The 915,906-nt window shown below is 67.1% G+C and carries 882 protein-coding genes, 17 tRNA genes, 1 other RNA gene, 12 pseudogenes and 3 riboswitches (2 of these 915 running past the window's edge); of the genes and pseudogenes, 600 read left to right on the top strand and 312 right to left on the bottom strand.

Annotation, left to right across the window (positions count from 1 at the left end):
* A protein-coding gene (gene hrpA, locus HCT51_RS12895) for an ATP-dependent RNA helicase HrpA (protein WP_191413621.1) crosses the window boundary here: on the bottom strand, window positions 1–2,154 show its 5' portion. Its footprint begins 1,635 nt before the window's first position; only the first 2,154 of its 3,789 coding nucleotides appear in the window; the start codon lies at window positions 2,152–2,154; its stop codon lies beyond the left edge, outside the window.
* Window positions 2,155–2,393: 239 nt separating this feature from the next.
* Here hrpA and HCT51_RS12890 point away from each other — a divergent pair, with 239 nt between their 5' ends.
* The 4 genes from HCT51_RS12890 to HCT51_RS12875 are packed head-to-tail and all read left to right on the top strand — an operon-like array spanning window position 2,394 to window position 4,982.
* Window positions 2,394–3,026, top strand: a complete 633-nt coding sequence (locus HCT51_RS12890; protein ID WP_166878613.1) for a hypothetical protein — start codon at window positions 2,394–2,396, stop codon at window positions 3,024–3,026.
* Window positions 3,023–3,319 (top strand): transcriptional regulator, encoded by a 297-nt coding sequence (locus tag HCT51_RS12885; RefSeq protein ID WP_166878609.1) that lies wholly within the window; start codon window positions 3,023–3,025, stop codon window positions 3,317–3,319. The genes HCT51_RS12890 and HCT51_RS12885 overlap by 4 nt, the downstream gene beginning before the upstream one ends.
* Window positions 3,316–4,230, top strand: a complete 915-nt coding sequence (locus tag HCT51_RS12880; protein WP_166878605.1) for an ABC transporter ATP-binding protein — start codon at window positions 3,316–3,318, stop codon at window positions 4,228–4,230. Before HCT51_RS12885 ends, HCT51_RS12880 begins: the two co-directional genes overlap by 4 nt.
* Entirely contained in the window at window positions 4,230–4,982 is a 753-nt protein-coding gene (locus tag HCT51_RS12875) for an ABC transporter permease (protein ID WP_224760484.1), read from the top strand. Before HCT51_RS12880 ends, HCT51_RS12875 begins: the two co-directional genes overlap by 1 nt.
* Here HCT51_RS12875 and HCT51_RS12870 read toward each other — a convergent pair.
* Both HCT51_RS12870 and HCT51_RS12865 read right to left on the bottom strand, forming a co-directional pair.
* Window positions 4,979–5,695 (bottom strand): winged helix-turn-helix transcriptional regulator, encoded by a 717-nt coding sequence (locus HCT51_RS12870; RefSeq protein ID WP_166878602.1) that lies wholly within the window; start codon window positions 5,693–5,695, stop codon window positions 4,979–4,981. The genes HCT51_RS12875 and HCT51_RS12870 overlap by 4 nt on opposite strands.
* Window positions 5,696–5,711: 16 nt before the next feature.
* A complete protein-coding gene (locus tag HCT51_RS12865) occupies window positions 5,712–6,161 on the bottom strand; it encodes a VOC family protein (RefSeq protein WP_166878599.1) in 450 nt (149 codons plus the stop codon).
* A 943-nt stretch (window positions 6,162–7,104) separates the two neighbouring features.
* Here HCT51_RS12865 and HCT51_RS12860 point away from each other — a divergent pair.
* The 11 genes from HCT51_RS12860 to HCT51_RS12810 all read left to right on the top strand — a co-directional run bounded on the left by HCT51_RS12860 (window position 7,105) and on the right by HCT51_RS12810 (window position 18,758).
* Window positions 7,105–7,500: an ArsR/SmtB family transcription factor gene (locus HCT51_RS12860; RefSeq protein WP_166878595.1), complete on the top strand. Its 396-nt coding sequence runs from the start codon at window positions 7,105–7,107 to the stop codon at window positions 7,498–7,500.
* Between the two features lie 83 nt (window positions 7,501–7,583).
* Entirely contained in the window at window positions 7,584–8,234 is a 651-nt protein-coding gene (locus HCT51_RS12855) for a GntR family transcriptional regulator (RefSeq protein ID WP_166878592.1), read from the top strand.
* Window positions 8,235–8,256: 22 nt separating this feature from the next.
* Entirely contained in the window at window positions 8,257–9,765 is a 1,509-nt protein-coding gene (locus HCT51_RS12850) for an MmgE/PrpD family protein (protein ID WP_166878587.1), read from the top strand.
* The gene (prpB, locus tag HCT51_RS12845) at window positions 9,765–10,670 is read left to right on the top strand and encodes a methylisocitrate lyase (protein ID WP_166878583.1); all 906 of its coding nucleotides are present in this window, start codon (window positions 9,765–9,767) and stop codon (window positions 10,668–10,670) included. Before HCT51_RS12850 ends, prpB begins: the two co-directional genes overlap by 1 nt.
* A gap of 26 nt (window positions 10,671–10,696) precedes the next feature.
* On the top strand, window positions 10,697–11,815 hold the full coding sequence (locus HCT51_RS12840) for a bifunctional 2-methylcitrate synthase/citrate synthase (protein WP_243844230.1): 1,119 nt from the start codon (window positions 10,697–10,699) through the stop codon (window positions 11,813–11,815).
* Between the two features lie 3 nt (window positions 11,816–11,818).
* The gene (locus HCT51_RS12835) at window positions 11,819–12,643 is read left to right on the top strand and encodes an aldo/keto reductase (protein ID WP_166878576.1); all 825 of its coding nucleotides are present in this window, start codon (window positions 11,819–11,821) and stop codon (window positions 12,641–12,643) included.
* A gap of 75 nt (window positions 12,644–12,718) precedes the next feature.
* Entirely contained in the window at window positions 12,719–13,825 is a 1,107-nt protein-coding gene (locus HCT51_RS12830) for an ABC transporter ATP-binding protein (RefSeq protein ID WP_191413618.1), read from the top strand.
* 40 nt (window positions 13,826–13,865) lie between these two features.
* Window positions 13,866–15,047 (top strand): ABC transporter substrate-binding protein, encoded by a 1,182-nt coding sequence (locus tag HCT51_RS12825; protein ID WP_166878568.1) that lies wholly within the window; start codon window positions 13,866–13,868, stop codon window positions 15,045–15,047.
* Between the two features lie 24 nt (window positions 15,048–15,071).
* Entirely contained in the window at window positions 15,072–15,986 is a 915-nt protein-coding gene (locus tag HCT51_RS12820; protein WP_166878565.1) for an ABC transporter permease, read from the top strand.
* A gap of 10 nt (window positions 15,987–15,996) precedes the next feature.
* Window positions 15,997–16,797, top strand: a complete 801-nt coding sequence (locus HCT51_RS12815; RefSeq protein WP_166878560.1) for an ABC transporter permease — start codon at window positions 15,997–15,999, stop codon at window positions 16,795–16,797.
* Window positions 16,798–16,841: 44 nt separating this feature from the next.
* Window positions 16,842–18,758 (top strand): thioredoxin domain-containing protein, encoded by a 1,917-nt coding sequence (locus HCT51_RS12810; protein ID WP_166878557.1) that lies wholly within the window; start codon window positions 16,842–16,844, stop codon window positions 18,756–18,758.
* A 163-nt stretch (window positions 18,759–18,921) separates the two neighbouring features.
* Here HCT51_RS12810 and HCT51_RS12805 read toward each other — a convergent pair whose 3' ends face one another.
* From HCT51_RS12805 to HCT51_RS12790, 4 genes are all read right to left on the bottom strand, one after another.
* A complete protein-coding gene (locus HCT51_RS12805; RefSeq protein ID WP_224760781.1) occupies window positions 18,922–19,440 on the bottom strand; it encodes a CoA-binding protein in 519 nt (172 codons plus the stop codon).
* Window positions 19,441–19,507: 67 nt separating this feature from the next.
* The gene (locus HCT51_RS12800) at window positions 19,508–20,812 is read right to left on the bottom strand and encodes an O-acetylhomoserine aminocarboxypropyltransferase/cysteine synthase family protein (RefSeq protein ID WP_166878549.1); all 1,305 of its coding nucleotides are present in this window, start codon (window positions 20,810–20,812) and stop codon (window positions 19,508–19,510) included.
* A 179-nt stretch (window positions 20,813–20,991) separates the two neighbouring features.
* The gene (locus tag HCT51_RS12795; protein WP_166878920.1) at window positions 20,992–21,582 is read right to left on the bottom strand and encodes a GNAT family N-acetyltransferase; all 591 of its coding nucleotides are present in this window, start codon (window positions 21,580–21,582) and stop codon (window positions 20,992–20,994) included.
* 67 nt (window positions 21,583–21,649) lie between these two features.
* The gene (locus HCT51_RS12790) at window positions 21,650–23,227 is read right to left on the bottom strand and encodes a dolichyl-phosphate-mannose--protein mannosyltransferase (protein ID WP_166878545.1); all 1,578 of its coding nucleotides are present in this window, start codon (window positions 23,225–23,227) and stop codon (window positions 21,650–21,652) included.
* A gap of 180 nt (window positions 23,228–23,407) precedes the next feature.
* Between HCT51_RS12790 and HCT51_RS12785 the strand changes: the two genes are divergently transcribed.
* Window positions 23,408–24,934: an MFS transporter gene (locus tag HCT51_RS12785; protein WP_224760780.1), complete on the top strand. Its 1,527-nt coding sequence runs from the start codon at window positions 23,408–23,410 to the stop codon at window positions 24,932–24,934.
* A 33-nt stretch (window positions 24,935–24,967) separates the two neighbouring features.
* Window positions 24,968–25,777 (top strand): 16S rRNA (cytidine(1402)-2'-O)-methyltransferase, encoded by an 810-nt coding sequence (gene rsmI / locus HCT51_RS12780; protein WP_166878917.1) that lies wholly within the window; start codon window positions 24,968–24,970, stop codon window positions 25,775–25,777.
* A 118-nt stretch (window positions 25,778–25,895) separates the two neighbouring features.
* On the opposite strand, the gene HCT51_RS12775 is transcribed toward rsmI, so the two are convergent.
* Window positions 25,896–27,449 (bottom strand): alpha/beta hydrolase domain-containing protein, encoded by a 1,554-nt coding sequence (locus tag HCT51_RS12775; protein WP_166878524.1) that lies wholly within the window; start codon window positions 27,447–27,449, stop codon window positions 25,896–25,898.
* Window positions 27,450–27,653: 204 nt separating this feature from the next.
* On the opposite strand from HCT51_RS12775, the gene HCT51_RS12770 reads away from it, so the two are divergent.
* The 6 genes from HCT51_RS12770 (at window position 27,654) to HCT51_RS12745 (ending at window position 33,177) form a co-directional block, all read left to right on the top strand.
* A complete protein-coding gene (locus HCT51_RS12770) occupies window positions 27,654–28,043 on the top strand; it encodes a VOC family protein (protein WP_166878520.1) in 390 nt (129 codons plus the stop codon).
* Window positions 28,044–28,100: 57 nt separating this feature from the next.
* Window positions 28,101–29,675 carry a methionine--tRNA ligase gene (gene metG / locus HCT51_RS12765; RefSeq protein WP_166878516.1) on the top strand — a complete coding sequence of 525 codons (1,575 nt, stop codon included), beginning with the start codon at window positions 28,101–28,103 and terminating at the stop codon, window positions 29,673–29,675.
* Window positions 29,672–30,568: a TatD family hydrolase gene (locus HCT51_RS12760; protein WP_166878511.1), complete on the top strand. Its 897-nt coding sequence runs from the start codon at window positions 29,672–29,674 to the stop codon at window positions 30,566–30,568. Before metG ends, HCT51_RS12760 begins: the two co-directional genes overlap by 4 nt.
* Window positions 30,565–31,401 (top strand): 16S rRNA (adenine(1518)-N(6)/adenine(1519)-N(6))-dimethyltransferase RsmA, encoded by an 837-nt coding sequence (gene rsmA, locus HCT51_RS12755; RefSeq protein WP_166878506.1) that lies wholly within the window; start codon window positions 30,565–30,567, stop codon window positions 31,399–31,401. The genes HCT51_RS12760 and rsmA overlap by 4 nt, the downstream gene beginning before the upstream one ends.
* A gap of 249 nt (window positions 31,402–31,650) precedes the next feature.
* A complete protein-coding gene (locus HCT51_RS12750) occupies window positions 31,651–32,196 on the top strand; it encodes a hypothetical protein (RefSeq protein WP_166878502.1) in 546 nt (181 codons plus the stop codon).
* A 45-nt stretch (window positions 32,197–32,241) separates the two neighbouring features.
* On the top strand, window positions 32,242–33,177 hold the full coding sequence (locus HCT51_RS12745; protein ID WP_166878499.1) for a 4-(cytidine 5'-diphospho)-2-C-methyl-D-erythritol kinase: 936 nt from the start codon (window positions 32,242–32,244) through the stop codon (window positions 33,175–33,177).
* 115 nt (window positions 33,178–33,292) lie between these two features.
* Here HCT51_RS12745 and HCT51_RS12740 read toward each other — a convergent pair whose 3' ends face one another.
* The 3 genes from HCT51_RS12740 to HCT51_RS12730 all read right to left on the bottom strand — a co-directional run bounded on the left by HCT51_RS12740 (window position 33,293) and on the right by HCT51_RS12730 (window position 36,090).
* The gene (locus HCT51_RS12740) at window positions 33,293–33,970 is read right to left on the bottom strand and encodes a methionine ABC transporter permease (RefSeq protein WP_166878496.1); all 678 of its coding nucleotides are present in this window, start codon (window positions 33,968–33,970) and stop codon (window positions 33,293–33,295) included.
* Window positions 33,967–35,034, bottom strand: a complete 1,068-nt coding sequence (locus tag HCT51_RS12735) for a methionine ABC transporter ATP-binding protein (RefSeq protein ID WP_166878492.1) — start codon at window positions 35,032–35,034, stop codon at window positions 33,967–33,969. The genes HCT51_RS12740 and HCT51_RS12735 overlap by 4 nt, the downstream gene beginning before the upstream one ends.
* Window positions 35,035–35,121: 87 nt before the next feature.
* A complete protein-coding gene (locus HCT51_RS12730; RefSeq protein ID WP_166878490.1) occupies window positions 35,122–36,090 on the bottom strand; it encodes a MetQ/NlpA family ABC transporter substrate-binding protein in 969 nt (322 codons plus the stop codon).
* 155 nt (window positions 36,091–36,245) lie between these two features.
* Here HCT51_RS12730 and HCT51_RS12725 point away from each other — a divergent pair, with 155 nt between their 5' ends.
* From HCT51_RS12725 to HCT51_RS12710, 4 genes are read left to right on the top strand one after another with little or no spacing between them, the layout of a single operon-like run.
* On the top strand, window positions 36,246–37,688 hold the full coding sequence (locus HCT51_RS12725; protein ID WP_166878487.1) for an LLM class flavin-dependent oxidoreductase: 1,443 nt from the start codon (window positions 36,246–36,248) through the stop codon (window positions 37,686–37,688).
* Window positions 37,685–38,929 carry an acyl-CoA dehydrogenase family protein gene (locus HCT51_RS12720; RefSeq protein ID WP_166878484.1) on the top strand — a complete coding sequence of 415 codons (1,245 nt, stop codon included), beginning with the start codon at window positions 37,685–37,687 and terminating at the stop codon, window positions 38,927–38,929. The genes HCT51_RS12725 and HCT51_RS12720 overlap by 4 nt, the downstream gene beginning before the upstream one ends.
* The gene (locus HCT51_RS12715; RefSeq protein WP_166878481.1) at window positions 38,929–39,936 is read left to right on the top strand and encodes an aldo/keto reductase; all 1,008 of its coding nucleotides are present in this window, start codon (window positions 38,929–38,931) and stop codon (window positions 39,934–39,936) included. Before HCT51_RS12720 ends, HCT51_RS12715 begins: the two co-directional genes overlap by 1 nt.
* A gap of 35 nt (window positions 39,937–39,971) precedes the next feature.
* Entirely contained in the window at window positions 39,972–40,211 is a 240-nt protein-coding gene (locus HCT51_RS12710) for a hypothetical protein (RefSeq protein WP_166878479.1), read from the top strand.
* A 141-nt stretch (window positions 40,212–40,352) separates the two neighbouring features.
* On the opposite strand, the gene HCT51_RS12705 is transcribed toward HCT51_RS12710, so the two are convergent.
* Together HCT51_RS12705 and HCT51_RS12700 are read right to left on the bottom strand one after the other, a co-directional pair.
* Window positions 40,353–41,012, bottom strand: a complete 660-nt coding sequence (locus HCT51_RS12705) for a response regulator (protein WP_166878476.1) — start codon at window positions 41,010–41,012, stop codon at window positions 40,353–40,355.
* Window positions 41,009–42,226, bottom strand: a complete 1,218-nt coding sequence (locus HCT51_RS12700) for a sensor histidine kinase (RefSeq protein WP_166878472.1) — start codon at window positions 42,224–42,226, stop codon at window positions 41,009–41,011. The genes HCT51_RS12705 and HCT51_RS12700 overlap by 4 nt, the downstream gene beginning before the upstream one ends.
* A gap of 156 nt (window positions 42,227–42,382) precedes the next feature.
* Between HCT51_RS12700 and HCT51_RS12695 the strand changes: the two genes are divergently transcribed.
* The 17 genes from HCT51_RS12695 to pstS (HCT51_RS12615) all read left to right on the top strand — a co-directional run bounded on the left by HCT51_RS12695 (window position 42,383) and on the right by pstS (HCT51_RS12615) (window position 66,564).
* Window positions 42,383–43,036: a hypothetical protein gene (locus HCT51_RS12695; protein WP_166878469.1), complete on the top strand. Its 654-nt coding sequence runs from the start codon at window positions 42,383–42,385 to the stop codon at window positions 43,034–43,036.
* A 263-nt stretch (window positions 43,037–43,299) separates the two neighbouring features.
* Entirely contained in the window at window positions 43,300–43,818 is a 519-nt protein-coding gene (locus tag HCT51_RS12690; protein WP_166878465.1) for a hypothetical protein, read from the top strand.
* Window positions 43,811–46,300 (top strand): ATP-binding protein, encoded by a 2,490-nt coding sequence (locus tag HCT51_RS12685; RefSeq protein ID WP_166878461.1) that lies wholly within the window; start codon window positions 43,811–43,813, stop codon window positions 46,298–46,300. The genes HCT51_RS12690 and HCT51_RS12685 overlap by 8 nt, the downstream gene beginning before the upstream one ends.
* A gap of 187 nt (window positions 46,301–46,487) precedes the next feature.
* Window positions 46,488–48,272 (top strand): ABC-F family ATP-binding cassette domain-containing protein, encoded by a 1,785-nt coding sequence (locus HCT51_RS12680; protein ID WP_166878458.1) that lies wholly within the window; start codon window positions 46,488–46,490, stop codon window positions 48,270–48,272.
* Window positions 48,273–48,495: 223 nt separating this feature from the next.
* On the top strand, window positions 48,496–48,978 hold the full coding sequence (locus HCT51_RS12675) for a hypothetical protein (protein WP_166878455.1): 483 nt from the start codon (window positions 48,496–48,498) through the stop codon (window positions 48,976–48,978).
* Between the two features lie 37 nt (window positions 48,979–49,015).
* Window positions 49,016–50,791 (top strand): protein kinase domain-containing protein, encoded by a 1,776-nt coding sequence (locus HCT51_RS12670; protein WP_166878453.1) that lies wholly within the window; start codon window positions 49,016–49,018, stop codon window positions 50,789–50,791.
* A 180-nt stretch (window positions 50,792–50,971) separates the two neighbouring features.
* On the top strand, window positions 50,972–52,009 hold the full coding sequence (gene pstC / locus HCT51_RS12665) for a phosphate ABC transporter permease subunit PstC (protein WP_166878451.1): 1,038 nt from the start codon (window positions 50,972–50,974) through the stop codon (window positions 52,007–52,009).
* A complete protein-coding gene (pstA, locus tag HCT51_RS12660) occupies window positions 52,009–53,265 on the top strand; it encodes a phosphate ABC transporter permease PstA (protein ID WP_166878448.1) in 1,257 nt (418 codons plus the stop codon). Before pstC ends, pstA begins: the two co-directional genes overlap by 1 nt.
* On the top strand, window positions 53,262–54,932 hold the full coding sequence (gene pstS / locus HCT51_RS12655) for a phosphate ABC transporter substrate-binding protein PstS (RefSeq protein ID WP_166878445.1): 1,671 nt from the start codon (window positions 53,262–53,264) through the stop codon (window positions 54,930–54,932). Before pstA ends, pstS (HCT51_RS12655) begins: the two co-directional genes overlap by 4 nt.
* A complete protein-coding gene (locus HCT51_RS12650) occupies window positions 54,929–57,595 on the top strand; it encodes a hypothetical protein (protein ID WP_166878442.1) in 2,667 nt (888 codons plus the stop codon). Before pstS (HCT51_RS12655) ends, HCT51_RS12650 begins: the two co-directional genes overlap by 4 nt.
* Window positions 57,596–57,821: 226 nt before the next feature.
* The gene (locus HCT51_RS12645) at window positions 57,822–58,904 is read left to right on the top strand and encodes a hypothetical protein (RefSeq protein ID WP_191413615.1); all 1,083 of its coding nucleotides are present in this window, start codon (window positions 57,822–57,824) and stop codon (window positions 58,902–58,904) included.
* A gap of 95 nt (window positions 58,905–58,999) precedes the next feature.
* On the top strand, window positions 59,000–60,694 hold the full coding sequence (locus HCT51_RS12640; protein WP_166878436.1) for a hypothetical protein: 1,695 nt from the start codon (window positions 59,000–59,002) through the stop codon (window positions 60,692–60,694).
* Window positions 60,695–60,892: 198 nt separating this feature from the next.
* Window positions 60,893–62,017: a WxL protein peptidoglycan domain-containing protein gene (locus HCT51_RS12635; protein ID WP_166878433.1), complete on the top strand. Its 1,125-nt coding sequence runs from the start codon at window positions 60,893–60,895 to the stop codon at window positions 62,015–62,017.
* Window positions 62,014–62,838, top strand: a complete 825-nt coding sequence (locus HCT51_RS12630) for a hypothetical protein (protein ID WP_166878430.1) — start codon at window positions 62,014–62,016, stop codon at window positions 62,836–62,838. Before HCT51_RS12635 ends, HCT51_RS12630 begins: the two co-directional genes overlap by 4 nt.
* 200 nt (window positions 62,839–63,038) lie before the next feature.
* On the top strand, window positions 63,039–63,890 hold the full coding sequence (locus HCT51_RS12625) for a sortase (RefSeq protein WP_224760483.1): 852 nt from the start codon (window positions 63,039–63,041) through the stop codon (window positions 63,888–63,890).
* A 159-nt stretch (window positions 63,891–64,049) separates the two neighbouring features.
* Window positions 64,050–64,850: a phosphate ABC transporter ATP-binding protein gene (locus HCT51_RS12620; RefSeq protein WP_166878907.1), complete on the top strand. Its 801-nt coding sequence runs from the start codon at window positions 64,050–64,052 to the stop codon at window positions 64,848–64,850.
* Window positions 64,851–64,902: 52 nt separating this feature from the next.
* On the top strand, window positions 64,903–66,564 hold the full coding sequence (pstS, locus tag HCT51_RS12615) for a phosphate ABC transporter substrate-binding protein PstS (RefSeq protein WP_224760482.1): 1,662 nt from the start codon (window positions 64,903–64,905) through the stop codon (window positions 66,562–66,564).
* Window positions 66,565–66,591: 27 nt separating this feature from the next.
* Here pstS (HCT51_RS12615) and HCT51_RS12610 read toward each other — a convergent pair whose 3' ends face one another.
* Entirely contained in the window at window positions 66,592–67,098 is a 507-nt protein-coding gene (locus HCT51_RS12610) for a MarR family winged helix-turn-helix transcriptional regulator (RefSeq protein ID WP_166878427.1), read from the bottom strand.
* Window positions 67,099–67,238: 140 nt separating this feature from the next.
* On the opposite strand from HCT51_RS12610, the gene HCT51_RS12605 reads away from it, so the two are divergent.
* The 3 genes from HCT51_RS12605 to HCT51_RS12595 all read left to right on the top strand — a co-directional run bounded on the left by HCT51_RS12605 (window position 67,239) and on the right by HCT51_RS12595 (window position 69,808).
* Window positions 67,239–67,310, top strand: a tRNA-Gln gene (locus HCT51_RS12605).
* Window positions 67,311–67,357: 47 nt separating this feature from the next.
* Window positions 67,358–68,794 carry a bifunctional UDP-N-acetylglucosamine diphosphorylase/glucosamine-1-phosphate N-acetyltransferase GlmU gene (gene glmU / locus HCT51_RS12600; protein ID WP_166878424.1) on the top strand — a complete coding sequence of 479 codons (1,437 nt, stop codon included), beginning with the start codon at window positions 67,358–67,360 and terminating at the stop codon, window positions 68,792–68,794.
* 36 nt (window positions 68,795–68,830) lie between these two features.
* The gene (locus HCT51_RS12595; RefSeq protein ID WP_166878421.1) at window positions 68,831–69,808 is read left to right on the top strand and encodes a ribose-phosphate diphosphokinase; all 978 of its coding nucleotides are present in this window, start codon (window positions 68,831–68,833) and stop codon (window positions 69,806–69,808) included.
* Window positions 69,809–69,875: 67 nt separating this feature from the next.
* Here HCT51_RS12595 and HCT51_RS12590 read toward each other — a convergent pair whose 3' ends face one another.
* Window positions 69,876–70,217 carry a hypothetical protein gene (locus HCT51_RS12590; protein ID WP_166878417.1) on the bottom strand — a complete coding sequence of 114 codons (342 nt, stop codon included), beginning with the start codon at window positions 70,215–70,217 and terminating at the stop codon, window positions 69,876–69,878.
* A gap of 142 nt (window positions 70,218–70,359) precedes the next feature.
* Between HCT51_RS12590 and HCT51_RS12585 the strand changes: the two genes are divergently transcribed.
* Window positions 70,360–71,586, top strand: a complete 1,227-nt coding sequence (locus HCT51_RS12585) for an APC family permease (protein WP_224760481.1) — start codon at window positions 70,360–70,362, stop codon at window positions 71,584–71,586.
* A 22-nt stretch (window positions 71,587–71,608) separates the two neighbouring features.
* Here HCT51_RS12585 and HCT51_RS12580 read toward each other — a convergent pair whose 3' ends face one another.
* The 4 genes from HCT51_RS12580 to HCT51_RS12565 form a co-directional block, all read right to left on the bottom strand.
* The gene (locus HCT51_RS12580) at window positions 71,609–72,469 is read right to left on the bottom strand and encodes a sugar phosphate isomerase/epimerase family protein (protein WP_224760480.1); all 861 of its coding nucleotides are present in this window, start codon (window positions 72,467–72,469) and stop codon (window positions 71,609–71,611) included.
* Window positions 72,470–72,720: 251 nt separating this feature from the next.
* A complete protein-coding gene (gene gndA / locus HCT51_RS12575) occupies window positions 72,721–74,181 on the bottom strand; it encodes an NADP-dependent phosphogluconate dehydrogenase (RefSeq protein WP_166878414.1) in 1,461 nt (486 codons plus the stop codon).
* A 129-nt stretch (window positions 74,182–74,310) separates the two neighbouring features.
* Window positions 74,311–75,030 (bottom strand): FadR/GntR family transcriptional regulator, encoded by a 720-nt coding sequence (locus HCT51_RS12570; protein ID WP_166878411.1) that lies wholly within the window; start codon window positions 75,028–75,030, stop codon window positions 74,311–74,313.
* A 41-nt stretch (window positions 75,031–75,071) separates the two neighbouring features.
* Entirely contained in the window at window positions 75,072–76,808 is a 1,737-nt protein-coding gene (locus tag HCT51_RS12565; RefSeq protein ID WP_166878408.1) for a glycoside hydrolase family 3 protein, read from the bottom strand.
* A 183-nt stretch (window positions 76,809–76,991) separates the two neighbouring features.
* Here HCT51_RS12565 and HCT51_RS12560 point away from each other — a divergent pair, with 183 nt between their 5' ends.
* The 11 genes from HCT51_RS12560 (at window position 76,992) to HCT51_RS12510 (ending at window position 90,726) form a co-directional block, all read left to right on the top strand.
* Window positions 76,992–77,840 (top strand): sugar phosphate isomerase/epimerase family protein, encoded by an 849-nt coding sequence (locus tag HCT51_RS12560; RefSeq protein ID WP_166878405.1) that lies wholly within the window; start codon window positions 76,992–76,994, stop codon window positions 77,838–77,840.
* 32 nt (window positions 77,841–77,872) lie between these two features.
* Window positions 77,873–79,057 (top strand): Gfo/Idh/MocA family protein, encoded by a 1,185-nt coding sequence (locus HCT51_RS12555; RefSeq protein ID WP_166878401.1) that lies wholly within the window; start codon window positions 77,873–77,875, stop codon window positions 79,055–79,057.
* 151 nt (window positions 79,058–79,208) lie between these two features.
* Window positions 79,209–80,414, top strand: a complete 1,206-nt coding sequence (locus tag HCT51_RS12550) for a Gfo/Idh/MocA family protein (protein ID WP_166878398.1) — start codon at window positions 79,209–79,211, stop codon at window positions 80,412–80,414.
* A gap of 132 nt (window positions 80,415–80,546) precedes the next feature.
* Window positions 80,547–81,587 (top strand): LacI family DNA-binding transcriptional regulator, encoded by a 1,041-nt coding sequence (locus tag HCT51_RS12545; RefSeq protein WP_166878395.1) that lies wholly within the window; start codon window positions 80,547–80,549, stop codon window positions 81,585–81,587.
* Window positions 81,588–81,684: 97 nt separating this feature from the next.
* Window positions 81,685–83,085: a glucuronate isomerase gene (gene uxaC, locus HCT51_RS12540; protein WP_166878392.1), complete on the top strand. Its 1,401-nt coding sequence runs from the start codon at window positions 81,685–81,687 to the stop codon at window positions 83,083–83,085.
* Window positions 83,082–84,497, top strand: a complete 1,416-nt coding sequence (locus HCT51_RS12535) for a mannitol dehydrogenase family protein (protein ID WP_224760479.1) — start codon at window positions 83,082–83,084, stop codon at window positions 84,495–84,497. Before uxaC ends, HCT51_RS12535 begins: the two co-directional genes overlap by 4 nt.
* A 38-nt stretch (window positions 84,498–84,535) precedes the next feature.
* Window positions 84,536–85,297: a VOC family protein gene (locus HCT51_RS12530; RefSeq protein ID WP_166878374.1), complete on the top strand. Its 762-nt coding sequence runs from the start codon at window positions 84,536–84,538 to the stop codon at window positions 85,295–85,297.
* A gap of 375 nt (window positions 85,298–85,672) precedes the next feature.
* A complete protein-coding gene (gene uidA / locus HCT51_RS12525) occupies window positions 85,673–87,454 on the top strand; it encodes a beta-glucuronidase (protein WP_166878372.1) in 1,782 nt (593 codons plus the stop codon).
* Between the two features lie 36 nt (window positions 87,455–87,490).
* Complete coding sequence (gene uidB / locus HCT51_RS12520) at window positions 87,491–88,945, top strand: glucuronide transporter (RefSeq protein WP_166878368.1); 1,455 nt, start codon at window positions 87,491–87,493, stop codon at window positions 88,943–88,945.
* Entirely contained in the window at window positions 88,942–90,180 is a 1,239-nt protein-coding gene (gene manD, locus HCT51_RS12515; protein ID WP_166878363.1) for a D-mannonate dehydratase ManD, read from the top strand. Before uidB ends, manD begins: the two co-directional genes overlap by 4 nt.
* A 51-nt stretch (window positions 90,181–90,231) precedes the next feature.
* A complete protein-coding gene (locus HCT51_RS12510; RefSeq protein ID WP_166878360.1) occupies window positions 90,232–90,726 on the top strand; it encodes a gluconokinase in 495 nt (164 codons plus the stop codon).
* Window positions 90,727–91,004: 278 nt separating this feature from the next.
* Here the strand turns inward: HCT51_RS12510 and HCT51_RS12505 are convergent, their stop codons facing one another.
* Complete coding sequence (locus HCT51_RS12505; RefSeq protein WP_224760478.1) at window positions 91,005–91,997, bottom strand: NAD(P)-dependent oxidoreductase; 993 nt, start codon at window positions 91,995–91,997, stop codon at window positions 91,005–91,007.
* 197 nt (window positions 91,998–92,194) lie between these two features.
* Here HCT51_RS12505 and HCT51_RS12500 point away from each other — a divergent pair, with 197 nt between their 5' ends.
* From HCT51_RS12500 to HCT51_RS12425, 16 genes are all read left to right on the top strand, one after another.
* Window positions 92,195–92,788, top strand: coding sequence for a 50S ribosomal protein L25/general stress protein Ctc (locus HCT51_RS12500; protein WP_166878357.1), 594 nt, complete (start codon window positions 92,195–92,197; stop codon window positions 92,786–92,788).
* A gap of 26 nt (window positions 92,789–92,814) precedes the next feature.
* Complete coding sequence (pth, locus tag HCT51_RS12495; RefSeq protein ID WP_224760477.1) at window positions 92,815–93,402, top strand: aminoacyl-tRNA hydrolase; 588 nt, start codon at window positions 92,815–92,817, stop codon at window positions 93,400–93,402.
* Between the two features lie 69 nt (window positions 93,403–93,471).
* A complete protein-coding gene (gene mfd, locus HCT51_RS12490; RefSeq protein WP_370626824.1) occupies window positions 93,472–97,041 on the top strand; it encodes a transcription-repair coupling factor in 3,570 nt (1,189 codons plus the stop codon).
* Between the two features lie 44 nt (window positions 97,042–97,085).
* Complete coding sequence (locus HCT51_RS12485; RefSeq protein ID WP_166878351.1) at window positions 97,086–97,775, top strand: nucleoside triphosphate pyrophosphohydrolase; 690 nt, start codon at window positions 97,086–97,088, stop codon at window positions 97,773–97,775.
* A 372-nt stretch (window positions 97,776–98,147) separates the two neighbouring features.
* Complete coding sequence (locus tag HCT51_RS12480) at window positions 98,148–98,759, top strand: hypothetical protein (protein WP_166878347.1); 612 nt, start codon at window positions 98,148–98,150, stop codon at window positions 98,757–98,759.
* 13 nt (window positions 98,760–98,772) lie between these two features.
* Window positions 98,773–100,803, top strand: a complete 2,031-nt coding sequence (locus HCT51_RS12475) for a sensor histidine kinase (protein ID WP_166878344.1) — start codon at window positions 98,773–98,775, stop codon at window positions 100,801–100,803.
* Entirely contained in the window at window positions 100,800–101,432 is a 633-nt protein-coding gene (locus HCT51_RS12470; RefSeq protein ID WP_166878341.1) for a response regulator transcription factor, read from the top strand. The genes HCT51_RS12475 and HCT51_RS12470 overlap by 4 nt, the downstream gene beginning before the upstream one ends.
* A 282-nt stretch (window positions 101,433–101,714) precedes the next feature.
* Complete coding sequence (gene hisS / locus HCT51_RS12465; RefSeq protein ID WP_166878336.1) at window positions 101,715–102,944, top strand: histidine--tRNA ligase; 1,230 nt, start codon at window positions 101,715–101,717, stop codon at window positions 102,942–102,944.
* Between the two features lie 62 nt (window positions 102,945–103,006).
* Window positions 103,007–103,498, top strand: coding sequence for a GNAT family N-acetyltransferase (locus tag HCT51_RS12460; RefSeq protein WP_166878332.1), 492 nt, complete (start codon window positions 103,007–103,009; stop codon window positions 103,496–103,498).
* Window positions 103,495–104,028 (top strand): ferritin, encoded by a 534-nt coding sequence (locus tag HCT51_RS12455; RefSeq protein ID WP_166878329.1) that lies wholly within the window; start codon window positions 103,495–103,497, stop codon window positions 104,026–104,028. Before HCT51_RS12460 ends, HCT51_RS12455 begins: the two co-directional genes overlap by 4 nt.
* A 78-nt stretch (window positions 104,029–104,106) precedes the next feature.
* Complete coding sequence (gene eno / locus HCT51_RS12450) at window positions 104,107–105,387, top strand: phosphopyruvate hydratase (protein ID WP_166878327.1); 1,281 nt, start codon at window positions 104,107–104,109, stop codon at window positions 105,385–105,387.
* Window positions 105,388–105,396: 9 nt separating this feature from the next.
* The gene (locus tag HCT51_RS12445; RefSeq protein ID WP_166878324.1) at window positions 105,397–105,906 is read left to right on the top strand and encodes an FtsB family cell division protein; all 510 of its coding nucleotides are present in this window, start codon (window positions 105,397–105,399) and stop codon (window positions 105,904–105,906) included.
* Window positions 105,903–106,415 carry a DUF501 domain-containing protein gene (locus HCT51_RS12440; protein ID WP_166878321.1) on the top strand — a complete coding sequence of 171 codons (513 nt, stop codon included), beginning with the start codon at window positions 105,903–105,905 and terminating at the stop codon, window positions 106,413–106,415. Before HCT51_RS12445 ends, HCT51_RS12440 begins: the two co-directional genes overlap by 4 nt.
* Entirely contained in the window at window positions 106,412–107,680 is a 1,269-nt protein-coding gene (locus HCT51_RS12435; protein WP_166878318.1) for a S8 family peptidase, read from the top strand. The genes HCT51_RS12440 and HCT51_RS12435 overlap by 4 nt, the downstream gene beginning before the upstream one ends.
* Window positions 107,681–107,722: 42 nt before the next feature.
* Entirely contained in the window at window positions 107,723–109,045 is a 1,323-nt protein-coding gene (locus HCT51_RS12430) for an NAD(P)/FAD-dependent oxidoreductase (RefSeq protein ID WP_166878315.1), read from the top strand.
* 231 nt (window positions 109,046–109,276) lie between these two features.
* Window positions 109,277–109,351 (top strand) — tRNA-Leu (locus HCT51_RS12425).
* A 99-nt stretch (window positions 109,352–109,450) separates the two neighbouring features.
* On the opposite strand, the gene HCT51_RS12420 is transcribed toward HCT51_RS12425, so the two are convergent.
* The 3 genes from HCT51_RS12420 to HCT51_RS12410 form a co-directional block, all read right to left on the bottom strand.
* A complete protein-coding gene (locus HCT51_RS12420; RefSeq protein ID WP_166878312.1) occupies window positions 109,451–111,592 on the bottom strand; it encodes a hypothetical protein in 2,142 nt (713 codons plus the stop codon).
* Window positions 111,593–111,699: 107 nt separating this feature from the next.
* The gene (locus HCT51_RS12415) at window positions 111,700–112,434 is read right to left on the bottom strand and encodes an ABC transporter permease (RefSeq protein ID WP_166878308.1); all 735 of its coding nucleotides are present in this window, start codon (window positions 112,432–112,434) and stop codon (window positions 111,700–111,702) included.
* Complete coding sequence (locus HCT51_RS12410; RefSeq protein WP_166878305.1) at window positions 112,431–113,180, bottom strand: ABC transporter ATP-binding protein; 750 nt, start codon at window positions 113,178–113,180, stop codon at window positions 112,431–112,433. The genes HCT51_RS12415 and HCT51_RS12410 overlap by 4 nt, the downstream gene beginning before the upstream one ends.
* Window positions 113,181–113,332: 152 nt before the next feature.
* Between HCT51_RS12410 and HCT51_RS12405 the strand changes: the two genes are divergently transcribed.
* The gene (locus HCT51_RS12405; RefSeq protein WP_166878302.1) at window positions 113,333–113,899 is read left to right on the top strand and encodes a LemA family protein; all 567 of its coding nucleotides are present in this window, start codon (window positions 113,333–113,335) and stop codon (window positions 113,897–113,899) included.
* 77 nt (window positions 113,900–113,976) lie between these two features.
* Window positions 113,977–114,861, top strand: coding sequence for a M48 family metalloprotease (locus tag HCT51_RS12400; RefSeq protein WP_166878299.1), 885 nt, complete (start codon window positions 113,977–113,979; stop codon window positions 114,859–114,861).
* A gap of 15 nt (window positions 114,862–114,876) precedes the next feature.
* On the opposite strand, the gene HCT51_RS12395 is transcribed toward HCT51_RS12400, so the two are convergent.
* Entirely contained in the window at window positions 114,877–115,680 is an 804-nt protein-coding gene (locus tag HCT51_RS12395) for an alpha/beta fold hydrolase (RefSeq protein WP_166878295.1), read from the bottom strand.
* A gap of 121 nt (window positions 115,681–115,801) precedes the next feature.
* Here HCT51_RS12395 and HCT51_RS12390 point away from each other — a divergent pair, with 121 nt between their 5' ends.
* Window positions 115,802–115,942 carry a hypothetical protein gene (locus tag HCT51_RS12390; protein ID WP_166878292.1) on the top strand — a complete coding sequence of 47 codons (141 nt, stop codon included), beginning with the start codon at window positions 115,802–115,804 and terminating at the stop codon, window positions 115,940–115,942.
* Between the two features lie 31 nt (window positions 115,943–115,973).
* Here the strand turns inward: HCT51_RS12390 and HCT51_RS12385 are convergent, their stop codons facing one another.
* The 13 genes from HCT51_RS12385 to flgN are packed head-to-tail and all read right to left on the bottom strand — an operon-like array spanning window position 115,974 to window position 127,319.
* Window positions 115,974–116,921, bottom strand: a complete 948-nt coding sequence (locus HCT51_RS12385) for a hypothetical protein (RefSeq protein ID WP_166878289.1) — start codon at window positions 116,919–116,921, stop codon at window positions 115,974–115,976.
* Window positions 116,899–118,947 carry a flagellar biosynthesis protein FlhA gene (locus HCT51_RS12380; protein ID WP_166878286.1) on the bottom strand — a complete coding sequence of 683 codons (2,049 nt, stop codon included), beginning with the start codon at window positions 118,945–118,947 and terminating at the stop codon, window positions 116,899–116,901. The genes HCT51_RS12385 and HCT51_RS12380 overlap by 23 nt, the downstream gene beginning before the upstream one ends.
* An 18-nt stretch (window positions 118,948–118,965) precedes the next feature.
* Complete coding sequence (locus tag HCT51_RS12375; RefSeq protein WP_166878283.1) at window positions 118,966–120,051, bottom strand: EscU/YscU/HrcU family type III secretion system export apparatus switch protein; 1,086 nt, start codon at window positions 120,049–120,051, stop codon at window positions 118,966–118,968.
* On the bottom strand, window positions 120,051–120,809 hold the full coding sequence (locus HCT51_RS12370; RefSeq protein ID WP_166878280.1) for a flagellar biosynthetic protein FliR: 759 nt from the start codon (window positions 120,807–120,809) through the stop codon (window positions 120,051–120,053). The genes HCT51_RS12375 and HCT51_RS12370 overlap by 1 nt, the downstream gene beginning before the upstream one ends.
* 1 nt (window position 120,810) lies before the next feature.
* Window positions 120,811–121,086 (bottom strand): flagellar biosynthesis protein FliQ, encoded by a 276-nt coding sequence (fliQ, locus tag HCT51_RS12365; protein WP_166878277.1) that lies wholly within the window; start codon window positions 121,084–121,086, stop codon window positions 120,811–120,813.
* The gene (gene fliP, locus HCT51_RS12360; protein WP_166878274.1) at window positions 121,086–121,952 is read right to left on the bottom strand and encodes a flagellar type III secretion system pore protein FliP; all 867 of its coding nucleotides are present in this window, start codon (window positions 121,950–121,952) and stop codon (window positions 121,086–121,088) included. Before fliP ends, fliQ begins: the two co-directional genes overlap by 1 nt.
* On the bottom strand, window positions 121,913–122,422 hold the full coding sequence (locus tag HCT51_RS12355; RefSeq protein ID WP_166878270.1) for a FliO/MopB family protein: 510 nt from the start codon (window positions 122,420–122,422) through the stop codon (window positions 121,913–121,915). The genes fliP and HCT51_RS12355 overlap by 40 nt, the downstream gene beginning before the upstream one ends.
* Before the next feature lies 1 nt (window position 122,423).
* Window positions 122,424–123,134: a flagellar motor switch protein FliN gene (fliN, locus tag HCT51_RS12350; protein ID WP_166878267.1), complete on the bottom strand. Its 711-nt coding sequence runs from the start codon at window positions 123,132–123,134 to the stop codon at window positions 122,424–122,426.
* Window positions 123,134–124,087, bottom strand: coding sequence for a flagellar motor switch protein FliM (locus HCT51_RS12345; protein WP_224760475.1), 954 nt, complete (start codon window positions 124,085–124,087; stop codon window positions 123,134–123,136). The genes fliN and HCT51_RS12345 overlap by 1 nt, the downstream gene beginning before the upstream one ends.
* Window positions 124,088–124,142: 55 nt before the next feature.
* Window positions 124,143–124,517 carry a flagellar assembly protein FliW gene (gene fliW / locus HCT51_RS12340; RefSeq protein ID WP_166878264.1) on the bottom strand — a complete coding sequence of 125 codons (375 nt, stop codon included), beginning with the start codon at window positions 124,515–124,517 and terminating at the stop codon, window positions 124,143–124,145.
* Window positions 124,514–125,398, bottom strand: a complete 885-nt coding sequence (flgL, locus tag HCT51_RS12335) for a flagellar hook-associated protein FlgL (RefSeq protein ID WP_166878261.1) — start codon at window positions 125,396–125,398, stop codon at window positions 124,514–124,516. Before flgL ends, fliW begins: the two co-directional genes overlap by 4 nt.
* A gap of 3 nt (window positions 125,399–125,401) precedes the next feature.
* Window positions 125,402–126,823 carry a flagellar hook-associated protein FlgK gene (flgK, locus tag HCT51_RS12330; protein ID WP_166878258.1) on the bottom strand — a complete coding sequence of 474 codons (1,422 nt, stop codon included), beginning with the start codon at window positions 126,821–126,823 and terminating at the stop codon, window positions 125,402–125,404.
* A gap of 10 nt (window positions 126,824–126,833) precedes the next feature.
* The gene (gene flgN / locus HCT51_RS12325; protein ID WP_166878255.1) at window positions 126,834–127,319 is read right to left on the bottom strand and encodes a flagellar export chaperone FlgN; all 486 of its coding nucleotides are present in this window, start codon (window positions 127,317–127,319) and stop codon (window positions 126,834–126,836) included.
* Window positions 127,320–127,725: 406 nt separating this feature from the next.
* Here flgN and HCT51_RS12320 point away from each other — a divergent pair, with 406 nt between their 5' ends.
* From HCT51_RS12320 to HCT51_RS12240, 17 genes are all read left to right on the top strand, one after another.
* A complete protein-coding gene (locus HCT51_RS12320) occupies window positions 127,726–128,553 on the top strand; it encodes a sigma-70 family RNA polymerase sigma factor (protein WP_166878252.1) in 828 nt (275 codons plus the stop codon).
* Window positions 128,554–128,681: 128 nt separating this feature from the next.
* Window positions 128,682–129,515 carry a flagellin N-terminal helical domain-containing protein gene (locus tag HCT51_RS12315; protein ID WP_191413612.1) on the top strand — a complete coding sequence of 278 codons (834 nt, stop codon included), beginning with the start codon at window positions 128,682–128,684 and terminating at the stop codon, window positions 129,513–129,515.
* Window positions 129,516–129,661: 146 nt separating this feature from the next.
* Complete coding sequence (gene fliD / locus HCT51_RS12310; RefSeq protein ID WP_166878248.1) at window positions 129,662–130,963, top strand: flagellar filament capping protein FliD; 1,302 nt, start codon at window positions 129,662–129,664, stop codon at window positions 130,961–130,963.
* Window positions 130,960–131,388 carry a flagellar export chaperone FliS gene (fliS, locus tag HCT51_RS12305; RefSeq protein WP_166878230.1) on the top strand — a complete coding sequence of 143 codons (429 nt, stop codon included), beginning with the start codon at window positions 130,960–130,962 and terminating at the stop codon, window positions 131,386–131,388. Before fliD ends, fliS begins: the two co-directional genes overlap by 4 nt.
* A complete protein-coding gene (locus tag HCT51_RS12300; protein WP_166878227.1) occupies window positions 131,381–131,686 on the top strand; it encodes a hypothetical protein in 306 nt (101 codons plus the stop codon). Before fliS ends, HCT51_RS12300 begins: the two co-directional genes overlap by 8 nt.
* A gap of 122 nt (window positions 131,687–131,808) precedes the next feature.
* Window positions 131,809–132,150 carry a flagellar basal body rod protein FlgB gene (locus HCT51_RS12295; RefSeq protein WP_166878224.1) on the top strand — a complete coding sequence of 114 codons (342 nt, stop codon included), beginning with the start codon at window positions 131,809–131,811 and terminating at the stop codon, window positions 132,148–132,150.
* Entirely contained in the window at window positions 132,147–132,539 is a 393-nt protein-coding gene (locus tag HCT51_RS12290; protein ID WP_166878876.1) for a flagellar basal body rod protein FlgC, read from the top strand. Before HCT51_RS12295 ends, HCT51_RS12290 begins: the two co-directional genes overlap by 4 nt.
* Window positions 132,539–132,841: a flagellar hook-basal body complex protein FliE gene (gene fliE, locus HCT51_RS12285; protein ID WP_166878220.1), complete on the top strand. Its 303-nt coding sequence runs from the start codon at window positions 132,539–132,541 to the stop codon at window positions 132,839–132,841. Before HCT51_RS12290 ends, fliE begins: the two co-directional genes overlap by 1 nt.
* On the top strand, window positions 132,841–134,436 hold the full coding sequence (gene fliF / locus HCT51_RS12280) for a flagellar basal-body MS-ring/collar protein FliF (protein ID WP_166878206.1): 1,596 nt from the start codon (window positions 132,841–132,843) through the stop codon (window positions 134,434–134,436). The genes fliE and fliF overlap by 1 nt, the downstream gene beginning before the upstream one ends.
* Window positions 134,433–135,452 (top strand): flagellar motor switch protein FliG, encoded by a 1,020-nt coding sequence (fliG, locus tag HCT51_RS12275; RefSeq protein WP_166878202.1) that lies wholly within the window; start codon window positions 134,433–134,435, stop codon window positions 135,450–135,452. The genes fliF and fliG overlap by 4 nt, the downstream gene beginning before the upstream one ends.
* Window positions 135,442–136,053 (top strand): FliH/SctL family protein, encoded by a 612-nt coding sequence (locus tag HCT51_RS12270; protein WP_166878199.1) that lies wholly within the window; start codon window positions 135,442–135,444, stop codon window positions 136,051–136,053. Before fliG ends, HCT51_RS12270 begins: the two co-directional genes overlap by 11 nt.
* The gene (locus tag HCT51_RS12265) at window positions 136,050–137,369 is read left to right on the top strand and encodes a FliI/YscN family ATPase (protein WP_166878196.1); all 1,320 of its coding nucleotides are present in this window, start codon (window positions 136,050–136,052) and stop codon (window positions 137,367–137,369) included. Before HCT51_RS12270 ends, HCT51_RS12265 begins: the two co-directional genes overlap by 4 nt.
* On the top strand, window positions 137,369–137,797 hold the full coding sequence (locus HCT51_RS12260; protein ID WP_166878193.1) for a hypothetical protein: 429 nt from the start codon (window positions 137,369–137,371) through the stop codon (window positions 137,795–137,797). Before HCT51_RS12265 ends, HCT51_RS12260 begins: the two co-directional genes overlap by 1 nt.
* Window positions 137,798–137,799: 2 nt before the next feature.
* Window positions 137,800–138,525: a C40 family peptidase gene (locus HCT51_RS12255; protein WP_224760474.1), complete on the top strand. Its 726-nt coding sequence runs from the start codon at window positions 137,800–137,802 to the stop codon at window positions 138,523–138,525.
* The gene (locus HCT51_RS12250; RefSeq protein ID WP_166878187.1) at window positions 138,522–140,102 is read left to right on the top strand and encodes a flagellar hook-length control protein FliK; all 1,581 of its coding nucleotides are present in this window, start codon (window positions 138,522–138,524) and stop codon (window positions 140,100–140,102) included. Before HCT51_RS12255 ends, HCT51_RS12250 begins: the two co-directional genes overlap by 4 nt.
* 15 nt (window positions 140,103–140,117) lie before the next feature.
* Window positions 140,118–140,543 carry a flagellar hook assembly protein FlgD gene (locus tag HCT51_RS12245; RefSeq protein WP_166878183.1) on the top strand — a complete coding sequence of 142 codons (426 nt, stop codon included), beginning with the start codon at window positions 140,118–140,120 and terminating at the stop codon, window positions 140,541–140,543.
* 34 nt (window positions 140,544–140,577) lie between these two features.
* Complete coding sequence (locus HCT51_RS12240) at window positions 140,578–141,780, top strand: flagellar hook protein FlgE (protein ID WP_166878178.1); 1,203 nt, start codon at window positions 140,578–140,580, stop codon at window positions 141,778–141,780.
* A gap of 1,339 nt (window positions 141,781–143,119) precedes the next feature.
* On the opposite strand, the gene HCT51_RS12235 is transcribed toward HCT51_RS12240, so the two are convergent.
* Window positions 143,120–143,395, bottom strand: coding sequence for a hypothetical protein (locus HCT51_RS12235; protein WP_191413609.1), 276 nt, complete (start codon window positions 143,393–143,395; stop codon window positions 143,120–143,122).
* Window positions 143,396–143,621: 226 nt separating this feature from the next.
* Between HCT51_RS12235 and HCT51_RS12230 the strand changes: the two genes are divergently transcribed.
* Genes HCT51_RS12230 through csrA form a run of 4 tightly spaced genes read left to right on the top strand, consistent with a single transcriptional unit; the run spans window position 143,622 to window position 145,741 of the window.
* Window positions 143,622–143,909 (top strand): flagellar FlbD family protein, encoded by a 288-nt coding sequence (locus HCT51_RS12230; RefSeq protein WP_166878172.1) that lies wholly within the window; start codon window positions 143,622–143,624, stop codon window positions 143,907–143,909.
* A complete protein-coding gene (locus HCT51_RS12225; RefSeq protein ID WP_166878169.1) occupies window positions 143,909–144,694 on the top strand; it encodes a motility protein A in 786 nt (261 codons plus the stop codon). The genes HCT51_RS12230 and HCT51_RS12225 overlap by 1 nt, the downstream gene beginning before the upstream one ends.
* A complete protein-coding gene (locus HCT51_RS12220) occupies window positions 144,691–145,497 on the top strand; it encodes an OmpA/MotB family protein (RefSeq protein WP_166878166.1) in 807 nt (268 codons plus the stop codon). The genes HCT51_RS12225 and HCT51_RS12220 overlap by 4 nt, the downstream gene beginning before the upstream one ends.
* A gap of 4 nt (window positions 145,498–145,501) precedes the next feature.
* Window positions 145,502–145,741 (top strand): carbon storage regulator CsrA, encoded by a 240-nt coding sequence (csrA, locus tag HCT51_RS12215; RefSeq protein ID WP_166878163.1) that lies wholly within the window; start codon window positions 145,502–145,504, stop codon window positions 145,739–145,741.
* Window positions 145,742–145,927: 186 nt separating this feature from the next.
* Here csrA and HCT51_RS12210 read toward each other — a convergent pair whose 3' ends face one another.
* Window positions 145,928–147,115, bottom strand: coding sequence for a winged helix-turn-helix domain-containing protein (locus tag HCT51_RS12210; RefSeq protein ID WP_166878158.1), 1,188 nt, complete (start codon window positions 147,113–147,115; stop codon window positions 145,928–145,930).
* Between the two features lie 208 nt (window positions 147,116–147,323).
* On the opposite strand from HCT51_RS12210, the gene HCT51_RS12205 reads away from it, so the two are divergent.
* The 6 genes from HCT51_RS12205 to ilvA are packed head-to-tail and all read left to right on the top strand — an operon-like array spanning window position 147,324 to window position 153,535.
* A complete protein-coding gene (locus HCT51_RS12205) occupies window positions 147,324–148,451 on the top strand; it encodes an ABC transporter substrate-binding protein (RefSeq protein ID WP_166878155.1) in 1,128 nt (375 codons plus the stop codon).
* The gene (locus HCT51_RS12200) at window positions 148,451–149,317 is read left to right on the top strand and encodes an ABC transporter permease (RefSeq protein WP_166878151.1); all 867 of its coding nucleotides are present in this window, start codon (window positions 148,451–148,453) and stop codon (window positions 149,315–149,317) included. Before HCT51_RS12205 ends, HCT51_RS12200 begins: the two co-directional genes overlap by 1 nt.
* The gene (locus HCT51_RS12195; RefSeq protein ID WP_166878148.1) at window positions 149,314–150,120 is read left to right on the top strand and encodes an ABC transporter permease; all 807 of its coding nucleotides are present in this window, start codon (window positions 149,314–149,316) and stop codon (window positions 150,118–150,120) included. Before HCT51_RS12200 ends, HCT51_RS12195 begins: the two co-directional genes overlap by 4 nt.
* The gene (locus tag HCT51_RS12190) at window positions 150,117–151,148 is read left to right on the top strand and encodes an ABC transporter ATP-binding protein (RefSeq protein ID WP_166878145.1); all 1,032 of its coding nucleotides are present in this window, start codon (window positions 150,117–150,119) and stop codon (window positions 151,146–151,148) included. Before HCT51_RS12195 ends, HCT51_RS12190 begins: the two co-directional genes overlap by 4 nt.
* A 19-nt stretch (window positions 151,149–151,167) precedes the next feature.
* A complete protein-coding gene (locus HCT51_RS12185; protein ID WP_224760473.1) occupies window positions 151,168–152,304 on the top strand; it encodes an AI-2E family transporter in 1,137 nt (378 codons plus the stop codon).
* Window positions 152,297–153,535 carry a threonine ammonia-lyase gene (gene ilvA, locus HCT51_RS12180; protein WP_166878140.1) on the top strand — a complete coding sequence of 413 codons (1,239 nt, stop codon included), beginning with the start codon at window positions 152,297–152,299 and terminating at the stop codon, window positions 153,533–153,535. The genes HCT51_RS12185 and ilvA overlap by 8 nt, the downstream gene beginning before the upstream one ends.
* Window positions 153,536–153,567: 32 nt before the next feature.
* Here the strand turns inward: ilvA and greA are convergent, their stop codons facing one another.
* Window positions 153,568–154,053 (bottom strand): transcription elongation factor GreA, encoded by a 486-nt coding sequence (gene greA / locus HCT51_RS12175; RefSeq protein WP_166878136.1) that lies wholly within the window; start codon window positions 154,051–154,053, stop codon window positions 153,568–153,570.
* A 65-nt stretch (window positions 154,054–154,118) separates the two neighbouring features.
* Window positions 154,119–154,526 carry a DUF4307 domain-containing protein gene (locus tag HCT51_RS12170; protein ID WP_166878133.1) on the bottom strand — a complete coding sequence of 136 codons (408 nt, stop codon included), beginning with the start codon at window positions 154,524–154,526 and terminating at the stop codon, window positions 154,119–154,121.
* 70 nt (window positions 154,527–154,596) lie between these two features.
* Here HCT51_RS12170 and mca point away from each other — a divergent pair, with 70 nt between their 5' ends.
* A complete protein-coding gene (mca, locus tag HCT51_RS12165) occupies window positions 154,597–155,472 on the top strand; it encodes a mycothiol conjugate amidase Mca (protein WP_166878130.1) in 876 nt (291 codons plus the stop codon).
* Window positions 155,469–155,777, top strand: a complete 309-nt coding sequence (locus HCT51_RS12160) for a hypothetical protein (protein ID WP_166878127.1) — start codon at window positions 155,469–155,471, stop codon at window positions 155,775–155,777. Before mca ends, HCT51_RS12160 begins: the two co-directional genes overlap by 4 nt.
* A 12-nt stretch (window positions 155,778–155,789) precedes the next feature.
* On the opposite strand, the gene trhA is transcribed toward HCT51_RS12160, so the two are convergent.
* Complete coding sequence (trhA, locus tag HCT51_RS12155) at window positions 155,790–156,527, bottom strand: PAQR family membrane homeostasis protein TrhA (RefSeq protein ID WP_166878125.1); 738 nt, start codon at window positions 156,525–156,527, stop codon at window positions 155,790–155,792.
* 61 nt (window positions 156,528–156,588) lie between these two features.
* Between trhA and HCT51_RS12150 the strand changes: the two genes are divergently transcribed.
* From HCT51_RS12150 to HCT51_RS12140, 3 genes are all read left to right on the top strand, one after another.
* Window positions 156,589–157,374: an isoprenyl transferase gene (locus HCT51_RS12150; RefSeq protein WP_166878121.1), complete on the top strand. Its 786-nt coding sequence runs from the start codon at window positions 156,589–156,591 to the stop codon at window positions 157,372–157,374.
* Window positions 157,371–158,495, top strand: a complete 1,125-nt coding sequence (locus tag HCT51_RS12145) for an aminotransferase class V-fold PLP-dependent enzyme (RefSeq protein WP_166878119.1) — start codon at window positions 157,371–157,373, stop codon at window positions 158,493–158,495. The genes HCT51_RS12150 and HCT51_RS12145 overlap by 4 nt, the downstream gene beginning before the upstream one ends.
* A 123-nt stretch (window positions 158,496–158,618) precedes the next feature.
* Window positions 158,619–160,025, top strand: a complete 1,407-nt coding sequence (locus HCT51_RS12140; RefSeq protein ID WP_166878117.1) for a PhoH family protein — start codon at window positions 158,619–158,621, stop codon at window positions 160,023–160,025.
* 191 nt (window positions 160,026–160,216) lie between these two features.
* Here HCT51_RS12140 and HCT51_RS12135 read toward each other — a convergent pair whose 3' ends face one another.
* From HCT51_RS12135 to xseA, 6 genes are all read right to left on the bottom strand, one after another.
* Window positions 160,217–160,588: an RNA-binding S4 domain-containing protein gene (locus HCT51_RS12135; protein ID WP_224760472.1), complete on the bottom strand. Its 372-nt coding sequence runs from the start codon at window positions 160,586–160,588 to the stop codon at window positions 160,217–160,219.
* Between the two features lie 376 nt (window positions 160,589–160,964).
* Window positions 160,965–162,368, bottom strand: a complete 1,404-nt coding sequence (locus HCT51_RS12130; protein WP_166878113.1) for a class II fumarate hydratase — start codon at window positions 162,366–162,368, stop codon at window positions 160,965–160,967.
* Window positions 162,365–162,997: a carbonic anhydrase gene (locus HCT51_RS12125; protein ID WP_166878868.1), complete on the bottom strand. Its 633-nt coding sequence runs from the start codon at window positions 162,995–162,997 to the stop codon at window positions 162,365–162,367. The genes HCT51_RS12130 and HCT51_RS12125 overlap by 4 nt, the downstream gene beginning before the upstream one ends.
* 35 nt (window positions 162,998–163,032) lie before the next feature.
* Window positions 163,033–163,689 (bottom strand): DUF4245 domain-containing protein, encoded by a 657-nt coding sequence (locus HCT51_RS12120; protein WP_166878111.1) that lies wholly within the window; start codon window positions 163,687–163,689, stop codon window positions 163,033–163,035.
* Between the two features lie 2 nt (window positions 163,690–163,691).
* Window positions 163,692–163,907, bottom strand: a complete 216-nt coding sequence (locus HCT51_RS12115) for an exodeoxyribonuclease VII small subunit (RefSeq protein WP_166878109.1) — start codon at window positions 163,905–163,907, stop codon at window positions 163,692–163,694.
* Window positions 163,897–165,156, bottom strand: coding sequence for an exodeoxyribonuclease VII large subunit (xseA, locus tag HCT51_RS12110; RefSeq protein WP_166878104.1), 1,260 nt, complete (start codon window positions 165,154–165,156; stop codon window positions 163,897–163,899). Before xseA ends, HCT51_RS12115 begins: the two co-directional genes overlap by 11 nt.
* A 154-nt stretch (window positions 165,157–165,310) precedes the next feature.
* Between xseA and HCT51_RS12105 the strand changes: the two genes are divergently transcribed.
* From HCT51_RS12105 to HCT51_RS12090, 4 genes are all read left to right on the top strand, one after another.
* A complete protein-coding gene (locus HCT51_RS12105) occupies window positions 165,311–166,363 on the top strand; it encodes a 4-hydroxy-3-methylbut-2-enyl diphosphate reductase (protein WP_166878865.1) in 1,053 nt (350 codons plus the stop codon).
* Window positions 166,360–166,857 carry a DUF6264 family protein gene (locus tag HCT51_RS12100; protein ID WP_166878101.1) on the top strand — a complete coding sequence of 166 codons (498 nt, stop codon included), beginning with the start codon at window positions 166,360–166,362 and terminating at the stop codon, window positions 166,855–166,857. The genes HCT51_RS12105 and HCT51_RS12100 overlap by 4 nt, the downstream gene beginning before the upstream one ends.
* Before the next feature lie 62 nt (window positions 166,858–166,919).
* On the top strand, window positions 166,920–168,116 hold the full coding sequence (locus HCT51_RS12095) for a sensor histidine kinase (RefSeq protein WP_166878098.1): 1,197 nt from the start codon (window positions 166,920–166,922) through the stop codon (window positions 168,114–168,116).
* Entirely contained in the window at window positions 168,106–169,275 is a 1,170-nt protein-coding gene (locus HCT51_RS12090; RefSeq protein ID WP_166878095.1) for a hypothetical protein, read from the top strand. The genes HCT51_RS12095 and HCT51_RS12090 overlap by 11 nt, the downstream gene beginning before the upstream one ends.
* Here HCT51_RS12090 and fbaA read toward each other — a convergent pair.
* Window positions 169,260–170,285, bottom strand: coding sequence for a class II fructose-bisphosphate aldolase (gene fbaA / locus HCT51_RS12085; protein ID WP_166878092.1), 1,026 nt, complete (start codon window positions 170,283–170,285; stop codon window positions 169,260–169,262). The genes HCT51_RS12090 and fbaA overlap by 16 nt on opposite strands.
* 116 nt (window positions 170,286–170,401) lie before the next feature.
* On the opposite strand from fbaA, the gene HCT51_RS12080 reads away from it, so the two are divergent.
* The 4 genes from HCT51_RS12080 (at window position 170,402) to HCT51_RS12065 (ending at window position 173,655) form a co-directional block, all read left to right on the top strand.
* On the top strand, window positions 170,402–170,719 hold the full coding sequence (locus tag HCT51_RS12080) for a putative quinol monooxygenase (RefSeq protein ID WP_166878089.1): 318 nt from the start codon (window positions 170,402–170,404) through the stop codon (window positions 170,717–170,719).
* A 104-nt stretch (window positions 170,720–170,823) separates the two neighbouring features.
* Entirely contained in the window at window positions 170,824–171,813 is a 990-nt protein-coding gene (glpX, locus tag HCT51_RS12075) for a class II fructose-bisphosphatase (protein ID WP_166878086.1), read from the top strand.
* Between the two features lie 245 nt (window positions 171,814–172,058).
* Window positions 172,059–172,274, top strand: a complete 216-nt coding sequence (locus tag HCT51_RS12070; protein WP_191413606.1) for a hypothetical protein — start codon at window positions 172,059–172,061, stop codon at window positions 172,272–172,274.
* Window positions 172,275–172,287: 13 nt separating this feature from the next.
* On the top strand, window positions 172,288–173,655 hold the full coding sequence (locus HCT51_RS12065) for a phosphoribosyltransferase family protein (protein WP_166878083.1): 1,368 nt from the start codon (window positions 172,288–172,290) through the stop codon (window positions 173,653–173,655).
* Here the strand turns inward: HCT51_RS12065 and HCT51_RS12060 are convergent.
* The 3 genes from HCT51_RS12060 to HCT51_RS12050 form a co-directional block, all read right to left on the bottom strand.
* Window positions 173,652–175,070, bottom strand: coding sequence for a DNA recombination protein RmuC (locus tag HCT51_RS12060; RefSeq protein WP_166878079.1), 1,419 nt, complete (start codon window positions 175,068–175,070; stop codon window positions 173,652–173,654). The two genes, HCT51_RS12065 and HCT51_RS12060, sit on opposite strands and share 4 nt — an antisense overlap.
* A 125-nt stretch (window positions 175,071–175,195) precedes the next feature.
* Window positions 175,196–176,206: a hypothetical protein gene (locus tag HCT51_RS12055; RefSeq protein ID WP_166878076.1), complete on the bottom strand. Its 1,011-nt coding sequence runs from the start codon at window positions 176,204–176,206 to the stop codon at window positions 175,196–175,198.
* Between the two features lie 131 nt (window positions 176,207–176,337).
* A complete protein-coding gene (locus tag HCT51_RS12050) occupies window positions 176,338–176,913 on the bottom strand; it encodes a YdeI/OmpD-associated family protein (RefSeq protein ID WP_166878073.1) in 576 nt (191 codons plus the stop codon).
* A 65-nt stretch (window positions 176,914–176,978) separates the two neighbouring features.
* Between HCT51_RS12050 and HCT51_RS12045 the strand changes: the two genes are divergently transcribed.
* Window positions 176,979–178,511 carry a CoA-acylating methylmalonate-semialdehyde dehydrogenase gene (locus HCT51_RS12045; protein ID WP_166878070.1) on the top strand — a complete coding sequence of 511 codons (1,533 nt, stop codon included), beginning with the start codon at window positions 176,979–176,981 and terminating at the stop codon, window positions 178,509–178,511.
* Between the two features lie 137 nt (window positions 178,512–178,648).
* On the opposite strand, the gene HCT51_RS12040 is transcribed toward HCT51_RS12045, so the two are convergent.
* Window positions 178,649–179,245: an exonuclease domain-containing protein gene (locus HCT51_RS12040; protein ID WP_166878065.1), complete on the bottom strand. Its 597-nt coding sequence runs from the start codon at window positions 179,243–179,245 to the stop codon at window positions 178,649–178,651.
* A 112-nt stretch (window positions 179,246–179,357) separates the two neighbouring features.
* Between HCT51_RS12040 and HCT51_RS12035 the strand changes: the two genes are divergently transcribed.
* The 3 genes from HCT51_RS12035 to HCT51_RS12025 all read left to right on the top strand — a co-directional run bounded on the left by HCT51_RS12035 (window position 179,358) and on the right by HCT51_RS12025 (window position 182,503).
* On the top strand, window positions 179,358–179,774 hold the full coding sequence (locus HCT51_RS12035) for a hypothetical protein (protein WP_166878062.1): 417 nt from the start codon (window positions 179,358–179,360) through the stop codon (window positions 179,772–179,774).
* 25 nt (window positions 179,775–179,799) lie between these two features.
* Window positions 179,800–180,870, top strand: a complete 1,071-nt coding sequence (gene ychF, locus HCT51_RS12030) for a redox-regulated ATPase YchF (protein WP_166878059.1) — start codon at window positions 179,800–179,802, stop codon at window positions 180,868–180,870.
* 772 nt (window positions 180,871–181,642) lie between these two features.
* On the top strand, window positions 181,643–182,503 hold the full coding sequence (locus HCT51_RS12025) for a hypothetical protein (RefSeq protein ID WP_166878056.1): 861 nt from the start codon (window positions 181,643–181,645) through the stop codon (window positions 182,501–182,503).
* A gap of 223 nt (window positions 182,504–182,726) precedes the next feature.
* On the opposite strand, the gene HCT51_RS12020 is transcribed toward HCT51_RS12025, so the two are convergent.
* The 3 genes from HCT51_RS12020 to HCT51_RS12010 form a co-directional block, all read right to left on the bottom strand.
* On the bottom strand, window positions 182,727–185,531 hold the full coding sequence (locus tag HCT51_RS12020; RefSeq protein WP_166878053.1) for a phage/plasmid primase, P4 family: 2,805 nt from the start codon (window positions 185,529–185,531) through the stop codon (window positions 182,727–182,729).
* 3,010 nt (window positions 185,532–188,541) lie between these two features.
* Window positions 188,542–189,606 (bottom strand): hypothetical protein, encoded by a 1,065-nt coding sequence (locus tag HCT51_RS12015; protein WP_166878050.1) that lies wholly within the window; start codon window positions 189,604–189,606, stop codon window positions 188,542–188,544.
* A gap of 441 nt (window positions 189,607–190,047) precedes the next feature.
* Complete coding sequence (locus HCT51_RS12010) at window positions 190,048–190,656, bottom strand: hypothetical protein (protein WP_166878047.1); 609 nt, start codon at window positions 190,654–190,656, stop codon at window positions 190,048–190,050.
* A 251-nt stretch (window positions 190,657–190,907) separates the two neighbouring features.
* Here HCT51_RS12010 and HCT51_RS12005 point away from each other — a divergent pair, with 251 nt between their 5' ends.
* The 11 genes from HCT51_RS12005 to HCT51_RS11955 all read left to right on the top strand — a co-directional run bounded on the left by HCT51_RS12005 (window position 190,908) and on the right by HCT51_RS11955 (window position 201,484).
* On the top strand, window positions 190,908–191,438 hold the full coding sequence (locus HCT51_RS12005; RefSeq protein ID WP_166878044.1) for a DM13 domain-containing protein: 531 nt from the start codon (window positions 190,908–190,910) through the stop codon (window positions 191,436–191,438).
* A 121-nt stretch (window positions 191,439–191,559) separates the two neighbouring features.
* A complete protein-coding gene (locus HCT51_RS12000) occupies window positions 191,560–191,988 on the top strand; it encodes a hypothetical protein (RefSeq protein WP_166878041.1) in 429 nt (142 codons plus the stop codon).
* Window positions 191,989–192,254: 266 nt separating this feature from the next.
* Window positions 192,255–193,169, top strand: a complete 915-nt coding sequence (locus tag HCT51_RS11995; RefSeq protein ID WP_166878038.1) for a hypothetical protein — start codon at window positions 192,255–192,257, stop codon at window positions 193,167–193,169.
* On the top strand, window positions 193,166–194,338 hold the full coding sequence (locus tag HCT51_RS11990; protein ID WP_166878035.1) for a peptidoglycan-binding protein: 1,173 nt from the start codon (window positions 193,166–193,168) through the stop codon (window positions 194,336–194,338). Before HCT51_RS11995 ends, HCT51_RS11990 begins: the two co-directional genes overlap by 4 nt.
* Window positions 194,338–196,236, top strand: coding sequence for an ABC transporter ATP-binding protein/permease (locus HCT51_RS11985; RefSeq protein WP_166878032.1), 1,899 nt, complete (start codon window positions 194,338–194,340; stop codon window positions 196,234–196,236). Before HCT51_RS11990 ends, HCT51_RS11985 begins: the two co-directional genes overlap by 1 nt.
* Window positions 196,237–196,339: 103 nt before the next feature.
* On the top strand, window positions 196,340–196,861 hold the full coding sequence (locus HCT51_RS11980) for an RNA polymerase sigma factor (protein ID WP_166878028.1): 522 nt from the start codon (window positions 196,340–196,342) through the stop codon (window positions 196,859–196,861).
* Window positions 196,839–197,834 carry a hypothetical protein gene (locus tag HCT51_RS11975; RefSeq protein ID WP_166878024.1) on the top strand — a complete coding sequence of 332 codons (996 nt, stop codon included), beginning with the start codon at window positions 196,839–196,841 and terminating at the stop codon, window positions 197,832–197,834. Before HCT51_RS11980 ends, HCT51_RS11975 begins: the two co-directional genes overlap by 23 nt.
* Before the next feature lie 238 nt (window positions 197,835–198,072).
* Window positions 198,073–198,387, top strand: a complete 315-nt coding sequence (locus HCT51_RS19020; protein WP_166878021.1) for a PadR family transcriptional regulator — start codon at window positions 198,073–198,075, stop codon at window positions 198,385–198,387.
* A gap of 80 nt (window positions 198,388–198,467) precedes the next feature.
* Window positions 198,468–199,376: a hypothetical protein gene (locus HCT51_RS11965; RefSeq protein WP_166878018.1), complete on the top strand. Its 909-nt coding sequence runs from the start codon at window positions 198,468–198,470 to the stop codon at window positions 199,374–199,376.
* A gap of 183 nt (window positions 199,377–199,559) precedes the next feature.
* Window positions 199,560–200,825 carry a hypothetical protein gene (locus HCT51_RS11960; protein WP_191413604.1) on the top strand — a complete coding sequence of 422 codons (1,266 nt, stop codon included), beginning with the start codon at window positions 199,560–199,562 and terminating at the stop codon, window positions 200,823–200,825.
* Window positions 200,804–201,484 (top strand): ABC transporter ATP-binding protein, encoded by a 681-nt coding sequence (locus tag HCT51_RS11955; protein ID WP_224760471.1) that lies wholly within the window; start codon window positions 200,804–200,806, stop codon window positions 201,482–201,484. Before HCT51_RS11960 ends, HCT51_RS11955 begins: the two co-directional genes overlap by 22 nt.
* A 359-nt stretch (window positions 201,485–201,843) precedes the next feature.
* Here HCT51_RS11955 and HCT51_RS11950 read toward each other — a convergent pair whose 3' ends face one another.
* Window positions 201,844–202,542: a hypothetical protein gene (locus tag HCT51_RS11950; RefSeq protein WP_166878012.1), complete on the bottom strand. Its 699-nt coding sequence runs from the start codon at window positions 202,540–202,542 to the stop codon at window positions 201,844–201,846.
* Window positions 202,543–202,772: 230 nt separating this feature from the next.
* Here HCT51_RS11950 and HCT51_RS11945 point away from each other — a divergent pair, with 230 nt between their 5' ends.
* Entirely contained in the window at window positions 202,773–203,381 is a 609-nt protein-coding gene (locus HCT51_RS11945) for an SRPBCC family protein (RefSeq protein ID WP_191413601.1), read from the top strand.
* Window positions 203,306–204,045: pseudogene (locus HCT51_RS19015) on the top strand (DUF4166 domain-containing protein). The gene HCT51_RS11945 and the pseudogene HCT51_RS19015 overlap by 76 nt, the downstream one beginning before the upstream one ends.
* Window positions 204,046–204,279: 234 nt before the next feature.
* On the opposite strand, the gene HCT51_RS11935 reads toward HCT51_RS19015, so the two are convergent.
* The 4 genes from HCT51_RS11935 to HCT51_RS19010 all read right to left on the bottom strand — a co-directional run bounded on the left by HCT51_RS11935 (window position 204,280) and on the right by HCT51_RS19010 (window position 207,066).
* Entirely contained in the window at window positions 204,280–204,840 is a 561-nt protein-coding gene (locus HCT51_RS11935; RefSeq protein WP_166874528.1) for an RNA polymerase sigma factor, read from the bottom strand.
* Window positions 204,837–205,289 carry a hypothetical protein gene (locus HCT51_RS11930; protein ID WP_166874526.1) on the bottom strand — a complete coding sequence of 151 codons (453 nt, stop codon included), beginning with the start codon at window positions 205,287–205,289 and terminating at the stop codon, window positions 204,837–204,839. The genes HCT51_RS11935 and HCT51_RS11930 overlap by 4 nt, the downstream gene beginning before the upstream one ends.
* 371 nt (window positions 205,290–205,660) lie before the next feature.
* Window positions 205,661–206,029, bottom strand: coding sequence for a hypothetical protein (locus tag HCT51_RS11925; RefSeq protein ID WP_166874524.1), 369 nt, complete (start codon window positions 206,027–206,029; stop codon window positions 205,661–205,663).
* Window positions 206,030–206,508: 479 nt separating this feature from the next.
* On the bottom strand, window positions 206,509–207,066 hold the full coding sequence (locus tag HCT51_RS19010; RefSeq protein WP_224760470.1) for an RNA polymerase sigma factor: 558 nt from the start codon (window positions 207,064–207,066) through the stop codon (window positions 206,509–206,511).
* Between HCT51_RS19010 and HCT51_RS11915 the strand changes: the two genes are divergently transcribed.
* Together HCT51_RS11915 and HCT51_RS11910 are read left to right on the top strand one after the other, a co-directional pair.
* Entirely contained in the window at window positions 207,057–207,599 is a 543-nt protein-coding gene (locus tag HCT51_RS11915) for a zinc-binding dehydrogenase (RefSeq protein WP_166874520.1), read from the top strand. The genes HCT51_RS19010 and HCT51_RS11915 overlap by 10 nt on opposite strands.
* 551 nt (window positions 207,600–208,150) lie before the next feature.
* On the top strand, window positions 208,151–208,486 hold the full coding sequence (locus HCT51_RS11910) for a hypothetical protein (RefSeq protein WP_166874517.1): 336 nt from the start codon (window positions 208,151–208,153) through the stop codon (window positions 208,484–208,486).
* A gap of 366 nt (window positions 208,487–208,852) precedes the next feature.
* Here HCT51_RS11910 and HCT51_RS11905 read toward each other — a convergent pair whose 3' ends face one another.
* From HCT51_RS11905 to HCT51_RS11885, 5 genes are all read right to left on the bottom strand, one after another.
* Entirely contained in the window at window positions 208,853–209,473 is a 621-nt protein-coding gene (locus HCT51_RS11905) for a hypothetical protein (protein ID WP_166874514.1), read from the bottom strand.
* Window positions 209,474–209,559: 86 nt separating this feature from the next.
* The gene (locus tag HCT51_RS11900) at window positions 209,560–210,003 is read right to left on the bottom strand and encodes a hypothetical protein (RefSeq protein WP_166874511.1); all 444 of its coding nucleotides are present in this window, start codon (window positions 210,001–210,003) and stop codon (window positions 209,560–209,562) included.
* A 755-nt stretch (window positions 210,004–210,758) separates the two neighbouring features.
* A complete protein-coding gene (locus HCT51_RS11895; RefSeq protein ID WP_166874508.1) occupies window positions 210,759–211,202 on the bottom strand; it encodes a hypothetical protein in 444 nt (147 codons plus the stop codon).
* A 146-nt stretch (window positions 211,203–211,348) separates the two neighbouring features.
* Entirely contained in the window at window positions 211,349–211,912 is a 564-nt protein-coding gene (locus HCT51_RS11890) for a GrpB family protein (protein ID WP_166874505.1), read from the bottom strand.
* A gap of 253 nt (window positions 211,913–212,165) precedes the next feature.
* Complete coding sequence (locus HCT51_RS11885) at window positions 212,166–212,966, bottom strand: DNA-methyltransferase (RefSeq protein WP_224760469.1); 801 nt, start codon at window positions 212,964–212,966, stop codon at window positions 212,166–212,168.
* 584 nt (window positions 212,967–213,550) lie between these two features.
* On the opposite strand from HCT51_RS11885, the gene HCT51_RS11880 reads away from it, so the two are divergent.
* The gene (locus tag HCT51_RS11880; protein ID WP_166874499.1) at window positions 213,551–214,318 is read left to right on the top strand and encodes a hypothetical protein; all 768 of its coding nucleotides are present in this window, start codon (window positions 213,551–213,553) and stop codon (window positions 214,316–214,318) included.
* 163 nt (window positions 214,319–214,481) lie between these two features.
* Here the strand turns inward: HCT51_RS11880 and HCT51_RS11875 are convergent, their stop codons facing one another.
* The gene (locus tag HCT51_RS11875; protein WP_191413598.1) at window positions 214,482–215,447 is read right to left on the bottom strand and encodes a hypothetical protein; all 966 of its coding nucleotides are present in this window, start codon (window positions 215,445–215,447) and stop codon (window positions 214,482–214,484) included.
* A 1,596-nt stretch (window positions 215,448–217,043) separates the two neighbouring features.
* Here HCT51_RS11875 and HCT51_RS11865 point away from each other — a divergent pair.
* The 3 genes from HCT51_RS11865 (at window position 217,044) to HCT51_RS11855 (ending at window position 218,191) form a co-directional block, all read left to right on the top strand.
* Complete coding sequence (locus HCT51_RS11865) at window positions 217,044–217,412, top strand: hypothetical protein (protein ID WP_166874488.1); 369 nt, start codon at window positions 217,044–217,046, stop codon at window positions 217,410–217,412.
* Window positions 217,409–217,816 carry a hypothetical protein gene (locus tag HCT51_RS11860; RefSeq protein ID WP_166874485.1) on the top strand — a complete coding sequence of 136 codons (408 nt, stop codon included), beginning with the start codon at window positions 217,409–217,411 and terminating at the stop codon, window positions 217,814–217,816. Before HCT51_RS11865 ends, HCT51_RS11860 begins: the two co-directional genes overlap by 4 nt.
* A 105-nt stretch (window positions 217,817–217,921) precedes the next feature.
* The gene (locus HCT51_RS11855; protein ID WP_166874482.1) at window positions 217,922–218,191 is read left to right on the top strand and encodes a hypothetical protein; all 270 of its coding nucleotides are present in this window, start codon (window positions 217,922–217,924) and stop codon (window positions 218,189–218,191) included.
* On the opposite strand, the gene HCT51_RS11850 is transcribed toward HCT51_RS11855, so the two are convergent.
* A complete protein-coding gene (locus HCT51_RS11850; RefSeq protein WP_166874479.1) occupies window positions 218,188–218,580 on the bottom strand; it encodes a hypothetical protein in 393 nt (130 codons plus the stop codon). The genes HCT51_RS11855 and HCT51_RS11850 overlap by 4 nt on opposite strands.
* A 287-nt stretch (window positions 218,581–218,867) precedes the next feature.
* On the opposite strand from HCT51_RS11850, the gene HCT51_RS11845 reads away from it, so the two are divergent.
* A complete protein-coding gene (locus HCT51_RS11845) occupies window positions 218,868–219,014 on the top strand; it encodes a hypothetical protein (RefSeq protein ID WP_166874476.1) in 147 nt (48 codons plus the stop codon).
* Window positions 219,015–219,022: 8 nt separating this feature from the next.
* On the opposite strand, the gene HCT51_RS11840 is transcribed toward HCT51_RS11845, so the two are convergent.
* Window positions 219,023–219,217 carry an antitoxin VbhA family protein gene (locus tag HCT51_RS11840; protein WP_166874473.1) on the bottom strand — a complete coding sequence of 65 codons (195 nt, stop codon included), beginning with the start codon at window positions 219,215–219,217 and terminating at the stop codon, window positions 219,023–219,025.
* A gap of 155 nt (window positions 219,218–219,372) precedes the next feature.
* On the opposite strand from HCT51_RS11840, the gene HCT51_RS11835 reads away from it, so the two are divergent.
* A complete protein-coding gene (locus HCT51_RS11835; protein WP_166874470.1) occupies window positions 219,373–219,948 on the top strand; it encodes a recombinase family protein in 576 nt (191 codons plus the stop codon).
* Here HCT51_RS11835 and HCT51_RS11830 read toward each other — a convergent pair.
* From HCT51_RS11830 to HCT51_RS11820, 4 genes are all read right to left on the bottom strand, one after another.
* Window positions 219,920–221,347: a recombinase family protein gene (locus tag HCT51_RS11830; RefSeq protein WP_166874467.1), complete on the bottom strand. Its 1,428-nt coding sequence runs from the start codon at window positions 221,345–221,347 to the stop codon at window positions 219,920–219,922. The two genes, HCT51_RS11835 and HCT51_RS11830, sit on opposite strands and share 29 nt — an antisense overlap.
* Before the next feature lie 152 nt (window positions 221,348–221,499).
* Window positions 221,500–221,778: an NAD(P)-dependent oxidoreductase gene (locus tag HCT51_RS18755; protein WP_224760468.1), complete on the bottom strand. Its 279-nt coding sequence runs from the start codon at window positions 221,776–221,778 to the stop codon at window positions 221,500–221,502.
* Between the two features lie 17 nt (window positions 221,779–221,795).
* Window positions 221,796–222,146 (bottom strand): NAD(P)-dependent oxidoreductase, encoded by a 351-nt coding sequence (locus HCT51_RS18750; protein ID WP_224760467.1) that lies wholly within the window; start codon window positions 222,144–222,146, stop codon window positions 221,796–221,798.
* On the bottom strand, window positions 222,143–223,063 hold the full coding sequence (locus HCT51_RS11820) for an EamA family transporter (protein ID WP_166874464.1): 921 nt from the start codon (window positions 223,061–223,063) through the stop codon (window positions 222,143–222,145). Before HCT51_RS11820 ends, HCT51_RS18750 begins: the two co-directional genes overlap by 4 nt.
* Window positions 223,064–223,141: 78 nt before the next feature.
* On the opposite strand from HCT51_RS11820, the gene HCT51_RS11815 reads away from it, so the two are divergent.
* On the top strand, window positions 223,142–224,020 hold the full coding sequence (locus HCT51_RS11815) for a LysR family transcriptional regulator (protein WP_166874460.1): 879 nt from the start codon (window positions 223,142–223,144) through the stop codon (window positions 224,018–224,020).
* 318 nt (window positions 224,021–224,338) lie between these two features.
* Here the strand turns inward: HCT51_RS11815 and HCT51_RS11810 are convergent, their stop codons facing one another.
* Window positions 224,339–225,220 carry a LysR family transcriptional regulator gene (locus tag HCT51_RS11810; protein ID WP_166874457.1) on the bottom strand — a complete coding sequence of 294 codons (882 nt, stop codon included), beginning with the start codon at window positions 225,218–225,220 and terminating at the stop codon, window positions 224,339–224,341.
* Window positions 225,221–225,415: 195 nt separating this feature from the next.
* Here HCT51_RS11810 and dctP point away from each other — a divergent pair, with 195 nt between their 5' ends.
* The 7 genes from dctP to HCT51_RS11775 all read left to right on the top strand — a co-directional run bounded on the left by dctP (window position 225,416) and on the right by HCT51_RS11775 (window position 232,191).
* Window positions 225,416–226,660 (top strand): TRAP transporter substrate-binding protein DctP, encoded by a 1,245-nt coding sequence (gene dctP / locus HCT51_RS11805; RefSeq protein WP_166874454.1) that lies wholly within the window; start codon window positions 225,416–225,418, stop codon window positions 226,658–226,660.
* A gap of 120 nt (window positions 226,661–226,780) precedes the next feature.
* Window positions 226,781–227,743, top strand: coding sequence for an SDR family NAD(P)-dependent oxidoreductase (locus HCT51_RS11800; protein WP_166874450.1), 963 nt, complete (start codon window positions 226,781–226,783; stop codon window positions 227,741–227,743).
* 58 nt (window positions 227,744–227,801) lie between these two features.
* Entirely contained in the window at window positions 227,802–228,152 is a 351-nt protein-coding gene (locus HCT51_RS11795) for an EthD domain-containing protein (protein ID WP_166874447.1), read from the top strand.
* Complete coding sequence (locus HCT51_RS11790; protein WP_166874444.1) at window positions 228,152–228,625, top strand: nuclear transport factor 2 family protein; 474 nt, start codon at window positions 228,152–228,154, stop codon at window positions 228,623–228,625. The genes HCT51_RS11795 and HCT51_RS11790 overlap by 1 nt, the downstream gene beginning before the upstream one ends.
* A 172-nt stretch (window positions 228,626–228,797) precedes the next feature.
* A complete protein-coding gene (locus HCT51_RS11785; RefSeq protein WP_191413595.1) occupies window positions 228,798–230,489 on the top strand; it encodes a cytochrome P450 in 1,692 nt (563 codons plus the stop codon).
* 145 nt (window positions 230,490–230,634) lie between these two features.
* The gene (locus HCT51_RS11780; protein ID WP_191413582.1) at window positions 230,635–231,600 is read left to right on the top strand and encodes an SDR family NAD(P)-dependent oxidoreductase; all 966 of its coding nucleotides are present in this window, start codon (window positions 230,635–230,637) and stop codon (window positions 231,598–231,600) included.
* A gap of 66 nt (window positions 231,601–231,666) precedes the next feature.
* Window positions 231,667–232,191, top strand: a complete 525-nt coding sequence (locus tag HCT51_RS11775; protein WP_166874432.1) for a nuclear transport factor 2 family protein — start codon at window positions 231,667–231,669, stop codon at window positions 232,189–232,191.
* A gap of 402 nt (window positions 232,192–232,593) precedes the next feature.
* Here the strand turns inward: HCT51_RS11775 and HCT51_RS11770 are convergent, their stop codons facing one another.
* From HCT51_RS11770 to HCT51_RS18865, 3 genes are all read right to left on the bottom strand, one after another.
* Complete coding sequence (locus tag HCT51_RS11770; protein WP_166874429.1) at window positions 232,594–233,643, bottom strand: zinc-binding dehydrogenase; 1,050 nt, start codon at window positions 233,641–233,643, stop codon at window positions 232,594–232,596.
* 1,414 nt (window positions 233,644–235,057) lie between these two features.
* The gene (locus tag HCT51_RS11765) at window positions 235,058–235,504 is read right to left on the bottom strand and encodes a hypothetical protein (RefSeq protein WP_166874426.1); all 447 of its coding nucleotides are present in this window, start codon (window positions 235,502–235,504) and stop codon (window positions 235,058–235,060) included.
* Window positions 235,505–235,710: 206 nt separating this feature from the next.
* Complete coding sequence (locus HCT51_RS18865; protein WP_255523518.1) at window positions 235,711–235,836, bottom strand: hypothetical protein; 126 nt, start codon at window positions 235,834–235,836, stop codon at window positions 235,711–235,713.
* A gap of 365 nt (window positions 235,837–236,201) precedes the next feature.
* Between HCT51_RS18865 and HCT51_RS11760 the strand changes: the two genes are divergently transcribed.
* Both HCT51_RS11760 and HCT51_RS11755 read left to right on the top strand, forming a co-directional pair.
* On the top strand, window positions 236,202–237,497 hold the full coding sequence (locus tag HCT51_RS11760) for a serine/threonine-protein kinase (RefSeq protein WP_166874423.1): 1,296 nt from the start codon (window positions 236,202–236,204) through the stop codon (window positions 237,495–237,497).
* Between the two features lie 500 nt (window positions 237,498–237,997).
* Window positions 237,998–239,239, top strand: a complete 1,242-nt coding sequence (locus tag HCT51_RS11755) for an LOG family protein (protein ID WP_166874420.1) — start codon at window positions 237,998–238,000, stop codon at window positions 239,237–239,239.
* Between the two features lie 129 nt (window positions 239,240–239,368).
* On the opposite strand, the gene HCT51_RS11750 is transcribed toward HCT51_RS11755, so the two are convergent.
* Window positions 239,369–240,433 (bottom strand): protein kinase domain-containing protein, encoded by a 1,065-nt coding sequence (locus tag HCT51_RS11750; RefSeq protein WP_166874417.1) that lies wholly within the window; start codon window positions 240,431–240,433, stop codon window positions 239,369–239,371.
* Window positions 240,433–240,924: a hypothetical protein gene (locus tag HCT51_RS11745; RefSeq protein WP_166874414.1), complete on the bottom strand. Its 492-nt coding sequence runs from the start codon at window positions 240,922–240,924 to the stop codon at window positions 240,433–240,435. The genes HCT51_RS11750 and HCT51_RS11745 overlap by 1 nt, the downstream gene beginning before the upstream one ends.
* Window positions 240,925–241,015: 91 nt before the next feature.
* On the opposite strand from HCT51_RS11745, the gene HCT51_RS11740 reads away from it, so the two are divergent.
* A complete protein-coding gene (locus HCT51_RS11740; RefSeq protein WP_166874411.1) occupies window positions 241,016–241,399 on the top strand; it encodes a hypothetical protein in 384 nt (127 codons plus the stop codon).
* A 62-nt stretch (window positions 241,400–241,461) separates the two neighbouring features.
* Here HCT51_RS11740 and HCT51_RS11735 read toward each other — a convergent pair whose 3' ends face one another.
* Together HCT51_RS11735 and gad are read right to left on the bottom strand one after the other, a co-directional pair.
* Window positions 241,462–241,977 carry a nucleoside/nucleotide kinase family protein gene (locus tag HCT51_RS11735; protein ID WP_166874408.1) on the bottom strand — a complete coding sequence of 172 codons (516 nt, stop codon included), beginning with the start codon at window positions 241,975–241,977 and terminating at the stop codon, window positions 241,462–241,464.
* A gap of 35 nt (window positions 241,978–242,012) precedes the next feature.
* Window positions 242,013–243,353, bottom strand: coding sequence for a glutamate decarboxylase (gene gad / locus HCT51_RS11730; protein ID WP_224760776.1), 1,341 nt, complete (start codon window positions 243,351–243,353; stop codon window positions 242,013–242,015).
* Between the two features lie 162 nt (window positions 243,354–243,515).
* On the opposite strand from gad, the gene HCT51_RS11725 reads away from it, so the two are divergent.
* Window positions 243,516–244,166 carry a YrhK family protein gene (locus tag HCT51_RS11725; RefSeq protein ID WP_166874402.1) on the top strand — a complete coding sequence of 217 codons (651 nt, stop codon included), beginning with the start codon at window positions 243,516–243,518 and terminating at the stop codon, window positions 244,164–244,166.
* 33 nt (window positions 244,167–244,199) lie between these two features.
* On the opposite strand, the gene HCT51_RS11720 is transcribed toward HCT51_RS11725, so the two are convergent.
* The 7 genes from HCT51_RS11720 to HCT51_RS11690 form a co-directional block, all read right to left on the bottom strand.
* The gene (locus tag HCT51_RS11720) at window positions 244,200–244,361 is read right to left on the bottom strand and encodes a hypothetical protein (RefSeq protein WP_166874397.1); all 162 of its coding nucleotides are present in this window, start codon (window positions 244,359–244,361) and stop codon (window positions 244,200–244,202) included.
* 1 nt (window position 244,362) lies between these two features.
* A complete protein-coding gene (locus HCT51_RS11715) occupies window positions 244,363–244,821 on the bottom strand; it encodes a DUF6325 family protein (protein WP_166874394.1) in 459 nt (152 codons plus the stop codon).
* A gap of 127 nt (window positions 244,822–244,948) precedes the next feature.
* A complete protein-coding gene (locus HCT51_RS11710) occupies window positions 244,949–245,839 on the bottom strand; it encodes a formylglycine-generating enzyme family protein (RefSeq protein ID WP_166874391.1) in 891 nt (296 codons plus the stop codon).
* A 21-nt stretch (window positions 245,840–245,860) separates the two neighbouring features.
* A complete protein-coding gene (locus HCT51_RS11705) occupies window positions 245,861–248,212 on the bottom strand; it encodes an arylsulfatase (protein ID WP_166874388.1) in 2,352 nt (783 codons plus the stop codon).
* Window positions 248,213–248,315: 103 nt separating this feature from the next.
* Window positions 248,316–249,197 (bottom strand): alpha/beta fold hydrolase, encoded by an 882-nt coding sequence (locus HCT51_RS11700; protein WP_166874385.1) that lies wholly within the window; start codon window positions 249,195–249,197, stop codon window positions 248,316–248,318.
* A 2-nt stretch (window positions 249,198–249,199) separates the two neighbouring features.
* Window positions 249,200–250,678: a cardiolipin synthase gene (gene cls, locus HCT51_RS11695; RefSeq protein WP_166874382.1), complete on the bottom strand. Its 1,479-nt coding sequence runs from the start codon at window positions 250,676–250,678 to the stop codon at window positions 249,200–249,202.
* A gap of 64 nt (window positions 250,679–250,742) precedes the next feature.
* Window positions 250,743–251,123 carry an SHOCT domain-containing protein gene (locus HCT51_RS11690; protein ID WP_166874378.1) on the bottom strand — a complete coding sequence of 127 codons (381 nt, stop codon included), beginning with the start codon at window positions 251,121–251,123 and terminating at the stop codon, window positions 250,743–250,745.
* A 237-nt stretch (window positions 251,124–251,360) separates the two neighbouring features.
* Here HCT51_RS11690 and HCT51_RS11685 point away from each other — a divergent pair, with 237 nt between their 5' ends.
* Window positions 251,361–251,999 carry a dihydrofolate reductase family protein gene (locus HCT51_RS11685; protein ID WP_166874375.1) on the top strand — a complete coding sequence of 213 codons (639 nt, stop codon included), beginning with the start codon at window positions 251,361–251,363 and terminating at the stop codon, window positions 251,997–251,999.
* 20 nt (window positions 252,000–252,019) lie between these two features.
* On the opposite strand, the gene HCT51_RS11680 is transcribed toward HCT51_RS11685, so the two are convergent.
* Window positions 252,020–252,967: an NHL repeat-containing protein gene (locus tag HCT51_RS11680; protein ID WP_224760466.1), complete on the bottom strand. Its 948-nt coding sequence runs from the start codon at window positions 252,965–252,967 to the stop codon at window positions 252,020–252,022.
* 172 nt (window positions 252,968–253,139) lie between these two features.
* Between HCT51_RS11680 and HCT51_RS11675 the strand changes: the two genes are divergently transcribed.
* From HCT51_RS11675 to HCT51_RS11635, 9 genes are all read left to right on the top strand, one after another.
* Complete coding sequence (locus HCT51_RS11675; protein WP_166874373.1) at window positions 253,140–253,649, top strand: DUF1269 domain-containing protein; 510 nt, start codon at window positions 253,140–253,142, stop codon at window positions 253,647–253,649.
* 80 nt (window positions 253,650–253,729) lie between these two features.
* The gene (locus HCT51_RS11670) at window positions 253,730–254,128 is read left to right on the top strand and encodes a hypothetical protein (protein ID WP_166874370.1); all 399 of its coding nucleotides are present in this window, start codon (window positions 253,730–253,732) and stop codon (window positions 254,126–254,128) included.
* Between the two features lie 127 nt (window positions 254,129–254,255).
* Complete coding sequence (locus HCT51_RS11665; RefSeq protein ID WP_166874367.1) at window positions 254,256–255,077, top strand: MIP/aquaporin family protein; 822 nt, start codon at window positions 254,256–254,258, stop codon at window positions 255,075–255,077.
* Window positions 255,078–255,152: 75 nt separating this feature from the next.
* Window positions 255,153–256,148, top strand: coding sequence for a hypothetical protein (locus HCT51_RS11660; RefSeq protein WP_166874364.1), 996 nt, complete (start codon window positions 255,153–255,155; stop codon window positions 256,146–256,148).
* A 40-nt stretch (window positions 256,149–256,188) separates the two neighbouring features.
* The gene (locus tag HCT51_RS11655; RefSeq protein ID WP_166874361.1) at window positions 256,189–257,103 is read left to right on the top strand and encodes an arginase family protein; all 915 of its coding nucleotides are present in this window, start codon (window positions 256,189–256,191) and stop codon (window positions 257,101–257,103) included.
* Window positions 257,104–257,128: 25 nt separating this feature from the next.
* On the top strand, window positions 257,129–258,121 hold the full coding sequence (locus HCT51_RS11650; RefSeq protein WP_166874357.1) for a hypothetical protein: 993 nt from the start codon (window positions 257,129–257,131) through the stop codon (window positions 258,119–258,121).
* 182 nt (window positions 258,122–258,303) lie between these two features.
* Complete coding sequence (locus tag HCT51_RS11645) at window positions 258,304–259,311, top strand: Bug family tripartite tricarboxylate transporter substrate binding protein (RefSeq protein WP_166874354.1); 1,008 nt, start codon at window positions 258,304–258,306, stop codon at window positions 259,309–259,311.
* Between the two features lies 1 nt (window position 259,312).
* Window positions 259,313–259,852, top strand: a complete 540-nt coding sequence (locus HCT51_RS11640; RefSeq protein ID WP_166874351.1) for a tripartite tricarboxylate transporter TctB family protein — start codon at window positions 259,313–259,315, stop codon at window positions 259,850–259,852.
* A 21-nt stretch (window positions 259,853–259,873) separates the two neighbouring features.
* Window positions 259,874–261,445, top strand: a complete 1,572-nt coding sequence (locus HCT51_RS11635) for a tripartite tricarboxylate transporter permease (RefSeq protein ID WP_166874348.1) — start codon at window positions 259,874–259,876, stop codon at window positions 261,443–261,445.
* On the opposite strand, the gene HCT51_RS11630 is transcribed toward HCT51_RS11635, so the two are convergent.
* Window positions 261,446–262,651, bottom strand: a complete 1,206-nt coding sequence (locus tag HCT51_RS11630; RefSeq protein WP_166874660.1) for an MFS transporter — start codon at window positions 262,649–262,651, stop codon at window positions 261,446–261,448.
* Between the two features lie 148 nt (window positions 262,652–262,799).
* The gene (ligD, locus tag HCT51_RS11625; protein ID WP_166874345.1) at window positions 262,800–264,050 is read right to left on the bottom strand and encodes a non-homologous end-joining DNA ligase; all 1,251 of its coding nucleotides are present in this window, start codon (window positions 264,048–264,050) and stop codon (window positions 262,800–262,802) included.
* A gap of 70 nt (window positions 264,051–264,120) precedes the next feature.
* Here ligD and HCT51_RS11620 point away from each other — a divergent pair, with 70 nt between their 5' ends.
* The 4 genes from HCT51_RS11620 (at window position 264,121) to HCT51_RS11605 (ending at window position 266,188) form a co-directional block, all read left to right on the top strand.
* Window positions 264,121–264,480: an antibiotic biosynthesis monooxygenase family protein gene (locus tag HCT51_RS11620; protein ID WP_166874342.1), complete on the top strand. Its 360-nt coding sequence runs from the start codon at window positions 264,121–264,123 to the stop codon at window positions 264,478–264,480.
* On the top strand, window positions 264,455–264,937 hold the full coding sequence (locus HCT51_RS11615; RefSeq protein WP_191413579.1) for a DUF5655 domain-containing protein: 483 nt from the start codon (window positions 264,455–264,457) through the stop codon (window positions 264,935–264,937). The genes HCT51_RS11620 and HCT51_RS11615 overlap by 26 nt, the downstream gene beginning before the upstream one ends.
* A gap of 73 nt (window positions 264,938–265,010) precedes the next feature.
* A complete protein-coding gene (locus HCT51_RS11610) occupies window positions 265,011–265,859 on the top strand; it encodes a hypothetical protein (RefSeq protein ID WP_166874336.1) in 849 nt (282 codons plus the stop codon).
* Window positions 265,856–266,188, top strand: coding sequence for a hypothetical protein (locus HCT51_RS11605; protein ID WP_166874332.1), 333 nt, complete (start codon window positions 265,856–265,858; stop codon window positions 266,186–266,188). The genes HCT51_RS11610 and HCT51_RS11605 overlap by 4 nt, the downstream gene beginning before the upstream one ends.
* 10 nt (window positions 266,189–266,198) lie before the next feature.
* On the opposite strand, the gene HCT51_RS11600 is transcribed toward HCT51_RS11605, so the two are convergent.
* Window positions 266,199–266,660 carry an SRPBCC family protein gene (locus HCT51_RS11600; protein ID WP_166874329.1) on the bottom strand — a complete coding sequence of 154 codons (462 nt, stop codon included), beginning with the start codon at window positions 266,658–266,660 and terminating at the stop codon, window positions 266,199–266,201.
* A gap of 95 nt (window positions 266,661–266,755) precedes the next feature.
* On the opposite strand from HCT51_RS11600, the gene HCT51_RS11595 reads away from it, so the two are divergent.
* From HCT51_RS11595 to abc-f, 8 genes are all read left to right on the top strand, one after another.
* Complete coding sequence (locus HCT51_RS11595) at window positions 266,756–268,078, top strand: MFS transporter (RefSeq protein WP_224760465.1); 1,323 nt, start codon at window positions 266,756–266,758, stop codon at window positions 268,076–268,078.
* Between the two features lie 43 nt (window positions 268,079–268,121).
* Window positions 268,122–268,583, top strand: a complete 462-nt coding sequence (locus tag HCT51_RS11590) for a DoxX family protein (protein ID WP_166874326.1) — start codon at window positions 268,122–268,124, stop codon at window positions 268,581–268,583.
* A 47-nt stretch (window positions 268,584–268,630) separates the two neighbouring features.
* Complete coding sequence (locus tag HCT51_RS11585) at window positions 268,631–271,360, top strand: PEP/pyruvate-binding domain-containing protein (RefSeq protein WP_166874323.1); 2,730 nt, start codon at window positions 268,631–268,633, stop codon at window positions 271,358–271,360.
* 231 nt (window positions 271,361–271,591) lie between these two features.
* Complete coding sequence (locus HCT51_RS11580; protein WP_166874319.1) at window positions 271,592–272,434, top strand: CAP domain-containing protein; 843 nt, start codon at window positions 271,592–271,594, stop codon at window positions 272,432–272,434.
* An 81-nt stretch (window positions 272,435–272,515) separates the two neighbouring features.
* Window positions 272,516–273,535 carry a PHP domain-containing protein gene (locus tag HCT51_RS11575; protein ID WP_166874315.1) on the top strand — a complete coding sequence of 340 codons (1,020 nt, stop codon included), beginning with the start codon at window positions 272,516–272,518 and terminating at the stop codon, window positions 273,533–273,535.
* 23 nt (window positions 273,536–273,558) lie between these two features.
* The gene (locus HCT51_RS11570; protein WP_166874312.1) at window positions 273,559–273,984 is read left to right on the top strand and encodes a ribosomal maturation YjgA family protein; all 426 of its coding nucleotides are present in this window, start codon (window positions 273,559–273,561) and stop codon (window positions 273,982–273,984) included.
* A 245-nt stretch (window positions 273,985–274,229) separates the two neighbouring features.
* Window positions 274,230–274,760, top strand: coding sequence for a hypothetical protein (locus HCT51_RS11565; protein WP_166874310.1), 531 nt, complete (start codon window positions 274,230–274,232; stop codon window positions 274,758–274,760).
* A gap of 28 nt (window positions 274,761–274,788) precedes the next feature.
* Window positions 274,789–276,444 carry a ribosomal protection-like ABC-F family protein gene (gene abc-f, locus HCT51_RS11560; protein ID WP_166874306.1) on the top strand — a complete coding sequence of 552 codons (1,656 nt, stop codon included), beginning with the start codon at window positions 274,789–274,791 and terminating at the stop codon, window positions 276,442–276,444.
* 17 nt (window positions 276,445–276,461) lie between these two features.
* Here the strand turns inward: abc-f and HCT51_RS11555 are convergent, their stop codons facing one another.
* Together HCT51_RS11555 and HCT51_RS11550 are read right to left on the bottom strand one after the other, a co-directional pair.
* Window positions 276,462–276,809, bottom strand: coding sequence for a LysR family transcriptional regulator (locus HCT51_RS11555; RefSeq protein WP_166874303.1), 348 nt, complete (start codon window positions 276,807–276,809; stop codon window positions 276,462–276,464).
* Window positions 276,810–276,875: 66 nt separating this feature from the next.
* Window positions 276,876–277,313, bottom strand: coding sequence for an Lrp/AsnC family transcriptional regulator (locus HCT51_RS11550; RefSeq protein ID WP_166874300.1), 438 nt, complete (start codon window positions 277,311–277,313; stop codon window positions 276,876–276,878).
* Window positions 277,314–277,362: 49 nt separating this feature from the next.
* Between HCT51_RS11550 and HCT51_RS11545 the strand changes: the two genes are divergently transcribed.
* Window positions 277,363–277,509, top strand: a complete 147-nt coding sequence (locus HCT51_RS11545) for a hypothetical protein (RefSeq protein ID WP_166874298.1) — start codon at window positions 277,363–277,365, stop codon at window positions 277,507–277,509.
* Between the two features lie 6 nt (window positions 277,510–277,515).
* Here HCT51_RS11545 and HCT51_RS11540 read toward each other — a convergent pair whose 3' ends face one another.
* Window positions 277,516–278,280, bottom strand: coding sequence for a DUF1294 domain-containing protein (locus HCT51_RS11540; RefSeq protein WP_224760464.1), 765 nt, complete (start codon window positions 278,278–278,280; stop codon window positions 277,516–277,518).
* A gap of 129 nt (window positions 278,281–278,409) precedes the next feature.
* Window positions 278,410–278,503: riboswitch (glycine riboswitch) on the top strand.
* A riboswitch (glycine riboswitch) is annotated at window positions 278,504–278,593 on the top strand. It begins immediately after the preceding riboswitch.
* A gap of 35 nt (window positions 278,594–278,628) precedes the next feature.
* Here HCT51_RS11540 and gcvT point away from each other — a divergent pair.
* The 3 genes from gcvT to gcvP are packed head-to-tail and all read left to right on the top strand — an operon-like array spanning window position 278,629 to window position 283,067.
* The gene (gene gcvT / locus HCT51_RS11535) at window positions 278,629–279,747 is read left to right on the top strand and encodes a glycine cleavage system aminomethyltransferase GcvT (RefSeq protein WP_224760463.1); all 1,119 of its coding nucleotides are present in this window, start codon (window positions 278,629–278,631) and stop codon (window positions 279,745–279,747) included.
* Entirely contained in the window at window positions 279,747–280,127 is a 381-nt protein-coding gene (gene gcvH, locus HCT51_RS11530; RefSeq protein WP_166874293.1) for a glycine cleavage system protein GcvH, read from the top strand. The genes gcvT and gcvH overlap by 1 nt, the downstream gene beginning before the upstream one ends.
* 3 nt (window positions 280,128–280,130) lie before the next feature.
* Complete coding sequence (gene gcvP, locus HCT51_RS11525) at window positions 280,131–283,067, top strand: aminomethyl-transferring glycine dehydrogenase (protein WP_166874289.1); 2,937 nt, start codon at window positions 280,131–280,133, stop codon at window positions 283,065–283,067.
* Window positions 283,068–283,297: 230 nt separating this feature from the next.
* On the opposite strand, the gene HCT51_RS11520 is transcribed toward gcvP, so the two are convergent.
* Window positions 283,298–284,110, bottom strand: a complete 813-nt coding sequence (locus tag HCT51_RS11520; RefSeq protein WP_166874286.1) for a CPBP family intramembrane glutamic endopeptidase — start codon at window positions 284,108–284,110, stop codon at window positions 283,298–283,300.
* 10 nt (window positions 284,111–284,120) lie between these two features.
* Complete coding sequence (locus tag HCT51_RS11515; RefSeq protein WP_243844248.1) at window positions 284,121–284,441, bottom strand: thiol-disulfide oxidoreductase DCC family protein; 321 nt, start codon at window positions 284,439–284,441, stop codon at window positions 284,121–284,123.
* 340 nt (window positions 284,442–284,781) lie between these two features.
* On the opposite strand from HCT51_RS11515, the gene HCT51_RS11510 reads away from it, so the two are divergent.
* The 11 genes from HCT51_RS11510 to HCT51_RS11460 all read left to right on the top strand — a co-directional run bounded on the left by HCT51_RS11510 (window position 284,782) and on the right by HCT51_RS11460 (window position 298,774).
* A complete protein-coding gene (locus HCT51_RS11510) occupies window positions 284,782–286,398 on the top strand; it encodes a peptide ABC transporter substrate-binding protein (protein ID WP_166874280.1) in 1,617 nt (538 codons plus the stop codon).
* A 130-nt stretch (window positions 286,399–286,528) separates the two neighbouring features.
* Window positions 286,529–287,458, top strand: coding sequence for an ABC transporter permease (locus HCT51_RS11505; RefSeq protein ID WP_166874277.1), 930 nt, complete (start codon window positions 286,529–286,531; stop codon window positions 287,456–287,458).
* A complete protein-coding gene (locus HCT51_RS11500; RefSeq protein ID WP_166874274.1) occupies window positions 287,448–288,410 on the top strand; it encodes an ABC transporter permease in 963 nt (320 codons plus the stop codon). The genes HCT51_RS11505 and HCT51_RS11500 overlap by 11 nt, the downstream gene beginning before the upstream one ends.
* Entirely contained in the window at window positions 288,407–290,158 is a 1,752-nt protein-coding gene (locus tag HCT51_RS11495; RefSeq protein WP_166874271.1) for a dipeptide ABC transporter ATP-binding protein, read from the top strand. Before HCT51_RS11500 ends, HCT51_RS11495 begins: the two co-directional genes overlap by 4 nt.
* A 110-nt stretch (window positions 290,159–290,268) precedes the next feature.
* Complete coding sequence (locus HCT51_RS11490; protein WP_166874269.1) at window positions 290,269–292,080, top strand: ABC transporter family substrate-binding protein; 1,812 nt, start codon at window positions 290,269–290,271, stop codon at window positions 292,078–292,080.
* 107 nt (window positions 292,081–292,187) lie between these two features.
* A complete protein-coding gene (gene typA, locus HCT51_RS11485) occupies window positions 292,188–294,095 on the top strand; it encodes a translational GTPase TypA (protein WP_166874266.1) in 1,908 nt (635 codons plus the stop codon).
* Complete coding sequence (locus HCT51_RS11480; RefSeq protein ID WP_166874264.1) at window positions 294,096–294,581, top strand: hypothetical protein; 486 nt, start codon at window positions 294,096–294,098, stop codon at window positions 294,579–294,581.
* 144 nt (window positions 294,582–294,725) lie between these two features.
* Window positions 294,726–295,997 (top strand): DUF6113 family protein, encoded by a 1,272-nt coding sequence (locus HCT51_RS11475; protein ID WP_166874261.1) that lies wholly within the window; start codon window positions 294,726–294,728, stop codon window positions 295,995–295,997.
* Window positions 295,994–296,314 (top strand): ferredoxin, encoded by a 321-nt coding sequence (gene fdxA, locus HCT51_RS11470; RefSeq protein WP_166874258.1) that lies wholly within the window; start codon window positions 295,994–295,996, stop codon window positions 296,312–296,314. Before HCT51_RS11475 ends, fdxA begins: the two co-directional genes overlap by 4 nt.
* Window positions 296,314–297,414, top strand: coding sequence for a succinyldiaminopimelate transaminase (dapC, locus tag HCT51_RS11465; protein ID WP_166874255.1), 1,101 nt, complete (start codon window positions 296,314–296,316; stop codon window positions 297,412–297,414). Before fdxA ends, dapC begins: the two co-directional genes overlap by 1 nt.
* 61 nt (window positions 297,415–297,475) lie before the next feature.
* Window positions 297,476–298,774: a citrate synthase gene (locus tag HCT51_RS11460; RefSeq protein ID WP_166874251.1), complete on the top strand. Its 1,299-nt coding sequence runs from the start codon at window positions 297,476–297,478 to the stop codon at window positions 298,772–298,774.
* A gap of 627 nt (window positions 298,775–299,401) precedes the next feature.
* Here HCT51_RS11460 and dapD read toward each other — a convergent pair.
* Window positions 299,402–300,346: a 2,3,4,5-tetrahydropyridine-2,6-dicarboxylate N-succinyltransferase gene (dapD, locus tag HCT51_RS11455; RefSeq protein WP_166874248.1), complete on the bottom strand. Its 945-nt coding sequence runs from the start codon at window positions 300,344–300,346 to the stop codon at window positions 299,402–299,404.
* A 52-nt stretch (window positions 300,347–300,398) separates the two neighbouring features.
* On the opposite strand from dapD, the gene dapE reads away from it, so the two are divergent.
* Genes dapE through HCT51_RS11440 form a run of 3 tightly spaced genes read left to right on the top strand, consistent with a single transcriptional unit; the run spans window position 300,399 to window position 302,889 of the window.
* Window positions 300,399–301,487 carry a succinyl-diaminopimelate desuccinylase gene (gene dapE / locus HCT51_RS11450; RefSeq protein WP_166874651.1) on the top strand — a complete coding sequence of 363 codons (1,089 nt, stop codon included), beginning with the start codon at window positions 300,399–300,401 and terminating at the stop codon, window positions 301,485–301,487.
* On the top strand, window positions 301,469–302,659 hold the full coding sequence (locus tag HCT51_RS11445) for a mannosyltransferase family protein (RefSeq protein ID WP_224760462.1): 1,191 nt from the start codon (window positions 301,469–301,471) through the stop codon (window positions 302,657–302,659). The genes dapE and HCT51_RS11445 overlap by 19 nt, the downstream gene beginning before the upstream one ends.
* Window positions 302,660–302,718: 59 nt before the next feature.
* The gene (locus HCT51_RS11440; RefSeq protein ID WP_166874244.1) at window positions 302,719–302,889 is read left to right on the top strand and encodes a DUF3117 domain-containing protein; all 171 of its coding nucleotides are present in this window, start codon (window positions 302,719–302,721) and stop codon (window positions 302,887–302,889) included.
* Window positions 302,890–302,989: 100 nt separating this feature from the next.
* On the opposite strand, the gene HCT51_RS11435 is transcribed toward HCT51_RS11440, so the two are convergent.
* Window positions 302,990–303,622, bottom strand: coding sequence for an O-methyltransferase (locus HCT51_RS11435; protein ID WP_166874241.1), 633 nt, complete (start codon window positions 303,620–303,622; stop codon window positions 302,990–302,992).
* Window positions 303,623–303,687: 65 nt separating this feature from the next.
* Between HCT51_RS11435 and HCT51_RS11430 the strand changes: the two genes are divergently transcribed.
* Window positions 303,688–304,077 (top strand): sec-independent translocase, encoded by a 390-nt coding sequence (locus tag HCT51_RS11430; RefSeq protein ID WP_166874238.1) that lies wholly within the window; start codon window positions 303,688–303,690, stop codon window positions 304,075–304,077.
* A gap of 263 nt (window positions 304,078–304,340) precedes the next feature.
* Here the strand turns inward: HCT51_RS11430 and HCT51_RS11425 are convergent, their stop codons facing one another.
* The 3 genes from HCT51_RS11425 to HCT51_RS11415 are packed head-to-tail and all read right to left on the bottom strand — an operon-like array spanning window position 304,341 to window position 307,246.
* On the bottom strand, window positions 304,341–305,447 hold the full coding sequence (locus tag HCT51_RS11425) for an Mrp/NBP35 family ATP-binding protein (RefSeq protein ID WP_166874235.1): 1,107 nt from the start codon (window positions 305,445–305,447) through the stop codon (window positions 304,341–304,343).
* The gene (locus tag HCT51_RS11420; RefSeq protein ID WP_370626819.1) at window positions 305,440–305,952 is read right to left on the bottom strand and encodes a DUF1003 domain-containing protein; all 513 of its coding nucleotides are present in this window, start codon (window positions 305,950–305,952) and stop codon (window positions 305,440–305,442) included. The genes HCT51_RS11425 and HCT51_RS11420 overlap by 8 nt, the downstream gene beginning before the upstream one ends.
* Complete coding sequence (locus HCT51_RS11415) at window positions 305,936–307,246, bottom strand: magnesium transporter MgtE N-terminal domain-containing protein (RefSeq protein WP_166874232.1); 1,311 nt, start codon at window positions 307,244–307,246, stop codon at window positions 305,936–305,938. The genes HCT51_RS11420 and HCT51_RS11415 overlap by 17 nt, the downstream gene beginning before the upstream one ends.
* Before the next feature lie 97 nt (window positions 307,247–307,343).
* Between HCT51_RS11415 and HCT51_RS11410 the strand changes: the two genes are divergently transcribed.
* Entirely contained in the window at window positions 307,344–307,841 is a 498-nt protein-coding gene (locus HCT51_RS11410) for a YflT domain-containing protein (protein ID WP_166874229.1), read from the top strand.
* Between the two features lie 6 nt (window positions 307,842–307,847).
* Here HCT51_RS11410 and HCT51_RS11405 read toward each other — a convergent pair whose 3' ends face one another.
* Together HCT51_RS11405 and HCT51_RS11400 are read right to left on the bottom strand one after the other, a co-directional pair.
* Window positions 307,848–309,341: an aminopeptidase P family protein gene (locus HCT51_RS11405; RefSeq protein WP_166874226.1), complete on the bottom strand. Its 1,494-nt coding sequence runs from the start codon at window positions 309,339–309,341 to the stop codon at window positions 307,848–307,850.
* An 11-nt stretch (window positions 309,342–309,352) separates the two neighbouring features.
* Window positions 309,353–310,366: an endonuclease/exonuclease/phosphatase family protein gene (locus HCT51_RS11400; protein ID WP_166874223.1), complete on the bottom strand. Its 1,014-nt coding sequence runs from the start codon at window positions 310,364–310,366 to the stop codon at window positions 309,353–309,355.
* Window positions 310,367–310,432: 66 nt separating this feature from the next.
* Between HCT51_RS11400 and HCT51_RS11395 the strand changes: the two genes are divergently transcribed.
* Entirely contained in the window at window positions 310,433–311,299 is an 867-nt protein-coding gene (locus tag HCT51_RS11395) for a PHP domain-containing protein (protein ID WP_166874220.1), read from the top strand.
* A 127-nt stretch (window positions 311,300–311,426) separates the two neighbouring features.
* On the opposite strand, the gene HCT51_RS11390 is transcribed toward HCT51_RS11395, so the two are convergent.
* A complete protein-coding gene (locus HCT51_RS11390) occupies window positions 311,427–312,863 on the bottom strand; it encodes a DEAD/DEAH box helicase (RefSeq protein WP_166874217.1) in 1,437 nt (478 codons plus the stop codon).
* Window positions 312,864–312,949: 86 nt separating this feature from the next.
* Here HCT51_RS11390 and HCT51_RS11385 point away from each other — a divergent pair, with 86 nt between their 5' ends.
* Window positions 312,950–313,666, top strand: coding sequence for a ferritin-like fold-containing protein (locus HCT51_RS11385; protein ID WP_224760461.1), 717 nt, complete (start codon window positions 312,950–312,952; stop codon window positions 313,664–313,666).
* Window positions 313,667–313,731: 65 nt separating this feature from the next.
* Here the strand turns inward: HCT51_RS11385 and HCT51_RS11380 are convergent, their stop codons facing one another.
* Window positions 313,732–314,004 carry a hypothetical protein gene (locus HCT51_RS11380; RefSeq protein WP_166874214.1) on the bottom strand — a complete coding sequence of 91 codons (273 nt, stop codon included), beginning with the start codon at window positions 314,002–314,004 and terminating at the stop codon, window positions 313,732–313,734.
* Window positions 314,005–314,021: 17 nt separating this feature from the next.
* A complete protein-coding gene (locus HCT51_RS11375; RefSeq protein ID WP_166874210.1) occupies window positions 314,022–314,246 on the bottom strand; it encodes a DUF3107 domain-containing protein in 225 nt (74 codons plus the stop codon).
* Window positions 314,247–314,353: 107 nt separating this feature from the next.
* Here HCT51_RS11375 and HCT51_RS11370 point away from each other — a divergent pair, with 107 nt between their 5' ends.
* Window positions 314,354–317,482: an ATP-dependent helicase gene (locus HCT51_RS11370; protein ID WP_166874207.1), complete on the top strand. Its 3,129-nt coding sequence runs from the start codon at window positions 314,354–314,356 to the stop codon at window positions 317,480–317,482.
* Window positions 317,475–320,717: an ATP-dependent helicase gene (locus HCT51_RS11365; RefSeq protein ID WP_166874204.1), complete on the top strand. Its 3,243-nt coding sequence runs from the start codon at window positions 317,475–317,477 to the stop codon at window positions 320,715–320,717. Before HCT51_RS11370 ends, HCT51_RS11365 begins: the two co-directional genes overlap by 8 nt.
* 317 nt (window positions 320,718–321,034) lie before the next feature.
* Here HCT51_RS11365 and HCT51_RS11360 read toward each other — a convergent pair whose 3' ends face one another.
* A complete protein-coding gene (locus tag HCT51_RS11360) occupies window positions 321,035–322,036 on the bottom strand; it encodes a phosphotransferase (RefSeq protein ID WP_166874201.1) in 1,002 nt (333 codons plus the stop codon).
* Window positions 322,037–322,113: 77 nt separating this feature from the next.
* Between HCT51_RS11360 and nudC the strand changes: the two genes are divergently transcribed.
* From nudC to HCT51_RS11345, 3 genes are all read left to right on the top strand, one after another.
* Window positions 322,114–323,049 carry an NAD(+) diphosphatase gene (nudC, locus tag HCT51_RS11355; RefSeq protein WP_166874198.1) on the top strand — a complete coding sequence of 312 codons (936 nt, stop codon included), beginning with the start codon at window positions 322,114–322,116 and terminating at the stop codon, window positions 323,047–323,049.
* Entirely contained in the window at window positions 323,046–324,791 is a 1,746-nt protein-coding gene (locus tag HCT51_RS11350) for an ATP-dependent helicase (RefSeq protein WP_166874195.1), read from the top strand. The genes nudC and HCT51_RS11350 overlap by 4 nt, the downstream gene beginning before the upstream one ends.
* A gap of 64 nt (window positions 324,792–324,855) precedes the next feature.
* A complete protein-coding gene (locus HCT51_RS11345; protein WP_166874192.1) occupies window positions 324,856–325,368 on the top strand; it encodes a flavodoxin family protein in 513 nt (170 codons plus the stop codon).
* 3 nt (window positions 325,369–325,371) lie between these two features.
* Here the strand turns inward: HCT51_RS11345 and HCT51_RS11340 are convergent, their stop codons facing one another.
* The 3 genes from HCT51_RS11340 to HCT51_RS11330 form a co-directional block, all read right to left on the bottom strand.
* Window positions 325,372–326,163 (bottom strand): TOMM precursor leader peptide-binding protein, encoded by a 792-nt coding sequence (locus tag HCT51_RS11340; RefSeq protein WP_166874189.1) that lies wholly within the window; start codon window positions 326,161–326,163, stop codon window positions 325,372–325,374.
* 63 nt (window positions 326,164–326,226) lie between these two features.
* Entirely contained in the window at window positions 326,227–327,852 is a 1,626-nt protein-coding gene (locus HCT51_RS11335) for a bifunctional phosphatase PAP2/diacylglycerol kinase family protein (RefSeq protein WP_166874187.1), read from the bottom strand.
* Between the two features lie 37 nt (window positions 327,853–327,889).
* Window positions 327,890–329,224, bottom strand: a complete 1,335-nt coding sequence (locus HCT51_RS11330; protein WP_166874185.1) for a zinc-dependent metalloprotease — start codon at window positions 329,222–329,224, stop codon at window positions 327,890–327,892.
* A 240-nt stretch (window positions 329,225–329,464) separates the two neighbouring features.
* On the opposite strand from HCT51_RS11330, the gene HCT51_RS11325 reads away from it, so the two are divergent.
* The 6 genes from HCT51_RS11325 to HCT51_RS11300 all read left to right on the top strand — a co-directional run bounded on the left by HCT51_RS11325 (window position 329,465) and on the right by HCT51_RS11300 (window position 336,051).
* A complete protein-coding gene (locus tag HCT51_RS11325; RefSeq protein ID WP_224760460.1) occupies window positions 329,465–330,493 on the top strand; it encodes a YlbL family protein in 1,029 nt (342 codons plus the stop codon).
* Between the two features lie 165 nt (window positions 330,494–330,658).
* Complete coding sequence (locus HCT51_RS11320) at window positions 330,659–333,580, top strand: UPF0182 family membrane protein (protein WP_224760459.1); 2,922 nt, start codon at window positions 330,659–330,661, stop codon at window positions 333,578–333,580.
* A 4-nt stretch (window positions 333,581–333,584) separates the two neighbouring features.
* On the top strand, window positions 333,585–334,460 hold the full coding sequence (locus tag HCT51_RS11315; protein ID WP_166874178.1) for a class I SAM-dependent methyltransferase: 876 nt from the start codon (window positions 333,585–333,587) through the stop codon (window positions 334,458–334,460).
* A gap of 172 nt (window positions 334,461–334,632) precedes the next feature.
* Window positions 334,633–334,706, top strand: a tRNA-Met gene (locus tag HCT51_RS11310).
* A gap of 161 nt (window positions 334,707–334,867) precedes the next feature.
* Complete coding sequence (locus tag HCT51_RS11305; protein ID WP_166874174.1) at window positions 334,868–335,503, top strand: CG0192-related protein; 636 nt, start codon at window positions 334,868–334,870, stop codon at window positions 335,501–335,503.
* On the top strand, window positions 335,503–336,051 hold the full coding sequence (locus tag HCT51_RS11300; protein ID WP_166874635.1) for an ASCH domain-containing protein: 549 nt from the start codon (window positions 335,503–335,505) through the stop codon (window positions 336,049–336,051). Before HCT51_RS11305 ends, HCT51_RS11300 begins: the two co-directional genes overlap by 1 nt.
* Here the strand turns inward: HCT51_RS11300 and HCT51_RS11295 are convergent.
* Together HCT51_RS11295 and HCT51_RS11290 are read right to left on the bottom strand one after the other, a co-directional pair.
* Window positions 336,036–336,308, bottom strand: a complete 273-nt coding sequence (locus HCT51_RS11295; RefSeq protein ID WP_166874170.1) for a DUF2277 domain-containing protein — start codon at window positions 336,306–336,308, stop codon at window positions 336,036–336,038. The two genes, HCT51_RS11300 and HCT51_RS11295, sit on opposite strands and share 16 nt — an antisense overlap.
* Window positions 336,309–336,367: 59 nt before the next feature.
* The gene (locus HCT51_RS11290; protein WP_166874166.1) at window positions 336,368–336,865 is read right to left on the bottom strand and encodes a bifunctional nuclease family protein; all 498 of its coding nucleotides are present in this window, start codon (window positions 336,863–336,865) and stop codon (window positions 336,368–336,370) included.
* Between the two features lie 255 nt (window positions 336,866–337,120).
* On the opposite strand from HCT51_RS11290, the gene HCT51_RS11285 reads away from it, so the two are divergent.
* Genes HCT51_RS11285 through HCT51_RS11265 form a run of 5 tightly spaced genes read left to right on the top strand, consistent with a single transcriptional unit; the run spans window position 337,121 to window position 342,611 of the window.
* Window positions 337,121–338,662: a glycoside hydrolase family 6 protein gene (locus HCT51_RS11285; RefSeq protein WP_166874162.1), complete on the top strand. Its 1,542-nt coding sequence runs from the start codon at window positions 337,121–337,123 to the stop codon at window positions 338,660–338,662.
* A gap of 50 nt (window positions 338,663–338,712) precedes the next feature.
* Window positions 338,713–340,269: an SDR family oxidoreductase gene (locus tag HCT51_RS11280; RefSeq protein WP_166874157.1), complete on the top strand. Its 1,557-nt coding sequence runs from the start codon at window positions 338,713–338,715 to the stop codon at window positions 340,267–340,269.
* A gap of 44 nt (window positions 340,270–340,313) precedes the next feature.
* Window positions 340,314–340,736, top strand: coding sequence for a MarR family winged helix-turn-helix transcriptional regulator (locus HCT51_RS11275; protein WP_166874152.1), 423 nt, complete (start codon window positions 340,314–340,316; stop codon window positions 340,734–340,736).
* Between the two features lie 22 nt (window positions 340,737–340,758).
* Complete coding sequence (locus HCT51_RS11270; protein ID WP_224760458.1) at window positions 340,759–342,126, top strand: MFS transporter; 1,368 nt, start codon at window positions 340,759–340,761, stop codon at window positions 342,124–342,126.
* A 47-nt stretch (window positions 342,127–342,173) separates the two neighbouring features.
* A complete protein-coding gene (locus HCT51_RS11265; RefSeq protein ID WP_166874144.1) occupies window positions 342,174–342,611 on the top strand; it encodes a pyrimidine dimer DNA glycosylase/endonuclease V in 438 nt (145 codons plus the stop codon).
* On the opposite strand, the gene HCT51_RS11260 is transcribed toward HCT51_RS11265, so the two are convergent.
* Complete coding sequence (locus HCT51_RS11260) at window positions 342,608–343,135, bottom strand: MarR family winged helix-turn-helix transcriptional regulator (protein ID WP_166874141.1); 528 nt, start codon at window positions 343,133–343,135, stop codon at window positions 342,608–342,610. The two genes, HCT51_RS11265 and HCT51_RS11260, sit on opposite strands and share 4 nt — an antisense overlap.
* Before the next feature lie 114 nt (window positions 343,136–343,249).
* Here HCT51_RS11260 and idi point away from each other — a divergent pair, with 114 nt between their 5' ends.
* The 9 genes from idi to HCT51_RS11215 all read left to right on the top strand — a co-directional run bounded on the left by idi (window position 343,250) and on the right by HCT51_RS11215 (window position 352,162).
* Window positions 343,250–343,861: an isopentenyl-diphosphate Delta-isomerase gene (gene idi, locus HCT51_RS11255; RefSeq protein ID WP_166874135.1), complete on the top strand. Its 612-nt coding sequence runs from the start codon at window positions 343,250–343,252 to the stop codon at window positions 343,859–343,861.
* On the top strand, window positions 343,858–344,925 hold the full coding sequence (locus HCT51_RS11250) for a polyprenyl synthetase family protein (RefSeq protein WP_166874129.1): 1,068 nt from the start codon (window positions 343,858–343,860) through the stop codon (window positions 344,923–344,925). The genes idi and HCT51_RS11250 overlap by 4 nt, the downstream gene beginning before the upstream one ends.
* Window positions 344,919–345,812 (top strand): phytoene/squalene synthase family protein, encoded by an 894-nt coding sequence (locus tag HCT51_RS11245; RefSeq protein WP_166874125.1) that lies wholly within the window; start codon window positions 344,919–344,921, stop codon window positions 345,810–345,812. The genes HCT51_RS11250 and HCT51_RS11245 overlap by 7 nt, the downstream gene beginning before the upstream one ends.
* Window positions 345,809–347,413, top strand: a complete 1,605-nt coding sequence (gene crtI / locus HCT51_RS11240; RefSeq protein WP_166874120.1) for a phytoene desaturase family protein — start codon at window positions 345,809–345,811, stop codon at window positions 347,411–347,413. Before HCT51_RS11245 ends, crtI begins: the two co-directional genes overlap by 4 nt.
* Entirely contained in the window at window positions 347,410–347,757 is a 348-nt protein-coding gene (locus HCT51_RS11235; RefSeq protein WP_166874117.1) for a lycopene cyclase domain-containing protein, read from the top strand. The genes crtI and HCT51_RS11235 overlap by 4 nt, the downstream gene beginning before the upstream one ends.
* Window positions 347,754–348,086: a lycopene cyclase domain-containing protein gene (locus tag HCT51_RS11230; RefSeq protein WP_166874113.1), complete on the top strand. Its 333-nt coding sequence runs from the start codon at window positions 347,754–347,756 to the stop codon at window positions 348,084–348,086. The genes HCT51_RS11235 and HCT51_RS11230 overlap by 4 nt, the downstream gene beginning before the upstream one ends.
* Window positions 348,076–348,960, top strand: a complete 885-nt coding sequence (locus HCT51_RS11225) for a prenyltransferase (RefSeq protein ID WP_166874109.1) — start codon at window positions 348,076–348,078, stop codon at window positions 348,958–348,960. Before HCT51_RS11230 ends, HCT51_RS11225 begins: the two co-directional genes overlap by 11 nt.
* 63 nt (window positions 348,961–349,023) lie before the next feature.
* Window positions 349,024–351,354, top strand: a complete 2,331-nt coding sequence (locus HCT51_RS11220) for an MMPL family transporter (protein ID WP_166874106.1) — start codon at window positions 349,024–349,026, stop codon at window positions 351,352–351,354.
* Window positions 351,320–352,162: an ACT domain-containing protein gene (locus HCT51_RS11215; protein ID WP_166874103.1), complete on the top strand. Its 843-nt coding sequence runs from the start codon at window positions 351,320–351,322 to the stop codon at window positions 352,160–352,162. The genes HCT51_RS11220 and HCT51_RS11215 overlap by 35 nt, the downstream gene beginning before the upstream one ends.
* A 6-nt stretch (window positions 352,163–352,168) precedes the next feature.
* On the opposite strand, the gene HCT51_RS11210 is transcribed toward HCT51_RS11215, so the two are convergent.
* Window positions 352,169–353,050 (bottom strand): ribokinase, encoded by an 882-nt coding sequence (locus tag HCT51_RS11210; RefSeq protein ID WP_166874100.1) that lies wholly within the window; start codon window positions 353,048–353,050, stop codon window positions 352,169–352,171.
* A gap of 32 nt (window positions 353,051–353,082) precedes the next feature.
* Here HCT51_RS11210 and HCT51_RS11205 point away from each other — a divergent pair, with 32 nt between their 5' ends.
* A complete protein-coding gene (locus HCT51_RS11205) occupies window positions 353,083–353,901 on the top strand; it encodes a carbon-nitrogen hydrolase family protein (RefSeq protein ID WP_166874097.1) in 819 nt (272 codons plus the stop codon).
* A 5-nt stretch (window positions 353,902–353,906) separates the two neighbouring features.
* Here HCT51_RS11205 and HCT51_RS11200 read toward each other — a convergent pair whose 3' ends face one another.
* Together HCT51_RS11200 and HCT51_RS11195 are read right to left on the bottom strand one after the other, a co-directional pair.
* Entirely contained in the window at window positions 353,907–354,710 is an 804-nt protein-coding gene (locus HCT51_RS11200) for an IclR family transcriptional regulator (RefSeq protein WP_166874092.1), read from the bottom strand.
* Between the two features lie 110 nt (window positions 354,711–354,820).
* The gene (locus HCT51_RS11195; protein ID WP_166874089.1) at window positions 354,821–356,152 is read right to left on the bottom strand and encodes an MFS transporter; all 1,332 of its coding nucleotides are present in this window, start codon (window positions 356,150–356,152) and stop codon (window positions 354,821–354,823) included.
* 196 nt (window positions 356,153–356,348) lie between these two features.
* On the opposite strand from HCT51_RS11195, the gene HCT51_RS11190 reads away from it, so the two are divergent.
* Both HCT51_RS11190 and HCT51_RS11185 read left to right on the top strand, forming a co-directional pair.
* Complete coding sequence (locus HCT51_RS11190) at window positions 356,349–357,698, top strand: FAD-dependent oxidoreductase (protein WP_166874086.1); 1,350 nt, start codon at window positions 356,349–356,351, stop codon at window positions 357,696–357,698.
* Window positions 357,692–358,288 carry an EthD domain-containing protein gene (locus tag HCT51_RS11185; RefSeq protein ID WP_166874083.1) on the top strand — a complete coding sequence of 199 codons (597 nt, stop codon included), beginning with the start codon at window positions 357,692–357,694 and terminating at the stop codon, window positions 358,286–358,288. Before HCT51_RS11190 ends, HCT51_RS11185 begins: the two co-directional genes overlap by 7 nt.
* 15 nt (window positions 358,289–358,303) lie before the next feature.
* Here the strand turns inward: HCT51_RS11185 and HCT51_RS11180 are convergent, their stop codons facing one another.
* Entirely contained in the window at window positions 358,304–359,500 is a 1,197-nt protein-coding gene (locus HCT51_RS11180) for an aminotransferase class I/II-fold pyridoxal phosphate-dependent enzyme (RefSeq protein WP_166874080.1), read from the bottom strand.
* 145 nt (window positions 359,501–359,645) lie between these two features.
* Between HCT51_RS11180 and HCT51_RS11175 the strand changes: the two genes are divergently transcribed.
* Together HCT51_RS11175 and HCT51_RS11170 are read left to right on the top strand one after the other, a co-directional pair.
* Window positions 359,646–361,292 (top strand): S1C family serine protease, encoded by a 1,647-nt coding sequence (locus HCT51_RS11175; protein WP_166874077.1) that lies wholly within the window; start codon window positions 359,646–359,648, stop codon window positions 361,290–361,292.
* Window positions 361,293–361,402: 110 nt separating this feature from the next.
* Window positions 361,403–362,446: a glycosyltransferase family 2 protein gene (locus HCT51_RS11170; RefSeq protein WP_166874074.1), complete on the top strand. Its 1,044-nt coding sequence runs from the start codon at window positions 361,403–361,405 to the stop codon at window positions 362,444–362,446.
* Window positions 362,447–362,468: 22 nt separating this feature from the next.
* Here the strand turns inward: HCT51_RS11170 and HCT51_RS11165 are convergent, their stop codons facing one another.
* Both HCT51_RS11165 and HCT51_RS11160 read right to left on the bottom strand, forming a co-directional pair.
* Window positions 362,469–363,962 (bottom strand): CDP-glycerol glycerophosphotransferase family protein, encoded by a 1,494-nt coding sequence (locus HCT51_RS11165; RefSeq protein WP_166874071.1) that lies wholly within the window; start codon window positions 363,960–363,962, stop codon window positions 362,469–362,471.
* Window positions 363,959–365,206 carry a CDP-glycerol glycerophosphotransferase family protein gene (locus tag HCT51_RS11160; RefSeq protein ID WP_166874068.1) on the bottom strand — a complete coding sequence of 416 codons (1,248 nt, stop codon included), beginning with the start codon at window positions 365,204–365,206 and terminating at the stop codon, window positions 363,959–363,961. Before HCT51_RS11160 ends, HCT51_RS11165 begins: the two co-directional genes overlap by 4 nt.
* A 100-nt stretch (window positions 365,207–365,306) precedes the next feature.
* Between HCT51_RS11160 and HCT51_RS11155 the strand changes: the two genes are divergently transcribed.
* Window positions 365,307–366,605 carry a CDP-glycerol glycerophosphotransferase family protein gene (locus tag HCT51_RS11155; protein WP_166874065.1) on the top strand — a complete coding sequence of 433 codons (1,299 nt, stop codon included), beginning with the start codon at window positions 365,307–365,309 and terminating at the stop codon, window positions 366,603–366,605.
* Window positions 366,606–366,759: 154 nt separating this feature from the next.
* Window positions 366,760–367,305 carry a hypothetical protein gene (locus tag HCT51_RS11150; protein ID WP_166874062.1) on the top strand — a complete coding sequence of 182 codons (546 nt, stop codon included), beginning with the start codon at window positions 366,760–366,762 and terminating at the stop codon, window positions 367,303–367,305.
* An 18-nt stretch (window positions 367,306–367,323) separates the two neighbouring features.
* On the opposite strand, the gene HCT51_RS11145 is transcribed toward HCT51_RS11150, so the two are convergent.
* Entirely contained in the window at window positions 367,324–368,202 is an 879-nt protein-coding gene (locus tag HCT51_RS11145) for a hypothetical protein (protein ID WP_224760457.1), read from the bottom strand.
* Window positions 368,203–368,283: 81 nt separating this feature from the next.
* Here HCT51_RS11145 and HCT51_RS11140 point away from each other — a divergent pair, with 81 nt between their 5' ends.
* Window positions 368,284–368,916, top strand: coding sequence for a hypothetical protein (locus HCT51_RS11140; protein ID WP_166874059.1), 633 nt, complete (start codon window positions 368,284–368,286; stop codon window positions 368,914–368,916).
* Between the two features lie 48 nt (window positions 368,917–368,964).
* On the opposite strand, the gene HCT51_RS11135 is transcribed toward HCT51_RS11140, so the two are convergent.
* The 4 genes from HCT51_RS11135 to HCT51_RS11120 all read right to left on the bottom strand — a co-directional run bounded on the left by HCT51_RS11135 (window position 368,965) and on the right by HCT51_RS11120 (window position 371,697).
* Entirely contained in the window at window positions 368,965–369,264 is a 300-nt protein-coding gene (locus HCT51_RS11135; RefSeq protein WP_166874056.1) for a hypothetical protein, read from the bottom strand.
* Window positions 369,265–369,360: 96 nt separating this feature from the next.
* Window positions 369,361–370,083, bottom strand: a complete 723-nt coding sequence (locus tag HCT51_RS11130; RefSeq protein WP_224760775.1) for an ABC transporter ATP-binding protein — start codon at window positions 370,081–370,083, stop codon at window positions 369,361–369,363.
* 56 nt (window positions 370,084–370,139) lie between these two features.
* Window positions 370,140–370,937: an ABC transporter permease gene (locus tag HCT51_RS11125; RefSeq protein ID WP_166874049.1), complete on the bottom strand. Its 798-nt coding sequence runs from the start codon at window positions 370,935–370,937 to the stop codon at window positions 370,140–370,142.
* A 67-nt stretch (window positions 370,938–371,004) separates the two neighbouring features.
* Complete coding sequence (locus HCT51_RS11120; protein WP_166874045.1) at window positions 371,005–371,697, bottom strand: phosphocholine cytidylyltransferase family protein; 693 nt, start codon at window positions 371,695–371,697, stop codon at window positions 371,005–371,007.
* Between the two features lie 245 nt (window positions 371,698–371,942).
* On the opposite strand from HCT51_RS11120, the gene HCT51_RS18745 reads away from it, so the two are divergent.
* From HCT51_RS18745 to serA, 7 genes are read left to right on the top strand one after another with little or no spacing between them, the layout of a single operon-like run.
* On the top strand, window positions 371,943–373,169 hold the full coding sequence (locus tag HCT51_RS18745) for an ABC transporter ATP-binding protein (RefSeq protein ID WP_224760456.1): 1,227 nt from the start codon (window positions 371,943–371,945) through the stop codon (window positions 373,167–373,169).
* The gene (locus HCT51_RS11110) at window positions 373,145–374,716 is read left to right on the top strand and encodes an ABC transporter permease (protein WP_166874043.1); all 1,572 of its coding nucleotides are present in this window, start codon (window positions 373,145–373,147) and stop codon (window positions 374,714–374,716) included. Before HCT51_RS18745 ends, HCT51_RS11110 begins: the two co-directional genes overlap by 25 nt.
* Window positions 374,717–374,741: 25 nt before the next feature.
* Window positions 374,742–375,008: a DUF3039 domain-containing protein gene (locus HCT51_RS11105; protein WP_166874040.1), complete on the top strand. Its 267-nt coding sequence runs from the start codon at window positions 374,742–374,744 to the stop codon at window positions 375,006–375,008.
* Between the two features lie 9 nt (window positions 375,009–375,017).
* Window positions 375,018–376,190 (top strand): mannitol-1-phosphate 5-dehydrogenase, encoded by a 1,173-nt coding sequence (locus HCT51_RS11100; protein ID WP_166874037.1) that lies wholly within the window; start codon window positions 375,018–375,020, stop codon window positions 376,188–376,190.
* 9 nt (window positions 376,191–376,199) lie between these two features.
* Window positions 376,200–376,628, top strand: coding sequence for a hypothetical protein (locus HCT51_RS11095; protein WP_166874034.1), 429 nt, complete (start codon window positions 376,200–376,202; stop codon window positions 376,626–376,628).
* Window positions 376,629–376,630: 2 nt separating this feature from the next.
* Window positions 376,631–376,972 (top strand): hypothetical protein, encoded by a 342-nt coding sequence (locus HCT51_RS11090; RefSeq protein ID WP_166874031.1) that lies wholly within the window; start codon window positions 376,631–376,633, stop codon window positions 376,970–376,972.
* Between the two features lie 50 nt (window positions 376,973–377,022).
* Window positions 377,023–378,612, top strand: a complete 1,590-nt coding sequence (gene serA, locus HCT51_RS11085; protein ID WP_166874028.1) for a phosphoglycerate dehydrogenase — start codon at window positions 377,023–377,025, stop codon at window positions 378,610–378,612.
* Window positions 378,613–378,683: 71 nt separating this feature from the next.
* Here the strand turns inward: serA and HCT51_RS11080 are convergent, their stop codons facing one another.
* Together HCT51_RS11080 and HCT51_RS11075 are read right to left on the bottom strand one after the other, a co-directional pair.
* Window positions 378,684–379,040, bottom strand: a complete 357-nt coding sequence (locus HCT51_RS11080; protein ID WP_166874025.1) for a hypothetical protein — start codon at window positions 379,038–379,040, stop codon at window positions 378,684–378,686.
* Window positions 379,041–379,351: 311 nt separating this feature from the next.
* Window positions 379,352–379,603: a DUF6458 family protein gene (locus HCT51_RS11075; protein WP_166874022.1), complete on the bottom strand. Its 252-nt coding sequence runs from the start codon at window positions 379,601–379,603 to the stop codon at window positions 379,352–379,354.
* Window positions 379,604–379,745: 142 nt separating this feature from the next.
* Here HCT51_RS11075 and HCT51_RS11070 point away from each other — a divergent pair, with 142 nt between their 5' ends.
* The 4 genes from HCT51_RS11070 to HCT51_RS11055 all read left to right on the top strand — a co-directional run bounded on the left by HCT51_RS11070 (window position 379,746) and on the right by HCT51_RS11055 (window position 383,790).
* Window positions 379,746–380,825 carry a 3-isopropylmalate dehydrogenase gene (locus HCT51_RS11070; RefSeq protein WP_166874019.1) on the top strand — a complete coding sequence of 360 codons (1,080 nt, stop codon included), beginning with the start codon at window positions 379,746–379,748 and terminating at the stop codon, window positions 380,823–380,825.
* A gap of 20 nt (window positions 380,826–380,845) precedes the next feature.
* Window positions 380,846–381,955 carry a branched-chain amino acid aminotransferase gene (locus tag HCT51_RS11065; RefSeq protein ID WP_166874016.1) on the top strand — a complete coding sequence of 370 codons (1,110 nt, stop codon included), beginning with the start codon at window positions 380,846–380,848 and terminating at the stop codon, window positions 381,953–381,955.
* A 75-nt stretch (window positions 381,956–382,030) separates the two neighbouring features.
* Complete coding sequence (locus tag HCT51_RS11060; RefSeq protein ID WP_166874013.1) at window positions 382,031–382,795, top strand: fumarylacetoacetate hydrolase family protein; 765 nt, start codon at window positions 382,031–382,033, stop codon at window positions 382,793–382,795.
* A gap of 14 nt (window positions 382,796–382,809) precedes the next feature.
* On the top strand, window positions 382,810–383,790 hold the full coding sequence (locus tag HCT51_RS11055) for a YeiH family protein (RefSeq protein WP_166874010.1): 981 nt from the start codon (window positions 382,810–382,812) through the stop codon (window positions 383,788–383,790).
* Between the two features lie 30 nt (window positions 383,791–383,820).
* On the opposite strand, the gene HCT51_RS11050 is transcribed toward HCT51_RS11055, so the two are convergent.
* Window positions 383,821–384,576, bottom strand: a complete 756-nt coding sequence (locus tag HCT51_RS11050; protein ID WP_166874007.1) for a TetR/AcrR family transcriptional regulator — start codon at window positions 384,574–384,576, stop codon at window positions 383,821–383,823.
* Between the two features lie 112 nt (window positions 384,577–384,688).
* Here HCT51_RS11050 and HCT51_RS11045 point away from each other — a divergent pair, with 112 nt between their 5' ends.
* The 6 genes from HCT51_RS11045 (at window position 384,689) to HCT51_RS11020 (ending at window position 390,033) form a co-directional block, all read left to right on the top strand.
* Window positions 384,689–385,588: an ATP-binding cassette domain-containing protein gene (locus HCT51_RS11045; protein ID WP_166874004.1), complete on the top strand. Its 900-nt coding sequence runs from the start codon at window positions 384,689–384,691 to the stop codon at window positions 385,586–385,588.
* A complete protein-coding gene (locus tag HCT51_RS11040; RefSeq protein WP_166874001.1) occupies window positions 385,585–386,349 on the top strand; it encodes an ABC transporter permease in 765 nt (254 codons plus the stop codon). The genes HCT51_RS11045 and HCT51_RS11040 overlap by 4 nt, the downstream gene beginning before the upstream one ends.
* A 133-nt stretch (window positions 386,350–386,482) precedes the next feature.
* Window positions 386,483–386,815: a PadR family transcriptional regulator gene (locus HCT51_RS11035; RefSeq protein ID WP_166873998.1), complete on the top strand. Its 333-nt coding sequence runs from the start codon at window positions 386,483–386,485 to the stop codon at window positions 386,813–386,815.
* Window positions 386,808–387,446 carry an HAAS signaling domain-containing protein gene (locus HCT51_RS11030; protein WP_166873995.1) on the top strand — a complete coding sequence of 213 codons (639 nt, stop codon included), beginning with the start codon at window positions 386,808–386,810 and terminating at the stop codon, window positions 387,444–387,446. Before HCT51_RS11035 ends, HCT51_RS11030 begins: the two co-directional genes overlap by 8 nt.
* 125 nt (window positions 387,447–387,571) lie before the next feature.
* On the top strand, window positions 387,572–389,053 hold the full coding sequence (gene gltX, locus HCT51_RS11025; protein WP_166873993.1) for a glutamate--tRNA ligase: 1,482 nt from the start codon (window positions 387,572–387,574) through the stop codon (window positions 389,051–389,053).
* Window positions 389,050–390,033, top strand: coding sequence for an NAD(P)/FAD-dependent oxidoreductase (locus tag HCT51_RS11020; RefSeq protein WP_166873990.1), 984 nt, complete (start codon window positions 389,050–389,052; stop codon window positions 390,031–390,033). The genes gltX and HCT51_RS11020 overlap by 4 nt, the downstream gene beginning before the upstream one ends.
* Before the next feature lie 24 nt (window positions 390,034–390,057).
* On the opposite strand, the gene HCT51_RS11015 is transcribed toward HCT51_RS11020, so the two are convergent.
* Complete coding sequence (locus HCT51_RS11015; RefSeq protein WP_166873987.1) at window positions 390,058–390,498, bottom strand: SRPBCC family protein; 441 nt, start codon at window positions 390,496–390,498, stop codon at window positions 390,058–390,060.
* Window positions 390,499–390,733: 235 nt separating this feature from the next.
* Between HCT51_RS11015 and HCT51_RS11010 the strand changes: the two genes are divergently transcribed.
* The 7 genes and pseudogenes from HCT51_RS11010 (at window position 390,734) to HCT51_RS10980 (ending at window position 396,944) form a co-directional block, all read left to right on the top strand.
* Window positions 390,734–390,805: transfer RNA gene (locus HCT51_RS11010), tRNA-Gln, on the top strand.
* A 191-nt stretch (window positions 390,806–390,996) separates the two neighbouring features.
* Window positions 390,997–391,155, top strand: a pseudogene (locus tag HCT51_RS11005) (helix-turn-helix transcriptional regulator); the annotation flags it as partial.
* Window positions 391,156–391,325: 170 nt separating this feature from the next.
* A complete protein-coding gene (locus tag HCT51_RS11000; RefSeq protein ID WP_166873984.1) occupies window positions 391,326–392,636 on the top strand; it encodes an MFS transporter in 1,311 nt (436 codons plus the stop codon).
* Entirely contained in the window at window positions 392,633–393,406 is a 774-nt protein-coding gene (locus HCT51_RS10995; RefSeq protein ID WP_224760455.1) for a GntR family transcriptional regulator, read from the top strand. The genes HCT51_RS11000 and HCT51_RS10995 overlap by 4 nt, the downstream gene beginning before the upstream one ends.
* 3 nt (window positions 393,407–393,409) lie before the next feature.
* On the top strand, window positions 393,410–394,837 hold the full coding sequence (locus HCT51_RS10990; RefSeq protein WP_166873977.1) for a dihydroorotase: 1,428 nt from the start codon (window positions 393,410–393,412) through the stop codon (window positions 394,835–394,837).
* Window positions 394,834–395,532, top strand: coding sequence for an isochorismatase family protein (locus HCT51_RS10985; RefSeq protein WP_166873973.1), 699 nt, complete (start codon window positions 394,834–394,836; stop codon window positions 395,530–395,532). The genes HCT51_RS10990 and HCT51_RS10985 overlap by 4 nt, the downstream gene beginning before the upstream one ends.
* Window positions 395,533–395,552: 20 nt before the next feature.
* The gene (locus HCT51_RS10980) at window positions 395,553–396,944 is read left to right on the top strand and encodes an FAD-dependent oxidoreductase (RefSeq protein WP_224760454.1); all 1,392 of its coding nucleotides are present in this window, start codon (window positions 395,553–395,555) and stop codon (window positions 396,942–396,944) included.
* Here the strand turns inward: HCT51_RS10980 and HCT51_RS19000 are convergent.
* The 4 genes and pseudogenes from HCT51_RS19000 to HCT51_RS10960 form a co-directional block, all read right to left on the bottom strand.
* A pseudogene (locus HCT51_RS19000) lies at window positions 396,905–397,132 on the bottom strand (FCD domain-containing protein); the annotation flags it as partial. The gene HCT51_RS10980 and the pseudogene HCT51_RS19000 overlap by 40 nt on opposite strands.
* Before the next feature lie 672 nt (window positions 397,133–397,804).
* Complete coding sequence (locus tag HCT51_RS10970; protein ID WP_166873967.1) at window positions 397,805–399,073, bottom strand: MFS transporter; 1,269 nt, start codon at window positions 399,071–399,073, stop codon at window positions 397,805–397,807.
* A complete protein-coding gene (locus HCT51_RS10965; protein WP_166873964.1) occupies window positions 399,070–399,591 on the bottom strand; it encodes a PaaI family thioesterase in 522 nt (173 codons plus the stop codon). Before HCT51_RS10965 ends, HCT51_RS10970 begins: the two co-directional genes overlap by 4 nt.
* Before the next feature lie 38 nt (window positions 399,592–399,629).
* A complete protein-coding gene (locus HCT51_RS10960) occupies window positions 399,630–400,685 on the bottom strand; it encodes an aldo/keto reductase (protein WP_166873961.1) in 1,056 nt (351 codons plus the stop codon).
* A gap of 133 nt (window positions 400,686–400,818) precedes the next feature.
* Between HCT51_RS10960 and HCT51_RS10955 the strand changes: the two genes are divergently transcribed.
* Window positions 400,819–401,208 carry a tautomerase family protein gene (locus tag HCT51_RS10955; RefSeq protein WP_166873958.1) on the top strand — a complete coding sequence of 130 codons (390 nt, stop codon included), beginning with the start codon at window positions 400,819–400,821 and terminating at the stop codon, window positions 401,206–401,208.
* 78 nt (window positions 401,209–401,286) lie between these two features.
* The gene (locus HCT51_RS10950) at window positions 401,287–401,835 is read left to right on the top strand and encodes a winged helix-turn-helix transcriptional regulator (protein WP_166873955.1); all 549 of its coding nucleotides are present in this window, start codon (window positions 401,287–401,289) and stop codon (window positions 401,833–401,835) included.
* A gap of 2 nt (window positions 401,836–401,837) precedes the next feature.
* On the opposite strand, the gene HCT51_RS10945 is transcribed toward HCT51_RS10950, so the two are convergent.
* Complete coding sequence (locus tag HCT51_RS10945; RefSeq protein WP_166873952.1) at window positions 401,838–402,440, bottom strand: TetR/AcrR family transcriptional regulator; 603 nt, start codon at window positions 402,438–402,440, stop codon at window positions 401,838–401,840.
* A gap of 170 nt (window positions 402,441–402,610) precedes the next feature.
* Here HCT51_RS10945 and HCT51_RS10940 point away from each other — a divergent pair, with 170 nt between their 5' ends.
* The 4 genes and pseudogenes from HCT51_RS10940 (at window position 402,611) to HCT51_RS10925 (ending at window position 405,711) form a co-directional block, all read left to right on the top strand.
* On the top strand, window positions 402,611–403,687 hold the full coding sequence (locus HCT51_RS10940) for an alkene reductase (RefSeq protein ID WP_166873949.1): 1,077 nt from the start codon (window positions 402,611–402,613) through the stop codon (window positions 403,685–403,687).
* Between the two features lie 99 nt (window positions 403,688–403,786).
* Window positions 403,787–404,503: an SDR family oxidoreductase gene (locus tag HCT51_RS10935; RefSeq protein ID WP_166873945.1), complete on the top strand. Its 717-nt coding sequence runs from the start codon at window positions 403,787–403,789 to the stop codon at window positions 404,501–404,503.
* A gap of 171 nt (window positions 404,504–404,674) precedes the next feature.
* Window positions 404,675–404,987, top strand: a pseudogene (locus HCT51_RS10930) (IMP dehydrogenase); the annotation flags it as partial.
* Window positions 404,988–405,138: 151 nt separating this feature from the next.
* Entirely contained in the window at window positions 405,139–405,711 is a 573-nt protein-coding gene (locus tag HCT51_RS10925) for a DapH/DapD/GlmU-related protein (RefSeq protein ID WP_166873942.1), read from the top strand.
* An 803-nt stretch (window positions 405,712–406,514) separates the two neighbouring features.
* On the opposite strand, the gene HCT51_RS10920 is transcribed toward HCT51_RS10925, so the two are convergent.
* Entirely contained in the window at window positions 406,515–407,693 is a 1,179-nt protein-coding gene (locus tag HCT51_RS10920) for an alpha/beta hydrolase (protein ID WP_224760453.1), read from the bottom strand.
* A 303-nt stretch (window positions 407,694–407,996) separates the two neighbouring features.
* On the opposite strand from HCT51_RS10920, the gene HCT51_RS10915 reads away from it, so the two are divergent.
* Complete coding sequence (locus HCT51_RS10915; RefSeq protein WP_224760452.1) at window positions 407,997–408,950, top strand: GlxA family transcriptional regulator; 954 nt, start codon at window positions 407,997–407,999, stop codon at window positions 408,948–408,950.
* A 252-nt stretch (window positions 408,951–409,202) separates the two neighbouring features.
* On the opposite strand, the gene HCT51_RS10910 is transcribed toward HCT51_RS10915, so the two are convergent.
* The 3 genes from HCT51_RS10910 to HCT51_RS10900 form a co-directional block, all read right to left on the bottom strand.
* A complete protein-coding gene (locus HCT51_RS10910; RefSeq protein ID WP_224760774.1) occupies window positions 409,203–409,808 on the bottom strand; it encodes a DUF1345 domain-containing protein in 606 nt (201 codons plus the stop codon).
* Window positions 409,809–410,027: 219 nt separating this feature from the next.
* Window positions 410,028–410,870: a CHAD domain-containing protein gene (locus HCT51_RS10905; RefSeq protein ID WP_166873930.1), complete on the bottom strand. Its 843-nt coding sequence runs from the start codon at window positions 410,868–410,870 to the stop codon at window positions 410,028–410,030.
* Window positions 410,871–410,946: 76 nt separating this feature from the next.
* A complete protein-coding gene (locus HCT51_RS10900) occupies window positions 410,947–411,201 on the bottom strand; it encodes a hypothetical protein (RefSeq protein WP_166873928.1) in 255 nt (84 codons plus the stop codon).
* 319 nt (window positions 411,202–411,520) lie between these two features.
* On the opposite strand from HCT51_RS10900, the gene HCT51_RS10895 reads away from it, so the two are divergent.
* Window positions 411,521–412,603 carry a hypothetical protein gene (locus HCT51_RS10895; protein ID WP_166873923.1) on the top strand — a complete coding sequence of 361 codons (1,083 nt, stop codon included), beginning with the start codon at window positions 411,521–411,523 and terminating at the stop codon, window positions 412,601–412,603.
* A 22-nt stretch (window positions 412,604–412,625) separates the two neighbouring features.
* Here the strand turns inward: HCT51_RS10895 and HCT51_RS10890 are convergent, their stop codons facing one another.
* Entirely contained in the window at window positions 412,626–413,264 is a 639-nt protein-coding gene (locus HCT51_RS10890) for an MBL fold metallo-hydrolase (RefSeq protein WP_166873918.1), read from the bottom strand.
* Between the two features lie 69 nt (window positions 413,265–413,333).
* Window positions 413,334–413,618: an iron-sulfur cluster assembly accessory protein gene (locus HCT51_RS10885; protein WP_166873915.1), complete on the bottom strand. Its 285-nt coding sequence runs from the start codon at window positions 413,616–413,618 to the stop codon at window positions 413,334–413,336.
* A 203-nt stretch (window positions 413,619–413,821) separates the two neighbouring features.
* Here HCT51_RS10885 and HCT51_RS10880 point away from each other — a divergent pair.
* Window positions 413,822–413,894 (top strand) — tRNA-Glu (locus HCT51_RS10880).
* Between the two features lie 42 nt (window positions 413,895–413,936).
* Here HCT51_RS10880 and HCT51_RS10875 read toward each other — a convergent pair.
* Together HCT51_RS10875 and HCT51_RS10870 are read right to left on the bottom strand one after the other, a co-directional pair.
* Entirely contained in the window at window positions 413,937–415,082 is a 1,146-nt protein-coding gene (locus HCT51_RS10875; RefSeq protein ID WP_166873912.1) for a tyrosine-type recombinase/integrase, read from the bottom strand.
* A gap of 6 nt (window positions 415,083–415,088) precedes the next feature.
* Window positions 415,089–415,751, bottom strand: coding sequence for a helix-turn-helix domain-containing protein (locus HCT51_RS10870; RefSeq protein ID WP_166873909.1), 663 nt, complete (start codon window positions 415,749–415,751; stop codon window positions 415,089–415,091).
* 121 nt (window positions 415,752–415,872) lie between these two features.
* Here HCT51_RS10870 and HCT51_RS10865 point away from each other — a divergent pair, with 121 nt between their 5' ends.
* The 8 genes from HCT51_RS10865 (at window position 415,873) to HCT51_RS10830 (ending at window position 420,679) form a co-directional block, all read left to right on the top strand.
* Window positions 415,873–416,082, top strand: a complete 210-nt coding sequence (locus tag HCT51_RS10865; RefSeq protein ID WP_224760451.1) for a hypothetical protein — start codon at window positions 415,873–415,875, stop codon at window positions 416,080–416,082.
* A gap of 11 nt (window positions 416,083–416,093) precedes the next feature.
* Window positions 416,094–416,510 (top strand): ImmA/IrrE family metallo-endopeptidase, encoded by a 417-nt coding sequence (locus HCT51_RS10860; protein WP_166873903.1) that lies wholly within the window; start codon window positions 416,094–416,096, stop codon window positions 416,508–416,510.
* Between the two features lie 385 nt (window positions 416,511–416,895).
* Entirely contained in the window at window positions 416,896–417,312 is a 417-nt protein-coding gene (locus tag HCT51_RS10855; RefSeq protein ID WP_166873900.1) for a hypothetical protein, read from the top strand.
* Window positions 417,312–418,049, top strand: a complete 738-nt coding sequence (locus tag HCT51_RS10850) for a hypothetical protein (RefSeq protein ID WP_166873898.1) — start codon at window positions 417,312–417,314, stop codon at window positions 418,047–418,049. Before HCT51_RS10855 ends, HCT51_RS10850 begins: the two co-directional genes overlap by 1 nt.
* Window positions 418,046–418,318, top strand: a complete 273-nt coding sequence (locus HCT51_RS10845; protein WP_166873895.1) for a hypothetical protein — start codon at window positions 418,046–418,048, stop codon at window positions 418,316–418,318. The genes HCT51_RS10850 and HCT51_RS10845 overlap by 4 nt, the downstream gene beginning before the upstream one ends.
* Before the next feature lie 373 nt (window positions 418,319–418,691).
* Window positions 418,692–419,879: a phage major capsid protein gene (locus HCT51_RS10840; protein ID WP_166873893.1), complete on the top strand. Its 1,188-nt coding sequence runs from the start codon at window positions 418,692–418,694 to the stop codon at window positions 419,877–419,879.
* Window positions 419,880–420,096: 217 nt separating this feature from the next.
* On the top strand, window positions 420,097–420,243 hold the full coding sequence (locus HCT51_RS10835; protein WP_166873890.1) for a hypothetical protein: 147 nt from the start codon (window positions 420,097–420,099) through the stop codon (window positions 420,241–420,243).
* Window positions 420,244–420,337: 94 nt separating this feature from the next.
* Entirely contained in the window at window positions 420,338–420,679 is a 342-nt protein-coding gene (locus tag HCT51_RS10830; RefSeq protein WP_166873887.1) for a phage terminase small subunit P27 family, read from the top strand.
* A 166-nt stretch (window positions 420,680–420,845) separates the two neighbouring features.
* Here the strand turns inward: HCT51_RS10830 and HCT51_RS10825 are convergent, their stop codons facing one another.
* Both HCT51_RS10825 and HCT51_RS10820 read right to left on the bottom strand, forming a co-directional pair.
* Window positions 420,846–421,724, bottom strand: a complete 879-nt coding sequence (locus HCT51_RS10825; RefSeq protein WP_166873884.1) for an Abi family protein — start codon at window positions 421,722–421,724, stop codon at window positions 420,846–420,848.
* A 185-nt stretch (window positions 421,725–421,909) separates the two neighbouring features.
* Window positions 421,910–422,326: a hypothetical protein gene (locus tag HCT51_RS10820; protein WP_166873881.1), complete on the bottom strand. Its 417-nt coding sequence runs from the start codon at window positions 422,324–422,326 to the stop codon at window positions 421,910–421,912.
* Window positions 422,327–423,137: 811 nt separating this feature from the next.
* Between HCT51_RS10820 and HCT51_RS10815 the strand changes: the two genes are divergently transcribed.
* Both HCT51_RS10815 and zapE (HCT51_RS10810) read left to right on the top strand, forming a co-directional pair.
* On the top strand, window positions 423,138–423,347 hold the full coding sequence (locus tag HCT51_RS10815) for a hypothetical protein (protein ID WP_166873878.1): 210 nt from the start codon (window positions 423,138–423,140) through the stop codon (window positions 423,345–423,347).
* Window positions 423,348–423,675: 328 nt separating this feature from the next.
* The gene (gene zapE, locus HCT51_RS10810; protein ID WP_166873874.1) at window positions 423,676–424,662 is read left to right on the top strand and encodes a cell division protein ZapE; all 987 of its coding nucleotides are present in this window, start codon (window positions 423,676–423,678) and stop codon (window positions 424,660–424,662) included.
* A gap of 71 nt (window positions 424,663–424,733) precedes the next feature.
* On the opposite strand, the gene HCT51_RS10805 is transcribed toward zapE (HCT51_RS10810), so the two are convergent.
* The 4 genes from HCT51_RS10805 to HCT51_RS10790 all read right to left on the bottom strand — a co-directional run bounded on the left by HCT51_RS10805 (window position 424,734) and on the right by HCT51_RS10790 (window position 427,319).
* Complete coding sequence (locus HCT51_RS10805; protein ID WP_166873870.1) at window positions 424,734–425,513, bottom strand: hypothetical protein; 780 nt, start codon at window positions 425,511–425,513, stop codon at window positions 424,734–424,736.
* The gene (locus HCT51_RS10800; protein WP_166873867.1) at window positions 425,510–426,424 is read right to left on the bottom strand and encodes an ABC transporter ATP-binding protein; all 915 of its coding nucleotides are present in this window, start codon (window positions 426,422–426,424) and stop codon (window positions 425,510–425,512) included. The genes HCT51_RS10805 and HCT51_RS10800 overlap by 4 nt, the downstream gene beginning before the upstream one ends.
* On the bottom strand, window positions 426,421–426,780 hold the full coding sequence (locus tag HCT51_RS10795) for a GntR family transcriptional regulator (protein WP_166873864.1): 360 nt from the start codon (window positions 426,778–426,780) through the stop codon (window positions 426,421–426,423). Before HCT51_RS10795 ends, HCT51_RS10800 begins: the two co-directional genes overlap by 4 nt.
* Window positions 426,781–426,860: 80 nt before the next feature.
* Window positions 426,861–427,319 (bottom strand): YqhA family protein, encoded by a 459-nt coding sequence (locus HCT51_RS10790; protein ID WP_224760450.1) that lies wholly within the window; start codon window positions 427,317–427,319, stop codon window positions 426,861–426,863.
* Between the two features lie 220 nt (window positions 427,320–427,539).
* Here HCT51_RS10790 and HCT51_RS10785 point away from each other — a divergent pair, with 220 nt between their 5' ends.
* The 16 genes from HCT51_RS10785 (at window position 427,540) to HCT51_RS10710 (ending at window position 450,244) form a co-directional block, all read left to right on the top strand.
* Window positions 427,540–428,586: a TerC family protein gene (locus HCT51_RS10785; RefSeq protein ID WP_166873857.1), complete on the top strand. Its 1,047-nt coding sequence runs from the start codon at window positions 427,540–427,542 to the stop codon at window positions 428,584–428,586.
* A gap of 72 nt (window positions 428,587–428,658) precedes the next feature.
* The gene (locus tag HCT51_RS10780; RefSeq protein WP_224760449.1) at window positions 428,659–429,507 is read left to right on the top strand and encodes a PP2C family protein-serine/threonine phosphatase; all 849 of its coding nucleotides are present in this window, start codon (window positions 428,659–428,661) and stop codon (window positions 429,505–429,507) included.
* Between the two features lie 4 nt (window positions 429,508–429,511).
* Window positions 429,512–430,648: an FHA domain-containing protein gene (locus HCT51_RS10775; protein ID WP_166873854.1), complete on the top strand. Its 1,137-nt coding sequence runs from the start codon at window positions 429,512–429,514 to the stop codon at window positions 430,646–430,648.
* Window positions 430,648–432,354 (top strand): serine/threonine-protein kinase, encoded by a 1,707-nt coding sequence (locus HCT51_RS10770; protein ID WP_166873851.1) that lies wholly within the window; start codon window positions 430,648–430,650, stop codon window positions 432,352–432,354. Before HCT51_RS10775 ends, HCT51_RS10770 begins: the two co-directional genes overlap by 1 nt.
* Window positions 432,351–433,079 carry a hypothetical protein gene (locus tag HCT51_RS10765; RefSeq protein WP_166873848.1) on the top strand — a complete coding sequence of 243 codons (729 nt, stop codon included), beginning with the start codon at window positions 432,351–432,353 and terminating at the stop codon, window positions 433,077–433,079. Before HCT51_RS10770 ends, HCT51_RS10765 begins: the two co-directional genes overlap by 4 nt.
* Window positions 433,080–433,222: 143 nt before the next feature.
* On the top strand, window positions 433,223–438,565 hold the full coding sequence (locus HCT51_RS10760) for an Ig-like domain-containing protein (protein WP_166873845.1): 5,343 nt from the start codon (window positions 433,223–433,225) through the stop codon (window positions 438,563–438,565).
* 22 nt (window positions 438,566–438,587) lie between these two features.
* Window positions 438,588–439,556 carry an AAA family ATPase gene (locus HCT51_RS10755; RefSeq protein WP_166873840.1) on the top strand — a complete coding sequence of 323 codons (969 nt, stop codon included), beginning with the start codon at window positions 438,588–438,590 and terminating at the stop codon, window positions 439,554–439,556.
* Window positions 439,557–439,608: 52 nt separating this feature from the next.
* Window positions 439,609–440,823 (top strand): DUF58 domain-containing protein, encoded by a 1,215-nt coding sequence (locus HCT51_RS10750; protein WP_166873837.1) that lies wholly within the window; start codon window positions 439,609–439,611, stop codon window positions 440,821–440,823.
* 11 nt (window positions 440,824–440,834) lie between these two features.
* Window positions 440,835–443,180 carry a transglutaminase TgpA family protein gene (locus tag HCT51_RS10745; protein WP_166873834.1) on the top strand — a complete coding sequence of 782 codons (2,346 nt, stop codon included), beginning with the start codon at window positions 440,835–440,837 and terminating at the stop codon, window positions 443,178–443,180.
* A gap of 4 nt (window positions 443,181–443,184) precedes the next feature.
* Entirely contained in the window at window positions 443,185–443,718 is a 534-nt protein-coding gene (locus HCT51_RS10740; protein WP_166873831.1) for an FHA domain-containing protein, read from the top strand.
* A 205-nt stretch (window positions 443,719–443,923) separates the two neighbouring features.
* Entirely contained in the window at window positions 443,924–445,351 is a 1,428-nt protein-coding gene (leuC, locus tag HCT51_RS10735) for a 3-isopropylmalate dehydratase large subunit (protein ID WP_166873828.1), read from the top strand.
* Window positions 445,351–445,947, top strand: a complete 597-nt coding sequence (gene leuD / locus HCT51_RS10730) for a 3-isopropylmalate dehydratase small subunit (protein WP_166873825.1) — start codon at window positions 445,351–445,353, stop codon at window positions 445,945–445,947. The genes leuC and leuD overlap by 1 nt, the downstream gene beginning before the upstream one ends.
* Window positions 445,948–447,315: a UDP-N-acetylglucosamine 1-carboxyvinyltransferase gene (gene murA / locus HCT51_RS10725; RefSeq protein ID WP_166873822.1), complete on the top strand. Its 1,368-nt coding sequence runs from the start codon at window positions 445,948–445,950 to the stop codon at window positions 447,313–447,315.
* Window positions 447,315–448,073: a lysophospholipid acyltransferase family protein gene (locus tag HCT51_RS10720; protein WP_370626966.1), complete on the top strand. Its 759-nt coding sequence runs from the start codon at window positions 447,315–447,317 to the stop codon at window positions 448,071–448,073. The genes murA and HCT51_RS10720 overlap by 1 nt, the downstream gene beginning before the upstream one ends.
* A complete protein-coding gene (locus HCT51_RS10715) occupies window positions 448,070–449,155 on the top strand; it encodes an NAD(P)H-dependent glycerol-3-phosphate dehydrogenase (RefSeq protein WP_347877913.1) in 1,086 nt (361 codons plus the stop codon). The genes HCT51_RS10720 and HCT51_RS10715 overlap by 4 nt, the downstream gene beginning before the upstream one ends.
* Window positions 449,156–450,244, top strand: coding sequence for a D-alanine--D-alanine ligase family protein (locus HCT51_RS10710; protein WP_166873819.1), 1,089 nt, complete (start codon window positions 449,156–449,158; stop codon window positions 450,242–450,244).
* A gap of 10 nt (window positions 450,245–450,254) precedes the next feature.
* On the opposite strand, the gene HCT51_RS10705 is transcribed toward HCT51_RS10710, so the two are convergent.
* Window positions 450,255–451,466 (bottom strand): ice-binding family protein, encoded by a 1,212-nt coding sequence (locus HCT51_RS10705; RefSeq protein WP_166873816.1) that lies wholly within the window; start codon window positions 451,464–451,466, stop codon window positions 450,255–450,257.
* A 121-nt stretch (window positions 451,467–451,587) separates the two neighbouring features.
* The gene (locus HCT51_RS10700; protein ID WP_166873814.1) at window positions 451,588–452,073 is read right to left on the bottom strand and encodes a DUF3515 family protein; all 486 of its coding nucleotides are present in this window, start codon (window positions 452,071–452,073) and stop codon (window positions 451,588–451,590) included.
* Between the two features lie 23 nt (window positions 452,074–452,096).
* On the opposite strand from HCT51_RS10700, the gene thiL reads away from it, so the two are divergent.
* Together thiL and HCT51_RS10690 are read left to right on the top strand one after the other, a co-directional pair.
* Window positions 452,097–453,095, top strand: coding sequence for a thiamine-phosphate kinase (gene thiL, locus HCT51_RS10695; protein WP_166873810.1), 999 nt, complete (start codon window positions 452,097–452,099; stop codon window positions 453,093–453,095).
* Entirely contained in the window at window positions 453,092–453,364 is a 273-nt protein-coding gene (locus HCT51_RS10690; RefSeq protein ID WP_166873808.1) for an ArsR/SmtB family transcription factor, read from the top strand. Before thiL ends, HCT51_RS10690 begins: the two co-directional genes overlap by 4 nt.
* Before the next feature lie 36 nt (window positions 453,365–453,400).
* Here the strand turns inward: HCT51_RS10690 and rsmD are convergent, their stop codons facing one another.
* Together rsmD and HCT51_RS10680 are read right to left on the bottom strand one after the other, a co-directional pair.
* On the bottom strand, window positions 453,401–453,973 hold the full coding sequence (rsmD, locus tag HCT51_RS10685; RefSeq protein ID WP_166873803.1) for a 16S rRNA (guanine(966)-N(2))-methyltransferase RsmD: 573 nt from the start codon (window positions 453,971–453,973) through the stop codon (window positions 453,401–453,403).
* Between the two features lie 10 nt (window positions 453,974–453,983).
* Window positions 453,984–454,883 (bottom strand): DMT family transporter, encoded by a 900-nt coding sequence (locus tag HCT51_RS10680; protein WP_166873800.1) that lies wholly within the window; start codon window positions 454,881–454,883, stop codon window positions 453,984–453,986.
* A gap of 67 nt (window positions 454,884–454,950) precedes the next feature.
* On the opposite strand from HCT51_RS10680, the gene HCT51_RS10675 reads away from it, so the two are divergent.
* Window positions 454,951–457,146: an ATP-dependent DNA helicase RecG gene (locus HCT51_RS10675; protein WP_224760448.1), complete on the top strand. Its 2,196-nt coding sequence runs from the start codon at window positions 454,951–454,953 to the stop codon at window positions 457,144–457,146.
* A 96-nt stretch (window positions 457,147–457,242) separates the two neighbouring features.
* On the top strand, window positions 457,243–457,731 hold the full coding sequence (coaD, locus tag HCT51_RS10670) for a pantetheine-phosphate adenylyltransferase (protein ID WP_166873797.1): 489 nt from the start codon (window positions 457,243–457,245) through the stop codon (window positions 457,729–457,731).
* A 32-nt stretch (window positions 457,732–457,763) separates the two neighbouring features.
* Here coaD and HCT51_RS10665 read toward each other — a convergent pair whose 3' ends face one another.
* On the bottom strand, window positions 457,764–458,339 hold the full coding sequence (locus tag HCT51_RS10665; RefSeq protein ID WP_191413576.1) for a TetR/AcrR family transcriptional regulator: 576 nt from the start codon (window positions 458,337–458,339) through the stop codon (window positions 457,764–457,766).
* A complete protein-coding gene (locus HCT51_RS10660) occupies window positions 458,332–459,174 on the bottom strand; it encodes an alpha/beta fold hydrolase (protein ID WP_166873791.1) in 843 nt (280 codons plus the stop codon). Before HCT51_RS10660 ends, HCT51_RS10665 begins: the two co-directional genes overlap by 8 nt.
* A 76-nt stretch (window positions 459,175–459,250) precedes the next feature.
* On the opposite strand from HCT51_RS10660, the gene HCT51_RS10655 reads away from it, so the two are divergent.
* The 9 genes from HCT51_RS10655 to HCT51_RS10615 all read left to right on the top strand — a co-directional run bounded on the left by HCT51_RS10655 (window position 459,251) and on the right by HCT51_RS10615 (window position 469,511).
* Window positions 459,251–460,255, top strand: coding sequence for a TIGR03557 family F420-dependent LLM class oxidoreductase (locus HCT51_RS10655; protein ID WP_166873788.1), 1,005 nt, complete (start codon window positions 459,251–459,253; stop codon window positions 460,253–460,255).
* Entirely contained in the window at window positions 460,255–461,037 is a 783-nt protein-coding gene (gene cofE / locus HCT51_RS10650) for a coenzyme F420-0:L-glutamate ligase (RefSeq protein WP_166873785.1), read from the top strand. Before HCT51_RS10655 ends, cofE begins: the two co-directional genes overlap by 1 nt.
* Window positions 461,038–461,145: 108 nt before the next feature.
* Window positions 461,146–462,114 carry an AAA family ATPase gene (locus tag HCT51_RS10645; protein WP_166874614.1) on the top strand — a complete coding sequence of 323 codons (969 nt, stop codon included), beginning with the start codon at window positions 461,146–461,148 and terminating at the stop codon, window positions 462,112–462,114.
* 2 nt (window positions 462,115–462,116) lie between these two features.
* Window positions 462,117–463,385: a DUF58 domain-containing protein gene (locus HCT51_RS10640; RefSeq protein ID WP_166873782.1), complete on the top strand. Its 1,269-nt coding sequence runs from the start codon at window positions 462,117–462,119 to the stop codon at window positions 463,383–463,385.
* Between the two features lie 28 nt (window positions 463,386–463,413).
* Window positions 463,414–465,585 (top strand): transglutaminase TgpA family protein, encoded by a 2,172-nt coding sequence (locus HCT51_RS10635; RefSeq protein WP_166873779.1) that lies wholly within the window; start codon window positions 463,414–463,416, stop codon window positions 465,583–465,585.
* 23 nt (window positions 465,586–465,608) lie between these two features.
* Window positions 465,609–466,574, top strand: a complete 966-nt coding sequence (locus HCT51_RS10630) for a siderophore-interacting protein (protein WP_166873776.1) — start codon at window positions 465,609–465,611, stop codon at window positions 466,572–466,574.
* Window positions 466,574–467,623, top strand: coding sequence for a FecCD family ABC transporter permease (locus HCT51_RS10625; RefSeq protein ID WP_166873774.1), 1,050 nt, complete (start codon window positions 466,574–466,576; stop codon window positions 467,621–467,623). The genes HCT51_RS10630 and HCT51_RS10625 overlap by 1 nt, the downstream gene beginning before the upstream one ends.
* Window positions 467,623–468,669, top strand: coding sequence for a FecCD family ABC transporter permease (locus tag HCT51_RS10620; RefSeq protein ID WP_166873771.1), 1,047 nt, complete (start codon window positions 467,623–467,625; stop codon window positions 468,667–468,669). Before HCT51_RS10625 ends, HCT51_RS10620 begins: the two co-directional genes overlap by 1 nt.
* Window positions 468,666–469,511 carry an ABC transporter ATP-binding protein gene (locus HCT51_RS10615; RefSeq protein ID WP_166873768.1) on the top strand — a complete coding sequence of 282 codons (846 nt, stop codon included), beginning with the start codon at window positions 468,666–468,668 and terminating at the stop codon, window positions 469,509–469,511. The genes HCT51_RS10620 and HCT51_RS10615 overlap by 4 nt, the downstream gene beginning before the upstream one ends.
* Window positions 469,512–469,524: 13 nt before the next feature.
* On the opposite strand, the gene msuE is transcribed toward HCT51_RS10615, so the two are convergent.
* The gene (gene msuE / locus HCT51_RS10610) at window positions 469,525–470,118 is read right to left on the bottom strand and encodes an FMN reductase (RefSeq protein WP_166873765.1); all 594 of its coding nucleotides are present in this window, start codon (window positions 470,116–470,118) and stop codon (window positions 469,525–469,527) included.
* Window positions 470,119–470,237: 119 nt separating this feature from the next.
* Between msuE and HCT51_RS10605 the strand changes: the two genes are divergently transcribed.
* The 3 genes from HCT51_RS10605 to cofC all read left to right on the top strand — a co-directional run bounded on the left by HCT51_RS10605 (window position 470,238) and on the right by cofC (window position 473,486).
* The gene (locus HCT51_RS10605; RefSeq protein ID WP_166873762.1) at window positions 470,238–471,629 is read left to right on the top strand and encodes an LLM class flavin-dependent oxidoreductase; all 1,392 of its coding nucleotides are present in this window, start codon (window positions 470,238–470,240) and stop codon (window positions 471,627–471,629) included.
* A gap of 132 nt (window positions 471,630–471,761) precedes the next feature.
* Entirely contained in the window at window positions 471,762–472,796 is a 1,035-nt protein-coding gene (locus tag HCT51_RS10600) for an iron-siderophore ABC transporter substrate-binding protein (protein WP_224760447.1), read from the top strand.
* A 60-nt stretch (window positions 472,797–472,856) separates the two neighbouring features.
* A complete protein-coding gene (gene cofC / locus HCT51_RS10595) occupies window positions 472,857–473,486 on the top strand; it encodes a 2-phospho-L-lactate guanylyltransferase (RefSeq protein ID WP_166873759.1) in 630 nt (209 codons plus the stop codon).
* Window positions 473,487–473,674: 188 nt separating this feature from the next.
* On the opposite strand, the gene cofD is transcribed toward cofC, so the two are convergent.
* From cofD to HCT51_RS10575, 4 genes are read right to left on the bottom strand one after another with little or no spacing between them, the layout of a single operon-like run.
* Window positions 473,675–474,628, bottom strand: coding sequence for a 2-phospho-L-lactate transferase (cofD, locus tag HCT51_RS10590; RefSeq protein ID WP_166874611.1), 954 nt, complete (start codon window positions 474,626–474,628; stop codon window positions 473,675–473,677).
* Window positions 474,629–474,639: 11 nt separating this feature from the next.
* Entirely contained in the window at window positions 474,640–475,452 is an 813-nt protein-coding gene (locus tag HCT51_RS10585) for an ABC transporter ATP-binding protein (protein WP_224760446.1), read from the bottom strand.
* A complete protein-coding gene (locus tag HCT51_RS10580; protein WP_370626965.1) occupies window positions 475,449–476,489 on the bottom strand; it encodes a putative F420-0 ABC transporter permease subunit in 1,041 nt (346 codons plus the stop codon). Before HCT51_RS10580 ends, HCT51_RS10585 begins: the two co-directional genes overlap by 4 nt.
* A gap of 52 nt (window positions 476,490–476,541) precedes the next feature.
* The gene (locus HCT51_RS10575) at window positions 476,542–477,531 is read right to left on the bottom strand and encodes a putative F420-0 ABC transporter substrate-binding protein (RefSeq protein ID WP_166873756.1); all 990 of its coding nucleotides are present in this window, start codon (window positions 477,529–477,531) and stop codon (window positions 476,542–476,544) included.
* 339 nt (window positions 477,532–477,870) lie between these two features.
* On the opposite strand from HCT51_RS10575, the gene HCT51_RS10570 reads away from it, so the two are divergent.
* The 14 genes from HCT51_RS10570 to HCT51_RS10500 all read left to right on the top strand — a co-directional run bounded on the left by HCT51_RS10570 (window position 477,871) and on the right by HCT51_RS10500 (window position 491,397).
* Window positions 477,871–478,719: a nitrilase-related carbon-nitrogen hydrolase gene (locus tag HCT51_RS10570; protein ID WP_166873753.1), complete on the top strand. Its 849-nt coding sequence runs from the start codon at window positions 477,871–477,873 to the stop codon at window positions 478,717–478,719.
* Window positions 478,720–478,729: 10 nt separating this feature from the next.
* Complete coding sequence (gene hydA, locus HCT51_RS10565) at window positions 478,730–480,163, top strand: dihydropyrimidinase (protein ID WP_166873749.1); 1,434 nt, start codon at window positions 478,730–478,732, stop codon at window positions 480,161–480,163.
* A gap of 9 nt (window positions 480,164–480,172) precedes the next feature.
* On the top strand, window positions 480,173–481,189 hold the full coding sequence (locus HCT51_RS10560; RefSeq protein WP_166873745.1) for a TIGR03842 family LLM class F420-dependent oxidoreductase: 1,017 nt from the start codon (window positions 480,173–480,175) through the stop codon (window positions 481,187–481,189).
* The gene (locus tag HCT51_RS10555) at window positions 481,186–482,118 is read left to right on the top strand and encodes an ABC transporter permease (protein WP_166873742.1); all 933 of its coding nucleotides are present in this window, start codon (window positions 481,186–481,188) and stop codon (window positions 482,116–482,118) included. The genes HCT51_RS10560 and HCT51_RS10555 overlap by 4 nt, the downstream gene beginning before the upstream one ends.
* Window positions 482,115–482,921, top strand: coding sequence for an ABC transporter ATP-binding protein (locus HCT51_RS10550; RefSeq protein WP_224760445.1), 807 nt, complete (start codon window positions 482,115–482,117; stop codon window positions 482,919–482,921). Before HCT51_RS10555 ends, HCT51_RS10550 begins: the two co-directional genes overlap by 4 nt.
* Entirely contained in the window at window positions 482,921–483,694 is a 774-nt protein-coding gene (locus HCT51_RS10545; protein ID WP_166873736.1) for an ABC transporter permease, read from the top strand. The genes HCT51_RS10550 and HCT51_RS10545 overlap by 1 nt, the downstream gene beginning before the upstream one ends.
* 55 nt (window positions 483,695–483,749) lie before the next feature.
* Window positions 483,750–484,898: an ABC transporter substrate-binding protein gene (locus HCT51_RS10540; protein ID WP_166873733.1), complete on the top strand. Its 1,149-nt coding sequence runs from the start codon at window positions 483,750–483,752 to the stop codon at window positions 484,896–484,898.
* Between the two features lie 112 nt (window positions 484,899–485,010).
* Window positions 485,011–486,354: an aspartate aminotransferase family protein gene (locus HCT51_RS10535; protein ID WP_166873730.1), complete on the top strand. Its 1,344-nt coding sequence runs from the start codon at window positions 485,011–485,013 to the stop codon at window positions 486,352–486,354.
* A gap of 11 nt (window positions 486,355–486,365) precedes the next feature.
* Complete coding sequence (locus tag HCT51_RS10530; protein ID WP_166873727.1) at window positions 486,366–486,932, top strand: YceD family protein; 567 nt, start codon at window positions 486,366–486,368, stop codon at window positions 486,930–486,932.
* A 3-nt stretch (window positions 486,933–486,935) separates the two neighbouring features.
* Complete coding sequence (gene rpmF / locus HCT51_RS10525; RefSeq protein ID WP_166873726.1) at window positions 486,936–487,139, top strand: 50S ribosomal protein L32; 204 nt, start codon at window positions 486,936–486,938, stop codon at window positions 487,137–487,139.
* A gap of 80 nt (window positions 487,140–487,219) precedes the next feature.
* Window positions 487,220–487,891, top strand: a complete 672-nt coding sequence (rnc, locus tag HCT51_RS10520; RefSeq protein WP_224760772.1) for a ribonuclease III — start codon at window positions 487,220–487,222, stop codon at window positions 487,889–487,891.
* 3 nt (window positions 487,892–487,894) lie between these two features.
* Complete coding sequence (mutM, locus tag HCT51_RS10515; protein ID WP_166873724.1) at window positions 487,895–488,833, top strand: bifunctional DNA-formamidopyrimidine glycosylase/DNA-(apurinic or apyrimidinic site) lyase; 939 nt, start codon at window positions 487,895–487,897, stop codon at window positions 488,831–488,833.
* 213 nt (window positions 488,834–489,046) lie between these two features.
* Window positions 489,047–490,045 carry an HNH endonuclease gene (locus tag HCT51_RS10510; RefSeq protein ID WP_166873722.1) on the top strand — a complete coding sequence of 333 codons (999 nt, stop codon included), beginning with the start codon at window positions 489,047–489,049 and terminating at the stop codon, window positions 490,043–490,045.
* Between the two features lie 401 nt (window positions 490,046–490,446).
* Window positions 490,447–491,397, top strand: a complete 951-nt coding sequence (locus tag HCT51_RS10500) for a DMT family transporter (RefSeq protein WP_166873720.1) — start codon at window positions 490,447–490,449, stop codon at window positions 491,395–491,397.
* Window positions 491,398–491,445: 48 nt separating this feature from the next.
* Here the strand turns inward: HCT51_RS10500 and HCT51_RS10495 are convergent, their stop codons facing one another.
* From HCT51_RS10495 to HCT51_RS10485, 3 genes are all read right to left on the bottom strand, one after another.
* Window positions 491,446–492,354 carry an SDR family oxidoreductase gene (locus tag HCT51_RS10495; protein WP_166873718.1) on the bottom strand — a complete coding sequence of 303 codons (909 nt, stop codon included), beginning with the start codon at window positions 492,352–492,354 and terminating at the stop codon, window positions 491,446–491,448.
* Between the two features lie 223 nt (window positions 492,355–492,577).
* Window positions 492,578–493,471, bottom strand: coding sequence for a M56 family metallopeptidase (locus tag HCT51_RS10490; protein ID WP_166873715.1), 894 nt, complete (start codon window positions 493,469–493,471; stop codon window positions 492,578–492,580).
* Window positions 493,468–493,839, bottom strand: a complete 372-nt coding sequence (locus HCT51_RS10485) for a BlaI/MecI/CopY family transcriptional regulator (RefSeq protein WP_224760444.1) — start codon at window positions 493,837–493,839, stop codon at window positions 493,468–493,470. The genes HCT51_RS10490 and HCT51_RS10485 overlap by 4 nt, the downstream gene beginning before the upstream one ends.
* A gap of 93 nt (window positions 493,840–493,932) precedes the next feature.
* Between HCT51_RS10485 and HCT51_RS10480 the strand changes: the two genes are divergently transcribed.
* The 5 genes and pseudogenes from HCT51_RS10480 (at window position 493,933) to cydC (ending at window position 499,987) form a co-directional block, all read left to right on the top strand.
* Complete coding sequence (locus HCT51_RS10480) at window positions 493,933–495,435, top strand: cytochrome ubiquinol oxidase subunit I (protein WP_224760443.1); 1,503 nt, start codon at window positions 493,933–493,935, stop codon at window positions 495,433–495,435.
* Between the two features lie 14 nt (window positions 495,436–495,449).
* Window positions 495,450–496,463, top strand: a complete 1,014-nt coding sequence (gene cydB, locus HCT51_RS10475; RefSeq protein ID WP_166873711.1) for a cytochrome d ubiquinol oxidase subunit II — start codon at window positions 495,450–495,452, stop codon at window positions 496,461–496,463.
* Window positions 496,460–497,296: pseudogene (locus HCT51_RS19080) on the top strand (ABC transporter transmembrane domain-containing protein); the annotation flags it as partial. The gene cydB and the pseudogene HCT51_RS19080, both read left to right, overlap by 4 nt.
* Window positions 497,297–497,575: 279 nt before the next feature.
* A pseudogene (locus HCT51_RS19075) lies at window positions 497,576–498,160 on the top strand (ATP-binding cassette domain-containing protein); the annotation flags it as partial.
* Window positions 498,137–499,987 (top strand): thiol reductant ABC exporter subunit CydC, encoded by a 1,851-nt coding sequence (gene cydC, locus HCT51_RS19070; protein ID WP_473964521.1) that lies wholly within the window; start codon window positions 498,137–498,139, stop codon window positions 499,985–499,987. The pseudogene HCT51_RS19075 and the gene cydC, both read left to right, overlap by 24 nt.
* A 57-nt stretch (window positions 499,988–500,044) precedes the next feature.
* On the opposite strand, the gene HCT51_RS10465 is transcribed toward cydC, so the two are convergent.
* Window positions 500,045–501,040, bottom strand: a complete 996-nt coding sequence (locus tag HCT51_RS10465; RefSeq protein ID WP_166873707.1) for a glycoside hydrolase family 6 protein — start codon at window positions 501,038–501,040, stop codon at window positions 500,045–500,047.
* A gap of 156 nt (window positions 501,041–501,196) precedes the next feature.
* Window positions 501,197–502,276 (bottom strand): GNAT family N-acetyltransferase, encoded by a 1,080-nt coding sequence (locus HCT51_RS10460; RefSeq protein WP_166873705.1) that lies wholly within the window; start codon window positions 502,274–502,276, stop codon window positions 501,197–501,199.
* A gap of 167 nt (window positions 502,277–502,443) precedes the next feature.
* Here HCT51_RS10460 and smc point away from each other — a divergent pair, with 167 nt between their 5' ends.
* Window positions 502,444–506,016 carry a chromosome segregation protein SMC gene (smc, locus tag HCT51_RS10455; protein ID WP_166873702.1) on the top strand — a complete coding sequence of 1,191 codons (3,573 nt, stop codon included), beginning with the start codon at window positions 502,444–502,446 and terminating at the stop codon, window positions 506,014–506,016.
* A gap of 138 nt (window positions 506,017–506,154) precedes the next feature.
* Here smc and HCT51_RS10450 read toward each other — a convergent pair whose 3' ends face one another.
* The 3 genes from HCT51_RS10450 to HCT51_RS10440 form a co-directional block, all read right to left on the bottom strand.
* Window positions 506,155–506,718 (bottom strand): histidine phosphatase family protein, encoded by a 564-nt coding sequence (locus HCT51_RS10450; protein WP_166873699.1) that lies wholly within the window; start codon window positions 506,716–506,718, stop codon window positions 506,155–506,157.
* Between the two features lie 153 nt (window positions 506,719–506,871).
* Window positions 506,872–508,542, bottom strand: a complete 1,671-nt coding sequence (locus HCT51_RS10445; protein WP_166873696.1) for an alpha-amylase family protein — start codon at window positions 508,540–508,542, stop codon at window positions 506,872–506,874.
* On the bottom strand, window positions 508,539–509,516 hold the full coding sequence (locus HCT51_RS10440; RefSeq protein WP_166873693.1) for a TIGR03885 family FMN-dependent LLM class oxidoreductase: 978 nt from the start codon (window positions 509,514–509,516) through the stop codon (window positions 508,539–508,541). The genes HCT51_RS10445 and HCT51_RS10440 overlap by 4 nt, the downstream gene beginning before the upstream one ends.
* Before the next feature lie 88 nt (window positions 509,517–509,604).
* Here HCT51_RS10440 and ftsY point away from each other — a divergent pair, with 88 nt between their 5' ends.
* Window positions 509,605–510,480 carry a signal recognition particle-docking protein FtsY gene (gene ftsY / locus HCT51_RS10435; protein WP_166873690.1) on the top strand — a complete coding sequence of 292 codons (876 nt, stop codon included), beginning with the start codon at window positions 509,605–509,607 and terminating at the stop codon, window positions 510,478–510,480.
* Between the two features lie 50 nt (window positions 510,481–510,530).
* Here ftsY and HCT51_RS10430 read toward each other — a convergent pair whose 3' ends face one another.
* Complete coding sequence (locus HCT51_RS10430; RefSeq protein ID WP_166874593.1) at window positions 510,531–511,895, bottom strand: MFS transporter; 1,365 nt, start codon at window positions 511,893–511,895, stop codon at window positions 510,531–510,533.
* Between the two features lie 79 nt (window positions 511,896–511,974).
* Between HCT51_RS10430 and ffh the strand changes: the two genes are divergently transcribed.
* The 3 genes from ffh (at window position 511,975) to HCT51_RS10415 (ending at window position 515,167) form a co-directional block, all read left to right on the top strand.
* Window positions 511,975–513,558, top strand: coding sequence for a signal recognition particle protein (ffh, locus tag HCT51_RS10425; RefSeq protein ID WP_166873688.1), 1,584 nt, complete (start codon window positions 511,975–511,977; stop codon window positions 513,556–513,558).
* 74 nt (window positions 513,559–513,632) lie between these two features.
* On the top strand, window positions 513,633–514,427 hold the full coding sequence (locus HCT51_RS10420; protein WP_166873685.1) for an LLM class F420-dependent oxidoreductase: 795 nt from the start codon (window positions 513,633–513,635) through the stop codon (window positions 514,425–514,427).
* 89 nt (window positions 514,428–514,516) lie between these two features.
* The gene (locus HCT51_RS10415; protein WP_166873682.1) at window positions 514,517–515,167 is read left to right on the top strand and encodes a UdgX family uracil-DNA binding protein; all 651 of its coding nucleotides are present in this window, start codon (window positions 514,517–514,519) and stop codon (window positions 515,165–515,167) included.
* Here the strand turns inward: HCT51_RS10415 and HCT51_RS10410 are convergent.
* Window positions 515,164–516,645: an MDR family MFS transporter gene (locus tag HCT51_RS10410; RefSeq protein WP_224760442.1), complete on the bottom strand. Its 1,482-nt coding sequence runs from the start codon at window positions 516,643–516,645 to the stop codon at window positions 515,164–515,166. The two genes, HCT51_RS10415 and HCT51_RS10410, sit on opposite strands and share 4 nt — an antisense overlap.
* Before the next feature lie 109 nt (window positions 516,646–516,754).
* Complete coding sequence (locus HCT51_RS10405; RefSeq protein WP_166873679.1) at window positions 516,755–517,897, bottom strand: glutamate--cysteine ligase; 1,143 nt, start codon at window positions 517,895–517,897, stop codon at window positions 516,755–516,757.
* A 214-nt stretch (window positions 517,898–518,111) separates the two neighbouring features.
* Between HCT51_RS10405 and rpsP the strand changes: the two genes are divergently transcribed.
* The 5 genes from rpsP to HCT51_RS10380 all read left to right on the top strand — a co-directional run bounded on the left by rpsP (window position 518,112) and on the right by HCT51_RS10380 (window position 520,905).
* Window positions 518,112–518,567: a 30S ribosomal protein S16 gene (gene rpsP / locus HCT51_RS10400; protein ID WP_166873676.1), complete on the top strand. Its 456-nt coding sequence runs from the start codon at window positions 518,112–518,114 to the stop codon at window positions 518,565–518,567.
* A 3-nt stretch (window positions 518,568–518,570) separates the two neighbouring features.
* Window positions 518,571–518,807: an RNA-binding protein gene (locus tag HCT51_RS10395; RefSeq protein ID WP_166873673.1), complete on the top strand. Its 237-nt coding sequence runs from the start codon at window positions 518,571–518,573 to the stop codon at window positions 518,805–518,807.
* The gene (gene rimM / locus HCT51_RS10390) at window positions 518,764–519,513 is read left to right on the top strand and encodes a ribosome maturation factor RimM (RefSeq protein WP_166873670.1); all 750 of its coding nucleotides are present in this window, start codon (window positions 518,764–518,766) and stop codon (window positions 519,511–519,513) included. Before HCT51_RS10395 ends, rimM begins: the two co-directional genes overlap by 44 nt.
* A 62-nt stretch (window positions 519,514–519,575) precedes the next feature.
* Window positions 519,576–520,286 (top strand): tRNA (guanosine(37)-N1)-methyltransferase TrmD, encoded by a 711-nt coding sequence (gene trmD / locus HCT51_RS10385; protein WP_166873667.1) that lies wholly within the window; start codon window positions 519,576–519,578, stop codon window positions 520,284–520,286.
* Between the two features lie 112 nt (window positions 520,287–520,398).
* Window positions 520,399–520,905 (top strand): MFS transporter, encoded by a 507-nt coding sequence (locus tag HCT51_RS10380; RefSeq protein WP_166873664.1) that lies wholly within the window; start codon window positions 520,399–520,401, stop codon window positions 520,903–520,905.
* 109 nt (window positions 520,906–521,014) lie between these two features.
* On the opposite strand, the gene map (HCT51_RS10375) is transcribed toward HCT51_RS10380, so the two are convergent.
* Entirely contained in the window at window positions 521,015–521,782 is a 768-nt protein-coding gene (gene map, locus HCT51_RS10375) for a type I methionyl aminopeptidase (protein WP_166873660.1), read from the bottom strand.
* Window positions 521,779–522,405: a TetR/AcrR family transcriptional regulator gene (locus HCT51_RS10370; RefSeq protein ID WP_166873656.1), complete on the bottom strand. Its 627-nt coding sequence runs from the start codon at window positions 522,403–522,405 to the stop codon at window positions 521,779–521,781. The genes map (HCT51_RS10375) and HCT51_RS10370 overlap by 4 nt, the downstream gene beginning before the upstream one ends.
* A 262-nt stretch (window positions 522,406–522,667) precedes the next feature.
* Between HCT51_RS10370 and rplS the strand changes: the two genes are divergently transcribed.
* The 9 genes from rplS (at window position 522,668) to HCT51_RS10325 (ending at window position 530,062) form a co-directional block, all read left to right on the top strand.
* A complete protein-coding gene (rplS, locus tag HCT51_RS10365) occupies window positions 522,668–523,015 on the top strand; it encodes a 50S ribosomal protein L19 (RefSeq protein WP_166873652.1) in 348 nt (115 codons plus the stop codon).
* A gap of 67 nt (window positions 523,016–523,082) precedes the next feature.
* Window positions 523,083–523,826, top strand: coding sequence for a signal peptidase I (gene lepB / locus HCT51_RS10360; RefSeq protein ID WP_166873649.1), 744 nt, complete (start codon window positions 523,083–523,085; stop codon window positions 523,824–523,826).
* A 9-nt stretch (window positions 523,827–523,835) separates the two neighbouring features.
* Window positions 523,836–524,501 (top strand): ribonuclease HII, encoded by a 666-nt coding sequence (locus tag HCT51_RS10355; protein ID WP_166873647.1) that lies wholly within the window; start codon window positions 523,836–523,838, stop codon window positions 524,499–524,501.
* Window positions 524,502–524,542: 41 nt separating this feature from the next.
* Window positions 524,543–524,866, top strand: coding sequence for a DUF2469 family protein (locus HCT51_RS10350; RefSeq protein ID WP_166873643.1), 324 nt, complete (start codon window positions 524,543–524,545; stop codon window positions 524,864–524,866).
* A gap of 95 nt (window positions 524,867–524,961) precedes the next feature.
* Window positions 524,962–525,315, top strand: a complete 354-nt coding sequence (locus tag HCT51_RS10345) for a YraN family protein (protein WP_166873640.1) — start codon at window positions 524,962–524,964, stop codon at window positions 525,313–525,315.
* Window positions 525,315–526,850 (top strand): YifB family Mg chelatase-like AAA ATPase, encoded by a 1,536-nt coding sequence (locus HCT51_RS10340; protein WP_166873637.1) that lies wholly within the window; start codon window positions 525,315–525,317, stop codon window positions 526,848–526,850. The genes HCT51_RS10345 and HCT51_RS10340 overlap by 1 nt, the downstream gene beginning before the upstream one ends.
* Window positions 526,847–528,061 carry a DNA-processing protein DprA gene (dprA, locus tag HCT51_RS10335; RefSeq protein ID WP_166873632.1) on the top strand — a complete coding sequence of 405 codons (1,215 nt, stop codon included), beginning with the start codon at window positions 526,847–526,849 and terminating at the stop codon, window positions 528,059–528,061. The genes HCT51_RS10340 and dprA overlap by 4 nt, the downstream gene beginning before the upstream one ends.
* Before the next feature lie 67 nt (window positions 528,062–528,128).
* On the top strand, window positions 528,129–529,082 hold the full coding sequence (locus tag HCT51_RS10330) for a phosphodiesterase (protein WP_166873627.1): 954 nt from the start codon (window positions 528,129–528,131) through the stop codon (window positions 529,080–529,082).
* A 17-nt stretch (window positions 529,083–529,099) separates the two neighbouring features.
* On the top strand, window positions 529,100–530,062 hold the full coding sequence (locus HCT51_RS10325) for a tyrosine recombinase XerC (RefSeq protein ID WP_224760441.1): 963 nt from the start codon (window positions 529,100–529,102) through the stop codon (window positions 530,060–530,062).
* 23 nt (window positions 530,063–530,085) lie between these two features.
* On the opposite strand, the gene HCT51_RS10320 is transcribed toward HCT51_RS10325, so the two are convergent.
* On the bottom strand, window positions 530,086–530,631 hold the full coding sequence (locus HCT51_RS10320; protein ID WP_166873622.1) for a M23 family metallopeptidase: 546 nt from the start codon (window positions 530,629–530,631) through the stop codon (window positions 530,086–530,088).
* 306 nt (window positions 530,632–530,937) lie between these two features.
* On the opposite strand from HCT51_RS10320, the pseudogene rpsB reads away from it, so the two are divergent.
* The 10 genes and pseudogenes from rpsB to HCT51_RS10275 form a co-directional block, all read left to right on the top strand.
* Window positions 530,938–531,694 (top strand): annotated as a pseudogene (rpsB, locus tag HCT51_RS10315) (30S ribosomal protein S2); the annotation flags it as partial.
* Between the two features lie 62 nt (window positions 531,695–531,756).
* Window positions 531,757–531,936, top strand: a pseudogene (locus tag HCT51_RS18995) (30S ribosomal protein S2); the annotation flags it as partial.
* A gap of 11 nt (window positions 531,937–531,947) precedes the next feature.
* On the top strand, window positions 531,948–532,775 hold the full coding sequence (tsf, locus tag HCT51_RS10310; protein ID WP_166873611.1) for a translation elongation factor Ts: 828 nt from the start codon (window positions 531,948–531,950) through the stop codon (window positions 532,773–532,775).
* Window positions 532,776–532,870: 95 nt separating this feature from the next.
* The gene (pyrH, locus tag HCT51_RS10305; protein WP_166873606.1) at window positions 532,871–533,584 is read left to right on the top strand and encodes a UMP kinase; all 714 of its coding nucleotides are present in this window, start codon (window positions 532,871–532,873) and stop codon (window positions 533,582–533,584) included.
* Between the two features lie 82 nt (window positions 533,585–533,666).
* Window positions 533,667–534,221 (top strand): ribosome recycling factor, encoded by a 555-nt coding sequence (gene frr / locus HCT51_RS10300; protein ID WP_166873599.1) that lies wholly within the window; start codon window positions 533,667–533,669, stop codon window positions 534,219–534,221.
* A complete protein-coding gene (locus HCT51_RS10295) occupies window positions 534,222–535,202 on the top strand; it encodes a phosphatidate cytidylyltransferase (protein WP_166873593.1) in 981 nt (326 codons plus the stop codon).
* Window positions 535,203–535,226: 24 nt separating this feature from the next.
* Window positions 535,227–535,781 carry a DivIVA domain-containing protein gene (locus HCT51_RS10290; RefSeq protein ID WP_166873587.1) on the top strand — a complete coding sequence of 185 codons (555 nt, stop codon included), beginning with the start codon at window positions 535,227–535,229 and terminating at the stop codon, window positions 535,779–535,781.
* Between the two features lie 64 nt (window positions 535,782–535,845).
* Window positions 535,846–536,511, top strand: a complete 666-nt coding sequence (locus HCT51_RS10285) for an aggregation-promoting factor C-terminal-like domain-containing protein (RefSeq protein ID WP_191413573.1) — start codon at window positions 535,846–535,848, stop codon at window positions 536,509–536,511.
* Between the two features lie 59 nt (window positions 536,512–536,570).
* Window positions 536,571–536,873 carry a hypothetical protein gene (locus HCT51_RS10280; RefSeq protein WP_166873584.1) on the top strand — a complete coding sequence of 101 codons (303 nt, stop codon included), beginning with the start codon at window positions 536,571–536,573 and terminating at the stop codon, window positions 536,871–536,873.
* Window positions 536,870–537,622, top strand: a complete 753-nt coding sequence (locus HCT51_RS10275; protein ID WP_191413570.1) for an alpha/beta hydrolase — start codon at window positions 536,870–536,872, stop codon at window positions 537,620–537,622. Before HCT51_RS10280 ends, HCT51_RS10275 begins: the two co-directional genes overlap by 4 nt.
* Here the strand turns inward: HCT51_RS10275 and HCT51_RS10270 are convergent.
* Together HCT51_RS10270 and HCT51_RS10265 are read right to left on the bottom strand one after the other, a co-directional pair.
* Window positions 537,597–538,649, bottom strand: a complete 1,053-nt coding sequence (locus HCT51_RS10270; RefSeq protein WP_166873581.1) for an AI-2E family transporter — start codon at window positions 538,647–538,649, stop codon at window positions 537,597–537,599. The genes HCT51_RS10275 and HCT51_RS10270 overlap by 26 nt on opposite strands.
* Before the next feature lie 33 nt (window positions 538,650–538,682).
* Entirely contained in the window at window positions 538,683–540,887 is a 2,205-nt protein-coding gene (locus HCT51_RS10265; protein WP_166873577.1) for a coiled-coil domain-containing protein, read from the bottom strand.
* A gap of 253 nt (window positions 540,888–541,140) precedes the next feature.
* Here HCT51_RS10265 and HCT51_RS10260 point away from each other — a divergent pair, with 253 nt between their 5' ends.
* Both HCT51_RS10260 and HCT51_RS10255 read left to right on the top strand, forming a co-directional pair.
* Window positions 541,141–542,922 carry a DUF8094 domain-containing protein gene (locus HCT51_RS10260; RefSeq protein ID WP_166873574.1) on the top strand — a complete coding sequence of 594 codons (1,782 nt, stop codon included), beginning with the start codon at window positions 541,141–541,143 and terminating at the stop codon, window positions 542,920–542,922.
* Complete coding sequence (locus HCT51_RS10255) at window positions 542,919–543,830, top strand: tetratricopeptide repeat protein (RefSeq protein WP_166873571.1); 912 nt, start codon at window positions 542,919–542,921, stop codon at window positions 543,828–543,830. The genes HCT51_RS10260 and HCT51_RS10255 overlap by 4 nt, the downstream gene beginning before the upstream one ends.
* On the opposite strand, the gene glgB is transcribed toward HCT51_RS10255, so the two are convergent.
* On the bottom strand, window positions 543,827–545,974 hold the full coding sequence (glgB, locus tag HCT51_RS10250; protein WP_166873568.1) for a 1,4-alpha-glucan branching protein GlgB: 2,148 nt from the start codon (window positions 545,972–545,974) through the stop codon (window positions 543,827–543,829). The two genes, HCT51_RS10255 and glgB, sit on opposite strands and share 4 nt — an antisense overlap.
* A complete protein-coding gene (locus HCT51_RS10245) occupies window positions 545,974–548,064 on the bottom strand; it encodes an alpha-1,4-glucan--maltose-1-phosphate maltosyltransferase (RefSeq protein WP_166874581.1) in 2,091 nt (696 codons plus the stop codon). Before HCT51_RS10245 ends, glgB begins: the two co-directional genes overlap by 1 nt.
* A 623-nt stretch (window positions 548,065–548,687) precedes the next feature.
* On the opposite strand from HCT51_RS10245, the gene HCT51_RS10240 reads away from it, so the two are divergent.
* The 5 genes from HCT51_RS10240 to HCT51_RS10220 all read left to right on the top strand — a co-directional run bounded on the left by HCT51_RS10240 (window position 548,688) and on the right by HCT51_RS10220 (window position 552,373).
* Complete coding sequence (locus HCT51_RS10240) at window positions 548,688–549,212, top strand: alternate-type signal peptide domain-containing protein (RefSeq protein WP_166873565.1); 525 nt, start codon at window positions 548,688–548,690, stop codon at window positions 549,210–549,212.
* An 87-nt stretch (window positions 549,213–549,299) separates the two neighbouring features.
* Window positions 549,300–549,854 carry a TasA family protein gene (locus HCT51_RS10235; protein ID WP_166873562.1) on the top strand — a complete coding sequence of 185 codons (555 nt, stop codon included), beginning with the start codon at window positions 549,300–549,302 and terminating at the stop codon, window positions 549,852–549,854.
* 7 nt (window positions 549,855–549,861) lie between these two features.
* A complete protein-coding gene (locus tag HCT51_RS10230) occupies window positions 549,862–550,797 on the top strand; it encodes a hypothetical protein (protein ID WP_166873559.1) in 936 nt (311 codons plus the stop codon).
* A complete protein-coding gene (locus tag HCT51_RS10225; RefSeq protein WP_166873555.1) occupies window positions 550,785–551,735 on the top strand; it encodes a hypothetical protein in 951 nt (316 codons plus the stop codon). The genes HCT51_RS10230 and HCT51_RS10225 overlap by 13 nt, the downstream gene beginning before the upstream one ends.
* Window positions 551,732–552,373, top strand: coding sequence for a signal peptidase I (locus HCT51_RS10220; RefSeq protein WP_166873552.1), 642 nt, complete (start codon window positions 551,732–551,734; stop codon window positions 552,371–552,373). Before HCT51_RS10225 ends, HCT51_RS10220 begins: the two co-directional genes overlap by 4 nt.
* 9 nt (window positions 552,374–552,382) lie before the next feature.
* On the opposite strand, the gene HCT51_RS10215 is transcribed toward HCT51_RS10220, so the two are convergent.
* Window positions 552,383–553,729 carry an HNH endonuclease signature motif containing protein gene (locus HCT51_RS10215; protein WP_166873549.1) on the bottom strand — a complete coding sequence of 449 codons (1,347 nt, stop codon included), beginning with the start codon at window positions 553,727–553,729 and terminating at the stop codon, window positions 552,383–552,385.
* A 173-nt stretch (window positions 553,730–553,902) separates the two neighbouring features.
* On the opposite strand from HCT51_RS10215, the gene glgP reads away from it, so the two are divergent.
* Window positions 553,903–556,458, top strand: a complete 2,556-nt coding sequence (gene glgP, locus HCT51_RS10210; RefSeq protein WP_166873547.1) for an alpha-glucan family phosphorylase — start codon at window positions 553,903–553,905, stop codon at window positions 556,456–556,458.
* 20 nt (window positions 556,459–556,478) lie between these two features.
* Here the strand turns inward: glgP and ybaK are convergent, their stop codons facing one another.
* On the bottom strand, window positions 556,479–556,946 hold the full coding sequence (ybaK, locus tag HCT51_RS10205) for a Cys-tRNA(Pro) deacylase (protein WP_166873544.1): 468 nt from the start codon (window positions 556,944–556,946) through the stop codon (window positions 556,479–556,481).
* Window positions 556,946–558,991, bottom strand: coding sequence for a glycogen debranching protein GlgX (glgX, locus tag HCT51_RS10200; RefSeq protein ID WP_166873541.1), 2,046 nt, complete (start codon window positions 558,989–558,991; stop codon window positions 556,946–556,948). The genes ybaK and glgX overlap by 1 nt, the downstream gene beginning before the upstream one ends.
* 47 nt (window positions 558,992–559,038) lie before the next feature.
* On the opposite strand from glgX, the gene HCT51_RS10195 reads away from it, so the two are divergent.
* From HCT51_RS10195 to HCT51_RS10135, 13 genes are all read left to right on the top strand, one after another.
* Window positions 559,039–560,211, top strand: a complete 1,173-nt coding sequence (locus tag HCT51_RS10195; protein ID WP_166873537.1) for a cysteine desulfurase family protein — start codon at window positions 559,039–559,041, stop codon at window positions 560,209–560,211.
* A gap of 35 nt (window positions 560,212–560,246) precedes the next feature.
* Window positions 560,247–561,449: a tRNA 2-thiouridine(34) synthase MnmA gene (gene mnmA / locus HCT51_RS10190; RefSeq protein WP_224760439.1), complete on the top strand. Its 1,203-nt coding sequence runs from the start codon at window positions 560,247–560,249 to the stop codon at window positions 561,447–561,449.
* A 73-nt stretch (window positions 561,450–561,522) separates the two neighbouring features.
* Window positions 561,523–563,829, top strand: coding sequence for an NAD-dependent DNA ligase LigA (ligA, locus tag HCT51_RS10185; RefSeq protein WP_370626814.1), 2,307 nt, complete (start codon window positions 561,523–561,525; stop codon window positions 563,827–563,829).
* A 166-nt stretch (window positions 563,830–563,995) separates the two neighbouring features.
* Window positions 563,996–565,294 (top strand): alpha/beta hydrolase, encoded by a 1,299-nt coding sequence (locus HCT51_RS10180; protein ID WP_166873535.1) that lies wholly within the window; start codon window positions 563,996–563,998, stop codon window positions 565,292–565,294.
* A gap of 46 nt (window positions 565,295–565,340) precedes the next feature.
* A complete protein-coding gene (locus tag HCT51_RS10175; RefSeq protein ID WP_166873532.1) occupies window positions 565,341–565,781 on the top strand; it encodes a hypothetical protein in 441 nt (146 codons plus the stop codon).
* An 87-nt stretch (window positions 565,782–565,868) separates the two neighbouring features.
* The gene (gene gatC / locus HCT51_RS10170) at window positions 565,869–566,168 is read left to right on the top strand and encodes an Asp-tRNA(Asn)/Glu-tRNA(Gln) amidotransferase subunit GatC (protein ID WP_166873529.1); all 300 of its coding nucleotides are present in this window, start codon (window positions 565,869–565,871) and stop codon (window positions 566,166–566,168) included.
* Window positions 566,168–567,712 carry an Asp-tRNA(Asn)/Glu-tRNA(Gln) amidotransferase subunit GatA gene (gene gatA / locus HCT51_RS10165; protein ID WP_166873526.1) on the top strand — a complete coding sequence of 515 codons (1,545 nt, stop codon included), beginning with the start codon at window positions 566,168–566,170 and terminating at the stop codon, window positions 567,710–567,712. Before gatC ends, gatA begins: the two co-directional genes overlap by 1 nt.
* Window positions 567,712–569,226 carry an Asp-tRNA(Asn)/Glu-tRNA(Gln) amidotransferase subunit GatB gene (gene gatB, locus HCT51_RS10160; RefSeq protein ID WP_166873522.1) on the top strand — a complete coding sequence of 505 codons (1,515 nt, stop codon included), beginning with the start codon at window positions 567,712–567,714 and terminating at the stop codon, window positions 569,224–569,226. The genes gatA and gatB overlap by 1 nt, the downstream gene beginning before the upstream one ends.
* Window positions 569,227–569,281: 55 nt before the next feature.
* The gene (locus HCT51_RS10155; protein WP_166873519.1) at window positions 569,282–569,455 is read left to right on the top strand and encodes a hypothetical protein; all 174 of its coding nucleotides are present in this window, start codon (window positions 569,282–569,284) and stop codon (window positions 569,453–569,455) included.
* Between the two features lie 41 nt (window positions 569,456–569,496).
* Window positions 569,497–569,838 (top strand): hypothetical protein, encoded by a 342-nt coding sequence (locus tag HCT51_RS10150; protein ID WP_224760438.1) that lies wholly within the window; start codon window positions 569,497–569,499, stop codon window positions 569,836–569,838.
* Window positions 569,839–569,927: 89 nt separating this feature from the next.
* The gene (locus HCT51_RS10145; RefSeq protein WP_191413567.1) at window positions 569,928–570,377 is read left to right on the top strand and encodes a VOC family protein; all 450 of its coding nucleotides are present in this window, start codon (window positions 569,928–569,930) and stop codon (window positions 570,375–570,377) included.
* Window positions 570,378–570,444: 67 nt separating this feature from the next.
* On the top strand, window positions 570,445–571,758 hold the full coding sequence (locus tag HCT51_RS10140; RefSeq protein ID WP_166874569.1) for an MFS transporter: 1,314 nt from the start codon (window positions 570,445–570,447) through the stop codon (window positions 571,756–571,758).
* 286 nt (window positions 571,759–572,044) lie between these two features.
* Window positions 572,045–572,230, top strand: coding sequence for a PspC domain-containing protein (locus HCT51_RS10135; RefSeq protein ID WP_166873516.1), 186 nt, complete (start codon window positions 572,045–572,047; stop codon window positions 572,228–572,230).
* Between the two features lie 24 nt (window positions 572,231–572,254).
* On the opposite strand, the gene HCT51_RS10130 is transcribed toward HCT51_RS10135, so the two are convergent.
* Window positions 572,255–572,491, bottom strand: a complete 237-nt coding sequence (locus HCT51_RS10130; protein ID WP_166873513.1) for a hypothetical protein — start codon at window positions 572,489–572,491, stop codon at window positions 572,255–572,257.
* A gap of 83 nt (window positions 572,492–572,574) precedes the next feature.
* Between HCT51_RS10130 and HCT51_RS10125 the strand changes: the two genes are divergently transcribed.
* Genes HCT51_RS10125 through HCT51_RS10115 form a run of 3 tightly spaced genes read left to right on the top strand, consistent with a single transcriptional unit; the run spans window position 572,575 to window position 575,599 of the window.
* Entirely contained in the window at window positions 572,575–573,690 is a 1,116-nt protein-coding gene (locus HCT51_RS10125; RefSeq protein ID WP_166873508.1) for an AI-2E family transporter, read from the top strand.
* Entirely contained in the window at window positions 573,687–575,225 is a 1,539-nt protein-coding gene (locus HCT51_RS10120; RefSeq protein ID WP_166873505.1) for a DUF7059 domain-containing protein, read from the top strand. Before HCT51_RS10125 ends, HCT51_RS10120 begins: the two co-directional genes overlap by 4 nt.
* Window positions 575,222–575,599, top strand: a complete 378-nt coding sequence (locus HCT51_RS10115; protein WP_166873504.1) for a DUF3054 domain-containing protein — start codon at window positions 575,222–575,224, stop codon at window positions 575,597–575,599. The genes HCT51_RS10120 and HCT51_RS10115 overlap by 4 nt, the downstream gene beginning before the upstream one ends.
* Here HCT51_RS10115 and HCT51_RS10110 read toward each other — a convergent pair.
* The gene (locus tag HCT51_RS10110; RefSeq protein WP_166873502.1) at window positions 575,589–576,029 is read right to left on the bottom strand and encodes a VOC family protein; all 441 of its coding nucleotides are present in this window, start codon (window positions 576,027–576,029) and stop codon (window positions 575,589–575,591) included. The genes HCT51_RS10115 and HCT51_RS10110 overlap by 11 nt on opposite strands.
* A 51-nt stretch (window positions 576,030–576,080) precedes the next feature.
* Between HCT51_RS10110 and HCT51_RS10105 the strand changes: the two genes are divergently transcribed.
* Complete coding sequence (locus HCT51_RS10105) at window positions 576,081–576,728, top strand: protein-L-isoaspartate(D-aspartate) O-methyltransferase (protein WP_166873498.1); 648 nt, start codon at window positions 576,081–576,083, stop codon at window positions 576,726–576,728.
* A gap of 16 nt (window positions 576,729–576,744) precedes the next feature.
* On the opposite strand, the gene HCT51_RS10100 is transcribed toward HCT51_RS10105, so the two are convergent.
* Complete coding sequence (locus HCT51_RS10100) at window positions 576,745–577,791, bottom strand: zinc-dependent alcohol dehydrogenase family protein (RefSeq protein WP_166873493.1); 1,047 nt, start codon at window positions 577,789–577,791, stop codon at window positions 576,745–576,747.
* Window positions 577,792–577,858: 67 nt separating this feature from the next.
* Between HCT51_RS10100 and HCT51_RS10095 the strand changes: the two genes are divergently transcribed.
* The 4 genes from HCT51_RS10095 (at window position 577,859) to HCT51_RS10080 (ending at window position 581,420) form a co-directional block, all read left to right on the top strand.
* Window positions 577,859–578,716 carry a DUF3097 domain-containing protein gene (locus HCT51_RS10095; RefSeq protein WP_166873490.1) on the top strand — a complete coding sequence of 286 codons (858 nt, stop codon included), beginning with the start codon at window positions 577,859–577,861 and terminating at the stop codon, window positions 578,714–578,716.
* A 28-nt stretch (window positions 578,717–578,744) separates the two neighbouring features.
* The gene (locus HCT51_RS10090) at window positions 578,745–579,800 is read left to right on the top strand and encodes an FUSC family protein (RefSeq protein WP_166873487.1); all 1,056 of its coding nucleotides are present in this window, start codon (window positions 578,745–578,747) and stop codon (window positions 579,798–579,800) included.
* Window positions 579,801–579,833: 33 nt separating this feature from the next.
* Window positions 579,834–580,487 carry a spermidine/putrescine ABC transporter substrate-binding protein gene (locus HCT51_RS10085; RefSeq protein WP_166873484.1) on the top strand — a complete coding sequence of 218 codons (654 nt, stop codon included), beginning with the start codon at window positions 579,834–579,836 and terminating at the stop codon, window positions 580,485–580,487.
* Between the two features lie 270 nt (window positions 580,488–580,757).
* Window positions 580,758–581,420 (top strand): M23 family metallopeptidase, encoded by a 663-nt coding sequence (locus HCT51_RS10080; RefSeq protein WP_166873480.1) that lies wholly within the window; start codon window positions 580,758–580,760, stop codon window positions 581,418–581,420.
* Window positions 581,421–581,462: 42 nt separating this feature from the next.
* Here the strand turns inward: HCT51_RS10080 and HCT51_RS10075 are convergent, their stop codons facing one another.
* Complete coding sequence (locus HCT51_RS10075; protein ID WP_166873477.1) at window positions 581,463–582,074, bottom strand: hypothetical protein; 612 nt, start codon at window positions 582,072–582,074, stop codon at window positions 581,463–581,465.
* 298 nt (window positions 582,075–582,372) lie between these two features.
* Between HCT51_RS10075 and HCT51_RS10070 the strand changes: the two genes are divergently transcribed.
* Entirely contained in the window at window positions 582,373–583,458 is a 1,086-nt protein-coding gene (locus HCT51_RS10070; protein WP_166873474.1) for a VIT1/CCC1 transporter family protein, read from the top strand.
* Between the two features lie 147 nt (window positions 583,459–583,605).
* Window positions 583,606–584,043 carry a group I truncated hemoglobin gene (locus HCT51_RS10065; protein ID WP_224760437.1) on the top strand — a complete coding sequence of 146 codons (438 nt, stop codon included), beginning with the start codon at window positions 583,606–583,608 and terminating at the stop codon, window positions 584,041–584,043.
* Between the two features lie 24 nt (window positions 584,044–584,067).
* Here HCT51_RS10065 and HCT51_RS10060 read toward each other — a convergent pair whose 3' ends face one another.
* On the bottom strand, window positions 584,068–585,768 hold the full coding sequence (locus HCT51_RS10060) for a long-chain-fatty-acid--CoA ligase (protein WP_166873468.1): 1,701 nt from the start codon (window positions 585,766–585,768) through the stop codon (window positions 584,068–584,070).
* 78 nt (window positions 585,769–585,846) lie between these two features.
* Window positions 585,847–586,068: a hypothetical protein gene (locus HCT51_RS10055; protein WP_166873465.1), complete on the bottom strand. Its 222-nt coding sequence runs from the start codon at window positions 586,066–586,068 to the stop codon at window positions 585,847–585,849.
* Between the two features lie 68 nt (window positions 586,069–586,136).
* Here HCT51_RS10055 and HCT51_RS10050 point away from each other — a divergent pair, with 68 nt between their 5' ends.
* On the top strand, window positions 586,137–586,652 hold the full coding sequence (locus HCT51_RS10050; RefSeq protein ID WP_224760436.1) for a GNAT family N-acetyltransferase: 516 nt from the start codon (window positions 586,137–586,139) through the stop codon (window positions 586,650–586,652).
* 38 nt (window positions 586,653–586,690) lie between these two features.
* Here HCT51_RS10050 and HCT51_RS10045 read toward each other — a convergent pair whose 3' ends face one another.
* Window positions 586,691–586,912: a hypothetical protein gene (locus HCT51_RS10045; protein ID WP_166873457.1), complete on the bottom strand. Its 222-nt coding sequence runs from the start codon at window positions 586,910–586,912 to the stop codon at window positions 586,691–586,693.
* 218 nt (window positions 586,913–587,130) lie between these two features.
* Window positions 587,131–587,241, top strand: a riboswitch (TPP riboswitch).
* Between the two features lie 34 nt (window positions 587,242–587,275).
* Between HCT51_RS10045 and HCT51_RS10040 the strand changes: the two genes are divergently transcribed.
* From HCT51_RS10040 to HCT51_RS10025, 4 genes are read left to right on the top strand one after another with little or no spacing between them, the layout of a single operon-like run.
* Window positions 587,276–587,869 carry an ECF transporter S component gene (locus HCT51_RS10040; protein WP_166873454.1) on the top strand — a complete coding sequence of 198 codons (594 nt, stop codon included), beginning with the start codon at window positions 587,276–587,278 and terminating at the stop codon, window positions 587,867–587,869.
* Window positions 587,870–587,871: 2 nt separating this feature from the next.
* A complete protein-coding gene (locus HCT51_RS10035) occupies window positions 587,872–589,305 on the top strand; it encodes an ABC transporter ATP-binding protein (protein ID WP_166873451.1) in 1,434 nt (477 codons plus the stop codon).
* Entirely contained in the window at window positions 589,302–590,093 is a 792-nt protein-coding gene (locus HCT51_RS10030; RefSeq protein WP_224760435.1) for an energy-coupling factor transporter transmembrane component T family protein, read from the top strand. Before HCT51_RS10035 ends, HCT51_RS10030 begins: the two co-directional genes overlap by 4 nt.
* Complete coding sequence (locus tag HCT51_RS10025; protein WP_224760434.1) at window positions 590,083–590,553, top strand: nucleoside/nucleotide kinase family protein; 471 nt, start codon at window positions 590,083–590,085, stop codon at window positions 590,551–590,553. Before HCT51_RS10030 ends, HCT51_RS10025 begins: the two co-directional genes overlap by 11 nt.
* Before the next feature lie 11 nt (window positions 590,554–590,564).
* Here HCT51_RS10025 and HCT51_RS10020 read toward each other — a convergent pair whose 3' ends face one another.
* The 6 genes from HCT51_RS10020 to HCT51_RS09995 all read right to left on the bottom strand — a co-directional run bounded on the left by HCT51_RS10020 (window position 590,565) and on the right by HCT51_RS09995 (window position 593,260).
* On the bottom strand, window positions 590,565–590,918 hold the full coding sequence (locus HCT51_RS10020) for a metallopeptidase family protein (protein WP_224760433.1): 354 nt from the start codon (window positions 590,916–590,918) through the stop codon (window positions 590,565–590,567).
* Window positions 590,915–591,397, bottom strand: a complete 483-nt coding sequence (locus tag HCT51_RS10015) for a DUF2017 family protein (RefSeq protein ID WP_166873447.1) — start codon at window positions 591,395–591,397, stop codon at window positions 590,915–590,917. The genes HCT51_RS10020 and HCT51_RS10015 overlap by 4 nt, the downstream gene beginning before the upstream one ends.
* Window positions 591,394–591,678, bottom strand: coding sequence for an ATP-dependent Clp protease adapter ClpS (gene clpS, locus HCT51_RS10010; RefSeq protein ID WP_166873443.1), 285 nt, complete (start codon window positions 591,676–591,678; stop codon window positions 591,394–591,396). The genes HCT51_RS10015 and clpS overlap by 4 nt, the downstream gene beginning before the upstream one ends.
* Before the next feature lie 59 nt (window positions 591,679–591,737).
* A tRNA-His gene (locus HCT51_RS10005) sits at window positions 591,738–591,813 on the bottom strand.
* A 31-nt stretch (window positions 591,814–591,844) separates the two neighbouring features.
* The gene (gene orn / locus HCT51_RS10000; protein ID WP_166873437.1) at window positions 591,845–592,465 is read right to left on the bottom strand and encodes an oligoribonuclease; all 621 of its coding nucleotides are present in this window, start codon (window positions 592,463–592,465) and stop codon (window positions 591,845–591,847) included.
* Window positions 592,466–592,474: 9 nt separating this feature from the next.
* On the bottom strand, window positions 592,475–593,260 hold the full coding sequence (locus tag HCT51_RS09995; protein ID WP_224760432.1) for an SGNH/GDSL hydrolase family protein: 786 nt from the start codon (window positions 593,258–593,260) through the stop codon (window positions 592,475–592,477).
* Window positions 593,261–593,421: 161 nt separating this feature from the next.
* On the opposite strand from HCT51_RS09995, the gene HCT51_RS09990 reads away from it, so the two are divergent.
* The 4 genes from HCT51_RS09990 to HCT51_RS09975 all read left to right on the top strand — a co-directional run bounded on the left by HCT51_RS09990 (window position 593,422) and on the right by HCT51_RS09975 (window position 594,583).
* Window positions 593,422–593,700, top strand: coding sequence for an oligoribonuclease (locus HCT51_RS09990; protein ID WP_166873430.1), 279 nt, complete (start codon window positions 593,422–593,424; stop codon window positions 593,698–593,700).
* 3 nt (window positions 593,701–593,703) lie between these two features.
* A complete protein-coding gene (locus HCT51_RS09985) occupies window positions 593,704–593,967 on the top strand; it encodes a thioredoxin domain-containing protein (RefSeq protein WP_166873427.1) in 264 nt (87 codons plus the stop codon).
* Between the two features lie 8 nt (window positions 593,968–593,975).
* Window positions 593,976–594,048, top strand: a tRNA-Arg gene (locus tag HCT51_RS09980).
* A 1-nt stretch (window position 594,049) separates the two neighbouring features.
* On the top strand, window positions 594,050–594,583 hold the full coding sequence (locus HCT51_RS09975; RefSeq protein ID WP_166873421.1) for a gamma carbonic anhydrase family protein: 534 nt from the start codon (window positions 594,050–594,052) through the stop codon (window positions 594,581–594,583).
* A 145-nt stretch (window positions 594,584–594,728) separates the two neighbouring features.
* On the opposite strand, the gene HCT51_RS09970 is transcribed toward HCT51_RS09975, so the two are convergent.
* Both HCT51_RS09970 and HCT51_RS09965 read right to left on the bottom strand, forming a co-directional pair.
* Complete coding sequence (locus HCT51_RS09970; protein WP_191413564.1) at window positions 594,729–595,577, bottom strand: hypothetical protein; 849 nt, start codon at window positions 595,575–595,577, stop codon at window positions 594,729–594,731.
* Window positions 595,578–595,646: 69 nt separating this feature from the next.
* Complete coding sequence (locus tag HCT51_RS09965) at window positions 595,647–596,591, bottom strand: EamA family transporter (RefSeq protein ID WP_166873418.1); 945 nt, start codon at window positions 596,589–596,591, stop codon at window positions 595,647–595,649.
* A gap of 111 nt (window positions 596,592–596,702) precedes the next feature.
* Between HCT51_RS09965 and msrA the strand changes: the two genes are divergently transcribed.
* The 5 genes from msrA to HCT51_RS09940 all read left to right on the top strand — a co-directional run bounded on the left by msrA (window position 596,703) and on the right by HCT51_RS09940 (window position 600,590).
* Entirely contained in the window at window positions 596,703–597,230 is a 528-nt protein-coding gene (gene msrA, locus HCT51_RS09960; protein ID WP_166873415.1) for a peptide-methionine (S)-S-oxide reductase MsrA, read from the top strand.
* Between the two features lie 66 nt (window positions 597,231–597,296).
* Complete coding sequence (locus tag HCT51_RS09955; RefSeq protein ID WP_166873412.1) at window positions 597,297–597,512, top strand: methyltransferase; 216 nt, start codon at window positions 597,297–597,299, stop codon at window positions 597,510–597,512.
* A gap of 220 nt (window positions 597,513–597,732) precedes the next feature.
* On the top strand, window positions 597,733–598,293 hold the full coding sequence (locus tag HCT51_RS09950; protein ID WP_166873409.1) for a single-stranded DNA-binding protein: 561 nt from the start codon (window positions 597,733–597,735) through the stop codon (window positions 598,291–598,293).
* A gap of 123 nt (window positions 598,294–598,416) precedes the next feature.
* Window positions 598,417–600,099, top strand: a complete 1,683-nt coding sequence (ettA, locus tag HCT51_RS09945; protein ID WP_166873406.1) for an energy-dependent translational throttle protein EttA — start codon at window positions 598,417–598,419, stop codon at window positions 600,097–600,099.
* Window positions 600,100–600,101: 2 nt separating this feature from the next.
* A complete protein-coding gene (locus HCT51_RS09940; RefSeq protein ID WP_166873403.1) occupies window positions 600,102–600,590 on the top strand; it encodes an acyl-CoA thioesterase in 489 nt (162 codons plus the stop codon).
* A 9-nt stretch (window positions 600,591–600,599) separates the two neighbouring features.
* Here HCT51_RS09940 and HCT51_RS09935 read toward each other — a convergent pair whose 3' ends face one another.
* Window positions 600,600–601,466, bottom strand: a complete 867-nt coding sequence (locus tag HCT51_RS09935) for an acyl-CoA thioesterase (RefSeq protein WP_166874556.1) — start codon at window positions 601,464–601,466, stop codon at window positions 600,600–600,602.
* A gap of 71 nt (window positions 601,467–601,537) precedes the next feature.
* On the opposite strand from HCT51_RS09935, the gene HCT51_RS09930 reads away from it, so the two are divergent.
* The gene (locus tag HCT51_RS09930; protein WP_166873400.1) at window positions 601,538–602,212 is read left to right on the top strand and encodes a DUF8185 domain-containing protein; all 675 of its coding nucleotides are present in this window, start codon (window positions 601,538–601,540) and stop codon (window positions 602,210–602,212) included.
* Here the strand turns inward: HCT51_RS09930 and HCT51_RS09925 are convergent.
* Complete coding sequence (locus HCT51_RS09925; protein ID WP_370626813.1) at window positions 602,181–603,887, bottom strand: FAD-binding dehydrogenase; 1,707 nt, start codon at window positions 603,885–603,887, stop codon at window positions 602,181–602,183. The genes HCT51_RS09930 and HCT51_RS09925 overlap by 32 nt on opposite strands.
* 105 nt (window positions 603,888–603,992) lie before the next feature.
* On the opposite strand from HCT51_RS09925, the gene HCT51_RS09920 reads away from it, so the two are divergent.
* Window positions 603,993–604,871 carry an SDR family oxidoreductase gene (locus HCT51_RS09920; RefSeq protein ID WP_166873397.1) on the top strand — a complete coding sequence of 293 codons (879 nt, stop codon included), beginning with the start codon at window positions 603,993–603,995 and terminating at the stop codon, window positions 604,869–604,871.
* 63 nt (window positions 604,872–604,934) lie between these two features.
* On the opposite strand, the gene HCT51_RS09915 is transcribed toward HCT51_RS09920, so the two are convergent.
* From HCT51_RS09915 to HCT51_RS09900, 4 genes are all read right to left on the bottom strand, one after another.
* The gene (locus HCT51_RS09915; RefSeq protein WP_166874549.1) at window positions 604,935–605,336 is read right to left on the bottom strand and encodes a globin; all 402 of its coding nucleotides are present in this window, start codon (window positions 605,334–605,336) and stop codon (window positions 604,935–604,937) included.
* A gap of 44 nt (window positions 605,337–605,380) precedes the next feature.
* Window positions 605,381–606,388, bottom strand: coding sequence for a mechanosensitive ion channel family protein (locus HCT51_RS09910; RefSeq protein WP_166873394.1), 1,008 nt, complete (start codon window positions 606,386–606,388; stop codon window positions 605,381–605,383).
* Window positions 606,389–606,469: 81 nt separating this feature from the next.
* The gene (gene pepN / locus HCT51_RS09905; RefSeq protein WP_166873391.1) at window positions 606,470–609,016 is read right to left on the bottom strand and encodes an aminopeptidase N; all 2,547 of its coding nucleotides are present in this window, start codon (window positions 609,014–609,016) and stop codon (window positions 606,470–606,472) included.
* Between the two features lie 194 nt (window positions 609,017–609,210).
* Window positions 609,211–609,906, bottom strand: a complete 696-nt coding sequence (locus HCT51_RS09900) for a hypothetical protein (protein ID WP_166873388.1) — start codon at window positions 609,904–609,906, stop codon at window positions 609,211–609,213.
* A gap of 114 nt (window positions 609,907–610,020) precedes the next feature.
* On the opposite strand from HCT51_RS09900, the gene HCT51_RS09895 reads away from it, so the two are divergent.
* The 4 genes from HCT51_RS09895 to HCT51_RS09880 are packed head-to-tail and all read left to right on the top strand — an operon-like array spanning window position 610,021 to window position 613,579.
* The gene (locus HCT51_RS09895; RefSeq protein ID WP_166873385.1) at window positions 610,021–610,506 is read left to right on the top strand and encodes a ribose-5-phosphate isomerase; all 486 of its coding nucleotides are present in this window, start codon (window positions 610,021–610,023) and stop codon (window positions 610,504–610,506) included.
* A 15-nt stretch (window positions 610,507–610,521) separates the two neighbouring features.
* The gene (locus HCT51_RS09890; RefSeq protein WP_166873383.1) at window positions 610,522–611,496 is read left to right on the top strand and encodes an Fpg/Nei family DNA glycosylase; all 975 of its coding nucleotides are present in this window, start codon (window positions 610,522–610,524) and stop codon (window positions 611,494–611,496) included.
* A 3-nt stretch (window positions 611,497–611,499) separates the two neighbouring features.
* Entirely contained in the window at window positions 611,500–612,123 is a 624-nt protein-coding gene (locus HCT51_RS09885; RefSeq protein ID WP_166873379.1) for an FMN-binding negative transcriptional regulator, read from the top strand.
* A complete protein-coding gene (locus tag HCT51_RS09880; RefSeq protein WP_166873376.1) occupies window positions 612,110–613,579 on the top strand; it encodes an amidohydrolase in 1,470 nt (489 codons plus the stop codon). The genes HCT51_RS09885 and HCT51_RS09880 overlap by 14 nt, the downstream gene beginning before the upstream one ends.
* Before the next feature lie 14 nt (window positions 613,580–613,593).
* Here the strand turns inward: HCT51_RS09880 and HCT51_RS09875 are convergent, their stop codons facing one another.
* From HCT51_RS09875 to HCT51_RS09865, 3 genes are all read right to left on the bottom strand, one after another.
* On the bottom strand, window positions 613,594–613,779 hold the full coding sequence (locus tag HCT51_RS09875) for a DUF2510 domain-containing protein (RefSeq protein ID WP_166873373.1): 186 nt from the start codon (window positions 613,777–613,779) through the stop codon (window positions 613,594–613,596).
* A 199-nt stretch (window positions 613,780–613,978) separates the two neighbouring features.
* Window positions 613,979–614,968, bottom strand: coding sequence for a zinc-binding dehydrogenase (locus HCT51_RS09870; RefSeq protein ID WP_166873370.1), 990 nt, complete (start codon window positions 614,966–614,968; stop codon window positions 613,979–613,981).
* 24 nt (window positions 614,969–614,992) lie between these two features.
* Window positions 614,993–615,066, bottom strand: a tRNA-Gly gene (locus tag HCT51_RS09865).
* A 159-nt stretch (window positions 615,067–615,225) separates the two neighbouring features.
* Here HCT51_RS09865 and HCT51_RS09860 point away from each other — a divergent pair.
* From HCT51_RS09860 to HCT51_RS09850, 3 genes are all read left to right on the top strand, one after another.
* Window positions 615,226–615,303, top strand: a tRNA-Pro gene (locus HCT51_RS09860).
* 35 nt (window positions 615,304–615,338) lie between these two features.
* Window positions 615,339–616,694, top strand: a complete 1,356-nt coding sequence (tig, locus tag HCT51_RS09855; protein ID WP_166873367.1) for a trigger factor — start codon at window positions 615,339–615,341, stop codon at window positions 616,692–616,694.
* Between the two features lie 94 nt (window positions 616,695–616,788).
* On the top strand, window positions 616,789–618,000 hold the full coding sequence (locus HCT51_RS09850; protein WP_166873364.1) for a trans-sulfuration enzyme family protein: 1,212 nt from the start codon (window positions 616,789–616,791) through the stop codon (window positions 617,998–618,000).
* Between the two features lie 105 nt (window positions 618,001–618,105).
* Here HCT51_RS09850 and HCT51_RS18990 read toward each other — a convergent pair whose 3' ends face one another.
* Complete coding sequence (locus HCT51_RS18990; protein WP_166873361.1) at window positions 618,106–618,909, bottom strand: tetratricopeptide repeat protein; 804 nt, start codon at window positions 618,907–618,909, stop codon at window positions 618,106–618,108.
* A gap of 131 nt (window positions 618,910–619,040) precedes the next feature.
* Here HCT51_RS18990 and HCT51_RS09840 point away from each other — a divergent pair, with 131 nt between their 5' ends.
* Window positions 619,041–619,625, top strand: coding sequence for an ATP-dependent Clp protease proteolytic subunit (locus HCT51_RS09840; protein ID WP_166873358.1), 585 nt, complete (start codon window positions 619,041–619,043; stop codon window positions 619,623–619,625).
* A gap of 26 nt (window positions 619,626–619,651) precedes the next feature.
* Window positions 619,652–620,326 (top strand): ATP-dependent Clp protease proteolytic subunit, encoded by a 675-nt coding sequence (locus HCT51_RS09835; protein ID WP_224760430.1) that lies wholly within the window; start codon window positions 619,652–619,654, stop codon window positions 620,324–620,326.
* A gap of 90 nt (window positions 620,327–620,416) precedes the next feature.
* Here the strand turns inward: HCT51_RS09835 and HCT51_RS09830 are convergent, their stop codons facing one another.
* The 3 genes from HCT51_RS09830 to HCT51_RS09820 all read right to left on the bottom strand — a co-directional run bounded on the left by HCT51_RS09830 (window position 620,417) and on the right by HCT51_RS09820 (window position 622,849).
* Complete coding sequence (locus tag HCT51_RS09830; protein ID WP_224760429.1) at window positions 620,417–621,400, bottom strand: nucleoside hydrolase; 984 nt, start codon at window positions 621,398–621,400, stop codon at window positions 620,417–620,419.
* A 60-nt stretch (window positions 621,401–621,460) separates the two neighbouring features.
* Window positions 621,461–622,141, bottom strand: coding sequence for a copper resistance CopC family protein (locus HCT51_RS09825; RefSeq protein WP_166873355.1), 681 nt, complete (start codon window positions 622,139–622,141; stop codon window positions 621,461–621,463).
* A gap of 72 nt (window positions 622,142–622,213) precedes the next feature.
* On the bottom strand, window positions 622,214–622,849 hold the full coding sequence (locus HCT51_RS09820; RefSeq protein WP_166873352.1) for a hypothetical protein: 636 nt from the start codon (window positions 622,847–622,849) through the stop codon (window positions 622,214–622,216).
* A 119-nt stretch (window positions 622,850–622,968) separates the two neighbouring features.
* Between HCT51_RS09820 and clpX the strand changes: the two genes are divergently transcribed.
* A complete protein-coding gene (clpX, locus tag HCT51_RS09815) occupies window positions 622,969–624,246 on the top strand; it encodes an ATP-dependent Clp protease ATP-binding subunit ClpX (protein WP_166873349.1) in 1,278 nt (425 codons plus the stop codon).
* 35 nt (window positions 624,247–624,281) lie between these two features.
* A complete protein-coding gene (locus HCT51_RS09810; RefSeq protein WP_166873346.1) occupies window positions 624,282–625,442 on the top strand; it encodes a benzoate/H(+) symporter BenE family transporter in 1,161 nt (386 codons plus the stop codon).
* Window positions 625,443–625,452: 10 nt separating this feature from the next.
* Here HCT51_RS09810 and HCT51_RS09805 read toward each other — a convergent pair whose 3' ends face one another.
* Complete coding sequence (locus HCT51_RS09805; RefSeq protein ID WP_166873343.1) at window positions 625,453–626,631, bottom strand: TerC family protein; 1,179 nt, start codon at window positions 626,629–626,631, stop codon at window positions 625,453–625,455.
* Window positions 626,631–628,658, bottom strand: coding sequence for a M3 family metallopeptidase (locus HCT51_RS09800; protein ID WP_166873340.1), 2,028 nt, complete (start codon window positions 628,656–628,658; stop codon window positions 626,631–626,633). The genes HCT51_RS09805 and HCT51_RS09800 overlap by 1 nt, the downstream gene beginning before the upstream one ends.
* Before the next feature lie 22 nt (window positions 628,659–628,680).
* On the opposite strand from HCT51_RS09800, the gene HCT51_RS09795 reads away from it, so the two are divergent.
* Window positions 628,681–629,490 (top strand): class I SAM-dependent methyltransferase, encoded by an 810-nt coding sequence (locus HCT51_RS09795; protein WP_166873337.1) that lies wholly within the window; start codon window positions 628,681–628,683, stop codon window positions 629,488–629,490.
* Here the strand turns inward: HCT51_RS09795 and HCT51_RS09790 are convergent.
* The 9 genes from HCT51_RS09790 to HCT51_RS09750 all read right to left on the bottom strand — a co-directional run bounded on the left by HCT51_RS09790 (window position 629,463) and on the right by HCT51_RS09750 (window position 637,888).
* On the bottom strand, window positions 629,463–630,329 hold the full coding sequence (locus HCT51_RS09790) for an ABC transporter ATP-binding protein (protein WP_166873334.1): 867 nt from the start codon (window positions 630,327–630,329) through the stop codon (window positions 629,463–629,465). The two genes, HCT51_RS09795 and HCT51_RS09790, sit on opposite strands and share 28 nt — an antisense overlap.
* Window positions 630,326–631,096 (bottom strand): ABC transporter permease, encoded by a 771-nt coding sequence (locus tag HCT51_RS09785; RefSeq protein ID WP_166873331.1) that lies wholly within the window; start codon window positions 631,094–631,096, stop codon window positions 630,326–630,328. Before HCT51_RS09785 ends, HCT51_RS09790 begins: the two co-directional genes overlap by 4 nt.
* On the bottom strand, window positions 631,093–631,920 hold the full coding sequence (locus tag HCT51_RS09780) for an ABC transporter permease (protein ID WP_166873328.1): 828 nt from the start codon (window positions 631,918–631,920) through the stop codon (window positions 631,093–631,095). Before HCT51_RS09780 ends, HCT51_RS09785 begins: the two co-directional genes overlap by 4 nt.
* 36 nt (window positions 631,921–631,956) lie before the next feature.
* Complete coding sequence (locus HCT51_RS09775) at window positions 631,957–632,928, bottom strand: ABC transporter substrate-binding protein (protein WP_166873325.1); 972 nt, start codon at window positions 632,926–632,928, stop codon at window positions 631,957–631,959.
* Between the two features lie 109 nt (window positions 632,929–633,037).
* The gene (locus HCT51_RS09770; protein WP_166873322.1) at window positions 633,038–633,265 is read right to left on the bottom strand and encodes a hypothetical protein; all 228 of its coding nucleotides are present in this window, start codon (window positions 633,263–633,265) and stop codon (window positions 633,038–633,040) included.
* Window positions 633,265–635,886 carry a valine--tRNA ligase gene (gene valS / locus HCT51_RS09765; RefSeq protein ID WP_166873319.1) on the bottom strand — a complete coding sequence of 874 codons (2,622 nt, stop codon included), beginning with the start codon at window positions 635,884–635,886 and terminating at the stop codon, window positions 633,265–633,267. Before valS ends, HCT51_RS09770 begins: the two co-directional genes overlap by 1 nt.
* Window positions 635,887–636,001: 115 nt before the next feature.
* Window positions 636,002–636,499: a nitroreductase family deazaflavin-dependent oxidoreductase gene (locus HCT51_RS09760; RefSeq protein ID WP_166873315.1), complete on the bottom strand. Its 498-nt coding sequence runs from the start codon at window positions 636,497–636,499 to the stop codon at window positions 636,002–636,004.
* 7 nt (window positions 636,500–636,506) lie between these two features.
* Window positions 636,507–637,259 carry a ZIP family metal transporter gene (locus tag HCT51_RS09755; RefSeq protein WP_166873312.1) on the bottom strand — a complete coding sequence of 251 codons (753 nt, stop codon included), beginning with the start codon at window positions 637,257–637,259 and terminating at the stop codon, window positions 636,507–636,509.
* Window positions 637,260–637,261: 2 nt separating this feature from the next.
* Window positions 637,262–637,888, bottom strand: a complete 627-nt coding sequence (locus tag HCT51_RS09750) for a TetR/AcrR family transcriptional regulator (protein ID WP_166873308.1) — start codon at window positions 637,886–637,888, stop codon at window positions 637,262–637,264.
* A gap of 118 nt (window positions 637,889–638,006) precedes the next feature.
* Between HCT51_RS09750 and HCT51_RS09745 the strand changes: the two genes are divergently transcribed.
* From HCT51_RS09745 to HCT51_RS09730, 4 genes are read left to right on the top strand one after another with little or no spacing between them, the layout of a single operon-like run.
* Window positions 638,007–639,656, top strand: a complete 1,650-nt coding sequence (locus HCT51_RS09745) for an ABC transporter substrate-binding protein (protein WP_166873306.1) — start codon at window positions 638,007–638,009, stop codon at window positions 639,654–639,656.
* Window positions 639,653–640,603 (top strand): ABC transporter permease, encoded by a 951-nt coding sequence (locus HCT51_RS09740; RefSeq protein WP_166873303.1) that lies wholly within the window; start codon window positions 639,653–639,655, stop codon window positions 640,601–640,603. The genes HCT51_RS09745 and HCT51_RS09740 overlap by 4 nt, the downstream gene beginning before the upstream one ends.
* Window positions 640,600–641,436 (top strand): ABC transporter permease, encoded by an 837-nt coding sequence (locus HCT51_RS09735; protein WP_166873300.1) that lies wholly within the window; start codon window positions 640,600–640,602, stop codon window positions 641,434–641,436. The genes HCT51_RS09740 and HCT51_RS09735 overlap by 4 nt, the downstream gene beginning before the upstream one ends.
* Window positions 641,433–642,986, top strand: coding sequence for a dipeptide ABC transporter ATP-binding protein (locus HCT51_RS09730; protein WP_166873297.1), 1,554 nt, complete (start codon window positions 641,433–641,435; stop codon window positions 642,984–642,986). Before HCT51_RS09735 ends, HCT51_RS09730 begins: the two co-directional genes overlap by 4 nt.
* Before the next feature lie 6 nt (window positions 642,987–642,992).
* Here the strand turns inward: HCT51_RS09730 and HCT51_RS09725 are convergent, their stop codons facing one another.
* Entirely contained in the window at window positions 642,993–643,394 is a 402-nt protein-coding gene (locus tag HCT51_RS09725; RefSeq protein WP_224760428.1) for a glyoxalase superfamily protein, read from the bottom strand.
* Between the two features lie 344 nt (window positions 643,395–643,738).
* Between HCT51_RS09725 and ileS the strand changes: the two genes are divergently transcribed.
* From ileS to ndk, 4 genes are read left to right on the top strand one after another with little or no spacing between them, the layout of a single operon-like run.
* Complete coding sequence (gene ileS / locus HCT51_RS09720) at window positions 643,739–647,029, top strand: isoleucine--tRNA ligase (protein ID WP_166873293.1); 3,291 nt, start codon at window positions 643,739–643,741, stop codon at window positions 647,027–647,029.
* The gene (locus HCT51_RS09715) at window positions 647,026–648,435 is read left to right on the top strand and encodes a bifunctional folylpolyglutamate synthase/dihydrofolate synthase (protein ID WP_166873291.1); all 1,410 of its coding nucleotides are present in this window, start codon (window positions 647,026–647,028) and stop codon (window positions 648,433–648,435) included. The genes ileS and HCT51_RS09715 overlap by 4 nt, the downstream gene beginning before the upstream one ends.
* The gene (locus HCT51_RS09710; RefSeq protein ID WP_224760427.1) at window positions 648,432–648,824 is read left to right on the top strand and encodes a DUF4233 domain-containing protein; all 393 of its coding nucleotides are present in this window, start codon (window positions 648,432–648,434) and stop codon (window positions 648,822–648,824) included. The genes HCT51_RS09715 and HCT51_RS09710 overlap by 4 nt, the downstream gene beginning before the upstream one ends.
* A complete protein-coding gene (gene ndk, locus HCT51_RS09705) occupies window positions 648,824–649,246 on the top strand; it encodes a nucleoside-diphosphate kinase (protein ID WP_166873288.1) in 423 nt (140 codons plus the stop codon). Before HCT51_RS09710 ends, ndk begins: the two co-directional genes overlap by 1 nt.
* A 62-nt stretch (window positions 649,247–649,308) precedes the next feature.
* Here the strand turns inward: ndk and HCT51_RS09700 are convergent, their stop codons facing one another.
* Window positions 649,309–649,857 (bottom strand): hypothetical protein, encoded by a 549-nt coding sequence (locus HCT51_RS09700; RefSeq protein WP_166873285.1) that lies wholly within the window; start codon window positions 649,855–649,857, stop codon window positions 649,309–649,311.
* A gap of 125 nt (window positions 649,858–649,982) precedes the next feature.
* Window positions 649,983–650,582, bottom strand: a complete 600-nt coding sequence (locus HCT51_RS09695) for a vitamin K epoxide reductase family protein (protein WP_166873282.1) — start codon at window positions 650,580–650,582, stop codon at window positions 649,983–649,985.
* Window positions 650,583–650,909: 327 nt separating this feature from the next.
* Between HCT51_RS09695 and HCT51_RS09690 the strand changes: the two genes are divergently transcribed.
* A complete protein-coding gene (locus HCT51_RS09690) occupies window positions 650,910–653,414 on the top strand; it encodes an Rne/Rng family ribonuclease (RefSeq protein WP_166873279.1) in 2,505 nt (834 codons plus the stop codon).
* Window positions 653,415–653,454: 40 nt separating this feature from the next.
* Here the strand turns inward: HCT51_RS09690 and HCT51_RS09685 are convergent, their stop codons facing one another.
* On the bottom strand, window positions 653,455–653,733 hold the full coding sequence (locus HCT51_RS09685; protein WP_166873276.1) for a DUF4031 domain-containing protein: 279 nt from the start codon (window positions 653,731–653,733) through the stop codon (window positions 653,455–653,457).
* Between the two features lie 283 nt (window positions 653,734–654,016).
* Between HCT51_RS09685 and rplU the strand changes: the two genes are divergently transcribed.
* The 13 genes from rplU to HCT51_RS09620 all read left to right on the top strand — a co-directional run bounded on the left by rplU (window position 654,017) and on the right by HCT51_RS09620 (window position 663,793).
* Entirely contained in the window at window positions 654,017–654,325 is a 309-nt protein-coding gene (gene rplU, locus HCT51_RS09680) for a 50S ribosomal protein L21 (protein WP_166873273.1), read from the top strand.
* 14 nt (window positions 654,326–654,339) lie between these two features.
* On the top strand, window positions 654,340–654,603 hold the full coding sequence (rpmA, locus tag HCT51_RS09675; protein WP_166873270.1) for a 50S ribosomal protein L27: 264 nt from the start codon (window positions 654,340–654,342) through the stop codon (window positions 654,601–654,603).
* A 79-nt stretch (window positions 654,604–654,682) separates the two neighbouring features.
* Complete coding sequence (gene obgE / locus HCT51_RS09670) at window positions 654,683–656,215, top strand: GTPase ObgE (protein ID WP_166873268.1); 1,533 nt, start codon at window positions 654,683–654,685, stop codon at window positions 656,213–656,215.
* A complete protein-coding gene (gene proB / locus HCT51_RS09665) occupies window positions 656,208–657,071 on the top strand; it encodes a glutamate 5-kinase (RefSeq protein ID WP_166873265.1) in 864 nt (287 codons plus the stop codon). Before obgE ends, proB begins: the two co-directional genes overlap by 8 nt.
* A 9-nt stretch (window positions 657,072–657,080) precedes the next feature.
* A complete protein-coding gene (locus tag HCT51_RS09660; protein WP_166873262.1) occupies window positions 657,081–658,349 on the top strand; it encodes a glutamate-5-semialdehyde dehydrogenase in 1,269 nt (422 codons plus the stop codon).
* A gap of 31 nt (window positions 658,350–658,380) precedes the next feature.
* Window positions 658,381–658,578 carry a hypothetical protein gene (locus HCT51_RS09655; RefSeq protein ID WP_166873259.1) on the top strand — a complete coding sequence of 66 codons (198 nt, stop codon included), beginning with the start codon at window positions 658,381–658,383 and terminating at the stop codon, window positions 658,576–658,578.
* Window positions 658,579–658,589: 11 nt separating this feature from the next.
* Complete coding sequence (gene nadD / locus HCT51_RS09650) at window positions 658,590–659,192, top strand: nicotinate-nucleotide adenylyltransferase (RefSeq protein WP_166873256.1); 603 nt, start codon at window positions 658,590–658,592, stop codon at window positions 659,190–659,192.
* A gap of 56 nt (window positions 659,193–659,248) precedes the next feature.
* Window positions 659,249–660,460: a hypothetical protein gene (locus HCT51_RS09645; RefSeq protein WP_166873253.1), complete on the top strand. Its 1,212-nt coding sequence runs from the start codon at window positions 659,249–659,251 to the stop codon at window positions 660,458–660,460.
* A 48-nt stretch (window positions 660,461–660,508) separates the two neighbouring features.
* Window positions 660,509–660,889, top strand: coding sequence for a ribosome silencing factor (gene rsfS, locus HCT51_RS09640; RefSeq protein ID WP_166873250.1), 381 nt, complete (start codon window positions 660,509–660,511; stop codon window positions 660,887–660,889).
* Between the two features lie 51 nt (window positions 660,890–660,940).
* The gene (locus HCT51_RS09635; protein WP_166873247.1) at window positions 660,941–661,933 is read left to right on the top strand and encodes a methionine ABC transporter ATP-binding protein; all 993 of its coding nucleotides are present in this window, start codon (window positions 660,941–660,943) and stop codon (window positions 661,931–661,933) included.
* Window positions 661,930–662,685 carry a methionine ABC transporter permease gene (locus tag HCT51_RS09630; RefSeq protein WP_166873244.1) on the top strand — a complete coding sequence of 252 codons (756 nt, stop codon included), beginning with the start codon at window positions 661,930–661,932 and terminating at the stop codon, window positions 662,683–662,685. Before HCT51_RS09635 ends, HCT51_RS09630 begins: the two co-directional genes overlap by 4 nt.
* An 85-nt stretch (window positions 662,686–662,770) precedes the next feature.
* On the top strand, window positions 662,771–663,607 hold the full coding sequence (locus tag HCT51_RS09625) for a MetQ/NlpA family ABC transporter substrate-binding protein (RefSeq protein ID WP_166873240.1): 837 nt from the start codon (window positions 662,771–662,773) through the stop codon (window positions 663,605–663,607).
* 113 nt (window positions 663,608–663,720) lie between these two features.
* A tRNA-Ala gene (locus tag HCT51_RS09620) sits at window positions 663,721–663,793 on the top strand.
* 60 nt (window positions 663,794–663,853) lie between these two features.
* Here the strand turns inward: HCT51_RS09620 and HCT51_RS09615 are convergent.
* Window positions 663,854–664,009, bottom strand: coding sequence for a hypothetical protein (locus HCT51_RS09615; protein ID WP_166872996.1), 156 nt, complete (start codon window positions 664,007–664,009; stop codon window positions 663,854–663,856).
* A gap of 57 nt (window positions 664,010–664,066) precedes the next feature.
* Window positions 664,067–665,257, bottom strand: a complete 1,191-nt coding sequence (locus tag HCT51_RS09610; protein ID WP_166873236.1) for a RimK family alpha-L-glutamate ligase — start codon at window positions 665,255–665,257, stop codon at window positions 664,067–664,069.
* Between the two features lie 24 nt (window positions 665,258–665,281).
* On the opposite strand from HCT51_RS09610, the gene HCT51_RS09605 reads away from it, so the two are divergent.
* From HCT51_RS09605 to HCT51_RS09590, 4 genes are read left to right on the top strand one after another with little or no spacing between them, the layout of a single operon-like run.
* Entirely contained in the window at window positions 665,282–665,764 is a 483-nt protein-coding gene (locus tag HCT51_RS09605; RefSeq protein ID WP_166873233.1) for an ATP-dependent zinc protease family protein, read from the top strand.
* Window positions 665,765–665,798: 34 nt separating this feature from the next.
* The gene (locus HCT51_RS09600; RefSeq protein WP_166873230.1) at window positions 665,799–666,104 is read left to right on the top strand and encodes an antibiotic biosynthesis monooxygenase family protein; all 306 of its coding nucleotides are present in this window, start codon (window positions 665,799–665,801) and stop codon (window positions 666,102–666,104) included.
* A gap of 21 nt (window positions 666,105–666,125) precedes the next feature.
* Window positions 666,126–666,956 carry a DUF72 domain-containing protein gene (locus tag HCT51_RS09595; protein ID WP_166873228.1) on the top strand — a complete coding sequence of 277 codons (831 nt, stop codon included), beginning with the start codon at window positions 666,126–666,128 and terminating at the stop codon, window positions 666,954–666,956.
* 7 nt (window positions 666,957–666,963) lie between these two features.
* Window positions 666,964–667,347 carry a YchJ family protein gene (locus HCT51_RS09590; protein WP_166873224.1) on the top strand — a complete coding sequence of 128 codons (384 nt, stop codon included), beginning with the start codon at window positions 666,964–666,966 and terminating at the stop codon, window positions 667,345–667,347.
* 15 nt (window positions 667,348–667,362) lie between these two features.
* Here the strand turns inward: HCT51_RS09590 and HCT51_RS09585 are convergent, their stop codons facing one another.
* On the bottom strand, window positions 667,363–668,028 hold the full coding sequence (locus HCT51_RS09585; RefSeq protein WP_166873221.1) for a GAP family protein: 666 nt from the start codon (window positions 668,026–668,028) through the stop codon (window positions 667,363–667,365).
* A gap of 71 nt (window positions 668,029–668,099) precedes the next feature.
* Entirely contained in the window at window positions 668,100–668,489 is a 390-nt protein-coding gene (locus HCT51_RS09580; RefSeq protein WP_166873218.1) for an SHOCT domain-containing protein, read from the bottom strand.
* A gap of 182 nt (window positions 668,490–668,671) precedes the next feature.
* On the opposite strand from HCT51_RS09580, the gene HCT51_RS09575 reads away from it, so the two are divergent.
* Together HCT51_RS09575 and HCT51_RS09570 are read left to right on the top strand one after the other, a co-directional pair.
* A complete protein-coding gene (locus HCT51_RS09575) occupies window positions 668,672–669,859 on the top strand; it encodes an AI-2E family transporter (RefSeq protein WP_224760426.1) in 1,188 nt (395 codons plus the stop codon).
* 128 nt (window positions 669,860–669,987) lie between these two features.
* Window positions 669,988–671,361 (top strand): hypothetical protein, encoded by a 1,374-nt coding sequence (locus tag HCT51_RS09570; protein ID WP_166873212.1) that lies wholly within the window; start codon window positions 669,988–669,990, stop codon window positions 671,359–671,361.
* Between the two features lies 1 nt (window position 671,362).
* Here HCT51_RS09570 and surE read toward each other — a convergent pair whose 3' ends face one another.
* Window positions 671,363–672,118, bottom strand: a complete 756-nt coding sequence (surE, locus tag HCT51_RS09565) for a 5'/3'-nucleotidase SurE (protein ID WP_166873209.1) — start codon at window positions 672,116–672,118, stop codon at window positions 671,363–671,365.
* Window positions 672,115–673,095 (bottom strand): 1-phosphofructokinase family hexose kinase, encoded by a 981-nt coding sequence (locus HCT51_RS09560; RefSeq protein ID WP_166873206.1) that lies wholly within the window; start codon window positions 673,093–673,095, stop codon window positions 672,115–672,117. Before HCT51_RS09560 ends, surE begins: the two co-directional genes overlap by 4 nt.
* Before the next feature lie 116 nt (window positions 673,096–673,211).
* Here HCT51_RS09560 and HCT51_RS09555 point away from each other — a divergent pair, with 116 nt between their 5' ends.
* From HCT51_RS09555 to HCT51_RS09535, 6 genes and pseudogenes are all read left to right on the top strand, one after another.
* Window positions 673,212–673,565, top strand: coding sequence for a PGPGW domain-containing protein (locus HCT51_RS09555; RefSeq protein ID WP_166873203.1), 354 nt, complete (start codon window positions 673,212–673,214; stop codon window positions 673,563–673,565).
* Window positions 673,566–673,642: 77 nt separating this feature from the next.
* Window positions 673,643–674,680 (top strand): LLM class flavin-dependent oxidoreductase, encoded by a 1,038-nt coding sequence (locus HCT51_RS09550; protein ID WP_166873200.1) that lies wholly within the window; start codon window positions 673,643–673,645, stop codon window positions 674,678–674,680.
* Between the two features lie 48 nt (window positions 674,681–674,728).
* Window positions 674,729–675,205, top strand: a pseudogene (locus HCT51_RS09545) (metallophosphoesterase); the annotation flags it as partial.
* Complete coding sequence (locus HCT51_RS18985) at window positions 675,100–675,357, top strand: helix-turn-helix domain-containing protein (protein WP_370626964.1); 258 nt, start codon at window positions 675,100–675,102, stop codon at window positions 675,355–675,357. The pseudogene HCT51_RS09545 and the gene HCT51_RS18985, both read left to right, overlap by 106 nt.
* The gene (locus tag HCT51_RS09540) at window positions 675,338–676,153 is read left to right on the top strand and encodes an alpha/beta fold hydrolase (RefSeq protein WP_166873194.1); all 816 of its coding nucleotides are present in this window, start codon (window positions 675,338–675,340) and stop codon (window positions 676,151–676,153) included. The genes HCT51_RS18985 and HCT51_RS09540 overlap by 20 nt, the downstream gene beginning before the upstream one ends.
* Window positions 676,154–676,192: 39 nt before the next feature.
* Window positions 676,193–676,861, top strand: a complete 669-nt coding sequence (locus HCT51_RS09535; protein ID WP_166873192.1) for an esterase/lipase family protein — start codon at window positions 676,193–676,195, stop codon at window positions 676,859–676,861.
* Here HCT51_RS09535 and HCT51_RS09530 read toward each other — a convergent pair.
* Complete coding sequence (locus HCT51_RS09530; protein WP_166873190.1) at window positions 676,812–677,063, bottom strand: hypothetical protein; 252 nt, start codon at window positions 677,061–677,063, stop codon at window positions 676,812–676,814. The two genes, HCT51_RS09535 and HCT51_RS09530, sit on opposite strands and share 50 nt — an antisense overlap.
* Window positions 677,060–678,580: an SDR family oxidoreductase gene (locus tag HCT51_RS09525; protein ID WP_166873188.1), complete on the bottom strand. Its 1,521-nt coding sequence runs from the start codon at window positions 678,578–678,580 to the stop codon at window positions 677,060–677,062. The genes HCT51_RS09530 and HCT51_RS09525 overlap by 4 nt, the downstream gene beginning before the upstream one ends.
* Window positions 678,581–678,592: 12 nt before the next feature.
* On the opposite strand from HCT51_RS09525, the gene HCT51_RS09520 reads away from it, so the two are divergent.
* Entirely contained in the window at window positions 678,593–681,106 is a 2,514-nt protein-coding gene (locus HCT51_RS09520) for a DEAD/DEAH box helicase (RefSeq protein WP_166873186.1), read from the top strand.
* Window positions 681,107–681,146: 40 nt separating this feature from the next.
* Here HCT51_RS09520 and HCT51_RS09515 read toward each other — a convergent pair whose 3' ends face one another.
* Entirely contained in the window at window positions 681,147–681,602 is a 456-nt protein-coding gene (locus tag HCT51_RS09515; protein WP_166873184.1) for a MarR family winged helix-turn-helix transcriptional regulator, read from the bottom strand.
* A 61-nt stretch (window positions 681,603–681,663) separates the two neighbouring features.
* Here HCT51_RS09515 and HCT51_RS09510 point away from each other — a divergent pair, with 61 nt between their 5' ends.
* Window positions 681,664–681,897, top strand: a complete 234-nt coding sequence (locus tag HCT51_RS09510) for a hypothetical protein (protein WP_166873182.1) — start codon at window positions 681,664–681,666, stop codon at window positions 681,895–681,897.
* A 56-nt stretch (window positions 681,898–681,953) separates the two neighbouring features.
* Window positions 681,954–682,421: a hypothetical protein gene (locus HCT51_RS09505; RefSeq protein WP_166873180.1), complete on the top strand. Its 468-nt coding sequence runs from the start codon at window positions 681,954–681,956 to the stop codon at window positions 682,419–682,421.
* A 34-nt stretch (window positions 682,422–682,455) separates the two neighbouring features.
* On the opposite strand, the gene HCT51_RS09500 is transcribed toward HCT51_RS09505, so the two are convergent.
* The 4 genes from HCT51_RS09500 to HCT51_RS09485 form a co-directional block, all read right to left on the bottom strand.
* Entirely contained in the window at window positions 682,456–683,490 is a 1,035-nt protein-coding gene (locus HCT51_RS09500) for an FUSC family protein (RefSeq protein WP_166873178.1), read from the bottom strand.
* Window positions 683,491–683,550: 60 nt separating this feature from the next.
* On the bottom strand, window positions 683,551–684,414 hold the full coding sequence (locus HCT51_RS09495) for an HNH endonuclease signature motif containing protein (protein WP_166873175.1): 864 nt from the start codon (window positions 684,412–684,414) through the stop codon (window positions 683,551–683,553).
* Window positions 684,351–684,989 (bottom strand): DUF222 domain-containing protein, encoded by a 639-nt coding sequence (locus HCT51_RS09490; RefSeq protein WP_166873172.1) that lies wholly within the window; start codon window positions 684,987–684,989, stop codon window positions 684,351–684,353. Before HCT51_RS09490 ends, HCT51_RS09495 begins: the two co-directional genes overlap by 64 nt.
* Before the next feature lie 110 nt (window positions 684,990–685,099).
* Complete coding sequence (locus tag HCT51_RS09485; RefSeq protein WP_166873169.1) at window positions 685,100–686,200, bottom strand: winged helix DNA-binding domain-containing protein; 1,101 nt, start codon at window positions 686,198–686,200, stop codon at window positions 685,100–685,102.
* A 141-nt stretch (window positions 686,201–686,341) separates the two neighbouring features.
* Between HCT51_RS09485 and HCT51_RS09480 the strand changes: the two genes are divergently transcribed.
* From HCT51_RS09480 to HCT51_RS09470, 3 genes are all read left to right on the top strand, one after another.
* Window positions 686,342–686,704 carry a hypothetical protein gene (locus HCT51_RS09480; protein ID WP_166873166.1) on the top strand — a complete coding sequence of 121 codons (363 nt, stop codon included), beginning with the start codon at window positions 686,342–686,344 and terminating at the stop codon, window positions 686,702–686,704.
* On the top strand, window positions 686,679–688,025 hold the full coding sequence (locus HCT51_RS09475) for a phosphotransferase family protein (protein ID WP_166873163.1): 1,347 nt from the start codon (window positions 686,679–686,681) through the stop codon (window positions 688,023–688,025). Before HCT51_RS09480 ends, HCT51_RS09475 begins: the two co-directional genes overlap by 26 nt.
* A gap of 113 nt (window positions 688,026–688,138) precedes the next feature.
* Entirely contained in the window at window positions 688,139–688,540 is a 402-nt protein-coding gene (locus HCT51_RS09470) for a hypothetical protein (RefSeq protein ID WP_166873160.1), read from the top strand.
* A gap of 89 nt (window positions 688,541–688,629) precedes the next feature.
* On the opposite strand, the gene HCT51_RS09465 is transcribed toward HCT51_RS09470, so the two are convergent.
* The 5 genes from HCT51_RS09465 to HCT51_RS09445 form a co-directional block, all read right to left on the bottom strand.
* Entirely contained in the window at window positions 688,630–689,295 is a 666-nt protein-coding gene (locus tag HCT51_RS09465; RefSeq protein WP_166873157.1) for a response regulator transcription factor, read from the bottom strand.
* On the bottom strand, window positions 689,292–690,671 hold the full coding sequence (locus HCT51_RS09460) for a sensor histidine kinase (RefSeq protein ID WP_166873154.1): 1,380 nt from the start codon (window positions 690,669–690,671) through the stop codon (window positions 689,292–689,294). The genes HCT51_RS09465 and HCT51_RS09460 overlap by 4 nt, the downstream gene beginning before the upstream one ends.
* 129 nt (window positions 690,672–690,800) lie before the next feature.
* Window positions 690,801–691,583, bottom strand: coding sequence for a class I SAM-dependent methyltransferase (locus HCT51_RS09455; RefSeq protein ID WP_166873151.1), 783 nt, complete (start codon window positions 691,581–691,583; stop codon window positions 690,801–690,803).
* Window positions 691,584–691,596: 13 nt separating this feature from the next.
* Entirely contained in the window at window positions 691,597–692,643 is a 1,047-nt protein-coding gene (locus HCT51_RS09450; protein WP_166873148.1) for an App1 family protein, read from the bottom strand.
* 47 nt (window positions 692,644–692,690) lie between these two features.
* Window positions 692,691–693,422: an SOS response-associated peptidase gene (locus HCT51_RS09445; protein WP_166873145.1), complete on the bottom strand. Its 732-nt coding sequence runs from the start codon at window positions 693,420–693,422 to the stop codon at window positions 692,691–692,693.
* Between the two features lie 105 nt (window positions 693,423–693,527).
* On the opposite strand from HCT51_RS09445, the gene HCT51_RS09440 reads away from it, so the two are divergent.
* The 6 genes from HCT51_RS09440 to HCT51_RS09415 all read left to right on the top strand — a co-directional run bounded on the left by HCT51_RS09440 (window position 693,528) and on the right by HCT51_RS09415 (window position 698,734).
* Window positions 693,528–694,172, top strand: coding sequence for a TetR/AcrR family transcriptional regulator (locus HCT51_RS09440; protein ID WP_166873142.1), 645 nt, complete (start codon window positions 693,528–693,530; stop codon window positions 694,170–694,172).
* Window positions 694,172–694,999: an ABC transporter ATP-binding protein gene (locus HCT51_RS09435; RefSeq protein ID WP_166873139.1), complete on the top strand. Its 828-nt coding sequence runs from the start codon at window positions 694,172–694,174 to the stop codon at window positions 694,997–694,999. The genes HCT51_RS09440 and HCT51_RS09435 overlap by 1 nt, the downstream gene beginning before the upstream one ends.
* Window positions 694,996–695,664 (top strand): ABC transporter permease, encoded by a 669-nt coding sequence (locus tag HCT51_RS09430; RefSeq protein WP_166873136.1) that lies wholly within the window; start codon window positions 694,996–694,998, stop codon window positions 695,662–695,664. Before HCT51_RS09435 ends, HCT51_RS09430 begins: the two co-directional genes overlap by 4 nt.
* Window positions 695,661–696,317, top strand: a complete 657-nt coding sequence (locus HCT51_RS09425) for an ABC transporter permease (protein ID WP_166873133.1) — start codon at window positions 695,661–695,663, stop codon at window positions 696,315–696,317. Before HCT51_RS09430 ends, HCT51_RS09425 begins: the two co-directional genes overlap by 4 nt.
* Before the next feature lie 11 nt (window positions 696,318–696,328).
* A complete protein-coding gene (locus HCT51_RS09420) occupies window positions 696,329–697,255 on the top strand; it encodes an ABC transporter substrate-binding protein (RefSeq protein WP_166873130.1) in 927 nt (308 codons plus the stop codon).
* A gap of 408 nt (window positions 697,256–697,663) precedes the next feature.
* Complete coding sequence (locus HCT51_RS09415) at window positions 697,664–698,734, top strand: Glu/Leu/Phe/Val dehydrogenase family protein (protein ID WP_166873128.1); 1,071 nt, start codon at window positions 697,664–697,666, stop codon at window positions 698,732–698,734.
* Here the strand turns inward: HCT51_RS09415 and HCT51_RS09410 are convergent.
* Together HCT51_RS09410 and HCT51_RS09405 are read right to left on the bottom strand one after the other, a co-directional pair.
* Window positions 698,731–699,417, bottom strand: coding sequence for a DedA family protein (locus HCT51_RS09410; protein ID WP_166873125.1), 687 nt, complete (start codon window positions 699,415–699,417; stop codon window positions 698,731–698,733). The genes HCT51_RS09415 and HCT51_RS09410 overlap by 4 nt on opposite strands.
* Window positions 699,418–699,440: 23 nt before the next feature.
* The gene (locus HCT51_RS09405) at window positions 699,441–700,244 is read right to left on the bottom strand and encodes an aminotransferase class IV (protein ID WP_166873120.1); all 804 of its coding nucleotides are present in this window, start codon (window positions 700,242–700,244) and stop codon (window positions 699,441–699,443) included.
* Window positions 700,245–700,269: 25 nt separating this feature from the next.
* On the opposite strand from HCT51_RS09405, the gene HCT51_RS09400 reads away from it, so the two are divergent.
* The 5 genes from HCT51_RS09400 (at window position 700,270) to holA (ending at window position 708,428) form a co-directional block, all read left to right on the top strand.
* On the top strand, window positions 700,270–701,622 hold the full coding sequence (locus HCT51_RS09400) for an anthranilate synthase component I family protein (protein ID WP_166873117.1): 1,353 nt from the start codon (window positions 700,270–700,272) through the stop codon (window positions 701,620–701,622).
* Window positions 701,623–701,716: 94 nt separating this feature from the next.
* Complete coding sequence (leuS, locus tag HCT51_RS09395) at window positions 701,717–704,308, top strand: leucine--tRNA ligase (protein ID WP_166873113.1); 2,592 nt, start codon at window positions 701,717–701,719, stop codon at window positions 704,306–704,308.
* 60 nt (window positions 704,309–704,368) lie between these two features.
* A complete protein-coding gene (locus HCT51_RS09390; RefSeq protein ID WP_166873110.1) occupies window positions 704,369–705,040 on the top strand; it encodes a ComEA family DNA-binding protein in 672 nt (223 codons plus the stop codon).
* Window positions 705,041–705,094: 54 nt separating this feature from the next.
* Window positions 705,095–707,389: a ComEC/Rec2 family competence protein gene (locus HCT51_RS09385; protein ID WP_166873107.1), complete on the top strand. Its 2,295-nt coding sequence runs from the start codon at window positions 705,095–705,097 to the stop codon at window positions 707,387–707,389.
* Window positions 707,390–707,414: 25 nt separating this feature from the next.
* The gene (holA, locus tag HCT51_RS09380; RefSeq protein ID WP_224760425.1) at window positions 707,415–708,428 is read left to right on the top strand and encodes a DNA polymerase III subunit delta; all 1,014 of its coding nucleotides are present in this window, start codon (window positions 707,415–707,417) and stop codon (window positions 708,426–708,428) included.
* A 150-nt stretch (window positions 708,429–708,578) separates the two neighbouring features.
* Here the strand turns inward: holA and HCT51_RS09375 are convergent, their stop codons facing one another.
* Both HCT51_RS09375 and rpsT read right to left on the bottom strand, forming a co-directional pair.
* Window positions 708,579–709,517 carry a YhjD/YihY/BrkB family envelope integrity protein gene (locus tag HCT51_RS09375; RefSeq protein WP_166873101.1) on the bottom strand — a complete coding sequence of 313 codons (939 nt, stop codon included), beginning with the start codon at window positions 709,515–709,517 and terminating at the stop codon, window positions 708,579–708,581.
* Between the two features lie 294 nt (window positions 709,518–709,811).
* Window positions 709,812–710,072 (bottom strand): 30S ribosomal protein S20, encoded by a 261-nt coding sequence (gene rpsT, locus HCT51_RS09370; protein ID WP_166873098.1) that lies wholly within the window; start codon window positions 710,070–710,072, stop codon window positions 709,812–709,814.
* A 182-nt stretch (window positions 710,073–710,254) separates the two neighbouring features.
* Here rpsT and HCT51_RS09365 point away from each other — a divergent pair, with 182 nt between their 5' ends.
* From HCT51_RS09365 to hemW, 6 genes are all read left to right on the top strand, one after another.
* Window positions 710,255–711,391 (top strand): pyridoxal phosphate-dependent aminotransferase, encoded by a 1,137-nt coding sequence (locus tag HCT51_RS09365; RefSeq protein WP_166873094.1) that lies wholly within the window; start codon window positions 710,255–710,257, stop codon window positions 711,389–711,391.
* The gene (locus HCT51_RS09360; protein WP_166873091.1) at window positions 711,388–712,338 is read left to right on the top strand and encodes a TIGR01777 family oxidoreductase; all 951 of its coding nucleotides are present in this window, start codon (window positions 711,388–711,390) and stop codon (window positions 712,336–712,338) included. Before HCT51_RS09365 ends, HCT51_RS09360 begins: the two co-directional genes overlap by 4 nt.
* Window positions 712,339–712,402: 64 nt before the next feature.
* Window positions 712,403–712,717, top strand: a complete 315-nt coding sequence (locus tag HCT51_RS09355) for a DUF4190 domain-containing protein (RefSeq protein WP_166873087.1) — start codon at window positions 712,403–712,405, stop codon at window positions 712,715–712,717.
* Window positions 712,718–712,871: 154 nt separating this feature from the next.
* Window positions 712,872–714,722, top strand: a complete 1,851-nt coding sequence (gene lepA / locus HCT51_RS09350; RefSeq protein WP_166873084.1) for a translation elongation factor 4 — start codon at window positions 712,872–712,874, stop codon at window positions 714,720–714,722.
* Window positions 714,723–714,724: 2 nt separating this feature from the next.
* On the top strand, window positions 714,725–715,429 hold the full coding sequence (locus HCT51_RS09345) for a DUF1990 family protein (RefSeq protein WP_224760424.1): 705 nt from the start codon (window positions 714,725–714,727) through the stop codon (window positions 715,427–715,429).
* Window positions 715,429–716,655 (top strand): radical SAM family heme chaperone HemW, encoded by a 1,227-nt coding sequence (hemW, locus tag HCT51_RS09340; RefSeq protein WP_166873081.1) that lies wholly within the window; start codon window positions 715,429–715,431, stop codon window positions 716,653–716,655. The genes HCT51_RS09345 and hemW overlap by 1 nt, the downstream gene beginning before the upstream one ends.
* A 15-nt stretch (window positions 716,656–716,670) precedes the next feature.
* On the opposite strand, the gene HCT51_RS09335 is transcribed toward hemW, so the two are convergent.
* Window positions 716,671–717,024, bottom strand: a complete 354-nt coding sequence (locus HCT51_RS09335; protein WP_166873077.1) for a DUF4870 domain-containing protein — start codon at window positions 717,022–717,024, stop codon at window positions 716,671–716,673.
* A gap of 23 nt (window positions 717,025–717,047) precedes the next feature.
* Window positions 717,048–717,431 (bottom strand): DUF4870 domain-containing protein, encoded by a 384-nt coding sequence (locus tag HCT51_RS09330; protein WP_166873075.1) that lies wholly within the window; start codon window positions 717,429–717,431, stop codon window positions 717,048–717,050.
* Window positions 717,432–717,635: 204 nt separating this feature from the next.
* Between HCT51_RS09330 and hrcA the strand changes: the two genes are divergently transcribed.
* From hrcA to HCT51_RS09315, 3 genes are read left to right on the top strand one after another with little or no spacing between them, the layout of a single operon-like run.
* Window positions 717,636–718,664, top strand: a complete 1,029-nt coding sequence (gene hrcA, locus HCT51_RS09325; RefSeq protein WP_166873072.1) for a heat-inducible transcriptional repressor HrcA — start codon at window positions 717,636–717,638, stop codon at window positions 718,662–718,664.
* Entirely contained in the window at window positions 718,664–719,767 is a 1,104-nt protein-coding gene (gene dnaJ / locus HCT51_RS09320; RefSeq protein WP_166873069.1) for a molecular chaperone DnaJ, read from the top strand. Before hrcA ends, dnaJ begins: the two co-directional genes overlap by 1 nt.
* Before the next feature lie 4 nt (window positions 719,768–719,771).
* On the top strand, window positions 719,772–720,509 hold the full coding sequence (locus HCT51_RS09315; RefSeq protein ID WP_166873066.1) for a 16S rRNA (uracil(1498)-N(3))-methyltransferase: 738 nt from the start codon (window positions 719,772–719,774) through the stop codon (window positions 720,507–720,509).
* 2 nt (window positions 720,510–720,511) lie between these two features.
* Here HCT51_RS09315 and HCT51_RS09310 read toward each other — a convergent pair whose 3' ends face one another.
* The 3 genes from HCT51_RS09310 to HCT51_RS18735 are packed head-to-tail and all read right to left on the bottom strand — an operon-like array spanning window position 720,512 to window position 723,289.
* Window positions 720,512–721,354, bottom strand: coding sequence for a DUF4097 family beta strand repeat-containing protein (locus tag HCT51_RS09310; protein WP_166873063.1), 843 nt, complete (start codon window positions 721,352–721,354; stop codon window positions 720,512–720,514).
* Window positions 721,355–721,400: 46 nt separating this feature from the next.
* Window positions 721,401–722,051: a response regulator gene (locus HCT51_RS09305; protein ID WP_166873060.1), complete on the bottom strand. Its 651-nt coding sequence runs from the start codon at window positions 722,049–722,051 to the stop codon at window positions 721,401–721,403.
* Complete coding sequence (locus HCT51_RS18735; protein WP_224760423.1) at window positions 722,039–723,289, bottom strand: sensor histidine kinase; 1,251 nt, start codon at window positions 723,287–723,289, stop codon at window positions 722,039–722,041. Before HCT51_RS18735 ends, HCT51_RS09305 begins: the two co-directional genes overlap by 13 nt.
* 90 nt (window positions 723,290–723,379) lie before the next feature.
* Here HCT51_RS18735 and HCT51_RS09295 point away from each other — a divergent pair, with 90 nt between their 5' ends.
* From HCT51_RS09295 to HCT51_RS09255, 9 genes are all read left to right on the top strand, one after another.
* A complete protein-coding gene (locus tag HCT51_RS09295) occupies window positions 723,380–723,724 on the top strand; it encodes a histidine triad nucleotide-binding protein (RefSeq protein ID WP_166873057.1) in 345 nt (114 codons plus the stop codon).
* Window positions 723,725–723,767: 43 nt separating this feature from the next.
* Entirely contained in the window at window positions 723,768–724,832 is a 1,065-nt protein-coding gene (locus tag HCT51_RS09290; RefSeq protein WP_166874534.1) for a PhoH family protein, read from the top strand.
* Between the two features lie 2 nt (window positions 724,833–724,834).
* Entirely contained in the window at window positions 724,835–725,296 is a 462-nt protein-coding gene (gene ybeY / locus HCT51_RS09285; RefSeq protein ID WP_166873054.1) for an rRNA maturation RNase YbeY, read from the top strand.
* 7 nt (window positions 725,297–725,303) lie between these two features.
* On the top strand, window positions 725,304–726,611 hold the full coding sequence (locus tag HCT51_RS09280) for a hemolysin family protein (RefSeq protein ID WP_166873051.1): 1,308 nt from the start codon (window positions 725,304–725,306) through the stop codon (window positions 726,609–726,611).
* Window positions 726,608–727,507: a GTPase Era gene (gene era / locus HCT51_RS09275; RefSeq protein WP_166873048.1), complete on the top strand. Its 900-nt coding sequence runs from the start codon at window positions 726,608–726,610 to the stop codon at window positions 727,505–727,507. Before HCT51_RS09280 ends, era begins: the two co-directional genes overlap by 4 nt.
* Window positions 727,508–727,594: 87 nt before the next feature.
* Window positions 727,595–728,824, top strand: a complete 1,230-nt coding sequence (locus HCT51_RS09270) for a sensor histidine kinase (RefSeq protein WP_166873045.1) — start codon at window positions 727,595–727,597, stop codon at window positions 728,822–728,824.
* Window positions 728,821–729,486 carry a response regulator gene (locus HCT51_RS09265; RefSeq protein WP_166873042.1) on the top strand — a complete coding sequence of 222 codons (666 nt, stop codon included), beginning with the start codon at window positions 728,821–728,823 and terminating at the stop codon, window positions 729,484–729,486. Before HCT51_RS09270 ends, HCT51_RS09265 begins: the two co-directional genes overlap by 4 nt.
* A gap of 91 nt (window positions 729,487–729,577) precedes the next feature.
* Window positions 729,578–730,339 carry an ABC transporter ATP-binding protein gene (locus HCT51_RS09260; protein WP_166873039.1) on the top strand — a complete coding sequence of 254 codons (762 nt, stop codon included), beginning with the start codon at window positions 729,578–729,580 and terminating at the stop codon, window positions 730,337–730,339.
* Window positions 730,336–731,727 carry an ABC transporter permease gene (locus HCT51_RS09255; protein ID WP_166873036.1) on the top strand — a complete coding sequence of 464 codons (1,392 nt, stop codon included), beginning with the start codon at window positions 730,336–730,338 and terminating at the stop codon, window positions 731,725–731,727. Before HCT51_RS09260 ends, HCT51_RS09255 begins: the two co-directional genes overlap by 4 nt.
* Window positions 731,728–731,756: 29 nt before the next feature.
* On the opposite strand, the gene HCT51_RS09250 is transcribed toward HCT51_RS09255, so the two are convergent.
* Together HCT51_RS09250 and HCT51_RS09245 are read right to left on the bottom strand one after the other, a co-directional pair.
* The gene (locus HCT51_RS09250; protein ID WP_166873032.1) at window positions 731,757–732,401 is read right to left on the bottom strand and encodes a hypothetical protein; all 645 of its coding nucleotides are present in this window, start codon (window positions 732,399–732,401) and stop codon (window positions 731,757–731,759) included.
* Window positions 732,402–732,481: 80 nt separating this feature from the next.
* Window positions 732,482–734,023 carry a S1C family serine protease gene (locus HCT51_RS09245; protein ID WP_166873029.1) on the bottom strand — a complete coding sequence of 514 codons (1,542 nt, stop codon included), beginning with the start codon at window positions 734,021–734,023 and terminating at the stop codon, window positions 732,482–732,484.
* Window positions 734,024–734,237: 214 nt separating this feature from the next.
* Here HCT51_RS09245 and leuA point away from each other — a divergent pair, with 214 nt between their 5' ends.
* Window positions 734,238–736,004, top strand: a complete 1,767-nt coding sequence (gene leuA, locus HCT51_RS09240; RefSeq protein ID WP_166873026.1) for a 2-isopropylmalate synthase — start codon at window positions 734,238–734,240, stop codon at window positions 736,002–736,004.
* Between the two features lie 72 nt (window positions 736,005–736,076).
* On the opposite strand, the gene HCT51_RS09235 is transcribed toward leuA, so the two are convergent.
* Window positions 736,077–736,775: a trimeric intracellular cation channel family protein gene (locus HCT51_RS09235; protein WP_166873023.1), complete on the bottom strand. Its 699-nt coding sequence runs from the start codon at window positions 736,773–736,775 to the stop codon at window positions 736,077–736,079.
* Between the two features lie 72 nt (window positions 736,776–736,847).
* On the opposite strand from HCT51_RS09235, the gene recO reads away from it, so the two are divergent.
* The 10 genes from recO (at window position 736,848) to HCT51_RS09185 (ending at window position 747,417) form a co-directional block, all read left to right on the top strand.
* The gene (recO, locus tag HCT51_RS09230) at window positions 736,848–737,594 is read left to right on the top strand and encodes a DNA repair protein RecO (protein WP_166873020.1); all 747 of its coding nucleotides are present in this window, start codon (window positions 736,848–736,850) and stop codon (window positions 737,592–737,594) included.
* Window positions 737,591–738,385 carry an isoprenyl transferase gene (locus tag HCT51_RS09225; RefSeq protein WP_166873016.1) on the top strand — a complete coding sequence of 265 codons (795 nt, stop codon included), beginning with the start codon at window positions 737,591–737,593 and terminating at the stop codon, window positions 738,383–738,385. Before recO ends, HCT51_RS09225 begins: the two co-directional genes overlap by 4 nt.
* 116 nt (window positions 738,386–738,501) lie before the next feature.
* On the top strand, window positions 738,502–738,867 hold the full coding sequence (locus tag HCT51_RS09220) for a cupin domain-containing protein (RefSeq protein ID WP_166873013.1): 366 nt from the start codon (window positions 738,502–738,504) through the stop codon (window positions 738,865–738,867).
* A gap of 193 nt (window positions 738,868–739,060) precedes the next feature.
* The gene (locus tag HCT51_RS09215; RefSeq protein ID WP_166874532.1) at window positions 739,061–739,756 is read left to right on the top strand and encodes an NUDIX hydrolase; all 696 of its coding nucleotides are present in this window, start codon (window positions 739,061–739,063) and stop codon (window positions 739,754–739,756) included.
* Between the two features lie 113 nt (window positions 739,757–739,869).
* Window positions 739,870–741,150, top strand: a complete 1,281-nt coding sequence (nadA, locus tag HCT51_RS09210; protein WP_166873010.1) for a quinolinate synthase NadA — start codon at window positions 739,870–739,872, stop codon at window positions 741,148–741,150.
* A 2-nt stretch (window positions 741,151–741,152) separates the two neighbouring features.
* Window positions 741,153–742,766: an L-aspartate oxidase gene (gene nadB / locus HCT51_RS09205; RefSeq protein ID WP_166873007.1), complete on the top strand. Its 1,614-nt coding sequence runs from the start codon at window positions 741,153–741,155 to the stop codon at window positions 742,764–742,766.
* A 13-nt stretch (window positions 742,767–742,779) separates the two neighbouring features.
* Window positions 742,780–743,637: a carboxylating nicotinate-nucleotide diphosphorylase gene (nadC, locus tag HCT51_RS09200; protein ID WP_166873004.1), complete on the top strand. Its 858-nt coding sequence runs from the start codon at window positions 742,780–742,782 to the stop codon at window positions 743,635–743,637.
* A gap of 11 nt (window positions 743,638–743,648) precedes the next feature.
* Window positions 743,649–744,788: a cysteine desulfurase family protein gene (locus tag HCT51_RS09195; protein WP_166874530.1), complete on the top strand. Its 1,140-nt coding sequence runs from the start codon at window positions 743,649–743,651 to the stop codon at window positions 744,786–744,788.
* A 95-nt stretch (window positions 744,789–744,883) separates the two neighbouring features.
* Window positions 744,884–745,969: an aminotransferase class V-fold PLP-dependent enzyme gene (locus HCT51_RS09190; RefSeq protein ID WP_166873001.1), complete on the top strand. Its 1,086-nt coding sequence runs from the start codon at window positions 744,884–744,886 to the stop codon at window positions 745,967–745,969.
* A 62-nt stretch (window positions 745,970–746,031) separates the two neighbouring features.
* A complete protein-coding gene (locus HCT51_RS09185) occupies window positions 746,032–747,417 on the top strand; it encodes a glycine--tRNA ligase (protein WP_166872999.1) in 1,386 nt (461 codons plus the stop codon).
* A gap of 80 nt (window positions 747,418–747,497) precedes the next feature.
* Here HCT51_RS09185 and HCT51_RS09180 read toward each other — a convergent pair whose 3' ends face one another.
* Entirely contained in the window at window positions 747,498–748,688 is a 1,191-nt protein-coding gene (locus HCT51_RS09180; RefSeq protein WP_224760422.1) for an IS30 family transposase, read from the bottom strand.
* A 115-nt stretch (window positions 748,689–748,803) separates the two neighbouring features.
* Between HCT51_RS09180 and HCT51_RS09175 the strand changes: the two genes are divergently transcribed.
* From HCT51_RS09175 to HCT51_RS09155, 6 genes are all read left to right on the top strand, one after another.
* Window positions 748,804–749,457 (top strand): DsbA family oxidoreductase, encoded by a 654-nt coding sequence (locus HCT51_RS09175; protein ID WP_166871421.1) that lies wholly within the window; start codon window positions 748,804–748,806, stop codon window positions 749,455–749,457.
* A complete protein-coding gene (locus HCT51_RS18860; RefSeq protein ID WP_255523517.1) occupies window positions 749,454–749,588 on the top strand; it encodes a hypothetical protein in 135 nt (44 codons plus the stop codon). The genes HCT51_RS09175 and HCT51_RS18860 overlap by 4 nt, the downstream gene beginning before the upstream one ends.
* 581 nt (window positions 749,589–750,169) lie before the next feature.
* Window positions 750,170–751,474 carry a glycosyltransferase gene (locus HCT51_RS09170; protein WP_224760421.1) on the top strand — a complete coding sequence of 435 codons (1,305 nt, stop codon included), beginning with the start codon at window positions 750,170–750,172 and terminating at the stop codon, window positions 751,472–751,474.
* Window positions 751,471–753,357 (top strand): right-handed parallel beta-helix repeat-containing protein, encoded by a 1,887-nt coding sequence (locus HCT51_RS09165; RefSeq protein ID WP_166871423.1) that lies wholly within the window; start codon window positions 751,471–751,473, stop codon window positions 753,355–753,357. Before HCT51_RS09170 ends, HCT51_RS09165 begins: the two co-directional genes overlap by 4 nt.
* On the top strand, window positions 753,354–754,445 hold the full coding sequence (locus HCT51_RS09160; RefSeq protein ID WP_166871425.1) for a right-handed parallel beta-helix repeat-containing protein: 1,092 nt from the start codon (window positions 753,354–753,356) through the stop codon (window positions 754,443–754,445). The genes HCT51_RS09165 and HCT51_RS09160 overlap by 4 nt, the downstream gene beginning before the upstream one ends.
* A gap of 46 nt (window positions 754,446–754,491) precedes the next feature.
* Window positions 754,492–755,889, top strand: coding sequence for a UDP-glucose dehydrogenase family protein (locus tag HCT51_RS09155; protein WP_166871427.1), 1,398 nt, complete (start codon window positions 754,492–754,494; stop codon window positions 755,887–755,889).
* Here the strand turns inward: HCT51_RS09155 and HCT51_RS09150 are convergent.
* Window positions 755,886–756,347: an aminoacyl-tRNA deacylase gene (locus HCT51_RS09150; protein ID WP_224760420.1), complete on the bottom strand. Its 462-nt coding sequence runs from the start codon at window positions 756,345–756,347 to the stop codon at window positions 755,886–755,888. The two genes, HCT51_RS09155 and HCT51_RS09150, sit on opposite strands and share 4 nt — an antisense overlap.
* 231 nt (window positions 756,348–756,578) lie before the next feature.
* Here HCT51_RS09150 and dusB point away from each other — a divergent pair, with 231 nt between their 5' ends.
* The 13 genes from dusB to HCT51_RS09085 all read left to right on the top strand — a co-directional run bounded on the left by dusB (window position 756,579) and on the right by HCT51_RS09085 (window position 770,620).
* Window positions 756,579–757,754 carry a tRNA dihydrouridine synthase DusB gene (gene dusB / locus HCT51_RS09145; RefSeq protein ID WP_166871430.1) on the top strand — a complete coding sequence of 392 codons (1,176 nt, stop codon included), beginning with the start codon at window positions 756,579–756,581 and terminating at the stop codon, window positions 757,752–757,754.
* Window positions 757,747–759,000: a deoxyguanosinetriphosphate triphosphohydrolase gene (locus HCT51_RS09140; RefSeq protein WP_166871432.1), complete on the top strand. Its 1,254-nt coding sequence runs from the start codon at window positions 757,747–757,749 to the stop codon at window positions 758,998–759,000. The genes dusB and HCT51_RS09140 overlap by 8 nt, the downstream gene beginning before the upstream one ends.
* A gap of 28 nt (window positions 759,001–759,028) precedes the next feature.
* Window positions 759,029–761,104, top strand: coding sequence for a DNA primase (gene dnaG, locus HCT51_RS09135; protein WP_166871434.1), 2,076 nt, complete (start codon window positions 759,029–759,031; stop codon window positions 761,102–761,104).
* Between the two features lie 119 nt (window positions 761,105–761,223).
* Entirely contained in the window at window positions 761,224–762,873 is a 1,650-nt protein-coding gene (locus tag HCT51_RS09130; protein ID WP_166871436.1) for an ABC transporter substrate-binding protein, read from the top strand.
* A gap of 78 nt (window positions 762,874–762,951) precedes the next feature.
* Entirely contained in the window at window positions 762,952–764,034 is a 1,083-nt protein-coding gene (locus tag HCT51_RS09125; protein WP_370626808.1) for an ABC transporter permease, read from the top strand.
* 1 nt (window position 764,035) lies between these two features.
* A complete protein-coding gene (locus tag HCT51_RS09120; protein WP_166871437.1) occupies window positions 764,036–765,010 on the top strand; it encodes an ABC transporter permease in 975 nt (324 codons plus the stop codon).
* Complete coding sequence (locus HCT51_RS09115) at window positions 765,007–766,674, top strand: ABC transporter ATP-binding protein (protein ID WP_166871439.1); 1,668 nt, start codon at window positions 765,007–765,009, stop codon at window positions 766,672–766,674. The genes HCT51_RS09120 and HCT51_RS09115 overlap by 4 nt, the downstream gene beginning before the upstream one ends.
* Before the next feature lie 47 nt (window positions 766,675–766,721).
* Window positions 766,722–767,501, top strand: coding sequence for an ATP-binding cassette domain-containing protein (locus HCT51_RS09110; RefSeq protein ID WP_166871441.1), 780 nt, complete (start codon window positions 766,722–766,724; stop codon window positions 767,499–767,501).
* The gene (locus HCT51_RS09105; protein WP_166871443.1) at window positions 767,498–768,505 is read left to right on the top strand and encodes a D-isomer specific 2-hydroxyacid dehydrogenase family protein; all 1,008 of its coding nucleotides are present in this window, start codon (window positions 767,498–767,500) and stop codon (window positions 768,503–768,505) included. Before HCT51_RS09110 ends, HCT51_RS09105 begins: the two co-directional genes overlap by 4 nt.
* Before the next feature lie 72 nt (window positions 768,506–768,577).
* Window positions 768,578–768,653: transfer RNA gene (locus tag HCT51_RS09100), tRNA-Asn, on the top strand.
* Window positions 768,654–768,708: 55 nt separating this feature from the next.
* Window positions 768,709–769,620 (top strand): sensor histidine kinase, encoded by a 912-nt coding sequence (locus HCT51_RS09095; RefSeq protein ID WP_224760745.1) that lies wholly within the window; start codon window positions 768,709–768,711, stop codon window positions 769,618–769,620.
* 8 nt (window positions 769,621–769,628) lie between these two features.
* Window positions 769,629–770,318 carry an AzlC family ABC transporter permease gene (locus HCT51_RS09090; protein ID WP_166872827.1) on the top strand — a complete coding sequence of 230 codons (690 nt, stop codon included), beginning with the start codon at window positions 769,629–769,631 and terminating at the stop codon, window positions 770,316–770,318.
* Window positions 770,315–770,620 carry an AzlD domain-containing protein gene (locus HCT51_RS09085; protein ID WP_166871445.1) on the top strand — a complete coding sequence of 102 codons (306 nt, stop codon included), beginning with the start codon at window positions 770,315–770,317 and terminating at the stop codon, window positions 770,618–770,620. The genes HCT51_RS09090 and HCT51_RS09085 overlap by 4 nt, the downstream gene beginning before the upstream one ends.
* A 27-nt stretch (window positions 770,621–770,647) precedes the next feature.
* Here the strand turns inward: HCT51_RS09085 and def are convergent, their stop codons facing one another.
* Complete coding sequence (gene def, locus HCT51_RS09080) at window positions 770,648–771,214, bottom strand: peptide deformylase (RefSeq protein WP_166871447.1); 567 nt, start codon at window positions 771,212–771,214, stop codon at window positions 770,648–770,650.
* A 146-nt stretch (window positions 771,215–771,360) separates the two neighbouring features.
* Here def and HCT51_RS09075 point away from each other — a divergent pair, with 146 nt between their 5' ends.
* The 5 genes from HCT51_RS09075 to HCT51_RS09055 all read left to right on the top strand — a co-directional run bounded on the left by HCT51_RS09075 (window position 771,361) and on the right by HCT51_RS09055 (window position 774,965).
* Window positions 771,361–772,221 (top strand): DMT family transporter, encoded by an 861-nt coding sequence (locus HCT51_RS09075; protein WP_224760743.1) that lies wholly within the window; start codon window positions 771,361–771,363, stop codon window positions 772,219–772,221.
* A gap of 155 nt (window positions 772,222–772,376) precedes the next feature.
* The gene (locus tag HCT51_RS09070; protein ID WP_166872835.1) at window positions 772,377–773,588 is read left to right on the top strand and encodes a glycosyltransferase; all 1,212 of its coding nucleotides are present in this window, start codon (window positions 772,377–772,379) and stop codon (window positions 773,586–773,588) included.
* Window positions 773,579–773,652, top strand: a tRNA-Ile gene (locus HCT51_RS09065). Before HCT51_RS09070 ends, HCT51_RS09065 begins: the two co-directional genes overlap by 10 nt.
* A gap of 315 nt (window positions 773,653–773,967) precedes the next feature.
* Window positions 773,968–774,477 (top strand): hypothetical protein, encoded by a 510-nt coding sequence (locus HCT51_RS09060; RefSeq protein WP_166871449.1) that lies wholly within the window; start codon window positions 773,968–773,970, stop codon window positions 774,475–774,477.
* A gap of 95 nt (window positions 774,478–774,572) precedes the next feature.
* A complete protein-coding gene (locus HCT51_RS09055; protein WP_166871451.1) occupies window positions 774,573–774,965 on the top strand; it encodes a hypothetical protein in 393 nt (130 codons plus the stop codon).
* Between the two features lie 15 nt (window positions 774,966–774,980).
* Here the strand turns inward: HCT51_RS09055 and HCT51_RS09050 are convergent, their stop codons facing one another.
* Window positions 774,981–775,847, bottom strand: a complete 867-nt coding sequence (locus HCT51_RS09050) for a hypothetical protein (RefSeq protein WP_166871453.1) — start codon at window positions 775,845–775,847, stop codon at window positions 774,981–774,983.
* Between the two features lie 138 nt (window positions 775,848–775,985).
* Here HCT51_RS09050 and HCT51_RS09045 point away from each other — a divergent pair, with 138 nt between their 5' ends.
* Window positions 775,986–776,894, top strand: coding sequence for a hypothetical protein (locus HCT51_RS09045; RefSeq protein WP_166871455.1), 909 nt, complete (start codon window positions 775,986–775,988; stop codon window positions 776,892–776,894).
* Window positions 776,895–777,398: 504 nt separating this feature from the next.
* Window positions 777,399–777,896: a hypothetical protein gene (locus HCT51_RS09040; protein WP_166871457.1), complete on the top strand. Its 498-nt coding sequence runs from the start codon at window positions 777,399–777,401 to the stop codon at window positions 777,894–777,896.
* 32 nt (window positions 777,897–777,928) lie between these two features.
* On the opposite strand, the gene HCT51_RS09035 is transcribed toward HCT51_RS09040, so the two are convergent.
* The gene (locus HCT51_RS09035) at window positions 777,929–778,396 is read right to left on the bottom strand and encodes a hypothetical protein (protein WP_166871459.1); all 468 of its coding nucleotides are present in this window, start codon (window positions 778,394–778,396) and stop codon (window positions 777,929–777,931) included.
* 56 nt (window positions 778,397–778,452) lie between these two features.
* Here HCT51_RS09035 and HCT51_RS09030 point away from each other — a divergent pair, with 56 nt between their 5' ends.
* The 4 genes from HCT51_RS09030 (at window position 778,453) to HCT51_RS09015 (ending at window position 781,195) form a co-directional block, all read left to right on the top strand.
* The gene (locus HCT51_RS09030) at window positions 778,453–778,632 is read left to right on the top strand and encodes a hypothetical protein (protein ID WP_166871461.1); all 180 of its coding nucleotides are present in this window, start codon (window positions 778,453–778,455) and stop codon (window positions 778,630–778,632) included.
* 57 nt (window positions 778,633–778,689) lie between these two features.
* Window positions 778,690–779,007 (top strand): hypothetical protein, encoded by a 318-nt coding sequence (locus HCT51_RS09025; protein ID WP_166871463.1) that lies wholly within the window; start codon window positions 778,690–778,692, stop codon window positions 779,005–779,007.
* Window positions 779,008–779,152: 145 nt separating this feature from the next.
* Window positions 779,153–779,701, top strand: coding sequence for a hypothetical protein (locus HCT51_RS09020; RefSeq protein ID WP_166871465.1), 549 nt, complete (start codon window positions 779,153–779,155; stop codon window positions 779,699–779,701).
* Between the two features lie 585 nt (window positions 779,702–780,286).
* The gene (locus HCT51_RS09015) at window positions 780,287–781,195 is read left to right on the top strand and encodes an HNH endonuclease signature motif containing protein (protein WP_166871466.1); all 909 of its coding nucleotides are present in this window, start codon (window positions 780,287–780,289) and stop codon (window positions 781,193–781,195) included.
* Window positions 781,196–781,208: 13 nt separating this feature from the next.
* Here HCT51_RS09015 and HCT51_RS18980 read toward each other — a convergent pair whose 3' ends face one another.
* Together HCT51_RS18980 and HCT51_RS18975 are read right to left on the bottom strand one after the other, a co-directional pair.
* The gene (locus HCT51_RS18980) at window positions 781,209–781,505 is read right to left on the bottom strand and encodes a recombinase family protein (RefSeq protein ID WP_370626960.1); all 297 of its coding nucleotides are present in this window, start codon (window positions 781,503–781,505) and stop codon (window positions 781,209–781,211) included.
* Window positions 781,399–781,779, bottom strand: a complete 381-nt coding sequence (locus HCT51_RS18975) for a recombinase family protein (RefSeq protein WP_166871471.1) — start codon at window positions 781,777–781,779, stop codon at window positions 781,399–781,401. The genes HCT51_RS18980 and HCT51_RS18975 overlap by 107 nt, the downstream gene beginning before the upstream one ends.
* A 176-nt stretch (window positions 781,780–781,955) precedes the next feature.
* On the opposite strand from HCT51_RS18975, the gene HCT51_RS09000 reads away from it, so the two are divergent.
* On the top strand, window positions 781,956–782,261 hold the full coding sequence (locus HCT51_RS09000) for a hypothetical protein (RefSeq protein ID WP_166871473.1): 306 nt from the start codon (window positions 781,956–781,958) through the stop codon (window positions 782,259–782,261).
* Between the two features lie 45 nt (window positions 782,262–782,306).
* Here the strand turns inward: HCT51_RS09000 and HCT51_RS08995 are convergent, their stop codons facing one another.
* Window positions 782,307–782,699, bottom strand: coding sequence for a hypothetical protein (locus HCT51_RS08995; protein WP_166871476.1), 393 nt, complete (start codon window positions 782,697–782,699; stop codon window positions 782,307–782,309).
* Between the two features lie 392 nt (window positions 782,700–783,091).
* Here HCT51_RS08995 and HCT51_RS08990 point away from each other — a divergent pair, with 392 nt between their 5' ends.
* Window positions 783,092–783,406, top strand: coding sequence for a hypothetical protein (locus HCT51_RS08990; protein ID WP_166871478.1), 315 nt, complete (start codon window positions 783,092–783,094; stop codon window positions 783,404–783,406).
* Window positions 783,407–783,450: 44 nt separating this feature from the next.
* Here the strand turns inward: HCT51_RS08990 and HCT51_RS08985 are convergent, their stop codons facing one another.
* From HCT51_RS08985 to HCT51_RS08975, 3 genes are all read right to left on the bottom strand, one after another.
* On the bottom strand, window positions 783,451–783,738 hold the full coding sequence (locus HCT51_RS08985) for a hypothetical protein (protein ID WP_166871480.1): 288 nt from the start codon (window positions 783,736–783,738) through the stop codon (window positions 783,451–783,453).
* A 138-nt stretch (window positions 783,739–783,876) separates the two neighbouring features.
* Window positions 783,877–784,374 (bottom strand): sortase family protein, encoded by a 498-nt coding sequence (locus HCT51_RS08980; RefSeq protein WP_166871482.1) that lies wholly within the window; start codon window positions 784,372–784,374, stop codon window positions 783,877–783,879.
* Window positions 784,375–784,760: 386 nt separating this feature from the next.
* Window positions 784,761–785,432, bottom strand: coding sequence for a hypothetical protein (locus tag HCT51_RS08975; protein ID WP_166871484.1), 672 nt, complete (start codon window positions 785,430–785,432; stop codon window positions 784,761–784,763).
* A gap of 1,183 nt (window positions 785,433–786,615) precedes the next feature.
* On the opposite strand from HCT51_RS08975, the gene HCT51_RS08970 reads away from it, so the two are divergent.
* The 3 genes from HCT51_RS08970 (at window position 786,616) to HCT51_RS08960 (ending at window position 789,035) form a co-directional block, all read left to right on the top strand.
* Window positions 786,616–787,302, top strand: a complete 687-nt coding sequence (locus HCT51_RS08970) for a hypothetical protein (RefSeq protein WP_191413835.1) — start codon at window positions 786,616–786,618, stop codon at window positions 787,300–787,302.
* A gap of 509 nt (window positions 787,303–787,811) precedes the next feature.
* The gene (locus HCT51_RS08965; RefSeq protein WP_166871494.1) at window positions 787,812–788,306 is read left to right on the top strand and encodes a hypothetical protein; all 495 of its coding nucleotides are present in this window, start codon (window positions 787,812–787,814) and stop codon (window positions 788,304–788,306) included.
* Between the two features lie 432 nt (window positions 788,307–788,738).
* On the top strand, window positions 788,739–789,035 hold the full coding sequence (locus tag HCT51_RS08960; RefSeq protein ID WP_166871496.1) for a hypothetical protein: 297 nt from the start codon (window positions 788,739–788,741) through the stop codon (window positions 789,033–789,035).
* 166 nt (window positions 789,036–789,201) lie between these two features.
* Here HCT51_RS08960 and HCT51_RS08955 read toward each other — a convergent pair.
* Window positions 789,202–789,420, bottom strand: a pseudogene (locus HCT51_RS08955) (sigma-70 family RNA polymerase sigma factor); the annotation flags it as partial.
* A 107-nt stretch (window positions 789,421–789,527) separates the two neighbouring features.
* Window positions 789,528–790,865 carry a tetratricopeptide repeat protein gene (locus tag HCT51_RS08950; RefSeq protein WP_166871498.1) on the bottom strand — a complete coding sequence of 446 codons (1,338 nt, stop codon included), beginning with the start codon at window positions 790,863–790,865 and terminating at the stop codon, window positions 789,528–789,530.
* Window positions 790,866–791,462: 597 nt separating this feature from the next.
* Between HCT51_RS08950 and HCT51_RS08945 the strand changes: the two genes are divergently transcribed.
* Window positions 791,463–791,648, top strand: a complete 186-nt coding sequence (locus HCT51_RS08945; RefSeq protein ID WP_166871500.1) for a hypothetical protein — start codon at window positions 791,463–791,465, stop codon at window positions 791,646–791,648.
* A gap of 218 nt (window positions 791,649–791,866) precedes the next feature.
* Here the strand turns inward: HCT51_RS08945 and HCT51_RS08940 are convergent, their stop codons facing one another.
* Complete coding sequence (locus HCT51_RS08940; protein WP_166871503.1) at window positions 791,867–792,679, bottom strand: hypothetical protein; 813 nt, start codon at window positions 792,677–792,679, stop codon at window positions 791,867–791,869.
* 292 nt (window positions 792,680–792,971) lie between these two features.
* On the opposite strand from HCT51_RS08940, the gene HCT51_RS08935 reads away from it, so the two are divergent.
* From HCT51_RS08935 to HCT51_RS08925, 3 genes are all read left to right on the top strand, one after another.
* Complete coding sequence (locus HCT51_RS08935) at window positions 792,972–793,325, top strand: hypothetical protein (protein WP_166871505.1); 354 nt, start codon at window positions 792,972–792,974, stop codon at window positions 793,323–793,325.
* Window positions 793,326–793,373: 48 nt separating this feature from the next.
* Complete coding sequence (locus HCT51_RS08930; protein ID WP_166871507.1) at window positions 793,374–793,886, top strand: hypothetical protein; 513 nt, start codon at window positions 793,374–793,376, stop codon at window positions 793,884–793,886.
* A gap of 336 nt (window positions 793,887–794,222) precedes the next feature.
* A complete protein-coding gene (locus HCT51_RS08925) occupies window positions 794,223–795,572 on the top strand; it encodes an AlbA family DNA-binding domain-containing protein (protein ID WP_166871509.1) in 1,350 nt (449 codons plus the stop codon).
* An 11-nt stretch (window positions 795,573–795,583) separates the two neighbouring features.
* Here HCT51_RS08925 and HCT51_RS08920 read toward each other — a convergent pair whose 3' ends face one another.
* Window positions 795,584–797,116 carry a hypothetical protein gene (locus HCT51_RS08920; protein WP_166871512.1) on the bottom strand — a complete coding sequence of 511 codons (1,533 nt, stop codon included), beginning with the start codon at window positions 797,114–797,116 and terminating at the stop codon, window positions 795,584–795,586.
* 585 nt (window positions 797,117–797,701) lie between these two features.
* Complete coding sequence (locus HCT51_RS08915) at window positions 797,702–798,883, bottom strand: competence protein CoiA (RefSeq protein ID WP_166871515.1); 1,182 nt, start codon at window positions 798,881–798,883, stop codon at window positions 797,702–797,704.
* Between the two features lie 118 nt (window positions 798,884–799,001).
* On the opposite strand from HCT51_RS08915, the gene HCT51_RS08910 reads away from it, so the two are divergent.
* Entirely contained in the window at window positions 799,002–799,703 is a 702-nt protein-coding gene (locus HCT51_RS08910; protein WP_166871518.1) for a DUF2637 domain-containing protein, read from the top strand.
* Between the two features lie 375 nt (window positions 799,704–800,078).
* Here HCT51_RS08910 and HCT51_RS08905 read toward each other — a convergent pair whose 3' ends face one another.
* Window positions 800,079–800,513 carry a DUF4145 domain-containing protein gene (locus tag HCT51_RS08905; protein ID WP_166871520.1) on the bottom strand — a complete coding sequence of 145 codons (435 nt, stop codon included), beginning with the start codon at window positions 800,511–800,513 and terminating at the stop codon, window positions 800,079–800,081.
* A gap of 279 nt (window positions 800,514–800,792) precedes the next feature.
* Between HCT51_RS08905 and HCT51_RS08900 the strand changes: the two genes are divergently transcribed.
* Both HCT51_RS08900 and HCT51_RS08895 read left to right on the top strand, forming a co-directional pair.
* The gene (locus tag HCT51_RS08900) at window positions 800,793–801,263 is read left to right on the top strand and encodes a hypothetical protein (protein WP_166871522.1); all 471 of its coding nucleotides are present in this window, start codon (window positions 800,793–800,795) and stop codon (window positions 801,261–801,263) included.
* Between the two features lie 418 nt (window positions 801,264–801,681).
* On the top strand, window positions 801,682–802,608 hold the full coding sequence (locus tag HCT51_RS08895) for a hypothetical protein (protein WP_166871525.1): 927 nt from the start codon (window positions 801,682–801,684) through the stop codon (window positions 802,606–802,608).
* Window positions 802,609–802,736: 128 nt separating this feature from the next.
* Here HCT51_RS08895 and HCT51_RS08890 read toward each other — a convergent pair whose 3' ends face one another.
* Window positions 802,737–803,351 carry a hypothetical protein gene (locus HCT51_RS08890; protein ID WP_166871528.1) on the bottom strand — a complete coding sequence of 205 codons (615 nt, stop codon included), beginning with the start codon at window positions 803,349–803,351 and terminating at the stop codon, window positions 802,737–802,739.
* Window positions 803,352–803,709: 358 nt separating this feature from the next.
* Here HCT51_RS08890 and HCT51_RS08885 point away from each other — a divergent pair, with 358 nt between their 5' ends.
* Window positions 803,710–803,949, top strand: a complete 240-nt coding sequence (locus HCT51_RS08885; protein WP_191413832.1) for a hypothetical protein — start codon at window positions 803,710–803,712, stop codon at window positions 803,947–803,949.
* Here HCT51_RS08885 and HCT51_RS08880 read toward each other — a convergent pair.
* The gene (locus HCT51_RS08880; protein ID WP_166871534.1) at window positions 803,946–805,307 is read right to left on the bottom strand and encodes a tyrosine-type recombinase/integrase; all 1,362 of its coding nucleotides are present in this window, start codon (window positions 805,305–805,307) and stop codon (window positions 803,946–803,948) included. The two genes, HCT51_RS08885 and HCT51_RS08880, sit on opposite strands and share 4 nt — an antisense overlap.
* A gap of 237 nt (window positions 805,308–805,544) precedes the next feature.
* On the opposite strand from HCT51_RS08880, the gene HCT51_RS08875 reads away from it, so the two are divergent.
* Window positions 805,545–806,105: a hypothetical protein gene (locus tag HCT51_RS08875; RefSeq protein WP_166871537.1), complete on the top strand. Its 561-nt coding sequence runs from the start codon at window positions 805,545–805,547 to the stop codon at window positions 806,103–806,105.
* A gap of 82 nt (window positions 806,106–806,187) precedes the next feature.
* On the opposite strand, the gene HCT51_RS08870 is transcribed toward HCT51_RS08875, so the two are convergent.
* Together HCT51_RS08870 and HCT51_RS08865 are read right to left on the bottom strand one after the other, a co-directional pair.
* Window positions 806,188–806,457 carry a hypothetical protein gene (locus tag HCT51_RS08870; RefSeq protein ID WP_166871540.1) on the bottom strand — a complete coding sequence of 90 codons (270 nt, stop codon included), beginning with the start codon at window positions 806,455–806,457 and terminating at the stop codon, window positions 806,188–806,190.
* A gap of 198 nt (window positions 806,458–806,655) precedes the next feature.
* A pseudogene (locus HCT51_RS08865) lies at window positions 806,656–807,664 on the bottom strand (DUF445 domain-containing protein); the annotation flags it as partial.
* Window positions 807,665–807,979: 315 nt separating this feature from the next.
* On the opposite strand from HCT51_RS08865, the gene HCT51_RS08860 reads away from it, so the two are divergent.
* Window positions 807,980–808,987, top strand: a complete 1,008-nt coding sequence (locus HCT51_RS08860) for a right-handed parallel beta-helix repeat-containing protein (RefSeq protein WP_166871544.1) — start codon at window positions 807,980–807,982, stop codon at window positions 808,985–808,987.
* Here the strand turns inward: HCT51_RS08860 and HCT51_RS08855 are convergent.
* Together HCT51_RS08855 and HCT51_RS18970 are read right to left on the bottom strand one after the other, a co-directional pair.
* Complete coding sequence (locus HCT51_RS08855; protein WP_255523557.1) at window positions 808,965–809,624, bottom strand: WS/DGAT domain-containing protein; 660 nt, start codon at window positions 809,622–809,624, stop codon at window positions 808,965–808,967. The genes HCT51_RS08860 and HCT51_RS08855 overlap by 23 nt on opposite strands.
* A gap of 106 nt (window positions 809,625–809,730) precedes the next feature.
* Window positions 809,731–810,229 (bottom strand): annotated as a pseudogene (locus HCT51_RS18970) (wax ester/triacylglycerol synthase domain-containing protein); the annotation flags it as partial.
* Between the two features lie 416 nt (window positions 810,230–810,645).
* On the opposite strand from HCT51_RS18970, the gene HCT51_RS08845 reads away from it, so the two are divergent.
* The 7 genes from HCT51_RS08845 to HCT51_RS08815 all read left to right on the top strand — a co-directional run bounded on the left by HCT51_RS08845 (window position 810,646) and on the right by HCT51_RS08815 (window position 816,645).
* Window positions 810,646–811,554 carry a type II CAAX endopeptidase family protein gene (locus HCT51_RS08845; RefSeq protein WP_166871554.1) on the top strand — a complete coding sequence of 303 codons (909 nt, stop codon included), beginning with the start codon at window positions 810,646–810,648 and terminating at the stop codon, window positions 811,552–811,554.
* A 10-nt stretch (window positions 811,555–811,564) separates the two neighbouring features.
* Window positions 811,565–813,064, top strand: coding sequence for a flotillin family protein (locus HCT51_RS08840; protein WP_166871558.1), 1,500 nt, complete (start codon window positions 811,565–811,567; stop codon window positions 813,062–813,064).
* A gap of 60 nt (window positions 813,065–813,124) precedes the next feature.
* Window positions 813,125–813,403, top strand: a complete 279-nt coding sequence (locus HCT51_RS08835) for a hypothetical protein (RefSeq protein WP_166871562.1) — start codon at window positions 813,125–813,127, stop codon at window positions 813,401–813,403.
* Between the two features lie 88 nt (window positions 813,404–813,491).
* Window positions 813,492–814,016, top strand: coding sequence for a COG4315 family predicted lipoprotein (locus HCT51_RS08830; RefSeq protein WP_166871565.1), 525 nt, complete (start codon window positions 813,492–813,494; stop codon window positions 814,014–814,016).
* Window positions 814,017–814,106: 90 nt separating this feature from the next.
* Window positions 814,107–814,280, top strand: a complete 174-nt coding sequence (locus HCT51_RS08825) for a CsbD family protein (protein ID WP_166871568.1) — start codon at window positions 814,107–814,109, stop codon at window positions 814,278–814,280.
* 154 nt (window positions 814,281–814,434) lie between these two features.
* Entirely contained in the window at window positions 814,435–814,938 is a 504-nt protein-coding gene (locus HCT51_RS08820) for a hypothetical protein (RefSeq protein WP_166871571.1), read from the top strand.
* Between the two features lie 48 nt (window positions 814,939–814,986).
* Complete coding sequence (locus HCT51_RS08815; protein ID WP_166871574.1) at window positions 814,987–816,645, top strand: bifunctional 3'-5' exonuclease/DNA polymerase; 1,659 nt, start codon at window positions 814,987–814,989, stop codon at window positions 816,643–816,645.
* On the opposite strand, the gene HCT51_RS08810 is transcribed toward HCT51_RS08815, so the two are convergent.
* Entirely contained in the window at window positions 816,646–817,158 is a 513-nt protein-coding gene (locus tag HCT51_RS08810) for a PadR family transcriptional regulator (RefSeq protein WP_166871578.1), read from the bottom strand.
* 150 nt (window positions 817,159–817,308) lie between these two features.
* On the opposite strand from HCT51_RS08810, the gene HCT51_RS08805 reads away from it, so the two are divergent.
* Window positions 817,309–817,812 (top strand): DUF3145 domain-containing protein, encoded by a 504-nt coding sequence (locus HCT51_RS08805; RefSeq protein ID WP_166871580.1) that lies wholly within the window; start codon window positions 817,309–817,311, stop codon window positions 817,810–817,812.
* Window positions 817,813–817,915: 103 nt separating this feature from the next.
* Here the strand turns inward: HCT51_RS08805 and fabF are convergent, their stop codons facing one another.
* From fabF to aceE, 6 genes are all read right to left on the bottom strand, one after another.
* Window positions 817,916–819,154 (bottom strand): beta-ketoacyl-ACP synthase II, encoded by a 1,239-nt coding sequence (gene fabF / locus HCT51_RS08800; RefSeq protein WP_166871583.1) that lies wholly within the window; start codon window positions 819,152–819,154, stop codon window positions 817,916–817,918.
* An 81-nt stretch (window positions 819,155–819,235) separates the two neighbouring features.
* On the bottom strand, window positions 819,236–819,484 hold the full coding sequence (locus HCT51_RS08795; protein WP_166871586.1) for an acyl carrier protein: 249 nt from the start codon (window positions 819,482–819,484) through the stop codon (window positions 819,236–819,238).
* Between the two features lie 39 nt (window positions 819,485–819,523).
* On the bottom strand, window positions 819,524–820,528 hold the full coding sequence (locus tag HCT51_RS08790; RefSeq protein WP_166871588.1) for a beta-ketoacyl-ACP synthase III: 1,005 nt from the start codon (window positions 820,526–820,528) through the stop codon (window positions 819,524–819,526).
* Window positions 820,525–821,445: an ACP S-malonyltransferase gene (locus HCT51_RS08785; RefSeq protein ID WP_166871591.1), complete on the bottom strand. Its 921-nt coding sequence runs from the start codon at window positions 821,443–821,445 to the stop codon at window positions 820,525–820,527. Before HCT51_RS08785 ends, HCT51_RS08790 begins: the two co-directional genes overlap by 4 nt.
* 84 nt (window positions 821,446–821,529) lie before the next feature.
* Window positions 821,530–822,723, bottom strand: coding sequence for a PucR family transcriptional regulator (locus tag HCT51_RS08780; protein WP_166871594.1), 1,194 nt, complete (start codon window positions 822,721–822,723; stop codon window positions 821,530–821,532).
* Window positions 822,724–822,730: 7 nt separating this feature from the next.
* Complete coding sequence (gene aceE / locus HCT51_RS08775; protein WP_166871597.1) at window positions 822,731–825,460, bottom strand: pyruvate dehydrogenase (acetyl-transferring), homodimeric type; 2,730 nt, start codon at window positions 825,458–825,460, stop codon at window positions 822,731–822,733.
* A gap of 182 nt (window positions 825,461–825,642) precedes the next feature.
* Here aceE and HCT51_RS08770 point away from each other — a divergent pair, with 182 nt between their 5' ends.
* The 4 genes from HCT51_RS08770 to HCT51_RS08755 all read left to right on the top strand — a co-directional run bounded on the left by HCT51_RS08770 (window position 825,643) and on the right by HCT51_RS08755 (window position 827,994).
* On the top strand, window positions 825,643–826,119 hold the full coding sequence (locus tag HCT51_RS08770; RefSeq protein ID WP_166872847.1) for a peroxiredoxin: 477 nt from the start codon (window positions 825,643–825,645) through the stop codon (window positions 826,117–826,119).
* Window positions 826,120–826,162: 43 nt separating this feature from the next.
* Window positions 826,163–826,235: transfer RNA gene (locus tag HCT51_RS08765), tRNA-Val, on the top strand.
* Between the two features lie 43 nt (window positions 826,236–826,278).
* The gene (locus tag HCT51_RS08760) at window positions 826,279–826,968 is read left to right on the top strand and encodes a DUF4386 domain-containing protein (protein WP_166871599.1); all 690 of its coding nucleotides are present in this window, start codon (window positions 826,279–826,281) and stop codon (window positions 826,966–826,968) included.
* A gap of 60 nt (window positions 826,969–827,028) precedes the next feature.
* The gene (locus tag HCT51_RS08755) at window positions 827,029–827,994 is read left to right on the top strand and encodes a magnesium transporter CorA family protein (RefSeq protein WP_224760742.1); all 966 of its coding nucleotides are present in this window, start codon (window positions 827,029–827,031) and stop codon (window positions 827,992–827,994) included.
* An 18-nt stretch (window positions 827,995–828,012) separates the two neighbouring features.
* Here the strand turns inward: HCT51_RS08755 and HCT51_RS08750 are convergent, their stop codons facing one another.
* Complete coding sequence (locus HCT51_RS08750; protein ID WP_166871602.1) at window positions 828,013–829,671, bottom strand: catalase; 1,659 nt, start codon at window positions 829,669–829,671, stop codon at window positions 828,013–828,015.
* A 287-nt stretch (window positions 829,672–829,958) separates the two neighbouring features.
* Here HCT51_RS08750 and HCT51_RS08745 point away from each other — a divergent pair, with 287 nt between their 5' ends.
* The 4 genes from HCT51_RS08745 (at window position 829,959) to HCT51_RS08730 (ending at window position 834,776) form a co-directional block, all read left to right on the top strand.
* Complete coding sequence (locus HCT51_RS08745) at window positions 829,959–830,492, top strand: YbhB/YbcL family Raf kinase inhibitor-like protein (protein WP_166871605.1); 534 nt, start codon at window positions 829,959–829,961, stop codon at window positions 830,490–830,492.
* Between the two features lie 106 nt (window positions 830,493–830,598).
* Window positions 830,599–833,133 carry a cytosine permease gene (locus HCT51_RS08740; protein WP_166871607.1) on the top strand — a complete coding sequence of 845 codons (2,535 nt, stop codon included), beginning with the start codon at window positions 830,599–830,601 and terminating at the stop codon, window positions 833,131–833,133.
* A gap of 16 nt (window positions 833,134–833,149) precedes the next feature.
* Window positions 833,150–833,968, top strand: a complete 819-nt coding sequence (locus HCT51_RS08735) for a Nif3-like dinuclear metal center hexameric protein (protein WP_166871624.1) — start codon at window positions 833,150–833,152, stop codon at window positions 833,966–833,968.
* A gap of 67 nt (window positions 833,969–834,035) precedes the next feature.
* Window positions 834,036–834,776 carry a zinc ribbon domain-containing protein gene (locus HCT51_RS08730; RefSeq protein ID WP_224760741.1) on the top strand — a complete coding sequence of 247 codons (741 nt, stop codon included), beginning with the start codon at window positions 834,036–834,038 and terminating at the stop codon, window positions 834,774–834,776.
* Between the two features lie 36 nt (window positions 834,777–834,812).
* Here HCT51_RS08730 and HCT51_RS08725 read toward each other — a convergent pair whose 3' ends face one another.
* The 4 genes from HCT51_RS08725 to map (HCT51_RS08710) form a co-directional block, all read right to left on the bottom strand.
* Window positions 834,813–835,244, bottom strand: a complete 432-nt coding sequence (locus HCT51_RS08725) for an ester cyclase (RefSeq protein WP_166871627.1) — start codon at window positions 835,242–835,244, stop codon at window positions 834,813–834,815.
* A gap of 121 nt (window positions 835,245–835,365) precedes the next feature.
* Window positions 835,366–835,733: RNase P RNA component class A (gene rnpB, locus HCT51_RS08720), an RNA gene on the bottom strand.
* Window positions 835,734–835,748: 15 nt separating this feature from the next.
* Window positions 835,749–836,522 (bottom strand): polyphosphate--glucose phosphotransferase, encoded by a 774-nt coding sequence (gene ppgK / locus HCT51_RS08715; protein ID WP_166871630.1) that lies wholly within the window; start codon window positions 836,520–836,522, stop codon window positions 835,749–835,751.
* Between the two features lie 32 nt (window positions 836,523–836,554).
* Window positions 836,555–837,421, bottom strand: coding sequence for a type I methionyl aminopeptidase (gene map / locus HCT51_RS08710; protein ID WP_166871633.1), 867 nt, complete (start codon window positions 837,419–837,421; stop codon window positions 836,555–836,557).
* A 32-nt stretch (window positions 837,422–837,453) separates the two neighbouring features.
* Here map (HCT51_RS08710) and HCT51_RS08705 point away from each other — a divergent pair, with 32 nt between their 5' ends.
* Window positions 837,454–837,630, top strand: coding sequence for an SPOR domain-containing protein (locus HCT51_RS08705; RefSeq protein WP_166871636.1), 177 nt, complete (start codon window positions 837,454–837,456; stop codon window positions 837,628–837,630).
* 49 nt (window positions 837,631–837,679) lie between these two features.
* On the opposite strand, the gene gdhA is transcribed toward HCT51_RS08705, so the two are convergent.
* From gdhA to HCT51_RS08690, 3 genes are read right to left on the bottom strand one after another with little or no spacing between them, the layout of a single operon-like run.
* A complete protein-coding gene (gene gdhA / locus HCT51_RS08700; RefSeq protein ID WP_166871639.1) occupies window positions 837,680–839,029 on the bottom strand; it encodes an NADP-specific glutamate dehydrogenase in 1,350 nt (449 codons plus the stop codon).
* A 36-nt stretch (window positions 839,030–839,065) separates the two neighbouring features.
* Complete coding sequence (panB, locus tag HCT51_RS08695) at window positions 839,066–839,881, bottom strand: 3-methyl-2-oxobutanoate hydroxymethyltransferase (RefSeq protein WP_166871642.1); 816 nt, start codon at window positions 839,879–839,881, stop codon at window positions 839,066–839,068.
* Window positions 839,882–839,918: 37 nt separating this feature from the next.
* On the bottom strand, window positions 839,919–841,652 hold the full coding sequence (locus tag HCT51_RS08690) for an NAD+ synthase (protein WP_166871644.1): 1,734 nt from the start codon (window positions 841,650–841,652) through the stop codon (window positions 839,919–839,921).
* Between the two features lie 57 nt (window positions 841,653–841,709).
* On the opposite strand from HCT51_RS08690, the gene HCT51_RS08685 reads away from it, so the two are divergent.
* From HCT51_RS08685 to HCT51_RS08665, 5 genes are all read left to right on the top strand, one after another.
* Window positions 841,710–843,047 (top strand): glutamine synthetase family protein, encoded by a 1,338-nt coding sequence (locus HCT51_RS08685; protein ID WP_166871648.1) that lies wholly within the window; start codon window positions 841,710–841,712, stop codon window positions 843,045–843,047.
* Window positions 843,048–843,059: 12 nt separating this feature from the next.
* Window positions 843,060–845,993 (top strand): bifunctional [glutamine synthetase] adenylyltransferase/[glutamine synthetase]-adenylyl-L-tyrosine phosphorylase, encoded by a 2,934-nt coding sequence (locus HCT51_RS08680; protein ID WP_166871651.1) that lies wholly within the window; start codon window positions 843,060–843,062, stop codon window positions 845,991–845,993.
* A gap of 409 nt (window positions 845,994–846,402) precedes the next feature.
* Window positions 846,403–847,887, top strand: coding sequence for a glycosyltransferase (locus tag HCT51_RS08675; protein ID WP_166871654.1), 1,485 nt, complete (start codon window positions 846,403–846,405; stop codon window positions 847,885–847,887).
* On the top strand, window positions 847,880–849,331 hold the full coding sequence (locus HCT51_RS08670) for a glycoside hydrolase family 26 protein (RefSeq protein ID WP_166871658.1): 1,452 nt from the start codon (window positions 847,880–847,882) through the stop codon (window positions 849,329–849,331). Before HCT51_RS08675 ends, HCT51_RS08670 begins: the two co-directional genes overlap by 8 nt.
* Before the next feature lie 37 nt (window positions 849,332–849,368).
* Window positions 849,369–850,769 (top strand): UDP-glucose dehydrogenase family protein, encoded by a 1,401-nt coding sequence (locus tag HCT51_RS08665; RefSeq protein ID WP_166872859.1) that lies wholly within the window; start codon window positions 849,369–849,371, stop codon window positions 850,767–850,769.
* Between the two features lie 330 nt (window positions 850,770–851,099).
* Here HCT51_RS08665 and glnA read toward each other — a convergent pair whose 3' ends face one another.
* Window positions 851,100–852,524 (bottom strand): type I glutamate--ammonia ligase, encoded by a 1,425-nt coding sequence (gene glnA, locus HCT51_RS08660; protein WP_166871661.1) that lies wholly within the window; start codon window positions 852,522–852,524, stop codon window positions 851,100–851,102.
* A 165-nt stretch (window positions 852,525–852,689) separates the two neighbouring features.
* Between glnA and HCT51_RS08655 the strand changes: the two genes are divergently transcribed.
* Complete coding sequence (locus HCT51_RS08655; RefSeq protein WP_166871664.1) at window positions 852,690–853,094, top strand: RDD family protein; 405 nt, start codon at window positions 852,690–852,692, stop codon at window positions 853,092–853,094.
* Window positions 853,095–853,514: 420 nt separating this feature from the next.
* Here the strand turns inward: HCT51_RS08655 and HCT51_RS08650 are convergent, their stop codons facing one another.
* Window positions 853,515–854,219, bottom strand: coding sequence for a DUF4191 domain-containing protein (locus HCT51_RS08650; protein ID WP_166871668.1), 705 nt, complete (start codon window positions 854,217–854,219; stop codon window positions 853,515–853,517).
* A gap of 160 nt (window positions 854,220–854,379) precedes the next feature.
* Here HCT51_RS08650 and HCT51_RS08645 point away from each other — a divergent pair, with 160 nt between their 5' ends.
* A complete protein-coding gene (locus HCT51_RS08645; protein WP_166871671.1) occupies window positions 854,380–855,831 on the top strand; it encodes a protein kinase domain-containing protein in 1,452 nt (483 codons plus the stop codon).
* Here HCT51_RS08645 and sucB read toward each other — a convergent pair.
* The 3 genes from sucB to HCT51_RS08630 form a co-directional block, all read right to left on the bottom strand.
* On the bottom strand, window positions 855,825–857,378 hold the full coding sequence (gene sucB, locus HCT51_RS08640; protein ID WP_166871673.1) for a 2-oxoglutarate dehydrogenase, E2 component, dihydrolipoamide succinyltransferase: 1,554 nt from the start codon (window positions 857,376–857,378) through the stop codon (window positions 855,825–855,827). The two genes, HCT51_RS08645 and sucB, sit on opposite strands and share 7 nt — an antisense overlap.
* A gap of 76 nt (window positions 857,379–857,454) precedes the next feature.
* The gene (lpdA, locus tag HCT51_RS08635) at window positions 857,455–858,828 is read right to left on the bottom strand and encodes a dihydrolipoyl dehydrogenase (protein ID WP_166871676.1); all 1,374 of its coding nucleotides are present in this window, start codon (window positions 858,826–858,828) and stop codon (window positions 857,455–857,457) included.
* A 93-nt stretch (window positions 858,829–858,921) separates the two neighbouring features.
* Window positions 858,922–860,418, bottom strand: a complete 1,497-nt coding sequence (locus tag HCT51_RS08630) for a leucyl aminopeptidase (protein WP_166871679.1) — start codon at window positions 860,416–860,418, stop codon at window positions 858,922–858,924.
* 90 nt (window positions 860,419–860,508) lie between these two features.
* On the opposite strand from HCT51_RS08630, the gene HCT51_RS08625 reads away from it, so the two are divergent.
* The 4 genes from HCT51_RS08625 (at window position 860,509) to HCT51_RS08610 (ending at window position 865,001) form a co-directional block, all read left to right on the top strand.
* Complete coding sequence (locus HCT51_RS08625) at window positions 860,509–861,426, top strand: proteasome assembly chaperone family protein (protein WP_166871682.1); 918 nt, start codon at window positions 860,509–860,511, stop codon at window positions 861,424–861,426.
* A gap of 49 nt (window positions 861,427–861,475) precedes the next feature.
* A complete protein-coding gene (locus HCT51_RS08620) occupies window positions 861,476–862,795 on the top strand; it encodes an MFS transporter (RefSeq protein ID WP_166871685.1) in 1,320 nt (439 codons plus the stop codon).
* Between the two features lie 163 nt (window positions 862,796–862,958).
* Window positions 862,959–864,272 (top strand): RNA polymerase sigma factor, encoded by a 1,314-nt coding sequence (locus HCT51_RS08615; protein ID WP_166871688.1) that lies wholly within the window; start codon window positions 862,959–862,961, stop codon window positions 864,270–864,272.
* 30 nt (window positions 864,273–864,302) lie between these two features.
* Window positions 864,303–865,001, top strand: a complete 699-nt coding sequence (locus HCT51_RS08610) for a coenzyme F420-0:L-glutamate ligase (protein WP_166871690.1) — start codon at window positions 864,303–864,305, stop codon at window positions 864,999–865,001.
* Window positions 865,002–865,076: 75 nt separating this feature from the next.
* Here the strand turns inward: HCT51_RS08610 and HCT51_RS08605 are convergent, their stop codons facing one another.
* Window positions 865,077–866,099: a sugar-transfer associated ATP-grasp domain-containing protein gene (locus HCT51_RS08605; protein WP_166871693.1), complete on the bottom strand. Its 1,023-nt coding sequence runs from the start codon at window positions 866,097–866,099 to the stop codon at window positions 865,077–865,079.
* Between the two features lie 241 nt (window positions 866,100–866,340).
* Here HCT51_RS08605 and HCT51_RS18725 point away from each other — a divergent pair, with 241 nt between their 5' ends.
* Window positions 866,341–866,871, top strand: a complete 531-nt coding sequence (locus HCT51_RS18725) for an alanine racemase C-terminal domain-containing protein (protein WP_224760740.1) — start codon at window positions 866,341–866,343, stop codon at window positions 866,869–866,871.
* Window positions 866,868–867,950, top strand: coding sequence for an alanine racemase (locus HCT51_RS08595; protein WP_166871699.1), 1,083 nt, complete (start codon window positions 866,868–866,870; stop codon window positions 867,948–867,950). The genes HCT51_RS18725 and HCT51_RS08595 overlap by 4 nt, the downstream gene beginning before the upstream one ends.
* A gap of 144 nt (window positions 867,951–868,094) precedes the next feature.
* Here HCT51_RS08595 and HCT51_RS08590 read toward each other — a convergent pair whose 3' ends face one another.
* A complete protein-coding gene (locus tag HCT51_RS08590) occupies window positions 868,095–868,328 on the bottom strand; it encodes a DUF7455 domain-containing protein (RefSeq protein WP_166871702.1) in 234 nt (77 codons plus the stop codon).
* A 245-nt stretch (window positions 868,329–868,573) separates the two neighbouring features.
* Between HCT51_RS08590 and HCT51_RS08585 the strand changes: the two genes are divergently transcribed.
* The gene (locus HCT51_RS08585) at window positions 868,574–870,652 is read left to right on the top strand and encodes a DNA gyrase/topoisomerase IV subunit B (protein WP_166871704.1); all 2,079 of its coding nucleotides are present in this window, start codon (window positions 868,574–868,576) and stop codon (window positions 870,650–870,652) included.
* A gap of 61 nt (window positions 870,653–870,713) precedes the next feature.
* Here HCT51_RS08585 and HCT51_RS08580 read toward each other — a convergent pair whose 3' ends face one another.
* Window positions 870,714–871,118, bottom strand: a complete 405-nt coding sequence (locus HCT51_RS08580; RefSeq protein ID WP_166871707.1) for a PLD nuclease N-terminal domain-containing protein — start codon at window positions 871,116–871,118, stop codon at window positions 870,714–870,716.
* Between the two features lie 107 nt (window positions 871,119–871,225).
* Window positions 871,226–873,691 (bottom strand): DNA gyrase/topoisomerase IV subunit A, encoded by a 2,466-nt coding sequence (locus tag HCT51_RS08575; RefSeq protein ID WP_166871710.1) that lies wholly within the window; start codon window positions 873,689–873,691, stop codon window positions 871,226–871,228.
* Window positions 873,692–873,748: 57 nt separating this feature from the next.
* Here HCT51_RS08575 and HCT51_RS08570 point away from each other — a divergent pair, with 57 nt between their 5' ends.
* Window positions 873,749–874,837: an alkaline phosphatase family protein gene (locus HCT51_RS08570; protein WP_224760739.1), complete on the top strand. Its 1,089-nt coding sequence runs from the start codon at window positions 873,749–873,751 to the stop codon at window positions 874,835–874,837.
* 410 nt (window positions 874,838–875,247) lie between these two features.
* Here the strand turns inward: HCT51_RS08570 and sepH are convergent, their stop codons facing one another.
* A complete protein-coding gene (gene sepH, locus HCT51_RS08565; protein WP_166871715.1) occupies window positions 875,248–876,453 on the bottom strand; it encodes a septation protein SepH in 1,206 nt (401 codons plus the stop codon).
* Between the two features lie 195 nt (window positions 876,454–876,648).
* Between sepH and HCT51_RS08560 the strand changes: the two genes are divergently transcribed.
* Window positions 876,649–876,942 carry a DUF4193 domain-containing protein gene (locus tag HCT51_RS08560; RefSeq protein WP_166871718.1) on the top strand — a complete coding sequence of 98 codons (294 nt, stop codon included), beginning with the start codon at window positions 876,649–876,651 and terminating at the stop codon, window positions 876,940–876,942.
* Here HCT51_RS08560 and HCT51_RS08555 read toward each other — a convergent pair.
* Complete coding sequence (locus HCT51_RS08555) at window positions 876,939–877,388, bottom strand: DUF3093 domain-containing protein (protein ID WP_166871721.1); 450 nt, start codon at window positions 877,386–877,388, stop codon at window positions 876,939–876,941. The genes HCT51_RS08560 and HCT51_RS08555 overlap by 4 nt on opposite strands.
* Before the next feature lie 70 nt (window positions 877,389–877,458).
* Between HCT51_RS08555 and dut the strand changes: the two genes are divergently transcribed.
* The 5 genes from dut to dxs all read left to right on the top strand — a co-directional run bounded on the left by dut (window position 877,459) and on the right by dxs (window position 884,232).
* Window positions 877,459–877,917 carry a dUTP diphosphatase gene (gene dut / locus HCT51_RS08550; RefSeq protein WP_166871725.1) on the top strand — a complete coding sequence of 153 codons (459 nt, stop codon included), beginning with the start codon at window positions 877,459–877,461 and terminating at the stop codon, window positions 877,915–877,917.
* Window positions 877,914–878,564 (top strand): DUF3710 domain-containing protein, encoded by a 651-nt coding sequence (locus HCT51_RS08545; protein WP_208322703.1) that lies wholly within the window; start codon window positions 877,914–877,916, stop codon window positions 878,562–878,564. Before dut ends, HCT51_RS08545 begins: the two co-directional genes overlap by 4 nt.
* 10 nt (window positions 878,565–878,574) lie before the next feature.
* Window positions 878,575–879,288: a DUF3159 domain-containing protein gene (locus tag HCT51_RS08540; RefSeq protein ID WP_224760738.1), complete on the top strand. Its 714-nt coding sequence runs from the start codon at window positions 878,575–878,577 to the stop codon at window positions 879,286–879,288.
* A 166-nt stretch (window positions 879,289–879,454) separates the two neighbouring features.
* Complete coding sequence (gene acnA, locus HCT51_RS08535; RefSeq protein WP_166871727.1) at window positions 879,455–882,265, top strand: aconitate hydratase AcnA; 2,811 nt, start codon at window positions 879,455–879,457, stop codon at window positions 882,263–882,265.
* 11 nt (window positions 882,266–882,276) lie between these two features.
* Complete coding sequence (gene dxs / locus HCT51_RS08530) at window positions 882,277–884,232, top strand: 1-deoxy-D-xylulose-5-phosphate synthase (RefSeq protein ID WP_166871730.1); 1,956 nt, start codon at window positions 882,277–882,279, stop codon at window positions 884,230–884,232.
* Window positions 884,233–884,309: 77 nt separating this feature from the next.
* Here the strand turns inward: dxs and HCT51_RS08525 are convergent, their stop codons facing one another.
* The 4 genes from HCT51_RS08525 to HCT51_RS08510 form a co-directional block, all read right to left on the bottom strand.
* Window positions 884,310–886,448: a 3-hydroxyacyl-CoA dehydrogenase NAD-binding domain-containing protein gene (locus HCT51_RS08525; RefSeq protein ID WP_166871733.1), complete on the bottom strand. Its 2,139-nt coding sequence runs from the start codon at window positions 886,446–886,448 to the stop codon at window positions 884,310–884,312.
* Window positions 886,448–887,671, bottom strand: a complete 1,224-nt coding sequence (locus HCT51_RS08520) for a thiolase family protein (RefSeq protein ID WP_166871736.1) — start codon at window positions 887,669–887,671, stop codon at window positions 886,448–886,450. The genes HCT51_RS08525 and HCT51_RS08520 overlap by 1 nt, the downstream gene beginning before the upstream one ends.
* Before the next feature lie 75 nt (window positions 887,672–887,746).
* Window positions 887,747–888,964, bottom strand: a complete 1,218-nt coding sequence (locus HCT51_RS08515; protein ID WP_166871739.1) for an HRDC domain-containing protein — start codon at window positions 888,962–888,964, stop codon at window positions 887,747–887,749.
* A complete protein-coding gene (locus HCT51_RS08510; RefSeq protein WP_166871742.1) occupies window positions 888,951–889,550 on the bottom strand; it encodes a DUF3000 domain-containing protein in 600 nt (199 codons plus the stop codon). Before HCT51_RS08510 ends, HCT51_RS08515 begins: the two co-directional genes overlap by 14 nt.
* A 76-nt stretch (window positions 889,551–889,626) precedes the next feature.
* On the opposite strand from HCT51_RS08510, the gene HCT51_RS08505 reads away from it, so the two are divergent.
* Window positions 889,627–890,889: an alpha/beta hydrolase family protein gene (locus HCT51_RS08505; protein ID WP_166871744.1), complete on the top strand. Its 1,263-nt coding sequence runs from the start codon at window positions 889,627–889,629 to the stop codon at window positions 890,887–890,889.
* 7 nt (window positions 890,890–890,896) lie between these two features.
* Here the strand turns inward: HCT51_RS08505 and HCT51_RS08500 are convergent, their stop codons facing one another.
* On the bottom strand, window positions 890,897–891,346 hold the full coding sequence (locus HCT51_RS08500) for a SufE family protein (RefSeq protein WP_166871747.1): 450 nt from the start codon (window positions 891,344–891,346) through the stop codon (window positions 890,897–890,899).
* A 12-nt stretch (window positions 891,347–891,358) separates the two neighbouring features.
* Entirely contained in the window at window positions 891,359–892,258 is a 900-nt protein-coding gene (locus HCT51_RS08495; protein ID WP_166871749.1) for a sulfurtransferase, read from the bottom strand.
* 167 nt (window positions 892,259–892,425) lie between these two features.
* On the opposite strand from HCT51_RS08495, the gene zapE (HCT51_RS08490) reads away from it, so the two are divergent.
* The 4 genes from zapE (HCT51_RS08490) (at window position 892,426) to HCT51_RS08475 (ending at window position 897,637) form a co-directional block, all read left to right on the top strand.
* On the top strand, window positions 892,426–893,448 hold the full coding sequence (gene zapE / locus HCT51_RS08490; RefSeq protein WP_166871752.1) for a cell division protein ZapE: 1,023 nt from the start codon (window positions 892,426–892,428) through the stop codon (window positions 893,446–893,448).
* A gap of 120 nt (window positions 893,449–893,568) precedes the next feature.
* Window positions 893,569–894,954 carry a Na+/H+ antiporter NhaA gene (gene nhaA, locus HCT51_RS08485; RefSeq protein ID WP_224760737.1) on the top strand — a complete coding sequence of 462 codons (1,386 nt, stop codon included), beginning with the start codon at window positions 893,569–893,571 and terminating at the stop codon, window positions 894,952–894,954.
* Between the two features lie 165 nt (window positions 894,955–895,119).
* Window positions 895,120–896,325 (top strand): ammonium transporter, encoded by a 1,206-nt coding sequence (locus tag HCT51_RS08480; protein WP_166871758.1) that lies wholly within the window; start codon window positions 895,120–895,122, stop codon window positions 896,323–896,325.
* 226 nt (window positions 896,326–896,551) lie between these two features.
* Entirely contained in the window at window positions 896,552–897,637 is a 1,086-nt protein-coding gene (locus tag HCT51_RS08475; protein ID WP_166871761.1) for an ammonium transporter, read from the top strand.
* A 234-nt stretch (window positions 897,638–897,871) separates the two neighbouring features.
* On the opposite strand, the gene HCT51_RS08470 is transcribed toward HCT51_RS08475, so the two are convergent.
* Window positions 897,872–897,944: transfer RNA gene (locus tag HCT51_RS08470), tRNA-Val, on the bottom strand.
* Here HCT51_RS08470 and HCT51_RS08465 point away from each other — a divergent pair.
* From HCT51_RS08465 to HCT51_RS08385, 17 genes are all read left to right on the top strand, one after another.
* On the top strand, window positions 897,909–898,103 hold the full coding sequence (locus tag HCT51_RS08465) for a hypothetical protein (protein ID WP_166871764.1): 195 nt from the start codon (window positions 897,909–897,911) through the stop codon (window positions 898,101–898,103). The two genes, HCT51_RS08470 and HCT51_RS08465, sit on opposite strands and share 36 nt — an antisense overlap.
* A tRNA-Gly gene (locus tag HCT51_RS08460) sits at window positions 898,083–898,154 on the top strand. Before HCT51_RS08465 ends, HCT51_RS08460 begins: the two co-directional genes overlap by 21 nt.
* 56 nt (window positions 898,155–898,210) lie before the next feature.
* Window positions 898,211–898,284, top strand: a tRNA-Cys gene (locus HCT51_RS08455).
* Window positions 898,285–898,308: 24 nt separating this feature from the next.
* A tRNA-Val gene (locus tag HCT51_RS08450) sits at window positions 898,309–898,383 on the top strand.
* 53 nt (window positions 898,384–898,436) lie between these two features.
* Window positions 898,437–898,778: a DUF2384 domain-containing protein gene (locus HCT51_RS08445; protein ID WP_166871766.1), complete on the top strand. Its 342-nt coding sequence runs from the start codon at window positions 898,437–898,439 to the stop codon at window positions 898,776–898,778.
* A 127-nt stretch (window positions 898,779–898,905) separates the two neighbouring features.
* Entirely contained in the window at window positions 898,906–900,876 is a 1,971-nt protein-coding gene (gene thrS / locus HCT51_RS08440) for a threonine--tRNA ligase (protein ID WP_166871769.1), read from the top strand.
* 20 nt (window positions 900,877–900,896) lie between these two features.
* Entirely contained in the window at window positions 900,897–901,448 is a 552-nt protein-coding gene (locus HCT51_RS08435; RefSeq protein ID WP_166872868.1) for an HIT family protein, read from the top strand.
* 11 nt (window positions 901,449–901,459) lie between these two features.
* The gene (pdxS, locus tag HCT51_RS08430; RefSeq protein WP_166871771.1) at window positions 901,460–902,362 is read left to right on the top strand and encodes a pyridoxal 5'-phosphate synthase lyase subunit PdxS; all 903 of its coding nucleotides are present in this window, start codon (window positions 901,460–901,462) and stop codon (window positions 902,360–902,362) included.
* Window positions 902,352–902,972, top strand: coding sequence for a pyridoxal 5'-phosphate synthase glutaminase subunit PdxT (gene pdxT / locus HCT51_RS08425; RefSeq protein ID WP_166871775.1), 621 nt, complete (start codon window positions 902,352–902,354; stop codon window positions 902,970–902,972). The genes pdxS and pdxT overlap by 11 nt, the downstream gene beginning before the upstream one ends.
* A 14-nt stretch (window positions 902,973–902,986) precedes the next feature.
* Entirely contained in the window at window positions 902,987–903,751 is a 765-nt protein-coding gene (locus HCT51_RS08420) for a YebC/PmpR family DNA-binding transcriptional regulator (protein WP_166871778.1), read from the top strand.
* Window positions 903,752–903,762: 11 nt separating this feature from the next.
* Window positions 903,763–904,335: a crossover junction endodeoxyribonuclease RuvC gene (gene ruvC, locus HCT51_RS08415; RefSeq protein ID WP_191413875.1), complete on the top strand. Its 573-nt coding sequence runs from the start codon at window positions 903,763–903,765 to the stop codon at window positions 904,333–904,335.
* 2 nt (window positions 904,336–904,337) lie between these two features.
* On the top strand, window positions 904,338–904,967 hold the full coding sequence (ruvA, locus tag HCT51_RS08410; RefSeq protein ID WP_166871784.1) for a Holliday junction branch migration protein RuvA: 630 nt from the start codon (window positions 904,338–904,340) through the stop codon (window positions 904,965–904,967).
* The gene (ruvB, locus tag HCT51_RS08405) at window positions 904,964–905,986 is read left to right on the top strand and encodes a Holliday junction branch migration DNA helicase RuvB (protein WP_166871787.1); all 1,023 of its coding nucleotides are present in this window, start codon (window positions 904,964–904,966) and stop codon (window positions 905,984–905,986) included. The genes ruvA and ruvB overlap by 4 nt, the downstream gene beginning before the upstream one ends.
* 77 nt (window positions 905,987–906,063) lie before the next feature.
* Complete coding sequence (locus tag HCT51_RS08400; protein WP_166871790.1) at window positions 906,064–906,447, top strand: preprotein translocase subunit YajC; 384 nt, start codon at window positions 906,064–906,066, stop codon at window positions 906,445–906,447.
* Window positions 906,448–906,538: 91 nt separating this feature from the next.
* Window positions 906,539–908,266, top strand: a complete 1,728-nt coding sequence (gene secD / locus HCT51_RS08395) for a protein translocase subunit SecD (RefSeq protein WP_166871793.1) — start codon at window positions 906,539–906,541, stop codon at window positions 908,264–908,266.
* Window positions 908,266–909,273, top strand: coding sequence for a protein translocase subunit SecF (secF, locus tag HCT51_RS08390; protein WP_166871796.1), 1,008 nt, complete (start codon window positions 908,266–908,268; stop codon window positions 909,271–909,273). The genes secD and secF overlap by 1 nt, the downstream gene beginning before the upstream one ends.
* Window positions 909,274–909,308: 35 nt before the next feature.
* The gene (locus tag HCT51_RS08385) at window positions 909,309–911,552 is read left to right on the top strand and encodes a RelA/SpoT family protein (protein ID WP_166871799.1); all 2,244 of its coding nucleotides are present in this window, start codon (window positions 909,309–909,311) and stop codon (window positions 911,550–911,552) included.
* 218 nt (window positions 911,553–911,770) lie between these two features.
* Here HCT51_RS08385 and HCT51_RS08380 read toward each other — a convergent pair whose 3' ends face one another.
* The 3 genes from HCT51_RS08380 to HCT51_RS08370 all read right to left on the bottom strand — a co-directional run bounded on the left by HCT51_RS08380 (window position 911,771) and on the right by HCT51_RS08370 (window position 914,489).
* Window positions 911,771–912,334, bottom strand: a complete 564-nt coding sequence (locus HCT51_RS08380) for a hypothetical protein (protein ID WP_166871803.1) — start codon at window positions 912,332–912,334, stop codon at window positions 911,771–911,773.
* Between the two features lie 80 nt (window positions 912,335–912,414).
* Window positions 912,415–913,644: a DUF349 domain-containing protein gene (locus HCT51_RS08375; protein ID WP_191413821.1), complete on the bottom strand. Its 1,230-nt coding sequence runs from the start codon at window positions 913,642–913,644 to the stop codon at window positions 912,415–912,417.
* A 62-nt stretch (window positions 913,645–913,706) separates the two neighbouring features.
* A complete protein-coding gene (locus HCT51_RS08370; RefSeq protein ID WP_224760736.1) occupies window positions 913,707–914,489 on the bottom strand; it encodes a peptidylprolyl isomerase in 783 nt (260 codons plus the stop codon).
* A gap of 118 nt (window positions 914,490–914,607) precedes the next feature.
* Here HCT51_RS08370 and HCT51_RS08365 point away from each other — a divergent pair, with 118 nt between their 5' ends.
* On the top strand, window positions 914,608–915,906 hold the 5' portion of the coding sequence (locus HCT51_RS08365; protein WP_166871809.1) for a replication-associated recombination protein A. The gene runs 96 nt beyond the window's last position; 1,299 of the gene's 1,395 nt are visible here — the first part of the coding sequence; the start codon lies at window positions 914,608–914,610; its stop codon lies off the right edge, out of view.

Below are 915,906 nucleotides of genomic sequence, written 5' to 3'. Positions count from 1 at the left end.
GCGGTCGAGCTGGCTGATGTCCCACTCGCCCTCGACCAGCGCGTGCCGGATGAACAGTTCGCGGGCGTATGCCGGGTCGATGCGGGAGAACTGGGTGCGCCGGCGCTGCACGATCGGGACGCCGTACAGGGTGGCCCGCTCGTAGGCGACGACCGCGCCCTGCTTCTTCTCCCAGTGCGGTTCGGAGTATGTGCGCTTCACCAGGTCGCCGGCCAGTGGCTCGGCCCAGGCCGGGTCGATCGCCGCGACGGTGCGGGCGAACAGCCGGCTGGTCTCCACCAGTTCGGCGGCCATCACCGCGGGCGGCTGCTTCTTGGCGAGCCCCGAGCCGGGGAACACCATGAAGCGCTGGTTGCGGGCGCCGATGTAGTCCTTCTTCTGCGCGTCCCGCAGCCCGATGTGGCTGAGCAGGCCGCTGAGCAGGGCCTTGTGGATGCCGTCGGGGTTCGCGCTCGGCTCGCCGATGTGCAGGCCGAGCTGCTTGGCGGCCCGGCTGAGCTGCCGGTAGACGTCTTCCCACTCCCGGAAGCGCAGGAAGTTGATGTACTCGGCGCGGCAGAGCCGGCGCAGCGCGCTGCCGGAGAGTTCTTGCTCCTGCTCCTTGAGGTAGTTCCACAGGTTCAGCAGGCTGAGGAAATCGCTGGTCGGGTCGGCGAAGCGGGCGTGCAGCTGGTCGGCGTGCGCGCGCTTCTCCAGCGGACGCTCGCGCGGATCCTGGATCGAGAGCCCGGCGGCGATCGCCAGCACCTCGCGGGTGCTGCCCTGCATCTTGGTCTCGATGATCATGCGGGCATAGCGCGGATCGACGGCGAGCTGCGTCATCTGCCGGCCGATCCGGGTGATGCGGATGCCGGTGTCGTCACCCTTCCCGCCTGCCTCCACCGCGCCCAGTTCCCGCAGCAGGTCGACGCCGTCCTTGATGCCGCGCGAGTCGGGCGGCTGCAGGAACGGGAACTGCTGGATGTCGCCGAGCCCGAGCGCGAGCATCTGCAGGATCACCGCCGCCAGGTTGGTGCGCAGGATCTCCGGCTCGGTGAACTCCGGCCGGCGGGTGTAGTCCTCTTCCGAGTAGAGCCGGATGGCGATGCCGTCGCTGGTGCGCCCGGAGCGTCCCGACCGCTGGTTCGCCGACGCCTGCGAGATGGCCTCGATCGGCAGCCGCTGCACCTTGGAGCGCACGCTGTACCGGCTGATGCGCGCTGTACCGGCGTCGACCACGTACTTGATACCCGGCACGGTCAGGCTGGTCTCCGCCACGTTGGTGGCCAGCACCACACGGCGCCGGATGCCGGGGGACCGCTTGGTCTCGAACACCCGGTGCTGCTCGGCCGAGCTCAAGCGCCCGTAGAGCGGGAGGATCTCGGTGTCCGATCCGGCGCGGCCCTTGAGGGCGTCCTCGGCATCCCGAATCTCGTTCTCACCGCTCAGGAACACCAGCACGTCGCCCGGCTTCTCGCGTGCCAGCTCGTCGATGGCGGCGGTGATGCCCTCGATGTAGTCCTTGTCTTCGCTGATCTCGCCGTCGAGTTCGTCTTCCTCGGTGACCTCCGCCACCAGCGGCCGGTACCGCACCTCGACCGGGTAGGTGCGTCCGGAGACCTCGATGATCGGCGCCGGCGTGCCATCCGCGGCGGCGAAGTGCCGGGCGAAACTCTCCGGGTCAATGGTGGCCGAGGTGATGATCACCTTGAGGTCGGGGCGCTTCGGCAGCAGGGTCTTCAGGTAACCGAGCAGGAAGTCGATGGTGAGGCTGCGCTCGTGGGCCTCGTCGATGATGATCGTGTCGTACTTGCTGAGCAGCCGGTCGCGGTGCATCTCGTTCAACAGGATGCCGTCGGTCATCAGCTTGACCTTGGTGTCCTTGCTGACCCGATCGGTGAAGCGCACCTGGTAGCCGACCAGGTCGCCGAGCTCGGAGCCGAGTTCCTCGGCGACGCGTTCGGCGATGGTGCGGGCGGCGATGCGGCGCGGCTGGGTGTGGCCGATCGACTCCCGGCCGAGCTCGAGGCAGATCTTCGGCAGCTGCGTGGTCTTGCCGGAGCCGGTGGCGCCGGCCACGATCACCACCTGGTTCTCGCTGATGGCGCGCGCGATATCCTCCCGCCGCTGGCTGACCGGAAGCTCGGGCGGGTAGAAGATCTGGGCGGGAATCATGAGCGCTCCATCCTATTCCGGCGCGGTCAGCGCTCCGGCCCGGTCAACTTCCGGCCCGGTCCGGGCCTGCCCTGCCCGCCCGCGAATGCCCTCGCAGCCCCGGCCGACGCCGGAGCGAAGGAGATCGCGCGCTCGGACGGACGAAATCCGGGATTCCGTCCTCCCGAGCCCCCGAACTCCGTCCCTCGACTCCTGCAAACCCATTGCGACCGCAAACAGGTTTGTGATACAAAGTGGTCATGCATGATCACGACGACGAACCGCTCGACCCGGCCGCCATGCTCGCCCTGCTCGAACGGCAGCAGCGCGCGGTGGGGCTCGCCTACCTGAAGCCGGTCACCGTGCTGTACGCGGTGTGGGGCGTCGCCTGGCTGGTCGGCTTCCTGCTGCTGTGGCTGGCCGACGCGCTCGGCTGGTTACCGCTGCCGGTCGCCGGCGCGATCTTCGGCGCGCTCATCGTCTGCTCGATCGTCGCGTCGGCGCTGGTCGGCATCCGGATGGGGCGCGGCATCCGCGGCACCTCGAACTTCCAGGGCGCCGTGTACGGCATCTCGTGGTCACTGCTCGGCGGCGCGTTCGCGGTGCTCGGCATGGGACTGCTGCAGAACGGGATGTCGCAGGAGCTCGCCGCGCTGTACTTTCCGTCCGCGTACGCGCTGATGGCCGGCGCGATGTACCTCACCGGGGCCGCCCTCTGGAACGAGCGCAGCCAACTCGTGCTCGGCATCGTGCTGCTCATCATCGGCGCGCTCTCCCCGTTCTTCGGCAACCCGAACAACAACCTGGTGATGGCCATCGGCGGCGGGGGAGCGTTCCTCGTCGCGTCCGCAGTGACGTTCGGCCGGATCCGGGCGGAACGGCGGCGGTCATGATCGAGCTCGACCCGGTGATCCACGCGTCGGCCCGCCTGCGGATCACCGCCACACTCGCCGCCATCCCGGTCGGCGACCAGATGTCGTTTCCCCGGCTGCAGGAACTGCTCGAGATGACCGCCGGCAACCTGTCCACCCACCTGCGCAAGCTGGAGGATGCCGGCTACGTCGCCGTCACGAAAACCCACCAGGGCCGCACCCCGATCACCTACCTGGCCCTCACCACGCGCGGCCGCCGCGCCTTCGAGGACTACACCGAAGCACTTCGAGCCGTACTGGGAGTCCAACCATGACCGAACTTGCCCGCCTCGACCATGTGACCAGGCGCTTCGGCGCCGTCACCGCCCTGGATGACGTGTCGCTCGAGATCGAGTCAGGCCGCATCGTCGGGCTGCTCGGGCCGAACGGTGCAGGCAAGACCACGCTGCTGTCGCTGCTGCAGGGGCGTCGGCGCCCGACATCCGGCACCGTGCAATTGTTCGGCGGCAGCCCCTCCGACCACCGCACCCGCGCCGCGCTCGGCAGCACCCCGCAGGAGACCGCGCTGCCGCCCACCCTGCGCGTCGGCGAGGTGATCGACTTCATCGGCGCGCACTTCGCCGACTCGGTGCCGACCATCGCGCTCGCCGACGAGTTCGGCCTGACCGACCTGCTCAAGCGGCAGACCGGTGCCCTGTCCGGCGGGCAGAAGCGCCGGCTGAGTGTCGCGCTCGCCTTCGTCGGGCGCCCGAAACTGGTGCTGCTCGACGAGCCGACCACCGGCCTCGACGTCGATGCCCGGCGCACGCTCTGGGACGCCGTCCGCCGCCAGCACGACGCCGGTTCCACCGTGGTCGTCACCAGCCACTACCTCGACGAGATCGAGGCGCTCGCCGAGCGCGTGATCGTGATGGGCCACGGGCGGGTGCTCGCCGACGACAGCCTCGGCGCCGTGCTCGGCCAGGTGGGCGTCCGCATGATCCGATTGAGAACGGATGTCGCCGACCTCACTGCCCCGGACGCCCTGGCCAGCCTGCCCGGGGTGGTGACCGCGCAGCCCGAGCCGGACGGCTCGCACACCCTGGTCAGCCGCGATGCCGACGAAACCGTGGTCGCGCTGGTGCGGTCGGGCATCGCCTTCCGCGATCTCACCGTCCGCGGCGCCACCCTCGAGGAAGCCTTCCTCACCCTGACCGCCGCAGACGCCCTCCAGGAGCAGAACTGATGTCGACCATCCGCCTTGCCGCCGTGCACGCCAAGTACTCGCTGCTCGAGACGATGCGCGTGCCGATCGCGGTGATCGGAGCGCTGGTCTTTCCCGCGCTCTCCCTGCTGTTCTTCGTGGTGCCGCAAAAGGCGGTCGCCGGCGACCCGGTGTTTGCCACGCAGGCGGTGATCTCCATGAGCGTGTTCGCGGTGATGGCGAACTCGCTGTTCAACTTCGGCATCTCCATCTCGGAAGATCGCGAGAAGCCGTGGGACCCCTACCTACGTACCCTGCCGGTGCCGGGCATGTCGCGGGTGCTCGGCTACGTGTTCTCGATCGGACTGATGGGCATCGTGGCGATCCTGCCCGTGATCGCCATCGGTGCCCTGTTCACCGAGGCTGAGGCATCCGTCGGGCGCATCGCGCTCGGCCTGCTCGCGCTCGCGACATCCGCGCTGCCGTTCATGCTGATCGGCATCTGCATCGGCTACTCGATGCCTGCAAAGGCGGCGATCGCGGTGGTGCAGATTGTGATGTTCGGCTTCGCGTTCGCGGGCGGGCTGTTCTACCCGCCGCAGCTGTTCGCGCCGTGGCTGAACTCGCTGTCGATGTTCTTTCCGTCGCGGCAGGCCCGTGAGCTCGTGATCTGGGCGGTGCAGGGCGGCGAGCTCGAGCCTTGGGTGTGGCTCGGCTTGATCGTCTGGACTGCCGTGCTGCTCGCGGTGGCACTCGTGCTCTTCAAACGGGACGAGGGACGGCGCTATCGTTAGGCGCCGCTGAGGCCACGCACACCGTCGTTCTCCGCGCCCGGAGCGATGGTGTGCGCAGTCTCGACGCGGAACGTCTGCGTGAAGCGCTCGAGCAGCACCGGGTCGCCGCTGAGCACGCGAACGGCAGCTCGCTGCACGGACTGCGCGGCGTCGATTCGGCCGGATATCACATCGTGAATGCGCGCGTCGGTGGCGAATACCAGGTGGGCGGATGTCGCGGGAGGGGATGTCGCCGGCGCTCTGGTCACCGCGAGGGTGCCGCCGTCGACCACGAGGGTGAGCCCGAAGTCAGGGAAGAGCAGGTCGTAAACGGTCCGGAAAGCTGCCGCCGCGGCATCCGGCCTGAAAGCCGCCCGAAAGGCGACGCTGATCGAGTCGGCGGTGACCGGATCGCTCTCGTCCGCCTCATCGAGTGCGGTGAACCCCCAGCGTTCGAGCGCCAGGATGGCGTCCTCCAGCCCGCGGCCGTAGTCGGTGAGGGTGTAGACCAAGCCGTGGGCGAGAGGCATCCGCCGCACGATTCCAGCCTGGTTGAGGTCCTTGAGGCGGGTGCTCAGGATGTTCGTCGGGATGCGCGGCAGGCCCTGCTTGAGGTCGCTGTAACGGCGGGGCCCGACGAGCAGGTCGCGAACGATGAGCATGGCCCATCGCTCGCCGACCTGTTCGAGGGCACTGACCAGCCCGCTGTACTGCCCATAGTTGCGTGCCGCCATCGAGTGTTCAGGCGCCTTAGCCCTGTTGGCCCTGACCCTGTTGGGCCATGAATGCCTCGGGCCCCTTCTCGGCGGCGACGGGGTCCATCCAGAGCGCGCTGAACAGGTTGCCGTCGGGGTCTTCGAAGTCGCGGGCGTACATGAAGTCGTAGTCCTGGGGCTGGCGGTGCTCGGTGCCGCCGGCCGCGATGGCCTTCTCGAGGATGGCGTCGACCGCTTCCCGGGAGTCCCGGCTGAATGCCGTCTCCACCTGTAGAGAGGTGCTCGGATCGGCGATCGGCTTGTCGGTGAAGGTGCTGAAGAAGTCACGCGTCAGCACCATGAGGTAGACGTGCTCGTCGATGACAACGCAGGCGGCGTTCTCATCGGTGAACAGCGGGTTGATCTTCCAGCCGAGACCCTCAAAGAACGCTTTGGAGCGATCCAGATCAGAGGTCGGAAGGTTGACGAAGATGTCGGTGGCCATTGTGTCTCCCTTGACTAGCCGCCCTGCGGGCCTTCCGCAAGGCACATCTCCAGCTTGCAAAAAGCAAGCACGCTTGTCAATAGCAAGTTGGAGGAGCCACGCGGGTGGCCGCAATCGGGTATGTCACTTTCGGGTGACGCGCCTGCACGGCGGGTGCGGGCTCCGGGCTCCGGGGTGCCGGGTGGCGGTTGTATTGGCGCTGGCGGGTGCGGCTTTTGCGTGTGTCACCCGAGAGTGACAGCACATGCGGGACCCCGCGGGGTCCGGCTGGACCCCGGCAGACCCCTATGGATAGCAAGTTGGTGCGCCACGCGGATGGCCGCAATCGGGTATGTCACTTTGGGGTGACTCGCGCGGACGGCGAGTGTGGCTGTACTCGCAGGCGCAGGCGCAGGCGCAGGCGCGGGCGCAGGCGCGGGGCGCGGGTTGCCGGGTGGCGCTGGCGGGTGCGGCTCTTGCGTCTGTCGCTCCAGAGTGACAGGCGCGCAAATGTAGACCCGGCGAATCATGGCCGGACTCCGGCGATGGTCGGCTGGTGCGTCTTCGCGGTGTCTCTCTCGGGTGACATTCCCGAAATCGGAACCTTTTGGCCGGGAATTTTGTGGATGTGACCCTGCCGCAGGCCTGAGGCTGCCGCGCTAATTGCGTGTCGCTTGCAATCGGTGACCGGGGGCCGCGAGGGCGCCGGTCACGCGCGGGTGACATTCCGCAAATCGGAACCTTTTTTGCTGGGGTCTGCCGCAGGGCCTGACCCCTGCGGCTTCGGTGCGAACACCAGGGCCTGGGACGCCAAGGCCAGGACACCACGGCTACCGGCGGCTCCACGCCGGCGCGTCTCTGCTAGACCGAAGCACTGGTCCTCCCGCGGGTGGGCCGACCGGCGTTGTGCACACATCGGGTGATGCCGCCCCCGGCCGATCCGCAGCCGCGGTAAAGCTAGTCCATGCATCCCTTTGCCGTTCTCGCCGATCCGGCGCGGCGGAGAGTCGTCGAAATTCTCTGCAGCGGCTCGCACACATCTGGCGAACTGACCTTGGCCGTCAGCGTCGAATTCGGTGTCGGGCGCACGGCCGTGCAACGACACCTGGCGACGCTGGTGCGGATCAAGTGGGTGCAGGTTCGTGGTGACCGGAATGAGCGGCGGTATTCACTGGAACCCGATGCCCTCGCGGCACTGTCCGCTCAGTGCGGATGGCTGCTGCACCTGTGGGAGCGACGCATCGGCTGGCATGAAGCCAACGCGCCTCAGCGTTGGCACATGGACAACTTCGACCCTAATTTGTATACAGAGTGGCATCGGAGCGTGGAAAAAGGGGAACAACTTGACTCCGAAGGGTGAGCTCTGTATACAGAGAGGGTAGCAGGCTGTGTATACAGAGCGTGATGGAGTGGCCATCACCGGGGTCAGCGAGGGCGGGTCAGATGCGAGCGAGCGACCGTGCCTACCTCACCCTGCGTGACGAGATCATCGACTGGGAACTGCCGCCGGGCAGCGTGCTCGCCGAGGTTGAGCAGTCCACCCGTCTGGGCGTCAGCCGCACCCCGCTGCGGGAGGCGCTCGCTCGGCTGAGCGCCGACGGGCTGGTCACCCAGCAGACCGGCCGCGGCCTCGTGGTGACGGATGTCTCGGTCGACAACATCCGCCAACTGTTCGAGGTTCGCCGGGCGCTCGAAGAGCAAGCAGCGCGGCTCGCCGCCGAGCGCGGCGACCCCGATGTCTTCGCGGCGCTCGAGCGCGAGCTGCGGGCAGTGCCCGAGATGCTCGAAGCCGACGACCCGGCGCGGCACGCCTATTACGACCTCGTCCGCCGTTTCGACGAGGCACTGGATGACGCGGTCGCCAACCCATACCTCGTGACGGCGCTGCGCAACCTGCGCACCCATCTGGTTCGCATCCGGCGGCTGGCGAAAGACGACACCCCGAGACTTCGTGCCGCCGCAGCGGAGCACCTCACCATTGCCCAGGCGATCGTGGCGCGCGACGCCGACCTGGCCGCGCACGCCACCCACCTGCACCTCCACCGCGCCCTCCAAAACGCCCTCGCGACCACCGTGTCGCGAGGTCCGGCATAACCCCTCGAAAGGACCGCCGTTCGTGAAACTCCATCCTGTCCGCGTTCACCCCAGCTCAGACAACCTGCAGCGTGAAGACCAGCTCGCCTGGAAGATCGCCGGGGTCGCCGCCGACCACGTCGATGTGACGCCCGAGGTCACCGACATGGTGATCAACCGCATCATCGACAACGCGTCCGTCGCGACCGCGTCGCTCGGCCGGGCACCGGTGCTCGCCGCCCGCGACCAGGCCGAGCAGGCCGGGCAACCGCGGGGCACCGGCACCGGCGCCACCGTCTTCGGCAGCACCGTCAAGGCCAGCCCCGAGTGGGCCGCGTGGGCCAACGGCGTGGCCGTGCGCGAACTCGACTACCACGACACCTTCCTTGCCGCCGAGTATTCGCACCCCGGCGACAACATCCCGCCGATCCTCGCGGTGGCCCAGCACACCGGCCGTAGCGGCGAGGAACTGCTGCGCGGCATCGTCACCGGCTACGAGATCCAGATCGACCTGGTGAAGGCGATCAGCCTGCACAAGCACAAGATCGACCACGTCGCCCACCTCGGCCCGTCGGCCGCGGCCGGCATCGGCACCCTGCTCGGGCTGTCCCAGGAGACCATCTTCCAGGCCATCGGCCAGGCGCTGCACACCACCACCGCCACCCGGCAGTCGCGCAAGGGCGAGATCTCCACTTGGAAGGCGCACGCCCCCGCGTTCGCCGGCAAGATGGCCGTCGAGGCTGTGGATCGTGCCATGCGCGGCCAGACCAGCCCGACCCCGATCTACGAGGGTGAAGACGGCGTGATCGCCTGGCTGCTCGACGGTAAGGACGCGCACTACGAGGTGCCACTGCCCGAACAGGGTGAGGCCCGCCGGGCGATCCTGGACAGCTACACCAAGGAGCACTCGGCCGAGTACCAGGCGCAGGCCTGGATCGACCTGGCCCGCAAGCTCGGCACCGAGCGGCCCGAACTGCGCGACCCGAACAACATCACCAGGGTCGTGCTGCACACCAGCCACCACACCCATTACGTGATCGGCACCGGAGCGAACGACCCGCAGAAGTTCGACCCGACCGCCAGCCGGGAGACCCTCGACCACTCGATCCCGTACATCTTCACGGTCGCCCTGCAGGATGGCAGCTGGCATCACGTCGATTCCTACGCGCCCGAGCGCGCCGGCCGGCCGGACACCGTTCAGCTGTGGCACAAGGTCAACACGGTCGAGGACGCCGAGTGGACCCGCCGCTACCACTCCACCGACATCGCCGAGAAGGCGTTCGGTGGCCGGGTCGAGATCGACCTCGCCGACGGCACCCGCCTGGTCGACGAAATCGCCGTTGCCGACGCGCATCCGCTCGGCGCCCGCCCGTTCGCCCGCGAGCAATACGTGCAGAAGTTCCGCACCCTCGCCGACGGAGTGCTCGCCGCGGACGAGATCGACCGCTTCCTCGACACCGCCCAGCGGCTGCCGGAGCTGACCGCCGCCGAGCTCGCCGGACTCACCGTCACCGGCTCCGTGCCGTCGGCCGGAACGAAGGGAATCTTCTAATGCTCTACGCCACCACCACAGCCGCCGAGAAGCGCGCGGCCTTCCGCGAACGCTTGGCGAGCGGCGAGCTGCTGCAGCTGCCCGGCGCGTTCAACCCGCTGAGCGCCCGGCTGATCCAGGACAAGGGCTTCGACGGGGTCTACATCTCCGGCGCCGTGCTCGCCGCCGACCTGGGCCTGCCCGACATCGGCCTGACCACGCTCACCGAGGTCGCCGGACGCGCCAAGCAGATCGCCCGGATGACCGACCTGCCAGCCATCGTCGACGCCGACACCGGCTTCGGCGAACCGATGAACGTGGCCCGCACCGTGCAGGAACTCGAGGATGCCGGGCTCGCCGGCCTGCACATCGAGGACCAGATCAATCCCAAGCGCTGCGGGCACCTCGACGGCAAGGCGGTGGTCGACACCGACACCGCCGTGAAGCGCATCCGCGCCGCCGCCGATGCCCGCCGGGACCCCAACCTGCTGATCATGGCGCGCACCGACATCCGTGCCGTCGATGGTCTGCAGGCTGCGATCGACCGGGCCAAGCAGCTGGTCGACGCCGGCGCCGACGCGATCTTCCCCGAGGCGATGAAGGACCTCGGCGAGTTCGAGGCGGTGTCGAACGCGATCGAGGTTCCGGTGCTGGCGAACATGACCGAGTTCGGCAAGAGCGAGTTGTTCACCACGTCGCAGCTGGCCAGCGCCGGCATCAACATGGTGATCTACCCCGTCACCCTGCTGCGTAGCGCCATGGGGGCCGCCGAGCGAACCCTCGACGCGATCAAGGCGGATGGCACGCAGTCCGCCGCCGTGCCCGACATGCAGACTAGGGCGCGACTCTACGAGCTGCTGGATTACGAGGCGTATAGCGCGTTCGACTCCGGCGTGTTCAACTTTCAGGTACCGGGCATCCGATGACCACCCTCACCACACCAAGGAGCAACATGACCGACGAGATCCGCAAAGGCCTTGCTGGGGTCGTGGTCGACACGACCGCGATTTCTAAGGTGAACCCCGAGACGAATTCGCTGCTGTACCGGGGCTACCCCGTGCAGGAACTCGCCGCGGCGTGCACGTTCGAAGAGGTCGCCTACCTGCTCTGGCATGGCGAGTTGCCGACGCCGGCGCAGCTGGAGGAGTTCCAGGCCCTGGAGCGCTCGCTGCGTCACCTGGATGCCCGCACGAAGCGCATCATCGACGAGTTGCCGCTGACGGCGCACCCCATGGATGTCGTGCGCACCGCGGTGAGCTCGATCGGCGCCCTCGACACCACGCTTGCCGAGCCGAACGGCATGACCGACCGCACGCTCAACCAAGGACGCGCTGTCTATTTGTTCGCTCAGCTGCCGGCCATCGTCGCGTACGACCAGCGCCGCCGCCGTGGCGAGAATCTGGTCGAGCCGCGCGACGACCTTGCATATTCGGCGAACTTCCTGCACATGACCTTCGGTGAAGTGCCCGATCTGGCCGTGGTGAGCGCGTTCGACGTGTCGATGATCCTGTACGCCGAGCACTCCTTCAACGCGTCGACCTTCACGGCTCGCGTGGTCACCTCGACCCTGAGCGATCTGTACAGCGCCGTGACGGCGGCGATCGGCGCGCTCAAGGGGCCGCTGCACGGCGGCGCTAACGAAGCGGTGATGCACATCTTCGACGAGATCGGCACCGCAGACAAGGCCGAGGCGTGGCTTGAGCAGGCACTCGCGGAGAAACGCAAGATCATGGGCTTCGGCCACCGTGTCTACAAGAACGGCGACTCGCGCGTGCCCACGATGAAAGCCGCCCTCGACACGCTCGTCGCTGAGTTCGACCGGCCTGACCTGGCTGAGCTCTACGACAAGCTCGAGGCAGCCATGGACGACCGCAAGGCGATCAAGCCCAACCTCGACTACCCGTCGGGTCCCGCGTACCACCTGATGGGGTTCGATACGCTAACCTTCACCCCGTTGTTCGTGGCCAGCCGGATCACCGGCTGGACCGCGCACATCATGGAACAGCTCGAGGCGAACGCGCTCATCCGTCCGCTGAGCCTGTACAACGGCGTCGAAGAAAGGCACGTGTAGCGAATGTCCTCCGTCCCCACCCTGACCCTCAACTCCGGCCACCGGATTCCGCAGCTCGGCTTCGGCGTCTTCAAGGTTGATCCGGGCCGCACCGAGCGCATCGTCAGCGACGCGCTGGAGATCGGCTACCGGCACATCGACACGGCGGCGATCTACGGAAATGAGGAAGGGGTGGGGCGGGCCATCGCGGCATCCGGAATCCCGCGAGACGAACTGTTCATCACCACCAAGCTGTGGAACGACGACCAGGGCACCGATTCGGCGTTCCGCGCCATGGACACCAGCCTCGAGAAGCTTGGGCTCGACTACGTCGACCTGTACCTGATCCACTGGCCGACCCCGGCGCGCGATCTCTACATCGACAGCTGGCTTGCGCTGGAAGAGCTGCAGGCAGAGGGCCGCACCCGCTCGATCGGGGTGTCGAACTTCCTTGTCACCCACCTGCAGCGGGTGCTCGACGAGGGCAGCATCATGCCGGCGGTCGACCAGATCGAGCTGCACCCGGCCTTCCAGCAGCACAACGTGGCCGAGTTCGCCCGGTCGCAGGGCATCCAGATCGAGGCGTGGGCGCCGCTCGGCCAGGGCAAGTACGACCTGTTCGGCGAGCAAGCGGTGACGGATGCCGCGGACGCCCACGGCAAGACCCCGGCGCAGGCTGTGATCCGCTGGCACCTGCAGACCGGCAATATCGTGTTCCCGAAGTCGGACCACAAGGCACGGATGGCCGAGAACTTCGACGTGTTCGACTTCGAGCTGAGCGACGACGAGGTGGCCGCGATCAGCGCACTGGAGCGTTCCGCGCGAGTGGGATCCGACCCCGCGGCGTAATCAAGCTGTGACCTCACCCCCTGACTAACGCGATCAAGTTCCATATGATCTGAGTCAGGGGTGCAAGGAGGCACTGTGGCCGGCGACAACCCTGCGATCCGTCTGGCAGGCGTCACGAAGAGCTTCGGCGCGGTCAACGCTGTCGACCACCTCGACCTCGACATCGTGGAGGGGGAGTTCTTCTCCATGCTCGGGCCATCCGGCTCCGGCAAGACCACGGTGCTGCGGCTGATCGCCGGATTCGAGCAACCCAGTTCTGGCCGCATCTCGCTGTTCGGCCAGGACGTCACCGAGCGGGCGCCGTTCGACCGTGACGTGAACACGGTGTTCCAGGACTACGCGCTGTTCCCGCACATGAGCGTGCTCGAGAACGTCGCCTATGGCTTGCGGGTGCGCGGGGTCGGTCGCGCCGAGCGCCGGGCCCAGGCGGAGCGGATGCTGGAGACGGTGCAGCTGAGCGGATTCGGGGGCCGACGCCCCGCGCAGTTGTCCGGCGGTCAACGGCAGCGGGTGGCGCTGGCCCGGGCGATGGCGGTGCAGCCCAAGGCGTTGCTGCTCGACGAACCGCTCGGTGCGCTCGACCTCAAGCTGCGCGAGCAGATGCAGGTGGAGCTCAAGCAATTGCAGCGCGAGATCGGCATCACCTTCATCTTCGTCACCCACGACCAGGAAGAGGCGCTCACCCTGAGCGACCGGGTTGCGGTGTTCAACAACGGCAAGGTCGAGCAACTCGGTACCCCCGCCGACCTGTACGAGCGGCCCGCATCGCGGTTCGTCGCCGGGTTCGTCGGGACGTCCAATATCTTCAGCCCCGAGGCATCCGCGGCACTGTTCAACCGGTCGGGGGTGCACTCGTTGCGTCCCGAGAAGATCGAGATCGCCGCGCTCGGCAGCCCGCTGGCCGCCGACCGCACCGTGGAGGGCACCCTGGTCGAGGCCATCTACCTGGGCAGCGGCGCCCGGTTGATCGTCGACTTGGACAACGGCACCCGGCTCACCGTGTTGGAGCAGAACGACGCGCACCGCCTCGACGACGAGCGCGGCTCGCGGGTGCTGGTGGGCTGGCGGGACGTGGATGTCACGTCCCTGCGCGACCGCGCCTCCGAGCAACCCGCTGATGCTGCCGACAACGGCGTGCAGGGTTCACCCGCGGAAAAAACGGTGCCGACGACACAGCCGTAAGCGACGACCCGGTCCACGTGAGAACCGAATGGAGACAGTAATGAAGCTGATCACCCCCACCCGTTCCGTGGTGGCGTTGGCAGGCGTTGCACTGACCTCGGTCGTGCTCGCCGGTTGTGGCACCACGCAGGGCGGCGGCGGCGAAACCGCCGCTCCCGCCGAGGAGCTCGGCGACTTCGAAGGCTCCGTCTCGCTGCTCAACTGGCCCGGCTACGCGGAGGACGGCAGCAACGACCCCAACGTCGACTGGGTGACCCCGTTCGAGGAGGAAACCGGCTGTGAGGTGACCAGCAAGAGCTACGGCACCTCAGACGAAGCGTTCAACCTGATGCGCACCGGCGGGTACGACGTGGTCGTTGCATCCGGTGACGCGTCGCTGCGGTTGGTCGCTGCCGACCTGGTGGCCCCGGTGAACACCGACCTGCTGGAGAACTACGACGGCATCTACGACTTCCTCAAGATGCAGTCCTGGAACTCCGTCGACGGTGTCGCCTACGGCATTCCGCACGGCTACGGCGCGAACCTGCTGATGTACAACACCGAACAGGTGACCCCGGCGCCCACCTCCTGGGATGTGGTGTTCGACGCGGCAGCCCCGTACAGCGGCAAGGTGACCGCGTACGATTCGCCCATCTACATCGCGGATGCCGCCGTCTACCTGATGACGCATCAGCCCGAGCTCGGCATCGAGAACCCGTACGCGCTGGACGAGGAGCAACTGGCCGCGGCCGTGGAGCTGCTCAAGGCGCAACGGCAGCACATCGGCGAGTACTGGTCGGACTACCTCAAGGAGATCCAGGCCTTCGAGACCGGTGACACCGTCGTCGGCACCACCTGGCAGGTGATGGCCAATTCGCTCGAGGGAACCGCTCCGGTCGAGGTGGTGCTGCCCGACGAGGGAGCCACCGGCTGGTCCGACACCTGGATGATCGCTTCCGCCGCCGAGCACCCGAACTGCGCTTACGCGTGGCTCGATTACATCGCCAGCCCCGAGGCGAATGCCGCAGCCACCGAGTACTTCGGTGAGGCTCCGTCGAACCAGGCGGCATGCGAGTTCCGCAGCGAGGGCTCGTGCGAGGCGTACCACGCCGGCGACGAGGAGTACGCGTCGCAGATCTGGTACTGGTCCACCCCGATCGCGGAGTGCCTGGACGGCCGCACTGATGTCGAGTGCACCGACTACGGCGCCTGGACCACCGCCTGGCAGGAGATCAAGGGATAGCGCCGAGACAGCAGGAGCACGACGATGGCCACCCGAACGACGGATGCCGCCGACACGCCGCGGTCGCGCAACAGCGCGGCCCGGCGCGGGTCGGTGCTGCTCAGCCGACATCCGCGGCTACGCCTGTCGCTTCTGCTGTCCGCGCCGCTGGTCTGGCTCGGACTGGTCTACATCGTCGCCCTGATCGCGCTGCTGATCACCGCGTTCTGGACTGTGGACAGCTTCACCGGCGAGATCTCGCAGGACTGGACACTCGACAACATCATCACCGTGGTCACCGGAGCGCTGTACCAGACGGTGACCGTGCGCACCGTCGGGGTGGCGGTGCTCGTCACGATCATCGACATCGCCATCGCCCTGCCGATCGCGTTCTACATGGCGAAGGTCGCGTCGCCGCGGATGCAGCGGCTGTTGGTGGTGGCGGTGCTGCTGCCGCTCTGGGCCAGCTACCTGGTGAAGGCATACGCCTGGCGGTCAGTGTTGTCGCAGGAGGGCATCCTGCAATGGCTGCTCGAGCCGTTCGGGCTGAGCACGCCCGGCTACGGGCTGTCCGCGGTGGTGATCACGCTGGCGTACCTGTGGCTGCCGTACGTGATCCTGCCCATCTACGCGGGGCTCGAGCGGGTGCCGGACTCGCTGCTCGAGGCATCCGCTGATCTCGGCGGCAAGACCTGGCCGACCCTGCGGCTGGTGGTGCTGCCGATCATCTGGCCGGCGATCATTGCCGGGTCGATCTTCGCCTTCGCGCTCAGCCTCGGCGACTACATCACCGTGAACATCGTCGGCGGCGCCAGTCAGATGCTCGGCAACCTCGTCTACACCAACGTGGGCACCGCCAACAACCTGCCGCTCGCGGCGGCGATCGCGCTCATCCCGATCGTGATCATCTTCGGCTACCTCGCCGTGGTGCGCCGAACCGGCGCCCTGAACAACCTGTAGGAGGAGACGGATGCGTCTGGGGAAAGCCGCCCGCGGGGTACTCGCCGCGATCAGCATCCTGATCCTGCTGGTGATGTACCTGCCGTTGGCGGTGGTGTTCATCAACTCGTTCAGCACCAGCACCAGCCTCAGCTGGCCACCGCCCGGGTTCACACTGGAGTGGTGGGTGCGCGCCGCGAACAGCGCCGGCGCGCTGAACGCGATCAGCACCAGCGTGCAGGTGGCGCTGATCGCCACGCTGGTCTCGCTGCTGCTTGGCACGCTGATCTCGATCGGGCTGCAGCGCTACGACTTCTTCGGTCGGGATGCGATCAGCCTGCTGGTGATCCTGCCGATCGCATTGCCCGGCATCATCACCGGTGTGGCATTGAACAACGCGTTCCGCACCATGATGGGCATCCCGCTGTCGATCTGGACCGTGGTGATCGCCCACGCCACCTTCTGCATCGTGACCGTGTTCAACAACACGATCGCGCGGCTGCGCCGGATGGGCACGAGCCTGGAGGAGGCCTCCGCGGATCTCGGCGCCGGCCTGTGGACCACCTTCCGGCTGGTCACCTTCCCGCAGTTGCGCTCGGCGCTGGTGGCCGGTGGCCTGTTGGCGTTCGCGCTCAGTTTCGACGAGATCATCGTGACCACGTTCACGGCGGGCTCCGGCGTGACCACCCTGCCGATCTGGATTCTGAACAACATGTTCCGGCCGAACCAGGCGCCGGTCGTGGCGGTGATCGCGGTCGTGATGGTGCTGGTGTCGATCGCGCCGATCTACTTCGCGCAGCGGCTGTCGGGCGCGGAGCAGAAGGTGCCGTAGGCCCGCCCTTCCTCATCCTCCGACGCCCGTCGTAGGCTGGCGGCATGGCCGAACGATTGCGGGACGCCGTCAGCCCCTACCTCAGATCACACGCCGACAACCCGGTCGACTGGTGGCAGTGGGGGCCCGAGCCCTTCGCCGAAGCCGCCCGCCGCGACATCCCGGTGCTGGTGTCGATCGGATACTCCACCTGCCACTGGTGCCACGTGATGGCCAGGGAGAGCTTCAGCGACCCGGCGCTCGCCGGCGTGCTGAACGAGAAGTTCGTGGCGATCAAGGTGGACCGCGAGGAACATCCGGATGTCGACAGCAGCTTCATGGCCGCCGCCAGCGCGTTCACCCAGCAGCTGGGCTGGCCGCTCACCGTGTTCGCCACACCCGAGGGACATCCGTTCTACGCGGGCACGTACTTTCCCCCGGTGCCGATGCAGGGCCGGCCGTCGTTCCGGGAGGTGCTGAACGCCGTGTTCGAGGCCTGGTCAGAGCGTCGATCCGACGTGGAGGCCACCAGCGACGCCGTGGCGCAGGCCATCGCCGCGTCTGACCAGGAGACGCCGGGCGTGCTGCCGACCCTGGAGCAACTGGCCGACATCACCGCCGAACTGGCCGCACACGAAGACCGCGAGTACGGCGGCTTCGGGCGCGCGCCGAAGTTCCCGGTGGCGACGGTGCTGCTGTACCTGCTGGACCGGGGCGCGGCGGGCGCATCCGACAGCGGCGCCTCCGACAGTACGCTCGCGCAAGCGCTCGCCGAGCGGATGCTCGACGCCATGGCCGCGTCGCCGCTGCGTGACCGCGAGGAGGGCGGGTTCTTCCGCTACGCCACCGAACGCGACTGGTCGGATCCGCACTACGAACGGATGCTCTACGACAACGCCCTGCTGCTGTCTGCCTACGCCCGCGCCGGACGCACCGAGGTGGCGGAGGGCATCGCCGACTTCCTACTTAGCGTGCTGCGGCTGCCGTCCGGCGGGTTCGCGTCCGGGCAGGACAGCGAGAGCCTCATCGACGGCCGCAAGGTGGAGGGCGAGTACTACCGGTACACCGACCGCTCCGGGTTGCAACCGCCGGCCCTCGATGACAAGGTGCTCACCGGCTGGAACGGCCTGGCGATCGAGGCGCTCGCGCTCGCCGGAACGCTGCTGCAGCGACCGAACTGGGTGGAGGCAGCGGCTTCGGCCGCCGACCAACTGCTTGCCACACACCGTCGAGCGGACGGCACGCTGGTGCGCGCCTCGACCCGATTTTCAACAGGGGAGCGGATGTCGGACGCCTCAGCCACCCTCGAGGACTACGGCATGCTCGCCTCCGCCCTGCTGCAACTCGCGCTCGCGACGGGGGAGGTGCGCTACGCGGTCACCGCCCGGGAGCTCATCGACGCGTGTATCGACCGGCCGCAGGCGCTCGGGGCTGAGTTGCGTGGCTCTGAAGTGCGTGGCGCACTCGCCGCGCAGCCGCCGTTCGCGGTGCCCGGCGGACCCGACCCCGTGCTGGCGGCGCACGGCACGGCGCTGGCGAACGACCCGAGCGAAGGGGCGTATCCGAGTGGCATCAGCGCCGCGGCATCCGCTGCTCATCGGCTGTTCCTGCTGACCGGCGATCTGACCTACCGCGACGCCAGCCGCCGCGCCATGGAGCTGTTCGCGCCGCTCGCCCTGCAGCAGCCGATCTCGTTCGGGGCGTCACTCAGCGTGATGACCGCGCTCGCCGCCGATGTCACCCAGCTGGTCGTGGTGAGCGACGACCCGGGCTCGGAGTTGGCGTCGGTCGCCCGCCGCTGGCTGCCGGTCGGGGGAGTGTCGAGCGTGGTGACGGCGGCGCAGGCAGCGGCTTTCGCGGCGGCGGGGTTCGAGCTGTACGAGGGACGCACACTGCAGGGCGGTGCGGCGGCCGCGTACTTGTGCCGCGATTTCGTCTGCAACCTGCCGGTGACGGATGCCGCGGAGCTGCGATTGCCCTAGCAAGGCCGCGCGTGCGCGCGCAGTACGGCAGCGATTCACCGCGACACGCCGTGCGGCATGCGCTTCGAGCGGCGTGTCAAAGCAAAACGCTGCCGTTCTGCGCGGTGGGGCCTCGACAAGCCCGACCAACTCGACTCGACCGGCGGGGCGGGGCGAGAACTACTTAGCGCAGGGTCTTGCGGGCGCTGATCACTCCCGTGTCGAAGCCCATCAGGTGCAGGCCGCCGCCAAAGCGGGCGTGCTCCACCTTGATGCAGCGGTCCATGACCACGGTCAGGCCCTTCGATTCACCGTAGATCGCGGCATCCTGATTCCAGATGCCGAGCTGCACCCACACCGTCTTGGCGCCGATCGCGATCGCATCGTCGATCACCTGCGGGATGTCGCTGGCCTTGCGGAACACGTCGACGATGTCGGGCACCTCGGGCAGCGACGCGAGGTCGGGGTATGCCTTCTGGCCGAGGATCTCGGTGGCGTTCGGGTTGACGAAGTACAGCTTGTAGTCGCTGGACTGCTGCAGGTAAGTGCCGACGAAGTAGCTGGAGCGGGCGGCGTTCGGCGACGCGCCGACGATCGCCACGGTCTTCGCCTTGCGCAGGATGGCGAGGCGTTCCTTCGCGGTGGGACCCACCCAGGTGCGCTGCGAGCGCAGCAGCTTGGCCAGCGGTGAGTTCGCGGGCATCTCGCAGGTCAGGCCGTTGCTGAGCTGGACGGTCTGCGTATCGACGGTCTGCGTGTCGGTCATGCGCCTAGTCTCCTATCGCCTGGCTGAGCGCCTGGTCAAGATCATCAACAATGTCGTCGACGTCTTCAATACCCACGGACAGCCGCACCAGTCCGGCGCCGACGCCGGCCTCGGCGAGCTGCTGCTCGGTGAGTTGCGCGTGCGTGGTGGATCCGGGGTGGATGATCAGCGTCTTCGCGTCGCCGATGTTGGCCAGGTGGCTGGCGAGGTTCACCGATTCGATCAGCTTCTGGCCGGCAGGGCGGCCGCCCTTGACGCCGAAGCTGAATACCGAGCCGGGGCCGGCCGGCAGGTACTTCTTCGCCCGGTCGAAGTGCGGGTGCGAAGGCAGGCCCGCCCAGTTCACGTATTCGATGCGGGGGTCGTTCTCGAGCCATTCGGCGACGACGCGGGCGTTGTCGACGTGCGCCTGGATGCGGTACGGCAGGGTCTCCACGCCCTGCGCGAGCAGGAACGCGGAGTGCGGCGCCAGGGTCGGGCCGATGTCACGCAGCTGCTCGGCGCGCAGCCGGGTGAGGAAGGCGTACTCGCCGAAGTTGCCGTGCCAGTTGAGTCCGCCGTAGTGCGGAACCTCGGTGTCGAACAGCGGGAAGTGCTCGTTCGCCCAGTGGAACCGGCCGGACTCCACGACGACGCCGCCGAGGGTGGTGCCGTGGCCGCCGAGGAATTTCGTAGCGCTGTGGATGACGACATCCGCTCCCCATTCGATCGGACGGTTCAGGTACGGCGTCGCGATCGTGGAGTCGATGATCAGGGGGATGTTGTGCGCGTGCGCGACATCCGCAAGGCCCTCGAGGTCGGCGACCTCACCGGAGGGGTTGGCGACGATCTCGGCGAAGATCAGCTTGGTCTTGTCGGTGATCGCGGCGGCGTAGTCGGCCGGCTCGGAGGAGTGCACGAAGGTGGTCTCGACCCCGAAGCGGCGCAGGGTGACGTCGAGCTGAGTGACCGATCCGCCGTACAGGCTGGCCGAAGCGACGATGTGGTCGCCGGCGCCGGCGAGCGACGCGAACGTGACGAACTGGGCGGAGAGTCCGCTGGCGGTGGCGACGGCGCCAAGGCCGCCCTCGAGGCTGGCGATGCGCTCTTCGAACGCGGCCACGGTGGGGTTCGCGACGCGGCTGTAGATGTTGCCGTACTTCTGCAGGGCGAAGCGCGCCGCGGCATCCTTGGTGTCGTCGAACACGAACGCGCTGGTCTGGTAGATCGGCAGCGCGCGGGCCCCAGTCACCGGGTCGGGGATGTTGCCCGCGTGAATTGCACGGGTCTTGAACCCGTAGTTTCTGTCGGTACCGTCGCGATCAGCCATGACCTCAACGGTACTGGGGCCCAGTGACTGTTACGTGCCACCGGCGCAACGGTGCGTAACAGTCGGGCCGTGGCCTCAGCCGGGTGCTAGAAGAGGACGGGAGACGCCACGCCGAGCTGCGGTGCCAATCACGGCGGCGTGTTGCAGGAGCTCCTCGGTTGCGGGCAGGCCGCGGGCGGTCAGCGGCGGGTGAGCCGCTCGGTCAGCGACATCCGTACCGTCGGCCATTCGCTGGCGATGATCGAGAACACCACGGTGTCGCGCAGGGTGCCGTCGCGGCCGAGCTGGTGGTTGCGCAGCACGCCGTCCTGCTTGGCGCCGAGTCCGGCGATCGCCCCACGCGACTGCTGGTTGTGCCAGTGCGTGCGGAACTCCACCGCGATGCACTCCAGCGTCTCGAAGGCGCGGCCGAGCAACAGCAGTTTCGCTTCGGCGTTGATCCCGGTGCGCTGCGCGCTCGCCGCAAGCCAGGTAGAGCCGATTTCGAGTCGCCGGTGCTGCTCCGAGATGTTCAGGTAGGTGGTCATCCCGACGGCACGGTTGTCGCTGGCGCGCCGGATCGTCCACGGCACCACCTGTGAGGCGGCGTGCTGCTCGAGCCGGCGCTCGATGTCCGCGCGCATCTCGGACGGCGCCGGGATGTTCGTGTACCAGCGCTGCCAGAGGTCGTCCTCGTCCACCGCCTGCGCGAGCTCGTCGGCGTGCTCGAGCGCGAGAGGTTCGAGGATCACGCGGCTGCCGCGCAGGGTCGGGATGTCGAGGAAGCTCATGTTTCTCGACGCTAGCAGCGGCACCAGCACGACGTCGGCTGCGGCCCAGCGCGACATCCGCTCCGCGTCACCGCCAGGTTGGCACCCAGTAGTGCAGCTGGATGAACTGCCACGGCACCTGCATCCCGGTCCAGAGCGGCCAGAAGAACACGCTCACCCCGATCGCGAAGAGCAGGAACACGACCACCAGACGGATGCCGCCATCCCGCCGCCAGCGCGGATCACTCGGCCTGCCCAGAATGATGCCGATCACGGCGGTGAGAGCCAGCAGTAGATAGGGCTCGAACGCGATTGTGTAGAACTGGAACACGGTGCGGTCCAGGTAGAGCAGCCAGGGCAGGTACCCGGCGGCGACGCCAACCAGGATCGCGCCCACCCGCCACTCGCGGTACCGGGCCAGCCGGTAGATCAGGTACAGCACGGCGGCGGTCGCGGCCCACCAGATGATCGGGTTGGCGATGCCGGCGATCGCCTCTCCGCACTGCGAATCGGTGCAGCCGTTCTCGCCCAGGCTCGAGCCGCGGTAGAACATGCTCGTCGGACGCAGCATCAGCAGCCAGCCCAGCGGGTTCGCCTCGTAGCTGTGCGGGCGGCTCTCCCCGACGTGGTAGTTGTACACCGACACCTGGTAGTGCCAGAAGTTCTGCCAGTCCACCGGAACCCACGCCAGAGCGCCGGTCCAGGCCGGGTTGCCGTCCTCGACCCAGTGCCGGTAGTAGCCGCCGTCGCTCCCGAACCAGCTGCCCCAAGTGGCCAGGTACGCGACGACGGCGATCGGCACGGTGAGCAGGAAGCTCACCGGACCCTGCTTCAGCACGGTCCCGCTCAGCCAGAACGGGATGCCGAGGCGGCGGCGGTCGAGCGCATCGACGACGAGCGTGTACACCGCGAAGAACGCCAGGAAGTAGAGTCCGTTCCATTTGACGGATGCCGCCAGCCCCAGCATCAGCCCGGCGACGAGCAGCCAGGGCCGCCAGAACAGCGCCGGTCCCCAGTCGGTGGGGCCGCCGGCATCCGCTCGCATGGCAAGCCACAGTCTGAGTCGGCGTTCCGTCCAGCCCCGGTCGAGCAGGATGGCGCCGAAGCCGAGCAGCGCGAGGAACATCAGCGAGTTATCGAGCAGCGCCACCCGGCTCATCACGATGGCGTTGCCGTCGATCGCCATCAGGCCGCCGGCGATACTGGCGAGCAGGGTGGAGCGGAACAGGAAGAAGGCGATCAGCATCAGCAGCGCCACGGCCAGGATGCCGACCACCGCGGTGGCGATGCGCCAGCCGACCGGGTTCTCGGCGCCGACTACGGCCAGCCCGCTGGCGAGGATCCACTTGCCGAGCGGCGGATGCACCACGAAGCTCGGGTCGGTGGTGTACACGTCGGGCGTGCCGGCGTTGAAGCTGTCGTTGGCGCCCTCGGGCCAGCGTGCCTCGTAGCCGAGGTTCATCAGCGTGTAGGCGTCTTTGACGTAGTAGGTCTCGTCGAAGACCAGCTCGTCGGGGTGGCCGAGGCCCCAGAGTCGGGTGACGGCGGCGATGAGCAGTACGGCGGCGGGGCCGGCCCAGTGCCACGCCGTCTGCACGGTGGGGTTCGCGGCGTACCAGGCGTCGAGACGGCTGCCCCGCGGCTCGGCGATCACCCGTGTGGACACTCGGCAATGCTAGCGGCGACAGGTGGCGAGGGGTGTGCGCGCGGTGGTGCCCCGCGCCGGATCACCCACCCGGAGGGGATTGCCCCCGCCGCTGCCGGATGGGATGGTTGCCTCGTGACTCGGCCGAGCAACGCCCCTCAGGTTGTACCGTTCAACGGAAGACTGGCGCTTCTGCTGGCGATGGCGATGTTCGTGCTGGTCGTCGACACGTCAATCATGAACGTCTCGATCTCCGCCGTGGTGCGGGACATTGGTGTACCGGTCAGCGACGTCCAGTCGGCGATCGCGCTTGAGGCGCTGGTCTCCGCCGCCTTCATCCTCATCGGCAGCAAGGTCGGCGACCTCATCGGCCGTAAACGCGCCTACGTGCTCGGGCTGCTCGGGTACGCCGTCGGCGCCGTGGCGATGACCCTGGCGCAGAGCATCGTCCCGATCATCATCTTCTGGGCAGTGATCGGCGGGATCGGTGCCTCGCTCCTGCTTCCCGCCATGCAGTCACTGATCCACGGCAACTTCGAGGGAGCAGCCCAGAAGCGGGTCTACGCCCTGGTCGGGGCCTCGGCCGCCATCGCTGCCGCGGTCGGGCCACTCCTCGGTGGCTTCATCACCACGTTCCTCTCCTGGCGTGTCGCCTTCCTGCTTGAGGTCGTCATCATCGCGGTCGTCCTGTCTGGCATCAAGCTCGTTCACGACGTCCCGTACACGGGGTCCCGACAGGTTGACTGGGTCGGAGCGCTCCTGTCCGTTCTGGGCATGGGCGGCATCGTGCTGAGCATTCTGGTCTGGCAGGAGGGCGGTGAATGGGTCGGCCTGCTCATGCTCATCGGTGTACTCGGGCTCGGCGGGCTGGCCTTCTGGCTCGTTCGGCGCAAGCGCCGCCGCAAGGCGACACTGTTGGACCCTGCCCTGTTCCAGGTGCATACCTTCCGGTTCGGCATCTCGGCGCAGACGCTCCAACAGATTGCACTGGGCGGCACGATGATCGTGTTGCCGCTCTACCTGCAAATGGTGCTCGAATACAACGCAATGCAGGCAGGGCTGTCGATCGCCCCGCTCTCGCTGAGTATGTTCGGCATTGCCATGCTCGCCGGAAGGAGGTCGGGCAGGCGTCGGCCGGCCAGGCTGGTCATGTGGGGGTTCTTGCTCCTGACCGCGGGACTGGTGATCCTCATCCCGATTGTGCCGCGCGCGGACTCGGGCTGGTGGCTGCTGGTTCCCCTGATCATTTCGGGATGCGGCCTCGGCCTGCTGGTGTCCCAGCTCAACAACTACACGCTGTCGCCGATCTCGGACGAGCGGGTCAGCGAGGCGGCCGGAGTGAACTCCGCAGGGGGATCCTTCGGACTGTCCTTTGGGCTCGCCTTCGCCGGGGCGATCATGCTGGCAGCCCTGGCGCCGATCTTCACGAACATGGCAGCATCGAGCACGGTGCTCTCTGCCAGCGAGCAGCAGCAGGTTGCGCAGGCGCTCGACGAAGATGCCCAGCTGTTGAGCAACACGCAACTCGAAGAGCTGCTCGAGGGCCAGCCGGAGGCGGTCCAGGACGAGATAATCCGCATCAACACGGACGCGCGACCGATCGCCCTGCAGATCGCGTTGCTGATCCCCATCGGCGCGGGGCTGATCGGGCTGCTTCTCTCGTTCCGCATGTTGCGCATTCCCGATCCGAAGCCCGCGGGGAAGGGTGCCGGGGCGGTCCTGGGCTGAGGCTCGCCGGCAACGGCTGCGACAATGGGCAGCGTGATCATCCTCGCGGCAACTCCCATCGGCAACCTGGGCGACGCGAGCCGCCGCCTGATCGAGGCGCTCGAGAACGCCGAGACCATCGCCGCCGAAGACACCCGCACCGCCGTGCACCTGATGCGTGCGCTCGGTGTCGAGAACCGGCCGCGGCTGATCGCGCTGCACGAGCACAACGAGACGCAGAAGGCCGCCGAGATCGTGGAACTGGCCCGCGACGCGGATGTGCTGGTGCTCACCGACGCCGGAATGCCGGCGATCAGCGACCCCGGTTTCCCACTGGTGGCCGAGGCCGCCCGCGCCGGCGTCACCGTGACCGCGCTTCCCGGGCCGAGCGCGGTGCTCACCGCGCTCGCCGTGAGCGGGCTGCCCACCGACCGGTTCACCTTCGAGGGCTTCGTGCCGCGCAAGAGCCGCGTCTCCTACTTCAAGCAGCTCGCCCGCGAGGAGCGCACCATGGTGTTCTTCGAATCCCCGAACCGGATCGCGGACAGCCTCACCGACCTCGCCACCGCGCTTGGCGCCAACCGCCGGGTGGTGGTTGCCCGGGAACTGACCAAGAAGTTCGAAGAGGTGCGCCGTGGCACCGCGGCCGAGCTGGTGGAGTGGGCCGCCGCCGGGGTGAAGGGCGAGATCGTCATCGTCGTCGAGGGAGCGGCGCCCGCGATCGCCGACCTCGAGCAGGGCATCGCCCAGGTGCGAGAACTGCAGGCTGGCGGCATCCGCTTGAAAGATGCCGCGGCCGAAGTCGCGGAGGCGACCGGGCTTTCTCGTCGGGACCTCTACGAAGGCGCGCTGCGGCTGAAGTGAACCGGCGCACTGCCGGCGGCACTTCGGTGACGCAACGGATGACCCGAGCTCAAGCCCGGGTCATCCGATCGCATCGCAGTCTGACGGATCAGGGCCTCGTCGACCGCGGCACCGACCGTCAGCCGGCTGCCGGCACGCCGATGCGGTCCATGAGCAAGTTGGCGACGTTCTGGAAGTACGCAGCGCCGTACTCGGTGAGGTAGCCGGCCTTGATCTGCGTGGCATCGACCTCGGCAACCTGCGCGAGGTACGCCTCGCGGGTGCCGTAAGCCGCCGCGAACTCCTCGGCCGAGATCAGGTCGACCGAGCCGTAGACCGCACCCGGGGCGACGCCGCCGAGATACTGGCCCAGCGGGTGCTCGATGAGGCCGTACCGGATGCCGCCGGTGACGTTGCCGGTGTCGTCGCGGGCGAGCGCACCGTTCGTCTGGTCGAACCACTGCGACGCCGCGGCATCCTTGTTCGTCTTGCTCCATTTCACCAGCGCCTCGGCGGCCGCGATGACGGTGGGCTCGATCGGGTAGGGGTTGAGGGAGTCGCGGAAGGCCTGGTTATGAACGGCGGTGTTCGGCAGGCGACCGGCCTGGTAGATCTGGTCGTCGGCCGGGATTACCGGCGAGAGCAGGTCGGTGTGCGGAGTCGCCGGCACTTGCCAGTGCCGCCGGTTCTCGGGAAGGTTCTTCTCGGCGAGCGTCGCGGCGCCGAAGAGCCCGGCGTCACCCTCCGACGTGACGGTGATGAACGGGACGTCGAGGGCCGGCTCAGAACCCGGCACGGTGACGAAGCCACCCTGCGCGGACTGCTGCAGCGGCCGCTCCACGACGGCGCCCACGGTGTTGAGGTACCCGTCGAAAATTGGCCCCCTGTTGGCCTCGGTCACTGCCTCGTGAAAGTTCGTGGCGTAGGTGTTGACATACACGCCGGACTGCGACTGACCCATCAGCAGCACGGTCTTAGCCTTCTGGCCGCCGAGAACCGCGCGGCCGTCCTTGGCGTCGAGCAGCGTGCCGACCTGGGTCAGGATGTCCCAGGCCAGGCCCTCTTCGGCGCCGGGCACAACCATGAACGGGTTGAACGAGCCGGGGTTCTGCGGGTCGGCGATGATCGGTTGACGCTCGACGTCCTCGACGTTCCAGCTCAAATCTGCGTATCGCTCGGCGTCGAAGTTCTTCAGCGCGTCGACCTGGATCGGCTTCGACGTCACGCCGATGACGGTGTGCCCCTCTTGCATGGCCCAGTCCGACATGCGACGCCAGTGGTCTTCGCCGGGGAAGCCGTTGGATGCGTTGAGGATGTCAACGAGCACCACTCCGGAGGAGTCGGACTTCTGCGCCGGGCGCCTGACCAGGATGTTGTTGACGTAGGGCACGTCGGCGGTGACGACCTCGAGCTCGCCCCCGGCGTTGTCGTAGACGTTCGCGGTACCCGAGAGGAAGAACTCCTCTTCGACGTAGCCGCGATCGGCGACGTCGAAGGGAACGCGCGCGTGCTGCATGGTCGACCAAAGGTGGCTGTCGACGGTCTGCGTGATCGGCCCCTCGACCGTTGGCACGGCACTGAGCGTTGCTGAGATCGGGTCGTTCGCGGGTCGAGGCGCGGCGACGGCGGCGGTGCCGGCAGCAACGGTGAAGCCGAGCACCCCCACACAGGCCACGGAGAGTGCGGCGATCATGGGACGGCGGCGACGAAGGTGGTGTTGCAAAGGGCTCTCCTCAAAACGACGGTGTTTTCTGCTTGCGGTCATAGCTTGGTGTGGCCATGGTCGAAATGATGCCGGTTGCCAGGAGTTGCACCTCGAACGGGGGTGGCTCGCCATGGGCGATCCTGAAGTGCCGGCGCCCTAGATCCCCGCACGCAGCCGACCTAGGCTCGCCGCATGGCCAGGCGTGAAGTGTTTCCGATCATCAACTGCCGCGATCTGTCGGCGATGAAGGCGTTCTACGAGGCCGCGTTCGGTGGCGTGCAGACCTACCAATTTCCCGAGCAGGGTGAGCCTGCGTACCTGACCCTGCGAGTGGGCGCCAGCACGATCGCGCTCGGCGGTGGCACCGAACCGGCGATGTACGGCGAGACGCCACTGCCGGCGACGGGTCACGCCATCGACCTGTGCGTGTACGTGCCGCATCTGGACGCACTGCTCAGCGACGTCGCCCAGCACGGGGGAGCCGTGGTCGTGCCCGCGGCCGAGATGCCGTGGGGTGAACGCGTGGCCTACGTGCGCGACCCTGAGGGAACCATGCTGCTGGTGATCCAGGACGTCCCTTGAGCCACGCGGCGGCGGCCCCGCCGTAACGGGCAACCGGGGAACCGTAGGATATTAGCCATGTCTTCCGGCGAGTCCTTCTATATCGCGACGCCCATCTTCTATGTGAACGATGTGCCGCACATCGGTCACGCCTACACCGAGGTCGCGGCCGATGTGCTCGCGCGCTGGCACCGCCAGCGCGGCGATGACACCTGGCTGCTGACCGGAACCGACGAGCACGGCCAGAAGATTCTGCGCACCGCGGTGGCGAACAACACCACGCCGCAGGCCTGGGCCGACGAGCTGGTCGAGTCGGCGTGGAAGCCGCTGCTCGAGACGATCAACATCAAGAACGACGACTTCATCCGCACCACCGATGAGCGGCACGAGAACGGCGTCAGGATCTTCCTGCAGAAGCTCTACGACGACGGCTTCATCTACCAGGGCGAGTTCGAGGGCCACTACTGCGTCGGCTGCGAAGAGTACAAGCAGCCGAGCGACCTGGTCGCCGGCACCGGGGAGTACGAGGGGCAGCAGGTCTGCGCCATTCACTCCAAGCCGGTCGAGGTGCTGAAGGAGACCAACTACTTCTTCCGGATGAGCGACTTCGAGCAGCGCCTGCTCGACCTGTACGAGCAGAACCCGCAGTTCGTGCAGCCGGAGAGCGTGCGCAACGAGGTCATCCAGTTCGTCAAGCAGGGGCTGCGCGACCTGTCGATCTCCCGGTCGAGCTTCGACTGGGGCATCCAGATCCCGTGGGACGACAAGCACGTCGTCTACGTCTGGTTCGAGGCGCTGCTGAACTACGTCACCGCGATCGGCTACGGCGTGGACGACGAGCAGTTCCAGCGCCGCTGGCCCGCCGTGCAGCTGGTCGGCAAGGACATCGCCCGCTTCCACGCCGTGATCTGGCCGGCGATGCTGATGGCCGCCGGGCTGCCGGTGTCCGACCGGGTCTTCGGCCACGGCTGGCTGCTGGTCGGCGGCGAGAAGATGTCCAAGTCGAAGCTCACCGGCATCGCCCCGCAGCAGATCACCGACACCTTCGGGGCCGACGCTTTCCGCTACTACTTCATGAGCGCGATCAACTTCGGCCAGGACGGCTCGTTCAGCTGGGAAGACCTGGCCGCCCGCTACCAGGCCGAGCTCGCCAACGGCTTCGGCAACCTCGCCTCGCGCGTGATCGCCATGGTGAACCGCTACTACGACGGGGAGATCCCGACCGCCGGTGAGCTCAGTCAGGCCGATCTGGCGATCAAGACGGTGGAACGGGCAGCGACGGATGCCGCCGACCAGGCCATCGCGGATCTTGCGATCCACGACGCCCTCGCCGAGATCTGGCAGCTCGTCGACGCCCTGAACGGCTACATCACCGAGCAGGAGCCGTGGGTGCTCGCCAAGAGCGACGAGACCCGGGAACGCCTCGGCACCGTGCTGCACACTGCGCTGCGCGGGCTCGGCACGCTCGCCGTGCTGCTTTCCCCGGTGATCCCCGACGCCACCCAGAAGCTGTGGACCGCGCTCGGCGGCGACGGCGATGTGCAGGATGTCGTGATCACCGAGGCCCCCGACTGGACCGGCGGCGACCGCGTCAGCGCTCTCGAGGGCACCCTGTTCCCCCGCATCGAGCACGAGCCCGTAGCAGCACCGTGACCGACCCCCACCTGCGCGCCCGGCATGCCGCCGAGGGCCGCGACCTGCAGTACCCGCCGCTGCCCGAGGCGCTGGTGGTTCCGGTCTACGACAACCACACCCACCTGGAAATCGCCGACGGCGACACCCCGATCGACTACCGGGAGCAGCTCGACCGGGCCTCCAGCGTGGGCGTGCGCGGCGTCGTGCAGGTGGGGACGGATGTCGCGACCTCCCGCTGGTCCGCGGAGATCGCGAGCCGTGAGCCGCGAGTGCTCGCCGCCGTGGCGCTGCACCCGAACGACACACCCGAGCTTGCGACATCCGGAACCCTCGACGACGCGCTCTCCGCCATCGACGAACTGGCCGGCCGCCCCCGCGTGCGCGCCGTCGGTGAGACCGGACTCGACTTCTACCGCACCGGCGAAGACGGCCGCGACGCCCAGTTCCGCGCCTTCGAGGCGCACATCGAGATCGCCAAGCAGCGCGACCTTGCGCTGCAGATCCACGACCGCGACGCGCACGCCGACGTGATCGCCACCCTGAAGCGGGTCGGCGCGCCGGAGCGCACCGTGTTCCACTGCTTCAGCGGCGACGCCGAACTGGCCGAGATCTGCACCGAGAACGGCTGGTACATGTCCTTCGCCGGCACAGTGTCCTTCAAGAACGCCGGCACCCTGCGCGGCGCGCTCGACGCCGCACCGCGCGCACTGCTGCTGGTGGAGACGGATGCCCCGTACCTGACCCCGGAGCCGTACCGCGGCCGCCCGAATGCGCCGTACCTGCTCCCGCATACGCTGCGGGCGATGGCCGCGCACCTCGGCACCGACGTGTCGATGCTGGCCGCTCAGATCTCGTCGAACACCGAAGCGGTGTACGGCAGCTGGGAGTCCGAACCGGTGCTGGCGCAATGAGTCTGCTCGGACCGGCGGAGATCCGCGACCTCGCCGAACTGCTCGGCATCCAGCCGACGAAGAAGCTCGGCCAGAACTTCGTGCACGACGGCAACACGGTGCGGCGCATCGTCGCCGCCGCGCACGTCGCAGCTGGGTCAACCGTGGTGGAGATCGGGCCGGGACTCGGCTCCTTGACGCTCGGGCTGCTGGAGGCCGGGGCATCCGTCATCGCCGTCGAAATCGACAAGCGCCTGGCCGAGCAGTTGCCGAAGACAGTGGAGCTGCTGCAGCCGGGCGCGCCGCTCACGGTGGTCACGAACGACGCGATGCGGGTCACATCGTTGCCGGCGGAACCGTCGGCGCTGGTCGCCAACCTGCCGTACAACATCTCGGTGCCGGTGCTGCTGCATTTCCTCGAGCACTTCCCGTCGCTCGAGCACGGGCTGGTGATGGTGCAGGCCGAGGTCGGGCAACGACTGGCCGCCGGTCCCGGCTCCAAGGTGTACGGCGCGCCGAGCCTGAAGGCTGCCTGGTACGGAAAGTGGAAGACGTCGGGGCTGGTCAGCCGGCAGGTGTTCTGGCCGGTGCCGAACGTCGACTCGATCCTGGTCGGCTTCACCCGCGGGCAGGCTCCGGGAACCGAGGCGGAGCGGCTGGCCACCTTCGCCCTGGTGGATGCCGCGTTCCAACAGCGCCGCAAAATGCTGCGGCAATCGCTGTCGGTGGTATTCGGGGACTCGGCCACGGCATCCGCCCGACTGGAAGCGGCCGGGCTGAAGCCGACGGCGCGTGGTGAGGAGCTCACCATCGACGACTTCCTGCGGGTGGCGCGGGTGAGCGCCGCAGCCTGAGCCCGAGCTCCTTCGCCGGTTGAGGAGGCCGCCCGCGGCCCCTGTCGTTGGTTGAGGAGGCCGCTCGCGGCCGTCTCGAAACCCGGTGCCGCGCAGAACGGCAGCATTCCGCAGCGACACGCCGTCCAAAAACCGTGCAGCACGGCGTGTCGCCGCGAATCGCTGCCGTTCTGCGCACACGCCCTGCCGGCGCACCGATCGTCCCGCGCCCGAGCCATATCGGCGTCCGCCAGTGCCAGACTGGGGGGCATGAGCAACGGCGTATCCGACCACAAGAGCAATCTCAGCGACGAGGCCATGCTGAAGGCCACCGGCAAGGCTCCGGATGACTGGTTCGCGCTGCTCGACGTCGAGAAGGCGACCCTCTGGACGCACACCGAGATCGCCCGTTGGCTGGTCGACGTGCAGGGTGTCGACGGCTGGTGGGCGCAGAGCGTCACGGTGCGCTACGAGCAGGAGCGCGGGATGCGGCTACCCGGCCAGCAGGGCGACGGCACCTTCTCGGTGAGCGCCACCAAGACCGTGCCGCATCCGGTGCCGGCAGTGCTCGACGCCACGATCCGCCTGGTCTCCGCCGAGTTCGGCCACGCGCCATCCTCGTCGAAGACTGAGGTGAAGCGCCCGTATGCGCGCTGGAAGGTCGACGGCGAGGCAGTGCTCGCGTCACTCGAAGATAAGAACGGCAAGACCGCGCTGAACCTCACGCACTCCGGCATCATCGACGGTTCCCGGGTGGAACACGCGAAGCCGACCCTCGCTCGCCTGCTCACCGATATCGCCGCAGACCTCGGCTGACGGGGCGTGCACCGTGCTGGCTCGGCGCACCAGTAAGTTAGTTGCATGACGCCCGGTTCTACCCCTCGAATGGTGCACACGAGGGCGCCGGGCAAGATCAATGTTTTTCTCAAGGTTGGCTCGTTGCAGGATGACGGCTACCACGACCTGGCGACGGCGTTCCAGTCCGTCTCGCTGTACGAGGACGTGCGCGCCTACCCGGCCGACGACTTCTCGGTCTCCGTCACCGGAACCGTGTCGCTTGACCGGGTGCCCACCGACGACTCGAACATCGCCATCAAGGCCGCGAAACTGCTGGCCGCGACGACCGGATACACCGGCGGGGTGCGACTCGAGATCGACAAGCACGTGCCCGTCGCCGGCGGAATGGGAGGCGGATCAGCGGATGCCGCGGCCACACTGCTGGCCTGCGACACGCTCTGGGGCACAGACCTGCCGCGGGAGAAACTGCTCGAACTCGCCGCGCAGCTCGGCGCCGATGTTCCCTTCGCACTGACCGGCGGCACCGCAATCGGCACCGGCCGCGGCGATCAGCTCAGCCCGGCGCTCGCGCGGGGGCAGTTCCAGTGGGTGCTGGTGCTGGCCGACTTCGGGCTCTCCACCCCGGTGGTGTACCACGCGCTCGACGAGCACCGCGAGCGCAACGGCCGCGACATCCTGCCGGTCTCGTCCGCGCCCAACGTGGACATGAGCGTGCTGCACGCGCTCCGCGCCGGCGACCCGCAGATGCTCGCCGACACCCTGCACAACGACCTGCAGGCGCCCGCGCTGCAGCTGGAGCACGGCCTGACCACGGTGCTCGAACTCGGCGAGGAGAACGGGGCGCTGGCCGGGATCGTGTCGGGCTCCGGCCCCACCGTGGCGTTCCTCGCCGCCGACCTCGACAGCGCCCTGGAGCTGCAGATCGCACTGAGCGCCGCGCAGCTGAACGTGGTGCGCGTGACCGGCCCGGTACACGGCGCCCGGGTCATCGCGGAGTAGCCCCGCGCCTCGCCCCGCCCCGCAGACATTCCGTCGGTGAGCGCCGCGAAAACGGCCGAGCGCGGCCGCCGCGGCGCCGGCGTTCGGCCGTTTTCGCAGCGCTCGCGCACGGCGGCTAGTGCCGCAGCGCCTTCCGCGCCAGCTTGTTGCCGAGCAGCTGCACCAGTTGCACGATCACGACGATCACGGCCACCGAGATCCACACCACTTCCTGATTCCAGCGCTGGTGCCCATACGCCAGCGCGAAGTCGCCGATGCCGCCTCCGCCGACGATGCCGGCCACCGCGGTCATGTCGACCACCGCCACGAACACGAAGGTGAAGCCGAGGATCAGCGGGCCGAGCGCTTCGGGCACCAGCAGGGTCAGGATGATCCGCCACGGCCCCGCCCCCACCGCCCGGGCCGCCTCGATCACGCCGGGCTCGATGGTTACCAGGTTCTGCTCCACGATGCGGGAGAACCCGAACGCCGTCGCGATCGCCAGCGGCACCACCGCGGCGGTCGTGCCGAGGAACGTGCCGACGATCAGCTTGGTCAGCGGCGCCACCGCCACCAGCAGAATCACGAACGGGATCGGTCGCACGATATTGACCAGGAAGTTCAGGATGCCGAAAACCCACCGGTTCTCGAGGATCGCCCCCGCCCGGCTGGTGTACAGCGCCAGCCCGAGCACCAGACCGAGCCCGCCGCCGATCAGCAGGGTGAGGCACACCATGTAGAGCGTGTCGGTGACGGCGTCCAGGGCGAGCGGCGTGTGCCAGTCCCACTCCCAGCCCTCGGTGCGGACGGTCATGCGGAAACCTCCTCGAGCAGGGCGAGCTCTTCGAGCTCGTCGACGGTGGTGACGCGGCGCAGCTCATCGATGACCGCGTCGACTCCGACATCCGGCCCGATCAGTTCGATCGTGAGCGAGCCGAACGAGCGGCCCTGCAGGGTGCTGATGCCGCCGAAGATGATCTCGAACCGCACACCGTGGGCACCGGCATCCGACAGCACCGATCCCACCTTGTTGCCGTCGGCGACGGCGGCGCTGATGATGCGGCCGGTGTGTTCCCGGCGCAGGCGGTTCAGGTCGCCGTCGGCGGGGGTGTCGTGCAGCACGGTGCTGACGAAGCGGTGCGCGGTGCGGGTCTGCGGGTTGGAGAACACCTCGTAGACGCTGCCCTGCTCGACCACGCGGCCCTCATTGAGCACAGCGACGCGGTCGGCGATCTGCCGCACCACGTCCATCTCGTGGGTGATCACCACGATGGTGATGCCGAGCTCGCGGTTCACCTTCTTCAGCAGCGCCAGCACGTCTTGGGTGGTCTCCGGGTCGAGCGCGCTGGTGGACTCGTCGGCGAGCAGGATCCGCGGCGAGGTGGCGAGGGCGCGGGCGATGCCCACGCGCTGCTTCTGCCCGCCGGAGAGCTGGTCGGGGTAGGAGTGCGCCCGCTCCAGCAGGCCGACGAACTGCAGCAGCTCGGCCACCCGGGCGTTGCGCTTGTCCTTGGGCCAGCCGGCCACCCGCAGCGGGTAGGCGACATTGCCGGCCACGGTGCGCGACCGGAACAGGTTGAACTGCTGGAAGATCATGCCGATCCGGGCGCGCACCGGGCGCAGTTTTGACTCCGGGATGCTGCTGATGTCGACCCCGTCGACGCTGACCCGGCCGCTGCTGATGCGTTCGAGGCCGTTGATCAGCCGCACCAGGGTGCTCTTGCCGGCGCCGGAGTATCCGATGATGCCGAAGATCTCGCCCTGGGTGATGCTCAGGTCGACGCTGTCGACTGCGGTCACGGGGCCGTTCGGGGTGTCGAAGGTCTTCGTGACGCCGTGGAATTGGATGATGCTCTGGGGTTCGATGATGTCGGGCATAAGCTCCGGTCCTCAGGTGACGTGCATGGGTGGGACTGCGGATGTCGCGGACCCAGCACCGGGTCCGCGACGTCCGTTCGCACTCCGCTACTGGGCGGCGCGCTTCTCTTCCTCGATGGAGGCGAGACGCTCGCGCAGCTCCTCGGCGTCGAGCTCGATCACCACGGCACTGCCGCCGGACTGCTCGATGACCAGGTCGGTGACGGCCTTCGTGTGGTACAGCTCGGCAACCTTGAGGTAGGTCTCGTTGTCGATGTCATCGGCGCGGGCGGCGATGATGTTGAGGTACGGCCAGCTCTTCGCGTCGTTGGGGTCCACGAAGTACAGCGCGCTCGCCGGGTCGATGCCGGCATCCTTCGAGAAGTTGTTGTTGATGATCGCGCCGTCGGCGGACTGCAGCGCGGCGGGCGTCTGGGACGCCTCGACCGGGATCACCGTGACGCGGGACTTCGCGGCGTCGATGTTCGCCGGGGTGGGAACCTTCTCCTTGCCGTCGAGGGTGATCAGGCCGGCGGCCTCGAGCACACCGAGGGCACGGGCCTGGTTGCTCGGGTCGTTCGGGATGGCGATCTGGCCGCCATCCGGAATCTCCTCAACGGAGCCCCACTTCTCGGAGTACAGCGGCAGCGGCACGATGATGGTCGAACCGATCGGCTGCAGGTCGTCGCCGGTGGCCACGTTGTGGTTCGACAGGTAGTCGAGGTGCTGGAACGCGTTCAGGTCGGTCTCGCCGGCCGCGAGCGCCGGGTTCGGCAGCGGGTAGTCGGTGAAGTTGATCAGCTCGAGCTTGATGCCCTCCTCGAGCAGCAGCTCTCCGAGCACCTTCCAGTGCGGCTGGCTGGCGTCGGTGGTGCCGATGGTCACGGTGACCGGCTCGTCCGCGCCGGCAGCACCCGCGGGTGCCGCGTTCGAACTGAACCAGCTCGGCACGATCAGCACGGCCGCGATGATCACCGCGACAGCCGCGATCGCGATGCCCGCGATCAGGCCGGTCTTGTTCTTCTTGCGTTCCGGGAGGACGGGAGCCGCCGCAGGTGGTGTGTTCTCGTGTGCCATGTGAATGCCTTCGTGAGTCGGGGAATGCGAGTGCCGGATTGGCGTGGTTGCGAAGGTAGCGACGCCGGAGCGCGATTGGCGAGCTTGTTTCGTCATGTGACTTCGCGTGACGTAACAATTGCCCGCCGCGGGGCGGCCGGGGGAGGCTCGGCTGCATGACCAGGCACATCGGCTTCAACCTGTTCGAAATGAACACCGTCGGGCACATCTCGCACGGCCTCTGGGTGCACCCGGCGAACACCCGGCACCGCTTCAACGACCTCGAGTTCTGGGTGGAGCAGGCCAAGCTGCTGGAGGCGGGGCTGTTCGACTCGGTGTTCCTCGCCGACGTGATCGGCACTTACGACGGCTACCGCAACGGGCCGGAGACGGCGCTGCGCGAGGCGGTGCAGATCCCGTCGAACGACCCGCTGCTGGTGATCCCGGCGATGGCGGCGGTCACCAAGCACCTCGCCTTCGCGGCCACCTTCTCCACCACCTACGAGCCGCCGTTCGCGTTCGCCCGCCGGGCGAGCACCCTCGACCACCTCACCAAGGGCCGCTTCGGCTGGAACGTGGTCACCTCCTACCTGCCGAACGCCGCCCGCAACTTCGGCCTCGCCGACGAGGTCGCCCACGACGACCGCTACGGCATCGCCGACGAGTACCTCGACGTGCTGTACAAGCTGTGGGAGGGCTCCTGGGATGACGACGCGGTGATCCAGGACCGCGACGCTCGCGTCTACACCGACCCGGCGAAGGTGCGCTACATCAACCACGTCGGCCCGAACTTCCAGGTGGCCGGCCCGCACCTGTCGCAGCCGTCGGCACAGCGCACCCCGGTGATCTTCCAGGCCGGCTCCTCCGACCGAGGCCGCGCCTTCGCCGCGAAGCACGCGGAGGGCGTGTTCGTGGGCGGCCGCGACCTCGACGTGTACCGGGAGAACATCGCCGACATCCGCCGGCAGGCCGAACTGCTCGGCCGCAAGCCTGAGCACATCAAGACCTACGCCAGCGCGGTGATCATTGTCGGTCGGGATCAGGATGACGCGGAACGCAAGGCCGCTCGATTCAGGCAACTCTCTAGCGCCGAGGGGTACCTGGCGCACGCTGGCGGGTCGGGCATCGACCTGGCCGCGTATCCGAAGAACGCGCTGATCCGCGACATCCTCGCCGCCGAGGCGAAGGCCGGGCGGGACAACGCGCAGTCCGGTCGGCGGTTCTACACCGACACCACCACGGTCGGGCAGGCACTCGACGCCGTCACCCGGTTCGACCGCGGCCCGTTCTACGCGGCCGGGTCGCCGGTGCAGGTGGCCGACGCGATCGAGGGCTGGGTAGATGCCACGGGGCTTGACGGTTTCAACCTGCGGCAGTTCCTCACCCCGGGCACCGCGGAGGACTTCATCGAGTACGTGGTGCCCGAGCTGCAACGGCGCGGGCTGTACCGCACGGCGTATGAGGAGTCGACGTTCCGGGAGCGGCTGTTCGGCGCCGGCAACACCCGGCTGTTCGAGGAGCACCACGGGGCGCGATATCGCGGTGGGGCGAACTTGGATGGGGCGGATTCCGGCGCTGGCTCTGCGACCATTCGCAATCTTGAGGAGAAGGCATCATGACCAGCTACGACGACATCGCCGTCACCTTCCGGCCGACCATCAACCGCATCGCCGCGGGTGCGGTGGAGCGGGAGGATGTCGGGGCACTTCCGTACGAGGAGGTGCGCTGGCTGCGGGAAGCCGGGTTCGGGGCGCTGCGGGTTCCCGTCGAGTTCGGCGGTCGCGGCATCCGGTTGGAAGATTTGTTCCGGCTGCTGATCGAACTGGGGGAGGCCGACTCGAACCTGCCGCAGTTGCTGCGCGGGCACGTGGCGTTCGTGGAGACGCAGCGGGCGATGCCGGAGTCGGCGCAGCGCACCGAGTGGCTGACCCGGATCGCGCGGCGCGAGATCCTGTTCGGCAACGCGCAGGCGGAGCGCTCGGACTCCAGCACGCAGTCGACGACGTTGACCGAGGTCGATGGCCGGCTGCTGCTGAACGGACGCAAATACTACAGCACCGGCACCCTGTTCGCCGACTGGATCTGGTCGGGCGGCAAGCTGGGTGACGAGTTCGTGGCGTTCGCGGTGCCCGCCGAGGCGCCCGGGGTCACCCGCATCGATGACTGGGACGGCTTCGGCCAACGCCTCACCGGCAGCGGCACCACCGTCTTCGAGGACGTCGAGATCGACCCGGCGCACGTGCTGCCGTGGGACGAGAGCGACCGGATCCGCCCGCTCGCCTACACGACCGGGCTGTACCAGGGCATCCTGCTCGCGTCGCTGGCCGGGATCGCGCGGGCGGTGTTGCGCGACGCGATTTCGTTCGTGCAGCCGCGCACGCGGACGTTCGGGATTCCCGGCAACTCGGTGCCGCGCGAGGAACCGCTGGTGCAGCGCGTCGTCGGGCGCCTGGCCAGCCTGCGCTTCGCGGTGGAAGCGACCGTGCTCGAGGCGATCCGCCGGCTGGAGGACGCCGACACCGGGCGCCGCTTCGACTCGACGGATGACGCGCGGTACTCGGCAGCGCTGATCGCCGTGTTCGAGGCGCAACAGGTGGTCATCGACCTGGTGCTGCAGGCATCGACGCTGTTGTTCGAGGTCGGTGGGGCGTCGGCGGTCTCGATCGATCGCCGGCTCGACCGGTTCTGGCGCAATGCCCGCACCATCGCCTCGCACAACCCGGCGATCTACCGGGAGCAGGCGATCGGCGACTACTACCTGAACGGCACGCTGCCGCGGACGGCGGCGCAGGTGCTGCGCTCGGAGTCCGCGGGCGTCGAGTCCGCGGCATCCGCCTTCAAACCGGCGCCGGTCGGCTGATGGGCGTGCTACTCGGAGACGGCCTGCACACCTCGCGGCAGGGTTTCGGCGCGATGGCGGTGTCGGGCGTCTATGGCGAGACGGATGCCGCGGACGCCCTCGCCACCCTGAACCACGCCGTCGACATCGGGGTGCGGCTGATCGACACCGCCAATGTGTACGGCGACGGCCAGAACGAGACGCTGATCTCGTCGCTGCTGCGCACTCGCCGCGATGAGGTGGTGCTCGCGACCAAGTTCGGCATCCCGTCGGAGCCCGATGAGTATCGGGCGCGCGGCGATGCGGCGTACGTGCGCTCGTCGCTGCACGAGAGCCTCAGCCGGCTCGGCACCGACGTGATCGACCTGTACTACTACCACCGAGTCGACCCGCGGGTGCCGATCGAGGAGACGGTCGGCGCGCTCGCCGAACTGGTTGAGGCCGGCGACATCCGGCACATCGGCCTGTCGGAGGTGACCGCCTCCGAGCTGCGGCGCGCCCACGCGGTGCACCCGATCGCGGCGGTGCAGAGCGAGTGGTCGCTGTGGAGCCGGGATGTCGAGGCCTCTATCGTGCCGACGGCGGCGTCGCTCGGCGTGGGCTTCGTGCCGTACTCGCCGCTCGGGCGCGGGTTCTTCGCGGGAGGTGCCTCGGGTGCCGCCCTGCCTGCGGATGACCTGCGGCGGAAGTTCCCGCGGTTCGCGCCGGAGCGGTTGGCGCGCAATCAGGCGCTGCTGGCGGCGGTGCAGTCCGCGGCATCCGCACTGTCGGTGCAGTCGGAGCGCCCGGTGACGCCCGCGCAGCTGGCGCTGGCCTGGCTGTACGCCAAGGGACGCGCGTTCAGGCTGCCGGTGGTGCCGATCCCGGGCACGCGGCGGGCGTCGCGGGTGGACGAGAACGCGGCGGCGGTGTGCATCGAGCTGGATGCCGCGACGGTGGAGTCGCTCGATGCGTTGGCGGCTCGGGTGGAAGGCGACCGCTCGTCCGACCTCAACTGGATCTCGCAGGGCCGGGAGGCGGCGGAGTAGGCTCCACCCGCGGGAGTCGCATGGAGGATGGGCTTGTGACAGTCGACCAGGAAGCTCCAGAGCGCGCGATCGCTCGCGTGGTGGTCGTGGTGTTCTTGATCGCACCCCTGACCATCTGGTTCGCCGGTCCGCCGCTTCTGCAGGCGGATGCCGCTGAGGCAGTTTGCCGGGAGAGGGCCACCAGCGCGCGGGCGGAGTGGGTACGGGACCCTCTACCGCACTGGGTTTGCAAGACCAGGACCTCGATCGTCGACGACCTCGGCTGGTGGGCTTGATGTCGCCGCGGTCCAGGACAGATCCAGCAGCGCGTTACATGTAGCCTCGGTCCTGCGACAGGGTCGGCATCCGTGTCGGCGGGGATTTCCGCACACCGCTCGTGCGCGAGCAACGCGTGACGCGGCGAAGGCCTCGGGGCGTCATACCGGGTCGCCCGGGCGCACCAGCCCGGACTCATAGCCAAGGACCACGGCCTGGGCACGATCGCGCAGCTCCAGCTTGGCGAAGATGCGGGTCACGTGGGTCTTGACCGTTGCGGCGCTGATCGACAGGCGCACCGCGCACTGGGCGTTCGAAAGGCCCCGGGCGACGAGGGTGAACACCTCGAGTTCCCGCTCGGTCAGCGCGTTGAGCGCGGGCGGGAGCACGCCCGGTGCCGGCCCGCGGGTGAACCGTTCGATGAACCGGCGGGTCACGCCGGGGGAGAGGAGCGCGCCGCCTCGTGCCACGGTGCGCACCGCGTGCACGAGGTCGGCCGGGTCGACGTCCTTGAGCAGGAATCCGCTGGCGCCGGCCCGCAGCGCTTCGTGCACGTACTCGTCGGCGTCGAACGTGGTCAGCACGAGAACCTTGGCGGCGAGGCCTTGCGCCGAGAGGCTGCGGATCGCTTCGAGGCCGTCGACCTGCGGCATCCGGATGTCCATCAGCACAACATCGACCTGATGACGTCGCAGGTAGTCGACCACTTCGCCACCGTGGGCGGCCTCGGCGACGACTTCCAGATCGGGCTCTGATTCGAGGATCATCCGGAACCCGCTGCGCACCATCGGATGGTCGTCAGCCACCAATACCCGGATCACGTGGTCACCTCGACCGGCAGAAGCGCGCGCACCGTGAACCCTCCGCCGGCGGGGTCCGTCGCGGCGGTCAGCTCGCCACCGCACAGGCGTGCCCGCTCGCGCATCCCGGTGATTCCGTGACCGCCGACCTCCGTGGCGAGCTCCCTGCCGAGCGCCAGCGGCCTGCGCGGTTGCCCGCCGGAGTCGGCGATGAGCACGTCGAGTCGACTTCCCTCCATGCCGATGCGCACCAGAGCGCTGGCGCCAGGGGAGTGCCGAAGCGTGTTCGTCAGCGACTCCTGCACGATGCGGTAGGCGGCGAGGTCAATCGGCTGCGGCAGGCGCTCCAGGCCGTCGTCCGGGAGCTCGAGCCTGAGCTCGACGGGCAACCCCGATCGGCGCATCGCCTCAGCGAGTTCGCCGATCCGGGCGAGGCCAGGGTTCGGCACGCCGCCGTCGGGGTGCGCGGCCCGAGCGCCGAGGCCGAGCAGAAACCTCAGCTCGGCGAGCGCCTCCTTACCGGTGTTCCGGACGGACTCGATGGTGGCCCGCGCGGTCGCAGGGTCGCGCTCCAGGATGCGCGTCACCGCGCCGAGCTGCACGACCATCACGCTCACGGTGTGCGTGAGCACGTCGTGCATCTCGCGACCCATCCGCTCGCGTTCGGCGATCGCCGCCTCGCGCACCCGCTCCTCGCGCTCGTGCTCGAGCGCCGCGGACAGCGCATGCAGCTCGTCAATCCGCTGGTGTCGGTCACGGATGACGCGGCCTGCGCCCCACGGAGCGACCACGATCAGCGAGGTGAAGGCGAAGTCGGCGACCGTCGGCTCGGCCGACAGGGCGACGCTCAGCCAGTCCGAAACCAGTGAGATCGCCAGGGCGGCGTACGCGCGGTTCCGCTCCAGCCGGGTCGCCGCCGTGTAGAGCGTGAGGATCAGGGCGATCACGGCGCCGTAGCCCTGGCTCGTGACATCCCCGCCGAAACCCTGCTCCAGGAACAGGGCGGCCCACCCCACCGTGACCGCAATGAGTGGCGCCACGCGCCGCCAGGCCACCGGCGTCGTCATCGCCAGCATCCCGAGCACGCCGATCAGCGTCATCCCGTCAACCGTGAGCTGCACCAGCCCCGCTATGACGAGCACGCCGGCGAGCGCAGTGTCGACGATCCAGGGGCGTGCCCGCAGCGTCGACCGGGCGCGCCTCAACGTGGTCGATCCCGGGCGCCGCCTCAGCATGAGAACACGGTAGCAGCGGGTACCGGCCGGGGCATCGGCCGTGAGGGTAAGCCGTGTACGACCACGGTCGTAGACGGTTCGGCTCGCGAGACGACGACGCGGCGTCCGCTGATTCGTACGGTGATCGAAACCGACCGCTCAACCGAAGGAGAACCCATGTCGTACCGCCCCGGCGCAATCGCCCTGATCGCCGCACCGATCATCGGCCTGGCCGCCGTCCTGACGCTGCCGCAGATGCCCGCAGACGGCGTCGGCCGACTCGCTGCCATCGAGGCTGAGCCGGACCGCTTCCTCAGCGCCAACATGTTGTTGATTGCCTCGTTCACCGTGTTCGTCCCCGCCATGCTGTCCCTCAGCGCGCAGCTCGCTTCCCGTGCGTCCCGGTGGGGCGCGTGGGCGGCGTTCGCGGCCGCCGCCGGCTGGACCCTGCACAACGCCATCGTGGGAACGGTATTGACGCAGCTGTCGATGGTTTCGGCCGCCGACCGCGCGGTCGCCGGGGCGCTCGCCGACGGGCTGTTCGACGGCGCAGCCTTCACTGCAGTGTTGGTGCCGATGCTGATCCTGACCGAACTCGGCACCGTCGTGCTCGCAATCGCACTGTGGCGCGCCCGTATCGCCCCGCTCTGGGCGAGCATCGTGGTGATCCTGGGGTTGGTGGCGGAGTTCGTCGTGCCGGCACCGTTTGAGGGTGTTGGGCTCTACGCGCTGCTGGCTATCGGATTCGGTGCGATCGGGCTGCGTCTGCTGCGGATGCCGCGATCAGTGCACAGCGCCGACATGACAACTCCGGCGCGGACAAACGCCTGAGCTAATCGCGCTCGCTCCCAGCCGCTGGTGGAGGAGGCCGCTTGCGGTTGTCTCAAAACCCGCGGTGGGCTGGCCGGGGGTGCTGGGAAATTCAGGATGCCGACGATCCACCAGTTCTCGACCATCGTCGACCGCGGTGGTGGTGAACGGGCAGGCGAAAGAGTTCGAAAATTGCGTCCGGCGTGAGTTCAATGCGAGCCGACTGGTAGAAATGGACTGAGAATCCGGAGTTACTCTCAATCCGGCCGTCCTATGAGGAGCTGATGTTAGAAGAGCTCGAAGATGAGATCCGATACGGGCGCGATCACAATCGCGCCCGTATCTTCGTCAGTTCACGCATGGACGGGTCGTTAGACTCCGAACGGAAGCTCGCCGCCACAACGATAGACCGACTGGAGTCGCACAGAGCTTGGTGGTGGGAACAGGATGCCCCCGCAGGGGTACTCCATTCGGTCAACGAGTGCGTGAACTTCGCACGTACCAGCGATGGTCTCGTCCTGTTGATTGCCGGACCACTCAGTGCCGTGATCTACGCGGAGTACTCCGCTGCAAAGGATTCCTCGGCAGAGACATACATCTTCATTCGTGAAGGTGAGACTCTTCCGGACGACGTGCGAGACTTCATCGCGCGTGAGCGCGGCGACGTTGTGACCAGAAACTTTCAGAACGAGGGGGAGCTGGAAACTCATCTCTATCAGTCCCTCAACCGGACCGCGGTGCGCGCAATCCGCGAGATGCAATTGATGCGTAGGCGCGAGAGGGCGGTGGCCAGCGGTGGTTGACGATCCTTCACAGCTACCACCTGACTGGACGGCGCGATCCGACGCTGTCGATGTCCTGGCAGACTCCGTCGGGCGCGCCCTAGTTGCGAACGACGATTCCGTGTTTCTACCCCTGCTCGACGAAGTTCAACCTCTGCTGGACATGGGCCACGAGGAAATTGCGTTGATTGTAGTCCAGGCCGCCCTATTCCGTATCAGTCGCGGACGGGTGGAATCAGCGCACGATGTTGTGAGTCAAGTCACTGAGAAAGGCTGGTTCCGGACACTCGCGATAGAAGCTACGGAACGAGCTAGCTTCTCCGTAGTCAGCGCGACTACCCTCGCATCCGCTGCACTGATCGCCGGCGAGAGAGGCGACTATTCTCTCGCGCGGCGTGCACACGGATTGTCCGCGTTGATGTGGCGTGACATTGGGGATCGTGACCGGCAAGCCATCGAGATGCTTCGCACAGCTGCGTCCGCGCACAATCTCGGTGACTACAGCGCAGCAAGGGCGACGGCATCCGATGCGCGCCAGATATTTCGCGCGCTCGGCGATACGCGTGGTGAGACCCTTGTGCTCCTTAATACCGTTCAGAGTTTGCGGGCGGAAGGAGATTGGGACGGCGCATTGGCGAGCCTCAACGAAGCTCGCGCGCTCGCGAATTCAATTCGAGACGGTCACATAACAGCGAGCATTGCGCTCGAACACGCCATCCAGAGAGCCGAATCCGGCGACAGTATTGGCGCCCACCGCTGGTTCTATCGTGCCTATCGCAGCGCTGCTCGGCGCGGTGACAGTCGCCAGGCTTTGGTAGCAGCGAAGAATCTTGCAGTCGTAGCCGACGAAAGAGGTAGCCGCTCCGGATCAGTCGCGTGGTGGGGGAAAGCTGGGGCATGGGCATCAGAAGCGCATGACTGGCGCGAGATCCAGGGAATCGAGCGGACCCGCGGAATAGAAATTGCCGAGCTAGGTCGCTTTGACGAAGCTTTGACAGCATTCGATCATGCGATCGAGATCAACACGGAGCACGAAGATGATCTCAATGCGGCGAGGAGCCGCGCCGACAAAGGCGTTGTCTTGCTCAAATGGGCGCTGTCCGATGGCGTAGACGACCAGAAGTTTGAGGAGTTGACGACAGCCGCGGAAGAGACCATTGACGGTGCCCGCCGCGAGCTTGAGAGACTGGAGGACTATGAATGGGCAGAGATCGCGGTTCAAAACCTCTGCAAAGTCTGGATGCTCCAGCGGCGCGAGTCGCTCGGCGTCGTGTCGCTGACTACGAATGCCAAGGAGCTTGCGACATCGGCGCCCGAGTACTCCGCCGAGGTGCTCAGGAACGCCGCATGGCTTTCATTGAGTGGCGGAATCGCCTCCGACACGATGACGGCCGTGACGTGGCTCATCCACTCCGCTGCCGCTCGCACCGACAACGTGGTCGAAAAGGCCTGGTCCCTCGCCCATGACGCAGCCACGCTTGCAACACACGATCCGGAGCACTCGCTCCTCGTGTACGACGCGGCTCTTGCCGGACTCTCGACCGAACATGACGCCGCGGCCTACGGAAACATACTGAACGACGCAGCTCTCGCCGCAGCGGACGCTGGAGCTTTGGACGACGCAGGTCGACGACTCCGACAAGTGCAGAACATCGCCCGCTCGTCTAACGACAGGGTCTTGCTCGCACTCGCCACAGGCAACTTAGGCGAGATTGCATTTCGACAGGACGACAACGCTCTTGCCCGAGAGTGCTTCTCGCTAACGGCGGTGCTTGCCGAGCAGATCGGAGACCTTGAGAACGCGGCACTAGCACTTGCTTCCGCCGCCAATGCCTTCGTAGATGATGGATTCATCGATGACGCAGAGAAGGCTGCCGAACAGGCGTTCGAGATCGCCGAACGTTCAGGCTCGGGTAATGCCCTCTCTCGCGCAATAAGCGCAATCGCTAGCGCGAATTTCGCCCGCGGAAATTACGAAAAAGCGTTTGAGCTGTGGTCTGAATGCGCCGAACGAGCGTCAAACGGAAACACAGGGGAATATCAGGCGTTCGCTCTCGACAGTTTGGCTCAAATAGGCGAGTGGCCGCGATTCCGACGTGCGCTTGAGGGCTATGCGAGCGCGGCACAAGCTACGGGTACCCAATTCGCTTTTATAGAGCGGCTGCATCTGTCTGCCTTAACTTGGCTCAGGAAGGGCAGGCCTCGAGCGGCCGGCACAGTCCTCGCGTACGGCATTCTGTTGGCGTTCGACGCTGCAACAAAGTCGGTCGGCAGCCGCGGACGAATTCGCTCGACGTCTGAGCGTGAGCTGGAATTCGTGCGAGTTGGCGGCGCCATGGGAATTGCCCGAGCTCTCTTTGTGCTAATCGACATCCCTAAAGCCCAAGCAAAGACTCTTCGGAGAGCGTACGAGCGCACGATCGCTCGAGTTGCGGGAGAAGACGCAGACGCCCTCATCGAACTTGTCGACCGGTATGCGCTTGCCGATGGGGAGGAAGACTAGCCGTCAGCTGCTGGCTGCCGGGCGGAAGCGATTCCTTGGTGTCCCTGCTCAGTGTTAGCGATCGTGATCGCAGCGTCCGTCGGCAGGAAGTGGCTGCAGATCAAAGTGGGCAGCCGCGACGAGCACAAGTCGCACGCGCCCCTCAGCGGGGCAACCGCCCAGCCGCACTCCGGTAGCCTCGTTACCCGTGGCCCACCTCTTAGGAGCCGAAGCGCTCCACCTCGAATTCCCTACCCGCGTCGTGTTTGACAATGTGACGATCGGGCTCAACGAGGGCGACCGTGTCGGCGTCGTCGGCCGGAACGGCGATGGCAAGTCCACGCTGATCAAGCTGCTCGCCGGCCGCATCGAGCCCGACGGTGGCCGGGTCACTCGGCGCGGCGACGTGACGCTCGGCATGCTCGACCAGGCCGACGAGCTTCCGGACGACCTGATCCTCAGCCACGCCATCGTCGGCGACCGTGAGGAGTACGAGTGGGCCGGCGACGCCCGGGTGCGCGATGTCATCGCGGGCCTGGTCGGCGACATCCCGTGGGATTCCCGCATCGGCGACCTGAGTGGTGGCCAGCGCCGCCGCGTCGCGCTCGCCGCGCTGCTGGTCGGCGACTGGGACGTGCTGTTCCTCGACGAGCCCACCAACCACCTCGACGTCGAGGGCATCTCCTGGCTCGCCGAGCACCTGAAGCGGCGCTGGCCGGCCAACCAGGGCGGGCTCATCGTCGTGACCCACGACCGGTGGTTCCTCGACGAGGTCTCCACCGACACCTGGGAAGTGCACGACCGCATCATCGAGCCCTTTGAGGGCGGCTATGCGGCCTATATCCTGCAACGCGTCGAGCGCGACCGGATGGCCGCGGCATCCGAATCCAAACGGCAGAACATCATGCGCAAGGAACTCGCCTGGCTGCGCCGCGGGGCGCCGGCCCGGTCGACGAAGCCGAAGTTCCGAATGGATGCCGCGTACGAGATCATCGCGAACGAACCGCCGCCGCGCGACACGGTGTCGCTGCAGTCGATGGCCATGCAGCGCCTCGGCAAGGACGTCGTCGACTTGCTTGACGTGGGTGTCAGCTACGGCGAGAAGACCGTATTGAAGGATGTCGAGTGGCGGATCGCACCGGGGGAGCGCACCGGCATCCTGGGCATCAACGGGGCCGGCAAGTCCACCCTGCTCGGGCTCGTCGCGGGAGCGGTGCAGCCCACCAGTGGCCGGGTGAAGCGCGGCAAGACGGTGAAGGTCGCCATCCTCGACCAGCAGCTCGCTGAACTTGCCGAGGTGCAGCACGAGCCGGTACGAACCATCATCGGACGGCAGAAGTCGTCGTACGTTGCCGGCGGCAAGGAAGTCACGCCGGGCCAGCTGCTGGAGCGGCTCGGTTTCGACAGCGCGCAGCTGAGCACCCCGGTGAAGGACCTCAGTGGTGGCCAGAAGCGTCGCCTGCAGCTGCTCCTGATCCTGCTCGACGAGCCGAACGTGCTGATCCTCGACGAGCCCACGAACGACCTCGACACCGACATGCTCGCCGCGATGGAGGACCTGCTCGACTCGTTCCCCGGCACGCTGCTCGTGGTCAGCCACGACCGGTACCTGATCGAGCGCGTCACCGACCAGCAGTATGCGGTGCTGCACGGGCACTTCCGGCACCTGCCCGGTGGTGTGGAGGAGTACCTCAAGCTCGGGAAGGTTCCGGCGGGCAACCCGCTGGTTGAGGAGCGAGCGTCAGCGAGCGTCTCGAAGCCCGGCCTCGGCGGGGCCGAGCGCCGCAACGCGGAGAAGGAACTCGCCGCCGCCGACCGCAAGCTGAAGAAGCTGGCGGCCGAGATCGAGAAGCAGCACGTGGCGTTCGCGGCGCACGACCAGGCCGACTACGCCGGGCTCGGCGAGTTGCAGAGCAGTCAGCGGGCGCTGGAGGAGCAGGTCGCCGTGCTCGAGTCTCGCTGGCTGGAGCTGACCGACCTGCTCGAGGCGTAGCCGCGAGCGTTAGTCGTGACGCGCAAACGGGGGATTGCCGACACGCCGGGTAGACAGATCGTTCTTCAGATGACACTCGTTCCTCGTTACCTATTCATGTCTCGTTAACCATTTCGACTGCGGCTGTACAAGCGTCAGAGCGCCCAAATTCACAGGGAATCCTTAGCTTTCTCGATGAAGAGCCTGACCCGATTGGCTCGCACGAGAAAGTGGCACAGAGGCTATGGGCGTTCCGCGCATCATATTCACCCGCTTCGCGAACGCTGACAGCCCCAAGCTGGCACCGTGGCGTGCCCACCGCCGCAGGGTGGTCGGCGCGACCGCCGAAACCGGCCGCACCACCCCCAACCCGGAGCGGCTCGCCGTGGTCTGGCAACTCGTCTCGGCGAACAACCGTGAGCTGGCTCGAAGCGCCGACGTCTTCGATGACTTTCAGGATGCCGTCATCTCGGCCACCGAGGCGGTCGACTTCGTGGCCAGCGACGGAGCGGTCATCCTCACCAGCGACGAGCGTCAGGGTTCGTACGGCTGGTACCTCAGCATCTTCGGCCACCCTGCCGTGGTGTGCGCCCGCTGGTACGTCGCCGAGCGGGAACGCCGTCACGCCGTCGCACTGACCCTGAAGTCGCTGCCGCTCGCCGAGATCGCGCGCGGAGCCCGGCAGTATGTCGACAGCCAGTCGGTGAGCCAGCGCTCCCTCGTCTGATGCGCGACAATGCGCGACTGATGACTGCCCACGGATGATGGCCGACTCACCCACCGGCCTGATCGCGGGCCGCTACCGGCTCGGCGAACTGCTCGGAACAGGTGGCTCCGCGTCGGTCTTCGCCGCCATCGATGAGCGCGACCAGTCCGCGGTTGCCGTCAAGATCCTGCACCCGCACCTGGCGAGCTCTCTCGCAGCGCGAGAAGCGATCTTCGCCGAGGCACGCGCGGCGACGGCCCTGCAGCATCCCAATGTCGCGGCAGCATTCGACGTCGGCGTGCACGATGTGGGGGAGGGGGCGCTCGCCTGGATCGCCATGCAGCGCGCGCCCGGCCTTACCCTCAGCGAAATGGTGCACCAGCGCGGCCCGCTCCGGATTGACGACGCGCTCACCCTCGCCGAGGGAGTGCTGCTCGCGCTCGAGGCCTCCCATGCGATCGGGCTCATCCACCGTGACATTTCGCCCGCGAACGTCATGATCGACCTGGCCGACGGCCATCCACTCACCGTCTCCGGTGTGCGCCTGCTCGACTTCGGCCTGGCCGACGCCGCCGGCCGCGCCGCGATCAGCGTCGACGCCGACATCCCGGAACGGCACGGCATCCTCGGCAGCGCCCACTACACGTCGCCCGAGCAGGCCAACGGTGCCGCCGTCGACGAGCGGGGCGACCTCTACCAACTCGGCGGCGTGCTGCACTTCGCGCTGACCGGCCAGCCGCCCTACCCGCGAGACACCGTGCAGGCCACATTGGCCGCGCACGTGAACGCGCCGCCCGCGGTGCCCTCCGTCACGCGTCGCGGTATCCCTCGGGTTATCGACCGCATCGTGGTCAAGGCGATGATCAAAGACCCCGCGGCCCGATTCCAGACAGCCGCCGGAATGGCCGTCGCGGTGCGTGAGGTGCGCGGCATGCTTGCCGCTTCGACCGCGGACGAGCTGACACCGGATGCCGCGGACCAGGGCGACTCGCGCACCCGAGTACTGAGCCCGGCCGCAGAGACCGTGGTGCTGCGCCAGACCGTGCCGCCCAGCGGCAGCGCAGGAACGGCCAAACCGACCAAACCGAAACGAGCACCGCGCCGCGCCACCACCGGTGCGGGCCGAGGCGTCGGGGCGGGGCTCGCCGGCCTGGTCGTGGCAGGGCTCATCGTCACGTCGTGGCTGCTCGCGTCGGCGTCGCCCGGTACCGTCGTGGCCGAACCGCCGAGCACTTCGTCGGCCAGCCCCGAGCCGACCGCGAGCACAGCGCCGCAACCGTCTCGAGCACCACGCCCCGCCGTGACCGGGGCCACAGTTCCGGCCGTGGAGTTTGCGACCCTCCACGCTGCGCGGGCGGCCCTAGTTGCCGTCGGCCTGACGATTGGCGAAATAACCGTTCAGAACTCCACCGAGGCCGGCGACACCGTGCTCGGAGCCTCGCCGGCACCGGGCTCGCCGTTGCCGCTGGGTGGCAGGGTCGATCTCGTGGTGGCGTCCGGCTCGAACACGGTGCCAGAGGTGCGGGGGATGTCGCAGGCCGACGCCGAGGCGACGATCCGATCCGCCGGGTTCACCACTTCGGTGCGCACGAGTACGGCCCCCGCCGCCGGCCCAATCGGCAGCGCGCTGAGCGTGGGCACCGTGCTGTCTAGCGTACCTAGCGCTCAATCCCAGCTGCGTCTCGGCGATGAGGTCGCCCTGGTGGTGGCAGCCGCCCCGCGCGAGCCGGCGACGCCAACACCGACTCCCACGCCAACCCCCACACCTACTCCCACTCCGGCGCCGAGCCAGTCGCCCGCGCCGCCCGCAGACGCGGCATCCGACCCGCGTTAGACGCGGCCGGATCTCCTCAGAGCTCGTATACGCGGTAGTCGGCAACTAGGTGCCTGTTGTTCACCTTGCGCGGCGAATCTCGGCCGTGACGGTAAAACCGGCAGCGTCGCCAGCCGTCCAAACCCCCACCTCATCCCACCCAGTTTCATGCGCCAACCCCCGCTACGCCCCGAGGAATTAATGCTGACCACGCTGCCCGCGACATCCAGGACTGACGTCCTGGACGAACTCGGCAACCCGGTGACCCAGCCGAAGCGGTCACTCCAGGCAAAGCCATCCGGCTCCGACCGTGCATTCCGCACCATCGCCACCTCGGCGGGCGCCATCACCGTGTGCGTGATGCTCGCGGTCGGCCTGTTCCTGTCGCTCCGTGCCGGTGACGCGATCTCCGTCGCCGGCTTCGGCTTCCTCACCGAGCAGCAGTGGTCGCCCGAGACTGGCACATTCGGCATCGCCGCGGTGCTGTTCGGCACCGTGATGATCGCCATCATCGCGATGTGCGTGTCGGTGCCGCTGGCGCTCGGAACCTCGCTGCTTATCTCCGAAGTACTGATGGGCCGTCTCAAACAGTGGGCCATCACGCTGGTCGACCTGATGGCCGCCGTGCCGAGCGTGGTCTTCGGACTGTGGGGCGTGTTCTTCCTACAGGAGAGCATCATCCCGGTCTCGCGCTGGATCTCTACCTACTTCGGCTGGATCCCTTTCTTCGCGGTGACCGATCAAGATGGCGCCGCGATGACCGACGCGTCGGCCTTCACCTCATCAGCGTTCATCGCCGGCATCGTGGTCGGCCTGATGGTGGTGCCGACGCAGACCTCGATCATGCGCGAAGCGTTCATGCAGGCGCCCGCGGGGGAGCGGGAGGCCGCGTTCGCGCTCGGCTCCACGCGCTGGGGCATGATCGGCGCCGTCGTGCTGCCGTTCGGCCGCGGCGGCATCATCGGTGGAACGATGCTCGGCCTCGGTCGCGCGTTGGGCGAGACGATCGCGGTCTACATGATCATCTCGCCGATCTTCACGATCAACTGGCAGGCGCTGAAGACCGGCAGCAACTCGGTATCCGCGCTCGTCGCCCTGCGCTACGGCGAGGCGAGTGAGTTCGCGCTCTCGGCGCTGATGGCGGCGGGCCTCGTTCTCTTCCTCATCACCCTGGTGATCAACTTCACCGCGTCGTCGATTGTCGCGCGGTCCCGGTCCGGCGCAGATAGCGAGGGATGATGACGATCACACTCGACGCCACCGCAACCGCCACCACCACCGTCACCGACGAGCTGCCCGAGGCCGAAGCACGCACCAACATCCCGATCCGCGACGGAATCGAGCTCGGCCCGCGCCGCCGAGTACGCTCGGCCCGCCTCGACGACCAGTACGCCGTGCTCGGCGCGGCCGCTGGCGCCTTGGCCATCGCCGTGTTGTTGTTCGGCTGGATTGCACCGCTGAGCGGAATCGTCGGCTTCGTGGCCGTCGCGTTCCTCGGCTTCATCGCGCTGTACGCACTACTGGTAAGCACCACCTCCGACGGACGCGAAGTAACCGATCGCATCATGACGGTAGTGCTCTCGAGTGCCGGCCTCATCCTGTTCGGTGCTCTGCTGTTCGTCGTGATCTTCACGCTGCTGCGCGGGCAAGAGGCGCTCGTCCACGTGAATTTCTTCTTCAACGACATGGAGTTCGCCGGCCCGCTCGACGGACTCGACGTCGGCGGTGTCGCGCACGCCCTCGTAGGCACGCTCATCCAGATCGGCATCGCCCTGGCCATCTCGATCCCACTCGGCATCGTCACCGCCCTGTTCCTGAACGAGATCGGCGGCCGCTTCGCGCGGTTCGTGCGCACTATCGTCGACGCGATGACCGCGCTGCCCTCGATCGTCGCCGGCCTGTTCGTCTACTCCGCAATCATCCTGGTCTTCACCCATCAGCGCTCGGGTTTCGCGGCCGCGCTCGCGATCACGGTGATGATGCTGCCGATCATCGTGCGGGCATCGGATGTCGTGCTTCGACTGGTCGCCGGAAACCTGCGTGAGGCGTCCTATGCTCTCGGGGCATCACGGTGGCGCACGGTGTGGCACGTGGTGCTGCCGACCGCTCGCTCGGGTCTGGTCACCGCGGTGATCCTCGGAACGGCGCGCGGCATCGGCGAGACCTCGCCCGTGCTGCTCACCTCGGGCATCACGAACGTGATGAACACCAACCCGTTCCAGGGCCCGATGATCTCGCTGCCGTTGCAGGTGTTCGACTTCGTGCGCTCGCCCGAGCCGAACATCGTCGCCCGCGGTTTCGGCACCGCCGCGGTGCTGCTGCTGCTGGTGCTCGCCCTCTTTGCAATCGCCCGCCTGATCGGCGGTCGCGGAGCAGGCAACCTGTCGCCGCGGCAGCAGCGCGCCGCCCGGGCAGCCTCGGCACGCGACGCCGCCCGAATCAATACCGCCGCCCGCCGCGCGGCATCCGCACCACCTCTGGAGGAACCACGATGACCCCGCCGAAGCGTCGCCTCAAGCGACTTGTCGCCGCCCTCGGTGTGGCGCTGCTCTCCATCGGAATCGCCATGCCCTCGCACGCCGCGTCGTGGGAGGTCATTACCGGAACCGGATCCACGTGGTCGCAGAACGCGCTCGACCAGTGGCGTACCAACGTGGCATCCAACTACGGCATGACGGTGAACTACTCGGGCGTCGGTTCATCGGCCGGTCGTCGTGATTTCATCATGGGCAGCATCGACTACGCGGTCAGCGAGATCCCCTTCCAGTCGCGTCCCGAAGACAACTCCGCTCCGGAGGTGCCGAAGCGCGGCTACGCTTACATGCCCATCGTCGCCGGTGGTACGGCGTTCATGTACCACCTGAACATTGGCGGCAAGCGGGTCACGAACCTCCGCCTGTCCGGCGAGACGATCACTAAGATCTTCACCGGTGGAATCAAGAAGTGGAACGACCCGGCGATCGTCGCGGACAACCCGGGCCTGGCGATGCCCGACAAGAACATCGTGCCCGTCGTGCGATCGGACGGCTCGGGATCGACGGCCCAATTCACGCTGTGGATGTCGAAGCAGCATCCGTCGCTCTGGAACGCCTTCTGCGCCACGGTCAACCGACCGAACCCCTGTGGGCTGACATCGCAGTACCCGCTGTTCGGCAGCGCCAAGGGGCAGAGCGGCTCGTCCGGTGTGGCCGGCTATGTCAGCCAGGGCTACGGCGAGGGCGCCATCACGTACGTTGAGTACTCCTACGCGCTTGAGGCGGGCTTCCCGGTCGCCAAGGTGCTGAACGCGTCCGACCACTACGTTGAGCCCACTGCAGACTCGGTGGCGGTCGCCCTACTGGAGGCGCAGATCAACACCACCGCGGGATCGGCCGATTACCTGACGCAGATCCTCGACGGCGTCTACAACAGCACGGACCCGCGCACCTATCCGCTCTCCAGCTACTCGTACATGATCGTGCCCACCGAGGTAGGCGGCGTGTTCACCACCGCCAAGGGCAATACGCTGGGCGCTTTCGCCAGCTATATGCTGTGCGAGGGGCAGCAACAGGCCGAAGACCTTGGCTATTCGCCACTACCGATGAACCTGGTGCTTGCCGGCTTCGACCAGATCAAGCGCATTCCCGGGGCGGGTTCGGCCAGCGTCGACGTGAATGCCTGCAACAACCCGACCTTCAAGCCGGGTGACTCGCCGAACAGCAACCAGCTCGCGCTCACGGCGGCGCAGCCGGCTGACTGCGACAAGCGTGGACCGAACCAGTGTGTGACCGGTACCGCCGGCGCCAAGCAGGAGACCGCAGTGACCGGGTCTGGCACGGGCGGAGCTGCCGCGGGTGCTGCTGGTGCCGGTGCCGGCGGTGCCGGCGGCGCTGCTGGAGCTTCGGGCGCTGGCGCGGCTGCCGGCGCCGCGGGCGGCACTGGTGCAGCCGGGGCAGTTGTCGCTGCGCCGCCGGTCTACGACGAGAGCGGCAACCTGATCTCGGGGGGAACCGGCGCCATCACGGGTGTCGCGCTCGCTTCACCGTTCACAGTTGACGATGAGCGCTGGGGCTGGCAGCAGTCGGCGATGCTCGGTGCAGTGCTGCTGCTGCTCGCGGCGATCGTGCTTCCGCCCGTCGTCTCTCCGTGGCTGCTGCGCCGCAAGTCGGGAGCAGACAAATGAGCGCCGCCGCCAGAGTGACCCGGGCTTCGGTCTGGGGTCGGGCCGGCATCACCGGTCTCCTGGTCGGAACAGTGGTGGCCGCGGTGGTCGGTGCGGGTGGAGCGGTAATTCCCGCTGACCCCGCGATGGCAGCAGATGACACGCTCACCTCGAGCGCAGTGACACTGACCAACAAAGCCAACGCGCTCAACGCTGAGGATGCACCGTTCCCCGACCTCGAGGTCACGGTCTCGCAGACGAGTGATCTGGTGTCGCAGGGCATTCGCGTGAGCTGGAAGAACAGCAAGAAGTCGGAGAGTCCCGATACGAACCACGGCGGCGAGAACTTCCTGCAGATCGCGCAGTGCTGGGGCGAGGACCCCGATAATCCTGGTCACCCCGATCGTCGCACGTGCCAGTACGGCGGCGGCCGCGCGGCCGGGTCGGAGCGTGACGGCTTCGCGGGGTTGGACACGACCGCGCCGGAGGATGCGAAGTACACCGCCGACCTCGGGTTCTACGCCTACACCGGTATCCCGTTCGTGGCGACGAATTCCGCAGGCATTGTCGACGAGAAGCAGGCACCCGCTGACCGTGTGCTCGACAATTTCACCACGACCCCCGGCGGGCAGATCCAGCGCAAGCCGGAAGCGCAGATGGTCGATCTGAGTAACAACCAGTTCTTTACCCGATTCACGACCAACGAAGTCAGGTGGGCACCGGCAGGGTCCGACGGCTCCGGATCGGTCCCGTTCGAGGTGCAGACGGCCATGCAGTCCACTGCGCTCGGCTGCGGGACGCCGATTGTCCAGCCGGACAACACCGCAGTGGGCCAGTCATGCTGGCTCGTCGTCATCCCGCGTGGCACGGGCGACTCGGGCGAGGTATCGAACAGCAAATCTGGCCTGTGGTGGGATGCCTGGGAACACCACCTCGCCGTGAAGCTGGAGTTCAAGCCGCTTGGCGTTCGCTGTGAGATTGGCGCTGCCGAACGCCATCTGGCAGGAAGTGAACTCGTCGCAGGCGCGGTGGCATCGTGGCAGCCCGAACTCTGTATCGGTGAGAACGGGTCTCCGTTCGTTTTGAGCACCGGCAACGAGGCCGATGCTGCGACCAAGGCGGCCGGCACGAAACCGAGTCCACTGGCCTTCGTCTCCCGACCACTCGACCTCAGCCGAGTCAGCGACACTAAGGACCCGCTGGTATACGCCCCGGTCGCGCTGTCGGGGGTGGTGTTTTCGTTCGCGATCGACCGGCAGCCGCACCCGGTCGACGCCACTCAAGAGCAGAAGTCGCGAGCGGGGTTACCGCTGACCGAGATGAAGCTCACGCCACGCCTCGTCGCGAAGCTGCTCACCGCGTCGTACGTCGATTCGCTTCCGGGCGGAGCCGACAAGTCGCACATCGGCTACAAGAGCTTCCGGGAGCCCGGCAAAAATCCGCGCACCATCATCCAGGACCCGGAGTTTCGCAAGTACAACGACGCGGAGTGGGCCGCGCAGATCATCGTGTCGGCTTCGGTCGCCGACATGCTCGTCCCGTCAGGGCGATCCGATCTTGCGGTTCGCGTCTGGGAGTACGTGCTGGCAGATCCCGAAGCTCGGGCCTGGCTCGACGGCAAGGCCGACGAGTGGGGCATGGTCGTCAACCCCTGGTACTCGACGAACACGGAGGTCCTGGCGACGGTGAACCCAGAGGGCGTACCCCTTGTGCTGCCGACGGATTCCTTCCCGAAGGCCGACCCGATCGAAAAGCCCGACACGACGGTGAGCGATCCTGCTAACGGCACGGGTACGGTCAACCTAGTCACGTGGCGTCCCTTCACGCCCAGCTTCACAGACGGCGCCTACAATGTGTTGCGCGCCGATGGGCTGATTCTCGGCGGATGGAATAAGTTCTCTATCCCTCCGAAATACGACAAGTCGGCGCGCGAGCTGTTCGGCAGCCAGAAGGTCATCGGCGCGACCACGGCCCCCGCGGCTGCGCTGTACCAGACGGTTGCCGCGTCACTGCGAAACCCTGCCGGTGAGTTCGTCCAACCGACCGAGGCAGGCATGCTCGCGGCCACGGCAGCGATGTCGCCGACCGCGGCGCATCCCAACGTGTTGCAGTTTGACCCAGTCGGTGCGAATGCGAAGGCTGCCCCCACTGCGTACCCGCTGACCATGCCCGTGTACGCGGCGATTAACCCGTTGCAGACCGATGCCGAACTCCGCGGGGTTTACGCGAACCTCATCCGTTACGCTGCGAGCGAGGGCCAGACGCCGGGGACGGACATTGGGGAGCTGCCGCCGGGCTATGCCCCACTGCCGAAGGGCTGGGTCAACCAGGCCATCAATGCGGCGCAGATGATCGAGCAAGGAATCGATCCATACGCTATCGTGCAGCCTCCCGCGGATACGCCTGCATCGCAGACATCGCAGACATCGCAGGCATCGCAGGCATCGTCTGGGACGCCGTCACGAACCAGCGGCGGATCGGTTCCGTCGCCGGTGAGCGCAGCTGAGCCCATGCCCACGAGTCCGAACGCTTCGGGCCAAGCGGCAGGGGCGCTGGCCGGGGTGACGACCCCGGACGATCCCGAGATCGGGGCTGCGGCGGCGGCCGTGCCCGCCGGACTGGCCTCCGGGCTCGCGGCGGCACTGGCGGTTCCACTCCTGTCGCGGATCAGGCGCCGAACATGACGGCTTTGCAGAAGGTCCCAGAAAGCCATAATTCGCCGAGTGTTTACCCGAGGCACCCAGCCTCGTCACGGGTAGACATTCGGCCCAAACAGACTTGGCGGCCCCCGTGCAGGGGAGCCGCCAATACGCCCGCTTGACCAAGCAGGCGTTTGTCGCACAAAACCCCCTCGAGAAAAAGGAAATTGTGAACAAGAAGAAAATTGTAGCAGCGGTTGCTGTTGCCGGCGTGGCTGCCTCGCTCGTAGTCAGCAGCGCGGCATACGCCGAGCCGGTGTCGAGCAGCGTCGTGGTCGTGGGCTCGGACACGTTGCAGGACGTCATGAACGCACTTGCCAACGGCACCAGCATCTCGGGCGGCTCCGTCCGTTCGCTCGCCGGCGACTCCACCATCGGCTCGTTTGACGCCACGGGTTCGACGTGGATCCAGACCAAGCCCAACGGCGCCCGTTTTGGCCGTCCCAACGGCTCGGGCGACGGCGTTAAGGCGCTCAGCCGCTCGATCGACGGCGGAGCATACACCTCGGCCACGCCCGGCTCGCCCGTCGGTGTCACGATCACCGGCCAGGTTGACGTCGCGCGCTCGTCGTCGGGCGCCGGTGCCGCAGCCAACCCCACGGGTCCGCTGCTGTACATCCCGTTCGGTCGCGACGCCCTGTCGTACGCGCACTCGGGTGGTGCCAACGCGGCATTCGACAGCATCGACCAGGCGACGCTCGAGGGCCTCTTCGAGTGCACCATCACCACGGTCGGTGGTGTCACCGTCACGCCCGTGATCCCTCAGGCGGGTTCCGGCACACGTAAGGACTTCATCGCCAAGATCAACGTCACCGAGGGATCCATGCTCGAGGTCTCCGAGGGCGGCTGCGTCGTTGTCGGCCAGGAGCACGACACCAAGAACCTCGCCGACGGCTCGGCCTTCCCGGCCAATGCGGTCACCGCGATGTCGGCCGCCCAGTGGGTGGCGCAGAACACCGGTGCGGGCGTCGACCGCCGCGGAGCCGGTGTCAAGATCGGCTCGCCGATCGCCGGCACCCCGGCCGTCACCGGCACGGGCGCCTCGATGGTCCCGAACAAGCCGTTCTACGACAACACCACGTGGGGCCGCGACACCTACGTCGTTGTCCAGAACGCCCGCGTCACCGTCGGCGACCCGGTGTATGACGCCAAGCTCGCCAACCTCGTGAGCAACGCCACCAGCAAGCTCGGCAACACCCAGAGCACCCTGCCCGGCCAGGCCGGTTCGGTGAAGAAGAAGTTCGGCTTCCTCGCGCCTTCAACCACCACCCCCACCCGCGCCAACCTCTCCTGATCTGACTAGCCGGGTGGGCGGGTGAACTCGCCCGCCCGGCACCCCACCCGTATCACCTTCGAAGCATCATCTCGACACTTACAAGAAGGAATCTCATGAACATCAGCAAGAAGTGGGGCGCGGCCGCGGCCGGTGCCCTCAGCCTCGCCCTCCTGGGCGGCGGCGTGACCGCAGCGAACGCCGCCCCCGGCGACCCCGTGGACCCGCAGCCGGTCGGCTCCGCCGCGGCGGGCTCGAAGGGCGGATTCTTCCTCTTCGACTCCGAAGCAGTGCGCGCCGACGTCGACCCGAACCGAGTCTTCACGCGCGACGAGTACCTGTTCGCCGCCGCCGACGACGTCGACTTCCTCGCCGAGACGAACCCGGCCGCCACGCGCCCGGTCAGCGGTGCCACGCCGTTCACCGAGGTGTACCGCTTCCTCGCGGAAAAGAACGACGTGGATCTCATGGGCGGTCTGAACACCTGGAACGCCTACGCCAATGACAGCGCAGCTGGCCCCAACGGTGGAACGCTGACCCCGGAGATGACACTTGACTCCTTCGGAGTCGGGGGCCCCGGCGGCATCGCCGATGACATCGCCGCTGGTGGTTCCTTCTGGTACGGCATCGGATACACCTACTCCAACGGTGTACAGGTTGCCGGCGTGGTCTACCGCGAGATCAACATCGAGGCCGGCACGGGTAACTACACCGTCAGCCCGATGGTGCTTGAGCAGGCAGTCGCGTTCGCTCCTGACTTCGCGAACTTCGCCGCCACGGCTGGCGCCACCGCGGAGATCCGCGACGGCAACCTGAACATCGACGCGACTGTGGCGAACGCCAACAAGACCGTCGACGTGTGGGCTGAGGGCACCGGCAAGGTGGCCACGGTCACGCTGGGCGCCGACGGCACCGCCACCAACACCGTGCCGGCTGGCATCGTTGACGGCACCCGCTTCGCCCTTGTGGAAGATCAGAACGGCGCTGCCGATGGTGGCGAGGTCGAGGTTGCCTGGATTGCTACCAGCACCTTCGATTGGGACGACCTGAAGCCGACCACTGGTGCCGCGAACGAGATCAACATCCCGAACCCGGCCGCGGGCAACTCGGTTGTGACGATCGACGCTGGTACCGCGAACGCCAACCAGACGTTCAAGGCAATCGGCTGGTCGACCGAGACCGACCTCGGCAACGTCACCACCGACGGCTCCGGTATCGTCACGATCGACGCCGCGGCTCTCGGCAACGGCGACCACACGATCGCGCTCTTCGACGGCAGCGACCAGGTCGTCGCGTGGGGTACCTTCACCCTCGTCCTCGACGACACCGACAGCGAGACCGACCTGACCGTCAAGGCGCTCACCAGCAACAAGTTCGCGCTCGAAAGCGTCAACACCGCTGCTAACCTCGGTGCAACCAAGCGTGGCACCACCACCACCGAGGTTGACCTCGGCGCCTTCACCGTGGTCGACGACCGCGACCTGCTGCCGGGTTGGACCCTGAGCGCCGCCGCCGCTGACTTCGTGAACTCGGGCGACGAGATCCCCGCTGCTGCGGGCGACGTGATCAACAAGGCTGCCCTGGGCATCGCGCCCAAGGCCGTCAGCACCCTGCCCGTCGGCGTCTCGCTGGCCCCGGCTCAGGTTGCCGGTTCGGGCGCAGGCTCGGCGCTGTTCGCCGAGGGTAACGCCAACTCCTCGACCTTCGAGGCCGGCACGCAGTTCGACGCCGGTCTGACCTTCGCGGTTCCCGCGTCGGCAAAGAAGGGCACGTACACCTCGAAGCTGACCCTCACCCTCGTCACCAAGTAACTCTTGTGACGGGCAGTCAGCCCGACAGGCATAACTGAATAAGCAGTGCGGGAGGTCGTTCGCGGCCTCCCGCACTGTCGTTTCGGCGGCTCGCAAGATGCTGACCGTTTCCGTGGCATCCATCCTCGTCCAGTCGTCGTTCATGTTTTGGTAAAGGCCTCGCACCCGGTCGGTTACCGCCGAATGCGGAAATAGGGCGTGCTCACTTCACCCGAACTCATGCGCGCCCGTAAGCGCATTCGCTCCACTCTGTTCGCCTTCGCTGCCCTACTCATTGCCGTCCCAGTCGGGTTTGCCGCGCCGGCGCACGCCGAGGACAAGATCGGTGTCTCTGCCCGACCGGCGAGCGCCGACGGAAACCCGGACGGCCGCACACGATTCAGCTACAAGGTGGATCCCGGGCAGCGCACCGACGACCATCTTCTGGTGGCCAACACCGGTACCACCGAGCAGAACTTCACGATCGTGGGCACCGACGCCTTCAACGGGGAAGAGGGCGAGTTCGCGCTGCTGCCGACCGACGAGGAGCCAAAGGCCATCGGCCAGTGGGTACGTTTCGAAAACGGGGCGAACCGCATCGAGTTCACGCTTAGTCCGGGCCAGAGCCGCCTGCTGCCGTTCTCTCTCGAGTTGCCCGCCGAGGCTACCCCCGGTGACCATGTCGGCGGACTCATCGCCTCGGTGGTCACCCCGGGTGATCAGGTCACCGTTGACCGGCGCGTCGGAACCCGCATCTACGCACGCGTCTCGGGCCAGATGCAGCCGGGCCTGACGATCAGTGGGATCGAAAGCTCGTATGTCGGCGACTGGTGGAACCCGTTCGCGGGCGCCGTACGGGTCAACTACACGGTGAAGAACAGTGGCAACATCGCCCTCGCCTCGAATGTCTCGCTCGGCGTGCGCACCTGGTTCGGCGCTGCTGCCTCGGCGGACAAGGGCGAAGGAATTCCCGAGCTTCTGCCTGGCTTCACTCGCACCGTAGAAACCGAGATTCCCGCCGTCGCGGCCTGGGGTTACCTCAACCCGTGGGTCACCCTCAAGCCGTTCGTCGACGATAGTGACAGCAGCAAGCGCCTGCCGGTAGCCGAGACCTCGCGCGATTCGGTGCTCATCGCCCTCCCGTGGGTCCTCGGCATCCTCATCGCCCTCGTCGCACTGGTCTTCGTCTTCCGCCGCTGGCGTCGTACCGTGGACGCGAAGCGCGCCGCCGCCTGGATTGAGCACACCGAGAACGAGGCTCGTCGCAAGATCGAGGCCGAGCGAGCTGCTGACGAGGTCAAGGAGCCTGTGGGCGCCAGCGCGTCCGGCGCGAGCGACACGTGAGCCGCAGGCACTGGGGCACCGCGCGGACGGCGTTAGGTGTCAGCATTCTCGTCGTCGCGGCGATCGCTAGCCTCGCCGCGACGACAGTGGGCCGCGCGGTTGCCGCCGAGCCTGAAGCGGACAGCAACCTGTCTGTCACGGTGACGGAAGAGCCCGTTCCCACACCCATCGCCACACCGACCGCTTCGCCAACGCCCTCGCCGACCACCACGCCCAGACCGAGCGGGCCGCCGGCGACCCCGCCAGGGCGAGACCCGGACCGCAACCCCGGACGGCCACCGGGTGGCGACGTCGAGCAAGAAACCATTACCGACCCCGCTGAGGCCGAGGAAGCACTCGGTGACAAACCGTCGGACCTGGGCGGCATCCTCGCGCTCAGTGGACTGACCGCTACGGTCTCCCCAACATTCACACCCGAGAACGGATCCATCACGCTCAGCTTCACCGTCCGCAACACGTCGTCGACCACGTTCAACTCGACCGCGCGCTTCTGGATCACCAACGCCGTCGGTGCGCGAATCGCCGAGGAACAGCACGTGCGCGTGAACAAGCTCGAGCCGAAAGAGACCCGCCGCATCAGCGTGACCTTCAGCAGCCTCGGCCAGTTCGGCGTGCTCAACGGCTTCCTGCAGTTCACCCCGCCCAAGCAGGTTGAGAACACCCAGTTGTCGACCATCACCCGCGACACGCTCATCGTGCTGCCGCCGCTGTTCGGGCTGTCCGTTGTCGCCGGTCTCGGCGGTCTCGGCGGACTGCTGTGGTGGGGGTCCGGAGCTCGTGGCACCCGCTCACGGCTCGGGCTGGAGGGCACGCCGGCATGAGTCTCCCCAGCATTGCCCCGGCCAGCGACCCGCCTGCCCCCGTTGGCGACCCACAAAACGACACGCGGCGTCTGCGCAGGCACGCCCAGCCGCCGAGACCGCCTAAGCCGCCAAAGCCGCCCAAGGGCCCGAGGCTTCCTAAAGGCGCACGGCCACCGCAACCCCCGAAGCGGCTGCCGAAGCCGGCGCCCCCGCCCGTCGTGCTGTCGCCGCGGGACCGGTTGATCCGCGGCATCCTGATCGCGACAGCGGTACTGCTGCTGGCGCTCGTGCTGAACGTCACGGTCGTGGGCCAGGTGCGGCACCTCGTGTCGCAGCAGCAGCTGAGTGACACGTTCCGCGACCAGCTGGAAGAGGGCGTCGCGCCGGTGAGCGAGGGCGACGTGCATAACGTGTTGCTTCCCGACGGCGCGCCGGTTGCCCTGCTTGAGATTCCGAAGCTTGGCGTGAGAGAGGTCGTTGTCGAGGGCACCGACTCCGCCACAACGCAGGCCGGGCCTGGGCACCGCCGTGACACTATGCTGCCCGGGCAGGCCGGTGTCAGCGTCATCATGGGCCGTGCGGCTGCCTACGGCGGCCCGTTCGCCCGTCTGCAGGAACTCGCGCCCGGTGACGTGCTCACAATCGTCACGGGCCAGGGCGAGCACACGTTTGAGGTGATGGGGCTGCGGTATGCGGGCGACCCCGCTCCGCCGCCCTTGAAAGCGGGCGAGAGCCGTGTCGTTCTCACCACCGCGCGGGGCATTCCCTATTCGCCGTCGGGAATCGCCCGCGTCGACGCGCGCCTCACCAGCGAAGCTCAACCCTCGGGTGCCAGGCTGACGAACTTCTTCACCCTGCCCGAGGCCGACCGCGAGCTGAGCGGCGACACCTCGATGGTGTGGGCGCTGGTGTTCGCGCTGCAGTTCCTCGTGGCCGTCGAGATTGCCGCGGTGTGGGCCTTCCGCAACGTCGGCACGCGGCGCACCTGGATCGTCTTTGTACCGCTCACTCTCGTCGCTGGCCTGTGGGTCACGGGCGAGATCGTGAGACTCCTCCCGAATCTGCTGTAGATGTCAATGAATCGAGTGACCATGACCGACCCGAACCCCACCGATGACCGCACGCAGGTGTTGCCCGCCCCTCAACGCCCCGGGTTCGCCTCCGCCGTGTGGGACCGCATCGAGCCGAGCACCCGCAGCAGACGGAGACGTGCATCTGCGACCACCATGATGGACAGCCCGCAGCAGCCGGAGCCGCTGGCCGCTCTGGAGGGACGCAACATCTCCGCGTGGTTCGGCGACCACCAGGTGCTCGACCGGGTGTCGCTCACCATGGAGGCCGGCGTGATCACCTCGCTGATCGGTCCGTCTGGATGCGGCAAATCGACGTTCTTGCGCATCCTGAACCGCATGCATGAGCTGGTGCCGTCGGCGTCGCTGGCCGGTGAGGTGCTGCTGGATGGTGTGGACATCTACGACCCGAGCCGCAAGCTCGTCGATGCGCGCAAGGACATCGGGATGGTGTTCCAGAAGCCGAACCCGTTCCCGGCGCAGTCGATCTACGACAACGTCATCGCCGGGCTGAAGCTGACCGGCACCCGCGCGTCGCGCGACGAGAAGGACGCGCTGGTGGAGTCCTGCCTCACCAAGGCGGGCCTGTGGAAAGAGGTCAAGGACCGGCTGCGCGCCCCGGGTGCCGGCCTGTCCGGTGGGCAGCAGCAGCGGCTGTGCATCGCGCGCTCGCTCGCGGTCAAGCCCCGAGTGCTGCTCATGGACGAGCCCTGCTCCGCACTTGACCCAACCTCCACCCGGGTGATCGAGGAGACGATGCTCGAGCTGGCGCAGGAGGTGACGATCGTGATCGTCACGCACAACATGCAGCAGGCGCAGCGCGTCTCACAGCAGTGCGCGTTCTTCCTCGCCTCGCAGGGCACGCCCGGCGGCATCGTCGAGCACGGCGACACGGAAGCCATGTTCGGCGACCCGATCGACCCACGCACCTACGACTACGTGAACGGCCGGTTCGGATAACGCGATGCTTCGGGTGACGGATGCCGCGGGTCGGCGGCGTACGGCGGGGCGGGTGGCACTGCTCCTCGTGGGATTGATCGCGTTCTCAGCCGTGTCGCCAGTGGAAACGGCGCGGGCGGTGGACTCGTGGGAGCCGATCACCGGCACGGGCTCGACATGGTCGCAGAACGCGATCGCCCATTGGAGAACCGATGTGGCGCAAGACGACGGGATCGTGGTGAACTACTCCGGCGTCGGGTCGACGGCCGGTCGTCGCGACTTCATCCAGGGCGCCGTCGATTTCGCGGTGAGCGAGCTTCCGTTCCAGCCCAACCCCGAAGACGGCTCGGCGCCCGAGGTACCGCCGCGCGGGTACACGTATGTGCCGCTTGTCGCAGGCGGCACGGCGTTCATGTATCACCTGAAGATCGACGGCCAAAGGGTCACCGATCTGCGGCTGTCTGGCGAGACGATTACGAAGATCTTCGCCGGTGCGATCACGAACTGGAACGACCCGGCGATCCAAGCCGATAACCCGGGGCTGGTGATGCCCGACAAGGAGATCGTGCCGGTGGTGCGCTCCGACTGGTCGGGATCGACCGCGCAGTTCACGGGCTGGATGTCGACCCAGTATCCGTCGATCTGGCCGCACGGTGCGACCCAGCGGTTCCCGACGCCGGCAAACGGGAAGGCGCAGGCCGGTTCGTCAGGTGTCGCGGGGTACGTGAGCCAGGGTTACGGCGACGGTGCGATCACTTACGTCGAGAACTCTTACGCACTTGAGGCGGGTTTCCCCGCGGCCAAGGTGCTCAACGAAGCGGGATACTACGTGGCACCCACCGCACCTGCGGTGTCCATCGCATTGCTGGGAGCCCAAACCGACGCGCAGGGCGTGCAGCAACTTGCGGGGGTCTACAACAGCCTGGATGCCAGGGCCTACCCGCTCTCAACCTACTCCTACATGATCGTGCCGACCGAGGTCGGCGGCGTGTTCACCGAGAACAAGGGCCGAACGCTCGGCGCCGTCGCGTCGTATGCGGTTTGCGAGGGACAGCAGCGTGCCGACGCGCTCGGTTACGCACCGCTGCCGATCAATCTCGTACAGGAGGCGAGCTCACGCATCGCGAGCATCCCGGGGGCGTCCGGTTTCGAACTGCAGGGCTGCGCGAACCCGACGTTTGCACCCGGCGACACGATCACATCGAACATGTTGCTCGCGACAGCCCCGAGTCCGTCGGAGAGTGACCGCGATGCCCGACCGACCGTGCCCGAGAACGGGTCGGCGCTCAGTGTCAGCGTCGTTACGACGAACGTCTTCGCGCTGGTGGCTTCGCTCACCGACATCGATCTCGGAGAGGTGCGACGGAATCGGGTGACCACGGGGCACGAGCTGGGCGACATCCGGGTCATCGACGACCGCGACCACCTGACGGGCTGGGACCTCCGAATCGACGTGCACGACTTCGTCCACACCGCGGATGCCGCGAAGACGATCCGTTCGAGCGCGCTCGGGTATGCGCCCACGGCGACGAGCCTCCTTCCCGGCATCGCGTTGGGTTCACCTCAGGAGGCGGGTTCGGCGAACTACTCGGCGCCCCTGGCCAGCGGCGAACCCGACTCGTGGACCACCGAAGATGGATTCGCCCTCGGCGCCGAGCTGAACCTCCGGGCACCCATCAGTGCACAGGCAGGGACCTACCGCTCGACGCTCACCCTCACGCTGCTGCCTCGCTGATCGCCTCGATCTCGGGAGAGCTACAGCTCAGTCGACATCCGGCGCGTCGAAGTCGAGGCTGAGCTTGCGCAGCAGCCCCGCCAGCCGATCCTGGTCGGCGGGGGAGAGGGCGTCGAGCAGCTCCCGCTCGGCCACGAGCAGCGTGGCGATCGCGGCATCCACTCGTTCACGTCCTAGCGCGGTCATCGAGACCAGGATGCCGCGGCCGTCGTGCGGGTCGGTGCGGCGTTCCACCAGCTGACGCTCCACCAGCCGGTCGATGCGGTTGGTCATGGTGCCGCTCGAGACCAAGGTCTGCTGCAGCAGCGCCTTCGGGCTCAGCTGGTACGGGGACCCGGCGCGGCGCAGGGCGGAGAGCACGTCGAACTCCCACGGCTCCAACCCGGACTCGCCGAATGCCGCACGGCGCGCCCGGTCGAGGTGCTTCGAGAGCCGCGCGACACGACTGAGCACCTGCAGCGGTGCGAAGTCGAGGTCGGGGCGCTCGCGCAACCAGGCGTCGACAATACGGTCGACCTCGTCGTGGGCGGGCATCCCCCCATTATCTAGGGTTTCGAGACGCTCGCTGGCGCTCGCTCCTCAACCAACGGAGGGTGGACCAAACGGGAGACCTCAGCGCCCGACATCCGGCACACCACTCAATCTGGCAGACTTGTTCCGCGCAAACCGCGCGGTCCGCTTTGGTGTAATGGCAGCACGACAGCCTTTGGAGCTGTTAGGTCCAGGTTCGAGTCCTGGAGGCGGAGCTCGAAACCGGCGCAGCACCAGGCCTGAGCAACAGGGGGATACCCACGTGACCGACACCCACCTCGCCATCATCGTGCTTGCTGCCGGTGAAGGCACCCGCATGAAGTCCGCGACGCCGAAGGTGCTGCATCCGATCGCGGGAGTTCCGCTGGTGGGGCACGTGCTCGCCACCGCCCGCGAGCTGCACGCCGCGCACGTGGTCGCCGTGGTGCGGCACGAGCGTGACGCGGTGGCGAGCGCGATCAGCGAGCTGCTGCCCGAGACTCTGATCGTCGACCAGGACGACCTGCCCGGCACCGGTCGCGCAGTCGAGCTCGGCGTCGACGCGCTGCCGGCCGACTTCGAGGGTGACGTGGTCGTGGTCAGCGGGGACGTTCCACTGCTCGACGCGGGAACGGTGACCGCCCTGATCGAGGCGCATCGTGCCGCCGCGGCATCCGCCACTGTGCTCTCGGCCATTCTCGACGACGCCACCGGCTACGGCCGGGTCGTGCGCTCGGTCGACGGCGGCCTCGACCGCATCGTCGAGCAGAAGGACGCCACCGCCGACGAACTGGCGATCACCGAGATCAACTCCGGCACCTACGTGTTCAGCGTGCGCGCCCTGCGCACGGTGCTGCCGCGAATCGGCACCGATAACGCGCAGAACGAGAAGTACCTGACGGATGCCGTCAGCCTGCTGCGCGGCGCCGGTGACACCGTCGCCGCCGTGCCGGTCAGCGAGCCGTGGATCGTCGCCGGCATCAACGACCGGGTGCAGCTGGCCGACGCCGCGCTGCGCCTGAACCAGCTGATCGTGCGCGGCTGGCAGCGCGCCGGGGTTACCGTGCAGGATCCGGCATCCACCTGGATCGATTTGAAGGCGAAATTGGCACCGGATGTCGAGATCCTGCCTGGCACGCAGATCAAGGGTGCCACCGTGGTGGAGCGCGGCGCCAAGATCGGCCCGGACACCACCCTGCTCGACTGCGAGATCGGCGAGAACGCCGTGGTCAAGCGCACCGACGGCACGCTCGCGGTGATCGGCGCCGGGGCATCCGTTGGCCCGTTCGCGTACCTGCGTCCCGGCACCTACCTCGACGCCGACGGCAAGATCGGCACCTTCGTCGAGACCAAAAACAGCCACATCGGCGTCGGCAGCAAGGTGCCGCACCTCAGCTACATCGGCGACACCACGGTGGGCGAGGGATCGAACATCGGTGCCGGCACCATCACCGCCAACTACGACGGGGTGAACAAGCACAAGACCGTGGTCGGATCGCACGTGCGCACGGGGTCGCATAACGTCTTCGTCGCGCCGGTTAGAATTGGCGACGGAGCTTACACGGGCGCCGGCACCGTGGTACGTAAAGACGTACCGGCGGGCGCTCTGGCAATCAATGTGGCTCCGCAGCGAAACATGACTGGCTGGGTCGAGGCCAACCGTCCGGGTACCGCTGCCGCGCAAGCGGCTGCTGCGGCATCCGACGCGACCGCCTCCTAGTCATAATCGCCGGATCACCGGCAGAGAGCGGGATAAGTGTCCGGCATCAAGGTCAGCGGCGAAAAACGACTCGTATTAGTCAGCGGCAGGGCTCATCCACAGCTCGCCAAGGACATCGCCTCAGCACTTGGTTCAGAGCTGGTTCCCACCGAAGCCCGCACCTTTGCGAACGGTGAGATCTATGCCCGCTTCGATGAGAGCGTGCGCGGCAGCGACGCGTTCGTGATCCAGTCGCACGGCGCGCCGATCAACGAGGCGCTCATGGAGCAGCTGATCATGGTCGACGCCCTGAAGCGCGCCTCGGCGAAGCGCATCACCGTGGTCGCCCCGTTCTACCCGTACGCCCGGCAGGACAAGAAGGGCCGCGGCCGCGAGCCGATCTCGGCCCGCCTCGTCGCCGACCTGTTCAAGGTGGCCGGCGCCGACCGCATCATGAGCGTCGACCTGCACGCAGCGCAGATCCAGGGCTTCTTCGACGGCCCGGTCGACCACCTGTTCGCGATGCCGGTGCTGCTGAAGCACTTCCAGGCCAAGCTCGACCCGTCGACCCTGACCGTGGTGTCGCCTGACATGGGCCGCGTGCGCGTCGCCGACATGTGGAGCGACAAGCTCGGCGCCCCGCTCGCCATCATCCACAAGCGCCGCGACCCGCTGGTGCCGAACCAGATCTCGGTGCACGAGATCGTCGGTGAGGTGGAGGGCCGCATCTGCCTGCTCGTCGACGACATGATCGACACTGGCCGCACCATCGTGAAGGCCGCCGAGGCGCTGAAGACCGCCGGAGCCACCGGCGTCGTGGTCGCCGCTACGCACGCCGTGTTCAGCCCGCCGGCCACCGAGCTGCTGCAGAGCGAGTTCATCGACGAGGTCGTCGTCACCGACACGCTTCCGGTCGCCGATGAGAAGCGCTGGGACCGCCTGACGGTGTTGCCGATCGCGCCACTGATCGCCCGCGCCGTGCGCGCGGTGTTCGAGGACGACTCGGTCACCTCGATGTTCGACGGGGCGGCGTAAGGGGCTACGCCTTCGGGTGACCGCCGGTGCCGGCGCCGGCACCCGCCCGCGCCTGTTCGCCCGTCGCTCAGCTCTGCTGCAGCGGTGAGCGCGGCTCGGCGGGCGGACCGCCGGGGATCAGCCCCATCAGCCACACCAGGGTCTCGCGGTCACCCTGCACCGCGAAGCAGTGCCATCCGGTGCCCGCTGGCGTGAACCACTCGAACCGCACGTCATAGTCGGGCACGCCGAGCGACGCCACGTACGCCGCGCATGAGCGGTGAGCGGTTGCCGACGCGGTGCTCGCGGTCACCAGGATGCCCGGCAGCACAAGCGCGAGCACGGCAAGCCACACCACGGCCCGCATCATCCACTGTCGGCGCGGCTTGCGTTGCGGGTGGGGCTCGTACTCGTCTAGCTCGGGGTGCACGCGTTCCATCCTGTCACGGCACGCCCCGCACCGTTTGTGCGCGCAACTCGGCGCTTTGCCGGCGCTCTATACGCCCACTTGCGCGCACAAACGGCGCGGATCCGGCCACACCCCGTTCACCTCTCGCAGGTAGCGTGGCTGGGTGAACCAACTGCAGCGGCGACTCGGCACCGGCCACGCCATCGTCATCGGACTCGCCTCGATGATGGGCGCCGGCGTCTTCTTCGTCTGGGCACCGGCAGCGGATGTCGCGGGCTCGGCTCTGCTCGTCGGCTTGCTGATCGCGGCCGCGGTGGCCTCGCTGAACGCGCTCAGTTCCGCGCAGCTGGCCATGGTGTACCCGGTATCCGGCGGCACATACGCTTACGGCCGAGCGACCATCGGCCCGTGGTGGGGGTTCGCCGCAGGCTGGCTGTTCCTCTGCGGCAAGACCGCGTCGGCCGGCGCCATCGCGCTGATCGCCGGCAGCTACCTCTGGCCGGAGCACGCGCGCACGGTCGCGGTCGGGGCCGTCGTGGTGTTCGCGGTGCTGAATGCCAGCGGCATCCGGAGCACCGCCCGCGTCAGCACCGTGATCGTGACAATCACCCTCACCGGACTCGCCGTGCTGATCGGCACCGCGCTCGGGCAGGGTGCCGCCGCGCAGCCGTTCACGCTGGACTTCGAGGCGGGCTGGTACGGCATCCTGCAGTCGGCCGGGCTGATGTTCTTCGCGTTCGCCGGATACGCCCGCATGGCCACCCTCGGCGAGGAGGTGCGCGACCCCCGGCACACCCTGCCGCGGGCCATCATCATCGCGCTCGCCATCGCGCTGGTGGTCTACGCCTGCGTCGGCTGGGTGAGCCTGGTCGGGTTGGGGGAGCAGCGGCTGGCGGCATCCGCCTCACCACTGACCGAGCTGGTCAGCGGCGGCTGGGATCCGGTGGTGCGCGTGCTCGCCGCCCTGGCCTGCCTGGGTTCGCTGATGGGCATCCTTGCCGGACTCAGCCGCACCAGCCTCGCCATGGCCCGCAACCGCGACCTGCCCGGAGCCCTCGCCCACGTGTCGCCGCGCACCAACGCCCCGATCGTGGCGGAGGTCACCGTCGCGCTGCTCGCGGTCGCCGGCATCCTGTTCCTCGATCCCACTCGCCTGGTCTCGTTCTCCAGTTGCGCGGTGCTGATCTATTACGCGATTGCGCACCTGTCGGCGTTCAGACAGACGGATGTCGAGCGCTGGCTTCCCCGGATCGTGCAGGTTGTCGGCGTGCTCGGCTGCGTGCTGCTGGCCTTCACCCTGCCGTGGCAGGCGATTCTCGGCGCCGCCGCGATGCTCGCGCTCGGGTTCGCGGCGCGGGCGGTCACGCTGCGGAGAGCCCGCACGCGCTGACCGCTGCGGCGCTCGCGACCGCCTAGAACAGGTGCTTGTAGCCCAGCGCCACCAGGTTGTCGTACGAGGTTTGCAGCGCCTGCCAGACGGTGCGGCCGTACAGGTCGTCCTGCTCGACCAGCAGGTACTTCGCGTCGCTGGCGAGGCTCTGCTCGATGATCGCGGTGAAGTCGAGGTTGCCCTCGCCGACCTCCGCGAACTGCACCACGCCGGTGAACGCGGTCATGAACGCGGCGAAGTCGCCCTTGGCCAGTGAGTCCAGCGCCTCGGTGGGCATCTGCCCGATCCGGTAGTCCTTCAGGTGCACCATGGCGACCCGGTCGCTGTACTTTTGCAGCGTTCTCACCGGGTCGAGGCCGCCGCGCTGCACCCAGTGCACGTCGAGTTCGATGCCCATCAGCGGAGCGCGCTCGGCAATAATGTCGAGCAGGTAGCGTCCGTCGTACTTCACGAACTCGATGTGGTGGTTGTGGTAGAACAGGCTGATGCCGTGCTCCTGCAGCCGCCCGGCGATCTCGTTGCTCTGCTCGGCGAACTGGATCACCTTGTCGAGCGACGCCATCGCGTCGAACGGCAGCATCCCGATCCGCAGCATCGACGAGTGCAGCGTCGTGGCGTCGTCGACGATCTTGTCGAAGTCGTCGGTGAGCGAATCGTTCGGGGCACCGGGACGCTTGTTCAACGCGGCCGACAGGGCGCCGATCTCCATGCCCAGTTCGGTGCGGGCACGGTCCAGTTGCGCGACGTTCTCTGGCGTCATCGGAATCTGTGACACTTCGACGGCGTGGTACCCGATCTCGCTGACCCGGCGCAGCGTCTCGAACGCCCCGACCTCCGCGAAACTGTCCTTGAGCATCATTGCCTGTACGCCGATTTTTGCCACGCTTGGTTCCTCCGTTGGATCAGGTTCCCCACTTTGGAAACCGGTTGCCGAGATCGTTGTCAGTCTTTCACGGATGTCGCGGAAGGCCAACCTGCCCGTGGCTGCCGCCGCACGACCAGGGTTCCCATCCGGGCGAGCAGGGCCCCCAACCCGGGCGAGCGCCGCGGAAACGAACGAGCGCCGCTGCAATAGCAGCGGCGCTCGTAGGTTTTCACGGCGCTCGACTCACGCGGCCAATCGGCCGCAGCGAACTAGTGCGACGACCCCGCCGACTCGATCTCGGTGCGGTCGCCCGACCACAGGGTGTGGAAGGTGCCTTCCTTGTCGACGCGCTTGTAGGTGTGCGCGCCGAAGAAGTCGCGCTGGCCCTGGATCACCGATGCCGGCAGCCGGTCGGCGCGCAGGCCGTCGTAGTAGGCGAGCGACGACGAGAACGCCGGCGAGGGGATGCCCGCCTCAGCGGCCGCGATGACCACCCGACGCCAGGCAGCCTGCGCCGTGGTCACCGCGTCGCGGAAGTACGGCGCGGTCACGAGGGCCACCAGTCCCGGCTCCGCGGCGTAGGCCTCGGTGATCCGGTTCAGGAACTGCGCGCGGATGATGCAGCCACCGCGCCAGATCGAGGCGATGTCGCCCTTCTTGATGTCCCAGCCGTACTGCTCGGCGCCGGCGACGATCTCGTCGAAGCCCTGCGAGTACGCGATGATCTTCGACGCGTACAGCGCCTGGCGCACGTCTTCGATGAACGCCTCAGTGTCCTCGACGGTGAACTCGGTGTCCGGGCCGGGCAGCTCGGCTGCCGCGGCGCGCTGAGCGGGCTTCGACGACAGCGAGCGGGCGAACACGGCCTCGGCGATGCCCGAGACGGGCACGCCCAGGTCGAGTGCGGTCTGCACGGTCCAGGCGCCGGTGCCCTTGGCGCCGGCCTGGTCGAGGATGACGTCGACGAGCGGCTTGCCGGTCTCGGCGTCGACCTGGCGCAGCACCTCGGCGGTGATCTCGATCAGGTAGCTCTCGAGCTCGCCCTTGTTCCACTCGGCGAAGACGTCCGCGATCTCGGCCGGGGACTTGCCGGTGCCGCGGCGGATGAGGTCATAGGCCTCGGCAATGAGCTGCATGTCGGCGTACTCGATGCCGTTGTGCACCATCTTCACGAAGTGTCCTGCGCCGTCGGTGCCGACGTGGGTCACGCATGGCTCGCCCTCGGCGATCGCGGCGATCGACTTGAGGATCGGACCGAGCGTTTGCCAGGCCTCCTTAGAGCCGCCAGGCATGATCGACGGGCCGTTCAGCGCGCCCTCTTCGCCACCGGAGATGCCGGCGCCGACGAAGTTGATGCCGGTCTCGCGAACCGCCTTCTCCCGACGGATGGTGTCGGTGAACAGCGCGTTGCCGCCGTCGACGATGATGTCGCCGGGCTCGAACGCCTCGACCAGCTGGTCGATCACGGCATCCGTTCCGCGGCCCGCCTGCACCATGATGATCGCGGTGCGGGGCTTCGCCAGCGACGCGGCGAACTCCCCGATCGTCTTCGAGGGCACGAACCCCGCCTCGGGGTGCTCGGTGATGAGGGTGTCGGTGCGCTCCCAGGTGCGGTTGTAGACCGCAACCGTGTTGCCCTCGCGGCTGGCGAGGTTGCGGGCCAGGTTGCTGCCCATCACCGCCAGTCCTACTACGCCGATGTTCGCCTGTGCTGCGCCGGATTCGGACACATTTGCTCCTTGTGGTTCGTGGTCGTCAGACCGTTTCAGGGTAGTCGTTCCGCATGGATGACCGAGGCGGCACCGTGGGGCGCCGCCTCAGGCCTCAGGCCTCAGCCTGAGCCGGGACCACCCAGGGGTTCAGGGGAAGAACTGGCGGGGGGCGTCGCCCCACACCTCTTCGAGTTCGGCGAAGGCCCGCCGTATGATGTGTTCCATCGACCGGCGGGCCGTGACCGGGTTGCGGCCGCGGATGGCCCTCGCGGCCTGGAGATGCCAGTTGACCACCTCGTCAGTGCCCTGGAGTTTCGGCACGAGGGAGAGCGCGGCGGGATCGAGCAGCACGATGGCGATGGCCTCGTCGAGCATCGCGAACATCTCGTTGCCCGAGGCGTGCAGCACCAGCCGGTGGTAGCGCGTGTCCAGCTCGAGATACTCGGCGGGGTCGGCCGTTTCATTCAGCGACCTCATCTGCTCGGCGATTCGCACGAGCTCGTCTGCCATCTCTGGCGACCCGTATCGTGCCGCCAATTCTGCCGCCATCGGCTCCAACGCGCTGCCCACCTCGACGATGGCGCGCAACTGCCCGCCGCGCCCCACACCCTCGAGTCGCCAGCGAATGACCTGAGGGTGGTAGAAGTTCCAGCGGTTCGACGGCTGCACCCTGATACCGATGTGCTTGATGGATGCCACGAGGCCCATCGACTGCAGCACACGCACCGCTTCGCGAACCACGGAACGGCTGACACCGAGGTGTCGCTCGATCTCGTCGGCCAGCATCACCGTGCCCGGCACAGTCGTGCCGTCGACGATCGGGCGACCCACTTCGTCGACAACACGCTGATGCAGGCTTGCCGCCATGAGCTGACGTTACTACCACCTCTTGTCCTACGAAAGGGGGACTAGAGGCGGGTACCGAACGTGTCGCACCACACGTTGTCGTTGAACGTGCCCTGGAACTCCGACTTGCCGGTGATCTTCTGCACCGCGGCGTGGATCGCCTCGCGGCTGGGCGCGTGCGCGTGGATCATCGTTTTCACCATCGGAACGTCGATCAGGTGGTTCGGCTGGAACAACGACACGAACACGGTCGGCACCTCGGTGACGTACCAGGGGATCTCCGCGGCCATCGGCGTCGACCACTTGATCCGGATGCTCGCCTCCTGGGCGAATCCCGCGACGTTCGCGAAAACGATCGCCGCGTCGTACTGCTCGTGGTACTGCTCGTTCGCCTCCTCGCCCATCACGGTGTGGAAGTAGACGTGCTCCTCGCCCTCGGCGGCGCGCTGCAGGGCGTTCTTGAACACGTGCACCTCGAAGCCGACCGCCTCGAGTTCTTCCTTGGCGATGTCGAGGTAGCCGCTGGGGTCGACGCCGGTGAAGTCGGCCTGGCCAGACACGCCATACAGGCGGATGCGGCGGTGCTTGGCCGGGTCGAGCGGCAGGTTGCCCTCGGTGTCCTTCACCAGGGTGACCGTCTTGTCGGCGATGTCGGCGGCGATGGCGTGGTGCTCGGCGCTGCCGATCACCGACAGCGCCTCCGGGCCCGGAACCAGCTGCTCGCGCGGGGTCTTGTGCAGGCCGAGCGTCGCCTTGAGGCCGAGGATGCGCTCAAGCGCCTCCTGCAGGCGCTGCTCGGTGATCACGCCGGCGCGGTAGCCGTCGAGCATGTACCGCACGTCCTCTTCCGGGTCGCGGAAGAACAGGAACATGTCGCAGCCGGCGGCGATCGAGGCCGGCACCGCGTCGCGGCGCCGCATCGCCTGGGTCATGCCCACCATCATCGACGCGTCGGTGAGGATCAGGCCGTTGAAGCCGAGCTCGTCGCGCAGCAGGTCCTGCAGCAGCTCGGGAGCGAGCGTGGCGGGCATCACCTCGGCGTCGGTCATTCCCGGCCGGAAGTGCCGGGACAGCTCGGGGGCGCCGATGTGGCCGATCATGATCGACTGCACACCGTGCTCGATCAGCTCTCGGTAGACCCGGCCGAAGGTGTCGGTCCACTCGTCGTAGCCGAGCGTGTTGTAGGTGGTGACCACGTGCTGGTCGCGCTCGTCGATGCCGTCGCCGGGGAAGTGCTTCATCGCGGCGACCGAGTTGGACTCGCTCAGCCCGTCGAAGTACTCCTTGGCCCGCTCGATCACGATCTCGGGGGTGTTGCCGAACGAGCGGGTGCTGATCACCGTGTTGCGCCAGTTGTAGTGGATGTCGACGATCGGGGCGAACGCCCAGTTGCAGCCGAGCGCTGCGGTCTCGCGGCCGGCGACGCGGCCCATGTCGCGCGCGATCGACTTGTCGGGGTTCGAGCCCGCGCTCAGGTGGGTAGCGACCAGGGTGCCGTCATCGATCGAGCCGAAGCCGCCCATCTCGGGGTTCGAGGCGACCAGCAGCGGAATCTTCGCTTTCGACTGCGCGTAGCGAATGTGCTCCTGGACGGCGGTGGAGGAGGCGCCCATGTACCGGATGCCGCCGACCTTGTACTCGCCGACGATGCGGTCGAGGTACTCCGGGCTGAACGAGGTGTTCAGGTTGATGAACAGCTGCCCGATCTTCTCCTCGAGCGTGAGGGAATCGATGGTGTCCCTGACCCAGGCCACCCCCTCGTCGTCGAGGTTGAACGGGCTCGCGGTGAGATCGATCATGGTGACGTCCTTGTGTTTGGGGTGGCAGCGAGGGCGCGCGATGACGCGTGGTTTCCACTATCGCACCGGTAACTGGGATTCTTGTCAACCGATTGCCAAACGCCTAGAGTTGCCGGCAAGCCCTCCCGTCAGCGCACGGTCTGGGTCCCCATCGCAGCGAACACTTTGGAAGGCGGAATCCCCGTGGTATCGACAAGTCAGGTTGCCTGGACACTCTCAGGATTCGGTGACGAGATCGATCCAGACCCGCGGATCCAGATCGCCGTGCTCAAGGCGCTCGGCGCCAGCCACATCGAGGTGCGCAGCGCCTGGGGCATCAACGTCGTGGACCTCGACGACGACCAGCTGGGGCAGCTGAAGAGCCTGCTGCAGGACGAGGGGATGACGGCATCCGCTGTCGCCTCGCCGATCGGCAAGGTCGACGTCGCGCTTGATCCCGACCTCGAGGTGCAGCGGCTGCGCCGCATCATCCGCGTCGCGCACGCGCTCGAGACCCCGAACATCCGGGTGTTCTCGTTCTTCCGCGGCGAGGGGGTCGCGGTCCACGACATCCGTGATGACGTCATGCTGCGGATGCGCCTGCTCGCCGACGAGGCCGAGAAAGAGCGCGTCGTGCTGCTGCACGAGAACGAGAAGGACATCTACGGCGACATCCCGGAGCGCCTGCTCGACCTGGTCGAGAGCGTCGGCTCGCCCGCGCTGCGGCTGGCCTGGGACAACGCCAACTTCGTGCAGGTGGGCGTTCGCCCGTTCAGCGACGGCTACGCGATGCTACGCCCGTACGTCGACTACCTGCAGGTGAAGGATGCCGTGGCGGCAACCGGCGAGGTGGTGCCGGCCGGGCAGGGCGACGGCGAACTCGTCGAGACGCTCACCGCGCTGCGCGACGACGGCTACACCGGGTTCGCCTCGCTCGAGCCGCACCTGGCCAGCGCGTTCGAACTCGGCGGGTTCTCCGGCCCCACCGCGTTCGGTGAAGCCGCGCGCGCCTTCGCGGGCCTGCTGGCGCGCCTCGACGTTACGACGAAGTAATCGATACACAACAGAACGGGAACTCCAGCTTCATGACAGACGCAGCACCCACAGCCCAGGTCCGCCTCGGAATCATCGGCCTCGGCGCCCAGGGTTCGATGTACGCCAAGTTCATCGCCGACGGACTCGTGCCGAACATGGTCATCGGCGCGATTGCCGACATTGATCCGGCGAAGGCGGATGTCGCGGCATCCGTGTATCCCGACGTGCCGTTCTTCGACGACTACGTCGCCCTGCTCGACAGCGGCACGGTTGACGCGGTCATCACCACCGTGCCGCATTTCCTGCACCCGGAGATGGGTATCGCGGCCCTGAGCCGCGACATCCACGCGCTGGTGGAAAAGCCGGCCGGGGTGTACACCAAGCAGGTCGCCGAGCTGAACGCGTTCGCTGCCACCAAGCCCGAGCTGAGCTTCGGCATCATGTTCAACCAGCGCAACAACCCGCTGTACATCCGGTTGAAGGAGATCGTCGAGAACGGCGAGATCGGCAACATCCTGCGCTCGAACTGGATCATCACAAACTGGTGGCGGCCGCAGGGCTACTACGACCAGAGCGAGTGGCGCGCGACGTGGGGCGGCGAGGGCGGCGGCGTGCTCGTCAACCAGGCGCCGCACCAGCTCGACCTCTGGCAGTGGATCTGCGGAGCGCCGAAGTCGGTCTACGCGAAGGTCGCCTACGGGTTCCGCCGCGACATCGCCGTGGAAGACGAGGTGACCGTGCTGGCCGACTACGGCAACGGCGTCACCGGGGTGTTCGTCACGGCGACGCACGACCTGATCGGCACCGACCGGTTCGAGATCCTCGGCGACCAGGGCAAGATCGTGGTCGAGAACAGCAAGGTCGCCACCGTCAGCCGGCTGACGAAGCCCGAGCGCGAACTGAGCGCCGAGATGGACATGGACGACGTGATGAAGCTGTTCACCGGCCAACTGGACAAGGACGAGCTGTACTCGCAGGAGACCATCGAGTTCGACTCGGTGTGGGGTGCGCAGCACTCCGGCGTGCTGGCGAACTTCGCCGCCAACATCCTCGACGGCACCCCGCTGCTCGCCGCCGGCACCGACGGCATCAAGGGCGTGCGGCTGGCCAACGCGATCCACCTGTCCAGCTGGACGGGCGCCGAGGTGTCGCTCGACTTCGACGAGGACGAGTTCCTCGCCGAGCTGAACGACCGCATCCGCGACGAGGGCAAGTTCCCCGAGCGCGCCGTCTAGCCACGCTTGGGTAACAAATCGCAACCGATTGCCAAACAGTTTGGCAATCGGTTGCGCCGCGCCACAGATCTGTTTAGAGTAGCGGCCAAGGCCTTCCCGGAGTTGTTCACGGCAGGGTTCCCAATGACGCGAACACTAGGAAGGCGACGCAATGCCGCAGCCGCAACCGCTTGCCAGCACCCCGACCACACCGCTCACCGTGGCGATCGTCGGCGCAGGCGTCATCGGCCGGGCGCACGCCAGGGTGGCAGTTGCCCACCCGGCGCTGAACCTGGTGGCCGTGATCGACTCCGTCACCACGCAGGCGGAGGCCGTCGCCGAGTACGTCGCCACTGACCTCGAGGGCCCGCGGCCGCAGACCTTCCCGTCGCTCGCCGCCGCGCTGGCGTCGACCCACATCGACCTGGTCGCGATCACCACCCCGAGCGGCTCCCACGCGGTCATCGCCGAAGAGGCCATCGCCGCCGGCCTGCACGTGGTGATCGAGAAGCCGATCGACGTGCACCTGGCGCGCGCCCGCCGGATCAGCGAACTGGCCGAGGCCGCCCGGGAGCGCGGCATCACCGTCTCGGTGATCAGCCAGAACCGCTTCTCGCCCACAACCGTGGCCGTGAAGCGGGCGATCGACGACGGCCGATTCGGCCGGGTCACCTCGGCGACCGTCACCGTCGCCTGGTGGCGCAGCCAGGAGTACTACGACTCCGGCGACTGGCGCGGAACCTGGCAATTTGACGGCGGAGGCGCGCTGATGAACCAGGGCGTGCACGCGGTCGACCAGCTGCTGCACTTCCTCGGCCGACCGGTCGAGGTATTCGGATACACGGCACTGCTCGCCCACGAACGGGTCGAGGTCGAGGATGTCGCGGCATCCGTCATCCGCTTCGAAAGCGGCGCGTTCGCCACCCTGCTCGCCACCACCAACGCCTTCCCCGAGAACGCCACCCGAATCCAGGTGCACGGCTCCACCGGCTCGGCGTTCATCCTGAACAACCAACTGGAGTACTTCCACGCCGACGACGCGCACGCCCCGGGCGAACTGCGCGGCTACGGCCTGCTCGCGAACCAGGCGGTGAACGAGGTCGGCGAGAAGAACGTGACCGGTGCGCCGCTCGAGTTCGAACTGTTCGAGGGCCACCTGCTGCAGTACGAAGACATCCTCGAGGCCATCCAGACCGGCCGTGAACCCGGCGTCACCGTCGCGCAGGCCACCGAGGCGCTGGCCCTGGTGCACACGGTCTACGTCTCGCAAATGCTCGGCACCCCGGTGAAGTTCGCCGACGTGCTGAACGGTGACTACGACGAGCTGGTGCTCGCCGCCGGTGCCGACACCGCGACCGTCGACGAGACGGCCGGCTGACCCAAACTGCTCGAACAGCAGCGAGTTCAGGAGGAACCAGCCAGTGCGGTGGCGTGAATGCAGCTCTAATCACTGCCGGAGCGTTAGCGTTGAAGGATGCTTGGTTCCCGAGCCAGCATTGAAGGAGCGACAATGACGAGCAGCAACGGTGAAGCGGTCGCCGACCCGCCACCGGCACGTCGTGGGCGCAACGGCAAGACGGCGCCGACGATCTATGACATCGCCCGCCTCGCCGACGTGAATCCGTCAACCGTCTCCCGCGCGCTCAGCCAACCGGGCCGCATCAATGTGAAGACAGAAGAGCGGATCCGGGCCGCCGCGAAGCAGCTCAACTACCGCGTCAACCCCATCGCGCGGGCGCTGCCGACCGGCAGGACGCTGACACTCGGGCTGCTCGTCGCCGACATCACCAACCCGATGCTGTTCGGGATCGTGCGCGGCGCCGAACACGCCGCCGCCCAGAACGGCTACACCCTGATCATTGCCGAGTCGCAGGAGTCGGGGGAGCGGGAAGCCGCCGCGGCCGAACGCGTGCTTCCGTCGGTTGACGGCCTCGTGCTCGCCACCACCCGACTGGGTGACACCCAGATTCAGAGCCTGGCCTCCCGCAAGCCGCTCGTGGTGATCAACCGCGACGTCGAGGGTGTCGACTCCGTGCTGCCAGACGTGTCCACCGGGGTGAACCCTGCGGTCAACCACCTGTACGACCTCGGCCACCGCTCGATCGCGTTCTTGGCCGGCCCGGCCACGTCGTGGATTAGCCGCAAGCGCAGCGAGGCGATCGCCGAGGCCGCGGCCGGGCGCGGGATGGACTTCGTCGAGATCGGCCCAGGCACGCCGACGCTCGACGGCGGCCGGGCGGCATTCAGCCAGTGTCTCGACGTCGACGCGACCGCGATCATCGCATACAACGACCTGATGGCGATCGGCCTGCTTCGCGAGGCGGGGGAGCGCGGCGTGATCGTGCCCGACCAGCTCAGCATCGTGGGCTTCGACGACATCTTCGGAGCCGACTTCACCAATCCGCCGCTCACCACCATCCGCACGCCGCTCGCCGACGCCGGCGCACGTGCGGTGCGCATTCTGCTCGAGCGCAGCACCGAGGCCGACGCCGGGTTGCTGCCCACAGAATTAATCGTGCGCGAATCCACCGGGCGCGCGCCCCGCTCCTAATAACTCGTGTTGCAACCGTTGGCAACATAACTCGAGTTGCAACCGTTGGCAACCGGTTGACAGACTCTAGTGCGCCCATTTCAATTGAGGAGTGCCAATGACGCTGCAGCTTGACCCCGACCGCCTGTTTCCCGCAGACCCCGCCACCCGCGAGGTGGCCCGCGGGCTGTACGAGCGAGTGGAGGCGCTGCCGATCATCTCGCCCCACGGACACGTGGCGCCGAGCCTGCTGCTCGACGACGAACCGTTCTCCGACCCGGCGAACCTGTTCATCACCTACGACCACTACGTCACCCGGCTGCTGCACTCCGCGGGGATCGATCTCGCCACGCTCGGCGTCGGAACCAGCGCCCCGGTCGACCCGCGCAGCGCCTGGCGAATCCTCGCCAGCAACTGGCACCTCTTCGCCGGCACGGCATCCGGATACTGGCTCACCCACGAGCTCTCCACCCTGTTCGGCGTCGACCTCGAGCCGTCTGCCGAGACCGCCGACCAGCTGTTCGACACCATCTCACGCCACCTCGACACCCCGGAGTACCGGCCGCGCGCGCTGTTCGAGCGCTTCCGCATCGAGGTAATGGCCACCACCGATGACCCGATGGACGACCTCAGCGTGCACAAGGCCCTCGCCGCCGACTCCTCCTTCCACGGCCGGGTGCTGCCCACCTTCCGCCCCGACGCCTACCTCGACCCGGCGAACCCCGCGTTCGCCGACAAGGTCGGCCGGCTCACCGAATGGGCGGGAACCGCCACTGACGACTTCGCCGGCTACCTGCGCGCCCTCGAGGGCCGTCGCGCCCACTTCGTGGAGCACGGCGCCGTCAGCGCCGACCACGGTGTGCTGCATCCGCTCACCGTCGACCTTGACGAGACGGATGCCGCGGCCCTCTACCGCCGCGCCGTGCGCGGCGAACTCTCCGCTGAGGAGAGCCGCACCTTCGCCGGGCACATGCTGCTGCAGTCCGCGCGGATGAGCGTCAACGATGGCCTGGTGATGACCATCCACCCCGGCGTCTACCGCAACCACAGCTCGCAGACCTTCGCGAAGCTCGGAGCCGACACCGGCCACGACATCCCCTTGGCCACCAGCTACACCGAGAACCTGCGCCCGCTGCTCGAGAAGTACGGCCTCGAGAAGAACCTGCACGTGGTGCTGTTCACCATCGACGAGACCATCTACTCCCGCGAAATCGCGCCGCTCGCCGGCTTCTACCCGAGCGTGTTCATCGGCGCACCGTGGTGGTTCATCGACGCGCCCGACGCAGTGCTGCGCTTCCGCGCCGCCGTCACCGAGACCGCCGGCTTCTACCGCAGCTCCGGATTCATCGACGACACCCGGGCGTTCCTGTCCATCCCCGCCCGGCACGACATGGCGCGCCGACTGGATGCCGCGTTCCTCGCGCGCCTCGTGCGGGAGGGCCGCATCTCCCAGAGCGCCGCCGACCGCATCATCGTCGACCTCACCGACAGTCAGCCCCGAAAGGTCTTCAAACTGTGACCCCCGCAACACCCCTGAACCGTGCAGAACTCGCCCGCCGAACCGGCGCCGACGAGACCGCAGCCCCGGTGCGCATCGTGCACCTCGGGCTCGGTGCCTTCCACCGCGCCCACCAGGCCTGGTACACCGACGCCGTGGACGAGAACCGCGAGTGGGGGATCGCCGCATACACCGGGCGCAGCCCGCAGGCGGCCGAGGAGATCGCCGCGCAGGACGGCCTGTACAACCTGGTGGTGCGCGCCGTGGACGGCGACAGCGCCAGCGTGATCCGCAGCATCTCCCGCGCCGTCGACGGCGGCGACCTCGACGACCTGGTCAGCACCATCGCCGCGGCACCCACCGCCATCATCACCCTGACCATCACCGAGGCCGGCTACCGGCTCACCGCAGAGGGCCAGCCGGACGAATCCGACGAGCAGGTGCGCTCCGACCTGGCCTGGCTCGACGCGAACCTGGGCGGCGACAAGCTCGACCTGACCGACGGCCCCGGATCCACCCTCGTCCGACTGCTGGTCGGGCTTGAGGCGCGCCGCCGCGCGAACGCCGGCCCGATCGCCGTCGTCTCCTGCGACAACATGCCCTCGAACGGTGACTTCATCCGCTCGGGACTGCTCGCCCTCGCCGAGCACGCCACGCCAGAACTGCGCGCCTACCTGGCCGAGCAGGTGTCGTTCGTGTCGACCTCGATCGACCGGATCACCCCGAAGACCGTGCAGGACGACATCGACACGGTCGCCGAGCTCACCGGCTGGGCCGACCGGTCACCGGTGGTCACCGAACCGTTCAGCGACTGGGTACTGAGCGGCGAGTTCCCCGCCGGCCGACCCCGCTGGGAGGACGCCGGAGCCCGCTTCGTCGACGACATCGAACCGTTCGAGAACCGCAAGCTCTGGTTGCTGAACGGCGCGCACACCCTGCTCGCCTACGCCGGAGCCGCCCGCGGACATGCCACCGTCGCCGAGGCGATCGCTGACCCGGTCTGCCGTGGCTGGGTGCAGGAGTTCTGGGACGAGGCGGTCGCCCACCTGCCCACCGAAGGCCTCGACCTCGACACCTACCGCGCCGCGCTGCTCGACCGCTTCGACAACGGCCGCATCCAGCACAAGCTCGCGCAGATCGGCATGGACGGCGTCACCAAGCTGCGCGTGCGCATCGCGCCGATCCTGCTTGCCGAGCGGGCAGCCGGCCGCGAGGGGGAGGGCGCCGCCCGCGCCCTCGCCGCGTGGGTTCAGGCCGTGCGAGCGGGTAATGTGCCGGCGGACCGTGCCGACGAGAAGGTCAAGGCCGCGGCATCCGACGCCGGCGCATCCGACGCCAGCATCGTGCCGCTGCTTGCGGTCGTTGACCCGACCCTGGCAGCGGACGCCGGAGCGGTGGCCGCCGTCGAGGCGCGCCTGGCCGACTTCGCCTGAGTTCGGTCGCCGCACCGCAACCGAAGGAGCGCACCCGCGTGATCACCGAGCTGAACCACGTCGCCATCCTCGTGCGCGACCGCGACGAGTCGGTCGAGTTCTACACCACGGTGCTCGGCGGCACGGTCGCCTGGACCGCCCGGGTCGAGAGCATCGGTCTCGATATCGTCTATGTGCAGGTGGCCGGTGGGTTCATCGAGCTGTTGCACATGCCGCAGGTGACCGCGGAGCGGCCGGTCGGCATCGACCACATCGCATTCCTGTCGGATGACCTGGACGGCGACTATGCGGCACTCATTGCCGCGGGCTACGTGTCGCAGTCTGCGCCGGCGACGGCCGGCAGCGGGGTCGGCCGCACCGCGTTCGTGGCGGACCCCAGCGGTGCGCGCGTCGAATTGCTGCAACGCGATGCTCCGGTGCGCGACCGCACGCTCACGCATCCGATCATCAGGGCGATCGATCACGTCGCCGTGCACGCGGAGGACCTGCACGCGTCGCTTGGCTTCTACGCCGGCACGCTGGGGCTGGACCGGCTGCGGACCATTGAGATCCCCGGCTCCGACTTCGCGATCAGCTACGTCGGGGTGGGCGGCGACATGGTCGAGCTGCACGCCGATGACGAACCGGTGGGGCCGTCGGGATTTCAGCACATCGCGTTGCGGGTCGACGACGTGGATGCGGCCCTGCAGCAGCTCGGGGTGAGCGCTGTGGGCGCCGGTACGCGCAACCGGCAGGGCGGGCCGGGCCGGATCGCAGAGTTCAGCGATCCGAACGGTGTGATCTTCGAACTGCTCTCGTAGGGGAGGCGCGGCTCTCACGCGTGAGGTCCGCGGTTTGGTTGTTCCCGCGCGAACGGAAGAACCGAATGGCCGACTTGAGGAGAGCTCGAGGCGCGCGACATCCGCTCAGCTATTTCGGGTCTGCACTTTCGTTCTTCCCGGCCATCCGGAAGGACCAAACGACCGACTTGAGCCGAGCTCGACGCGTGAGGCAACCCGCCCCGGCGAGTCTCAGCGGCTCGCGGCGGCTCGCAGCGCTGAGCGTGCGCTGGGAGTAATGGCAACCGCTTGCCATTCCGGGAAGCGGTGTGTTTCACTGGAATATCCCCCCACCGCCATCGGCTTCCGAGCCGGCGCCGTGATGCAGTCGCAACGACGCGGAGAGAAAGGCGATCAATGCTGAAGCCCCAGTCCACTGCCACCCGCGAGCTCGTCAATCTTGACGGACTCTGGAACTTCGCCGTCGACCGCGGAGACGTCGAGGAGCGCTGGAAGGCGCCGCTGGCGAACCCGCTCGAGATCGCCGTTCCCGCCAGCTACAACGACCTGTTCACCGACAGTGCCATCCGCGACCACGTCGGCTGGGTCTGGTACCAGCGCACCGTGCGGGTACCGCGCGGCTGGGCCGGTGAGCGCGTCTTCGTGCGCGTCGACGCCGCCACCCACGAAGGCAAAGTTTTCGTGAACGACACGCTCGTTGCCGAGCACGTCGGGGGTTACACTCCATTCGAAGCCGACGTGACCGACCTCGTCGAAGCCGGCGCCGAATTCCGGCTCACCATTGCCGTGAACAACGAACTCACGAACACGACCATCCCGCCGGGCACGATCACGGTCACCGAAGACGGACGCCGCCAGCAGAAGTACATGCACGACTTCTACAACTACGCCGGCCTGGCCCGCTCCGTCTGGCTGTATAGCGCGCCGGCCGTGCGCGTCGACGACATCACGGTGACCACGGATGTCGACGGCGAGACCGGCATCGTCGGCTACGAGATCGTCACGACCGACGGGAGCGCCGCCGCTGAGGTGCGCGTGCGCATCCTCGACGCCTCCGGCACCCAGGTGGCCGAGGCATCCGGGGCATCCGGGTCGGTCCGCATCGACGACGTCACGCTGTGGCAGCCGGGCGCCGCCTACCTGTACGACCTTGTCGTCGAGGTGCTCAGCGACGGAACCGTGGTCGACAGCTACTCGCTGCCGATCGGGGTGCGCACCGTCGAGGTGCGCGGCGCTGAATTCCTGATCAACGGCATTCCGTTCTACTTCACCGGCTTCGGCAAGCACGAGGACAGCCCGGTGCGCGGCAAGGGCCACGACAACGCCTACCTCGTGCATGACTTCCAGTTGATGGACTGGATCGGCGCAAACTCGTTCCGCACCTCGCATTACCCGTACGCCGAAGAGGTCATGGAGTTCGCCGACCGGCACGGCATCGTGGTCATCGACGAGACCGCCGCGGTGGGACTCAACCTCGCCATGGGCGGCGGCATCTTCGGCGGCATCAAGCAGGCCACCTTCTCGCCCGAGACGATGAACGACCAGACCCGCGACAGCCACGCGCAGGCGATCCGCGAGCTCATCGCCCGCGACAAGAACCACGCGAGCGTGGTGATGTGGTCCATCGCCAACGAGCCCTCCTCTGGCGAGCCGGGCGCCCGCGAGTACTTCGAGCCGCTGGTGCAGCTCACCCGTGAGCTCGACCCGACCCGCCCGGTGACCTTCGTCAACGTGATGTTCGCCAACCACGAGCAAGACCTGATCGCCGACCTGTTCGACGTGATGTGCCTCAACCGGTACTACGGCTGGTACGCAGACACCGGAGACCTGCAGAGCGCGGAAATCCACCTCGAGGCGGAACTCCGCGGGTGGGAAGAGAAGTATGGCAAGCCGATCATCATGACCGAGTACGGGGCGGACACCGTGCCAGGTCTGCACTCCGTCTTCGACTCTCCGTGGACCGAGGAGTACCAGAGCGCGTACCTCGACATGAATCACCGCGTGTTCGACCGCGTCGACGCGTTCATCGGCGAGCAGGTGTGGAACTTCGCGGATTTCCAGACGTCGAACGGAGTATTCCGGGTCGACGGCAACAAGAAGGGTGTTTTCACCCGTGACCGGCGCCCGAAAGCCGCAGCCCACACGCTGCGCGCCCGCTGGACGAACCTCGAGAAGTAAGTCGCGTCAGCGGCAGGGTGAAGGAGCCCGTTAGCAATGAATTCAACGACGAAAACCCCCGGAAAGCTGAGCAAACTCAGCATTGTCGGATACGGCGCGGGTGACGCGGCCAACAACCTCGCGTTCACCACCGCCACCATGTTCCTGCTTGTGTATTACACGGATGTCGCGGGAATCTCCGCCGCTGCCGCGGGAACGCTGCTGCTCGTGGTGCGTGTCTTCGACGCGTTCGCCGACGTGTTCGCCGGCCGCATGGTCGACCGCACCTACAGCAAGCGGTTCGGTAAGTTCCGGCCGTTCATCATGTTCGGCTCCGTGCCGCTGTTGCTGCTGAGCGTCGCGGTGTTCTCGGTTCCGCAGATCGGCGAGTCCGGCATGCTGCTCTACGCCTACCTCACCTACGCGGCGCTGGGCCTGGCCTACAGCCTGGTCAACATCCCGTACGGCTCACTCGCCGGCGCGATGACCCAGAACGCGGGGGAGCGCTCGAAGCTCGCCGCCGCACGTACCATCGGCGCGGTGACGGTTGGTGCCTTTTTGGGTATCTTCATCGCACCGCTGATCGTGCCTGGCGCCGACCTGCAGGCCACCTTCACCACCATGACGCTGTCGTTCGTGGTCGTCGGCACGATCTTCTACTTCTTCACGGTGTTCACCGCGAAGGAAGCGGTGAAGCGCGACGTCCCCAAGGTCACGATGAAGCAGAGCTTCGAGACCCTGCGCCACAACAAGCCGCTGCTGCTGCTCTGCATCAGCTCGTTCCTGTTCCTCACCGGCATGCTGGCGATGCAGACGGTTCAGCTGTACTACCTGCGCGATGTGCTCGGCTCCATTCAGCTGTACCCGGTGCTGTCCATCATCCAGCTGATCGGTACCTTCGGCCTCGCCGCGCTGGTCCCGACGCTCGTGCGGAAGTTCGGCAAGAAGCCGTCGTACATCGCCGGCGCCAGCCTCATGGTGGCCGGAGGGCTGGTCGTCCTGTTCACCCCGCCGTCCAACATCCCGCTCGCGTTCTCCGGAATGATCCTGGCCCTGCTCGGCATCATGCTCGTCAACATGCTGGTCTGGGCCCTCGAGGCTGACACCGTCGAGTACGGCGAGTGGCAGACCGGCGTGCGCACCGAGGGCATCACCTACGCTCTGTTCTCCTTCACCCGCAAAACCGGCCAGGCCGTTGGTGGTGCGCTTGCTGCTTACGCGATCGCTATCGGCGGCTACCAGGCGGGCGCGGCTCAGCAGTCCGAGTCGGCAGAGTGGGGCATCCGCGCGGCAACTGGTGCCATCCCGGCCGTGTTTGCGCTCCTCGCCATCCTGATCATGCTTATCTATCCTTTGACGGATAAGCGCCACGCCGAGATCGTCGCCGAGATCGCCGAACGGCGAGCAGCCGGCGAACCGGTAGGCCGCCGCACCCCCACCGAACTGTCCACCGCAGCAATGCAGGTGCCACGCTCCGGTATCTTCCCCCGTAACAAAGGAGACAACAAGTGATCATCGAAAAGGCTGAGGTCATCGTCACCAGCCCTGACCGCAACTTCGTCACGCTGAAGCTGACGACGGACGAGGGCATCACGGGCCTCGGTGACGGCACGCTGAACGGCCGCGAGCTGTCCGTCGTCGCCTACCTCAAGGAGCACGTCGTTCCGCTGCTGATCGGTCGCGACGCCTCGATGATCGAAGACGCGTGGCAGTTCCTGTACCGCAGCTCGTACTGGCGCCGCGGACCGGTCACCATGGCCTCCATCGCGGCCGTCGACATGGCGCTGTGGGACATCAAGGGCAAGGCCGCCGGGATGCCGGTGTACCAGCTGCTCGGCGGCGCGAGCCGTCAGCGCATGATGGCCTACGGCCACGCCTCCGGCAAGGAGCTGCCCGAGCTGTTCGACAGCATCCGTGAGCACCAGGAGCTCGGCTACCGCTCGATCCGTGTGCAGACCGGCGTGCCCGGCCTGGAGTCGATCTACGGCATCGCGTCGAACAAGGGCCTGCCCGGCAACGAGGGCGTGCGCTACGACCACGAGCCCGCGCAGCGCGGTGCCCTGCCGGCCCAGGAGGACTGGGACACCCGTTCCTACCTGCGCCACCTGCCCACCGTGTTCGAGGCGGTGCGCAACGAGTTCGGCCCCGAGATGCCGCTGCTGCACGACGGCCACCACCGGATGACGCCGCTGCAGGCCGCGAAGCTCGGCAAGTCGCTCGAACCGTACGACCTGTTCTGGCTCGAGGACTGCACGCCCGCCGAGAACCAGGAGGCGCTGCGCCTGGTGCGTCAGCACACCACCACGCCGCTGGCGATCGGTGAGATCTTCAACACCGTGTGGGACTTCCAGTCGCTCATCAAGGAGCAGCTGATCGACTACGTGCGCGCGGCATCCACTCACTTCGGTGGCATCAGCCCGCTGAAGAAGGTCATGGACTACGCGGCGCTGTACCAGATCAAGTCGGGCTTCCACGGCCCGACCGACATCTCGCCGGTCGGTTTCGCTGCGCAGCTGCACGTGGGTCTCGCGATCCACAACTACGGCATCCAGGAGTACATGCAGCACGGCGACAAGACCAACGCGGTGTTCTCCCAGTCGATGACCTTCGAGGACGGCTACCTGCACCCGGGCAACAACCCGGGCCTCGGCGTCGAGCTCGACGTCGACGAGGCGGGCAAGTACCCGTACGAGACCGCCTACCTGCCGTACAACCGTCTCGCCGACGGCACTGTTCACGACTGGTGATCTGAGCTGTCTACGTCATCCGCCCCCGCTGGAGCGCCCCTGATCATCGTCATGGGCGTCTCCGGCGCGGGAAAATCTACCATTGGCGCCCTGCTCGCCCACGAGCTCGACGTGCCATTCCTTGACGCCGACTCGCTGCATCCGATCGGGAATGTCGAAAAGATGGCGGCCGGTACGCCGCTGACCGACGAAGATCGCTGGCCTTGGCTGGCGAAGGTCGGTAACGAACTCGCCCGGGCCGACAAAGCCGGCACCGGACTGGTGATGGCCTGCTCGGCGTTGAAGCGCAGCTACCGCGACGCGATTCTCGCGGAGGCACCGGAGACGGTGTTTGTGCACCTGAGCGGCACCCGCGAGGTGTTGGCCGCACGTACTCAGGGACGCAGCGGCCACTTCATGCCGACAAGCCTGCTCGATTCGCAACTCGCGACGCTCGAAGAGCTGCAGCCCGACGAGCCCGGCATCGTGGTCGACATCACGCCGCCGGTCGCCGAGATCATCGCGGCCGCCGGTGCGGCGATCCGGAGCCGCGGTACCAGCAAGTAGCGCGGCGGGAGTCCGCCAGACTGCCTGATCACGCAGAGAATGCCCATGTTGCTTCACGCACATGGGCATTTTCTGCGGAATGACGGATGTCGCCAGCCTCAGCCGTCGCTCGATCCATGCTGCGGGACGGGTGCGTGCGCAGAACGGCAGCGATTGCGCGGGACACGCCGTGCGGCCTCGTTGCTACACGGCGTGTCGGCGCGGATTGCTGCCGTTCTGCGCGGGACCCGGGGTTCGGGACGGCCGCGAGCGGCCTCCTCGACCGACGGGGGAGGAACTCAGGCCCGCTCGACCGCGTTCCGCAGCGGATCCCCGGCCAGGAGCGCCACCACGTTGTCGCGGATCAGCTCTGCCGCCCCGAGCGGTCGCCCGCCCGCGGCGTGCGGGGTGAGGATGATGTTGGGCTCGTCCCAGAGCGGCGAGGCGGCCGGCAGCGGCTCCTTCGCGGTCACGTCGAGGGCGGCTCCGGCCAGCGCTCCCGAGCGGATCGCCGCGAGCAGCGCCCCCTCGTCGACCGTGGCGCCCCGGCCGACGTTGACCAGCCAGGCATGCTTCGGCAGCCGAGCCAGCACCGCGGCGTTCACCGCCTGATAAGTGGCATCCGTGGCGGGAAGGATGTCGATCAACACATCCGTCTCGGGCAGTTCATCAGCCAGCTGCTCCTCGGTGATCACCCGGTAGCCGTCGCGGGTGCCCGCGGACCGGGCGACACCGGTCACCGTCGCGCCGAGCATGGTCAGGTGCGGGGCCAGGGTGGTGCCGATGCTGCCGAACCCCCAGATCACCACGCGCGCGCCGCGCAGGGTGCTGAACAGGCCGGGACTTGGCTCCTGCTGCACGCCGCCGATCTCGCCCGCCCAGCGGTGACCGATCTGCGCGCGCGTGGTGGTGTGCAGCCGACGGGCGGCGGCCAGCACCAACGCGAGGGTGTGCTCGGCCACGGGACGGTCATGCAGCGACCGACCGGACGCGATCGTGACATCCGCCGCGAAGCCGGCTTCCTCTGCCGTGTCCGTTCCGGCGGAAAGCATCTGCACCAGGCGAAGACCGGTCAGCCGGGCGGCGGCATCACGCAGGTGCCGCCTCGGGTTTCCCCAACCGACCAGCACCGCGGCATCCGTATGTTCAATCGGAATCGCCTCGATCGGGTCATACGACACGAACTCTGCGCCATCCACCGCCTCGACGACCAGCTCGATGTTGTTCGGCAGCAAAACCTTTGTGGTGCTCACGGTGCCCTTCCCCAGCGGATGTCGCGTGCCGATCGGCACGGCTCCGACGCTAGCGCACCCGGGAAACCGCGCGCGGCGGCGGTGCGCTAGACTGACCAACTGAACTTCGGCGAGGGATGCGGCATCCGTATCCGTAATCGACGCGGCGAGCGGGCTTCGGTCTTTCCTCACGCTGACATGCGTTCGAGTTGAAAACAAATGAACCGGGCCCAGCGGCCCGTAAGGGAGAAGTAACAATGGCTGACGACATGAAGCTGAAGGCCGAACTGCGCACCGCGTTCGGCAAGGGAGCGGCCCGCAAGATCCGCGCCCAGAACAAGATCCCCGCCGTGATCTACGGCCACGGCACCGAGCCGCAGCACGTGACCCTGCCCGGTCACGAGACCATGCTGCTCATCCGCAAGGCCAACGCCGTGTTCGAGCTCGACATCGAGGGCAAGCCGGAGCTCGCGCTCGTCAAGGACGTGCAGCGTGACCCGGTGCGCCAGATCATCGAGCACCTCGACCTCATCGTCGTGGTGAAGGGCGAGAAGGTTTCCGTCGAGGTTCCCGTGCACATCGAGGGCGAGTCGTACCCCGGCACGATCCACGTGTCCAGCCTGAACACCGTGCGGCTCGAGGTCGAGGCGACCAACATCCCCGAGAACGTTGTGGTCTCGATCCAGGGCCTCGAAGAGGGCACCCAGGTTCACGCCAGCGACATCACGCTGCCGGCCGGTGCGACCCTCGCCGAGGACTCCGACCTGCTCATCGTCTCGATCATGGTTCCGTCCGCCGCCGCGACCGAAGAAGCAGCGCCCGTTGTGGCCACCGAAGAGTCGGCTGGCTAATTCCTCTCTTCAGGAAAGCTGCCCCCGTGGACAGCAATAACTGGCTGATAGTCGGGCTCGGTAACCCCGGGCCCGACTACGCCGGTAATCGGCACAACGTCGGCAACATGGTCGTCGACGAATTGGCGAGACGGATGTCGGCGACGTTCAAGTCGCAGAAGACCAACGCCAGGGTCGCCGAGGGTCGCATCCTCGCGGGCGGCCCGAAATTCACCCTGGCCAAGCCCAACACGTACATGAACGTGTCTGGCGGCCCGGTCGCGGCACTGCTGCGCTTCTACAAGCTCGACCCGTCGCGCCTAATCGTCGTGCACGATGACCTCGACATCCCGTTCGACCAGCTGCGCCTGAAGGCCGGCGGCGGACACGGCGGCCAGAACGGCCTGCGCGACATCATCAAGGCCGTCGGCACCCCGGACTTCACCCGGGTGCGGGTCGGGATCGGCCGGCCGCCCGGCCGTCAGTCGCCCGCGGACTACGTGCTGCACGATTTCGCGACAACCGAACGCGCCGTACTGCCAAATCTGCTGTCGGATGCCGCGGACGCCGTCGAGCACATCGCGGCCGACGGCCTGCAGGCCGCGCAGCAGAAGTTCCACGCGCCCTCCCCGTAGCCGGGTCTCGACGGGCTCGACCAGCGGGCGGGGTGGGCCGCGTACAATCGTCGGGTGATACTCGAACGGATGATTCCGGCCCTTTCGCGCGCCCGCACCTTCGAGAACGCCCTCCGGTTCGCGTCCGGCAGCGCCGACTTCTCCCTCGGCGACGGCCTGCGCGCCCCGCTGCTCGCCGGGCTGCTCAGCCACCGCCCCGACCGCAAGGTGCTGCTCGCGATCACCGCGACCGGCCGCGAATCCGAGGCGCTGCGCGACGCCATCCGCAGCTACCTGCCCGACGCCGAGATCGTCGACTTCCCGGCCTGGGAGACCCTGCCGCACGAACGGCTCAGCCCGAGCGCCGAGACCGTCGGCACCCGCATCGACGCGCTCCGCCGGTTGAAGAACTGGTCCGGCGAACGCCCGATGATCGTCGTGGCGTCGGTGCGCGCCGCCCTGCAGCCGCTCGCCGACAACCTCACCGACCTCGAACCGGTCATCCTCACCGCGGGCGGCCGCGGCTACGACCTGGCGAAGCTCAGCCACCAGCTGGTCGACCTCGCCTACGCCCGGGTGGACATGGTCACCCGCCGCGGCGAGTTCGCGGTGCGCGGCGGCATCCTCGACGTGTTCTCGCCGATCGCCGACCACCCGGTGCGCGTCGAGTTCTTCGGCGACGAGGCCGAGCAGATCCGCCAGTTCTCGGTCGCCGACCAACGCTCCCTGCCCGAACCGGTCACCGAGGTGCAGCTGCCCGCCAGCCGGGAACTGCTGCTCAGCGAGAACGTGCGCCAGCGCGCCCGGGAGATGACCCACGAATTCCCGAGCCTCGCGCCGATGCTCGCGAAAATCGCCGAGGGCATCCCGGTCGACGGCATGGAATCACTCGCCCCGGCGCTGGTCGACAAACTCGTGCCGATCACCCATTACCTGCCAGCGGATGCCGCGATCGCCGTGATCAGCCCGGAACGGGTCGCCACCCGGGCCGCGAACCTCGCCGAGACCAACCGCGAGTTCCTCAGCGCCGCCTGGCACGCCGCCACGGTGGGCGCCGAGGCGCCGATCGACCTCGACACCGGCGACTTCCTCACCCTCAACGCGCTACGGGTCGAGGCATCCGGTCGCCCCTGGTGGACCTTCAGCGCATTCAACACCGGCGAAAGCCTGACCGACGCCGAGGCGGTCGAGGAGGCCAACGAGTACGTGCGGGTCGACGGCGACGCGGTGCCGAGTTTCGCCGGCCAGGCCGAGGGCGCCATCGATCACGTCGCCAGCCGGCTGTTGGAGGGCTGGAGCGTCGGCATCGTGGCGCAGGGGATGGGCCTGGTGGAACGCGCCGCCGACGTGCTGGCCGAGCGGGAGCTCGCCGCCCGCGTGGTGGACGAGTTCCCGGCCGACCCGGAGCCCGGGGTCGCCTACCTGCTGAAGGCCACCGTCGAGCACGGCTTCGAACTGCCCGACCTGAAGCTGGCGCTGCTCAGCGAGGCCGAGTTCTACGGCCGGGCCGCCGGCTACGACGGCCGGCAGGTGAAGAAGCTCGCCACCCGGCGCAAGAATGTAGTCGACCCGCTGGCGCTGAAGAAGGGCGACTACGTCGTGCACCAGACGCACGGCATCGGCAAGTTCCTCGAGCTGGTGCAGCGTGAGGTGTCGAGCGGCGGCCGCAACGCGGTGAAGACCACCCGTGAGTACCTGGTGATCGAGTACGCGGCGTCCAAGCGCGGGCACCCCGGCGACAAGCTGTCGGTGCCCACCGACCAGCTCGACCTGCTCACCCGCTACGTCGGCGGTGAGGCGCCGAGCCTGTCGAAGATGGGCGGCAGCGACTGGTCCACCGCCAAGAGCAAGGCCCGCAAGGCCGTGCGCGACATTGCGGTGGAGCTGGTGAAGCTGTACTCGGCGCGGATGGCGTCGAGGGGGCACGCCTTCGGCCCGGACACCCCGTGGCAGCGCGAGCTGGAGGAGGCCTTCCCGTACACCGAGACCCCCGACCAGCTGCAGACCATCGACGAGGTGAAGGCCGACATGGAACGGCCGATCCCGATGGACCGGCTGCTCTCCGGCGACGTCGGCTACGGCAAGACCGAGGTGGCGGTGCGGGCCGCGTTCAAGGCGGTGCAGGACGGCAAGCAGGTGGCCCTTATCGTGCCGACCACGCTGCTGGTGAAGCAGCACATGGAGACCTTCCAGGAGCGCTTCGCCGGGTTCCCGATCCACCTGCGCGCGCTCAGCCGGTTCCAGACCGACAAGGAATCCAAGGAGACCCTCGACGGGCTCACCAACGGCAACGTGGATGTCGTGATCGGCACGCACCGCCTGCTCAGCCAGTCGGTGGCGTTCAAGGACCTCGGCCTGGTGATCATCGACGAGGAGCAGCGCTTCGGTGTCGAGCACAAGGACGCGCTGAAGAAGCTGAAGACCAACGTCGACATTCTCGCGATGAGCGCCACGCCGATCCCGCGCACGCTGGAGATGGCGGTCACCGGCATCCGGGAGATGTCAACGCTCGCGACACCGCCAGAGGACCGGCATCCGATTCTCACCTTCGTCGGTCCCAACTCCGACCGGCAGATCGCCGCCGCCATTCGGCGCGAGCTGCTGCGCGAGGGGCAGATCTTCTTTGTGCACAACCGGGTGTCATCGATCAACCGGATCGCGGCCAAGATCTCCGAGCTGGTGCCCGAGGCGCGGGTGGCGGTGGCGCACGGCAAGCTCAGCGAGCACGCCCTGGAGCAGGTGATCGTGGACTTCTGGGAGCGCAAGTTCGACGTGCTGGTGTCGACCACCATCGTGGAGACCGGCCTCGACATCCCGAACGCGAACACCCTGATCATCGACCAGGCCGACAAGTACGGGCTGAGCCAGCTGCACCAGCTGCGCGGCCGGGTGGGCCGCGGCCGGGAGCGCGCCTACGCGTACTTCTTCTACGATGCAGACAAGCCGCTCACCGAGACCGCGCACGACCGACTGTCGACCATCGCCGCGAACAACGACCTCGGCTCGGGCATGCAGATCGCGTTGAAGGACCTGGAGATCCGTGGCGCCGGCAACCTGCTCGGCGGCGAGCAGTCCGGGCACATCGCCGGGGTTGGCTTCGACCTGTACCTGCGGATGATCGGCGAGGCGGTGTCCACCTTCCGCGGCGACGTGGCCGAGGGGCAGACCGAGCTGCGGCTGGAGTTGCCGGTCGACGCACACATCCCCGAGGAGTACGTGGAGAGCGAGCGGCTGCGCCTGGAGGCGTACCAGAAGCTGTCGACGGCGGCGTCGCCGACCGCGGCGGATGACGCGATCGACGCCGTGCTCGACGAGCTCACCGACCGGTACGGCGAGCCGCCGCAGCCGGTGCAGAACCTGATCACCGTGTCCCGGCTGCGACGCCGCGCGCAGAAGGCCGGCCTCAGCGAGCTGGTGGCGATGGGGCAGAACCTGCGGGTGGCGCCGGCCGAGCTGCCCGACTCGCTGCAGGTGCGCCTGCAGCGGATGTACCCGGGCTCCCGGCACTTCGCGCAGACCGCGTCGATATCCGTGCCGCTGCCGAAGGCGGGCGGCGAACCAGTGGATGACGCGGCGCTGCTGTCCTGGGCGGCGAACCTGCTCGACTCGATCTTCCCGGCCTCGGTGATCGCCCCGGTGGCCACCGACGCCGCCTCCTGACCCCCGAGTGACATCTCAGGAAGGGCCGTGACACCATGGGACACATGACGGATGTCGCCGCCCCCAGCCCCGCCGAACCCACCGCGCTCGATACCTTGGTGACCGAGTTCTCGCGCCTGCGCGACCCCGAAACTGGCTGCGTCTGGAACCGGCAGCAGACCCACGAGTCGCTCGTGCAATACCTGGTCGAGGAGACCTACGAGCTGGTCGAGGCGATCGAAAGCGGCGACCGCGACGGCATGCTCGAGGAACTCGGCGACGTGCTGTACCAGCTGGTGTTCCACGCCGACATCGCGTCCACGACGCCGGGGGAGGGCTTCGACATTCAGGATGTCGCGGCGCACGTCACCGAGAAGATGATCCGCCGGCATCCGCATGTCTACGGCGACGCCTCCGCCCCCACCGTCGACGAGGTCATCGACGTGTGGACCGCCGCCAAGGACGAGGAGAAGACGCACCGCACCAGCGTGCTCGACGGCGTCCCGCTCGGCATGCCGAGCCTGGCGCTGGCCGACAAGCTGCTCAGCCGGGCGGAGCGGGCCGGCCTGATCGACGCGAACGCTCCGGCCGCGGTGAACGTGCAAACCGAGGATGAGCTGGGCCCGTTGCTGCTCGCGATCGTGGCCTCCGCCCGGGCGAACGGGCTCGACGCCGAGCGAGCACTGCGCACGACGCTGCGCGAGCTGCAGCGGGAGATCCGCGATGCCGAGCCGGCCGGGACCCCCGAAAGTTAACCGAACGGCTGGACGGGCCGCCAGCTGAAGTCCGTAGTTCGGTCCTTGCTGCGGCGAGCGAAGGGCCGAATTCCAGACCTCACCGGCTGCCGGCGGCACCAGCCCGTGTGAGCGTGCCCGGACGGCGGAACCGGCAGATCCGCCGCGCAGAACGGCAGCATTTCGCTGTGACACGCCGTGCGGCGGCAGCGCTGCGCGGCGTGGCGCCGCGAATCGCTGCCGTACTGCGCGCACGCACAGGCACCGACAGGGTGCCTGACCTGTGGTCGGGTTTCCCGGACGGGTCGGGAGCGACGCCCCTGCCGCTCGGGAACGGCCACTGCCTAGCGTTGGGCCAGGCGGCCGGCCCCGGCCCGAATGAGGAGGACCCAGATGAAAACTCGAACCGGTGCGATGACTGCCGTCGGCGTGCTGATGCTGGCCAACGGGCTGGCCATCGGTGCGCCCTGGATCATCTCGGAATTCGCCTCCGCCACCGAGGTCACCTTCCTGGACACGGTGAGCGACTGGCGGTATGCCGCGTTCAACACCCTGTACCTGATCGCCGCGATCGGTTTCGTGGCGGCCGCGCCGACCCTGACCAGCTGGGTCGGTCGCGACGGCCGCTCGCTGCCCGGATGGCTCGTGCCGGTGATGTCGGTCGCGGCAGCCCTGCAGGCCTGCACGCTGTATACCCAAGCCGTCGTCAGCCCATTCCTGCTCGAGGTTGCGCCGATCGCGTTGACCACCGAGGACGGCGGGGCGTTCGCCATCAGCATGTCGGCCATCTGGATCGTCTGGATCGCGGCACTCACGACGCTTGCGGTTATCGGCTGGCAGCGGAAGGTCATGCCGGCGCCGGCTGCGGTGGTGATGATCGTCGGCGCCCTCGTCATCCCGATCTTCGGACCGATCGGCAGCATCCTGGTCGGCGGTGCGCTGGCGTGGACAGCGTGGTCGCGTCGGGTGAGTGTCGCGCTCCAGCCCGCCGCCGCCCTGGCGTAGATAGGATTCCGGCATGAGCGGCGCTGCAGCCCACCCGATCAAGGCCCCGCGCCTCGGTGGGCTCGCGGCGCGGCTGCCGCTGTGGAGCCTGGTTGCCGGGCTCGTCATCTCCGTGCTCGCGGTCGGGCTGGCGATCGGCATTCCACTCGGTGGCACCGACACTGTGCTCAGCCGCATCGCTGTCGTCTCGTTCGTCGTGGGAATGACTGCGCTCGCCATGAGCGGGGCTGCACTGCTGCAACAGGATGCCGCGCACCCGATGGGCTGGTGGCTGATCACAGCCGGGCTCGCCGGCCTGGTCTCCACTCTGGTTGCCGGCGGCGCCGTCGTCGGGGTGCGGAACGGTGCCGACGTGCCGATCGCGTTCGCCTGGAGCAGCAACTGGGTGTGGATCCCGGCGCAGTTCGCCGTACTGGAGCTGCTGCTGCGCTTCCCGACCGGTCGGCTGCCGAGCCGGGCCTGGCACGCCGTCGAGGTGCTGCTGGTCGGGTGGAGCGTCTGGGCGATCACCGTCACCGCCCTGCTGCCCGGACCATTGGGATCCGACCCCCTCGCCCACCTGAATAACCCGTTCGGCTGGGTCGCGGCATCCGAATTCCTGAACCTTGCGCTGGCCCCGACGTTTCTGGCCATCCCGGTGCTGACCGTGCTGTGCGCCAGCGCGATGCTGTGGCGGTGGTTCCGCAGCCCCGCCGCGGAGCGCCAGCAGCTCAAATGGATCCTGGCTGCGGCGCTCTTCCTCGCCATTGTCACCCCGTTCGCGAGTCTCGGCGACGTGATGCAGCTCGCAGAGGCCGCCGGGTATCTGCTGCTCCCAGCGGCGCTGATTGTCGCCGTGCTGCAGGCTGACCTCTGGGAGCTGGGCCGGGTAGTGCGGCGTTCCCTGGTCTACGCCGGCGCCACCGCGGTGCTTGCCGGCTGTTACCTCATCATCGTGCTCGCGCTGGACGGCGCGACCACACCCGTCATCGCCGCCGTCGTCGTCGCCGCGCTGGCCCTTCCGGTGAAGAACTTCTTCCACCGGCTGCTGGAGCGCATCCTGTTCGGCGAACGCGGCGACCCGGCCAGGGCGGTGGCGAAACTGTCGGAGTCACTGCACCGGGAATCCCCGTCGCTGGCTCAGACGGTCGTCACCCAGCTCGCCGATTCACTGAGGCTGCCCTTCGTCGCGCTCGAGGATGCAGACGGCGTGCAGCTGGCGGCCTCGGGCACACCGGGCACCGAGGCGGCCAGGCTCCCTCTGCTGGTGAACGGCGTCGAAACCGGATGGCTGGTCGCGCACGAGCGGGCGTCGGGGGAGGGGCTGGATGCCAAGGACCGGCGACTGCTGGCGATGGTCGCCACCCAGGCAGGGCTCGCCGTTCGCACCGAGAGCCTGACCGCTGACCTCCGCAGCAGCTTCGCCCGGCTGGCCACCGTTCGCGAAGAAGAACGCGCCCGCCTGCAACGCGACCTGCACGATGAACTGGGCCCGAGCCTCGCCGGCATCGTGCTGCAATCCGAGGCGGCCCGGAACCTCGCCCGGAACCCGGCGAACGGAGCCGCAGCGAACTCGACCGGCCAGCTCGACGCGGTGCTGGCGAGCATCGGAGCCAACGCCGAAACGCTGGTTCAGGATGTCCGGCGCATCATCGACGGACTCCGGCCGGCTTCGCTGGACTCGACGGGCCTCGGGTCTGCCATCAAGGAGGCCGCCGGGCGCGTGGCATCCGATGTCCCGTGCGAACTGGACGTGCCGGACCACCTGCCGGGATTACCGTCGGAGGTCGAAGTCGCCGTGTTTCGGGTCACCCTGGAAGCGGTATTGAACGCAACCCGGCACGCGGCAGCAGGGCGAATCCGCGCCCGCATTGTGCAGTCCGGTGCAACCGTCGTGGTGACGGTCGAGGATGATGGCATCGGGATGCGCGGCGCCGAACCCGGCATCGGCATGCGATCGATGCGGGAACGGGTGGAATCAGTGGGCGGTGAATTGCTGGTCGGCCCCGGCGAGCACGGCCGAGGGAGTAGCGTGGTGGCCCGAATCCCGGTGGGAACCGCATGAGCATCAGGGTGATTCTGGCGGATGACCACCAGGTGTTCCTTGACGGTCTGACCCTGCTGCTCGAGACGACGGATGGCGTGGATGTTGTCGGCACGGCGCGGGACGGCGTGCAACTTCTTGAGTTGGCCGGCCGGACGGAGTTCGACGTCGCGGTCGTCGACCTCGACATGCCGGAACTCGACGGCGCGGCGGCCACCGCCGGGCTGCTCCAGCGGTGGCCGGATGCCGCCGTCCTCATCCTGACGATGCACGACGACGATGCGTCCCTGCTCCGCGCACTGCGCAGCGGTGCCAGCGGGTACATCCTGAAGGGCGCCGGCCACGGGTCAATCGTGCGGGCGATCCTCGGGGCAGCCGAGGGCGATACCGTTTTCACCGGTCGCGCCGGACGTGCCGTGCGCGACGTCATGCAGAATGCGCCGGCGACGGTGCCGCACGGCCTGACCGCGCGCGAGTTCGAGTTGCTCGCGCACGTGGCATCCGGGGCGGACAACAGCAGCATCGCGTCGTCGCTGTTCCTGTCGATCAAGACCGTGCAGAACACTGTGAGCATGCTGATGAGTAAGCTCGGCGCCGGCTCGCGGGCGCACCTGGTCGCGCTCGCGCGGGACATGGGGGTCGGCGGGTGAGCCCCATCAGAGAGCCCGAACAGAGACAGCCACCCGCCTGACCCGAAGACCAGGCGGATGGCTGAGCGTTCTCGCTACAACCCGAATGTATGAGAAACGCAACCGGTACACCGAACTGCGGGCACAACGCCTGGACTACCCGATCCAGACGTGCCACTACTGCAGCCGGTACGTAACCGGAACTCACGATTCTACTGGAATCGATGCCGATAAGCCAAACACCCGCTGGGCCGCGGAGACAGGCCGCCGAGACGGCCCCGCGGCCCGTGACAGAATCGACGGGTGGCTAGCCAGGTAAACCCCCCGCGCGGGATGCGCGACTTTCTCCCCGCAGACAAGGCCAGACGAGAGCGGGTGCTCGGCGTCATCCGCGACACCTACCGTGCCCACGGCTTCGACGAGATCGAGACGCCGGTCATGGAGGACAGCTCCCGCCTGCACGCCGGCCTCGGCGGCGACAACGAGAAACTCGCCTTCGGCATCCTGAAGCGCGGCCTCACCCACGACGACCTGCAGGCGGCCACCGAACCGCTGGATCTGACCGACCTCGGCCTGCGCTTCGACCTGACCGTTCCGCTCGCCCGGTTCTACGCCACCCACCGCGCCGACCTGCCGCCGGTGTTCCGCGCCATCCAGATCGGCGCCGTCTGGCGGGCCGAACGGCCGCAGAAGGGCCGCTTCCGCCAGTTCATGCAGTGCGACATCGACATCATCGGCGACGCCGGGCCGCTCGCCGAGATCGAGCTGATCACGGCGACATCCGCAGCACTCGATGCGCTCGGTCTGGACCGGTACACGATCCGGATCAACGACCGCCGCATCCTGACCGGGCTGCTCAGCCACTGGAACGTGCCGGCCGACCAGCACGAACGCGCGCTGATCGCCATCGACAAGCTCGACAAGATCGGCGCCGAGGGTGTGGCCGCCGAACTCGCCGAGCTCGGCATCGCCACCGACGGCCTCGCCGCAGCCCTGGCGACCGAGGGCTGGAACCTGCTGGACGCCGCCCCGGAATGGCTCGACCTCGACGCATACCGGGCGCTGCTCGACTTGCGCGCCGCGGTACCGGGCAGCGAGCTCATCTTCGACGCGACCCTGGTGCGCGGCATGGGCTACTACACCGGCACCATCTTCGAGATCGCCCACCCCGACCTCGGCTACTCGCTCGGCGGCGGCGGTCGCTACGACGGCATGATCGGCCGGTTCCTCGGCAGCGACGTGCCCGCCACAGGATTCTCGCTCGGCTTCGAGCGGCTGGTCGACCTGGTGCACCTGGATGACAGCAGCCAGCCGGATGCCGTGGCGCTGCTGCACGACGCGGCCGCCGCGCCGGCGGCACTTGGCCGGCTGAAGGCGGAACTGGTCGGGCAGGGCCACCGGGTGCGGCTCGAGCGCAAGCCGAAGAACGTGAAGACCACGCTCGACCGGCTCGCGGCCGAGGGCTTCACCCACTTCGCCTTCGTGACCGACGGCGCCACCGCGGCCGACCTTGAGCTGCGCGCGCTCGGTTGAGCGCTCTAACACTTGATTCCGGATGTCGCATGCCCACGACATCCGGACGCTAACATCAACTCGTGGCGCACATCAGCATTACCCGGCCGCGCGAAGACGACCTGCCCGCGGTCGCCGCGCTGGCCTGGCCGGAGACCGCCGTGCGCCGAACGAAGCACGACACGGTGCGCGGCTGGTTCGACCTCGGCCAGCTGGTGATCGCCAAGCACGACGGTCAGGTCGTGGGCCTCATCGTGGCCGACGAGTCGTTCTTCGACCAGACGTTCGTGCGGCACCTGGCGGTCGCCGAGAACCACCGCCGGCTCGGCCTCGGAACGGCGCTGCTTCGTGCCACCACCGAGCGAATCAGAACCGAGCGGCTGTTCACCGCCACCCGCGAATCGAACTTCCCGATGCGGATGCTGCTCGCCTCGCTGCACTGGGAGAACGTCGGAACCGTGCGCGGCATCGACGATGGCGCATCCGAGATGTTCTACCGGGCGCCGCTCGCCGCCGAGGACGCCAGCCCCCCGTCTAGCGCCCGCCCCGGCGGCGCGGGTAGCGTCGAGGCATGACCAGAATCCCGTTCGACCAGCTCCTGACCAGCCAGATCGGCAACGAGTTCGCCGCGTCGCAGCAGTACATCGCGATCGCGGTCTGGTTCGATGACCACGACCTGCCGCAGCTCGCCCGGCACTTCTACCGGCAGTCAGTCGAGGAACGCAACCACGCGATGATGCTGGTGCAGTACCGGGTCGACCGTGATCTCGGGGTGACGATTCCCGGCGTGGAGGCACCCCGCACCGACTTCGCCAGCGTGGTCGAGCCGATCGCGTTGGCACTGGCGCAGGAAAAGCAGGTCACCGGTCAGATCGAGGCGCTGTTCCGTGCCGCGCGCGAGGAAGGCGACGCGCTCGGCGAGCAGGCGATGCTCTGGTTCCTCAAGGAGCAGGTCGAGGAGGTCGCGTCGATGACCACGCTGCTCACCATCGCCGAGCGCGCCGGAGACAACTACTTCGACATCGAGAACTTCATCGCCCGCGAAACCGTCGGCGATCACGGCAAGTCGACGGATGGCCCGCAGGCGGCAGGCGGCGCCCTGTAGCCATCGCGCGTTCCAAGCCGCCGACTAGGATTGCCAGCGGGCATCCCGCCCCATCCGCAAGCTCTGAAGGAGACTTTTGTGTCGTTGATCGAGGCCGTTGGCGCCCGTGAAATCCTTGACTCCCGTGGCAACCCGACCATCGAGGTCGAGGTTCTGCTCGAAGACGGCACCGTGTCGCGTGCCGCAGTCCCGTCCGGGGCATCCACCGGCGCGTTCGAAGCCTACGAGCTGCGCGATGGCGACCAAGACCGCTACCTGGGCAAGGGCGTCCTGAAGGCCGTCGACGCCGTGCTCGACGAGCTCGGCCCGGCCATCGAAGGCTTCGAAGCATCCGACCAGCGCCTGATCGACTCGGCCCTGATCGAGGCTGACGGCACCGAGAACAAGTCGAACCTCGGCGCCAACGCCATCCTCGGCGTCTCGCTCGCCGTCGCCAAGGCCGCCGCGGACTCCGCCGACCTGCCGCTGTTCCGCTACATCGGCGGCCCGAACGCTCACGTGCTGCCGGTGCCGATGCTCAACGTGATCAACGGTGGCGCGCACGCCGACACCAACGTCGACATCCAGGAGTTCATGATCCTGCCGATCGGCGCCGAGTCGTTCAGCGAGGCGCTGCGCTGGGGCGTCGAGACCTACCACGCCCTCAAGTCGCAGCTGAAGGGCAAGGGCTTCTCCACCGGACTCGGCGACGAGGGCGGTTTCGCCCCCAACCTGGACAGCAACCGGGCCGCGCTCGACCTGCTGATGGACGCCATCAGCCAGGCCGGCTTCACCCCGGGCACCGACATCGCGCTCGGCCTCGACGTCGCTTCCACGGAGTTCTTCGAGAACGGCAAGTACACCTTCGAGGGCAAGCAGGTTACCGCAAGCGACCTGACCGCGTACTACACGGAACTCGTTGCCGCGTACCCGCTGGTCTCGATCGAAGACCCGCTGGCCGAAGACGACTGGGAAGGCTACGACCAGCTCACCCGCGAGCTCGGCTCGAAGGTGCAGATCGTGGGCGACGACCTGTTCGTCACCAACCCGGCCCGTCTGGCCGACGGCATCCGCAAGGGAGCCGCCAACTCGATCCTGGTGAAGGTCAACCAGATCGGAACCCTCACCGAGACGCTCGATGCAGTGGCCCTGGCACAGCGCAGCGGCTACACCGCCGTGCTGTCGCACCGCTCCGGCGAGACCGAAGACACCACGATCGCCGACCTCGCCGTGGCCACCAACGCCGGCCAGATCAAGACGGGCGCCCCGGCGCGTTCCGAGCGGGTTGCCAAGTACAACCAGCTGCTGCGCATCGAAGAGGAACTGGCGGATGCCGCGGTCTACGCGGGTCGCAGCGCCTTCCCGCGGTTCACCGCCTAGATTCGAGGTATGAACAAGCGGCAGAAGACGACTCGGGTACCGGTCGCTCTGCCGCAGACCGAAGGGGGGCCAGGGAGTTGGCTGCGCGGCATCCGACTCTCTGGCTTCACCTTTTCGGTGCTGTTCCTGCTGATCGCCGCGATCGTGGTGTTGGCGCCCGGACTGCGGGTGCTGATCGAGCAGCAGCAGCAGATCGCGGCGCTCCGCGATGCGGTTGACGTGCAGGAGGACACCGTCGAGGAGCTGGAGGGTGAGGTCGCCAGGTGGAGCGACCCGGCCTATCTGGAGGCTCAGGCACGCGCCCGGCTTTATTATGTTTACCCGGGCGAACTGAGCTACCTCGTGATCGACGATGGCCAGACTCAGACCACCAGCAACGGTCTTCCCATCAGTGACGAGATCCAAACCACCCGAGTGGACTGGATGTCGTCAATGCTGTCTTCCGTGTTCATCGCGGGCCTGACGGATGTGCCGGCCGACCAGCTGGGCGCCCCCGAACCGCAAGGAACCACCCCGTGACCACCCCACCGTTTGACCCGCCCACCGAGGCCGACATCCGCACGGTGTCGCACCAGCTGGGCCGGCCGGCGCGCAACGTGATCGGCATCGCCGCGCGCTGCGTCTGCGGCAATCCGACCGTGGTGTCGACCAAGCCGCGGCTGGATGACGGCACGCCGTTCCCCACCCTGTACTACCTGTGCCACCCGGCCGCGACCGCGGCGATCTCCACACTGGAGGCCGAGGGCGTGATGCCCGAGCTGGCGGCGCTGCTCGTCGGCGATGTCGCGGCCGCGTACCAGGCCGCGCACGAGGCGTACCTGGCCGACCGGGAGAGCATCGAGGTCGTGCCAGAGATCGCCGGCATCTCGGCCGGCGGCATGCCCAGCAGGGTCAAGTGCCTGCACGCGCTGGCCGGGCACGCGCTGGCTGCCGGTCCCGGCGTCAACCCGATCGGCGACCTCGCCCTGGAGCGCGCCACCTGGAGCCCCGCCGTCTGCGAGTGCGTGTCGTACGAGGACCAGGCATGAGGCGACGGGCCGCGGCAATAGCGGCGGCCCTCGTGGCGACCGCGACGGTCGCCGCCCTCGGCGTGACCAGCGCGGAGCCCGCCGCCGCCGACCAGGTGCGTGAGCTGCAGTACTGGCTCGACGACTACGGCATCCGCGACGCCTGGGCCACCACCCAGGGTGAGGGTGTCACCATCGCCGTGATCGACTCCGGGATCGACAGCGGCCACCCCGACCTCGACGGGGCCGTCATCGGGGGAGCGGACTTCTCCGGACTCGGCACCGCAGACGGGCAGAAACCGGTCGGGTCGTCAGAGTCGAACGGGCACGCCACCATGGTGGCCTCCCTCGCCGCCGGACGCGGCACCGGGGCAAGCGACGGCGTGATCGGGGTCGCCCCCCGCGCCTCGCTGCTGTCGCTGTCCATCGGCTTCGGCGAGGGATCCCGCGGCTCCGACGAGCAGATCGCCGACGCGGTGCGCTGGGCGGTCGACAACGGCGCAGACGTCATCAACATGTCGCTCACCCGCAACACCCTCGACTGGCCGACCAGCTGGGACGACGCCTTCCTCTACGCCATGCAAAACGACGTGATCGTGGTGGCTGCCGCCGGCAACCGCGGCAGCGGCACCGTGTCGGTGGGAGCGCCGGCAACGATGCCCGGCGTGCTTACCGTGGCCGGGGTCAGCCGGGAGGGAATCGCCAGCTTCGACGCGTCATCCCAGGGCATCACCATCGGCGTGGCGGCGCCCAGCGAAGACCTCGTCGGCGCCACCCCCGGCGGCGGCCACGTGCTCTGGCAGGGCACCAGCGGCGCCACCCCGATCGTGGCCGGGCTCGCCGCGCTGGTGCGGGCGGCGCATCCGGAACTGGATGCCGCGAATGTGATCAACCGCATCATCGCCTCCGCGGATGATGCCGGTTCGCCCGGCGCCGACCCGATCTACGGCAATGGCCTCATCGACGCCGCCGAGGCGGTATCTGGCGGCGTCCCGGCTGTCACGGCCAATCCGATGGGCGACCTCGCCGACTGGATTCGGCTGCACCGACGCGCCGAAACCCAGCCGGAGTCCACCCCTGACGCGATTGCGCCGCTGCCCGAGCCCTCTCCGATTCCGGAGGAAACGGGCGAGCCCGATGCTGCAAGTTCGCAGACAATTCTCCCGGGGGTAAACTTGATGCGTCTTGTGGGCGTTCCGATGGCGGTCCTTACCGGTTTCGGTGCGCTCTTCATCATTCTCGTCGCTGCTGCCGTCCTCCATGTGAGGTCTATCCGCAAGCGATAGGGACCGTTGTGAACTTGAAGCTTTTCTAGGAGATATCTACTCGTGCCCAAAATCCTGATCGTCGGCGGCGGCTATGCCGGTTTCTACACGGCATTGAAGCTCGAGAAATGGCTCAAGTCCGGCGAGGCCGAGGTGACGGTGGTTGATCCCCTTCCCTACATGACCTACCAGCCCTTCCTGCCTGAGGTCGCGGCCGGCTCCATCGAGGCCCGCCACGCCGTGGTCGCGCACCGTCGCCACCTCGAGAAGACTCGGGTCATCACCGCGAAGGTCACCCACATTGACCACGCCACCAAGACCGCCACGATCGAGCCGGAAGACGGCGACGCCTACCCGTTCGAGTACGACATCGTCGTGGTCACCGGTGGTTCGGTGTCGCGCACCTTCCCGATCCCGGGCGTCGCTGACAACGCGATCGGCCTGAAGACGATCGAAGAGGCCGTTGCCATCCGCGACCGCGTGATCAGCAACTTCACCAAAGCCGCGGCGCTGCCCGCCGGTCCCGAGCGCGATCGCCTGCTCACCTTCGTGGTCGTCGGCGGCGGCTTTGCCGGCATCGAGGTATTCGCCGAGCTGCGGTCGCTCGCAAGCGGCCTGCTGAAGCGCTTCCCCGAAATCGAGTTCGACGAGACCAGCTTCCACCTGATCGAGGCAATGGGCCGCATCATGCCCGAGGTGTCGCTCGAGACCAGCCACTGGGTGCTCAAGAACCTTGCCCAGCGCGGCGCCGAGGTGCACCTCGACACGCAGCTCACCTCCGCGGTCGACGGCGTGATCGAGACCTCCAGCGGCGACCGGTTCGAGTCCGACGTGATCGTCTGGACCGCCGGCGTGATGGCAAACCCCCAGATCGTGCGCAACACCGACCTGCCGGTCGAAGAGCGTGGACGCATCGTCACCCGCCCCGACCTGCGCGTCGGCACCGCCGACGAGATCGTCGAGGGCGCCTGGGCTGCCGGTGACATCTCCGCCGTGCCCGACCTCACCGGCGGTGGCGTCGGCGGCTTCTGCGTGCCGAACGCCCAGCACGCGGTGCGTCAGGGCAAGCTGCTCGCGAAGAACCTCGTGGCCGTGCTGCGCGACGAAACCCCGAAGGACTACGTCCACAAGAACATCGGTGCGGTCGCCGGCCTCGGCCTCGGCATCGGCGTCTTCCAGTCCGGCAAGTTCGCGGTCAAGGGTGTGCTCGCCTGGTTCATGCACCGCGGCTACCACGGCCTCGCCATCCCGATGTGGGAGCGCAAGATCCGGGTCTTCATCGGCTGGTTCGACAACTTCTTCCTCGGCCGCGACATCGTCGCGCTGCCTGCCGTGCAGGAGCCGCGCGCGAAGTTCGAAGAGTTCGCTTCCCGGCCGCGCGTCTAGCGCGACCTGAGCTGGGGCCCGTCACCACTGGTGGCGGGCCCCCGCTGTTTCCCGCCGGTAGCTGATCTCGCGAGACAGTGCTCTCGCGCGACCCCGAGCCGCGCGCGCGGGCCGCAGTGGCAGTCGGCGCTTCCCCGCCGCCCGAACCGACTCATTCAGGAGCCCCCGAGCGCGCCGGGGACAGGCCCGGCGGGGCGCCTTCGCTGGTTCCCGCCGGTAGGCTGACGGCAGGCCCCGGTGGCCCAATTTGGCAGAGGCATGCGACTTAAAATCGCAGAGTTAAGGGTTCGAGTCCCTTCCGGGGCACTTCTTCGGCGTTGACGCAGCTGAGGTCTGCCGTTTGGTTGTTGGCGGGGCGCGCGAAGGACCGAATGCCAGACCTCACCGCTGAGTGGTGAACTTGAGCTAGTTCGCGGGCTCGACGAAGCGCACCCACGCCCACGTCGCCAGCATGACCGCTCCGGATGCCGCGGCGAGCAGGAAGGCGCCGACGATAAGCGGCACCTGGCCCGGCATCAGCACCAGCGCGGCAAGGGTCACGATCGCGAACGTGGAGGCCGCCCAGACCGGCTTCGACCAGGCGTAGACCAGGCGACCGGGCAGGGCACGGATCGGCAGGGTCAGCAGCACCACCGAGCCGAAGCCCGCCAGGCAGATCGCCGCAAGAGTCTCGCTCGCCACCGACGCCCAGAACCCCTCAACATCCCCGAGCCCGGATCCCAGTGCCCACGCGCCGGACGCCAGCAGGGTCAGCACCGCCAGCTGCGCCAGCCCGATCATCGCGCGCGACAGCCGGGGAGCGGCCAGCGGCACGGTGGCCGCGATGATGATGCCGAGGATCACCGGCGGTTCAATCCCGATGACGCGGGAGGCGAGGGCGGCCAGCGCCGCTAGTGCCAAGTATCCGGGCACGAACCGCAACCAGGTCTGCGCACCCAGCCAGCGGCCGCTGAGCCAGGAGCTCAGGGCGATGCCGACTCCGTTCAGGATGACAAGGCCCAACCCGATCGAGGCGACCAGGCGCAGGTATCGGGGCTCCGGCTGGATACCTCCGGACAGCGCGGCGAGCACCGCCATGCCCACGATCGAGCCGGCCACCACGACCCAGGGCTTCACCAGTGGGCTGTCGTCGTCGTCGTCGGCGGACACCGCCTGATTACGTCCGGTCAGCCGCACCCGCCAGCGCAACCGGTCGGCCACGAGCGGGTACAGCGCCCGCAACGGCAACGCGAAGAGCAGGATGAACGCCAGCGCCAGCAGCGGCGCGATCAGCCAGTTGCCGCGCTCCAGCATCTGCTCGAACGTGGGGATCTCGGCGCCGAACCAGGTGGGCGTGCCCCAGTTCGATCCGGGCAGCGGCCCGTCCGATGCCGACGGGTCAGACGGCAGCGCTGGTGGCTCGGTGGCATCCGGGGTCTCGGAGGGAACCGGGACCGGAACAGGTGCGGGTGCCGGCGCAGGAGTGGGCTCCACGGTCGGGCTCGGCGTCTTGGTGGCACCCGGTCGCGGTGTGGCCGCGGCCGGACCGAACGCCACCGTCACCGGCGCGCTCACGGAGCTGTAGTTGCCAGCCGCGTCGCGTTGCAGTGCCTGTATCGCGTGGCTTCCGACGGGGATGCCGGCCACCTCGCAGCTCCAGTGGCCGGCGACGACGGTCACCGAGCAGAAGCGCTCCTGGTCGACGAAGACATCGACCGTGCCGCCCGACTCACCCGTGCCGGCGAAGGTGACCGCCGGGGCATCGATGCGCGTGCCGGCTGCGGGGGAGGTGACCACCGGCGGTTCCGGAGCGGTGCGGTCGATGATCACGGTCATGGGTCCCGACGCGCCCGAGAAGTTGTCCGTGCCGGGTTCGCCCTGCCGCGCCGTCGCCGTGTAGGTTCCGTCGGGCAACGACCCAGAGCTGCCCAGCGCGCACGACCAGTAGCCGTTCGGCAGCACTGCGGGGCAGTCCTGCGAATACGCCGACGGCCCAGACAGCGTCACCCGGATCGCGGCGTGCGGGTAGCCGATTCCGCTCACCAGTCCGGTACTGCGCACCGGCTCCGGGCCGTCGATCACGGGCGGGCCGAGCACCTTCACCGTGGCGGTCGCCGAGTCGACGACGGCTCCGCCCGGGTTGGTCTCGTCGAACTGCAAGGTGATCGCGCCGTTCGGAACGCTTGCCGGGCGGCACTCCCAGGCCCCGCCCGCCACCACGGTCTGACAGATCGGGTCTGCGGTGGCGGGGCTGGTCATGCGCACCGTCACGGTGTGACCGGTCGTGGCGGTGCCGGCCGGGGCGATGGAGTTCGCGCCCACGAACGAGGCGGGAGCGGTGACGGTGAGCGAGTCGGGGTTCACCGACGGGCTTGGTGACGGCGTGGTGAGCGGCTGCACTGTCTCGGTGCGCCCAGTCTCGTCCGGCGACTCGGTGGTGGCGTACGCGGGGCCGGTAGCACCCACAAAAAGCCCGACGAGGGCCAGAAAAGCCACCAGCCGGGCGAGCGCGTTCACACCCGACGGGCGGGTCGAACGGATCGGGTCGTTCGCGACGTAAGGGTGCACCGTAGCGTCTACCCTAGGTGCCACGACCCCGGCGGTCGAAACGCCGAGTCGTAATGAGACGGACTTTGCCGTAACAATTCGGCAACGCGCACGCTGCACACCCCAGCTCAGACCGTCCGACGTCGCAGCGTGATGGAGCCGAGGGCGATCGCAGCCACCGCGAACGCCACCACCGCCGCCAGATGCCACAGCACCGTCTCGGTTCCGTTCGGGTCGGTCGACACCGAGTTCAGTGCCGAGATGGCGTGGGAGAGCGGTAGCCAGTTCGAGATTGCCTCGAGCGGCTCTGGCATCTGGTCGCGGGGGACCAGGATGCCGCCGAGCAGGATCTGCGGGATGACGAACGCCGGCATGAACTGCACGACCTGGAACTCGGTGTTCGCGAACGCGCTGGCCAGCAACCCCAGGGTCGTGCCGAGCACGGCGTCGGTGACGGCGACGAGGATGAGCAGCCAGGGCTCACCCTGCACCTCCAGCCCGCACACCCAGACCGCATAGGCGACCGCGATGGAGGCCTGCGCCACGGCGAGTAACCCGAAGGCGAGCGTGTAACCGGCGATGAACTCGAACTTGCCGAGCGGCATCGCCAACAAGCGCTCCAGCGTGCCGCCGCGGCGCTCGCGAAGCGTGGTGATGCTCGTGATCAGGAACATGACGGTGAACGGGAACAGCCCGAGCATGGCGGGCCCCACCTGTTCGAACACCGGGGTGTTCACGAAGATCCAGGCCATTAGCCCGAGCAGCAGGCTCGGCACGAGCAGCAGCAGCACGATGGTGCGCGGATCGTGCCGGATCTGGGTAAGCACCCGGCCGGTGGTGGCGAGGATGCGGCGAAGGTTCATGCCGCCCCCTCGGCCGGCTGCTGGTCCCGGCGGGCGATGAGCGTGAGGAACGCGCTCTCTGCGTCGGTGCTGCCGGTGCTCTCGAGCAGACCCGCCGGGGTCTCATCGGCCAGGATCTCGCCTGCCCGCATCAGCAGCAGTCGGTCGCAGCGGATGGCCTCGTCCATCACATGGCTGGAGACCAGCAGGGTGTTGCCCTGCTCGGCCAACCGGCGGAACAGGGTCCAGAGCTGCACGCGTAGTACGGGGTCGAGGCCGACGGTCGGCTCATCGAGCACCAGCAGCTCCGGCGCACCGAGCAGCGCGGCCGCGAGTGAGGCCCGGCTGCGCTGGCCGCCCGAGAGTGAGCTGACCAGCTGCTCGGTCTGGCCGGCGAGGTCTGTCTCGAGGATCACCCGCTCGATATCCGACTTCGGCGCACCGAGCACCGCCCGAAAGTACGACAGGTTCTCGCGCACCGTCAGGTCGTCGTAGACGCTGACGTCCTGGGTGACGTAGCCGATGCGGTTCCGGAGCGCCGGGCTGCCGGCGGGCAGCCCGAGCACGCTGACCTGCCCGCTGACCCGGCGCTGCACGCCCATGATGGCGCGCATCAGGCTGGTTTTGCCGCTGCCGCTCGGCCCGAGGAGTCCGACCAGGCTGCCGCGGGGCACCGTCACGGTGACGCCTCGCACGGCGCCGACGGAGGATCCGCGGTCGACGGTGAGATCAACCGTGGCGATCGCGGCATCCGAAATATGCTCCATGTCGTGAACATTGGCCCGACCGTCACGGGGTGTCAAGGGATGCCGGCACGCCCCTGCTGGGCAGCCGATCAACACCCCGTGCAGCCCGCGAGTCTGCTTTGAGTGTGATGTTAACCGGCGGGAGGTGAGTGCCACTCCTTTATAGTTTTGGTATGGAAATCCTCATCGTCATCGGCATCATCGTGCTGCTCGTCGTCATCATCGGTATCTACCTGTGGGCGACCTACAACTCGCTGGTGACGCTGAATGTTCGGGTGGACGAGGCATGGAGCGACATCACCGTGCAGCTGAAACGGCGCGCCGACCTCATCCCGAACCTGATCGAATCGGTCAAGGGCTATGCCGCCCACGAGAAGTCCGTGTTCGAGAATGTGACCAGGGCACGCGCGGAAACGCTGTCCGCGCAGACGCCGGGCGAGGCATCCGCTGCTGAGAACCACATGCACCAGGCGCTGAAGTCGATCTTCGCCGTCGCCGAGGCGTACCCGCAGCTTCAGGCCAGCCAGAACTACCTGCAGTTGCAGGGCGAGCTGGTCGACACCGAGGACAAGATCCAGGCGTCGCGTCGGTTCTACAACGGCGGGGTGCGAGAGCTGAACACCAAGATCAAGATCTTCCCGAACACCCTGTTCGTGCGCGGCCTCGGCTTCGGCGAGCGGGAGTTCTTCGAGGTCGACGATGCCTCCGCGATCGCCGAACCGCCCCGCGTGCAGTTCTAGTTCAGCATCCGGTGTGACCCCGCGATCGGCTCTGATGAGCCGAACGGCGACCACACCTCTCTCGTAGAAAAGCGACCATGTATAGCGCCATAGCCCGGAACAAGCGGAACACCGTTCTGATCATGCTGCTGTTCCTGGTGATCATCGCGGCGCTCGGCTTCCTCGCCAACTACCTGTGGGGCGGCGGCGACTGGACGATCTTCATCGGCACGATCGTCGGCGCGCTGATCTACGTGCTGATCCAGTACTTCGCGGCGGGCCGGGAAGCGGTCGCGCTGAGCGGCGCCCAGCAGATCACCAAGGCGGACGACCCGCGGCTGTACCGCACCGTGGAGAACCTGGCCATCACGCTCGGGATGCCGATGCCGAAGGTGTACATCATCCACGACGCCGCCCCGAACGCGTTCGCCACCGGCCGTGACCCCGAGCACGCGATCGTCGCCGCCACCTCCGGGCTGCTCGAACTGATGACCGACTCCGAGCTCGAGGGCGTGATGGCGCATGAGATGGGTCACGTCAAGAATTACGACATCCGGGTGACCACCATTGTGTTCGGCATGGTGGTGGCGATCGGATTCCTCGCCGACATCCTGCTGCGCATGTCGTTCTTCGGCGGCAACCGCAATAACAACAACAGCAACCCGATCGTGCTGGTTGCCGGAATCGTCGCCATGCTGGTGGCGCCGCTCGTGGCCACCATGGTGCAGGCCGCCGTGTCCCGCGAGCGGGAGTACCTGGCGGATGCCACCGGCGCACTCACCACCCGCCACCCCGAGGCGCTGGCCAGCGCCCTGCACAAGCTCGGCGAGTACGGCCGGCCGATGCGCCGGCAGAACACGTCGATGGCGCACATGTGGATCAGCGACCCGACCAAGCCCGGCATCGTCGACCGGCTGTTCTCCACCCACCCGCCGATCGGCGACCGGGTGCGGCGGCTGCTCGGCAGCATGGACAAGTTCTAGCAAGCGAGCTAAGTTCTAGCTGGCCAGCACGCGGCCGATGAACTCCAGCACGGCCGGATGAGCAGGGTTGATCAGATGGCCGCCCGACACGAGCACCTTTCGCGCGTCGGGAAGCGCTTCGGCCAGCCGGTCGTTCGCCAGCCGCAGCGGCACGGCCGAGTCTTCGGCGGAAACCAGCAGGGTCGGCTGCATCATCGCCGCCAGTTCCCGCTCGGTGATGACGAGTGGATTCTCACTGAGGTCAAGACCCTGGCCGGTCAGCTCCGCCAGCACCGCCGGGCTGGTCTCGGAGAACATGTGGTGCAGCTCCCACGGGAATGACTCCCAGGCCTCATCTCCGAGCGCCAGCCGAAGCACAATCTCCGCAGCGGACTCGGGATGCTCAGCGGCCACCTTCAGGATGCTGTTTCGCAGCTGGCCTGCCCACTCGGCTGCCGCGGGGTCCAGAGAGAACACGGCCGGCTCAAGCAAGACCAGCGCCTGAACCCGATCCGGATGCCGGTGCGCGAGTTCGAGCGCAATGAGGCCGCCGGTGCTGCGCCCCACGACGATCGCGCTGCGCGCCGAGAGAGCGTCGAGCAAGCCAACCGCGTCGGCGACGTGCTCGGCCAGATCGAGCGTCGCGGGTGGAGGAGACGGTGCGCTCCGAAGAAAACCCCTCCGGTCGTAGGTGATGCACCTGCCGTAGGCGCTCAACTCCTCCGCAGCGTCTTCCCAGAGCATCGCGGAACTCGGCGTTCCGTGGATGCCGAGCAGGGCGGTGCCGTGACCGCGCTCTTCGTAGTAGAGCTCATTGCCGTTCACCGTGATGCGGGGCACGGCGCCAGCATACGGCCGGTTCAGGGCAACGAGAAGGGGCGTTGGTCGGCGGTCGCCCGCCGGTAGCGTACGGTTGACTGGCACCGGCGCCATTCAGGCGCCCGAGCGAAAGGGCAGAACTATGGCTGACAAGTCGCCCAAGAAATCGTCCGGCAAGACCGTAGCGGCGAAGACGCTGAAAGAGAAGCGCGCCGACAAGAAGACCAAGGGCATCACCCGTGCCGGCAACGACATCACCGACTCGGTGAACAAGAAGCGCTAGCCACTCGGCTAACCCCCGGCAGGCGGCCCGCTCAGGCCGCCGGCCGGCCGTCACGCCAGCCGATCGGCAGGCCGAGGCTGGCCACGGTGTCCGGTGAGGATGTCGCATCCGACCCTTGCACGGCCACCGCATCGACCGCGGCGGCGGCGGTGACCGCCTGCACCCAGCGAGCCGTGTCGTCGGGCTTTCGGCCGGCGTCGACCGCCAGCCAGATCTGGTCTGCGGCGATCCCAGCAACGGATGCCGCCCGCTCGGCCGCATCGCGGGCGCCCGGTCCGAGCCCGAACGCCACGAACACGCTGTGACCCGCCGCCACTCCGGCCGCTCGTGCCGCCAGCGCCGTGCGTCGGTCCTCGACCCGGTTGGTGCCCACCAGGCTGCCGCCCACATGCACCGCGGGGGCGTTCGCGGCCGCCGCCAGTGACCGCGCCACCACGAACGCGTCCTGCTCCGCGCCGACGACGAGCACCAGGTCGCCCGCCCGGCGCAGCGGACTCGGCGGCGCCACCGAGGCTGCCGCGGCTGCGGCTGAACCGAGCGCCGCGGCATCCTGCACCGCCCGACCGGGAAGACCCGCCAGGCCAGCCGCCGACCCAGCCGCCTCCACCGCCACGTCCACCGCCGACGCGGTGGTGAAGGTCAGGTCGTCCATCAACCGGGCGAAGTCGTCGGTGCCGGTCGACACGGCGGGGGAGGGTGCGTCACCGCGCAGTTGTGCCTCCGCGGCATCCGCTTCATCAAGCAACGCGGCGATGCCCACTCTGGTCGACACGTCCAGCAGGCCGGCGTGGACTGCCCGGCGCGGGCGGTCGCCGATCTCCACGGTCACCTCGTAGTACTGGCGGGCGAGGAAGCCCCGGATGCCGCCGACGGTGACCTTCTCGGCGGCGACGATGCGCGCCGCGGACCCGTGCTCGGCGAACACCCGCGAGGTGACGTCATCGAGGCTCTGACCCTCAAGCTGCAATCGTCTCTGCACCGCGCACCACCCCCACCGTTTCGATGTCGACCGCCGCGGAGGTGACCTCCTGGTAGGACAGCACCGGCAGGCCGCCGACCTGCGCCGAGACCAGGCGGCGGATCGCCGGACGCAGCGCCGGGGCACAGACCAGCACGGCGCTGACGCCGCGTGCCTGGACCTTGCCGACGGACTCCTTGAGCGAGTGCAGGATCTGCTCGGTGCGGGACGGGTCGAGCAGGATCTGCGTGCCGAGCTCGGATGGCCGCATGTTCTCGAGCATGCTCTGCTCCAGCGTCGGGTCGATCATGATCACCCGCAGCACGGTGCCGTCGAGGTGCGGGGTGAGCAGCGCCGGGCCAAGCGCCAGCCGGGCCGCCTCGATCAGGGCCTCCGGATCGGTGGTTACCTTGGCGCGCAGCGTCAGCGCCTCGTAGATGCGGGACAGGTCGTTGATCGGCACCTGCTCGAGCAGCAGCCCCTGCAACACCCGCTGCACCTCGGCGAGGGTGAGTAGCCCGGGCACGAGTTCGTCCACCGCGGACGGGTTGACCGTCTTCACACCCTCGGTGAGCACGCGCACGTCTTCCCGGCTGAGCAGGCGGGCCGCGTTGCCGGTGATCACCGACGACAGGTGGGTGACCAGCACCGACACCCGGTCGATCACGGTGGCGCCGGTCATCTCGGCGCTGTGCCGCATCTCGGCGGGCACCCACTTGCCGGCGAGCCCGAATACCGGCTCCACCGTGGAGGTGCCGGGGAGGGCGTCGAGCGAGTCGCCGAGCGCCAGCACCTTGCCGGAGGGTGCGACCCCACGGCCGGCCTCGACGCCGGCGATGCGGATCACATAGGTGGCGGGCGGCAGGTCGACGCTGTCCCTGGTGCGCACCGGCGGCACCACCACGCCCAGCTCCATCGCCACCTTGCGGCGCAGCGCCTTCACCCTGGCGAGCAGGTCGTCGGATGCCCCGGACACGACATCCACCAGGTCGGGCGCCAGCAGGATCTCGAGGGCGTGCACCCGCATCTGCTCGATCAGGTCTTCGGTGGTGTCGGTGCGCGGCGCCGCGATCTGCGCCACCGCCTCCTCTTTGGCCTTCGCCTGCTCGGTGGCCTTGATCCGTTGCGACGCGAACAGCAGCAGCGCTCCGATGATCACGAACGGCACGATCGGCATGCCGGGGATCAGCCCCATCACGATCGCGGCGGCGCCGGCGATCATCAACGCGTTGCGGGACTGACTGAGCTGCGCCGAGGCGGTGGTGCCCATGTCGGATTCCGCGTTCGAGCGGGTGACGATCATGCCGGTGGACACCGCCATCAGCAGCGCCGGGATCTGGGTGACCAGGCCGTCGCCGATGGTGAGCAGCGCGTAGGTTTCGAGGGCCTCGCCGATCTCCATGCCGCGCTGGATCATGCCGATCGCGACGCCGCCGACCAGGTTGATGATGATGATGATGATGCCGGCGATGGCGTCGCCCTTGACGAACTTCGAGGCGCCGTCCATGGCGCCGTAGAAGTCGGCTTCGGCCGAGACTTCGGCGCGGCGTTCCTTTGCCTGCACGTCGGTGATCAGGCCGGCGTTCAGGTCGGCGTCGATGGCCATCTGCTTGCCGGGCATGGCGTCGAGGGTGAAGCGGGCGCCGACCTCGGCCACCCGTTCGGCGCCCTTGGTGACCACCACGAACTGGATCACGACGAGGATCAGGAAGATCACGGCGCCGATGATGATCGAGCCGCCGACGGCGATGTGCCCGAATGCCTCGATCACCTGGCCGGCGTAGGCGTCGCCGAGCACCAGCCGGGTGGATGCCACGTTCAGACCGAGTCGGAACAGGGTGGCCACCAGCAGCAGCGACGGGAACACCGAGAAGTCGAGCGGCTTTCTGACGAACATGGTGGTGAGCAGGATCACCAGCGCCAGCAGGATGTTGAGGATGATGAGCACGTCGAGCAGCGGTGCGGGCACCGGCACGACCAGCAGCATGACAATGCCGACCACGCAGATCGGTACGGCGAGCTTGGCGAGATTTCGGTTGCGATTCATGTCACTGGACTCCTGACATCATGCGGCGGTTTTGGTCATGGTGTGCACGCCTTGCGCGGCGCCTCGGGACTTGAGGGCCAGCACGAAGACCAGCACGCGCGCGACGGCGCTGTACAGCTCGACGGGAATCTCCTGGCCGATGTCGCAGGCGCCGTGCAGGGCGCGGGCGAGCGGGATGTCGCGCACCATCGGCACGCGGTCGGTCTCGGCTTGCTCGCGGATGCGGGCGGCGATCGCGTCGGAGCCCTTGGCGACCACGCGCGGGGCGGCCTTGCCCGGCTCGTACTTCAGGGCGACGGCCACGTGGGTGGGGTTCAGCAGCACCACGTCGGCCCCGGATACCGCGGCGATCATCCGGTTGCGGCTCATCGCCAGCTGACGGGCGCGACGCTGCGACTTGATCAGGGGGTCACCGTCGGCGTTCTTGTTCTCGTCCCTGACCTCTTTCTTGGTCATGCGGGTGCGTTTGCGGTTGCGCCGCATCACCACGAACAGGTCGGCGGCGGCCAATGCCAGGCCGGCGATCACGCCGACCTGCAGCAGCGCCGCTGCGCCGCTGCCGGCGGTGTCGAGCAGGGAGGACACCGGCAGCCCGCCCGCGGTCATCAGCACCGGCAGCATGCCCTGCACCACTACGACGAGCACCAGGCCGATCAGGGCCGTCTTGATCAGCGCCTTCGTGCCCTCCCAGAGCGCCTGCATGCCGAACACGCGTTTCACGCCGTTCACCAGGTTGAACTGTTCGACCTTCGGGGTGAAATTGCGGAAGTGGATGCCGCCCTGCGCGGCCGCGCCGATCAGCACGGTCAGCGCCACCACCACGAACATCGGGGTGAGCGTGCCGGCGAGTGAGCCGAATGCGTCGCTGAGTGCCTTCAGCGCGACCGCGGGTTCGGGGGCGCCGATGATGGCGCCGATGTCGAAGACCTGGTCGACCGCGGCATCCGTTCCCAGTCCGATCGTCAGCGGCAGCATCACGGCGGCGGCGCCCACGCCCAGCCACGCGGTGAGATCTTGTGACTTCGACAGTTGACCCTTGGAGCGCACCTCCTTCATGCGCTTCTGGGTGGCGAGCTCTGTGCGTTCTTCCGAGGTGTCGCTCATTACCTCACCCCCATCAGCAGGCCGGTGGCGTCATCGGTGAGGCTTGCGACGATGCCCGGCAGCGCCACGTACACGACCACGGCGAAGATCAGGGTGACCAGGATTTTCAGCGGGAAGCCGAGGGCGAACGCGTTGAGGGCGGGCGCGACCCTGGTGAGCAGGCCGAGGCCGACATCGGCCAGGAACAGCACGACCAGCAGGGGACCGGCGATTTGCACGGCCGCGAGGAACATCTGGGTGACGCCGCTGGTCATCGCCTCGACCGGGGCGCTGAGGTCCATGCCGCCGCCGAGCGGCAGCGCCGTGAACGTGCGGGTGAGGCCGGCGATGATCAGCTGGTAACCGTCGGACGCGAACAGCAGCACCAACGCGGTCATGTGGAACAGGCGGGTGAACTGGGCGCCGTTGACCATGGACTGCGGGTCGAAACCCTGCGCCATCTGGAACCCGCCGAACATGTCGATCAAATGTCCGGCGCCCTGCACCGCCGAGAAGACGAGCATCACCAGGAAGCCGAGGGCGGCGCCGACCACCACCTCGAGCACCAGGGCGCCGAAGAATTCAACCGTGCCCAGCGACTGGTAGCCGGCGGTGACCTGCGGCGACACCGCCAACGCGAGCCCGATGCCGAGCATCGCCTTCACCCTGACCGGGATGGCGTTGTAGGAGAACGGCGGCGCGATCACGAGGAACGCCACCATCCGCACCCCGGCGAGCATGACCGCTTCCAGCCAGGCGAGATCCAGCGAGAACTGCACGTCACCCGCCCCCGAGCAGCCCGGGGATCTTCTCGAACAGCTGGTGGGTGAATGCCACCATCTCGGAGATCATCCAGTGTCCGGACACCACCAGCGCGATGCTGACCGCGACCGCCTTCGGCACGAACGAGAGGGTGACCTCCTGGATCTGCGTCATCGACTGGAACAGCGAGATGGCGAAGCCGACCACGAGGGCGGTGATCAGGATGGGCGCCGCGAGCTTGGCCGCGATCAGCAGGCCCTGCAGGCCGATGTCGAGAACCGCGTTGGTATCCATCAGCCCACCTCGTATCCGGTGATCAGCGAGGTGATGATCAGGCCCCAGCCGTCCACCAGCACGAACAGCAGGATCTTGAACGGCAGTGAGATCATCACCGGCGGCAGCATCATCATGCCCATCGACATCAGCGCGGCCGAGACGACAATGTCGATCACCAGGAACGGCACGAAGATGACGAAGCCGATGATGAACGCGGCGCGCAGCTCGGAGATCATGAACGCCGGGATGAGCGTGAGCAGCGGCACATCGGCGGCGCTCGCCGGGTTGTCCTTATCCGCCGCCCTGGTCATCAGCGCGAGGTCTTCCTCGCGGGTGTGCGCCAGCATGAAATCACGCAGCGGACCGGATGCCGCCTCCAACGCGTCGGTGAAGGTCATTGCGCCGTCCAGATACGGCTGCACGCCCAGCTCGAACACCTCGGTGAGCACCGGGCTCATGATGAACAGCGACAGGAACAGGGCAAGCCCGGCCAGCACCTGGTTCGGCGGGATCGACGGCAGCGCCAACGCGTTGCGGGTCATCGCCAGCACCACGAAGATCTTGGTGAACGAGGTCATCATCAGCAGCAGCGCCGGGGCGACCGACAGCAGGGTGATGCCCACCAGGGTGACGATCGCCGCCGAGGGAGCCCCGTTCGGTCCGTTGATTTCCACCGTGAAGTCGCCGCTTTCCGGCGCGGTCGGGTCGGTGGGCGGAACAGGGTCGATCGGTGCAGCATGCCCGGCCAGCGCGGGCAACAGCGCGAACGCCAGCGCGACGAGAACGGTCAGGGCGGCAAGGAGGGCGAGCCTCCCGGCCTGGGAAGTCCGCGACCGGGCGGCGGTCACCGCCGCTGCCGCAGCACGTCGGCCGTCTGCTTCCACGTGTGTGGGGAGAGGATCGAGCCGCCGAGGGCGTTCGAGGGTCGGTCACGGCGCGGGCGCAGCAGGGCAGGGGGAGAGTCGGATGTCGCGGACGCGGGAATCGCGGCATCCGCAGTGGTATCTGCACTGGCATCTGTACTCGGCGACGCGGACACCTGACGCATCGAGCGGGCGAACTCCTCGGCCGGGGTCGGCTCGCTCGAGAGCGGAACCGGGGTGGCGGTGCCGGTTTCGGCGTGCAGCACGTTCACCGACTGCTCGGTGACGCCCAGCATGAACTTCTTGCCCTGCAGCTCGACCACCACCACCGAGGCCTTGGCACCGAGCCGCTGCCGGCCGATGACCCGGATCGGCGTGGCGACATCCTTGCCGCGGCTACCGCGGGTCATGCGGCGCTGCATCACCCAGAGCAGGCCGAAGACCACCCCGAGCGAGAGCAGCACCCGCAGCGCGAGAAGCAGGGTGTCCATGTCAGGCCAGGCCCTCGGTGACGTCGAGGATCTGGGTGATGCGCACGGCGTAGTCCTGGTCGACCACGACGACCTCGCCGTGGGCGATCAGCCGGCCGTTGAGCAGGATGTCGGCGGGGGCGCCGGCCGAGCGGTCCAGCTCGATCACCGCGCCCGGTTCCAGGTCGAGCACGTCGCGCACCGACATCCGGGTGCGTCCGATCTCGACGGTGAGCGCCATCTCCACGTTGTTGATGCGGCCGAGCTTGTCGGCAACGCTGCGCGCGTCGGCGGTGGTGGGGGTGGCGGTGCCGCGGGTGCCGGTGGAGCGCACGCGGATGGCGAACCAGCCGCCGGTGACGCCGTCGGCGGTGAGCTCGAACACCCGGCTGTCGGCGTCGGCGAACAGTGCCGACGCGTCGTCGATGCGCGCCTCGCCGAGCACGCCGGTGCCGAACACGCTGGCGGCGTTCTCCAGCGCGGGCCGCAGCACATCGGCGGCCGAGACGAGGGGTGAGTCGGTGCCCGCTGCGGCGGCGAGGGCTTCCGCGTCGTTCAACACCACGGCGAGGTCGGCCGATTCGGCGCCCACGAAGGTGGCGACGGTGGCGGCGTGCACGGCGCCGGCGGCACGGCTGCGGTCGGCCTGCAGCGCGGTGAGCGGAGTCTGGCTCGGCAGCAGCGCGATCAGCGCGTCAGCGGCTGCGGCGTGAGGGGTGGTCGTCGTGCTCATCAGGAGTTCTCCTCTGTCAAAGATTCGGTGGGGGCGCCGTCGCCGGAGGGCGAGCTGACCACGACGCAGGCGAGCCTGGAGCCGTTGGCGCCGACCGCGGCGCGGGCGAGCGGCTGCCCGTCGACCGCTAAATCCAGCGGGCGGTGGCGCGGGTGGGGGATCGGAATGAGGTCGCCGACCGACAGGTCGAGGATCATGCCCGGCTTGACCTTCGCCGGCGCCAGCTGCAGCGACACGTCGACCGGCACGCTCACCAGCTGCGCCTGCATGAGCAGTCGGGCGTTCGCGGTGGTGCTCATCGGGTTGGTCTCGCCGAGTTGCGGCAGCAGCGCGTCGGCGGGGATCGCCAGGGTGGCGCTGGTGGTGTTGTCTCCAACGCGGATCTCGAACGAGGCGACGATCATCAGGTCGGTGGTGGCGGCGGCCTGGGCGAACTGAGAGTTGTAGTGGATCGTGTCGACCGAGATCGGGGTCACCAGCAGTGAACCCAGCGAGTAGCGCAGGTCTTCCAGCGCGTCATCCATCAGCTTGCGCACCAGCGCTTGCTCGATCTGCGTGAACTTGCGGTTGGGTGCGGGCTGACCGCCGTTGCCGCCGAGCATGTATCCGACCCAGGTGAGCGCCGCCGAGGTGGCGAACTGGATGACCGCCTTCGCGGTGTGATTCTGCAGCTCGCAGAGCACCATCGCGGTGGTCGGGGGCAGGGAGGCCGCGTACTCGTCGTAGGTCAGCATCACCACCTGCTCGGAGGTGACGTGCGACACCACTCGCACCTTGGCGGTGAGTTGCGTTCCCCACTGGCGGGCGAAGGTCTCGATCGCCAGCTCGAGCACACGGGAGTGCTCGCGGGCGAGCGTCGTCGGGCGTCGGAAGTCGTACACTTCGACCGACTTCGCAGACTCCGCGTTCAACCGTGTGGGCGCGCTCGTACGCGTGTGTTCCTGGACCGTCACGACAGGAACTATCGGCAGTCGCCGCCGCGCCGTTAGGCAGGGCTCAAACCGAGTACTAGCGCGCGGCGAGCTCCGCGCGCAGCGGCCAGTTCTGGCCCTCGAGGATCACTTGGGCGCTCACGCCGGTGGCGCGGTTCACCACGATCGGAGCCATCAGGTTCATCGTGGTGGCCTCGTCCGACGGGTTCGCAACCACGAGCACCGCCGCGTCTTCCGCGGTCGCCAGGCCAAGCGCAGCGCTCTGCTCGTCCGAGATGACCGGCGTGTAGTCGGGCAGGTACACGGCGGCATCCAGCACGAACAGGCGGATGCCGGCATCCTGCGTCGCCTCGAGGGCGTACAAACCCTCGGCGCCGTCGATGTCGGACAGCGTGAAGTCCACGAACGGTGCGAAACCGGGCGGGGGAGCGAGGAAGGCGAGCGCGGTCATCGGAGGAAGTCCATCAGGGTGGGCTGCAGCACCCGCGCGGTGACGGCCAGGGCGGTCTGGTACGAGACCTCCTGCAGCTGCAGGTCGAGGATCACCTCGGCGATGTCGATATCCTCGACGCCAGCGCGCTGGCCCTCGAGTGAAACGGTCCGTTCCATGTGCGTCTCCTCGGCTCGCAGAATTTGGGCGTGCCGGGTTCCGACAATGGCCTGCTGTTCGCGGATGTTGGTCATGTGGGCGTCGATGGCGCCAAGCTGCGGGCCGATATTGGTGCCGCCTGTAAGCTCGGCGGCGATCTGATCGACCAGGGCGAATACCGATCCGGGCCCGGCACCGAATGTCGCGGCTCCGTCGGCGTCAACGCGGATCGTAGAGTGCGCGGAAATGCGCCGCTCGACAGTCGCGCCGGTCGCTGCATACGCGTAGGACGCGGCATCGAACGCGGTGGCCGCATCAGAGTTCCCGGCGAATACTGACCGGCCCTGGTACTTGGTGTTGGCCACGTTGAGCAGCTCAGCCTTAAGGCCCTCGAGCTCGGTGACAATCGCCTGTTTCGCGGTGGGCGACATTGCTCCGTCGTTCGCGCCCTGCACCGCGAGGTCGCGAACGCGGTTCATCAGGGTTGTCGTGGTTCCGAGCGCGGAGTCGATCGTGGTCAGCCAGCCAGTGCCGTCGTCGATGTTGCGGCCGTACTGCTCGGTGGCACGCTGCTCGGCGCGGATGCGCAGCGAGTCAGCCGTTGCAGTCGGGTCATCCGACGGCCGCGTGATGGCCTTCTGGCTGGATGCCTGCTCCTGCAACCTCGCCAGAGCCGCCATGTTCGTCTGCAGGTTGCGCTGTGCGTTCTGCATCATCATGTTCGTTGTTGTGCGCGTGATCATCGACTACCTCCCCACGATTCCGGTGCGGTTGATCAGCGTGTCAAGCATTTCGTCGACCGCCGTGAGTACCCGCGCGGCGCCCTGATAGGCCACCTGGAAGGTGAGCAAGTTCACGTTCTCCTCGTCCATATCGACAGAGGCGTGGGCCAACTGGATGTTGACGGCGGATGCCGCGGACAGCTCCGCGAGCGTCGCCTGCTGCAGGTTGCTGCGGGTGGTGATTCCGAGAGACGTGACGAAGCCGGACCAGACGACGTTCGGCGAGCCGGCGGCGGTGCTGGTGCTCAAATTGCCGATCTTGTCGGCCACGGAACCATCGAGGACGCCGCCGCCCGACACACCGGTCGCAATCGTGGAGGCGTCGGTGGGCAGTACAGCCAAGGTTGTGGCCGCGGAGCCGACAGTAAAGGAGAAGAAATCGCCGGTGGCGCCGCCGGTGCCCGACTGGGCACCGTTGTGGAGTGTGTTGACCGCAAAGGCCAGCTTCTCAGCGAAAGCGTCGTACGAGGCTGCGGCCTCGGCCAACACGCCACCGGTGCCGGCGCTGGCCGGGGCGAGCGTCGACAGCGCGCCGGCGATCTCCCCACCGTCCAAGGAGACGGCAAGGCCGGAGTGAGCCCACTGAAGTTTCGGGGGGTCCGCCGAGAGGGTGCCGAACACGTGCGTGCCGGTTGCTTGAACTGCCCGGAAGCTGTCGCCCGAGACGATCGCGTTGCCACCGATCAGCACCTCAACGGTGCCGTCGGCGAGCTCACGCGCGGTGCCACCGGCGAGGGCGGCAATCGTAGTCGTGAGGCTGCTCCGCTTGTCGAGCAGCTCGTTCACCGAACCGCCGGCCTGCAGGGTGGACCGGATGCGTCCATTCAGGTCGGCGACCTGGGAGGCCGCATCGTTCAGCTCGGACACCATGCCGTCGGTCTCCCGGCGCACCTGCGACCACTGATTCTCAACTTCGCGGTAGCCGCTTGCGATTTGCGAGACGAGCACGCCCGCCTGCTCGAGTAAAACGCCCGCCGGGGCGGGTTCGCCCGCGGCATTCGCGACATCCCCCCACGCGGCGAAGAAGTCCTGCAGTTGCGTGGAGAGTCCATTCTCGCCAGGCTCCTGAAGCGTCGACTCGAGCGACGTCATCACGTTGGCCCGCACCGCCCAGTAGCCCGCTGTGCCGGCGGTCGACCGCACCCTGGCATCGAGGAACACATTCCCCAGCCGGGCCACGCCGTCAACGCTGACCCCCTGGCCAACGGTGACCGGGCCAGCCAGCGGGCCCACTGTCGCGAGCGAGCCGATCGACGACGTCGTCACGCGCTGCCGGGTGTAGCCCTCGGTGTTGGCGTTGGCGATGTTCTGCCCGACTACGTCGAGCCCCTTCCGGGCGGCGACGAGGCCGGTGTATGCGGTGTTCAGTCCACTGAACGTGCTCACTGTCGTGTCCTTAAAGGGTCTTGTCGACCAGCCTGGCGCTGGAGAGATCGGAATCGGAAAGACCGCTGGCGCTGTAGGTGCCGGCCTCGGTAGTGAGGTGGGCGAGCGTCTCCTGCGTCGACCGTGACGCCGCCCGCAGGAACTGCTCGTTGACATCGCGAAGATGCCTGATCTGGCCGGTGAGTTCTGTCATCGCTTGCAGATGCGCGGTGAAAATGTCGGCCCACGGCCCGGCGGGAGCGTGCACGACCAGGTCGCGGAGCGTGGCGTTGTCGTCGATCGCCCATTCGCGAGCGAGAGATGACACCGCGACGGTTCGCCCGAGGCCGGCTTCGCGCAGCCGCTCGAGTACCTGCTCGACCTCGCGGGTGGCGTGGGGGAGCCAGCGGGACTTGCCCGCGGTCAACAGCAGCTGTTCTTCTTCGAGTTTGAACAGCAAGAGCTCAAGCAGCTCGCGTTCGCGCCAGAGCAGTGCGGATAAGTCTTGCGCGCTCACGTTTCTCTTCGCTCCTTCGGGTGGATAACTCGCTGGCATGAACTATCGGCAACGCCAACCGCAACGTTAGTGGCGGATCCTGAGTGCTGAATACGACTCGCATCCAGTTCCCCCCATTGGGGGGCGCCCCGTACTGGGGGCGGCTCGTTCGTAGAATCAATCTCCGCGGTTTGGCAACATGTCATGTGGGGGAAAGACGCGAGAAATGCTCTCGCACGCTGATGAGGGGGGAACGTGTCGGCTTACACCGAACTATCGGCACGCAACCGCCGCTCGTTACCCAACAGTGCTTTCCTGCCGACCCCACATCCCGCCCGCAGCTGCCCACAGCACACACACCCGACCCACCGAGCCGCGGACCCGAACGCGTCGATTTCCATACACAACGCGCACAGGGGTCCAGCTAGTGAATCGTGTAGAACGCAACATAATCGTCGTCGACAATCTCCCGCTGGTCGGGTACCTGGTCGCCGAAGTGAGCGCCAGGGCAACGCACCTCTCGCGTGACGACCTGGCATCGGCCGGCGCAGTCGCGCTGATCACCGCCGCCGAGGCATACAAGCCGGAACTGGGCATTCCATTCGGCGCGTTCGCGCGCAAGCGAATTATCGGCGCGTTCGCCGATGAGATGCGAGCCGGTGACTGGGCAACACGTGGTGCCCGTCGCCGGATCAAAGAAACCGCGGCGGTGCAGGAAACGCTGACCGCTGCTCTCGGCCGTCGCCCGTCGGTCGACGAGATCGCGGCCGCGCTCGGCGTCGATCGCGCCGAGGCCACAGCTGGCCTGTCGGATGCCGCACGCACCGTCTCCACGATCGATGACACGGTCGCCGAGTTCCTGGTCGCCGACACCGCACTGCCCGAAGATGACGTGCTCACCGCAGAGAGGCTCCGCTTCCTGCGCGCCGCGGTCGAGGCGCTGCCCGAGAAGATGCGATTCATCGTGACCGAGGTCTACTTCAAGGATCGCCCGGTGAAGGACATCGCTGATGAGCTCGGCATCACGCACTCCGCCGTCTCGCAGCAGCGTTCCGAAGCCATCCGCCTGCTGCGCGACGGACTTGAAACCCACTACGCGGATGACGCGGAGGCCGTGCACACCCCGACCTCGCGGGTGTCGGCGGCCAGCCGCAGCGCCTACCTGTCGCGGGTCGCCGACAGCACCGTGCGCGGCTCGGTGAGCGGTACCACCCGCTTCGGTACACAGGGTGTGCGGAGCGCCGTCGGCTTCTGACCGGTGCCCGGCGGAGAATCGAAAAATTCTTCCGCATCCGGCTAACGCCGGCGTCGCGGCTGCCGATAGCTCATGGTGTCAGCCCATGGATGGGCCGGCGTTCAGACCCAATCACGGAGGAATTCATCATGGGTATGCAGATCAACACCAACATTGCGGCGCTCAACGCTCACCGCAACCTGTCCAACACGCAGAACGACCTGTCGAAGTCGCTCGAGAAGCTGTCGAGCGGTCTGCGTATCAACCGTGCAGCGGATGACGCGGCCGGCATGGCGATCTCCGAGGGTCTGCGCTCGCAGGTCAACGGCCTCACCGTCGCCGCCCGCAACGCGCAGGACGGCATCTCGGTCATCCAGACCGCGGAAGGCGCCCTGACCGAGGTTCACTCGATCCTGCAGCGCATGCGTGACCTCGCTGTTCAGGCCGGTAACGACTCGAACAACGCTGACTCGCGCCTCGCGATCAAGACCGAGTCTGACGCCCTGTCGGCCGAGCTCACCCGTATCGGTGCCTCGACCAACTTCAACGGCATCAAGCTGCTCGACGGAACCGCGACTGCGCTCACGTTCCACGTCGGTGCTGGCGGAGTTGCCGCTGAAGACCAGATCGCCGTTGACCTCTCGGGCGCCAACACCACCGCGGTGGGCACTGCCACCGCTGCGCTGACGTTCGACACGGCGGCAAACGCCGCGGCCAGCATCACCGCCATCGACGCGCAGATCAAGACGATCTCGACTGCTCGCGCCGACCTCGGTGCCGTGCAGAACCGCTTCGAGTCGACCATCAACAGCCTCAACGTCTCGCGCGAGAACCTGCAGGCTGCAGAGTCCCGCATCCGCGACACCGACATGGCTGCCGAGATGGTCAACTTCACCCGCGCGAACATCCTGTCGCAGGCAGGCACCGCGATGCTCGCTCAGGCGAACCAGTCGAACCAGGGTGTGCTGCAGCTCCTCGGCTAGAACCTAGCCATGCTGTAGCGAACGGCGCCTGGTGGCGGCCGAGCGGTGAACTGGACCTCGCCGCGCGGCTGCCGCCAGGCGTTCGCAACATCCACGGAACACAGAACCAACACGACACAGAACCAACGAGACACAGGGGAGCACACATGGCAATCTCACTGCCAGGCCTTGCCAGCGGACTCGACTCCGCGGCGCTCATCAGCTCCCTCATGCAGATTGAGGCGATCCCGCAGACGCTGATCAAGAACCGGCTCAGCGAGACTCAGACCATGGTGTCGGCGCTGCAGGCGCTCAACACCCGGGTCGCGAGCCTTGGCGAACTTGCCGAGAAGGCGGCGAAGCCCGCCTCCCTAGACCTCTTCACCGCGACCAGCAGCTCTGACAAGGTCACCGCGACGGCCAAGACCGGCGCCGCCGCCGGTTCGATCGACATCGTTGTCGACCAGCTCGCGCAGCGCCAAGTCACCGTCTCCGACGCTGTCAGCGCTTGGAGCGAACCAAGCTTCACGATCGACGTGAACGGGACCGTCACCACGATCAACGCCGCCTCGACGTCGCTCGATGATGTAGTCGCCGCGGTTAACAGCGCCGACACGGGTGTCACCGCAACGAAGGTCTCGGCTGGGGGAGGCCTCTATCGCCTTCAGTTCAGCTCCGAGGAAACAGGCGCCGCGAACAGCTTCACCATCAGCACCGCTGGGCTCATCGAAGTAAGCGCGGCTCAAGACGCGTCAGTGAAACTGTGGGCGGGAACTCCTGCCGAGCAAGTCATCACGTCGGCCAGCAATACATTCACCGACCTGCTGCCAGGCGTCGACGTAACTGTGTCCGCGGCATCCGCCACTCCGGTCACCGTCTCTGTCGCCCGCGATACCGCACAGACCGCCAAGGTCGCCGAAGACCTCGTCGCCTCGCTGAACGCAGTGCTCTCATTTATCTCAGCGAATTCCGCGGTCTCGAGCGGAGCGACCGGCGCCACCAAGGGTGGCATCTTCACCGGTGACAGCACCGTTCGCGACGTGAGCCGGCGCATCCTTGAGGCCGCGACCAGTCCCGTCGCCGGCCGCTCGCCGTCTGAGATCGGCATCGTTATCACCAAGGACGGCAAGGTCGAGTTCGACGCCGAGAAGTTCCAGCAGGCGCTGACGGATGACCCCGCCTTCCTCGAGTCGGCGCTGCAGGAGATCGCGTCCCGGCTTGAGGTCGCCGCCACCGACCTGTCCGATAAGTACGACGGGCAGATCACCTCGCGAATCACCGGCCAGGAGTCGGTGATCGACCGGATGAGCGACCAGGTCATCGAGTGGGACCGTCGCATCGACACCCGCCGCGCAACACTCGAGCGCACCTACGCTGCCCTCGAAGTGCAGATGAGCGCCCTGAACTCGCAGTCCGCCTATCTGGCCTCGCAGCTCGCCTCACTGCCGAAGCCGGGCAACAACTCATGACGATGATCGCGAACGCCACCCAGAAGCGCGCCCAGCTGAACCGCGAGGCGATCCTCTCGGCGACCCCTGCGCGCCTGCTCACCATGCTGTACGACCGCCTGCTGCTCGATCTCGGCCGCGCCGAAGCTGCGCAGCTCGCCGAACAGTGGCCGGTGGCATCCGAACAGCTGCTGCATGCCCAGGCGATCATTGCCGAACTGACCTCGTCGCTGAACGTCGAGGCGTGGAACGGCGGGGAGGGTCTGCGCGGGTTGTACGCCTATGTCTCGACCTCGCTGGTGAACGCCAACGTGAACCGCGACGTCGAACGCACCCGCGAGAGCATCGCACTGCTGGAACCGCTGCGTCAGGCCTGGCATGAGGCGTCAGCAGCCCAGCCGGCTCATGCCGCCCCGCGCACCACAGGAACACTCGGCTTTGCCTAGAGCGCACTACGACCAGCAAGCCTGGGAAGACCTACTGCAGCACCTCGAGGCGGTCGCTGCCGCGGCATCCCGCGGCGAGCCCGAACCTATGCCCGAATCCTGGTCGCCCCCGGCCGACCTCGGGCCGCTGCCTGCGGAGCTCGAAGCGCGGGCGTGGCGCCTGCTCGACAGCCAGCATGCCGCGATCTCGCGACTTGGTGACGAGCAGCGCGCCGTCGCCCGTCACCTCTCAGCGGTTCGGGCGGTTCCGGCAGCACAGGATGCCGGGCGCTCGGTGTACCTCGACGTCACCGGCTGAACCGGAATCCGAGAATTCCCTAACGATCGGCGCGACGCTGCCGATAGCTAATGGGGACGAGCAGGGATCGCTCACCGAGAGGCCAGGGATCGGCCGCCCCGTTACGACGAAGAGGGTAGTCGTTGCTTGAATCCGTCACGTCCTCCGCGCTGATCAGCGCGCTGGATGGGCTGGCCCTGCGCCAGCGGACCATCGCGAACAACATCGCCAACGTGAACACTCCGAACTATCATGCCAAGCGCGTGCTGTTCGAAGACGCCCTCGCCCAGTCGGTGCAGGACGGCAACGGTGTCACGGCGGCACGCACCGAGAGCTCGCTCGAGCCCACCAAGCTGAACGGCAACAACGTCAACCTCGACACGGAAACCCTGTCGAACATCGACACGGTGCTGCGCTACCAGTTCGCCACGCAGGCGGTTGAGGGCCCGTTCAAGTCGATGCGCACCGCGCTGCGGACCAACTGATGTTCGACGCAATCGGGATCGCCGGCACGTCGCTGACCGTGCACCGCAAATGGCTCGACGCCGTCTCGGACAACCTCGCCAACGTGAACACCGTCACCGGCACCGACGGTGAAGCCTTCCGCGCTCGGTACGTGCTGGCCCAGGAGGGCGAGGGCACCAGTGGCGTCTACGTGGCCGGTGCCGCCTACGGGGATGCCGAGGGTCGCATGGTGCATGAGCCGGAGCATCCGCTCGCCGACGAGAACGGCTACGTGCGCTACCCCGACATCGACCTGGCCTCGCAGATGGGCCAGCTGATCATGGCGCAGCGCGGATACCAGGCCAACGCCGCGGTAGTCGACCGTGCCAAAGAGACCTACCAGGCAGCCCTGCAGATCGGACGCAACTGATGCCCTTCTCCATCACCCCCGTATCCGGGGTCACCGGCACCGGCTACCTGCCCACCACTCAGAGCGTCCAGGCGACGGATGGCACCGGGTTCGCGACCGCGCTCACCGGCGCCGTCGACAACCTGCAGCAGCTGCAGGCCACCTCGAACGAGCTCTCGATCAAGGCCGTCACCGGCGACCTCACCGACATCCACACGGCCACGCTCGCCTCCACTCAGGCCGCGGTCACCCTGGAGCTGGTCGCCGCGGTTCGCAACAAGGGCGTTGACGCGTTCAACGAGATCATGAGGATGCAGGCCTGATGCCCCGCCAGGTCACCTCCTTCTTCGGCCGGCTCGGCGCGACGATCCGGGATTTCACGGTCGCGCAGCGCACCATCGCGCTCATCGGTGTGGCGGTGCTCGTGCTCGGCATCGTGGCGCTCGGCACCTGGATGGCCCGGCCGTCGTACACGCCCCTGTTCTCGGGGCTCGAGGGCTCCGACGCCAACACCATCGTCGAGCAGCTGCGCACCGACGGCGTCCCGTACGAGCTGACCGACGGCGGCGCCACAATCCTGGTGCCGGAACAGAGCGTGTACGACCAGCGGCTGAAGGCCGCCGCGGCCGGCCTCCCGTCGGCATCCAGCGGCGGATACTCGCTGCTGGATGACATGGGGGTCACCAGCTCCGAGTTCCAGCAGTCGGTCACATACAAGCGGGCGCTGGAGGGCGAACTGGCCTCCACCATCGCCGCCTTGGATGGGGTGCGCACCTCGTCGGTGCGTCTGGCCATCCCCGAGGAGACCGTATTCGTCTCCGAGCGCACCGAGCCAACGGCATCCGTCTTCATTGAAACCGAGAACGGCGTGATGCTCAGCACCGACCAGGTGCAGGCGATCGTGCACCTGACCTCGGCGTCGATCGACGGCATGGAGCCCGCGAACGTGGCAGTCATCGACTCCGGCGGAACGGTGCTGTCCGCGGTGGGCGTCGGCGCCACCGGCGGCACCGGCCAGCAGGCCTCCGACTATGAAGAACGCGTGCGCGGATCAGTGCAGGCCATGCTCGACCAGGTGGTCGGCCCGGGCAACGCCACCGTCGTGGTCGCCGCCGACATGAGCTACGAATCGGCAGAGCGGGTGGAAGAGACCTTCACCAACCCCGAGAACGCCCCGGCCCTGAACGAGACCACCAACACGGAAAGCTACGAGGGCACCGGCGGCACCACCGCGGGCGTGCTCGGACCGGACAACATCGCCGTACCCGGCGGTGCCGGCGGAGCAGGCAGCTTCAACTCCGAGCAGAGCACGCGCAACAACGCGGTGAACAAGGTGACAGAGTCCCGGGTCATCCCCGCCGGCGACATCACCCGGCAGACCGTGTCGGTTGCCCTCGACGAAGAAGTGGCCGGCGACATCCGCGTCGGTGACGTGTCTGCCCTGGTCGCCGCGGCCGCCGGGATCGACGCCGCCCGCGGCGACGAGGTGACCGTGGAAGTCATGCCGTTCAACACGGCCGGCGCCGAAGAGGCAGCCGCCGCGCTGAAGGCCGCGGAAGACGCCGCGGCCATGGACCAGCTCATGTCGGTGGTGCGCACCGCGATAATCGCGGCGGCCATCGTGCTGCCGATCGTGCTCGCGCTCGTGCTGTACGCCCGCAACTCCCGCCGCCAGGAGCGGGAGAGTGTCGACCTTGGCGAACTGCAGGAGGCGCGCTCGGCACTGGACGCCCTGACCGCGCAGATGGAGCTGGAGGCGGCGCACGACCAGTTCGAGCCGACCATGCCGCTGCCGATCGATTCGTCACCCACCGACCTCGACCGCCGTCGCGCCGAGATCGGCAGCCTCGCCGAACGTGACCCCGAGAAGACCGCCGAGTTCCTGCGTGGGCTCATGGATGACAAGCAGCGGGTATGAACCAGACGATCACCGAACTGACCGGCACCCAGAAGGTCGCCGTGGTGCTCATGAACATGACCCACGAGCGCGCCGCCGCGGTGATGAAGCAGTTCAGCGAATCTGAGGCAGAGGACATCGCCGCCGAGATCGTGCGGCTGCGCCGGGTGGACGCCACCCTCGCCGAGCAGGCCCTGACCGAGTTCTACGAGCTCACCCGACACGGTCGACACGGCGCGCGCGGCGGTCGCGATGTCGCGGTGGGGCTGCTCGAGGCATCCTTCGGCGCCGAGCGTGCCGCCGGCGTGATGGACCGCGTGGCGTCGTCGATGGCGGGCAAGGCGTTCGAGTTTCTCGACACTGTGGAACCGGGCCAGGTGCAGACCCTGGTCGACGGCGAACTGCCGCAGACCGTTGCCCTGGTGCTCGCCCACCTGCGCCCCGACCACGCCTCCGCCGTGCTCAGCGGGCTGATCGACCCGGTGCGCACCGACGTTGCCCAGTGCATCGCCACCATGGGCAGCGCCACCCCGGAAGCGGTGGCCGTGGTCGCCGACACCCTCAAACTCCGCGCCGGCGCCGTGGTCGGTAGCCACGAACCCGCCGAGGTGGTCGGCGGCGTGCAGCCGCTGGTCGAGATCATCAACCGAGCGGATGTCGCCACCGAACGCGCCCTGCTGGAGGCGCTCGAGGAGCGTGACCCCGACCTGGCCGAGGAGGTGCGCTCACGCATGCTCACCTTCGCCGACATCGTCAAGCTCGAGGCGCGCGATGTGCAGCAGGTGCTCCGCGGTATCGACACCGGCGTGCTGGCGACCGCCATGAAGGGGTCGTCCGACACCGTGATCGAGAAGATCCGCACCAACCTGTCGGAGCGGAACCGCCTCATCCTCGACGAGGAGATCGCGTCGGCCGGACCGATGCGGATGTCGCACGTCGAAGATGCCCGCTCGGAGATCGTGCGTGCAATCCGCGATCTCGAGGCGCAGGGAGCGATCACGGTGCAGCGGGCCGACGAGGATGAGTATGTCTACTGACACCGCCTTCTCACCGGTGGTCTACCCCGTGCTGCGTGGTTCGAACGAGCAGAAGCTGCAGGCGCAGGCCCACACCGCCGGGCACGCCGCCGGCTACACCGAAGGCTTGCGCGCCGCAGCGGCCGACACCGCCGTCGTGCGCGCCCGGCTGGAGCAGGAGTCCGTAGCGTCGATCCGGCGAGCCGAAGAACAGAACGCCCGCGCGCTCGCGGTGCTGGCGATGGCGGCACGGGCTCTCGACGACCGCACCGTGCCGGTGGTCATCGACGCGCAGAATACGCTGGCGGCCGCGGCGATCGAGCTCGCCGAGGCGATCCTCGGCTATGAACTCGCCCACGGCGAGAACACCGCGAGGGCAGCCCTCGACCGTGCGCTCGGCACAGTGGATCCCGACACGGTTCGCTCGGTGCGGATGAACCCCGACGACCTGGCCGAACTGGATGCAGCGACGCGCGCGAAGGGCGCGGTCAGCTTGGTCGCCGACCCCACACTCGGCCGGGGCGACGCCATCACCGAATTCCCCGACGGCTACCTCGACGCCCGCATCGGGACCGCCCTCGATCGCGCCCGCGACGCCCTGCTCGGGGAGATGGACGCATGAGCTGGCGTCCCCGCCCCCAGGCGTTCGGCGGCGCGCTGCTCGCGGCCCGCCCGGAACGGGTCGGTACGGTCACCTCGATCGTCGGCCTCGGGCTCGAGGTCACGGGCCTCGACTGCGCCATCGGCGACGTCGTCACCATTGGTGAACGCCCCGGAGTCGACGCCGAAGTGGTCGCCACCACCCGTGACAGCATCCGCTGCATGCCGCTCGGCCGTCTCTCCGGGGTGAACGCCGGAGCGCCCGCCCGGGCCAAGAGCACCCCGATGCTGGTGCCGACCGGGCCGAGCCTGTTCGGACGCGTGCTCGACGGCCTCGGCCGGCCGATCGACGGCAAGGGCCCGCTCGGCGCGAGCACCATGGTGTCGCTCGATAACGACACCCCGCCGGCGATGCAGCGCACCCGCATCGACACCCCCCTGCAGACCGGCGTGCGCGTGCTCGACACGCTGACCACCGTCGGGCGCGGGCAGCGGATGGGCCTGTTTGCCGGATCCGGTGTGGGCAAGTCCTCCTTGCTCTCGATGATCGCCCGCGGCACCGACGCCGAGGTGTCGGTGATCGCCCTAGTGGGGGAGCGCGGCCGCGAGGTGCGCGAGTTCCTCGAGGATGACCTCGGCGCGGAGGGCCTCGCCCGGTCGATCGTGGTGGTCTCGACATCCGATGAACCGGCCTTGATGCGACTGCGTGCGGCATTTGTCGCCACCCGCATCGCCGAATCGTTCCGTGACGAGGGCGCGCACGTGATGCTGATGATGGACTCGCTCACCCGCGTCGCGATGGCGCAGCGCGAGATCGGGCTGTCGGTGGGGGAGCCTCCGGCCACCCGCGGCTACCCGCCGTCGACGTTCTCGCTACTCGCCCGGCTGCTGGAACGCGCCGGCACCGCCGAGACCGGATCCGTCACCGGCATGTACACCGTGCTGGTCGACGGTGACGACCACAACGAACCCATCGCCGACTCCGCACGGTCCATCCTCGACGGACACGTGGTGCTCGACCGCAAGCTCGCGGTCTCCGGACACTTCCCCTCGGTCGACCCGCTCGCCTCCATCTCACGGGTCGCCTCCCGGGTGACCACGCCCGAACACCGGGCGCTCGCGGTGACGCTGCGCAAGGCGCTCGCCGCCCGCCGGGCCGCGCAGGATCTGCTCGACGTCGGCGCATACCAGCGCGGATCCAACCCGCTGGTCGACGCCGCCGTCGACCACGAAACCGCGATCAACGCCTTTCTGCAACAACGGATGGACGACCAGACTCCGACCCACAAGGCCTGGGACTCGCTCGCCCGACTCGCTCTCACTCTCGGAGGTGCCTGATGGCGCGACCCTTTACCCTCGCCGGACTGCTGCGCTTGCGCACCCTGCAACAGGATGCCGCGGCCGGCGACCTCGCCGCGGCGAACGCCAGACTGCACGAGAGCGGGGCGCGACAGGCGCGCGCGCGAACCGCCCTCGGCGGCACCCCCACCGACCCGACCGACACCACAACGCTGTACGCGGTCGCCGCGGCCCGGGCGGCCTCGCGCAGCATGCTCGCCGACCTGGAGGCGCTCCGCCAGCAGCAGGCCGAGGACGCCGCGGCCGCCGAGTCGGCGTTCACCGCGGCACGCGCGGCGACCGTCGGCCTAGAGAAGCTCGAGGCCAGACACGCCCTCGCCATCGCCGCCGACGACCTGCACGCCGAGCAGACCGTGATCGACGAGATCGCGTCAGGCTCCTGGCACCGGGCGGCGGCAGCCCGATGACCATGACCGACGCGATCGGACGCGTGCAGCAGATCCAGCAGACCCTCACCCAGTTGTCGGCGCCCACCGTCACCGCGCCAGCCGTGAAGACCGCCAGTACCAGCGCGAGCGCCACCGCGTTCGCCGACGCCCTTGCCGCCACGGCTTCGGGCGGCACGATCAACAACCCCGGGGTCACCGGCGCCGATGTCACCGCCGCCGCGCAGAAGTACCTCGGCGTGCCCTACGTGTTCGGCGGTGAAGACAGCACCGGCATGGACTGCTCAGGTCTGGTGCAGCGGGTCTTCGCCGATCTCGGCATCGACGTGCCCAGGGTTGTGCAGGACCAGATGAAGATCGGCACCGAGGTGCCGTCGCTCGCCGAGGCCAAGCCGGGTGACTTGCTCGTCAGCCGCGGTGGCGACCACATCGCCATCTACCTCGGCGACAACAAGCTTCTGCACGCGCCGCGCCCCGGCAAAGACGTGCAGATCGTCGACGTCTACATGTCGGAGTCCGAGATCGACACCATCCGACGCATTGTGCCGGCTGATGTCGCACCGCAGAGCACCGCCCTCGCCGGGGTCTCCGGGCTGACCGGGGCCTCGGGACTGACTGGGCTGTCGGGACTGACCGGGCTCGCGGGCGGCCTCGGCGGGCTCACTGGGATGACTGACCCGTCAAGCGCCTCGCTGAGCGACCTGATTGCCGCGGCACAGTCCGCCCTCGTGAAGGGACGCAACGCATGAACGCCGGCTTGAACGTGCTCGCGGCCGCGCCGACGGTCGCGCCGCGAAACGCCGCCGCGAAAGCTGACCCCGCCAGCGGCAGCGCCTTCGAGGATGCCCTCACCGGCGCGCGTGGCGAGCGGACCGCCCGCCCGACCGGTCGCACCGAGCAGTCCGCCCGCACCGAGCAGTCCGCCCGCACCGAGCAGTCCGGTCGCACCGAGCGGGACGCGCCCGAGCCGAACACAGGCGAGACTATGGATGACGCGGCCGGCGCACCAGCAGGAACCCCGCAGCCCGCCCCGTTCTCCCACGCGCCGACCCATGTCCGGCCCGGCAGCGCGGCCACCGCCACTGACGGCTCCGCGGATCTGCGAGGCGTGCAGGCCGCCGCCCCCTCGGCCGCAGCTCTGCTCGCCGAGCAAACACTCCCCGCGGGGACCACCAACCCTGAGGATCGGCTCGCCTCGGCTGGTACCGCTGCGACGGGCTTTGCTACGAGTGACGCTGCGGCGACCGGCATCGTTGCGACCAGCACCGCGTCAACGGTCGCTGCCCCGGTCCCTTCCGCGGGTGCCGCTGCCGCGACTTCCGCTGCTGCAGCCACTGCTGCCGCCGGTGCCGCTGCCGCGACTTCCGCTGCTGCAGCCACTGCTGCCGCCGGTGCCGTTCAGGCCGCAACCGCTGCAACCACCGAAGCCACTGCAACCGCTGCAACTACCGAAGCTGCGGCCGCGGATACCGCGGCCCCCATGCCGCCCCCGTCGGTCTCTGAGGCGCTCGCCGTGCCCCCTCGCGAGCAGCCATCGGGTCCGGCGGGCGGCGTCCCTCAGCCCACCGCACAGTCGGGTGTCGCCACCGCCACCGCCACCGCCACCTCCGCCGACCAAGCGGCGGACCTTGCCCCGCTGCCGGTCGCAGCATCGACTGTCGGCGTCTCGACATCCGCCGTCGCCACAGCCCAGCCTCTCCCGCAGGGGACGCACTCGGCGACATCCGGTATCGCCATCGAGCAATTCGCCACCTCTGGCGCGCCGGCAGCGGAGGCCGCAGCCCCCGCGCCGAGCAGCGCCCCCGTGCCGCCACCGGCGCCCGCCCTGCAACCGACGGCATCCGCTGCGCCATCCGCCAGCAGCCCGACCGCCACCCCCGCGCCGACCGCGCCACTCAACACCCAGCTCGCCACGCCGCTGTTCAGCCTGGCGAACGCCGGCCGCGGTGACCATGTGCTCACCATCACCGTGACGCCCGACAACCTGGGCCCGGTCACCGTGCGCGCCCACGTCACCGGCGAGGGCGTGCGGATGGAGCTGTTCGCCCCGAACGACCTCGGCCGTGACTCGCTGCGGGCGATCATGCCCGACCTGCGCCGCGACCTCGCCGGAACCGGCATGAACGCCAGCCTCGACCTGTCGTCCGAGAATCAGCCGCCGGAGCAGAACGACGCGCAGGATGACGCTCAACGCGACGCATCGGCGCGACGCGGAGCACCAACCGCAGAGTCCGCAGCCCGGCACGAGTCGAGCGAGCTCGCTCCACACAGCTCAACCCCCGCCGCCCTGTACGGCGCGGCATCCACCATCGACGTGATGGCCTGAGAGAAAGAGACCACAGTGCCAGTAGATGCGGTAGCCGCCACCACCAGCGGCGGAATTTACACCAGCGCCCCCGAGCGGGCGCCCAAGCAGGTGATGGACAACGAGGTGTTCCTGTCGTTGCTGGTCACCCAGCTGCGCAATCAGGACCCGTCCTCGCCGATGGACACCAACCAGATGATCGGGCAGACCACCCAGCTGGCCATGATGGAGCAGCTCACCGCCATGACCGGCATCAACGAAGAGAACTTCTCGCTGCAGATGCGCACCGCCGCGGCCGCGCTGCTCGGCCAGGAAGTGACCTACACCGACGCCGATGGCGTCTCGACCACCGGCATCGCCACGGCCGTCTCCTACGCCGGGCCGGTTCCGCAGGTCACCGTCGGAGGAGTGGATGTCGCGCTCGACACGATCTCCGGCGTGACCACTAAACCAGCTTCCTGAATTTTTCGACTCCTCAACTGAAAGGCGACACCTCATGCTCCGTTCCCTGTACTCCGGAATCTCCGGACTTCGCTCGCACCAGACCATGCTCGACGTCACCGGCAACAACATCGCCAACGTGAACACCACGGGCTTCAAGGGCTCCGCCACCCAGTTTCAGGACACCCTGTCGCAGATGACCCAGGGCGCGGGAGCCCCGCAGGCCCAGGTTGGCGGAACCAACCCGGCCCAGATCGGCCTCGGCGTGCAGGTCGCGGGCATCACCACGAACTTCGCGCAGGGCTCCGCCCAGGCCACCGGCCGCTCCACCGACATGATGATCTCGGGCGACGGCTTCTTCGTCACCAGCCTCGGCGGCGAGACCCTGTACACCCGCGCCGGCTCGTTCGACTTCGACGCGCAGGGCCGCCTGGTCTCACCCGACGGCGCCATCGTGCAGGGCTGGACCGCGGTCGGCGGCGCGGTGAACACCGGGGGAGCGGTCGGCGACATCGCCCTCCCGCTCGAGGCGATCGCACCCGCGGCACCGACGACGACGGCGGCCATGGGTGGCAACCTGCCGGGTGACGCGCTCGTGGGCGACGTACTGGTGCGAGACGTGGAAATCTTCGACGCGACGGGCGCTGCTCGAACCATGACGCTGACATTCACCAACACTGGCCCTGGTGCGTGGGACGTCAGCGGTTCTGACGGGGCGACACCGCCGGCCACCAGCACGGGCACACTTGCCTACACCGACGGTGTTCTCACCGGTGGTAGCCTCCTCGGCGCCCCACTGAATTTGGGTGGCGCAGGCGGAATCGACATCGATCTCTCCACCCTCACCGGCTTCGCCGGCATCACCACAGCGTCCTTCACCGACCAGAACGGCCGCACCGCGGGCACGCTCGAGTCGTTCACGCTGTCTAAGGACGGCACCATCATCGGATCGTTCAGCAACGGCTCGTCCGAGCCCATCGGCCGGATCGCGCTCGCCACTTTCGCCAACCCGGTCGGTCTCGAGAAGGCGGGTTCCTCCGCATACCGGGCAACGTTCAACTCGGGCGCCGCGCAGGTCGGCACGCCGGGCGGTGCCGGCATGGGCACGCTGCTCACCGGCGCGCTCGAGATGTCGAACGTCGACCTGTCGCAGGAGTTCACCAACCTGATCGTCGCGCAGCGCGGCTTCCAGGCGAACGCCCGCATCATCACCACCTCAGACGAGGTGCTGCAGGAGCTCACCAACCTCAAGCGCTAACAAGGCTGAGATGAAGGCGCTGGGTCGTCCTGCATCACGATTTGCGGCTCACCCCTGTAGGGGGCGCCGCCGCGAGTTCACCTTGATCACTCGATCACCGGACTGTCCTTGCTCTGCGCAAGCGCCTCCACATACCGCGGCCGCTTGTGAGGACGGTCGCAGGAGTGTCTGGCTTCCCTTCGTCGGCGGCCGCGGGGGTCCGCTTGCGGGCCACAGACTCTCGTGCCAGACGTGTCCAGTCGCATTTCCAGCACTGGACCACGTATTTGTTGACCGAAAGCCCTGTTCCGTAATACGGGTTCGGGACGGTCCTGGTGCGGGAGCCGCACGCAGGGCACGGAAAGGTCGGGTCGACCATCTTCACTCGCCGGTTCCGGTGCTCACTCATTTTCAGGCCGCCGCCTGCGAGCGAATGATTGCTGTGGTGAACGGTGAGTCCGCCCGATCGGGCGATGGGCGAGGCGTTGGACCGAGTGCTGCCGCGAGGGCCGCTGAGATGGACTCTGACCACAGCTGGTAAGTATTGGATTCGAGATCCGGGGCAGAGGTTAACTCGATCATTGGGTATCCGCGTGCCTCACTCACTTTATTGGTTTCTCGGTTCAACCGTGTCGAGTGCCGCCCAGCGATGGAGCGTCGCGCGGGACACATACTCTCGATCGCGCCCAGGTCCGCGGTGGTCGTGACGAGAGTTGGAGCGTTTGTCACGCTCTGGAGCAAAAAGAGTGCGCGCAACAATTGCTTTCGCCAGGCGCGTGGACTGGTGAGGGTGAGTGCGTCGGTCGTGCTCAGCATGAGGACGATGGCGTCGTAGCGGGCGAAGTCACGGTGAGTGTGCTGGAGGCGTCGAGCCAGGTTCCGCATGGAGAGCTTGGGATGCGCGAACACGTCTACCTCCACGCCGCGCCCGGTGAGCGTCGAAAGCCGCCGCGCGGTGTGGCCAGCAATACCCAACTCGTGAGTGGCCACACCGAACCCCGCAGCTGGGGCATCACCGATCAACAAGATACGTGTCTGCTGTGCCCCTCGTCTTCGTGCCACTGCGACCGGCCTGTCGGCAGGATACCTCCACCCCCGCTCGTCCCACGCGATGAGGCTCCTCCAGCAGCGGAAGACCGGCGCCAGCCCTCGTCGCGGGTCGAACGTCGTCGCGGTCCAAGCAATGGACGGGAAGGCGCCCGTATCGCAAGTCGGCGCGGCTAAATCGGGCGTTGGAACGGAACGGAAATGCACTGGATCAACTTTTTCGGAAACGGGGGACTGAGGTACACGATGAAAGCGGCGCAAGTGGTTCGAGTCGCGTGAAAGTTGTCGAGGGCTGGGGCGTTGCAGCACGTCGTCAGCTCATCCGGATGAGCCCAGCGGACTCCGGCTCTCGCGCCATGAACGCATCCCACGTAAAGCGAAACTCGGTCGCGCCCGTCGGATGTTCGAGGAACACTACGGGAAGCGCCGCCGGCGAACTGAGGACGAATTGTTCGGCGGCGTCGTCAGCATCGACGAAGATGTCGATCGGGCCAAGGGCAGTGAGCAACTCAACACTTCGGCCGCCAGTTAGGCGGCCCCTGGCATCCGTACAACCTGAGACAGCGGTGATGATGCCGACGAGCAGCATCGAGTGGGTGAAGGTAGGCATGAGTAATCCGGGGGAGGTGAGGGGGAGAGTTGCGCGGCTCATCAACTGTATAGGTGCTTGTCCCCCAGTGTGTCGACATTCCTGTACCCCGTTTTGGGTACCTGGCTTACTATCGGCCGCTCCGGCATCTAACGACGGTGCCGGAGCGGCCGATAGTGCTTGATGAGTAGCCCAGGACGGGCGCGAATACACCAGGGATGGGCTCATGATCGTTGTCACGCGACTGAACGACAGTCAGTTCGCTATCAACCCTGACCTCATCGAGCGCATCCACGCCCACCCCGATACGACCCTGGTCATGGTGGATGGCGCGAACTACATCGTCACCGAGCCACTGGACACGGTGATCGACCGCATCGTCGCCTACCGGGCGCGCGTCCTCGCCGCCGCACGCGACATGCCGGCGACTGAACCTCACCCCGTGCACCTCGGGCTCGTCTCGACGCTGGATCCACAGCATCCGGTGTCCCACCACGGGAGAAAGCAGCCCTGATGGATCCCGCAACCATAATCGGCATTCTCATCGCGTTTGGCGCCGTCCTCGCGATGATGGTCCTCGAGGGCGCCAACATCACCTCTGTGCTGTTGCCCGCGCCGATGATCCTCGTCTTCGGCGCCACCATCGCAGTCGGAATCGCCAGCGCCACGCTCAAGGACGTCCTCGTCGCAGTCAAGGCCCTACCGCGCGCGTTCATCGGCAAGGTGTCGCCGATCCAGAAGAGCATTGACGAGATCGTCGAACTTGCCGAAGTCGCCCGCCGCGACGGCCTGCTCGCCCTGGAGCAGAAGGCCGACGAAACCGACGACCCGTTCGTGAAGCGGGCGCTGCAGAGCATCGCCGACGGCACGGACGGCGACGAGCTGCGCATCCTGCTCGAAGACGAGATCAGCACCACCGCGAAGACCGACCGGATCGCCTCCCGTTTCTTCCTGACAATGGGCGGATACGCGCCAACCATCGGCATTATCGGCACCGTGGTCTCGCTCACCCACGTGCTCGAAAACCTGTCCCAGCCCGACGAACTGGGGCACATGATCGCCGCCGCGTTCGTGGCAACCCTGTGGGGCCTGATCTCCGCCAACTTCATCTGGTTGCCGATCGGCACCCGAATGAAGCGCATCAGCGAGCTGGAGCTCGAGCGGATGAACGTGGTGATGGAGGGCATGCTGGCCGTGCAGTCCGGCAGCCAGCCGCGCCTGCTCGGTGAGCGACTGCGGGCCATGGTTCCTGCGCACGCGCTTCCGAAAGCAGAGAAAACGGAACCCGAGGCCGCATGAGCAGCCGGCGGCGCGCGCAGCCAGTCGAGGTGCCTGACGAGCATCCGGACGAGCGCTGGATGGCCTCGTACATGGACATGGTCACCGTGCTGATGTGTCTGTTCATCGTGCTGTTCGCCATGTCCACCGTCGACCAGAAGAAGTTCGAGGAGCTGGCGAACTCGCTGGCCACCGGCTTCGGCGCGGAGGCCAGCGAGACCGTCGACACCGCCGAGGGTGTCGTGGTGCCAGCCCAACTGATGGAGGAGGACGCGGTCGGGTTCAGCCCCGTGGAACTCGCCCGGCTGGAGGTGGCCAGGCTGGACTCGCTGGAGGAGCAGATCCGGCTCGCCCTGGAAGCCAAGAACCTGCTGCACGCCGTCACATTCGAGCTCACCGAGCGGGGGCTCGTGGTGCGCCTGGTTGGTTCGGAAACCTACTTCGAGACCAACCGCACCGATCTGATCGGTGTCGCCCCCCAAGTGCTCGACGCCATCGGTCCGGTTCTGGCGCCGACGCCATACGAGATCTCGGTCGAGGGTCACGCCGACCTGCGCGCCTCCGTCTTCCCGTTCGACACGAACTGGGAGCTCTCCTCTGGCCGCGCCACCGCCGTACTGCGGCACCTGGTGGAGAACAACGGCGTTGCCGCCGCCCGCATCGGCGCGGTCGGATACGGCTCATCGCGCCCGGCGGCCGCGGGCGGCACCGACGAGGAACTCGCGCTCAACCGCCGCGTCGACATCGTGGTGCTCTCCGACCAGCCCGACGAGGTGCGCGCGCTGCTGGCGGGCGTGGCGGCCGAAACCGGTGGGGTAGGTTAGGCGGATGCTCGTCCTCACACGCAAAGCCGGCGAACAGATCCTGATTGGCGACGACATCGTGATCACGGTGTTCGAATCCCGGGGCGACGGCGTTCGGGTCGGCATCGAAGCGCCACGCGGCGTCAAGATCCAGCGCAGCGAGATCGTGCAGGCGGTCAGCGACGCGAACCTGGCGGCGACGCAGTCTGCTCCGGATGCCGAGGCCCGACTCAAGGCGCTGCTGGGCACCCCAAAGCCCGAGTAGCACGGCCGCGCGACGAGTCGCACGCGACCGGCCGCGCAGAACGGCAGCGTTTGCTCGCGACACGCCGCTCAACTGGGAAGACACGCCGACGAGCCAGCTCGATCACTGCCGTTCTGCGCACCGCGCCCACAGGATCGCGCAGTCGGTGTCGCACGCTGCGGCGGTAAAAGCGCGGAGCGGAGGTGCCTACAGCTCCGCCGCCAGCGCCGCGGCCAGGTTGCCCCGCCCTGCCACCTCGATCGCGTCGAGACCCTGCCAGGCGCGGGTGCGATCCAGCAGCGCGGCGATGCGGGGAACCACCCCGTCCGCGGCATCCGGCTCCTGCCACGCGGCCTGCACCCGCAGCAACCGGGCCTGACGGTCGTTCTTCAGATCGATGCGGCCGACGATGCGGTCGTCGACCAGCACCGGCAGCGTGTAGTAGCCGTACACCCGCTTCGGAGCCGGCGTGTAGATCTCGATCCGGTAGTGGAAGTCGAACAGCCGGTGCGCCCGATCGCGGTACCAGACCATCGGATCAAACGGGGAGAGCAGCGCGGTCGTCTCGACCCTGCGCGGGATGCGGGCATCGCGGTGCAGGAAGGCCGGCTTGTTCCAGCCGTCGACGGTCACCGGCAGCAGCTCGCCGGAGTCCACCAGTTCGGCCAGCGCCGGCTTCACATCGGCGGTCTTCAGCCGGTAGTAGTCGGCGAGGTCGGATGCCGTGCCGATGCCGTAGGCCCGGGCGGCGCGAGCCAGCAGCTCCCGATGCGCCTCGTGCCGGCCGATCTCCCGGCCGGCCACCTCATCGGGCAGCACCTGCTCCGGCAGGGCGTAGACCCGCTCGAACCGGGTGCGTCCGGCGGTGACCACGTCGCCCCAGCGGAACAACGTCTCCAGACCACGCTTCACATCCGACCAGCCCCACCACGGCCCGCTGCGCTTGTTCGCGTCGTGCTCGATCGCCCGGGCAGGCAGTGGGCCCTTCTCGGCAAGCTCCGCGCGCAGCCAGTCGATCATCGGCCGGTTCGCGTGCGACCACGCGGTGGGATCGCCGGCGGACAGGTCGCGGTAGTGCTGCATCCGCCAGCGCATCAGCGGCCAGCTGTCCACCGGAATCAGGGCGGCCTCGTGCGCCCAATACTCCACGTAGCGGCCCTTCTGCGCGAAGGTCAACCGGTCGAGCAGTGTCTTGTCGTACTCGCCCAGCCGAGAGAACGCCGGCAGGTAATGGCTGCGCTCGAACACGTTGACCGAGTCGAGCTGCAGCAGCCCGAGCCGGTCGACGAGCCCGTTGAGCTGACGGGTGCCCACGGCGGTAGCGGGGGAGCGCCCGAACCCCTGCGCAGCGAGCGCGATTCGGCGGGCCTGGGCCCCGGAGACTGTGTCGACCATCAAATCCGAGGCTAGCGGCATCCACCGACCTCGCCAGCCAGCGACCACCCAGCGGCCACTGCCGCGCAGAAAACCCGCCGTTCACCTGCGGTTCAGGTGTAGTCTGCCGACCAGACGGGCGCGATGCTTATGGTTACCGCGGCTGTCACCGGTGACCCTCTGCCCGGATCACAGCCCGGGCGGCCGGAGCAGCCACTTGGAGGAACCTGTGTTCACAAAGCGTGCCATCCTCGGCATCGCGGCCGCTACGGCGGTTGCCATCACACTCGCCGGCTGCGCAGCAGACAACGGCGGAGACGCCGCAACGGATGTCGATGCGTCCGCCGCCACGAGCGCCGAAGACTTCGGCGGATTCGACGCACTGGTCGCGGCAGCCGAGGCCGAAGGCGAACTGAACGTGATCGCCCTGCCCGACACCTGGGCGAACTACGGCGAGATCATCGCCCTGTTCGAAGAGACCTACGACATCACCGTCAACTCGGCCGACCCCGACGTCTCCAGCGCCGAGGAGATCCAGGCCGCCGAGAACCTCAAGGGCCAGGACACCGCACCGGATGTCTTCGACCTCGGTTCCGCGGTCGCGCTCGACAGCCTCGACCAGTTCGCGCCGTACCAGGTCGAGACCTGGGACGACATCCCCGCGGACTACAAGGAAGAAACCGGCCTCTGGGTGTACGACTACACCGGCCTGATGTCGATCGGGTTCGACTCCGACGCCGTGCCCGCCCCGGAAACCCTCGACGACCTGCTCGGCGCGGACTACAAGGGCAAGGTCGCCATCAACGGCGACCCGACCCAGGCGGGCGCTGCCGCCGCGGCAGTGCAGCTGGTCGCGCTGCAGAACGGCGGCACCCCCGACAACATCCAGCCCGGAATCGACTGGTTCAGCCAGCTGAACGACGCCGGCAACTTCCTGCCGCTCGACCCGACCCCGGCGACCATCGCCTCGGGCGAGACCCCCGTCGTGTTCGACTGGAGCTACAACAACCTCGCCGAGGCCAAGGCCAACGAGGGACAGCGCAACTGGGAAGTCACCGTGCTCCCCGGCGTCGCAGTCGGCAGCTACTACAACCAGGCCATCAACGTAGACGCTCCGAACCCGGCGGCCGCTCGCCTCTGGCAGGAGTTCATCTTCAGCGACGACGTGCAGAACCTCTACCTCGAGGCCGGCGCGTACCCGGTGCGTCTCGCCGCCATGGTTGAGGCCGGCACCGTCGACCAGGCCGCCCTCGACTCGGTCGGTGAAGCACCCGAGGACCTCGTGCAGTTCACCGCGGAGCAGACCGAAGCCGCATCCGCACTGCTCGCCGAACAGTGGGCAGCGGCCATCCAGTAATGAGTGCAACCGGCACCAAGCGATCGGGGTGGGCCCTTCTCGGGCTCACCCCGTTCGCTCTCTACGTTCTGCTCTTCCTCGCGGTGCCGACCGTGCTGGCGGTCGCGACCGGCTTCTTCGACGCCGACGGCGCGTTCACGCTGGATAACATCGCGGCCCTGTTCGACCCCGTCATCCTCCGCACCTTCGCCAGCTCGTTCTGGGTGTCGGCGCTCACCGCCATCGTGGGCGCGGTCATCGGCGCCCTCGTCTGCTACGCCCTGCTCGGAACCCGCCCCGACGGCGTGCTGCGCACGATCGTCGATTCGGTCAGCGGGGTGCTCGCCCAGTTCGGTGGCGTGATGCTCGCCTTCGCGTTCATCGCGACCATCGGCATCCAGGGCCTCGTCACCCAGTGGCTGCTGACCACGTTCGGCATCAACATCTTCGAGGGCGGCGTCTGGCTGTACCAGGTGCCGGGACTCCTGCTGCCCTACCTGTACTTTCAGGTGCCCCTGATGGTGCTCACCTTCATGCCCGCCATGGACGGCCTCAAGTCGCAGTGGGTCGAGGCGAACGCCATCCTCGGCGGCACCCGGCTGAGCTACTGGACCCGGGTGGCCGGCCCGATCCTCGCCCCCGCGTTCGTCGGCAGCCTGCTGCTGCTGTTCGCGAACGCCTTCTCGTCCTACGCGACCGCCGCCGCCCTGATCAGCCAGGGCTCGCAGATCGTGCCCCTGCAGATCCGCGCGGCCCTGGTCAGTGAGACCGTGCTCGGCCGCGAGAACATGGCCGGCGCCCTCGCGCTCGGCATGATTCTGGTGATGGTCATCATGATGACCGGATACTCGCTGCTGCAGCGCCGCACCGAACGGTGGCAGCGATGAGCGCGCCCCAGGCGGCGCCGAGCCGCACCGTCCGCCTTCTCATCCTGTGGATCGTCGGGGTGGTCTTCGCCATCCCCATCATCGCCATGGCCGAGTTCACCATGCGCGCGGGCCTGGCCGGCGGCTACAACCTCGACCGCTGGCTGGCCATCATCGACCCCGAGAACGAACGCGCATACCGCGGGCTGTTCGAGGGCATCGCCAACTCGTTGCTGCTCGCCGTGATCACCGTCGCGATCATCCTGCTGCTGCTGGTGCCGACGATGGTGCTCGTCACCCTGCGCTTTCCGCGGCTGCAACGGCCGCTCGAGTTCGTCTGCATCATTCCCATCACCGTGCCGGCCATCGCGCTGGTGGTGGGCCTCGCCCCGGTGTACTCGGTGGTCTCGCGCATGTTCGGAAGCGGCACCTGGACCCTCGCGTTCGCATACGGGATCGTGGCGTTGCCGTTTGCCTACCGCGCGGTGCAAGCCAACCTCAGCTCGATCGACGTGGTCACCCTCAGTGAGGCGGCCCGCTCGCTCGGTGCCAGTTGGAACACCGTGCTCTGGCGCGTGGTGCTGCCCAACCTGAAGCGCGGCATGCTCGCGGCATCCGTCATCTCGGTCGCCGTCGTGCTCGGCGAATTCACCATCGCCTCGCTACTGAACCGCGACAACCTGCAGACGGCGCTGGTGCAAGTGTCGCGAAGCGACCCGTGGGCGGCGGTCATCTTCGCGCTGCTCGCACTCGGTTTCGCCTTCATCCTGCTGCTGATCATCGGGCGCGTGGGAACCGCGCGCCCCGGACGGAGAACCACATGACCCAGGGAACCCGCGTTGAACTGCGCGACGTCGTTAAGGAGTATTCCGGGCAGCGTGCGCTCGACGCTGTGAACCTGACCCTGCGACCGGGTGAGCTGGTGGTGCTGCTCGGGCCGTCCGGCTGTGGCAAGACCACGGCGCTGCGCAGCCTCGCCGGGCTGGAGACGATCACCGCCGGCAGCATCCTGATCGGTGATCAGGATGTCGCGGCGGTCCCGACCAACAAGCGTGACATCGGCATGGTGTTCCAGTCATACTCGCTGTTCCCGCACCTGACCGTGCTGGAGAACGTGGAATTCGGTCTGCGGATGCGCGGCATCGCGAAGCGGGACCGGCAGCAGCGCGCAGCCGAGAGCCTGGCACTGGTGGGACTGGAAGCGCTCGGCGAACGGTACGCCCACCAGCTGAGCGGTGGGCAGCAGCAGCGGGTGGCGCTGGCCCGCGCGCTGGTCACCCGGCCGCGGGTGCTGCTGCTTGACGAGCCGCTGAGCGCCCTGGACGCGAAGGTGCGGGCGCAGCTGCGCGACGAGATCCGCCGCATCCAGACGGAACTCGGCATCACCACCCTGTTCGTCACCCACGACCAGGAGGAGGCGCTCGCCGTCGCCGACCGGGTCGCGGTGATGCGAGCGGGGCAGATCGAGCAGATCGGCACGCCGGAGGAGCTGTACGGGGCGCCCAAGAGCGCGTTCGTCGCCGACTTCGTCGGGCTGAGCAACCGCGTCCCGGCGGAGCTCGCCGGCGGCTGGGTGAGCCTGCTCGGCAGCCGAGTGGAGCCGATCGGCGACACCCTCGCCGACGGCCCGGTCACCGCGTTCGTGCGTCCGGAAGACGTCGAGTTCGCGGCGGAGGGGGTTCCCGCCACGGTGGTGTCGTCGAGCTTCCTCGGTTCGCTGCGCCGCACCTCGGTGCGGCTGGCCGACGACTCGCTGATGGCGGTGCAGCACGGCGTGAGCGTGCACCCGCAGCCCGGCGATGCCGTGAATCTGCGGGTTGCGGCCCGCGCGGTCACCGTGACCGCGCGCTGAGCGCCCCTAGACTGTTCGGGTGGCATTCGCTAGACGCACACCGGAGCCGAGGTCTCGCGCGCAGATCGTGAGCGACTCCATGCCGGTCGGCATGCACATCGCCGGGGCATGGTCGTGGCGCATCCTCGCGATCGTCGGGGTGATCGGGGTGCTGATCTTCCTGGTCATGCAGCTGCGCTACCTCGTCATCCCGCTGATGATCGCGGTGCTCGTCGCCGCGCTGCTGGTGCCGTTCAGCAACTGGCTGCAACGACACGGCTGGCCGAAGTGGCTGGCGGTGACGCTGTCAGAGGTGGGCATCATCGCGATCGTCGCCGGGCTGCTCTACATCGTCGTCGACCAGATCGCGCGCGGGGTTCCCGCCCTGCAAGCCAAAGCCGTGCAGCAATTCGAGGCGCTGAAGGCCTGGCTGGTCGACTCGCCGCTCCAGGTGAGCGAGGCCGACCTCAACGGCTACATCGCGGATGCCTGGGAGAACCTGCAGCGCGACAGCTCGTTCATCCTTTCCGGTGCCGCATCGCTCGGCTCCGTCTCCGGGCACCTGGTCACCGGGTTGCTGCTGACCCTGTTCTCGACCCTGTTCATCCTGATCGATGGCCGCGGCATCTGGAACTGGATCGTGCGCCTGTTCCCGCGCAAGGCGCGCCCGGCGGTGGCCGGCAGCGGTGAGGCCGGCTGGGTCACCCTGACCAACTTCGTCAAGGTACAGATCATGGTCGCCGCGATCGACGCCTTCGGCATCGGGCTCGGCGCGGTCATCCTGCAGTTGCCGCTCGCCATTCCGATCGCCGTCGCCGTGTTCCTCGGCTCGTTCATCCCGATCGTCGGTGCCGTGATCACGGGCGCCCTCGCGGTACTCGTCGCACTGATCTACTACGACATCTGGATTGCCCTGATCATGCTCGGCATCGTGCTGCTGGTGCAGCAGATCGAGGGGCATGTGCTGCAGCCGTTGATCATGGGCACCGTGGTGAAGGTGCACCCGCTTGCCGTGGTGCTCGCCGTCGCCGGCGGCGCCATGCTGGCCGGCATCCCCGGCGCGTTGTTCGCCGTGCCGGTCGTCGCCTCGCTGAACGCCATGATCAAGTACATTGCCGCAGGGCGATGGCGTACTACTCCGCACCCAACCATCAAGGACGTAACCAGGGATGCCTGACTCCCCACTTTCCGCACCAACCCTGAACGACATCGAAGAGGCGCGGACCACCGTTTCCCGAGTCGCCGAAGTGACGCCAATGGAGACCTCGCGGTACCTGTCCGAGCTGCTCGGGGTGTCGGTGCACCTGAAGTGTGAGAATCTGCAGCGCACCGGGTCGTACAAGATCCGCGGCGCATACAACCGGCTGGCGCGGCTGACCGACGAGGAGCGGGCCCGCGGCGTCGTGGCGGCCTCGGCCGGCAACCACGCCCAAGGTGTCGCGTTCGCCGCCCGGGAGCTCGGGGTAAAGGCCACCATCTTCATGCCGATCGGGGTCGCCCTGCCCAAGCTGCAGGCCACCCGCGGATACGGCGCGGAGGTCGTGTTGCGCGGTCACACCGTCGAGGAACCGCTGCGCGCGGCGGCGGAATTCGCGAAGTCGACCGGCGCCATCCTGATCCCGCCGTTCGATCACATTGACGTGATCACCGGCCAGGGCACGCTGGGTCTCGAAATCCTGGAGCAGGTTCCGGATGTCGAGACCGTGATCGTTCCGGTGGGCGGCGGCGGCCTCATCGCCGGTGTCGCCAGCGCGCTCAAGCAACGCGCCAAGGCGGAGGGTCGCAACATCCGGGTGATCGGTGTGCAGGCGGCCAACGCGGCCGCCTACCCGCCCTCGCTCGAGGCCGGCCACCCGGTCGAGATCACCGTCGGCCCCACGATCGCCGACGGCATCGCGGTGGGGAAGCCCGGCACACTGAATTTCGAGCTGATCCGCGACCTGGTCGATGAGATCGTCACCGTGGACGAGGACGACACAGCCAAGGCGCTGCTCGTTCTGATCGAGCGGGCGAAGCTCGTGGTGGAGCCGGCCGGCGCCGTTTCCGTTGCCGCGATCCTGAGCGGCAAGGTCACTGCGACCGGCCCGACCGTGGCGATCCTGAGCGGCGGAAACATCGACCCGCTGGTGATGGAACGCGTGGTCGCACACGGGCTGGCGGCATCCGAGCGGTACCTGAAGCTGCGGATTCCGCTGCCAGACCGTCCGGGCCAGCTCGCCCGCACCGCCGGGATCGTGGCGGAGCAGAACGCGAACGTGGTGGAGGTGCTGCACACCCGGCACGGCAGCGGCCTGCAGATCAGCCAGGTGGAGCTGGAGCTGCACATCGAGACACGCGGGCCGGAGCACGCGGAACACGTGCTGGCCGCGCTGCGCGCCGCCGGATACGACCCGCGCGTCTCGGGCTAAGGGGCACGGCCCCTCGGGGTAAGCCGGACGCCCTACGGCTTGTAGGTGGCGACCTTCTCGATCTCGACCGAGATCTCGTTGCCGTTCGGGGCGGTGTATGTAGTCTTGTCTCCGACCTTGAGGCCGAGGATGGAGATGCCGAGCGGGCTCGCCTCGCTGTACACGTCGAGGTCGCTGTCGCCGGCGATCTCGCGGTTGCCGATCAGGAAGGTGCTGTTATCGCCTTGGATCTTCGCGGTGATGACGGTGCCGGGCTCGACAATTCCGGTGCTCTCTGGCGCCTCGCCGACGCTGGCGGTGCGCAACAGGCTGGACAGCTGGCGGATGCGAGCCTCCATCTTGCCCTGTTCTTCCTTCGCGGCGTGGTAGCCGCCGTTCTCCTTGAGGTCGCCCTCTTCGCGGGCAGATTCGATGCGCTTGGCGATATCGGTACGACCTTCACCGCTCAGCTGCGTCAGCTCGGCGCTCAGACGGTCGTACGCCTCCTGCGTCAGCCAGGTAACTGAAGTGTCAGACATACTGCTCCTCATAACAAATGAGACCGGCCTGGTCTGGCCGGTCCCGATTAAGTGAATACACCAGTTTACGGCGTCCAGCAGCGATATATCAAGCCAGTGGTCGCCAGTTCGCTGGTGCGCACCGTGTCGCTGAGCAGTCGAACATGCTGGTCAGACGGCGGAACGTCGACGATCTTCCAACCAACGATCGCGAAGCTATCGCTGAGGGCGTGCACCGCGCAGCGGGCCTCGACACCGGGGTCGACGGTGAGCCGCCACTGCACTGACACCTCATGGTCGTCGACCACCGAGTACCCGGTGTCCCGCGCCTCCAGACTTGCGCCGGGTGCCAGTAATCCCGCCCACAGCAGCCAGCCGATCAGCACCAGGCCAACCGCCGTGCCTCCCGCCAGCAGCCATGCACGGTCGCGTCGCGCCCGTTTCGGCGTGCGACCATATCGCTCGTCAAGCCGGGCGGATGCCGGGTCGGTCACCTGATCTCCTCGCGATTACTCTTGTTCAAGGCTATTCGCTTTGCGAGTGCACAAAATACCGAGGAGAGCCGTGACCCTGCGCCTGCTTGCGGTCCATGCCCATCCCGACGATGAGTCGAGCAAGGGCGCCGCGACTGACGCCTACTACCTGAGCCGCGGCGCGCGCGTGATGGTGGTGAGCTGCACCGGGGGTGAGGCCGGCAGCATCCTGAACGACGGTCTCGACGCCCGTCATCACGCCGACCGCGACATCGCGGGCCTGCGCCGGCACGAGATGAACCGGGCGCGGCAGGCGCTCGGCGTCGAACACCGCTGGCTCGGCTTCAGCGACAGCGGACTGCCCGATGAGGGCGAGTCGATCGCGGCGAACTCGTTTGCGGCCTTGCCGGTTCAGGTCGCGGCCGAGCCGCTGGTGCGGCTGGTGCGCGATTTCCGCCCGCACGTGATCGTCAGCTACGACGAGAACGGCGGCTACCCGCATCCCGACCACATCCGCGCCCACGAGGTCACCATGCGCGCGTGGGAGGCGTCGGCCGATCCGAGCCAGTATCCGGATGCCGGTGAGCCCTGGTCGATCAGCAAGTTCTACTACGACCGGACCTTCAACGGCGAGCGCGCCCGCGCCATGCGCGACGCCCTGCGTGCGGCTCTGCCGGATGCCCCGATCACCGGCGCGCTCGACGAGATGATCGCACGCTGGGACCTGCGTGGATCCGATGCGACCACGCACATCGAGTGCGCCGAGTTCTTCGACGTGCGTGATGCAGCGCTGCGCTCGCACGCCAGCCAGGTGGCCCCGGATTCGGCGTTCTTCTTCTGGCCCAACGACATCCAGCGCGACGCCTGGCCCTACGAGGACTTCCTGCTTGCGCACTCCCGTGTTGAGAGCACCCTGCCCGAGAACGATTTGTTCGCGGGAATCATCGATGAGGAGACCGTGGCATGACCCTGCCCGCACTAATGCCCCTGGCGATCATGGCTTCGGCCGCGGTTGACGACGACGATGTGACACCCGGTCCCGAGGGGTTCCTGCTGACGGCGCTCGTCGTGGCGCTTGTGGTGCTGCTGATGCTCGACATGGTGCGACGGATTCGGCGCACCACCTACCGGGCGCAGATCCGCGAACGGCTCGCAGCCGAGGAGCAGGACCGGCAGTCAGGCGTGGATGACGCGGATGACGGGACAGACACGACTGACCCGGCAGACGCAGACGCGACGCCGACGGACGAGCCGCCGACCCCGACCCGTTAGAGCCGCGACCCGCTAGAACGTCGGCGGGTCGGTTGCCACGATGAGAATCGCGGCGAAGTGGCAGAGGAACGCCAGCACTGTCAGGGTGTGGAAGATCTCGTGGAAGCCGAACTTTCCGGGGAACGGATTCGGCCGCTTGACGCCGTAGATGACCGCGCCGACCGTGTAGAGCAGCCCGCCCACGATCACCAGCAGCATCATCGTGGCGCTGGTCTGGAACAAGTCGCCCATGTACATCACGGCGGCCCAGCCGAGCGCCAGGTACAAAGGCACATAGAGCCACCGCGGCGCAGAGATCCAGAACATGCGGAACCCGATGCCCAGCACCGTGCCCGCCCAGACCAGGGCCAGCAGCAGCTGCCCCTTCGACGGCGGCAGCGCCAGCACCGCGAGCGGCGTGTAGGTGCCGGCGATCAGCAGGAAGATGTTGGCGTGATCGAGCCGCTTCAGCATCCGCTTGGTCTTCGGCTGCCAGTCGAAGCGGTGGTAGGTCGCCGAAATCCCAAACATCAACAGCGAGGTGACGACGAACACCGCGGATGACCATTTCGCGGCCGCCCCCTCGGCGACGACGAGCAGCACGATGCCGGCGACAAGCGCCACCGGGAAGGTGCCGGCGTGGATCCAGCCGCGCCAAGTCGGCCGCGCCTCGACCGTGTCGAACGCGATCGCATCCTCAACCAGCGGCACGCTCGGCAGCTCCGCGCCAGGGTCCACCATCGAATCAGCAGGCTTCTCCCGATCGCTCATGGCGCCATGTTACGGCAGCCGTGCATCACCAAGTCGCTGGCAGGTCGGCTAACGTTGCCCTGTGAAGTTGAGGAGTAGCGCGCCGGGCAGAGGCTTCCTGTACGGGCTCTACCAAAAACGGGTACGCCGCCAACTGGCCGGACAGCCCCTGCCGCAGCACGTTGCCATGATCATTGACGGCAACCGTCGCTGGGCCAGGCAGCGCGCGCTCGAGACCACGGCGCACGGCCACCGGGCCGGCGCTGCGAAGATGGGCGAGTTCCTCACCTGGTGTGACGATCTCGGCATCCGGGTCGCGACCCTGTACCTGCTCTCGAACGACAACCTCACCAACCGCAACACCACAGAACTGCACGAACTCTTCGACATCATCGCCGACCTCGCCGATGAGCTGTCCCGCTTCCGAGACTGGCGGGTGAAGCACGTCGGCACCACAGACGGCCTGCCGCCGACCCTGGTCGCCATGCTCGAGGCGGCGGAGAACCGCACCGTAGGCAACAAGGGACTGCACATCAACCTCGCCGTCGGGTACGGCGGTCGCCGGGAGATCTCCGACGCCGTGCGCAGCATCGTGAGGCAACACGCTGAGGAGGGCGGAACGCTTGAAGACCTCGGCGAGCGGCTGACCCCGGCCCTGATCGGTGAGCACCTGTACACGAAGGGCCAGCCGGATCCCGACCTGGTGATCCGCACCTCCGGCGAGCAACGGCTGAGCGATTTCATGCTGTGGCAGAGCGCGCACAGCGAGTTCTACTTCGTTGAGGCGCTCGGCCCCGACCTGCGCGAGGTCGACTTCCTCCGCGCCCTGCGCGACTACGGCCGGCGCCAGCGAAGGTACGGCTCGTGACCGCTGTCGACGAGTATGCGGCGAGCTTCAGCGAAGAACCCGGATACCTCGACTTCGCCCGCGTTGGCCCGATCGGCGGCATCGTCCAAGCGGAACAGCAGGGCCAACAGGCGCTGCTCAGCCGTGCCCGGTTCGGCTCACTGGACTCCTTGGACAGCCAGGACGAACGGATGCGCGACGCCGTCAGCGCGCTGACCGGCTTCCCCTCCGACCAGGTCGTCTTCCAGACCAGCACCGGTCAGGGCCTGATGCACGCCATGTTCGGTCTCACCGGCGGGGTCGCGCTCTCCCCGGCGGAGTACCCCAGCGTCACCTATGCCGCACAGCGGGCATCCGAATCGCTCGGAGTCGTCACCCCGCTGTGGCTGGAAACCGACCACGGTCGCGTCACCCCCGGCAACCTGCGGGAGCAGCTCACCTCCACCACCGTCGCGGTCGCGGTGAGCCTGGTCGACTCCCGCACCGGCTACCTCGCCGACCTCGAGGGCATCCGCCAGGTGATCGGTGATCGGCTGCTGATCGTGGATGCGGTGCAGGGATTCGGCGTCGTGGATGCCCCGTACGAGGTTGCCGACGTGGTGGTGTCTGGCGGACAGAAGTGGGTGCGCGCCGGCTGGGGATGCGGCTTCATGGCGCTCAGCGACCGCGCCAGCGACCAGCTCGTTCCGGTCTGGTCTGGGGCGGATGGCGCGCAAGGTGACGGTGAATCGCTGGATGTGGTGCGCCCGCCGGCGCGCGGTGCCGCAGCCTTCACCGTGTCGAACCCCGACCCGATCGCCGAGGCCCGGTTCGCCGCGGCGCTTGAGCAGATCGCGGTAGTCGGGGTCAGCGACATCCGTCAGCGCATTTCAGGCACGGTGTCTCAAATCATCGACATCGCCGATGAATTTGTGATCCCGGTCAGCTCGTCCAGGGATGAGACCGAGCGGGCCGGCATCGTGGTGCTGCAGCCGGCGCCGGACCAGCTGACCGTTCTGGTGGCATCCCTGCACAACCATGGCGTCACCGTCACCACCCGGGAGGGCACGGTGCGGGTGAGCGCGCACGCCTCCACCAACGGCGAGACGCTGGACATGCTGCGGGCGGCCTTCCTGTCGTTCGCCACTCTCAGCCAGGGTTAACCTGCCCGTAACCCGCGTTCTGGCGTGTCGATTCGCGGTGGAGCACCCGGGCGACGTAGCGTCGTTCGCATCAGGCATGGCGCCTGATCGAGACGGCCACGCAAGTTCGTTTCGTAACCGCCCATGGCCGTCGAGAAGACTGGATCCGGGTGCTTGCCACCCGGGGATGGAGTGGTAGTGACGCTCGAAACCCCCAAGCGACAGACCAGCCAGGCGACATCGGCCGCGATCCAGACGGGGGAGCGCACGTACGTGCTCGACACGTCGGTGCTGCTGAGCGATCCGAAGGCCATCTTCCGCTTCGCAGAACATTCCGTCGTGCTGCCCGTGGTGGTGATCGCCGAGCTAGAAGCCAAACGCAAGGACCCCGAGATCGGGTATTTCGCGCGGCAGGCGCTCCGCAACCTCGACGAGTTGCGCGTGAAGCATGAGCGACTCGATTTTCCGATCTCCGTTGGGGAAGACGGCGGATCACTTCGGGTCGAACTCAACCACTCCAACCAGGCGGTGCTGCCGAGCGGCCTGCAACTGCACGATAACGACTCGCGCATCCTCGCCGTGGCGCAGAACCTGGCGAACGACGGCCTGGCCGTCACCGTGGTGTCGAAGGACCTGCCGCTGCGGGTGAAGGCGGCGTCGATCGGCCTCGCCGCGGAGGAGTACCGGGCCGAGCAGGCCGTCGACTCCGGCTGGACCGGTCAGGCTGACATCGACCTGTCCGCGGAGCAGATGGCGCAGCTCTACGACAACGAGCAGCTGCACTCCCGGCTCGTGGTCGATATGCCGGTGAACACTGGGCTGGTAATCCACTCCGAGCGGGGATCGGCACTCGGCCGCGTGGCCGGCAAGGGCGAGATCAAACTGGTGCGCGGCGACCGGGACGTGTTCGGGTTGCACGGTCGGTCGGCGGAGCAGCGGCTCGCCATCGACCTGCTGCTCGACCCGGAGATCGGCATCCTGTCGCTCGGTGGTCGCGCCGGAACCGGCAAGTCGGCGCTGGCGCTGTGCGCCGGTCTTGAGGCCGTGCTGGAACGCCAGCAGCACCGCAAGATCATGGTGTTCCGTCCGCTCTACGCGGTCGGCGGTCAGGAACTCGGATTCCTCCCCGGCGATGCGGCTGAGAAGATGAACCCGTGGGGTCAGGCGGTGTTCGACACGCTCGGGGCGCTGGTCAGCGAGAACGTGCTCGACGAGGTGATGGAGCGCGGCATCCTCGAGGTGCTTCCGCTCACGCACATTCGTGGGCGTTCGCTGCACGACGCGTTCGTGATCGTGGATGAGGCGCAGTCGCTGGAGCGCAACGTGCTGCTCACCGTGCTCAGCCGGATCGGGCAGAACTCGCGGGTGGTGCTCACCCACGACGTGGCGCAGCGCGACAACCTGCGCGTGGGCCGCCACGACGGCGTCGCCTCGGTGATCGAGACGCTGAAGGGGCACCCGCTGTTCGCCCACATCACCCTCACCCGCTCGGAGCGGTCGGCGATCGCGGCGCTGGTCACCGAGATGCTGGAGAGCAACGAGCTGTCCTAGCGCGCTCGGGTAACAGACCCGAACCCCCGCCGCGGAAGGATCCGGTGGGGGTTCGATCTGTGCGCTTGGGTGGCCGTGGCCCCGGCCCCGGTTCGGGCGCGGCCCGGGCCGAGCGCCGCGCTTTCTCACGAGCGCCGCGGCAAAACCGCGGCGCTCACGCGAAACCGCGGCGCTCACCTCGCTGGCAGGTGCTAGTGGCCGCGCAGGCGTTCGATGTCGCGCCGCTCACGCTTGGTCGGGCGGCCCGCGCCGCGGTCACGCACGATCTGCAACGGCACCTCGGTGGGTGGCGGCGATGGAGGAGTCTTGTCGATCGCGGCTTGCGCGGCGACCGGTGCGCCGACGCGTTTCACGAGGATGCCGGAAACCTCGAGGATGCGGTCGAATCCCTCGATGCGCACGCGCACCTCATCACCGATGCGAACAGGCTGCGCCGGCTTCACCCGCTCGCCATTCAGCCGCACGTGGCCGGCACGGCACGCGGCAGTCGCCAGCGAGCGGGTCTTGTACACCCGCACCGCCCACAACCAGGCGTCGATGCGCGCCGACGATTGCTGATCCACGGCGTCGAGTCTACGAGCGCCAGGGCACTCTTCCAGCCCGAGTGGCGCGTGTTCGACGTGTCGAGTGCCGCTCAAGTCGGGCATTCGGTCGTTCCGGGTGCGCGGGAAGGACGAAAGGGCAGACCTCACGTGTGGGGTGCCGCGCCCGGGCGATGCGGGGCGGATGTCGGACGTGTCGAGTTGCCCTCAAGTCGGGCAATCGGCCCTTCCTGGCGCTTGGGAACGACGAAAGGGCAGACCTCACAGCCCGGGAACGCGAGACAGCCCGGGAACGCGAGTCGGCCCGGGAACGCGAGTCACGCCCACGAACGCGAGTCGGCCCGGGAACGCGAAACGGGCCCCGCACACGTGCGAGGCCCGTCCGAACAGGTGCGGCTTAGCCCGGGTGGGTCATGCTGAGCACATCGAGGGCGGCATCGAGCTGCTCCTCGGTGATCTCACCGCGCTCGACGAAGCCGAGCTCGATGACGGCCTCGCGCACGGTGATGCTCTGCTTCACCGAGTGCTTCGCGATCTTCGCCGCGGCCTCGTAGCCGATGATCTTGTTCAGCGGCGTCACGATCGACGGCGACGACTCGGCCAGCGCACGGGCGCGGTCGACGTTCGCCTCAAGGCCGCGCACGGTCTTGTCGGCCAGCGCGCGGGTGGAGTTCGAGAGCAGCCGGATCGACTCGAGCAGCGCGGTGCCCATCACAGGGATGGCCACGTTCAGCTCGAAGCTGCCGGATGCGCCGGCCCAGGCGATGGTCGCGTCGTTGCCGATCACTCGCGCGCACACCATCAGCACCGCCTCGGGGATGACCGGGTTGACCTTGCCGGGCATGATCGAGGAGCCGGGCTGCAGGTCGGGGATGTTCAGTTCGCCGAGGCCGGTGTTCGGACCGGAGCCCATCCAGCGCAGGTCGTTGTTGATCTTGGTCAGCGACACGGCGATCACGCGCAGCGCACCGGATGCCTCGACCAGGCCGTCGCGGGCGCCCTGCGCCTCGAAGTGGTCCACCGCCTCGGTGATCGGCAGACCGGAGTCTTCCGCGAGCACCGCGATGACCTTCTGCGGGAAGCCGACCGGGGTGTTGATGCCGGTGCCGACCGCGGTGCCGCCGAGCGGAACCTCGGCGACGTGGGGGATGGTCGCCTGTACGCGCTCCACGCCGAGGCGGATCTGGCGGGCGTAGCCGGCGAACTCCTGACCGAGGGTGACCGGGGTGGCGTCCATCAGGTGGGTGCGGCCCGCCTTGACGACGGTCTTCCACAGTTCAGCCTTCTCCTCGAAGGCGTCGGCGAGGTAGTTCAGCGCGGGAATCAGGTCGTTCAGCAGCGCCCCGGTCACGGCGACGTGCACCGAGGTCGGGAAGACGTCGTTCGAGGACTGCGACGCGTTGACGTGGTCGTTCGGGTGCACCCGGCTGCCGGCGATCTCGGTGGCGAGGGTCGACAGCACCTCGTTCATGTTCATGTTCGAGGAGGTGCCGCTGCCGGTCTGGTAGGTGTCCACCGGGAACTGGTCGTGGTGCTTGCCGCCGATGAGCTGGTCGGCCGCCGCGACGATGGCCTGGCTGAGCTTCTGATCCACGATGCCGAGCGAGCCGTTCACGATGGCCGCGGCGCGCTTCACCCGGGCGAGCGCGACGATCTGCGCCGCCTCGAGCCCGCTGCCGGAGATCGGGAAGTTCTCGACCGCACGTTGCGTCTGCGCGCTGTACAGAGCGGATGCCGGAACCCTCACCTCGCCCATGGTGTCGTGCTCGATGCGGTACTCGGTCTCAGGGGAGCTGCTCACGGCATTGTGTCTTTCTTTGTTGGGGACAGTTCTTCTCCGACGTCGCCGACGACGAAGTACGGAACCGCGCGGCCCTCCACGAGCCGGTAGTTCACGGCGACTACCGCCAGCGTACCGGCGGCGATCGCATCGCTGATCAGCTCAGAGGACTCGAGCAGGTCTCGGACGGTGTCTTTCAGGTGCTCGCGCAGCACCTCCTGCGAGTCGACCGCGCGCGGGTCGGTGATCACGGCGCCACCCACCCGGTGCACGGCCGGCACGATGGGTCCGATCAGGTGCGCGATGTGCGGCGGCAGGGGAGCGGCATCCGGGCCGGTCGAGTCGATCGCCGCCCTCACGGCACCGCACCGGTCGTGTCCGAGCACCACGATCAGCGGCACGCCCAGCACGCTCACCGCGTACTCGAGTGAGCCGACCACGGATTCGGAGATCACCTGCCCGGCGTTACGCACCACGAACAGGTCGCCGAGGCCCTTGTCGAAGATGATCTCGGCGGCGAGCCTGGAGTCGCTGCATCCGAACAACGCGGCATGCGGTTCCTGTTCGAACGCGACCGATTCACGACGTTCCACATCCTGACGCGGATGCCGCGGGGTGCCGGCGACGAAGCGCTCGTTGCCGCGCAGCATCTGCCGCCACACCTCGGCGGGAGTCCGCGTCGTGTTCACCGTCCGCCCTCCGCGGCGAGGATGTCGCCGGCGAGCGATTCGGCGACGGCGTCGAAGTCGGCGTCGGTGGCGGTGCCGTTCAACACGACACTGCTCGCGCCCGCCTGCGTGGTCATCGAGTATGCGAAGTTGCCGGGATCGCGGGTGTCGCGCTGGTCGAACACCTGCCAGGTCACCCCGTCGATCGTTCTCTCGCCGGTGGGCTGTTCATTCTTGAGCAGTTCAGCCACCCACGCCTCGCCCTCGTTGATGCCCTGGTTCACGGCGATGTAGCCGTCGGCTGGAGTGATCAGCCCGATGTACCAGGTGAAGCTGCCGTCGCTGGTTCCGGGACGAGCCTCGGCCCGGTTCGCCTCCCAGTCGGTCGGCACATCCGGCACCAGCAGCGGTTCGTCAATGCCGGGCTGCGTTCTCTCGGCCACGGAGCGGAAGTCGACCGTGTCGTGCATGGCGGTGTTCGGGCGGGCGACGACCAGCACCAGGAACAGCACGATGCCGAGCGAGGCGAGTAGCGCGATGACCAGGTTGACCGGGTTCTGCGCCGCGCGGTGCACCCGCGAGGTCTCCGCCTTGCGCGCCGCGGTCTCGTCCGGGGTTTCCGGTCGGCCGAGTTCCGCGACGATGCGCGGTCCTGACGACTTGCGGGCAGCCATGCCTACTCGGATGCCGCGGCCCGTGCCGCGTCGAGACGAGCCTTGGCGCCGATCAGCCACTCTTCGCAGCGCTTGGCGAGAGCCTCACCGCGCTCCCACAGCTGCAGCGACTGCTCCAACGTGGCGGCGCCCTGTTCGAGCTCGGTCACGACACGAACCAGTTCGTCGCGTGCCTCTTCATAGCTGAGCTGAGAAACGTCGGGGGAGTCAGTTGCCACGGGTAAATCCTACCGACGCTTCGGGCTCTCGATTCTCAGCGGAGTCCACGACGGTGGACACGCGACCGTCGGCGACGGTGAGGAGGAGATGTGTGCCGACCTCGACGTCGGCGGCGCGGCGCAGCGCGGTGCCGTCGGGCAGTTGGGCGATCGCGTAACCGCGGTCGAGGGTGCGCTGCGGCGACAGGGCGCGCAGGTGCCGGGTCAGCTCGCCCACCCGGTTGTGCGCCTTCTCGATCTGGTAGGTCAGCAGTTCCGAGCCGCGTGCCACGTACCGGGTGAGCTCCTGCGAGCGGGAGTCGACGATGGTCGCGGGCGTGGCGAGAACCGGGCGGGACCGCAATTGGGTGAGGAGCGCGATCTCGTGCGACAGCAGCGAGGTGATGCGCATCCCGATCCGGGCGCGGGTCTGATGCACCCGGGCAAGCTCTTCGGCGACATCCGGAACCACTCGCTTCGCGGCATCCGTCGGCGTGGAGGCACGCAGGTCGGCCACGTCGTCGAGCAGCGGGCGGTCGGCCTCGTGACCGATCGCCGACACGATCGGGGTGGTGCATGCCGCGGCGGCCCGCACCAGCTTCTCGTCGCTGAAGCCCAGCAGGTTCTGGAAGTCACCACCGCCGCGCGCCACGATGATCACCTCGACCTCAGGGTCTGCGTCGAGCGTGCGCAGCGCGCCGATCACCTCTGGCACGGTGCGGTCACCCTGCACGGCGGCATGGATGACGCGGAACTGGACGGACGGCCAGCGCAGCTGCGCGTTGCGCAGTACGTCTTTCTCGGCGTCCGAGTCCTTGCCGGTGATCAGGCCGATGCAGCCGGGGAGGAACGGCAACGGCTTCTTGCGGGATGCCGCGAACAGCCCCTCAGCGGCGAGGGTTTGCCGCAGCCGTTCCAGCCGCTCCAGCAGGTCGCCGATGCCCACGTGTCGCAGCTCGAACACCTGCATGGTGAGCGAGCCGCCCTTGACCCAGTAGTTGGGTTTGATCAGGGCGATCACGTGGTCGCCCTGCTTGAAGTCCTTGGCGAGCCGCGCCTTCACCGACGACCAGATGGTGAAGGACAGCGTGGCATCGACCTCGAGGTCCTTGAGCTTGCCGTAGACGTTGCCACCGGAGACCCCCCATTGGGTGATCTCGCCCTCGACCCAGGCGGTGCCGAGTCTGTCGATCCAACCCTTGATCTTGCCGGAGAGCAGGCTCACCGACCAGGGCGCGTCGACGGTGGGCGGCGCATCAACAATCGTCACCGGGGGACTCCTCCTATCAGCTGGATATGTCAGCTGGTTGCATCAGCTCGGCCGCGAGATCCTCGGTAAAGAGGCGCTCGCAGCTTCGGCCAGCGGCTCAGCCTAGACTGGATGAGTGAGTACCATCACGAACGGCCGAGCCCTCAGCCTTGAGATCCCGCGGATTCCCGCGGTTCGTAACAGGCTAAAGGACACCCCTGTCAGCGCGCCCAAGCGGGTGCTGCTTGCTGCGCCCCGCGGATACTGTGCAGGAGTGGATCGCGCGGTGATCGCGGTCGAGAAGGCTCTGGAGCATTACGGCTCGCCGGTGTACGTGCGCAAGCAGATCGTGCACAACATCCACGTGGTGTCCACGCTGGAGCAGAAGGGCGCCATCTTCGTCGACGAGGTGGATGAGGTGCCGGTCGGCGCCCACGTCGTCTTCAGCGCTCACGGCGTTTCGCCCGCTGTGGTGCAGGGCGCCGCCGACCGCAACCTGCAGGCCATCGACGCCACCTGCCCGCTGGTCACCAAGGTGCACCGCGAGGCCACCCGCTTCGCCAAGCAAGATCGCGACATCCTGCTGATCGGCCACGCCGGGCACGAAGAGGTGGAAGGCACGATGGGGCACGCCCCGGAACGCACCACGCTGGTGAACAGCCCCGACGAGGTGGACACCCTTCAGGTGAGAGATCCCGACAACCTGGTGTGGCTCTCGCAGACCACGCTCAGCGTCGACGAGACCATGGAGACGGTGCGGCGGCTGCGGGAACGGTTCCCGAATCTGCAGGATCCACCGAGCGACGACATCTGTTACGCCACCCAGAACCGTCAGGTTGCAATCAAGAAGGTGGCCCAAGACGCTGACCTGGTGATCGTGGTGGGTTCGGCGAACAGCTCGAACAGCGTGCGCCTGGTCGAGGTGGCGCTGGAATACGGCGCGAAGGCCGCGTACCGCATCGACTACGCCGACGAGATCCAACAGGAATGGCTGACCGGGGTGGCGTCCATCGGCGTCACCAGCGGGGCATCCGTTCCCGAGGTGCTGGTGCAGGAAGTGCTGAACGACCTCGCCGACGCCGGCTACGTCGACGTGCAGCCCGTGGTCACCGCCGAGGAGGACCTGATGTTCTCGTTGCCGAAGGAACTGCGACGGGACCTGACCGGGCAACAGGATGCGCGCGCCCTGGGCGGACGCACCCGCAAGCTGGACTGGCAGGCGAAGTGACCGAGCCGGCGGCCCAGCCGCAGTACGGCGCATACGCCACGCCAGAGCAGCAGGCGAAGGCCCGCGGAATTGTGCCGCCTCCCGAGGTCGTGCAGCCGAAGCTGGCGGCGCCGGTCGAGGCGCGTCCGAAGCGGCAGGTCGACCGGATCGTCTCGATGGTGTTGCTGGCGATCGGTTTCGTGAACGTCACCACCAGCATCCCGAGCTGGCTCAACCTGCCCAGCACGCTGCAACTGGCGTACGACCAGCTCGGCATCGGCACGTACACCGCGACGGCGCTCGCCGACAGCCTCGGCGTTGTGGCGATCGTGGTGCAAGCGGCGATCTGGATTGCCGCACTGGCCATCACCGTGCCGCTGATCCGCAGCAACCGGCTGTCCTGGTGGGTGCCCCTGGTGGCCGGGGCGGTGGCCTTCCTCGCGGTCATGGTGATCGTCTACATCGCAATGGCCGGCGATCCCGCGTTCGTCGCGAACCTCACCACGGCCGGCTGATCGCCGTCTCCGGGGCGCGGGCACTGTCCCGAATGTCGCACCCACGCCGTAGCATCGCGGTTGTGGATTTGGCCGCAGCGTCCAGGAACATCGTGTCGCGATACACGGTGCGCGCAGTCACGCTCGCCGCTGGTTCCACCGGCATCGTCTGGCTGGTGGTGGACGCCCTGCTGCTGATCGACGTGTTGGCCGCGCGTGAGCGCCTCGCCGTGGCGGGCATCCCGTTGGCCTGTCTGGCGGTGCAGATCGGGCTCCTGGTGCTCGCGCTGGCGCGCCCGGGTCGGGCGACCGCGATCCTGTACCTGGCCGTCGGCGCCCTGTGCGTCTTCGCCTTTCAGGCAATCGTGCTGTCAGAACTGCCGGATGTGCAGGCCAACGGGGAAATGCTGCTCAACCGGGGCGCTTTCACGCTGGCGCTGCTCGGCGCGGTCACGGGCAGCGCCCTCAGCGGGCTGGTCTGGTGCCTCTCCGGCTTTGCGCTCGGCACCCTGGCGACGCTCGCGGCATCCGGTGTGCTCGGGTTGCCTCCCCGGGTCGCCGAGGGGCCGGTGATCGCGGCGCTCACGTTCAGTGCGGTGCTGGTGTCGCTCTGGTTCAGCCTGAGGCTCCACGACCGGCGCACCGAGGACCTCGCCGCCGCCGAAGCCGCCAGCGAGCGGATGTCCGCCGGCCGAGATGCAGAACACCGCGCCGCCGCGCTGATTCACGACACCGTTCTCGGCGACCTCACGGCGATCGTGCACAGCGCCGGCCCGCTTACCGCCACTGAACGCGATCGAATCGAAGCGGATGCCGCGGCACTGGCCTCGGTGATCGAGCGGGGCGGGTTCCCCCCTCCGACGCGGCGCTCGCTGCAGCACGACATCCGCGAGATCGTGACGGACTACGAGTCGATCGGGCTGAGGGTCGACGTGAGCGGTCACAGTGCGGCGCTCGGCGATCTTGAGGCGGCAAGCCGCGACGCCATGCTGAGCGCGATCCGCGCCTGCCTCGACAACGTCGTGAACCATGCCGACACCGACTCGGCCGATGTGTTCATCGACCGCGACGCGCAGCAAATGACCGTCATGGTCGTCGATCACGGCACCGGATTTCTGATCGACGATGTCTCGTTGGACCGGCTGGGCATCCGCAACTCCATCGTCGGGCGGCTGCGCCGGGCGGGCGGCAGCGCCACAATCTGGACTCAACCCCAAATCGGCACCTCGGTGATCCTCTCGGTGCCGCGCGACCCCGCGGAGGTGCTGGATGAGAGGTGACGCGCTGCTGATCTCGCCGCACGACGCGGATCCGCTCAGCTGGTTCAGCAGCCGCTACCTGCCGATCGCGTTCGGCGGTGTCGCGCTGTCGCTGGGCGCCGTCACGATCATCGCGTCCTGGCCCCATAGCAAGCCGGTTCCCCAACTAATCGCCTTCCTCTGTTTCGCGGTGGCGTTTCCGCTGATCGGCCGTTTGACCGCGCCACATCGCACCGGGTTCCGGCTCCGCCACGCCATCGTGCCGTTGCTGCTCTCCTGGGTCGGGGTGGGGCTGTCTGCGATCGGATACGCCCGCGGAACCATGCCGGTGGAGCACTGGTGGGCGCCGATCGCCGCGGCCTGCGTGCTGATGGCGCTGATCACTCGCAGCTCCGCCCTGAAGCTGAGCTGCTATGCCCTGGCGTCGACCGTGGTCTGCGCGCTGGCAACCGGGCTGGTCTGGCACGGCGAACTCGATCCCTGGCCCCCGCTCAGCATTGCCCTGATCGCCGGGATCACCCCGCTGATGGGTGGCATCGCGGCGGCCGTCTATTCCGGCTACATGGTGAGCCACACCCTGGTCGCCCGCGATGCGGCAGCGCCCGGCCACGGCACCCGGAGCGGTGTGCAGGAGCACGCCACGGCGGTGTTGCGGAATGGCCGGATCTCCGCCGTCGCCGAGACGGTGAGCGCGTTCCTGTTGCGCATCGCGCGGCGCGCCGAGGTGGGCGATGACGACCGCGCTGAGGCGGCGGCCCTCGCCGACCGGGTGCGCTCGGTGCTGGTCGCCCGGGTGCAGAGCACCTGGCTCGACGACCTCGCGGCCGAGCACGAACTCACCGTTCTCGACCCGAACGGTCGTGCCGAGCGGATGACGGCGCCGCAGCGTGCGGTGGTCCGCGGCATCCTGTCCACGGTTCTCGGCAGTCCGATGCTCGAGCCCGGAACCCTGCGGATCAGCCTGCGCGGGCAACCGGATGACGCGACTGCGGTCGATGTGCGGATGAAGCTGACCATGCCGGAGGCCCGGCGGGTGAGGCTGCTGGCCCCCTACTACCTGACCTTGCAGACCGTGGCCCGCGACCTGCACTGGGAGGCGGGCGAGCAGCTGCGCGTACGCTTTCAGCTGCCCGCCACGCCTCGGCAGAGCTTGTTACAACAGACCTACTTGCCGGAGTAGCCGGCCGAGCCGAGCTGCTTGGTGGCCTCCACCACACGGGCGGCCATGTTGCGCTCGGCGACCTTGCCCCAGGCGCGCGGGTCGTACAGCTTCTTGTTGCCGACCTCGCCGTCGACCTTCAGCACACCCTCGTAGTTCGCGAGCATGTACCCGGCGATCGACCGGGTGAACGCGTACTGCGTGTCGGTGTCGATGTTCATCTTGATCACACCGTTGGCCACGGCCTCAGCGATCTCGGCATCCGATGATCCGGATCCACCGTGGAAGACCAGGTCGAGCGGGTTCGGGCCGGTGCCGTACTTGGCCTGCAGGCCGTCCTGGATCTCCTTGAGCAGCGACGGCCGCAGTTGCACGTTGCCCGGCTTGTACACGCCGTGCACGTTGCCGAAGGTGAGGGCTGCCATGTACCGGCCCTGCTCGCCGAGGCCCAGCGCGTCGACGACCGCAATGGCGTCATCCAGCGTGGTGTACAGGTGCTCGTTGATGTCGTGGCTGACGCCGTCTTCTTCGCCGCCGACGACGCCGATCTCGACCTCGAGGATGGCGTTGATCGCCTTCATCCGGGGGAGGAGTTCCTTGGCGATCTCGACGTTCTCGCCGAGCGGCACGGCCGAGCCGTCCCACATGTGCGACTGGAAGATCGGGTTGCGTCCGGCCCTGACCTCAGATTCGGATGCCTCGATCAACGGCAGCACGAAGCCGTCGAGGGCGTCCTTGGGACAGTGGTCGGTGTGCAGCGCGACCGTGACCGGGTAGTTCTTCGCCGCCTCGGTGGCGAATGCGGCGAAGGCGAGCGCGCCGGACGCGCGGGCCTTGACGCTCTGGCCGGCGAAGTAGTCGGCGCCGCCGGTGGTCACCTGGATGATGCCGTCGGATTCCGCGTCGCTCAGCCCCTGCAGCACCGCGTTGATCGTCTGTGATGACGAGACGTTGATGGCGGGGTAGGCGAACCCCTTGGTCTTCGCCTTGTCAAGCATTTCGGCGTACTGGTCGGGGGTGGCGATAGGCATACTCTCTCCTTCGAGGCATCACGCTGCGGCGATCAGCCCTGGTCCGCGGTGTGGTCTTGTTCCGAGTCTATTGATCGAGCGAGCCGCGCGCCTGCTCTGATCGGCATACTTGAGGAATGAGCAACCCAATCGTCGTCACCGCCATCTTCGAACCCGCCGAGGGACAGCACGACGCCGTGCTCGACGTGCTGAAGCCGTCGATCGCGGCGGTGCACGAAGAAGACGGATGCCTGCTGTATGCGATCCACGAGAACCCGACCGGCACGATCGTGATGATCGAGAAGTGGGCCACCGAGCAACTCCTCGACATTCACGGCAGCAGCCCCGCGGTCGTGGCGCAGCGCGCGGCGCTGGACGGCCTGCTCGCCCGGCCGGTCGAGGTCACCCGTTTGGTGCCGATTCCCGCCGGTACGCCCGAGCAGGGCTCGCTCTGAACTGTCCTCAACTGGGGGCCTGCGCGATAGGCTGAGAGCGCGACGCTGTCACCACCCGGCGTGTTTTCCTGCACAAAGAATCACAATTTAAGGACGCCATTCAGATGACACCGGACGACTCAATCCTCATCGAACAGCCCGATCGCAACCTCGCCATGGAACTGGTGCGCGCCACCGAGGCCGCCGCCATCCGCGCCTACCCGTTCATCGGACGCGGCGACAAGAACGCCGCTGACAAGGCCGCCGTCGACGCCATGCGCAAGTTCCTCGGCACCGTGAACTTCGACGGCGTCGTCGTGATCGGCGAGGGGGAAAAAGACCAGGCGCCGATGCTCTACAACGGCGAGCACGTCGGCAACGGCCGCGGACCCGCCTGCGACATCGCGGTCGACCCGATCGACGGCACCTCGCTCACCGCCGCCGGCCGCCAGAACGCGATCTCGATGATCGCGGTGTCCGACCGGGGCACCATGCTCGACGCGTCATCCGTGTTCTACATGGACAAGATCGTCACCGGCCCCGAAGGCGTCGGTGTCATCGACATCCGCAAACCGATCGGCGAGAACCTGCGGGCGCTGGCTGCGGCGAAGGGAACGGATGTCTCGGAGCTTCGGGTTGCGGTGCTGGACCGTCCGCGCCACGCGCAGTTGATCGACGACATCCGCGCCGCGGGTGCCGGCACCCGGCTGATGCTCGACGGCGACGTCGCGGGCGGCATCAACGCGGCACGCTACGAAAGCCGCATCGACATGTGCGTCGGCATCGGTGGCAGCCCGGAGGGTGTGGCCACCGCCGCCGCGATCAAGGCGCTCGGCGGATTCCTGCAGGGCCGGCTGGCTCCCGGCTCCGACGAGGAGAAGCAGCGTGGCCTCGACGCCGGGCTCAAGTTCGACTACGTCTACGAGGCCGATGAGCTCGTCTCGGGCCACAACACCTTCTTCGTGGCGACCGGTGTGACCAACGGTGAGCTGGTCGCGGGCGTGCGCCGCAAGGGGCCGATCATCAAGACCGAGAGCGTGGTGCTGCGCTCACACTCCGGCACCATCCGCCGCGTGCTGGCCGATCACCTCGTCTCGAAGTGGCTCGAGGACTAAGCCGCTCCACCACCTGAACCCTCGGGTGCGCGGTGACTCATCGAGCGCCGCCCTTTCGCACGAGCGCCGCAGTTCTGACGGCGGCGCTCGCACGAAAGTGCGGCGCTCGTGGCGTCGGTGGCGCTTCGCGAACCTGACGCCCAGCGCCCCCTTGTCGCCGCCTCTCGGGCGGCCTAACGTGGCGCCCACGAGGTGCTACTCGTGCCCACGAGGTGCTACTCGTGCCGGAGGCAAGGGAATGGGCAATGAAGTGGGTCAGGCCTGACGACGTCGACTACGACGCGACCTGCGCGCTGTTCAACGCGATGATCGCCCGGCGCCCGGCGGTGATCGCCGCCTGCGCCAGCGCGGATGACGTCAGAGAGGCGTTGGCATACGCGCGTCAACATTCGCTGGCCGTCGCGGTCTTCGACCCCGATAACGTCTTCCGCGGCAATCAGAACATCGAGCCCGCCGCGTGACGGGAGGCTCGCGATGTTCCGTGACCGTCGGGATGCCGGCCGCCGGCTCGCGCAGCGGCTGCTGCAGTACCGCGGACCCGACACGGTGGTGCTCGGCCTGCCGCGCGGCGGCGTGCCGGTCGCGGCCGAGGTCGCCGATACCCTCGCCGCTCCGCTCGACGTGATCGTGGTGCGGAAACTCGGTGTGCCGCAGCAGCCGGAATTGGCGATGGGCGCGGTCGGCGAGGGCAACGTGATCGTGGTCAACGACCGGATCGTGCGGGATATGGGGGTGAGCAAGGCGGTGCTGGCCGCGGCGGCTGATCGGGAGCGGCAGGTCGTCGAGGAGCGTGCCCGCCGGTTCCGCCCGGGCCAGCCACGCCTGTCGCTGGTGGGTAAGACCGCGCTCGTCGTCGACGATGGGCTGGCCACCGGCTCAACGGCGCGCGCGGCCTGTTCCGTGGCCCGCGCCGCCGGGGCATCGGTGGTGGTCCTCGCGGTGCCCGTGGCCCCGGCCGACGCCGCGCCGGCGGACTGGCCGCAGGTCGACGAGTTCGTCTGCCTGCAGCAGCCCTACCGGTTCAACGCCGTCGGGGAGTTCTACGACCACTTCGGCCAGACCAGCGATGACGAGGTGGTCGCGCTGTTGGAGCGCGCGGCGGTCAACACCGCCGCCAGGACCACCGCCGGCCGCGCGCCGCCCGGAAGGGCAGCGGAGGGGGATGTCGGGAGCGGGGGCGCCGCGCATTCCGGCGCAGATCAGGACGTCGTCATCCCGGTGGGCGACGACACCGTGTTACCCGGCCACGTCACGCTTCCGCCGGACTCGCTCGGAGTGGTGCTGTTCGCCCACGGCAGCGGCAGCAGCCGCACCAGTCCCCGTAACCGATACGTCGCCTCGGTGCTGCACAACGCAGGGCTCGGAACCGTGCTCTTTGACCTGCTGACCACGGCCGAGGAGTCCCGCCGGTCCAACGTCTTCGACATCGATCTGCTGTCAGCGCGGCTGGGTGCCGCGAGCGATTGGGCCGCGCGGCAGCCCTGGGCTGCCGGCCTGCCGATCGCGTACTTCGGCGCCAGCACGGGTGCTGCTGCCGCACTCGCGGCTGCAGCGGCCCGGGGCGAGGGCGTTTCGGCCGTCGTCTCACGGGGTGGTCGACCCGACCTCACCATTCCGGTGCTTCACCGGGTCACGTCGCCCACCCTGCTGATCGTCGGCGGTCACGACGAGGCGGTGCTCGAGCTCAACCGCGAGGCGCAGCGCCACCTGCAGTGCGAGAACAAACTTGCCGTGGTGCCTGGCGCCACCCACCTGTTCGAGGAGCCGGGAACCCTAAACGAAGCAGCCCGTTTGGCACGCGACTGGTTTTTGACGCACCTGGGCGGCACGGGCGTCTCTTAGGCCGCGTTCACATCCTGTGGGCGCGCGGCGTCAATTCGCTCGGTCGAGGGCGCGGTGTGCTCGACGGACCCGGCAGTCACCTCGGCAGCCACCTCGGCGGGTGCCGCGGTCGTCAACTCGTACGCCGTCAGCTCACGCGGCGACTCCTCGATGCCGGCCAGCGGGCCGAGCACCTTGGTCTCGTCGAGCGCGTTCAGCTTGCGGGCGCTCGGCAGCACCTGGCGTTCCATCGAGCCGACGAAGGCGTTGTAGTTCTTGACCGTGCTCTCGATCGAGCGCCCCAGCTTCTCGATGTGCTCAGACAGCTTCGCCAACCGGGTGTACAGCTCGCGGCTGAGGTCGAACAGCTGTTTGGCGTCTTCGGTGAGCACGTCCTGCTGCCAGCTGAACGCCACCGTCTTCAGCACCGACCACAGGGTCACCGGCGACGACAGTGCCACCCGCTTGCCGAAGGCGTAGTCCATGATCGACGGGTCGGCTTCCATCGCGCTTGACACCAGCGACTCGCTCGGGATGAACGCGATCACGAGTTCGGGGGAGGCCTCGAGTCCCGCCCAGTAGGTCTTGCTGGCGAGCGCGTCGATATGCGCGCGCAACGCCTTCACGTGCTGCTTGATCAACTGCTCGCGGCGCACGGCCTCCTCGCCGGTGGCGGTGACCGGGATCTGGCTGGCCTCGAGGTACGAGTTGAACGGAACCTTCGCGTCGACCGCGATGTTCTTGCCCCCGGGCAGGTGCACCACCATGTCGGGGCGACCCGATCCGGCATCCGAACTGATGCTGGACTGCACGTCGAAGTCGACCCGCTCGATCAGCCCGGCGGCCTGCACCACGTTGCGCAGCTGGGTCTCGCCCCACACTCCGCGGGTGCTGTTGCTCTTGAGCGCGGACGCCAGCGACTCGGCCGTGGCGCGCAGCCGCTCCTCGGATTCGTTCGCCGCCTTCAACTGCTGGCTCAGCTCGCCGTGCTGCAGGCTGCGCTGGGTCTCGAGCTCGGTGACCTTCAGCTGCATCGCCCGCAGGTTCTCCTGCACCGGGGTCAGCGCCTGCAGCACCTTGCTCTCGGCGCGGTCGCGTTCGGTCTGGGCCTGGTGCTCGGCGCGCTGACGATCCACCAGCTCGCGCTGCTGCTCCTGCAGGCCGACGATCTGCGCCCGGAACGCCGACGCGGTGGCGTGCACCGAGGCGAGCTCCGCCGAGAGGCGGGCCTGGACGGCCTGCTCCTCGGCGCGCATCTCGGCCAACCGAGCCTGCTCGACGGACCGCAGCTGCGCCAGCTCGGCGGCGTGGCGGGCCTCGACCAGCGCCGGGTCTTCGCCGGCGGCCGAGGGCCGCGACCGCACGTACAGCAACGCAGCCACGCCGCCCAGCAGCACCCCGATGACCAGGCCGATGAGCAGTGCGAGAAGATCCATGACTTCAGTGTGTCAGCGGCATCCGACATCCGATTTCAACCGCGCCGCGCACCGCATAGCTCCGCCTTAACCGGCACCGGGGCCGCGCCAATCGGCACGACCCCAGCTGCTCGAACGAGTGCGGGTTAGTTGATCACCGTGTTGTCGTTGGAGTGCACGTTCAGCCAGGGGCCGGCCGGCACGTCTTCGTAGTTGATGAACTGCCAGTCGACGAGGTCGCTCATGCCGTTCAGGTCGGAGAAGCCGAGGCAGCCGTTCAGGGCGGGGGAGACGTCCATGCCCGCGCCGCCGTAGCGGGCGTTGGCCGGGCGGGCGTCGCCGGCGCCGAAGACGTACTCGGAGTCGTGGTACTCGCCGGGGCCGGCATCCGCGATCTGGCCGTAGCAGGTCTGGCCATCCTTCATCAGCTTCACCCAGCGGTTCTTCATCAGGCTCTTGCCCTGCTCGCCAACCTGGCCGGCGTATGCCGGGTCGTTCGCCCACGGGATGACGGCGCCGCGGTTGGCGAAGCCGGTCGGGTCGTTCACGTCGTCGTATGGCAGGTCGAGGTAGAACGGGTTCTGCTTCGGAGTCATGGATGACGGGAAGAACCCGTTGGCGGCGACGCGCGGCTCGGTGTCACAGGCTCCGCCGGTGCTGACGCCGTCGCAGCCGCCGTAGTTCGCGAACCAGTTGGCGTCGTAGGTGGACAGCATCTGGCTGCCGTCCGCGGCGTTGGCGTCGAAGATCTCGCCCACCCAGAACGTGGTGGCGGCGATCTTGGTGTGCATCGGGTAGCTGCTGGTTCCGCTGCCCGCGGCTGCTGCTGCTGCGGGGGTCGCCGGAGCGGGAGCGGGAGCGGGCTGGGTCACCGGCTGCGCGGGTTCGGCGACCGGCTCCGCGGCCGGCGGGGCGACCGGGGCAGCCTGCTGCGCCTTGCGCTCAGCGTTCTTCTGGTGCGCGGCCGCCGACTTGCCTGGGGCCTCCTGGATCGCCGAGCTGGCGGACGCGGACACCGGTTCCGCAGCCTCGTAGGCGAAGCCAGCCCCGAACATCAGGGTGAGGGCCAGAAGCGAGCCGGTCAGGGCTCCGATCTGCCTGCGACCTTTGGGGAGGAGGTGGCGCGGATGGATGTGTCTTGGCGTGCTTCTACTCACAATTTCCTTTCAAGAGGGCTGAATTCAACCCCCCTGAATCCACCTGAAAGGTTATGAAATCGTAACTGTGAGTTTCATCTATAAGTGCGTTTTATGCCCATTCTGAGTAGAAATCGAGTATGAGATGCGCGTCACGACGGCCGCTCTCCGCGCGACGCCTTGTCGACGATGTCGGCGATGCGGCGTGCGCGCGTCTCGGGCTTCTTGGCGAACGCGATCCAGCTGAGTGCGAACTTGCGCACCGAGGCCGGGAACGCATCCCAATTCGCGCGCGCCATCGGTACCGCGTCGAGCGCGGCGGATAGTTCCGGCGATTCGGTCAGGTTCTCCGCGTCGTCAAGCAACGTCCAGGAACCGTTCTCGCGGGCCTTCTCAACGGCGAGCTCGCCGGCTGGCGACATCCGTCCCTCTCGTTCGAGTTGAGCGATGCGGTCCTTGTTGGTGCGCGCCCAGCCGCTGCCCGGCTTGCGTCGGGTGAACCAGAGCATCGAGCGCTCGTCGTCGAGCGGCCGCGCCTGGCCATCGACCCAGCCGACGGCGAGGGCCTCGAGCACCAGATCCTCGTATGGCAGCGTTCGACGACCAGTGGCGCCCCGCCAGGAAACCACCCACACGCCGGGCGACTGCTCGTGGTTCTGTTCGAGCCACTGTCGCCATTCGGCGACGCTCTCGGGATGGAATTGCTCGGCCTGGTCACGGCTGTCCATGGCGCGAGCCTACTCCGCAGAACCCCGGGATTGCGTCTGCGGGGGCGCGGAGTAGTGTGGCGCGCATGAGCATCCTCGAGAGGGAGACGCCCAGAGGCGCTCTCGCCGAAAAGACTGTTGAGCATTGGGTTCGCGGTGCGTCGTTCACGGGGGAATCCACCCGCACCGGGCCGGTCTACAACCCCGCCGCGGGGGTCGTCAGCCGCGAGGTGAGGTTCGCGACATCCGCCGATGTCGACGCCGCCGTCCAGGCCGCGAAGGCGGCGTTCCCCGACTGGTCTGGCACCTCCTGGTCCAAGCGGCAGCAGGTGATGTTCGCCTTCCGTGAGCTGTTGAACGCCCGCAAGGACGAGGTCGCCGCCATCCTCACCGCCGAGCACGGCAAGGTCACCGCCGACGCGCTCGGCGAGGTGGCCCGCGGCCTCGAGGTGGTCGAGTTCGCCTGCGGTCTGCCGCACCTGGCCAAGGGTGAGTTCAGTGAGAACGTGTCGACCGGCGTCGACGTGTACTCGCTGCGGCAGCCGCTCGGCGTGGTCGGCATCATCAGCCCGTTCAATTTTCCGGCGATGGTGCCGCTGTGGTTCTTCCCGATCGCGATCGCGGCCGGCAACACGGTGGTGCTGAAGCCCAGCGAGAAGGACCCGTCGGCGTCGGTGTTCCTGGCCAGACTGATGAAGGAGGCGGGACTGCCCGACGGCGTGCTGAACGTGGTGCACGGCGACAAGGAGGCGGTCGACGCGTTGCTGTCGCATCCGGATGTCGCCAGCATTTCATTCGTCGGATCCACACCGATCGCGAAGTACATCTACGAAACCGGAACCCGCAACGGCAAGCGCGTGCAGGCGCTCGGCGGTGCCAAGAACCACATGCTGGTGCTGCCAGACGCCGACCTCGACCTGTCCGCCGACGCGGCCGTGAACGCGGGCTTCGGCTCGTCGGGTGAGCGGTGCATGGCGGTCAGCGTGGTGGTCGCCGTCGAGCCGGTGGCCGACGACCTGGTGCAGAAAGTCAGCGAACGGATGTCGGCGCTCACCGTCGGCGACGGCACCCGGGGTTGCGACATGGGCCCGCTGATCACCAAGGAGCACCGTGACAAGGTCGCCGGCTACCTCGACGTCGCGATCGCCGACGGCGCCACTGTGGCCGTGGACGGCCGGGGCGTGCAGGCGGATGGCGCAGCCGAGGGCTTCTGGATGGGACCGACCCTGATCGACAAGGTGCCCACCTCGTCGAAGGTGTACACCGACGAGATCTTCGGACCGGTGCTGTCGGTGGTGCGAGTGGCCTCGTATGAAGAAGGGGTGGCGCTGATCAACGCCAGCCCATACGGCAACGGCACGGCGATCTTCACCAACGATGGGGGAGCGGCCCGCCGCTTCCAGCACGAGGTGTCGGTGGGCATGATCGGCATCAACGTGCCGATCCCGGTGCCGGTCGGGTACTTCTCCTTCGGCGGCTGGAAGAATTCACTGTTCGGCGACACCAAGGCCTACGGCCCCGACGCCGTGCACTTCTTCACCCGGCAGAAGGCGGTCACCTCGCGCTGGCTCGACCCGTCGCACGGCGGCATCAACCTGGGCTTCCCGCAGCACGAGTAGGGGGCCGCTGCGCACAACGGCAGCGATCCGCGTCCAGAGGCGGCGTGTCGCACGAGTTGAGCGGCGTGGCGCGACGAAACACTGCCGTTCTGCGCGACCCACGGTGCGCGCGCGCTCGCGCTGGGCGGCGGGAGCGGCTACGCGCTCGCCGCCACTGCTTCGGCGACGCTCCCGATCGAATTGATGCGGATGCCACTGACCTCGGCCAGCTGGTCGAGGTCGGATGCCTCGTGCCGCTTCGACGCGTGGATCATGATCGCCGCGCACGCCTCGGCGTCGGCGATCGCGTCGTGGTGGTTGAAGTCCTCGAAGCCCGCGGCCATCGCCGCCACCGGCAGCCGGTAGGAGTCCAGGGTGTACGTCTTCCGGGCCAGCTGCAGTGTGCACGCGTACCGGAACGAAGGGATATCGAGCAGGCTCGCGGTGCACGCCGCCTTGATCACGCCCATGTCAAAGCCGGCATTGTGGGCGACGAGGTCGTCGCCGTCCGCGAATGCCAACAGGTCGGGCAGCTGGTCGCTCCAGAGCGCTGCGTCCGCGACATCCGACGCCACAATCCCGTGAATCCGGGTGTTCCACTCCGAGAAGTCGTCGTAGCCGAACGGCGGCCGGATCAGCCAGCCTGCGGTGTCGACCACCTTGCCGTCGCGCACCTTCACCAGACCGACCGAGCAAGCGGATGCCGCGTGATTGTTAGCTGTCTCGAAGTCGATTGCGGTGAAGTCCAGTGGCACGGGGCTGATCGTCTCACGAGCCGGCGACGCTGGCCGGGAGCGCACGCCGCTCTAGTCAGGACTCGCCGCACTCAATAGTCTGATGTGAAGATCCATCACGAGGGAGGGGCGGATGCGCGGAGCAGCAGCAGTGGCGTTGATCGCGGCGGCGAGCGTCCTGGGGTTGGCGGGATGCAGCTCACCGTCCGCAGTCTCGGCTCTGGACCGTGCGCAGTCTGAGACCGATGTGCTGGCGCAGTTCAGCCAGCTCGAATCCCTCGACGTGGACTCGGTACGCCACCTCGCCGACACAGCGACCGACGCCGGCCAACGGAAGTACTTCGTCGGCCGCGACGAGGACGGCGGCTACATGCTGATCGCGGTGAGCGCCGCGCCGGCCGAACTGTCCACCGGCGGCTCGCGCAGCCTCCCCTTCCAACTCGGTCTGGCTGACGGCACCATCGTTCAGCTTGTGCCGAATGGCCTGTCCGACATCCCCGCCGACGGCTGGACGGCCGTCGCCCCGAACCTCCTGATCAAGGAGGAGTAGGCAAGCCCCGGTACGATAGACCCCCGTGGCTCTCACTATCGCAATCGTCGGACTCCCGAATGTCGGCAAGTCCACCCTCTTCAACGCACTGACCAAGAACACGGTGCTCGCCGCGAACTACCCGTTCGCGACGATCGAACCGAATATCGGTGTGGTGAACCTCCCCGACGAGCGCCTCGGCAAGCTCGCCGAGATCTTCGGCAGTGAGCGCATCCTGCCCGCCCCGGTGTCGTTCGTCGACATCGCCGGCATCGTCAAGGGCGCCAGCGAGGGCGAGGGCCTCGGCAACAAGTTCCTCGCCAACATCCGCGAGGCCGACGCGATCGCGCAGGTCATCCGGGGCTTCAACGACGACGACGTGGTGCACGTCGAGGGCGCGGTTAATCCCGCCAGCGACATGGAAACCATCAATACCGAGCTGATCCTCGCCGACCTGCAGACCCTCGAGAAGGCGCTGCCGCGCTACGAGAAAGAGGTCAAGGGCAAGAAGCTCGACCCGTCCGTTCTGGATGCCGCGCAGCAGGCCATGGCTGCGCTGAACGAGGGCACGCTGCTCTCTGCCTCCAAGGTCGACATTGAGCCGATCCGCGAGCTTGGCCTGCTCACCGCGAAGCCGTTCATCTTCGTCTTCAACGTCGACGAGGCCGTGCTGACGGATGCCGCGAAGAAGCAGGAACTCGCCGACCTTGTCGCGCCGGTGCAGGCGGTCTTCCTCGACGCGAAGCTGGAGAGCGAACTGATCGACCTAGATGAAGCGGATGCCGCGGAACTTCTGGCCTCCACCGGACAGGAGGAGAGCGGCCTCGACCAGCTCGCCCGCATCGGCTTCAGCACGCTCGGCCTGCAGACCTACCTCACCGCGGGCCCCAAGGAGACTCGCGCCTGGACGATCCCCAAGGGTTCGAAGGCCCCGCAGGCCGCCGGCGTCATCCACACCGACTTCGAGCGGGGCTTTATCAAGGCCGAGGTCATCTCCTTTGCCGACCTGGTCGAGACCGGCTCGGTTGCCGAGGCTCGCGCGCACGGCAAGGCCCGCATGGAGGGCAAGGATTACGTCATGCAGGACGGCGACGTGGTGGAGTTTAGGCACTCGTAAAGGTCAGGCTTGCAAAGTAAAACATGCTCTTGATCGGGATTTTCCGTTAAAAGCAGAAGAACCCCGCACTGTTACGGTGCGGGGTTCTATTTTGTGCGGTCTGGTTAGCGGAGAATGGGCGGCTTGAGCGCTGCTCGGATGGTCACGGCCTGCTCCGCACTGAGCGGTGGCCAAGTGGCGACGAGCGCCTGGACGTATTGGGCGTATTCGGAATCTGTCATGCCCTTTCTTTGCGCCGGGTTTTGGGCCGGCTGGGATCTACTCCGAGATCAGTCCCGCGCCCTTTGCCCGGGCGTCCCGCCGAGCCATGAGGATCGAGGTGCCACAGCCGTACAGCGTCCAGTCGTCCCGTCACTCAGCCAGACCGGGACTGAGGCGGCCCACAAGCCATCGACCTGACGCCGCGGCTGGAAGAGGCGACCGAGGCCGGCGCCGCCCACGCTTGGGTGTCGGCGGAGCGATGCGATCTCGGCGGGAGTGCGGAGGACGGAGAGGCGGGCGGGAGCGGCGATCGTGGTCATGGTGCGGATTGTTCCTTGGTTCAGGTGCGATGCGATCCGTGATCGCCGCACGATCAGTGAACGCCCGGCCTGTCTACCCAGCGAATCGGTTCGCCGCTCAAATCCAAGGTTCACCCTTTTGGGGGAGGATGCCGCCCGAACGGGGGCCACACCGCGACCCGCAAGGTGCCGCGCATAGGTACATTGGGGCCGCCTCCGCTACTTCACCCGAGGCTGGAGCGTCGGCGGTCCCACCTAGATTGGCATCGACCATGGACACCAAGACCCCACCCACTCGCGCGGTTCGTCGCGCCCGGCGAGCATTGGCCGCTGACCCCTCGATCGGGCCGCGGCTGGTCGAGTGCGGTGATGGCTGGCTTCCCCTCGCTCTCGCGGCTGAGCAGGAGCTACGCGCGAAGGTCGCGTCCTACGATCAGGGTTGGTACGTGAAGGAGAAGTACGCTCAGGCCCGATTCGGGATGAACCCTGCCGCTGTGCACCCGGAGGACCGCCGAGCTGTTGCCGCGATTCAGAAACCCTACGAAAAATTGGCCACCCACACTTGCGAAGCCTGCGGACGTGGTCGGCTGTGGGGAGCGAAGCTGCGCAACGGCAGCTGGATGCAGGTGCTCTGCATGCCGTGCTCATGGCAGCAGCGTGATGGCCGGAAGCTCGAAGCGGCATCGAAGCTCATAGCAAATATCCCGAGCTGGGCCGCGGGCACGTACCAAATCACCACCGCATCCGGCCTGCAGATTACTGTCGAGAGCTACTCCAACCAGAACATGGCCCGCGCCGCGGGCTCTCGTGAGTGGCGACGGTTCCGCAGCTGGCGCGGTGCCACCGTGGGCGAACCTCTGCGGTTCCTCTACGCATACGGCAACCCCACTGAGACCACCCCGGTCACAGAAATCAAGCTGGTGCGCTGCGCATGCGCCCGATGCAAGGGTTACAAGTACTGGCCGTTCAGCTCCCAATGCCTCCCATGCCGGATCGACCCGCACCGCACCTCACGGAGCCGGTACGAAGGCCGGCCCTCCGACGGGCGGCACCAAGAGGTCGGGAACGAGATCGCGTACTGCGCGGAGCGCGTTACGAATTGGCGCCTGGCCCGGCGCCGAATCACCGAGTAACGACGGCCCCCCGGCTGCGCCCCTATGCGGGAACGCGCCGGGTCGCATCGTTGGATGAGCGGGCTGTCACCACCACGGTTGATCGCAGACTTGACAGGTGCCTCAACGGCTTTTTGGTGACCTCTCGGAGGGCGAAGCGTTCCGTTCTGGTCAGAGGGGAAGCCAAGGAGAGCGGAGCAGGGGCGTCAGTGGTGGTGACGGCCCCTGCTGCATCGTTCGTGGCTTAGGAGAACAGGAGCTCGTCCATGTCGATGTCTGTGTCGACACGTACCTCAGACGGGTCCCCTGCGTCCTCGTCGGCGGCGAACACCACCGGGGTGTGAGCGATTGTGTCCTCAGACTCGTCCCAGTCGTCGTCGAACGGTCCAGGGATAGCGGGACCGTTACTCATGCCTGCGCGAATCGGGTATTGTGCGCCGGTGATCAGGTTCGTGATGTAGCCAGGCTTGGGTTCCGGGATCACGACCGGGGTGGCGGGCGCGACCTTACGGACAGTCGGTGCCGCCTGCGGGGCGATCCCGCCGGTGTTCTGCACCAGGGCCGCCAGAGCCTCGTCGACAAGTGCCTTCGCGCCCTCAGCGGTCGCAGGGTCGTGCTCTCCGAAGTTGTCACGCAACGCCGACGCCACTTCCGTGGCGGTCGCGAGGCGGAGCCCCGGCCAGTAGCGGACACCTGATGATGCGATCATCGGCTTGTCCTTCGGAATCACACCCTTCTCGATGAGCGCCTTGTGCAGCGTTGACTGTGACCACGCCGTCTTCCCCTGCTGTTGCATGTACTCACGGAACGCCTGAGTGATTTCAGTGCGGTCGTACCGGGTGTCCGGGTCAACGACGCAGGTGGTGGCAAGAAAGTCCGCGAGGATGTCGGATGCGACGCGGTGACGGGCCGTCTCCGTTTCGATGCGGCCGGAGCGTTCCAGCTGTTCCCCCGCCTCGATGTACTTACGGGCACCTTCCACCATCCACGCGAGGATGCCGGGGTACTCGCGACGCAGCTTGTCTTCAAGGAGAGCGTCAGGGCCACCCTTCTTCTTCTTCACTTCGAAGTCGAACGGGATGGCGTGGATACGGCGCCACATGCCCTCAGAGGTGTCGCTGATATTCGGGAAGTGGTTCGAGGACAACATGATGGTCCACGACGGGACAAACACGATGCCATTCTCGAAAACGGCGCGGGCGTTGACCTCGTCGGTGCTCGTGATGGTCTTCAAAGCGCCATCCTTTAGATGGGTGCCCATGCTGAGTTCAGCGACCATGACGAGGCGCTTGCCCCTGAGACCGGCCATGTCAACATCCGTCGCACCGTCAAGCAGGGTGGAGGCCTTCATGGACGACACGTAGTCGCCGCCGAGGACGTTCCGGAGCAGCGCTTGGAACAGTGACTTACCGTTGCCGCCGCTGCCGAGGAACACGTGAAGCTTTGTGGTCGCCTTACCGATGAGCGCCGAACCCGCCATGAGCTGGAGATACAAGATCATGTCGGCGTCACCGCAGGAGATGTCGTGCAGGAACGACAGGAACACCGGGGTCGGCATACTGAAGTCGCACGGCACGGGGGTGATGGTGGTGATCATGTCCATCGGGGAGTGTGGCTCGATGGTGGCGGTCTTCAAGTCGATGGTGCCGTTCTGGGCATTCAGCAAATAGGGGTCTTGGTCGAACTCCTCACTGGTGACGACGAGGCCCTGCGTCGACTGCGACAGTGCGATGGCGGAGTCGATTGCACGTCTCGAACGACCGGCCTTGTCCTCCAGGTCCCGCTCGGTCAGTTTGATCGCCAGATTCTGGATGGTGAGCTTCTTGTCTTCATCCCAACGCTTCCCGTCGAAGTGCATAGGTCGGTACTTCTTCGTGTAGTTGAACTTGTAGGTGCCGAGGGCGCGGAGTTCATCCGCCAGACGCGCAGCCCTGCCGATGTCGTCTTGCGGGTAGCGGCGAGCGTGACGGTCGGCCGTGTTGGGGCTAATCGCGTTCTCGAACAGCTCCCACAGTGCGGTGTCATCGGACGCGGCGAGGTAGTCATCGAGGCCGTTGACGCCGGAGGACGTTGGGACGTCGATGATGAACACCTGAGCGCCGGCAGCTTCCAACAGGCGGGCGGTGGTGAGCATGGCACCCGCCACAGCGGGCTTGCTCCGCCAGTCCGGGTCAAAGGCGATATAGACATCGCGGCCTTCCCATGCGATCGCCCGCATCCCCTTGGTGAGGATCGGCTCACCCGAGTCGTTCTCCTCGGTGGCGGGGGCGTGGAAGCCCATCTGCACGCCGGTGACAGCGGCGGTGATCAGCTTCCGGCCGCTGCGGAGGGCCGCGGACAAGGCCGAGTCGGCCTTGTGGATGCCCTCGGTGTAGAGCATAGGAATCCGGTCGCCCGGGTCCTCCTGGGCCAAGAGCTCCTGAACGAGGGGGTGGACGTCCGGGGCAGGCAGGGTGCCAATGGATCCGTCGCCACGTTTCACGCCCATCGGTGCAAGGAACTTCAAGTTCTTCGGTTTGGTCTTCCGGCGCTGGTTCTCAACTTCGACCTCGGTGACTACGCCGGTGGCCTCGTCGGTCTTTTTCTCCTTGCCCTTGACCTTCACCATCACCGGGGCACCGTTCGCGTCCAGGACATTCTCCTGAACGGTGATGGGAGCCTGCGGGCGGATCTGGATACTGACAGGGACGTTAGGGCCGTTCTCGATCGAGTAAAGCGGGATGCCCAATGGGCGGACCTTGGGGTTCCGGTTCCACTCGCGCTCGTAGTCCTCGTTCGCGGTGAAGTGGGACTTGTTCTTGATCGCGTTTTTGAACGCGTCGACGCCGAGGAACCGAGCGACGGTCCAATCAGATGGAGTCTCAGGGACGTAGTAGCCACGGGCGTCGGCGACCTCAGGGGAGATCGCCCGGTCGTACATGTAACGCTGCGCCCACGTGGCGACCCTTTCGTCGTTACCGTACGAGTACGAGAGGTCCTCGAAGTCGGACGGTGCGGTCGCCCGGGTTGCCTCGGGGATGCTGTTGGTGGTGTTCTGCTGCTTGCTCACTGGGTTTCTCCTGTTGGTTGTTGGCGTGAGCCGGGGGCGGGGAGGCACGCTCTTGCGGGCCTCAGGTGTACTGCTGGGCGGTGACCTGTCGGGTTTCCGCTCTGTTCTTCTTTGCGTGAGGTTCTGGTCCGGCTGGGTTGTGTTGACCTGTCGGGGTTCTGCTCTGTTCTTCTTTGCGTGAGGTTCTGGTCCGGCTGGGTTGTGTTGACCTGTCGGGGTTCTGCTCTGTTCTTCTTTGCGTGAGGTTCTGGTCCGGCTGGGTTGTGTCGACCTGTCGGGGTTCTGCTCTGTTCTTCTTTGCGTGAGGTTCTGGTCCGGCTGGGTTGTGTTGACCTGTCGGGGTTCTGCTCTGTTCCTCTATGCGTGAGGTTCAGGTCCAGGTGGGCTGGGTTCCTGTGCCGGCGTCGGGGATACGCCTCCACGGGAGATAGGTGCGGGGGAGGTTCGGTATCCGATAGTCGCCAGGTGCGGATTAAAAGAAGTAAGAAGTGCACTTCGGCGCACTGACGTAGGTGCACCAAGTGCACTTCCGTGCAGCCGAAATGATGCCCCGAAGGAGCCTGCATCCCACACAAATAAAGGGAAGTAGACCCAGAGTGCAGTTAGTGCAGTACTCGGAGGAGGCCTATGCGAAAGAGCCGGTTGAAGGTCGTTCCTGAACGTCGAACCCCAAGAATGACCCTCGATCGCCGTTCTCGGAGATGCGGTCGACGACAGTGCACTCCATGCACTCACCCCTCAGCCGGCCGCGCCTGTATCTCGATCACGGAACCGAGGCGTCGACTTCATCGTGCCCATCGGGCGCCAGCGCCGTCGCGAAGCTCGCGCAGAAAAACCGCGCGGTGGTCTAGGTCGAAGCCTCCTCGGATGCGGCAGGCAAGCCCGCCACGAACAGCCAAGACTCGGGGTCGCAACTCGGCACCCGCGGCCCGCGCTCAATCGCCGCTGGGAAACCCGTTTGATCCGCCCGGACAATCTCCTCGGCGGCACCGCACGAGGCCGCCGTTGTCATGCCCGGTAGAGCCGGCGATTCCCATGGCGATCCCGCGACAAAGCCGGGACCTGATCGTGACGAGAATCGCCCAAGCTCGACCGGTTCACGGCGCGACCCCCTTGCAGTCTCTTGCGCGCCACATTCGATCCGAGTCAATGTCACGCAGGTGCCCCTGACCGAGGAACCTTTACGGTTGCGGGCCGGAACCCGCCGGCCCCTTCACTCTGGCCCACGCGTGCGCGTGTGCCGACTGCAGGTGCCGGCGCTGGGCTGTACGCCGCGCCGGTCCTGCCGCGTCACCTTCGGTGCCGCAGCGTGTGCTTGCCGACGCGTGAACCGCGTCGTCGGGCGCCACGCTGGTCCCGGCTTCGCCAAGGGACCTGAGACCACTTCGTGGTCTGCACCTTCGGTGTTGCGGCTTCGCCGCTAATGTCCGTCCAGACTTCCGGTCGCTGGCGCTCCCTCCAACGCAACGTCACCGCACCGTTCTGCGACCCGTTACCGTATCGCTGCGTGTGGCTGATCTGTTCCCCGGGTTCCGGTCTGATGCTCGGGTCGTGTTGCTGGTTCGGCGAATCGTCATCGATCAGCCGGCGAGCAGAAGACGTATCGATGCTGGTGCAGGCAGGCGTCACCACAGGTCCCTGCGCCGGGAACAAACCGAACCCGACAAGAACACCGCACCGACAGCGCCGAGCGCCAGCGAGGGTGAGGGAGCGCCAGCGACGGGTAGACATCACAACGACACCGGGTAGAGAACACACCGTGACCACGACGAAGTCACCGGCGGCAAGGACGGCCCGTGAGAGAAGAGAGCGCAGCGAACGGAGCGAGAGGGAAGGCGCAGCCTGACCGGAGACATCGCGTCGAAGAGCGATCCGACAAGCGCAGCGCAGTCACCGGCCGAAGGTCGGTAGTGAACGAAGAGAGCGAAGCGAACGCAGTGAGAGGGAAGGAGCCTGCGACTGACCGGCACTCAACCGATACGAAACCGGGTAGACAGCGAGTAGTTCCACGAGGCGCCGAGCGTAGCGAGGGCCGCGGCCGACCGGTGAAGTGCAATCGAGACGCCGTGCGCTCCGCTCCGCGTGACGGTGACGGCCAACGCTACGCCGTCGTCCTGCCGCCACGCTCCGCTACGCGCACGGCCGAAGGCCGGGTGGAGTGGACGAGCAGACGACACATAGAAACCGCAACGTCGGAGGGAGGACGAAGTCCGACCGGGAGCGAGGCCGCCAGGCCGAGCTCCTCTCTAAACCCCTATGCCGCAGCGCCCGCCATCACCTCATCGACCACCAGCCACTGACCGACCGACGACCGGATCCCCGACCCGCGGCTATCGCCGGACCGAACCCCTCGCCGACGCTCGGGGACGGGCAGGCCGCTATCGCGGGTCACTGGCGGGGCCGGGCCGACAACGGGTGCGGCTATCGCCGGGGTCTCACCGGGACGGCGAAGCACGTCGCGGTCAGTTTCGGCCGACTGGTCAGAATCAAGTTGCGGCTGGCCGTCACTTCGGTCGGGTCGCTACCGGTCTGAGTCCGGTGCGGACACGGTCAGGAGAACGCGAGCTCGTCGATCGAGATGACAGGTGAGACCTCGACTGTGGGACGGCGGGTGCTGCCGGGAACTCGTCCCCGGTCGCCAGCGATGCCGGGGCCGCGGGCAGGGACGTGGGTCGGTGACGACGAGCACCCAATGCGTGTACGGGACAGCGAAAACCTGGTCGTTGACGGTGAGCATCACGGTCTCAAGCGTGGGGTTGTCTCGGGCCCTGGACAGGATGCCGGAGACATGGCTGTCCCCGGACGCTGAACTCGATCTCTCCTTGTGGTCTGTCCCGATCGCGAACGCCGGACTGTGACCGGCGGGGCCGGGGCCCGGTGCCACCGGTTTGTCCTGAGTGATTACCTGCGCTTCGACGAGGTCTCGTGATCGGTCGGGCCGTGGCGGCAGGGACACGGGTCAGCGCCGGGCGCACGGGTGTCGCGCAAGGCTTCCGCCACTCCTCGTGGTTCAGGGTCGGTTGTAACGATCGTCAACGATCTCAATCTGGACGATGTCGAAGAACCACCGTCCCTGCACCGCGGCCACCGCTTCGGCGGAGACGCGAGCGTAAGCTTTGACGTCGTATTCTTCGTCAACGTCCGCCTCGATTGAATCGTTCCGATGATCCCAGCGCACATAGTCAATGGATACGTCGATCTCAATTTCGACTACCGCCGTGGCAGTCTTGTCACCTAGCGAGACTTCAATCTCATCTACGTCCAGTACTCGAGAAATACGAGTTATTGAAATCACAGCTTGGTCTCGTTGTGGAGTCAACAGCAAGTGCTCGCCGAGCACTTCCGTCACGTCGAGGTGATCCTCAGAAATTGCGGGGAGTTCATCCCGGAGAGTTTCGGTGACAGCCAATACTGCTTCGTCGGTTCCACTTCGCAGCTTAAGGAGCTCCCTCTTGACCGACCACAGGTCTTTGACGATGGTCGGCGCGTCCGTGCCGGAGAAGTGTCGATATGCATCACTGTCAGATGAAACGAGGACAACGTTGACGAGGTCGCCCGATGTTGCTGCCACAAGTCGCCAGGAGGCACTGTCCGCGCCACCCGTCTTAACCGCTGAGGTTCCGTCCCGCTTCGTTCTCCCTGCGCCCGTTCGCAGGATTTGATCGCGAAGACCGAGAATTGCGGCATCGGGTTGGTCCTTCAGTCGAAGAATACGCACTGCCCCACTACCGTCATCCCGCCAAAGGTCGTCGAGCTGTTCCTCTATATGCTCGATCACGTCTGCAACGTCCATCACAAACGCTGGACCTCCCTCGAAACCAGGTATGACACTTACAGCGAGATGCTTCACCTGGGTGAGGTAATCAGTTTGGGCCTGTGTGGCGACGCGGTGAGCGTGCTCTGCCCACTCCCAAATGACGGGCTCGGGGATCCAGATTTCAATGTCGAGTTCCTGAGCATCGATGGTGCGGATGAGTTGTTCAATCGCCTCGACGCTCATCATGCCCTTCGGGCTGGCATTTGTGTCGAGGGCGATCGCGTGCACCGTTTGGGGAATGCGAGTCTGTGCCGTCACCCTTCATACCGTAGTGAATGAGATGCCCCCCGGCGGATGCGCGCAACGCGCCTCAACACGCACGGATGGCAGGCCATGCACGCCTGGGCTGGCCAGCATCGCCGTCGAGCGGCTAGGGCAACTGCTCCGGAGCACACCTGCCGATGCGCGAACCCGCTCAATCTAGGAACCGACTCTGGCAGCACACAACACGGGGTGCATCTGCACGCTAGCGGGTGTCGTCAGCTCAGCAGCACGACAAGAGGGCGACACGTGCTCACTTTCATCTGGTCTGTGTCACGGCCAGCGCAGCGCGGTCCCAGCCAGCCTTGGCAACCGAGGCCGTGCCGTTCACGATGATCCCCTCCCTGGGCCGAGTCTAAGCGTTCCTCAAACGATGCATTCGGAAGCAAGAAAGGAAACAGTTCGGGTGCCCGATAAGCGTCCGGCTTCCGGAGCCGATCACTCGATCACGGCTCCGTGCATCCGCACAGCCCGAGGCTCGCGGGTTACGGGGCGCGGTTCGGCGGGGCTCGCGGCGGTGGGCGGTCCCTGCCACATCTCGATGAAACGCGGCAGGCTCTTGCCTCGCTGTGAGTTCGAGGACAAGACAGACACCGGTGATGGCGGTTCCTTCCAGAACTGGACCAAGTGCCGCTCGACGGGTGAATCCACGACCTCGTCATAGGCTGCGTCCCGGCCGCTGGCGTGGAGCCGCGCCCGGTGGCTGCCCTGCTCATCACCCATGATGCTCCCGACATCCTTCCTCTCGAAGCTTGCCGACCGGTTGAAGTAGGCGCGTCCTTCCGGGAGCATCAGGGACAGCTCGTGGATGTCTTCCCACTCTGGCGCAGTTGCCTCCGGTCTCGCGTCGAGGACCTCGACAGTCAAATCAATGGGACCCGAATATACGCCCGTGGAAACCAACGGCACTATCAGCGCAGACTCCCGCATCTCGCCGCGCATCGCCGCCTGCAGGGCAGCTATAGGGTCTGCCGGAGGAAAGGGCTCTATGACGAAGTCCACGACATGATGCCATGCACTAATCACGAAAGTGCCGGATTCGATCACGGGCGCTGCCTCCCTAGCGTCGAGGTGGAACGTGCGTGGTTCGATTACCGCATTGGAACATAAAAGACGGCGGTCAGTACAGAGCAAGCTCCGGACGTGTTCAGATTCCAGGAAGGGAGCGGCCAGAAACCGTCCCGCAAAAGGTCCGACTTGTGGAACGCTATCCGCCCTTTTGCGCATCGATGAGCGCGCGTCGACCCTCTAGAAGCCGGGGCTTGACAGCATTGCGCGTCAAGCACGAAGGTTCGGGCATGAGAATTTATCTGCGTTTGGCTACCGCCTTAGTGCTCGCCGGGATAATCGCGGTGTGCTCAAGCGGGTGCAGCGGCGCGGACCCGAGTGATGCAGGCCAAGCACCAACGTCGATGGCGACGCCATCCGAGGCCGCGACCCAAGAAGCTGCAGCCGGACTGAGCGAGTTTGAGCAGCAACTCCCAATCACCGGACAGTTCGTCAACCAATGGACGGAGACAGTCGGGTCCGTCGAAATAGCGCGTCGTGACAATGGAACTGTCTGGGTGACCCTCACCGACTTTCGGACGGGATCTGCTCCCGATCTCCGGCTCTACCTCAACGAAGGTGCGCTAATCAAGAACTCCGACGACGCATGGACGACCGATGTGGGAGCCAGGTATGAACTCGCGGGCAGCGTCAGCGAGAACGCCAGCGTTCAGGAGTTCGAGGTTCCCGGAGCTCACACGATGGACGAGATTCACAGTGTCACGGTGAGGCACTACGCGGCTCCCGACTTTCCAGCTTTCGGCTCGGCTCCACTCAGCTAACCATTCACGCCCACAAGGTCAGCGATGTGCAACCCTACGTCGACAGCGGACTGGCTGAACTGATGAAACGACGCAAGTGCCCACCTTCGCTGAGCCGCGTTCCACCTGTTATCGTCCGCCTATGACGAGCGAGCTGTTCGGGCAAACGCCCACCGAGGTGCCGGCCAAGCCGCCGGTCCAGAAGTCGCAGCTGGTGATGATCGCCGGCCTCGCCGCCGTCGCGATCACCGGAGTCCTCATCGTCGGAGACCTAGCAGTCGACACCGTCTTCCCCTCACGGCCGATGATCGAATCAATGAAGGACCTGGCGAACGACACGGAGGGTATAGCCGACTTGCACATCAAAGGGACCACATTCCTAGACGGCGGTCCCGCCAAGCTCTTCGGAACCTTTACCCTCGAACCTGACCTCTCCGCCGAGGAGGAGAAGCAGATATTCGTCACTGTCGATGCGTGGGCCGATTGGACCAGCTTCCGCTACTCACTCAAAGACTTCACCGTCACCGTTGAGCGGCCTGGAGGCATGGGCGTGTTCACCCGCAGCAGCTGACGCTGCGCCGCACGAGCCGCGCCAGCAGCGTCGTGCGGCCCAGATGCCCTTCTCGTATGAGGCGCGTCACTGGCCACTGAACCTGATGCGAATTCTCTGCCCGCTCAGGGTCCCGCTTACGGCCGGCAACCACCCAGATCGGCTCCCGGATGCCTTACGTTCCTAGCTCTGAGTCCGTGAGTTTGAGAATTAATCGTCGGAGTCGGTCAGGTTTGAGACGCTGCGACAACCTTGTAGGTATCGACCTTAAACAGGATGGAGCAAGGATGACCCGCAGCGGACGAACAACGGTGGTGCGTGGCGCGGCGGTTGCCGCACTCTGCACCGCACTCCTCTCAGGATGTGCCAGCGGCCCGGCCATCGCGGACCTGAACCTCCCAGCGAAAGACCGGGCGAACTGGGTCATGCCACTCGACGAATATCTCTTTCCGTCCACAGACACGATCTATTCCTACGCGTTGAATCTGCTCGTGTCCGAGTGCATGCAGGAGGCGGGCTTCCAGTGGCCGATCATGCCGGAGTCGCTCGATGATACGGACTACAAGAGCCCGATGTCCATGCGAACCCTCGAGGCGGCGCAGACGTGGGGCTATCACACGGTCCCTTCGGCTGAGCGCACGGCGCGCATCGAGAACTTCACGAGAATGAACACGCTGGCGCAATCTCAGCCCGGATTCGACACTGTGTTCACCCCCTGCCTAGAAGACGTGCAGGCTGAGCACCCGGTCTTTGGCGGTGCCACCAGGTCGAGCCAACCCGCTTCGTCGAGCTATTGGCAAACCGTAGAGGATGCCGCAACCACCGGCCCAGTGAAGGCGGCCGCGGACGCCTGGCGCGACTGCCTCGACGAGGCCGGCTACGGTGGCGCTCCGGACAGTCCGCTGGATGGCATGCCGACCGACGAGATGCGGGCCCAGCTCGGCATCCCCGGGTACGCGCCGGGGGTGGATGGTCCGCCCGAGCCGCCGTTGACCCAGGTGGAGATCGCGCTCGCGACCGCCGATGTCCGGTGCCGGGAGTCAAGCGGTTGGGCGCAGGCGCAGTACGACGCCCAGTGGGATCGTCAGGTCGAGTTCATCCAGGCTAACGCCGACCGGCTGAGCAGCGATCGGGAGAAGTGGCTGAAGGACCGGCAGGTGCTGCTCGAACTGATCGCAACGTACGCCCCGGCGCAAGGATGAGCAGGCGCGTGTGGCTGACCGCGATCGGGGTTGCCACCACGGCTGTTCTGGTCGCCGGCGGGTGGTTTGCGGCGCAGGCGTTCACCTCTCCCGCGCAGTGGGAGGCGCAGGCGACTCCGCCGGCCGCCGAACCCGTTCTCGCTCAGATCGAGCGCGGGGATCTCATCGCGACCCGGACCCTGCCGGGAGTGATCGCGGCGCAGACGGAGGAATCGGTGACGCTCGCTGCGGTGACGGATGCCGCACGCAGCGTGGTCACCGACAGCCCGCTGTCGCCGGGTGCCAACTTGGCAGCGGGCGCAAGGGCGGCGTGGGTGAACGGTTCACCGGTGTTTGCGATCGCGTCACCGTTCCCCTTCTACCGTGACGTTGGCGTCGGCGATGCCGGGCCCGACGTTCGGGTGCTGCAAGACAACCTCACCCAGCTTGGGTTACTGGGCAGCGCGGATGGCAAGTTCGGGCAGGCGACAGCGCAGGCCGTCGCAAAGCTGTACGTGGGAGTAGGCGGCACCGCCCCCCACCGCACCCTTGACATCGCGACACCTGTACAAACAACCAACACCGGCACCGATGCAGCCACCGCACCGGCTCCCGCACCGCCAGCCGAACACCCGTACCTGCCGCTCTCCGCCGTCGCGGCGTTCTCCTCCCTGCCTGCCCAGATTGTCGCCATACCGCCGGTCGGCGCCGATGTGACCGCAGGGGCGAGCATCGGGGTTGTCTCCACCCGGAATGTCGTGCGGGTGGGCGTTACGCCGGATGCGGCATCCGCCCTCCTTCCCGGTGCGATGGTCACCTTCACCGCGGCCGGGCAGCCGGCCGCGACCGGGGCCGTCGATCGGGTCTTCGAGGCGACGGCCGATGAGGTCGGGGTCAGCGTCGGCGGTGAGCCGATGAGGTGGGCGGACATCATCCCCGCCGGCGAGGACGCGCTGGCGGCAGTAGGCACGGCGGTGAGCGTCGTGGTCGAAACACGGCAGATCGCGACCGGCGCGCTGCTGGTGCCAACGGTCGCGGTCGCGCAACAGGAGGGTACCGCCGGAATCGTGCTGCGCCGCGAAGACGACGGTACGTTCCTAGAGGTGCCGGTCACCGTCCTCGGCTCGGACGGTGGGCGATCCGCGATCGAGGGTGCGCTGCAGCCGGGAGATCGGGTGCGGGTGGACTGATGCCACTCATCGATCTGCGCGGGGTGTCCCGCGTGTACGGCGCCACTGAGGCTCCCGTGCATGCTCTCGTCGACGTGTACCTGCGAGTGGATCCCGGCGAGTTCCTCGCCATCATCGGGCCGTCCGGTGGCGGCAAAACCACCCTGCTGTCTATCATCGGTGCGCTGGATACGCCGACCTCGGGCGAGTATCTGCTCGATGGGGTCGCGGTTCCACGCGAGGAAGGCCGCGAACTTGCGGCGCTGCGCGCCGGTACGTTCGGCTACATCTTCCAAAGCTTTCACCTGCTCGATCAGCGCCCCGCCTCCGACAGTGTTGAACTGGGGATGCTCTACCAGGGTGTCGGTGCGAAGGAGCGCGCCGCCCGCGCGGCCGAGGCGACAGAGCACATCGGCATGCGCGACCGCCTTGGTACCCGAGCCGCCCTGCTGTCCGGCGGGCAACGCCAGCGGCTCGCCATCGCCCGCGCGATCGCCTCCCGCGCGCCGGTACTGCTCGCTGACGAGCCCACCGGCAACCTGGATTCCGCCACCGGCGCGCGCGTCATGGCGGAGCTCACCCGGCTGCACCGACAAGGCGTCACCGTGATCGTCGTCACCCACGACGCCGAGGTTGCGGCCGCCGCATCGCGCGTGGTGCGCATCACCGACGGGAGACTCACCGAGGAACGGCGGCAGGCCATCGAGCCCTCGACCCGCACCGGGCCGACCGCGCAAGCCGCCTCCGCACCCGCCCGCCGCCGCCGGGTTCGCTTTGGCGACCTGCTTGCCGACGCCCTCGCCTCACTGCGTTCCAGAACCCGGCAGTCGCTCGCCCTCGCGGGCACGGTAGCGCTGGCCGTCGCGCTGCTGGTCACGACGCTGGGGCTGGATGCTTCAACCCGCGCCCAGGTGACCTCAACCTTCGACGCCCACGCCAGTCGGGAAGTGAGCGTCCAATGGGAACCAGAAGATGCGGCATCAGGCGCACCCGCACCGGTGGAGGCGGTGACCGCCGCCAGTACCCTCGCCGGCGTCGAGTCTGCGGCCGTGGTCTCGGGCTACCTCGAAAGTGCGATCAGCAATGGATCGACCGCGCGCACAGGGCAGGTCCACGAAGCGGCCGGCGACCTTGCTTCGGCGCTGCGCGCTGAGCTCAGGTGGGCGCGCGACGACGGCGCGGGGTTGCCCAGAGCCGGCGAGGCGTTGGTCGGAGCATCCCTCGCCGACCAGCTGGAGCTCGGCCCGCTGATTGCACGTCCGCAGATTGCCATAGCCGGCACCCCGTTCACGGTGGTGGGCATCATCGACACCTCCAACCGTGCGCCTCTGCTGGCCGGCGGCGTCGTGCTCGGCGATGGGCAGGCGCCCGCTGAGTTGACCGCGCAGAATCGCACCCTGTTCATCCGCACGGGCGCGGGTGCCGCGTTGCAGGTTGGACGCCAGCTCCCGGTCGCGCTAGACCCGTACTCACCAGACGCGTACGTCGTGCAGGCCCCCACCGATCCGACCACGTTGCGGGCCGAGGTGCAGTCCGGGGTGCGAGTCGCGCTGCTGGCGTTCACCGGTTTAGCGGCGATGATCGCAGTGCTGACGCTGATCAACGCGATCGGCTCGGCGATCACCGCGCGCCGTGCCGAGCTGGGGCTGCGGCGCGCGCTCGGTGCACGCAGAGCCGATCTGATCGGGCTGGTCGTCGCCGAATCGGCCATACTCGGCGCGGCCGGCGGTGTGCTCGGACTCGCGGCGGGCTTCGCCGGGATCCTCGGATTCACCGTCGCGAACCGGTGGCTGCCGGTCTTCGACGTGGCCCTTGCCCCGCTCGCGATCGTTGCGGGTGTCGCGATCGGCGCGCTGGCCTCGATCGTCGGTGCGGTACGGGCCAGCAGAGTTCATCCGGCGGAGGCGCTGCGGCAATGATGCACAACCCGACCGACTGGCCCACCGATGTCAGGATCCGGCGCCGCCAACAACCTAGTCTGATGAGATCGGTGCGCATCCGCGCCGGCGGGGAGGGGACCGCGTGGACGACAGGCGTGCCGCGTTCGAAGCACTCTTCGCCGAGCACCATCCCGCCGTGCTCCGGTACATCGGACGTCGCGTCGACCAACGCGAGCAAGCGCGCGAACTCGCCATGGACTGCTTCGAAGTGGCGTGGAAGCGCTTCGACCCGCAGCATCCGTTCGGCCTACCCTGGCTGCTGCGCACCGCGCACAACATCGTCGGCGACTCCTACCGGCGCCGCGACCGGGAACGCGTCGGCCTGGCGCACCTCGCCGACATCGAGCGCCTCGGCCCGGAAACCGGGTCCCACGACCACGTTGAACTCTCAGTCGCAATGGACCTGCTGCCGGAGCCGGACCGGGAGGTGCTCATGCTCGTGTACTGGGACGGGCTGTCGGCCGCTGATGCGGCACAGGTCATTGGATGTCGCGTGCCCGCGGTTTGGAAACGCCTCAGCCGGGCACGGGATGCCTTGCGTGCACTACTGGACGATGACGCAACACTCCCACAGGAGGTGAATGAACTTGCGCTGGACCGATGACCGCCTCGCCGAGGGACTGACCTCCCTCGACCCGGCACACACTGCACCCGACTCGGCGACGACCTCGACCGACTGGGCGCAGCTGCGAACCATGATGGCCACCGACCGCCGCCGGGCTCGCCCGCCGCTGCGGCTCCGGCTGCGCGCACTGTGGGCAGTCCCGATTGCTGCCGCCCTCGTCACCGTCGCCGTGGTGACCGGTTCAATCACCAACCCGCCTGCCTACGCGCAGACCCCACCACCGCTGGCTCCGACATCGGTCGCAGAGCCTCTCGACGAAGTCGTCGACGAGTCGGTGCAAGTTTTGCTCGCGGCACCGCAGCAGCCAGCCAGGCGAGAGGGACAGCTCGTTCGGTGGCGGCATAGTCAGGATGCCGAGGGCGAGCCGGTGTTCATTCCCCAGCGGTACGCCTGGGAGCGGGATGAGAACGGCGTCGCGTCGGTGCTGGTCACCGCGGAGCAGCCGTATTCGGTGCTGGCCGACGGGCAGATTACCGAGCCCGCTGGTCCCGCGCCGACCGCCGGCACGCGAGTGAGCACGGCAGCTGAAGACGAGTATTTCGGCGGATTCCCTGCTGCACCGCCCGCCGACACTGCGGGACTTGTCGCCGCGCTTCGCGAGAAGATCCCGCTGCGCGACGACGCGGACGGCATGGAGTATTGGGGCGCCTTCCGAATGCTTCTGAGCGAATGGACGCTCACACCCGCCCATCACGCCGCAATGCTGCAGATCCTTGAGCAATCCGGCGGGCTGGAGCTGCTCGGCACTGTCACCGATCGACTCGGTCGCGACGGCATCGCCCTCCGGCTCACATCGTCGACCCGCACAGCGTTTGAAGTCACAGTGATCATCGACGCCGCCACCCGACAGATCATCGCCTCCGACGTCATCTACGCCGGTGGACTAAACGTCCTCGATGAGCCCGCCGGCAGTGTCGTCGAGTACTCTGCGTGGCCCGATCTCAGGAACTGATCTCCGCGTTGAGAACGCGATCGAAGTCTCAGCGAGTAGTTACGTGGGCAAGACGTAGACCATGAGTGGCTGCCTCGAAGAATAGCGCCCGTTGAGGGTCCATCTGCGGACCCGGCCCATGGGCAGCGCACGGTTTTCGTTGCTGTAGGACCGCTCACATGCATGGGTGGATGCGCCCTGCACTCGGATCTGCAGGGGGCAGTAGACGAACCTATCTCGATATAGCTAGAGTTCAGGAATGGATGAACTCGCGCGGGTCACTCCCGCGACTGTGGACGTGCTCCGTGTACTTAATGCAGGGGATGATGCCTGCTGGGGTCTTCGCGTGATCAAGGAGAGCGGGCGGCCTCCGGGCAGTGTATACCCAATCTTGGAGCGTCTCGAACGTGCGGGGTGGGTGTCTTCGGCGTGGGAGACAGAGAATGATCGATCGGGCCCTCGTCGTCGTTTCTACAAACTCACTGACGGTGGTGCGGTTGCTGCCCGGGCGGTGATCGCGCGGTTTGACGCGAAATCCAGGGCAGCTTTTCGACCGACCGGCGCCCAGGCATGATGCGCCTAGCCGAGCAACTGGTCCTTCTGGCCTCTGCCACCCTTCCTGCGACGGCCCGTGCCCGCTATCGGGAACAGTGGATGGCCGACTTGCGCGATGCCGACGAGTTGGACATCCGCCGCTCCGGCATCGTTCTCGGCGCATTCAGCTTCGCCGCAGCCGCGGTCTCGCGTGAACTGCTCAACACGGAGATGAGTACGTCGCGCAGCTGGAGGCAGCTCGGCATTGCAGTATTGGTGGTGGCGGTTCCCCTGTTGCTCGGCGTTGTCTCCAACGACTTGGCCGGCGGATTCAAGGTTGTCCTCAGAGACAATTTTGACGTGTATCAGGTGCTGATAAACACACCGCTGACCCTCGTGTTTCCAGTGCTGGTAGTTCTTCTGAGTTGCCTGCGGTTTTACCGGGAAATCGGTCACCGATATGTGTCCAACACCCGAGTGCGAGTTCGCGTGGGAAGCTACGTATTCGCCAAGTTCCTCCTTGCCGGCGGCACCAGTTTCGTTGTGTTTTTCTTGTTTGCGTTTGTGCCGTTTGTGATTGCTTTCTACTTGTGGCCGACGTTGGGGAATCCGTCCGTTGACGCGAGCGCTTACAGTCTGACGACGAGCACGGCTCTGGCGGACAGCTTTGAGCGCACCACCTACAGTTCGCTGCTTGAGCACGGGACGATGACGTACGGCGTCGCATACTCGGCGTGGGTCGGTTTCAGCGCGAGCATCTACGCGAGTCTGGGGATCGCCGCATTGCTTGTGGTGAAGAATCGCGTGTGCGCGCTCGCCATCCCGTTCCTGGTTTACTTCGGCGAAACAGTCATCGCCGCGGTGATCGGGTACCCGCAGGCGGGGCTTGTGTACTCAACGTTCCCGTTCGGGCTTAGCCAAACCTCGTTCCTGGCGGGAGCGGCCCCGACCCTGGTGTTGGCCGTCCTCACCGGGATCCTCTGTCTCGTCGTCCTCAGGCGGGTACACCGCATCGAGAATCTCGCCTAAGTGGGCCGGCGCTGGCGTCACACGGTGCGACCGGCGTCCGTCGCACTTCTCATCACGATGGCTGGGCTGGGATATGGCACCCGCCTACTGCCTGAGCCGGGCGACCTTGTTGCGCCCCCAGGGGCCTGGGATCTGGCGCTGGATCTTGCGACTGAACCGCACTTCATTACCTACGTGATACTGATGGCCTGGCTGGTGCGGCTGGTGATCGCACAACCCGTGGCCGTGCCGGGCTTGATACGGTTGGGCAGCTTTCGCCGGCTGGCCGCCGTATCCTGCGCCGCCGCGGTTCCGCCGATCGGCGTAACCCTGGCGACTCTGACAGCCGCGTGGCTGATCGCCAGTGCCGCACTGGGGTTGCGGTGGTCGGGCGACCCCACACCAGGAACCGCGGCCGCTCGTCTTTCACTCGTCGGAATCTCGGCGCCTCTCGGGCTCCTCCTGCAGATCGCGCTCATCGTCCTGTCTCTCATCACCATCCAGTTCCTATTCACCACGTTGTGGGTTGTCTTCCGGCGCCGCGCGGTAGAGATTCTGTCCGCGCTCGCCCTGTGGCTCTGGGCCGCTGCCGCAACGATGGGCGCATTCCCGGAAGGGTCACCGCTGAATTTTGGCTACTTTCTCAACGCCTCCTTGAGCGCGACATCGGCGGCGGGAGCATTGTCCGCGGCGGCGAGCATCGCGGCCACCTGGGTGTTCTGTGCTCTGGCGATCGGCGAGCAGGATAGGCGTGCGCGCGGGGGCGGCACGCGCTTCACTGCGCCGGCGCTCGTCTTCATGGCCGGGGTGGTGGGCTTGCTGGTGGTTACGATCAACGGGATCGACCTGCACGATACATCGCTGTACGACACGGTGTCGGTCGCGTTCACTGGCAGCGCGGGAACGCTGGCGCAGTTCTTCGTCTCCTCGTTTATCTTCATCGGCTACGCCTACATGTTCGGTGTCCGCTTGTCGGAGGTGCGGGACGGCTGGGCACAACTTCAGCTCCTCCGTCACGGTTCCATCACTCGATGGTGCGCTCGCCTCGCACTTGTCGAGTTCCTGAAAGCCATTGCATTCCTCGCCGTGCTGCTTGGCCTGGCAACCCTCATCTACTTGCTGTTGGGAGGACGTGAGTTCTCTCCGCCTGATGGAGGCTTCGCAGTTTGGGCTTATCAGTTCATGGTCAACGGGGTGCTGCAGCTTGCCGTGTACCTCGGCGCCGTTTTCGCAGCCACCTGGGTCACGCCGAGTCGGGCAGGTGCGCTGGTGATCTGCGCTCTCCTGATCATGCTCGCCTACCTGCAGAACACGCCCTCGCCGTGGCTGCCCGTCCAACTGTCCGGCATGGCTCTCACGGTGGACGGGTGGTCTCCCGTGCTCGCTGCCACCGGAACCCTGGCAGCGGCGTTATGCGTACTCGTCGTTTCAATCCCTCCACTGCTTCATTGGCAAAAACTACGTTCGTGAAAGGTACAGAGATGACAATCGTGTCGGTTCGTGGCGTCACCAAACGGTACAGAGGGACGGTCATCCTCGATGACGTTTCCTTTGACCTTGACCGCGGCAAGACCTATGGGTTAGTTGGAGCAAATGGTTCGGGGAAATCGGTTCTGCTCAAGCTGCTCTGCGGATTCACCGTGCCAGATGCTGGCGAGATCTGGATCGATCCGCGCTATCTGTCAAAGAACCGCAGCTTCCCCGACAGATTCGGGGTGACGATCAACGGCCCGGCATACCTGCCGGGGTCAACGGCGCGGCAGAACCTTCTCGACCTCGCCGCCATCCAGAAGCGGATCAACCCGGACGAAGTCGACGCGGCACTACGACGAATCGGCCTGCGACCCGAACTGAAACAGAAGGTACGCAACTACTCCCTCGGGATGAAGCAGAAGCTCTCCTTGGCGCAAGCACTCATGGAAAGCCCGGAAGTGCTGCTACTCGACGAACCATTCAACGCCCTGGACGCAGACAGCGTGGGCACGCTTCGCGCGATTCTTCGCGAGGAACAGGCCAAGGGCACAACGATCATTTTTACCAGTCACAACCGGGAAGACATCGACGAGCTCAGCACCGAAATCCTCGAAATCAACGCCGGCCGAATCAGTCAGGGTCGAGGCGCACTATGAGCCATCGTCTTGATCCCGTCCGCCCGGAAGCCATCGACCTACCACCGACCGAGTCCTACGACCTCACGCACCTTGTGGACGCGTCAGTACAAGGAGACAAGCTCCTGCGGGATTACCGGAATGTTTCTGCTACCCCCGGGGCGTGAGCAGCGCAGTGCCCGTTCAGGGTCCTTCCTGCGGGCGTGAAGACGTTTTGCCTTCATACCGGTGAACTACATTGTTGTGATTTGCTCACAGGTATCTTTCGGGCTGCTGCGGTTTCCGACGCGCTTCGCGCGCCGAAGCCTTGCCCTCAGGTCGCCCTACCGGGCTCCCGAGTTACGTTGCTTATTCGAGTGAAGCGGCGCTTCGCGCGCCGCTCAGGAGATCATGAGCGACTCGACCAGCACCTTTGCTGCGGAGCCAGACGCCGAATTTGCGGCGGTGGTGAGGATACCTCTCAACGCGGCCAGGGCACCCTTGATTCGCTTGCGGTCCGGTTCCGGTTTCGTGATTTCTGATAGCGCAGCTTTCGCCGCCTCCTCACCGAGTTCTCGCTCGTCTGAGTCAATATCGTTCGCGCCCGACAGCAGCCCAATAGCTTCAGTGAGGGTTTTCGCTAGATCCTCATATCCCTCGGATATCGGAGAGAGGTTTTGAGTGTTCGTTGATCCGCCATCCCAAGCGACGTTCGCTTGCCCTCCTGACACCATCACGACAGGAGCATTGAAGACTTGGCTTCCGCGTGCACTCATCGAAGGACGTGGGGCAGAATCCGAAAAGCTTGCGACCAGGTGACTCATTCCGTTGAAGCTGCGCGCGCCTCGTACGTCATTGATTTTTACGTTGGTGACGTAGATGGTCCGAGTGCCTCCGCGAGGGTCCGGGAGGTGAATTTCGTCACCTTCCCAGACAGGCGCGTCAACTTCGAAGAACGCTTTTGTGCTCTGGACATGCGATCGTAGGTTTTGCCGCGTCTCCTCCGATGTGCGGGGCTTGTTGACTACAACAACATCGGTTAAGCCGAACGTCCCACCCATTCTGGACAGGAATCCACCGTTCTGATACCCAAGAGCCATCGCGACCTCCAACTTGACTTCTCGCAACCTACCGCGAACTTCTCTCAAAATAGCGTTGGTTCCGGAGCTTTTCACTGATCGGACGTATCAACCCAAGAGCGGACGTAGTAACGATTTGTTCCGTTCGGAGCGCGAGTCTGTTCACTCGTTGCCCGCTGAGCGTCGGACGACCGGGCTCAACACGCGATTCATTACCTCCTCAATGCTGGGCCGTGCTGCAAGCTGATCGAATGGGCGACAAGGCGATCTATGTTGAGATCGAGATCAAAGCCGCCGTCGATCGCGTGTGGGAACTCACCCAAGGCGTCGCTCAGCATCCGCGATGGGATCTTCGGTTCAGCGCCATCACTCCGGCCGCGGAGCTTCCAACCGGCGGCTACCGATTCACCTACGAACGCCGGATGCCGCTTCACACCATCACGGGGACGGGCGCCTCGCTAGGAGAGCGACAGCGACCGGACGGAACACGCACCTCGGCACTGAGGTTCGCGACGAACGATAAATTCTCGCCACTCGGGGCAGGTCGTGGCTACTGGCGGTACCTTCCGACGGCTGAGCGAACCACCTTCATTACCGGCTTCGATTACGACCCTGGGTGGGGGCGACTCGTGGACCGGTTGGTTATGCGTCGACTCATCGGATGGATGACGGCGTGGAGCTTCGACCGCCTGCGAATCTGGGCTGAAACGGGCACGCCGCCGGAGCGGTGGCCGCTGGTGTCCGTTCTCGCGTTTTGGCGACCGGACCGGCCCAAAGCGGCGCGATGCCGGCGAGCCCCGCGCCTCGGAAACGCGATGGCCCAAGCCCCGAGAACCCTGCACACCCTGGAAGCGCCATGACGTCGATTTTCCAGCACGCACTCGGCGATGACTTCGATCGATTGCATCCAATGCTGCAGCTCCGATTCGGGGTGGGGCTTGACGCCGGCTACGCAGCTATCGGTCGTGGCACGATGGCGCAGATCAGGCGCGGGCCATGGTGGACGATCCCCTTCCTGCGCATCGGGAAGATTCGCAACATCCTCATCCCGATCTCGGCGAGAACGTGCCGTTCACGATCGAGAACTATCCCTACCTCGACCCATTCGGTCGTGAGACCGTCACGTTCGTGCGTGAATACCGGGTTCGCGACAGACCGAGCCGGTTCGACGCAACCATGGTCCTGAGCGACGGCAAGGTGCTCGACTACTTGGGCACCCACCAGCACCTGGCCGTCGACCTTGACCTATCAATCGAACCGGACGGGTCATTGCGCCTGTGTTCCGGTGCCCAACGCTTTTACGAAGGTCCCCTCGCGTTCCGGTTTCCGATGCTCTTCAGTGGCCGAGCCGACCTGCACGAGTCATTCGATGACTCAGCGAACGTCTACCGGATCCGACTGGAAGTGCGAAATCGTCTCTTCGGATTCCTGTTCGGCTACGAAGGCGAATTCACGTGCGACTTCGTTCCGGCGTCCGACGCGCCAGCCCGGCTCAAGCCACGACGACACGAACGGCGCACCTAGGCAGCGGTGGCCTTGCCGGTTCTGACGCTCGCCGCCAGCACCCCGATAGATGGGACCTGTGCCATGTCTGGTCTTGCGCCGCTCGTCGGGGTGCACGCCTTGATGCTTGCTGTTCTGACTGCCCGTTGAGCGTCCGTTTCTGCACGCCCATCAAGGTGGGGCACATGGTGTGTCCTGAGCGTGCGCGCTGACTAGGACCGAGAACCAGGAAAGGAGGACACCGCCCGCACTTGATTACGAGTACGCGGGGCTGGGGTCGGTGGTCGGCACCACTTCGCCTGTACTGCGCTCGCTCAGGCGAGAGTGCAAGATCTGGCGGGCTTTGGCGTAACGGCTGCGGACTGTAGATGCCGACGTGTCGAGAATCAGCGATACTTCCACGAGCGTGAATCCCTCCCAGTGCACCAAACTCACGACTTCACCCAGCACGGGTGGAAGGTCACTGACAGCCTGACGTACTTCTTCAGCAATGCCATCGGCCACCGACGATGTTGGTCCGTTCACGACGAGTTCGTCACGTAACCGGTCGGCGAGGGCGGACTTGCGCTTCGATCCTCGCCGATGATTGGCAAGCACTCGGCGGGCTGTCCCAAACATCCACATGCGTGCGCGCTCGTCGTCGGCAGGAAGCGAACGGATGTGTCTCCAAGTGACCAGCATGGTCTCGCTCAGAAGGTCCGCAGCATCCTCGACCGGGGTGACTCTGCGGGTGAAGTACGCCAACAGGTCGGGGGCGTTGCTCAGAATCAACTCCGTGAGGCGTGTGGCGACGGCCGGTTGAGAGGGCCGCGTCACGGTTTAGCGTCCTCAACGCAGTCCGCAGACGTCTCAAGCAGGTAGGCGTCCGGATCCAGGCCGTGTCGTCCTACTTCGGTGCGTACCATGTCCGCGACTGTCGCCATGAGCGCGACGTTCACAACATCGGTCCCGGTCGCACCGGGATGGCCGTCTGGCAACTGTGCATTGGCAACTCCAGCGGTGTAGCGCGGGTCCGGGGTGACCGATGAGATGTCGAGCGACAGCAGGTAAGCACGTGCCGTCGTGACAGACGGATCGTCAGCTGACACGCCAGCCTGAGGCGCGATGCCCCAGTCAATCGAGCACAATTCCGTTCCGGCGGCTCCGAATTCGTGGGTAGAGGTACGGTCCACGACCGGGGTGAACATTGCGATGAGAGTCGGTGCCGCAACCGCCGCGGTCCCACCAGTGAGCAACACGGCCGCCGCAGTGGTGAAGACGGCCACTCTGTGCATCGGAAACCACTCACGTCGACGCCGTCGGCCGGAGTCAGCGTGCGCCGCAGTCAGCGCTTCCACTTCGTCGGCGATTCTGCGCGTGTATGGTGCCCCCGACGGTGCGCTTCGACTCAGCCATGAATCAAGGTCATCGCCCACGTCATCCTCCAGCCCTGTTGACGGTACCGTGCGTAGCGTCCTTACTTGCGTACGTGTCCGGATGTCTGCAAAACGTCCATACGGTTGCCGCTGGAAGGAACCCAGTTGATAGACGTAAGGTTCCAGCGACAGGTCGAAGCTCCAAGCGCTCTGCGCGCTCATGCGTGACTGGCGCACGCCCGCTGGAGGTCCGGTTTACGAATCAGTCAAGGCCCTCGGCGTTAACGCTGAAGGATGATCTCCCCGACCACTGTGATTCCATCGGATTCGTACATGGGGATGCTGATCCGCTGACCCTTCGTTGACTCTTGCCACTCAAGGGCGTCCTCAGGCGAATCGAACGACTCGCTCATGCCGTTCGCTTCCCCGAGCTCACTGGCGTTCACATAGCCGGGGTTGCCCTCAGCGGACTCAACTGCGAGTAGATCAGGTTCGCCAAACCCCGGCTTCGATGCCCCGAATGTTTGTCCGCGGGCGTTCACCCCCCACGCCGTCTCGATCTGGTGGACGAACTGGGTAGAAACGATCGCCTCCACTGTGGGCGCGGCGGCGATGTACAACGTGCTGTCTACCGTCAGCGGGAAGTCCATCCAGCTAGTCGTTCGCTTCTGGGCGTCGGCCGAGGAGCACGAGCTGCTCGGATTGTTTCCATTGCGATCAAAGCCCCACCGGATAGCCCCCGGCGCCACACACGTGATGGTCACGCGGACGTGAGTCGCTTGTGGAGGGACGCTCAAGGGGATTTCTGAGGTTGCAGTGACGTTCTGGCTGCTGGTTTGGCCGAGTAGGGCAATGATTGGAGAGCCCGGCTGTGCGCCAGCCGGAGCTGGCACGCCAGGATTCCCTTCGGCCACAGACCCATCCGGATTCGCGATGCGGGGTGGCGGGTTGAGGGTTACCGTCACGGCCGCGGAGACGGCACCGCCGGTAAGAGCGCTCGCTAGCGCGATCGCCCCCACTCCGATCCACGGTCGCCGCTTCCGAAGAAGGGGACGTGCGGAGGTCTCAGCGATCTGTATCAAGCCCGTACGGATTGCTTTAGATCGGTGTTCGTCAAACTTCGGGACATTCATCGGACTTCTCCTCCCCATAAAGCACTGGGTTCGCCAATCGCGTCCGTAATGTGTACGCCGGCCTCACGAGCCCGCCGTCGAGCTCGTGACAGGCGCTGCCGGGCCGCCTCCGCGGAGATTCCTAGGGCTTGAGCCGCCTCCGATGGGCTGAGCTCGTCGAGTCCGACTAACGTCAGAATCGCCGCGTCGGCCGCCGGCAGCCGAGCGAGCACGGCCGCGAGCTGCTGCTGATGCATGAGCACGTCGGCCGCCTCAACTGTGATCTCCTCGGCCGAGCGCGCCGCACTGTCGGCGGGAAGCCTACGAAGAAATGCCCGGTACCGACGCTGATGCCGCACCAGATTCCTCGTGATGTTGTGTGTAGTCGTCAGCAGCCACGGCAGCACCGAACCGTCGACCAGGTGAACCTGACTCCGTCGTCGCCAGAGCTCAAGAAATGCGGCAGCAACCGCATCCTCGGCATCGACTGCTGAAGGGGCGGCGCGCAACGCTGCCCGGAACAGGCGATCACTCTTAACAGGCCGCGCCCGCAACCGACGCCGGCATGACGTCATACCACGCGCTGAAGGTCGGCGGCGTGAAGGTGGGAACCAAACTGGGCATCATCGGCGCCGGCGGGCTCGGCAGCCTAGCAATCCAGTTCGTAAAGGCGCTCGGTGCTGAGGTCTACGTGGCCGAAGTGAACCGAGGCGCTTGGGAGCGGGTCACTGGACTGGGAGCCGCTGCGGTTGCCGAGAACATCCGCGAGTTCGCCGACAAAGAACTTGACGTGATCGTGGACTACGCGGGATTCGACACCACGACCGACGACGCGATCGAGACCGTCGGATTCCGCGGCACCGTCGTGCAGGTCGGAATGGGAACCGAGCGCACGAACATCTCCACGACAACGATGATCCTCAAGCAGCTGAGCTACATCGGCTCGAACGGCGGCACCAATGAGGACTGCGCGGAGGTGCTGGACCTAATCGCCGCAGGAACCGTGTCATCCCACGTCGAGATCGTTGGTTTCGACGACATCTATGACTCGATCCAGCGTTTCGAGCGCGGCGAGGCTAACGGACGTCTGGTCGCCGTCCGTCCGTAGCCGTCCAGGCAGACAAAATGTGGTGCGCCGGGCCGGCCAATCGCTGACCCGGCGCACGCATAGTCTCGGGAAAGCACGCCACATCGCGCCACAGTGGGCTGGAACGCCCGGAGAATTTGCACATCGGGGGCGACGCCGCGAAGCAAGTTCGAAGAGTGGCGAACATTAGCCGTACCTGCATCCGGCGTGAGCCCCGCACGGAGAAGTTAGCTGCGGGATCATCCTCTTCCCCTGATTCAAATTGAATCCTGCCAAGGGTCACCGATGTCGGCGTAGGTACTGGAGATCCACAAGCGCTGAGATCAGCCTGCCTCCACCGTTGAATAGTGCCCGTTCAGGGTCCCAAAATCGGAACGCCGGATCCATTGGCCTTCGATGCGCGGATTCGGGGCACAATGGTGTCAGTGCGATTCTTTGATTGGGGGCTGGTGGTGTCCTCTGAAAGGCCGGACGTTCTCCGGAGACCGCGCTACGACCACCGTTTCTGGATTGGGTTGGCCCCGTTTCTGCTGGTCCTTGGGGGCTTGGCCTGGTCGTTGTTTGCTCACGCAGTGACCATCTTCGAGTGGGTGATGTTGTCTCTTCTCGTATTTGTGGCGTTCTGGCCGGCCATGATCATGTTGGCTTACGCACTAGACGATGCGAGGCGAGGCTATAAGTACACGCGCGAACTCGAGGGCCTCGTGTTCATGGTCGTTCCTTGGGTGTTGTCGATCTCGCTTCTGGTTCTCGCCCGGCTGCTCATGTTCGTGGACGGATCGCAGTTCGTCATTGTTTTGGGTCTGGTTGGCTTCGCATCGCTGCCCGCGCTGCTGTATGGCGCGGCAATGAATCATCGAAATCGGCAGCTTCCGTACCGAGACCCGCGCGACGCTCCTTCGGCTTGACCAACCCCTTCGCCAGTTCTCTGGGTCCGGGATGCCGCAGCTGGATGACAACCAGCTGGACTGGGCGGCCTTGACCGCGGATGCCGTCGCGCACGGACCTGCACAATCGTGACCGTGGTCAGTGGCCGATCCGTGGGCACGACAGTGGAAATGGTTTTCGGCGGTGATCCCGCGTTCCGGCCGGGACGTTTCGGCGTATCGCATCGCTAGTTCCGGATGGGACCCGAATGTTGTGGGACCGTCCCGACAAGGTGGCACCCAGCGGTGTTCGAACGGGTGAGCAAACTTGGCTTCGTCGTTCTGCGCCCGTTCATGGTCGGGTTTGCGAGAAGCCTGCCACGCGTCGGACTGTGGACAGCGCTGAGGCTAGTTCGACACCGGTGACAGGAGAATCATCTTTCCAGCAACGACGATGAACGGGGCAGCTCCTAACGTGATCCCTATCCACGACCAGAATCGCGCTCGCGATTGCATCACGCGCTGGGCGAACGCGCTCACAACGATTGCAAGCGTCACAGGAATGTAAATGTGTGGCGCATGCCCGCGGAGCCAGTCGGTTACCGAAGCGGCTGCCTCCGCGCCTATCGGGGTGTCTTCGAGCGACGTTGTGGCGAGCAAGACCTGGAGTGTGAGCATTCCGAGCGCCAGGAGTCCGAGCAACGCCAGACTCCATCCGGGAAGGGCTGGCTTATGAGTGGGCGACAGGGCGGTGGTGGCCAAACCTAGGAGGGCGAAGCCAATGGCTGCGATCACACCCCATGCCACAATCCCCCCGATATCGGCATCCCTGTGCACGGCGATCGTAGTCAGGGGCGCTAACCAGTGGATGGCGTATGCCCAAGCCGGGACGAGGGCCAGACCGAGTAGGGTCCGGATCCAGACGGGTTCCCACCAAGTTCGTTCGATGTTTTGTGCGCCGTCCTCGCCGTCAGCAAGCAGTCCGGCAGGGGATGGTGTACCAGTGCCGGGCTCAGGTTCTTCGGTCATCGTGGGCCCTTCGGCGAGCTGGCGGTGGTGCTCATTGTGACTATGCGCGGCACTGGCTCAATCCGTCGTTGACCTCGCTTCGGGCGTTACCGTCTTGGCCAGCAGCCGAGGGCTGGGTGTCCATCCATGCCGAAGTCGAGTTCAGCAGCATACGGCGCTGTTGACCATCCTCTGACGGGTGACACCAGGTCGGCGTCGAAGCCGGGATCGGTGACGTCGCCATCCGTTGCCCAGATACCAAGTGGTGCGCCTTCGGTGCCCGTATCCGCAGGTCCCGCGTACGGGCCCACGATGAACCATTTCCCTGACTCCTCGTCGATGCGGGCGACCGCGTCGGGGACGGAGTTCCCTTCGCCCTTGGCGGTAACGGAGGCATCCACCGCGGCGAGAGTGGCGGCCGAGATTTCAGTGCATTCCGGCTTGGGCGTTTCTGCCGCCGGTGTTTCGACTGGGGCCGCAACCCGCGGCTCCGGTGTGGCTGCACATCCGGTGAGCAGAACCAGGACCATGAATCCGAGCACAATTCGCATACGGGAAGGCTAACGCACCGGGGCCTCTGGCGGTCGGGTACACGGGGTTTCCGCCTACTGTCCCAACTAGCGGCGGGCACCACTCCTATAACCATCGTGCGGCGGCCAGCTGCGAGCACTGCACGCCGATTGCGCCCGTTCAGGGTCCGGATTAGGGCACCCACTCCGATGACCAGTAGTCGGCCCTGACGAGAAGTACGCTCCCTTGTGGCTCAGCCCAGAGCCATACGGTTCGCGGATTGAAGAATGTGCCTGGGACGCTTGCCTGGGGAGTCGCACCGAGTTCTGTGGCGAGTTCTTGCGGTGTCATGCCCTCTGGTGGCTTAATTTCGAAGGTCGTCCAGCATCCGCCCGAAGCACATTCCGTGTCTTCATCGACGATCTCGCTTCCAGCGGACAGGGGTATCGAGGAGGCTGACGGCACATCTCCCTCGGTCGCACCCACGGAGAGCCACCCGAATCCTGCGAGATACATCAGAGCGAGTGCTCCGGCAACGATCGCAGCCATCCCGATGAAGAAGCGGCGACGCGCTCTTGAGAGTCCCATATTCGGTGACGCTAGCAGGGTCCAGTTGCTTGGGCGGCGTCCGCAGACGAAACCGCATTAGCGCCTTGCAGAAGTCGACCAGTCTGGGCGAGAGCTCCGCCCGTTAATGGTCCGAGTCGGGCACGCATAGACCCCCCACAGGGCCGGACCGCGGTGGGCCTGCTACTTTCAGGCCTTCGCGGTGCACACGCATAGTTGCGGCGCTCGATCAGTTCGTGCTCACCACCCAAACGCGAGAAGTATCACCGCCTGTGGGCTCGAACCAGCAGAAACAGCCCATGAGGGCGTAGGCGATGCTGAGCGCAGGCATTGCCGACCAGTACACGTCATAGGCCAGAGGGAGGACTGGGTCGTGAACTTCGATGAAAGGCTGCGGTGTGGCGTTTCTGGTCAGAACCACCACTATTCCCGCGCCCACGGCCACCGCGGGCGCCAGCGCGGTGGCGACTACCTTCTCCCACCGCGTCCATGACCTCGAGATCCAAAGCATGACCAGCCCGACGATCGTTCCGGGGAAGGCGAACAGTATCGTCCCAATCACGAGGACGAGAACCGCGGCGAGGTCGAATGCTTTGCTCCTCTTCGGGGGTCCAGGCGTCGGCAGCTCCGCCCGTGCGTGGGCCGCGACGTACGTGGGATTGTCCGGTGTCATGTGCAACAAGGTACTGCGGATTGTTCCAAGAAGTGTCGGCAACCGGTTACATATCAGAAGTGACGCGAGGCCCGGTCGAAACCATATTGCGTGCCCGTTGAGCGTCTGGCTTCCGGACGGCATCGGCATGCTCAGTTGACAGCGGGTCAGGGGCTCTTGCATTCGCGCCAGACGCGGGCGTGAGCGAGTATCTGCTGCACTACTTCGGTCTTGGCTTCCGCGTAGTAATTCGCGTCGCTCCATTGTCTGTCGGCCAGTTGCCGCTTCGTGGATGCGTACAAGGTCCGGTCTTCTGTGCTGACCCGTAACCAGTCGCGTAGATCGAGGTAGTCGTCAATTTCGCCTGCACCGGGGGCGAGGACGTGAATATGCGTATCGCGTCCTGGTGTCCTCAACATGCGGTGTCCCGACTCTCGGACCCTGAGCTGGAACCCAGCCGCCTCCAGCGCAGGCACGTACGTGCCGTCGTTCTCCACGTCATTCACAATCAACAGAATGTCGATGATCGGTTTTGCGGGCAGTCCGGGTACCGCTGTGGATCCGATGTGTTCTATGTACAAGGCCGCCGGGCCTAACGCTGCTGCGATTCGGTCGGCAAGAATCCCGTAGTGCTCTGCCCAGTCGCTGTCATGGTCGACGATGACGATAGGCCGTTGTTCGCGGCCGCCGATCAGTACCGCATCGAGCTGCGCGTCTTCATCCTTGCCCATGATGCAATGCTCCCAGAAGGGCCGGCGCATAGCTCATAGTGGCGCCTCGTCCACCAATTAACCGGTTCCGCGCCGGGCATGACCACACCGACGAGGACGGCGCGCATGCCCTTGCGGTCGTTGACCCCGCACTCAATCGTGCCTTTGAACTTTGGTGGAATGCAAAGGGTATGCCGAGTGCACCACTGACGTTGCCGAGATGCGTGTGAAGGCCGCTTTGGAGTCCTAAACTCCGCGGAAGGCTCGGGCGGACCTACCCCAGATGATCGCTCAGCGGAGGGATCGGCAAGCGCCACCCGCCCGGTGGGTTCAGTCGGTCCAACGCGGCGAGTGCGTCCAGACGCGCCACGGCGACGGCGTGGTATTCCTGCTGCTTTTCCATGCCGATGAAGTGCCGGCCGTTGTTGCGTGCAGCTACCGCGGTGGTGCCGGAGCCGATGGCGTTGTCGAGCACGAGGTCGCCCTCGTTAGAGTACGTGCGAACGAGGTACTCGAACAGGGCGAGAGGCTTCTGGGTCGGGTGCAGCTTCGAGGTTTGCTTGTCGGAGGCGAAGGTCTGAACGCTCCGCGGGTACCGCTCGGTGCTGGCGTACTCCGTGTGCTTCTGCTCGCCGTAATTGGTGGAGAGGTTCGCACGGCGGGAGGCGGCCTCTCCGTTGCTCTTCATCGGGTGACCGATCGTCTTCTGCGGGTTATACGTCTGTTGTTTCCGGGAGAACACCAGCACGTCCTCGTGTGCTTTCATCGGGGCGTGCTTCGCATTCAAATGTCCGGTGGCCGCCGTCTTCTCCCACACCCAGTGGTGACGGAACATGAGGGGCTGCGACATCACCAGCGCGGCGGTGAACGGCATTTGGCCGGTCAGTACTATCGCTGCATGTGGCTTGGCGATGCGCTTGTACTGGATCCACAGCTGTTCCAGGTCGATCACCGAGTCCCATGGGTTCTTGGTGGTGCCGTAAGGCAGGTCGCACAGGATCATGTCGACGGACTCGTCGGGGATCGCCGGGAGGAGGTGCAGGCAATCGCCGAGGTGGATCGTGTTGGCCGGCAACGGCTGAACTGTCTGGGCTGGGTTAGGTGGAGGGGTGTCATTCATACCCGCTCTATGCGGGTCATTTGCCCTCGGCTGGGCTCAGGCGGCAGGCAGCCGTCGTGCCGAAAATGACGGCCGCTCACCGCGAGTTCTATCTCACTTAGACCCCATGACGATTGGCGACTACGTTCTCAGGAATTGTCAGCAGATCGACGTCGACAGAGAGCATGGTCGCGAACATTTCATCGATTTCTAGGGCAACCTCTGAAGCACGACCGAGGGCCTTTATCCGCTCGTTCGCGGAATCCACAACCTCTTGTTGCCATCGCGCGCACAGAAGGACCGCACGCTCAGAGCTCCTAGCGCACCCGGCTGTCTCAGAGCCCAAGCCTTGACACGGAGCGACATCGCGATGATCCGCGATCTGCTCCTCGAAGGTGCGTCCCGCAAGCGCGGTCCGCTCCCGACCCCAACTACCCGTCGACGCGACGGGTACTCAACCGAGGCTGATACCTGAAGCGTCGAGGCCAGGGGATCGGCCGCGCCTCGGCCCGAACCGCATGAACTCCGGAGATTGGCGCGTGGCTCCTTAGGATCGGTACATGGGCGACGAGAAATCACCACGAGAAAACTTGGCCCAGCCAGTCCCGCTCGCGGATAACGAAGTGATTCAGCTCGCCGTCAGCGCGCGCGATCACGTCACCAGGGACAAACCCAATCCGAACGAGCAACGCTTCCGCATCGAGAATGGGTCCGTGCCCCCGATCCAGATTGGCTCGGGCGGCACGGCGGAGGTCAAGATCGTGTTGGAAGACATGGTCGTGCCCGTTCATTTTTTCATCGATATTCCATTGGAGTACCCGCCGGACGCCAACGTCGGCTGGGGAACTGCTCGAATCGAACGCGAAGGCGGAACCTCGGCGGACGACCTTCGATTCCGACAGTCTCTCTACTTCCAAATCGGCCGAATCACTGTCGCCGGCGGAAAAATCGAGTCGTCAATGAAGCGGTTAACCCGAATGCTAGCCGGTGGTGATAACAACTTCGAAGGCATGAAAACCGCCTGGACCGACCTCGAAGCACACCTGCGGAGGCTGGCACACGACCGTCCCGACGTGCTCTCGCTCCTCGATTGGGGGGCCACGAATCGAGTAAAGGCAACCCGCGACGACGTCGTTCACTCCGAATGGTGGGACTATGACGGCGCCCAGTCAACCCGGAATCGAATGCTGAAAGCAGACGCCGCACCGATGATGGGACGCTTCGAAACCCTCATTGAGCACGCCGATACCATCACTGACTACGCAGCCAAGCTCGACGCGCTCGTCGCCGGACATTGGCACGCATTCCGTTTCCCGCGCCACGAATGACGCTCGCCCACCGCACCTAAAGTGACGATCGATGTGCGGTGATGGGGCCCTAACGCTCGCAGGTTGAGGTCTGTCGCTGTTCTGGCACTTAGATTAGCCGGAGAGTTCTCGCGGGAGTCCTACGACCCAGGCATCCTTTCGAAGGACGTCGGTATGGCCGCTGTCATCTCACTCGCTTTCCCGCCCCGTTCGCCGTGTCCAAGGCCGACCGCCACATGGGCTCGGCGATGAGTGGCCGCGTCGTGAGGAACACAGCGATGTCACGCGCTGTCTCTTCTGAAACCCTGATCCAAGGGGCGAACAGTTTTCCCGCGACTTCCCTGCCGTCTAGCCACTTGGCTGCCGCGGCGGCGACGCCGCCTCTCTCATCGATCTCGGCTCGGGCATTCCGCGCCTCAGCATCTCTGATGCTCCGGGGTTTGACGGGCAGCACCCCGAACCCAGCCGCCACCTCGTTCCATACTTGGCGCTTGGCCGCGGGCCGGCCAATCGCGCCGCTTTCGAGGAGGTCGAGCAAGCCCATGGGCTCCCTGATCAGTTTCCGCGCTCCGGGCAGCTCCGAGATCCCTGCGGCCTCGTCGTCGATGCTGATGTGACTGCGGTCGCGGTGGAAGTTCTCGGAGGGCCGGTGCCTCGGGTCGTGCCAGCTGTCCCGGATGCGCTGAGCGATCTCGTCGACTTCGCGGCTGATGAGCGCGCGGCCCAAGAGGCCCTCTTCGCCGACAACGACGTCGGCGAGGTCGCGGCGGGCTCGTGCTTCTTCGGGTCGGATGTTGTTTCGCTCGTTCAGGGCCATGGCGAGCTTGTTCTTGACCGAGGTGATGATGAGGCCCGGGGTGAACGCGTGGCTGCCGCTCTTGGGCGGGTGCTTCAGGAGGTCGAAGATCGCTTCCTGCGCGATGTCGTCGGCGTCGCGGGAGTTGAGGCCGGACCAGGCGACTTGGTTAAGGGCGCTCTGGTAAGCGAGCGCTCGCGCATCTTGCGGCGAGAGCGAGTCGTCGTGATCAGGTGACGCTGTTCTGTCACGTGCGAGCAGGTCTTCGCTCGCCTCACTGTGCGGCTTGTTGGCCCAGCGCCCGCCGTTCCCAGTGGGAACCCCTATCCGATCCTTCTCCCGTAAATGCTTCACAGTGACGTTGTGCGCGGCGAATTTCAAGACCGGTTGGGATAACGACCAAGGGGTGGCGCGCTGGCGCTGGCCGCCACCAGCGATTTTGCATCGAGCAGGCATTGAATTGATCTGCGCTATGACTTAACACTTGCTAGGTACTCAGCTAGACGCGGCTGCCAGTCGTAAAAGGCGCTCCGACTCATTCCCACCTGCGCCCGTGCTTCACTGCGACTCATCCCAGCTGCAACAAGACTTCTCACATCGAGGACCTGACGAAAGCGGAGCTCCCTATTGTGCTGCCTCTTCGAAGCAGTCCTCTCCTTGGTTGTCATTCGTCGAACGAGGAATCGAGTTGATTCAGACCGTGCGCCCCCGCGTGTCGCGAAGAGCGCTCCGTGGCTTGTGATCCAGCCGTCCCTGAGTAATGAATGCGCTCCGTCGAGTTTGCCGATCGCGTCCGTGAGTAATCGGATGCGGGTAAGCAGGACGTTTCGCACTGAGCTTTCGACGACGTTTATGAGCGCAGTTGTCGGTGCGAGGTGCTCCGGATTGAGGCATCGCCGCACTCCGCAGAGGTGATGGACGTGGGGAAAGTCCACAAGTTCGCCGGGGAATCCCGCGACGGCCCATGCCACAACGCGGTGCGCGAGTCGATTGGTGCGGGCTCTGCCCACGTAGGGGTAGCCGTTCTCTCGTTTTGCGCCGAGCCACACCCAACACGCGTTTTTGGCCGAGCCGATGTCGCACTTTGACTGGATATGGGCGAGGAGAGCGGCACGGTCGTGAGTTTGAATCGATCGTTCCACTGGCCCGAGCCGGCGCCGCCTATCGTCGTCCGTGTTCTGATTCTGTTCGTGCTGATGTTTGGTCATACACCGCCTATGCGCGGCACTCCTGAGTGCGAGGGGCAGCGCGATGACGACCCGGAATCGCGTCAAGTTACATCGCGATGCCGGCGAACGTGGGAGATGCCGCGCATAGGGCGTATATGTATGAATCAAATCGAACGCATCTCCCACTGTGCGTCAGTCCTGTTGCGTTGAGAACCGATCCCTCTGGAGGACCGAGGGCGGCCATCCCTGTACGCTGGCGCCTCAGCGGCGACGTCGCTTCCGAGACAGCCAAAGGCATCTTGTCTGCCCAACCTCCTGAAAGCCGGCCGGTCGGTGGCGTGGTGCACGCTACTGCTATGAAGACCAGCCCGGAAGCATTTGGCCGCGCGAGCGCGTGCGTTTGCCGTTACGCACTGTCCGCCGCCGCTAACTCGCTCCTTGCTCTGCTATCACGCATCCGTATTGAGGTTGATGCGGCGTCATCGGAACAAGGTGATTATGTGCATGGACGGCGAACCGCTACGTCGTCACGCAGCCGCGGCGTCATCGCAGAGCCCACGCGCACGGATGCGTCACGAGGGCGTGGGGTTGGGCGCGACGGAGGCGTTGCGGGAGGGGAGGGAGGGAGCGCCAGCGACCGACCGACTATGGCTTCACGGGTGCGCCAGCACTACGAGGAGACGGGGGAGTGGCTGACGGGCGCAGTCGTCGGCGAGCTGTTGGGCTGTTCAGCTAAAACCGGCTCTAGGCTTGCAGCCGCAGTACGAGAGGAAGTCGGAGCATGAGCACAGCATCAGGGCCATCACCCATCGCCTACTCGACCTACGTAGTGAACGGCGAGATCGCGCACGGCGAGGTCACTTCATTCATTGTGGAGGGTCGGCGGATCGAGAAGGCACTGGAGCTCTACGGTCTCGGAACCACCGTGCTTTTCACCCACCTACATGACACGCACCGGACAGTGAAGATCACTAACGCCGCCGGACTGCCGGAGATCACGTGCACCGACGAGGACGGTGATTACCGGGTTAGGCTCTGGAAGTCCGGCCCGCGGTCATCAGCCGCGTTTTGTGGAGCTTGGCTGAGCGACGACCAAGGTGGGCTCCCATGCATCAGTGTCGTGCCTGTCACTGAGGCCGAGGTCGAGTGAGCCTCGGCGTCGTCGTTGTCTACGGGGTGATTGACGGGGACCGCGGCGAGCTCCTCCACCCACACGTTTTCACCCCGGAGTATTGGGGCGAGGTCTACGACTTCTTCACTGAAGCGTGCGAGGCTGAGCGCCCCACCATGCACCGCTTCATCGCATGCCTCATCAATACGGAGCTGCACCGCCAAGTCGAGGTGATGATTCGCCAAGGGCATTTCCGCATAAAAGTCGATGACCGGCGGGGACGCTTCCGCGCCGCGCCACTGGATAACCGAGTGCGCTGGACAGCTGAAACGACTATGTACCTTGCCCGGTCGTGGCTCGACCCAGCCCCGCAGGCCGTTCAGGCGACGCTCCTGCCGTTCGGACCGCCGAAGGGCGTGCCGGGGAGGAAGCACCTTGACTGACGACGAGATGACCGTCGAGTTCATCGGCGCGCTTGTGAATAGCCAGCCGTGGCCCAGCACTCCCGTGGTGGGGCTTTGGAGTGTCGGTGATTGGGAGCCTGGGCAGTGAGCACGTCGCGAGCGTTCGCCACGGTGCATGACACGTGCGTTGCTTTTCGTGACGGCGAGATCACGGAAGATGATCTGGTCGCCGCCCTCGCAGCACTCCCTGCCATCAAGCAGGCAGCGCTTCCGTCGCAGGCTTGGTTCGACGCCATCGTCGTGGAGCACGGCCCGGTCTACCAGCTGAGGCGAGAGGTGTACAGCGGGATCATCTCCGCGAACACCTACTCACGAGCGGTGCAGGCCATGCTGGACGCCGGGCACGCAGCCTAGGGTCCGGTCACGCTCGCGTAGGTCCGCTCGGTCTCCAGAAGCAGATGCGCGACATCGTCAGTGTCGCCGGCGCGGAGGATCTGCACGGGCGACCGGCCATCCCAGAACGCGTTCGTGGTGAGTGCGCGCAGCGCTGTCTCCCACGGCCACCCGTTCTCGGGGTCAGCAGCGGCGAGGTACTCGGCGAGCCGCGGCGGCAACTGGGCGCCCTCGAATTGCAAGCTGGGGTAGACCAGCTCACCCTCGATCGGGAGCGCGAGGATTTCGCGTCTGGCCACCATGCCGGCGAGTGTCCCGGCGTCGATGCCTAAATGCTCGATGAGAGTCGCGTCCACGTAAAACGGCCCGATCGCATGCGACCACCATTCGCCGTTTTTCGATTCTTCCAAGTCTTCATCGTGCACGGATCTACATTACGCGGCAGTGCCAGACAGGTAGTCCGATCACAGGAGAGAGAGTCATTGCCTAGGCACGACACGCGAGTGGAAACCCGGCTCATGCGGGCCGGCGAGACAGCGAGCTTTCACAAGGAGCTGCTGGATGACTGGGGCGGGAAGCTGAGCGACTCAAAGAGCTATGGCCGAACGACCAAGCGGAGGTGCTGCTAGTCCGCTACGCCTACACGTCCAGTTCCAACAGCGCCACCGTGGAGCTACGGGGCGATCGAACACTCGCTGTGACCTACGTGAATTCGGCCGAGGAATGTGAGGTCGAGCTGTTCGAGGACACGCCCGAGCATGCGGTCGTTTTCGCGTACGCGGCCATGCTCAGCATCGACTGGCGCATGATCAAGACTTGGAAAAGCATGCGACGGATCGGATGAGGGCACCGCTACGGCGCTAGACCATACCTCTCACGGGCCCGCCGGATGACTTCCTCCGATGAGAGCCCACCCATGGCGTACGCGAGCACGTCGAGCTTCGTGGTGTCATCGGGCTCAGCTCCCTCGTCACGCCAAGCTGCCAAGGCGTTGCCGATGAACCGAGCGCGAGCATCCGCGTCGTCGCCCACCGCGCGGTCCGTCATGGGTCGAGGCTATCGGCTGCTGGCGGCTCTCAATAACGAACAGATGCGGGACATGCGGCGAAAGGTCGGTGGTGCCGCGCATAGTCGTCTCAGAAGCCGTTTCCGAAACACACGCGGTCTCAGAACTTGGCATCACCGTTTATGAGAGGGCCACCATGGCATTGCTGGGATATGCGCGAGTAAGCACGGACGGGCAGGAGCTCGCACTACAAGAAGACGCATTGAACCGCGCCGGAGTCGACAGAATCTTCACTGACAAGGCATCGGGTACTCTCGCGTCCCGTCCGGGTCTCGACAGCTTGCTCGCCTATGCCAGGGAGAATGACACGATCGTCGTCTGGCGTCTCGATCGCCTCGGCCGCTCGACCCGGCACGTTCTCGACCTGCTGCACCAACTGAGCGAGCGCGGCGTTCTGTTCCGATCCATCACCGAGGGGCTCGACACCACGGGCCCGATGGGGAAGGTGATGATCACGATGATCGCGGCCTTTGCAGAACTTGAACGGGACATAATTTCTGAGAGAACCCGCGCCGGTCTGAAGGCTGCCCGGGAACGCGGCGCCGGGCAGGGTGGCCGGCCGCGCGCACTCAGCCCGGCCAAGCTAGAGTTCGCCCGTACGCTTCGAGCGCAGGGGAAGTCAGCAGTCGCTATTGCCACCGAGCTCGGCGTCGGGCGGGCGACGATTTACCGGGCGCTCGCGCCTACGCCGGCACGCGCCCCTTTGGGGTGACCTCGATGGTCTCCGGCCGGAGCACTTTCGACCCCCGCTGCCCCCGGTGGAGTCGCACCTCTACGAGAGCGGAGCAGATGGCCCTTTGATCTTCCAGTGAGGCGTCGTCGAAGGCTGCCCCCGGATCGTCCGTGCCGAGGACGGCGGAGAGCGCGGATCCACTGACAGCCCGAGCCCGCTCTCGCTCCAGCTGCTTCAGCTCCGCTGACACCTTTTCTGTAGCGACTTGGTACCGGCGGCCGTCGATCACCCCGTCGTCATAGTCGCTCTCGATCTGGGCGAGCCGCGCCCGCAACACGTTGACTTGCGCTGCTCGGTCGTCGGCCCGGTCGTCCTCCGCGGGGCGGAGAGTGTCGAGGATATCGGGGCGCCGGAGCCTTGCTCTAACAAGGGTGGTGACATGGCCGTCGACTTGTGAGATGGATCGGGTGATGTGTGCCTTCGTCCGGCACCAGTACTGGGTCCCAGTGACGGTGACAGGTGCGTCGCACACCGCGCAGAGCCACAACCCGGAGCCGAGCCACTTCCGCGCTGTGCCGGTCCGGTTCGTCTTCCGTCGCGGGTCACCGAGGATCGCTTGTGCCTGCTCGAACTGGTCCTCGGTGATGATCGCGGGCCAGTGGCCGAGCTGCCCAGTCTCCTTCCCCTGATAGACGATGCGGCCGCAGTACCTCGGGTTCTGCAAGTAGGAGGAGAGCGATGAAGGGTTCCACACGGTCGGATCCCGCCACGGCTTGACCGCAGTCTTCCCGGTCTTCGCCGATGCCCTGTTTTTCGGCTTGGTGCGCGGGTAGATCCCGGCGGCGGTGAGTTCACGGCCGATCTGGGTGAGCGCCGCGCCGGCAATGAACCGGTCGAACACGTGCTTGATCCACACCGACTCCATTGGGTCGAGCTCGTGGTCGGCCGTGTACCCGGTGAGCCGCGGGCCTCCAGGTGGCAGACCCCTCTCCGCGCGCTGGGCGGCTGCTCTGGTCTGTCGAGCCGACTTCCGCTCCACCTCCGCACCCGCGACTGACGCTTTGATTCGGGCGAAAAGACGGCCGCCGTCCGTCGTGAGGTCGGCCTCTCCGTTGGCAGTGACAAGGGCGAGGCCCTTCCGCTTCGCCGCGTCGATCCAGTCCTCAAGCTGTCGCATCTGGCGCGTCAAGCGGTCCAGGTCCCAGCAAATCAGGGCGTCAAACCGGCCGGCCGCGTAATCTTGTAGGAGGCGGTTGTATTCGGGGCGCTGCACGTTCTGCTTCGATGCGGAAATGCTGTCGTCCACGTACTCGCCAATGACCTCCCACCCGCGCTCCTTGGCGATCGCGTAACAGTCTTCCCGTTGTCTATCGATTGCGAGGCCCTCGCCAGTCTGATCGAGTGAGATGCGGAGGTAGACGGCGGCGCGGTAGGGCATGCAAGGAGTTTACCCGCAGACATTTCTGAGTATCTAGTCTGGGTGGAGTTTCGCTTCAACGTGTAGCCGCGTTTCGCTTCAACGTCTGGGCTGCGGGCTTGACTGTACCGCCGGATGGTCCGAACTGTCCTGCGGATATGGACTCGCGCGATTCAGGATGCGGCGTCCTCAGCGACGGTGAAGTGCTGGCCCTTGCTGGGGCTTTCGAGTTCGTCGATCACAGCGATGGCGAGGTCGGGGGCGGCGATCCGTGAGACGCCGTTCTCGTCGGTGAGCAGTGTGGTCGTACCGCGCCGGTAACGTCCCGTGCGCTCGCCGGCTTCGAGGATGGCGGGCGGGCTCAGGTAGACCCATCCGTTGTAGGGATGCTCCTGGCAGCCGATGAACTGGTCGAGGCTGGCCTGAGCGATTGTCTTCCAGGCATCGGGCACGTGGTCGGGGTCTTCGATCAGGAGTCGGTCGGGATCGTTCGGGAGCGCAGCGGTGCCGCACCACCGACGACGAGTACACGAGTGCCGTGCTGTTCAGCGGCATCCAAAACTCCTCGTGTGAGGGGAACCAGTCGGGATTCTTCGCCGGAGGCGAGCCGGATCGTGAGCACCACCGCGTCGGCCTTGGCGAGCACCGGGTTCAATGATGCGGTGTCGGCAACATCAACGGCACGTGTGGTCAGCCGGTCTATGTCGAAGACGGCTCTTAGACGTCGGGAGAGAGCGGTGACGTGGTGTCCGCGGTCGAGGGCTTCTGCGACGATGGCGCTGCCGGCCATACCGGTCGCGCCGAGAACGGCGATTCTCATGATGTGATCCGTGCTTTCTTCTTCGGTGAGTTGAGTTGACCGCTGACCATCGCAATGAGCGCGACGGTGAAGCCGACCAGTTGGGTCGGGGTGAGGGTCTCAGCGGCGATGACTGCGCCGAGGATTGCGGCCACCAGCGGAGACAGCAGCCCGAGCAGAGCGGTCGCGGTCACGGGCAGCCGGCGTATGCCAGAGAACCACAGGCTGTAGGTCAGCAGCGCTCCGATCAGGCCGAGCCACAGGTACCCGGCGACCGCCGGGCCGTCGATGCCTGCAGGGATGCCGTCGATGAGCATGGTCGGGATGAGCAGCACCAGTCCGGCGGCGGTGAGCTGCCATCCGGCGAGTCCGATCGCCGAAACGCCCTCGGGTCGGCCCCACTTCTTAGTGAGCACGACACCGGTGCCCATCGATGCAGCCCCTGCCAGGCCCGCGAGGATGCCGATGGGATCAAGCTTCGCTTCGGGGCCGAGCACCACGAGGGCGACGCCGATCATGCCGATCACGCCCCAGGTGACCCGCCAGGCGGAGGGCTTCTCATGCAGGATCGCGACGGCGAGGAACGCCACCACGATCGGCTGCGACGCACCCAGCGTCGCGGCGACCCCGCCGGGCAAGTGCTGGGCGGCGAGGAACAGCAGCGGAAAGAACGCGCCCATGTTCAACGTGCCGAGCACCAGGCTCTTCCACCACCACGACCCGCGCGGCAGACGACGTGCGATCAGCAGGGCGATCAACCCCGCAGGCAGCGACCGCATCAGCGCCGCGAACAAGGGGTGCCCCTCGGGCAGCAGGTGCGTGGTGACGATGTAGGTCGTGCCCCATATGGCCGGGGCGATCGCCGTCAGCGCCGTCCAGCCGATGCGCGAGGGCGTCAAGGTCACAGGTGCAGACATCGGGGTCATCGTCGTGCTCATGTACCCATCGTCAGCCGCCTGAGAGCATGAGTCCAACACATTGTTGTCATGCAAACAATGAACTGTCATCATGGGTTGATGGAGCTTCAGCAGATGCGATACGTGGTCGCGGTCGCGGAGGAGCGCAGCTTCACCCGCGCCGCCGAGCGATGTCACGTGGTGCAGTCCGCGCTAAGCCACCAGATCAAGGCACTGGAACGCGAACTGGGCGTCACCCTGTTCGCCCGCACCAGTCGCCGCGTCGAAGTCACCGCTGCTGGTGAGGCGTTCCTCGCCGCCGCACGCGTGAGTCTCGATGCTGCTGAGCGTGCTGTCTCAGATGCCGCCGCCGCGACTGGCGAGATTCGCGGCACCCTGACCATCGGTGTGATCCCGACGGTGACCGCGATTGACATTCCTGCCGTGCTCGGATCGTTCCACCGTGCGCATCCAGCGGTGGGGATCAGGCTGCGCGGCGGGGGCAGTGACGAGTTCATCGCCGCCATCGCAGACGGAAGCATGGATGTGGCTGTGCTTGGGCTCCCCGACGCGATGTCGCACAGAGGGGTCGATGCGAGTGTGCTGGCGCGTGAACGCCTTGTCGCCGTCGTGTCCGCCGATCATGCGCTCGCCGACCGACGCAGACTGCGACTGGAGGAGCTGGCCGATGAGACGTTCGTGGACTTCCCCGTGGGAACACCCGGCCGGGCACCGTCTGACCTTGCCTTCACGGCAGCCGGGATTCGTCGTGAGGTCGCGTTCGAAGCGATGAGCGCCGACCTCATGCTGGGCCTCGTCAGGAACAACCTCGTGATCGCACTCCTTTCACCGGCAGTCATTCCCGACAGCGACGACTTCCGCGCCATCCCCATCACCGGCGGACCGACCCGCGTCGAGTACCTTGCGTGGAGCGGCTTCAACCCCTCTCCGGCGGCCAAGGCTTTCCTCGACGGCCTGAAAGGTTCTCTAACCGCCTGAACTAGGTGGAGTTCCGTCATGGAAAAGTGTCTAAGCAAAGAGTCGTGAACGGACTGTTACCAGGCCTTTCTTGAGCAGAACAACGAAATGACACCCTCGCCATCCGGACTGGGAGGTTGCGCTTCGTGATCGGCCTGGGGCAGGCCCGTCCGCCTCGAAGTTCCGACCCACGTCAAATTGGGCTTCGCCGTGTTCGACCGGGTCGGGCGAGCGGTTTCCGCAGACCGACCAGATGGTCGATGCGGGCGGCCAGCGCTGAGTTCTCGCTCACTCGGTGATACCCCGTGCAAGCGCGAAACTGCCGCTGCCGACAAACCGTCACGTGTACATGGCGCGCGCCAAGCGCACCAGTTCCGAGCGCATCTGTTCGGCCGCGGGTGATGGGGTTCGATTGCGGACAGAGATAATGCCGAGTGTGGATCGGGAAGGGCTCTCGGTCTCGATGATCGAAACCTCTACAAGCTCTGGCGGTATCGCCCCATATCCGGCGACGAGTACCGAATCGGTTGACAAGCAGACTTCGCCCAGAACATGGATGTTGTCGACCATGAACGTGGGGGGCTGGCTCGCTGCTCCCCGGTCGGGGATATTCAGCACCCCGCCAAGGTCGGTCCCTGAGGCTATCGGATACGCCTCGATTTCAGCGATGCTCGGTGTCTTGCCCGCCAACGGATGGCCTGGCCGCACGAAGAACCTCGTACTGACTTCGGCGAGTGAAACGCACGAAAACGTATCATCGCTGACGAGGCCGTCCTGGACGCCGATGAAGAACTCGATCTCGTCGTCCAGGAGCTGCTGCGTCATGGCATTGCTCGAACCGATCGTCACCTTGACGTTGAGGTTCAGTCCGGATGAGGCGTAGCGCGCGAGAACCTGCGGGAGCAACGCAGTAGCCGAGAACGGACCTACTCCGAATCGGATCGTCCCGGCCACCCCGTGAGACGCGGCGGACAGAGTTTTCTCGATTGTGAGTGCGTTGGAGAGCAGGTCGATCGCCTGCTCAAGTACTTGGCTGCCGACCGGTGTCAAGCGCACGCCGGTGCGGTCACGATCCAGTAGCCGCACCCCGAACTGCCGCTCGAGCGCTTGAATGCTCCGAGAAACCGCCGGCTGGCTAAGGTTCAACTCTTCTGCAGCCCGCATGAAGCTGCCCGTCCTGACCACCGTCACGAAGTTCCGGAGCTTTTCAAGATCCAGCACGTTGGCATGTCTCCTAAATGTTTCAGCGTTGAAGCGAGGGCGAGAACCCCCGTCGCCACGCCAACATACATGAACAAAACGCATGCGGTCTGCCCCAAAGATGCATTGGACGCACCAAGTTATCCTGCCTACGATTGCAAGCATTCAACGGTTATGACCGTCGTCAGGGTCATCGCTCAAACAAGGGAGTTATGAGTGAAATACAGCAAAAAGGGCTTCCTCGCCCTCGGCGCGATGAGCGCCCTCGCCCTCCTCGCCGGCTGCGCCGGAGCGCAAGGAGCCGGTCCGGCACAAACGGCAGAACCAGGCGACGGCTTCGACTGGAGCGCCGTCGAACCGGTCGAGCTCACGGCCAGCAGCGTCTTCCCCCTGGGGAACACGTCGCAGGTCATGGAGACCGAGTGGATGGCCGCGATCACGGAGGCGACCGAGGGCAAAGTGACCTTCGACTACTATGGCGGCGGGGTCCTTCACCCGGTGACGGAAGCAATCTCCGCGCTGAACTCTGGCCTGACGGACGTGACCTTCGTCAACAACGGCTATTTCGCCGATCAGCTTCCGGTCTCGAACTGGGACGACGCCGTCATGCAGACCGCGGTGAGCGACTTCGGGTACCCAAACATGAACATCGCGGGTATCGGGCAACAGGTAGTCCATCACTCCAGTCCGGACAGCGCCGCCCGCGCGGAGATGACCGCGGCAGGATTCATCCCTATCCTCCCGATGCTCAGCGGCCCGCAGGGTCTCCACTGCTCGGAGCCGTTCCAGAGTCCCGCTGATCTTAAGGGCCGCACGGTCCGCATCCCATACCCGATCGCGCAGGAGGAACTCGAGTCGCTCGGGATGACCGGCATGTTCCTCCCGCCGAACGAGGTGTATGAGGCGCTGCAGCGTGGTGTGATTGACTGCGCCCTGAACGCCACCACCAACATCCTCGCAGGCGGGTTGCTCGAGGTCTCCCCGTGGGTAGCGTTTCCTAACACAGCTCCGAGCCCCGGCGCGAACATTGCAATTTCGACCTCCGCATGGGATGAACTGATCCCCGAGATCCAGCAGGTGATGCTCGACACCCGGCACGAGCCGTTCGAGCGGTTCGCCCGTGACACGCTTGACGGCTATGCGGAGATCGTGGTGGCCGCCGAGGACGCGGGCGGCGGCATCATCGATGCCGCCGAGCTCAACCCCGCGATCGCGCAGTACTGGGCCGGCCGGCCTAGCCTCGGCAAGACCGCGCCGGACGGGGTGACCGACCCCGAGGCTGAGATCGCGCGGACGAACGCCATCGCGGAAGCGTGGTGGGATTTCACCGTCGATGAGCTCGGCGTGCCGGCCGACAGCGACGACACCGTCGAGGTCCTCAGCCTCGGCGCGGATGTCATCGATGGCGCGACATGGAAGGCCTGGACGGAGGCGATCGTCAACAGCCTCGGTGCCGAGTGATTCCGCGATCGCGATCGCTCGAAATCATCGCCGTCGAACGCTCTCGTAGCTGCGGGAGATTTATAGCCGGCGCACAATCTTCAATCGTCTATTAGGCAACTACTCGTAAAGGAGAGTTCAATGAGGGATCCCGAGATTCGTTTCGATGGCAAGGCAATCGTGGTAACCGGCGCTGGCCGTGGAATGGGGCGCGATCACGCACTCCTGTTGGCCGCGCGCGGCGCCTCCGTCATAGTCGCGGACAATGGCTCCGCGATGGACGGATCCGACGCCAGCGCGGGTCCAGCCGAAACCGTTGTTGCCGAGATCACATCATCCGGCGGCGTGGCAGTGTCCTGTACTGCCGACCTGTCCACTGAGGAGGGCTCCGCCGCGGCCGTGCAGGCCAGTCTCGACTCGTTCGGCCGTATCGACGGACTCCTTCACAATGCGAGTACCTCGCCTAACCTGTATAGCCCGGATCAAGTCCCAACCGACCAACTCGACCTGGTCCAAAGAGTTAACGTCCATGCCGGGTTCTGGATGACCCGCGCCGCCTGGCCTCATATGAAAGAGCAGGGCTTCGGGCGGATTGTGTACATCGCGTCGCATTCGATCTACGGGGTCCGGGGGGCTGCGCCATATGCATCCGCGAAGTCGGCGTACATCGGCCTGGCTCGTGGCTACGCATTGGAAGGCGCAGAACATGACATTCTCTGCAACGTCGTCTTGCCGAGCGCCTATACACGCATGACCGAGCGAATGCCGACATCCGACTATCGCACCTGGGTGTCAAACACACTCGCACCCGCGAGGGTCTCGCCCGGTGTCGCGTATCTCCTGAGTGCCGAAAGCCATCAGAACGGGGAAATGTTCTCGATCGGCGGCGGCAGGGTCGCGCGAGTTCAGCTCGCAGAAACCGAGGGCGTCACGGGCCTCGGCGATTCCATCGAAGAATGGCGCGACGCCTTCGACGTCGTGATGGCGCAAGACAAGCGCATCTTCCCCAAAGACCAGCAGGAACGCTTCGGGATAGTCGCGAAAGCGCTCGGCTTCACAGGTGAAATTCCGGCCGATGCCTATGCCGTGAAGGACGTCAGTTGAGCTGCAACGTGGGCACCTACCTGGGTCTGCGCATATTCGAAAGAGGAGGGGCATCGCTATGATCAAGATCGTTTCGCTGCACTCACGAAACCCGAACCTGTCCGTGGCCGAGTTCATTGAGTATTGGCACACGGTGCACGCGCCGCTCTGCAGCAGGCTGATGCAAGGACTCGGACTGCGCCGGTACGTCGCCAGTTTCCCACTCACTGATTCGCCTGAATTCGGCGGTGTCGGCGCCGATTTCGACGCCGTCGTTGAGCTTCATTTCGACGATCAAGCGGCGCTTGAGGGCGCGCTCGCCTCGCCCCAGTTCAACACGCCCGAGCGCCAGGCCAGTAGCGCCCACCTGTTCGATCTGGAGCGCAGCCGCAACGTTATCTGCGACGAAGCTTCTTTTCCCCTCGGATAATGGTCACCGCAGAGGATGAGTTGGCTATCCGCAACCTCGCCGCGCGCTTCACTGATGCCGCGAGTAAGCGAGACATTGAGACCTGGCGCGCAACCTGGACGGATGACTGCCACTGGTACATCGGCAATCGAGCGGTGGACGGTGCAGAGACGGCCGCAGCCTTCCTGACTACGGCGCTCCAACGGTACGACTGGTTCCTCATGATGTCGCTATCAGGACAAGTGTTCGAAAGCGACGGCGTGGTCAAGGGCGTTTGGTACGTGCTGGAGTATCAGGGCAAGCCCCAAGGCATTACACAGATTCTCGGAACCTACGAGGACGTGTACGCCAAGGTGGATGGCGCATGGAAATTCAGCAGTCGCGTGTTCCAGTCTTCCTACCGCGGTCCGCTGAGCCCCGGACAGACCGCTCAGGTGGTCGCGGGGGGTAACCTCACGCTCCTCGATCACGGGGTCGGAGGTCCGACAACCTGACCGTTACACGGTTGGAATCGTGGCGGACAGCACCGGCACCTCGGCTGTCGTCGCCGACGACTTGGATATTCAATGAAGAAGGAAAAGTCATGACCTACTGCAAGCAGGCCAAGCACAATCCGTTCCGCCTTGACCGACACGAGGCTGCCATCATCACCGATGGGACCGAAGCATGGTAAGCGGCGCCGTGGAGAACATGTCGCAGGAAGCGGAGATTGCACTCGGATACCACCGCACGCTCGAGGCTAAGGACTTCGATGCATTCCACGACATCTGGACTCCCGATGCGCGGCACGAACTGCCGTACCACTCGACCATGGGGCCGCCAGTGCACATTGGAGCGGATGCGATCGCAGAGGATTACCGACAGATGCTCGGGAACCGACGTGATCTGCAGTTCACTGTGCACGAGGTGATCGTAGGCGACAGCAACCGCGTCGTCCTGGAGTACTCGGGACGGAGCATCGTCGGCGAAACCGGCGGCGTGTACGAGCAGGACTACATCGCAGTGTTCGAAATCGAGGATCACCGGATCAAACTCATGCGCCTCTACGCTGATCCTGAACGCGCGTCTGCCGCGCTGCAATCGCTGCGTGACGCGACGGGTCAAGCGTCCTTCAGTTCGACATCATTCAACGGTCAAGGTGCCGCGCCGACGATCGCGAGTGACCCGACGACTGAAGCCCCTCCTGCGTTCCCGCAGCTGCGCGATGATCCTCTGACGCCGCCCCCGGTGTATGTGCAATGGCGCGAGGAGAGCCCCGCGAAGCAAGTCACGCTCCAGAACGGGAAAACGGCATGGGTTGTGCTCCGCCAGGAAGAGGCCCGCCAGGTATTCGAGGACCTCACGATGTCACGCGATCCCGGCGCAGCGGAGTTCCCGCAGGTCCGCCGTAGCTTGAGCCTCCGTCGCAACGACTTGGTTATGAATCACATGGACCCGCCGATGCACGGCAAGTTCCGCAGGATGCTCGCGCCGTGGTTCACGATGAAGAAAATCAACGAGCAGCGCGATGACATTCAGAGGATCGTCGATGACGCCATCGACCGACTGATGACGCTGGACAAACCCGTCAACTTTCATAAGGAGTTCAGCCTGGTCATCCCTTCGACGGTGATCTGCCGCGTCCTAGGGATCGACTACGACTATCACGCTGACTTCGAGCAGCACGCGACAGTAATCACGCGGGCGAGCTCCTCCGCTGGAGACTTCGATGCCGCGTACAAGGCACTGTCCGAAATTTGCGGGCGCCTGGTCGACGAATCAATCGAGAATCCCGCTGGCGGCGTGCTCCAGGTGATCACCGACAGACTCCAGGCTGGCGAGATTAACCGAGAACAGGCAGTCGCCAATGCTTATGTTCTGGTCGTAGGCGGGCACGAGACCACCGCGCACACGATCTCGCTGGGTTTCCTGCAACTGTTCCGGGATCCAGCGCTTGCGGACTTCCTGCGCGAGAACACGGACCGGATTCCCGACGCGATCACCGAAATGATGCGCATCCAATCGATCAACGAAGGTACGACGGCACGCGTCACGACGACCGAGCTCGACCTCGGCGGCGTCAAAATTCCTGCGGGTGCCGGTGTCATCCCTCTGATGTCGCCCGCACACCGTGACCCGCGTAGTTGGGAGAATGCCGACGTCTTCGACATCGACCGGGACAACACCAAGCAGCTGGCGCTCGGTGCCGGCATCCACTCCTGCCTCGGTCAAAATCTTGCGAGGGCGGAGTTGGAGATTGTGTTTGAGACTGTCCTACGACGCATTCCGACATTGCGCCTGGCCGTGTCCGAGAACGACATCGAGTTCCAGCGTGACGGCTTCGTGTTCGGTGTTTACGCCATGCCCGTTACATGGTGATCGACGTGTCGGCGGGCCAAGCGCACAGATCGACTAGCACTCGGGTTCCCACCGCACACCCGAGGAGGCGACTTCGAGTTCGCAGAACCGTCACTCGTGACCGACGCAACCTCAAACACCAGACAGAGAAAAGAACGAAGGAAGAATGATGACATCGGACGAGATCCGCTTCGACGGGAAGGCAATCGTCGTGACCGGTGCCGGCCGCGGCATGGGCCGCGACCACGCGCTCCTGCTCGCATCGCGTGGCGCCCGCGTCGTAGTGGCAGACAACGGATCGGCGATGGACGGGTCTGCCTCAGGCGCGGGGCCCGCTGAATCCGTCGTCGCAGAGATCACAGATGCGGGCGGCACCGCGGTTCCATGCACGGCTGACTTGTCCACCGAGGAAGGGTCGGCAGCAGCTGTGCAGGCCGCCATCGATGCGTTCGGCCGAGTCGATTGCATCCTGCACAACGCGAGCACGTCACCGAATTTGCACAGCCCGGACCAAGTCCCCACCGATCAACTCGACCTCGTGATGCGCATCAACGCCTATGCGGGGTTCTGGTTGACGCGAGCGGCCTGGCCGCACATGAAAGAGCAAGGTGGCGGACGCATCGTATATGTGGCGTCTCACTCCATCTACGGGGTTGCCGGCTCCGCCCCGTATGCCTCCGCTAAGTCGGCATACATCGGGATGGCGCGTTCGTTCGCGCCTGAGGGTGCAAGCCTGAACATCCTGTGCAACGTCATCATGCCCACCGCGCGCACACGAATGACAGAGCGGATGCCCGCCTCGGACTATGCGGACTGGCTATGGGAGACCATGGATCCGACCAAAGTCGCGTTTGGCGCCGCCTACCTGCTGAGCGATGAGTGCCAGATCTACGGGGAGATGTTTTCCGTGGGAGGAGGCCGGATCGCTCGCATCCGCCTTGCGGAATCATCCGGCGTGATGGGCCCCGGGGACTCGATTGAAAAAATGCGGGACGCGTTCGCGACCGTTATGACCCAGAGCGATCACATCTTCCCCAGGGATCAGCAGGAGCGCGTCTCCATCGTGCATCCCAAAATGGGATTCTCCGGCACCCTCCGGGAAGACGCTTACGCGGTCAAGGACGTTACCTGAGACCCGAGTAACCACATATTGATTGTTCTGATAGCCCAGTGTCACCCGAATCAACGAGGAGCGAGTATGACCTACACACATGAGGAACTTTCCACCATCGCGGAGATCCGCGACCTGCAGGAGCGCTACTGCCGCGGCATTGACCGTGCGGACGCCGACATCCTGCGCTCAGTGTATTGGGAGGACGCTCAGGACGAGCACGGAGTGTTCCGCGGCGACCGAGAAGAGTACGTCGCATGGGTCATACCGGTCGTCCGTGAGCGGTTCGCGGTGCTTCAGCACGTGCTCGGTCAGACCCATGCGGAAATCGACGGCGACTTCGCCTACGCGGAGACCTACTTCGTGCAACACTCCCTTCGTCCCGATGGTGTGACGTACGCAAGCCCGGGGAGGTACATCGACCGACTTGAGCGCCGCAACGGCGAATGGCGGATTCTCGAGCGTCAGACGTTGATGTCATTCTTCTACGCCACGGCGACCGCCGATACGGAGAAGCAAGCGGCGGCCGGCTTCCCCGTGGGCTGTATGGACCGCGAAGACGCCTCGTACGTGCGCGGCCCGCTGCTCCAAGAACGCGCGCCGGTCCTCTGAGCGGCGCACGCGTCGTCAGCTGGCGGGAGTCATCCGGACCGACCGCCTGCATGAGCAGGCGGTCGGCGCCGGCGTGTAGTTGAGCCTTGAGGCTGGCTTTCAGAGCGACTGGCGTTTCCGATCTGGGAATGGGTCGCACACGCGATGGTCGATTTCGAACCGCTCGGATTGAAGCCAGAGGGATCTCGTTGTGCGCTCCGCCTATCCCGCCGATTCCTTTGAGGACGCGAGGCAGGACCACGTTTGGACCGCAACTCAGGAGCAGCAGCTCGACCGCATGACGAAGCGCGGGATCGAGTTCGTTGCCACCACCGCAAACCCGCTGGGCGCGGACTGGTCTACCTCATCGACCGGACCGCCGAGCCAGACGTCGTCCGCCTCGACGTCGGAGACGATTGACCCTTACAGCCGGATGAGGGCCTTGATCGTGCGGCGCTCGTCCATGTCGCGGTACGCCTGGGCGATGTCGGTGAGCGCGTACTCGGCATCGAAGACTTTGCCTGGTTGGAGGGAGCCTGAGAGCACCTCCGGGAGCAGTTCCTCGATATAGTCCCGCGCGGCCGCGGCACCGGCGCCGACAGTGAGGTTCTTCCAGAACAGGGTCTCGTAGGGCAGTTCGGGGATGCCGTACGGCATCCCGACGAACCCAATCCGCCCGCCGACCCGTACGGAGGCGATCGCCTGGTCCAGCGACTCCTTGGTGCCGACGGCCTCGAGCACGCAGTCCGCCAGCTTGCCGCCAAGGAGTTCGCGCACTCGTTTTGCGCCGGCCGTCCCGCGCTCGGCTACGACATCCGTCGCTCCGAACTCGATCGCCAGTCGCTGCCGGTCCGCGTGCCGGGACATCGCGATAATGCGATCCGCGCCGGCTCGTTTCGCGGAGAGGACGGCGCATAGCCCGACGGCTCCATCCCCGACAACGACAACGGTCGACCCCGGTGTCACGCCGCCGCGTACGGCCGCATGATGACCCGTGGACATGACATCACTGAGGGCCAGAAGGTGGGGGATGAGTGCGTCGTCGACAGGGCCGGGCACGACGACGAGCGTGCCGTCCGCCAACGGCACCCGCACATACTGACCCTGACAGCCGGAGACGAGGTGACCATGCTCGTCGGCGCGGCCGAAGAACGCTCCGTGTTCGCAGGCGGTGGGCACGCCGTCGCAACACGCCTCGCACGTGCCGTCCGAGATGTTGAAGGGGGAGACGACGAAGTCGCCGACCGCGAGATTCTGCACAGCCCTTCCCACCTGCTCCACGATCCCAACGAATTCGTGACCGACCAGGCGCGGCTCGTCGACCTTCGTGATGCCGCGGTATGCCCACAGATCGGAGCCGCACACGCAGGCCGCTACCACCCTCACAACCGCATCTGTCGGCGTCAGCAGCGCCGCATTCGGACGTTCTTCGACTCGCACGTCACCCTTGCCATGCAAAACTGTCGCCAGCATCCCGCTCCTCTCCCTGAAACCTCTCCTCATACCGTTCCATCCTGCGGGACTTCCTGTCAATGATTATAGAAATCGCACGCGCTATTGAGTCATGCGGTCGTTGCGGCGCAAACCGCCACAACGATGCCATCACGCTCGACAGCGTCGCGAACCCAACCATTGCGCCTGGAAGGAGCAGGAAAGCCTTCCGAATCTTCATATCGATCAATGTGATTACCCTGGATGCTAATCAATCAGGAGCGGGTATTGGGAGGACGCTCAGGACGAGCACGGAGTTCTCCGCGGCGCGCTGGCGGCAGTCATCCGGACCGACCGCCTGCATGAGCAGGCGGTCGGTCCGGCGTTTAGTTGAGCCTTGAGGCTGGCTTTCAGAGCGACTGGCGTTCCCGATGCGAGGAATGCGTCGCTCACGCGCCATGACGAGAGGTCAGTTTCGTCACCGCTCGGATTGAATCCAGAGAGATGTCGTACGCGACCCGCCACGTCTCGATCACCGATGGCTGGGTCGTTTGGGCGGCCGGTGGCGAGGGGCGTAGGATCCGATTCCCGGGGCCAGGCACGTTTGTGCACGGAACAGCGAGGAAACCCTCTGCTTATGAGCAGCCGAACGACTCCCACCGGCAGGACGGCCGATGGTGGGGCTGAATCGGCAACTGATCAAAGTCTGATCGCTTCCGAGGTGCTTTCGTCGTATTAGGATCTCGCGGCCGAGCGTTAGACGACAGCCGCAGCCGCTGAAAACGATCATCCGGAGATCTCGAATCGCGGATCAGTGACGCGTACTCCAGGCGCGACGAGAAGGGTAGCGAAGATCGAGCAGATGGAAAGCGATCACCAGGACTGGCTGCGCGCTAACGCCCAGGACATGAATATCCCTAACAGGTCGGCCGCTCACGCAGCGTGAACTTCTTGATGCTTGGCGTTGATCTTGACCGAGCAGCAGCGCCGGGCAGTACCGACGCGACGTCAACGAATTTCTTAGTCGTGGCGGCGCCGCTTGCAGCATGGCGAAGAACCTGACCATCGAGCGCGTCGTCCCACAGGAACTCAACGCGGTGGAGTTCCGTTTCTCACGTCCATGACGAAGCTGCGGCGGGCTATCACGAGCTCGCGCTCGATCGTGTCGCTTACCGAACGAGCTGAACCAAAGCCCGCCTGTACCGCGTCATCGAATCCAGCTTCCTAGCTTAGAGAGCGACGAGCTGCGGAAGCTTTCTCACGCTGAACGCGCGGCGTGCGCAAGCCAGCCCGCTGGCGCGAGTCCTACCGCGTGCGGCACCGATCACGTCCCCTCCGCTGCCTATCCGTTCGGAGTTTTCGGCAACGCCAGGAGCTCTTCGCGTCATGCCTCTCGGCGAGGAAACGGCGGACGCCGCTTCTCGATGCGATCGGTGAGGCGGCCCGACTTGAGCACCTACCGGAGTGCGGCGCGAGCTCCGTTGATGTACCTGCTCCGCCGACGGAGGCGAACACCTTCTAGCTCATCTACCGCGCCGTCATGGGCGAGGGAGGTACTCATTGCTTCTTGGAATGCAACTGCAGCGTCGTACACGTCGTCAGGCCCGAGCAGGTGCAAAGTGGCTATGGCGCGCCGAGCCTCGGCGACGAGGGCTATTTCGGGTTCCTCGTCGAGGTTTGCTATCAGGCCGGTCGCGAAGAGTTCATCGGTCACGGTGAGGTGATCGGCATAGGCCTCGAGGCGGCGCTCCCGGATCCATTTGGTGCGGTCGCGCTTAGCCTGCAACCAGGCACCGATGAAGCCGGCGAGAACTGTGATGATGACACCGCCGAAGATCGACAGCAGGGCAAGCATTGTCGGGTCGATAGCTGCCGCGCTCGTCGCACTGGTCGCAAGGATCATAATTGCGAGCCTATCCACGACATCGCACGCGCTTACGCAAGGTGGCGGCGACATACGCTGTCGGCATCCGCGCTCCCAGCGCGAAACGCTGGAGTTGTCCGAGGCGTCGCTTCGGAAGCCAACTACGGCCGGGTCGAGTAGGTGAAGGCTCCACAACGAGCTGACTGCATCGAACGCGAGTGGCAGCAAAAGACCGCCAGCACCGCCTAGGCGGCGACCTCGACGATCGCGGGCGGAGCTGTAGTAGGAGCGGGCTCGGCCACAGGGAAGATCGCCAGTCCGATCGCGGTCGCCAGGACGAGCGCGACCAGTCCGACAGCGATGTCACTCACAAACTTTGCGAGCCACCTGCCGAGTGTGCGCAACCACTTGCGCCGGATAACAAGCAATTCTTCCTGTCGCTCCCGGCGGCGCGTCTCCCGACGGGGTCTGCGGCGGAGCTCGCGGCGAGCGGGGTAATGCGTCATGGGAAGTGCCTCTCGGTGAATGGTTCACCAGGCACCATGCGTAGGACAGGCGCTTGTGGCGCTGCGCCTTGATGGAGGACCGTTCTGGGCCTCTCGACCGCCAGAGATTGGGGCTCACAGAGAGCATCATGCGGAGGAGTCGCACCGTTGTCGCGCTCGGCTTGGTGTCCCGCTCCTCGCCTCGGAACCAAAGGCGTGTTGGACGCAAGAGGACCGGCACAATAGGAGTCATGACTACACCCGCAGAGCGTTTCGAGATGATTGAGTGGCTGGGAGAGCCGACAGATCACTCGATTGTGATCCGAGCACGCGACCTCACCTCCGGAGAGGAAGTCGCGCTGAAGATGGCGCGTCCTGGTGCGACGATCCAGAAGCGCTTCCACCGGGAAGTTACCAGCATGCGGTCTGCAGCGGGCCGCCATGTCATGCCTGTACTCGAAGCTGATACTGACGGTGAGTGGTATGCAATGCCAATAGCAGACGGCGAGTTGACGAAACGGGCCGACGGCCTTGCCCATCCTGCGCGTGAACAACTCGCGGTGTCCGTCGTGCAAGCTGTTGCCGATGCTTTACGAACATTTCATGGACGAGGCGAGGTACATCGCGACCTGAAACCGCAAAACATCCTGTGGCTGGACACCGACGGAGACGCGCGCTGGGTAGTATCCGACTTCGGCATCGCACGAAATCAGCCGGGTACGACTACCTCGCAGCTGACGCGGGCCGGCAGTCTGCTCGGCACGGACGGCTGGGCTGCACCTGAACTCCACTTCGACGCGCATGCTGCGAGCACGCAGGCCGACGTCTATAGTGTGGGGGCGATGGTGGCGTGGATCCTCACCGGCAAATATCCGACGTCGACTTCTGTCACCCTTCCGGAGGGAAGACTCCGGTCCGCAACATCCAGAGCCGTTCGCATGCATCCTGAGAAGCGATACGCAACGGTGGATGCGATGTTGACGGCGATGGAGCGCTCCCTGGCGAGCGATGGCGGTCCACTCAATCACCAGCTCAACCAGCACCTCACCTCCCCGATCGACTACGGGGAGCTCGGTTACTTCTTGGTCGCCCACTCCGACAACCCCGAACTCCTCCTTCCTGCCCTACCCAAGCTTGAACGCTCTAATATTTCGAAGTGGCTCAACTCAGACGCGGATGGTCTGTTGGAAGTCGCCCAAAAGGTCAGCATCATGCTGCAGGGAGAGCAGGGTCGGGCAGGACTCAATCAGGCGGGGCTGCGCCCGCCGCTGGCATGGACGTTTGACGTAGTGCGCTTGTTTGTCGATCGGAACTTGCTCGACATGGCGGAACAGCTCGCAATGCCGTTCTTCGAGGCGCTCGAGAGTTGCGACCAGTATCCCGTGAGCCGCCATGTCGCGGCATGGTTTAAGGGACTCTCAGATCGCCAAGCCGTCGCCATGATCGCTGCAGCGGAGGCATCGATGGCCGACGCGTACTTGCGCCACTGGATCAACGACAGCTGGGACAAGATTCAGAGTGAAAGCCTGCGACGATGGATGATCTAAGCCGCCAGTTGTTCGATGCTGACGACGCGTGTAACGGATCGCTGGAGTGCATTGGTGTCCCTCGGCCATGTTGGGCCCGTTACTGAATCTGATCCTCGGCAACTCCGAGAGAGCCAAGGTCATTCTCAGGGGCGTCGTAGTCGTCACCGTACAGACGGACGAGTTCTGCGCTGACGCCCCGTGGCCATTCGGACACTCGTAGTAATCGTCAACACCATCGGGACTCAGAGTGGTGTTCCATGATTGCTCCGCAGCGCTTGCCGATCTAATGCACGGATGACGCGGTGCTGGTTCGCGCCGAAGCCACATCTCCAGGACTGTTCTTATCAAACCCAGCCTGCCCGACACCGCGGCTCTTCACTCGCGAGAGATTTACCCCCCAGGACGAACCTTGGTTCCCCCCAAGCATTCGCTTAAGCTCACACCACTTGGCTAGCCCATTCCGCGGCGTCCTGTCCTCGGTTTGAACAGATCGTTGCATTAGTAGCACGGAGTGAATCATGACTGACGAGTTGATTACCAGTGTTCAAGGGTTTCGGGAGTGGCTTGGTGCAACGACGGCAACACGAGCCACAGTTGTCAGGGTTGACCTTCGCGGAATTGACGATGAGATCACGCCCGACCCAGACCTCCAAGGCAGCATCTTCTTGGCCTGCCATGTTGGGCCTCGGCTGGCCCAGTTCGTCTCGAGAGCAAAGTGCGTTCAAATTCCCGAGTTCGGCCGTTTGCCGACAGATGTCTTCCGAACCGATTTGTACCGGGTGGCCGAATTGTACGACGGCTTCGATCTAGCTGAGCCTGGCTCATGGAAGTCCTCGCTTGACCACAGGATTTATGAATGGTTCGTTGACCAATCGCCGCGACGGCCTCGCGCGCTCGCTGTTGACGAGCTCCTCGCTGCACGTGCGCACGATTCCATGGTGGAGCTTGCGCTTTCTCGTTTCATTGGTTCCGTCGGAAAGAGCGTCGTTGGGGTAATGGGAGGCCACGACAAGAAACGGAGCAGTGTGGCGTACAGGCAGATCGCGACCATATCCCGGACTCTTTCCAGGGACGGCCTGCTCATCTTGACTGGGGGCGGTCCGGGGCTGATGGAGGCCGCGAACCTGGGCGCATTCCTCGGGCCATTCCCTGATGAGGCTCTCGATCACGCAATTAACGTCCTGAGGAAAGCGGAGGACTTTGGCTCCCATGAGTGGCTATCTACCGCGTGCGCCGTGCGAGCGGACCTTCTCGGGGATTGGGAAGCCGCTGAGCCGGATGAGAGCTTCAACCTCGGTGTCCCTACATGGTTGTACGGTCATGAGCCGCCCAACCTGTTCGCCACTCACTCGGGAAAGATGTTCTTCAACAGTCTCCGGGAGGATGGTCTCGTCTCACTTGCGGATGGCGGCATTCTGTTCGGTGAGGGCAATGCGGGGACCGTACAGGAGCTATTTCAGGATGTAACGCAGAACTACTATCGCGAGAAGGAGGTGGTGATGCCCACACCGATCGTCCTCTTGGACCGCACGTACTGGACACGGGCCAGCAATGAACTGCCGGTTGTCGACCCTGCGACGGGCAAGGTTCTGGACAAGCGCAAGCCCGTCTGGCCGTTATTGAACCAACTGGCGGCGGAGAAGAACTTCACTTCGGCAATTCTTGTATCCGATGACTCGACGGAGATCATCAAGCACCTGCGTGGCCGGCCGAAGGAGGCGACATCGCGGCGCGTGCTCGCGTGGCGCGGTCTGGTCTGATGGCCGGGTCATACGCGGCCCGAGCGTGCAGTACCAGAGGGTGTTGGAGCTCATTGCAGAGGTGGAGACCTTGCCCCCGAGGATGAGGGGGCACCCGCCCCCGTAGCGAAGACACGGCCAACTTGCGCCTCAGCTAACAGCCATGGCGTTGGCAGCGTCGAAAATCCGCTGTGTTTCGCGAGCGTGCAGCGAGTCAACGAGGACATCGTTCTGATGCTGGGGTCTTCTCCATCGCGCCCCCGTCGCCTTCCGTAGGGAGATTACGTACCCTTGATCCGCAACTGTTGCCTCCACGCGGTACCTAGGAGGATTCCGTCCTATGCCGGCTGCCTCCCAGGTATTCGTCTCAGCAGTCGTCCAGTTTGCCAACGACAGTCGCGAGATGGCATGACCCATGTCCTTGGCGTTTTGGAATCGTCGCGCCGGGCTCCCAGCGGTCGCCTTTCGATACAACTTCCGGAGGTTTGTGGGTGCCCAGACTGGCAGTTCGAGATCGACTGGACGTATCGCAGATCGGCCTGCCGCCAGTTCCTCAACAACCTGCTGACGACTGTAGGCGCCGTACGGGAATGCTCCGCCCAAGAGTTCCCGCATGACGAGCCCCATCGAATACAGGTCACTCGACATCGTGAGGACACCTGCCGTCATCAATTCCGGAGGGCTGTAAAGAGTCGGGTTGTTGACGGCTGGAGCTGAGCCATTCGAATCAAGGGTGCCAGCCACACCTATGTCCGCTACCAGAGCATAGATTGGGGGGCTGGTGAGCAAGATGTTCCCGCTTTTGATATCGCGATGGAGGATGTTGTGTCGCATGTGTAGTTCGCGCAGCCCTCGCAGTGCAGATGTCATGATGACAATTGCCTCGCGAGTGGTGAATTCTTCACCCCGAAGCAAGGCATCCGTGATGCTGCCGCGAGGGTAGTGGGGCGTGATTATCTCGATGACGTCCATGAGCGGGTCATAGCCATCTACCCTGGCAGCACCCTTCACCTCGACCACGTTGTCGTGCTTAATGGAACGCAGGGTGCTTGCTTCGGGCAGCACTGATGCATCGACCATTGTCAGGTCGAAACGCTTGCCCACTACTTCGCAGTCCAGCAAATCATCGTGGTAGAGCCGCACTTCGTTGACACCGCCAGGGATACTGTTCAACGACTCGAATGGAAGCCGAAGTACCTTTCCTGCGATGGGCACTAGCTGATGGGATTCAATTGGCGTCCCCAGAAGCTGGCTGCGGCGTAGGCCTCCATGGCCCCCGTGGTCCAGTACTTCGGAGTGCTCGCGAAGCCGAGTACCGTCGGATCAACTTGCTTCAGCTGCGGCCGTAGAATGTGCGCGCCAACTGGTCCGGGGCGGATAAGCCCGTAGTCGGCGTTTTGCTCCGCGGCGGCGATCATTACGGCGCTGATGGACAGAAGCCGAGTTGAGGCATCGGCATATTTCCACTGATTGTGTTTCATCGTGTCCAACACCGCTACCCCGTGGACATCCCAGTCGCTGAGTGTCTGTCGAACTTGGTTCTTGAGATCTAGCAGACGAATGGCATCGTTTTCAGAACTCACGGATGGAATGAGTCGGTCGAACCGGCCCACCGCGGGACGCCCCAGCCCCGCCTCTCCATCGTCCAGTGCCATGCAGGCAAGATTGATGACTCCCGCCTTAACGAATACGCCCACGTAATACATACGCGTATTGTGACAGGAGCTCAAGGCAATGCGGTCGATGCCGCGCTGACACGGTATCTATGACCTCTGCGGGGCAGAGTTGAAGGCTAACGTGGTGGAGCAGTCCGGTGGCGTCTTAGACGACGCCGCGAACGCGAGCAATACCGAGGCTCCCAGGTTGAGCACGAAGAGCAAAACGCCGATGCCGATGCGGTGTTCATCAGCCGGGGGACACGAAGAGGGCATCGCTTACGGACTGGAGGGCCTGTTCGCCGTCGAGGTCGAGGCAGGCGCCTTTGAACGGGCTGGAAGGTTTCTCGGTGCCGCTGATGATACCCGCGAACGTAAAGGTCTTCTCGGTCCTGGCATTTTCTCGTACCACCAGCGGGTACTCGGGCAGGTTGAGGCATCACCGGCTGCCGAAGAGTTCACCATCGCCCGGGAGCAAGGTCGCCACGCGGACATCGCGGAGGTGCTCGAAGAAGCGCTCACGTGACGTCGCGGCTCCGACCTGGGTGTTCCGGCGGGCCACATCCTGTTCCCACTGCCCAGTCTCGTTCACGAGTTGCGGCGTCTGCCGGTCCCTGAACCGGTCGCCTCCGCCCGCCGCTCGCCGACACTCGGCGGCAGCCTGCACAGATCGTAGAAGTACCGCTTCGGGGCGGCCTCGTCGGTCGCGTCGACCACCACATTCACGCCCGCGTGCGGAAGCTCGTCGCCCGCGAGTACCCACACCGAGAAGTGCCAGATGCCGCGAACCGACTGGTTCAGCAGTCTCCGCCCGTCGACAACGAGCACTGTATCGGGGTCGGTTGCCGCTGTTAGCGACCCCGCGCGGAACGGCTCGACCGTCTCCGAGCGCAGGTCGTCCTCGTCGACGTCGCCGACCGAGAGCCGCAGCACCGGTTGGTCCTTCTCGACGAGCACGGAGGCGAGATCGTCGGCCAACCGCGTCGCGAACTGGCCCGGCTCTCCTTCGATGGCGAGAAGCCGCCGCCCCGCCCACGAGTTGTGCAAGAACTCCTCGGCCATCGAGTCGAGCAGCTCACGTCTGCTCTCGCTGAGCTCAACCATGACTTCACGCTACGCCTCAACTTGGCCGGTGAACGCTAGTGCGTGAAGGTCGACACCTGTCCTTCCGTCGGCATCGGCGACTCGAGCGCATCGAGGTAGGCGACTGCGTCACGGATGTCGAGTACGAGGCTCTCGGCAAGGTTGCGGCTGAGCCCGTTGCGGACGACGATGCGCTGCACGACCACGTCGGTGAGGTTATCGGGCATCGGGTAGGCGGGGAGCAGCCAGCCCTTCAGGCGCAGGCGTTCGGACAGGTGATACAAATTCCACTTGTCGGTGTAGCCGTGGGTGAGCTGCCACGCGAAGACGGGGATGTCGGTCCCGTCGTTCCACAGGTCGAAGGCGGGCATCTTGGCGATCTCGCCAGCGAGGTAGACCGCGACGTCCTGCGAGGCCTTTTGCACCTTGTAGTAGCCGTCCCACCCGAGTCGGAGGAAGAGGTAGTACTGCAGCAGAACCTGGGCCCCCGGGCGCGAGAAGTTCAGCGCGAAGCTCGGCATGTGTCCACCGAGATAGGTCACGTCGAACACCAGGTCCGCAGGAAGGTCCGCGACCGTGCGCCAGACAACCCACCCGAGACCGGGATAGACCAGGCCGTACTTGTGGGCGGAGGTGCTTATCGAGGCGACGCGCTCTACTCGAAAGTCCCACTCCAACTCAGGCTGCAGGAACGGCGCGATCATGCCCCCGGAAGCGCCATCGACGTGGATCGGGACGTCGAGGCCTGTGTCGGCCTGGATGCGGTCCAGCTTCTTCGCGATCTCGGCCACCGGCTCGTAGACCCCGGTGTAGGTCACCCCCATGATCGCCACGACGCCGATCGTGTTCTCATCGACGTACTTGTCGAGCTCGAACCCGTCGAGACACTTGTGGTCATCGGTAATGGGTACGTACCGAGCCTCCACATCCCAGTAGTTGCAGAACTTCTCCCAGCACACCTGGACAGCACTGGACAGGATGAGGTTGGGCTTCTCGGTGGAGAGCCCAGCCGCGCGCCGTGCGCTCTGCCATCGGCGTTTGAGGGCGAGCCCGCCCAGCATGCACGCCTCTGATGAGCCGATCGTTGACGTCCCGATCGCGTTCTCCGCGTCAGGCGCGTTCCAGAGATTTGCGATCATCTTCCAGCACCGCGTCTCGATCGCGGCGGTCTGGGGGTACTCGTCCTTGTCGACCATGTTCTTGTCCGCCGTCTCCGAGTACAGGCGGTCGGCGTGAGGATCCATCCAGGTGCCCACGAACGTCGCAAGGTTGAGTCGTGAATTGCCGTCCAGCATCGCTTCGTCGTGAACGATCTGGTAGGCGGTCTCGGGCAGCGACTCGCCTGGTGGCAGCGTGTTCAGCGGAAAGTCGGTTGCCTCACCCTCCCGCGCGAACATCGGGTTGAGCTGGTTCTGTGGACCGATACCAGTGTGGGCGTGAGGGGGCTCGCCACGGCGAGAGGGAGTCGTCATGTCGGGCAGGGTACGGCCGGCCGCACCAGCCGGACATCATCCGCCCGGGGTGATGTGACGCGCGCGTCCGTCGCTAGCAATCGGGTCATGGCGCCCGATCGCAGCATCCGTCTCCGACGTGAAGCGTGGGGATTCGCCATCGGATCCCTCTGTTTTGCCGTGGGCGCTGTTCCGTTCTACGCCCAGGCGGTCGGGCCCGTGACCACCAACGTGACCTTTTTCGTCGGGGCCATCTTCTTCACGCTGGCGGCGTTGATCCAACTCGCGCTGAGCGGGCGACTCCCTCCGCGGGGAGGAACTGATCGAGCGGACGGTTGGGACTGGTGGGCAGCCGCCGTCCAGTTCGCAGGGACGCTCTTCTTCAACCTCAGCACCAGCGAAGCGCTCATCACGGCCGTGATCAGTCAGACGCGGGTGGCCAGCGGCTGGCGTCCCGACGTGTTCGGCTCGATCTGCTTCTTAGTCGCAAGCGCCTTCGCCGTGATCGCCACCACCGATCGCGATGGCCCCTGGGCTCCCCGGAAACAAACCTGGTGGAGCACCTGGCTGAACATGCTCGGATCGGTCTTCTTCGGCATCTCCGCGGTCGGCGCCTTCGTCATCCCCTCGACAGGCGATCTCGCCAGCCTCTTCTGGGCAAATGCCGGCACCTTTCTCGGCGCCCTGTGCTTCCTCGCCGCGGCCCTACTCAGCCGATCCGCCATGCCCGCCCGTCCAGCACCACAGCCCCACCTCTGAATAGTCCGTCACCAACGTCTCAGCCGAGTACACCTAGATGCGGCGTCGTCTTCCCGGCGTTACAGCGGCTCCGACGACCGCCGCCTTCGCGACCGGGGATGGCCCCGGGCTGACCGCCGAGGCGACGACGGCGGTTTTGGCGACGGGCGCGCCGACCACGCCGACCCGTCCGATTCGTGCTGCTCTCAGTGGCATCTCATGCTCCTGATGATTCGAGTGCGTCGTCTGCCTCGAGCGAGGCGATGATCGCTTGGATGGGGATGCGACCGTTGGCGATGAGCTGACCGCCGGCTTGCCGTGCGGCGGACGCGAACGGCGCCGCCCAGACGTTCTCGTAGACGAGCACGCCCGCGACGCTGCCCGGGTCCATCGCATTCGCGAGCTTCTCGACGTCTTCGGCAGCCAACAGTTCCGCGAGTTCGGCTTCGAGCTCGACAAGATCACCGAGGTCTCCGGCATCCGCAAGCTCTGAGGCGTCGACGACGCCGTCCTCATCCTTGGTCAGGATGATCGCGTCGATCACCCTGATCGTTCCCGCCTTCACCAGGCGGAGCAGCTCTTCCGCCATCTCGCCCGTGAAGTTCTGATGCCCCGCCGGGAACTCGATGACGAGAAAGTCAACTGGTCCCAACTTAGATAGATCGTGTTCAGTCATTGGTCCGCCCTCCTAATCGTGTGCAGAAGGGCTCCTGCGCACATTCCCATGGTCCGCGCCGCGCGTCCGTCGTGCGTCACCCTTTCTGCGTGATTGAGGCCCTCAGCCAGCAGGCGACAATGAGCCTCTAGCGCACGCAGCGGAAGCCAATGTGGGTGGTCGCCGAGTCCTCGGTCTGCGAGGTCCGCGCGGCTGGTCGGTATCTGAGACAGTACTCAGGTGCGCAGAGATGCGAGCCGCCTTTGAGCACGCGGCGAGGCTCGGCGCTGAAACCGCTGCCGGCGCCAAGCAGCAAGTTCTCCCGACCGCCGGAGTCAACTCCGTGCGCTCCGGGAATGACGTGCCGGGGCGTCCACTCGTTGGACGTCCACTCCCAGACGTTCCCGATCATGTCGAATAGGCCATACCCATTCGCTGGGAAGCTCCCGACGCGCGCCGTGCCGACCCAGCCAGCTGCACCCTCGTTCCGATACGGGAACGCGCCCTGCCAGGTATCCGCCATCAGTCGCCCGTCGACGCGCGGCTCGTCGCCCCACGCATAGCGGCGACCGACGAGACCGCCCCGCGCGGCCCACTCCCACTCGCTTTCCGTGGGGAGGCGTTTGCCTGCCCACTGCGCGTATGCAGCGGCGTCGTCATATGCGACTTGGACAACGGGATGCCGCATCCGGTCCTCGATCGTCGACCCAGCGCCTGCCGGCGCTCGCCAATGCGCGCCCGGCTGCCATCGCCACCATTCTCGCCAGTCGTTGAGATCCACCGGCCCTGCCGTCGGAGTGAAGACAAGCCCGCCTGGGACGAGGGATTCCAGATCGGCGCCAGGGAATTCCGCCGGATCGAGGGGGCGCTCAGCGACCGTGACGTAGCCGGTCTGGGAAACGAAGCCCGCAAAGTCCGCGTTCGTGACCGGGTGCTCATCCATCGCGAACGCCGCAATCTCGCGTTCGTGTACGGGACCCTCTTCGGGATAGAACTCGTCGGATCCCATGAGGAGCGTGCCGGAAGGTATCTCAATCACGGTGGCATCCTCTCCTCATCTTCATTGGCGAGCCATCGCAGCTTTCATCTGAGCCTCGCTGTCTTCGATGGTTTCGCCGCTGACGTCGACGGTCACGTGGTGGATGGTACCGGTGAACGGGAATAGTCCTTCGTAGTCGGGGGTGATCGGTGATCCGGGATTGGCGCCGCAGGTGAGGGCGCCGGGGTTGAACATCGCCGGTGTGGTGTAGGGGGCATCGGCCTCGCCGACGAGTGCGCCGTCGACGTAGAGCTGCATGCGGCCGGGAGATCCCTTCCCATTCGCAAGGGAGAGTTCGCCGGTGGGTTCGAATTCGTACCGCAGGGAGTGGTTCCCCGAGGGGACCGCATCGTTCGACTCCACTCGGAAGTACTCCCGTGCGACATAGTTGTGGACGTAGTGGAGCTTGCCGTCCTGCAGGAACAGCGTGTAACCACCAGCGGCCGATCCCTGGCACACGAGCACGCCCTCGGCGCCGTGTTCGGGGATCTCGACATCGGCGGTGATGCTGTGTGGACGGTTCAGCACCTTGGGGGCGGCGAAGTACGGAAGCGACTGGGTGCCCGGGTAATAGACGTAGGAGTCGCGGGGCGCGGCCAGCAAAGGCTTCTCGCTGATCATGCGGGTGAGCGCGCTGCCGTCGACGGGCATCACGTCGTACTTGCCTGCCTCGACGTACCATCTGCCGATCATCGCGATCAACAGGTCGCGGTGATCGGCGGCCACGTCGTGGTTCTCCGCGAAGTCCTCGGCGACGTGGTACAGCTCCCATCCGGTCGCGTCGAGCTTGCTGAGCGTCTCGGCCGAGATCGGCGCGCCGAACGGAACGCCCGCTTCCGAGAAGGAGGCGCCCGGCCACGGGCAGACCGCTCGCCACCCGTCGTGGTAGATGGAGCGGTGACCGAACATCTCGAAGTACTGGGTGTGATGGTTCGTCTCGGCTGCCGCGTCGTCAAGGGTGTGTGCGAAGCTCACGCCCTGGATCGGTGACTGCGGGACGCCGCGGATTGTCGACGGCGCGTCGAGTTGCAGCAGGTCGAGCACCGTCGGCACCATGTCGATGATGTGCGCGTACTGCGTGCGGACCTCGCCCTTCGCCCTGATCCGGTCCGGCCAGTGCACGATGAACGGATCGGATGAGCCGCCACGGTACGTCTCCCGCTTCCACCGACGGAACGGCGTGTTGCCCGCCCACGTCCAACCCCACGGGTAGTGGTTGAAGTGCTTCGGCCCACCGATCTCGTCGATGACGGCGAGGCTCTCCTCGACCGGCTCAGGCGCGTTGTTGAAGAACTGCGCCTCGTTCGTCGTGCCGGTGAGGCCGCCCTCGGCGCTGGCTCCGTTGTCTGACACCACCATGATCAGCGTGTTGTCGAACTCGCCGATCTCCCGGAGGAAGTCGAGCAGCTTGCCGATGTGGTGATCGGTGTGGCTCAAGAACCCGGCGAACACTTCCATCTCGCGTGCGTACAGCCTCCGCTCGTCGTCGCTGAGGGTGTCCCAGCCCGGCACGTCGGGGTCATGGCGCGACAACTCCGTGTCGACCGGAACGATGCCCAGCTCCTGCTGCCTGGCGTGGGTCCCGGTGCGGTACGCGTCCCAACCGTCGTCGAACTTCCCGGTGTACTTGTCGGCCCACTCCTTCGGCACATGGTGCGGCGCATGCGTGGCGCCCGTGGCGAAGTACAGAAAGAAGGGCTTGTCCGGGTCGATCTGCTTGGCATCGGCCACGAACCGGCTCGCCTTGTCGACCAGGTCGGGGGTGAGATGGTACCCCTCCGCGGGCGTCGCCGGCGGCTCGACCTGGTGGTTGTCGTAGATCAGGTCCGGATTCCACTGGCTGGTGTCCCCGCCGAGGAACCCGTAAAACCGTTCGAAGCCGCGGCCGAGCGGCCATCGGTCGTATGGCCCGGCCGCCGTCTCCTGACTGCTCGGGATGAGGTGCCACTTGCCTACCGCGTACGTGTTGTACCCGTGCCCGAGCAGGATCTCCGAGAGGTACCCGTTCTCAAACGGCACGATGCCGTTGTACCCGGGGTAGCCGGTGGCGAGCTCGGTGATGCACGCCATCGCGTTGCTGTGATGGTTGCGACCCGTGATCACGCACGACCGACTCGGCGAACACAACGCTGTGGTGTGCATGTTGTTGTACCGCAGCCCGTTTGCCGCCAGGGCGTCGAGGTTCGGCGTTTCGATGGGGCTGCCGAAGCAACCCAACTGCCCGAACCCGGTGTCATCCAACACGATGAACAGCACGTTCGGCGATCCCTTCGGGGCACGTGTCCGCGCGGGCCACGCCGGACTCGACTCCTCTGCGGTGCGACCGACCACCCCTGTGAACGCGGTACCTTCTGGGTATTCGACAACCGACATGACGTGCGCTCCTCTTGTGCAGTGACCTCGTTACACACGATGTGTACTCCGCACCCGTTCGTCATCACCCGGATCGTGTGATTGTTTGGCAGCGGGCCTCAGGTCAGTTCCCAGGGTCCCTACTGGGTGGATGGTGCGCACCACGGTGGATTTCCTGCAAGCGGGCATGGCCCGGCGAGTCGGGGTCGTCGACGATCGGCTGGTCCGCCATGAACAGGCGAATGAGGTGGGACAGTTCGCCCGGGTGACTGAAATTGATGGCGTGCGCCGCACCCTCGACCATGACCACCAGCACGTGGTTGTCGGTGCGGCCGGCAACCTCCTGAACGCGGGCGGGGCTCGGCATCAGCGGATCCCGGTCGCCGATGACAACCAGGGTCGGAATGTGCAGCTCGAGCAGCCGGTCGAGCGACGGGTATTGAGTAAGCGCCCGGAAGAGCTTGAACGTGCTGGGAACACCGAATCGCAGGTAATCCGGAACCGCCACACGCGCCATCCGAGTCGGCTCGCGCACACCGTCGCGAGCGAGCTGCCCAACGGCGCGGCGTAGAGGCTGGTTGTACACACCACCGGCCGGCGACACGAGGACCGCACGCTTGAGGCGCTCAGGATGTCGATACGCGAACTCCAGGATGACGGGGCATCCCATCGAGTTGCCGACCAGCGTGGCCGATTCGACCCCACGATCGTCGAGGAATCTGGCTGCGGCGTGCGCGAGATCGGGGACGTCGAGGGCATCGGCCGCCTTCCCGCTTCGTCCGAACCCGGGGAGGTCGGGAACGAAGGTGTGAAAGTCGTCGCTGAGCCGTTCGGCCGTCGGGAGCAGGTACCGGCCCGAGAGGCCGAAGCCGTGCAGGTGCATCATCACCGGAGCGTCCGGTGGCTCGGGCGACTCGCGGTAGAAGACGTCGATTCCGTCGATCGTGGTCCATCGCTCAGCCAGGCTGGACGCCGGGCGCTTGGGGGTTCGCCTATTGACTCCCATGGCTAGTTCAGCGCGGACGTAAGTCGGGCCATGCCGTCGAGGAACGAGGCCTTCGCCGGCTCGCGACGCCATTGTTCGAGGGTGAGTTCGCGGCTGGCGTCCCGGTAGCCCTGCTCCACCTGGCGCATGCCTGCGACGAATGACTTCCCGAGGACCATCAGCGAGACCTCCATGTTGAGGCTGAACGACCGGATGTCCATGTTGCTGGAGCCGATCACCGCGATGTCGTCGTCGATGGAGAAGTGCTTGGAGTGCAGGATGAAGGGCGCCGGGTACAGGTAGATCTTCACCCCGGCTTCGAGCAGGGCATCGTAATAGGACCGCTGCGCGTGGTAGACGAGTCCCTGATCGCTGATCTCGGAGACGAACAGCTGCACTTCCAGCCCTCGCTGGCAGGCGGTGGTGATCGCGTAGACCATTGCCTCGTCGGGGACGAAGTAGGGGCTGGTGAGGATCACCTTCTCGTTAGCGCCGTAGATCAGCGATAAAAAGAGCCGCAGATTGTTTTCGGTCTGGTATCCCGGGCCGGACGGTACCACCTGGCACACCACCGCATCGGGTGACGTGTCGCGGGCGAGCTCCGACACGAGAACGTGCTCGGTGTCGATGAGGTTCTCGTCGGTCTCGATGAGCCAGTCCGAGAGGAAGACCGCGTTGACGGATGCCACGACCGGCCCGGTAAGCCGGGTGACGAGCTCCTGCCATTTCAGGCCGCGTTTGATGTTCTTCTCGGAGTTGTACGTGCGGTCGACCAGGTTCTGTGAGCCGAGGAACGCGACGATCCCGTCGACCACGACGATCTTGCGGTGGTTGCGCAGATCGGGCCGCTGGTATTTGCCCTTGAACGGCATCACCGGAAGCATCCACTCCCACTTCACCCCGATCCGATCCAGCTCGGCAAACGTCTCCTTGCAGTGGGGCATCCTCGTGGAGGAGACGTGGTCGGCGAGCAGTCGCACGCTCACACCGCGGGCGACCGCGCGTTCCATCGCGGAGAAGAACCCTCGAGTGGTCTTATCCCAGGAGACGATGAAGAACTCCACGTGCACGAACTTCTGTGCCTTTTCGACATCCGCTGTCATCGCATCGATCGACGACTGATAGTCCCCGAACAACGTTGAATCGTTGCCGCCGAGCGCCGGCAGCGCCGTGAGCTTTTCGTTCTGCTGCGCGACGCGCTGGAACCACCTGGGCCAGGAGGACTCGTCAGCGATGACGCTGCTCTCCGCGACAACGCGGTCCTCGATCAGCGCATCGATTCGTGCCTGCTCCTGCATGCGCTTCTTCGGCAACCGGAAATTGCCGATCACCAGGAACAGCAGTATCCCGATGAACGGGATCAGGAAGATCGCGAGCAGCCACGCCATCGCCGCCGTTGGCTTTCGACCTCTCGGGATGATGAAGAGAGCGGTGATCTTGATGGCCAGGTCGATGAGGAACCCCGCCGCCCAGATTCCGCCCGTTCCAAGCACTGGGTCCATGTTTGAGCCTCTCGGTGCCACATGCGGAGGATGGAGGTGCTGGCCGATCCACATCCACCCGCTGTCAGCGCGCGAGTGCCTTCGACTTGAGGGCATCGAACTCGGCCTGAGTGATCGCACCGGAGTCGAGCAGCGACTTTGCCGTCGCGATGTCCTGTGACGGCGACGATGCCCCAGCCGTCGAGCGGATGTACGCATCCTGCTGCTCCCGCATATCCCGAGCCTGCGCCATCCCACGCTTCTGCATTCCTGAACCGCGTGCGATCACGTAGATCAGCGCGGTGAGGAACGGGACGAAGATGAGGAAGATGATCCAGATCGCCTTCACCCACCCGTTCAGGGTGCTATCGCGGAAGATGTCGCCGAGGATCGAGAACAGCACCATCAGGTAGGCCGTGAAGACGAAGACCCAGAAGAACCACGAGACCCAACTCCAGAAATCCATGGCGTCACCAATCGTCCGTGAACGAATCCGGCGCGCGCGCTCTGTGCGCCCGCGCCCTCCATCAGGCTAGGAGCGCAATGTCGTGGCAATCGTCACCCCGGCGGGGTGAGATTGGTGTCGATCAGGCCGTTGGGGGCGGCGGATTGTGTGCGTGAGATCGCCCGGTCGCACCCTTGGCCTCCAGGCGCGTCAACCGTAGGCTCGTCCATCAGGTAACTGAGAACGGAGGAACCGAGAATGCATGAGAATGCTGGCGATTCATCCACACAGGAACTGCTCGTGGATTTCATCATCTCGCTCGACGGGTATGCATCCGCAGAGGGTTGGCCAGGCTGGTGGGGGCTGGAAGGCCCCGAGTATCTGCGCTGGCTCGAGGAGCAGCCCGAGAACGACTACACGATCTTGATGGGGGCGAAAACCTACCGCCAGATGGCGGGGTTCGCCGCGCAGAGCGCAGAGTCAGAATCGAGTTTCACGACCGACGAGGAATCCAGTATCGGCGGGATTGCCCAAGCGCCCAAAGTGGTCTTCTCCTCGACCCTGAAACCACCGTTCGCCTTGCCCAACACCGAGGTCGTCAACGCAGACGCGGTCGAGGCGGTAGCGGAGATGAAGCGAAGTGGGACGAAGCCTATGCGCACGATCGGTAGCCTGAGCCTGAGCCGAGCGCTGCTCGCGGCGGGGCTGGTGGACAGATTCCGGGTGGTCGTCTTTCCGGTGATTACCGGCAAGACCGGCAGCGAGCGCATCTACGACGGCTACCCGGATGTCGCTCTCGAGCTCGTCGAGAGTCGGACCTTTGACGGGCGTCTGCAGTTGCTCGACTACATCCCCACGCTGCTCACCGGTCCGCCGGGAGCACCCGCCGAGCGGTGACTGCACGCAGGAACCACTAATCACCGATCGATGCGCACCACCGAGTACTCGGTGTCGGGCGTCGGGGGAGTGTCGAAGCGCGCGTTCGGGAGGTAAAGCCCGTCGCGGAACTTCGCGATTGTCGTCGGCACTTGGAAGTCGGAATCCGTGCGCTGGTCGACGAGTTCGCCGCTGGTGCCTGCTGCATCGAGGCGGATGACGGCGACCGTGTTCAAGAAGTTCTGTACGACGTACAGGGTGCGTCCGACGACGAGCAGCCCGTCGCCGTCAGTGAGCACGACACCGCCCAGGTCAACGACCGTGGCGTCGCCGGTCTCGGGATCGACGCGGAACAGGATGCCGGTGTTCGTTTGGATCACGAGGAGTGCTTCGTGGTCAGGGGTCTCCGCGATGCCGTTGGCATTGAAGCCCTCCTGCTGTACCCAGTCGCCCGACAGCGGGACGACCTCGATCGCATCCGACTCCGGGAGCGCGCCGTCCTTTCCGAGGGGGAGCTTGTAGAGCTGCGCCTGCTGACTGTCCGTGAACCATGCGGCGTCGCAAGTCACGACGACATCGTTCACGATCGACGGCGCGCTGGTGAGGGTGTAGCTCTCCAGGAGGTCGCCGGTGTCGGCATCCACGACCCGCGCCTCACCGGTGGGCCCGCCCGCGATGAACAGCCGACCCTGGTCATCGATCTTCAGGCCGACCGACGGCGTGCCAGGACCCTCGAGGGTCGTGATCTCCTCGCCGCTGCGCACATCGAAGACGTAGACGTCGCCGTCGACGAGTGAGCCGACGTATCCAGTGCCGTGATGGTCGATCGCGATTCCCTCTGGCTGGAACCCGTTGGGCAGTGCGATCACATCCTCGGAGTGACCGGGCGGTGCATGCGGTGCGGCGAGGACCGCGGGCGTTCCTGATACGAACAGGAGAGCGCCCAATGCGGCGGCGGACAATGTACGCGCGACCATGCGACCGGACATGGGGCCATGCTACGTCCGGATTGGGCCCCTGTTAAGGGGTTTAACCGGCCTCTCAGGCGTTATTCACCGGCGAACGAGACGAGTCGCCCATTTCACCCCAACCGAGTGATGGCCCCAAATGCCAGCGGTGGTTCTATCAGGAGAGATTCCCCACTTTGGATAGGAGCCGAGAATGGCTGAAGCAGATGGTGTTTTCCTCTTCATCGGCACGTACCCGAGCGAAGCGGCGGCGCGAGTTGACTACGACGTAGTCAAAGAGTTGCACTCGGCGGGCGCGGTTGGTACGTACGACGCAGGGGTTGTCACGAAGGACGACAAGGGCAAGGTGCACGTCAACAAGGACGAGATGGCGACTCGCCACGGAGGTTGGGGCGGTGCCGCGGCCGGTGCGGTTGTGGGACTTCTATTCCCTCCGGCTGTAATCGGCACTGCGCTCGTCGGCGGCGCTATCGGCGCAGCGAGCGGCCACCTCTCGCGTGGAATCTCACGCTCCGACGTCAAGGAACTCGGGGACCTCATTGATGAAGGTCAGGCCGCGTTGCTTGTCATCGGTGAGACTACGATTCAGAAGGCGATTGACAAAGCCGAGTTGAAGGCAGAGAAGCGCGTGGCGAAAGAACTCGACGTGAAGGCGTCCGACGTGGATGCCGCGATAAAGGGCGCCGCAGGCGAGGTCAGCTGACGGGACGCCGGGTGAGGGTCGCCGCGCCGGTTCCTATGCGCTAGCTTTTCGAGCAGCTGACAAATTCTGGGGGACATCGATTGCGAAACCATGCCGTTGCGCCGGTCGTCGTGATCTCCGTCGCCGTGCTCCTCTCCGGGTGCGCCGTCACGCCATGGAACGCGCTCAACGACGATGAGCGTCGCGACCTGCGGGACAACTCAAGCGAGTACCAGCAGGACGTGCTCGCCGACCTGCACGTGACCGAGTCCGAGTACCGCCAGTCAGTGAACGACTACCGCGACTGTGTGCAGGAGGCTGGTGCCGACGCGAGCGAGGTGCGGGCCACCCAGGGAACCGAGCTTGGCTTCGAGTACTCCTTTCATGCGGCGACCGAAGCGGATGGCGACGTCACCCAGCGGGCAGCCGACGCTTGCCTCATTGAGTACCACGACGCAATCGGCAGGGTCTGGGTTTCCCAGGGCACCGCGCTGACCTGAGCTCGGCGACCGCACCGTGCGGGTCGAATGTCACCCCCGCAAGGTGATGAGAAACAGTCTCAGGCCTCGTTAGCGTCGCCTACATCCGGGCAGGGTGCAGCGACCGTTCTGAAGGACGAGGTTGGCGATGGCACAGGATTCGCACGCAGCGGCGCGAGGCCGGTTCGAGCGGTGGTTCGAGGCCGAGGTCGTTCAGCCAATCGCCGATTTCCAGAACCCGCGGCAGGAGTGGCGACGACTCGCGTCGGAGCTGTTTGGGACGTTCCTCCTGGTGCTCGTCGCCGCCGGCGGCGGAATGATGAGTCAGGCCTTTCCCGACACGATCAACAGGACCGCGGCCGTCATCGCACCCGGGCTGATGGTGATGGGGATCATCCTGTTCATGGGCAAGGTGTCCGGCGCCCATTTGAATCCGGCGGTGACGCTCGCGTTCTCGCTGCGCGGGGACTTCCCGTGGCGGCGCGTGCCCGCCTACATCGTGGCGCAACTGATCGGCGCGACGCTGGCCGCCTGGTTCCTGTACGCGGTGATCGGAGTGTCGGCGTCGTACGGGTCCAACTATCCGGCCGACGGGTACTCGTCGTTCCAAGCGTTCGTGATGGAGGCCGTCCTCACGCTCGGACTCGTCAGCGTGATCCTCGGCACGGCGTCCGGCGCGCAGAACATCGGCGTCGCCGGCGCGGTCGGAGTCGGCGGTTACATCGCACTCGCCGGGCTGTGGGGCAGCCCGATCTCGGGGACGTCGATGAACCCGGCGCGCACATTCGGCCCAGACCTTGTCGCGCTGGACTTCACCGACTACTGGGTATATATCGCGGGACCCATTGTGGGTGCAGCCCTTGCCGTCGGTTTCGCCTTCGTGCTGCGCGGGTACGGCGGTGGCCGCAGCGGTTCGGCTGCGGCTCAGGGCGCACTCGAGACCGAGGTCGAACGTCCCGACAAGGCGTGACGGCGCCGTCATCGCAAACCAGTCACTGACGCCCAACTATTGGCGTCTTTCTCGTGTTCCGATAGCCTCACCACCATGACAACCCTCAATGGTGATGGTTCTTCGTCTTACCAAGCGGACCCGGCTGACACATTGTCGACGGATGTCGCGGAAGCGGGCGTGCCCCGCCGACAGTTGGCCGTGCTGTGGTGCTTCGCCATCGGGGTGGTTGCTGCGCTGATCGGAATGCTCCCGTGGCTCGTCACGGGTATGCGCTTTCCGTTGGAAAAGCTATTGGGCACTTCCCCCAACGCCGAGGCAACGCCCGCAGTGGTTCAGATGTTCAGCCAGTACATGCTCACCCTGATCGGCGGACTGATCGTGACCGGCTCAGCGATCGCAGGGGTCGCGGCTCGGGCAACTCGGGCCCGCCACCCACGGCATGGCCTCCGGGCAGTACTACTGGGTGTGCTCCTCGTCCAGGTCATCGCCGCAGCTCAGATCACCGTCGTCATCATGACGGGTCTGCAGGGGAGCGCCGGGGCAGGTTCCACTCTCGCTGCCCTGGTCACAGTCGTACTCGTCTCTCTCCTGATCGGCATCCTGGTCGTGCTGCTCATCACCAAATCGCCGGTACCGGGCGCAACCATCGGCTTGGGCATCGCGGCAATTGCCGCGGGGATCTGGGCGGACGCACTGGTAGCTCCTTTCGGCATTATCTCCGATGAGCTCACCGCGTCGAGGCTCCACAACGTTCAATGGATTCCCGCGGTGATCGTTGGTCTGGCCATCGCCTGGGCGGGCTACCGTACGGTGGGTCGGGTCAGCGCTGCTGTCGCTGCGTTGCTGATCTTGTGGATCGCGCGTGCCGTTTTCGTCGGGGTCCGCGTTGCCACTGACATGCTCGCGGGTGCGTCGGGTGAGATACTCAACTATGGCCTGGAATCGATCGTGATGGTGCTGTGGCCTCCGGGCGTGGCGCTTCTGCAGTTGATGGTCGCGGTCACTGTCGCGGCGCTCGGCTGGTTCATCCGATTCCTGCTTCGTTCGCGGGCGAATGCCGCGGCGCAGGCCGGCGCCGAGTCCCGATAAACGTCTTCCGTGACCCGATCAGGCGTGGTGTCATGAGGGCATGATGCGGATCGCGATCATCGGAGCGCCGTTCGACGGGTACGGTCGAGCGGGACACCAGGCCATGGCCGCTCAGGCCATAAGAGACGCCGGCATCTCGGCGGCGTGGGCGCCCCTCGAAACGGCCACGGACGAAGACCTACTCCTTCCCGCGCAGACCCCCGAGCGCGGAACGGCCACCAAGCTCATGAATGAGTCAGCGCTAGTGGCCATGACGCAGAACCTCTCGATGGCGGTAGCTCGGGCTGCGACATCCGACACATTTCCCTGCGTCATCGGCGGCGACTGCTCGGCCCTGCTCGGCATCATGGCCGCAGTCCACGGGCGGCCGGGTGGCGTCGGACTACTGGTGCTCGATGGCCACGAGGACACGATGCCGCTCGACGTGTCCGAAGACGGCGAAGCGGCAAATGTCGAGATCGGCCTTCTGTTGGGATTGACGGGCAGGACGATGTCCGGTCCGCTTGCCGGGCTGGTGCCGACCATGGCTCCGCAGCGGCTGGCAATGCTTGGCGCGCGCGATGACTCCTGGCGGCGGAGGTTCAATGTCGCCTCGGTCGCAGGCCTTGGCGCCTATGCGCGGGACGCCACGGCCGTCGCCCTGGAGCCCGAGCATATCGCTCGCGAGGCCGCAGCGTTTGTCACCCGCACGAGCCAGAGTTGGTGGTTGCATGTCGACCTCGATGTCCTTGACCCCGAGCACTTTCCGGCACAACGCGTGCCGGGCGCTCCGGACGAACCGGGAGGGCTCACCCCCGACCAACTCGCCGCCGTCATGGTCTCGGCGGCACAGCATCCGGGCCTCGTCGGCCTCAGCATTGCCATCTACGACCCTGACCAGGACGTCGACGGGGCCGGTGCGCGAACCATCACCCTTCTAGTTCGGAAACTCGCCGCGGTGCTCGCCGAGCAATAGGGGCTTACTCGATAGCCTCGGCCGCATGGCACCCCTCGACGATGGCGGATCTCCGGCGCACGACACGGCAGCTGGCACGCTGGCATCGGATGTCGCGGAGCAGGAGGCCACCCCTCAGCGGTGGGCCGTGGTCTGGTGCTTCGGCATCGGAGTGGCCTGCGCGCTGGTCGGACTGCTTCCCTGGTTCCTGACCGGCATGCGTCTTCCGCTGCAGAACCTGTGGGCGACGTCGGCCAGTCCCGAGTCGATGCCGATCGTGCTTCTGCCGTTCAGTCAGTACATGCTTGCCCTGATTGTGGGACTCATCGTCACCGGCTCAGCGGTCGCGGGCGTGGTCGCTCGCGCGACGCGGGAGCGTCACCCGAAAAATGGCCTGCGGGCGATCCTTGCCGGTGTGCTGCTCGTGCAAATCGCCGCCGCAGCCCAGACGGCTGTCGTCGTCATGAGCGGCCTGCAGCGCAGTACGTGGGCGGATGTCTACCTCGCCGCGCTGATCGCCGTCACCGTCGTCTCTGTGGTGACCGGCATCCTGATCCTGTTGCTGGTTGCGAAAGCGCCCGTGGCGGGCGCGACCGTCGGGCTCGGCCTCGCCGCCGTTGCCGTCGGGCCGTGGGTGAGCCTGCTCGTGTTTCCGGTCGGCTCCGTGCCGAGTGACCTGACCTCGTGGATGCTCAGCATCGTTCGCTGGGTTCCCGCGCTGATCGTCGGTGTGGTGCTCGCGTGGGCGGGGTTCCAGACGGTTGGCCGGATCATCGCCGGTGTGGGTCTCTTGCTGGTTCTGTGGGTCGGTCCTGCCGTCTTCACGGCCGTGAGCGCGGCGGCCGGAACCCGGGTGCTCGCGGGCGATCCAAGGGGGATGCTCGAGTTTGGCTTGCAGGTGTTCGGGGGTGAGCTGTGGACGCCGGAACAATCGCTTCCGCCGCTGATCCTCGCGGTTATGGTCGCGGTAGTGGGCTGGTTCGTGCGACGCCTGCTTCGTGTGCGGCGAGAGGCCGGCGCGCAGACGTTGCACCCATAGTTCCGAGGGGATCGCCTAGTCCCGAGGGGTTCGCCATCGGGAACGTGCCGACTCGCGTAGAGGCCGCTGTTCAGTCACAATTTCCGCGAAACCCCGCGAAATGCGCGTCGCTGGACTACCGTGTGCCTCAAGACCCTGCGGGGACTCGACGCTCCCGCGGGACCACTCAAGGAGGAGTGACCGTGCGACTTTTTGCATTCGCAACCGTCGCAGCGCTGGGCGTCCTTGCCCTGACAGGCTGCACGGCCGGAGACACCGGCGGAGACACAGGCGATGGCTCAGACGCCGCCGCCGTGACCGACGTTCCCATCATTGTTCCCGCCGATCCGGGTGGTGGCTGGGACCAAACGGGACGCGCCATGTCCTCCGTGCTCACGTCTGAGGACATCGTCAATTCAGCACCCGTCACCAACATCGGAGGCGCCGGTGGGGCCAATGGTCTCGCCGCGCTCGCCAACGAGACCAACCCGGACACGCTGATGGTCATGGGGCTCGTGATGGTGGGGGCGGTCGAGACAAACGCCTCAGAAGTACGCCTCGAGGACACGACTCCGATCGCGCGCCTCACTGACGAAGCGCTCGTGATCGTCGTGCCGGCCGCCTCGGAGTACGAGACTCTGCAAGACCTCGTCGACGACATCCTGGAGAACGGCCAGGACGTCACCATCACCGGTGGGTCGGCTGGAGGGGCCGACCACATCCTGGCTGGCCTGCTGCTAGAGGCGGCGGGGCTCAGCAGCGACGAGATCGCGTCGAGCCTTAACTACATCCCCAACTCGGGCGGTGGCGAGGCGGTGTCGCTGATCTTGGGTAACAACGTCTCTGCCGGCATTTCCGGCGTCGGCGAGTTCGTGGAGCACATCGAGTCTGGCGACATGCGCGCGCTCGCGGTGTCGTCGGCCGAGCGGGTCGAGGCCCTGCCCGACACTCCGACCATCGTCGAAGAGGGCTATGACGTGACCCTGACTAACTGGCGCGGTGTGGTTGCGTCGGGCTCGATCGATGACGCCCAACGGAACGCGCTGGAGCTCGTGGTGACCGAGATGCACGACTCAGAGGCGTGGGCTAGCGAACTCGAGACGCGCGGCTGGGCGGACGCATTCCTGGTGGGCGAAGACTTCGACGAATTCCTCACCGACAACATCGCCGAAGTGCAGACGACCCTGAAGAACATCGGGCTAGTGGCCTGACATGACCGCCGATCCGAGCCCCGCACAGCGATCGGCGGGCGCATCGCGCCTGTCACGGCACGTTGGCGAGCTCATCTTCGCGGTGCTCCTGTTCGCGCTGGGGCTGTATGCGCTGATCGGGAGTTTCGCCATCCGCGTGCCAGGTAACGCGCAGGTCGGACCCACGGTGTTCCCGATTTTGGTGTCTGTGATCCTGCTTGGTTCGTCCGCCGTGATCATCGTGGGAACACTGCGCGGTCATTTCGGTCCCGCGGAAGAGGGAGAGGACATCGACCCCAATGCGAAGACCGACTGGCTGACCCTCGCCAAGCTGACGGGTCTGGTGATTGCGCACATCCTGCTCATCCCGCTGATTGGCTGGGCTCTTGCTGCCGCTGTGCTGTTTGGCGGCGCCGCGTGGAGCCTGGGCGCCAAACGCTGGTGGGTGGCACTGCTCGTGGGCCTGGCCGTCGGGCTGATCATTCAGATCGTCTTCGGCGAGTTGCTCGGCCTCTCACTGCCCCTCGGCCCCGTGCTCAGCTGGCTCGGACCCCTCATCTGAACGACGGAACGGACAAGTTCGATGGAGAATTTCGACCTCCTGCTCGAGGGATTTGCGGCCGCGCTGCAACCGCAGTACTTGGTGTTCGCCTTCCTGGGTGTCCTTGTCGGCACCGCAGTCGGGGTGTTGCCCGGCATCGGGCCAGCCATGACGGTTGCGTTGCTGCTGCCGCTCACCTACACGTTGGACCCTACTGCCGCGCTCATCACATTCGCCGGCATCTACTACGGGGGCATGTACGGCGGCTCGACCACCAGCATCCTGCTGAACACACCGGGGGAGTCCGCGTCGATCGTCACCGCGATCGAGGGCAACAAGATGGCGAAGCTCGGCCGCGGTGCCGCGGCGCTCGCGACCGCGGCGCTCGGTTCGTTCGTTGCCGGCACGATCGGCACCGTCGCGCTGACGCTGGTCGCACCCGGGCTTGCTCGGCTCGCAGTGCAGCTGGGTCCGGCCGACTATGTCGCGATTATGGTGATCGCCTTCATCACGGTGGGGGCGTTGTTCGGCAGCTCTCCCTCCCGCGGCCTGGCATCGCTCGGCGTGGGGCTGTTTATCGGCCTCATTGGAACAGAGATCACCTCTGGCCAACAGCGCTACACCCTCGGACTGCTGCCGCTGGCTGACGGCATCGATGTCGTGCTCGTCGCGGTGGGCCTATTCGCGGTCGGCGAGACGTTTTATGTCGCCTCGAGGCTGCGTCACGGCAAGGTGCAGCTCATCCCAGTCACCCGAGGATGGCGCAGCTGGATGTCACGGGATGACTGGAAACGCTCATGGCGACCGTGGCTGCGCGGAACAGCGATCGGATTCCCCGTCGGTGTGGTGCCCGCCGGTGGCGCAGACGTGGCCACCTTCCTCTCTTACGCCACCGAGAAGAAGCTGTCGAGGCACAAGAATCAGTTCGGCCGCGGAGCCATCGAGGGTGTCGCTGGACCGGAGTCGGCCAACAACGCCGCGGCCGCCGGCGTACTCGTCCCGTTGCTGACGCTTGGTCTGCCCACCACAGCCACGGCGGCGATCATCATCACCGCCTTCCAGACCTATGGCATCCAACCGGGACCCCAGCTGTTCACCAACCAGCCGGAGTTGGTCTGGGCGCTCATCGCGAGCCTGTACATCGGCAACGTGATCCTGATCGTGCTCAACCTGCCGCTCGTGGGCATCTGGGTGAAGCTGCTGCAGATCCCGAGGCCGTACCTGTACGCCGGCATCCTGACCTTCGCGGTTTTCGGAGCGTACGCGGTCAACTTCGGTGTGGTGGACATCCTGATCCTGCTGATCATCGGCGTACTCGGCTTCTTCATGCGGCGCTACGGCTATCCGATCGCACCACTCGTGGTGGGCCTGATCCTCGGGCCGATGGCCGAACAGAAACTCCGGCAGGCGCTGCAACTGAGCCAGGGGGATCTGTCAACACTGGTGACACAGCCATTCGCCATCGCCTGTTACGTCGTGCTGATCATCTTTGTCGGCGGCGGCCTCTGGCTGAAACGACGCCAGGCACGATTCGAGAAGACGCTCACCGAAGAGCTCGCGATCGCACCCGCTCCCGACGCAGACAGCGATCTCGCGAAGCGGGATACGCCCTGACTACGTCAGCTGCAGCCGCGGCATCCTCAGCGCGTACAGCGCCGCGATCAGCATAAAAACGGTCGCGGAGGCGAACGCGGCCGGGTAGGAGAACGCGTCGAGCAGGGCGCCGGCGACCAGCGGTCCGGCGATGGCGCCCGCATCCGAGAACGCCGAGTAGATCGCCACCGGGCGGGCGTTGCGCGGCCCGGCCGCATCTCCGACCGAGGCCGCAGTGGCGGGTCCCATGAACGCCGCCGCCGCGCCATACAGAGCAAGCAGCACGATCAATGCCGCGCTCGAGTCGACGAACGGAATCACCAGCAGGATGCCGCCCGCCATCGTGAACGCACCGACCAGCGCAGGTCGACGCCCGACCCGGTCGACGAAGCGGCCCGCCGGCGCAAGCGCGAGCGTCTGCGCCACCGCGGCGACGGCGAAGGCGACGCCGGTGAAAGCCGCCGTCTCGTGCAGCAATTCAACCACCAGCACCGGGATCAGCGCGGTACGAACACCCATGGTGCCCCACCCCTGCGCGAAGTTCGCCAGGCAGGCGGCACGGAACCGCACGTCGCGCAGCACCTCCCGCAACGGGACCGGGGGCGGCGCGGCAGCGCGATCGGTCCGCGGCCGCGCCGGCTGCAACAGGAGCAGCCCGATCAGGCCCGCGATCAGCAGGGTGCCGGCGTAGAAGAAAAACGGGGCGCGTAGCGAGATCGTCGCGAGCAGCCCGCCGACCGCGGGGCCGGCCATGCCGCCGATCAGGAACCCGCCCTGGTAGAAGCTCATGGCGCGGCCCCGCTGCGTCGCCGACGCCGACCCGAGCAGCAGCGTCATCGCCGACACCGTGAACAACGCCGAGCCGATCCCGCCCGCGCCGCGCAGCACGAGCACCTGCGTGTAGTCGGCGGCGAGGCCGACCAACCCGGTGGAGACGGCGACGATGCCGATGCCGGTGGCGAGGATGGTGCGCTCGCCGATGCGGTCGATCAGCCGTCCGCAGAACGGCGTGACCACCAGCCGCATCAGCGCGAACGCCGACACCACCGCGCCGACCTCGAGGTATCCGACCCCAAACTCGCGCACGTAGACGGGCAGCACCGGGATGACCACGCCGAAGCCGACCATTACGAAAAACGCGATCAGTCCCAGCACGTAAACGTCGCGGGGCAGGCGTTCCCGGGGAAGGCGCGCCCGTAAAAACCAGGGCGCGAGCAGGCGGCGCATCACCCGATCAGCGTACGTGCTGCGGCACCCCGCCGGCCCTCGCGGCTCGAACGATGCGCCCGTTTGTGGTCAATGCCGTCGCCATAGCGGCCGCATTGACCACAACCGGGCGCATTGATGCGATGCGGCGACCGCGCCGGCGGCTCGGTCAGTCGGTCGACCGCCCGGGCCAGGTCTTGCCCGCCCACGGATCATAGTCGACCTCGAGCTCCGCCTGCCGCGGCCGCTCATCCTCCGGCACGTGCTGCAGGTTCACCCGAATCCGGTACCAGAGCGAACTCGAGCCGCGCATCCCGTCCACCAGCACATCGGCCGGTTCGAGCAGCGGCACCACCGTCGGATGCTTCGCCTTCCAGCGCTCGAGCCCGTCGAGTGCCTCCGGCTTGGTCTTGGCGCGCGCGATCTCGATCAGCGGCATCGTTGAGGTTCGCCGTCCGGTCCCGTCCGACGACTTGGGCGGCTTCTCGGCAGGGCCGAGTTCCTCGGCGAGGGCGAGGGCGAGGAGGCGGTCGAGGCTGCCGACGGCGTCGTCGATTCCGGATGCCGCGTCCCCGCGTTCCGCGAATCGTTCGAGCACCGTGCGTACGGTGAACTCCTCGGGCCGGCAGTTGGCCAGCTCGTCCCAGCCGAGCGGGGTGGACACCCGCGCATCGGGCAGCGGACGCACCGAATAGGCGGATGCCACGGTGCGGTCCTTGGCGTTCTGGTTGAAGTCCACGAACACGCTCTCGCCGCGTTCCTCTTTCCACCACCTGGCGGTGGCGAGGCCGGGCGCGCGCCGTTCTACCTCGCGGGCGAGCGTTTCGGCGGCGAGCCGCACCTGTCGGAAATCCCAGCGCGGTTCGATCCGGGCATAGATATGGATGCCCCGGGAGCCAGAGGTCTTCGGCCAGCCGACGAGGCCATGGTCGGTGAGCACCTCCCGGGCGATCATGGCGACATCGACGATCTGCCGCCAGTCGACGCCGGGCATCGGGTCGAGGTCGACGCGGAGCTCGTCGGGGTGGTCGAGGTCCTCGGCTCGCACCGGGTGCGGGTTGAGGTCGAGGCAACCGAGGTTCACGACCCACGCCAGCGCGGCGGCATCCCGCACCACGACCTCCTCGGCCGAGTTGCCCGACGCGTAGTGCAGTGTGGCGGTTTCGATCCACTCCGGTCGCTTGTCGGGGGCGCGTTTCTGGAAGAAGGCCTCCTGCTCGATGCCTTTCACGAAGCGCTTCAACACCATGGGCCGGCCAGCGACCCCGCGCAGCGCCCCGTCGGCCACGGCGAGGTAGTACCTGACCAGGTCGAGCTTGGTGAGACCGGGCTCGGGAAAGACAACCTTGCCGGGATTCGAGATCTGCACCTCGCGGCCGTCGATGTGCAACACCTCGGCCGGGCTCGTCGTCGGGCTCACGAGTTCACCATAACCCCGCCCGCTCCTCGGCGGCCGGGCTGTTCGGTTCCGGTACTCCTAATATCGAGGCATGCCCGCAGACCTGATTGCGCACACGCCAGAGCCCCCGTATGTGGCGGTGATCTTCACCTCCACGCGCACACCGGGAGACAACGGATACGCCGCGATGGCCGACGCGATGGATGCGCTCGCGCGACAGCAGCCCGGCTATCTGGGCGTCGAGTCCGCGCGGGAGGATGTCGGCATCACGGTGTCCTATTGGGCCGACCGGGCCAGCGCCACGGCGTGGAAACATGTTGCCGCGCACCTCGTGGCGCAGCGCCGGGGGCGCGACCAGTGGTACTCGGATTACCGAGTGCGGATCGCGACCGTTGACCGTGAGTACAGCTTGGCGTCGTCGCGCGGTGAGGGCCACGGCTGGGTTGGGTGACCGGTCTGGCGGGCCAGCCACACCCGCGGCCGATCTGTGGACCTGCCCTCGCTGCGGCCGCACCTTCGCGAACCGCAACCAGAGCCACACCTGCGCCGCGCTCGGCGACCTGGACTCACACTTCGCCGGGGCCGACCCCGCGGTGCGCGCGACATTCGACCGCATCCTCGCCGAGCTCGGGCCGGTCGATGTGCTGGCCGAGAAGTCGCGTATCGCCCTGCACGTGCGGATGAGTTTCGCGGCGTTCATGCCCAGAAAGCACTGGCTCGACGGCCATCTGGTGCTCGCACGTGAGGCGCGGCATCCGTTGTTCCGTCGTATTCAGACGTTTTCGCAACGCAACGTGCTGCACGAGTTCCGCATCAGCAGCCCCGAGCAGATCGACGACGCGTTCATCGCGCTGCTTCACGAGGCGTACGAGGTGGGGCAACAGCATCATCTGGGGCGAGCGCCTTAGAAGGCCGGCATGACTCTAGCTGCGAGACATCCGTCGCTGCTACATTGTGCGTCATCGTCATGTTGGGGGAAGCGTGAATACTGGGGGAATCCTGCGATCCGCAGGCATCGGACTGGCCATGGTCATCGCTGCGGTGTCGGTCGGCGCTGCGCCGGCGAACGCCGCAACCGAGCACGAGGTGGCCACGTGGATCACCGAAGCCGCGCTGGACAGGCTCGAGGTGACGGTGCAGGATGCCGCGCTCGCCGCGTCCCTCGAAGCCGCCATCGCTGACGCTCTCGCCGCCGGCCTCATTGCGCTGCCCGTGCAAGAGATCGCCGAAGACGCGATCGACGACGCCGAGCTGGTGAGCGAGGACGAGGTCGACGATGCCCTCGACGACGAGCTCGAGGAGCAGGATGCCGCGTGGAGTGATGTGTCCGCCGAGTGGCACGCCGTGTTCAATCTGATCAAGGCGGACTTCGCCGACTGCCGTGAGGCGGCCGAGGGCGGCGCGGATCTGTGCGCGCACCGGTTCCGCTACGACATGCAGGTGAATCACGTCACCGCCTGGCTGGCGAGGCACGAGGCCAAGGTCGAGGACATCTCCGCCCTGACCGCCGAGGAACAGGCCGCTGCGCTCGCCAAGCTCGATCGCAAGAGTCAGCTCGCGGAAGACCGACTCGAGCGTGCCAGGGTTCAGCTGGAGAAGAAGACCGGCGTGCCGGTCGAGACCGAAGCGCCGGCCGACGACGAAGCAGCGGTTGAGCCAGCTCCGCCGGTCGAGGACGGTTCCGTTGCCGACGACGCAGCCCCGGTCACCGGCCAGAGTGACAACGGAAACAAGGGCAAGAAGCCCGCTCACGCCGGCAATGGCAATGGCAAGGACAAGGGCGCAGGCAAGGGAAACAACGGCAACGGAAACGGCAAGTCCGACCGATGATGCGCCCGCGGCATCCGGCTGCATTGCTTGCTGCAGCAGTACTGGCGACGCTCACGCTCACCGGGTGCGCCCAGACCGCAACGACGGAGTCCAACGCCGCCGCGGAAGACACGGCAGCAGTGACCGAGTCGGTAACCGACGCAGTCAGCGACTCAGTGACTGCCGAAGGAGTGCTGCTGGCGGCCGTGCTGCTCTCCACCGCTGACATCGAGGCGGCCGTCGCCGAAGGACTGGTCACACCCGGGGAGGTAGACGAGGCGCAGCGCGCCATCGATGCCGGCACCCTCGACGAGTGGCGTGAGCTCGCCGAGACCGCCGAGCAGGATTAGAACGACCGGACTAGTCAGAGAAGCGGATGCCGGCCAGATAAGTGTTGCGGCGTTCGATCAGCCGGCGCAGGTAGCGGCCGAGCACCACTTTCTCGACAAGTCGGCCGAGTGGGCCGAAGGGTGCGTCGAAGGTGACCAGGTCGACCATCGTTGTGCGCTCGCCGTCGCCGCTCTCGGTAAACCGGTGCTCGTGCCGGAACCGGCGGAACGGCCCGCGCACCTGCTCATCAACGAACGAGTTCGGGGCATCCAGGGACGTGATCATGGTCGTCAACCGGAACGGAATGCCGAAGTGTGCCGCCCGCCAGGTGACCGGCTGCCCGTGCCCGATCAGGCCGCTGGTGACCCCGGCGATCGCCCGTTCCCGGGACCGCGCCATCGACCCGACATGAGCGTCGATGCTGCGGGAAAGGTCGAACGCCTCGTGGCGCGGCAGCGACAGTTCGGTGCGCAACTCGAACTGCACGGTCATGTGTCACAGTCTGGCAGCGCTGCAAGAACCCGATAATCTCTCTCTGTCATGGGAACCTCACCTCTGCCGCTCTCGGCTCGCCAGCAGGTCACCGCGTGACCACCGAAAAGCAGCTTCCCCGCGTCGTGTCCGCGCCGAGAAAGCGCCTCCACCGGGCCTGGCTGGTCGCCGCCGTCACCATGGCCGCGCTCATCGCCGCCGCCGCGTTCCGCTCCACCACCGGCGCCCTGTTCGAGCCGATCGAGCGGGAGTTCGGCTGGACGCGGGCCGAGACATCCGGAGCCGTCACCGCCAACCTGATCATCTACGGGCTGGTCGCCCCGTTCGCCGCCGTACTCATGGAGCGGCTGTCGGTGCGCAGGATGGTCGCCGCCTCACTGGTGCTGGTCGCCGCCGGCAGCGGACTCACCGTGCTGATGACCGAGGCCTGGCAGCTCTGGGTGCTGTGGGGCGGATTCGTCGGCGTCGGCACCGGCGCCATGGCGCTCGTCTTCGGCGCCGCCGTCGCCAACCGCTGGTTCCACAAGCACCGCGGCCTGGTGATGGGGATCTTCTCCGCCGGCAACGCCTGCGGGCAACTGCTGTTCCTGCCGGTGGTCGTGCAGTTGGCGGAGCATCCCGGCTGGCGATTCGCGGCCCTGCTCGTCGCCGGACTCGCGCTCTTGATCGTGCCGTTCCTGTTCTGGCCGTTCGCCGACCGGCCAGAGCAGGTCGGGCTCCGTCCGTATGGAGCTCCTGTCGCGGACGACACTGTTCCGGATGCCGCGGCCTTGCAGGCCGCCCCCACCCGCAACATCTTCGCCACGAGCCTCGGCATCCTGCGCGACGCGTCGAAGACCGGCCCGTTCTGGATCCTGATCTTCACCTTCTGGGTCTGCGGCTGGACCACCAACGGGCTGGTGCAGACCCACTTCATCCCCGCCGCGCACGACCACGGCATGCCGGCGACGACCGCGTCCGGCATGCTCGCCCTCATCGGAATCTTCGACGTGCTCGGCACGATCGCCTCCGGCTGGCTGACCGACAAGGTGCGCCCGGCCATCCTGCTCGGCATCTACTACGCCGGACGTGGCGTATCGCTCATGGCGGTGCACTCACTCCTCGGGCCCACAGTCGAAGGCGGGCTGTGGATCTTCATCGTCTTCTACGGGCTGGACTGGGTGGCGACCGTACCGCCGACCGTCGCCCTGTGTCGCGAGTTCTTCGGCGTGGAGCGCTCCACCGTGGTGTTCGGCTGGGTGTTCGCCTCGCATATGGTCGGTGCCGGCATCGGCGCGTTTGTCGCCGGGCTCGGCCGCGACACGACGGGCAGCTACCTGATCGCCTGGATCGTCGCCGGGGCGCTGTGTTTCCTCGCGGCTGCGGCGAGTTTCGCCCTGTTGCGGATGCGCCCCCGGGTGCCCGCGCCGACGCAGTAATGCCGCCCGGTAGCGTGTCGGTCGGCCGTGCTAGCTTTCGCCCATGTCTCGCACCCGTCGCCCCCTGCTCGATGCCCTCACGCTGCCCGCCCCTAAGACCTCGGTGCCGCGTCTGATCGGACGCATCGCGCTGGGTGCCGCGCTGGTGTTCGCCGGCACCACGCACCTGACGGTCGCCCGCCGCGAGTTCAGGGCGCAGGTTCCCGACTGGGTGCCGCTCGATGACGACCTGGTGGTGCTCGGATCCGGAGTGGCCGAGATCGCGCTCGGCGGCGCGCTGGTCGCACTGCCGAAGCGCCGCGTGCCCGCCGGGCTGGCCACCGCTGCGTTCTTTGTCGCGATCTTCCCCGGGAACATCTCGCAATACCTGACACACACCGACGCGTTCCGACTGAATTCCGACCGCGCCCGGTTCATCCGGCTGTTCTTCCAGCCGGTTCTCGTGCTCTGGGCGCTGTGGTCGACCGGTGCCTGGGCCGCGCTCCGCCACTCCACCCGACGCTAGGCGAAGCCCTCGAGCGAGGCATATTCTGAGCGCCAGGAGGCGTCCTCATGACGGAACCGCTCACCGACCCGCAGGCCGCGACACCGACCGAGCCGGATCTCATCCTCGACCTCGACCAGATCGACGCCGACCTGCTGCCCCTCGTCGGCGGCAAGGCGGCCAACCTCGGGGTGCTCACCCGCGCCGGCTTCCCGGTGCCCGGCGGCTTCTGCCTGACCACCTCGGCATACCGTCGGGCGGTGGCCGAGCTCGGCCTCGATGAGATCGTCACCGCGCTCACGACGGCAACGCCCGCCGACCTGCCCGACCTCGCCGCCCGGGCACGGCAGCTGGTCGCCGCAGCCCCGGTGCCGCCCGAGGTCACGGCGGGCATCCGCGCCGCATACACCCGGCTCGGATCCGACATCCCCGTCGCCGTGCGCTCGTCCGCCACCGCAGAAGACCTGCCGTTTGCCAGCTTCGCCGGCCAGCAGGACACCTTCCTCAACGTGGTCGGCCCGGGCGAGGTCGAGCAGGCGATCCGGCGCTGCTGGGCGTCGCTGTGGACCGACCGGGCGGTCTCATACCGGCAGGCCAACGGCATCGACCATGCTGCTGTCGCGATCGCCGTTGTGGTGCAGCGGATGGTGGAGCCGGATGTCGCGGGCGTGATGTTCACCGCGAATCCGCTCACCGGCACCCGCGACGAGGCGATGATCGATGCCAGCCCGGGCCTCGGCGAGGCGGTGGTATCCGGAGCCGCCAACCCCGATCACTTCGTGGTGGCGGGCACCGGCCGAATCAGGGAACGCCGGATCGGCGACAAGCGGGTCAGCATCCGCTCCACTCCGGGCGGCGGCACGCAGCGCGTGGATGAGCAACAGGCGACCGAGGCGAGCCTCGATGACGACCAGGTGCGCGCCCTGGCCGCCCTCGGCCGGCGGGTGGAGCGCCACTACGGCGCTCCGCAAGACACCGAGTGGGCGATCGACGCCGACGGCACGCTCTGGCTCACCCAGGCCCGGCCGATCACCACCCTCTACCCGGTGCCGCGACGCAGTGAGCCGGCGCCCGGCGCCCGCATCTTCCTCTGCTTCACTCTCGCGCAGGGCCTCACCCGGCCGATCACCCCGATGGGGTTGGCGGCGTTCCGGCTGATCGGCGCATCCGTGGCGGCGGCTGCTGGATTCCCGGTCGCCAACCCGCTGAACGGCCCGCCGCCCTATGCCGAGGCGGGCCAGCGGTTCTTCGTCGATGTCACCCCTGCCGTGCGCAGTGCGGTGGGCCGCGGCATCCTGCCTCGTGTGTTCGACGTGATGGAGGCGCGGTCGGCGACCGTGCTGCGCGGACTGTTCGACGACCCCCGGTTCTCCGTCGTCGAGCGGCGCAAGCGCAAGCTGATCGAGCACGTCGCCCGGGTGGCGATCCCCGTCGGCGCGCCGCTCGTGGCGCTGCGGGCGCTGATCGCCCCGGCCGCCGCGTTGCGCGGGGCGGGACGCGCGACCGCGAGCGTGCGCCGCATTGTCGCGATACCGGATGACGCCACCGCGCTGCAGCGGCTCGAGGAGGTCAAGCGCATCCTCGGCCGGGAGCTGTTCCCGATTGTGCCGAGCATCATTCCGCTGCCGCTCATCGGCTTCGCGCTGCTCGCGCTGGCCCACAAGCTGGCAGCCGTCGATGAGGCGCCGGGCCAGCAAGCGTCGCCCCAGCAGGCGGCCTGGCAGTCGGTGCTGCGCGGGCTGCCGAACAACGTGACCACCGAGATGGACCTCGACCTGTGGGCGCTCGCCACCCGGATCAGGGCGGATGCCGCATCCGTCGCCGCGTTCACGGGAGCCAGCGCCGCCGGCCTGGTCGAGCGGTACCGGGCCGGATCGCTGCCCGCGGCGCTGCAAACCGGGCTCGCCGGGTTCTTGGCGCGGCACGGCATCCGCACGGTGGCGGAGATCGACGTGGGCATCCCGCGCTGGTCGGAAGACCCGACGCACATCGTCGGCGTGCTCGCCAATTACCTGCGCCTGACCGAGTCCGACGCGGCACCCGACCGGCAGTTCGCCGCTGCGCAGCGTGAGGCGCGGCGGGCCACCGCGACCCTCGTGCGCGCGGCGCGACGGCGCAGTCGGCTGCGTGGCGTGGTGGTGAGCGCCGCCCTGCGCCGCACCCGGGCGTTCGCCGGGCTACGGGAGCTGCCAAAACACTTGCTGGTGACCGCGCTCAGCACGGTGCGGAGTGAGTTGCTGACCGTGGGCACCGAACTCGCCGCCGCCGGCCGCATCGACCAGCCCGACGACGTGTTCTTCCTCGACCTCACCGAGGCAGAACAAGGGCTGCACGGTTCCGATGTGCACGGTGCGGCCCTGCGCGACCGGGTCGCCGAGCGGCGGCTGGCCTACGAGCAGGAGCTGCGCCGACGGCACATTCCGCGCGTGCTGCTCTCGGACGGCACGGAACCAGAGGCCGCGACATCCGCCCCCGCCGCCGAAGGCGCGCTGACCGGAAGTCCGGCCTCGGCGGGATCGGTCACCGGACCGGCCCGCGTCATCCTCGACCCGGTCGGCGCACACCTGGAGCCGGGTGACATCCTCGTGGCCCCGTCCACCGACCCGGGCTGGACCCCGCTGTTCCTCACCGCCGGGGGACTGGTGATGGAGATGGGCGGCGCCAACTCCCACGGCGCGGTGGTGGCGCGCGAGTACGGCATTCCTGCGGTCGTCGGGGTTCCGGATGCCACGACCCGACTGTCCACTGGGCAGAGCATCACGGTGGACGGGTCCGCCGGCACGGTCACCCCCGCCTGACCACCGGTGGCCGGCGCGGGTCACCCCGGCCTGACCACCCGCCGCCAGCACGGTCACCCTGACCCTGGCCGAGCGCCGCAGTTTCGTGCGAACGCCGCCGCCGAAACCGCGGCGTTCGTGCGTTTGCACGGCGCTCGCCGCAGCATCGCGCTGCATCAGCCGCCCAGGCCCACGAAGCTGCGACGACACTGAGTGCGGGCACAGGCCGGCCCGACTACTCTCGTTCATCAAATGAGACTTATTGCGCGCCGAACACTGACCGCAGTCCTCGCCCTGGCCGTCGTCGCCGGGGCATTCTTCGTCGCCCCGCGCCCGGCGCACGCGGCGGAGGACGGCACCGTCCACAGCCTGGTCAACCAGGCCAGAGCCTCGGCGGGTCTCGGAGCGGTGAACCGCAACTCGGCGATGGACCAGGTGGCACTGTCCTGGGCGAACCAGATGGCCGCGTCGGGGTCGATGAGCCACAACCCGAACTATTCCGGGCAGATCCCCGGCGGCTGGACCAGGGCCGCCGAGAACGTGGCCCAGGGACAGCCCAGTGGTGCGGCCATGCACGACGCGTGGATGAACTCGTCTGGGCACCGGGCTAACATCCTCGGGGACTTCACCGACATCGGTGTGGCCTTCGTCTCGGCCGGCGGCACCACCTGGGGCGTTCAGGTGTTCGGCAAGTACGGGTCGTCGCCCGCCCCGGCCCCCGCGCCAGCGCCCAAGGCGCCGGCTCCCGCGCCCGCCCCTGCTCCGGTGCCCGAGGCCCCGGCAGCCGAAGCTCCGGCTCCGGCGCCGGTCCCGGTGCCGGTCGCGGATCGGGCCCCGGCGCCTGCTCCCACCGAGATGCCAGTGGACGAAGCCCCGGTCATCGAGCAGCCCAAGGACCCGGCGGCCACCGCCGCGCCGACGCTCGGAACGGATGCCCCACGGCTCGACTCGAAGCGCGTGGCCTCCGTCACCGAGGCGGATGCCGCGTCCGCGACATCCGCCACACCGGTGATTGCCTCAGCGGCCGGCGTTCTGCTGCTCGCCGCCGCAGCAGCCTTCACCATCTGGCGCCGCCGTAAGCCGTTGACCGACTAGGTCGCGTCAGTTCCACCCGGATCGCCGAACGCGCGAGCCCGGACGCGTGACGCAGCCGCCCGGCCCCTGCAGGATGGGTGCATGGACCCCGTCGACGCGCTCAACGAGATCGCCTTCTGGCTGGAACGCGAACTCGCGCCCACCTTCAAAGTGCAGGCCTTCCGCAAGGCCGCCGACGCGATCGGCTCGCTCGACGCGGACGACCTCGCCGCGCGGGCCCGCGACGGCCGGCTGAAGCGGATGAAGGGGATCGGCGCGCGCACCTTCGAGGTGATCAGCCAGGCCGTCGACGGTCAGGTGCCCGACTACCTCGAGAACCTGCGCGAACGCGGCGCCGCGCCACTGGCCGCGGGCGGGGCCGAGCTGCGGGCGGCCCTCCGCGGCGACCTGCACAGCCACAGCGAGTGGTCAGACGGCGGCTCACCCATCCCGCTGATGGTCGCCGCCGCGCGCAACCTCGGGCGCGAGTACCTCGCCCTCACCGACCACTCGCCGAACCTCACCATCGCCAACGGGCTCAGCGTCGAGCGGCTCACCGAGCAACTCGAGGTCGTCGCCGAGATCAACGCCCAGCACGACGACTTCACCCTGTTGCGAGGCATCGAGGTCGACATCCTTGAGACCGGCGAGCTCGACCAGACGCCCGAGATGCTCGGCCGCCTCGACATCGTGGTGGCCAGCGTGCACTCGAAGCTGCGGTCCGACCGCGCCACCATGACCGAGCGGATGCTGCGGGGCATCCGTAATCCGCACACCACCGTGCTCGGCCACTGCACCGGGCGGCTGGTCACCGGGTCACGCGGCACCCGCCCGCCCTCGGAGTTCGACTCGGCGGCGGTGTTCGCCGCCTGCGCCGAGCACCAGGTCGCGGTCGAGATCAACTCCCGGCCGGAGCGGCAGGATCCGCCAGACGAACTGATCCGGGAAGCGCTCGACGCCGGCTGCCTGTTCAGCATCGACACCGACGCGCACGCGCCGGGCCAACTCGACTTCCTCGCCTACGGCGCCGAGCGCGCCGCCCGCAACCAGGTTCCACCCGAGCGCATCATCACCACCTGGCCGCTGGAACGGCTGCTCGAATGGTCGCGCTCCGGCCGCTGACCACTGCTGGCTATCCTCAAACGATGAACACCAGTGCTCCGGATGTCGCGGTCCTGCGCTCGCGGCCGCGTACGCTGCTCGCCGGGGTGCTCGTGACCGCGGCCGGGTTGCTCGTGCACTTCACCCTGGCCGGGGCCGCCGCGGACTTCACCGCCGACGCGCTCTACGCCGTGCTGGCCTATCTCGTGGTCGCGCTGCTGGCCCCGCGGATGCCGCCGGCCGCCCTGGCCGGCATCGCATACGGACTGTGTGCGCTGATCGAGCTGGGCCAGCTGACCGGGCTGCCCGCCGCGCTGGCCGTGCTGTTCCCTCCGGCCCGGCTGCTACTCGGAACCACGTTCGCGCCGCTGGACCTGTTGGCGTATGCCGTGGGCGTCGCCGGGGCGCTGCTTGCCGAGCGGCTGCTGGCGCGCCGGGCCGACCGCGAGGCGGTCACCCACCAGAGCTAACCACCGGCCTGCGCGGCGCTGTGGCCCACCCCGCGCGTGAGGTCTGGCATTCGGTTCTTCCCGACTCGAATGAGCCACCAATTGCCAGACCTCACGAAAAGGTAGTTGCCGAGCGGACACGCCCTTCCGCGTGAGGTCTGGCATTCGGTTCTTCCCGATTCGAATGAGCCACCAATTGCCAGACCTCACGAGAAGGCAGCTGCGGCCGCGACGGCCCGACACGCGCCCGCCCTAGACTTCCGGATGTGGCTGACGTACCTGACGACCGGATCGTCCGCGACATCCGTGCCCTGATCGCCGGCGCCGTCGACCGGCTCGCCGCGGCCAACGCGCACGACGAGGCGCTCGCCGAGTTTGTGCCGCCGAAGCGGGTGTTGCTGTTCACCAAAGACGCCGTCATGAAGCCGCTCGGACGGGTCTGGCGGCTCGGCGTGTTCCTGCTCGGCCACGACGGAACGCTCTACCGGGTCGGCTCGACCACTCGCGCGGTTGCGCCGGGGCATCCCGGGTACCAGTCCGTGTCGGCCGAGAACCGGCGCAGCTACCGCGCCGCCGCGTACAAGGGCAAATTCGCTCGCGGCGAGACGGTGAACTTCGATGCGGAACCCATCGAGCTGGATGCCGCGATCCTGCGCGCCTCGGACGGCCCGCTGTTCCTCCGCGGAGACACGCCGGTGGTGCGCTGGAACCCCACCACCGCCGACGCGGCGGTGCCCCTCGCCGGCTACCTCGACGAGCGGATCGAGCTGCTGCTGAACCCGCCGGCGGGCACCTGACCCCACGCGAACTGCCTAAAGTTGTGGGATGACTGCAACACTCGTGGCCCAGGGGCTCGCCGGCGGCTACGACCACCGCACACTGTTCGATTCGCTGGATCTGACCGTCGCGCCCGGCGACGTCGTCGGTGTCGTCGGCGTGAACGGTGCGGGCAAGTCCACCCTGCTGCGGATCCTCGCCGGCATCCTCGAACCGCAGGCGGGAACCGTCAGTCTGGCGCCGCGCGACGCGTTCGTCGGCTGGCTGCCCCAGGAACACGAACGCATCGCGGGGGAAAGCATCGCCGAATACATTGCGCGGCGAACCGGTTGCGCTCAGGCGACCAGGGAGATGGATGCCGCGGCCTCGGCGCTCGGTGAAGCGTATGACGGCACGACCGGCGCCGACCCGGCCGACGTGTACTCGGCCGCGCTCGAGCGGTGGCTCGCGAGCGGTGCCGCCGACCTCGACGAACGCATCCCGGTGGTGCTCGCCGACCTGGGCCTCGACGGGCTGCCGAACAGCACGCTGATGACATCACTGTCGGGCGGGCAGGCCGCCAGAGTGGGGCTCGCCGCGCTCCTGCTCTCCCGCTTCGACATCGTGCTGCTCGACGAGCCCACCAACGACCTCGACCTCGACGGGCTGGACCGGCTCGAGTCGTTCGTCACCGGACTCCGCGGGGGAGCGGTGCTCGTCAGCCACGACCGCGAGTTCCTGGCGCGCAGCGTCACCCGCGTGCTGGAACTCGACCTCGCCCAGAACGCCAACCGCGTGTTCGGTGGCGGGTACGACTCCTACCTGGAAGAGCGCGAGACCGAGCGCAGGCACAAGCGGGACGCGTACGACGCATTCGCCGAGAAGAAGGCCGACCTGGTGGGCCGGGCCAGAACGCAGCGCGAGTGGTCGAGCCAGGGCGTGCGCAACGCGATGAAGAAGGCCCCGGACAACGACAAGATCCGCCGCAAGGCATCCGCGGAGTCGAGCGAGAAGCAGGCGCAGAAGGTGCGGCAGATGGAAAGCCGGATCGCCCGCCTGGATGAGGTGGACGAGCCGCGCAAGGAGTGGCAGCTGGAGTTCACCATCGGCTCGGCCCCGCGCTCCAGTTCCGTGGTGTCCACGCTCAGTGAGGCCGTGTTCCGGCAGGGCGACTTCACCCTCGGACCCGTCTCGCTGCAGGTGAACGCGGGCGAGCGCATCGGCATCACCGGCCCAAACGGCGCCGGCAAGTCCACGCTGCTGCGGGCACTGCTTGGCCGCCAGACACCGGATGCCGGTGCTGCGAGCCTCGGCGCGAGCGTGCAGATCGGCGAGATCGATCAGGCGCGGGCGCAACTGGCTGGCGCTCGTCCGCTCGCCGACTCGGTCGAGGAGCAGCTGCCCGAGCTGTCCGCTGGCGAGGTGCGCACGCTGCTCGCCAAGTTCGGGCTGAAGGCCGACCACGTCACCCGCGCCGTCGACGCGCTCTCGCCGGGTGAACGCACCCGCGCCGGACTCGCCCTGCTGCAGGCGCGCGGCGTCAACGTGCTGGTGCTCGACGAACCCACCAACCACCTCGACCTCGCCGCGATCGAACAGCTCGAGCAGGCGCTCGAGTCATACGAGGGTGCGCTGCTGTTGGTGACCCACGATCGCCGGATGCTCGCCAACGTGCACGTCGACCGGCACTGGCGCGTGGACGCCGGCCAGGTCACCGAGCTGTAGCGCTAGCGGCTGCAGCCCTACCGTGACTGGCGGCGCTTGCCCGGTTTGGGTTGTCCCTTGACCTCGGGCGCACGCCCCTTGCCCTTGGACGCCTTCGCCTTGCCGCCGGTGTTCACCGGGTCGGCCTTGCCGCGCCCCGACGCCGCAGCCAGACGGCGTTTCGCCGTCGCGAGCAGCGCGGTCCCGTCATCCGTCAGTCGCAGTGTTCCGCCCTCGCGGTCGAACAGCGGCGCGCCGACTTCGCGCTCCAGCTTCGCGATGGATGCGCCGAGCGTCGAGGGTGGCAGCTGCAGCGCCTGCGCCGCTTGGGCGAAGCTGGACTGCTCGGCGACCACCGTGAAACGCCGCAGGTCGGTGAGTTCCACAGTCAGCCTTTCTGCAACCGCGTCCCTCGCGGTCGAGTTCTCAGGGTAGCCGCCAGACTGTACCGGTCAGTCCCGGTTGCGCTCGATCAGCTTCGACAGCACGATCGAACTCCGGGTGTGGTCGACGTGCGGCAGGTCGCGCACCCGTTCCAGGGCCGTCTCCAGCCCGGCGATGTCACGGCTGCGCAGCCGCATCATCGCATCCGCGCTGCCGCTCACGGTGCTGGCCTCCACTACCTCCGGCACGTTCAACAGGATGCGCTTGAGCTCGCCGGGCGCCACCGTGCCACGGCAGAACACCTCGACGTACGCCTCGGTGCCGAGCCCGTCCACCTCGGGGTCGACCTGCACCGTGAACCCGCGGATCACCCGGTCGGCGACGAGCCGGTCAACGCGCCGTTTCACCGCGGATGCCGACAGCCCGATGTCATCACCGATGTCGCCGTAATTGGCCCGCGCGTTTCGGCGGAGGTGGTCGATGATCCGGTGATCAAGGTTGTCCATGCGGGGAGTTTACGGCCGAGTATGCGCCCGCGGATGGCAGGGTGGAACCATGTTGCCCCTGTACCCGATTCCCGTACCCCCCGGTACGCCGCCCTGGATCAACATCCTGTTCGGCCTGGCGGCCATCACTGGCTTCGTCGTCCTGATCTGGCAGGCGGTGCGCTACTTCCGCAATCACCGCGACGACGACCAGTAGCGCCACCTACCCGAACAAGGCGGGCACCGCCGAGAGCGGCGGCGTCAGCGGCGACGCCAGCAACACGAACGCCACCACGTTCAGCATCACCGTCCCCCAGAACGCCAACCGGAACGAGGCCTTCTTGGTCTTGTGGCGCAGCAACTGCTGGGCGATGATCGCACCGGGCCAGCCGCCGAGCAGGCCGATCGAGAGCAGGGTGCTCTCGGAGATCCGCCAGTTGCCGGCGGTCGCCGCCGACTTGTCCGCCGCATAGACGACGACGCTGAGCACACTCGCGATCAGATAGACCGCCGCGAACCACCACGGCACCGACCAGAGCACATCGGTCACGAAGTACAGCACCGCGAACGCCGCGATCGCCGACAGCGCGATGACATTCACCGGACCGCGGCCGCGACGCCCGGCCGGAGTCGAGGCGCTGGGATGGCCGGGCCGGCTCGGCCGGCCGGAGGTGGAGTGTGCCCTGCCGGTTGCCGCACGCGGACCGGCTGCCGCGGGCGCCGATGCTGTGTGGCCAGCCCCACTGCCAGCCCCACTGCCGGCCCCGCCGGCGCGCACCACCCGCGACGCGCGCCGCTTGCCATCGGCGCCGGACTCCACCACGAAGCGCAGCGATTCACCGGTGCGGGGTCGCTCCGCACGAGACGCGAACGCGGTGGCGTGCACGAAGATCGCGGCGCTTCCGTCCTCCGGCGTGATGAAACCGAACCCACGCTCGTCGTTCCAGGAGGCGAGGGTGCCTCGGGTCTGCGTGGTGCCGGATGCCATGAGGTGATGTTAGTGCCGCACCCCGAGTGCGCGGCGAGGACACCGCGAACCGCGCCGCGAGCGACCGTGAACCGGCCGCGAGCGACCGTGCCGGTTGCTATGCTGGGGGCACAATCACATACTGGGCCGCAACGCGATGCGGGAGAGCTCTCCGATCACAGGAGAGCACCGAAGGAGCAAGCCTCCCCGCCAATCTCTCAGGTAGTTGTACCGCATCGACTGGCCACTCTGAAAAGCGAATTGCGACGCAATTTGCGCCCACGGTGAAAGTCGCCACGCGCGATGAAACTCTCAGGCCAATGACAGAGGGGGAGTTCCCGCGCTTTTCAGCGACCATTGGAGAACTCCGTGACGATTCGAAATTCCCCGCTCCACGACATCCATGTCGCGGCTGGCGCAACTTTCACCGACTTCGGCGGCTGGCAGATGCCGGTCCGCTACAGTTCCGACCTCACCGAGCACCACGCTGTGCGTGACGCCGCCGGACTGTTCGACATCTCGCACATGGGCGAAATCGTCGTGCTCGGCCCCGAGGCCGGCGCCGCGCTGGACTACGCCCTCGCCGGGCGACTGTCGACTATCGCCATGAACCAGGCCAAGTACAGCCTGCTGCTCGCCCCCGAGGGCGGCATCATCGACGACCTCATCGTCTACCGCACCGGCTACGACCGATTCCTGGTGGTCGCGAACGCCGGAAATCGAGCGGATGTCGCGGCCGAACTCGTCCAGCGCGCCGCCGAATTCGACTGCGAGGTGTACGACGAGAGCGACGACGTCGCTCTGATCGCGGTGCAGGGTCCGAAGGCGCAGGAGATCCTGGAGCAGCTCACCCCGCAGCTCGACGGCCTCACCACCCCGCTCGCCGACCTCAAGTACTACTGGAGCACCCCCGCCCGCTGGGCCGACCACGAGCTGCTCATCGCCCGCACCGGATACACCGGCGAAGACGGCTTCGAACTGTATGTGTCGCCCGAGGCGGCTCCCGCCCTATGGACCGCGATCGCCGAAGTCGGCGCCGGATCGGGTCTCGTTCCCGCCGGCCTCGCGGCCCGCGACACGCTGCGGCTCGAGGCGGGCATGCCACTGTACGGGCACGAGCTCGGCCGCGACATCCTGCCGGTGCAGGCCGGCCTCGGCCGTGTCGTGCACCAGAACAAGCCCGGCGGATTCGTCGGCCAGGACGCCATCGCAGCGGGAGCGCCGGACGGCGCCCGGGTGCTCGTCGGCCTCACCGCCGAGGGCCGCCGGGCCGGCCGCGAGGGCTACGCGCTCTACGGCACCGACGAGGAGCCCGTGGGTCGCATCACCTCCGGCGCTCTCTCCCCGACGCTGGGACATCCGATCGCGTTGGCCTATGTCGACCCGGTGGTGGCCGCCCCCGGAACCGAACTGTTCATTGACGTGCGCGGCAGCCGCATCCCCGCCACCGTCACCCCTCTGCCGTTTTACAACCGAAAGGCCTCCTGATGACCGACCTCACCGCCCTCAAATACACCGATCAGCACGAGTGGTTGCTCGTCGAGGGAGATGTCGTCACCGTCGGCATCACTGATTACGCCGCCGGTCAGCTCGGCGACGTCGTGTTCGTCGAACTGCCAGAGGTGGGCGCCACAGTGCAGGCCGGCACCGTGGTCTGTGAAGTCGAGTCGACGAAGTCGGTCGGCGAGGTGTACGCGCCCGCCAACGGCGAGGTCGTGGAGCGCAACGACGCCGTCATCGACACCCCCGAGCTGCTCAACGGCGATGCGTTCAGCGCCTGGCTGTTCAAGCTGCGCGTCGACGACCCCAGCGTGTTCGAGAACGGCGGGTTCCTCACCCGCGACCAGTACACCGCGCTGGAGGCGTAATCGATGCACTCCGGTTTCGCTGACCGTCACGTCGGAATCGACGGTGACGCCGAGCAGCACATGCTCGCCACACTGGGTTACAAGAGCGTCGAAGCCCTGGTCGAAGCTGCGGTACCGCCGTCGATTCACGTGGCTCCGATCGACAGCTCCAGCATCCCGGCGCCCGCCACCGAGAGGGAGGCCCTCGCCGAGCTCCGCACCATCGCGGGCTTCAACAAGGTGCGCCGTTCGATGATCGGGCTCGGCTACTACGACACCATCACGCCGGCCGTGATCAAGCGCAATGTGCTGGAGAACCCCAGCTGGTACACCGCGTACACGCCATACCAGCCGGAGATCTCGCAGGGTCGCCTGGAAGCGCTGATCAACTTCCAGACGATGGTGAGCGACCTCACCGGGATGGCGACCGCGAACGCGTCCATGCTCGATGAGGGAACCGCCGTGGTCGAGGGGATGCTGCTGGCCCGCCGCGCCTCGAAGTCCACGTCGCACGTGTTTGTGGTCGACGAGGACGCGCTGCCGCAGACCAAGGCGCTGCTGCACAGCCGCGCCGCCGCGGTGGGCATCGAACTGGTCGAGCTGCCGCTCGCGCAGCTTGCCGCCGCCTCCTCCTCTTCGTTGAACCTCCCCGACGCCTTCGGCATCTTCATCCAGTACCCCGGAGCCTCGGGCAACGCCTGGAATCCGGCATCCGTCATTGAAGAAATGCAGCAGCAGGGCGGCCTCGCTGTCGTCGCCGCCGACCTGCTCGCCCTCACCCTGCTCAAGGCGCCAGGTGACCTCGGCGCAGACGTCGCCGTCGGCACCAGCCAGCGCTTCGGCGTGCCGATGGGCTTCGGCGGCCCGCACGCCGGCTACATGGCCGTGCGCTCCGGCCTCGAACGGCAGCTGCCCGGCCGACTCGTCGGCGTCAGCAAGGACGCCGACGGCCACTCGGCGTACCGGCTCAGCCTGCAGGCGCGCGAGCAGCACATCCGCCGCGAGAAGGCAACGTCGAACATCTGCACCGCCCAGGTGCTGCTCGCCGTGATGGCGTCGATGTACGCCGTCTACCACGGGCCCGACGGGTTGAAGCGGATCGCCGAGCGCGTGCACAGCAAGGCGCAGGCATTCGCGCAGCGGCTCACCGCCGCAGGGTTCGAACTCGAGAGCGACAGCTTCTTCGACACCCTGCGCGTGCGGGTACCCGGCCGGGCAAGCGAGATCATCGACGCTGCGCTCGAGAAGGACATCACGCTGCACCGCGTGGACGCCGACACGGTGGGGATCAGCTTCGACGAGGCGAGCCTCGACACCATGCCGGGCGTCAGCCTCGACGGCGACCTGGCGCTGGTGTTCGGGCTGGACGCCGGGTTCTCCTACGCACCGGAGCGGGCGTTCTCCGCCGAGTTGTTGCGCGACACCGAGTACCTGACGCATCCGGTGTTCAACACGCACCGCTCGGAGACGAGCATGATGCGCTACCTCAAGTACCTCGCCGACAAGGATTACGCGCTGGATCGCGGCATGATCCCGCTCGGCTCGTGCACCATGAAGTTGAACGCGGCCAGCGAGATGGAAGCGATCACCTGGCCAGAGTTCGCCAGCATTCACCCGTTCGCGCCCGCGGCTGACGTTGAGGGTTACCTCGTGATGATCAGCCACCTCGAGACCTGGCTCGCCGAGGTCACCGGCTACGACACGGTGTCGCTGCAGCCGAACGCCGGCAGCCAGGGCGAACTCGCGGGTCTGCTCGCCATCCGCGGCTACCACCGCGCCAACGGCGACCTCGACCGCACCGCCTGCCTGATCCCGACCAGCGCGCACGGCACCAACGCCGCCAGCGCGGTGCTGGCCGGCATGCGGGTGGTGCCGGTCGCCACCGACGAGCTCGGCAACGTCGACCTCGCCGACCTACACGCCAAGATCGACACGCACCGCGACACGCTTGCCGCGCTGATGATCACCTACCCGTCCACGCATGGCGTGTACGAGCACGAGATCCGGGCGATCACGGATGCCGTGCACGAGGCCGGCGGTCAGGTCTACGTTGACGGCGCGAACCTGAACGCGCTGCTCGGCTACGCCCGGTTCGGCGACTTCGGCGGGGATGTCTCGCACCTGAACCTGCACAAGACCTTCTGTATCCCGCACGGCGGCGGCGGCCCCGGTGTCGGACCGGTGGCGGCCAAGCGGCACCTGGCCCCGTACCTGCCCGGCCATCCGATGGCGCAGAGCACGCAGCATCCGGCATTCGACCTGCGCACCGGACGCGCCGGCACCCTGGTGCACGGCGGTGGACCGGTGTCCGCTGCCCCGTACGGCAGCCCGTCGATCCTGCCGATCACCTGGGCCTACGTGCGGATGATGGGCTCGGAGGGGCTGAAGCGCGCCACCGGCGCCGCCGTGCTGTCGGCCAACTACGTGGCCGCGCGGCTCGGCGAGCACTTCCCGGTGCTCTACTCCGGCGACAACGGGCTGGTGGCGCACGAGTGCATCCTCGACCTGCGTCCGCTGAAGGAAGCCACCGGAATCTCCAACGACGACGTCGCCAAGCGGCTGGTCGACTACGGATTCCACGCCCCGACGATGTCGTTCCCGGTGGCCGGCACCCTGATGGTCGAGCCCACCGAGAGCGAAGACCTGGCCGAGATCGACCGGTTCATCGACGCCATGATCGCGATCAAGGCCGAAGCGGATGCCGTGGCAGCCGGGCGTTGGCCCGCCGCCGATAACCCGCTGGTGAACGCACCGCACACCGCGCTGTCCGTCATCGAAGGGGAGTGGGAGCACCCGTACTCCCGCGAGGAAGCCGTCTACCCGGCGGCGGCGTCACACACCGGAGCGGAGCGGATGCGCGCTGTATCGGGCAAATACTGGCCGCCGGTGCGCCGCATCGATCAGGCGTTCGGTGACCGCAACCTGGTTTGCGCCTGCCCGCCGATCGAGGCCTTCGCCTAAGCCGCCCCGCGTGGCGGCCTCCCCGTTGGTTGAGGAGGCCGCCCATGGCCGTGCCGCAGAATCAGTGGTCCGTGAACGCTCGGGCGGCAAGAGCGAGCTCGGGAGGATGATTTCGCCAGAAAACGTCCTCCCGAGCGGCCGATCTCCGTCCGAGCAGAAACCACCTAATAGCCCGCGGGGCTCGCACGCTCGCGCCGCGCCTCAACCAGCGGAGTGGCGCGCCCAGCGGATCAGCCCGGCAGGCCGAACAGGTCGGGGAAGGTGGCCGCCGCCCACGGGTAGCCGATGAAGATCGCGGCATCCAGCAGCACGTGCGCGATCACCAGCGGAAGCAGCCGCCCCGTGCGGTGGTAGAGCCAGCCGAACAGCAGACCCATCGCGAAGTTGCCGATGAACGGGCCGAAGCCCTGATACAGGTGGTAGGTGCCGCGCAGGGCCGCGCTCGCCAGGATGATCTGCCATGTGCCCCAGCCGAGGTCACGCAACCGCGCGAACAGGTAGCCGACCGCGATCACCTCTTCGGTGATGCCGGCCCGCAGCGCCGCGAGGAACAGCACCGGCACCGTCCACCAGTAGGTGTCGAGCGCGGTGGGAATCACCGTCGTCGTCCAGCCGAGCGCCTTCCCGCCGAGATACACGCCGAGCCCGGGAATCCCGATGATCAGCGCCAGCCCGACCCCACCGAGCGCGTCCCGTCCCGGGCGGGTGAGATCGATCCCCAACCGGCCCAGCCGCGGCCGGCTCGGCTGCCAGAGCAGGAACACCACGAGGGCCACCGGAACCAGGTCGAAGAACACGCCGAGCACCTGGTAGATGAAGTCGAACACCTCAAGGTCGCTCAGCGGACGGTTGATGGTGGCCGTCTGCTCCGAGAGCGGCTCGGTGCGGGTCAGCCGGTACGCGATCGACACGACCGAGTAGACGGCGGATGCCCCGATCGACAGCAGCAGCACGATGGCGATCTCGACGCCGAGCCGGCGACGGGATCCGCCGAAGCCCGCCCGATCGGGAAAGCCGTCAGCCGTGCGTGTGCGCCGTGTCATGCCCACTAACTTAACGCGCGACCGGCATTTGACAGGCCGGCGTACCGCCCGGAAGTCTGTGCCGGTTCTTCGCGATGAATGCGTATCCGGATGCCGCGACCCAGGAGTACGGGGGAGTGGCGATCAGCCAGCCCAACAGTCGCAGCCACCACCGCGGCTGCATCCGAAGCAGGGCAGAGAACGCAAGATGCCCCGCGTACTGGTGTGCGGGTGTCACCACCCAGGCAAAGCGTTCCACGTCGTCGGCAGTGAGGGCCAGAGCCTCGAGATCCGTCCACTGCCAGGGCACTGCATCCGGAAAAATAGGCAGAATTTCCTGAAGCCGATTCACCCAAAGAGTGCAGAAGGCACAATCGCCATCGAAGACCAGCCGAGTTTCTTTGGTGGTTATCGACAATTGTGCTCCCGTGCTGCTCATTGCGAACATTACCCCGTTGGCGATGCCAACTGCGCGTTTTGAGGGAGCAGCTGCAACGACTGTGCACCGAAAGCGGTTACCGCGCGTAAAACTCTAAAAGACGCAATTTTCTCGCGATTGCGTTTCTAATGGGTAACATCTCCCTCAACTGATTTGGTGACCGTACCACTGGGTGCTTAAATCGGTCCATCTAGTGTGGTTTGTTCACGCTGAATTCAGCGGAACCACATTCACACCTTGCACAGGAGGAAAATTGAGAGCATCACGCTTGGGCCTGCGGGTCGCAGCGGTGGTTGGAGCCAGCGCGCTGGTTCTGACTGGCTGCGCATCCGGCGGCGGCGACACCGGCGACTCAGCCGGCACAGCAATCGTCACCACGAACGGTTCCGAACCGCAGAACCCGCTGATCCCCACCAACACCACCGAGACCGGTGGCGGCAAGATCACCGACTCCATCTTCGCCGGCCTGGTCAGCTACGACGCTGAAGGCGCATACGAGCTCGAAGTTGCCAAGTCGATCGAGCCGAACGAAACCAGCGACGTCTGGACCATCACCCTCGAAGACGGCTGGGAGTTCACCAACGGTGAGCCCGTGACTGCTGACTCCTTCGTCGAGGCATGGAAGTTCGGTGCGAAGTTCAGCAACGCGCAGAGCGCCTCGTACTTCTTCGACATGATCGAGGGCTTCAGCTACGACGAGGACACCGAGCTCACCGGCCTCGAGGTCGTCAGCGACACCGAGTTCACCGTCACGCTTGCCACCCCTGAGGCTGACTTCCCGCTGCGTCTCGGCTACACGGCATACATGCCGCTGCCCGAGGTCGCGTTCGAAGACATGGAAGCCTTCGGCGAGAACCCGGTCGGAAACGGCCCGTACATGCTGGCCGACGAGGAAGCGTGGGTGCACGAAGAGCGCATCGACCTGGTGACGAACCCGGACTACGACGGCGTGCGCAAGCCTGCCAACGACGGTCTGTCGATCATCTTCTACGCGACGCAGGATGCCGCGTACGCCGACCTGCTCGCGGGCAACCTCGACGTGCTTGACGCCATTCCGGACAGCGCATACGAGAGCTACGAAGAAGACCTCGGCGACCGTGCTGTGAACCAGCCCGCCGCCATCTTCCAGGGCTTCAACATGCCGTACTACCTCGAGCACTGGAGCGGCGAGGAAGGCGAACTGCGTCGTGCCGCCATCTCGATGGCCATCGACCGTGCGCAGATCACCGACGTGATCTTCCAGGGCACCCGCACCCCCGCCACCGACTTCACCTCCCCGGTGGTCGACGGCTGGACCAACGAGCTCGAAGGGGCCGAGGTCCTCGACTTCAACCCCGAAGAGGCCAAGAAGCTGTGGGCCGAGGCTGACGCCATCGCCCCGTACGGTGACACCGAGTTCAACATCGCCTACAACTCCGACGGTGGCCACCAGGCCTGGGTCGACGCTGTGGTGAACAGCATCGGCAACACGCTCGGCATCAAGGCGATCGGCAAGCCGTACCCGACGTTCGCCGCGGCGCTTGACGACCGTAAGAACGACGCGCTCACCGGTGGAACCCGCGCCGGATGGCAGGCGGACTACCCGTCGCTGTACAACTTCCTCGCCCCGCTGTACCTCGCCGGTGCAGGCTCCAACTACGAGGACTACGCCAGCGAAGAGTTCGACGGACTGATCAAGGAGGGCACCCTGGCGCCCGACGTCGAGACCGCCACGAGCCTCTACCAGGATGCTCAGGAAGTCCTGCTCAAGGACCTGCCGGCGATCCCGCTGTGGTACTCCAACGTGACCGGCGGCTCCGCCGAGACCGTGGACAACGTGGTGTTCGGGTGGAACTCGGTTCCGCTTTACCACCAGATCACCAAGGGCTAGACAGGCGTAACCTGTACCAGCACATCTGACGAAGTGTCCGGGGCGGGCTTCCGCCCCGGACACTTTGCTGATTTACACCCAAACCACGATTGAGACCCGCCATGTCACAACAGACCTACGAGGCCGCCTGATGCTCTGGTACACAGGCCGCCGCATCCTTCAGATGATTCCGGTCTTCTTCGGCGCCACCTTCCTGATCTATGCGATGGTGTTTGCGCTGCCCGGAGACCCCATCGCCGCACTGTTCGGCGACCGCCCTCCGGCCCCGGGAGTCATCGAGCAGATCCGCGCAGAGTACAACCTCGACGAACCCTTCCTCGTGCAGTACTTCCTCTGGGTGGGCGGCCTGCTCACCGGTGACTTCGGAACCACCTTCTCCGGCCAGCCCGTGGCCGATGAACTGGCTCGGGCGTTCCCGATCACGTTCCGCCTGGCGATGCTCGCGCTGCTGTTCGAGGCAGTGATCGGCGTGACGGTCGGCTTGATCTCTGGTCTCCGCAAGGGCAAGTTGTTCGACACCAGCGCGCTGGTTCTGAGCCTGCTGCTCATCTCCGTGCCCACCTTCGTGATGGGCTTCCTGCTGCAGTTCATCTTTGGCGTTGAACTGGGCTGGTTCTCACCCACGGTTGGCCCCGGTGCCCCGTTGGAGGACCTCATCCTCCCGGCAATCGTGCTCGCCTCGGTGTCGTTCGCGTACATCGTGCGGCTCACCCGGTCGAGCGTGTCCGAGAACAAGGGCGCAGACTTCGTGCGCACCGCCACGGCCAAGGGCTTGTCACGGCAGCGCGTCATCGGCGTGCACGTACTGCGCAACTCCCTGGTGCCGGTCGTCACCTACCTCGGCGTGGACGTCGGCGCACTGCTGGTCGGCGCCATCGTCACCGAGGGCATCTTCAACATCCCCGGCGTGGGTGGAACCATCTACAACGCGATCACGCTCGGCGAGGGACCCACGGTCGTCTCGTTCGTGGCAGTCATGGTGATCATCATCATGCTGGCCAACCTGCTCGTGGACCTTCTGTACGCCGTGCTCGACCCGAGGATTCGCTATGCCAAGTAACATCACCCGCAACTCAGGCGAGCCCGGTCACTTCGTCGCCGAGCTCGAAGACACCCCGATCGCGCCGATCGACAGCGCCATCAACGAGGCGCAGAAGCCGCGCAGCACCTGGTCGGACGCGTGGGACTCGATGCGCCATCGGCCGCTGTTCTGGATCTCGTCCGCACTGATCGCGCTCATCGTGGTCGTCGCGCTCGCGCCGAACCTGTTCACCCAGGTGTCGCCGATTGCCTGCGACCTCGCATTCAGCAACCAGGGCCCGTCGGCCGGGCACCCGTTCGGGTACACCCGTCAGGGCTGTGACACCTTCTCCCGCGTGATCCACGGCACCCAGGCGTCCCTGCTCGTCGGCGTGCTCGCCACCGTGCTCGCCGCGCTGCTCGGCATCGTCTTCGGCGCGGTCGCCGGCTACTACGGCGGACTCTTCGATTCGGCGCTGTCCCGCGTCGCCGACATCTTCTTCGCCATCCCGACCGTGCTCGGCGGCATCGTCGTCATGTCGGTGTTCTCCGAGTACCGCACGCCGCTGCTGGTGGCGTTCGTCCTGGCCGTGTTCGCCTGGCCGCAGATCGCCCGCATCATGCGTGGCGCGGTGCTCACGGCGAAGCAGTCTGACTACGTAATGGCGTCGCGCGCGCTGGGCGTCTCGAAGTTCCGGGTGCTGCTGCGGCACGTCATGCCGAACGCGATCGCTCCGGTGATCGTCGTCGCGACCATCATGCTCGGTACGTTCATCGTCGCCGAGGCCACCCTGTCCTTCCTCGGAATCGGACTGCCGCCGGACGTGATGTCCTGGGGCAACGACATCGGCCAGGCGCGCACCACCATCCGCACCAGCCCGATGACGCTGTTCTGGCCCGCCGCGGCACTGTCCATCACCGTGCTGTCCTTCCTCATGCTGGGCGACGTCGTGAGCGACGCCCTCGACCCGAAAGCGCGGGCCCGCCGATGACCCTCAACGAGACACTCCTCGAGCCGGTAGACCGGGCAGCCCCCGGCACGCCGCTGCTGCAGATCCGCAACCTCGAAGTCGGCTTCAAAACCCAGAGCGGATTCGTCAAGGCCGTCCGCGGCGTCGACCTCACCCTGAACGCCGGAGAGTCGCTCGCGATCGTCGGCGAATCGGGATCCGGCAAGTCGACCACCGCGCAGGCCATCATCGACTTGTTGCCCGGCGCCGGCCAGGTGACCGGCGGTCAGATCCTGTTCGAGGGACAGGACCTGACCGGTTTCTCGGCCAAGCAGATGGAAGACGTGCGCGGTAGCCAGATCGGCTACGTGCCGCAGGACCCGATGTCGAACCTGAATCCGGTGTGGAGCATCGGATTCCAGGTCGAGGAGGCGATCCGCGCGAACGGCGGCGCACAAGGCCGCAAGGCAATCCGCGCCCGCGCCATCGAGGTGCTGAAAGAGGCGGGCCTCTCCGACGCCGACCAGCGGCTCAAGCAGTTCCCGCACCAGTTCTCCGGCGGCATGCGACAGCGTGTGCTGATCGGGATCGGGCTGTCCGCTCGGCCGAAGCTGCTCATCGCCGACGAGCCGACATCCGCCCTGGATGTCACGGTGCAGCGCGTCATCCTCGACCACCTGGAGACGCTCACTCGCGACTTCGGAACCTCCGTGCTGTTCATCACCCACGACCTCGGTCTCGCCGTCGAGCGGGCGCAGCAGGTGGTGGTGATGTACCAGGGCAAGATCGTCGAGGCGGGTCCGTCCGCCGAGATCCTCGCCAATCCGCTGCATCCGTACACCAAGCGTCTGGTCGCCGCGGCACCGAGCCTCGCGTCGCGCCGTATCCAGTCGGTGAAGACGGCGACGCGTGATGAGATCACCATCTCCGCTGAGGGGGCCGCCGAGGACCGCCTGCTCGCCCGTGCCGAGGAGCGCGAGAGCGCCGCTCCCGGCGCCGACCTGATCCAGGTGAAGAACCTCTCGAAGCTCTACAAGATCCGCCAGGGCGGGTTCAAGACCAGCGACCTGCTCGCCGTGAACGATGTGTCGTTCGGCATCAAGAAGGGCACCACCACGGCCCTCGTGGGGGAGTCCGGCTCGGGCAAATCGACCGTGGCCAAGCTCGTGCTGCAGCTGGAGTCGATCACCTCCGGGAACATCACGTTCGACGGGCGTGAGGTCGGCAACCTCACCGGCAAGGAGCTGTTCACGTTCCGCCGCCGGGTGCAGCCGGTGTTCCAGGACCCGTACGGTTCGCTCGACCCGGTCTACAGCGTGGCTCACACCATTGCCGAACCGCTCAAGGTGCACAAGATCGGCGACGGCAAGAGCCGGCTGGCCCGCGTGCGGGAGCTGCTCGATCAGGTGTCGTTGCCGGCATCCATGATGGACCGCTACCCGAACGAGCTGTCCGGTGGCCAGCGTCAGCGCATCGCGATCGCCAGGGCGCTCGCACTGAAGCCCGAGGTGATCGTGCTCGACGAGGCGGTGTCGGCGCTGGACGTTCTGGTTCAGGGGCAGATCCTCGAGCTGCTCGCCGACCTGCAGGCCGAACTCGACCTCACCTACCTGTTCATCACCCACGACCTCGCCGTCGTGCGGCTGATCGCCGACGAGGTCTGCGTCATGCAGAAGGGTCAGGTCGTCGAGGCCGCGACCACCGACGAGGTGTTCAGCAATCCGCAGCAGGAGTACACGCAGCGCCTGCTCGAGGCCATCCCCGGCGCGAACTTCACGTTCGGCCGCTGACCGTTACCGCGCCGGCCTGATCATCGGGCCGGCGCGGTCTTCATGCTGGCGCGGTCTTCATGCCGGCGCCGAGCGATTAGTCTCGATGGGTGGTTCGGACGGGTGTGCGCATGACGGGAAGAAGACGAGCTGCACTGCTGGCCACCGTCACCGTCGGCGCACTTGCCCTGCTGAGCGGATGCAGCCCAGACTCGGTCGTTGAGGGATCATCGATCAGCGTGGAACTCGCCGCGCCGTTCACCTCGCTGAACGACGCCACCGGCTACGGCAACACCGCCACGAACACCGCCGTCGCCTACGCGACCGGTGCCGACTTCACCTTCTACGACAACACCGCCAGCCTGGTGCGCGACGAGTCGTTCGGCCGGATCGAGGTCGTCGCCGACGAGCCGTTCGCCGTGCGCTACACGGTGGCCGAGGGCGTCACCTGGTCGGACGGCGTACCGGTGGATGCCGCGGACCTGCTGCTTTCCTGGGCGGCCAACTCCGGCGCGCTCAACACTCCGGGGCTCAGCGATGACGACGTCGTCGACGACGCGACGGGCGCGTACCGCGACGACGCGGCATCCGACGTCGTGTTCTTCGACGGAGCGCTCAACTCGGGTCTTCAGCACGTCAGCCAGACCCCGCAGATCGGCAACGACGGCCGGTCAATCACCCTGGTCTACGACCAGTACTTCGCCGACTGGGAACTGGCCTTCTCGATGGGGCTGCCTGCCCACGTGGTGGCGGAATCGGCTCTGACGCTCGAGAGCGGTGCCGAGGACAGCGCTGCCGATTCGAAGCAGCGGATGATCGACGCGATCGTCGACCGCACGGCAGACCTCGCCCCGATCTCTCGCATGTGGAGCAGCGGATTCACCGCCGAGGAGTTGCGCGCTCACCCCGACAGACTCGTGACATCCGGGCCGTACACGCTGAACGAACCGCAGGACGGCGAACCGGTCCGCCTCACCGTCAACGAGCGGTACAGCGGCGAGCACCGTCCGCGGTACGAGCGCATCGACATCCACAGCGGTGGTAACCCGCTGGAATCGGTGCAGCGCCTCGCGAACGGCGACGTGGACGTGATCACGCCGCAACCGAGCGGAGAGCTGCAGGGCGTGCTGAACGACACGGACGGGGTGCGGATCGCGGGCGGCCACGACGCGGTGTACGAGCACCTCGACCTGCGGTTCGCGAACAGCCGCAACCAGGCGATCGAGAACCCGCTGGTGCGCCAGGCGCTGCTCACCGTGCTGCCGCGACAGCAGATCGTCGACGAACTGGTCGCCACGGGAGCCGACGCGGACGCTGGTGCGCCGCGGGACTCGTTCGTGCTGATGCCCGGCTCCGCCGGCTACCAGGACGCCGTCGACTCGAACGGGTCAGCCGGGTTCACCGATCCCGACGTGAAGGCGGCAACTCGACTGCTCGCCGAGGCCGGCGTCACCGCGCCCGAGGTGTGCGTGCTGTTCGATCCGGCGAACCCCAGACGGGTGCAGGAATTCCAGTTGATCCGGGATGCCGCGGCCCCCGCCGGTTTTGTCGTCAGCGACTGCTCGGACCCCAACTGGCTGGAGATGCTTGGCGACCCCGGCGCGTACGACGCGGCACTGTTTGCCTGGCGCTCCACCAACTCGGGCGTGACCGGTCTGTCGTCGCGCCTGCACTCGACCGAGGGCGCCACCAACTTCTCGTTCTATGCCAGCGCACCCGTCGACGGGCTGCTTGGGGAGCTGGCAATCTCCCGAGACTCTGCTGAGCAGGAGGATCTGCTCGCGGCCATCGACGAGCAGTTGTGGGCCGACGGCTACGGCGCGCCGCTGTACCAGTACCCGCAACTGGTGGCGCATGATGAGTCGGTTGACGGAATCGTGCCGTCGCCGATGCCTCCCGGGGTGTTCTGGAACGTCTGGGAGTGGCAGCCTGCGGGCAACTGAGCGCACTGTTCACCGGGTATAAACGAGCAGTTCCGCTGGAGACGGTAGAATTGAGGGTCGCGGGGATCCCCGCGCCTTCCCTCCAGATAAATTGAGGACCACCTCGTATGGCATTGGCCACCCGCTCAGACCTTCGAAACGTCGCCATCGTCGCTCACGTCGACCACGGCAAGACCACTCTCGTCGACGCCATGCTGCGGCAGACCAACTCGTTCAGCGCCCACGAGCACCTCGAAGAACGCTCCATGGACTCCAACGAGCTTGAGCGCGAAAAGGGCATCACGATCCTCGCCAAGAACACGGCGGTCTCGTACAACGGACTGCACGCCGGCGACAAGCCGATCACCATCAACGTGATCGACACCCCCGGTCACGCCGACTTCGGCGGTGAGGTCGAGCGCGGCCTGAGCATGGTCGACGGCGTCGTGCTGCTGGTTGACTCCAGCGAGGGGCCGCTGCCGCAGACCCGCTTCGTGCTGCGCAAGGCGCTTGCCGCCAAGCTTCCCGTCATCCTGCTGGTGAACAAGACCGACCGTCCCGACGCCCGCATCGACGAGGTCGTCGCCGAGAGCCAGGACCTGCTGCTCGGACTCGCCAGCGACATGGCCGACGAGGTGCCCGACCTCGACCTCGATGCCATCCTCGACGTTCCCGTGGTGTACGCCTCCGGACGTAACGGCGCTGCCAGCGCCAACAAGCCTGCCAACGGCGAGCTGCCTGACAACGCCGACCTGGAGCCGCTGTTCGAGGCGATCCTCAAGCACATCCCGGCTCCCGTCTACGACGACGAGCACCCGCTGCAGGCCTGGGTCACCAACCTCGACTCCTCGCCGTTCCTCGGCCGGCTCGCGCTGCTTCGCGTGTTCCAGGGCAACATCAAGAAGGGCCAGACGGTCGCCTGGGTGAAGCACGACGGCAGCGTGCACAACGTGCGCGTCACCGAGCTGTTCATCACCAGGGCCCTCGACCGCTACCCGACCGAGACCGCTGGCCCTGGCGACATCGTGGCCGTGGCCGGGTTCGCCGACATCACCATCGGTGAGACCCTCGCCGACCCGGAAGACGTTCGCCCGCTGCCGACCATCACGGTCGACGACCCGGCGATCTCGATGACGATCGGCACCAACACCTCGCCGCTGGTCGGCAAGGTCAAGGGCCACAAGCTCACCGCGCGCATGGTCAAGGACCGCCTCGACAAGGAGCTGGTCGGCAACGTCTCGCTCAAGGTCGTCGACATCGGACGCCCGGATGCCTGGGAGGTGCAGGGCCGCGGTGAGCTGGCGCTCGCCATCCTCGTCGAGCAGATGCGCCGTGAAGGCTTCGAGCTCACGGTCGGCAAGCCGCAGGTGGTCACCAAGCGGGTCGACGGCAAGCTCCACGAGCCGTTCGAGCAGCTCACCATCGACGCGCCGGAAGAGTACCTCGGCGCGATCACCCAGCTGCTGGCCGCCCGCAAGGGCCGCATGGAGAGCATGTCGAACCACGGCACCGGCTGGGTTCGGATGGAGTTCATCGTTCCCTCCCGCGGCCTGATCGGCTTCCGCACCGAGTTCCTCACCACCACGCGCGGCACCGGAATCGCCAACACGATCTTCCACGGCTACGACGAGTGGTCGGGCACCATCAACACCCGCAACAACGGCTCGATCGTCGCTGACCGTTCCGGCGTGGTCACCCCGTTCGCGATCATCGCCCTGCAGGAGCGGATGACGTTCTTCGTCAACCCCACCGAGGAGGTCTACGAGGGCATGGTCATCGGCGAGAACTCGCGCGCCGACGACATGGACGTGAACATCACCAAGGAGAAGAAGCTGACCAACATGCGTCAGTCCACCTCCGACACGTTCGAAGCGATGACCCCGTCTCGCCAGTTGTCGCTCGAGGAGTGCCTCGAGTTCGCCCGTGAAGACGAGTGCGTCGAGGTGACGCCCGCGATCATCCGCATCCGCAAGGTGGAGCTCGACCAGAACGCGCGTGCCCGCCAGACGTCACGACTGAAGAAGCAGGACGCCTAGGTGCGGGTCACCCGTCCGATCGTTGCGGCGGTGCTCGCTCTGGGCATCGCCGGGTCGCTGGTCGGCTGCAGCACCGAGGGGCCGCTCGACAACATCGTCGGCGGAATCGTCGGTGACAGTGTCGAGCAGCTGAAGGGCGAGGTCGAAGGCCGCGTCTCCGAAGCGCTCGGTGGCGCGCAACTGACCACGGACGGCACCCTCCCCGCCAGCTTCCCCGCCGAGGTGCCGCTGGTCGAGGGCACGGTGCTCGGCGGCGGCGCAGCCCCGGATAACACCGGCTGGGTCGCCCGCGTCGAGGTACCGTCCGCCGGCGACTTCGCCGAAGCACAGCGGTTGCTGGAAGAGGCCGGCTTCACCGGTTCCAGCATCGACACCGACGCGACCAGCGGCTTCGGCAACTTCGCGTCGGCGGACCATAACGTGGTGCTCACCGTCGCGACGGATGCCGGGGCGGTTGTCGCCACTTACGTGGTCACGCCCCGCTAGCAGCAAGTGGTGCTTGAGCCACCTTGTCGTGCTTGAGCCAGCGCGCGGCGGCTCAAGCACGACAAACTGGATCAATCGGCGAACGGATGCCGCGACAGACGTTGCGCAACACGGCATCGCCGCAGCAGAGGAGGATGATCGCGCGTGGCCCAGCGCATTCTCTTCGTGTTCGCGCACCCCGATGACGAGTCCATCTCTGCCGGCGGCACCATCGCCACCCTCGTGGACGCCGGCAACGAGGTCACCGTGCTAACCCTCACCAGGGGTGAGCGCGGCGAGGTGATCCCCGCCGAGCTGCGGCATCTCGAGGGCAGCCCCGACCTGGCCGCGACGCGGGAAGCCGAGCTGGCCGAGGCCATGCGCGCGCTCGGCGTCACCGACCACCGTTTCCTCGGTGATGCCCAAGCCCGTTGGCGGGGCCTCCCGCCGCGCCGCTACGAGGATTCCGGCATGCGCTGGGGTGAGCACGGGGCGGAGCCGGCAGCCGAGATCTCGCCGACGTCGCTGTCCGCGGCACCGTTCACCGAGGTCACGGCGGATGTCGCGGCAGTGCTGTCCGACATCCGCGCCGACCTCGTGATCAGCGAGAACGAGAACGGTGGCTACGGGCATCCCGACCACATCATCGCGCACCGCGCGGCGCGGCTCGCCGCGGAGGTCGCCGGAGTCCGCTTCCTCGTCGCTGAACCGGTCGGCAACGGAATGCCGGACGACGTCCCCGCCGACGTCGTCCCCGCCGACGGTGATCCGGCCGACGGCGTCCTCGCCGCCGAACCCGTGCGTGACGCGATCCCCGCACACGCGATCCCCGCACACACGATCGCGATCGACGTGACCGCGGTGCTCGACCGCAAACGCGCGGCACTCGCCGCACACCGCACCCAGCTCATCGTCGACGACGACGGCTTTACTCTCTCCAACGGCGAACGCTTCCCGATCTCCCGCACCGAGCACTTCCGGCAGATCCTTGCCGGCGGCTCGACCGGCAACACCACTGCTGCGGCGCCCACCCGGACGCGGCGCTGGCCGGGGCTGCTGGCGGCATCCGTCGCCGCCCTGATCGGGGGAGCGGTCATCGGAGCACTCGGCACCGCCGTGCACCAGGCGATGCCGCCGCTCGGCATCAGCCTGTCGCTGGTGATGGTCGCCGCGGTGCTCGCCGGGCTGCGGGCCGTCGCCGACAGTCGCGTGGTCGCCACCGCCGGCGCGCTCGGGGTGCTCGGCGCGGTCGCGCTGCTGGCAACCTCTGGCGCCGGCGGATCGGTGCTGATCCCGGCCACCATCGAGGGTTACCTGTGGACGTTCGGACCCGCCGTGATCGCGTTCTTCGTGCTGGCCTGGCCGCGACTCCGGGCAACACCGGGCGTGAGTAGGATGGAAGACGTTCCCCGAGTAAAGGATCGTGCAACACCGTGACCTACGTCATCGCCCTGCCCTGTGTTGATGTGTTGGACCGCGCCTGCATCGACGAATGCCCCGTCGACTGCATCTACGAGGGCGACCGGATGCTGTACATCCACCCCGACGAGTGCGTCGACTGCGGTGCCTGCGAGCCGGTCTGCCCGGTCGAAGCGATCTACTACGAGGACGACCTGCCCGAGCAGTGGGCCGACTACTACAAGGCCAATGTCGAGTTCTTCGACGAGGTCGGCTCGCCCGGTGGCGCCGCCAAGGTCGGCAAGATCCACAAGGACCACCCCATCGTTGCCGCACTGCCCCCGCAGGCTGGCTAGTGCGGGCGCTCGACCTACCCGATTTTCCGTGGGATTCGCTGACGCCGTTTGCTGAGCGCGCCAGGGCGCACGCCGACGGTATCGTCGACCTGTCGGTCGGCTCTCCGGTTGACCCGACGCCCGACGTCATCCGCTCGGCTCTTGCCGACGCCACCGACGCGCACTCCTACCCGGCGACCGCCGGCAGCCCCGCCCTCCGCCAGGCCATCGTCGACTGGTACGCCCGCCGGCGGGGAGTGACCGGGCTGGAGCAGCGGCACGTGCTGCCCACCATCGGCTCGAAGGAGCTCATCGCGTCGCTGGCGCTGATGCTCGGCATCGAAGAGGGCGACGCGATCGTCTACCCCGCCACCGCGTACCCCACCTACGCGATCGGGGCCTCCCTGGCGCGGGCCACCCCGGTGCCGGCCGATGACCCGGCGACGTGGCCCGCGAACACCAAGCTGGTCTGGCTGAACAGCCCGGGCAACCCCGACGGCAGTGTGCTCGGCATCGAGCAGCTGCGCGCCGCCGTCGCCCGCGCCCGGCAGCTCGGCGCCATCATCGTCAACGACGAGTGCTACGCCGAACTCAACTGGGATGGCAACGAACCGACCCCGTCGATCCTCGACGACCGGGTGCTCGACGGCGACCGGCGCGACGTGCTCTCGGTCTACTCGCTCAGCAAGCAGTCGAACCTCGCCGGGTACCGTGCCGGTTTCGTCGCCGGCTGTTCCACGCGGATCCAGCAACTGCTGGGCGTGCGCAAGCATGCCGGACTGATGCCGCCCGCACCGGTGCAGCAGGCCATGGTCGCCGCGCTGGGCGATGACGAGCACGTGCGAGTGCAGCGCGAGCGCTACCGTGCCCGCCGCGACATCCTGAAGCCCGCCCTGGAGTCCGCCGGTTTCCGCGTCGATGCGAGCACGGCCGGCCTCTATCTGTGGGTGACCGAGGGTCGTGCGGCCTGGGAGACGGTGGGACGGCTGGCGGATGTCGGCATCCTGTGTGCTCCCGGCGTCTACTATGGCGACGACGAGTCGCAGCATGTGCGGCTGTCGCTGACCAGCAGCGACGAGCGGATCGGCGCAGCCGCCACCCGTCTTGGCGGTTTGCTCTAACCGAAACGCCGGACTTTTAGCGGATGCGACAGTTGTCTCTGACCTCACATAGGCTATTCGCGTGACTGAACTCGCTGACGACTCGCAGAAGGCCACTCTTCACTTTCCCGGGGGCACTGCGGAGTTCCCGATCGTTAAGGGCGTGGACGGCTCCTCGAGCATCGATATTTCGACCTTCAAGAAGCAGACCGGCTTCACCACCCTTGACCAGGGTTTTGTGAACACGGCCGCCACGAAGAGCGCCATCACCTATATCGACGGCGACGCGGGCATCCTGCGCTACCGCGGGTATGCGATCGAGGATGTCGCGAAGAACTCGACATTCCTCGAGGTGGCCTGGCTGCTGATCTACGGTGAGCTGCCCACCGCCGACGAACTCGCCGGGTTCGACGAGAAGATCCGTCGGCACACGCTGCTGCACGAAGACCTCAAGCGGTTCTTCGACGCCCTGCCTCACACCGCGCACCCGATGTCGGTGCTCTCCAGTGCCGTGTCGGCGTTGTCGACGTTCTACGAGAACTCACTGAGCGTGCACGACCCGGAGCAGATCGAGATCTCGACCATCCGACTGCTGGCCAAGCTGCCGGTGATCGCCGCGTACGCGCACAAGAAGAGCCTCGGCCAGGCCTTGCTGTATCCCGATAACTCTCTGAGCTTTGTCGACAACTTCCTGCGGCTGAACTTCGGCACCATGGCCGAGCCGTACGAGATCAACCCGGTCGTCAGCAAGGCGCTCGATCGCCTGCTGATCCTGCACGAAGACCACGAGCAGAACGCGTCGACCTCGACCGTGCGCCTGGTCGGATCCACCGAGGCGAACCTGTTCTCGTCGGTGTCCGCGGGCATCAACGCGCTATACGGGCCGCTGCACGGTGGCGCGAACGAGGCCGTGCTGAATATGCTCGGCGAGATCCGCGACTCCGGTGAGGGCGTCAAGCGCTTCATCGATCGCGTCAAGAACAAGGAAGACGGCGTGCGCCTGATGGGCTTCGGCCACCGGGTGTACAAGAACTTCGACCCGCGCGCCACCCTGGTGAAGGAGAGCGCCGAAGAGGTGCTCGCCGACCTCGGCGTGAAGGACCCGCTGCTCGATATCGCGATGCAGCTCGAAGAGGCGGCGCTGGCCGACGACTACTTCGCCGAGCGCAAGCTCTACCCCAACGTGGACTTCTACACCGGGGTCATCTACAAGGCGATGGGCTTCCCGACTCGCATGTTCACGGTGCTGTTCGCGATCGGCCGCCTGCCCGGCTGGATCGCGCACTGGCGTGAGGCCAACGCCGACACGGCAACCCGCATCGGCCGCCCGCAGCAGCTCTACACGGGCTCCCCGGCCCGCGACTGGCCCACGCAGCGCTAGGGCGCCGTGCGACAGGCGCGGCGCGAGCCCAACTTTAGCGCCGCGCTAGCCGCCGCGCGACAGCCTTCACCGAACGCTGTCAAAACGGCCGAGCGACCCCGCCGCGGCGGGAGCGCTCGGCCGTATTCGGCGCGCTCGCGCGAGGTGCCGCGACCACGCCTGCTGAGCGCCGCAGTTTCGGCCGAGCGCCGCGGTTTCGGCGGCGGCGCTCGTACGTTTCCGCGGCGCTCGCACCACCCGGTGCGGCGTCTCGCGCTCCGCATGCTCGCGTGACCAGAAGTTCGCGTGCGCTCGCGCTCGCGTGACCCAGCGCTCGCGTGACCTGGCGTTCGCGTAACCCGCCGCTCGCGACATCCGCGGCCGCGACATCCTTCAGCGAACGCTGCCAAAACGGCCGAGCGACCCCGCCGCGGCGGGAGCGTTCGGCCGTTTTCGGCGCGCTCACGCGAAGTGCCGCCTCCACGCCTGCTGAGCGCCGTAGTTTCGGCTGAGCGCCGCGGTTTCGGCAGCGGCGCTCGTACATTTCCGCGGCGCTCGCACCGCCCGGCGCTCGCACCGCCCGGCGCTCGCACCACCCGGTGCCGCACCTCGCGCTCCGCACGCTCGCGTCAGAAGCGCGCACCCCGACTACGCGTGCAGCGCCTCGTTCAGCACCACGCCGTGGCCCGAGCGCGACAGCACCTCGACGGCGCCGGTCAGCGAGTTGCGGCGGAACAGCAGCCCGGGAACACCGCTCAGCTCCACCGCTTTCACCGTGCGGTGTGGGGTGACCCCGTCCTCGATCAGCGACACCTTGGTGCCCGCGGTCACGTACAGGCCCGCCTCCACCACGGTGTCGTCGCCGATGGAGATGCCGATGCCAGAGTTCGCGCCGAGCAGCGCCCGCTGACCGATGACGACCTTCTCGGTGCCGCCGCCGGAGAGCGTGCCCATGATGGATGCGCCGCCGCCGATGTCCGAGCCGTTGCCGACCACGACGCCCTGCGAGATGCGGCCCTCGACCATGGAGGCGCCCAGGGTGCCGGCGTTGAAGTTGACGAAGCCCTCGTGCATCACCGTGGTGCCCGGCGCCAGGTGCGCGCCCAGCCGCACCCGGTTGGCGTCGCCGACGCGCACGCCGGCCGGGGTGACGTAATCCAGCAGGCGCGGGAACTTGTCGATCGACACGGTGGAGATCCCGGCGCGCTGCAGCTGCATGCGCCGTGCCGCGAAGTCATCCGGATGCACCGGTCCGGCGTTCGTCCAAACCACGATCGGCAGGTGCCCAAAGATGCCGTCGAGGTTGATGCTATTCGGCGTCACCAGCAGGTGGCTGAGCAGGTGCAGGCGCAGATAGGCGTCGGGAGTGTTCGCCGGGGGCGCGGACAGGTCGATCTCAACGGTGACGAAGTCCACGCGCACGTTGCGCCGCTCATCGGCGATCAGCTGGTCTTCGAACTCGGCGGGAGCGATATACGGGTCGACATCCGCCGGCCGGGAACCGAGTTGGGGGGAGGGGAACCAGGTGTCGAGAACGGTGCCGTTGGCGGCGATGGTCGCGAGGCCGTAGCCCCAGGCCGAAAGTGCAGTCATGCCTTCAAGGGTATCGACTGTGCCGGGTCGATAAACTTGCCCAGTGCCGATCATGGACCCCACCCTCCCCGTACTCGACGTGTACGCGTCATCCGTCGATATCACCCGTCAGCTGTGCGACATCGAGTCAGTCTCCGGCAACGAGCGCCACGTCGCCGACGCCATCGAGACCGCGCTGCAGGGCCTGCACCATCTCGAGGTCACACGCGACGGCGACGCGATCGTCGCCCGCACCACTCTCGGCCGCGCCCAGCGTGTGCTGATCGCCGGGCACATCGACACCGTGCCGCTGAACAACAACCTGCCGACCCGGTTCGAGACGATCGATGGCGTCGATTACCTGTGGGGTCGCGGTACGGCCGATATGAAGGCCGGATGCGGCGTGCAGCTCAAGCTCGCGGCGGAACTGGTGAACCCCACCGTCGACATCACCTGGATCTGGTACGACCACGAAGAGGTGGCCGAGGAGCTGAACGGTCTCGGCCGGCTGGCGCGGGTGCATCCGGAGCTACTCTCCGGCGACTTCGCGATCCTCGGCGAACCGAGCAACGCCGCCGTCGAGGGCGGCTGCAACGGCAACCTGCGCATCGAGGTGCGCACCTCCGGGGTTCGCGCGCACAGCGCCCGCTCCTGGGTGGGTCACAACGCCATCCACGACGTTGCGCCCATCCTCGCCACGCTCGCCGCCTACCAGCCGCGCTCGGTGGAGGTGGAGGGGTTGGTTTACCGTGAGGGCCTGAACGCGGTCGCCATCACCGGCGGCGTGGCCGGCAACGTGATCCCCGACGAGGCCGTGGTCACCGTCAACTACCGGTTCGCGCCCAGCCGCACCGCCGCCGAGGCGATCGAGCACGTGCGCGAGCTGTTCGCCGAGTACGAGCTGACCGTGATCGACGAGGCCGAGGGCGCCCGTCCGGGCCTCGACGCGGAGCTTGCCCAGCAGTTCCTGCGCGCCGTGGGCGGCGAGGCGAAGCCGAAATACGGCTGGACGGATGTCGCGCGCTTCTCTGCGCTCGGAATCCCCGCCGTCAACTACGGGCCCGGCGACCCGGTGAAGGCTCACGCCGACGACGAGCGAGTGCCGCTCGACCAGATCGTTGCGTGCGAGCAAGGCCTGCGTGCGTGGCTGACCGGCGCTTAGGACTGCTGCGTAGAATCCCGTGGTGGCTGCAGGTCGGCATCGTCTTCGCGCTGTCGCGCGTGGTCACCACCTCGATTCTCCTGTTCTACGCGGCCCAGCAGCCGCGGAACGCCTGGACGGCGGCGAGCCCCGACTACCTCGACTTCGCGATGCTCTGGGACAGCCACTGGTACTACATCGTGGCGATGTCGGGCTACCCCGACCAGTTGCCGATCACCGACGACGGACACGTCGGCGAGAGCGCGTGGGCGTTCATGCCGGTCTATCCAGCGCTGGTGCGGCTGCTGATGGCGGTGACCGCAGCCCCATACGACGTGGTGGCGGTGGCCGTCTCGGTGCTGAGCGCACTGGGCGCCGCGCTGATCTTCTACAAGCTGATGCTGCGGGTGTCGCACAACCACTCCACCGCGCTGTTCTCGGTGGTGCTGTTCTGCGTCGCCCCGTTGTCGCCGATTTTGCAGGTGGCGTACGCCGAGTCGCTGCAGCTGCTGCTGCTCGTGCTGTCGCTGCACTTGGTGCTGCAGCGGCGGTACCTGTGGCTGTTCCCGGTGGTCGCCGTGATGTCTCTCACCCGTCCCACCGGGCTGGCCTTCGCGCTGTTCCTGGCGCTGCACTGGGGATACCGCTGGTGGCGGCGAGAGAGCGAGCCGTTCCCGAGACGTGAGCTGGCGACATCCGGAATTCTGGCGATCTTCAGCGGTGTGATGGGCCTCGTCTGGCTGGTGGCGGCGTGGATGGTCACCGGCTCACTCACCGCGTACACCGATACGGAGCTGGCCTGGCGGGCGCCGTACATCGGCTACCAGCACCTGATCCCGTTCGCGGCGTGGATTCAGGGGGCGAATTGGTGGCTGGGGTTCCCGTTGGGGGTGGTGCTGCTGGTGATCGTGCTGATCGCCTTCACCCTGGTGATGCTGAGCCCCTGGGTGCGCCGGCTCGGGGTGGATCTGCGGCTGTGGGTTCTCAGTTACGCGCTGTATCTGCTGGCGGTGTTCTTCCCGCAGTCGAGCACGTTCCGGTTGCTGATGCCGATGTTCCCGCTGCTCGGCGCGCTCGCGCAGCCACGCTCGGTTCTCTACCGGACGGGCATGGTGCTGCTGTTTATCGCCGGCCAGATCGGCTGGGTGCACATCGCCTGGTGGGTGGACGGCGCGGATTGGACACCGCCGTGATTTACCTGATCAGCACTCATAGCCGATAGAATTAGGTATCCAACGAAAGGGGACTACACATGGCAGCCATGAAACCGCGGACCGGTGACGGACCAATGGAGGCTGTCAAGGAGGGTCGCCTGATTATCGTGCGCGTGCCGCTCGAAGGTGGCGGCCGCCTCGTTGTCTCGGTGAACGATGCCGAGGCCAAGGAACTCCATGACGCACTCGCCGGAGTCATCGCCGGCTAGGTTTCACGTCGGCGTGTGAGTCAACAGCGATTCACGCAAGACTGACAAGCCGGTGGCCCGAGCAACGCTCGCGGTCACCGGCTTTTGTCGTTGGGTCGGGTTAGTCGGCGACCTTGGTGAGCTGCAGCAGTCCGTCGCCGACCGGGGAGAGCGCGCTGATCACGGCGGGGGAGCCGGCGATCTCACTGAGCAGGGTGCGGAAGTCTGCCACGGTGTCATCGCGCTGGGCAGGGTCGGCAACCCGGTCGCGCCAGAGCGCGTGGGCGACCAGCACGGTGCCGCCGACGCGGGCCAGCCGCAGGCCGTGCTCGACGTACTCGATCACCGACTGCGGGTCGGCGTCGATGAAGACGATGTCGTACGAGCCCTCGTTCATGCGCGGCAGCACGTCGCGGGCGCGGCCGGTGATCAGCCGGGTGCGGGCGGCGGGGATGCCGGCCTCCGCGAAGGCCCGACGTGCGGTCTGCTGGTAGTCCAGCTCGGAGTCGATCGAGGTGAGCACCGCTTCCGGGGCACCCTTCAGTAGCCACAGGCCGCTGACGCCGAGTCCGGTGCCGATTTCCACGATGTTGGTGGCTGCCGTCGCCGCCGCGACCACGGCGATCTGCGCGCCGGTCGCCGGTGAGATCGCCTCGATGCCCTGCTCAAGCGAATGCTGACGCGCAGACACGATCTCGGGGGATTCGACGACGAGATCCTCGACGAACTTCCAGTTCAACTCTTTGTCAGACACGGGCGACTCCTCATTCCTTCCAAGGGTAGAGGGTGGCGTCCACCGAACCCGGCTATTCTGGGCGGGTGTTTGGGTTGACCTTCGAGAAGCTGCTGATCCTGGGCATCCTCGCTGTGTTCCTGCTCGGGCCGGAACGACTGCCGTATTACGCAGGCAAGCTGGGCGAACTGATTCGCCAGCTGCGACGGATGGCCGACGGCGCCAAGGACCGCATGCGTGAGGAGATGGGGCCGGAGTTCGACGACGTCGACTGGAAGAAGCTCGACCCGAGGCAGTACGACCCGCGCCGCATCGTGCGCGAGGCGCTGATGGATGACGACGGCCCTGCGACCTCGACGGCCGCGCCCGCGGTGGTCGCTCCCGCCGCCGCCACCATCCGAGAGTCGGCGTACGCGCAGCGGCAGCGGTTCCTGCGGGAGGGCAAGCCCGCCCCATACGACGACGAGGCCACCTAGGCCGGAGGCCGCAGCCGGTCGAGCTCGCGCCCGTTGGTCGGGTTCACGCCCGCTGGTCGAGCGCACGCCCGTTGGTCGAGCTTGTCGAGACCCTGGCCCGCGCAGAACGGCAGCGTTTCGCGACGCCACGCCGTGCGACGGCGGTGAAACGCGGCGTGTCACCGCGAATCGCTGCCGTTCTGTGCACGCCTGCCGCGACAGTCTGGCCACCATCTGTCGCGCGGTCGCGCAGCCGCGGCGGTCGCGCGGTCGCGCCGCCGCCGTCAGCTGACGCTGAAGCCCAGCTTGCGCCCGGCGAGGTTGCGGCCGCGGGTGGCCAGCACGTCGGCGACCGCGCTGATCGCCGCTGCGGCGGGATCTGACGGGTCGGCGAGCACGATGGGCGCCCCCGCGTCGCCACCGGCGCGCAGCGCCACGCTGAGCGGCACAGAGGCTAGCAGCGGCACGTCCAGACGGCGGGCGGTCTCGGCGCCGCCGCCCGAGCCGAACAGGTCGAGGACGCTGCCGTCGGGCTGCGTCAGCCCTGCCATGTTCTCCACCACGCCGAGCACGCTCTGCCCGGTCTGCCGCGCGACGAGGCCGCTACGCTCCGCGACATCCGCCGCCGCCGGTTGAGGAGTCGTGACGACCAGCACCTCGGCCTGCGGCAGCAGCTGCCCGATCGAGATCGCGATGTCTCCGGTGCCAGGCGGCAGGTCGAGCAGCAGCACGTCGAGGTCACCGAAGTACACGTCGGTGAGGAACTGCTGGATGGTGCGGTGCAGCATCGGCCCGCGCCAGGCGACCGCGGTGGAGGAGCCGTCGACGAACATGCCGATCGAGATCACCTTCACCCCGTGCACCACCGGCGGCAGGATCATGTCGTTCACCTGGGTGGGCTTGGCGCCCTCGATGCCGAGGATGCCGGGGATCGAGAAGCCGAACACGTCGGCGTCCACCAGCCCAACCGCCAGCCCGCGGGCTGCGAGGGCCACCGCGAGGTTGGCGGTGAGGGTAGATTTGCCGACCCCGCCCTTGCCGCTGGTGACCGCATAGATGCGGGTGAGCGAGTCCGGGCCGAACTGCAGCGTCTTCGGCCGGCCGCCGCGCAGCTTCGCGGTCAGCGCCTCGCGCTGCCCCTTGGTCATCACGGTCACGTCGACGTCGACGCTGCTGACGCCGGCCACCGCGGCGGTGGCCTGTCGCACGTCACGTTCGATGGTGTCGGCGGCGGGGCATCCGACGATCGTCAACATCACTCCAACGGATGCCGCGCCATCCTGCACCCGGATGTCGCCGACCATGTCGAGCTCGGTGATCGGTTTGCGGATCTCGGGGTCAAGCACGCGGGTGAGGGCTTGGCGGATGCGCGCCTCAACGTCGTTAGTCAACCGGCGTTTCCTTCTTGTCCCGTTCGTCGAGCTCCTCGAGCAGTGCCTTCAGCTCGGCACGGATGAAATCCTTCGACGCGAGATCGCGCACGGCAAGCCGCAGCGACACTACCTCGCGGGCCAGGTACTCGGTGTCGGCCAGGTTGCGCTCGGCGCGCTGGCGGTCCTGCTCGATCTGCACGCGGTCACGGTCATCCTGGCGGTTCTGCGCGAGCAGCAGCAGCGGGGCCGCGTACGACGCCTGCAGCGACAGGATGAGCGTCAGCAGGGTGAAGTTGAGCAACCGCGGGTCGAATTGGGCTTCCGTCGGCGCGAGCGTGTTCCAGGTCACCCAGACCACGCAGAACACCGTCATGCCGATCAGGAACCACGGGGTCCCCATGCCACGAGCGAATGACTCGGTGAATCGGCCGAACCGGTCCCGGCGTCCGCCGAAGCGCGCCATGAACGGCGTGCGGAGACCCTTGGGGGACTCCATGCGCGAGTTGTTATCGTGACGGGCCACTGCCGGTCCTCCTTCCCTGTGCCGAGGGGTGTGGTCGTTTACTGGGGCGCGGACCGGGCTCGTCGTCAGCGCTGCGCCAGTCGTCTGGCAGCAGGTAGTCGAGCACGTCGTCGATGGTCACCACCCCGACCAGCCGGTGCGAATCGTCCACCACGGGCAGGGAGACCAGGTCGTAGGTCGCCAGTCGACGGGAAACCTCGGCGGCGCTCGTGCTGGTGTGCACCGCTTCCAGGCTCTGGTCGAGCAGCGTGCCCACCCGCTCGCCCGGCGGGTAGCGCAGCAGGCGCTGGAAGTGCACCATGCCGAGGAACCGGCCGGTGGGCGCCTCGTACGGCGGCAGGGTGACACAGACCGCCGCGCCGAGCGCCGGCGCCAGCTCGTGCCGCTGGATCAAAGCCAGCGCCTCCGCGACCGTGGCGTCGGCCGACACGATGATCGGCTCGGTGGTCATCAGACCGCCGGCGGTGTCAGCGTCGTAGGAGAGCAGCATCCGCACGTCCTCCGCCTCTTCCGGCTCCATCAGACCGAGCAGCACCTCCCCGCGCTCGTCGGAGAACTGGGCGAGCAGGTCGGCGGCGTCATCCGGTTGCATGTGGTCGAGCACGTCGGCGGCTCGCTTGTCGTCGAGCATGTTCAGGATGGCGACCTGGGCGGTCTCCGGCATCTCCTCGAGGGCGTCGGCGAGCCGGTCGTCTGATAGCTCCTCGGCGACTTCGTGGCGCCGTTCCTCCGGCAGGTCGAGCAGCGCGTTCGCAAGGTCGGCCGGTACCAGGTCGGAGTAGGTGGCGATCAGCTGTTCTGCGCTCTGCGACTCACCGGTCGCAGTCTCCTCGCGCACCTCGGTCCAGTCGGCGAACATCGTCGGTCCCTTGCCGAATGGCCCGCCGCTGGTGCGCGGACGGCGCACGAACAGCTGCGCGATATCCCATTCGCCCGAGGGGAGTTGTTCGATGGCGACATCCTCGATGGTTGCCTCGCCCGAGCCGTCGCGAAGCGCCACCCTCCGGCCGAGCAGTTCGGCGATCACTCGCACCTCGCCGCCGCGCTGCTCGAAGCGGCGCAGGTTGATCAGCCCGGTGGTGATGATCTGGCCGGAGCCAATGCTGGTGACCCTGCCGATCGACATGAACACGCGACGCTTGCCCGGCACCTCGACGATGAGACCCACCACACGGGGAGAGGCGTTCTTGCGGTAGACCACGAGCACATCGCGCACCTTGCCGACCCGGTCGCCCGCGGGGTCGAAAACGGAACACCCGGCCAATCGGGCGACGAAAACTCTGGTGCCGCTCACAGTGACAGGGTAGTCCGTTTGCCCGACACACTCGGTGAGGCCGGGCGGCCGCGACGCCGTTCAGCGGATCCCGGGCGGGTGGTGCGAGAATAGGTCAATGACCAATCAGAGCCCGTTTTCCCGCCGCGGAGCGACCACGCCGTCCCTGCCGCGAGGGGATGTGCTCGGCACCTACGAGACCTACGTCGAAGCTCAGAAAATCGTCGACCGGCTCGCCAAGGCCGACTTCGAGGTGAAGAAGCTGTCAATCATCGGCAACGACCTGAAGACCGTGGAACGGGTGACCGGCAAACTCAGCTACGGACGCGCCGCTTTGGCCGGTGCCGCCAGCGGCGCTTGGTTCGGTTTGTTCCTCGGACTGTTGCTGTTCATCTTCACGCCAACGCCGAACCTGGCGGTCGTGGCATCCGCCGCCCTGATCGGCGCCGGATTCGGGATGCTGTTCAACCTCGCCACCTACACGGTGAGCCGGCGTCGGCGTGACTTCACGTCGATGACCCAGGTGTTGGCCACGAACTACCAGATCCTGGTGGACCCGAACCTCACCGCGAAGGCTCAGGCCGCCCTGGAGCGGCCCGAGCCCACGAAGCACTAGCCCGACCTACCGGGCGGATGCCGCCAGCCAGGCTTCGATCTCGTCCGCGGTGCGCGGGATGCCGGCCGACAGGTTCTCGGCGCCGGTCTCGGTGACGAGGATGTTGTCTTCGATCCGCACGCCGATGCCGCGCATTTCGACCGGCACGGTGAGATCGTCAGGCTGGAAGTACAGGCCAGGCTCGATGGTGAACACCATGCCGGCTTCCACGATGCCGTCGTGGTACATCTCGCGACGCGCCTGGGCGCAGTCGTGCACGTCGAGGCCGAGGTGGTGGCTGGTGCCGTGCACCATGTAGCGGCGGTGGTACTGGTGATCCGGCTCGAGGGACTCCTCGGCGCTCACCGGCAGCAGGCCCCACTCGGCGGTCTTCGCGGCGATCACCTTCATCGCCTCGGCGTGGATGTCACGGAACCGGATGCCGGGCCGAACGATCGCGAGTGCGGCATCCGCTGCCTCCCTGACCGCCTCGTAGACCTTGCGCTGCACCTCGCTGAAGGTGCCGTTCACCGGGAAGGTGCGGGTGATGTCTGCGGTGTACAGGCTGTCGAGTTCGATACCGGCGTCAAGCAGCACCAGGTCGCCGTGCACGACGGGGCCGTCGTTGCGGGTCCAGTGCAGGATGCAGGCGTGCGGCCCGGACGCGGCGATGGTGTCGTAGCCGACCGTGTTGCCCTCGGCGCGGGCGCGGCGGTTGAACGTGCCCTCCACCAGGCGTTCGCCGCGCGGGTGCGCGATGATCTGCGGCAGGTCGGCCAGCACGTCGTCGAAGCCGAGCTGGGTCGCGGCGACGGCGTCGCGCATCTGGGCGATCTCGTAGTCGTCCTTGACCAGGCGCAGCTCGCTCGTGGCGCGGGCGAGCTCGTCGTCGCCGTCGGTCTCGGGGGAGGAGATGTCACTGGGATCGGCGGCGAGCAGCCGGCGGCCGTCGATGTGCTCGGTGATGGCGGTGTCGGCTTCCCGGATCACCAGGGTGTGCGCGTCGAGGTGCTCGAGCACGGCGGTGAAGTCGGCGAGGTTGGTGGTCGCGAGGCCCAGCTCGGTGGCCACGTGGGCGAGCGAGGGGCGGGGGCCGGTCCAGAACTCGCCGATGTCGGAGTTGGCGTAGAACTCGTCGGAGTCGCGGCCGGCGCTTTCCCGGAAGTACAGGGTGGCCTCGTGGCCGTTCGCGGTCGGCTGCAGCACCAGTACCGCGCCGGGCACGGTGTCGGAGGCCCAGCCGGTGAGGTGGCTGAACGCGGAGTGCGCGCGGTAGGCGTAGTCGGTGTCGTTCGAGCGCTGCTTCGCTGCGCCTGCCGGGATGATCAGGGTCTTGCCGGGGAACTGTGCCGAGAGGCTCGCGCGACGGGTGGCCGCGTACGCGGCCTGCTGGCGCGGCGACACCCGCGCCGGGGCCTGTTCCGCCCATCCGTCAGAGATGTAGTGCTTGAAGGTGTCGGACGCGGGAGTGGTCGAACGGTTTGACGTTGCGGGGGGAGCCTCGGTAGTGGAATCAGCCATACCTCTATCTTCTACCCTGCCTGCTGAAGCTTGACGACCAGCGGACGGTGGTCGCTGCCGAAGTCGTCGTGGGTGTCGATCACCCGCACCCCGGTCGCCACCCAGTCTGCGGTGGCCATGACGTGGTCGATCGGGGCGCCGACCAGCGCCGGGAACATGGTGGGCCAGGTGCCGACCGCGCCGTTGCCGGTGGCGGCGGCCGCGTCGGTGCAGGCGCCGAGGGTGGCGCCATCTACCCCGAGCCCGGTGAGGTGGTCGATGGTCGCGTTGAAGTCGCCGGCGAGGATCACGCTGCCGTCGCCGGTTGCGCACAGCCCGGCGAGCCACTGCAGGTCGGCGCGCCAGTTGCGCATCTGCTGCGGGATGGGCGACACCGGGTGCACCGACGCGATGGTCGGGCCGCTGCCATCGTCGGGGGTCGCCACTACCGTGGGCAGCACGCGAGTGTCGCCGATGTCCTTCCGCACCGTGTAGGTGCCGAGGTCAGGGCTGATCAGCAGCGTGGTGGACTGCGCCTTCAGCTCGTCGTCGAACGCGGTCGTGTGCACCCACATCGGCCGGCCGGCGGCACGCATCAGGTTGGCAACCTCGACGCCCATGTCCTTGGTGGTTTCCGGCAGCGCGATCACATCGGCCTGGTTCGCGACCGCGAGGTCGGCGATCGCCGCGGCGCCGGGGGCGTCGCCGAGGGTGTTCCAGGCGAGCACCGTCACGTCGGTGGGCGCGTCATCCGGCGCCGGGTTGCCGAACCCGCGGGAGGCCAGCACCACGGCGCTGATCAGTGAGAACACCACGAACAGTGTGGCGAGCGTGCCGAAGAAGCGGCGGGTGCGTCGGAAGGCCAGCGAAAGCACCAGCAGCAGCAGCGCGCCGATGGCTCCGGCGGCGACCGAGACGCTGCGCAACGACACCACCTGCGCGATGATCGGCGCCTGTTCCAGGTCGAACAGTTGCGGCCAGGCCAGGATCAGCAACAGCACCCCGACCGCCACGGTGATCACGGCGGAGAGGATGCGGGCGAACATGGCCCCCAGAGCATAACCGGATCGCCTGCACAACCGGTCACAGCGCACCGCCAATACGATGGGTGCATGCCGTCCTCCGCACATTCCCGGTCAATTGACCTGCACACGCACAGCAGCGTGTCGGATGGCACCGAGACTCCCACCCAGTTGATCCGCTCGGCGCTGGCCGCGGGGCTGGACACGGTGGCGTTGACCGACCACGACTCCACGGCCGGGTGGGAGGAGGCCAGGAGCGCGGCATCCGGAACCGGTCTGATGGTGATTCCCGGCATGGAGCTCAGCACCCGCGTGCAGTTCGCGAGCGTGCACGTGCTCGGCTACCTATTCGATCCCGCCAATGCGGCGTTGATCGCCGAGACGGCCCGGATTCGCAGTGGCCGGCTGCACCGCGCGGAACGCATCGTGCAGCGCCTCTCGGCCGACTTCGAGCTCACCTGGGACGATGTGCTCGCGCAGTCAACCGAGGGGGCGACGATCGGGCGCCCGCACATCGCCGACGCGCTGGTGGCGCGCGGACACGCCCCGAACCGTAGTGCCGCCTTCGCCAGCATGCTGCACTGGAAGAGCGGATACTACGAGCCGCACTATGCTCCCAGCCCGCTCGCCGGCATCCGGATGATCACCGAGGCCGGGGGAGTGGCCGTGCTGGCGCATCCCGGCACCGGCGGCCAGCGGGCCGTCGTGCCGGAAGCCGAGCTGCGGGAGCTGATCGCCGCGGGACTCGCCGGCCTCGAGATCGGACACCGGGAGAACACGGAGGCCGGCAAGGCCGTGTTGCGCCGCTACGCCGAGACCTACGACCTGATCGTCACCGGATCAAGCGACTACCACGCCGACGGCAAACCGAACCGGCTGGGCGAGAACACCACCGCGCCGGACCAGCTGGAGCGCATCCTGGCCCTGGCGAGCGGGTCGGAGCCCTTCGCCGGGTAATTCGCGCCGGCTGCGGCATCGCACGCGCCGAGGGGAAAGCGCGGAGGGGAGGCCAAAACCTCGCGGTTGTGGCCTCCCCTCCGTGCTTTTTCCGCCTGTGCGGGCGGCTAGCTACGCGGTCTGCTGCCTACGCGGCGGGTGGCGGCGTGGTCGACCCTGCGCTCGGACGGCGACGGGTGCGACGGCGACGGGCGGGCCCGGTGCCGTCGTGCGCTCCGGCGCCTGCCGGCTTCTGCTCGGGAGCCGTCGTGCCATCCGCGGCCGGAGCGGTGCGGGTGCGGCTTCGGCTGCGGTTGCGCTGCGCGGTGTCCTTCGACTCGCGAGGCTCCCGCGACTCGCGCGACTCCCGCGGTTCGCGCTCGGCGTGCGGCGCGGCGGGCGTCGACTTCAGCCGGCCCTTGGCGCTGGTCGGAATGTTGAGGTCGCTGAACAGGTGCGGGCTCGACGAGTAGGTCTCGGTGGGCTCCGGCTGGCCGAACTCGAGGGCGCGGTTGATGAGCGCCCACTTGTGCAGGTCGTCCCAGTCCACGAAGGTCACGGCGATGCCGGTCTTGCCGGCGCGGCCGGTGCGGCCCACGCGGTGCAGGTAGGCCTTCTCGTCTTCGGGGATGGTGTGGTTGATCACGTGGGTGACGTCATCCACGTCGATGCCGCGGGCCGCGACATCCGTAGCGATCAGGATGTCCTTCTTACCGGCCTTGAACGCCGCCATGGCGCGTTCGCGCTGTTCCTGGTTGAGGTCGCCGTGCACGGAGGTGGCGTTGAAGCCACGGTCGCCGAGCTCCTCGACGAGCTTCGCCGCCGCACGCTTGGTGCGGGTGAAGATGACGGTCTTGCCGCGGCCGTCGGCCTGCAGGATGCGGGAGATGACCTCATCCTTGTCCATGTTGTGCGCGCGGTAGACGAGGTGCTCGATGTTCGCCTGGGTGAGTCCCTCATCGGGGTCAGTGGCGCGGATGTGGATCGGCCGGCTCATGAACCGACGCGCCAGGGCCACAACCGGGCCGGGCATCGTCGCCGAGAACAGCATGGTGTGCCGGGTCGGCGAGGTCTGCGCGAACAGCTTCTCGACGTCGGAGAGGAAGCCGAGGTCGAGCATCTTGTCTGCCTCGTCGAGCACCATCACCTTGACGTTGGCGAGGCTGAGCAGCCGCTGCCCGGCGAGGTCGAGCAGACGGCCGGGAGTGCCGACCACGATCTGCGCGCCGGCCTTGAGCTGGGCAACCTGGCCCTCATAGGCCTTGCCGCCGTAGATGGCGACCACGCTGGTGTTGCGATTGGATGTCGCGATCTCGAGGTCTTCGGAGACCTGGACGGCGAGCTCGCGGGTGGGGACCACGACGAGCGCCTGCACGCCAGGTTCCGGGTCCGGGCCGAGCCGCTGGATCAGCGGCAGGCCGAACCCGAAGGTCTTACCCGTGCCGGTCTTGGCCTGTCCGATGATGTCTTGGCCGCTCAGTGCGAGCGGGATGGTCTGGCTCTGGATCGGGAAGGGTTCGATGATCCCCTTCGCTGCGAGAGCGTCGACCATGTCCTGGTCGATGTTGAGATCGCTGAAAGTCAAAGATTGCGCCTGTCGTATATAGAGGAAAGCTAATTCAGTTTAGCCGCCAACACGGCTGCCCCGTGGCAGGGCCGTATGCTGGCGTCGTGGTGAATTGGTTCCGTCGTGCGCGCGACCTGGTTGACGCGCCCACGGTGAAGCCACGATCGGCGGTGTCCAAGGCGTCACGAGTGGAACTCGCTGAACTGGCACCAGCCATCCTGCCATTCCTTGCTGAAGTCGCCTATTTACAGCTGTCGAACTTCGAGCTGGTCGCCCAGACCGTGCTGGCCGCACCGACCACCGCGTCCAAGGCCCGGCTGTCGAATGCCGCGCAGGGCTCGCTCACCAAGCATCGCGAACTGGTGAAGGCGATCGAGCGCCGGGGCAAGTCCGCCGCCGAGCTGATGAACGAGAGCGCGGGGCGGATCGACGACTTCCGCCTTCGGGTGCAGGGTGACGACTGGCACGAGAAACTGATGACCGCCTACGTGGCGATCGGGTTCCTCGACGACTTCTTCATCGGCCTCGCCGGTGGGCTCAGCGGAAACGACGCCGAACGGGCGATCGAGTCGCTGTCGGGCAAGTCGGCCCAGGACGCCCTGTTCGAGGAACTGAGGGAAGCCATCGAGGCCGACGCCGCGTTGGCGTCACGGCTGGCCATGTGGGGTCGGCGTCTGATCGGTGACGCCATGCTGCTGGCGCGCGCCTCGCTCGTGCACTCCGACAACCGAGACAACGACGAGGCGCGGATCGAGCCGGTGCTCACCGAGCTGATCGCCGCACACACGCGCCGGATGGACGCGCTGGGCCTCACCGCGTAGCTTCGAGGCGACCGCACGGGTTCGGACCGCACGGGTTCAGACCGCGCGGGCTCGGGTACCGACGGTCAGATACCGAGGGATGCGCGCAGCTGGGCGTCGTCCGCCTTGCGCCGGCGCGGCAACACCAGGGCGACCGCGACCGAGGCGAGCACCGAGGCGAGGATGCTCCACACCCAGATCCAGCCGCCGTCGAAGGTGAAGCCCGTCCAGAGCAGCACCACCCAGACGATCATGCCGACCGCCGTGGCGATCGCGGGCAGCAGCAACACGCCGTAGGTCTCATGACCGGGCACCAGGTAGCGGATGCCGAGACCGAGCGCCGCGACAATCACTGCCACGAAGAGCAGCTCCATGGCTAGGCGACGAACCCGACGCGTCGGGCTTCTTCGGATCCAACCTCGATGTAGGCGAACGAGGCGGCGGGCACGATATACACGGTTCCCTTGTCATCCTTCAGCTTGATGAAGGGGCTGTTGCTCTCAAGAGCGCCCGACACGCTGGCCTCGATCTCCGCCGCAGACTGCGACGACTCGAAACTCAGTTCACGGGGGCTGTTGGCGATACCGATGCGAATGTCCACGTGCTCACATTACGACAGAACGGATGTCGCTTCCGGCGCCGTTCACTCGTGGCGGAACGCGGCGGTGCACTCCGGCAATGTCGGAGGCCGCCATTAGCGTGAGCAGCATGGCATTCCGGGGCTTCGCACGAGACGTCGACCACCGGCAGACCCAGATCCCCACCCTCGACGCGTCGCAACGGGCCGTGCTCGAACTGCCAGACTCGGCCTCCGCGGCGGTGATCGGCGCCCCCGGCACAGGCAAGACCACCACCATCATCGAACTCGTCGCCGACCGGGTGCTCGACCGCGGCTGGTCGCCAGACGAACTCGTGGTGCTGACCCCGCAACGCACCTCGGCCACCCGACTGCGCGACGCGCTGGCCGTGCGGCTCGGCGTGCCCACCAACGGGCCGCTCGCCCGCACCGTCAACTCGCTCGCCTTCGACCTGGTGCGGCACGCCGCCCGCGCCGAAGGCAGCACCCCACCCAGCCTGCTCACCGGCGGCGACCAGGATCAGCTGATCAAAGACCTGCTCGCCGGTCACATCGAAGACGGTGCCGGTCCGCGCTGGCCCGACCTGCTCGGCGACGACGTGCGGTCGCTTCGCGCCTTCCGCACCGAACTGCGCGAACTACTGATGCGCGCAACGGAATATGGGGTCAGCACCGACCAGATGCGCCAGCTGGCCGCCGCCCACGACCGCCAGGAGTGGGCGGCCGCCGCCGACTTCGCCGACGAATACTTCACCGTGCTGGGCGCCGCCCGCGACAACTTCGTCGACGCCGCCGAGCTCCTCGCCTTCGCCACCGCCGCGCTCCGCCGCGCCGACGTGGCACCCTCCGCGGCCGAGCTCCGCCTGGTCATCATCGACGACCTGCAGGAGGCCACCGAGTCCACCATCGCGCTGCTGCGCGGGTTGGTCGCCCGCGGGGTGGCGGTCATCGCGTTCGGTGATCCGGATGTCGCCACCAACGCGTTCCGCGGCGGCGAACCAGACACCCTCGGCCGGTTCGCGGCCGTGCTCGGCGTTCCCGACGCGCCGACCCTGTACCTCGGTGCCGCGCACCGGCAACCGACCGCGCTGCGCGCGCTCACCCGGTCAGTCACCGAACGCATCGGCACCGCCGCCGCCGGGCGACAGCGGGCCGCCGTCGCGGCATCCGTCGTCGCCGCCACCACCCCGATCCTGCTGATCGAGGAGCCGACCCCGTCCCGGGAGGCCGCGGCCATCGCCCGCGTGCTGCGCGAGCAGCACCTGCTAAACCAGGTGCCGTTCTCGCAGATGGCGGTGATCGTGCGCTCCGGCGCGCTGATCCCGTCGCTCGCGCGGTCGTTGGCCCTCGCCGAGGTGCCCACCCGCACCCTGGCCGGCGGCCAGGCGTTGCGCGACGACCACGCCGCGCGCAGCCTGCTGGCGGTGGTCGATGTCGGCATCGGCCGCACCGAACTCGACCCGGCGGTCGCGGTCGGCCTGCTGCAGGGACCGTTCTGCGGCCTCGACCGGCTGGCACTGCGCCGGCTGCGGCTCGCGCTGCGCGCCGAGGAACTCGCCGGCGACGGCAACCGGTCAAGCGACGAGCTGCTGGTCGAGGCGCTCGGCGCCCCCGGCCGGTTCGCCACCATCGACCACCGCATCGGCCGCACCGCCGAAAAACTGGCCACCACCCTGGCGAAGGTGAGCAACCTCGCCGCATCCGGCGGCTCGATCGAGGAACTGCTCTGGCTGGTCTGGGAGCGCAGCGGCCTGGCCGACAGCTGGCAGAGCATCGCGCTCAGCGCCGGCATCGGCGCCGCCGAGGCCAACCGCAACCTGGACGGCATCATGGCGGTGTTCGCCGCCGCCCGCCGGTTCGTCGAACGTCGACCGGATGCCGCACCCCGATCGTTCCTCGAGGCGCTGCTGGACGCCGAGGTGCCCGAAGACACCTTGGCCCCGCAGCAGGGCACCGACGCGGTGCTGGTGACCACCCCCACCGGCGCGGTCGGCACCGAGTTCGAGACCGTGCTCATCGCCGGGCTGCAAGACGGGGTCTGGCCGAACCTGCGCATCCGCGGCTCCCTGCTCTACCCGCAGCAGCTGGTCGACGCCGTCACCGGGCTGGATTCCGGCACCGTCGACGCGCGCAAACAGGTGGTCAGCGACGAGCTGCGGATGTTCGCGCTCGCCGTCAGCCGCGCCCGCCGGCAGGTGGTGCTGTCCGCGGTGGTGAACGAGGATGCCGCGCAGAGCATGTTCTGGAGCCTGATCCCCGGCCACGCCACCCTGCCCCGGCTGACCACCCGTCCGCCGTTGTCGCTGCGCGGGCTGACCGGCAGGCTGCGCCGCGACCTGGTCACGGCGCACAGCACCGACCGCAGCCGGCGGGCCGCGGCATCCGCCCTCGCCAGACTCGCCGACGAAAGCGTGCCCGGCGCCGACCCGGCCGAGTGGCACGGTCTGCTCGAGCCGTCGACCCTGGAGCCCCTGTACGCGGAGGATGAGCAGGTTCCGGTGTCGCCGTCGAAGTTGGAGGCGTTCGAGGACTCCCCGCTCGACTGGTTCCTCGACTCCGTGGCAGGTGGCGGCTCAAACGTGGCGATGGGCATCGGCACCGTCCTGCACTGGGCGATGGAGACCGCCACAGACCCCCGAGTGGACGAACTGTGGAAGGCCGTGGAGTCGCGCTGGAACGAGCTGCTGTTCGAGTCGCCGTGGCTCGCCGACTCGCAGAAGAACGCCGCCCGACTGCTGGTGGCCGGCATCGCCGAGTACCTCGCCGACTTCACCCGCGACGGCAAGAACCTGGTGACCGCCGAGGGACGCTTCACCGTTGACCTCGGCCGCGCCCAGCTGAACGGGTCGATCGACCGGGTGGAGCGGGCCGCCGACGGGTCGGTGGTGATCGTCGACCTGAAGACCGGCACCCCGATCACCAGCCAGCCGAAGATCGACGAGCATCCGCAGCTGCTGGCCTATCAGCTGGCATACGCCGACGGGCACTTCGACGACCTGCTCGAGCAGCACGGTGAGCACCGCAGCGGCGGGGCCAAGCTGCTCTACGTCAAGAAGGGCGTGCGCGGAAAGCTCTACCGCGAGGGCGCCCAGGCGCCGATCACCGACGAGCAGCTCGCGGCATTTCGAGAACGCGTGCGGCAGGCGGCCATCGGCATGGCGGCCGCGCAGTACACCGGGGAATTGGAGATCGACCAGTGGGGCAAGGGCAACACGGCCAGCATGAGACTGCACAGGGTGAAGGCGGTCTCCAGTGACTAGCGGACTAGCTAGCGCAGACCTCGCCGCCGGCGCAGAATCGACCGCCGCGCTCAGCCGCACCGGCCCGGTCAACGCCAACGACATCGCCGACGCGCTCGGCCGGCCGCGACCCACCGACCAGCAGCGGGCGGTGATCGAGGCGCCGCTGGCACCGGCGCTCGTGATCGCCGGGGCCGGCAGCGGCAAGACCGAGACCATGGCCAACCGGGTGCTCTGGCTGCTCGCCAACGGCCACGTCGGCGCCGGCGAGGTCCTCGGCCTCACCTTCACCCGCAAGGCCGCCGGTGAGCTGTCCGGCCGCATCCGGGAGCGGATCAGCGCGCTGGCCGCCGCCGACCTGGTCACCGAGGACTACGACGAATTCGACCCGCCCGTCGTCGCCACCTACAACTCGTTCGCGAACTCCATCTACCGCGACAACGCGGTGCTGCTCGGCAGGGAGAGCGACGGCGCCGTGCTAGGCGAGGCCTCGGCCTGGCAGCTGGCCCGCAACGTGGTGGTCGGCAGCAGCGACCCGCGGCTCGCGGGGCTCGGCAAGAACGTCGACGCCATCACCCGCGCCGTGCTCTCGCTCAGCCAGTCGCTCAGCGAGAACATCGTCGACCCGGCAGAGGTCGCCGGTTTCGCCGAGCGGTTCACTGGCATCGTCGAGCTGCCCGCCGGCGGTCGCGGCGCCTACGCCGACGTCGACGCGATGGCGCACACCGTGGGCAGCCTGCCGCTGCTGGTGGACCTGGCCGCCCAGTACGCCGAGATCAAGAAGCGCCGCGGCTTCGTCGAGTACTCCGACCAGGTGGCGCTCGCCCTCGAGATCGCCCGCAGCGTGCCGCAGAGCGCCGAGGACCTCCGAACCCGGTTTCCGGTGGTGCTGCTCGACGAGTACCAGGACACCAGCGTGGTGCAGACCTGGCTGCTCGCCGAGCTGTTCGCCGGGCAGTCGGTGATGGCAGTGGGCGACCCGAACCAGTCGATCTACGGATGGCGCGGGGCGAGCGCCGCGAACCTCGAGGGGTTCGCCCGACAGTTCGGCGACGGCGCCGTCAATACCTACTCGCTGTCCACCAGCTGGCGCAACGGCCGCGACATCCTGCGCACCGCCAACACGCTGGTCGCGCCGTTGGTGCCGGAGACCCGGGTGCGCGTCGACCGGCTGGAACCGAGCTTCAGCGCCAGCCACCTGCCGGTGTCGGTGGCCTTCCACGAAACCATCGAGGCCGAGGCGGATGCCGCCGCGCTCTGGTTGAAGGAACGGCTCGTCGCCGGCGACGACACAGTCACCGCGGCGCTGCTGTTCCGCGCGCGCAAGAGCCAGGGGTACTTCATCCAGGCGCTGCGCCGACACGAGGTGCCGTATCACGTGCTCGGCATCGGCGGGCTGATGCAGGAACCCGAGATCGCCGACCTGGTCAGCGCGCTCACCGTGCTGCAGGACCCCACCGCCGGCTCCGAGCTGGTGCGGCTGCTCGCCGGATCCCGCTGGCGGATCGGGGTGAAGGACCTGCACGCGCTGAACAGGGTCGCCTCCTGGCTGCGCGACCGCGACCTCGCCCAGCAGCCGCTCGATGACACGGTGAAGGAGCGGATGCGGGCATCCGTCGCCGACGGCGAGGGCGGCTCCATCGTGGAGGCCCTCGACTTCCTGGCCCACGCCAAGCCCGGCCACAGCAGGCTCGAGGCGTTCAGCGAGGCCGGACTGGAGCGGCTGCGGCACGCCGGGCTCACCCTGGAACGGCTGCGCGCCCGCTCCGGCGGCGACCTGCTCGATTTGGTGACCATCGTCGAGCAGGAACTGCTGCTCGACATCGAGAGCGCCGCGAACGACGCGCACACCACCGGCCGGGCCGGCATGGAAGCGTTCTTCGACGCGCTCGCCGGCTACCTCGCCGGCGACGACACCGCGTCGCTCGGCGGCTTCCTCGGCTGGCTGCGCGAGGCGGAATGGCGCGAGGGGCTGGCGCCGCGACCGGAAGACCCGGAACCCCGCACCGTACAGCTGCTCACCATCCACGGCTCAAAGGGACTCGAGTGGGACCACGTGGTGGTTCCGCGGATGGTCCAGGACGAGCTGCCCGGCACCTCCCGGGAGGGCTCGAACGGCTGGCTCAGCTTCGGCTCCCTGCCGTGGGACTTCCGCGGTGACGCCGCCGACATGCCCGAGTTCGACTGGCGGCATGCGACCAGCCGCAAGGAGCTGCTCGAGGAGAAGAAACGGTTCTCCGAGGCGGTGAAGCACCGGCACGGCCTGGAGGAGCGCCGGCTCGCGTATGTGGCGGTCACCCGCGCCCGGCACAGCCTGCTGATGTGCGGCTCGTTCTGGTCGACCCAGAGCAAGCCGCGCATCCCGAGCCCGTACCTGCTCGAGCTGCAGCAGGCGGGCGTCATCGAGGCGCTGCCCGAGGCGAGCGAGTTCGAGGAGAACCCGCTCGGCGACCGGGTGAACGAGTTCTCCTGGCCGGCCGACCCGCTGGGCGGACGCAGGCCCGCGCTCGAGGCCGCCGCCGAGCGGGTGCGCGAGGCCAGGGCGCAGGAGGTGGAACCCGGGCGGAACGGCGAGTGGAGCCTGGAGCTCGACCTGCTGCTCGAGGAACGCCGGCGCCGGCTGACCGCCGAAGAGCGGATGCCGTTACCCGGCAGGGCGCCCGCCTCCCGGTTCAAGGACTACGTCACCGACCCGGCATCCGTTGCCGCATCGCTGCGCCGCCCGATGCCGGAGCGTCCGTACCGGGCGACCCGGCTCGGCACGCTGTTCCACTCCTGGGTGGAGGACCGCTACGGGCAGGGCGGCACGTCCGAGACCATCGACGCCCTCGCCAGCGAGATCGATTCCGCCGACCTGGACAATCAGGCCATCGACGAGGTGGAACTGGCCAGGCTGAAGGACACCTTCGAGCGTTCGCCGTGGGCCAGCAGCACGCCGGTCGACGTCGAACGCGAGATCCACCTGGTGCTCGACGGGCAGGTCATCGTCTGCAAGATCGACGCGGTGTACGCCGACGGCGACGGCTTTCAGGTGGTCGACTGGAAGACCGGCAAGGCGCCCAGAGATGCCGAGGACCTCGCCACCAAGCAGCTGCAGCTGGCGCTGTACCGGCTGGCGTACGCGAAGTGGAAGGGTGTTGACCCTGCGCTGATCTCTGCGGTGTTCTACTACGTAAGCGATGACCGCATCATCACGCCGGAACGCATCTTCGACGAGGACGAGCTCGTCGACCTGTGGCGGGCGTCGCTGGAGTAACCGGGCGCCGCTGGGCTGACCGGGCGCTGCTGCTCGAGGGGCCACTCGCGTGAGCGCCGCACTTTCTGTCGAGCGCCGCATTTTCTGTCGAGCGCCGCTGCGGTATCCGCGGCGTTCGACAGTTTCTACGGCGCTCGCGCCGGAACCGCGGCCGCGCCGCGCCCGTTCGGCGTGAGCGCGGCGTTTCCGGCCGAGGGCGCCCGCCGCGGCGCCGGCGGTCGGCCGGAAACAGCGCGCTCGGCCCGAGGGGCCTAACCAGCGAGGCCTACGCGGTACCCGCAGGAACCGTCACTTCGCCGTATCGGCAGGAACCGGGCCTACGCGGTGCCCGCGCGCCGCTCGGTGCTGTCCAGCAGCGCCTCCACCTCGGACACGGTGGGCACCGGCATGGTGGGCGGCCCGATCGGGTTCATCACGTCGCTCTGCACCCGGTCGACGAGTCCGTGCAGCATCGCCACCGCGTCATCCACCACCTCGGTGTCGCGCGTCTCCGTGCCGTGCAGCAGCCAGCGGGCGATCTCCAGCTCGGCGTACAGCATTGCGCGATGCAGCAGCTGGCGGTCGCTGCCGCCGCGCGCCGTCGTGTACGCCTCGAAGGCGGCCTCGGGCACGTTCTCCGCCTGCGAGCCGAGCAGCCAGAACAGGTCACGCGCCGGGTCACCCACCCGCAGTTCGTGCCAGCCGAGCACGCCGCACACCGAGCCGTTGCTGCTGAGCAGCGAGTCAGCGGTCAGCGCGCCGTTGATCACGGTGGGCTGGAACTGCCAGAGCAGGTGGTCGTCGGTGGCCTTCTCCCAGCGTTCGAGCAGCATCGCCGGCACCAGACCGGTGGCCGCGGCACGATCAGTGATGCTCAGCGTCGCGCGCAGGCACTCCACCGAACTCGCCACCGGCAGGCCGGCATCCGAGACAAAACTGGTCGGCAGCGCGTGGATCGCCGCCACCGCGCGACCGACGGATGCCGCCAGGCTCGCGTCCATCTGATCGAGCGCAACCTTCTCGCCGTAAACGAATTCGTACACGATCGCCCGGGTGCCCTCGACCGGGGCCTGCCCGGCGAAGGAGGTGACCGCGAACGGCAGCCGGGCGCGCACGCCGGCGCTGAGCGCCCGCAGCGCGACGAGATCGGCTGACTGTTCGGACTCGGCCCGGGACTGGCGCGGGACCCGGATGATCCAGTGCTTCCCATCGCGCCCGGTGAGCAGCGCAGACGAGAACTCGCCGCCGGAGATGGAACCGAACGGGGCGGTCTTGACGACGTCGAGGTCGGCTACTGCCGCGGTAGCCAGCGCGGCTAGAGTGAAGTGGGATCTGGCCATACCGACAGGGTAGGTTGCTCTGACCCCACCTCGGCCCTACGCCACGCACATACTCACACCTCGATAGGCCACTCATTTTGACTTTGTCGTTCTCCGCGCGACTCCCGCTTTCGCACTTCGAGATCGACCGCGACTACCTGGCGCGCACCCGCGACACCCTATTCGAGGAGCTCTGGCAGGACCCCGCCACCCGCGTGCTCGCCCTGTGGAACGGCACCGCGCCACTGGACACCCCCACGTCGCTGCGGCTGCTGCCCGCGACATCCGTCGACCGCACTGGCGAGCTCGTCTACCTCGGCCGGGTGACCAGCGCCACCGCCACCGAACCGGTCGGCACCCCGGTGGTCGCCACGGTGATCACCGACGAGCAGGCCGCGAACCTTGGCACCGAGTGGGGCAACCTGCGGGCGCTGGCCACCCGGCTGAGCGATCGCGACGCCGCCCTGTTCACCGAGGCGCTCGGCATCCTGAACTGGCATGCCGTGCACCAGTTCTCACCACGCAGCGGCGAGCGAACCGTGTCGACTATGGGCGGCTGGGTGCGGGTCGACCCTGTGCACAACATCGAACTGTATCCGCGCACCGACCCCGCGATCATTGTGGGAGTGACGGATGTCGCGGACCGGCTGCTGCTCGGCAGCAACGCGCTCTGGGAGAACAACCGCTACTCGCTGCTGGCCGGCTTCGTGGAGCCGGGGGAGTCGCTGGAATCCGCGGTGATGCGGGAGGTGCTGGAGGAATCCGGCGTGCCCGTGGTCAACCCGACATACCTCGGCAGTCAGCCTTGGCCGTTCCCGGCGTCGCTGATGCTCGGCTTCACCGCCGAGGTCGACGCCGCGTGGAGCGGCGACCTGGCACCGGATGGCGACGAAATCCTCGACCTGCGCTGGTTCAGCCGGGACGAGCTGCGCGACGCGATCGGCGACATCCTGCTGCCCGGTCCGAGCTCCATCGCCCGCGGCATCCTCGAGCACTGGTACGGCGAGCCCCTCGACGACGGGTCGCGGGCATGACCGACGCAGCGTCCCTGGGCGCAGCCTCTTCGGGTGCGGAGTCCCTGCTCGCCGGACTCGACGACCAGCAGCGAGTGGCAGCCGAAGCCCTGCTCGGACCGGTGTGCATGCTCGCCGGGGCGGGCACCGGCAAGACCCGCGCGATCACGCACCGGATCGCGTACGGGGTGGCCACCGGCGTGTACTCGCCGAAACGCGTGATGGCGCTCACGTTCACCAGCCGCGCCGCCGGTGAACTCCGCGGCAGGCTGCGCGGGCTTGGCGCGGCCGGGGTCTCGGCCCGCACCTTCCACTCGGCTGCGCTGTCCCAGCTGAGCTATTTCTGGCCCCAGGTGATCGGCGGCACCCTGCCGCGCATCCTCGACAACAAGGCGCGGCTGCTCGCGCACGCCGCCGACGGCCTGAAGCTGAAACTCGACACCGCCACCCTGCGCGACGCGGCGGCGGAGATCGAGTGGCGCAAGGTGTCGCGCATCACCATGGCCGGCTACGAGAAGGCGCTGGCGACCCGCACCCTGCCGCAGGCGCTCACCCCGGAGACGGCCATCGACCTGCAACTCGCCTATGAGAAGCTGAAGGACGAACGCCGCCAGATCGACTTCGAAGACGTGCTGCTGGCCACCGCGGGCATGATCGAGTCCGAGCCGCGGGTGGCCGAGGAAGTGCGTGAGCAGTACCGGTTCTTCGTGGTGGACGAGTTCCAGGACGTGTCGCCGCTGCAGTACGAGCTGCTGCAGCTGTGGCTCGGCGACCGCACCGACCTGTGCGTGGTGGGCGACGCCAGCCAGACCATCTACTCGTTCGCGGGCGCGTCGAGCGACTACCTGCTCGGGTTCCCCGGCCGGTACCAGGACGCCACCGTGGTGCGGCTGGAACAGAACTACCGCTCGGCGCCGCCGATCGTGGACACCGCCAACCGGCTGATGCGCGGGCGGCCGGGCTCGCTGGAGCTGGTGCCGAGCCAGGCGCGGACGAAGACGGCGGATGTCGCGGTGCGCGATCATCCGAACGACATGGCCGAGGCGCGCGCCGTTGCCCAGAGCATCGCCGCGCAGATCGCCGGGGGTATCCCGCCGGAGTCGATCGCGGTGCTCTACCGCATCAACGTGCAGGCGGCGGCGATGGAGACCGCGCTGAGTGACGTCGGTGTCAGCTACCGGTTGCACGGCGGCACCCGTTTCTTCGACCTGCCAGAGGTGAAACGCGCGCTGATGGAACTGCGCGGCTACGCCGTCTCGGGCGCGGTCGGGCCGCTGTTCAAGTCGGTGAGCGATGTGCTGCGCTCGCAGGGATGGACGCAGAGCGCGCCGGAGAACCGCGGCGCCACCCGCGACAAGTGGGAATCGCTGAACGCGATCATGACCCTCGCCGACGCGGCCGCACCGGGAACCAGCCTCAGCGCGTTCGTCGACGACCTGTTCGAACGGCAGTCCTCGCAGCACGAACCGACCATGTCGGCGGTGACCCTGGCCACGATGCACAGCGCCAAGGGCCTGGAATGGGACTCGGTGTATGTGATCGGGGTGGCCGAGGGGCTACTGCCGATCAGCTTCGCCAAGAACTTCGACTCCATCGACGAGGAGCGTCGTCTGCTGTACGTGGGCATCACCCGCGCCCGGCGCACCCTGGAGCTGTCGTGGGCGGCGCAGGGCCAGCACCGCGCCGGGCTGCGTCAACCCAGCCGATTCCTCGCCGAACTGCGCAGCCCCCGCCCCGCTGCGGCGACGGCGCAAGGCAGGTAACCTCACGAGCAGAGGCGCGGTCTCGCGCGCTCGAGCGTGCTCGCTGCGACTGGAGGTACGGCCCGTGAAAGCGTTCGTGGTCTACGAATCGATGTTCGGCAATACCGAAGCGGTGGCGAGGGCGGTCGCCGAGGGCCTCGGTGACTTCGTGCAGGTGCAACTGGCCGACATCGCCTCGTCGCCCGCCATCCCCGAGGGAGTCGACCTCATCGTCGCCGGCGGCCCGACCCACGCGTTCTCGATGACCCGTGAGTCGACCAGGGAAGACGCGGTGCGTCAGGGCGCAACCCACGGGTCGACCGGCACCGGGCTGCGGGAATGGCTCGACGCCCTGCCCGCGGGCGAACACACGCAGCTGATGGCCACGTTCGACACCCGCGTCGACAAGGTGCGGCACCTGCCAGGGTCGGCCGCGAAGGGCGCGGCCAAGCTGGCGCATCGGCACGGGTATCCCGCGGCGGCGCACGCGGAGAGCTTCTGGGTCAGCGGCGTCGACGGTCCGCTGCTTGACGGCGAGCTCGAGCGTGCCACGCGCTGGGGCGAGCAACTCGGCGCGCTGCTGGCCGATCGTACCTAGCCGTCACAGCCCGAGCGTTCCACACTCGCAGGCGGGATGCGGCGACACAGGCACCCGCGACACCTCGCCGGTGCGCGCATCCAGACACAGCTCCTCCGCCTCCCCGGTGAGGCCGGTCACGCCGGCGAGCCGCCGCAGGGTGAGGCGGCAGGCCAGACCGATAGCCTCGCCCAGCACCAGCGGGGTCTCCAGCGGCGCGCGCCGACCCCAGAGCTGACTGGCGATAGCGGGCCACGCCGGATCGGCGTCCGCCCGCCATCTGGCAACGCAGTGCAAACACGCGGACACCCCGGGATCGACAAACGGGCCGATGCGGATCTGCGCGCCACCCAGCACGAGCGGCAGATGCGGGATGTCGCGACGAAGCCACACCCCGTGGAACCCTGGATCGATCACGAAGCTGGCCACGATGATCGCCACGTCCGCGTCGACTGTGGCCGCGGCATCCGGTGTCGGCACTGTCACAGTGCGCACGCCCTGCCAGCCGAGCATGTCGGCGAGCCGGTCGACGGCCGGGTCGATCCCGGCCACGGCCACCGTGCCGGGCGGCGGTGTGACCACGAGCGCCGGCCGCACCGTGGCCAGCAGCTCGTCGACGACGGAATCGGGGTCGTTGCCGGTGCGCGCGATCACCGCCAGTTGTGCCCGAGAGGCGCCCACCGCCAAGGCCGCGATCAGCCGTTCCTGCACCGGGGTGACGTCGGCCAGCACGGCCACGGCGTCCGGGGCACCGAGCTGCAGCACCGTCGGACTGCGCCACACGGCGGGGTAGCGAGCATCGAGCGCGAGGGTCATGCAGGAATGATGCGCCTAACCGAAATCCGCCGCGCAAACCATCCACAGGCGAGCAGGCCAGGCTCAGTCGCGGTGGCGCACCGGGCTGTAGATGTCGAGCGCGTTCGGCACGATCCGCAGCAGCGAGTGACGCTCCGCGCCGCCTGGCCCCTCCGGTTCGAGCAGCGCCACCTCGCCGTCACGGGCGAACCCGGTCGGCTGGCCGGGCCAGGGCCGCACCGTCGCCCGCACCGCGTCGGTCGTGTATGCCTCCACGGTAATATCGCCGCTGGTCTCGCCCGCCCAGAACGGCAGTCGCTCCAGCGCCGCCGACACCCGCTGACCGAACGCCAACGCGACCATCCCGCGGAACCGCGACGCGCGGCCCCGCACGTGCAGGATGCGCACGTCCAGCGTCGCGTCATACAGGCGCGTGCGCTGCAGCGGCAGCAGCGTCGATGACGCGTTGCGTCCCACTCCGACGAACAGCGACCAGATGCGCACGTCGCGCCCGTCAACCGTCACCTGCTGCGGCCGCGCCTTCGCCAGCACCGTCACCGCGGCGATGCTGCCGGCGATGAACTTGCCGAGTCGTTGCTCGCGCTTCTCCCGCTCGGCCACGAACGCGGGATACACCCCGGCGGATGCCTCGTTCAGCACGGTGATCGGCGGGGCGTCGTCGAGGCTGAGTTCCGCGACGTGCACCCGCCGGCCGGTGCCGGCGCGCAACGCCGCCAACCCGGTGTCGACGGTGGCGATGCCCGCGGTACGGGCGAAGTGGTTGAAGCTGCCTCCGGGCAGCACCAGCAGCGGCATCCCCGCGGAACGCGCCACATGCGCTGCCGCCGCCACCGAGCCATCGCCGCCGTAGATGCCGAGCGATAGCGGGGGAGACGCCGACCCCGCCGCCGCATGCACGATCCCGGCGATGTCGTCGCCCTCCTCCAACCGTCGGATGTCGGCCTTCGGCAGCTGGGCCGCCAGGTCCTCGCTCGGGTCGTACACCGACATCCGCCGACCGGACGAGGGATTGACCAGCATCAGCAGGCCGGCGCCATCCGGCAGGGCGGGCAGCTCGACGACCGGGGCCTGCGGATGCAGCGCCGACTGCTCCAGCGGCAGCAGCCGCTTGCCGAGAAGCGCCACCCCGACGCCGAGCAGCGAGCCGCCGATCACATCCGACAGCCAGTGCGCGCCGGTGTGCAGCCGCGAGTACGCCACGGCCGCGGCGAGCGGCGCGATCATTGCTCCCGCGGCCGGCGACTCCAGCGCCACCCCGGTGGCGAAAGCCGCGGCGCTCGCCGAATGCCCGGACGGGAACGACGGCGAGGTGGGCGACTTCTTCAGCTGCCGGCCGATCGGCACGTCCTTCAGCAGCGGCCGGTCGCCGCCGAACACCTTCTTGCCGATCAGATTCGCGATGATGCTGGCCACCAGCAGCGACAGCACGCCGCGCACCGCGCCGTGCCGGTTGGCTCGGCCGGTGACGACCAGCACCGACGCGATCACCAGCCACAGCCGGCTGCGGTTGGCGCTATGCGACAAATGCGCAAAGCCGCGGTCGACGCCCGGCAGGTCAGTGTGCCGGTGGAATGCCCGGGCGAAACGGATGTCGGTGTGCCTCACCCAAGCGGGCAGGATCGCGGCACGTCGTAGTGCGAGGATCGGATGCCGCGATCTGATCGGATGCCGCGATCTGCTCGGGTGCATGATGCCAGCGTAGGCGCGCCCGCCGCCGAGGGCGACCCTACTCTTCGCGCGGGCGGTCCTCGCCGGAGTCGTTGAGCAGGTCTTCGATCGCCTTGTCGATGTCGTCGCGCGCCGGCTCGGTCGAGGTGAGGCGGGCCACCAGCGCGGCGGGGTCGTCGATGTCCTCCGCGGTGGGCAGGATGTCGGGGTGCGCCCACAGGTCATCGCGGATGTCGGAGTCCGTGGCATCCGTCACCGTCTGCCACATCGCGGCCGCCTCACGCAGCCGGCGCGGCCGCAGTTCCAGGCCGACCAGAGTGGCGAACGCCGACTCGGCCGGGCCTCCGGTGGCGCGGCGCCGGCGCACGGTCTCGGCGATCGCGGCGGCGTGCGGCAACCGGGTGGTGGCCTGCGCGGTGACCACGTCGACCCAGCCCTCGATCAGCGCCAGCATCGTCTCGAGGCGTCCGAGCGCGGCGAGCTGCTCCGGTGACTTCGGCGGGATGAGCGCACCGTTGGTGAGGGCATCCCGAAGTTCCTGCGGGTTCGACGGGTCGAAGCTCGCAGCCAGCTCCTCCAGCGGCTCCGTGTCGATGCGGATGCCGCGGGCGAACTCGGTGATCGAGGAGAGCACGTGCATCCTCAGCCACTTCGCGTGGCGGAACAGGCGGGCGTGTGCCAGTTCCCGCACCGCGAGGTAGAGCCGCACCTCGTCTTCCGGGATGTCGAGTCCTGCGCCGAAGGCGGCCACGTTCTGCGGGATCAGCGCCGCCTGCGCCTCGTCGAGCAGCGGCACGCCGATGTCACCGCCGGACACCACCTCGGTCGACAGCTGTCCGACGACCTGGCCGAGCTGCATCGCGAATAGGGTGCCGCCCAGGTTGCGCATCAGCTGGCTGGCGCCGGCGATCATGTTGCTGAACTCTTCCGGCGCCTGCTCCTGCAGTACCTCGGTCAGTGCGTTCGCGATCGAGGTGGCCACCGGCTCGGTGAACTGGGTCCAGACCGGCATGGTCTCGGTGACCCACTCGGTGCGGCTGAGCAGGCGTGGCGTCGAGGTCAGCTCCGAGATCGAGGTCGCCTCATCAAGCCAGAGGGATGCCACGTGCAGGGCCTGCTCGAGCTGGGAGCGTTCGGCGGGCAGCGAGACGACGCTGGACCGGGTGGCATGCTGTTTGGCCTGCTCGAGCGCCAGGTTCCAGTTCACCCCTTCGCCCGAGGACTGCAGCGCGTTCTGCAGTTGGCTCATCAGTTGCGCGACGAGGGCGGGGTCGTTCGGTAATCCCGCCGCCCCGGCCAACTGGGCAGGGTCGAACCCAGCGTTCCCAGAGAGGAACTCGCGGAGCATGTCACGGAACTCGTCCTCGGGGTTTTCCCGGGAATCTTCAGCCATGCGAACTACGCTAGTCGTTGCGCCGCGGGTGTAGCTGTGATTTGGCCTAGGCTGAAAACGCGGCTGTGCGCCTGTGGCGAACAGCAGCTCAGAACGGCGTACCCGACGCGTTTCGACCCGCTTTACCCGGCAGGTCGCCCAGTGCAACACAAGGATTTCGTGGCTCTTTTCGACGATAGTACGCCGACCACCCCCAGTCGGCGTCGCGCTGGTGGATGGGTCGGTTGGTCGCTGCTCGGTGTGGGCGCGCTCGCTGCCGCCAGCCTCGCGCTGATCCCCGCGCCGTATGTGATCGAGAAGCCCGGGCCGGTCTTCGACACCCTCGGTGAGGTCACGGTCGAGAAGCAGCAGGTGCCGCTCATCTCGATCCCGACCGAGGAGACCTATCCCACCGAGGGCTCGCTGAACCTGCTCACCGTCAGTGTGACCGGCAACCCCGAGCACCTGCCCGGCTGGCTCAGCGTGATCGGTGCCTGGTTCACCCAGAGCCAGGCGGTCGTGCCAGTGGAGAGCGTCTTCCCCGAGGGCGTCACCGAGAAGCAGTCGAGCGAACAGAGCCGCGTCGACATGGAGAACTCGCAGCGCGAGGCGGTCGCCTCGGCGCTCACCGAGCTCGGCTACCAGTTCACCAGCCAACTCACCGTGGTCGAAACCCAGAGGGACGGGGCATCCGATGGTCTGCTCGCCGTCGGCGACACCATCATCAGCCTGAACGGCCAGACGTTCACGGATGTCACCGGCCTCCGCGCCGCGATCGCCGAGAACGGCACATCAAAGCCGGCGACCCTCGTGATCGAACGCGACGGTGAGACCCGCGAAGTGCAGGTGACGCCCGAGCTCAGCGACAGCCCCGAGCCCACCCCGGTGGTCGGCATCCTGATCGGCGGCAGCTACGACTTCCCGTTCGAGGTCGACATCCAGATCGAGAACGTCGGCGGTCCGAGCGCCGGCATGATGTTCGCCTTGGGCATCGTCGACAAACTCACTCCCGGCGCATTGACCGGGGGAGAGGATGTCGCGGGCACGGGCACCATCAACGCCTCCGGCGAGGTCGGCGGGATCGGCGGCATCCGGCAGAAGATGCACGGCGCCGTCGAGGCGGGCGCGGACTGGTTCCTCGCCCCGCAGGCCAACTGCGCCGAGGTGGCCGGCAACGTTCCGGACGGCCTCGAGGTGTTCGCCGTGTCGACTCTGGATGACGCCATCGCGGCGCTGGACGGCATCGCCGCCGGCGACACCGCCGCACTGCCCGGCTGCTCCGCCGAGTAGCGCGCCACTGCATCCGGCCGCGAGCGGGCTGATTGCCGTCGGTGGCCGATTCGTTACCGGATTCGAGGCATTCTCGCAGCCGGTGCAGTGGGTTTGCCCCGGCAAAGCTCAGGTGCCCCCTTAAGATGAGACGAGACCGCCCAATCGCAGCCAGGAGCACCCTCTTTGTCTAACGCAACGCCGCCCGCCAATCGCTCACGCGCCACGCTCGCCATCACGGCAGCCGTGCTCGCGGTGCTGGTCATTCTGTTCTTTGTGTTCTCCGGGCTCTACGCCGACGTGCTGTGGTTCGACCAGCTGGGCTTCCTCAACGTGCTCACCACGCAGTGGATCGCCACCGCGGTGATGTTCCTGATCGGGTTCCTGGCCATGGCCGTCCCGGTCTGGGCGAGCATCGAGATCGCGTTCCGCCGGCGTCCGGTCTACGCCAAGCTGAACGCGCAGCTCGACCGCTACCAGCAGGTGATCGAGCCGCTGCGTCGCCTCGCCATGTACGGCATCCCGGCGGTGCTCGGCCTGTTCGCCGGTATCGCCGCCTCAAGCCGCTGGCCGGTGGTGCTGCAGTGGCTGAACCGCACGCCGTTCGGTGAGACCGACCCGCAGTTCGGGCTCGACATCGGCTTCTACGTCTTCGAACTGCCGTTCTACCACGCCGTTCTGGCCTTCGCCTCCGCGGTCGTGCTGATCTCCGGCCTCGCCGCGGTCGCCACCAGCTACCTCTACGGCGCCTTCCGGGTGAATGGTCGCGAGGTTCGCATCTCGAAGACCGCACGGGTGCAGCTGGCCATTACCGGCGCGCTCTACCTGGCCCTGCAGGCAATCAGCATCTGGCTTGACCAGTACTCCACCCTCACCGAGGCGAGCGCCGGCTACCTGCAGACCGGTGCCGGCTACACCGAGGTGCATGCGGTGATCCCGGGCCGCGCCATCCTGGGTGGCATTGCAGCCGTCATCGCCATCCTGTTCGTGGTCACCGCGATCATCGGCCGCTGGCGTCTGCCGCTGATCGGTACCGCGCTGCTGATCGTGTCGAGCCTCGTCATCGGTGGGGTGTACCCGTTCATCGTGCAGCGCTTCCAGGTCGACCCGAGTGAGGCGACCGTCGAAGCGGAGTTCATCTCCCGCAACATCGAGGCCACCCGCGCGGCCTACGGCGTCGACGTCGCCGAGTCGGTGCCGTACAACGCCACCACCGACGCGGCCCCCGGTGCGCTGCGCGCCGACGCCGAGACCACCGCGAACATCCGCATCATCGACCCCGCGCTCGTCACCGACGCGTTCGGGCAGTTGCAGCAGTTCCGCAACTACTACGACTTCCCGCCGCACCTCGACGTCGACCGCTACGAAATCGACGGCAAGATGACCGACACCGTGATCGCCGTGCGTGAGCTGAACCAGAACGGACTCGGCGACGACGTCAGCTGGTACAACAGCACGGTCGTCTACACACACGGATATGGTGTGGTCGCGGCATACGGCAACCAGCGCTCGGCCGATGGCCAGCCGGTGTTCCTGCAGTCCGACATCCCCACGGCCGGCGCGCTCGGCGATTTCGAGCCCCGGGTGTACTTCGGTGAGTCCTCGCCGCTGTATTCCATCGTGGGCGCACCCGAAGGTGCCACGGACGTCGAGCTCGACTACCCGTCCAGCGACCAGGAAGGTGCCCAGAACACCACCACCACCTTCGAGGACAACGGCGGCCCGTTGCTCGACAACTTCTTCAAGAAGCTGGTCTACGCGATCAAATTCCAGTCAGAGCAGATCGTGCTGTCGGATGCCGTGAACAACGAGTCGCAGATCCTCTACGACCGCGACCCGCGCGAGCGCGTGCAGAAGGTCGCCCCGTACCTCACCCTCGACAGCGACGCCTACCCGGCGGTCGTTGACGAGAAGCTGGTCTGGATCGTCGACGGCTACACCACCACCTCCGAGTACCCGTACTCGCGGGTGGAACAGCTCGAAGACGTGATCGCCGACACCTACACGCCGCAGCCGGTGGTGGCGTTCAACGACATCAACTACATCCGCAACTCGGTGAAGGCCACCGTCGACGCCTACGACGGCAGCGTGACGCTGTACGCCTGGGACGAGGAAGACCCGCTGCTGCAGACCTGGCAGAAGATCTTCCCGACCACGGTAGAACCGATCAGCAAGATCAGCGGCGAGCTGATGAGCCACGTGCGTTACCCGGCTGACCTGTTCAAGGTGCAGCGCGCCATCCTCGGCACCTACCACGTGACCGGCCCGGGTTCGTTCTACTCGCGGGATGACGCGTGGGTGACGCCGAACGAGCCCACCGCGACCACGACGAACCCGCCGCTGCAGCCGCCGTACTACCTGACGATGCAGATGCCGGGGCAGACGGCTCCTGCGTTCTCGATCTACTCGACGTACATTCCGAGCGGTAGCGCTGAATCCAGCCGAAATGTGCTGTTCGGTTACCTGTCGGCGAACGCCGACGCGGGGAATACTGCGGGAGAAGTCTCGGAGGATTACGGCAAGCTAACGCTGTTGACCCTGCCCAGGGAGACGGTGGTGCCGGGTCCGGGCCAGGTGCAGGCGAACTTCAACGCCGACCCCACCGTCTCGCGCGAGCTGAACCTGTTGCGACAGGGTGAGACCAGCGTGCTGAGCGGTAACCTGCTCACCCTTCCGGTGGGTGGAGGTCTGCTTTACGTGCAGCCGGTCTATGTGAAGTCCACGACGGAGACCTCGTATCCCGTTCTGCAGAAGATCCTGGTGTCGTTCGGCGACCAGATCGCGTTCGAGGACACCCTCGACGCGGCACTGGACTCGCTGTTCGGCGGAGACTCGGGCGCGGATGCCGGCGATACCGGTCTGCCCCCGGTCGAGGAGGTCCCGGGTGGGACGCCCACCACGCCGGAGACTCCCACCACGCCCGAGACACCGGCCCCGGGTGCCGAAGCGGACCTGCAGTCCGCGCTGGAGGACGCCAACAACGCGCTGCGGGAGCGCGAGGCCGCGTACGCCGCGAACGACCTGGTCGCCGCAGCCGAGGCCGACGAGCGCCTGCAGGCCGCGCTGGAGCGCGCGATCGCGGCGAGCAACGTGATTGAGGGCCAGTAGCCAGATGGCTGACGAGTCGGATCCCCGCCGTGCTGATCGTGTCGATCTGCACGGCGGGGACTGGCTCGAGCTGAACCGGGCGCTCTGGGACGAGCTCGTCCCGATCCATGTGGCGAGCGCCATGTACGACCAGTCCGACCTGCGCGCCGGCACGGCGCGCCTGCTTCCGATGGAGCAGCAGGAACTCGACCAGCTGCTGCCCGACGGGCTGACCGGCATCCGGGTGCTGCACCTGCAATGCCACTTCGGCGGAGACAGCTTGGCGATCGCCCAGCAGGGCGCCAGCGTCGTCGGCATCGACTTCTCCAAGCCCGCCATCCTGCAGGCGAGAGCCCTGGCCCGCGAGGTCGGCCTGGACGGTCGGGCCCGGTTCGTGCACGCGAACGTCTACGACGCCCGGCACATCCTGCCCGAGCCGGAGTCCTTCGACCTCGTCTACACCACCTGGGGCACCGTGGGCTGGCTGCCCGACCTCGACGAGTGGGCGCGCATCATCGCCTGGTATCTGAAGCCGGGCGGTGCGCTGTACTTCGCCGACGGACATCCGACCGCCCACGTCTTCGACAGTTCCGGCTCAGAGCTGCCGAAGTTCGTCTACGCCTACGACACCGACGGTGTCGCCGACATCGTGAATGAGAGCGACGACTACGCCGACGAGACGGCGACCACCACGAACACGGTCACCCACGAGTGGATGCACCCGCTGTCCGAGATCGTGACGGCGCTGCAGGCGGCCGGCCTCGCCATCGAGTTTCTGCACGAGCACTATGAGGTGCCGTGGAAGATGTACGACTCGCTCGTCGATCACGGCAACGGACTCTATGGCTGGCCGGGCAAAAAGTGGCTGCCGCTGGGGCTGTCGATCGGTGCGCGCGCGTAAAACAGCAGCGATTCGGTGCAACACGCCGTGCAGCACCGTCTTTTGGCGGCGTGTCGTCACGTTTTGCTGCCGTTCTGCGCGGTCCCGGCGGTGTCTGCGCGGCGCGAGACTGGCCCGAACGGGCCGCTCGATTCGCGTTGCCGCAAACCCCGTGATAAGTTAGTTCTTGTGCCGCGGGGTGGAGCAGTTCGGTAGCTCGCTGGGCTCATAACCCAGAGGTCGTAGGTTCAAATCCTGCCCCCGCAACAAAGAAGGCCCGGAATCGTTGAGATTCCGGGCCTTTTCACTTGCCGGATGTGCGAGCAGTGAGGCCCTCGGCTTGGTCGAGCTCACCCATGACGCCCGCAACAACCGCGTGCGCGCCATACCGTCGGCCGACTGACGTGAACTCCCAGTAACCTGTCCGGATGGCGATCCTTCATCGAGCAGAACTGCATCCCTCGAAGCTTGACCTGATCTCACCCTGGCTGAACGACCAGCCGTGGGCCTACGACTCCGCCGAGCCGTGGGAACGGGTCGCCGCCTACCGGTTCGACGACCCGGCCGGTGAGGTCGGGGTCGAGACGATGATCCTGCGCGCCGGCGACGGCCCAGAACTGCAGGTGCCGCTCACCTATCGGGGTGCTCCGCTTGCCGGAGCGGAGGCGTGGCTGATCGGCACCTCCGAACACTCGGTGCTGGGCACGCGGTGGTTCTACGACGCCGTCGGTGACCCGGTGTACGCCCAGGTGCTTGCGCAGGCAATCCTTGCCGGTGGACGCGAAGCCGACCTGTTCTTTGAGACGCAAGGCGTTCTGGAGCCGACCCCGGGCAGCGCCGAGGTGCGGGGGAGCGGCAGCGAGGCAATCGACGACCTCGCGGTACACCCGGTCGAGACCACCACACAGGGCGCTGTGACCACCATCACCACCCCGGCGTTCGAACTGCTGCTGGTTCGCGAACTCGGTACCGGGCTCCCGACGCGCGTGCTTCAGACCTTGACCGGCACCTGGGAGACTCAGCCCGAGTCGGTGCTCCTCGCCGCGGTCGCCGACCGCGCGTGATGGAACGCACGCCCGCCGCCCCACTCGACCTGGCGGCCGCCGAACGATTCTGGGCGGAGTACGGGACCGCGCATCCCGCCGCTGCCGATGCTGACCCAGATCACGCGGTCGACCGCTTCGGGGATTCGGCCGAACTCTCGGACGAACTCCTCGGGCTGGTTGTGAATGGCACGAAGCGGGCGACCGCCGACCTCGTCGACGAGTTCCGCGCCCGCGACGAACCGTTGCCGCGGGTCGGATCGCACTGGGTGGCATGCGACGGACCGGGAAAGCCGACGGTCATCCTGCGCAGCACGGAGCTGCGGATCGGCACCATTGCGAGCGCGGATGCCGCGTTTGCCCGCGACGAGGGGGAGGATTACGGCTCGCTCGAAAGCTGGCTGACTGGCCACCGCCGCTACTGGGAGCGCACCTGCGCCGCCCGCGGGCACAGCTTCACCGACGACCACGAGATTGTGTTCGAGCGGTTCCAGATCGTCTGGCCACCGGAGCTTGCCGACACGGAGCTCGGATCGGCCGGCCACCTGTCGCGTCAGGCTGCCGAATAGCGGGTGGCGGCCCGGGCGCGCGCCTTGGCAGCCTCCACCTCGCGGTTCTTCGGGGGAGCGGCCGTCACCAGATCGTCGAGCAGGTGCCGCGAGATGTGGGCGATCTCCTCGACCGCCTGCTCGAATGCCGCGATGTTCGCCTTCGACGGTTTGGTCGTGCCGCTGATCTTGCGGACGAACTGCAGTGCGGCGGCATGGACCTCATCGTCGGTGGCAGCCGGCTCGAAATTGTGAAGAGTATGGATGTTCCTGCACATGCATCGAGCGTAAAACGATGTCTGGCATTAATCACGGGTAACGGCATGACGGGCGCCGCTCAGCCCTGGAAATCGTCGGGGTCGACCTCGTCGAGGAACTTGCGGAACTCGGCCAGCCGTTGCTCCTCGTCGTCGTGCGGCTGCTCGCTCTCGTCCGCGATGCCCGCTTCCTCCAGCACCTCGTCGGCGACTGAGATGGGGGCGTCGACTCTGGCTGCCAAGGCGATCGCGTCGGACGGGCGCGAGTCGATCACCAGCGTGCCGTGCGCGGTGCGCAGCGTGATCTCCGCGTAGTAGGTGCCCTCGTCGATGCGGGTGACGTCGACGCGCTCGACGGTGGCGCCCACCGCCGCGAGCAGCGTCGTCATGAGGTCGTGCGACAGCGGCCGCGGCGGCTCGATACCCTCGAGCGCAATCAGGATCGACGTGGCCTCCTGCGGGCCAATCCAGATCGGCAGCATCCGGCCGGTGCCCGCGTCGTCGGTGAGCGGTTTCAACAGAATGAGGTGTTGCCCGCGGGAATCGATGGCGACGCCGGCGATGCGCACGTTGACCATGCTGGCACCCTTCCGGAAAGGAAATGGGTTGACCCTGTCATGGTAGGTCAGCCGGGTGAAGGTCTCACCTAAATCTGCCAACCGGAATCTGCCTACCGGTCACCGTCGCCTCGTCGCGGGTGGCGTGGCACGTCCCCCGAAATGAGGCTTCCGCTGCCCCCGGCCGCGATGTGATGCTTGAGGCTCTCCTGGCTCAGAGTCCCGTCTCGTATGCGTAGACCGGCCAGAAATCCACCTCTGGGAAGCGAAATCACCATGAAAATGTTCGCTCTATTCGTCGTGCCCAAAATCGGCCAGATCCGCACAACCACTGGCACAAGAACCAGCACCACCACCATCGCCGTGGCCGTCGCTGCCGCGTTCCTGATCGGCACCACACCGGTGCCTGCTACCGCGGCCGGCACCTACACGGCGTACGTCACATATGCATCGACACCCAGCGAGACTCTCGGCAAGACCGCCACGGGCTGGAAGGCCCTGACGCCCGCCGAGGTCGCTCTCGTGCCGGCCGATGCCATCACCCACCGGTCCACCCAGTTCCTGCGAGTGGAGGCCGATGGCCAGCTGTTCAAGGTAACCGGAGAAACCGTGACAGCGCTCACCGAGCTGCACTGGAGCTACGAAGGGTCACCGACACCGCGGAACGTTGACCGGCAACCGGCGCTGGAGTACTACACCTACGCCTCGGCGCCGCAGGAACTGCTGGTGCGCGCCCCACTCGGAACATGGCGCCACGCCACGGACGCCGAGTACGCCGCAGTGGACACCCTGACGATCACCCGGAGGGTAAACACGTACTTCTTGAGGGATGTCGGGAGTAGTCAGGTGGTGAAGCAAGTGAACGGGATGGCAACGCCGATCAGCGACGCGCAGTGGCGCGGCGAAGGGTCACCGACGCCGATGGTCCCTGAATCGGCCGACTTAGGATCCAACCCATTCACGACCAGCACGCCGTATGTTGATCCGGCGCATCCGTCAGTGGCAGCGGCCACCCGCCTCCGCCTCGGCGGCGACCTCGTCGGGGCCGCCGAAATCGACAAGATCAGCAGATACGCCGGAACCAAGTGGGTGGGCGACTGGACACCGCTCACGAAGACGGAGACCACCGTGTCGCAATACGCGCAGCGCGCTCTCGACGCCGGGCAGACAGGCGTGCTCGTCATCTACGGCATTCCCGGCCGGGACTGCACTGGGCATTCCGCCGGCGGGCTGTCGGCAGAGGCCTACTACGAGTGGATCCGGGCCATTGCGGCAGGCATCGCGGGAAAACGCCTCGCCGTGGTGCTGGAGCCGGATGCACTCCTGCAGCTGGGTCGCTGTCCCGACTTGCAGGGCGACCGCCTCGGCCTGCTGAACTATGCCGCGAAGAACATGGCAGCCAGCGGGGCCACCGTGTACATCGATGCCGGCACGAGCAACTCCGTGCCGCCCTCGGAGATGGCGAGCCGGCTCGTCGGAGCGGGGGTCGAGGAGGTGCGCGGGTTCGCGGTCAACGTGTCCAACTACAAGCACACCGCCGAGGAGCGCGCCTACGCCGATGAGCTGTCCCGGCTGCTCGGCGGCAAGAACTACGTGATCGACACCAGCCGGAACGGCAACGGTGCCAACGGAGAATGGTGCAACCCGCGCGGGCGAGCGCTAGGCGAGGTCCCGGGCGTGGCCAACCACGGCAACCAGGACGCCAGCCTCTGGATCAAGACCGTCGGAACCTCGGACGGCCTCTGCAACGGCGGGCCCGCGGCAGGCACCTGGTGGGATGAGATCGCCATCGAACTCGCCTCGAACTCCATCCTGTGAGGGCACACCGAATCCGCTCTGGGCGAGGCCACAGCCCGTAGTGTCACCCCATGACAGGTGCGCTGGCTCTGGTGACCGGATCGACGGGGTACGTCGGCGGACGACTGGTGCCGAGGCTGCTGGAGGCCGGCTACCGCGTGCGCGTGATCGTGCGGGCCCCGCAGAAGCTCACCGACGTACCGTGGGCCGGCGACGTGGAGATCGTGCAGGGCGACCTGCAGGACGCGGATGGCGTGGCCGCGGCATCCGTTGATGTCAACGTCATCTACTACCTGGTGCACTCGCTGGCGGCGCAGGGCGATTTCGAACAACTCGAGATCACGGCCGCCACCAACATCGCCACCGCGGCATCCGCTGCCGGGGTGTCCCGCATCGTCTACCTCGGCGGGCTGCATCCCGACAGCAGGAAGCTGTCACGGCACCTCCGCTCCCGCGCGGCGGTGGGGCGGATCTTGCTCGCCTCCGGCGTGCCCACCGCGGCACTGCAGGCGGGGGTGATCATCGGATCCGGGTCGGCGTCGTTCGAGATGATCCGGCACCTGACCGACGTGCTGCCGTACATGCCGGCGCCGCGCTGGGTGCGCAACAAGGTGCAGCCGATCGCCATCCGCGACGTGCTGTACTACCTGATCGCTGCAGCCGGCCTGCCCGCCTCGGTGAATCGCACCTTCGACATCGGCGGGCCGGACGTGCTGCGCTACGGCCAGATGATGAACGGATACGCCGTCGAGGCCGGCCTCGCGCAACGCCCGATCGCGGCGCTGCCGGTGCTCACGCCGTGGCTCGCCTCGCAGTGGGTGAACCTGGTGACGCCCATCCCGCGCAGGCTGGCGGTGCCGATCATCGAGTCGCTGCAGTACGACTGCGTGGTGCGCGAGCGCGACATCGACGACTACATTCCCCGGCCGGCCGAAGGACTGATCGGCTACCGCCGGGCGGTGCGACTGGCCTTGGCCAAGGTGCGGGACGCCGACGTGGAGACCACCTGGCAGAACGCCTCGGTGCACGGCGCGCCGAGCGACCCGCTGCCGAGCGACCCCGACTGGTCGGGGCACACCGTGTACACCGACCTGAAGGAGCGCGAGACGACGGCCTCGGTCGGCCAGCTGTGGAGCGTGATCGAGGGGATCGGTGGCCGCAACGGCTGGTATTCGTTCCCGCTGGCCTGGGCGCTGCGCGGCTGGTTAGACAAGCTGTTCGGGGGAGTGGGACTGCGGCGCGGACGCCGCCACGCCGACCGGTTGCACACCGGCGACGCCCTCGACTTCTGGCGCGTGGAGCAGCTGGAACGCGGCAGATCACTGCGACTGCGTGCCGAGATGCGGATGCCGGGACGCGCCTGGCTCGAGCTGGAAACCGCCCCAACCTCGACCGGCGCCCGCTACCGGCAGCGCGCGGTGTTCTTTCCGCAGGGCCTCGCCGGGCGGCTGTACTGGTACGGCATCCTGCCCTTCCACGGCGTCATTTTCACCGGCATGGCGAACCGCATCATCGCCGAGGCCGAGCGCCGCGGCGGCGAACATGTCGCCACACCGGACGCCGGCGCGGCAGTCACCGATCAACCCTCCACCGAGCAGGAGCGCGCCACCGTTACCGCTACCGGGTGACAGATGCGCAAGTAGCTTTATCAAGCTACTTGTATAATGGGGGGATGCCTGACCAGATAACCCGCGCACTATTCGAGACGTTGCACCCGCTGCTGAGACGATTGACTCTCGAACGAACGCTTTCCCCCGGCAAGGTGGGCGTGCTTCGGCATCTAGCGGAACATGGGCGCGCGACTACATCGGAATTGGCCACCGTAGTTCACATCAGCCCCCAGGCCATCTCGCTCGCGGCGCGGGAACTTGAACGACTGCGATTGGTCGTGCGGGTACCCGACGCCGAGGACCGTCGCCGGACCTGGATCGAGCTCACCGACGTGGGCCGGCAGAAGCTTGCCCAGGAGTTGGCGGCCGCTCAGGGGTGGCTTGACCAGGCAATCGCGGAGCGGTTGACGCCGGACGAACGGACGGCACTCAAGGCCGTCATCCCCATCCTCCGGAAGTTGGGATCTGAGGCATCCGTTGACTGATCGGGCTCCACGCTCGAGGTTGGTGCCGGCGCTGATCTACGCGGCGCTCTCCACCGCGATCGTGAGTTCGCTAGGCATGTTGTTGGTGCCCACTCTCTCCCGCGAGATGGATGTTTCGGTCAGCACGGCGCAGTGGATGCTCACTATCAACCTGTTGGTCGGCGCGGTCGCGACTCCCGTCATGGGCCGGCTCAGCGACGGACCCCACAAGAAGCGGCTCCTGCTGTGGGCGCTGTCGATCATCCTCGTCGGCTCCATACTGGCGGCAGTGGCACCGAACTTCACGGTATTCCTAGTGGGGCGGGCGCTTCAGGGACTCACCTACGGGATCGTTCCGGTGACGATCGCCCTCGCCCGGCGATACGTCGCGGCCGACAAAGTGCAATTCTCCATATCAAGCCTGTCAGTGACCGTGGCGACCGGGCTCGGGGTCGGCTACCCGTTGACTGGGATTATCGCGGGACTCTTCGACTTCCGCTTCGCGTTCTGGTTCGCCGCGTTGTTTGTGGTCACGGCGATTCTTGTGGTCCTTCGCATCGTGCCAGCGGGACCCGACGAGCAGGCGGCACGAGTGCCGTTCGACTACACGGGCGCGGGTCTGCTCGGTCTCGGCTTAGGCGCCCTGCTCCTCGGTGTCAGTGAGGGCCCGAACTGGGGATGGAGCTCACCGTGGACCATCGGCACCTTCGTATTCGCGGCGGTCGTCCTGACGGCCTGGGTTCGGGCGGGACTGCGGAAGCGGAATCCGTTGATCAACCTTCGTGTTCTCCGGAACGGGGAAGTGCTACTGGCCAATTGCGCGGCTATCGGGCTGGGCGCGGCCTTGTACATCGGGCTTTCGATTTCCAGCCTCATCGCGCAGGCCCCGGCTTCCACCGGCTACGGCATTGCGCTGCCCGTGTTTTGGGCCGGTTTTGTGATGTTCCCGCTGTCGGTGGGCAGCTTCAGTGCGAACCGACTCGTGCGCCGTCTGTCCCGCCGAATCAGCCTCACGACGCTGCTGCCGATCGGCGCCGGCATGATGGCGGCATCCGGAACCTTGCTCTGGTTCGCCCACACTGAGCTCTGGGAAATCCTGATCGGGATGCTGGTGTTCGGTTTGGGAGTGGGAACGAGCTATGCCGCCATGCCAGCGCTCATCGCCCGCAGCGTGGCGATCGAAGAGCTGGGCAGTTCGGTGAGCTTCAACCAGGTTCTGCGCACCGTGGGCAGCTCGTTCGGTACAGCGGTCTCGGGTGCCGTGCTCGCGGCGAACATGGCGCCGGATCTTCACCCGACCGGGGCCGGAATCAGTGCGACGCTGGCAATCGGAGCGCTGGTTTGCACGGCGGTGTTCGTCGCACTGCTCATCCGTACCCTGATCACGGAGCGACGCCGCTATATCCGGTGACTCGGTCGGCGGTCAGGTGTCGCCGAGCGGCGCGTTACCGTTACGGGGTGAGATTGTGGTCGGTGCACCCCCGTTACTTCGACCGGCAGGCGCTGACCGCCTGCTGGCGGGAGGGCTTGCTCGCGCAGGCGGTGCTGCACGCCCCAGGCCGTGGGTATTCGCGGCATCCGCAGCTCGAACGCTTCCGCGCCACGCCTGACCCGATGGCAGCGATCGGCTGCTACCTTGCCGCGATCGTCGACGAGGCCGACGCCCGCGGCTACCGGTTCGCTCGGGAGAAGATCCTGTGCCCGCCGACGAGCGCGATCGCCGTGCCGGTGCCGACCGGGCAACTGCAGTACGAGTGGGCACACCTGCTCCGCAAGCTGGAGCAGCGGAGTCCGGATGTCGCGCGCCTCTGGTCCGCGGTGGATCAGCCCGACCCGCACCCGCTGTTCACCCCGGTCGAGGGCGGCATCGCCTCCTGGGAGCGGTTGCCCGGTTAGTCGCTGCCGCGAGCGTCGTTCTCGCCGAACTCGGTGGCGCTCAGATCATTCAGGAAACGGATGACCACCTCGCGCTCATCCGGGCTGAGGCGGGCGGCGGCGTCGAAGCGCCGCGCGTGCTGGCGTCCCACCGTTTCCCTGGCGATGACGTGGGTGTGCTCGGTCACGGAGATGGCCAGCGCTCGACGGTCGGTCGCGTGCGGTGCCCGCGTGATGTGGCCGCCGCGCTCCAGCCGGTCAAGCAGCTTGGTCGTTGAGGCGCTGGAAATTCCGAGGTGCTCGGTGAGGGCGCCTGGTGTCGCGACCATGCCCTGATTCTTCGCGGCGATCAGGAACCGGATCGCCCGCATGTCGGTCTCGTTCAGCTTCATGAACTTGCGGGATGCCTCGCTCATCCGCTGCTCGGCCTGACGCCAGTCACGCACGGCATCCATCACCCGAACGATCTGGTCCATCGCGGCGTCGTCGATCCCTGCTCGATGCACCAACTGCTGACCCGGATCGGTGACGCGCGGGTCGTGCATAGAGCCGGCTATGCCCCGAGCTCGCCCGTCTTTGTCCATACCCGCAGCCTATCCGCTTGAGATAATTCATGCTAATCTACTTTCTAGTTTGGCTAGTAATAAGCGGAGATAGCTATGACACTCGACACCAGCGACAAGGTAATAGGCAACGCAATCGGCGACGCCGTAGTGCTGCTCGATGGAACCGGTGCCGCCGTCGGCACGGCTCCGAAGTCCAGTGTTCACGGGGTGGATACCGCGCTTCACCTTGCGTTTTCCTGCCACGTGCTGGATTCCTCCGGCCGCATGCTCGTCACCCGCCGCGCGCTCGGCAAGGCCACCTGGCCGGGCGTCTGGACCAACTCGTTCTGCGGACATCCGCAGCCTGCCGAACCCGTGATGTCGGCCGTGCACCGCCGTGCCGCCTACGAGCTCGGGATCCGAATCAGCGATGTGCAGCTCGAACTACCGCTCTTCCGCTACCGCGCCACCGACGCATCCGGCATCGTCGAGAACGAGATCTGCCCGGTCTATGTCGCCCACACCGACGATGTTCCTGTCCCGCACCCGCACGAGGTGATGGACTTCGCCTGGGTGATTCCGTCGGCGCTCGGCGCGTCGATCCGGTTGACGCCCTGGGCGTTCAGCCCGTGGCTGGTCATGCAGGCGCAGCTGCTGTCGCTGCTCGGCGGCAGCCCGCAGGCCAGCGACGGCGACTACCTGAACACGGGACTGTCTCAGCCATGAGCACGACGACTCCCACCCGCGAACTCGACGGTGCCAGCGCCGTCGGGGTTCGCCTGCAGAAATTCTTCGACGACCAGATTCGCAAGGCCGCCGCACACGGGCCCGAGTACCAGCGCCTGTGGCAGGCGGCCCGCGACGCGAGCGTGGGCGGCAAGAAACTGCGTCCGGCGCTCGTGATCACCGTGTACCGTGCTCTGGGCGGCACCGACATTGATGCGGCGCTCGCCGCGGCCAGCGCCTTCGAACTGCTGCACACCGCGCTGCTCATGCACGACGACGTGATCGACCGTGACCTGGTGCGCCGCGGCAGCCCGAACGTCGCCGGGGTGTTCACCGCCGACGCGCTCGAGCACGGAGTGGATGGCGCCGCCGCATCGGTCTGGGGTGAGGCATCCGCGATCCTCGCCGGCGACCTGCTGATCCACGCCGCGCAGAGGCTGATCGCGGCCCTTGACACCGACAACGATCGACGGATGGCTGTGCTCGACGTGTTCGACGAGGCGGTCTTCACTGTGACCGCCGGCCAGCACGCCGACGTGTCTTTCGCCAGCCGGATCGTGCGCCCGGGCACCGCCGACATCCTCGCCATGATCGAGAACAAGACCGCCAGCTACTCGTTCATCGCACCGCTGGTCGGGGGAGCGGTGCTCGCTGGGGCGACCGACGCCGACGTGCGGTCGTTGCGCGAGTTCGGCCGGCACGTGGGCGTGGCCTTCCAGTTGCGCGACGACGTGCTCGGCGTGTTCGGCGTCGAAGAACTGACTGGCAAGAGCACGCTCAGCGACCTGCGCGAGGGCAAACAGACTCTGCTGGTCGGTTACGCCAGCACCACCGAGGCGTGGCAGCGCGTGGCGCCGCTGTTCGGACGCCCCGATATGTCCGAGGCGGATGCCGCGGATCTGCGAGCTGCGCTGGAGGCGAGCGGTGCCCGGCGGTTCGTTGAGTCGGTGATTGCCGATCAGGCGGACCGCGCCACCCAGGTGCTCGCCGAGTCGGCGCTGCCCGATCACCTGCGCGCCGATCTCGCCGACGTGGTGCGACGCTGCGTGGAGCGCGAATGGTGAGCCGGCCGCAGGCCACCGGGCTCGCGCTCTATTCGCGTGCCGCGCACGACAGTGCCGCACGGGTGATCGGCGCGTACTCCACGTCGTTCGGCCTGGCGACGAGGCTGCTCGCCCCGTCGGTGCGCCCGCACGTCGAGAACATTTACGCTCTGGTGCGGGTCGCCGACGAGATCGTGGATGGCTCCGCCGAGCAGGCCGGGCTCGATGTCGCCGCCCAGCGTGAGTTGCTCGATGCGCTCGAGGTCGAGACCGAGCGGGCCATCCGGCTCGGCTACAGCGCCAACCTGGTGGTGCACTCGTTCGCCCAGACCGCCCGCGAGACGGGGATCGGTAGCGATCTCACCGCCCCGTTCTTCTCCTCGATGCGCCGCGACCTCAGCCCCGTCGCGTTCACCGAGCAGGAACTGCGCGACTACATCTACGGGTCAGCCGAAGTGGTCGGGCTGATGTGCCTGCGCGTGTTCCTCGCCGGTGAGACCGTCCCCGCCGCCGAGCGGCACCAGTTGGAGCATGGCGCCCGCCGGCTCGGGGCGGCCTTCCAGAAGATCAACTTCCTGCGCGACCTCGCCGACGATTTCGGCACCCTCGGCCGCCGCTACTTTCCCGACATCGACCCCGGCCATTTCACCGAGGAACAGAAGCTTGCGCTCGTGGCCGACATCGAGCAGGATCTCGCGGCCGCCCGGGCCGTGATCCCGCAACTGCCGCCCGGATGCCGCCGGGCCATTGTCGCCGCGCACGCACTGTTCTCCGTGCTCACCGGGCGGGTGCGTGCTACCCCGGCATCCGATCTGTTGCGTACCAGGGTCAGCGTTCCGACCGCGGTGAAGCTCGGCATCCTGCTGCGGTCGATGTCTGCCCGTCAGGTTCGGGGGCTCGAATCATGACCGGTGCCACAACCGCGGTCGTGATCGGCGGCGGCATTGCCGGGCTTGCCACCGCGGCGCTACTCGGCCGCGAGGGCTACCAGGTGACGCTGCTCGAGGCGCAGCCTGAGGTGGGTGGCCGCGCGGGCAGCTGGGAGCACGCCGGGTTCCGATTCGACACCGGACCGTCCTGGTACCTGATGCCGGAGGTGTTCGACCACTTCTTCAAGCTGCTCGGCACCTCCGCCGCCGAGCAGCTTGAGCTGCGCAGGCTGGACCCGGGTTACCGCGTGTTCTTCGAGAAGCATGACGACAGCCTCGACATCCACGCCGATCGCGAACGCACGCTCGCCGCGTTCGAACTGATCGAACCCGGCTCGCGGGCCGCGATCGCGCGCTACCTGGCCTCTGCCAAGGACACCTACCGGATGGCGACCAGTCGCTTCCTCTATGGCACCTTCGCTTCATACCGGCCGTTGCTGACCCGCGACGTGCTGCGCCGCAGCGGCCGCCTCGCCCGCCTGTTGCTGCAGCCCCTTGACCGTTTCATCGGCCGCTATGTTTCGGATCACCGCATCCGCCAGGTGCTCGGCTACCCGGCGGTGTTCCTCGGCTCCTCGCCATATGCCACTCCGAGCATGTACCACCTGATGAGCCATCTCGACTTCGAAGACGGCGTCTACTACCCGCTCGGCGGCTTCACCGAGGTGATCGCCAGCATTGCCCGGCTGGCCGAGGGCGAAGGCGTTCAGATCGTCACCGACGCCACGGTCACCGCCATCACGGTCGAGAGCACGGATGAGAAGCCCAGCGGCGTGCGGGCCAGCGGCGTGCGGTACGTGGATGCGGTAGGGATCGAGCAGCACATCGCCGCCGACATCGTGGTGTCGGCGGCGGACCTGCACCACACCGAGACGCAGTTGCTGCAGCCCGAGCACCAGAGCTACCCGGAGTCGTGGTGGAACACCCGGGTCGCCGGTCCCGGTGCGGTGCTGGTGATGCTCGGGGTGCGCGGCCACATCCCGGAGCTCGCGCACCACAGCCTGTTCTTCACCGACGACTGGCGCGACAACTTCGGCCGCATCTTCAGCGACACCCCGTCGATCCCGACACCCGCGTCGATCTATGTCTGCAGGCCGGGAGCCACCGACGACTCGGTCGCGCCCGACGGCGACGAGAACCTGTTCGTGCTGGTGCCGCTGCCCGCCGACCCATCCATCGGCGGCGGCGGGGTGGCCGGTACCGGTGACGACGCGGTCGAGAAGGTTGCGGATGACGCCATCCGACAGATCAGCGAGTGGGCCGGCATCCCGGACCTCGCCGACCGCATCGTGGTCAGGAAGACGGTAGGTCCCGCCGACTTCGCCGATACCCTCAACTCGTGGAAGGGCAGCGCCCTCGGGCCGGCACACGTGCTGAAGCAGAGCGCGTTCCTGCGGGGCAAGAACGTGTCCTCCAAGGTGCAGGGTTTGCTCTACGCCGGCTCCAGCACGGTGCCCGGAATCGGACTGCCGATGTGCCTGATCAGCGCCGAACTCGTGGTGAAGCGGTTGCGCGGTGACGTCAGCACCACGCCGCTGCCGGAGCCGCTGCGAGAGCCTGTGTCGGAGCCGCTGCGATGAGCGCTATCTACCTGCTCACGTTGCTCGCCGCGCTTGGCTGCATGGTGCTGCTCGACCGCCGGTTCACGCTGTTCTTCTGGCGCGACCCGGTGCGGGCCGCACTGGTGACCGGAGCCGGGCTGGCCTTCTTCCTGCTCTGGGACGTGCTCGGCATCAGCCTCGGAATCTTCTTCCGGGCCGAGTCCGCGATCGTGACCGGAATCCTCCTCGCACCGGAGCTGCCGGTGGAAGAGGTGCTGTTCCTGATCTTTCTCTGCTACCTCACGATGGTGCTGCTGCTCGGGTCCGAGCGGATGTTTGCGGCCAGCCGGAGAGTTGCCGCCGGCCGGAAGGTGCGCCGATGACGTACCTGTTGCTGTGCGCCGGGTTCCTGGCCGCCGCGGCCGCCATGATGGCGATTGCGGTCACCCGCACCAAGGACCGCGGCGCGGTGGTCACTCGCTGGGCGGGCGCCGTCGCCCTGGCCGCGGTGGTCGTGCTGCTGCTGACCGCGGTGTTCGACAACCTGATGATCGCCGTCGGCCTGTTCGCGTACGAGCCCGAACACATCAGCGGCATCCTGATCGGCCGGGCGCCGATTGAGGACTTCGCGTATCCGCTGGCCGCGGTGTTGCTGCTGCCGGCACTCTGGCTGCTGATCGGCCCCCGCGACAGGCGACACCATGGGTCGTGAGCGCCGCGTGGGCCTGCTGGGCCAGCTGATCGTGTCATCCCGACCGATCAGCTGGATCAACACCGCGTTCCCGTTTGCCGCCGCCTACTACCTGACCGCCCGCGAGATCGACCTCACGTTGGTGATCGGCACCCTGTTCTTCTTGGTTCCCTACAACCTGGCGATGTACGGCATCAACGACGTGTTCGATTACGCGTCGGATGTCGCCAACCCACGCAAGGGCGGGGTGGAGGGTGCCCTGCTGGCGCCGACGGTGCACCGCACCACCCTGATCGCCGCGGTGGCCCTCGCCGTGCCATTCGTGGTGCTGCTGGTGTTGCTCGGATCGCCGGCGTCCTCGCTGGTGCTCGCCGTCAGCCTGTTCGCGGTGGCCGCGTACTCGGTGCCGGGGTTGCGCTTCAAAGAGATCCCGTTCCTGGACTCCGTGACCTCCAGCACCCACTTCGTCAGCCCCGCCGTGTTCGGTCTGGTACTCGCCGGAGCCGAGTTCACCCCCGCACTGTTCGCCGTCGTCGTCGCATTCTTCCTCTGGGGGATCGCCAGCCACGGGTTCGGCGCGGTGCAGGACATCATCCCCGACCGGGAAGGCCAGATCTCGTCGATCGCGACGGTGCTCGGCGCTAGCCGCACCGTGCGCTTCGCGTGCGGCGCGTGGCTGCTCGCCGGGCTGTTGATGCTCGTCACCGCCTGGCCCGGCCCGCTGGCCGCGCTGCTGGTGATCCCGTACCTGGCCGTCGTGGTGCCGTTCTGGCGTCTAAGCGACACGCAGTCCGCGAACGCCAACCGCGGCTGGAAACAGTTCCTGTGGATCAACTACGCGGTCGGATTCTTCGTCACCATGCTGCTGATCGGCTATGCCGCCATGACCCCATAACCCCGCGACAGCATGACCAGGTAGGCAGAAACCACCCTGAGGAAAGAAACGGACACACCCCTGATGACCCGTGGGAGCACCCTCACCACCACCCCGCCGAAATCGCGCGTGCCACGATGGCTGCGCGCCCTGATCCCGGCCGTGCTGATCCTGGTCTGGCTCACCGCGGCGGCCATCGGCGGACCGTACTTCGGCCGGGTCGACGAGGTGTCCTCGAACGACCAGACCACCTACCTTCCGGCCAGTGCCGACGCCACCGAGGTGCAGGCGCTGCTGCCAGAGTTCAGCGACAGCGACGCCATCCCCGCGATCGTGCTGTACAGCGCGGAGCGCGACCTGACCGAGGCCGACCTCGCCGACATCGGCGCCGCGTCGGAACGGTTCGCCGACCTCGCCGGGGTGAGCGGTGACGTGTCCCCGGCGATCGCCTCGGACGACGCCCGGGCCGCGCAGGTGTTCGTGCCGATCAGCCGCCACGGCACCGTGTCAGATTCGGTCGCCGAGCTGCGGGATGCCGCCAACCAGACTCTGCCCGATGGTGTCACCGTGTACGTGACGGGACCGGCCGGGTTCACCAGTGACCTCGTCGCGGCGTTCGGCGGAATCGACGGGCTGCTGCTGCTGGTGGCGCTCGTCGCCGTGTTCGTCATCCTCCTGCTGGTGTACCGGTCGCCATTGCTGCCGCTGATCGTCCTCGGCACCAGCATGTTCGCCCTCTGCGTGGCGCTGCTCTCGGTCTGGTGGCTGGCCAAAGCGGGCATCGTGCTGCTCAGCGGCCAGACCCAAGGCATCCTGTTCATCCTCGTGATCGGGGCCGCCACCGACTACTCGCTGCTATACGTCTCCCGCTACCGGGAGGCGCTGCGCACGCACCAGACGAGGTGGCACGCCACCTGGGCGGCGCTGAAGGGCGCGTTCGAGCCGATCCTCGCCTCCGGTGGCACCGTGATAGCCGGTCTGCTCTGCCTGCTACTGAGCGACCTGAACTCCAACAAGGCACTTGGGCCGGTGGCATCCATCGGCATCGTGTTCTCGATGATCGCCGCGCTCACCCTGCTTCCGTCGCTGCTGCTCTGGGCCGGGCGTGCGGCGTTCTGGCCGCGCCGCCCCAAGTTCGAGCCGGAGCACGCGTCCGATCCGGAACAGCAGATGCCGACCACGGGTGTCTGGGCGTGGCTGTCCCGCCTCATCGCACGGCGGCCGCGCGTTATCTGGATCAGCACCACGCTGGTGCTGCTGGTGGCGTGCCTCGGTGTGCTGCAGCTGAAGGCCGATGGAGTGCCGTCGAGCGACCTGATCCTGGCCGAATCGGAGGCCCGCGACGGGCAGACCGCTCTGGGGGAGCACTTCCCGGGCGGTTCGGGCAGCCCGGCCTACGTCGTGGTCGCGGAGGACGCGCTCGACGACGTCGTCACCGCCCTGCTGGGCAGCGACGGCATCGACTCGGTGTCGGTGCTCAGTGCCGACTCGCCGAGCGGCAGTGCGCCGGTGACGGATGCCGGCATCCAGGCGTTCGCCCCTCCCGGAACGCCGGCACCGCAACCCACCGTGGTCGATGGTGAGGTGATGCTGCAGGCGACGCTGACGGATGCCGCGGACTCGTCGGCTGCGGAACAGACGGTGCGCGACCTGCGTGCCGAGTTTGGCGATCAGGCGCTGATCGGTGGGGTGACCGCCACCGCGATCGACTCGAACGACGCGTCAATCCACGACCGCAACACCATCATCCCGATCATCCTCGGTGTGATTCTCGTCATTCTGATGCTGTTGCTCCGGTCGGTCCTCGCCCCGGTGCTGCTGGTGCTCACCGTGGTGCTGTCGTTCGGTGCCGCCATGGGTGTGTCGGCGGTGGTGTTCAATCAGGTGCTCGGCTTCCCGGGCGCAGACCCGGCTGTGCCGCTGTACGGTTTCGTGTTCCTGGTGGCGCTCGGCATTGACTACAACATCTTCCTGATGACCCGGGTGCGTGAGGAATCGCTGAAACACGGCACCCGCACCGGCATCCTGCGCGGACTGGCGATCACCGGCGGGGTGATCACCTCGGCCGGTCTGGTGCTCGCTGCCACGTTCGCGGCGCTCGGCGTGATCCCGATCTTGTTCCTGGCGCAGCTGGCGTTCATCGTGGCGTTCGGGGTGCTGCTCGACACGATCGTGGTGCGCTCGCTGCTGGTGCCGGCGCTGTCGTACGACATCGGGCGGTACATCTGGTGGCCGTCGAAGCTCGGTCGCGCAGCCGACGGTACAGCGAGCGGCTCAGCCCGCGGCCCCGCGAGCGGCTCAACGGGCGACTTCCAGCCCGTTCGCGAGGTTGTGACGTCGCCGCAATCCGCCCGTAACAGCGAAACCCTCATGGTTAACCATGAGACGAAACGCGAGAGTCCCAGCGACAGCTGACCTGCTGTGCGAGGTGTGTGGGCGGCTTCCCGAACCGGCGAAGACCCGCCTCACCCTGGCGCAGGTGGCCACCATCCTGCCGATCGAACTGCTGGTGCACGCCCTGGTGGTGGGAACCCACCTACCGTTCCTGATCAAGGTCGCCGTGCTGACGGTGACCGCGACCTTGCTGGTGATCTGGGTGGCGGAGCCGTCGGTGAAGCGGCTGCTGCGCGGGTGGCTGCACGCGCCGGCGCTGCGTGGTCGGCGCCGGTTGGATGATTCGCCGGCGCTGTGGAGGGTGCGCACCACTCTTCCGGACAGGCCGGGTGCCCTGCAACGGATGACACGGGTGCTCGCCCGGGCGGACATCAACATCCTCAGCATCCACTCCCACCTGGTCGACGGCGGAGTTCTCGACGAGTTCGTGCTCGAGGCGCCGGAGGCGATCACCGAGCAGCACATTCTCGACGCGCTCGAGGATGGTGGAGGCCGCGACACTGGCGTCTGGTCGACCACGGCCCTCGCGCTCGCTGACGGGCAAACCCGGGTGCTCAGCATCGCCGCGCGGATCGCCGGCGACTCCACTGAGCTGCCGCTGGCGATCGCCGAGATGCTGGGCGCGCGGGTCACAGACGGCGCGACGGTCGTAGTACCGGATGCCGCGGACCGTACGACGCTCAAGGTGCCGACGACCGACCGCGGGCCGATGATCTTCTCCCGGCCGGGCGAACCCTTCACCCTGGCCGAGTCGGCGCGTGCCCACCGGCTGGCCGAGCTGGCCGAAATCGTGGAGCTCACCGCCGCAACCCGCAACCGCCGAGGCTAACTGCGGTTAGCGCGGCGGCTGCGCGCCCACGTGCTGCACCGCGTCGGCGCCGGCTGCCACCCCGGCGAGCACCGCGGCGTCCAGATCCTGGCCGTCCGCCAGCCGGGCCACCAGCGCACCGACGAACGCGTCGCCGGCCCCGGTGGTGTCGAGAACGGTCACCCGCTGGGCATCGACGTGGCGCACGCCGTCGGCGTCGGCGACCACCACTCCGGCGGCGCCGAGCGTGATCACCACCGACCGGCTCATCTCGAGTAGTGCACGGGCGACGGATGCCGCGGACTCCGGCGAGCTGACCGGCTGGCCCGCCAGCAGGCTCGCCTCGCTCTCGTTCACCACGAGCGGATCGGCGAGGCCGAGCAGCTCGGCGGGGACCGCCCGCGCGGGGGAGAGGTTCAGCACGAACCGGCCGCCCGCTTCCGCGACGGCCACCGCGCCCGCCTGCACCACCTCGAGGGGGATCTCGAGTTGCGCCAGTAGCACGGTGCCCGGCGCGCTCGCCGCGGACACCGCCATCGCTGCGGCCGTCACGTCCAAGTCGCCATTGGCCCCTGGCACCACCACGATGGTGTTCTCGCCCGCCTCGGACACCGTGATCAGCGCTATCCCGGTGGGCTGTTCCGCCACCCGAACCACGCCAGAGACATCCACCCCGCCGCCGGCGAGGTCGGCGAGCAGCTCGTCGCCCGCGACATCCGTCCCCAACGCCGCGACGAACAGCGGCCGGATTCCGGCGCGCGCGGCCGCCAGTGCCTGATTCGCCCCCTTCCCACCGGTGCCGGTCACCAGCCGGGAACCGAGCAGGGTTTCGTCAGGGAGCGGATGCCGCGGCACCAGCACGGTGAGGTCACGATTGGCGGAGCCGAGCACTATTAGGCGAGAGGTCATGGATTCACTGTGGCAGATCGTAGGCTGGCGGCATGAGCTCCGAATCGCCCGGCTCCCTTACGGTCGCCGTCGTCCAGTTCGCGCCGACCACGAATGGGGGAGCGAACATCGAACAGATCGCTGAGTTCGTGGCCCGAGCGGTCGACCGCGGAGCCGACCTCGTGGTGTTCCCCGAGTACTCGTCGTACTTCTCCGCCGAGATGGGTCCGGACTGGCTGGCGGCCGCCGAGCCGCTCGACGGTCTCTTCGTCAGCGAGCTGGCCGCGATCGCCGCCGCGCAGCAGGCGCACATCGCCGCGGGAGTGGTCGAGGCGACCGACGGCACCCGCTTCTCGAACACCGTCGTGGTGGTCGATGCTGCAGGCTCGCTCGTCGCCACCTCCCGCAAGCTGCACCTGTACGACGCGTTCGGGCATCGGGAAAGCGACTACGCGGTCGCCGGTCCGATCGTCGACCCCGAGTTGTTCGAGATCCGAGGCATACAAATTGGTGTGCAGACCTGCTACGACCTGCGCTTTCCCGAAGTCACCAGGCGGCTCGTCGACGCCGGTGCCGACCTGGTGCTGGTGCCGAGCGAGTGGGTGCGCGGCCCGCTGAAGGAACACCAGTGGCGCACCCTGGTCACGGCGCGGGCGCTGGAGAACACCATCTACATCGCCGCGGCCGACCACGCGCCGCCTATCGGGGTGGGCAACAGCATGATCGTCGACCCGATGGGAGTCGCGCTAGCCAGCATCGGCGACGATCCAGGGATCGCCCTCGCCGAGGTGTCGCTCGAGCGCATCGAGTCAGTGCGCGAGGTGAACCCTGCGCTCAGCCTTCGCCGCTTCCGGGTTGTGCCCGTCGGGTAACGCGCTCAGGGTTCGAAGCGAAACGCGGATGCGCGGATCTCGGCGTTCATCTCATCCCTCGCCGCGCGCATGAGAGCCAGCGTGGTCTCAGTCTCGAGCGAGGCGCCGCGCGAGGCGGGCACGCAGAGCGCGAACGCCGCGAGAACGGAGCCGGAGGCGCTCTGCAGGGACATGCCGAGGGCATGCAGGCCTGCCTCGGTCTCGTCCCTGTTCAGCGCGTAGCCGCGCTGACGGACCTCCTCGAGGGCCGACAGGAATCGGACGAAGTCGAGCTCCGACATGTGCGTCCCCGCCAGTTGGGAGGACTGGCTCCGGTAGAGCCTCTCCAGCAGGGAGCGGTCGTGCTCGGCGAGGATCGCCTTGCCGCCCGAGGTGCGACGCGCGTCTTGGACAAGCCCCATCCGGTCGCCGACGCGGAGCGGTTGCGTTCCCTCGATCGACAGGATGACGCGGGTGCGGGTGCCTGTGCGGAACATGAGGCTCACGGTCTCGTCGAGCCGCTCGGCGAGCAGCTCCAGGTGGGGCGCGACGAGCGACTTGAGGGTTCGGGTCCAGGGGGAACTTGTCGGTCCGATTCCCAGCGAAGGGCCGGGGATGTAGGTGCGGGTCGCGTCCTGTGCGGCGAAGTCTCGGTAGACGAGCATCGACAGCAGGCGGTGCGCGGCCGACGGGGAGATCTGCAGCTCCCGTGCCACGTCCGAGAGTCGAGCGCCCCCGGTGTCGCGTAGCAGCTGGATGATTCTCAGAACGTGGTCGACCGAGCTCAACGCGTAGCGGGGGCGTTGGTACGGGGCCTGGTGATCGGTCATGCGGGGGTCGTCCGGTCTTTCGTGGGGTGCGTTGCCACTGTAAGCCACCGAGGAAACGCCGATGCCCCGGCTCGCACACGCGGGCCGGGGCATCGGATGTTTCAGAGTGCTCAGCTGATGTCGTTGAGCTCAGCGCGGTGGTTGTCCTTGAGCCAGCGCACGAACAGCAGTGACATCAGGAGGACCGCCACGTTGACCACGGCGATCACCCAGAAGTCACCGTTCGCCGCGAGGGCCGCCGCGACCATGGGGGCCGGGGCAGAGAACAGCACCTGCGAGAACGAGAGCGACAGCGCGGATCCCGAGAATCGCATGTTGGTCGGGAACTGCTCGGCGTACAGGGCAGGCTGCGAGCCGAACTCGAACTGTACGCCGCTGATCGCCCCGGCGACCGTGAGGATGATGAGGAACATGCTGCCGGTCGAGGCCGCCGGGAAGAAGGCTGCGACGGCGATGATCTGCACGATGATCGCTATTGCGAGCACCGGCTTGCGGCCGATCCGGTCGCTCACCCAGCCGCCGAACAGGCCGGCGCAGACCGAGATCCCGTTCGCGACCAGAATGATCACGAAGGCGTCGGCCTTGCTGAAGCCGGCGTTGGCCGTGAGGTAGTTCAGGCCATAGACGGCCATCGTGTAGAAGGTCACGTTCGAGCCGGCACGCACGAACATCAGCTTCACGATCGTCCAGGGGTGGGCCTTGAGCACCTGCAGGCCGTTCACCGACTTCGTCGTCGCAGCCTTGTACTCGACGAACACTGGGGTCTCCTCGAGCCGGAAGCGGATGTACAGGCCGACGAGCACGAGGAGGGCGCTGAGGAGGAATGGGATGCGCCATCCCCAGTCCTGGAATGCCGCCTCGCTCAGTGTCGCCGTGAGCACGACGAGGGTCACATTGGCGAGCACCTGGCTGAGCGGTGAGCCGATGTTGATGAAGGCGCCGAAGCGGCCGCGCTGGTTCGCTTTGGCGTGCTCGAGCGTCATCAGCTGTGCGCCGGTTGCCTCACCGCCCAGCGAGAAGCCCTGCAGGAAGCGAAGGCTCACGAGGATGACCGCGATGCCGAGTCCCTGGTTGGCCGGGAGGAGCCCGATCGCAACCGAACTGACCCCCATGAGGATGAAGGTTCCGAGCAGGACGGGACGCCTGCCGTACTTGTCGCCGAAGTACCCGCAGACGATGGCGCCGAGCGGGCGAGCGAGGAAGCCCACCCCGAATGTCGCAAACGACGCGATGAGCGAGCCGGCCTCTCCAAGGTCGGAGAAGAAGAGCGCGGGAAAGATCGTCGCCGACAGCGCGCCGTACAGCGCGAAGTCGAACCATTCGAGCGCTGATCCCAGCGTGCCGCTGGCGAGTGCCCTCCGGCGCTGGGTCTTGTTCGCGGCGCTGCGAACTGTGGGACTGCCCGTCGCCGGTGGCGTGGAGTCCAGGACGTCGCTGGTCATGGTGCAACCTCTCGTTCATGGGCAACTCTGCCCGGCCCTCAAAGTAGCGGCGCGCGCGGATCGCTCAAAGTTGCTTTCTGCCATGAAGAAAGGTGCGCAACTTCTGCTATCTGGAAAGCAATTGAGGTGCTCGACGCGTGCTCGCTTATGTTCGACGCGAGTCCCGATTCCAAGATGACGAACACGCGAGGTAGCGATGACTGGGCAATGGTCGACCGAAATAGTCGTTCTGGGCGGGGGCCTCGCGGGGCTCCGCGCAGCATCGGTGGCGGCCGAGGCCGGACGTCGTGTCGTACTCATCGAGAAGCGTGATCGCCTCGGTGGCTCCGCCGCGCTCTCGGCAGGAATGTTCTGGACCGCGCCCGACCTTGAGTCGTATCGCGCGAGGGTGCCGGCGGGCAACGTCGCACTCGGCGAGCGCGTGATCTCGGACTACGACGCGAACCTGGACGCCATCCGCCGAAGCGGCGTGTTCGTCTCTGACCAGTCCACCGACGACGTCATGGGCTTCGGCCGAGGTTTCACATTTGACGTGAAGGCCTACCTCGGGCATCTAGAGGAGCGGCTTCTGAAGGCCGGGGGAGAGATCCGAACGGGCCTGCGGGTGCGCGCCATCGAGCCCTCGGCGATCCAGCGCTACCGTCTCGTCATCGAATCGGATGAGGGCGAGGCCAATCTGGAGACGAATGCGATCGTGTTCGCAACCGGCGGATTCCAGGGGTCGCCCGGTGCACGCGCGACATGGATGCCGGATGTCGGGGAGGACATCCTTCTGCGGTCGAATCCGGGGAGCACCGGGGACGGCCTGAGGCTCGCATCCGAGCTCGGTGCCGCGACCGCGGGCGACCTCGGTACCTTCTACGGCCACCTGATCTCGCATCCCGTGTCGGGCTTCATCCCCGACCGTTTCATGCTCTTCTCCCAGTACTACTCGAACCACGGGATCCTCGTGGCCGCCGACGGCCGGAGGTTCGCTGACGAGTCGCGCGGCGACGAACTGCTCAACCAGGACCTTGCGGAGCTCGACGGGATGCGGGCGTTCCTGATCGTCGACCACGAGACGCGCTCGACGTACGGCGCATCCGAGCCCTTCGCGAACTTCGGACGCCTCGATCGCTTCGAGTTCGCAGTCGAGCACGGTGCGCGGCACGCCGTCGCCGACACGCTGGACGCTCTCGCCGTCGCCCTCGGGACGCTCGGCGTCGACGAGGGACAGCTGCGCCGCACCCTTGCCGGTGACGTCGGCGTCTCGACGCTCGCCAGTCGGGTCTCCGGCTCCGAACCTCCCACAGCAGCCCAGCTCGGGCTCCTGCGGAGCGGGCCCTTCTACGCCTTGGAGGTGCAGCCGGCGGTCACCTTCACACTCGGCGGCATCGCGATCGATGCCGCGACCCGGGTGATCGCCGCCTCGGGTTCGCCCCTCGACGGCGTCTTCGCCGCGGGGGCAGACATCGGCGGGCTCTCCAACTACGGCTACGTGGGCGGGCTTGCTCCCGCGCACATCACGGGCTCGATCGCGGGCGTCGAGGCGGTGGCGTCATGCTGAGGAAGCGGATCGCTCTTCTCGAGAGGCGCGACGACCTGTCCTTCGAAGAGTTCGACGAGCACTGGGCGACGCCCCACGCCGAGATCATCTCCCGGCTACCCGGCCTTCAGGAATACGTGCAGAACTCCGTACTCGATTGGTGGAGGTCGGGCGACGCATCGGGCGTCGACGGCATCGTGGAGGTCTGGTTCGATGACGGTGTCGTCACCTCCCCTGAGCAGCACACGTCGATGACCCAGCAGGATGACGAGGTCAGGTTCATCCGCACCCTGACGGCGGTCACGGTGACGGATCGTCGCTCCTACAGTTCAGATGACAAGGTGTGGATCCTCGCGCCCGCGTCCCTCACCGGGATACCGGGCCTGCCGTTGCCGGATGACGCCATCGTCTGCAGCCCGGAACCGGATGCCGTGCTCATGGAGCGTCCGCGCCTGCGGCGAGATGCAGCTGCGCCGAGCACCGTGATCATCCTCCCGGTCGCGCGGGCGCAGGCGGTTGCGCTGTTCGACGCAGTCGTGGCGGCGTTCACCGAGAGCGGGGCCCCGGACGGGTTGCGGGTCCTGCGTACCACGACGAGACGCATCCGCTGACGTGAATCCGGCGCGCTACGCGGCGAGCCGTGCCAGCTGTGAGGCGGCCTGCTCGAGCACCGGCACCTTCTTGCAGAAGGCGAAGCGCACCAGCGACGCGAAGTCGGCCTTGTTCTCGTGGGAAACGAACGCGCTGATCGGCACGCCGACAACCCCGGCGAGTTCCGGCAACCGGCGGCAGAGGTCCGCGGCATCCGCGAAACCCAGCGGCGCGGCATCCGCCACCACGAAGTACGAGCCCTGCGGCTGCGACACGGTGAAGCCGGCCTTGACGAGCCCGGCCGACAGGATGTCGCGCTTGGCGCGGAGCGTCCAGGCGAGGTCGGTGAAGTAGGAGTCGGGCAGGCCGAGGCCCACCGCGATGGCCGGCTGGAACGGGGCGCCATTGGTGTAGGTGAGGAACTGCTTGACGGCGTTGATCGCCTCGACCAGCTCCGGTGTGGCGGTGAGCCAGCCGATCTTCCAGCCGGTGGTGCTGAACGTCTTGCCGGCGCTGGAGATGGTGATCGTGCGCGACGCCGCGCCCGGCAGGGTCGCGACCGGGATGTGCTGCTGCCCGAAGGTGAGGTGCTCGTACACCTCGTCGGTCACGATCAGCGCGTCGTGCCGTTCGGCGAGCTCGACGATGAGCTGCAGGGTCTCGCGGGACAGCATCGACCCTGTGGGGTTGTGCGGGTTGTTGACCAGGATGATGCGGGTGGCGTCAGTGACGGTGCGGCGCAGGTCATCGTGATCGGGTTGGAACTCGGGCGCCCGCAGCGGCACGGTGCGGTGCACGGCACCGGCAAGGGCGATCGTTGCCCCATACGAGTCGTAGAACGGCTCGAAGGTGGCCACCTCGTCGCCGGTCTCCAGCAGTGCCAGCAGGGTGGCGGCCAGGGCCTCGGTGGCGCCCGCGGTGACCAGCACCTCGCGGTCGGCATCGACGTCGAGCCCGTAGAACCGCTTCTGGTGCGCCGCGATCGCCTCGCGCAGCACCGGCATGCCGGCGCCTGGCGCGTACTGGTTCACTCCGTCGCTGATCGCCTGCCGGGCCGCTTCCAGCACTTCGGCCGGGCCGTCCTCGTCGGGGAAGCCCTGGCCGAGGTTGATCGCCCCGGTGCGGCTCGCGAGCGCGGACATTTCCGCGAAGATAGTAGGGCGGGTTTTCCCATCGGTGCCGATCAACATGGCACCGTGGGCGGCACGCTGCCAGGCTCCGGAAACAGTCACCAGGCAAATTTACCGCCTCGGCTTGCGCCCGCATGTCGAACCATTGGCCAGACGCATAGAAAACGACCAGCTGGCTCACAGGAACGGCTTGCAGAAAGCACAGCTTGGCCGGACAAGCTGATGTCGCTTTGAAAGGAGCACCACGATGACGAACCTCCCTGCGACCCCCGATGACCGTCCGGTGACGCCAGAGGGCGGCGACCAGCCGATCGCTCCTGAGCAGCCCGAGACCCCCCAGCAGCCGCCGGCCGCTCCCGAGCCGCCCGCAGCACCCGAACCGCCGCGGCCGCTTGAGTACAACACCGCGCCGGTCGCCGAGCCTGCGGCATCCGTGGAGCCCGCTGCGCCCGCGACGTCCGCGCCCATCGTGCCGCCCACGCAGACCGCGCCGTTTGTGGCCCCTGCCGCGGCGCCCGCCCAGCCCCGTTACGGCCAGTACGCCCCGCCGTCGGCTGCGCCCGCCGCCGCGCACACTCAGACGTCCCAGCAGGCCGGGCCGAGCACACCGCACGCGACGCAGCCCACCCAGCCGTACCCCGGCCAGGGGCAGTGGTCGGGTGCCACCCCTCCCGGCGGCGGCGATGTTCCCCCGAACAAGTCCGCGAAGCGCGGCTCGACGATCCCGTTCGTGGCCGCACTCGCGGTCGGTGCGCTCGTCGGTGGGGTGTCCGGTGCCGGTGTCACTCTCTGGGCCACGAATCAGAACGACGAGAGCACGGTCGTCGGCAGCGCCAACCCCGGCACCGTCACCATCAACAACGCGGATGAGGCCACCCTGGTCAGCGCGGTGGCAGCCAAAGCGTCACCGAGTGTTGTCACCCTCAGCGTCACGTCCGACGCCGGGCAGGGAACCGGCTCCGGCGTGGTCATCGACAACGAGGGACACATCCTCACGAACACGCACGTGGTCACCCTCGACGGGGCCGCCGGAGCTCCCACCGTGCAGGTGCAGACCTACGACGGCCAGTTGCTCACCGCGACCGTGGTCGGAACCGACCCGATCTCCGACCTCGCCGTGATCAAAGTCGACCCGAGCGCCAAGCTCCCGGCGATTGAGTTCGCCGACTCCAGCGACCTCAACGTAGGAGACACTGCGATTGCGATCGGCGCTCCGCTCGGCCTCGCGAACACCGTGACCGACGGCATCGTCAGCGCGCTGAACCGCAGCATCACGGTGGCGTCATCCGCCGCACCCGACGACTCGCAGCAGGAGGACCAGGCGCCGGAGCAGGGCGACAGCCCGTTCGACTTCTGGAACTTCGACATCCCGGGCGACCAGCAGCAGAGTGCGCCGTCGAGCACGATTTCGCTCAGCGTGATCCAGACGGATGCCTCGATCAACCCCGGTAACTCCGGCGGTGCGTTGCTCAACGCCAACGGTGACCTGATCGGCATCAACGTGGCCATCGCCAGTGCCGGGGGAGGCCAGGGGGCAGCCGGAAGCATCGGCGTCGGCTTCTCGATTCCGGCCAACCTGGCCAAGCGGGTCGCCTCCGAGATCATCGAAACGGGCAGCGCCTCGCACGGCCTGCTCGGTGCCATGGTGCAGCCCGTGACCGATGGCAGCACCCTCGGTGCGCAGATCGCCGAGGTCAGTGCCGGTGGTGCTGCCGAGGCGGCGGGTCTGCGAGCCGGTGACGTCGTCACCAACTTCAACGATGTGCCGATCACGAGCCCGACCGACCTCACCGCGCAGGTTCGGGTGCTCGGCGCCGGCGACAACACCACGATGACGTACGTGCGTGGCGGCGAGGCCACCACCACCGACGTCACCGTCGGCGAGCTGCAGTAACACCCGCGAAGGGAGCGGAGGCCTCCGGGCCCCGCTCCCTTCTTGGTGCCGCTGACTGACACCGCACGGCTGATAGGCTCGCCGCAGATTTCTCCTGAGCATTGGACCCCATGACACAAGACTCGCTACCTGGCGTCTCTTACGTGATTCCCGTGCTGAACGAAGCTCGTTATGTCGAGGGCGCTATCCGCACCGTGCTCGCCCAGAATTACGCCGGCGAGCGCGAACTCATCCTCGCCCTGGGCCCATCAACGGATGACACCGACGCCATCGTGCAGCGGATGGCAGAGGACGACCCGCGCGTCACCTGGGTGCGGAACCCCGCCACCGACATCCCCGCCGGGCTCAATCGGGCGATCGAGGCCAGCCGCTACCCGATCATCGTGCGGGTCGACGCCCATTCCGAGCTGGAGCCGGGTTACACCCGCCGTGCCGTCGAGACGCTCGATCGCACCGGTGCCGTGAACGTCGGCGGCCTGATGAACGCGCAGGGCCGCACGCCGTTCCAGGCGGCGGTCGCTCGCGCCTACAACAGCAAGATCGGTCTGGGCGGCGGCCAATACCATGGCGGCTCGGTGGAAGGCCCGGCCGAATCGGCGTACCTCGGCGTGTTCCGCCGAGACGTGCTGTTCGAGGTCGGACTCTACGACGAGTCGGTGCGCCGCGGTGAAGACTGGGAACTCAACCTGCGCATCCGCGCGGCAGGCCACACCGTCTGGTTCGACCCTGCGCTCACGGTCACGTACTGGCCGCGCGAAAGCTGGAGCAAGCTGGTGCGCCAGTTCGTGGCCACCGGTGCCTGGCGCGGCGAACTGGTACGCCGCTATCGGGGCCGCAACCCGTGGCGCTTCTTCGTTCCGCCGCTGCTCGTCGTCTCCGTCATCGCCAGCGTCGTGCTCGGCGTGTTGCAGCTCACCGGCGTGGTCAGCGGATGGCCGAGCCTGCTCGCCAGCGTGGTGTACCTTGGCCCGCTGGCCTACCTGTTGCTGCTCTGCTGGGTCAGCTTCGTCAGCGAGCGCGGTGAATCCGCCCGCGACCACTGGCTGTACTTCCTGGTGCTACCCACCATGCACCTGGCCTGGGGCATCGGTTTCATCGGGGGACTGCTGCGCGGCGCCCGGGATGTGCGCGACACCTCACGCACCGACGTCTAGTAAGCACACTCACGGTGTACCTCTAGCTGATCGCCCCGCGCTCGAGCAGCTTGGCCAGCACCCGTGCCGCGGCCTGCCCGTCATCGTTCGGGTTGAACTGCTGCTGCCACGCGCGGTATCGCGGCGCGAACCGGTCGCCGAGCGAGTCAAGCTCCCGCACCAGGGTCAGCAGTTCGTCCGAGGTATTAGCCACCGGACCCGGCGCCACCTCGAGCAGGTCGAAGTAGAACCCGCGCAGCCGGTCGCGGTAGTCCGCCAGGTCGGGCGTGAAGAACAGCACGGGCTTGCCGGTGACGGTGTAGTCGAACATCACAGACGAGTAGTCGGTGATGAGTGCGTCGGCCACCAGGAACAGCTCGGAGATGTCCGGGTAGCTGGTGACGTCGATCACGTTGGGGGCGCGGACATCCGTTCCCGGACGCAACGTCCTGGCGTGTCCGCGGATGAGCGTGACGTAACCGTCGCCAAGCGTCTGGGCGAAGCGCGCCGTCTGCAGGTGATCAATCTCGTCCGGTCGGTCGTCGCGCCAGGTGGGCGCGTACAGCAGCACGGTGACGTCATCCGCGATCCCCAGGCGCCTTCGGATGGCGGCGGCGTCGCCGGTGACCAGGATGTCGTTGCGCGGATAGCCGTCCTGCCAGATCGGGCCGAAGTAGGCGTAGGCCCGGCGGAAGGTCCGGGTGCTGTGCGGATTCTGCGACAGCATGATGTTCCAGCGGGATCGCTCGCGCAGGGACGCCAGCGCGGGCCGTGGTCGGATGCCGCGCCGGGATAGCGCGATCCGCTTCAGCGGTGTGCCGTGCCAGGTCTGCAGCACCGTCTGGTGTTCGCGTTTGCGGTAGCGGTTGCGCAACCAGTCGTTCACCACGAGCAGGCGGGCGGACGCGCGCACCCGCCACCACTGTTCGCTGCCCTCGATCAGCCGCACGGCGCCCTCCGGCACGGCGACCGACGCGTCGGCCACGCTCCAGTAGCGCATCACATCCGGCCGCTGACGCCTGAGTTCCCGGTCGATCGCCAGCGGATTGCACGAGGCGTTCTGCCCGTAGAAGCTCTCGAAGAACACCGCGTTGATCGGCTCTGGCTGGGCGGCCCGGTATGCCGCCTCGAGTTGCGACTGCTGGGCGGGGCCGCGTTCGGTCTCGTAGAGGGGCGGGGTGAGCTTCAGCTCGAGGGTGTCGGTCACCGCGAACTCGAGCGCTGCGACATCCGGAATCAACAGTGGATCTGGCAGAACCGCGCGAACCGTGATGGCGCCGGTGAAGGATGCCGCGTCCAACCGGTACCGGCCGGACGGCGGCGGCAGCGGCGGGCCTCCCCACCGCGACCCCAGCAGCGGCAGCGACGCCGACCACCGCTCACCGATGACCTCCAGGGGTGCGGCCAAGCGCTGCCGCGCGCCGATCAGTTCGATCTCTTGCGGGGCCGCCCCGGTGAGGGTTCCGGCCAGGCGGAGGGTGGGCTGGTCGCCATCGCTCACGGCGATGGAGTCGACGACGAACGCGGTGCTGCTCATGCTCTCCTCTCGGACCCGTCGCCGGCGAGCCGGTCGAGGATCTCGGCGTAGACCCGCTGGGTGTTGCGGCCGTCCGTGTAGGCGTGATGGCTGTTGCGCAGACGTTCGGTCTGTGCCAGCAGCTCGGCGCGGAACTGCGGATCGGTCTCGGCGCGGCCGAGCGTCGAGACCAGCTCGGCCCACGACCGGGTCTCGCGGCCGCCGCTGAACGCCTCGTATGGCTCGTACAGCCCGCGGTTTGCGGAGTACTCGATGACGTCGGGGGCGAGGAAGAAGATCGGCCGACCGGTCAGGGCGAAATCGTAGGCGATCGAGGAGTAGTCGGTGATCAGTACGTCGACCGCGGGCAGCACAGGGGTGATGTCGTTCTGACGGGCCGCGTCGAGCAGCAGGATGCGGCGGGACACCGCGCCGGCGGCGTAGTCGCCGACGCTGTGCGGGTGCGGCCGCACCACCAGCACCGAATCGGTGCGCTGCAGCCACTCGTCGATCAGCTGCCAGTCGGCAGCGGACGGCACGCTGGGGTCGACCGCGCCGTCACGCCAGGTGGGCGCAAACAGCACCACCCGGGGCGAGCCGTCGAGGCCGAGCTTCGCGTGCAGCAGGGTGTCTGCTCGAGCCCGGCGTTCCTCGTCGGTTCCCCTGGTCAACACGTCGTCGCGCGGGTCGCCGGTGACGACCACCCGGTCGGCAGGTAGACCGAACGCGGTGCGCAGCCGTTCGGCTGCCAGCTCGCTCGCGGCCGGCAGCAGGTCGATGCCCTGCGCGGCGCGGTGGTACAGCGCGCGCAGCGGACGTCGCAGCGGCCGCGGAGCCGAGAAGGTGATTGGCGCGTCGAGGTGGATGCGCTTCAACGGGATGCCGTGCCACAGCTGGACGATGAACCCGCCGCGGGCGGCGAACCGATTGACGTCGCCGAAGCCGTGGGTCACCACCAGCACCCGGGCACGCAGGGTGAGCCGGAATCCGCGCCAGCTGTCCTTCAGCACGGCGGGGATGCGCAGCTGCCGGGCGCGGTCGAGATCCGTGGTGTTGCGCGCCAGCCAGACCGCGCGCACCTGCGGATTCTCGGTGGTGACCGTGTGCAACAGCTCGAGGGAGCCCTCGCCGACCCCGGAGCCGCTGCCGAACACCCACAGGGTGTCGCGCCGTTGTACCACGAGGGTGGCCAATGCACCGAGGGCATACAGGGGAACGGACAGAAGTTTGGCGGCATTGCCTGCTGAGAATGTGAACCCGGACACGATTGAACAACTATCCCGCAGATCCCCCAGGTTCGCTCAATCCGCGCTGTTGTAATGGGAAGGCCGCACTGCAAGACGCGCATCGCTGGAGGATTTTTTCGTGCCGTTGTTCAAAGACATCAAGACCGCCAGACGACTCGTGGGAAACATCCTCCGTTCCCGTCGCACCCGCAAGCAACTGCAGCGAAGACTGCCATCGACTACCCGGCCGGAGCCCGGCAGCATCGAGATCGCGGTGTACTTCGCCGACAGCCGGGTGAACCTGTACCAGATCCGCCAGTGGTACGCGCCGCTCGTGGAGCTGGCGAAGCAGCACAAGGTGGCGATCATCTCCCGGTCACCGGGAACCGCCCTCACCCTCTGGGACGAGGCCCCGGTGCCGACGGTGTACCTGCGCAAGGTCGTCGAACTGGAACGGTTCGTGGCCGAGCAGGATCTGAAGATCGTTTTCTACGTGAACCAGAACACCAAGAACTTCCAGATGTTCCGGTACGGACGCATGTGGCACGTGTTCATCAATCACGGTGAGAGCGACAAGATGTACATGACCACGAACCAGTTCAAGGCCTACGACTACAGCTTGGTCGCCGGTCAGGCGGCGCTTGACCGGCTGAGCCACAAGCTGTGGGACTTCGACCTCGACAAGCGAGCCATCCCGATCGGCCGCCCGCAGGCCGATCACTTCGCCGCCGAACTGCCCTACACGCCCGACGATCGGGCGGTCGTACTGTACGCCCCGACCTGGGAGGGCGACCGCGCCGCCGCCGCATACGGCTCGGTGGCCTCGCACGGTGTTGCGTTGGTGAAGGAACTGCTGGCGAGCGGCAGGCACCGGGTGATCTACCGGCCGCATCCGCGCAGCGGCGTCGTGGATCGCGAGTACAAGGCGGCAAACCAGAAGATCATTGCGATGATCGAGACCGCGAACGCGGCCGATACTGCGGCGCACCACATCTACGATGACGGTCCGCAGTTGGGTTGGCAGCTGGCGGCTGCGGATGTCGCGATCACCGATGTCTCGGCCATGGTCTACGACCGGCTGGCCACCGGCAAACCCATCATCGTGACCCGTCCGGCGTCGCCGCTCGCCGACGTCGATGAGGGCGGGTTCCTCGGGGACAGCGAGTGGCTGGCAGTCAATCAGGCCAGCAGCATCGTCGGCATCGTCGACCGGGTGCAGAGCGACCCTGCGGCCCTCGACACGCTGCACCACTGGGTGGAGCGTCACTTCGGTGACACCACGCCGGGAGCGGCGACGGCGCGTTTCCACGCCGCGGTCGAGCACCTGATCGAGCAGTGGAACGCGCAGGCTGCGCTGCATGCCGCTGACCGGGTGGAGAGCGAGTCTGCCCCGTTCGAGGACGACGAAGACGAAGACGAGGCGCCCGCAGCCGACTGACGCGGGGGAGCCGCTCGAGCGGCTGGAACCGCCGGTAGCCTTGGCGGGACGGAACGGCGGGGGCATGGGGCGATCGGGTCAGAAGAAACGAGTGCAGCCGCGGAGTCGCAGGCCGGAGCGCGGAGCGTCGGCGACTGCGCCGAAACATCCGCTCATGACGATTGCCACCCGGCTGCCGATGGTGCTGCTCGGTGTTGTTATTGTGCTGTTGATTCCGGCGCCGTTCACGTCCATGTCGTCTGAACTCAACGATCTGTACGAGGACTTCCTCGGTCCGGTGATTGTCGTGGTGACACTCGCCTGCATTCTCATAGGCAGCGTGATGGGTGCCGCGGTGATGATGGGGTGGAGGGCCGGGATCATCGGCGTGGTCTTCTCCGGATCGATCACCGCGGCCGGCGTCGGCGCTCTCACGGACGAACCCATCTGGACGAATATCGGCATTGCCGGCTTCGCGGTCAGCTGCGCCGGGTACTACTTCATCGGAGAGCTGAGCGGATACCTGCCGGTTAAGACGCGGGAAGCATACGGGGGAGTGGCGATGATCCCCGGCGGGATCATCATGGGCGTTGTCGGCATTGCCATGGGAAATCAGACCTTGGTGTTGTTCGGGTTCGGGGCTGCGGGCGCTGCGCTCGGGGTCACGCTGGCGCGGTTGTGGCGCCGACGGCGTGCGAGGGCTGCGGTAGCCGACGCATGAAAATCGGCTGCCGGTTCGCTATGCGGTCGGAGGCTGACCCGGGGTGTCACCGGTGTTCGGGTTGGCGTCGATGATGAGCGTGTCATCCCTGCGCAACCACGCCGGCTTCAGACCGCGAGTGCGGGGCTGCTTGGGCTGACGCACACGCGGCTCGCGCGGCTCGCGCGGCTCGCGCGCGCCACGCGGCTCGCGCGGTTCCAGCTCGAGCGGGAAGCTAACCGGCGCCGGGCCGAACGCCTCCTGCGAGCTCTGCACGATCCTGCGGCCCAGAATGTGGCTGGCGGTGCCGCCGATCACGGCGCCGATGCCGAACGGCACGAGCCGACCCATCGCGCCCGCGGTCGTATTCACGGCGAAGCGCTTCACGAACATCCGCTTCACGCGGTCGGCGATCTGACCCATGAACGCCTGCGGCACGTTGCGGCCGATCACATCACCCCAGAAGCGCGAGATCGGGGCGCCTCGGCCGGTCGCCTGCGCGGCCAGATGACGCACCAGATCGGCGCCGGACGAGCCGAGCATCATCGCCATCACGATCGTGCGGGCACGGTCGGGATCGGTCACCGCGATTCCGTGGATCTCGGTGATCGACTGCGCGAACAGGGCGCTGGTCTCCAGGAACGTGGTGGTCTCAATGCCGGTGAGCGCGAGGCTGAGGCCGGTGCCGACTCCCGGCACCACCGCCACCATGCCTACCCCGGCGCCGCCACCGGTCACCGCCAGCAGATAGCGGCGTTCCAGGATGCGGATCACATGCTCAGGGCTCGCGTCGGGATATTTCCGACGGATGCTGCGGATGTGCGCGAGCACGACCGGACGCTGCACGGTGAGCAGCCTGTCGAAACCGCGCACCGCCATCGGGTGCTGGGCGACCTTGGAAGGATCGATTGTCGGCACGTCACACTCTCCCTTGTGGTGGGAAGCCCATCCTAAGCAGACCTGCTGGAAGTCCCACCGGGTTGAAGTTACTCTGCTGGGGTGAGCACCCTCATCACCTACGACATGGTTGACGACCTCCTTCTCGAGGACATGGAAGCGATTCTGAGCGGGGAGATGGACGATGAACCCAGCCAGGCCGATTATCGCAACCGGTCGGAGACCGCCGAACACTGGGCGACGGACGACGAGTTCGAGCTGGAAGGCGAGGAACTGCGGCCGATCCTGCTCCGAGCTGCGAGCCTGCAGGCGTCCTATGCGGGCGATGACGAGCGGGCGTTGCACCTGGCGCTGCGTGCCGTCGAGGCCGCGGAAGCGATCGGTGACTGGCTGATTCCCGACGTTCGGATCCGCCTCTATGAGGCGTTGCGAGTCGTCGGAGACGAGGCTAAGGCGACCGAGGTCGAAGCCGGCCTGCGCAAACGACTGCCGCTGGACCTCGACAGCTTCGCGGAGATGGCCGACATCGTCGCCGGCCTCGGCGACACCGAACTCGCCGGGCGCTGGTTCACGATGGGCATCCGGTTCGCCGAAAAGCACGACCTGACCGAGGAGTTCGAGTACGAGCTACTCCTCATTTCGCGCGCCGAGCTGCGTGAGTCCCTTGGACTGCAGAAAGACGAGTTCGACCTCCTGGCTGACGCATACATCGCCGAGATGGACGACGAGATGTAGCGGTGCGGATGTCGGGAACCGGTTCTCCGCCACGATCGCGGTGTCCCGCTAGAAACTCACACGCCAGAGGTACTCATCGTCCGATGGCCGGAACCACCGCACGACCACCACGGAGCTGCGCGCGAGGTCATCTCCGTGCGCATGCACGAGCATGCTGTGCCCTGGTTCGAGCACGGTCGGGATTCCCCACAGCAGTCGGCCATCGCCGAGCAGCGCCAAGCTGATCCCGCGCAACCGTTCGTCGCCGATATTCAGCAGTCCGTAGGCCGGCGCGCGCTCGCGCTGCACTTGGAACGGCACACGGTACGCGGGGTCGTGCGGAGTTCCATCGCCAACGATTCGAAGCATGGTTGCACGCTACGAACCGCCCCCGACAACCCCGGAATGGCTGGGGATCGCGGCATCCGTTCACGCACTGTGGGGGAGTGGAGCCGAGTGAGCCGCCTACGACCCGTAGTCGGCGTTGTACCGATCGAGCACGTCGGCGATCGGCCCATCGAGCACGAGCGCGCCCTTGTCGAGGTAAAGGCCCCGGCTGCAGAACCGCTTCAGGTCGCGCTCGTTGTGCGACACGAAAAACAGGGTACGACCGCCGGCCAGCATCTCCTCAATGCGCCGGTAGCACTTCTCGCGGAACGCCTTGTCGCCGACCGCGAGCACCTCGTCGACCAGCAGGATGGGTTCTTCGAGGCGGGAGATCACCGCGAACGCGATGCGCACCTTCATGCCACTGGAGAGGTGCTTGTACGGCGTGTCGATGAAGTCGCCGATCTCGGCGAAGTCGATGATCTCGTCGAACCGCTCGTCGATCTCGCGCCGGAGCATGCCGTGCAGGCCGGCGGTCAGGTACACGTTGTCGCGCACCGACAGCTCGTCGACGAATCCTCCGGTGATCTCGATCAGCGGAGCCACCCCCGCGTGCACGCCGACGGAGCCCTCATCCGGGATCATCACCTCGGCGACCAGCTTCAACAGGGTGGACTTGCCCTGACCGTTCCGCCCGACGACGCCGATGGCCTCGCCCGGTGAAACGTCGAATGAGACATGGCGGAGCGCCCAGAACTCACCCGGACGGCTGCGCCGGTTCTTCGGGGCAAACAGGTCCTTGAAGGTGCGGCGGCCGCGGCGGCTGCGGCGGAACCGGATGCCCAGGCCCTGCACCGACATGACGGGCCCGCTCGCCGGCTGGGTGGCGAGCGGCTCAGCGATCGGTGTGGACGGCATCAGATCTCCTTCAGCACGCTGCGTTCGGCCCGCTTGAACACGAGCATGCCGATCAGCAGGATGACGAGGCTCATGGCCGCGCCGATGATCACCGGGATCCAGTGCAACTCGGAGGGGAAGAATGCGGCACGGTACAGCGAGAAGATTCCGGCCAGCGGGTTGAACGACATCCAGAACTCGAACCCTGCGGGTAGGTCGCTGATGCCGTAGATCACCGGCGATGCGTAAAAGAGGAACCGCAGCGCGAGCTTGGTAGCGCGCTCGAGGTCGCGGAAGAACACCACGAGGGGAGCCACGATCAGCCCGACACCCACCGTCAGCACGGTCTGCATGACGATCGCCAGCACGGAGTAAACGACCTCCCAGTGCAGCTGCGCGCCGAACACGATCGCGAACAGGGCGAGCACGGGCAGGCTCAGCAAGAACTCGATGCCCTTCGACAGCACCACCCGCAACACCCAGATGGTGCGCGGGATCTTCGTCGACCGGATGAGCTTCGCCTGGCGCAGAAACGCTCGCGTGCTGTCGGACACGGCGCCGTTGAACCACATCCACGGCAGCAGCGCCGACAGCAGGAACACGATGTACGGCGTCTGGCCGACCGAGCGGTCGAACACCTGCGTGAAGACGAACCAGTAGATGCCCGCCATCACCAGCGGGTCGAGGATCGACCAGAAATAGCCGAGGAAGGATGTCGAATACCTGACGCGCAGGTCGCGAACGGTCAGCAGCCACAGCGAATGGCGATACCGAGCGAAGGGCGACCAAGCATGGCGCGTGGGTGCGGTAACGGACACGTCGACTATCGTATGGTGCGCTGACCGGCGTTCCGTGCGCCGGGCGCGGCCTTCGGCAACTGCGGGATCAGACGAACAGGTTGGCGCGGGCGAGGTCTTCGGCGAAGTCGACCTCGACGGCGTACAGGTCGGAGATGTCGATCGGCTCTACCCGCATCCCGTTCTGCTCGATCGCGAGCTCGATGCCACGCTCGAAGTAGTCCTGGTCACCGACACGCTGCAGGTGGCGCACCAGCGCCGCCTTGTCGCGGCTGGAGATGTAGTTGATGCCAATCGCCTCACCCAGACCGTTCTTCACGGTCTTCGCGAGCTCCTTGATGTAGCCCTCGGCGTCGGTGGTGTACTTGACCTCTTCGTCCGAGACCTTCTCCGTGTTCACGGTCACAAAGGACTGGTCCTGGTCGATCATCTTGGCGGCACGAACCAGCACGGCCGGATCGAACACGATGTCGCCGTTCATCCACAGCACGCCGCCGTCCTTGGACGACTGCAGGGCGCGCAGCAGGCTCTTCGAAGTGTTGGTCTGGTCGTACTGCTCGTTGTACACATACGAAGCGTTCGGGAACGCCTCGATGATGTGCTCGAGCTTGTAGCCGACGACGATGGTGACCTTCGCGTCGCGGCCGAACGCGTGGTGGATGTTCTCGAACTGTTGCTGCATGATGGTGCGGCCGTCGTTCAGCTCGGTGAGGGGCTTCGGCAGGGAACGACCCAGGCGGCTACCCATACCGGCTGCCAGAATGACTACCTGAGTGCTCACGATTTGTCTCCTAATGAGTGGGGCTCTGGCGCTCGGGCGACACGGCGTAGTGCTGCGTGTCACTGCAGGAATGGCGGATTTCACCAAGTGTTCACGCCAGAGATTCTGTCTGGACACTACGTTGTGCTCGTAAGAGTGTACCCGAAGCCCCTGTGAGAGCCAGTTCGTCACGTCTGGGGAGCCAGTTCGTAACGAAATCGCAGCCGAGACAAACGCGTCTGTGCACCCTTGCTACGGTGGGTCACGTGGAAACAGAACCCGACGCTTCCGAGCTTGCGACGCCCCATCAGGCGACGCCAGCCGAAGCGCCGGATGCGCGGCAGACCGCGCCGCGAAAGTCCACAGCGTCCGCCCAGTCCGCGGCCAAGAGGCCGGTGCGCCGCACGACGGCGTCGCGTGCGTCCGCCGCCGTGCCGACGACCGTGACCGCCGACACGAGCGCAGGCAAGCAGGAGACGCCGACGGATGCCGCGACCGACGCGGCACCGGAAGTGACTCCGGTGGCGCCTCCCACACCGGACCAGTCAGACCCCACCGCGGGCCCCACCACCGCCGAGGCTCCGGCCCCGACGGCCCCGCAGGCGCGAGCGCCCGGAAAGGCGACATCCGCAGCTCCGGCTCCGAAGAAGGTGCCCGCCAAGCGTGCCCCGGCCAAGCGCGCGCCGGTGAAGCCCGCCCCGAAACGCACCCCCAAGCCGCCGACGCCGGTGGCCGAGGTGGTGCTGCGGATCGAGGGACTCAGCAAGCGGTTCGGTAACACGGTCGCCGTGAACGGCATCAACCTCGAGGTGCGCGCCGGATCGTTCTTCGGCCTGGTCGGCCCGAACGGTGCAGGCAAGACCACAACCCTGTCGATGGTCACCGGCCTGCTGCGCCCGGATGCCGGGCTGATCACCATCCACGGAGCCGACGTCTGGAGCAACCCGGTCGTCGCCAAACGCAACATGGGCGTGCTGCCCGACCAGCTGCGCCTGTTCGACCGGCTCACCGGCGCCCAACTGCTGCACTACGCCGGCACGCTGCGCGGTCTTGACCCGGAGAGCGTGCGGGTACGCAGCGCCGACCTGGCGCACGCGTTCGGCCTCACCGACGCGCTCGACCGCCTGGTCACCGACTACTCGGCCGGCATGACCAAGAAGATCGCCCTGGCCTCCGCGATGATCCACTCGCCGCGGGTGCTGGTGCTGGACGAACCGTTCGAGTCGGTCGACCCGGTGTCGGCCGCGAACGTGATCGAGATCCTGCAGCGCTATGTGAAGGCCGGCGGCACCGTCGTGTTGTCCAGCCACAGCATGGACCTGATCCAACGCATCTGCGACTCGGTCGCCATCGTGGTGCACGGCGACGTGCTGGCCACCGGCACGATGCGTCAGGTGCGCGGCCGCAAGACGCTCGAGGACCGGTTCGTCGAGCTGGCCGGCGGCCGCAAGGCAGCGGAGGGCATGGAATGGTTGCACAGTTTCTCCGACTGAAGCTGCGACTGCTCGCCAACACCCTCAAGCGCAGTCCGTGGCAGGTGGTCGGCACGCTGGTCGGTCTGCTGTACGGGTTGGGATTCGCCGTGTTCGGCTTTCTCGCGCTTGTTGGGCTGCGCCTGGTCGAGATCGACACCGCCAGGGCCATCGTGGTCACCGCGGGCACCCTGATCGTCGCCGGCACCTTCATCGTTCCGCTGTTCTTCGGCATTGATGACCCGCTGGATCCGCGCAAGTTCTCACTGTTCGGCATCGACACCACCACACTGGCCACCGCGCTCGCCGTGAGCACCCTGCTCGGCGTGCCCGCCCTGGCGGCCACGGTGGTCGGCGTCGGCCAGGTTGTCACCTTCAGCCGCGGCGTACTGGCCACGCTGCTCTCGATTCTCGCCATCCCGATGATCGTGGCCACCTGTCTGCTTGCCGCCAGGGTCTCCACGTCGATCGGAGCCTTCGCGCTGGCCAGCCGACGGGCGAGGGACGCCACCGCCCTGGTCGCCGTGGTCGGCTTGATGCTGCTGGCACCGGTGGTCGTGCTGCTGAGCGAGGTCGACTGGATGGTCGACGGTCTCGGTGTGCTGACTTCGTTTGCGGATGTCGCGGGCTGGACGCCGCTCGGCGCGGCCTGGGCCGCGCCGGCCGATGCCGCGGCGGGCGACGTGGGCCCGGCGCTGATCAAGTCACTGCTTTCACTCGGATTCGTCGCACTGCTCTGGCTCGCGTGGCGGGCGCTGGTCGCCCACATGCTGGTCACCCCGCAGCGTGAGGCGGCGGCCACCCACTACAGCGGAATCGGCTGGTTCGGCCGAGTCGGGTCCAGCCCGGCCGGTGCGATCGCCGCCCGCAGCATCACGTACTGGATGCGCGACGCCCGATACAAGGTGTCCCTGGTGATCATCCCCATCGTGCCGCTGATCATGGTGGTGCCGCTCGGCATCGCCGGGGTGCCCAGCGACCTGATCGCGCTGCTGCCCGTTCCCGTGGTGGCGTTGTTTCTCGGCTGGTCGATCCACAACGACGTCGCCTACGACAACACCGCACTGTGGCTGCATATCGCTTCGAACACGCGCGGCCGTGACGACCGGATCGGCCGCGTGCTGCCGGCGCTGGCGCTCGGCGTCCCGCTGACCCTCGTCACCTCGGTGCTGTGCGCCTGGGTGTACGGCGACTGGTCGGTGCTGCCGGCGATGAGCGGGGTCGGCCTCGGCATCCTGCTGGTCGGCCTCGGCCTCTCCAGCGTCATGTCCGCCCAGTTCCCGTATCCCGCGGTGCGACCGGGCGATAGCCCCTTCACACAGCCGCAGTCGGGCAACACGGCATCCGCTCTGATTCAGACCCTGTCGTTCTTCGCCACGATCGTGCTGGCGGGGCCTGCGATAGTGCTGGGCATCGCCAGCCTGTTCCTCGACGGCTGGTACAACTGGGCGACGCTGCTGACCGGTGTGGTGTTCGGCTCGTTCGTGCTCTGGGCCGGCGTGCACCTCGGCGGGCGACTGTTCGAACGTCGCGCACCAGAGCTGCTCGCCTTCAGTCAGCGAAACTGACGACGCCCGAACTACCATGGGGTGCATGAGCAGCACCGACAATGACCACAGCGGCGGGGGAACCGACGTTCTCGACCGCGAACTCGAAAAGCTTCTGAATGACGAGCAGATCGAGGATGGCGACCACGATCGGTTCTCGCACTACGTGCCGAAGAACAAGATCGTCGAATCGGCGATGACCGGCAAGCCGGTCCGCGCCCTCTGCGGAAAGAAGTGGCTGCCCGGCCGCGACCCCGAGAAGTTTCCGGTGTGCCCAGCGTGCAAGGCGATCTACGAAAAACTCAAGGTGTAGGAGTAGCGCATGGCGAAGACGGCGGTCCATTTCGGTGCGGGAAACATCGGGAGGGGGTTCGTCGCACAGTTCCTCCACGCCTCCGGCTACGAGGTCGTCTTCGCCGATGTGAGCGATGAGCTCATCATGGCGCTGCAGTCGCAGCCCAGCTACCAGGTGCACGAGGTGGGCGAGGGTGCCCAGGTCCGCACCGTCGACGGCTATCGTGCGATCAACAGCCGCAGCCACGAGGCCGACGTCATCGCCGAGATCGCGTCGGCGGACATCGTCACCACCGCGGTCGGCGCCCGCGTGCTGCCGTTCGTGGCGCCGCTGATCGCGGCGGGCATCGCCGCCCGCACCGGCGGTGCACCGCTGGCCGTGATCGCCTGCGAGAACGCGATCAACGCCACCGATACCCTCGCCGGCGACGTGCACCGGCTGAACCCCGCCCAGAACGCGGTCTTCGCGAACTGCGCCATCGACCGCATCGTGCCGGAGCAGCGCGGCGGCGGCCTCGACGTCACGCTCGAGTCGTTCTTCGAGTGGGTGATCGACCGCACACCGTTCCACGGCTCCGAGCCCGACCTGTTCGGGGTGACCTGGGTCGATGACCTCACCCCGTTCATCGAGCGCAAGCTGTTCACGGTCAACACCGGGCACGCCACCGCGGCCTACCACGGCCATCTGCAGGGCATTGCGACCATCCGCGAGGTGCTCGGCACGCCGGCGCTGCAGGCGGAGGTGCGGGCGGTGCTGGCCGAGACCAAGACGCTGCTCGTGGCCAAGCACGGTTTCACCGACGACGAGCAGCAGGCGTACATCGAGAAGACCCTGGCGCGCATCTCGAACGAGCACCTGCCAGACACCTGCGAGCGGGTGGGCCGCAACCCGCTGCGCAAGCTGAGCCGCCACGAGCGCTTCATCGGCCCCGCCGCGCAACTCGCCGAGCGCGGCGAGCAGACGCCCGCGCTGTTGCGGGCGATCGACGCGGCGCTGCAGTTCGATGTGCCAGACGACGCGGAGAGCGTCGAACTGCGCGCGCTGCTGGCAAGCGACCGGAGCCCCGCCGAGCTCGTCGTCGAGATCACCGGCCTCGAGCAGGAGCATCCGCTGTTCGCGCCGGTCGTCGGCCTGATGCAGGACAGCGTCACCCGCACCGTCTCGAAGGGCACGGTCTCGAAGGGCATGACCGACGGTTAGGCTCGAAGCATGAGCACCGAACCCGACGAGGAAGCCCTCAGTTGGGCAGGCGACTCGCAGCTTGACCTCCCGCCGCGTGCGGGAGCGGCGTCCGGCGACGAGTCGGACGAGGTGGCAGAGGACGCCACCCAGGGCTCCGACGCCCGCCCGGTGACCGGTTCCGTGCTGCTCGTGGTCTACGGCATCATCGGCGGCATCTACCTGCTGTACACCGTGGGCTGGGTGATCGCGATCACCCGCGACCCGTTCAGCATGGCGACCCTGTTCGCCGAGATCATGTCGCAGTTCGGCGAGTTCCTCGCCATCGCCGCGCCCGCCGTCTGGATGGCGACCACCTTCCTGCTCACTCGCGGCCGCTCGACGGTGACGCGGCTGGGCTGGCTGCTCGCCGGCGTGGTGCTGCTGGTGCCCGTTCCACTGGTACTGGGGGGATTCTAAGAATGTCGGATGTCGCTAACCCTGCCGTCACGGAGCGCGCCCGCCCGTCGTGGCCGGGGCTGTCGCTGCTGATCCTCTTCGGGCTGCTCTACGCCTACGACCTGTGGGAAGCAATCGAGACCCTGGTGGTCGCGCCGGGCACGTTCACGAGCGTCGGCGCGCCGGTGCCGTGGACCGCGTTCATCGCCAACACCGTGGCGCCGGTCGCCGCGTTCGCGCTCGCCGCGGTGCTCGGTCGCCGCAGGCCGCTGCTGCAGAAGGCTGCCTTGCTGGTCGGCGGACTCTGCCTGGTGGCGGTGCTCAGCCTCAGCCTCACCGCGTACGTGCGAGCCGGCGGTCTCTAGCCCGGTAAACTGCGTCAGGTTCCCACCCCTCTCGCAAAAAGGACACCGTCGTGGCAAAGCCGATCGTGCTGATCGCAGAAGAACTCTCGCCCGCTACCGTTGAGGCCCTCGGCCCCGACTTCGAAGTCCGTTCCGTTGACGGAACCGATCGACCGGCCCTGCTCTCGGCGCTCGCCGACGCCAGCGCCATCCTGGTGCGCTCCGCCACCCAGGTGGACGCCGAAGCCATCGCCGCGGCCCCGCAGCTCAAGGTGATCGCCCGTGCCGGGGTTGGCCTGGACAACGTGGACATCAAGGCCGCGACATCCGCCGGTGTCATGGTTGTCAACGCACCCACCTCCAACGTGGTGAGCGCCGCCGAACTGGCGATCGGCCACCTGCTGTCGCTGGCCCGGTTCATCCCCGACGCCAACCACTCGGCGAAGAAGGGGGAGTGGAAGCGCTCCAAGTTCACCGGTGTCGAGATGTACGAGAAGACCATCGGCGTCGTCGGCCTCGGCCGCATCGGCACCCTGGTGGCGCAGCGTCTCGCCGGATTCGGCGCGAACCTGGTCGCCTACGACCCCTACGTGACGCCAGCGCGCGCCCAGCAGCTCGGTGTCACCCTGCTGAGCCTCGACGAGCTGATGGAGCAGGCCGACTTCATCACCATCCACATCCCGAAGACGCCCGAGACCACCGGCCTGATCGGCGCGGACGAGTTCGCCAAGGCGAAGCCCACCCTGCGCATCGTGAACGCCAGCCGTGGCGGCATCATCGACGAAGACGCGCTGTATGCGGCGCTCAAGTCGAACCGCATCGCCGGTGCCGGCCTCGACGTGTTCGTGAACGAGCCGCCGAAGAACTCGCCGCTGCTCGAGCTCGACAACATCATCCTTACCCCGCACCTCGGTGCCTCCACCGACGAGGCGCAGGAGAAGGCCGGTGTGTCGGTTGCGAAGTCGGTGCGGCTGGCGCTCGGCGGCGAACTCGTTCCGGATGCCGTGAACGTTGCCGGTGGCGTCATTGACCAGTCGGTGCGCCCCGGCATCCCGCTGATGGAGCGGCTCGGCCAGGTGTTCAGCGGACTGGTCGACAGCCCGCTGACCAGCGTTGACGTCGAGGTGCGCGGCGAGATCGCCGAGTTCGACGTGAGCGTGCTGAAGCTCGCCGCGCTGAAGGGCATCTTCCTGAACATCGTCAGCGAGCAGGTCAGCTACGTGAACGCGCCGCTGCTCGCCGAGCAGCGCGGCATCGAGGTGCGCCTGATCACCGAGTCGGCCAGCGAGGAGTACCGCAACCTGCTCACCATTCGCGGTGCGCTGAGCGACGGCTCGCAGATCTCGGTGTCTGGCACGCTGACCGGCACGAAGCAGATCGAGAAGATCGTCGAGATCAACGGCTACGACGTCGAGGTGCCGATGTCCAAGCACCTGATCGTGATGCTCTACACCGACCGTCCCGGCATCGTCGCAATCTACGGCAAGGAGTTCGGCGAGGCGCAGGTCAACATCGCCGGCATGCAGATCGCCCGCCACGAGGCCGGCGGCAAGGCGCTCAGCGTGCTCGTCGTGGACTCTAAGGTTCCCGAGAGCCTGCTGACCAAGGTTGCGGTGGCCATCGATGCCGACCTGCTGAAGGAAATCGACGTCGTCGACTAGTCATTGATTCCGCAGAAGAGGCCCATGTCCGGTTTGGACATGGGCCTCATCTGCGGAATGGGGGAGCCGCGCTACTTCCAGAACACCGCGATCACGATGTTCGCGATGGTCAGCAGGCCGATCGTGCCGAGGATCGGCACCGCCACGGGGTCCTTCTTGCGGTTGATCCAGGCCAGCACGTAGATCACGAGCACAATCACCAGCTTCACGGCGATCTTGATGTTGTCGACCTCACCGAGGTCACCCATCTGGATGACGCCCACCAGCAGCACCCCGGTGACCAGCTGGGTGAGCGCGCCATGCAGGATCGCCGGGTTGATGCGCACCGCGCCGGTCTTGAAGCCCGACATCTGGGTGAGGAACCCGCCGAGCAGCGAGGCGAGACCGATGAAGTGCAGCACGAGCAGGATGTTGCTAAGTATTTCCATGAGTCCAGCTTATTGACGTTGGCTCAGCCTGTGAGCCCGGGGCTCGAGGCCCGGGCTACATCCCGGCCCGCGCGCGCGTCCCTGAGTTGCAGTCGGCTGGCAGCCCGCGAATCCCGCGCTTCTCAGTTGCTTTCGCGCCTGAACAATCGCGAGCGCACGCGACTGCGGGCAGCGAGCGTTTCCCGTGCGTGCGCGACTGCACCTGCGGCCCGCGCGCGCGGGCCGCAATGCCGTTCGGAACGCCGACCGCCCCGGGAACAGCAAAGCCGGGCCGCGTGAGCGGCCCGGCCTCGGGTGAAGTGCGCGATCGGTTACAGCGGATCGCTGAGGTTCTCGCGACGCGTCACCTGCTCGCCGCTCGCGGGGTCAACCGCGGAGCGGGTGGTGCTGATGGACTGGCGACGGCGCGCCAGAAGGACGATCCCGATGATCACCGTGATCACGCCCGCGGCCATCAAGATCCAGCCGACGGTCGACAGTGCGATCCAGTCGAATTCGACGTTGACGGCGAATGCCAAGATCGCGCCGACAACAAACAGGAAGACTCCAAATCCAATACTCATGGTGCAGCGTCCCTCCAATTTCCGGTGGTCGTGCCACCAGCGAGGATCTCTCGCCGGGGCTGCCACGGCACAAGCATAGTGACAACGACCCCCGTACGGGGGGTTAATTCGTACCCCCTCCGGTGGGGACTACCCTTTAGCCATGTCTCGAACCATTGATCTCGCAGTGATTCCCGGCGACGGAATCGGCCCGGAAGTCATCTCAGAAGCCCTCAAGGTGCTGCACGCCGCCGTGCCAGAGGACGTCACGGTGGACGTCACCGAGTACCCCTTCGGGGCTGCCCACTACCTGGCAACTGGCGAAATCCTCACCGACGACAGCCTGGCCGCGCTGAAGAAGCACGAAGCGATTCTGCTCGGCGCCGTCGGCGGTGACCCGCGCGACCCACGCCTTGCTGGCGGCATCATCGAGCGCGGACTGCTGCTGAAGCTCCGCTTCGCCCTGGACCACTACGTGAACCTGCGCCCCACCACCCTGTTCCCGGGCGTGTCGTCGCCGCTCGCCACACCGGGCGCGGTCGACTTTGTCGTGGTGCGTGAGGGCACAGAGGGCCCGTACGTGGGCAACGGCGGCGCCATCCGTGTCGGAACGCCGCACGAGGTGGCCAACGAGGTGAGCGTCAACACGGCATTCGGGGTGGAGCGCGTGGTGCGCTTCGCGTTCGAGACGGCGAACCGGCGCCCTGCCAAGAAGTTGACCCTGGTGCACAAGACCAACGTGCTCGTGCACGCGGGCGGACTCTGGCAGCGCACCGTCGACGCCGTGGCCGCCGAATACCCGGACGTCGCGGTCGACTACCTGCACATCGACGCGGTGACGATTTTTCTGGTCACGAATCCGGGTAGATTTGACACCATCGTCACGGACAACCTCTTCGGCGACATCATCACAGACCTGGCAGGCGCAATCAGCGGCGGCATCGGTCTGGCAGCCTCAGGCAACATCAACCCGGATGGCGCCTTCCCCAGCATGTTTGAGCCGGTTCACGGTTCCGCGCCCGACATTGCCGGCCAGCAGAAGGCTGACCCGACCGCAGCGATCCTCTCGGTCGCGCTGCTGCTCGAGAACCTCGGACTCGCGGATGCCGCAGCCCGAGTGAGCGCGTCGGTGACCGACGACCTGGCCGCGCGCGGCAGCGAGGCTCGGTCGACCGCACAGGTCGGCGACGCCATCGCGGCAGCGGTCGCCCGCACCTCGGCTCACGCCGTGACACAGAAGTAAGCACTACACAAAGGACACCCATGGACGCCCCCATCGCCTCAGCCACAGATCTCGAGTTCGCCGTGACGAAGAACCTCGCCGCGAAGGGTGCCGCCGAACGGGCCGCGATCCTTGCCGACCCCGGGTTCGGCACGCACTTCACCGACCACATGGTCGATATCTGCTGGTCGGCGAAGGGCGGATGGCACCGTCCCCGCGTGCAGCCGTACGGGCCGATCTCGCTCGACCCTGCCGCCGCGGTACTGCACTACGGCCAGGAGATCTTCGAGGGGATGAAGGCCTACCGCCACGCGGACGGGTCGATCTGGACCTTCCGCCCGGAGGCGAACGCCGCCCGCTTCAACCGGTCGGCTCGCCGGCTCGCGCTGCCGGAGCTGCCCGAGGAGTACTTCATCGACGCGATCAAGCAGCTGATCGCCGTGGACGGCGACTGGGTGCCCGACGCCCCGGACACCAGCCTGTACCTGCGCCCGTTCATGTTCGCCAAGGAGGCGTTCCTCGGGGTTCGCCCGGCGAACAAGGTAGCGTTCTACGTGATCGCCAGCCCGGCCGGCGCCTACTTCCACGGCGGCGTTGCCCCGGTGTCGATCTGGCTGTCCACCACGTTCTCCCGCGCTGGCCGCGGCGGCACCGGAGCCGCGAAGACCGGCGGCAACTACGCCGCGTCGTTGCTGCCCCAGGCCGAGGCGTACGAGCAGGGCTGCGACCAGGTGCTGTTCCTCGATGACGTCGAGCACAAGTACATCGAAGAGCTCGGTGGCATGAACATCGTGTTCGTCTACAAGGACGGCACCCTGGTCACGCCGGAGTCGGAGAGCATCCTCGACGGTGTCACCCGCAACTCGATCCTGCAGCTGGCCACCGACCGCGGCTACACGGTTGAGCGCCGCAAGATCGCGATCGACGAGTGGAAGTCGGGAGTGGAGTCCGGCGACATCGTCGAGGTCTTTGCCTGCGGTACCGCAGCGGTCGTGTCGCCGATCGCGATGCTGAAGACCGCCGACTACGAGATCGGCTCCGCCGACGCTGCCCCCGGTGAACTGACGATGTCGCTGCGCCAGGAGCTCACCGACATCCAGTACGGGCGGGTCGAAGACCGCCACGGCTGGCTGACGCGCCTCGACGCCTAAGCGGTCGTCCAGCCGATAAACTGAAAGCTGACGTAAAAACAACTTGTCGCGCGTGTCGCGACCGATGGGGCAATTGTGAAGATCGCGCGATTCAGTAAGGACGGCGACCCGCGTTTCGGGATCCTCGACGGCGACGAGCTGGTGGTACTGACCGGCGACCCGATGTTCTCGGGGTACGAGACCACGGGGGAGCGGGTTCCCCTCGCTGACGCGAAACTGCTGGCACCGGTCATCCCGCGCTCGAAGGTGGTCTGCGTTGGCCTGAACTACGCCGAGCACCGCTCGGAGATGGCGATCGACGCCCCCACCAGCCCGCTGATCTTCCTCAAGCCGAACACATCGATCATCGGGCCGGGCGAGGCCATCCAGATTCCCCCAGTGGAGGGACGGATCGTGCACGAGGGTGAGCTGGCCGTGGTGATCGGCAAGATCGCCAAGCAGGTCAAGGCCGAGAACGCCCTGGACTACGTCTTCGGCTACACCATCGCGAACGACGTCTCGGCTCGCGACCAGATGTTCGCCGACGGACAGTGGGCGCGGGCGAAGGGGTACGACACGTTCTGCCCGATCGGTCCGGTGATCGAGACCGAGCTCGACACCAGCGACCTCGAGATCACCACCCACGTGGACGGCGAACTACGCCGGCACGGACGCACGTCCGACCTGCTGCACAAGGTGCCAGAGCTGATCGAATACATTTCGGATGTCTGGACCTTGCTGCCGGGCGACCTGATCCTGACCGGCACGCCCGCCGGCCTCGGCGGTTTCGTCGACGGCCAGACCGTGTCGATCACGATCGACGGCATCGGCACGCTGGAGAACCCGGCGAGAAACCGGTAGCGATCCCGCTCCACATGCGCGCCACACTCCCCGGTCTCGCCGCCGCCGCAGTAGCGGCCGCGGCGGCCTGGGCCGTGCACGCCGCGGTCCCCGCGATCCCGCTGCTGACGGCATCCGTCGTGCTCGGCATCCTCGCCGGCCAGCTGCCTGCGCTGCGCCCCGCGCTCGACGGCCCGCTCAGCACGGGCCTCTCGCTCGCCTCGAAGCGGCTGATGCGGATCGGCATCGTGCTGCTCGGCCTGAAGCTGAGCCTCGGCGACATCGCCGAGCTCGGCTGGCTGGCGATTGCCTTGGTGGTGCTGATCGTGCTGATCACGTTCGGCCTCACCTGGCTGCTCGGTCGGCTCTTGCGGCTGCCCGGGCACGAGCCGCTGCTGGTCGCGGCGGGGTTCTCGATCTGCGGTGCCTCCGCGATCGGAGCCGTGGCGTCGGTCACCCGCAGCAAGCCGGCGGAACAGGCCACCCCGGTTGCCCTGGTCACCCTGTTCGGCACGCTCGCCATCGCCGTGCTGCCGGTGTTGCAGCATCCGCTCGGCCTCGGAAGTGAGCAGTTCGGCGCCTGGGTCGGCGCCAGCGTGCACGATGTCGGCCAGGTGGTCGCCACGGCGCAGACCGCAGGGTCGGCCGCCCTCGCGGTGGCGATCGTCGTCAAGCTGACCCGAGTGCTGATGCTCGCACCGCTCACCGCGGCGGTGTCGCTGGCTGTGCGTCGCCGCGGTGGCGGGGGAGCGTTGCCTCCGATCGTGCCGTTGTTCGTGGCCGGCTTCATCGCGGCGGTGCTGGTGCGCAGCTGGCTGCCGGTTCCCGAGCTCGTGCTGCTGGGCGCCGATCTGCTGCAGACGGTACTGCTGGCGATGGCCCTGTTCGCGCTCGGCGCGGCGATCCGGTTCGAGAAGCTCGCGCGCTCCGGCTGGCGGGCCGCGGTCGTGGGCCTCGCCTCGTGGGTGGCGATCGCCGGCATGGCCCTGGTCGCGGTGCAGACCGCGGGCGGGTAGCGGGCCCGCGACGCTGCCCGCTAGCCGCGCCTAGGAAGTCCGCAGGCGGGCGATGTGCGCGTCGATGCCGTCGAGGATGCGGTCGAGGCCGAACTGCGTCATCTCGGGTGGGAAGTCGACGTCACTCGGCTGGGTGAACACTCCGGATGCCGCCAGCTTCGCGAGCGCCGGAAAGCGCTCGGCGGTGACCAGCAGCCCGAGCGCGGCCGCGTACTGCTGCCCTGCCTCGTCGGGGGTGAGCCCGCTCTGCGCGCGCCCCTGCGTGAGCTGCGCCGCGAGCATCGCCTCGTTCCGCGCGTAGCCACTGAGCAGCAGGATCGTCGCGAGCTTCTCCTGGGGCACCAGCGGCGTCTGCTCCAGCGCGGAGAGGCCGAGCTCCATCACCGCAAGGTTGTTCGGCAGCACCGGGGCGCCGGTGATCGGCAGTTCCAACACCCAGGGGTGGTCGCGGTAGTGCGCGATGATGGCCCGCGTCCAGACGGCGAGCCCCGCCCGCCACCCTGAGCCGGCGGCCAGCGCGGGGGGCAGCTCGATTGCGGCGTCGGCCATCAGCCGCAGCAGCTCGTCCTTCGACTCGACGTAACGGTAGAGCGACATCGAAGTGAACCCGAGCCGCTTCGCGACGCTCGCCATCGAGATCGCCGCCAGCCCCTGCTCGTCGGCCAGTTCGATCCCCGCTTGCAGGATCCGGTGGATGCTGAGGCCCGGCTTCGGGCCGCGAGTCGCCGCGGCGTCCAGCCCCCACGCGACGCGGAGTTCGTGCGGGAGCTGCTGCGTATCGGTCACGTCCCCAGTTTTCCACAGGTCGTTCGGGTGACGGCGGTTGACGACATCCGGATAACTGTGTATAACATAAACCGTTGTGTGTACGTCATAAACAGTTAGGGAGAGACCAGAGATGGCGATCATCGAATTGAGCGGGGTGACCAAGGCGTTCGGACGGAACGAGGTGCTCGCCGGCGTCGACCTCGAGGTGGAGCGCGGCACCGTGTTCGCGCTGCTCGGGCCGAACGGAGCGGGCAAGACCACCACCGTGAACATCATGTCGACGCTCGTGCGACCGGATGCCGGAACCGTGCAGGTGAACGGTCACGATGTGCTGACGGATGCCGCGGGCGTGCGCCGCTCGATCAGCCTCACCGGGCAGTTCGCCGCGGTCGACGGGCTGCTCACCGCCCGGGAGAACCTGGTGATGATGGGCCGGCTGAACCGGTTGTCCGGGCGCGCGGCCCGCGACCGCGCCGCGGAGTTACTCGCCCAGTTCGACCTCGTCGGCGCCCAGGACCGGCGGGTGTCCACGTACTCCGGCGGCATGCGCCGGCGGCTCGACATTGCGATCAGCCTGATCGCGGCGCCACCGGTGGTGTTCCTCGACGAGCCGACCACCGGGCTGGACCCGCGCAGCCGGCAGGACGTCTGGGAGACCGTGGAAGAACTCGTCGGCGACGGCACCACCGTGCTGCTCACCACGCAGTACCTCGAGGAGGCCGATCGCCTCGCCGACCGGATCGCGGTCATCGACCAGGGCCGGATCATCGCCGAGGGCACCGCGGGCGAGCTGAAGTCCCGGGTCGGTGCCGACCAGGTCGAGGTGACCTGGCTGGACGGTTCGACCGAGCGGATCCCGACCGACGGCAGCATCGGCGAACTCCGCGGCATCCTGGACCAACTCGAGACGCGCGGTCTGGGCATCGCCGACATTGGTATCCGCAAGCCCACCCTGGACGACGTCTTCCTCGCCCTCACCGACAGCCGCGCACCCGCGCCCGCCACCGAACTCGAAGGAGCCCTGGCATGAGCATCGCCAGCATCGCCGCCGACAGCGGCACCATGATCACCCGCAGCGTGCGGCATACGTTGCGCAACTTCGACGCACTGCTGATCAGCGTGATCCTGCCGGTCATGCTGTTGCTGATCTTCACCTACGTCTTCGGCGGGGCGATCAGCCCGGACACTGAGTACATCAACTACGTCGTGCCCGGCATCATCCTGCTCTGCGGCGGCTACAGCGCGTCGATGACCGCGATCTCGGTGACCAAGGACATGACCGAGGGCATCGTCGACCGGTTCCGCACGATGAGCATGGCGGCATCGGCGGTGCTCACTGGACATGTCACCGCGAGCGTGCTGCGCAACTTCGCCTCGACGGGGATCGTGATGGGCCTGGCGGTAGTGCTCGGCTTCCGGCCGACCGGCGGCCCGCTCGAGTGGCTGGGCGCGCTCGGCGTGCTCGCGCTGTTCATCCTCGCCATGTCCTGGCTCGCCGCGATGTTCGGCCTGATCGCGAAGAGCGTCGAGGCGGCGTCGGGCTTCAGCTTCGGCATCCTGTTCCTGCCCTATGTCTCGAGCGCGTTCGTGCCGGTCGAGACGCTGCCCGAGTGGCTGCGGCCGATCGCCGAGCACCAGCCGATCACGCCGGTGAACGAGACGGTGCGCGGGCTGCTGTTCGGGCTGCCGATCGGGGACTACCTGCTGCCGGCGGTGCTCTGGTGCCTCGGCATCATGCTGGTCGCGGTCGTCGCCTCGGTGCTGCTCTGGCGCAAGTCGGCGCGGCGGTAGCTCACCAGCACCGAGCACCGTTTGTGCGCGCAGAACGGCGCTATGCGTCCCCGCATAATGCCTCATTGCGCGCACAAACGGCGTCGCTCGCGCCCGGTTGCGGTAGCGTGCATTGCACAGTAGCTTGTGATGCATGACAGCGGATGTCGGCACCCAACTGCGCAAGGGAGTGGTGGAGTACTGCGTACTCGGCCTGCTCGCGCGGGAGCCGATGTACGGCTGGCAACTGGCCGAGCCGCTCACCGCCCACGGCATGATCGCCAGCATCGGCACGCTGTACCCGGTGCTGGGCCGACTGCGTGAGAAGGGGCTGGTGAGCTCGTTCGATCGGGATTCCGATTCCGGGCCGGTGCGCAAGTACTACCGCTTGACGAGTGCCGGCAGCCAGCAGCTCGAGCTGTTCCGGCAGCAGTGGGCGCCGTTCACCGACACCGTTACCAACCTGGTCGGAGGGACCGATGGCTGACACACACTCCACCCCGCAGGTGGTCCGCAGTTACGTCGCGCAACTCGAAGCGGCGCTCGTTGGCGTTCCCGAATCAGTGGCCCGCGACATCCGCGCCGGCGTCGAAGAAGAACTGACCGGGCTGGATGCCGCCGCCGCAGCCGCGCGGATCGAGGAACTCGGTGATCCCGCGTTCATCGCCGCAGAAGCGCGGGCTGAGGCTGGCGTGGCCGACAGCCCCGTGCCTGGCACCGCCACCGCCACGCAGACGGCCGCAGCAGACTCCGCGGCTGGCAGCGACTCGCGCGGCTACGCCCTGGTCGCCGCGCTGCTGGTCGCGCTCGGAGGCGTCGTCGTGCCCGTGGTCGGGTGGATCGTCGGCATCGCGATGGTGTGGATGTCGCGCACCTGGACGCTCGGCGAAAAGTGGGTTGCGACCCTCACCGGCCCGCTCTCGGTTGTTGTGGCGGCGGGTGTTGCCGCAACTGTGTCGCTGACCCGCGACCAAGTTGGGTTCACTGACTCCGTCGAGCCCGGCGACCCGATCATGCCGACTCTCTTCGACGTGTGGCTGTCCTCTGCCCTCCTCCTCGTCGCCGTCAACGTCGTCGTCGGCATCTGGCTGCTCTGGCGGGCACACCGCCGTCGCTGAGCAGCGGCGCTTCTTCTCCTCGACCCGTCTTCGGTCTCCCACGAACCAGCTCCCACGCGTATGGCACGTCGAGCTGCTGCTCTGAGCCCCGCGACATCCGTTCGCCCGCCGGTAGGATTGCACCGATGTCTGCTTCCTTCTCCACCGCCACTGGTTCCGATGTTCGCGTGCGTTTCTGCCCGTCTCCGACCGGCACTCCGCACGTCGGACTCATCCGCACCGCCCTGTTCAACTGGGCGTACGCCCGGCACACCGGCGGCAAGATGATCTTCCGTATCGAAGACACCGACGCCGCCCGCGACAGTGAGGAGAGCTACCTACAGCTGCTCGACGCGCTGCGCTGGCTCGGTATGGACTGGGACGAGGGCATCGACGTCGGCGGTCCGCACGGCCCGTACCGGCAGTCGCAGCGGCAGGATGTCTACGCCGAGGTGATCGAGAAGCTGAAGGCCACCGGCCTGCTCTACGAATCCTTCGCCACCGCGGAGGAGATCGAGGCCCGCAACCTCGCGAACGGCCGCGACCCCAAGCAGGGCTACGACAACTTCGAGCGCGAGCTCAGCGACGAGCGGAAGGCCGCACACCGCGCGGAAGGCCGCCACCCGGCGCTGCGGCTGCGGGTGCCGGACACCGACCTCTCCTTCACCGACCTGGTGCGCGGCGAGATCACCTTCCCGGCGGGCAGCTTCACCGACTTCGTGGTGGTGCGGCCGAACGGCATCCCGCTGTACACCTTCGTGAACCCGGTCGATGACGCGCTGATGGGCATCACCCACGTGCTCCGCGGCGAAGACCTGCTGTCGTCGACCCCGCGTCAGATCGCGCTGTACAGCGCCCTGATCGAGGTGGGCGTCGCCGAGTCCATCCCGCAGTTCGGCCACCTGCCCTACGTGATGGGGGAGGGCAACAAGAAGCTCTCCAAGCGTGACCCGCAGGCGAACCTGTTCCACCACCGCGACCGCGGCTTCATCCCCGAGGGTCTGCTCAACTACCTCGCGCTGCTTGGCTGGGGCATCTCTGCCGACCGCGACGTGTTCAGCGTCGACGAGATGATCGCCGCGTTCGACGTCGAGGACGTCAACCCGAACCCCGCCCGCTTCGACCAGAAGAAGGCAGAGTCGATCAACGGCGACCACATCCGGATGCTGGAAGCCTCCGACTTCGCCGAACGTCTGCTGCCCTACCTGACCGACATCGTCGACAGCGGTTCCGACCGGGTGCTGCTCGCCAAGGCCGCGCCGCTGATCCAGGAGCGCATCCAGGTGCTCAGCGAGGCGCGCGGCATGCTCGGCTTCCTGTTCACCGCGGATGACGCGATCAGCTACGACGACGACGCGCTGAAGGGCCTCGGCGACGATCCGGCAGCCACGGTCGCGGCATCCGTCACCGCCCTGTCGGCAGTCGAGGACTGGAGCACCGAGTCGATCGAGGCCGCGTTGCGCACCGCACTCGTCGACGGGCTCGGGCTCAAGCCGCGGCTCGCGTTCGGCCCGGTGCGTACCGGCATCTCCGGACGCCGGGTCAGCCCGCCGCTGTTCGAATCCATGGAACTGCTCGGCAAGGAATCGTCGCTCGCGCGTCTGACGAGTTTCAAGGACACCCTGTGAGTGAGGAGTACGACGTTGTCGTCATCGGGGCGGGTCCGGCTGGTCTCTCTGCGTCGCTCAACCTGGTGCGCGCCCGACGCCGCGTGCTGCTGCTCGACAGCAACCGGCCGCGGCACTCCGCGACGCTGGTCTCGCACGGCTTCCTGACCCGCGACAACACCCCGCCCGCCGAGCTGCGCCGGCTCGGCCGCGAGGAGTACCTCGCCTACCCGGAGGCCGAGCACCAGCTGGCCAGGGTGGAGTCGGTCACCGCGCTTGAGGAGCCGGGGGAGCACGTCTACTCCAGCGACACTCACACCACCGGTTCGACCGGGTTGTTCGAGATCACCGCGAAGGGCATCAACGGCCAGTCCGACCGCACCGTGCGCACGAAGACGGTGTTGCTCGCGACCGGGCTGAAGGAGACGCTGCCGAAGTTGCCCAGCATCCGCTCCTTCTATGGGATGGGGCTGTTCAGCTGCGTGGCCTGCGACGGCTATGAATACAGCGACCGGCCGATCGCGCTGATCGGCGAGGAGAGCGACATTGCCTGGCGGGCGCTGCTGATCGCGCAGTGGAGTCACCACCTCACCGTGTTCACCAACGGCGCCGACGCCATCACCGAGGGCCAGGCCGAGCTGCTCGCCGACCGGGGCGTGCGGATCGAGCGGCGCAGGATCGCGGATGTCGAGGGCGACCGTAGCGGCGTCAGCGGCATCCGTCTGGTGGATGGCGAGACCGTGCCGGTCGTCGGCGGCTTCGTGCGGCCCCGCTGGGACGCCCACCTCGAGTTCGTGTCCACGATGGAGCTGGAGACCGACGGCTGGGGCCTCGTTTCCATCGACCGCGATGGTCGCACCAGCCACGCCGGCGTCTATGCCGCGGGCGACATCACCTCGCCGGGACCGCAGCAGCTCATCGTCGCCGCCGGTGCCGGGGGACGCGTCGCGGCAACGATCAACCGCGACCTGATCGGTATTCCGACGGCCCACCGCCGCTAGCAGCGGCTGGCTCCGCGACATCCGTCACAGGCGTTCGTCGAGAACTTTCTCCATGGAATCAAAGAAGCCGTTGTAGCCGATCACCGTCAGCTCGACCTGTTCGTCGGTGAGGTGATCGCGACTTTGCACCAGCGTCATTCTGGTGCCGCCCGGGACCTTGGCGAACTCGACGGTCACTGGGGCGCCGGCGGGCTCGGAGGGCTCATCGGTGATCGTGAAGGCGAGGCGCTCGGGCGGCTCGACCTCGGTGTACTCGCCGACCCAATGGATCTGATTGCCGTCGGGAAGGCGCATCACCGCGGTCCAGCTGCCGCCGACGCGCACGTCCATAGACAGCGTCTCAAGCGGCACGTCGATCGCGTCGGTGCCGAACCAGATCGAGAAGTATTCCGGCCGGGTCCACGCCTCGTAGACGTACTCGCGGGGTGCGTCGAAGGTGCGGGTGATCATCAGTCCATCAGTCATGTCGTTCTCCAGACGGCGGGCAGGGTTCACCGAGTCAAACAGCCGAGGGGTCGGCGCACAACCCGATTGTTGCCGTCGGTTCGAGTCATTTTCGCTGAGGGTTGAGCGCGCTCTGCCGCCGGTCGAGCCGCGCTCTGCCGCCGGTCGAGCTTGTCGAGGCCCCTCCGTGTCCTGAACCACCTCGGGAATGGGGTAAAGTGGTCTCTCGGTGCCGCCGCAAGGCGGGACAACACCATGGGGTATGGTGTAATTGGCAACACGGCTGATTCTGGTTCAGTTGTTCTTGGTTCGAGTCCAGGTACCCCAGCTTTAACCCCTGAGTTTCCGCGGGAAACCAGGGGTTTCGTGTTCCCACACACGCTGCTCGAGACCAAAAGTGCCACTTTGGGTGCCACAAACGCCTCGCGGACGTCGTTCCGACGACGGCGGCCACGGCTGGCCCACCCGACTACGCGTTGCTGCGGCCGAGTACGGGGTGCCGCGTCGTACCTGTCTGTCATGTCGGACGAGGACGCGCAGATCATGACCGGGCAGCAGGTCGCAGACCTGTTGCAGGTCTCGCCGCGCACGCTCGAGGAGTGGCGGCAGACGCGCACCGGGCCACCGTGGCGACGAGTGGGGCGTCACGTCCGGTATCTGTGGCGCGAGGTGCTCGCCTGGTTTGAGGGACTGGATCCTCAACTCGGAAACAGCTTCCGTGGCCATGCCGGCGTAGAACGCGTCGTCGCTGTTCTTCACAGTGACAAATGTCTGCTGAAAACTGTTGACAGTTTGGGCGATATCGGTTTCACTGGTGCAAACCACTTCAACGAAGAAGGAAAAATTCTATGCATGAGAACTCCAAGGTTCGGCTGGCGGAACAGACCGAGAGAATTTCCCCTCGCGTCATCATCGCCGGCGCGGTCGGTTCGATCGTCGAGTACTTCGACTTCGCCGTCTACGGTTACGTTGCCACCATCCTCGCCGTGCAATTCTTCGCCAGCGGCGACCCGGTCGCATCCCTGCTCGCTACGCTCGCTACCTTTGCGGTCGCTTTCGTGCTGCGGCCCGTCGGCGCTCTCCTCTTCGGCCATTTCGGTGACCGGTTCGGCCGGAAGAACGCGCTGGCAGCAACGATAATCCTGATGGCCATCGCCAGCGGCCTGATCGGCATCCTCCCCAGCTATGCCGCGATTGGACTTGGTGCGACCCTCCTGCTGGTACTGGCTCGCTGCCTTCAAGGACTCGCGGCTGGCGGCGAACTCGGCGGTGCGGCATCATTCGTCGCCGAGAAGTCCCCGAACGCCAAGCGCGGACTGCTCACCTCCACCACACAGATGGGTGCTCTCGCCGGCTCCCTCCTGGCATCAGTCACTGTCGCATTGCTGAACCTCACACTCGGTGCTGAGGTCATGGCGGACTGGGGTTGGCGGATTCCGTTCCTCATCGCAATCCCGATCGGTCTGTTCGGTCTCTGGATCCGGAACGGACTTGAGGAGAGCGAAGAGTTCCAGGCTGCGAAAGCGACCATCGCACAGGTCAAGCAAGCGCCCGTACGGATCATGTTCGCGCGGTACCCGAAGGCTCTCCTCCGCGTCGTCGCCCTCTCGATCCTTCTCTTCTCCGCCTACTACGTCGCGTATGTCTACGTGAACATCCACATGCAGACGGTCCTCGGTTTCGATTCGAACTTCGCCTACATGTCGACAACCCTGACGCTGTTGGTCTCCGTCATTGCCATGCCGTTGTTCGGGGCACTCTCCGACAAGATCGGCCGCAAGCCCCTGTTCGTCGGCGCAAGCGTCGCCGCGCTCGTGCTCGCTGTGCCGGCGTTCCTGCTCTTCGAACAGGGTGGGGCGGTAGCTGTCCTCGCACACATCGTCTTGGGGCTGGTGGACTCCGCATTGATGGGTGTGGCACTCTCCACCTATGCCGAAATGTTCCCCACTGAGATCCGCTACACCGGGATCGCGTTCGGGTTCAGTGTGGGAGCCGCGCTCGCCGGTGGCACCGCACCGTACATCTGCACGTGGCTGGTAGACGCCACAGGCAACCCGCTCGCCCCAGCGTTCTTCCTCATCTTCACCGCGCTGATCACCCTTGTCCCCGCCTTGCGTCTGACTGAGACCAAGGGAATCGAATTGAGCCACGTGAAATGAACGCCTACGCAGAACCAGCCGGCTCTTCAAGCGTCGTCCAACGCGGAGCGACGGTGTCGCGCCAGACGGAATCCATCCTGCGAGAGATGGTCCTGAACGGGACCCTTGCCCCCGGTGAGCGTCTCAACGAGGTGACCATCGCCGACAGGCTCGGGGTCAGCCGTGGCCCACTGCGTGAAGCGATCCAGAAGCTCGCCGGAGAAGGCCTGCTCCAGCTGGAAAGCCACCGTGGCGCGTTCGTTCGCAAGTACGAGCCGCGGGAGATCATCGAGACCTACGAGATGAGGATCGCGCTTGAGCTTTATGCCGTACGGCTTGTGATTGAGCGCGCCAGCGACGATGACCTGGAGGCTCTCGGCATCCTGTTGGCGGAAAGCTCCGCTGCTGCCGAGGAAGCCAGAGCCGGTGGTGGGACTCCGGCGCCCGGCCCGTACGTCGCTGAGCTGGACTTCCACCAGCGGATGGTGAGCCTGTCGGAGAACTCGGCGATTGTCGCGGCATCCCTCGAGGTGAACCACCGGCTCTTCCTCGCCCTCACTCACACGGAGCGTTCGCAGGTCAGACGCCAGCACTCGAGCAGCGAGCACCAGGAGGTTCTCGCGGCCGTCCGTCGGCGAGACACGGCCACCGCCACCGCACTGCTGGAGGATCACCTGGAGATCTCCATGCAGAACACGCTGGCTGTGCTCGGCCTCGACCCGCTCGAATACCCACAGGCCCACGGTCCCGCCGTCCACGGCTCCAAGAACGTTTTGAAAACAGAGGTGTGAACATTGTCGAATTTTGAACTGTGCCTGCGCGGGGGCAAGGCCATGCTGCCTGGTATCGGGCTGACGGATGCCGACATCTATGTCAAGGCTGGAAAGATCGCTGCGATCGGTTCCCCGGGCGCTCCGATGGACGCCCACGAAATCGTCGACGCCTCGGGGCGATGGATCTTCCCCGGGGTCATCGACGCGCACGTGCACCTCGGACAGGACATCTCGGCGCCGAAAACCGTCGATGACGCCGAGAAGGAATCCGCCTCCGCAGCCGCGGGCGGCGTTACCACGATGATCGCCTATCTGATGAGCCCGGAGCCGTACGAGAACGTCTTCCCGGACGCTCGCGCCGTCATGGAAGCGAACTCGCACACCGACTTCGGCTTCCACTTCTGTGTCGTCACGCCGGAGCAGGTCGCGAACATTCCCTCGTACGCAGAGGATCTTGGCGTATCGAGCTACAAGGTCTTCACGAACTTCCGGGGGAATGAAGGCGCCTACCTTGGCCTGCCCGGCAACGACGACGCCTTCCTGTTCGACGCCCTTGAAGCGGCAGCGCACGCCGGCGGCATGATCGCGCAGCATGCCGAGAACATCGAACTTGTGTGGCGTCTGCGCGAGAAAACCGAGCAGAAGCCCGACGCCGGCCTGGCCGAGTGGAACGCCATCCGCCCGCCATACGTTGAGGCAGAAGCCGAGGGACGGGTCGGATACCTCGCCAGTGTCACCGGCGCCTCCGCGTACGCCGTGCACGTGACCAGTCCCGAATCCCTCGCAGCAATCCGTCGGCAGAAGTTGCACTACTCAAACCTGTTCGTGGAGACCTGCCCGCACTACCTGACCCTCAACATCGAGTCCGGCGTCGGGTCCCGGGGTAAGGTCAACCCGCCGCTGCGTACCGCGGACGCAAATGAGGCGCTGTGGGATGCCATCGCCGAGAACCAGATCGACGTGCTCGGATCCGATCACGTCCCCCGCCACTTCAGTGCCAAGGACAAGGACATCTGGAGCGCGTCGGCAGGTTTCCCGGGAACAGGCACGATGTTCCCGCTCTTCCTCTCCGAGGCGCTTCGCCGTGGCATCCCGCTGGAGACGGTCGTCAGCATGACCTCGACGCGACCCGCGCAACTCTTCGGCATGGGCGACCGCAAGGGCGAACTGACTGTGGGATATGACGCCGATCTCGTCGTCATCGACCCGTCAACGCCGTTCCCGATCGCGGCAGAAACTCAACGATCGGGCGCCGCGTACAGCGTGTGGGAAGGCTGGAACTCCGACGTCAGCATCGATCACACCATCGTCCAGGGCCGTTTCGCCGTTCAGAACGGTGAGCTCACCTCCAGCACGGGCGAATACGTTCCCCGCAGGCACAGCGGTCGCCAGGCGCTCGATGACCTGCTCAAGCGAACCGAAACCACATCGACAGGAGCAAGCAAATGACTGTTGTGACCCAGCCCTGGGCGGGAGTCATCACCAACGACGACGAACGGCGCTACGAAGCAGCCGGGTTCGGCCAGCCGGTGGGCATCGGTTCGAGGCCCGCCCTGCTGGTGATCGATGCACAGTATCGAACCGTCGGTATGGAACCGAAGCCGTTCTTCCAGTCCGTGGAAGAAGAGTTCACTACGAGCTGCGGAGACACCGGCTGGGATGCTCTCGCCAACGTCGCGAAGCTGCTTCCGTTATTCCGCAGTAACGGCTGGCCAGTTCTCTACCCGCACGTCGCACCCAAGCAATCCTTCGACCAGGGTCGACTCGGCGCCAAGGTGCCCGGGATCATGAACATCGCCGAGGAAGGATATCGATTCGTCGACATCATCGCTCCGGAAGAAGGAGAGATCCTCCTGCCGAAGCGCCACCCCAGCGCCTTCTTCGGAACCCCGCTCCTCAGCTTTCTGATCGAGCGACAGATCGACACGCTCGTCGTCACCGGCGCGACAACGAGTGGATGTGTTCGCGGCACCGTCGTCGACGGTTTCTCCTACAACTTCCGGGTCCTCGTGCCGCATGACGCGGTGTACGACCGCACCGAGACGGTGCACAAAGTGAATCTCTTCGACATGGCGCAGAAGTATGCGGATGTCGCCTCAACGAACGACATCCTGGCCGAGCTGGCCACGATCGAGCAGCGCTAGCGCGCCTGGAAGGAACAGACGTGACCGCGAATCCGACCACTCCCACCCTCAACGATTCCTACGACCTCGTCGTCGTCGGTGCGGGCGCTTGCGGCATGGTGGCTGCGCTAGCCGCCAGCGACGCCGGCAAATCGGTGCTCGTCCTCGAGAAGCTGGAGACTCCCGGAGGAAACAGCACCCTGAGCACGGGGTCCGTCCCCGGCGCGAACACACGATTCCAACGCGAGGCGGGAATCGAGGACAGCCCGGAAAAAATGATTCACGACCTGTTGCAGACTAGCGGGTCGCACGAAGCAGAAAACCTGGTGCGGCTCATGGCCGAGGCATCGGCGGAAATCGTCGAATGGCTGGTAGACCGCCACGACATTGGGCTGTACCTGATCACCGACTACAAGCACGTCGGCCACTCGGTTCCTCGCCTGCATGCGCCGGCGGACCGCAACGGCGCGAATCTCACGGCCGACCTGCAGCGAGCATGCGAGCGTGCCGGGGTGAGCATCCTGACCCGAACTCCCGTCGTTGGTCTCTTGCACGAGGACGGCGCGGTGACGGGCGTCACCGCTGAGCTGTCGAACGGACAGAGGCAGGACATTCCTGCTCGGGCCGTACTACTGGCGTCAAACGGGTTCGGCGCCAACCGCGCCATGCTGGAGCGCTGGATCCCTGAGATGGTCGGCACCGTCTACCACGGCGCTCCCGGCTCAACCGGTGAGGGCATCGAATGGGCCGAACAGCTTGGCGCCGCGCTGGCGAACGTGCGTGCTTATCAGGCGTACGCTGCTGTCGCGACCGATGCCGGTGACATCCTGTCCTGGACCACCGTCGAACTCGGGGCCATCATCGTCGGCCCGGAGGGCACACGCCTGGGGGATGAGTCTGTCGGCTACTCCGCCTTCGCCGAGGTTGTCGCACGCCAGACTCCGTACAGCTTCACGATCATGGACAAGCGCATCTTCGACTACGTTGCGCGCAACGAGCCGCGCTTCGTGAAAATCATCAATCTGGACTGTGTGCAGGAGGCTCCGGATACTGCTGCCCTGGCCGCGTACATCGGCTGTGACGAAGTGACCCTGTCGGCGACTCTCGACACAGCCAGCGCCGCCGCAGCAGGCACAGCGGCCGACCAGTTCGGACGCACCGACTTCGGTCAGGGTGCGCTCGAGCCACCGTACTTCGTCTGCAAGACCCATCCCGCCATGTTCCACACGCAGGGCGGAGTCGCCATCGACACCCACGCTCGCGTCGTCACCCCAGAGGGAAGACCCATTCGCGGTCTCTACGCCGGCGGCGGCGTTGCTGCGGGGATCTCCGGGCAGGCCGGGGCCGACGGCTATGCCTCGGGGAACGGACTGTCCACGGCTATTGGGTTGGGTTACGCGGCGGGACGCCACGTCGGTTCGCGCGAAGAATGATCGTCCTCTAACGGAGGTTTAGGTGGGATGTGACTCATTGAGCGCAGTCGTGAGGCGTTCACTGGCTCTTCCAGGTGTCTGCGAAGGCAGTCGACGGCTCCATCGTCATCGCCCGCGGCGATTCGGACCAGGATTTTGTGGTGCTCGGCCGCAATCTGATCGACTCCGAGCGGGCGGCTGCCCAAGCTTCTCGCTGTCCGGACCGAGGTTGGTCACAACCGTGCAATCGGTCGGTAGTGACATCCAATATCCGCCAGTCGGCGTCTCGGTGAATTTGGAATCATCGGCGAGTATGACCACGATGGGGGCTCGCAGCGAGGAATCGAGCGGCTCGTAGGCTCCGAACAGATATCGGAGCATCTGGTACGACCGGACCTCCGGTTCGTCGCTTTGAAGGATCTGACGCGCAAGCTCGAGATCGTCGTCGTTGCCTTCCGTCTCGAACCGTGTGATTAACTCGTCGGCAAGGTAGTCCGGATTCCGGAGCCAGAAGTGAGTTTCTGGAGCAGCACCTGTGAGCGGGGTAGGGAGCCTTCCAGACAGGCAGCCCAGCTCGCATCAGTTTTTCTTGGTTCGAGTCCAGGTACCCCAGCAGTAAACCCCCGGTAAAACGGGGGTTTTCTTGTTGACCTAGTCGCGCGCCGGCGGGGGTTTTTGGTCTTTTTCGTTGGCAGCGACAAGAAAACTGCGCGGGAGCCCCTTGCCCGCCTCCCGTAAGCCGAGCAGACGTTAGAGAATTCGCTGCTGCCCTTCTGGAAACGTGCCGCGCCTCATATATCGCGGGGACGAGGGTTCCGCGGTGGCGAGCGCTCCGGGAAGTGCCACGAGCGCGGCACCGTTCCAATCGCAGCCGGGGTGGGTCAAAGGGGTCTGGACGTGGAGGGTGATAGATCTGCATTTGACCTTCTCTCTCTGACGTCAAGAATCATGAGGACGAGTACGGCGGCACTGAGGGCGGCCAGTGATAGTGCGGCAATACCGACTGCGGTGCTCAAACTGCCCGTAGTAGCGAGTGCGCCGACGCCGATAGCGGTGCCTGCTTGGAGAGCGTAGGCGATGAGGTAGAGCAGGGATAGTGTCGCGCCGCGATGGCGCTCGGAAGCGACACTGTTGATGAGACCGAGCCCTCCGGTGAATGCGAAGGAGTAGGCGATTCCGCCGATGACGCACCAGCCGAGAAAGAGGGAGATGGAGCCGAAAGCACTGGCGGCGGCCATGAGCCCGAGGCTGAGGACCGTCAGGGTTACGCCGATCCAGACTGAGGTGTGCGCGGGGACGCGGGACAAGAAAAGTGCGGTGATGCCGATGGCGGCCGCCGAGCACCCGAGGAGGATTCCGACGATCGCACTGTTCTCGGTGTGTGCGAACTGGGTGATCATGTGCGCGCCGAGGGAGAGGAAGATCGCGCCCACACAGTAGGCGAGGGAGACTGACAGGGTGGCGATGGAGAAGCGTAGTCGGATGCCCTGGGGCACGCTGGGTACCTGCGGTCGCCAACGTTGGACATGGATCGGCCGGTCATCCGGTGCGCACATCAGCGCAGCGATTGATGCCAAGGACAGGATGAGCAGGACGATGTAGCTCCAGAGCAGGGGCAACGGGACGAACCGTGCAAGCACGCCACTGAGCGCCAGGGCGAGGGTGAGTCCTGTCGCGGTGGCCACGGTCGCCATGGAGCTGGCGAATCGGGGGCTGCTGGCGGTGTTGTTCTCGATCAGTGACGCGGTCGCCGCCCCCATCGCCAATCCTGCGCCGGCGCCTTGCAGTACTCGCCCGGCGAACAGGAATGCCACATTAGGGGCAACGGCGAAGAGGATCGCCGAGGCCGCGATGAGAGCCACGCCGACAATCATGACTCGTCGTCGTCCGAGCTGGTCGGAGAGATTTCCGAAGAGCGGCAAGACGACGATCAGTGCGAGCTGGTAGGTAGCGAACACCGTAGTGATGATGAGCGGGGTCAGATCCCACTGCTCAGCGTAGATCGGGTACAGCACGCTGGGCGCGCCGGACGACCAGAGCACCAGAGCGAGCACCGATGCCGACGCCCAGAACGCCCCCCGCCTGCCCAGTCGACCTTGCTTGCGGGGACGGGACGTGTTCTCAGGCCAGACTGTCCCTCGTTGGGTCATCGGGCGGGGCCTGGGTGGATGATCAGGCAGGTGCTCGATGCGGTGGCCAACACTTGGCCGGCGCGGTCGCGGATATCGGCGTCGGCGAAGGCCGCGCTCTTGCCGCGGCGGGTGACCCAGCCGTGGGCGGTGACGGTTCCAGTTTCGGCGGTGATCGGCCGGAGGAAGGAGACCTTGATCTCCAGGCTCGTGTATCCGACTCCAGAGGGCAGGGTGCTGTGCACGGCACACCCGCATACCGAGTCAAGAACCGTCGCGAAAAATCCTCCGTGGACCGATCCGACGGGGTTGTAATGCGACTCGTCAGGCTGGGCGGTCATCACGACATCGCCATCGGCGACGGAGATGATCTCCAGTCCAATGTGGCTACTGATTGGTGGCGGCGGCATCAGGCCGTCAACCATTGCTCGCAGTTGCTCGATCCCGGGCCGCTCGAACAGCTTCGTCTTGTCCTCTTCGGGGCGGTGGTAATAGATGGTGCGCGAACGGTTCGTCGGCGGTTGGGGCGGTGGTGTCATCAGCTGTCCTCCGGGTGCTCGATACAAGGCATGGGTGCTCAGGCGACAGGGATGATCGGGGGATCAAACGATCCTGCGTGACCGCCTTGCAGCCCGTTCAGAGATTTGACGTTGCCCTCATGCGGGACGCCAAGATCGATGGCGCTTATGGTGGTGAGCCGCTCGTACTGTTCGTCGCTGAGATGGAGGTCGAGTGCGGCGAGGTAGTCGTCCAGTTGGGCGAGGTCGCGGGGGCCGATAATCGGCACCGAGGAGGTTGCAAGACGCCGCGACCTCTCGTTGACCCACGCAGCCGCCACCTGCGCCGGGGTGCGGCCGACCTCCTCGGCTACCTCGATCACCGCATCCACGACGGCGGTCTTCTGTTCGGTGGATTCGGTGTGCACGAGCGTCTTCCAGTCGCTCAGGCGTCCCGCTTGGCTCTTGCGATACTTGCCGGTCAGCAGCCCGCCACCCAGCGGCGACCACAGCGTCACGTCCAGACCGAGAGCTTCGGCCATCGGCAGCAGTTCCCGGTCCGCGGTGCGCTCGACCAGGCTGTACTCGACTTGAATCCCGGCCACCGGAGCCCACCCGGACACGTCGGACAGTAGGGCGGCGAGGGAGACACGCCAGGCGGGAAAATTGGAGAACGCCGCATAGAGGATCTTGCCCTGGCCGATCAGCTCATCCAAGCCGCGCAGCAGTTCATCGACCGGAGTGAGCGCATCCGGGTAGTGCACCCAGAGCACGTCAATATAGTCCGTTCCCAGCCGGCTCAGGCTCTCCTCGACGGAGACACGCAGATTCTTCCGGGCGTTGCCGGTGCGGGAGAGCTTCCGTTGGGGGTTCGCGCCGACGGCGAACTTCGTAGCCAGCACCAGGTCGTCAAGGTCGGCGCGGATGAACTCACCGACCAGCTGCTCGGACTGGCCGGCCTGGTAGGTGTCGGCGGTGTCGATAAAGTTGCCACCTGCCTGCACGAAGCGGTCAAAGATCGCTTTCGCTTCGTCCCGTTCCGTGCCCGCTCCCCACCCGGTGCCAAAGTTCCCAGTGCCGAGGGCGTACTGCGAGACCCGCAGCCCTGTGCGGCGGCCAAACGTCGTGTAACGCAATGTTTCGTCTCCTTCGCCGAAGGCGTATCCGGTTGCCGGAAGGGCTGGGATCAACCGTACCGATGCTAAGTTGGTTATAGCAACTCAGCGGAGATATGGCGGGCCGAACGGCGCGCGGGAGGAGTCCTTGACGATGCCGGTATTCCAGGTTCATATCCCCGATGAGCGGTTCTCGCCGGAACAGAAGCGCGCTCTGGCTGAAGCCCTGCCGCAGGCGCTCAATGATGCGCTGGGGATTCCCGCTGATGATCAGTTCGTCGCAATCACTTCGCACGGCTCGGACGAGCTCTACTTGAGCCTCGGCTACATGGGGATGCGACGAAGTGCGGATGCGGTCATCATTACCGTGCTCTTCACGGCTGAGCGACCGCTGGGGGATAAAAGAGTGCTGACGACGGCAATCTGCCGAAATGTCGTCGACGTGCTGGGCATCAGTGCCGATGATGTGTTCATCGCGCTGGTCCCGGTGCCGAAAGAGAATTTCTCCTTCGGCCGGGGCGAGCTGCAGCTCGCCACCGAATAGCTCACCCGCGTGTGCTGTGTCTCTCCGCCTAAACATCGCTGCTGGATCGGTTGGACAGAGTCAAGAGAGGGTTGGTCCATGCCACGTAAGTCGCGTATTCTCGCGGATGCACTGGACAATCAGTGCGCCATCGTCAGGTCTCTAGGGGTTCTCAGTGACTCCTGGAGCTTCCTCCTGCTGCGCGAGGCGCTCCTGGGGAGGCGCACATTCGCGCAGTTCCGAGACTCTTTGGGCATCGCGACTGACGTGCTCAGTGCACGGCTGAACACGCTCGTGGAGCACGGCGTGTTGGAGAAGATTCCGTATCAAGAGCCAGGGCAGCGCACCCGCGATGCCTACGACCTGACCGCAGCAGGTAATGAGCTGAAGGTCGTGCTGGTAGCGATGCAGCAGTGGGGTGAGGTACACGTTCCTCAAGGGCGAGGTGTGAGCGTGCTTCCGCTGACTCGCGACGGCCAAGAGCGGGTGCGCGCAGCTTTGGTCGGTGCCCATGGCGTGATCCTGGGCCACGAGGATGTGGAGTTCGTTCGCGTTACCGCCTCTGACTCTTCCGGTGCCGAGCAGCCGGCCAACGCGGGCCCGGAGAGCGACACACTCGGGGCGGTGCTGGCGGGCGGACCCGGCTGAGATCAGTGGGGCAGAATGGCAGCGATCTGTCCGCGGATGCGTTCGATGATCTCTTCGGTGCTGACGGGAGAGTTCGCACCGCTGGCCATAGTCATGAACATGCTCGACAAGACAACGCGGGCAAGGGTGGCAGCATCGGCTTCATCGATGGCCTCGTGGCGGCTGAGAATGCCCGCGAGGGCGTGCTCTGTCTGAGCCACGATTTTCAGGGCTTCGGCGTGATGCGGCTCACTGGGATCTCCGAAGAGCATCTCGCGAAGGTAGGTGCGCCCGTTATCGACCTGGACCCGATTGCACTCTACAACCGGCCTGACGATTGCCAGCACGGCATCGAGAACGCTGGGCACCGTCTCCGCAGCCGCCCGGCCGCTGGCAAGTGCCGTGGAGTAGTGGGTGTTCTGGACGAGTAGCAGCAGTTCGCCCTTGGTCTTGGCGTACAGGAACAGGGTGCCGGCGCCGATGTCGGCTTTGTCGGCGATCTGCTGGGTGGTGACCTCATCGACGCCTTGTGTGGCGAACAGTTCGCTGGCGGCTGCGGTGATGCGTTCGAGCTTGGCCTGCTTGTTCCGCTCGCGTCGACCGATCGACTGTGGTGCGAGTGGCATGGGAGATCCTCCTGGAATAAACCATGACCGTACTCAGTTATGATTACAGTCACTGTCGCGTGGGCTCGAATGTGCCTGGACTCATTCTCTCACGGCGACGCGAGATAGCCCGTTACTCGGGTCGCCGCAGTGGCCGCTTCTGACCGTTCGATGTAAAAGGAACTATTCTCATGACTTCACCTTCACTGTGGCAGCCGTTTGCGCTGGGGCGCATCGAACTTCCGCACCGCCTCGCCCTGGCACCGATGACGCGCAACCGTGCGAACGTCGACGGCACTCCGGGGGAGCTGGCGGCGGAGTACTACGGGCAACGCGCCGCTCTTGGTCTGCTGATCAGCGAGGGAACCCAGCCATCTGCGGACGGGCAGGGTTACGTCAACACCCCAGGCATCTACGCGCCCGAGCACATCGCCGGGTGGCGAAAGGTCGTCGACGCGGTGCACGAGCGCGGCGGGCACTTGTTCGTCCAGCTGATGCACGTGGGCCGGACCTCGCATCCGGACAACACCCCGCACCACCGGCAGCCGGTCGCACCATCAGCAATCGCTCCCGGGCAGGAGATGCACACGCCCACCGGTCCTCAGCCGATCCCGACACCGCGCGAGCTGCGTGCAGAGGAGATTCAAGACGTGATCGGTGAGTTCCGTCACGCCGCAGCCTCGGCGATCGCGGCCGGGGCGGACGGGGTGGAGATCCACGCCGCGAACGGGTACCTGCTCCACCAGTTCCTCTCCCCGAATGCCAACCACCGCACCGACGGCTACGGCGGCTCGGTGGAGAACCGGGCCCGGTTCGTCGTCGAGGTCGCGCAGGCTGTTGCCGAGGAGATCGGCGCGGACCGCACCGGCATCCGTATCTCCCCGGCCTTCCCCCTCGGTGGTCTCGACGAGGGCGACACCGAATCGGTGCGTGCCCAGTACCGCTACCTGGTCGGTGAGCTCGCGAAGCTGAACCTGGCCTACTTGCACGTGCACCACCTCGGCGACGACGAGGTGCTGCGCTCCTTCCGTGAGGTATGGCCGACAGCGGTGCTCGTGGTCCGGTACGGGCGCGACCGGGAGCAGATCGCTGCCGACATCGACGCAGGGCTGGCGGACGTCGCGCCGCTCGGCCGGTTCGCTCTGGCCAACCCCGACATCGTCGAGCGGTTGCGCACGGATGCCCCGTTGAACGAGTTGGACCCGACCACCCTGTATGTCGGGGATGCGGCCGGGTACACCGATTACCCGGTCCTGGCACTCGTCTAGCGCCCGCCGTGAGCCGCCCGCGGGGTTCTGCCCCCGCTTGGCGGGCGGCTCACACCTCACTGAGTTTTTCAAGTTCCCAATTAGATGAAAGAAGTACTCATGCCCTCACTCAATGGAGCCGTCGTTCTCGTCACCGGAGCCAACGGCGGAATCGGTACCCAGTTCGTGCACGAGGCTCTCGCCCGCGGTGCGGTCAAGGTCTACGCCACCGCCCGCAACCCCCGTACCTGGGATGATGACCGCATCGTCCCGCTGATCCTCGACGTCACTGACCCCGCCTCCATCCAGGCCGCCGCTGACGCTGCACAGGACGTGACCGTGCTGATCAACAATGCCGGCACCTCTGCCTCCACCCCGGGCATCCTGAGCCACACTGATGCGGAGATCCGTGCGAATGTCGAGACCAATTTCCTTGGTCCGCTCTTCCTCGCCCGCGCGTTCGCACCCATCCTCTCTTCGAAGGGCGGGAACACGGCGATCATCGACATGCACTCGGCACTGTCCTGGTACGCCGTCATGGGGATCTATTCGGCTACCAAGGCCGCACTGTGGTCTGCAACAAACTCCCTGCGTCTGGAGCTGGCCCCCGCGGGAGTCCATGTCGTGGGTGTTCACGTCGGCTATGTCGACACGGCGATGGCCGCGAACGCCCCCGGCCCGAAGGTCGACCCAGCAGTGCTGGTCGGCAAGGTGTTCGATGCGACAGAGGCGGGGGAATACGAGGTCCTCGCCGACGACACGTCCGTGCAGCTGAAGGCCGGCCTCAGCGCGCCCTTGGAAGCGGTCTACCCACAGCTCGGTAACACCGCCGCGTAACCCCGCACCATCCGGGGCTCCGCAGGCCCGATTGCATCGGACCTGCGGCGCCCCGCCTGGGAGAATCTGAACTCCGTACTCCGCTCAGAGCGCGGATGGTCGAAGGAACAGACGATGACATTGAGCGACACCACCGAACGCGCACGACACGCGATCTACACGCACCTGGCTGCGACGGGGACTCTCCCCGAGGAGGCGATGCTGCAGGCAATCCACGCGACTCGTCCCGGTGGCCACGTCGCTACGTGGGCGTCTCCTACAGTGTGGAGCTCGACGGCCTCGACCTGTTCTTCTCCACCGTGAGCGCCTGCTCGGCGGGCCCGCCCCGGTCCGCCGATTCCTGCCCGAGCTGATCGACGTCATCATGACCGACCAGATCGACCCCGGCATCGTCTTCGACCTCACCCTCCCGCTCGAAGAGGCCGCCGAAGGATACCGGGCGATGGACGAACGCCGGGCGACCAAGGTGCTGCTCACGTTCTGACTAACCCCAATCCACGCGGCGAGGCAGCAGTACCTGCCCCAGGTGCCTCGCCGTGTGACACATCACCACCGGCTGAGTGAGGGGCCCTTACCCTGGGCTTCAGAACCTCGACTCACGAAGCCAAATGCCGAGACACAGCTGAAAGGACACCATGGAACTCGACGATCTCCTTGAGGTGCTGAATGCAGGCCAGACCATCAGGGGGGATTCACCCTTGCATCAGGTCATGCACCGGGTCAGCCAGGATGCCCTACGCATCACCGGCGAACTTAACAGCGGATATCACGAACCGGCGCGGGTGCGGGAGCTGCTGTCTCAGCTGACCGGCAAGCCAGTTGACGAATCTGTGACGGTCTTCCCGCCCTTCTACTCCGACTTCGGAAAGAACATCACCCTCGGGAAACGGATCTTCATCAACTCGGGGTGCAAGTTTCAGGACCAAGGCGGAGTGGTCATCGGCGACGACTGCTTGATCGGGCACAACACGGTCATGGCCACACTCAACCACGACCTCACGCCGAGCCGCCGTGCCGACATGCACCCGGCCCCCATCGTTGTCGGCCGCAATGTTTGGATCGGCTCCAACGCCACCGTTCTGCCGGGCGTGACGATCGGTGATAACGCAGTCGTGGCGGCTGCGTCTGTAGTCACGAAGGATGTGCCAGAAAACACCATTGTCGTGGGCTCCCCGGCCCGAGTGGTTCGCTCACTGCTGTCGAGCTGAACCCCGTTTCAGTTTCGATTGGGCGCCCAGTCGGGTGAATCTGACCCGAAGGCGGACTATATATCGCCGACCTTTAATGGGCAGTGAATCTCCGTGTCGAACTGTACCGACTGTTTTGGTGACGCGATCACTGGTCTTGCCGCTGGCCTTCGACAACTCAGCACTGTGCAGCGGCAATAAGCAGCACCCGACGGGGACGCTGAGCGGGCGCAGGTTCAGGCAGCGGCTCTGTGAGCGGGCAGCCCCCCGGAGAGCCACCCTGCTCAAGTGCGTTATCAGCGCTGGAAGGTGTCCAGACAGCGAGCGGACGGTACCGCCGCATCACCGCAGTCATCATCGTTCGTCCGCCGTCCCGCAAGACCCGCCGGTTGATCTGCCCGGTCAATAGAATCCCGCGCGCCCTGAACGCTACAAGTAACCACCTGTTTGAAGAGTCACTTCGGGTGCGACGACGGACTGATGAGGGTCCGGAGTCGCCCACATCTTCTGGCGTCGCTAGCGAGTCAGCGAACGGCGACCAAGAACGTGACCAAAAACGCGATCCGCAGACCAGAATCAGCCGGTACGGCTCCGTAGGAGTCGGTACACTTGGGGCATGGAAATCGCGGAGATCCGCGGATTCCTGCGGCGAACACCCATCGGCCATCCGGACGCCCAAGGCTTCAGTTGTTCTTGGTTCGAGTCCAGGTACCCCAGCAGTAAAAACCCCCGCTAAAGCGGGGGTTTTCTTGTTTGACCCGCCAACCTCGGCGTCGAAGAGGTGCCGCTTTCCCTCGACGAGGGAGTCGCGGGCTTCCTCCGTCCTACGGGATGAGCGGGCTTGCAGTGCGCACGGCGGAAACGACGTCGAGGATGCCCCGAGCGGTCGCCATCGCGTCGTCTTGATCAGAGATCAATGACGCATGGGTGGCCCCGTCGATGACGCGGTGCAGGCTATTGGTCGAGAGTGAGGCAAGGGCGTCCTGCGAAGCGGCCCAGCCGGGCTGGCTGCCGCTGCCTGCTGTGAGAACAGCCAGCGGCTTGTCGGTGAAGTTTCTCAGAGCGGCAGCCTGCTGCGCTGAGGAGCCCGCGTGGAGGTACTCGTCGATCGTGCCTTCCAGGTGGCTGGGTGTCTCCACTCCGATGATTCGGCCGAGTCCAAGGCTGGCTGCGGCGGCTCCCAGTGCGGAGAGTCGGTTTATCGTGTCGGCGGAGTCGGCGGAGTCGGCGGAGTCGGCGCGAGTGGGCTGCGTTGAATCCGGTTCTGTTCCCGAAGCTGGTGCGGTCGAGTCCACCAGCACCAGTCCGGCGACGTCGCCGGGGTAGCGGGCGGCGAAAGTGAGCGCGTAGAGGCCCCCGAATGAATGTCCGGCCAGCACATACGGTCCAGGCTCGTTCCCGCGCTGCAGCAACGTGTGGAGATCGGTCGCGGTCTGAGCGCCGTCCTGCGCGGTCGGCGCCGGATCGCTCCACCCACGTCCTGCCCGGTCGTAGACGCACACCCGGGTATCACGGGCAACAACCGGTGCGATGAATGCGAGGTCAGACGACATGAGGCCTGCGCCCGGTTCCAGCACGACGGTAGGACTGCCTGAGCCGGTGCAGTTCAGGTACAGGCGGTGTCCGCCGACGTCGATTAACTGACCCTGCGCCGGATACTCCCCAGCATCCACTGCTGCACGCACCGTTTCGTAGCCGCTACCCAGCGAAGCCAGAGCCAGCATCGCAATCACTGGGTAGAGGAGCACGCGCCCGCTCCGGCTACGAAGCTGTCGAGGAGCCCTGACGACCATCCAAACCACTAACACCAACAAGACCGGCGGCCATACCCAGGCGAGCACTTCCTGCGCTGGGGAACCGAACGCCATCAGAAGGAAACCGCCCAGAGCCATGAAAAGCGCTGGAGCCGCGGCCCACCTCTGTGGCTGATCCGTGAACCTCACCGACAGCACAGTCAACATGGCCCATCCCAGCGCAAGCCCCAGCAGGATGGCGCCGGTCACGCCGCTCGGGGTTGCCGGAATCACCGGGGCGGCGGCCAGCAGTAATGCAGCGAGGGCTCCGGTAACCAATGAGCCGGCCACAATCCAACCGATGTGTCCCTTCCGCGAACGATCAGAGCCGGGCGGACGGTCCTGGTCCTTGAACCTAGGGCTCGTGGCAGTGGGAGCCGTCGTTTCCTGCCCGCCGGTAAAGATTGTCATGTGCCCATGCTGTCTTTCGCCGGCAGCGGACGTGCATGGCAAAAATGCCCTGCATGGAAAGAATTCTGCTCATCTGGTGCCTCACTGAGTACAGTGGCACTTGTGCACCGAGTCGTCGCGTTGGCACTGCCGGATGTGGTCGCTTTTGACCTGGCCATTCCAGCGCAGGTTTTCGGCCACGAGGATGAACGGGGACGGTACTCCTTCCGGGTCTGCGCAGCCCAGCCTGGCCTGGTGTCGACGACCTCCGGGTTTTCCATCCAGGCCGCTGATGGCTTGGACGCCCTTCTGTCCGCGGATACAGTCGTGGTGCCCGGCTACGCGCCGCTCGACGATCCGCCCGCTGAGGTCTGCGAAGCTCTGCGTCAGGCAGCGGCCAACGGGGCCCGCGTGGTGTCGGTGTGCACAGGCGCCTTCGCTCTCGCTGCTGCAGGTCTCTTGGACGGCAAGCGGGCAACCACCCACTGGAGAAACGCCGAACGCCTTCGAACCCTGTACCCGGGCGTCACCGTCGATGCCGACGTCCTATACATAGATCAAGGCAGCGTCAGCACCAGCGCCGGGGTTGCGGCAGGCATAGACCTCTGTCTGCACCTGGTCCGCAAGGACTATGGAACCGAGGCGGCGAACAGCATTGCGCGACGGATGGTGGTGGCCCCGCACCGGGAAGGGGGCCAAGTCCAGTTCATGGAACGTGCGGTCGCCGCCCCCTTGGCCCTCTTCGCCGACACCTGCGCCTGGGCCAGGCTGAACCTGGCTGAACCGCTCACAGTCGACGACATGGCTGCCCATGCCGGCTGGGCACCCCGGAGCTTCACACGGAAATTTGCGGCCGAAGCAGGAATGACACCTTTGAGGTGGCTAAACGATCAACGCATCGCCGAAGCATGTCGGCTTTTGGAAACCACTGACCTGACGGTGCAGGCGGTTGCCTCCAGAACTGGCCTGGGAACGACAGCAAATTTCCGGCTCCACTTCACCCGGAAACTTAACACCACACCCTCAAGCTACCGCCGCCTCTACCAGGGCAGGAACCGGCAGGCCGCGCCAGCCTAGACCTTCCCGGCGTGGCAATTACCGCTCGCGTGTCCCGAGCGAGGACCTTCGACTCTGCCGCCGGAAACTGTCTTGCGCGACGGTGGCCAGGTCGCTCACCCCATCGAGACCGAGGAGAAGCGCCATGCTGCCCACCCCCGACGAGCCCATCGGATCCGTGACGCTTGATAAGTGCTGGGAGTTGCTCGCCGCCAGCGAGCTCGGGCGACGCGTTCCACGCCGCTAATCGCGCGAGAAAGTCGGGACCGCGGATCAGCGGGCGAGGCCGGAAACCAGGTTGATGGCGGTCGCAAGCACGAAGACCCCGAGAACGTATGAAAGCAGCGAGTGCCGAAGGGCCGTCATCCGGATGTCGTGGGTCTCGAGGTTGGTGTCTGACACCTGGAAGGTAGCTCCGATCGTGACCGCGAGGTAGGCGAAGTCGGTGTACCGCGGAGATTCCTTTTGGTTGAAGTTGATTCCGCCCGGGTTGTTTCTGTAATAGAGATGCGCGTATCGCAACGTGAACACGGTGGTGACCAGCAGCCACGACACGGCGATTGTTGCCAACGCCAGGGCAACCAGCCAGAGCTTCAACGCTCCCTGAACACTGCCAGCCTCGATCAGGATCAGCGCGATCGTACCGAAGCTCGCGATACTCGCGCACAGCAGCAGTACCTCGGCGACCAGCCGGGAACGGTCCTCCATCGTCGCGTGACGAGAGGTTTGCGCGCCATCGAAACGGCCGATCACCAGCCACGTCCAGGACAGGAAGATTATTGCCGCGGCCACCCATCCGAGTGCTGGCGCAAATGTCCAACTGACCGTGAACCCGACAGCAAGTCCGACAGCTACCCCTACCGCTAGCGCGACGCTCACCCGGGTACCAGCCCGGTGAATGAGGGAATCGTACTCGCTAGCCTCCACGCACCGATCATAAGTTCGTGCGAGCACCATACGGTGGTGTTCAGCGCACCGCAGATGATCGGGTCAGCTCGGTCGTCCGGCCGCAGGGCGGCTCGCGCACGACGCGGTCGCGAGCGTGTGTAAGTACTGAACCACCCATGACTTCGGCCCCCGCTCTCTAGATGCTCATCGCTACAGCGTCTTCTTCAGCTTCTTCCAATGCTTCTTAACCTTCTTTAAGGTGTCCGGAACGGCATCGAGGATCTCATCCGGAGGGCGGTGCGAGGCGGCGAGCTCGGTGGCCGGGTCGGATAGGTCGGGGTGGGAGTCGCGCAGACGCTCCGCCAGTTGTCCTGCGGCAGTCTGGTCCTGCAGCTCGCCGAGGAGATCCTGCGCGTCCTTGAGCGCGGAGATGAGCTTCTGGGCAGGCTTTTCGTAGAGGTCTTCGACGAACTCCGCCGTGAAGCGCAACTGTCGCGCCCGCCGGCGCACCGCGTGATATCGCTCCGCTGATGGGCGCTTGTTCAGACGACGCAGGGCCTTGCGAAATCGGCGATGGCGCATTCTGAGCATGTCCGGGGCGAAGCTGTCGAGCGACTGCGGATCGCCGGCATCCGTCTCATCGAGTCCGGCAGAAACGCGCTGCGCAAGCGATTTGAATCGGTTGCTGGTGAGCGCGTTGTACTCGATGCGATGTGCGCGGTCTCGTTCGTCGGAGAGGGCGGCAAGCAAGGAGGAGTGCGCCTTGCCGCTCTTGTGGTCTGCCTCCACCGCCGCGTACTGCACATCGGCGTCGCGCGCGTCGCCGAGCTGACTGCCGAGCCACTTGAGCTCGTCGGTGGTTGTCACGAGGTTGTGCGGCAGCACCTCGTCGAAGCTGCTGAGCGCGGTACGCAGCCGCCGAATGGCGACGCGGCCTCGGTGCAGTGCCTCCGGGTCGTCGGCTGCGAGGATGCCAGCGAGCTCGGCCATGAAGGCCAGCCATAGGGTCCGCGTCACCTCCCTGCCGCGATCCTGCGCCGACAACTTCGTCATGTGTCAACTGTAGGGCGGCGCATCCCCGCCCGGCGGGTCTGCCCCCGCGGCGGGTTATCGGCGGGATTCCGCGTGGCTACGCGGCGCGGGCGAAGAAGCCGCGCACCTTGCCGGCGATCTTGCGGGCAGATGCTGCCTCCTCGTCGATCGCAGGCTCAGGGACGAACGCGACCCGGAAGCAGCCCTTGCACAGCGCCACCGTGCGGTGGGTGGCGAGGCCCTTGCCGAAGTACGGGTTCGGGCGGGTCTCCATCTTGGAGCCGCACGCGGTGCACTCCATCGGAGGCTGGGCTGCGGTTTCGGGCACGGCGATGGTGGGGGCAGCGGACATCGTTGTATCACTTTCGGGAAAAGGGATCGGGTATAGCGGGTGGTGATCGTGTCCGGCACATGCGCGGCTGGTAAGACCGTAGGTGGCGCGCGGGAGATCGGGCGGGCCGACGGGTAATGCGGGTAGTGCGGGGGCCCACAGACGAGTCTGTCCAGTTGCGAAAGATTGTCATAGTCCCAGAATGGGGTACATCTCATGTCCCCCTCGCGGCGGACGTGGAACTGGGTACCGAGACACCCCATCGTTATCTGGTAGTTACTCGTCTTATCTAGTGTGAGGTTCACCCGACCACTCACTGCAGCCAAACACTGGAGCGCCAATGTCCCGACTCACCGTCAGCCTGCTCGCGGCTGTCGCGCTGCTGGTCACTGGCTGCGCCACCGTGCCAGGCGGATCGCCCGAGCCGGATGCCGCGATCGTGGAGGCCCACGATTGCCTTGCCCCCAACCTGGGTGACCTCGTGTTCCCACCCGAGGCATCCGCCGTCGACCGTCCGCCTGCCCCGGCGCCCGGACGTGTGCCGGCGGACTTCCAGCCGGTCACCGCCTACCGCTGCGTCCTGCATTCCAGCGTCGAGGACGCCGAGGGAATCTGGAGCGCCGTCACGGTTGAGCGCTTCGACGGTGACCTGTCGGCCCTGCTCACCGCGCTGGCGCAACCCCACGACGGCAGCAGCCCCTTGATGGCCTGCACCGCCGACATGGAGCTCGTGCCGCCACTCTGGCTTGCGGATGCCGCGGGGCGGGCGGTTCACGTCAGCTATCCCCGCAATGCCTGCGGCAAAACGAAACCGGCCACCAGGGACGCGCTCGAAGCGCTGACGCTGACGGAGACCGTGACGCTGAAGGGCGAGCTGGTTGAGTCGCGGGCGGCGATCGACAGCGGATGCTTCATGGGGTGGTGGGCGCGGATCCTCGACTGGCCAGCAGGCGTGGTGGCGGTCGAACCCGGTGACGCGGTCATCAATCAAGACGGCATGACGGTGATCCCGGTCGGGCCGCCTGCGCTGCCAGCGGCAAACGCCGTGGACGGGGTGCGCTGGTGCGAGTACACCGCGGTCGACCCCGCGGTGACCCACCAAAGTGAGCCCACCGGCGCACCGGGAGTCGCCGAGCTCGATCAGCACAGCGGTCAGCGCTCGCCCACCGAGGGCCGGTTCGCGCGCGGCGGTCAGCTGGGCCCGGATGCGGCCGGGGTTGTGCTCGCCGCGGCATCCGGTCAGATCGTCCCTGACTGCGGCGCCGACGCGACGGCATTTGTGGTGCTCTTCTTCCTCGATGACGGCGTCGACACGGGGGCGACCATCACCGTCGAACTGGACGGATGCGAGCACCTGATCGGTCCCGACGGGAAATCACGCGCCGTACCCGCCGAACTCAGGCAGCTGCTCGCCGAGCGCTGAGCCGCGGCGCGCACTCTCACGGCTACAACTCGAGCGTGTCTCCCGGCTCGAGGGGGTGATAGGTGCCGCCGCCGAGTTCGGTGGCCTGCCCGATCCGGGCGTCTGACAGCTTGCGTCCCGCGACGGAGAGCACCATTTCGTGGGTGGGGAAGGACCGGGTGGGTTTCACCGCGGCCACGTAGTCGATCACCTCGCTGATCTTCAGCCAGGGCGCCCCCGCCGGAACGGCGAGCGTGTCGACCTTCACCGGAGGAATGGTGAAGGAGTCGCCGGCGTAATAGATGCGGTCGTTGATCAGCACGCCGGTGTTGTCGATCACCGGAATCGACGAGTGGATGACGGCGTGCTTCGAGCCGAAGAACTTGAGGGTGAACGGCCCCACGGTCACCTCGTCGCCCTCGTGAACGGCGTGGACGGTGAAGTCGTCACCGACGGCGGCGACCACGCCGGGAGGGCCGTAGATCGCGACATCCTGATTGTGATCAAGGATTGCCTTCAGCTGGTCTGGGGTCCAATGATCGGCGTGCTCATGGGTGATCACCACGGCAATGACGCCGTCGACGCCGAGCAGCGGTGTCGTGTATGAACCCGGGTCGATGACGAGTTTCTGGCCGTCTTCCTCGACGATGAAGCACGCGTGTTCCTGCTTGGTCAGTCTCATGTTCTGACCATACGGCGTGCGTCGGCACGCGCGCAGCAACTCGTGCGCACGTGCCGGCGTGGAATCGGTCTACTCCTGATCGCCGATGGCGAAGCGCACCGAGCCGTCCTCGGCGACCTCGGCGTCAAGCACCTTGTCGGCGAGCGCGGTCGCCACGATCGGCTCCAGATAGACGTGGGCTCCGCCGGACTCGATGACCTCATCGGCCGGTTCCGGCCCGGCTGCGATGGCCACGTTCAGCGCGCTGCCGCCGGCCTCGTCGCTGCTGACGCGCAGGCCACCGTCTTCTGTGCCCAGGCTCTGGGCAGCAATGTTCTTCACCACCGTGCTGGCAGTTTCCGTCAGGGTAAGCATGATGCTCCTTTTCGATCGCTGGCAGGAAGCTCCCCAGTCTGCGGATCGGCGACGGCACTCTCAACCCGGTGCGCGGCTCTTTGGGCGGATTCACACCTCGGGTTGTGGCGCCTCTCGGGCTCGCTCGACGTCATCTGGCGTTCGTCTGGCGCTCGTTTTGGCGACCGAGAAACCTTGTGGCATACTCGTCTAGTTGCGAAAACGGCCCCATCGTATAGCGGCCTAGTACGCCGCCCTCTCACGGCGGTAACGCGGGTTCGAATCCCGCTGGGGTCACAACAGCCCGGTTCCCTTTGTTCATAAGGGAACCGGGCAGTTTTAGTTAAGGGCTTTGAGGGCCGGTTTTGGGTCGTCTGCCCACATTTTGCCCACATTTGAATTCAGAGCTGCGTGATCGAGGGCGACTGCAACGCTATCCAGGTCTTCATCGAATAGGTCGGCATAGACGTCCAGGGTGACCGAAGCGTGGGCGTGGCCGAGCATGCGTTGTACGGCTTTCACGTTCGCTCCTGCGCTCACGGCGAGGCTCGCGGCAGTGTGTCGCAACTCGTGGGGGGTGAGCCCGACGAGGCCGACCGCGGCGGCGGCGTCATCGAACCACCCGATGCGGAAAACGTGATTGCGGAGGTGGGTTCCTGTGCGCTGCCCATAGAACACGGGAGCATCGTCGGCGCGCCCGGCGACCTGTTTCTGAAGGTGGGGAAGAAGGAACAAAGGGATCGGAATTGACCGGTGCTCGTAGTCCTTCGGGGGTTCAACTCGCTGATAGCCCTTGTCGGCGACCACGGTTTGCTCGACACTCAGCCGGCCGCGTTTCAAGTCCACGTCACGCACTCTGAGGCCACACAGTTCACCCCAGCGAAGGCCGCAGTAAGCCAGCAGGAGGACGAGGATGTCGTAACCCAGCGCGGACCCGTTGGAGCGTTCGCCGACCGCCTGAGCGAGCGCCGCCACCTGGTCGTGCGTAAGGTAGCGCTTGGCCGTCTTGGTCTTCTTGGGGAGTTTCAAGCGGGATGCAGGGTTCGCTGCAAGTCGTCCATCCTCGATAGCGAACTGCAAGGCACCCGACAGCACGTTGACTACCTTTCGGACCGTTTCAGGTGCGCCGGGAAGTTGTGAGGCCCACTGTTGAGTGCGAAGCCGAGTGAGATCGCCTAGAGGCGTTCCGCCGAGCTGCGAGTTGATGTGCGTGCCAATGATGCCCTCGACACGGGTGCGGGTCGTCGCCCGCATGTCGTTCCTGGATGCCAGCCAAACCTCCATCCACTGCGAGACCGTTACACGCGTTTTAGAGGGATCGACGTAGGCACCGCGGCTTTTCGAGACTTCAATGCCGGCGAGGTATAGCTCGGCGTCCCGTTTGGTTTTGAAGCCCCGTTTATCAGTCTGCGAGCGGTCCGGTTTCCGATACCGGACCCGGTACCGTTTGCCAGAGGCGGTCGTGTAGGCGGTGATGGTGGCCATGGTCGATCACAGCTTTCGAGCGTCGTCTTTGCTGCTTGAGGGTTCTTCTTCCGCGAAACGGTGCGCCACTTCGGCGGCAGCCTCGCGGGCGGTTTCTACGAGCCATGCGTACTCGCCCGTATCCAGGGGTTGGCGCTGATTGGCTGGGCCCACTTTGATGCCAATGTCCCGTAGGTAGTCAGCTTTCTCTACGACGTCCTGAGACATGCGCTTCAAATTTGGTTCGTCAAGCGCGGCAACGAGATGAGCGCCCTCCTGGACTGCGTGTTTCAAGTCGCGCAGCGCACGGTAGTACTCGCGGATGCCGAATAGCGCCACTCGGACCTTTTGGCCGGCTGGCGTCAGCTCTCCTTTTTCCAGCGGCGCTCCCGCGAGCCATTCGACAACGTCATTGGAAGTCAGCTCACCGGTGCTGGTACCGGTTGCGACGACCCGTTCCGGCTCCTCAAGCGACACAACCAGGGCAGTGGGCGGCACGCCAAGCGCCTCGGAAAGGGCGAGGAGATGCGCCACGGTGAGGTTCGTTTTGCGCCCTGACTCAATGTTCGAGATTACGGATCGCGTCAAGCCGGATCCCGCGAGCGCCGCCAATTCCTCGGCTGTCATGCCGTTCATCTTTCGATAACGAGCAATGCGCTCGCCTACATTCTCAAGGTCAAAAAGGGCCACAGCGACACAATAACTGACAATTTGCTCCAAAACAACGACTATCCCGCACGACGTGATTAAGCTATGTGTCATATCGACGCATGATTCAGGAAGGCGCGTCATTATGGAGAGGGAGAAAAATATGGATGAGAAGTGGCTGTCGCCGGACGACGTGGTGGCTCTCGTGCCAGGTGTGACGAAGGCGCAGCTCGCGCAGCGCCGCTACCTTGGCCTCCCGCCGGCCTTCGCAAAGCCGTCGCGCAAGACGGTCGTTTATGCGGAGTCCGACGTGTCTATGTGGCTTGAGACCAGCAAGATGACCCAAACGGGCCAAGGCCCGCAGCTTCGCTAAGGAACTGAGATATGAACTCGTACGACCCGTACGCTCACGCGGCGGAGCTTGGGGTGGCGATTCGTCACCTGCCGATTGACCCATTGGGTCTGTTCATGGCGCAGTACAACACAGTCGTCGTGCAGAGCGGCCTGAGCCGGGAACAGGATCGTTTTGTCCTGGCGCACCAGCTGGCGCACATCGAGATGGACGATCCGCTGGAAGACGACGCCGACGACGACGAAGGAGAACAGCGGGAGATCCGGGCGAACAACATTGCCGCGATGCGCCTGATTCCCTACCCAGAGCTTGTGGAGGCGTGGAAGCGGCACGGCGAGGATGCCGCGAGCATGGCGGACGCCCTCGGCGTGCCGGTCGAAGTCCTGAACGCGCGTCTGAGGCTGTTGCGGCTCCAGTCAGAATCCCAGAGCACTGAGGGGGGCATCTGATGGTCAAGCCCCAGCAGCCGGAGACGCCCGGCCAGGCGTTCACCTGGGAGACGGTCAAGAACAAGGCGCTCGACTTCGGTTTGTGTCACCGCTGTGCCAGCCAACTCGCGTGGGGACACCAGAACGGCTTCAGCAGCCTTCGCCCACCGTGCCGAGAATGCACGCCCCTGATCGCGTCACTGCCGAAAGTGCGTCCGAACGGGTGGCGGAGTGTCGAGGGTACGGCCTCACGAGCCACCAGTTGGCCGCTGAGCCGGGCACGGGACTCTTTGGCACCGGGAGTGCCACTTGTGCTCCGTGCCCCGGTCAAAATCTCGGAAACACACAACCGAAGCGTCAATCCCGGTGCGACCGGATTACAGCAAGAAAACGGAAAGGCAAAATCATGAACGACACGACAGTCGAGGCTCCGGCGTGGGCCGTCAATACCGAAATCACGAGGGGCACGGCGAACAAGAAGCAGAGCACCCCCTGGCGGGACACGCTCTTCACTCATAAGGGGCGTCAAACCGATGTCATCGGCGATTGGGACCTGACCGCGTACCTGGTACGGCGCGATGAGGTAGTCCGAGGCGCGGATTGGGTTCAAGTGACCGTCAAGCCCAATGAGGCGCATTTTTTTGAAGCAGCGACTGTTCGGCGCGGCGTGACTCAGGTCGTGCTGGCAAAGGGCGGGGGCCGGATCCTCTCCCTGACGCTCACCGAGGCACAGGAGCTGGCCACAGTGTTGCCTCAGCTCCTGGCGCAAGTTGCGCCGGAAGAAGTTCGGCATGGCACCGGCACCCGGGAAGACGTTCCCTGATGGCAATCATTCGAAGCACCCTCCCGTTCGAGAAGGACTTCACCCGCATCCCCAACAAGTGGGTTCGGGATCCATCCATCTCGCTCCGGGCGCGGGGACTCCTCGCTCAGTTGCTCAGCCACAAGCCCGGGTGGCATATCACCATCGAGTCTCTCGTTCGGGGCAACCCGGAAGGCCGCGACGCGATTCGCACGTCAATTGGCGAACTCACCAAGGCGGGTTACTTGACGATCGAACGGAAGCGAGACTGGGCAACCGGGCAGATGGACGGCCGCGATTACGTCCTGTCCGACCCCGACGCAGCAGAGGACTCTGTGTCCAATCCCGTGGCGCTGGAAACCCGCACTACGGCGTTTCCACACGACGGCGAACCGCCCACTAAGAAGAACAGTTTCAACAACACCATGGTTAAGAAGACTAGGAAGCCCGCAGGCGGGCCCGCGGTCTATAGCAAGGATGCATTCGCATCCAAAGCTCAGGTCAATTTCCTTCGTGACTGTTTCATTCTTCTCCATGCACAACTGCCTACGAAAGACCAGTTGGACGAGTGGGCTCATTGGTCGAGTTTTAGCGCGGATGAAGAGATTCAGGAGAGCTGGTCGGAGATTGAATCTCGCCACTTGCTTCTGCCGGAGGTTCTTGGAGAGTTCCGGGGCGAACTGTCCAGCAGCGCGATTCGGTACATCGAACGCCGGTTTCCGGCGGACTACTCAACCTCGAGAAGGGGCGAATCTTGACACCCAAGGAGAAGAAGCTAGCCGTTGCGCGGCTGGTTCTCGCGAAACTGCAAAACGACACCGACATGTTCCATATCGCGATGGCCGAGGCCGTGATGGCTGAGGCTGCCGCAGCTGTCCCCTCCAAAGATCAGATCGTTGAGATGTTCGTGCAGGTGATCGACGGGTTGGCGCATGACCTGGCTGCGGCGACGTTAGCCATTGGCGGGGACCTGGATGGAGCGATCGCAATCACTCGTGCTCGTCTGGCTGAGATTGAGCTGGAGTGATTATCGGTCCCGAGAATGGGTCGTACCGGCGTTCCATAAAGCTGGTTTGACGAGTAAAATAGAAGCTGTAATCGAATAAGCACTGAGGCCATGCCCACCCTGTCGGCAACGCGGAAGAGCCACCGGAAACGGGAGCCAACGCGGAAGACCCACGGGGAGTAGCGGAGCCGCCCAGTAACAGGAAAATGCGAGCCTCGACGGAGGTTTCAGCAGAGGATCCCGCTGATCGCTTGCGAACGTCGCATGTAGACGCAATCGGGCCGTGACGGTCCACCTGTGTGGGGATTGTCGCCGTTCGTACCGCCGCGACGTCTCACTATTCGATGCCGCCCTTCTCTGAGCAGGGGCACCTTTACGAACGGAAGTATTCCAAATGTCCTATACGCGACAGCCGGGCTCGATCCGGCAGCAGTTCGATGCGGCGCGCAAAGCCGCTGATGACATCCTGGCGAAGGCCAAGACCGAGAACCGCCTCTTGACGGATGCCGAGATCAAGGACGCCAACGATGCCTTTGACCATGCTGAGGAGTTGAAGCCTCAGCTGGAAAAGGCTGAGCCTTCCAGCGCGCTCCTCGATTTCGTGAGGGGCACGCCTGATCGGAACTCAACGAGTGGCCTCAAGGCCGGGGCGGCCTGGGCCGCATCTGCGGCTGACACTCTTGTCAAGGCTGCGACTCTGCGCTCGCCTGATGGTCAGCCGCAGATCAAGGCGCTCGTTGGGGCTACGGTCACCGTGCCGACGGTTGTTGGCCCGACTGCGACGAACCCGACACGGCCCTTGAGCATTCTTGAGTTGATCCCCTCGATCGTACGGCCTGTGGTGGACGACGACGCCGGGAACAGGTTCGCCTACTTGTATGAGAGCGTGAACACCGACACCGCGAAGTCGGTCGCCGACAACACCGCGAAGCCCGTGAGTGTTGTCACGATGGAGGAACGCAGCGACAGGTACAGGGTGTTCGCCACCCTCAGCGAGGCTTTTCCGGAGCGCTTCCTCAGCGACTACAAGAACCTCGTGAGGATCCTCGACCGACGTCTGGCCGAATTCGTGCTTGGCGCTCTTGAGGCGGCCATACTCTCGGGAGACCCGGCGACCGTGGGACGTGACGACTTCCAGGGAATCCTCAACCGCACCGGGGTGCAGGTCATCCCTGCCGTCCCCAGTGAGTTGATCAAGACGCTGTCGAACGCCAAACTCGCCCTGGAAACCTCCTTCATCACTCGCCCCACGGCATGGGTGATGAATCCGGTGGATGTGCAGAAGCTGGAGCTGTTGCGGGAGACGGGGACGACCGGCCCGTTCATGTTCAAGTCCGGGCGATCCCAGATCGAGTCGATCCTCGGTGACATCCCCATCGTCTCCACGACGCGCATCACCGCGGGCACCGCGTTGCTAGGCGACTTCGACCAGACGCTGCTGCGGGTTGCCGACCAGATGACCGTGAAGGTGGATGGCAGCGGGACACTGTTCGACAACAACCAGGTCAAGCTGCGTGTGGAGGGTCGCTTCGGTTTCGAGGTGTACCGACCCTTCGCCTTCGCGAAGATCACACTGCCTTAACCAAAACAGTCCGCGGGTTTAGGAGTTCTCGCGGACTCAGCTGGCGGCAGAGACGATGTTCCTCTCGAACTGGTCCTTGCATCGTCTCTCCGCCAGCACCCTTCACCCAAGGGGTATGGGCTAACAATCACGAGGATGCACCCCAAACCGCAGCGCGCCGGTGGGTTTTCGTGTGTGGATTCGAAACTGGGCTTTTTTGTGGGAAAGGACGGACGAAATGCGTTGGTTCAGAGTGATGCTGGCGAAGCGCCGTCTGCGGCGGGCGGTTCGTGCGGTCCAGGAGTCGCTTGATGCGATCTGGGTGACGAATCCTGCGCTGGCGGCGGCGATCGAGGAGCATTCGCGGGATGAGGGCGATGACTAGCGGCGGCCGTCCGAGGAAGCCGACCGCGCTTCGGGGTATTGATGGGGGCAAGGGGCGGCCGTCGGAGCCGGAGCCGACGAAGAAGCCGATCCGGATGCCTGAGCTGACTGAGCGGGAGCAGGTGTACTGGCGCCGGTTGGCTCCGGACCTGGCGAAGGCCGGGGTTTTGACGGCGTGGGATATCGACGCGCTGCGTGATTACTGCATCATTCGGGCGCGGAAGGATGCGGCGGATGCGGATATCGCGCAGCGCGGCATTCTCGTGGCGGGGCGTGACGGCCAGTTGGTGAGGAATCCGGCGGTCATGATCTCGCAGGGGGCGTCGTTGGAGGCGGCGCGGATTGGTGCCCGGTTTGGGTTGTCCCCTTCGGATCGCGCCGGGCTGTTTGTGCCCAGGGATGATGAGCCGAAGCGCGGTTTGGCGGAGTTTCTCTGATGCCTAGACGCGCAGCGCGCAGGTGCCCACGCTGTCTCACCCTGTATCGGGGCGGCTCGCTAGGGAGAAGAAGAACACGGCGCGCAAGGTGGAGAAGGTGGGTGGGGCAATCGACGGAAAGGGGCCAAAGAGGGCCTAAAGTTCCCGACCGCTTGTCGCACTCCGATCAGAGCAGATCGGCGATCACTCGATCGTTCGGTATGCCCAGCCCCGCCCACCAGGTTGAGTCCTCGGAGAGAAGCGCAAGAACGTCCTGGCGGAAACCAGAGCCAGGATGCTCCTTGAGCAAGTAATCGAGCATGATTATCGACCAGTAGACGGATCTCTTATCAACGCCGTCAAGAGAGCGGCTAAGTCGAATTGGATATCCGATGTCCACCCCTCTGGTAGCCATCTGGCGGTGCCACAACCGACCATGGTGCGAAACGATGTTTCGCAGAAGACTCATGATGTAGACGACAGTGGGGAACTTGGCCGGGGTGATCTCCCACTGTTTAGCGAGGCCACCCATCACTCTCGGCGCATTCAGATTGCTTAGCAGCTTAGAAATCTGTCCAAAGGACAGAATTTCGAAGGCGATCCAGACGGGAAACTCCTCCGTTGGATGGGCCCGACGGTATGCCAGCGCGAACTTTTCTTTCGAGCGTTTGAGTTCTGTATCAATCTGCGAACGGCTCTCGGTGAAGAACTGCTTGTTCGTGTAGATGGAAGGGTCGAGGTAGGCGTCTGGAGCTATCTCAGTCGCGAGAAGATAGGCAAAGCGCGATCGAAATCGAATCTCGAAGTCAAAAAGGCCCTCTCGGAGTACACGCCGCAGCCGTCCATCGAAGTGATAAACGTCTTGGACGTCTTTGAAACTGACTCCTGACACGAAATTGTCGTTCCCTCCTGCCCCAGGTGCGATCTGGTAGAGGTGGGAGTATCCGCTGAAGCGGTAGTAGCTCGTGTCGTGCAGAAACTGAGCAGCATCCGCGTCGCTGGAAATGTGCATGCCACGTTGCCGCAAGAGAGAGACCTGCTCATCGAGGGTTAGTGCGCGCTTCACGCTCTGAACTTACAGGAGGAAAAAAGAAGGCCCGCCCATATAGGTGGGGATGATTGCAAGACTACTCCATCTGCAATCGCTAGCCCTGGGCGGGGTATGTTACGTCTTACGTTAGACCAAGCGCCCTAGAACCAGCAACTCCCACCACTATTCCAACCCAAGCCCAGAATGCGGCCCGTGCCGCGTCAAGAGAGCAAGAACAACGAACCAATGCTGGCAGTGGTCGAAATCAGCAACCCTGTACCTGCCACGATGAGGTTCTTCTGCGATGAGTCCAGAAGCGCGCCGAAGACTAGTGTCGCCTCATGGCCGGCAGTGTGGGCTTCGCCGAATCCGGCGGGTCTAGGAAGACCCGTCTCTCGGATATGGCGCTGCTTATATCTTGCGTAGATGGCTTGCACTTCAGCTGGGTAGGACGGTCCTGCGGCGACTCTCGCAAGCTCCTCGTCCTCCTCCTGCTGGAGCCGCTCTGTTGCGCCTGGCAATCCACCGGCTCGCTGTAGCTGTTGACGTGCGGACCGATAAGCCCCGATCAATCCACCCACGGTGATTAGGAAACCCGCGGCGAGGCCGATCGCGAGCGCTACCCGAACCCAATACATGAGCGCAGCTTATAGCGGGTGGAATCGTGCGTGCTCGCACCCGTAGCTTCGTCCTCAGCAGCTGCAACCCGAATGCGGTGCTGAGGACGAAGCGAGCACGTCGGCTCAGTGCAGGTTCTCCTGCGAAAGAGCCCCAGCCCGGCGCCGCTTGAAAGGGGGAACGAGCGGCGCCGCCACGATCTTACGTATGGTTTAAGTGCAAGTCTAGGTATCGTTTCCACGCCCCCTCTTTGGGGGGGAATCGACTTTTGGTGCGGACTTTTCAGCACAAAGACGAGAAGGGAGCGGTCATGACGGATTCCGTTTGCCCCGGCTGCGGGGCACGAGTAAGAGCCATCCGGAACCCCTACTTCGGCACAAGCCTTTCGGTGCATGAGTTCCTCCTGGACTGTCGGAAGTGTGGTCGGGTGACCTTCGTCGAAGGCGAGACGAAACCAATCGAGCAGTGCGAAACGACGAGAACCTGGTCCGACAGATTTCGCGACATCTTGAACCGATTCCGGGGCAGTCGCTAGCCTTAAGAGAAGTCTTCGTCCCCCTCGCAGACAAACCCGAATGTCCTACGCGAGGGGGAACGAAGTTAACACCTGACCGTTCGGGGGTGATGTGGGCTTCTACCCGGAAGCCCACCCGGTCAAGGCGTTAGAGAACACTGTCGGCTGGAACCGGCGATTCGTTAGACGTGCTCCCGCATCGTCTGAAAGCTGGAGCGAGAAGCTAGCTCTCGGTGAGGAACGCAGCGATGCCGTCCCGGAAGGCCCACCGAACTGGGGCCAGCGGACTTGGGCGGCCGTTCAGTATGGTTCGGACCATGGCCCACCTCACCCAAACATACGATGACCGCAAGCTCCAAGCGGCGCTGATGAAAATCCGCCCAAACTTGAACCTTGAGGACGGCCGGGTGACCGAGATCGAGCTCGAACCCGAATATGCGAACTCCGCGAGACGGGTTCTCACGCTCACGATTGACTTCCCTCTTACCCGGGAGGAACTTGACGGCGTGCTCGAAGCCGCAAAGTAGTTGACAGCCCCAAGACAGCGGATTAGCGGTCATCGCGTGCCCACATTTTGCCCACACTTGAGCGCGTCTTACATGATCGTGGGGGCATCAACATGGACCAAAAAGCCCGAAAAATCAACGATCTGCGCGGGTGGGGCTTGCGGTGAAAGGCACCGATTCGCCCTCTCACGGCGGTAACGCGGGTTCGAATCCCGCTGGGGTCACAACAGCCCGGTTCCCTTTGTTCATAAGGGAACCGGGCAGTTTTCTTTAAGGGATCTGAGGCGCGTCGCCCGGCCGTTTGCCCGCATTTCAGAGCAGCTCGGGCTCTGTGGGAAGCTGGTTTCCTGTGAGCACAACCGACATATCGAGTTCGACACTGCTCGGCGAGATCATGAGAATTGCGGATGCCGCGGGCCTCAGTCTCGATGAGCACCAGGTTGCCGCGGCCCGCCGACTCGTCGGCGCAGAGGCGGCCTATGTGCACGGGCCCGCCGGCCGGGGCAAGACCTGGCTGGTCGACGCGTACTTCGCCGCGCTGCCCACCACGGCCAAGCGCCGGGTGCACTTCCACGGCTTCTTCGGTGACCTGCACCGCGCGATCTTCCGGCACGAGCACGACACGGATGCCGCCATCGACGAGCTGCTCGCAGACGTGGACGTGCTCTACTTTGACGAGTTCCACGTGCACGACGCCGGCGACGTGATGCTGCTCACCCGGCTGCTGCGCCGGCTCGTCTCACGCGGCGTGCGCCTGATCGTGACCTCGAACTACGCGCCGCGACACCTGCTGCCGAACCCGGTGTTCCACTCGCTCGCAGCTCCCGCCATCGACCTGCTGGAGCAGCACCTCGAGGTGATCAGTGTCGAAGGTCCGGTTGACTACCGGTACGCGACATCCGAACCACGACGAACCGGATTCCGCGGCGAGTGGCTTCGGGTGGCACCGGGCGAGCCCCCGGCGCCGGAAGAGGCGGTCGAGTTGGAGGCCGGCGGGCATCGGTTCACCGCGCAGGCAGTGCGAGGAACGCGGGTCTGGTTCCGCTTCGCCGAGTTGTGCGAGGCCGACACGTCGGTGCACGACTTCGTGGAGTGGGCCGACCGCTTCGACGACTGGGTGCTCGAGGGCGTGCCGGCGCTCGCTCAGACCACGAGGGCCGCCCGGCAGCGGTTCGGCAACCTGGTGGACGTGCTCTGCGACCGAGGGCACCGGCTCACCGTGATCGCCGACGTCGATCGCGACGAGCTGGCTGTGGGGGAGGGGATGCCGGTCGACATCGGCCGCACCCTCAGCCGGCTGGCGATGCTCGGCTCGCCGTCGCCGCTCGGGAGGTAAACGCGCGGAAGGGAGGCCACAACCGTGAGATTGTGGCCTCCCGTGCGCGCTTTCTCCGTCGCAGCGTGCGTCTAGTTCTTCGGTGTTGCCCTCCGCAGGATGAAGAACCCGGTGACCGCGGCCACCGCGGTCGGGATGAGCAGCCAGCTCACCACCCCGGTCGCTCCGTTCTCAACGAACCACTGACCCACCGCCGGCCACTGTTCGCTGAGCGTGATCTGCGCGACGGCCGCCACGATGAACAGCACCAGGATGCCGGTGAAGATCAGGATCCCGTTGGTCTTCCAGCGCACGTACACCGCGGCCGAAGCGGCCCCGATGAAGAGGAAGAACGCGAAGGTGGCGACGAAGACCCACAGGCGTTCGAACCACGGCCCGTCGCTGAAGTACACCACGGTGAACATGCGGCCGCCGAGGCCCCAGCCGTCCGTGGCATCCTCAACCAACGACAGAATCGTGAGTCCGGCGCCGTACATGGCCGCGTAGATGAGGAAGCTGAGCGACGTGCCGAGGTAGAAGTCCCGGCGCGTCACGCTGTAGCCGAGCGCAAACGGGAAGGTCAGGTTCACCGACTGTACCGCTACCACGAGCATGTACACGAAGATGAAGGTGGTCGAGCCGCTCCACTGCATCCCTTCGGACACGCCCTGCCTGCTGGTGCCATCCGTCGCGTTGTAGATCACCGCCCAGATGATGTAGTTCACCGCGAAGATGAAGGCCAGGATCATCCAGGGCAGGATCACGGAGGAGAACGGGTTGACGAAGTGCAGCCTGACGACGCTCCAGATGCGCTTGAATTCGCCGCTTCTCGAGATCGTGCGGGTGTTCGGGGAGAGAACTGTGGCGGTCATGCGCTCTGCTCGAATTCTGCGCGGGGTGCGCTGGTCTTCTGGACAATGAGTTGCTGGAGCGAGACGGGCGCGACCTCCAGGCCCAGCTGCCCGGCGTGGTGACGGTCGGCGTCGCTGAGGGCGGTCACCGTCACCGAGGCCAGTCCGCCTATTCCCTCCCGGTGCAGGATGTCGCGGCCGGCGACGAACGAGTCGACGGCGGATCGCGTGCCCACCACGGTGGTGGCGGAGCCGCGCACCGACTCGGCGGACTCGTCAATCAGGATGCGGCCCTCGTCGATGACGAGCACGTGCTCCAGCAGGTTGCTGACCTCGTCGATCAGGTGGGTGGAGAGGATCACGGTGCGCGGGTGCTCGCTGAAGTCTTCGAGCAACCGGTCATAGAACAGGTGGCGAGCCACCGCGTCGAGCCCGAGGTATGGCTCGTCGAAGAAGGTGAGCGGCGCCCGCGAGGCAAGGCCCACGATCACGCCCACCGCCGACAGTTGGCCGCGGGAAAGCTTCTTGATGCGGCGGTTGCGGGGGAGCCGGAACTCCTCGACCAACTGGTCCGCGTACTCGACGTCCCAGTTGGCGAAGAACCACGGGGCGCTTGCCAGCACGTGCTTGACGAGGAACTCGTCCGGGTACTTCTGGCTCTCTTTGATGAAGCAGACGTTCCGCAGCACGGAGGCGTTCTCCACCGGAGCCTGACCGAAGACGCTGATCGAACCGGCGGTCGCGAAGTCCTGGCCGGTGAGCAGCTGCATGATGGTCGTCTTGCCCGCACCGTTGCGGCCGAGCAGGCCGACGATCGTGTTCGGTGCGACGGTGAAGCTGACGTCGTTCACGGCGGCGACCTTGCCGAACTGACGGGTGAGACCGCGAACGTCGATCGCGTCTTCTGTCGGGGGGCTCGCGAGCGCACTCACGCTGACACCTCTTCCTTGATGATCATGTCCGCCAACTGGGCCGTGGAGATCCCGAGCTTGGCAGCCTCGACGAGTAATGGTTGAACGTATTCGGTGGTGAATCGATCACGGCGCTTCGCGATGAGCTTCGCCCGTGCGCCTTCGGCGACAAACATGCCGATCCCTCTCTTCTTGTAGAGGATCCCCTCATCGACGAGCAGGTTGACACCCTTGCCGGCCGTCGCCGGGTTGATGCGATAGAACGCCGCGAACTCGTTCGTCGAGGGAACCTGGGTCTCTTCCGGCAGCGCGGTGCCGATGATGTCGTTCTCGATCCGCTCGGCAATCTGCACGAAGATCGGGCGCGAGTCATCCATAGAAACCCTCCTTCCTCACGGAATCTAACCACGTTGGTTAATTAGTGATGTAACTAACCAACCAAGCTTTGCCGGGCTTGTCAAGGAGGAAACGAAAAAGGGCCGGATCCGTAACGGATCCGGCCCTTCAGGAGATAACAGAGGTAGACGCCCACGAGCTCGTCCTCGGCGCGGTCGTGCTGCTTGACAACTCGGGAGGCCTCGGCCGTGCTCACGCCGTGTCGGGCGAGCTCCTGCTTCACCGACATCCGGTCGATCCAGGCCAGCGCCAGCGCAGACAGGATGAAGACGAGGTGGATGACCACCTGCCACAGCACACCTTCGCTTGTGTAGATGTTGCCGGTCACGGTTTCGGCCCGCGACGAGCCGAGGTCGGCCACCTCGATGAAGGTCTTGAGCAGGTGGATCGACGAGATACCGATGATCGCCATCGCCAATTTGGTTTTCAGGACATTCGCGTTCACGTGCGACAGCCACTCCGGCCCGAGCACCAGCAGCATGATTTCAGCCTCGGATACGTGCAGCGGGTCGCTGACCACAAGCTCAGCGAGGTGCCACAGTTCGACGAATCCTAACCGGGCGCGGCTGGCAGGGCCCGCATGACGTAGCATTGCTCAAGCGAAGGGGAGTATCCCACCTCGCCGTGTTACGTCAGTACGGGTCGCGTTGCCGCGGCCCCGGGCACGGTGGCATCCGTTCTGAATCGGATGCGGGAGAGACTTTCGGTGCTTCCCGTACCCTCTCCCTGTTAGGAATCCCTTGGACCTCGCTCTTCCTATTTGGTTCGAAGTGGGCTCGCTCGTCGTGCTCACGCTGATCTTGGTCGCCGACCTGCTGATCGTGTACCGCCGCCCGCACATTCCTTCGGTGAAGGAATCGAGCCTGTGGGTCACGTTCTACGTCGTGCTGGCGCTGATCTTCGCCGTGCTGATGTTCGTGTTCGCTGGGGCCGAGCCCGCAGGCCAGTTCATCGCCGGCTGGTTGACGGAGTACAGCCTGTCGATCGACAACCTGTTCGTCTTCATCATCATCATGGCCCGGTTCTCGGTGCCGAGGAAGTACCAGCAGGAAGCGCTGATGGTGGGCATCATCCTCGCCCTCGTCTTCCGCGGAATCTTCATCCTGCTCGGCGCCCAGCTCATCTCCAACTTCAGCTGGATCTTCTACATCTTCGGTGCGTTCCTCGTCTACACGGCGTGGAACCAGGCGTTCACCGGCCACGACGACGAGGAAGAGCGCGAGAACGCCATCCTGCGGTTCCTGCGTCGCAAGATCGCGATCCACGACCAGTTCGACGGTGGCAAGGTGCGCACCGTGGTGAACGGCAAGAAGATGTTCACCCCGATGATCATCGTCTTCATCGCGCTCGGCACCACCGACCTGGTCTTCGCGATCGACTCGATCCCTGCCATCTTCGGCATTACGCAGAGCCCGTTCATCGTGTTCACCGCGAACCTGTTCGCGCTGATGGGGCTGCGCCAGCTGTACTTCCTGCTCGGCGACCTGATCGACCGACTGGTCTACCTCAAGTACGGAATCGCGTTCATCCTGGCCTTCATCGGCGTGAAGCTGTTCTTCCACGCCCTGCACGTGAACGAGCTGCCGTTCATCAACGGCGGGCAGCACGTCGAGTGGGCCCCGGAGATCTCCACCTGGACCTCGCTCGCGGTCATCGTCGGCGCCATGGTCGTGGCGGTCGTCGCCAGCCTGATGAAGATGAAGGCGAGCGGCGAGCAGATCGCCACGAACCGCGACGAGATCGAGCCAGATCCGATCGAGCCCGCAGACAAGAAGTCGACCGACTAGCGTCCATCCGACCACCGGCCTCCTGAAGATTGCTAGCGTAGTCAGTGGTGGCCGGTGGAAGGGGGATGCGGTTTGCATGTTGACCATGAGCTGCAGCTCTCGAACCTGACGGCACACTTCCGAGTGTGGGCGGCGTCCGACGTCGGTGCGGTGCGCCGCGTGAACGAGGACAGCTTTCGTGCTGCCCCACCCGCCTTCGTCGTCGCAGACGGCATGGGCGGGCATTCCTTCGGAGACCGGGCGAGCCAGCAGGCCATCGCCGCGTTCGCCGATGCGTTCGACCCGCGCCAGGCGGCGACACCGCAGCAGGTGCTCAGCGCGATCAGCGCGGCCAACGACGCGGTGGTCGCCATCTCGGCCGACGCCGGACGGGTGTCGGGCACCACGCTCACCGGCCTTGCCCTGGTCGAAATGGGGGCGGGCGGCAACTTCCACTGGATGGCCTTCAACGTGGGCGATTCCCGCGTGTACCGCTGGGACGGCCGCACCCTCTCACAGCTCACCGTCGACCACTCGGCCGTGCAGGAGTTGATCGACGGCGGCCTGATCGCGCCGCACGAGGCAGCGCTGCATCCCGAACGCAATGTGATCACCCGCGCGCTCGGGGTCGACGCCCACGTCGAGCCCGACATCTGGCTGCTCCCGGTCAGCGACACCGACACGTTTCTGATCTGTTCCGACGGCCTGACCAAGGAACTGGACGACCGCGAGATCGCCCTGCTGCTTGAGCAGCATGCGGATGGCGCCCCCGTTCCCATCGCGGATCGACTGGTCAGCGCTGCGATAGCGGCCGGAGGGGCCGATAACGTGACGGTGATCGTTGTCGAGGCGCAGTTCCACGGCGCGATGGCTGAGTCAGACGACACGATAGAGCGGATGCCGCTGCAGCAGTATTTGGAAGACACGAGACCGAGGCGCTGACCCCATGACACTCTCCTTTTCGCCAGACGCCGGCTGGCCCGCCGTAACGACCGCGACTCGTCTCGTCGCGATCGACGGGTCGGACTCGGCTGTCGTACGCGCGGTCGCCTCGATTGACGCGACCGCGGGATTCCAGGCGGTGCTCGACGTGCTGCTGCGGGCCGGGATCTCGTCGGCCCCGCAATTCGCCCTGGTCGACTGGAGTGGCGCGGATGGTATCCGCGTCGTGCTGCGCGGGGACGCCGCCGTGTCGATCTCAACTCCCGAGGGAGAGCGTCGATTGAGCGGCGCGGGCATTGCCACCTGGGCGGAGCAGCTGTTCCCGGTGGGCGAGTTCGTGCTGAGCGTGCCAGGCGGGCACTGGTCGTCGGCGGCACCCGTCGCTGCCGTGGCGGCGCCTTCGGCACCGGCCAGCGCTGCCGTCGCGGCGCATCCGGCACCCGCCCAGGCAAGCGCTGGCACCGTCGACGCCGAGATCACGATCGTTCCGGCGGAGGTGTCGGAGCCGGTGCCGGTCATCGTTCCAGCTCTCGTGCCAGCTGCGGCTTCCGCTCCGGGCACCGCACCATCGGAAGCCGACGGCTACGACTACCTCTTCGGGGCGACGGTGGTGCGGCCGGTTTTTGACGCCGCAATCCGCGATGATGACGCCCTGCCAGCAGACGACCCCGACGACTCGGACGCCCCGCCCGCAGACGACCTGCTGGGCGATCATGACGGCCACACCGTGATGAGCGGCGACATCGCCGCAGCCCGGCAGCGCCGTGCCCAGCACTCGACCGCGGTGGCCGATCCGGCACCGGAGTCGGTGCCGGCGCTGGAACTGCCCGATGGCCGGCTCGAGTTGCTCGACGAGCCGCTGATCATCGGCCGTGCCCCGAGCGTCAGCCAGGTGTCCGGCGGCGAACTGCCTCGACTGGTCACCCTCGACGGCGACCAGGACGTGTCGCGCAATCACCTGAGGGTCGCCCTCGAAGGCGGAACGGTCGTGGTCACCGACCTGCACTCCCGCAACGGCACTTCGGTGGTGCTGCCGGGCCGCAACCCGCAGAAGCTGCGCGACGGCGACCCGACCGCCGTCATCGTGGGCACGATCATCGACCTCGGCGGCGGCATCACCATCACCGTGCGAGAGGCCTGATGCGCCGCCCGGTCTCCAGCCCGCCGGATCTGCCCGGCTACACCTTCGTGAAAGTCCTCGGCTCCGGCGGCTTCTCCGACGTATTCCTGTACGACCAGCACCTGCCGAAGCGCCGGGTTGCCGTCAAGGTGCTGCTCACCGAGCAGCTGACCCCGGCCACCCGCGCCGCGTTCGTCGCCGAGGCCAACGTGATGGCGCAGCTGTCGGCGCATCCGTACATCGTCACGATCTATCACGCCGGGGTGTCGGCCGACGACCGGCCGTTCCTGGTGATGGAGTACGCGCCCGGCGCGAGCCTCGCGGACCGTTACAAGAGCGAGGCGTTCGGCGTGCCCGACGCGCTGCGCACCGGGGTGCGGCTGTCGAGCGCCATCGCGACCGCGCATGCCGCCGGCATCCTGCACCGCGACATCAAGCCGGCGAACGTGCTGACCAACGACTTCGGCTGGCCGGCGCTCACCGACTTCGGCATCGCCTCGGCGGTCGAGGACGACCTGCCGGTGCACACCACCACCCTCGGCACCCTGCAGTCCGGCGACACCACCGGCGGCACCGAGAGCCGGTCGATCGGCATGTCGGTTCCGTGGTCGCCGCCCGAAATGTTCACGGATGACCCGCAACCCGACGTCCGCTCCGACGTGTTCTCGCTGGCGGCAACGATCTACACGCTGATCGCCGGGCACACGCCCTTCGAGGTACGCGGCCGGTCAAACGGCACCCTTGACCTGATCGGCCGGATCGAGCGCGGCGCGATCACGCCGCTGACCAGGGATGACGTGCCCCGATCGCTGGTTGCCGTGCTGCACAAGGGGATGGCCACCAAGGCGGCATCCCGCTTCCACACCGCCGTCGACTTCGCGCGCGCGCTGCAGCGGGTCGAGCTCGAGCTTGGCTACACGCCCACCGCGATCGACGTGCCGAACCTCGTCGTCGAGGCGGCGGTGCGTGCCGACTCCGCCGATGACGACGACGAGACGCGGGCACGCTCCATCGCGACCGTCGAGGCCCAGCCGGAGCGATCCCGCACACTCACCCCGCCGCCCGCGGCTCCCGCCGACGACGACCGCACGCAGGTGCGCGGGGCGCGGCCGATCATTGCGCAACCAGCTGCGGTGCCGGATGCCGCGGACGGCAGAGTCTCGGCTGGCGGTGCCCCGGCTGGCGGTGTCCTGGATGGTGCAGTAGCACTGGAGGAGACCGTCGTGCGCCAGCGCCGCGGCCCGGCAGACGGCGCAGATGCTGCCGAGCCCAGCGCGACCGCAGAGGATCCCCGCCCGACGCCCCCGGCATCCCGGGCCAACAAGACGGCGCTGCTGGTCGGTGGGGGAGTCGCCGCCCTGATCACCATCGCCGTGATTGTGAGCCTCGTGGTCTTCGGTGCGCCGACCGCCCCGCAGGCCGCGCCGCAGCCCGCCGGCACCGGCGGATCCGCGATCGTGCAGTCGGTTCCGCAACCGACACTGGTCTCCGCCGTACAGGAGGGCACCTCGGTGGTGTTCACCGTAGGCAACCCGGAACCGCAGGACGGTGACATTTTCGTCTGGAAGCGATCGGATCGGCCGGAGAGCGAACCGCTTCGCCCCACCGCCGACTCCCGCCTGGTCGTCGAGGGGTACGAACCGGGCACCACCGTGTGCATCCAGGTCAGTATCCGACGTGACGGCGACGTTTCCGCCGACCCGCTTGAGGGGTGCTACCCGCAATGAGACCGTTGCGCATCGAGTTCTGCGGCGAATGGTACGACGTCGTGCCGCCCGCCGACTTTCACATCGGCCGCGAGTCCGACCTGGTGATCGACGACAACCCCTACCTGCACCGGCGGTTCCTGCGCATCTACGAGGACTTCGGGCTGTGGTGGCTCGGGAACGTGGGCAACCTGCTCACGGCGACGGTGACGGATGCCAGCGGCCAGGTGCAGGCCTGGCTGGCGCCGGGCGCTCGCCTGCCGATCGTGTTCGAGCGGATGCACGTGCTGTTCAGCGCCGGCTCAACCACGTACGAATTCACCATCCACTCCGGTGAGGACTACTTCAACACGTCGAGCCCGCTCACCAACGACGCCGGAACCACCACGATCGCACCGGTTCTGCTGACCACGAACCAGCGGCTGCTGATCGTGGCGCTCGCCGAGCAGATCCTGCGGCAGACCTCGCCGGGGCGAGGTGAGATCCCCACCTCCGCGCAGGCCGCCGCCCGGCTGCACTGGTCGATGACCACCTTTAACCGCAAGCTCGACAACGTGTGCGAGAAGCTCGACAAGATCGGGGTCGCCGGGCTCCGAGGTGGGAAGGGCAACCTGGCCACGAACCGTCGGCTGCGCCTGGTGGAGTACGCCGTGGCGACCCGATTGGTGAGCGCCGAGGACCTGTACCTGCTCACCCGCAACGACGACGAGCACGCCGAAGCCCCGGCGGAACAACCCGGAATCTGACCCGCCGGGCCCCGCCGGCCGCGCCCATGGGCAGGACTGCCCATGCAAATGGACGACACCCGAACAAGGGTCATGTTAGTTTTGACCGCTGGCGGTAATACCGACCATGTTCCGGACTGACTGACCAAACGGGGGCTCGACGCATGCGCGGACTTCGCCGGTGGATCAGGACACGTCGCGGCTCGTTCTCGACCTGGGCGCTGGCGGTCATCGTGGCCGTGCCGCTCGCCATCGCCGCCTTCCACCCCGGTTTTCCCATCGCCGACGTGGAGCTCAACTCTCGCGACGTGTGGGTCACCAACTCCGAGCAACTGCTGGGCGGCCGGCTGAACCGCCAAATCGACGAGCTGAACGGCTCGGTCACGGCTGGCAGTGCGGACTTCGACGTGCTGCAGGACGGCGACACCCTGTTCATGGTCGATCCCGTGCTCGGCCGGGTCGAGAGCGTCGATCCGGCATTCACGAAGGTCTCGTCGGCCATCGACGTGCCGCCAGGTTCCGACATCGCGTTCGGCGGAGAGACCCTGGCGATCGTCTCGCCTGAGGGCGACCTCTGGGTGATCACCGCGGTCGGCGACCTGCAGTTCAACTACACGAACACCGAGCCAGACGCAGAACTCGGCGAGAACGGGCACGCCACTGTTACGCAGGGAGGCGTAGTCATCGCCGTGTCGCCCGGCGACAAGTCGCTCACCCGCATCGAGGCGCCGGGCGCCGAGCCCGAGATCACCGATTTCCCGTCGATCGGGGAATTCCAGATCTCGGCGGTCGGCGATCACGCCGTCATCCTCGACGTGTCGACGAACGACTTTTACAAGCAGGACGGCAGCAAGATCGACCTGCCGACGGACGGCCTCAGGCTGCAGCAGGTCGGCGCCGAGTCCGATACGGCGCTCGTGGCATCCGGTGACTCCCTGATCACGGTGAATCTCGGCAACAACTCCGTCACCGAGATCGACGCGGGCATAGAGACCGCGCTCACCGACCCAACGGATGTCTCGGCGCCCGTCTTCCTCGACGGCTGCGCCCACGGCGCATGGGGAGGCGCCCAGAAGTACCTGCTCGCCTGCGAGAACCAGGAGCCGCAGCCGACAGACATCTCCCAGCACACGCAGGGCGGCGAACTCGAGTTCCGGGTGAACCGCTCGGTGATCGCGCTGAACAACCTCACCAACGGCAACGTCTGGCTCGTCGACGAGAACATGCAGCTCGTCGAGAACTGGGAAGAGGTGACCCCGCCCGAGGAGGAGGACGGCGAGGAGGGCGACGAGAAGTCGTCGACGCAGTCGTTCGAGGACACCCTCGCCGAACGCACCGAGCAGAACCGGCCGCCGCTCGCCCGCGACGACGAATTCGGTGTGCGCCCAGGCAAGACCACGATCCTGCCCTTGCTTGACAACGACACCGACCCCGACGGCGACGTGCTCACCATCGTCAACACCGGAGCGGTCGCCGAGACCACCGGCCGCCTGGAGTACATCGACGGCGGTCGCGCGTTGCAGTTCACCGCGGCCGACGGCTTCGTCGGAACCGTCAACTTCCGCTACACGATCGACGACGGCCGACCCGGTGGCGTCGCCGAGGCCCAGGTGAGCGTGCGGGTCGTCGCCGAAGAGCTGAACGAGGTTCCACTGCCGAACCGGCAGGCCGGAGTGGGCGTCGAGGCGAACCAGACCGTCAGCTACAACGTGCTGAACGACTGGCGCGACCCCGACGGCGACGACCTGCTGCTGGTCGGCGCGTCCCCGCAGTCGGGTGACCTGGTGCAATTTACCCCTGACGGCTATGTGACCTTCACCCACACCACCTCTGAGCTCGGCCTGAAGGAGGTGTCGTTCGCGGTCTCGGACGGCCGCGGGGATGCCCAGGCGGGCACCCTCACCGTGGACGTGCAGCCGGCCGGCGCGCTGAACCCCGTCGGCACGCCCGACTTCGGCACCGCGTTCGTGAACGAGGAGATCATCATCGATCCCCTCGAGAACGACCTGTCGCCCTCCGGCGCGCAACTTGGCCTGCTCGCCATCGACGCACCGGGCAACAACGCCACCGCCACCCTCAACACCGATCAGGGCCTGGTCGGCTTCAGCGCCACCCAGCCCGGCGCGTACTACGTGCAGTACACGGTCTCAGCCGGCGAGAAGAGCAGCATCGGCATGATCCGGGTGGACGTGCGCGAGACCCCCGAGCAGGCGCAACCGCCGGTCGCCGTCACCGACACGGTGTACCTGCGCGGTACCCAGTCCACCACCAGCGGCGTGCTCGCCAACGATGTGAGCCCGAGCGGCCGGGTGCTCGGCATCCAGTCGATCGAGGTGCCCCGCGAGGTGTCCGCGGCCGGCGTCGTGGTCGAGGTGCTGAACGGCACCCTGTTGCGCGTCACCGCGACCGAACCCCTCACCGGGCAGTACCAGTTCACCTACACCGTGTCCGACGGCTTCGCCACCTCGACGGCAGGCGTCACGGTGGTCCCGGTTCCGGCCATCCAGAAACACCAGCCGCCGATCGCGCTGGATGACGCCGCCACCGTGCGCGCCGGCGACATCGTGACCGTTGACGTGCTCGAGAACGACTACCACCCGGATGATGCGCCGATGGTGCTCGACCGGGACCTCGTCGAGGCTCCCGCCGCGGGACTGGCGTTCGTGGACGACACCACGGTGCGCTTCCAGGCGCCGCAGGAGCCGGGCCAGTACGGCGTGATCTACCGGGTCGTCGACCAGTTCGGCGAGAGCGACGTCGCGCGGGTGGAGTTCCGGGTCACCGGCATCGACGCGGACACGAACAAGGCGCCCGACCCCCGCCCGCTCACCGCACGCGTGTTCGCGGGCAATCAGGTGCGCATCGACATCCCGATGCTCGGCGTCGACCCCGATGGCGACTCCACCGAGGTCAGCCGCATCGTCAGCCCTCCGGGACTGGGCGCGATCGTCGATGAGGGCAGCAACTTCCTCGTCTACGAGGGGTACGCCGACGCGGCCGGCACCGACACCTTTGAATACGAGCTGGTGGACACCTTCGGGGCGACCGGCATCGGTGAGATCAAGATCGGCGTCATCCCGGACAGCGGTGTGAACCTGCCGCCGACTGCGCTGCCCGACACGGTCTCCATCCGTCCTGGGCGCGTGGCGACCCTCGACGTCACCCTCAACGATTCCGACCCGCAGGGTGCCCCGATCAAGGTCTCCGACGAACTGCAGGACGTGCCCGCCGACATCGGCGTGGAGGTTGAGGACCGCCGGTACGTGGTGATCGAGGCACCCGATGAGGAGATGTCCTTCACCTTCCGCTACGAACTGACCAACGACCGTGGCGGCCGGGATGTCACCTATGTGCAGGTGCTGGTAACTCCGGACGCCCCGATCCTGCCGCCCACGGCGGTGGACCAGGTGCTCGAACGCGACCAGGTCGCGGCCGGCGACCCGGTGCGCGTGGACGTCTACCAGGATGCGCAGAACCCCGGCGGCCGCATCGACGACCTGGTGGTGTCGCTTGACGGACCGTTCGCCGGTGCCGGTGATTATCTCGACGAGGGAATCGTGGAGGTGACGCCCGGCGCCACCCGTCAGACGATCGCGTTCCGTCTCACCAACGAGGTCGACGACCTGAGCGCGATGGCGTTCATCATCGTGCCGCCGGTCGAGGACCCAACCCTCGACCAGGAGGAGACTGTCCAGGAGGAAGAGGAGACGTTCGACCCGCCGCTGCTCGACCCGAACCTTCCGGTGCAGGTGATCCGGATGAACGAGACCAAGCAGTGGAACCTCTCCGACATCGTGATCGTGCCCTCCGGCCGCGCGGTGATTCTCACCAGCGAATCGATGGTGGCGTCGAACCGCAGCAACGGCGAACGGATCTACGTCGACCAGGACACCCTGCGCTTCACCCCGGAACGCGACTACCGCGGCCCGGCCTCGGTCACCTTCGAGGTGACGGATGGCACGTCGGCGACCGACCCCAAAGGCAACCGCGCCACGCTGACCCTGAACATCATCGTCGGCGACCCGGAGTTCCGGGATGTCGCCCCTGAGTTCACGTCACCGAGCATTGAGGTCGAGGTGGGGGAGAGCAGCACGATCGACCTGCGCGATGCGACCGCCCACCCGAACCCGGAGATCCTCGCCGCGGTGAACTACGGCTCGCTGCAGGGCGGCACCGCGCAGGTGAAGCCCACTCTGAGCGGCTCCCAGTTGACCGTGGCGACACCGATCAACACGCCGAAGGGCACCACGGTCACGCTGAACGTGGTGCTGAGCTGGGCGGAATTCACGGTGCCCGGCAGCATCGAGGTCACCGTCGTCACCTCGTCGCGCGCGAAGCCGCTAGCGGTGGACGACAAGCTGGAAGGGCAGCGCAACCAGCCGAAGACGGTCAGCGTGCTGAACAACGACTCCAACCCGTACCCGGAGACGCCACTGAAGATCATTGACGCGGTGGTGGAGACGGTCGGCAGCGCGGCATCCGTCACCCACACCGCCAACACGGTGAGCGTCGTTCCCGGGCCGTCGTTCATCGGCGACCTGGTGGTGCAGTACACGATCGAGGATGCCACCCAGGATCCCGACCGGCACGCCATCGGCCGCGTCATCCTGACCGTGCGCGACGTGCCAGACAAGCCGAACGCGCCGCGCATCGCGAACTCCGGTGACCGCCAGGCCTCCGTCACGTTCTCGGCACCCGCAACCAACGGCGAAGCGATCGATAGCTACGAGGTGCTGAGCGAACCGGGCGGCTCGAAGGCGGACTGCACGCCGACGAACTGCACGTTCACCGGACTCACTAACGGCACTAGCTACACCTTCACGGTGCGAGCCCACAACGAACTCGGCTGGGGCCAGTGGTCGGCGGCCAGCGCAGCTGTGACCCCGTACGGCACCCCGAACCAGGTGGCAACCCCCGCTACGCCGGGGTCGTCGGGCTACGCGAACGCCACGTTGAGCTTCAACTGGACCGGCCTGTCCACCGCGCAGGGCGGCGGCTCAGCGGTCACCTACGAGTGGGAGACCAACAACGGCTATACCGGACGCACGGCCGCCACCAGCGCGTCTCAGGGTGGCGTTCCCGCGGGGAGTTACCAGGTGCGGGTGCGAGCGCAGAGCGACGCGAACGGCTCGTACGGTGTCTGGTCGGGATGGTCGGGCGCGCGCGTGGTGGAGAACGAACCGCCACCGCCGCCGCCGGTGGTCAAGGTCACGAACGCGTACCCGAGCGGCAATGCAGAAACGCGCTGCTACCAGGGCGACTGTGTCAGCAACACGAAGTTCTTCGCGTTCAGCGTGCAGAACTGGCCGAGCGGAAACTACACGGTCACGCCGCAGTTCTGCCGGGGCGGTAGCTGGAGCGACATCGCGGGAAGCTTCAGCATGAACATCGGCGGCACCAACTCGTACGAGACGGCCCCGTGGATGCAGGACGGCTTCGCTGACTGCGGAGTGCGCGTGATCATCAACGGCAGTGCCAGCGAAATTTACAACACCTGGAATTGGTAACAAACGCAATGAGGAGACACCAGTGGCAGTAACACAGGACCAGGCGGACTGGTTCGCCGACGCCTTCGGCCAGCTGATCAGCAACATCGACCAGGCCATTCTCGGCAAGGACGAGACCATCCGGCTGGTGCTCACCGCGATGCTGTCCGACGGGCACGTGCTGCTCGAGGACTTCCCCGGAACCGGCAAGACCGTGCTCGCGAAGGCCCTCGCGAACACCCTCGACGGCACGACATCCCGCATCCAGTTCACGCCGGACCTGCTTCCCTCGGACGTCACCGGTGTGCAGATCTTCGACCAGTCGAAGGGGCGCTTCACTTTCCACCCCGGCCCGATCTTCGCGTCGATCGTGCTCGCCGACGAGATCAACCGGGCGAGCCCCAAGACCCAGAGCGCGCTGCTCGAGGTGATGGAGGAGGGCGTGATCACCATCGACGGCGAGGGCCACAGCGTGGGTGCGCCGTTCCTGGTGATCGCCACCCAGAACCCGGTGGAGCAGGCTGGAACCTACAAGCTGCCCGAGGCGCAACTCGACCGGTTCCTGATCAAGACCTCGCTCGGCTACCCCGACTCGAAGACCGCGGTCAGCCTGCTGATGGACTCCTCCAACCGCGCCCGCGCCTCCCGGGTCACCCCGATCATCACCTCCGACGCCGTGGTGACCATGTCCACGCTGGCATCCGAGGTATTCGTCGACGAGTCGATCATGCAGTACGTCAGTGACATCGTCGACGCCACCCGTCAGCACCGCGACGTAGTGCTCGGCGTCAGCATGCGTGGCGCCCTCGCCCTGGCCCGTGCCGTGAAGACCTGGGCGATCAGCCAGGCACGCATCTACGTGACCCCCGACGACGTGCGCGACCTCGCCGTGCCGGTGCTCGCGCACCGGATGATCGTCGACCCCGAGTCGGAGTTCGCCGGGGTGAAGGCGGAGGACATCGTCTCCGGCATCCTCGTCGACCTCGAACCGCCCGTCTACCGCGCCGCCTAGAACGAGCCGTCCCATCCGCTCCCTGCTCCGATCCCGCAAGCGCCCGCCCGCCGTGCTCGTCCGGCTGGCCCGCGCGCTGCAGCCTGCCCTCGACTGGTACCGACGGGTGCTGCAGCCGACGCTCGCGATTGTCACGCCGATCGGCCGGCTGGTGGTGGCGGTCGCCGCGGTGTCGATCACCCTCAGCCTGGTGTTCGGCTGGGCGGAGTTCACCTACCTCGGTTTCGTGCTGCTCGCCGCTCTCGTCGTCGGGGCGGTGTACCTGGTGGGCCGCGCCTCATACGGGGTGCTGATCGAGCTGAACCCGCGTCGCGTGGTGGTCGGCGACCGAGCGATGGGGCGGATGCTGGTGACCAACACCGGCCCGAAGCCGCTAACGCCAAGCCGCATGGAGCTGCCGGTCGGCGCCGGCGTGGCCGAGTTCCAGCTTCCCGCCATGAAGCCGAAGGAGCAGCACGAGGAACTCTTCGCCGTGCCGACCGCCCGGCGCGCGGTGATCGTGGCAGGACCCGCCGAATCGGTGCGCGGTGACGAGCTGGGGCTGATGCGCCGCACGGTCAAGTGGGCCGACCCGGTGGAGCTGTTCGTGCACCCGGTCACCACCCGCCTGCAGCCGAGCGCCGCGGGACTGGTGCGCGACCTTGAAGGCCAGGTGTCGAAGAAGATCACCTCGAGCGACATCGCCTTCCACGCGCTGCGCCCCTATGTTCCGGGAGATGACCGCCGCCACGTGCACTGGCGCACCTCGGCGCGCATCGGCCAGCTGATGGTGCGGCAGTTCGAGGAGACCCGCCGGTCACAGCTCACCATGATCCACGCCACCCAACGGCACTTGTATGCCTCCGACGAGGAGTTCGAACTCGCGATCTCGGTGACCGCGTCGATCGCCGCCCAGGTGATCCGGGACGGCACCCAGATGAACGTCGTCAGCGAGGTCGGGCCGTGGCGCACGCACAGCGTCACCGCCATGCTCGACGCCTCCTGCCGGCTGGAGCCCACCGGCCGTGACTTCGACTCGATGCGCGACTTCGCCAGGGAACGCACCAAGCGCCTGCCCGCCCCGAGCGTCGTGATGATCGTCGCCGGCTCGCTGATGACCACCGCCGAGTACCGCAGCATCGAGACCCTGTTCGGCAAGGACACCAGCCAGGTCGGATTCCGCGTTGAGGCGGGCGTGCTGCCGAAGCTGTCCAGCGTGTCCGGGCTGACCATGATGACGGTCGGCCAGCTGACCGACCTGCCGAAGCTGCTGCGGAGGACCAGCTGATGGCGGCCCGCATGCAAACCCCGACGTCGACGGCAGAGACCCGCTCGATCCCCGGACGCGCGTGGGCCGACATCGCGGTGCTGCTGATCCTGACCGTGCTCGGCGTCATCGGCTTCCATCCGTCGTTCGGCGGCTACAGCTTCCTCGCCGCCGGCCTCGGCGGCCTCGTGGTCGGAGCCGGCGCCGGCATTATTGCCGCCCGCTACCGGCTGAGTGCCGTCGCCACCGCATTGGTGGCCGTCGTCGCGTATTTCCTGTTCGGCTCCGCGTTCGCCGTGCCGAGCGAGGCGCTCCTCTGGGTGCTGCCCAGCCTGCAGTCGCTCGCTAGCCTCGCCATCGGCGCGGTCCACGGCTGGGCGGACCTCGTCACCCTGCAGACCCCGATCGGCGCGCCCGCCTACATCGCCGTCGTGCCGTACGTGGCCACCTGGCTGGTCGGACTGGTGTCGACGACCCTCGCGGCCCGCTGGCTCACCGAGCGGCCGCGCACCGCGTGGCGGCTGGCGGTGGCACTGCTCGGCCCGATCGCCGTCTATCTCGCCGGCATCCTGACCGGAACGGATGACCCATACCTGGCCGGCATCCGCGGTGTCACCTTCGCCGTGCTGGCGCTGGTGTGGGTCGGCTGGCGGCGACGCTCAGAGGAATCCCTGGTGCTCTCCGCACAGCCCGAGTTGCGTCGACGAAAGCTGGTCGGAACCGCCGTGCTCGTGGCATCCGCGGTGATCGTCGGCGGGGGAGCCGCGGTCGCCCTCGCGCCCGCGAACGATGACCGCTTCGTGCTGCGCGACGAGATCGAGCCGCCGTTCGACCCGCTGGACTACCCGAGCCCGCTCGCCGGGTTCCGTGAATACACCAAGGACCTCAGCGAAGAGGTGCTGTTCACCGCCGAGGGTCTGCAACCGGGCGACCGGATCCGCCTCGCCACCATGGATTCGTTCACCGGCAAGCTGTGGAACGTGACGGGCGCGGATGTCGCGGCGCACGGTTCCGGTTCGTTCGCCCTGGTCGGCCGCCAGCTGCCGGAACAGCGCTTCCTCACCTCCGAGCGCACGAGCGACGTGGGCATCACCATCGGAGCGTACGAGGACGTCTGGATCCCCGGCGTCGGCTATCCCACCGAGCTGGAGTTCCTGGGCGGCGACGCTTCGGCCGAGAGCGACAACCTGCGCTACAACAACGCGACCGGCACCGCGGTGCTCACCTCCGGGCTCGAGCAGGGCGACACGTACCGGCTGCACTCCGACGTGCAGCGGGTGTTCAGCGCCGACGAGCTTGCGGAGGTCGCCCCGGCATCGGTCGAGCTGCCGCCGGTGGAGTTCACCCCGGACACGGTCGCCGCCAAGGCCGCCGAGTTCGCCGGCACCGCCGAGACCCCGGCTGCCCAGATCGAGGCGATCCGCACCCAGCTGGTCTCCACCGGATTCCTCAGCCACGGGCTGGCCTCCGACGCCGTGCCGTCCCGCGCGGGGCACGGCGCCGACCGGGTCGAGGAGCTGTTCACCCGCAACCAGATGATCGGCGACGAGGAACAGTACGCCTCGGCGTTCGCGCTGATGGTGCGCTCGCTCGGCTATCCCGCCCGGGTTGTGATGGGCTTCGCACCGAATGTCGCCGCCGATGCGCAGTCCATCGACGTGGTGGGATCGGATGTCACCGCCTGGGTCGAGGTCGCCTTCGACGAGGTCGGCTGGGTGGCCCTCGATCCGACGCCCGAGGAGACCGACATCCCTCAGGACCAGACGCCCAAGCCGAAGACCGAGCCGCAGCCGCAGGTTCGCCAGCCGCCGCGCGCCGAGAAGGATGAGCAGGAACTGCTCACCGCGGTCGAGATCGACGACCCCAAGGAAGAGAACGACCTGCCGTGGCGGCTGCCCGGCTGGGTGGTTCCGGTCGCGCTCGGCGTCGGCATCCCGCTCGCGCTGATCTTGCTGCCGATGGCGGCGGTCGCGCTGATCCGCGCCGCCCGCACCCGCCGACGGCGGAACGCTGCCGCTGCCGACCGCGCGGTCGCGTTCGCCTGGGACGAGTTGCTCGACCGCTACGGGGAGCTCGGATACGACGTGCCGAGCAAGGCGACCCGGGTCACCACCGCGCACGGGCTTGCCGCGCAGGTGCCAGACGAGCGGGTGGCCACCCTGCCCGAACTCGCCGCACGCACTGACGAAGCAGTATTCTCGGGGCGCACGATCGACCGCGACCAGTCCGAGCAGGTGTGGACCGAGGCGATGGCGGCCGTGCAGGTTGCCAGCGCCGCGCTCGGCCGCGTGCGACGGTTCGTCAGCCGCTACCGGATCGCCAGACGACGACGGGCCCACACCACCAGCAAACGCGCCACCCGAGGCGACAGGAGATGACCGAATGAGCGACCAGCCCGCCAAGCGCCCGATGATCGCGCCTCCGCCCGGCCTCATCCCGCAGCATCCCGACCTGGAATCCGGAACGCACAAGGTCGCCCGCCGGCAGGTGTCGACCGAGCGTGCCGCCGAGATCCCGGCGTTCTTCCCCGGTCCGGTCGGAATCGTGGCGGCGCCCGAGACCGGGGAGATCGTCGCAACCACGCCTGCGGGCTGGACGATCGTGCTGCCTGACGGTCGCCGCATCCCGATCCTCGGTGGTGCCGCGGTGATCGGCCGCAACCCGACCACGCCCGCCCAGTGGCCCGACGCCACCCTGATCCCGGTGATCGACCCCGAGAAGTCGGTGTCGAAGACCCACGCCGCCTTCGAGCTGGACGGCGAAGCGCTCTGGCTGCACGACCTGAACTCCACCAACGGTGTCGTCCTGAACGGCACGGACGGTGACGTAGTGGTGCACGCCGGCCAGCGGGAGACGGTGCCGGATGGCACCAGTGTTCTCCTTGGCAACTACTCCGTCAGACTGCAACGGCAATGAGCTCGTCCCGCGCGGCATTCGGTTCCGAGAATGTGCGGATCATGCTGCCGTCGCAGCGTCCCGCGCCCCATACGGGTGGTATTCTCGCTTCCATGTTGTTCGGCTTCCTGCTTCTTGGCTGCCGCGACGAGTCCTAGTTCCAGGCCTCCCTCGTCGCGGAGTTTGTCATCGGCTGATCCAACTTCTATCCAAGGAATCCGCTCTCATGAATGCAGTTACAGAACGACCGCGCACGCTTGCCGAAAAGGTGTGGGATGACCACGTCGTCGTCAAGGGCGATAACGGCAACCCCGACCTGATCTATATCGACCTGCACCTCATCCACGAGGTCACCAGCCCGCAAGCCTTCGACGGCCTGCGTCTGGCTGGGCGTCCGGTGCGCCGGCTCGACCTCACCATCGGCACCGAGGACCACAACACGCCGACGCTGAACATCGACCGGCCGATCGCCGACCCGACCAGCCGCATCCAGATCGAGACGCTCCGCAAGAACGCCCAGGAGTTCGGGGTTCGCCTGCACTCCCTCGGCGATAAGGAGCAGGGCATCGTGCACGTGGTCGGCCCGCAGCTGGGGCTGACGATGCCCGGCATCACCGTGGTCTGCGGCGACTCGCACACCAGCACGCACGGCGCGTTTGGCGCCATGGCGTTCGGTATCGGCACCAGCGAGGTCGAGCACGTGATGGCCACGCAGACCCTGCCGCTGAAGCCGTTCAAGACGATGGCGATCACCGTCGACGGCGAGTTGCGCCCGGGCGTCACCGCGAAGGACATCATCCTCGCCGTGATCGCCAAGATCGGCACAGGCGGCGGCCAGGGCTACGTGCTCGAATACCGCGGCAGCGCCATCCGCTCGCTCTCCATGGAGGGCCGGATGACGATCTGCAACATGTCGATCGAGGCGGGCGCCCGCGCCGGCATGGTCGCTCCGGATGACACCACGTTCGAGTACCTCAAGGGGCGTCAGCACGCGCCCGAGGGCGCGGACTGGGACGCCGCCGTCGAATACTGGAAGACGCTGCCCACCGACGAGGGCGCCGAATTCGACGCCGAGGTGCTGATCGACGCCACCGAACTGGAACCGTTCGTCACCTGGGGAACGAACCCCGGCCAGGGCGTCTCGCTGAGCGACACCGTGCCGAACCCCGAAGACTTCGCCGACCCGAACGACCGTGCCGCGGCCGAACGGGCGCTGGAGTACATGGACCTCGCCGCGGGCACCCCGTTGAAGCAGATCAAGGTCGACGCCGTGTTCATGGGCTCATGCACCAACAGCCGCATTGAAGACCTGCGCGCGTTCGCGTCGATCATTCAGGGCAAGAAGAAGGCCGAGGGTGTGCGCGTGATGGTTGTTCCCGGGTCCGCCAGAGTTCGGCTCGAAGCCGAGGCTGAAGGTCTCGACAAGATCATCACCGACTTCGGTGCGGAGTGGCGGTTCGCCGGATGCTCGATGTGCCTCGGCATGAACCCCGACCAGTTGGCGCCGGGCGAACGGTGCGCCTCGACATCCAACCGCAACTTTGAAGGCCGGCAGGGCAAGGGTGGACGCACGCACCTGGTGTCGCCACTGGTGGCGGCCGCCACCGCAGTGCGCGGTACGCTGTCTAGCCCGTGGGACCTGGAGGCCAACTAATGGACAAGATCACTTCCGTTTCCGGAATCGCGGTTCCGCTGCGCCGGTCGAACGTTGACACCGACCAGATCATCCCCGCGGTGTACCTGAAGCGCGTCACCAAGACCGGCTTCGAAGACGCCCTGTTCGCCGCGTGGCGGCAGGACCCGGAGTTCGTGCTGAATCACGACCGCTACCAGGGCGCGCGCATCCTGATCGCCGGCCCAGATTTCGGCACCGGATCCAGCCGCGAGCACGCCGTTTGGGCGCTGCGCGACTACGGGTTCCAGGCCGTGCTCAGCCCGAAGTTCGCCGACATCTTCCGCAGCAACGCCGGCAAACAGGGGCTGCTCGCGGGCGTCATCACCCAGGAACAGACGGAACAACTGTGGGCGCTCATCGAGTCGCAGCCCGGCCTCGAGGTGACCGTGGATCTGGAGTCGAAAACCGCCACGGCGGGCGACTATCAGGTGCCATTCGAGATCGACGATTACACTCGATGGCGCTTACTCGAAGGGCTAGACGATATTGCCCTCACACTGCGCAATGAAGCTCAGATAACAGAATTCGAAGCTCGCCGCGAAAGCTGGCGGCCCAAGACATTGCCGGTGAAATAAGTGAACTCCCTCCTCGAAGACGCCCAAAAGGCCGGAGAGCGGGTCGGATTGAAGTCCGACAAGATCGTGATCAGGGGCGGCAAGCCGCTGAACGGTCGCATCACGGTGCGCGGCGCCAAGAACCTCGTCACCAAGGCGATGGTCGCGGCGCTGCTCGGCCAGACGCCCAGCCTGCTCAAGGACGTCCCCGAGATCAGTGACGTTGAGGTCGTGCGCGGCCTGCTCGAGGTGCACGGCGTCGTCGTGACCCAGCCGGCCCCCGGCGAGCTGCTGCTCGACCCGGTCGGCGTGAAGAGCGCGCACTTCGCCGAGATCGACGCGCACGCCGGCTCCAGCCGCATCCCGATCCTGTTCTGTGGTCCGCTGCTGCACCAGCTGGGCGAGGCGTTCATCCCCGACCTCGGCGGCTGCCGCATCGGCGACCGCCCGATCGACTTCCACCTCGACGCGCTGCGCGCATTCGGGGCCGTCGTCGACAAACAGCCGAACGGCATCCACCTCACCGCTCCGGACGGGCTGAAGGGCGCCAACATCGCGCTGCCCTACCCGAGCGTTGGCGCCACCGAGCAGGTGCTGCTCTCTGCGGTGCTCGCCGAGGGCGTCACCGAGCTGAAGAACGCGGCGATCGAACCCGAGATCACCGACCTCATCATGATCCTGCAGAAGATGGGCGCGATCATCACGGTCGAACCCAACCGCACGATCTTCATCGAGGGCGTCGACGAGCTGCGCGGCTACGAGCACCGCGCCATCTTCGACCGCAACGAAGCCGCCAGCTGGGCCTCCGCCGCACTCGCCACCGAGGGCGACGTCTTCGTCGAGGGAGCCAAGCAGCAGGACCTGATGACGTTCCTCAACATCTTCCGCAAGGTCGGTGGGGCGTTCGACATCCACGAAGACGGCATCCGCTTCTACCACCCCGGTGGAACGCTCAAGCCGGTCGTGGTCGAGACCGACGTGCACCCCGGCTTCATGACCGACTGGCAGCAGCCGCTCATCGTGGCGCTGACCAAGGCGGAGGGAACCTCCGTCGTGCACGAAACCGTGTACGAGAACCGGTTCGGCTTCACCGAGGCGCTGATCGAGATGGGTGCGAACATCGTCGTGCACAAGGACGGACTGGCCGGCGTCACCCGCCGCGTGCCACGCCGCCCCCTGGAGCAGGCCGCGGTGATCACCGGCCCCACGAAGCTGCACGGCGCCGACGTGCGCGTGCCCGACCTGCGCGGCGGCTTCAGCCACCTGATCGCGGCGCTCACCGCCGAGGGCGCGTCGACCATCAGCAATGTCGGCATCATCAGCCGCGGGTACGAGCACTTCATCGACAAGCTGCGTCAGCTTGGAGCCGACTTCACCTACGAAGGATAATTCGGAGGGTGGCGACGCAACCGAAACCCAAATCCGAGCGAACATTCATCTGGTACCTGCTGGCTACGCTGGCGCTGCCGTTGATGAACTGGCTCGGCCGTTACGACATCATCGACCGGCAGAAGGTTCCCCAGCGGGGCGCGTTCGTGCTGGCGCCCAACCACTACTCGGAGATCGACCCCGTCGTGATGGGTGCCGCTGTCTGGTACAGCGGACGGGTGCCTCGCTTCATGGCGAAGGCCTCCCTGTTCAAGGTGCCGGTGCTGAAGGCGCTGCTGAAGGCATCCGGCCAGATCCCCGTCGAGCGCGCCGGAGCCATGAGGGGCAACGACCCGGTGGCGGCCGCCCGCACCCTGGCCAAGCAGGAGTCGGCCGTGGTCGTCTACCCGGAGGGAACGCTCACCCGTGACCCCGACCTGTGGCCGATGCGCGGCAAGACCGGTGCCGTGCGACTCGCCCTGGAAGCCGGAATCCCGCTGATTCCCGCCGCGCACTGGGGCACCCAGCGGATCATGGCGCGTTACTCGAAGTCGATCAGCTTCTGGCCGCCACGCAAGCGCGTGGTGATCAAATTCGGTGATCCCGTCGACCTGTCGGCGTTCGAAGGACGCCCGCTCGATTCCCAGACCCTGAACGCGGCGACCGCCGTGCTGATGGACGCGATCACGGCATTACTTGAAGACCTGCGCGGCGAGAAGGCTCCGGCTGAGCGCTGGGATCCTTCGAAGAACAACCAAAAGGAGACTGGTCGGTTTTGAGCGACACGGGGGAACAACCGCCGAAACTGGCAACCGGACCGGTGACCACGGAGGCTTTGAAGACCATCTCGGTGCCGACCGAGCGTCGTCGCATCGCGGTACTCGGCGCGGGCAGCTGGGGCACCACGTTCGCCAAGGTGCTCGCCGAGGGCGGATCGGACGTCTCGATCTGGGCCCGCCGCCCTGAGATCGCGCGGGAGATCACCGAGACACACCGCAACTCCGACTACCTGCCCGGCATCAACCTGCCGCTGGCGCTGGTCAGCGACTCGCGGATTGAGCGTGTGCTCGACGGGGCAGAGCAGGTGTACCTGTCGGTGCCGAGCCAGACGCTGCGCGAGAACCTCAAGGCCGTGCGGCAGCTAATCCCCGCAGGCGTGCCGGTGATCAGCCTGATGAAGGGTGTCGAGCGGGGCACCGGTCGTCGAATGAGCGAAATCGTGCGCGAGGAACTCGACATCGACCCCGAGCTGATCGCCGTGGCATCCGGACCCAACCTGGCCCTCGAGATCGCCCGCCGCCAGCCGACCGCTGCGGTCGTGGCATCCGACAGCCTCGACACCGCCGCCCTGGTGGCGGCCACCGCCACCAACCCGTACTTCCGCTGCTTCGTCAACAACGACGTGATCGGCACCGAGTTCGGCGGTGTGCTGAAGAACCTGATCGCCGTCGCGATCGGCATCGTCGACGGGGTCGGCTACGGCGAGAACACCAAAGCCTCGATCATCACCCGCGGTCTGGTCGAGATGACCCAGTTCGCGGTGGCCTTCGGCGCGAAGGCCGAGACGCTGTCCGGCCTCGCCGGCCTCGGCGACCTGATCGCCACCTGCGAGTCGCCGCTGTCGCGCAACAACACCGCTGGCCGCCTGCTCGGCCAGGGTTACGCGTTCGCCGACGTCGTGAAGCAGATGAACCAGACCGCGGAAGGCCTTGCCTCGGTGGCGCCGATCCTCGAACTGGCCCGATCCAAGGGCGTCGACATGCCCATCGTCGAGCAGGTGGAGCAGGTGCTGGCCGGCACCCTGGCGCCGCGCAACCTCGCGCCGCACCTCACCGACACCGACGAACCGCAGGGGGAGTAGTTGCCCAAGCAAACCGTCGCCCTGCTCTTCGGCGGGCGATCCTCCGAGCACTCGATCAGCTGCGCCACCGCCGGCGGCGTGCTGTCGGCCATCGACCGGGACAAGTACGACGTCATCCCGATCGGCATCACCCGCGACGGCGCGTTCACGCTGCAGCCGGATGACGCGGCACGCTTTGCTCTGTCGAGCACGCTGCCCGGGGTCGACGACAACGGCACCCGCATCCACTGGCCGGAGTCCGCGTTGTCGCGTGAAATCACGGTGACGGATGCCGCGGGCCAGACCACCTCGCTCGGCGAGGTCGACGTGGCGTTCCCGATCCTGCACGGCCCCTTCGGTGAGGACGGCACGGTGCAGGGTCTGCTCGAGCTGGCCGGCATCCCGTACGTCGGCGCCGGCGTGCTCGCCTCCGCGGTGGGCATGGACAAGCACTTCACCAAGAGCGTGCTGCAGCATGCCGGCATCGCCGTGGCCCCTTGGGAGACCGTGACCGTGCGCCGCTGGGCCACCGACCGGGCAGGGGTCGAAACCGCCGCCGACGCGCTCGGCTGGCCGGTGTTCGTGAAGCCCGCCCGCGCCGGCTCAAGCGTCGGGGTCACCCGGGTGGCTAGCCCTGCCGGGCTGGCCGACGCGCTCGAGGTCGGCTTCGCCGAGGACTCCAAGGTGCTGATCGAAGCCGCCCTGGTCGGCCGCGAGGTGGAGTGCGGCGTGCTCGGCGGGCTCGACGGCGCGGCGCCGCGGGTTTCCCTCGCCGGCGAGATCGTGGTCACCGGACGCGACTTCTACGACTTCGACGCGAAATACCTCGATGCCCCCGGTATCGACCTGGTCTGCCCGGCCCCGCTCAGCGAGGCCGAGCTTGCCGAGATGCAGGACCTGGCGGCCCGCGCGTTCGAGGCGATCGGCGGCGCCGGGCTTGCCCGCGTGGACTTCTTCCTCACCGCATCCGGTTTCGTGATCAACGAGGTGAACACGATGCCGGGCTTCACGCCGATCTCGATGTTCCCGAAGTGCTGGATGGCGTCGGGGCTCAGCTACCCGCAGCTGATCGACGAGCTGATCACGCTCGGGCTCAACACCGTCCGGTAGGCGCCCTTTACTACCGGCTTCGGATCGCGCGAGACCGCCACAGGACGGCGCTGAGCCCGAGTGCCAGGAGTGTTGCGCCTCCCAGAAGGGGGACGGTCGGGTCGGCGCCGGTAACCGGCAAGATCTCGCCGGTCACGATGTCGGGCGTGGGCACTGAGGTAACGGCGGACGCCGGTGCGGGGGGAGTCGGCGCGTCAGGTGTAACCGCCTCGGCCGCCTGAGCTGTGACAACGGTGAAGGTGATGACCGCGTCCGGTGCCGTTCCGTTGCTCACCGTGATGGTGAAGGTCGACGACCCGGCGGTCGTCGGCGTGCCCGAGATCATCCCGCTGGTGCCGTTCAGCTGCAGGCCGGCCGGCAGCGAGCCGGCGCTGATCGCATAGGTCGGCGCGGGAGTTCCCGTCGCCGTGACGGCGAACGCGTAGTCGGTACCGACCTCGGCTGCCGGCGGAGCCGACGACGACACCGCGGGGCTGGTAGACACCACGGACCCGCTGGCATCGCTGCAGGCGACGGGTGCCGTGACGACGTTCGTGTCGAGGGTGACTGCTCCGGTGTCGGCGAGCAGCCGACCGGTGATCGCGGCTCCGGTTACCGCGGTGATCGAGGCGCGGGCCAGAATCGTCCCGGCGAATTGCGATCCACTCCCGAGCGTTGCGGAACTTCCCACCTGCCAGAAGACGTTGCAGGCGCTGGCGCCTCCAGTGAGGGTGATGCGTGCGCTCGATCCGGCGGTCAATGTGCTCGCGGCCTGGAAGACCCAGACGGATTCCGCCGTGCCCGCGAGGGTGAGCTCACCGGTAAGGGAAAGGTCACCACCGGAATAGACCCCGGGGGCCAACGACTGGCCGGCGAGGTCATCCAGTCCTGTTGTGGTCGGTGTGAGACCTGCCGCGACGTTGTAGGCGATGGTCAGATCGGACTGTGCCTCGGCGGCCACAGCATCCGTTTGGTGGGTGGCACCGAAAACGAGCCCAGGCGGAAACCCGGTGATCTCCGTGCCCGGGCTGACTCCGACGTCTGCTCCGATGGTGGATGGCCCGGTGTTCGTCACCGTGGATGCGCCGAGCACGCCGAAACCGGCGGCGCTCCCCAGGTCGATAGGGCCGTTGATGACGGTGACAGCGTTCACCGGTGCTGCAGCGGCCATCGAGAGGCCGATGCCCGCCAGCACAGCGACAGATACTACGGCGACGCGTTTGACGGTGTGGGATTGGGCCATGATGGCGCCTCTCGATAGCTGAGAGTGCACCGTGGAGAACTGTGTCGCCCCGACTACTTCCCCCTCTGGCCAGTCTCGCACAGTCAACGCGTGTGGGTAGACCGTGCGTGCGTGCGTGCGGTCAGTCGTTCGGGGTGGTGTCGATCGCCTCGGTGCGGGCCAGGCAGCGGCGGGTCTGCTCGATCACGCTCACCGCAGAGCTCAGGTCCTCGAGCACCGGGCCGCCGGACACGTTCACCGCGTCCACGCCCACCGAGATGGCGGGGTCGCGGCCGTAGGTGGTGAACACGGTGAGCGTCTCGTTGCTGGCATCCCGCAGCCAGTCCACGCCGGCGACGTCGATGCAGTCCGCCTCGGAGGGTCCGGGAACCGTCACGCCGCAGGTCAGGAACACCCCGGCCGGGTCACCCCAGGCCCCGGTCGCCTGGGCGTCCGTCTCGCGGATCGGCAGGCCGCCTACCGTCTCCGGCAGCCGAACCGTCACCTCCGCGCAACCGGTGTTGGCGGCATCCGGAGCAGATTTCATCACGACTGCGGGCGCGCATCCGGCCAGGCCGATCGCGAGCGGCAAAACGGCCAAGGCAGCCAGTCGACGGGGGAGTTTCATCCCCTTCAGGCTACCGTTTGAGCATGGCCATCCCTGACACCCTGGGCGCTGTGGGGGAGTCGGCAACCCTTGCCCGCATCTTCCCGCGCCTGCCTGCCGCCGCCGCCGAACTGCTCGGACCCGGAGACGATTGCGCGGTCGTGGCCGCCCCCGACGGCCGGTTCGTGGTGACCACCGACATGATGATCCACGGTCCGGATTTCCGGTTGGCGTGGTCGACACCGCACGATCTGGGTTGGAAGGCCGTGGCATCCAATCTGTCGGATGTCGCCGCCATGGGCGCCCGCCCGACAGGGTTAGTGGTGGCGATCGCCGCCCCCGCCGATACCCCGGTGGCCGTGCTGGAGGGCATCTCCGACGGACTGCGTGACGGCTGCGCGGCCCTCGCACCGGGCTGCGGCGTGCTCGGTGGCGACCTGTCGGTGTCCTCGACCCTCACCCTCGCGGTGACCGCGTTCGGTGACCTGGAAGGGCGCACCCCGGTGCTTCGCTCCGGCGCCGCGGTGGGCGACACCGTCGCGGTCTCCGGTGCGCTCGGGCTGGCCGGGCGCGGCCTGGCGCTGCTGTTCGCCGAGGCCGTCGACGCCGCAGGCGACCCCGATGCCGACGCTGCCGCGCGGCTGCGCGCCCGCGAACCCGAGCTGGTGGGCGCCCAATTGACCCCCAGACCGCCGCTTCGCGACGGGGTGGCCGCGGCGGTGGCCGGGGCGACCGCGATGCTCGACATCAGCGACGGTCTCGCCATCGACGCCAGACGCCTCGCCGGCGCCAGCTCGGTCGCGCTCGACCTCGACTCGGCAGCGCTTGGCAGCAACGACGACGGCGTCGACCACACCGCCGCGCTGGAAGGCGGAGAAGACCACGCGCTGCTCGCCACCTTTCCGGCCGGCACCACGCTGCCCGGAGGCTTCCGCGCGATCGGCCGGGTTCGCGCGGGCGAGGGCATTCTGCTCGACGGCGCCGCTTGGTCAAAACCGTCGGGCTGGGATCCCTACCGCGGGTGGAATGGAGGCCGCGGATGAGCAACACGACAGCCCGCAAGGACATCTTCCACGCGGTGGGCGACGGCAACCGCCGGCGCATCATCGAGCTACTGGCGGAACGCCCGCGCACCGTCGGCGAGCTCGCCGCCGAACTGGGCATCGCCCAACCCTCGGTGAGCCAGCACGTCACCGTGCTGCGAGAGGTCGGCCTCACCGCATCCGAGCGGCGCGGAACCTCGACCGTCGTGTCGCTGACGCCGGAGCCGCTTCGGGATGTCGCGGCCTGGTGTCTCGCGCAGGTGAAGTAGCGCGCGCGAAGTAACGCGCCGCGCGCCAGAGCGCCGCTACTCGAAGGTGGGGCTCAGCCAGTACAGCGCGGTGTCGCCGTAGTCCTTGCGCCGGTCGAGGGCCAGCCCCTCCGGCCAGGCCGGTTCCGGCTCCCGCGATGCCCGCTCCACCACGACCACCGCGTCGTACTCCAGCCGCGGCACCAGCGCCTCCAGGGTATGCACGAGCTCCGCATTGCCGAGGTCGTACGGCGGGTCGAGGAACACCAGGTCGAACGAGGTGCGCGACCCGGTGAGGAAGGAGTGCACCGGCGCCGAACTCACCTCGATCGTGAGCGCGGACGCGCGCGGGGCACGCTTCCGCACCAGCGCGGCGTTCTTGCGGCAGATCTGCGTTGCGCCGAAACTGTGGTCGACCAGGGTGACCTGGCGGGCGCCGCGGGAGGCGGCCTCGAGTCCCAGGGCGCCGGAACCGGCGTACAGGTCGAGCACGCGGGCGCCGTCGATCACGTCGCGGGCGTCGAGCGCGCTGAAGATCGCCTCCCGCACCCGGTCGCTGGTCGGGCGGGTGCCGGCGGGCGGAACGGCGATGCTGAGGGATCCGGCAAAGCCGGCGATGATGCGCGTCACGCTGTCGAGGCTAGCCGAGTGCGGAGGTGCCCTGCGGCTGCCTGATGCGCCGCGGCAGCAGCGAGGTCAGCACCACCCCGCCGATCACCAGCGCGCCGCCGATCACCTGAACCAGGCTGATCGGCGTGCCGATGGCGAGGCCGATCAACGCGGTGAACACGGCGATCAGGTTGAGGTAGATGCCCGCACGGGAGGGCGGAACACTGCGAAGCGCGGCGTTCCAGAACACGTACGAGCCGACCGAGGCGAACACGGCGATGTAGAGCAGCGCGAGCAACGGAGCGGTCTCGGTGGGGAAACGGACGCCGCCCGCGGCAATCGTGAACGGGGCAAGCCCCACCACCACGAACAGGGCCTGCATCGCCGTGGCGGTGATCGGCGGCACCCCGCGCAGGCGCCGACCGAGCAGCGTGTAGAAACTCCACACCACGATCGCGCCGATCATCAGCAGGTCGCCGAAGTTCGGGGTGCGCGAGAAGACCGTGCCGATCTGCCCGTCGGTCAACACCACCACCACGCCGAACAGGCCGATCGCGATGCCCAGCACTCCGCGGCATCCGATTCTCTCCTTGAAAAGCAGCACTCCGAGCACCGCCAGCAGGGCCGGGTTCACCGCGTTGATCAGCGACGCGTTGAGCGCGCTCGTGTACTGCAGGGCCACGTAGAGCAGCAGGTTGAAGCCGGCGAGTCCGAGCGCCGCCAGCAGCAGGTGCAGCGGCCATTGCCGCCACACTGCCCGCCAGTCCGGCTTCTCGGTGAGCTGGGCGATCACCAGCAACGGGATGAGCGCGAGCAGCCAGCGCAGGAAGGTGAGATCAAGCGGGGTGATGGATGCCACCGCAGCCTCACCGGCGACGAAGTTACCCGCCCAGAAGAGCGTGGCGAGCACGAGGAAGACTACGGATTTCAAGTCTTCAGCGTATCGCGGGGCCGGGTGCCTGACAGCGGATGTCGGCGGGCGCCGATACCCTCGATGTGTGAACTCCCCGCTCGACACCAAGCTCAGCACGGCGCTCGGCGGACGCACGGCCGGCGCCTTCGAGCGGGGGCTGGGGCTCCGCACCGTCGGCGACCTGCTGAACCACTACCCGCGGCGCTACGCCCGGCGCGGCGAGCTGACCGCGCTGGCCGAACTCGAAGTCGACACGAGCGTCACCATCGTCGCCGAGGTTCTCAGCGTGACCAGCCGCTCAATGAAGGCACGCAAGGGGTCGATCTTCGAGGTCAGGATCAGCGACGGCCACGGCATCCTGACCCTCACATTCTTCAATCAGAAGTGGCGCGAGAACGAGCTGAAGCCCGGTGTGCGCGGCATCTTCGCGGGCAAAGTGGGGGAGTACCGCGGGCTGCGGCAGCTGGCCCACCCCGACTACGAACTGTTCGACACCGAGCTGCCCACCGAGGGCGCGGCCGCCAAGCGCTGGGCGCTGCAGCCAATCTCGATCTACCCGGCCACGGCCACGGTTGCCTCCTGGCAGATCGCGAAGGCGGTCGGCGTGGTGCTCGACACGCTGCCGCCGCTGGAAGACCCGGTGCCCGAGCTGGTGCGCGACGAACGCCAGCTGGTGCCCTATGCCAAGGCGCTCGAGATGATTCACCGGCCGGAGAAGGACGCAGACTGGGGGGCGGCGCGCGCGTCGCTGCGGTTCCAAGAAGCATTCGTGCTGCAGGCCGCGCTGCTGCGACAGCGCGCCGCGCTGCGGGAACGTCCGGCGATCGCCAGGATCGCCGGTCGGATCGCCGAGGGGTTCGATGCCGCGCTCCCGTTCCGGCTGACCGCCGACCAGCAGCTGGTCGGCGAGGAGATCGCCCGCGACCTGGCGGCCCAGACCCCGATGAACCGGCTCGTTCAGGGGGAGGTCGGCTCGGGCAAGACACTGGTGGCGCTGCGCGCCATGCTCGCGGTCGCCGACTCCGGCGGGCAGTCCGCGCTGCTCGCCCCCACCGAGGTGCTCGCAGCCCAACACCTGCGATCCATCGTGAAGACGCTCGGCCCAGACCTGGCCGCGCGGCTGCGTCCCACCCTGATCACCGGGCAGCTCAGCACCGCTGAGCGCAAGAAGGCGCTGCTTGCCTCGGTATCCGGCGGGGCGAGCATCGTGATCGGCACGCACGCGCTGCTGAGCGACACCGTGTCGTTCGTCGACCTCGGTCTGGTGGTCGTCGACGAGCAACACCGATTCGGCGTGGAACAGCGCGAGGCGCTGCGGCTGAAGGGCGCCACCCCGCCGCACGTGCTCGTGTTGACGGCCACCCCGATCCCGCGCACCGTGGCGATGACCGTGTTCGGGGACCTCGACGTGTCCACCATCGCCGAACTGCCGTCCGGGCGTCTGCCGATCCGCTCGTTCGTGGTGCCGCTGGCCGAGAAACCCGGCTGGGTGAACCGGGTCTGGCAACGCACCGCCGAAGAACTCGCCCTCGGCCGTCAGGCCTTCGTGGTCTGCCCGGCGATTGACGCCGCGGTCAGCGAACCGGCGGATGCCCCGGAGAACGACGTGCCCGAGGCGCGGGCCGCGACCGCGACTTCCGCAGCAGCGGCTGGCCCCGCGGCCGCCCCGGTCGCCAACGTCACCGAGGTGACGGCGAGCCTGCAGGCAAACCCCGCGCTCGCCGGTCGCCGCATCGAGGCGCTGCACGGTCGCATGCCGAGCGACACCAAAGACCTGCTGATGCGGGAATTCGCTGCCGGACGGATCGACGTGCTGGTGGCCACCACGGTGATCGAGGTGGGCGTCGACGTGCCGAACGCGTCGACCATGGTGATCCTCGACGCCGACCGGTTCGGCGTGTCTCAGCTGCACCAGCTGCGCGGCCGGGTCGGCCGCGGCAGGGTGCCCGGCGTCTGCCTGTTCGTGACCAGGGCCGAGCAGGAGAGCCTGGCCAGGGAACGAGTGGAGGCGGTCGCGGCAACGCTGGACGGCTTCGACCTGGCCCAGATCGACCTCGAGCTGCGCAGGGAGGGCGACGTGCTCGGCAGCATGCAATCCGGCGGCCGGTCGAGTCTGCGGCTGCTGCGCGTGGCGACGGACGGCCAACTCATCTCCGACGCCAGGGAGCTCGCCGCCGGGGTGCTCGAGCACGACCCTGCGCTGTCCGAGCATCCGGCATTGCTCGGTGCGCTCGCCCGCCGACTCGACGAGTCGGAGCAGGCGTTCCTCGCTAAGGCGTAACAGTCCGCGGCATCCGCTCTCTCATTTGTGAGGCAGTGTGCGTCACACGGCGTCTCTGTCACGAATTCGAAGCCTTGACTGTGTACGCTGGCGACCATGAGCCGGATCGCCGTCGTCCCAGGGTCGTTTGACCCCGTCACCCTTGGCCACCTCGACGTGATCGGGCGTGCCGCGGGGCTGTTCGATGAGCTGCACGTGGTGGTGGTGCACAACCCAGACAAGTCCGCGCTGCTGCCGATCGCGCAGCGGGTGGCGCTGCTCGAGCAGTCGATCGCGGCGGCCGGGCTGCCGCAGAACATCGTGGTGACCAGCTGGAGCGTTGGCCTGCTGGTGGATTACTGCACGGATGTCGGAGCCAGTGTGCTGATCAAGGGCATCCGGTCACAGGTCGATGTGACCTACGAGACGCCGATGGCGATCGTCAACCGCGACCTCGCCGGCGTCGAGACCATCTTCATGCTGCCGGACCCGGCGCACGCCCACGTGTCCAGCTCGCTGGTGCGGCAGGTTGCGGCGCTCGGCGGCGACGTGAGCCCGTACGTTCCCCGCGCCGTGGCGGAGTTCCTGCAGACGCCCGTCCGGTAACGGGCGCTGAACGAACCCAGGGCCGCGCGCTGTTACGCGGCGCGCTTCAGCCCGCTCGTCAGCATTCCCACCAGCGAGTCGAAACTGTCATCGAGATCATCCGGCATGCCGAATCCGCCGCCGAGTTCGAGCATGACAAAGCCGTGCACGGCCGACCGGATGGCGCGGATCGCATCGACCATGCGGTCAGACGGGATCGCGTAGCCGCGCAGAACGCTCGCGATCACCCGCACCGTCTCGGCCGCAGCCTCGGCGTGGTCGGGGTTGTCGCCGAATCCGGCGGCCGATTGCGCGGCCGCATACCGCGCCGGGTGCGCTTTCGCGAAGTCGCGGATGGCGTGGGCGAGGGCCGAGACGGCATCGTCACCCGATCGGCCGATGGCTGCCTGGGCGCAGGTGCGCGTCAAGTCGCGCACCGCTTCGACCCCCATCGCCTGGCGCAGGTCGGCCAGCGACGCGACGTGCTTGTACAGGCTCGGCACGGCAACGCCGGTGCGCTGCGCGAGGGCCGAGAGGGTGAGCGTCGCGAACCCGTCCGGGCCCGCGACATCCACCAGTTCGAGCGCCGTGCCGATCACGGACTCGCGCGTCAGTCCCGCCCTAGCCACGCTGGTGCCTGCGTGCCGTGTGGCGTTCGAGGAACGGCAGGAGCTCGGCGAGCACGACATCCGGTCGCTGCGCCTGCGGGTAGTGTCCGGTCTCGGGCACGACGTGCACGTCGGCGTCGATGGTCTCGGCGATCCAGTCCGCCTCGGCACGAGGATCGCGGTAGTCGGGATCCTGGTCGCCGATGAACACCAGTGCCGGCGCCGACACATCGCCCAGCCGGCGCTCGACGACGGAGTGATCCAGCGCGAGCGCCAGGTCGCGCAGCGAGCGCAGGCGTCCGGGCTCGGACAGGTTGGCGCGGATGTCGCGGCGGTGCTCGGCCAGCCACGGCGCTTGCGTGCCCTTGTTCAGCGACGCGTAGAACGCCGACCAGAAGGCGGCTCCCCACCACGGCGCAAACGCGACGCGGAACTGCAGGCGGGTCAGCGCGGCGGCGAATGCGCTCTTTGGCGCGTCACGCAGGAACGGACCGAACAAGACGAGTGCCGTGATCGCCGCGGGCCGCTCGGCCGCTGCCCAGGCCGCGGCCGCCGCTCCCATCGAGTTGCCGAGCACCACGGCCGGCCCGCCCAGTTCGCCGATCAAGGCGAGCAGGTCCTCGCCCGTCTCCGCGTCACCGTGATCGGTGAAGCTCGTGTCGCTCGCGCCGTGGCCGCGCAGGTCCATCACGGCGAACCGAAAACCGGCGTCGATGACGGATGTCGCGAGCTCGCGGTACACCGAGCGCAGGTCTCCCATCCCGGGGATCGCGACCACGAGTGGCCCGTCGCCCTCGACGGTGTAGGCGATTCGCCCCTGCGGGCGGCTAAGGAATCGAACATTCGAGTTGGTCATAGCCAATAAGCTAATGCCATTAGCTTTCGGGCGCAAGGGGTCAAGTCACATCCGTTTCGGTCACTAGCATGAAAGCATGACGAGTTCTCTTCGGGTTGGCTACGCCGCCATGCTCGAGCAGTTCCCTCCGATGGAAGCCGTCGAGCTCAGTGCGTACGCCGAGAGCAAGGGCTTCTCGGGGGTGATGGCGGCCGACCACTACCAGCCGTGGGTTCCGCAGCAGGGGCAGAGTTCCTTCGTCTGGAACGTGCTGACCGCGATCGGCGAGCGCACCACCGGCGACATGGGCCCCGGCGTCAGCACCCCCACCTTCCGCTGGCATCCGGCGATGGTGGCGCAGGCGAGCGCGACCCTCGCGGCGATGTATCCCGGCCGGCACTGGCTCGGCATCGGCTCCGGTGAGGCCATCAACGAGCACATCACCGGCCAATACTGGCCAGAACCGCACGAACGCATCAACCGGATGTTCGAGGCCGTCGAGATCATCCGGAAGCTCTTCATCTCCGGCCTGACCCGTCGCGACGTCAAGCACTCGGGGCAGTATTACCGGCTGGAATCGACCCGGCTCTGGACCATGCCGGAGCAAGCTCCCGAGATTCTGGTTGCCACCAACGGTCCGATCACCGCACGCCGCGCCGGGCGTGCGGCCGACGGGCTCATCACCGAGGGGGCGCCATATGACAAGACCGCGTCGCTGCTGACCCGGTTCGCCGAGGGCGCCCGCGAGGCGGGCAAGGATGCCTCAGCGATGACGCGCACCCTTCAGCTGCACCTGTCCTGGGCGCCGACCGATGAGGAAGCCATGCAGAACGCCCTGACCGAATGGCCGATCGCCGCGATGCGGTTCCCGAAGGGCGACATCCGCAGCCCGTTCGAGCTGGAACAGCTGACCAAACTGGTGCGCCCGGAGGACTTCGAGGGCCGCATGGTCATCTCCAGCGATCCCGACGTGCACCGTGCGCACATCCAGCGATTCGCCGACCTCGGCTTCAGCCGCATCTACCTGCACAACGTCGGCCGCAACCAGCGGGACTGGATCGACGTGTTCTCGCGCGACGTGCTGCCGAAACTGAGCCGCTGATGCTCAGTATCTTCACCATGGACGGGGTCCCCGAGATCGTGGCAGGCGACGACCTCGCCGGCATCATCGGGGACGCCGCCGACGGGATGCTTCAGGATGGCGACATCCTCGCCGTCACCTCGAAGATCGTCTCCAAGGCGGAGGGGCGCCAGGTAGCCGCCGCCGACCGGGAGCAGGCGATCACCGAGCAGACCGTGCGGATCGTCGCCACCAAACAGCACGGCCACGGGGTGACCCGGATCGTGGAGAACCCGCTCGGCCTCGTGCTGGCCGCCGCCGGAGTCGACGCCAGCAACACGCCGGACGGCACCATCCTGCTGCTTCCGGAGGACCCGGATGCCTCGGCCCTGGCGCTCTGCACGGCACTGCGGGCCCGGTTCGGCGTGCGTCTCGGCGTGATCGTCACCGACACCCTCGGTCGTGCCTGGCGGCAGGGGCAGACGGATGTCGCGATCGGCGCCGCCGGTGTGCGGGTGATCGACGATCTGCGCGGCACCACCGACTCTGGCGGGCGGGTGCTCGAGGCCACCCTCGCGGCCGTGGCCGACGAGATCGCCGGAGCGGCCGAACTGGTCAAGGGCAAGGCCTCCGGCAGACCGGTCGCCGTGGTGCGCGGACTGGGTCAGTACGTGGGGGAGCTGGACCTGCCGGGCGCCCGGGCGCTGATCCGGCCTGCCGCCGACGACCTGTTCCGGCTGGGCAGCAACGAAGCGCACGCGGAGGGCTACGCGGAAGGCCTGCGCGATGGCGCCAGCGCCGACCGTCGACAAGGAACGACCTGAAACGTTTTCGTGAACCCCAAATCGGGACTGGCGCAATGGGGTGAACCTCGGCAGACTCAATTTGTGAATAGCTTGCCCGCAGCGTCGCGCCTGAGTAGTCCCGATTCGATGCAGATCGAGGAGTTCCGCGAGACCACGGCAGCGATCGTGAGCGCCGTCGAGACCGTCATCGACGGCAAGCGGGAAGCGGTGACGACGGCGCTGACGGTGCTGCTGTCCGAGGGACACCTGCTGATCGAAGACGTCCCGGGTGTCGGCAAGACCATGCTCGCCAGGGCGCTGGCCCGAAGCGTCGACTGCTCGGTGTCGCGCATCCAGTTCACGCCAGACCTGCTGCCGAGCGACATCACCGGCGTCTCGGTATACAACCAGGCCGACCGCGCGTTCGAGTTCAAGCCGGGCCCGGTGTTCGCGAACATCGTGATCGGCGACGAGATCAACCGAGCGAGCCCGAAGACCCAGTCGGCGCTGCTCGAGAGCATGGAGGAACGGCAGGTGACCGTGGACGGCGCCACTTACCCGCTGGCCGCCCCGTTCACGGTGATTGCCACGCAGAACCCGATCGAGATGGAGGGCACATACGCCCTGCCGGAAGCGCAGCGGGACCGCTTCATGGCGCGCGTGTCGATGGGATATCCCGATGCCGAGAGCGAGGCCGCGCTGCTACGCACCCGCGACACCGAGAGCCCGCTGGACAACCTGCAGCCGGTGGTCGAGATCGGCGAGCTGCGCCGGCTGATCGCCACGGCCCGCCGTGTGTTCGTCAGCCGCGCCGTCGAGCAGTACACCGTCGCCATCGCCCAGGCCACCAGGGTGGACCGCGACCTTCGTCTCGGCGCGAGTCCCCGCGCCACCCTGCAGCTGGTTCGCGCCGCCAAGACCCGCGCCGCCCTCGACGGGCGCGAGTTTGTGCTGCCAGACGACATCGACGCGCTCGCCGTGCTGGTGTTCTCGCACCGGCTGATCCCGGTCGGCCGCTCGGCCGTCGGGGCGGGCAGCCTGCTCGGCACCTCGTCGGTGGGGGATGTCATTCGGCGCATCATCTCGGAGACGCCGGTTCCGCTCGGCGCCGTCTAGCCGTGGGCACGAGCCAGTCCAGCCGGTCGCGGGTCAGGCGGCTGAGCCGACGCGGCTGGATGCTGCTGATGGTGGCGGCGGTGTGCCTGATCACAGGCTACGCCAGCGCCCGCACGGAACTGCTATACATCGCGGCGTTCACCGCGCTGATGCCGCTGGCCGCGGTCATTTATCTGCGGATGCGGCAACCGCGGCTCGACACTCGTCGCGACTTCCACCCCACGGTGATCAGCGCAGGGCAGGTGGCCACCGCTACCCTCCAGGTGCGCAATAGGGCGCCGGCGCCCACCCCGCAACTGCGCTGGAGCGAACTGCTGCCGTGGGCGCCGCACCAAACCCCGATCGAGACGCTCGCGCCGATCCCGCCGCGGCGCACGGTCGCCGCGCAGTACACGCTCCAGCCGCCGCGGCGCGGGATCATGAGCGTCGGGCCGATGACGATCGAGTTCTCCGACCCGTTCTCACTCGCACACGTGTGGCGCACCATCGCCCAGCCGGAGCGGATCGTGGTGACACCGGCGCTCGTCGCGCTGCCCGACGTCGGCCTGGCCCTGGCCGAGGGGGACGGAGCCGCGCAGCTGATCCAACGCCGCGCCGCCGGCAACGACGACGACCTGATGACCCGCGAGTACCGCGCCGGCGATGCCCTGCGCCGGGTGCATTGGCGGGCGTCGGCCAGGCAGGGCGAGTTGATGGTGCGTCAGGAGGAACAGCGCACCTTTCCCGAGGCGCGGATCATCATCGACACCCTGCGCGGCGGCTACGACGACCCGCTCTTCGGCAGCGGCCAGCCGGTGGAGAGTGACCGCTTCGAATGGGCGGTGTCCATGCTCGCGTCGCTGGGGGTGCACCTGCACGCCGCAGGCTACCGGGTGCACGTCGTCGAAACCGGTGCGCGCCAAGTTGCCCCGCTCGGCGACGCCCACGAGTGGGCCGCCAGCGACAGTGAGTTCTTGATCAGCCTGGCCGGAATCCATCTGCTGCGGGAGCGTGAGGGCATCGGGTACGTCAGCGATGAGCAGCCGGGAGCGCGGGGTCCGGTGTTCGCGCTGATCTCTGAGCCATCCGACGAGACCCTCGACTGGTTGATCGGCCAGCGACGGCCGTTCGACCTCGCGCTCGCGTTCGTGCTCGACGGGTGGTCGGATTCCACCGCACAGCTGCTGACCAGCGCCGGATGGCACTGCATCGAAGTTTCTCCGGAAGTGTCGCTGGCGGATGCCTGGACCACCGCCCTGGTCGAGACCGGAGGCGTCCATGGCCTCATCTGAGTCGCGCGGACGGCGGAACAACTGGCCGATGACTGCGGCACTGGCGCTCGCCCTCACGGTCGCGGTCACCGGACTCTCCAGCGCCCTGGAGGGTTGGGACTGGTGGCTGCTCGCCGTCTTCACCGCGTTCGTCGCCCTGGGCGTCGCGGGATGGGTGCGCGGGCTCACCCGGTTTCGCGTCATCCCGCCGCTGGCGGCGCTCGCCGCGGTCCTGGTGCTGCTCACCCTGCGGTTCGCGGCCGACACCGCCATCTTCTGGGTCATCCCCACCTTCGACTCCGTCGACCGCTTTGGCGAACTGACGCTGGCCGGGCAGCTCGGCATCGCGCAATCGATCGTGCCGGCGGCGGCGACCGAGGGCATGCTGTTCATCATCGCGCTCGGCATCGGGGTGGTGGCGGTGACCCTCGACACGGTTGCGCTGCCACTTCGCTCGCCGGCGCTCAGCGGCATCCCGCTGCTGGTGGTGGTGGCGATCCCGAGCGTGGTGCAGCGCGAGCTGAGCTCGGTCTTCACCTTCGTGTTCACCGCCAGCGCGTGGCTGCTCGTGCTCTGGGTGGACCGGCGGCGTCCGCAACCCGGCAGCGCCGTCACGGTCGGCGCGTTCGTGGTGGTGGGGGCGCTGATCGCCGCGCCGGTGCTCGCCGGCCTGCAACCCGACTCGTCCGGCACCCGCGCGGCGGCAGGCCTGCAGGTGGGCGTGAACCCGATGGTGAACCTCGGCAACGACCTACGCCGCGCCGACCCGTTCGTCGCGCTCACCTACACGACCAGCCGCGAATCCGGCCACTACCTGCGCATGGTCACCCTCGACCAGTTCGACGGCCTGCAGTGGGAACCCACCGGCGTCGTGGTCGACCGTGACAACACGATGGACAGGATCGCCGAACCGCCCGGCCTGTCGGATGCGGTGGTGCGGGAGAGCGTGACGACCGACGTGGAGGTCGGCTCCACCGTCGGCCGCTGGCTGCCGGTTCCCTACCCTCCGGTCGAGGTGGACGGGCTGGTCGGCGACTGGTTCTGGGAACCCGACGGGTTGTCCATTCGAGCGGACAACACCTACATCCGCTGGCAGGAGTACACGGTGGAAAGCGCCTGGCTCCGCCCGACGGCTGAGCAACTGCGCGCGGTCGGCCAGCGGGTGCCAGAGCCGGTGCAGCAGTACACCCACCTGCCGGTCGACGTGGCCGACAACATCCGCGCGGCAACCGACGAGGTCACCGGAGGCTTGAGCACCGCGTATGAGAAGGCCATAGCCCTGCAGGACTACTTCCGGAACGGTGACTTCGACTATTCGGAGGACGCACCGGTCGAGGACGGCTACGACGGCGACGGGTTGGCGGTCATCAGCAAGTTCCTCGAGGTGAGGAAGGGCTACTGCGTGCACTTCGCCTCGTCCATGGCGGTGATGGCGCGGCTGGCCGGAATTCCGGCCAGGGTCGCCGTGGGCTTCCTGCCCGGTGTGGTGGAGACCGACGAGCAGACCCGCGAGGACTATTATCTGGTCACCTCGCACGACATGCACGCCTGGCCGGAGTTGTTCTTCGAGGGCGTCGGTTGGGTGCCGTTCGAGCCCACGCCCGGCCGGGGTGTGCTGCCGAACTACGAGGCTCCTGTAGTCGATGACCCGGCCACGCCGAACGTCGACGAGTCCCGCCCGGTGCCCGCGTCCACGGGCGCGCCGGCACCGACCGTGCGGGACGGCGACCTGCCGTCTGAGCGGCCTGGCCCGGACGGCGCGGACGTGGTCGACTGGGCGCCGGTGCTCTGGACCATCGGCATCACGGCAGCCTCCCTGCTGGTGGTGTTCGCGCCCGCATCCTGGCGACGCTTCATCCGCTCGCGCCGGCTGCTCAGCCACAGCCCTGAGCAGTTCTGGCAGGAACTGCGTGACACCGCCACCGACTTCGGCATCCCCGCACCGGACACCGAGACGGCCAGGGCCTTCGCCACCCGACTCGAGGAGATCGGTGAGGTGCGCGGCGAACAGCTCGACCGGCTGCGCGACGCCGTCGAGCTGCACAGTTACGCCGAGCATGCCGGTGCCCTGCTGGTGCGGGAGATCGCGGTCGGTCCCGCGGACGCCCGCGAGGTGATCGCCCGGATCGAGAGCGGCCACGGTCTGCTGCAGCGCCTGCGGGCACTGCTGCTGCCGCTGTCGCTGATTCCACGCCGAACAGACGAGACTAGATCGATTTAGGTTAGGCATGCCATACTAAGGCAATGCTTACCTTGAGCCCGGTTGTGGTGAAGGACACCCGTCCCGGATACCGCCCGTTCCGCGCCTCGGTCACCGGGCTCACCCGACTCAGCCCGCACTTCATGCGGGTCACCTTCAGCGGCCCAGACTTCGACCGATTCGGCACCGCGGGCCTCGACCAGCGGATCAAGATCGTGCTGCCGATCCCCGGACTCGGCCTCAGCGACTTCGGCGCAGACGACGCCGACACCATCCTCGCCGGCGACTGGTACGCCCGCTGGCGTCAGCTGCCCGACGACGCGCGCAATCCGTTCCGCACCTACACGGTGCGCGCGGTGCGTCCGCAGCGCCGGGAGCTCGACGTCGACATGGTGATCCACCCCGACGCCTCCCACGCCGCCGTCGGGCCGGCCGCCGAGTGGCTGGCCAGCGTGCGCGTCGGCGATGAGGTCGTCATCATCGGACCAGACTCCGGCAGCTTCGACTCCGACATCGGCATCGACTGGCACCCGGGGGACGCCACCGAGGTTCTGCTGGCCGGTGACGAAACCGCGGCGCCGGCGATCTGCAGCGTGCTGGAAACCCTGCCGGCCGGGGTCACCGCGCACGCCTTCATCGAAGTTCCGGATGTCGCGGACCGCCTGTCCCTCGACCTGACACCCGGCTGTACCCTCACCTGGCTGGACCGCAGCGGCGGCCCGGTCGGCTCCGCCCTGGAGCCTGCCGTGCGCGACTGGGTAAGCGCACACGCATCCGTCGTCCGTCCCGCGCTCACCGCATCCGCCCAGTCCGTCGAAGATGTCGACGTTGACACCCAACTGCTCTGGGACTCACCGGCCGAGTCCCACGGCCAGTTCTACGCCTGGCTCGCCGGCGAGGCGGCCATGATCAAGATCCTGCGACGCTTCCTCGTGAGCGAAACCGGGATCGACCGCCGTCAGGTGGCGTTCATGGGCTACTGGCGACACGGTAAAGCCGAAGCCCAGTAATGACGCTGCCGCTCGCGCGGCCGGCCGGCGCGCCGCCCGCTCGCCGCGATCGGTCACGCCACCGGGTGCTCGGCCTGCTGGTCGCCCTCGGCGTGCTGCTGCTCGTGGTGCTGCTGAGCCTGGCGCTCGGGGCACGAGACGTGCCACTCGGCAGCGTGTTCGACGCGGTGTTCGCCCCCACCGCCGGCAACACCGACCACCTGGTCGTTCGCGACCTGCGGGTGCCGAGGACCGTGGTCGGCATCGTCGCCGGCGCGTGCCTCGGACTCGCCGGTGCGATCATGCAGGGCATCACCCGCAACCCGATCGCCGACCCCGGGCTGCTCGGAGTCAACGCCGGGGCCTCACTGTGCGTGGTGCTCGCCATCTCGTTCCTCGGCATCACGGCGCCAGCCGGCTACATCTGGTTCGCCCTCGCCGGGGCGGCGATCGCCGCCAGCGTCGTCTACGGAATCGGCGCAATCGGCCGAGAAGGCGCCACACCGGTGAAACTGGCGCTGGCCGGCACCGCCCTCACCGCCGGCCTCACCTCGATCATCACCCTGCTGCTCATCACGGACGTGGACACCCTCGGCACCTACCGGTTCTGGTCGGTCGGATCCCTGGCGAACCGGGACCTAGCCACAGTGCAGGCGCTGCTGCCGTTCGTGCTCGCCGGAGTCGTGCTCGCCCTCGCGGTGGGGCGAATGCTCAACCTGCTGGCACTCGGCGACGACCTCGCCCGCGGCCTCGGCCAGAACATCGCCGTGTCGCGCCTCGTCTCGGGGCTCGCGATCGTGTTGCTCTGCGGGTCAGCCACGGCGCTCGCCGGTCCGATCGTGTTCGTTGGCCTGGTGGTCCCGCACCTGGTGCGATCATTCACCGGAACCGATTACCGCTGGATTTTGGCATACTCGGCGGTGCTCGGCCCTGCCCTGCTGCTTGCCGCCGACGTCATCGGCCGCTTGGTGGTGCGCCCCGGCGAGCTCGAAGCCAGTTTGGTGGTGGCGCTGGTGGGCGCCCCGGTCATGATCGCGCTGGTGCGCCGCGTGAAACTGGCGGGGCTGTGATGACCACGACAACCGTGCGCAGCGAGCCTTGGCGCGACGACCGAGCACACCGCAGGGCACGCGCCGCCCGCATCGGACTGACCCTCACGGCGCTTGTCGTCATGGTCGCCGCGGCCAGCCTCGCGGTGGGCGCATACACGCTGTCACTGCCCGACCTGATCGCCACCCTGGCCGGGCAGGGTGAGGCACGCGACAACTTCATCATCTTCGGGTTGCGGTTACCGCGGCTGCTGCTCGGCGCGCTCGTCGGCGCGGCGTTCGCGATCTCGGGAGCCCTGTTCCAGACGCTGCTGAAGAACCCGCTCGCCAGCCCTGACATCATCGGCATCAGCGGGGGAGCGAGCGCGGCCGCGGCGGGAAGCATCCTGATCCTGGGCCTCGGCGGCGCGGCGGTGCCGGTGGCGGCGTTCCTCGGTGCGCTGGTGGCGGCGACCGCGATCTACCTGCTCGCCTGGCGCGGTGGCGTCACCGGTTACCGGTTCGTGCTGATCGGCGTCGGTGTTGCGTTCATGGTGCAGGCCGTGCTCGGCTACCTGATTACCCGCGGTGACGTGCGCGACGTGCAGCAGGCGCTGGTCTGGATGGTGGGCGGCATCGGCGGCGCTGCCTGGGCCGACATCGCCGTGCTCGCGCTCGCCCTGGCGGTGCTGCTGCCGGCGCTTGGCCTGCTCGCCCCACGGCTGCGGATGCTGCAGCTCGGCGACGAGACGGCTGGCGGACTCGGGGTGAGGGTCGAATCCACCCGGCTCGCCCTGCTGCTGATCGCGGTGGCGCTCGCCGCGGTCGCCACGGCGTTCGCCGGTCCGGTGGCGTTCGTCGCGTTCGTGTCTGCGCCGATCGCCAGGCGGATTGTCGGTGCGGGGTCGCTCGCGCTGCTGCCGAGCGCGCTGGTCGGCATGCTGCTCGTGACCGCCGCGGACTTCGCCGCGCAGCACCTGCTGCCCGGCACGCTGCAGGTGCCGGTCGGAATCGTCACCGGGGTCATCGGCGCCCCATACCTGCTGTGGCTGCTGGCCACCGCCAACAGGAGAGGACGCGGCGCATGACCGATGTGACAGTCGCCCGGAAGCCCCGCCACACGCTGCGCGCCGAGAACCTCGGGCTCGCCTACGACGGCCGGCCGGTCATCCAAGACCTCGATCTCACCGTTCCCGACGGGCAGGTCACCGTGATCGTGGGCGCCAACGCGTGCGGCAAATCGACCCTGCTGCGCGGCATCTCGCGGCTGCTGAAACCAGCGTCCGGCCGGGTGACACTCGACGGCCGCGACATCCACGCCCAGACCGCAAAGGACGTGGCCCGCACGATCGGCATCCTGCCGCAGTCGCCGACGGCACCGGAGGGCATCACCGTCGCCGACCTGGTCGGTCGCGGCCGGTACCCGCATCAGGGCTGGTTCCGGCAGTGGACCAGCACGGATGACGCGCAGGTCACCGAGGCGCTGCGGGCGACCGACACCGCGCAACTCGCCGGTCGACGCATCGAGGAGCTCTCCGGCGGTCAGCGCCAACGGGTGTGGATCGCCATGGTGCTGGCTCAGGATCCCGACATCCTGTTGCTGGATGAACCGACCACGTTCCTCGACGTGACCCACCAGATCGAGGTGCTCGACCTGCTCACCGACCTGAACCGCAGCCGCGGCACCACCGTCGTGATGGTGCTGCACGACCTGAACCTGGCCGCCCGCTACGCCGACCACATCGTGGTGATGGCCGCAGGGCGGATCATCGCCAGCGGACCACCGGCCGAGGTGATCTCGGCGGAACTGGTGCAGAACGCCTTCGCGCTGGAATCGCGTGTGGTCACCGACCCGGTCTGCGGGGCGCCGATGGTGGTGCCGGTGGGACGGTTCCATGGTGGGGCAGCCCCCGCTGCCCCACCAGGCTGAATCGCGCGCTAGCTCAGAACCACGCCGGGCGGTCGACGACCACGGGCTCCGGCCTGATCAGCGGCTGCGCGCGGGCCACCGCGAGGTCGATTCTGGTGAGCAGCTCCGGGTTCGCCACGCGATAGTCGGTGAAGTCGGAATCGCAGGCGTACACGCCGAGCGGCAGGGTCACCGCCTGGAAGAAGCCGAACAGCGGCCGCAGCTGGTGCTCGATGATCAGCGCGTGCCGGTCGCTGCCCCCGGTGGCGGCGAGCAGCACCGGGGTATCGACGAGGTCGTACTGGCCGACGAAGTCGAACAGGTGCTTGAACAGGCCGCTGAACGAGGCCCGGTACACCGGGCTCGCGACCACGAGCAGGTCGGCGGTCTCGATCCGGCGCAGTTCCTCCTCCACCGACTCTGGCAGCTGTGCGCGGCTGATCGCCCCGGCGAGGTCAGGGCCGATCCGCTCGAGCTCGATCAGGTGAGGGTCGATGGGGCGTTGCCGACCGAGGCTGGCGATGATCTCGGTGACCAGCGCCGTCGTCTTCGACGGGGTCTGCAGGCTGCCCGAGACGCCGACCACGGAGAGCGGGCGGTCGAGGGTGCTGGTCGATACGGAAGCCATTGCCCGAGGTTAAGCACGTGCGCCCCGCGAGTCGATCCGGCACGTCACAGGACGTCACGATGTGACGCCGTGTGACGTTCCGCAGTGGATTCTCCCGCGTCGGCGCGGACGATTGACGGATGGCTAGGCAGATCCGATTCAACGCTTTCGACATGAACTGCGTCGCCCACCAGTCCTCCGGGCTGTGGCGGCACCCGAACGACCAGTCGTCCCGGTACAAGGACCTCGACTACTGGACCGAGCTCGCGAAGCTGCTCGAACGCGGCACCTTCGACGGCATCTTCATCGCCGACGTGCTCGGCACGTACGACGTCTACGGCGGCAGCAACGAGGCCGCCATCCGTCACGCCGCCCAGGTGCCCGTGAACGACCCGCTGATGCTGGTGTCGGCCATGGCGCACGTGACCGAGAACCTCGGCTTCGGAGTGACCGCCGGCACTGCATACGAACATCCGTACCCGTTCGCCAGACGGATGTCGACCCTCGACCACCTGACCAAGGGCCGGGTCGGCTGGAACGTGGTCACCGGGTACCTGCCCTCCGCGGCCCGCAACATGGGCCAGGATGACCAGCTCGAACACGACGACCGCTACGCGTACGCCGACGAGTACCTGGAGGTGCTGTACAAGCTGTGGGAGGGCTCCTGGGAAGATGACGCCGTGGTGCGCGACCGGGAGAGCGGTGTCTTCACCGACCCGGCGAAGGTGCACCCGATCAACCATCAGGGCAAGCACTTCACAGTTCCCGGCATCCACATCTCTGAGCCGTCGCCGCAGCGCACCCCGGTGATCTACCAGGCCGGCGCTTCGCCGCGCGGGATCGCGTTCGCGGCAGGGAACGCGGAGGCGATCTTCGTGGCCGCCCCCACCAAGGAGGTGCTGGCCAGCTCGGTGAAGCGCATCCGGGACGCGTTGGAGGCTGCCGGCCGTGATCGGTACTCGGCCCGCATCTACACGCTGCTGACGATCATCACCGATGAGACGCCGGAGAAGGCGCGCGCCAAGTTCGAGGACTACCTGTCCTACGCCAGCCCGGAGGGCGCACTGGTGTTCATGTCCGGCTGGATGGGCATCGACCTGTCCCAGTACGACCTGGACGAGCCGGTGGGCAATGTGAAGAGCAATGCGATCCAGTCGGTGATCGCGAACTTCCAGGAGTCGGCCGAGGTGCACGGCCGCGAGTTCACCGTGCGGGATATCGCCGAGCACGGTGCGATCGGCGGGCTGGGGCCGTTCATCGTGGGCTCCGGTGCTGAGATCGCCGACCAGTTGCAGGAGTGGGTGGCCGAGACGGATGTCGACGGCTTCAACCTCGCCTACGCGATCACGCCGGGAACGTTCGAGGACGTCGTCACCTACGTGGTTCCAGAGCTTCGCAAGCGCGGCGTGTACCCGGAGGAGTACGCCACCGGAACGCTTCGGAACAAGCTGTTCGGGCACGGTGACCGGTTGCCCGAGTCGCACCGCGGCGCCCAGTACCGGGTGCGGACGGCGGCCACGTCACAGCCCTGAGCTGGCCTGCCCCGATCACGGTCTGATCTCCAGTCGCGCGCGCCGCGTTTCATGCGCTACCTTAGGCAAGGCAATCCTAAGTAAGGTTTGAATCCTAAGTAAGGTTTGCCTTCCCCTGCACAAGGAGTCCCCGTGACCGTACGTCCCCTCGCGATCGTCGCCGCTCTCGCGGCGTCGATGCTGGCCATCACCGGATGCGCCGCCGCCACCCCGTCCGACGTCGACAGCACGTCCGGCGGCGGCGACTTCAGCCCCGTCAGCATCGAGCATGCCTTCGGTGAGACCGAGATCAGCGCAGCGCCCGAACGAGTGGTGACGCTCGGCTGGGGCAGCACGGATGCCGCGCTCGCGCTCGGGGTGGTTCCGGTGGCGATGGAGGCGCAAAGCTACGGCGGCGACGAGAACGGCGTGCTGCCGTGGGTGGCCGAGAAGCTCGACGAGCTGGGGGAGGAGACCCCCACGGTGATCCCCGAATCCACCGAGGCACCCGCCTACGAGCAGATCGCCGAGGCAGCCCCTGACCTGATCCTGGCCGTCTACTCCGGCATCACCGAGGAACAGTACGCCTTGCTCAGCGAGATCGCGCCGACCGTGGCGTACCCCGACGAGGCCTGGTCGACGCCATGGCGCGACGTGATCAGCACCGTCGGCGACGCGCTTGGCAAGTCCGCCGAGGCAGACGTCGTGCTCGACGAGATCGCGGCCGTCGTCGACGAACAGGCGGCAGCGCATCCGGAGCTCAAGGGCAAGACCGTGGCGGCCGTCTGGGATGTCGGCGGAACCTTCTACGTCTACAAGGAGGCCGACTCGCGGGTGCAGTTCCTGCTCGACCTGGGCATGGTGAGTGCCCCCGCGGTGGACGAACTCGCCAGCGGCGACTCCACGTTCTACTACACGCTGAGCTATGAGCAGCTCGACAAGCTCGACAGCGACATCCTGGTGAACTTCGCCGCCGACGATGCCGCGGCCGAGGCGTTCCTCGCGACCAGCTACGCGCAGGCGATTCCCGCGGTGCAGGCGGGCACGGTGGCCTCCGGTCACCGGCACCGAACTGGTCGCCGCGGTGTCGCCGCCCACGGCGCTGTCGCTCACCTGGGGCATCGACGAGTACGTCGCAGCCCTCGCCACCGCCGCGGCGGCCGCGAAGTAGCGAGCACAGCGAAATAGCGGACGCGCGGAGAGGAGGGCGGCGGATGTCGGCCTCCTCTCCTTGGTAACCTCGAGGCGATGTCAGCACTCTGGTCGCTCGTACTCCCGGTGAAGGGTGCCGACGGCAAATCACGCCTGGCCCTGGCAGACGACCGCCTGCGCTCACCGCTCGCCATCGCGTTCGCGCTAGACGCGATCGACGCGGTGCTCGCCGCCGGATCGGTCGGCCGCGTGATCGTCGTGACTTCGGATGTCGCGGTCGCCGGAGCGCTGCACGGATCAAGGGCCGAAATCGTGCCCGACCCTGGCGAGGGGTTGAACGCCGCGATCCGCTCCGGACTCGCCGTGCTCGAGCTGGCGCACCCGGCCGGGGTGCTGCTGGCTGACCTGCCCGCCCTCACCGCACATGACCTCGACGCCGCGCTCGCCGTGGCGGCCACTCACCCGCTCGCGATGGTGCCCGATGCCGATGGCACAGGAACCACCCTCAGCACCGCCCTGCGCGCCGATGCGCTCGTGCCACGGTTCGGCGCAGGATCCCGGGCCGTCCACGAGCAGGCCGGTCACGTGCCGATCGAGCTGCCCGCGACATCCGGTCTCCGCCGCGACGTCGACAGCGAACCCGACCTCCGGCAGGCGCTCGCCCTCGGCGTGGGCCGGCACACGAGAGCCGCGCTGGACCCGGCATCACCGGCATCACCCGAGTGAGGTCTGGCAAACGGTCCCTTCCAGACCTCCGGAACGACTAAACGCCAGACCTCACCACAAGGCGCCCGGAAGCGCCAGAGTTGAGGTCTGGCAATCGGTGCTTCACCGAGCGCGGGAAGAACTAAATGCCAGACCTCACGACCGACCTCACCACCGACCTCACCACGGGTGGCGGAATCAGCGGCGGTTCAGCGGCGGGGCAGCCCCAACTCCAGCGCGGATCTCACGATCGCGGCCGATTCGTCGAGGGTGGTCAGGTAGAGCGGTCTCGCCGCCGCGCGGATCCCGTCACCGATGAGCTCGTCGACCGCCGCGGCATCCGCAGTGTCCACCAGCCAGCCGTCCAGCAGGCCGCCGGAGGATCGGGCTCCGTAGTGCCGCGCCACGGCATCCGCGCTCACCGCGACCCCGATCGCGGCCAGGCACTCGGCGGCCATGCCGCGCAGGGCGGCTCCGCCGATGATCGGCGACACGCCCACGACCGGTGCCGGCGTGGTGGCGAGCGCGTCCCGCATGCCGGGCACCCCCAGGATCGTGCCGATCGACACCACGGGATTCGACGGGGCGAGCAGCACCGCGTCGGCCTCGGCGATCGCCGTGAGCACCTCCGGCGTCGGCGAGGCAGACTGCACGCCCAGTTGCTCGAATCCGAGCGCCGGCACGGCTGCGCGGTGCCGAACCCACCACTCCTCGAAGTGGACCAGCCCGTCCGCGACCCGCACGTGCGTCTCCACCGGCTGATCGCTCATCGGCAGCAGGGTCACGCCGATCGGCCAACGGGCGGCGAGGCGCTCGGTCGCCGCGGTCAGGGTCAGCCCGTCGCGCAGCAGGCTGGTGCGAGCCAGGTGGGTGCCCAAGTCGAGGTCGCCGAGCGTGAACCACGGCCAGCCCACCCCGTACGCCGCCAGCTCCGCGGACACCCGCTCGCTCTCGCCCGCCCGTCCCCAGCCGCGTTCGGTGTCGTTCACGCCGGCGAGCGCGTACATGATCGAGTCCAGGTCGGGGCAGACCCGCACCCCGGTCAGCCACAGGTCGTCCCCGGTGTTGACGACCACCCGGATGTCGGCATCCGGCATTGCGTGCCGCACCCCGCGCACGAACTTGGCGCCGCCCACGCCCCCGGCCAGCACGGCGATTCTGATGGGTCCAGCGATCACGAGTCCTCCTCTGGGGCGAATGCGATGACCGGACGGCCGGTCCCGGGATGCTGCAACACGGTCGCCTGCACGCCATACACGTCGTGGATGACCGGTGCGGTCAGCACGTCGCCGGGTGGGCCAGACGCGACCACGCGGCCCTCGGTCAGCACCACGACGTGGTCGGCGTAGGTGGCGGCGAGGGTGAGGTCGTGCAGCGCGGCGATCACCGTCACCGAGTTGCGGGCCAGCCGGCGCAGCAGCGCGAGCGTCGACAGTTGCGCCCGGATGTCGAGATGGTTCGTTGGCTCGTCGAGCAGCATCAGCCGCGGCTGCTGGGCAAGCGCCCGCGCCAGGTGCACGCGCTGCCGTTCCCCGCCGGATAACGACTCGAGCTGCCGGTCGGCGAAACCCTCCATGCCCACCGTGGCCAGCGCCTCGGTCACCACCGCGGCATCGTCGCCGGCGGATGCGGCCAGCAGTGGCCGATGCGGAGTCCGGCCGAGTTCAACCGCGTCGCGCACGCTCAGGCTGGCTTCGGTGCTGAGCTCCTGCTCGACCACCGCGACCACCCGAGCGCGGGCCCGTCGGCTGAGCCCGAGCAGGTCGTCGCCGCCGAACCACACGCTGCCGGCGGACAGCGGCAGCAGGCCCGCCACCCCGCGCAACAGGGTGGTCTTGCCCGCACCGTTCGGCCCGACCAGAGCGGTCACCGAGCCTGCTGGCGCGATCAGGTCGACGCCGTCGATGATGCTGCGGCCGCCGAGGCTCATCCGCACGCCGCGGACGGCAAGGCCCCTCGAATCAACGCCCATCGAGTCGGCGCTCATCGGGTTCTCCGCCGCGCCAGCAGCGCCGCGAACACCGGAGCGCCGACGATCGCCGTGACGATGCCGACCGGAAGCTCCCGAGGGTCGAACAGGGTGCGCGCCGCGGTGTCCGCCCAGACGAGCACGATCGCGCCGGTCAACGCGACCAGCGGCAGCAGCACCCGGTGCCGGGCCCCGGTGAGCAACCGTACCGCGTGCGGCAGAACGAGCCCGATGAACCCGATCGAGCCGCTCACCGACACCATCGCCCCGGTGAGCAGGGCGGTCACCGCCAGCAACGTCCAGCGGGTGGCGGCCACATTCACGCCGAGCGCGGCCGCGGTGGTGTCCCCGAACGCGAACGCGTCGAGCAGCCGGCCGCTGAACATCACCGGCACGCCGACGACCAGCACCGCCGTGCCGGCGATCGCGACCGTGCCCCAGTCCGCGCCGCTGAGTGAGCCGAGCAGCCAGTTCAGGATCTCGCGGAAGGAATCGCCCTGGGCAGACCAGAAAATCACGAAGCTCGTCAGCGCCGCCGCGAGCGCCGACACGGCCACGCCGGCGAGCACCGTGCGAGTGGGCGTGAGTGCTCCGGATGCGCCGGCCAGCAGCAGTGTGCAGAGCAGGGCGGCCAACGCCCCGAGGAACGCGGCGACCGGCAGCAGAACGCCGAGTCCGAGCAGCAGCACGCTGACCGCGCCGAGCGACGCGCCAGATGACAGCCCGAGCAGGTACGGGTCGGCCAGCGGGTTACGGGTGAGCGCCTGCATCACCGCACCGGCCAACGCCAGGCCCGCGCCTACGGCCGCCGCGGTCAGCACCCGCGGCAACCGCAGCTCCCACACGATGCCGTCGCGCAGCACGCTGAGCGGACTGTCGCCCAATCCGAGGTGAGCGGCCACGCTGGCGAACACGTCGGCCGGGCGGATGTCGGCGGCGCCGAAGCAGATCGCGGTCACGATCGACGCGACCAGCATCGCAGCCAGCAGCAGCCCCCACGCCCAGGTGGTGGCCGGGCGACGACCGGTCGCGGGTGTGCGCCGGGTCCCCGGCATCCGCTCGTCGCTCGTCGTCCGGTCCGTCATCCGGTTGTCGCCCGGCATCCGGTTAGCGGGCATCCAGCGCGGCCAGCTGGTCGAGGATCGACCGCACCGCCTCGACGTTGCGCACCCCCGCCTCACCGGCTGCGAACGGCACCGTGATGAACCTGCGCTCGGCCACCGCGCTCAGTTGCGCGGTCACCGGGTTGGCGGTGAGCATCTCGATCTTCGAAGCTGCGGTGTTCCAGCTGGCGTCCACCAGAACGATCACGTCGGGATTGGCGTCGATGATCGACTCCCAGCCGAGCGAGGCCCAGGTGTCCGCGACATTCGCCGCCACGTTCGTCAGACCAGCGGCCTCCAGCATCATCTGCGGGGCGCCGATGCCCGCCCCGACATACGGCGTGTCGGTGCCAGAGGAGTACCAGAGCGCGGTCAGGCCCGCGGTGGAGGGCGAGAGCGCCGCGAGCGCTTGCTGCTGCTCGGCCACCAGGTCGTCGGCCGCGGCTTCCGCACCGAACACGGTGCCGGCCTCGCGGATCTCGTCGAACACCAGGTCGAAGGTGAGCTTCCCCGGCTTGTATCCGGGCTCCTTGCAGGCGGACGGGGAGACATAGCTGCCCACCCCGAGCGACGCGAGCGCGTCGCGCTCACCCGCGGTGTCCGAGGTCAAGTTCGACTCCCAGCCGGCGTAGATGAAGTCGGGTTCGAGATCGAGCACCGCCTCCTGAGCAGGAGCGAAATCACTGATCACCGGGATGTCGGCCGCCTCGGCCGCCCACTGCTCAGGAACCGGCCCGTCGGGGAACGCGGTGCCGATGATCTGGTCTCCAAGGCCGAGGGCCAGCAGCATCTCGGTGGTCGTCGACTTGATGGTGAGGATGCGCTCCGGTGGGCGCTCGACGGTGACCTCAAAACCGCAGTTATCGATCGTCACCGGGGTGGGCGCGACCGACGAGGTGGACGGGCTCGACGCGGGAGCCGTCGCCGCGGAACAGCCAGACAGGGCCACCGCCCCGAGGGAGAGAGAAAGAACTGCGAGGGTACGACGGGACACGGAACTCCTTGGCTGGGAACGGCTGGGAACGGACAGTCCGCGGGCGCAACACACCGGCGAACTCGAACCAACTGCTTCAGCGAGAAGTCAGCGCACCGCGCCATACCGGGCGCGAGGGGTCGAGGTACGACATACGTTACTCGGTCCGCGCGCCATCCGTGTTGAACTCAGGGCTTGTAGAGCCGCGCCGCCACGTCTAGGTTTACGCCAACGTCATACGCCGAAATCAGCGAGAAATGTTTACGGCAGATGATGGCAGAGCAAACAACGAGGTTTGTTCTGAAACAAGGCACCCGGCACGGTGCAGCTGTTGCCGGGGTCATAGAGCGCGGAGGCAGCATGTCGGTTGTACGAGCAGCGATCACTCAGACCACCTGGACCGGCGACAAGGAGTCGATGATCCAGAAGCACGAGCAGTTCGCGCGTGACGCGGCCGCCCAGGGCGCCCAGGTTATCTGCTTCCAGGAGCTGTTCTACGGTCCGTACTTCGGCATCACCGAGGACCCCAAGTACTACGACTACGCCGAGCCGGCCGACGGGCCGATCGTGCAGCGCTTCGCGAAGCTGGCCAAGGAACTCAACATGGTCATGGTGCTGCCGATCTACGAGGAGGACCAGCCCGGGGTCTACTACAACACCGCGGTGGTGGTCGACTCCGACGGCAGCATCCTCGGCAAGTACCGCAAGCACCACATCCCCAACCTCGACAAGTTCTGGGAGAAGTTCTACTTCCGGCCGGGCAACCTCGGCTATCCGGTATTCAAGACCGCCGTCGGCCCGATCGGCGTCTACATCTGTTACGACCGCCACTTCCCCGAGGGATGGCGCGAACTCGGGCTGAACGGCGCGCAAATCGTGTTCAACCCGAACGCCACCAAACCCGGGCTCTCCAACCGGCTCTGGCAACTCGAACAGCCCGCCGCAGCGGCCGCGAACGGCTACTTCGTGGCGGCCCCGAACCGCGTCGGCACCGAGGACAACGAGTACGGCCCGCTCGCCGTCAACTTCTACGGTTCGAGCCAGTTCGTCGACCCGCAGGGCAACCTGGTCGGCGAATACGGCAGCGACAGCGAGGAGGAAGTGGTCATCCGCGACCTCGACTTGGACATGATCCGGCAGGTGCGCAACAACTGGCAGTTCTACCGCGACCGCCGCCCGGAGTCCTACACGTCCATCCCGAAGCCGTAGGGGAGACACCGTGAAGACCCTCATCAAGAACGGCACCGTCGTCAACGCCACCGGTACCGCATCCGCCGACGTCCTGGTCGACGGCGACAGGATCGCCGCTGTGCTCGCACCCGGCTCCACCCTGCTCGGCTTCGACGTCGAGAGCAACGTGGACACCGTCATCGACGCCGCCGGCAAGTACGTGATCCCGGGCGGCATCGACGCGCACACCCACATGCAGCTGCCGTTCGGCGGCACCGAGGCATCCGACACCTTCGAATCCGGCACCCGCGCCGCCGCGCACGGCGGCACCACCTCGATCATCGACTTCGCCGTGCAGACCTACGGTCAGCGCCTCGAGGACGGTCTCGCGGCCTGGCACGAGAAGGCGGCGGGCAACTGCGCGATCGACTACGGCTTCCATCAGATAGTCGGGGATGTCACCGCGGATTCGCTCGAGGCGCTGCGGCGCCTGCCCGACGAGGGCGTCACGAGCTTCAAGTTGTTCATGGCCTATCCGGGGGTGTTCTATTCGGATGACGCGCAGATCCTGAAGGCCATGCAGGTGTCGCGCGACACGGGCATGCTCACGATGATGCATGCCGAGAACGGTCCAGCGATCGACGTGCTCGCCCAGCAGCTCGTGGACCAGGGCAACACCGACCCCTATTACCACGGCATCGCCCGCGCCTGGGAGCTGGAGGAAGAGGCGACACACCGCGCCATCATGCTCGCGAAGGTCACCGGTGCGCCGCTGTACGTGGTGCACGTTTCGGCTAAGCAGGCGGTCGAGCAGCTGGCCTGGGCGCGAGGCAAGGGACAGAACGTCTTCGGCGAGACCTGCCCGCAGTACCTGTACCTGTCGCTCGAAGACCAGCTCGGTGCCTCGAGCGACGAATGGGGCAAGTTCGAGGGTGCCAAGTGGGTCTGCTCGACGCCGCTGCGCAGCCGCGCCGAAGGGCACCAGGACTCGCTGTGGCAGGCGCTGCGCACCAACGCGCTGCAGACGGTGTCGACCGACCACTGCCCGTTCTGCATGAAGGATCAGAAGGATCTCGGACGGAGCGACTTCCGGAAGATCCCGAACGGAATCGGCGGCATCGAGCACCGGATGGACCTGATGTACCAGGGGGTCGTCACCGGGGAGATCACCTTGGAACGCTGGGTAGAACTCACCAGCACCACACCGGCGCGCATGTTCGGCGTGTACGGCGAGAAGGGCGTCATCCAGCCGGGCGCGGACGCCGACCTCGTGGTCTACGACCCGAACGGGCACACCTCGATCGGGCTCGGCAAGACCCACCACATGAACATGGACTACTCGGCGTGGGAGGGCTACGAGATCGACGGACACGTCGACACCGTGCTCTCACGCGGCCGCGTCATCGTCGACGACAACCAGTACCTCGGCCGCAAGGGCGACGGTGAATTCGTCAAACGTGGCCTCAGTCAGTACCTGATCTAGGGGAGCGCCATGGACTTCGGAGTAGTACTACAGACCAACCCGCCCGCCTCCCGCACGGTGCACCTGGCGAAACTCGCCGAGCAGTTCGGGTTCACCCACGCCTGGACGTTCGACTCGCACCTGCTCTGGCAGGAGCCGTACGTGATCTACAGCCGCATCCTGGCCGAGACCACCCGGATCACGGTGGGACCCATGGTCACCAACCCGGCCACCCGCGACTGGACGGTCACCGCGTCGCTGTACGCCACCCTCAACGACATGTACGGCAACCGCACCATCTGCGGCATCGGCCGCGGAGACTCCGCGGTGCGGGTCACCGGCGGCGAGCCCACCACGCTGAAGACCCTGCGCGAATCGATCCACGTCATCAGGGAACTCGCAAACAGCAGACCGGTCGAGTACCACGGCTCGACCCTGCAGTTCCCGTGGAGCCGCGGCTCACAGCTGGATATCTGGGTGGCGGCGTACGGGCCGCTGGCGCTGAAACTGGCCGGGGAGGTGGGCGACGGCTTCATCCTGCAGCTGGCCGACCTCGACATCGCCAGTTGGATGATCAAGACGGTTCGGGATGCCGCGGACGCCGCGGGCCGCGACCCGATGTCGGTGAAATTCTGTGTGGCGGCCCCGTTCTACATCGGCGACGACCTGCCGCACATGCGCGACCAGACCCGCTGGTTCGGCGGAATGGTGGGCAACCACGTCGCCGACATCGTGGCGAAGTACGGCGAACATGGAGCCGTTCCGGACGCGCTGACCGACTACATCAAGGGCCGTCAGGACTACGACTACAACGAGCACGGGCAGGCCGGGAACGTGCATACCCAGTTCGTGCCAGACGAGATCGTCGACCGGTTCTGCGTGCTGGGCACCGCCGAGCAGCACATCGACAAGCTGAAGGCGCTGAAAGACATCGGCGTCGACCACTTCGCCGGGTACCTGCAGCATGACAATAAAGAGGAGACACTGCGGGTCTACGGCGAAACCGTGATCCCCACGCTCAGAGAACACATCGTGGCCAAGGTATGACAGACGTTCAACCGGCGCTCGCGCCCATTCCACCGGCACTCAGGCGGCGGAGATCGCCCAGGCGGCTGCTCGCCGCGTGGGGGTTCGGTGCGCTCGGCATCCTCACGCTCGTCGCGGTGTGGGAACTGTACAAGCTGCTCGGCCCGCCCGACGGGGTGGTGATCGGCGACACCCGAGTGCTGCCGCGCACCAGCGACCTCGCCATGCCACACGTCTGGGACATGCTGGCGCGGCTCGGCGAACCGGTGACCCGGTCGGCCGACGCACTACCCCTCTGGGTCGTGGTGGCCCAGGCCGCCCTGGTCACCCTCGGCATCGCCGCGGTCGGCTGGCTGGTGGCGGTGGCCGTCGGCATCGGGCTGGCGCTGGTGATGCAGCGCTGGCGGATCGCCGAGTGGGGACTGCTGCCCTGGATCGTGCTCAGCCAGACCATCCCGCTCATCGCGTTCGCGCCCGTGGTGCGCAGCTGGGGATCCAGGGTCGAGATCGGCGCGTTCGAATGGCAGGACTGGATGTCCGTCGCCCTGATCGCGTCATACCTGGCGTTCTTCCCGGTCGCCGTCGGCGCCTTGAAGGGCCTGCAGTCGCCGGATGCCATCCACGTCGACCTGATGCACAGCTACGCCACCGGCTGGTGGAGGACCCTCATCTGGCTGCGCTTCCCAGCCGCGGTGCCCTACCTGCTTCCCGCGCTCCGGCTGGCCGCCGCCAACGCGGTCATCGGCGCTGTGGTCGCCGAGGTCTCAACCGGGCTGCAGGGCGGCATCGGCCGCATCCTCATCCAGTACGCCGGGCAGGCCAGCGGCGACCCCGAAAAGGCATGGGGTCCGATCTTCGGATCGATCGTGCTCGGTCTCGTCGCCGCCGGTTCGATCGCCATCCTCGGCGCTGTACTCAAGGACTATCGACGAGTAGAGGTCAACACGTGACAACCGAAGCAGTCACTATCACCGGGGTCGACAAGACGTTCGAGACTCGGTCGGGGCAGGTGTCGGCGCTGCAGGAGATCAACCTGACCGTGGCCGCCGGCGAGTTCGTGTCACTGATCGGCCCATCCGGCTGCGGCAAGTCGACGCTGATGCGGCTGATTGCCGACCTGGACACACCGACGAGCGGCAGCGTGCAGGTGTTCGGCAAGAACGCCAGCCAGGCCAGGCGCGATCAGGACTACGGCATCGCGTTCCAGCAGGCGGGCCTGCTGCCGTGGCGCACCGTGGCCGGAAACATCGAGCTGCCGCTGACCTTGCACGGGGTCGGCGCCCGGCAGCGCAAGGAACGCGTGGCCGAATTGATTGAGCTCGTCGGGCTCTCCGACTTTGCCGACCGGTACCCCGACCAGCTCTCGGGCGGAATGCAGCAGCGCGTGGCGATCGCCCGCTCACTCGCCGAGAAGCCGAGCCTGCTGCTGATGGACGAGCCATTCGGCGCGCTCGACGAGATGACCAGGGAACGGATGCAGGCCGAACTCGTGCGTATCTGCGCCGAGACCAAGGCGGCGGTGGTGTTCGTCACCCACTCCATCCCGGAGGCGGCGTTTCTCTCCGACCGGGTTGTGGTGATGTCGCCACGGCCCGGGCGGATCCAGGAGATTATCCCGATGCGGCTGGGAGCAGCCCGCACCGAGGGCCTGCGCGAGGAGCAGGCCTTCTTCGACATGGTCACCGCGGTGCGCGAGGCGCTACATCAGGGATCGCCGGTGCAGACCGGCCCGCGCGGGGTGGAGACCCGCTGATGCGCACCCTCAGCCCCCGTGCCGAGAACACGACCAGGATCATCGCCCCGGTCGCGGCCGGCGCGCTGGTGCTCGGCATCTGGCAGCTGCTCGTGAGCGTCGGCGGTGTCGACGACTACCTGCTGCCGAGCCCGGCGTCGATCATCGACCAAATCGTCGAATTCTGGCCATCGATGCTGAGCGCCGCCGCAGTGACGGGGCTGAATGCGCTGCTCGGGCTGATCGTCGGGTCGGTGCTCGGTATCCTGTTCGCCCTGCTCGCCTCACTCACCCGGGTGATCGACTACATGAGCGCGCCGGTGGTCGCCGCGCTCGCCGTGATCCCGATCGTGGCGCTCGCGCCGGTACTGAACACGATGTTCGGCGCCGACTCGCAGACCGGCCGGCAGGTGATCGCCGGCCTCGCCTCGTTCGTGCCGGTGTTCATCAACACCCTGCGTGGCCTGCGGCAGACCCTGCCGGTGCACCGCGATCTGATGCGGTCATATGCCGCCAATCGGGCGCAGATCATGCGCACGGTCACCCTTCCGACGGCCACACCCTTCGTCTTCACCGGCATCCGCATCGCTTCCTCACTCGCGGTGATCTCGGCACTCGTCGCCGAGTACTTTGGCGGTCCGCGCGGCGGGCTCGGCGGCCTGATCTCGACCTCGGCGGCGTCCAGCGCGTACCCGCGCGCCTGGGCGTACGTGGTCGCCGGCATCGTGCTCGGACTCGCCTTCTACCTGATCACGCTCGCCCTCGAACGTCTCGTCATGAAGCGACGAGGCTGACCCGCCCTCCACCCACACACCACTGCTCCACCTCACATCACAGACAGGATGGACCATGAAACACAGCACACGTCGCATTGCGACACTCGGCGTCGCAGCTCTCACCGCGGCGCTCATCCTCTCGGCATGTTCGCCCACCGCAGACGAACCCACCACAGAGGGCACCAACGGCGAACTCACCGAGGTCAAGCTGCAGCTGCAGTGGCTGCCGCAGGGCCAGTTCGCCGGCTACTTCGCCGCTCAGGAGCAGGGCTTCTTCGAGGACGAGGGACTGGATGTCGAGATCATCCCGTCCGGCGGTGACATCGTGCCGCAGGACGCCCTCGCCAACGGCGACGTCGACTACGCCATCGCCTGGGTGCCCAAGGTGCTCGGATCGATCGAGGCCGGCGCGAACGTCACCAACATCGCGCAGATCTTCCAGAAGTCGGGAACCCTGCAGGTCTCCTGGGCTGACTCCGGTATCGAGTCCGTGGCGGACTTCGAGGGCAGGAAGATCGGCTCCTGGGGCTTCGGCAACGAGTGGGAGATCTTCGCGGCAATGGCCGCGGAAGGGCTCGACGCCACGACCGTGGAGATCATCACCCAGGACTTCAACATGAATGCCTTCCTGCAGGGCGACATCGACGCCGCGCAGGCGATGACCTACAACGAATACGCCCAGCTGCTGGAGACACCGAACCCCGACACCGGAGAGCTGTATCAGCCGGAGGACTTCAACGTGATCAGCTACCAGGACACCGTCGGCGCGATGCTGCAGGACGCCATCTGGGCCGACACCGAGCGGCTGGACAGCGACCAGGAGTACCAGGACACCACGGTGGCCTTCCTGAAGGCCGTGATCAAGGGCTGGGCCTACGCGGCAGAGAACCCGCAGGAAGCGGCCGACATCACTATCGCGGCCGGATCCGGCTGGGGACCGAGCCACGAACTGTGGATGGTTAATGAGACCAACAAGCTCATCTGGCCGTCACCGGACGGCATCGGCGTGATCGATCAGGCGGCGTGGGATGCCACGGTCGCTGCGGCGCTCAGCGCGGTGAACGAGACCGGCGCCAGCCTGATCACCGAGGAGCCGCCCGCCACCGCCTACACGAACGACTACATCCAGCAGGCCCTGGACGCGCTCGAGGGAGAGGACATCGACCTGACCGGGGAGAACTTCAGCCCCATCGAGGTCACCCTCGAAGAGGGCGGCAACTAACCGCACCAACTAACCGAATCACGCATAGGCCCCCGGGAAGACCGTATGGTGTTCCCGGGGGCACCGGCGCCCCCGCGGGGGTACCCGGATTGGCTGCACGACTGGAGTGTTCATGACCGATTTCGACTTCTCGACCGTGAGCCGCGCGGATGGCGAACGCGCGTTCGACCTCGACCGCTCGCACGTGTTCCATTCCTGGTCGGCGCAGGGCGCGTTGAACCCCATGGTCATCGCCGGGGGCAAGGGCTCCGTGGTCTGGGACTTCGACGGCAAGGAGTACCTCGACTTCTCCAGCCAGCTCGTCAACACGAACATCGGCCACCAGCATCCGGCGGTCATCGACGCCATCAAGCGGCAAGCCGACGTGCTGGCAACCGTCGCGCCGGCCCATGCCAACCGCACGCGCGGAGAGGCCGCCAGTCGCATCCTCGACAAGCTCGGCGGCAACTTCAGCAAGATCTTCTTCACCAACGGCGGGGCGGACGCCAACGAGAACGCGATGCGGATGGCGCGGATCGCCACCGGCCGCGACAAGGTGCTCAGCATGTACCGCAGCTACCACGGCAACACCGGCGCGGCGATCGTGGCCACCGGCGACTGGCGGCGGGTGCCCAACGAGTACGCGCGCGGCCACGTGCACTTCTTCGGCCCGTTCCCGTACCGGTCGGAGTTCTGGTCGGTCTCGCCCGCGCAAGAGACCGAGCGCGCCCTGCACCACCTGGAACGGGTGATCCAGGCGGAGGGCGCGGACTCGATCGCGGCGCTGCTCATCGAGACCATCCCCGGCACCGCCGGCGTGATCGTTCCGCCGCCGGGATACCTGCCGGGGGTTCGGGCGCTCGCCGACAAGTACGGCATCGTGCTGATCCTCGACGAGGTGATGGTGGGCTTCGGCCGAACCGGGGAGTGGTTCGCGTTCCACGCGTTCGATGTGGTGCCCGACCTGGTCACCTTCGCGAAGGGCGTCAACTCCGGCTACGTGCCGGCCGGTGGCGTGGCGATCTCGCCGGCAATCGCGGACGTATTCACCAACCAGGTTTTCCCCGGCGGACTCACCTATTCGGGACATCCGCTCGCCATGGCCTCGATCGTCGGGGCGATCGACGCGATGCAGGACGAGAGCATCATCGAGAACGCCCGGATGATCGGCGAGGAGCATCTGGGGCCGGGGCTTGCCGCGCTGATGGACGCGCATTCGCTGATCGGTGACGTTCGCGGCAGCGGGGTGTTCTGGGCGCTTGACCTGGTCGACGACCTCGACACGCGGGTACCGGTGTCCGGCGCGGTGATCGGTTCGCTGAAGAAGGAACTGCTCTCGCGCGGGCTGCTGCCGTTCACCGCGGACAACCGCATCCACGTCGTTCCGCCCTGCGTGGTCACCGCCAACGAGGTGGCCAGAGCGCTCGACATCTACGACCAGGCGTTCACAACCGTGGAGAACTCACTGATCCGGTAGAATAGAGCGCTATGCCTGCGTTCAAGAACACTCCTTACACCTTGGCGGTGCACGACATCATGCACCGTCCGGGGCTGTTGCGTGAGCACCACATTTCCATTCCCGCGCCGGAGCAGCTCGGCGACGGAATCGTGTCGGTGAAAGAGGGCACAAATGTCGAGCTTGAGGTGCGCCTGGAGGGCCTGCACGACGGCATCCTGGTCTCCACAGAGGTCGATACGGTGGCCACCGGACAGTGCGTGCGCTGCCTGATTGACATCGAACTGCCTGTCCAAGTCGAATTCCAAGAGCTTTTCGCGTATTCTTTCGACGAAGCTTTTGACTACACGGTTCACGATGACCACGTGGATCTTGAACCGGTAGTCAGGGATGCGGTAGTGCTGTCACTGCCGTTCCAGCCGGTCTGCCGGCCGGACTGCCCAGGACTCGACCCGGCAACGGGGGAGCGCCTGGCTGATGATCCGGACAGGAAACCCCGCGAGGTGCTCGACCCGAGATGGTCTGCGCTCCAAGGCTTTCAGGCAGCCGCATCCGAAGACGAAGGCGCTGGAAACAGCGCCGATAGAGAGAAGAGATAAGTAATGGCCGTTCCGAAGCGGAAGCAGTCACGCTCCAACACCCACTCGCGCCGGTCGCAGTGGAAGGCCACGCCGGTGCAGCTGGTGAAGACCATCGAAAACGGCAAGGTCACCTACAGCCTCCCGCACCGCGCCAAGGTCGTTGAGGACTCCGCAGGCACCGCCCTGTACATGGAGTACAAGGGCCGCAAGGTCGCTGACGTCTAATCCGACGTCACCTCACACCATCGAGAAATCGGCCCGTGCTCGTGTCCTCGTCTTCTGATGACGGCCCGAGTCGGGCCGATTTGTCCGCGTCGCTGCAGCTGCAGATCGACCCAGCTCTGCTCGAAACCGCGCTGACCCATCGTTCGTTCGCGTACGAGAACGGTGGCGTGACGCACAACGAGCGCCTGGAGTTTCTTGGCGACTCGATTCTCGGCCAAGCGGTCACGGTGATGCTGTACCGCGAGAACCCGACGCTTGATGAGGGAGACCTGGCCAAACGCCGGGCCAGCCTCGTCTCCAGTGTCGCCCTCGCCGAGGTCGCCAGGTCGATCAACCTCGGCCGGCACATCCGGTTGGGGCGCGGCGAGGAACTCACCGGAGGCCGTGACAAGTCGTCGATCCTGGCCGACACCGTCGAGGCGCTCATCGGAGCCGCCTACCTCGACCGCGGACCGGATGAGGCCACGGCTCTCGTGCTGCGGCTGATCAGGCCGCTTCTGGCGACCCCCGACCGCTTCGGCGCCGCCATGGACCCGAAAACCAGCCTGCAGGAGCTGGCGGCGCGGCTCGGCCGCGGGATTCCGATCTACCGGGTGACGAACACCGGACCGGACCACTCCAAGGTCTTCCACGCCGAGGTGCTGCTCGGAGACGATGCCATCGCCGGCGGCGACGGCACCAGCAAGAAGCAGGCAGAGATGGCCGCGGCGCTTGACGCGTGGACCCGCCTGCAGCAGACCGTCACGGGCTGAGACGTGCCAGAACTTCCCGAGGTGGAGGTGGTGCGCGCCGGGCTCGCGCCCGCGGTGACGGATGCCGCGATCCACGCGGTCACGGTGTATGACGAGCGCTCCCTGCGCCGTCACCGCGGCCCGAGCGAGGACTTCATCGACCGGCTGCGGGAGCGCAGCATCCTCGGCGCGGTGCGTCGCGGCAAGTTCCTGTGGCTGCCGCTCGCGCCGGTTTCGCCGGTTGAGGAGGGAGCGCCCGCGAGCGTCTCGAAACCCGCCGTCGAAGCCCTCGTCCTCCACCTCGGCATGAGCGGCCAAGTGCTGCTTCGCGACCGCGACCAGCCCGACGACCGGCTCACCCGCATCCGTCTGGACATCGAGCATCCCGCCCACGGCCCGCTCCGCCTGAACTTCGTCGACCAGCGGATCTTCGGATCGATGGCGATCGACAGTCTGCTGCCGACGCCGGACGGAGCGGCCGGCGGCCTCGGCGCCGACTCCGCGACGGTACCGAGTGCCGTTGCCCACATCGCCCGCGACCCACTGGACCCGGCCTTCGACGACGCGAGGTTCTTCGCCGCGCTGAAGCGCCGCAACACCAGCATCAAGCGGGCCATGCTCGACCAGACCCTTGTCAGCGGCATCGGCAACATCTACGCCGATGAGGCGCTGTGGGCGGCCCGTATCCACTACGACCAGCCCACGTCGAGCCTCAGCCGACCGCGCGCCGCGCTGCTGCTGGCCGAGGTGCGGATGGTGCTGACCAAGGCCCTCGCCGAGGGCGGAACCAGCTTCGACGCGCAGTACGTGAACGTGAACGGGGCATCCGGCTACTTCTCGCACTCGCTGAACGCCTACGGGCAGCAGGGCAACCCGTGCCCGCGCTGCGGCAGGCCGATCCGGCGCGAGCAGTTCATGAACCGCGGCTCGCACTTCTGCGCGTTCTGCCAACGTGTGCGCTGAGCAGCGCGGCGGGTGACCGCACCTGCCGGACATTGTCGGTGAACCCTGTGTTTTCGGCCGAGAGCGCCCGCCGCGGCACGCGCACGCGGCCGGAAACACAGCGTTCGCGTTGCTCCTGGTCCACTGGTGCAAGGTCGTTTTGCGAGCAAAATTCGGAGGAACGTGGCAGGATCAATAGGTTGACTTTGTTCGCCCTTTCGGAAAGCTCAAGGCATGCCAAAACCGCTCTTCATCACCCTCCTGATCGCGCTTCCGATCCTCCTCAGTAGCCTGACGCAGAACGGCTGGGTCGTGCTTCTCACTGTAGGGTTGGTTCTTCTCGCCAACCCGATCGTTCGCACGATCCGTAAGAATCGCTATTTTGGTTCCGAGCACTTCCAGAACCTGAAAGCACAGATCACTTCGGTCGTCTCCGAGCACAACGAAGTGGTCAACTACGTCGCCGAGATTCGCTCTCAGGGCTCCTTCGAACTTGGCGCGTCCGCCACAGGTCAGCACGCGCACCTCGCTACGTTCGAGAACACGTCAGCATGGAATAACCGTCGCGACCGCAACGTCGCGCAGTACGCGCCGCACGTTCACAATGCTTCTCTGCAGGTCATTCGTAACGCGAGTCAGGAGCCGATTAAGTACTTGATGAAGTACTTCGGTATCAAGGCCGACCAGGCGACCCTTTCCGACGTGCAGCGCGTCGCGAACGACATCGCGCGGCTCGAAGAGGCGGTTGGCAACGTTAAGGGTCGCGAGGGTGAGATCGCCGCAAAGATCAACCCTCCGGCGTTCATCATGAAGCACTACCCCACGGAATTCTGGGATCAGGTGGGCGTGCACCTGTCACCCATTGCGGTGCCTTATCCGCAGTACAAGTTCCAGTACACCTCTGCGGGTGGAAACACTGGCCAGGAGACAAGAATTCAACTCAACACCCCGACGCTGGAGTCGCTGTCGGCGACTCTGGTTGAGAAGATTCGCTGGACGAAGTCTGCTGCTGGCCAGCGCGCGTTGATGACGGCGCGTCTGCGCGGCCAGATCAAGGAGCGCGATCGCCACACCTGCCTGCAGTGCGGTGTCTCGCTGGCCGCTGAGCCTCATCTGCTGCTCGAGGTCGACCACATGATGCCTGTTTCAAAGGGCGGCCTTAGCGTCCCCGAGAACTTGCAGACCCTCTGCTGGAGGTGCAATCGCACCAAGGGTGCGAAGATCGTCGCGTAACCGCACAGAGCGGAGACCCGGAGCCATTGGCTCCGGGTCTCCGCGTTTAGATCAACGTGAACGCAATCGGCCGGCGGGGGATACTTCTCGCACTCGCTGAACACCTAGGGCAACAGGGCAAACCGTGTCCGCGCTGCCGCAGGCCGATCGGGCGCGAGCAGTTTATGAACCGCGGCTCCCACTTCCTCCCCTTCTGCCAGCGACTGCGCTGAGCATCGGGGCGGATGCATCGCAGCCCGCCGGACGTTGATCGATGAACGCGCCGTTTCTGGCCGAGAGCACCCGCCGCGGCAAGCTCGGTCGTCCGGAAACACAGCGTTCGCGTGGCGTGTGGCATGCGGCGCCGCCGGGCGGGGCACGCTCGGCCGGAATCGCCGCACCCGCCGTGCCAGAATCGACGGGTGAGAGGCGTCGTGTTCGTGCTGCTGGCTGCGGTCTGTTTCGGCACGACCGGTACCGCGCAAGCGCTCGGCCCCGACGCCTCCGCGACATCCCTCGGCGCCGTCCGCATCGTAATCGGGGGAGGGGCGCTCGCCCTCGTCGCCTGGCTGTCCATGCGCGGTCGCCAGAAGCGTCGCCCGAAGGCTCACCGTCTGACTCCCCGGCGTCGCGGACCGGCGTGGCTGGTTGTCGTGGCCGGTGCCGCGGGCATCGTCGCCTATCAGCCGGCATTCTTCTTCGGCACCGCCGAAAACGGCGTGGCGATCGGCACCGTGGTCGCGCTCGGCTCAGCGCCGGTGATCACCGGCGCCCTCGACTGGGTACTGAACCGCCGCTATCCCGGCACGCCATGGCTGATTGCCACCGCGATCGCAGCGGTCGGGGTGGCGCTGCTCGGCGGGGTTTTCGAGGCCGGGGCATCCGGAATCAGTCCTGCCGGACTCGCCGGCTCGATCGGCGCCGGCGCCTCCTACGCCGTGTATACCCTCGCGGCGAAGGCGCTGCTCCAGCGCGGCTGGGGCGCGGATGCCTCGATGGGCGCCGTCTTCGGCGGTGCGGCGCTGGCCAGCCTGCCGATTCTGCTGCTGTCCGATCTCGCCTGGCTGGTCACGCCTGAGGGCCTGGCGATGGCTCTGTGGCTCGGCCTGATCACGACGACGCTCGGCTATGTGCTGTTCGGGCGGGGTCTCTCGACCCTGTCGGCGCCCACAGTCTCGACCCTCACTCTCGCCGAGCCGCTCACGGCGAGCCTGCTCGCTCTGCTCGTTCTCAACGAGCAGCTCAGCGCGAGCGGGGTGGCCGGTTTCATCGTGCTGGCCGCGGCGCTTGTCGTGCTGAGTGCCGCGGCGGTTCGGCGGCCGGCTGGCCGGGTCGTCTCGTCGCTGGCCGCAGAGCGCGACGGCGCCCGCTAACCGCCCGACTCACCTCATTCGGTCTCGGACGTGCTCACTGTCAGGAGATCAGCGGTAGCCCGCGGTGTCGGCGGGCTTCCCGGCATCCTGTACCTCCACGATGTACCGCCAGGCGTCGGGGCGGGAGCCGTCCAGATCTGTGAAGCCGTACTCCGTGGCAAGTGCGCCGCTGGACAATGACTGGCCATTCCAGCGGGCGTGCTCGGGGTCAGCGGCGAGCGCTGCGACGGCCCGTCCGACGAAGCGGGGCGTCTCGGAGATTGCAAAGTGCGGCACCTGCTCGATCGCGTCGCGCCAGTTCCGCTCCGTGACGCCATAGACATCGAGCATGATCTCCGACCGCATCCAGCCCGGTGTGAGTGACACCGCCGTCGCGCGGTGCGGCTCCAGGTCTTTCGCATGCGCCCACGCCATGCGGTTCACGGCAACCTTCGCAAGGTCATAAAAGGGCGAGTTCCGGTAGTGCTGGGCGTTGTACTCCGCCGTCCCATCGGTGACTTCAACGAGCAGGCCGCCAGGCCGTTCGATGAGCAGCGGCAGGGCGTAGTGCGCCGTGATGAGGTGGGTGTCGATCGCGAGACGCAGGAGGCGCAGGCCATTGTCCAGGTCGTGTTCCCAGACGGGTTTATCCCATTCGAAGAGCAGTTCGCCACCCCAGATGTCGTTGACGAGCACGTCGAGGCGCCCCTGCTCAACACGGATGCGGTCGACCAGAGCGCCGACCTGGTCGGGGACGAGATGGTCGACGGGCACGGCAATGCCGATGCCACCCGCACGGGTGACCAGTTCAGCGGTCTCCTCGATGGTTTCGGGACGCCCGTACTCGGATGCGCGTTCCCGGGTGGTGCGCCCCGTCACATAAACCGTGGCTCCCGCCGCACCGAGCTCGACGGCGATTCCGCGCCCTGCACCACGGGTGGCTCCCGCCACCAACGCGACCTTGCCCTGCAGGCTCATGTCCGACTCCCATGCCGACTCAAAACGTGTGGTCGGTTCGGCTTCTTTCACCTCCATGTTTACATAACCCCGGGTCGTGAATGTCGCGGATCGCGCTAGGCCTCGGTCGGCAGCTGGCTCACCGCAGGGCGAGCGAAGCGGCTCCGCGACCCACCTGCAATCGGGTGAGAGTTGTGCCTACTGGAATCTGATGGGGTTGTCCGGCCGTCAGCCGTCAGCAGCCTCAGAAAGGCAGGGCCGCGTAAGCCTCGGTCAACCACGGCATCGCCAGCGACACCGTCGGAATGAGCAGCACAGCGGCGGCACCGGCGTACATCGCTGCGGCGAGGCGCCGCCGGGGTGGACCAGCATCGGCGACAGGCGGGCGGAGGCGACCGATGCGGGCAACAGCCTCGGCGTCATCCGTCGTTGTCATTGCCGTGATCGCGCCGACGAGAACCTGCCGGCCGTGCTGGCGGGCGGCACTGTCATCGGCCAGCATCTCAAGCAGCTGGTGCACCGATTCGAGCGCGATCTGGCTACGCACCCACCGCGGGAACGCCGCGTGCAGCGCGGTGAACGCCTCGATCACGAGGTCATGCCGACTGCGTAGGTGCGCGCGCTCGTGCGCCACGACGGCGTCGACCTGCTTGGCGGTCAGCAGCTCGGTGGTGCCGGTCGAGATCACCACGCGAGCACGGCGGCCGGGAACGCAATAGGCCACAGGGTGAGCGCCGTCCAGGATGCGCAGATCCAGGTTCTGGTTCGCGACGTCATGCGAGATCAGGTCGACCAGGTCGCGGTGCCGCTGCCGGCGCCGGCGCGTGCTGATCGCCAGCCGGCCGAGCGAGACGAACAGTCGCAGCACGATGGTGCCGGCCATCAGCGCGGCGATCGTCGCTGCGGCGATCAGGTCGGGGCCGAACTCCAACTGGTCCTGGGCGGCCTGCAGCCGCACGACCTCTTCGGGCAGCGCGAGCACGCTGCCGATGCCCGCCAGCACGGCGGCGACCGCGATGGCCTGCCAGAGCACGACGGCCGCGCGCGGCGCGCGAGCCGTCCAGCGCGCCCGGCCGAGCGCATCCGGAACCGGCCCTGCCAGCAGCAGGGCGAGTGCGGCGAGCCAGACGCCGGTCACAGTGCGCGGTCTGCGCTCGTCTGCAGGGCTTCCTGGATCGCCTCGGCCTCGCGCTTGCCGACCTTGCCGACGAAGTACTGCAGGGCGGCAAGACGCGCGCCGGGATCGCTGACCTCGCCGAGGGCGTCGAGCATCAACTCTGCCGCCATTTCTTCGCGGCTGCTCGCGGCGGAGTAGAGGTAGGCGCGGCCGCTGCGCTCCTGCCGGACGACGCCCTTGCGCGCCAGGCGATCGAGCACCGTCATCACCGTGGTGTAAGCCAGCGTGCGGTTCTCGGCGAGGCGTTCATGCACCTCGCGCACGGTCAGCGGGGCTTCAGATGCCCACAGCTGGCGCATGACGTCGTTTTCGAGTTCGCCCAGTCCCATACGCGCCATTCTACGTCATCCGACGTACTACACGTCTAAGTACTACATGTGGTAGTAATTACTACGTAACGTCGTAGACCGACTGGAGACCCCGTGGAACTGGATGTCACTGACCTGTCACGACTGCAATTCGCAGTCGTGACGATCTACCACTACTTCTTTGTGCCGCTGTCGATCAGCCTGGCCTCGATCACCGCGGTGATGCAGACCGTGTGGCTGCGCACCGGCAAGGAGCAGTACAAGGCGCTCACCCTGTTCCTCGGCAAGGTGCTGCTGGTCACCTTCGCCGTCGGCGTCGTCACCGGCCTCGTGCAGGAGTTCCAGTTCGGCTTGGCGTGGAGCGACTTCGCCCGCTTCTACGGCGACGTGTTCGGCCCCACGCTCGCCATGGAGGGCATGCTTGCGTTCTTCCTGGAGGCGACCTTCCTCGGTCTCTGGTACTTCGGTTGGAACCGGATGCCGGCCAAGGTGCACCTCGCCACGATCTGGGTCGTCGCGATCGGCACCATCCTGTCGGCGTTCATCATCCTGGCCGCGAACTCGTTCATGCAGAGCCCGGTCGCCTACACGGTCAACGAAGAGACCGGCCGCGCCGAACTGAGCAACTTCTTCGACCTGATGACCAACGAGGTCAACCTGGCCGCGTTCCCGCACACCGCCGCGGGAGCCGCGATGGCCGGCGGCGCGCTCGTGCTCGCCTTCGGCATGTGGCGCGCGTGGGGCAAGAAGCAGGTGACGGATGTCGCGGAGCGCGCCGCCTGGCGCACCCTCGCCCGCGTCGGAGCCTGGGTGACCCTGGCCGGAGGCGCCGCCGTCGCGCTGACCGGCGACATCCTCGGCAAGGTCATCACCAAGGTGCAGCCGATGAAGATGGCCGCCGCGGAGGGGCTCTACGAGACCCAGACCGGTGCCCCGTTCTCGATCTTCGCCCTGTCGACCCACGTCGACGAGGAGCCGTTCTTCTCCCTCGACATCCCGTACATGCTGTCGATCCTCGCCGTCGGCGACCCGAACGCGCCGGTACAGGGTCTCAACGACCTGCAGGCGCAGTACACCGAGCTGTACGGTCCCGGCGACTACATGCCGCTGATTCCGATGGCGTACTGGACCTTCCGGCTGATGATCGGGGTCGGCATGCTCGCCGCGCTGCTCGCGGTCATCATCCTCTGGTTCACCCGCAAGGGCGGACACCTGGACCGCTCCAACTGGATGCACCGCATTCTCATGGTCACCGTGCCGGTGCTGCCGGTGCTGCCGCTCGCCGCCAACAGCTTCGGCTGGATCTTCTCGGAGACCGCCCGGCAGCCGTGGCTGGTGTTCGGACTGTTCAAGACCGAGGACGGCGTCTCGCCGGGGCTGACCGCCCCCGAGGTGCTGCTGTCGATCGGCGGCTTCACCGTGGTCTACGGCATCCTCGCGGTGATCTGGATCCGCCTGGTGCTGCACCTCGGCCGGCAGCCGCTGTCGCTGGAACTCGGCGGCGTCCGCGGCGCAGACGACGACTCCGACAGCGCTGCCGACAGCGGTACCGCTGTGGGCACCGACACGGACGCAGGCGTCCCCGACTCACGGCGCCAGAGCGCGCCCTCGTTCTGACGGAAGGCACTGCCATGGATCTCACAATCATTTGGATCGCGCTCACGATCGTCTGCTGGGTGCTGTTCTTCGTGCTCGAGGGCTTCGACTTCGGTGTCGGCATGCTCTCTCCGCTGCTCGGTCGCGACGAGCACCAGCGGTCGGCCGCGATCCGCACCATCGGGCCGCTCTGGGACGGCAATGAGGTGTGGCTGGTCGCCGCGATCGGCGTGACCTTCGCGGCGTTCCCCGACTGGTACGCCGCGCTGCTGTCTGGGCTGTACCTCCCGATCGTGCTCGTGCTGCTCGCCCTGGCCGCCCGCGGCGTGGCCATCGAGTTCCGCATCAAGAACGAGAGCGCCAGCTGGCGTCGCCGCGCGGATGTCGCGCTGGCCGCGTCATCCGCCGTCGCCGCCCTCGGCTTCGGCGCCGTCATCGGCGTCATGGTCGGCGGGCTCGCGATCAACGACGGAGGCGAGGTCATGGCCGGCGCGAATGCGCTCACCCGCACCATCGCGCCGCTGATGACGCCCGGGGCCATCATCGGTGCCCTGGCAAGCCTGGTCAGCTCCCTCGCGCTCGGTGCCACGTTCCTGGCGCTGCGCACCACCGGTCCGGTGCGGGAGCGGGCCACCAAGCTCGCCGCCCCGCTGCTCGCCGTGCTCGCCGTCGCCGCGCTGGCCGCAGCGATTGCGCTGATGGTTGCCGGGCTGGTGCTGCAGGCCGCGCTGCTCGCTGTCGTGGCGCTGCTGCTCGCCGCGGGGTGGGGCATCGTCCGGCGCGGCCGTGAGGCCCTCGGCTTCACCCTCGCCAGCGCCGCCACCGCGCTGACCGTGGTGACCGCGCTCGCCGCGCAACTGCCGGTCGTGTTGCCGTCCACGCTGAACGACGCCTTCTCGATCACCATGCAGAGCGCGGCCGCCAGCGACTACGCCCTTCAGGTGATCAGCATCGGCGCGCTCTGCATCCTGCCCGGCGTGCTGCTCTACCAGGGCTGGTCGTACTGGGTGTTCCGCAAGCGGGTGGCCAGCGAGCGCGTCGCGTCGTGAGCGCGCCGCTGCGGGGTCCGGTCGACCAGCGTCTCCTCCGTCACGCGCGGGGCGCCCGGCTCGACATCGGGGTGATCGGCGCCACCGAGGTGCTCGGTGCCCTGGCCAGCATCGTGCTGTTGCTCGCGGTGTCGATGTTCGTCGCCGCCGTGGTCGAGCAGCCGGGCACGGTGCCGACCGGACCGCTCACCGTGATCGCCGTGAGCCTCGCGCTGCAGGCGCTGTTCAGCTGGATCAAGAGCGTCGCCACCGAACGGGCCACCACCCGGGTTGTCGCCGGAGTGCGCAGCGAACTGCTCGAGGCCGCCTCCCGGCGCGGACCCGCCTGGCTTGCCGGCTGGGTCGGCACCGCGGGCGCGGGCGGCGCGAGCGGGTTCGCGGCGCTGCTCGGCACCGGGCTGGCCGCGCTGCGGCCGTGGTTCACCGCGTACCTGCCGTCGCTCGTCGCGGCTGCCGTGCTGCCGGGCGCGGTGCTGCTGGTACTCGCCGTCGTCGACATCCGCTCGGCCATCACCATCGCGCTGACCCTGCCGCTGGTGCCCATCTTCGCCATCCTCGTCGGCTGGGCCACCCAGAAGCGGGCGAACCAGCAGTGGGAATCCGGTCAGGCGCTGGCCGGGCACTTCCTCGACGTGGTGCAGGGCCTCCCGACGCTGCGGCTGTTCGGCCGCGCCGGCCGTCAGGGCCGCTCGGTCGCGGCGGTCACCGAGCGGTACCGCGGCTCCACCATGCGGGTGCTCGTGCTCGCCTTCCTGTCGTCCACCGCACTCGAACTGGTCGCCACCATCTCGGTGGGACTCGTCGCCGTGAACGCCGGCCTGCGCCTGGCCGCCGGCGACATGGAGCTGTTCCCCGCCCTCGCCGCGATCCTGCTCGCCCCCGAGGCCTATCGTCCGCTGCGCGAGGTCGGCGCGCGCTTCCACGACAGCGCCGACGCCAGCGCCATCGCCGACCGCATCGACGACATCAGCACGGTCGAAACCAGTGGTTTCGTAAGCGCTGCCGGAATCAGTACTACGGATGCCGGCCGCATCACCGTCTCCGTCAACGGAGCGGATGCCGCCGCCCCGGTCCGCGAGCGCGACACCGGCGTCTCAGCGCGCGGGTTGGTCGTGCGCTACCCGGGTCGCGGTCGCCCGGCTCTCTCGCTGCGCGCCCTCACCGTGTTCCCCGGCGAGTTCGTCGCCGTCACCGGCCCCTCCGGCGCCGGCAAGACCACGCTGCTGCGGGTGCTCGCCGGCGTGCAGGAGCCCACCGAGGGGCGGGCCACCGCACCGCACGCGCTCTACCTGCCGCAGCATCCGCGATTCCCGCACGCGCGCACCGTGGCCGAGGCGCTCGCTGACACCGGCGTGGACGCCAAGACCCACGCTGCCGCCGAGACTCGCGCGGGCGTCGAGACCCGCGCTGCCGTCGAGCAGCGGATGCTGCTTGCACTCGACACGGTCGGACTCGCGTCGGAGCTGCCGGACGGCCTTGCCACCGCGCTCGGCGAGGCCGCGCAGGGACTCTCCGCCGGCCAACGGCAGCGGCTCGCCCTGGCTCGCATCCTGCTCGACGCCGATCAGGCTCCTGCTCTGCTGCTGCTCGACGAACCGACAGCTCACCTGGACCCTGCCTCCGAGGCGCGGGTGATTGACCGGCTGACCGCTCTCGTCGCACGCGGGACCACGGTGATTGCCGTTGCGCACCGTCCGGCCCTGATCGACGCCGCGGACCGTACTATTGCGGTCGTGCCGGCGCCCGCCGAATCCGGCGCGGCACCCATACTGCGCGCCACCGAAGCGCCCGTCGCGCCAGGACCGCTCGCGAGTGTGCGCGCCCGGTGGGATCGGCTGTCCGGCGGCACCCGGCTGGTCAGTGCCGCGGTGCTCGGCGCTGCCGCATTCCTCACCGGCACGACCCTCACCGCAGCGGCCGCCTGGATGATCGTGCGCGCCTACGATCAGCCGCCGGTGCTCACCCTGTCTGTGGCGGTGGTGATCGTGCGGGCAACCGCGATCCTGAAGCCGCTGCTGCGCTACTTCGAGCGTCTCGCCTCGCACGATTTGGCGCTTGGCCGGCTGTCGCGCTGGCGGGCCGAGCTCGTCGATGCCCTCGCCATCCGGCTGCCCGGTGCCCTCTCCGCGCGTCGCGGTGACCTGCTCACCCGCCTGGTGACCGACGTCGACACACGGCTGGACGGCACCCTGCGCGGCGGGCTGCCGCTGGCGGGCAGCCTGCTCGCGGTGCTCGTCGCTGCCGTCGCCGCGATCAGCGTGCTTCCGTCGCTGCTGCTGCCGGTTGTGGTCGGCCTTGTGGTCGCCGTCGTTCTCGCGCCGTTGGTCGCGGTCGTCGTCGATCGGGCCAGCCACCGCAGCCTCGACCCGTTGCGTGACACCCTGGCCGACGCGCTGGTCGAATCGACCGACGGGCTCGAAGAGCTTGCCGTGCGCGGCGCGGTGCGCGACATCCCGGAGCGGCGGTCGCGGCAGCTGGCCCGCGCCGAGCTTCGGTCGGCCTGGTTCGGCGGCGTCGGCGAGGCGATTGCCCGGGCCGGTATCGCCATCACCGTGATCGGAGCCATCGGGGTTGCCGGTGCCGCGTTCGCGCAGGGGCAGATCAGTCCGGAACTTTTCGGCATCCTCGCCCTCGCCTCGCTCACCCTCGCCGAACCGCTGCTCGCCGTGGTGCCCGCGGTGCTCGCCATCCGCAGGGGACGCGCCGCCACCGCCCGCCTGGCCGCCGCCGTCGCGGTGCCCCCGGCAGCGAGCGAGCCCGCGCCTGCGTCAGCACCGAGCGCCGCACTTTCGCACGAACGCCGCGGCGAAAACCCCTGCGCTCGCGCGAAACCGCGGCGCTCACCCGAGTTGCGGTTCGAGCAAGTCACCGCGGGCTGGGGCGACACGCGAGCCCTCAACGGCCTCGATTTCACGCTGCGGCCGGGGGAGCAGGTCGCGATCCTCGGCGCCTCGGGCAGCGGCAAGTCCACCCTGGCCGCGGTGGCACTCCGGCTGCTCGATCCGGCGGCGGGCACGGTCACCCTCAACGGCACGCCGGCGTCAACGCTCGCCGGTGACGACGTGCGCACCCGGATCACCGCCCTCGGTGAGTACGATCACGTGTTCGCGAGCACCCTGCGCGAGAACCTGCTGTTCGCTGCTCCGGATACGGCCGACCACGAGCTCACCAGGGCGCTCGGCCGGGCCGGCCTCGGCGAGTGGCTCGCCGAACTGCCCGCCGGGCTCGACACCTGGCTGGACTCGGGCGGGCTCACTCTGTCCGGCGGGGAACGGCGCCGGCTGGCCCTCGCCCGCGCGCTACTGCGGGATGCCGACATCCTGATCCTCGACGAACCCACCGAGAGTCTGGACGGTCCCACTGCACTGGCGCTGATGGCCGACGTGCTGGGTGAGGCGAGGGAGTCTGGCCGCTCCGTGCTGTTGGTCACTCACCGCACCGAGGGACTCGACCGGGTCGACCGGGTGCTGCGACTGCAGGATGGCCGGCTCAGCGTGGCGGCGCTCGACGCGGCGACCGTCTGACGCCGCGCACTGCCCGTGACGCCGAAGGACGCCGCCTGACGCCGGGTCCAGCCGGGGTCAGGCGTTGCGGGCCAGCTCCAACGCTCCCTCATCCCACCACTCGCCCGCCTCCGGGCCGCCGTTGCAGGTGCCGTCGCTCAGGCCGGGGTGCTTGACCCAGAGCAGCGCGTCGAGCTTGGTGCTGCCGTCGGTGGCGTGCGGCGCCTCGCCGAGGCCGGCGCCGGTCGGGTTGCACCACGTGCCCTGCCACCCTGTGCCGTTACGGGAGACGTCGGTCACATAGTTCTTGCCCCCGAGCAGCGCGCTGAGCGCATCGCCGTATTCACGCTCCGCGTCGACCGGGTAGAAGTTCGACACGTTGGTGAAGAAACCGCGGGCCATGCTGACCCCGGCCGCAGTCAAACGGTCAGCCATCACGTGCTCGGCGATCCAGTAGTTGTTGCCGCCGTCGAGGTAGACCGTCAGGCCGGCATCCGTCAGGATTTCCACCGCGTCGCGCAGCAGCGCCGGCCGGGTGTCAACCTCGGTGGCGCACTTGTCGGCGCTCAGCATGGCGAGCGAGTCCGGCTCGAGCAACACCACCGCGCGGCTGCCGCGCATAGTGTCGGCGATCGTGCGCGTCCACTCGAGATAGTCAGCCGCCTCGAAGCCGCCCTTGGAGTAGCCGCCGCAGTCGCGGTTCGGGATGGCGTAATTCACGAACACTGGCGTCGTGCCCTGCTCGGCAGCGGCATCCAGGTTGCGGGTGATCACCCGCACCAGCAGGTCGGTCTCGTACCAATCGCCCAGCCAGATCGCGGTGGGCTGGCTGCTGATCTTGCGAAGCAGGTCGGCCTGGCTGCTTCTGCCCTGCTCCTCGAACCGGGCAACAGCCTGTTCAGCGGCAGTGTCCGGTTCCACATACAGCCCACCTGCGTACAGCTCCGGTGCGGTCGCGGTCAGCGGGTCAGGCGTATCCATCGCCGCCTCCGCCTCAGGCAGCACCACGAAGGCCGCCGCGACGAGCAGCACGATGGACGTGGTGGGCAACGCAAAGCGCAGAAGAGAGTTCATGGTGAAAGTCCTGGAAACACGGGCAAGCGGGGGCGCCTTCGTCGATGCGGCGCCTCTCCCAACCGGCCGTCATCCACGATTCCACCGACCGGCGCCGGGCGGCAGCCTCCGAACGGGGGGAACGTCTACCCCAGAACGGGGCAGCGCCCACGCACGTCACGCGTCCCTCAGCGTCTTCTGCCAGGCCGCCTCCACCGCGACCGGCATGAACCCGAGCGCCTCGTTCACGTTCAGCATCGGCCGGTTCTCTTCCGCGTTGCCGGTGACGATCGCCGGATGTCCCGGATGCGTCTGGTCGAGAAACCGCAGATTCGCCGCCTTCATCCACATGCCGAGACGATGACCACGGTGTTCACGCAGCACCAGGGTGTCGCCCTGATCCACCGGCCGGTCGAGTTCCGCGGGGACAGACAGTTCGGTGAAGCCGGCGAGGGTACCGGATGCCGCGTGCTCAGCTACCACGGTGAGCGTCACCCGCGGGCTCTGCTGCACGGCCGCGTCGAAGGCGAGCAGCCGCTCCACGCTCCACTCGTCCTCCTCGGCATCCATGTCACCGGTCGGGGCATCCGTGCTCATCCGCTGGCGCAGCCGCGTCATGTCGGCCCGCCACTCCGGCGGCGTCGCGCCCACCCAGCGCACCAGACGGTACTCGGAACCCGCCGCCGCGCTCGCCTCGACCAGACGCGCGTCACGCTCCGCCGCATCCACCGGCAACGCCAGCCGGCTGATCCGGATCACCTGCCCGAGCTGGAACCCCTGCGCGAGCAGGAACAGGGTGGCATCCGAATCAGCCGGTACCGTGCCGAAGCCGGTGGGGGAGGGCAGCACAGGGCCGCTCGGCAGCGGATGCAGCGCCCAGGTCTGCAGCACCGTCCGGCCGTCATCGCCGGCGGCGGCGAGCATGGCGTGCAGCAGCGCCGACCCGATGCCCAGGCGGCGATGCTCGGCGAGCACATCGATCTCCATCTCGGCGGTGCGGGTGCCCTCGGTCGGCAGCGGCCGGTACACGGCCCGCGCCACGACCCGGCCGTCGAGACGGGCCACCCACAGGCGCTTCGGTTCCAGCGGGTTCTGCCACTCCGGCAGTTCCTCCGCCGCCGTCCAGACGAACTCGCGATGCCCGGTGATGCCGGCCACCACGTCGCCGGCCACCCCGATCGAGGCGGTGAAGTCAGCTGCGTCGGCGGCATCGAGCGTCGACGGGATCCTCACCTCGTCGATCTGGAACTGAATCATCGTGCCGCTCCCGCCGCAGTCCCTGGCCTTCGCGACCACACACTACCGCCCACCACCGGGTATCGGCACGGTCACGACGCGGTTGGCGCACCAGCGCGGCAGCGCGAGTGGCGGCATCCGGTGAAGTACCGTAGACCCAGTATTTGCCAGCGAATGAAGGCGGCCCCGTGTATCTGAAGAGCCTGACCCTGAAGGGGTTCAAGTCCTTCGCACAGCCGACCACATTCGCCTTCGAGCAGGGCGTCACCTGTGTCGTCGGCCCGAACGGGTCAGGCAAGAGCAACGTGGTCGACGCCCTCGCCTGGGTGATGGGTGAGCAGGGCGCCAAGACGCTGCGTGGCGGCAAGATGGAAGACGTCATCTTCGCCGGCACCTCGACCCGCGGGCCGCTTGGCCGCGCCGAGGTGACGTTGACCATCGACAACACGGATGGCGCGCTGCCGATCGAGTACAGCGAGGTGACGATCAGCCGCACCCTGTTCCGCAACGGCGGCTCCGAGTACGCCATCAACGGCGAGAGCTGCCGGCTGCTCGACGTGCAGGAACTGCTGAGCGACTCCGGGCTCGGCCGGGAGATGCACGTCATCGTCGGCCAGGGCCGGCTCGACAATGTGCTGCACGCCAGCCCCGAGGAACGCCGCGGCTTCATCGAGGAGGCCGCCGGCATCCTGAAGCACCGCCGCCGCAAAGAGAAGACGCTGCGCAAGCTCGAGGCGATGCAGGCCAACCTCACCCGGCTGAACGACCTCGCCGGCGAGATCCGGCGGCAGCTGAAGCCGCTCGGGCACCAGGCTGAGATCGCCAGGGAGGCGCAGTCCATCGCGGCGATCGTGCGCGATGCCCGCGCCCGGCTGCTGGCCGATGAGGTGGTGGAACTACGCACCGCGATCACCGACTTCAGTCGCGACGAGAACGACCGCAAGAGCGAGCGGATCGTGCTGCAGGAGCAGGTCGACCAGGCGAAGATGCGCTCCGTGCACATCGAGCAGGCGATGGTCGGCGACGCCGTCGACCAGGCCCGCCGGGTCAGCTTCGGACTGGAGCAGGCGCAGGAACGGCTGCGCAGCCTGTACTCGCTGGCCAACCAGAAGCTCGCCCTGCTCGGCCAGCAGGCCGAACTGCCTGGCATGCAGACCACGATCTCGCCCGACATGGTGCGGGCAGCGCACGAGGAAGCCGCACACCTGCGCACCGGCGTGGCCGAGGCCGAGGCGACGGTCGGCCGGGCAGCCGCGACCACCGCCACCGCGAAGGCCTCGCTCGACTCCCTCGACGAGGAGATCAGCGCGCAAAGTGCCCTGATCTCGCAGCACGACCTGGAACTGGCGAAGCTCGCCAGCCAGACCGAATTGGCGAAGTCCAAACTGGCGGGCGTGCGCGGCGAATCCCTCCGCCAGCAGAACACGCTCGAGCACGCCGTCGCCCGGCGGGAGAAGGCGCGCGCCGACTACGCCGCGCTCGAACAGCGCGAAGACACCGACCAGGAGCGCGACGGAGCGCTCGACGAACGACACCAGAGGGCGGATGCCGCGGTGCTGGCGCTGCAGGTCGAGATCGAGACCCTCCGCGACGAGCTGCACGCCGCCGAGCGGGAACGCGACGCGCTCGCTGCCCGCACCAGCGCCCTGTCCCGGGCGCTGGAGATCAAGGATGGCGCGCACGACCTGGTCGCCGCCGCGCTGCCGGGCGTCGCCGGTCTCGTGGCCGAACAGGTGCAGGTGACGCCGGGCTTCGAATCCGCGATCGCCGCAGCGCTCGGCTCGCTCGCCGACGCCGTGCTGGCCGACTCCCGCGACGCCGCATACGACGCCGTCGCCCACGCCAAGGCGGCGGACTTCGGCCGGGTCGAGGTCGTGATCGGCGACACCGTCACACCGGCGCCGGAGTGGCCGGCCATCGACGGCATCGTTCCCGCACACACCGTGGTCGACGCGCCGAGCGGGGTCCGCGGCATCCTGAGCTTCATCGGCATCGCCCAGAGCCTCGAGAAGGCGCGCGCCGCCGCCCCGCTGCTCGCCGGCGCCGGGCTCGGCGGCCCGATCACGCTGGTCACCAGCGACGGCGATGTGCTCACCGAGCACGTGCTGCGCGGCGGATCCGGTGGCAAGCAGGGTCGCATCGAGCTGCTCGCCGAGCGCGATGCCGCCGCGGTGCGGCTGACCGAGGTCACCACCCTCGCCGAACGGGTTCGCGGCACACTGGCCGACAGCAGGGCGGCGCTCGATACCGCAAAGAAGGATGCCGCGGCCGCGCTGGCCGCCCTGCGCGAGCGCGACGCCCGCTTGGCCGCCCACGGCGAACAGGTCGCCAGGGTCCGGGTGCAGCTGGAATCGTCCGAGGCGGAGTGCGAACGCGTGTCGACGGCCCTCGAGACCACCGCCGAGGCGGTGCGCGCAGCGGAAGCGGTCGTGGACCGAGCGGTCGAGGCGCACGCTGACTACGCGGCCAGGCCCCGGCCGATGCTCGACGTGTCGGCACGCGACGAGCTGCTCACCGAGGTGGAGGCCGCCAGGGCCGGCGAGCTTGACGCCCGCATTCAGCTCGAGACGGTGCGTGAACGCGTGCGCGCCGAAGAAGGCCGTGCCAAGAACCTGGCCGCGCAACTGGAGGCCGAACGGGCCGCGGCCGAGGAGCAGGCTCGCCTCGCAGTGATCCGGCAGCGCCAGATCGCGGCCGCGACATCCGTGGTTGAGGCGCTGCCCCCAGTGTTGAACGCCGTCGACCGCTCGGTTGCCGAGGCGCGGGTGACCCTGATCGCCGCGGAGGCGGAACGGACCGCGCAGAACCAGGAACTGGCCACCCTGCGCGCCTCGGAGGCGGCGTTGCGGGAGCGCCTGCACGCGGTCAGTGAGCACGTGCACGGCCTCGAGATGCAGGTGTACGAGAAGAAGCTGCACCTGTCGACGCTGCTCGAGCGGGCGGGGGACGAGCTAGGACTGATCGAAGATGTGCTGGTCGCCGAGTATGGGCCGCAGGTGCCGGTGCCGGATGACGCCCCGCTGGTTGAGGAGCGAGGAACGAGCGTCTCTAAACCCGACACCCCCGACACCGACATCCCCTCAAGGCCGTTCAACCGCGCCGAGCAGCAGCAGCGCCTCGCCAAGGCGGAACGCAAGTACCAGCAACTCGGCCGGGTGAACCCGCTCGCGCTCGAAGAGTTCGCGGCGCTCGAGCAGCGGCACAAGTTCCTCACCGAGCAGCTGACCGACCTCACCAACACCCGCAAAGACCTGCTCACGATCATCGAGGAGATCGACGAGAAGATGCAGGACATCTTCTCGTCGGCGTTCAACGACACCCAGGCTGCGTTCGACACGGTGTTCCCGATCCTGTTCCCCGGCGGAACCGGCAGCCTGCAGCTCACCAACCCCGATGACATGCTGACCACCGGCATCGAGGTGTCGGTGAAGCCGGCGGGCAAGAAGATCGAGCGGCTGTCGCTGCTGTCCGGCGGCGAACGATCCCTCGCCGCGGTCGCGCTGCTGATCGCGATCTTCAAGGCCCGGCCCAGCCCGTTCTACATCATGGACGAGGTCGAGGCGGCGCTGGATGACGCGAACCTCGGCCGCCTGCTCACCATCTTCGAAGACCTGCGCCAGACCTCTCAGCTGATCGTGATCACCCACCAGAAGCGCACGATGGAGATCGCCGACGCCCTGTACGGCGTCTCGATGCGCCAGGACGGCGTGAGCGCGGTGGTCGGGCAGCGAGTGGTGCAGCCGGAGGAGCGGGCGAGCTAGCAGTCGCCTTGGCCGCTCCGCCGCGTGGTGCGCGCCTCGAGCGACGGTAAACGGCGGCTCGGAAGGACGTTTTCGGCCGGAAACGTCCTCCCGAGCCGCCGTTCTCCGTCCGTCAAACCTGCCCGTCAGACCTGCCCGTCAGACCAGCGCGTCCAGCATGGTGCCGTTCACGCAGAGCACCCGCCACTGACCATCCACCAGGTCAACCGTGGAGACCGACCCGTTCTGGATGCGATCCAGCGGCTGCCCGTGCAGCGCCGCCAGCGTGTACCGGATCAGGGTGCCATGGCAGACGATGACGGCATCCCGACCCTGGTACTCGTCGTTGATCTGCTGCAATGCCGCGGTGCCGCGGGACACCACCGAGTCGAGCGGTTCCAGCCCCGGGTAGTCGCGGTCGGGCCAGCGTGCCAGGATCTCCTCCATGGTGAGGCCCTCGCCCACCCCGTAGTTGCGCTCCACCAGCAGGTCATAGCTGCGGCCGAGCTCGATCTCCAACCCGGTGGCGATGATGCCGGCGGTCTCCCGCGCCCGCGACAGCGGCGACGACACGATCACGTCCCACTCGACGTCGTGCAGCACGTCGACCGCGTCCCGCGCCTGCTGACGACCGGTGTCATTCAATGGGATGTCGGTTCTGCCCTGCATACGCCCGGCGGCGTTCCAGTCGGTCTGTCCGTGGCGGATGAAGGCGATCGTCATGGTCAGCTGCTTTCGCTAGGGGATGTCGCTTCCCATTCTCCCGCGATCGCGCCGGAACAGCCTGTGGTCTGCCCTTCGGCCCTTCCCGCGAAGCCGGAACAACCAAACGGCAGACCTCAGCACCACGCTCCGGTCACGGCAGGCACGCTCAGGTCACGGCAGGCGCCGACTGCCCGGGTCGACCACCCGCAGCCAGCGGTATCCGTACGCCTCGAGCGTCAACTCGGCCTTGCCCGACGCGGAGGTCTCGGTGACATCCCCGTGCAGCAGGTCCACCAGGTGGCTGTCGCCGTCGGCGTTGTCGATCGTCAGCGGCACGGTCACCGCCTCATCCGAAAAGTTGTGCAACGCCACCATGCTGCCGAGCCGCCCGGTCACCCGGTGCGCGAGCACCGCCGGGTTCGGCTGCTCGAGGATCGTGAGTTCACCCCAGCCGATCTCGGTGGAGGAGCGGTACAGCGCGATCAGCTTGCGCATGAAGTGCAGCAGTGAGTCGGGGTCGTGCCGCTGGGCAGACACATTGACATGCTCGGGCCCGTATCCGCCCTCGGCCACCGGGTTCGGCAGCGCCGATCGTCGGGCAGACGAGAAGCCGCCGTTCACCCCGTCGCTCCACTGCATCGGGGTGCGCACCGCCAGCCTGCCGCCGGCGTCCAGGTTCTCGCCCATGCCGATCTCCTCGCCGTAGAACAGCACCGGGGTGCCCGGCAGCGAGAACAGCAGGCTGTACACCATGCGAATCTGCCGCGGGTCGCCGCCCAACATGGTCGGCAGCCGGCGCACGATGCCGCGGCCGTACGCCTGCATCCGCTCCTCTGGCCCGTACGCGTCGAACACCTCTTGGCGTTCCGTCTCGCTGAGTTTGTCGAGGGTGAGCTCGTCGTGGTTGCGCACGAAGTTCGCCCACTGCGAGCGTTCCGCGAGGGCGGGGCGCCTGGCCAGGGTCGCGGCGAGCGGTCGGGCATCCTTCCGCACCAGCGACAGGTACATCCGCTGCATTGACTCGAAGTCGAACTGCATCGTGAGCTCGTCGCCCTCACTGCCGCCGAAGTACGCCATCTGCTGGTCGAACGGCAGGTTTACCTCGCCGAGCAGGATCGCGTCGCCCTGCCGCCTGCTCACCAGTTCCTTCAGCTGCCGCAGATAGTCATGCGGATCGCCGAACTCGTCGCCGGCGTTGGTGCCCTCGCTCTCGAGGAAGAACGGCACCGCATCCACCCGAAAGCCGGACAGACCGAGCTCCAGCCAGAAACCGAGGATCTTGGCGATCTCTTCGCGCACCCGCGGGTTCGTGACATTCAGGTCGGGCTGGTGCCGGTAGAACCGGTGCAGGTAGTACTGCTCGGTGCGCGGGTCCAGCGTCCAGACACCCTTTTCCTCACCAGGGAACACGGAAGCCGGGGCGTTCTTCGGCGGCTCGTCGGCCCACACGTAGAAATCGCGGTACGGCGACGTGCGGCTGGAGCGTGCCGAGACGAACCACGGATGCTTCGCCGAGGTGTGATTCACCACCAGGTCGGCGATCACCCGCATGCCGCGGTCCCGGGCGCTGCGGATCATCTCGACCAGGTCGCCCAGATGGCCGAGACGCTTGTCCACCCCGTAGAAGTCGGCGATGTCGTAGCCGTCGTCCCGGTCGGGGGTCGGGTAGAACGGCATCAGCCACAGGCAGGTCACGCCGAGGTCGGACAGGTAGTCGAGCCGGTGCGCGAGCCCCTCGAAGTCGCCGTGCCCGTCGCCGTTCCAGTCCATGAACGTCTCGACGTCGAGGCAGTACACCACGGCATTCTTCCACCACAGGTCGCTGGTGTCGGTGATCCTCATGCAATCGCCTTTCTCGTCACGTCCAGCTGGGGCAGCACATGCTCGCCGAAGGTGTCGATGAACCCTGACTGCTGCTGGCCGACGTGGTGCAGGTAGATTTCGTCGAAGCCAAGATAGGTGAACTCACCGAGCCAGTCGACGAATCGGGCAGGGTCGGATGCCACGAGCACGTTGTCGTACATCGCCTCGGCCGGCACATGCTGGGCGGCAATGTCGAACGTCTCGGGAAGGTCGACGTCCCAGCACAGCGGTGCCGAGAACACGTTGGTGCGCCACTGCTCGTGCGCGATCGCCAGCGCCTCGTGCTCGGTGTCGGCGACGCTGAGGTGCACCTGCAGCACGATCGGCCCGATGCCGCCAGCCGAGCGGTAGGCGTCGATCACCGGCCGCAGGTCCCGTGGCGGGCGAGCCACAGTTGCCAGGCCGTCCGCCCAGCCGGCGGCCCACTCGGCGGTCTCGGGAGTGACCGCCGCGGCATACATCGGCGGGGGAGCGGCGGGCCGCGTCCACAGCTTCGCCCGGTCGACCACCACCTCACCGCGGTGGCTCACCTCGTCACCGGCGAACAGCGAGCGCATCACGTCCACGCTCTCGCGCAGCCGGTCGTTCCGGCGCTTTTTGTCCGGCCAGGCGTCCCCGGTGATGTGCTCGTTCACCGCCTCGCCGCTGCCGAGCGCCATCCAGAACCGGCCGGGGTACATCGCCTCCAGGGTGGCGGCCGCCTGCGCGATGATGGCCGGGTGATATCGCTGCCCGGGCGCGTTCACCACCCCCAGCGGCAGGGATGTCGCCTGCAGGGCGGCCCCGAGCCAGGCCCAGGCGAAGCCGGAATGCCCCTGCCTGGCGCTCCACGGCGCGAAATGGTCGCTGCACATGGCGGCGGAGAAACCCGCCTGCTCGGCTCGCCGCACGGCGGCTAGCAGTTCGGCGGGATGGATCTGTTCGTGCGATGCATGGAATCCGATAACGGTCACAGTCGCCTCCTCAGCTCCCGACTGTTCCATGTTCCGGAGCAAATGTCACCCGAACAGGGGGTGGGTCGCGGTGCTCTAGCCTGTTCTCATGGCTGAACGCACCTCCTGGTCACTGTCCGGCGCCCTGCGCGGGATGTTCGCGAAGAAGACCATCGACGAGGGCACCTGGGAAGACCTCGAAGATGCCCTGATCTCGGCGGACTTCGGACCGGACATCACCGACGCGATCGTCGAGGAGCTGCGCGCGAACGTGGCGCGGTTCCGCACTACCGATCCGGCAGACCTGAAACGGATGCTGCGCGAGACCCTCGAAGAGCGTCTCGCCAAGTACGACCCGACCCTGACGCTGAGCAACCGTCCCGCGGTGGTTTTGGTCGTGGGCGTGAACGGTGTCGGCAAGACCACCACCATCGGCAAGTTCGCCAAGTTCCTGGTCAACCACGGGCGAAGCGTCGTGGTCGGTGCGGCCGACACGTTCCGGGCCGCCGCGGTCGAGCAGCTCGCCACCTGGGCCGAGCGGGCCGGGGCATCCGTTGTCCGGCCGCAGCAGCAGGGCCAGGATCCGGCATCCGTCGCCTTCCAGACCGTGGAACGTGCCCGCCTGGACGGCACCGAGATCGTGCTGGTGGACACCGCGGGTCGGCTGCAGTCCAAGAGCGGCCTGATGGACGAGCTGTCCAAGGTGCGCCGGGTGATCGAGAAACTCGAACCGATCGCCGAGGTGCTGCTGGTGCTCGACGCCACCACCGGGCAGAACGGGGTGGCGCAGGCGCAGGCGTTCATCGAGCACGCCGGAGTCACCGGCCTGGTGATCACCAAGCTCGACGGCTCGGCCAAGGGCGGCTTCGTGCTGGCTGTGCAGGAGAAGACCGGCATCCCGATCAAGCTGATCGGCCAGGGTGAGGGCATTAACGACCTCACCGGCTTCACCCCGCACGTGTACGCGGCGGGTCTGGTCGGCTAGATCTCGAAAGGCTCGATCACCGGGGCGACAGGCTCGATCACCGGGCGCCGTTACTCCTCGAGCGCCTGCCCGCGCCGCTCGGCCAGCAGCAGCGCGCTCACCGCGGCGATCACGAAGAACACACCGAACGCGCCGAACAGCAGCGCGTTCCCGCCGAGCGCCGACAGCACCGGCACCGACAGCGGAGCGAGAATCGCGCCGATCCGACCCACCGCGGCCGCCCAGCCGGCACCCGTCGCCCGCAGCCGCGTCGGGTACAGCTCGGGCGTGATCGCGTACAGCGCACCCCAGGCACCCAGGTTGAAGAACGACAGCAGGCAGCCGAACAGCAGCACCGTGGTGTCGGTGGTGGCGGTTCCGAACAGGACAGCGGATGCCGCGGACCCGGCGAGGAACACGGCAAGGGTCATCCGGCGACCCCAGATCTCGATCAGCCAGGCCGCCACCGCGTACCCCGGCAGCTGCGCGAGGGTGATGATCAGGGTGAACTCCACCGACTTCACCAGCGGGTAGCCGGAGTTGAACAGGATCGTCGGCAGCCAGATGAACGCGCCGTAGTAGGAGAAGTTGACGCAGAACCAGACGATCCACAGCGGCACGGTGCGGCCGCGCAACTCGCTCGAGAACAGCCCGGCCAGCCGCTGCCGCGCGCCGAGCTGTGCGGGGGTGGTCTCGACCGTGGCGGGGGCTGCGACATCCGTCACTCCAGGCGACGCGACATCCGTCACACCGGCGGATGCCTCAAACCCGCGCACCACGGCTTCCGCCTCGGCATGCCGGCCCTTCGACTCCAGGAACCGCACCGATTCGGGCAGGCCGAAGCGCACCACCACGGCGTACAGGGCGGGAATCAGGCCGATCGCGAGGGCCCAGCGCCAGCCGTCGTCGCTGAGCGGCACGATGAACGCGCCGATCAGTGCGGCGGCGAGCCAGCCGACCGCCCAGAACGCCTCGAGGATCACGACGATGCGCCCGCGGATGCGGGCAGGCGCCATCTCGCTGACCAGTGTCGACGCAACCGGCAGTTCGGAGCCGAGTCCCAGGCCGATCAGGAACCGGAACACGATCAGCGCGCCCACCGACCAGGCCAGCGCGCTCAGACCGGTCGCGACGCCGAAGATCAGCAGGGTGACCGCAAACACCTGGCGCCGGCCGAACTTGTCGGCGAGCAGCCCGCCGACGCTCGCGCCGATCGCCATGCCGATCGCGGAGATCGTGGCGAGCCACGACTGCTCGGTCGGGGTGACCTCCCAGGTGCTGGCGAGCGCCACCAGCACGTACGACAGCAATCCGACATCCATCGCGTCGAGCGCCCAACCGAGCCCCGACCCGACCAGCAGTTTTCGATGCGCTCGGGTGAACGGCAGGCGGTCGAGCCGCTCGGTGCGGGTGGGCGCGGAGGTGCGCGGAGGCATGGTCATAGTGGGTCCTTGGTGCGTGGGGGAAGCGCCATCAACGCTAGTCCGTCGGCGGGCGGGTTAAACTATCCAGACCATGGCCACATTTGGGAATCTCTCCGACCGTCTGACAGACACCTTCAAGAACCTCCGCACCAAGGGCAAGCTGAGTCCCGCGGATGTCGACGGCACCGTCCGGGAAATCCGGCGCGCACTGCTCGACGCCGACGTCGCCCTGCCGGTGGTCAAGGACTTCACCGGCACCGTGCGCGAGCGCGCCCTCGGCGACGAGGTGAACAAGGCGCTGAACCCTGCCCAGCAGGTCGTGCAGATCGTCAACGAAGAGCTGGTGCGCATCCTCGGCGGGCAGCAGCGCCGCCTCGAGTTCGCGAAGACCCCGCCGACGGTGATCATGCTCGCCGGCCTGCAGGGTGCCGGTAAAACCACCCTCGCCGGCAAGCTGGCAAAGTGGCTCGCCGAGCAGAACCACACCCCGATCCTGGTTGCCGCTGACCTGCAGCGTCCGAACGCGGTCACCCAGCTGCAGGTGGTCGGCGAGCAGGCCGGTGTTCCGGTTTTCGCCCCAGAGCCGGGCAACGGTGTCGGCAACCCGGTCAAGGTCGCCAAGGACGGGCTGAAGTACGCCAAGGACAAGCTGCACGACGTGGTCATCATCGACACCGCCGGTCGTCTCGGTGTCGACAAGGAAATGATGAAGCAGGCCGCCGACATCCGGAAGGCCACCGACCCCGACGAGGTCCTCTTCGTCATCGACGCGATGATCGGTCAGGATGCCGTCGCCACGGCGAAGGCGTTCCAGGAGGGCGTGGACTTCACCGGCGTAGTGCTCACCAAGCTTGACGGCGACGCCCGTGGTGGTGCCGCGCTGTCGGTGGCGAGTGTCACCGGCCGCCCGATCATGTTCGCCTCCACCGGTGAGAACCTGGGCGACTTCGAGCCGTTCTACCCCGACCGGATGGCCAGCCGGATCCTCGATCTCGGCGACATCCTGAGCCTGATTGAGCAGGCGCAGAAGGCGTTCGACGAGGACGAGGCGGCGATGGTCGCCGAGAAGTTCGCGACCGACAGCTTCACCCTCGAGGACTTCCTCGGCCAGATGCAGCAGATCAAGAAGATGGGCTCGCTGAAGGGCATGCTCGGCATGCTGCCCGGCGCCAAGGGCATGCGCGAGCAGCTCGACAACTTCGACGAGCGCGAACTGACCCGCACCGAGGCGATCATCCAGTCGATGACCCCGGCGGAACGGCAGAACACCAAGCTCCTGAACGGCTCGCGCCGGATGCGGATCGCGCGCGGTTCCGGCATGACCGTCACCGACGTCAACCAGCTGGTGAACCGCTTCGAGCAGGCCGCCAAGATGATGAAGACCGTGGCGCGCGGCGGCATGCCGCAGATGCCAGGGATGGGCCCGATGCCCGGCGGTTTCGGCGGCGGGCGCGGCAAGACGCTGCCAAAGAAGAAGGCCGGCTCCAAGTCGGGCAACCCGGCCAAGCGCGCCGCGGAGAACGCGGCCAAGGCGTCCGGCGTGAAGCCGGCAGGCGTCGGCGGCGGTGGCTCCGGCTTCGGCCTCGGCGGTCTCGGTGGCGGGGCGAAGGATGCCGCTGCGGGCGGACCCAGCCCGGAAGAGCTCGAGTCGTTGCAGAAGTTCCTCGGCCGCTGACACCACGTTGCCGGTAACAGCGTGCCGCCGGTAACCCCGTGCCATCGCTCACGCCGCGCCGTTAGGGTGATCGGGTGACCAGCCCGACTCATCAGCGTCCGATCCGCCTTGGCGTGCAGATCGCCCCGCAGCACGCGTCGTATTCGCAGATCCGCGATGCCGTTCGCCGGCTCGAAGATGCCGGCGTCGACATCCTGTTCAACTGGGACCACTTCTTCCCGCTGAGCGGCGACCGCGAGGGCAGGCACTTCGAGGCGTGGACCATGCTCGGCGGCTGGGCGGAGCAGACCGAGCGGGTCGAGATCGGCACGCTGGTCAACTGCAACAGTTACCGCAACGCCAACCTGCAGGCAGACATGGCCCGCACCCTCGACCACATGTCGGATGGCCGGTTCATCTTCGGCACCGGCGCCGGCTGGTTCCAGCGCGACTACGACGAGTACGGCTACGAGTTCGGCACCCCCGGTACCCGGCTGGCGGCCCTCGCCGAGGCGATGCCGGTGATCGAGAACCGCTGGGCGGTGATCAACCCGCCACCGCTGCACAAGATCCCGGTGTTGATCGGCGGCGGGGGAGAGCGAAAGACGCTGCGCATCGTGGCGCAGCACGCCGACATCTGGCACAGCTTCGGCGACGTCGACGTGTTGCGTCACAAACTCGGTGTGCTGCGCCAGCACGGTGAGGCGGTCGGCCGCGACGTCAGCGAGATCGAGATCTCCACCGAGATCCGGCGGCGCACCGAATCGGATGCCGATGCCTTAGCCGATCTGGGAGCCTCGCTGTTCACGCTCGGCATCACCGCGCCGGAGTTCAACTTTGATGCGGTGACGCGCTGGCTTGCCTGGCGGGACGCCCGTAACCGCGGCTGACACCGGCCGATGGCCCGCGCCGACGGCCAGCGCCGCCTGCAACGAGCGACCCCTGCCGTTCGGCCAGGCCGGCGGCTACTGTGACATCCATGGCTCTGAGCACGCCGGAGCGGCCCGGCGCCGGCGAGTGGGTGCCCGAGCGGCCCAGCCTGCCGAAGCTCCGTGAGGCTGCACCCGCCTGTCGCGGCTGCGAGCTGTGGCGAGATGCCACCCAGGTGGTCTTCTCGGCGGGCCGCGCGGCCGCGCCCCTCATGCTCGTCGGCGAACAGCCGGGTGACCGGGAGGATCTCGAGGGAACACCCTTTGTCGGACCGGCCGGCGGCCTGCTCGCGGATGCCGTCGACCGGGCGGGACTTGCCCGAGAGGACCTCTACCTGACCAACGCGGTCAAGCACTTCCGGCACCATATCGCTCCACGCGGCAAACGACGCATCCACGACAAGCCCGACACCGTGCACATCGAGGCGTGCCGGCCCTGGCTCCTCGCCGAGATCCAGGTTGTCGCGCCGCAGCTCGTCGTCTGCCTCGGCGCCACCGCCGGCCGGGCCGTGCTCGGACGTCCGGTGCGAATCGGGGCCGAGCGCGGCCGAGTCATGGACGCCGAGCTGGGACGGGTGCTGATCACCACGCACCCGTCGTCGGTGTTGCGCCTCCGCGGCAAGGACGGGTTCGAGGATGCCTTCACCGCCCTCGTCGCGGACCTCACCGTCGCCGGCGCAGAACTTCGTAGACCCCGTTAGATCTCCGCAGGAACCGCCACAGGCTGCGGGTTGTCGGCGGGCTTCCGCACCAGGAAGGTGCCGGCGAGCGCGACCACCGAGATCACCGCACCCCAGACGAAGGCCGCGTGGATGCCCTCGGCGAGGGCCGTGACCTCATCGGCGCCGCCGGAGACCTGCGCGGCGGAAACCGCGGTCATGACGGTGATGAAGAGCGCGGTCCCCGCGGCCCCGGCGACTTGCTGCGCCGTGCCGACGATGGCGCTGCCGTGCGAGTACAGCTCAGGCGTGAGTGAACCCAGGGCGGAGGTGAACAGCGGGGTGAACATCAGCGCGAGGCCGACGCTCAGGCCGACGTGCGCGGCCAGCACCCACCCGAACGGCGTCGACGCCGAGAACAGGGTCATTCCCCAGAAGGCCATGCTGACGATCGCGCCGCCCGGGACCACCAGCACGGTCGGGCCGCGCCGGTCGTAGATCCGGCCGACGACCGGTCCGAGTAGTCCCATCACCAGTCCGCCGGGCAGCAGCATCAGGCCGATCGCGACCGGCTCGAGGCCGAGCACCGTCTGTAGGTAGATCGGCAACAGGATGAGGGTGCCGAACATCGTCAGCATTGCGATCATCATCAGCACGATGGCCGCCGAGAACGTCGGGGACTTGAAGGTGCGCAGGTCGAGCAGCGCGGCATCCTTCCGCTGCAGCCGCAGCTGCCGCGTGACGAACAGTGCCAGCGCCACGGAGCCTGCCGCGAGCGGGATCCAGGCGGGCAGCGTGGCGGTGCCCTCCGCGGCCTGGCCGAGGCTAGACAGCCCGTAGATCAGCCCGCCGAAGGCGAGGGCGGACAGCACGATCGAGACGATGTCGACCGGGACCTTCGTCGGCGTGGTCACATTCTGGATGCGCACCGCGCCGACCACGAGCGACCCGACCGCGAACGGCAGCACCAGCCAGAACATCCAGCGCCAGTCCAGTGCGCTGAGGATGATCCCGGAGACGGTCGGGCCGAGCGCCGGGGCCACCGAGATAACGATCGAGATCGTGCCCATGACACTGCCGCGGCGTGCGGGCGCGACCAGGGTCATCACCGTCGTCATCAGCAACGGCATGATGATGGCGGTGCCGCTGGCCTGCACCACACGGCCGGCCACGAGCATTTCGAAGCCGGGTGAGACGGCGGCGATCAGCGTGCCGGCGCTGAACAGCGCCATCGCGGTGATGAAGATCGGCCGGGTGTTGAACCGCTTGAGCAGGTACCCGGTGATCGGGATGACGACCGCCATCGTCAACATGAACGCGGTGGTCAACCACTGGCCGGCGCTGGCGGAGATCCGCAGATCCTCCATCAGCTGCGGCAGGGCGACGCCCATGATCGTCTCGTTGAGGATCATGACGAACGCCGAGACGAGCAGCAACGTGATGACCAGTCGATCCCTCGGTGACAAGCGGCCCGGGTCGGCCGTGGCGCGGGATTCGGGCAGTGTTGACGTGTCTGGCACGCGGGGGTCCTCTCAACGTGACGGTGCGGCGCGCACGAGAAAAGCGTGGCCGGCGCCAGGCGGCAGAGAACAGTAACATCAGCCGGCCGCCGCGCATTCCCGGCGCGAGCTACGGGGTCGGCCCGAGCCCGTCCCGGGTCTCGTCCACCAGGCTCGCCACGACCGCGCGCAGGCTGCCGCCCTGCTCGGCGGCGGCGGCCAGTTGCCGCTGGTATCCGGCACCCCTGGCGAGGATGACCTCGACGAAACGCAGCTCGTCGAGGCATCCGAGCCGCTCGGCAATCGGCTCCAAACGCCGAGCCAACGCCCGCAACTCGTCGCGCACGGACGTCTGGTCGCCGGCACGAGTGGTGATGATCTCGGCGTCCAACCCGTAGCGAGCAGCCCGCCACTTGTTCTCGCGCAGGAACCAGTACTGCAGGGTCGGCAGCTCGCGGCCCTCGTCCAGCTGGGTGGACAGCTCCTCGACCAGACACTGGGTCAGTGCGGCGAGGCATCCGACCTCTTCCAGCGTTGCCACGCTGTCGAACACGCGCACCTCGATGGTGCCCCACTTGATCGACGGGCGGATGTCCCAGCGCAGCTCGCTCGGCTCGTCGATGACTCCGGTGCGCACCAGGTCGCCGACCATCGACTCGTACTCCGCCCAGTCGGCGAACGCGGGCGGCAGCCCGGCGGTGGGCAGCTGCTGGTAGATCAGGGCCCGGTTAGAGGCGTAGCCGGTGTTGTCGCCCACCCAGTACGGGCTGGACGCGGACAGCGCCTGGAAGTGCGGAAAGTAGGTGAGCAGCGCGTTCAGCAGCGGGATGACCTTCTGCTTGTCCTCCACTCCCACGTGCACGTGCACGCCCCAGATCAGCATCTGCCGGGCCCACCACTGGGCCCGTTCGAGCACCTTCTCGTACCGCGGCTTGCCGGGCGTCAGGTGCTGCCGGAACCACTCGCTGAACGGATGCGTGCCCGCCCCTGCGAGGTCGACCCCGAGCGGTTCCGCGGCCTCGCGCACCTGGTCGAGCACCTCTGCGATGTCGGCCACCGCGTCCGCGACCCTGGTGTGCGGGGCGCTGGCCAGCTCGACAGTGTTGGTCTGGAACTCCGCCGTCGCGTGCGGGTATCGGGTCGTGTCGCTGGCCAACTGGGCCAGGATCTCCGGGGCGGCCGGCCGCAGTTCGCCGCTGCGACGATCGACGCAGAGTAACTCCCATTCGATGCCAAGTGTCGAACGCGGGGACTGCGGAAAGTCGAGAGGCACGTCCTGATTCTGGCAACTCCCGCGCAGAACCGCTATCAAACCGAGCTGTTGTGTACGCCGCCGTCCGAAAAACCTGTCAGAATAGTTAGTCGAGTCTGTGACCCGCCCGACCCTCTAATCAGGCGCTCACGGAATCCATTAGAGCTTTTGCCGAGTGTGCCCCCACGCTCACGGCTGTCAGTTCAACCACACAAAAGATAAATTCAGGAGAATTGTGGCTGTCAAGATTCGTTTGAAGCGCATGGGCAAGATCCGCGCGCCCTACTACCGCATCGTCGTTGCCGACTCGCGCACCAAGCGCGATGGTCGTGTCATCGAGGAGATCGGCAAGTACCACCCCACCGAGGAGCCCTCGGTGATCCTGGTCGACTCCGAGCGTGCGCAGTACTGGCTGAGCGTCGGCGCTCAGCCGACCGAGCAGGTCGCCGCGCTGCTGAAGCTCACCGGTGACTGGGGCAAGTTCAAGGGCGACAAGGACGCCGTCAGCACCGTCAAGGTGAAGGAAGAGAAGGTTGCCTTCATCGCCGACGAGAAGAAGAAGCCGGTTCTGAAGCCGAAGACCGAGAAGGCTCCCGTCGAGGAAGCCAAGGCTGAGGAAGCTCCCGCCGAGGAAGCTGCTGCCGAAGCTCCGGAGGCCGCAGAGGCCGCCGCTGAAGAGGACAAGGCGTAACCAGTGCTCGCACCCGCTCTCGAGCACCTCGTCAAGGGGATCGTTGACCACCCGGACGATGTGCAGGTAGTGGCGAAGAGTTCTGCGCGTGGCGAGGTCCTCGAGGTGCGTGTGCACCCCGAGGACCTCGGACGCGTGATCGGCCGTTCCGGGCGGACCGCCAAGGCTCTCCGCACGTTGATCACCGCGCTGGCGGATGGCAAGCGCGTTCGTGTCGACGTCGTCGACACCGACAACTAGAAATACTCTGCTTGTGAGTTCCACCAGTTCCCCCCAGCCCAACCGCACCCAGCTCCGTGTCGGCCGTCTCACCAAGGCCCACGGGCTGAAGGGCGCCATCAAGCTCGAGCTGTTCACCGACGAGCCGGAACGCCGGTTCGTTCCCGGCGCCCAGTTCACCCTCCAGGTGCCGAGCGAGTCGCCGTGGCACGGCAAGACCCTCGAGCTCGTCGAGCTGCGCTGGTACAACGGTCATCCGGTCGGTTTCTTCAAGGGCGTCCCCGACCGCAGCGCCGCCGAGACCCTGCTCAAGGCGATCCTCTGGGTCGATCAGGATGTCACCGAGCTGCCTGCCGAAGAAGACGCCTGGTACGACCATCAGCTGGTCGGCCTCCGTGTGCTGCGTGACGGCGTCACGGTCGGCACGGTGACCCGCGTCGACCACATGCCCGCCCAAGACCTGCTCGTCGTCAAGACCGACGCCGACGAGGTCCTGGTGCCGTTCGTCAAGGCGATCGTGTCGGCGGTCGATATCAAGGCCGGTACCGTCACCGTCACGCCGCCGATCGGTCTCTTCGAAGAGATTCCGGATGACGCGGAGCCGAAGGCAGTCCGGGCCGCTGGCGAGTCCGAGCAGGCTGAGGCGCCCGAGCAGGCTGAGACATCCGAGCCGTCCGAGGCAGCCGAGCCGGCCGAGCCGACTGACGCAGCCGAGTCGGACAACTGACCCCCGAGCCTCGCGGCGGTGACCGGGCGAGCAGCCCGCCGCACGACGACTATCGTCGTAGCGTGCGCATTGACATCGTCACGATCTTTCCCGAGTTCTTCGAGGTACTCGACATCTCCCTGCTCGGCAAGGCCAGGCAGACCGGCCTGATCGAGCTCGAACTGCACAACCTGCGCGACCATACGCACGACCGGCACCGCACCGTCGATGACACGCCATACGGCGGGGGCGCCGGCATGGTGATGAAACCGGAGCCGTGGGGTGCTGCCCTCGACGAGGTGCTCGGGTCCGCAGCATCCGGTGTCGAACCCGTGGTGATTTTCCCCTCGCCCGCCGGTGAGGTGTTCACCCAGGCGATGGCCCGCGAGTTGTCGACCGAACAGCACCTGGTGTTCGGCTGCGGCCGGTACGAGGGCATCGACCAGCGCGTCTTCGACGACACCGCGTCGCGCGCCACAGTGCGGTTGGTGAGCCTCGGCGACTACGTGCTGAACGGGGGAGAGGTCGCCGTGATGGCGATGATCGAGGCGATCGGCCGTCTCATCCCCGGGGTCATCGGCAACCCGGAGAGCCTGACCGAGGAGAGCCATGAGGACGGCCTGCTCGAGTACCCCAGCTACACCAAACCGTCCAGCTGGCGGGGGCACGACGTGCCGCCTGTGCTGCTGAGCGGTAACCACGCCGCCATCGCCGCCTGGCGCCGGGAGCAGCAGGTCGAGCGCACCAGACGGGTGCGGCCAGACCTGCTCGACTTCGACCTCGATCTGGGCTGAGCACCAGCCTGGGCTGAGCACCAGCCTCGGCTGACCGCCGGGCGCCGCTTCGGCCGTGCGCCCTCCGCGGAATCCCCGGCTTTCACCAAGGCCCGACCGGTACTGTTGCCCCATGTGGTATCGCACAGCAATCTTCCGTGCCCAGTTCTGGGCTGCCCTCGTGCTGCCCGCCTGGCTGCTGGTTTCTCGCGGGATCTTCGGCGCGGACACTGGCTGGGACTTCGTGGCGTACCTCTTCATCGCGCCGATCCTCGCCATTGCGCTGGCGGCCGTCGCCGGCCTCACCCGAGCGCGACGCAGCGCGCGCGATGCCCGCGCCGTGTCGACCCTTGACGCCGCCATCGTCAGCCTGTGGTGGGCGCTGATCGTGGCCCACAGCCTCGCCGGCGACCCGCAGGTTTCCGCCACGCTGGCGCTGGTCGGCATCGTCGTCGGCATCGTCGCGTTCTGGAACGCCATCTACCAGCTGATCGCTGAGACCCGCAACCGGATGTCGGTGGTGCTCGCCAGTTTCGAGCAGACAGTGCCCGTGGCATCCGACCCGCGCGCTGGTGCCGGCTACGATCCACGCCTCGGTGACGGCCCGGTCATCCGCATCGATCCGCCGCACGGCTCCTAACGCGCCTTAACGCGCGAGCGCCGCAGTTTCACACGAGCGCCGTGGTGAGAACGGTGGCGTTCGCGGGAAACTGCGGCGCTCGAGGTGCTCAGGCTCGGCCCGGCAGGGCTTAGCGCGCGGTGAGCACGACCGGCCCAGCCTCGGTGATGGCGATCGTGTGCTCCACGTGGGCGGCGCGGGAGCCGTCGGCGCTGCGCAGGGTCCAGCCGTCGTTCTGATCGGTGTAGATCTTGTCCGTGCCGAGCATCAGCCACGGTTCGATCGCGAACACCAGGCCGGGTTTCAGCGGCATGCCGCGCGCCGGGCGGCCGTTGTTGGGAACGTGCGGGTCGCCGTGCATGGTGCGGCCGACGCCGTGCCCGCCGAAGTCGGTGTTCACGCCGAACCCTTCCGCCTCGCAGACGGCGCCGATGGCCGCGGAGACGTCGCCCATCCGGCCGCCTGGCTGCGCGGCGGCGATGCCCGCCTGCAGGGCACGTTCGACGACGCTGACCAGTCGGGCATCCTCGTCGCGGGGGGTGCCGACGATCACGGTGATCGCGGAATCGCACACCCAGCCATCGACGGATGCGGCGAAGTCGAGGCTCAGCACGTCTCCGTCCTTCAGCTTGTAGCTGTGCGGCACACCGTGCAGGGCGGCATCGTTCACCGACGTGCAGATCACCTTGCCGAACGGCGATCCGCCGAACGACGGGTGGTAATCGAGGTAGCAGCTCTCGGCACCGGCCCGGCGGATCATATCGTGCGCGAGCCGGTCGAGATCAAGCAGATTGACGCCGACACCGGATGCCGCGGCGGTGGCCGTGAGCACGCTCGCCACGAACTGGCCGGCCGCCTTCATCTCCTCGATCTCGGCGGGTGTGCGCAGCTCGATCACGCCGACACCAACCCCAGCTCTGCCCGCACGAGGTCGCGGCTGCGTTCGATGAAGCGTTCATCGCCGGCCGGATCATGCTGGAAGGCGCGCTTCAGCAGCGCGTCGGACACCTCGACGGAGACCTCCAGTCGGAACATCAGGTCTTCGGACTTGGTGAACCCGTAGTGGTCGATCAGCAGGCTCATGAACAGCTGCGCCAGCATGCCGCCGCTGTTGACGTCGGGCTCAAGCAGGCGGTCATCGATGATGTCGCCGAAACGGATGGCGCGGAAGCCCGGCTCGGTGCGCATCATGTCGACATAGCAGTCGATCGCCGAATCCAGGCCGTTCGCCCATCGGGCGGGTTCAGGCGGGATGGCGACTTCGAGGCGCTCCATGAACCGCTCCATGTTGCGCGCAGCAAGCGCCTGCAGCAGGGACCGGATGTTGGGGAAGTAGCGGTACACGACACCGACAGACGATTTCGACTTCGTTGCGACGTCGCTGGTGGTCAATCCTTCAATGCCGTGCTCGGAAATGATCTCCGCCGCCGCGTCGAGGAGCAAGGTGATGCGGGCGGAGCTGCGTTGCTGGATCGGTTCGGTGCGAATGATCTTCTTGAGAAGGTCGGTTGTTTCACTCATGGATAGGGGGGTCTCCAATTTTTTGTTGCAGAAGGAATACTCTCATCACTGGCTGCGATCTCTCCCCGAACACTCCGTCCGCGCGTCGCGAGGGGCGGCGACCCCGAAGTGGCCAGCAGGTGCGGTGCTGTGACATAATTGTTGTTTGTGCCTCCGCGCGGCTCTGCCACAGGGGAACCAGCATTCAGCGAGGCGCATCCCATACGACATCACAACACCTAGACCGCGGTCGACCTGTGGCGGTTGCAGAGAGCGAACTATCATGCACATCCTCGACTCCGTCGACGCTGCATCCCTCAAGTCGGACATTCCCGACTTCCGCGCCGGCGACACCGTGAAGGTGCACGTCAACATCATCGAAGGTGCGCGTTCGCGTATTCAGGTGTTCCAGGGCGTCGTCATCGGCCGTTCCGGCGAGGGCGTGCGCGAGACCTTCACCGTTCGTAAGGTCAGCTTCCAGGTCGGCGTTGAGCGTACCTTCCCGGTGCACTCCCCGGTCATCGACCACATCGAGGTTGTCACCCGCGGTGACGTGCGCCGCGCGAAGCTGTACTACCTGCGCGACCTGCGTGGCAAGAAGGCCAAGATCAAGGAGAAGCGCTTCAACTAAGCCCGCTTCCCGTCATACTCTGAGCTCCCCTCCGCCTACACTGGGCAGGGGAGCTCAGGGGTTTAATTTGGATGACACACAACCGACACGCGTCGAATCCGTCGCGTTGGAAAAGCGCGGCCGCGGCAAGAGCGTCACGATCTTTCTTCGTGACGTTCTCATCATCTTCCTCGCCGCGATCCTCATCTCCTTCCTGATCAAGACCTTCCTGATCCGGTCGTTCTACATCCCGTCAGAGTCGATGATGGACACGCTGCACAAGAACGACCGCATCATCGTGAACCAGCTCACCCCCGACCTGATGCCGATCGAGCGCGGCGACGTGGTCGTCTTCAAAGACCCGGGCCAGTGGCTCACCCCGCGGGCGCCGGAACCGCAGAACCCCGTCGTTGCGGCGTTCGACTGGTTCTTCTCGATCGTGGGGCTGTCGGCACCAGACAGCAACGACCACCTCATCAAGCGCGTGATCGGACTGCCAGGGGATGTCGTCGCCTGCTGCAACGAGTTCGGTCAGTTGACCATCAACGGCACCCCGATCGACGAGCCGTACGTGCTGCTGCCGCCCGGGGTTACGCGCGTGTCGGCCGATGACTTCGAGATCACCGTGCCGGAAGACTCGTTGTGGGTGCTCGGCGATAACCGGTACGCCTCGGCGGACTCCCGCTACAACACCAACAAGCCGGGCAACGGCTTCGTGCCGTACGAGAACGTCGTCGGCCGCGCCATCCTGATCACCTGGCCGATCGACCGCTGGACATGGCTCGACAACTACGAATTCTCCTTCCGGGGCGTGGAGCAGACCACTGAGTGAGCGGGCATCATGACTGTGCTTGATCCGACCCTCGACCGGGAGCGGGCGTTCTTCAAGAAGGGCGCCGAGTACGTGATCGGCTGCGACGAGGTCGGCCGCGGAGCCATCGCCGGCCCGGTCGCGGTGGGCCTGTCGGTGATCGACTCCACGGTTCGCACCATCCCCACCGGTCTGCGTGATTCCAAACTGGTCAGCGAGAAGAAGCGCGACACGCTCGAGCCCGCGGCGCGCAGCTGGTCGCTCTTCTCTGCGGTGGGGCTCGCGACCCCGCAGGAGATCGACGAGATCGGCATCACCCGGGCACTGGGCCTCGCCGGCCGGCGGGCGCTGCAGGCGCTCGTCGAGGCGGGCGTCGAACTGGGTGGCAGCGTGGTGCTGCTGGACGGCAGCCACGACTGGTTGAACCCGGCCCTGACTACGCGGGTACGGGTGCAGACCCAGGTGAAGGCAGACCGTGACTGCGGATCGGTGGCCGCGGCATCCGTCATCGCGAAGGTACACCGCGACCGGCTGCTGATCGCCGCCCACGAAGACCGGCCCCTGTACGAGTGGGCAGGCAATAAGGGCTATGGTAGCGCCGGGCACCTGGCGGCCATCGCCGAGTTCGGCTCCACCGACTACCACCGTCAGACCTGGCTGAAGACCCCAGACCTGGCCCTGTTCGAGCTGGAGTAACGGCGCGCGTCAGTGTCCGCAGCGCTTAGGATTGAGGCACCATGGACGACGACGATTTCGAAGATTATGACCGCGAGGTCGAACTGGCTCTCTACCGCGAGTACCGCGACGTTGTGGGGCAATTCAAGTACGTCGTCGAGACCGAACGACGGTTCTACCTCGCCAACGACGTGACCCTGGTGCGCCAGGACACCGCCAACGACTTCTACTTCGAGCTCACCATGCACGACGTCTGGGTCTGGGACGTGTACCGCTCCGACCGCTTCGTGAAGTCGGTGCGCGTGCTCACGTTCAAGGATGTCAACGTCGAAGAACTGTCGGCCAAGGAGCTTGAGCTGCCGAAGGAACTCGCGCTCGACGAGTAACGGGCCGCTCCTCCCCAGGCCAGCCGTTTCACAGGGCAGCTGAACCGCGCCCGAACAGGCCGCCAACCGCGGCATGCTCGTGGCGGAGGTGACCCGTGGCGCAGAAAGACCTGCTCGGCAAGGCCGGCGAGGAGCTGGCCGCCCAGTTCCTGGAGGACGCCGGCTACACCGTGCTCGACCGCAACTGGCACTGCCGGCACGGCGAGATCGACCTGATCGTCTGCGATGGCGCCGAGACGGCATTCGTCGAGGTGAAGACCCGACGGAGCGTGGCATACGGGCACCCGTTCGAGGCGATCTCCGCGGCGAAGATGGGCAGGATGCGTCGGCTCGCCGCGCTCTGGTGTGAGGTGCACCCCGGTGCCCCCGCCATCCGGCTCGACGCGATCGCGATCATCTGGCCGCGGGATGCCGCTCCGAGCATCGAGCACCTCAAGGGGGTGCACTGATGCCGGTCGGGCGCACCCACTCGGTGTCGCTGATTGGTTTGCGCGGCGCCATCGTCGAGATCGAGGCCGACATCTCGGCGCAGCTGCCCGCCTTCGTGATCATCGGGCTGCCCGATGCCGCCCTCAGCCAGGCCCAGCATCGGGTGCGGTCCGCCGCCGTGAACTCGGGCTGCGGCTTCACCAGCCACCGGCTCACCATTAATCTGTCACCGGCGTCGCTGCCGAAACACGGGTCAGGCTTCGACCTCGGCATCGCGCTGGCGGCCCTCGCAGCCGACAGCGCGATCAGCGACACCTCGATCGACCGGGTGCTGCACCTGGGCGAACTCGGGCTGGACGGTCGGTTGCGCCCGATCGCGGGCGTCCTGCCCGCGGTGCTCGCCGCGGCGCGGGCCGGGTTCGACACCGTGATGGTGCCGAGCGGCAACGCCGATGAGGCGGCGTTGGTTCCCGGCATCCGCGTGATCGGTGTCGCGTCCCTGCGCGACGCCGCCATCTGGCACGGCGGCGACTACCCCCCGGAGCCGGTTGAGCCGTTGCTGCAGGCGCCGATGGACGACCGGCACGACGAGACACTGGATCTCACCGACGTCATCGGCAACGCCGAAGCGGTGGAAGCCATGCAGGTCGCCGCGGCCGGCGGACACCACGTTCTACTGCTCGGGCCGCCTGGCGCGGGCAAGACCATGCTCGCCGCCCGGCTGCCGGGGCTGCTGCCCGACCTGCGCCCGGAAGCGGCGCTCGAGGTGAGCTCGGTGCGCTCACTCGCCGGCCTGCCGGTCGGCCGCGAGCTGGCGAAACGACCGCCGTGGGAAGCGCCCCACCACACCGCCACACCCGCGGCGTTGATCGGAGGAGGCAGCGGTCAGATCCGCCCGGGAGCCGCAGCCCGCGCCAGCCACGGCGTGCTGTTTCTGGATGAGGCGCCAGAATTCGCCATGACCGCGCTCGACGCCCTGCGGGAACCGCTCGAGTCTGGCGTGATCAGCATCCACCGGGCGAACGCCATTGCCCACTTTCCCGGCCGGTTCCACCTGATCCTCGCCGCGAACCCGTGCCCCTGCGGCCAATACGGGTCCCGCGACTCCGACTGCACCTGCCCGCCGTACGCCCGCCGCCGCTATCTGGCGCGGCTGTCCGGGCCGCTGCTCGACCGCATCGACATCCAGCTGCGGGTGCATCGGATCACCTCCGCGCAACTGCGGATCGCCGACGAGTCGCCCCGCCTCAGTACCGGCGCCGCCCGGGCGCGGGTCGCGGCCGCGCGGGATGCCGCTGCCGCGCGACTGGAACGCACCCCATGGTCGCTGAACTCGGAGGTGCCGGGGACGTACCTGCGGGATCCGGCCCAGCGGCTCGCCCCATCCGTCACCGCGCCACTGGACCGGGCGCTCGAGCGCGGCGGCGTCACCATGCGCGGCTATGACCGAGTACTCCGCTTGTCCTGGACCATCGCCGACCTCGCCGGGGCCGAGCGACCCAGCGCTGAGCACCTCGGCCAGGCGCTCTACTTCCGAAAGGCCACGTCGTCATGAGCATCTTCGGGCTGACAGAAGCAGCGGTGGCACCGCTGGTGCGCGACCTCACCCGCGACGACCTGGATCGGGAGGAACTCGTGGAGCGGCTGGCTCTCGCCGCGTGGACCGGCATCGCCGAGCCCGGAGACCGGGACGCGGGGGAGTTGATCGCCGCCCAGGGTGCCCCTGTCGCCCTGGCTGCCCTGATCGACCAGTGGCCCGCCGACCGGATGGTCGCCATGCTGACCGAGTCCGGGATCACGGCCACCGCTGACGCGGTCACCGCGGCGCTCGACCGCTGGCGGCCACGGCTGTCCTCATCCGGATTGCTGCGGTCGCTGCAGCAGGCGTTGCTGCACGGGATCCGGCTGCTCGTGCCGACCGACGACGGCTGGCCCCGCGGATTCGACGATCTCGGGCCGCACGCGCCACTGGCCGTCTGGACCAAGGGCAAACCGCACGCGTTGCCGGCGCTCGATCGGTCGCTGGCGTTGGTCGGCGCCCGCGCCGCCACCGGTTACGGCGAGAGTGTGACCCTGGAGGCATCCAGTGGACTCGTCGACCGCGGCTTCGCCATCGTGTCCGGGGCCGCGTATGGCATCGACGGGATGGCGCACCGGGCCGCGCTCGCGAGCCGCGGTGTCACGGTGGCGTTCCTCGCCGGAGGGCTCGACCGGTTCTACCCGACCGGCCACGAGGCGTTGCTGGCCCGCATGACCGAGGTCGGCATGGTGATCTCCGAGGTGCCTTGCGGCACGGCCCCCACCAAGTGGCGTTTTTTGCAACGCAACAGATTAATAGCGGCGGCCAGTCAGGCCACCGTGGTGCTCGAGGCCGGCTGGCGATCCGGCTCGCTGAACACGGCAGGGCATGCGGCGGCGATGGGACGCCCGCTCGGCGCGGTGCCGGGGCCAGTCACCAGTGCGGCCTCGGCCGGATGTCACCGGCTCATCCGTGAGTACGACGCGATCTGCGTCACCAACCCGGACGAGATGGCGCAACTGCACCCCGGTTTCGACGATCCGCCGCCGGTGTCTGGCGCGGCGCTCAACAACCCAGAACAACTGCGCGTGCTCGACGCGCTCAGCAGCCGCTCGGCTCGCCGGGCAGCCGACATCGCGGCCCGCTGTGGCCTGTCGGTCGCCCAGGTGCAGGGGCTGCTCGCCACCCTCGAGTTGGAAGGCAGGGTGACCGAGCGCGACACCGGGTGGCTGCGACAGCGCCGCTGACTGGCTCCGGCCTCGCCGACTGTCGATAGCGTCGCCGAGTGTCTCCGGCATTGAATAGGGTGGGCGGGTGACCCAACTCGGCCAGTATGCGGCACCTGCCCATGTCATCGCCCACCTCAGCGACACCCACTTCCTCGCCGAGGGACGCCCGCTGTACGGCGCAGTCGACGTCGAATCGAACCTGGCCAGGGCGCTCGCCCACCTGGAGCGGTCGGGCGTGCGCCCCGAAGCGCTGCTCTTCACCGGCGACCTGGCCGACCTCGCGGAACCCGACGCTTACGCGCGCCTGCGCGCCATGGTGGAGCCCGTCGCCGAGCGGCTCGGCGCCCAGGTGATCTGGGTGATGGGCAACCACGACGAACGGGCAGCGTTCGCGAGCCTGCTGCACGGCGAGACCGAGACCGACGCACCCCAGGACCGCGTGCACTGGCTGGGCGGGCTGCGGGTGATCAGCTTCGACACCACCGTGCCCGGCTACCACCACGGCGAGATCACCGACGCACAGCTGGAGTGGCTCGCCGCCGAACTTGCCACCTCCGCCCCCGAGGGCACCCTGCTCGCGGTACACCACCCGCCCATCCCGGTGACCGTCGACATCATGGCGACCCTGGAGCTGGAGCGGCAGGATCGCCTGGCCTCGGTGCTCGCCGGCAGCGACGTGCGGGGCATCCTCGGCGGGCACCTGCACTACGCCACCCACAGCCTGTTTGCCGGCATCCCGGTGTCCGTCGCCGCGGCGACCTGCTACACCCTCGACCCGATGGCGGACGCCGACCGGCTGCTCTCCGGCGTCGAGGGCGGCCAATCCATCAACCTGGTGCACGTGCTCGCCGACCGGGTGGTGCACACCATCGTCCCGGTGAGCGAGACCCGGGAGGTCACCGGCTGGCCGGCCTCCGCGCGCGCTCGAGTCGACGCGTTGACGCCGGAGCAGCGCCGGGAGGTGCTGTCGAGCAAGCACTCCACCTTCACCATGGCCGAGGGCGCGACCAGCGAGGCGTCCACCCCGATCCCGGAATAGCGAGCACGATAGTTCCCGTGCAGCTTGATCACGCTATCGACCAGTTCATGGTCTATCTCACCGCCGAGCGGGGATTCAGCGCCAACACCGTGCGCTCATACCGCTCCGACCTGCTGCAGCTGGCCACCTTCGCCGAGAATCGTGGCGTTACGGATGTCGCGGGGCTCAACCTCGAGCTGCTGCGCGACTGGCTCTGGGACGGCTCGCAGCAGTCACTGGCGAAGGCAAGCCTCGCCCGACGCTCCGCCGCCGCGCGGGGACTGACGGGCTGGCTGAGTGCCACCGGCGAGCAAGAAGCGGATGCCGCGGCTCGACTGCGCGCCCCGAAGGCCGACCGGCACCTGCCCCGCGTGCTCACCCGAGAGCAGATGGACGGCATCCTCGGCTCACTGTCCGGGCGGGCGGCAACGGGCGACCCGGGTGCCGTGCGCGACCTCGCCGTGATCGAATTGCTGTACGCGTCGGCGTTGCGAGTGAGCGAACTGGTGGGCCTCGATACCGCGGATGTCGATCAGGGCAAGCTCACCGTGCGGGTCACCGGCAAGGGATCCCGGCAGCGCGTCGTGCCATTCGGGGTGCCCGCCCTGCGCGCGCTGCAGGACTACTTGCACCGCGGCCGACCCGAACTGCTCACACACCCCACGAGCGCCCAACCCGCCAGCGCGCAACCCCGCAGCGCGCAACCCACCAGCTCACAACGCACCACCGCGCTGTTCCTCGGGGCACGCGGCGGCCGGCTGGGCTCGCGCGCGGTGTACCGGCTGGTCGCCGCGCTGCTGAACAGCCTGCCGGGAACCGGCCCCGCCGGTCCGCACGCCCTGCGCCACACCGCAGCCACCCACCTGCTCGACGGCGGAGCAGACCTGCGGGCGGTGCAGGAGATGCTCGGCCACGCCAGCCTCGGCACCACGCAGATTTACACCCACGTCTCGATGGAGCGGCTGAAGCAGAGCTACCAGTCGGCGCACCCGCGCGCCTGACCCTGTCGCGCGGCCGGGCGCCATCAGCGGATCGGCCGGGTCGGCAGCAACACCGCGCGGGGCAGCACCCCGAGATACCGCATCGGTGACACGTACTCGCCATCCACCCGCACGCCCAGGTGCAGACAGACTCGCGGGCAGTGACCCGTCCCGGTCACCGTGCCGATGACCTCACCGGCCGACACCGGCTCACCCGCGACCAGGCTCGATGCCACCGGTTCGTAGCTGGAGATCAGGCCGCCAGGATGCCGGATCGACAACACCGGTCGGTCCACCACCACGCCCGCGAAGTGCACGACGCCGGCCGCGGGCGCCCGCACCGCGGCGCCTGCTCCAGCTGCGACGTGGAGATCCACGCCACGGTGCCCGACCGAGTACGGCGTGGCTGGGGCGAGGAACGGGCGGTCGACAATCCGCGGCGAGTCGACCGGCCAGAGCCAGGGCGCGGCGGGACCCGCCGCCAGGGGAGTCGCTGCCACGACGGCAACGACGGCCGCCGCCACCGGAGCCGCTGCCACGGACGGCCCGGATGCTGTGAGCAGCAGCGCGAGCGCAAGAACCTGACGCATGCCTCATCCTCACCCGCCGGGCAGCATCGGCACACGCACAGGGCGCCGGTTGTGGACCCGCGCGCGGGTGGGGGAGAGGTGGACGGAGCCGGCGGTGAGTCGGTGATACGATTGACCCCGCATTCCGCCTCGGCGGAGTGACTACGCGTGCCCAGCGTGTGTTCGCACACGCCATCGCATCCATTCAGTCCCGCTGCAGCAATCGCAGGCGGCGGGCGGGTGCGGCAGGGCGCCAGGACTCGCGCCATCCGGCCGCGATAACAACTGAGAACGACGCACCAGTGCGTCATGAAAAGGAGCACGGCCATGGCCGTCGTAACAATCCGTCAGCTGCTCGACAGCGGCGTGCACTTCGGGCACCAGACCCGCCGTTGGAACCCGAAGATGAAGCGCTTCATCTTCACCGAGCGTTCCGGCATCTACATCATCGACCTGCAGCAGTCGCTCGCATACATCGACACTGCATACGACTTCGTCAAGGAGACGGTTGCCCACGGCGGCACCATCCTCTTCGTAGGCACCAAGAAGCAGGCGCAGGAGTCCATCGCCGAGCAGGCGACCCGCGTCGGCCAGCCCTACGTCAACCAGCGCTGGCTCGGTGGCCTTCTCACCAACTTCCAGACGGTCTCCAAGCGCCTTGCGCGCATGAAGGAGCTCGAGGAACTCGACTTCGACGACACCACGAAGGGCTTCACCAAGAAGGAGCTCCTCATCAAGCGTCGCGAGCTCGACAAGCTGCACAAGACGCTCGGTGGTATCCGCAACCTCACCAAGACGCCATCGGCGCTGTGGGTTGTCGACACCAAGAAGGAGCACCTGGCGATCGACGAGGCCATCAAGCTGGGCATCCCGGTCATCGGCATCCTCGACACCAACTGCGACCCGGACGAAGTTCAGTACCCGATCCCGGGTAACGACGACGCGATCCGCTCGGTCAGCCTGCTGACCCGCATCATCGCCGACGCTGCCGCCGAGGGCCTCATCCAGCGCCACCAGAAGCCCGAAGAGGGCAACGTGTCGGCTGTTGAGCCGCTCGCCGCCTGGGAAGCCGAGCTTCTCGGAGCATCCGAGACCGCGGAGGCTGGCGCCCCCGAGGCCGCTGCGACCGAGGCTGCGGCTCCCGTCGCGTCGGCTCCGGTTGAAGAGAACGACGCCGACGCTGTGGTGGCCGAGCACGAAGCCGCCGCCGACCCGAACCTCGTTCCCGTGCACGCTCCGGAGACGGATGCTGCAACCGAGGCTCGCATCGAGGCTGAGGCCAGCGAGGCCGAGAAGACGCCCGTCACCGACACCGACGCCAAGTAAGGAGCCCAGCTATGGCAAACGTCAGCCTGGAAGACATCAAGACTCTGCGTGAGCGCCTCGGCACCGGCATGGTCGACACCAAGAACGCCCTGGTTGAGGCCGAGGGTGACCTGGAGAAGGCCACCGAGCTGCTTCGCCTCAAGGGTGCGAAAGGCAACGCGAAGCGTGCCGACCGCTCCACCAGCGAAGGCCTGGTCGCCGCAGCCGAGAACGGATCGTCGACCACGATCATCGAGCTCGCCTGCGAGACCGACTTCGTCGCCAAGGGCGACAAGTTCGTTGCACTCGGCGACAAGGTGCTGGCCGCGGTTGTCGCCGCAGGCGCCACGTCCGTCGAAGAAGCACTCGCTGCTCCCGCTGAGGGTGGAACCGTTGCCGACCTGATCGGCAACGAGGCTGCAATCCTCGGCGAGAAGATCGAGCTGCGTCGCGTCGCTGCCATCGAGGCCGAGAAGTTCGCTGTGTACCTGCACCGCACCAACAAGGACCTGCCGCCGCAGGTCGGCGTGGTCGTCGGCTACACGGGAGACGACGCAGAGACCGCTCGCGGCATCGCACAGCACATCTCGTTCGCCAACCCCAGCTACCTGGCACGTGAAGACGTTCCCGAGGCTGAGGTCGACAATGAGCGTCGCATCGTGGAAGAGATCAGCCGCGGCGAGGGCAAGCCCGAGGCCGCCCTTCCGAAGATCATCGAGGGCCGTGTCGGCGCCTACTTCAAGCAGGTCGCCCTGCTCGAGCAGGACTACGCCCGCGACAACAAGGTCTCCGTCGGTAAGGTCGCGTCTGACGCAGGCCTGACCATCACCGGTTTCGCCCGCTTCAAGGTCGGCGCGTAACTCATCTGATTTCGGGGTTCGGGACTCATGTCCCGGACCCCGTTGTCATGCTCAAACCCATACCCTGTAACAAGCCACGAAGAGGGAGAGAACCCATGACAGAGGCACGCAGAAGACGAGTGCTGCTGAAGCTGTCCGGCGAGGCATTCGGCGGAGGATCGCTCGGAGTGAATCCCGACGTGGTGAGCGCCATCGCCAAGGAGATCGCGATCGCGGCTGCCGAGGTCGAAGTGGCCATCGTGGTCGGCGGGGGCAACTTCTTCCGCGGCGCGGAGCTCAGCCAGCGTGGCATGGACCGTGGGCGCGCCGACTACATGGGCATGCTCGGAACCGTCATGAACGCCCTCGCGCTGCAGGACTTCCTCGAGCAGGCCGGAGCCGCCACGCGCGTGCAGTCCGCCATCTCGATGACCCAGGTCGCCGAACCGTACATCCCCTTGCGCGCCGAACGGCACCTCGAGAAGGGTCGCGTCGTCATCTTCGGCGCCGGCGCCGGGCTGCCGTACTTCTCCACCGACACGGTGGCGGCGCAGCGGGCCCTCGAGATTGGCGCCGACGAGGTACTGGTAGCGAAGAACGGTGTCGACGGCGTCTACTCTGCGGACCCGCGCACCGACGCCAGCGCCGAGAAGCTCGACGAGATCACCTACCAGGAAGCGCTCGTCAAGGGTCTCAAGGTGGTCGACTCCACCGCGTTCAGCCTGTGCATGGACAACGGGATGCCGATGCTCGTGTTCGGGATGGAGCCGTCTGGCAACGTCACGAAGGCGATCATTGGCGAGCGAATCGGCACGCTCGTCAGCAACTGAGCGGCCACACACTTCTCAGACGGCGCGGCGTTCTGCCGCGCGACACTAAGCTTGCCAAGAGAACACAGCATAAGGAGCATCCGTGATCAGCGACGTACTGGCCGAGGCCAAGGACAAGATGAACAAGGCCGTCGAGGTCGCGAAGGACGACTTCGGCACGGTCCGCACCGGGCGCGCGAACCCGGCACTGTTCCAGAAGATCCTGGTCGACTACTACGGCACGCCTACGCCGCTCGGCCAGCTGGCCGCCATGCAGAACCCTGAGGCGCGGATGCTCATCGTTACGCCCTACGACAAGGGAGCGCTCAGGGACATCGAGAAGGCGATCGTGAACGCGCCGAACCTCGGCGCGAGCGTGGGCAACGACGGCAACATCGTGCGCGTCACCCTGCCGGAGCTCACCGAGGACCGCCGCAAGGAGTTCGTCAAGCTGGTGCGGACGAAGGGCGAGGACGCCAAGGTGGCGATCCGCAACATCCGCCGCAAGGCCAAGGACGACCTCGACGCGCTGAAGAGCGAGGTCGGCGACGACGACGTCGCTCGGGGTGAGAAAGAGCTCGAGGCGACCACGAAGTCGTTCGTCGATGCCATCGATGAAGCCCTGAAACGCAAGGAAGCCGAGCTTCTCGAGGTCTAAATGACGGATGGCCCCGACCGACCGCTGCGGCGTGGAGCGAAACGCGACCGGAAGAAGTCCGAGTTCGAGGTGTTCGCTCATGATGCGCGCGCCGAGATCGAGACACAGTTAGCCGCGACCCGCGCACAGATCGACGCGATCGAAGAACGGATCGAGAAGCGCACAGGGCGCAACCTGATCATGGCGATCCTGATCGGGCTGGTGCTCGGCGGAATCCTGCTGGTCAGCCTGCTGCTGTTCACCGAGCTGTTTATGGCGTTCGCCGCCGTGCTCGCCTGCCTGGCAGCGTTCGAGCTCGCCAGCGCCCTCAGGTTCGCCGGCCGCGACGTGCCACGCCTTCCGGTGATCATTGCGACTCTCGCCGTGATGCCCGCGACGTTCTACTGGCAAGGGACAGGGCAGTGGCTCGCCATTCTCGGCGGCATGCTGCTGGTCACCGTGTGGCGTCTGGCGGAGACCGCGTGGCCCGACCGCCGCCCGAGCGGACGCGACCTGCTGAAAGACATCGGCGGCGGCCTGATGGTGATGGCCTACGTGCCGTTTCTCGCGAGTTTCGCGGTGTTGCTCGTCAGCCAGGACGGGGGCCAGTGGTGGGTGCTCGCGTTCCTCATCATCGTCGTCGCCACCGACACCGGGGCATACGCGTCGGGTCTCACCTTCGGCAAGCACCCGATGGCGCCGAAAATCAGCCCCAAGAAGACCTGGGAGGGCTTCGCCGGATCTGGGGTCGCCGCCATCGTCGCCGGGGTATTGCTTGCCCTCTTCATGATCGATCAGCCGTGGTGGATGGGCGTGATCTTCGGAATCGTGATGCTCGCCACCGGCACGATGGGCGACCTCACCGAATCCCTGATCAAACGGGACCTCGGCATCAAGGACATCAGCACCTGGTTACCCGGTCACGGCGGGTTCCTCGACCGCCTCGACTCGATCCTCACCTCAGCGATTGCGGCTTACCTCGTGTACCTGATCTTCGCGTGAGCATCGGTGCGGCAGAATAGTCCGGTGAGCACTACCTTCCCGCGAACCCGAAAGTCGGTGCTCGGCTACAACGTCGAGCAGGTCGAAGACTTCCTCGAAGACGCTCGACGCGCATACACCTCGGAACGAGCCGACGGATCGTCGGCGGTTACGTCGACCAGCATCCGGCACACCGCCTTCTCTATGCAGAAGGGCGGCTATTCCACGTCGCTGGTTGACGCAGCGCTGGAGCGGCTGGAAGACGCATTCGCGGCCCGCGAGCGTGAGCTGGTGCTCGCGCAGCGCGGTGAGAGCGACTGGAACCAGCACGCCCGCGCGACGGCACAGGTGATCCTCGACCGGCTGTCCCGCCCGGTGGGCCGACGGTTCGAGCGGGTCGGCATCCTGACCACCGGCTACCAAACACGGGATGTCGACGAGTTCGCCGAGCGGATCGTGGACTACTTCCAGCACGGAAAACCGCTCGGAATCAATGAGGTACGCACCATCGCCTTCCGCCCGGCGAAGCGCGGTTACAGCGAGGCACAGGTCGACGTGCTACTCGACAGCGTGACTCAGGTCATGCTGGCAGTCCGCTGAACCGATCCGGGCAATATGCTCCATGTCTGCTTTATCCGATCGTTATCGGGTAAAATCTTCCGGGATGGGCAGACACTCAAGAAACGAAACCGTGCTCGAGGCGGTGCCGGAGGCACCTGAGAGCAGCATTCGGAGACCGCAAGACAAGCCGCGGATCGTGCTTCCCATGCTGGCCATGCTGGCTGTTCTGGGATTCTTCTCCGTTACGCTGGTCGACCCGAACGCCGGCGCATACGCCGGGATGGGACGTCCAGAAGCCCCGGCCAGTGCGGCCCCCGAGGGGCAGACCCTCGAAGCCTCCGCCGCCGCCGCGTCGCTCGCCAGCAGCCGCGACGCCTGGAAGGTGATCAAGCCGGAGCCCCCGAAGCCCGTCGCGCCGCCGGCCGCCAAGGGTTCCGGAACGGCGCCGGTCGCAGGCACGCCCGATCCGGGCAGCGCCAAGGCTGTCGCCCAGGGACTGGTTTCTGCGCGCGGCTGGGGCGACGGACAGTACGACTGCCTCGTGTCGCTGTGGCAGAAGGAGTCGGGCTGGAACGTCTACGCCTCGAATAAGTCGAGCGGCGCGTACGGAATTCCGCAGGCGCTGCCCGGCAGGAAGATGGCGACGGTCGGCGCCGACTGGCAGACCAACCCCGCCACGCAGATCACCTGGGGCCTCAACTACATCCAGGGCCGCTACGGCGACCCCTGCAGCGCCTGGGCCACGTCCAAGTCCCGCGGATGGTACTGACCGAGCGCACGGTCCGCCGTCCGGTCGCTGTCTAGATCGTCGCTGTCTAGGATTGAGGAATGCCTCGTTCGAATTTTCCCCGCGGCCGCGCGCCGCGGGATGACGATGATGAGGCACGCGACATCACCCGGGCGCTGTTCGGGCAGCGGCACACGGAGCACAAGCGCGACGGGCTGTGGAACGTGCAGCCGATCGCCGCGGCATCCGCATTGAAGTACTACACCTGCCCGGGCTGCACCGTGCAGATCACCCCAGGGGTCGCCCACACCGTCACCTGGCGTGCCGACGGCATCATGGGGGAGGCCGACGACGTCGCCGCCCGCCGCCACTGGCACGCCCACTGCTGGAAGATCAGGAATTGACCACTCAGATCCGGGGCGCCGCCCTTCTGCCCGCCCGTCGCTCGAACATCGAACTGCATACCGAGGATGGGCTGACCCTCGTCGGTGAACTTGCGCTGCCCGAAACCGCGGAGCCAGTTGCCACGCTGGTTGCTCTGCACCCGCTGCCGACCGGCGGAGGGTTCATGGACTCCCACATCATCCGCAAGGCGGCGGCGCGGCTGCCGGCCCTCGCGGACATCGCCGTGCTCCGGTTCAACTTCCGCGGTGTGACCTCACCCAGAGGCACCTCGGACGGCGCCTTCGGGGAAGGCATCGACGAGCGCCATGACCTGGCCGCCGCGATGCGATTCGTGGCCGAGCGCGGCCTTCCCAACCCGTGGCTGCTCGGCTGGTCGTTCGGCACCGAGGTGGCGCTGAAGTGGGGCAGGCGGCATCCGGTGGTCGGCGCCATCCTGCTTTCCCCGCCGCTTCATCGGGCGACGGATGACGAGATCGCTGCGTGGCACGGTGATGACCGCCGCCTGGTCGCGGTGATCCCCGAACTGGACGACTACCTGCGCCCTGCTGAGGCAGCCGAACGGTTCGCCGTCGTGCCGGACATCGACCTGGTGAACGTGGAGGGCGGCAAGCACCTGTGGGTGGGGGAGGCGCAGACCTATCGCGTTCTGAGCGAGATCGTCGAGCGTCTGAACCCCGGAGCGCTGCCGTTGCCGACCGAGTGGGACAGCGAGCCGGAGAGCGCTACAGCGTCTGCTGCTTCGGAATAAACACCTGCTTGACGATGATCAGGATGGATGCGGCAACCGGGATCGCCACCAGCGCGCCGAGGATGCCGCCGAGCGTTCCGCCGGCCAGCGCCGCGATCACCACGATGACTCCCGGCACCTTGACCGCGCGGTTCATGATGTTCGGGCTCAGCACGTACGCCTCAACCTGCATGTAGACCAGGTAGTAGATCGCGGTGGTGAGCACAGTGATGAAGGAATCCGGGTTCACCAGCCACTGGATGGCCACGATCACGATCGAGCCGGTGATCGTACCCACGAGCGGGACGAGTGAGAACAGGAACGCGAGGAAGGCGAACAGTGCCGGATACTCGGCACCGATGATGCTGAAGAAGATGAAGCTCAGCACCCCGTTGCACAGCCCGAGCGCCCCCTGACCGACCACGTAACGGCCGACTGCGGTGCTCACCTGCTCCGAGATATCGATCACGCGTTCGCGCTTCGACGCGGGCACCAGCTGGTACAGCGACCGCTTGATGCTGCTCAGCGAGGTCACGAAGTACAGCGTCAGGATCAGGATGATGAGGGCGCCGAATGCGCCGGATGCGATCGTGACCGCCGTCTGCAGCACCCCGCCGAAGATTCCGGTGATGTTGTCGGCATCCTGAGTCCATTTGGTGACTTCGGCCACCACCGTGTCGATGGGAATCCACGGGAAAGTCGATTCGGCCCACTCATAGGCGGCGCCGCTCGTGAAGAACTCGATCAGATCAGGGGCCTGTCCGATCAGCTTGTTCACCTGCTCGGTGATCACCGGCACGATCGCGAAGACGAGACCGACGAAGACGCCGACAATGCCCAGCAGCGTGACGAGGATCGCCAGCCAGCGCTTCCAGCCGTGGCGCTCAAGCCAGCTGACAACCGGGTCGATGCCGAGTGCCAGGAAGAGCGCTGCGCCGACGTAGGTGAGGATGAGCGCCAGTTGCCCGACCGCGGTGCCGATCAGGATCGCGACGAGCACGCCGAGCCCGGCTAGCAGTCCCAGGCGGAACGGATTGTGGATCTTCACGCGTGTGTCCCCCCGAGGGTGCGGCCGTGGCTTTTACTGGTCGCTTGTGACCTTCTCTGCCTGTGACAATACCCCGCGCAGGTTCTCGAAGTAGCCAGCCACGGCGTCGCGCTCGATCCGGATCTGCGCGAGTCGTTCTTCGGCGTCCTCGATGAGCTGAGACGCGCGGGCCTCGGCGTCGTCGATGATCGACCTTGCGCGGGCGTCCGCGTTGTCAAGCACTTCCTTCGCGGTGGTGTTGGCCTTCTCGCGGGTGGCCTTGGCGTCGGACTTGGCGCCGAGGTCGAGGGTGTCTGCTTCGAGCCGCTTGTCCGCTGCCCGGCGGGTGGCTTCGGCCAGCTGCGCTCCGGCCTCGTCGAGGTACTTCTGCGTCTGCGCCACGGCCTCCTGGTGCCGCGCGAGGTACTCCTTCTCCGCCTGTTCGCGCCGTGAGGTGAGTTCCACCTCAAGGTCGATCCGCGCCTGCTCCGCGTCGCGGGCAAGCTCGCTCCGGGTGGCGTCGGTCTCGTGGGCAAGCGTGGCGCGGGTCTGTTCCAGCTCGAAGGTCAGGGCGCTGCGCTGGTTCTGCGCCTCGCGGGCGAGGTCGGTGCGCTGCTTCTCGATGTCGTGCTCCAGCGTGGTGCGTGCCTCGCGGATCTCCGACTCCAGGGTGGACTTGGCGGTCGCCATCTCCGCGTCGAACTGCGCACGCGTCTCGCTGATCTCGGCGTCGAGTGCGCTGCGTGCCTCGTCGGTGTCGCGCGCCAGCTCGGCCCGGGTGGACTCGACCTCGCGGGCGAGCTCGGTTCGGCTGACCCGCAGCTCCCTGGCAAGCGCGGCACGCTGCTGCTCGATCTCACGCGCAACCTCGGCGCGGGCGCTCCCCACCTCGCCGGCGAGCGTTGCCCTGGTCGTCTCCACCTCGCTCAGCAATGCCGCGCGCGTCGTCTTCGCTTCGTTCCGGGCGGTCTCGACCTCGTTGGTGAGGGACGCCCGCGTGGTCTCCGCCTCGCTCGCGAGAGACGCCTTCGTTGTCTCAACCTCGCTGGCCAGTGAGGCCCGCGTCATCTCCACCTCGCTGGCGAGGGAGGCCCGGGTGGTCTCGACCTCGCTGGCGAGAGCAGCCTTCGTGCTCTCCACGTCGCTGGCGAGCGCGGCACGGGTGGTCTCTACCTCGGCTTGCAGGGCGGCGCGGGTGGTCTCCACTTCGCTGGCGAGGGAGGCCCGGGTGCCCTCGACCTCCGTGGCGAGCGCGGCACGGGTGCCGTCGACATCACGGGCGAGTGAGGTGGTGGTGGCGTCGATCTCGGCGTCCAGGTCGGCGCGCCGGCGTTCGGCTTCGTCAGTCAGTGCCGTCTGCGTGGCCTCGACCTCGGTGGCGAGGGCGGCACGAGTGCTGTCGACCTCGTGAACCAGCGCGGCCTTGGTGGACTCGACTTCCTGGCGGAGCTCGGCCTGCGTGGTCGCCACGAGCTCGTTGAGCGCCGCAGTACGGGTCTCGACCTCACGGTTCAGGTCAGTGCGGGCGTGCTCGATGTCGCGTTCCAGCTCGGCGCGCCGCGTGGAGTTCTCGTTCTCGAAATCAGCGCGCGCCTTTTCGATGTCGCGATTCAGCGCGGCCGTGGTCTCGCGGGCTTCGGCGGCTTCGCGAGTGGCGACCACTTTGAGTTCGGATGCCTCGCGTTCGGCTTCGGCGCGCAGCGCGGCAGACTCGCGCTTGGCCGTGCCTCGGGCTTCCGCAGACTCGGTGGCGACAGCGCCGCGAATGGCGGCCGCCTCGCGCAGCGCGTCCTGCGTGGTGGCCTCCGCGGCATCCTGTGCCGACACGATCATGTCGTGCGCCTCGGCGCGCGCACCGTCGACCAGCTGGGTGGCCTGCTCCTGTGCATCCGCCATGACCTTCTCGGCCGCGGCGACCGCGTCACGACGGAGCTTCTGCACTTCGGCGGTGGTCTGGCCGCGCAGCTTCTCGGCGTCGATGTCGGCCTGGCTGATCAGCCGGGTGGACTGCTCCTCGGCGATCCGCAGCGTGCTTTCCAACTTCATGCCCAGGCCCGCGTAGGTCGGGCTGCCGGTCTCGTCGAGCTCGGCCTGCAGGTCTTCCACCGTGGCGGCGAGTCGCTTGGCCTCCTTGGCCGCCTCCGCCTTGTCGGTGTTCGCCTTGATCAGTTCCCGGCGAAGCTGCTGGACGGTCTGATCGACCTCGTCCTTCTTGTAACCGCGAAGCTCCAGACTAAATCCTGCATCGTCTGCAGCCACGTGTACTCCTCGGGTTGTTGGGGCGGAACACAACGAGTTTAGTCAGCAGCGTCATCGTGCCGTAACAACCCTTCTCAGACAACTCCCAGACCGTATGCTGGCCTCCCCGGAACGCATCGGCTACGCTTGAACGTCTTTGCTGCTGCCTGTCCTGGGGCGCCGCGTGTCCGAAACCCGCCGATGGCGTGAATCGCCTCATCCGAGCACACGCTGTGCCTCTCACTGAACCAGGCAGCACGAAAGGAGATCTACGTTGCGTTTCGTCCTGGCGATTGTCAGTTTCGTCGTTGCTGCCCTGCTGATCGGATTCGGTGTCGCCCAGCGCACGGTTCTGGCCGGGCCGGAGACGTTCACCGCCACTGCGGAGCTGGGAGCTGAGGCTCCTCTGGCCGTCATCGACGGTGAAGCCCTCAACGCGCACTCGGGCAGGCAGGCGCTGTCGGTGTCGGGTGAGGGCATTGTGTTCGCCGCGTACGGCCGCACCTCCGACGTCAAAGCGTGGGTTGGCGACGCCGCCCACTACGAGATCACCGCAAACCCCGAGACCGGCGAGTTCGTGTCGGAGCTGGTCGAGGGCACAGAGGCAACGGTGCCGAACCCCTTCGGCTCCGACCTGTGGCTCGCCGACTTCCAGGCCGAGGGCGCCGTGAACTTCGCGGTCAATGTGCCGGAGGACGTCTCGATCATCGTCGCCTCCGACGGCACCGCCCCGGTGCCCGGTGACGTGTCTGTCACCTGGCCCGTCGACAACTCGCAGCCGTGGTCCGGACCATTGATCGTCGCTGGCGCGCTGATGGCCCTGCTCGGGCTCGCCTTCCTGACCTGGGCGATCCTGCACCTGCGCCGCTCGCGCGGACCGCGCAGGACGCAGCCCAAGCAGCCCCGGATGCCCAAGCCGCCGCGGCAGCGCAGCGTCAAACCAAAGTCGAACGGTGGGGCGCCGACCAACGCGCGCGGACGCCGGGCGAGCCGCCCGATGATCGCCGTCGTTCCGGTGATCGCCAGCGCCCTGTTGCTTGGCGGGTGCTCGGCAGGCTCGTCGCCAGAGTCCGGTGGGGGTGCGCCGGTCAGTGAGCCGTCAGCGGCATCCACGGCGCCCGCCGGCGAAGACTTGCCGCCCACCGCGGTCACCGAAGCACAAGCCAAGCGCATCGTGTCGAGTGTCGGCACCACGGTCACCGATGCCGACGCCAACCTCAGCGCAGACGTGGCAGCGACGCGACTTGCCGGCCCCGCGCTCGAGCTACGTGCCGCCAACTACAAGGCACGCAGCGTCGACGGCGCCCTGCCTGCGGTGTCGCCCGTCGTCGGAGACAACCCGTTGCAGCTGACGCTCCCGCAGCAGACCGACATCTGGCCGCGAACCGTGATCGCCGTCACCCAGGCCGCCGACGCGGACCCGGCTGACGACGTGGTTCCGTCGCCCGTCGGCATGGTGCTTATCCAGGACGACGCTCGCAGCCAATACAAGGCGCACTACGCGGTGACGCTCACCCAGACAGTCCCTGAGGTCGCCCCTGCATCCATCGGTACGGCTCGCCTGCCGGTCGATAACAAGCTGCTCAGCATTGCCCCGTCCGAGGTCGGTCCCGCCTACGCCGACGTCTTGTTGAACGGTGACCAGAGCGCCTCCTACGGTCTCTTCGACACCGAGAACGATCCGCTGCTCGGGCAGGTCGGCAAGGCCTACAAGGACGCGAAGAGGGCGGAGGTGCCGACCACGGCAGCGCTCACCTTCACGAATGCGGCTGGCACGGGCGAGACAGTGGTGATGGCCACCAACGACCTCGGCGCCCTGGTCGCGGTGAACATGACCGAGATCGAGGAGATCAAGCCGACGCAGGCGGGTGCCGCGGTGGACTCGGCCGGAGCGGTGCGCGCGCTGTCCGGCAAACCGCAGAGCACCAAGGGGTTCACCGCAACCTACGCCTACCAATTGCTGTTCCACGTGCCCCCGGTCAGCCAACAAGGTGAGCAGCCGATCGCGCTGCTCGGATACAGTGAAGGTCTGATCTCAGCTTCGGAGGTACCGTGACCAACACACCGCTGAACGGGGCGAGCCTGCGTGGCGCCGTCGACTTGTCCTCACTTGTGAACAAGCCGTCCCCGGCGACCACCGACGGCTCCGCCTCTGCGCAGTCCATCGTTTCGGAGACGAACGACGCGGATTTCACTCGGATCCTGGAACTCTCCAAAACGGTCCCGGTGATCGTGGAGTTCTATGGCCAAGGCATCGAACCCGAACTGGTCGGTGCCGTGACCGCCCACGCCGGGCGCATCGCGCTCGCCACCGTCAACGCCAACGCGAACCCTCAGCTGGCGCAGGCGTTCCAGGTGCAGCAGGTTCCGACCGTCGCCGCAGTGGTGGCCGGTCGTCCGCTGTCGCTGTTCGTCGGCCTGCCTACCGACGAGGAGGTGCGTGACGTGCTCGATCAGGTGCTGCAGCTCGCGGCCCAGAACGGTGTCACCGGCCAGATCGCCCAGTCGGGCGACGCCGACGCCGACGCGGCCGAACCGGCCGATGTGCCCCTTCCACCGCTGCACCAGGAGGCGTTCGACGCGATCGAGCGCGGTGACCTGCCCGCGGCAATCCACGCCTACCAGACCGCGATCGCCCAGGACCCACGCGACCAGCTCGCGGTCGCGGGCCTGGCGCAGGCATCGCTGATGCTCCGGCTGCACGGCAAATCGGCGTCGGCGATCCGGGTCACCGCCGCCCAGAACCCCGGCGACTGGCACGCGCAGTTTGCGGTGGCCGACCTCGACATCAGCGGCGGGCACGTCGATGACGCGTTCGACCGCATCCTGACACTGTTCCCGAAGCTCGCGCAGCCAGACAAGAACCGGGCCCGCGCCCGTCTAGTGGAGTACTTCGAGATCGTCGGTGCGGACGACCCCCGGGTCATTGCCGCGCGCAGGCGGCTGACCGGGCTGCTCTACTAGGCCGGCACCAGGTACAGCCCAGCCAGCGGCGGCAACGTCAGGGTGGCGTGCGCCGGGCGGCCCGCCCAGGGTTCGTCGTGCGACTGCACCGTGCCGAGGTTGCCCACTCCGGAGCCGCCGAAGTCCGCGGCATCCGTATTCACCAATTCTCGCCATGCACCGGCGAACGGCATGCCCACCCGGTAGTCGTGGATCGGGTTGCCGCTGAAGTTGAACAGCGCGACCAGCGGCTCCCCGGTGGCCGACCAGCGCATGAACGAGACCACGTTCTGTGCCGCATTGCCGCCGTCGAGCCACTCGAAGCCGGCCTCGGTGTGGTCCTGCTGCCAGAGCGCAGGGTGAGCGCGGTAGGTCTGGTTGAGCTGGCTCACCAGCCGCAACAGGCCCTGGTGCGCGGGCTGGTCGAGAATCCACCAGTCGAGTCCGCGTTCCTCGCTCCACTCCGATGGCTGCCCGAACTCCTGCCCCATGAACAGCAGTTGTTTGCCCGGATGCGCCCACATGAATGACAGGTATGCCCGCAAATTGGCGAGCTTCTGCCACTGGTCGCCCGGCATCTTCTGCAGCAGTGAGCCCTTGCCGTGCACCACCTCGTCGTGGCTGATCGGCAGCATGAAGTTCTCGCTGAACGCGTAGAGGAAGCTGAAGGTGATGTCGTTGTGGTGGTAGCTGCGGTACATCGGGTCTTCCGCCATGTACTGCAGCGAATCGTGCATCCAGCCCATGTTCCACTTGAAGCCGAATCCGAGCCCGCCGGACGATGTCGGTCGGGTGACTCCGGGCCAGGATGTCGATTCCTCAGCGATCAGCACGACGCCGGGGTTGCGCTTGTACGCGGTGGCGGTGACCTCCTGCAGCAGGCTGATCGCCTCGAGGTTCTCGCGGCCGCCGTGCACGTTCGGCAGCCAATCCTCACGGGAATAGTCGAGGTAGAGCATGGACGCCACCGCGTCGACGCGGAGTCCGTCGATGTGGAATTCCTCGAGCCAGTACAGCGCGTTGGCCACCAGGAAGTTGCGCACTTGGGACTGGCCGAAGTCGAAGATCAGTGTGCCCCAGTCCTGCTGCTCGCCGCGGCGCGGATCGGAGTGCTCGTAGAGCGGCTGGCCGTCGAAGCGGGCGAGGGCCCATTCATCCTTGGGGAAGTGCCCCGGCACCCAGTCCATGATGACCCCGATGCCGGCCTGGTGCAGGCGGTCGACGAGGTAGCGCAGGTCGTCCGGATGCCCGAACCGGCTGGTGGGCGCGTAGTACCCGGTCACTTGGTAACCCCAGGAACCGCCGAACGGGTGCTCGGCGAGCGGCATGAACTCCACGTGCGTGAAGCCGAGATCGGTGACGTACTCGATCAGGGGGTCGGCGAGCTCTCGGTAGCCGAGCCCGGGACGCCACGATCCGACGTGCAGCTCGTACACGCTCATGGGGGAGTTGTGCGGCTCGCGGCTTGCCCGGGCGGCCAGCCACCCGGCATCCTGCCAGTCGTAGCTGCTGTCGCCGACGACGGATGCCGTGGCCGGAGGCTGCTCGGTGAACTGGGCCATCGGGTCGGCGCGTTGCACCCACTCGCCGGCGGCGGTGAGGATCTCGAACTTGTAGGTGTTGCCGGCGGTCAGGGCGGGCACGAACAGCTCCCAGATGCCGTGGTCGTCGAGGCGGCGCATCGCGTGCTGCACGCCGTTCCACGAGTTGAAGTCGCCGATCACGCGCACCGCGCGGGCGTGCGGCGCCCAGACGCTGAACGCGGTGCCGTCGACGTCTTCGTGCGGGCGGTGGTGGGAGCCGAGCACCTGCCACACCTGCTCGTGGCGGCCCTCGCCCCAGAGGTACAGGTCGATGTCGCCGACCGTCGGCACGAACCGGTACGGGTCATCGGCGGTCCAGCGGTCGCCGTTCGGGTAGCTGGCCTCGATCCGGTAGCCCTGGCCTGGAGCGGATGTCGCGCCCTGCCAAAGCCCGTCGCTCAGGTGTTCCAGCGGCACCCGGCTACCGTCGGCTCGCACCGCGGTGACCGTGGCGGCGAGTGGCCGGACACAGCGGATGACGACCCCGTCATCGACCGGATGCTGCCCCAGGTGGTCATGCGGACGTGGGTGGCTGCCGTGGGCGAGCTCGGAAATGACGGTCGGATCAAGGTGGGGGAGCATCAGAGACCTCGCGGATAGTCGACTCGCAGGATGTGCACCGGCTCGACGAAGGCGTCGAGTCGCACGTAATTGTCGGCGCCCCAGTCGTAACGGTCACCGGTGATGAGGTCGCGCACCTCGAAGCGGGCATCGAGGGGAAGGCCCAGTTCGGCAAGGTCCAGGTGCACGGTGGTCTCCCGCACCGAGTGCGGGTCGAGGTTCGCGACGATGATCAGGCCGTCGGCGCGGCGAGTGCGGGTGTGGGCGCCGGCCAGGTACTTCGTGTACACGAGCACGGCGTCGTCGTCGCTCCAGTGCACGCGCAGGTTGCGCAGTTGCCGGAGCGCCGGGTGTTCCGCGCGGATCTTGTTCAGCTGGGTCAGATACGGGGCAAGCGAGGCACCGAGGCTCTCCGCCTTCGCCCAGTCACGCGGCTTGTACTCGTACTTCTCGTTGTCGATGTTCTCCTCTGAGCCAGGCCTGGCGACATCCTCAAACAACTCGTAACCGGAGTAGACCCCCCAGGTCGGTGCGGCCGTCGCCGCGAGCGCCGCGCGCACCTTGTACGCCGGACGTCCGCCGAATTGCAGGTACTCGGTGAGGATGTCAGGCGTGTTGACGAACAGGTTGGGCCGTAGGAAGTCCGCTGTCTCCTGGGACAGTTCGGTGAAGTATGTCTCCAACTCCGGTTTGGTGTTACGCCAGGTGAAGTAGGTGTATGACTGCTGGAAACCCGCACCGGCGAGTGACTGCATCATCGGAGGCCTGGTGAACGCTTCGGCCAGGAACACGACATCCGGAAACTCGGTGTTTACCTCGTTCAGCAGCCACTCCCAGAAATTGAGCGGCTTGGTGTGCGGGTTGTCGACGCGGAAGATGCGCACCCCGACGCCGATCCAGTACCGCACGATGCGCAGCACCTCGGCGCGGATGCCTTCGGGATCGTTGTCGAAGTTGATCGGATAGATGTCCTGGTACTTCTTCGGCGGATTCTCGGCGTATGCGATCGTTCCGTCTGGCAGTTGCGTAAACCATTCCGGATGCTCGGTGACCCAGGGGTGGTCGGGGGAGCACTGCAGGGCGAGGTCGATTGCGACGTCGAGGTTGCTCTTCTTCGCCGCCTTCAGGAACGCCGTGAAGTCGGCGATCGTGCCGAGGTCGGGGTGGATGGCATCGTGACCGCCCTCCGCCGAGCCGATCGCCCACGGCGAGCCAGGGTCGTGAGGGCCCGGCGTCAGCGAGTTGTTGGGGCCCTTGCGGAAAGCGTGGCCGATCGGGTGGATCGGCGGCAGGTAGACGACGTCGAAACCCATTCGGGCGATAGCAGGCAGCCTCCGTGCCGCGGTGCGGAAGGTGCCGCTCTGCCAGGAACCGTCCTGGCGCTTTTTCGCGCCCTCGCTGCGCGGGAAGAACTCGTACCAGCTGCCGACACCGGCGCGGGTGGGCTCAACCCGCACGTCGACCGTCTCGGACAGGGTGACGAGGCTCGCCAGCGGCCGGGACTGGATGGCGCGGGTCAGGCGGGCGTCAACGGCGACCTTCAGTCGTTCCGCGGTGCTCAGGGAGGTGTCGGTGATTGCGGCGATAGCGTCCTTGACGACGGCGGACCGTCCGGCTCGCTTGAGCAGGTTCGCACCCATCGTGAACATCAGCTCGACATCCTGGCCGGCGGGAATCTTGATCTCGGCGTTGTGGCGCCAGGTTGCCCAGTCGTCGCTGTATGCCCGGATGCGATATCGCCAGAGTCCCGGGGCGTCCAGCTGCACATCGACTCGCCACCGGTCGGTGCCGCGCACGCGCAGCACCATCGGATGCTGCGTCTCGGTGTCGTCCGGAGCGGTGAGCAGCAGTTGCACGCCGAGCTCGTCATGTCCTTCGCGGAACACGGTGGCGGCGAAAGGCACGACCTCTCCGACGAACGCCTTCGGTGACCAGCGGTCTTCCGGTTGGCGTGGTGCGAGCTGGCGGATCGGTATTCGTCCGATTCGCGGCACGAACTCATCGGATGCTGCAGAACCCGCGTGAACAACTGCGCCGCCATCTTCTGGTGTCACCACACTCTGACCGTACCGTCTTGCACCACGCGGGCACGAGGGGCACGCCCGCGGCATCCGTGACCCCCGTTCTGGGTGCACAGATGGCGAGACTTCCTCTTGTCCTCCAAAAGGAGGACCAATAGATTCAGGGGGTGAGGGAAACATCCCGCGCTGTGCGATCACATCGCACTGCGTCTTCCGTCACACCCCCCGCGCAGGCGGCCCGTAACCCGCCGCCTGCGCACCCGAACCATCCCACAGGCTCGCTGATCACCGAGGCGCCGGGTGAATGCAAGCACATCGTCGGGGCTAGACAGCCCGTTCTGTATGTCCTCCATAGTGCGGACTCATGCCGTACCCCCTGCTCTGGGGGTTCGTAAAACGGGGTACATCGCTTGTCCTCCATCATGCTGACGAATATTCTTCTGGATGTGGGGGAACACAAGATTTACCCAGCTACCCGCTAACCCCAGCCCAGGTGACCGCCTACCCGCCACCTGTGCAAGTTACAACCCGAATCACCCGAAGCTGAAGAGCCCTGATCTCGCCTGCCGCTACCCGGCCCGCAGGCGAGATCAGGACTTCGTCATGACCCCTGCATCGCGCTGCCCGGCGCGTGCAAGGGAGTGACATCGCGCGCCGTGAGCGGGTCCACGATGACCCGACATCGTCATGATGTCGTGAGAGGACTCACCAAAATGAACAAGCTCGTCAAGGGATCCATCGCCGGCGCTGCCGGAATTGCCCTTCTTCTCGGTGGCGCAGGCACGTTTGCGACGTGGAACGACAACGCCACCGTCGCCGCCGGAACGATTACATCCGGAGAACTGAGCCTGTCAACGCCGGTCGGCGCGTGGACCGACGTGACTGACGCGGCGACACCAGTCGCCGTCGCCACGATTTCGAACTTCCGCACTGTGCCAGGCGACGTTCTCCAGTATGCCGCGAGCTTCAACATCACCGCGACGGGAGACAACCTCGAAGCTGAACTGGAGAGCAACCTCGCGGGTCTGACCAACGGCATCGCTGGAGTGACACCGGTCACCGTCATGACCGTCGGCGGCGCCCCGTATGTCCAGGGCAACACCATTCCGGTGTCGAAGGGATCCACCGTGGTGAGCGTGGTGATCACCGTCACCTTCGATCCGAACACGACGGGCTCGGGTAGCACGAGCGAGGTTCTGGACCTCGGTGCACTGACCTTCACTGTTTCGCAGGTCTAGCTCGTATCCACGGGTGTGCCCGCCTCTACCCGGGCGGGCACACCAGCACCACCACTTTCCATCGACCCGAACGATTGGAAGACCACCATGCTGGGCATTCGCGTACCCTCACGGCCGAAGACTCGCACGCTGCTGCTCGCCGCAGCGGCAACCGGGGTCGTCGTCGCGCTGATTCCCGTCGGCGGAACCTACGCCCTGTGGAACGACGTCGAGACGGTCAGCCCCGGAACAATTACTTCCGGGTCGATGACGCTGACTGTCGATACCCCGACCCTCAATGCGTCGGCGTGGTCCAACCTTCTGCCTGGCCAGTCGGCGGCGCAAGCGTTCTCGGTAACCAGCACTGGCACCGTTGCTGCTTCGCTGGCCGCGTCTGTCGCAGTCACTGCGCCGGCCCCGTTGATCGCGTCGCACATGACCCTCCGGCTCACCCCAGTCGCTACGAGTGCAGCCTGTCATCCCGGCCTCGCCGGGGGTGTGACGGCTCCGCTCACCGGGTTCTCCACTGTTGTGGCCGCCGATCTGCCCGCGAACAGCGCGAGGGTTCTGTGCGCAGAGGTGCTGCTGAATGCCGGCGCGCCCATCGACGTCCAAGGCCAGACGGCTGCCTTCGGTATCACCCTGACGGCGACCCAGAAGTAGGCCGACCATGTTCCGATCTCGAGCACGAAGCGCCCCACCTGGCGCCGACGTGCCGCAGGGCCGTCGCGTCTCCCGCAAGGCGATTGCTGTCGCGCTCGCCGCATTCCTCGTGCTCGCTGGCCCCGGAGCGGCCTGGGCACTGTGGACGGCGACGACCAGCACGTCGTCCACAGCGGCTGCCGCACGAGTGGGTGTCACGCAGCAGGTGACGGCTCTAGACACGGTTTACCCGGCCGGATACAGCGGTACCACCACCATCACCGGCTCGATCACCGTGCGCAACACCGGATCGGTACCCGGAATCGCTTCCCTCACCCCCTCCGCGCAGGGTGGCCTCGCGAGCGCCGTCTCGGTGAAGGTGTGGCAAGGAAACTGCGCTGTTCTGCCCGACGGGCTCACCGGCACCACGTGGGCGTCGCTGCCAACCTTGACGACACCCATCGGGCCCGACGAGTCGACAGTCTGGTGTGTGCAGACCGCACTCGACAGTTTCACCGCCCTGCAGTACTGGGGGCAATCGGCGCCGGTGTCGTTCGCGGCGTCATTGACGGCTACCGGCACCGGGTGGACCGCAACGGCGCCGACAATCGGCGTGACGCAGAGTGCGGGGACCGCACATGCTGGTGACCCGCAACCGACACCACCACAACTCACCGTGTGCACCACGCACAACAACGGACAACGACTGGATCTGGCGTGGCCTCACCTGAGTGGGTTCACGAGCTACTCCGTCAAGGTCACTGGACCGACGCCGAGCATCTCCACGATGATCGAGCTCCCCACCGTTACCTCCCCGATCGAGTTGACCAAGCAACAGCTGGACAATAGCGGCGCACCGGCAGGTACGTACGTGATCACGGTGTACGCGGGCACCACGGCGATAGCCACCGATAAGTTCACCATCGCGCCGGACGGCAACAAGGGTCTCTCGTGCGTCCGCTGACCTTAACGGTGTTGACTCTGGGGGTCGCACTGGGCAGCTCTCTCGCGCTGAGTGCGCCAGCGCATGCCGCTAGCGGCATCGAAGTCTCCAGCGACGGCGTTACCTACAGCGCCACTCTCCCGGGCGCGCTCTTCCAGCTCACCGACCCGCTCATTCCGGGCAGTGTCATCGGCGAGGACCTGTGGGTTCGCAACACCTTCGCTGCGCCAGGCGTCCTGCGCCTCTCGCTCATCGACGTGGTCACCACCGACCCAGTCTTCGCCGACGCGCTCACGGTGAGCACGACGCTCACAGCCGGGGGAGCCAGGCCAGTCGTGGCACTGAGCGCAGCAAACCCGTGCGCGGTACTGCTCGAGGGCCCGATCCTCCAGCCGGGCGAGGCTCGTCGCCTCCACACCCAACTCGCCCTCGGCGACCTGACCGGAACCGCGGGCCAGGGCGCGACCGCGTCGATGAGCATCCGCGTCGCGCTCGTCGACCCGGCGTATCCGGCATTCGCCGCCACTGACTGCGGCCCGGATGGCACCGAGCTTCCGGTCATCGGTCAGCCGGAGGCGCCAGCGCCGAATCCGGCTCCAGCGATGCCGGATGGAGCGAGACCGGCTGCAACGGTGCCGCCCGCGGGTTCCACCGGCACCACCACCGGCAGCCCGCTCAGCAGTTCGCCTGACAGTGCCATCGTCAGCGCGTTCAACGGCGCCACCGCCACCGGCACCCACACCACCACCGATGCCGACACGGCCGCGCCGGACGAGCAGTTGCCAGCATCGTCGATGCCGCTCCAGGCGTTCGTCAACCTCTACACCGGCGACGTCAACCTGCTGCTCATCTTCATGCTCATCGGCGGCTTCTCTGCCGGGGTGGCGGGGTTCTGGCTGCTCGCCTGGCGTCGCCGCCGACAGGATGACGAGCAAGCCGTGACGGGGGAGGCCGCATGACGAATCAACTGACCGTGACCGTCACCGACACACCGGATGCCGCGACGCCCGCGCCCCCGAGTGGCGTGGCCTCCGCCAGCGTCGCGCCAGCGAAGCAGAAGCCCCACGGAATCCTGTACTACCTCGGACTCGGCCTGAGCGGCGGACTGTTCATGCTCGTGCTGGCGCTCGCCGCAGCCGTCATCGTGGTGCCGGCCGCCACCGGGTCGGTGCCGCTGACCGTGCTCACCAGTTCGATGGAGCCGACCCTCCCGCCTGGCACCCTGATCGTGGTGCGCCCGGTCGAGACCGGCGACATTCGAATCGGCGATGCCATCACCTATCAGATCGAGTCCGGTAAGCCCGCAGTCGTCACCCACCGGGTGATCTCGATCTCGTCGTCATCCGATGGCAGCAAGACTTTCACCACGCAGGGCGACAACAACGGTGCCCCAGATGCGGAGCCGGTGGTTTCCGAGCAGGTGCGGGGCAAGGTCTGGTACAGCGTTCCGTGGATTGGTTACGTCAATCAGGCGGTCAACGGCGAGAACCGGTCGTGGATCATCCCGACCATTGCTGGCGCCCTGTTCCTGTACGCCGGCTACATGATGGCCTCAGCGGTGGCTGGAGCTCTGAAGAAACGGCGGGCCGGCGACTAGCCAGCCAGCTCAGGCCGACAGGCCCTTCCGCAGATTCACTCGCGCCCCACCGACGCGTCGCCAGGTGCGATCGGGATCGATGTAGGCGGCTGCTCGGAGGTACGGCACCCCATCGACCATCTTCAGGTCGAATGCGCCCTTGTGCAGGAGCCGATGACACGGTGGACAGAGCAGCACCCCGTTGTCGATGTCGGTGGGCCCGTGGTTGCGGTGCTCGGTGACATGGTGCGCGTCTGTCCACGATGGTGGTGCGCCGCAGTTGACGCAGCCGCCGTCGCGCACGGCGAGGGCAAGCTTTTGTCGATCGGTGAACAGTCGGGTCGGCTTGCTCAGCCACAACGCCTCGCCCTGCTTACCCAGCACCATCAGCCGCAGATCGCCGGTGCAGACAAGTTGATCGATTGTCGCGGCGCTGACCGGTTCGTCGACGTCGTCGAGATAGCCGACCCCGACGCCGTCGGCCAGCTCTTGCAGGGTGACCGTGGCCACCACCACCGGACGCGAGCGCGGGCGATTCGGGTCGGCCGCCGCGCCGACACGCAACAGCCCCAGCAGGATGTCGGCATTGCGCTGCGCAGCCGTCCGCGGGTCGGTAGCCGGGTCGGAAGCGTCTGCCTCGTCGGGGTTCAAGAAACGTGGCGTGATCTTCGGGGAGGCATAGACGGAGAAGATGGCGCGAATCTCCGCGAGCATCGCGGCCGGCAGCTTTGCCACCATGGTCGCCAGGCCGTCGACCTCGCGGCTGATGGTGAGCGACCGCTTGTGCACGGCGGTGTCTTCGCGAGGGGCGGCACCGTCCGGATCCAGCGCATCACGCCACAACCGCGCCTGCCCGGCCACCGCATCGGCCGACCACACGGTGGCCTCGGTCACCAGGTGCTGTTCCGCCGTGGCCACGTCTCCGGGAGCGCACCGCTCGGCGGCCTGGTCGAGGGTCGCCGTGATCTTTGCGGCGGCGGCTACTCCAACCTCACCCGCGATCACCGCCGCGCTGACAGCAGGGTAGAGCGGCGGCATCGGTTGCCCGTCTGCCGACACGCGTGGCGCAAGCTTGGCGCCCAGACGAACCCGCTCCTGGATCTGCACGCCGGAGGCGCGGGTGACTTGCTCAAGTAGATGCCGCGGATACGCGTGGCCGAGCCGCCGCGCGAGCCCGGTGTCGCCCAGTTCGAACCTGGATCGCTCGGTGACCTCGGCCGCCGCGATCGTCCTGAGCGCGTCGGTGAATCGACCCGCCTGCTCGGCGAGCATCGTCACGTGCATCAGGTCGTCGTCGCTGAGCGGCGAGACCGGCAGGCGAACGGCATCGGACAGCAGGGATGTCGCCTGCTGCAGAAGGTCCGCTGTTTCGGTCATGACACCACAGTATGTCCCACCACCGACATTACCTTTGTGCTGATCAGACGGGAGTTTTGCTGTGGATAATGGTCGAGCCGAACGGTTGTGGAGGAGAGGAACGCAAGCAACCGACATTCGCATACTCACACATCATCAACAGCCCCGAAACCTCCCTCCCATAGAGTGGGCCCGTGAAGGCGATCCGTCGATTTACTGTCCGAACCGTTCTTCCCGAGCGGCTGTCCGCGCTCGCAGAGCTGTCCACCAACCTGCGCTGGTCGTGGCACGAACACACCCGGCAGCTGTTCTCGGCGATCTCGCCCGAACTGTGGGAGAGCGTCGAGCACGACCCGGTGCGGCTGCTCGGCGCAATCGACCCGGCCAGACTCGACCAACTCGCCGCCGACGACCACTTCGTCGACCGAGCGAACGTGCTCCGAGATGAGCTACACCGCTACATCGAGGAGCCCCGCTGGTATCAGCAGCTCGAGGGCGCCCCGCAGTCGATCGCCTACTTCTCGCCGGAGTTCGGCATCGCGGCGGCGCTGCCGCAGTACTCCGGTGGCCTCGGCATCCTGGCCGGCGACCATCTGAAGAGCGCGTCCGACCTCGGAGTGCCGATCCTCGGCGTTGGCCTGTTCTACCGCAACGGCTACTTCCGGCAGTCGCTGTCGCGTGACGGCTGGCAGCAGGAGAGCTACCCGACCCTCGACCCGGACGGCCTTCCGCTCACCGTGCTGCGGCATCCGGATGGCTCCCCGGTGCAGGTCGCCCTGGCGCTGCCCGACGGCCGGGCCCTGTATGCGCGCGTCTGGCAGGTTGCCGTCGGCCGCATCCGACTGTTGCTGCTCGATACCGACATCCTGGCCAATGATGCGGACCTGCGCGGCGTCACCGACCGGCTGTACGGCGGCGGCAGTGAGCACCGACTGCTGCAGGAGCTGCTGCTCGGCATCGGCGGCGTGCGGGCGATTCGCCGGTTCACCGACCTCACCGGCCATGCGGAGCCGGAGGTGTTCCACACCAACGAGGGCCATGCCGGCTTCCTCGGCCTGGAGCGCATCAGCGACCTGATCGGCCGTGGCCTGACCTTCGACGAGGCGATCCAGGTGGTGCGGGCGGGCACGGTGTTCACCACGCACACCCCGGTCGCGGCCGGCATCGACCGGTTCGACGCCGGGCTGATCGCTCGGTACCTCACCTCTGACCTGCTGCCAGGAGTGGATGTCGCGCAGGTACTCGCGCTTGGTGCCGAAGACTACGAGGGCGGCGTGGATCACACGTTCAACATGGCCGTGATGGGCATGCGGCTGGCGCAGCGGGCCAACGGCGTCTCGCAGTTGCACGGGCAGGTCTCCCGCGGCATGTTCGGCGCGCTCTGGCCCGGGTTCGATCAGGATGACGTGCCCATCGGGTCGATCACGAACGGCGTGCACGCGCCCACCTGGACCGACCCGCTGCTGCTCGGCCTGGCGGAATCCAAGCTCGGCACCGACGACACCACCGCCTGCGACTGGCAGTCGCCCGCCATCAGCGACGCCGACATTTGGACCGTACGCGGCTTCATGCGGGCACAGCTGGTGACCGAGGCGCGCCGGCGCAGGGCAGCGGCCTGGCGCGAGGAGAATCCGGGCATCGCGGTGCCCAGCTGGGTGGACGACCTGCTCGACCCCACCGTGCTGACGATCGGCTTCGCGCGACGAGTGCCCACCTACAAGCGCCTCACCCTCATGCTGCACGACCAGGACCGGCTGCGCTCGCTGCTGCTGCACCCGGAGCGGCCCATCCAGCTGGTGATCGCTGGCAAGTCGCATCCGGCCGATGACGAGGGCAAGCGCCTGATCCAGCAGCTCGTCGAATTCGCCTCGGCGCCGGAGGTCCGCGACCGCATCGTGTTCCTGCCGAACTACGACATCGCCATGGCGCAACTGCTGTACCCGGGCACCGACGTCTGGCTGAACAACCCGCTGCGCCCGCTCGAGGCTTGCGGCACGTCCGGCATGAAGGCGGCACTGAACGGGTCGCTCAACCTGTCGATCCTCGACGGCTGGTGGAACGAGTTCTACGACGAGCGAAACGGCTGGGCGATTCCGAGCGCCGATTCGGCCGGGGATGCCGCGGAACGCGACGCCCTCGAGGCGGCGAGCATGTACGACCTCATCGAGAACCAGATCGCCCCCCGCTTCTACGACCGCGACACGTCGGGAGTGCCGAAGCGCTGGGTTACCGCGATCCGGCACACCCTCAGCACCCTGTCGCCGATGCTCTCGGCCGACCGCATGGTGCGGGAGTACGTGATGAACCTGTACCTGCCAGCGACGGCGTCGGTGCGGTCGATGAAGGCCGACGACTTCCAGCCGGCGCGCGCGCTGGCAGAGTGGAAGGCGCGAGTGCGGATGGCATGGCCGGATGTCGCGGTGACCCATGTGGAATCCGGGGGAGTCGACACCGTCCCGCAGGTCGGCGACGAGCTGCAGGTGCGCGCCTTCGTGAACCTCGGTGCCCTGGCGCCCGAGGATGTCACGGTGGAGGTGCTGTACGGCCAGACCCGCGACGAGGAACGGCTGACGAACACCCGCAGGCAACGCCTCGAGCTGGTCGCCGAGACACCCGGCCAGCCGACGATCTTCGGCGGCACCATCGCCCTCTCGCGGGCCGGCAGCTTCGGATACAACGTGCGGGTGGTGCCGGGGCATCCGCAGCTCGACACCGCGGCGGAGATGGGGCTGATCGCGGTCGCCGGCTGAGACAGCACAGCCTGAGCTTCTCAGCGCGCGATATCGGCCACCACCGCGCCCGTCACCCGCATCAGGTCGCCGGGCGCCAACTCGATGTCGAAGCCTCTGCGGCCGCCGCTCACCAGCACCGTGTCGTACAGCTCGGCGGTCTCATCCAGAACCGTCTGCAGCCGGGACTTCTGCCCGATCGGGCTGATCCCACCGACCACGTAGCCGGTCTTGCGTTCCGCCGTGGCGGGGTCAGCCATCGCCGCCTTCTTGCCGCCGACCGCCGCGGCGAGCGCCTTCAGATCCAGCTTGCCGGTCACCGGCACGATGCCCACCACCAGGCGCCCGTCGATCTCGGCCAGCAGGGTTTTGAACACCCGGTCGGGATCAACCCCCAGCGCGGTGGCCGCCTCCAGCCCGAAGTTCGTCACCGCCGGGTCATGGTCGTACGCCCGCGAGGTGAATGGGATGCCCGCGGCGGTAAGCGCCACGGTGGCGGGTGTCGACATCAGTGCGCCACCAGCAGCTGCATCGAGGTGCCGGCGAGGCTGAGCTCACTGCCCGGCCCATGGTGGAGGAGCGTCCCCTCGAGGTCATCCCGCGCGGAATCCCACAGCAGGGTGAACCCCGACACCCCCTCCGGCTCCGGCAGGGTCACCGTCACCGACTGCTCCAGCCCGTGCACCACGAGCAGGATGCGGTTGTACTCCTCCACCTCGGGGGTCGATGCGGCGAAGTACTGCACGGTGCGCTCGGCGGGGGAGTCCCAGTGGGCTTCCTGCATCGACAGCCCGTCCTTGTTGAACCAGTCCATGCGACTGGCGCTCGGCACATGCTCGCCCGACCGGGCGAACCGCACGGGCCGCAGCGCCGGATTCTCGTGTCGGAGTTGCAGCAGCCGACGGGTGACCTGAATCAGCTGCTGCTGCCACGGGTCGCGGTCCCAGCGCAGCCAGGTGAGCTCATCGTCGTGACAGTACGCGTTGTTGTTGCCGCGCTGTGACCGGCCGAACTCGTCGCCTGCGGTGATCATCGGCACCCCCGCGCTCAGCAGCAGCGTGCCGAGCAGGTTGCGGATGGCCTTCTGCCGAACGGTGATGATCGCGGCATCCGTCGTCGGCCCCTCCATCCCGTGATTGAACGACTTGTTGTCACTCGTGCCGTCCCGATTGGCCTCGCCGTTGCCGAGGTTGTGCTTCTGGTTGTACGCCACCAGGTCGGCGGCGGTGAAGCCGTCATGCGCGGTGATGAAATTGACCCCGGCGAGCGGACCGCGATCGTGCGAGAACACGTGCGCCGAACCGGCCAGGCGCCGGGTGAATGACCCGATGCCCTCGCGCGCCGCCCCGTATTGGCGGGCGGCGTGCACGTCGGTCAGCCAGAAGGTGCGCATCCGGTCGCGATACCCGTCGTTCCACTCCAGATAGCCGCGCGGGAATCGCCCGGACTGCCAGCCGCCGAGGCCCACATCCCAGGGCTCGACAATCAGTTTGCTGTCGGCGAGGGTCGGGTCGTCGAGGATGTCGATGAGCAGCGGATGTCGCGGATTGAACTCGTTCGTCTCATCACGGCCGAGCGTGGCGGCCAGATCGAACCGGAAGCCGTCGATCTGCACGTCGTCCGCCCAGTAGCGGAGCGAGTCCAGCACGAGGCGCTGCGCTGCCGGCAGAGAGAAGTTGAGGCTGTTGCCGCATCCGGTGGTGTCGATGTACGCCCCGGTGTCGTCCTGTCGGTAGTAGCTGGCGTTGTCGATGCCGCGGAAGCTGGAGGTCGGGCCGAGCCTGCCCTCTTCGTTGGTGTGGTTGTACACGACATCCAGCACCACCTCGAGCCCCGCCTCGTGCAGCAGTCGCACCATGCTCTTGAATTCGCGCAGCACCGCGCCGGTGCCGCCGAACTGTGCCGCCGCCGTGGCGTACGCGGTATGCGGGGTGAAGAAGTTCTGCGTGTTGTAGCCCCAGTAGTTGGTGAGGCCCTGCTTGATGAGCCGCTGCTCGCTGGTGAACTGGTGCACCGGAAGCAGCTGCACCGTGGTGACACCGAGGTCCTTCAGGTAACCGATAGTGGCCGGGTGGGCAAGACCGGCGTATGTCCCGCGGAGCTCTTCCGGCAGAGCAGGGTTGAGCTTGGTCAGGCCCTTCACGTGGGCCTCGTAGATCACCGTGTGGTCGAGGGGGATGCGCGGCTTCTGCGCGCCACCCCAGTCGAACGCGTCATCCTGCACATAGCTGCGCCACTGGCCGGTCGGCGTGCGCAGCAGCCCCCTGGCGTATGGGTCAAGTAAGTCGCGGCCGCCGTCGAAGGCGTGCGTCAGACCGTCCGGCCCGCTCACCCGGATCGAATACCGGGCGCCGGGAACCAGCGACCGTGACTGCACCGACCACACCCCGTGCGCGTCCCTGGTCATCGGCCGCACCCTGGTGACCCAGTCCGGGTCCTTGCTGTCGAACAGGCAGAGGAGCATGCCGGTGGCGTTGGCACTCCAGACCCGCAGCTCACCGCCTCGCGCAGTATGCCGAACGCCCAGCCAGCGCAGAGGATCGGCTTGAATCATGAGATCTAGAGTAGTAACTGCTCGTTTGACCTCTGGACACCCCTCTCATGCCTATCTATCTGGACCACGCCGCCACCTCCCCGATGCGGCCGGAGGTGCTCGACGCCTACACCCAGGCGCTGCACGTGGTCGGTAACCCCGCCTCGATCCACAGCCAGGGGCAGAACGCGAAGCGGATGCTGGAGGAGGCCCGCGAGCAGGTTGCCGCCTCCCTCGGCGCCGAGTCGGTCGAGGTGGTCTTCACCTCCGGTGGCACCGAGGCGGTGAATCTCGGCATCAAGGGCCTGTACTGGGCCCGGCGCGCCGCGATGCCGTCGAGGCGGCGGATCCTGGTCGCCCGCGCCGAGCACCACGCCACCATCGACAGCGTCGAGTGGCTGGAGAAGTTCGAGGACGCGGAGCTCACCTGGATCCCGGTCGACGAGGTCGGCCGGATCTCCCTGGCGGCGCTTGAGGCCGCCCTGGATCAGGATGTCGCGCTGGTCACGTTGCTCTGGGCGAACAACGAGGTCGGCACCATCCAGCCGATCGACGAGGTCGTGGCGCTCGCCGCAGCGTACGGGGTTCCCGTGCACGTCGACGCGGTCGCCGCATACGGGTATCTGCCGATCGGTTTCTCGGCCAGCGGCATCGCCGCGCTCAGTGTCTCGGCGCACAAGATCGGCGGCCCGGTCGGGTCGGGAGCGCTGCTGGTCTCCCGCGGCGCCGTCGTTGAGCCGCTGTTGCATGGCGGGAGTCAGCAGCGGGCCAGGTCGGGTACGCAGGATGCCGCGGGTGCTGTCGCGTTCGGCGTGGCCGCCTCGACGCTGCCGGATCCCGCCCCGCTGCGCGTGTTGCGCGACCGGCTGATCGCCGGGGTGCGTGACGCCGTGCCCTCCGCGATCCTGCGTGGCGATCCCGAGCACCGACTGCCGGGCAATGCCCACTTCACCTTCCCCGGCTGTGAAGGCGACTCGCTGTTGTTCCTGCTCGACATGCAGGGGTTCTCGGTGTCCACCGGGTCGGCCTGCACGGCGGGAGTGGCGGAAGCCTCACATGTGCTGATGGCCATGGGGCTCCCCGAAGCGGATGCCCGCGGTGCGCTGCGGATCACCCTTGGGCCGGAGACCACCGAGCAGGAGGTCGACGCGTTCGTCGCCGCACTGCCCGCCGCGGTGGCGCAGGCAGAGCGGGCCGGGCTGTCGGAGCGCACGCCGGTGTTAGGGCAGCTCGGCCGCTAAGCCGAGTTCCAGCCAGCGGTCGTTAGACTTACCCGGTGAAAGTTTTGGCAGCGATGAGTGGCGGAGTCGACTCCGCCGTGGCCGCGGCGCGCGCCGTCGACGCCGGCCATGACGTGGTCGGCGTGCACCTGGCGCTCAGTCGGATGCCGGGCACCCTCCGCACCGGAAGCCGCGGCTGCTGCACGATCGAAGACTCGATGGACGCCCAGCGCGCCGCGAACATCATCGGCATCCCGTACTACGTCTGGGACTTCTCCGAACGCTTCAAGCTCGACGTCGTCGACGACTTCATCGCTGAATACTCCGCCGGCCGCACCCCGAACCCGTGCATGCGCTGCAACGAGCGCATCAAGTTCGCGGCCCTGCTCGAGAAGGCCGTCGCCCTCGGCTTCGACGCGGTGGCCACCGGCCACTACGCCAGCCTGATCACCGACGAGCACGGCAACCGCGAGCTGCACCGCGCCGCCGCCTGGGCGAAGGACCAGTCCTACGTGCTCGGCGTGCTCAACAGTGAGCAGCTGGCGCACAGCATGTTCCCGCTCGGCGCCACCCCGTCCAAGGCCGAGGTGCGAGCCGAGGCGGCCGCCCGCGGCTTCAGCGTGGCGAACAAGCCGGACAGTCACGACATCTGCTTCATTCCGGACGGCGACACCCGCGGCTGGCTCGCCGACAAGGTCGGCGCGGAACAGGGTGCCATCCTCGACCGCACCGGCGACCAGATCGGCACCCACGAGGGCGCGCACGCGTTCACAGTCGGCCAGCGCAAGGGCCTGAACGTGGGCTTCCCGACATCCGATGGCAAGCCCCGGTTCGTGCTCGAGGTGCGCCCGAAGACCAACGAAGTGGTCGTCGGCCCGAAGGAAGCGCTCGACATCGCCGAGATCGCCGGCCGCAAGTTCAGCTGGGCGGGCCTTGACCCTGTCGCCTCCGAAATCACCGAAGCGGATGTCGCGGGCATGCGCTCGTTCGACTGCGAAGTGCAGATCCGCGCCCATGCCGACCCGGTTCCGGCGACCGCGCGACTGTCGCCGGTGAACCCGGCGGACTACCCCGACGGTGCCGGTGCGATCTCGGCATCCCGCAGCCAGGAAACCAACGCGGACTACGAGCTGGTGATCACCCCGAACCAGCCGCTGAACGGGGTCGCCCCAGGCCAGACCGCCGTCGTCTACGTCGGCACCCGGGTGCTCGGCCAGTGCACGATCGACCGCACGGTGTCCGCGGTCGCCGTCAGCTGACCTCACCCCGCTCGCACGCGCCGCCGCCGCGGGTACCCGTAGCCGTGTCGGTTGCGCTCCGTAAACTGACCTAGTGGCAGAGACAACGGCAGAGACACCCGCATCGACAACGGCACAGCCGACCAGCGCCGATTGGGACGGGCAGTACACCCTGAGCGAGCTCGAGGCGGCGCACGCCGAGGCTGAGCTGCTCACCACCCGCATCCTCGAACTGCGCGACGCCTACTACCAGCGCGATGAAGAGCTGGTCTCCGACGCCGAATACGACGAGCTGATGCGCCGGCTCGAGCAGCTCGAGCACCTGTTCCCCGAACTGCAGGGCCAAGACAGCCCCACTCAGACGGTCGGCGGTCGCGCGCAAACCCTATTCGACCCCGTCGAGCACGCCGAGCGGATGCTCAGTCTCGACAACGTGTTCAGCGTTGACGAGTTCCTCGAGTGGGCCGCGAAGGTCGAGCGCGACTCCAGCCGCAAGGTGGACTACCTGTGCGAGCTGAAGATCGACGGGCTGGCGATCAGCCTGCGCTACGAGAACGGGCGGCTGGTCACCGCAGCCACCCGCGGTGACGGCGTTACCGGCGAAGACGTCACCGAGAACGTGGCGCTGCTCAGCGGCATCCCGAAGCAACTGGCAGGATCCGGGCATCCGCCGCTCGTCGAAGTGCGCGGTGAGGTGTTCTTCCCGGTGGAGGCATTTCGCGAGCTGAACGCCGAGCAGGCGGCCGCGGGGGAGCGGGTGTTCGCGAACCCGCGGAACGCGGCATCCGGCAGCCTGCGGCAAAAGGCCGAGGGCAAGAACCCCGCCCAGCTACGGCTGATGCAGAACCGGCTGAGCCGGCTGCGGATGCTGGTGCACGGCGTCGGCGCCTGGCACGGTGTTGATGAGAACGGGCCGCCGGTGGACAGCCAATCGGCGGTATACGAGTTGCTCAGCGGCTGGGGGCTGCCCACCAGCACGCACTACCGGGTGACCGACTCGGCGAAGGACGCCGCCGCGTTCATCGAGTATTTCGGGGACCACCGCACGAGCGTTGAGCACGAGATCGACGGCATCGTGATCAAGGTCGACGAGCTCGCGTTGCATGACGAGCTGGGCGCCACCAGCCGCGCCCCGCGTTGGGCGATCGCGTACAAGTACCCGCCGGAACAGGTCAACACCAAGCTGCTTGACATCGTGGTGAGCGTCGGACGCACCGGCCGGGCCACCCCGTTCGCGGTGATGGAGAAGGTGCGGGTCGCCGGCTCCGAGGTGCGGCAGGCCACCCTGCACAACCAGGACGTGGTCAAGGCCAAGGGGGTGCTCATTGGCGACACCGTGGTGCTCCGCAAGGCCGGCGACGTGATCCCCGAAGTCCTCGGACCGGTCGTGGAGTTACGCGACGGCAGCGAACGCGAGTTCGTGATGCCTACCGCCTGCCCGGAATGCGGCACCGCACTCCGGCCGATGAAGGAGGGCGACATCGACCTGCGCTGCCCGAACGCGCGCAGCTGCCCGGCGCAGGTGCGCGGCAGGGTCGAGCACATCGGCAGCCGCGGCGCCCTCGACATCGAGGCCCTCGGCGAGGTCTCCGCGGCGGCGCTCACCCAGCCCGACGTGCCCGTCGACCCGCCGCTGGACACCGAGGCGCGACTGTTCGAGCTGACCCTGGCCGACCTGCTTCCGATCGAGGTGGTGGTGCGGGATGCCGAGACGGGCCTGCCCAAGCTCGACGAGGACGGCACCGCCAGGCGCCGCTCGCCCTTCCGCCGCAACCCGTCGGCCGCCGAGAAGAAGCAGGGCCTCACCGGCCTGCAACCCTCCTCCGCCGCCCTGAAGCTGCTCGACGAGCTGGAGAAGGCCAAGACCAAGCCGCTCTGGCGCATCCTGGTGAGCCTCAACATCCGGCACGTCGGGCCGGTGGCTGCACGGGCCCTCGCCAACCACTTCGGCTCGCTCGTCACGATTCGCGGCGCCAGCCGAGACGAACTGGCCGAGGTGGACGGTGTCGGCGGCATCATCGCCGACTCCCTGCTGGACTGGTTCGAGGTGGACTGGCACCGCGACATCGTCGACCGGTGGGCTGCCGCGGGCGTGCAGTTCGCCACTTCCGGGCATCCGGGTCCCGGGAACGCGGACGGCGCCGACGGGCCGCTCGCCGGACTCACCGTTGTCGCCACCGGGTCGCTTGACGGGTTTACCCGGGAGGGCGCGCAGGAGGCGATCATCGCCGCGGGCGGCAAGTCGGCCTCCAGCGTGAGCAAGAAGACCGACTTCGTCGCCGCCGGGCCCGGCGCCGGCTCGAAGCTGACCAAGGCCGAGCAATTGGGGGTGCGCATCATCGATGCCGCCCAGTTCGCGCGGCTGATCGCCGAGGGCCCGTCGGCCTTGGATGAGCAGTAGACGTCGATCAAGTAAATCTTCTGTAATCCGGTCGATCATTCCTCTACAATCGTGATCGCGTGTCACCCTCGTTTCAGGGGAATGGGGAGAACCACGCGATTGAGGGGACGACACCCGAATGCTGTTGGGGATTGCAGCGTTGGTTTCTGCCTCGGTGGTGATGGGTTTGCCCACCGAGGTTTCATCCGCGCACGAAAACCGGCCACCATACGTGGTCGCCCAGACCGTCGACAGGGTGAACGACCCGCTCGCGCTGCTGCGCCGCTCCGATCTGGCGTCGACGACGCAGCCGACCGGCGCGGGTCTGCTCGGCGGCCTCGTCGGCCTACCGCACGGGGAGATCCCGGCGTACACCGCTCAGAACGCGGGCGCGCTCACGAAACTGATCAGCAACCCGCCGGCGCCGCGCCTGGTCACCGGCTGGTGGGACGCGCTGCCCACCACATCGCAGCTGGCGCTCTCCACGGCTGCCCCCGAGCTGGTCGGCAATCTGAACGGCATCCCGTACTCGTTCCGCAACGTCGCCAACCGCACGTTCCTCGGCCAGACCATCGACGGACTGAAGACCCAGCTTGACGTCGGTATCGGCCGCAGCGAGTCCACCGCGGTGCAGACGCGCCTCGCGGCGCTCACCGAGATCGAAGAGGCGCTCGGTGAAGGGGACGCGAAGCCCGGCCGTGAACTGGTGTCGTTGAGCGTCAGCGGCGAGCCGACCGCGGCGATCGCCCTCGGCGACCTCGACGAGGCCGACTACGTCAGCTACCTCGTGCCCGGCATGTTCTTCGGGGTGCAGGCGCAGATCGGTGAGTGGACCGACACCGCCGCCCGGCTCTACGAGGAACAGGTCAGCTGGCAGCAGCTGCTGAGCGAGGCGGATGCCTCGATCGCCGACGCGACCGTGGCGACGGTCGCCTGGATCGGCTACCAGACGCCGCACCTGCTCAACGTCGGGTCGCTCGACCTGGCCTACCAGGGCCGTGACGCGCTGACCGGCACGATCGAGGGGCTGCACGCCACCCGGTCCGCTGACCAGCCGTTTGTGTCGATCCTCGCCCATTCCTACGGGTCTACCGCCGCGCTGATGGCGTTGACCGAGAAGGACTTCACCGTCGATGCGCTCGCGCTGATCGGCTCACCTGGCAGCCCGGCGCAGTCCGTCGACGAGCTGCACGTGCGCGGCGGGAACGTGTTCGTCGGTGAAGCCGGCTGGGACCCGATCACCAACACGTCGTTCTTCGGCAGCGACCCGGGAGCCGCGTCATACGGGGCGAAGGCGATGAGCGTGTCGGGCAGCAAGGATGTCATCACCAACAAGAAACTCGAGCCATCCTCCGGCCACAACGAGTACTTCGCCCTCGGCACGGAGTCGCTGCGCAATCTCGCGCTGATCGCGATCGACCAGGGTGCCCTCGTCACCGACGGTACGGCGCGCGATCAGGCCCGCACGCTTGCGCTGGCGCGCTAAAGCCGCGTGGTAGCCTGACCGCACTTCTGGTGCGGATGGACAGTTCATGAAAGCACGAACATTGGCCGGGGCGCTGCTGGCGCTGGCGGCGCTCAGCCTGACCGGCTGTGCCGTCGACGCGGGATCCGGGCGCAGCGCCGAGGAGGCCGGTGACGACTTCCGGCAGGTGCTCGACGATACGCAGCAGCTGGTCGGTGGCGAGTGGGAAGTGCGCGACGACCCGACGCCACGCGGATGCAGCATGCCGCTGTGGGTCGAGGGGGACCGCTACCCTGCCCTGCGGATCGGCACCGTGCCGACCACGACGGCGCAGTTGCTGACGCTCGTCGAGGAGTACTGGGGCGGGCTCGGCTACGCCGTCGAGAGCGCCGAAGTGGGCGAGGCGACCGAGCTGCAGGCCGTCGGGGAGCACGATGAGACCTTCATCTTCCGGGTTTCCGACAACGGGATGACCCTGCAAGGCGAAAGCGAGTGCCGCCCGCACTAGCGGCCGCTGCGCGCCCGGCGAAGAAGCAGCGCCGACTCACTCGGTAGACTTGCTCGGTACCCCCCAGCTCACGACGCACGGAGTGGAATGTCTGAAATTACCGCCGAGCAGGTGGCGCATCTTGCGAACCTCGCCCGGATCGACCTCACTACTGAGGAGATCACCAAACTCACCGCCGAACTGGGCGAGATCGTGCACGCGGTCGAGAAGGTGACTGAGGTCGCCACTCCCGAGGTGCCGGCAACGAGTCACCCGGTTCCGCTGCAGAACGTGTTCCGACCGGATGTCGTCGGCCAGACGCTCACCGCAGAGCAGGCGCTCGCGGGTGCCCCCGAGCACGACGGCAGCCGCTTCAAGGTGTCGGCGATTTTGGGGGAGGAACAGTAATGACCGATCTCACCAGAATCTCCGCCGCCGACCTGGCAGCCAAGCTCGCGTCGGGCGAGACCACCTCGGTCGAGGCCACCCGGGTGCACCTGGAGCGCATCGCCGCCGTCGACGGTGACGTGAACGCGTTCTTGCACCTGAACGCGCGGGCACTCGATACCGCAGCCGCGATCGACGCCCGGCGTCGGGCAGGCGAGACCCTTCCCGAGCTGGCCGGTGTGCCGGTGGCGATCAAGGACGTGCTCTGCACGATCGACATGCCCACCACCGCAGGCTCCCGCATCCTCGAGGGCTGGGTGCCGCCGTACGATGCCACCGTGGTGACCCGGCTGCGTGAGGCCGGCCTGGTGCCACTCGGCAAGACCAACATGGACGAGTTCGCGATGGGCTCGTCAACCGAGCACTCCGCCTACGGACCCACCCACAACCCCTGGGATCTCGACCGGATCCCCGGCGGTTCCGGTGGCGGTTCCGCCGCCGCGGTCGCGGCCTTCGAGGCACCCCTCGCACTCGGCTCCGACACCGGCGGCAGCATCCGCCAGCCGGCCGCGGTCACCGGTTCGGTCGGCATGAAGCCCACCTACGGCGGTGTGTCGCGGTATGGCGCCATTGCGCTGGCATCCTCGCTCGACCAGGTCGGCCCGGTGTCGCGCACGGTGCTCGACTCCGCGCTGCTGCACGACGTCATCGGCGGGCACGACCCGCGCGACAGCACGTCGCTCACCGACGCCTGGCCGAGCTTCGCGGCCGCCGCCCGTCACGGCCAGACCAGTCACGCGCTCAAGGGCCTCAAGGTCGGTGTGGTGAAGCAGATCGCTGAGGGCGAGGGATTCCAGTCCGGCGTGCTGCAGCGCTTCCGTGAGGCGCTCGACGTGCTCTCCGATGCCGGCGCCGAGATCGTCGAGGTCAGCGCCCCGCACTTCGAGTACTCGATCGCCGCCTACTACCTGATCCTGCCCGCCGAGGCCTCCAGCAACCTCGCCAAGTTCGACTCCGTGCGGTTCGGCCTGCGGGCCAGCATCCCCGGCGGCGGAACCGTCGAGCAGGTCATGGGAGCCACCCGTGAGGCTGGCTTCGGCGCCGAGGTCAAGCGCCGCGTCATCCTCGGCACCTACGCGCTCAGCGCCGGGTACTACGACGCCTACTACGGCAGCGCCCAGAAGGTGCGCACCCTGATCCAGCGCGACTTCGACGCCGCGTTCGCGCAGGTCGACGTGCTGGTGTCGCCGAGCGCCCCGACCACGGCGTTCAGGCTGGGCGAGCGCATCGATGACCCGCTGGCGATGTACCTGAACGACCTCACCACGATCCCGGCGAACCTCGCAGGGGTGCCCGGCATCAGCCTGCCGATCGGCCTCGCGCCGGAGGATGGCCTGCCGGTCGGCATCCAGTTCATGGCGCCGCAGAAGGCCGACGCGCGTCTGTACACGGTCGGCGCCGCCCTCGAGCAGCTGCTCGAGCGCAAGTGGGGCCACACCCTGATCAGCCAGGCTCCCGACCTGTCGTTCGGTGAAATGTTTGCAGCAACGGAGGGTGCCCTGTAATGGCGAAGGCTGACCTGATGGACTTCGACAAGGCCCTCGAACTGTTCGAGCCGGTGCTCGGCTTCGAGGTGCACGTCGAATTGTCGACCAAGACCAAGATGTTCTCGGATGCCCCGAACCCCGCCGCGGCGGACACCCCGATCGGTGACCCGAACACCGCGATCACCCCGGTGTGCCTGGGGCTTCCCGGCTCGCTGCCGGTGGTGAACGAGCAGGCGGTGCGCTACAGCATCTCGCTGGGGCTTGCCCTCAACTGCCAGATCGCGCCATCGTCGAGCTTCGCGCGCAAGAACTACTTCTACCCCGACACCCCGAAGAACTACCAGATCAGCCAGTACGACCAGCCGATCGCCTTCGAGGGGTCGGTCGAGGTGGAACTCGCCGACGGCCGCATCTTCCAGGTGCCGATCGAGCGTGCGCACATGGAAGAGGATGCCGGCAAGCTCACGCACGTCGGAGGCTCCACCGGTCGCATCCAGGGCGCGGACTACTCACTGGTCGACTACAATCGCGCCGGCGTGCCGCTGGTCGAGATCGTCACCAAGCCGATCATCGGCGCCGAGCACGACGCCCCCGCCCTCGGCGCCGCATACGTGTCGACCATCCGTGACATGGTGCGCTCGCTGGGCATCAGCGAGGCCCGGATGGAGCGCGGCAACCTGCGCTGCGACGCGAACGTCTCGCTGCGCCCGCGCGGCCAGGAGAAGCTCGGCACCCGCACCGAGACCAAGAACGTGAACTCCTTCCGCTCGGTCGAGCGCGCCGTCCGCTACGAGATCCAGCGGCAGGCGCACATCCTCGCCAAGGGCGGCACCATCACGCAGGAAACCCGGCACTGGCACGAAGACAGCGGAACCACCTCGCCCGGCCGACCGAAGAGCGACGCCGACGACTACCGCTACTTCCCGGAGCCCGACCTGCTCCCGGTGGTCCCCAGCAAGGGGCTCGTCGCCGAACTGCGCGCGGCGCTGCCCGAGCAGCCCGTGGTGATGCGGCGCCGGCTGAAGTCCGACTGGGGCTTCGCCGACCAGGAGTTTCAGGACATCGTCAACGCCGGACTGCTCACCGAGGTGCTTGAGACCACGCAGCTCGGCGCCGCCGCACTGCAGGCCCGCAAGTGGTGGATGGGGGAGATCCTGCGCATCGCCAATGCGCAGAGTGTCGAACCGTCATCGCTCGTGACCCCGCACCACGTATCAGAGCTGATCGCGCTGGTCGAAAGCGGCGACCTCACCGACCGGCTGGCCCGCCAGGTGCTGGAAGGCGTCATCGCCGGCGAAGGCTCACCGGAAGAGGTGGTCAAGGCACGTGGCTTGCGGGTCGTCTCCGACGACGGTGCCCTGATCGCCGCCATCGACGAGGCCCTCGCCAGCCAGCCCGACGTTCTCGCGAAGATCCGCGACGGCAAGGTGCAGGCCGCTGGCGCCGTCATCGGCGCGGTCATGAAGGCGATGAAGGGCCAGGCGGATGCCGCCAGAGTGCGGGAGCTCGTGCTCGAACGCGCCCAGTCCTAGGCATACCCGCGTGCCGCCAGCCCGTTACATTCGCAACTCCAGATAGGCTCAATCCATGAACATCCTCGCCGCAATCGTCTCCGTCATTATCTTCTTCGCCGGGATCTTGGCGTTCGGCTACGCCGAGGTTTTCCCCGGCTACGAGATCTTCGTCTTCTCAGCCGGCATCGTTCTGATCTCGCTCGCGGTCGCCATCCCGATCCACGTGCTGAAGCGCATCGACGGCTAACAAGGGGTGACCTGCGCGGGGCAGACCGCTAGGGTCGAGGCATGGCGAAACTAGTGGAAAAGCTTGCAGAGTCCGTGCCCAACGCGCTCGGCACCAAGATCAACTATGGCGAGCCGATCACGCTCGACGGCGTCGAGGCCATTCCGGTCTCGCTCGTCTGGTTCGGGTTCGGTGGCGGTAGCGAGGCCGATGAGGAAGGCCGAGAAGGCGGCAGCGGCGGTGGCGGTGGCGGCGCGAGCATCCCGCTCGGCGTGTACATGACCGGCCCAGACGGCTTGCCGTACTTCAAGCCGAACACCATCACCTTCCTCGCGGTGTCGATCCCCGTGATCGCGGCCGCCGGAACCGCGATCGCGAAAATCGTGAAGGCGCTGAAGAAGTAACTGCCGGCGAACTGTCCCCTAGACAGTCCCCGGTGTCGGTGTAATCGTTGGCAGCATACACATTGGACAGCTGTCGAGGAGACATGATCATGCTCAGTTACTCGGACGTCACCGGTTCATACTCGATTGACGACGTCGCCAGCGCGAAGAAGTTCTACGGGGAAACCTTGGGGATCGATGTCACTGACAACCCGCTGGGCGGCGTCGATCTGCACCTGAAGGGCGGCGGCAAGTACTTCCTCTATGAGAAGTCGAACCATGCGCCAGCATCATTCACCGTGATGCACTTCACCGTCGACGACCTCGACAAGACCGTGGACGACCTGAACGGAAGCGGCGTCACCACCAAGATCTATGGCGATGACGAACTGCCAGACATGCCGAACGACTCCAAGGGGGTCTGGCGCAGCGAGAACGGCGTCGCCATGATGGCGTGGCTGAAAGATCCCGCCGGCAACGTGATCGGGCTGATCAACGGCTCGGCCGACGCCCAGCGCGAGATGGAAGCGGCCGAGCGCCGCGCTCAGTCTCCGCAGTAAAGGCTGCTGAGAGGACACCACCCCGGTGCAGGATGACCCTCCGACCACCGGCGCGCCCACGCGCCGAATGAAGCTGCCGCGCGCCGCCCGACCGTTTCTCCAGGCCCAATACCGGATCCTGACCGCCGCGCTCACCCTGTCGCTGCTGGGCGCCGGTATGTGGCTGGTCGCGGTGGTGTGGCAGGTCATTGAGCTCGGTGGCGGCCCGATCGACCTGTCGGTCGTCGCGACGGGTTCGGCGGTGGGCCTGGTCGCCGCGGTGCTGTTCGGGGGAGTGGCCGCCGACCGAATCCCGCAGCGGCGCATCCTGGTCACCGTGGAATCCACGAAAGTGTTGGCAATCGGAATCGCCGCCGCGCTGGGGCTGACCGGCAGCCTGGAGATCTGGCACCTGGCGGTGGTGTCGTTCGTGCTCGGCGTCGCGGACGGGTTCTTCTACCCGGCATACTCTGCGCTGCTGCCGTCGATCCTGCCCGCAGACATGCTGCTCGCCGCGAATGGTGTCGAGGGGATGCTGCGTCCGGTGATCATGCAGGCTGCCGGTCCGGCGCTGGCCAGTGCCGCGATCGCGGCGTTCTCGCCAGCTGCCGCGTTCGTCTTTGTCGCGGCCTCCCAGCTGCTCGCCGTGATCGGGTTGGCGCTCATGAAGACCACGGCGCTCCGCCGCACCCTCGACGCCGACGCGCCCAAACAACACCCGATTGTGTCGGTGCTGGGTGACGTGCGAGAGGGCTTCGCGTATATGGTGCGCACACCCTGGCTGCTCGGCACGCTGGTGTTCGCCTGCCTGCTGATCCTGGTAATTATGGGGCCGATCGAGGTGCTGCTGCCGTTCGCCGTGAAGGATCAGGCCGGTGGTGGCGCCGGAGGCTTCGCCCTCGCCCTCGCCGCGTTCGGAATCGGCGGCGCCGCCGGGTCGATCTTCGTCGCCTCCGTCCGGTTGCCGCGCCGCTACCTGACGGTGATGAACCTGCTCTGGGGGCTGGGGTGTGTCCCGCTCGCCGTCATCGGATACTCGACCGAGCTCTGGCCGATGGTGCTGGCGCTGTTCCTGGTGGGCGTCACCTTCTCGGCTGGCAGCGTGATCTGGGGCACCCTGCTGCAACGGCGGGTGCCGCCGGAGATGCTCGGCCGCGTCTCCAGCCTGGACTTCTTCGTCTCGTCGGCGTTGATGCCGGTATCGATGGCGGTCGCGGGTCCCGTCGGGGAGGCCATCGGTCTGGGGCCGGCGTTCCTGATCGCCGGCGTGGTGCCGATGGTGCTCGCCGTGGCCGCCATTGTGGCCTTCCGGATGACCAAGGACGAGCTCCAAAATCCGCTCGATCCTGCACCGGATGACGCGGACGGCGAGGCATCCGGCGCCGGGTCGGACGCATCCTGACTGTTTGCCGCGCGACCCTCCCACGCACCCGCGATGCGGCGTAGTCTTCCGGCAACATACTCATCGGACAATCCAGTTGAGGGAGTCGCAATGCCTGACAAGTCGCCCAAGAAATCAGAGCACAAAACGGCCGCGAGCAAGTCGATCAAGCAAAAGCGAGCGGAGAAGAAGGCCAAGTCACAGTCAAAGGGCACCGAAGCAGAAGCCTAGAACGCTGGGGCGCGAGCGTCACGATCAGGGCATCCCGGATTGTGGCGCTCATTCTTTGTTTGGAAAGGGTGGAGGCATGGAACTCATCAGACCCAAGCGCGGCAGGGTGATCGCAGGAGTGTGCGTCGCGGTTGCCAACCGGTTCGGCTGGAACCCCACGGTGGTGCGCATCCTCACACTGCTGAGCCTTATTTTGCCGGGCCCGCAGGTGGTGCTCTACGTCATTCTGTGGATCGTCATTCCGGGCGAGAAACGGGGCTGAGAAGCGGCACTGACTAGGTACCTGCTAGCTCGGATTGTGCGGCAGGTTCAGGTCGTCCTCGTCGACGTCGACATCGCCAGTATCGTCCGGACCGCCGGTTCCGGGCAGTACGTTCACATCATCAGAGTCGATGTCCTCGTCGCGTAGCGCGGCGCTAGAATCCGGATTGTCCTGCCGTGACGCGGTTTCGCGGTCGCTGGCGGGGCTGTACGACGTGTCACGCCTGGTCTGCTCGGCGTCTGAGCTGCGGTCGTTCGTCATGCACCCGAGGCTACGCCGGCTCACCCGTGGCGTCGAGAGCGTCGATGCCTGCTGCCGGGCACGGCACCTTTAAGCTTGCCAGCATGAGGTCACCGTTCAGAAGCCGCCCGATCCCCGAACCGGACACGCTGCGAGCGGGTGTGTGGACGGACTCGCTCGGTCGCGCCGGATCCCGCAGCGCGCAGGTGATCCTGATCCTGGTGCTGGCGGTTGCCGCGGTCTACACGATGATCCAGCTGAAGCTGGTGGTCGTCCCCGTGCTCATCGCGCTCATCCTCGCCTCGGCGATGAGCCCCCTCGTCGGATTGCTCCGGCGCCGCAACCTGCCGCGCATGCTGGCGACCTGGATCGCCCTCGTCTCCACGATCGTGGTGTTCGGCGGCATCATCACCGGCATCGTGTTCGCCGTGCGCGCCGAATGGGAAGAGCTCGTTGCCCGGGCCACCGCGGGACTGGACGAGTTGGAACTGTGGCTGTTCTCACTCCCGCTGCCGATCGACGAGCAGCAACTCGAAGAGGCGCAGGCCGCGATCGTCGACTTCCTGACCAGCTCCGAGTTCGGGTCGGGCGCCCTCGCGGGCGTGTCGGCCGTTGGTGAGTTCCTCACCGGCACGGTGCTGACGCTCGTCATCCTGTTCTTCTTCCTGAAGGACGGCGATCGGATGTGGGCGTTCCTGATCCAGCGGCTGCGGGGCGACCGGCTGGCGAAGGCCCGACGCTCCGGCACACGCACCGTGGAGGTGCTCGGCGTGTACGTGCGCGGCACCTCGATCGTGGCCGCGGTCGACGCCATCGTGATCGGCATCGCCCTGGCCATCCTGCAGGTGCCGCTCGCGCTGCCGTTGGCGGTTATCGTGTTCATCGGCGCGTTCATCCCGCTGATCGGCGCGACGCTGGCCGGCGTGCTCGCCGCCCTCGTCGCCCTGGTCGCGAACGGCCCGCTCATCGCCCTGATCGTGGTGGCGGTCGTCATCGCGGTCAACCAGCTGGAGGGCGACCTGCTGCAGCCGGTCGTGCTCGGCCGGTCCCTCAAGCTGCACGCCCTGGTGATCCTGCTCGCCCTGACCATCGGCACGATTCTCGGCGGAATCCTCGGCGCCGTGCTGTCGGTGCCGGTTGCCGCGGTCAGCTGGGCCGTGGTGAAGATCTGGGCAGGGGTCAACGAGCCTGCGCTTCCCGCAACCGTGGCACGCCGATGACCGCGACGCTTGCCGCCCGACTCCGCGCCGACCTCACCACGGCACAGTTCACGGTCCCCACCCTGACGGCGCTCTGGGGGAGCGCCGCGGATGAGGCGCTGTTCCGCGGACATCGGGTGCCCGCGCTGCGGGCGCTGCGCTCCCAGCAGAAGCCGGCCGCCACCCTCGCCCGGCTGTTCGTGCTCGGCCTGCCCGTGGCCGCGGAGGCACTGGAGTCCGCGCTGCCCACCCTGGGCGTCGCCGGGGCCGCGGAACTCGGACTGGTCGCAGCGGAGGACGGCGACATCCGCCCCCTCCTCGATCTGCGACCGTACAGCTTCACCGACCAGCACGGCGACGGCAGTTGGTGGATCGCCTCCGACCTCGGCGAGCTGGCGCTCGGGCGGGCGCTGCGGGAAGACCACGTGCTCGGGGTGGGCGGTGCGTCGATGACGCTCAGCACCCTGATGATCCAGACGCCGGTCGACTCCGTGCTCGACCTCGGAACCGGATGCGGCATCCAGGCCATGCACGCCTCCCGGCATGCGCGCCGCGTTGTCGCCACCGACATCTCGGAGCGCGCGCTTCAGATTGCGGCGCTGAACGCCGCCGTGAACGGCATCGAGTCGATCGAGTTCCGGCACGGCAGCCTGTATGAGCCGGTGCACGGTGAGCGGTTCGACCAGATCGTGTCGAACCCGCCGTTCGTGATCACCCCGCGGGTGGAGGGCGTTCCCGCCTACGAGTACCGCGACGGAGGCATGGTCGGTGACGGCATCGTCGAGGCCGTCATCCGTGGAGCGGCCGAGCACCTGACACCGCAGGGGGTGGCGCAACTGCTCGGCAACTGGGAGTACCGTGGCTCGGTGCACGCCTTCGACCGGGTGCGCGCGTGGCTTGACTCGGTGGGGAATGACACCGTGGGGCTTGACGGCTGGATCATCGAGCGCGAGGTGCAGGATGCCGCGCTGTACGCCGAAACCTGGATCCGCGACGGCGGCATCCGCCCCGGCGACGACTTCGACGCCCTCTACGATGCCTGGCTGAACGACTTCGCCGCGCGTGACGTGTCGCAGGTCGGCTTCGGCTACGTCACCCTGCGCCGCCCGGATGCACACAGCCCCGCTCCGCGGCAGCGCATGGAGCGTCAGCTCGGGCCGCTCGGCCACAACCCGGCCGGCCTCGGCGCGCACCTCGCGGCGTGCCTCGCCGCCGCGGACCGGCTTGACGCGCTCACCGATTCCGAGCTGGCGGCGACCGCTCTCACCGTCGCCGCCGACGTCACCGAGGAACGCCACTACTGGCCGGGCGACGCCGACCCGACGGTGATGCTGCTGCGCCAGGGCGGCGGATTCGCCCGCACCGTCACGCTCGACACGGCTTTGGCCGCGGTCGTCGGCGCCTCGGACGGCAGCCTCAGCGTCGCGGCGATCTGCGCGGCGATCGGGCAGCTGCTCGACGTCGACGCCGAGCAGCTCACCGCGGAGATCCTGCCACGGCTGCGCGAGCTTGTGGAGACCGGCATCCTGCAGCTTCCGGAAGGAACCGACCGATGACAACTCGCAGCCGCACCGTCGCACTGGCCGCCGTGCTCGACATCCTGTTCGTGCTGCTGTTTGTGCTCATCGGCCGCCGCGAGCACGGCTCGGAAGGGGCGTTGCTGGGCTTTGTCACCACGGCATGGCCGTTCCTTACCGGCCTCGCGATCGGCTGGCTCGTCACCCTCGCCTGGCGGCATCCGCTCGGCGTGGTGACCCCCGGTGTCGGCATCTGGCTGGCGACCGTGGCCGGCGGCATGCTGCTGCGGCTGCTGTCGGGGCAGGGCGTGCAGTTCACCTTCATCGCCGTGGCCGTCCTCGCCCTCGCCGCGTTCCTGCTCGGCTGGCGGCTGATCGCCCACGCCATCCGCCGGCGTCGCACTACTCGATAAGGCCGAGCTCGACGCTGCCGTCCTCGCGCACCCGCCAGGCGGGGTTGTACGCGATCTCCCAGCGGATCCCGGCCGGGTCGGCGAAGTACCCGCTGTAGCCGCCGAAATCCGCCTGGTGCCCGTACTTCAGGATGGTGCCGCCGGCGGCTCTGGCGGTGTTCAGCACCGCGTCCACCTCGGCGGCGCTCGCCACATTGTGCGAGAGCGAGAACCCGGCGCCGGGCAGCACTGACCCGGGTGGCATGCCCATGTCGTCCGCGAGCGCTTCGGCATCCCACAGCGCGAGCAGCAGCCCGCGATTCGCCTGCAGGAAGATGATTTCGCCCGGAACCTCGAGCGTCGGCGTCCACCCGAGCCCGTCAACGTAGAAGGTGCGCGACGCCGCCAGGTCGTCGGTGGCCACGGTGATCAGGTCGACGCGAGGCTGCATGGGCTCAGCCTTGCCGATGCGGTGCAGCCCCGCAAGGACGACACTGGGGGTATGCGCGACTTTGACCGCGCGCGCGAGCGCATGGTCGACGAACAGATTGCCCGTCGCGGTGTGCGGGATGACCGGGTGCTCGCGGCGATGCGCAGGGTGCCCAGGCACGAGTTCGTGTCGGTGGCTCAGGAGGACCAGGCCTACGCCGACTACCCGTTGCACATCGCCGAGAAGCAGACGATCTCGCAGCCATACATCGTGGCGCGGATGTGTGAGGCGGCGCGCATCCAATCGGGCGACCGGGTGCTCGAGATCGGCACGGGCTCCGGCTACGGCGCGGCCGTACTGGCGGAGCTGGCCGCCGAGGTGTTCACCATTGAACGGCATGACTCTTTGGCGGATGCCGCCCGCCTCCGTCTGCGGAACTATCCGAACGTGCGGGTGCGGTCGGGCGACGGCACGCTCGGTTGGCCGGAGCAGCAGCCGTTCGACGCGATCGTGGTGACGGCGGCAGGGCCAGCCGTGCCGCAGCCGCTCACCGAGCAACTCACGATCGGCGGGCGCCTGGTGATCCCGGTCGACGTGCGCAACCGCGGCCAGCAGCTGATCCGCGTCACCCGCACCGCCGACGACGAGTACACCGAGGAGACGCTGCTGCCGGTGGTGTTCGTGCCGTTGATCGGCGAATGGGGTCGACCGGAGCGGTGACGCCCGCCAGGCGGGGCTACGGTCGCAGCAACACCTTGATGGCGCGCCGCTCGTCCATCGCGGCGTACGCCTCCGCGGCATCCGTCAACGGCAGCTCCAGATCGAAGACCCTGCCGGGGTTGATGGCGCCGCTCAGCACATCGGGCAGCAACTGCGGAATGTACGCGCGAGCCGGCGCCATGCCGCCGCCGACGGTGATGTTGGTGTCGAACAGCTGTCGCACCGGCAGCTGCGGACCGCCGGCGGGAACGCCGACGAAGCCCAGCCGACCGCCCGGCCGGGTCACCCCGAGGGCTTGCGCCATCGACTCTTCTGTACCCACCGCCTCGAGCGTGCAGTCGGCGAGCTCGCCGAGCAGGTCGCGCACGGCAGCAACCCCCTCGGTTCCGCGTTCGGCGACGATGTCGGTCGCCCCGAACTCGCGGGCTAGCGCCTGCCGGTCGGCATGACGGCTCATCGCCACGATGCGCGCGGCGCCGAGCCTGGCCGCGGCGAGCACGCCGCACAGCCCGACCGCGCCGTCGCCGACCACCACCACGGTGGACCCCGCACCCACCCCGGCGGACACCGCAGCGTGGTGGCCGGTCGACATCACATCGGACAGCGTCAGCAGGCTCGGCACCAGGGCGTCGTCGACCGGGGCCGGCACCGGCACCAGGGTTCCGTCGGCCAGCGGCACGCGCACGAACTCTCCCTGGCAGCCATCGATCGGGAACCCGTGCTCGTCCCGCGCCCCGAACGAGCCGAGATGCTCACACGCCGAGGTCACGCCGTGCCGGCAGGCGGAACAGGTGCCGTCGCTGACCGTGAACGGCGCGATCACGAAGTCGCCGACCCGCAGCGTCGCCACGTCCGCGCCCAGCTGCTCGATCACGCCCACGAACTCGTGTCCGATCGGGCGTGCCGAGTGCACCGCGTTCACGCCGCGGTACGGCCACAGGTCCGACCCGCAGACGCACGAGGCCACCACGCGCACCACGGCGTCGGTGGGCAGGTGCAGGGTGGGATTCGGTCGTTCTTCGACGCGGATGTCGCGTTCGCCATAGATCATCGTTGCCAGCATCCGCCCATTCTCCCGTACGTCGCGCGTCTGCCGCGATGATGCCGCCGCGGTTGGTTAGCCTCGATCGGTGAACTACGACCCGAGCGATAGGTACGGCAGCTACGGCGGCGATGTGCTGGCCACCAACTGGAAGACCGCGAACAAGATCGCGGCGGCCGAGGTGGAGGCGACCCGTGACCTGGTCGTCGAAGAGGTCGGAACCGGGTTCTGCGGCGCCGTGGTGCGCATCGAGGGCCGGTTGGTCGAGCTCGAGGACCGTTTCGGCAAGGTGCGCGCGTTCCCGCTCGGCGCTGGCTTCCTGATCGACGGCAAACCCGTGGTGCTGAAGCATCCCGCGGCCGCCGCACCCACCGGGCTGGTGCGCACCGCGTCCGGCTCCGTCGCCGTCGCCGGGCACAAGGCGCGGGTGGCGCGTGCCAGCCGCATCTACGTGGAGGGCCGGCACGACGCAGAACTCGTGGAGCGCGTCTGGGGCGATGACCTGAGGATCGAAGGCGTCGTCGTCGAGTACCTGTCCGGGATCGACGACCTGGAGGCGATCATCCGCGAGTTCGCGCCGACGCCTGACCGCAAGGTGGGCGTGCTGGTCGACCACCTCGTGAAAGGGTCGAAAGAGAGCAGGATCGCGGATGCCGTCGCCCGCGGCAAGCACGGCGGCACGGTGCTCGTGGTGGGGCATCCGTTCATCGACATCTGGCAGGCGGTGAAACCGGCGCGCCTCGGCCTGTCGGCATGGCCGGTGATCGACCGCGGGATCGAGTGGAAGCACGGCATCTGCGAGGCGCTGGGCTGGCCGCACGAGGACCAGGCCGACATCGCCCGAGCCTGGAAGCGCATCCTCGGCACCGTGAACAGTTACGCCGACCTCGAACCGGTGCTGCTCGGCCGGGTCGAGGAGCTGATCGACTTCGTCACGGCGGAATGACCTCGCCACCCGCACTAAGATTGACGAGGTGAAAAGACTTTGGCGCAGGTGGTTCACCGGCGTCGGAGCTCTCGAATTCGAGGCCGGCATCCGGGCCTCCATTTCGTTGCTGGTGCCGCTGCTGATTCTGCTCGGACTCGGCCGACTCGATCTCTCCGTCTACGCCTCGTTCGGCGCGTTCACCTCGCTCTACGGGCGCAGTGAGCCCTACCGGCTGCGGTTCCAGACGCTCACCGTCGCCGCACTCTCGCTTCTTGCGATTATCAGCGTGGCCACCCTGCTCTCGGCGTACGACGCACCGATCTGGGTGCTCGGCGTGGCCCTGGCACTCGTCGTCGCCTTCGGCATCGCGATGAGCGAGATCATGGGGTGGATTCCGCGCGGGTCGATCTTCTTCGTCTTCGCGCTGCTGGTCATCGCGAACGTGCCGATCGAACCGCAGGACGTGCCGCAGGCGCTGCTCGTGGCAGCCTCATCCGCCGCCTTCTCGGTGCTGATCGGCATGAGCGGCTGGGTTCTGCGGAAGATCGCACCGCGGCCTGCCCGCGCAGTCTTCCGCCCGCTGCACCGGCGTCCCAAGCGCGCGCTCGCGCCGGTGAAGGAGCGCACGTACTGGTACCTCGCCCTGGTCAACGTGATCGGGGTGGTGGGCGCGTGGCTGCTCGCCCTCGCGTCGGGCATCGGGCACCCGTACTGGGCCGCCGTTGCCGTCGCCGCGATCATGCCGACGCTCGCCTCCCTCACCGGCTACCGCCGCATGTTCCACCGGTTCTTCGGCACCGCTGCAGGCGTGCTGGTCGCCGCGGCACTGTTCCTCTGGGAGCCGAGCCCGCTCACCCTGATCATCTTCATCGTGCTGGCCCAGCTTGGCGCAGAGCTGTTCGTGGCCAGGCACTATGGCACCGCGCTGCTGTTCATCACCCCGCTGGCCCTCGGCGCGAGCAATCTCGGTCCCCGCGACCCGTGGGGACCACTGCTGGTGGATCGCGTGATCGAGACGGGTATCGGTGCGGCCGTGGCGATCGTCATCGTCTTCGTGTCCCGGCGGGTCGTCAATCGCGAGAAACCCGCCGCCACGGCGTGAATGTTGGCCCGCAACGCGGTACCGTGACTGACTATGGGGCAGGACACCGCCGAGCCGTCGATTGACGCGCGCGTTCAGGTTGCCGTTGACGCGTGGCTGCGCTGGTTGACGCGCTGGCAGCCGAGTACGCACCGCTCCAGAACTCGGCTCTGTCGACGCTGCACCGGTTCACCGCTGGTGGAGGCAGCCGGGTTCGACTACGACATCCCGCACAGCGTCAAACACGCGCTCGTGATGAGGCTGAGTGCGCTCATCGAAGCCGAAGTCGATTCCTACACGGAGCGCAGCCTCCCGCTGCTCAGCCGCGAGCTGCGCGATTCCGAGGCCAGGCAGCAGGCCAGGCCGTATCGGCCGAACGACGGGCTCGCCCCGGAATACCAAGGTCTCGACATCGACCCGGAGCCGGATCCCGGCCAACCCTTCTTGTTCACGATGGCCGAACTCGCGGAGAACGCCGCTCTCGGCATCCGGCTGCCGGAACCTCCACCGTTGACGAATGCCGCGAAGGCGGCGCTTCGCCATGAAATGGCGCTCGCGGACGACCACGCCACCCGCACCGGGATGGCCGTGTGCCTCGCTCTCACCGACCACCGGCACCGGATTCACGATGCCGTGGAACGCCTCGTCGAACCGCAGGTGGAGGCACTGCTGCACGACCTGTCACGATCGCTGGACGCCCCGCTGTAGGCGCGCGCCTAGCACCTTCCTCCCTCTGAGGATTGATCGTTTGGTAACGATTCGTGAACGTTCAGGGAACGTTGAGGCTAATAAGTCACACTTTATGAAGGCAGTTCTGCTGCCGGATCCAGTTTCCTTGGCGTGATTAATACCGTCTAGAGGGGGACTGGGAAGTCCGCGGCCACCGCAATTCTCGGTGTGCCCCAGCCTGTGCTCGATGTCGCGCTGTGCTTTCCACGCGCGTTCGCACTCCCGTGCCCTACCCCCGGAGATATCCCTTTGCCCCGTCACACCCACGTCCGCTCCGCCCGCTATGGCGGACTCCTGAACGTCAGCCGCCGCCACCTCGCGGTCACCGCAGCCCTCTTCGTCGGCAGCATGGCCACCATCAACTCGATACCCGCCGATGCCGTCCAGCCGACCGACGCGCAGTACAGCGCGGCTCTGCAGACCCTGGCCGTACCGGCCGAGGTCGTCGAGCCCCCCGTGGTGCGCGACGGTTTCGCCCTCAGCTACTTCACCGTTGTGGGCTGGCCGTTGGCCGGCGGAGTCGCGATGAGCGCCGACTTCGGTCCGCGCAACGCACCGTGCGCCGCCTGCTCGAGCCAGCACCAGGGCATCGACTGGACTCCCGGCGCCGGCACACCGATCCACGCGGTGACCGATGGTGTTGTGGTCGAGGCCTCGAGCGGTGGCCCGTTCGGTGTGCACGCCAAGATCGAGCACGTCATCGACGGCGTCAAGTACTACAGCCTGTCCGCGCACATGCAGACCGGTTCCCTGGCCGTCGCCGTTGGTGACACGGTCACCGTCGGCCAGCAGCTCGGCACCGTCGGCAGCACCGGAGTCAGCACCGGCGCGCACCTGCACTTCGAAATCCACGATGCAGCCGGCACGCCGATTGACCCGTACGGCTGGTTGAGCGCCCGCGTCAACGGCTAAGCAGTCGGCCACCGGCTGAGCGTACGCTCACCGGCTGAGGCGCTAGAAGTCTCCGCCGAAGTCGAAGCCGCCGCCACCGAAGTCGCCGCCGCCAAAGTCGCCGCCACCGGAGTCACCACCGCCGGTGTCACCACCGGCATCCGAGACATCTCCACCGGGGTCTGCGCCTGACGCGTCATCCGTTCCGGCATCATCGGCACTCGCCTCACCGCCGCCGTCACTCGGCATGAACGAGCTGACCAGTGCCGAGCCGATCACGTAACCTGCGACAGTGCCGAGCAGCGAGCTGCCCACCATGCTGCCGAAGCTCGGACCCTGCATCGACCGCTGCATGGTGCCGGGCTGACGCAGCTCCGAGCGGGTGGCGGACTGGGCAAGCGACCGGGGGTCGTCGCCGCGAGGCTGCTCACCGGCCGGCGCGGTGGCCGTCAGTTGCTGGAACAGCAGTTGACGCTGCTCGTCGGTCAGCTTGCTGAACGCCTCTTCGTGCACCTGCTCGATGGTTTCGGGCGGCGCGGTGCGCAGCAGGTACTGGTAGCGCTCCACCGCGATCTCGTCGTCGCTTCGGCGGGGTGCCGGGGGAGTGGTCGCGATGCGCTCGTCTCGGCGGGCGTCGTTCTCTTCGCGGCCGAACAATCGATCCAGAAAGCCCATCGTCGTCTCTCTCCTTGAGTAGGTACCACCAGCTTAGAGACACTCTGAGCTGCGGTGCCGAATCGGTGGCCGCGCAGACGCGCTGGTAGGCTGGCGGCAGAAGGGGAGTAGCTCCCACGGGTTCGGTTCACACCGACCCGGTGACGGTGTGTCGACATACTGGCGTTCAGCCCGGTGCACCACCCGCGATTGCGGGCGAGCGAGACCTTCGGCCTGACAGTGCACCAGTGCACCCCAACCCCGGCCGAAGCATGCCTCCCCGCATCCTTCGCTCGGGCCGACCGAAGGATCCACCACGATGACCACGCGGATTCAACCGACCGAGCCCACTGCTGCTGACGTGCGGCGTTGGCGACGCTATCTCGCCGACGAACGTGCCGAGGCAGCGGTCTATCGCGATCTCGCCCGTCGCCGTGACGGAGAAGAACGCGAAATCCTGCTCGCCCTGGCCGAGGCCGAGGGCCGCCACGAAGCACACTGGCTGCAGCTGCTCGGCGACCGGGTGGGTAAACCGCGCCGTGGCGCGCTGCGCACCAGGGCCCTCGGCTGGATGGCGCGCCGCTTCGGTTCGGTGTTCGTGCTTGCCCTGGCCCAGCGCGCCGAATCCCGTTCGCCATACGAGGGCGACCTCGACGCCACCGACGCCATGGCCGCCGACGAACGCATTCACGAGGAGGTCGTGCGGAGCCTCGCCGCGCGCGGCCGCAACCGTCTCGCCGGCGGATTTCGCGCCGCGGTGTTCGGCGCGAACGATGGTTTGGTCAGCAACCTGGCGCTCGTTCTGGGCATCGGGGCTACCGGAGTCTCCAGCGCGACCGTGCTCTTCACCGGAATCGCGGGCCTGCTCGCCGGTGCGCTGTCGATGGGTGCGGGGGAGTATGTCTCGGTGCGGTCGCAGCGCGAGCTGCTCGACGCCTCCACACCTAACCCGACGGCGCACAGCGCGGTGCCGAACCTCGACGTCGACGCGAACGAGCTGACCCTCCTCTACCGGGCGCGCGGCATGTCGGCGCAGGACGCGGCGCAGCACGCGGCAGAGATGATCGCGAACTACCGTCCGGACGCCACCGGCCCCATCCGGATCGTCGGTGACGAGCACGAGGCCATCGGCTCCGCCTGGGGCGCTGCGTCCGCGAGCTTCTGCTTCTTCGCCTCCGGCGCCATCATTGCGGTCATCCCGTACCTGTTCGGCCTGTCCGGGCTCACCGCGATCATCGTGGCATCCGCGCTCGTCGGCCTCGCGCTGCTGCTCACCGGTGCCGTCGTCGGGCTGCTGTCCGGTGCCTCGCCGCTGAAGCGGGCGCTGCGCCAGCTGGCCATCGGCTTCGGTGCCTCGGCGGTCACCTATCTGCTGGGGCTGGCCTTCGGAAGTGGCCTCGCCTAGGGCGTGTAACTGATCGATTCAGGCTCCCCGCGCTCCGATCATCATTGACACGGGATGATTCCCGCTGTAGACCGAGCCGAAGAAGACAAGGGACCCGCGCCCCGGCGACGTGTCATCGGACGAGACAACGAAATCGAGGAACCAGCCATGCCCGAGCAAAGCCTCTACGAACGGCTCGGTGGCGTATTCGCCATCGCCGCCGTCGTCGACCACTTCAGCGACGCCGTCGTGAAGAACCCGATCGTCGGTCAGCAGTCGAAGAACGCGGCCCTCCGGGAGTGGCACACCAAGAACCTGGACAGGCTTCCCGGCCTGAAGTTCATGCGCACCCTGTGGGTGTGCAACGTGGCCGGCGGGCCATTCCAGTACAGGGCCACTGAGCCCGGGAGCACCGTCCTCGGCCTGGAAGAGGCCCATCGCAAGTTCCACATCTCCCCCGAGGAGTTCGACGAGGTGGCCGCCGAACTGGGTCGCACCCTCGACATCGTCGGGGTGCCCCGACCGGAGAAGGACGAGGTACTGGCCGCGTTCGCCGCCCACAAGGGCGAGGTCACCGAGGGATACCTCGTCACCACTGGCACCTGATGGCTCCCAAGCCCTCGGCTTCGCTCAGCCCAGCTTCCCCTGACCCCCGGCGAGCAGCTGCTCGCGCACCTTGCGCCGCAGCACCTTGCCGATGATTGATTTCGGCAGTTCGTCAACGGCGACGACCCGGCGCGGCACCTTGTAAGGCGTCAGCACGCTGCGGGCGAACTCTCGGATCGCGTCTTCATCCAGGGTCGCTCCCGCCTTCAGCACGACCGCCGCCACGATCTCCTCGCCGCTGTGGGCGTTCGGGAGGCCGACCACGGCGACATCGGCGACGCCCGGGGCGCCGCGCAGTGCGTCCTCGACCTCACTCGGGGCCACGTTGAACCCGCCGGTGATGATGAGCTCCTTGATGCGGTCGACGATCCGCACGAAACCCGCCTCATCGATGGTGACGATGTCGCCGGTGCGGAACCAGCCGTCCACGAAGACCGCGGCCGATTCCTCCGGCTTCTCCCAGTAGCCGCTGAATACCTGCGGCCCGCGCACCAGCAGCTCACCCTCGCTGCCCGCGGGAACATCCACGGTCGGGTTTTCGGGGTCGACGACCCGGCATTCGGTGTTCGGCAACGGCAGCCCGACGGTGCCGGCCACCCGGGTGTCGGCGACGGGGTTCGCCATCAGCACGGGGGAGCATTCCGACAGACCGTAGCCCTCGACGAGGTACCCGCCGGTTTCGGCTTCCCAGGGCTCGACCACCTTCTCGGACAGCGGCATTGCGCCGGAGATCGCGATTTGGATGCCCTTCAGCGACACGCCCTGCTCTTTCGCCGCCGCCGTGAGGCGTTCGTAGATCGGGGGCACCGCAGGCAGGAAGGTCGGCGGATGCTTGCGGATCGCCTTGAGCGTCAGGTCAGGGTCGAACTTCGGGAACAGCACCAGTCGGGCACCCATGCTCATCGCGAAGGTGAGGCAGAGTGTCAGGCCGTAGGCGTGGAACATCGGCAGCACCGCGTAGACCACCGCGTCACCGCGCGTCACGGTCGGCGTCCACGCCCGCGACTGTGCGGCGTTCGACGTCAGGTTCAGGTGCGTGAGGGTGGCACCCTTCGGTGAGCCGGTGGTGCCGCTGGTGTACTGGATGAGGGCGATGTCCGACGCGGCCGGGCGCGGGGCATCCGATCGGATCGGTTCGTTCTGCACCAGCTCGTGCCACGGCAGCGTGCCGCTCACCGACGTGGTCAGGGCCTCGCGCGACTCGCGCGCCTTGCGGATCGGCAGCCGCAGCATGGCCCGCGTCGCCAACGGCATTGCCCTGGTGACGTCAACGGACACGATCGTGTCGACCGCGACGTCGTCGGGGAACTCCTGGATGGTGTGCACCACCTTGTCCCAGGCGATGACCACTTTTGCCCGGTGGTCCTCGAACTGGTGGCGGAGCTCCCGCGGCGTGTAGAGCGGATTGTGCTCGACGACGATGCCGCCGAGCCGTTCGATCGCATAGAAGGCAACGATGTGCTGCGGGGCGTTCGGCATCACGATGGCGACGGGGTCGCCCTTCTGTACCCCGATGCGCCGCAGGCCCTCGGCGACACGGGCGATCTGATCCGCGAGCGCCGCGTACGTCGTCTCAGCGCCGAAGAACTCCAGCGCTACGTTCTCGGGAAAGTCCTTCGCGGACTGCTCCACAATGTCGTAGAGGCTGCCGGCGGGCAGTTCGATGTCGTGCGGGACGCCGGGGGCGTAACTGGAGAGCCACGGCCGGGGGGTGTCGATAGTCACTCGGATATTGTGCCACCCCGGGCACTCGGCGATACTCGGCGGTCGGTCCAGGCACCGCCGGTCGGGAGAATCCGCCGATCAGTCGACCGCTTCGCCCTGCGTCTCGATGAACCCCACGTCGTCGTCGCTGAGCCGCCACGGCCCGTCATCCGGAGGTTCGACTCCCGCTTCCTCGGCGATTGCTTCGGCGATGTTCGCCGGCAGGTCCTCGTCGAGATTCGCGAGGATCCAGTGTTTCGCGTCGACATCCAGTCCTGGCCACCACTCGTCGGCGGGAGGCAGTTCGTTTTGGTCGCTCATGCTTCCATGCTGGCACGATCGGACGCGCGCGGTATAGGGCGGTCGGCATGTCGCGATACGCTCGTGACGTGACCCAGCTGCGCCCGTTGACCGTCGAAGACCTGCCCGAAGTTGTCGCGTTGAACAACCACGCATACCCAGCAGTGCCGGTCACCCCGCTTGCCGAATTCGCCGAGCTTGCCGTCCTGAGCGATGTCGCACTGGTCGTCGAGGACGACGACGGCAGCCTGCTCGGCTTCCTCATCGCGTTCCGCCCTGGATCGCCCTATGACAGTGAGAACTACCGGTTCTTCGAGGAGCGCGGAACCGACAGCCTCTACGTCGATCGCATCGTGATCTCGGAAGGCGCCAGGTCGCAGGGGCTCGGCGTCGTGCTGTATGCCGCGGTCTTCGATGCCGCCAGGGGCGAGGGGCGCGCCGAGGTGACCTGCGAGGTGAACGTCGACCCGCCGAACCCGCGGTCGATGGCGTTCCATCAGCGGCTCGGGTTCCGTGAGGTGGGTCGTCAGCCGACCAAGGGCGGGGCAGTCACCGTGGCGCTGATGGCTGCGTCGGTGGACGCCGAGTCCGTCGAGTCCGTCTAGACCGCGTCTGGCGTTCGCCCCTGTCAGCGGCGGACCTGTCAGCGGCGTGCGGCCAATAGGACGGCGTCAGTGAAGATCAGCGACTGGCCGACTTCCACCGCGTGGTTGCGGTCGGGGCCCTTCAGGGCGACGTAGACCGATCCGGCCTTGACCACGTACCCGAGCGTGTCGCGATCGCTGAGAACAGCCCACGTCTCGTCGTCGATCACGGTGATGTCCGGGATAGTCCCGGCCTGCCGTTCGGATGGGAGCAGTTTCATGACGCAGGTCCTTCCGAATCGGGTAGACACCCCTGTTCGGGGGCGACGAGTTCATTAGAGCATGCGGAGGGTTTTTCGGCCAGACCCGATATTGCGCATGACGAACTGTTTCTGCTATGCAACCGGTTGCCCTCAGGTGAGGGTGCCGTGCGGTGTCGTGCCGTGCCCCCTCGCCGCCGCGGCCAGCGCCGCCGCGGCCAGCGCTGCCGCGTATACTGGGTGCCGAACACGGGAGTCCGGTGAGCCGGGCTGAGAGGAAGCTTCTCCAAGCTTCGACCGTCGAACCTGATCTGGATCATGCCAGCGCAGGGAGTGACATTCTCAATATCCCGTGCCATTTCAATTGACTGAAAGGCACGACCAGTGACTACACAACGTAACTTCCGGTGGCGCGTCGTCGACATCGTGGTGGCAAGCGTGATCGGCGTGGCGAGCGGGGTGGTCTTCCTGATCTGGAACCTCGCCTCCAACGTCGTCAGCGGCCCGCTGAAGGCCATCCTTCCCGGCCTGGAGGCGCTCGGCGGCGGGTTCTGGCTGTTCGCCGGGGTCCTCACGGCGATCGTCATCCGCAAGCCCGGCGCCGCCCTGTACGGCGAGCTGCTCGCGGCGACGGTATCGGCGCTGGTCGGCAACCAGTGGGGCTGGTGGACCCTCATCTCCGGACTCACGCAGGGCCTCGGCGCCGAGCTGGTGTTCGCCCTGTTCCTGTACTCGAACTGGCGCCTGGTACCGACCCTGATCGCCGGGGCCGCCGCAGGACTCGCCATGGCGATCACCGACCTCACCCTCTGGTACCGGGCGAGTGACACCGCCTTCGCCGTGGTCTACACGGTGAGCGGCATTGTCAGCGGCCTCGTGATCGCGGGCCTGCTGTCCTGGTACGCGGCGCGCGCGCTGGCCAGGACCGGCGCGCTGAACCGGTTCGCGGCAGGTCGGGAAACGAGGGCAGCGGTCTGAGCATGAGCGATCCCGGCACAGCCGCGGGCGTGCGCGCTCGCGGCTGGGGATGGCGTCACGCTGGACGCGCCGGATGGGCGGTGCGCGGCATCGACCTGGTGATCGAGCCGGGGGAGCGCGTGCTGCTGCTCGGGGCCTCCGGCGCCGGCAAGTCGACCCTGATGCACGCGATGGCGGGCGTGCTGGGAGGCGCCGACGAAGGCGAACAAGACGGAAGCCTCGAGGTGGACGGCGTGCCGGGGCTCGTCCTGCAGGATCCCGACAGCCAGGTCGTGCTCGCCCGTGTCGGTGACGACGTGGCCTTCGGCTGTGAGAACCTGGCCGTTCCGGTGGCCGAGATCTGGCCGCGGGTAACCGCAGCTCTCGCTGCCGTGGGGCTCGACCTGCCGATCGATCACCCCACCAGCGCTCTCTCGGGCGGCCAGAAGCAGCGGCTCGCCCTCGCCGGAGCGCTGGCGATGCAGCCGGGGCTGCTGCTGCTCGACGAGCCGACAGCCAATCTCGACCCGGCCGGCACCGTCGAGGTGCGTGACGCCGTCGGACGCGTGCTCGAGCAGACCGGCGCGACGATGGTGGTGATCGAACATCGGGTCGCAGTCTGGCGCGACCTGGTCACCCGCGTCGTGGTGCTCGGTGAGCACGGCGTGCTCGCCGACGGCACCCCGGATGAGGTGCTCACCGAGCAGGGGGAGGCCCTCGCCCGCATGGGCGTGTGGGTGCCGGGGTTCCCACCGGCGGTTCCGGATCGGCGATCCGCGCCCGGGCCGGCGCTGCTGAACGCCCGCGACCTGTCCATTGCCCGGGTGCGTGGAACGGTGGTGCGCTCTGGTGTCGACGCCGACGTGCGTGCGGGCGGGTGCCTCGCGATCACCGGCCCGAACGGGGCAGGCAAGTCAACGCTCGGGCTCACCCTCGCCGGGCTGCTGGCACCGGTGTCAGGCACGCTCGAGGCGCGTCCCGAGCTGGCCGCCGGCCTTGCCGCCGCACCGTGGCGATGGCGCAGCAAAGAGCTGCTCACCCGGATCGGCACGGTGTTCCAGGACCCGGAACACCAGTTCCTCGCCGCAACGGTGCGCTCGGAACTGGAGATCGGCCCGCGGGCGCTCGGCCTGCCAGACGCTGAGGTGGCCGAGCGAGTGGAGCACCTGCTCGGGCGCCTGCGTCTGGCGCACCTCGCCGAGGCGAACCCGTTCACCCTGTCCGGCGGAGAGAAGCGGCGATTGAGCGTGGCGACGGTGCTCGCCACCCGGCCGAGAGTGCTCGTTCTGGATGAGCCGACCTTCGGACAAGACTCGCGCACCTGGGCCGAGCTGGTCGCCCTGCTGGCAGAACTCATCGACGCGGGCAGCGCGGTCGTCGCGATCACGCACGACGCCGACTTCGTCACCGCACTCGCGGACACCGAACTGGTACTCGGAGAGGTGGTGGCAGGGTGACCTTCACCACTCTCACGGTGCGCCATGCGCGGCCGATCGACCGGGTGAACCCGGTAGCGAAGCTGGCCGCGGCCCTGCTGCTCGGGGTCTGCCTTATCCTCACCGTCGATTGGGTGTCGGCGTCGGTGGCGTTGCTGCTCGAAGCGCTGCTGCTGCCGTTCGCCGGACTGGGCTGGCGGCAGTTCTGGTCGCGCACCTGGCCGGTGTGGGCCGCCGCACCCTCGGCGGCCATCACGATCGCCCTGTACGGGCAGACATCAGGGCTGGTGTACTGGGAGTTTTTGATGGCCAGGGTCAGCGAAGGCTCGCTCGAGCTCGCCGTCGCCACGGCGCTGCGCGTGCTCGCCATCGCCCTGCCCTCGGTGGTGCTGTTCGTCACCGTCGACCCCACGGACCTCGCCGACGGCCTCGCCCAGATCGTGCGCCTGCCTGCCCGTTTCGTGCTCGGTGCCCTGGCCGGACTGCGCCTGATCGGCCTGTTCATCGAGGACTGGCGGTCACTCGAGCTCGCGCGGCGCGCTCGAGGGGTGGCCGATCACGGCCGCATCCGGCGCCTGTTCGGCCAGGCGTTCGCGCTGCTCGTGCTGTCGGTACGGCGGGGGAGCAAGCTCGCCACCGCGATGGAGGCTCGTGGTTTCGGCTCGGCCCGCACCCGCACCCGCACCTGGGCCAGACCCTCGCGGTTCGGCGCTCGGGACTGGGTCGTCGCCGGCCTCGGGCTGCTGATCGGACTGACCGCGGTTGCGGCATCCGTTATGACCGGCAATTGGAATTCCCTTGTCGGCTGAGCGCATCCTCATCGACGGTCGCTCCGGATCCGGCAAGACCGACCTCGCAGCGGCCATGGTTGAGGGATGGCCGGAGGCCCAGCTTGTGCGGCTCGATGACATCTATCCCGGCTGGGACGGCCTTGAGGCGGGCAGCCGGCACGTGGCCGAGTTCGTGCTGAGCGAGCGGCCACGCTGGCAGCGCTGGGACTGGACCGCCGGTCGCCCCGCAGAATGGCACGACCTCGACCCAACCCGGCCGATCGTGGTCGAGGGATGCGGCGCACTGTCCCGGGTGAGCCGGGCGAGGGCCGACTGGGGCATCTGGGTGGAACTGGATGACGCCGCCCGCAAGCAGCGGGCGCTGGCGCGGGACGGCGACGCGTACGCGCCGCACTGGGAACGCTGGGCGGCGCAGGAGCTGGCATTCATCGCCCGAGAGAACCCGCAGGCGCTGGCCGACGAGATCTACTACCGCTGACCCGCTGCGGGCTAACCCCAGCCGAGCTCGTGCAGTTCGGCGTCGTCGATGCCGTAGAAGTGGGCGATCTCGTGCACCAGGGTGACGTGGATCTGATCCTTCAGCTCATCCAGGTCTTCGCTGATGGACAGCAGCGGCTCCCGGAACAGGATGATCCGGTCGGGCAGTTCCCCGAAGCCGTATTGTCCGCGTTCGGTCAGGGCGACACCGTCGTACAGGCCGAGCGTGTCGAGCGTGCCGTTCTCTGGGCGGTCCTCGACCACGAAGACCAGGTTCTCGAGGCCGTCGACCATGTCGTCCGGCAGCGCGTCGAGCTCCTCGACCACCACGCGCTCGAACGCGTCGGCGTCCAGTTCGAGCGTCACAGGGTGTCCTCCAGCGCCTGCACGATGGAGTCCTGCACGAAGCCGAGCCAGTCGAAGGCGTTCCGCAGGAACAGATCCTCGTCGCTGTCGGTGCGTCCTTCGTCGCCGTCCTCTTCGATGCCGAGCCGGGAGGCGATCACCAGACGGATGTCGGTGAGCGCCCGCATCCAGTCAAGGGCCTGCGGGTCGGTCACCACGACGCGGCCGCTGTCGCTGTCGCTGAGCATCGCGCCGATCAGGCGGATGCCGGCCGCTTTGCGGGCCGCGAGATCCGCGGCGGTGAGCCGACGGAACTCGGCCGCGGCGGCGGGATCGTCACGGTAGGCGTCGGGAAGCAGCCGCGCCAGCGCCGGGTCCCTGTGGTCGGCCGATTCCACGAGCTCGCCCACCTGCCGGGCCAGGTCGCGCAGGATGGCCGTCTCGATGTCGCTGAACTCGGCGCTCAGCACGTTGTCGTCGTCGCGGGTCCACGGTGTCATGCCGGCACCTGCTCCAAGGTGGCCCACAGGCCGTAGCCGTGCATCGCCTCGACGTGACGCTCCATCGCTTCGCGCCCACCGGTGGCGACGATCGCCCTACCCTCGTTGTGCACCTGCAGCATGAGCCGCTCGGCGGTGCCGCGATCGAAACCGAAATACGAGCGGAACACGTAGGCGACGTACGACATCAGATTGACCGGGTCGTTCCACACCACGGTGGTCCATGGCCGGCTGAGCGTCGTCTGCTCATCGACGATCGGACTGTCGAGAGTGAGGGGCATGCGTCAAGCCTTGCAGATAAGAAGGAAAAGGGCCCGACCGAAGTCGGGCCCTTTCCAGATGGGGTGAACGACGGGACTCGAACCCGCGACATCCGGCACCACAAGCCAGCGCTCTACCAACTGAGCTACGCCCACCGTGTTTGCCATTGGCAACCAGAAGAGTCTATTACAGAAACGGCGCCCATTTTTCCACGATGTCCTTCGACGTGGCCTGCACCTCTTCGGTGGTCGGGCCAGGCTCGGCCACGAAGCCCGCGCGACGGTAGTAGTCGAGCTCGCGAATCGACTCGAGGATGTCGGCCAGGGCACGGTGCCCGCCGTTCTTCACTGGCGCGTTGAAGTAGACGCGCGGGAACCAGCGACGCGACAGTTCCTTGATCGTGGACACGTCGATGTTTCGATAGTGGAGGTGCTTGTCGACGCGCGGCATGTAGCGCGCGAGAAAAGCCCGGTCGGTGCCGATGGTGTTGCCGGCGAGCGGAGCCTGCTGCTCGGTCGGCACGTGCTGCAGGATGTACTCGAGCACCTCGTACTCGGCCTCGGCGAGCGACACCCCGTTCGGGATCAGGTCGATCAAGCCGCTCTCGGTGTGCATGTTGCGCACGAACTCGCCCATGTTCTCCCAGGCGGAGAGGTCGGGCTTGATGACGATCTCAAAGCCGGGATGAACGGGCTGCAGCTCGAAGTCGGTGATGACAACGGCCACTTCGACAAGCTCGTCGATTTCGACATCGAGCCCCGTCATTTCGCAGTCGATCCAGACGAGACGATCCGAGGCATTTGACATTAGGCGATTCTATCGCCGAGCACTGACCTGCATCGGCACCGGCAGCTTCGGCGACATCCCGTCACCCGCTGACACGCCGCGCACCCGCCGTCCGACCCATGGCAGCGCGTAGGTGTGCAGCCAGTTGAGTGATGAGAGCCGTGGGGCGGTGTCCTCGCCGGGCATGTGCGTCGCGGGGATCTCGGCGTACGCGACGCCCAGCGCGTGGGCCGCGCGGCGCGCAAGCAGCTGGTGGCCGGCACTGGTCAGGTGCACCCGATCCTCGGCCCACATGGCCCGGTTCTGCAGTTCGCGGATGCCCCACAGGTCGAGGGTGAAGGTCTTGTGGGTGCGTGCGATCGACCACAGGTTGGCGTTGAACACGGCGGAGCGGCCCCGCAGCGGCTTCAAAAACAGGGCGAACTGCGGATCGAAGGATGTCGCCAGCAGCACATCGACACCGGCCGTCTTCAGCTGCTTGACACCGTGTTCGAGTTCATCGGCGAGGGCGTCCGGATTCGCCCTGGCCCCCATCAGATCGTTGCCGCCAACCATGATCGAGACCAGGTCGGCGCCGAGCTCGATGGCGCGGGGAATCTGGTTGTGCACGACATCCGAAACACGGCGTCCCCGCACCGCCAGATTGGCGAAGTCGATGCTGCCGCCGCCCCCGCCGATGCGGGCGTTGCCGTCCAGGATCGCTGCCAGACGGTCGGCCCAGCCGAGCCAGACGCCCGGTCCGTCAAACGCGGGATCACAGAATCCCTCGGTGATCGAGTCGCCCACCGCCACGTAGCGTTGCCATCTGTTCGTCACGGCACCAGTGTCGATCCGCCGGCGAATCAGCGCAGCACGCCGTAGCAGCATTCGCCAAACGTTCAGCGACCGGACACGCGTTGTCATACGCCGGGCACACGCTGTTCGTTCTTCGGGGCGGCGAAGCGGCGGGCGGTGGCGCGGTCTGGTAGGACTGGACTATGACAGAGAACACTCCGATGGTTGCCCGCGGCGACGAATACGTCGTCTTCTACAAGGGCGGCGCCTTCGATGGACAGTCCGAGCGTCGCGTCGCGTCGGCGGCAGGCGGCTGGGACAAGGAGATCACCACGCTCGCGTCGGTGGATGGAATCGAAACCATGCTGGTCTACAACGCCGTGACCGCGCGGTCGGTCGGCGACCAGGTCCAGGTCGTGTATTTGTGGGATGCGGCGGAGAGCGACGAGCTCGAAGCCCTCGAAGACCGGGGCGAGCTCTAAAGCGTGCAGCTCGTCTACTTCTCGTCGATGTTCTGCGAACCGTGCAGCCAGACGCGGTTCGTGCTCGATCAGGTTCAGAAACTGGTGCCAGCCGCTTCGGTGGTTGAGCATGACGTCGCCCTGGCGCCGGAGCTGGCCGAGGCGGCTCACGTGCGGGTGACGCCCACCGTGCTGGTGCGTCAGGAGGATGGCACCGAGGTGTTCCGCGCCGAGGGAGTGCCGACCGTCAACCAAGTGCTGGTGGCGCTGGCTCGCACGGTATCGTAAACACCGTCGCCCCCGTAGCTCAGCGGATAGAGCAGGAGCCTTCTAATCTCTTGGTCGCAGGTTCGATTCCTGCCGGGGGCACATGTCTGAAAACACCGCACTGCTGCGTGCTGTAAACGGAAAGCTGCCCGACGTCGACGGAGAGGCCTGGCTGGCCCCGACGGCCGCCCTCATCGGTGACGTGCACGTCGCCGCCGGCGCCAGCATCTGGTACGGCGCGGTGTTGCGCGGCGATCGGGATCGAATCGAAATCGGCCGCGGGTCGAACATCCAGGACGGCGTCGTGGTGCACGGCGACCCGGGAAAGCCGACGATCGTGGGCTCAGGTGTGTCGGTCGGCCACCGCGCGGTGCTGCACGGCTGCACGATCGGCGACAACTCGCTGATCGGAATGAGCGCCACCATTCTGAACGGCGCTGAGATCGGCGCCGAGTCGCTGGTGGCCGCTGGCGCCGTGGTGCTCGAGGGCACCGTGGTGCCGCCGCGCTCACTCGTTGCGGGCGTGCCCGCCAAGGTGCGCCGCGAGCTCAGCCCGGACGAGATCGCCGGGCTGGTCGCGAACGCTGACCGTTATCTGGAGATCACCGCACAGCACGCGGCCGAAGACGAGCTCTAGCCGTTCTTCGCACCGAGGTTCTGTAGCGCTTACTCGGGCGTAGCACCGCGCGTTGAACGATGCGGGGTTTCTCACACCATGCGGGGCTACGTACCGCCGCATGGTGTGAGAAACACCGCGGGCATAGCCTCGGTGGGTGATAGCCCTAGTCGTCGGTAGACGGGTTGATCCGCTGTCGGACCGTGCTGGCCGTGACCGGCGGAGAGTAGCTGTCGAGGTCTGAGGTCGCGTACGGCTTCGGTTCCACCGGGCTCGGTACGGACTCAGTCAGCGCCGGCTGCGGAGTGATCGCGGGCGCGAGTGGCGCCGGAGTCTCGGCGGTGGGCGCGGATGACGCGACCGTGACCGGCGGCACGGCCGGGGTGATGTCGCGCGGCTCAGCGGTCGCGGACGCGCTGGTGCGACGGTCCACTGGCAGCGCCGCGGCGGCGACCTCCGCAGCACGGGTTGATGCGGCCCACTCCTGCTGCTGCACCGACAGTTCCTGCTCCGGCGACGGCTGCGCGTACTTCCACTGTTCGAGGTCCTGCTTGAACAGCTTCTTGGCGCGGCTGGGCTTGTGCTGCCACTCGATCAGCCTGTCGCGGAACTCGTCGAGAGTCTGCTCGGCCTGAAAACTGAAGATGGCCGAGTTCTTCTTCATCTCAGAGAGTTGGTGCGCGGCCCAATCGCCGGCCAGAGTCGACCCTGAAACGGGCAGCAGCCGCACGCGGGCGTCGGACTCGCTGATCTGGTTGTCGTAGTGCGACTGCTCCTGCACGGTGAGCGAGCTCCACACGGCGGCCTTGCGGCCAGCGCCGATCAGGGCAGCGACAGCGGATGCCTTGAGCTCACGGTCCTGGAACGCCAGCACACGCTCGGCGGATCGCCGGCCGATGAGGGCCGCGATGACGCCTGCTACGAGGATCGCGATAAAGGGGAGGATCGCGGTGGAGAAGACCCGCCATCCGTCGTCGGAGAGAAGCCAGTTCACGAAGTTGTTCCACCACTGCATGGTGGGCACGATAGCCCGAACACGCGGGAGTGCTGCGTAGTGACAGGCGAAATTGCGAAATCCGCGATATCAGCGGCGGATGGCCAGGTCAGGCAGCGCCAGGTCGGCGTCGACTACCTTTCCTGCCCGGGCGGTCTGTGCCAGCACAATGCCCACGAGCACCACGCCCGCGCCGATGAGCTGCACCGCGTCCAGCGACTCGCCCAGCCAGAGCCAGGCGAAGAAGAACGCGAACAGCACCTCTGACGACGCCACCACGCCAGCCGCAGTGGCGGGCAGGTGACGCAGGGCCAGAAAACTGAGCAGGAACGGGGCGAAGGATCCGAGCACCACGTTCCAGAGCAGAGGCACCAGCATGGGCACTTCGACTGAGGCCAGGTTGCCGCCGAGCGAGACAGGCGTCACGAACGACACGGGGTCGATGCGCCACCACCCGCTGAGGAACGCCCAGAACACCGCCGCGAACGCCATCGACCAGAACGACACGGCGAGCGGGGATGTCGCGGCAACCTGACGTTCCCCGACCAGGAAGTAGATCGTCAGCATCACAGCCGCGGCCAGCGCCATCAGCACGCCCACGCCGTTCAGCTCGCTCGCCCAGATCTCGGCGACCAACGCCAGCCCGGCGAGCACGCAGGCGATCGCCACCCAGAGCCGCGCCTTCACCCGCTCGTGGAAGAAGAAGAACGCCACCACGGCGACCAGCAGCACGGCCATGTACTCAAGCAGCAGCGCGATGCCGACGGGAAGCAGCTGAACCGCCACGGCATAGCTGGCCTGCAGCAGCGCGACGCCGAACACGCCGAGGAAGGCGAACCAGGCCAGCTGGCGGGCGGTTACGCGGAACGCCCGGCGATCGATGACGCCGAGCGCTATCCCGGCGAGGATCGCGGTGCCGAGCACACGGAACTGGGTGAGTTGCGTGGGGTCAAGGCCGGCTTCCATGGTGACCTTCGTCACGCTGCCGTTCACTCCGAAGAGCACTGCCGCAAGCAGTGCGTAGACGTAGCCCACGCTCAGCTGACCGCCAGCCGTGATGCGCCGCGCCCGGATCGGCGATACGGCATGCTGTCATAACGCTGGGACACGGCGACGTCGCTCATGGTGACAGCTTAGGGTTTGGGTATGCAGACCTTTGTGCTCGCCGGTGGTTGTTTCTGGTGCCTCGACGCGGTGTACCGCACGTTGAATGGTGTTTCGGATGTGGTGTCGGGTTATACCGGGGGAGGGATCCCGAACCCGAACTACGAACAGGTGTGCACCGGCACAACCGGTCATGCCGAAGCGGTGGCCGTCACATTCGACCCCGATGTGATCCCCGCCGAGGTGATCCTCGACGTGTTCTTCACCCTGCACGACCCGCGCCAGCTCAACCGGCAGGGCAACGACATCGGCACGCAGTATCGTTCCGCGATGTACTACACCGACGACGAGCAGAAAGCGCTGTTCGAGTCGGCGCTGCAGCGCGCATCCGAGTACTGGGACGGCGGCATCGTCACCCAACTGGAGCCCCTTGGCGTGTTCTTCGAGGCAGAGGACTACCATCAGGACTTCTTCGCCAAGAATCCCGGCCAGGGCTACTGCATGGCGGTCGCCGTGCCGAAGGTCAACAAGATCCGCGCCAGCTACACGGAGTACATCAAGCCGCTCTGACGCGCTGTCGACAGTGCGCGGTATCCGGCGTAGCGTCGCGAGCGACACAGGAAAAGGGGTTCACTGATGAATGACAACGCGGCCAACGTGTTGCAGACCTGGGTTGCATTCGGTCCGGCGGGCGCGCTCGGCTCGGTGCACCGCACCGAAGAGGGCTTCACCTTCAAGCTGCTCGGTGACGACCAGACGCGCGGCGTGTACCCCACGCTCGATGTGGTGAAGAACGCGCTCGTGGCAAGCCTGCCGCCGGGCACCGGTCGCCCGGAGTTCCGAGAGCACTAACGCGCGGGACTCCCTGACCGCGGGCCACCATCTAGGCCTCCACAGGTCGTCGAACGCCGGATGTTCCCCAGACGGGGACATCCGGCGTTCGTGCTGTGCGCGGGTCGGCAACACTGTGCAGACGGACCCCGGCTGGCGAGATTCCCGGCACGAGCTCGCCGTCGGGGTTCGTCCACCGCGTCATCCGACACCGCGTCATCCATCACAGAACGGACCTGACATGACCGACACCATCACGCTCACCGGATTTGTCGCGACAGAGCCGAACCACCGGCTCACCGACAAGGGTGTGCCCATCACGGATTTCCGCCTCGGCTCCAACCACCGTCGCTTCGACAAGGACAAGCAGGAGTGGGTGGACACGTACACCAATTGGTACACAATCAGCACCTTTCGGGGGCTGGCGTTGAACAGCATGATCTCCATCAAGAAGGGGCAGAGGGTGATCGTCACCGGAAAACTTCGCCTCAAGTCGTGGGAGAACTCCACCAAATCCGGCACCGCCGTGGAGGTGGACGCCGACTCGGTCGGCCACGACCTGACCTTCGGCACCAGCGCGTTCACGCGCACCGCCCCCTCACGGAGCGACAGTTTCGGCCGCGACACCGCGCCGGACATGGACGGGCCGGCGCCCGACGACGAAACGCCGACAGAAGAGGCCGAGTTTGCGCCCGCGGATGCCGCCTCCGGCGCGCTGGTTCCGGATGCAAACCCGGAGTCGGACGGCCCCGCGGCCGACCAGTACGCGGATGCAGGCGCGTCGCCGCGCACTCCGTTCTAGGAGCTGCGGATCCGCGCTGCGGGCACTTCCTACACCGGTGCACTCGGAAGGGGCGGGCTGTGGCTCACGAGGGCCACCCCGCTCAAGGAGAGCGGTCAGCCGATCCCGCCTAGACTGGGCGGCATGGCCGAATACATTTACTCGATGGTCCGCGCCCGCAAGGCGGTCGGCGACAAGCTCATCCTCGACGACGTCACTATGGCATTCCTTCCGGGGGCGAAGATCGGAATGGTCGGCCCGAACGGTGCCGGAAAGTCCACGATCCTGAAGATCATGGCGGGCCTCGACACCCCCAGCAACGGCGAGGCCAAGCTGACGCCTGGTTTCAGCGTTGGCATCCTGATGCAGGAGCCGGTTCTCGACGAGTCGAAGACCGTGCTCGAGAACGTGCAGGAGGGCGTCGGCCCGATCAAGGGCAAGATCGACCGCTTCAACGAGATCTCTGCCGCGATGGCCGAGCCGGATGCCGACTTCGACTCGTTGCTCGCCGAGATGGGCACCCTGCAGGAAGAGATCGACGCGGCCGACGCCTGGGACCTCGACTCGCAGCTCGAGCAGGCCATGGATGCCCTGCGCTGCCCGCCGGGAGACGCCGAGGTCGCCTACCTGTCCGGTGGTGAGAAGCGTCGCGTGGCGCTCTGCAAGCTGCTGCTGCAGAAGCCCGACCTGCTGCTGCTCGACGAGCCCACAAACCACCTTGACGCGGAGAGCGTGCTGTGGCTGGAACAGCACCTGGCCCAGTACCACGGCGCCGTCATCGCCGTCACCCACGACCGGTACTTCCTCGACCACGTCGCCGAATGGATCGCCGAGGTCGACCGCGGTCGCCTGTACCCCTACGAGGGCAACTACTCGACATATCTCGAGAAGAAGTCGGAGCGGCTGCAGGTTCAGGGCAAGAAGGACCAGAAGCTCGCCAAGCGCCTCTCCGAGGAACTGGACTGGGTGCGCTCCAACGCGAAGGGCCGCCAGGCCAAGTCGAAGGCGCGCCTCGCACGCTACGAGGAAATGGCCACCGAGGCTGAGCGCACCAGGAAGCTCGACTTCGAAGAGATCGTCATCCCGGCAGGTCCCCGACTCGGTCAGATCGTGATCGAGGCCAAGGACCTCGCCAAGGGCTTCGACGACCGCAAGCTCATCGAGGGCCTCAGCTTCACCCTGCCTCGCAACGGCATCGTCGGCGTCATCGGTCCGAACGGTGTGGGCAAGACCACGCTGTTCAAGACCATTGTGGGCCTGGAGCCGCTCGATAACGGCGACCTGAAGGTCGGCGAGACGGTGCAGATCTCCTACGTCGACCAGACTCGCGGTGGCATCGACCCGAACAAGACCCTCTGGGAGGTTGTCTCCGAAGGGCTCGACTACATCCAGGTCGGCAAGACCGAGATCCCCTCGCGGGCTTACGTCTCGCAGTTCGGGTTCAAGGGCCCGGACCAGCAGAAGAAGGCCGGCGTGCTCTCCGGCGGTGAGCGCAACCGGCTCAACCTGGCGCTGACCCTCAAGCAGGGTGGCAACCTGCTGCTGCTCGACGAACCGACTAACGACCTCGACGTGGAAACCCTGTCGAGCCTCGAGAACGCGCTGCTCGAGTTCCCCGGCTGCGCCGTGGTCATCACCCACGACCGGTGGTTCCTCGACCGCATCGCCACGCACATCCTCTCCTACGAGGGCACCGAGGAAGACCCGGGCAACTGGTACTGGTTCGAGGGCAACTTCGAGGCGTACGAAGAGAACAAGATCGAACGCTTGGGACCGGATGCCGCGAAGCCCCACCGCTCCGCCTACCGGAAGCTCACGAGGAACTAATCGTGGCGCGCCTGCACGTGCCCATCCGGCTGCGTTGGGCTGACCTGGACGCATACGGGCACGTCAACAACGCCACGATGCTGCGCCTGCTTGAAGAGGTGCGCGTGCAGGCGTTCTGGCTCGACGAGTCGCTCGTCGGCGATGAGCACGCCGCCGGGGCATCCACCGCGGTGATCGATGCCCGGCCTGGGTCGGACACGATCACGCTGGTGGCCCGTCAGGAGATCGAGTACCTGGCGCCGGTGCCATACCTGCGGCAGCCGCTCGACGTGCAGTTGTGGCTCGGGCGCATCGGAGGCGCGAGCATCGAGGTCTGCTACGAGGTGTGCTCGCCGATCGGGGCCACCCCGTTCGTGCTGTATGCCAGGGCGGCGACGACCGTGGTGCTGGTCGACTCCGGGTCTGGCCGCCCGCGCCGCGTTCGCGACAGCGAGCGGCAGGCGTGGCAACCGTACGTCGCAGCGCCGGTGGAGTTCGCGAAGCGCGGCTAAGCAAGCCGGCTAAGCAAGCCCTTGAGCCTCGTGCGCGAACTGCGGCAGCCGAATCATGCCCTCCTGGGCGACGCTGGCCACCAGCACGCCGTCACGGGTGAACATCCGGCCGACAGCGAGACCGCGGCCGCCCGAGGCGCTGGGCGACTCCTGCACGTACAGCAGCCAGTCATCCGCGCGCGCGAACCGGTGCCACCACATGGCGTGATCGAGGCTGGCGATCTTCAGCCCCTCGGTCAACAACGGGATACCGTGCCGCCGCAGAACCGGCTCGAGCAGCGTGTAGTCGCTGCCGTAGGCGAGCGCGGCGCGGTGCAGGTTGGGGTCATCGGGCAGGTCGGCGAGAGATTTCATCCACACCGCCTGGATCGGGGGCGCCGCGCCATCCGCACCAACCCGTGACGGAACGTGGCGCAGGTCGAACGCGGCCGCGGATATCGCCCGGGTGGCGAGCTCGCTGTTGAGGCTCGCCAGCTGCTCCGCGATGCCGGGCAGCGACTCCGGCTCTGGCAGCCCTTCCGGCATGGTCGCCTGATGGTCGAGGCCCTTATCCTCGGTCTGGAATGAGGCGATCAGCGACAGGATCGGCTTGCCGTGCTGGTAGGCCTGGGCGCGGCGGGTGCTGAACGAACGCCCGTCGTGGATGCGGTCCACGCCGAAGTCGATCGGCAGTTGGTCATCGCCGGGACGCAGGAAGTAGCCATGGATCGAATGGATCACCCGCGACTCGTCGACGGTGCGCATCGCCGCCAGGATCGACTGGGCGAGCACCTGGCCGCCGAAGACACGGCCGTGTGGCATGGAAACGCTGGGCCCCTGGAACCGGTCAATGCCGGCCTCGGCGCCGACCGCGGTGAGGTCGAGCGCGTTCAACATGCCTGCTGCGGGGAGGTGAATGGGTTCGGTCACCCTTGGCAGTCTAGAAGTGCCTGTAGCTTGGGAGGGACATGACGCGCGAATTTACCCTTGTTGATGCCCTTGCCCTCGGCGACCTGGACGTGTTCCTCGGTCGCGCCAGCCGAGTCGAAGACGGGTCGGTGCGGTTGATCGCGGGTTCCGGCGTGCTCGCCGTGTACGTGGCGGTGCTGTATCCGGCGGGACTGCTCGATGAGACTCCCACAGTGCTGGGGTTGCGTACTTTCGCGCTGGAGGACCGGCCGGAGTTCGATTCCGTGGTTCCGGTGCGGTCGCTGATTCAGCGGCTGGAGCGGTTGAAGGGCGAGGTGACGGATGCCGCGGCTCCGGTCACTGTGACGCTGCCGCTCGAGGTGAACACCGTCACCTGGGCGGCCATCTCTCCGCCGAAGGGCGGCTGGCGCACCCACGAATCAACCTCCGCGGCGCTTCTTGAGCGCACCGCTCATGCCGGGATCGACGAGGTGGCCACCGCGGTGCCGAGCGGCCGGGGCGAGCAGATCGTGCACAAGGTGCGCAGCGAGGTGTGGGGACGCCCGATCGAGGGTCTCGAGCATGTGCCGGCCGGCGCGGCGTTCGCCGCGCTCAGCCTCGGTTTCCTCTCAGACGACGAGGTGCAGGTGCTCGAGGTGGGCCCGTGGACCCGGTTGACCACCGAACGCGGCCACGTGCTGGTCAAACGCCGCGCGTGGACGCTCGCCCGGTAGCGTGCCCTCCGGTCGCGATGGTGCGGCCCACCGTGCGCCCGCTGAACAGGCACCCGCCGAGGAACGTGCCCTCCAGCGCACGATAACCGTGCATGCCGCCCCCGCCGAAACCGGCCGCCTCACCGGCGGCGTACAGGCCGGGAATCGGCCTGCCGTGCACCCCGATCGCCCGACCGTCGAGATCGGTCTGGATGCCGCCGAGGCTTTTCCTGGTGAGCACGTGCAGCTTCACCGCGATCAGCGGTCCTGCTCCCTTATCGAGGAGCCGATGCGGTTTCGCCACCCGGATCAGCCGGTCGCCGAGGTACCGGCGAGCGGCGCGCATGGCGGTGATCTGCGCGTCCTTGCCGTACCGGTTATCGAGCGCCCGGTCGTGGGCCTCGATCTCGCGGCGGATGTTCGCCACGTCCAGGGCGATGCCGGGGGAGCGGGACTGCATGCCGGCGAACAGTTCGTCGAGCGTCGCGGCCACCACGAAGTCCGGGCTGTGCCGCTTGAACGCCTCCACAGGTCGGGGCGCGCCCGGCCCGAGCCGGCGCAGCAGTGCGAACAGGCTTCGCCCGGTGAGATCGGGGTTCTGCTCGCTGCCGGACAGCGCGAACTCCTTTTCGATGATCCGCTGGGTCAGCAGGAACCAGCTGTGGTCGTGCCCGGTCGACCGCAGGTGCGCCAGCGTGCCGAGCGTGTCGTAGCCGGGAAACAACGGCGCGGGCAGCCGCCGGCCGGTGGCGTCGAACCACAGCGACGACGGGCCGGGCAGGATCCGGATGCCGTGCCGCGCCCACACCGGGTCCCAGTTGGCGATGCCCTCCGTGTAGTGCCACATCCGGTCCCGATTCACCACACGCGCCCCGGCGTTCTCACTGATCTGTAACATCCGCCCGTCCACGTGCGCGGGCACCCCGCTGAGCATGTGAGCCGGGGGCCGCCCGAGCCGGCCGGGCCACCAGGCGCGCACCAGATCCTGGTTGCCACCGATGCCGCCGCTGGCGACCACCACCGCGTCGGCGCGCAGCTCGAACTCACCGACCACCTCGCGGTTGCTGGCGAAGCCGCGTTTGGCGTTGTCTGGCCGAAGCAGGGAGCCGCGGGCGCCCACCACACGGCCGTCATCCAGCACCAGTGCGTCGACCCGGTGGCGGTAGCGGATGTCGGCGGAGCCCCGGCGAACGCCCTGCCTGACCCGGTGCACGAACGGGGCGAGCAGCCCGGGCCCGGTACCCCAGACGATGTGGAACCGGGGCACAGAGTTGCCCGGCCCGATCGCGCCGTAGCCGCCGCGCTCGGCCCAGCCCACCACAGGGAAGAACCGCACGCCCTTCTCCCGCAACCAGTCCCGTTTCTCGGTCGCGGCGAAGGCGAGGTATGCCTCGGCCCAGTCCCGCGCCCAGGAGTCGTCCACCCGGTCGAATCCTGCGCTGCCCTGCCAGTCCTGACGGGCGAGGGCGTGGCTGTCGCGCACGCCCATGCGGCGCTGCTCCGGTGAGTTCACCAGGAACACCCCGCCGAACGACCACCACGCCTGCCCGCCGAGATTGGACTCCGGCTCCTGCTCGAGGATGATCACCCGCTTGCCGGCGTCGAGCAGTTCACCGGCAGCGACCAGGCCCGCGAGGCCTGCCCCGATGATGAGCGCGTCGACGTGTCCGGTCATGCCGGGGGCGGGACGCGACATCCAGAGCTCCTTCGTCTCGTGGCTGTTCTCAATCTAGTGACCGGATCGGGAACAACGGCCACCGCCCGCCGGTTATCTCCCGTGTCCCCCTCGAAAGGTTTATTGATGACTATTGCTGTAACCGGAGCCACCGGCAACCTCGGCCGCCTCGTGCTTGACGCCCTTCTCGCCCGCGGCGTTGCCGCCGATCAGATCATCGCGATCGGACGGTCGATCGAGAAGCTCGCTGACTTCGCCGAGCAGGGTGTCCAGGTGCGGACTGCCGATTACGGCCAGCCCGAGACGATCGCCGCGGCGATCGCCGGCGCTGAGAAGGTGCTCCTGATCTCCGGTAGCGAGGTGGGCGGACGAATCGCGCAGCATGCCACAGTGATCGATGCCGCCAAGGAGGCGGGCGTGAAGCTTCTCGCGTACACCAGCCTGACCAACGCGGACAGCACGCCGCACCTGCTCGCCCCGGAGCACAAGGCGACCGAGCAGCTCATCCGCGAGTCGGGCATCCCGTTCACGATCCTGCGCAACAACATGTACACCGAGAACTCGGTCGGGCTCGTGCAGGCGGCTGCCGCGACCGGCGCGATCGTCTCCAGCGCCGGCGAGGGCCGGATGGCCAGCGCCAGCCGCAAGGACTACGCCGAGGCCGCCGCCGTGGTGCTGACCGAATCCGGACACGAAGGCGCGGTGTACGAGCTCACCGGTGACGTGGCCTGGACGCCGCAGGATCTCGCCACGGCAGCATCCGAAGTGCTGGGAACGGATGTCGTGTACCGTGCGGTCACCGCCGAGGAGCATGCGCAGATCCTGACCGGCGCCGGATTTGACGAGGGTACCGTAGGGTTCTTCGTCGGCCTGGACGCCAACACCCGCGACAACCTGCTCGCGGAGACCACCGGCGAGCTCGCTCGCCTCATCGGTCGCCCGACGACGCCGCTCGTGGAGGGTCTCGCCGAGGCGCTCGGCGACACCGAGGCTGCCGCCGCGTAATAGTCAACACAACGCAGCCGCCCTCCCGCTTTTCAGCAGGAGGGCGGCTGTTATTGCCGGGGGTCAGTCCTCGAACGTGTTCACCATGGCGTGCGCCGCCCGCTCCAGATACGCCCACAGGGTGGCATCGTGCAGGGGACTCAGCTCCAGTGTGTCGACCGCGGCGCGCATGTGCAGCAGCCAGCGGTCTCGGGCGGCCGGGTTCACCCGGAACGCGGCGTGCCGCATCCGCAGGCGAGGGTGGCCGCGTTCATCACCGTAGGTGGTTGGTCCGCCCCAGTACTGAATCAGGAACGTGCTGAGCCGGTGGATGGCGCCCTCGAGGTCGTGCTCCGGGTACATCGGCCACAGCAGGTCGTCCTGCCGCACCCCCTCGTAGAACGCGCGCACCATGCGGTCGAATACCGGCTGGCCGCCCACCTCGTCGTAGAAGTTGCCGCCGACACGATCCTGGCCTGGCCCCATCCGCAGGGTGACCGGGGCGGGCGTGCTCGGAATCGACTGCTCGGTCACGGGGTCTGTCCTTTCGGGCCGGGGTCAGCGGCCTGATTCGTGGGCACGGGCAGTGCCGACGTCTTCCCCACACGGGAACCCCGCCGACCGGAGTTCTCGGCGCCGGCGACCACGAGGCTGTTCAGCGCCGGCAGTCGCACGCCGATGTCATCCAGGGTCTGCTTCAGACGGGCACGCAACTCGCGGGCGACGTCGTCCTTGCTGGCGGAACGGGTCTTGACCACCAACCGCACGACGACGGCTTCGGCGGAGACCGATTCGATTCCCCAGATCTCCGGCTTCTCGAGGATGCGGTGACGCCACTTGCCGTCGTTCGCCATCGTGGTGGCCGTCTTCAGCAGGTGCTGCTGGATCGTCTCGACCTCCGTGTCGTACGGCACGGCCATGTCGATGATCACGCGCGCCCAACCCTGCGACATGTTGCCCACCCGGAGGATCTCGCCGTTGCGCACGAACCAGAGCGTGCCGTTGACGTCTCGAACCTGGGTGATGCGGATGCCGACACCTTCAACCACCCCGGTGGCGAATCCGGTGTCCACGACGTCACCGACGCCCAACTGGTCTTCCGCAACCATGAACAACCCGTTCAGCACGTCTTTCACGATGTTCTGGGCGCCGAAGCCGAGGCCGGCGCCGACCGCGGCGCTGATCACCGCGAACGCGCCGGTGGCGTTCGGGAGCAGCGTCGAGATCAGCGCGAGCACGGTGATGACAATAATCGTGGCGGTGGCGACGCTGTTCAGCACACTGCCGAGCGCCCTGGTGCGTTGCACCGTGCGGGCCGCCGTCAGCGGGGAGTTCATCAACGCCTGCGTGTCGTTGACATTCTGCTTCTTCTTCGCACCGTTGACAATGCGGGTCACCACTCGTTCGATTGCGAATCGCAGCAGTCGAACGGCGATGAACGCCCCGATGAGGGTCAGGATGACGGTGATCAAGGGTTGCCACGCAACCCAGAACGCAGCCCATCCCGCCCAGAAACCAGCCCAGTCGAATGCATCCATATCGCCGACAAGTGTACGGAACGGTGGGCGGGACTTTTCTGAGTCGCCAGGTCACCGCCGGGCGCCGGCCGGCGCCGGCGGTCAGCCGGCGTCGCGTGCCTGCACCGAGAGCGCCCGCTCGACACCGGCGAGGTTCTCGGTGACCAGGCGGCGCAGCGCCGGCGTCTCGGGGTTGGCATCCAGCCAGGCCCGCGACTTGTCGACCAGTTCCTGCGAGGCCAGCGGTGCCGGGTACAGCCCGTCGATCAGCGTCTCGGCAATGTGGTAACTGCGGCTCTCCCAGATCGTGTTGAGACTCGCGAAGTAGCGGTCGACGACCGGGGCGAGGGCGCTGGCGTCGTTGACATGCTGGTAGCCGAGCGTGGTGTTGCGCACGATCGCGTTCGGCAGCTTGTCGTTGTCGACCAGCTCGGTGAACGTGGCCAGCTTCGACTCCGACGTGGGAACGGTGGCCCGCGCCCGGGCGGCGGCCTGCTGGCCGTTCGCCGTGTTGTCCTTCGCGAGCTCCGCCGCAATGTCGGCGTCGGTGGCGGCGCCGTTCAGCACCAGACCATCCAACAGCTCCCAGGCGAGGTCGGTGTCGATGGGCAGGCCCTCGAGCACGACGGTGCCGTCCCGCAGCCCGCGCAGCGCCGCCACGTGGTCGCCGGTCGACGCCAGGTTGGCGAAGAACTTGACGAACTGGAACTGGGCGTCAGAGCCCGGTGCCGCAAGCTGTGCCAACTCCCACAGCGTCGAACCGATGTACTCGATCGCCGCCGCTCGCTCGGCAGGGACGATGTAGGTGCGGGCCGTGGTGGCCAGCTGGGTGAGCGTGAGCCGCATGGTCGTCGACTCGGTCTCGGTCGCGATGTTGCCGAGCACCAGCCGGATGTAGTCGGTGGGGCTGGTTTCGGCGTCGCGGGTGGAGTCCCACACCGATCCCCAGACCAGCGCCCGGGCGAGCGGGTTCTCGATGTCGCTCAGGTGGGCGATCGCCGTCTGCAGGGATGCCTCATCGAGGCGAATCTTCGCGTAGGCCAGGTCGTCGTCGTTGATCAGCACAAGGTCGGGGCGTCGCTTGCCCACCAGCTCCGCGACATCCGTTCGCTCACCGTCGATGTCGAGCTCGAAGCGCTCGTCACGCACCAGCTTGGTGCCGCTCAGGTTGTAGAAGCCGATCGCGAGGCGGTGCGGGCGGATCGTGGGGTGTGACTCCGGTGCGGACTGCAGCACCGCGAAACCGGTGATGACCCCGTTCTCGTCTGTGCTGATCTCGGGGCGCAGGGTGTTGACGCCGGCGGTCTCCAGCCACTTCGCCGACCAGCCGGACAGGTCGCGACCGCTGGTGACCTCGAGCTCGGCGAGCAGGTCGCGCAGTTCGGTGTTCTGGAACTTGTGCTTCTTAAAGTAGGCGGCGACCCCGGCGAAGAAGGCGTCCCGGCCGACCCAGGCGACCAGCTGCTTCAGCACCGATCCGCCCTTGGCGTAGGTGATGCCGTCGAAGTTGACCTGCACGTCTTCGAGGTCGTTGATGGTGGCGACAACCGGGTGAGTGGTCGGCAGCTGGTCCTGCCGGTATGCCCAGCTCTTCTCCATCGCCTGGAACGTGGTCCAGGCTTCGGTCCACTCCGTGGCCTCGGCGGTGGCGATGGTCGACGCCCATTCGGCGAACGACTCGTTCAGCCACAGGTCGTTCCACCACTTCATGGTGACCAGGTCGCCGAACCACATGTGCGCCAGCTCGTGCAGGATGGTGACGACGCGGCGTTCCTTGATCGCGTCGGTCACCTTGCTGCGGAACACGTAGGTCTCGGTGAAGGTCACCGCACCGGCGTTCTCCATCGCGCCCGCGTTGAACTCGGGAACGAACAGCTGGTCGTACTTCTCGAACGGGTAGGCGTAGTCGAACTTCTCCTCGAAGTATGCGAAGCCCTGACGGGTCTTCTCGAAGATGTAGTCGGCGTCCATGTGCTGCGACAGCGAGGCGCGGCTGAAGACGCCGAGCGGAATGGTGCGGCCGTCACGGCTGGTGAGCTCGCTGCGGGTCACCGCGTACGGGCCGGCGACCAGCGCGGTGATGTAGGAGGAGATGCGCGGGGTGGGTTCGAACCGCCAGATCGCCTTGTCCGTGCCCTCGATGGGCTGCGGCTCGGGGGTGGGGGAGTTGCTGACCACCTGCCATGCGGCGGGGGCGGTGACGGTGAATCGGAAGGTTGCCTTCAGGTCGGGCTGCTCGAACACGGTGTACATGCGGCGGCTGTCGGGAACCTCGAACTGTGAGTAGAGATAGACCTCGCCGTCGACCGGGTCGACGAAGCGGTGCAGTCCCTCGCCGGAGTTGGTGTACTCGGCATCCGCCTCGACCTCGAGCACGTTCTCGGCCTGCAGATTGTCGAGCTGGATGCGCACGCCGTCGCTGACGGTGGCCGGGTCCAGGTCCACGCCGTTCAGTGTGACGCGGCGCACGGTGCGGGTGAACGCATCGATGAAGGTGGAGGCACCGGGCGTTGCCGTGAAGCTGACCACGGTCGCCGACGAGAACGTCTCGTCGCCGGTGGTGAGGTCAAGCGTGATGTCGTAGCTGGCGACGTCGACGATCGCCTTGCGCTCTTCGGCTTCGACGCGGGTGAGGTTCTCTCCTGGCACGGGTGCTCCTGGGTTCTGCGAACGGGATGTGTAGGTTGTGCGCACAGCAGGCGACAACACCGTGAACCAACCTATCGCGAACAGCAGATTTACCGGGGGAGAGCCCCTGTTTACGGCGCGTTCGAGCGCGCGCCAGCACCGCCCCGAATGGGGCGGTGCTGGCGCAGCGTTCAGCTACGACGGGTTATTCGACCTCACGCGCTCGCGTAGCCGCGCACCGCAGTCCGGGTGGAGGCAGGCTGCACCACCGGGGTTTCGGTGGCCACGAAGCGGCGGCTGGTTTCGATCGACGAGGTCAGCAACGCGTACAGCCGGTCATCCGGGTCGGACACGCAGGCGGTGGCGATACCGTCGACGGCGCTCTGGATGATCATGTGACTGTGCCGCGGCGACATGTCCGTCGGCATGTGCCTGAGGTTCGCGGCAACGAATGCCCTGGCCCACCGTTCGGCGGCCGGAGCCGCGGCGAAGGCGTGCTTCAGCATGCTCTCCGCGTCGATCACGGTTGTTGCCGGCATCCGGGACAGCGCGCTCTCACAGACGATCGCGCCCACGGCCAGCGACCGCTGCCGCTCTTCGAACGCCACGGGAATCGCCGCGGCCGCCGCTTGCAGCGCCAGCACCATGTCAAGCCGTTTGTCGTCGCTCGTCAGGCCGATGACCGAGGGGATGTGAGACGCCAGTCGACCCCTCGCGCTATCGCTCGTGCAGTCGTTCACCATGCGCGCCAGATGCGCGAGCCCGGCATGCGTGCACTTGGGGTGATCGCTCCATCTCTCGCCAGCGAGGTACGAGGCGAACTCCATGAAGCACGCCCCCCGCTTGGGATTGCGGTGCCTGCCTGGAGAGAGGATTGGCATCACATCGAGTGTCTCCGGTGACCTGGTCATGAAGTACCTCCTCGAACAACGTGACCGATAGCTCTACTGTGCGCTCACCCGTGCCGAAACTCAACGGTTTGCGCCACGACGATGCACGATCGACACCCCTCCTAAACTGGTGCGATGCGCATCCACATCGCCACCGATCACGCCGGCCTCGAGTTCAGCGAGGACCTTCAGGAGCACCTCACCCGGGAGGGGCACGAGGTGATCGACCACGGGCCCACCAGCTACGACCCGCTGGATGACTACCCGGCGTTCTGCATCAACGCGGCGCGTGCCGTGGTGGCCGACCAGCAGGCTGGCATCGAGGCGCTCGGGATCGTGTTCGGCGGCTCGGGCAACGGCGAGCAGATCGCCGCCAACAAGGTGCAGGGCGCCCGCGCGGCCCTGGTCTGGAACCTCGACACCGCCAAGCTCGCCCGCCAGCACAACGACGCCAACGTGATCGCGGTCGGGGCACGGCAGCACTCCATCGACGAAGCGGTGCTGTTCATCGACGCCTTCATCGCCACCCCGTTCTCCGGCGACGAGCGCCACGCGCGTCGAATCGCCCAGCTCGCCGAGTACGAGACCACCGGTTCGATCGTCGGCCACTCGGTTCTCTAGCGATCGGGGTCACGCATGCCAGAAGGTCACTCCGTTCACCGGATCGCCCGCCAGTTCGCCCTGCACTTCGTCGGGCATCCGGTGGCGGTGTTCTCACCGCAGGGCCGCTTCGCTGCCGGCGCCGCTCGACTCGACGGCAGCACCATGACCGGGGCGAAGGCGGTCGGCAAGCAGATGTTCCTCGAGTTCGACAACGGCCTCTGGCTCCGCGTGCACCTCGGCATGTACGGCGCCTGGGACTTCGCTGGCGACATCACGGCTGACGCCACGATGGCGTCAGCGAATGGCCGCATCGGCCATACCAACCAGAGCGGCACCATCCTCGACGCCGCAGGCGAGGACTCACTGCACAGCATCGGCGCCCCGCGCCGCACCCGGCTGCGGATGTCCGAGCAGGAGAAACTCCAGCCAGACATCGAGACGTTCCCGCCGGAGCCTGTCGGCCAGGTGCGGGTGCGGCTGCTCACCGAGGTGTCGTGCGCCGACCTCCGCGGTCCGACCGCGTGCGAGGTGATCGACGCGCTCGCCGTCGCGCAGACCATCGCCAAGCTCGGACCCGACCCGCTGGTGGATGATCCCGAGGACGCCGAGGAGCGTTTCGTCGCCGCCGTGCGCAAGCGGGCGACCCCGATCGGGCAACTGCTGATGGACCAGTCCGTGGCCAGCGGCATCGGCAACGTGTACCGCGCCGAACTGCTGTACCGGGCACGCCTGGACCCGCATACCCCCGGCAAGAAGGTGCCGGAGGATGTCGCGCGGGCGCTCTGGCAGGACTGGGCGCACCTGCTCGACATCGGTGTGCATACCGGCCAGATGATGACCATGGACGACCTCGACGACGACGCATACCGTAAGGCGCTGGCGCATCGGGATGACCGGCACTGGGTGTACCACCGCGAGGGGCTGCCCTGCCGGGTCTGCGGCACGAATATCTCGATGGAACTGGCGGCGGGCCGCAAGCTTTACTGGTGTGCGAACTGCCAAGCTTGAGTCATGCTGCCAACGGCTCACTTTCTGCTTGAGGATCCCGACGAGGTCAAACGGCTGATCCGGGAGAACCCGTGGGCAACCTTTGTGTCCGCGACATCCGCTGGTCTGATCGCCTCGCACTATCCGGTGCTGCTGGAAGAGGACGCGGCAGGGATCAGCATCGTCAGCCATTTCGGCCGGCCGGACGACGTGGCGCACGAACTGGGCCGGCACGAGATTCTGGTGATCATCCAGGGCCCGCACGGCTACGTCTCGCCCGGCTGGTACGACAACGGCGAGTTCATCCCCACCTGGAATCACGTCACCGCCCACCTGTACGGTGTGCCGGAGCTGCTGGACGCCGACGAGAACTTCCGCATCCTCGGCGACCTGGTCGATCATTTTGAGAAGCGGATGCCGCACCCGCAGCGTCTGGAACAGCACGAGGCCGTGGCGCGGGCGGTCGCGCGCGGCACCATCGGGCTGCGGCTGCGCGTCACCCGTTTCGACGCCAGACGGAAGCTGAGCCAGAACAAGACCCCCGAGGTGCTGGACCGCATCACCAGGGCGCTGGAGAGCGACGACGAGTACGCCGAGCCGCGCCTGGCGCGGGAGATGCGGAGGGCCACCGGTCATGCTGATCACTAACGCTCGCGTCGGGGACGCCATCGTCGACCTGCGGCTGCGGGATGGCGTCATCACCGAACTCGGGGTGCTCGGCGGCACCGGCCTCGACCTGCAGGGGCGCTGGCTGATCCCCGGCCTCTGGGACGAGCATGTTCACTTCACGCAGTGGGCGCTGGCCCGGCGGCGGCTCGACCTGCAGGCGGCGGCATCCGCGCGCGAGGTGGCGGTGCTCGTCGCCGACGCCGTCGCGCACTCGGCGGTGCCGGTGCCGGTTCCAGTGTCGCGTCGGCTGTTCGGCGGGTCGCGGGACGAGCCGGCCGTGATCGTCGGAACCGGATTCCGCGACGCCCTCTGGCCGGACGCGCCCACGCGCGCCATGCTCGACGTCGCGGCACCGAACACGCCCGTGGTGCTGATCAGTGGCGATGTGCACTCCTGCTGGCTGAACTCCCGGGCGCTGGAACGGTTCGGTTTTGCCGGGCATGACACCGGCCTGTTGCGTGAGGACGAGAGTTTCGCCGTGGTGCGCCGGCTCGATGGGGTTGCCGCAGACCAGGTCGAGACGTCGATCGCCGACGCTGCCGAGGCGGCGGCCGCCCGCGGTGTGGTCGGCATCACCGACCTCGAGTTCGGCTGGAACTTTGACGCCTGGCGCTCCCGCATGGACGCCGGCTTCGACCTGCTGCGCGTCGACGCCGGGATCTACCCTGAGCACCTGGAGAAAGCGATCGGCCTCGGCCTCAGCACCGGGCAGCGGCTGACCGGGCTGCTCTCGGTCGGTCCAGCCAAGATCATCAGCGACGGCTCGTTGAACACCCGCACCGCGTACTGCGTCGATCCCTATCCCGGGGTGGGCGACCTTCCGCACGGCATGCTGAACGTGCAACCGGGCGACCTGGTCGAGTACCTGCGGCGCGCGAGCGGCAACGGGCTGCTGCCCGCGGTGCACGCCATCGGCGACGAGGCGAACCAGCTGGCACTCGACGCATTCGAGGCGGTCGGATGTCGCGGCCGCATCGAGCACGCGCAGCTGCTGCGGTGGGAGGACCTGCGCCGCTTCGCCGAACTGGGCATCGTCGCCAGTGTGCAGCCAGAGCACGCGCTGGATGATCGGGATGTCGCGGACCGGTACTGGTCCTCTCGCACCGATCGGGCGTTCCTGCTGCGCTCGCTGCTCGACGCGGGCGCCACCCTGAAGCTCGGCTCCGATGCACCCGTGGCCGAATTGGACCCGTGGGTCTCAATCGCCGCGGCGGTCAGCCGGTCGAAGAACGGGCGGGAACCCTGGCACGCGGAGCAGTCGATCACCGTGGACGAGGCGATCGCGGCATCCGTTCGGTCCTCGATTGGGGTCGGACAACCGGCGGACCTGGTGGTGCTGGAACAGGATCCTCGAGAGGCGACGGCCGATCAGCTGCGGGCGATGCCGGTGGCGGCGACCATGCTGGCGGGGCGATTCACGCACAGCACCCTGTAGCGGTCGGGACCTACTCAGCTGGCGAGGCGACCGCTGGGGTAGCGGTGTTGCGCGCGCCAGTCGACGGCGCCGGGCGCCAGCTGGATCTCCGGTCGACGCTGTTCGACGCGGTCGGTCCAGATTTGGCCATCCCACCACCGCAACAGCAGGGTGCCAAGGGGGTCGGGGTACCAGCCTGCGGGCGCGGTTGCAGCAGTCATGAGGGGGCTCCTGGGGGCAGGACCGTCGGGCAAGTCGAGTAACTAGGGATGAGACTTGGCGACGAGTATTCGGGTTTAGGGTGCCCTGATGTTATTGCCCGTCACACCGGGGGTGCAATGGCGACACGCCGATTTGGTGGAAAAAGTCGAACGGGTTTCAGGGGCTGCAGTCGCACCTTCCCGTCATTGGCTGCCGCTTTTAAGCGAGAGTCAGCACGATCTTCTGCCCGGGGCTGATCTCAGCGAGTTCACGGTGCGCCCGGGACACATCGCTGAGCGGAACGACGCGGACACTCGGTGCACGAAGCTCACCGCTGACGATTCGGTCGAACTGGGTGCGCAGCAGCTCGCGGTACCGCCGCGGCTGAGTCGCGACGAACAGCGGGACCGAGCACACCCGGGTTCGGGGATGCCGGAAATACTGGGCCATCGCACCCGCGCCACCGGCGACCGTGTCCAGGCGTTCGCGTCCTGGCCGGCCGACGAACGCCAGTCTGACCACCGTCCCGTCCGCGGACGCCAACTGTCGCAGGCGCGGGTCTCCGGTGTGGTCGAAGACGGCTCCCACCCCGTCGGGTTGCTGCACCTGTGCGAGCTCGCGCCAGTGCGGGTCTCGGTAGTCGAGGACGTGTGCGCCCAGAGATTCCGCGAAGGTTCTCGAACGTGCCGATGCGGTTCCGAGTACCGCCGCACCCCTGGACGCGAAATGTTGGGCGATCAGCGCCCCGAGCGCCCCCGAGACTCCTTGGACGAGCACGCTGGGACGCGGAACCGGATCCGCCAGTGCGACTGCCAGTCCGGCGGTGACGAGGTCCAGTGGCAACGCGGCGGCCTCAGCGGAGGGGAGTGCCTCCGGGACTGCGACCAACAACGAGGGCTTCACGTCAATCAGCGTGCTGTTGCTGCCCATCCGCGGGAGGCAGCCTGCTACGCGGGTTCCTCTCTCCCATCCACTGGCGGGCGAGTCGGAGTCGATGACACCGACGAAGTCGTACCCCGGCGTGAATCCCGCGCGGGGTTGCAGCAAGTACCTGCCTTCGCGGGCGAGCGCATCCGTTGACCCCACCGAGGCGTGAGTCACCCGAACCCGCACGGTTCGCTTGGCAGGCGAGGCGATCGTCCCGTGCTCGACCTGCACGGAGTCTGGCCCGCCGAACGACGAGACCGATACCCGTGCGACTGCTTGCATACGCGCAGCCTATTGGCTTGATAGTGGAGGGGATGACGGGAATCGAACCCGCGTCATTAGTTTGGAAGACTAAGGCTTTACCATTAAGCTACATCCCCGCAAACAACCGGACTGTGCCGGATGCGCGAAGCTAGCCTAATACATGCTCGTGAGTGCCTCTGACATTTGCCGCCTCGAACTCGGCTAGACTTGGCGAGGCCAATTTGCGGGAGACTTCGGTTTCCCGTTTTCTTTGGCCACCGAACACATCGGTTTACCGGGGTGTAGCTCAGCTTGGCTAGAGCGCCCGCTTTGGGAGCGGGAGGTCGCAGTTTCGAATACTGTCACCCCGACCATCCACAGTTCGTCAATACACAGGAGAAGCCCCACATTGGTCAACACCACGGTTGAGAAACTGAGCCCGACGCGCGCGAAGCTCACCATTGCTGTCACCCCGGAAGAGCTGAAGCCCAGCATTGACCACGCTTACAAGCACATCGCTGAGCAGGTCAACGTTCCCGGTTTCCGTAAGGGAAAGGTGCCGGCGCCGATCATTGACCAGCGTGTTGGCCGCGAAGAAGTGCTGAACCACGCCGTCAGCGAGAGCCTGGACCGGTTCTACCGCGACGCCGTCAAGACCGAAGAGATCCGCACCCTGGGTCGCCCCGAGGCCGACGTCTCCGAGTGGCCGGACGTGAAGGACTTCTCCGGCGACCTGATCATCACCGTCGAGGTCGACGTGCGTCCCGAGTTCGACATCCCGAAGTACGAGGACATGCTCCTCACCGTCGACGCCGTCGAGGTCACCGATGAAGAGGTCGCGACCGAGCTGGACAACCTGCGCGCCCGCTTCGGCACGCTGATCACCGTGGACCGCCCGGCCAAGACCGGCGACTTCGCGCAGATCGACCTGGTCGCGACGATCAACGGTGTCGAGGTCGACACCGCCAACAACATCAGCTACGAGCTGGGCTCGGGCGAGCTGATCGAGGGCATCGACGAGGCCCTCGACTCGCTCACCGCCGGTGAGAGCACCACGTTCGAGTCGAAGCTGGTCGGCGGCGACAACGCCGGCGAGACCGCGCAGATCGCCGTGACGCTGAGCGCCGTCAAGGAGCGCGAGCTTCCGGATGCCGATGACGACTTCGCGCAGATCGCCAGCCAGTTCGACACCATCGATGAGCTGAAGGCAGACCTGCGTGAGCAGGCCGGCAAGTCGAAGATCTTCGGTCAGGTCAGCCAGGCGCGCGACCAGATCGTCGACAAGCTGCTCGAGCTCGTCGAGATCCCGGTTCCGGAGAAGCTGGTCGAAGACGAGGTGCACCGCCACCTCGAGCAGGAAGGCCGCCTCGAGGACGACGAGCACCGCGCCGAGGTCAAGGAATCCAGCGAGGCAACGTTCCGCTCGCAGATCCTGCTCGACTCGATCGCCGAGAAGGAGAACGTCAAGGTCGGCCAGGACGAGCTGACCCAGTACCTGATCCAGGGTGCCGCCCAGTACGGCATGGAGCCCGGCGAGTTCATCCAGGTGCTCGACCAGAACGGCCAGATCCCGGCCATGGTCGGCGAGGTCGCGCGGTCCAAGGCTCTCGCCGTGGTGCTCAGCAAGGCCAAGGTCGTCGACGACAAGGGCAACGATGTCGACGTGTCGGACTTCACCGCCACCGCGGGTGACGCACCCGAGGACGAGGTCGAGTTCGGCGACGACGACGCCGAGGTTGACGAGCACGCCGGTCACAACCACTAAGACTGTGTAGCGCGAAGGGCTCGGGGCGGATGCCTCGGGCCCTTCGTCGTTCTCCCCACACCCCGGCGAGCGTCTGCCCGGTATCGTGCCTAGGGTGACTGATACCGGACGGCCCGACAAACACGAACCCCGTAGCCTCAAGCCGCTCAGCCGGGCGGTGCATGCCGGCAACGCGATCGACCCGGGCACCGGTGCGCTGCGCACCCCAATTGTGATGGCCAACTCGTACGCGCTGCCCGAGGACCCGTCGTCGATCAGCTGGTCGTCATCCGAGCACACGATCTACACCCGCAACGGCGCGGTGAACCAGAAGGCGCTGCAGTCGAAGCTTGCCCTGCTGGAAGGCGGAGAGGATGCCGTCGTGCTGGCGAGCGGCGTGGCCGCCCTGCACGCGGTGTTCTTCACCCTGCTGAAGTCGGGCGATCATGTCGTGGTCGCCGACCAGACCTACGAAGCCACCTTCCGCCTGTTCACTGAGCTGCTGCCAGAGAAGTACGGCATCGAGGCGACCCTGGTCGACACCTCCGACCTCGACGCGGTTCGTGCGGCGCTCCGGCCGAACACCGCGCTGCTGCACACCGAGACCATCGCGAACCCGACAACCCGGGTCGCCGACATCCGCGCCCTCGCCGACATCGCGCACGACGCCGGAGCCGTTCTCTCGGTCGACTCCACCTTCACCCCGCCGCCGATCAGCACCCCGCTCGCGCAAGGCGCCGACCTGGTGGTGCACTCGCTGACCAAATACATCAACGGGCACGGCGACGCAATGGGCGGCGCGGTGATCGGCTCGAGCGAGCTGATCACGAGAATCAAGGCCGACGCGATGGTGGATGTCGGGGGAGTGATCAGCCCCTTCAACGCCTGGCTCATCACCCGCGGCTCGGTGACCTTGCCGCTCCGGCTGCGACAGCACGTCACCAGCGCGCAGCGCGTCGCGGAGTTCCTCGACAGCGACCCGCGGGTCGCGTTCGTGTACTACCCGGGCCTTGTGTCGCATCCGCAGCACGCCCTGGCGCAGCGGGTGCTGCCGAACGGCGCCGGCGCGGTCATGTCGTTCGCGGTGACCGGTGACTCAGACACCCAGAACCGGTTCGTCGCCGCGCTGCGCGTGATCACGTCGGCCGTGTCGCTGGGCCACGACGAGTCCCTGATCGTGCACGTCGGCACCGAGGGACCGCGGGTGGCGCACTATGCCGACGAGTTCAAGCGCTTCGGGCACCTGCGGCTCTCGATCGGCCTCGAGGACGCCGACGACCTGGTCGAGGACCTGCGCGCCGCGCTCGACGCGACCTTCCCGGCGTAACCGCGGCGTCCGGACCGGCATCCCGACCGGAAGGTCGCCCGCTCGGACGGAGATAGTCGGCTCGGGAGGACGAAATCCGCCGAAAGTGGCCTTCCGAGCGCGCGATTACCTTCCATCGAGCTCCCACAAGACGAGCACGACGTTGTAGCCGGCGCCGAGTTCGAGGGCAACGGCCTCGCGCAGGGCATGCCCCTGACTTCGGTGGATGTCCACGAGTGTTGGTTCCGTCCAACCCCTCTCAGGGTCCATGTTCTGCTCGAACTGGGCAGCCCAAGCGCGCAACCGCTCGATGAGCTCGGCACCGACTGGGAGCGACGTCGGGTTTGCAAGGCCGTCGTCGCCCCAGAGCGGCACCTCTGCCCCATAGTCGTTCATCAGACGAGTCTGCCGTTTGGGTTGCTCTGCCGCCGCAAGCTCGGCGGCGTAGGCGCGCACCGAGCGCTGGTATTGCGGCAGGTGATCGGCCAGCGCGTCGAGCGCGATCGCGGCGGCTGTCGCGGTCTCACCGCGACTGGCATAACAGAGCGCGAGGAACGCCCGGGCGGCGTCGGCGAGCGGATGCTGCGGCTCCGCGCCGAACGCCTGCTGCAGCATCGCGATGGCTTCGACGACGCGGCCGAGGTTTCGCAGCGTGCTCGCCAGCTGGATCACCGCCTGGCCGCGCAACGGCTCGGCGAGGTCGCCGTCGAGCGCCGCCTGGTAGAGCGGGGCGGCGTCTGCCTCACGACCGGCGTAGTCCCGGGCGCTCGCCAGCTCGAACAGGGCGACGGGATCGGTCGCGAGTGATTCCGGTGCGCCCGCGGTGCGCTCAGCGACGAGCGCCTCGATCCTTCGTAACACCTCCGCCGCGGTGAGCTCGTCGGCCGCATCCCATACCGCAGCGACACGTTCTGTCCAGTTATCCGTCACCCGCCCAGCCTAGAAGGGCCCCGGCCACCCGCCCGCCGGACGCGGCGCTCTGCCGAGGGCGAACACGGCAGTTCCCGCGTGTTAGCTCCAGTAGATTCGTAGCAAGCGACAACTGAATGGGAGCTCGTACCATGGCCGAACCGGCAATGCCGAACAGTGTTTTTGACCGACTGCTGAAGGACCGCATCATTTGGCTCGGCTCCGAGGTGCGCGACGACAACGCCAACGAGATTGCGGCAAAGCTGCTGCTGCTCGCGGCCGAGGACGCCAAGAAAGACATCTACCTGTACATCAACTCGCCCGGTGGCTCGATCACCGCTGGCATGGCGATCTACGACACGATGCAGTTCGTCCCGAACGACATCGTCACCGTCGGCATCGGCATGGCCGCGTCGATGGGCCAGCTGCTGCTCACCGCCGGCACCAAGGGCAAGCGCTACATCACCCCGAACGCCCGGGTGCTGCTGCACCAGCCGCACGGCGGATTCGGCGGAACCTCGTCTGACATCCAGACCCAGGCCGCCCTCATCCTGGACATGAAGAAGCGCCTGGCCGAGATCACGGCGAACCAGACCGGCAAGACCGTCGAGCAGATCAACCTCGACGGTGACCGCGACCGCTGGTTCAACGCCAAGCAGGCCCTCGAGTACGGCTTCGTCGACCACATCCGCGAGTCCGCATCCGACGTCATCGGCGGCGGCGGAACCGAATCCTAAGCGCTGAGAGAGATAAGAGAAACGATATGGAAACCCCCAACTTCACCGCTCTCGGTTCAGTGAACGGCGTCGCGATGCCCAGCTCCCGCTACATCCTGCCGAGCTTCGAAGAGCGCACCGCTTACGGCTACAAGCGCCAGGACCCGTACGCCAAGCTGTTCGAAGACCGCATCGTCTTCCTCGGCGTACAGGTCGACGACGCATCCGCGGATGACGTGATGGCCCAGCTGCTCGTGCTGGAAAGCCAGGACCCCGACCGCGACATCGTGATGTACATCAACTCACCCGGTGGCTCGTTCACCGCGATGACGGCGATCTACGACACCATGCAGTACATCCGTCCGGAGATCCAGACGGTGGTGCTCGGCCAGGCCGCCTCGGCGGCAGCCGTGCTGCTGGCCGCGGGTACCCCCGGCAAGCGTCTGGCCCTGCCGAACGCGCGCATTCTGATCCACCAGCCCGCGATCGGTGAAGCAGGCCAGGGCCAGGCCTCGGATATCGAGATCCAGGCTCGCGAGATTCAGCGCCTCCGCGAGTGGCTCGAGGAGACGCTGTCCAAGCACTCCAACCAGACCGTCGAGGCCGTGTCGCGAGACATCGACCGTGACAAGATCCTGATCGCCGCCGAGGCGCAGGAGTACGGGCTGATCGACCAGGTGCTGACCAGCCGCAAGGGCGTTCCGACGCTCGTCAAGAAGTAACCCACCCACAGGGGTGCGAAGGCCCGCCGACAGTGTCGGCGGGCCTTTGTCGTGCCAGCAGCTGGTGAGCGATCAGTAGCTGGTCAGCGATCAGTAGCTGGTGAGCCGCTCAATCAGGCGCGGCACCACGCGTTCGTCCGTCTCGAGCACCACCCGGGTACCGCCCTCGCGCTCGGGCTGGAACCCACGGAACCGGCCGCGCAGGTCGCAGATGGTTTGCCCCATCCCCGGTCCTTCAGTGGTGTCGATCACGACGTCCACCACGGGCGCGAGCGTCGCTTGGATGTCGCCGACCGCGATCGCTGCGGCCAGCACGTCGTGGCAGGCGGCGGCGCGGCGGCCGAAGACGCCCACGTAGAAGTCCATGTAGACGTCCATCATCTGCGCCGCCAGCTCGCCGACGGTTCCGGTGGCCTCGCGCAGCTGCCGCCAGTCGGCCTCCTCCACCACGTCGAGCATGGTCACATCAAGCGGCACGAGGGTCACCGGCCAGTTCGCGCGCAGCACGCGGGCGGCCGCGACCGGGTCGTGAATGATGTTCGCCTCGGCCGCGGCGGTCGCGTTGCCGGGGACCAGTGCGGCACCACCCATCATCGTGACGGATGCCACGAGCTTCGGCAGCTCCGGATCGAGCTCGAGCGCGTCGGCGAGGTTGGTGCAGACGCCGGTGGCGATGATGTGCAGCTCACCGGGGTTCTCCCGGGCGAGGCGCACGATCAGCTGCGGCGCCAGCTCGGCGACCGGGGTTACCGGGGAGGGTGGCAGCTGAACGTCGCCGATGCCGTTCGTCCCGTGAATTCGGCCCTGGCCGCGGTCGACGAGCGTGCCGCCCGACATCGACAGCTCCGACCCCACGGCCACCGGGATGTCGCTGCGGCCCACCCGGTGCAGCAGCCGAAGCGTGTTGTCGGCGGCCTGCGACGCCGTGACGTTGCCGAACGTGACCGTGATCGCGGCGAGGTCGATGGCCGGGTCGGCCAGCAGGTACAGCAGCGCGACCGCGTCGTCGATGCCGGTGTCGCAGTCGAGCAGGTACACGGCGGCCTCCGCGGGGTAGGGGTAGTCGATATGCACCCAGTATCGCGTGCCCCCGTATCCCGCCCGCACGCCAGTCGCATGCGGGCGGGACTCCGATTACTTGGTGGGTGTCGTGCTGTCGTCGTTCTGCGTGGCAGTCTCGGACTTCTCGCCGCGGCGGCGGGCCACCCCGTAGGCGATGCCGCCGACGATGAGCACAGCGGCGATGCCGATGATCCACGGTGTCGGGTTGGCGGCAGCCTCGGTCTCCGAAGTGTCCGAAGAGTTCTCCGAGGCATCGGGCGCGGTCGACGGCGCGCTGCTCGGGGCGGCGCCGGCGGTGCTGTCTTCGGTGGGTGTGGGCTCCGGCTCGCAGGTGGGGGCGGTCGCGGAACCGGTCTCGGGTTCGAAACCGGCGGGCGGCGCCCAGGTGAAGCTCGAGGAGCCCTCGGTGGGGTGGCTGTCGCCCGACACGAACTGCCAGGTCATGGTGTAACTGCCTGCCTCGCCGAGCGCGGCGGGTGTGGACAGAGTGGCGTCGGCGATCGTGAAGCAGCCGTCGCCGAAGTACTGCCCCGCGGCATTCTGCACCAGCAGGCCGAATGCGGCGTCGCCCGCTCCGGTGAAGAACGGTTCGGACGCCGTGACGGCGAACTCGGCGGGCAACTCTGAGATTGTCGCCCCGTCAGCGGGGGTCGGGGTGGCGGAGCTGTGCGCGCTGGCGGCGAGCGGTGCACCGAGGGTGAGCAGAGCGGCGGCGCCGAGCGCAGCGCACGCACGAATAACGGTCGTGGTCATGGAAACTGTCCTGAATTCTGTGAGGTGGGGAAGGTGGCTGGGGCCCAACCCGCGCACCTCGCGGTGCCGGGGTCAGGCGAACGCAGCCGCCGGGGGACCTCGGCGCCGGAATGCGGTCAACACGCGGCCGAGTGCCCGAGGCGCCCGGACGCCCGGCGCGGCCAGCCGACCGGGGCCGGCAATCGACACGGGCGCCAGCTGGGCGGCGCGCAGCAGCGGCGCGACGATCAACCCGGCGGTGACAATCAGTCCGGCGATCACGACCAGGCCGTGTCGAATCAGGGTGTAGGTGGCCAGCGCGGCGACGCCATGCAGTAGCCACATGTCGGCGTGGGCATCCGGTGCCGCCGTCGGCGCCACGATCAGCGCCGTCTGGTGGTGTGCTGCGTCTACCAGCCCAGTTCCCGTCAGCCCCGTGCCCGCCGTGTGGCTGGCGCCGCCGGGGCCGAACAGGGCGAACAGCATGTGCAGGATGCCCTGACTGGTGAGCACCATCAGGCCGAGCCGGAGGCGGGTGATGCGGCGCCCGGCGAACAGCATGCAGACGAGACCGCCGAACACCACGGCGAACACCATCGCGATCAGCTGCGGAAAAGCGCCGTCGACCAGGCCGTGCGCCACCGCGGCGATCAGGGTTGCCGCGGCGGCGGTGCTCCAGCCGCGGACGACCCGAGCCCACCGCGTCGGCGCTGGACGACTCCGGGGCATGCCACCACGATAACCCCGCGGCTCACACGGACATGCCGCCGCGCGACATGTGCGCGCGACTGTCACTGGATCGGGTTAGGCTCGGTACACGAGCACGGTTGATAGAGGGAGGCCGCGCAATGGCACGAATCGGTGAGAGCGCCGACTTGCTGAAGTGTTCTTTCTGCGGAAAGAGCCAGAAGCAGGTTCAGCAACTCATTGCTGGCCCCGGCGTATACATCTGCGACGAGTGCGTCGAGTTGTGCAACGAGATCATCGAGGAGCGTCTGGCCGAAGCCGGCGAAGAGACCTCGAGCGAGTTCGAGCTGCCCAAGCCGAAAGAGATCTACTCCTTCCTCGAGGAATACGTCATCGGGCAGGAAGCCGCCAAGAAGGCGCTCTCGGTCGCGGTGTACAACCACTACAAGCGCATCAGGGCCGGCAGTGCCATCCACCCCGCCGACGTGCACGCCGACGACGTCGAGATCGCGAAGAGCAACATCCTGCTGATCGGACCGACCGGCTGCGGCAAGACCTACCTCGCGCAAACCCTCGCCAAGCGCCTGAACGTGCCGTTCGCAGTTGCGGATGCCACTGCCCTCACCGAGGCGGGCTACGTGGGCGAAGACGTGGAGAACATCCTGCTGAAGCTCATCCAGGCCGCTGATTATGACGTCAAGCGGGCGGAGACGGGCATCATCTACATCGACGAGGTCGACAAGATCGCCCGCAAGGCCGAGAACCCGTCGATCACCCGCGACGTGTCCGGCGAGGGCGTGCAACAGGCGCTGCTGAAGATCCTGGAGGGCACGGTCGCCTCGGTTCCGCCGCAGGGCGGGCGCAAGCATCCGCACCAGGAGTTCATTCAGATCGACACCACCAACGTGCTGTTCATCGTGGCGGGGGCGTTCTCCGGTCTGGAAGACATCATCTCGTCACGGGCGGGCAAAAAGGGCATCGGCTTCGGCGCCCCGCTGCACTCCAAGGGTGACAACGTGAACTACTTCACCGAGGTTCTGCCGGAAGACCTGCACAAGTTCGGGCTGATTCCCGAATTCATCGGCCGCCTGCCCGTGGTCACCACGGTCACGCCGCTCGACCAGCACGCGCTGATGCAGATCCTTACCGAGCCGAAGAACGCACTCGTGCGCCAGTACCAGCGCATGTTCGAGCTCGACGGTGTCGAGCTGGAGTTCGAGACCGACGCCCTCGAGGCGATCGCCGATCTGGCGGTGCTCCGGCAGACCGGTGCCCGCGGACTGCGCGCGATCCTCGAAGAGGTTCTCGGACCGATCATGTTCGAGGTGCCGTCCTCCAGCGAGGTGGCCAGGGTCGTCGTCACCCGTGACGCCGTACAGAACAACGCGGCGCCCACGATTGTGCCTCACAAGCCGCGCCGTCAGGAGAAGTCGGCCTAAGCCCCGGCTGGAAGCCCGCGGGGGAGAGGCGTCCATTGCTGCAGCCGATCGTCGCAGGAGTCATCGGCGCGCTCACCGGATTCGCGAGCTCATTTGCGATCGTGATCGCCGGGCTGCGGGCGAGCGGTGCCAGCGAGCAGCAAGCGGCGAGCGGGCTCCTCATCCTCTGTCTCGCCCAGGCGATTCTTGCCATGGTGTTCTCTTGGCGTTACCGGATGCCGCTGTCGTTCTCCTGGTCGACGCCGGGTGCGGCCATGCTGATCGCGTCGGAGGGGGTTACCGGGGAGTTCTCCGCGGCGGTGGGTGCGTTCATCGTCTGCGGCGTCCTGCTGGCGTTGACCGGGCTCTGGCCGGCGCTTGGACGGGCAATGACCGCGATCCCGACTCCGCTTGCCAGCGCGATGCTTGCCGGCATCCTGTTTCCGATGTGTCTGGCTCCGATCACCGCGGCAGTCGACCTGCCGATGTTCGCACTGCCCGTGGTTCTCGTCTGGTTGGTGCTCTATCGGCTGGCGCCGCGCTGGGCGGTGCCAGCCGCCATGGTGGTGACCGTGATTGTTGTGGGCATCGCTGCCGGGGACCAGTGGGCGGATGGGGCGTCTCTGCTGCCGCAGTTCAGCCTGGTGCCGCCGACCCTTGACCCCGCGGTGATTGTCAGCCTCGGCGTACCGCTGTACATCGTGACGATGGCGGGGCAGAACGTGCCCGGCTTCGCGGTGCTCACCACATTCGGCTACCCCGCGCCGCCGGTGGCGCCCATTCTGATCGGCAGCGGACTCATCTCGGCCGCCGGCGCGTTCGTCGGAGGCCACGTGAACAATCTGGCGGCGCTCTCGGCCGCAATCATGGCCGGGCCCGACGCGCATCCGGATCGAGACAAGCGCTGGGTGGCCACGTTCAGCGGGGGAGCGGCGTACATTCTGCTGGGCCTCGGCGCGGGGGCTGCCACGGCGGTGGTGGCCGCGGCGCCGCCGGTGCTGATCACTGCGGCGGCCGGGCTCGCCCTGTTCGGCGCGTTCATCGCCGCGCTCGTCTCTGCCTTCGGCGAGACCCAGCACCGTCTGGCGGCGGCGGTCACCTTCCTGGTCGTGGTATCCGGAGTGGTGATCGTGGGAATCGGGAGCGCCTTCTGGGGGCTGATTGCCGGCGGCGTGGCGATGGCCTGGCTGATGGGCCGCCGGCCCAGCATCGCGTGAGGACACCGGATTAGATCGAGAAGAAGTCCTCTTGCTCGGCATGCGCACGCCGCAGGTTCTCGCGCAGCAGCTCCGGCTGTTTCATCATGGCCCGATATTTCGGGGGAAGCCCGGTGACGGTGTGCTCGGCCTCGACCATCTCGTCGTACACCCGCTGACGCTCCACTGGGTCGGCGGTGTAGGACAGGTCGAGATACTCGTCGGAGTAGCGACGCAGGTTGACCACGGCGGTGCGCGCCTTGCCCTTGGGGCTCACGATCGAGCCGACCACGGTGATCACGAGGATGCCGATGATGACTGTGAGGGACAGGCCGGTTGAGATCTCGATCACCGGCACGGGCTCGCCGCCGTTGATGAACGGCAGGTTGTTCTCGTGCAGCGCGTGCAGCACGAGCTTCACGCCGATGAAGGCCAGGATCGCGGCCAGCCCGTAGGACAGGTAGATCAACCGGTCCAGCAGTCCGTCGATCAGGAAGTACAGCTGCCGCAGCCCGAGCAGTGAGAACGCGGTCGCGGTGAAGACGATGTAGACGTTCTGGGTGAGCCCGAAGATCGCCGGGATTGAGTCGAGTGCGAATAGCAGGTCGGTGCCGGCGATCGCGACCATTACCAGCAGCATCGGGGTGAGCGCCCGCTTGCCCTCGTGCATGGTGAACAACTTGTCGCCGTCGTAATAGTCGGTGGTGTGGAACACCCGCCGCACCAGGCGGATGACGAAGTTCTCACCCTCGTCGTCGTGCGAGGGTTTGAGCAGGTTGCCGGCGGTGATGAGCAGGATCAGCCCGAAGATGTAGAACACCCACGCGAACGTGTTGATCAGCGCGGCGCCGAGGAAGATGAATCCGGTGCGGGCGATCAGCGCGAAGACGATGCCGAACAGCAGCACCTTCTGCTGGTCTTCGCGCGGAACCTTGAAGCTTCCCATGATGATCAGGAACACGAACAGGTTGTCGACGGAGAGCGCCTTCTCGGTGACGTAGCCGGCAAAGTACTCAGTGCCGAGTTCGAGACCGCCGAAGACAAACATGCCAACACCGAACAACACGGCGATGCCGACGTAGATCGACGACCAGATCGCTGATTCGCGCAGGGTCGGCGCGTGCGCCGTGCGCACGTGGAAGACGAAGTCGAACACCAGCAGGCCGATGATGAAGATTATCGTCAGCACCCAGATCCAGGTGGGGATCATCAGTTCAGCCCTCTCCGCTCCAGCAACGGGGTGATGTCGGCGGCTCGTCCTCGAAAGTGCAGGTACGCCTCGTGCGGATCGACGGATCCGCCGACGCCGAGCACCAGCGCCCGGAACCGGTCTCCGTTCCCCCGGGTGAGGCCGCCGTTCGCCCGGAACCACTCCACGGTATCCGCATCCAGAACCTCGCTCCAGATGTACGAGTAGTAACCGGCGTCATACCCTCCGGAGAAGGCGTGCGCGAAGGAGGTGCTGGAGTAGCGTGGCGGCACGGCGGGGTTATCGAGTCCGACCGACGCCAGCGCGCCGGCCTCGAATTGGGCGACATCCGAAATATTGGCATGGGCCTCGATCAGGTGCCAGGCCTGATCGAGCAACGCCGCGGCCAGGTATTCACTGGTGGCGAATCCCTCGTTGAATTTCTGCGACGCCTGAATCCGGTCGACCAGGTGCTGCGGCATCCGGTCGCCGCTCTCGTGATGCACCGCGTAGTTCTGGAGTACCTCCGGCCAGAGCATCCACATCTCGTTGACCTGGCTCGGAAACTCCACGAAGTCACGGAAGACATTGGTGCCGGCGAACTTCGGGTACGTCACCTCGGCGAACAACCCGTGCAGCGCGTGCCCGAACTCGTGGAACAGCGTGGTCACCTCGTCGAAGGTGAGCAGGGTGGCCTCGCCCGGGGACGGCTTCGCCACGTTGAGATTGTTGACGACGATGCTCGGATGCTGCAACAGGCTGTTCTGCGAGATGAGCGAGTTCATCCACGCTCCGCCGCGCTTGGAGTCGCGGGTGTACAGGTCGAGGATGTACAGGCCGAGCGCGGAGCCGTCTTCGTTGTGCACCTCGAACACGCGGGCGTCCGGGTGGTAGGCGGACAGGTCGTCGCGCTCGGTGAACGTCACGCCGTACAGCCGGGTGGCGGCGAAGAAGACACCGTCACGCAGCACCCGCTCCGCCTCGAAGTACGGGCGCATCGCCGCGAGGTCGACGTCGAATTCGGCGCGGCGCACTTGTTCGCTGTAGAACGCCCAGTCCCACGCCTCGACCGTGATCTCGGCGCCGGCGATGGCCTGCAGCTTCTGCTGCTCCGCCTCCGCGTTGCGGGCGGCCGGGGGCGCCAGCTTGCCGAGCAGGTCGGTCACCGCCTCGGGTGATCCGGCGGTCTCGTCGGCGGTGACGTATGCGGCGTGTGTGGGGAAGCCGAGCAGGTTGGCCCGCTCGGCGCGCAGGCGCGCGATCTCGAGCACCAGGGCACTGTTGTCGTGCTCGCCGCCGCGGCTGCCTCGCGAGCGCGACGCCGTCATGATGCGCCGGCGCAGTTCGCGATCGGTCAGCGACGACAGCAGCGGGTGGCCGGTCGACAGCACGAGCGTGATCAGGTACTTGCCGTCCAGCCCGCGTTCCCTGGCAGCTTCGCCAGCGGCCGAGATCTGTTCGGGCGCGAGCCCGTCGAGCTGCCGCACATCATCGATGACAACGGCCAGGTCGTTGGTGTCGGCCAGCAGATTCTTCTCGAACCGGGTGGTTAGCGTTGACAGTCGCTGGTTGAAATCGCGGAGCTTGGCCTTCTGCGCCTCGGCCAGCGCGGCGCCGGCGAGGCTGTACTCGGTGTAGTAGCGCTCGATCAGGTACTGCGACTCCGCGTCCAGCCCGAGCCGGCCGCGGCGGCCGTGCAGGGTCTCGATGCGTTCCCAGAGCGCGGGGTTCAGTCGGATGGCGTCGGTGTGCGCGGCAATCCTCGGCGCGTACTGCTCTTCGAGCGCGTTCGTGAAGTCGCTGGAATCCGCCGAGCTGCGGGTGAAGAACACGTGCGAGACCCGGCTCAGGGTCTGCCCGCTGCGCTCCAGCGGCAGCATGGTGTTCTCGAATGTGGGTTCTTCCGGGTTCGCGACGATCGCGGCCACCTCGGCGAGCTGTTCCTCGAATCCGCGGTCAAACGCCTCCGTGTAGTGCTCGTCCGCGATGTCGGCGAACGGCGGCAGCCCATACGGCAACACCGAGGGGGAGAAGAACGGATTCGTCATGGAGCCACCCTATTCTCGAAGCATGACGCCAGCGCGGGAACGATACACACACGGCCACCACGACAGCGTGCTTCGAACGCACGCGTGGCGGACGGTGGAGAACTCCGCCGCATACCTGGTGCCGGAGCTGACGCCCGGGCTGACCGTGCTCGACGTCGGCAGCGGACCCGGCACCATCACCATCGACCTGGCCGAGCGGGTGGCACCGGGCCGCGTGGTCGGTGTGGACACGTCGGCCGACGTGACCAGAAAGGCCGCCGACCTCGCCGCGGAGCGGTCGGTCAGCAACGCCAACTTCGTTGTGGGAGACGCCTACGCCCTCGACTTCGAGGACGCCAGCTTCGATATCGTGCATGTTCACCAGGTGCTGCACCACCTGGCCGATCCGGTGGCGGCGCTCACCGAATTCCGCCGGGTGTGCAAACCGGGCGGCGTGGTCGCCGTGCGGGAGGTCGACTACGCGGGCACCATCTGGTACCCGGAACTCCCCGGCCTCGCCGAGTGGATGGCGCTGTACCAGCGAGTGCACCGGTCGAACGGCGGCGAACCGGATGCCGGCAGGCGGCTGAAGGCCTGGGCGCAGGCGGCGGGGTTCACCGAGGTCGAGTCCTCGGCATCCATATGGTGCTTCTCCACAGAGGACGAGCGGCGATGGTGGGGCGAAGCCTGGGCCGAGCGAGCGGTCGCGTCGGGGTTCGCCGACACCGCGCTCGGGTCGTCACTGGCCTCGACCAGCGACCTGGAACGGATCCGAGACGCCTGGCTGACCTGGGTGAGCTCACCCGAGGGCTGGCTGTCGATGCCTCACGGCGAGGTGCTCTGCCGTGTCTGATCGTCATCAGAGTCGGGAACGGGCACGCCTGCGCGCGTCTTGGCCAGCTGGATCTGCTCGTACACGTGCGCGCGCAGTTCGGTGAACCGGGGAGCGCTGCGCGTGCTGAGCTGGTCGCGCACGTCGGGCAGGTCGATGCGGAGGTCATCCTGAATGACCGTCGGCGAGCTGGACAGCATAATCACCCGCTGACCGAGGTACACCGACTCGTCGATGTCGTGCGTGACAAACAACACCGTGACGCCCAGCTGGTGCCAGATCGACCGGATCAGGTCTTCCAGGTCGGCGCGGGTCTGCGCATCGACCGCGGCGAACGGTTCATCCATCAGCAGCACCTGCGGCTTGTACGCAACCGCCCGGGCGATCGCCACCCGCTGCTGCATGCCGCCGGACAGCTGCCAGGGGTAGCTCCTCGGCACGTGCGCCAGCCCCACCGAGTCCAGCGCGCTCTCGACCAGGTCGTTGCGTTCGGCCTTCCCGATGCCGGCGTTCTTCAGGGGCAGTTCGACGTTGCCGCGCACGGTCATCCACGGGAACAGGCTGCGCCCGTACTCCTGGAAGACCACCGCCATCCCTTTCGGCGGGCTGGTCACCTTCTTCCCGTTCAGCTCGACAGTGCCGCTGGTCGGGGCCATCAGGCCGGCGATGCACTTGAGCAGGGTGGTCTTGCCCGAACCGGACGGCCCGACCAGGCAGGCGAGCTCGCCGGGCGCCAGGTCGAAGGTGAGGTTGTGCACGGCCTCGAAGGATCCGGCATCCGTCTGATAGATCTTCTGCACGCCCCGCACCGACAGGGCGGGGGTCACTGCGGCGGTCTGACTGGAATCGCTGAGAGTCATGTGGTGTGCAGCTCCTTGAGGCCGTAGTACCAGTGCAGGATGCGCCGTTCGACGAACTGGAAGATCAACGACAGCGCAATGCCGATCAGCCCGAGCAGCACGATGCCGCTCCACATCTCGGGGATGGCGAACGACCGCTGGAACTGGATGATGGTGAAGCCGAGGCCGGAGGACGACGCGAACATCTCGGAGATGACCATCAGGATGAGGGCGATCGACAGGCACTGCCGAACCCCGGCCATGATCTGCGGGCTCGCCGACGGCAGCACGAGATACCGGATGCGGGCGAAGCCGTGGATGCCGTACACCCGAGTCGCATCGCCGAGCACGTCGTCGACGGCTCGCACACCCTCGACCGTGTTCAGCAGCACCGGCCAGAGCGCCCCGGAGATGATCACGAGGATCTTCATCTGGTCGTTGACGCCGACCAGCAGCAGCAACAGCGGCACCAGCACCGGTGGCGGGATGGCGCGGAAGAACTCCAGCAGAGGCTCGAACAGCTGACGCAACCAGCGCACCGAGCCGATCAGCGTGCCGAGGGCGATTCCGAGCAGGATGGCGACGACCACGCCGATCGCGAGCCGGGTGAGACTCGGCAGCACGTCGTCGAAGAACCGTTCGCTGAACCAGACGTCGACGAAGGTCTGCACCAGTTGGCCGGGCTTGGGGGTGTAGAAGTTGACCTCGCCGAGCGTGAGCACCCACCAGAGCAGAATGAGCACGATGGGTAACCCGACGAAGTACAGGGTGCGTTTCAGTAGTTTCATACGACGACCTCTCCGCGCACCGAGGTGTGCCAGGCGAGCGTCCGTCGCTCCACGACCCGGGCCACCACATTGATCAGGATGCCGATCAGGCCGGTGGCGAGCACCAGCGCGTACATCGACGTGGTCGCGCCGCCGGCCTGGGTCAGTGCAATCTGCTTGCCGAGGCCGGGGCTGCCGATCAGCAGCTCGCCGGTGATGGCGAGGATCAGCGCGACCGCGGCGCCGAGCCGCAGCCCCGTCATCAGGTACGGGAGGGTGGTCGGCCAGACCACGTGGCGCATCCGGGCGAACCAGCCGAGGCCGTAACTCTTGGCGGTGTCGTTCGCCACCGAGTCGATGTCGGCCACGCCGTACAGCACCTGCAGCAGCACCTGCCAGAACGCGGCGTAGATGATCAGCATGATCGTCGATTCCATCTTGATGCCGAACAGCAGCACCGCGAGCGGGATCAGCGCCACCGACGGCACCGGCCGCAGAAACTCGATCGTCGACTGGGTGGCGCGCCGGAGGAACGTGCTCGACCCGATCACGAGGCCCAGCACGATCGCGGCGACAGCCGCGATGCCGAGCCCGATCGCCCAGGTGATCATGGTCTCGGCGACATCGTTCCAGAACTCCGGATCACCCAGGTACTCCACCAGGCGCACGACGACGTCGCTGGCCGGCGGCAGGTAGCTCGGGTTGACCAGGCCAGATCGCGGCACCAGCTCCCACAGCAGCAGGAACAGTAAGATGCCGATCACGCCGAGCATCGGTCCGGACAGGGCCGCTCTGCGCTTTCCGCTGCTCGGTTTTTCGGTGCCCGGTTCTCTGGTGTCCGGCATCCTGCTTGTCCGTGTCTCGTCGGTGAGGGTCGGCGGTTAGGGCTGCAGCAGCTCGTCCAGGTTCGGCTCCTCGCTCAGAGTGCCGTACTTGGTCGCGGCGGCGCCGAGCTTCGCGATTGCCTCACGGTTGAACTCGGGGTTGAACCGCGGCAACGCGATTCGCTCCAGCACGTCGGCGGGGATCTCGGTGTAGGTGGTGACGATGCGCCGCACCTCGTCCGGGTTCTCCTGGGCGAACTCCAGTGACCGGTTCATCGCGGTCTTGAACGCCTCCACCGTGTCGGCCTCCGCCTCCAGCTGGTCACCGGAGGTGAAATAGCCGGAGACGTCGAGGTTCTCATCGAAGTCGGCGAAGTTGTAGGTGACCACCCGGGCTCCGGCGTCGATCGCTGAGGTCATGAACGGGTCGAGGATCCAGGCGGCGTCCACCTGCCCGTTGGCGAGCGCGGCCGGTGCGTCGGGGAACGGGATCTCGACGAACTCGATGCTCTCCGGGTCGCCCCCGTCGTCCTCGACGACCTGACGGATGGTGGTATCGCCGATGTTGGCGAGGGTGTTCACCGACACCCGTTTGCCCGCAAGGTCGGCAGGGGACTGGATGTCGGAGTCGGCGTTCACTAACACGCCGCTGAAGTCGAAGGTGGGGTCACCCGTGGTGGAGTTGCCGTTCGCCACGTACACGATGTCGAGACCCTTGTCGCGGGCGACCATGCTCGACACATAGTTGCCGAAGGCGAAATCGAAGTCGCCGCTGATCACGCCGGGGATCAGCGCGGCGCCGCCGGCGCCGGACTCGATCGTGACGTCGAGGCCCTCCTCCTCGAAGAAGCCCTGCTCGACCCCGAGATGCAGCGGCGCGGTGTCGACGATCGGGATGATGCCGACCGTGATCGCAGTGAGCTCGCCGTCCGCGGCGGTTTCATCGCCGCTCGGCTCTGTGGTGTTGCTGCACGCGGCCAGCGCGAACACGGACACTGCCGCGATGCCGACCAACAGGGAACGCTTCATGGGTCACTCCTTTGTGAGATGAATCAGCTGCGGCGCGGGTTGACGTCAGCACCATTCTGCCCATGACAATGCCCCGGTGCCTAAGAACCGGGGCATTGTCATCGCATGGTTACTCGGCGGCGTGTACCGTCACCGTGCCGTCCGCGCGTTCGCGGATGGTGGTGCCGTCGTCCAACTCGACGACGGCGCGGCCCTCGAGCCAGGTCAGCGTCCAGCGCCAGCCAGCGGTGTCGAACGTCGCGACATCCGCTTCCACCTGGCGCACCGCGGTCAGCACGTTCTCGGAGAGCCGGGCCGGCGCCTCGGCGCCGACCGCCCAGCGGGTACCGAGCTGCATCAGGCGGCCGGCTGGTCGGTGAGCACGATGTCCCGCACGGCGACCTCGGTGCCGACGACGAACGACAGTTCGGCGATGCGGCCGACGGCCTTCAAGTCGGCCTCGGCCTCAGCCAGCAGCGCCGGGCCTTCAATCACGGCCGATGACACCTCGGTCTTCTGCGAGGCCTTGGCGTCGGTCTTGGCGCGGCGGATGCCGATCAGGGCGGCGCTGACCAGCGGCAGCAGTCCGGTGGTGGGCTCCTCGTTCGCCTCGGCCGCGCTGGGCCAGGCGGCGCCGTGCACCGAACCCTCGTGGGTCCAGCTCCACACCTCTTCGGTGGCGAACGGGATGAACGGCGCGAACAGGCGCAGCAGGATGTCGATGGCGGTGCGCAGGGTGTACACGGCGCTGGCCTGACCCTCCGGGGTGGTGGCGCCGTATGCGCGTTCCTTCACCAGTTCCAGGTAGTCGTCGCAGAAGGTCCAGAAGAACTGCTCGGCGGTTTCCAGCGCACGGGCGTGGTCGAAGTCGTTGAACGCCTTGGTGGCGGTCCTCACCACCTCGGCGAGGGTGGCGAGCAGGTCTAGGTCGAGCGGCTCAGTCGCGCCGGTTCCGGCGGTCGCGTGGGCCGAAACCTCGGCATCCGTGAACGAGTACACGAACTTCGACGCGTTCAGCACCTTGATCGCCAGGCGGCGGCCGATCTTGATCTGCTTGGGGTTCTGCGGGTCGAACGCCGCGTCGGTGCCGAGTCGGCTGGATGCCGCCCAGTAGCGCACCGCGTCGGAGCCGTGTTCGTCGAGCATGCCGGCCGGGGTGACCACGTTGCCCTTCGACTTCGACATCTTCTTGCGGTCGGGGTCGACGATGAATCCGGAGATCGCGGTGTGCTTCCACGGCGCCTGCCCGTCGAACTCCAGCAGCGAGCGCAGCGCGGTGGAGAACAGCCAGGTGCGGATGATGTCCTGCCCCTGCGGGCGCAGGTCATACGGGAAGACCGCGGTGAACAGCTTCTGGTCGCTCTCCCATTTGCCGGCCAGCTGTGGGGTGAGCGAGGAGGTGGCCCAGGTGTCCATCACGTCGAGCTCGCCGACGAAGCCGCCCGGTTGGTTGCGCCGGCTCTCGTCGAAGCCGGGTGCGGCATCCGATGACGGGTCAACCGGAAGGCTCGCCTCATCCGGGGTGATGGGGGAGTCGAAGACCGGGTTACCGTCGGCGTCGAGCGGGTACCAGACCGGGATCGGCACGCCGAAGAACCGCTGCCGGCTGATCAGCCAGTCGCCGTTCAGGCCGTTCACCCAGTTCTCGTAGCGCACCTTCATGAACTCGGGGTGCCAGTCGATGCGGTGGCCGAGGTCAACCATGCGGGCGCGCAGGTCGTCGGACCTGCCGCCGTTCATGATGTACCACTGGCGGGTGGAGACGATCTCGAGCGGCTTGTCGCCCTTCTCGTAGAACTTGACGGGGTGGGTGATCGACTTGGGGTCGCCGATCATCTCGCCGCTGGCCTTCAGCAGGTCCACGACGGCCTGCTTGGCGCTGAACACGGTCTTGCCGGCCAGCTGACCGTAGGCGGCCTTCGCGGCGGCCGAGGTGATCGCGGCGGGCGGGTCGCTGATGATGCGCCCGTCGAAACCGATGATGGCGCGGTTCGGCAGGTCGAGTTCCCGCCACCAGATCACGTCGGTCAGGTCACCGAAGGTGCAGATCATGGCGATGCCTGATCCCTTGTCCTTCTGCGCCAGGTGGTGGGCGACGATCGGAACCTGCACGTCGAACACCGGGGTGGTCGCCGTCGTGCCGAACAGGTGCTGGTACCGCTCGTCATCCGGGTGTGCGACCAGCGCCACACAGGCCGGCAGCAGTTCCGGGCGGGTGGTCTCGATGTGGATGTCGCCATCCGGGTGGTGGAAGGCGAGGCGGTGGTACGCGCCGGGCTGGTCCTTGTCCTCAAGCTCCGCCTGGGCCACGGCAGTGCGGAAGGTGACATCCCACAGGGTGGGAGCATCGGCCTGGTATGCCTCGCCGCGGGCGAGGTTGCGGAGGAACGCCTTCTGCGCCATCGCCTGCGACTCGTGCGAGATCGTGCGGTACGACTGGGTCCAGTCCACCGAGAGCCCGAGCTTGCGCCACAGGTCTTCGAACTGCTTCTCGTCTTCGACGGTGAGACGTTCGCAGAGTTCGATGAAGTTGCGGCGGCTGATCGGCTTCTGGTCGGCGGCCTTGCTGCTCTTGTTGTCTCCACCCTCGAACGGCGGCGTGAAGTCAGGCTCGTACGGCAGCGACGGGTCGCAGCGCACGCCGTAGTAGTTCTGCACCCGACGTTCGGTGGGCAGGCCGTTGTCGTCCCAGCCCATCGGGTAGAAGACGTTCTTGCCGAGCATGCGCTGCTGGCGGGCGATGATGTCGGTGTGCGTGTAGCTGAACACGTGGCCGATGTGCAGCGAACCGGATGCGGTCGGTGGGGGAGTGTCGATCGAGAACACCGGGTGTTCCTCGGTCGAGCGTGTTCCGGCGGTCGAGCTTGTCGAGACCGCCGCGTCACGATCGAACCGGTAGGTGCCCTGCGTTTCCCAGCTGGCTCCCCACTTGGATTCGAGGCCTTCGAGGGCGGGCTTGTCAGGGATCTGCGACGACATGGATACTCCGGTTCGATATGTGCGGCACCGAGTCTGAGGGGAGGTGCCTGAGTGTGAAGACTGCCCCCATGGTATCGAACCGCGAACGGACCGCCGTCCGAGTCGCGGGTCGCGGCTACCGACCGTCGGCGGCCACCGGCTTCAGTCGAAACAGCCGAATGGTGCGTCCGGACTGCCGCTCGTAGCCCCGATAACCAGGCCACTGCCGCTCGAGCAGCAGCCAGGCCGCCTCGCGCTCCTGACCGCCGAGCAGGGCGGCGTGCACCGGCATCCGCCGGCCACGCACGGTAATGGCGGCATCCGGATGCGACAGCAGGTTGTAGCTCCAGGCCGGATGCCGCTCCCTCGCGAAGCTGGTGCCGGCCACAATCGCGCGGCCGCGGCCATCGGGGCAGTACATCAGCACCGTGTCCCGTTCGATGCCCGACTTCGCCCCACGCGAATGCAACACCAGCGACGGCACCAGCAGGCTGCTCAGCTGCACCCTGCCACGGCTGAGCGCGCCGACCGCCCGCTCCATCGGTGGCAGCGCCTTCGGGGCGAGCAACCGGAACAGGCGGGTGCGGGTCAGCGGGGCGATCGTTGCTCGCGCAACCTGGGTCGCGGTAGGCATACCCGGATCATCCCAGATCGTGCAGCACGAACGCCGCGAGAAAGCCGATGGTGGCTACCAGTCCGGTGAGGGTGTGGTCTCCCTCGAAGGCCTCCGGGATCATCGTGTTGGTCAGCATCGCGAGGATGGCCCCTGCCGCGATCGTGGTCACGAACGCGACGGTCGAGCCGGAGGCATCCGCGAACAGCAGAAAGCCGACAAGTGCCGCGACGCCGGATGCGAGCGCGATTCCGCCCCACACCCCGAACACGTACGCGGCGCTGCGCTTCGACGCCTTCATGCCGGAGCTGCTCGAGAGCCCCTCGGGCAGATTGGAGACCGCGATCGCGACGAAGATCGGCACGCTGAACGTGGCTCCTGCCGCGACACTCACCCCGAGCACGATCGACTCCGGGACGCCGTCGAGCAGTGCCCCGATGGCGATGGCACGACCGCTGCCGGGTTTCTCACTCTCCGCGGTCTGCCGATCGCCATGATGCATGCGATGGCGGGCACCGCGCCGGGACAGCATCGTGTCGGCAGCCACGTACACCACCGCGCCCACCAGGAATCCGGCGACGGTGGCGAACAGGCCGCCAGCTCGGTTCGCCTCCTCGACCAGTTCGAACGCGAGCGTCGAGATGAACACCCCCGCCCCGAACGCCATGACGCCGGCGACCACCGGCTGCGGCACGCGCACGAACCATCCAATGAGCGCCCCCACCACCAGCATGCAGCCGGCGGCCAGCCCGATCCCGCCGGCCAGCAGTGCGTCAGCCACGATTAGTCTGGCCCGATGCCGTGCACACCGAGGCCGAAGCCCGCGACCACCGGATCCAGCGCCGACTGCAGGTACGAGGCGAGGTCGCCGCGCGTGCTGCCCGCCGCCGCCCACTCCTGGGCGGCCGCCACCACGGCGCCGGCCATCGCGTACGCAGCGGTTCGGGCACGCAACTCCGCGACATCCGGATGCTGCCGCCTGATGAATCGCGTGACCACCGACGTCAATCGCACGAAACGACTGAGCGCGGATGCCTGCAGCTCCTGTTCCGCGCCGATGAACTCGCTCTGGGTCAGCGCCCACGGCACGCGCGCAGCGCCGTACCCACGTCCCAGATGCACGAGGGTGTTCGCCACCACCGCCACCGCATCCGGGACGGATGTCGCCGGCACCTGCCCGAGCGCATCCGCCAGCGCATCGATGCTGTCGTCCAGGTCGACCCAGAACACGTCGCTCTTCGCGGCGAAATTGTTGAAGAACGTGCCCCGGCTCACCCCGGCCCGCTGGGTAATCTCGTTCACCGTGGTGCCGTCGTAGCCGAGCTCGAGGAACAACTCGAACGCAGCCTCCTGCAGCATCGCCCGCGAGATCGCGCGTGGACGCCCGCGGGCGGTCGACCGTGCGTTCACGAATCCTCCAACAAGTCTGACCAAAGGTGGTCGATGCGGTTTATTGTACTGAGTCCAACAAAGCTAGGATGGAGGAGGTCGTTGTCGACCCCTTCCCTTCACAGAGAGAACCACAGGCATGCCCATTCTCCGTTCCCGATCGTCGCGCGTCGCGACCCTCGCCGCCGTCACCGCCGCGGCGCTGCTCCTTTCCGGCTGCGCCGCCGGAGGAAGCGTCGGCGCAGGCAGTGACTCGCGCACCATCACCTTCGGCATCGAGGGCGCAAACCTCGGTAGCGGCCACATGGACATCCACTCCACGCAACTGGACGTCAGCTCGCTCGTGCTCCGCAACTCGTTCGACTCCCTGGTGGCGCAGAACGAGGACGGCACCTTCGCGCCCTGGCTGGCGAAGTCGTGGGAGGTCTCCGACGACCAGCTGCAGTACACCTTCACACTGCGCGAGGACGTCACGTTCCACGACGGCGAACCGTTCAACGCCGAAGCGGTGAAGGCGAACTTCGACCACGTCGTCGACCCGGAGACCGCCTCCGCCCAGGCCGCCAGCCTGATCGGCTACGCCGAAGAGGGCGGCTACTACGTCGACACCCAGGTGGTCGACGAGTTCACCGTGCAGGTCAACTTCAGCCAGCCCTACGCACCGTTCCTGCAGGGCGTCAGCCTTCCGCAGTTGGGCTTCTACTCGCCCAAGGTGCTCGCCGAGTCCGCCGACACACTGCGGGCCGGCGGCCCGGACGTGACGGTCGGAACCGGCCCGTTCATCCTCACCGAATACACCCCTGACCAGGAACTCGTCTTCGAGGCGAACCCCGACTACAACTGGCCGGCCGAAGGCTCGGAGCACACCGGCACCGCGGCATCCGACCGTCTGGTGATCCGCATTCTGCCGGAAACCTCATCCCGCCTCGGCGCGCTGACCAGCGGAGAAGTGGATGTCGCGGCCGACATCACCCCGAGCATGACCGAGCAGGTCGGCGACGGGTTCGACACCACCACGGTGGAGCTTCCGGGTATCCCGTACTCGCTGTACATCAACGAGGCCAACGGCGTCTTCGCCGACCCGCTGGTTCGCCAGGCGTTCCGCATCGGCTTCGACCTGGACACGGCGATCGAGAACATCTATTTCGGCCAGTTCGACCGGGCGTGGAGCATCCTCGCGCCGACCACCCCGAACTCCTACGACCCGTCACTCGAGGGCTCCTGGCCGTACGACCCGGACGCCGCCGGCGCGCTGCTCGATCAGGCCGGCTGGACCGAACGCGACTCCGAGGGCTACCGCGTCAAGGACGGCCAGCGGCTGAGCGTCCAGTGGATCGCCTGGACTCCGGTCGCCGACGACAAGGCGAGCCTCGCCGACGTTATCCAGTCCGATCTGCGCGACATCGGCTTCGAGGTCGTTCGCGACGTTGTCGAGCCGGCTCAGTACAACGAGCTCTACGGCCCGCGCACCTTCGACCTCACCGACTGGGGCTTCTCTGGCCCGGACGCCGACGTGCTGCGGAGCCACCTGCACACCGGCGGCTTCCAGAACGCGTCAACCGTGAGCAAGCCCGAGATCGACAACCTGCTCGATGACGCGGTCGCCACCACCGACCCGGCCGAGCGGGAGTCGCTGTACCAGCAGGTGCAGCAGTGGAACAACGAACAGGTGCTCATCGTGCCGCTGTACGTGCCGAGCGAGATCACCGTCGCCAGCAAGGCCGTCGAAGGCCTCAGCTTCGACCTGTACGGGCGCGCCTCCTTCTACGGGGCGACCGTCAGCGAATGAACGCGCTCTCGGGCACCCGCGCGGTGACGTTGCGGGTGCTCGGGCGCCTCGGTGGCATGCTCCTGGTGGTCTGGGGAGCAGCCACCGCCGGCTTCATCGCGCTCCGGCTGATCCCCGGCGACCCGGTCGACGTGATGCTCGGCGTCAACGCCCGAGTCAGCGAATCCGTGCGCGACCAGATCCGCGCCGACTGGGGGCTCGACCAGTCGCCGATCGTGCAGTACTTCGCCTATTTCGGCCAGCTGATCACCGGTGATCTGGAGTCATACCAGCTGCGCCAGCCGATCACCGAGGTGATCGGCGGCCAGGTGCTGCCCACCCTGCAACTGACCTCGCTCGCGCTGGTGTTCGCCCTGCTGCTCGCCGCCGCCGCCGCGCTGCTGGCGCGCGGCAAGGGCTCCCGCTCGGTGATCTCGCTGCTGGAGTTGTTCGTCGTCTCATCGCCCACCTTCTGGGTGGGCCTCGTGCTGCTCGCCGTCTTCGCCTACCAACTGCAGTGGTTTCCGTCGGCCTCGTCCGAGGGGTTCGCGTCGCTGGTGCTGCCCGCCCTCACCCTCGCCCTGCCGATCGCCGGCATCATCAGCCAGGTGCTGCGGCAGGGCCTGGACCAGGCCGCAGAACAGCCCTTCGCCACCACCGCCCGGGCTCGCGGCATCGGCCACCGCCGGCTGGTGGCGCGGCACACACTCCGCCACGCGGCCGGTGACACCATCACCCTGACCGGGTACCTGGTCGGTTCACTGCTCGGCGGCGCCGTCCTGGTCGAGACCGTGTTCGCCAGACAGGGACTCGGCGGTGTGGCGGTGCGGGCGATCCTCGGCCGCGACATCCCGGTCGTGCTCGGCATCATCGTGCTCGCGGCGATCGTGTTCGCCGTCACCAACCTCATCGTCGACCTGCTCACCGAACGCATCGACCCTCGACTGCGCACGGCGGTGACCGCATGAGCACCCTCACCGCCACTCGACAGGCCGCCAGCTGGCGAGCCGCGCCCATCGGCGTCGTCGCAGCCGCCCTGTTCCTGGTGCTGCTGATCGCCTCAGCCATCGCGCCGGGCCTGTTCACCATGTATGACCCCATACGGGCGGATGTCGCCAACTCCCTGCAGGCGCCAAGCGCCGAGCACTGGTTCGGCACCGATCAGGCCGGCCGCGACGTATTCGCCCGGGTCGTGTATGGCGCCCGCTATTCGCTGCTGGTCGGGTTCGGTGCCACGCTGATCGCGCTGGTCTGCGGGCTGATCATCGGGGTGCTGTCGGGGATGGCGCCGCGCGCCGTCGACACCGTGCTGTCGCGGATCATCGAGATCGTGATGGCGTTTCCCGAGTTCCTGCTCGCCCTCGTCGTGATCGCCGTGGTGGGCCCGGGCGAGACCAGCCTGCTGATCGCGGTGTCGATCGCGGCCATTCCCGCATACGCCCGGATCGCCCGCGGTCAGACCATGGTGGTGCGCCGCACCGGCTATGTGCGTGCCGCCATCGCGCTCGGCGTGCCGCCCTGGCGCACAACCCTGCGACACATCATGCCCAACACGCTCGGCCCGCTGCTGGTGATGGCCACCATCGGCGTCGGCACGGCGATCGTCTCGGCCGCAGGGCTCAGCTTCCTCGGCATGGGACCGAAACCGCCGACACCAGAGTGGGGGCTGATCCTCTCCGACGGCCGCAACTTCCTGGCCACCGCCTGGTGGATCGCCGTGTTCCCCGGCCTGGCGATCACCGCCACCGTGATCGCCACCAGCACCGTCGGCCGCTACCTCAGGCAGCGGGGCACCTCATGACCTTCGTCTCGGTGCGGAACCTGCGGGTCGCCTTCGGCGCGACCGAGGCGGTGCGCGGGGTGTCCTTCGACATTGCTCCGGGGGAGTGCCTCGCCCTCGTCGGCGAATCCGGCTCCGGCAAGACCATGACCGCCCGTGCCCTGCTCGGACTCACCCCGCCCACCGCACGCGTGAGCGCCGACCAACTGGTGGTCGCCGGCCACGACACCGCCGGCTTCGGCGACCGCGACTGGCGCGGCATCCGCGGCAACCGGGTTGGCCTGGTCAGCCAGGACGCCCTCGTCTCGCTCGACCCGCTGCGCCGGGTCGGGCGCGAGGTGGCCGAGGCCATCGAGGTGCACGAGCCCCGCAGCGGTGACACGGCCGGCCGGGTGCTTCAATTGCTGACGGATGTCGCGGTGCCCGACCCCGAGCAGCGGGCCAAGCAGTACCCGCACGAGCTGTCGGGCGGCCTGCGCCAACGCGCGTTGATTGCGTCCGCCCTCGCCGGATCGCCCAGCCTGCTGATCGCCGACGAACCCACCACCGCGCTCGACGCGACCGTGCAGGCGCAGATCCTCGACCTGCTCGCCGAGTTGAAGGCCGCCGGGCTGGCCCTGCTGCTGGTCAGTCACGACCTGGGCGTCGTCGCCCGACTTGCCGACCGCATCGCCGTGATGAAGGACGGCCAGATTGTCGAGGAAGGCGCCGGCGACGTGCTCGAGGCGCCGCGGCATCCGTACACTCGCATGCTGATCGACGCCGTGCCCGGCCCGCGCACCGCGACCGACATTGAGAGCATCGACGTCGTGCTGGCCGCGCACAACCTGGTCAAGACGTATCGCCGTCCCGATCGCAGCACGTTCCGCGCGGTCGACGACGTGTCGTTCGAACTGCGCGCCGGCAGCACGATCGGCATCGTCGGGGAGTCCGGCTCCGGGAAGAGCACCGTGGCGCACCTGCTGCTGGGGCTGCAGCGCCCGGATGCCGGTGAGGTTGTGCTCGGCGACCAGCCGTGGTCGGCGCTGCCCGAGTCGCGGCGGCGCCCGATGCGCGGACGCATCCAGCTGATCGATCAGAACCCATTCGGCGCCCTCGACCCGCGGCACACCGTGCACTCGATCATCGGCGAGGCGGTGGCCCTGACCGACACGCCACGCGCCGATCGCGCTGCTCGGGTCAGCGAACTGCTCGGCCAGGTGGGGCTGACCGACGAGTTCCGGCGACGACGCCCGCACCAGCTGTCCGGCGGGCAACGGCAACGCGTGGCGATCGCCCGCGCGCTGGCTCGGCGGCCCGACATCCTGATCTGCGACGAGCCGGTGTCCGCGCTCGACGTGTCGATCCAGGCCCAGGTGCTCGCCCTGCTGAGCGACCTGCAACGCGCCCTCGGACTCTCGATGGTGTTCATCTCGCACGACCTCGCGGTGATCCGGCAGATGAGCGACGACATCCTGGTCATGAAGGACGGCGCCGTGATCGAACAGGGCACCGCCACCCGCGTGCTCACCAGGCCGCAGCATCCGTTCACCATGCAGCTGCTGGAGTCGGTGCCGGCGATCGCCGGCTGAGCGGCATCAGGCCGGCTGGCAGAACCGCAGCACGTTGCCGAACGGGTCGGTCAGCTCGAGGGTGGGCCCGCCCGGGGCACCGGCGTCGATGTCGGCAAGCGTGCCGGAGTACCGTTTCTGGCTCAGCTCTGTGCGCAGCGCGCTGACGTCGTCCACCGCCGCCCACACCACGGCCCCTGGCGTTCCGTCACCGCGATGCTCCGACAGGTGCAGCACCAGGCCAGACCGCGAAATCTGCGAGTAGAGCGGCAGCCCTGGCTCGAAGTGGTGCTCCCAGTCCACGGAGAAGCCGAGGAACCCGAGATAGAACTCGTGCGCCTGCTCGATAGACAGGATGCGCAGCACCGGGATGCCGGCTCTCATCACGGTGCCCTGTTTGTCGCCCTTGTCGCCCATGGTGTCGCCCACTGCGTCGCCCTTCGCTCGCTCTGCCCAGCTCGGTCTGGCCAGCGTAGACAGATCGTCTGCGGGGGAGAAGCCATGTCGAGAAACCCGTGGCCACGGCCTCGGAACCCGCCGGCGCGGCTCAAGCCTGTATTCTGGACGCAACGACACCGATCCGGCCATCACCGGGGAGTCTTCGGAAGAACGGTGGGAATCGCAAGATTCCCGCCCGGTAGAACCGAACGGGGCTGGCCCGTCATCGCCAAGGAATAAGCGGTCATCCTTCGGATGACAAACGGGGTGGTACCGCGCTGCAGGGTGAGACCCGGCAGCGTCCTCGTGCAGATGAAGATCCTGCCAGGAGACCCATGACTTACCCCCGCAACCGCCGCGAAAGCTCCGACCCTGACGGCGTCACGCCCAGCCCTAGCTTTCCCGCGATTGAGGAACGCATCCTCGCGTTCTGGAAAGACGACGCCACCTTCCAGGCGTCGATCGACCAGCGGCAGGGCCAGCCGGAGTGGGTCTTCTACGACGGCCCGCCCTTCGCCAACGGCCTGCCGCATTACGGCCACCTGCTGACCGGCTACGCCAAAGACCTGTTCCCGCGCTTCCAGACCATGCGCGGCAAGCAGGTGCAGCGCCGATTCGGCTGGGACACCCACGGTCTTCCCGCCGAGCTTGAGGCGATGCGGCAGCTCGGCATCACCGAGAAGAGCCAGATCGAAGAGATGGGCGTCGACGCCTTCAATCAGTCGGCCCGCGAATCGGTGCTGCGCTACACCAAGGAATGGCAGGCGTACGTCACCCGGCAGGCGCGCTGGGTCGACTTCGAGAACGACTACAAGACGCTCGACATCTCGTTCATGGAGAGCGTGATCTGGGCGTTCAAGCGGCTCTACGACAAGGGCCTCGCCTACGAGGGCTTCCGGGTACTGCCGTACTGCTGGAACGACCAGACCCCGCTGTCGAACCACGAACTGCGGATGGACGACGACGTCTACAAGCCGAGGCAGGACCAGACCGTCACGGTGACCTTCCCGCTGGTCGGGCCGAAGGCCGAAGCCCTCGGCCTCACCGCGGTGCGCGCCCTGGCCTGGACCACCACGCCGTGGACGCTGCCCACCAACTTCGCCCTCGCCGTGGGGCCTGCGATCGAGTACGCGGTGCTGCCGAGCGGACCGAACGGTGCAGGCGACGGCGCAGAGCAGGGCGTCGCCGACTACCTGCTCGCCGCCGACACGATCAGCTCATACTTCAAGGAGCTCGGCTACGAGACATCCGACGCCGCCCGCGCCGCGATCTCGAAGACCGTCACCGGCGCCGAGCTCGCCGGTGTGCACTACGACCGGCTCTGGGATTTCTACGCGGATGTCGAGACGTGGGGCACCGAGAACGCCTGGCAGATCCTCGTCGCCGACTACGTCGCCACCGGTGAGGGCACCGGCATCGTGCACCAGGCTCCCGCCTTCGGTGAGGACGACCAGCTGGTCACCGGAGCCGTCGGCATCCCGGTGATCCTGTCGGTGGACGAAGGCGCCAAGTTCCTGCCGCAGGTTGCGCCGGTGGCGGGTCTGCACGTGTTCGAGGCGAACAAGCCGCTCACGAACCTCCTCCGCGAGGACGGCCGCCTACTCAAGGTCGCCAGCTACGAGCACAGCTACCCGCACTGCTGGCGCTGCCGCGAACCGCTGATCTACAAGGCGGTCTCCAGCTGGTTCGTCAAGGTTCCCGAGTTCCGCGACCGCATGGTCGAGCTGAATGAGGACATCACCTGGGTTCCGGAGAACGTCAAGCACGGCCAGTTCGGAAAGTGGATCGCCGGCGCCCGCGACTGGTCGATCTCCCGCAACCGCTACTGGGGATCGCCGATCCCGATCTGGAAGAGCGATGACCCGGACTACCCGCGCATCGACGTGTACGGCTCGCTCGAGGAACTGCAGCGCGACTTCGGCACCCTGCCGCTGAACGGCGACGGCGAACCCGACCTGCACCGCCCGTACATCGACCACCTCACCCGGCCGAACCCCGACGACCCCACCGGCAAGTCCACGATGCGACGCATCGAGGACGTGCTCGACGTCTGGTTCGACTCCGGATCGATGCCGTACGCCCAGGTGCACTACCCGTTCGAGAACGCGGAGTGGTTCGACTCGCGCAACCCCGCCGACTTCATCGTGGAGTACATCGGCCAGACCCGCGGCTGGTTCTACACCATGCACGTGCTGAGCACCGCCCTGTTCGACCGTCCGGCGTTCAGCAATGTGCTCAGCCACGGCGTTGTGCTCGGCAACGATGGCCAGAAGATGTCGAAGTCGTTGCGCAATTATCCGGATGTCTCGGAGGTGCTCGACCGCGACGGGGCCGACGCCATGCGCTGGTTCCTGATGTCCAGTTCGGTCATCCGCGGCGGCAACCTGATGGTCACCGAGGAGGGCATCCGCGAGGGCGTGCGGCAGATGATGCTTCCACTGTGGAGCACCTACTACTTCTTCACCCTGTACGCCAACGCGGCCGTCCCGGCAGCAAGCGATGACGAGGGCGGAGAGACCGCTGCGGGGTACACCGCCCAGTGGCGCACCGACTCCAGCGACATCCTGGACCGCTACCTGCTGGCCAAGGCGCGCACCCTGATCAGCGACGTCACCCACGACCTGGAGTCGTTCGACTCGCCGATGGCCGCCGCCAAGCTGCGCGACTTCGCCGACGTGCTCACCAACTGGTACGTGCGTCGCAGCCGCGATCGCTTCTGGGCCGGCGATGCCGCCGGAGACGGCTGGGAAGACGCCTTCGACACCCTGTACACGGTGCTGGAGACCGTGGTGCGGGTCGCGGCCCCGTTGATGCCGCTGGTCGGTGAGGAGATCTGGCGCGGACTCACCGGTGGCCGCAGCGTGCACCTGGAGAACTGGCCAGACCCTGAGGCGTTCCCCGCCGACGACACTCTGGTCACCACGATGGACCGGGTGCGCGAGATCGCGTCCGCCGGCCTTGCCCTGCGTAAGGCGAAGAGCCTGCGGGTGCGACTGCCGCTCGCGGAGCTCACCATCGTGAGCGATGACGGCGACCGCCTGGCCGAGTTCGGCGACATCCTGAAGGACGAACTGAACGTCAAGGCGGTGCAGTTCACGCAACTGGTCGAGGGCAGCCTCGCCGACTTCGGTATCACCCGCAAACTCACCGTGAACGCCCGAGCGGCCGGCCCGCGCATTGGCAAGGAGGTGCAGCGAGTGATCGCCGCCGCCAAGCAGGGCTTCTGGGAACAGGACGGCGACACTGTGGTTGTGGATGGCGTGCAGCTGCTGCCGGCGGAGTTCGAGCTGGACCTGCAGTCTGACGACGACTCCAACGCGATCACCTTCCTGCCCGGGGGCGGATTCGTGCTGCTTGACACCGTGACCACTCCTGAGCTCGAGGGCGAAGGCCTGGCTCGCGACGTGATCCGTGCGGTGCAGCAGGCCCGCAAGCAGGCCGATCTCGACGTGACCGACCGCATCCGGCTGACCCTGGCCACCGACGCGGTCGAGACCATCGAGGAATACCGCGACCTGATCGCCGGCGAAACTCTCGCCACCAGCCTGGACGCGGTCCAGGCGGAGAATGGAACAACAACGGTCGGTTCTGGTTCGACCGTGACGGTGACGGTGGAGCGCGCATGAGCAAGAAAGATGACACCTTCGACGATTCCGGCGCCTTCGACGACGCCGCATTCGACGACATGGAATACCAGGACGCCGCAGACCGGGTGATCGACGCTCTGCTCGATCGGGTCGGTGAATCCGCCCCGCAGCCGCGGCTGGAGGCCACCCGGCGAGCGGTCGACCTGCTCGGAGACCCGCAGCGCGCCTTCTCGGTGGTGCACATCACCGGCACCAACGGCAAGACGTCGACCAGCCGGATGGTGGAGAGCATCCTGCGGGCCTATGGTCTGCGCACCGGGCTGATGACCAGCCCGCACCTGCGCCGGCTGAACGAGCGGATCGAGTTGGACGGCGCCCCGGTCTCGAACGCCGCGTTGGTGGAGAACTGGAACGACATCCAGCCCTACCTGTTGATGGTCGACGCCGAGCTCACCGCCAACGGTGACGTGCCGCTGACCTACTTCGAGGCGCTCACCGTGCTCGCGTTCGCGATCTTTGCCGACGCCCCGGTGGATGTCGCGGTGATCGAGGTCGGCATGGGCGGGCAGTGGGATTCCACCAACGTCGCCGATGGTCAGGTGGCCGTGTTCACCCCCATCGCGCTCGACCACACCCGCAGGCTGGGCAGCACGATCACCGAGATCGCCAGGACCAAGGCGGGCATCATCAAGCCGGCGGCGAGCGTCGTATCGGCGCTGCAGCTGCCGGAGGCACTGACCGAGCTGCGGCTCGCCGCCGAGCTGAACGAGGCGAGCCTCGCCGTGGACGCAACCGACTTCGCCCTGGAGTCCAACACGGTCGCGGTCGGCGGTCAGGTGATCACCGTGCGCGGCCGGGCCGGACGCTACGAAGACCTGTTCCTGCCGCTGTTCGGTGACCATCAGGCGCAGAACGCCACCCTCGCGATCGCCGCGGTCGAGTCATTCCTCGGCAACGGGGAACAGGCGCTCGATTCCGACGCGTTGGCCGAGGGGCTGGCCACCGCCACGTCACCCGGTCGGCTGCAGGTCGTCGGCACCGCGCCGACCGTATTGGTGGACGCCGCGCACAACCCGCACGGCGCTGCCGCGCTGGCCGCGGCGGTCACCACATACTTCACCTTCGACCGGGTGGCGTGCGTGGTCGGCGTGCTCGAGGACAAGGACGCCCGCGGCATCATCGAGGCACTCGACTCCGTGGTCGACGAGTTCATCGTGACCCAGTCCGATTCATCGCGGGCGTTGAATGCCGATGACCTCGCCGCAATCGTCGCCGCCGTCGCCGGTCCCGACCGGGTTCGGGTGGAGCCGCAGCTGGCGGCCGCTATGGATGAGGCGCGACAGTACGCCAGCGAAACCGTGAAGGGTGCGGTGCTGGTGGCCGGGTCGATCACGCTGGTGGCCGATGTCATCAGCCTCGCCGAGGACGAACGGTGGATGCAGTGAGTGAGCGCACCCCGCGCGTGCGCCGGCAGCGGTCGGTGACCGAAACGCTGCTGTCGATCGTGCTCGGCCTGGAGATGTTCCTCGTCTTCTTCGCCGCCCTTGTCATCTTCGGCCTGCAGCGGGTGCCTCCGGCCGCCGCGTTCATCGGCGGAGCCGCGGTCATTCTGCTGCTGATCATCACCACCCGGCTGCTGCGCTATCCGTGGGGCAAATATGCCGGTGTCGGCATGCAAGTGGTGCTGATCGCCACCGGCTTCCTGGAACCTCTGATGTTCTTCATCGGCGCAGGGTTTGCCGCCATGTACATCTACTACCTTGTGAAAGGCCAGCGCATCGACGCCCAGAAGGCGTCGTGGCAGGCAGCTCAGCCAACAGAAGAAGGAGCGTAATGTCCGTCGAAGAAACACTCGTACTCATCAAGCCCGATGGTGTGGCCCGCAGCCTCACCGGCGAGATCCTGCGCCGCATCGAAGCGAAGGGGTACAGCCTCGTGGACATCAAGCTCGTGCAGGCCGACCGCGACCTGCTGGCGAAACACTACGAGGAGCACGAGGGCAAGCCTTTCTACGAGCCGCTGATCGAGTTCATGGAGTCGGGCCCGACGGTCGCGATCCGTGTCGCCGGCAACCGGGTGATCGAGGGCTTCCGCAGCCTCGCCGGCACCACGGATCCCAGCACGGCCGCGCCCGGTACCATCCGCGGTGACCTCGGCCGGGACTGGGGACTCAAGGTGCAGCAGAACCTGGTGCACGGCAGCGACTCACCCGAATCGGCCGAGCGCGAACTCGGCCTCTGGTTCGCCTCGGCCTAACAGCTTCCGCTAACCGAGCGGTGTGAGGCGGCTGCCCCGGTGGGACACTTCACCGGGGGCCGTCACCCGCCGAAAAGGCTGAGCCCCGTCAAGTCGGAGCCTGCCGCCCGGCACGCCTGGGCGATAGCGGATCGCAGATTCGTCCATTCACCGGTTTTCGGGTTGTACGACTCTCCAGCTGCGGTGCGTTCCGCAGACTTCAAGTAGTTCGACGCTGCCGTTACCGCCTTGCCGACGTCACTGTCATCGACCAGTACGTGGTGGAAACCGTCCTTCACATCGTCGATGGTTTCGGCGTACTCAGCGGGAGTGATCACCCCGAGCGCCACGCCTTGAACAGCGTTGCCTTCCATGGTGCTCAGGGTCGTCACCTGTCCGCAGACGTGAGCCGCGCTGATGGCCGCCTCGCCAGCCTTCGGCTCTGCGGGCTCTGGCGTGGCTTCGGCAGCGGCAGGGTTCGGTGATGGCGGGACCGACTCCGGCGCAGCGCACGCGGCGAGGCCGAGCGCCATCACTGCGGCTAGCGAGACAAAGCCGATCCTGCGCATGAACGCCGAGGGCGCCGGGCTTGCTTGCTGCTTCGTGTGCGACGCGTGTTGCGGTGTGGGCATCGCCGCTCTTTCTGGACGCTCGAAGTTCGGTTTCACGATAAGTCCTCAGCTGCGTGACTTCCCATATCCAAGCCGGAACGGCCGCGACCTGCGCGCCCCGGAAGCTAGGGGCGCCCAAGCGAGGGTCAGAACAGGTAAGTCAGCAGCAGCGGGAACTGGGCGAGGATCGCGAACAGGATCACCGCGTAATTCGCGAGCACGAGCATCCAGGTAAACGGCAGCGTGCTGCGGCCCAGCGGGCGTAGCCCGCGGCCCAGGTGCCCCTCGCGCATGCTCCAGACGGTCAGTCCCCAAAACAACGGGATCTGGACGCACCACACCACAATGCAGTACACGCACAGCGTGCCGATGCTGTACACGGCCTGCGTGAACAGCCACATGATGAACACCCAGCCGAGGAACACGCCGAGCAGGAACAGCTGCCAGAACCAGCGCGCGAACCGGGCACCGGCCAGCATGCCGACACCGACCGCGATCGGGGCGACGTACGCCACGACCCCGATCAGCGGGTTCGGGAACCCGAACAGCGACCCCTGCCAGCTCTGGATCACCGGACCACACGACACGAACGGGTTGAAGTCACAGCTCAGAGACTGCTGGGGGTTTCGCAGCAGCTCGATTCGCTCCAGAACCAGAATGAACGACGCCGTCAGCCCCACGGCTCCGGCCACGATCAGGAGCAGCGCCCCGACAACACGTTTCGATTGCTGTCGGGGGAGAGTCACGCACGGATTATTGCATGGCGCAAATGCAGCATCTGAGCGAAGCGTGCGATAATTTGGAATAGTCAGATGGGCCCGCGCCCGCTCTGACGCCAAAGAAGGCTTTACCGGGCACGAAACCGGGCCACGAACGCAGCGACGGATTCGCTGCCGTGTCGGATAGCGAGTTCCGAGACGCTGTGAGAGAGCGTCGCAACGGGGATCGCGAGCAAGTTGCCTCGCGACAGTTGCACAACATGGATTTGCGGCGGTCGCTCACGCGGACCCCGCTCGAGAAGAGTACCCGGGGTGGTGCGCGGTCATCGCCACCGGGCAGGGAGTGCACCAGCAATGGTGGAAAACAACAAAAACGACGAAACCCCCAGAAAGCGGACCCGGTTGTTCGGAGGACGCCGCAAGACTGCCGAGCAGTCGGCGCCCGTGCCTGAGCCATCGGCCCCCGCGGTAGACCAGACCCCGGTCGAGCCGACTCCGGTCGAGCCCACGACCATCGAGGAGACCGCGGTCGAGAGCGCGCCGGAACCGGTCGACACGGTCGCCGAGCCCGAAGCCGCACCTGCGGCGACGGCCGCTCGCAGACGCAGCCGCGCCACCACCCCCGCCGCGAGGGCCGCTAAGGCGACCGCAGCTGCGGAGGTAGCGGATGCCGACGCCGGCGACACGGACGTTTCGAACACCGTCCAGACGGATGCCGCCGCGACCAGCACCGCTGAATCGTTCGACCAGCCGGTGGCGCTCGTCGCCACCAGCACCACGTCGCTGCTGTTCCACGCCCCGCCGCCCATCGTCGAGGCCCCGTCGCGCGCCCCGCAGGTCGACGACGAGGACGACGAGCCGTCATCCTCCCGCAGCCGGCGCCGCCGCCGCAGCGGCGACGAACCGCGTGACGGCGATGACCAGCCTGGCACCGTGGTTCGGGTTCGACAGCCGCGCAAGCAGCCCGAACCGATCACCGAACCGCAGAAGATCAAGGGCTCCACCCGCCTGGAGGCCAAGAAGCAGCGCCGCCGTGACGGGCGTGACGCCGGACGTCGCCGCCCGGTCATCACCGAAGCCGAGTTCCTGGCCCGCCGCGAGAGCGTCGACCGGGTCATGGTGGTGCGTTCCAAGTTCGGACGCATCCAGATCGGCGTGCTCGAAGACGGAGTGCTCGTCGAGCACTACGTGGCCAAGGCGCAGGATGCCTCACTGATCGGCAACGTCTACCTCGGCCGGGTGCAGAACGTGCTGCCCAGCATGGAAGCCGCGTTCGTGGACATCGGACGCGGCCGCAACGCCGTGCTGTACTCCGGCGAGGTTGACTGGGATGCCGCCGCCGCGGAGGCCGACAACAAGAACCAGGCCCGCCGCATCGAGCTGGCGCTGAAGCCCGGCGACAAGGTGCTCGTGCAGGTCACCAAGGACCCGATCGGTCACAAGGGCGCCCGGCTCACCAGTCAGGTCTCGCTGCCCGGCCGCTACCTCGTGTACGTGCCGAACGGCTCGATGAGCGGCATCAGCCGCAAGCTCCCGGACACCGAGCGCACCCGACTGAAGAAGATCCTCAAAGAGGTGCTGCCAGATGGCGTCGGCGTCATCGTACGCACCGCCGCGGAGGGTGCCACCGAAGAGCAGCTCACGCTGGACGTCAACCGGCTGACCGCCCAGTGGGCCGAGATCAGCCGTCAGGTGGAAACCGTCAACGGGCCCGCCATGCTGCACTCCGAACCGGACCTGCTCGTCAAGATCGTGCGCGACGTCTTCAACGAGGACTTCCACAAGCTGGTCATCGAGGGGGATGACGCGAGTCAGACCATCGAGGGCTACCTGCGTGCCGTGGCGCCCGACCTGCTCGAGCGGGTCGAGAAGCACACCTCTGAGCGCGACTCCTTCGACGAGTACCGCATCAGCGAGCAGATCGAGAAGGCGCTCGACCGCAAGGTCTGGCTGCCGAGCGGTGGCTCGCTCGTGATCGACCGCACCGAGGCGATGACGGTCGTGGACGTTAACACCGGCAAGTTCGTCGGATCCGGGGGCAACCTGGAAGAGACTGTCACCAAGAACAACCTGGAGGCCGCGGAAGAAATCGTGCGTCAGCTGCGGTTGCGCGACATCGGCGGAATCATCGTGGTCGACTTCATCGACATGGTGCTCGAGACGAACCGCGACCTGGTGCTCCGCCGCCTGGTGGAATGCCTAAGCCGTGACCGCACCAAGCATCAGGTGGCGGAGGTCACCTCGCTCGGCCTGGTGCAGATGACCCGTAAGAAGCTCGGCCTTGGCCTGATCGAATCGTTCAGCGAGCCGTGCGACACCTGCGCCGGCCGCGGCATCATCATCCACCACGATCCCGTGCTGAAGCACCGCGCCCCGCAGCAGCAGGAGTCATCCGGCCGCGGCCGGCGTGGCAAGGGCAACGGTGGCAACGGCGGCGGCAACCAGCAGGCTGCCCAGCAGCAGGCACCCGCAGTCGGCAACGGCACCCACGCGATCACCGAGGACGTGCGCCACGCGCTTGCTCAGATTGCCGCGAGCACCGTGCAGCACCCGACCGAGGCTGCCGAGTCCGCGACATCCGGCAAGCAGACCCAGCTCGAAGCGATAGCCGAGACCGCTCGGCACGACGCGAAGAGCGACTCGGAGAAGGTAGCGGCGGCCGAGGCCACCGTTGCCATCCTCGACATTCCGGTGAAGAAGGCGTCGCGCCCGTCACGCAAGATCAGCACGGCAGACGCCGAGCAGATCCTGGGCTCGGTGCTCGAGTCGCTGCCCGAGCCGAAGCAGCCGGGGCAGGGCCGCACCCGCACCTCACGTCGGGCGTCATCGTCCGGCGGAGCGCCCGGCTCGATCGGCTAGACCGGCACGACACCCGCTCGCGCTTGAGCTAGGGCTGGACCTAGCGCAGGCGGGGGCGCTTGTCGCGCTGCTTGACCCTCAGCCCGCTGGCCTCGAGCCGGCGGGCGAGGTCAAGCCCGCTCACCGGAACGGCGCCCTGCCGCACCAGCTCGTCGTACTTCTCGGCCGGCACGTCGTAATGGTCGTGGTCGAACGCGCGCTCGGGGATACCCGCGGCGCGCGCGAACCGGTGCAGCTCATCCAGTGACGCGTCGCTCACCAGATGCGCCCAGAGAGTGTCGTGGGCGGGCCAGCGCGGCGGATCGATGAGCACGGTCATGCTGCACGAGTCTAGGCAAGCGTCGGCGAATTCAGGTGGCGGCGTCGACACGGCGCCGGATCGTGCGGGAAACCCCGCTGAGCTTTGCTACCATAGACAGTCTTGGCAGGCTGGTTCCACGACGGACATCGGCCATGCGTAGCTTCGGTCGGCGCTCCCTCCCAGGAGCCTCAGGCGAGGTTTGACCGCGGTGCCATCATCGAGTACTCTTGACCGTTGGTGTGCGCTGGGCTGTGTCCGCGCTAGGCGCCAAGAGATTTCCTCTGAAAAGTAAGGGTTACAAGTGGTTTACGCAGTTGTGCGCGCCGGTGGTCGGCAGGAAAAGGTCGAGGTTGGTTCGATCGTTGTTCTTGACCGCATCGCGGCTGACAAGGATGGCAACATCGAGCTGGCACCCGTGCTGCTCGTCGATGGCGACACGATCACGCACGACGCCAAGTCGCTTGCGAAGGTCAAGGTCACGGCCGAGGTTCTGAGCGACCTCCGTGGTCCGAAGATCATCATCCAGAAGTTCAAGAACAAGACCGGTTACAAGAAGCGCCAGGGCCACCGCTCGGAGCTGACCCGCGTCAAGATCACCGGCATCAAGTAACTAGGGGCTGAGAAATGGCACATAAAAAGGGCGCATCGTCCACTCGTAACGGTCGCGATTCCAACGCTCAGCGCCTCGGCGTCAAGCGCTTCGGCGGCCAGGTCGTCGGCGCGGGCGAGATCATCGTCCGCCAGCGCGGCACCCACTTCCACCCCGGCGTGAACGTCGGACGTGGCGGCGACGACACGTTGTTCGCTCTCGAAGCGGGCTCGGTCCAGTTCGGTACGAAGGGTGGCCGCAAGGTCGTCAACATCGTGACGGCTGCAGTCACCGTCTAGTTTTCAGATTTATCACCAGGGGCGAGCTTCGGCTCGCCTTTGGCGTTTCAGCAGTAACAACCAGAGAAGGAGCGGTGCCATGGCCACGTTCGTTGACCAAGTGACCCTCCATTTGCGCGCAGGACACGGCGGTAACGGCTGCGTGTCCGTGCGCCGCGAGAAGTTCAAGCCACTGGCCGGCCCCGACGGCGGTAACGGCGGCCACGGTGGCGACATCGTTCTGGTCAGCGACCCGCAGGTCACCACTTTGCTCGGCTACCACCGCGCCCCGCACCGGTCCTCCGCCAACGGCGGATTCGGCATGGGCGACCACCGCAGCGGGCACCTGGGTGAAGAACTGGTGCTGCCGGTTCCGGTCGGCACGGTGGTGAAGGATGCCGCGGGCACCGAACTGATCGACCTCAGCGAACCCGGCATCCGCTTCGTCGTCGCGCCCGGCGGCATCGGCGGACTCGGCAACGCGGCGCTGTCATCGACGAAGCGCAAGGCCCCCGGCTTCGCCCTGCTCGGCACGCCCGGCTGGGAAGGCGACGTGCAGCTTGAGCTGAAGACCGTCGCCGACGTGGCTCTGGTCGGTTTCCCGAGCGCGGGCAAGTCGAGCCTGATCGCCGCGATCTCGGCGGCGAAGCCTAAGATCGCGGACTACCCGTTCACCACGCTGCATCCGAACCTGGGCGTCGTCGAATCCGGCTCCACCCGATACACCGTCGCCGACGTCCCCGGCCTGATCGAGGGTGCCAGCGAGGGCAAGGGCCTCGGGCTCGAGTTCCTGCGTCACGTCGAACGCTGCACCGCGCTGCTGCACGTGCTCGACTGCGCCACGCTGGAACCCGGCCGCGACCCGATCAGCGACCTCGAGGTCATCCTCGGCGAGCTGGCGGCCTACCCTGTACCAGAGGGCCAGATCCCGCTGCTCGAGAGAGAACAGCTGATCGCCCTGAACAAGGTCGACGTGCCAGAAGCAAAGGACCTCGCAGAGATGGTCCGTCCGGAGCTGGAGCGCCGCGGATACCGGGTGTTCGAGATCAGCGCCGCCAGCCATCAGGGGCTCAGGGAGCTCTCATTCGCCCTCGCCGAGATCGTGGACGCTGACCGCGCCGTGAAGGCGCAAACCCCCGTGGTGCCGCGCATCGTGCTGCGCCCGCGCGCGGTGAACGAAAAGAACTACGTGGTCAAGGTGGAGGGCGGCACCTACGGCAACGTGTACCGCATCCTCGGCGAGAAGCCGGAACGCTGGGTCGCCCAGACCGACTTCACCAACGACGAGGCCATCGGCTATCTCGCCGACCGGCTGGCGAAGATCGGCGTCGAGGACGAACTGTTCAAGTCGGGGGCCGTCGCCGGTTCCACCGTCGTGATCGGTCCGGGCAACGGCATCGTGTTCGACTGGGAGCCCACACTCACCTCCACCGCCGAGCTGCTGACCAGCCCCCGCGGCTCCGACCCGCGACTGGACGCGCTGAACCGGCCGACCCGCGGACAGCGCCGCGACGCGTACTTCGAGCGGATGGATGCCAAGACCGAAGCGCGCGCCGAGCTCGCGCGGGAGCGCGACGCCGGGATGTGGACCGACGACGACGGATTCGAGATCGAAAGCGAGACGGATGATTGAGCCTCGGCTGACCGAGACGGTGACCACCACGGTCGAGAACGCCAGCGAGCGGCCTCGGCCGGCGGTCAGTCGTGAGCGAGTGCTGACGGCGCGCCGCATCGTCGTCAAGGTCGGCTCATCCTCGATCACCGGCGACAACGTCGGCCAGATCGGGCACCTCGTCGACGCCCTCGCGTCGGCGCACGCCCGCGGCGCAGAGGTGATCCTGGTGTCCTCCGGCGCGATCGCGTCCGGCCTGCCGTTCCTCAAATTGGACGGACGGCCGAGCGACCTTGCCACCCAGCAGGCCGCGGCGGCGGTGGGACAGAACGTGCTGATCTACCGCTATCAGGAGAGCCTGCGTCGGTACAGCATTGTGGCCGGGCAGCTGCTGCTGACCGCCGGCGACCTGGAGAACCCCACGTCGCACAGCAACGCGCAGCGCGCACTGGAGCGACTGCTGGCTCTGCGCATCCTGCCGATCGTCAACGAGAACGACACCGTGGCCACCCACGAGATCCGGTTCGGTGACAACGACCGGCTCGCCGCCCTCGTCGCCGAACTCGCGAAGGCCGACCTGCTGGTGCTGCTGAGCGACGTCGACGCGCTGTACACCAAGCCCCCGCAGCAACCCGGCGCGGTGAAGATCACCGAGGTGCCGTTCGACGACGACCTCTCCAGCGTCGAGCTCGGCGACATCGGCTCCGCCGGGGTCGGCACCGGGGGAGCGGGCACCAAGATCGCCGCGGCCAAGCACGCTGCGACCCACGGGACTCCCGTGCTGCTGGCGTCGACCGCGGAGGTCGCCGCAGCGCTCGGCGGCGAACAGGTCGGCACCTGGTTCGAGGCGGCACCGGTCGCCCCGCATGCCGGATAACATCGAGTTATGCCTGACATCGCCGTCGCCGCGCCCAGCCTCACCGACAAGCTGAAGGCCGCGCGCGTCGCCTCCCGAATCCTCGCCGGATCCACCACCGCCCAGAAGAACGCGGCGCTGCACGCCATCGCCGCGGCGGTGCGCGAGAACGCCGAGCGGATCATCCCGGCCAACGAGCTGGATCTGGCCAACGGACGCGAGAACGGCCTCTCCGAGGGCCTGCAGGACCGGTTGCGCCTCGACGCCGCCCGGCTCGGTGGACTGGCAGACGCCGTCGAGCAGATCGCCGCTCTCGTCGACCCGGTCGGGGAGGCGGTGCGCGGCAAGACGCTGCCGAACGGCTTGCAGATCTCGCAGGTGCGCGTGCCGTTCGGTGTGCTCGGTGTCATCTACGAGGCCCGGCCGAACGTGACCATCGACATCGCCGCGCTCGCGCTCAAGAGCGGCAACGCCGTGGTGCTGCGCGGCGGATCCGCGGCGGAGAACACCAACCGGGTGCTCGTCACCCTGATCCAGGAAGCCCTCACCGCAACCGGACTGCCCGCAGAGGCGGTGCAGACCATCGATGAGTTCGGTCGCGACGGCGCAACCCAGTTGATGCAGGCCCGCGGTTACGTGGACGTGCTGATCCCGCGCGGCAGCGCCAACCTGATCGACGCCGTGGTGCGTGAATCGAAGGTGCCCGTGATCGAAACCGGCGCTGGGGTCGTGCACATCTACATCGACGAAAGCGCCAACAAGGAGTGGGCGGTCGACATCGTCCGCAACGCGAAGGTGCAACGGCCGAGCGTGTGCAACGCTGTCGAAACGGTGCTCGTGCACGCCGGCGCGGCAGAACGGCTGCTGCCGGAGGTGCTGCAGGCGCTGCGCGAGTCGGCAGTGACCGTGCACGGCGACGACGCCACCCTGAGGCTGTTCCCGGACGCGGTTGCAGCAACCGAAGACGATTGGTCGACCGAGTACATGTCGCTGGACGTCTCGGTCAAGGTCGTCGACTCCCTCGACGAGGCGATCCAGCACATCCGCCGGTACTCGACCGGGCACACCGAATCGATCATCACCAACGACCTGGCGAACAGCGACCGATTCCTCGCCGAGATCGACTCCGCGGTGGTCATGGTGAACGCCTCGACCCGCTTCACCGACGGTGGCGAGTTCGGTTTCGGTGCCGAGGTGGGGATTTCGACCCAGAAACTGCACGCGCGGGGCCCGATGGGGCTCGGCGAGTTGACCAGTACCAAGTGGGTTGTGCGCGGATCCGGTCAAGTTCGCGGCTAGACTCGAGAAAGACTTGAACGGAGATTCAACCATGTCGCTGCTCGCTACTGTCGTGACCGCTTCCGAGGGCCACGAACTCGCGCCACTGTTCGCCCCGGCGCCCGTTATTGCCGGCGGCATCGCGTTGCTGTTCATCGTGCTCGCGATGGTGACCTTCAGTTACCGTGACGTGGCCAACCGCCACAGTGCCAAGTCAGCGAAGCGCGGTTCCCAAGCCGGCCACCACTAGGTTGCCCGTCGATGGCTGAGACCGTCGCACGACGGCCGCGCATCGGCGTCATGGGTGGCACCTTTGATCCGATCCACCACGGCCACCTCGTGGCCGCGAGTGAGGTGCAGCAGCAGTTCGACCTCGACGAGGTCATCTTCGTCCCCACCGGACGACCGTGGATGAAGACCGAGATCACCTCGGGGGAGCACCGCTACCTGATGACCGTGATCGCCACCGCCTCGAACCCACGCTTCACCGTCAGCCGTGTCGACCTGGAGCGCAAGGGCGCCACCTTCACCATCGACACCCTGCGCGACGTGCGTGCCGAGCGACCAGACGCCGAGCTGTTCTTCATCTCGGGGGCCGACGCCATCGCCCAGATCTTCGAGTGGAAAGACATGGAGGAGCTGTGGGCGCTCGCCCACTTCGTGGCGGTGTCGCGTCCGGGGCACAACCTCAGCATTAGCGGTTTGCCCGAGCAGGGCGTAAGCTCTCTGGAGGTTCCGGCGCTGGCCATCTCGTCCACTGATTGTCGGAACCGTGTGAATCGGGGATTTCCAGTGTGGTACTTGGTGCCCGACGGTGTAGTGCAATACATCTCGAAGCACCATCTCTATCGGAGTAACAGGTGACGGTGTATCAGGATCGACCTCCGCACAGCAGGCGTGCCGCGCGGGAGAACGAACGAATGAACGCACCGCAGCACGAGACTCTCGATTCAGGCGCGCGTGCGTCGAACCACCCCGAGCCAGACAGCGAGCGGCGCGACAATACCCGCCCCGCCGGACTGCCCGCCCCCGTCTCCCACGTAACCAGCACCATCCAACAGCCCGGCTACCGGGCCCGTGACTTCAGCCCCGAGGCCGCACGCTCGACCACAGCGCTCAGCACCGCGACATCCGTCGATGCCAGCCCGCTGACCTACCACACCCAGGCCGCCGCGCCCGTGCTGACGGCTGTTCCCGGGCTGCGCAAGGTTGACGCGCCTGCTGCCGAAGCCCCGGCCGCGACCGTGTCGGAGGCTCCGGCAGCCGATCCCTCTGAGGCAGGGCTGACCCGACGCGAACTGCGCGCCCGTCGGCAGGCAGAGGAGGCGGCGAGCCGCCCGGCCCCCGCCCTGATTGAGCCAGAACAGCCGGCCCCGCACACGCTCGGCGCCGTGCCGATCTCGCGGATCCCGGAGACGGTCGTACCGGAGGCACCGGCTCGCCCGACGCCGCCGGCACCCGCACCCGCATCGCCCGCACTCGCACCGGCGGTCGCCGCACCGATAGCACCCGCTGTGCCGCCGGTAGTGATCGCCGCGCAGGCGGTCGCACCGACCGTTATCCCGGCCTCCGCGCCGGCATCCGCACCCACCCGACCCGCGCCCGCGGCTCCGGTTCCCGCGCCGGCCGCGCCGGTGTCGCGCGTTCCGGTCTCGGCCGAGGCAACCCGCGTGCTCCCGACCACGCCGTCGCCGAGCGCCGCCGAACTGTTCGAGCAGATCATCCACGATGGCGGCGGCTCACATCACACCGCGAACGCACTCGTGATGCCCACCGTGCCCACGCACGCCGACCTGCCGCGCTCGCTCGACGGGACCGGCGAGATCCTGATCACCGGCAGCATGGACCTCAGCCGCGGCTACAGTGCGATTCCTGGTCACCGCCCGATCCTTGACGACATCGAGATCGACCGGCTGATCGACGCCGAAGACCACGAGATCGGCACTACCGACTCCGTTCCGGTGCGCGCCAGCCACGCCATCAGCACGCACACCGCCACGCGCGGCATGATCCAGGCCAAACGGCCGAGCGGCGGCAACAAGATGCTCGCCGTGCTCGCCATCACCGCATCCGCCATGGCTGTTGTCGTGGTGGGCCTCGTCATCCTGGGCGTTGTCAGCGGCATTTTCTAGACGGGTTTCCGTCATGACCTCTTCCCGAACTCTCCCCTTAAGGACCCCGTGACTGCATCTGCGCGCGCAATCGAACTTCTCCAGGTCGCGGCTGCGGCCGCCGACAGCAAACAGGGCGACGATCTCGTTGCCCTCGATGTGAGCGGCCCGCTGCCCCTCACCGACGCCTTCCTGCTCGTCACCGGTCGCAACGAGCGCAACGTGCTGGCCATCGCCGGTGAAATCGAAGACAAGATGATCGAGGCCGGGGCAAAGCCCCTGCGCCGCGAGGGCCGCTCAGAGGGCCGCTGGGTGCTGCTCGACTTCGGCGACATCGTGGTGCACGTCTTCCACGAGGAAGACCGGATGTACTACGCCCTCGAACGCCTGTGGAAAGACTGCCCCGTCGTCCCGCTCGAGTTGCCAGTGCACGGCTCCACCGAGTCCTGACCGCCGGCACTGCACGACAGTGCCCGCCCGCACAGAAAATTTCAGGCATTTGTGATCTCCGTTAGCCACGTTTCCAAGACCTACGGGTCAGGCGACTCCGCAGTCGCCGCGCTCAGCGACGTCAGCCTGGAGGTGGCAGAAGGCGAGGTCTTCGGCGTCATCGGCCAGAGTGGCGCGGGTAAGAGCACCCTCGTGCGCCTGATCAACCTGCTCGAGCGCCCCGACAGTGGCACGGTCACGGTTGACGGGCAGGAACTCACCACACTCACGAGCGGCGAGCTGCGATCGGCCCGCCGCAACATCGGCATGGTCTTCCAGCACTTCAACCTGCTGAGCGGTCGTACCGTGCTCGCCAACGTGGAGCTTGGCCTCGAGATCACCGGCGTGCCCGCTGTCGAACGACGAGGCCGCTCCCTCGAGATCCTCGACCTGGTCGGTCTCGCGGCCAAGGCCGCCTCGTACCCCGCTGAGCTCTCCGGAGGACAGAAGCAGCGCGTGGGCATCGCCCGCGCCCTCGCCGGCAACCCGCGCGTGCTGCTGTCTGACGAAGCGACATCCGCCCTCGACCCGGAGACCACCCGGTCAATTCTCGAGCTCATCAAGCAGCTCAACCGTGAACTGAATCTGACGGTGCTGCTGATCACCCACGAGATGGATGTCGTGAAGAGCATCTGTGACTCCGCGGCCATGCTCGAGGGCGGCCGAGTCATCGAGCAGGGCAAGATCGTCTCGCTTATCTCCACCCCCGGCTCGCGTCTCGCCCGTGACCTGTTCCCGCTCGGGCAGATCCCGCCGCACGATGGCGACACCATCATCGACATCACCTTCAGCGGCGGATCCGCCGACCGTCCGGTGATCTCGCAGCTTGCCCGCACTTACGGGCTCGACATCAGCATCCTCGGCGCCGCGATCGAAACCATCGGCGGCAACCAGGCCGGGCGCACCCGGCTCCAACTGCCGGGGTCAGCCCAGACGAATGCGGCAGCGATCGAAGATCTGCGCAGTCAAGGTCTGCTCGTCGAGGTTTCCGGAGGTGCCGCATGATCGATCCGAACGCTCCCGGGTTCTGGGCGGAACTGTTCGAGGTCCTGCTCATCGCCACCGGCGAAACGCTGTACATGGTGTTCTTCGCCCTGCTCCTCACCGTGCTGATCGGCCTTCCGCTCGGCGTGGTGCTGGTCACCACCGAAACCGGCGGAATCCTGGAGAAGCCGTTCGGATCCCAGCCGGTCGGCCGGATCCTGAACCGCGTGCTCGAGTTCGTGGTGAACCTCGGCCGCAGTGTGCCGTTCGTGATCCTCATGGTCGCGTTGATCCCGTTCACCCGACTGGTTGTGGGCACCTCGATCGGCAGCACGGCCGCGATCGTGCCGCTGTCGGCGGTCGCCATCCCGTTCTTCGCCCGCATGGTGGAGATCGCGATAAAGGAGGTCGACGCCGGACTCGTGGAGGCGGCGGAGTCGCTCGGCGCCACGCGCTGGCAGATCATCAGCAAGGTCCTGGTGCCGGAGGCGCTGTCACCGATGATCCTCGGCCTCGCGACCACGGTCACCTCGATCATCAACTTCTCCGCGATGGTCGGTGTTGTGGCCGGCGGCGGGTTGGGCTCGGTGGCGCTCCGCTACGGCTACCAGCGGTACAGCGTCATCCACATGATCACGGTGATCATCATCATCTTCGTGATCGTCATGGTTTTGCAGGGCATAGCAGCGCGGCTTGCCCGGCGGTTGGCTCACCGGGGCAGTGCCTCTGCGACGACAGTCCGAGACAAGATAGCCGCTGACGTCCCCGCGTGACCGGGGCGGCGCTGCCGCCCCACCACCCGCGCCCGAAGTCAGCATCACGGGCACGGTCAACCTCCACCACATGAAAGAAGCAATCATGCAGTTCACTGTTCGCAGCAAGCGCCTTGCTGGTGCCGCTGTTGCCGCAGCACTCACCGTTTCACTGGCCTCCTGCGCATCGACCTCGTCCACCGAGTCCGACGCGCCGACCGACGGCAGCCTCGGCACGATCAACGTCGGCGCCCTCGCGGTCCCCGCTGGTGAGCTGCTCACCTGGCTCGACGAGAACGCTGCCGCCGACGCCGGCCTAGACATCGAGTGGACCGAGTTCACCGATTTCAACACGCCGAACACGGCGCTGGCGGAGGGCTCGATCGACGCCAACCTGTTCCAGAACGAGACGTTCCTGAAGAACTACAACGAGGCATCCGGCACCGACCTGGTCAGCGTAGGCGAGGTTTACCTGCCGGTCGCCGCGTTCTATAGCGATAAGGTCACCTCGATCGACGAACTCGAGGACGGCGCGAAGATCGCGATTCCGGATGACCCGACCAACGAGGGCCGTGCGCTCGAGATGCTGGCCGCAGAAGGCCTGATCGAGACCACAGAGCATCCCACCGTGGTCGCTGACATCACCGACAACCCGCACGACTTCGAGTTCGTCGAGGCCGAGAACGCCTCGCTGCCGGGTGTGCTGCCCGACGTCGACGCCGCGTTCGTCACGATCTCGTTCGCCCTCCCCGCCGGCCTGAAGCTCGACGACGCGATCCTGGTCGAGGGCCAGGGCAGCAAGTACTTCAACGTGCTGGCCACTACCTCCGAGCTGGAAGACGACCCGCGGGTGCAGAAGCTCTACGAGCTGCTGCTCTCCGACGAGACGCAGGCGTACATGGAAGAGACCTACGGCGACCAGATGATCCCGGTCGCGAAGTAGCCTTCCGGATGCCCCGAGCCACCTCGGCTCGGGGCATCCGCCGTCCGGTGTTCATGAGTGCCTCAAGGATGTAGTAATCTAGATGAGTTGCTTCTACGGAGGCAGCACCGAAAGGGTCTGTGGCGCAGCTGGTAGCGCACCTGCATGGCATGCAGGGGGTCAGGGGTTCGAGTCCCCTCAGATCCACCCAGAAGCCCCGGAATCTCACGATTCCGGGGCTTTGCTCGTTAAACCCAGGCGCCTAACCTAGCCGCCGAGCAACAGCAGCAGCGAGTGGTAGACCACGTACACGGGCCAGACGATTGCTTGCAGCAGTCCGAGAACCACGCCCCAGAATGAGCCGTCCGAGACCGAGACGAAATAGATCGCGGCGGGGCCATGTGAACCTCCTCGGGTCGACATCGCGTCGCCAGCGTCAATCTAGAGCGATCCGGCCGGGCGGGCGAGCCCCCAGTCTGCTTATGCCGGGATGATCGGCGGCGCGGGCAGTTTGCGCACCTTGGCGCGGCGCCGACGGCGGTTGGGGATCATCGATCGCATCTCTTCGAGCTTGCCGAAGCAGAGCAGCCGGTCGCCGGCCTGCAGCACCTCACTGCGACGCGGGTTCGGGATCACCTGCGTGCCGCGGTGCAGGGTCAGCACGGTGATGTCCCGCTCCGACAGGCCGGACTCGCCGAGCGCCTGACCGACCACGTCGGCCGCGCCATGCACGAGGAGCTCGGCGACACCGTAGCCGGTCGAGACGGCGAGCCGCTGGCGCACATCGATGTCGGGGAAGGCGACCTCGTTCGAGATGTAGTCGATGATCGCGCCGGCCACGTCGAGCTTGGTCGCGGACTCGATGCCCTGCAGGCCCGGCGACGAGTTCACTTCCATCACCAGCGGCCCGTCCTCGCCCTCGAGCATGTCGACACCGGCGACCTTGAGCCCCATGATCTGCGCAGATCGCACCGCCGCCCGGGTGTACTCCGGGGTCAGCTCGACCGGTTCGACCGAACCGCCGCGGTGCACGTTCGACCGGAACTCGTCACCGTTCGCGCTGCGCCGCATCGCGGCGACCACCCGATCGCCGACGACGAGGGCACGGATGTCGCGGCCCCGGCTCTCGGCAATGAACCGCTGAATCAGCACGTTCTGGTTCGTCGAGTGCAGGGTTTCAATGATCGCCTCGGCGACCTTCGCCTCCGGCGCGAGGATCACGCCGATGCCCTGGGTGCCCTCGAGCAGTTTGATCACCACGGGCGCGCCCCCCACCCGCTCGATCGCCGGGCGCACGTCGGCCCGATTGCGCACGAACGCCGTCGCCGGCATCCCGATATTGTGTCGGGACAGGATCTGGGTCGCCCGAAGCTTGTCGCGTGCGTTACTGATGCCGTTCGAGGTGTTCGGCGTGTAGACGTCCATCTGCTCGAACTGGCGCACCACGGCGGTGCCGAAATAGGTGATCGAGTTGCCGATCCGCGGCAGGATAGCGTCGTAACTGGACAGCGGACGCCCGCGAAAGTGCAGGTCGGGCTCGGGTCCGGTCAGGTCGATGGCGAAGCGCAACGTGTTCAGCACCTTGACCTGGTGCCCCCGCTGCACGGCCGCAGCGCGCAGGCGCTGCGTGGAATACGAATGCGGCGCTCGCGAAAGAATAGCCAGTTTCATGAACGCCCCTGAGAAGATAGTGGAATGAGACAACCTCCCCATTCAAGCACCATCGCCGGATGGCGCGAGTGGGTGAGCCTGCCGGGAATCGGCGTGCCGTGGATCAAGGCGAAACTCGACACCGGCGCCCGCACCTCGACGATCCACGCGTTCGACGTCGAGGTGACAGGCGACGCCGACGCCGGCACCGAGCGGGTGCGGTTCTGGGTACACCCCTGGCAGGATTCCGACGACGACGCCGTCAGCGTCGAGTGCCCGATCCACGACCGGCGCACCGTGCGCAGTTCCTCTGGGCACGCTGAGGAGCGGATCGTCGTGCTGATGGATGTCGCCATCCTGGGGCGCACCGTGACCGCCGAGATGACCCTGAGCAACCGGGACTCGATGGGTTTCCGCATGCTCATCGGGCGGGAGGCGTTGCGGAAGAGCTTCATCGTCGACCCCGCGATCTCGTTCGTCGGCGGACGAGCCCCACGCCACGTGCGCCTCATCAATCGGGGACGCTAGCAACACCATTCGGGCCAGCTGCGAGAATGGTCGGATGATCACCGAACACGCGCTGCTCCCGGTGCGGCCCGGCCAGGAGCACGAGTTCGAAGCGGCGTTCGACCGCGCGCGGCCGATCATCTCCGTCATGCCGGGATTCCGCACCCTCACCCTGTCGCGATCGATGGAGACGCCCAGCACCTACCTGCTGCTGGTCGAGTGGGACAGGCTGGAAGACCACACCGTCGGGTTCCGCGGCTCACCCGAGTACCAGGATTGGCGCGCGCTGCTGCATCACTTCTACGATCCGTTCCCCGTCGTGGAGCATTACACCCGGGTGACAGCGGTTACGTCGGTCTAGGTATCCCGATACTGTCGGTTCGTGGCATCGGTGGCACGCGTCGGAATCTCCGGGTGGAAGTACCCGCCGTGGCGCGGCACGTTCTACCCGCCGAAGCTGCCGCAGCGCAAGGAACTGGAATACGCCGCGCAGCATCTCGGCACCATCGAGATCAACGGCACGTTCTACTCGCTGCAGAAGCCCGACTACTTCCGATCCTGGGCAGACCAGACGCCGGACGACTTCATCTTCGCGGTGAAGGGCGGCCGGTACATCACCCACATGCGGCGGCTGGTGGGCGTGGAGGAGGCACTCGCCAACTTCTTCGCCTCCGGAGTGCTGGCGCTCGGGCCGAAGCTGGGCCCGATCCTCTGGCAGCTGCCCGCCACCCTCGGCTTCGATGCCGCGGTGCTCGAGCGCTTCCTCAGCCAACTGCCGACGAGCACCGGGCAGGCGGCATCCCTGGCGCGTGGCCATGCCGCCCTCCTCGACGGCCGCGCCTTCACCACACCGGCCGCCGACCAGCCGCTGCGGCACGCCATCGAGGTGCGCAGCCACAGCTTTGACACGCCAGCGTTCTTCGACCTGCTGCGACGGTACGGTGTGGCCTCCGTGGTCGCCGACACCGCAGGGAAATGGCCGAGGCTGACCGCGGTCACCACTGACTTCGTCTACGCCCGCCTGCACGGCGAGACGGCGCTGTACGAGAGCGGGTATGACGATGCCGCACTCGACCGTTGGGCGGTCACCGTGCGCGGCTGGCTCGCGGACGGCGCCGACGCCTGGATTTATTTCGACAACGACGTGAAGGTGCGGGCCCCGTATGACGCGATGGCGCTGGCCGAGCGGCTGGATGCCGGGCAACCGCGATAATGGGGGGATGCTTGATCCGGCCTCCCGTTGTCCGTGCCTGAGTGGCGAGAGCTACGGCGAGTGCTGTGCACCATTTCACCGAGGGGATGCCGTGGCCCCGACCGCGCTGCGGCTGATGCGCTCGCGCTACTCGGCGTTCGCGGTCGGCGACGCGGACTACCTGCTGGCCACGTGGCATCCGCGCACCCGCCCGGCGACCCTGCAGCTCGACCCTGACCAGCGCTGGTACCGGCTCGACATCGTGGCGACCGAGCGCGGCGGCCTGCTGGACACCGACGGCACGGTGGAGTTCACCGCGCGCTCGAGGCTGCACGGCGAGGCCGCCGTGCAGCACGAGGTCAGCCGGTTCGTGCGCGACGGCCGACGCTGGGTGTACCTCGACGCCGCGTAGTGAGCCGCGGCAGGCCTACAGTTTCTCGATGCCGGAGCTGATGATCACGACTCCGACGAAGATGACCAGGATGAAGATCAGGTTCGTGCTGTTGTCGATGATCCATTCGCGCATGGAGTTCAGCGGCTCTCTCGTTCGCTCGGGCTGAGCAAGGTGGGCCACCGTAGGTGCCGCCACCGTAGAGATGCCGATGAGGGTGAATATCGCGATGACGATGAGGGTGTTCGCCAGGCTCAACGATGCATCACCGATGACGACGGATGCCGCAATCGACAGGATCAGATTTTTGGGGCGAAGGGCGAGTAGGAATCCGAATGCCAGGGCGCCCGGCGCGTTCAGCCTGCCGACCTTGGCCATCCATTTCGGGGTGACGTGGGACGCATGGTGAACACGTCGCCGAAATCGGCGTATCGAGTATGCGATCAGTGCCGTGCCCACCAGGATCCTCACGATTCCCGCGGCCGTATCGTCCCCGGTGCGCGAGGTCAATGACGCCAACCCGAAACCCAAGGTGAACAGGCCGAGCACCGCGCCGACCCCGAACGCCCACCCGACCAGAAGCGCAACGCTCACCACGGGCCTCGCGGGGGACAGCAGGATGAGCAGCGCCGTGATGATGGGCACCGAACTCAGCGCGACGGCCACTGCCAGGGGCAGGATTTGGCCGATGACCGAAGTCATGACGATCGCCGTTCCGTGACCCCGCGCTTGACGGCCTTACGCCTCACCCTCCCGGTGGGTGCTCGGACCGATCATGCGCGCAGTGCTTTTGCCTTGAGCGACTCAAACTCGGCTTGGCTGATCGACCCAGAATCGAGAAGGGTCTTGGCCTTGGCGATCTCATCGGCCGAGCTTGAACCGGCGACCTCACGAATGTACGTGTCAGTTTCTTCCCGGTTTTGGGCCACCTCACGGCCGTACCGTTCGCTCATGCTGCCGCCGCGGGCGATCACGTAGACCAGCACCGTCAGGATGGGCAGGAAGATGAGGAAGAAGATCCAGACGGCCTTGAGCCACCCGCTGAGATTGTGGTCGCGGAAAATGTCTGCCACGACCGCGAACAGGGCGAAAAGATACGCGATGAAGATGTAGGCCCAGAAGAACCAGACGAAAACGCTCCAGATGTCACTCCAAAAGTCCATGAGCCAACTCCCTTGTTGCCACCGCTCTAAGAGGTACCTGCACTTGCGTGAACAGGCTAGACCCAATTTGACAGACAATCTATAGTCTGTTATGTGGCGCTGGGGTCTGGTATGTCTTGCATCCGGGAAGCGTGGTTCTGACTGCTGAATGGAGCCGGTGACGCCGCCCTGAGGAGGCGATGATGACACGTCGTTGGCGGTTCTGGCGCAAACATCGTCAGAGTAGCGTCGTCGCACCAACGGCGCCGGCGATCCCGGCGGCTCGCCCGTCCTCACCGCTTCCGCGGGCGGTCGCTATCCTCATCGGCGTCGGCGGCGCCAGCGTCGCGGTGTTCGGGCTCTGGGCGCTCAGAGGCGTCGTCGCACCAGTGTTCCTCGCGCTGATCCTCACCATCTGCGTTCATCCGCTACGTGGATGGCTGGAACGGGTCCACGTTCCACAGGGCGTGGCTACCATCGTCGCCATCCTCGTCGTCTTCGCGCTGCTCGCCGGTTTCGTCGGCGCCTTCGTCATCGCGATCGCTCAATTCACCACACTGTTGCCGCAGTTCGCACCGCAGATCGAGCAAATCGGCGCCAGCATCGCCAGTGCGTTGTCGGGCATCGGCATCGGCCAAGACCAGATCGATGCGCTCCTCGCCGGGTTCGATCCAACCAAGCTCGTGGATGTCGTGACCGGCATCCTCGGCGGCGTGGCCGGGATCACCGTCTCGCTCGTTATCATCCTGACGGTGCTGATCCTGATGACGATGGACGCGACGTATATTCCGACCCTGCTGCTTCAATTGCGGCCGAAACACCCGGACATTGTGTCGGCCCTGATGGGCTTCAGCGTCGGGGTACGTCGCTATATGGTCGCCACAACCGCCCTGGGTGTTGCCCAGGGCATCCTGAACTGGATCGCACTGGTGATCCTCCAGGTGCCGGGGGCGCTCCTCTGGGGGTTGTTGTCGTTCCTGTGCAGCTTCATCCCCAACATCGGTTACTTCATCGCGTTGATTCCGCCGACGGTGTTCGGCCTGTTCGTGGGTGGCTGGGAGACAGCGCTCACGGTGATCGTCATCTACGGGGTGGTGAACGGGGTCGTGCAGTCGATTGTGCAGCCGCGGGTCGTCGGTGGTGCCGTGTCGCTCAACCAGACGATCACATTCGTGTCCGTGCTGTTCTGGGCAGTGGTCATCGGTCCCATCGGCGCAATCCTCGCGGTTCCGCTCACCCTGCTGGTGCGGGCGATCCTGATTGACGCCGACCCGCGAGCCCGCTGGTGGCGTCCGTTGACCGGTGATATCGCCGAGGTGAGAAACATGATCAAAGTCGAGAAGGCGAAGGCCCGCTCCGATCGGCAGTCACGCAAGAATGCTCCGCGCTAGGTGCCCGGATAGCGCCAAATCGCCCCCCTCCGCTGGCTGGGAGGTGCGTGTTAGCATCATCGAAGCCCACGTTTCGCCCGCTCGGCTCGCGCCCCGCGGAGGCGTGGATATCCGGTCGGAAGTCGATGATGACGCAACCACCAACGCCCACGGATGACGCGTACCAACGGCTGCTCGCCGAGAACATCGCACTCAAGGAAGCCCTGCGCCGCACCCCCAGCGGGGTGCCTGCGGAGGGCGTCCATCGGCCACGTCGATGGCGTACTGCTCTGAGCATCGTCTTCATCACCGTGGGCGCCCTGTTGGCACCCGCCGCACTGGTGTCCGCGTGGGCGGCCACCGAGTTGTCGGACACCGATCGGTTCGTCGAAACTCTGGCGCCGATCGCTCGGGATCCGGACGTTCAGGAGTACCTCACCGAGCAGATTGTCACGATAGTCGATGACCAGGTCGACATCACCGCGCTTACCCAGGAAGTGTTCCAGGGCATCGCCGACCTCGGACTGCCGCCCCGCGCGGCTTCGACGTTGACGACGCTCGCCCCCGCAGCGGCTCAAGGGTTGCGCGGGCTGCTGACCGACGTCGTGCAGCGCCTGGTCGAGTCCGACGCGTTCGCGGATCTCTGGGACCAGGCCTTGAGAACGAGTCACACCCAGGTGGTCGGATTGTTGACCGACGAAGAGGATCGCATCCTCACCATCGACCCCAGCGGCGTGGTGGGCATCCAGGTGGCGCCGCTCCTCGAACGGGTCAAGGCACGGCTTCAGCAGTCGGGTTTTCCGTTCGCTGACCAGATCCCTGTTGTCGACGCCACGATCCAACTGACCACGGTCGAGAACATCGGCGAGATTCGCGCTGCATACAACCTGACCCTCCTTCTCGGACGGGTGCTGCCGTGGGTGTCGATCGGACTGCTCGCCCTGGGCGTCATCATCGCGAACAACAAGCCCCGAGCGCTCGCCGGCGCAGGGTTCGCGCTCGGCGTCGCAATGCTGTTCACCATGTTCCTCGGCGCCGTCGGAGAGACGCTGTTCGTCTCCGCGGTGTCCCCAAGCGTGATCCCGAGCGACGTGGCACTCCCGGTGTATGACGCCGTGCTCACGTTCGTGTACTCCGCGGCGTTGGCGGTGGCGATTCTCGGGTTCATCACCGGGATCGCGGGACTCCTGATGGGATCGTCGCGCGGCGCCCGCTCGATCCGTCACGCAGCCGATCGCGGCTTCACCGCGGTGCGGAGGCTGCTGTACGAACGAGGACCACTCGGTGAGGGGTTCGGGTTGTCGGTCTATCGGGCGCGCATCTGGATTCGTGCTGTGATCATTCTCGGCGGTGTTCTCGTGCTGGTGCTCTCGAGACCGCTCACCCCGTCAATGGTGGTCGGCACAGCGGCCGTTGTGCTCGTGCTGCTCGCAATTGTCACCGCCCTCGAGCGGCCACCCGCCGTGCACACAGCGAGTACGACGCAGATAGCGGATGCCGCGGAGGTAGCCACACCCCGCTAGGTCAGAGCGCGGGCAGGGGCGCCTCACGGACGGGGGCGATCGAGGTGACCGTGGCGTAGCCCTGGGCAAGCAGCGCGGCGTCGCTGCCCGGTTCTGCAAGCGCGGTGGGGTCGGCGACCGCCAGCCGAATCTGATGCTGGTCTCGCTCGGTCATGGTGGTCTGCACGATGCCGAACAAGGCGAGCGGTGCCTGACGAAATTCCGGCAGCTCATCGGCGTCCGTGTTGGGCACGTTGAGGTTCAACACGGTCCCGGCCGGCTGATCAAGCAGGAACGGGATCAGTTTTCTGGCCAGTCGGGCTGCCACGCTCCACCGCATCGTCGACGGCGCCAGCCCCACGTCGAGCGACACCGCGAGACCGCGGCCGCCGTTCACGCCGGCGGTGAGCGCTGCTCCGACCGTGCCGGAGTGGATGATGGCGCGACCGACGTTCGCTCCCCGGTTGACGCCGGAGAGCACCAGCCTCGGCGGTTCGCCGAACGCGCCATGGGCGGCGATGAGGGCGATGAGCGCCGGGGGAGCGTGCACGGCGTAGGTGGGGATGCTTCCGAGGCCCTCGACGGTGCGCCGGTCGACCCGGATGCTGCCATCGCTCTCGGTCACCGAGATGGAGGCGCTGCTTCCGCTGGCTTCCGTCGCCGGCGCGGCCACGACGACGTCCATTCCGGCCTCCTGCGCCGCAATCGCAAGCCGGAACAGCCCGGGGGAGGCGATGCCGTCATCGTTGGTGACGAGGGTCCTGACGGAGGCGGTCACTCCTCGCGCACCCTCCGCGCCAGGTCAGCCGGGCTCAGTCTCGTGAGACCGGTCGAATCAGTTTCCGCGGGGTGGATGCGCACCAGTTCCCTGAGCTTGTAGATCGCCTCGGCCTCGCCGGTGCCGAGCCCATGACGGGTCACGTTCAACGCACCGGCCGCAGCCCCGAGCGCGACGGCCTCCTCGATCGTGCCGCCGCCGGCGAGGGTCGCCGCCACGCCCGCGGTCATCGAGTCGCCGGCACCGGTGGTGTCGGCGATCTGCAACTTCGGCATGTGCACTTCGCTCACCTCGTCTTCAGCGAGCAGCAGGGCGTACTCACCCGCCCGGCTCACGATCACGTTCTCGGCGCCCTCGCGCTGCAGCCGGTGCATGGCTGCGATTAGCTGCTCCTCGCTGGTGTCCGGCACGCGATTGTCGGCGAGCAGTTCTTCGTCGCTCACCTTCACCACGGTCACTCCGCCCTTCAACGCCGCGGTGAGGCGCTCGCCGGAGAGATCGGCGATCACCCGCCGGCCCGCCGTCCTCAGGTCGGCAGCGAGGCGACGGTAGACATCCGGCGACAAAATGTTGAGCCCCGCGGGGCCGCTCAGTATCGTGGTGCCGGCGTCAAGCCCGGCGCGCAGCGTCAGCCCGTACAGTTTGTCGAGCTCGTGCCGGGACAGTGGCTCCCCGGCGGTTTCCGCGATCTTGATGCGCACGCCGCCCCGCCGGTCGTGCACGTAGGCGCCGCCACGACCGTCGCGGTGTACCGCGAGTACATGGAACCCCTCATCATCGAGCAGGTGATGCAGCACGCGTCCTGATTCACCAGAGAAGACGGCACACATGGTGACGCTGGTGCCGAGGGCGCGCAGCATCCGTGCCTGCCAGATGCCCTGCCCGCCCGCGTGCAGATGGATATCGGCCCCGTCGGGATGATCCTCGACGGTGACGGTAAGGACAGGCGATGGTGCGAAGACCGCAACGTCGTTCACGGGGTCAGTCTAGCCACGACGACAGTTCGCGCAGCAGGGGGATCCTGGCCGGCACGGGGCCCAATCACGCCCGGCATCGCAGGCCGATTCTCAGCGGCCGACCGTAGGGTGGGCCCATGCCCGGCGACCTGGAGCGCGACATCGACGCTGGCAGCAGTGAGCATCACCCGATCCGCACGCTGCTTCGCCGGTGCCGGGCGTGGGTCGAGCGGCATCCCGCGCTTCGAATCGCCTATCTGGTCGCGGTCGCCGTGGCCGGAACCCTGATCATCGCGGTTGGCGTGCTGTTGATCCCGCTCCCGGGACCCGGCTGGCTCATTGTCTTCCTCGGGCTCGCCGTTCTCGGTACCGAGTTTGCCGGCGCCCGTCGGCTCGGCGCTCTGGTCAAGCGATTCCTGCGGCGGGTTTGGGTGTGGTGGCGAGCGCGGCGGGTGGCGCGCGCCCAGGCTGCCTTCGACAGGCGGGAATAGCCGCCGCTGTTTCGAGGTTCGCGTTGTAGATACGTCTGCATACATTGGCGGCGGCGCGAACACAGGAAGGCCTCGACGTGGCACAGCTTGAACTCGGACTCGACACATTCGGAGACGTCACCGCGGACGCTGAGGGCTCGCCACTGCCGCAGCCTCAGGTCTTGCGCAACGTGGTCGCCGAGGCGGTGCTCGCCGATCAGGTGGGCCTCGACTTCATCGGCATCGGCGAACACCACCGGGAGGACTTCGCGGTGTCGGCGCCAGAGGTGGTGCTGGCCGCCATCGCCGGGCAAACCGAACAGATCCGGCTCGGCTCCGCGGTAACCGTGCTGTCCTCGGACGACCCGGTGCGGGTGTTCCAGCGGTTTGCCACGCTCGATGCCGTGTCGAACGGTCGCGCCGAAGTGATTCTCGGGCGCGGATCGTTCATCGAGTCGTTCCCGCTGTTCGGGTTCGAGCTCGACCAGTACGAGCTGCTGTTCGAGGAGAAGCTGCAGCTGTTCACCGAACTGCTCAAGGAGCAGCCGGTCACCTGGAGTGGCAGCACGCGGACGAGCCTCGTGGACCAGCTGGTGTACCCGCCGACCGAATCCGGGACGCTGAAGACCTGGGTGGGCGTGGGTGGCAGCCCCCAGTCGGTGGTTCGGGCAGCGCACTACGGGCTTCCGCTGATGCTCGCAATCATCGGCGGCGAACCGGTGCGGTTCGCCCCGCTCGTCGATCTGTATCACCGCGCGCTCGAGCAGTTCGGCCGGCCCGAGGCTCCGGTTGCGGCGCACTCACCCGGCTACGTCGCCGCGACCGATGAGCAGGCGCGCGAGGAACTCTGGCCGCACTACGCCGCGATGCAGGCCCGGATCGGCAAGGAGCGCGGCTGGGGCCCGATGACGCGGGAACAGTTCGAGCATGACGCCGGCCCGGAGGGTTCGTTGTTCGTCGGCTCGCCGCGCACCGTTGCCGAGAAGATCGCGCGCGTGGCGGGCGAGCTGGGCCTCGCGCGGTTCGACCTGAAGTACAGCGTCGGCACGCTGTCCCACGAGAAACTGATGACCAGCATCGAGCTGTACGGGCGCGAGGTCGCGCCACTGGTGCGGGAGCAGCTCGCCGCGGCTTAGAGCGCGCGACATCCGTAGTTCCGCGACATCCGTAGTACAACGGATGGCATGGCCACCTGGTGGACGAGCGACACCCACTTCTCGCACCCGAACATCATCCGGTACTGCCGCCGGCCTTTCGCCGACGTCGCAGAGATGAATCGGGAGCTGATCGCGCGCTGGAACCACGTGGTGGCGCCGGGCGATGTGGTGTGGCATCTCGGCGACCTGTCGCTCGGCGTGCAGATCGAGGAGCAGGTGATGATGACCGCAGCCCTGAACGGCATCCGGCGGCTCGTGCCGGGCAACCACGACCGTGTCGCCTCGTTCTTCAACGGCGGTGACCAGCGCGCGCGATTCTGGCCGGTGTATGAGGCGGCCGGCTGGGAGATCATGCCCGAGCAACTGCAGCACAGCATCGCCGGTCGACGCGTGATGGTGTGCCACTTCCCGTACCGCGGCGACTCGCTCGGCGAGGACCGGTACCGGCCGCACCGGCCAGTCGACCACGGGCTGCCGATCATCCACGGGCACGTGCACACCGACTTCGCCGAGCAGGGCCGGCAGTTCAACGTCGGGGTCGATGTGCGCCAGTTCAGCCCGGTGGCCGAGAGCACCATCATCCGGTGGCTCGATACCCTCTGATGGTGATCCGGGTGATCCGCCTATGCTGGCGAGATGGCTGTTCGAGGCGGTGAACCGCACGTCGATGAGGGCACGCGGGTGCGCCGGCGCCGGTTCCGCGGCACGGAATACCTGCGCGGTCGGGCAACGTTCGCCGAGCTCGCGGTGGCGGTCGAGCAGTTCCCGTCGAATACCGCCGGCCCGGACTTCGTGCTCGTGCACGGCATCGGGGTGTCAAGCCGGTACTTCCACCCCGCGGCCGCCGAACTCGCCCGGTACGGTCGCGTGCTGCTCGTCGACCTGCCGGGGTACGGCCGAGCGCCGAACCCGAAACGCGCCGTCTCGCTGGCCGACCACGCCCGGGTGCTCGCCGAGTTCCTGACGGCCAACGATGTCGTGAACCCGGTGCTGGTCGGGCACTCGATGGGAACCCAGGTGGTCACCCAGCTGGTGCTGGATCATCCGGAGGTCACCGACCGCATCGTGCTGATGGGCACGACGATGGAACCGGATGCCAGAAACGTCTGGCGCGCCAGCTGGCGACTGTTCCGCGACATGCTGCGCGAGCCGCCGAGGGCGAACGTGGTGGTGCTCACCGATTACCTGTTCCGCACTGGCATCCCGTACTACCTGCGTCAGCTGCCGAACCTGTTGCAGGACCGCATCGAGGACCGGCTGCCCCGGCTGACCGCGCGAACGCTGGTGATCACCGGCGATCGGGATCCGATCGTGTCCCGGCAGTGGTCAGAGCGGGTGGCCGACCTCGCCCCGGCCGGCCGATTCGTGCAGGTCGAGGGCGCGCACGTGATCATGTTCACCGACCCGGCCAGGGTGGCCCGGCTGATCGCGGAGCACGCCGAAGGGTTATGACGGCACTGGTTATGACGGCACGGTTATGACGGCACCGTTATGACGGCACTGGTTGTGACGGCACTGGATTGGGCGCGCGACTACGCTTACGCGGCCGGCTGGCAGCTGCGCCATGCCCTGCGCCGCCGTGGCGCCGACACGCTCGCCAGCGGCAGCGCGGCGCCGGTGCTGCTGATCCCGGGGGTGTGGGAGACCTGGCAATTCCTCCGGCCGGTCGCCGAGCGACTGAACGAGGCCGGACATCCGATCCACGTCGTCGACGATCTCGGCTACAACCGCGGCGGCGTACGCGAGATGGCGGCGATCACCGAGCGTTACCTGCAGCGCCACGACCTGCAGGGCGTCATCATCGTCGCCCACAGCAAGGGCGGCCTGATCGGCAAACACGTCATGCTCGGGGCATCCGGCGACCGCATCCGGCGGATGATCGCGATCGCCACCCCGTTCGCCGGGTCGGTGTACGCGAACTACCTGCCGGTGCGCACCCTTCGGGCATTTCGCCCGTCAGACAAGACGATCCTGCTGCTCGGCGAGGGCATCGCCGCCAACAAGCGCATCGTGTCGATCTACCCCAAGTTTGATCCGCACATCCCCGCGGGAAGCTTTCTCGCCGGGGCGCGCAACATCGAGTTGCCGGTGGCCGGCCACTTCCGCATCCTCAGCGATCCGCGGCTGCTCCGCGCGGTTCTGACGAACCTGGAGGGTTGATCACGCGCGCGGCGAGGCGTTGACCGGCCAGCCGCAGCAGCACACCGATCACCACCCCAGCGATGCTCAGCCCGATCCACAGCGCGTTGCCCTGCACCGCGGCGATGACGATGCCGGCGACCGAGATCACCGCGAGGGCGACACCGCCGACGGCCAGCAGGCCGCTCGCGAGCGCGACGGTCTTGAGTTGGGAACGGTTCACCAGGGTGCCTTCGTGTAGTCCTTCAGAAAAACGCCGTACAGGTCTTCGCCGGCCTCGCCGCGCACGATCGGGTCGTACACGCGGGCGGCGCCGTCGACCAGGTCGAGCGGGGCGTGGAAGCCCTCCTCGGCCAACCGCACCTTGGTGTGGTGCGGACGCTCGTCGGTGATCCAGCCGGTGTCGACCGCGGTCATCAGGATGCCGTCGCTCTCGAGCATCTCGCCGGCGCTGGTGCGGGTGAGCATGTTCAGCGCGGCCTTCGCCATGTTCGTGTGGGGGTGGCCCGGTCCCTTGTAGCGGCGGGCGAACTGGCCCTCCATCGCCGAGACGTTCACCACGTACTTGCGCCGGGCGGACGACGCGGCCATCGACGGGCGCAACCGGCTGATCAGCAGGAACGGCGCGGTCTGGTTGGCCAGCTGCACCTCGAGCATCTCGAGCGGATCCACGTGCTGCACATACTGGGTCCAGCTGTTCACTTGCGCCTCATCCGGCACCAGCCCGCCCGCGTCGATCGCGGTGCCGGCCGCCATCCGTTCCAGCGACGACGACCCTGCGGTCATCGCCAGCTCGGTCAGTTCGTCGGCCGACAGCGACGGGCCTCCCGCCTCCGCGGCACGGGCGAGCAGCGGATGCGCCGCCACCGAGGCTGCGAGTGCCTGCGGGTGCGCGTCGTTGGTGTGCCCGAAGGTGATCATGTCGGGCAGCGGCCCGTCTGGCAGCGGGGCCAGCTCAGCTTGCGCGAGCGGCGCGTATGCGCCGGGCGAGCGGCGTACGGTCTGCGCCGCGTTATTGATCAGGATGTCGAGGGGGCCGGCTTCCGCCACCGCATCGGCGAGCCCAATCACCTGGGCAGGGTCGCGCAGGTCGATGCCGACGATGCGCAGCCGGTGCAGCCAGTCAGCGGAGTCGGGCAGCGACTGGAAGCGGCGCACCGCATCCCGCGGGAATCGCGTGGTGATGGTGGTGTGGGCGCCGTCGCGCAGCAGCCGCAGCGCGATGTGCATGCCGATCTTCGCCCGGCCGCCGGTGAGCAGCGCGCGCCGACCGGTGAGGTCGGTGTGCGCATCGCGCTTGGCGTGGCTGAACGCGGCACAGTTCGGGCACAGCTGGTGGTAGAACGCGTCGACCTGGGTGTACTGCTGCTTGCAGATGTAGCAGGCCCGCGACTTGATGAACTCGCCGGCGATCGCCGCGGTGGTGCCGGGCTCCAGCAGCATGCCGCGGGTTTCGTCATCGATGCGATCGGGGGCGCCGGTGGCCGTGGCGGCCACGACGGCCTTGTCGGCATCGGCGACGTTCTGCCGCAGCTCTCGCCGGCGTACCCGCTTCACCGCCTTGAACATCTGGGCGGTGGCGCGGCGCACGGCCACGTAGTCTGGGTGTTCCTCGTCGACCTGGTCCATGAATGCGAGCACCCTGAGGGTGGTCGCGAGATCGGCAGGGTCGATGCCGCTCGGTTCAACGCCGGCATTCTCAGCGGATGCCGGTTCGGCGATGGTGCTATCGGATGACATGATCTATTAATCATGACTGACGCTGGGCGCCCGAATGACCGCGCGCCTCTCGCGGCGCTGATTCCATCCTCGTACGACCCCGACGAGGTGTACGACATCTTCACCACCTGGGCCTCCTCACGCGGGCTTCCGCTGTATCCGGCGCAGGATGAGTCGCTCATCGAGATCGTGTCGGGCAACAACCTGATCCTGTCCACCCCGACCGGCTCCGGCAAGTCGCTGGTCGCGATCGCCGCCCACTTCGCCGCACTCGCGCAGGGCGGCCGCACCTTCTACACGGCGCCGCTGAAGGCTCTGGTCAGCGAGAAGTTCTTCGCCCTCGTCGAGTTGTTCGGTCCCGAGAACGTCGGAATGGTCACCGGAGACTCGTCCGTCAACGCGGATGCGCCCATCATCTGCTGCACGGCCGAAATCCTGGCGAACATGGCACTGCGACATGGCCACGAAACACCGGTGGATCAGGTCGTGATGGACGAGTTCCACTTCTACGGCGACCCGGAGCGCGGCTGGGCCTGGCAGGTTCCGCTGTTGATGCTGCCTGCGGTGCAGTTCATCCTGATGTCCGCCACCCTCGGCGATGTGACAGAACTCGCCGCCGACCTCACCCGGCGCACTGGCCGGCAGACCGCCGAGGTGACCGGCGTCGACCGGCCCGTCCCGCTGCACTTCTTCTACGCCATCACCCCCGTGCACGAGACCATCGAAGAGCTGCTTTCCACCAACCAGGCGCCGGTGTACGTCGTGCACTTCTCGCAGGCGGCCGCGCTGGAGCGGGCGCAGGCGCTGACGAGCGTCAAGATCCTCAGCCGGGAGAAGCGCGATGAGATCGCCGAGGCGATCGGATCCTTCCGGTTCACCACCGTGTTCGGTAAGACGCTGTCTCGTCTGGTGCGCAGCGGCATCGGCGTGCACCACGCGGGCATGCTGCCGCGATACAGACGACTGGTCGAGCAACTCGCGCAACGCGGACTGCTCCGGGTGATCTGTGGAACCGACACGCTCGGTGTCGGCATCAACGTGCCGATCCGCACCGTGCTGTTGTCGGCATTGACCAAGTTCGATGGCACCCGGATGCGGCAGCTTTCCGCACGGGAGTTCCACCAGATCGCCGGCCGCGCCGGTCGCGCCGGCTTCGACACCGCCGGAACGGTGATGGTGCAGGCACCCGAGCACGAGAGCGAGAACGCGAAGGCGGTCGAAAAGGCCGGGGACGACCCGAAGAAGCGTCGCAAGATCGTGCGCAAGAAGGCCCCGGAGGGCTTCGTCTCGTGGGGCGAGCCGAGTTTCAACCGGCTGGTCGACGCGCAGCCGGAGACGCTCACCAGCCACATGCAGCTGACCGCCGCAATGATGATCAACCTCATCGGGCGCGGCGGCGATGTCTTCGCCGCGGTGCGCAAGCTGGTGTTCGATAACCACGAGTCCCGTTCCCGGCAGTACGCCCTGGCCCGCAGGGCGCTCGGGATCTATCGCACGCTGCGCGCCGCCGGCGTGGTCACCGACGAGGGTGGCGACATCCGGCTCACCATCGACCTGCAACCGAACTTCGCGCTCAACCAGCCGCTGTCGCCGTTCGCGCTTGCGGCGTTCGAGCTGCTCGACCCCGCGTCATCCAGTTACGCGCTCGACATGATCAGTGTTCTCGAGGCGACCCTGGATGACCCGCGGCCCGTGCTCTCGCAGCAGCAGTTCCTGGCCAGGGGCGAAGCGGTCGCGGCGATGAAGTCCGACGGCATCGAGTACGACGCGCGTATGGAACTGCTGGAACAAGTCACGCACCCCAAACCGCTCGATGAACTGCTGCACCAGGCGTATGACACTTTCGCCAGCTCGCAACCGTGGATCCGCGACTTCGAGCTGGCGCCGAAGAGCGTGGTGCGCGACATGTACGAGCGCGCCATGAGCTTCGCCGAGTTCACCGGGCACTACAAGCTGAGCCGGTCCGAAGGAGTGGTGCTGCGGTACCTGTCCGACGCGTTCCGCGCCGCGCGGCAGACCATTCCCGACGAGGCGAAGACTGAAGAGTTGCGCGATCTGATCGAGTGGCTCGGCGAGCTGGTGCGCCAGGTCGACTCGAGCCTGCTCGACGAGTGGGAGTCGTTGATCAACCCTGCCGCCGATCCCGACGCCCCGGTGGTGCCGCCGGCCCCGCCGCGGCTCACCGGTAACCCTCGCGCATTCCGCGTGCTCGTGCGCAACGAGCTGTTCCGGCGAGTTCAGTTGGCCGCGCTGGAGCACTACGACGAGCTGGGCGAACTCGACGCCGAGCACGGCTGGACCGCGAACGCGTGGGCGGACGCCCTGGACAGCTACTGGGCAGAGTATGACTCGATCGGCACCGGCGCCGACGCTCGCAGCTCCGCCATGCTGATCATCGACGAGGATGCGGCCGAGTGGCGGGTGCGGCAGATCCTCGCCGACCCGCACGCGGATCATGACTGGGCGATCACCGCCACGGTGGATCTCGCCGAGTCCGACGAGCTGGGCAGCGCGGTGGTGCGGATCACCGGTGTCGGCCAGCTCTGACGGTTTTAGCCGGCTCTGACGGCTCGGTGAGCTCGGTCGGCTACCGGCGGGTGGCGGCGGCGGTCACGCGCTGCAGCGACGTGCGGAGGGCCTCCAGGTCCTCGACCGGCAGCTGTAGTTCGTCGACGATGCGGTGCGGGATTTGCTCGGCCTCGGCGCGGAGTGACCGACCGACGGGCGTCAACCGCACGTCCAGAGCGCGCTCGTCGTGGGCATTCCGAGCCCTGGTGATGTAACCGGATGCCTCGAGACGCTTCAGTAGCGGCGAGAGAGTAGCCGGCTCCAACTGCAGGGCGGCCGACAGGTCACGCACTGTTCGCGGGTCGCGTTCCCACAGCGCGAGCATCACGAGATACTGCGGATGCGTGAGGCCGAGCGGCTCAAGGATCGGCCGGTACAGCGCGATCACGCTTCGAGATGCCACCGCAAGCGCGAAGCACACCTGATCTTCCAGCGCGAGCAGGCTCGCAGTGACGGTGGTGGTTTCGTTCGTCATCGCCGTTCCTCCGAGCGTTCCGTCAGTTTGCCCATGCGCGAACTGTTAGTACACTAAGCATATGGCAGGAGAACAGAAATCGGGCAGCGCCTTCGGCAACTGGATCGAGAAGCTGAACATCAAGCTCCGGCCATACATCGGGGCCCCGCCGCTCGGTCCTTATAACGAGCCGCCACTGCCGCCGCGCGAGACGCACGCCTGCCCACTCTGCGGCCATCCGATGAGCGAACACAGGGTCGACCGCTCAGGCGAACGCACGCAACTGCACTGCCCTCAGAGCCCAGTAGCCAGCTAATTTGACCTCCGGAGTGGTGACAGCGGCATGCGTCGCCTCCGCTGTACGGTGGCTGCATGCCCGATATCAGCGACAGCCAACTGCTCGCCGACACGCTTCCCGGTAGCTGGACGGTGGGAGCCACCAGCCTGCCCGGATGGGCATACAACGGTCAGGTTGCCCCGACGTTCAACTATGAACTGGTCACTGCCGAGCCGCTCGTGCTCGCTCACGACATCGCCTTCGAGGCGGCGGACGGCAAGCCCAAGCTGTTCGCCGGTAAGACCCGTTGGCGGGGAAGCCATTTCGTGTCACACCCGCTGCGGTTCACCCCGCGGGGCTGGGGCAGGTGGACGGTGAGTGGCGCCAGCGATGACCGCAACGTGCTGGTCTTCGCCCTGGCGCGATCATTCGGCGTGCCCGAGAGCGTTTTCGTGCTGGTGCGCCACGGTTCCGACATCCGTGATCTGCGCGCCATGGTGGCAAGCGGCTACGTCTCGTTCGGGCTCAGCCCGGAGAAGTTCGCCTCGCTCACCTGGCTGTGATCTGGTCGGTCTGGCATGATCTGGTCAGTCCCGATCAGCGATCCGGCACACCAACGATCTCTTCCCGCACGCGGCGCATGTCTTCCAGCAGCGAGCCAACCAGAATCCAGTGATCGGGGTTCGGTTGCTGCACCACCAGGGGTGCGGTGAGCGCCGGCACGTCCACGCCCGGAGTCGGTCCGTCGGTGTCTGAGGCACCCAGTAACCGCAGATCGTGCGCCGCACGGCTGATCTCTGTGACGATCGCATGCACGTTGGGGTCGTCCATCAGGGTCGGGTCGTAGTGATCATGGATCGCCCTCGCCATGCCGATTACCCGGGTCACCAGGGCATTCAGCCGTACCAACAGCTCGGCGTCGTCCGCCAGTAGGTCACGCATGCGGCTCCGACGAGGGTTGAGGGTGAGGCTCTCCTCGCCGAGAGCGACCGCGTCAGCCGCCGCATCACGAAGCCCGCGCAGCTCACGCGCCTGCTCCAGCAACTCGATAAGCTCTGCCCGACTCTGCGGCTCGTGCAGCGCCAGGGCGATCCGGTCCAGGGCAGCCGCCGTGCGGTTCTGCAGACGCGTGATGGCGACGTGTGCGGGCGCTACCAGTACAGGCGGCACGATCAGCGCGTTGATTACGAGCGCCGTCACCGCGCCGATGACCGTCTCCACCACCCGATCCACCGCGTAGAGCGGAGAATCGCCACCGAGCGCCAGCACGAGCATCGCGCTAATCGGAATCTGATTCGACGACCCGGGACCAAGCTTCAGCGCCCAGGCGATCAGCAGCGACGCCACGATGGCGAGCAACACCACCCAGCTGGCGTTACCGAACACGGCGCCGGCCACTGATGCCAGCAGTACGCCAAGAACCACCCCGACGCTTCGTTCGATGCCCTTCGCGAGCGACTGATTGACGCTCGGCTGCACCACGAGAAGTGCCGCGATCGCGGCGAAGATCGGGAACGGCTGACCAAGCAGCAGGCTCGACGCCAGCCACGCGACCACAGCCGCCGCCGATGTTTTGAGCACCTGCAACAACGGAGAGCGATGCGACTGCTGCAGCGTGCTGAACCCTCTCACCGCTTCAGCGTAGCCGCGCACAGCAGCGCGGCAGAGGGATCGGCTTGCGCGGGTCCGGGTTTAGGGGCGGGTGGGTCCCTTGTCGGTGCGGGCTTTGCTGGCGGGTCGCCAGGTGCCGGTGGGGTCGATCCAGGGTGGTGCTTTCAGGTGGGGGACGCCGCGGATCATGCGGATGTCCCAGCCGGAGGTTTCGATGGTTCGGTGGTGGAACCAGCACAGGCTGACCCCGTTGTCGGTGTGGGTGAGTCCGTTTTTGGCCCAGTCGAGGACGTGGTGGATCTCGGTCCAGCCGGCGGGGATGTTGCAGCAGATGCAGCTGCCGTCGCGGAGGTTGATGGCGCGGCGTTGGGCGGGGGTGAACCCGCGTTGTTTGGTGCCGAGTTCGATGATCCGGCCGAAGGAGTCGAATCTGACCGGTTGGATGCCGCCGGTGCAGGTCATCTGGTTGATGGCGGCCATCGAGATCGGGGTGGTGAGCCCGTCGATCCAGCCGGGTCCGCGGCCGGTGTTCAGGTCGGCGGCTTTGACGCTGACCAGCACGGTGGGGGAGGCGCCGCCGATGCGGGGGGCCGTGCCGGAGCGGGCGTGGCCGTCGACCAGGGCGGCGAGTACGTCGTGGCGTTGCTGGTCGGGAGTGCGGTCATCTCCGAGGGCCTCGGCGGTGGCGCGTTCGTCGTCGGTGAGGAACACCCCGGTGGTGTTCGGGGAGAGGTAGGCGTCAAAGAGCCGGTCCAGTTTCGCGGCGATCTCGGGCAGTAGGGCGTATTGGCCGCGGACGAGTCCGTCGCGGAGGTGTCCCTTGCTGAACATGCGGCTGCGCATGGCGCGTTCCTCGGAGGGTTGTAGCCCGTCGGGGTCGATCACGGCCCGCCAGACGGAGGTCTGGATGGCGATCTCGTCGGCCGCGCAGGGCAACGGCGCCACCGTGGCGGCATCCGGGTCGGTATCCGCCGCAGGGTCAGCATCGGGGTCGGTGTCCGGGTCGAGGCCGGTGGGGTGGGTTCCGGTGGCGGCGGCGACCAGTTCGGCCTCGGCGGCGGCCAGCTCGTCCGGTGGGCGTTGGCCGGCTGCAGGCCCTTCACGATCGCCGCCGCGGCATCGATACCGATCCGGCCGGCGGTGAGGGCCTCGGCGACCTGCGGGAACCGGCCCGGCAGTGCTTCTCCGCTGACGGTGGTGTCCGGGTGCAGCTGCCGGCCGAGTTTCAGCCGCTGGTTCGCGGTCAGGCCGCCGATCAGGGTTACCCGTTCCAGCAGCTCGATCGCGTTCCGGCAGCCCTTCTGGTAGGCCAGCCCGTCCGGGCCGAGCTCGCGGCGGGAGCGGTCGCCGATCTCGCCGGCGGCCAGCACCCGGGCCCCGTCCACGGCCCGGCCGAGCCGCTCGACCGCCCCGGTCAGGATCAGCAGCTCCTCATCGGTGAGCGTCCGGACGCCGACCGGCCCGACCAGGGCGGAGAGTTCCGCACCGAGCTGGTCGAACTGGTCTGCGAGGGTTTCCATACATACGATTTTGCCAGTGTCGAACATAGCTACCAAGGAGTCTCGCGAATCTTGGGACAAGTCACCGAGCCGGCGCCTGTGGAGGATTGGACGCCCTCGCCCGGGGCTGGCTACTCCGGCGGCAGTACATGCACGGACGTGCCGAGGAACCGTCCAAAACGCTGCACAGCCCGGTCGAACCCAGCACGCGCGGCATCGCTCAGCTCACCGAACGGCTCCGCGATCACCTCGACCTCACCCGCCGTGCCGGTGCGCCGCCATACCCCAACCACCTCGCCGTCGACCACAATCGTGGGGAAGAACATGCCGTTGCCCCCGGGGACCACGACCGCCAGATGCTCTCGCATAATCACGGCGCTACGGTCCTGATAGCCGAGCAGGTACTCGTCGAAACCGGGAAGCGCGCGCACCGCCGAGGTGGGGCGCGCGGCATCCAGAGTCTGCGGCGACAAAAAATAGGCGACGCCGTCGCTTTCGATCTCGGTCAGCGCCTCGCCCGCCACCGCGAGTCCGGCGCGGGCGTCGCGGAGGGTCAGCGACGCCCACCAGGCGAAGTCCCGCACCGTCGCCGGGCCGTGACTCGAAAAGTAGCGCAGCGCGAACTCGCCAAGCGCCTCGTCCCGCTCGAGCCGACGCGGATGCCGCACCCACTCGTCAAGTAACGTGAACGTCTGCGTGCGGCCATCGGGGGGCCCGAAGACCAGAGTGCCGGTTTGGCCGAGGTACCAGAGGATGTGGTACCCGCGCTGCCCGCCGGTGTCGATGCCGTGCCGGTCAAACTCGCGCAACAGGGCATTCCGCGCGAGCACCCCGCTGCCCGTCAGCCGGGTCTCGGCTACCGCGCGGGCGCTCTCAAAGGTTGACGAGTCCAGCCCCAGACCTCGATGCCGGGTCGCCGCGCCGGCGATCAGTCGCGGCGCTGTCACGCCCAGCATCCAGGCGAGGTCTTCGCCTGGGACGAAATGCAGGGTGCCACGCAGTGGCCATGACCGCACAATGTCGCCGGATGCCAGGGCCGCCACGACATCCGCTTGCGTGGCACGTGTCGTGCGCAAGCCGACGGACCACAGCGCGCCGGCGAAATCTTGCGCCTGCATACCGAGCATGTGCCGCACGACGGCAGCGGGAGTCTCGAACGTCGGCCGTGCGATGGCCTGTGCCATCAGGCGCAACTCGGCCAGCCTCCTGCGGTTCACGGGAGCGCTGACCATGCCACCAGTATCGCGGCAGGCACCGACAGATTGTGGGAGGCACCGACAGAGGCGCCGACAGAGGTACGGAAGCGCGCGCGACTCCGTGAGAAACCTCTCACCAAGGGCGTGACCGCGCGCCGCGCCGGGCAGAATGGCAGCATGTCACGGATCAGTTCAACGGTTGTGGGCGGCCTGGTTGCGCTCGGTTTGGTGGGCGCAGGTGCCATCGCCGTGGAGGCCACAACCATCCGAGATGAACCCGGTGTCGAACAATCGATCAGCCCCGTCCTCGTGCCGCAAGCGCCCGGCTCGACCAACACTGCTCCGGCCGTGACCGTGCCCGAGCCAGCCGTCCAACCCGGCACGCCCACCATCGGAGTGCCGACGGAACCCACGCCGGTGGCCCCCGCTCCGCCGGCAGCCGTCGATGACGATGACGATGATGACAACAGCGGCCACGGTTCAGACGACGACCCGGACGATCTCGACGAGCCCGATGACCACGAGCCCGATGACGGCTGAGACGCCGACGGCTGAGACGCCGACGACTGAGACTCAGACGGCTGGGCACACGAGCACCGGGCACGCGAGCACTGGGCACACGACGGCTGAGCCCACCGAGGACCCGCGGCGCGACCTGCTCGAGAGCCTTGCTGAGGAACTCGGCTTCACGCTGCAGCACAGCAGACAGCTGAGCGTCGATGTCACCGCGGACGGGTATGTCACTGGCCACGAGATGACGCTCCGAGGATATGACGGGTCGGCTCAGAGCCAGGTCGTGTACGTGGAAACCAACCAGGGTGACGCGGGCCGCGACGGGGTCCTCACTATGCGCAACGACGAGACGGGCGACGAGAACGCGGTCTGGTTGTATCCGCGCGACCCCGCTCTGCCTGCCCTGCCCTCCGCCGTCTTCCCTGACGCTGCGATAGTGCTCCTCAACCGGATCGGCCTCGGCGTCGTCACCGTGTCGCTGGCACTGGCCGCCTACCGCCCAGGGAAACGCGCGGTGGTGCGCGCGGATTGGCCGGGTGGCACCGCGTTCATCAAAGTGGTTCGGCCCGCGCAGGTCTTCGAACTGCAGGCCAAGTACGCCACATGGCGGGCTGCAGGGCTGCCGGTGCCCAACACGCTTGGCTGGACCGATGACGGCATCGTCGCGTTCACCACACTGCACGGCCAGATCGCATCGGCCGCCGTCACCCGCCTCACCGACGCGGAGGCTGACGCCCTGGTCGCGGGCATCACGCGAATGTGCGCACAGATCGCCCGCGTGCCAAGCGACAAACCGGCGCGGGCCTCGCTCGCCACGCGACTGACCTGGTACGAGCGCCGGGTGGGTGCGCTGCTTCGTGAGCGGGGCGCCGACCGAGCAGCGCTCACGACACTGGATGACACGTGCCGACAGATCGAGCGGATGCTGCGGACGGCCCCGTCGACGCGACCGGTGACGATTCACGGTGACCTGCATCTCGGCCAGCTCTTCCTCGATCCGGCCGACAACCGGCTGGTCGGAATCCTCGACATCGACACGGCCGGCACCGGCGACCCCGCAGACGATGCCGCCGCCCTGCACGCGCACCTGGTGGTGTCGGCGGCGATGTACGCCGCACGCGGCGACCCCGCAACGGCGGCTCGTGTCGAGTCGCTCGCCAACCGGTGGCGCCTCAGCTGGAGCAGCCAATCCGACCACGGGTTCGCGACGCGCGCCCACGCCATCTCGGCGACCCACCTGATCGCCCACGCGCTCGGACAGAGCGTCGCGCCCGAAACGCTGCTGTCCCTTGCCCACGCCCTCATTGACCGGCAGCCGACGGGCGATAGCCCCGTGCCAGCACGATGAGAACGCTCTAACCTGACCCTCCTCTTGGCCTCATCCGGGCTCACGAGACTGGTTCTTGTCAGCACAATGCACCGCCTCGGCGACTGCGACAACACAGGAACCAGGAGAACACCATGCAGAAGAAGACGAAGTGGACCGCAGTGGGCGCGGCGTCAGTGCTCGGGTTGGGCTTGATCGCCGGCGGCGCCCTGACCGCGGCACACGCCTCAACCGTGAATGTCAGCGATAACAGTCCCGCCGCCGCGACATCCGGCGCAGCATTCGGCCTGACGACGACGAGCGACCCGATCGGCAGCGCCCCCACCACCAGCCCGAGCGCGAGCCCCACCACCAGCCCCACCGCTCCCGCCGCAGCAACCCCAGCCGCCACCGTCGACACCGCGTCATCCGGTCAGACAGCTCCCAGCATCGCCACTGCGGTGTCAGCTCCGAGCGTCGCGTCGCCGATCAGCCCCGCAAGCCCGGCGAGCCCGATCAGCGCCATCTCGCCGATTAGCCCTGTGTCGGTCGACTAAGCAAGTCTCGGTCGACTACGCAGCACACGGATGGCCCGGACTCCTGTCCGGGCCATTTCGCTGCTCGCACCTTCTACCGGCACGGCTGCTCAGCCCAGCCGATACCCCATGCCGCGCACCGTCTCGATGCGGTCGGCGCCCAGTTTGGTTCGCAGGTAGCGCACGTACACGTCGACGATGTTGGATCCCGGATCGAAGTCGAATCCCCACACCCGGCTGAGCAGCTGCTCACGGCTGAGCACCTGGCCGGGATGGCGCATGAACTCTTCCAGCAGCGCGAACTCGCGGGCGGACAGGTCGACGGTCTGCGCCCCGGAGGTGGCACGCCGCGACCGCAGGTCCAGCGTCAGCCCATCGTGGCTGATCGAGGTGGAGGACGAGGTCAGCTGTTTGGTCGATTCCCGCAGCCGGGTCCGCACGCGCGCGATCAGCTCGTCGAACTTGAACGGCTTCGCCAGGTAGTCGCTTGCGCCGCCCTCGAGACCGGCCACAGTGTCCGCGGTGGCGGTGCGCGCGGTCAGCATGATGATCGGCACCACGTCATTGAACGCGCGGATCCGCTTCAACACCTCAAACCCGTCGATCGAGGGCAGTCCGACATCCAGCAGCACCAGGTCGAACTCGTCAGAGCGCGCGTACTCCACCGCCGCGAGGCCGTCGTCGACCACATGACAGGCGTATCCGGCGGCGGTGAGCCCTTTCCGCACAAACGTGGCAATGCGGTCTTCGTCTTCGACCAGAAGGATGCTGCTCATCGAGGGGTTCCGTCCTGTGCCGTCGGCACGTCTATGGCGAAGCGGGAGCCGCCGGGGGAGGTCTGCAGCGTGACGGTGCCACCGTGCGCCTGCGCGATGGCCGCCACGATTGCCAGACCGAGGCCCGACCCCTGGATTCCGCGCCGCGCGTCGACCCTGCCGAACCGTTCGAAGATCCGCTCCTCCATCCCCTCCGGGATGCCGGGGCCTTCGTCGAGCACCCAGAACTCCACCCGGTTGGCGGTGCGCAGCCGGCTTCCCATTTGGATCAACGACCCTGCGGGGGAGTACTTGGCCGCGTTGTCTGCCAGTTGCAGCCAGGCCTGCGTGATCCGTCCCGCGTCCACGCTGGCGACCACCGTTGCGGTCTCTGCCAGTCGCCAGTCGTGGTTGGAGATGGCGGATGCCTTCGAAAACACCTGTTCGGAGAGGTCGGCCACGTCGACTTCTCTGCGCTGCAGGGCGCCGGATGTCTGGCTGTCGGCGAGCAGCCCGATCTCATCGACGAGCCCGGACATCCGGTCGAGCTCGTCGATCACCAGGGCCCGCGTGGCTCGCACGTCGTCGGCATCCGTAGCATCCACCAGTTCCAAATGTCCTCGAACGATGGTCAGCGGCGTTTTCAGTTCGTGCCGCACGTCGGTCAGCAGTTGCTGTTGCGTGGTGATCGACGTGTCGAGTCTGCCGAGCATGTCGTTCACGGTGGCGGTCAACGCCGACACGTCGTCGTTGCCGGCGACCGGAATCCGCTCGCTGAGATCGGTGGCGGTGATGTGAGAGGCGGCGGCGGTGAGGTGGCGAATCGGCCGCAGCAGACGTCCGGCCACGTACCAGCCCACCAGACCGATGCCGACAAGCGACGTGAGGGCCACCCAGGCGTAGGTGGTGAATGCCGTGGTGATGACCGCGAGTTCGGCATCTACGTCGTACGCGGTGACGAACAGGCCGCGAGAGTCCGATCCCTGAACGATGATCGGGATGGCGATATACCGCAGATTGCCGACGGATGACTGCGCGGTGCCGAGGCGCACCGACCCGTCAGCGGTCTCGGCGACGACACGGTCGAGGAATGCTGGATCGTCTTCCAAATGGAAGTCGGTGTCTAGGGCCGAGACATAGGTGGGTGCCCCGTCGAGGATGCCGATGGCGCTCTGTCTGGGCCCGGGCAGCACCCGCGCGAGCACCGCCTCCAGGGCGGTACGAGCGTCGGTGAAGCCTGCGGTCTCAGGCGCTGCCGCGGCCCGGTCAGATTCGGCGCCGCCGGATCCGGTGACGACCACCCGTGCCGATTCGACAGCGGCATGCAGGTGGTCGTCGATAGCGTGCAGCACGCGGTCGCGCTGCACCAGGTACGCGGTGCCGCCGGCGACCGTCATGGCGACCGCCGTCACGGCAAGAATTACCGCCAGAATGCGTACCCGAACGGACCAGTGAGGTAACCGCGGGCGAGGCATTCCTCAATTATCCGTTGTTGACCGCTCGTACGGTACTGCGTGAGAAAACTCTCACTCCTCGGGGGTGCCCTCGCTGACCACCAGACGAAGTCCGCCGTCGAACTCGGTCATCGTGCGGAAGTGGCCGTACTGCCGGTCCCACTCGCCGGATTCGAGGTCCTTCGACAGGCGCTGCTCGAACTCCTCGATGACCTCGGTGGGCACGAAGCTCCAGGCTGACATCGCCCGGCGCACGGCGGGGTCGAGAACGCGTTCCGGGCGTCCGAAGAACGCCTGACCGAAGCCATCGATCGAATCGACAGGGATCGGCACGATGTCGATGCGTGCGCCACCCAGGGCGTCGGCGATCGTGCTCAGCTGCGGCATCCGCCGTGCCTCGACCTCGAAGAGCACCGGAACGTACTCCGGCAGCCACCACGGCTCGGGCACCACAGGGTCGAAGGTGAGGATGACGACCGGTCCGCGAGTGACGCGGCGCATCTCGGCCAGGCCCTTCCGCACGTCGGGCCACTGGTGCACGGTCACGCTGGCCATGCTGGCGTCGAAGCTGTTGTCGTCGAAGGGCAGGGCGTCGGCGGTCGCGTTGATCGCCGGCGCGAGCTGACGGGGACGCTGTGCCCGCATCGACGCCGACGGCTCCACCGGGTACACATGACGGTCAACCGGCTCGTACGACCCGGCTCCGGCACCGACATTCAGCACCGTGCGGGCGTTACCGAGGGCGGTGAGGATTCTCGCAGCGATCCGGGGGTCTGGTTGGCGGATCTGCGCGTAGCCGGCACCGATGGTTCCGTAGTCCGCGTCACCCGCGGAGCCGTCATCGAAGTTTCTCATGTTGGCGATAACGCTAGCCCAAAACGCCGAGGGCGGTGAGTTGCGAGGAGAGCCCTGCGCCGTCCGGCGCGTACACCCACGGCGTCTTCCCGCTGCCCGGGTGTCCACCGTGTCTACGGCCGCCGGCGAAGACCGCCTCAGAGGTCGACAGCTGGCGAATCGCCACCGCGATCACCCGTTCGGGATGCCGCTCGACGAACGAGCCGTAGATGTCCTCGTCGTGCTGACCGTCGTCACCGATGAGAAGCCACCGCAGATCGGGAAAGTCGACGGCGAGCCGCTCGAGGTTCTCTTCCTTGTGCGCTCTGCCGCTGCGGAACAACCGGTCGTGGGTGGGTCCCCAGTCGGTGAGGAGCAGAGCTCCCTGTGGGTAGAGGTTCCTGGTCATGAAGCGAGTCAACGTCGGCGCCACGTTCCAGGCGCCGGTCGACAGGTAGATGATCGGGGCGCCAGGGTTGGCTTTGGCGAGGCGGTCGTACAGCACAGGCATGCCCGGCACGGCGTTGCGCGCATGCTCATCGAGCACGAAGGTGTTCCAGGCGGCGAGGAACGGCCGGGGCAGATACGTGACCATCACCGTGTCGTCGACGTCGGAGACGATGCCGAACCGGGTATTCGGGTCAACGATGAACAGGGGCGCGGTCACCGGCTCGGTATCGGCGGTGCGCAGCAAGAGCTCATGCCAGCCTGGTTCGAGCGACGCCTCGACGCGGGCGTCGACTACTCCGCCGCGGTCCACCATGACCTCGTGCTCGATCCCGCCGATCGTGACGATCACCGGCCCGTCATTCACCGGAATGCTGAAGAAACTGCGCCAGCCGCGCACGCGCTCGTAGCGGTGTCGGTCGGAGGCATCCGGTTTGGTGAGAACGACCCGGCAGAGCACCCTCGCCCAGCCCGGCGCTCCATAGGCGGAATACGGGATGACGGTGGTGACGAGGCCACGTTTGCGTCCGCGGCGTGCACGGTACTCGTGGAACCGGTCTTCGATGCGTGCCGCGCGGTGGAGCAGCTGCGGCGCGCGCTCGGCGGGGGAACGCGCCTTGCGTGAGCGTGGCATTGCTCAATTCTGGCACGCGCGACGTGCGGCTCGGTGATGAACGCGGGTTATGCGACGAGCGGCTCGATCAGATACGGCCCGTTGTTCTGCACAGACCCCACCGCCTTGTCGACCTCATGGAAGGTCAACGGCTCGGCGGCCGACGGCGCTGCGGCGGCGATCGCGGCGAGGAGCTCGGCGTCTCCTTCGAAGTACGGATCCAGCCACTCGTCGAGGAATCCGTGGTCGAGAAGCACCGGCATCCGATCATGAATGCCCGCCAGCTGACCGGATGCCGCGGTGGTGAACACCGTCGTGGACAACAACCAGCGCCCGCTGGCACCGGCCGAAGCCGCCGGATTACGCCACCACTCGTAGAGTCCCGCGAACAGCAGCGGCGCGCCATCTGCCGAATGAATGAACATCGGCCGCTTCACGCCGTCGGCGCCGAGCTGCCACTCGTAGTAGCCGGTGGCGGGTATCGCCGCGCGGCGCTTGACGACCGCGTCGCGGAACGCGGGCTTCTCGGCAGCCTCCTCGATCCGCGCGTTGAACATGCGGGAGCCGACCCCCGGATCGGGTGCCCACGACGGCACCAGGCCGAACCTCGCCGCCTCGGCACGCCGCAACGGTTCGGGGTTCTCGGGCTGGTCCTTGGGAATGGCATCGATCAGCACGAGCACCGGATCGGTCGGGGCGATATTCCAGGACGGACCGGGCAAACCGTCGGCCACTAGATCGACGTCGAAAAGTCCAACCAAATTTTCTGTCGTGTCTGACACGACGAACCGTCCGCACATGAGAACATTCTGCCAAGTACCTCCGACACCCGAAGCCGTGAGAGATATTCCCCCGAGACTCCGTGTGCGCGGTATATTCAGGTTCTACTGACGAAGGAGTTCCCCGTGACGGCACGCGACTTCAGCACAGCACTTCCCTCGGGAACCACCCTGATCCGCAACGAGCCGGTGCAAGCGCGAAGCACCGCCCGGCTCACCGCGCTGCTGGATGCCGCGGCGTCGGTGATCGACAAGATCGGGTACGAGCGACTCACCACCGCCATGGTGGCCGACGGGGCCGGGGCATCCATCGGCACCGTCTACCGCTACTTCCCCGATCGCATTGCGGTCCTGCAAGCGCTGTCGGTGCGCAACTTCGAGCGCCTGCACGACCGCTTAATCAGCGCGTTGAACGAGGGCGAGTTCAGCACCTGGCACGAGGCGCTGTTGGGGCTGTTCGACGTGTTCGTCGACGCCTTCCGCACCGAGCCGGGTTTCCGCTCGCTGCGCGTCGGCGACGTGCTCGACCTGCGACCGGCTGCCGACGAGGAGACCGGATACGGCCGTCTCGCCGAGCTCATGCTCGACGAACTCGCCAGGCGGTTCAACCTCGCCATCACCGATGAAGCCCACTTCGCGTACAACGCGTCGATGCACGTGACCGACGCGCTGGTTGCCCGGGCCTTCGCGCGCGACCCGAAGGGTGACCCGCGGTACCTGAACCTCGGCCGAGAGGCCATCGGAGCCCTGCTGGAGCCGCATTTCGGCTGATGATCGAGTTCCACGCCGTTTCGAAGCGTTTCCCCGACGGCACACTCGCGGTCGAGGAGTTCAGCCTCGTCATCCCGTCCCACAAAACAACGGTGCTGGTCGGATCGTCCGGCTCCGGCAAGACGACTTTGTTGCGCATGATCAACCGCATGGTCGACCCGTCCACCGGTCACATCGAGATCGACGGCCAGAACGTATCGGATGAACCCGCGGTGGCTCTCCGCCGCCGGATCGGCTACGTCATGCAGAACAGCGGTCTGCTGCCGCATCGCTCCGTGGTCGACAATGTCGCCACCGTGCCGCGCTTGAACGGGGTATCGAAGCGAGACTCGCGGCGGCGCGCCCTGGAACTGCTCGAGGTCGTGGGCCTGGACCGTGCTCTCGCCGACCGGTATCCCAGCCAGTTGTCCGGCGGGCAGCAACAACGAGTCGGGGTTGCCAGGGGACTCGCATCCGACCCGAACATCCTGCTGATGGATGAGCCCTTCGGTGCTGTCGACCCGATCGTGCGCGCCGACCTGCAGCAGGAACTGATCCGCTTGCAGCGCGAGCTGGACAAGACGGTCGTCTTCGTCACGCATGACATCGACGAGGCGTTCCTGCTGGGGGACCAGGTGGTGATCCTCGGCAAGGGCGCGCAGATCGTGCAGCAGGGGTCACCGAGCGAAATCATCGCCGATCCCGTCGACGACTTTGTCGCCACCTTCATCGGCGCGGAACGCGGCAAGCGAGCCCTGAGCATCCGTGACACTCCAACCGGGCAGGTGCTGGTCGACGCGGAAGGACGCACCCAAGGTCGCCTCGTCGGCGGGCAGAGTCGGCCGTGAACTGGCTCGGCTCCAACCTCGACTTGATCTGGCAGCTGACTCTGGATCATTTGCGGCTCAGCGCCATCCCGATTGTGCTCGGGTTCATCATCGCGGTGCCGCTCGGCTGGGCAGCCTGGCGATACGGCGTGATTCGCCCCGCCGTGCTCACCGCGGTCGGTCTGCTCTACACGATTCCGTCGCTTGCCCTGTTCGTGCTGCTGCCGCCGATCCTCGGCATCAGCTTCCTCAGCGAGCTGAACGTCATCATCGCGTTGACCGTGTACGCCGTCGCACTGATGGTGCGGTCGGTGACGGATGCGTTGGGCTCGGTGGAACCGGACGTGCGGCAATCCGCCACGGCCGTCGGCTTCAACGGCTGGGGCCGGTTCTGGATGGTGGAGTTCCCGCTAGCGGGTCCGGTTCTGCTGGCCGGCCTCCGCGTGGTGTCCGTGAGCACCGTGAGCCTGGTCACCGTGGGGGTGCTGGTCGGAGCCGACAGTCTCGGATACCTCTTTACCAACGGGCTGCAGCGCGGAATCGCGGTGGAGATCCTGACCGGGATCGTGATGACGATGCTGGTCGCGGTGCTCTTCGACGTGGTGCTGGTGCTGCTCGGCCGGGTGCTGATGCCGTGGAACCGGCAGCAGAGCGCCGCCGCCAGACGATTCCTAATCGGCACATGACCCTGTTCATGGAGGCGCTGGCGTGGCTGTTCGCACCCGAGCAGCGGATGGGGGCGAACGGTATCCCCAACCGGCTCGCCGAGCACCTCGGATACACCGCACTCAGCCTGCTCATCGCCGCCGTGATCGCCATCCCGATCGGCTGGCTCATCGGACACACCGGTCGCGGCAGACAGCTGGCGATCGGGCTGTCTGGAGCTGCCAGAGCGCTGCCCTCGCTCGGGCTGATCACCATCCTCGCCTTGCTGATGGGACTCAGCGAGGTACCAGCCCTGATCGTGCTGGTCGTGCTGGCGATCCCGTCGATCCTGGCGGGCGCATACGCCGGTGTCGAGGCTGTCGACCCGTCGACGGTGGATGCAGCCCGCGCGGTCGGAATGACCGAGTGGCAGGTGCTCGGCAAGGTCGAGATCCCGTTGGGGCTGCCCATCCTGATCGGTGGCCTGCGGAACGCCGCCCTGCAGGTGGTGGCGACCGCGACCCTTGCCGCATACATTGGCCTCGGCGGGCTGGGGCGGTACATTTTTTCAGGACTGAGTACTCGCAATTTCGAGGTCATGCTCGGCGGTGCCATCCTGGTGGCCGTGCTGGCGCTCGTGCTTGAAGGCGTTTTTTCGCTGGTGCAACGAATGGTGGCTGTGCCCACCAGATGAGGAGTCACACGATGATCACCCAGGCATCCACGCGGGGGCGTTTCGCCATCGCCGCCGCCGTCGCAGGTGCGGCGCTGCTGCTCGCGGGCTGCGGCTCATCCGACCCGCTGCAAGCGCCCGAGGACACGTCGGCCAGCGACACGATTGTCGTGGGGTCGCAGGCGTACTACTCCAACGAGATCATCGCCGAGATCTACGCGCAGGCACTCGAAGCCAACGGCTTCGAGGTGGAACGCGAGTTCAACATCGGCCAGCGTGACGCGTACATCCCCGAGCTCGAGAGCGGCAACGTTGACGTGTTCCCGGAGTACACCGGCAACCTGCTGCAGTTCTACGACAAGGAAACCACGGCACGCTCGACCGACGACGTGTATGCCGCACTGGCCGACGCGCTGCCCGAGGAACTGAAAGTCCTCGACCAGGCCGAGGCCACCGACCAGGACTCCTACGTGGTCACGCAGCAGTTCTCTGACGAGAACAGTGTCACCAGCCTTGAAGACCTCGCCGCGGTGACGACCCCACTGACCCTGGGCGGCAACTCCGAACTGGAGACCCGCCCGTACGGGCCGACCGGACTGCTGGAGACCTACGGCGTGACCGTGGCATTCACCCCCATCGAAGACAGCGGCGGACCGCTCACGATCCAGGCGCTCACCGATGGCCAAGTGCAGATGGTCAACATCTTCTCCGCGTCGCCCGCGATCGGAACCGAGGGCCTCGTGGTGCTGGATGACCCGAAGTCGTTGTTCCTTGCCTCGCACGTGGTGCCGCTCGTGTCGAGCGACCTCGACGACAAGGCGGCCGAGGTGATCAACGCGGTGCAGGCCCAGCTGAGCGCCGCCGACCTCGTCGCCATGAACGCCCGCAGCTCGATCGACCAGGAGTCAACCGACACCATCGCCACCGACTGGCTGACCGAGAAGGGCCTGTTCGACTAGCCGGAGCACCGTCGAAGGAGACGTGGGCTCAGGTTCATCTGCCCGGGAATCCCGCGCCTCGCAGTTGTTTGTGCGCCTGAACGATCGCCAGCGCGTGCGACTGCGGGCAGCGGGCGTCTCCCCGTTCGTGGCTGATCGCAACTGCGGGCCGCGCGCGCGGGTTCGAGTCGCGTCGAGATGCTTCGTTCCGACGTGGGCGCCGCTGAAGTCCGTCATTCGGTCCTTAAACCGGCGCGCATAGGACCAAACGCCAGACCTCACCGCTCACTCGACTCGCCGACGCAGCACGTCGCAGCACCGTCGCAAACCGGAGGCGCGCTCCGACCCGTGGACGGGTAGCGTGTGACGTGGGCACATCCCGCCCACCGCACAGCCGTTCACAAGACGGTCGACAAAGGAGTACGACCCATGACCCTCACGCACCCTTCTCCGACACAGGATGTGCTGGCCACGGCCGCCTTCGACCACGAGCGCGTGCTCATCACCACCGGCCCGCGGTCCGGCCTCACGATCTGCGTGGCGGTGCATTCCACCAAGCTCGGACAGGCCCTCGGGGGCGCCCGCGTCTGGCAGTACGACAGCTGGGCGGATGCGCTCTACGACGCGCTGCGGCTCTCCAGCGCGATGACGCTGAAGAACGCCGTCGCCGGCATCAACCGCGGCGGAGGCAAGTCGGTGGTCTACGTGCCACGCGGTGTCACCCTCGACGCCGAGCGCACCCGCAACGCGATGCTCGACCTGGGCGACGCGGTGGAGAGCCTCAGTGGCGCGTACATGACCGCCGAGGATGTCGGCACCAGCGCGGAGCTGATGGCGGTGGTCGCGGAGCGCACCGCGCACGTCTGCGGGCTGCCACCGGAACAGGGCGGCGTCGGGGAACCGGCGGATGCCACCGCTGCCGGTGTCTACGCCGGACTGCAGAGCACCCTCGAGGCGCTGTTCGGCAGTCGCGACGTGGCCGGCCGTCACATCGTGATCGCCGGTCTGGGGCAGGTCGGTGGCCGGCTCGCGCGTCATCTCGCCGCCGACGGTGCCATGCTGACCGTCGCCGACGTGAACCCGGCCAGACGGGAACTCGCCGATCAGCTCGGTGCCGCCTGGGTCGATCCGGCCGACGCGCACCGCGTGAAAGCCGACCTGTTCGTGCCGTGCGGTCTCGGCGGCGTGCTGACGCCGACGGTGATCGATGAACTTCAGGTCTCCGGAGTCGTCGGTGCCGCCAACAACCAACTGGCGTCACGGGACTGCGCCGCGCGGCTGCGGGAACGCGGCATCCTGTGGGCTCCCGACTTCGTAGTCAACGGCGGCGGCGTGATCTTCCTTGCGCTCGCCTCCGAAGGCGCCGACCAGGCTCGAATCGACGCCAGGGTGAACGCGATCGGCGACACCATCGCGGCGATCTACCGCGAGGCCGACGCGAACGACATCACCACGCTCGACGCGGCCGAACGCATCGCACGGTCCCGGCTGGAGGCTTAATCCTCGAGAGCGTCGGGGTTGGGCTCGCCAGGGTGCGCCATGTGGCGCGCCTGGCTGGCCTGAAGCACCTTCTTCACGATCAGCACCACGATCACGAATATCGCGATGATGCCCACGAACACGTACCCGGCGAAGTGCAATTGGTTGGAGATCAGCTCCCGGGTCACCCCACCAGCGGTGGCACCCACCGAGACGTATGCCACCGCCCACAGGGTGCACGCGGGGATCGTCCAGGCCATGAACTTGCGGTAGCGCATCGTGCTCATGCCCACGGTGAGCGGCACCAGGGAGTGCAGCACGGGCAGGAATCGGGAGACGAACACGGCGATCCCGCCACGCCGGTCGAGGTAGTGCTCGGCGCGCATCCAGTGGTCCTCGCCGATGCGGCGGCCGACAGCCGAGTGGCGGATCTTAGGCCCGAAGTACCGCCCGAGCGCGAACCCGATACTCTCCCCGGCCAGTGACCCGGCGATCACGGTCAGGATCAGGGCGATGTACTGGGTGGGATTCTCGAACGGGTTCTGGGTGGCGAGCGCGGCGACGATCACGATGGAGTCGCCGGGGATGATCAGCCCGATCAGAACGGATGTCTCAAGAAGCACACCGATTCCGGCGAGAAGAATACGCAGCACCGGATCCACGGCTTGCACGGTGTCCAGGATCCAGCTGAGCGCTTCGTTCACGGTGCGAGCCTAACGGCCGCAGGTTACGGCGTCTGCGGGAAAGGGCGTCGCAACGCATCGAGCTTCGTTCGCCAGAGTGCCAGCCGACCGGGCAGTTCGGCCGGGGCCGGGCCGTCCACCCAGTGGGTGACGATTCGGATTCCGTGCAGCGCGTTCACGGCCCACACCTCGAGCCCGTCCAGCTCGTCCGGCGTCACCGACTCATGCAGCACGTCGACGCCGAGCGCGGTCGCGACGCCCACGATCACGGTGGCCGTGACACTGTCCACGCGGGCCAGCTCCGACGAGGGCACGCACAGCGCATCGCCACGCCACCAGATGATGGCCGTGGTCGCCCCGTCGACGATGAAACCGTCGGGGGAGAGGATGACGGTGTCGTCGGCGCCCCGTGCCTGCGCGGCCGTGCGCAACCCGGTGAGGGCGGCCAGGTCCGGGCCCTTCACCGCGGGGGTGGTGCGGGGGTCGGCGCCGTGGTGGCTGGCGAGCCTGATCGACCGATGGCGTTCCGGCGCTGGCCGCACCCGCGCGACCAGCCGCGGCGCGCCGCCAGACAGCTGCAGTTCAACCCGGGGGAACCAGTCCCCGGTGCGCGGGATGCCGGCGATCGCGGCATCCCAGAACGCCGCGATCTCCGATTCGGCCACGTGGTCGCGCGCGGTGCGGGTGAACCGCTGCCGGTGCAGGTCGAGTGCAAGGCTCGTGCCCTCTGTGACCAGCCACGAGTCCGCGACGGCGAGGCGCACCTCGGTCATGTCGCAGTACTCCAGGGGCTGCAGTCGGCCGTCGTGCCAGCGGGCGATCGCGGCGGGCGTGGAATCGTCGGTCATCGGCCTGCTCTCATAAGCTCAGGCTATGCGCCAGCGGCTCCTCACCTGTCCATTGGGGTTCCCGGTGACCGCGTCGACCGCCTTCCAAACCCTTTACGCATCCGCCGAGAACGCGTTCTGGCTCGACAGCTCATCCGGGGCGCCCGGAACCCGCAGTTATCTCGGCAGTGCCACCCGCACCCTGACCAGCCGGAGCACCGACGCGACGGTGTTCGATGCGCTGCGCGCGGGTGTGGCCGCACACCCCGTTGCGCCGGCGGGGGATGGGTTCGCTCTCGGCTGGGTCGGCTGGCTCGGCTACGAGCTTCGCGGAGGCACCACCGCCGAACCCGTCGCCCATGCCCCGGCGCAGCCCACCGCGGCATTTCTCTGGGCGGATCGCGCGCTCGAGATCGACCACAGCACGGGAGAGGTCACGCTGCTGGCACTCGGTGATCAGTGGGAGGGCGAGCTGCGAGTCTGGCGTGACGAGGTGACTGAGGCGCTGCGACATCCGATCGAGCATGATTTCGATCGACCTGCGACGGGCACCAAGCCTGTTACGACCGGTGCGGCGGCCTGGCGGTACTCGGACGAGCGCTACCTGGCGATGATCGGGGAATGCCAGCGCGCCATCCGGGCGGGCGACGCCTACCAGTTGTGTCTCACCAGTGAGGCGTTCGTTGAGACCAGCGCCGACCCGCTGGCCGTGTATCTCGCGCTCAGGCGGGCCAGCCCCGTGCCTCACGGGGGATTCATCAGGGTGGGCGAGGTGGCTCTGCTGAGCGCTTCTCCCGAGCAATTCCTCGCGGTGAGCCCTGACGGCGTCGTCGAGTCGAAACCGATCAAGGGCACCAGGGCGCGCGGCGGCACCGCCGAGGCGGACGAACGGCTGCGGGCCGAGCTGCTCGCAAGCGACAAGGAACGCGCCGAGAACCTGATGATCGTCGACCTGATGCGCAACGACATCGGGAGGGTCAGCGAGGTGGGGTCGGTGAGCGTGCCGAGCCTGCTTGCGGTGGAGAGCTACGCCCAGGTGCACCAGCTGGTCAGCACGGTGCGCGGCCGGCTGGCGCCGGGCCTCGACGGAATCGACGCCGTCGTGTCCTGCTTCCCGGCGGGATCGATGACCGGGGCACCCAAACTCAGCGCCACCCGCATCCTGGACCGGCTCGAAGACCGGCCGCGCGGCATCTATTCCGGGGCGTTCGGCTACTTTGGCCTGGACGGACGCGTCGATCTGGCGATGGTGATCCGGTCAATCGTCATCGACCCGAGCGGCGCCACGGTCGGCGCGGGCGGCGGCATCACCGCCCTGTCGGTGCCGGAGGAGGAGCTGGCCGAGGTGAAGCTCAAGGCCGAGGCGCTGCTCGCGGTGCTCGGTGCCGCAGCTGGCTAACAGCGGGTGTATGGCGGCACCCAGTAGTCTTGTTGATCGGGTTCTCCTCGCTTGCGCGCTGTGACAGCGGCCGGGGATTTTTCCCACCCAGTCGATGATTGAGAGTTACGTGGCACACGAGCAAGACAGCAGGGCCGTAGCGTCCGAGGCACCCGAGTACGACATCGCCAGCATCCAGGAGAAGTGGCTCGCGGTCTGGGATGAGTTGAAGCCGTTCGCAACCGACGCCGACGACAGCCGGCCGCGCAAGTACGTGCTCGACATGTTCCCGTACCCCTCCGGCGACCTGCACATGGGGCACGCCGAGGCCTACGCGCTGGGGGATGTCATCGCCCGGTACTGGCGCCAGCAGGGCTTCAACGTGCTGCACCCGATCGGCTGGGACTCGTTCGGGCTGCCCGCCGAGAACGCGGCCATCAAGCGCGGCGTGAACCCTCGTGACTGGACCTACGAGAACATCGAGCAGCAGAAGGCGTCGATGCGCCGGTACGCGCCATCCTTCGACTGGGATCGCGAACTGCACACCAGCGACCCCGAGTACTACAAGTGGAACCAGTGGCTGTTCCTCAAGATGTACGAGAAGGGCCTGGCGTACCGCAAGGACAGCTGGGTCAACTGGGACCCGGTAGACCAGACCGTGCTCGCCAACGAGCAGGTGCTCGCCGACGGCACCTCCGAGCGGTCCGGCGCCATTGTGGTGAAGAAGAAGCTGACCCAGTGGTACTTCAAGATCACCGACTACGCAGACCGGCTGCTGGATGACCTGAACCAGCTGGAAGGGCACTGGCCGTCCAAGGTCATCTCGATGCAGCGCAACTGGATCGGCCGCTCGATCGGCGCCGACGTGGACTTCGAGATCGAAGGACGTACGGAGAAGGTGACGGTGTTCACCACCCGTCCAGACACCCTGTACGGCGCCACCTTCATGGTCGTCGCCCCTGACTCCGACCTGGCCGCGGAGCTGGTCGCCGGTTCCACGCCCGAGGTGCAGACGACGTTCCGGGACTACCTGGAGCAGGTGCAGAAGGAAACCGAAATCGACCGGCAGGACACCAGCCGGCCGAAGACCGGTGTGTTCCTCGACCGGTTCGCGATCAACCCGCTGAACGGGGAGCGCCTGCCGATCTGGACCGCAGACTACGTGCTGGCCGACTACGGTCACGGCGCCATCATGGCCGTGCCCGCCCACGACCAGCGCGACCTCGACTTCGCCCGCAAGTTCAACCTTCCGGTGCGGGTCGTCGTCGACACCACCGCGCCGGTCACCGGGGCGATCCCCGTGATCGACACCGACCTGAATGGCGACCCTGTGCTGCCGGAGCTGCCGGTGCTTGACCCGGTGGCAACCGGGGAGGCGCTCACCGGCGACGGCCGCCTGATGAACTCCGGGCCGCTCGACGGCCTGAGCAAGCAGCACGCGATCAAGCGCGCCATCGAGGTGCTCGCCGAACGCGGCACGGGCCGGGCCGCGAAGACCTACCGCCTGCGCGACTGGCTGATCTCCCGGCAGCGCTACTGGGGCACGCCCATCCCGATCATCCACGGGCAGGATGGCGAGCTGCACGCGGTGCCCGAGGATCAGCTGCCGGTGCTGCTGCCGCCGACCGAGGGACTCGACCTGCAGCCGAAGGGCTCGTCGCCGCTCGGCGCCGCCGAGGACTGGGTGAATGTGCCGAACCCGGTGGACGGCACTCCGGCGCGCCGTGACCCCGACACCATGGACACCTTCGTCGACAGCTCCTGGTACTTCCTGCGCTTCCTCAACCCGAACGACGACACCCAGGCGTTCGACCCGAAGCAGGCAGACAAGTGGGCCCCCGTCGACCAGTACGTCGGCGGTGTCACCCACGCGATCCTGCACCTGCTCTACGCGCGCTTCATCACCAAGGTGCTGTTCGACCTCGGCTACGTGGGCTTCACCGAGCCGTTCAGCGCTCTGCTCAACCAGGGCATGGTGCTGATGGACGGCGCCGCGATGAGCAAGAGCAAGGGCAACATCGTGCGGCTCAGCGAGCAGCTTGACGAGCACGGCGTCGACGCGGTGCGACTCACCATGGCCTTCGCCGGACCCCCCGAGGACGACATTGACTGGGCGGATGTCTCGCCCGCGGCATCCGCGAAATTCCTGGCCCGCGCCTGGCGGCTGGCGAACGACGTCGCAAGCTCTCCGGACGTGCTCTGGAAGACCGGTGACCTCGCACTGCGCCGCCAGACCCACCGGCTGCTCGCCGACGGGCCTGGGCTCATCGAGGCGTTCAAATTCAACGTGGTTGTCGCCCGCATCATGGAACTGGTGAACGCCACCCGCAAGGTGATCGACACCGGAGCAGGACCCGCGGATGCCGCGGTGCGCGAGGCCACCGAGGCCATCGCGGTGGCGCTCAGCCTGTTCGCGCCGTACACGGCCGAAGAGATGTGGGCGAAGCTCGGCTACGAGCCCAGCGTCGCGTTCGCCGGCTGGCGCAATGCCGACCCGGTGTTGCTGGTGGAGGAGTCGGTCACCTCGATCATCCAGGTCGACGGCAAGGTGCGTGACCGGCTCATGGTGTCGCCGAAGATCAGCGCCGACGAGCTCGAGAAGCTGGCGCGTGGCTCCGCCGCTGTGCAGCGCGCGGTCGGCGATCGGGAGATCGTCAACGTCATCGTGCGCGCGCCGCGAGTCGTCAACATCGCCACCAAGGCGTAAGCGCTCACAGCAGCATCAGTTCGGGCCGTGCGAGAGCGCGGCCCGAACTAGTCTGCGGGCATGACCGTCCCGATCGAACCGCGACCGCTCCGCGCCCGGCTGCGAGTCGGAGTCGGGGCCGCGATCGTGCTGGTGATCGTGGCACTCGGCAGCGCGGTCTTCATCACGGCGATCACCCCGCAGGGCGCGGCGACGACGGTGGCCCCGAACACTGTGTCGCCGAACACCGTGGCACCGAATACCGGGTCTCCAGCGGTGGGGGAAAGCCAGGCGTCGGCAGACGGTGAGGCGTCGGCATCCTCGGCATCCTCGGCATCCGCCATCTTCGTGCACGTGCTCGGATCGGTGCAGACTCCCGGGCTGTACGAACTGCACGAGGGTGCCCGCACGGTCGACGCGGTGGCGGCCGCCGGCGGGTTCGCCGACACCGCCGACACCGGCGGGGTGAACCTGGCGCGCTTCGTGACCGACGGCGAGCAACTGTACGTGCCGGCGCTCGGCGAGGCCGCGCCGCCGGCCGCTCCGGGTGCCGAGGTGCTCGGCAAGGTGAACTTGAACACCGCCGATCTCACCCAGCTGGACACGCTGCCGCGGGTCGGCCCGGCGATGGCCGAACGCATCATCCAGTGGCGCGACGCCAACGGCGGGTTCCAGGTGATCGAAGACCTGATGAGCGTCACCGGCATCGGCCAGAAGACGTTCGACGGGCTGCGCGAGCTGGTGACGACCTGATCGTGCCCGACGTCGGGACGACCTGATCATGCCCGACCTGCGGACGACCTGACCGTGCCGGACCTGCGGCTGGCGGTGCCGGTGGTCGTGGCCTGGGCGGCGGCGGGACTCGGCATCGCCCTCGAACCGCCGTGGCCGGTGGCCATTGCCCTCTGGCTGGCGGCGGCGGGCACGCTGGTGGTCGCGCTGTTGCGCCGGGGCGGGCATGCGCCACTGGTGGCGGTGTGCCTGGCCGCCGCCGCACTAGTCACGTCGGCCGCCGCCGTGCAGCAGCCGGAACGACGCCCCGCCGAGCTTGCCGCGATGGCCGCGGATGGCCGCTACCTGCGCGCGACCGCCGCCGTCACCCGGGTAGTCGGTGACCGGTTCGAGGCCACCCTGGTGGGCGTAAATGCGCCGAACGGCACAACGGTGGCGTTCGGCCGGGTGCCGGTGCTGGTTTTCCATGCGATTCCGGATGACGCGGGCATCGGCTCCACGCTCCACCTCGGTGGCACGATGCAGCCGACCCCGCCGGGGGACGACGTGTCGTTCCTGTACTTCGCCGACCGGGTCACGGTCGCGGCTGCGCCGCCCGCGTTGCTGAGCACGATGAACGGCCTGCGGGCGGCGTTCCTCAGTGCGGCCACGGCGCTGCCGGGGCCGGGCGGGGCGCTGCTGCCCGGGTTGGCGATCGGTGACACCAGCGCGGTACCCGAGGCGCTCGACGCGGACATGAAGACCAGCGCGCTCAGTCACCTGACCGCGGTGTCCGGGGCGAACTGCGCCATCGTGATCGGCCTGATCATGCTGCTCGGCGGGCTGCTCGGGGTTCCGCGCGGCTGGCGGGTGGCGGCATCCGTCGTCGTGCTCGCCGGTTTTGTTCTGTTGGTCACGCCGGAGCCGAGCGTGCTGCGCGCGGCGGTGATGGCGCTGATCGTGCTGGTGACCCTGGCGGTCGGCCGGCCGGTGCATGGACTGCCGGTGCTCGCGGCGGCGGTGATCGTGCTGCTCAGCATCGATCCGTGGCTGAGCCGCAGCTACGGCTTCGCGCTGTCGGTGCACGCCACCGGCGGGCTGCTGCTGTTGTCAGGGCCGCTGGCGGAGCGCCTGGCCCGCTGGATGCCGCGGCCGATCGCCGCGATCATCGCCGTTCCGCTGGCGGCGCAGCTGGCCTGCCAGCCGGTGTTATTGCTGCTGGAGCCGTCCATCCCGGTGTACGGCGTGCTGGCCAATGTTCTGGCCGGGCCGGCGGCTCCGGTGGCGACCGTGCTGGGCTCGCTGGCCTGCGTGCTGTTACCGCTCTGGCCCTGGCTCGGTGCCGTGCTCACCCAGCTGGCCTGGCTGCCGGCGACCTGGATCGCCACGGTGGCGGAGCGGCTCGCCGGGCTGCCCGCCGCCCGCCTGCCGTGGCCGGAGGGCGCGATCGGGCTGGGGTTGCTGCTGCTGATCACCGCGGCGGCGCTGCTGGCGCTGCTGACGGCGCGCTGGCGTCGACCCGCGGCGCTGCTGGTTGCCGTGCTGGTCGTCGGCACCCTCGGCGGCACCACCGGGGCGAGGCTGCTGCAGCGCGCCGGCCAACCGCAGCACTGGCAGATCGCGGTGTGTGACGTCGGCCAGGGCGACGCCGTGCTGGTGCGAAGCGGGGCGGCGACCGCGCTGATCGACACCGGACCGGATCCGGCGCTGCTGACCGCCTGCCTCGATCAACTCGGCATCGCCCGGGTGAGCCTGCTGGTGCTCACCCACTTCGACCTCGATCACGTCGGCGGAGCCGCCGCGATGATCGGCCGAGCCGACCACGCCCTGGTCGGCCCGCCGGACGCCCCATCGGATCACGCGCTGCTCGCCGAGATCCAGCGCGGCGGTGCCCCGCTGCAGGCCGCGGCCGCCGGGCAGCACGGCAGGCTCGGCGAGCTGCGCTGGCGGGTGCTCTGGCCGACCGGGGCCGTCGAGGAGCCCGGCAACGACGCGAGCGTCACCGTCAGCTTCGACGGGGTCGGCGACTGCGCAAACGGATGTCTCAGTTCTCTGTTCCTCGGAGACCTCGGCGCCACCGCGCAGGCCCGGCTGCTCGCGGCGGGAGGAATCGCACCGGTCGACGTGGTGAAGGTCAGCCATCATGGCTCGGCCGACCAGCACCCGGAGCTGTACGCTCGCGCGCGGGCCGCACTGGGAGTGATCGGCGTCGGCGCAGACAACGGCTACGGACATCCGACCGACGACCTGCTCAGCCTGCTGCAGCGCACCGGAACCGCCGTGGCACGCACCGATCGGAGCGGACTGCTGCTGATCGCGCCGACGTCGGTGCCCGGCACCGTCGAGCTGTGGACCGAGCGGGCGGCGCCGGATGACAGCCCCACAGAATAGGCTGGGGATGCTCGAAAGGAGTCTTGTGGCAGCCAAGCCCGCAGCCTCGAAAAAGGTAGCCATCCCGCAGCTCAGCTGGCACCAGGTGCGCCCGGCGCCCGTGGTGCTCATCTCCGGCACCGAGGCCTTCCTCGCCGACCGGGCGCTGCGGTTGCTGCGTGACGGACTGCGCACCGTCGACCCCAGCCTCGAGGTCAGCGACGTGGACGCTGCCAGCTATGCGCCCGGTGAGCTGCTCACCCTCGCCAGCCCCTCGCTGTTCGCCGAACCACGCCTGATCCGGGTCAGCAATGTCGAGAAGTGCAGCGACGCCTTCCTGCTCGAGATGCTCGACTACCTCGGCTCGCCCGCCGACGACACCGTGGTCGCGCTGCGGCACGGCGGGGGAGTGCGCGGCAAGAAACTGCTCGACGCGATCCGGGCAGGCGGCGGCCAGGCGATCGAGGTGGTCTGCGCCGACTTGAAGAAAGACAGCGACCGGTACGACTTCGCCGTCGCCGAGTTCAAGACCGCCGGCCGGCCGATCACCCCCGGCGCGTTGCGCGCCATCGTCGGGGCCTTCAGCGACAACCTCTCCGAGCTCGCCACGGCCTGCCAGCAGCTGATCGCCGACAGCGCCAACGAGATCACCGAGACCACGGTCGAGAAGTACTACTCCGGCCGGGTGGAAACCAATGCGTTCAAGGTGGCGGATGCCGCGATCGCCGGCCGGCACGGAGAAGCCCTCGGCCTGCTGCGGCACGCGCTTGCGACCGGCGCCGACCCTGTGCCGATGGTGGCCGCGTTTGCCGCGAAGCTGCGCACGATGGCGAAGGTGTCAGGCGGACACGGCTCGCAGGGCCAACTCGCCTCGCAGTTCGGCATTGCCCCGTGGCAGGTGGAACGAGCCCAGCGCGACCTGCGCGGCTGGACCGACGAGGGCCTCGGCCGCACCATCGAGATGCTCGCCGAGACCGACGCCCAGGTGAAGGGTGCGGGCCGCGACCCGGTCTACGCCCTCGAGCGGATGGTCACCGCCATCGCCCGCAAGGGCCTCTGAGCCCACGCGGCCGGCCCCGAGGGGCGAGCGCAGCGCCCTCCCTCCCGGGCTTTTGAGCCACCCTGTCGTGGTTGAGCCACGGCGCGGTGGCTCAAACACGTCAAACTGGATCAGAAGCGCGCAAGGCCCACCCGGTTGGCCAGCGGCCCCCTAATTGCCACCGTTGGCGGGTGTGTCGCTGCGCGGCTGCGTTCGGCTCATGATGCCGTACTCCACGGTGAGCACGTGCCCTACCGTCACGGCGCCGACGACCACGGACATTATCGCGAAGAGCCATCCGACGTAGGCAATGGTGATGCCGAGCGCGCCGAACTGCTCCGCAGACGAGGTCAGGGCTCTCGGAAGATAAATCCGGCCAACTCCGCCCAATACCGAAAGCCCGATTCCGCAGAGAACCGCGCCGGGGAGTAGCAACCTGAAGCTGACGCTCCGGTTCAGGACAATCCATCCGACGAGCAGCCACACCCCGGTCCAGAGCACGAACTCGATGACGCCCCTGAGCGCGATGTCGGTCCCGTCTGCCCGCAGGATAGAACGGCTGAACTGCAGTACGACCAGTCCAACGAGGATGGTCGCGAGAACCGCGAACAGCCGCCACGTGGCGCGGAATCCAAGCTTGCGCTTCGACCAGACGCGGGCGTAGAACCGCTCGAGTGCCCGTGAGAATGCCGTTGCCGAAACGACGAGGAGTAGCGTGCCGAACCAACCGAGCGCACTGAAGACGTCGGACGATGACGGCACGACTCTCTCCAGGGCCGCGGCGGCGGACTCGTTCAGCCCCAGATAGCTGGACAGGCCCCGGCCGATCGGTTCCGCATCGCCGCGGCGCAACGCCGCGACGGCGATGACGAGCGGGAGTATCGAGATGAAGGCTTGCGCCGCGAGCGTCATCGCACGGTCGAACACCTCGATCTCGACGAGCGCCCGGGCGGCGCGCAGGGCGAAACGACCGACTGCCGTCGTGTTTGCCTGCGCATCCAGCCAAGACCGGGCCCGCCGCACCGCGCGTTTCGCCGAGGCGCCCCGCCCAGAGCCTTCTTGCCCGGACGGGTCGGCCGCCGGGGACACAATCTCACTGTCGGTTCCCACGAGACACCTCCGTCTCGAGCAAACCACTCCCGAGTTCCCGAGTGAACCCGGTGCACCAGTTATGTTCCTGTGCCTAGCCCGCGCCTAGCCTGCGTCGGCCCGGCCGACGCCCGAGCGAAGGAGATCGCGAGCTCGGACGGTCGAAATCCGGCGATCGGTCCTACCGAGCCCCCGAACTCCGACGTTCCGGCCACGTCCTGATCCCGGCCTCCCGGCATCCCGGCGTCCCGGCCCCCGGGAACGCGAAAGGCCCGCCCCTTGCGGGACGGGCCTTTACACACGCAGAGGGTGGACCTAGAGGGCCGCGACCTTCTTGGCGATGGCCGACTTGCGGTTCGCCGCCTGGTTCTTGTGGATGACGCCCTTGCTGGCAGCCTTGTCGAGCTTCTTGCCCGCGATGGAGAGCGCCTTGACAGCCTTGTCCTTGTCACCGGCGACAACGGCATCCTTAGCGGAACGGAGAACGGTCTTCAGCTCGCTCTTCACAGCCTTGTTGCGGTCCTGGGCCTTCTTGTTGGTGCCGATGCGCTTGATCTGCGACTTGATGTTTGCCACTTATATAACCTTCTTGTTTTCTCGAACAGTTCCGGGCAGCCGAGCTCCCGATTGATTTCTCGGCCGCGAATCACGCTGCATCCGACATGCGGGCTGCGCGTGCAAGCCAACAGGAAACATTACCAGTGAATGGCCGATTTCGGCAATTAGTACCCCGCCGACACGCGTAATAGCATGTGGCCATGCCGTCCCTCGCGCCCCACATTGCTTCGGTGCCTGCCAGCGGAATCCGCCGGATCTTCGAAATAGCCACAGAGCTGGACGACGTCATCTCGTTGGCGGTGGGGGAACCGGATGTCGCGGTCGCCCCGCACATCGCGGCAGCGGCCACCGCCGCCTGGCACCGGGACGACACCGACTACGGGCCGAACGGCGGTATCGCGCCGCTGCGCCGTGTGATCGTCGACAAGCTCGCCTCCCGCAACAACATCACCGTCGATCTGGAGCAGGTCTGGGTCACCGTAGGCGCGACCCAGGGACTGCACCTGGCGATGCAGCTGCTGTTGGCGGCCGGCGACGAGGTGTTGATCCCAGATCCCGGCTACACCATCTTCACCATGAACGCGCGGATGCTCGACGCCACACCGGTGCCGTACTCGCTCACTCCCGACCGCGACTTCATGGCCTCGCTCGACGAGCTCGAGCGCCTGGTGACCGAGCGCACCCGGGTGCTCATCGTCAATTCGCCGTCGAACCCGCTCGGCACGGTGTTCCCCGAGCCGGTGTTACGCGAGCTGCTCGCCTTCGCCAGCAGACACGACCTGTGGGTGATCAGCGACGAGGTGTACGAGTACTTCACCTGGGGTGAACCGCACGTCAGCCTGGCCGCGCTCGATACCGAAGACCGCGTGTTCTCGGTGTTCTCGCTGTCAAAGACCTACGCCATGACCGGCATCCGCGTCGGCTATCTGGTGACGCCGAAGGGCCTGGCCGCCACGATGCGCACCATGCAGGAGGCCTCGATCAGCTGTGTGAACACGCCGGCGCAGCACGCGGCCATCGCGGCTCTCACCGGCGAGCAGCACCACATCGACGACGCCCGCGCCCACTATGCGGAGAACCTGCGGGCGGCAACCGCGCTGCTCGAGGAGCGCGGCATCCGGTACCTCGACCCGCACGGCGCGTTCTACCTGTGGATCGACATGCGACATGCCACCGATGGGGATGTCGCGGCCTGGGCGGAGCGCTTCGTGCTGGTCGACCGGGTGGCGGTGGCTCCCGGCAGCGCGTTCGGCCGCTCCGGGGAGGGCTGGATCCGCGTCTGCCTTGCCTCCAACGAGAACGACCTGCTCGAGGGAATCCGGAGACTGCCGGCATGACCGCCGGACGCGTCGTGATCGCCGGCGCGAGCGGTTTCATCGGACGGTACCTGGCCGAGCGCTTCCGCGCCGACGGTGACACCGTCATCACGGTGGGCCGATCCGGCGCCGACGTGACCTGGGGCGACACCGCGGCGCTCGAGGCAGCAGTTGACGGTGCCGACCTGCTGATCAACCTCGCGGGCAAGAACGTCAACTGCCGCTACACCCTGAAGAACAAGAAGCGCATCATGGCCTCCCGCGTGCTCACCACCGGGGAGCTCGGACGGGCGGTCGAGGCCGCGCCCAAGCCGCCCGCGCTCTGGCTGAATGCCAGCACCGCCACCATCTACCGGCACGCCGACGACCGGCCGATGACGGAGGACACCGGCGAGATCGGCACCGGATTCTCGGTCAACATCGCGACCGCCTGGGAGCGGGAGTTCTTCGCGCACGACCGTGCAGGCTGCCGGCAGGTGGCCATGCGGCTGGCCATCGTGCTCGGCGACGGATCCGCGCTGGCGCCCATGCTGGCGCTGGTGCGGCTGGGCCTGGGCGGCCCGCAAATCGGCGGCGCCACCCCGAACGGCGGGCAGCGGTTCAGCTGGATCCACATCGATGACGTCTACCGCGGCATCCGGTTCATCCAGCAGCATGACGAGCTGAGCGGCCCGGTCAACCTGTCCGCGCCAGAGGCGGTGACCAACCGGCAATTGATGGCCACCCTCCGCCGCGTGCTCGGGATGTCGTTTGGGCTGCCGGCATATCGGTGGATGCTCGAAATCGGGGCGTGGCTGATGCGCACCGAGACCGAGCTGCTGCTGAAGAGCCGTTGGGTGCAGCCCGCGCGGCTGACCGAGGCCGGGTTCCGGTTCGCGCATCCCGCGCTCGAGGACGCGGTGCGGGAGATCGTCGCGGGACGATCAGGGCACCCCAGAAAAACAGGCGTCGCAGGAAAATCAGGGTAACCGCAGGGCAGTTCGGGGGATACCCCCATATCGACCCGTGCGGCGCCTCTCGTAACGTGGAGCCATGACCACCACAGACAACAACCCGGTGGGCGCCCCGGCCTCTGACGCTCACAGCTATCCCGCCTACTCCGCGGCGCCGAACCAGACGCTGAGCATTCTGGCCCTGGTGCTCGGCATCGTGTCGCTCGTGTTCGGGCAGACCTTCTTCATTCCGGTCGCCGCCATCGTGCTCGGCTTCCTGGCTCGCACCCGGGAACCCGCCAGTCGCACCATGGGCACGTGGGGCATCGTGCTCGGCTTCGTGTCGCTATTCGGCTGGCTGCTTGTCATCCTGCCGATCCTGTTCTTCGGACCGTTCCTCCTGTTCGCCCTCTAACCCAGCACCTCCCAGCAAGGGCGTCGCGTCACGCGGCGCCCTTTCTGCTGCGCGGCGCACGACCGAGGCCGGGTCATGGGAGAATTGCCTGATCGGAAGTCCTGCCCATGCAGGACCCCACGATTCAGACAGCGAGCAGCACAGTGAGGAACGCGTGAGTCCACGAGCTATGAAGGCCCTGGAGCCGGCGTCGACAGACCCCTCGTTCCTCCGCAACTTTTGCATCATCGCGCACATCGACCACGGCAAGTCCACCCTCGCCGACCGGATGCTGCAGATGACCGGGGTTGTCGATGACCGGGCGATGCGGGCGCAGTACCTCGACCGGATGGACATCGAGCGCGAGCGCGGCATCACGATCAAGAGCCAGGCCGTGCGAATGCCCTGGCAGGCTGGCGCGCAGACCTTCGCGTTGAACATGATCGACACCCCTGGGCACGTGGACTTCACCTACGAGGTGTCCCGCTCGCTCGCCGCCTGCGAGGGTGCGATCCTGCTCGTCGACGCGGCGCAGGGCATCGAGGCGCAGACCCTCGCGAACCTCTACCTGGCTCTCGAGAACGACCTCACCGTCATCCCGGTGCTGAACAAGATCGACCTGCCCGCGGCCGACCCGGAGAAGTACTCGAAGGAGCTCGCCAGCCTGATCGGCGGCAGCCCCGACGACGTGCTCAGGGTCAGCGGCAAGACCGGTGCAGGCGTCGAGGAACTGCTCGACCGCGTGGTCGAGCTGATCCCGGCGCCGCAGGGCAACAAGGATGCCCCGGCCAGGGCCATGATCTTCGACTCCGTCTACGACTCCTATCGCGGCGTCGTCACCTATGTGCGGATGATCGACGGCCAGCTCTCCCCGCGGGAGCGCATCCAGATGATGTCGACCAGGGCCACTCACGAGATCCTGGAGATCGGCGTGAGCTCACCCGAACCGACGCCGAGCAAGGGGCTCAGCGTCGGCGAGGTGGGCTACCTGATCACCGGTGTGAAGGACGTGCGCCAGTCGAAGGTGGGCGACACCGTCACCACCGCGATGAAGCCGGCCACCCAGGCGCTGCCCGGCTACACCGAGCCGCTGCCGATGGTGTTCTCCGGGCTCTACCCGATCGACGGCAGCGATTACCCCGAGTTGCGCGAGGCCCTCGACAAGCTGAAGCTGTCGGACGCCGCGCTCAACTATGAGCCCGAGACATCCGTCGCCCTCGGTTTTGGATTCCGCTGCGGCTTCCTTGGACTGCTGCACCTGGAGATCGTCACCGAGCGACTCAGCCGCGAGTTCGACCTCGACCTGATCACCACCGCGCCCAGCGTGATCTACCAGGTCACCACCGAAGACAAGAAGACCGTCGAGGTGACCAACCCGTCGGAGTTCCCCACCGGCAAGATCCACGCGGTCACCGAGCCGATGGTGCGGTCGGCGATCCTCGCGCCCAAGGACTACGTCGGCACGATCATGGAGCTGTGCCAGAGCCGGCGCGGCACCCTGCTCGGCATGGACTACCTCGGCGAAGACCGGGTGGAGATCAAGTACCGGATGCCGCTCGGCGAGATCGTGTTCGACTTCTTCGACCAGCTGAAGTCGAAGACCGCCGGCTACGCCTCGCTCGACTACGAGCCGGACGGCGACCAGGAGGCAGACCTCGTGAAGGTCGACATCCTGCTGCAGGGCGAACAGGTCGACGCGTTCAGCGCCATCGTGCACCGCGACAAGGCATACGCCTACGGTGTGATGATGACGGGCCGGCTGCGCGAGCTGATCCCGCGCCAGCAGTTCGAGGTGCCGATCCAGGCCGCCATCGGCGCCCGGATCATCGCCCGCGAGTCGATCCGGGCGATCCGCAAGGACGTGCTCGCCAAATGCTACGGCGGTGACATCAGCCGCAAGCGCAAGCTGCTCGAGAAGCAGAAAGAGGGCAAGAAGCGCATGAAGATGGTCGGACGCGTGGAAGTGCCGCAGGAGGCCTTCATCGCGGCCCTCAGTGGCGATGTGGAGAAGAAAGACAAGAAGTAACCATGCGACGCGCATCTCACCAGCCCTCGAACGTCACCTACGGCGCGATCGGCGGCACGCAAGCCGACGACCTGCTGACCTACCCGCCGACGGGCTTCCGCGCGGCGCACTACCGCACTCGCATCGGGCACGGCGACGCCCGATTCGAGGCGGCTGTTGAGCAACTGCGCACCTGGCAGCTGCACAAGTACAGCGGCATCGAGGTGCAGGTCGACGAGGTGCCGCCCGTCGATGAGACGTCGTACACGCCGGTCGGGTTCGACCAGGCGGGTAAACCGGTCGTTCCGGCCGCCCCGGTCGAGACGGCCGAGATCGAGTACACCGCCGACGGTGCGCAGCTGGCGACCCCGGGGACGACCGCGACCCTCACCCTGAAGGCGCTGGGCATCCGCTGGCAGGCGCCGGTGCGGGTGGTCTTCTTCGTCGAGGAGCCGCACCGCCGCGGGTTGGCCTACGGCACTCGGGACGGTCATCCGCTCACCGGCGAAGAGAGCTTCGTCATCGACCAGACCGACGACGGATCAGTCTGGCTCGACATTCGACTGTTCTGGCGGCCGTCCACCTGGTACTGGTGGGCTGCGTACCCAGGCCTGGTCGTGCTGCAGCGGATGTACGTGAAGCGTTACCTCAAGGCGCTGGTGGTGGCAGCGGACGCGGCGCCCCCGACCGATGCGACACCGACCGATCTGACATCGAGCGTCGACTGATGCCCAGCGCCCTCCCTCTCGCCGATCCGGCACCACCCGACGGACTGCTGCCCGCCTCCGTCGCCGAGGGCGCCGACGCCCGCAACTTCGGCGTGTACCTGCACGTGCCGTTCTGCCGGGTGCGCTGCGGATACTGCGACTTCAATACCTACACCGCCACCGAGCTGCGCGGGGTGAAGCGCAGCGACTACGCCGCGCAGGCGGTCACCGAGATCGCCCTGGCGCAGACCGTGCTCGACCACAGCGGTGTACCGGCCCGCCCGGTGTCCACCGTGTTCTTCGGCGGCGGAACGCCCACGCTGCTGCCGGCCAGCGACCTGATCGAGATGTTCCACGCGGTCGTCGACACCTGGGGGCTGGTGCCAGGGGCCGAGGTCACCACCGAGGCGAACCCCGACTCCGTCGACCTGGACTACCTGCAGGCGCTGAAGGCCGCCGGGTTCACCCGGGTCTCCTTTGGCATGCAGTCGGCGGTGCCGCACGTGCTGGCAACCCTCGAGCGCACCCACGATCCCGAGCGGGTTCCGCTGGTGGTGCAGTGGGCGCGGGAAGCCGGGCTGCAGGTCAGCCTGGACCTGATCTATGGCACACCGGGGGAGAGCCTGGACGACTGGCAGCGGTCGCTGGAACACGCCATCGCCCAGCAGCCCGACCATGTCTCCGCCTACGCGCTGATCGTGGAAGACGGCACAAAGCTGGCCAGACAGATCAAACGCGGCGAGGTGGCCGCCCCTGACGACGACCTGCAGGCCGACATGTACGAGCTTGCCGACCGGATGCTGGCAGAGGCTGGGTTTGACTGGTACGAGGTGAGCAACTGGTCACGCACGGCCGAACACCGTTCGCGGCACAACCTGAGCTATTGGCAGGGTGCGGACTGGTGGGGCGTCGGGCCCGGCGCACACAGCCACGTCGGCGGCGTGCGCTGGTGGAACGTGAAGCATCCGGCTGCCTATGCCGACCGCATCCTGGGCGGGCAGTCACCGGCCGCCGGACGCGAAACGCTCGACCCGGAAACGCGGCGGGTGGAGCGGGTGCTGCTGCGCTCCCGCATCCGAGACGGCCTGAGCACCGGCGAACTCACCCCCGCCGGCCGAGTGGCCGTTGCCGGCCTGATCGCCGATGAACTGGTGGACCCGGCTGCCGCCATCGCCGGGACCATCGTGCCGACACTGCGCGGCCGACTGCTGGCAGACATCGTGGTCAGACGCCTGCTCGGCGACTGACCACGTGACGAGCCCCTACTTGACGAACTGAATCGTCAACGGGTACACGTACATCTGGCCGCGGTTGGCCGCCACCGCCGCGAGGATGCTGAACACCACGACGACGATGAACACCGCCCCGAGGATGAGAAATCCGATCAGGATGACGCTGGTGATTCCGCCGATGAAGCTCGCCAGAAGCATGGTGAGCTGGAAGTTCAGGGCGTTGCGGCTGTGTTCACGCACAAACGGCCCGCGGTCCTTGAGTACCAGGTAACCGATCAGGGCCGGCACGAAGCTGAAGAAGATCCCGCCGATGTGGATCAGGGTTGCCCACATCTTTTCATCGGCTGGGCTCAGTTGCTGCTGCGATTCATAAGGGTTGGACATGCCCTCATTAAAGCAGTCGGCTGCTACTTGATGAACCGGATGTTGAACGGGTAGCGGTACGCCGTGCCATCCTTCGCCGATACGAAGCCGAGGATGGAGAAGATCACGCCGGCGACCCAGACCAGCCAGGTGGCGTTCCAGATCAGCAGGCCGATCACGAAGAAGAGCAGGATGGCGCCGAGGATCCAGAGCGCCACGTAGGCCAGCACCAGCGTGATCTGGAAGTTGAGCGCTTCCTTCGCCTCCTGACGGGTGAACGCGCCGCGATCCTTGAACACCAGGTAGATGATGAGGGCGGGCACAAAGCTCAGGATGCCGCCGAGGTGCGCGAACGACGCCCACTGCTTGTCCTCGGCCTCCGTCAGCGGAACCACGGGCTGTGCCGGCTGTGCGTTGGGGTCAGTCATGGTGGGTGCCTTCCGGTTGAGCAGGGAATCGCTTCGGTGCGCTCCGAACGCCCCCGGATGGGGGTGTGGCGGCGATCAGTCACAAGCTAGCGCCTCGGCTGTGTCGTGGCAATCACCGCCACGCGCTTCCTCGCGGTAGAATTGGCAGTCTCCGATTGGGAGTGCCAGAGGGGCACGGGAGTGAGCGGCGAAGGATGGTGAGACATGGCTTCTGAACGCAGTCTTGAAGTGCTGCGCGTGATCGTGCAGGACTATGTCGCCTCGCGCGAACCGGTCGGCTCGAAGTCGATCGTGGAACGGCATGCGTTTGGGGTGTCGGCGGCGACGATTCGCAACGACATGGCGCTGCTGGAAGAAGAGGAACTGATCACGGCGCCGCATACGTCGTCGGGCCGGATTCCCACAGACAAGGGCTACCGGGTCTTCGTCGACCAGTTGGCCGACCTCCAGCCGCTCACCAACGCCCAGCGCACCGCCATCGAAACCTTCCTCGGCCAGTCCGCAGACCTCGACGACGTGCTGTCGCGGGCGGTACGGCTGCTGTCCCAGCTGACTAGCCAGGTGGCGCTCGTGCAGTACCCGTCGTTCTCCGCGGCCCGCGTCCGGCACGTGGAACTGGTGCCGATCGGCTCAACCCGGGTGATGAGCGTGCTGATCACCGACCGTGGCCGCGTCGATCAGGCCGTGATCGACATTGCGGAGGCACCCGATGAGGTGTTCCTCGGCGAGCTGCGGGCCAAGATCAACGGTGCGATCGTCGGTAAGTCGCTGGCAGAGTCGACCGGGCTACTGGGCTCGCTGACCGACCGGTTCTCGCCGGAGCGCGCCGGCGTGGTGGCCCAGGTGGCGAACAGCCTGATCGAACAGGTGGCGGCCAACCGCCACGACCGGCTGGTGATGGCGGGCACCGCCAATCTGGTGCGCACAGAGGAAGACTTCAGCGGCAACCTTTATCCTGTGCTCGAGGCCATCGAAGAACAGGTGACCTTGCTGAAGCTCTTCCATGAAATGGGAATCGACCCGAGCACCGTCACGGTGAGCATCGGGCGGGAGAACGCGGAATTCGGGCTCGCCGACGCCTCGGTGCTGACCAGCGGCTACGCGTCATCCGAAACCGGCCTCGCGCGTCTCGGCGTGCTCGGGCCGACCCGCATGGACTATTCAAACAATATGGCAGCTGTACGGGCGGTAGCTCGCTACCTCTCGCGGCTGCTCGGTGAGGAAACCAGGTAGTGGCAGACCATTACGACGTCTTGGGCGTCGATCGCAACGCAAGCCCCGACGAGATCAAGAAGGCCTATCGCCGCCTTGCCCGGGAATTACACCCCGACGTGAACCCCAGCCCGGACGCCTCGGAGCGGTTCAAGCTCGTCACGCACGCCTACGACGTGCTGAGTGACCCGCAGCAGCGCCAGCAGTACGACCTCGGCCCGCAACCGAGCTTCGGCGGAGCCGGCTTCGGCGGGTTCGGCGACATCTTCGAGACCTTCTTCGGCTCGGGCGCCGGCGGCGGTCGCGGTCCCCGATCACGCCGCGAGCGGGGACAGGACGCCCTGCTTCGGGTCGAGGTCGACCTCGACGAGGTGGTGTTCGGCACCAAGCGCGACATCGAGGTGGACACCGCGGTGCTCTGCGAGACCTGCAACGGCTCATGCTGCGCGCCGGGCACGTCGCCCGTCACCTGCGACATCTGCCACGGCACCGGCACCATCCAGCGCGCGGTTCGCAGCCTGCTCGGCAACGTGATGACGTCGAACCCGTGCGGCACCTGCCGCGGCTACGGCACCGTCATCCCGAACCCGTGCCCGAGCTGCGCCGGCCAGGGCCGGGTGCGCGCCCGTCGCACGATCTCCGTCGACATTCCGGCGGGCGTCGACACCGGCGTTCGGCTGCAGATGCCGGGCCAGGGCGAGGTCGGCCAGGCCGGCGGCCCGCGAGGCGACCTGTACCTCGAAATCAAGGTGCGCCACCATGACACCTTCAGCCGCAACGGCGACGACCTGCTCGCCACCCTCGAGGTGTCGATGGCAGACGCGATCCTCGGCACGTCGACCACGCTGCAGACCCTCGACGGTGACGTGGCTATCGACATCAAGCCAGGCACGCAAAGCGCCGAAGTGATCACGATCAAGGATCGCGGCATCACGCACCTGCGCGGTGTCGGCCGAGGCGACCTGCGCATCGGTGTGCAGGTTGTCACGCCGATGAAACTCAACCGCAAGGAAGAAGACCTCATCAGGCAGTTCGCGCAGAAGCACCGGCAGGAGCCGCCGAAGTTGGCGCACTTCCAGCAGGGTCTGTTCACCAAGCTGCGCGACCGGTTTCTGAACATCTAGCCCGGTGGCGCACTTCTACCTGAACGAGGCGCTCCAGACGGCAGTCGTCGGCGGCACGGTGGAGCTGACCGGCGCCGAGGCGAAGCACGCCGTCACGGTGAGCCGGATGCGGGTCGGTGAACAGTTGTCGATCGGCAACGGGACCGGCCTCGTCGTCAACGGCGAAATCACCGAAGCGGATGCCGCGCGCCTCGCCCTGCGGGTCGAGACGGTGACCGAGCTGGCGCCGCCGACCCCGCGGCTGGCGCTGGCGCAGGCGCTGGCCAAGGGCGACCGTGACGAGCTCGCCGTGCAGGCCGCCACCGAACTCGGCATCGACGCGGTGCTGCCGTGGGCCGCGCAGCGCTCGATCAGCCGGTGGGAGGGTCAGAAGCTGGCCAAGGGCCGGGAGCGGTGGGCCAGCATCGTGCGGGAGGCGACCAAACAGTCGATGCGCGCCTGGCTGCCCGAGGTGACCGAGCTGCACTCCACCAAGCAGCTCGCCGCCAGACCCGAGCGGCTGATCGTGCTCGACCCGACCGGGGAGATCGCGCTCACCGAGCTGTTCCGCGATGGCGGCGGGCCAGACGAGCGCGACCTGCTGCTCGTGGTGGGTCCGGAGGGCGGGATCGCCCCCGCCGAACTCGACCTGCTGCGAGCCGGCGGGGCGTCGGTGGTTCGCCTTGGCGAGCACGTGTTGCGCACGTCGACCGCCGGCCCCGCGGCGGTCGCCGTGCTGAGCGCCATGCTGGGGCGCTGGTAGGGCTACCGGTTCAAGATTCGGATGTCGCCCGCCACCGACTCGAAGTGGTAGACCCGCTCCGCATTCGGGTCGCTCGGTACGTCGATGGTCACATTGCCGGCCACGGTGTCGGTGTTGATCCGGTACTCGCCGTCGGGAAGCACGACTTCCTGATTGCCGGCCACCGAGGAGAACCGCAGCTCATCGGGCAGCTCGGTCAACTCGACCCTCACATCGCCGGCCGTGGAGTCCACGGTCAGCTCGGTGGCCGTGAAGTCATCGATACGCACGTTGCCGGCGGTCGACTCCAGGGTGGCGACGTCGGCGGATCCGACGAGATCGAGGTTGCCGGCGGTGAGTGAGACGGTCACATCGGCGAAGTCGCCGTCAACGCTCATGTTCCCCGCGGCGCTCGTCAGGTCGAGCGACAGCGAGCCATCGTTCATGGCTTCCGGCAGTACCAGGTCGATCGTGGACGAGTCGCTGACGCCCCACGGCCAGAAACCGAACGGGAAGAACCCGCCACGGCTGTTCGCCACGATGCGCAGTTCATCACCGCGCACGCCCTGCTCGAAGGTGACCGCCCGGTTGGAGTCGGTTTGGTCGAACGTGATGGTCGGCTCATTGACATCCGCGAAGCTGACATCGACATCGCTGGCGTCCGCGTCGAGTCGGATCGACTCGAACGATTCACCTACCTCGTAGGTGCCGGACGCGTCGGTGCGGGTCAGCGCGGTCACGATGTTCACGATGACGGACGCGATCAGCAGCAGGAGCAGCACCGAGCCGATCACGATGAGCGTCGTGCGCAACGCATGCGACTTGCGCGGGGTCGGCTGGACGGGCGCTGGTACCTGGGTAGACATGGCGATTCTTCCTGTTTGGGGAGGTGAGGGTGTGCGGCCGGGCGGCCTAGCGGGCGCTCTCGAGGTAGCGCAACACGGCGAGCACGCGGCGGTTTCCGCTGTCCTCGGCGGGCAGGTTGAGCTTGCTGAAGATGGCGGTGATGTGCTTTTCCACTGATCCTTCGCCGATGAACAGTGCGGCGGCAATGGCCTGGTTCGAGCGGCCTTCCGCGACGAGTTTCATCACGGCGTTCTCCCGTTCGGTGAGCCGCTCGAGGCCGTCGGTGCGGCGGGAGCGGATCACGATCTGCGAGACGACTTCGGGGTCGAGCGCCGTGCCGCCGGAGCCGACCCGGTCAACCGCGGAGAGGAACTCGTTGACGTCGGCGACGCGGTCCTTCAGCATGTAGCCGAAACCGCTGGTGCCGCCGGCGATGAGTTCGCTGGCGTAGCGCTCCTCGACGTACTGGGAGAGCACCAGCACCTTGACCTCCGGGTTCTGGGCACGCATCAGCGCGGCGGCCCGCACTCCCTCGTCGGTGAACGTCGGCGGCATCCGCACGTCAACGATTGCCAGGTCTGGCGCGTGTTCGTTCACGGCGGCGAGCAGGGCGTTGGGTTCGTCCACCGCGGCCACCACCTCATGTCCGGCATCGGTGAGCAGCAGTTCAAGGCCGGCTCGAAGCAGAACCGAGTCCTCGGCGATTACAACACGCATGGCACCTCCACAGTGACGATGGTTGGGCCGCCGGTCGGGCTGTCGACCCGCAGCGAGCCGCGGGCGGACCGCACCCGATCGCGCATGCCAGACAGGCCGCCGCCGGCCGGCGGAATGGCGGCGCCACCCCGGCCGTTGTCGGTGACCGTGGCCAGGATCCGACCGCTCTCGTAGGTCACGTCGACGTGGCAGAGCGTGGCTCCCGAGTGCTTCGCCACATTGGTGAGCGATTCGGCGACGGTGAAGTAGATGACCGCCTCAATCTCGGCCGGCGGCCGTGACGGCAGTCGGAACGACACGCTGGTCGGCACCACACAGCGGGAGGCGAGCGCTGACAACGACGCATCCAGGCCGCGGTCGGTGAGCACCGCAGGGTGGATGCCGCGCGCGAGTTGCCGCAGGTCGGTGATGGCGTCCTTGGCGTCCTCGTGCGCCCGCTCCACCAGGGCGAGGGCAGCGGCCGGGTCGCTCTCGAACTTGTTTCGCGCCATCCCCAGGGTCATCGCGACGGAGACCAGCCGGGGCTGCACCCCGTCGTGCAGGTCGCGTTCAATCCGCAGGCGCTCCGAGGTGGCGGCGTCAACCGCACCCTGACGGGCATCCGCCAGGGTTTCGATGCGCTGTTCCAGTTCGTCGACCACCGGCGGCCCGAGCAGGGGGGCGAGGATCGACCGGTCGAAGTGCCCGGCGAAGTAGATCAGCAGCGGCACCGCGCCGATCAGGATGACGCCGATGATGATCGCCCAGGGTCGTCCGGCGGCGCCGAGCCAGTCCTGCAGCACCGGGACCAGCAGCGTGAGGCCGGCCGGATCCTCGGACGGGTAGATGATGAGCAGCACAGCGTTGACGACCGCCCACACCGCCAGCATGAAGACCAGATAGCCGAGCACCGCGCTGACCAGGTGGTGCAGCATGATGCGCCAGGTGCTGACCGTGGTGAGGTCGAGCGCGGCCTGGCTGAACGGTCGCCGCCAGCCGGTCATCGACGACGGCTTGCGCGGTGCGGGTGCGATATCGAGGCCGTAGATCGCGTTCGCGCGCAGCCGTTCGACGGTGCCGGTGAACCGGGTCAGCAGCGCGGCGGCGAAGATCAACAGGATGCCGATGCCGAGCACGGGCAGCAGGGACACCCCGGTGATCAGCAGCGTCAGCATGATCGTCAGCCAGATTGCGCCGAGAATCGCGTCGAGCAGCAGGTCGATCGCCGAGACCCAGGTCGATAGCGCGGCTTTCCTCATGTCTCAACCGTATTGGCGCCGCGCCCGCCGCTCGACCGGGCCATCACGAAACTTCCGCGGGGGATAACCCCACCCGGTTAAGATGGGCACATGAGCACTTCGATCTTCTCGCGCATCATTGACCGCGAGATTCCAGCCGACATCGTGCTGGAGACCGACCGGATGATCGCGTTCCGCGATATCGCCCCCAAGGCGCCGGTCCACATCCTCGTGGTGCCGAAAACCGAGGACTACGCCAACGTGGTGGAACTCGCGGCGGGCGACCCGCAGTTGCTCGCCGAGCTCGTGGCTACGGCGCAGCAGATCGCCGAGGAACACGCCAACGGCGAGTTCCGCCTCATCTTCAACACGGGCCCGTCATCCGGTCAGACCGTGTTCCATGTCCACGCGCACGTGCTGAGCGGCGCCCTCGAAGAAGGCTCACTTGGTCGATAGCGACAACACCCGCCCGTCGACGCCCCCAGAGGATCGCGTCGAGATGCAGGTCGACGGCGTCGCCATGGTGCGGTTGCTGGGTCCGCAGGACCGCCTGCTGACCACGATCGAACGCCAGTTTCCCCTCGTGCAGGTTCTCGTACGAGGCAATGAGATCTCCCTGAGCGGTGACCCGCGTCAGGTACAAGCGGCCAGACGACTGGTCGAGGAGTTGATCCTGATGGTGCAGAACGGCAGCGATCTCGAACAGGCCGACGTGACACGATCCGCCCGCATCCTGGAGAGCGGCGCGGGCAGCCCGGCCGACCTGCTCAGTCAGGCCATTCTCACCAGCCGGGGCAAGAGCATCCGCCCGAAGACGCTCGGGCAGAAGAACTATGTGGACGCGATCGATAACAACACGATCGTCTTCGGCATCGGCCCGGCCGGTACCGGCAAGACCTACCTGGCCATGGCCAAGGCGGTGCAGGCGCTGCAGCGCAAAGAGGTCAACCGCATCATCCTCACCCGGCCGGCCGTGGAAGCGGGGGAGCGCCTGGGCTTCTTGCCCGGCACGCTCACCGACAAGATCGACCCCTATCTGCGGCCGCTGTACGACGCCCTGAACGAGATGATGGATCCCGAGCTCGTGCCCAAGCTGCTCGCGGCCGGCACAGTCGAGGTGGCGCCGCTCGCCTACATGCGCGGCCGCACCCTGAACGACTCGTTCGTGGTGCTGGACGAGGCGCAGAACACCACCCCGGAGCAGATAAAGATGTTCCTCACCCGGCTCGGCTTCGGCTCCAGGATGGTGGTCACCGGTGACATCACCCAGGTCGACCTGCCGCTCGGCGCCAGCGGACTGCAGTTGGTCACGCGGGTGCTGAGGAACATCGACGACATCTACTTTGCCGAATTGACCAGCGAGGACGTCGTCCGCCACTCGCTGGTCGGCCGCATCGTCGACGCCTACACCAAGTTCGATGCCGAGAAGCAGGCGCAGAAGTTCGAACGCAAACAGGCGCACGCGGAAGCCGTCGAGGCGGCCAACCGGGCCGAACGCCGCGGCGCCGCGCCGCGCGACCACCAATCACGATCGCCGCGCCCCGAGCGCAGATGGGGACGCTAGACATGAGCATTGAGATCAACAACGAATCGACGATCGCGGTCGACGAAACTGCCCTGCAGCGGCTGGCCGCGTACGCGCTCGATCAGCTGCACGTGCACCCGGAGGCGGAGCTGGCGATCGTGCTGGTCGACGAGGGCGCCATGGAGCAACTGCATGTGCAGTGGATGGATGAGCCGGGCCCCACCGACGTGCTGAGCTTCCCGATGGATGAGCTCCGCCCGGGCACCGAGGACGCCGTCACCCCCGCCGGACTGCTCGGCGACATCGTGCTCTGCCCCCAGGTGGCCGCAGCGCAGGCCGAGACCGCCGGGCACTCCACGCTCGAGGAACTGCTGCTGCTCACCACCCACGGGCTGCTGCACCTGCTCGGGTTCGACCACGCGGAGCCGGACGAGGAGAAGGAGATGTTCGGGCTACAGCGCGACATCCTGATCGGATTCCACATGACGGAACGGTCGAAGTAACGCATCCATGATGATCCCCGTCTTCATCGCGGTCGCGGTGGTGCTCGTCGCGTTCGGCGGTCTGCTCGCAGCCGCCGACTCCGCGGTGGCGTCGCTCAGCCGCAACGACCTGGTCGAGCTCGCCCACCACAGCCGAGCCCGCAAGTCGATCCTCGCCATCGCAGCCGACGTCGGCGCCCACATCAATGCGCTGAACTTCATGCGCATCGTGGCGGAGACCACCGCCGCCGTGCTCGTCACCCTCGCGCTGGCGTACACCGTCGACCAGTGGTGGCTCACGCTGCTGCTGAGCGCACTCATCATGACCGCGGCATCCTTCGTGCTCGTCGGCTCCAGCCCGCGCAGCGTCGGCCGCGCGCACCCCGAGGTGCTGGTGCGCTCCACGGCGCTGCTGATCCGCGGCATCCGGGTGCTGCTCGGCCCGCTCGCCAACGCACTGGTGTTCCTCGGCAACAAGGTGACGCCCGGACGGCCGAAGACCGTGGCGTTCGCGAACGAGCAGCAGCTGCTCAGCATGGTCGACGAGGCCACCGAGCTGCGGGTGCTCGAAGAGGACGACCGCGCGCTGATCCACTCCATCTTCGAGTTCAACGAGACGGTGGTGCGCGAGGTGATGGTCCCGCGCACCGACATGGTCACCATCGATGATGACGCGTCGATCAGTGCCGCCACCGGACTGTTCCTCAGCAAGGGCGTATCGCGGGTTCCCGTGGAAGGTAAGGACGCCGACGAGGTGCTCGGCATCCTGTATCTGCGGGATGTCGCCCGCCTGAGTTACGAGCGACCGCTCGACTACGACCGGATCACCGCCCGCGACCTGGCCAGACCGGCCAGCTTCGTGCCCGAGTCGAAGAAGGCCGACGCCACGCTGCGGCAGATGCAGCTGGAGAGCAACCACCTGCTGATGGTCGTCGACGAGCACGGCGGCATCGCCGGCCTCGTGACGATGGAAGACCTGATCGAGGAGCTGGTCGGCGACATCTCCGACGAGTACGACCGCGACGTCCCTGACGTGCAGCAACTGGGCGACGGGATCTACCGGGTCAGCGCGCGCCTGCCGGTTGACGAGCTGGGCGACTTGTTCGGCCTGGAACTGGACGACGATGACGTCGACTCGGTCGGCGGACTGCTGACCAAGGTGCTGGGCAGACTGCCCGACCCCGGCTCTGCCGCCACCACCAGCGGCCTCGTGCTCACCGCGGAACGCACCGAGGGGCGACGCAAGCGTGTCACCACGGTGCTCGTCGAACGGGACCAGGCCTTGATCGACGTGCAGAGAGCATTCGAGCCACAACCGGAAGAGACCACATCATGACCCACCCAGACACCTTCCGCGCGGGATTCGTCTCATTCGTCGGGCGCCCGAACGTAGGCAAGTCCACGCTCACGAACGCGCTGGTAGGCGAGAAGGTCGCCATCACCAGTTCCAAGCCGCAGACCACCAGGCGCGCCATCCGCGGGGTGGTGCACGATCCCGCCGGGCAGCTGATCATCGTCGACACCCCAGGCATGCACCGCCCGCGCACCCTGCTCGGTGAACGGTTGAACAGCGTCGTGCAGTCCACCCTCGGCGACGTGGATGTCGTCGGCCTGTGCATTCCCGCCGACGAGAAGCTCGGCCCGGGCGACCGGTTCATCAACGAGCAGCTCGACCAGTACCCGCGCGCCAAGAAGGTCGCGATCGTCACCAAGATCGACGCCGCAGGCAAGACCGCCGTGGCGGAGCAGCTGCTCGCGGTCAGCGAGCTACGCGACTGGGACGCCATCATCCCGGTGTCCGCCATCGACAAGATCCAGCTCAACACGCTGGTCGACGAGTTGCTCAAACTGATGCCCATCTCCGAGGCGCTCTACCCCGACGACGCGGTCACCGACGAGGGCCTCGAGGCCAGGGTCGCGGAACTGGTGCGCGAGGCCGCGCTCGAGGGCGTCAGCGAGGAGCTGCCGCACTCCCTGGCGGTCACGATCGACGACATGGTCGAGCGGGAGGACAAGGACCTCGTCGAGATCTACGTCAACCTGTTCGTCGAGCGCGACAGCCAGAAGGGCATCATCATCGGCAAGGGCGGCGCCCGGCTGCAGGATGTCGGCGCCCGTGCCCGCGCCGAGATCGAGCCGCTCGTCGGCAAGCAGGTGTTCCTGTCGATCCGGGTGAAGGTGGCGAAGGACTGGCAGCGCGACCCGAAGCAGCTCGGCCGGCTCGGGTTCTGACCCATCCGCGACCCTCGACGTACACCGCGAGGATGATTTTGCGGTGAACGTGAGGATGTCGCGACGCCGAGCCAATAGCGTGGAGGGATGATCCGCGCGCTCAAGCCTTACCAGTACGTCGTCGACGGCGTGCTCGCGCTGCTCTTCGCCCTGCTGTTCTGGCAGCCCTCGGTGATGCAGGATGCCACGCCGGTCTGGCCCGTGCTGATCGTGCTCTACGCGATCGCGGTCGGGCTGCGCCGGGTCAGCCCCGGCCTGGCGCTCGGCATCGCCTGGATCGGCGCCATCCTGCAGATGGTCGGCGACATCCTGCCCAACCTGCACAACGGTGCGATCCTGCTGGTGCTGTTCACCACCGCCGCCTACGGCACCCGCCTGGTGCGCTGGCTGGGCCTGGCCTCGGTGGGAGTGGGCGCGGCGACGGCCGCCCTGTACCTGGTGCTGAAGGGAATGGCGCTCGGTGGATCCGGGACCCTGCTCGGCTGGACCGGCCTGCCCGAGCTGCTGCTGCAGTTCGGGCTGACCTTCGCCGCGATGCTCGCGGTGCTCGGCCTGCCGTGGTTGGCCGGCCTGCTGCTGATGGCGGTGCTGCGCAACCGCGAGGCCTCCCGCGCCCGCCGCGCGGCCGAGGAAACGGTCGTCGTCGAACAGGAGCGCAACCGGATCGCGCGCGACATGCACGACGTCGTCGCCCACTCGCTGGCCGTGGTGATCGCCCAGGCCGACGGTGCCCGTTATGTGCGCCAGACCGATCCGGATGCCGTGGACACCGCCTTGACCGCGATCTCCAGCACCGCGCGGGAGGCGCTGGCCGACGTGCGGGTGTTGCTCGGCCAGCTGCGGCACAGCCAGGGCGACGCGCCGCAGCCGGGACTCGGCGACCTCGACCGTCTCATCGACCAGCTGCGCGCCGCCGGTCTCACGATCGATGCCGCCGAGCACGGCGACCCCGGCCCGCTCAGCACCGCGCACCAGCTCGCGGTGTACCGGATCACTCAGGAAGCCCTCACCAACGCGCTGCGGCACGGCGAGCTGGCCGAACCGGTGCGGCTCACCCTCACCTGGCACGTGGACAGCGTCGAGCTGGAGGTGCAGAACGCCTGCCAGGGCACCCAGCATGCCGCCGAGACGCGGCTCGGGCACGGCCTCGCCGGCATGCGCGAACGGGCGACGCTGGTCGGCGGCCGCCTGACCGCGGGCGCCATCGACGGCCGGTTCCGGGTGAACGCCGAGATTCCGTTCACGCAGACGGCGCAGATGGCGCTGCCCACCCCGGCGCAGCCCGCCGGGCCCACCCAACCAGCGGTGCCCGCGTGACCCGCATTCGCGTCGCGCTGGTCGACGACCAGGCGCTGTTCCGCGCCGGCATCCGCATGCTGGTCAGCTCACAGCCCGACCTCGAGTTCGCCGGGGAGGCCGGCGACGGCAGGCAGGCGATCGAGCTCGCCGCAACCGAGCGTCCCGACGTGATTTTGATGGACATCCGGATGCCGGTGATGGACGGCATCGAGTCGACCATGGCGATCCTCGCCGCGGCGGACCGCCGGGGCCAGACCCCGCCGCGGGTGATCGTGCTCACCACCTTCGACCTCGATGAGGCCGCGGCCAGGGCGATCCGCGGGGGAGCCAGCGGGTTCGTGCTGAAAGACGCCGATCCCGAGTTTCTGCTCGCCGCCATCCGCACCGTGCACGCGGGGAACGCCGTAATCGCGGCATCCGCGACCCGCGACCTGTTTGAGCACTTCTCCGGCGCGTCACGCCGACCGGAGAAGCCCGCCAGCTTCGCGACCCTGACCGCGCGGGAACGCGACATCTTCGCCCACGCCGCCAAGGGGCTGAGCAACGCGGAGATCGCGGCATCCGAATTTCTCAGCGAGGCCACGGTCAAGACCCACATCAGCCGGGTGCTCGGCAAGCTTGGCCTGCGCGACCGGGTGCAGCTGGTGGTGTTCGCGTTCGAGCACGGGCTGGTCGACTGACGGCTGGCGACCGAAGGTCATCCGAACGATGTACGCGGGTTCACCCCGCAGACTGACGCGAGTATTCCTCTACATGCCTAGCGTGGAATACATGCACATCACCACTTCCGACCTCGGCCTGGTCGCCAGGGTCAGCAATCTCAGCAAGTCCTACGGACACGGCCGCGGACAGGTCGACGCCCTGCGCGACGTCAGCATCGGCATCCGGCGCGGCCAGTTCACCGCCATCATGGGTCCGAGCGGTTCCGGCAAGTCGACGCTCATGCACATCATGGCGGGCCTCGACTCCGCCACCTCGGGCCAGGTCTGGCTCGGCGACACCGACATCACCGGCCTCGGCGACAAGGAGCTCACCCTGCTGCGTCGGCGCAGGGTCGGGTTCGTGTTCCAGTCGTTCAACCTGGTGCCGACGCTCGACATCGCCGGCAACATCGCCCTGCCGTTCGAGCTGGATGGCCGCAAGCCGTCCACCACCGAGCGCGCCTGGATCGACCAGCTGGTCGACACGCTGGGACTCACCGAACGTCTGCGGCACCGACCGCACGAACTCTCCGGCGGCCAGCAGCAGCGAGTGGCGATCGCCCGCGCCCTGGCCGCTCGCCCAGACCTCGTGTTCGCCGACGAGCCGACCGGCAACCTCGACTCGCGCACCGGCCGCGAAGTATTGAGCCTGCTCGCGGCGGCCGCCACCGAGTATGGGCAGAGCATCGCCATGGTCACCCACGACCCGATCGCCGCGAGCCACGCCGACCGCATCCTCGTGCTGGCCGACGGCCAGGTCGTCGCCGACCGAGGCCGGTCGACCGCGGAAGAGATCAGCGCACTGATGCTCAGCATGGAGCGGGCAGCATGAGCATCCCGAAAGAGCACGCAGCCAGCATCCTCGTCGCCACCCTGAGCAGCGCGTTTGGAGTGTCCTTGCTGCAAGCAGTCGGCGTACTCGGCGCGGCAGTTGCCGCAGACGGGCTGGCGAGCCAGAGCGGGCAGATCGCCCTGATGTACGGGCTGGTCGCGGCCGTGTTCTTCGCCATCGCGATCTATGTGGGCGCAATCGTCACCGCTAACACCTTCGCGACGATCATCGCTGGGCGCACCCGGGTGATCGCGCTGTACCGGCTGATCGGCGCCACGGCCGGCTCGCTGCGGCGAAATGTGGCGAAGGAGGGACTTCTCGTCGGCCTGGTCGGCGGCATCCTGGGTGCCCTGTTCGGCACTGCCCTGGTTGTCGTGGGCGTGCAGGCCGCAGTTGCCGCCGCGTGGATGCCGCAGTTCCCGATCGACTACGCGCAGCCCATCGTGCTGGTGCCGATCATCGCGGTGGTGCTGACCACCTGGCTGGCCTCGTGGGTCGGCTCCCGACGGGTGCTCGCGGTCACGCCGATTCAGGCCACCGGCGCCGCCGCCGAACCGAGTCGGGAGGAGACCCTGGCGCGCCCGCGCCGCACCGTGTTCGCCATCGTGCTGTTCGTGCTCGGCTTCGGGCTGCTCGCCACCGGCGTGGTGGTCGGACTCGTCTCCAGCCTGGGGGTGCTGATCGGCATCGTCGGCGGCATGCTCTCCTTCACCGGTCTGGTGCAGGGCGCCCACCTGGTGATGCCTCCCGCGCTCCGTCTGGTTGGCCGCCTGCTCGGCCCCAGCGCGCCCGCCCGGCTCGCCGCCGAGAACGCGGTGCGCTACCCGGAACGCAGCTCCCGCACCACCATCGGTCTGGTGATCGGCGTCACCCTGGTCACCATGTTCGCGGTGGCCGCCCAGTCGTACTGGGAGGTGCTGCTGCGCATGAACGAGCTCAAACCCGGCCTCTACCAGGCGGTCGAACAGGTGATCATGATGACCGTGGGCATCTTCTCGGCGCTCATTGGCTTCAGCGCACTGATCGCCGCAGTCGGCATGGTGAACAACCTGTCGCTCAGCGTGATGCAGCGCCGCCGGGAACTGGGGCTGCTGCGCGCTCTGGGCTTCACCGCCTCCCAAGTGCGCCGCACGATCCTTGCCGAAAGCGCGCAGCTGACGGTCGCCTCCGTGCTGGTCGGCGTGCTCCTCGGTGGCTTCTACGGCTGGGCCGGCGCGCAGTCGCTGTTCGGCTCGCTGCCCGGTGTCGGCTGGATCGCCCCCGGCATTCCGTGGGCGCTGCTGGCGGTGCTCACCGGCGGAGCGGCCTTGCTCACCTGGGTCGCCTCGGTCGCGCCATCCCGTCGCGCGACGCGGATCAGCCCGGTTGCCGCGCTAGCCGTCGACTAGTCCGACCGGCCGACCGGCGGACGGCCCGGTCAGCTCACCGGCTTGAGGGCGGACCCGACGGCAATCACGTCGGGTCCGAACCTCTCGTCGAAGTACCCCTGCAGGGCGCCGTCGTCGTGCACGACCGTCACGAACAGGTACCCGTTCTCGGGCCACGTCATCAGCACGTCGACGCTGGCCTCATCGATCAGTTGCTGCTGGATCGCCTCGAGCTCCGGCTCGGTCGCGGAACCGGCGTTCTCCGGCAGGGTGCGCGGATCGATGTCGGCCATCGGGTCGTACAGCGCCAGCGGGATGGCCGGCTGGGTCAGAGTGAATATCTCGCCGTCCCAGGTGCCCTGCACCGCGTACGTGCCCCAGGTCACGCCACCCGAGCTCTCCTCGTACTCCACCGCTGCCCAGTCCCAGGCCACGATGTCGGGGCCGGAGCACTGTGGGGGATAGGACTCCATCACCCCGCCGAGGCACAGCTGCGCGGCATCCGGTTCCACCTGCAGCACGGTGCCCTGACCGATCACCTCGCCTGCGGCCGCGCTGTGCCCCGATGGCGCCGCGCCCGGGCCGTCGTCGGAGGGCTGAGCAGCGGGCGTCGCGCAGGCTGTCAGAAGCGCGCCGGTCAGCAGGATGACGCCGGACAGCGTCGCCAGCCGCCGCAGAGAAGGAGATGCACTCATGCGATCAGTTTCCCGGTGGACGGCAGCCGGCACCACCCAACGATTCGTTCGTGTTCGACGTCAGTTCGGTCGAGCGCGCGTCAGAACTTGGCCATGAAGGACGACACGATGGTTTCGAGCACGGTGCTGCGATCCAGCTCGCTCAGCATCTGAAGGCGAAGCATGACGAGATGGGTTCCGGCCGAATCGTTTGCCACGACCACGACGTAATCGCTCACACCGTCGCACGCGGTCCAGTACGTGTAGTGACCGGTGTAGTAACCGTCGTCGTAGACGTCGGTCTCCCGGAGCGTGCACGCATCGCCGACGCTCTTAGCGCCGACCGCGGCAAGGTACGCGGCGGTGTCGGTGCCGGCCAAGTCCCTCGACGCCGACACGCTGACACCCGCGACGGTCCAAGTGGTGAAGAACTCGTTCAGGTCGGGACTGGCGGAGATGTCGAACCACTGCGCGCCGGCGTCATCGGTGTATCCGGCACCGCCGACATCCGTCCAGGTGTCGGGAACCTGCACAGTGACCGCGCCACTGTCGTCGGTCACGGTCACGAACGAGCCGACGGTCTCGGCGCCGCCTGTGCCGCCGCCGCCGGTGTCGCCCCGGGAGACGAGCTCGAGCGCGCGGCCGTTGAACTGTCCCTCCCACAGCTCTTCGGTGGCCGGTCGATACAGGGTCACATCGATGGCTTCGGTGCCCTGCGTCTGCAGCACGCGGCAATAGTCCTCCAGGGTGCCGTTCTGGCCAAGCGAGATCCCGGCCATGTCCACCAGCAGGTCACCGGATTCGACACCGGCCTCGTCCGCCGGGCCGCCCGCCTTCACCGACGCCACCCAGATGCCCACCGCGGATCCGTCGTCGGCCGGGGGCATCGCCTCGGCGTTGATCCCGAGTGAGAGAACCGGCTTACCGGCCGTCAGGTCCTCGATCACCGGCATCACCTGATCGCGATGGATGGCGTAGTTGTAGTCGAGCTCATCGATGCCGGCGTAATTCACTCCGACCACCCGGCCGTTGCTGTCCACCAACGGCCCGCCAGAGTTGCCCCCGCGGATGCGCGCGTCATGCTCGATCACGTGATCGAGCGAGGCCCACGCGTCCTCCGATGCCGTATCGGCCTTCGACACAATGCCCTTGGTGAGGGTGAACTCGGGGTCGCCCAGCGGGAAGCCGGCGGAGTACACGTCGAGCGCGTTCTTGATCTCACCCTCGCGCCACGCCATGAACGGGAGCTCGTCCGCATCCAACTGGATCACCGCGAGATCGAGGCACTCAGACGCGCCGAGCACCGTCGCCCCGTACTCGCGGTCGGTGTCGCCGCCGAGCCAGACCTTGAGGGTACCGGCGCCGGTGACCACGTGATTGTTGGTCACGGCAATGCCACTGGGATCGATCAGGAACCCGGATCCCCGCCCGGCAGTTTCCGAAGCGTTCGTGGTGCCTTTGTCGATGAACGTGCCCTGCGCCTGAATCTGAATTGTGGCGCTCTGCAGATCGTCGAACTCGACCGGGGCCGGTTCGTTCGCGGACGTGGCAGTGCACGCGCCGAGCGCGATGGCCGTGATGGCAGCGACTGCGGCCGCGGCGAGGATTCGGATGTCGCGTGAGGGCCGGCGGGTAGGGAACATGCGTGCCTCCTTGGAACTCATGCCCCCGTTGTGCGGTGAGAGTACTCCCGATCGCGGCAGTGCCGCCAGCGGTTGACAGCGAGGTGCTACCCTAAATCTGTGCTGTTCGGTCTGCTCCTTCTTAGCTGCCGCGACGAGTCCTAGTTTCAGGCCTCCCTCGTCGCGGAGTTTGCCGTTGGCTGACCACAGAAGACTTGGGAAAGAGCACTAGGAAATGAAGAACAACCAGAAGCCGTCGCCGATGCCGACGCACAAGTACCGTCCGTACCACGAGCAGATCACCGTGGAACTGCCAGATCGCACCTGGCCGGACAAGCACATCACGCAGGCGCCGCGCTGGTGCGCCGTCGACCTGCGCGATGGCAACCAGTCGCTGATCGACCCGATGAGCCCCGAGCGCAAGCGCCTCATGTTCGACCTGCTGGTGCGCATGGGCTACAAGGAGATCGAGGTCGGCTTCCCGTCGGCGAGCCAGACCGACTACGACTTCGTCCGCTCGCTGATCGAAGAGAACGCCATCCCGGATGACGTCACCATCCAGGTGCTGACCCAGGCGCGCGAGCACCTGATCGCCCGCACCTACGAGTCGATCAAGGGCGTCAAGCAGGCGATCGTGCACCTGTACAACTCGACCAGCATCCTGCAGCGCGAGGTGGTGTTCCGCACCGACAAGCAGGGCGTCATCGACATCGCGGTCGAGGGCGCGACGCTCTGCCGCCAGTACGAGAAGACGATTCCCGAGACCACGGTCTACTACGAGTACTCGCCGGAGAGCTACACCGGCACCGAACTCGACTACGCGCTCGAGGTCTGCAACAAGGTGATCGAGGTGTTCGAGCCCACGCCCGAGCGCAAGGTGATCATCAACCTGCCGGCCACCGTCGAGATGGCAACGCCCAATGTCTACGCCGATTCCATTGAGTGGATGTCGCGGCGGCTAAACCACCGCGAGAACGTGATTCTCTCGCTGCATCCGCACAACGACCGCGGCACCGGCGTTGCCGCCGCCGAGCTCGGCTATCTGGCTGGCGGCGACCGCATCGAGGGCTGCCTGTTCGGCAACGGTGAGCGCACCGGCAACGTCGACCTGGTGGCGCTGGGCCTGAACATGTTCACGCAGGGCATCGACCCGCAGATCGACTTCAGCGACCTGGACGAGATCCGCCGCACCGCCGAGTACTGCAACCAGCTGAAGGTGGGCGAGCGCAGCCCGTGGGCCGGCGACCTGGTCTACACCGCGTTCAGCGGCTCGCACCAGGACGCCATCAAGAAGGGCTTCGAGGCCATGGAGGCGGAAGCCCAGGCGAAGGGCGTCTCGGTCGACGACCTGCACTGGGCGGTTCCCTACCTGCCGATCGATCCGAAGGATGTCGGCCGCAGCTACGAGGCCGTGATCCGGGTGAATTCGCAGTCCGGCAAGGGCGGCGTCGCCTACCTGCTGAAGACCGACCACTCGCTGGAGCTGCCGCGCAAGCTGCAGATCGAGTTCTCGGGCGTGGTGCAGTCGAAGACCGACACCGAGGGTGGCGAGGTCACCTCTGCCGAGATCTGGACGATCTTCCAGGACGAGTACCTGCCGGCTCCCGCCGAGCACCCCGAGGCCAAGTGGGGCCGCTTCGAGCTGGCCCGCACGCGCACCGCGAGCGACCTGTCCGGCGACGTGATGCTCGACATCGAGCTGCGCGTCGGCGACCGGATGGTGGACGCCGCGGCCACCGGCAACGGGCCGATCGCCGCGTTCCTCAAGATCATGGAGGAGCAGGGCCTCGACATCCGCCTGTTCGACTACTCCGAGCACGCGCTGAGCGCCGGCGGTGACGCGCTGGCCGCCTCGTACGTGGAACTGAGCGTGAACGGCATGACCCTGTGGGGCGTCGGCATCGACGCGGACATCTCGACGGCCTCGCTGAAGGCCATCGTCTCGGCGGTCAACCGGGCAATCCGGGCCGGCGTCGGCGACCGCAACCTCGCGGCCGTCTAACCGCAGCTGACGAAACGGCTCCCCGCGCGTGCGACATCACGCGCCGGGAGCCGTTTCAGCATGGCGGGCGGCTCAGCGGTCGCGCGTACCGGGGCGGCGCAGCCGCGGTCGGGGAAGCCTCGGAATCCGCGGCATCCGCTCGAGTTGACGCTGTTCTGGCAGTCGCCAGTTGAATTTGACGGCGAGCACTCTCACGCCGAAGGTCACCGCCACGCCGACCGTGGCCGCCACCGCCATGGGAACGTCGAACGACAGCAAGATCACCACCCACGCCGCCCCGGAGAATGCCGCGACCGCGTAGAGCGACCCGACGTTCATGATCGCCACCGGGATGTTCAGCAGCACGTCCCGCATGATCGACCCGCCCACCGCGGACAGCACACCGACGAACACCGCCGGCACCTCGGGCAGGCCGAGCGAGAGCGCCTTGGTGGCGCCGATCGCGCCGAACAGGCCGATGGTGAGCGCGTCGAGCACGGTGATCACGTGCCCGAGCCGGGAGAACAGCCGCTCCAGCAGCATGCCGAGCAGCGCCGCGCCGGTGGTGACCACCAGATACCAGTTGCTCTGCAGGGCGGCGAGATCGGTATTCAACAGGATGTCGCGCAGCACACCACCGCCGAGCCCGGTGGCCATGCCGATGATCGCGACGCCGAGCCAGTCGAGGCGCTGGCCCTTGAACAGTGCGGCGTACATCGCCCCCTGCAACGCGCCGACGCCCGCGGCGAGGAGGTCTGCCCAGAGCGGGGTCACAAGGGCGGCGGTCGTCACTCTCTGTTTCTATCACGGTGCCGCGCCCGCGCTGGTCACGGTGCCGCGCCCGCGACGGGGGATACTGGAAACGTGCCCCTTTACCGTGACGAAGCTGTGGTGTTGCGCACCCACAAGCTGGGGGAAGCAGACCGCATCGTGACCATGCTCAGCCGGCAGCACGGCAAGATCCGTGCGGTGGCGAAGGGGGTGCGGCGCACCGCCTCCAAGTTCGGGGCGCGCCTCGAGCCGTTCATGCTCGTTGACGTGCAGCTGTACGAGGGCCGTTCCCTCGACACCATCACCCAGGCCGAGACGCTCGCCTCCTACGGCGCCGACATCGTCAGCGACTACGCCTGTTACACCGCCGCGACCGCCATGGTGGAAACCGCGGACAAGCTCACCGACGACCTCGGCAGCGTTCAGCAGTACGTGCTGCTGGTCGGAGCGCTCCGCTCGCTGGCCCGCCGCGAGCACGGGGCGGCGCTCACCCTGGACTCCTACCTGCTGCGCGCCCTGGCGGTTGCCGGCTGGGCGCCGAGCTTCATCGACTGCGCGGTCACCGGAGCGCCCGGTCCGCACACCGCCTTCGTGGTGCAGATGGGCGGCGTCGTCGCCGACGAGGTGGCACCCCCGGGCTCACCCCGGCTGGATGCCGAGACGATCGGCCTGCTCGGCGCGCTCCTCGCCGGCGACTGGCAGCGCGCCGACGCCGCCGAGCCCCGCGCCCGCTCCCAGGCCAGCGGCGTGGTCGCCGCGTACACCCAGTTCCACCTCGAGCGCAGCCTGCGCTCGCTCGAACACGTCGACCGTTCCCCCCAGATGCCAAGGACTTCATGAAGAAGACGCACAAGGATGCCGCCGACTTTCGCCCGCTGGACTGGACCGGCGTCTACCCTCCGGAGTTCCTGAAGGGCGCGGTTCCCGAGCATGTGGCCATCGTGATGGACGGCAACGGCCGCTGGGCGAACCAGCGCGGCCTGCCGCGCGTCGAGGGTCACCGCGCTGGCGAGGCGAGCCTGCTCGACGTGGTCGCCGGCGCCATTCAAATCGGGGTCAAGCACCTCAGCGTGTACGCCTTCTCCACCGAGAACTGGCGACGCTCACCCGACGAGGTGCGCTTTCTGATGGGCTTCAACCGCGACGTGCTGCACCGCCGCCGCGACCAGCTGAACGCCTGGGGAGTGCGGGTGCGCTGGGCCGGCCGCAAGCCGCGGCTGTGGGGGTCCGTGATCAAGGAACTGCAGTTCGCCGAACGGCTGACCGAGGGCAACAGCACCATGACCCTCACCATGTGCGTCAACTACGGCGGACGAGTGGAAGTCACCGACGCGGTGCGGCAGATCGCCGAGGATGTCGCGGCCGGACGGCTCAAGCCATCCGGCATCAGCGAGAAGACCATCCAGAAGCACCTGTACGCGCCGGAGCTGCCGGATGTCGACCTGTTCGTGCGCAGCTCGGGGGAGCAGCGCACCAGCAACTTCATGCTGTGGCAGAGCGCATACGCCGAGATGGTGTTCCTCGACACGCTGTGGCCCGACTTCACCAGGGAACAGCTCTGGGATGCCGTGACCACCTACGCCCAGCGCAACCGGCGCTTCGGCGGCGCCGTCGACACGCCGAAGGCCTGAACCTCCGCTGGGAGAGTTCCGTGCATCCGGATTACAGCTGAGGAACGGATCTAGCCTGCGAGAAGGATCGTCGAGGCGATCGGCGCCGCGGTGACCCCACTCACGGAGGAGCGGTCATGTCTCAACCCGTTGAAAAAGGAACGTTCGAGAAGCCCGACGAGGTGCGCGAAGGGTCGAACTGGCGGCTCGAACTCGTCAAGCTCGCCGGCGGCGCAGAGATCGGTCGGCTCACACTGCAGCCGGGGTGGCGTTGGACCACCGACGTCAAACCGGTAGCCGGAACCGACCTGTGCGAGGCGCCGCACCAGCAGTACCATATCGCCGGTCGCATCCACGTTCAGATGGAAGACGGCACGGAGATGGACGCGGGTCCGGGCGACGTCATCTCCCTGCCCTCGCGCCATGACGCCTGGGTGGTCGGCGACGAACAGGTCGTCGTCGTGGACTGGCAGGGAGCGTCGGTTTGGGGAGCCCCGCGCTGACGTCGGCGGACGCGACCCGCGGATTCGCGGACCGCGCGGGGTTTCTCACACCATGCGGAGCTACGTAGCCCCGCATGGTGTGAGAGACCCCGCATGGTCGCCCTGAGCGGTGCAGCTGGCAGCACAACCCTCCGTCAGGCTGTACAATCTCTTAAGGTCACAAAGACCTTTACTCCGAGATGGGCAGCCGATGATGGACGCAGCGCACAGTGCAGAGCACAGCGACGTGACGCTCGCCGTGTCCACCGTCATCTTTGCGCTGCAGGTCGACGACGAGACCGGAGTCGCTGCGCTCTGGCTGCCGTTGGTGCGCCGCATCCGCGATCCCTGGTCGGGGCGCTGGGCATTACCCGGTGGTCCATTGTTGGTGGATGAGGGCCTGGCGACCGCCGCCCGTCGCTCGCTGCGCGACACCACCGGGCTGGCACCGAAGTATCTGGAACAGCTCTACGCCTTCGGTGATCCGGATCGCTCGCCCGGCAACCGCGTCGTCTCGATCGTGTACTGGGCCCTCGTGCACCCCGAAGAGGCCGAGCGGGCGACCGTGGGCGAGAACGTGCGCTGGTTCGCCGCCGACGACCTGCCGGAACTCGCCTTCGACCACAACACGATCGTCGACTACGCGCTCTGGCGGCTCCGCAACAAAATGGAGTACAGCCGGATCGCGCACGCCCTGCTCGGCGAAACCTTCACGCTCGCCGAACTGCGCCAGGTCTACGAGGCCGTGCTGCAGAAACCCATCGACCCGGCGAACTTCCGCCGGCAGGTCGAGAAGACCCTCGTGCCGACCAACCGTGTCGTCATGGGAGGTCGCCACCGCCCCCCGCGCCTGTACCGGTACGACGACTCGGTCAGCATGACCGACATCGGACCGCTACCCGGCATCTGACGGCCCCACGCCCGACGATCCCGCATCCGAAATCCGCACCGACTATCCACACCTGACCATCCACACCTGACCATCCACACCTGACGAACCACATCTGACGAAGGAGTCCGACCATGACGTCGGTCGACAGCACCATCCGCTTGATCCGCAGCACCGGCACAGGCACCGGCGCCACCTGCGCTCCCGAACTCGCCGACGGGCCCTGGCAGCTCGATGCCCTGCCCACCCCGTCGTACGGGCCCGGCGCGTCGATGGGTGACGTCATCCCGACCGGAACGCCACGCCAGGGGCAGCTGCCCGCCGAGTACCGCACCGCCGACGAGGCGGAGCTTGACCACCGCATCCGCGCTGCGAAAGCGACGCTCGGAGACCGGGTGGTGATCCTCGGCCACTTCTACCAGCGCGACGAGGTGATCGAGCACGCCGACTTCGTGGGCGACTCGTTCCAACTGGCGAACGCGGCCAAGGCGAGGACGGATGCCGAAGCCATCGTGTTCTGCGGTGTGCACTTCATGGCGGAAACCGCCGACATCCTCACCTCGTCGGAGCAGTCGGTGATCCTGCCGAACCTGGCGGCAGGCTGCTCCATGGCGGACATGGCCGACATCGATTCCGTCAGCGAATGCTGGGAACAACTCGAGGCTCTGTACGGCACCGAGCCGGACGCCGACGGCCGGATGCCCGTCATCCCGGTCACCTACATGAACTCGTCCGCGGCGCTCAAGGCGTTCTGCGGCGAGCGCGGCGGCATCGTCTGCACCTCCTCGAACGCCTCGGTGGTGCTCGACTGGGCCTTCCAACGCGGCCAGCGGGTGCTGTTCTTTCCCGACCAGCACCTCGGCCGCAACACCGCGAAGGCGATGGGTGTGCCGCTGGAGCGGATGCCGCTGTGGAACCCGCGCAAGCCGCTTGGCGGCAACGCCGCTGACACGCTGCACGACGCGCAGGTCATCCTCTGGCACGGCTTCTGCTCGGTGCACAAACGCTTCACGGTGCAGCAGATCGAGCAGGCGCGCGCGGAGTATCCCGGCGTGCGGGTGATCGTGCACCCGGAATGCCCGATGCCGGTCGTCGACGCGGCCGATGAGTCGGGCTCCACCGACTACATCAAGAAGGCGGTCGCCGCGGCCACCGAGCCCAGCACGTTCGCGATCGGCACCGAGATCAACATGGTGTCCCGGTTGGCCGCAGAGTACCCGCAGCACACCATCTTCTGCCTCGATCCGGTCATCTGCCCGTGTTCCACGATGTACCGCATCCACCCCGGCTACCTCGCCTGGGTGTTGGAAGAACTGGTGGCGGGCAGGACGCCGAACCAGATCACCGTGCCCGAGACGGTGGCCGCGTCCGCGCGGGTCGCCCTCGAGCGCATGCTTGCGGCGAAGCCGGCCTGAGCATGTCCGCCGTCGTCATCGTCGGAACCGGCATCGCCGGGCTCATCTGCGCGCTGCGCGCCGCCGAGCGGCACGACGTCACGCTGGTGACCAAGGCGGGCGTCACCGACAGCGCCACCCGCTACGCCCAGGGCGGCATCGCCGCGGCGATGTTCCCCGACGACAGTGTCGCCAGCCATGTCGCCGACACCGTGCGTGCGGCTGCGGGAGTCGGTTCCCGCCGGGCGGCTGAGATCCTCTGCAACGAGGGGCCGCAGCGCATCCTCGACCTGATTCGACTCGGCGTGCCGTTCGACCGGGTTGGTGGTCAGGAAGGTGTTGGCGGTGGGGCAGGCGTCGGCCGCGAGCACGGCGTGGCCGGCGACCTGGCCCGCGGACGCGAGGCCGCCCACTCCGTCGCGCGGGTGCTGCACGCCGGGGGAGACGCCACCGGCCGCGCCATCGAGACCGCGCTGGTTGCCGCGGTTCGTGCGGCGGGCATCACCGTGCTCGAGCAGACGATGCTGACCGACCTCGCCGTCACAGACGGGAAAGTCGGCGGCATCCACACCCTGAACGCCACCGGCAGGCGCTCGATGCTGCGAGCGGATGTCGTGATCCTTGCCACCGGCGGCGCGGGTCAGCTCTACCGGCACACCACCAACCCTGCCGTCAGCTGCGGCGACGGGCTCGCCGCCGCGATTCGGGCCGGCGCCGCCGTGCGCGACCTGGAGTTCTACCAGTTCCACCCCACCTCGCTCGCGGTTCCGGGCAACCCGCTGGTGTCGGAGGCCGTACGCGGCGAGGGTGCGGTGCTGCTCGACGCTCGCGGGCGGCGGTTCATGCCGTCGGAACACCCCGACGCCGAACTCGCCCCACGGGACGTGGTGGCCAGGGCGATCGCCGAGCAGATGCAGCGACAGGATGGCGCGCCGGTGCTGCTGGATGCGACCGCGCTCGGCCGCGGCTACCTGTCCGAGCGCTTTCCGGAGATCACCCGGATCTGCCGGGCGAACGGGCTCGACTGGGCGGCCGACCCGGTGCCGGTCACCCCGGCCGCGCATTACTGGATGGGCGGCATCCGAACCGACCACTTCGGCCGCACCTCGATCCCTGGCCTGTTCGCCGTCGGCGAGGTCGCCTGCAGCGGTGTGCACGGCGCCAATCGACTCGCCTCCAACTCGCTGCTCGAAGCGCTGGTGTTCGCCTGGCGAAGCGTTGCCATGTTCGGCGAACCGTGGCCGAGCGCCGCCGCTGACCGGCCAGAGCGGGCCGCCGCCCTGCCGACTCCCGCCGTCGCCCGGTCGGGGCGCGGACCGGCCCCGGTACTTCCGAGTTCAGCGTCAGCCGGCGACCCTTTCGTCAGGGTGGATCTGCAGCGCCTGATGTGGGACGAGGCCGGGCTGTACCGCACCGAGTCCGGCCTGCGCACGGCCGCCGATCGGCTCGCCGGCTGGCGCGCATCCACCCACACCATGGCCGACCAGGAAGACGGCAACCTGCTCACGGTCGCCACCGCTCTGGTGTCGGCCGCGCTCGCACGCCGCGAGTCCCGCGGCGCCCATTTCCGTTCCGACTACCCTGCGGCGTCCTCGCTCGCAGGCTCGCTCGATGAACTCACCCACCCCGCCGCGTAGCACCAGGAGCACCATGCTGACCACACCGCTAATCGACTCGATCGTCGCCGCCGCCCTCGCCGAAGACGCCCCCTGGGGTGACATCACCTCGGAAGCGGTGATCCCCGCGACCGCCCGCGCCAGTGCGGTGCTGTCCGCTCGGGAGGACGGCATCCTCGCGGGCAGCGCCGTGTTCGCGTCCGCCATGCGCCAGGTCGACCCGGCCACCACGGTGTCCTTCACGCTCAGCGACGGCGACCGGTTCCTGGCCGGCGACACCCTGGCGACAGTGGACGGGGATGCGCGCGCCGTGCTCACCGCCGAACGGGTCGCCCTGAACCTGGTGCAGCGCCTGTCGGGCATCGCCACCCTCACCGCGCAGTACGTGGCGGCCGTCGCCGGGACCCGCGCTCGCATCGTCGACACCCGCAAGACCACGCCGGGGTTGCGCGCCCTGGAACGCCAGGCCGTGCGCGCGGGCGGCGGACGCAACCACCGCTACTCGCTCTCCGACGCCGTGCTCGTCAAGGACAACCACCTCGCGGTGCTCACCGCGGGCGGCCGCGACCTCGGCGAGGCACTGCGCGAGGTGCGCGCCCGGCTTGGCCACACCACCCACTTCGAGGTCGAGGTCGACCGAATCGACCAGATCGAGCCGGTGCTGAGCGCCGGCGTCGACACGATCATGCTCGACAACTTCAGCCTCAACCAGCTGCGCGAGGGCGTCGCCCTGGTGAACGGACGCGCGCTGGTGGAGGCCAGCGGCGGGGTGTCCCTGTCGACGGTCGCCGGCATCGCCGACACCGGGGTGGACCTCATTTCGGTTGGCGCGCTGACACATAGCGCCCGCGCGCTTGACCTGGGGCTCGACATCCGTCTGGACACTCCATGACAACTGACGACGTGCTCTACCTGGACCACGCGGCCACCGCCCCGGTGCGCCGCGAGGTGCTGGAGGCAATGTGGCCGTACCTCACCGGCGAGTTCGGCAACCCGTCCAGCCACCACGAACTCGGCGACGCCGCGGCGCGCGCCCTGCTGGCGGCCCGCGAGTCGGTGGCCGAGCTGCTGGGCTGCCGGCCGGGCGAGGTGATCTTCACCTCGGGCGGAACCGAGGCAGACAACCTGGCGATCAAGGGGATCGGGCTCGGCAACCCACGCGGGCGGCACCTGATCACCTCGGCGATCGAGCACCCTGCGGTGCTCGAGTCCTGCGACTACCTGGCGCGGCACCACGGCTTCGAGGTCACCGTGGTCGGCGTCGACCGGTTCGGCATGGTGCGACCGGCGGATGTCGCGGCCGCGATGCGCCCGGATACCACGCTGGTCTCGGTGATGACCGCGAACAACGAGGTGGGCAGTGTGCAGCCCATCGTCGACATCGCGACGCTGGCGCGGGACCGCGACATCCCGAGCCACACCGACGCGGTGCAGGCCGCGGGCTGGGTGGATGTCTCGCTGCCGGCGCTCGGCGTCGACGCGATCAGTCTGGCCGGGCACAAGCTCGGCGCACCGAAGGGCACCGGCGTGCTGGCCGTCCGCGGCCGCATCCCGCTCGAACCGCTGCTGCACGGGGGAGGACAGGAGCGCGGCAAACGGTCCGGCACCGAGAACGTGGCGGGTGCCGTTGGGTTCGCCACCGCCCTGCGGCTGAGCGAGGGCGACCGCGTGCGGCACGCCGCCGTCGTGTCGGCCCGCCGCGATATCTTCATCGCCCGGGTACTCGAACTGGTGCCCGGGGCCCGGCTCACCGGACATCCGGAGCATCGTCTGCCCGGCAGCGCCTCATTCGTCTTTCCCGGCACCAGCGGCGAGGCGGTGCTGCTTCAGCTGGAGGGCCGCGGCATCGTCTGCTCGAGCGGCTCCGCCTGCGCGGCGGGTAGTGACGACGCCTCGCCGGTGCTGCTGGCGATGGGCCTGCCGGCGGCCGTGGCGCAGACCGCCGTGCGGTTCAGCTTCGACGCGTCGGCGGCATCAGAGCAGCTGCTCTTCGCTGCCGAGGCGGTGCGGGATGCCGTGGCGGCGCTGCATCAGCTCGCCTGACTCATCGCCGGGTGGTCAAGAATCCTGCGTCCGGGCCCGGGACGACGCCGGAAAAGTGCGCCCCGCGCGCCGATGGTCGGGGCCATCATGGACTCATGACGACGGCATCGCCCACCCGCCAGACGGTTTCGCCCGCCCTCCAGGCTGCGATTGACAGCTTTCTCGATCCCCGCGGCTACCTGGCCGTCGCCTCGATGGGTTTGCCGACCAAACAGTCGGTCGCGGCGCTGAGCGCAGACCTGGACCTCTGGGCGCACGCCCACCGCGACCCGCAAGCGTACGACGCGGTCATCGCCGAAACCCGCCGCGACTACGCCCGGCTGGTGGGCGTGACGGCCGACCGGGTGGCCATGGGGTCGCAGACATCCGTGATGGCCAGCCTGCTCGCCGCCGCCGCACCGGACGGCGCCGAGATCCTCTGCGTCGACGGCGACTTCTCATCCATCGTCTTCCCGTTCGACATGCGGCCGGGAATCCACACCCGCAGCGTGCCGTTGGAGGCGCTGGCCGACGAGATCAGCGACGCCACCTGGCTGGTCTCGTTCTCGCTGGTGCAGTCGGCCACCGGGCAAGTGGCGGATGTCGCGGCCATCATCGAGGCGGCCCGGCGACACTCCGCGTTCACCTTCTGCGACACCACCCAGGCCGCCGGGGTGCTGCCGGTCGACGCCAGCCAGTTCGACGCGACCGCCTGCCACACCTACAAGTGGCTGTGCTCGCCACGCGGTGTCGCCTTTCTCACCCTGGGGGAGCGGTTCGAAGCGGAACTCGAGCCGGTGCAGGCCGGGTGGTACGCCGGGGATGACGTCTGGCAGTCCTGTTACGGGCCGGCCATGCACCTCGCCGGTGACGCGCGCCGCTTCGACCTGTCGCCCGCCTGGCAGGCGTGGATCGGTGCCCGCCCGGCGATCCGCATGTTCGCCGACCTGGACATCGCCGAGGTCTGGGCGCGCACCTCCGGGTTGGGCGATCAGCTCTGCGACGCGCTCGGCATCCCGCAGCAGCATCAGGCCATCGTCACCTGGCCGGATGCCGACGGCAGCGACCTGCGTCGACTGTCGGATGCCGGCATCCGGGTCTCCGGACGCGCCGGCAGGCTGCGGGCGTCGTTCCACCTCTGGAACGACGCCAGCGATGTGCGCGCCGTGGTGGCGGCGTTGGGCACGAGCGCGCGGCGATAGACTCGGCACTCACTGTTTTTTCCTCGACCGGGCATCCAGCTCGGCTGATCCTTGGAGTTCTTTTGGCCGCGCCTTCCCGTCTCGATTCCGTCATCTCCCTGGCCAAGCGCCGGGGCTTCGTGTTCCAGGCCGGTGAAATCTACGGCGGGTCACGGTCGGCATGGGACTACGGGCCCCTCGGTGTCGAGCTCAAGGAGAACATCAAGCGGCAGTGGTGGCGGCACATGGTCACCAGCCGCGACGACGTGGTCGGGCTCGACTCATCCGTGATCCTGCCGAAGCGCGTCTGGGAGGCATCCGGTCACGTCGAGGTCTTCAGCGACCCGCTGGTTGAGTGCCTGAGCTGCCACAAGCGCTACCGGGCCGACCACCTGCTCGAGGAGTTCGAGGAGAAGAAGGGCCGCGCCCCTGAGAACGGCCTCGGCGACATCGTCTGCGTCAACTGCGGCACCCGCGGCCAGTGGACCGAGCCCAAGGAGTTCTCCGGGCTGCTGAAGACCTTCCTCGGCCCGGTCGATGACGAGGCCGGGCTGCACTACCTGCGCCCGGAGACCGCGCAGGGCATCTTCGTCAACTTCGCCAACGTGCTGTCGGCGTCCCGGATGAAGCCCCCGTTCGGCATCGGCCAGATCGGCAAGAGCTTCCGCAACGAGATCACCCCCGGAAACTTCATCTTCCGCACCCGCGAGTTCGAGCAGATGGAGATGGAGTTCTTCGTCGAGCCCGGCACGGACGAAGAGTGGCACCAGTACTGGATCGACCGGCGGATGGCCTGGTACACCGACCTCGGCATCACCCCCGAGAACCTGCGCCTGTTCGAACACCCTTCCGAGAAGCTGTCGCACTACTCGAAGCGCACCGTCGACATCGAGTACCGGTTCGGCTTCCAGGGCAGCGAGTTCGGCGAGCTGGAAGGCATTGCCAACCGCACCGACTTCGACCTGACCACGCACGCCGCGGCATCCGGATCCGACCTCTCCTACTTCGACCAGAGCAAGAACGAGCGCTGGACCCCGTACGTGATCGAGCCGGCGGCCGGCCTCACCCGGTCGCTCATGGCCTTCCTCGTCGACGCGTACGCCGAGGACGAGGCGCCGAACACCAAGGGCGGCGTCGACAAGCGCACCGTGCTGCGGCTGGACCGCCGACTCGCGCCGGTGAAGGCAGCCGTGCTGCCGCTGTCGCGCAACGAACAGCTGTCTCCGGTGGCGAAGGAACTCGCCGCCGACCTGCGCCAGTACTGGAACATCGACTTCGACGACGCCGGCGCCATCGGTCGCCGCTACCGTCGGCAGGACGAGATCGGTACCCCGTTCGCGATCACCGTCGACTTCGACACCCTCGAGGACAAGGCGGTGACCGTGCGCGAGCGCGACACCATGAAGCAGGAGCGCATCTCGCTCGACCGCCTGCAGGGCTACCTCGCCGGGGAGCTGCTGGGCGCCTGACCGGCACCGTTTGAGCCAGTTTGTCGGGTCTGAGCCACGGCGAACTGGGCAATGTCAAGTGGTGGTTGCAACTGTGTCGATCAGGCTGCCTGGAGGAACTGGGCGAGGGCCTGCGCGGGGGTGCGGTAGTCCAGGGTCGGCCGGGGCCGCTTGTTCAGGGTGTCCTGAACCTTGCGCAGGTCGGCCGCCGTGTGAGTCGAGAGGTCGCTGCCCTTCTCGAACCAGAACCGGAGCAGCCGGTTGGTGTTCTCGTTGCTGCCCCGCTGCCAGGGCGAGTGCGGGTCGCAGAAGTACAACCGGGTGTTCAGCTCGAGTTGGATGCGTTCGTAGTCGGCCAGCTCGGTTCCCCGGTCCCAGGTGACCGACCGGCGCAGATGCTCGGGCAGGTGCCGCATCTGTTCGATCATCGCGTCGGCGACCTCCGGGGCGGTGTGTCGACCGGGCAGGTGCAGCAGGATCACGAACCGGCTGGCGCGTTCCACCAGGGTGCCGATCGCCGACCGGTTCCCTCCACCTATGATCAGGTCGCCCTCCCAGTGCCCCGGGACGGCGCGGTCGGCGGCCTCGGCCGGCCGCTGACTGATGGTGAACGCCTCCCGATACGGGTTCTTCGGGTTAGCCCGGCTCGACCGGGAGACCCGGGATCGCCGTTTCAGGCTGAGCTGCTGGTTCAGATCCGCCCGCAGATTCCCACGCGTCTGCACATATAGCGCCTGGTAGATCGTCTCGTGACTCACCCGGCTAGTCTGATCCCTCCCGGCCGTGCGGCGGAGCATGTCCGCGATCAGTCGCGGGCTCCAGCCCTGGTCCATCCAGGCCGCAATCCGGCGACACAGCAGCTCGTTCACCGCGAGCTTGAACGGTTTCGGACGAGCTCGCCGAGATCCCGCGAGCCGGTCGGCGATCCGCGCCCGATAGACCCCGTCCGGGCCGCGGTTGCGGCTGATCTCACGGGAGACCACGGACTTGTCCCGGTCGATCAGCGCCCCGATCTGCGACAGGGGCAACCGCTGACCCAGCCCCGCCTGGATCACGGCGCGATCCTCCGAGCTCAGAGAGCGCCCGGACTTCTCCCGCGGCGGCGGCACCGGTTCGGCCATCCCACCGTGCGGGCCCATCCGCAAAGGTGTCATCGGCCCAGATTGCGCCCACCACCGTCTCACGGCGCCCCGCGACGCGCCCACCGCAGCACTCGCGGCATTCATCGACGACCCTGCGGCCATCAACTCGAAGAACCGTTCTCGCTCCGCCGGCCCGAACTTCGGCTTCATCGCAACACCCTTCCGCAGCGTTGCAACGACCATATGAATCTGCCCTGGCTCAAACCCGACAGACTGGATCAATCCCGCGGGAATAGCAGCGACTCACCCATCGTTGGCATTACGTATGACTACTCCCATCAAGGTTGACATCTGGTCGGACATCGCGTGCCCGTGGTGCTACATCGGCAAGCGCAAGTTCGAGGCCGGAGCGGCCGGCTTCGACGGCGAGGTGGAGATCGAGTACCACTCGTTCGAACTGGCCCCAGACACCCCCGTCGACTTTGACGGCAGCGAGACCGACTTCCTCAGCCAGCACAAGGGACTGCCCGTGCCCCAGGTGAAGGAGATGCTCGACCGGGTCACCGGTATCGCCTCGACCGTCGGGCTGAACTACGACTACGACGCGCTTCAGCACACCAACACCATCAAGGCGCACCAGCTGCTGCACTTCGCGAAGAGCCAGGGCAAGCAGATCGAGATGAAGGAACGCCTGCTCAAGGCCTACTTCGAAGAGGGCAGGCACGTCGGACGCGACGAGGACCTCGCCGACCTGGCCGCCGAAATCGGACTCGACCGCGAGGCCGCGCTCGTCGCGCTCCGTGACCAGACCTTCCTCGGCGACGTGCAGGCCGACATCGCCCAGGCGCGCGAGTACGGCATCAACGGGGTGCCGTTCTTCGTCTTCGAGGGCAAGTACGGCGTGTCAGGGGCACAGGATGCCGCGACCTTCGTGCAGGTGCTCGAGCAGGTCAAGGCGGACAGGGAGCAGGCAGCGTGAGCGGCCTGATCCAGCTCGGCGACCCGAACGCGATCGCCTGCGTGGGCGACCATTGCGCCATTCCGGCGCCCTCCAACGCAGCCGTCGCCAGTTCAGACGCCGCCCCGGCTGCCCCCGACGTCAAGGCCTGATCGCCGCCCAGTATCGCTGCAAGATCGAGACGCCGCACGGTTCCAGAACCGTGCGGCGTCTCGTCCTTAGACCCTCGGACGCGTCCGGAAGCACGCGGTTCTCAATTGTTACGTATCTGTTAAAACCATCTGTCTACCCCGGTAAGGGGTTGACCCTCCCGATGCGACCCACGTAGCGTACCGACATCGAGCGAAGGCACCCGGGAGGCACCTCCTCAACATATGTAAGGCATCAGGTTCTCGGATCCAGTGCCCGTTCGATTGGCGTGATAGCGCCGGCGCAAGGCATGCCCGATGCCGTCGACAGGGCTGTGCTGTGTCTACTTGACACAGCACGACGCACAGTCTGACCAGCAACGACACAACCCGAAACCCCGCTCAACATGTGAGGCCCGAACCCCATGTTTGCTCCCGTTCTTTTCGCGTCCCTTAATACGGTCACTACCGTCGCTGTCCTCTCGCTCAGCGCAGATTCCGCTGTACCGGCCACCGCGGCACCCGACCTGTTTCCGGCCACCGCGGCACACACGCTTCCGTCCCCAGCTGCGCCCGACACGCTGTCCGCATGGTGGAACGCCATAGTGACTAACGCCGGCACCGCAGCGGCCGAGCTGAGCCGCTTCTATGAGTCGGTCAGCGTGTTCATGCCCGTCGCGATCGCAGGCGCGATCGTCTGGGGGTTATGGCTGGTGCGCTTCGTGCTCTCGCACCGGGTGAAGCCGATCGTGTCGGATTTCCGCACCAGCACCTCAGTGGTGGTGCCCTCGTACCACGAGGATCCCGACATCCTGCTGCAATGTCTGGACACCTGGCGGGCCCAGAATCCCGACGAGATCATCATCGTGCTGGATGTCGAGGATCTCGAGGCGTACGACCGGATTAGCGCTCTCGGTGATGAGCGCGTGACCCCGATCCTGTTCCATCACGTTGGTAAGCGGTCGGCGCTCGGTGTCGGAATCCGGCGAGCGCGGGGCGAGGTGGTGCTGCTGGTCGATTCCGACACGCAATGGCAGCCCGGACTGCTCGAGGCGGTGCAGATGCCCTTCACCGATCCGCTTGTCGGCGCGGTGAGCACCCACCAGAACGTCTACCAGCGGGACACCAGCATTTGGCGTCGCATGGCGGACTGGATGGTCAACCTGCGCTATTACGACTATGTGCCGGCGATGGGGCGGGTCGGCGCGGTGCCCTGCGTTTCCGGTCGCACGGCCGTGTATCGGCGGAGCGCGATCATTCCCCTCGTCGACCACCTGGAGAACGAGTTCTTCCTTGGGCGGCGCTGCATCGCGGGGGATGACGGCCGGCTGACCTGGCTGGTGCTGGCGTCCGGATATCGCACGGTGCACCAGTCGACCGCGCGGGCGCTGTCGATGTTCCCGATCACCTTTGCCGCCTTCGTCAAGCAGCGCGTGCGCTGGAGCCGCAACTCCTACCGCTGCTACTTCACCGCGATGAGCAAGGGGTGGCTGTGGCAGGTTCCCGTCATCACCCAGTTGACGGTGCTGCAGATCGTGCTCACCCCGCTGACGATGGGGCTCAGCATGGTCTACCTGATCTTCTCCCGCTTCGAGTTCACCACGGTCGGCGCCCTGCTGGCAGTGGGGTGGCTGCTGCTCGGTCGCGGCATCCGGGGCATCTCCCATCTGCGACGGCATCCCCGCGACATCCTGATTCTGCCGCTCTTCGCCCTCACCGTGATCCTCGTCGCGCTCCCGATCAAGGCGTATGCCTTCGTGACCATGAACAAGCAGGGCTGGCTTACCCGCCGCGCCGATCAGGTCGGGGGAGACGGGCAGCACTCGCGCACCTTGCAGCCCTCGGCGTCTGACTCGACGGCGGCGGCCGACCGGGCCACGGCACCTGACTCGACGGCGGTCGCGGCATGATCCGGGCATGCTCAGCGCTGGCCGTATCCGCCCTGTTTGTGCTCGGAGCGACCCTGGGGCCTCTCACGGCACCAGGTGCCCACGCGGCCGAATCCGCTTCGGCGGACAAGATCGACGAGGTCGATGAGGTGGCTGAGGGCCGGCCGTACCCGGGCGATCCCACTTTCGAGGCGGCGCTCGTCGCGGACGAAGACGCGCGCCTGGTCGACGTCCGGTCGGTGATCAGCTCCGCACCCTGGCGTGACATCGACACCGCCCGGCCCTACCTGATCGCCACCCCGCGCACCAACACGCTGGTGCTGGTGCCCCGTGCCGAGCCATACACACTGCAGGAGTTGGCCGGCACCGCGACAGGCTCGGTGCGTGTGCGCGCCGACGGCGCGTACCTCATCAGCGACCACATCGCCGTCCAGGAAGGCGCGACGCTGCTGCTGCAGCACGACGGCGGCATGCGGGTGCGACTGGTCAGCGGCGCGGACTACTTCACCTCGATCGTGGTGCTCGGCGGGAGTCTTCTGGTCCGAGGCGCGCCCGGCGCACCCGTTGACATCGGAAGTGTCGACCATGGCGGTCCGCGGGTTGATGCCGACACCTCCGACGGCCGTGCCTACCTGCGCGTGCTCGGTGGCCACGCCGAGATCAGTGACGCCACAGTGCATGACCTGGGCTTCTGGAGCGGGGAAACCGGCGGGCTCGCCCTCACCGGAATCGAGCCGCCGGACCAGACCGCCGACGCGCCGACTGCTCCGGATGCCGCGGGCGAATCGTCCTCGCTACCCACGGTCGCCCTGACCGAGGAGGAGCGCGCCGCGCTAGCGGTGCAGGGGACTCTCCGGCGGGTGAAGGTGGACGGCAACGCCTTCGGGATCTTCGCCTCCAACGCCGAGAGCCTGGTCATCGATGCAACAACTGTCAGCGACAGCCTGGTCTCCGGCATCCTCTTCCACCGCTTCGTCACCCGTTCGACGATCACGAACACGACCTCCCGCGGTAACGCCGTGGACGGGTTCGCGGTCGCCAGGGCGAGCACCGGAAACGCCTTCAGCCGGATCACCAGCACCGACAACGGCCGCAACGGGATGACCCTCGATGGGCGACCGCTGGCTGATGGGCCGAGCGCGACGGGCACCGCGGTGCGGACCTACGGCGACAACGTGGTCTTCCGGGGAACCTTCGCCGACAACACCCGCTACGGCGTCGAGATCAACGGCGGCGAGTCGCTGGCGGTGCGCTCATCCACGATTTCCGGCAACGAGATGGGCATCGTCCTGGCCAATGAGGCGCAGGGCGTGCGGCTGACGAACAATGAGCTGCGCGGCCAGGCACGCCAGGGAATCGCCGTGCGCGAGACGGTCAGCGGTGTCTACATCGGACGCAACTCCATCGTCGGCGGAGAAACGGGCATCTACCTGCGAAATGCCGTCGGCGACGTCGTGGACAACACCATTTCCCACGCCGCCATCCACGGCATCACGCTGGTGGGCTCGACGACCGGGTCAACGGTGACCGAGAACACGGTGACCGGGGCAGGTCCGAGTGCGATTTACGCGGACCGATCCCGCGGCGCGATCGTCGAACGAAACGAGGTGGACGGGTGGACCGAGAGCCGCTCGCTCGACGCCGTCCTGGCGGGCATCTTCCAGCCGTTGACGATCGTCTGGGTGATCGTCATGCTGATAGTGGTGCTGTCCGTGGTCGCACGGGCGCGGGCGCGGGCCGCCGGTATCCGACACCCCTACGAGTCGCACCAGCCGCTCAGCAGCTACAGCCGCGGTGTGGTTGAACGCAGCGAACTGGAGGCTGCGGCACAGCGCAGCGAATGGGCTATCGAGTCCGAGCGGGCAGAAACTGACACAGCAACGAGAGCGGGGGCTCCGGTATGACGGTGAACAAGCGGTGGCGGATCACCGGCATCGCGGTCGGGAGCGCCATCGTGCTGGCTGCCGTGCTGATCCTGGCCCTGATGCTCATCAACCGTGGCGACGAGAGGCAGCAGGCGGGACCCACGCCGACACCCTCTGCACCGACCACCCCGACCCCGACCCCACCAGCCCCGAGCGGCGGTGCAACCCAGGCAGAGGACATCGAATGCCCGGCAGCGACCGTCACGGTGTCCACCGCCGACGGACTGCACGAGGCGCTCGCTGCTGCGCAGCCCGGCCACGTGATCGCCCTCGCCGACGGGGTCTACCAGGGAAACTTCGTCGCGGCGACATCCGGAACCCCCGACGCACCCATCTGGCTGTGCGGCTCGGCCGCCGCGATCCTCGATGCGGGCGGCCCCAAGGAGGACTACGTGATGCACCTGGACGGGGCCCAGTACTGGAGGCTCGTCGGCTTCACCGTGCAGAACGGGCAGAAGGGGGTGATGGCCGACGGCACAGTCGGCTCAATCATCCACGGGCTGACCGTCACCGGCATCGGCGACGAGGCTATTCACCTGCGACGGTTCAGCACCGACTCCACCGTCAGCGGCAACACCATCTCCAACACCGGTCTGCGCCGCGAGAAGTTCGGCGAAGGCGTCTACGTCGGCACCGCGGAAAGCAACTGGTGCGACATCAGCGGCTGCGAACCCGACCGCAGCGACCGAAACCGGGTCATCGGCAACACGATCAGCGGCACCACCTCCGAAGCCGTCGACATCAAGGAAGGCACCAGCGGCGGCACGGTTGCCGGCAACTCGTTCGATGGCGCCGGCATCACCGCCGCCGACTCCTGGATCGACATCAAGGGCAACGACTGGCTGATCGAGGCGAACACCGGGGTGAACTCGCCACAGGACGGCTTCCAGACCCACGAGATCCTCGACGGCTGGGGAGACCGCAACACGTTCCGCGCCAACACCGCCACCGTGAACGGGCCCGGCGTGGGCTTTGCCCTGACACCGGAGAAGGAGAACGTGCTGGAGTGCACGAACTCCGCCACGGCAGCCGCCGAAGGGATGAGCAACATCGACTGCGTCGGTTAGCGACGCCATCACCATCCATCAGCATGACCAATAAGGAGGAACACCAATGGCAACTCGAAACGCCGGCGGGCGCCCCCGCCTAACCGTGATCGGCACCGGATACCTGGGTGCCACGCACGCTGTCTGCATGGCGAGCCTCGGATTCGAGGTACTCGGTGTCGACGTGGATCGGGACAAGCTTGACCGCCTGGAGAACGGCGACGTTCCCTTCTTCGAACCAGGATTGGCCGAGCAACTTCGCCAGGCGGTCGACTCCGGGCGCCTCCAGTTCACCGACGACTTCGTGCGAGCCGCGGATTTCGGCGACGTGCACTTCATCTGCGTCGGAACGCCGCAGACGGCCGATTCCCCGGCCGCCGACCTGCGGTTCGTTGACGCGGCATTCAGCCGGCTCGCCGAGAACATCACCCGACCGGCGCTGATCGTCGGCAAGTCCACGGTTCCCATTGGCACGGCAGAGCGGTTGACCGAACTCGTGCAGGACCTCTCGCCGGCCGGCGAGGCGGTGGATGTCGCATGGAACCCGGAGTTTTTGCGCGAGGGGCACGCCGTGCAGGACACCCTGCACCCGGACCGGCTGGTGTTCGGGGTGTGCTCAGAGTCGGCGGCCGAGAAGTTGCGGGAGGTCTTCGCCCCGATGCTCGACGAGGGCACGCCGGTGATCATCACTGACCTGAAGACCGCGGAGCTGGTCAAGGTCGCCGCGAACGCGTTCCTCGCCACCAAGATCTCGTACATCAATGCGATGGCGGAGGTGTGCGAGGCCACCGGCGCCGACGTGAACCTGCTGGCCACCGCGCTGTCATACGACTCCCGCATCGGCGGCCGGTTCTTGAAGCCCGGCCTCGGGTTCGGCGGCGGATGCCTGCCGAAGGACATCCGCGCATTCGCCCACCGTGCCGAGGAACTCGGTGTCGGGCAGGCGGTGTCATTCCTGCGGGAGGTCGACGCGATCAACCACCGGCGCCGCACTCGAACCGTTGACCTGGTGCGGGAGCTCGCCGGAGGTGCGCTCGCCGGCAAACGGATCGCCGTGCTCGGCGCTGCGTTCAAGCCGAACTCCGACGACATCCGTGACGCTCCCGCCCTCGACGTGGCAGCGATGCTGCATGACGCCGACGCGATCGTGTCGGTGTACGACCCGGCGGCGATGGACAACGCGAAGCGGGCATACCCGCAGCTGCGCTATGCCGACACCCTGCTGGAGGCGATCAAGGATGCCGACGTTGTCGCGATGCTCACCGAGTGGGACGAGTTCCGCGACGCCGATCCGGAGAAACTCGGGCAGCACGTGGCGCTCCGCCGCATCGTCGACGGGCGGCACGCGCTCGACGCCGACGCCTACCGGTCCACCGGGTGGGAGTATCGGGCGCTTGGCCGGCCCGCCGATTCCCACACCGTCGCGCTGATCTCAGACAAGCAGGATGAGCTGATTCCCGGCTAGTCGGCGATATCGGCGACCGTCGCCGCGAACGCGGCGATCAGGGCGTCGGCGTCCACGAACAGACTGTGACCGTGGTCGCCGGCGCCCATCGACACGCGACGGCCCACAATCGACTCGTCCGCGTACACCGGCCAGGCCGTGGTCGAGCCGAACGGGGTGATGGTGCCTCGCTCGTACCCCGTCGCCTCGAACGCGGCGTCGGCCTCGGGCAGCTTCAATTTGTTGACCCCGACGATGCCGCGTAGCTTGGCCCAGCCGATCTGCTTGTCGCCGGGGATGAGCGCGAACAGGTAGTTGCCGTCCTGCCGTTTCACCACGAGGGTCTTCACGATATCGGCGGGCTCTATTCCGAGCGCGGCCGCGGCCTCCTCGAGGGAGCGCACGTGCGGTCGCTCGACAATCTCGATGGGCAGGCCCTTGGCTGCGGCATCCGCCTCTACTCGCTCGCGTCCAATCATGTTCCAAGTATCCATCTCGTTGTGGAGTGGTCCGTGTTCGTCACGGAGGAGCTGCGGCACCACGCCGCGCAAAGTTGCCAGGTTTGCGCGGCGTGGCGCAGCACATCCTCAGTTGGCGACGCTCAGCGAACCAGGCGGGTGGTGACGAACTTTCCCCGCCCGAGCACGGTTACTCCCAGTCGGGCGACGCACCGACGCGGCAGCCGGTGCAGTCTGGGAGAATGGAAGGTGATGCCTTCCCTCACTGCACCGTCACCCCAGCTCAGCATCGGGCCGATCGCGCTCGATGTTCCCGTCGTGCTCGCGCCGATGGCGGGCATCACCAACACCGCGTTCCGCCGGCTCTGCCGCGAATACGGCGCAGGCCTCTACGTCAGTGAGATGATCACCAGCCGCGCCCTCGTCGAACGCACGCCCGAGAGCATGCGGCTGATCAAGCACCACGAGTCCGAGACGCTGCGCAGCATCCAGCTCTACGGCGTCGACCCGAAGACCGTGTCGGATGCCGTCACCATGCTGGTCGCCGAAGACCGCGCCGACCACATTGACCTGAATTTCGGATGCCCCGTGCCCAAGGTCACCCGCAAGGGCGGGGGAGCGGCGCTGCCCTGGAAGCTCGGGCTGTTCCGCGACATCGTCGAAGGCGCGGTGAAGGCGGCCGGCGACATCCCGCTCACCATCAAGATGCGCAAGGGCATCGACGCCGACCACCTCACCTACCTCGAAGCGGCGAAGGCCGCCGAGGGCGCCGGCGTCTCGGCCATCGCGCTGCACGCGCGCACCGCCGCGGAGTTCTACTCGGGCACCGCCGACTGGTCAGCCATCGAAACGTTGAAGAACACCATCACCGGCACGCCGATTCTCGGCAACGGCGACATCTGGAGCGCGGATGACGCGATCCGAATGGTGCGCGAGACCGGAGCGGACGGCGTTGTCGTCGGCCGCGGCTGCCTCGGCCGGCCCTGGCTGTTCGGCGATCTGGCTGCCGCGTTCCGCGGCGCGGACGCGGACGCCGCAACACCCGCGAGAATCGAACCCACCCTCGGCGAGGTCGCCCAGGCGTTCAAACGGCACGCCGAACTGCTGGTCGAGTTCTTCGACGATGACGAGGCTCGGGGCTGCCGCGACATCCGCAAGCACGTCGCCTGGTATTTCAAGGGCTACTCCGTCGGTGGCGACCTGCGCGCCCGGCTCGCCACGGTGGAGTCCCTCGCCCAACTCGACGACCTGCTCGCCACCCTGGACTGGTCATCGCCGTACCCCGGCGAAGCGGCCGAGGGGCAGCGCGGACGCGCCGGAACCCCGAAGAAGCCGGCACTGCCAGACAAGTGGCTGGACAGCCGCGAACTGCAGGAGACCCACCGCGCCGAACTGAGCGAAGCGGAATTGAGCACCAGCGGTGGCTGACGGCGTGGCCGAGGGCTACGGCCCAGCCGACACCGACCGCTGGTTGCCAGAAGAGCACTACTCGCGGCGCAGCGATTTCGCCCGCGACCGCGCCCGGGTATTGCACTCCAGCGCGCTGCGCCGGCTCGCCGCAAAGACCCAGGTGCTCAGCCCGATCGCCGGCGTCGACTTCGCCCGCAACCGGCTGACGCACTCGCTCGAAGTGGCGCAGGTCGGCAGGGAACTCGGCGCCAGCCTCGGACTTGACCCGGATGTCGTCGACACCGCGTGCCTCGCGCACGACCTTGGCCACCCGCCGTTCGGGCACAACGGCGAGAAGGCGCTCAACGACTGGGCCGCCAACATCGGCGGTTTCGAGGGCAACGCGCAGACCCTGCGGCTGCTCACCCGGCTCGAGCCGAAGGTGTTCGGCGACGACGGCGCGAGCTTCGGTCTGAACCTCACTCGGGCCAGCCTCGACGCCAGCTGCAAATACCCGTGGCCGGCACGGCAGGGCGTGCCCGACCCGAGCGGGCGCAGCAAGTTCGGCTTCTACGACGACGATGTGGCCGCCTTCGAGTGGCTGCGCGCCGGCGCCCCCGAGCGGCAACGCTGCATCGAGGCGCAGGTGATGGACCTGTCCGACGACATCGCATACTCGGTGCACGACTTCGAGGATGCCGTGGTCGGCGGGTACATCGACGTCTATTCGCTGGGCTCCCGCACCGACCACGACGCGCTCATCGACTCGGCGTCAGCCTGGGTCGGCGGTCAGTTCAGCCCGGACGAACTCGGCGCCGCCTTCGACCGGCTCGACGGGTTGTCGGTCTGGATCCGCGAATGGGACGGCGGACAACGCGCGCTCGGCCAGCTGAAGAACCTCACCAGCCAGCTGATCGGCCGCTTCGCCGGAGAAGCCACCCGCGCCACCCGCGAGGCGCACCCCTCCGGCAGCCTCATCCGGTTCGGCGCCAGCGTGGTGGTGCCGCGCGAGATCGAGGCGGAGATCGCCGCGCTGAAGGGCATTGTCGCGGCATTCGTGATGGAGCATGACAGCCGGCAGCCGCTCTACGTCGAGCAGCGCGAGGTGCTCACCGAACTGGCCGACGCGCTCTGGGCGGCCGGTCCCGGCGCGCTCGATGTGGGCTTCGCCGCCGACTTCGAGACCGCCGAAACGGATGCCGCGCGCCGCCGCGTCATCATCGATCAGGTCGCCAGCCTCACCGATCAATCCGCGATGAGCCTGCACGCCGGGATCGCGAGGTAGAGCTGGTGCACGCTCCTAGGATGATTCCATGGCTGGACTGATTCGACGGGGTGACATCGATGAGGTTCGGGCCCGAACCAACATCGCGGATGTCATCGGCGATCACGTCACGCTGAAGAACGCCGGCGTCGGGTCGATGAAGGGACTCTGCCCGTTCCACGAGGAACGAAGCCCGAGCTTCCACGTCAGGCCTCAGGTCGGCTTCTACCACTGCTTCGGCTGCGGCGAGGGCGGTGACGTCTTCACCTTCCTGCAGAAGGTCGACCACGTCACCTTCCAGGAGGCCGTCGAACGACTTGCCGCCCGCATCGGGTTCCCGCTGCACTACGAAGACGGCGGCGAGGCCTCGGCCGACCACGGGAACCGCGCCAGACTGCTTGCGGCGAACAAGGCGGCAGAAGAGTACTTCCGGGCCCAGCTCAACTCGTCCGACGCCGCCGAGGCCCGCCGGTTCCTGGGCCAGCGCGGCTTCGACCCTGCCGCCGCTGACCGATTCGGGGTGGGCTACGCGCCCAAGTCGTTCGACTCCCTGTCGAAGGCGCTCAAGGCGCAGGGCTTCACCGAGCAAGAACTGGTGACCGCCGGGCTGCTGAGCACCGGCGACCGCGGCAACTCCTACGACCGGTTCCGCGGTCGGCTGGTCTGGCCGATCCGCGATGTCACCGGGCAGACGGTGGGCTTTGGGGCGCGCCGGCTGTTCGACGACGACAAGGGCCCGAAGTACCTGAACACCCCAGAAACGCCCGTCTACCACAAGAGCCAGGTGCTGTACGGGCTGGACCTGGCCAAACGCGACATAGCCAAGGGCAAGCAGGTCGTGGTCGTAGAGGGCTACACCGATGTGATGGCCTGCCACCTGGCGGGGGTGACGACCGCGGTCGCCACCTGCGGTACCGCGTTCGGCGTGGACCACATCAAGGTGGTGCGTCGGGTGCTCGGCGATGTGGCGAACTCCGACACCACCGGAACCGGCGAAGTGATCTTCACCTTCGACCCCGATGAGGCCGGCCAGAAGGCGGCCAGCCGCGCGTTCAGCGAAGAGCAGCGCTTCGCCGCGCAGACCTTCGTGGCGGTCGCCCCGGACGGGCTCGACCCCTGCGACCTGCGGCTGAACCGCGGCGACGATGCCGTGCGTCGGCTGGTGCAGACCCGCAAGCCGATGTTCGAGTTCATGATCCGCCGCGAACTCACCGAGCATGACCTCGAGACCGTCGAGGGACGCGTCGCGGCGCTCCGGGCCGCGGCACCCGTGGTCGCCGGCATCCGTGACCAGTCGCTCAGCGTCGGCTATGTGCGCAGCGTCGCCGGGTGGATCGGCATCGATCCCGCCGACGTCGGCCGCGCTGTCGCCAGCGCCCGCAAGAGCCTCGCGGCGCGGGGGACAACCGAGACCCGCGGTGCGGGCGACAGTCGGGGTGCAGCCGATAGCCGCGGCACGGGCGAGCATCGTGGCCCGACCGACCATCGTGGCGCGGGCGAGAGCCGACGGCCGGGTGACCCTCGTGGAACTGCGGAGCCCCGCGGTGAGCACACCGCGAACCGGCCCACTCCCGGCGGCCCTGGCGACCCCGCCGGGTATGGCGCTCCAGCCGAGCCCTATTTGGCCGTGCCCGCGGTCATTGAGGCACCGCTGGTGTCGATCATGACGCTGCCGACCGACCCGTCGACCCGGCTCGAACGGGACGCGATGATGGCGATCCTGCAGCAACCCTCGGCGATTGGCCGCGACCTCGTGGAACGCGCCTCCAGAGTGGGCTTCCACAACCAGCCGTTGTCGGTGTTGCGTGACGCGGTCGCCGCGAATCTCGACCACATCGACGCCCCCAACTGGCTGACCGTGATCGCGCAGACTGTGCCCGCGCCACTGACCCGGCTCGTCGAGGAACTCGCGGTCGCACCCATCCCTGAGAGGCCAGGTCAACTGGCGGCCTATTGCCAGGGAATCACCACGTCGCTGATCGACCGCGATCTCGCGCGCCGCAAGTCGGATCTGCTCGGCGGGCTGCAGCGCACCGACGCCGCAGCCAACCCGGAACGGTACGCGCAGCTGCAGCGCGACCTGGTGCAGGTCGAAAAAGACCGACGCGCCCTCAGAGAGGAATAGCTGTTCCACCCCCTATTCGGGGGGATAGACTCTGGTCGAGGTGGCGGTCATCCCGCGGTGTCGGTGTCGGTGCCGGTGACTCTCTCTCTATCACAGCAGCCAGAAAGAGGTAGGCCCACATGGCACACACAATCAGGCGCCGGCGCACGCTGGGCGTGCTCGGCACAACCGCGGCAGCGGCACTCGTTCTCGCGGGATGTGCGTCAACCGGCGACACCGCCGCACTGGACGGCATCATCATCGGCACCACCGACGTCATCACGTCGCTCGACCCGGCAGGGTCCTATGACAACGGGTCATTCGCGGTGCAGAACCAGGTCTTTCCGTTCCTCATGAACAGTCCATACGGCAGTCCTGATGTCGAGCCGGACATCGCGGAATCCGCAGAGTTCACTGCGCCGACGGAGTACACCGTCACCCTGAAGGAAGGCCTGACCTTCGCGAACGGCAACGAACTTACGTCGTCCGACGTCAAGTTCACGTTTGATCGCCAACTGGCGATCGCCGACCCGAACGGCCCGTCGAGCTTGCTCTACAACCTGGAGAGCACCGACGCCCCCGATGACCTGACTGTGGTCTTCCATCTGAAGAGCGAGAACGACCAGGTCTTCCCACAGATTCTCTCGAGCCCGGTTTCACCAATCGTCGACGAAGAGGTGTTCTCCGCCACCGAGCTGACCCCGTCCGACGAGGTCGTCGCCGGCAACGGGTTCGCCGGCCAGTACTCGATCAGTGACTACGCCGAGAACGAGCTCATCCAGTACGAGGCTTTCCCCGACTATAACGGGGTGCTCGGCGCCGCCAAGACTGACAGCGTCACCGCGCAGTACTTCACCGACGAGACATCGCTCAAGTTGGCGGTGCAGGAGGGCGATGCGGATGTCGCGTTCCGCAGCCTCACCCCAACCGACCTCGCTGACCTGCGTGACGACGAAAACGTCACCGTGTATGACGGGCCGGGTGGAGAGATCCGCTACATCGTGTTCAACTTCAACACGCAACCATTCGGCCTCCAAACGCCGGACGCCGACCCCGCAAAGGCGCTGGCCGTGCGTCAGGCGATCGCTGGCGTGATCGACCGCGAGCAGATCGCCTCCGAGGTGTACAACGACACATTCACGCCGCTCTACTCGTACGTACCCGACGGCCTGACCGGTGCGAACGAGTCACTGAAGGTGTACGGAGACGGTCAGGGTGGTCCCGACGTTGAGAAGGCCGCAGCCACACTGCAGGCGGCGGGTGTGACCACGCCGGTACAACTCAACCTGCAGTACAACCCCGACCACTATGGCAACTCGTCAGACGAGGAGTACGCGCTCATCCAAGCCCAGTTGAACGAGTCCGGACTGTTCACGGTCAACCTGCAGTCGACGCTGTGGGACACCTACAACCCTGAGTACCGTGAGGGGCTCTACCCGCTCTTCCAGCTGGGGTGGTACCCCGACTACTCAGACGCTGACAACTACCTGACGCCGTTCTTCCTGCCCACAACCGATGCCGACGGCAACGCTGTCAACGGTGGGTTCTTCGCCAACGGTTACAACGACCCCGCGGTGGATCAGCTCATCCTTGCTCAGGGTGAGGAAGCGGACCCCGATGCCCGGGCCGCACTGATCGAAGAAATTCAGACCAAGGTGGCAGAACAGGTATCGACGTTGCCCTATCTGCAGGGTGCGCAGGTTGCTGTCGCCCGTAACGACATCACCGGTGTTGAAACCACCCTCGATCCGTCGTTCAAGTTCCGCTACGGGGCCCTCGGCCGCGAATAACCAATGAAGGGATGCCGCACCCGGCGTGCGGCATCCCTAATCCTTCAGGCCGACTGAGTCGACAAGGAACGAGACGCGGTGACAATCGAAGAAAGCTTGACAGGGCCAGACACCGTCGACAAGCAACCGGGCGGCGGCGGCGGCGGACTCGGACGGTACATCCTCGTCCGCTTCCTGCTGATCATTCCCACGGTGTTCATTCTCGTCACCCTCGTGTTCTTTCTGATGCGAGTGGTCGGCAACCCGATCTCATCATCCGTCGGTGGCCGCCTCACCGAACAGCAACTCAATGAGCGGCTGCACGACGCCGGGTACGACCGGCCGATCATCGTGCAGTACTTCGAGTACATGGGGCAGATTTTCACCGGCAACTTCGGGCGAACCATCACCGACAACCGAGCGATCAGCGAGGTGCTCGTCACCTATGGCACGGCCACGCTGGAGCTCGTGTTCTACGCGCTGATCGTGGCCCTGATCGTGGGTATTCCCCTCGGCATGGTGGCCGCATACTTGCGCGACCGCTGGCCAGACGCCGTGCTGCGGATCTTCGCCATCCTCGCCTACGCGACGCCCGTCTTCTTCGCCGGCCTGTTGCTGAAACTGACCTTCTCGGTGTGGCTCGGCTGGCTTCCGTTGGGCGGTCGCGCGGGCACCCGAGAGACGTTGGTGCTCGGGCGCATCGACAACGCGACCGGCATCTACCTGATTGACGCGCTCCGTACCGGAAGCGGCGCGCTGATCGGCGACGTGCTGGCGCACGCCGTGTTGCCCGGGCTCACGCTCGGCCTGCTCACCGCGGGCATCTTCCTCCGCCTGGTGCGCACGAACCTGATCGGCACCCTCTCGATGGACTACGTTGACGCTGCTCGGTCGCGGGGTGTCAAGGAAATACGGCTCGTGCGACGGCACGCCTACAAGCCCGCGCTCGTGCCGATCATCACCGTGATGGGCCTGCAAATCGCGCTGCTGATGGGCGGCGCGATTCTGACCGAATCGACATTCGGCTGGCGCGGCCTCGGCTTCCAACTGGCGCAATACCTGGGCGCGCGCGACTTTGTCGCCGTCCAGGGCTTCGTGGTGCTGCTCGCGGTCATCGTCGCGGTCACCAACTTCATCGTCGACGTCATCGCCGCGCTCGTCGACCCGAGAGTGAGGTACTGACATGACGGAGGTTGTGCACGTCGGGTCTGCCGAACCCCGCTGGAAGACGCTCCCGCTGATCTGGCAACTGCGCGCCAGCATTGGGCTGCAGCGCGGGATGCTGATCGCCGGCCTCGCGCTGTGCGTGATGTTCATCATCATGGCGATTTTCGCCCCCGTCATCGCGCCGTACTGGTTCAACCAGTTGAGCGACGCCGATGGCTCCTTTCCCCGGCAGGCCCCGCCATCCGCCGAACACATCTGGGGAACCACGGTGGGCGGCTACGACGTGTTCTCGCGGGTGATCTGGGGCGCCCAGACCGCCCTCTCCGTTGTCATCATCGCCGTGGTGGTTTCGGTGTTTGCCGGCATCCTGCTCGGGCTGGTCTCCGGCTACTTCGGTGGCTGGGTCGACCGGCTGCTGGTCACCATCGCCGACGCCATCTACGCGTTCCCGTCGCTGCTGCTGGCGATCGTGATGTCGATCATCATCAGTGGAGGCCAGTCGAGTTTCTGGGGCGGCATCTTCGCGGCGGCGATCTCGATCACGGTCGTATTCATTCCGCAGTACTTCCGCGTCGTGCGCGCCGAAACGGTGCGGTTGCGGGGAGAGGCGTTCGTCGAATCCGCCCAAGTCATCGGCACTCGAACCCCGCGCATCCTGTTCCGGCATGTGCTGCGCAACGCCACCCGGTCGCTTCCACTGATCCTCACGCTGAACGCATCCGAAGCGATTCTGACCCTCGCCGCACTCGGCTTCCTTGGTTTCGGAATCGGTCCGACGGCAGGAGCCGAATGGGGCTACGACCTGAACCGGGCCCTCGCCGACACCGCGAGTGGCATCTGGTGGACGGGCGTCTACCCCGGCGCCGCGATCGTGTTGCTGGTGCTCGGCATCACCCTGGTGGGCGAGAGCCTCAACGACCTGTCCGACCCCCGCCTGCGCATCCGTCGTCGTGCCGTGGGCAGCAAGCCCGTCGAGGAGGCAGTCGCATGAGCTTGCCGAACCCCACCCGTGACCCGTCTCCGGTCGTCGACATCCAGGACCTGCGGGTGGACTTCTCCACCGATGCCGCGTCGGTCACGGCCGTCGCCGGTGTGTCCCTTATCGTCAACCCGGGCGAGGTGCTCGCGATCGTGGGGGAGTCTGGCAGCGGCAAGACCGTCACCGCCAAGTCGATCCTGAAACTGTTGCCCGACACGGCGACCGTGTCGGGTGCGGTGATTCTGGCCGGAGAAGACATCCTGACCGTCGACGCCGCGGAACTGCGCCAGATGCGCGGCCGGGATGCGGCCATGGTTTTTCAGGAGCCGTCGACCGCGCTGAACCCCGTCTTCACGGCCGGCTGGCAGATCGCGGAGGGCCTGCGCGCCCACGGCGAGTTCACCAAGGCCGACGCGAGGCTCAAGGCGATCGAGATGCTGCGCAAGGTCGGCATCCCCGAGCCAGAAAAGCGCGTCGACTATTACCCACACCAGTTCTCCGGCGGGCAGAAGCAGCGCGTGGTCATTGCCCAGGCGCTGGTGCTCGGGCCGAAGGTGATCGTCGCCGACGAGCCGACGACCGCACTCGACGTGACGGTTCAGGCGGAAATCCTCGATCTGCTGCGGTCATTGCGCGACGAGTTCGGAACCTCGATTGTGCTGATCACGCACAATATGGGGGTCGTCGCGGATCTCGCAGACCGTGTTGCGGTCATGTACCTGGGTGAGGTCGTTGAACAGGCACCGGTGCGCGAGCTGTTCGCCAACCCGCAGAACGACTACACCAGGAAGCTTCTGGCCGCTGTGCCCCGGATCGGTTCCCGAACCGCGCCGCGCCTTCCGACGCCAACGGCTGAACCCGTCGTCGTGGCAAAACAACTCGAAATCGTATACCCGGGCAGGCTCGGCCGCCCTGGCTTCCGGGCCGTCGACAGAGTCAGCTTCGATATTCGCCCGGGCGAAGTGCTGGGCCTCGTCGGAGAGAGCGGCTCGGGAAAGACGACCATCGGCCGGGCCATAGCCGGCCTGACTCGAGTGACCGGCGGGTCGTTGCAGGTACTAGGCCACGAAATGCGCGGGGTCAAGGAGCGCGACTTTCGCGCGGTCCGCCGGCAGATCGGATTCGTGTTCCAAGACCCGGCCACCAGTTTCAACCCGTTGCTCACTATCGCCGACGCGGTGGCCGAGCCCCTGATCGTGCATCACGTCGCGGCCAACGCAAAGGCCGCGCGTGCGCGCGTTGACGAGTTGCTCGATGCGGTGCGCCTACCGTTGGCGTTCGGCGACCGTTTCCCGCACGAACTGAGCGGCGGCCAGCGGCAACGCGCGAGCCTCGCCCGTTCCCTCGCCCTCAACCCGAGCCTGCTGATCGCCGACGAACCGACAAGCGCACTCGACGTCTCGGTGCAGGCCACAGTGCTCGAACTGTTCGCCGACCTGCAGAAAGACCTGGGATTCGCCTGCCTGTTCATCAGCCACGACCTGGCCGTGGTCGACATGCTGGCTGACCGCATTGCGGTGCTGTACCACGGCAAACTGGTCGAGGAAGGGCCAGGCGACCAAGTGCTCGGTGCGCCTCGCGACGACTACACGAAGCGGTTGCTCGCATCCCTTCCGGTACCCGATCCGGTGGCACAGGAGGTGCGTCGCCGAGAACGCGCGGCGTTGTTGGGCTAGTCTGACACGGCACGGAAGGGCCCCCAGTGACACCGCGACACAGTGACATGGCGGTTGCGGCAAGCGATCTGTCGATGCAGTACCCCGGCGAGCGGATGCTCGCCGTCAACGGCGTGAGTTTTGGCGTACGGCGGGGGGAGATCCTCGCGGTCGTCGGCGAGGCCGGTGCCGGCAAATCGACGCTGTTGCGCGCCCTGGCTGGACAGGTCAAGGCCGGCGAGGCGGGCCTGCCCGAGATCGTCGGGGGAGATCTCACCGTGCTCGGGGTGCCCATGCGGTCGCTTCGCCGTCGCAAGCGGGAGTGGCTGGCGATGGCCGTGGGCTTCCTGCCGCAGGATGCCGGCTCCGGCTTGACCCCGCACCTCACCGTCGGCGAGAACGTGGCCGAACCGATCTACTCTCGCGATCAGAAGTTCGACCGGCTGGAGGCCGGCACCGCCGTTGCCACCCTGATCGACGCGGTGCGGCTGCCTCTCGGCGTGATGGGCAAGTTCCCGCACGAGCTGAGCCGGGGCCAGCGCCAGCGGGTCGCGCTCGCCAAGGCGCTCATCCTCGAACCGGAGTTGCTGGTCGCCGATGACCCGACCATGGGTGTCGACGTGATGGTGCGCGGGCCCATCTTCGACGTGATCCGTGACCTGCAGCAGGACCGCGAGTTCTCCGCCGTCGTGGTGGGCCACGACGTGCGTGAGCTCCGCCGCATGACCGACAAGGTGGCGGTGATGCAGGGCGGAGTCATCGTCGGCTTCGGCGGTATCGAGCAGGTGCTGCGCAACCCGCACCACCCGTACGTCGAGTCCCTCGCCCGCACCCTGGGATACAAATGACAGCGGCGGCCCGGCAGTCGGGGGAGCACCGTGATCTGGACGGATCGGATGCCGCGCCACGGCTGACCGCTCGCCCCACCCCTGGCCCGATCGCTGTCCTGCCCGAACCGGAGCCGTTCTTCGTGAACGCCGCCCGCGCCGCCGGGGCCACGGTCGCTCCGCTTGATGCCGACACCCGCGGGCTGATCTGGCTGTCCCCGGATGGCAGCGGCGCGCTGCGCGCCGTTCTGGCCGAACATCCCCGACTGGAGTGGGTGCAGCTGCCGTGGGCGGGGGTGGACGCGTTCGCTGACCTGCTGCAGCACACTGAGTCGACGCTGCCGCTGATCACCAGCGGCAAGGGCACGTACTCCGAACCGGTCGCCGAGCAGGCCCTCGCCCTGACGCTGTCCACGCTGCGGTTCATCCCGGCGAAGGCCAGGGCGTCCGCGTGGGAACAGGAGTCCCGCGGCACGTCGTTGTACGGCCGCCACGTGGTGATCATCGGAGCCGGCGGCATCGCCCGCGAGCTGATCCGGTTGCTCGCGCCGTTCCAGACGACGATCACCGTGGTGCGCCGGTCGGCGACCCCGATCGACGGCGCCGCTCGCACCGTCACCGTCGATGAGCTCAACAGCGTCCTGCCGCACGCCGATGTGCTCGTGGTTGCGGCGGCGTTGTCCGCGACATCCGCTCACCTGATTGGCCGACGGCAACTGGCATTGATGCGGCCCCGCGCGGTGCTCGTGAACATCGCCAGGGGCGGCATCGTCGATACCGACGCGCTTGTGGACGCCCTCGAGCGTGGCGTGATCGCCGGTGCCGGGCTGGACGTGACCGATCCGGAACCGCTGCCGGCGGGGCATCCGCTCTGGAATGCGCCGAACAGCGTGGTGACCATGCACTCCGCCGACACGCCCGAGATGACGCGCCCGTTGCTCGCGGAACGGGTGCGCCACAACGTGCGCGCGTTCCTCGGTGACGGCCGGTTTCGAGGGATCGTCGACCCTCGCGCGGGGTACTGAACATGCCGTGCGGGATGTCGCTGGACTTGGCGGCGCAAAATCTTTGCTAAAGTAATCAAGCTGTTCCAGTGATCCTCGATAGCTCAATTGGCAGAGCAGCCGGCTGTTAACCGGCAGGTTGTTGGTTCGAGTCCAACTCGGGGAGCCAAGGCCCAGGGGCTCCACCCCCTGGGCCTTTTTAGGCCCCGTTCAAGGAGCAGCGCATGGCCAGGTGGATCGACGAGCACGCGACGCTGCTCGTGATGGTGCTGGCCGCCGCCGCCGGCGTTCTGCTGGTGCTGGCCGTGGCGCTGTTGATCGCCTGGCTGCGCGCCCGCTCCGCCCGCAAACGGCAGGCCTTCGATCGGGTCTCCGCGCAACGTGACCGCATCAATCTGGAGCTGTCGCTCGCCGAGCAAACCGGCAGGCTGCGGATCATCCGCGAGATGCACGAGGTGGCCGTGCTGTCGGTTGCCGGCATCATCTCCACCGCCGAGGGCGCCAGATACGCCGCCGCTGCCGACCCAGCTGTCGCCGCCCGCAGCGCCGGGCAGATCGCCGACCTCGCCCGCACGACCCTCGGCGATTTGCGCCGGGTGATGACCGTGGTGCGCGAGGGAGAAGCGGATGCCGCGCCCCAGCCCCGCCTCAAATCGGCGCGTGACCTGTTCAAGGTGATGCGCGATGCCGGGTTGATCGTCGCCTTCGAGGAGGTGGGGGAGCGCTACCGGTTGGCGCCTGGCGCGGAACTCGCCGTGTACCGAATCCTGCAGGAAGCCCTGTCGAACTCGCTGAAGTACGGTGGCGAGGGTACCGAGGTCAGGGTCCTGTTCACCTGGACCGCCGACGGGCTCCAGCTGAAGGTCGATGATGACGGCTCGCGTGCCGCGCTGAAGCGTCGCGGCATGGACCCGAACGACACCGCGAACCAGCATCGGTACAGCATCGAAGACGACCTGAACGCCCTCACTGGCGCGATCGAAGGCGTCGGGATCACCGAGATGCGCGAGCGCGCTGCACTGTTCGGCGGTGTCTTCACCGCCACTCCGGTGCCCGGGGTCGGTTTCTCGGTGTCCGTGGTCTTCCCCCACCTCAAGTACCACAACGGGGTGCACGACGTGAACCTCGCCCGGTAGTGAAGCCTCTGGTACGTGAGGAGGGGGACTCCGTCGCGGTCAAGGAGGGCGTCGCGGTCGCCGTCGCCGTCTCGGCGTACGGGGTGTCATTCGGGGCGCTGTCGGTCGCGGCTGGGCTGGACATCTGGCAAACCTGCGTGCTCAGCCTGCTGATGTTCTCGGGCGGCTCGCAGTTCGCCTTCATCGGGGTGATCGCGGCCGGCGGGGCCGCGGCAGGGCCGGCCGCGGTGGCCAGCGCCGCCCTGCTCGGCGCCCGGAACGGCATCTACGCGATGCGGCTCGCCCCGGTGATCGACGGCCGTTGGTGGCGGAAGGGCCTGGCGGCGCACGTCACCATCGACGAGAGCATGGCCGTCTCCACCGCGCAGGACCGGCCCCGCGCCCAGCGGGTCGGCTTCTGGGTCACCGGCATCCTCATATTCCTCGGCTGGAATTTGACCACCCTGGTCGGCGCGCTGATCGGCGACGCCATCGGGGATGTCACCCGGTTCGGTCTCGACGCGGCCGCGGCGGCGGCGTTCCTGGGCCTGCTGTGGCCGCGCCTGTCTACCGCGCAGCCGGTCATCGTGGCCATCGCCGCGGCGGTGGTGTGCGCCGTGCTGACGCCCGCGCTGCCCACCGGAGTCCCGGTGCTGATGGCCGCCGTCGTCGCCGTCGTCGTCGGCATCACCAACTGGTGGGGGAGGAAGGCCGAGTGACCATCTGGCAGTTCATCCTGCTCGCCTCGATCGTCGTGCTGGCGCTGAAGGTATCCGGCTATCTGGTGCCGGCTGCGGCGCTCGAGAAGCCGACGCCGTCACGGGTCGCGAACCTGCTCACCGTCGCGCTGCTCGCGGCTCTCGTGGTGAGCCAGACGCTGGCAGCGGGCAACTCGATCGTGGTGGACGCCAGAGTCCCGGCGCTGATCGTCGCGGCCGGGCTGCTGGTGGTGCGAGCGCCGTTCATCGTGGTGGTGGCCGCCGCCGCGCTGACCGCTGCCCTTATCCGCGCATTCACCTAGGCAACGGTCGGGTCAGCTGTCCAAGGCTCAGCTGTCCAGGTTGTCGACACCGGGCATCCAGCTCTGTCCAGGCATGCCCCAGCTGCTCTTGCGGATGACCTTCGCCATCGGCTTCGCATACCGGTGCTCCAGCCGGTCTGCATACAGCACGCCGTCCAGGTGGTCATACTCGTGCTGCAGGATGCGGGCGAACCAGCCTCCCGCGACCAGTTCGAACGGCTCCTGGCGCAGGTTCAGGGCGCGCAGAAGGACGCGGTCGGCGCGCCGCAGCGGAAACCGTTCGCCGGGAATCGACAGACAGCCCTCAGACTCGACGTCCTCGTCGGCCTCGCCGAGGGTGAGCGGGCTCTGCCAGAGTTCTGGGTTGATCGCCTCACCACGCCAGTGCACGTCATCGTCATCGGTCCAGTCGTACACGAAGACGCGCAGCGCCACCCCGACTTGCGGCGCAGCGAGCCCCACCCCGGGGGCTGCCTCCATCGTGTCGTACATGTCGGCGACGAGGGTCGCGAGATCGGCATCAAAGTTCGATACCGGCGACGCCGGAGTGTGCAGGACGGGGTCACCGGTGATCACGATGGGAAGAACAGACATCCCGCAAGAATATCGGGGGCGCGCGTGCTGTCCGAAGACGAACATCCGCGAAACCCCTCCGGATCGGCGAGGTTTCGCGAGGGAACGGGTAGATTCGTCGGGTGATCATTGGGGCGGTGGACGTAGCATCAGATCTGCGTCTACCGTTGGGAATTCTCATTGCGTTCCTGGGTGGGGTGTTCCTGGCGCTCGGCGCCCAGTTCCAACATCGTGGCGTGAGCAAGGTCGAGATCAGCCACGGCAACGGCGCCAAGCAGGGTCTCAGCGTGCGTCAGTTGCAGGCTCTGCTCGCGCGGCCGTCCTGGGTGATCGGCACCGTGATGCTCGGGCTCGCGATCGTGATGCAGCTCATCGCCCTCGCATTCGCGCCCTTGATCGTGGTGCAGCCAATCGGTGTGGTGGCGCTGGTGATCACCTCGATCCTCAACGCGAGGGTGACCGCGGTGAGGCTGGACGGGCGCTCAATCGGGGCGATCGTGATGTGTGTCGGCGGTGTCGCCGTGTTCGTCTCCATCGCCGCTGTCACCGCAACCGAGCATCGCATCGGCACTCAACAGTTGACGATCATTCTCATCATCCTGGGCGCGGTCGTTGTCGCCTATGCGATCGCATTCGCCTTCCTGCGGCAGCACATGCGGGCCATCTTCTACATCATCGGTGCCGGCGTGCTCTACGGGTTCGTCGCCACACTCGCCAAGTCGGTGCTGACCCGCATCATCACTGGTGACTTCGACTGGCTCACCTTCTTCGCGGTGGTAGTGCTGCTCGGCGCTACCGCGCTCGGCGGTTATTTCGTGCAGACCGCGTACTCAGTGGGCGCACCGGAACTGGTGATAGCCGGACTCACGGTCGTCGATCCGATGGTCGCGGTGGTCATCGCCGTGGTCGTGCTCGGGGAGGCGTCTCAGGCGCCGCTCTGGGCAGTGATCGGGTTCGTCCTCGCTGGCGCCGTGGCGATCGCCGGCGTATTCACTCTCGCGAAACACCACCCTCAAACACACCGCTGAGGTAGTTTGGAGGATAGTTTTCTCCTGACTGCCCGCGAATAGGACTATTCATCATCTTGCCTGACCATACGCACGCAACACCCGAAGCTTCGGCTGCAGCGGCCCAGACCGGCGCCGATCCCGCGCCGGCGACCCGCGGCAGGTCCGAGAACCCGATGCGCATCCTGATCGGCGCCGACACCTTCGCTCCGGATGTCAACGGTGCGGCGAAGTTCGCCGAGCGGCTCGCGGCAGGCCTGGTGCAGCGCGGGCACGAGGTGCATGTCATGGCGCCGGCGGCCCGCCGCAAGCACGGCACCTGGACAGAGATGCATGAGGGCGAGCCCATCATCATGCACCGCCTGCACAGTTGGCGCTGGTACCCGCATCCGTGGCTCCGTTTCGCCCTGCCCTGGCGGGTCAGGGAGAACAGCGCTCGCGTGCTCGACCAGGTGAGGCCAGACGTCGTGCACTTCCAGTCCCACTTCGTAGTCGGCAGGGGACTTGCGATCGAGGCGAACAACCGCGGCATCCGCGTCGTCGCGACGAATCACACCATGCCGGACAACATGATGCAGTTCACGCTGATCCCGAAGGCCGTGCAGCCGAGAATGCTGCGGGTGTTCATGAAGGCGCTCACTAACACCTTCCTCCGCGCGGAATCGATCACCACCCCCACCCGGCGGGCCGCGGAGTTCTTCGAAGAAATGACCGGCATCACCGGCGTGCACGCGGTGTCGTGCGGCATCGAGATGGCCAACTACAGCCCGAACTTCGACCCACGCGGCGAGAACGTGGTGCTCTTCATCGGTCGCATCGAGGTGGAGAAGAACATCGACTGGCTGCTGCGCGCGGTGGCCCGCCTCGATCCGGCGCTCGACGTCAAGGTTGAGATCATCGGTGACGGCGACCAGCGCAGCAACCTCGAGGCGCTCGCGCACGAGCTCGGCATCCGCTCCAACGTGCACTTCGCCGGCCATGTGCCGGAGGAGTACCTGAAACTGCAGCTGCACAGGGCCACCCTGTTTGCCATGCCGTCTACCGCAGAACTGCAGAGCATCGCCACCATGGAAGCGATGGCGTCAGGCCTGCCAGTGGTCGCTGCCCACGCCATGGCGCTGCCCCACCTCGTGCACGACGGCCAGAACGGATACCTGTTCGACCCGGCCGACGTCGACCAGTTCGCGGCGCGGCTCACCGACGTGCTCACCGCGTCGCCGGAAGAACTCGAACGGCTGAAACGGGAGAGCCTGCGGATCGTGGCGGCACACGACATCCAGCGCACGCTGCTCACCTTTGAGAGCCTGTATCGTGGGGAACCAGTGACCGATCCGGTCACGGATGTCGCGTCTGCCGCCAATGGCGACAGTGCCGACTCGGGGCGGTAGCTCAGCTGGTTAGAGCAGCGGACTCATAATCCGTCGGTCACGGGTTCAAGTCCCGTCCGCCCTACTGCATCTGGAAATCGGTGTAGTCGCAGGTGTAGTCGTTCAGGCACCGGTTTCCGATTCCGTGCAATGGACTGCCGGGGACGGGACACCGATGCACCACGAGATCGCGGTGGTGCGTTGGACGGGCGACAAGGTGGCGCTCACCGTCGCAAGACTTCCACACCGTTCGATCACTTGGGACGTCGTAACGTACGAGGGCAGACTAATGTCTGAGCGGCTCCCAGGCGCTAGCTGAGGCGCTTCCGGGTCGCCGCGGGCAGTTGGGCAGCTGCGAGCGCCGTTGCGGGAAACGGCCGCCTCCGCGCATAGGTGTGTCATGGACAACGACACTCCCGGAGAACAGCGCCCGCTGCGCAGACCACAGCGGACTCGCAATGCAGTGTGGGTCGACGGATCGCTCGCCGACAATCAACTCGCGGTGGCTGCCTCGGCCGATGAGCTTTTGGCGGGGATCTTCCCCGGCTACGACTCCTCGGCGAGCGCCGCCGAGAAAATACGCGTTCGTCGGCTCATCGCCGAGCGGTGCGCAGATGATCTCCAGGCCGCCGTCGTCGAGAAATGGGCGCGAGGTGGGGGAGACGACCCCGCTTGGTCGCTTGACCAGCCTCAGTGGATCAAAGACGCGTTGACCGCGTCCCGTGGCACGATGCTAATGAACGCTCCGGGGGCGTGGCCTGCCGGGCAACCGCCCCTATTTGTGTGCCGCCATCATTGGCCCCGGCGCACGCATGGTGCTGTCGAGTCATTGGATTCCATCACGACATCGGCGCTTCTGAACTCGCTCGCGCGGGTACCCGTCGGGCTCCTCGAATGGGGCTACCTATGATGCCCGCGTTACCAGATCGAGTGCCCGAGGGACGCCTGTTATGGGGGCGATTGCCAACTGGTGAAGCATTCCTCGCACCAGATTACGGATCGCTGTTGGAAGCGTACTTCCCCGGCCACTACCTCGCGAGCGCCGATAATGACGCACGATGGGCCGCGCGGGGCCACATCGCCGCTCGCATAGCCACCCTCTCGCAGGCACTATTGCTCGTCGAACTCACCGATAACGAGAGGTGGAGCCCGGAGACTGAGCTGCCGACGGTCGTCGAGGCGCTTTTCGCGGTGCGCGGCATCGGGGAACCTGTGCCAGAGATCGCGTGGGATTGGCCGCGGCCGGATATCCCGCTCCTGTTGACTGAGGATCAGTTCCTCCTCTACGACCGCGACCTGCCTGACTGCGAGGGTGTGTCGGTGATCGCGACGCTCGGGGAGTGCGGCTTGGTCCGCAGCCTTCGCTCACTCCGGCAGATCGATTGCGGGCTGCTCTAACTGTTCCAAGTCACCTCACCTCCCGAACGCATCGATACTCTCAAACTCCGACAGCGGGGCTTGGGCGACGTCGTCGTCGGCGACGTCGAAGCGGAGCCAGAGGGGCTCAGTGCCGGAGACCTGGACGGGGCCGAGTTTGACCGCGCCCGAGTAACCTAAGGCATGCGCGAGCGCTGTCACCTGTGGGGTACGGCGCTCGACGAAGCTGTCGTAGACCTCGTTGAACGATTGGTCTGCGAGTGTGTCGTGGAGCACCCTCTGGGCGATTTCGAGTTCGAACGGTGAGCACTCTCCGTGTGCCGCGTCGGCCGATGAGCCGGGAATCAGACCGTCGAGCAGAATCGTCGCGCCACAGTCTGCGGCGCCCTCTACTGAGGAGTTGCCCCAGCCCCACGAGGTCGAGGACCATCCGACTTCAGACGAATTCGCTACTAGCCATTCGTGCTCCGACGTGCTGGTCTCAATGTGGACGAATTCGTGGGCGAAGACCCACCTGTCATTGGGGGCGACGACGCTGGGTCGGAGCCAGATGCTGCCGCCGTCTATTTCGGCGCACGCGAGTGCAGTCCTGCTCGAACCGAGACATGCCTCGTCGTCAATGTAGAGCCGGCCAGTGAAGCCGAGGTCGTCGAGCGTCTCCCTAGCCCCGGCGTAGAGCTCGCCGGCAAGGGGCTCGACGTCACGAATCTCCATGGGTAGCCCGACTTCGATATCGCCGCCGCGGCCACCGAGGGCGACCGACAGCGGATACCTGGGATCCCAGCCGAGGCTGGTGCCGGGGTCGATCGCCGCGAGCGCGCAGAGCAACGCCGCTGCACCGAGCGTCAAGCTTGTGACCGCGACGCCGAGCGCCTCCTGGACTTTCTCGAACCTGATTCTCATAGTGACACCTCCGCCAATGGCAGATGCGGCGAACGCGACTCCTTGGCGCCGCGAAGACAGTCATGGCGCATGTGGGCCGGGCTTGCCGCGCATAGGCGATGCATGGGTGAATATCGAACCAGGCGGCCGACGAAGCAGGTGCGGCGCGTCATCGCGGCGATCGCGTCGGACCCAACGGTGCTGGCCGGCGTCAAACTGGAATGCGCTGAGGGGTGGTGGGCGCTTGTAACGGCGGCGGATTCTGCGGGGCGGGCGGCCGCACCGAGCTGGCGAATGGTGAACGCACGCGAGAAGATGGGCCGCCTGACGTTGTACTCGGCGGCACTGCACCCAGAGGATCGGGAGGCCGCGGCGGCCGTCGTGGCGGCATTCGAAGCCGCCGGCGGCCGGATCTGCGAGGTTTGTGGCCGCCGTGGCCGCCTGCGCGACGCGTTCGGATGGGTCTCGGTGCTCTGTGCGTGGGATCACCGCGTGGCGCCACTGCTCGGCAGCCCAAAGCATGAGCTTCGCTGGCTGCTGCGGCGAAAGCGAAACCAACGCCGGTTCCGGCGCAAGCTCTACCCGCGCCGGGTTCACCTCGCGTCGGCATCTGCCGGGGCGCGACAGAGCATCGGGAACAAAGATCACGGCCGCTTCACTGTCATCGCAGACGGCGAACGCTATGTGGTCAAGCACTACGCGGAGACACTGCGAGCGCGACGTGCCGGCGATCCAATCTGGTCAGAATGGAGAGGAATGACGGACGCCGCCATTGGTCAGCGCGCGGCGCTCTGGAGCGGCACGGCAGCAGACTTGGACGCCGATTTCTGGGCGGTTGGCGTCGTTGAGAGCATCCGGCTGACTCGTTCGGCGTGTCCGGATTGTGGCCACCGACTCCGCACTCCGGCGCAATTATGTTGGCGCTGCGAGCTCGATCGCGGCCATCCTTACAGGAACCACTACGTGGGCCAGTCGGCTTGGAAGTTCGGCTGGCGGTCTCGGCTCCGCATCGAGATCGACTACTGGGCCTATGCCATTCGCGAGCTCCTTGCTGGACGACGTCCGTGAGGCGGCGGCTGGCCACCGGTTGGCAGATGTTGATCGGATCGCGGGGTTTGTGGATGAGTGCGTGGGCCCGGTGGCTCAGCGGAATCCTGTGTGAATAGTGCTCGTGTCCTCCTGTCAACCATTACGAATTGCCTGCCGGACCCCTCGGTCTCCCGGCGGGAACAATAGATGTGATCAGTTCGAGAACCACGCAAGAGAAGCAGCCGTGGAAGAGCCTGAAGAGCGTCGAAGGACCAATTGAGCAGCAGTTCGTGAAGACGGTCCTGCTGAGTTCGTCCGTTGTGCCCTACCGTGTCGTCTGGCCGGAGAAGGCGGTACTGCCGATCTTTGACGGCAAGATCTTGACCCCGTCGCAAATGGCGAACTATCCACTTCTCGCGAAGCGCTGGGCGCAACTCGACAAGGTTGACCAATCGAACGGATGCCTCCCGCATCGAGCTCAGCCAGCGACTCAATTACCAAGGGACTCTGAAGCGGCAGCTCCCCGGCCAAACCCATCGAGTCGTGTACTCGGCCTCCGGTAACCGCATCGCGGCCGCGTATGTGACAGATGCAGATGCGGTTGTCGAGCACAAGCTGTACTGGATGCCGGTCGCGGGTGTGAGCGAGGGGCACTACCTGGCAGCAATTCTCAACAGCGATGTAGTGATGGATCGAGTAATCAAGCTCCAGTCGCGTGGGCTATTTGGAGCCCGCGATATCGACACGCTGCCGTGGAGGCTGCCGATCCCGATCTTCGACCCTGACAACGAGCTACACCGCAGTATCGCGGATCTAGGGGAGTCGGCGGCGTCTCTCGCTGAAACCGCGGATCTCTCGACTGTTGCGGAGTTCACCGCTGGGCGGGCTCTCGTTCGAGCATCGCTGGCATCTGCGGGCGTGGCCGCGCAGATTAACGGGGCAGTGGCTGAGCTGATCGGCAGTGGGCTCGTGGTTGTCGCAGACGACGCCCCCGCCGACATTGAAGTGATCTCGATCGCGGAGGCAGTCGAGGCCATCTGAGCATAGAGCGGTCATTTCTCGCCCATCATGAGCTAGCGGCCCTCACACCCAACCAGCGCGCAACCAATCTCCTCGCCCCAACCCTCACCGCCGAACTGGTGGGCAAACCAGGCGTCGGCGTACTCACTGACGCCTGAGTAGCCGTAGAACTCGCCGATTTCGCCGTCGTTGAGCCCCACTGTGTAGCCCTCGTCGTATGCGGTTCGGTCGGACGCGGACCAGTCCTCGGCGTGCGGGGTGGGCTCCAGATATCGGTTGCCCTCGTGATACCCGTCAAAATACCCGGCCTCCCAGGATTCGTAAGAAACTTTGAGCCGGAGGGCCTCGGCAGCCTCGTTGTCGGCTGCCGCCACTTCGGCTTGGGCTTCAGCGTCGATCGGGACTGCGGTCTCTACCGCAGCAGGCGCGTTGGGGACCACGGCCTCGGAGCTATCGCTCGATGAACAGCCACTGACGAGCAACCCAAGCACGACGACAGCGATGAGCGGAGTGAGTTTCACGCCCTCACTCTGGCAGACACTCTCGCGCGGGCGCGCCTGCCGCGCATAGCCGAGGCATGACATCCAAACCGACCGAGTACGGAATCCTCTACTCCCACTCTTCCGAAACCACTACCGGTCCCGACCTCGTCGGCGGCAGCTACACGACCCTCGACAGCGCCTTGGCCCAAGCCTCCACGGTCACCCGCGCCCAGCCCGGGATCGACTACGGGGGTGATGACGCGCGCAAGCGCTGATCAAGAGTGGTGCGCCCTCGGCAGCGGCCTCACCGCCCGCGAGGTCATCGCCACTCGGTGGTCCTCCTGAGCACCGAGCAGCACGAGCGCCGCGCCCGCCAGCTCCTCCACGAACTCGACCGCGGGACGCCTCGCGATCGATCCGATGTCGCGGCGTGGGTGAGGCTCGTGGAGGAGCTGTTGGCGGAGCTTGACCGGATTCAATCGGGCCTCGGGCAGTACGCGTGGATCCTCGCCGCCGCCGCGGGCCTCGACCCGCAGCTCGACATGAGCCGCGTGTACCCAGTGCGGCGGCTCGCGGTGGAGGATGCGCTGAACACGATGGTACGTCGGTCCGCGTGGCTCCAAGAGGATGAGCGGCGGGCCCCGCGGTGAGGCGGCTCCGCGTCATCACCGACCGCGGGCGCTGGGATGTCGAATTGGGCGGCGGCGCCGAGCAATCCGGCTCGGGCCCATAGGGGCGACGGGGCAGAGCGCGTCGCTACAGAGCGGCGCACAGCGAGCAGGGCAGACTGTGGACGTGTTCACCGCGCTCACTCTTGCCCTCACTCTTGTGCCAAGTCCATCGGCCAGCCGCGCCGCTGACGGGGCAGCTGCCGCGCCGCTCGACCCGACAGTGCTCGCCCTGCTATCGATCTTCGGCGGCGCTGCGCTGGCGGTGCTGGGTGGGCTCTTCGGCGCGTGGATTCAGGGACGGCGAGAGCACGCCCGGTGGGTACGTGAGCGTCGATTCGACGCCTACGTTTGTGCTACGCGATTCGCAGACCAATGGCGATACCTCCGGAAGACCGGCAACGGCATCATGGCCGAACTCGGGGACGACGACCTGACGGACGAGCGGCGCCAGACGCTGAACGCACGTCTCGACGATTACTTGAGCAACGCCACGACGCTGCGGGAGGAGATCAGCGATGCCGTCGCGCCACTCGAAATCTTGGGCCCCTCGCACGTTCTGGACGCGTTCAACAAGATGACGGAGACGTTCGCGCTGGATGACGACGAGACGACCACATCGGCGAATGAGGCGTTCATTCTCGCCGTGCGCACGACGCTAAGTGTGAAGGGCTAGCGGGCCCCCTTCGCATCCCCGTCGTTATCGCGTGCTCCCGAGCGGCGGATATCCCAGGCGGCGCGGCGGTCGATCTGCGGCAGGTACGTAGGCGCGAGATCGAGAGCTGTGGTGCTCTCGGCAAGGTAGGGCCATGCACGGCGCTCCGAGGCGCGGATACGGCGGGTCTTTCGGTCGATAGAGGGATAACCATGATGGTGGCCCTTTCGGTGTCGTCTGGCGGGAAGCTTGCTGCTCTCCCATCCCTGCCCTGATAAATGCGGCGAAAAAGGGGGGGGCACACCTGAGATTCGTGTCGCCATTGTTCGCGCGGAGTGAGACGACGACCCGACCGGCACCGGCTCGGCCTCGCCACGCCGCCGTTACGCCGGCACGTCCGCGAATCGTGCGGCTATTCGGGCTCGGGACGCACGACGGATCGATGCGAGGCTTCGGCCGAGCCGTCCAGCGCCCATCCGACTGTGTGCGTCCCCGGGTCGTCCTGCACACAAGTCGGTGGCGCGGGACGCAGCGTCGGCGAACCGTTGGCGGTGCGGGGGCGCGATAGCCTCAGAGCGGCGATGGCGCCGAAGAAATGGGGGACTGATGGCGTTCTGGTGGGCAACGCAGACGAAGAACTACGAGACGGCGATCGATCAAGGTTCGCTTTGGTCATCGGAGACCGCTAGCGGGGTCCGCCAAGCATCACGAATCGCCCTCCATCAACTGAAGCGCGGTGACATCGTCTTCCACTACGCGGGGCAGGCGATACGAGCTGTAAGCACGGTCGCCGAAGAATGGGTGGATGCGCCGCGACCGGACGGCTACCCGAAGAAGAAGCCGGACGACTTGGACGTCGGTTGGTACGTCAAAGTCGCGCCGATAACCACGGGACTGTGGCTTCCGTGGCAGCGGGCCGCCGAACTCATCACGCACGGCAACCGGGGGCCGTTGGACTACCGGGGCGTCACAGCCCAGAAGTACGTCTCGCCGCTGAGCGACGAGGACGGGGCACGGCTCCTGGGCGAGCTCGGCGTTGTGATCGAGCCCGAGGGCGACAGCCTCTACGGGCTGCCCGCGTCGACTTGGGGTGGTGATGTGACTGATGCTGAGACGGTTGCAAAGGTCCGGCTCGAACAGGGCGAGCTGCGAGCGCATCTTCTCGACGGACGTACGGCTGCCGACTGCGCTCTGTGCGGACGCCGGCTGCCGAAGGGCCTGCTCATCGCCGCCCACATCGTTCCCAGAAGTCTCTCCACCGAGGAGGAGCGACGCGACTTCGGTGCGATCGCGATGCTCGCGTGCGCACTCGGATGCGATGCACTTTTCGAGTGGGGGTATGTGGTCGTGGATGAGACCGGCATCATCCGCCGAGGAATTGAGGCGCCTACGGAAGATCTAGCGGAGGCAGTCAGCGAGTTGGATGGTCGACCGTGCACCGCACATGACCCGCTGAGGGCGCCGAGCTACGCGCGGCACTTGGAGCTGCGCTTGGGGCAGAGGGCCGCCGCTTAGCCCAAGACGATCGTCACGATGCCGCCTCAGAGACGCGCCTGATCGTGCGCTCAGAGACGCCGAAGGCCCGGGCGGTCGCAGCAGCGGACTGTCCGGTCGCTCGCATGGCCAAGACCGCCTTTAGCTGTTCGGGCGTGAGGGACGCGGGTCTGCCGATGCGAGCGCCTCGCTGTTTTGCGGCGCGCATGCCGCTCACGGTGCGCTCACGAATTAGGCTGCGTTCGAGTTCGGCAACGGCGCCCAGCACTTGGAGGAGTACCCGCGACAACGGTGAACGCGGGTCGAGATCCCCGAGGTTGAGCACCCGCACCGTGACCCCGTTCCAGCACCAAGTCATCGACCGTTCCCATCAAGTCTCCGAGCGACCTGGAAAGTCGATCGAGGCTCACAGCTGCGAGGACGTCCCCGCTTCGCAGATGGCTGATCGCGTCAGCAAAACCCGGGCGGCTCTCGGTAGCGCGGCCTCCGCTCAGCTCATCGGTAAAGATCCTCGTGCAACCCACAGCAGTGAGTTCCTGAATCTGCCGGTCGAGGCTCTGGGAGTCGCCGCGGGAGACCCGTGCGTAGCCGTAGATCTGAGACACGGTACCCAGCGAAAGGGTCCCTTCTGAGTTGGTCAGTTCTCACCTAAGTTGTGCCGGATGAGTGGCCGCAGAATCATACGGATCTGAGGCGGCGGTCTTTTGACCGGCAATACCGGTCGGTTGTTCTGTGGTCGTCATGCCAGACCTATGCGCGGCGGATCGGTAGGCTCAGCGCCATGCCGCGACCACTCACCGATTACGCACTGGGTATACTCACCGCGATCGAAATGTTTGGCCTCTACACCTGGATTCCGAAGGGCGCCTATGGCGACGGCGGCAGCGCAGTCGCCGCGCTGAACTTCACCGGCTTCCCGCCAGTAAAAGGCAACACGGTCACGGCTCTTATCAGCGCCGGGTACTTGGAGCAGACAGAGGACGACGGGCTGTTCTCGGTTGAAGTCACAGCAGCGGGTCGCGCGTACCTCGCGGAGAATCCCATCGACATCAGGATCGACCCGGGGCCAAGCTCCCACGGTCGGTAAGCCCACCGAAACAGGTCGGCGGCACACCTAACGGCGTACGAATGCTCAGTAGCTGCAGTCCGAGCCGGCGAGCTCCCAGAAGGCGCTATCGAAATCGCGCATCGAGAGCAGCAACGATCCCTCATCGATCGTGGACTTGCACTCAGCGACCTCGCCTTCAAGCGCGTCTACATAATCTGTGATGCCGCGCAGCTCTTGCTCTAAGTCCCAGACCTGCGCTTCGGCGTCCCACAGCTGTGCTTCGAACGCCTCAGCATCAGAGCGGGCAGAAATCAGCTCCACGAACGTGAGCGCGAAGCCGACGGCAAGCCCGGTGGTCGAGAGTGCGAGGGTGACTAGCCCGACCACCCACCACACTCGCCGTTTGGGTTTGGGCTGTTGACTATTCGACCTGTGCGGGTCGCTGGTCGCCAAAGTCATCGACTGAGCTTGATTCACGGGCTGAGTGTATCTGTCTCCCGCCCACCTACAGATTCTCGCCGCAGATGGCTCCTGCAACGCATGGGCTGGGGCGATGCGTGACGACACACGCAGAAGACAACGCGTTCGCATCGAACAGACATGCGGCGGATGCGTCGATTCCAAGAATGTGCCGCGCATAGATATGGCAGGGGACACATACGGTGAACCTCATAGCCAACCAGAGAGAAAAGCAATTGACCCGCATCACCAGCCAGACCGAAACTCCCGCCCAGCCAGTCGACATGTTCGGAAACCCAATCGATGTCGAGCAGGAGCGAGCCGACTAGGCCGCGGCGCGCGACGAGTTTCTCGACAAACTCGCGCCATTCTTCGGTGAGGACCCCGCAGGCGGTCCGCTCGCAGACCGCGTGCTCATCGCATTCAGAAACCTCATCAGCGAAGAGATGGAGGATTTGGGTTGCTGGTTCACCGACCGGGAAGGCACGACACTCGTCGCGGCCGCGCATCGCTTGGATTTGGAACCCGAGTCGGGCCGGCGAGGCCTCGCATCAGCGGTGTGGGACCTCGACGGGTATGAGGAGGACCCCATCCTCGAACATCTCCGCCAGCTAACACCCACGCGGGACTGGATTCTGCGGTCGATACTCGCCGAGTATCACGCTGCGGACGAGCGCGGCGAGGAACCCACTCTCAAGGCGCTGGAGTTCCCCGTCGAAGGGTGACCTGGGCTGCCCGGGTGAAGCGGTCAGCGGTGGCGCTCCCACCGTCAGGAGGCGCTGGGCACTGCCCGCGACTCCTCGACAAGGCCGGACACGGCCTCTCTCCATGCCGCGCGCGCGGCACGGATGCCGACGATCCCGTAGTAGCAGGCCACTGCCAAGACGCCCATGACCGGGCCGAGAAGCTCGATATCGAGGGCTCGCCGGGTGAGCGCGCCTGCGTACGCGAAGGCGAGGACAAGCCCGACGACGAGTGCGACGGAGGGGAGCGCGCGGAGATCGCGCCGCGTGTCGTACCGCAGCGTCGTCGCCTGCTCGCCGCTATGGCGGGTCACCGTGGCGCCCTCGAAGAGATAAACGAGCAGAAGCGATGGCAGGAGTCGACTGAGCCCTGCTCTCTGTGTGTGCGCGGCAGCGCGTGGAGATTGAAGGGGAGCTCGGGTCGACGACCAAGACTCACCGAGCTCCCCGGTCTATGGAGCCGCGGGGGCCGCGGCGACAAGATCTGTTGCGGTTGGAACCACTTGGTTGGCGAGCAGGTACGCGGCGTCGCTAGGTCCGCCGCTCGGATGCCATCGGCACGTAAAGATCACGAGATCCCAAGAGGCGTCGAATACCTCGTCGATATGCCGGAAGTCGGGCTTCACCACCGTGTTCACGACTTGCACTTGGTACTCGACGCCGTCAAGAAAGATAGCGGCACCCGTTTGAACCCGCGGCTGCCCCGTTTGGGCGTCCAGCAGAGCGTTGCCAAGAGCGTTACCCCCGCGCCAGCTGTGAATGGCCAGATACGTGGTCATAGAGTCGTCGCCGGGCATGCCATACCCCGGGTTCAAGAGCAAATATGGATCTGCGAAACCAGGCGGGTCGATAAAGTCCCCGTCCATCGCCTCCATCGTGTGCAGCTCCGAGTCGATCCCAACGCTCGGGACGACAAGGCGCCCTACTGACTCCGGTGCCGCCTCAACCACGACTCGCGCCAGCTCGCTCGGAATCTCTAACGCGCGAGGCTCCACAATCGCTTGAGCCGCGGCGCGCACCGGCTCGCGCCCAGCCGTTTCCACGGGGCCACTACTTGGCAGCAACGCCAGTCCCGCCACCGCCAGCGACCCGGCACAGACGACGTTGAGCGCTGCGCGCCCCACTCGCCGCCAGCCCGTCACGGTCGCGCTCCCACTGCGACGATGCGACGTCGGGGCGCCAGCGCTCGGGTGGTGAGAACCGAGGTGAGTGGGCGGGGGAGTCGGGTCATGAGCTTGTCGTTCCAATCATGGGGAATAGTGGCGGGTCGGTGCGTTGACCGGGGCTTTTGAGCGCCCCGCTCGCGAGGCCGAGAGCGGGGCGCGAAGCCCATGCGTTACTCCGCCGCGCGGCGCCTGCGGGTCGCCAGCCGCACGGTGCCGCTGAGGGCGGCGAGGGCTAGGGCGACCCGGTAAACGGTACGGCTCAGAGCGGTCTGCTGGATTGCCGAGCCGTTCTCAAAAGACCAGTCCTGATCGTGGCCGAAGGAAAACCGTGACCCGTCGGCGAGCTTAACGCCGGAGCGTTCGACTGCGGTGACGGGCTGTGTGCGTCCCAGCTGCCGACTAGCTGCCGGCTTCCACTGGGCGTTGCGGTCCGCTCGGCGTTCGACGGACGTCACCGTCACAAGTGCACCTTCAACGAGGGCTCGGCGGAGACCCGTGAGTGAGGTCAGGAGCGTTACGCCGGTCCGTGCCGGTTCGAGTTCTGGAGCCTCCACAGTCGGCGCGTCCCCCAAAATGGCGGCCTTCGCCAGGCGCACCGCTTCGAGCTTGTCGGAAGGCCCTGCCGCGCAGGTGTCGAGCTCGGCGTCGGGTGCCTCGCTGACAACAAACTCCTCGGCAAGGGACGCACCCTCGGGCTGCGCCACGAATGTCGGCACCACTTCCTCGACCATCGGGACCCCATCATCGACCCGATGTACGTCCCGCTCTGCTGCGGCGAGCTCGGCGTACCGAGCAACCTCCGCTTCCTCGATCGCGATCTTCTCGCTCCCACCGACGACCACAGCCCGCTTCAGCCGAAGCTTCGCGTTCCTCAGCCCCTTCCTCACTCCGCCCGACAAGCCCCGCCCGCAACGCCTTCCGCCCTGAATAACTGATCTACACATTCGATCTCCGATCACTACGCCGCGCGTTCGAGCCGATCCCGAACCGTTTTCCGCGGCTATGACTGGTATGTGTGCGGGGGACGCACAGTTCAGCCGTGGCGCGTACCGGGTCTATGCGTGAGCTGCTGACCCGGCTGGAATCCGCGTGCTGAGTGCGCCGCCAAGGGGACGCACACGTCGGGCGACCCGCTAACGAACCGCTGGTCGTAACGGGGCCTGTCGGCGCGCGGCCGTTCCTGGCAGCTTGCGTTGAACAGTCGGGTGTTCTGGGTTTGCAGGCAGGGCGCTTCCAAGGGGTCAACCATTCGACGGTGCCTTCCGGCGGGGTTCTCGCCGGGCGCCTCAGTAGAGGTCAGGTGGCCTTCGCAGTGATCGCCCCGCGGCGCCACTTGCCGTTGCCTCAGCTCTCGGCCACGATTACGGCATGCCCTTCTCCTACCAGACGTCGACGCCTTCGGATCCGGCGCCGAAGCGGGTGCCGCTGTGCCCGGTTTGCAGCCGAGAGGTCCACGTGAACGAAGTGGACGGTGCGCTCGCTGCGCATTTCGATCAGTCTTGGCAGTGGTGTGCAGGCGGCGGCGTACCGTGGCAACGCTGACCGGCAGGCCGGAGCGAGAGGCCAAAGGCAGCGTGTGGGCGGTGTCGGGTGGGTTGCCGACGCTCGGGCAGCGATAGGGGCTACCGGCCGAGGAGCGCACCTGTCGCCTCGATAAGTGCTTCCCGTTCGTGGGGGTGTTCATCCCGCTCGGTTCGTTCAGCAGCGCTGAGGGCCGACAACGAGGGCGAACCCGCACTTCTCTAGGCAGCGAAGCGGCCGAGTCTCAAGATCGAGACCCAGCCGCCCTTCACCGCCCATACACGCCGGCCCCGCTGGAGCGTCGCGGAGCGGCATGTCCAGCTTGTGCGCGGCGATCGCTCAAAATCCCGAGCGGCGTAGGTGGCCGATCGAGGCAAGCGTTCGTCGACGAGCGCGTCGGCGGCCGCGACGTCGTCCCCGGCCGCGGTTCGCTCGGAGCGGCTCTCCGCGTCATCGGGCTTGTCGCTGGCGCCGTAGCCGTGAAGATAGCTCTAGTCTGTGTGCATGCCAGACAGTACGCCCGCCGACGACGAACCGTCGTCCGTGGAATGGCGGAGTCTTGCCCGCGCTGCGCTCGATAAGGCCTTTAGCGTTCAGACGACGGCGGTGGAGAAGAACCTCGCTCGTGCACGTCAGCGGCACCCTGATGCCACACCGGCCGAGGTCATCCGAACCTTGGAGATGATGTATCGGAGCGCTCTATCCGGTACCGGAGCGGCGGTTGGCGCCGTCGCTGCCGCGCCCGGAGTCGGCACAGGGGCGGCGCTCGCGATCTCGGGTGGTGAAGCTCTCACATCGCTGGAGCTGACCGCGCTTTTCGCCTTGTCGCTCGCCCAGATTCATGGGGTTCAGCTTCACGAGCTGGAGCGCCGCCGGACCCTCGTGATGGGGATCGTGCTCGGCGGTGGTGGTGCCGAAACCATCGGCAAGATGGCGGAGCGGTCGGGCAAACACTGGGCCAAGCAAATCGTCGCTAAGGTCCCTATGTCGCGACTGAACCAGATCAACAGCGTGCTGGGAAAGAACTTCATCACCAAGTACGGCACCAAGCAGGGCATCATCGTGCTCGGCAAGGTGGTCCCATTCGGCATTGGCGCTGTCATCGGAGCGGGCGCCAATCTGCTGATGGCGGAGGCTGCGATCCGAGCGAGCCGGCGGGCCTTTGGGCCTCCACCTGAGTTCTGGGTCTAGGTCTCCGGACGCCGTACAGGCCGGAACCCCAGTTACCGACGTGCCCTCATCTCCGCCGCTAGGATGACCGGAAAGCATCGTGGGGGAATCTGTGCCAGACATATCCATTGCGCCCGTGCGCGGCGTCAATGTCCAGCCTGAGGGCGGCTGGCCATGGTCGTTGACTGAGTATGAGATCGCGTACGTCCGGGCGTTCAATGCGCGACCGCCCCGGGTGGGCTGGGCCGGTGCCGAGCGAGACGAGGCTCGTCTCGATGACGAGGCGGCCGGCGTTCGAACTCAGCGGAAACCGAGTCGCGGCGTCCGGCGATCGGTTGTGCTTGCGGTGTCGATCCCGCTGCTCGCGCTAGGGATAGCGGCGGGGGCGCTTGGAGCGGTGAATCTGATCACCGGTTTCAGCACTGTGGAGCGAATGGATGAACTGAAGGTTCTGACCGATGAGTAGGACACCAAAGGGCATGGGACGGCCGGTGCGTTGGGGAGCGGCGCGTACGACCGTTCTGTTGGCCGTGAGCGCCGCGCTGTTTCTTGCTGGAGGGGGCCTACTTGCGTATGGCTATGGCTTCGCGTCCAACGCAACGGCCGCATACCAAACTAAGGCAGCTGAAGTCGAGGCGGAGCAGGAAGCGTTCGATAGGGCTCAGCGGGCGCAGGAATCAGCGGAGCGGGCCGTCGCGGCCGATACGCGTCAGCGGGAGGAGGACGATGCACGATGGGCAGCCTTGGGATACTCTCCGGCTGGCGAGGGCATCTATTACCAGTTCGCTGATCCGGCCGATTTCTCCTGTGGGCGGTGGGACTGTGTGTATGTGAGCGTGATCACCACGAGCAACTGCCCCGGCGGGGTCTACGTCGAGGCAGCGGTCATGAGAAACGGTGTGGCGATCGGCATGGCGAATCATCTGGCGGCGGGGGCGGCGCCGTTCACTACGATCGCAGCACTGCTGGAGGACTTCTCTGACGCAGGTGACAGCTTTGAGCTTTCGAAGATCAACTGTATGTAGCGCCGCGCACCAGGACCGCATTGGAATGCCAGGGCCGCGCACTTGTGGGCCGAGCGGCTAATCGCCGCGGTGATGGCTCCCGGTTGGACGCGCCGCGGCGCTGCACACGGCGTTCGGCTTCGAGCGGACGGAACAGGTCCGCGCCGTTCGCTCTCCGCCACGTGTTCCGACCACGGCTTTGATCCCGGACTAGAGAACGGCGTGCGCTACATTCAGACGTGCACACTACCGAAGGGTCAGGAGAGCCCAATATTCATGGCAGTATTCACCAAAGCATGGGCGCTCTTCAGTGTTGGCGTCGCGGCAATCTGCCTCGCTGGTTGCGCGTCCCTTCCGGGGGAGCCCTCCGGGTCCCCGGTCGCTGTGACAACTCCGGCGCCAACCGCCGAGACAGACCAGAGCAAGCAGAGCGCCCAAGACAGAACTGCGTGCATGGGGTTTTTCGACGCCATGACCGACTTCGGGGGATCGTCCCGCGAAGCGTCCTCAGTTGAGGCGTACGCGGACGCTCTCTCGACTCTTGCGTTCGAAATCGGCACGCAGAGCGTGATGGCTGGCGACGGAACTGAAGTACAGGCCGCGCTCCCGAACGCGGCCGCAGCCGCCGCAGCGGCCGCTGACGAATATAGGCCTACTGGCAATATTTCGACCACCAAGTGGCTTGCTGTGCAGACCACGGTCGCATCGGTCGCTGATCTCTGCGGCCTCCCTCCGTACAATTTCGAGTAATTGCGTCGATCAGGATCGCGAGGGGTGAATCCGTGAAGCGGCCGGGCCCCCAATAAACCTCAGGAGCCCGGCCGCCCTTCACCACCACATACACGCCGACCCCACTGGAGCGTCGCGGGGCGGCATGTCCAGCTTGTGCGCGGCGATCGCTCAGAATCCCGAGGACCTACGCCGCGAGCTCATATGCCGCGAGCTGCGAGCGCAGGAGCGCCAGCCCGCGCGCCCTCAACTGCGACACCGCCGAGTGCGTGACGCAGAGCTCTTCAGCGACCTCACCCATGGTCCGCTCGTCCCCGTACACCGCCTCAACCACGACACGAACTCGATCCGGCAGCGCAGCGACGGCGCGGCGGACTTGGTCCCGACGTTCACTGGCGACCAGCGCGTGATCGGGTTGGGCTGTGGTCGGCGATTATGACGCGACGTCATACCAGCCGGTGGCAGGAAAAGGTCGCGGCGTCCGCGTCGCGTGCTCGCCTCGACCCGTGGAGATCAGCGTCGGGCGTCGGAATAGCCCCGATCATCCAATCGTCTGACAGCGATGTCGAGTAACCATCTAGCGACCCGGTTGAGCACCGTCGCCTGCTCGAAGTGTCTCGCCAACGCGGGGCTCACTGCGTAGTAGCCACGGATGAAGGCCCTTCCGATCGGGGACGTCGCGAGGTCGGCATCTCGGAAGCGACGAAGTGTCAACACCGGAGCCGCGTCATAGGAGCCGTATACCGCGGTGGCGATATAGCAACCGCTCTTGGCTGGTTGATCGTTTCCGTGAGAAACGGCGGGCTGGCCGGCAGCGAGCTTGAGTTTAGTCGCCCTGGAGTCGCCGGCGTGTTCGGCTCTGGTGAACCAGTACACCGCCTGCGCGGTTTCGCCGCGCTCATCCAAGGCTTCGCCTAGATTCACCATGATGTCGCCCCGCTCCGCCGCGGAGAAGTGGTCGCCTTCAAGTGCCTTCGTGTAACACTCGATAGCCTGACCAAGGTCCTCTCTCCAGTGATAGGCACGGCCGAGCCCGAACATCCAGTCGGCTCGGGAAGCTGCGTCCGGGCTGCCTATCTCCAACGCCTTACGGAACCAATCGATCGCTCGGTCGGGGTCGTTCCGTTTCAGCAGGGCGTGCCCGAGCATCGGCATCGCGAGTACCTCGCCGGCTTCGGCAGCTTCGGTGTACCAGCGGATGGCTTTGTCGAGGTCACCCCGCTTTTCTAGAAGCACTCCCAAGGTGGACATCGTGATACGCCGGAGCTCGACTTGCCAAATCCCGTCTCCAAGCGCCTTGGTGTTCCAGTGGATCGCCTGATCAATGTCGCCCCGCAGCTGCGCGGCAGTTGCGAGATCCAAGGTTGCGAGGACCTCGGCGTCCAACGGAAATACGGCCGATCCGGGATTCTCGCGTTCGCCGCGCTCCCAACGATCTTGGATTTGTGCAACTTGGTCACTACCGAGATCGTGATCCAGTCGAGTTGCGGCTTGGTTCAGTTCCTCGACCATCACCGAGTATCCCCGTGGTGTTCGGTAAATCGGATTCCCGGAGATCCGAGCCAAGTAGGGCTCCAACTGGGACCAAGACTTCGACGATAGGAGCAACTCCGCGATGTCGTTCGCGAATGCAGATGGCTCTCCGAGCTCAACTGCGAGCGCGTTCGGCGAACGGTCATAGATTGTCCGACCAACAGCCGCAAGTTCGAGCGCCTCAGCCAAGTAGCCAGCGCACGCAACGGTCTTGTAGAGCGATCTGATGAGCGAGGTGTATACAACACCTGACCTGCGAGTGAGTTCGATGTAGGTCCTAGCCGAGCCGAGGTAGTCCTCGCTTCTCTTCAGAGTCATTCCAATAGTCATGTCGATTGACCACGAAGGGGGAACGCTGTCCGATGTCTGTCGGAGCGTACCGAGCTCCGAAATGAAGGGACGGACGAGTGCTGGCAATTGTTCCGCGGTCATTGAGCCCCTTTACTCACGCGCCCGAGCAGGGAGCATCGGGCACGGTTACGTGATACATATTGCCCGTCCGTGTCCCTCTACGCCACCAGCTCGTAGTGGCTCAGCCTCTGACGGAGTAACGCCAGTCCCTGCGATCGCAACTGCGAAACGGCGGAGTGGCTGACCCCGAGCGCCTCGGCAAACTCACCGACGCGCACTTCCGTGTCCCCGCAGTGGAGAAGCTCGATCACGCCGCCGGACCCGATCCGGCAGCACCGCGACGGCGGCCCTGACCTGTCGGCGGCGCTCTTGGGCGAGCAGTACTGCCTCGGGCTGCGCTGCGTCGCCTGGCAGCACGTCGGCAACCGCGTCGACGTCGTTGAACACCGGGGCGCCGGCCCGCCAGTAGTTCCGCGTCCCCGGTTTGGAGTTCCGAGCGCAGAGACTCGCTCGCGACCCAGGGTGTGTGTGTGCGGGGTCACAAGCAGCCATTACTATTCGGGCATGCCTTTGATTCCCCAGCAGAACATCATCGTGATCGACAACTCCGGCGGGACCGTTGAGAAGGCGGTCGCAAAGCTTTACAAGGAGCTTGAGGTCTATCCGGCCGTGCGGATCGTCTCGATCAGCATCACCTTCACAAGCCTGGCGATGGGCGTTCAACTGGTTGCAGTGGTTGAGACCGTCTAGTGCCTGACGAGCCGCGACCATACTCCGAGCGCCCTGCGGCCCGCCCTGACCCTGAGCGGGTCAAGGCGCGAGACGAGCAAGCAGCTCGCGCCGAAGCCAATTCCAAACAGGGAATGGGAGGGTGTGGGTTCGGATGTCTCTTGATATTCGGCGCTGGAGCCGTCGTGTATATCATTGGGTCGATCATCGGCGCGCTGATTCCGGGGTAGCCCGCGCGGCTAGGGGGCTGCGCCCCTCTGCTCAAGGAGCGAGATGCCGTCCTCAAGGTAGTTCACCGCTGACTCGAAGTGGGCGGTGAGGGCGACGAGGTCTCCGGTGACCCTGACTTGAAACCCGATGTGGTCCGCGCTGTGCAGACGAGCGTTGCTGTGTTGCCAGATGGAGTGACGCCGACCGTGCGCGAGTCCGCTCGTGCGCTGCCACTGCATCAGGAGTGTCTCCTGCTCGGGCGTGTGCCTAATGACGAAGACCTCGGCAGCATCGAGCCGATCAGTGATCGACGGCGCTGACAGAGTCACGCCAGCATTGTTGGGCCGAGCGTCACGCATCTCTTCGAACTGTTTGAGATACGGATCGTCGGGTTCAAGCCCTCGGTGTTTTGCGCCGGCGGCCGTGGCGGCTAGTCGACGACTATCGTTCAACGACTCCCTGGAGAGCTGAATTGCGCGAAGCACTCGTGTGTCGCGATCGGGGGGACCAATGAGCCAGAGGGCCACGCCCGCGCATTCGAGCGCGCTTCGCGTCAGCGTGAAGCCCGCGAAGGCGGGCATTGTGTCGGCCTTCATCAAGAGGTCGGAGACAGCCTTGATATGGTCCGCGCCGACGGACAACAGTCCACGAGCTTGGTGACTGACGGCGTCCGTAGTCGATGCGCGATCATCGCCCGCCAATGAGCTTCGTGGCTGCACTTTGAACGTCTGCAAGCGATCGATGAGTGGCTCAACACCCTCGCTGACGAGCGGGAAGTATTCGGCGGCAATCTCTCGACCACGCCCATGCTGAAACTCTTCGTCTGAAATCAGCGGCGCCATAGGTAGAACGTACCGGCGAACGTAGCAGGGCCGGCACCCGATGGAGGATGCCGGCCCTGCCGGGTTCGTCCCTACGCCGTGAGGTCGACCGTGACGATCGCCGCGGGGGCGAACACGTCGGTCGCGAACCGGCCGTCGGTACGGGCGCGGACCTCGTTCTTTGCGAAGCCGCTGATCGCATCCCAGACCGTCTCGATTCCCTGGCTCCGTGTGACACGCCGTCACGTGCCGTCCGCGCGATGCAAATAAACCGTTTGTCGAGCGACACTCACTCACCCGATACACTCGCCGCATGGCACAGAACGTGCGGATGCAAAACGTTGCGGAGCAGCCGACCGAGAAGCTGGAGATTCATCTCCGCAAACTCGCATACCCTCGCCGCGCGCTCGACCACGTTGAGGGTGCATCGGTTTGGTTCATCGGCCTGTTCGTCGCTATCGTCCTTGCGCCGTGGATACTCCCTGCATTGAACTCAAATCTTCAGTTCGGTCCCGGTTGGCTGATTTATTGGGTCCCGCTCACGGTTTGCGCCGCGCTCATCCCGATGGGGATTGTCGGCGGAAAGATCGCCGACGTACGCGAGGACAAGGAGTTGGCGGCGGCAATCGGTGCCGAGCTCGAACGGCGCACGTCCATCTCAAACTGAGCTGATCATCGACGGTCGTCGTTAGACGCTGTCCGGGAAGGGAACCTCGTGGAAATTGCTGTGCTCATCACAAACATCGGGCTGTTCGCCGCCACGGTCATCGCGGCGATAATCGCTTGGCGATCTGTCAGCGACGCCCGCGAGGCGCGTGACGAGGCGAAGCGGCACGAAGCAGCTGCGCTAGCGGCCGCGATCAACGCGGCAGACGCAGCGGTGCGCTCGGCGGACGAGCACAAGCGTGCTGCTGATGCCCTCGAACGCCAAGCAGACATCGCCGAGAGTGCCACTGCCAAACCGCCATGGCATATGGAGCGCGTTGCCAAAACCCGTTGGAAGCTGACGAACCAATCGGGGGCCAATGCTGACTTCGTTGACATCAAGGGGGAGCCGGACGGACACCTCCAGGTAGAGGACGAGCAACCCTGGCGCGATATCGCTAAGGGTGCGAGCGTGTTCTTCCAGTTTGGCGGAGGAATGACTGACCCGGGCAGCATCAACGTGAGGATCAACTGGAGGGATCCAATCAAGGGCGGACGCGAGGCTGTTGTCACAATTCCCTAGCAGCGAACCGATCGCGCCTGCCCCGCAGGGCTTGGCAGGCCGAAGGCGGTGCGACCACCGCGACGATAACGCGGAGAGGAGACGGAACGTTGCGGTGCGGAAGCGTGCCGGTGACGACGTACCGGCCACGGAGCGACCCCGTATCGCAGCTACCGCCGACGGGTCGCCAGCGGCGCGCTCACGGGACGGAGACGGCGTAGCCGGCAGCGGCGCGTTACACGGCGCGATGGCGGTGAGGACGCGGGTGTTTGGGGCTGCTGGAAGTGGGGGAGTGCCGCGTCCGAGAGGGCGAGCGCCAGCGAGCCCGGTGTCTCAAGCTGTCGCTATTGTCGAAGCGTGATCGACTTCGACGTTTCCGAGCTGCCACAGCGACCCCACGAGTGGGCCGCGCTTGTTCGCGCGGCACTAGCAGCCAACCAACACGACGAGTATCACTGGATCGAGTGGAAATCGGCGCTGGATCTTAACGACCAGCAGATAGTCGGGCAAACGCTCGCGAAGGCGATTGTCGCGATGGCGAATCGTGAGCCCGACATTGCCGGCGATTACTTCGGTGGGGCTGGTGTCATCCTCATCGGGCTGTCCGATGGCACGCTTCACGGCGTTGAGTCAGTCGATCATGCTCAGTTCGAACCCCGCCTCACACGATTCATTGGTGAAGACGGTCCGCGTTGGACCCCGCATTGGATTCCCATCGATGGAGAAACTGTACTGGCGATCGCGGTGGGCGCGCCCCGTCAGGGTGACCCAATTCATTCCTTCCGAGCCGCAGCAGGGAAGATCACCCCGGGCACCATTTATGTTCGTAAAGGCTCCCGATCGGTACCTGCCGACCACGAGGATCTGCAACGCCTTGCACGACGCTCGCTGCCCAAGCAGGTACAGCAGTCGCTGGACATTGATGTCGAGGTCAGATACCCCGAGGCGTTGCCGCGGGTGGCTCCCAACCCAGCAGACTTGGCCAAGTACCTCGCGGACGAACGCCAGAAGCTCCTAGAACCGTTGGAAGCTCACCTCGCGTCGCTGAACACGCCCCTCGGTTTCGCCGCCATCAAGGGGGCCCTGAACACTTCGTCGGGGGAGCAGGACCTCCTTGTGAAGCATTTGACCGCCGAAACCCGCAACCCGGACCGATTCAGGGAAAGTGTCGAGGAGTACTTGGCTGAGGTTGCTAATGGGTGGGAAGCGGCGATGGACGCGGTTGCGTTCGTCTCGTTGCCCGCACCGGAGTTTGTCCTCATCAACCGGTCGAACCGCAATTACGTCGACGTCAGAGTCCAGTTGCACGTCGCCGGTCAGGCGCGCGCCGGAGACGGAACTGAAGATCCACTTGACGTCCTGCCCAGGCCTCCCAAGGCGTGGGGGACAGTGAACAGCTTCAGCTCTGCCTTTGCGTCCCAAACCGATTTAGCTCACGAACTGTCTCTCGGCTTCCCGTCGGCTCCTGCATCAATCATTTCCAACGGCGGGAGTTTTCAGATCGAGTTCTTGGACGTCAACCTTCGTCCGCGAGGTGAGGCAGTTCTTGACGACGAGATCGTCATCGTGGTTCCGGCGGAGCGATCTGAACCAGTAGTTGCTGAGTGGACCGCAACCGCCAGCAACATTGATGCTGTGGCGTCGGGATCCTTCGAGATCGAGTTCGCTGCCTCGGCTCGGGTTCTCTACTTCCATCCGGATGCTTAGGAGTTAGTCCTTCAGGCTGCCGCAGCGAGCCGCATCACGAACTGCGCGACTTGGTCTGCATGCCGCTCGGCGTGACCCGCTTCGATGATCTGCTCGCGCAGCAGTAGTTGCCCATTGATGACTTGGTCGCTCGTCAACGCTGGTGAGCCGGACCCGTACATGAACGCGGCTGCTGCGGTCGTCCATTCTTGGAGCTCCGAGGTGTTGGCCGGCACGGAGCCGGCGACCGCTTCGACAGAAGCGATGTAGTCGGTCTCCGTCTTGGGCAGTACCCGCCGTACGACGTCAGCCGCCAACTCGATGAGGACGCCGCGGCGTTCGAGTGTCGAGGTCAGCAGCTGACGCGCAACCGGTAGCAGGGTCGCGTCATGGATCCGCCCCGGGCCCGAGAAGTACCGCGCTGCGCGCCCCGTCCATGCGTCGATGTCTTCGCTGGTCGACGCCGAATCCGGTGCGTCGCCGACAGCGGGCCATACCTCGCGCAGCAGGCTCCGCACGTAGCTGCGGTCCTCGGCTCGCTCCGCCTTCTCCGCCGCGAAGCGGGCGCGCTCGGCGTTTCGTTCATCCACGAGCTGCGCGAGATCCGTCTTCCGATCCGCTTTGATGAACATCGCCAGACTCTCCTCCGCGTGCGCATCGAGCTGTGGACGAAGCCGCTCCGCTCCTAGACCCGGCAGCGCCGCCGTCACACGCCTTCGAAGGTCCCGCGCGGAGCGCTTCGTCAGCCCGAGCACCTCGGGGTCGACTCCACCGAGGCCGCTTGCCGCTGCGAGCCAAGCGCGCATGCCCAGAACCTCGGAGTACGCGAACGCAGGGTGCGGGACCTCCGAGATGAGCTCCGCGAGCGGGTCGGCGCCGTAATCGCCGGTGGCCAGCGTTTCGATCGTGTCCGCCCACGCCCACGCGCGGTCTCCCTCGTCCCGGGATAGTTTCGTGAACGACCAGCGGGCGGTTCCCAACGACGTTGAGTTCTGTCGCTTGATCCAACCGAGCTTGACCAAGTTTCCGAGCACGATCCCGGCGTTACCCGGTGTGAGGTTCGTTTGCAGCGCCAGCCAGTCGCGGGAGGCCAACGCATTCGAATAGCCGCGACCGTCGAGTAGCGTCTGTGCCCCGAGAACAGCGAGAGCCGCACGCGCGGTGACTTGGGCCTTCTTACCCACACCAACCCCGGGCCGGGCCGGGGCGAGGAGGTGACCGACGACACTGCGAGCGACGTGCAGGCGGGCGGCGGGCAGCTGGCCTGGGGGAGTGGAGGCAGAGGAGCCGACGAGAGCGATGTGTGACCGGGCAGCCTTGACAAGTCGGTACCAGCTGCGATCGGAGCGTGCGACAACGCGAACCGGTTCTGAGCCGAGCCTGAGAATGGAACGCCGAGCAGCAGCGGGGGCGAAGCCCCGATCGAGTGCGAGTGTCAGCGTGGCGAGGATCCGGGAAGTCGGTGACGGGTCTGCAGCCCGGTCAGTGAGCACGCGACGTAGCAGGTCATCGAGCGTCGGAAGGGGCGCGTCAGCGCCGGTGTCAGAGGTAAACGCAACAGACATCAGGAAGCTCCAAGCAGTAGATAGCCAGTTTCTGGATGCCCCGGAGCGAAGCGTCAGGGGTCATCCAGACTGTGTGCGGCTATCCCGTCTATGCGCGGCAGCGCCCGAGGGCACCGTGAAGTCAGCCGCGCAACTACGTGAACGCCGGCGATCAGCAACAGTCACGCAGCGTCGACATCCCGGCTCCGCCTCCGCTAGCGCTCCGTCTCCGCCGGCATCGCAGCGTCCACGTCACGCCATTCGTCATGGAACCTTCGTATCGACGTCGGCACGCAGGCGTCTCGGTGTCGATGCGGCGCCGTACCGCAATCGCGGCGCGGGCGGGACGGAGACGCTGCGTGGGCGTGAGGGCGCCGGAGGCGCCCGGTGTGAGCGTGACGCTGACGATCCGAGACGCTGCGTGGTTGATGACGAGTCGAGGACGGTACGGGTGCGCGGCGCGATCTGGACGGTGACGATGTCGACGCGATCACCTATGCGCAGGACGGTACGTAGGACTCAGTCTTGTACTGGGTCAGGAACGCTTTGTGGACTGAGGACCATCTGTACTCAGGGATCGATTCGTTCTCGTAGAGAACGACCTGATCATCTTCTCTTCGACCCTTTCCTCTCCGGCAGCTGCTCGGCCTCATAGGTCCCGACTTGGAGCCACCACATGTCTTCGACCGGGAATTGGTCGAGGCCCCGCGCGGGAAGCGCGGACGGGGGTTCACAGCGTCCGTGCCCTTGGTCCTCGCACAGATGGTCGAGCCTGAGAAGTCCGGGGTCGAGTGGCAAGCGTTCACGGTGGGGGATCTCGTAGACGGTCCAGTTCCTTGCCATGGCAGCAACATGACCGTCGCCTTGGAGGACGCCGCAACTCGGGCAAATCTGAGCAGCGTAGGTTCGGTCCACCTGCTTGCTGGTTCGGACCTCGTACCTGATGGGTGAGGGGAGCCCGCTTCGACTGATTGCCGATCGCACCGAGTCTTCAACTCGGATCTCTGAGCGCTCGACGAGCCACGGCCGGTACCCACCCAGTTTGCTGAGCGCGAGCGCGTGGCCGCAGCGCGTTTCAAGCTGCACTGCCTCCAGATGCCACAGCGAGAGCCATTGGTTGCACTCCGGCCGCCAGCAGCGAGCCATCGCCGTCGAGACATGGAGCTGCCGGGTCGCGACTTCGACTCGCGATCGCACGTCCCCTCGCAGCAGACGTGCGAAGCCCTCGGACAGCGCAATGTCCTCGGTGCGTCCGGGCCGCCCCGGCACGGAGATCCTGAGTTCATCGGCCGTCCCAGCGATCGCATGATTGGGCACACGCTGGGCGTTCGTGAGGTTCTTCTCTGAGACCAGCCACCGGCATTCGAGCTCGGCGTTCGTGTACCGCGCCTGCCGCCGGACGAAGTCGGCTTCCGTCTGCGCCGACCACTGGATCTCAATGGCGAGCTTGATGTTGCCGCGTTCTAGCAACACGTCGGCGATCCACTCTCGATCCGGCCCCATGAACTCGACCGTGGATTTCCACCCGAGCTCGCGCGCGACCTCGGCGACGATCGCTTTTGCGCGCAAGTGCTCGGGTGTCTCTCCGCCCTCGTGTAGCTGGCAGTCGGCCTTCAGCTTGTGTGCGAAAAACTGTAGGCCTAGCGACGAGGTCTTCGGCACACCAGGTTGCCCGCAACTCATCGTCAACCCGGTTGTCCGATACGAAGATTTGAGCGCGCTCCATTCGTCCTCCGGCATGCTCCACGACTCAACGCGCAGACCGGCTACGACGGCTACTAGAGGCATGGCTATACGGTAACCGAACGAATCTCGCCTTGGCGATGCGGATTCGCCGCATCTGTCGTACCTGAGCTCGACTGTTCCGCGCATAGGAGGAGCAGCGCCACCGACGACAGGAGACACAGTGCCGAAATTCGACAGCCCCACCCTCATCGCCACCGAGGCGCAACGCCCCATAGCGCGCATCAGCCCCACGTCGGGTGCGTTCGTGAAGGTCACCGTCGCTGTGACGTTGATCTCTTTCGCTGCCGCGTTTCTCATCTCCGGCTTCGCACAAATCTGGGTGGGCGAGCAGATAGGGCTGCCTGGTTGGGCGCGAATCGCGGTACCTCTGGCGATCGACGCGCCGATGTTGGCGTTCGGACTCGGGGCGATCTCGCACCGAGCGCGCGGCGAGTCGACTCGCGGTTCTTACGTGTGGCTCGCCACGTTCACTGGCGCCTCAATTGGTGCAAACGTCTGGCATTCAGCGTCGCTAGGCACGGTAGAGGGTTGGGGCATCCTTGGCGCTGTTGTTGTCTCCGCGCTCATCCCAGTAGCAGTGCTCGGCACCTCCGAACAGGTACTCGGCATCCTGGTCGCGCCGCCCACGTCCACCGATCGCGAACTACTTCGGGCTAAAGCGCGTGTTGTTGACCGTGTGGCGATGTCCGGACAGGCCGCAGGGTCAAAGCGACCACGCAAGAGCCCCGACGAGGCTCACGACGAGGCTCAGCTGATCAAGGCCGCGAAACTGGCGGAGCCCGACCTCAGTGGGACCGAGTTGGCCAAGCTGTTCAATGTTTCGAGAGTGACCGTGTCGAAGGCGCTGAACTCGCCGGCGTGACCGGGATGATCGTTTGTATCAGCGCAACGCCGCGACCCTCATTAGGAGGCCTTCGATGACCGATCCCGTACCCTACACCGCGAGTTTTCACCCGTCTCAGGGAACGAGGGCTGGCACCGGCGCTGTCGCTACGGTCTTCGCTGAGCATGGGGTCCTGCCCACTCGGCTCACTGATCCTCTCGATTTGAACGGCGCCCCAGTCGTTGGCAACTGGGAGTATGACGAGGCGGATCATGAGCGCCGTCTCGTCTCGTACCGACCGGCTTAACAGCCGGCGCGCCCCAGTAGCGGTGCCGCGTTCGGTGTTGGGGCTCTCGCCTTTGGCGAGACGACTTGACTCCACCGCGGAGAATGCCACCGGGCGCATTGATTCGCTTAGGCCGTGGCCGCGCCCACGGCTTTGCCTACCATCGCCCGGACACGTTCCGGCACTCGCTCGCAGATCGCTCGTGACCGCGCTGGACGAGTGATCAGCTCGTCGACTAGGTCGTTGATCGACTCGAAGATCAACTCCACGATTTCTTCTTCGTTCGGGTCTAGGACGAGCATCGTGACATCGTCTGGCTCGTCCTCGACGTGCAAGGACTTGTTGCCGACGTGGCGGATGACCGCCAACATCTCGTCCAAGGGAGTGGACACCCTCCCAAGCACGGGATCGATCCGGTCGGCCAAGGACACCTTGCCAGCGTCCGGATCGAGTTCGCGGAGTAAGCGTTCGAGCGTGGCCGAGGCGCGTGCGGTTGCTGCTCTCTTGGATATTGCAAGGACGTCTGCGGCTTCCGTATACAGCTCTCGTGCTGCCGCAGGCATGTCGGCGTGAGGCCGGCGCGCAAGCGACGCTCGCGGATAGATTAGGACGTCGTCCCGTTATGCCGACGAGTTGTCGCACCGGCCGCACAGGGACATAGCCCATGAGCCGGAGACCACTGTGTTGAGACCCTCGGCGGGGGCCGAGTATTTCGTCTCCTTTATTCGACTGCGGTCGCGCATCGCTTCATGACCTGCGTTTCACGTCAGTTCGACATGACCCTGTTTTATCCGGATATCGTTGCTAGGCTCCGAGTGTTTCTGCTTGTAGGGAGGGACCTCATGTCACTCAGCATCGATCCCCAGTCGGCCGTTTTCAAGGACATCGACACGCTCAAGCGCCATCTGAAGTCGAAGGGGTACGCCACGAGGGTGGTACTCGATGACAAGACAATGGAGAGAGCGAGTGCCCTCGTGACCAGTGATAAGAGATACAGGCTCACGCCGCCAGATGAGCTTCGATATCTCGAAGGGCTGCTCGATCTGCCCATGGGCCACATGAAGGAATTCGGTACGATACCCGCCGTCGGACATGAAGTGTGCTCATGCGGACGAACCCCCAGCGCGCTGGATGTCGTCGTCACCGCACTGAAACAGCGCATTCACGACAAGGCGTTGGTGAGAGACACGCTGCTTGGCACGCAGAACACCTTCGAGATGTCTGACACCGGGCGAGACGCCTTCTGCGTGAGTTGTGGAAGGCTCGTCAGGGCGTCCGTCTACCGCTACAAGGAATCATACCTGTACGCATGAACGCTCTTCCCGGAATCACGACGGTCGACGCACGGAGACTTTGAGCAGACAGTGGAACCTAGCGTACAGATCGTCGATGTGGCACACTTCGCGGCGTCGCAAATCGCCACTGCGGTGGGGCGGCACAAAGGAGCATCCATGACAACACTATTGGAACGGAATTTGTCGAGGTGAATGAGGCCAGCGGGAGTTTAGGCGGCTAGTTTTCGCGGCGGTTTCATCGTCGGTGTTCTCGGCTGGCTTGTCGATCCAGGTCGTGGCGGGCAGGGCGAGGATCTTCGGGTCGACCGAGGTGGCGAACCGTTCGGCGTTCCGGGCACGGGCGGCGGATTGCGGATCGAGCGGACGAGATCTCAGGCTATCGGCGGGCCTCTCGCCGCAAGCATGACCAGTTCGAAGAGACACGAGACGAACTAGCTTGGCGGCTCTGGCCGTTCTGCTGGACAAGGAGAAGCGGCTGCAGCTCGCCGCCCGATTGCGAGCGTGTACGTCGGTTATGCCCGTTTCGAAGCTCGGTGGCGACGAAAGCTTTCCCGGGCATACTCGGCGGCGTTGGCAGAGGCCCGGCCGATGGGTGGTGCCCTCGACATCGTTGAGTTCAACTCGCAGCGCGGCACGCTTGTTGCACGAGGCGCTTCGCCATTTCCCAGCTGATTGGATCGGCGCGGTCAAAACCGACCCGATTGCGATCGTCGTCGCCCCCGACGGCGCGTCTTACGGCGAGGGCAAAATCTCTGGCCGCGCCGCGAGTTTTGCCGGTCCGTTGATCGTGCTCGACAGTCGTGTCTCGCGACGCCATCTCCGCGGGATGGCGATTCATGAGCTCGCCCATCACTTCGCGATGCGAAGCGCCCAGATCATCGACGTCGAACGCGATTTCATCGAGCTTCGTCGTGAACGCGGCGCCGACGGCGCACCTGCCTCTGCCGTGCCGGACGAGGAATACCCCGAGATCAAGCTGGTGCCCGGCAGCTTTGTCAACGGGTACTTCGGGGCCATTCACCCAGAGATTGGTGGCCACGATGTGCTCACATGCGGAGCCGAGGCGTTGTTTGCCGGCCAATACGGAGGGCTGATCGGTTCCGACAGCTACGAGAGCGACGACCAGCTGCGAGCCCCCTCGTGTCGGTCCTCCGCGATCACAAGACTTCTGGAAGGAGTTGAGACTTTGAGAACGCTGGAGGGAGCGTCTCGCGGGCATTCTGACATTGTCAGCGAAGTCGAGACTTCCCGCACTCGTGGTTGTATTTTTGCGCAAACCCATCAGATCTTCCGTTCGCGAGAAACGAGGTCGGTGGCCTCTGATCTTTCCCCGCTTTGTAGGACGGTTCGGGCTCCTGGCTAGTCAAGAGATCAGCACTCGTGTGCGAGCTGACTTCCTGTCGCTACCAGGTTCCGCAGCAACGTGAGACCACTTGACGTTGGGACGAGGCGAGGCCGTTCGACGTCATCACAGGCTGCGAGCGAGGGCGCCTAATCACTCGGTCGAAGTGAGATCTTGCGTGCCGCCACCTGCGCCACCGCTCGATCGGGGTCGGTCGCAGCGAGCGAAATGACCTCCGGGGCGGTCATATTGTCTCGCACCGCGCGCATCCGATCCGGAGTATCCCAGAACGCCAGGTAGCTCAACGGCACAGGACGCCCGCCGGGTCCGCTGTTCGACCAGTAGGGCGGCTTGCCATACATGGGCAAGCTTCTTGTCCTGGCGGCGGCCTGCCACAGGACACCCCAATTTGCTTCTCGGGTCTGGTGGTAGCTGCTGAGGATTTCGTCAGCCGCCGCGAGGTTGATGCCGTCAATCTGCGTGGCCGCGGGATCTTCTACGATCATCTGCCGGAGGGCGGCCATGATAAACCGGGTCCGGGTCGGATCGGACTTTCCTACGGGCTGACCCTCGGGGTATGCCTCCCCAGTGGTTGGGTTGACGCCCTTACGCTTGGCCGCCGCTGCCAGCGCTTGCCCGATCAGGAAAAGTCCGAGGGCGGGAAGGAACCATCCGCCCGCTGGCCCCCAACCTGCATCAGACGCGACGGCTCCCCACAGTGCACCTACGAACGCGAGCATGACGAAGCACCAGACCACGATCACAAAAGTCGCCAGTCCTGCGAGAGCCCTGCCGCTCATGCCTTATGGTCCGGTCGAGTCACTCTCATACGGTAAAGGTAGCCGACTGCTGTGGCCGTCAGCTAGAAGGAAGCAGGCCTGGAGTAAAGATGGCACGGTCGCCTGCGCGGCAGAAAGGGTACCCGCGCGACTTCCGGCGGTGGCCACCTTCCTCTTCAGGTGGACATGGCTGCCGCCGGAGTCTTGATTTGCCTGACTCAAGTCCCATGTTCGCTGAGAACCGACAACTCGTTTCACCCGCGCCTCCGGCTCGCAGGCTCTCGGAGCCCAGCCGGTCGTGCAGCTCACGCATAGGCAGGGCATGAGCCACCACGTCACACGAATGTCCACGACCGACCGCGCCTCCGAGGCGTGGGACTCAGTCAGTCCGTGCACGCGACCGCTTGCGTACTCGATTGCGGACGCCGCCGCTGCAGTCGGGCTCGGGCAGACTATGCTCCGTGACCACATCAAGTTGGGGCTGCTCGAAGTTCGCTACGTCGGGAGCAAGCCCATCGTCACCGCTGTCGCGCTAGAACAGTGGCTCCTCGGATTGCCGACCAAGGCACCGAAGACCGCCTAGTTAACAGGATCGCTCTCCTTGGGCCGGAGTTCGAAATTGATCGAGGCCCCGAGCCTGCTCAGCGCGTCGCGTTCGGCGGCGAAAGTCGCGTCCCCGGCGTCGTATTTGAGACTCATCTCGACGGTTGCGTGGCCCGCGATGCTGCGGATGATTTCCAGGGGAATTCCAGCGCGACGCATCAGAGTGACCGCGGTGACGCGCGAGTCGTGTACGCGCACCTGTGGGCCACCCGCCCTTTCGAGTACCGCATGCCAAGCGCGGTTGTCTGCTGATGGATCGATGGGGGACCCGTCGAGGGGGAGGAGTGTTCGAACGCTGGGAGTCAAACTGTCCGCACTACGCCCATTGTTGCCGCCGCGATTGCGCTTTCTCTCGCTCGTCCACATCAGTCCGAAGGGATTCGGCTCGGTAGCCGCCTCGTCGACGCGCTCCTCAAGCCACGCTCGGAGCGTGGCCTCCATCGGAACGGTCCGGGCCGAGCCACGGGTCTTTGGGCGTAGGAGCATCAGACCGGAGTCGACGTCGAGTACACGATGCTCGTACTCCTCTTTCACATCGCGACGGCGCTCCGGACAGCTGCCGCCGCGGACCTTGCCGCACGGATACATCCCGCCGTGTATCGGGTCCGGGGAGCACCCATGGGCCCACGGCACCGCTTGAAGCGCCCATTCCAAATGGATGAGCCCCGAGCCGAAGTCCGCTCGCTCGATTTCAAGTCCAAGGATCTCGCCTTGGCGTGCCGCCGTAAGCAGTCCAGCAGCCCATCGAGAGCCGAGGCGGTCATTGCGCGTCACATCGAAAACTCGGAAGGCATCGTCGACGGATAGCGCCACCGGTTTGTACGCTCGCGCCGGAATCTTCTTGATGAGGGGCATGGGGTTGAACGGCATCAACTTGTGCGTTTCGGCACTGAGCGCGGCTGAGGCGAATATCGCTTGGGCCTGCCGGGCACTCGTTGCTGATCGGCCCGTCCTGATTGCATAGTGGACGATGGCTTGCGCGTGCTCGGCGGTGAAATCAGTGAGCAGCACGTGACCGATCGCGGGGATGATGATGGTCGAAATCTTGGACTTGTACCCGGCGCGTGTGCGTGGTTTGGAGCGATTGATAGTGTCAAACCAATGCCACATCCAGCGCTTGACCGTCCAAGGGTTACTCACAACCCGGATCTTTGCGAGCCCGGCGTTCGACCGCGCATCCCTGAACTTCTGTTCAACTCTGCTTTGGGTCCGCGCTGTGACGCGGATGCGGTCGGGCTTGTATTCCATGACCCAGAGGTTGCGCTTCTCGTCGAAGAACTGGGTCCCCGCTCCGGCGGTCCGTCGCGCCTTCTTCACGGCCTCATCGACCTCCGCCACAACGCCGTCCTTCCGCGAACTCCCGTTCGCCGCATGTCTCAAATCAGGTGTAGTCACAAGTGTAGTCGTTCGTGTCGTTTCGCACGGCATCGTGCGGCATCAAAATCCCCGTACTAATGCGGCTCTACCATCGTTCACACGTGATTTCAGCGGACTAATAATCCGTCGGTCACGGGTTCAAGGCCCGTCCGCCCTACGAAAAAAGGTGTCCCTACACAATCTGGATACCCTAGTCTCGTGCGTCTCCTCACCTACGACTCTGCCGAATCGATCTCGGAGTATCACGACACCTTCCTGAACGAGCTACAGAGAGCGCAGGACCGGCTTTACAGCAGGCTGGAGCACACCCCGGAGTTCCAGCCGGACAAGACTGTTGAAAGTCTGCGCTTCTTGGGCGACTGGTTCATCGATCGGTTGAAAGCTAACGAACCTGACGGCGACATGTACTTGCCTGTTTGGTGGGACATGGCATTTCCACCCGCAGGCACGGGCACGCCAAAGGATGCCCGATGGACTCCGCAGCAGCTGCGTCTCATCGATCAGGTGCACGCGTACTACGTCGACGTACTTCAGGCGCAGCGCCCGGATGCGTTCTGGATCAGCTTCAAGGGCGAACATCGCGACAGCCGGAACGGTAGTACCTTGCTGGTGGTGGGAAATGCCGAGATGCCCGTTATCACGCTTAATCCCATATTCGGCACTGCCGTCAGGCTCTACCGGCTCGGCGAGCAGCCCGTGCCGGGCTGGTTGGCGAGCGAGGCCAGCCAGGACATCACGTCGGATGCGGCGCGGCTCTAACGAGCCATGGCCGGCCGCGGCCCGACCTGGCTCGCGCGGCTGTCGCGCGCTATTACTACGCCCTGGGATGACCCCTTCGCCATCAGACGCGAATTGCGGGCCGATCGTCGCTATCCAATGAGTCGTTGGCGCGCCACGCATAGAGAACAGCCAGCGCGCAGACGATCGCGAAAGCGATTGAGCCGATGATCCACAGCGGCATTGGCCCGATGGGCAATCCCCACCACCACTGGACGGTCTTATCGAGATTCGGCCAGAAGTCGTGGAGCCCCGTCGTGAACCGGCGGATGGTGAACCATTGGATGGTGAGGTTGCCAAGAAATGCGGCGGCAGCAACGATCAAGATATGCACACGCCCGAGTCCGGCACTCGCGGTGTGAAGTGCCCGTCGCCTTCCGTCGGTCACGGGCTCAAGTCCCGTCCGCCCTACCGTGTATTTGCTGGCCAGGAGTCTATTTGGGACCGTCCAGTTGCTGAGCGGTACTGATTCTGCCCCTTATTTGACCCCTCCCGTTCCTCAAGTTCGGCGTTCAAGTTGTTCGGCAGTCGATCAGCCAAGCAGCGCCTGCGCGATCGTGTAGATGACCAATCCGGCAAGGGCGCCGACGATCGTGCCGTTCAGGCGGATGTACTGGAGGTCGCGACCCACCATCAGCTCGATCTTCTCGGTGGTCTCTGCGGCATCCCATCGCTCGACCGTGTCGGTGATGATCGAGGCGATGTCATGGCGATACCGGTCGACCAGCGGCACGGCCGCGTCGGTCACCCAGCCGTCGACGCGGCGTTGGAGCGCGGCATCCGTCGTCAGCCGTCCGCCGATCTCGACGAGCGCCTGCGCGGCGCGGCGGCGCAAACCACTCTGCGGGTCGGCGAGCGAGATGAGCAGCCCCGCCTTGGCAGTGTTCCACGCCTCGGAGGCGAGTTCGCGGACGCGCGGGCTGTCGAACAGCGTAGCCTTCGTCGCCTCGAGCCGTGCCATCGTCGCAGGATCGTGATGCAGGTGATCGGCGAGGCGTCGGAGGTAGCCGTCGATCGCGATGCGAGCAGGATGCCGGCGATCGGCCTGCACGGCGGCGACGAACTTCACGGCTTCGTTGTACACCGTGTCATCGACGAGGCGAGCTGCGATCGACGGCACCCACACCGGCAGACGACGCGAGACGAGCCCCGAGAACGACGCGTGGTTGGCGGCGAGCCACGTCGCGATGCTGTCGACTGCGAGGTCGACCGCGCCGTGGTGGGCCCCGGACCCGACGATGCGCCCGAGCCATTCGCCCAGCGGCGGTCCCCACTGCGGCGCGACCAGGTGCTCGCGGGCGAGATCCTCGATGATGTCGTTCACGTCGTCGTCGCTGAGCGCGCGCAGGACGTCCGCCGCTATGACGGATGCCTCGGTGCCCACGCGCTCTGCGTGGGCGGGCACCAGAAGCCACTCGCCGAGCCGCGCGGCGATCGCCGTCCGCTCGAGCTTGGTGCGGACGACGTCGCCGCGGAGGAATTTCGGTCTCGACGAACTCGCCGAGGTTCTGACCGATCTCGTCCTTGCGATTCGGGATTAGATGAAGGGCGTCGCGCTGCGGTGTGGAGCATCATTGCGGGAATCATAGCCATCGATGATCACGGATGGGACCCCACGGCATGCCCTGCACACCCATAAAGATTCTTTGTGGCGTGCGAAATTCACCGTGACTTCTCAGAAAGCCCTAGCTCCCGCGTGCTGCCGGGCGACGCGTACCCCAGCACTCCAGAGGTGAGCAATCGCTTGCCAAAATGCGATTCAACGTCGGGTACCGTAGCTGCCGAGATTCCGGGGAAAAGCCCCAGAAGACCAGAGAATCAATCGCGTTAGGTACTAGTTTTTGTCGTCTCACCGCATGCCCGCCACTTCCACCCACAAGAGAACAGCTCGTCTCCGCAAGCACTGCGCGCTCGGCGCTGTGGCCGCCGCCGCAGTCCTCGGAGTCGCCTTCGCCCCCGTCGGCAACTCCTCCGCAGAGGCAGCCGGCGCGGTTAGCGTCTCATCCTCCGCTGAACTTACGTCGGCACTGACATCCGCCACCGCCGGCGATGTCATCACCCTGGAAGACGGCACCTACACTGGCAAATTCAAGGCGGCGGCATCCGGTACCCAGGCCGCCCCGATCACGCTCGTCGGCTCGCCCAACGCCGTGCTCACCACCGGCTCGACCTCCTCCGGCTATGGCCTGCACGTCACCGGGCACAACTGGAACATCACGGGCTTCAGCGTGTCCGGCGCGCAGAAGGGCATCGTCCTCGATGACTCGGACAACACCGTGATCGACGGCGTCGATGTTGGATCGACCGGCCACGAAGGCATCCACCTTCGCTCGAGCAGCAACGGCGTCACCGTCCGCAACTCCACCGTCCACGACGCCGGCGTGGTCACGCCGGCAATCGGCGAGGGCATCTACGTCGGAACCGCCGAGAGCAACTGGGGCGAGGTCATGGGTTCCTCGTCCACCGCCGACCAGTCCGACAACGCGGTTATCGAGAACAACCGGATCTTCAACACCGCCGCCGAGGGCATCGACGTGAAGGAGGGCACGACCGGCGGCCGTGTCATCGGGAACAGTTTCGATAACGCAGGCCACTCGGGTGCCAACAACGCAGACTCCTGGATCGACATCAAGGGCAACGGTTACGTGGTCGCTGACAACTCCGGCACCACCGCCCGCGTCGACGCGATCCAGGTTCACTCGGTGCGAGACGGCTGGGGTGGGAACAACACGTTCACCGGCAACGGCACCGTCGCTGCAGTCCCGGGCTTCGAGGTGAACATCGCCTCGAAGACGCCTGGCAACGTCGTCGACTGCAAGGCCTCAGACGCCGCCCAGGGCCTCACCAACGTCGACTGCAGCTAGCTGACACAACGGCCACGGCCAGCCGTCTGCCGGAAGGCAGCGGCTGGCCGTTCCTCGTTAAGCCCTGGTGGGCTGACGTGCGGTAGCCCGCGGGTTCAAGTCCCGTCCGCCCTCCGGGAATTCCTCGCGCACTCTCGCTCAGCGCGAGCACTTCGCTCGTGATCGCCTCGGTGAGGCGGTCGAGGTCCGGGCAGGTGTCCGGGTCCGAGGCAATGGTCAGCACCAGGTTTCCCGCGTAGGAGAGCGCCGCGAACGAGACCGTGACGTTGCCGGCCGCGACGCCGAGCGGCAGGATCTCGGTCACCGGGTTGCCGGCAAGGCTCATCGTCGCCACGGGGCCTCTGACGTTGGTCACAAAGGTGTTCACCAGGCGCTGATGGTCAATGAACCGGCGATACACACCGGTGCGGCCGAGCGTCCGAAATACCGGGCCAATCAGGGCATTGGATGCCGCGCGGGGAGGCAGCTTCGCCGCTCGGATGATTCGGGTGATCAGTTCCAGACGGGACGCTGGGTCGCCGGTTCCGGGCAGTACCAGGGGGATCACCCCGTTTCTGTTCCCCCGGGTTCGCGATAGTTGTTTCGCGCCGGTCTGATACCGGTACCGACAGCACGAAGTGGTCCAGGGTTTCGCCACGGGACTGAAGCAGGGTATGCAATGCCCCGGTGATCGCCGCGAGCAACAGATCGTTCACCGTGGCGTCGTGCTGATGGGCGACAGCGATGATCCGTTGCAGGCTGAAGCGCAGGCTGGCGTATCGCCGGCGCGGGCCCGTCGGCTGGTTGAGGGACGATCGCGGCAGCAGCGGTCGCACCGCCGGGCGCAACTCGGTGGAAGGCGGCAGCCAGCCGCCGGAGTGCCTGGGGGAGTCGTCGGATCGTCCGGATGTGTTCCATGAGCGCGTCCGCGAACAGGGCACGGCGAGTCGGAGCCGTTCGGGGGAACGTGCCCGGCGACATCCGCTCTGCTCCGTCGACGATGCCTGCCAGCACGGCGAGCCCGGCGATGCCGTCTGCGAGCACGTGATGGAACACCGCGACCAGCGCCGCCTGCCGTTCGCCGGTGTGGGTGATGATGCGGATGCGCCAGAGTGGCCGGCCTGTCTCAGCCGGGGTCGGCAGTTCGGCTGCGATATCGAGAACCGACTGCACCCCACCCGGTTCAGGACACGAGACAACCGACACGTGGTTCTCGATTTGAAAGTCTGGATCATCTGTCCACACCGGTCGACCAAATCCCATCGGGACGCGAAGCAGGCGTTGCCGGAGCCGGGTACGTCGGTACCCGATCCCTGATGGCATCCAGCACCGACGCGGGGTCAAACTCAGCATCCACGCTGAGGAACAGAGCGGCCCCCACCTGCATGGGCGTGGATCCCCGTTCAGCCGCCAACGACATTAGGTCATCGGCGCTGATCCGCTCGGGCCGGAGGCGGTCCATACAGCCGACCGTACGCACCATCACCGCACCCGACAAGGGCGCTGACAGGTCGGGGTCGAGGGAGCCCGGGGGAGGAGGACCGAGCGCGTCGTTGGGGCGAACAGCTGGCAGCACTCAGGGAACGCTCAGGGTAACCCCCGATATCCGAGCAACGCTCAAGCTGGAACGCTGGTCTCGGGCGGTTCTCCGACCGCCCATCTGATTCAGAGAGGCCAGCATGACCGTCCGAACACCACGTCCCGACGCCGCACGATCCGACAAGGCGGGACTCACCGGCCGGTCACTGATCTTCTTCTTCGTCGCCACCTTCGTCGTGTCGTGGGGGGCGGGCATCAGCTATGTGCTGTTCCAAGAGCAAGTCGACGCCATCTTCGGGCCAATGCAGTACACCAACCCGGTCTTCATCTTCATGGTCTACGCGCCGGGCATCGTCGGCGTGCTGATGGTGCTGCGTCACTACGGGATGTCGGGACTTGGCCGCTTCTTCCGGCGGTTCGCGCTCTGGCGGATGTCGCTGGTCTGGTGGCTCGTGCTACTACTGGGTATGCCCGCGGTGTACTACGCAGGCGCCGCCGTCACCGGCAGCATCACCGACCCGTTCCCGTTCGCCACGTGGGACGCCCTGTGGCCTGCCATGCTGGCGATGCTCTTCATCGGCCCGATCGAGGAACTCGGCTGGCGGGGCGTTGCCCTGCCCTTGCTGCAACGCCGCATGGCGCCGCTTTGGTCGGCTCTCCTGCTCGGGTTGATCATCGCTCTCTGGCACACACCGTCATTCCTACTGAGCGGCACCAAGCAGGCCGGATGGGAGTTCTGGCCCTTCTTCTGCGGCATTATCGCGATCAGCGTCATCCTCACCGCGATGTTCAACGCGTCCCGCGGCAGCCTGCTGGTGGCCTTCCTCTTCCACGCGCAGATGAACAACCCGATCTGGCCGGACGCCCAACCCTGGGACATGTGGATCTTCGTCGCCGTCGCCGTCGTGGTGGCCGTAGCGAACCGCAAGGCCATGCTCGACCGCAGCGCTGGAGTGACCGCGGTTCTTGCCTCGACCGGGGCAGCCGACGACGCCGCCCCGGAAAACCCGGGCACAAAAACCCGACAGGACCTCACAACGCCACGGTAGGGTAACGACCATGCTGGAGATCATCCTGGGACTGCTGCCCATCATCGGCCTTGCACTTCTCGTCATCCTGATCGGCGTGTTCTATGCGCGGTCGATTTACAAGAACGCCGGGCCGGATGAAGCCATCCTGGTGACCGGCCGACGGTCCAAGGTCACCGTGGTGGATGGGCAGACGACCGAGGAATCGGGTCAGAAGGTCGTGCGCGGCGCCGGCGTGTTCATCACCCCGTTCTTCCAGAAGGCGCACAAGTTGTCGCTCCGCTCCCGCGCCATCGAGCTGACCGCGGTGGCCCAGGACAAGAACGGCGTCACGCTGACCGTGGAGGCCGTGGCCATCGTTAAGGTCGGTGACACCGAGGAAGCGATTCGCGCGGCCGCCCAGCGGTTCCTCGGCCAGGACAAGAACATCGATAACTTCTCGCAGGAGGTGCTGTCCGGCTCGCTGCGCGCGTCGATCGGCGCCACCGACGTGCTGACGATCATCCAGCGGCGCGATGAGCTCGGCGCGTCGGTTCTCGTGACCGCCCGCGATTCGCTCGCGAACCAGGGCATCGACGTGGACTCGTTCGAGATCAAGGGCATCACCGACCAAAACGGCTACATCGAAGACCTCGGTCGCGCCGAGCAGGCGAAGGTGCGCAAACAGGCCGAAGTGGCGGAATCGCAGGCGACCCGTGAAGCGCGGGAAGCTGCCATCACCAACGAGCAAGCGGTCGCCGAGGCAGAGAACCTGCTGGCGCTGCGTAAGGCCGCGCTGCAGCTGGACACCGACCGCGCCGCCGCCGAGGCGGCTGCGGCGAAGCCTCTCGCCGAGGCGAAGGCGCAGCAGTCGATCGTCGCCGAGCAGGAACAGACCGCCAACCGACGCGCCGAACTGCGCAAGGCCGAGCTCGACGCGGAGGTCAAGGCGGAAGCCGACGCCGAGGCGTACCGCCTGCAGAAGCTCGCCGAGGCGGAGGCCGGGGCATCCGTCGCCCGCGCGAACGCCGACCGGGATTCCCGGATCGCGGCGGCCGCGGCGATCCGCGAAGAGGGCCAGGCGCAGGCCGACGCCATCCGCGCCAAGGGAAACGCCGAGGCCGAGGCGACCAAGGCTGCCGCCGACGCGCTCGCGCACCAGTCCGATGCCCTTATCCAGTTGCGGATGATCGAGAGCCTGCCGCTGATCGCACGCGAGTTGGCCGCCCCGATGGGCAACATCGACCAGCTGACCGTGATCTCCACCGACGGCGCGAGCCAACTGACCAAGAACGTGGTGTCGGGCCTGACCGAGGTGGACAGCGTACTGTCCTCCACGATGGGCGTCAGCGTGCGTGACCTGCTCGGCAAGTTCGTCGGCGGCAGTGCCGCAGGTGCGGCGTTCGGGCAGGTGGCAACCTCGGGTCACGCCACAGCGCACCCGAGGTTCGAGTCCGTCGTCGAGGACGAGCCCGCGCTCACCGTCGACACCGCTCCGGCTGCACCGGCCGCACCTGCGGTGCCGGCAACCGAGTCGGTCCCGGCAAGCTAGCGACCAGCACGTCGCACCGCGGGCTGGCCGTGTCGCAGCCGACCGGATTAGGCTGCGGTCATGGTCGACTCGAGAGCGGCGCTGTCCGATGATGCCCGTGCGCGCATCCTGAACGCTGAGATCGCACGATACGCCGCGCGCGGCTGGCAGGTGCAGTCGATCACGACGGATCAGGCCGTTCTCTCCAAGAACAAGCGCATCGGCTGGTTCTGGAACATAGTGCTCACCTTCTTCACTTTCGGCCTGTGGATGATTGTCGTGATCGCTCGGCTGATCAACCGAAAGCGGATCGCCCTGCTGATCACGGTCGGGCCATCCGGCGCGGTTCGGGTCACCTGACGGATGCCGGCCCCCACGCGTGACGTGCGCGCGGCAGAGGGTTATCCTGCGAGTTGGGGGACTGCTTTCGCGGAAGAAGGAATCGCTCATGATCGAGACATCCCACCGCACGCTGCAGGGCATGCTGATCACGCTGGTGGCGATCGCCGCCCTCGGCGGATGCACCCAGCCGTACAGTGACACGACCGGCAACGGCGGCGCACCGCGCACCACGGAGGGTCATGGCCAGAACGCCAAAGGTGCGCTCACCATCACTACGGCAGAGAGCGATCTCGGTGAGATCATGGTCGACGAGCAGGGCAGGACGCTGTACCTGTTCGACAACGACACCGCCGGATCAAAGAGCGCCTGCGAGGGGGACTGCGCGGCGACCTGGCCGCCGGTGACTTCGTCGGATGAACCAACAGGCGAGGAGGGGATTGACGCTCAGCTCGGCTTGTACACCCGGGCGGACGGCAGCGACCAGGTCACTATCAACGGTCTGCCGGTGTACTACTTCGCGGAGGATGAACAGCCAGGCGACGTCAACGGCCAAGGAGTCGGCGGGATCTGGTGGGTGATCACACCCGACGGTGAGAAGGTGACCGACGCCGATGCGCCATCGCGATATTGACGCAGCCACCCACCCCGTTTTCAGGTTCGCGCAGCACAGTCAGGAGTAGCGCATGAGGCGCGATGCACATGAGGAAGTGAGGAACTGATCATGGGACTCGACGACAAGGCGAAGAACGCAGCGGAGAAAGCCACCGGCAAGATGAAGGAAGCCGTGGGCGACGCAACGGACAACCGGGATCTGGAAGCCGAGGGACAGGCCGAGCAGACGAAGGCCAACCTGAAGCAGGCCGGCGAGAACGTCAAGGACGCGTTCAAGAAGTAGCAGATGGCAAGCAGCGGCCCGGGCAGCGAATCGCGCCCGGGCGGCGTGCTGTGCCGGCGCCCTGCGAACCTTGGAGCGGCCTGTGTATATGGTGAACGCAGGCTGTCTGGGAGTTAACTGGTCGCACCAGATCTCCCGAAGAGAGGTGCACCAAATGGATAACCAGTGGGTGTGGATCATTGTCGGAATCGTCGTCATCGTCATTGTCATCGCTGCCATCGTGTTCTTCATGCGGCAACGTCAGGGCGTGCGCGACGAGCAGAACCGCAAACAGGCCGCCGAACTGCGGGCGCGAGCGCAGGAGTCAGAGCTCGCCGCGAAGGAGCGCGAGGCGAAGGCCGCCCAGGCGGACGCGAACGCGCGGCAGGCGGAAGTGGATGCTGAACGCCTGCGCCGCGAGGCCGCGCAGCGCCAGAACGATGCCCAGCAGGTGCGCTCCGAGGCTCAGGAACAGTTGAACCGGGCCGACAAGGTGGATCCCGACGTGGTGACGGATCGGCGTGGCGACGTGCGGCGTGGCACCGCTCCCGACACGACTGCCGACACCACTCCGGACACCACCCCCGACACGACCGTGGAGCCGCCGGTTCGCGACGCCAGCCACCCGGACACGCCTGACCCCGACGCCGGACGACACGAGCCGCCGCGCATCGGCTGAGTGGGTGATGGTGCCAGCGGTGTCGCCGGCACCATGCAGACTGGTGGGATGCACGTCGTCCTCAGCACTCTGCATGAAGGCGGCGTACGGCTGACCACGCTTGTCGTGGACGGCGCTGACTTTGCCCGCACGGATGTTCAGGATGTTCCGCGGGTGGCGTTGGCGCCCCTCATCCGAGACATGGAGCAGCGGCCGCAGCCGCCGCGTTGGGTGTGGTCGGACACCGCCGTCTGGTACCCGCGCCTGCTCGGCGAGGGCGTATCCGTCGCGCGTTGCGTCGATCTCCGACTCTGTCATGCGATTCTTCGGGCGAGTGCGGCGACTGCCTCCAGTGATCTCGCCACCGCACCGTCCTCGGTGTGGGACGGGCCGCGCTCGGCGACACCCGTTGCCGGACTGTTCGAGCTGGAGCCGGCGGCGGACGGCGACCCCGTCGAGGAGTTCCTGCTGCAGCAGCGTGCGCTCAAGCAGACCGACGGACGTCTCGGGCTCCTGCTCGCCGCCGAGTCGGCTGGCGCGCTGGTCGCTGCCGAGATGACGTTCGCGGGTGTGCCGTGGCGGGCCGACGAACACGAGCGCATCCTGGCCGACATGCTCGGTCCGCGACCGTTCGCCGGGTACCGGCCGAGCAAGCTGGAGGCGAAGCTCGGGGAGGTGCGGGCGGCGCTCGAGGTGCCGGAGCTGAACCCTGATTCGCCCGGCGAGCTGATGAAGGCACTACACGGCGCCGGAATCGTCGCCCAGAGCACCCGCTCATTCGAGCTCGCGGAGATCGACCACCCGGCGATCGAGCCGCTGCTGGAGTACAAGAAGCTGGCAAGGCTGATGACCGCGAACGGATGGAACTGGCTCGACACGTGGGTGGCGCACGGACGCTTTCGCCCGACATACATTCCTGGCGGTGTCGTGACCGGCCGGTGGGCATCGGACGGCGGCGGTGCGCTGCAGCTGCCGCATCAGGTGCGCGACGCGGTTCGAGCCGACCCCGGCTGGACGCTCGTGGTCGCCGATGCCGCACAGTTGGAGCCCCGGATTCTGGCCGCGATGGCCGGCGACAATGCCATGGCCATCGCCGGCCATGGCGGCGACCTGTACGAGGGCATGGTAACCGCCGGCGCCGTGGAGACTCGCCAGCAGGCGAAGTACGGCATGCTCGGTGCCATGTACGGCGGTACCACCGGTGAGAGCGGGCGTATGCTGCCGCGGCTGGCGCGCGCTTTTCCGCGGGCGATCGGACTGGTCGAGCATGCGGCCCGGGCTGGGGAGCGCGGCGAACGGGTGAGCACCTGGCTCGGCCGCACCTCGCCGGCGCCCGGCGCCTCCTGGCGACAGGCCCAAGACGAGGCATCCGACGACGGCGCAAGCGCGGCGCTGCAGTCGAGTGCGCGCGGACAGGCACGCAGCTGGGGGCGGTTCACCCGCAACTTCGTGGTGCAGGGCACCGCGGCGGAATGGGCTCTCAGCTGGATGGCGTCGGTGCGGATGCGGTTGCGGACGCTGTATGACGGCACGCTGACGGATGGACCGCATCTGGCGTTCTTCCTGCACGACGAGGTGATGGTGCACACCCCGAAGGCTCTGGCGCCCCAGGTGGCCGACATCCTGGAGCAGGCTGCGGCCGATGCCGGACGACTGCTGTTCCCCGGCAGCCCCGTCGATTTCAGAGTCACGGTCGCGGTGGTGGACTCCTACGCCGACGCGAAATAGTCAGGCGGCTTGCGGGATGCGGCGACGGCCTCGCTTCGGGCGGTCGGTGCGCACCGGCCAGCCGCGGGTGGGCGGCAGGTCGTCCAGCCAGCGCAGCGCCGCTTCGGCAAGCAGCCGCGTCGCCTGAACCCGCGGTCCGGTGGCTGCCGAGGCCCGGTGCAGCCAGGCCAGACGCGCCGAGGCGATCAGGTCGCTCGCGTCAAAGCCCGGAAGGGAACGTGCCAGCAGCACGCGTTCGACCATGTCGCCCCAGTCAGCGGTCGAGGCATCCGTGAGCCACTCCGATGCGGCGGCCGCGCCCGTCGGGCTGAGCTCGTAGAGGGGGAGTCGATCATCGCTCAGGCCGGCGTCGCGCACCAGGGAATCACGTTTCAACCGGTCGAGCGTGGAGTACACCTGCCCGGCGTTAAGGGGACGCTCGCGCCCTGTGCGTTCCACGACCTCACCGTGCAGCTGATATCCATAGGCGGGGCCGAGCGTGAGCACGGCGAGAATCGCCATCCGGGTTGACATAGAGCAGACTCTAGCGGCAAGTCATCCTCAGATTAATTGAATGACACGCTTGTTATTGCCCGCTTGTGTCGGCAATAATGCTGAAAGCAACACTGCAGCTCGGTTTCACAGGTCGATGGGGAAGTCGCACCTAACGAAACGGAGTGAAACGTGGCTGCTGCAACTGCGCGCGGAGTGATTTATGTTCACTCCGCCCCTCGCGCGCTCTGCCCCCATGTCGAATGGGCTGCAGGTCGCGCTCTTGGTCGTGCCGTGAATTTTGCCTGGACCAGCCAGCCGGTGCTGCGTGGCGCCCAGCGCACCGAGTTCTACTGGGAAGGCGACAAGGGCACCGGTGCCCGGTTGGCGTCGGCCCTGCGCGGCTGGGAGCACCTGCGCTACGAGGTGACCGAGGACGCCGGCCTTGGTACCGACGGCGGTCGCTGGATGCACACTCCCGACCTCGGCATCTACTACGCACAGACCGACACGGCGGGAAACACGGTGATCCCGGAGGATCGCGTGCGGTACGCCATGGAGATCGCAGGAACCAACGCGCTTGAACTACACCGCGAACTGCGTCTGGCCCTCGGCCACGCGTGGGATCAAGAACTGGAGCCCTTCCGGTACGCCGGAGAGGACAGCCAGGTGGTGTGGCTTCACAAGGTGGGGTGACGCAGAGCGGCTGGTCGTGCGACCGGGTTCGGGCCCGGTCGTGACGCTGCCGCTCGGTGGTCGAGCTTGTCGAGAGGGGTCTCGACAAGCTCGACCAACGGATTTAGCTGTAAGTGCGGAAGGCCGCCACGGCGTTGTGTCCGCCGAAGCCGAACGAGTTGCTGATCGCGAGCAGCGGTCCTTCCGGCAGCTTGCGCGGCGTGGTGACGACATCGAGCGGGATCGCTGGATCCTGGTTGGTGAGGTTGATCGTCGGGGGAGCGGTGCGCTCGTGCAAGGCGAGGATCGTGAAGATCGCCTCCAGCGCGCCGGTGCCGCCGAGCAGGTGCCCGGTGGCGGCCTTCGTCGCCGACACGGGGATGTTGGGCAGATGGTCACCGAAGACACGCAGCATGGCGTTGTACTCGGCGATGTCGCCCACCGGGGTGGAGGTGGCGTGCGCGTTGATGTGGTGCACGTCCTGCGGCGTGGCGCCGGCCTGCTCGAGCGCGTCGAGCATGGCCCGTGCCGCGGCGGATCCCTCGGGGTCGGGCGCAGTGATGTGATACGAGTCGGCGGTGACAGCCGCTCCGGCGAGTTCCGCGTAAATCCGGGCGCCGCGGGCGAGCGCGTGCTCCTCGGTCTCCAGCACGAGTGCGCCGGCTCCTTCGCTGAGGACGAAGCCGTCGCGTTCGCTGTCGTATGGTCGGGATGCCGTGGCCGGGTCGTCGTTGCGGCGTGACAGCGCCTGCATGGCGGCGAACGCGGCGATCGGCAGCGGATGCACGACGGCCTCGGTGCCGCCGGCGATGACGACATCCGCGAGTCCCTGCTGCAGGTGCTCGTAGGCGTTGGCGAGCGCCTCGGTGCTCGATGCGCAGGCGGACACCACGGTGCGGGCGTAGGCGCGGGAGGGGATGTTCATGCTGATCGCGGCGGCTGCGCCGTTCGGCATGATCATCGGGATGGTCATGGGCAGCACGCGGCGGGGGCCCTTTTCCTTGAGCGTCTCGAACGCGTCAAGGAGGGTCCACAGTCCGCCAATTCCGGTGGAGTAGTCGACGCCCACGCGCAGCGGGTCGACGTTGGGAGCGCCGGCATCCGCCCATGCCTCACGTGCGGCGATCAGCGCGAACTGGCTCGACGGGTCAAGTCGCTTGATCTCCTGGCGCTCCAGAACGTCTGCGGCAGGAACCTTCGCCTGACCGGCGAACTTCACGGGGAGTTCGTAGCGTTCCACCCATTCCTGCTCGAGGCGGGTGATCCCGGACTCGCCCGCGAGGAGCGCGTTCCAGGTGTCCCGGGCGGTTCCGCCCAGGGGGGAGGTCGCGCCGATACCGGTGACGACAATCTTTTTGGTCATAGCGATGCTCTCTGCGGGTCACAAAGGGAGGTCAGGGGGAAAACAAGCAGTGGTGGGGGCCGAAGCCCCCACCTGGTGCAACTAGGCCTGGGCGTTGACGATGAAGGTCACAGCGTCGCCGACGGTCTTGAGGTTCTTGACCTCTTCGTCGGGGATCTTCACGTCGAACTTCTCTTCGGCGTTGACGACAATGGTCATCATCGAGATCGAGTCGATGTCCAGGTCGTCGGTGAACGACTTGTCGAGTTCAACCGTGTCGGTTGCAATGCCGGTTTCGTCGTTGACGAGTTCTGCCAGGCCGGCAAGTACTTCTTCGGTGGACAATGCCATTGTTTTCTCCTTGTGGATCGATTTTGACCGAGAGTCAGTCTACGGAAGAACTATTACTTGGGCCCCGAATACGAGGCCCGCGCCGAACCCGATTTGCAGCGCAAGCCCGCCGCTGAGTTCGGGATGTTCCTTGAGCAGCCGGTGAGTGGCGAGGGGAATCGAGGCAGCGGACGTGTTTCCGGTGGTCTCGATGTCTCGGGCGATCACGACGCTCTCCGGCAGCTTCAGCTGCTTGGCGAACTCGTCGATGATGCGCATGTTCGCCTGGTGGGGGATGAACGCGGCGAGCTGGTCGCTGGTGACGCCCGCAGCCTCAAGGGCCTGCTTGGCGACCTTGGCCATCTCCCAGACCGCCCAGCGGAAGACCGTCTGGCCTTCCTGGCGCAGCGTGGGCCACTCGGCCTTGCCGTCGCGGTACTCGACGAGCGTGGAGTTCATGGTCACAGCACCGGCTCGCGAGCCGTCTGAGCCCCATACCGGCGCTGCGATGCCCGGGAAGTCGCTCGGGCCGACCACGGCGGCACCGGCTCCGTCGCCGAGCAGGAAGGAGATCGATCGATCGGTTGGGTCGACAACGTCTGAGAGCTTCTCGGCGCCGATCACGAGGGCGTAGTGGGCTGCCCCGCTGCGGATTAGGGCATCGGCCTGGGTGATGGCGTAGCTGAATCCGGCGCAGGCGGCGTTGGAGTCGTAGGCGGCTGCCGGGTTCGCGCCGAGGTTGTCGGCGACGACGGCCGCCATCGATGGGGTCTGGCGCACATTGCTGATCGTCGCCGCGATGACGAGGTCGATCTGATCGGGACGGATGCCGGATGCCTCGATCGCTTCACGACCGGCCTCGGTGGCGAGGTCAACCGCAGATACCTCGGCGGAGGCCCGGGTGCGGGTGATGATGCCCGTGCGCTGCCGGATCCACTCATCGCTGGAGTCGATCGGGCCGATCAGATCCTCATTCGGCACGCTGACGTCGCCGCGGGCAGCTCCGTAGCTGTAGATGCGCGTGAACTCCACGCCGCGAGACTGAGTAAGGGTGGGATGCGTCATGCGTTCGTATCAATCATTTCGAGGGCGGCGGGCAGGTCGTCGGGAGTCTTCACGGCCACCGTGGGAACGCCGCGCAGCCCGCGCTTGGCGAGGCCGACCAGCGCGCCGGCGGGGGCAAGCTCGATGATGCCGGTCACTCCGGCGGTCGCGAGGGACCCCATGGTGAGGTCCCAGCGCACCGGCGATGACACCTGGCCGACCAGCAGATCGACGAACACCGGGCCGGATGCCACCTGCTTGCCGTCCCGGTTAGTCCAGAGCGCAAGCGTCGGGTCGGTCACCGTCAGGGTGGCCGCCACGTCGCGGAGGTGGTTCACGGCCGAGGCCATGTAACGGGTGTGGAACGCCCCGGCGACCTGCAGCGGGATCACCCGTGATCCGGCAGGAGGGGCAGCCTTCAACTCGTCCAGTGCAGGCAGTTCGCCGGCGACCACGATCTGGCCACCGCCATTGAAGTTGGCCGGGAACAGGCCGAGCCGGTCGAGCGTCTCGAGCAGCTCCGCTTCATCGCCGCCCACGACGGCGCTCATCCCGGTGTGCACCTCGGCCGCTGCGGTCGCCATCGCCGTGCCGCGTTCGCGCACGAACCGCATGGCGTCGGACTCTGACAGCACGCCGGCACCTGCCGCCGCGGTGATCTCGCCGACGGAGTGCCCGGCGATGCCGCCGAGCTTCTTACGGCGGCCGCCGTCGAGGAGGGCACTCAGGGTGAGGAGGCCTGCCGCCACGATGAGGGGCTGGGCGACCGCCGTGTCACGGATGGTGTCGGCATCGGACACGGTGCCGTGGGCGACCAGATCCATTCCGATGGTGTCCGAGATACGGCTGAGCTGGTCGCGGAATCGCTCTTCGGCCAGCCAGGGTTCGAGGAACCCTGGGGTCTGTGAGCCCTGTCCGGGGGCAACGACAACAATCACTTATCTAGTCTCCCAACCTGATTGACGGTGCTTGGTGTAGGTATTCCACCAAAGATCAGCGGATCTCTTGTGAACGGCGCGCAGTCAGCGCCGTTTCTGCCCGTCCGGTTCCGCGATCGAGCCGATGATCAGGGCGGACTGCAGGATGAGCGCCTCGCGGGCGCCGGTGGCGTCCCAGCCGATGACCTCGCTGATCCGCTTCAGGCGGTACCGCACCGTGTTCGGGTGCACGAACAGCTCCCGGGCGGTGGCTTCGAGTGAGCGGCCGTTGTCGAGATAGCACCACAGCGTGGTCAGCAGATCGGTGGAGTGGTTCTTCAGGGGACGGTAGATGCGATTGATCAGCGTGCTGCGCGCGATTGGATCCCCGGCCAGGGCGCGCTCCGGCAGCAGGTCGTCCGCGAGCGTGGGGCGCGGCGCGTTGCGCCAGGCCTTGGCGACGGCAAACCCGGCGAGTGCGGCCTTCGCGCTGCGGGATGCATCGACCAGGGTCTCCACCTCGGGGCCGAGCACCAGATGGCCGGGTCCAAAGCCAGGTTCCAGCTGGGTGGCGATGTCGATGAACGGCATGGGGGCCGGCGCATCCTCGGCCAAGTCGGCGGCGGCGGCGCGGGCGCGGCCGATGACCAGCACCAGGCGGTTGCCCTGCACCCCGATCAACAGGTCCGCCTCGAGGTGGCGGGCGGTGCGGCGCAGCTGGTCGACGTCGAGCATGTGCGGCGCGGTGCCCACCAGCACGCAGGCCTCGCCGTGGCCGTTCCAGCCCAGCGCAGCGATCCGGCTGGGAAGTTCATTGTCGTACTCGCCGGAGAGGATCGAGTCGACCACGAGCGCCTCCAGGCGCGCATCCCACAGGCCACGAGCCTCGGCCGCGCGGGCGTAGACGTCGGCGGCGGCGAAGGCGATCTCGCGCGAGTACAGCAGGATCGCCTCACGCAGTGAGTCGTCGCCGTCCTTCACCCGGTCTTCGACCAGTTCCACGGTCACCCGGATCAGCTGCAGTGTCTGCTGCAGGCTCACCGAACGCAGCAGCTCGCGCGGCGCCACACCGAAAACATCCGCGGCGATCCACGGCGTGGACTTCGGGTCGTCGTACCAGGCGATGAACGAGGTGATGCCGGCCTGCGCGACCATCCCGACAGCGGAGCGCCGCCCTGGCGGCATGTCGCTATACCAGGGCAGCGTCTCCTCCAGACGCTTGATCGTTGCGGTCGCGAGCTCGCCCGAGACCGCGCGCAACCATGCGAGCGTCTGCTGTTTGGTTTTGGGCGTGGGCACGGGCGGGCTAGCTCTCCCCGCCGGCCGTGCCGGTGCTGCCAGCGCTCACGTCGTGCAGCTGGTACTTCTCGATCGCCTGACCGATGACCGCGCGGTCGACCTTGCCCTGCTTCGCGAGCGACTCGAGGGTGCGCACCACCAGCGACGGGCCGTCGATCTTGAAGTAGCGGCGAGCGGCGGCGCGGGTGTCCGAGAAGCCGAAGTCATCCGCGCCGAGCGTGGCGTAGTCGCCCGGCACGAACTGCCGGATCTGGTCGGGCACCGCGTGCATGAAGTCGGTCACCGCAAGGAACGGTCCCTCCCTGCCAGACAGCTTCTGCGTCACATACGGCACCTGCGGTTCCTCGTCAGGGTGCAGGAAGTTGTGCTGCTCGGCGGCGAGGCCGTCGCGGCGCAGTTCGGTCCAGGACGTCACGCTCCAGACATCCGCCGAGACGTTCCAGTCTGCGGCGAGCATGGCCTGGGCTTCCAGCGCCCACGGCAGGGCGACGCCGGAGGCCAGCAGCTGTGCCTTCGGGCCGGTCGCGGTTCCCTGGTTCAGCTGGTAGATGCCCTTCAGCAGGCCATCGACATCCAGGTTCTCCGGCTCGACCGGCTGCTGCATCGGCTCGTTGTACACGGTGAGGTAGTACATGACGTTCGGGTTCGGGTGCTGCCCGCCGTACATCCGCTCGAGTCCGGCCTGCACGATCCGGCCCAGCTCATAGCCGTACGCCGGGTCGTAGCTGACGACGGCCGGGTTGGTGGCTGCCAGGAGGAGGGAGTGTCCGTCCGCGTGCTGCAGGCCTTCACCGGTGAGGGTGGTGCGTCCGGCGGTGGCGCCGATGATGAAGCCTCGGGCCATCTGGTCGCCGGCTGCCCACATGGCGTCGCCGGTGCGCTGGAACCCGAACATCGAGTAGAACACGTACACCGGGATTAGCGGCTCGCCGTGTGTCGAGTACGCGGTGGCCGCGGCGGTGAAGGCAGCGAAAGCTCCAGCCTCGTTGATGCCGACGTGCACGATCTGGCCCTGCGGGCTCTCCTTGTAGGCGAGCAGCAGCTCCCGGTCGACCGACATGTAGTGCTGGCCGTGCGGGTTGTAGATCTTCGCAGTCGGGAAGTACGCGTCCATGCCGAACGTGCGGGCCTCGTCGGGGATGATCGGCACGACACGGTGACCGAAGTCCTTGGAGCGCAGCAGGTCCTTCAGCAGCCGGGCGAACGCCATGGTGGTCGCCACCATCTGCTTGCCAGAGCCACGCTTGGTGACCTCGTACAGCGAGTCATCCGGCAGATTCAGCTGGGTGTACTTGCTGCGGCGTTCCGGAACGTATCCGCCGAGTTCGCGGCGACGCTCCTGCAGATACTGGATAGCCTCGTCGTTCTCGCCGGGGTGGTAGTACGGCGGCTGATACGGGTCGGCTTCGAGCTGCTCGTCGGTGATCGGGATGCGCATCTCGTCACGGAACTGCTTCAGGTCGGGCAGCGTCAGCTTCTTCATCTGGTGGGTCGCATTGCGGCCCTCAAAGGACTTGCCGAGGCCGTAGCCCTTGATGGTGTGCGCCAGGATCACGGTGGGCTGTCCGCCCTTGTGCTCGGCTGCCGCCTTGAACGCCGCGTAAACCTTGCGGTAGTCGTGACCGCCGCGTTTGAGACCCCAGATCTGCTCGTCGGTGTAGTCCTTGACCAATTCCGCGGTGCGCGGGTCGCGGCCGAAGAAGTTCTCACGCACGAACGCGCCGTCTTCAGCCTTGTAGGTCTGGTAGTCGCCATCCGGAGTGACGTTCATCAGGTTGACGAGCGCGCCGTCCTTGTCGCGGGCGAGCAGGTCATCCCACTCGCGTCCCCAGACCACCTTGATCACGTGCCAGCCGGCGCCGCGGAAGAAGCTTTCCAGTTCCTGCATGATCTTGCCGTTGCCGCGCACCGGGCCGTCGAGTCGCTGCAGGTTGCAGTTGACCACGAAGGTGAGGTTGTCGAGGCCTTCGTTGGTGGCCCACTGCAGGGCGCCGCGGCTCTCGACCTCGTCCATCTCGCCGTCGCCGAGGAACGCCCAGACGTGCTGGTCGCCGGTGTCCTTGATGCCACGGTTCGCGAGGTACTTGTTGGACTGGGCCTGGTAGATCGCGTTGATCGGGCCGAGTCCCATCGACACGGTGGGGAACTGCCAGAAGTCCGGCATCAACCGCGGGTGCGGGTAGGAGCTCAGGCCGTTCGGTGCCTTCGACTTCTCCTGACGGAATCCGTCGAGCTGCTCTGCGCTCAGCCGGCCCTCGAGGAAGGCGCGCGCGTACATGCCGGGGGAGGCGTGGCCCTGGAAGAAGACCTGATCGCCGCCGGACTCATGGTCCTGGCCGCGGAAGAAGTAGTTCTCGCCGATCTCATACAGCGACGAGGATGACGCGTACGTGGCGATGTGTCCGCCGACGGAGATGTCGGGGCGCTGTGCACGGTGCACGGTGATGGCGGCGTTCCAGCGGATCCACGCCCGGTACTGACGCTCAAGCGCCTCGTTGCCGGGGAATTCCGGTTCGTCTTCTGGTGCGATGGTGTTGATGAAGTCGGTGGTCGGAACCATCGGAACACCCAGCTGCAGTTCTTTCGACCGCTTCAGCAGGTTCAGGATGATCTCCCGCCCGCGTTCATGGCCCTTCTCCGCGACGACAGCGTCGAGCGACTCTTGCCATTCAGCGGTTTCTTCCGGGTCGACGTCGGCGTGATGCACCGAGTACGGGTCCTGGTCGTTTACCGTCACTGTGACCTCTTCCTTGTTGAGACAGATCTTGCACAGCCTGACACGGAATGCTGGGGTGAGCCTTAACGGTTAACGACTATGCACCGGCAGTCTAGTTGTGACTTTCCTCTGTGACCGCACCGGCGTAGGATGGCGGATCGTGTCCGCGCGCTCTGTGGCGCGGGCCGTGGAAGGACCACATGATGGCTTTGGAAATCGATACCCACGCCCCCGACTTTGAGCTCCCCAATCAGTTCGGTGAGCACATCCGACTGTCCGAATTCCGGGGCAAGAAGCCGGTTGTGCTGGTGTTCTTCCCGCTGGCGTTCACGGGTGTCTGCACCGGTGAACTGTGCGCGCTGCGCGACAACCTCGAGTTGTTCCAGCAGAACGGCGTGGAGCTGATCGGCATCTCGGTCGACTCGAAGGCGTCGCTTCGCGCGTTCGCCGAGCAGGAGGGCTACGACTTCACCCTGCTCGCCGACTTCTGGCCACACGGTGGCGTGTCGAAGGAGTACGGCGTGTTTGTCGAGGAGAAGGGATTCGCGACGCGGGCCACCTTCGTGATCGACACCGAGGGCGTGATTCGCGCCCGCTTCATCAACGCTCCCGGTGAACCGCGTGACATTGCCGAGTATCGGACCGCGCTAACGCTGGTTACGCCCGCTCGCGTTGGCTGAGCCCGACGAAACCCCGTAATATAGACCCGCCCGCAAGGGTGAAGGGCCTTTAGCTCAGCTGGTAGAGCGCCACGTTTACACCGTGGATGTCATCGGTTCGATCCCGGTAGGGCCCACCCCTCTGATTCCCCATGCGTGATGGCGAGGATGGACAAGCGGATGAGCGTTCTCGTGGGAGTGTCACTCATCGTTGTTCCGCTGCTGTTCAACGCGTTCTACGCGGCCCTGGCGATCACCTTCGAGTACCCCGACATCCTGCGCCAGCCCAGCCGGGATGTGCTCGCCAAGTTCCGGGCGGGCGGTACCCGCCTCGTTCTGTTGTGGTGGGGCCTTGCCGTGTCGGCGGTGCTGTTCATCGCCATTGCCGTGCTGACCGCCAGCGTGATCCGCGCCGCTGACGGCACCCTGCTGCTGGCGACCGTCGTGGTCGGCGTTCTGGCGGGCCTCGTGCAGGCGCTCGGTCTGATGCGGTGGCCGTTTCTTGTGCCGTACCTCGCCCGCACCGCGTCGGACGCGTCGCTGCCGGCCGCCGAGCGGGATGCCGCGGGCGTGGTGTTTCAGTCGTTCAACCGTTACCTCGGGGTCGCCGTGGGCGAACACCTCGGCTACGCGTTGACCGGGCTGTGGAGCATCCTGTTCTCGGTCGCCGCGCTGACGGCCACCGACCTGCCGGTGTGGCTGAGCCTTGCCGGCGTCGTCATCGGCGTGGTGTTGATGATCGGCTCGCTTGAGTTCGTCGGCCCCGCCGAGCCGAACGGCTGGGCGCCTGCGGGCATGCTGGTGCCGATCGGGTACACACTGTGGTCGGTGTGGCTGATCGTGCTCGGCATCTTCGTGCTGATCGGCTGACCGGCCCCGCCTCGCACCGCTGCGCACACCCGTGTCTCGCGGGGCTAGCATGGCGCCACTGTGAACACTCGCTTGTACCGTCACGGCGCGCTCGAGTCGCGCGACTTTCCGATGGCCGACGTCTCCGATCTGGTGCTCGGCGAAGGCGTGGCGGTGTGGGCGGACTTCATCTCGCCGACCGCCGAGGACCTCGCGCAGATCGAGGAGGAGCTCGGCCTGCATCACCTCGCGATTGAGGATGCGGTGCACGAGTACCAGCGGCCGAAGCTCGACCGGTACGACACCCACCTGTTCCTCGCCGCGTACAGTGCCACGCTCGATCCTGAGACCGGTGAGCTTCAGGAATCCGAGGTGAAGGCGTTCATCACCCCGCACGCGCTGATCACCATCCACGGGCCGGAATTCGACATGTCGCCGGTGGTGCGCCGCTGGGACAACGACTCCCGACTCTCGACGCACGGGGCCTCGTTCCTGCTGTGGGGGTTGCTCGATGAGATCGTCGACGGGCATTTCGACACGGTGCAGGGACTGGACGAGCAGATCGACAGCCTGGAAGAGGCGCTGTTCGCGGAGAAACCGCGCAACGGCGACATCCAGCGCCGCTCCTTTGAATTACGCAAGAGCCTGGTGCGCCTGCGCCGCATCGTGATGCCGATGCGCGAGGTCGTCAACACGATCATGCGCCGCGACTTCGACGTGATGCCGCGGGAGATGATGCCGTATTTCCAGGATGTCTATGACCACGTTCTGCGGGCCACCGACTGGACCGACTCGCTGCGCGATCTGGTTACCACGATCCTGGAGACCAACGTGGGGCTGCAGGGCAACCGGATGAACATGATCATGAAGAAGGTGACCAGCTGGGCGGCGATCATCGCGGTGCCGACCGCGATCACCGGCTACTACGGGCAGAACGTGCCGTACCCCGGCTTCGCCGAGCCGTGGGGCTTCTGGTTCTCGTCCGCGTCGATTCTGGTGATCTCGTTCGGCCTGTACTTCACGTTCAAACGGCAGGACTGGTTGTAGACACCGCCAGCCGCAAGCTCAGCGTTCGATCACCACCCGCTCGTTGTGCACGCAGTGCGTCATGGTCAGGCCAGCGACATCACGCGGCCCGTTCGCGCCGAGGTTCTGCAGGCGCATGCGTTCCTCGTCGTTCAGGGTTTGACCGGGTAACGGATCCAGGTTGCGAACGTCGTCGGGGCGGATGCCGAGGCCTTCACCCACCCGCAGCCCCAGTTCGTCGTCGGCGAGCAGGAAGTGCCACACCATCCGCCGCTGCACGACGTCCGCCGCCTGCCCGATCAGCTCGACGAAGTTCGCAACGAGGTCGTCCTTCTCCCACTGCTCCATCAGCTGGTAGCGCTGCCCGGCCTGCAGATAGTCGTTGGTGCGGGGGATCCGCGCCCTGGTCAGCCGGCCGGTCAGCTCCGGACCCTCGATGTCATCCGTCGCGTACTGCGCCTCACGGAGCCCGCCGGTGATCGACGGCTCGTAGTTGACGTGCGGGTTCTGGCCGTGCCCTAGGTCGACGAAGAACGACATCTGGCCGCCGCGCTGATTGGTGGCGACCTCGGCGGATGGCGAGTTCACCGGCAGCTGCAGGTAGTTGGGGCCCACCCGGTAGCGCTGGGTGTCGCTGTAGCTGAACGTGCGGCCGACCAGCATCTTGTCGTCGGAGAAGTCGAGCCCGTCCACCAGCACGCCGGTGCCGAACGCGATCTGCTCGTTGTCCTGGTGATGGTCGCTGACGTTGCCGGTGAGGGTCATGGTGCCGATGAGCTTCGGCGGGAAGTCCTGTTCCGGCCAGGTCTTGGTGTCATCCAGGGGATCCCAGTCCAGTTCCGGATGCTCGTCGTCACTCATCATCTGCACGTACAGGTCCCATTTCGGCAGGTCGCCGCGGGTGATTGCCTCGTACAGGTCCTTCGACGCGTGACCCGTTTCGGTGGCCTGCACGTTCGCGGCATCCTGCGCTGTCATGCTCTTCACGCCCTGCTGGGGTTGCCAGTGGTATTTCACCAGCACCGTCTCGCCGGCCGAGTTGCACCACTTGTAGGTGTTCACTCCGAAGCCCTGCATGTGCCGGTAGTCGGCGGGGATGCCGCGGGGGCTGAATAGGTTCACCAGCATGTGCATCGACTCCGGGGTCTGCGACATGAAGTCGAAGATGCGCGCGGGCTCCTGCCGGAACGTGACGGGGTCGGGTTTCAGCGAGTGGATGACGTCGGGGAATTTGAGCGCGTCACGGATGAAGAACACGGCGAGGTTGTTGCCGACCAGGTCCCAGTTGCCTTCGTCTGTGTAGAACTTCACGGCGAATCCTCGCGGGTCGCGGGCGGTCTCCGCGGAGTCGCGGCCGCCGATCACGGTGGAGAACCGCACCGCCAGGTCGGTCTGCTTGCCAGCCTGTTGGAACAGACTCGCCCGGGTGTACTTCGAGATCGGCTCGTCACCCCACTTGCCGGTGGCTTCGAAATGACCGAACGCCACGGCACCGCGAGCGTGCACCACCCGCTCGGGAATCCGCTCCCGGTCGAAGTGGCTGATCTTCTCGAGGAACTGGTAGTTCTCGAGCGTCACCGGGCCGCGCGGGCCAACCGTGCGTTGGTTCTGATTGTCGTAAACCGGATGCCCCTGACGGTTCGTCAGGATTGCGCGGTCGTCGCCTTCTGCGGGAGCTTTGCCAGTGGGGTCGGTCATGATGCTCCTCTCCTTTCCTACCGGATCGATGTCGAAGAGGCATCTGTGCGAGTCCAGCAGAGGCGGTGGTATGCGTCAAGAGGCTGCGGCGGGTGCCGCGCTGATGGTGCACGTGCGGGTGGTGCGACTGCAGCCATGCAGGGCGCGGCGGCGCGCAGAACGGCAGTGATTCGCGACATCCGGCGGCGTGTCGGCGAAACTGAACGGCGTGTCGTGACGTTTCGCTGCCATTCTGCGCGGCGGGGGAGGTCGTCTGTCTAGGCTGGGCGGGACGGAAGGACGCACCGATGCTCAACCTTGACCCGTATGCCGAGCTGGCGAAGCTCAAGCAGGTGGCCACGTTCCCGGTTTCGAGTTCCGATTTCACGGATGGCGGCGACCTGCCTCGCGCGCACTACGCGGCGGATGCCGGCGGTCGCGACCTGTCTCCGCAGCTGACGTGGAGCGGCTTCCCACCCGACACCAAGAGCTTCGCCGTCACCTGCCTCGACCCGGACGCGCCCACCGGCAGCGGGTGGTGGCACTGGGCGGTGTTCAACCTGCCGCTGTCGGTCACCTCTCTGGAATCCGGCGCGGGGGACCCCACCCGCGGCCTGCTGCCGCGAGGGGCGGTTACCCTGCCGAACGAGAGCCGTGAGCCCGCATTCGGCGGTGCGGCGCCGCCGCCGGGCACGGGCGTTCACCGCTATATCTTCGTCGTGCACGCGCTCGACGTGCCATCCGTCAGTCTGGATGAGCGGTCCACGCCGGGAGTGCTCGGCATCAGCCTGTTCTTCCACGGTCTCGGCCGCGGCATCCTCACCGCGCACGGTCAGCACTGACTTCGGAGCGCTGTCGGAGCACTGTGGGAGCCGCCGTCGTGACGGTGTCGGCCGGTTGCGGCCGGTCGGCCCGGTGTACGGGCGGTAAACGCCTAGAATTCGGGTCATGGCCACCGTGGAAGACGCACCCGACGACCAGTCTGCTCCCGGTCCGCGCCGCTCCACCTGGGCACCGCCTCCTGGCGGTTTCGACGAGTCCGCATTGCGGGCCGGCGACCCCACTCGCGATGCAGTGCCGTCCGAGCAGCCGGTCGACCCAGAACCGGAGCCTGCGCTGCCGGCACCCCCGCCGCGCCGTTCGCTCGATGACGATGAGATCGTGCGCGCTCTCGAAGCCGCGCAGGGACCCACCACCGAAACCATCGACCTGATCGCTCAGATCGAGCAGCAGATGTCGCTGCGTGAGCGCGAGGTCGCCGAGTACCGCGAGTGGGAAGCGGAGATGGTGGCGCTCGGCACCCCCGATGCTTTCGCCGCCCTCGAAAACAGCCGCGGCACCTTCACCGGAGTGATCCCGGTGATCACCGCCGAGTCCGCCTACGCGGTGACGGTGCCGGTTCCCAGCGCCATCGACGAAGCGGATGTCGCTGACGGAGCCGATGTCGCTGACCGGACGGATGTCGCGGACGGGACAGCTACCTCTGACCGGGCTGCCGCCTACGCGCGCCCCAGTGAGGACGAGGACGCGTCGGCCGCTGACCTTGCCGCCGAGGACACCCCCGCGTCCCCGAACGAAACTGCGCCCGCGCCCGCCCGCGTTCACAGTTTCGAGGCCTTGCTGGCGGGGGCAGTTGACCTGCCGCACCGTGCCGAACCACTCGAGCTGGCGGAAGACCACCTCGCACCCTCCCTCGACCAACTGAGTCGGGGCTGGCGCAACGACGAGTTGAGCGGCTTTTCCGGGCCTGACTCGGCGATTGACGCTGCCGAGCCAGACGTTGACGCTGGTGACGCTGTGGAACCCGACGCAACCGCCTCGGTCTCGGACGTTGAGGTTGCGCAACCGCACGCCGACTCTGCCGCTCCCGCCGACTCTGCCGAACTGGCTGGCGCGGATGAACAGGCTGGCACCGCCGGGCTCGCCGCCACTGCCGCACCGGCGCAGGCCGCCGATCCGGTCGACACCACCCCGCCGCTCGAGCCAGCTGCGCCTGCCGAGCCCGCCATCACCGCCGTCCCCGCGCGCCCACGCGAGCGCACCCGTGCCTCGGTGTGGCAGGTCGAAGCCGCGGGGCTCGAACCGACTCCCCGTGAGGCCCGTACCGGTCGTGCGTCGCGCATGCTCTGGCTCTGGTTCGCGCTGTCGTCGTCTGCCGTGAGTATGGGCGTCGGAGCCGTAGTGTTCTCGCTCGGCCTAAGCCTTCGCCAGTCCATCGTCGCCGTGCTGGTGGGCGTGGGCCTGTCCTTCCTGCCGCTCGGCCTCGGTACCCTGGCCGGCAAGTGGAGCGGCCAGCCCACCATGGTGGTCTCCCGCGCCTCATTCGGGCTGCGCGGCAACATCGTGCCGGCGCTGCTCGCGGTCATTACCCGGGTGTTCTGGGCGGCCGTGCTGCTCTGGTTGCTCGCCACCTCGATATCGTCGGCGCTGGCACACGGCCAGCTGCTCGGCGCGCTCTCCGAAGGCCAGGCCAGCGCCATCGCACTCGCTGTGGCCTTCGTCATCGCCGCGGCGATCGCCTTCTTCGGTTTCCGGCTGCTTGCCATCGTGCAACTGGTGCTCGGCATCGCCAGCGCGGTTCTCGTGATCGGCCTGATCGTGCTCACCGCCGGTCGCATCAACCTGGACAATGCGCTGCTCGTGCCCGACGGTGACTGGTTCGTCGCCCTCGGCGGCGCGGTGGTCGTCTTCAGCGTGGTCGGACTGGCGTGGGCGACCAGCGCGTCTGACCTCGCCCGATACCAGCAGCCGGGCGCGCCGGGCGGCCGGTCGATGGTGTGGGCAACGGTCGGCGCCACAGTGCCGCCGTTCGTGCTGATCAGCTGGGGTGCGCTGCTCAGCGCCTCCGACAGCGCACTGGCCCCCGAGCTCGCGACAGACCCGATCGCGGCCCTCGCAGCGGTCGTTCCCAGCTGGTTCCTCATCCCGCTGATGGCGTCGGCGGCTCTGAGCCTGCTCGCCGCGGTCAGCGTGGCGCTGTACTCCAGCGGATTCGCGATTCAGGCCACCGGGCTGCGCGTGCCCAGACAGTTTGCGGTCGTGATCGGCGGCATCCTGCTGCTGATCGGTGCAGCGGTGCTCTCGGCGGCGGCGCTCCCGTTCGACCTGGTGCTGCGGGATGTCGCGACGACGCTCGCCGTGCCGGTCGCCGCCTGGGTGGGGATCTTCGCGGCCGAGCTGATGATCCGCAACCGCCGGTTCAGCTCGCGCTCCTTGCTGGCCTCCGGCGGCGCCTACGCCGACATGCGCTGGCTGAACCTCGGCGCGCTTGTCGTGATCACCGTCATCGGTTATGGCTTCACCGCCGCTACCCTCGACGGGTACGGCTGGCAGGGTTACCTCCTCGATGCGCTGAACGTGGCGCGCGACAGCCCGCTCGCACTCACCGACTTCGGCGTGCTGGTCGCCCTCGGGCTCGGCCTGATCACCCCGATCGCATTCGGTGTTTCCGCCATCAGGGATCAGGAGAGTGCGGGTGCGTAGCTCGTACACTGGTGCTGTGCCGCCCACCGTTCACGAGGTCAATTCCGCGATCCAGACGCTCTGGCCTCTCGATGGCGCGGAGCCGTGGGATGCCCCCGGCTTCCTGTCCGGAGACCCCGCAGCCCAGGTGTCGTCGATCCACCTGGCGGTCGACGCCGTCGCGGACACCGTCGATGAGGCGATCGAGCTCGGCGCTGACCTGCTGCTCGTGCACCATCCATTGCTGCTGCGCGGCGTCACCTCCATCGCGGAAGATCGCTACAAGGGCGCCCTGCTGGCGAGACTGATCCGCGGCAACTGCGCCCTGATCGCCGCCCACACCAACGCCGACGTGGTCGAGACCGGCACGTCCGCGGTCTTTGCCCACGCGCTCGGGCTGCACGGGCAGAAGCCGATCGTCGAGGGCACCCGACCGGGTCGCGGACTCGGCAGGGTCGGCAAGCTGAAGCAGCCGACATCGCTGGGCGCCCTGGCGCGCACCCTCGGCGATCTGCTGCCGGCCACCGCATCCGGCATCCGCGTCGCCGGACGCTACGAGCAACCCATCACGACGGTCGCGCTGTGCGGGGGAGCGGGTGACTCGCTGCTCTCCGAGCCGGCCGTGCTCGCCGCCGACGTGTACATCACCTCCGACCTGCGGCATCACCCGGCCTCCGAGTCGCGGGAGAACGCGCGCGTGGCGGGCGGTCCTGCGCTCATCGATGTCGCCCACTGGGCCAGCGAATGGCTCTGGCTTGCCGCGGCGGCCTCCGAACTGCGGGCGGCCCTCCCGGGCGTCACGGTTACGGTGAGCGAACTGCGCACCGATCCGTGGGACTTCACCGTCGTGCAATGATCGTCCCTCCCCACACCATCACTTCCACCACCGGTACCACGCCCATTCGGGCATCAAGGAGAATCGCATGGCGCTGAAAGCCAGCCCCGATCAGCAGGCTCTATTGCTTGACCTGCAAACGCTCGACACGCGGCTGCAGCAGCTGGCACACCGCTCGAAAGCGCTGCCAGAGCATGCGGCGCTGAACGCGCTGTTGACCGAGGCCGACGCGCTGCGGCGACGGTTGGCCGACGAGTCCGGGGAGGCCGAGGACGCGCAGAGCGAGCTGGCTCGCGTCGAATCGGATGTCGCGGTGGTCGAGGCTCGCATCACCCGTGACACCGACCGGGTGCAGCACTCCTCGTCGGTGAAGGACGTGAACGCGCTCGAGCAGGAGTTGGAGGCGTTGCGCCGTCGCCGGAGCGATCTGGAAGACATCGAGCTGCAGGTGATGGAGCGGCTCGAGGGGCTGCAATCCACCGTTGACGGCACGAAAGCCGAGCTGGCCGTGCTGAACACCCGGATCGCGGCGGTGACCGCTGAGCGCGATGCCGCACTGGCCAGCCTGGAGAGCGAGCGCAGCCACGCCTCCGCCAACCGGTCCACCATCGCCTCGAAGGTGCCCGCCGACCTGCTGGCCCTCTACGAGAAGCAGCGCGACCGCTACGGCTGGGGTGCCTCTCACCTGCGCGGCGGCGTGTCGAGCGCGAGCGGTGTGAGGCTCAACGAGTCGGACATGGCCGTCGTGCGCGCATCGGCCCCCGACGACGTGGTGCTCTGCCCCGACTCGAACGCGATCCTGGTGCGCACGAACGAGTCGGGACTCTAGACCACCCCGCCACCCCGCTCAGGGTCAGCGTGAAGCTCAGCCGAGCTGAAGCTGCTTGACACCGACTTGCGCGAGTAGATCGGCCGGGTTGTAGAACCGGTGTTCCTCGACGACTTCGCCGTCATCGTTGACTCGCGAGAACACGCCGAATTCCGTCGTGACAGTCTTGCCGGTTGCAGGAATCTCGCCGTCGGGCGTCACCATCGGACCCTGATGGGTTCCGGTCATCTGGAACCGACCCGCTGCGGTGTGTTCGTCGCCGAGCAGATCGATGATTTCGAACCGGGCGTCGGGGAAGGCACGCATGAACTCGGTGATGTCCTTCTCGACCGCGTCGCGGTTCCTGAGCGTCTCGGCATTCTGCGGATCGTAGACGAGCGTGTCGGGCGCATAGGAGCTCGCAAATGCTTCCATGTCGTGCCGGTTCAGTGCCTCGATCGACCTCTCGAAGTTTTCGCGCGCGTTCATGATGTTCCGTCTCCTTGACGTCTGTGATCATTGGGATGACTTCAGCGTGCGCCGTGCATCGCAAACGCGCAATGGGTCCCGGAGACGAAGGGCACCGGGGGAGTAGAGGAGGTCGGAGGGGCGAATGGGCCGGCTATTACGCCGGGTTCTGTCCCGGTGCCGGAAAGCACCATGGACGGCCATCTATCTCGGGGGTACGTTGCCGCAACCCTCTAGCGGTCTACCCGGGAACTCGGCGAGCAGCCTTAGCGTTCCCTGTCTGACCTTGCTCCGGGCGAGGTTTACCCAGCAGGCCCGATCACTCGGGCCTCTGGTGGTCTCTTACACCACCGTTTCACCCTTACCGCACGCGTGAGCGTGAGGCGGTCTGCTTTCTGTTGCACTTTCTCGCGGATTGCTCCGGGTGGGTGTTACCCACCGCCCTGCTCTGTGGAGCCCGGACGTTCCTCGGCGGCTGTTTCCAACCGACGCGACCGTCTTGCCGACCCATTCGCGTCAGCCAGTCTACCTGCCGTGCGCCTGCTGTTCTGCGGTCGGGCGCACCGCAAGAGCCGCGGCGCCGAGTATCCCGGCGTTGTTGCGAAGCTCCGCCGGCACGATCGGCGCCCGCAGCTTGAGCAGCGGCAGGAACTCCTCGTAATACTTCGAGACGCCACCGCCAACGATGAACAGGTCGGGGGAGAACAGGAACTCCACGTGCGAGTAGAACCGCTGCAGCCGTTCCGCCCACTCTGCCCAGCTGAGCTTCTCGTTCTCCCTGGCGCTGTTCGCCGCCCGCGACTCGGCGTCGTAGCCGTCGATCTCCAGGTGCCCCAGCTCGGCGTTCGGCACCAGCACGCCGTTATGGATCAGCGCCGAACCGATACCGGTGCCGAGCGTGGTCATGATGACCAGGCCGTCTTCGTGCTGCGCCGCCCCATATCGCGCCTCGGCGACGCCCGCGGCATCCGCATCATTGACGAAGTGGATGTCGCGACCCAACGCCTTCTCGAACAGCTTCTCCGCGTTCAACCCGATCCACCGCTTGCTGACGTTCGCCGCCGACATGGTCCGGCCGTGCAGCACGATCGCCGGAAAGCAGACACCCACCGGCATCCGGTCGTCATCCACACCCAGCTGAGTGATCAGGTCAAGCACGCAGTCGACGATGGCATCGGGCTCGCCGCCGGACGGGGTGGAGATCTTGATCCGGTCGCTGATGCGTTCCCCGCTGTCGACGTCGACGATGCCGCCCTTGATGCCGGTTCCGCCAATGTCGATTCCTACTGCAAGCGTCATCGCTGTGCCCTTCGTCGTGTGTCGGAAGCGTGTTACGGAAGCGTCAGAATGTCGACGCCTCGGTCGGTGACCACCATGGTGTGCTCGAACTGGGCGGTGATGCTCTTGTCCTTGGTGGTGACGGTCCAGCCGTCGTCCCACATGTCCCAGTCCGCGGTGCCGAGGGTGAGCATGGGTTCGATGGTGAAGACCATGCCGTGCTGGATCACGGTGTCGAACGCGGGGGCGGCGTCGTAGTGCGGGATCACCAGTCCCGAGTGGAAGGCCCGGCCGACGCCGTGCCCGGTGAAGTCGCGCACCACCCCGTAGCCGAAGCGCTTGGCATAGCTCTCGATGGCCCGGCCGATCACGTTGATCTGCCGGCCCGGTGCGACCGCTTTCATGCCGCGACGCAGCGACTCGGCGGTGCGGGTGACGAGGTCGCTGACCTGGGGCGTGGGCTCACCGACCGTGAACGTCATGTTGCTGTCGCCGTGCATGCCGTTCTTGAACGCGGTGATGTCGATGTTGATGATGTCGCCGGCCTCGAGCACGGTGTCATCCGGGATGCCGTGGCAGATCACCTCGTTGACCGAGGTGCACACCGACTTCGGGAACCCCCGGTAGCCGAGGCAGCTCGGATACGCGCCGGCGGCGACCACGAACTCGTGCCCGATGGCGTCCAGGTCGTCGGTGGTCGCACCGGGCCGAACCGCCACACCGACGGCGGCGATCGCGTCCGCGGCGATCCGCCCGGACTCGCGGATCAGTTCGATCTCGTCGTGCTCGTACACATCGCCGCCGGCGTACGGCGACGGTTCCACGCGGCCCACGTACTCCGGCCGGTCAATGGTGCGGGGCACCGCCCGCATCGGACTCACCCGTCCTGGCGTGAGATGTCCATGCTTATCCCTCGGCATAGGATCGATGTTACTGATCCACGGAGGTCCCCATGGGCGAGTACTGGTACAACACCCGCACCGGCGAGGTGGAAGAGGGCAAGATCTCGAACTCGATCGATCGGGCCGGGCCGTTCGCGACGCGGGAAGAGGCCGCGCGGGCGCCGGAGATCATCGCGGAACGCTCCCGCAAGTGGGCAGCAGAAGAGGCCGCCGACGACACGAAGTAGCGTCGTCTGCGGCCCCTCACAAAGGTGCTGCTAGAGCAGTCCTGCGCTGTTAGATCAGGCCCTGGGCAAGCATCGCGTCGGCGACGCGCACGAACCCGGCCGAGTTCGCGCCAACCACGTAGTCGCCGGGCTTGCCGTACTTGTCGGCGGCCTGGTACGACGCACTGTGGATGCCGCGCATGATCGTGCGCAGCTTGTCCTCGCTGGATTCGAAGTCCCAGCGCTGACGGGCCGCGTTCTGGCTCATCTCCAGGGCGGATGTCGCGACGCCACCCGCGTTTGCCGCCTTGCCGGGGGCGAACAGCACACCGGCCTGCTGGAAGGCGTGCACCGCCTCGGGGGTGCTGGGCATGTTGGCGCCTTCGGCCACCGCCACGACACCATTCTTGATCAGACGGTACGCGTGGGTCTCGTTCAGCTCGTTCTGGGTTGCCGAGGGCAGCGCGATGTCGCCCGGCACGTCCCAGACGCTTCCGCCAGAGATGAACCGCGCCGACGAGCGGCGTTCGGCATATTCCGACACCCGGTGGCGTTCCACCTCTTTGATCTGCTTCAGCAGGTCCACGTCGATCCCGGCCTCATCGACGATGTAGCCGGAGGAGTCTGACGCGGTGATCGCCGTGCCGCCAAGCTGCTGCACCTTCTCGATCGCGTAGATCGCCACATTGCCGGAGCCGGACACTACGGCCGTGCGACCATCAATGCCTTCACCCTTCACCGCGAGCATTTCCTCGGTGAAGTACACCGCCCCATAGCCGGTGGCCTCGGTGCGCACCTCGGCGCCGCCCCACTGCACACCCTTGCCGGTGAACATGCCGGACTCGTGACGGTTCGTCAGCCGGCGGTACTGTCCGAACAAGAAACCGATCTCGCGTGCGCCGACACCGATGTCACCCGCGGGGACGTCGGTGTGCTCGCCGAGGTGGTGGTACAGCTCAGACATGAAGCTCTGTGAGAACCGCATGATCTCGGCGTCGCTGCGGTTGTGCGGGTCGAAGTCGGAGCCGCCCTTCGCGCCGCCGATGCCCTGCGCGGTGAGGGCGTTCTTGAAGATCTGCTCGAAGCCGAGGAACTTGATGATGCCGAGGTTCACGCTCGGGTGGAACCGGAGTCCGCCCTTGAACGGTCCGAGCGCAGAGTTGAACTGCACGCGGAAGCCGCGGTTCACCTGCACCTTGCCGGCGTCGTCGGTCCACGGCACCCGGAAGATGATCTGCCGCTCCGGCTCAACCAGCCGGGTCAGGATGCCGGCGTCGACGTATTCGGGATGGTGGGCGAGCACCGGGGCGATTGAGTCCAACACCTCACGGAGTGCCTGATGGAACTCTGGTTCGCCGGCATTGCGGGCGACCGCGGTCTCGTAGACGTCGTGGAGCGTTCTGGTGGCAGAGGGGGTCATGCAAACCTTTGGGGATTAATACGGGAAACGAATTAGCTAGACGTCGTAGCTGTGCTCGGGGCCGGGGTAGGTGCCCGCGTCGACGTCGGCTCGATAGGACGTGACGGCTTGTGTGAGCACGCCCTTCAAGTCAGCGTACTGCTTGACGAATTTGGGGATGCGACCGGTGCTGAGACCGGCCCAATCGGTCCAGACTAACAACTGACCATCAACGTGAGGTCCCGCACCCACCCCGATGGTCGGAATTCTCAGCTCTTTAGTAACTTGAGCCGCGGCATCCGACGTGACCATTTCCAGCACCACGGCGAACGCGCCGGCGTCTTCCACGGCGTGCGCGTCGGCCAGCAACTGCGCGAGCTGGGGGGCGCGTCCCTGGATCAGGTGGCCGCCGAGGCCGTGTTCGCTCTGCGGTGTGAAGCCGATGTGCGCCATCACCGGGATGCCGGCGGAGACGATGCGCCGGATCTGCTCCGCGCTGCGCACCCCACCTTCCAGCTTGACGGCGTGCGCCTGCGTTTCCTTCATGAACCGGAACGCGGTGTGCAGCGCCTCGTCTGGGCTGGTCTCGTAGCTGCCGAATGGCATGTCGGCGATGACGAAGGCACGCTGAGTGGCGCGGGCGACAGCACGGGTCAGCGGGATCAGCTCGTCGACGGTGACCGGCAGGGTGGTGTCGTAGCCCATAACGTTGTTGCCCGCGGAGTCTCCGACCAGCAGGAAGTCGATACCCGCCGCGTCGAAGATCTCGGCCGTCAGCATGTCGTAGCTGGTCAGGCCCGTGATTTTGATGCCCTCGTTCTTGGCATTCTGGAAGTGGCGCGTGCGCACACGCTTCACCGGTTTGTCAATCATGGGTAAACCCTAGTTGCTCTCGGTTCGTGTGACGCCCTCAGTAGTCGCTCGGGCGATACGTGATGGGCAGCCGGCGGTCCCGGCCGAATGCCATCCCGCTGATCTTCGGCCCGATGGCGCCCTGGCGCCGTTTCCACTCTGAGCGGTCCACCAGCCGCGTCACCGCGTGGACGAGTTCCCGGTCGTAGCCGAGCGCGACCACGTCATCGTGGCCGAGCGCCTCGGTGATGTAGGCGTGCAGGATGCCGTCAAGCACGTCGTATGGCGGCAGCGAGTCCTGGTCGACCTGACCCGGTCGCAGTTCGGCGCTCGGCGGCTTGATGATCGAGTTCAGCGGGATCGGCGGCGTCTCGCCGCGCGCGATCGCCGCCTCGTTCCGCCAGCGCGCCAGCTCCCAGACCAGTGTCTTCGGCACGTCCTTGATCGGCGCGAAACCACCGGCGGAGTCGCCGTAGATGGTGGAGTAGCCGACCGCCAGCTCGGTCTTGTTTCCGGTGGTCAACACCAGGTGACCGGCCATGTTCGAGGCGCCCATCAGGATGATCGCCCGGATGCGCGCCTGCACGTTCTCGGCGGCCAGCCCGGTGAGGCCGAGTTGGTTCTCGACCGGATGCACCAGGTCCGCGATCGGCTCGACACTGTAATGCAGGCCGAGAGCGTCGGCGAGCTCATCCGCGTCGGAGCGGGAGTGATCGCTGGAGTATCGGCTCGGCATCGAGATGCCGTACACCCGGTCGCCCCCGAGCGCGTCGACGGCGAGTACCGCGCAGACCGCGGAGTCGATGCCGCCCGACAGGCCGAGAACCACCGAGGTGAATCCGTTCTTGTTCACGTAGTCGCGGGTGCCGGTGACCAGCGCGTTCCACAGCTGCTCCCGGTCATCCGGCAACACGGCGATGTCGGCCGGAACCGGCTGCCGGTCTGTGCGGTGGGTGGTCAGCTCTACACGGTTCACATTCGGCGGCAGCGGCGTATCGGTGGCGTCCGCGGCGTCGACGTCGACGACCAGCAGGTGCTCCTCGAACTGGGGTGCCCGCGCCAGGATGCGGCCCTCACCGTCGACGACGACGCTGTCGCCGTCGAAGACCAGGTCGTCCTGCCCGCCCACGATGTTCACGTATGCCACGACCGTGTCGGTCTCGATCGCGCGGCGGGTGACGAGCGGCAGCCGCACCTCGTCCTTGTCGCGTTCGAAGGGGGAGGCGTTGATCACCACGAGCACTCCGGCATCGGCCTCGAGCACCCGGCTGACCGGTCCGCCGTCGCGCCACAGGTCCTCGCAGATGATCACCGCGACATCCACATCGTCCAGCCGCACCACCAGCAGTTCGTCACCCGGGATGTAGATGCGGTACTCGTCGAACACCGAGTAGTTCGGCAGGTGGTGCTTGGCGTACCGGGCCTTGACGTGGCCGTTCTGCAGCACGCTCGCGCAGTTCTGCGCGATCGCGGTCGGCGCGTTGCTGGTGCCGAGCAGGCGGGCCTCGACCGGGCCGTCTGGGTGGCCGACGATGACCACCAGGTCGCCGTACCCGGCGTCCTGCAGCGCCTTGGCGAGCTTCGGCACGGCGTCATGGCACTCGACAAGGAAACTCGGCCGGGACGCCAGATCTTCGATCGGGTAGCCGGAGAGCGCGCATTCGCCGACCATCAGCAGGTCGGCGTCCTGTTCGAAGGCCCGACGCGCGGCATCCAGGATCTGCGCCGCGTTGCCGGCGATGTCCCCCACAACAGGGTTGGTCTGGGCAAGCGCCAAGCGGAGACGGGGCATACCCAGTAGCCTAATAGCGCGGGACGAGGGGTCCCGGCGGGCATGCAGAGGAGCCAGATGGACAAGCAGCGGGACTTCGTTCTTCGCACCATTGAAGAGCGTGGCGTGAAGTTCATCCGGCTGTGGTTCACCGATGTGGTTGGCACCCTGAAGAGCGTCGCCATCGCCCCCGCCGAAGTGGAAGGCGCCTTCAACGAGGGCATCGGCATCGACGGCTCCGCCATTGAAGGCCTGACCCGCTCGTTCGAGGCGGATGTCATCGCCCAACCCGACCCGGCAACGTTTCAGATCCTGCCGTGGCGCGGCACCGTCGACCCGACCGCCCGCATGTTCTGCGACATCCTGACCCCCGATGGCCAGCCCGCCGTCGCCGATCCGCGGAACGTGCTGAAGCGCACCCTGGCCAAGGCAGCCGACCGCGGCTTCACCTTCTACACCCACCCCGAGATCGAGTTCTACCTACTCAAGTCGCCGAAGCTCAAGAAGGGTCGCCCGGTGCCGGTGGACTCCGCCGGATACTTCGACAACGTTCCGGGCGGCACCGCGCACGACTTCCGCCGGCGCTCGGTGCGGATGCTGGAAGACCTAGGCATCTCGGTGGAGTTCAGCCACCATGAGGTGGGACCTGGGCAGAACGAGATCGACCTGCGCTACGCCGACGCGTTGACCACCGCAGACAACATCATGACCTTCCGCACCGTGGTGAAGGAGGTCGCGATCGAGCAGGGCGTCTACGCCACCTTCATGCCGAAGCCGCTGGCCGGGCACCCCGGCTCCGGCATGCACACCCACCTGTCGCTGTTCGAAGGCGACGGCAACGCCTTCTACGAGCCCAGCGGCGAGTACCAGCTCTCCAAGATCGGCCGGCAGTTCATCGCGGGCCTGCTCACTCACGCGCCGGAGATCACCGCGGTGACCAACCAGTTCGTCAACTCCTACAAGCGCATCTGGGGCGGCGACGAAGCGCCCAGCTATGTCACCTGGGGGCACAACAACCGGTCGGCGCTCGTGCGCGTGCCGCTGTACAAGCCGGGCAAGGGCACCAGCGCCAGAGTGGAGTACCGCGGCATGGACTCGGCTGCGAACCCGTACCTGGCGTTCTCGCTGCTGCTGGCCGCCGGACTGAAGGGCATCGAAGAGGGCTACGAGCTTCCCTCCGAGGCCGAGAACGACGTCTGGCACATGACCGACGCGGAACGGCGCGCCCTCGGCTACCGTTCGCTGCCGTCCAGCCTCGACCGCGCGGTGTCGCTGATGGAGGAGTCGGAGCTGGTGGCAGAGACCCTCGGCGAGCAGGTCTTCAACTACGTTCTGCTGAACAAGCGCAAGGACTGGCACGACTACCGGGCGCAGGTCACGCAGTACGAGTTGGAGAGCAACCTCGAGATCCTGTAGCCGCACACCGCGATGACGCAGCGCACGCAGGTCACGCTCACCGAGCTCGCGCGGCTGGGGTTCGGGTCGCTCGGCGCCACGAGGGAGCAGCTCACCCGGTTCGACCGTTCTCTGCTGCCCGCGTTCGGCCGAGCCGCGGATCCCGATCAGGCGCTGCAGCAACTGACCCGACTGGCGGAGCGGGCACCAGAGCAGCTGACGCCGCTGCTGACGCAACCGGATGCCGCGGAGCGACTGATCCGGGTGCTCGGCGCGTCCGAGGGGCTCGGCGACTTCCTGCTGCGCCGCCCGGAGCACCTTGCCGTGCTCAGCGCGCCGCCGCGGTTGCTGCCGCAGGACGCGTACACCGATGACCTGATGGTTGCGGTCGACGACGCCGAGGGTGAAGACGCCTGGGTGCGCCTGCGCATCCAGTACCGGCGCCACCTCACCGTGATCACGGCCTGGGACCTCGAACACGATGATCCGCTGCAGGCGGTCAGCTCGGTCGCGGCCGCCCTATCCGACCTCGCCGGGGCCGCCCTCGAGGTGTCGCTGGCCACAGCCAGACGCGACGTCCAGTTTCCGGCCGACGAGGTGGCCGCGACCTCCCTGTCGATCATCGCGATGGGCAAGGCCGGCGCCAGGGAACTGAACTACGTGAGCGATGTCGACGTGATCTTTGTCGGTGAGGGCGACGGCAGCATCCCCGCCGACCGGGCCATCCAGATCGCCACTCGCCTGGCCATGCAAACCATGCGCGGCCTCGGCGAGCTGACCCGCGAACCCGTGCTCTGGGAGGTCGACGCGAACCTGCGGCCGGAGGGCAAGGACGGGGCGCTCGTGCGAACCCTCGAATCCCATGTCGCGTACTACGAACGGTGGGCGAAGAGCTGGGAGTTCCAGGCTCTGCTGAAGGCCCGTCCGATCGCCGGTGACCCGGCGCTCGGCGCCCGGTACACCGCCGCGATCAGCCCGTTCGTCTGGGCCAGCGCCGCCCGGGACAACTTCGTGCACTCCGTGCAGCGCATGCGCGAGCGCGTCACCGAGAACATCCCGGCCGACGAGGTGGATGTGCAGCTCAAGCTGGGGCCCGGCGGTCTGCGGGACATCGAGTTCACGATCCAGTTGCTGCAACTGGTGCATGGTACGCACGACCCCAGGATCCGACAGACCGGAACCCTCGACGCGCTGTCGGCGCTGGCGACCCACGGCTACATCGGTCGCACCGAGTCCGCAGACTTCGCCCGCGACTACCGCCTGCTGAGGCTGCTTGAGCATCGCATCCAACTGGCGCAGCTGCGGAGGACCCACCTGATGCCGCGCGACAAGGACGCCAGGCGTGTACTGGCCCGCGCGACCGGCCTGTACGCCACCGCGGACGAGCTCACCGCCGTCTGGCTGCGCACCAAGATCCAGGTGCGCTCCCTGCACGAGCGCCTGTTCTACCGGCCGCTGCTCGCCGCCGTCGCCGACCTCACCGACGGCGGCATCTCCCTATCCACGGAGCAGGCGGCCGCACGTCTGACTGCGATCGGGTTCCTCGACCCGCAGGGGGCGCTGCGGCACATCGCGGCGCTCACCACCGGGGTATCCCGCCGGGCGACCATTCAGCGCGCCCTGCTGCCGGTCATGCTGCAGTGGTTCGCCGACGGCGCCGACCCCGACCAGGGCCTGCTCGCCTTCCGACGGCTGAGCGAAGACCTGGGCGAAGCGCACTGGTTCCTGCGCATGCTCCGCGACTCCTCTGGCGCCGCCAGCCGGCTGACGCACGCGCTGTCGGGGTCGCACTACGTGGTGGCGCTGATGGAGCGCATCCCGGAAGCGGTCGCCTGGCTGGAACGCGACGACGACCTGCGACCGCGGTCCGCCGCGGCCCTCCTTGACGAGGCCCGCGCCACGGTCGCACGGCACGAGGACGCCTCGGCCGCGGCGCACGCGTTACGCACCCTGCGCCGGCGCGAGGTGCTGCGCCTTGCGCTAGGCGGCATCCTCGACCTGGTCTCGATCGACGAACTGGCACAGGGGCTGACGGACATCGCCACCGCGGTGCTGACCGGGGTGCTGCAGATCGCCAGGCGCGAACCCGACGACATCGAGTTCGGCATCATCGCCATGGGCCGGTATGGGGGAGCGGAGCTCGGCTTCGGCTCCGACCTGGACGTCATGTACGTCTACCGGGCGGTGGACGGCGCAGAAGGCGGCCAGGCCGCCGCCGAGCGCATCGTCAGAACGCTGCGGCAGCTCACCGAAGACCTGCGGCTGCCGTTCGACCTCGACATCGGCCTGCGACCGGAGGGCAAGAACGGGGCGGTGGTGCGCTCGCTCGACTCCTATCGCGCCTACTACCGCCGGTGGTCGCTCACCTGGGAGGCGCAGGCGCTGCTGCGGGCGCGGGGCGCCGTCGGCGATGCCGACCTGCTAGGTGACTTCGAGGCGCTGGCCGACGAGGTGCGCTATCCGGCGAATATTGCGCAGAAGGATGTGCGTGAGGTCAAACGCATCAAGGCGCGGGTCGAGGCGGAGCGACTGCCACAGGGCGCGGATCCGGCGCGGCACGTGAAGCTTGGCCGCGGCTCGCTGAGCGACGTGGAGTGGTTCGTGCAGCTGCTGCAGCTGCAGTACGGCGCGAGCCTGCCGAGCCTGCGCACCACCTCGACGCTGAAGGCGCTGGCGGCGTCTGTCGACGCAGGACTGGTCGCCGCCGAAGACGCCGAGAAGCTGCACGACGCCTGGCTGATGGCCTCCAGGGTGCGCTCGGCGATCACCCTGTGGAGCGCGAAGACCTCCGACGTGCTGCCGAGCGACCACCGCCAGCTGGAGGGCATCGCCCGGCTGCTCGGGTACCCCGCCGGCAGCGCCCAGCAGCTCGAAGAGGACTACCTGGGACTCACCCGGCGGGCGCGCCTGGTCTTCGACCGGCTGTTCTACGGCGACCCCACCGCCGCCTCTCCGACCCGCGGCTAACCGCCCAAGTCGCTCGTTCCGCTCGCGAACGGTGACCCGAAGGTTACGGCAAGATTAAATTTTCGTCATGTGCTGGGCCCGGATGCTTGTACCCCGATTGCCCGCGGCGCGGCAGAGCGGGACCGGTTGTGAGCGCCTTACCCCCGTTTGAGGGGTACAGCGGAATTCGTTGAGTTTCCGCCGATTCTGGGGACCGCAACATCCGAGATGTCCTCGAAAATTGGGACACGACTAACGCGTCCCTCGAATGGGGGACTACGAGCCCATTTTGGCCGTCAGAACCCGGTTTCAAGCGATTTGCGAGGTGACCGTGCGCCCGTTTGAATCAAGGCGAGCTCCTCGAGTCTCACGTCGTTCCCCAGTGCCGCGGAACACCTCTCAACCACACTGAAGCGAAAAGGGTCCGGCGTTGTTTATCTTTCTGCTGCAACTCAGGCACATGCTCGAGGGTCACGCCGAGCTGTACATGTTCGCCGTGTACTCGGCCCTCATCTGGGGCCTCTGGATTCTCAAAGTGGTGCTCTCGCGCCGCTACCGGGCGTTCACCGGGGCCTACCACGGCACCACCAGCGTCGTGGTTCCCGTCGTCGATGAGCCGCTGGAACTGTTCCGCGATGTGATCGGCCGGATGGTCGAGCAGCGCCCCGACGAGATCATCGTCGTCATCAACGGCGCCGAGAACCCCGCCCTGGTGGAGGTCTGCGAGGAGTTCGCCCCGCTGGTGCGGTGGACGCACACCCCGATCCCTGGCAAGCGCAACGCGGTCAAGATCGGAACAGAGATGTCGCGCGGCGACATCACCGTGCTCGTCGACTCCGACACCGTCTGGACCCCCGGAGCGCTGAGCGAGCTGCTCAAGCCGTTCGCCGACGAGTCCGTCGGCGGCGTCACCACGCGCCAGCGGATCCTCGAGCCGGAGCGCAGCTGGCTCACCCGCTGGATGGACTGGCTCGAGAACTCCCGTGCGCTGTACTCGATGCCGGCGCAGAGCGTGCTCGGCCAGATCGGCTGCCTGCCGGGGCGCACGATCGCGTTCCGCCGCAACATCCTGATGCGCGTCATGGACAAGTTCATGCACGAGAAGTTCCTCGGCGTGTTCCTCGAGGTCTCGGATGACCGCACGCTCACGAACCTCACCCTCAAGGAGGGCTACCGCACGGTGTACCAGCACACCAGCCTGGTCTTCACCGACGCCCCGCTGGAGATCAAGAAGCTGTTCAAGCAGCAGCTGCGGTGGGCGCGTGGCAGCCAGTACAACACGCTGCGGATGCTGCCGTGGATGCTCGGGCACGCCCCGGTGCTTGCGCTGTTCTACGTGATGGACATCATCCTGCCGTTCCTGCTCGCCGGCGTGCTCGGCGGCTGGATCTACCGGGCCGCGACCGGTCAGGGCTACAACTTCTACGAGGTCTTCCTCGAGGAGTACGGCGTGCGCGCCGGCCTATTCTGGGTGCTTGCACTGATGGTGGTCTCCTCCGTGCTCAGCATGGCGATCCGACAGATGCGCCACCTCGCCGAGAAGCCCAGCGACTTCCTGCGCCTGCCGGTGTTCATCATCGTGTCGACCATCTTCCTGATGCCCATCCGGCTGATCGGCTTCTTCCGCATGGCCCACGCCAGTGGCTGGGGCACGCGGGCCGGCGCCTATGCCGGTGGCGCCGAGAACGACGAGATCGAGGCCCGCGAACGCGAAGGCCAGCCAGAGCTGGTCATGGCGGGAGCCGCGAGCACGCCACACGGGCCGGGGATGACGGCCGTGTCACCCAAGCGCGCATCAACCCGCACCTCAACGGCACCGCGCAAGAAGCCGCGGCGCAAGTTGAACCCCAAAGCTGCCATCCCGTACCTGATCGGTTTCGGAATCTTTACCCTGGAGGCGATTCTCATTGTCTAACGCAACACAGTCCTGGTGGGCCGGCACCACCACACGAGCACGGTGGACCGCCGTCGCCGCGGGAGCCATCGCCCTCACGCTGATTGCGATCAGCGCGGTGGTGTGGTCTTCGCCATCCAGCCCGGTGCAGCAGGCGATCGGCGCGGCCATCGACGAGCCGACGCGCGAAGACGAACTGATCGAGGAACGCGGCAAGCTGCTCGACCAGGTTGTCGCCCTGAAACACCAGCTGAACCAGTCCGAATCCGGGCTCGCGTCACTCAGCACGGAACGGGACACCCTGCAGCAGAGCCTGTGGTCGGCCGAGGGCCAGCTCGAGGCGATCGCCGCGGCGAAGGCCTCCGGCGCTGGCAACTCTGGCAGCTCTCGCGGATCAGGGTCCGCGAAGAGCGTGGCGCCGGCCAAACAGGCCAGCGCGACCGTCAACCGCGAAGAGCCCCGCGCCACCCCTGTCGCGGAACCGATCACCGCCCCGGCGATCGACCAGCTGCTCAATCCGTCGTCGAAGTACTTCGGCATGTACACCGAGCAGGCCCCCTTCAACTGGGCCACCTTCGATGACACCGCGTCGCGAATCGGAGTGAACCCTGGTTTCGTCGGATACTTCGGCGGCTGGGACGAGAACTTCCGGGCCAACGCCGTGCAGCGGTCCTGGGAGACCGACCGTCTGCCGGTCCTGACCTGGGAATCCCGGCCGATCGCGGCCAAGAACGACGAGGTCAACGCGCCGGAGTACTCGCTGCCCCGCATTCTCGATGGGGCGTTCGACGAGTACCTGCACCAGTACGCCCGCGATGTCGTGGCCACCGGACTGCCGCTCGGCATCCGCCTGAACCATGAGATGAACGGCGTCTGGTACCCCTGGTCCGAGATGGATAGCAAGGGCAACCCGATCAACGGCAACCGCCCCGGCGACTACGCCAAGGTGTGGAAGCACGTGCACGACATCTTCGAGGCCGAGGGCGCGAACGACCTGGTCATCTGGATCTGGGCGCCGAACCGCGTCGACAACGTGCCGGCCAGCCACAAGACGCCCGAGTACCTGGCGAGCCTGTACCCCGGAGACGAGTACGTCGACTGGATCGGACTCTCCGGTTACCTGCGCCCGGCGTACAAGAGCGACTTCAAACCGACGTTCGACTACACGTTCGGCGCCAGCCTCGCGGCGGTCCGGCAGGTCGCCGACAAACCGATCCTGCTTGCGGAGGTCGGCGCATCCGAAGTCGGCGGGTACAAGCCGAAATGGATCACCAGCTTCTTCGAGTCGCTCGCGAGGCCGGAGAACGACGACATCATCGGGTTCGGCTGGTTCAACCTTGCCGTGACGACGTACGTCGAAGGCGAGCGGCTGACCAACGACTGGCGGGTGACGTCTCGACCAGACTCGCTCGAGGCCTTCATCGCCGGAATCACCGCCGAGGGGAGTGGCTATGCCACGCACTAGCAAGAACAGCACCACCGACTCACACCAGGAGGCCATCATGCAGGACATCGAATCGTCAGAACGCCCGGCCGCGGCCCCACGCATCAGCGTGATCGGCACCGGATACCTGGGCGCGACGCACGCGGCCGCCATGGCCGAGATGGGCTTCGAAGTCGTCGGCGTCGACTCCGACGAGCGCAAGGTCGAAGCGCTGAGCAGGGGAGAGGTGCCCTTCTACGAGCCCGGGCTGCCCGAGCTCATCCTGAAGCACGTCTCCAGCGGCGCGTTGCGGTTCACCACGGACATCGCCGAGGCCACCGCGTTCTCTGACGTGCACTTCATCTGCGTCGGCACGCCGCAGCAGCGCGGCAGCCACGCCGCCGACCTCAGCTACGTGGAGGCGGCCACCGCCCAGGTGGCGAAGAACCTCACCCACGACGCACTCATCGTCGGCAAGTCGACCGTGCCGGTGGGAACCGCGGCTCGACTGCGGTCCATCATCGCCGACCTGGTGCCGGCCGGAATCGACGCCGAGCTGGTATGGAACCCCGAGTTCCTCCGTGAGGGCAAGGCGGTGGAGGACACGCTTACCCCCGACCGCATCGTGCTCGGGGGCACCTCGGAGAAGGCCGAGCGGCTGATGCGCACCGTGTACGCACAGCCGATCGCGACCGGCATCCCGGTGATCGTCTGCGACCTGCCGACGGCCGAGCTGGTCAAGGTGAGCGCCAACGCGTTCCTCGCCACGAAGATCTCGTTCATCAACTCGATCGCCGAGATCTGCGAGGTTGCCGGCGCGGACGTCACGACCCTCGCCGACGCGCTCGGACATGACGTCCGGATCGGCCGTCAGTTCCTGAACGCCGGGCTCGGATTCGGCGGCGGTTGCCTGCCGAAGGACATCCGCGCCCTGATGCACCGCTCCCGCGAGCTTGGCGCCTACCAGGCATCCGCCCTGCTTCAGCAGGTGGACGAGATCAACATGGCTCAGCGCCAGCGGGTGATCAACCTCACGCTCGAGGCGGTCGGCGGGTCTGTGCTGAACCGGCGGATCGGCGTGCTCGGGGCAGCGTTCAAGCCGCACACCGACGACGTGCGCGACTCTCCGGCGCTGAACGTGGCTGCAGCACTCCACCTGCGCGGCGCCCAGGTTGTGGTCTACGACCCGCAGGCCGGCCAAACCGCCCGCCGCAACTTCCCGACCCTGAGCTACGCCGACTCGCTCGCCGATGCCGCGGCCGGCGCGGACGCGCTGCTGGTGCTCACCGAGTGGGCAGAGTTCGTGGACGCGGACCCGGCGCAGCTCGCCACCCAGGTGAACACGCCGCAGGTAATCGACGCCCGCAACTGCCTCGATGCCGCCGCGTGGCGGGCAAGCGGCTGGACGGTGCGCACGCTCGGCCGGTCGACGCAGCCCGACAGCGACCGGGCCAGCAGCCGTCAGGCCGTCCTGGTCTGATTCGGACAACCCCCACTAACTGGGGGCACGCGATAAATCTGAGGCTATATCGAGGATGCAGCGGGATGGCTACTCTCAAAGGAGTTGCCGCTCCGAGCTTCCGGTAGGACTCCCCAGGGGCGCGTGACAGGGTCGGCTCCACTCCTCGGTGCATTCGGGTTGCACCGCGGAGTGGAGCCTTTGTCATTCAGTCCGGGATTCCGGTAGCACCTCGGAATGAATTGCTTTCACTCTAGCTGGTTGATCCGACGCAGACCAACCTCCGCACACGAAAAAGTCCGCGCGAGCAACCGTCACCGGTCACTCGCGCGGACTGTCGCGCGGGGGTGTTTACACGCCGTAGTACAGCTCGTACTCGAACGGGTGCGGACGCTGCGCCATCGGCAGCAGCTCGTGCTCGCGCTTGTAGGCGATCCAGGTGTCGATGAGGTCCTGCGTGAAGACGCCGCCGGCAAGGAGGAACTCGTGGTCGGCTTCCAGCGCGTCCAGCGCCTCGCCGAGCGAGCCCGGCAGCTGTGGGATGTTCTTGGCTTCCTCGGGCGGCAGCTCGTAGAGGTCCTTGTCGACCGGCTCGTGCGGCTCAATCTTGTTCTTGATGCCGTCGAGGCCGGCCATCAGCTGCGACGCGAACGCGAAGTACGGGTTGCTGGCGGCGTCAGGCACGCGGAACTCGATGCGCTTGGCCTTCGGGTTGGTGCCAGTGATCGGGATGCGGATCGCGGCGGAACGGTTGCCGGCCGAGTAGACCAGGTTCACCGGAGCCTCGAAGCCGGGCACCAGACGACGGAAGCTGTTGATGCTGGGGTTGGTGAAGGCGAGCACCGCCGGGGCGTGCTTGAGCAGTCCACCGATGTACCAGCGAGCCAGGTCGGAGAGGCCGCCATAGCCGGCCTCGTCGTAGAACAACGGCTTGCCGTCGCTCCACAGCGACTGGTGCGTGTGCATGCCCGATCCGTTGTCGCCGAACAGCGGCTTCGGCATGAACGTGGCAGTCTTGCCCCACTCGGCCGCGGTGTTCTTGACGATGTACTTGAACTTCAGGATGTCGTCGGCGGCGTGCACCATGGTGTCGAACTTGTAGTTGATCTCGCCCTGGCCGGCGGTGCCGACTTCGTGGTGGCTGCGCTCGACCTCGAGGCCGGCGTCGACGAGCTTCAGCACGATGTCGTCGCGCAGGTCGGCGTGCTGGTCGACCGGGCTGACCGGGAAGTATCCGCCCTTGAACGGCGTCTTGTTTGCGAGGTTGCCGCCGGGCTCTTCCTTGCCGGAGTTCCACGCGCCCTCCGAGGAGTCGACGCTGTAGAAGCTGGAGTTCTGCTTGATCTCGTACCGCACGTCGTCGAAGATGTAGAACTCCGCCTCCGGGGCGAAGAACGCGGTGTCGGCGATGCCGGTGGAGGCGAGGTACTTCTCGGCCTTCCTGGCCACCTGACGCGGGTCACGGGCGTAGATCTCGCCGTTCCGCGGGTTATAGATGTCGAACACCATGATGAGCGTGCGCTCGGTGCGGAACGGGTCGACGTACGCGGTGCTCACGTCGGGGATGAGCTGCATGTCCGATTCGTGAATCGATGCGAAGCCGCGAATGGAGGAACCATCGAACAGCTGACCGACTGAGAAGAACTCCTCGTCAACGGTGGAGGCAGGGATGTTGAAGTGCTGCTGAACCCCGGGCAGGTCCGTGAAGCGGATGTCGAGGAACTTGACATCCGTGTCCTTGATGAACGAGAGCACCTCGGAAGAATCACTGAACATGCGAATGGTCTCCTGAGTTTGGTACTTGAGCGGAATGGGCGAGCGGAAGCGGGATCCTCACGGACTCAGCTCCGACCCTGTCTGAGGGTACGGTCGCGGCATTTCGCCGCAGTGACGCCATTGTTTCGGCCATGTTACGGGAGTCGGCTGGATAGGATCGATGTCGTGTTTGATACCGCCCCATCCTCATCCGACTGGCCCGGCAAGAAACTCGGGCTTCCTGAGGAAGGGCCTCGGTCCGTCGGGCGTCTGGGTCGCCGGCTGGCTGCCCTGGCTATCGACTGGGCGATTGCTGTGGTGATCTCGGTCGCCTTCTTCGCGTATGACCCTTTCGCGACTCTCGCGATCTTCGCCGCCACTCAGATCCTGTTCCAGTGGCTGACCAACGGCAGCATCGGCCACCTGATCATGCGGATGCGCGTTGTGCCGGTCGCCGGCGGCTACCTCGGCGTATGGCGGCCCATCGTGCGCACCCTGTTGATCTGCTTCGTGATTCCCGCGGTGATCTGGGACGCCGACCAGCGCGGTCTGCACGACAAGGCGGCCGGTACGGTCCTGGTGCGCGTCTAGGAGACCGCTGACGAGGTCGGTTTGCCCCGCGGGGATGCGCCGACTGCGCGTGTGGCCCGCGCGCGGGCCGCGCTCGGCACCACCGCGCGACTTCCTTCACCGAACGCTGCCAAAACGGCCGAGCGCTCCCGCCGCGGCGGGAGCGCTCGGCCGTTTTCGGCGCGCTCACGCGAAGCGCCGCCGCCACGCGTGCTGAGCGCCGCCGTTTCGGCCGAGCGCCGCGGTTTCGGCAGCTGTGATGTCTCAGGGCTTCGTGGATGCGATCGCCGTTGTCGGAGAGGAATTTCTCTGGTGATCCGTGGCCAGTCGACAAGGCCTGCCTGCAGGAATATCCGGGCCACGGTCGCTTGGGATGGCAGCTTGGCGCGGCTCGGTACATCGCTGGGTCAGCGGCCCGGAACTGTCTCTCCTAGCGGGAGATTAGCGCGGACGCGGCGCCCGCATCTTGAACGGGTCGACGCCCTTCGGGATCGGCAGCGTGCCGCCCTTGCCGAGCGAGTTCAGCCGGTTGTTCACGGCGATGACCTCGGCCTTGTTCAGCGTCTTCTTGAACTTGTTGAGGCTCGGGGCGATACGGTGCAGCGGGGTCGAATCCTCGTCGGGACCGACGTACAGGAAGTTGATCGGCACATTCGGCACGATGCGCGCGATGCCGCGACGCTCGTCTTCGAGCATGCGCTTGGTGCGTGACTTCGGGCCCTCGCCGATCAGCACGATGCCCGCCTTGCCCACGGCGCGGTAGACCGCATCCTGAGTCTTCGGGCTCACGTTGATCGGCATCTCACTGGCCTGCCAGCTGCGTCGCAGCGAGCTCTTCAGCACCGCACCCACCGCACCGGGCTGACCCTGGATCTGGCCGTATGCGGCGCGTTCCGCGCGACGACCGAGCACGATCAGCACCGCGAGTACACCGGCGAGCACACCGGTGATGGAGTACAGGATGATGCCGACGACGTTGTCGCCGGACAGCCAGATCGCGAGCGCGACACCAATCAGCACCGGGATGATGAACGCGGCGAGCATGAACCAGATCGCCAACGAGTCATAGCGGCGGGTCATCTGGAAGACCTGCCACATCTGCTTGATGCGACCGGGTTCCTTGGGGGCGGAAGAGCTGCGAGCCATACTCTCTAGGATACGGGGTCGGAGAGGTCACGGATCCCGCACCGGTAGGGCAATCAGCCCTGAGTAGTGCCCCTCAACACCGCTCCTCAACAGTGCGGCGTTGCGCACAGGTTCACGGCGCTGCTGGCGGCGTCACTCGAACGTGGGTCAGCATGAGGCCATGCGCCGAACCACCGTGCTGGATCAGCCACTTGCGGTCGCCGCGGACGAGCCCCTGCTGGGGATCGACACCGTGGTCGGTGGTCTGCGCGTGGTTCGCCGGCTTGGCGCGGGCGAACGTGCGGAGGTCTACCTGGCGGTCGTCGACTCCGAACCGCCGATGGCGCTGAAGGCCTACCGGAGGTGGGTCAGCGACGACGACATCGCGCGGGAGATCGAGGCGATGACATGCGTCTCGAACGAACACGTTGTGCAGCTTCTGGATGTTGCGAGCGACCGTGACGGACGGCCATGCCTCGTGCTGGAACGGCATCCGAAAGGCTCGCTGAGCGAGTTGTTCACCAGTGGGCGACCGTGGTCCGCCGGCGAGGCTGTCACGGTGCTCGCTCCGCTCGCCCAGACGCTCGGCGTTCTGCATACGGCGGGAGTGGCGCACGGTGCCCTCGGACCCGGTCGGGTGCTGTTCTCGGAGCGCGGTGCGCCGGTGCTGATCGGCTGGGGGCGGGCGGCGCTATTCGCCGCTGGCTCGCCGCCCGTCGCTCTGGAGCAACACGAGACGGCGACACGAGACCGAATGCGTCTGCGGCGGATCGCCGGATCCGTGCTTGAAGCTGTGACAGGAGACACGATCGCGATGAACTCCTGTACCGCCCTGGCGGGGTGGCTCGACTCGAGCGCCGATACCGCCGGTTTCTGCGACGAGCTGGCCGAGCGGCTGTTTGCCGTGGCGGATCCGCAACCGATCGACCTCGGTCGCGGCGGCGTTGCGGTGCCGGTGACTCGACCAGCGTTCGAGCGCGTGGCCGTGCCGCCCCGGATCGACGACGCCGACAGCAGACAAGAGCCGGCGTCTCGTCCCGGCTGGCTCGCGGCGCTCCCGCTGCCGGAATGGCTGCACGATGCGGCGGCTGCGCACGGGGCGACGTGGTCGCGTCAGATCCTGACGCGACTGCGCACGGTGCGTCTCCGGTTCTGGTTCGCGGCCGCGGCGGTCGCCGTTGCGTTCACGGCTGCCATGGTGCTCATTCCGGGGAACGACAGTGCTCCGGATGCCGGAACTGGACACGATCCGCAGCCGACGGGTCCGGCGACGGCAGGCCCACCGATCGTGGGCGAGGGCAGCGCGGTACTGGCGGATGACCCGCTGGCTGCCGCTGCCGAGCTGCTGCAGACTCGGGCCCGCTGCTTGCGTGATCTCTCAGTGCTCTGTCTGGATGCGGTCGCCCAGCCGGGCTCAGCCGCTCTCACCGCTGACGAGGCAACGATTCGTGCAGTGCGCGACGGTCAGCTCGAGGCGGCAGCGGTCGACGTCGCGGTGGGTGACCCGCTGCTGGTGGAACGACTCGGTAATTCCGCCCTGATTGATCTCGGTACAGACAGCGAACCGGCCTCGCTCCTGGTGATCAGGAGCGAGGCCGGTTGGCGGATCAGGGCGTACTTGGGTGATCAGTAACCGAGGTTGCCCTCGAAGTTGCCCGCCTCGAGACGGTTCTTCACGGCCACCAGGAAGCGCGATGCGTCTGCGCCGTCGATGATGCGGTGGTCGTACGAGAGCGCCAGGTACACCATTGAGCGGATCGCGATGGCGTCAGCGCCGTCCACCGACACCACGACGGCACGCTTGGTCACGATGCCGGTACCGAGGATCGCGGACTGCGGCAGGAACACCACGGGCGTGTCGAACAACGCGCCGCGCGATCCCGTGTTGGTCAGCGTGAAGGTGCCGCCGGCGAGCTCGTCAGGCTTCAGCTTGTTCTCACGCGTGCGGTCGGCCAGGTCGGCGATCTGCTGTGCGAAACCGGCCAGGTCCAGCTCGGCGGCGTTCTTCACAACCGGGGTCAGCAGGCCGCGCTCGGTGTCAACCGCGATGCTGATGTTCTCGCTGGCCGGGTACACGATCTTGTCGCCGTCGACCGTGGCGTTAACGATCGGGTAGGTCTGCAACGCCTCGGTAGCGGCGAGGGCGAAGAATGGCAGGAAGGACAGCTTGGCGCCGGTCTTCTGCTGGAACTCGTCCTTCACCTTGCTGCGGAACGCGGCGACCTTGGTTACATCGACCTCGACGACCGACGTCAGCTGGGCGGTGCCCTGCATCGACTGCACGGCGCGCTCGGCGACAACCTTGCGCAGACGTGTCATCGGCACCGTGGTGCCGCGCAGCTCGGAAACCTCGAGCGGTGCGGGAGCCGCAGCAGCCGGAGCCGCGGCGGACGGGGCAGCAGCGAGAACATCTTCCTTGCGGATTCGGCCACCGACACCGGTACCCGAGAGGGATGCCAGGTCGATTCCGCGCTCGTTGGCGAGCTTGCGCACGATCGGAGTGACGTAGCCGGCGTTGGACCCAGACGGTCCGACAGCCGGCTCGGCTGCCGGCGCTGCGGGTGCAGCCGGAGCAGCGGCGGGTGCCGGGGCGGCAGGTGCTGCGGCCGGAGCCGGAGCCGCGGCAGCAGCGGGTGCCTCGTCGACCTGTGCGGCCGGTGCCGGGGGAGCAGCAGGTGCCTCCTCGCCTGGCGCCGGAGCAGCAGCCGATGGCACCTCGGCCGGAGCAGCAGGCGTCGGAGTTGCAGCCGGAGCAGCCGGAGCAGCCGGAGCAGCGGGAGCAGCAGGTGCCTCAGCCGCCGGTGCCGCTGGAGCGGCCGGAGCCGGAGCCGGAGCAGCGGGCGCCTCAGCAGCCGGAGCGGCCGGTGCCTCTGCCGCGGGTGCTTCCGCTGCGGGAGCCGCTGCCTCTTCGGCGGGAGCCGCCGGTGCCTCGGTTGCAGCCTCGCCGGAACCGATCGTCACGAGGGGGGTGCCCACCTCGACCGTCTCGTCCTCCGCCACGAGAATCGCCTCGATCACGCCCGCGATCGGCGACGGGATCTCGGTGTCGACCTTGTCGGTTGAAACCTCGAGCAACGGCTCGTCAACCTCGACACGGTCGCCAACGTTCTTCAACCAGCGGGTGACCGTGCCCTCTGTGACACTCTCTCCGAGTGCCGGGAGGTTGACGGATTCGCTCATCAGTGATGCTCCTTTGTAGCCCTGTGGGTGTTCTTAGTCTAGTTATGCGGCATGTGCCGCTTAGAGTGCGTGCCGGTTAGAGCGCGTGCAGCGGCCGGCCCGCGAGGTGGAGGAACGCCTCGCCGAGCGCTTCATGCTGCGTCGGGTGTGCGTGGACGAGCGGCGCGATGTCTTCCGGGTATGCCTCCCAGTTCACCGCGAGCTGTGCCTCGCCGATGAGCTCGCCGACACGGGCGCCGATCATGTGCACGCCGACGACGGGACCGTCGTTGACACGCACGACCTTGATCGATCCGGCGGTGCCGATGATGGCGCTCTTGCCGTTGCCGGCCAGGTTGTAGTCGTAGCTCGTCACCTTGTCGGCACCGTACTTCTCGGTGGCCTTGGCCTGGCTGAGCCCGACGGACGCGATCTCGGGGTCGCAGTATGTGACCTTCGGGATGTTGATGTCTTCGATGATGATCGGGTTGAGGCCCGCAAGCTCCTCGGCCACGAAGATGCCCTGCTGGAATCCGCGGTGCGCGAGCTGCAGCCCGGGGACGATGTCGCCGACGGCGTAGACGCCGGGGATGTTGGTGCGCAGGCGCTCGTCGGTGATGACGAACCCGCGGTCCATGGTCACGCCGACCTCGTCGAAGCCGACGCCGGCCGTCGACGGTCCGCGGCCGACGGCCACCAGCAGCAGGTCGGCTTCAATGGTCTGGCCGTTCTCCAGCGTGACGACAACACCGTTCTCGTTCTGCTCGACGCTCTGGAACCGCACGCCGACCGTGAAGTTGATGCCGCGCTTGCGGAATGCGCGCTCGAGCTGCTTGCTGACCGACTCGTCTTCGTTGGGTACCAGGTGCGGCAGAGCCTCGATGATGGTGACATCTGCGCCGAACGACTTCCAGACGCTCGCGAACTCGACGCCGATCACGCCGCCGCCGAGCACGGCGACCTTGTTCGGAACGAAGTCGAGTTCGAGGGCCTGCTCCGACGTGATGACACGGCCGCCGAGCTCGAGGCCGGGAAGCGACCGCGAGTATGAGCCGGTCGCGAGGATCACGTTCTTGCCGGTGACGGTGATGTCGCCGACCTGAACCGTCGTCGGGGAGGTCAGCTTGCCTTCGCCCTCGATGGTGGTGATGCCGCGAGCCTTGACCAGTCCCAGCAGACCCTTGTACTTGCTGGCAACGATGCCCTGGCGGTACGCGGTGACCGCCGACATGTCGATTCCCTCGAACGTCGTGGTCACGCCGTACTTGGAGGACTCGCGTGAAACATCCGCGACCTCTGCGGAGTGCAGCAGCGCCTTGGTGGGAATGCAGCCCACGTGCAGGCAGGTGCCGCCGACCTTGCCCTTCTCAATCAGGCCAACCGAAAAGCCCAGTTCGCTCGCGCGCAGAGCGGCGGCGTAGCCACCGCTTCCGCCGCCGAGAATGACAATGTCAAAGTTTTGTTCCGACACCCAGCAACTCCCTCGTGCTCTTTGCAGGCGCCATCCAGGGGGTACGCGGAGGGGCCTGATGAGTGGCAAGATTTCCTCGCCACGACGACTTTACTACGCGCGCGAATACCGTTCGGCCAGCGCGAGGAGCGAAAGAACAGGGGTTCCGGTGGCGCCGGCGCCCAGATAGCCGCGCGACGCCGACCCGTTGTCTGCGGTGCCCGCGATATCCAGGTGCAGCCAGGGGATGCGCGGCGCGTCGTCGCCGTCGCCGGTGGAGCCGATGAACTGCTGCAGGAACACGCCGGCGACCAGTGCGCCTCCGGGCTTGGGCCCCGCCTTTCCATTGCTGAGGTCTGCGACATCCGAACGCAATGACTCCATGAGATAGCTCGGCAATGGCAGTGGCCAGAAGGCCTCTCCGGTTCGGATGCTGAGATCCTGCAGTTCGGCGATGAGGTCGGCGTCGCCCATCGCGCCGCTGGTGCGGTCACCGAGGGCGCTGACCACGGCGCCGGTCAGGGTGGCCACGTCGACGATGGCGTCCGGACGTTCCTCACTGGCCGCGACCAGTCCGTCGGCGAGCACCAGCCGGCCTTCCGCGTCGGTGTTGAGCACCTCCACGGTCTTGCCGCCGCGGATTCGAATGACGTCGTTCGGTCGCAGGGCGGTGCCGGATGGCAGGTTTTCGGCGAGGCAGAGCCAGCCGGTGATGCGCACCGGCAGACCGAGCCTGGCGGCCGCGATGGTGACCGCCAGTACGGAGGCGGCACCGGCCATGTCGTACTTCATGCCCACCATTGACGCGGCGGGCTTGAGCGACAGTCCGCCGGAGTCGAAGGTGATGCCCTTGCCCACCAGGGCGAGGTGCCGGGTGGCGTTCTCGGGGGCGTAGCTGAGCTTGACCAGGCGCGGACCGCGTGTCGATCCCTGGCCGACGCCGAGGATGCCGCCGTACCCGCCCTCGGCGAGATCGTCGGCGTCGAGCACGGTCAGCTCGACCGGCAGCTCGCTGGTGAGGGTCTCGGCGGCGTCGGCGAAGCTCTGCGGGAAGAGGTGCGACGGGGGAGCGTTGACCAGATCCCGCACCGTGGCCATCGCCTCGGCCACCGCGGTGGCGCGGGCGAGCACCGCCGCGGCATCCGTCACGGTCGCGATCATCGTGATGTCACTCGCCGGGGTCTTGGTGGTGGCGAGCGTGTCAGAGCGGTAGCGGGTGTAGCTGTACGCGCCGATCGCGGCGCCTTCCAGGATGGCGGCGGCCTCATCGTCACTGGCCGCGGGCAGCGCAAGCGTGAGCGAGTCGATCCCGCGCAGCTGCCTGGTGGCCGACCCTGCCGCGTTGCGCAGCGTCGATTCCGAGGTGGCGCCAGAACCCAGGCCGATCAGGGCGATGCTGGGACCGTCGGGGGAGACGGCGGGCAGCCGCAGCAGTTCGTCCTCTGCCCCGGTGACGCCGAGCCCGCCGAGCGCGGCCGCGATTTCCTGCAGCTCTGGCACATCCGACTGCAGCTCCGGCCCGCTCGGCGTCTTCCGCACGCCGAGCACGAGCACGTCGGAGGTGGCGGAGAGGGCGGAGGCTGAGCTGATTCGCAGGGCAGGAATGGTCATCCGGCCATCGTATGTGGCGCCGTCGGCGCTGTTCGCTCTCGGCAGACCCGGTGCGCCGTCACCGCCCGGTGTCGCGGCTACGCTGGAACCATGCAAGATCCGGCAGGTTTATATGAGGTTGTGCTCGACACCACAGAAGTGCCGGTGGGGCTTCACCTCGTCGCCGGACTGACCGGATTCGCCGATGCCGGCTCCGCGGTCACCCAATTCAGTGAGTACCTGCTCGACACGCTGAAGCATGAGATCGTCGCATCCTTCGACGTTGACGCCTTGCTTGACTACCGGTCGCGCCGGCCGTCGATCTTCTTCGACCAGGACCACCTGAGCGACTACCGTCCGGCCAAGCTGCGGCTCTACCTGATGAAGGATGAACTGGGGAGCTCGTTCCTGCTGCTCACCGGCTTTGAACCAGATTTCCAGTGGGAACGGTTCACGGCTGCCGTGCTGCAACTCATTGACCGGTACCAGGTGAAGACCACCACATGGGTGCACTCCATTCCGATGCCGGTGCCGCACACGCGGCCGATCGGGGTCACCGTCAGCGGCAACCGGATGGAGCTGATCGATTCGCTGTCGATCTGGAAGCCGCAGACGTTGGTGCCGGCGAACGCGCTGCACCTGATCGAGTATCGGCTGCAGAACCTGGACCACCCCACCGTGGGGTTCGTGCTGCTGGTTCCGCATTACCTGGCAGACACCGAGTACCCGCTGGCGGCGCTGACGGCACTGGACAGCATCGGTGCCGCGACCGGGCTGATCTTCCCGACCGACCACCTGCGCGAAGATGGCAGGGAGTTCGTCGCCAAGATTGACGAACAGGTTGAGGGCAACCCCGAGCTGGCCAGGCTGGTCCACACGCTTGAGGTGCGGCACGACAGCTATATGGAAGACAATCCGATGCGCTCCCCGCTGACCGACGAGGACGGCGAGTTGCCCACGGCGGATGCCATCGCGGCGGAGCTGGAGAAGTTCCTGGCCGGGCGACGCGACGACTTCCCGCCGCAGTAGCCGGCCGCTTATGTCGCACCTGTCCGCGGGCTCCTCCTAAGCTGGCAGGGTGAACTCCAGACGCTCGTGGCTAATTTTCGCCGTGGGTGTCTTCGCTTATCTCATTGCCGTGATGCAGCGCAGCTCGCTCGGCGTCGCTGGCGTGGAGGCAACCGATCGCTTCGCTGTCTCGGCGGCTGAGCTGTCGTCATTGGCGGTGCTGCAGCTGGTCGTCTACGCGGCGCTGCAGATACCGACCGGAGTGATGCTCGACCGGGTCGGACCGCGGGTGCTGCTGCTCGCGGGCGCGGCGCTGATGGTGGCAGGGCAGCTCATGCTCGCACTCAGCCCGGCGTTCGCGGTGGCCGTCGTCGGCCGCATGATGCTCGGCGCCGGCGATGCGATGACCTTCATTTCGGTGATGCGTCTGCTGGCGTCGTGGTTCAACGGGCGGACCCTGCCGCAGGTCACGCAGTGGCTGGGCACCCTCGGGCAGCTCGGCCAGGTGCTCTCGGCGATCCCGCTGTCGTTCATCCTGAGCGAGTGGGGTTGGTCGCCGGCGTACTTGAGTGCCGCCGCCCTGTCGCTGTTCACCGGCGTGCTCATCGCGGTCTTCATCAGCGACGGAGCAGCGGAGGGGTTCGGCCAGTCTGTCTCCTGGCGCGCCGCCATGAAGCAGCTGCGCGAGAGCCTGCGCCGCCACGGCACGCAACTCGGCTTCTGGGCACACTTCACCACCCAGTCATCCGGTGCCATGTTCTCGCTGCTGTGGGGGTTCCCGTTCCTCTCGGTGGCGCTCGGTTATGGTCCGGTGCTGGCCGCAGGACTGCTCACGATCATGGTCGGAGCCGGCTTCGTCACCGGACCGATCATGGGTGTGCTGTCGGCGCGCTATCCGATGCGCCGAAGCAACATCGTTCTCGGCGCGGTCGTGTCGATGGGCATTGCCTGGGCTGTGGTGTTGCTCTGGCCTGGCACGCCGCCGCTGTGGCTGATCGTGGTGTTGATCGCCGTGCTCGGGATGGGCGGACCCGGCTCGCTCATTGGTTTCGACTTCGCGCGCACCTTCAACCCGATGCGCAGCCTCGGCTCGGCAAACGGCGTGGTGAACGTGGGAGGGTTCACCGCCACGTTCCTGATGATGCTGTTGATCGGGCTCCTGCTCGATGTGATGGATCGTGCCTCGGGCGGATCCGGGCTGCCAGAAGAGTTGTACTCGCTCGACCACTTCAGAGTGGCGTTCTCGGTGCAGTTCATCGTGATCGGCGCCGGCACGGTGATGCTGTTGCGTTCCCGCAAACGCACCCGCGATTCTCTGCACGAATCAGAAGGAATAGAGGTAGCGCCCTTCTGGGTTGCACTGGGCAGGCTGTGGCGTCGCAAATCCTGACCGTCGCGCAGGGGAGAACCCTCGCGGTGGCACCCTGCGCACCGCAGGCGTGTAATAATGGATGGGAGAGACCCTGTCAACCATTTTAATGTCCGCGAACGTGTGGACATCGGACTTGACAAGGGTCTTAGTACTGCCCGAAATCGCCCGGAAAGGTGCTCGAATGGCAACCCGAAAGACCACACCCGCACAGACTGCGGAACCCGCTGAGGTCAACGACGACACCGCGGCTGAGGCTCAGGCCGCCGCGCCCAAGACTGCAGTGAAGAAGGCTGCCGTCAAGAAGGCGCCTGCCGTCAAGGCCGCCGCCACCAAGGCGCCTGCGACAAAGGCTGCAGCCAAGGCGCCTGCGACCAAGGCCGCCACCGCGACGCGCGCCAAGCGCGCCGCGAAGGCCGCCGAGGTTGAGGCTCCGGCCAGTGACGCCGATGTCGACACGACAGAGGCGACGGATGACGAGGAGACCAAGTCAACCGGTACCGATGAGAAGCTGCCCACCGGTGCGCTGGTGCTGTCTGTCGTCGACGACGAGGACGAGGTCCCGGTCTACTCCGCCGCCATCACTGGCGCCACCGCCGACCCGGTCAAGGACTACCTGAAGCAGATCGGTAAGGTCGCCCTGCTGAACGCGGCCGAAGAGGTCGAGCTGGCGATGCGTATCGAGGCGGGCCTGTTCGCCGAGGACAAGCTGGCGAACACGCCCGGCCTCAGCAAGGAACTGCAGCGTGAGCTGCAGTGGGTGTCCCGTGACGGCCAGCGTGCCAAGAGCCACCTGCTGGGTGCGAACCTGCGTCTGGTGGTGTCGCTCGCGAAGCGCTACACCGGTCGCGGCATGCAGTTCCTTGACCTGATCCAGGAGGGCAACCTCGGCCTCATCCGTGCCGTCGAGAAGTTCGACTACACCAAGGGCTTCAAGTTCTCGACCTACGCGACCTGGTGGATTCGTCAGGCCATCACCCGCGCCATGGCCGACCAGGCCCGCACCATCCGCATCCCGGTGCACATGGTCGAGGTCATCAACAAGCTGGCCCGCGTGCAGCGCCAGATGCTGCAGGACCTGGGCCGCGAGCCCACGCCTGAAGAGCTGAGCCGCGAACTCGACATGACGCCTGAGAAGGTCGTCGAGGTGCAGAAGTACGGCCGCGAGCCGATTTCGCTGCACACGCCGCTCGGTGAAGACGGCGACAGCGAGTTCGGCGACCTGATCGAGGACACCGAGGCCGTGGTTCCCGCGGACGCGGTGGGCTTCACCATGCTGCAGAAGCAGCTGGAGAGCCTGCTCGACTCGCTGTCCGAGCGTGAGGCCGGAGTGATCCGGATGCGGTTCGGACTCGGCGACGGCATGCCGAAGACCCTCGACCAGATCGGTGACACCTTCGGTGTAACGCGTGAGCGCATCCGCCAGATCGAGTCGAAGACCATGGCCAAGCTGCGTCACCCGTCACGGTCACAGTCGCTGCGCGACTACCTTGAGTGATCAAGCCGTTCGACGAGAGGACTAACCGACATGGCACATGCCGCGAATGAGGGCAAGGCTCTCGCTGTCGAGGTAGACGGGGCGAAGTTTCAGCGGATTCCGCTGAAGACCCACGTGATCACCCGCGAAGACAAGCTCCCCGAGATTGTCTCCCGGTATGCCGCATCGGAAGTTCAGGCTGGCGACATCCTGTTCATCACCGAGAAGATCGTGGCGATCACCCAGGGCCGCTCCTACCCGATGGACGAGATTAAACCGCGCCCGCTCGCGACCTTCCTGTCCAAGTACGTCACGAAAACCTCGTACGGCATCGGGCTGGGCATGCCGGAGACCATGGAAATGGCTCTTCGTGAGGTAGGAACTCCGCGGATCCTGCTCGCCTCAGCGGTGGCTGCGGTCACCAAGCTGATCGGTCGCCGTGGCGACTTCTACCGGGTAGCCGGCTGGAGGGCGCGCGGCATCGATGGGCCGACCAGCCACACCATCCCGCCGTACAACTCCCAGGTGGTGCTGGTGCCGCTGCGTCCGCGTCAGGTCGCGGCCGACGTGAAGAAGGCGCTCGGTTCCTCGCTCGAGGTCGCCGTGGTCGACATCAACGACCTCGGAGGCAACATCCTCGGCTCCACGCTGGATGCCGCCGGTGAGGCGCGCCTGGTGCGCATCCTGAGCGACAACCCGCTCGGCCAGGGTCACCAGAGCACGCCGATGGGAATCATCCGCGCCGCCTGACCCACCGCGGCATCCGCCATACGAAAGAACGCTCCTGCGATGCTCGCAGGAGCGTTCCTCGTTTGTGGCGCCGGGTTAGAAGCCGATCGCCTCGCGGTAGCGGGGGAGGCTTCCGGTGCGGATGCCGGTGATGCTCGGCTTGTTCTCGTAGACGCCGGCAGCCCAGTTGCCCTCGATGAGCACCGGTCCTGTTTCGGTCATCACGACGTCCCAGCCGACGTACTGCACGTCGGGGACCACCCTGGCGACCTTGTCGATGAACGCGTACAGTTCGTCGACCATCGGCAGCTGGAAGTCGACGATCGAGACGCCGGACTCGGGATGCGTCAGGTGCACGCTGTTGTGCGAGTCGTAGCCCGGTCCCTTGGACTTTCCGTGCAGGTCGAGCATGGTGTAGAAGCCGCCGAAGGTCTGCTGGTCGCTGGCTGCGCCCCTGCCGAACTTCTGCGCCATCGACAGAACGTGGGTGGTGGTGCCGTCGAAGAACGTGGTGATGCGGGTGGTGTTGGCGGTGCCGGGGCAGATGGCGGCGAGAATCGGATGCTGGGTGATGTAGTCCTCGAGCAGGGTCTGGCCCTTGGCCAGCAGCTGGTCGCGGAATCCGGCCCAGTCGGCGATCGATTCGGCCTCGTAGCGTTCCACCCCGTGACCGGCGCTGGAGACCGGAACTTTGCCGATCACTTGGCCGTGCCGGGTGACGAAGTCGCGCACCTCGTCGTTGGAGGCGGCGAGCACCTCAAGCCAGTCGCGACCAAGGAACGCGTCGAACGCCCGGTTGAACTCGATCTTGTCGTGGAAGGTCGAACGGTGCGCGGGGTGATCGAACTTCATCGCAATGTGGTTCGAGATCGAGTGGGTCATGAAGGTGGACCGCTCGGCCTTCGTCAGGATCGCGAAGTCCCAGTCCACGTAGTCCTGGAAGGCGGTGTTGCGGAAGGCCGCAGACCAGAGCATGTCGGCCAGGACGACCGGTGTGGCCTTCTTGTGCTCGTCGGCGACTTCCTTGGCTCGGGTGACGACCGACCCGACATCGATGCGGCGGGCCCGATTGGTGACGTATCGGAGGCGTGACTTCAGGCTGAAACGGTTGGCGCTCACGTGGTGTTTTCCCCTCGGCGGCCGAAAATGTACCCCACCAGTCTACCGTCGGGCCGTTCGGGGGCTCGCCGCGGCACCGGCCGGCGGTGTCCGGTGGTGTGCGGTTGCCACCTGTCGCCCGCTGCGGCCGCAGGGCACGCCGATATACTGTCCCGATGCGATCCGAGTGCCCGCCTCTGGTGATGTCCCCGCGCGATCGTCCGGTGCCCTGCACCGCCCGGCCACGGAACAGCGTCGCCGCGTGACGGTGGTGAGTCTCGGCGCGCGGGTGCTCGAACTGTCTGAGGCGCACGCCTCCCACCTGCACAGCGCGTTGCACGGCGACCCCGCCGGCGCGGAAGCGTGCGTGCGGGACCTGGCGAGTGACCCCGTCCGGCTCTCGGCCGAGGTGGTCTCGGTGAAGGCCGTGGCTTCCGACGCCGGCGTGTCATACGGCCACACCTACCGCACACCCAGCGACACCACCCTGCTGCTGGTGGCCATCGGCTACGGCCATGGTGTGCCGCGCAAGGCCGGCAACCGTGCCGAGGTGACCTGGCGCGACCGGGAGGGCACGGCCCACCGGATGCCGATCGTTGGCCGTGTGGCGATGGATGTGCTCGTCGTGGATGCCGGGCAGCAGCCGGTGCAGATCGGCGATCGGGTCGTGCTGTTCGGTGTCCCGGCCGCCGGGGAGATTTCTCTCACCGAGTGGGCAGCGAGCGTCGGCGAACATCCCGTCGCGGTGATCGCCGGACTTGACGACCGGGTCAGCCGGGAGGTGCGCGCATGACCGAGCCCTCTGCGGTCGTCCTGGTCTCGCGCGACGCCCTGCGCCACAACGTGCGCCTGGTGCGCGAACGCGTCGCCCCCGCCGAGCTGCTCGCGGTGGTCAAGGACAACGCGTACGGTCACGGCCGCGAAACGGTGGTCAAGGCCCTGCTCGACGTCGGCGTCACCCGGTTCGGCGCCCTTGACCTGGTCAGCGCCCTCGCCGTGCGCGAGCTCGCACCCGACGCCATGATCTTCGCCTGGGTGTTCGACAGCGGCGACGACTTCGCCCTGGCGATCCGTGCCCGCGTCGACATCGGGGTCACCGCCGCCGACGTACTGGAACGGGTCGCCGCCGCCTCGGCAGCGCACGCGGATGGTGCGGTTCCCGTGCACTTGAAGATCGACAGCGGCCTGCACCGTGCCGGGGTTCTGCCCGCCGAGTGGGGCGGGTTCGTCTCGCGGGCGGCCGAACTGGAACGCGCCGGCCTGATCAGGGTTGCCGGCCTGTGGACCCACATCGCCGAGGCATCCGATGACGATGACAGCCGCGCGATCGCCGAGTTCTCCTGGGCCGTTGACGAGGCCGAGCGACAGGGCCTCGACGCGAGGCTCCGACACCTGGCCGCCAGTGCCGCCGCGTATGCGCGCGCCGACGCACGATTCGACATGGTGCGGGTCGGCGCGTTCCTCTACGGCATCGCGCCGGGCGGGGGAGTGGGGCCGGCCGAGCTGGGGCTCCGTCCCGTGATGACGCTGCAGGCGCCCGTGCTGGCCGTCACACGCGCCAGCGACCGCGAGCTGGCGTCCATCGGTTTCGGTGGGGCGATGGGACTACTGACGGATGCCGCGGGCCGGGTCTCCGTGGCGATCCACGGGGCACGATGGCCAGTGACGGCGGTGCACCCGACCGAGACGATCATCGACGTCACCACGGATGGCTCCGCGCCTGCCGTGCGAGCGGGCGACGTGGTCACCTTGTTCGGCGATGGCGCCCACGGTGAGGCGACCCTGCAGGAATGGGCGGACGCGATGGGCACCATCGGCGAGGAACTGGTCACCCGGGTGTCCGCGCTGGTGCCGCGTCGAGTGGTGGACTAGCGGCGAAGCATCGTTCGGGGCGAGGCATCGTTTAGGGGCGAGGCATCGTTTAAGGGCTTAAGTCGTTGTGGGCCAGCCAAAGTTGGCTGGCCCACAACGGGTTGTAGATGAAAGTATGTGTCGCTGCCGGCGGCAGCGACGGGGTCAGACCGCTGCGGTGAGTCGGTGCGACTCGTCGTGCCACTCGACCGCGGTCGCGGCCAGCTTGTCCTTGAACTTTGCGCCGTGGTGGGCACAGAACAGGAGTTCGCCGGCGGCAATGGTCACGCGAATGTAGGCCTGGGCGCCGCAGCTGTCGCAGCGGTCATACGCGGTGAGTTCGTCGGCGGGGCGCTCGAGCTCACTGGTGGCGGCGTTCTCGGTTGTTATCTGAGACATGTGCTGCTCCTTAGGGCTCGGCAGGTATTGATCTCGTGCCTACATACAAGCATGCCCCGCTGACAAAACCGGCCAATTCCGGGGCAGTTCGCTGTGCGCGTAGCCCGCGGGGCTGCCCCCGTCGCGCGGAATCCGGGTCACGAGTGTCGGACTGGTGGCCGCTGACGGGTGTCGGAGGCGAGCAGCGTCGGTGGCAGTGATTACGCTGGATCTGCACCACATCCCAGAATCAAGGAGACCCCCGCTTGGCGAGTTCCGACTACTCCGCACGCCACCTCTCGGTACTCGAAGGACTTGAAGCGGTTCGCAAGCGCCCCGGCATGTACATCGGCTCCACCGACTCCCGCGGCCTCATGCACTGCCTCTGGGAGATCATCGACAACTCCGTCGACGAGGCACTCGGCGGTCACGGCGACCAGATCAGCGTCATCCTGCACGCCGACAACAGCGTCGAGGTGCGAGACAAGGCCCGCGGCATCCCGGTCGACATCGAACCGAAGACCGGCCTGTCCGGCGTCGAAGTGGTGTTCACGAAGCTGCACGCCGGCGGCAAGTTCGGCAGCGGCTCGTACGCGGCATCCGGTGGTCTGCACGGGGTCGGCGCCTCGGTGGTGAACGCCCTGTCAGAGCGTCTGGACGTCGAAGTGGACCGTGACGGTAAAACCTGGGCCATGTCCTTCCACCGCGGCGAGCCCGGCAACTTCGCCGACAAGGGGGAGGCGACCCCCGACGCGCCGTTCACGCCGTTCGTGTCCGGCAGCGAGCTGCGGGTGGTCGGCAAGGTCGCCAAGGGCGTCACCGGCACCCGCATCCGGTACTGGGCAGACCCGCAGATCTTCACCCGCGGTGCGCAGTTCCAGTCCGCAGACCTCACGGCGCGGGCGCAGCAGACCGCGTTCCTGGTGCCCGGCCTCGGCATCGAGATCACCGACCAGCGCGCCGAGGAGCCGGTGACCCAGTCGTTCCAGTACGCCGGCGGCATCTCCGAGTTCGTCGGCTTCCTCTCCGTGGACGCGCCGATCACGGACACCTGGCGCATCACCGACAGCGGCACCTTTACCGAGACGGTTCCGGTGCTGCAGGAGAACGGTCACATGGTGCCGACCGAGCTCACCCGCACCTGCGAGGTCGACCTCGCGCTGCGCTGGGGCACCGGGTACGACACCGTCCTGAAGAGCTTCGTCAACATCATCTCCACCCCGAAGGGCGGCACGCACCAGGCCGGGTTCGAGGCGGGGATGCTGAAGTTCATGCGCACCCAGGTGGAGCAGAACGCCAGACGGCTGAAGGTCGGCAACGACAAGCTCGAAAAAGACGACGTACTCGCCGGGCTCACCGCGGTGCTCACGGTGCGCGTGCCGGAACCCCAGTTCGAAGGCCAGACCAAGGAAGTGCTGGGCACACCAGCGGTGCGCGCCATCGTGGCGAACGTGCTGACCAAGGCGATGGGAGCGCGCTTCGCGTCGGCCAAGCGCGACGACAAGGCACAGGCCGCCCTGGTGCTCGACAAGGTCGTCGCCGAGATGAAGTCACGCATCTCCGCCCGCGCGCACAAAGAGACCCAGCGGCGCAAGAACGCGCTCGAGAGCTCGTCGCTGCCGACCAAGCTGGTCGACTGCCGGTCGAACGACGTGTCGAACAGCGAGCTGTTCATCGTCGAGGGCGACTCGGCGCTCGGCACGGCCAAGCTCGCTCGGGACAGCGAGTATCAGGCGCTGCTGCCGATTCGCGGCAAGATCCTGAACGTGCAGAAGGCGTCGGTATCCGACATGCTGAGCAACGCCGAGTGCGCGTCGATCATCCAGGTGGTGGGCGCTGGCTCCGGCCGGAGCTTCGACATCACGCAGAAGCGCTACGGCAAGGTCATCATCATGAGCGACGCGGATGTCGATGGCGCCCACATTCGCACCCTGCTGCTCACCCTGTTCTTCCGTTACATGCGGCCGATGATCGAGAACGGCAACGTGTTCGCTGCGGTGCCGCCGCTGCATCGGGTGGTCGTGATGAACCCCGGCTCCAAGCCGAACGAGACGATCTACACATACTCCGAGGCGGAACTGCAGGGCGTGCTCGACGGGCTGAAGCGCACCGGCAAGAAGTACCAGGACCCGATCCAGCGCTACAAGGGGCTCGGGGAGATGGATGCCGAGCAGCTGGCGACCACCACCATGGCCCGCGACGGTCGCACATTGCGCCGTGTGAACATGGCGGATGCCGAGAACGCGGGTCGAGTGTTCGAGCTGCTGATGGGCAATGACGTCGCCCCGCGCAAGGAGTTCATCATCGATGGCGCCGGCCTGTCCATGGACCGCATCGACGTGTAACTGCTCGGCTGGCTCGGGTTCCGGGCCGCGCGAGGTCGCGGCGGTGGCTCCCGCAGGCGGGCTACCCCTGTTCGGCGCGACGCTGGTCGATCTCGGCCTCGAGACGCTTGATCCGCTCCTGCGCCTCAGACTGGGCGATTTCGCGCTCGAGGTCGGCGATCTGTTGCTCCGTCGACCGAGCCGCGGGTGTCGACTCCGCCGAGGCCGTCGACCACACTGTCGTCTGGGCGGCATGCTGATCCGGCGCCCCATGCGCGCCGGCCCCGAACGCGCCCCGGTTGACCGGAGCGCTGTGCTCGCGACCCACGGCGAACCAGATGATGCTGCCGATCAGCGGCAGAAAGATGATCAGCAGCACCCAAGTGAGCTTCGGAAGATGCCGAATCTGACTGCTGTCCCTCACGATGATGTCGATGAGGGCCGCCAGCACGACACAGAACAGCACGAGCGAGATAAGCACATACATGAGCCGGAGTCTAGTGAAGACCGGTCGACATTGTGCGGATTCTTCACAATGAACCGGGCGCAACCCGAGATGCGAAACGACGTTAGGACGTCCCGGGCAGGGCCCGGTCAGGCGAGCGCCGAAGCGCGCCGCCCAACCGAGCCGATGACCGCGTCCAGAGGCGTTCCCGAGGCATCCCGCTTGGCGCCCGGCGCCGGCAGTGTGCGCACCGAGCCATCCACGCCAACCGCCAGCGCCGGCCACTGACCGATCCAGGCGAGCGCGAGGGTGTCCTCGCCCTTCAGGAATGCGTGCGCTCGAACACCGCCGGTTGCCCGCCCCTTGCCGGGGTACTGGTCGAAGAACGACACCTTCGCGCGACCGGGGTCGGTACCGGGAATCGTGTCGCTCGAGCTGGACACCGTGACGACGACCGCCGCCTGCGGGTTCACCGACCCGAAGAAGATCACGCGGGTATCACCGGTGACATTGATTCCGGCGACACCGCCCGCGGCCGTTCCCTGCGGGCGCACCTGTGACGCCGTAAAGTGCAGCAGTTGGGCGCCGGATGTCACGAACACCAGCTCTTCCGATTCCGGACCCTGCCCGGCACCGACGACCTCGTCGCCGGGCTTCAGCGCGATGACCTCGAAGGCTGGCTTGTTCGGGTAAACGCCGGTCGACACCCGCTTGACGACACCCTGCGCGGTGCCCAGCACGATCGAGTCCGCGCCGTCAAGCGACACCACGGCGAGCACACGTTCGGTCTTGTCTGTCAGGCCGATGTAGTCGCGGATCTTGGTGCCCGCCGCCAGCTGGATCGAGTTCGTGGGCACCGCGGTCAGGCCGACGGGGGAGAAGCGGATCAGGCGGCCCTTGTTGGTGACCGCGCCGATCTCCGACCGGGCTGTGGTCACCACCGATGACAGGACGGCATCGTGCTTGGAGCGGCGCGCCGGCGGCGCCGGCGTGTCGAGCAGGTCGTCGGCGAGGTCGACCCGGATCGCGCGCCCGGTGGTCGACAGATACACCCGGCACGGGACATCCGGAATCTCCAGCACCGGTCCGGACTTCCTCGACCCGCTGGAGGCGATGCTGGGCGCCGCCTCGGTCAACAGCGTGCGCCGGGGGGTGCCGAACCGCTCGGCGACCTCGGCCAGCTCCTCGGAGACACGGCCGCGAATCCGCGCCGGACTGCTGAGCAGCGCCACGAGTTCGTCGATCTCGGCCTGCAGCTTGTCGCGTTCGGCCTCCAGCTCGATGCGGGAGAACTTGGTCAGTCGCCGCAGTCGCAGCTCGAGGATGTACTCGGCCTGCAGCTGGGAGAGGTCGAACACCTCCATCAGCTTGGTGCGGGCCTGCTCGGACTCGTCGCTCGCGCGGATCACCTGGATGACCTCGTCGATGTCGAGGATGGCAATCAGCAGGCCGGAGACCAGGTGCAGCCGCTCCCGACGCCTGGCCAGCCGGAACTCGCTGCGCCGGGTGATTACCGACAGGCGGTGGTCGACGTAGACCTGCAGCAGTTCCTTGAGGCCCAGCGTGCGGGGCCCGCCGTCCACCAGGGCGACGTTGTTGATGTTGAAGCTGTCTTCCAGCGGCGTGTGCTTGTACAGCTGCTCGAGCACCGCTTCCGGGCTGAACCCGGTCTTGATGCCGATCACCATGCGCAGGCCGTGCTTGCGGTCGGTCAGGTCGGTGACGTCGCTGATGCCGCTCAGCTTCTTGTTGCCCACCCCGTCCTTGATCTTCTCGATCACGCGTTCCGGGCCGACGAGGTAAGGCAGCTCGGTGACGATGATGCCGGTCTTGCGGGCGGTGATCGGTTCGATCGACACCTTCGCGCGCGTCTTGAACGCGCCACGGCCGGTGGCGTAGGCGTCCTTGATGCCGGCGAGGCCGCTGATCGTGCCACCGGTCGGCAGGTCCGGTCCGGGCACGAAGGCCATCAGGTCGTCCAGCGTGGCATCGGGGTGCTCGAGCAGGTGCCGGGCGGCGCCGACCACCTCGACGAGGTTGTGCGGCACCATGTTGGTGGCCATGCCGACGGCGATGCCGCTGGCGCCGTTGACCAGCAGGTTCGGGTATGCGGCGGGCAGTACGGAGGGCTGCATGAACTGGTTGTCGTAGTTGGGCACGAAGTCGACGACATCCTCATCGAGGCCCTCGGTCATCGCCAGCGCTGCGGCGTCCAGGCGCGCCTCGGTGTACCGGGCCGCGGCGGGGCCGTCATCCAGTGAGCCGAAGTTGCCGTGCCCATCGATCAGCGGCACCCGCATGGTGAAGTCCTGCGACAGGCGAACCAGCGCGTCGTAGATCGCGGTGTCGCCGTGCGGATGCAGCTTGCCCATCACCTCGCCGACGACGCGCGCCGACTTCACGTGGCCGCGATCGGGACGCAGCCCCATCTCGGCCATCTGGTACAGGATGCGCCGCTGAACGGGCTTCAGGCCGTCGCGTGCGTCGGGCAGGGCTCGTGAATAAATAACGGAATACGCGTACTCAAGGAACGAACCCTGCATCTCGGTCGAGACGTCGACGTCGTCAATGCGTTCGCCGGAGGGCGCTGTCGGAGGTGAATCTGGTGCAGTCATAGGATTGCCTTTATGCTACCGGCGCTCAATTCTGACCGGCTTAGCCTTGCCGATGTTATGCCAGGTTGTCTTGAGGCGGTCGCGGGGCGGCCGAGTGCTCTGGGCGCGCCGGTTATCGACAAGGCCGTCGTGCTCCTCGCCGACGGACTCGGCGCCGCGGCGCTGAAGGCCAGAAGCGGGCACGCTCGAACACTGGCCGCGGCACTCGTCGGCCCCGCGTCCACGGTCGACGTCGGCTTTCCCACGACGACCGCCGCATCACTGGCCACCCTCACCACCGGCACGGCACCGGGCCAGCATGGACTGGTCGGCTATTCGGTGCTGGACCCGGTCGGCGACCGCGTGGTGAACCAGCTGAATGGCTGGGACGCGCACATCGACCCGTCGGTGTGGCAGTTGGAGCCCACCGTGTTCGAACGGGCCGCCGCCGAGCGGATCGACTCCTTCTCGATCGGCCCCGAACGGTTCCGTCACTCCGGGTTCACCCACGCGGTACTGCGCGGCGCGGTCTACCGGTCGGCAGAGACGATCGCAGATCGGCTGCGGATCGCCCGGCTGACCCTCGACGAGATCGACCGCGGCCTGCTCTACGTCTACGTGCCGGAACTGGACAAGGCGGCCCACGCCTACGGGGTGGAATCGCCCGAATGGACCACCGCGCTCGAAGAACTCGACGGCGCGGTCCGCGACTTCACCTCGTCCTTGCGCGCCAAGGAAGGCCTGATCGTCACCGCCGACCACGGCGTGCTCGACGTGCCAGAGCACGGACACGTGCTCTTCGATCGCAGCCCGCAGCTGGTCGACGGGGTGCGTCATGTGGGCGGAGAACCGCGCTGCCTGCAGCTTTATTGCGAACCGGGAACGGATGTCGCAGCCCTCGCTGCGCGATGGACCGAGAGCGAGGGGTCCCGCGCCTGGATCGCGACCCGTGACGAGGCGATCGCCGCGAACTGGTTTGGCGAGGTCAAGCCAGAGGTGCGCCCCCGTATCGGAGACATCCTGGTCGCCGCCCGCAAGCGGGTCGCCTACTACGACTCACGGTCGCCGCAGTCGCTGCGCGGTCGCGGCATGGTGGGTCAGCACGGCTCGCTGTCGCCGGAGGAGTCACGAGTACCGCTGCTGCGGTTCGGAGCGTTCGCCGCGTAGCCGCCTGCTGTAGAAGCCGGTCCACTCCGCTGGGTGCGCCGAACGCAGCTCAGCGCCGCGCGCGCGGCCCGCAGTTGCAATCACACATGGTCGGGAAGACTTGCGCTACCCGCAGTCGCACGCGCTGGCGATTGTTCAGACGCGAAAGCAACTGTGAGGCGCGCGCTACAAGGATTGCCTGACCGGGAGCAACTCAGGGCCGTGCGCGCCGCCCGAAATCGAGCCACGCGAGCGGCGGATGGCGGCTCGGGGCGTTCGCTGCCTAGCAGCGTGGCCGGGCAGCCGCGTAACAGCGCAGCTGACTGACTGAAGTACGCGAATTGGTTCTTCACCGGGCGCTCGAAGGACAAAACGCCAGACCTCAGGCCCGCGCGCAGCAGATCAGAGCAGATCAGCTCAGGTCGGCTGGCTCAGGCGAGGTCGTCGTCGGAGCGTGCGCCGAAGACGATCTCGTCCCAGCTCGGCATGGCGGCCCGGCCGCGACGACCCGCCTTGGGCGCCGTACCGGTGTGCGACTGCGACTGTGCTTGTGGCGCCTGCCCGTGGGCGATGCCGGACGGGCCGGGCGTCGCCGAGGCGGTGCCCTGCAGCTCGGGGAGTGGCTGGGTTGCCCGCGGCGATCTCGCGGGGGGCTGCAGCTCATCGTCAGCGTTGTACTCATCCAGGGGAACGTCGACCAGGCGGATGCCCGGAGACAGGGTCACCGGTTCCAGCGCGGGCGCGTCGTCGAAGTGCGCAGCCTCTCGTTCACCGCGGCGGCGCCGGAGCGCCTCCAACAGGTCGGCGGTCTGGCTGAGCGATCGTTCCGCCGGCGGCTGGTCGGACCGGGCCGGGGGAGTCGCGTCCCCGTCGTTCAGACCGGCTCCGCCTCGCCGGCTGGCCTCAGCAGCCTGCCGGTTCGCTGCGGGGTGCTGGCTGCGGAAGGTGACCTGTTCGATGATGGGGGTCGAGTCGGCGGTCTCGCCGTCGCTCACCGTGAACGCGCCGCTGTCGAAGCGGGTGCGGTCGGGTGTGCGGTCGTCGCTGGTGACGGCACGCAGGCGCGGGATCAGGGCTCCCTGAGCCCCACCCTGCTGCGACAGGGTGATCGCTTCCGAGTTCAACGGCGCGAGGGCCAGCTTCTTCGGATCGAACTGCCAGCGGGCGTCATGATCGATCTGGTTGGCGGTGAACGACAGCTTGACGATCCAGCCGGACGCTTCCTTCCAGCTCGCCCAGCGTTCACCGGTGGCGCCGAGGTCGCTCAAGCGGTCGCGGATCGCGGAACCGAAGGTGGTGCCGTCGCCGAGCGGATCGGTGTCGATCGCCGTGTGCACCGGCACGTTCAGCGCCGTCCCCACTACGAACTCGCGCTCGGCAACTACCGGGGGCTCGTATTTCTGGATGTGCTCGAGCGAGGCACCGGTGATCGCCGCGACATCCTCAGCGGACATCCCAGCGCGAATGTGCGCCTGGATCTCCCGGGGAGCAAGCTTGCGCCCGGTCCCCGGTTGGGGAGCGACTTGGCGCAACCGCGCCTGCAGCACTTCGTCGATGGCGATTCGATAGCGGCTACCCTCGTCAGAGACGACGAGCAATGCTCCACTCTCGACTCCGATTACTTTCAGGTCCTGCATGCGATGCACCCTCCGGCTCTGGCATTTCGTGGTCAAGGATGGCACGGAGCACGCCGTTTACCGGGAATATCGCGGGCGTGCCGCGAGTTCCCTCGGACAAGGTTCGTGTAGCACTATTTGGGGTTTGCATTCCCCAACTAATTAGTGCAAACTGTGCCCGCCGAATTTCGTTACGACCAGAAGAAGTGGATGGGAATGGCAACCGACTACGATGCCCCCCGTAAGAGCGACGACGACTCAGAGTCGATCGAGGCCCTGAAGGAGCGCGTTCCTGACAAGATGTCGGGGGTCGTGGACGTGGACGACGCCGACAACCCCGGCAGCTTCGAGCTTGCAGGCCAGGACCTCTCCGACCTTGACCTAGATGTGGTCGTGCTGCCCCCGCAGGCCGACGAGTTCACCTGCGTCAACTGTTTCCTCGTGAAACACCGATCGCAGCTAGACCACGAAGAGAAGCTGGGCCCGATCTGCCTGGAGTGCGCCGCCTAAACGAGCTTCGCCTTCGCTTTCGCGATCGCCTGCTCTAGTTCGCGAGGTCGACGAGCGGACACCAGCCAATACGGCGTGGGGTCCTGCTCGTCGATTACCTCGATCTTGACGACGGGCGCCACCCAGCCCCGAATCAACAGCCAGGCCCGCGCGTCCAAGCGCGTGCCGCGTTCGGCGGTTGCGTCCTCGCCCTCGTGCACAGACACCCCGCCGGCCAACTCGATCGGCAGCCGGGCTCGTCCCGCCGCGATCACAGAGTCCGTGACCTCAATCGTCGGCGACGCCACGATCATGAGCACCACGCAGGCCGAATACAACACCACCGCGGTGACCACTCCGGCGACGAGATTGATCGGAAGAAAGACAATCAGGCTCGCCGGAATCACGAGCGCGGTGGCCAGATACATCCAAGGACTTGGCCAGAGGCGCTCGCGGTAGAAGGTCATTGCTCTATTCGATCAGATTTCAGCGTCACCCTCGTGCGGCCGGGTCTTCGTTCTGGACTACCCTCGTTGCGTGACCGATATCGTCGACATCCTTATCAAGAGCGACCACCCGCCCGAGTATGCCCACCCCGGTGACGCCGGCGCAGACCTGCTGTCCACTCGCGACCTCGTGCTGAATCCCGGTGAACGTGCCCTGGTGCCCACCGGAGTGTCGATCGCCCTCCCCGACGGCTATGTCGCGTTCGTCGTGCCCCGCAGCGGACTCGCGAGTCGGCACGGCATCACCATCGTGAACAGTCCGGGAACAGTGGATGCCGGATACCGCGGCGAAATCCAGGTCACCCTGCTCAACACCGACCAGACCGAACCGTATTCGATCAGCGCCGGCGACCGAATCGCCCAGCTCATCGTGATGCCCGTGTCCCGTGCGCGGTTCGTGCCGGTCGACACGCTTCCCGACAGCGCCCGCGGCGAGGGCGGCTTCGGCTCAACCGGATACACGGCAGACAAGGCAGGAGCAACCGCGTGAGCGACACCCCCGAAATCGATGGCACCGCTGAAACCGAGGTTCCGCAGGATCCGGAGAAGTCCGCGCCAGCCGACCGCGCCGACGCCGGCCCGCTGGATGAGGACGAGGCCAACGCGGTACGACCGTACGTCGACCTCGGCGGAGTGAAGATCCTGCCACGGCCCGAACTGCAGCTGCGCCTCGAGGTCGAGGAAGGCACCAAGCGCGTCGTTGCCGTTGGCCTCGACTACGCCGGCTCCACCCTGCAGGTGCAGCCGTTCGCGGCGCCCCGCTCCAGCGGTCTCTGGCACGAGATCCGCGGCCAGATCGCCGAGCAGATCAAGAAGCAGGGTGGCAAGACCACCGAGCAGCCCGGCCCGTTCGGTCCGGAACTGCTGGCCGAGATCCCCGTCGTGGCGGGCGCCCAGCCCGGCGGCAGCCGCATCGCCCGGTTCATCGGGGTGGACGGGCCACGCTGGTTCCTGCGCGGCGTCATCGCCGGCGAGGGGGCCGTCAACAAGGAGGCCGCCGAGAAGATCGAGGACCTGTTCCGCAGCATCGTCGTGGTGCGCGGCAACACGCCCATGCCGCCGCGCGACCTGATCCCGCTGCGGATGCCCACCAGCAGCTCCGGCCAGCCACCCGCCGCCGGCCCCGTCCAGGTCTAGGCAGCCCATCGTGACCGACAGCACCAATCCGGAACCTCCGAAGGAGCCGAGCCTCGCCGAGGCGCTGAGCACCGCTGCCCGCAAGTCGGCGTTCGCGCATGTGCCGCCGGGGGAGACCCCGACCGTGCGCGCGCTGCTCGCCGCGATCGGCGGAGTGCGCGGCCTCGTCGAGGCGCTGCTGCCCGGCCTGATGTTCCTGATCGTTTACACGATCACGCAGCAACTCGTCCCGTCCGTGCTCACCCCGGTCATCATCGCGATCGGGTTCGTCGTCGCCCGCCTGGTGATGCGCAGCACGGTGATGCCGGCGATCGCCGGGGTGATCGGCGTCGCGGCATCCGCCGGAGTGGCGCTCTGGTCTGGGCAGGCCGAGGACAACTTCGTACTCGGCTTCTTCATTAATGCCGCCTCGATTCTCGGCCTGCTGATCAGCCTCGCCGTGCGCTGGCCGCTGATCGGCGTCATCGTCGGGCTGCTCACCGGGGACGTCTCCGACTGGCGGCAGGACAAGGCCAAGTTCCGCATCGCCGTGATCACCACGGTGATGTGGGTCGGCGTGTTCGCGCTGCGGCTCGCGGTTCAGGTGCCGCTGTATCTGGCCTCGCAGACGCAGGCCCTCGCCGCCACCAAACTCATCATGGGCGTGCCGTTCTACGCGGCGATGCTGTGGGTGACCTGGCTGCTGGTGCGCGCCGCATACACGCCGGAAAAAGAACAGCACTGACACCTCCCACGCTGCTATATTTATCTTGACATCAAGATAAATAGGCAACCGTCCGCTCCGACCCCACCGGTCGCGGGCGATGGCAACAGGCTTAGGCTTGCCTTGCTGGCATGCGCCGTCGCGCACCGGCAAGGATGAGTACCAAGTCAGCAAGGGAGACGACACAGTGTCGAGTATCAACAGCTTCGGTTCTCAAGACACCCTCACGGTCGGTGATACCGACTATCAGGTGTTCCGCGTCGACAAGGTCGCCGGATACGACAAGCTTCCGTTCAGCCTCAAGGTTCTGCTCGAGAACCTGCTCCGCACCGAAGACGGTGCGAACGTGACCAAGGCGCAGATCGAGGCCCTCGGATCGTGGGTTCCCACGGCCGAGCCCGACACCGAGATCCAGTTCACCCCGGCCCGCGTGGTCATGCAGGACTTCACCGGCGTGCCCTGCATCGTCGACCTCGCCACCATGCGTGAGGCTGTCGCCACCCTCGGCGGCGACCCGAACAAGATCAACCCGCTGGCCCCGGCCGAGCTCGTGATCGACCACTCCGTGATCGCCGACCTCTTCGGCACCGAGAACGCCCTCGAGCGCAACGTCGAGATCGAGTACGAGCGCAACGGTGAGCGCTACCAGTTCCTGCGCTGGGGACAGACCGCGTTTGACGACTTCAAGGTCGTCCCGCCGGGAACCGGCATCGTGCACCAGGTCAACATCGAATACCTGGCCCGCGTCACCTTCACCCGCACCGTCGACGGCGTGCTCCGCGCCTACCCCGACACCCTCGTCGGCACCGACTCGCACACCACCATGGTCAACGGCCTCGGTGTGCTGGGCTGGGGCGTCGGCGGCATCGAAGCCGAAGCCGCCATGCTCGGCCAGCCCGTCTCGATGCTGATCCCCAAGGTGGTCGGCTTCAAGCTGAAGGGCTCCATCCCCTCCGGCGTCACCGCGACCGACGTCGTGCTCACCATCACGCAGATGCTGCGCAAGCACGGCGTGGTCGGCAAGTTCGTCGAGTTCTACGGCGAAGGCGTCGCCCAGGTGCCGCTCGCCAACCGCGCCACCATCGGCAACATGAGCCCCGAGTTCGGCTCCACCGCGGCGATGTTCCCGATCGATGACGTGACCCTCGACTACCTGCGGCTCACCGGCCGCAGCGAAGAGCAGGTCCAGCTCGTCGAGGCCTACTCCAAGCTGCAGAAGCTGTGGCACGACCCCGCCGTCGAGCCCACCTTCAGCGAGTACCTCGAACTCGACCTCGCCACGGTGGTGCCGTCGATCGCCGGCCCGAAGCGCCCGCAGGACCGCGTCGAGCTGAGCCTCGCCAAGTCGCAGTTCGAGAAGGACCTCGTTGACTACGCGACGGTCGAGCACGACCTGGTCGACCTCGAGGTCGCCGAGTCGTTCCCGGCATCCGACCCGCCCTCGAACACGCCAGAGGACGAGCACAGCCACCACCACCACACGCACCGCAGCCACGCGCCGTCGACCGTGTCCCGTCCGACCGACATCCGCACCAAGGACGGCAAGGCGTACACCATCGACCACGGCGCCGTCGCGGTTGCCGCGATCACGTCGTGCACCAACACCTCGAACCCGAGCGTCATGCTCGCGGCCGGCCTGCTGGCACGCAACGCGGTGAAGAAGGGCCTCAAGTCCAAGCCGTGGGTGAAGACCACACTGGCCCCCGGCTCGAAGGTCGTCACCGACTACTACGCCAAGGCCGGACTCACCGATGACCTGGAAGCCCTCGGCTTCTACACCGTCGGCTACGGCTGCACGGTCTGCATCGGCAACACCGGACCGCTGATCGACGAGGTGACCGACGCGATCAACCAGAACGACCTCGCCGTCACCGCGGTGCTCTCGGGCAACCGCAACTTCGAGGGCCGCATCAGCCCCGACGTGAAGATGAACTACCTCGCCAGCCCGCCGCTGGTGATCGCGTACGCCCTGGCCGGGTCGATGAACTTCGACTTCGAGAAGGACGCGCTCGGTGTGGACACCGAGGGTAACGACGTGTTCCTGAAGGACATCTGGCCGGATGCCGCGGAGGTGCAGTCCACGATCGACTCGTCGATCGACACCGCGATGTTCACCAAGGAGTACGGCGAGGTCTTCGAGGGCGACGAGCGCTGGCGTTCACTGCCGACGCCCGACAGCGAGGTGTTCGAGTGGGATCCCGCATCGACCTACGTGCGGAAGCCCCCGTACTTCGACGGGATGACGCTGGAGACCACCCCGGTCGCCGACATCAGCGGCGCCCGCGTGCTCGCCAAGCTCGGCGACTCCGTCACCACCGACCACATCAGCCCCGCCGGCAACATCAAGGCGGACAGCCCGGCCGGCCAGTACCTCGCCGAGCACGGCATCGACCGCAAGGACTTCAACTCCTACGGCTCGCGCCGCGGCAACCACGAGGTGATGATCCGCGGAACCTTCGCGAACATCCGCCTGAAGAACCAGCTGTTGGACGGCGTCGAGGGCGGCTACACCCGCGACTTCACCCAGCCGGATGCTCCGCAGTCGTTCATCTACGACGCCAGCCAGAACTACCAGGCCGGCGGCACCCCGCTGGTCGTGCTCGGCGGCAAGGAATACGGCTCCGGCTCGTCGCGTGACTGGGCTGCCAAGGGAACCAGCCTGCTCGGCGTCAAGGCCGTCATCACCGAGAGCTTCGAGCGGATCCACCGCTCGAACCTGATCGGAATGGGCGTTGTGCCGCTGCAGTTCCCGGCGGGCGAGAGCTGGGAGTCGCTCGGACTCGACGGCACCGAGATCATCAGCATCTCGGGACTCACCGAACTGAACGAGGGCCGCACGCCCAAGACAGTTCACGTCACCGCCGAACCGAGCGAGCACTCGCCGGCCGGCAAGCAGACCATCGAGTTCGACGCGGTGGTTCGCATCGACACCCCCGGTGAGGCGGACTACTACCGCAATGGCGGCATCCTGCAGTACGTCCTCAGGAGCCTCGTCTAGAGTTCTCCGTTATGACCTTGCTCGAGAACATTCACGGACCCCGTGATCTCGACGGACTCTCCTCCGCGCAGCTGGATCAGCTCGCGGAGGAGATCCGGCATTTCCTGGTGGCCGAAGTCTCCAAGACCGGCGGACACCTTGGCCCGAATTTGGGCGTCGTCGAACTGACGATCGCGATCCACCGCATCTTCCATTCGCCGCGCGACGCGATCATCTTCGACACCGGCCACCAGAGCTACGTGCACAAACTGCTGACCGGTCGTCAGGACTTCGCACGGCTCCGGCAGCAGGGTGGCCTTGCCGGCTACCCGCAACGCTCCGAGTCCGAGCATGACATCGTCGAATCGTCACACGCCTCCAGCTCGCTGAGCTGGGCTGACGGCATCTCCCGTGCCTTCGAGATGACCGGGCAGGATGACCGCCACGTGGTGGCGGTGGTCGGCGACGGTGCGCTCACCGGCGGCATGACCTGGGAGGCGCTGAACAACATCAGTGATGACAACTCGCGCAAGCTGGTGATCATCCTGAACGACAACGGGCGCTCATACGCGCCCACCATCGGTGGGATGGCTCGCTTCCTGAACAGTGTCCGCACCCGGCGCAGCTACCGCAGCCTGTACCTGAGCAGCCGACGCGCGTTCGACCACCTCGGCAGCCCGGGACGAGCGATCTACCGCGGTGTGCGAGGCGGCCTGCACGGTTTCCTCAGCAAGGTGACGAACTACCAGGGCCTGTATTCGAACCTGGACATCAAGTACATCGGCCCCGTCGACGGGCACGATCTGGGCGCCCTGACCGAGGCGCTGACCCAGGCCAAGAACTACGAGGCACCGGTGATCGTGCACGTCATCACCCGCAAGGGCGAAGGCTACGAACCGGCGATGGCGGATGTCGCGGACCAGTTCCACGCCGTCGGGCAGATCGACCCCGAGACCGGAGAACCGATCGACACCGGCAACAAGCCGTCCTGGACGTCGGTGTTCGCCGACGAGATCGTGGCCCTGGCCGAGAAGAATCCGCGGATCGTGGGCATCACTGCGGCCATGCTGCGACCCACCGGTCTGCACAAGCTCGCCGAGCGGTTCCCGGACAGGGTGCTCGACGTCGGCATTGCCGAACAGCACGCCGTGACCTCGGCGGCCGGGCTGGCGTTCGGTGGCCTGCATCCGGTTGTCGCCCTGTACGCCACCTTCATGAACCGGGCATTCGACCAGGTGTTGATGGATGTCGCGCTGCACAAGGCCGGCGTCACGTTCGTGCTCGACCGGGCCGGGGTGACCGGACCGGACGGGCCGAGCCACCACGGAATGTGGGACCTGGCCCTGCTGCAGGTGATCCCGAACATTCAGATCGCGGCGCCCCGCGACGCGGTGGCGTTGCGCGAGCAACTGGGTGAGGCCGTGGCGGTGGAGAACGCTCCCACCGTCGTGCGTTTCGCCAAGGGCACCGTCGGCGACGAATACCCCGCCATTCGCCGAACCGCAGACGGCGTCGACGTGCTGCGGGAATCCGCGCATCAGGACGTGCTGATCATCACGGTCGGCTCCATGGCCAAGCTCGGTCTCGACGTCGCCGAACGGCTGTCCGCGCAGGGCATCGGCGCCACCGTTGTCGACCCGCGCTGGGTGATTCCGGTGCCGGGCAGCATCGTCGGCTTCGCCCGGGAGCACCGCATCGTGATCTCGATCGAGGACGGCGTGCGGGTGGCGGGCATCGGCACGCGGATCCGCCAGGACCTGCGCGCCGCCGGGGTGGACACCGCGGTCACCGAGTTGGGGCTGCCCGACCGGTTCATCGACCACGCCTCCCGGAACGAGATCCTCGAGGAGGTCGGGCTCACCGCGGAGACCATCGCCCGTGACGTGGTGGAGCAGGTGCTCGGCACCCGGATTCCGATCGCCCGGCCGCTGACGGCCGAAGAGGCCGCGATCCACCCGGTGACGGGGCCGATCAGCACCGCGACCTAACGCCGCCGCATCGAGAACCTGCGGCATCCCGAGCCTGCGCCACCCGCTGGATCAGCCGGTGGCGCAGGCTCGATCCGTTACTCGACGCCCTTGATCGGCGGGTGGTGGAAGGTGTCGCCGAACACCCGCTCCGACGCCCCGACCCGGTCGAGGTAGGGCGTGATGCCGCCCATCTGGAACGGCCAGCCGGCGCCGAGCAGCATGCACAGGTCGATGTCCTCCGCTGCGGCAACCACGCCGTCGTCGAGCATCCGCTTGATCTCATCCGCCAGTCCGTCTTCGAGCCGACCGAGGATCTGCGCCTCGGTCATCGGCGTGGTGCCGCCCTTCACGAACTCGGCGGCCTTCTTGTCCACGCCCTTGATGCGACCCTTGGCGTCGCGCTCGAAGATGCGCCCGTGCTCGGCGAGCCGGTGCAGGTTGCTACTCTCGAAGAACCGCTCGGGGAACGCGGCGTGGTGGGTATCGAGCACGTGCGCGCCGACCTTGAGGCCGACGAGCTCGAGCAGCTCGAACGCCGTCATCGGCAACCCGAGCGGGGCGATGGCGGCATCGACGGTCTCGAACGGCGTGCCGGTGTCGACCGCGTGCATGGCTTCACCGAGCAGCTTCGCCAGGATGCGGTTCACCACGAAGCCAGGCGTGTCGGCCGTGATCACCGCGTTCTTCTTCAGCTTCGCCGCGGTCACCATGGCGGTACTGAGCGCCGCGTCGCTGGTCTGCGGTGTCTTCACCACCTCGATCAGCGGCATCACCGCCACCGGGTTGAAGAAGTGGAATCCGACCAGGCGTTCCGGATGCGCGAGCTTCGCGCCGATCTGCTCGACCGACAGCGACGACGTGTTCGTGGCGAGGATGGCATCCGGCGCGATGTAGCGCTCGATCTCGGCGAAGACGTCTTGCTTCACGGTGAGCTCCTCGAACACCGCCTCGATCACCCAGTCGCAGTCCGCGAAGTCGGCCCGGTTGGTGGTGCCGGAGACGAGCGCCCGCAACCGGTTCGCCTCATCCTGGTTGATGCGACCCTTCGCCAGGAGGGCGTCGATCTCGCCTCGGATGTGCTCGATTCCCTTGTCCACGCGCGCCTGGTCGAGGTCGGTGATCACCACCGGCACCTTCAGCCGGCGCACGAAGAGCAGCGCGAACTGGCTGGCCATCAGGCCTGCGCCGATCACCCCGACCTTCGTCACCGGTCGTGCGAGTTCCTTGTCCGGCGCTCCCGCCGGCCGTTTGGCGCGCTTCTGCACCAGGTTGAACGCGTAGATGCTCGCCCGGAACTGGTCGCCGGCGATCAGCTCGGCCAGCACCGCGTCCTCCGCCGCGAAGCCGGTCTGCTTGTCGGTGTTCTTGGCCGCCTTCAGCAGGTCGAGCGCCCGGTACGGTGACTTCGCCACGGTGCCGATCTTCGACTCGAGCGACTTCCGGGCGATGCCGATCGCGGCATCCCACTTGACCGCCCGTTCGATTTTGCCCGGTTGGTTCGGTCGCTTCACCTTGATCGTGCCCGAGAGCACGCCGTCCGCCCACCGGATCGAGTCCTCCAGGAAGTTCGCGGGGCTGAACAGCACGTCGGCGATGCCGAGCTCCAGCGCTTCGGCCGCGCTCAGCGTGCGGTTGTTCTTCAGCGGGTTCTCAATGATCACCTTGAGCGCGTTCTCGATGCCGATCAGGTTCGGCAGCAGCCACGCACCGCCCCAGCCAGGAACGAGGCCGAGGAAGACCTCCGGTAGGGCGAGCGCGGCGGTGGAGCTGTCGATCGTGCGGTAGTTCGCGTTCAGCGCGATCTCCAGGCCGCCGCCGAGCGCCAGCCCGTTGATGAACACAAACGAAGGCACACCGAGCTCGTCGAGCTTGCCGAGGGCGTAGTGGCCGAGCTGGCCCAGTTGCAGGCCGACGTCGCGGTTCTGGATGTCGCCGACCCTCGACAGGTCGGCGCCGGCGGCCAGGATGAACGGCTTGCCGGTCACCGCGACCGCGGCGATCTCGCGGCGCGCGGCGCGCTCGGCGAGGGCGTCGAGGGTGTTCGCGAACTCGATCATGGCCTCGGGGCCCAGCGTGGTCGGCCTGGTGTGGTCACGACCGTTGTCGAGCGTCACCAGCGCGAGCGTCTTGCCACCGGACAGCGGCACGTCGCGAACATAAGAATGGCTGACGACTTCGTCGTCGGAGAGCACGCGGAGTTCAGCGAACCGGGCGGCCGGTGTGGCGATCGTCATTACTTCGTTCCCTTGCTCTGTGCGCGCTCGGCACGCTTGCTGTAGTGCGGGTTCTCCCAGATCACCGAGCCGCCCTGACCGAGGCCGACACACATGGCGGTCAGGCCGTACTGCACCTCTGGGTGTTCCTCGAACTGCCGGGCGAGCTGGATCATCAGGCGCACACCCGATGAGGCCAGCGGATGACCGACGGCAATGGCACCGCCCCACGGATTCACCCGGGGGTCGTCATCGGCGATCCCGAAGTGGTCGAGCAGCGACAGCACCTGCACGGCGAACGCCTCGTTCAACTCGAACAGCCCGATGTCCTCGATCGTGAGGCCGGCCTTCCTCAACGCCTTCTCGGTGCTCGGCACCGGGCCGATGCCCATGATCTCTGGCTCGACTCCGGCGTAGGCAAAGCTCACCATGCGCATCTTCGGCTGAAGGCCGAATTCCTTCACCGCGTCGCCGCTGGCGATGAGTGACGCGGTCGCGCCGTCGTTCAACCCTGAGGAGTTACCGGCGGTGACGCGGCCGTGCGGCCGGAACGGCGTCTTGAGCCCGGCAAGCCCCTCCAGCGTGGTGTCCGGACGCATGGCCTCGTCGCGGGTGGCCAGACCCCAGCCCTCGGAACTGCGGATGGCGACCGGAACGAGGTCGGGCTGGATCTTTCCGGCGTCGTAGGCGGCCGCGGTCTTGTGCTGGCTCGCCATCGCGAAGCGGTCGGCGCGCTCCTTGGTGAGTTCGGGGAACCGGTCGTGGATGCGCTCGGCCGTGTTGCCCATGTTCAGGGCATCCTCGCTCACCAGTCGCTCCGCCAGGAACCGCGGGTTCGGGTCGGCGCCGGCGCCCATCGGGTGCCGGCCCATGTGCTCCACACCGCCGGCGATCGCCAGGTCATAGGCGCCGAAGGCGATGGCCCCACCCACGCTGGTGACGCTGGTCATCGCCCCGGCACACATCCGGTCGATGGCGTAGCCGGGAACGCTGCGGGGGAGTCCGGACAGCAACGCGGCGGTGCGCCCGATGGTCAGACCCTGGTCGCCCTGCTGAGTGGTCGCGGCGATCGCCACGTCGTCGACGCGATCCGCCGGAACGGAGGGGTTTCTCGCCAGCACACCGGTGATCGCCTTGACCACAAGGTCGTCAGCGCGTGTCTGCCAGAACATCCCCTTCTCGCCGGCTCTGCCGAACGGCGTCCTCATGCCGTCTACGAAGAAAACTTCTGTTCTTTCAGCCACGTTGCCTCCCAGAGAATGGATGTCGCATCCGATCCTAGGCAGCAGCCGCTGACCGCAAGGGTTAGTTGACTCTTCCTACGAATCGTTTTCGACAGCGAGTTCAACCACTTGGCTGGCATCGACAAAGGCTTCAACGATTAGGTGTGCAGTTGCCTCAATCTGCCAGCGTCGCGCGCCGAGGTCTTCGAGCGCGGATTCGACCGCCTCGCGGCTGACCGGCTGCGGCGGTTGCCAGGCGATGCGGCGCAGCGTGTCGGGGGTGAGCACGTTCTCGACGGGAATCGCCAACTCGTCGGAGAGCTCGGCGATCGCGGCGCGCGCCAGCTTGAGGCGCTTGTCCGCCTCCGGATTCTTCTCGGACCAGGCCCGCGGCGGCGGCAGCGTATCGGTGGCCGCCCGCAGCACCGGCAGGTCCTCGGTGGTGAGCCCGCGCTCGGCGGCCTCCCACCAGCGGTCGAGCTGGCTGCGGCTGGCCCGTCCGCTGAACTCCTTGAGCGCGGCGAGGTCACGCTTGGTTTCCGGGAGCGCCTTCGCCGCGGCGACGATGGACGCGTCCGGCACCAGGCGGCCAGGTGCGACGTCGATCTCCCTGGCGTAGTCATCGCGCGCCTGCCAGAGCTCGCGGGCGACCGCCAGATTGCGGGTGCCGCGGATCGAGTGCACCCCGGACAACCGCCGCCACGGCTCGCTTCTGACAATGCGGAAGTCACGCGCCAGCGTCGCCGCGAACTCTTCGGCGGCAATCGTCGTCTTGTTTGCCTCATCCAGCAGCTTCTGGATGGCGTCCCGGAGGTCTGGCAGCAATTCCACGTCGAGCGCGGCGTACACCAGCCATGGGTGCGGCAACGGCCGGGTCGACCAGTCCGCCGCGGAGTGCTCCTTGGCCAGGTGGATGCCGAGCAGCTCTTCGACCACGGTGCCGAGGCCGACCCTGGGCAGTCCGAGCAGACGGGCGGCCAGCTCGGTGTCGAACAGCCGCGGCGGGTTGAGGCCGACCTCGCGGAGGCAGGTGAGGTCCTGGCTTGCCGCGTGCAGGATCCACTCGACATCACCGATTGCGTCGTTGAGCTCGCGGAAGTCGCCGATCGCCGGCGGGTCGAACAGGAAGGTGCCGGCGCCGCGCCGGAACACCTGAATCAGGTAGGCGCGCTGGGAGTATTTGAACCCTGACGCGCGTTCCGCGTCGATGCCGATCGGGCCGTGGCCCGCGCGGATCAGCTCGACCGCCTCGAGGTACTGATCACGCGAATCGATTACCGAGATCGTGCCGTGCGGGGCGCTATCTTTCACCACGGGCCATTCGGCGGGCTGACAACAAACTCACTCCTTCTGGGGCCGGTGGCAACCCGGCCAGCATGCACAACAACTCACACCAGCCTTCCACATGTGCGGTGAGCGACGTGTCATCGGGGGTCCACGATGCCCGCAACTCGAGTTGAGCGCCGCTGCCCTGGGACGCGAGTTCGCCGTAGCCGGTGGACAGCACTTTCGTGGCCGTGCCCGACGCCGAGTGGTACGCGGCACCGCGGGAGGCCAGGGCGTCGACGAGCCACGACCAGGCGACATCCGCGGTGAACGGGTCAAGGGCGAGCTCGATCTCGAGCGGGGCCTGGGCGAAGCAGACGACGCGCAGGCTGCCACCCCAGGCCTCGGGCTCCGCCGGGTCGTAGAGCAGCACGAAACGCCCGGTGCCAAGATCTGCCTCGGCATGGTGGGCGGCGGTCACATCCGCCGCCAGCGCAATCGAGTATGGTGCGAGAGAACCGGGTGAGGGAATTTCGGTGACCGTCAATTCATCACGCACGGTCGCACGCCGCACCGCGTCTAACGCGGCACTGAACGGAGCGGGCAACGCTGCTCCTGCTGGGGTATCAGGCACAGCTGCAGACTATGGTTCTTTGGTATTTTCATGGAAGAGGCTCGCCGTTCCGCGAGTCAGGCAGGGGAGGTACCGGATGGTCCGCGACCGAGCTCCGCGATTGCGCCCTGCTCGGTCCACGCGCCAGCGTGCCATCCTCGCCGTGTCGCTGATCGGCGGCGGCGCGGCCGTGTTCACCGCGGTGAGTGCCGCCGTCAGCGCCATCTTCGTGGCCCGCAAGGTGATCACACCCCCGAAGAAGACGATCGAAGACGTCGTGATCTACGACGTGAACCTGCCGGCGGGCACCATCTCCCTTGCCCGCACCCCCGACTCCGTCGTCGACGGCACCTACAGTTTCTGGTTCAACCACAACCGCATGCACGTGCGCGTCGGCGAGGTGATCGTGCGCACCGAGAAAACGGTGGTGCGCCGGCTGGTCGACGTCGATCCGACCGGTCGGGATGCCGCCGCGGCCGCCCTCGTGTCGGCACGCCGCGGGAGGTTGGGCGCCTGGGTGTACCTGCATCCGGACGATCTTGGTGTGGCCTACGAGGACGTGTCCATCCAGACCACCCTGGGGCCGGCTCCGGCGTGGCTGATCCGCGCCGGCACTGACACTGACACTGACACCGGCGACGACACCGCAGACAACACCGACCGGTGGGTGATTCAGGTTCACGGTCGCGGCGTGCGCCGGCAGGAGTGCCTGCGCGCGGTGCCGGTGTTCCGTGCGGCCGGGTACACGTCCCTGCTGATCTCGTACCGCAACGACACCGACGCACCGAACAGCGACGACGGCCTGTACGCCCTCGGCGCGATCGAGTGGCTCGACGTGGAGGCGGCAATCCGATACGCGCTCGACAACGGCGCTCGCGAGATCGTGCTGATGGGCTGGTCGATGGGCGGCGCCCTGGTGCTGCAGGCGCTGTCCCGGTCGGAGCTGTCCCATGCGGTGCGGGGAATCGTGCTGGAGTCGCCGGTGGTGGACTGGGTGACCACACTCCACTACCAGGCCGACGTGCTGCATGTTCCCCCGCTGATCCGGGAGGCGGCGCTGTCGGTGATCAGCACCCGGTGGAGCAGACGCCTGACCGGTCAACAGGAGGCGATCGACTTCAGCAGGCTTGACTTCGTGCGCCGCGCCAGCGAACTCGACAAGCCGATCCTGCTGCTGCACAGCGACGACGACGGCTTCGTGCCGTCAACCGCGTCGCGGGCGCTGGCGGCGTCCCGCCCCGACATCGTCAGCTATTGGCCCTGGCACACGGCCAGGCACACGCGCCTGTGGAACTTCCATCGCGAACGGTGGAACGCCGAGATCACGACGTGGCTGGAGCGGCTGCACCGAGCCGAGTAAGCCGCCCTCACTGGGCGGACAGCGCCGCCGTCTTCTCTCGAATCTGCCGCTTGACCCTGCCGAGCATGGCCACCATGCCGCGCATCCGCAGCGGACTGACCGCCTGGGTCAGGCCGATGTCCAGCGGGTAGTCGTCGGGGATGCCGAGCACGTCGGCGGCCGTCAACCCCGAGATGCCCTGCGCCAGAATCGACGCGAACCCGCGGGTAGTGGGCGCTTCCGCGGGGGCGGTGGCGTGCATGTGCACGGTGCCGTCATCCTGCACCTCGACGAAAATGAACACGGGGGACTGGCACTCCACCACCCGCTCGAACAGGTCAGGGTGGTTCTCGTACTGCGGTGGCAGCGGCGGCAGCTCGTTCGAGAACTCGAGCAGCAGCTGCAGGCGGTCGCGTTGTTCGAGCGCGAGGAAGTCGTCCTTGATCTCGCTGAGCGCGGCAGGAAGTTCGGTGTTCATCGGATGCCCTCGCTAGCGCGCGGGAAGCTCTCCTGGCTCGCTGCCGACGACGATCGGCACGCGTACCGCGCTGCCCCATTCCGTCCACGATCCGTCATAGTTGCGCACTCCTTTGAAACCCAGCAGGTGGGTGAGCACGAACCAGCTGTGGGCCGAGCGCTCCCCGATCCGGCAGTACGCAATCACGCTATCACCGTCGGTAAGTCCCGCCTGGTCGCGGTAGAGCGAGCTCAGTTCCGGCACGCTGCGGAAGGTGCCGTCCTCTGCCGCCGCCTTGCCCCACGGCACGCTCTGCGCGGTGGGGATGTGCCCGGCGCGCAGCGCACTCTCCTCGGGGTAGGCGGGCGCGGTGGTGCGCTCACCGCTGTACTCCTCAGGGGACCGCACGTCGATGAGCGGGTTGCCGAAGTGAGCCAGCACGTCTTCCTTGAACGCGCGCACGCTGCTGTCGTCGCGCTCGATGACCGGGTATTCCACCGACGCGGGGGATGCGACATCCGTTGTCAGGTCGCGCCCTTCGGCAATCCACTTGTCTCGGCCGCCGTCCAGCAGCCGCACGTCCTCGTGCCCGAACAGGGTGAACACCCAGAGCGCGTACGCCGCCCACCAGTTGCTCTTGTCGCCGTAGATGACGACCGTGCTGTCCCGGCTGATGCCCTTCGAGCCCAGCAGGGCGGCGAAGTGCTCGCCGTCGACGAAGTCGCGAGCGACGGGGTCGTTCAGGTCGGTGTGCCAGTCGATCTTGACCGCGCCGGGGATGTGACCGGTCTCGTACAGCAGCACGTCCTCGTCGGATTCGACGACCACCAGCCCGTCGGCGTTCAGGTTGGCCTGCAACCACTCGGTGCTGACCAGCCGGTCCGGGTGCGCGTACTCGGCGAACTTGGGAGACGGATCGAATGGGGCGGTCATTGCTACCTCCAAGATGAGCCCCGGTATCTGGGGCGATAAGTGCGGCCGGCCGAGCCGGATAGGCTGGGACGGTTGCTGTGCCATCTGCTGCCTCACACGAATCTACGCTCTGGGTCGCAGCCGGGCACAGGCTCCCGTAAGACTCTGACACATACCGAGGCGCCCGCATGACTTCAGAACCGATCACCCGTTTGGGCCGCCTCGTCGACCGGTCGCCGTCACTCAGCGGCACCGAGATCGCCGCCCAGTTGGTGCCGCCGCGGCAGTTCTTGCACGCCACTCTCGATAACTATGTACCGGATGTCGAGTACCCGTCGCAGGCGGAGGCGGTGTCGGCGATGCACACCTTCCTCGACGGCTGGAAGCCTGTCGGAGGCCTGTTCTCGCGGCGTAAAACGCCGCCGCAGTTGCCCGGCATCTACCTCGACGGCGGTTTCGGTGTGGGCAAGACCCACCTGCTGGCCGCCCTGTGGCACCGTGCTCCCGGTCGTAAGTACTTCGGCACGTTCATCGAGTACACGGCGTTGATCGGCGCGCTCGGCTATCAGCAGGCGGTGCAGTTGCTGCGCGGCGCCTCCCTGATCGCGATCGACGAGTTCGAGTTGGACGACCCGGGCGACACCATGATGATGACCCGGCTGCTCGGTGAACTGGTCGAGACCGGCACCCGGATCGCGGCGACATCGAATACGCCACCGAATGCGCTGGGTGAGGGCCGGTTCGCGGCATCCGATTTCCTGCGCGAGATCCAGGGGCTGTCTGCGCGGTTCCACACCTTCCGCATCGACGGACTCGATTATCGGCGCCGCCACTTCGAGGGCCACGCGGTGGCACTGGACGACGGCGAGTTCCGGGCGGCCGTCGCCGACCTGCCGCGGGGCAGCACCGTCGATGATTTCTCCGCACTGCTGCAGCATCTCACCACGATTCACCCGTCGCGCTACGTGAAGCTCGTCGACGGGCTGCCGGCGATCGGCCTGACGAACGTGCACGAACTCACCGCGCAGACCGATGCGCTGCGGCTGGTTGCCTTCGTCGACCGGCTGTACGACGCTCAGGTGGAGATCGTGGCAAGCGGCATCCCGCTCGATGAGGTGTTCGCCGAGGACATGCTGAACGGCGGCTACCGCAAGAAGTACCTGCGAGCGATCTCCCGCATGATTGCGCTCACCACCCATCAGCCGCAGTAGGGCACGGGCCCGGATGGGCCGGCGCCCCTTGTAGGCTGACCGTGGAGTGCCGGGAAGTCTGGTCGGCTCCATGCCGCAACCGGCATGGGTACGCCCTTCGCGCTGCCTGCAGGAGTTCCCGTGTCCACCACCCCGCCTGATCGACCTACCCCGGCAAATCGCCCCACCCCGCCGCCCGGCCTGGATCGGTTCGCAGAGTCGCTGCGCATCGAGAACATCCTGCGCAAGGAGACCGTCGGCGGCATCCTGCTGCTGATCGCCACGCTAGCCGCGCTGATCGCGGCCAATTCGCCGCTCGCCGACTGGTATTTCACGCTGCGCGACACCGAACTGGGGCTGACGTTCGGCGACTTCGAGTGGCACATCAGTGTCGGCCACCTCGCCGCAGACGGGCTGCTTGCGGTGTTCTTCTTCCTGGCCGGGCTGGAACTGAAGCGGGAGTTCGTCGCCGGTGAACTGCGCGACCCGCGAAAGGCGCTGATGCCGGTGATGGCGGCCGTGGGCGGCGTGGCGCTGCCCGCCGTGATCTACGCGCTGATCACCCTGCAGTCCTCACCCGAGGTGCAGCGGGGGTGGGCGATTCCCGTCGCCACCGACATCGCGTTCGCCCTCGCCGTGCTCGCCGTCATCGGCACGCACCTCCCCGCGGCGATGCGCACCTTCCTGCTGACTCTCGCCGTGGTCGATGATCTGCTCGGCATCGGGATCATCGCCTTCTTCTACTCCGACGGCGTGCGGCCGGGCTACCTGCTGGCGATGTTCCTCGGCCTGGCCGTCTTCGGGCTGCTCGCCCAGAAGTTCACCTGGTTCTTCCTGGTTCGACCCACCGCCGCCTGGCTGGTGCTGCTGCCGATCGGGCTTCTGGTCTGGTTCTTCATGTACTCCTCCGGCGTGCACGCCACCGTCGCCGGCGTACTGCTGGCCTTCACCATCCCGGTTCGACGTAGCCCGGCGGTGCGCGCGGCGGCCGAGGCGCGCGGTATCACAGACGAGGCCAGCCGGCCCGGCCTCGCCGAAGTGCTCGAGCACCGGATCCGGCCGCTGTCCACCGGGTTCGCCGTTCCGGTGTTCGCCTTCTTCTCGGCCGGGGTCGCCATCGGCGGCTGGCAGGCGCTCGGCGCCGCGCTCAGCAGCCCGGTGGCGATCGGCATCATCGCGGCGTTGATTGTGGGAAAGACCATCGGCATCACCGGGGCCACCTGGCTGGTCACCCGCATGCCGGGGATCACCCTGCCCCGAGGCCTCGCCTGGATCGACGTGTTCGGTCTTGGCATTCTGGGCGGAATCGGCTTCACCGTCTCTCTCCTGATCAGCGAGCTGAGCTTCGGGCTGGGCAGCGAGCTGGACGACACCGCGAAGATCGCCATCCTCGCGGGTTCGCTGCTCGCTGGGGGCCTCGCCGCCATCGTGCTGGGCGGGCGCAACCGGCACTACCGCAACCAGCGCCGCCTCGAGCAGGTGGACACGAATCGCGACGGTGTGCCGGACGTTTTCCAAAACGACTAGACCGGTCGGAAACACGATGTTCACACCGCTGCGCCGCGCGTAACGTTCGCGAAACACAGCGACAGCGCAGCCGAAATATGCGAGTTCCACACTGGCTTCGTACCCGAGACGAGCCTCGTTCGTCACGACACATCCTGCTCAACCCCAGAAGTGTTAGGAACTCACATGGATACCGGCAACCTCGCGTGGGCGATCACCGCCACCGCTCTCGTGCTCTTCATGACACCGGGCGTCGCCTTCTTCTACGGCGGTCTGGTGAAGGCCAAGAGCGTCGTCAGCATGATGATGATGAGCTTCGGCGCTCTCGGACTCGTCAGCGTGCTGTGGATTCTGTACGGCGCCAACATGTCGGTGGTCGACTCGGTGTGGTCATTCTCCGGCAACCCGTTCTCGGACTTCGGTCTGGCCTCGGCCGACAATGAGGCGCTGATCGGCGCCGCCTACGGCGCAACCTTCGCGATCATCACCGTCGCGTTGATCTCCGGCGCGATCGCCGACCGGGCCAAGTTCGGCTCCTGGATGATCTTCGCCGGGATCTTCGCAACCCTGGTCTACTTCCCGGTGGCCGCTTGGGTCTGGGGCGGCGGCTGGATCTTCAGCCTCGGCGAGACCCTCGGCCTGCCGGCGGTGATCGACTACGCCGGTGGTACTGCGGTGCACATCAACGCCGGCGCCGCAGCGCTCGCCCTGTCGCTGGTGCTCGGCAAGCGTGCCGTGTTCCAGAAGGGTGCGCACAAGCCGCACAACGTGCCGCTGGTGCTGCTCGGCGCTTCGATTCTCTGGTTCGGCTGGTTCGGCTTCAACGCCGGCGCGGAGTGGCTGAACGACCTGCAGAACGTGGGCCTGATCGTCGTCAACACGCTGGGCGCCACCGCTGCCGCGATCATCGGCTGGATGGTTATCGAGAAGGTCAAGGATGGCAAGTCCACCTCGGTCGGAGCCGCCTCCGGCGCTGTGGCCGGCCTCGTCGCGATCACCCCCGCCTGCGCCAACCTGACCCCGGGCTGGGCCCTGGTGCTCGGTGTCGTCGCCGGTGCCGTGTGCGCCCTGGCGGTAGAGCTCAAGTTCAAGCTGGGCTTCGACGACTCGCTTGACGTGGTCGGCATCCACCTGGTCGGTGGCCTGATGGGAACCCTGTACCTCGGCTTCTTCGCCACCGAAACCGGCCTGTTCACCGGCGGCGACTTCGGCCAGCTGACCGTGCAGGCGATCGCCGCGTTTGGCGTGCTGATCTACTCCTTCGTCGTCGCCTACATCGTCGGCTTCGCGATCGAGAAGACGGTCGGCTTCCGGGTGAAGAACGAAGACGAGATCGCCGGCATCGACACCGTCGTGCACGGCGAGGAGGGCTACGCGCTCGAGGGCCGCTAGGCACCGCCCGGTCGCTAAGCACAGCTCGGTCCCACAGGGCGGCGTTCTTCGGAACGCCGCCCTTCGTGGTTTCCGCAGGGTTTTCCGAGCGCCGCTACGCTGACTTCTGCCGGTCGGTGCACTGCCGGTCACTAGCAGGGGGAATGGTCAAGTGTTTGTCGTCGTGGGGTTCGGTCTGCTGTCGCTGGCAGTGGTTCCGGGGCTGCTATGGATAAGAGACGGGCGGATGTCGCTGCCTCGCCGCCTGCTGATGCTGGGGGCACTCGGCGGCGGCGCCGGAGTGACGCTCGGGCTGGTGCGCGACTGGCCGCTGCCTCTGACGGTGTTGTTAGGGGCGATGGCCGCGGCATCCGTTCTGCTCCTGGCCCGACCGGCCGATTCCGCCGATTCCGCCGCATCGTCGCGCGGGACTGTGTATGCGCTGCTGGTTGTCGCCGTGGTGCAACTGCCGCTGGCGTTCGCGACGTTCGACTCCGAGGGGCTCGTCGCCACGCTCGGCGCCTTGGATTTCGCCGGCGCACTGGTGTTCGCCGTTCCGGTCGGCGCCGGCGCATACGCCTGGTCGCGGGTGCGCGCCGCCCGGACCCCAGCGGTTCCGGTGCCTACCGCGGAGCGCGGGCGACTGGCGAAGGGCAGTGCTCTCGCGGCGCTCGGCCTGCTCGCGGCATGCATCGCTGCGGAGACGATGATCGACGAGGTGACGCCCCGGATCATCCTCTCCGCCACACTGTCGGCAGCCACCGGGTGCGCCGGCTGGGTCGTCACCCGCCTCATCGGTGCGAGCAAGACCATGCGGAGGGACGCTGCGTACGGGATACTGGCAGGCCTCAGCAGTGCCCTGGCGAGCAGCGCCTGGGTAACCGCGCAGTGGTCGCTGCTGATCGGCGTGGCCGCCGGCGCCTTGTCTGCGGTGTTCTATGGATCCGCACTGAAAAAGGTGGGGGAGCGGCCGGCCGCGGTGGCCGCGGTGCTGCTGGTCGGGGGCGCCACGGGAACCGTGATGCTCGGCCTGTTCACCGACGGAACCGGGCTCGTGCACACCGGCGGTGTGACCCAGCTCGTGGCGCAACTGGGCGCCACTGTCCTCGCCGTGGCCTGGTCCATCGGGGTGTGCTTCGCGCTCGCGGGGTTGCTGAAAACCCGCCAGCTGCTGTCAGGGGCGAGGGGTGGTGCGGCTGGCGTCGCGCCGGTCGTGACCGAACAGGCTCCGCACCAGCACCACGAGCTGCACGATGATGGCAATCAGCGCCGCGCCGATGGACACCGCGAGCACGACCCGCAGCACCAGCGCCCAGTCGATCGTCGAACCTGAGAAATCGAATGGGAACACCTGCCAGAGGCGCGCCAGCACAACCACCCCGATGCTCACGGTGATGAGGTCGCCAAGCGCCTTCAGCCAAACCCGATCCACGATCACGAACAGCACATTCGCAATCACGCCCACGATCAGCGACAGATTCAGGATGCCGAGCACCTGGCGCATGTCATCGGTCAGGAATCACCCGAGGTTCCGGGGCGACAACGGGTGTCGTATGACTAGATGAAGTGGGCGATACCGGACTCGAACCGATGACCTCTTCCGTGTGAAGGAAGCGCGCTACCAACTGCGCCAATCGCCCGCGCCAGATAATCCTGCCATAAAACTTGCCGCGATACTGACACCCCAGCGGCTCTCGCACGACACGCGTTCGCTCGTTTTGGCACTCGGCAAATCATCCGCTATTGTTTTCAAGCACGCAGAAATGCACAGCGAAAATGCGGATGTGGCGCAGTGGTAGCGCATCACCTTGCCAAGGTGAGGGTCGCGAGTTCGAATCTCGTCATCCGCTCGAATATGAATCGGTCGAAAGGCCGGTTCATTTCATTTGGTGGTGAACCCAAACACGGTGGATTGGCCGAGAGGCGAGGCAGCGGCCTGCAAAGCCGTATACACGGGTTCGAATCCCGTATCCACCTCCAAGCTGCAATGAGAATTTCAGTCTTGGGCGATTGGCGCAGCGGTAGCGCGCTTCCCTGACACGGAAGAGGTCACTGGTTCGATCCCAGTATCGCCCACCACTAAAAACCCCCGGGAAACCGGGGGTTTTTTGCATGTCCGAGATACTTGTCTGGTGACTCTTGCAGATGACGACATCCGTGCGGTCGTAGCGCGGCTCCGCGAATCACTAGGTGAAGAGCTGGTGGCCGACCTGGGCTCGGTCGACGTGGCGACCGTCGCCAGCTGGGCTGCGGGCACCGGTTCGCCAGACATCGAGGCGGGAGTGAGGCTCCGCATCGCCGGTGAGGTTGTGGGCGTGCTGGGCCGGCGCGCCAGCTCGTCATTGCGCGAGTGGATGACCGGATCAAACCCCTTGCTGGGGGACCGTTCGCCCACTGAGGTTCTGCGGGAGGCAAACGTCACCGTCGCGCGGAGCACAGTCCTCGCCGCAGCGCGTTCCTCCGTCGCCAACTGAGGAGCTGCGGCGATACGCCGCCTCGATCGGCCAGGTTCAGCGGCGTTTCGCATCCCATCCTCCGGCAGCGACCGCTGCGACCGGTGAGCGCAAAGATGAGACCCGTCTCCCCACTAAAGTTGGGAGAATGAATGCTCCGCAGACCGGATTCGACCTCTTTAGCGACCGCTCCATCGTGGCGATGCGCGTCAACGGCGAGTTGAAGGATCTTGCGGTAACCGTCACTCCTGACGACACCGTCGAACCGGTGCCGATCGACTCACCGGACGGCCTCAACATCCTGCGCCACTCGGCCGCGCACGTCGCCGCCCAGGCGGTGCAGTCGATCAACCCTGACGCGAAGCTCGGCATCGGCCCGCCCGTCACCGACGGCTTCTACTACGACTTCGACGTTGAAACGCCGTTCACCCCGGAAGACATGAAGGCCATCAGCAAAGCGATGGACCGCATCATCCGTCAGGGCCAGCGGTTCGTCCGCCGGGTGGTGACGGATGACGAGGCCCGCGAGGAATTGCGGGATGAGCCGTACAAGCTCGAGCTCATCGGTTTAAAGGGCGGCGCGACGGGCGGGGAAGGCTCGACCGACGACAACGAGTCGGTCGAGGTCGGCGGCGCCGAACTGACCATCTACGACAACGTCGACCCGAAGACGGGGGAGACCCTGTGGAAGGACCTCTGCCGCGGCCCGCACCTGCCGAACACCCGGATGATCGGCAACGGCTACTCGCTGATGCGGGTCGCCGCCGCATACTGGCGCGGCTCGGAGAAGAACAAGCAGCTGCAGCGCCTGTACGGCACCGCCTGGCCGACCAAGGACGAGCTGCGCGCCTACCAGACCCGCCTCGAGGAGGCCGCGAAGCGCGACCACCGCCGCCTCGGCGCCGAACTCGACCTGTTCAGCTTCCCCGAGGAGCTCGGCAGCGGACTCCCGGTGTTCCACCCCAGGGGCGGCATCATCCGCACCGAGCTGGAGAACTACTCGCGGCAGCGGCACATCGAGGAGGGCTACTCCTTCGTCAACACCCCGCACATCACCAAGGGCCACCTCTACGAGGTCTCCGGCCACCTGGACTGGTACCGCGAGGGCATGTTCCCGCCGATGCACGTCGACGCCGAGTACAACGAAGACGGCTCGATCAAGCGCGAGGGCCAGGACTACTACCTGAAGCCGATGAACTGCCCGATGCACAACCTGATCTACCGGGCCGGCGCGCATTCCTACCGCGAGCTGCCGATGCGGTTGTTCGAATTCGGCAGCGTTTACCGCTACGAGAAATCCGGGGTCATCCACGGGCTCACCCGGGTGCGGGGCATGACCCAGGATGACGCGCACATCTACTGCACCCGCGACCAGATGAAGGATGAGCTCGCCAAGACGCTGACCTTCGTGCTCGGCCTGCTCAAGGACTACGGCCTCGACGACTTCTACCTGGAGCTGTCGACCAAGGACCCGGAGAAGTTCGTCGGAAACGAGGAGGTCTGGGAGGAAGCCACCCGCACGCTGGCCGAGGTGGCCGCGGAATCCGGTCTCGACCTCGTCCCCGACCCGGGAGGCGCCGCCTTCTACGGCCCGAAGATCTCGGTGCAGGCGCGAGACGCCATCGGCCGCACCTGGCAGATGTCGACCATCCAGCTCGACTTCAACCTGCCCGAGCGATTCGACCTGGAGTACACCGCCCCCGATGGCACCCGGCAGCGTCCGGTGATGATCCACCGTGCCCTGTTCGGCTCGATCGAGCGGTTCTTCGGCGTGCTCACCGAGCACTACGCCGGGGCATTCCCGGTGTGGCTGTCACCGGTGCAGGCGGTCGCGATCCCGGTCTCCGAGCAGTTCAACGACTACCTGGCCGGCATCGTCGGCCAGCTGCGCGCCGTCGGCGTGCGAGCGGATGTCGACACCTCAGACGACCGGATGCAGAAGAAGATCCGCACCCACTCCAAGGCCAAGGTGCCGTTCCAGCTGATCGCCGGTGAAGAAGACCGGGCAAACGGCACGGTCAGCTTCCGCTTCCGCGACGGCAGCCAGGACAACGGGGTGCCCGTGGACGAGGCCATCGCCCGCATCGTGGAGTCGATCCGCACCAAGGCCCAGGTCTGAGCGTGCGGGACTACGACGGAATGGAGTACGGGCACGCGGAGTCGTCGGACGACTTCGCCGCCGTGCCCGACTCCTTCCAGCGGTTGTGGACGCCCCACCGCATCGCGTACATCCAGCACGGCCAGGCGCCGGGCAAGGATGAATGCCCGTTCTGCATCGCCCCGAGCAAGGATGACGAGCAGGCGCTGATCGTGGCCCGCGGCACGCACGCATACGTTCTGTTGAACCTGTTCCCGTACAACAGTGGTCACCTGCTGGTCTGCCCGTACCGACACATTGCGACCTATGACGAGGCCACGCCAGACGAGGTCGCCGAAATCGGTATGCTCACACAGACGGCGATGCGTGTTCTCACCCACACGGCCGGCGCACACGGATTCAATATCGGCATGAACCAAGGCCGAATCGCGGGCGCGGGCATTGCGGATCACCTGCATCAACACATCGTTCCGCGGTGGGCGCAAGACTCGAATTTCTTCCCGATCATCGCCGGAACGAAAGCCGTTCCCCGCCTGCTGGGCGAGGTACGCGACGAAGTGGCGGCCGCGTGGCCCAGCCCCGACCCCGAGTAGAATCTGAGACCATGAGCGACAGCACCACTTTCGAACACCAGGGCACCAGCCGCGTCAAGCGTGGATTGGCCGAGATGCTCAAGGGCGGTGTCATCATGGACGTCGTCACCGCCGAGCAGGCTCGGATCGCCGAAGACGCCGGCGCTGTCGCCGTCATGGCGCTCGAGCGGGTACCCGCCGACATCCGCTCTCAGGGTGGTGTCGCCCGCATGAGCGACCCCGACCTGATCGACGCGATCATCTCCTCCGTCTCGATCCCGGTGATGGCGAAGGCCCGCATCGGCCACTTCGTCGAGGCGCAGGTGCTGCAGGCGCTGAACGTCGACTACATCGACGAGTCCGAGGTGCTGAGCCCGGCCGACTACGTCAACCACATCGACAAGTGGGAGTTCACCATTCCCTTCGTCTGCGGCGCCACCAACCTCGGTGAGGCGCTGCGCCGCATCAACGAGGGCGCGGCGATGATCCGCTCGAAGGGTGAAGCCGGCACCGGAGACGTGTCAGAGGCGACCAAGCACATCCGCACGATCAAGGGGCAGATCGCCGCCCTGACCGCGATGAGCAAGGACGAACTGTACGTCGCGGCGAAGGAACTGCAGGCGCCGTACGACCTGGTCGCCGAGATCGCCGAAACCGGCAAGCTGCCGGTCGTGCTGTTCACCGCCGGTGGCGTCGCCACCCCCGCGGATGCGGCCATGATGATGCAGCTCGGCGCCGACGGCGTGTTCGTGGGCTCCGGCATCTTCAAGTCGGGCAACCCGGCGGCGCGCGCCGCGGCAGTGGTCAAGGCCACCACCTTCTACGACGACCCGTCGGTCATCGCCGAGGTGTCGCGCGGACTCGGTGAGGCCATGGTCGGGATCAACGTCTCCGACCTCGCCGCCCCGCACCGCCTCGCAGAACGTGGCTGGTAAGCCCGCAACGATCCCCGTCACTGTCGGAGTGCTCGCGCTCCAGGGAGACTTCCGTGAGCACCTCGAGGTGCTGCGCTCCCTGGGCGCGACCGCTGTTCCGGTGCGGCGCGCCGAGGAACTGACCGCGATCGATGGGCTGGTCATCCCCGGTGGGGAATCCACCGTCATCGACAAGTTGTCGCGCGCGTTCGGGGTCGCCGAACCGGTGAAGCAGGCGATTGCCGCCGGGATGCCCGTCTACGGCACCTGCGCCGGCCTGATCATGATCGCCGACCGCGTGCTCGATGCGATCGAAGGTCAGCAGAGCTTCGGCGGACTCGACGTGGCCGTGCGCCGCAACGCGTTCGGCTCGCAGACCGAATCTTTCGAGGTCGAACTGCGGATGCCGGTGCTCGGCGACCCGCCCGTGCACGCCGTGTTCATCAGGGCGCCGGTGGTCGAGACCGTCGGTGACCAGGTCACCGCGCTGGCCTCGCTCGACGACGGCCGAGTGGTCGCCGTGCAGCAGGGCAACCTGCTCGGCACCTCGTTCCACCCCGAAATCACCGGCGACACCCGGTTCCACCAGTACTTCCTCGACCGGGTGCGCGCCACAGCCTTCCGCTCCTAGCTAGAATTGCCCCCATGTCAGGTCACTCCAAATGGGCAACGACGAAGCACAAGAAGGCGGTCATCGACCAGCGCCGTGCCAAGTCGTTCGCCAAGCTCATCAAGAACATCGAGGTCGCCGCGAAGATGGGCGGCGCTGACCTCTCCGGCAACCCGACCCTGGTCGACGCCATCCAAAAGGCCAAGAAGACCTCGGTTCCGAACGACAACATCGACCGCGCGGTCAAGCGCGGCGCCGGGCTGTCCGGCGAGTCGGTCGACTACCAGACCATCATTTACGAGGGCTACGCCCAGGGTGGCGTCGCCATGCTGATCGAGTGCCTCACCGACAACAAGAACCGGGCAGCCGCCGAGGTGCGCACCGCGATGACCCGCGGTGGCGGCAACATGGCCGACCCCGGCAGCGTTGCCTACAACTTCAACCGGAAGGGCGTCATCTCGGTCACCAAGACGGATGGCCTGACCGAAGATGACATCCTGATGGCCGTGCTCGATGCCGGCGCCGAAGAGGTCATCGACCGCGGCGCGGGCTTCGAGATCATCACCGACCCGAGCGACCTGGTCGCCGCGCGCACCGCGCTGCAGGATGCCGGAATCGACTACGACTCCGCGGACGCGGAATTCGTGCCGAACCTGCACGTGGACATCGATGCCGAAACGGCCCGCAAGGTGTTCAAGCTGATCGACGGCCTCGAAGACAGCGACGACGTGCAGAACGTCTTCGCGAACTTCGAGGTGTCCGCAGAGGTACAGGCCGAGCTCGACGCCGAAGAAGACTGACCCCGGTGACGATCCGGGTGCTGGGCATCGACCCGGGTCTCACCCGGTGTGGGGTCGGAGTGGTGGACGTGCAGGCCGACCGCCGCGCCACCTTGGTGCACGTGTCCGTCATCCGCACGCCACCGGAACTCGAGCTGGAACAGCGTCTGCTGGCGATCGGGCGCGGCATCGCGGCGGCGCTGGACGAGTTCACCCCGGGTGCGGTCGCCCTCGAGCGAGTGTTCGCGCAGCACAACGTGCGAACCGTGATGGGCACCGCGCAGGCCTCCGGCGTGGCGATGCACGCCGCCGCCGAACGAGGCCTGGCCGTCGGACTGCACACGCCCAGCGAGGTGAAGGCGTCGATCACCGGGTACGGTTCGGCAGACAAGAAGCAGGTCGCCACGATGGTGGCGCGCGTACTCGGCCTGGACTCTCCGCCGACCCCGGCCGACGCATCCGACGCGCTCGCCCTGGCGATCTGCCACGCCTGGCGGCGCGGGGCGACGGCGGCACCGACCGCAGGGTCGGCCGGTGGCGGCCTGACCCCGGCCCAGCAGGCGTGGCGTGAGGCAGAAAAGTCGGCGGCCAAACGTAGGCTCTAAGCATGATTTCTTCCCTCCGCGGCACCGTGCTCTCTGCCGCCGGATCCCTCGTCGTCATCGAGGTCGGGGGAGTAGGCCTCGCCGTGCAGGTCACCCCCGCTCATGCCCTCAGCCTGCGCATCGGCTCCGAGGCCATGCTGCGCACCGCCCTGATCGTGCGCGAAGACGACCTCAGCCTGTTCGGCTTCGCCGATGCCGACGAGCTCGAGGTGTTCGACAAGCTGCGCTCGGTCACCGGCGTCGGCCCCAAATCGGCGATGGGGGTGCTCGCCGCCATGACGCCGGGTCAGGTGGCTGAGGCGGTCGCCACCGAAGACGACGCCGCGTTCCGCAAGGTGTCGGGGATCGGACCGAAGACGGCGAAGCTCATCGTGCTGTCGCTCACCGGGAAGCTGGCGGTGCTGCCGCAGTCCGCCCCGGCTCCGAGCGCCGCAACCAGCATCACCGACAACGTACTCGTGGCTCTCGTCGGCCTCGGCTGGCCAGAGAAGGTCGCCGCCCAGGCCCTCGACGAGGCCGTCGCCCACGCCTCAGAGGTCGAGCGCGCCGGCGTCTCCAGCCTGCTGCGGGTAGCGCTGGCACAGTTGGGCCCGGCACTGCACGGCAGCCGAGACGGCGGTGACCGCGCATGACCGAGAGCATCGTCAGCCCGACCCCGGAGTCCGAGGCGGAACTCGCCTTCGAAGGCGCGCTGCGTCCCCGCACGCTCGGCGAGTTCGTCGGGCAGACAAAGGTGCGCGGCCAACTGCAACTGCTGCTGCAGGCCGCGGCCATGCAGAATCGCACGCCCGATCACATCCTGCTGGCCGGCCCGCCAGGGCTCGGCAAGACCACGCTCGCCATGATCGTCGCGCAAGAAAGCGGGCGCCCGCTGCGCATGTCGAGCGGCCCGGCCATCCAGCACGCCGGCGACCTCGCCGCGGTGCTGTCCTCCCTCGTTCCCGGTGAGATCCTCTTCATCGACGAGATCCACCGGATGGCCCGCCCGGCGGAAGAGATGCTGTATCTCGCCATGGAGGACTTCCGCATTGACATCATGGTGGGCAAGGGCGCCGGCGCGACCTCTATCCCGCTTGACCTGTCGCCGTTCACCCTGGTCGGCGCCACCACCCGCTCCGGCCTGCTCCCGAACCCGCTGCGCGACCGGTTCGGGTTCACCGCGCACCTCGAGTTCTACGAGGACCACGAACTCGAGCACGTCATCAGCCGGGCCGCCGACCTGCTCGGGCTCGAGGTGGAACACCGGGCCCTCGGCGAGATCGCCCGCCGCAGCCGCGGCACCCCCCGCATTGCCAACCGGCTGCTGCGCCGGGTGCGCGACTACGCGCTGGTCACTGGAACCGACGCCGCACTGCCCGCGGTCAATGCCGCCCTCGAGCTGTACGACGTCGACGCGCTTGGCCTCGACCGGCTTGATCGAGCGGTGATGCAAATCATCCTCACCCGCTTCGACGGGGGACCGGTGGGTCTCGGCACCCTCGCCGTGTCGGTCGGCGAAGAAGCGGAAACGATCGAATCCGTGGTCGAACCGTTCCTCGTACGTATCGGGCTGCTGTCGCGAACCCCGCGCGGCCGGGTCGCCACGCGGGCCGCCTGGACCCATTTTGGGGTAGTGCCGGGTGAGGTAGCGCTCTTTGGCAATGACCTATAATTCACAAGGATGTCGCAGGCGCTTCTTCTAGACTGACGCGACTATCCCCATTATCTTGGAAGGTTTCCCCCACTCTTATGGATCCAATCACTCTTGTCATGCTGGCCGTCCTGGCCGTGCTGGTGTTGTTCATGTTCCGCAACAACAAGAAGCGGCAGAAAGACCAGGCTGAACTGCTGAACAAGATGGTTCCCGGCGCCGAAGTGATGACCAGCTTCGGGCTGTTCGGCACCCTGCTCTCGGTGAACGATGACACCAACATCGCCGAGATCGCGGTTTCCGATGGCGTCGTGCTGCGGGTACACCGGCAGACCCTGTCCAAGGTCGTCGACGAGGACGCCCCGGCCGAGGTCGAGGCTGACGCCGACACCAGCGCCGACGCCGACGCGATTACCGCGACCGACGACGTTGTCGCCCCCGACGTGGACAGTACGCCGGAGCGCAAGAAGGCCGACGACTGAACCACTAGCCTTGAGGGCGGCTCTCCTTCGGCGAGCCGCATCGAACGTCTGCGCTCGGTCGCAGAATCACTCGTAGAAAGCTGAGTCGCAGGTGGCACGATCTACACCGACCCGCAGGGCCTGGCGTTCCCTCATATGGCTGGCGGTCATCATCGTCGGCCTGATCGCGGCGAACGCCGCAGGCGTGATCTGGAATAACGCCGGGTGGACGCCGAAACTGGCGCTCGACCTCGAGGGTGGCACCCAGATCATCCTGGAGCCGCAGCTCGAGAGTGGCCAGAGCGTCTCGCAGGAGCAGCTGAATCAGGCGGTGTCGATCATCCGTCAGCGTGTCGATGCGAGCGGTGTGTCCGAATCGGAGATCACCACGCAGGGTGGCCGCAACGTGGTGGTGTCCATTCCGGGCACCCCCGACGACGAGACCATGCAGCGCATCCAGGCGTCGGCGAAGCTCGAGTTCCGCCCGGTGCTGACGGCAGACCTGCCGAGCAACCAGACGATGACCGATGGCTCGACGGCGACGCCCACACCGGAACCGGATGCCGCGGCAACGCCGTCACCGAGCCTGGAGAGCACCCCGACTGTGGAGCCGACCTCGGCGAGCGACCTCAACTGGATCACCCCGGCGCTCTCCGACGAGTTCACCAACTTCGACTGCGCGTCCCTGGATGACACCACCGGCGAGGTCCCGCCTGCCGACCAGCCGCTCATCACCTGTGAGCAGGACGGCAGCGTCAAGTACATCCTCGGCCCGGTTGAGGTGTCTGGCGAGACCATTGCCGACGCGTCATCCGGACTTGTCCCGAACGCGCAGGGCTTCACCACCAACGAGTGGGGCGTGTTCATTGAGTTCAACGACAAGGGCACCGCGCAGTTCCGCGACGTCACCACGCGGCTGATCGGTCTGCAGGGGGTGCAGAACCAGTTCGCGATCGTGCTGGACGGCAAGGTCATCTCGGCGCCGACTACGAACGCCGCCATCACCGACGGCAAGCCGGTGATCAGCGGTAACTTCACCCAGGACACTGCGCAGACCCTCGCCGACCAGCTGAAGTTCGGCGCCCTGCCGATCGGGTTCCAGCTGGAGAGCACCAACACCATCTCCGCGACCCTCGGTACAACGCAGCTGCAGAGCGGCATCATCGCCGGCATCATCGGCATGCTGCTGGTGCTGGTCTACTCGCTCTTCCAGTACCGCACGCTCGGTCTCGTCACCATGGCATCGCTGCTGGTGGCCATGCTTATCACCTACCTGGTGATCACCCTGCTGTCCTGGCGGGAGGGCTACCGGTTGTCGCTGGCCGGTGTCGCCGGTCTGATCGTGGCGATCGGTATCATCGCCGACTCGTTCATCGTCTACTTCGAACGAATCCGCGATGAACTGCGCAACGGTCGCAGTTTGGAGTCGGCGGTCGAGACCGGCTGGAAACGGGCACTGCGCACGATTCTGGCGTCGGACACGATCAACTTCCTCGCCGCGGCGGTGCTGTTCATCGTCGCGGTCGGCAGCGTGCAGGGCTTCGCCCTGACCCTCGGCATCACCACGCTGATCGACCTCGTCGTGGTCATCCTGTTCACGCACCCGCTGATGCAGCTGCTGGCCCATACCCGCTTCTTCGGTGGCGGCCACCCCGCCAGCGGGCTTGATCCGCAAGCGCTCGGCGCGGTGTACCGCGGGCGTGCCACGTTCCGGGCCCCGGTCGTCACAAGCGGCAAGAACGCGAATGCCAGCCGTGAGGCGCAGAAGCGCCAGACCATCGCCGAACGCAAGGCAGACGAGCTCGCGACCAGCGGCCGTCGCCCCGGAAAGGACTCCTGATGTCGCGGCTCACCACGTTCGGTAATGACCTGTACACCGGTGCGCGCTCGATCGACTTCATCGGTCGCCGCAAGCTCTGGTACTCGATCGCCGCGGTTGCCATTGCTCTCTCGGTGATCATCCCGATCCTGCGCGGCGGGTTCGTCTTCGGAATCGAGTTCACCGGCGGCTCCGAGTTCCAGGTCTCCGGGCTGGCGAACGTCGGTACTGACGAACAGGCCCTCGCGACGGACACTGTCGCCGAGATCGTGCCGGAGGCAGACCCCCGGGTGACTACCGTCGGGTCCGACGGCATCCGGGTTCAGACCGACCAGCTGGAGCCCACCGAGAGTGACCAGGTGCGTGACGCCCTGGCCACCGCATTCGACACCGACCAGGTGACCGCCTCGTTCATCGGGCCGAGCTGGGGTCAGGATGTCTCGTCCCAGGCGCTGCGCGGACTGCTGGTCTTCATCGCCCTGGCCGCCGTGTTCATGGCGCTGTACTTCCGCACCTGGAAGATGTCGCTCGCCGCCTTGGTCGCGCTGTTCCACGACCTCATCATCACCGTCGGTGTGTACGGCATCCTCGGCTTCGAGATCACCCCGGCCGCGGTGATCGGCTTCCTCACCATCCTCGGCTACTCGCTGTACGACACCGTCGTGGTGTTCGACAAGATCAGGGAGAATACCGCCGAAGACGGTGAACAATCCCGCCGTACCTTCGCGCAGTCGGTGAACCTCGCGGTGAACCAGACCCTGGTTCGCTCGATCAACACCTCGGTGGTCGCGGCACTACCCGTCGCGGCGATTCTGTTCATCGGCGCCGTAGTGCTGGGAGCGGGAACCCTGCGCGACATCTCGCTGGCCCTGTTCATCGGCATCCTGGTCGGCGCGTACTCCACGATCTTCATCGCCGCCCCGGTTTATGCGCACCTGCGCGAGAACGAGCCGGAAGTGAAGAAGCAGGGTCACAGCAGCCGTGCGAAGGCCGAGGACGCCGTCGCAAGCTCCGGCGCGGTGCGCTAGTGATCCGCGGCTAAACTGGGCTCGGAGGTAGCGGCATGAGCGAGGCGACGACCACAGCGTCCCTTCGCACGCGCCTGCCACGCCTGTTCTCCCGGGCGCAACCGGCCGGCGCCGTGGATCGGTTGCTGAAGACGGTGCGGTTGCACCACCCGAAGGCGGACCTCGCCCTGATCGAGCGCGCATACGCGACAGCGGCGAAGGCGCACGAGGGCCAGAAGCGCAAGAGCGGCGAGCCGTACATCACCCACCCGATCGCGGTGGCGCAGATCCTCGCCGACCTCGGCATTGGCGCGATCACGGTCGCCGCAGCCCTGCTGCACGACACGGTGGAGGACACCGACTACACGCTCGACATGCTGCGGGACGAGTTCGGCGATGAGATCGCCATGCTGGTCGACGGCGTCACCAAGCTCGACAAGCTGAAGTACGGCGACAGCGCCCAGGCCGAGACGGTCCGCAAGATGGTGGTCGCGATGTCGAAGGACATCCGAGTGCTGGTGATCAAGCTCGCCGACCGGCTGCACAACGCGCGCACCTGGGGCTTCGTCGATGGGGCGAGCGCGAAGCGCAAGGCCCAGGAGACCCTCGAGATCTACGCGCCGCTGGCGCACCGCCTCGGCATCCAGACCATCAAGTGGGAACTGGAAGACCTCTCGTTCGCGGTGCTCTACCCGAAGCTGTACGTCGAGATCGAAAGCCTGGTGAAGTCCCGCACGCCGCAGCGTGAGGAATTCGTGCAACAGGTGATCGACGCGGTCACCGACGACCTCAGGGCGGCCCGCATCAAGGGTCAGGTCGTCGGGCGCCCCAAGCAGTACTACTCGATCTACCAGAAGATGATCGTGCGCGGCCGCGAGTTCGACGAGATCTACGACCTGGTCGGCATCCGCGTGCTGGTCAACTCCGTGCGCGACTGTTACGCGGTCCTCGGCGCCATCCACGCCAGGTGGAACCCGATTCCCGGGCGCTTCAAGGACTACATCGCCACGCCCAAGTTCAACCTGTACCAGTCGTTGCACACCACCGTGATCGGGCCGAAGGGCCGGGCGGTGGAGCTCCAGATCCGCACGCACGAGATGCACCAGCGGGCAGAGTTCGGCGTCGCGGCGCACTGGAAGTACAAGGAACGCGTCAACGGAGGCAAGAGCGAGTCCAACAAGTCCGACACGGACATGGCCTGGCTCGCCCACATCACCGACTGGCAGGCCGAGACCGCCGACCCCACCGAGTTCCTCGACTCGCTGCGGTTCGAGATCGGCGCCAAGGAGACGTACGTCTTCACCCCGCAGGGCAAGGTGATCGGGCTTCCCGCCGGCGCCACCCCGGTGGACTTCGCCTACGCCGTGCACACCGAGGTGGGGCACCGCACCATGGGCGCCAAGGTCAACGGCCGGCTAGTGCCGCTCGAGTCGACGCTGAACAGCGGCGACGTGGTCGAGGTGTTCACCTCGAAGAACCCGGATGCCGGCCCCAGCCAGGACTGGCTGAACTTCGTCAAGAGCCCCCGTGCCCGGAACAAGATCCGCCAGTGGTTCACTAAGGAACGCCGGGACGAGGCGATCGAGCACGGCAAGGACGCCATCGCCCGTGCCATGCGTAAGCAGAACCTGCCACTGCAGAAGCTGATGAACCAGGACTCGCTCGGCGAGGTCGCGTCGCAGATGCGCTACGACGACGTGAGTGCCCTGTACGCGGCGGTCGGTGAGGGACATGTCTCGACCCAGTCGGTGATCGAGAAGGTCCTGGCGTCCCTGCAAGCGGAGTCAGAGCTCGAAGAGACCGAGCTGACCTTCCCCCGCAAGGGCAAGTCCCGGGCACTGCGCAACAGCGACTCCGGGGTGCTGGTGCGCGGAGCGCCCGACATCCTCGTCAAGCTCGCCAAATGCTGCACCCCGGTTCCCGGCGACGCCATCGTGGGCTTCGTCACCCGCGGCGCCGGAGTGTCGGTGCACCGCAGCGACTGCAAGAACGTGCAGTCGCTGCTGGAGGAACCAGAGCGGATGATCGACGTGGAATGGGCGCCCACCTCGAAGAGCCTGTTCCTGGTGCAGATCCAGGTGGAAGCGCTGGACCGCTCAGGGCTGCTGTCGGACGTCACCAGGGTGCTCAGTGAGCACCACGTCAACATCCTCTCGGCGAGCGTGTCGACATCCACCGACCGGCTCGCGATCAGCCGGTTCGTGTTCGAGATGGGCGACACCACCCACCTCGACCGGGTGCTGAACGCGGTGCGGCGCATCGAAGCGGTGTACGACGTGTACCGCGTCACCGCAGGCTAAGCGGGGCCGCGCGCGCGGCCCGGAGTTGCATCCGGTTGGTCAGCCCTCGAGTCCCGCGCTCCTCAGTTGCGTGCGCGGCTGAACAATCGCGGGCGCAAGGGACTACCGGCAGCGCGCGTTTCCCCGCCCGGAGGTGACTGCAACTGCGGTCCGCGCGCGCGGGCCGCAGTTGCACTCGGCGCATCCCCGCGGCACGCACCGGCAGCTACGCCGGGCGTTTAGACGGCCGACCGCCGCAGCAGTTCCTGCGCGCGCTTCTTGTGCGGCAGGTGTGGCGTTCGCTCCAGCTCGGCCAGGCAGTGCGCCAGACTCAGCCCGCCGATCGAGCGCAGGGCCGCGATCGCCGCGACGACCACCGGCGGCTCCGGGGAACCGGCGCCGGCCTCACCCCACCGCCCCAGATCGGTCACCGTACGAAGCGGAGTGGTCAGCCGTAACGGGCCGATCGAACTCTCCTCGGCGGGATCCAGCGCCACCTCGCGCACCACCGTCTGGGTGCTGGTGACCCGGCCGACCCGCGCGTCGAGTCGCACGCAGAAGGTGTGCCGGGCCGGGGGAGCAGGCACGGCACCCCACACCCACGCCGCCGTCCACTGTTCGGCGATCAGCCGCGGATGCCGCCCGGCCGCGACCGCGGCAGCGCGCAACGCCGGGGACTCGAACTCGTCGAGCGAGGCAAAGCAGTCATCGATGCCGAACAGTTCACCGTCCAGCCGCATCGCGCACAGCTCACCGAGCGGGAACTCCCGCGCGGAGAGCACGAGTACGCGCCGATTGGCCATAGCCGAATCCTGCACGAGGTCGGGTGCCGACCAGCGTCACCGAGTGATGTCGGTGGACAACAGAGCGCTGTGGAGAGGCACTACCCGAGGGCGTTCAACCACACCTTGCGGGCCTCGAGCGCTTCCTCGGCGTCGGCGATCTTGCGCTGGTCACCCGTGGCGCGGGCGGCGGTGAGTTCGTCCTCGAGCTTCGCGATGGCGTCGTGCAGCTGACTGGCGAGCCCCTCGGAGCGAGCCTTCCGCTCCGGGTTGTTCTTCTCCCAGTGCTCCTCGTCGAGTTTGCGCACCGCGTTCTCGATGGTGCGCAGCCGGTCTTCGACGACCTTGACCTGATCGCGTGGCACCTTGCCGATGGCATCCCACTTCTGCTGGATGCGGCTGAGCGCGTCGCGGGCCTTGACCCTGTCGGTCTCGGCGAGGATCGGTTCGGCCTCGGCCAGCAGGGCGAGCTTCAGTTCGAGGTTCGCGCTGAACTCTTCGTTGTCGCGGGCGTCGACCTCGTTCTTGGCCGAGTACAGGGCGTCGCCCGCAGCCTTGAACCTGGCCCACAGTGCGTCGTCGAACTTCTTGCCCGCGCGACCGGACTTCTTCCACTCGTCAAGCAGGTGGCGGTAGCTGGGGATGCCGTCGACGCCCTTCGGCACCAACGCCTCAGCCTCTTCCGCGAGCTGCTGCTTGCGGGCACGGGCCTCACGGTGCACGGTGTCGAGCTCGGCAAAGAACGCCTTGCGATGCTGCTCAATGGTGGTGCGGGCAGCGCGGAACCGCTTCCACAGCTCGTTGCTCTCGGCCTTGGGCAGCCGGGGACCGTCCTGCTGGTGCTGCTGCCACCGGGTGAAGATGTCGTCGATCTGCGCGGAAACCTGCTTCCACTGCGCCTTCGCCGGATCGGCCGCGGCCAGGGCCTCCGCCTCGACGACCAGCGCCTCACGCTCGGCGAGGGCCGCATCGACAGCTGCCTTGGCTTCCGCCGACTGCTTCTCGGTGAGTTCCCCGACCGTCGAACCGAGTGCGGCCAGACGGGTCTGCAGCGCGGCGAGATCGCCGACCGCGTTGGCGCTCTGCACGGTCTGCGACAGCGACGCCACCGCCTTGGCGATGTCGTTCGCCGGCGCTCCGCGCTTGGCGCGCTGCTCCAGCAGAGTCACCTGCCCCGCCAGCTCAGTGAACTTCCGTTCGAAATAGGCCAGAGCCTCTTCCGCCGTGCCATCGGGGTATTGCCCGACCGCGCGCTCGCCAGCCGCCTCGCGAACGAACACGGTTCCGGTTTCATCTACGCGGCCCCAGGGAGCCTGATCGTCGGTTGCCACAACATCACCTCTAGGTTCAACGCCGATTGCCTCTAACCGGCAAGCACTCAGCCTATTGCACGCTATTGCAGCGTGACACCTGTAATCGTTGTCGGAACCACCGGCGCGCCGTCGGTAGCGCCATCCACGATGCCCGCATCGGTGATCGCGGCCTTCATCGCGTCCAGGCCGCTGGTGACCTGTCCGAGCACGGTGTAGCCGCCGGCGGCATCCGCAGGAATGGTGGTCTCGTCATAGACGATGAAGAACTGGCTGCCCATGCTGAAGGCATCGCCGCCCTGGCGGGCCATGGCGATGGTTCCGGCAGGGTAGAGATCATCTGCTGGCGCGTTCTCGACCGGCCCGTAACGGAAGTCGGGGCCGCCGGCGCCGGTGCCCTCAGGGTCGCCGCACTGCAGCACGAAGAAGCCGCCGTTCGTCAGGCGGTGGCAGGTGGTGCCGTCGTAAAAGCCGCTCTGCGCGAGGCTGAGGAACGCCGAGACGCCCTGCGGCGCGGCGGCACCGTCCAGCTGGATTCCGAGCGGGATGTCGTTGATTACCAGCTCACCGGTCCACGCCCGGTTCTCGGCCAGCGCCGGGTCCGGCACCTCACCGGTGTTCTCACCGGTGGCCTCAGGGGTGGGAGTCGCCGACGCGGACGCCGCAGGCTCCGGCGTGCCGGGACCCTGGGTGAAGTACAGCACCTGCGCCACCGTGACCACGGTGGCGATCACCAGCAGGCCGATGATGGCGGCCACGTTGTCGCGCTTCCTGCGGGTCAGCTGCCGCACGTGTACCTCGTGGCGAGCCTGGTAACGGCGAAGCCGGTCACGCGCGTCGCGGTCCTGATTAGTGCTCTTGGCCACACGGTCCTCCATAGACGATGGGCACGGACGCCCAAATGAACTTTACTGACGGCCGGAGACCGCGACCAAAACGGCAGTGGGCGAGCCGTGTCGTGGGTGCCGATTAGCATTGAGCGGTATGACCGGCCAGCCAGGACTTCACGGGGGAGCGACCCCCCTCGCGGTGCGCATGCGCCCGAAGTCGCTGGCTGAAGTGGCCGGCCAAAAGCATCTTCTGGGTAAGGGATCGCCGCTGGTGGGTCTCGCCACCGACACCACGGGGGAGCGCGGCTCGGTGTCTGTGATCCTCTGGGGTCCGCCCGGCACGGGCAAGACCACGCTCGCGCAGACGATCGCTCACACCTCGGGGCGTCGCTTCGTGGAGTTGTCAGCGGTGTCCGCCGGGGTGAAGGACGTGCGGCAAGTGATGGACGAGGCGCTGTCCAACCGCGACCTGTACGGCGTGTCGACGGTGCTGTTCCTCGACGAGATCCACCGGTTCACCAAGGCGCAACAAGACGCGCTGCTGCCCGGTGTGGAGAACGGCTGGATCATCCTGATCGCCGCCACCACCGAGAACCCGTCGTTCTCGGTGATCTCGCCGCTGCTGTCCCGCTCCCTGCTGCTGACGCTCGAACAGCTGAGCGACGACGACCTGGGCATCGTCATCGACCGCGCAGTCACCGATCCGCGCGGGCTGGCGGACGCGGTCACGCTGGCCGACGATGCCCGCGCAGCCCTGATCCGACTGGCCTCCGGCGACGCCCGGCGCGCGCTCACCGCACTGGAGGCGTCCGCCGCATCCGCCACCGCCCAGAGCATGGCCGAGACCGAGAGCACCACCGACAGCCCGGTCGACAGCAGCACCGAGAACACCCCAGAGGCCACGGCCGGGAAACCGGTCGTCACCGCGGACATCGTCGCCAGGGCCGTGGACCGCGCCCTGTTGCGCTACGACCGGCAGGGCGACGAGCACTACGACGTGATCAGCGCGTTCATCAAGTCGATCCGGGGATCGGATGCCGACGCGGCGCTGCACTATCTGGCGCGGATGATCGAGGCCGGGGAAGACGCCAAGTTCATCGCCCGCCGAATCATCGTGAGCGCATCCGAAGACATCGGCATGGCCGATCCGCAGGCGTTGTCGATCGCCGTCGCGGCGGCGCAGGCGGTGCAGCTGATCGGCATGCCAGAGGGTCGGATTCCCCTCGCGGAAGCCGTGGTCTACCTCGCCACGGCGCCGAAGTCGAACGCAGCATATGAGGGCATCAACGCGGCAATCGCCGACGTGCGGGCGGGGGAGTTCGGGCGGGTACCGAAGCCGCTGCGCGACGCCCACTATCCCGGTGCGAAACGCCTCGGACACGGCAAGGGTTACCTGTACGCGCACAATTCCGACATCGGCGTCGTCACCCAGCAGTACCTGCCGACCGAACTC

The organism is Salinibacterium sp. ZJ450, assembly GCF_011751885.2.
Taxonomy (GTDB): Bacteria; Actinomycetota; Actinomycetes; order Actinomycetales; family Microbacteriaceae; genus Ruicaihuangia.
The sequence above is the reverse complement of the archived record's forward strand: the minus strand, read 5'-3'. Positions and strand labels throughout refer to the sequence as shown.

Bases quoted from the DNA above. Each gene is read 5' to 3' on its own strand.
- HCT51_RS12890 (WP_166878613.1), top strand. From the start codon at position 2,394: ATGCATGATCACGACGACGAACCGCTCGACCCGGCCGCCATGCTCGCC.
- HCT51_RS12885 (WP_166878609.1), top strand. From the start codon at position 3,023: ATGATCGAGCTCGACCCGGTGATCCACGCGTCGGCCCGCCTGCGGATC.
- HCT51_RS12880 (WP_166878605.1), top strand. From the start codon at position 3,316: ATGACCGAACTTGCCCGCCTCGACCATGTGACCAGGCGCTTCGGCGCC.
- HCT51_RS12875 (WP_224760484.1), top strand. From the start codon at position 4,230: ATGTCGACCATCCGCCTTGCCGCCGTGCACGCCAAGTACTCGCTGCTC.
- HCT51_RS12870 (WP_166878602.1), bottom strand. From the start codon at position 5,695: ATGGCGGCACGCAACTATGGGCAGTACAGCGGGCTGGTCAGTGCCCTC.
- HCT51_RS12865 (WP_166878599.1), bottom strand. From the start codon at position 6,161: ATGGCCACCGACATCTTCGTCAACCTTCCGACCTCTGATCTGGATCGC.
- HCT51_RS12860 (WP_166878595.1), top strand. From the start codon at position 7,105: ATGCATCCCTTTGCCGTTCTCGCCGATCCGGCGCGGCGGAGAGTCGTC.
- HCT51_RS12855 (WP_166878592.1), top strand. From the start codon at position 7,584: ATGCGAGCGAGCGACCGTGCCTACCTCACCCTGCGTGACGAGATCATC.
- prpB (WP_166878583.1), top strand. From the start codon at position 9,765: ATGCTCTACGCCACCACCACAGCCGCCGAGAAGCGCGCGGCCTTCCGC.
- HCT51_RS12840 (WP_243844230.1), top strand. From the start codon at position 10,697: ATGACCGACGAGATCCGCAAAGGCCTTGCTGGGGTCGTGGTCGACACG.
- HCT51_RS12835 (WP_166878576.1), top strand. From the start codon at position 11,819: ATGTCCTCCGTCCCCACCCTGACCCTCAACTCCGGCCACCGGATTCCG.
- HCT51_RS12825 (WP_166878568.1), top strand. From the start codon at position 13,866: ATGAAGCTGATCACCCCCACCCGTTCCGTGGTGGCGTTGGCAGGCGTT.
- HCT51_RS12820 (WP_166878565.1), top strand. From the start codon at position 15,072: ATGGCCACCCGAACGACGGATGCCGCCGACACGCCGCGGTCGCGCAAC.
- HCT51_RS12815 (WP_166878560.1), top strand. From the start codon at position 15,997: ATGCGTCTGGGGAAAGCCGCCCGCGGGGTACTCGCCGCGATCAGCATC.
- HCT51_RS12810 (WP_166878557.1), top strand. From the start codon at position 16,842: ATGGCCGAACGATTGCGGGACGCCGTCAGCCCCTACCTCAGATCACAC.
- HCT51_RS12805 (WP_224760781.1), bottom strand. From the start codon at position 19,440: ATGCCCGCGAACTCACCGCTGGCCAAGCTGCTGCGCTCGCAGCGCACC.
- HCT51_RS12800 (WP_166878549.1), bottom strand. From the start codon at position 20,812: ATGGCTGATCGCGACGGTACCGACAGAAACTACGGGTTCAAGACCCGT.
- HCT51_RS12795 (WP_166878920.1), bottom strand. From the start codon at position 21,582: ATGAGCTTCCTCGACATCCCGACCCTGCGCGGCAGCCGCGTGATCCTC.
- HCT51_RS12785 (WP_224760780.1), top strand. From the start codon at position 23,408: ATGGCGATGTTCGTGCTGGTCGTCGACACGTCAATCATGAACGTCTCG.
- HCT51_RS12775 (WP_166878524.1), bottom strand. From the start codon at position 27,449: ATGATCGCCGCACTCTCCGTGGCCTGTGTGGGGGTGCTCGGCTTCACC.
- HCT51_RS12770 (WP_166878520.1), top strand. From the start codon at position 27,654: ATGGCCAGGCGTGAAGTGTTTCCGATCATCAACTGCCGCGATCTGTCG.
- metG (WP_166878516.1), top strand. From the start codon at position 28,101: ATGTCTTCCGGCGAGTCCTTCTATATCGCGACGCCCATCTTCTATGTG.
- rsmA (WP_166878506.1), top strand. From the start codon at position 30,565: ATGAGTCTGCTCGGACCGGCGGAGATCCGCGACCTCGCCGAACTGCTC.
- HCT51_RS12750 (WP_166878502.1), top strand. From the start codon at position 31,651: ATGAGCAACGGCGTATCCGACCACAAGAGCAATCTCAGCGACGAGGCC.
- HCT51_RS12745 (WP_166878499.1), top strand. From the start codon at position 32,242: ATGACGCCCGGTTCTACCCCTCGAATGGTGCACACGAGGGCGCCGGGC.
- HCT51_RS12740 (WP_166878496.1), bottom strand. From the start codon at position 33,970: ATGACCGTCCGCACCGAGGGCTGGGAGTGGGACTGGCACACGCCGCTC.
- HCT51_RS12735 (WP_166878492.1), bottom strand. From the start codon at position 35,034: ATGCCCGACATCATCGAACCCCAGAGCATCATCCAATTCCACGGCGTC.
- HCT51_RS12730 (WP_166878490.1), bottom strand. From the start codon at position 36,090: ATGGCACACGAGAACACACCACCTGCGGCGGCTCCCGTCCTCCCGGAA.
- HCT51_RS12725 (WP_166878487.1), top strand. From the start codon at position 36,246: ATGACCAGGCACATCGGCTTCAACCTGTTCGAAATGAACACCGTCGGG.
- HCT51_RS12720 (WP_166878484.1), top strand. From the start codon at position 37,685: ATGACCAGCTACGACGACATCGCCGTCACCTTCCGGCCGACCATCAAC.
- HCT51_RS12715 (WP_166878481.1), top strand. From the start codon at position 38,929: ATGGGCGTGCTACTCGGAGACGGCCTGCACACCTCGCGGCAGGGTTTC.
- HCT51_RS12700 (WP_166878472.1), bottom strand. From the start codon at position 42,226: ATGCTGAGGCGGCGCCCGGGATCGACCACGTTGAGGCGCGCCCGGTCG.
- HCT51_RS12695 (WP_166878469.1), top strand. From the start codon at position 42,383: ATGTCGTACCGCCCCGGCGCAATCGCCCTGATCGCCGCACCGATCATC.
- HCT51_RS12690 (WP_166878465.1), top strand. From the start codon at position 43,300: ATGTTAGAAGAGCTCGAAGATGAGATCCGATACGGGCGCGATCACAAT.
- HCT51_RS12675 (WP_166878455.1), top strand. From the start codon at position 48,496: ATGGGCGTTCCGCGCATCATATTCACCCGCTTCGCGAACGCTGACAGC.
- HCT51_RS12670 (WP_166878453.1), top strand. From the start codon at position 49,016: ATGGCCGACTCACCCACCGGCCTGATCGCGGGCCGCTACCGGCTCGGC.
- pstC (WP_166878451.1), top strand. From the start codon at position 50,972: ATGCTGACCACGCTGCCCGCGACATCCAGGACTGACGTCCTGGACGAA.
- pstA (WP_166878448.1), top strand. From the start codon at position 52,009: ATGACGATCACACTCGACGCCACCGCAACCGCCACCACCACCGTCACC.
- pstS (WP_166878445.1), top strand. From the start codon at position 53,262: ATGACCCCGCCGAAGCGTCGCCTCAAGCGACTTGTCGCCGCCCTCGGT.
- HCT51_RS12650 (WP_166878442.1), top strand. From the start codon at position 54,929: ATGAGCGCCGCCGCCAGAGTGACCCGGGCTTCGGTCTGGGGTCGGGCC.
- HCT51_RS12640 (WP_166878436.1), top strand. From the start codon at position 59,000: ATGAACATCAGCAAGAAGTGGGGCGCGGCCGCGGCCGGTGCCCTCAGC.
- HCT51_RS12620 (WP_166878907.1), top strand. From the start codon at position 64,050: ATGGACAGCCCGCAGCAGCCGGAGCCGCTGGCCGCTCTGGAGGGACGC.
- HCT51_RS12610 (WP_166878427.1), bottom strand. From the start codon at position 67,098: ATGCCCGCCCACGACGAGGTCGACCGTATTGTCGACGCCTGGTTGCGC.
- HCT51_RS12570 (WP_166878411.1), bottom strand. From the start codon at position 75,030: ATGGCGGCAAGCCTGCATCAGCGTGTTGTCGACGAAGTGGGTCGCCCG.
- HCT51_RS12565 (WP_166878408.1), bottom strand. From the start codon at position 76,808: ATGATCGATCTCACCGCGAGCCCGTTCAACCTCGACGACGAGGGGGTG.
- HCT51_RS12555 (WP_166878401.1), top strand. From the start codon at position 77,873: ATGACAGACGCAGCACCCACAGCCCAGGTCCGCCTCGGAATCATCGGC.
- HCT51_RS12550 (WP_166878398.1), top strand. From the start codon at position 79,209: ATGCCGCAGCCGCAACCGCTTGCCAGCACCCCGACCACACCGCTCACC.
- HCT51_RS12545 (WP_166878395.1), top strand. From the start codon at position 80,547: ATGACGAGCAGCAACGGTGAAGCGGTCGCCGACCCGCCACCGGCACGT.
- uxaC (WP_166878392.1), top strand. From the start codon at position 81,685: ATGACGCTGCAGCTTGACCCCGACCGCCTGTTTCCCGCAGACCCCGCC.
- uidA (WP_166878372.1), top strand. From the start codon at position 85,673: ATGCTGAAGCCCCAGTCCACTGCCACCCGCGAGCTCGTCAATCTTGAC.
- uidB (WP_166878368.1), top strand. From the start codon at position 87,491: ATGAATTCAACGACGAAAACCCCCGGAAAGCTGAGCAAACTCAGCATT.
- HCT51_RS12510 (WP_166878360.1), top strand. From the start codon at position 90,232: ATGGGCGTCTCCGGCGCGGGAAAATCTACCATTGGCGCCCTGCTCGCC.
- HCT51_RS12500 (WP_166878357.1), top strand. From the start codon at position 92,195: ATGGCTGACGACATGAAGCTGAAGGCCGAACTGCGCACCGCGTTCGGC.
- mfd (WP_370626824.1), top strand. From the start codon at position 93,472: ATGATTCCGGCCCTTTCGCGCGCCCGCACCTTCGAGAACGCCCTCCGG.
- HCT51_RS12485 (WP_166878351.1), top strand. From the start codon at position 97,086: ATGACGGATGTCGCCGCCCCCAGCCCCGCCGAACCCACCGCGCTCGAT.
- HCT51_RS12480 (WP_166878347.1), top strand. From the start codon at position 98,148: ATGAAAACTCGAACCGGTGCGATGACTGCCGTCGGCGTGCTGATGCTG.
- HCT51_RS12475 (WP_166878344.1), top strand. From the start codon at position 98,773: ATGAGCGGCGCTGCAGCCCACCCGATCAAGGCCCCGCGCCTCGGTGGG.
- HCT51_RS12470 (WP_166878341.1), top strand. From the start codon at position 100,800: ATGAGCATCAGGGTGATTCTGGCGGATGACCACCAGGTGTTCCTTGAC.
- HCT51_RS12455 (WP_166878329.1), top strand. From the start codon at position 103,495: ATGACCAGAATCCCGTTCGACCAGCTCCTGACCAGCCAGATCGGCAAC.
- HCT51_RS12445 (WP_166878324.1), top strand. From the start codon at position 105,397: ATGAACAAGCGGCAGAAGACGACTCGGGTACCGGTCGCTCTGCCGCAG.
- HCT51_RS12435 (WP_166878318.1), top strand. From the start codon at position 106,412: ATGAGGCGACGGGCCGCGGCAATAGCGGCGGCCCTCGTGGCGACCGCG.
- HCT51_RS12415 (WP_166878308.1), bottom strand. From the start codon at position 112,434: ATGAACCTTCGCCGCATCCTCGCCACCACCGGCCGGGTGCTTACCCAG.
- HCT51_RS12410 (WP_166878305.1), bottom strand. From the start codon at position 113,180: ATGGAGCATATTTCGGATGCCGCGATCGCCACGGTTGATCTCACCGTC.
- HCT51_RS12405 (WP_166878302.1), top strand. From the start codon at position 113,333: ATGGAAATCCTCATCGTCATCGGCATCATCGTGCTGCTCGTCGTCATC.
- HCT51_RS12400 (WP_166878299.1), top strand. From the start codon at position 113,977: ATGTATAGCGCCATAGCCCGGAACAAGCGGAACACCGTTCTGATCATG.
- HCT51_RS12390 (WP_166878292.1), top strand. From the start codon at position 115,802: ATGGCTGACAAGTCGCCCAAGAAATCGTCCGGCAAGACCGTAGCGGCG.
- HCT51_RS12380 (WP_166878286.1), bottom strand. From the start codon at position 118,947: ATGAATCGCAACCGAAATCTCGCCAAGCTCGCCGTACCGATCTGCGTG.
- HCT51_RS12375 (WP_166878283.1), bottom strand. From the start codon at position 120,051: ATGAGCGACACCTCGGAAGAACGCACAGAGCTCGCCACCCAGAAGCGC.
- fliQ (WP_166878277.1), bottom strand. From the start codon at position 121,086: ATGGATACCAACGCGGTTCTCGACATCGGCCTGCAGGGCCTGCTGATC.
- HCT51_RS12355 (WP_166878270.1), bottom strand. From the start codon at position 122,422: ATGGACACCCTGCTTCTCGCGCTGCGGGTGCTGCTCTCGCTCGGGGTG.
- fliN (WP_166878267.1), bottom strand. From the start codon at position 123,134: ATGAGCACGACGACCACCCCTCACGCCGCAGCCGCTGACGCGCTGATC.
- fliW (WP_166878264.1), bottom strand. From the start codon at position 124,517: ATGACCGCGCTCGCCTTCCTCGCTCCCCCGCCCGGTTTCGCACCGTTC.
- flgL (WP_166878261.1), bottom strand. From the start codon at position 125,398: ATGATCACGCGCACAACAACGAACATGATGATGCAGAACGCACAGCGC.
- HCT51_RS12315 (WP_191413612.1), top strand. From the start codon at position 128,682: ATGGGTATGCAGATCAACACCAACATTGCGGCGCTCAACGCTCACCGC.
- fliD (WP_166878248.1), top strand. From the start codon at position 129,662: ATGGCAATCTCACTGCCAGGCCTTGCCAGCGGACTCGACTCCGCGGCG.
- fliS (WP_166878230.1), top strand. From the start codon at position 130,960: ATGACGATGATCGCGAACGCCACCCAGAAGCGCGCCCAGCTGAACCGC.
- fliE (WP_166878220.1), top strand. From the start codon at position 132,539: ATGCCCTTCTCCATCACCCCCGTATCCGGGGTCACCGGCACCGGCTAC.
- fliF (WP_166878206.1), top strand. From the start codon at position 132,841: ATGCCCCGCCAGGTCACCTCCTTCTTCGGCCGGCTCGGCGCGACGATC.
- fliG (WP_166878202.1), top strand. From the start codon at position 134,433: ATGAACCAGACGATCACCGAACTGACCGGCACCCAGAAGGTCGCCGTG.
- HCT51_RS12270 (WP_166878199.1), top strand. From the start codon at position 135,442: ATGTCTACTGACACCGCCTTCTCACCGGTGGTCTACCCCGTGCTGCGT.
- HCT51_RS12265 (WP_166878196.1), top strand. From the start codon at position 136,050: ATGAGCTGGCGTCCCCGCCCCCAGGCGTTCGGCGGCGCGCTGCTCGCG.
- HCT51_RS12260 (WP_166878193.1), top strand. From the start codon at position 137,369: ATGGCGCGACCCTTTACCCTCGCCGGACTGCTGCGCTTGCGCACCCTG.
- HCT51_RS12255 (WP_224760474.1), top strand. From the start codon at position 137,800: ATGACCGACGCGATCGGACGCGTGCAGCAGATCCAGCAGACCCTCACC.
- HCT51_RS12250 (WP_166878187.1), top strand. From the start codon at position 138,522: ATGAACGCCGGCTTGAACGTGCTCGCGGCCGCGCCGACGGTCGCGCCG.
- HCT51_RS12240 (WP_166878178.1), top strand. From the start codon at position 140,578: ATGCTCCGTTCCCTGTACTCCGGAATCTCCGGACTTCGCTCGCACCAG.
- HCT51_RS12235 (WP_191413609.1), bottom strand. From the start codon at position 143,395: ATGCTGCTCGTCGGCATCATCACCGCTGTCTCAGGTTGTACGGATGCC.
- HCT51_RS12230 (WP_166878172.1), top strand. From the start codon at position 143,622: ATGATCGTTGTCACGCGACTGAACGACAGTCAGTTCGCTATCAACCCT.
- HCT51_RS12225 (WP_166878169.1), top strand. From the start codon at position 143,909: ATGGATCCCGCAACCATAATCGGCATTCTCATCGCGTTTGGCGCCGTC.
- HCT51_RS12220 (WP_166878166.1), top strand. From the start codon at position 144,691: ATGAGCAGCCGGCGGCGCGCGCAGCCAGTCGAGGTGCCTGACGAGCAT.
- csrA (WP_166878163.1), top strand. From the start codon at position 145,502: ATGCTCGTCCTCACACGCAAAGCCGGCGAACAGATCCTGATTGGCGAC.
- HCT51_RS12210 (WP_166878158.1), bottom strand. From the start codon at position 147,115: ATGGTCGACACAGTCTCCGGGGCCCAGGCCCGCCGAATCGCGCTCGCT.
- HCT51_RS12200 (WP_166878151.1), top strand. From the start codon at position 148,451: ATGAGTGCAACCGGCACCAAGCGATCGGGGTGGGCCCTTCTCGGGCTC.
- HCT51_RS12195 (WP_166878148.1), top strand. From the start codon at position 149,314: ATGAGCGCGCCCCAGGCGGCGCCGAGCCGCACCGTCCGCCTTCTCATC.
- HCT51_RS12190 (WP_166878145.1), top strand. From the start codon at position 150,117: ATGACCCAGGGAACCCGCGTTGAACTGCGCGACGTCGTTAAGGAGTAT.
- ilvA (WP_166878140.1), top strand. From the start codon at position 152,297: ATGCCTGACTCCCCACTTTCCGCACCAACCCTGAACGACATCGAAGAG.
- greA (WP_166878136.1), bottom strand. From the start codon at position 154,053: ATGTCTGACACTTCAGTTACCTGGCTGACGCAGGAGGCGTACGACCGT.
- HCT51_RS12160 (WP_166878127.1), top strand. From the start codon at position 155,469: ATGACCCTGCCCGCACTAATGCCCCTGGCGATCATGGCTTCGGCCGCG.
- trhA (WP_166878125.1), bottom strand. From the start codon at position 156,527: ATGAGCGATCGGGAGAAGCCTGCTGATTCGATGGTGGACCCTGGCGCG.
- HCT51_RS12140 (WP_166878117.1), top strand. From the start codon at position 158,619: ATGGCCGTCGAGAAGACTGGATCCGGGTGCTTGCCACCCGGGGATGGA.
- HCT51_RS12125 (WP_166878868.1), bottom strand. From the start codon at position 162,997: ATGCTGCGCGGCAACGAGCGCTTCGTCGCCGGCACCCCGCGGCATCCG.
- HCT51_RS12120 (WP_166878111.1), bottom strand. From the start codon at position 163,689: ATGGCTGCCCGCAAGTCGTCAGGACCGCGCATCGTCGCGGAACTCGGC.
- HCT51_RS12090 (WP_166878095.1), top strand. From the start codon at position 168,106: ATGAGAGGTGACGCGCTGCTGATCTCGCCGCACGACGCGGATCCGCTC.
- fbaA (WP_166878092.1), bottom strand. From the start codon at position 170,285: ATGCCTATCGCCACCCCCGACCAGTACGCCGAAATGCTTGACAAGGCG.
- HCT51_RS12080 (WP_166878089.1), top strand. From the start codon at position 170,402: ATGAGCAACCCAATCGTCGTCACCGCCATCTTCGAACCCGCCGAGGGA.
- glpX (WP_166878086.1), top strand. From the start codon at position 170,824: ATGACACCGGACGACTCAATCCTCATCGAACAGCCCGATCGCAACCTC.
- HCT51_RS12070 (WP_191413606.1), top strand. From the start codon at position 172,059: ATGAAGTGGGTCAGGCCTGACGACGTCGACTACGACGCGACCTGCGCG.
- HCT51_RS12065 (WP_166878083.1), top strand. From the start codon at position 172,288: ATGTTCCGTGACCGTCGGGATGCCGGCCGCCGGCTCGCGCAGCGGCTG.
- HCT51_RS12060 (WP_166878079.1), bottom strand. From the start codon at position 175,070: ATGGATCTTCTCGCACTGCTCATCGGCCTGGTCATCGGGGTGCTGCTG.
- HCT51_RS12050 (WP_166878073.1), bottom strand. From the start codon at position 176,913: ATGGACAGCCGTGACCAGGCCGAGCAATTCCATCCCGAGAGCGTCGCC.
- HCT51_RS12045 (WP_166878070.1), top strand. From the start codon at position 176,979: ATGAGCATCCTCGAGAGGGAGACGCCCAGAGGCGCTCTCGCCGAAAAG.
- HCT51_RS12035 (WP_166878062.1), top strand. From the start codon at position 179,358: ATGCGCGGAGCAGCAGCAGTGGCGTTGATCGCGGCGGCGAGCGTCCTG.
- HCT51_RS12025 (WP_166878056.1), top strand. From the start codon at position 181,643: ATGGACACCAAGACCCCACCCACTCGCGCGGTTCGTCGCGCCCGGCGA.
- HCT51_RS12005 (WP_166878044.1), top strand. From the start codon at position 190,908: ATGAGAATTTATCTGCGTTTGGCTACCGCCTTAGTGCTCGCCGGGATA.
- HCT51_RS12000 (WP_166878041.1), top strand. From the start codon at position 191,560: ATGACGAGCGAGCTGTTCGGGCAAACGCCCACCGAGGTGCCGGCCAAG.
- HCT51_RS11995 (WP_166878038.1), top strand. From the start codon at position 192,255: ATGACCCGCAGCGGACGAACAACGGTGGTGCGTGGCGCGGCGGTTGCC.
- HCT51_RS11990 (WP_166878035.1), top strand. From the start codon at position 193,166: ATGAGCAGGCGCGTGTGGCTGACCGCGATCGGGGTTGCCACCACGGCT.
- HCT51_RS11985 (WP_166878032.1), top strand. From the start codon at position 194,338: ATGCCACTCATCGATCTGCGCGGGGTGTCCCGCGTGTACGGCGCCACT.
- HCT51_RS11975 (WP_166878024.1), top strand. From the start codon at position 196,839: ATGAACTTGCGCTGGACCGATGACCGCCTCGCCGAGGGACTGACCTCC.
- HCT51_RS19020 (WP_166878021.1), top strand. From the start codon at position 198,073: ATGGATGAACTCGCGCGGGTCACTCCCGCGACTGTGGACGTGCTCCGT.
- HCT51_RS11965 (WP_166878018.1), top strand. From the start codon at position 198,468: ATGGCCGACTTGCGCGATGCCGACGAGTTGGACATCCGCCGCTCCGGC.
- HCT51_RS11960 (WP_191413604.1), top strand. From the start codon at position 199,560: ATGGCCTGGCTGGTGCGGCTGGTGATCGCACAACCCGTGGCCGTGCCG.
- HCT51_RS11950 (WP_166878012.1), bottom strand. From the start codon at position 202,542: ATGGCTCTTGGGTATCAGAACGGTGGATTCCTGTCCAGAATGGGTGGG.
- HCT51_RS11945 (WP_191413601.1), top strand. From the start codon at position 202,773: ATGGGCGACAAGGCGATCTATGTTGAGATCGAGATCAAAGCCGCCGTC.
- HCT51_RS11925 (WP_166874524.1), bottom strand. From the start codon at position 206,029: ATGGACTTCCCGCTGACGGTAGACAGCACGTTGTACATCGCCGCCGCG.
- HCT51_RS11915 (WP_166874520.1), top strand. From the start codon at position 207,057: ATGACGTCATACCACGCGCTGAAGGTCGGCGGCGTGAAGGTGGGAACC.
- HCT51_RS19010 (WP_224760470.1), bottom strand. From the start codon at position 207,066: ATGACGTCATGCCGGCGTCGGTTGCGGGCGCGGCCTGTTAAGAGTGAT.
- HCT51_RS11905 (WP_166874514.1), bottom strand. From the start codon at position 209,473: ATGACCGAAGAACCTGAGCCCGGCACTGGTACACCATCCCCTGCCGGA.
- HCT51_RS11900 (WP_166874511.1), bottom strand. From the start codon at position 210,003: ATGCGAATTGTGCTCGGATTCATGGTCCTGGTTCTGCTCACCGGATGT.
- HCT51_RS11895 (WP_166874508.1), bottom strand. From the start codon at position 211,202: ATGACACCGGACAATCCCACGTACGTCGCGGCCCACGCACGGGCGGAG.
- HCT51_RS11890 (WP_166874505.1), bottom strand. From the start codon at position 211,912: ATGGGCAAGGATGAAGACGCGCAGCTCGATGCGGTACTGATCGGCGGC.
- HCT51_RS11880 (WP_166874499.1), top strand. From the start codon at position 213,551: ATGGGCGACGAGAAATCACCACGAGAAAACTTGGCCCAGCCAGTCCCG.
- HCT51_RS11865 (WP_166874488.1), top strand. From the start codon at position 217,044: ATGAGCACAGCATCAGGGCCATCACCCATCGCCTACTCGACCTACGTA.
- HCT51_RS11840 (WP_166874473.1), bottom strand. From the start codon at position 219,217: ATGACGGACCGCGCGGTGGGCGACGACGCGGATGCTCGCGCTCGGTTC.
- HCT51_RS11835 (WP_166874470.1), top strand. From the start codon at position 219,373: ATGGCATTGCTGGGATATGCGCGAGTAAGCACGGACGGGCAGGAGCTC.
- HCT51_RS11830 (WP_166874467.1), bottom strand. From the start codon at position 221,347: ATGCCCTACCGCGCCGCCGTCTACCTCCGCATCTCACTCGATCAGACT.
- HCT51_RS18750 (WP_224760467.1), bottom strand. From the start codon at position 222,146: ATGAGAATCGCCGTTCTCGGCGCGACCGGTATGGCCGGCAGCGCCATC.
- HCT51_RS11820 (WP_166874464.1), bottom strand. From the start codon at position 223,063: ATGAGCACGACGATGACCCCGATGTCTGCACCTGTGACCTTGACGCCC.
- HCT51_RS11815 (WP_166874460.1), top strand. From the start codon at position 223,142: ATGGAGCTTCAGCAGATGCGATACGTGGTCGCGGTCGCGGAGGAGCGC.
- HCT51_RS11800 (WP_166874450.1), top strand. From the start codon at position 226,781: ATGAGGGATCCCGAGATTCGTTTCGATGGCAAGGCAATCGTGGTAACC.
- HCT51_RS11795 (WP_166874447.1), top strand. From the start codon at position 227,802: ATGATCAAGATCGTTTCGCTGCACTCACGAAACCCGAACCTGTCCGTG.
- HCT51_RS11790 (WP_166874444.1), top strand. From the start codon at position 228,152: ATGGTCACCGCAGAGGATGAGTTGGCTATCCGCAACCTCGCCGCGCGC.
- HCT51_RS11785 (WP_191413595.1), top strand. From the start codon at position 228,798: ATGGTAAGCGGCGCCGTGGAGAACATGTCGCAGGAAGCGGAGATTGCA.
- HCT51_RS11780 (WP_191413582.1), top strand. From the start codon at position 230,635: ATGATGACATCGGACGAGATCCGCTTCGACGGGAAGGCAATCGTCGTG.
- HCT51_RS11775 (WP_166874432.1), top strand. From the start codon at position 231,667: ATGACCTACACACATGAGGAACTTTCCACCATCGCGGAGATCCGCGAC.
- HCT51_RS11770 (WP_166874429.1), bottom strand. From the start codon at position 233,643: ATGCTGGCGACAGTTTTGCATGGCAAGGGTGACGTGCGAGTCGAAGAA.
- HCT51_RS11765 (WP_166874426.1), bottom strand. From the start codon at position 235,504: ATGATCCTTGCGACCAGTGCGACGAGCGCGGCAGCTATCGACCCGACA.
- HCT51_RS11760 (WP_166874423.1), top strand. From the start codon at position 236,202: ATGACTACACCCGCAGAGCGTTTCGAGATGATTGAGTGGCTGGGAGAG.
- HCT51_RS11755 (WP_166874420.1), top strand. From the start codon at position 237,998: ATGACTGACGAGTTGATTACCAGTGTTCAAGGGTTTCGGGAGTGGCTT.
- HCT51_RS11745 (WP_166874414.1), bottom strand. From the start codon at position 240,924: ATGTATTACGTGGGCGTATTCGTTAAGGCGGGAGTCATCAATCTTGCC.
- HCT51_RS11735 (WP_166874408.1), bottom strand. From the start codon at position 241,977: ATGGTTGAGCTCAGCGAGAGCAGACGTGAGCTGCTCGACTCGATGGCC.
- gad (WP_224760776.1), bottom strand. From the start codon at position 243,353: ATGTTCGCGCGGGAGGGTGAGGCAACCGACTTTCCGCTGAACACGCTG.
- HCT51_RS11725 (WP_166874402.1), top strand. From the start codon at position 243,516: ATGGCGCCCGATCGCAGCATCCGTCTCCGACGTGAAGCGTGGGGATTC.
- HCT51_RS11720 (WP_166874397.1), bottom strand. From the start codon at position 244,361: ATGCCACTGAGAGCAGCACGAATCGGACGGGTCGGCGTGGTCGGCGCG.
- HCT51_RS11715 (WP_166874394.1), bottom strand. From the start codon at position 244,821: ATGACTGAACACGATCTATCTAAGTTGGGACCAGTTGACTTTCTCGTC.
- HCT51_RS11705 (WP_166874388.1), bottom strand. From the start codon at position 248,212: ATGTCGGTTGTCGAATACCCAGAAGGTACCGCGTTCACAGGGGTGGTC.
- HCT51_RS11700 (WP_166874385.1), bottom strand. From the start codon at position 249,197: ATGGGAGTCAATAGGCGAACCCCCAAGCGCCCGGCGTCCAGCCTGGCT.
- cls (WP_166874382.1), bottom strand. From the start codon at position 250,678: ATGGACCCAGTGCTTGGAACGGGCGGAATCTGGGCGGCGGGGTTCCTC.
- HCT51_RS11690 (WP_166874378.1), bottom strand. From the start codon at position 251,123: ATGGATTTCTGGAGTTGGGTCTCGTGGTTCTTCTGGGTCTTCGTCTTC.
- HCT51_RS11685 (WP_166874375.1), top strand. From the start codon at position 251,361: ATGCATGAGAATGCTGGCGATTCATCCACACAGGAACTGCTCGTGGAT.
- HCT51_RS11680 (WP_224760466.1), bottom strand. From the start codon at position 252,967: ATGTCCGGTCGCATGGTCGCGCGTACATTGTCCGCCGCCGCATTGGGC.
- HCT51_RS11675 (WP_166874373.1), top strand. From the start codon at position 253,140: ATGGCTGAAGCAGATGGTGTTTTCCTCTTCATCGGCACGTACCCGAGC.
- HCT51_RS11665 (WP_166874367.1), top strand. From the start codon at position 254,256: ATGGCACAGGATTCGCACGCAGCGGCGCGAGGCCGGTTCGAGCGGTGG.
- HCT51_RS11660 (WP_166874364.1), top strand. From the start codon at position 255,153: ATGACAACCCTCAATGGTGATGGTTCTTCGTCTTACCAAGCGGACCCG.
- HCT51_RS11655 (WP_166874361.1), top strand. From the start codon at position 256,189: ATGATGCGGATCGCGATCATCGGAGCGCCGTTCGACGGGTACGGTCGA.
- HCT51_RS11650 (WP_166874357.1), top strand. From the start codon at position 257,129: ATGGCACCCCTCGACGATGGCGGATCTCCGGCGCACGACACGGCAGCT.
- HCT51_RS11640 (WP_166874351.1), top strand. From the start codon at position 259,313: ATGACCGCCGATCCGAGCCCCGCACAGCGATCGGCGGGCGCATCGCGC.
- HCT51_RS11635 (WP_166874348.1), top strand. From the start codon at position 259,874: ATGGAGAATTTCGACCTCCTGCTCGAGGGATTTGCGGCCGCGCTGCAA.
- HCT51_RS11630 (WP_166874660.1), bottom strand. From the start codon at position 262,651: ATGCGCCGCCTGCTCGCGCCCTGGTTTTTACGGGCGCGCCTTCCCCGG.
- HCT51_RS11620 (WP_166874342.1), top strand. From the start codon at position 264,121: ATGCCCGCAGACCTGATTGCGCACACGCCAGAGCCCCCGTATGTGGCG.
- HCT51_RS11605 (WP_166874332.1), top strand. From the start codon at position 265,856: ATGATGCGCCCGCGGCATCCGGCTGCATTGCTTGCTGCAGCAGTACTG.
- HCT51_RS11600 (WP_166874329.1), bottom strand. From the start codon at position 266,660: ATGACCGTGCAGTTCGAGTTGCGCACCGAACTGTCGCTGCCGCGCCAC.
- HCT51_RS11590 (WP_166874326.1), top strand. From the start codon at position 268,122: ATGTCTCGCACCCGTCGCCCCCTGCTCGATGCCCTCACGCTGCCCGCC.
- HCT51_RS11585 (WP_166874323.1), top strand. From the start codon at position 268,631: ATGACGGAACCGCTCACCGACCCGCAGGCCGCGACACCGACCGAGCCG.
- HCT51_RS11580 (WP_166874319.1), top strand. From the start codon at position 271,592: ATGAGACTTATTGCGCGCCGAACACTGACCGCAGTCCTCGCCCTGGCC.
- HCT51_RS11575 (WP_166874315.1), top strand. From the start codon at position 272,516: ATGGACCCCGTCGACGCGCTCAACGAGATCGCCTTCTGGCTGGAACGC.
- HCT51_RS11570 (WP_166874312.1), top strand. From the start codon at position 273,559: ATGAACACCAGTGCTCCGGATGTCGCGGTCCTGCGCTCGCGGCCGCGT.
- abc-f (WP_166874306.1), top strand. From the start codon at position 274,789: ATGACTGCAACACTCGTGGCCCAGGGGCTCGCCGGCGGCTACGACCAC.
- HCT51_RS11550 (WP_166874300.1), bottom strand. From the start codon at position 277,313: ATGGACAACCTTGATCACCGGATCATCGACCACCTCCGCCGAAACGCG.
- HCT51_RS11545 (WP_166874298.1), top strand. From the start codon at position 277,363: ATGTTGCCCCTGTACCCGATTCCCGTACCCCCCGGTACGCCGCCCTGG.
- HCT51_RS11540 (WP_224760464.1), bottom strand. From the start codon at position 278,280: ATGGCATCCGGCACCACGCAGACCCGAGGCACCCTCGCCTCCTGGAAC.
- gcvH (WP_166874293.1), top strand. From the start codon at position 279,747: ATGACCGACCTCACCGCCCTCAAATACACCGATCAGCACGAGTGGTTG.
- gcvP (WP_166874289.1), top strand. From the start codon at position 280,131: ATGCACTCCGGTTTCGCTGACCGTCACGTCGGAATCGACGGTGACGCC.
- HCT51_RS11520 (WP_166874286.1), bottom strand. From the start codon at position 284,110: ATGACACGGCGCACACGCACGGCTGACGGCTTTCCCGATCGGGCGGGC.
- HCT51_RS11505 (WP_166874277.1), top strand. From the start codon at position 286,529: ATGCTCTGGTACACAGGCCGCCGCATCCTTCAGATGATTCCGGTCTTC.
- HCT51_RS11500 (WP_166874274.1), top strand. From the start codon at position 287,448: ATGCCAAGTAACATCACCCGCAACTCAGGCGAGCCCGGTCACTTCGTC.
- HCT51_RS11495 (WP_166874271.1), top strand. From the start codon at position 288,407: ATGACCCTCAACGAGACACTCCTCGAGCCGGTAGACCGGGCAGCCCCC.
- HCT51_RS11490 (WP_166874269.1), top strand. From the start codon at position 290,269: ATGACGGGAAGAAGACGAGCTGCACTGCTGGCCACCGTCACCGTCGGC.
- typA (WP_166874266.1), top strand. From the start codon at position 292,188: ATGGCATTGGCCACCCGCTCAGACCTTCGAAACGTCGCCATCGTCGCT.
- dapD (WP_166874248.1), bottom strand. From the start codon at position 300,346: ATGACTGCACTTTCGGCCTGGGGCTACGGCCTCGCGACCATCGCCGCC.
- dapE (WP_166874651.1), top strand. From the start codon at position 300,399: ATGGACCCCACCCTCCCCGTACTCGACGTGTACGCGTCATCCGTCGAT.
- HCT51_RS11440 (WP_166874244.1), top strand. From the start codon at position 302,719: ATGGCAGCCATGAAACCGCGGACCGGTGACGGACCAATGGAGGCTGTC.
- HCT51_RS11410 (WP_166874229.1), top strand. From the start codon at position 307,344: ATGACCAATCAGAGCCCGTTTTCCCGCCGCGGAGCGACCACGCCGTCC.
- HCT51_RS11405 (WP_166874226.1), bottom strand. From the start codon at position 309,341: ATGGCTGATTCCACTACCGAGGCTCCCCCCGCAACGTCAAACCGTTCG.
- HCT51_RS11400 (WP_166874223.1), bottom strand. From the start codon at position 310,366: ATGTTCGCCCGCATCCTCTCCGCCGTGATCACCGTGGCGGTCGGGGTG.
- HCT51_RS11395 (WP_166874220.1), top strand. From the start codon at position 310,433: ATGCCGTCCTCCGCACATTCCCGGTCAATTGACCTGCACACGCACAGC.
- HCT51_RS11370 (WP_166874207.1), top strand. From the start codon at position 314,354: ATGGCATTCCGGGGCTTCGCACGAGACGTCGACCACCGGCAGACCCAG.
- HCT51_RS11360 (WP_166874201.1), bottom strand. From the start codon at position 322,036: ATGGCCAGATCCCACTTCACTCTAGCCGCGCTGGCTACCGCGGCAGTA.
- HCT51_RS11350 (WP_166874195.1), top strand. From the start codon at position 323,046: ATGACCGACGCAGCGTCCCTGGGCGCAGCCTCTTCGGGTGCGGAGTCC.
- HCT51_RS11340 (WP_166874189.1), bottom strand. From the start codon at position 326,163: ATGACCCTCGCGCTCGATGCTCGCTACCCCGCCGTGTGGCGCAGTCCG.
- HCT51_RS11335 (WP_166874187.1), bottom strand. From the start codon at position 327,852: ATGCACCCGAGCAGATCGCGGCATCCGATCAGATCGCGGCATCCGATC.
- HCT51_RS11330 (WP_166874185.1), bottom strand. From the start codon at position 329,224: ATGGCTGAAGATTCCCGGGAAAACCCCGAGGACGAGTTCCGTGACATG.
- HCT51_RS11315 (WP_166874178.1), top strand. From the start codon at position 333,585: ATGGCTGACGAGTCGGATCCCCGCCGTGCTGATCGTGTCGATCTGCAC.
- HCT51_RS11305 (WP_166874174.1), top strand. From the start codon at position 334,868: ATGGCGATCCTTCATCGAGCAGAACTGCATCCCTCGAAGCTTGACCTG.
- HCT51_RS11300 (WP_166874635.1), top strand. From the start codon at position 335,503: ATGGAACGCACGCCCGCCGCCCCACTCGACCTGGCGGCCGCCGAACGA.
- HCT51_RS11295 (WP_166874170.1), bottom strand. From the start codon at position 336,308: ATGTGCAGGAACATCCATACTCTTCACAATTTCGAGCCGGCTGCCACC.
- HCT51_RS11290 (WP_166874166.1), bottom strand. From the start codon at position 336,865: ATGGTCAACGTGCGCATCGCCGGCGTCGCCATCGATTCCCGCGGGCAA.
- HCT51_RS11285 (WP_166874162.1), top strand. From the start codon at position 337,121: ATGAAAATGTTCGCTCTATTCGTCGTGCCCAAAATCGGCCAGATCCGC.
- HCT51_RS11280 (WP_166874157.1), top strand. From the start codon at position 338,713: ATGACAGGTGCGCTGGCTCTGGTGACCGGATCGACGGGGTACGTCGGC.
- HCT51_RS11275 (WP_166874152.1), top strand. From the start codon at position 340,314: ATGCCTGACCAGATAACCCGCGCACTATTCGAGACGTTGCACCCGCTG.
- HCT51_RS11260 (WP_166874141.1), bottom strand. From the start codon at position 343,135: ATGCACGACCCGCGCGTCACCGATCCGGGTCAGCAGTTGGTGCATCGA.
- idi (WP_166874135.1), top strand. From the start codon at position 343,250: ATGACACTCGACACCAGCGACAAGGTAATAGGCAACGCAATCGGCGAC.
- HCT51_RS11250 (WP_166874129.1), top strand. From the start codon at position 343,858: ATGAGCACGACGACTCCCACCCGCGAACTCGACGGTGCCAGCGCCGTC.
- HCT51_RS11245 (WP_166874125.1), top strand. From the start codon at position 344,919: ATGGTGAGCCGGCCGCAGGCCACCGGGCTCGCGCTCTATTCGCGTGCC.
- crtI (WP_166874120.1), top strand. From the start codon at position 345,809: ATGACCGGTGCCACAACCGCGGTCGTGATCGGCGGCGGCATTGCCGGG.
- HCT51_RS11235 (WP_166874117.1), top strand. From the start codon at position 347,410: ATGAGCGCTATCTACCTGCTCACGTTGCTCGCCGCGCTTGGCTGCATG.
- HCT51_RS11230 (WP_166874113.1), top strand. From the start codon at position 347,754: ATGACGTACCTGTTGCTGTGCGCCGGGTTCCTGGCCGCCGCGGCCGCC.
- HCT51_RS11225 (WP_166874109.1), top strand. From the start codon at position 348,076: ATGGGTCGTGAGCGCCGCGTGGGCCTGCTGGGCCAGCTGATCGTGTCA.
- HCT51_RS11220 (WP_166874106.1), top strand. From the start codon at position 349,024: ATGACCCGTGGGAGCACCCTCACCACCACCCCGCCGAAATCGCGCGTG.
- HCT51_RS11215 (WP_166874103.1), top strand. From the start codon at position 351,320: ATGAGACGAAACGCGAGAGTCCCAGCGACAGCTGACCTGCTGTGCGAG.
- HCT51_RS11210 (WP_166874100.1), bottom strand. From the start codon at position 353,050: ATGACCTCTCGCCTAATAGTGCTCGGCTCCGCCAATCGTGACCTCACC.
- HCT51_RS11205 (WP_166874097.1), top strand. From the start codon at position 353,083: ATGAGCTCCGAATCGCCCGGCTCCCTTACGGTCGCCGTCGTCCAGTTC.
- HCT51_RS11200 (WP_166874092.1), bottom strand. From the start codon at position 354,710: ATGACCGATCACCAGGCCCCGTACCAACGCCCCCGCTACGCGTTGAGC.
- HCT51_RS11195 (WP_166874089.1), bottom strand. From the start codon at position 356,152: ATGACCAGCGACGTCCTGGACTCCACGCCACCGGCGACGGGCAGTCCC.
- HCT51_RS11190 (WP_166874086.1), top strand. From the start codon at position 356,349: ATGACTGGGCAATGGTCGACCGAAATAGTCGTTCTGGGCGGGGGCCTC.
- HCT51_RS11185 (WP_166874083.1), top strand. From the start codon at position 357,692: ATGCTGAGGAAGCGGATCGCTCTTCTCGAGAGGCGCGACGACCTGTCC.
- HCT51_RS11175 (WP_166874077.1), top strand. From the start codon at position 359,646: ATGACGAACCTCCCTGCGACCCCCGATGACCGTCCGGTGACGCCAGAG.
- HCT51_RS11170 (WP_166874074.1), top strand. From the start codon at position 361,403: ATGACACAAGACTCGCTACCTGGCGTCTCTTACGTGATTCCCGTGCTG.
- HCT51_RS11165 (WP_166874071.1), bottom strand. From the start codon at position 363,962: ATGAGCAGCACCGCGTTCGTCGTCGACTCCATCGCCGTGAGCGATGGC.
- HCT51_RS11150 (WP_166874062.1), top strand. From the start codon at position 366,760: ATGACGATTGCCACCCGGCTGCCGATGGTGCTGCTCGGTGTTGTTATT.
- HCT51_RS11135 (WP_166874056.1), bottom strand. From the start codon at position 369,264: ATGCTTCGAATCGTTGGCGATGGAACTCCGCACGACCCCGCGTACCGT.
- HCT51_RS11130 (WP_224760775.1), bottom strand. From the start codon at position 370,083: ATGTCGGTGCAGGGCCTGGGCATCCGGTTCCGCCGCAGCCGCCGCGGC.
- HCT51_RS11110 (WP_166874043.1), top strand. From the start codon at position 373,145: ATGGTTGCACAGTTTCTCCGACTGAAGCTGCGACTGCTCGCCAACACC.
- HCT51_RS11105 (WP_166874040.1), top strand. From the start codon at position 374,742: ATGAGCAGCACCGACAATGACCACAGCGGCGGGGGAACCGACGTTCTC.
- HCT51_RS11100 (WP_166874037.1), top strand. From the start codon at position 375,018: ATGGCGAAGACGGCGGTCCATTTCGGTGCGGGAAACATCGGGAGGGGG.
- HCT51_RS11095 (WP_166874034.1), top strand. From the start codon at position 376,200: ATGAGCACCGAACCCGACGAGGAAGCCCTCAGTTGGGCAGGCGACTCG.
- HCT51_RS11090 (WP_166874031.1), top strand. From the start codon at position 376,631: ATGTCGGATGTCGCTAACCCTGCCGTCACGGAGCGCGCCCGCCCGTCG.
- HCT51_RS11080 (WP_166874025.1), bottom strand. From the start codon at position 379,040: ATGGAAATACTTAGCAACATCCTGCTCGTGCTGCACTTCATCGGTCTC.
- HCT51_RS11075 (WP_166874022.1), bottom strand. From the start codon at position 379,603: ATGAGTATTGGATTTGGAGTCTTCCTGTTTGTTGTCGGCGCGATCTTG.
- HCT51_RS11070 (WP_166874019.1), top strand. From the start codon at position 379,746: ATGTCTCGAACCATTGATCTCGCAGTGATTCCCGGCGACGGAATCGGC.
- HCT51_RS11065 (WP_166874016.1), top strand. From the start codon at position 380,846: ATGGACGCCCCCATCGCCTCAGCCACAGATCTCGAGTTCGCCGTGACG.
- HCT51_RS11055 (WP_166874010.1), top strand. From the start codon at position 382,810: ATGCGCGCCACACTCCCCGGTCTCGCCGCCGCCGCAGTAGCGGCCGCG.
- HCT51_RS11045 (WP_166874004.1), top strand. From the start codon at position 384,689: ATGGCGATCATCGAATTGAGCGGGGTGACCAAGGCGTTCGGACGGAAC.
- HCT51_RS11040 (WP_166874001.1), top strand. From the start codon at position 385,585: ATGAGCATCGCCAGCATCGCCGCCGACAGCGGCACCATGATCACCCGC.
- HCT51_RS11035 (WP_166873998.1), top strand. From the start codon at position 386,483: ATGACAGCGGATGTCGGCACCCAACTGCGCAAGGGAGTGGTGGAGTAC.
- HCT51_RS11030 (WP_166873995.1), top strand. From the start codon at position 386,808: ATGGCTGACACACACTCCACCCCGCAGGTGGTCCGCAGTTACGTCGCG.
- gltX (WP_166873993.1), top strand. From the start codon at position 387,572: ATGTCTGCTTCCTTCTCCACCGCCACTGGTTCCGATGTTCGCGTGCGT.
- HCT51_RS11015 (WP_166873987.1), bottom strand. From the start codon at position 390,498: ATGACTGATGGACTGATGATCACCCGCACCTTCGACGCACCCCGCGAG.
- HCT51_RS11000 (WP_166873984.1), top strand. From the start codon at position 391,326: ATGCATGAGAACTCCAAGGTTCGGCTGGCGGAACAGACCGAGAGAATT.
- HCT51_RS10995 (WP_224760455.1), top strand. From the start codon at position 392,633: ATGAACGCCTACGCAGAACCAGCCGGCTCTTCAAGCGTCGTCCAACGC.
- HCT51_RS10985 (WP_166873973.1), top strand. From the start codon at position 394,834: ATGACTGTTGTGACCCAGCCCTGGGCGGGAGTCATCACCAACGACGAC.
- HCT51_RS10970 (WP_166873967.1), bottom strand. From the start codon at position 399,073: ATGACCCAACGAGGGACAGTCTGGCCTGAGAACACGTCCCGTCCCCGC.
- HCT51_RS10965 (WP_166873964.1), bottom strand. From the start codon at position 399,591: ATGACACCACCGCCCCAACCGCCGACGAACCGTTCGCGCACCATCTAT.
- HCT51_RS10955 (WP_166873958.1), top strand. From the start codon at position 400,819: ATGCCGGTATTCCAGGTTCATATCCCCGATGAGCGGTTCTCGCCGGAA.
- HCT51_RS10950 (WP_166873955.1), top strand. From the start codon at position 401,287: ATGCCACGTAAGTCGCGTATTCTCGCGGATGCACTGGACAATCAGTGC.
- HCT51_RS10945 (WP_166873952.1), bottom strand. From the start codon at position 402,440: ATGCCACTCGCACCACAGTCGATCGGTCGACGCGAGCGGAACAAGCAG.
- HCT51_RS10940 (WP_166873949.1), top strand. From the start codon at position 402,611: ATGACTTCACCTTCACTGTGGCAGCCGTTTGCGCTGGGGCGCATCGAA.
- HCT51_RS10935 (WP_166873945.1), top strand. From the start codon at position 403,787: ATGCCCTCACTCAATGGAGCCGTCGTTCTCGTCACCGGAGCCAACGGC.
- HCT51_RS10925 (WP_166873942.1), top strand. From the start codon at position 405,139: ATGGAACTCGACGATCTCCTTGAGGTGCTGAATGCAGGCCAGACCATC.
- HCT51_RS10905 (WP_166873930.1), bottom strand. From the start codon at position 410,870: ATGACGAAGTTGTCGGCGCAGGATCGCGGCAGGGAGGTGACGCGGACC.
- HCT51_RS10900 (WP_166873928.1), bottom strand. From the start codon at position 411,201: ATGTCCGCTGCCCCCACCATCGCCGTGCCCGAAACCGCAGCCCAGCCT.
- HCT51_RS10895 (WP_166873923.1), top strand. From the start codon at position 411,521: ATGTCCCGACTCACCGTCAGCCTGCTCGCGGCTGTCGCGCTGCTGGTC.
- HCT51_RS10890 (WP_166873918.1), bottom strand. From the start codon at position 413,264: ATGAGACTGACCAAGCAGGAACACGCGTGCTTCATCGTCGAGGAAGAC.
- HCT51_RS10885 (WP_166873915.1), bottom strand. From the start codon at position 413,618: ATGCTTACCCTGACGGAAACTGCCAGCACGGTGGTGAAGAACATTGCT.
- HCT51_RS10875 (WP_166873912.1), bottom strand. From the start codon at position 415,082: ATGGCCACCATCACCGCCTACACGACCGCCTCTGGCAAACGGTACCGG.
- HCT51_RS10865 (WP_224760451.1), top strand. From the start codon at position 415,873: ATGGATGAGAAGTGGCTGTCGCCGGACGACGTGGTGGCTCTCGTGCCA.
- HCT51_RS10860 (WP_166873903.1), top strand. From the start codon at position 416,094: ATGAACTCGTACGACCCGTACGCTCACGCGGCGGAGCTTGGGGTGGCG.
- HCT51_RS10855 (WP_166873900.1), top strand. From the start codon at position 416,896: ATGAACGACACGACAGTCGAGGCTCCGGCGTGGGCCGTCAATACCGAA.
- HCT51_RS10850 (WP_166873898.1), top strand. From the start codon at position 417,312: ATGGCAATCATTCGAAGCACCCTCCCGTTCGAGAAGGACTTCACCCGC.
- HCT51_RS10840 (WP_166873893.1), top strand. From the start codon at position 418,692: ATGTCCTATACGCGACAGCCGGGCTCGATCCGGCAGCAGTTCGATGCG.
- HCT51_RS10835 (WP_166873890.1), top strand. From the start codon at position 420,097: ATGCGTTGGTTCAGAGTGATGCTGGCGAAGCGCCGTCTGCGGCGGGCG.
- HCT51_RS10830 (WP_166873887.1), top strand. From the start codon at position 420,338: ATGCCTGAGCTGACTGAGCGGGAGCAGGTGTACTGGCGCCGGTTGGCT.
- HCT51_RS10820 (WP_166873881.1), bottom strand. From the start codon at position 422,326: ATGTATTGGGTTCGGGTAGCGCTCGCGATCGGCCTCGCCGCGGGTTTC.
- HCT51_RS10815 (WP_166873878.1), top strand. From the start codon at position 423,138: ATGGCCCACCTCACCCAAACATACGATGACCGCAAGCTCCAAGCGGCG.
- HCT51_RS10805 (WP_166873870.1), bottom strand. From the start codon at position 425,513: ATGACCGCCACAGTTCTCTCCCCGAACACCCGCACGATCTCGAGAAGC.
- HCT51_RS10795 (WP_166873864.1), bottom strand. From the start codon at position 426,780: ATGGATGACTCGCGCCCGATCTTCGTGCAGATTGCCGAGCGGATCGAG.
- HCT51_RS10775 (WP_166873854.1), top strand. From the start codon at position 429,512: ATGACACTCTCCTTTTCGCCAGACGCCGGCTGGCCCGCCGTAACGACC.
- HCT51_RS10770 (WP_166873851.1), top strand. From the start codon at position 430,648: ATGCGCCGCCCGGTCTCCAGCCCGCCGGATCTGCCCGGCTACACCTTC.
- HCT51_RS10765 (WP_166873848.1), top strand. From the start codon at position 432,351: ATGAGACCGTTGCGCATCGAGTTCTGCGGCGAATGGTACGACGTCGTG.
- HCT51_RS10760 (WP_166873845.1), top strand. From the start codon at position 433,223: ATGCGCGGACTTCGCCGGTGGATCAGGACACGTCGCGGCTCGTTCTCG.
- HCT51_RS10745 (WP_166873834.1), top strand. From the start codon at position 440,835: ATGCAAACCCCGACGTCGACGGCAGAGACCCGCTCGATCCCCGGACGC.
- HCT51_RS10740 (WP_166873831.1), top strand. From the start codon at position 443,185: ATGAGCGACCAGCCCGCCAAGCGCCCGATGATCGCGCCTCCGCCCGGC.
- leuC (WP_166873828.1), top strand. From the start codon at position 443,924: ATGAATGCAGTTACAGAACGACCGCGCACGCTTGCCGAAAAGGTGTGG.
- leuD (WP_166873825.1), top strand. From the start codon at position 445,351: ATGGACAAGATCACTTCCGTTTCCGGAATCGCGGTTCCGCTGCGCCGG.
- HCT51_RS10705 (WP_166873816.1), bottom strand. From the start codon at position 451,466: ATGGCCCAATCCCACACCGTCAAACGCGTCGCCGTAGTATCTGTCGCT.
- HCT51_RS10700 (WP_166873814.1), bottom strand. From the start codon at position 452,073: ATGAAACTCCCCCGTCGACTGGCTGCCTTGGCCGTTTTGCCGCTCGCG.
- thiL (WP_166873810.1), top strand. From the start codon at position 452,097: ATGGCCATCCCTGACACCCTGGGCGCTGTGGGGGAGTCGGCAACCCTT.
- HCT51_RS10690 (WP_166873808.1), top strand. From the start codon at position 453,092: ATGAGCAACACGACAGCCCGCAAGGACATCTTCCACGCGGTGGGCGAC.
- coaD (WP_166873797.1), top strand. From the start codon at position 457,243: ATGAGCCGGATCGCCGTCGTCCCAGGGTCGTTTGACCCCGTCACCCTT.
- HCT51_RS10660 (WP_166873791.1), bottom strand. From the start codon at position 459,174: ATGACCAACTCGAATGTTCGATTCCTTAGCCGCCCGCAGGGGCGAATC.
- HCT51_RS10655 (WP_166873788.1), top strand. From the start codon at position 459,251: ATGACGAGTTCTCTTCGGGTTGGCTACGCCGCCATGCTCGAGCAGTTC.
- cofE (WP_166873785.1), top strand. From the start codon at position 460,255: ATGCTCAGTATCTTCACCATGGACGGGGTCCCCGAGATCGTGGCAGGC.
- HCT51_RS10645 (WP_166874614.1), top strand. From the start codon at position 461,146: ATGCAGATCGAGGAGTTCCGCGAGACCACGGCAGCGATCGTGAGCGCC.
- HCT51_RS10635 (WP_166873779.1), top strand. From the start codon at position 463,414: ATGACTGCGGCACTGGCGCTCGCCCTCACGGTCGCGGTCACCGGACTC.
- HCT51_RS10630 (WP_166873776.1), top strand. From the start codon at position 465,609: ATGCTTACCTTGAGCCCGGTTGTGGTGAAGGACACCCGTCCCGGATAC.
- HCT51_RS10625 (WP_166873774.1), top strand. From the start codon at position 466,574: ATGACGCTGCCGCTCGCGCGGCCGGCCGGCGCGCCGCCCGCTCGCCGC.
- HCT51_RS10620 (WP_166873771.1), top strand. From the start codon at position 467,623: ATGACCACGACAACCGTGCGCAGCGAGCCTTGGCGCGACGACCGAGCA.
- HCT51_RS10615 (WP_166873768.1), top strand. From the start codon at position 468,666: ATGACCGATGTGACAGTCGCCCGGAAGCCCCGCCACACGCTGCGCGCC.
- msuE (WP_166873765.1), bottom strand. From the start codon at position 470,118: ATGGCTTCCGTATCGACCAGCACCCTCGACCGCCCGCTCTCCGTGGTC.
- HCT51_RS10605 (WP_166873762.1), top strand. From the start codon at position 470,238: ATGGCTAGGCAGATCCGATTCAACGCTTTCGACATGAACTGCGTCGCC.
- cofC (WP_166873759.1), top strand. From the start codon at position 472,857: ATGTCAGCACTCTGGTCGCTCGTACTCCCGGTGAAGGGTGCCGACGGC.
- HCT51_RS10585 (WP_224760446.1), bottom strand. From the start codon at position 475,452: ATGAGCGCCGACTCGATGGGCGTTGATTCGAGGGGCCTTGCCGTCCGC.
- HCT51_RS10580 (WP_370626965.1), bottom strand. From the start codon at position 476,489: ATGCCGGGGACCCGGCGCACACCCGCGACCGGTCGTCGCCCGGCCACC.
- HCT51_RS10570 (WP_166873753.1), top strand. From the start codon at position 477,871: ATGTCGGTTGTACGAGCAGCGATCACTCAGACCACCTGGACCGGCGAC.
- HCT51_RS10560 (WP_166873745.1), top strand. From the start codon at position 480,173: ATGGACTTCGGAGTAGTACTACAGACCAACCCGCCCGCCTCCCGCACG.
- HCT51_RS10555 (WP_166873742.1), top strand. From the start codon at position 481,186: ATGACAGACGTTCAACCGGCGCTCGCGCCCATTCCACCGGCACTCAGG.
- HCT51_RS10545 (WP_166873736.1), top strand. From the start codon at position 482,921: ATGCGCACCCTCAGCCCCCGTGCCGAGAACACGACCAGGATCATCGCC.
- HCT51_RS10540 (WP_166873733.1), top strand. From the start codon at position 483,750: ATGAAACACAGCACACGTCGCATTGCGACACTCGGCGTCGCAGCTCTC.
- HCT51_RS10535 (WP_166873730.1), top strand. From the start codon at position 485,011: ATGACCGATTTCGACTTCTCGACCGTGAGCCGCGCGGATGGCGAACGC.
- HCT51_RS10530 (WP_166873727.1), top strand. From the start codon at position 486,366: ATGCCTGCGTTCAAGAACACTCCTTACACCTTGGCGGTGCACGACATC.
- rpmF (WP_166873726.1), top strand. From the start codon at position 486,936: ATGGCCGTTCCGAAGCGGAAGCAGTCACGCTCCAACACCCACTCGCGC.
- HCT51_RS10510 (WP_166873722.1), top strand. From the start codon at position 489,047: ATGCCAAAACCGCTCTTCATCACCCTCCTGATCGCGCTTCCGATCCTC.
- HCT51_RS10495 (WP_166873718.1), bottom strand. From the start codon at position 492,354: ATGAGCCTGCAGGGCAAGGTCGCGTTGGTGGCGGGAGCCACCCGTGGT.
- HCT51_RS10485 (WP_224760444.1), bottom strand. From the start codon at position 493,839: ATGGGACTGGGCGAACTCGAAAACGACGTCATGCGCCAGCTGTGGGCA.
- cydB (WP_166873711.1), top strand. From the start codon at position 495,450: ATGGATCTCACAATCATTTGGATCGCGCTCACGATCGTCTGCTGGGTG.
- HCT51_RS10465 (WP_166873707.1), bottom strand. From the start codon at position 501,040: ATGAACTCTCTTCTGCGCTTTGCGTTGCCCACCACGTCCATCGTGCTG.
- HCT51_RS10460 (WP_166873705.1), bottom strand. From the start codon at position 502,276: ATGATTCAGTTCCAGATCGACGAGGTGAGGATCCCGTCGACGCTCGAT.
- HCT51_RS10450 (WP_166873699.1), bottom strand. From the start codon at position 506,718: ATGACGATCGCCTTCATCCGCCACGGACAGACCGACTGGAACGCCGCC.
- HCT51_RS10445 (WP_166873696.1), bottom strand. From the start codon at position 508,542: ATGAGGATCACCGACACCAGCGACCTGTGGTGGAAGAATGCCGTGGTG.
- ftsY (WP_166873690.1), top strand. From the start codon at position 509,605: ATGGCTGAACGCACCTCCTGGTCACTGTCCGGCGCCCTGCGCGGGATG.
- HCT51_RS10430 (WP_166874593.1), bottom strand. From the start codon at position 511,895: ATGCCTCCGCGCACCTCCGCGCCCACCCGCACCGAGCGGCTCGACCGC.
- ffh (WP_166873688.1), top strand. From the start codon at position 511,975: ATGGCCACATTTGGGAATCTCTCCGACCGTCTGACAGACACCTTCAAG.
- HCT51_RS10415 (WP_166873682.1), top strand. From the start codon at position 514,517: ATGGCTCTGAGCACGCCGGAGCGGCCCGGCGCCGGCGAGTGGGTGCCC.
- rimM (WP_166873670.1), top strand. From the start codon at position 518,764: ATGGCAAGCGCGTTCGTGTCGACGTCGTCGACACCGACAACTAGAAAT.
- HCT51_RS10380 (WP_166873664.1), top strand. From the start codon at position 520,399: ATGTGGTATCGCACAGCAATCTTCCGTGCCCAGTTCTGGGCTGCCCTC.
- HCT51_RS10370 (WP_166873656.1), bottom strand. From the start codon at position 522,405: ATGAGTGAAACAACCGACCTTCTCAAGAAGATCATTCGCACCGAACCG.
- rplS (WP_166873652.1), top strand. From the start codon at position 522,668: ATGCACATCCTCGACTCCGTCGACGCTGCATCCCTCAAGTCGGACATT.
- HCT51_RS10355 (WP_166873647.1), top strand. From the start codon at position 523,836: ATGACTGTGCTTGATCCGACCCTCGACCGGGAGCGGGCGTTCTTCAAG.
- HCT51_RS10350 (WP_166873643.1), top strand. From the start codon at position 524,543: ATGGACGACGACGATTTCGAAGATTATGACCGCGAGGTCGAACTGGCT.
- HCT51_RS10340 (WP_166873637.1), top strand. From the start codon at position 525,315: ATGCCGGTCGGGCGCACCCACTCGGTGTCGCTGATTGGTTTGCGCGGC.
- dprA (WP_166873632.1), top strand. From the start codon at position 526,847: ATGAGCATCTTCGGGCTGACAGAAGCAGCGGTGGCACCGCTGGTGCGC.
- HCT51_RS10320 (WP_166873622.1), bottom strand. From the start codon at position 530,631: ATGCGTCAGGTTCTTGCGCTCGCGCTGCTGCTCACAGCATCCGGGCCG.
- tsf (WP_166873611.1), top strand. From the start codon at position 531,948: ATGGCAAACGTCAGCCTGGAAGACATCAAGACTCTGCGTGAGCGCCTC.
- pyrH (WP_166873606.1), top strand. From the start codon at position 532,871: ATGACAGAGGCACGCAGAAGACGAGTGCTGCTGAAGCTGTCCGGCGAG.
- HCT51_RS10295 (WP_166873593.1), top strand. From the start codon at position 534,222: ATGACGGATGGCCCCGACCGACCGCTGCGGCGTGGAGCGAAACGCGAC.
- HCT51_RS10285 (WP_191413573.1), top strand. From the start codon at position 535,846: ATGGGCAGACACTCAAGAAACGAAACCGTGCTCGAGGCGGTGCCGGAG.
- HCT51_RS10280 (WP_166873584.1), top strand. From the start codon at position 536,571: ATGCCTCGTTCGAATTTTCCCCGCGGCCGCGCGCCGCGGGATGACGAT.
- glgB (WP_166873568.1), bottom strand. From the start codon at position 545,974: ATGCTCCCCCACCTTGATCCGACCGTCATTTCCGAGCTCGCCCACGGC.
- HCT51_RS10245 (WP_166874581.1), bottom strand. From the start codon at position 548,064: ATGCCGCGGGCGTGCCCCTCGTGCCCGCGTGGTGCAAGACGGTACGGT.
- HCT51_RS10240 (WP_166873565.1), top strand. From the start codon at position 548,688: ATGAACAAGCTCGTCAAGGGATCCATCGCCGGCGCTGCCGGAATTGCC.
- HCT51_RS10235 (WP_166873562.1), top strand. From the start codon at position 549,300: ATGCTGGGCATTCGCGTACCCTCACGGCCGAAGACTCGCACGCTGCTG.
- HCT51_RS10230 (WP_166873559.1), top strand. From the start codon at position 549,862: ATGTTCCGATCTCGAGCACGAAGCGCCCCACCTGGCGCCGACGTGCCG.
- HCT51_RS10220 (WP_166873552.1), top strand. From the start codon at position 551,732: ATGACGAATCAACTGACCGTGACCGTCACCGACACACCGGATGCCGCG.
- HCT51_RS10215 (WP_166873549.1), bottom strand. From the start codon at position 553,729: ATGACCGAAACAGCGGACCTTCTGCAGCAGGCGACATCCCTGCTGTCC.
- ybaK (WP_166873544.1), bottom strand. From the start codon at position 556,946: ATGTCGACACCCGCCACCGTGGCGCTTACCGCCGCGGGCATCCCATTC.
- glgX (WP_166873541.1), bottom strand. From the start codon at position 558,991: ATGATTCAAGCCGATCCTCTGCGCTGGCTGGGCGTTCGGCATACTGCG.
- HCT51_RS10195 (WP_166873537.1), top strand. From the start codon at position 559,039: ATGCCTATCTATCTGGACCACGCCGCCACCTCCCCGATGCGGCCGGAG.
- HCT51_RS10175 (WP_166873532.1), top strand. From the start codon at position 565,341: ATGAAAGCACGAACATTGGCCGGGGCGCTGCTGGCGCTGGCGGCGCTC.
- gatC (WP_166873529.1), top strand. From the start codon at position 565,869: ATGTCTGAAATTACCGCCGAGCAGGTGGCGCATCTTGCGAACCTCGCC.
- gatA (WP_166873526.1), top strand. From the start codon at position 566,168: ATGACCGATCTCACCAGAATCTCCGCCGCCGACCTGGCAGCCAAGCTC.
- gatB (WP_166873522.1), top strand. From the start codon at position 567,712: ATGGCGAAGGCTGACCTGATGGACTTCGACAAGGCCCTCGAACTGTTC.
- HCT51_RS10155 (WP_166873519.1), top strand. From the start codon at position 569,282: ATGAACATCCTCGCCGCAATCGTCTCCGTCATTATCTTCTTCGCCGGG.
- HCT51_RS10150 (WP_224760438.1), top strand. From the start codon at position 569,497: ATGGCGAAACTAGTGGAAAAGCTTGCAGAGTCCGTGCCCAACGCGCTC.
- HCT51_RS10145 (WP_191413567.1), top strand. From the start codon at position 569,928: ATGCTCAGTTACTCGGACGTCACCGGTTCATACTCGATTGACGACGTC.
- HCT51_RS10140 (WP_166874569.1), top strand. From the start codon at position 570,445: ATGAAGCTGCCGCGCGCCGCCCGACCGTTTCTCCAGGCCCAATACCGG.
- HCT51_RS10135 (WP_166873516.1), top strand. From the start codon at position 572,045: ATGGAACTCATCAGACCCAAGCGCGGCAGGGTGATCGCAGGAGTGTGC.
- HCT51_RS10130 (WP_166873513.1), bottom strand. From the start codon at position 572,491: ATGACGAACGACCGCAGCTCAGACGCCGAGCAGACCAGGCGTGACACG.
- HCT51_RS10125 (WP_166873508.1), top strand. From the start codon at position 572,575: ATGAGGTCACCGTTCAGAAGCCGCCCGATCCCCGAACCGGACACGCTG.
- HCT51_RS10120 (WP_166873505.1), top strand. From the start codon at position 573,687: ATGACCGCGACGCTTGCCGCCCGACTCCGCGCCGACCTCACCACGGCA.
- HCT51_RS10115 (WP_166873504.1), top strand. From the start codon at position 575,222: ATGACAACTCGCAGCCGCACCGTCGCACTGGCCGCCGTGCTCGACATC.
- HCT51_RS10110 (WP_166873502.1), bottom strand. From the start codon at position 576,029: ATGCAGCCTCGCGTCGACCTGATCACCGTGGCCACCGACGACCTGGCG.
- HCT51_RS10105 (WP_166873498.1), top strand. From the start codon at position 576,081: ATGCGCGACTTTGACCGCGCGCGCGAGCGCATGGTCGACGAACAGATT.
- HCT51_RS10100 (WP_166873493.1), bottom strand. From the start codon at position 577,791: ATGCTGGCAACGATGATCTATGGCGAACGCGACATCCGCGTCGAAGAA.
- HCT51_RS10085 (WP_166873484.1), top strand. From the start codon at position 579,834: ATGGGGCAGGACACCGCCGAGCCGTCGATTGACGCGCGCGTTCAGGTT.
- HCT51_RS10075 (WP_166873477.1), bottom strand. From the start codon at position 582,074: ATGGGCTTTCTGGATCGATTGTTCGGCCGCGAAGAGAACGACGCCCGC.
- HCT51_RS10070 (WP_166873474.1), top strand. From the start codon at position 582,373: ATGACCACGCGGATTCAACCGACCGAGCCCACTGCTGCTGACGTGCGG.
- HCT51_RS10065 (WP_224760437.1), top strand. From the start codon at position 583,606: ATGCCCGAGCAAAGCCTCTACGAACGGCTCGGTGGCGTATTCGCCATC.
- HCT51_RS10055 (WP_166873465.1), bottom strand. From the start codon at position 586,068: ATGAGCGACCAAAACGAACTGCCTCCCGCCGACGAGTGGTGGCCAGGA.
- HCT51_RS10045 (WP_166873457.1), bottom strand. From the start codon at position 586,912: ATGAAACTGCTCCCATCCGAACGGCAGGCCGGGACTATCCCGGACATC.
- HCT51_RS10035 (WP_166873451.1), top strand. From the start codon at position 587,872: ATGAGCGATCCCGGCACAGCCGCGGGCGTGCGCGCTCGCGGCTGGGGA.
- HCT51_RS10015 (WP_166873447.1), bottom strand. From the start codon at position 591,397: ATGACACCGTGGACCCGCGACGACGACAACGTGCTGAGCGCCGAGTTC.
- clpS (WP_166873443.1), bottom strand. From the start codon at position 591,678: ATGCCCCTCACTCTCGACAGTCCGATCGTCGATGAGCAGACGACGCTC.
- orn (WP_166873437.1), bottom strand. From the start codon at position 592,465: ATGTCAAATGCCTCGGATCGTCTCGTCTGGATCGACTGCGAAATGACG.
- HCT51_RS09990 (WP_166873430.1), top strand. From the start codon at position 593,422: ATGACAGAGAACACTCCGATGGTTGCCCGCGGCGACGAATACGTCGTC.
- HCT51_RS09975 (WP_166873421.1), top strand. From the start codon at position 594,050: ATGTCTGAAAACACCGCACTGCTGCGTGCTGTAAACGGAAAGCTGCCC.
- HCT51_RS09970 (WP_191413564.1), bottom strand. From the start codon at position 595,577: ATGCAGTGGTGGAACAACTTCGTGAACTGGCTTCTCTCCGACGACGGA.
- msrA (WP_166873415.1), top strand. From the start codon at position 596,703: ATGCAGACCTTTGTGCTCGCCGGTGGTTGTTTCTGGTGCCTCGACGCG.
- HCT51_RS09955 (WP_166873412.1), top strand. From the start codon at position 597,297: ATGAATGACAACGCGGCCAACGTGTTGCAGACCTGGGTTGCATTCGGT.
- HCT51_RS09950 (WP_166873409.1), top strand. From the start codon at position 597,733: ATGACCGACACCATCACGCTCACCGGATTTGTCGCGACAGAGCCGAAC.
- ettA (WP_166873406.1), top strand. From the start codon at position 598,417: ATGGCCGAATACATTTACTCGATGGTCCGCGCCCGCAAGGCGGTCGGC.
- HCT51_RS09935 (WP_166874556.1), bottom strand. From the start codon at position 601,466: ATGTTGAACGCGCTCGACCTCACCGCGGTCGGCGCCGAGGCCGGCATT.
- HCT51_RS09930 (WP_166873400.1), top strand. From the start codon at position 601,538: ATGACGCGCGAATTTACCCTTGTTGATGCCCTTGCCCTCGGCGACCTG.
- HCT51_RS09925 (WP_370626813.1), bottom strand. From the start codon at position 603,887: ATGTCGCGTCCCGCCCCCGGCATGACCGGACACGTCGACGCGCTCATC.
- HCT51_RS09920 (WP_166873397.1), top strand. From the start codon at position 603,993: ATGACTATTGCTGTAACCGGAGCCACCGGCAACCTCGGCCGCCTCGTG.
- HCT51_RS09915 (WP_166874549.1), bottom strand. From the start codon at position 605,336: ATGGGGCCAGGCCAGGATCGTGTCGGCGGCAACTTCTACGACGAGGTG.
- HCT51_RS09910 (WP_166873394.1), bottom strand. From the start codon at position 606,388: ATGGATGCATTCGACTGGGCTGGTTTCTGGGCGGGATGGGCTGCGTTC.
- HCT51_RS09900 (WP_166873388.1), bottom strand. From the start codon at position 609,906: ATGACCAGGTCACCGGAGACACTCGATGTGATGCCAATCCTCTCTCCA.
- HCT51_RS09895 (WP_166873385.1), top strand. From the start codon at position 610,021: ATGCGCATCCACATCGCCACCGATCACGCCGGCCTCGAGTTCAGCGAG.
- HCT51_RS09890 (WP_166873383.1), top strand. From the start codon at position 610,522: ATGCCAGAAGGTCACTCCGTTCACCGGATCGCCCGCCAGTTCGCCCTG.
- HCT51_RS09885 (WP_166873379.1), top strand. From the start codon at position 611,500: ATGCTGCCAACGGCTCACTTTCTGCTTGAGGATCCCGACGAGGTCAAA.
- HCT51_RS09880 (WP_166873376.1), top strand. From the start codon at position 612,110: ATGCTGATCACTAACGCTCGCGTCGGGGACGCCATCGTCGACCTGCGG.
- HCT51_RS09875 (WP_166873373.1), bottom strand. From the start codon at position 613,779: ATGACTGCTGCAACCGCGCCCGCAGGCTGGTACCCCGACCCCCTTGGC.
- HCT51_RS09870 (WP_166873370.1), bottom strand. From the start codon at position 614,968: ATGCAAGCAGTCGCACGGGTATCGGTCTCGTCGTTCGGCGGGCCAGAC.
- HCT51_RS09840 (WP_166873358.1), top strand. From the start codon at position 619,041: ATGGCCGAACCGGCAATGCCGAACAGTGTTTTTGACCGACTGCTGAAG.
- HCT51_RS09835 (WP_224760430.1), top strand. From the start codon at position 619,652: ATGGAAACCCCCAACTTCACCGCTCTCGGTTCAGTGAACGGCGTCGCG.
- HCT51_RS09825 (WP_166873355.1), bottom strand. From the start codon at position 622,141: ATGACCACGACCGTTATTCGTGCGTGCGCTGCGCTCGGCGCCGCCGCT.
- HCT51_RS09820 (WP_166873352.1), bottom strand. From the start codon at position 622,849: ATGCCCCGGAGTCGTCCAGCGCCGACGCGGTGGGCTCGGGTCGTCCGC.
- clpX (WP_166873349.1), top strand. From the start codon at position 622,969: ATGGCACGAATCGGTGAGAGCGCCGACTTGCTGAAGTGTTCTTTCTGC.
- HCT51_RS09805 (WP_166873343.1), bottom strand. From the start codon at position 626,631: ATGATCCCCACCTGGATCTGGGTGCTGACGATAATCTTCATCATCGGC.
- HCT51_RS09800 (WP_166873340.1), bottom strand. From the start codon at position 628,658: ATGACGAATCCGTTCTTCTCCCCCTCGGTGTTGCCGTATGGGCTGCCG.
- HCT51_RS09795 (WP_166873337.1), top strand. From the start codon at position 628,681: ATGACGCCAGCGCGGGAACGATACACACACGGCCACCACGACAGCGTG.
- HCT51_RS09790 (WP_166873334.1), bottom strand. From the start codon at position 630,329: ATGACTCTCAGCGATTCCAGTCAGACCGCCGCAGTGACCCCCGCCCTG.
- HCT51_RS09785 (WP_166873331.1), bottom strand. From the start codon at position 631,096: ATGAAACTACTGAAACGCACCCTGTACTTCGTCGGGTTACCCATCGTG.
- HCT51_RS09780 (WP_166873328.1), bottom strand. From the start codon at position 631,920: ATGCCGGACACCAGAGAACCGGGCACCGAAAAACCGAGCAGCGGAAAG.
- HCT51_RS09775 (WP_166873325.1), bottom strand. From the start codon at position 632,928: ATGAAGCGTTCCCTGTTGGTCGGCATCGCGGCAGTGTCCGTGTTCGCG.
- HCT51_RS09770 (WP_166873322.1), bottom strand. From the start codon at position 633,265: ATGCAGCTCGGTACCCGCTGGGCGGTCGGCGCCGAGGCGCCGGCCCGG.
- valS (WP_166873319.1), bottom strand. From the start codon at position 635,886: ATGTCGTCGCAGATCCCTGACAAGCCCGCCCTCGAAGGCCTCGAATCC.
- HCT51_RS09760 (WP_166873315.1), bottom strand. From the start codon at position 636,499: ATGCCTACCGCGACCCAGGTTGCGCGAGCAACGATCGCCCCGCTGACC.
- HCT51_RS09745 (WP_166873306.1), top strand. From the start codon at position 638,007: ATGCCCATTCTCCGTTCCCGATCGTCGCGCGTCGCGACCCTCGCCGCC.
- HCT51_RS09740 (WP_166873303.1), top strand. From the start codon at position 639,653: ATGAACGCGCTCTCGGGCACCCGCGCGGTGACGTTGCGGGTGCTCGGG.
- HCT51_RS09735 (WP_166873300.1), top strand. From the start codon at position 640,600: ATGAGCACCCTCACCGCCACTCGACAGGCCGCCAGCTGGCGAGCCGCG.
- HCT51_RS09730 (WP_166873297.1), top strand. From the start codon at position 641,433: ATGACCTTCGTCTCGGTGCGGAACCTGCGGGTCGCCTTCGGCGCGACC.
- ileS (WP_166873293.1), top strand. From the start codon at position 643,739: ATGACTTACCCCCGCAACCGCCGCGAAAGCTCCGACCCTGACGGCGTC.
- HCT51_RS09715 (WP_166873291.1), top strand. From the start codon at position 647,026: ATGAGCAAGAAAGATGACACCTTCGACGATTCCGGCGCCTTCGACGAC.
- ndk (WP_166873288.1), top strand. From the start codon at position 648,824: ATGTCCGTCGAAGAAACACTCGTACTCATCAAGCCCGATGGTGTGGCC.
- HCT51_RS09700 (WP_166873285.1), bottom strand. From the start codon at position 649,857: ATGCCCACACCGCAACACGCGTCGCACACGAAGCAGCAAGCAAGCCCG.
- HCT51_RS09690 (WP_166873279.1), top strand. From the start codon at position 650,910: ATGGTGGAAAACAACAAAAACGACGAAACCCCCAGAAAGCGGACCCGG.
- HCT51_RS09685 (WP_166873276.1), bottom strand. From the start codon at position 653,733: ATGACCGTGCTCATCGATCCGCCGCGCTGGCCCGCCCACGACACTCTC.
- rpmA (WP_166873270.1), top strand. From the start codon at position 654,340: ATGGCACATAAAAAGGGCGCATCGTCCACTCGTAACGGTCGCGATTCC.
- obgE (WP_166873268.1), top strand. From the start codon at position 654,683: ATGGCCACGTTCGTTGACCAAGTGACCCTCCATTTGCGCGCAGGACAC.
- proB (WP_166873265.1), top strand. From the start codon at position 656,208: ATGATTGAGCCTCGGCTGACCGAGACGGTGACCACCACGGTCGAGAAC.
- HCT51_RS09660 (WP_166873262.1), top strand. From the start codon at position 657,081: ATGCCTGACATCGCCGTCGCCGCGCCCAGCCTCACCGACAAGCTGAAG.
- HCT51_RS09655 (WP_166873259.1), top strand. From the start codon at position 658,381: ATGTCGCTGCTCGCTACTGTCGTGACCGCTTCCGAGGGCCACGAACTC.
- nadD (WP_166873256.1), top strand. From the start codon at position 658,590: ATGGCTGAGACCGTCGCACGACGGCCGCGCATCGGCGTCATGGGTGGC.
- HCT51_RS09645 (WP_166873253.1), top strand. From the start codon at position 659,249: ATGAACGCACCGCAGCACGAGACTCTCGATTCAGGCGCGCGTGCGTCG.
- HCT51_RS09630 (WP_166873244.1), top strand. From the start codon at position 661,930: ATGATCGATCCGAACGCTCCCGGGTTCTGGGCGGAACTGTTCGAGGTC.
- HCT51_RS09625 (WP_166873240.1), top strand. From the start codon at position 662,771: ATGCAGTTCACTGTTCGCAGCAAGCGCCTTGCTGGTGCCGCTGTTGCC.
- HCT51_RS09615 (WP_166872996.1), bottom strand. From the start codon at position 664,009: ATGTCGACCCGAGGAGGTTCACATGGCCCCGCCGCGATCTATTTCGTC.
- HCT51_RS09610 (WP_166873236.1), bottom strand. From the start codon at position 665,257: ATGAAACTGGCTATTCTTTCGCGAGCGCCGCATTCGTATTCCACGCAG.
- HCT51_RS09605 (WP_166873233.1), top strand. From the start codon at position 665,282: ATGAGACAACCTCCCCATTCAAGCACCATCGCCGGATGGCGCGAGTGG.
- HCT51_RS09600 (WP_166873230.1), top strand. From the start codon at position 665,799: ATGATCACCGAACACGCGCTGCTCCCGGTGCGGCCCGGCCAGGAGCAC.
- HCT51_RS09590 (WP_166873224.1), top strand. From the start codon at position 666,964: ATGCTTGATCCGGCCTCCCGTTGTCCGTGCCTGAGTGGCGAGAGCTAC.
- HCT51_RS09585 (WP_166873221.1), bottom strand. From the start codon at position 668,028: ATGACTTCGGTCATCGGCCAAATCCTGCCCCTGGCAGTGGCCGTCGCG.
- HCT51_RS09580 (WP_166873218.1), bottom strand. From the start codon at position 668,489: ATGGACTTTTGGAGTGACATCTGGAGCGTTTTCGTCTGGTTCTTCTGG.
- HCT51_RS09575 (WP_224760426.1), top strand. From the start codon at position 668,672: ATGACACGTCGTTGGCGGTTCTGGCGCAAACATCGTCAGAGTAGCGTC.
- HCT51_RS09570 (WP_166873212.1), top strand. From the start codon at position 669,988: ATGACGCAACCACCAACGCCCACGGATGACGCGTACCAACGGCTGCTC.
- HCT51_RS09555 (WP_166873203.1), top strand. From the start codon at position 673,212: ATGCCCGGCGACCTGGAGCGCGACATCGACGCTGGCAGCAGTGAGCAT.
- HCT51_RS09540 (WP_166873194.1), top strand. From the start codon at position 675,338: ATGGCTGTTCGAGGCGGTGAACCGCACGTCGATGAGGGCACGCGGGTG.
- HCT51_RS09535 (WP_166873192.1), top strand. From the start codon at position 676,193: ATGACGGCACTGGTTGTGACGGCACTGGATTGGGCGCGCGACTACGCT.
- HCT51_RS09525 (WP_166873188.1), bottom strand. From the start codon at position 678,580: ATGTCATCCGATAGCACCATCGCCGAACCGGCATCCGCTGAGAATGCC.
- HCT51_RS09520 (WP_166873186.1), top strand. From the start codon at position 678,593: ATGACTGACGCTGGGCGCCCGAATGACCGCGCGCCTCTCGCGGCGCTG.
- HCT51_RS09515 (WP_166873184.1), bottom strand. From the start codon at position 681,602: ATGACGAACGAAACCACCACCGTCACTGCGAGCCTGCTCGCGCTGGAA.
- HCT51_RS09510 (WP_166873182.1), top strand. From the start codon at position 681,664: ATGGCAGGAGAACAGAAATCGGGCAGCGCCTTCGGCAACTGGATCGAG.
- HCT51_RS09505 (WP_166873180.1), top strand. From the start codon at position 681,954: ATGCCCGATATCAGCGACAGCCAACTGCTCGCCGACACGCTTCCCGGT.
- HCT51_RS09490 (WP_166873172.1), bottom strand. From the start codon at position 684,989: ATGGAAACCCTCGCAGACCAGTTCGACCAGCTCGGTGCGGAACTCTCC.
- HCT51_RS09485 (WP_166873169.1), bottom strand. From the start codon at position 686,200: ATGGTCAGCGCTCCCGTGAACCGCAGGAGGCTGGCCGAGTTGCGCCTG.
- HCT51_RS09480 (WP_166873166.1), top strand. From the start codon at position 686,342: ATGTCACGGATCAGTTCAACGGTTGTGGGCGGCCTGGTTGCGCTCGGT.
- HCT51_RS09475 (WP_166873163.1), top strand. From the start codon at position 686,679: ATGACCACGAGCCCGATGACGGCTGAGACGCCGACGGCTGAGACGCCG.
- HCT51_RS09470 (WP_166873160.1), top strand. From the start codon at position 688,139: ATGCAGAAGAAGACGAAGTGGACCGCAGTGGGCGCGGCGTCAGTGCTC.
- HCT51_RS09465 (WP_166873157.1), bottom strand. From the start codon at position 689,295: ATGAGCAGCATCCTTCTGGTCGAAGACGAAGACCGCATTGCCACGTTT.
- HCT51_RS09460 (WP_166873154.1), bottom strand. From the start codon at position 690,671: ATGACGGTCGCCGGCGGCACCGCGTACCTGGTGCAGCGCGACCGCGTG.
- HCT51_RS09455 (WP_166873151.1), bottom strand. From the start codon at position 691,583: ATGAGAAACTTCGATGACGGCTCCGCGGGTGACGCGGACTACGGAACC.
- HCT51_RS09450 (WP_166873148.1), bottom strand. From the start codon at position 692,643: ATGCCACGCTCACGCAAGGCGCGTTCCCCCGCCGAGCGCGCGCCGCAG.
- HCT51_RS09445 (WP_166873145.1), bottom strand. From the start codon at position 693,422: ATGTGCGGACGGTTCGTCGTGTCAGACACGACAGAAAATTTGGTTGGA.
- HCT51_RS09435 (WP_166873139.1), top strand. From the start codon at position 694,172: ATGATCGAGTTCCACGCCGTTTCGAAGCGTTTCCCCGACGGCACACTC.
- HCT51_RS09425 (WP_166873133.1), top strand. From the start codon at position 695,661: ATGACCCTGTTCATGGAGGCGCTGGCGTGGCTGTTCGCACCCGAGCAG.
- HCT51_RS09420 (WP_166873130.1), top strand. From the start codon at position 696,329: ATGATCACCCAGGCATCCACGCGGGGGCGTTTCGCCATCGCCGCCGCC.
- HCT51_RS09415 (WP_166873128.1), top strand. From the start codon at position 697,664: ATGACCCTCACGCACCCTTCTCCGACACAGGATGTGCTGGCCACGGCC.
- HCT51_RS09405 (WP_166873120.1), bottom strand. From the start codon at position 700,244: ATGACCGACGATTCCACGCCCGCCGCGATCGCCCGCTGGCACGACGGC.
- HCT51_RS09400 (WP_166873117.1), top strand. From the start codon at position 700,270: ATGCGCCAGCGGCTCCTCACCTGTCCATTGGGGTTCCCGGTGACCGCG.
- leuS (WP_166873113.1), top strand. From the start codon at position 701,717: ATGATTGAGAGTTACGTGGCACACGAGCAAGACAGCAGGGCCGTAGCG.
- HCT51_RS09390 (WP_166873110.1), top strand. From the start codon at position 704,369: ATGACCGTCCCGATCGAACCGCGACCGCTCCGCGCCCGGCTGCGAGTC.
- HCT51_RS09365 (WP_166873094.1), top strand. From the start codon at position 710,255: ATGCCGTCCCTCGCGCCCCACATTGCTTCGGTGCCTGCCAGCGGAATC.
- HCT51_RS09360 (WP_166873091.1), top strand. From the start codon at position 711,388: ATGACCGCCGGACGCGTCGTGATCGCCGGCGCGAGCGGTTTCATCGGA.
- HCT51_RS09355 (WP_166873087.1), top strand. From the start codon at position 712,403: ATGACCACCACAGACAACAACCCGGTGGGCGCCCCGGCCTCTGACGCT.
- HCT51_RS09345 (WP_224760424.1), top strand. From the start codon at position 714,725: ATGCGACGCGCATCTCACCAGCCCTCGAACGTCACCTACGGCGCGATC.
- hemW (WP_166873081.1), top strand. From the start codon at position 715,429: ATGCCCAGCGCCCTCCCTCTCGCCGATCCGGCACCACCCGACGGACTG.
- HCT51_RS09335 (WP_166873077.1), bottom strand. From the start codon at position 717,024: ATGTCCAACCCTTATGAATCGCAGCAGCAACTGAGCCCAGCCGATGAA.
- HCT51_RS09330 (WP_166873075.1), bottom strand. From the start codon at position 717,431: ATGACTGACCCCAACGCACAGCCGGCACAGCCCGTGGTTCCGCTGACG.
- hrcA (WP_166873072.1), top strand. From the start codon at position 717,636: ATGGCTTCTGAACGCAGTCTTGAAGTGCTGCGCGTGATCGTGCAGGAC.
- HCT51_RS09310 (WP_166873063.1), bottom strand. From the start codon at position 721,354: ATGTCTACCCAGGTACCAGCGCCCGTCCAGCCGACCCCGCGCAAGTCG.
- HCT51_RS09305 (WP_166873060.1), bottom strand. From the start codon at position 722,051: ATGCGTGTTGTAATCGCCGAGGACTCGGTTCTGCTTCGAGCCGGCCTT.
- HCT51_RS18735 (WP_224760423.1), bottom strand. From the start codon at position 723,289: ATGAGGAAAGCCGCGCTATCGACCTGGGTCTCGGCGATCGACCTGCTG.
- HCT51_RS09295 (WP_166873057.1), top strand. From the start codon at position 723,380: ATGAGCACTTCGATCTTCTCGCGCATCATTGACCGCGAGATTCCAGCC.
- HCT51_RS09290 (WP_166874534.1), top strand. From the start codon at position 723,768: ATGCAGGTCGACGGCGTCGCCATGGTGCGGTTGCTGGGTCCGCAGGAC.
- ybeY (WP_166873054.1), top strand. From the start codon at position 724,835: ATGAGCATTGAGATCAACAACGAATCGACGATCGCGGTCGACGAAACT.
- HCT51_RS09280 (WP_166873051.1), top strand. From the start codon at position 725,304: ATGATGATCCCCGTCTTCATCGCGGTCGCGGTGGTGCTCGTCGCGTTC.
- era (WP_166873048.1), top strand. From the start codon at position 726,608: ATGACCCACCCAGACACCTTCCGCGCGGGATTCGTCTCATTCGTCGGG.
- HCT51_RS09270 (WP_166873045.1), top strand. From the start codon at position 727,595: ATGATCCGCGCGCTCAAGCCTTACCAGTACGTCGTCGACGGCGTGCTC.
- HCT51_RS09260 (WP_166873039.1), top strand. From the start codon at position 729,578: ATGCACATCACCACTTCCGACCTCGGCCTGGTCGCCAGGGTCAGCAAT.
- HCT51_RS09255 (WP_166873036.1), top strand. From the start codon at position 730,336: ATGAGCATCCCGAAAGAGCACGCAGCCAGCATCCTCGTCGCCACCCTG.
- HCT51_RS09250 (WP_166873032.1), bottom strand. From the start codon at position 732,401: ATGAGTGCATCTCCTTCTCTGCGGCGGCTGGCGACGCTGTCCGGCGTC.
- HCT51_RS09245 (WP_166873029.1), bottom strand. From the start codon at position 734,023: ATGTTCCCTACCCGCCGGCCCTCACGCGACATCCGAATCCTCGCCGCG.
- leuA (WP_166873026.1), top strand. From the start codon at position 734,238: ATGAAGAACAACCAGAAGCCGTCGCCGATGCCGACGCACAAGTACCGT.
- HCT51_RS09225 (WP_166873016.1), top strand. From the start codon at position 737,591: ATGAAGAAGACGCACAAGGATGCCGCCGACTTTCGCCCGCTGGACTGG.
- HCT51_RS09220 (WP_166873013.1), top strand. From the start codon at position 738,502: ATGTCTCAACCCGTTGAAAAAGGAACGTTCGAGAAGCCCGACGAGGTG.
- HCT51_RS09215 (WP_166874532.1), top strand. From the start codon at position 739,061: ATGGACGCAGCGCACAGTGCAGAGCACAGCGACGTGACGCTCGCCGTG.
- nadA (WP_166873010.1), top strand. From the start codon at position 739,870: ATGACGTCGGTCGACAGCACCATCCGCTTGATCCGCAGCACCGGCACA.
- nadB (WP_166873007.1), top strand. From the start codon at position 741,153: ATGTCCGCCGTCGTCATCGTCGGAACCGGCATCGCCGGGCTCATCTGC.
- nadC (WP_166873004.1), top strand. From the start codon at position 742,780: ATGCTGACCACACCGCTAATCGACTCGATCGTCGCCGCCGCCCTCGCC.
- HCT51_RS09190 (WP_166873001.1), top strand. From the start codon at position 744,884: ATGACGACGGCATCGCCCACCCGCCAGACGGTTTCGCCCGCCCTCCAG.
- HCT51_RS09180 (WP_224760422.1), bottom strand. From the start codon at position 748,688: ATGAAGCCGAAGTTCGGGCCGGCGGAGCGAGAACGGTTCTTCGAGTTG.
- HCT51_RS09175 (WP_166871421.1), top strand. From the start codon at position 748,804: ATGACTACTCCCATCAAGGTTGACATCTGGTCGGACATCGCGTGCCCG.
- HCT51_RS09165 (WP_166871423.1), top strand. From the start codon at position 751,471: ATGATCCGGGCATGCTCAGCGCTGGCCGTATCCGCCCTGTTTGTGCTC.
- HCT51_RS09160 (WP_166871425.1), top strand. From the start codon at position 753,354: ATGACGGTGAACAAGCGGTGGCGGATCACCGGCATCGCGGTCGGGAGC.
- HCT51_RS09155 (WP_166871427.1), top strand. From the start codon at position 754,492: ATGGCAACTCGAAACGCCGGCGGGCGCCCCCGCCTAACCGTGATCGGC.
- HCT51_RS09150 (WP_224760420.1), bottom strand. From the start codon at position 756,347: ATGATTGGACGCGAGCGAGTAGAGGCGGATGCCGCAGCCAAGGGCCTG.
- dusB (WP_166871430.1), top strand. From the start codon at position 756,579: ATGCCTTCCCTCACTGCACCGTCACCCCAGCTCAGCATCGGGCCGATC.
- dnaG (WP_166871434.1), top strand. From the start codon at position 759,029: ATGGCTGGACTGATTCGACGGGGTGACATCGATGAGGTTCGGGCCCGA.
- HCT51_RS09130 (WP_166871436.1), top strand. From the start codon at position 761,224: ATGGCACACACAATCAGGCGCCGGCGCACGCTGGGCGTGCTCGGCACA.
- HCT51_RS09120 (WP_166871437.1), top strand. From the start codon at position 764,036: ATGACGGAGGTTGTGCACGTCGGGTCTGCCGAACCCCGCTGGAAGACG.
- HCT51_RS09115 (WP_166871439.1), top strand. From the start codon at position 765,007: ATGAGCTTGCCGAACCCCACCCGTGACCCGTCTCCGGTCGTCGACATC.
- HCT51_RS09110 (WP_166871441.1), top strand. From the start codon at position 766,722: ATGGCGGTTGCGGCAAGCGATCTGTCGATGCAGTACCCCGGCGAGCGG.
- HCT51_RS09105 (WP_166871443.1), top strand. From the start codon at position 767,498: ATGACAGCGGCGGCCCGGCAGTCGGGGGAGCACCGTGATCTGGACGGA.
- HCT51_RS09095 (WP_224760745.1), top strand. From the start codon at position 768,709: ATGGCCAGGTGGATCGACGAGCACGCGACGCTGCTCGTGATGGTGCTG.
- def (WP_166871447.1), bottom strand. From the start codon at position 771,214: ATGTCTGTTCTTCCCATCGTGATCACCGGTGACCCCGTCCTGCACACT.
- HCT51_RS09070 (WP_166872835.1), top strand. From the start codon at position 772,377: ATGCGCATCCTGATCGGCGCCGACACCTTCGCTCCGGATGTCAACGGT.
- HCT51_RS09060 (WP_166871449.1), top strand. From the start codon at position 773,968: ATGGACAACGACACTCCCGGAGAACAGCGCCCGCTGCGCAGACCACAG.
- HCT51_RS09050 (WP_166871453.1), bottom strand. From the start codon at position 775,847: ATGAGAATCAGGTTCGAGAAAGTCCAGGAGGCGCTCGGCGTCGCGGTC.
- HCT51_RS09030 (WP_166871461.1), top strand. From the start codon at position 778,453: ATGACATCCAAACCGACCGAGTACGGAATCCTCTACTCCCACTCTTCC.
- HCT51_RS09015 (WP_166871466.1), top strand. From the start codon at position 780,287: ATGGCGTTCTGGTGGGCAACGCAGACGAAGAACTACGAGACGGCGATC.
- HCT51_RS09000 (WP_166871473.1), top strand. From the start codon at position 781,956: ATGCCGCGACCACTCACCGATTACGCACTGGGTATACTCACCGCGATC.
- HCT51_RS08970 (WP_191413835.1), top strand. From the start codon at position 786,616: ATGCCAGACAGTACGCCCGCCGACGACGAACCGTCGTCCGTGGAATGG.
- HCT51_RS08960 (WP_166871496.1), top strand. From the start codon at position 788,739: ATGGGGTTTTTCGACGCCATGACCGACTTCGGGGGATCGTCCCGCGAA.
- HCT51_RS08950 (WP_166871498.1), bottom strand. From the start codon at position 790,865: ATGACTCTGAAGAGAAGCGAGGACTACCTCGGCTCGGCTAGGACCTAC.
- HCT51_RS08945 (WP_166871500.1), top strand. From the start codon at position 791,463: ATGCCTTTGATTCCCCAGCAGAACATCATCGTGATCGACAACTCCGGC.
- HCT51_RS08940 (WP_166871503.1), bottom strand. From the start codon at position 792,679: ATGGCGCCGCTGATTTCAGACGAAGAGTTTCAGCATGGGCGTGGTCGA.
- HCT51_RS08935 (WP_166871505.1), top strand. From the start codon at position 792,972: ATGGCACAGAACGTGCGGATGCAAAACGTTGCGGAGCAGCCGACCGAG.
- HCT51_RS08920 (WP_166871512.1), bottom strand. From the start codon at position 797,116: ATGTCTGTTGCGTTTACCTCTGACACCGGCGCTGACGCGCCCCTTCCG.
- HCT51_RS08915 (WP_166871515.1), bottom strand. From the start codon at position 798,883: ATGCCTCTAGTAGCCGTCGTAGCCGGTCTGCGCGTTGAGTCGTGGAGC.
- HCT51_RS08905 (WP_166871520.1), bottom strand. From the start codon at position 800,513: ATGCCTGCGGCAGCACGAGAGCTGTATACGGAAGCCGCAGACGTCCTT.
- HCT51_RS08900 (WP_166871522.1), top strand. From the start codon at position 800,793: ATGTCACTCAGCATCGATCCCCAGTCGGCCGTTTTCAAGGACATCGAC.
- HCT51_RS08885 (WP_191413832.1), top strand. From the start codon at position 803,710: ATGTCCACGACCGACCGCGCCTCCGAGGCGTGGGACTCAGTCAGTCCG.
- HCT51_RS08860 (WP_166871544.1), top strand. From the start codon at position 807,980: ATGCCCGCCACTTCCACCCACAAGAGAACAGCTCGTCTCCGCAAGCAC.
- HCT51_RS08845 (WP_166871554.1), top strand. From the start codon at position 810,646: ATGACCGTCCGAACACCACGTCCCGACGCCGCACGATCCGACAAGGCG.
- HCT51_RS08840 (WP_166871558.1), top strand. From the start codon at position 811,565: ATGCTGGAGATCATCCTGGGACTGCTGCCCATCATCGGCCTTGCACTT.
- HCT51_RS08835 (WP_166871562.1), top strand. From the start codon at position 813,125: ATGGTCGACTCGAGAGCGGCGCTGTCCGATGATGCCCGTGCGCGCATC.
- HCT51_RS08830 (WP_166871565.1), top strand. From the start codon at position 813,492: ATGATCGAGACATCCCACCGCACGCTGCAGGGCATGCTGATCACGCTG.
- HCT51_RS08825 (WP_166871568.1), top strand. From the start codon at position 814,107: ATGGGACTCGACGACAAGGCGAAGAACGCAGCGGAGAAAGCCACCGGC.
- HCT51_RS08820 (WP_166871571.1), top strand. From the start codon at position 814,435: ATGGATAACCAGTGGGTGTGGATCATTGTCGGAATCGTCGTCATCGTC.
- HCT51_RS08815 (WP_166871574.1), top strand. From the start codon at position 814,987: ATGCACGTCGTCCTCAGCACTCTGCATGAAGGCGGCGTACGGCTGACC.
- HCT51_RS08810 (WP_166871578.1), bottom strand. From the start codon at position 817,158: ATGTCAACCCGGATGGCGATTCTCGCCGTGCTCACGCTCGGCCCCGCC.
- fabF (WP_166871583.1), bottom strand. From the start codon at position 819,154: ATGACCAAAAAGATTGTCGTCACCGGTATCGGCGCGACCTCCCCCCTG.
- HCT51_RS08795 (WP_166871586.1), bottom strand. From the start codon at position 819,484: ATGGCATTGTCCACCGAAGAAGTACTTGCCGGCCTGGCAGAACTCGTC.
- HCT51_RS08790 (WP_166871588.1), bottom strand. From the start codon at position 820,528: ATGACGCATCCCACCCTTACTCAGTCTCGCGGCGTGGAGTTCACGCGC.
- HCT51_RS08770 (WP_166872847.1), top strand. From the start codon at position 825,643: ATGGCTTTGGAAATCGATACCCACGCCCCCGACTTTGAGCTCCCCAAT.
- HCT51_RS08760 (WP_166871599.1), top strand. From the start codon at position 826,279: ATGAGCGTTCTCGTGGGAGTGTCACTCATCGTTGTTCCGCTGCTGTTC.
- HCT51_RS08750 (WP_166871602.1), bottom strand. From the start codon at position 829,671: ATGACCGACCCCACTGGCAAAGCTCCCGCAGAAGGCGACGACCGCGCA.
- HCT51_RS08745 (WP_166871605.1), top strand. From the start codon at position 829,959: ATGCTCAACCTTGACCCGTATGCCGAGCTGGCGAAGCTCAAGCAGGTG.
- HCT51_RS08740 (WP_166871607.1), top strand. From the start codon at position 830,599: ATGGCCACCGTGGAAGACGCACCCGACGACCAGTCTGCTCCCGGTCCG.
- HCT51_RS08730 (WP_224760741.1), top strand. From the start codon at position 834,036: ATGGCGCTGAAAGCCAGCCCCGATCAGCAGGCTCTATTGCTTGACCTG.
- HCT51_RS08725 (WP_166871627.1), bottom strand. From the start codon at position 835,244: ATGAACGCGCGCGAAAACTTCGAGAGGTCGATCGAGGCACTGAACCGG.
- ppgK (WP_166871630.1), bottom strand. From the start codon at position 836,522: ATGACGCTTGCAGTAGGAATCGACATTGGCGGAACCGGCATCAAGGGC.
- map (WP_166871633.1), bottom strand. From the start codon at position 837,421: ATGCCGAGGGATAAGCATGGACATCTCACGCCAGGACGGGTGAGTCCG.
- HCT51_RS08705 (WP_166871636.1), top strand. From the start codon at position 837,454: ATGGGCGAGTACTGGTACAACACCCGCACCGGCGAGGTGGAAGAGGGC.
- gdhA (WP_166871639.1), bottom strand. From the start codon at position 839,029: ATGACCCCCTCTGCCACCAGAACGCTCCACGACGTCTACGAGACCGCG.
- panB (WP_166871642.1), bottom strand. From the start codon at position 839,881: ATGATTGACAAACCGGTGAAGCGTGTGCGCACGCGCCACTTCCAGAAT.
- HCT51_RS08690 (WP_166871644.1), bottom strand. From the start codon at position 841,652: ATGCCCCGTCTCCGCTTGGCGCTTGCCCAGACCAACCCTGTTGTGGGG.
- HCT51_RS08685 (WP_166871648.1), top strand. From the start codon at position 841,710: ATGGACAAGCAGCGGGACTTCGTTCTTCGCACCATTGAAGAGCGTGGC.
- HCT51_RS08680 (WP_166871651.1), top strand. From the start codon at position 843,060: ATGACGCAGCGCACGCAGGTCACGCTCACCGAGCTCGCGCGGCTGGGG.
- HCT51_RS08665 (WP_166872859.1), top strand. From the start codon at position 849,369: ATGCAGGACATCGAATCGTCAGAACGCCCGGCCGCGGCCCCACGCATC.
- glnA (WP_166871661.1), bottom strand. From the start codon at position 852,524: ATGTTCAGTGATTCTTCCGAGGTGCTCTCGTTCATCAAGGACACGGAT.
- HCT51_RS08650 (WP_166871668.1), bottom strand. From the start codon at position 854,219: ATGGCTCGCAGCTCTTCCGCCCCCAAGGAACCCGGTCGCATCAAGCAG.
- HCT51_RS08645 (WP_166871671.1), top strand. From the start codon at position 854,380: ATGCGCCGAACCACCGTGCTGGATCAGCCACTTGCGGTCGCCGCGGAC.
- sucB (WP_166871673.1), bottom strand. From the start codon at position 857,378: ATGAGCGAATCCGTCAACCTCCCGGCACTCGGAGAGAGTGTCACAGAG.
- HCT51_RS08630 (WP_166871679.1), bottom strand. From the start codon at position 860,418: ATGACCATTCCTGCCCTGCGAATCAGCTCAGCCTCCGCCCTCTCCGCC.
- HCT51_RS08625 (WP_166871682.1), top strand. From the start codon at position 860,509: ATGCAAGATCCGGCAGGTTTATATGAGGTTGTGCTCGACACCACAGAA.
- HCT51_RS08615 (WP_166871688.1), top strand. From the start codon at position 862,959: ATGGCAACCCGAAAGACCACACCCGCACAGACTGCGGAACCCGCTGAG.
- HCT51_RS08610 (WP_166871690.1), top strand. From the start codon at position 864,303: ATGGCACATGCCGCGAATGAGGGCAAGGCTCTCGCTGTCGAGGTAGAC.
- HCT51_RS08595 (WP_166871699.1), top strand. From the start codon at position 866,868: ATGACCGAGCCCTCTGCGGTCGTCCTGGTCTCGCGCGACGCCCTGCGC.
- HCT51_RS08590 (WP_166871702.1), bottom strand. From the start codon at position 868,328: ATGTCTCAGATAACAACCGAGAACGCCGCCACCAGTGAGCTCGAGCGC.
- HCT51_RS08580 (WP_166871707.1), bottom strand. From the start codon at position 871,118: ATGTATGTGCTTATCTCGCTCGTGCTGTTCTGTGTCGTGCTGGCGGCC.
- HCT51_RS08575 (WP_166871710.1), bottom strand. From the start codon at position 873,691: ATGACTGCACCAGATTCACCTCCGACAGCGCCCTCCGGCGAACGCATT.
- HCT51_RS08570 (WP_224760739.1), top strand. From the start codon at position 873,749: ATGCCAGGTTGTCTTGAGGCGGTCGCGGGGCGGCCGAGTGCTCTGGGC.
- sepH (WP_166871715.1), bottom strand. From the start codon at position 876,453: ATGCAGGACCTGAAAGTAATCGGAGTCGAGAGTGGAGCATTGCTCGTC.
- HCT51_RS08560 (WP_166871718.1), top strand. From the start codon at position 876,649: ATGGCAACCGACTACGATGCCCCCCGTAAGAGCGACGACGACTCAGAG.
- HCT51_RS08555 (WP_166871721.1), bottom strand. From the start codon at position 877,388: ATGACCTTCTACCGCGAGCGCCTCTGGCCAAGTCCTTGGATGTATCTG.
- dxs (WP_166871730.1), top strand. From the start codon at position 882,277: ATGACCTTGCTCGAGAACATTCACGGACCCCGTGATCTCGACGGACTC.
- HCT51_RS08525 (WP_166871733.1), bottom strand. From the start codon at position 886,448: ATGACGATCGCCACACCGGCCGCCCGGTTCGCTGAACTCCGCGTGCTC.
- HCT51_RS08505 (WP_166871744.1), top strand. From the start codon at position 889,627: ATGGTCCGCGACCGAGCTCCGCGATTGCGCCCTGCTCGGTCCACGCGC.
- HCT51_RS08500 (WP_166871747.1), bottom strand. From the start codon at position 891,346: ATGAACACCGAACTTCCTGCCGCGCTCAGCGAGATCAAGGACGACTTC.
- HCT51_RS08495 (WP_166871749.1), bottom strand. From the start codon at position 892,258: ATGACCGCCCCATTCGATCCGTCTCCCAAGTTCGCCGAGTACGCGCAC.
- zapE (WP_166871752.1), top strand. From the start codon at position 892,426: ATGACTTCAGAACCGATCACCCGTTTGGGCCGCCTCGTCGACCGGTCG.
- HCT51_RS08480 (WP_166871758.1), top strand. From the start codon at position 895,120: ATGGATACCGGCAACCTCGCGTGGGCGATCACCGCCACCGCTCTCGTG.
- HCT51_RS08475 (WP_166871761.1), top strand. From the start codon at position 896,552: ATGTCGCTGCCTCGCCGCCTGCTGATGCTGGGGGCACTCGGCGGCGGC.
- thrS (WP_166871769.1), top strand. From the start codon at position 898,906: ATGAATGCTCCGCAGACCGGATTCGACCTCTTTAGCGACCGCTCCATC.
- HCT51_RS08435 (WP_166872868.1), top strand. From the start codon at position 900,897: ATGGAGTACGGGCACGCGGAGTCGTCGGACGACTTCGCCGCCGTGCCC.
- pdxS (WP_166871771.1), top strand. From the start codon at position 901,460: ATGAGCGACAGCACCACTTTCGAACACCAGGGCACCAGCCGCGTCAAG.
- HCT51_RS08420 (WP_166871778.1), top strand. From the start codon at position 902,987: ATGTCAGGTCACTCCAAATGGGCAACGACGAAGCACAAGAAGGCGGTC.
- ruvA (WP_166871784.1), top strand. From the start codon at position 904,338: ATGATTTCTTCCCTCCGCGGCACCGTGCTCTCTGCCGCCGGATCCCTC.
- ruvB (WP_166871787.1), top strand. From the start codon at position 904,964: ATGACCGAGAGCATCGTCAGCCCGACCCCGGAGTCCGAGGCGGAACTC.
- HCT51_RS08400 (WP_166871790.1), top strand. From the start codon at position 906,064: ATGGATCCAATCACTCTTGTCATGCTGGCCGTCCTGGCCGTGCTGGTG.
- secF (WP_166871796.1), top strand. From the start codon at position 908,266: ATGTCGCGGCTCACCACGTTCGGTAATGACCTGTACACCGGTGCGCGC.
- HCT51_RS08385 (WP_166871799.1), top strand. From the start codon at position 909,309: ATGAGCGAGGCGACGACCACAGCGTCCCTTCGCACGCGCCTGCCACGC.
- HCT51_RS08380 (WP_166871803.1), bottom strand. From the start codon at position 912,334: ATGGCCAATCGGCGCGTACTCGTGCTCTCCGCGCGGGAGTTCCCGCTC.